Annotated in this window: 781 protein-coding genes, 1 tRNA gene, 20 pseudogenes, 2 CRISPR repeat arrays and 2 riboswitches (2 of these 806 running past the window's edge); of the genes and pseudogenes, 399 read left to right on the forward strand and 403 right to left on the reverse strand. The window is 71.9% G+C overall.

Going from position 1 to position 914974, the window contains the following annotated elements:
* Positions 1-333 carry the 3' portion of an ABC transporter substrate-binding protein gene (locus DDJ31_RS28175; RefSeq protein WP_127177581.1) on the forward strand. Its footprint begins 720 nt before the window's first position, so only the last 333 of its 1053 coding nucleotides appear in the window; the start codon falls outside the window, past its left edge; it ends in the stop codon at positions 331-333.
* 78 nt (positions 334-411) lie between these two features.
* Here the strand turns inward: DDJ31_RS28175 and DDJ31_RS28180 are convergent, their stop codons facing one another.
* The 7 genes from DDJ31_RS28180 to DDJ31_RS28210 all read right to left on the reverse strand — a co-directional run bounded on the left by DDJ31_RS28180 (position 412) and on the right by DDJ31_RS28210 (position 7412).
* Positions 412-1092: a response regulator gene (locus tag DDJ31_RS28180; RefSeq protein WP_127177580.1), complete on the reverse strand. Its 681-nt coding sequence runs from the start codon at positions 1090-1092 to the stop codon at positions 412-414.
* Positions 1089-2759 carry an ATP-binding protein gene (locus tag DDJ31_RS28185; protein ID WP_127177579.1) on the reverse strand — a complete coding sequence of 557 codons (1671 nt, stop codon included), beginning with the start codon at positions 2757-2759 and terminating at the stop codon, positions 1089-1091. The genes DDJ31_RS28180 and DDJ31_RS28185 overlap by 4 nt, the downstream gene beginning before the upstream one ends.
* 225 nt (positions 2760-2984) lie before the next feature.
* A complete protein-coding gene (locus DDJ31_RS28190) occupies positions 2985-3929 on the reverse strand; it encodes a sucrase ferredoxin (RefSeq protein WP_127177578.1) in 945 nt (314 codons plus the stop codon).
* Positions 3930-4147: 218 nt separating this feature from the next.
* Positions 4148-5392, reverse strand: a complete 1245-nt coding sequence (locus tag DDJ31_RS28195) for a citrate synthase (protein WP_127177577.1) — start codon at positions 5390-5392, stop codon at positions 4148-4150.
* A gap of 500 nt (positions 5393-5892) precedes the next feature.
* Positions 5893-6129: a hypothetical protein gene (locus tag DDJ31_RS28200; protein ID WP_127182572.1), complete on the reverse strand. Its 237-nt coding sequence runs from the start codon at positions 6127-6129 to the stop codon at positions 5893-5895.
* A gap of 210 nt (positions 6130-6339) precedes the next feature.
* Entirely contained in the window at positions 6340-6579 is a 240-nt protein-coding gene (locus DDJ31_RS28205; RefSeq protein WP_127177575.1) for a hypothetical protein, read from the reverse strand.
* 275 nt (positions 6580-6854) lie between these two features.
* On the reverse strand, positions 6855-7412 hold the full coding sequence (locus DDJ31_RS28210; protein WP_127177574.1) for a DUF6082 family protein: 558 nt from the start codon (positions 7410-7412) through the stop codon (positions 6855-6857).
* Between the two features lie 328 nt (positions 7413-7740).
* On the opposite strand from DDJ31_RS28210, the gene DDJ31_RS28215 reads away from it, so the two are divergent.
* The gene (locus DDJ31_RS28215) at positions 7741-8841 is read left to right on the forward strand and encodes a CobW family GTP-binding protein (protein WP_127177573.1); all 1101 of its coding nucleotides are present in this window, start codon (positions 7741-7743) and stop codon (positions 8839-8841) included.
* A gap of 229 nt (positions 8842-9070) precedes the next feature.
* On the opposite strand, the gene DDJ31_RS28220 is transcribed toward DDJ31_RS28215, so the two are convergent.
* Positions 9071-11530 carry a DNA gyrase/topoisomerase IV subunit A gene (locus DDJ31_RS28220; protein ID WP_127177572.1) on the reverse strand — a complete coding sequence of 820 codons (2460 nt, stop codon included), beginning with the start codon at positions 11528-11530 and terminating at the stop codon, positions 9071-9073.
* Between the two features lie 313 nt (positions 11531-11843).
* Here DDJ31_RS28220 and DDJ31_RS28225 point away from each other — a divergent pair, with 313 nt between their 5' ends.
* The 4 genes from DDJ31_RS28225 to DDJ31_RS28240 all read left to right on the forward strand — a co-directional run bounded on the left by DDJ31_RS28225 (position 11844) and on the right by DDJ31_RS28240 (position 16626).
* On the forward strand, positions 11844-13214 hold the full coding sequence (locus tag DDJ31_RS28225; protein WP_127177571.1) for a M16 family metallopeptidase: 1371 nt from the start codon (positions 11844-11846) through the stop codon (positions 13212-13214).
* Positions 13211-14599: a M16 family metallopeptidase gene (locus DDJ31_RS28230; protein WP_127177570.1), complete on the forward strand. Its 1389-nt coding sequence runs from the start codon at positions 13211-13213 to the stop codon at positions 14597-14599. The genes DDJ31_RS28225 and DDJ31_RS28230 overlap by 4 nt, the downstream gene beginning before the upstream one ends.
* Positions 14600-14804: 205 nt before the next feature.
* Positions 14805-14967, forward strand: a riboswitch (cyclic di-AMP (ydaO/yuaA leader).
* A gap of 12 nt (positions 14968-14979) precedes the next feature.
* On the forward strand, positions 14980-15744 hold the full coding sequence (locus tag DDJ31_RS28235) for a M23 family metallopeptidase (protein WP_127177569.1): 765 nt from the start codon (positions 14980-14982) through the stop codon (positions 15742-15744).
* Positions 15745-15933: 189 nt separating this feature from the next.
* Entirely contained in the window at positions 15934-16626 is a 693-nt protein-coding gene (locus tag DDJ31_RS28240; protein WP_127177568.1) for a GntR family transcriptional regulator, read from the forward strand.
* A gap of 226 nt (positions 16627-16852) precedes the next feature.
* On the opposite strand, the gene DDJ31_RS28245 is transcribed toward DDJ31_RS28240, so the two are convergent.
* Complete coding sequence (locus DDJ31_RS28245; protein WP_093832108.1) at positions 16853-17134, reverse strand: HPr family phosphocarrier protein; 282 nt, start codon at positions 17132-17134, stop codon at positions 16853-16855.
* Positions 17135-17340: 206 nt separating this feature from the next.
* Here DDJ31_RS28245 and DDJ31_RS28250 point away from each other — a divergent pair, with 206 nt between their 5' ends.
* From DDJ31_RS28250 to DDJ31_RS28265, 4 genes are all read left to right on the forward strand, one after another.
* Positions 17341-20166 carry a bifunctional acetate--CoA ligase family protein/GNAT family N-acetyltransferase gene (locus tag DDJ31_RS28250; protein WP_127177567.1) on the forward strand — a complete coding sequence of 942 codons (2826 nt, stop codon included), beginning with the start codon at positions 17341-17343 and terminating at the stop codon, positions 20164-20166.
* A gap of 154 nt (positions 20167-20320) precedes the next feature.
* Entirely contained in the window at positions 20321-20908 is a 588-nt protein-coding gene (locus DDJ31_RS28255; RefSeq protein WP_127177566.1) for a DUF5998 family protein, read from the forward strand.
* Positions 20908-22098: an alkaline phosphatase family protein gene (locus DDJ31_RS28260; RefSeq protein ID WP_127177565.1), complete on the forward strand. Its 1191-nt coding sequence runs from the start codon at positions 20908-20910 to the stop codon at positions 22096-22098. The genes DDJ31_RS28255 and DDJ31_RS28260 overlap by 1 nt, the downstream gene beginning before the upstream one ends.
* A gap of 38 nt (positions 22099-22136) precedes the next feature.
* Positions 22137-22784 carry a thymidine kinase gene (locus DDJ31_RS28265; RefSeq protein WP_127177564.1) on the forward strand — a complete coding sequence of 216 codons (648 nt, stop codon included), beginning with the start codon at positions 22137-22139 and terminating at the stop codon, positions 22782-22784.
* A gap of 16 nt (positions 22785-22800) precedes the next feature.
* Here DDJ31_RS28265 and DDJ31_RS28270 read toward each other — a convergent pair whose 3' ends face one another.
* On the reverse strand, positions 22801-23604 hold the full coding sequence (locus DDJ31_RS28270) for a VOC family protein (protein ID WP_127177563.1): 804 nt from the start codon (positions 23602-23604) through the stop codon (positions 22801-22803).
* A 294-nt stretch (positions 23605-23898) separates the two neighbouring features.
* On the opposite strand from DDJ31_RS28270, the gene DDJ31_RS28275 reads away from it, so the two are divergent.
* Positions 23899-24750 (forward strand): sulfurtransferase, encoded by an 852-nt coding sequence (locus tag DDJ31_RS28275; RefSeq protein WP_127177562.1) that lies wholly within the window; start codon positions 23899-23901, stop codon positions 24748-24750.
* A 207-nt stretch (positions 24751-24957) separates the two neighbouring features.
* On the opposite strand, the gene sepH is transcribed toward DDJ31_RS28275, so the two are convergent.
* Positions 24958-25977, reverse strand: coding sequence for a septation protein SepH (gene sepH, locus DDJ31_RS28280; RefSeq protein ID WP_127177561.1), 1020 nt, complete (start codon positions 25975-25977; stop codon positions 24958-24960).
* A 470-nt stretch (positions 25978-26447) separates the two neighbouring features.
* Between sepH and DDJ31_RS28285 the strand changes: the two genes are divergently transcribed.
* Positions 26448-27230, forward strand: coding sequence for a hypothetical protein (locus DDJ31_RS28285; RefSeq protein WP_127177560.1), 783 nt, complete (start codon positions 26448-26450; stop codon positions 27228-27230).
* Here DDJ31_RS28285 and DDJ31_RS28290 read toward each other — a convergent pair.
* Together DDJ31_RS28290 and DDJ31_RS28295 are read right to left on the reverse strand one after the other, a co-directional pair.
* Entirely contained in the window at positions 27154-28473 is a 1320-nt protein-coding gene (locus tag DDJ31_RS28290; RefSeq protein WP_127177559.1) for a D-arabinono-1,4-lactone oxidase, read from the reverse strand. The two genes, DDJ31_RS28285 and DDJ31_RS28290, sit on opposite strands and share 77 nt — an antisense overlap.
* Positions 28433-29671: an MFS transporter gene (locus DDJ31_RS28295; protein ID WP_171480914.1), complete on the reverse strand. Its 1239-nt coding sequence runs from the start codon at positions 29669-29671 to the stop codon at positions 28433-28435. Before DDJ31_RS28295 ends, DDJ31_RS28290 begins: the two co-directional genes overlap by 41 nt.
* 198 nt (positions 29672-29869) lie before the next feature.
* On the opposite strand from DDJ31_RS28295, the gene DDJ31_RS28300 reads away from it, so the two are divergent.
* Together DDJ31_RS28300 and DDJ31_RS28305 are read left to right on the forward strand one after the other, a co-directional pair.
* Positions 29870-30997 (forward strand): ferrochelatase, encoded by a 1128-nt coding sequence (locus tag DDJ31_RS28300; RefSeq protein ID WP_127177557.1) that lies wholly within the window; start codon positions 29870-29872, stop codon positions 30995-30997.
* An 8-nt stretch (positions 30998-31005) separates the two neighbouring features.
* Positions 31006-31821, forward strand: a complete 816-nt coding sequence (locus DDJ31_RS28305; RefSeq protein WP_127177556.1) for an inositol monophosphatase family protein — start codon at positions 31006-31008, stop codon at positions 31819-31821.
* Between the two features lie 162 nt (positions 31822-31983).
* Here DDJ31_RS28305 and DDJ31_RS28310 read toward each other — a convergent pair whose 3' ends face one another.
* Complete coding sequence (locus tag DDJ31_RS28310; protein WP_164784887.1) at positions 31984-32148, reverse strand: hypothetical protein; 165 nt, start codon at positions 32146-32148, stop codon at positions 31984-31986.
* Between the two features lie 412 nt (positions 32149-32560).
* On the opposite strand from DDJ31_RS28310, the gene DDJ31_RS28315 reads away from it, so the two are divergent.
* The 4 genes from DDJ31_RS28315 to DDJ31_RS28330 all read left to right on the forward strand — a co-directional run bounded on the left by DDJ31_RS28315 (position 32561) and on the right by DDJ31_RS28330 (position 36091).
* Complete coding sequence (locus tag DDJ31_RS28315; RefSeq protein WP_007387794.1) at positions 32561-33214, forward strand: response regulator transcription factor; 654 nt, start codon at positions 32561-32563, stop codon at positions 33212-33214.
* 6 nt (positions 33215-33220) lie between these two features.
* Positions 33221-34468 (forward strand): sensor histidine kinase, encoded by a 1248-nt coding sequence (locus DDJ31_RS28320; RefSeq protein ID WP_127177555.1) that lies wholly within the window; start codon positions 33221-33223, stop codon positions 34466-34468.
* 395 nt (positions 34469-34863) lie between these two features.
* Positions 34864-35160, forward strand: a complete 297-nt coding sequence (locus tag DDJ31_RS28325) for a DUF4193 domain-containing protein (RefSeq protein WP_005481602.1) — start codon at positions 34864-34866, stop codon at positions 35158-35160.
* 13 nt (positions 35161-35173) lie between these two features.
* Positions 35174-36091, forward strand: coding sequence for a hypothetical protein (locus DDJ31_RS28330; RefSeq protein ID WP_127177554.1), 918 nt, complete (start codon positions 35174-35176; stop codon positions 36089-36091).
* A gap of 138 nt (positions 36092-36229) precedes the next feature.
* Here DDJ31_RS28330 and DDJ31_RS28335 read toward each other — a convergent pair whose 3' ends face one another.
* Positions 36230-36694 carry a DUF3093 domain-containing protein gene (locus DDJ31_RS28335; protein WP_127177553.1) on the reverse strand — a complete coding sequence of 155 codons (465 nt, stop codon included), beginning with the start codon at positions 36692-36694 and terminating at the stop codon, positions 36230-36232.
* 58 nt (positions 36695-36752) lie between these two features.
* Here DDJ31_RS28335 and DDJ31_RS28340 point away from each other — a divergent pair, with 58 nt between their 5' ends.
* From DDJ31_RS28340 to DDJ31_RS28375, 8 genes are all read left to right on the forward strand, one after another.
* A complete protein-coding gene (locus DDJ31_RS28340; protein WP_127177552.1) occupies positions 36753-37337 on the forward strand; it encodes a PaaI family thioesterase in 585 nt (194 codons plus the stop codon).
* Positions 37338-37342: 5 nt separating this feature from the next.
* Entirely contained in the window at positions 37343-37894 is a 552-nt protein-coding gene (gene dut, locus DDJ31_RS28345; protein ID WP_127182571.1) for a dUTP diphosphatase, read from the forward strand.
* A 1-nt stretch (position 37895) separates the two neighbouring features.
* On the forward strand, positions 37896-38657 hold the full coding sequence (locus DDJ31_RS28350) for a DUF3710 domain-containing protein (protein WP_127177551.1): 762 nt from the start codon (positions 37896-37898) through the stop codon (positions 38655-38657).
* A 265-nt stretch (positions 38658-38922) separates the two neighbouring features.
* Positions 38923-40089 carry an alginate lyase family protein gene (locus DDJ31_RS28355; protein WP_127177550.1) on the forward strand — a complete coding sequence of 389 codons (1167 nt, stop codon included), beginning with the start codon at positions 38923-38925 and terminating at the stop codon, positions 40087-40089.
* Positions 40090-40310: 221 nt separating this feature from the next.
* Positions 40311-42863: a sensor histidine kinase gene (locus DDJ31_RS28360; RefSeq protein WP_127177549.1), complete on the forward strand. Its 2553-nt coding sequence runs from the start codon at positions 40311-40313 to the stop codon at positions 42861-42863.
* A complete protein-coding gene (locus tag DDJ31_RS28365; RefSeq protein WP_127177548.1) occupies positions 42860-43546 on the forward strand; it encodes a response regulator in 687 nt (228 codons plus the stop codon). The genes DDJ31_RS28360 and DDJ31_RS28365 overlap by 4 nt, the downstream gene beginning before the upstream one ends.
* A gap of 45 nt (positions 43547-43591) precedes the next feature.
* Positions 43592-43990, forward strand: a complete 399-nt coding sequence (locus DDJ31_RS28370) for an OB-fold nucleic acid binding domain-containing protein (protein ID WP_127177547.1) — start codon at positions 43592-43594, stop codon at positions 43988-43990.
* 3 nt (positions 43991-43993) lie between these two features.
* Positions 43994-44773: a DUF3159 domain-containing protein gene (locus DDJ31_RS28375; protein WP_127177546.1), complete on the forward strand. Its 780-nt coding sequence runs from the start codon at positions 43994-43996 to the stop codon at positions 44771-44773.
* Positions 44774-44946: 173 nt separating this feature from the next.
* Here the strand turns inward: DDJ31_RS28375 and DDJ31_RS28380 are convergent, their stop codons facing one another.
* The gene (locus DDJ31_RS28380) at positions 44947-45615 is read right to left on the reverse strand and encodes a potassium channel family protein (RefSeq protein WP_127177545.1); all 669 of its coding nucleotides are present in this window, start codon (positions 45613-45615) and stop codon (positions 44947-44949) included.
* Positions 45615-46286 (reverse strand): potassium channel family protein, encoded by a 672-nt coding sequence (locus DDJ31_RS28385; RefSeq protein ID WP_127177544.1) that lies wholly within the window; start codon positions 46284-46286, stop codon positions 45615-45617. The genes DDJ31_RS28380 and DDJ31_RS28385 overlap by 1 nt, the downstream gene beginning before the upstream one ends.
* Positions 46287-46866: 580 nt before the next feature.
* Here DDJ31_RS28385 and DDJ31_RS28390 point away from each other — a divergent pair.
* Both DDJ31_RS28390 and DDJ31_RS28395 read left to right on the forward strand, forming a co-directional pair.
* On the forward strand, positions 46867-49050 hold the full coding sequence (locus DDJ31_RS28390; protein ID WP_171480915.1) for an APC family permease: 2184 nt from the start codon (positions 46867-46869) through the stop codon (positions 49048-49050).
* Between the two features lie 290 nt (positions 49051-49340).
* The gene (locus DDJ31_RS28395) at positions 49341-50696 is read left to right on the forward strand and encodes a class I SAM-dependent RNA methyltransferase (protein ID WP_127177543.1); all 1356 of its coding nucleotides are present in this window, start codon (positions 49341-49343) and stop codon (positions 50694-50696) included.
* A gap of 198 nt (positions 50697-50894) precedes the next feature.
* Here the strand turns inward: DDJ31_RS28395 and DDJ31_RS28400 are convergent, their stop codons facing one another.
* Both DDJ31_RS28400 and DDJ31_RS28405 read right to left on the reverse strand, forming a co-directional pair.
* A complete protein-coding gene (locus DDJ31_RS28400) occupies positions 50895-51974 on the reverse strand; it encodes a response regulator (RefSeq protein ID WP_164784886.1) in 1080 nt (359 codons plus the stop codon).
* Positions 51967-52212, reverse strand: coding sequence for a hypothetical protein (locus DDJ31_RS28405; RefSeq protein WP_127177542.1), 246 nt, complete (start codon positions 52210-52212; stop codon positions 51967-51969). The genes DDJ31_RS28400 and DDJ31_RS28405 overlap by 8 nt, the downstream gene beginning before the upstream one ends.
* A 649-nt stretch (positions 52213-52861) precedes the next feature.
* On the opposite strand from DDJ31_RS28405, the pseudogene DDJ31_RS39360 reads away from it, so the two are divergent.
* Both DDJ31_RS39360 and DDJ31_RS28415 read left to right on the forward strand, forming a co-directional pair.
* A pseudogene (locus DDJ31_RS39360) lies at positions 52862-53149 on the forward strand (IS5/IS1182 family transposase); the annotation flags it as partial.
* A 41-nt stretch (positions 53150-53190) separates the two neighbouring features.
* Positions 53191-53784 carry a DUF4291 domain-containing protein gene (locus DDJ31_RS28415; RefSeq protein ID WP_127177541.1) on the forward strand — a complete coding sequence of 198 codons (594 nt, stop codon included), beginning with the start codon at positions 53191-53193 and terminating at the stop codon, positions 53782-53784.
* 96 nt (positions 53785-53880) lie between these two features.
* Here the strand turns inward: DDJ31_RS28415 and DDJ31_RS28420 are convergent, their stop codons facing one another.
* Positions 53881-54945 (reverse strand): aldo/keto reductase, encoded by a 1065-nt coding sequence (locus tag DDJ31_RS28420; protein ID WP_127177540.1) that lies wholly within the window; start codon positions 54943-54945, stop codon positions 53881-53883.
* 103 nt (positions 54946-55048) lie between these two features.
* On the opposite strand from DDJ31_RS28420, the gene DDJ31_RS28425 reads away from it, so the two are divergent.
* Complete coding sequence (locus DDJ31_RS28425; protein WP_127177539.1) at positions 55049-55678, forward strand: TetR/AcrR family transcriptional regulator; 630 nt, start codon at positions 55049-55051, stop codon at positions 55676-55678.
* A gap of 238 nt (positions 55679-55916) precedes the next feature.
* Entirely contained in the window at positions 55917-56660 is a 744-nt protein-coding gene (locus DDJ31_RS28430; RefSeq protein WP_127177538.1) for a DsbA family protein, read from the forward strand.
* Between the two features lie 115 nt (positions 56661-56775).
* Here the strand turns inward: DDJ31_RS28430 and DDJ31_RS28435 are convergent, their stop codons facing one another.
* On the reverse strand, positions 56776-57687 hold the full coding sequence (locus DDJ31_RS28435; protein ID WP_127177537.1) for a LysR family transcriptional regulator: 912 nt from the start codon (positions 57685-57687) through the stop codon (positions 56776-56778).
* Positions 57688-57928: 241 nt separating this feature from the next.
* Between DDJ31_RS28435 and DDJ31_RS28440 the strand changes: the two genes are divergently transcribed.
* From DDJ31_RS28440 to DDJ31_RS28450, 3 genes are all read left to right on the forward strand, one after another.
* Complete coding sequence (locus DDJ31_RS28440; RefSeq protein WP_127177536.1) at positions 57929-58561, forward strand: NADPH-dependent F420 reductase; 633 nt, start codon at positions 57929-57931, stop codon at positions 58559-58561.
* 96 nt (positions 58562-58657) lie between these two features.
* Positions 58658-59593: an SDR family oxidoreductase gene (locus tag DDJ31_RS28445; protein WP_127177535.1), complete on the forward strand. Its 936-nt coding sequence runs from the start codon at positions 58658-58660 to the stop codon at positions 59591-59593.
* 57 nt (positions 59594-59650) lie between these two features.
* On the forward strand, positions 59651-59890 hold the full coding sequence (locus DDJ31_RS28450; protein WP_240678055.1) for a hypothetical protein: 240 nt from the start codon (positions 59651-59653) through the stop codon (positions 59888-59890).
* A gap of 68 nt (positions 59891-59958) precedes the next feature.
* On the opposite strand, the gene DDJ31_RS28455 is transcribed toward DDJ31_RS28450, so the two are convergent.
* Together DDJ31_RS28455 and DDJ31_RS28460 are read right to left on the reverse strand one after the other, a co-directional pair.
* Positions 59959-61446, reverse strand: a complete 1488-nt coding sequence (locus tag DDJ31_RS28455; protein ID WP_127177534.1) for a sensor histidine kinase — start codon at positions 61444-61446, stop codon at positions 59959-59961.
* Positions 61433-62113, reverse strand: coding sequence for a response regulator transcription factor (locus DDJ31_RS28460; protein ID WP_127177533.1), 681 nt, complete (start codon positions 62111-62113; stop codon positions 61433-61435). Before DDJ31_RS28460 ends, DDJ31_RS28455 begins: the two co-directional genes overlap by 14 nt.
* Before the next feature lie 127 nt (positions 62114-62240).
* Here DDJ31_RS28460 and DDJ31_RS28465 point away from each other — a divergent pair.
* A pseudogene (locus DDJ31_RS28465) lies at positions 62241-63761 on the forward strand (glycosyltransferase family 39 protein).
* A gap of 167 nt (positions 63762-63928) precedes the next feature.
* Here DDJ31_RS28465 and DDJ31_RS28470 read toward each other — a convergent pair.
* The 5 genes from DDJ31_RS28470 to DDJ31_RS28490 all read right to left on the reverse strand — a co-directional run bounded on the left by DDJ31_RS28470 (position 63929) and on the right by DDJ31_RS28490 (position 67937).
* Positions 63929-64963, reverse strand: coding sequence for an alcohol dehydrogenase catalytic domain-containing protein (locus tag DDJ31_RS28470; RefSeq protein WP_127177532.1), 1035 nt, complete (start codon positions 64961-64963; stop codon positions 63929-63931).
* 118 nt (positions 64964-65081) lie between these two features.
* Positions 65082-65501, reverse strand: coding sequence for a (R)-mandelonitrile lyase (locus DDJ31_RS28475; protein ID WP_127177531.1), 420 nt, complete (start codon positions 65499-65501; stop codon positions 65082-65084).
* A 52-nt stretch (positions 65502-65553) separates the two neighbouring features.
* Positions 65554-66588: a zinc-binding dehydrogenase gene (locus DDJ31_RS28480; protein WP_127177530.1), complete on the reverse strand. Its 1035-nt coding sequence runs from the start codon at positions 66586-66588 to the stop codon at positions 65554-65556.
* A gap of 36 nt (positions 66589-66624) precedes the next feature.
* Complete coding sequence (locus tag DDJ31_RS28485; protein ID WP_127177529.1) at positions 66625-66996, reverse strand: DUF2255 family protein; 372 nt, start codon at positions 66994-66996, stop codon at positions 66625-66627.
* A 56-nt stretch (positions 66997-67052) separates the two neighbouring features.
* Entirely contained in the window at positions 67053-67937 is an 885-nt protein-coding gene (locus tag DDJ31_RS28490) for an aldo/keto reductase (RefSeq protein ID WP_127177528.1), read from the reverse strand.
* Between the two features lie 571 nt (positions 67938-68508).
* On the opposite strand from DDJ31_RS28490, the gene DDJ31_RS28495 reads away from it, so the two are divergent.
* Positions 68509-69405 (forward strand): helix-turn-helix transcriptional regulator, encoded by an 897-nt coding sequence (locus tag DDJ31_RS28495; protein ID WP_127177527.1) that lies wholly within the window; start codon positions 68509-68511, stop codon positions 69403-69405.
* Positions 69406-69435: 30 nt separating this feature from the next.
* Positions 69436-70455 (forward strand): aldo/keto reductase, encoded by a 1020-nt coding sequence (locus tag DDJ31_RS28500; protein ID WP_127177526.1) that lies wholly within the window; start codon positions 69436-69438, stop codon positions 70453-70455.
* Between the two features lie 115 nt (positions 70456-70570).
* Here the strand turns inward: DDJ31_RS28500 and DDJ31_RS28505 are convergent, their stop codons facing one another.
* Positions 70571-71437, reverse strand: coding sequence for a bifunctional 5,10-methylenetetrahydrofolate dehydrogenase/5,10-methenyltetrahydrofolate cyclohydrolase (locus tag DDJ31_RS28505; protein ID WP_127177525.1), 867 nt, complete (start codon positions 71435-71437; stop codon positions 70571-70573).
* A 21-nt stretch (positions 71438-71458) separates the two neighbouring features.
* Positions 71459-71545: riboswitch (ZMP/ZTP riboswitch) on the reverse strand.
* A gap of 84 nt (positions 71546-71629) precedes the next feature.
* Between DDJ31_RS28505 and DDJ31_RS28510 the strand changes: the two genes are divergently transcribed.
* Positions 71630-72208 (forward strand): GNAT family N-acetyltransferase, encoded by a 579-nt coding sequence (locus DDJ31_RS28510; protein ID WP_127177524.1) that lies wholly within the window; start codon positions 71630-71632, stop codon positions 72206-72208.
* Here DDJ31_RS28510 and DDJ31_RS28515 read toward each other — a convergent pair.
* Entirely contained in the window at positions 72167-72412 is a 246-nt protein-coding gene (locus tag DDJ31_RS28515) for a hypothetical protein (protein WP_127177523.1), read from the reverse strand. The two genes, DDJ31_RS28510 and DDJ31_RS28515, sit on opposite strands and share 42 nt — an antisense overlap.
* A gap of 474 nt (positions 72413-72886) precedes the next feature.
* On the opposite strand from DDJ31_RS28515, the gene DDJ31_RS28520 reads away from it, so the two are divergent.
* The 5 genes from DDJ31_RS28520 to DDJ31_RS28540 all read left to right on the forward strand — a co-directional run bounded on the left by DDJ31_RS28520 (position 72887) and on the right by DDJ31_RS28540 (position 79306).
* Positions 72887-73606 carry an iron-containing redox enzyme family protein gene (locus tag DDJ31_RS28520; protein ID WP_127177522.1) on the forward strand — a complete coding sequence of 240 codons (720 nt, stop codon included), beginning with the start codon at positions 72887-72889 and terminating at the stop codon, positions 73604-73606.
* A gap of 135 nt (positions 73607-73741) precedes the next feature.
* On the forward strand, positions 73742-74173 hold the full coding sequence (locus DDJ31_RS28525) for a DUF2000 domain-containing protein (RefSeq protein ID WP_164784885.1): 432 nt from the start codon (positions 73742-73744) through the stop codon (positions 74171-74173).
* A gap of 60 nt (positions 74174-74233) precedes the next feature.
* A complete protein-coding gene (locus tag DDJ31_RS28530) occupies positions 74234-74593 on the forward strand; it encodes a CU044_2847 family protein (protein ID WP_127177520.1) in 360 nt (119 codons plus the stop codon).
* A 28-nt stretch (positions 74594-74621) separates the two neighbouring features.
* Complete coding sequence (locus DDJ31_RS28535; protein ID WP_240678054.1) at positions 74622-75362, forward strand: formylglycine-generating enzyme family protein; 741 nt, start codon at positions 74622-74624, stop codon at positions 75360-75362.
* 278 nt (positions 75363-75640) lie between these two features.
* Positions 75641-79306: a serine protease gene (locus DDJ31_RS28540; RefSeq protein WP_127177519.1), complete on the forward strand. Its 3666-nt coding sequence runs from the start codon at positions 75641-75643 to the stop codon at positions 79304-79306.
* 96 nt (positions 79307-79402) lie between these two features.
* Here DDJ31_RS28540 and DDJ31_RS28545 read toward each other — a convergent pair whose 3' ends face one another.
* The 4 genes from DDJ31_RS28545 to DDJ31_RS39370 all read right to left on the reverse strand — a co-directional run bounded on the left by DDJ31_RS28545 (position 79403) and on the right by DDJ31_RS39370 (position 83916).
* Positions 79403-81205 (reverse strand): caspase family protein, encoded by a 1803-nt coding sequence (locus DDJ31_RS28545; RefSeq protein WP_127177518.1) that lies wholly within the window; start codon positions 81203-81205, stop codon positions 79403-79405.
* Positions 81205-81633, reverse strand: coding sequence for an effector-associated constant component EACC1 (locus DDJ31_RS28550; protein WP_206280649.1), 429 nt, complete (start codon positions 81631-81633; stop codon positions 81205-81207). The genes DDJ31_RS28545 and DDJ31_RS28550 overlap by 1 nt, the downstream gene beginning before the upstream one ends.
* Before the next feature lie 112 nt (positions 81634-81745).
* Positions 81746-82936, reverse strand: a complete 1191-nt coding sequence (locus DDJ31_RS39365) for a ferredoxin--NADP reductase (RefSeq protein ID WP_240678053.1) — start codon at positions 82934-82936, stop codon at positions 81746-81748.
* On the reverse strand, positions 82924-83916 hold the full coding sequence (locus DDJ31_RS39370; protein WP_240678052.1) for a pyridoxamine 5'-phosphate oxidase family protein: 993 nt from the start codon (positions 83914-83916) through the stop codon (positions 82924-82926). Before DDJ31_RS39370 ends, DDJ31_RS39365 begins: the two co-directional genes overlap by 13 nt.
* A 270-nt stretch (positions 83917-84186) precedes the next feature.
* Between DDJ31_RS39370 and DDJ31_RS28560 the strand changes: the two genes are divergently transcribed.
* A complete protein-coding gene (locus tag DDJ31_RS28560) occupies positions 84187-84807 on the forward strand; it encodes a TetR/AcrR family transcriptional regulator (RefSeq protein ID WP_127177517.1) in 621 nt (206 codons plus the stop codon).
* Between the two features lie 25 nt (positions 84808-84832).
* On the opposite strand, the gene DDJ31_RS28565 is transcribed toward DDJ31_RS28560, so the two are convergent.
* Together DDJ31_RS28565 and DDJ31_RS28570 are read right to left on the reverse strand one after the other, a co-directional pair.
* Entirely contained in the window at positions 84833-85516 is a 684-nt protein-coding gene (locus DDJ31_RS28565) for an ABC transporter ATP-binding protein (protein WP_127177516.1), read from the reverse strand.
* On the reverse strand, positions 85513-86598 hold the full coding sequence (locus DDJ31_RS28570) for an ABC transporter permease (protein ID WP_127177515.1): 1086 nt from the start codon (positions 86596-86598) through the stop codon (positions 85513-85515). Before DDJ31_RS28570 ends, DDJ31_RS28565 begins: the two co-directional genes overlap by 4 nt.
* Positions 86599-86771: 173 nt before the next feature.
* On the opposite strand from DDJ31_RS28570, the gene DDJ31_RS28575 reads away from it, so the two are divergent.
* Together DDJ31_RS28575 and DDJ31_RS28580 are read left to right on the forward strand one after the other, a co-directional pair.
* Positions 86772-87977, forward strand: coding sequence for a sensor histidine kinase (locus DDJ31_RS28575; RefSeq protein WP_127177514.1), 1206 nt, complete (start codon positions 86772-86774; stop codon positions 87975-87977).
* The gene (locus DDJ31_RS28580) at positions 87974-88612 is read left to right on the forward strand and encodes a response regulator (protein ID WP_127177513.1); all 639 of its coding nucleotides are present in this window, start codon (positions 87974-87976) and stop codon (positions 88610-88612) included. Before DDJ31_RS28575 ends, DDJ31_RS28580 begins: the two co-directional genes overlap by 4 nt.
* Before the next feature lie 40 nt (positions 88613-88652).
* On the opposite strand, the gene DDJ31_RS28585 is transcribed toward DDJ31_RS28580, so the two are convergent.
* Entirely contained in the window at positions 88653-89360 is a 708-nt protein-coding gene (locus DDJ31_RS28585; protein WP_127177512.1) for an SDR family NAD(P)-dependent oxidoreductase, read from the reverse strand.
* 223 nt (positions 89361-89583) lie between these two features.
* On the opposite strand from DDJ31_RS28585, the gene DDJ31_RS28590 reads away from it, so the two are divergent.
* From DDJ31_RS28590 to DDJ31_RS28600, 3 genes are all read left to right on the forward strand, one after another.
* Positions 89584-89982 (forward strand): peptidase inhibitor family I36 protein, encoded by a 399-nt coding sequence (locus DDJ31_RS28590; protein ID WP_127177511.1) that lies wholly within the window; start codon positions 89584-89586, stop codon positions 89980-89982.
* A 179-nt stretch (positions 89983-90161) separates the two neighbouring features.
* Positions 90162-90401, forward strand: coding sequence for a chaplin (locus DDJ31_RS28595; RefSeq protein WP_431027085.1), 240 nt, complete (start codon positions 90162-90164; stop codon positions 90399-90401).
* Positions 90402-90538: 137 nt separating this feature from the next.
* Positions 90539-90898, forward strand: coding sequence for an ANTAR domain-containing protein (locus DDJ31_RS28600; RefSeq protein WP_127177510.1), 360 nt, complete (start codon positions 90539-90541; stop codon positions 90896-90898).
* 42 nt (positions 90899-90940) lie between these two features.
* On the opposite strand, the gene DDJ31_RS28605 is transcribed toward DDJ31_RS28600, so the two are convergent.
* The 3 genes from DDJ31_RS28605 to DDJ31_RS28615 form a co-directional block, all read right to left on the reverse strand.
* Entirely contained in the window at positions 90941-91168 is a 228-nt protein-coding gene (locus DDJ31_RS28605; protein ID WP_127177509.1) for a hypothetical protein, read from the reverse strand.
* Positions 91169-91961: 793 nt separating this feature from the next.
* The gene (locus DDJ31_RS28610) at positions 91962-92159 is read right to left on the reverse strand and encodes an antitoxin (RefSeq protein WP_127177508.1); all 198 of its coding nucleotides are present in this window, start codon (positions 92157-92159) and stop codon (positions 91962-91964) included.
* A 117-nt stretch (positions 92160-92276) separates the two neighbouring features.
* A complete protein-coding gene (locus tag DDJ31_RS28615; protein ID WP_127177507.1) occupies positions 92277-92633 on the reverse strand; it encodes a PRC-barrel domain-containing protein in 357 nt (118 codons plus the stop codon).
* A gap of 181 nt (positions 92634-92814) precedes the next feature.
* On the opposite strand from DDJ31_RS28615, the gene DDJ31_RS28620 reads away from it, so the two are divergent.
* The 10 genes from DDJ31_RS28620 to DDJ31_RS28665 all read left to right on the forward strand — a co-directional run bounded on the left by DDJ31_RS28620 (position 92815) and on the right by DDJ31_RS28665 (position 102714).
* On the forward strand, positions 92815-93324 hold the full coding sequence (locus DDJ31_RS28620; RefSeq protein ID WP_127177506.1) for a hypothetical protein: 510 nt from the start codon (positions 92815-92817) through the stop codon (positions 93322-93324).
* 422 nt (positions 93325-93746) lie between these two features.
* Positions 93747-95276 (forward strand): SPFH domain-containing protein, encoded by a 1530-nt coding sequence (locus DDJ31_RS28625; protein WP_127177505.1) that lies wholly within the window; start codon positions 93747-93749, stop codon positions 95274-95276.
* Positions 95277-95934: 658 nt separating this feature from the next.
* Positions 95935-96966 carry a PucR family transcriptional regulator gene (locus DDJ31_RS28630; protein WP_127182567.1) on the forward strand — a complete coding sequence of 344 codons (1032 nt, stop codon included), beginning with the start codon at positions 95935-95937 and terminating at the stop codon, positions 96964-96966.
* 279 nt (positions 96967-97245) lie between these two features.
* Positions 97246-97575: a hypothetical protein gene (locus DDJ31_RS28635; RefSeq protein ID WP_127177504.1), complete on the forward strand. Its 330-nt coding sequence runs from the start codon at positions 97246-97248 to the stop codon at positions 97573-97575.
* 72 nt (positions 97576-97647) lie between these two features.
* A complete protein-coding gene (locus DDJ31_RS28640) occupies positions 97648-98232 on the forward strand; it encodes a TMEM165/GDT1 family protein (RefSeq protein ID WP_127177503.1) in 585 nt (194 codons plus the stop codon).
* Between the two features lie 148 nt (positions 98233-98380).
* Positions 98381-98887 carry a SigE family RNA polymerase sigma factor gene (locus tag DDJ31_RS28645; RefSeq protein WP_127177502.1) on the forward strand — a complete coding sequence of 169 codons (507 nt, stop codon included), beginning with the start codon at positions 98381-98383 and terminating at the stop codon, positions 98885-98887.
* Positions 98888-98897: 10 nt separating this feature from the next.
* Positions 98898-99461, forward strand: coding sequence for a hypothetical protein (locus DDJ31_RS28650; protein ID WP_127177501.1), 564 nt, complete (start codon positions 98898-98900; stop codon positions 99459-99461).
* A gap of 113 nt (positions 99462-99574) precedes the next feature.
* Positions 99575-100828 (forward strand): bifunctional glycosyltransferase family 2/GtrA family protein, encoded by a 1254-nt coding sequence (locus DDJ31_RS28655; protein WP_127177500.1) that lies wholly within the window; start codon positions 99575-99577, stop codon positions 100826-100828.
* Positions 100825-102066: a glycosyltransferase family 39 protein gene (locus DDJ31_RS28660; RefSeq protein ID WP_127177499.1), complete on the forward strand. Its 1242-nt coding sequence runs from the start codon at positions 100825-100827 to the stop codon at positions 102064-102066. Before DDJ31_RS28655 ends, DDJ31_RS28660 begins: the two co-directional genes overlap by 4 nt.
* A gap of 183 nt (positions 102067-102249) precedes the next feature.
* Positions 102250-102714 carry a molybdopterin-dependent oxidoreductase gene (locus DDJ31_RS28665; protein ID WP_127177498.1) on the forward strand — a complete coding sequence of 155 codons (465 nt, stop codon included), beginning with the start codon at positions 102250-102252 and terminating at the stop codon, positions 102712-102714.
* Here the strand turns inward: DDJ31_RS28665 and DDJ31_RS28670 are convergent.
* Positions 102671-105409 carry a molybdopterin-dependent oxidoreductase gene (locus DDJ31_RS28670; protein WP_127177497.1) on the reverse strand — a complete coding sequence of 913 codons (2739 nt, stop codon included), beginning with the start codon at positions 105407-105409 and terminating at the stop codon, positions 102671-102673. The two genes, DDJ31_RS28665 and DDJ31_RS28670, sit on opposite strands and share 44 nt — an antisense overlap.
* Positions 105406-106227, reverse strand: coding sequence for an FAD binding domain-containing protein (locus DDJ31_RS28675; protein WP_127177496.1), 822 nt, complete (start codon positions 106225-106227; stop codon positions 105406-105408). Before DDJ31_RS28675 ends, DDJ31_RS28670 begins: the two co-directional genes overlap by 4 nt.
* Before the next feature lie 185 nt (positions 106228-106412).
* Between DDJ31_RS28675 and DDJ31_RS28680 the strand changes: the two genes are divergently transcribed.
* The 3 genes from DDJ31_RS28680 (at position 106413) to DDJ31_RS28690 (ending at position 110297) form a co-directional block, all read left to right on the forward strand.
* Positions 106413-108077 (forward strand): helix-turn-helix domain-containing protein, encoded by a 1665-nt coding sequence (locus DDJ31_RS28680; RefSeq protein WP_127177495.1) that lies wholly within the window; start codon positions 106413-106415, stop codon positions 108075-108077.
* Between the two features lie 23 nt (positions 108078-108100).
* The gene (locus tag DDJ31_RS28685) at positions 108101-109033 is read left to right on the forward strand and encodes a LysR family transcriptional regulator (protein WP_127177494.1); all 933 of its coding nucleotides are present in this window, start codon (positions 108101-108103) and stop codon (positions 109031-109033) included.
* A gap of 103 nt (positions 109034-109136) precedes the next feature.
* On the forward strand, positions 109137-110297 hold the full coding sequence (locus tag DDJ31_RS28690) for an NAD-dependent formate dehydrogenase (RefSeq protein ID WP_127177493.1): 1161 nt from the start codon (positions 109137-109139) through the stop codon (positions 110295-110297).
* Between the two features lie 73 nt (positions 110298-110370).
* Here DDJ31_RS28690 and DDJ31_RS28695 read toward each other — a convergent pair whose 3' ends face one another.
* Together DDJ31_RS28695 and DDJ31_RS28700 are read right to left on the reverse strand one after the other, a co-directional pair.
* Entirely contained in the window at positions 110371-111027 is a 657-nt protein-coding gene (locus tag DDJ31_RS28695) for a DUF305 domain-containing protein (protein WP_127177492.1), read from the reverse strand.
* A gap of 124 nt (positions 111028-111151) precedes the next feature.
* Complete coding sequence (locus DDJ31_RS28700) at positions 111152-111616, reverse strand: DUF6153 family protein (RefSeq protein WP_171480916.1); 465 nt, start codon at positions 111614-111616, stop codon at positions 111152-111154.
* A gap of 202 nt (positions 111617-111818) precedes the next feature.
* Between DDJ31_RS28700 and DDJ31_RS28705 the strand changes: the two genes are divergently transcribed.
* Positions 111819-112493, forward strand: a complete 675-nt coding sequence (locus DDJ31_RS28705) for a hypothetical protein (protein WP_127177491.1) — start codon at positions 111819-111821, stop codon at positions 112491-112493.
* Between the two features lie 38 nt (positions 112494-112531).
* On the forward strand, positions 112532-113260 hold the full coding sequence (locus tag DDJ31_RS28710; protein WP_127177490.1) for a YcnI family protein: 729 nt from the start codon (positions 112532-112534) through the stop codon (positions 113258-113260).
* Positions 113261-113625: 365 nt separating this feature from the next.
* On the opposite strand, the gene DDJ31_RS28715 is transcribed toward DDJ31_RS28710, so the two are convergent.
* Entirely contained in the window at positions 113626-115314 is a 1689-nt protein-coding gene (locus tag DDJ31_RS28715) for a hypothetical protein (RefSeq protein ID WP_127177489.1), read from the reverse strand.
* A 295-nt stretch (positions 115315-115609) separates the two neighbouring features.
* On the opposite strand from DDJ31_RS28715, the gene DDJ31_RS28720 reads away from it, so the two are divergent.
* From DDJ31_RS28720 to DDJ31_RS28750, 7 genes are all read left to right on the forward strand, one after another.
* Positions 115610-115999, forward strand: coding sequence for a cell division protein SepF (locus tag DDJ31_RS28720; protein ID WP_127177488.1), 390 nt, complete (start codon positions 115610-115612; stop codon positions 115997-115999).
* Between the two features lie 37 nt (positions 116000-116036).
* Entirely contained in the window at positions 116037-116387 is a 351-nt protein-coding gene (locus DDJ31_RS28725; RefSeq protein ID WP_127177487.1) for a nucleotide pyrophosphohydrolase, read from the forward strand.
* 211 nt (positions 116388-116598) lie between these two features.
* The gene (locus DDJ31_RS28730) at positions 116599-117069 is read left to right on the forward strand and encodes a DUF6099 family protein (protein WP_127177486.1); all 471 of its coding nucleotides are present in this window, start codon (positions 116599-116601) and stop codon (positions 117067-117069) included.
* 39 nt (positions 117070-117108) lie between these two features.
* The gene (locus DDJ31_RS28735; RefSeq protein ID WP_171480917.1) at positions 117109-117297 is read left to right on the forward strand and encodes a hypothetical protein; all 189 of its coding nucleotides are present in this window, start codon (positions 117109-117111) and stop codon (positions 117295-117297) included.
* A 168-nt stretch (positions 117298-117465) separates the two neighbouring features.
* Complete coding sequence (locus DDJ31_RS28740) at positions 117466-118389, forward strand: LLM class F420-dependent oxidoreductase (RefSeq protein ID WP_127177485.1); 924 nt, start codon at positions 117466-117468, stop codon at positions 118387-118389.
* 158 nt (positions 118390-118547) lie between these two features.
* A complete protein-coding gene (locus DDJ31_RS28745; RefSeq protein ID WP_127177484.1) occupies positions 118548-120080 on the forward strand; it encodes a 3' terminal RNA ribose 2'-O-methyltransferase Hen1 in 1533 nt (510 codons plus the stop codon).
* A complete protein-coding gene (locus DDJ31_RS28750) occupies positions 120077-122629 on the forward strand; it encodes a polynucleotide kinase-phosphatase (RefSeq protein ID WP_127177483.1) in 2553 nt (850 codons plus the stop codon). Before DDJ31_RS28745 ends, DDJ31_RS28750 begins: the two co-directional genes overlap by 4 nt.
* Positions 122630-122808: 179 nt before the next feature.
* On the opposite strand, the gene DDJ31_RS28755 is transcribed toward DDJ31_RS28750, so the two are convergent.
* Both DDJ31_RS28755 and DDJ31_RS28760 read right to left on the reverse strand, forming a co-directional pair.
* Positions 122809-123702 (reverse strand): NAD(+)/NADH kinase, encoded by an 894-nt coding sequence (locus tag DDJ31_RS28755; RefSeq protein WP_127177482.1) that lies wholly within the window; start codon positions 123700-123702, stop codon positions 122809-122811.
* Positions 123699-124868, reverse strand: coding sequence for an SPFH domain-containing protein (locus DDJ31_RS28760; protein WP_127182565.1), 1170 nt, complete (start codon positions 124866-124868; stop codon positions 123699-123701). Before DDJ31_RS28760 ends, DDJ31_RS28755 begins: the two co-directional genes overlap by 4 nt.
* A 242-nt stretch (positions 124869-125110) precedes the next feature.
* Here DDJ31_RS28760 and DDJ31_RS28765 point away from each other — a divergent pair, with 242 nt between their 5' ends.
* Both DDJ31_RS28765 and argF read left to right on the forward strand, forming a co-directional pair.
* Positions 125111-126334: an arginine deiminase gene (locus DDJ31_RS28765; protein ID WP_127177481.1), complete on the forward strand. Its 1224-nt coding sequence runs from the start codon at positions 125111-125113 to the stop codon at positions 126332-126334.
* A gap of 144 nt (positions 126335-126478) precedes the next feature.
* Entirely contained in the window at positions 126479-127486 is a 1008-nt protein-coding gene (gene argF, locus DDJ31_RS28770) for an ornithine carbamoyltransferase (protein ID WP_127177480.1), read from the forward strand.
* A 75-nt stretch (positions 127487-127561) separates the two neighbouring features.
* On the opposite strand, the gene DDJ31_RS28775 is transcribed toward argF, so the two are convergent.
* On the reverse strand, positions 127562-128017 hold the full coding sequence (locus DDJ31_RS28775) for an ATP-binding protein (RefSeq protein ID WP_127177479.1): 456 nt from the start codon (positions 128015-128017) through the stop codon (positions 127562-127564).
* Between the two features lie 308 nt (positions 128018-128325).
* Here DDJ31_RS28775 and DDJ31_RS28780 point away from each other — a divergent pair, with 308 nt between their 5' ends.
* Both DDJ31_RS28780 and DDJ31_RS28785 read left to right on the forward strand, forming a co-directional pair.
* A complete protein-coding gene (locus DDJ31_RS28780) occupies positions 128326-129153 on the forward strand; it encodes an enoyl-CoA hydratase family protein (protein ID WP_127177478.1) in 828 nt (275 codons plus the stop codon).
* Entirely contained in the window at positions 129138-131462 is a 2325-nt protein-coding gene (locus DDJ31_RS28785; protein ID WP_127177477.1) for a bifunctional salicylyl-CoA 5-hydroxylase/oxidoreductase, read from the forward strand. Before DDJ31_RS28780 ends, DDJ31_RS28785 begins: the two co-directional genes overlap by 16 nt.
* Before the next feature lie 35 nt (positions 131463-131497).
* Here the strand turns inward: DDJ31_RS28785 and DDJ31_RS28790 are convergent, their stop codons facing one another.
* The 5 genes from DDJ31_RS28790 to DDJ31_RS28810 form a co-directional block, all read right to left on the reverse strand.
* Entirely contained in the window at positions 131498-132727 is a 1230-nt protein-coding gene (locus DDJ31_RS28790; RefSeq protein WP_127177476.1) for a sulfate adenylyltransferase subunit 1, read from the reverse strand.
* A 2-nt stretch (positions 132728-132729) separates the two neighbouring features.
* Positions 132730-133632: a sulfate adenylyltransferase subunit CysD gene (gene cysD, locus DDJ31_RS28795; RefSeq protein WP_127177475.1), complete on the reverse strand. Its 903-nt coding sequence runs from the start codon at positions 133630-133632 to the stop codon at positions 132730-132732.
* Positions 133629-134180 carry an adenylyl-sulfate kinase gene (gene cysC / locus DDJ31_RS28800; protein ID WP_127177474.1) on the reverse strand — a complete coding sequence of 184 codons (552 nt, stop codon included), beginning with the start codon at positions 134178-134180 and terminating at the stop codon, positions 133629-133631. The genes cysD (DDJ31_RS28795) and cysC (DDJ31_RS28800) overlap by 4 nt, the downstream gene beginning before the upstream one ends.
* 200 nt (positions 134181-134380) lie before the next feature.
* On the reverse strand, positions 134381-135193 hold the full coding sequence (locus DDJ31_RS28805) for a PaaX family transcriptional regulator (protein ID WP_127177473.1): 813 nt from the start codon (positions 135191-135193) through the stop codon (positions 134381-134383).
* 15 nt (positions 135194-135208) lie between these two features.
* A complete protein-coding gene (locus tag DDJ31_RS28810) occupies positions 135209-136801 on the reverse strand; it encodes an AMP-binding protein (protein WP_127177472.1) in 1593 nt (530 codons plus the stop codon).
* Positions 136802-136950: 149 nt separating this feature from the next.
* On the opposite strand from DDJ31_RS28810, the gene DDJ31_RS28815 reads away from it, so the two are divergent.
* On the forward strand, positions 136951-138189 hold the full coding sequence (locus DDJ31_RS28815; RefSeq protein ID WP_127177471.1) for an acyl-CoA dehydrogenase family protein: 1239 nt from the start codon (positions 136951-136953) through the stop codon (positions 138187-138189).
* Positions 138186-138584 carry a RidA family protein gene (locus DDJ31_RS28820; protein ID WP_127177470.1) on the forward strand — a complete coding sequence of 133 codons (399 nt, stop codon included), beginning with the start codon at positions 138186-138188 and terminating at the stop codon, positions 138582-138584. Before DDJ31_RS28815 ends, DDJ31_RS28820 begins: the two co-directional genes overlap by 4 nt.
* Before the next feature lie 41 nt (positions 138585-138625).
* On the opposite strand, the gene DDJ31_RS28825 is transcribed toward DDJ31_RS28820, so the two are convergent.
* Complete coding sequence (locus DDJ31_RS28825; protein WP_127177469.1) at positions 138626-138820, reverse strand: DUF5999 family protein; 195 nt, start codon at positions 138818-138820, stop codon at positions 138626-138628.
* 257 nt (positions 138821-139077) lie between these two features.
* Here DDJ31_RS28825 and DDJ31_RS28830 point away from each other — a divergent pair, with 257 nt between their 5' ends.
* Complete coding sequence (locus DDJ31_RS28830; RefSeq protein WP_127177468.1) at positions 139078-139500, forward strand: DUF6299 family protein; 423 nt, start codon at positions 139078-139080, stop codon at positions 139498-139500.
* A gap of 25 nt (positions 139501-139525) precedes the next feature.
* Here the strand turns inward: DDJ31_RS28830 and DDJ31_RS28835 are convergent, their stop codons facing one another.
* Positions 139526-140026 carry an SRPBCC family protein gene (locus DDJ31_RS28835; protein ID WP_127177467.1) on the reverse strand — a complete coding sequence of 167 codons (501 nt, stop codon included), beginning with the start codon at positions 140024-140026 and terminating at the stop codon, positions 139526-139528.
* A 631-nt stretch (positions 140027-140657) separates the two neighbouring features.
* The gene (locus DDJ31_RS28840; protein WP_171480918.1) at positions 140658-143822 is read right to left on the reverse strand and encodes an AfsR/SARP family transcriptional regulator; all 3165 of its coding nucleotides are present in this window, start codon (positions 143820-143822) and stop codon (positions 140658-140660) included.
* A 257-nt stretch (positions 143823-144079) separates the two neighbouring features.
* Between DDJ31_RS28840 and DDJ31_RS28845 the strand changes: the two genes are divergently transcribed.
* Both DDJ31_RS28845 and DDJ31_RS28850 read left to right on the forward strand, forming a co-directional pair.
* Positions 144080-145336, forward strand: a complete 1257-nt coding sequence (locus DDJ31_RS28845; protein WP_127177465.1) for a hypothetical protein — start codon at positions 144080-144082, stop codon at positions 145334-145336.
* Positions 145333-145923 (forward strand): hypothetical protein, encoded by a 591-nt coding sequence (locus tag DDJ31_RS28850; protein WP_164784884.1) that lies wholly within the window; start codon positions 145333-145335, stop codon positions 145921-145923. The genes DDJ31_RS28845 and DDJ31_RS28850 overlap by 4 nt, the downstream gene beginning before the upstream one ends.
* Here the strand turns inward: DDJ31_RS28850 and DDJ31_RS28855 are convergent.
* The 7 genes from DDJ31_RS28855 to DDJ31_RS28890 all read right to left on the reverse strand — a co-directional run bounded on the left by DDJ31_RS28855 (position 145852) and on the right by DDJ31_RS28890 (position 158614).
* Positions 145852-147954, reverse strand: coding sequence for an ATP-binding protein (locus DDJ31_RS28855; RefSeq protein ID WP_431027068.1), 2103 nt, complete (start codon positions 147952-147954; stop codon positions 145852-145854). The two genes, DDJ31_RS28850 and DDJ31_RS28855, sit on opposite strands and share 72 nt — an antisense overlap.
* Positions 147955-148088: 134 nt before the next feature.
* Complete coding sequence (locus DDJ31_RS28860; protein WP_346656267.1) at positions 148089-148535, reverse strand: hypothetical protein; 447 nt, start codon at positions 148533-148535, stop codon at positions 148089-148091.
* 192 nt (positions 148536-148727) lie between these two features.
* Positions 148728-149456, reverse strand: coding sequence for a uracil phosphoribosyltransferase (upp, locus tag DDJ31_RS28865; RefSeq protein WP_127177461.1), 729 nt, complete (start codon positions 149454-149456; stop codon positions 148728-148730).
* A gap of 59 nt (positions 149457-149515) precedes the next feature.
* Positions 149516-151480, reverse strand: coding sequence for an HAD-IA family hydrolase (locus tag DDJ31_RS39375; protein ID WP_240678051.1), 1965 nt, complete (start codon positions 151478-151480; stop codon positions 149516-149518).
* Entirely contained in the window at positions 151477-152430 is a 954-nt protein-coding gene (locus DDJ31_RS28880; protein ID WP_127177460.1) for a pseudouridine-5'-phosphate glycosidase, read from the reverse strand. Before DDJ31_RS28880 ends, DDJ31_RS39375 begins: the two co-directional genes overlap by 4 nt.
* A 34-nt stretch (positions 152431-152464) precedes the next feature.
* Positions 152465-156769: an amino acid adenylation domain-containing protein gene (locus tag DDJ31_RS28885; protein WP_127177459.1), complete on the reverse strand. Its 4305-nt coding sequence runs from the start codon at positions 156767-156769 to the stop codon at positions 152465-152467.
* A 597-nt stretch (positions 156770-157366) separates the two neighbouring features.
* Positions 157367-158614 carry a CynX/NimT family MFS transporter gene (locus DDJ31_RS28890; protein ID WP_127177458.1) on the reverse strand — a complete coding sequence of 416 codons (1248 nt, stop codon included), beginning with the start codon at positions 158612-158614 and terminating at the stop codon, positions 157367-157369.
* Between the two features lie 98 nt (positions 158615-158712).
* On the opposite strand from DDJ31_RS28890, the gene DDJ31_RS28895 reads away from it, so the two are divergent.
* Entirely contained in the window at positions 158713-159366 is a 654-nt protein-coding gene (locus tag DDJ31_RS28895) for a FadR/GntR family transcriptional regulator (protein WP_431027064.1), read from the forward strand.
* 152 nt (positions 159367-159518) lie between these two features.
* On the opposite strand, the gene DDJ31_RS28900 is transcribed toward DDJ31_RS28895, so the two are convergent.
* On the reverse strand, positions 159519-159971 hold the full coding sequence (locus DDJ31_RS28900) for an ATP-binding protein (protein WP_240678050.1): 453 nt from the start codon (positions 159969-159971) through the stop codon (positions 159519-159521).
* A gap of 147 nt (positions 159972-160118) precedes the next feature.
* On the opposite strand from DDJ31_RS28900, the gene DDJ31_RS28905 reads away from it, so the two are divergent.
* From DDJ31_RS28905 to DDJ31_RS28915, 3 genes are read left to right on the forward strand one after another with little or no spacing between them, the layout of a single operon-like run.
* The gene (locus DDJ31_RS28905; protein ID WP_127177457.1) at positions 160119-160985 is read left to right on the forward strand and encodes a helix-turn-helix domain-containing protein; all 867 of its coding nucleotides are present in this window, start codon (positions 160119-160121) and stop codon (positions 160983-160985) included.
* Positions 160986-160987: 2 nt separating this feature from the next.
* On the forward strand, positions 160988-161185 hold the full coding sequence (locus DDJ31_RS28910; protein WP_127177456.1) for a DUF397 domain-containing protein: 198 nt from the start codon (positions 160988-160990) through the stop codon (positions 161183-161185).
* A 23-nt stretch (positions 161186-161208) separates the two neighbouring features.
* The gene (locus DDJ31_RS28915; protein ID WP_127177455.1) at positions 161209-161736 is read left to right on the forward strand and encodes a hypothetical protein; all 528 of its coding nucleotides are present in this window, start codon (positions 161209-161211) and stop codon (positions 161734-161736) included.
* A gap of 248 nt (positions 161737-161984) precedes the next feature.
* On the opposite strand, the gene DDJ31_RS28920 is transcribed toward DDJ31_RS28915, so the two are convergent.
* Complete coding sequence (locus tag DDJ31_RS28920; protein ID WP_127177454.1) at positions 161985-162494, reverse strand: ArsI/CadI family heavy metal resistance metalloenzyme; 510 nt, start codon at positions 162492-162494, stop codon at positions 161985-161987.
* 82 nt (positions 162495-162576) lie between these two features.
* On the opposite strand from DDJ31_RS28920, the gene DDJ31_RS28925 reads away from it, so the two are divergent.
* The 4 genes from DDJ31_RS28925 to DDJ31_RS28940 are packed head-to-tail and all read left to right on the forward strand — an operon-like array spanning position 162577 to position 164643.
* A complete protein-coding gene (locus DDJ31_RS28925) occupies positions 162577-162957 on the forward strand; it encodes an ArsR/SmtB family transcription factor (RefSeq protein ID WP_127177453.1) in 381 nt (126 codons plus the stop codon).
* Complete coding sequence (locus tag DDJ31_RS28930) at positions 162954-163721, forward strand: aquaporin (RefSeq protein WP_171480919.1); 768 nt, start codon at positions 162954-162956, stop codon at positions 163719-163721. Before DDJ31_RS28925 ends, DDJ31_RS28930 begins: the two co-directional genes overlap by 4 nt.
* Positions 163721-164140, forward strand: a complete 420-nt coding sequence (locus DDJ31_RS28935; RefSeq protein WP_127177452.1) for an arsenate reductase ArsC — start codon at positions 163721-163723, stop codon at positions 164138-164140. The genes DDJ31_RS28930 and DDJ31_RS28935 overlap by 1 nt, the downstream gene beginning before the upstream one ends.
* Positions 164137-164643, forward strand: a complete 507-nt coding sequence (locus DDJ31_RS28940) for a GNAT family N-acetyltransferase (protein WP_127177451.1) — start codon at positions 164137-164139, stop codon at positions 164641-164643. Before DDJ31_RS28935 ends, DDJ31_RS28940 begins: the two co-directional genes overlap by 4 nt.
* Before the next feature lie 19 nt (positions 164644-164662).
* Here the strand turns inward: DDJ31_RS28940 and DDJ31_RS28945 are convergent.
* Both DDJ31_RS28945 and DDJ31_RS28950 read right to left on the reverse strand, forming a co-directional pair.
* Positions 164663-164926: pseudogene (locus DDJ31_RS28945) on the reverse strand (ISAzo13-like element transposase-related protein); the annotation flags it as partial.
* Positions 164927-165167: 241 nt separating this feature from the next.
* Positions 165168-165962 carry a DUF6193 family natural product biosynthesis protein gene (locus DDJ31_RS28950; RefSeq protein ID WP_240678049.1) on the reverse strand — a complete coding sequence of 265 codons (795 nt, stop codon included), beginning with the start codon at positions 165960-165962 and terminating at the stop codon, positions 165168-165170.
* Between the two features lie 401 nt (positions 165963-166363).
* Between DDJ31_RS28950 and DDJ31_RS28955 the strand changes: the two genes are divergently transcribed.
* Positions 166364-166684: a hypothetical protein gene (locus tag DDJ31_RS28955; protein WP_127177449.1), complete on the forward strand. Its 321-nt coding sequence runs from the start codon at positions 166364-166366 to the stop codon at positions 166682-166684.
* A gap of 8 nt (positions 166685-166692) precedes the next feature.
* On the opposite strand, the gene DDJ31_RS28960 is transcribed toward DDJ31_RS28955, so the two are convergent.
* Entirely contained in the window at positions 166693-167454 is a 762-nt protein-coding gene (locus DDJ31_RS28960) for a metallophosphoesterase family protein (protein WP_127177448.1), read from the reverse strand.
* A 111-nt stretch (positions 167455-167565) separates the two neighbouring features.
* The gene (locus tag DDJ31_RS28965) at positions 167566-168387 is read right to left on the reverse strand and encodes an NAD(P)H-binding protein (RefSeq protein ID WP_127177447.1); all 822 of its coding nucleotides are present in this window, start codon (positions 168385-168387) and stop codon (positions 167566-167568) included.
* Positions 168388-168474: 87 nt separating this feature from the next.
* Between DDJ31_RS28965 and DDJ31_RS28970 the strand changes: the two genes are divergently transcribed.
* The gene (locus DDJ31_RS28970; protein ID WP_127177446.1) at positions 168475-168888 is read left to right on the forward strand and encodes a winged helix-turn-helix transcriptional regulator; all 414 of its coding nucleotides are present in this window, start codon (positions 168475-168477) and stop codon (positions 168886-168888) included.
* Positions 168889-168947: 59 nt separating this feature from the next.
* Here DDJ31_RS28970 and DDJ31_RS28975 read toward each other — a convergent pair whose 3' ends face one another.
* The 3 genes from DDJ31_RS28975 to DDJ31_RS28985 form a co-directional block, all read right to left on the reverse strand.
* On the reverse strand, positions 168948-169574 hold the full coding sequence (locus DDJ31_RS28975) for a TetR/AcrR family transcriptional regulator (RefSeq protein WP_127177445.1): 627 nt from the start codon (positions 169572-169574) through the stop codon (positions 168948-168950).
* 183 nt (positions 169575-169757) lie between these two features.
* The gene (locus DDJ31_RS28980; protein ID WP_127177444.1) at positions 169758-171149 is read right to left on the reverse strand and encodes an amidase; all 1392 of its coding nucleotides are present in this window, start codon (positions 171147-171149) and stop codon (positions 169758-169760) included.
* Positions 171136-171345 (reverse strand): hypothetical protein, encoded by a 210-nt coding sequence (locus tag DDJ31_RS28985; protein ID WP_127177443.1) that lies wholly within the window; start codon positions 171343-171345, stop codon positions 171136-171138. The genes DDJ31_RS28980 and DDJ31_RS28985 overlap by 14 nt, the downstream gene beginning before the upstream one ends.
* A gap of 414 nt (positions 171346-171759) precedes the next feature.
* Here DDJ31_RS28985 and DDJ31_RS28990 point away from each other — a divergent pair, with 414 nt between their 5' ends.
* The 3 genes from DDJ31_RS28990 to DDJ31_RS29000 all read left to right on the forward strand — a co-directional run bounded on the left by DDJ31_RS28990 (position 171760) and on the right by DDJ31_RS29000 (position 176891).
* Complete coding sequence (locus DDJ31_RS28990; RefSeq protein WP_127177442.1) at positions 171760-172722, forward strand: MBL fold metallo-hydrolase; 963 nt, start codon at positions 171760-171762, stop codon at positions 172720-172722.
* Positions 172723-173228: 506 nt separating this feature from the next.
* Positions 173229-174371, forward strand: a complete 1143-nt coding sequence (locus DDJ31_RS28995; protein WP_240678048.1) for a hypothetical protein — start codon at positions 173229-173231, stop codon at positions 174369-174371.
* 516 nt (positions 174372-174887) lie between these two features.
* Entirely contained in the window at positions 174888-176891 is a 2004-nt protein-coding gene (locus DDJ31_RS29000) for an N-6 DNA methylase (protein WP_127177441.1), read from the forward strand.
* 47 nt (positions 176892-176938) lie between these two features.
* Here DDJ31_RS29000 and DDJ31_RS29005 read toward each other — a convergent pair whose 3' ends face one another.
* A complete protein-coding gene (locus DDJ31_RS29005; RefSeq protein ID WP_127177440.1) occupies positions 176939-178408 on the reverse strand; it encodes a serine/threonine-protein kinase in 1470 nt (489 codons plus the stop codon).
* 205 nt (positions 178409-178613) lie between these two features.
* On the opposite strand from DDJ31_RS29005, the gene DDJ31_RS29010 reads away from it, so the two are divergent.
* The 8 genes from DDJ31_RS29010 (at position 178614) to DDJ31_RS29045 (ending at position 195103) form a co-directional block, all read left to right on the forward strand.
* Entirely contained in the window at positions 178614-180296 is a 1683-nt protein-coding gene (locus DDJ31_RS29010) for a PD-(D/E)XK nuclease family protein (protein WP_164784883.1), read from the forward strand.
* A gap of 56 nt (positions 180297-180352) precedes the next feature.
* Positions 180353-181552 carry a hypothetical protein gene (locus tag DDJ31_RS29015; RefSeq protein WP_240678047.1) on the forward strand — a complete coding sequence of 400 codons (1200 nt, stop codon included), beginning with the start codon at positions 180353-180355 and terminating at the stop codon, positions 181550-181552.
* Complete coding sequence (locus tag DDJ31_RS29020) at positions 181545-185243, forward strand: hypothetical protein (RefSeq protein WP_127177438.1); 3699 nt, start codon at positions 181545-181547, stop codon at positions 185241-185243. Before DDJ31_RS29015 ends, DDJ31_RS29020 begins: the two co-directional genes overlap by 8 nt.
* A 31-nt stretch (positions 185244-185274) precedes the next feature.
* Positions 185275-188358 carry a pPIWI_RE module domain-containing protein gene (locus DDJ31_RS29025; protein WP_127177437.1) on the forward strand — a complete coding sequence of 1028 codons (3084 nt, stop codon included), beginning with the start codon at positions 185275-185277 and terminating at the stop codon, positions 188356-188358.
* A 294-nt stretch (positions 188359-188652) separates the two neighbouring features.
* On the forward strand, positions 188653-189468 hold the full coding sequence (locus tag DDJ31_RS29030) for a hypothetical protein (protein ID WP_164784882.1): 816 nt from the start codon (positions 188653-188655) through the stop codon (positions 189466-189468).
* Entirely contained in the window at positions 189453-192962 is a 3510-nt protein-coding gene (locus DDJ31_RS29035) for a DEAD/DEAH box helicase (RefSeq protein ID WP_127177435.1), read from the forward strand. The genes DDJ31_RS29030 and DDJ31_RS29035 overlap by 16 nt, the downstream gene beginning before the upstream one ends.
* Before the next feature lie 169 nt (positions 192963-193131).
* On the forward strand, positions 193132-193380 hold the full coding sequence (locus tag DDJ31_RS29040; protein WP_127177434.1) for a hypothetical protein: 249 nt from the start codon (positions 193132-193134) through the stop codon (positions 193378-193380).
* 829 nt (positions 193381-194209) lie between these two features.
* Positions 194210-195103 carry a DUF5655 domain-containing protein gene (locus tag DDJ31_RS29045; RefSeq protein ID WP_127177433.1) on the forward strand — a complete coding sequence of 298 codons (894 nt, stop codon included), beginning with the start codon at positions 194210-194212 and terminating at the stop codon, positions 195101-195103.
* 272 nt (positions 195104-195375) lie between these two features.
* On the opposite strand, the gene DDJ31_RS29050 is transcribed toward DDJ31_RS29045, so the two are convergent.
* A complete protein-coding gene (locus DDJ31_RS29050) occupies positions 195376-196068 on the reverse strand; it encodes a phosphotransferase family protein (protein ID WP_240678046.1) in 693 nt (230 codons plus the stop codon).
* Positions 196069-196612: 544 nt separating this feature from the next.
* Here DDJ31_RS29050 and aspS point away from each other — a divergent pair.
* Together aspS and DDJ31_RS29060 are read left to right on the forward strand one after the other, a co-directional pair.
* Positions 196613-197935 (forward strand): aspartate--tRNA(Asn) ligase, encoded by a 1323-nt coding sequence (aspS, locus tag DDJ31_RS29055; RefSeq protein WP_127177431.1) that lies wholly within the window; start codon positions 196613-196615, stop codon positions 197933-197935.
* Between the two features lie 303 nt (positions 197936-198238).
* Positions 198239-198694, forward strand: a complete 456-nt coding sequence (locus DDJ31_RS29060) for an NUDIX domain-containing protein (protein WP_127177430.1) — start codon at positions 198239-198241, stop codon at positions 198692-198694.
* 3 nt (positions 198695-198697) lie between these two features.
* On the opposite strand, the gene DDJ31_RS29065 is transcribed toward DDJ31_RS29060, so the two are convergent.
* Positions 198698-199582 (reverse strand): hypothetical protein, encoded by an 885-nt coding sequence (locus DDJ31_RS29065; protein ID WP_127177429.1) that lies wholly within the window; start codon positions 199580-199582, stop codon positions 198698-198700.
* A 209-nt stretch (positions 199583-199791) separates the two neighbouring features.
* Between DDJ31_RS29065 and DDJ31_RS29070 the strand changes: the two genes are divergently transcribed.
* From DDJ31_RS29070 to DDJ31_RS29080, 3 genes are all read left to right on the forward strand, one after another.
* Positions 199792-200262 (forward strand): NUDIX hydrolase, encoded by a 471-nt coding sequence (locus tag DDJ31_RS29070; RefSeq protein ID WP_127177428.1) that lies wholly within the window; start codon positions 199792-199794, stop codon positions 200260-200262.
* Positions 200263-200520: 258 nt separating this feature from the next.
* Positions 200521-201963, forward strand: coding sequence for a DNA phosphorothioation-associated putative methyltransferase (locus tag DDJ31_RS29075; RefSeq protein ID WP_127177427.1), 1443 nt, complete (start codon positions 200521-200523; stop codon positions 201961-201963).
* Between the two features lie 59 nt (positions 201964-202022).
* Complete coding sequence (locus DDJ31_RS29080; protein WP_127177426.1) at positions 202023-202874, forward strand: hypothetical protein; 852 nt, start codon at positions 202023-202025, stop codon at positions 202872-202874.
* A gap of 113 nt (positions 202875-202987) precedes the next feature.
* Here DDJ31_RS29080 and DDJ31_RS29085 read toward each other — a convergent pair whose 3' ends face one another.
* From DDJ31_RS29085 to DDJ31_RS29105, 5 genes are all read right to left on the reverse strand, one after another.
* A complete protein-coding gene (locus DDJ31_RS29085) occupies positions 202988-203788 on the reverse strand; it encodes a phosphoadenosine phosphosulfate reductase (protein ID WP_127177425.1) in 801 nt (266 codons plus the stop codon).
* 228 nt (positions 203789-204016) lie between these two features.
* Entirely contained in the window at positions 204017-204664 is a 648-nt protein-coding gene (locus DDJ31_RS29090) for a hypothetical protein (protein WP_127177424.1), read from the reverse strand.
* 86 nt (positions 204665-204750) lie between these two features.
* Entirely contained in the window at positions 204751-205647 is an 897-nt protein-coding gene (locus DDJ31_RS29095; protein ID WP_127177423.1) for a phospholipase D family protein, read from the reverse strand.
* Entirely contained in the window at positions 205644-207527 is a 1884-nt protein-coding gene (locus tag DDJ31_RS29100) for an ATP-binding protein (RefSeq protein ID WP_240678045.1), read from the reverse strand. The genes DDJ31_RS29095 and DDJ31_RS29100 overlap by 4 nt, the downstream gene beginning before the upstream one ends.
* Positions 207524-209098: a DEAD/DEAH box helicase gene (locus DDJ31_RS29105; RefSeq protein WP_171480920.1), complete on the reverse strand. Its 1575-nt coding sequence runs from the start codon at positions 209096-209098 to the stop codon at positions 207524-207526. Before DDJ31_RS29105 ends, DDJ31_RS29100 begins: the two co-directional genes overlap by 4 nt.
* A 516-nt stretch (positions 209099-209614) precedes the next feature.
* On the opposite strand from DDJ31_RS29105, the gene DDJ31_RS29110 reads away from it, so the two are divergent.
* From DDJ31_RS29110 to DDJ31_RS29125, 4 genes are read left to right on the forward strand one after another with little or no spacing between them, the layout of a single operon-like run.
* Positions 209615-210799: a cysteine desulfurase family protein gene (locus DDJ31_RS29110; RefSeq protein ID WP_127177420.1), complete on the forward strand. Its 1185-nt coding sequence runs from the start codon at positions 209615-209617 to the stop codon at positions 210797-210799.
* A 46-nt stretch (positions 210800-210845) separates the two neighbouring features.
* Complete coding sequence (locus DDJ31_RS29115) at positions 210846-211967, forward strand: DUF4007 family protein (RefSeq protein ID WP_054243597.1); 1122 nt, start codon at positions 210846-210848, stop codon at positions 211965-211967.
* On the forward strand, positions 211964-215563 hold the full coding sequence (locus DDJ31_RS29120; protein ID WP_127177419.1) for an ATP-binding protein: 3600 nt from the start codon (positions 211964-211966) through the stop codon (positions 215561-215563). Before DDJ31_RS29115 ends, DDJ31_RS29120 begins: the two co-directional genes overlap by 4 nt.
* Positions 215560-216393, forward strand: coding sequence for a phosphoadenosine phosphosulfate reductase family protein (locus DDJ31_RS29125; protein ID WP_127177418.1), 834 nt, complete (start codon positions 215560-215562; stop codon positions 216391-216393). Before DDJ31_RS29120 ends, DDJ31_RS29125 begins: the two co-directional genes overlap by 4 nt.
* A gap of 389 nt (positions 216394-216782) precedes the next feature.
* Here DDJ31_RS29125 and DDJ31_RS29130 read toward each other — a convergent pair whose 3' ends face one another.
* Positions 216783-217013: a hypothetical protein gene (locus tag DDJ31_RS29130; protein WP_127177417.1), complete on the reverse strand. Its 231-nt coding sequence runs from the start codon at positions 217011-217013 to the stop codon at positions 216783-216785.
* Here DDJ31_RS29130 and DDJ31_RS29135 point away from each other — a divergent pair.
* Positions 217012-219468, forward strand: coding sequence for a DUF262 domain-containing protein (locus DDJ31_RS29135; RefSeq protein WP_127177416.1), 2457 nt, complete (start codon positions 217012-217014; stop codon positions 219466-219468). The genes DDJ31_RS29130 and DDJ31_RS29135 overlap by 2 nt on opposite strands.
* A 215-nt stretch (positions 219469-219683) precedes the next feature.
* Here the strand turns inward: DDJ31_RS29135 and DDJ31_RS29140 are convergent, their stop codons facing one another.
* The 33 genes from DDJ31_RS29140 to DDJ31_RS29295 form a co-directional block, all read right to left on the reverse strand.
* Positions 219684-220754: a hypothetical protein gene (locus tag DDJ31_RS29140; protein WP_127177415.1), complete on the reverse strand. Its 1071-nt coding sequence runs from the start codon at positions 220752-220754 to the stop codon at positions 219684-219686.
* Between the two features lie 276 nt (positions 220755-221030).
* Positions 221031-222059, reverse strand: a complete 1029-nt coding sequence (locus DDJ31_RS29145; RefSeq protein ID WP_127177414.1) for a hypothetical protein — start codon at positions 222057-222059, stop codon at positions 221031-221033.
* A 469-nt stretch (positions 222060-222528) separates the two neighbouring features.
* Positions 222529-224430 carry a hypothetical protein gene (locus tag DDJ31_RS29150; protein ID WP_127177413.1) on the reverse strand — a complete coding sequence of 634 codons (1902 nt, stop codon included), beginning with the start codon at positions 224428-224430 and terminating at the stop codon, positions 222529-222531.
* Positions 224431-224677: 247 nt separating this feature from the next.
* Positions 224678-225799 (reverse strand): DnaB-like helicase N-terminal domain-containing protein, encoded by a 1122-nt coding sequence (locus DDJ31_RS29155; protein ID WP_127177412.1) that lies wholly within the window; start codon positions 225797-225799, stop codon positions 224678-224680.
* The gene (locus DDJ31_RS29160; RefSeq protein WP_127182557.1) at positions 225799-227070 is read right to left on the reverse strand and encodes a DNA cytosine methyltransferase; all 1272 of its coding nucleotides are present in this window, start codon (positions 227068-227070) and stop codon (positions 225799-225801) included. Before DDJ31_RS29160 ends, DDJ31_RS29155 begins: the two co-directional genes overlap by 1 nt.
* Before the next feature lie 5 nt (positions 227071-227075).
* Positions 227076-227282 carry a hypothetical protein gene (locus DDJ31_RS29165; RefSeq protein WP_127177411.1) on the reverse strand — a complete coding sequence of 69 codons (207 nt, stop codon included), beginning with the start codon at positions 227280-227282 and terminating at the stop codon, positions 227076-227078.
* A complete protein-coding gene (locus tag DDJ31_RS29170) occupies positions 227279-227929 on the reverse strand; it encodes a hypothetical protein (protein WP_240678044.1) in 651 nt (216 codons plus the stop codon). Before DDJ31_RS29170 ends, DDJ31_RS29165 begins: the two co-directional genes overlap by 4 nt.
* 227 nt (positions 227930-228156) lie before the next feature.
* Positions 228157-228921: a hypothetical protein gene (locus DDJ31_RS29175; RefSeq protein ID WP_127177409.1), complete on the reverse strand. Its 765-nt coding sequence runs from the start codon at positions 228919-228921 to the stop codon at positions 228157-228159.
* On the reverse strand, positions 228918-229382 hold the full coding sequence (locus DDJ31_RS29180) for a hypothetical protein (protein ID WP_127177408.1): 465 nt from the start codon (positions 229380-229382) through the stop codon (positions 228918-228920). Before DDJ31_RS29180 ends, DDJ31_RS29175 begins: the two co-directional genes overlap by 4 nt.
* A 78-nt stretch (positions 229383-229460) precedes the next feature.
* Positions 229461-231257, reverse strand: a complete 1797-nt coding sequence (locus tag DDJ31_RS29185) for a type IV secretory system conjugative DNA transfer family protein (RefSeq protein ID WP_127177407.1) — start codon at positions 231255-231257, stop codon at positions 229461-229463.
* Between the two features lie 48 nt (positions 231258-231305).
* Entirely contained in the window at positions 231306-232058 is a 753-nt protein-coding gene (locus DDJ31_RS29190; protein WP_240678043.1) for a DUF317 domain-containing protein, read from the reverse strand.
* Positions 232055-232663, reverse strand: coding sequence for a hypothetical protein (locus tag DDJ31_RS29195; protein WP_240678042.1), 609 nt, complete (start codon positions 232661-232663; stop codon positions 232055-232057). The genes DDJ31_RS29190 and DDJ31_RS29195 overlap by 4 nt, the downstream gene beginning before the upstream one ends.
* Before the next feature lie 68 nt (positions 232664-232731).
* The gene (locus tag DDJ31_RS29200; RefSeq protein WP_127177405.1) at positions 232732-233550 is read right to left on the reverse strand and encodes a DUF317 domain-containing protein; all 819 of its coding nucleotides are present in this window, start codon (positions 233548-233550) and stop codon (positions 232732-232734) included.
* Positions 233547-233900, reverse strand: a complete 354-nt coding sequence (locus DDJ31_RS29205; protein WP_127177404.1) for a hypothetical protein — start codon at positions 233898-233900, stop codon at positions 233547-233549. Before DDJ31_RS29205 ends, DDJ31_RS29200 begins: the two co-directional genes overlap by 4 nt.
* 164 nt (positions 233901-234064) lie before the next feature.
* Entirely contained in the window at positions 234065-234871 is an 807-nt protein-coding gene (locus DDJ31_RS29210; RefSeq protein ID WP_127177403.1) for a DUF317 domain-containing protein, read from the reverse strand.
* On the reverse strand, positions 234868-235260 hold the full coding sequence (locus tag DDJ31_RS29215) for a hypothetical protein (protein ID WP_127177402.1): 393 nt from the start codon (positions 235258-235260) through the stop codon (positions 234868-234870). Before DDJ31_RS29215 ends, DDJ31_RS29210 begins: the two co-directional genes overlap by 4 nt.
* 306 nt (positions 235261-235566) lie before the next feature.
* Positions 235567-235938 (reverse strand): hypothetical protein, encoded by a 372-nt coding sequence (locus DDJ31_RS29220; RefSeq protein WP_127177401.1) that lies wholly within the window; start codon positions 235936-235938, stop codon positions 235567-235569.
* A gap of 25 nt (positions 235939-235963) precedes the next feature.
* Positions 235964-236386: a hypothetical protein gene (locus DDJ31_RS29225; RefSeq protein ID WP_240678041.1), complete on the reverse strand. Its 423-nt coding sequence runs from the start codon at positions 236384-236386 to the stop codon at positions 235964-235966.
* A 20-nt stretch (positions 236387-236406) separates the two neighbouring features.
* Positions 236407-237027: a hypothetical protein gene (locus DDJ31_RS29230; RefSeq protein WP_206280645.1), complete on the reverse strand. Its 621-nt coding sequence runs from the start codon at positions 237025-237027 to the stop codon at positions 236407-236409.
* 44 nt (positions 237028-237071) lie between these two features.
* Positions 237072-237830 (reverse strand): hypothetical protein, encoded by a 759-nt coding sequence (locus tag DDJ31_RS29235; RefSeq protein ID WP_127177399.1) that lies wholly within the window; start codon positions 237828-237830, stop codon positions 237072-237074.
* A gap of 30 nt (positions 237831-237860) precedes the next feature.
* Entirely contained in the window at positions 237861-238523 is a 663-nt protein-coding gene (locus DDJ31_RS29240) for a hypothetical protein (RefSeq protein ID WP_127177398.1), read from the reverse strand.
* A 21-nt stretch (positions 238524-238544) separates the two neighbouring features.
* Positions 238545-239450 carry a hypothetical protein gene (locus tag DDJ31_RS29245; RefSeq protein WP_240678040.1) on the reverse strand — a complete coding sequence of 302 codons (906 nt, stop codon included), beginning with the start codon at positions 239448-239450 and terminating at the stop codon, positions 238545-238547.
* Between the two features lie 108 nt (positions 239451-239558).
* The gene (locus DDJ31_RS29250) at positions 239559-239981 is read right to left on the reverse strand and encodes a hypothetical protein (RefSeq protein ID WP_127177397.1); all 423 of its coding nucleotides are present in this window, start codon (positions 239979-239981) and stop codon (positions 239559-239561) included.
* Positions 239982-240094: 113 nt separating this feature from the next.
* Entirely contained in the window at positions 240095-240592 is a 498-nt protein-coding gene (locus tag DDJ31_RS29255) for a hypothetical protein (RefSeq protein ID WP_171480921.1), read from the reverse strand.
* A 350-nt stretch (positions 240593-240942) separates the two neighbouring features.
* Entirely contained in the window at positions 240943-241293 is a 351-nt protein-coding gene (locus tag DDJ31_RS29260) for a hypothetical protein (protein ID WP_127177396.1), read from the reverse strand.
* Entirely contained in the window at positions 241290-241691 is a 402-nt protein-coding gene (locus tag DDJ31_RS29265) for a hypothetical protein (protein ID WP_127177395.1), read from the reverse strand. The genes DDJ31_RS29260 and DDJ31_RS29265 overlap by 4 nt, the downstream gene beginning before the upstream one ends.
* Before the next feature lie 68 nt (positions 241692-241759).
* A complete protein-coding gene (locus DDJ31_RS29270) occupies positions 241760-242944 on the reverse strand; it encodes a hypothetical protein (RefSeq protein ID WP_127177394.1) in 1185 nt (394 codons plus the stop codon).
* Between the two features lie 52 nt (positions 242945-242996).
* Positions 242997-243806, reverse strand: a complete 810-nt coding sequence (locus tag DDJ31_RS29275) for a DUF317 domain-containing protein (protein WP_127177393.1) — start codon at positions 243804-243806, stop codon at positions 242997-242999.
* Between the two features lie 49 nt (positions 243807-243855).
* A complete protein-coding gene (locus DDJ31_RS29280; protein ID WP_164784881.1) occupies positions 243856-244593 on the reverse strand; it encodes a glycosyltransferase family 2 protein in 738 nt (245 codons plus the stop codon).
* A 77-nt stretch (positions 244594-244670) separates the two neighbouring features.
* Entirely contained in the window at positions 244671-244967 is a 297-nt protein-coding gene (locus tag DDJ31_RS39380) for a hypothetical protein (RefSeq protein WP_240678039.1), read from the reverse strand.
* A complete protein-coding gene (locus DDJ31_RS39385; protein WP_240678038.1) occupies positions 244928-245398 on the reverse strand; it encodes a hypothetical protein in 471 nt (156 codons plus the stop codon). Before DDJ31_RS39385 ends, DDJ31_RS39380 begins: the two co-directional genes overlap by 40 nt.
* A 474-nt stretch (positions 245399-245872) precedes the next feature.
* Positions 245873-246391 (reverse strand): hypothetical protein, encoded by a 519-nt coding sequence (locus DDJ31_RS29290; RefSeq protein ID WP_127177391.1) that lies wholly within the window; start codon positions 246389-246391, stop codon positions 245873-245875.
* A 34-nt stretch (positions 246392-246425) separates the two neighbouring features.
* Positions 246426-246638: a hypothetical protein gene (locus DDJ31_RS29295; RefSeq protein WP_127177390.1), complete on the reverse strand. Its 213-nt coding sequence runs from the start codon at positions 246636-246638 to the stop codon at positions 246426-246428.
* Between the two features lie 304 nt (positions 246639-246942).
* On the opposite strand from DDJ31_RS29295, the gene DDJ31_RS29300 reads away from it, so the two are divergent.
* Positions 246943-248430, forward strand: coding sequence for a restriction endonuclease fold toxin-2 domain-containing protein (locus tag DDJ31_RS29300; protein ID WP_240678037.1), 1488 nt, complete (start codon positions 246943-246945; stop codon positions 248428-248430).
* A gap of 43 nt (positions 248431-248473) precedes the next feature.
* A complete protein-coding gene (locus DDJ31_RS29305; protein ID WP_127177389.1) occupies positions 248474-248920 on the forward strand; it encodes a hypothetical protein in 447 nt (148 codons plus the stop codon).
* A 50-nt stretch (positions 248921-248970) separates the two neighbouring features.
* On the opposite strand, the gene DDJ31_RS29310 is transcribed toward DDJ31_RS29305, so the two are convergent.
* The 10 genes and pseudogenes from DDJ31_RS29310 to DDJ31_RS29355 form a co-directional block, all read right to left on the reverse strand.
* Entirely contained in the window at positions 248971-250485 is a 1515-nt protein-coding gene (locus DDJ31_RS29310; RefSeq protein ID WP_127177388.1) for an ATP-binding protein, read from the reverse strand.
* 176 nt (positions 250486-250661) lie between these two features.
* Positions 250662-251954 (reverse strand): annotated as a pseudogene (locus tag DDJ31_RS29315) (lantibiotic dehydratase family protein); the annotation flags it as partial.
* 130 nt (positions 251955-252084) lie between these two features.
* Entirely contained in the window at positions 252085-252291 is a 207-nt protein-coding gene (locus DDJ31_RS29320; RefSeq protein WP_127177387.1) for an FxLD family lanthipeptide, read from the reverse strand.
* Between the two features lie 58 nt (positions 252292-252349).
* On the reverse strand, positions 252350-253573 hold the full coding sequence (gene fxlM / locus DDJ31_RS29325; protein WP_127177386.1) for a methyltransferase, FxLD system: 1224 nt from the start codon (positions 253571-253573) through the stop codon (positions 252350-252352).
* 238 nt (positions 253574-253811) lie between these two features.
* On the reverse strand, positions 253812-255173 hold the full coding sequence (locus DDJ31_RS29330) for a phosphotransferase (protein ID WP_240678036.1): 1362 nt from the start codon (positions 255171-255173) through the stop codon (positions 253812-253814).
* A 306-nt stretch (positions 255174-255479) separates the two neighbouring features.
* Positions 255480-256322: an SAM-dependent methyltransferase gene (locus DDJ31_RS29335; RefSeq protein WP_127177384.1), complete on the reverse strand. Its 843-nt coding sequence runs from the start codon at positions 256320-256322 to the stop codon at positions 255480-255482.
* Positions 256312-257481, reverse strand: a complete 1170-nt coding sequence (locus DDJ31_RS29340) for a protein-L-isoaspartate O-methyltransferase family protein (protein ID WP_127177383.1) — start codon at positions 257479-257481, stop codon at positions 256312-256314. Before DDJ31_RS29340 ends, DDJ31_RS29335 begins: the two co-directional genes overlap by 11 nt.
* The gene (locus DDJ31_RS29345) at positions 257478-257969 is read right to left on the reverse strand and encodes a response regulator transcription factor (RefSeq protein ID WP_127177382.1); all 492 of its coding nucleotides are present in this window, start codon (positions 257967-257969) and stop codon (positions 257478-257480) included. Before DDJ31_RS29345 ends, DDJ31_RS29340 begins: the two co-directional genes overlap by 4 nt.
* Before the next feature lie 312 nt (positions 257970-258281).
* Positions 258282-258971 (reverse strand): DUF6415 family natural product biosynthesis protein, encoded by a 690-nt coding sequence (locus tag DDJ31_RS29350; RefSeq protein WP_240678034.1) that lies wholly within the window; start codon positions 258969-258971, stop codon positions 258282-258284.
* Positions 258972-259525: 554 nt separating this feature from the next.
* On the reverse strand, positions 259526-259960 hold the full coding sequence (locus DDJ31_RS29355; RefSeq protein ID WP_127177380.1) for an ATP-binding protein: 435 nt from the start codon (positions 259958-259960) through the stop codon (positions 259526-259528).
* A 218-nt stretch (positions 259961-260178) separates the two neighbouring features.
* Here DDJ31_RS29355 and DDJ31_RS29360 point away from each other — a divergent pair, with 218 nt between their 5' ends.
* The 3 genes from DDJ31_RS29360 to DDJ31_RS29370 all read left to right on the forward strand — a co-directional run bounded on the left by DDJ31_RS29360 (position 260179) and on the right by DDJ31_RS29370 (position 263578).
* Positions 260179-260970 (forward strand): aminotransferase class IV family protein, encoded by a 792-nt coding sequence (locus tag DDJ31_RS29360; RefSeq protein ID WP_164784880.1) that lies wholly within the window; start codon positions 260179-260181, stop codon positions 260968-260970.
* A gap of 78 nt (positions 260971-261048) precedes the next feature.
* Entirely contained in the window at positions 261049-261909 is an 861-nt protein-coding gene (locus DDJ31_RS29365) for a formylglycine-generating enzyme family protein (protein WP_127177378.1), read from the forward strand.
* Positions 261910-262336: 427 nt separating this feature from the next.
* On the forward strand, positions 262337-263578 hold the full coding sequence (locus DDJ31_RS29370) for a helix-turn-helix transcriptional regulator (RefSeq protein WP_127177377.1): 1242 nt from the start codon (positions 262337-262339) through the stop codon (positions 263576-263578).
* 58 nt (positions 263579-263636) lie between these two features.
* Here the strand turns inward: DDJ31_RS29370 and cutA are convergent, their stop codons facing one another.
* The 10 genes from cutA to DDJ31_RS29420 all read right to left on the reverse strand — a co-directional run bounded on the left by cutA (position 263637) and on the right by DDJ31_RS29420 (position 274025).
* Positions 263637-263960: a divalent-cation tolerance protein CutA gene (gene cutA / locus DDJ31_RS29375; RefSeq protein ID WP_127177376.1), complete on the reverse strand. Its 324-nt coding sequence runs from the start codon at positions 263958-263960 to the stop codon at positions 263637-263639.
* A gap of 220 nt (positions 263961-264180) precedes the next feature.
* A complete protein-coding gene (gene add, locus DDJ31_RS29380; protein WP_240678033.1) occupies positions 264181-265224 on the reverse strand; it encodes an adenosine deaminase in 1044 nt (347 codons plus the stop codon).
* 70 nt (positions 265225-265294) lie between these two features.
* Positions 265295-266575: a nucleotide sugar dehydrogenase gene (locus tag DDJ31_RS29385; protein WP_240678032.1), complete on the reverse strand. Its 1281-nt coding sequence runs from the start codon at positions 266573-266575 to the stop codon at positions 265295-265297.
* Positions 266576-266577: 2 nt separating this feature from the next.
* Positions 266578-267042, reverse strand: coding sequence for an NUDIX hydrolase (locus DDJ31_RS29390; RefSeq protein ID WP_127177374.1), 465 nt, complete (start codon positions 267040-267042; stop codon positions 266578-266580).
* 14 nt (positions 267043-267056) lie between these two features.
* Positions 267057-268322, reverse strand: a complete 1266-nt coding sequence (locus tag DDJ31_RS29395) for a DegT/DnrJ/EryC1/StrS family aminotransferase (RefSeq protein ID WP_164784878.1) — start codon at positions 268320-268322, stop codon at positions 267057-267059.
* Positions 268319-269281, reverse strand: coding sequence for a phosphotransferase (locus tag DDJ31_RS29400; RefSeq protein ID WP_164784877.1), 963 nt, complete (start codon positions 269279-269281; stop codon positions 268319-268321). The genes DDJ31_RS29395 and DDJ31_RS29400 overlap by 4 nt, the downstream gene beginning before the upstream one ends.
* Positions 269278-270972, reverse strand: a complete 1695-nt coding sequence (locus tag DDJ31_RS29405; protein ID WP_164784876.1) for a carbamoyltransferase family protein — start codon at positions 270970-270972, stop codon at positions 269278-269280. The genes DDJ31_RS29400 and DDJ31_RS29405 overlap by 4 nt, the downstream gene beginning before the upstream one ends.
* A 5-nt stretch (positions 270973-270977) precedes the next feature.
* On the reverse strand, positions 270978-272060 hold the full coding sequence (locus tag DDJ31_RS29410) for a hypothetical protein (RefSeq protein WP_127177370.1): 1083 nt from the start codon (positions 272058-272060) through the stop codon (positions 270978-270980).
* 5 nt (positions 272061-272065) lie between these two features.
* Positions 272066-273355, reverse strand: a complete 1290-nt coding sequence (locus DDJ31_RS29415; protein WP_127177369.1) for a radical SAM protein — start codon at positions 273353-273355, stop codon at positions 272066-272068.
* Positions 273356-273590: 235 nt separating this feature from the next.
* Complete coding sequence (locus tag DDJ31_RS29420) at positions 273591-274025, reverse strand: NUDIX hydrolase (protein ID WP_171480922.1); 435 nt, start codon at positions 274023-274025, stop codon at positions 273591-273593.
* A 1189-nt stretch (positions 274026-275214) separates the two neighbouring features.
* Here DDJ31_RS29420 and DDJ31_RS29425 point away from each other — a divergent pair.
* The 8 genes and pseudogenes from DDJ31_RS29425 to DDJ31_RS29460 form a co-directional block, all read left to right on the forward strand.
* Positions 275215-275661 (forward strand): NUDIX hydrolase, encoded by a 447-nt coding sequence (locus tag DDJ31_RS29425; RefSeq protein ID WP_164784875.1) that lies wholly within the window; start codon positions 275215-275217, stop codon positions 275659-275661.
* On the forward strand, positions 275651-276781 hold the full coding sequence (locus DDJ31_RS29430) for an NUDIX domain-containing protein (RefSeq protein ID WP_127177366.1): 1131 nt from the start codon (positions 275651-275653) through the stop codon (positions 276779-276781). The genes DDJ31_RS29425 and DDJ31_RS29430 overlap by 11 nt, the downstream gene beginning before the upstream one ends.
* An 85-nt stretch (positions 276782-276866) precedes the next feature.
* A complete protein-coding gene (locus DDJ31_RS29435; RefSeq protein WP_127177365.1) occupies positions 276867-277436 on the forward strand; it encodes an NUDIX domain-containing protein in 570 nt (189 codons plus the stop codon).
* A complete protein-coding gene (locus DDJ31_RS29440) occupies positions 277433-279424 on the forward strand; it encodes an ATP-binding cassette domain-containing protein (RefSeq protein WP_127177364.1) in 1992 nt (663 codons plus the stop codon). Before DDJ31_RS29435 ends, DDJ31_RS29440 begins: the two co-directional genes overlap by 4 nt.
* A complete protein-coding gene (locus DDJ31_RS29445) occupies positions 279402-279611 on the forward strand; it encodes a hypothetical protein (RefSeq protein WP_164784874.1) in 210 nt (69 codons plus the stop codon). Before DDJ31_RS29440 ends, DDJ31_RS29445 begins: the two co-directional genes overlap by 23 nt.
* Positions 279608-280561 (forward strand): hydroxymethylbilane synthase, encoded by a 954-nt coding sequence (hemC, locus tag DDJ31_RS29450; RefSeq protein WP_164784873.1) that lies wholly within the window; start codon positions 279608-279610, stop codon positions 280559-280561. The genes DDJ31_RS29445 and hemC overlap by 4 nt, the downstream gene beginning before the upstream one ends.
* 97 nt (positions 280562-280658) lie before the next feature.
* Positions 280659-281948: an MFS transporter gene (locus tag DDJ31_RS29455; RefSeq protein WP_301303554.1), complete on the forward strand. Its 1290-nt coding sequence runs from the start codon at positions 280659-280661 to the stop codon at positions 281946-281948.
* Positions 281945-282349 (forward strand): annotated as a pseudogene (locus DDJ31_RS29460) (class I SAM-dependent methyltransferase); the annotation flags it as partial. The gene DDJ31_RS29455 and the pseudogene DDJ31_RS29460, both read left to right, overlap by 4 nt.
* Before the next feature lie 203 nt (positions 282350-282552).
* On the opposite strand, the gene DDJ31_RS29465 reads toward DDJ31_RS29460, so the two are convergent.
* Positions 282553-283242 carry an HAD family hydrolase gene (locus DDJ31_RS29465; protein WP_127177361.1) on the reverse strand — a complete coding sequence of 230 codons (690 nt, stop codon included), beginning with the start codon at positions 283240-283242 and terminating at the stop codon, positions 282553-282555.
* 108 nt (positions 283243-283350) lie between these two features.
* Between DDJ31_RS29465 and DDJ31_RS29470 the strand changes: the two genes are divergently transcribed.
* A complete protein-coding gene (locus DDJ31_RS29470) occupies positions 283351-284100 on the forward strand; it encodes a helix-turn-helix domain-containing protein (protein WP_127182551.1) in 750 nt (249 codons plus the stop codon).
* A gap of 15 nt (positions 284101-284115) precedes the next feature.
* Entirely contained in the window at positions 284116-284586 is a 471-nt protein-coding gene (locus DDJ31_RS29475; protein WP_127177360.1) for an NUDIX hydrolase, read from the forward strand.
* 15 nt (positions 284587-284601) lie between these two features.
* On the opposite strand, the gene DDJ31_RS29480 is transcribed toward DDJ31_RS29475, so the two are convergent.
* Complete coding sequence (locus DDJ31_RS29480) at positions 284602-285159, reverse strand: HD domain-containing protein (protein WP_127177359.1); 558 nt, start codon at positions 285157-285159, stop codon at positions 284602-284604.
* A gap of 238 nt (positions 285160-285397) precedes the next feature.
* Here DDJ31_RS29480 and DDJ31_RS29485 point away from each other — a divergent pair, with 238 nt between their 5' ends.
* A complete protein-coding gene (locus DDJ31_RS29485; RefSeq protein ID WP_127177358.1) occupies positions 285398-286411 on the forward strand; it encodes an NAD(P)H-dependent glycerol-3-phosphate dehydrogenase in 1014 nt (337 codons plus the stop codon).
* Positions 286412-286522: 111 nt separating this feature from the next.
* Here DDJ31_RS29485 and DDJ31_RS39390 read toward each other — a convergent pair.
* A pseudogene (locus DDJ31_RS39390) lies at positions 286523-286687 on the reverse strand (phosphohydrolase); the annotation flags it as partial.
* A gap of 1072 nt (positions 286688-287759) precedes the next feature.
* Between DDJ31_RS39390 and DDJ31_RS29490 the strand changes: the two are divergent.
* On the forward strand, positions 287760-287957 hold the full coding sequence (locus tag DDJ31_RS29490) for a helix-turn-helix transcriptional regulator (protein WP_126271975.1): 198 nt from the start codon (positions 287760-287762) through the stop codon (positions 287955-287957).
* On the forward strand, positions 287954-289375 hold the full coding sequence (locus DDJ31_RS29495) for a tyrosine-type recombinase/integrase (protein ID WP_240678030.1): 1422 nt from the start codon (positions 287954-287956) through the stop codon (positions 289373-289375). Before DDJ31_RS29490 ends, DDJ31_RS29495 begins: the two co-directional genes overlap by 4 nt.
* A gap of 245 nt (positions 289376-289620) precedes the next feature.
* On the opposite strand, the gene DDJ31_RS29500 is transcribed toward DDJ31_RS29495, so the two are convergent.
* Positions 289621-289696 (reverse strand) — tRNA-Arg (locus DDJ31_RS29500).
* Positions 289697-290008: 312 nt separating this feature from the next.
* Between DDJ31_RS29500 and DDJ31_RS29505 the strand changes: the two genes are divergently transcribed.
* The 3 genes from DDJ31_RS29505 (at position 290009) to DDJ31_RS29515 (ending at position 292414) form a co-directional block, all read left to right on the forward strand.
* The gene (locus DDJ31_RS29505; RefSeq protein WP_127177357.1) at positions 290009-290635 is read left to right on the forward strand and encodes a site-specific integrase; all 627 of its coding nucleotides are present in this window, start codon (positions 290009-290011) and stop codon (positions 290633-290635) included.
* The gene (locus DDJ31_RS39395) at positions 290533-291111 is read left to right on the forward strand and encodes a helix-turn-helix transcriptional regulator (RefSeq protein WP_240678029.1); all 579 of its coding nucleotides are present in this window, start codon (positions 290533-290535) and stop codon (positions 291109-291111) included. Before DDJ31_RS29505 ends, DDJ31_RS39395 begins: the two co-directional genes overlap by 103 nt.
* A gap of 82 nt (positions 291112-291193) precedes the next feature.
* Entirely contained in the window at positions 291194-292414 is a 1221-nt protein-coding gene (locus DDJ31_RS29515; RefSeq protein ID WP_127177356.1) for a tyrosine-type recombinase/integrase, read from the forward strand.
* Between the two features lie 143 nt (positions 292415-292557).
* Here DDJ31_RS29515 and DDJ31_RS29520 read toward each other — a convergent pair whose 3' ends face one another.
* Entirely contained in the window at positions 292558-294087 is a 1530-nt protein-coding gene (locus DDJ31_RS29520) for a helix-turn-helix domain-containing protein (protein WP_127177355.1), read from the reverse strand.
* Between the two features lie 249 nt (positions 294088-294336).
* Positions 294337-294534, reverse strand: a complete 198-nt coding sequence (locus DDJ31_RS29525) for a DUF4236 domain-containing protein (protein ID WP_127177354.1) — start codon at positions 294532-294534, stop codon at positions 294337-294339.
* Between the two features lie 362 nt (positions 294535-294896).
* On the opposite strand from DDJ31_RS29525, the gene acnA reads away from it, so the two are divergent.
* The 3 genes from acnA (at position 294897) to DDJ31_RS29540 (ending at position 302880) form a co-directional block, all read left to right on the forward strand.
* A complete protein-coding gene (acnA, locus tag DDJ31_RS29530) occupies positions 294897-297611 on the forward strand; it encodes an aconitate hydratase AcnA (protein ID WP_127177353.1) in 2715 nt (904 codons plus the stop codon).
* Positions 297612-298222: 611 nt separating this feature from the next.
* The gene (locus tag DDJ31_RS29535; protein ID WP_127177352.1) at positions 298223-299281 is read left to right on the forward strand and encodes a lytic polysaccharide monooxygenase auxiliary activity family 9 protein; all 1059 of its coding nucleotides are present in this window, start codon (positions 298223-298225) and stop codon (positions 299279-299281) included.
* Between the two features lie 332 nt (positions 299282-299613).
* A complete protein-coding gene (locus DDJ31_RS29540) occupies positions 299614-302880 on the forward strand; it encodes a GH92 family glycosyl hydrolase (protein WP_127177351.1) in 3267 nt (1088 codons plus the stop codon).
* Here the strand turns inward: DDJ31_RS29540 and DDJ31_RS29545 are convergent.
* Entirely contained in the window at positions 302873-303865 is a 993-nt protein-coding gene (locus DDJ31_RS29545; protein WP_127177350.1) for an acetylxylan esterase, read from the reverse strand. The genes DDJ31_RS29540 and DDJ31_RS29545 overlap by 8 nt on opposite strands.
* A 228-nt stretch (positions 303866-304093) precedes the next feature.
* On the opposite strand from DDJ31_RS29545, the gene DDJ31_RS29550 reads away from it, so the two are divergent.
* The 6 genes from DDJ31_RS29550 (at position 304094) to DDJ31_RS29575 (ending at position 311870) form a co-directional block, all read left to right on the forward strand.
* Positions 304094-305080 carry an ABC transporter permease gene (locus DDJ31_RS29550; protein WP_127177349.1) on the forward strand — a complete coding sequence of 329 codons (987 nt, stop codon included), beginning with the start codon at positions 304094-304096 and terminating at the stop codon, positions 305078-305080.
* Entirely contained in the window at positions 305074-305946 is an 873-nt protein-coding gene (locus DDJ31_RS29555; protein WP_127177348.1) for a carbohydrate ABC transporter permease, read from the forward strand. Before DDJ31_RS29550 ends, DDJ31_RS29555 begins: the two co-directional genes overlap by 7 nt.
* Positions 305947-306035: 89 nt before the next feature.
* Positions 306036-307658, forward strand: a complete 1623-nt coding sequence (locus tag DDJ31_RS29560; protein ID WP_127182549.1) for an ABC transporter substrate-binding protein — start codon at positions 306036-306038, stop codon at positions 307656-307658.
* Positions 307655-309154: a GH39 family glycosyl hydrolase gene (locus DDJ31_RS29565; RefSeq protein ID WP_240678028.1), complete on the forward strand. Its 1500-nt coding sequence runs from the start codon at positions 307655-307657 to the stop codon at positions 309152-309154. Before DDJ31_RS29560 ends, DDJ31_RS29565 begins: the two co-directional genes overlap by 4 nt.
* The gene (locus tag DDJ31_RS29570) at positions 309151-309861 is read left to right on the forward strand and encodes a hypothetical protein (protein WP_240678027.1); all 711 of its coding nucleotides are present in this window, start codon (positions 309151-309153) and stop codon (positions 309859-309861) included. The genes DDJ31_RS29565 and DDJ31_RS29570 overlap by 4 nt, the downstream gene beginning before the upstream one ends.
* Positions 309858-311870 (forward strand): beta-galactosidase, encoded by a 2013-nt coding sequence (locus DDJ31_RS29575; RefSeq protein WP_127177346.1) that lies wholly within the window; start codon positions 309858-309860, stop codon positions 311868-311870. The genes DDJ31_RS29570 and DDJ31_RS29575 overlap by 4 nt, the downstream gene beginning before the upstream one ends.
* Here DDJ31_RS29575 and DDJ31_RS29580 read toward each other — a convergent pair.
* Both DDJ31_RS29580 and DDJ31_RS29585 read right to left on the reverse strand, forming a co-directional pair.
* Positions 311864-313843 carry an alpha-glucuronidase gene (locus DDJ31_RS29580; protein ID WP_127177345.1) on the reverse strand — a complete coding sequence of 660 codons (1980 nt, stop codon included), beginning with the start codon at positions 313841-313843 and terminating at the stop codon, positions 311864-311866. The genes DDJ31_RS29575 and DDJ31_RS29580 overlap by 7 nt on opposite strands.
* A gap of 20 nt (positions 313844-313863) precedes the next feature.
* Complete coding sequence (locus DDJ31_RS29585; RefSeq protein WP_171480924.1) at positions 313864-317673, reverse strand: GH92 family glycosyl hydrolase; 3810 nt, start codon at positions 317671-317673, stop codon at positions 313864-313866.
* 351 nt (positions 317674-318024) lie between these two features.
* On the opposite strand from DDJ31_RS29585, the gene ngcE reads away from it, so the two are divergent.
* From ngcE to DDJ31_RS29635, 10 genes are all read left to right on the forward strand, one after another.
* Positions 318025-319488, forward strand: a complete 1464-nt coding sequence (ngcE, locus tag DDJ31_RS29590; RefSeq protein WP_127177344.1) for an N-acetylglucosamine/diacetylchitobiose ABC transporter substrate-binding protein — start codon at positions 318025-318027, stop codon at positions 319486-319488.
* Between the two features lie 16 nt (positions 319489-319504).
* Positions 319505-320431 carry a carbohydrate ABC transporter permease gene (locus tag DDJ31_RS29595; protein WP_127177343.1) on the forward strand — a complete coding sequence of 309 codons (927 nt, stop codon included), beginning with the start codon at positions 319505-319507 and terminating at the stop codon, positions 320429-320431.
* A 4-nt stretch (positions 320432-320435) separates the two neighbouring features.
* The gene (locus DDJ31_RS29600) at positions 320436-321368 is read left to right on the forward strand and encodes a carbohydrate ABC transporter permease (RefSeq protein ID WP_127177342.1); all 933 of its coding nucleotides are present in this window, start codon (positions 320436-320438) and stop codon (positions 321366-321368) included.
* Between the two features lie 183 nt (positions 321369-321551).
* Positions 321552-322751, forward strand: a complete 1200-nt coding sequence (locus DDJ31_RS29605; protein WP_127177341.1) for an ROK family transcriptional regulator — start codon at positions 321552-321554, stop codon at positions 322749-322751.
* A gap of 133 nt (positions 322752-322884) precedes the next feature.
* The gene (locus DDJ31_RS29610) at positions 322885-323988 is read left to right on the forward strand and encodes a substrate-binding domain-containing protein (RefSeq protein ID WP_164785104.1); all 1104 of its coding nucleotides are present in this window, start codon (positions 322885-322887) and stop codon (positions 323986-323988) included.
* A 184-nt stretch (positions 323989-324172) separates the two neighbouring features.
* The gene (locus DDJ31_RS29615) at positions 324173-324973 is read left to right on the forward strand and encodes an ATP-binding cassette domain-containing protein (RefSeq protein WP_127177339.1); all 801 of its coding nucleotides are present in this window, start codon (positions 324173-324175) and stop codon (positions 324971-324973) included.
* Positions 324970-326265 (forward strand): sugar ABC transporter permease, encoded by a 1296-nt coding sequence (locus tag DDJ31_RS29620; RefSeq protein WP_127177338.1) that lies wholly within the window; start codon positions 324970-324972, stop codon positions 326263-326265. Before DDJ31_RS29615 ends, DDJ31_RS29620 begins: the two co-directional genes overlap by 4 nt.
* Before the next feature lie 193 nt (positions 326266-326458).
* On the forward strand, positions 326459-328384 hold the full coding sequence (gene dxs / locus DDJ31_RS29625; RefSeq protein ID WP_127177337.1) for a 1-deoxy-D-xylulose-5-phosphate synthase: 1926 nt from the start codon (positions 326459-326461) through the stop codon (positions 328382-328384).
* A gap of 143 nt (positions 328385-328527) precedes the next feature.
* Complete coding sequence (locus tag DDJ31_RS29630; RefSeq protein WP_127177336.1) at positions 328528-330030, forward strand: amino acid permease; 1503 nt, start codon at positions 328528-328530, stop codon at positions 330028-330030.
* 73 nt (positions 330031-330103) lie between these two features.
* A complete protein-coding gene (locus DDJ31_RS29635) occupies positions 330104-331537 on the forward strand; it encodes a glycosyltransferase family 39 protein (protein WP_127177335.1) in 1434 nt (477 codons plus the stop codon).
* A 141-nt stretch (positions 331538-331678) separates the two neighbouring features.
* Here DDJ31_RS29635 and DDJ31_RS29640 read toward each other — a convergent pair whose 3' ends face one another.
* Both DDJ31_RS29640 and DDJ31_RS29645 read right to left on the reverse strand, forming a co-directional pair.
* Positions 331679-332053: an NTP pyrophosphohydrolase gene (locus tag DDJ31_RS29640; protein ID WP_127182546.1), complete on the reverse strand. Its 375-nt coding sequence runs from the start codon at positions 332051-332053 to the stop codon at positions 331679-331681.
* A gap of 150 nt (positions 332054-332203) precedes the next feature.
* Positions 332204-333094, reverse strand: a complete 891-nt coding sequence (locus DDJ31_RS29645) for an NAD(P)-dependent oxidoreductase (RefSeq protein WP_127177334.1) — start codon at positions 333092-333094, stop codon at positions 332204-332206.
* Between the two features lie 110 nt (positions 333095-333204).
* Between DDJ31_RS29645 and DDJ31_RS29650 the strand changes: the two genes are divergently transcribed.
* Entirely contained in the window at positions 333205-334221 is a 1017-nt protein-coding gene (locus DDJ31_RS29650; RefSeq protein ID WP_127177333.1) for a hypothetical protein, read from the forward strand.
* A gap of 70 nt (positions 334222-334291) precedes the next feature.
* The gene (gene galE / locus DDJ31_RS29655; RefSeq protein ID WP_127177332.1) at positions 334292-335278 is read left to right on the forward strand and encodes a UDP-glucose 4-epimerase GalE; all 987 of its coding nucleotides are present in this window, start codon (positions 334292-334294) and stop codon (positions 335276-335278) included.
* A gap of 70 nt (positions 335279-335348) precedes the next feature.
* On the opposite strand, the gene DDJ31_RS29660 is transcribed toward galE, so the two are convergent.
* From DDJ31_RS29660 to DDJ31_RS29675, 4 genes are all read right to left on the reverse strand, one after another.
* Entirely contained in the window at positions 335349-337487 is a 2139-nt protein-coding gene (locus tag DDJ31_RS29660) for a 3-hydroxyacyl-CoA dehydrogenase NAD-binding domain-containing protein (protein ID WP_127177331.1), read from the reverse strand.
* The gene (locus tag DDJ31_RS29665) at positions 337484-338710 is read right to left on the reverse strand and encodes a thiolase family protein (protein ID WP_127177330.1); all 1227 of its coding nucleotides are present in this window, start codon (positions 338708-338710) and stop codon (positions 337484-337486) included. The genes DDJ31_RS29660 and DDJ31_RS29665 overlap by 4 nt, the downstream gene beginning before the upstream one ends.
* Before the next feature lie 141 nt (positions 338711-338851).
* Positions 338852-339880, reverse strand: coding sequence for a LacI family DNA-binding transcriptional regulator (locus DDJ31_RS29670; RefSeq protein ID WP_127177329.1), 1029 nt, complete (start codon positions 339878-339880; stop codon positions 338852-338854).
* A complete protein-coding gene (locus tag DDJ31_RS29675) occupies positions 339877-342246 on the reverse strand; it encodes a glycoside hydrolase family 2 protein (protein WP_127177328.1) in 2370 nt (789 codons plus the stop codon). The genes DDJ31_RS29670 and DDJ31_RS29675 overlap by 4 nt, the downstream gene beginning before the upstream one ends.
* 150 nt (positions 342247-342396) lie before the next feature.
* Between DDJ31_RS29675 and DDJ31_RS29680 the strand changes: the two genes are divergently transcribed.
* Genes DDJ31_RS29680 through DDJ31_RS29690 form a run of 3 tightly spaced genes read left to right on the forward strand, consistent with a single transcriptional unit; the run spans position 342397 to position 345481 of the window.
* On the forward strand, positions 342397-343713 hold the full coding sequence (locus DDJ31_RS29680; RefSeq protein ID WP_127177327.1) for an ABC transporter substrate-binding protein: 1317 nt from the start codon (positions 342397-342399) through the stop codon (positions 343711-343713).
* A complete protein-coding gene (locus DDJ31_RS29685; RefSeq protein WP_127177326.1) occupies positions 343710-344654 on the forward strand; it encodes a carbohydrate ABC transporter permease in 945 nt (314 codons plus the stop codon). The genes DDJ31_RS29680 and DDJ31_RS29685 overlap by 4 nt, the downstream gene beginning before the upstream one ends.
* Positions 344651-345481, forward strand: coding sequence for a carbohydrate ABC transporter permease (locus tag DDJ31_RS29690; RefSeq protein ID WP_127177325.1), 831 nt, complete (start codon positions 344651-344653; stop codon positions 345479-345481). The genes DDJ31_RS29685 and DDJ31_RS29690 overlap by 4 nt, the downstream gene beginning before the upstream one ends.
* A 97-nt stretch (positions 345482-345578) precedes the next feature.
* On the opposite strand, the gene DDJ31_RS29695 is transcribed toward DDJ31_RS29690, so the two are convergent.
* From DDJ31_RS29695 to DDJ31_RS29705, 3 genes are all read right to left on the reverse strand, one after another.
* Positions 345579-346889 carry a ribonuclease D gene (locus DDJ31_RS29695; protein ID WP_127177324.1) on the reverse strand — a complete coding sequence of 437 codons (1311 nt, stop codon included), beginning with the start codon at positions 346887-346889 and terminating at the stop codon, positions 345579-345581.
* 221 nt (positions 346890-347110) lie between these two features.
* Complete coding sequence (locus DDJ31_RS29700; RefSeq protein ID WP_093826775.1) at positions 347111-347770, reverse strand: response regulator transcription factor; 660 nt, start codon at positions 347768-347770, stop codon at positions 347111-347113.
* Between the two features lie 209 nt (positions 347771-347979).
* Positions 347980-348642, reverse strand: coding sequence for a DUF3000 domain-containing protein (locus tag DDJ31_RS29705; protein ID WP_127177323.1), 663 nt, complete (start codon positions 348640-348642; stop codon positions 347980-347982).
* A 144-nt stretch (positions 348643-348786) separates the two neighbouring features.
* Between DDJ31_RS29705 and hemE the strand changes: the two genes are divergently transcribed.
* The gene (gene hemE / locus DDJ31_RS29710; protein WP_127177322.1) at positions 348787-349854 is read left to right on the forward strand and encodes a uroporphyrinogen decarboxylase; all 1068 of its coding nucleotides are present in this window, start codon (positions 348787-348789) and stop codon (positions 349852-349854) included.
* Between the two features lie 3 nt (positions 349855-349857).
* Here the strand turns inward: hemE and DDJ31_RS29715 are convergent, their stop codons facing one another.
* Complete coding sequence (locus DDJ31_RS29715) at positions 349858-350682, reverse strand: rhomboid family intramembrane serine protease (protein WP_127177321.1); 825 nt, start codon at positions 350680-350682, stop codon at positions 349858-349860.
* 125 nt (positions 350683-350807) lie between these two features.
* Between DDJ31_RS29715 and DDJ31_RS29720 the strand changes: the two genes are divergently transcribed.
* A complete protein-coding gene (locus tag DDJ31_RS29720; protein ID WP_127177320.1) occupies positions 350808-351131 on the forward strand; it encodes a hypothetical protein in 324 nt (107 codons plus the stop codon).
* Between the two features lie 3 nt (positions 351132-351134).
* Here the strand turns inward: DDJ31_RS29720 and DDJ31_RS29725 are convergent, their stop codons facing one another.
* Together DDJ31_RS29725 and DDJ31_RS29730 are read right to left on the reverse strand one after the other, a co-directional pair.
* Positions 351135-352529, reverse strand: coding sequence for an FAD-dependent oxidoreductase (locus tag DDJ31_RS29725; protein WP_127177319.1), 1395 nt, complete (start codon positions 352527-352529; stop codon positions 351135-351137).
* 59 nt (positions 352530-352588) lie between these two features.
* A complete protein-coding gene (locus tag DDJ31_RS29730) occupies positions 352589-353560 on the reverse strand; it encodes a DUF4349 domain-containing protein (RefSeq protein WP_127177318.1) in 972 nt (323 codons plus the stop codon).
* A 227-nt stretch (positions 353561-353787) separates the two neighbouring features.
* On the opposite strand from DDJ31_RS29730, the gene hemG reads away from it, so the two are divergent.
* Together hemG and hemQ are read left to right on the forward strand one after the other, a co-directional pair.
* Positions 353788-355263: a protoporphyrinogen oxidase gene (gene hemG, locus DDJ31_RS29735; protein ID WP_127177317.1), complete on the forward strand. Its 1476-nt coding sequence runs from the start codon at positions 353788-353790 to the stop codon at positions 355261-355263.
* A gap of 4 nt (positions 355264-355267) precedes the next feature.
* Positions 355268-356005 (forward strand): hydrogen peroxide-dependent heme synthase, encoded by a 738-nt coding sequence (hemQ, locus tag DDJ31_RS29740; protein ID WP_093826761.1) that lies wholly within the window; start codon positions 355268-355270, stop codon positions 356003-356005.
* 87 nt (positions 356006-356092) lie between these two features.
* Here the strand turns inward: hemQ and DDJ31_RS29745 are convergent, their stop codons facing one another.
* Entirely contained in the window at positions 356093-357676 is a 1584-nt protein-coding gene (locus DDJ31_RS29745) for an alpha/beta hydrolase (RefSeq protein ID WP_127177316.1), read from the reverse strand.
* Between the two features lie 834 nt (positions 357677-358510).
* A pseudogene (locus tag DDJ31_RS29755) lies at positions 358511-358888 on the reverse strand (DUF1152 domain-containing protein); the annotation flags it as partial.
* Here DDJ31_RS29755 and DDJ31_RS40100 point away from each other — a divergent pair.
* Positions 358881-359263: pseudogene (locus DDJ31_RS40100) on the forward strand (ATP-binding protein). The pseudogenes DDJ31_RS29755 and DDJ31_RS40100 sit on opposite strands and share 8 nt — an antisense overlap.
* Before the next feature lie 237 nt (positions 359264-359500).
* Here DDJ31_RS40100 and DDJ31_RS29760 read toward each other — a convergent pair.
* The 10 genes from DDJ31_RS29760 to zapE form a co-directional block, all read right to left on the reverse strand.
* A complete protein-coding gene (locus DDJ31_RS29760; RefSeq protein ID WP_127177314.1) occupies positions 359501-360289 on the reverse strand; it encodes a DUF4142 domain-containing protein in 789 nt (262 codons plus the stop codon).
* 113 nt (positions 360290-360402) lie between these two features.
* Positions 360403-361809 carry a DUF692 domain-containing protein gene (locus tag DDJ31_RS29765; RefSeq protein ID WP_127177313.1) on the reverse strand — a complete coding sequence of 469 codons (1407 nt, stop codon included), beginning with the start codon at positions 361807-361809 and terminating at the stop codon, positions 360403-360405.
* Positions 361810-361939: 130 nt separating this feature from the next.
* Entirely contained in the window at positions 361940-362665 is a 726-nt protein-coding gene (locus DDJ31_RS29770; protein WP_431027002.1) for a peptidyl-tRNA hydrolase, read from the reverse strand.
* 43 nt (positions 362666-362708) lie between these two features.
* The gene (locus DDJ31_RS29775; RefSeq protein WP_127177311.1) at positions 362709-363551 is read right to left on the reverse strand and encodes a polysaccharide deacetylase family protein; all 843 of its coding nucleotides are present in this window, start codon (positions 363549-363551) and stop codon (positions 362709-362711) included.
* Positions 363552-363725: 174 nt separating this feature from the next.
* Positions 363726-364682, reverse strand: a complete 957-nt coding sequence (locus DDJ31_RS29780; protein ID WP_171480925.1) for a PPK2 family polyphosphate kinase — start codon at positions 364680-364682, stop codon at positions 363726-363728.
* Positions 364683-364753: 71 nt separating this feature from the next.
* Entirely contained in the window at positions 364754-366118 is a 1365-nt protein-coding gene (locus tag DDJ31_RS29785; RefSeq protein ID WP_127177310.1) for an alkaline phosphatase PhoX, read from the reverse strand.
* 92 nt (positions 366119-366210) lie between these two features.
* Positions 366211-367146, reverse strand: coding sequence for a slipin family protein (locus tag DDJ31_RS29790; protein ID WP_127177309.1), 936 nt, complete (start codon positions 367144-367146; stop codon positions 366211-366213).
* A gap of 117 nt (positions 367147-367263) precedes the next feature.
* Positions 367264-368811 (reverse strand): SulP family inorganic anion transporter, encoded by a 1548-nt coding sequence (locus DDJ31_RS29795; RefSeq protein WP_127177308.1) that lies wholly within the window; start codon positions 368809-368811, stop codon positions 367264-367266.
* Positions 368812-368819: 8 nt separating this feature from the next.
* Entirely contained in the window at positions 368820-369398 is a 579-nt protein-coding gene (locus DDJ31_RS29800; RefSeq protein WP_127177307.1) for a carbonic anhydrase, read from the reverse strand.
* 625 nt (positions 369399-370023) lie between these two features.
* Positions 370024-371196, reverse strand: a complete 1173-nt coding sequence (gene zapE, locus DDJ31_RS29805; RefSeq protein WP_127177306.1) for a cell division protein ZapE — start codon at positions 371194-371196, stop codon at positions 370024-370026.
* A 72-nt stretch (positions 371197-371268) separates the two neighbouring features.
* On the opposite strand from zapE, the gene DDJ31_RS29810 reads away from it, so the two are divergent.
* The 4 genes from DDJ31_RS29810 (at position 371269) to msrB (ending at position 374741) form a co-directional block, all read left to right on the forward strand.
* Positions 371269-372069, forward strand: coding sequence for a pyrimidine reductase family protein (locus DDJ31_RS29810; RefSeq protein ID WP_127177305.1), 801 nt, complete (start codon positions 371269-371271; stop codon positions 372067-372069).
* Positions 372070-372214: 145 nt separating this feature from the next.
* Positions 372215-372685: an indole-3-glycerol phosphate synthase gene (locus tag DDJ31_RS29815; RefSeq protein WP_171480926.1), complete on the forward strand. Its 471-nt coding sequence runs from the start codon at positions 372215-372217 to the stop codon at positions 372683-372685.
* 245 nt (positions 372686-372930) lie between these two features.
* Positions 372931-374319, forward strand: a complete 1389-nt coding sequence (gene murC, locus DDJ31_RS29820) for a UDP-N-acetylmuramate--L-alanine ligase (protein WP_127177304.1) — start codon at positions 372931-372933, stop codon at positions 374317-374319.
* A gap of 14 nt (positions 374320-374333) precedes the next feature.
* The gene (msrB, locus tag DDJ31_RS29825; protein WP_127177303.1) at positions 374334-374741 is read left to right on the forward strand and encodes a peptide-methionine (R)-S-oxide reductase MsrB; all 408 of its coding nucleotides are present in this window, start codon (positions 374334-374336) and stop codon (positions 374739-374741) included.
* A 294-nt stretch (positions 374742-375035) separates the two neighbouring features.
* Here the strand turns inward: msrB and DDJ31_RS29830 are convergent, their stop codons facing one another.
* The 3 genes from DDJ31_RS29830 to DDJ31_RS29840 form a co-directional block, all read right to left on the reverse strand.
* On the reverse strand, positions 375036-376142 hold the full coding sequence (locus DDJ31_RS29830; RefSeq protein ID WP_127177302.1) for a lysylphosphatidylglycerol synthase transmembrane domain-containing protein: 1107 nt from the start codon (positions 376140-376142) through the stop codon (positions 375036-375038).
* A gap of 279 nt (positions 376143-376421) precedes the next feature.
* A complete protein-coding gene (locus DDJ31_RS29835; protein WP_127177301.1) occupies positions 376422-377876 on the reverse strand; it encodes a sensor histidine kinase in 1455 nt (484 codons plus the stop codon).
* Positions 377873-378562 carry a response regulator transcription factor gene (locus tag DDJ31_RS29840; RefSeq protein WP_127177300.1) on the reverse strand — a complete coding sequence of 230 codons (690 nt, stop codon included), beginning with the start codon at positions 378560-378562 and terminating at the stop codon, positions 377873-377875. The genes DDJ31_RS29835 and DDJ31_RS29840 overlap by 4 nt, the downstream gene beginning before the upstream one ends.
* Positions 378563-378713: 151 nt before the next feature.
* Here DDJ31_RS29840 and DDJ31_RS29845 point away from each other — a divergent pair, with 151 nt between their 5' ends.
* From DDJ31_RS29845 to DDJ31_RS29855, 3 genes are read left to right on the forward strand one after another with little or no spacing between them, the layout of a single operon-like run.
* Positions 378714-380051 carry a ferredoxin reductase family protein gene (locus DDJ31_RS29845; protein ID WP_127177299.1) on the forward strand — a complete coding sequence of 446 codons (1338 nt, stop codon included), beginning with the start codon at positions 378714-378716 and terminating at the stop codon, positions 380049-380051.
* A 10-nt stretch (positions 380052-380061) separates the two neighbouring features.
* A complete protein-coding gene (locus DDJ31_RS29850) occupies positions 380062-380481 on the forward strand; it encodes an FMN-binding protein (protein ID WP_127177298.1) in 420 nt (139 codons plus the stop codon).
* A 1-nt stretch (position 380482) separates the two neighbouring features.
* Positions 380483-381226: an FAD:protein FMN transferase gene (locus tag DDJ31_RS29855; RefSeq protein WP_127177297.1), complete on the forward strand. Its 744-nt coding sequence runs from the start codon at positions 380483-380485 to the stop codon at positions 381224-381226.
* Between the two features lie 312 nt (positions 381227-381538).
* Here the strand turns inward: DDJ31_RS29855 and DDJ31_RS29860 are convergent, their stop codons facing one another.
* Positions 381539-383575 carry an ArnT family glycosyltransferase gene (locus DDJ31_RS29860; RefSeq protein ID WP_127177296.1) on the reverse strand — a complete coding sequence of 679 codons (2037 nt, stop codon included), beginning with the start codon at positions 383573-383575 and terminating at the stop codon, positions 381539-381541.
* A gap of 367 nt (positions 383576-383942) precedes the next feature.
* On the opposite strand from DDJ31_RS29860, the gene DDJ31_RS29865 reads away from it, so the two are divergent.
* From DDJ31_RS29865 to DDJ31_RS29875, 3 genes are read left to right on the forward strand one after another with little or no spacing between them, the layout of a single operon-like run.
* Positions 383943-385073: an ABC transporter ATP-binding protein gene (locus tag DDJ31_RS29865; RefSeq protein ID WP_164784872.1), complete on the forward strand. Its 1131-nt coding sequence runs from the start codon at positions 383943-383945 to the stop codon at positions 385071-385073.
* Positions 385070-385786 carry an ABC transporter permease gene (locus DDJ31_RS29870; protein ID WP_127177295.1) on the forward strand — a complete coding sequence of 239 codons (717 nt, stop codon included), beginning with the start codon at positions 385070-385072 and terminating at the stop codon, positions 385784-385786. Before DDJ31_RS29865 ends, DDJ31_RS29870 begins: the two co-directional genes overlap by 4 nt.
* The gene (locus tag DDJ31_RS29875) at positions 385783-386451 is read left to right on the forward strand and encodes an ABC transporter permease (protein WP_127177294.1); all 669 of its coding nucleotides are present in this window, start codon (positions 385783-385785) and stop codon (positions 386449-386451) included. Before DDJ31_RS29870 ends, DDJ31_RS29875 begins: the two co-directional genes overlap by 4 nt.
* A 91-nt stretch (positions 386452-386542) precedes the next feature.
* On the opposite strand, the gene DDJ31_RS29880 is transcribed toward DDJ31_RS29875, so the two are convergent.
* Genes DDJ31_RS29880 through DDJ31_RS29895 form a run of 4 tightly spaced genes read right to left on the reverse strand, consistent with a single transcriptional unit; the run spans position 386543 to position 390815 of the window.
* On the reverse strand, positions 386543-387145 hold the full coding sequence (locus DDJ31_RS29880) for a GTP-binding protein (protein ID WP_127177293.1): 603 nt from the start codon (positions 387143-387145) through the stop codon (positions 386543-386545).
* Positions 387132-387572, reverse strand: coding sequence for a DUF742 domain-containing protein (locus DDJ31_RS29885; RefSeq protein ID WP_127177292.1), 441 nt, complete (start codon positions 387570-387572; stop codon positions 387132-387134). Before DDJ31_RS29885 ends, DDJ31_RS29880 begins: the two co-directional genes overlap by 14 nt.
* A 37-nt stretch (positions 387573-387609) precedes the next feature.
* Complete coding sequence (locus DDJ31_RS29890) at positions 387610-388086, reverse strand: roadblock/LC7 domain-containing protein (protein WP_093827715.1); 477 nt, start codon at positions 388084-388086, stop codon at positions 387610-387612.
* The gene (locus DDJ31_RS29895) at positions 388083-390815 is read right to left on the reverse strand and encodes an ATP-binding protein (protein WP_127177291.1); all 2733 of its coding nucleotides are present in this window, start codon (positions 390813-390815) and stop codon (positions 388083-388085) included. Before DDJ31_RS29895 ends, DDJ31_RS29890 begins: the two co-directional genes overlap by 4 nt.
* Positions 390816-391212: 397 nt before the next feature.
* On the opposite strand from DDJ31_RS29895, the gene DDJ31_RS29900 reads away from it, so the two are divergent.
* Both DDJ31_RS29900 and DDJ31_RS29905 read left to right on the forward strand, forming a co-directional pair.
* Entirely contained in the window at positions 391213-392136 is a 924-nt protein-coding gene (locus DDJ31_RS29900; protein WP_431029155.1) for an ABC transporter substrate-binding protein, read from the forward strand.
* Between the two features lie 66 nt (positions 392137-392202).
* The gene (locus tag DDJ31_RS29905; protein ID WP_240678386.1) at positions 392203-393666 is read left to right on the forward strand and encodes an aromatic amino acid ammonia-lyase; all 1464 of its coding nucleotides are present in this window, start codon (positions 392203-392205) and stop codon (positions 393664-393666) included.
* A gap of 4 nt (positions 393667-393670) precedes the next feature.
* Here DDJ31_RS29905 and DDJ31_RS29910 read toward each other — a convergent pair whose 3' ends face one another.
* The 8 genes from DDJ31_RS29910 to DDJ31_RS29945 form a co-directional block, all read right to left on the reverse strand.
* A complete protein-coding gene (locus tag DDJ31_RS29910) occupies positions 393671-395080 on the reverse strand; it encodes a glycoside hydrolase family 43 protein (RefSeq protein WP_127177289.1) in 1410 nt (469 codons plus the stop codon).
* 322 nt (positions 395081-395402) lie between these two features.
* Positions 395403-396014, reverse strand: a complete 612-nt coding sequence (locus tag DDJ31_RS29915; protein WP_127177288.1) for a GTP-binding protein — start codon at positions 396012-396014, stop codon at positions 395403-395405.
* On the reverse strand, positions 396001-396357 hold the full coding sequence (locus DDJ31_RS29920; protein WP_127177287.1) for a DUF742 domain-containing protein: 357 nt from the start codon (positions 396355-396357) through the stop codon (positions 396001-396003). Before DDJ31_RS29920 ends, DDJ31_RS29915 begins: the two co-directional genes overlap by 14 nt.
* A 1-nt stretch (position 396358) precedes the next feature.
* A complete protein-coding gene (locus DDJ31_RS29925; protein ID WP_127177286.1) occupies positions 396359-396790 on the reverse strand; it encodes a roadblock/LC7 domain-containing protein in 432 nt (143 codons plus the stop codon).
* A gap of 14 nt (positions 396791-396804) precedes the next feature.
* A complete protein-coding gene (locus DDJ31_RS29930) occupies positions 396805-399150 on the reverse strand; it encodes a sensor histidine kinase (RefSeq protein ID WP_127177285.1) in 2346 nt (781 codons plus the stop codon).
* A gap of 165 nt (positions 399151-399315) precedes the next feature.
* A complete protein-coding gene (locus DDJ31_RS29935; protein WP_127177284.1) occupies positions 399316-400326 on the reverse strand; it encodes a substrate-binding domain-containing protein in 1011 nt (336 codons plus the stop codon).
* Between the two features lie 203 nt (positions 400327-400529).
* Entirely contained in the window at positions 400530-401336 is an 807-nt protein-coding gene (locus DDJ31_RS29940) for an SAM-dependent methyltransferase (protein ID WP_127177283.1), read from the reverse strand.
* Positions 401337-401454: 118 nt separating this feature from the next.
* Complete coding sequence (locus DDJ31_RS29945; protein WP_127177282.1) at positions 401455-401910, reverse strand: tellurite resistance TerB family protein; 456 nt, start codon at positions 401908-401910, stop codon at positions 401455-401457.
* A 222-nt stretch (positions 401911-402132) separates the two neighbouring features.
* Here DDJ31_RS29945 and DDJ31_RS29950 point away from each other — a divergent pair, with 222 nt between their 5' ends.
* Both DDJ31_RS29950 and mgtA read left to right on the forward strand, forming a co-directional pair.
* Complete coding sequence (locus DDJ31_RS29950) at positions 402133-402480, forward strand: ArsR/SmtB family transcription factor (RefSeq protein ID WP_127177281.1); 348 nt, start codon at positions 402133-402135, stop codon at positions 402478-402480.
* A complete protein-coding gene (gene mgtA, locus DDJ31_RS29955; RefSeq protein WP_127177280.1) occupies positions 402470-405043 on the forward strand; it encodes a magnesium-translocating P-type ATPase in 2574 nt (857 codons plus the stop codon). The genes DDJ31_RS29950 and mgtA overlap by 11 nt, the downstream gene beginning before the upstream one ends.
* Here the strand turns inward: mgtA and DDJ31_RS29960 are convergent.
* A complete protein-coding gene (locus DDJ31_RS29960) occupies positions 405034-406560 on the reverse strand; it encodes an LCP family protein (RefSeq protein ID WP_127177279.1) in 1527 nt (508 codons plus the stop codon). The genes mgtA and DDJ31_RS29960 overlap by 10 nt on opposite strands.
* A 72-nt stretch (positions 406561-406632) precedes the next feature.
* On the opposite strand from DDJ31_RS29960, the gene tatA reads away from it, so the two are divergent.
* Positions 406633-406863: a Sec-independent protein translocase subunit TatA gene (gene tatA / locus DDJ31_RS29965; RefSeq protein ID WP_127177278.1), complete on the forward strand. Its 231-nt coding sequence runs from the start codon at positions 406633-406635 to the stop codon at positions 406861-406863.
* Between the two features lie 65 nt (positions 406864-406928).
* On the opposite strand, the gene DDJ31_RS29970 is transcribed toward tatA, so the two are convergent.
* The gene (locus DDJ31_RS29970) at positions 406929-407387 is read right to left on the reverse strand and encodes a DUF6114 domain-containing protein (RefSeq protein WP_127177277.1); all 459 of its coding nucleotides are present in this window, start codon (positions 407385-407387) and stop codon (positions 406929-406931) included.
* Positions 407387-408055, reverse strand: coding sequence for a DUF6230 family protein (locus tag DDJ31_RS29975; RefSeq protein WP_127177276.1), 669 nt, complete (start codon positions 408053-408055; stop codon positions 407387-407389). Before DDJ31_RS29975 ends, DDJ31_RS29970 begins: the two co-directional genes overlap by 1 nt.
* Before the next feature lie 683 nt (positions 408056-408738).
* On the opposite strand from DDJ31_RS29975, the gene DDJ31_RS29980 reads away from it, so the two are divergent.
* Positions 408739-409386, forward strand: coding sequence for a Tat pathway signal sequence domain protein (locus tag DDJ31_RS29980; RefSeq protein WP_127177275.1), 648 nt, complete (start codon positions 408739-408741; stop codon positions 409384-409386).
* 18 nt (positions 409387-409404) lie between these two features.
* Here DDJ31_RS29980 and DDJ31_RS29985 read toward each other — a convergent pair whose 3' ends face one another.
* Both DDJ31_RS29985 and DDJ31_RS29990 read right to left on the reverse strand, forming a co-directional pair.
* Positions 409405-410349, reverse strand: coding sequence for a lytic polysaccharide monooxygenase (locus DDJ31_RS29985; protein ID WP_127177274.1), 945 nt, complete (start codon positions 410347-410349; stop codon positions 409405-409407).
* A 73-nt stretch (positions 410350-410422) separates the two neighbouring features.
* Positions 410423-411070 carry a ScbR family autoregulator-binding transcription factor gene (locus DDJ31_RS29990; protein ID WP_127177273.1) on the reverse strand — a complete coding sequence of 216 codons (648 nt, stop codon included), beginning with the start codon at positions 411068-411070 and terminating at the stop codon, positions 410423-410425.
* Positions 411071-411438: 368 nt separating this feature from the next.
* On the opposite strand from DDJ31_RS29990, the gene DDJ31_RS29995 reads away from it, so the two are divergent.
* From DDJ31_RS29995 to DDJ31_RS30020, 6 genes are all read left to right on the forward strand, one after another.
* Positions 411439-412086 (forward strand): ScbR family autoregulator-binding transcription factor, encoded by a 648-nt coding sequence (locus tag DDJ31_RS29995; RefSeq protein ID WP_127177272.1) that lies wholly within the window; start codon positions 411439-411441, stop codon positions 412084-412086.
* Positions 412087-412108: 22 nt separating this feature from the next.
* The gene (locus DDJ31_RS30000) at positions 412109-413287 is read left to right on the forward strand and encodes a damage-control phosphatase ARMT1 family protein (protein WP_127177271.1); all 1179 of its coding nucleotides are present in this window, start codon (positions 412109-412111) and stop codon (positions 413285-413287) included.
* 212 nt (positions 413288-413499) lie between these two features.
* Positions 413500-415836, forward strand: a complete 2337-nt coding sequence (gene cyc2 / locus DDJ31_RS30005; RefSeq protein WP_127177270.1) for a germacradienol/geosmin synthase Cyc2 — start codon at positions 413500-413502, stop codon at positions 415834-415836.
* A 120-nt stretch (positions 415837-415956) separates the two neighbouring features.
* Complete coding sequence (locus tag DDJ31_RS30010; protein ID WP_127177269.1) at positions 415957-416586, forward strand: PDZ domain-containing protein; 630 nt, start codon at positions 415957-415959, stop codon at positions 416584-416586.
* Positions 416587-416733: 147 nt separating this feature from the next.
* The gene (locus DDJ31_RS30015; RefSeq protein ID WP_127177268.1) at positions 416734-417861 is read left to right on the forward strand and encodes an aminopeptidase P family protein; all 1128 of its coding nucleotides are present in this window, start codon (positions 416734-416736) and stop codon (positions 417859-417861) included.
* 20 nt (positions 417862-417881) lie between these two features.
* The gene (locus DDJ31_RS30020; protein ID WP_127177267.1) at positions 417882-418892 is read left to right on the forward strand and encodes an aminoglycoside phosphotransferase family protein; all 1011 of its coding nucleotides are present in this window, start codon (positions 417882-417884) and stop codon (positions 418890-418892) included.
* A 32-nt stretch (positions 418893-418924) separates the two neighbouring features.
* Here the strand turns inward: DDJ31_RS30020 and treZ are convergent, their stop codons facing one another.
* On the reverse strand, positions 418925-420670 hold the full coding sequence (treZ, locus tag DDJ31_RS30025; RefSeq protein WP_127177266.1) for a malto-oligosyltrehalose trehalohydrolase: 1746 nt from the start codon (positions 420668-420670) through the stop codon (positions 418925-418927).
* Positions 420671-420846: 176 nt separating this feature from the next.
* On the opposite strand from treZ, the gene DDJ31_RS30030 reads away from it, so the two are divergent.
* From DDJ31_RS30030 to DDJ31_RS30040, 3 genes are all read left to right on the forward strand, one after another.
* Entirely contained in the window at positions 420847-421398 is a 552-nt protein-coding gene (locus DDJ31_RS30030) for a DUF1707 and FHA domain-containing protein (RefSeq protein ID WP_127177265.1), read from the forward strand.
* A 235-nt stretch (positions 421399-421633) separates the two neighbouring features.
* The gene (locus DDJ31_RS30035) at positions 421634-422956 is read left to right on the forward strand and encodes a M14 family zinc carboxypeptidase (RefSeq protein ID WP_127177264.1); all 1323 of its coding nucleotides are present in this window, start codon (positions 421634-421636) and stop codon (positions 422954-422956) included.
* Complete coding sequence (locus DDJ31_RS30040) at positions 422953-423450, forward strand: SSI family serine proteinase inhibitor (RefSeq protein WP_127177263.1); 498 nt, start codon at positions 422953-422955, stop codon at positions 423448-423450. Before DDJ31_RS30035 ends, DDJ31_RS30040 begins: the two co-directional genes overlap by 4 nt.
* Before the next feature lie 45 nt (positions 423451-423495).
* Here DDJ31_RS30040 and treY read toward each other — a convergent pair whose 3' ends face one another.
* Positions 423496-425850, reverse strand: a complete 2355-nt coding sequence (treY, locus tag DDJ31_RS30045) for a malto-oligosyltrehalose synthase (protein WP_127177262.1) — start codon at positions 425848-425850, stop codon at positions 423496-423498.
* Between the two features lie 6 nt (positions 425851-425856).
* Complete coding sequence (glgX, locus tag DDJ31_RS30050; RefSeq protein WP_127177261.1) at positions 425857-428016, reverse strand: glycogen debranching protein GlgX; 2160 nt, start codon at positions 428014-428016, stop codon at positions 425857-425859.
* A gap of 230 nt (positions 428017-428246) precedes the next feature.
* On the opposite strand from glgX, the gene DDJ31_RS30055 reads away from it, so the two are divergent.
* The 4 genes from DDJ31_RS30055 (at position 428247) to DDJ31_RS30070 (ending at position 432624) form a co-directional block, all read left to right on the forward strand.
* Positions 428247-429068: a Tat pathway signal sequence domain protein gene (locus tag DDJ31_RS30055; RefSeq protein ID WP_127177260.1), complete on the forward strand. Its 822-nt coding sequence runs from the start codon at positions 428247-428249 to the stop codon at positions 429066-429068.
* A gap of 54 nt (positions 429069-429122) precedes the next feature.
* Positions 429123-430454 carry a copper amine oxidase gene (locus DDJ31_RS30060; RefSeq protein ID WP_127177259.1) on the forward strand — a complete coding sequence of 444 codons (1332 nt, stop codon included), beginning with the start codon at positions 429123-429125 and terminating at the stop codon, positions 430452-430454.
* Positions 430455-430557: 103 nt separating this feature from the next.
* Positions 430558-431796 carry an SAV2148 family HEPN domain-containing protein gene (locus tag DDJ31_RS30065; RefSeq protein WP_127177258.1) on the forward strand — a complete coding sequence of 413 codons (1239 nt, stop codon included), beginning with the start codon at positions 430558-430560 and terminating at the stop codon, positions 431794-431796.
* 102 nt (positions 431797-431898) lie between these two features.
* Positions 431899-432624, forward strand: coding sequence for a 3'-5' exonuclease (locus DDJ31_RS30070; protein WP_127177257.1), 726 nt, complete (start codon positions 431899-431901; stop codon positions 432622-432624).
* A 106-nt stretch (positions 432625-432730) separates the two neighbouring features.
* Here DDJ31_RS30070 and DDJ31_RS30075 read toward each other — a convergent pair whose 3' ends face one another.
* Complete coding sequence (locus DDJ31_RS30075) at positions 432731-433594, reverse strand: phosphotransferase enzyme family protein (RefSeq protein WP_127177256.1); 864 nt, start codon at positions 433592-433594, stop codon at positions 432731-432733.
* Between the two features lie 117 nt (positions 433595-433711).
* Between DDJ31_RS30075 and mgt the strand changes: the two are divergent.
* A pseudogene (gene mgt, locus DDJ31_RS30080) lies at positions 433712-435032 on the forward strand (macrolide-inactivating glycosyltransferase).
* Between the two features lie 76 nt (positions 435033-435108).
* Here mgt and DDJ31_RS30085 read toward each other — a convergent pair.
* Entirely contained in the window at positions 435109-437373 is a 2265-nt protein-coding gene (locus DDJ31_RS30085) for an MMPL family transporter (protein WP_127177254.1), read from the reverse strand.
* A 500-nt stretch (positions 437374-437873) separates the two neighbouring features.
* Here DDJ31_RS30085 and DDJ31_RS30090 point away from each other — a divergent pair, with 500 nt between their 5' ends.
* On the forward strand, positions 437874-438428 hold the full coding sequence (locus DDJ31_RS30090) for a DUF1697 domain-containing protein (RefSeq protein WP_127177253.1): 555 nt from the start codon (positions 437874-437876) through the stop codon (positions 438426-438428).
* 21 nt (positions 438429-438449) lie between these two features.
* Positions 438450-439472, forward strand: coding sequence for a ketopantoate reductase family protein (locus DDJ31_RS30095; RefSeq protein WP_127177252.1), 1023 nt, complete (start codon positions 438450-438452; stop codon positions 439470-439472).
* Between the two features lie 346 nt (positions 439473-439818).
* On the opposite strand, the gene DDJ31_RS30100 is transcribed toward DDJ31_RS30095, so the two are convergent.
* The 15 genes from DDJ31_RS30100 to DDJ31_RS30170 form a co-directional block, all read right to left on the reverse strand.
* The gene (locus DDJ31_RS30100) at positions 439819-440580 is read right to left on the reverse strand and encodes a sirohydrochlorin chelatase (RefSeq protein WP_127177251.1); all 762 of its coding nucleotides are present in this window, start codon (positions 440578-440580) and stop codon (positions 439819-439821) included.
* Positions 440581-440588: 8 nt separating this feature from the next.
* Positions 440589-441467 carry an ABC transporter permease gene (locus DDJ31_RS30105; protein WP_127177250.1) on the reverse strand — a complete coding sequence of 293 codons (879 nt, stop codon included), beginning with the start codon at positions 441465-441467 and terminating at the stop codon, positions 440589-440591.
* Entirely contained in the window at positions 441454-442233 is a 780-nt protein-coding gene (locus DDJ31_RS30110) for an ABC transporter ATP-binding protein (protein WP_127177249.1), read from the reverse strand. The genes DDJ31_RS30105 and DDJ31_RS30110 overlap by 14 nt, the downstream gene beginning before the upstream one ends.
* Before the next feature lie 34 nt (positions 442234-442267).
* A complete protein-coding gene (locus DDJ31_RS30115; protein WP_127177248.1) occupies positions 442268-443389 on the reverse strand; it encodes an aliphatic sulfonate ABC transporter substrate-binding protein in 1122 nt (373 codons plus the stop codon).
* A 235-nt stretch (positions 443390-443624) separates the two neighbouring features.
* Positions 443625-444962 carry a sulfate adenylyltransferase subunit 1 gene (locus tag DDJ31_RS30125; RefSeq protein ID WP_127177246.1) on the reverse strand — a complete coding sequence of 446 codons (1338 nt, stop codon included), beginning with the start codon at positions 444960-444962 and terminating at the stop codon, positions 443625-443627.
* Positions 444963-444964: 2 nt separating this feature from the next.
* On the reverse strand, positions 444965-445909 hold the full coding sequence (gene cysD / locus DDJ31_RS30130) for a sulfate adenylyltransferase subunit CysD (RefSeq protein ID WP_127177245.1): 945 nt from the start codon (positions 445907-445909) through the stop codon (positions 444965-444967).
* Positions 445906-446532: an adenylyl-sulfate kinase gene (gene cysC / locus DDJ31_RS30135; protein WP_240678025.1), complete on the reverse strand. Its 627-nt coding sequence runs from the start codon at positions 446530-446532 to the stop codon at positions 445906-445908. Before cysC (DDJ31_RS30135) ends, cysD (DDJ31_RS30130) begins: the two co-directional genes overlap by 4 nt.
* Positions 446529-447239: a phosphoadenylyl-sulfate reductase gene (locus tag DDJ31_RS30140; RefSeq protein ID WP_127177244.1), complete on the reverse strand. Its 711-nt coding sequence runs from the start codon at positions 447237-447239 to the stop codon at positions 446529-446531. The genes cysC (DDJ31_RS30135) and DDJ31_RS30140 overlap by 4 nt, the downstream gene beginning before the upstream one ends.
* Positions 447236-447415 carry an IS1 family transposase gene (locus DDJ31_RS30145; RefSeq protein WP_127177243.1) on the reverse strand — a complete coding sequence of 60 codons (180 nt, stop codon included), beginning with the start codon at positions 447413-447415 and terminating at the stop codon, positions 447236-447238. Before DDJ31_RS30145 ends, DDJ31_RS30140 begins: the two co-directional genes overlap by 4 nt.
* The gene (locus DDJ31_RS30150; protein ID WP_127177242.1) at positions 447412-449109 is read right to left on the reverse strand and encodes a nitrite/sulfite reductase; all 1698 of its coding nucleotides are present in this window, start codon (positions 449107-449109) and stop codon (positions 447412-447414) included. Before DDJ31_RS30150 ends, DDJ31_RS30145 begins: the two co-directional genes overlap by 4 nt.
* 128 nt (positions 449110-449237) lie before the next feature.
* Positions 449238-449321, reverse strand: a complete 84-nt coding sequence (locus tag DDJ31_RS39930) for a putative leader peptide (protein ID WP_309500612.1) — start codon at positions 449319-449321, stop codon at positions 449238-449240.
* Positions 449322-449458: 137 nt separating this feature from the next.
* Complete coding sequence (locus DDJ31_RS30155; RefSeq protein ID WP_127177241.1) at positions 449459-450031, reverse strand: GNAT family N-acetyltransferase; 573 nt, start codon at positions 450029-450031, stop codon at positions 449459-449461.
* Between the two features lie 166 nt (positions 450032-450197).
* Positions 450198-451460: a hypothetical protein gene (locus DDJ31_RS30160; RefSeq protein WP_127177240.1), complete on the reverse strand. Its 1263-nt coding sequence runs from the start codon at positions 451458-451460 to the stop codon at positions 450198-450200.
* 172 nt (positions 451461-451632) lie between these two features.
* Entirely contained in the window at positions 451633-452922 is a 1290-nt protein-coding gene (locus tag DDJ31_RS30165; protein ID WP_171480927.1) for a helix-turn-helix domain-containing protein, read from the reverse strand.
* A gap of 282 nt (positions 452923-453204) precedes the next feature.
* On the reverse strand, positions 453205-454839 hold the full coding sequence (locus DDJ31_RS30170) for an acyl-CoA dehydrogenase family protein (RefSeq protein WP_127177239.1): 1635 nt from the start codon (positions 454837-454839) through the stop codon (positions 453205-453207).
* Between the two features lie 177 nt (positions 454840-455016).
* Here DDJ31_RS30170 and DDJ31_RS30175 point away from each other — a divergent pair, with 177 nt between their 5' ends.
* Positions 455017-456156, forward strand: coding sequence for a YihY/virulence factor BrkB family protein (locus DDJ31_RS30175; RefSeq protein WP_127177238.1), 1140 nt, complete (start codon positions 455017-455019; stop codon positions 456154-456156).
* A 52-nt stretch (positions 456157-456208) separates the two neighbouring features.
* Entirely contained in the window at positions 456209-456892 is a 684-nt protein-coding gene (locus tag DDJ31_RS30180; RefSeq protein WP_127177237.1) for a helix-turn-helix domain-containing protein, read from the forward strand.
* Here the strand turns inward: DDJ31_RS30180 and DDJ31_RS30185 are convergent.
* Positions 456889-457290, reverse strand: a complete 402-nt coding sequence (locus tag DDJ31_RS30185) for a VOC family protein (RefSeq protein ID WP_127177236.1) — start codon at positions 457288-457290, stop codon at positions 456889-456891. The genes DDJ31_RS30180 and DDJ31_RS30185 overlap by 4 nt on opposite strands.
* A gap of 124 nt (positions 457291-457414) precedes the next feature.
* Between DDJ31_RS30185 and DDJ31_RS30190 the strand changes: the two genes are divergently transcribed.
* Positions 457415-458056, forward strand: coding sequence for a ThuA domain-containing protein (locus tag DDJ31_RS30190; protein WP_127177235.1), 642 nt, complete (start codon positions 457415-457417; stop codon positions 458054-458056).
* Positions 458057-458271: 215 nt separating this feature from the next.
* Here DDJ31_RS30190 and DDJ31_RS30195 read toward each other — a convergent pair whose 3' ends face one another.
* Positions 458272-458556, reverse strand: coding sequence for a hypothetical protein (locus tag DDJ31_RS30195; protein WP_127177234.1), 285 nt, complete (start codon positions 458554-458556; stop codon positions 458272-458274).
* Between the two features lie 208 nt (positions 458557-458764).
* On the opposite strand from DDJ31_RS30195, the gene DDJ31_RS30200 reads away from it, so the two are divergent.
* Entirely contained in the window at positions 458765-460132 is a 1368-nt protein-coding gene (locus DDJ31_RS30200) for a hypothetical protein (protein WP_127177233.1), read from the forward strand.
* On the opposite strand, the gene DDJ31_RS30205 is transcribed toward DDJ31_RS30200, so the two are convergent.
* From DDJ31_RS30205 to DDJ31_RS30235, 7 genes are all read right to left on the reverse strand, one after another.
* Positions 460087-460869 carry an ABC transporter permease gene (locus DDJ31_RS30205; protein ID WP_127177232.1) on the reverse strand — a complete coding sequence of 261 codons (783 nt, stop codon included), beginning with the start codon at positions 460867-460869 and terminating at the stop codon, positions 460087-460089. The genes DDJ31_RS30200 and DDJ31_RS30205 overlap by 46 nt on opposite strands.
* The gene (locus DDJ31_RS30210) at positions 460866-461858 is read right to left on the reverse strand and encodes an ATP-binding cassette domain-containing protein (protein WP_127182538.1); all 993 of its coding nucleotides are present in this window, start codon (positions 461856-461858) and stop codon (positions 460866-460868) included. The genes DDJ31_RS30205 and DDJ31_RS30210 overlap by 4 nt, the downstream gene beginning before the upstream one ends.
* An 83-nt stretch (positions 461859-461941) precedes the next feature.
* A complete protein-coding gene (locus DDJ31_RS30215) occupies positions 461942-462787 on the reverse strand; it encodes a DUF4097 family beta strand repeat-containing protein (protein ID WP_127177231.1) in 846 nt (281 codons plus the stop codon).
* Positions 462788-463017: 230 nt separating this feature from the next.
* Positions 463018-463545, reverse strand: coding sequence for a toxin-antitoxin system HicB family antitoxin (locus tag DDJ31_RS30220; protein ID WP_127177230.1), 528 nt, complete (start codon positions 463543-463545; stop codon positions 463018-463020).
* Positions 463546-463819: 274 nt separating this feature from the next.
* Positions 463820-464869: a LacI family DNA-binding transcriptional regulator gene (locus DDJ31_RS30225; RefSeq protein ID WP_127182537.1), complete on the reverse strand. Its 1050-nt coding sequence runs from the start codon at positions 464867-464869 to the stop codon at positions 463820-463822.
* A 470-nt stretch (positions 464870-465339) separates the two neighbouring features.
* Positions 465340-467196 carry a family 43 glycosylhydrolase gene (locus tag DDJ31_RS39410; RefSeq protein WP_240678023.1) on the reverse strand — a complete coding sequence of 619 codons (1857 nt, stop codon included), beginning with the start codon at positions 467194-467196 and terminating at the stop codon, positions 465340-465342.
* A gap of 202 nt (positions 467197-467398) precedes the next feature.
* The gene (locus DDJ31_RS30235) at positions 467399-468409 is read right to left on the reverse strand and encodes a hydroxyacid dehydrogenase (RefSeq protein WP_127177229.1); all 1011 of its coding nucleotides are present in this window, start codon (positions 468407-468409) and stop codon (positions 467399-467401) included.
* A gap of 419 nt (positions 468410-468828) precedes the next feature.
* On the opposite strand from DDJ31_RS30235, the gene DDJ31_RS30240 reads away from it, so the two are divergent.
* The gene (locus tag DDJ31_RS30240; RefSeq protein WP_240678384.1) at positions 468829-470340 is read left to right on the forward strand and encodes a carboxylesterase family protein; all 1512 of its coding nucleotides are present in this window, start codon (positions 468829-468831) and stop codon (positions 470338-470340) included.
* Positions 470341-470527: 187 nt separating this feature from the next.
* Here DDJ31_RS30240 and mmuM read toward each other — a convergent pair whose 3' ends face one another.
* Complete coding sequence (gene mmuM / locus DDJ31_RS30245) at positions 470528-471523, reverse strand: homocysteine S-methyltransferase (RefSeq protein ID WP_127177227.1); 996 nt, start codon at positions 471521-471523, stop codon at positions 470528-470530.
* A 554-nt stretch (positions 471524-472077) separates the two neighbouring features.
* On the opposite strand from mmuM, the gene DDJ31_RS30250 reads away from it, so the two are divergent.
* Together DDJ31_RS30250 and DDJ31_RS30255 are read left to right on the forward strand one after the other, a co-directional pair.
* Entirely contained in the window at positions 472078-473178 is a 1101-nt protein-coding gene (locus tag DDJ31_RS30250; protein ID WP_127177226.1) for a glycoside hydrolase family 43 protein, read from the forward strand.
* Positions 473175-474590 carry an RICIN domain-containing protein gene (locus DDJ31_RS30255; RefSeq protein ID WP_127177225.1) on the forward strand — a complete coding sequence of 472 codons (1416 nt, stop codon included), beginning with the start codon at positions 473175-473177 and terminating at the stop codon, positions 474588-474590. The genes DDJ31_RS30250 and DDJ31_RS30255 overlap by 4 nt, the downstream gene beginning before the upstream one ends.
* Before the next feature lie 2 nt (positions 474591-474592).
* Here the strand turns inward: DDJ31_RS30255 and DDJ31_RS30260 are convergent, their stop codons facing one another.
* Positions 474593-476272, reverse strand: coding sequence for a rhamnogalacturonan lyase B N-terminal domain-containing protein (locus tag DDJ31_RS30260; protein WP_127177224.1), 1680 nt, complete (start codon positions 476270-476272; stop codon positions 474593-474595).
* Positions 476273-476461: 189 nt separating this feature from the next.
* Between DDJ31_RS30260 and DDJ31_RS30265 the strand changes: the two genes are divergently transcribed.
* Both DDJ31_RS30265 and DDJ31_RS30270 read left to right on the forward strand, forming a co-directional pair.
* On the forward strand, positions 476462-477523 hold the full coding sequence (locus tag DDJ31_RS30265) for a rhamnogalacturonan acetylesterase (RefSeq protein WP_127177223.1): 1062 nt from the start codon (positions 476462-476464) through the stop codon (positions 477521-477523).
* Between the two features lie 207 nt (positions 477524-477730).
* Entirely contained in the window at positions 477731-479431 is a 1701-nt protein-coding gene (locus DDJ31_RS30270) for a DUF2264 domain-containing protein (protein WP_127177222.1), read from the forward strand.
* 142 nt (positions 479432-479573) lie between these two features.
* Here DDJ31_RS30270 and DDJ31_RS30275 read toward each other — a convergent pair whose 3' ends face one another.
* Together DDJ31_RS30275 and DDJ31_RS30280 are read right to left on the reverse strand one after the other, a co-directional pair.
* On the reverse strand, positions 479574-480161 hold the full coding sequence (locus DDJ31_RS30275) for a TetR-like C-terminal domain-containing protein (protein ID WP_127177221.1): 588 nt from the start codon (positions 480159-480161) through the stop codon (positions 479574-479576).
* Between the two features lie 79 nt (positions 480162-480240).
* Positions 480241-481569, reverse strand: coding sequence for a jacalin-like lectin (locus DDJ31_RS30280; protein ID WP_127177220.1), 1329 nt, complete (start codon positions 481567-481569; stop codon positions 480241-480243).
* 311 nt (positions 481570-481880) lie between these two features.
* On the opposite strand from DDJ31_RS30280, the gene DDJ31_RS30285 reads away from it, so the two are divergent.
* Together DDJ31_RS30285 and DDJ31_RS30290 are read left to right on the forward strand one after the other, a co-directional pair.
* A complete protein-coding gene (locus DDJ31_RS30285; RefSeq protein WP_127177219.1) occupies positions 481881-483605 on the forward strand; it encodes a PHP domain-containing protein in 1725 nt (574 codons plus the stop codon).
* Complete coding sequence (locus tag DDJ31_RS30290; protein ID WP_127177218.1) at positions 483602-484120, forward strand: hypothetical protein; 519 nt, start codon at positions 483602-483604, stop codon at positions 484118-484120. The genes DDJ31_RS30285 and DDJ31_RS30290 overlap by 4 nt, the downstream gene beginning before the upstream one ends.
* A gap of 11 nt (positions 484121-484131) precedes the next feature.
* Here the strand turns inward: DDJ31_RS30290 and DDJ31_RS30295 are convergent, their stop codons facing one another.
* The 7 genes from DDJ31_RS30295 to DDJ31_RS30325 all read right to left on the reverse strand — a co-directional run bounded on the left by DDJ31_RS30295 (position 484132) and on the right by DDJ31_RS30325 (position 493988).
* Positions 484132-484644, reverse strand: coding sequence for a hypothetical protein (locus DDJ31_RS30295; protein WP_127177217.1), 513 nt, complete (start codon positions 484642-484644; stop codon positions 484132-484134).
* A gap of 143 nt (positions 484645-484787) precedes the next feature.
* The gene (locus DDJ31_RS30300) at positions 484788-487670 is read right to left on the reverse strand and encodes a glycoside hydrolase family 2 TIM barrel-domain containing protein (protein WP_127177216.1); all 2883 of its coding nucleotides are present in this window, start codon (positions 487668-487670) and stop codon (positions 484788-484790) included.
* A 22-nt stretch (positions 487671-487692) separates the two neighbouring features.
* Complete coding sequence (locus DDJ31_RS30305; RefSeq protein ID WP_127177215.1) at positions 487693-488577, reverse strand: carbohydrate ABC transporter permease; 885 nt, start codon at positions 488575-488577, stop codon at positions 487693-487695.
* Complete coding sequence (locus DDJ31_RS30310; RefSeq protein ID WP_127177214.1) at positions 488574-489539, reverse strand: carbohydrate ABC transporter permease; 966 nt, start codon at positions 489537-489539, stop codon at positions 488574-488576. Before DDJ31_RS30310 ends, DDJ31_RS30305 begins: the two co-directional genes overlap by 4 nt.
* A 20-nt stretch (positions 489540-489559) precedes the next feature.
* Positions 489560-490825 carry an ABC transporter substrate-binding protein gene (locus tag DDJ31_RS30315; protein ID WP_127177213.1) on the reverse strand — a complete coding sequence of 422 codons (1266 nt, stop codon included), beginning with the start codon at positions 490823-490825 and terminating at the stop codon, positions 489560-489562.
* A 516-nt stretch (positions 490826-491341) separates the two neighbouring features.
* Positions 491342-492586, reverse strand: coding sequence for an ROK family transcriptional regulator (locus DDJ31_RS30320; protein WP_127177212.1), 1245 nt, complete (start codon positions 492584-492586; stop codon positions 491342-491344).
* Positions 492587-492740: 154 nt separating this feature from the next.
* On the reverse strand, positions 492741-493988 hold the full coding sequence (locus DDJ31_RS30325; protein ID WP_127177211.1) for an FAD-binding protein: 1248 nt from the start codon (positions 493986-493988) through the stop codon (positions 492741-492743).
* Positions 493989-494169: 181 nt separating this feature from the next.
* On the opposite strand from DDJ31_RS30325, the gene DDJ31_RS30330 reads away from it, so the two are divergent.
* From DDJ31_RS30330 to DDJ31_RS30355, 6 genes are all read left to right on the forward strand, one after another.
* Complete coding sequence (locus DDJ31_RS30330; RefSeq protein ID WP_127177210.1) at positions 494170-494892, forward strand: pyridoxamine 5'-phosphate oxidase family protein; 723 nt, start codon at positions 494170-494172, stop codon at positions 494890-494892.
* A gap of 19 nt (positions 494893-494911) precedes the next feature.
* Entirely contained in the window at positions 494912-496249 is a 1338-nt protein-coding gene (locus DDJ31_RS30335) for a radical SAM protein (RefSeq protein WP_127177209.1), read from the forward strand.
* A 548-nt stretch (positions 496250-496797) separates the two neighbouring features.
* Complete coding sequence (locus DDJ31_RS30340; RefSeq protein WP_127177208.1) at positions 496798-498267, forward strand: cellulose-binding domain-containing protein; 1470 nt, start codon at positions 496798-496800, stop codon at positions 498265-498267.
* 221 nt (positions 498268-498488) lie between these two features.
* Positions 498489-499658: a ribosome small subunit-dependent GTPase A gene (rsgA, locus tag DDJ31_RS30345; protein ID WP_127177207.1), complete on the forward strand. Its 1170-nt coding sequence runs from the start codon at positions 498489-498491 to the stop codon at positions 499656-499658.
* A 185-nt stretch (positions 499659-499843) separates the two neighbouring features.
* Positions 499844-501241, forward strand: a complete 1398-nt coding sequence (locus DDJ31_RS30350; protein ID WP_127182536.1) for a bifunctional transcriptional activator/DNA repair enzyme AdaA — start codon at positions 499844-499846, stop codon at positions 501239-501241.
* Positions 501238-501753: a methylated-DNA--[protein]-cysteine S-methyltransferase gene (locus tag DDJ31_RS30355; protein WP_127177206.1), complete on the forward strand. Its 516-nt coding sequence runs from the start codon at positions 501238-501240 to the stop codon at positions 501751-501753. The genes DDJ31_RS30350 and DDJ31_RS30355 overlap by 4 nt, the downstream gene beginning before the upstream one ends.
* Here DDJ31_RS30355 and DDJ31_RS30360 read toward each other — a convergent pair.
* Entirely contained in the window at positions 501740-502222 is a 483-nt protein-coding gene (locus DDJ31_RS30360; RefSeq protein ID WP_127177205.1) for a DUF456 domain-containing protein, read from the reverse strand. The genes DDJ31_RS30355 and DDJ31_RS30360 overlap by 14 nt on opposite strands.
* 915 nt (positions 502223-503137) lie before the next feature.
* Here DDJ31_RS30360 and DDJ31_RS40105 point away from each other — a divergent pair.
* Positions 503138-504118, forward strand: a complete 981-nt coding sequence (locus tag DDJ31_RS40105; protein WP_431026961.1) for a protein phosphatase 2C domain-containing protein — start codon at positions 503138-503140, stop codon at positions 504116-504118.
* 73 nt (positions 504119-504191) lie between these two features.
* Positions 504192-505934, forward strand: coding sequence for a pyruvate dehydrogenase (locus tag DDJ31_RS30370; protein WP_127177203.1), 1743 nt, complete (start codon positions 504192-504194; stop codon positions 505932-505934).
* Positions 505935-505963: 29 nt separating this feature from the next.
* Here DDJ31_RS30370 and DDJ31_RS30375 read toward each other — a convergent pair whose 3' ends face one another.
* The gene (locus DDJ31_RS30375) at positions 505964-507448 is read right to left on the reverse strand and encodes a helix-turn-helix domain-containing protein (RefSeq protein ID WP_127177202.1); all 1485 of its coding nucleotides are present in this window, start codon (positions 507446-507448) and stop codon (positions 505964-505966) included.
* 283 nt (positions 507449-507731) lie between these two features.
* On the opposite strand from DDJ31_RS30375, the gene DDJ31_RS30380 reads away from it, so the two are divergent.
* On the forward strand, positions 507732-508346 hold the full coding sequence (locus tag DDJ31_RS30380; RefSeq protein WP_127177201.1) for a hypothetical protein: 615 nt from the start codon (positions 507732-507734) through the stop codon (positions 508344-508346).
* A gap of 138 nt (positions 508347-508484) precedes the next feature.
* Positions 508485-508943, forward strand: coding sequence for a hypothetical protein (locus tag DDJ31_RS30385; RefSeq protein WP_127177200.1), 459 nt, complete (start codon positions 508485-508487; stop codon positions 508941-508943).
* A gap of 65 nt (positions 508944-509008) precedes the next feature.
* Here DDJ31_RS30385 and DDJ31_RS30390 read toward each other — a convergent pair whose 3' ends face one another.
* Complete coding sequence (locus tag DDJ31_RS30390; protein ID WP_127177199.1) at positions 509009-510034, reverse strand: DUF2637 domain-containing protein; 1026 nt, start codon at positions 510032-510034, stop codon at positions 509009-509011.
* A 325-nt stretch (positions 510035-510359) separates the two neighbouring features.
* The gene (locus DDJ31_RS30395; RefSeq protein ID WP_127177198.1) at positions 510360-511208 is read right to left on the reverse strand and encodes a (2Fe-2S)-binding protein; all 849 of its coding nucleotides are present in this window, start codon (positions 511206-511208) and stop codon (positions 510360-510362) included.
* Positions 511209-511337: 129 nt separating this feature from the next.
* Here DDJ31_RS30395 and DDJ31_RS30400 point away from each other — a divergent pair, with 129 nt between their 5' ends.
* Positions 511338-512177, forward strand: a complete 840-nt coding sequence (locus tag DDJ31_RS30400) for a GntR family transcriptional regulator (RefSeq protein ID WP_127177197.1) — start codon at positions 511338-511340, stop codon at positions 512175-512177.
* A 370-nt stretch (positions 512178-512547) separates the two neighbouring features.
* Here the strand turns inward: DDJ31_RS30400 and DDJ31_RS30405 are convergent, their stop codons facing one another.
* Positions 512548-513318 (reverse strand): hypothetical protein, encoded by a 771-nt coding sequence (locus DDJ31_RS30405; RefSeq protein WP_127177196.1) that lies wholly within the window; start codon positions 513316-513318, stop codon positions 512548-512550.
* A gap of 109 nt (positions 513319-513427) precedes the next feature.
* The gene (locus tag DDJ31_RS30410; RefSeq protein ID WP_127177195.1) at positions 513428-515095 is read right to left on the reverse strand and encodes a PucR family transcriptional regulator; all 1668 of its coding nucleotides are present in this window, start codon (positions 515093-515095) and stop codon (positions 513428-513430) included.
* Positions 515096-515437: 342 nt separating this feature from the next.
* On the opposite strand from DDJ31_RS30410, the gene DDJ31_RS30415 reads away from it, so the two are divergent.
* The 5 genes from DDJ31_RS30415 to DDJ31_RS30435 all read left to right on the forward strand — a co-directional run bounded on the left by DDJ31_RS30415 (position 515438) and on the right by DDJ31_RS30435 (position 522107).
* On the forward strand, positions 515438-516328 hold the full coding sequence (locus DDJ31_RS30415; protein ID WP_127177194.1) for an FAD binding domain-containing protein: 891 nt from the start codon (positions 515438-515440) through the stop codon (positions 516326-516328).
* Positions 516328-516897: a (2Fe-2S)-binding protein gene (locus DDJ31_RS30420; protein ID WP_127177193.1), complete on the forward strand. Its 570-nt coding sequence runs from the start codon at positions 516328-516330 to the stop codon at positions 516895-516897. Before DDJ31_RS30415 ends, DDJ31_RS30420 begins: the two co-directional genes overlap by 1 nt.
* Positions 516898-516899: 2 nt before the next feature.
* A complete protein-coding gene (locus DDJ31_RS30425; RefSeq protein ID WP_127177192.1) occupies positions 516900-519287 on the forward strand; it encodes a xanthine dehydrogenase family protein molybdopterin-binding subunit in 2388 nt (795 codons plus the stop codon).
* 153 nt (positions 519288-519440) lie between these two features.
* The gene (locus DDJ31_RS30430) at positions 519441-520898 is read left to right on the forward strand and encodes an NCS2 family permease (protein WP_127177191.1); all 1458 of its coding nucleotides are present in this window, start codon (positions 519441-519443) and stop codon (positions 520896-520898) included.
* Positions 520899-520955: 57 nt separating this feature from the next.
* A complete protein-coding gene (locus DDJ31_RS30435; protein WP_127177190.1) occupies positions 520956-522107 on the forward strand; it encodes an XdhC family protein in 1152 nt (383 codons plus the stop codon).
* A gap of 26 nt (positions 522108-522133) precedes the next feature.
* Here the strand turns inward: DDJ31_RS30435 and DDJ31_RS30440 are convergent, their stop codons facing one another.
* The 4 genes from DDJ31_RS30440 to DDJ31_RS30455 all read right to left on the reverse strand — a co-directional run bounded on the left by DDJ31_RS30440 (position 522134) and on the right by DDJ31_RS30455 (position 526907).
* Positions 522134-524368, reverse strand: a complete 2235-nt coding sequence (locus tag DDJ31_RS30440) for a protein kinase domain-containing protein (protein WP_127177189.1) — start codon at positions 524366-524368, stop codon at positions 522134-522136.
* Positions 524369-524554: 186 nt separating this feature from the next.
* Positions 524555-525013 carry an SRPBCC family protein gene (locus DDJ31_RS30445; protein WP_127177188.1) on the reverse strand — a complete coding sequence of 153 codons (459 nt, stop codon included), beginning with the start codon at positions 525011-525013 and terminating at the stop codon, positions 524555-524557.
* A 175-nt stretch (positions 525014-525188) separates the two neighbouring features.
* Positions 525189-526367 (reverse strand): FAD-dependent oxidoreductase, encoded by a 1179-nt coding sequence (locus DDJ31_RS30450; protein WP_127177187.1) that lies wholly within the window; start codon positions 526365-526367, stop codon positions 525189-525191.
* Positions 526368-526457: 90 nt separating this feature from the next.
* Complete coding sequence (locus tag DDJ31_RS30455) at positions 526458-526907, reverse strand: DUF5707 domain-containing protein (protein WP_127177186.1); 450 nt, start codon at positions 526905-526907, stop codon at positions 526458-526460.
* Positions 526908-527222: 315 nt separating this feature from the next.
* Between DDJ31_RS30455 and DDJ31_RS30460 the strand changes: the two genes are divergently transcribed.
* The 3 genes from DDJ31_RS30460 (at position 527223) to DDJ31_RS30470 (ending at position 530793) form a co-directional block, all read left to right on the forward strand.
* Complete coding sequence (locus DDJ31_RS30460; protein ID WP_127177185.1) at positions 527223-529733, forward strand: ATP-binding protein; 2511 nt, start codon at positions 527223-527225, stop codon at positions 529731-529733.
* Positions 529730-530413: a response regulator gene (locus tag DDJ31_RS30465; protein ID WP_127177184.1), complete on the forward strand. Its 684-nt coding sequence runs from the start codon at positions 529730-529732 to the stop codon at positions 530411-530413. The genes DDJ31_RS30460 and DDJ31_RS30465 overlap by 4 nt, the downstream gene beginning before the upstream one ends.
* Before the next feature lie 68 nt (positions 530414-530481).
* Positions 530482-530793: an SCO4225 family membrane protein gene (locus DDJ31_RS30470; protein WP_127177183.1), complete on the forward strand. Its 312-nt coding sequence runs from the start codon at positions 530482-530484 to the stop codon at positions 530791-530793.
* A 104-nt stretch (positions 530794-530897) separates the two neighbouring features.
* Here DDJ31_RS30470 and DDJ31_RS30475 read toward each other — a convergent pair whose 3' ends face one another.
* The 3 genes from DDJ31_RS30475 to DDJ31_RS30485 all read right to left on the reverse strand — a co-directional run bounded on the left by DDJ31_RS30475 (position 530898) and on the right by DDJ31_RS30485 (position 532891).
* Entirely contained in the window at positions 530898-531545 is a 648-nt protein-coding gene (locus DDJ31_RS30475) for a molybdopterin-dependent oxidoreductase (RefSeq protein WP_127177182.1), read from the reverse strand.
* Between the two features lie 96 nt (positions 531546-531641).
* The gene (locus DDJ31_RS30480) at positions 531642-532061 is read right to left on the reverse strand and encodes a TOBE domain-containing protein (protein WP_127177181.1); all 420 of its coding nucleotides are present in this window, start codon (positions 532059-532061) and stop codon (positions 531642-531644) included.
* 110 nt (positions 532062-532171) lie between these two features.
* A complete protein-coding gene (locus DDJ31_RS30485; RefSeq protein ID WP_164784870.1) occupies positions 532172-532891 on the reverse strand; it encodes a TetR/AcrR family transcriptional regulator in 720 nt (239 codons plus the stop codon).
* 265 nt (positions 532892-533156) lie between these two features.
* Between DDJ31_RS30485 and DDJ31_RS30490 the strand changes: the two genes are divergently transcribed.
* Entirely contained in the window at positions 533157-534113 is a 957-nt protein-coding gene (locus DDJ31_RS30490) for an NAD(P)-dependent alcohol dehydrogenase (RefSeq protein WP_127177180.1), read from the forward strand.
* A gap of 23 nt (positions 534114-534136) precedes the next feature.
* Here DDJ31_RS30490 and DDJ31_RS30495 read toward each other — a convergent pair whose 3' ends face one another.
* From DDJ31_RS30495 to DDJ31_RS30505, 3 genes are all read right to left on the reverse strand, one after another.
* A complete protein-coding gene (locus DDJ31_RS30495; RefSeq protein ID WP_127177179.1) occupies positions 534137-535783 on the reverse strand; it encodes a purine-cytosine permease family protein in 1647 nt (548 codons plus the stop codon).
* A 463-nt stretch (positions 535784-536246) separates the two neighbouring features.
* Complete coding sequence (locus tag DDJ31_RS30500; RefSeq protein WP_127177178.1) at positions 536247-536915, reverse strand: SRPBCC family protein; 669 nt, start codon at positions 536913-536915, stop codon at positions 536247-536249.
* A gap of 94 nt (positions 536916-537009) precedes the next feature.
* Complete coding sequence (locus DDJ31_RS30505) at positions 537010-538056, reverse strand: medium chain dehydrogenase/reductase family protein (protein ID WP_431026950.1); 1047 nt, start codon at positions 538054-538056, stop codon at positions 537010-537012.
* A 214-nt stretch (positions 538057-538270) separates the two neighbouring features.
* Between DDJ31_RS30505 and DDJ31_RS30510 the strand changes: the two genes are divergently transcribed.
* Together DDJ31_RS30510 and car are read left to right on the forward strand one after the other, a co-directional pair.
* The gene (locus DDJ31_RS30510) at positions 538271-538924 is read left to right on the forward strand and encodes a TetR/AcrR family transcriptional regulator (RefSeq protein ID WP_127177176.1); all 654 of its coding nucleotides are present in this window, start codon (positions 538271-538273) and stop codon (positions 538922-538924) included.
* A 369-nt stretch (positions 538925-539293) separates the two neighbouring features.
* Positions 539294-542821, forward strand: a complete 3528-nt coding sequence (car, locus tag DDJ31_RS30515) for a carboxylic acid reductase (RefSeq protein ID WP_127177175.1) — start codon at positions 539294-539296, stop codon at positions 542819-542821.
* 42 nt (positions 542822-542863) lie between these two features.
* Here the strand turns inward: car and DDJ31_RS30520 are convergent, their stop codons facing one another.
* The gene (locus DDJ31_RS30520) at positions 542864-543553 is read right to left on the reverse strand and encodes a TetR family transcriptional regulator (RefSeq protein ID WP_127177174.1); all 690 of its coding nucleotides are present in this window, start codon (positions 543551-543553) and stop codon (positions 542864-542866) included.
* Positions 543554-543823: 270 nt separating this feature from the next.
* Between DDJ31_RS30520 and rfbB the strand changes: the two genes are divergently transcribed.
* Complete coding sequence (rfbB, locus tag DDJ31_RS30525) at positions 543824-544819, forward strand: dTDP-glucose 4,6-dehydratase (RefSeq protein WP_127177173.1); 996 nt, start codon at positions 543824-543826, stop codon at positions 544817-544819.
* An 82-nt stretch (positions 544820-544901) separates the two neighbouring features.
* Here rfbB and rfbA read toward each other — a convergent pair whose 3' ends face one another.
* Entirely contained in the window at positions 544902-545774 is an 873-nt protein-coding gene (rfbA, locus tag DDJ31_RS30530; protein WP_127177172.1) for a glucose-1-phosphate thymidylyltransferase RfbA, read from the reverse strand.
* A gap of 372 nt (positions 545775-546146) precedes the next feature.
* Between rfbA and DDJ31_RS30535 the strand changes: the two genes are divergently transcribed.
* Positions 546147-547130, forward strand: coding sequence for a thiamine pyrophosphate-dependent dehydrogenase E1 component subunit alpha (locus DDJ31_RS30535; protein ID WP_127177171.1), 984 nt, complete (start codon positions 546147-546149; stop codon positions 547128-547130).
* Positions 547131-547162: 32 nt separating this feature from the next.
* Positions 547163-548200, forward strand: coding sequence for an alpha-ketoacid dehydrogenase subunit beta (locus DDJ31_RS30540; protein WP_093829454.1), 1038 nt, complete (start codon positions 547163-547165; stop codon positions 548198-548200).
* A gap of 227 nt (positions 548201-548427) precedes the next feature.
* On the opposite strand, the gene DDJ31_RS30545 is transcribed toward DDJ31_RS30540, so the two are convergent.
* The 6 genes from DDJ31_RS30545 to DDJ31_RS30570 all read right to left on the reverse strand — a co-directional run bounded on the left by DDJ31_RS30545 (position 548428) and on the right by DDJ31_RS30570 (position 554201).
* Positions 548428-548616: a DUF6059 family protein gene (locus DDJ31_RS30545; protein ID WP_127177170.1), complete on the reverse strand. Its 189-nt coding sequence runs from the start codon at positions 548614-548616 to the stop codon at positions 548428-548430.
* Positions 548613-550298, reverse strand: coding sequence for an acyltransferase domain-containing protein (locus DDJ31_RS30550; protein ID WP_127177169.1), 1686 nt, complete (start codon positions 550296-550298; stop codon positions 548613-548615). Before DDJ31_RS30550 ends, DDJ31_RS30545 begins: the two co-directional genes overlap by 4 nt.
* 35 nt (positions 550299-550333) lie before the next feature.
* Entirely contained in the window at positions 550334-550606 is a 273-nt protein-coding gene (locus DDJ31_RS30555) for an acyl carrier protein (protein ID WP_127177168.1), read from the reverse strand.
* A 29-nt stretch (positions 550607-550635) separates the two neighbouring features.
* A complete protein-coding gene (locus DDJ31_RS30560) occupies positions 550636-551856 on the reverse strand; it encodes a ketosynthase chain-length factor (protein WP_127177167.1) in 1221 nt (406 codons plus the stop codon).
* Positions 551853-553115, reverse strand: a complete 1263-nt coding sequence (locus DDJ31_RS30565) for a beta-ketoacyl-[acyl-carrier-protein] synthase family protein (protein ID WP_127177166.1) — start codon at positions 553113-553115, stop codon at positions 551853-551855. The genes DDJ31_RS30560 and DDJ31_RS30565 overlap by 4 nt, the downstream gene beginning before the upstream one ends.
* 294 nt (positions 553116-553409) lie before the next feature.
* Positions 553410-554201 carry an AfsR/SARP family transcriptional regulator gene (locus DDJ31_RS30570; RefSeq protein WP_127177165.1) on the reverse strand — a complete coding sequence of 264 codons (792 nt, stop codon included), beginning with the start codon at positions 554199-554201 and terminating at the stop codon, positions 553410-553412.
* An 863-nt stretch (positions 554202-555064) separates the two neighbouring features.
* On the opposite strand from DDJ31_RS30570, the gene DDJ31_RS30575 reads away from it, so the two are divergent.
* Complete coding sequence (locus DDJ31_RS30575; protein WP_127177164.1) at positions 555065-555937, forward strand: sensor histidine kinase; 873 nt, start codon at positions 555065-555067, stop codon at positions 555935-555937.
* 21 nt (positions 555938-555958) lie between these two features.
* Positions 555959-556570: a response regulator transcription factor gene (locus DDJ31_RS30580; RefSeq protein WP_093829442.1), complete on the forward strand. Its 612-nt coding sequence runs from the start codon at positions 555959-555961 to the stop codon at positions 556568-556570.
* 239 nt (positions 556571-556809) lie between these two features.
* On the opposite strand, the gene DDJ31_RS30585 is transcribed toward DDJ31_RS30580, so the two are convergent.
* The 4 genes from DDJ31_RS30585 to DDJ31_RS30600 form a co-directional block, all read right to left on the reverse strand.
* Complete coding sequence (locus tag DDJ31_RS30585; protein WP_240678022.1) at positions 556810-557781, reverse strand: aromatase/cyclase; 972 nt, start codon at positions 557779-557781, stop codon at positions 556810-556812.
* Positions 557782-557845: 64 nt separating this feature from the next.
* Positions 557846-558880 (reverse strand): ketoacyl-ACP synthase III family protein, encoded by a 1035-nt coding sequence (locus DDJ31_RS30590; RefSeq protein ID WP_127177163.1) that lies wholly within the window; start codon positions 558878-558880, stop codon positions 557846-557848.
* A gap of 2 nt (positions 558881-558882) precedes the next feature.
* Complete coding sequence (locus tag DDJ31_RS30595) at positions 558883-560190, reverse strand: alpha-isopropylmalate synthase regulatory domain-containing protein (protein ID WP_127177162.1); 1308 nt, start codon at positions 560188-560190, stop codon at positions 558883-558885.
* A gap of 81 nt (positions 560191-560271) precedes the next feature.
* Positions 560272-561507 carry a CaiB/BaiF CoA transferase family protein gene (locus tag DDJ31_RS30600; RefSeq protein WP_127177161.1) on the reverse strand — a complete coding sequence of 412 codons (1236 nt, stop codon included), beginning with the start codon at positions 561505-561507 and terminating at the stop codon, positions 560272-560274.
* A 367-nt stretch (positions 561508-561874) separates the two neighbouring features.
* On the opposite strand from DDJ31_RS30600, the gene DDJ31_RS30605 reads away from it, so the two are divergent.
* From DDJ31_RS30605 to DDJ31_RS30615, 3 genes are all read left to right on the forward strand, one after another.
* The gene (locus tag DDJ31_RS30605) at positions 561875-562657 is read left to right on the forward strand and encodes an SDR family NAD(P)-dependent oxidoreductase (protein ID WP_127177160.1); all 783 of its coding nucleotides are present in this window, start codon (positions 561875-561877) and stop codon (positions 562655-562657) included.
* Positions 562658-562843: 186 nt separating this feature from the next.
* Positions 562844-564346 carry an MFS transporter gene (locus tag DDJ31_RS30610; RefSeq protein ID WP_127177159.1) on the forward strand — a complete coding sequence of 501 codons (1503 nt, stop codon included), beginning with the start codon at positions 562844-562846 and terminating at the stop codon, positions 564344-564346.
* A 58-nt stretch (positions 564347-564404) separates the two neighbouring features.
* On the forward strand, positions 564405-565439 hold the full coding sequence (locus DDJ31_RS30615; RefSeq protein WP_127177158.1) for an MDR family NADP-dependent oxidoreductase: 1035 nt from the start codon (positions 564405-564407) through the stop codon (positions 565437-565439).
* A gap of 87 nt (positions 565440-565526) precedes the next feature.
* On the opposite strand, the gene DDJ31_RS30620 is transcribed toward DDJ31_RS30615, so the two are convergent.
* On the reverse strand, positions 565527-565907 hold the full coding sequence (locus tag DDJ31_RS30620) for a hypothetical protein (protein WP_127177157.1): 381 nt from the start codon (positions 565905-565907) through the stop codon (positions 565527-565529).
* Positions 565908-565913: 6 nt separating this feature from the next.
* Entirely contained in the window at positions 565914-567131 is a 1218-nt protein-coding gene (locus DDJ31_RS30625; protein WP_127177156.1) for a cytochrome P450 family protein, read from the reverse strand.
* Between the two features lie 393 nt (positions 567132-567524).
* On the opposite strand from DDJ31_RS30625, the gene DDJ31_RS30630 reads away from it, so the two are divergent.
* A complete protein-coding gene (locus tag DDJ31_RS30630) occupies positions 567525-568628 on the forward strand; it encodes a winged helix DNA-binding domain-containing protein (protein WP_240678021.1) in 1104 nt (367 codons plus the stop codon).
* Here the strand turns inward: DDJ31_RS30630 and DDJ31_RS30635 are convergent.
* Entirely contained in the window at positions 568614-569852 is a 1239-nt protein-coding gene (locus DDJ31_RS30635) for an NAD(P)/FAD-dependent oxidoreductase (protein WP_127177154.1), read from the reverse strand. The genes DDJ31_RS30630 and DDJ31_RS30635 overlap by 15 nt on opposite strands.
* Positions 569849-570172 carry a 2Fe-2S iron-sulfur cluster-binding protein gene (locus DDJ31_RS30640; RefSeq protein ID WP_127177153.1) on the reverse strand — a complete coding sequence of 108 codons (324 nt, stop codon included), beginning with the start codon at positions 570170-570172 and terminating at the stop codon, positions 569849-569851. The genes DDJ31_RS30635 and DDJ31_RS30640 overlap by 4 nt, the downstream gene beginning before the upstream one ends.
* 216 nt (positions 570173-570388) lie before the next feature.
* Between DDJ31_RS30640 and DDJ31_RS30645 the strand changes: the two genes are divergently transcribed.
* Positions 570389-571873, forward strand: coding sequence for an alpha/beta fold hydrolase (locus DDJ31_RS30645; RefSeq protein ID WP_240678020.1), 1485 nt, complete (start codon positions 570389-570391; stop codon positions 571871-571873).
* A gap of 64 nt (positions 571874-571937) precedes the next feature.
* Here DDJ31_RS30645 and DDJ31_RS30650 read toward each other — a convergent pair whose 3' ends face one another.
* From DDJ31_RS30650 to DDJ31_RS30670, 5 genes are all read right to left on the reverse strand, one after another.
* Positions 571938-573164: a cytochrome P450 gene (locus tag DDJ31_RS30650; RefSeq protein ID WP_127177151.1), complete on the reverse strand. Its 1227-nt coding sequence runs from the start codon at positions 573162-573164 to the stop codon at positions 571938-571940.
* A gap of 27 nt (positions 573165-573191) precedes the next feature.
* Positions 573192-574313 (reverse strand): epoxide hydrolase family protein, encoded by a 1122-nt coding sequence (locus DDJ31_RS30655; protein WP_127177150.1) that lies wholly within the window; start codon positions 574311-574313, stop codon positions 573192-573194.
* Between the two features lie 148 nt (positions 574314-574461).
* Positions 574462-575439, reverse strand: a complete 978-nt coding sequence (locus tag DDJ31_RS30660) for an NAD-dependent epimerase/dehydratase family protein (protein WP_127177149.1) — start codon at positions 575437-575439, stop codon at positions 574462-574464.
* Positions 575436-576074, reverse strand: a complete 639-nt coding sequence (locus DDJ31_RS30665) for a dTDP-4-dehydrorhamnose 3,5-epimerase family protein (RefSeq protein ID WP_127177148.1) — start codon at positions 576072-576074, stop codon at positions 575436-575438. The genes DDJ31_RS30660 and DDJ31_RS30665 overlap by 4 nt, the downstream gene beginning before the upstream one ends.
* 5 nt (positions 576075-576079) lie before the next feature.
* Entirely contained in the window at positions 576080-577321 is a 1242-nt protein-coding gene (locus DDJ31_RS30670; protein WP_127177147.1) for a class I SAM-dependent methyltransferase, read from the reverse strand.
* A 236-nt stretch (positions 577322-577557) separates the two neighbouring features.
* On the opposite strand from DDJ31_RS30670, the gene DDJ31_RS30675 reads away from it, so the two are divergent.
* On the forward strand, positions 577558-578994 hold the full coding sequence (locus DDJ31_RS30675; protein WP_127177146.1) for an NDP-hexose 2,3-dehydratase family protein: 1437 nt from the start codon (positions 577558-577560) through the stop codon (positions 578992-578994).
* The gene (locus tag DDJ31_RS30680; protein ID WP_240678019.1) at positions 578991-579956 is read left to right on the forward strand and encodes a Gfo/Idh/MocA family protein; all 966 of its coding nucleotides are present in this window, start codon (positions 578991-578993) and stop codon (positions 579954-579956) included. Before DDJ31_RS30675 ends, DDJ31_RS30680 begins: the two co-directional genes overlap by 4 nt.
* Positions 579957-580071: 115 nt before the next feature.
* Here the strand turns inward: DDJ31_RS30680 and DDJ31_RS30685 are convergent, their stop codons facing one another.
* From DDJ31_RS30685 to DDJ31_RS30710, 6 genes are all read right to left on the reverse strand, one after another.
* Positions 580072-581580: an MFS transporter gene (locus tag DDJ31_RS30685; protein WP_127177145.1), complete on the reverse strand. Its 1509-nt coding sequence runs from the start codon at positions 581578-581580 to the stop codon at positions 580072-580074.
* A gap of 78 nt (positions 581581-581658) precedes the next feature.
* Positions 581659-582681, reverse strand: coding sequence for a helix-turn-helix transcriptional regulator (locus DDJ31_RS30690; RefSeq protein ID WP_127177144.1), 1023 nt, complete (start codon positions 582679-582681; stop codon positions 581659-581661).
* 81 nt (positions 582682-582762) lie between these two features.
* On the reverse strand, positions 582763-583983 hold the full coding sequence (locus tag DDJ31_RS30695) for a cytochrome P450 (RefSeq protein WP_127177143.1): 1221 nt from the start codon (positions 583981-583983) through the stop codon (positions 582763-582765).
* 77 nt (positions 583984-584060) lie between these two features.
* Positions 584061-584591: a nuclear transport factor 2 family protein gene (locus DDJ31_RS30700; RefSeq protein ID WP_127177142.1), complete on the reverse strand. Its 531-nt coding sequence runs from the start codon at positions 584589-584591 to the stop codon at positions 584061-584063.
* A gap of 107 nt (positions 584592-584698) precedes the next feature.
* Positions 584699-585814, reverse strand: a complete 1116-nt coding sequence (locus DDJ31_RS30705) for an acyl-CoA dehydrogenase family protein (protein WP_127177141.1) — start codon at positions 585812-585814, stop codon at positions 584699-584701.
* Positions 585815-585841: 27 nt separating this feature from the next.
* Positions 585842-586306 carry an SRPBCC family protein gene (locus DDJ31_RS30710; RefSeq protein ID WP_127177140.1) on the reverse strand — a complete coding sequence of 155 codons (465 nt, stop codon included), beginning with the start codon at positions 586304-586306 and terminating at the stop codon, positions 585842-585844.
* Between the two features lie 196 nt (positions 586307-586502).
* Between DDJ31_RS30710 and DDJ31_RS30715 the strand changes: the two genes are divergently transcribed.
* From DDJ31_RS30715 to DDJ31_RS30725, 3 genes are read left to right on the forward strand one after another with little or no spacing between them, the layout of a single operon-like run.
* Positions 586503-587288 (forward strand): SDR family NAD(P)-dependent oxidoreductase, encoded by a 786-nt coding sequence (locus DDJ31_RS30715; protein WP_127177139.1) that lies wholly within the window; start codon positions 586503-586505, stop codon positions 587286-587288.
* 26 nt (positions 587289-587314) lie between these two features.
* Positions 587315-587851: a flavin reductase family protein gene (locus tag DDJ31_RS30720; protein ID WP_164784869.1), complete on the forward strand. Its 537-nt coding sequence runs from the start codon at positions 587315-587317 to the stop codon at positions 587849-587851.
* Positions 587848-588768, forward strand: a complete 921-nt coding sequence (locus DDJ31_RS30725) for an MBL fold metallo-hydrolase (protein WP_127177137.1) — start codon at positions 587848-587850, stop codon at positions 588766-588768. Before DDJ31_RS30720 ends, DDJ31_RS30725 begins: the two co-directional genes overlap by 4 nt.
* A gap of 32 nt (positions 588769-588800) precedes the next feature.
* On the opposite strand, the gene DDJ31_RS30730 is transcribed toward DDJ31_RS30725, so the two are convergent.
* Positions 588801-589247, reverse strand: coding sequence for a nuclear transport factor 2 family protein (locus DDJ31_RS30730; RefSeq protein ID WP_240678018.1), 447 nt, complete (start codon positions 589245-589247; stop codon positions 588801-588803).
* A gap of 116 nt (positions 589248-589363) precedes the next feature.
* Between DDJ31_RS30730 and DDJ31_RS30735 the strand changes: the two genes are divergently transcribed.
* Positions 589364-589729, forward strand: a complete 366-nt coding sequence (locus DDJ31_RS30735) for a hypothetical protein (protein WP_127177136.1) — start codon at positions 589364-589366, stop codon at positions 589727-589729.
* 78 nt (positions 589730-589807) lie between these two features.
* Here the strand turns inward: DDJ31_RS30735 and DDJ31_RS30740 are convergent, their stop codons facing one another.
* The 9 genes from DDJ31_RS30740 to DDJ31_RS30780 form a co-directional block, all read right to left on the reverse strand.
* Positions 589808-591082 (reverse strand): nucleotide disphospho-sugar-binding domain-containing protein, encoded by a 1275-nt coding sequence (locus DDJ31_RS30740; protein WP_127177135.1) that lies wholly within the window; start codon positions 591080-591082, stop codon positions 589808-589810.
* A 97-nt stretch (positions 591083-591179) separates the two neighbouring features.
* The gene (locus DDJ31_RS30745; protein ID WP_127177134.1) at positions 591180-591902 is read right to left on the reverse strand and encodes an SDR family oxidoreductase; all 723 of its coding nucleotides are present in this window, start codon (positions 591900-591902) and stop codon (positions 591180-591182) included.
* A gap of 94 nt (positions 591903-591996) precedes the next feature.
* A complete protein-coding gene (locus tag DDJ31_RS30750) occupies positions 591997-593019 on the reverse strand; it encodes a methyltransferase (RefSeq protein ID WP_206280642.1) in 1023 nt (340 codons plus the stop codon).
* Positions 593020-593139: 120 nt separating this feature from the next.
* A complete protein-coding gene (locus DDJ31_RS30755) occupies positions 593140-594255 on the reverse strand; it encodes a winged helix DNA-binding domain-containing protein (protein WP_240678017.1) in 1116 nt (371 codons plus the stop codon).
* A gap of 233 nt (positions 594256-594488) precedes the next feature.
* On the reverse strand, positions 594489-595670 hold the full coding sequence (locus tag DDJ31_RS30760; RefSeq protein WP_127177132.1) for an acyltransferase family protein: 1182 nt from the start codon (positions 595668-595670) through the stop codon (positions 594489-594491).
* Between the two features lie 28 nt (positions 595671-595698).
* On the reverse strand, positions 595699-596982 hold the full coding sequence (locus DDJ31_RS30765) for a nucleotide disphospho-sugar-binding domain-containing protein (protein WP_127177131.1): 1284 nt from the start codon (positions 596980-596982) through the stop codon (positions 595699-595701).
* A 49-nt stretch (positions 596983-597031) separates the two neighbouring features.
* A complete protein-coding gene (locus DDJ31_RS30770; protein WP_127177130.1) occupies positions 597032-598051 on the reverse strand; it encodes a methyltransferase in 1020 nt (339 codons plus the stop codon).
* A gap of 56 nt (positions 598052-598107) precedes the next feature.
* Positions 598108-599331: a cytochrome P450 family protein gene (locus DDJ31_RS30775; RefSeq protein ID WP_127177129.1), complete on the reverse strand. Its 1224-nt coding sequence runs from the start codon at positions 599329-599331 to the stop codon at positions 598108-598110.
* Between the two features lie 30 nt (positions 599332-599361).
* Positions 599362-600381, reverse strand: coding sequence for a methyltransferase (locus DDJ31_RS30780; protein WP_127177128.1), 1020 nt, complete (start codon positions 600379-600381; stop codon positions 599362-599364).
* 243 nt (positions 600382-600624) lie between these two features.
* Between DDJ31_RS30780 and DDJ31_RS30785 the strand changes: the two genes are divergently transcribed.
* Positions 600625-601152, forward strand: a complete 528-nt coding sequence (locus DDJ31_RS30785) for a DinB family protein (protein WP_240678016.1) — start codon at positions 600625-600627, stop codon at positions 601150-601152.
* 77 nt (positions 601153-601229) lie between these two features.
* Here the strand turns inward: DDJ31_RS30785 and DDJ31_RS30790 are convergent, their stop codons facing one another.
* The gene (locus DDJ31_RS30790; RefSeq protein WP_240678015.1) at positions 601230-601862 is read right to left on the reverse strand and encodes a DUF4232 domain-containing protein; all 633 of its coding nucleotides are present in this window, start codon (positions 601860-601862) and stop codon (positions 601230-601232) included.
* A gap of 229 nt (positions 601863-602091) precedes the next feature.
* Positions 602092-602583 (reverse strand): RICIN domain-containing protein, encoded by a 492-nt coding sequence (locus DDJ31_RS30795; protein ID WP_240678014.1) that lies wholly within the window; start codon positions 602581-602583, stop codon positions 602092-602094.
* Between DDJ31_RS30795 and DDJ31_RS30800 the strand changes: the two genes are divergently transcribed.
* The 7 genes from DDJ31_RS30800 (at position 602582) to DDJ31_RS30830 (ending at position 612618) form a co-directional block, all read left to right on the forward strand.
* Positions 602582-603466, forward strand: a complete 885-nt coding sequence (locus DDJ31_RS30800) for a helix-turn-helix domain-containing protein (RefSeq protein ID WP_127177126.1) — start codon at positions 602582-602584, stop codon at positions 603464-603466. The two genes, DDJ31_RS30795 and DDJ31_RS30800, sit on opposite strands and share 2 nt — an antisense overlap.
* 165 nt (positions 603467-603631) lie before the next feature.
* On the forward strand, positions 603632-604495 hold the full coding sequence (locus DDJ31_RS30805) for an ABC transporter ATP-binding protein (protein ID WP_127177125.1): 864 nt from the start codon (positions 603632-603634) through the stop codon (positions 604493-604495).
* 150 nt (positions 604496-604645) lie between these two features.
* Positions 604646-605713 (forward strand): iron-siderophore ABC transporter substrate-binding protein, encoded by a 1068-nt coding sequence (locus DDJ31_RS30810; RefSeq protein WP_127177124.1) that lies wholly within the window; start codon positions 604646-604648, stop codon positions 605711-605713.
* Positions 605710-607812, forward strand: coding sequence for an iron ABC transporter permease (locus tag DDJ31_RS30815; RefSeq protein WP_127177123.1), 2103 nt, complete (start codon positions 605710-605712; stop codon positions 607810-607812). Before DDJ31_RS30810 ends, DDJ31_RS30815 begins: the two co-directional genes overlap by 4 nt.
* Before the next feature lie 163 nt (positions 607813-607975).
* The gene (locus DDJ31_RS30820) at positions 607976-609157 is read left to right on the forward strand and encodes a peptidase C39 family protein (RefSeq protein WP_127177122.1); all 1182 of its coding nucleotides are present in this window, start codon (positions 607976-607978) and stop codon (positions 609155-609157) included.
* Between the two features lie 633 nt (positions 609158-609790).
* Positions 609791-611539: an endo-1,4-beta-xylanase gene (locus DDJ31_RS30825; RefSeq protein WP_127177121.1), complete on the forward strand. Its 1749-nt coding sequence runs from the start codon at positions 609791-609793 to the stop codon at positions 611537-611539.
* Positions 611540-611952: 413 nt separating this feature from the next.
* Positions 611953-612618 carry a fasciclin domain-containing protein gene (locus DDJ31_RS30830; protein WP_127177120.1) on the forward strand — a complete coding sequence of 222 codons (666 nt, stop codon included), beginning with the start codon at positions 611953-611955 and terminating at the stop codon, positions 612616-612618.
* A 1295-nt stretch (positions 612619-613913) separates the two neighbouring features.
* On the opposite strand, the gene DDJ31_RS30835 is transcribed toward DDJ31_RS30830, so the two are convergent.
* Positions 613914-615119, reverse strand: a complete 1206-nt coding sequence (locus DDJ31_RS30835) for a helix-turn-helix transcriptional regulator (RefSeq protein WP_127177119.1) — start codon at positions 615117-615119, stop codon at positions 613914-613916.
* Positions 615120-615172: 53 nt separating this feature from the next.
* The gene (locus DDJ31_RS30840) at positions 615173-615415 is read right to left on the reverse strand and encodes a helix-turn-helix domain-containing protein (RefSeq protein ID WP_240678013.1); all 243 of its coding nucleotides are present in this window, start codon (positions 615413-615415) and stop codon (positions 615173-615175) included.
* Between the two features lie 3 nt (positions 615416-615418).
* On the opposite strand from DDJ31_RS30840, the gene DDJ31_RS30845 reads away from it, so the two are divergent.
* On the forward strand, positions 615419-616081 hold the full coding sequence (locus DDJ31_RS30845) for an HAD family hydrolase (protein ID WP_127177118.1): 663 nt from the start codon (positions 615419-615421) through the stop codon (positions 616079-616081).
* A 429-nt stretch (positions 616082-616510) separates the two neighbouring features.
* Positions 616511-617148: direct repeats of the CRISPR family, unit length 28 nt; unit sequence GGAACACCCCCGCTCGCGCGGGGCCGAC.
* A 484-nt stretch (positions 617149-617632) separates the two neighbouring features.
* Here the strand turns inward: DDJ31_RS30845 and DDJ31_RS30850 are convergent.
* The 3 genes from DDJ31_RS30850 to DDJ31_RS30860 form a co-directional block, all read right to left on the reverse strand.
* Complete coding sequence (locus DDJ31_RS30850; RefSeq protein ID WP_127177117.1) at positions 617633-618982, reverse strand: FG-GAP repeat domain-containing protein; 1350 nt, start codon at positions 618980-618982, stop codon at positions 617633-617635.
* Positions 618983-619516: 534 nt separating this feature from the next.
* Positions 619517-619848: a CRISPR direct-repeat array (repeat unit 28 nt; unit sequence GGAACACCCCCGCTCGCGCGGGGCCGAC).
* A gap of 457 nt (positions 619849-620305) precedes the next feature.
* The gene (locus DDJ31_RS30855; protein ID WP_127177116.1) at positions 620306-621130 is read right to left on the reverse strand and encodes an ETX/MTX2 family pore-forming toxin; all 825 of its coding nucleotides are present in this window, start codon (positions 621128-621130) and stop codon (positions 620306-620308) included.
* A 586-nt stretch (positions 621131-621716) separates the two neighbouring features.
* On the reverse strand, positions 621717-622220 hold the full coding sequence (locus tag DDJ31_RS30860) for a MarR family winged helix-turn-helix transcriptional regulator (protein WP_127177115.1): 504 nt from the start codon (positions 622218-622220) through the stop codon (positions 621717-621719).
* A 106-nt stretch (positions 622221-622326) separates the two neighbouring features.
* Between DDJ31_RS30860 and DDJ31_RS30865 the strand changes: the two genes are divergently transcribed.
* Positions 622327-623541, forward strand: a complete 1215-nt coding sequence (locus DDJ31_RS30865) for an amidohydrolase family protein (RefSeq protein ID WP_127177114.1) — start codon at positions 622327-622329, stop codon at positions 623539-623541.
* Positions 623542-623972: 431 nt separating this feature from the next.
* A pseudogene (locus DDJ31_RS30870) lies at positions 623973-626389 on the forward strand (penicillin acylase family protein).
* A 69-nt stretch (positions 626390-626458) separates the two neighbouring features.
* On the opposite strand, the pseudogene DDJ31_RS40110 reads toward DDJ31_RS30870, so the two are convergent.
* A pseudogene (locus DDJ31_RS40110) lies at positions 626459-626659 on the reverse strand (hypothetical protein); the annotation flags it as partial.
* Between the two features lie 628 nt (positions 626660-627287).
* Between DDJ31_RS40110 and DDJ31_RS30875 the strand changes: the two are divergent.
* The 3 genes from DDJ31_RS30875 to DDJ31_RS30885 all read left to right on the forward strand — a co-directional run bounded on the left by DDJ31_RS30875 (position 627288) and on the right by DDJ31_RS30885 (position 631090).
* Complete coding sequence (locus DDJ31_RS30875) at positions 627288-628781, forward strand: endo-1,4-beta-xylanase (RefSeq protein WP_127177113.1); 1494 nt, start codon at positions 627288-627290, stop codon at positions 628779-628781.
* A gap of 211 nt (positions 628782-628992) precedes the next feature.
* On the forward strand, positions 628993-630228 hold the full coding sequence (locus DDJ31_RS30880; RefSeq protein WP_240678012.1) for a 4-hydroxybenzoate 3-monooxygenase: 1236 nt from the start codon (positions 628993-628995) through the stop codon (positions 630226-630228).
* 103 nt (positions 630229-630331) lie between these two features.
* Positions 630332-631090, forward strand: coding sequence for a hypothetical protein (locus DDJ31_RS30885; protein ID WP_127177112.1), 759 nt, complete (start codon positions 630332-630334; stop codon positions 631088-631090).
* An 85-nt stretch (positions 631091-631175) separates the two neighbouring features.
* Here the strand turns inward: DDJ31_RS30885 and DDJ31_RS30890 are convergent, their stop codons facing one another.
* Positions 631176-633944, reverse strand: a complete 2769-nt coding sequence (locus tag DDJ31_RS30890) for an ABC transporter substrate-binding protein (protein WP_127177111.1) — start codon at positions 633942-633944, stop codon at positions 631176-631178.
* A gap of 340 nt (positions 633945-634284) precedes the next feature.
* On the opposite strand from DDJ31_RS30890, the gene DDJ31_RS30895 reads away from it, so the two are divergent.
* Positions 634285-635040, forward strand: coding sequence for an SDR family oxidoreductase (locus DDJ31_RS30895; protein ID WP_431026921.1), 756 nt, complete (start codon positions 634285-634287; stop codon positions 635038-635040).
* A 105-nt stretch (positions 635041-635145) separates the two neighbouring features.
* Here the strand turns inward: DDJ31_RS30895 and DDJ31_RS30900 are convergent, their stop codons facing one another.
* Positions 635146-635481: an ANTAR domain-containing protein gene (locus DDJ31_RS30900; protein ID WP_240678011.1), complete on the reverse strand. Its 336-nt coding sequence runs from the start codon at positions 635479-635481 to the stop codon at positions 635146-635148.
* Between the two features lie 320 nt (positions 635482-635801).
* On the opposite strand from DDJ31_RS30900, the gene DDJ31_RS30905 reads away from it, so the two are divergent.
* Complete coding sequence (locus tag DDJ31_RS30905; protein WP_127177110.1) at positions 635802-637502, forward strand: PucR family transcriptional regulator; 1701 nt, start codon at positions 635802-635804, stop codon at positions 637500-637502.
* A gap of 102 nt (positions 637503-637604) precedes the next feature.
* Here the strand turns inward: DDJ31_RS30905 and DDJ31_RS30910 are convergent, their stop codons facing one another.
* The 9 genes from DDJ31_RS30910 to DDJ31_RS30950 all read right to left on the reverse strand — a co-directional run bounded on the left by DDJ31_RS30910 (position 637605) and on the right by DDJ31_RS30950 (position 647618).
* Positions 637605-638321, reverse strand: a complete 717-nt coding sequence (locus DDJ31_RS30910; protein ID WP_127177109.1) for an ABC transporter ATP-binding protein — start codon at positions 638319-638321, stop codon at positions 637605-637607.
* Positions 638318-639259, reverse strand: coding sequence for an ABC transporter ATP-binding protein (locus DDJ31_RS30915; protein ID WP_127177108.1), 942 nt, complete (start codon positions 639257-639259; stop codon positions 638318-638320). Before DDJ31_RS30915 ends, DDJ31_RS30910 begins: the two co-directional genes overlap by 4 nt.
* A complete protein-coding gene (locus DDJ31_RS30920; protein ID WP_127177107.1) occupies positions 639256-640941 on the reverse strand; it encodes a branched-chain amino acid ABC transporter permease in 1686 nt (561 codons plus the stop codon). Before DDJ31_RS30920 ends, DDJ31_RS30915 begins: the two co-directional genes overlap by 4 nt.
* Positions 640942-640946: 5 nt before the next feature.
* The gene (locus DDJ31_RS30925) at positions 640947-641852 is read right to left on the reverse strand and encodes a branched-chain amino acid ABC transporter permease (protein WP_240678381.1); all 906 of its coding nucleotides are present in this window, start codon (positions 641850-641852) and stop codon (positions 640947-640949) included.
* A gap of 131 nt (positions 641853-641983) precedes the next feature.
* A complete protein-coding gene (locus DDJ31_RS30930; RefSeq protein ID WP_127177105.1) occupies positions 641984-643225 on the reverse strand; it encodes a branched-chain amino acid ABC transporter substrate-binding protein in 1242 nt (413 codons plus the stop codon).
* Positions 643226-643424: 199 nt separating this feature from the next.
* A complete protein-coding gene (locus tag DDJ31_RS30935; RefSeq protein WP_127177104.1) occupies positions 643425-645104 on the reverse strand; it encodes a PucR family transcriptional regulator in 1680 nt (559 codons plus the stop codon).
* A 192-nt stretch (positions 645105-645296) separates the two neighbouring features.
* A complete protein-coding gene (locus tag DDJ31_RS30940; RefSeq protein WP_127177103.1) occupies positions 645297-645542 on the reverse strand; it encodes a hypothetical protein in 246 nt (81 codons plus the stop codon).
* Between the two features lie 247 nt (positions 645543-645789).
* A complete protein-coding gene (locus tag DDJ31_RS30945; protein ID WP_127177102.1) occupies positions 645790-646773 on the reverse strand; it encodes a helix-turn-helix domain-containing protein in 984 nt (327 codons plus the stop codon).
* A 35-nt stretch (positions 646774-646808) separates the two neighbouring features.
* Positions 646809-647618, reverse strand: coding sequence for a helix-turn-helix domain-containing protein (locus DDJ31_RS30950; protein WP_127177101.1), 810 nt, complete (start codon positions 647616-647618; stop codon positions 646809-646811).
* Positions 647619-647981: 363 nt separating this feature from the next.
* Between DDJ31_RS30950 and DDJ31_RS30955 the strand changes: the two genes are divergently transcribed.
* Both DDJ31_RS30955 and DDJ31_RS30960 read left to right on the forward strand, forming a co-directional pair.
* Positions 647982-648392 carry a hypothetical protein gene (locus DDJ31_RS30955; RefSeq protein ID WP_127177100.1) on the forward strand — a complete coding sequence of 137 codons (411 nt, stop codon included), beginning with the start codon at positions 647982-647984 and terminating at the stop codon, positions 648390-648392.
* 512 nt (positions 648393-648904) lie between these two features.
* Positions 648905-649639, forward strand: coding sequence for an alpha/beta hydrolase (locus DDJ31_RS30960; protein WP_127177099.1), 735 nt, complete (start codon positions 648905-648907; stop codon positions 649637-649639).
* Between the two features lie 65 nt (positions 649640-649704).
* Here DDJ31_RS30960 and DDJ31_RS30965 read toward each other — a convergent pair whose 3' ends face one another.
* The 8 genes from DDJ31_RS30965 to DDJ31_RS31005 form a co-directional block, all read right to left on the reverse strand.
* Positions 649705-650364: an MSMEG_1061 family FMN-dependent PPOX-type flavoprotein gene (locus tag DDJ31_RS30965; RefSeq protein ID WP_127177098.1), complete on the reverse strand. Its 660-nt coding sequence runs from the start codon at positions 650362-650364 to the stop codon at positions 649705-649707.
* 93 nt (positions 650365-650457) lie between these two features.
* The gene (locus DDJ31_RS30970; RefSeq protein ID WP_240678010.1) at positions 650458-650697 is read right to left on the reverse strand and encodes an acyl carrier protein; all 240 of its coding nucleotides are present in this window, start codon (positions 650695-650697) and stop codon (positions 650458-650460) included.
* Positions 650698-650876: 179 nt separating this feature from the next.
* The gene (locus DDJ31_RS30975) at positions 650877-652124 is read right to left on the reverse strand and encodes an aminotransferase class I/II-fold pyridoxal phosphate-dependent enzyme (RefSeq protein WP_127177097.1); all 1248 of its coding nucleotides are present in this window, start codon (positions 652122-652124) and stop codon (positions 650877-650879) included.
* The gene (locus tag DDJ31_RS39415) at positions 652121-654370 is read right to left on the reverse strand and encodes a condensation domain-containing protein (protein ID WP_240678009.1); all 2250 of its coding nucleotides are present in this window, start codon (positions 654368-654370) and stop codon (positions 652121-652123) included. Before DDJ31_RS39415 ends, DDJ31_RS30975 begins: the two co-directional genes overlap by 4 nt.
* A 10-nt stretch (positions 654371-654380) precedes the next feature.
* Positions 654381-655652 (reverse strand): beta-ketoacyl-ACP synthase II, encoded by a 1272-nt coding sequence (gene fabF, locus DDJ31_RS30990; RefSeq protein WP_127177096.1) that lies wholly within the window; start codon positions 655650-655652, stop codon positions 654381-654383.
* The gene (locus tag DDJ31_RS30995) at positions 655649-657352 is read right to left on the reverse strand and encodes a thiamine pyrophosphate-binding protein (RefSeq protein ID WP_127177095.1); all 1704 of its coding nucleotides are present in this window, start codon (positions 657350-657352) and stop codon (positions 655649-655651) included. Before DDJ31_RS30995 ends, fabF begins: the two co-directional genes overlap by 4 nt.
* Positions 657349-659931: an aldehyde dehydrogenase family protein gene (locus DDJ31_RS31000; RefSeq protein WP_127177094.1), complete on the reverse strand. Its 2583-nt coding sequence runs from the start codon at positions 659929-659931 to the stop codon at positions 657349-657351. The genes DDJ31_RS30995 and DDJ31_RS31000 overlap by 4 nt, the downstream gene beginning before the upstream one ends.
* A 754-nt stretch (positions 659932-660685) precedes the next feature.
* Positions 660686-661099, reverse strand: coding sequence for a helix-turn-helix transcriptional regulator (locus tag DDJ31_RS31005; protein WP_127182525.1), 414 nt, complete (start codon positions 661097-661099; stop codon positions 660686-660688).
* Positions 661100-661442: 343 nt separating this feature from the next.
* On the opposite strand from DDJ31_RS31005, the gene DDJ31_RS31010 reads away from it, so the two are divergent.
* Positions 661443-662183 carry a hypothetical protein gene (locus DDJ31_RS31010; RefSeq protein WP_164784868.1) on the forward strand — a complete coding sequence of 247 codons (741 nt, stop codon included), beginning with the start codon at positions 661443-661445 and terminating at the stop codon, positions 662181-662183.
* On the opposite strand, the gene DDJ31_RS31015 is transcribed toward DDJ31_RS31010, so the two are convergent.
* The gene (locus DDJ31_RS31015; protein ID WP_164784867.1) at positions 662152-662562 is read right to left on the reverse strand and encodes a hypothetical protein; all 411 of its coding nucleotides are present in this window, start codon (positions 662560-662562) and stop codon (positions 662152-662154) included. The two genes, DDJ31_RS31010 and DDJ31_RS31015, sit on opposite strands and share 32 nt — an antisense overlap.
* Positions 662563-662676: 114 nt before the next feature.
* On the opposite strand from DDJ31_RS31015, the gene DDJ31_RS31020 reads away from it, so the two are divergent.
* The 3 genes from DDJ31_RS31020 to DDJ31_RS31030 all read left to right on the forward strand — a co-directional run bounded on the left by DDJ31_RS31020 (position 662677) and on the right by DDJ31_RS31030 (position 668447).
* Positions 662677-665835, forward strand: coding sequence for an amino acid adenylation domain-containing SDR family oxidoreductase (locus DDJ31_RS31020; protein ID WP_127177092.1), 3159 nt, complete (start codon positions 662677-662679; stop codon positions 665833-665835).
* A 63-nt stretch (positions 665836-665898) separates the two neighbouring features.
* Positions 665899-667188, forward strand: coding sequence for an FAD-dependent oxidoreductase (locus DDJ31_RS31025; RefSeq protein WP_127177091.1), 1290 nt, complete (start codon positions 665899-665901; stop codon positions 667186-667188).
* A complete protein-coding gene (locus DDJ31_RS31030) occupies positions 667185-668447 on the forward strand; it encodes an aminotransferase class I/II-fold pyridoxal phosphate-dependent enzyme (RefSeq protein WP_127177090.1) in 1263 nt (420 codons plus the stop codon). The genes DDJ31_RS31025 and DDJ31_RS31030 overlap by 4 nt, the downstream gene beginning before the upstream one ends.
* Before the next feature lie 35 nt (positions 668448-668482).
* Here the strand turns inward: DDJ31_RS31030 and DDJ31_RS31035 are convergent, their stop codons facing one another.
* The 3 genes from DDJ31_RS31035 to DDJ31_RS31045 all read right to left on the reverse strand — a co-directional run bounded on the left by DDJ31_RS31035 (position 668483) and on the right by DDJ31_RS31045 (position 671408).
* Complete coding sequence (locus DDJ31_RS31035) at positions 668483-668836, reverse strand: hypothetical protein (RefSeq protein WP_127177089.1); 354 nt, start codon at positions 668834-668836, stop codon at positions 668483-668485.
* Positions 668837-669008: 172 nt separating this feature from the next.
* Positions 669009-670445 (reverse strand): condensation domain-containing protein, encoded by a 1437-nt coding sequence (locus DDJ31_RS31040; RefSeq protein WP_127177088.1) that lies wholly within the window; start codon positions 670443-670445, stop codon positions 669009-669011.
* A 660-nt stretch (positions 670446-671105) separates the two neighbouring features.
* Positions 671106-671408, reverse strand: a complete 303-nt coding sequence (locus DDJ31_RS31045) for a hypothetical protein (protein ID WP_346656302.1) — start codon at positions 671406-671408, stop codon at positions 671106-671108.
* A 109-nt stretch (positions 671409-671517) separates the two neighbouring features.
* Between DDJ31_RS31045 and DDJ31_RS31050 the strand changes: the two genes are divergently transcribed.
* The gene (locus DDJ31_RS31050; RefSeq protein ID WP_127177086.1) at positions 671518-672375 is read left to right on the forward strand and encodes a LysR family transcriptional regulator; all 858 of its coding nucleotides are present in this window, start codon (positions 671518-671520) and stop codon (positions 672373-672375) included.
* Positions 672376-672493: 118 nt separating this feature from the next.
* Here the strand turns inward: DDJ31_RS31050 and DDJ31_RS31055 are convergent, their stop codons facing one another.
* The 4 genes from DDJ31_RS31055 to DDJ31_RS31070 all read right to left on the reverse strand — a co-directional run bounded on the left by DDJ31_RS31055 (position 672494) and on the right by DDJ31_RS31070 (position 677702).
* On the reverse strand, positions 672494-673558 hold the full coding sequence (locus DDJ31_RS31055; RefSeq protein ID WP_240678008.1) for a serine hydrolase domain-containing protein: 1065 nt from the start codon (positions 673556-673558) through the stop codon (positions 672494-672496).
* Positions 673559-674098: 540 nt separating this feature from the next.
* Complete coding sequence (locus tag DDJ31_RS31060; protein WP_127177085.1) at positions 674099-675700, reverse strand: 2-isopropylmalate synthase; 1602 nt, start codon at positions 675698-675700, stop codon at positions 674099-674101.
* 511 nt (positions 675701-676211) lie between these two features.
* Positions 676212-676577 (reverse strand): hypothetical protein, encoded by a 366-nt coding sequence (locus DDJ31_RS31065; protein ID WP_127177084.1) that lies wholly within the window; start codon positions 676575-676577, stop codon positions 676212-676214.
* A 207-nt stretch (positions 676578-676784) separates the two neighbouring features.
* Complete coding sequence (locus tag DDJ31_RS31070; RefSeq protein ID WP_127177083.1) at positions 676785-677702, reverse strand: helix-turn-helix transcriptional regulator; 918 nt, start codon at positions 677700-677702, stop codon at positions 676785-676787.
* Positions 677703-677921: 219 nt separating this feature from the next.
* Here DDJ31_RS31070 and DDJ31_RS31075 point away from each other — a divergent pair, with 219 nt between their 5' ends.
* The 4 genes from DDJ31_RS31075 (at position 677922) to DDJ31_RS31090 (ending at position 680634) form a co-directional block, all read left to right on the forward strand.
* On the forward strand, positions 677922-678245 hold the full coding sequence (locus DDJ31_RS31075) for a carboxymuconolactone decarboxylase family protein (RefSeq protein WP_127177082.1): 324 nt from the start codon (positions 677922-677924) through the stop codon (positions 678243-678245).
* 39 nt (positions 678246-678284) lie between these two features.
* Positions 678285-679124 (forward strand): SDR family NAD(P)-dependent oxidoreductase, encoded by an 840-nt coding sequence (locus DDJ31_RS31080; RefSeq protein WP_127177081.1) that lies wholly within the window; start codon positions 678285-678287, stop codon positions 679122-679124.
* Between the two features lie 48 nt (positions 679125-679172).
* Complete coding sequence (locus DDJ31_RS31085) at positions 679173-679574, forward strand: (R)-mandelonitrile lyase (protein WP_127177080.1); 402 nt, start codon at positions 679173-679175, stop codon at positions 679572-679574.
* A gap of 73 nt (positions 679575-679647) precedes the next feature.
* Complete coding sequence (locus DDJ31_RS31090) at positions 679648-680634, forward strand: quinone oxidoreductase family protein (protein WP_127177079.1); 987 nt, start codon at positions 679648-679650, stop codon at positions 680632-680634.
* Positions 680635-680745: 111 nt separating this feature from the next.
* Here the strand turns inward: DDJ31_RS31090 and DDJ31_RS31095 are convergent, their stop codons facing one another.
* Together DDJ31_RS31095 and DDJ31_RS31100 are read right to left on the reverse strand one after the other, a co-directional pair.
* On the reverse strand, positions 680746-682002 hold the full coding sequence (locus DDJ31_RS31095) for a pyroglutamyl peptidase (protein WP_431029150.1): 1257 nt from the start codon (positions 682000-682002) through the stop codon (positions 680746-680748).
* A 383-nt stretch (positions 682003-682385) separates the two neighbouring features.
* The gene (locus DDJ31_RS31100; RefSeq protein ID WP_127177078.1) at positions 682386-683606 is read right to left on the reverse strand and encodes a phospholipase D-like domain-containing protein; all 1221 of its coding nucleotides are present in this window, start codon (positions 683604-683606) and stop codon (positions 682386-682388) included.
* 738 nt (positions 683607-684344) lie between these two features.
* Between DDJ31_RS31100 and DDJ31_RS31105 the strand changes: the two genes are divergently transcribed.
* The gene (locus tag DDJ31_RS31105; protein WP_127177076.1) at positions 684345-684719 is read left to right on the forward strand and encodes a PadR family transcriptional regulator; all 375 of its coding nucleotides are present in this window, start codon (positions 684345-684347) and stop codon (positions 684717-684719) included.
* Entirely contained in the window at positions 684716-685318 is a 603-nt protein-coding gene (locus DDJ31_RS31110; RefSeq protein ID WP_127177075.1) for an HAAS signaling domain-containing protein, read from the forward strand. Before DDJ31_RS31105 ends, DDJ31_RS31110 begins: the two co-directional genes overlap by 4 nt.
* Before the next feature lie 217 nt (positions 685319-685535).
* Here the strand turns inward: DDJ31_RS31110 and DDJ31_RS31115 are convergent, their stop codons facing one another.
* Positions 685536-685904: a VOC family protein gene (locus DDJ31_RS31115; RefSeq protein ID WP_127177074.1), complete on the reverse strand. Its 369-nt coding sequence runs from the start codon at positions 685902-685904 to the stop codon at positions 685536-685538.
* A 32-nt stretch (positions 685905-685936) separates the two neighbouring features.
* On the reverse strand, positions 685937-686710 hold the full coding sequence (locus DDJ31_RS31120; RefSeq protein ID WP_127177073.1) for an oxidoreductase: 774 nt from the start codon (positions 686708-686710) through the stop codon (positions 685937-685939).
* 79 nt (positions 686711-686789) lie between these two features.
* Here DDJ31_RS31120 and DDJ31_RS31125 point away from each other — a divergent pair, with 79 nt between their 5' ends.
* From DDJ31_RS31125 to DDJ31_RS31145, 5 genes are all read left to right on the forward strand, one after another.
* Entirely contained in the window at positions 686790-687368 is a 579-nt protein-coding gene (locus DDJ31_RS31125) for a TetR/AcrR family transcriptional regulator (RefSeq protein ID WP_127177072.1), read from the forward strand.
* Positions 687369-688280: 912 nt separating this feature from the next.
* Positions 688281-689756, forward strand: a complete 1476-nt coding sequence (locus DDJ31_RS31130) for a Y4yA family PLP-dependent enzyme (protein WP_127182522.1) — start codon at positions 688281-688283, stop codon at positions 689754-689756.
* Positions 689753-691093, forward strand: a complete 1341-nt coding sequence (locus tag DDJ31_RS31135) for a pyridoxal-phosphate dependent enzyme (RefSeq protein WP_127177071.1) — start codon at positions 689753-689755, stop codon at positions 691091-691093. The genes DDJ31_RS31130 and DDJ31_RS31135 overlap by 4 nt, the downstream gene beginning before the upstream one ends.
* A gap of 2 nt (positions 691094-691095) precedes the next feature.
* A complete protein-coding gene (locus DDJ31_RS31140) occupies positions 691096-692304 on the forward strand; it encodes an aminotransferase class V-fold PLP-dependent enzyme (RefSeq protein ID WP_127177070.1) in 1209 nt (402 codons plus the stop codon).
* A gap of 80 nt (positions 692305-692384) precedes the next feature.
* A complete protein-coding gene (locus DDJ31_RS31145; RefSeq protein WP_127177069.1) occupies positions 692385-693152 on the forward strand; it encodes a class I SAM-dependent methyltransferase in 768 nt (255 codons plus the stop codon).
* 32 nt (positions 693153-693184) lie between these two features.
* Here the strand turns inward: DDJ31_RS31145 and DDJ31_RS31150 are convergent, their stop codons facing one another.
* From DDJ31_RS31150 to DDJ31_RS31160, 3 genes are all read right to left on the reverse strand, one after another.
* Positions 693185-693742 carry a GNAT family N-acetyltransferase gene (locus tag DDJ31_RS31150; protein WP_127177068.1) on the reverse strand — a complete coding sequence of 186 codons (558 nt, stop codon included), beginning with the start codon at positions 693740-693742 and terminating at the stop codon, positions 693185-693187.
* 452 nt (positions 693743-694194) lie between these two features.
* On the reverse strand, positions 694195-694944 hold the full coding sequence (locus DDJ31_RS31155; protein WP_127177067.1) for an SDR family oxidoreductase: 750 nt from the start codon (positions 694942-694944) through the stop codon (positions 694195-694197).
* A 158-nt stretch (positions 694945-695102) separates the two neighbouring features.
* Positions 695103-696008: an AraC family transcriptional regulator gene (locus tag DDJ31_RS31160; protein WP_127177066.1), complete on the reverse strand. Its 906-nt coding sequence runs from the start codon at positions 696006-696008 to the stop codon at positions 695103-695105.
* Between the two features lie 144 nt (positions 696009-696152).
* Here DDJ31_RS31160 and DDJ31_RS31165 point away from each other — a divergent pair, with 144 nt between their 5' ends.
* The 5 genes from DDJ31_RS31165 (at position 696153) to DDJ31_RS31185 (ending at position 701181) form a co-directional block, all read left to right on the forward strand.
* The gene (locus DDJ31_RS31165) at positions 696153-696470 is read left to right on the forward strand and encodes a putative quinol monooxygenase (RefSeq protein ID WP_127177065.1); all 318 of its coding nucleotides are present in this window, start codon (positions 696153-696155) and stop codon (positions 696468-696470) included.
* A gap of 94 nt (positions 696471-696564) precedes the next feature.
* Positions 696565-697554 (forward strand): alpha/beta hydrolase, encoded by a 990-nt coding sequence (locus tag DDJ31_RS31170; RefSeq protein ID WP_127177064.1) that lies wholly within the window; start codon positions 696565-696567, stop codon positions 697552-697554.
* A 260-nt stretch (positions 697555-697814) separates the two neighbouring features.
* Entirely contained in the window at positions 697815-699008 is a 1194-nt protein-coding gene (locus DDJ31_RS31175; RefSeq protein WP_127177063.1) for a sensor histidine kinase, read from the forward strand.
* The gene (locus DDJ31_RS31180; protein ID WP_164784865.1) at positions 699001-699666 is read left to right on the forward strand and encodes a response regulator; all 666 of its coding nucleotides are present in this window, start codon (positions 699001-699003) and stop codon (positions 699664-699666) included. Before DDJ31_RS31175 ends, DDJ31_RS31180 begins: the two co-directional genes overlap by 8 nt.
* Before the next feature lie 276 nt (positions 699667-699942).
* Positions 699943-701181 (forward strand): serine hydrolase domain-containing protein, encoded by a 1239-nt coding sequence (locus DDJ31_RS31185; protein WP_127182521.1) that lies wholly within the window; start codon positions 699943-699945, stop codon positions 701179-701181.
* Positions 701182-701379: 198 nt separating this feature from the next.
* Here the strand turns inward: DDJ31_RS31185 and DDJ31_RS31190 are convergent, their stop codons facing one another.
* Positions 701380-701661 (reverse strand): hypothetical protein, encoded by a 282-nt coding sequence (locus tag DDJ31_RS31190; protein ID WP_127177061.1) that lies wholly within the window; start codon positions 701659-701661, stop codon positions 701380-701382.
* A gap of 475 nt (positions 701662-702136) precedes the next feature.
* On the opposite strand from DDJ31_RS31190, the pseudogene DDJ31_RS31195 reads away from it, so the two are divergent.
* Positions 702137-703328 (forward strand): annotated as a pseudogene (locus DDJ31_RS31195) (IS3 family transposase).
* 293 nt (positions 703329-703621) lie between these two features.
* On the opposite strand, the gene DDJ31_RS31200 reads toward DDJ31_RS31195, so the two are convergent.
* Positions 703622-704782, reverse strand: a complete 1161-nt coding sequence (locus DDJ31_RS31200) for an ISAs1 family transposase (protein WP_240678005.1) — start codon at positions 704780-704782, stop codon at positions 703622-703624.
* Between the two features lie 135 nt (positions 704783-704917).
* Here DDJ31_RS31200 and DDJ31_RS31205 point away from each other — a divergent pair.
* The 10 genes and pseudogenes from DDJ31_RS31205 to DDJ31_RS39435 form a co-directional block, all read left to right on the forward strand.
* Positions 704918-705256: pseudogene (locus tag DDJ31_RS31205) on the forward strand (tyrosine-type recombinase/integrase); the annotation flags it as partial.
* A 164-nt stretch (positions 705257-705420) separates the two neighbouring features.
* Complete coding sequence (locus DDJ31_RS31210; protein WP_240678004.1) at positions 705421-706680, forward strand: tyrosine-type recombinase/integrase; 1260 nt, start codon at positions 705421-705423, stop codon at positions 706678-706680.
* Positions 706571-706882, forward strand: coding sequence for a helix-turn-helix domain-containing protein (locus DDJ31_RS31215; protein WP_240678380.1), 312 nt, complete (start codon positions 706571-706573; stop codon positions 706880-706882). Before DDJ31_RS31210 ends, DDJ31_RS31215 begins: the two co-directional genes overlap by 110 nt.
* Positions 706879-709320 carry a hypothetical protein gene (locus tag DDJ31_RS31220; RefSeq protein ID WP_127177059.1) on the forward strand — a complete coding sequence of 814 codons (2442 nt, stop codon included), beginning with the start codon at positions 706879-706881 and terminating at the stop codon, positions 709318-709320. The genes DDJ31_RS31215 and DDJ31_RS31220 overlap by 4 nt, the downstream gene beginning before the upstream one ends.
* A complete protein-coding gene (locus tag DDJ31_RS31225; protein ID WP_127177058.1) occupies positions 709317-710045 on the forward strand; it encodes an SDR family oxidoreductase in 729 nt (242 codons plus the stop codon). The genes DDJ31_RS31220 and DDJ31_RS31225 overlap by 4 nt, the downstream gene beginning before the upstream one ends.
* A gap of 264 nt (positions 710046-710309) precedes the next feature.
* Positions 710310-711224, forward strand: coding sequence for a transposase family protein (locus DDJ31_RS31230; protein WP_171481016.1), 915 nt, complete (start codon positions 710310-710312; stop codon positions 711222-711224).
* A gap of 60 nt (positions 711225-711284) precedes the next feature.
* Positions 711285-711600: pseudogene (locus DDJ31_RS31235) on the forward strand (helix-turn-helix domain-containing protein).
* 1360 nt (positions 711601-712960) lie between these two features.
* Positions 712961-713611 (forward strand): hypothetical protein, encoded by a 651-nt coding sequence (locus DDJ31_RS31240; RefSeq protein ID WP_127177057.1) that lies wholly within the window; start codon positions 712961-712963, stop codon positions 713609-713611.
* Positions 713612-713756: 145 nt separating this feature from the next.
* Positions 713757-713903, forward strand: a complete 147-nt coding sequence (locus DDJ31_RS31245; RefSeq protein ID WP_164784864.1) for a hypothetical protein — start codon at positions 713757-713759, stop codon at positions 713901-713903.
* 736 nt (positions 713904-714639) lie between these two features.
* Positions 714640-715083, forward strand: a pseudogene (locus DDJ31_RS39435) (response regulator); the annotation flags it as partial.
* A 110-nt stretch (positions 715084-715193) separates the two neighbouring features.
* Here the strand turns inward: DDJ31_RS39435 and DDJ31_RS39725 are convergent.
* Positions 715194-715304 (reverse strand): annotated as a pseudogene (locus tag DDJ31_RS39725) (hypothetical protein); the annotation flags it as partial.
* A gap of 479 nt (positions 715305-715783) precedes the next feature.
* Here DDJ31_RS39725 and DDJ31_RS39440 point away from each other — a divergent pair.
* The 7 genes from DDJ31_RS39440 to DDJ31_RS31290 all read left to right on the forward strand — a co-directional run bounded on the left by DDJ31_RS39440 (position 715784) and on the right by DDJ31_RS31290 (position 721814).
* Positions 715784-716101 (forward strand): hypothetical protein, encoded by a 318-nt coding sequence (locus DDJ31_RS39440; RefSeq protein ID WP_240678003.1) that lies wholly within the window; start codon positions 715784-715786, stop codon positions 716099-716101.
* Between the two features lie 59 nt (positions 716102-716160).
* Positions 716161-716631: a hypothetical protein gene (locus DDJ31_RS31265; RefSeq protein ID WP_127177055.1), complete on the forward strand. Its 471-nt coding sequence runs from the start codon at positions 716161-716163 to the stop codon at positions 716629-716631.
* Positions 716632-716840: 209 nt separating this feature from the next.
* Complete coding sequence (locus tag DDJ31_RS31270) at positions 716841-717746, forward strand: ABC transporter permease (RefSeq protein WP_240678002.1); 906 nt, start codon at positions 716841-716843, stop codon at positions 717744-717746.
* A 70-nt stretch (positions 717747-717816) separates the two neighbouring features.
* Entirely contained in the window at positions 717817-720240 is a 2424-nt protein-coding gene (locus tag DDJ31_RS31275; RefSeq protein WP_240678001.1) for a glycoside hydrolase domain-containing protein, read from the forward strand.
* A 19-nt stretch (positions 720241-720259) separates the two neighbouring features.
* Positions 720260-720709, forward strand: a complete 450-nt coding sequence (locus DDJ31_RS31280; RefSeq protein ID WP_127177052.1) for a hypothetical protein — start codon at positions 720260-720262, stop codon at positions 720707-720709.
* Positions 720706-721368, forward strand: a complete 663-nt coding sequence (locus tag DDJ31_RS31285; RefSeq protein WP_127177051.1) for a hypothetical protein — start codon at positions 720706-720708, stop codon at positions 721366-721368. The genes DDJ31_RS31280 and DDJ31_RS31285 overlap by 4 nt, the downstream gene beginning before the upstream one ends.
* A gap of 146 nt (positions 721369-721514) precedes the next feature.
* The gene (locus tag DDJ31_RS31290) at positions 721515-721814 is read left to right on the forward strand and encodes a hypothetical protein (RefSeq protein WP_127177050.1); all 300 of its coding nucleotides are present in this window, start codon (positions 721515-721517) and stop codon (positions 721812-721814) included.
* Positions 721815-721898: 84 nt separating this feature from the next.
* Here DDJ31_RS31290 and DDJ31_RS31295 read toward each other — a convergent pair whose 3' ends face one another.
* The 4 genes from DDJ31_RS31295 to DDJ31_RS31305 form a co-directional block, all read right to left on the reverse strand.
* Positions 721899-722291, reverse strand: a complete 393-nt coding sequence (locus tag DDJ31_RS31295) for an NUDIX domain-containing protein (RefSeq protein WP_127177049.1) — start codon at positions 722289-722291, stop codon at positions 721899-721901.
* Positions 722292-722386: 95 nt separating this feature from the next.
* Positions 722387-724249, reverse strand: coding sequence for an ABC transporter ATP-binding protein (locus DDJ31_RS31300; RefSeq protein ID WP_127182516.1), 1863 nt, complete (start codon positions 724247-724249; stop codon positions 722387-722389).
* Between the two features lie 515 nt (positions 724250-724764).
* The gene (locus DDJ31_RS39445) at positions 724765-724938 is read right to left on the reverse strand and encodes a hypothetical protein (RefSeq protein WP_240678000.1); all 174 of its coding nucleotides are present in this window, start codon (positions 724936-724938) and stop codon (positions 724765-724767) included.
* A complete protein-coding gene (locus tag DDJ31_RS31305) occupies positions 724893-725774 on the reverse strand; it encodes a hypothetical protein (RefSeq protein ID WP_240677999.1) in 882 nt (293 codons plus the stop codon). Before DDJ31_RS31305 ends, DDJ31_RS39445 begins: the two co-directional genes overlap by 46 nt.
* A gap of 701 nt (positions 725775-726475) precedes the next feature.
* On the opposite strand from DDJ31_RS31305, the pseudogene DDJ31_RS31310 reads away from it, so the two are divergent.
* Positions 726476-726913 (forward strand): annotated as a pseudogene (locus DDJ31_RS31310) (flavodoxin-dependent (E)-4-hydroxy-3-methylbut-2-enyl-diphosphate synthase); the annotation flags it as partial.
* 232 nt (positions 726914-727145) lie between these two features.
* Here DDJ31_RS31310 and DDJ31_RS31315 read toward each other — a convergent pair.
* The 3 genes from DDJ31_RS31315 to DDJ31_RS31325 form a co-directional block, all read right to left on the reverse strand.
* On the reverse strand, positions 727146-727538 hold the full coding sequence (locus DDJ31_RS31315) for a hypothetical protein (RefSeq protein ID WP_127177048.1): 393 nt from the start codon (positions 727536-727538) through the stop codon (positions 727146-727148).
* A 742-nt stretch (positions 727539-728280) separates the two neighbouring features.
* Positions 728281-729096, reverse strand: a complete 816-nt coding sequence (locus tag DDJ31_RS31320; RefSeq protein WP_127177047.1) for an NAD-dependent epimerase/dehydratase family protein — start codon at positions 729094-729096, stop codon at positions 728281-728283.
* Positions 729093-729560, reverse strand: a complete 468-nt coding sequence (locus DDJ31_RS31325) for a MarR family winged helix-turn-helix transcriptional regulator (protein ID WP_127177046.1) — start codon at positions 729558-729560, stop codon at positions 729093-729095. The genes DDJ31_RS31320 and DDJ31_RS31325 overlap by 4 nt, the downstream gene beginning before the upstream one ends.
* Before the next feature lie 179 nt (positions 729561-729739).
* Here DDJ31_RS31325 and DDJ31_RS31330 point away from each other — a divergent pair, with 179 nt between their 5' ends.
* Entirely contained in the window at positions 729740-729898 is a 159-nt protein-coding gene (locus DDJ31_RS31330; RefSeq protein ID WP_164784863.1) for a hypothetical protein, read from the forward strand.
* A 72-nt stretch (positions 729899-729970) separates the two neighbouring features.
* On the opposite strand, the gene DDJ31_RS39450 is transcribed toward DDJ31_RS31330, so the two are convergent.
* Positions 729971-730111: a hypothetical protein gene (locus tag DDJ31_RS39450; protein ID WP_240677998.1), complete on the reverse strand. Its 141-nt coding sequence runs from the start codon at positions 730109-730111 to the stop codon at positions 729971-729973.
* 163 nt (positions 730112-730274) lie between these two features.
* Positions 730275-730760: pseudogene (locus tag DDJ31_RS39455) on the reverse strand (IS5 family transposase); the annotation flags it as partial.
* 488 nt (positions 730761-731248) lie between these two features.
* On the opposite strand from DDJ31_RS39455, the gene DDJ31_RS39460 reads away from it, so the two are divergent.
* Positions 731249-731728: a hypothetical protein gene (locus DDJ31_RS39460; RefSeq protein ID WP_240677997.1), complete on the forward strand. Its 480-nt coding sequence runs from the start codon at positions 731249-731251 to the stop codon at positions 731726-731728.
* 94 nt (positions 731729-731822) lie between these two features.
* On the opposite strand, the pseudogene DDJ31_RS31345 reads toward DDJ31_RS39460, so the two are convergent.
* The 4 genes and pseudogenes from DDJ31_RS31345 to DDJ31_RS31360 all read right to left on the reverse strand — a co-directional run bounded on the left by DDJ31_RS31345 (position 731823) and on the right by DDJ31_RS31360 (position 738120).
* Positions 731823-732988 (reverse strand): annotated as a pseudogene (locus tag DDJ31_RS31345) (magnesium and cobalt transport protein CorA).
* 295 nt (positions 732989-733283) lie between these two features.
* A complete protein-coding gene (locus DDJ31_RS31350; RefSeq protein ID WP_127177045.1) occupies positions 733284-734075 on the reverse strand; it encodes a S1 family peptidase in 792 nt (263 codons plus the stop codon).
* Between the two features lie 205 nt (positions 734076-734280).
* On the reverse strand, positions 734281-737130 hold the full coding sequence (locus DDJ31_RS31355) for a helix-turn-helix transcriptional regulator (RefSeq protein WP_127177044.1): 2850 nt from the start codon (positions 737128-737130) through the stop codon (positions 734281-734283).
* Between the two features lie 156 nt (positions 737131-737286).
* A complete protein-coding gene (locus DDJ31_RS31360; protein ID WP_127177043.1) occupies positions 737287-738120 on the reverse strand; it encodes a LuxR C-terminal-related transcriptional regulator in 834 nt (277 codons plus the stop codon).
* A 118-nt stretch (positions 738121-738238) separates the two neighbouring features.
* Here DDJ31_RS31360 and DDJ31_RS31365 point away from each other — a divergent pair, with 118 nt between their 5' ends.
* Together DDJ31_RS31365 and DDJ31_RS31370 are read left to right on the forward strand one after the other, a co-directional pair.
* On the forward strand, positions 738239-739912 hold the full coding sequence (locus DDJ31_RS31365) for an AMP-binding protein (RefSeq protein ID WP_127177042.1): 1674 nt from the start codon (positions 738239-738241) through the stop codon (positions 739910-739912).
* A complete protein-coding gene (locus tag DDJ31_RS31370; RefSeq protein ID WP_240677996.1) occupies positions 739909-741522 on the forward strand; it encodes an AMP-binding protein in 1614 nt (537 codons plus the stop codon). The genes DDJ31_RS31365 and DDJ31_RS31370 overlap by 4 nt, the downstream gene beginning before the upstream one ends.
* A gap of 24 nt (positions 741523-741546) precedes the next feature.
* Here DDJ31_RS31370 and DDJ31_RS31375 read toward each other — a convergent pair whose 3' ends face one another.
* Positions 741547-742350, reverse strand: a complete 804-nt coding sequence (locus DDJ31_RS31375; RefSeq protein WP_127177041.1) for a hypothetical protein — start codon at positions 742348-742350, stop codon at positions 741547-741549.
* A 246-nt stretch (positions 742351-742596) separates the two neighbouring features.
* Here DDJ31_RS31375 and gcl point away from each other — a divergent pair, with 246 nt between their 5' ends.
* On the forward strand, positions 742597-744381 hold the full coding sequence (gene gcl, locus DDJ31_RS31380) for a glyoxylate carboligase (protein WP_127177040.1): 1785 nt from the start codon (positions 742597-742599) through the stop codon (positions 744379-744381).
* Positions 744382-744929: 548 nt separating this feature from the next.
* Here gcl and DDJ31_RS31385 read toward each other — a convergent pair.
* Together DDJ31_RS31385 and DDJ31_RS31390 are read right to left on the reverse strand one after the other, a co-directional pair.
* Entirely contained in the window at positions 744930-745820 is an 891-nt protein-coding gene (locus DDJ31_RS31385) for a 2-hydroxy-3-oxopropionate reductase (RefSeq protein ID WP_127177039.1), read from the reverse strand.
* Positions 745821-745860: 40 nt separating this feature from the next.
* Complete coding sequence (locus DDJ31_RS31390) at positions 745861-746691, reverse strand: TIM barrel protein (RefSeq protein ID WP_127177038.1); 831 nt, start codon at positions 746689-746691, stop codon at positions 745861-745863.
* 261 nt (positions 746692-746952) lie between these two features.
* On the opposite strand from DDJ31_RS31390, the gene DDJ31_RS31395 reads away from it, so the two are divergent.
* From DDJ31_RS31395 to DDJ31_RS31425, 7 genes are all read left to right on the forward strand, one after another.
* On the forward strand, positions 746953-747204 hold the full coding sequence (locus DDJ31_RS31395) for a hypothetical protein (protein ID WP_127177037.1): 252 nt from the start codon (positions 746953-746955) through the stop codon (positions 747202-747204).
* Entirely contained in the window at positions 747201-747569 is a 369-nt protein-coding gene (locus tag DDJ31_RS31400) for a helix-turn-helix domain-containing protein (RefSeq protein ID WP_127177036.1), read from the forward strand. The genes DDJ31_RS31395 and DDJ31_RS31400 overlap by 4 nt, the downstream gene beginning before the upstream one ends.
* Before the next feature lie 422 nt (positions 747570-747991).
* Entirely contained in the window at positions 747992-748501 is a 510-nt protein-coding gene (gene uraD, locus DDJ31_RS31405; protein WP_127177035.1) for a 2-oxo-4-hydroxy-4-carboxy-5-ureidoimidazoline decarboxylase, read from the forward strand.
* Between the two features lie 7 nt (positions 748502-748508).
* Positions 748509-748913, forward strand: coding sequence for a hydroxyisourate hydrolase (gene uraH / locus DDJ31_RS31410; RefSeq protein WP_127177034.1), 405 nt, complete (start codon positions 748509-748511; stop codon positions 748911-748913).
* 80 nt (positions 748914-748993) lie between these two features.
* Positions 748994-749905, forward strand: coding sequence for a factor-independent urate hydroxylase (gene pucL / locus DDJ31_RS31415; RefSeq protein WP_431029146.1), 912 nt, complete (start codon positions 748994-748996; stop codon positions 749903-749905).
* Positions 749906-750008: 103 nt separating this feature from the next.
* On the forward strand, positions 750009-751388 hold the full coding sequence (locus tag DDJ31_RS31420; RefSeq protein ID WP_127177032.1) for an 8-oxoguanine deaminase: 1380 nt from the start codon (positions 750009-750011) through the stop codon (positions 751386-751388).
* 348 nt (positions 751389-751736) lie between these two features.
* Entirely contained in the window at positions 751737-753062 is a 1326-nt protein-coding gene (locus tag DDJ31_RS31425; RefSeq protein WP_127182513.1) for a nucleobase:cation symporter-2 family protein, read from the forward strand.
* Positions 753063-753074: 12 nt separating this feature from the next.
* Here DDJ31_RS31425 and DDJ31_RS31430 read toward each other — a convergent pair whose 3' ends face one another.
* Positions 753075-753872: a helix-turn-helix domain-containing protein gene (locus DDJ31_RS31430; protein ID WP_127177031.1), complete on the reverse strand. Its 798-nt coding sequence runs from the start codon at positions 753870-753872 to the stop codon at positions 753075-753077.
* A gap of 96 nt (positions 753873-753968) precedes the next feature.
* Here DDJ31_RS31430 and DDJ31_RS31435 point away from each other — a divergent pair, with 96 nt between their 5' ends.
* Positions 753969-754877 carry an NAD(P)H-binding protein gene (locus DDJ31_RS31435; RefSeq protein ID WP_127177030.1) on the forward strand — a complete coding sequence of 303 codons (909 nt, stop codon included), beginning with the start codon at positions 753969-753971 and terminating at the stop codon, positions 754875-754877.
* A 69-nt stretch (positions 754878-754946) separates the two neighbouring features.
* Here the strand turns inward: DDJ31_RS31435 and DDJ31_RS31440 are convergent, their stop codons facing one another.
* From DDJ31_RS31440 to DDJ31_RS31450, 3 genes are all read right to left on the reverse strand, one after another.
* Entirely contained in the window at positions 754947-755633 is a 687-nt protein-coding gene (locus DDJ31_RS31440) for a hypothetical protein (RefSeq protein WP_127177029.1), read from the reverse strand.
* A 37-nt stretch (positions 755634-755670) separates the two neighbouring features.
* Positions 755671-756270 (reverse strand): histidine phosphatase family protein, encoded by a 600-nt coding sequence (locus tag DDJ31_RS31445; protein WP_127177028.1) that lies wholly within the window; start codon positions 756268-756270, stop codon positions 755671-755673.
* 86 nt (positions 756271-756356) lie between these two features.
* Positions 756357-757565, reverse strand: coding sequence for a pyridoxal phosphate-dependent aminotransferase (locus DDJ31_RS31450; protein ID WP_127177027.1), 1209 nt, complete (start codon positions 757563-757565; stop codon positions 756357-756359).
* Between the two features lie 87 nt (positions 757566-757652).
* Between DDJ31_RS31450 and DDJ31_RS31455 the strand changes: the two genes are divergently transcribed.
* On the forward strand, positions 757653-758282 hold the full coding sequence (locus tag DDJ31_RS31455) for a winged helix-turn-helix transcriptional regulator (protein WP_127177026.1): 630 nt from the start codon (positions 757653-757655) through the stop codon (positions 758280-758282).
* Positions 758283-758441: 159 nt separating this feature from the next.
* Here the strand turns inward: DDJ31_RS31455 and DDJ31_RS31460 are convergent, their stop codons facing one another.
* The 3 genes from DDJ31_RS31460 to DDJ31_RS31470 form a co-directional block, all read right to left on the reverse strand.
* Positions 758442-759248 carry a hypothetical protein gene (locus tag DDJ31_RS31460; protein WP_127177025.1) on the reverse strand — a complete coding sequence of 269 codons (807 nt, stop codon included), beginning with the start codon at positions 759246-759248 and terminating at the stop codon, positions 758442-758444.
* The gene (locus tag DDJ31_RS31465) at positions 759248-760513 is read right to left on the reverse strand and encodes a VWA domain-containing protein (RefSeq protein ID WP_127177024.1); all 1266 of its coding nucleotides are present in this window, start codon (positions 760511-760513) and stop codon (positions 759248-759250) included. The genes DDJ31_RS31460 and DDJ31_RS31465 overlap by 1 nt, the downstream gene beginning before the upstream one ends.
* 80 nt (positions 760514-760593) lie before the next feature.
* The gene (locus tag DDJ31_RS31470) at positions 760594-762165 is read right to left on the reverse strand and encodes an IucA/IucC family protein (protein ID WP_127177023.1); all 1572 of its coding nucleotides are present in this window, start codon (positions 762163-762165) and stop codon (positions 760594-760596) included.
* Between the two features lie 112 nt (positions 762166-762277).
* Here DDJ31_RS31470 and DDJ31_RS31475 point away from each other — a divergent pair, with 112 nt between their 5' ends.
* A complete protein-coding gene (locus tag DDJ31_RS31475) occupies positions 762278-763774 on the forward strand; it encodes an IucA/IucC family protein (protein WP_127177022.1) in 1497 nt (498 codons plus the stop codon).
* Positions 763775-763829: 55 nt separating this feature from the next.
* Here DDJ31_RS31475 and DDJ31_RS31480 read toward each other — a convergent pair whose 3' ends face one another.
* The gene (locus DDJ31_RS31480; protein ID WP_127177021.1) at positions 763830-765035 is read right to left on the reverse strand and encodes a chitinase; all 1206 of its coding nucleotides are present in this window, start codon (positions 765033-765035) and stop codon (positions 763830-763832) included.
* Between the two features lie 456 nt (positions 765036-765491).
* Here DDJ31_RS31480 and DDJ31_RS31485 point away from each other — a divergent pair, with 456 nt between their 5' ends.
* The 3 genes from DDJ31_RS31485 to DDJ31_RS31495 all read left to right on the forward strand — a co-directional run bounded on the left by DDJ31_RS31485 (position 765492) and on the right by DDJ31_RS31495 (position 767750).
* Positions 765492-766154 carry an HAD family hydrolase gene (locus DDJ31_RS31485; RefSeq protein WP_171480931.1) on the forward strand — a complete coding sequence of 221 codons (663 nt, stop codon included), beginning with the start codon at positions 765492-765494 and terminating at the stop codon, positions 766152-766154.
* 418 nt (positions 766155-766572) lie between these two features.
* Entirely contained in the window at positions 766573-767478 is a 906-nt protein-coding gene (locus DDJ31_RS31490) for a HipA family kinase (RefSeq protein WP_127177020.1), read from the forward strand.
* On the forward strand, positions 767475-767750 hold the full coding sequence (locus DDJ31_RS31495; protein WP_127177019.1) for a SelT/SelW/SelH family protein: 276 nt from the start codon (positions 767475-767477) through the stop codon (positions 767748-767750). The genes DDJ31_RS31490 and DDJ31_RS31495 overlap by 4 nt, the downstream gene beginning before the upstream one ends.
* Positions 767751-767783: 33 nt before the next feature.
* Here DDJ31_RS31495 and aceB read toward each other — a convergent pair whose 3' ends face one another.
* A complete protein-coding gene (gene aceB, locus DDJ31_RS31500) occupies positions 767784-769406 on the reverse strand; it encodes a malate synthase A (RefSeq protein WP_127177018.1) in 1623 nt (540 codons plus the stop codon).
* A 188-nt stretch (positions 769407-769594) separates the two neighbouring features.
* Complete coding sequence (locus DDJ31_RS31505) at positions 769595-770194, reverse strand: nucleotidyltransferase family protein (RefSeq protein ID WP_127177017.1); 600 nt, start codon at positions 770192-770194, stop codon at positions 769595-769597.
* Between the two features lie 188 nt (positions 770195-770382).
* On the opposite strand from DDJ31_RS31505, the gene DDJ31_RS31510 reads away from it, so the two are divergent.
* Positions 770383-770697 (forward strand): DUF5955 family protein, encoded by a 315-nt coding sequence (locus DDJ31_RS31510; protein WP_127177016.1) that lies wholly within the window; start codon positions 770383-770385, stop codon positions 770695-770697.
* A 226-nt stretch (positions 770698-770923) separates the two neighbouring features.
* Here DDJ31_RS31510 and DDJ31_RS31515 read toward each other — a convergent pair whose 3' ends face one another.
* Positions 770924-771718 carry an IclR family transcriptional regulator gene (locus DDJ31_RS31515; RefSeq protein WP_127177015.1) on the reverse strand — a complete coding sequence of 265 codons (795 nt, stop codon included), beginning with the start codon at positions 771716-771718 and terminating at the stop codon, positions 770924-770926.
* Between the two features lie 271 nt (positions 771719-771989).
* Between DDJ31_RS31515 and allB the strand changes: the two genes are divergently transcribed.
* From allB to DDJ31_RS31535, 4 genes are all read left to right on the forward strand, one after another.
* Entirely contained in the window at positions 771990-773327 is a 1338-nt protein-coding gene (gene allB, locus DDJ31_RS31520) for an allantoinase AllB (RefSeq protein WP_127177014.1), read from the forward strand.
* Positions 773328-773394: 67 nt separating this feature from the next.
* A complete protein-coding gene (alc, locus tag DDJ31_RS31525; RefSeq protein WP_127177013.1) occupies positions 773395-774522 on the forward strand; it encodes an allantoicase in 1128 nt (375 codons plus the stop codon).
* Between the two features lie 393 nt (positions 774523-774915).
* Positions 774916-775824: a DMT family transporter gene (locus tag DDJ31_RS31530; RefSeq protein ID WP_127177012.1), complete on the forward strand. Its 909-nt coding sequence runs from the start codon at positions 774916-774918 to the stop codon at positions 775822-775824.
* Between the two features lie 86 nt (positions 775825-775910).
* Positions 775911-776306 (forward strand): ribonuclease, encoded by a 396-nt coding sequence (locus DDJ31_RS31535; RefSeq protein ID WP_127177011.1) that lies wholly within the window; start codon positions 775911-775913, stop codon positions 776304-776306.
* Between the two features lie 207 nt (positions 776307-776513).
* On the opposite strand, the gene DDJ31_RS31540 is transcribed toward DDJ31_RS31535, so the two are convergent.
* Positions 776514-777149, reverse strand: a complete 636-nt coding sequence (locus DDJ31_RS31540; RefSeq protein WP_164784861.1) for a TetR/AcrR family transcriptional regulator — start codon at positions 777147-777149, stop codon at positions 776514-776516.
* A 112-nt stretch (positions 777150-777261) separates the two neighbouring features.
* Here DDJ31_RS31540 and DDJ31_RS31545 point away from each other — a divergent pair, with 112 nt between their 5' ends.
* The 4 genes from DDJ31_RS31545 (at position 777262) to DDJ31_RS31560 (ending at position 781529) form a co-directional block, all read left to right on the forward strand.
* Positions 777262-778068, forward strand: coding sequence for a sugar phosphate isomerase/epimerase family protein (locus DDJ31_RS31545; protein WP_127177009.1), 807 nt, complete (start codon positions 777262-777264; stop codon positions 778066-778068).
* Complete coding sequence (locus tag DDJ31_RS31550; RefSeq protein WP_127177008.1) at positions 778068-779186, forward strand: Gfo/Idh/MocA family protein; 1119 nt, start codon at positions 778068-778070, stop codon at positions 779184-779186. Before DDJ31_RS31545 ends, DDJ31_RS31550 begins: the two co-directional genes overlap by 1 nt.
* A 166-nt stretch (positions 779187-779352) precedes the next feature.
* Positions 779353-780519 (forward strand): Gfo/Idh/MocA family protein, encoded by a 1167-nt coding sequence (locus tag DDJ31_RS31555; RefSeq protein WP_206280639.1) that lies wholly within the window; start codon positions 779353-779355, stop codon positions 780517-780519.
* Positions 780516-781529, forward strand: coding sequence for a sugar phosphate isomerase/epimerase family protein (locus tag DDJ31_RS31560; RefSeq protein WP_127177007.1), 1014 nt, complete (start codon positions 780516-780518; stop codon positions 781527-781529). Before DDJ31_RS31555 ends, DDJ31_RS31560 begins: the two co-directional genes overlap by 4 nt.
* 61 nt (positions 781530-781590) lie before the next feature.
* Here the strand turns inward: DDJ31_RS31560 and DDJ31_RS31565 are convergent, their stop codons facing one another.
* Positions 781591-781800, reverse strand: coding sequence for a hypothetical protein (locus tag DDJ31_RS31565; RefSeq protein WP_127177006.1), 210 nt, complete (start codon positions 781798-781800; stop codon positions 781591-781593).
* A gap of 178 nt (positions 781801-781978) precedes the next feature.
* On the opposite strand from DDJ31_RS31565, the gene DDJ31_RS31570 reads away from it, so the two are divergent.
* The 3 genes from DDJ31_RS31570 (at position 781979) to DDJ31_RS31580 (ending at position 785436) form a co-directional block, all read left to right on the forward strand.
* Positions 781979-783226, forward strand: coding sequence for a sensor histidine kinase (locus tag DDJ31_RS31570; RefSeq protein ID WP_127177005.1), 1248 nt, complete (start codon positions 781979-781981; stop codon positions 783224-783226).
* A 252-nt stretch (positions 783227-783478) separates the two neighbouring features.
* On the forward strand, positions 783479-784159 hold the full coding sequence (locus DDJ31_RS31575; protein WP_127177004.1) for a response regulator transcription factor: 681 nt from the start codon (positions 783479-783481) through the stop codon (positions 784157-784159).
* Positions 784160-784254: 95 nt separating this feature from the next.
* On the forward strand, positions 784255-785436 hold the full coding sequence (locus DDJ31_RS31580) for a cytochrome P450 family protein (protein ID WP_127177003.1): 1182 nt from the start codon (positions 784255-784257) through the stop codon (positions 785434-785436).
* Between the two features lie 266 nt (positions 785437-785702).
* On the opposite strand, the gene DDJ31_RS31585 is transcribed toward DDJ31_RS31580, so the two are convergent.
* Positions 785703-786725: a Gfo/Idh/MocA family protein gene (locus tag DDJ31_RS31585; RefSeq protein ID WP_127177002.1), complete on the reverse strand. Its 1023-nt coding sequence runs from the start codon at positions 786723-786725 to the stop codon at positions 785703-785705.
* Between the two features lie 129 nt (positions 786726-786854).
* On the opposite strand from DDJ31_RS31585, the gene DDJ31_RS31590 reads away from it, so the two are divergent.
* The 12 genes from DDJ31_RS31590 to DDJ31_RS31645 all read left to right on the forward strand — a co-directional run bounded on the left by DDJ31_RS31590 (position 786855) and on the right by DDJ31_RS31645 (position 802735).
* Positions 786855-787592 carry a GntR family transcriptional regulator gene (locus tag DDJ31_RS31590; RefSeq protein ID WP_171481017.1) on the forward strand — a complete coding sequence of 246 codons (738 nt, stop codon included), beginning with the start codon at positions 786855-786857 and terminating at the stop codon, positions 787590-787592.
* 256 nt (positions 787593-787848) lie between these two features.
* Positions 787849-788853 carry a sugar ABC transporter substrate-binding protein gene (locus tag DDJ31_RS31595; protein WP_127177001.1) on the forward strand — a complete coding sequence of 335 codons (1005 nt, stop codon included), beginning with the start codon at positions 787849-787851 and terminating at the stop codon, positions 788851-788853.
* Positions 788854-788870: 17 nt separating this feature from the next.
* The gene (locus DDJ31_RS31600) at positions 788871-789893 is read left to right on the forward strand and encodes an ABC transporter permease (RefSeq protein ID WP_127177000.1); all 1023 of its coding nucleotides are present in this window, start codon (positions 788871-788873) and stop codon (positions 789891-789893) included.
* On the forward strand, positions 789890-790681 hold the full coding sequence (locus DDJ31_RS31605) for an ATP-binding cassette domain-containing protein (protein ID WP_127176999.1): 792 nt from the start codon (positions 789890-789892) through the stop codon (positions 790679-790681). The genes DDJ31_RS31600 and DDJ31_RS31605 overlap by 4 nt, the downstream gene beginning before the upstream one ends.
* A 487-nt stretch (positions 790682-791168) precedes the next feature.
* A complete protein-coding gene (locus DDJ31_RS31610; RefSeq protein ID WP_127176998.1) occupies positions 791169-792317 on the forward strand; it encodes an ROK family glucokinase in 1149 nt (382 codons plus the stop codon).
* Positions 792314-792907: a sugar kinase gene (locus DDJ31_RS31615; RefSeq protein ID WP_127176997.1), complete on the forward strand. Its 594-nt coding sequence runs from the start codon at positions 792314-792316 to the stop codon at positions 792905-792907. The genes DDJ31_RS31610 and DDJ31_RS31615 overlap by 4 nt, the downstream gene beginning before the upstream one ends.
* A gap of 123 nt (positions 792908-793030) precedes the next feature.
* Positions 793031-795844: a DEAD/DEAH box helicase gene (locus DDJ31_RS31620; RefSeq protein WP_127176996.1), complete on the forward strand. Its 2814-nt coding sequence runs from the start codon at positions 793031-793033 to the stop codon at positions 795842-795844.
* A gap of 835 nt (positions 795845-796679) precedes the next feature.
* A complete protein-coding gene (locus DDJ31_RS39730; RefSeq protein ID WP_437184210.1) occupies positions 796680-798287 on the forward strand; it encodes an SWIM zinc finger family protein in 1608 nt (535 codons plus the stop codon).
* Between the two features lie 322 nt (positions 798288-798609).
* Entirely contained in the window at positions 798610-799074 is a 465-nt protein-coding gene (locus DDJ31_RS31630) for a cyclic nucleotide-binding domain-containing protein (RefSeq protein ID WP_127176994.1), read from the forward strand.
* A gap of 176 nt (positions 799075-799250) precedes the next feature.
* On the forward strand, positions 799251-800153 hold the full coding sequence (locus DDJ31_RS31635) for a universal stress protein (protein ID WP_127176993.1): 903 nt from the start codon (positions 799251-799253) through the stop codon (positions 800151-800153).
* 29 nt (positions 800154-800182) lie between these two features.
* Entirely contained in the window at positions 800183-800884 is a 702-nt protein-coding gene (locus tag DDJ31_RS31640; RefSeq protein ID WP_127176992.1) for a CBS domain-containing protein, read from the forward strand.
* 120 nt (positions 800885-801004) lie between these two features.
* A complete protein-coding gene (locus DDJ31_RS31645) occupies positions 801005-802735 on the forward strand; it encodes a sensor histidine kinase (protein WP_127176991.1) in 1731 nt (576 codons plus the stop codon).
* Positions 802736-802902: 167 nt separating this feature from the next.
* Here the strand turns inward: DDJ31_RS31645 and DDJ31_RS31650 are convergent, their stop codons facing one another.
* On the reverse strand, positions 802903-803586 hold the full coding sequence (locus DDJ31_RS31650) for a response regulator (protein ID WP_127176990.1): 684 nt from the start codon (positions 803584-803586) through the stop codon (positions 802903-802905).
* 201 nt (positions 803587-803787) lie between these two features.
* Between DDJ31_RS31650 and DDJ31_RS31655 the strand changes: the two genes are divergently transcribed.
* From DDJ31_RS31655 to DDJ31_RS31665, 3 genes are read left to right on the forward strand one after another with little or no spacing between them, the layout of a single operon-like run.
* Positions 803788-804354, forward strand: coding sequence for an Rv1733c family protein (locus DDJ31_RS31655; protein ID WP_127176989.1), 567 nt, complete (start codon positions 803788-803790; stop codon positions 804352-804354).
* 51 nt (positions 804355-804405) lie between these two features.
* On the forward strand, positions 804406-805158 hold the full coding sequence (locus DDJ31_RS31660; protein ID WP_127176988.1) for an HAD family hydrolase: 753 nt from the start codon (positions 804406-804408) through the stop codon (positions 805156-805158).
* Positions 805151-807529: a glycoside hydrolase family 65 protein gene (locus DDJ31_RS31665; RefSeq protein ID WP_127176987.1), complete on the forward strand. Its 2379-nt coding sequence runs from the start codon at positions 805151-805153 to the stop codon at positions 807527-807529. Before DDJ31_RS31660 ends, DDJ31_RS31665 begins: the two co-directional genes overlap by 8 nt.
* A 338-nt stretch (positions 807530-807867) precedes the next feature.
* Here DDJ31_RS31665 and DDJ31_RS31670 read toward each other — a convergent pair whose 3' ends face one another.
* The 3 genes from DDJ31_RS31670 to DDJ31_RS31680 all read right to left on the reverse strand — a co-directional run bounded on the left by DDJ31_RS31670 (position 807868) and on the right by DDJ31_RS31680 (position 811288).
* Positions 807868-808947 carry a zinc-dependent alcohol dehydrogenase family protein gene (locus DDJ31_RS31670; protein WP_127176986.1) on the reverse strand — a complete coding sequence of 360 codons (1080 nt, stop codon included), beginning with the start codon at positions 808945-808947 and terminating at the stop codon, positions 807868-807870.
* A gap of 185 nt (positions 808948-809132) precedes the next feature.
* Positions 809133-810557, reverse strand: a complete 1425-nt coding sequence (locus DDJ31_RS31675; protein ID WP_127176985.1) for a sensor histidine kinase — start codon at positions 810555-810557, stop codon at positions 809133-809135.
* Entirely contained in the window at positions 810557-811288 is a 732-nt protein-coding gene (locus DDJ31_RS31680; RefSeq protein ID WP_127176984.1) for a response regulator transcription factor, read from the reverse strand. The genes DDJ31_RS31675 and DDJ31_RS31680 overlap by 1 nt, the downstream gene beginning before the upstream one ends.
* 172 nt (positions 811289-811460) lie before the next feature.
* On the opposite strand from DDJ31_RS31680, the gene DDJ31_RS31685 reads away from it, so the two are divergent.
* From DDJ31_RS31685 to DDJ31_RS31705, 5 genes are all read left to right on the forward strand, one after another.
* Entirely contained in the window at positions 811461-812825 is a 1365-nt protein-coding gene (locus DDJ31_RS31685; protein WP_127176983.1) for a ferredoxin reductase family protein, read from the forward strand.
* Between the two features lie 12 nt (positions 812826-812837).
* A complete protein-coding gene (locus DDJ31_RS31690) occupies positions 812838-813281 on the forward strand; it encodes an FMN-binding protein (RefSeq protein ID WP_127176982.1) in 444 nt (147 codons plus the stop codon).
* Positions 813274-814047, forward strand: coding sequence for an FAD:protein FMN transferase (locus tag DDJ31_RS31695; protein WP_240677995.1), 774 nt, complete (start codon positions 813274-813276; stop codon positions 814045-814047). The genes DDJ31_RS31690 and DDJ31_RS31695 overlap by 8 nt, the downstream gene beginning before the upstream one ends.
* Before the next feature lie 73 nt (positions 814048-814120).
* A complete protein-coding gene (locus DDJ31_RS31700) occupies positions 814121-814648 on the forward strand; it encodes a DUF2231 domain-containing protein (protein ID WP_127176981.1) in 528 nt (175 codons plus the stop codon).
* Between the two features lie 149 nt (positions 814649-814797).
* Complete coding sequence (locus DDJ31_RS31705; RefSeq protein ID WP_127176980.1) at positions 814798-815676, forward strand: universal stress protein; 879 nt, start codon at positions 814798-814800, stop codon at positions 815674-815676.
* A gap of 21 nt (positions 815677-815697) precedes the next feature.
* On the opposite strand, the gene DDJ31_RS31710 is transcribed toward DDJ31_RS31705, so the two are convergent.
* On the reverse strand, positions 815698-816024 hold the full coding sequence (locus DDJ31_RS31710) for a dsRBD fold-containing protein (RefSeq protein ID WP_127176979.1): 327 nt from the start codon (positions 816022-816024) through the stop codon (positions 815698-815700).
* 211 nt (positions 816025-816235) lie between these two features.
* Complete coding sequence (locus tag DDJ31_RS31715; protein ID WP_127176978.1) at positions 816236-816904, reverse strand: CBS domain-containing protein; 669 nt, start codon at positions 816902-816904, stop codon at positions 816236-816238.
* Positions 816905-817353: 449 nt separating this feature from the next.
* Here DDJ31_RS31715 and DDJ31_RS31720 point away from each other — a divergent pair, with 449 nt between their 5' ends.
* Together DDJ31_RS31720 and DDJ31_RS31725 are read left to right on the forward strand one after the other, a co-directional pair.
* Positions 817354-818235: a universal stress protein gene (locus DDJ31_RS31720; protein ID WP_127176977.1), complete on the forward strand. Its 882-nt coding sequence runs from the start codon at positions 817354-817356 to the stop codon at positions 818233-818235.
* 67 nt (positions 818236-818302) lie between these two features.
* Positions 818303-820684, forward strand: a complete 2382-nt coding sequence (locus DDJ31_RS31725) for a phosphoketolase family protein (protein WP_127176976.1) — start codon at positions 818303-818305, stop codon at positions 820682-820684.
* 126 nt (positions 820685-820810) lie between these two features.
* Here the strand turns inward: DDJ31_RS31725 and DDJ31_RS31730 are convergent, their stop codons facing one another.
* The 3 genes from DDJ31_RS31730 to ppk2 form a co-directional block, all read right to left on the reverse strand.
* Positions 820811-821428, reverse strand: coding sequence for a CBS domain-containing protein (locus DDJ31_RS31730; protein WP_127182508.1), 618 nt, complete (start codon positions 821426-821428; stop codon positions 820811-820813).
* 47 nt (positions 821429-821475) lie between these two features.
* Complete coding sequence (locus DDJ31_RS31735) at positions 821476-821934, reverse strand: cyclic nucleotide-binding domain-containing protein (protein WP_127176975.1); 459 nt, start codon at positions 821932-821934, stop codon at positions 821476-821478.
* A gap of 288 nt (positions 821935-822222) precedes the next feature.
* Positions 822223-823026, reverse strand: coding sequence for a polyphosphate kinase 2 (gene ppk2, locus DDJ31_RS31740; RefSeq protein WP_127176974.1), 804 nt, complete (start codon positions 823024-823026; stop codon positions 822223-822225).
* Positions 823027-823496: 470 nt separating this feature from the next.
* On the opposite strand from ppk2, the gene DDJ31_RS31745 reads away from it, so the two are divergent.
* On the forward strand, positions 823497-824171 hold the full coding sequence (locus DDJ31_RS31745; protein ID WP_127176973.1) for a pyridoxamine 5'-phosphate oxidase family protein: 675 nt from the start codon (positions 823497-823499) through the stop codon (positions 824169-824171).
* A 42-nt stretch (positions 824172-824213) separates the two neighbouring features.
* On the opposite strand, the gene DDJ31_RS31750 is transcribed toward DDJ31_RS31745, so the two are convergent.
* The gene (locus DDJ31_RS31750; RefSeq protein WP_127176972.1) at positions 824214-824639 is read right to left on the reverse strand and encodes a MarR family winged helix-turn-helix transcriptional regulator; all 426 of its coding nucleotides are present in this window, start codon (positions 824637-824639) and stop codon (positions 824214-824216) included.
* 108 nt (positions 824640-824747) lie between these two features.
* On the opposite strand from DDJ31_RS31750, the gene DDJ31_RS31755 reads away from it, so the two are divergent.
* Positions 824748-825389, forward strand: a complete 642-nt coding sequence (locus DDJ31_RS31755) for an MBL fold metallo-hydrolase (protein WP_164784858.1) — start codon at positions 824748-824750, stop codon at positions 825387-825389.
* Positions 825390-825422: 33 nt separating this feature from the next.
* Here DDJ31_RS31755 and DDJ31_RS31760 read toward each other — a convergent pair whose 3' ends face one another.
* Genes DDJ31_RS31760 through DDJ31_RS31765 form a run of 3 tightly spaced genes read right to left on the reverse strand, consistent with a single transcriptional unit; the run spans position 825423 to position 827334 of the window.
* A complete protein-coding gene (locus tag DDJ31_RS31760; protein ID WP_206280638.1) occupies positions 825423-826571 on the reverse strand; it encodes an epoxide hydrolase family protein in 1149 nt (382 codons plus the stop codon).
* Positions 826572-826594: 23 nt separating this feature from the next.
* Entirely contained in the window at positions 826595-826729 is a 135-nt protein-coding gene (locus tag DDJ31_RS39735) for a hypothetical protein (protein ID WP_276319300.1), read from the reverse strand.
* Entirely contained in the window at positions 826726-827334 is a 609-nt protein-coding gene (locus DDJ31_RS31765; RefSeq protein WP_127176970.1) for a TetR/AcrR family transcriptional regulator, read from the reverse strand. The genes DDJ31_RS39735 and DDJ31_RS31765 overlap by 4 nt, the downstream gene beginning before the upstream one ends.
* Positions 827335-827769: 435 nt before the next feature.
* Between DDJ31_RS31765 and pcaDC the strand changes: the two genes are divergently transcribed.
* The 3 genes from pcaDC to DDJ31_RS31780 are packed head-to-tail and all read left to right on the forward strand — an operon-like array spanning position 827770 to position 830579.
* Positions 827770-829071: a bifunctional 3-oxoadipate enol-lactonase/4-carboxymuconolactone decarboxylase PcaDC gene (gene pcaDC / locus DDJ31_RS31770; RefSeq protein WP_127176969.1), complete on the forward strand. Its 1302-nt coding sequence runs from the start codon at positions 827770-827772 to the stop codon at positions 829069-829071.
* A 49-nt stretch (positions 829072-829120) separates the two neighbouring features.
* Positions 829121-829756 carry an MBL fold metallo-hydrolase gene (locus DDJ31_RS31775; RefSeq protein ID WP_127176968.1) on the forward strand — a complete coding sequence of 212 codons (636 nt, stop codon included), beginning with the start codon at positions 829121-829123 and terminating at the stop codon, positions 829754-829756.
* 43 nt (positions 829757-829799) lie between these two features.
* The gene (locus tag DDJ31_RS31780; protein ID WP_127176967.1) at positions 829800-830579 is read left to right on the forward strand and encodes an exodeoxyribonuclease III; all 780 of its coding nucleotides are present in this window, start codon (positions 829800-829802) and stop codon (positions 830577-830579) included.
* Positions 830580-830673: 94 nt separating this feature from the next.
* Here the strand turns inward: DDJ31_RS31780 and DDJ31_RS31785 are convergent, their stop codons facing one another.
* Complete coding sequence (locus tag DDJ31_RS31785) at positions 830674-832452, reverse strand: SGNH/GDSL hydrolase family protein (RefSeq protein ID WP_431026860.1); 1779 nt, start codon at positions 832450-832452, stop codon at positions 830674-830676.
* A gap of 174 nt (positions 832453-832626) precedes the next feature.
* Between DDJ31_RS31785 and DDJ31_RS31790 the strand changes: the two genes are divergently transcribed.
* The 5 genes from DDJ31_RS31790 (at position 832627) to DDJ31_RS31810 (ending at position 836376) form a co-directional block, all read left to right on the forward strand.
* The gene (locus DDJ31_RS31790; protein WP_127176965.1) at positions 832627-833034 is read left to right on the forward strand and encodes a DUF6278 family protein; all 408 of its coding nucleotides are present in this window, start codon (positions 832627-832629) and stop codon (positions 833032-833034) included.
* A gap of 150 nt (positions 833035-833184) precedes the next feature.
* Positions 833185-833928, forward strand: a complete 744-nt coding sequence (locus tag DDJ31_RS31795; RefSeq protein ID WP_127176964.1) for an amino acid ABC transporter ATP-binding protein — start codon at positions 833185-833187, stop codon at positions 833926-833928.
* 17 nt (positions 833929-833945) lie between these two features.
* Complete coding sequence (locus DDJ31_RS31800) at positions 833946-834860, forward strand: glutamate ABC transporter substrate-binding protein (protein WP_127176963.1); 915 nt, start codon at positions 833946-833948, stop codon at positions 834858-834860.
* On the forward strand, positions 834857-835501 hold the full coding sequence (locus DDJ31_RS31805; protein WP_127176962.1) for an amino acid ABC transporter permease: 645 nt from the start codon (positions 834857-834859) through the stop codon (positions 835499-835501). Before DDJ31_RS31800 ends, DDJ31_RS31805 begins: the two co-directional genes overlap by 4 nt.
* Positions 835498-836376 carry an amino acid ABC transporter permease gene (locus DDJ31_RS31810; RefSeq protein ID WP_127176961.1) on the forward strand — a complete coding sequence of 293 codons (879 nt, stop codon included), beginning with the start codon at positions 835498-835500 and terminating at the stop codon, positions 836374-836376. The genes DDJ31_RS31805 and DDJ31_RS31810 overlap by 4 nt, the downstream gene beginning before the upstream one ends.
* A 46-nt stretch (positions 836377-836422) precedes the next feature.
* Here the strand turns inward: DDJ31_RS31810 and DDJ31_RS31815 are convergent, their stop codons facing one another.
* Both DDJ31_RS31815 and DDJ31_RS31820 read right to left on the reverse strand, forming a co-directional pair.
* On the reverse strand, positions 836423-837988 hold the full coding sequence (locus DDJ31_RS31815; protein WP_127176960.1) for a CocE/NonD family hydrolase: 1566 nt from the start codon (positions 837986-837988) through the stop codon (positions 836423-836425).
* 116 nt (positions 837989-838104) lie between these two features.
* Positions 838105-838872 (reverse strand): hypothetical protein, encoded by a 768-nt coding sequence (locus tag DDJ31_RS31820; protein WP_164784857.1) that lies wholly within the window; start codon positions 838870-838872, stop codon positions 838105-838107.
* Between the two features lie 209 nt (positions 838873-839081).
* Between DDJ31_RS31820 and ggt the strand changes: the two genes are divergently transcribed.
* From ggt to DDJ31_RS31870, 10 genes are all read left to right on the forward strand, one after another.
* Positions 839082-840881: a gamma-glutamyltransferase gene (gene ggt, locus DDJ31_RS31825; protein ID WP_127176959.1), complete on the forward strand. Its 1800-nt coding sequence runs from the start codon at positions 839082-839084 to the stop codon at positions 840879-840881.
* A 545-nt stretch (positions 840882-841426) separates the two neighbouring features.
* Positions 841427-841678, forward strand: coding sequence for a helix-turn-helix domain-containing protein (locus DDJ31_RS31830; protein ID WP_127176958.1), 252 nt, complete (start codon positions 841427-841429; stop codon positions 841676-841678).
* A gap of 144 nt (positions 841679-841822) precedes the next feature.
* Entirely contained in the window at positions 841823-843364 is a 1542-nt protein-coding gene (locus DDJ31_RS31835; protein WP_127176957.1) for a hypothetical protein, read from the forward strand.
* Positions 843365-843518: 154 nt separating this feature from the next.
* Positions 843519-844361, forward strand: coding sequence for a nitrilase-related carbon-nitrogen hydrolase (locus DDJ31_RS31840; RefSeq protein WP_127176956.1), 843 nt, complete (start codon positions 843519-843521; stop codon positions 844359-844361).
* Positions 844358-845647 carry an aspartate aminotransferase family protein gene (locus DDJ31_RS31845; protein ID WP_127176955.1) on the forward strand — a complete coding sequence of 430 codons (1290 nt, stop codon included), beginning with the start codon at positions 844358-844360 and terminating at the stop codon, positions 845645-845647. Before DDJ31_RS31840 ends, DDJ31_RS31845 begins: the two co-directional genes overlap by 4 nt.
* A 24-nt stretch (positions 845648-845671) precedes the next feature.
* The gene (locus tag DDJ31_RS31850; RefSeq protein WP_127176954.1) at positions 845672-847246 is read left to right on the forward strand and encodes a PucR family transcriptional regulator; all 1575 of its coding nucleotides are present in this window, start codon (positions 845672-845674) and stop codon (positions 847244-847246) included.
* A 155-nt stretch (positions 847247-847401) separates the two neighbouring features.
* Entirely contained in the window at positions 847402-848244 is an 843-nt protein-coding gene (locus tag DDJ31_RS31855; RefSeq protein WP_127176953.1) for a nitrilase-related carbon-nitrogen hydrolase, read from the forward strand.
* 98 nt (positions 848245-848342) lie between these two features.
* Positions 848343-849743, forward strand: a complete 1401-nt coding sequence (hydA, locus tag DDJ31_RS31860; RefSeq protein WP_127176952.1) for a dihydropyrimidinase — start codon at positions 848343-848345, stop codon at positions 849741-849743.
* A gap of 11 nt (positions 849744-849754) precedes the next feature.
* Complete coding sequence (locus DDJ31_RS31865) at positions 849755-850774, forward strand: TIGR03842 family LLM class F420-dependent oxidoreductase (RefSeq protein WP_127176951.1); 1020 nt, start codon at positions 849755-849757, stop codon at positions 850772-850774.
* A 131-nt stretch (positions 850775-850905) separates the two neighbouring features.
* Positions 850906-852441, forward strand: coding sequence for an NCS1 family nucleobase:cation symporter-1 (locus DDJ31_RS31870; protein WP_127176950.1), 1536 nt, complete (start codon positions 850906-850908; stop codon positions 852439-852441).
* A gap of 177 nt (positions 852442-852618) precedes the next feature.
* On the opposite strand, the gene DDJ31_RS31875 is transcribed toward DDJ31_RS31870, so the two are convergent.
* Positions 852619-853305 (reverse strand): hypothetical protein, encoded by a 687-nt coding sequence (locus DDJ31_RS31875; RefSeq protein WP_127176949.1) that lies wholly within the window; start codon positions 853303-853305, stop codon positions 852619-852621.
* A gap of 344 nt (positions 853306-853649) precedes the next feature.
* On the opposite strand from DDJ31_RS31875, the gene DDJ31_RS31880 reads away from it, so the two are divergent.
* The 4 genes from DDJ31_RS31880 (at position 853650) to DDJ31_RS31895 (ending at position 858594) form a co-directional block, all read left to right on the forward strand.
* Positions 853650-855473, forward strand: a complete 1824-nt coding sequence (locus DDJ31_RS31880; RefSeq protein ID WP_127176948.1) for a gamma-glutamyltransferase family protein — start codon at positions 853650-853652, stop codon at positions 855471-855473.
* Positions 855474-855640: 167 nt separating this feature from the next.
* Complete coding sequence (locus tag DDJ31_RS31885; protein WP_127176947.1) at positions 855641-856486, forward strand: inositol monophosphatase family protein; 846 nt, start codon at positions 855641-855643, stop codon at positions 856484-856486.
* Positions 856487-856675: 189 nt separating this feature from the next.
* Complete coding sequence (locus tag DDJ31_RS31890) at positions 856676-858085, forward strand: phytoene desaturase family protein (protein ID WP_127176946.1); 1410 nt, start codon at positions 856676-856678, stop codon at positions 858083-858085.
* Positions 858082-858594, forward strand: a complete 513-nt coding sequence (locus DDJ31_RS31895; protein ID WP_127176945.1) for an O-acetyl-ADP-ribose deacetylase — start codon at positions 858082-858084, stop codon at positions 858592-858594. The genes DDJ31_RS31890 and DDJ31_RS31895 overlap by 4 nt, the downstream gene beginning before the upstream one ends.
* Positions 858595-858733: 139 nt before the next feature.
* Here DDJ31_RS31895 and DDJ31_RS31900 read toward each other — a convergent pair whose 3' ends face one another.
* The 4 genes from DDJ31_RS31900 to DDJ31_RS31915 form a co-directional block, all read right to left on the reverse strand.
* A complete protein-coding gene (locus DDJ31_RS31900; RefSeq protein ID WP_127176944.1) occupies positions 858734-859774 on the reverse strand; it encodes a LacI family DNA-binding transcriptional regulator in 1041 nt (346 codons plus the stop codon).
* A gap of 2 nt (positions 859775-859776) precedes the next feature.
* Positions 859777-861078, reverse strand: a complete 1302-nt coding sequence (locus tag DDJ31_RS31905) for a glycoside hydrolase family 27 protein (protein WP_240677993.1) — start codon at positions 861076-861078, stop codon at positions 859777-859779.
* Between the two features lie 182 nt (positions 861079-861260).
* Positions 861261-862829 carry an alpha-N-arabinofuranosidase gene (locus tag DDJ31_RS31910; protein ID WP_240677992.1) on the reverse strand — a complete coding sequence of 523 codons (1569 nt, stop codon included), beginning with the start codon at positions 862827-862829 and terminating at the stop codon, positions 861261-861263.
* 662 nt (positions 862830-863491) lie between these two features.
* A complete protein-coding gene (locus tag DDJ31_RS31915; protein ID WP_127176942.1) occupies positions 863492-864127 on the reverse strand; it encodes a TetR/AcrR family transcriptional regulator in 636 nt (211 codons plus the stop codon).
* Between the two features lie 149 nt (positions 864128-864276).
* Between DDJ31_RS31915 and DDJ31_RS31920 the strand changes: the two genes are divergently transcribed.
* Complete coding sequence (locus DDJ31_RS31920; RefSeq protein ID WP_127176941.1) at positions 864277-865035, forward strand: SDR family NAD(P)-dependent oxidoreductase; 759 nt, start codon at positions 864277-864279, stop codon at positions 865033-865035.
* Between the two features lie 45 nt (positions 865036-865080).
* On the opposite strand, the gene DDJ31_RS31925 is transcribed toward DDJ31_RS31920, so the two are convergent.
* The 3 genes and pseudogenes from DDJ31_RS31925 to DDJ31_RS31935 form a co-directional block, all read right to left on the reverse strand.
* Positions 865081-865224, reverse strand: coding sequence for a hypothetical protein (locus tag DDJ31_RS31925; protein ID WP_164784856.1), 144 nt, complete (start codon positions 865222-865224; stop codon positions 865081-865083).
* A gap of 362 nt (positions 865225-865586) precedes the next feature.
* Positions 865587-866036, reverse strand: coding sequence for a M48 family metalloprotease (locus DDJ31_RS39480; protein ID WP_367396725.1), 450 nt, complete (start codon positions 866034-866036; stop codon positions 865587-865589).
* 875 nt (positions 866037-866911) lie between these two features.
* Positions 866912-867365: pseudogene (locus DDJ31_RS31935) on the reverse strand (BlaI/MecI/CopY family transcriptional regulator).
* Between the two features lie 219 nt (positions 867366-867584).
* On the opposite strand from DDJ31_RS31935, the gene DDJ31_RS31940 reads away from it, so the two are divergent.
* From DDJ31_RS31940 to DDJ31_RS31950, 3 genes are all read left to right on the forward strand, one after another.
* On the forward strand, positions 867585-868109 hold the full coding sequence (locus DDJ31_RS31940; protein WP_127176940.1) for a DUF7144 family membrane protein: 525 nt from the start codon (positions 867585-867587) through the stop codon (positions 868107-868109).
* A 319-nt stretch (positions 868110-868428) separates the two neighbouring features.
* Positions 868429-870051, forward strand: a complete 1623-nt coding sequence (locus DDJ31_RS31945; protein WP_164784855.1) for an AlkA N-terminal domain-containing protein — start codon at positions 868429-868431, stop codon at positions 870049-870051.
* A gap of 9 nt (positions 870052-870060) precedes the next feature.
* On the forward strand, positions 870061-870546 hold the full coding sequence (locus DDJ31_RS31950) for a methylated-DNA--[protein]-cysteine S-methyltransferase (protein WP_127176939.1): 486 nt from the start codon (positions 870061-870063) through the stop codon (positions 870544-870546).
* A gap of 93 nt (positions 870547-870639) precedes the next feature.
* On the opposite strand, the gene DDJ31_RS31955 is transcribed toward DDJ31_RS31950, so the two are convergent.
* Together DDJ31_RS31955 and DDJ31_RS31960 are read right to left on the reverse strand one after the other, a co-directional pair.
* Positions 870640-871377, reverse strand: a complete 738-nt coding sequence (locus tag DDJ31_RS31955; protein ID WP_127176938.1) for an SIR2 family NAD-dependent protein deacylase — start codon at positions 871375-871377, stop codon at positions 870640-870642.
* Positions 871378-871449: 72 nt separating this feature from the next.
* On the reverse strand, positions 871450-871944 hold the full coding sequence (locus DDJ31_RS31960) for an NUDIX domain-containing protein (protein ID WP_127176937.1): 495 nt from the start codon (positions 871942-871944) through the stop codon (positions 871450-871452).
* A 438-nt stretch (positions 871945-872382) separates the two neighbouring features.
* Here DDJ31_RS31960 and DDJ31_RS31965 point away from each other — a divergent pair, with 438 nt between their 5' ends.
* Positions 872383-873579: a glycerate kinase gene (locus DDJ31_RS31965; protein WP_127182504.1), complete on the forward strand. Its 1197-nt coding sequence runs from the start codon at positions 872383-872385 to the stop codon at positions 873577-873579.
* A gap of 186 nt (positions 873580-873765) precedes the next feature.
* Here DDJ31_RS31965 and pssA read toward each other — a convergent pair whose 3' ends face one another.
* The 9 genes from pssA to DDJ31_RS32010 form a co-directional block, all read right to left on the reverse strand.
* Positions 873766-874584 (reverse strand): CDP-diacylglycerol--serine O-phosphatidyltransferase, encoded by an 819-nt coding sequence (gene pssA / locus DDJ31_RS31970; RefSeq protein ID WP_127182503.1) that lies wholly within the window; start codon positions 874582-874584, stop codon positions 873766-873768.
* 22 nt (positions 874585-874606) lie between these two features.
* On the reverse strand, positions 874607-875263 hold the full coding sequence (locus tag DDJ31_RS31975; RefSeq protein ID WP_127182502.1) for a phosphatidylserine decarboxylase: 657 nt from the start codon (positions 875261-875263) through the stop codon (positions 874607-874609).
* Positions 875264-875432: 169 nt separating this feature from the next.
* Positions 875433-876647, reverse strand: coding sequence for an acyl-CoA dehydrogenase family protein (locus tag DDJ31_RS31980; protein WP_127176936.1), 1215 nt, complete (start codon positions 876645-876647; stop codon positions 875433-875435).
* A 2-nt stretch (positions 876648-876649) separates the two neighbouring features.
* A complete protein-coding gene (locus DDJ31_RS31985) occupies positions 876650-877162 on the reverse strand; it encodes a MaoC family dehydratase (protein WP_127182501.1) in 513 nt (170 codons plus the stop codon).
* A gap of 2 nt (positions 877163-877164) precedes the next feature.
* Positions 877165-878178, reverse strand: a complete 1014-nt coding sequence (locus tag DDJ31_RS31990; RefSeq protein WP_127176935.1) for an HpcH/HpaI aldolase/citrate lyase family protein — start codon at positions 878176-878178, stop codon at positions 877165-877167.
* Positions 878175-880202, reverse strand: coding sequence for a protein meaA (locus DDJ31_RS31995; RefSeq protein WP_127176934.1), 2028 nt, complete (start codon positions 880200-880202; stop codon positions 878175-878177). Before DDJ31_RS31995 ends, DDJ31_RS31990 begins: the two co-directional genes overlap by 4 nt.
* Positions 880203-880219: 17 nt before the next feature.
* Positions 880220-881563: a crotonyl-CoA carboxylase/reductase gene (gene ccrA / locus DDJ31_RS32000; RefSeq protein WP_127176933.1), complete on the reverse strand. Its 1344-nt coding sequence runs from the start codon at positions 881561-881563 to the stop codon at positions 880220-880222.
* A 392-nt stretch (positions 881564-881955) separates the two neighbouring features.
* Positions 881956-882768, reverse strand: coding sequence for a TetR family transcriptional regulator (locus DDJ31_RS32005; protein WP_240677991.1), 813 nt, complete (start codon positions 882766-882768; stop codon positions 881956-881958).
* A 158-nt stretch (positions 882769-882926) separates the two neighbouring features.
* Complete coding sequence (locus DDJ31_RS32010) at positions 882927-884735, reverse strand: 3-hydroxyacyl-CoA dehydrogenase family protein (protein ID WP_127176931.1); 1809 nt, start codon at positions 884733-884735, stop codon at positions 882927-882929.
* Between the two features lie 441 nt (positions 884736-885176).
* Here DDJ31_RS32010 and DDJ31_RS32015 point away from each other — a divergent pair, with 441 nt between their 5' ends.
* Positions 885177-885776 (forward strand): adenylosuccinate lyase, encoded by a 600-nt coding sequence (locus DDJ31_RS32015; RefSeq protein WP_127176930.1) that lies wholly within the window; start codon positions 885177-885179, stop codon positions 885774-885776.
* Between the two features lie 237 nt (positions 885777-886013).
* Here the strand turns inward: DDJ31_RS32015 and DDJ31_RS32020 are convergent, their stop codons facing one another.
* From DDJ31_RS32020 to DDJ31_RS32035, 4 genes are all read right to left on the reverse strand, one after another.
* A complete protein-coding gene (locus DDJ31_RS32020) occupies positions 886014-886559 on the reverse strand; it encodes a GNAT family N-acetyltransferase (protein ID WP_127182500.1) in 546 nt (181 codons plus the stop codon).
* Between the two features lie 26 nt (positions 886560-886585).
* Positions 886586-886984, reverse strand: a complete 399-nt coding sequence (locus DDJ31_RS32025) for a RidA family protein (RefSeq protein WP_127176929.1) — start codon at positions 886982-886984, stop codon at positions 886586-886588.
* A gap of 55 nt (positions 886985-887039) precedes the next feature.
* Complete coding sequence (locus tag DDJ31_RS32030) at positions 887040-888629, reverse strand: alpha/beta hydrolase (RefSeq protein ID WP_127176928.1); 1590 nt, start codon at positions 888627-888629, stop codon at positions 887040-887042.
* Positions 888630-888766: 137 nt separating this feature from the next.
* Complete coding sequence (locus DDJ31_RS32035; protein ID WP_127176927.1) at positions 888767-889825, reverse strand: Rv2578c family radical SAM protein; 1059 nt, start codon at positions 889823-889825, stop codon at positions 888767-888769.
* A 189-nt stretch (positions 889826-890014) separates the two neighbouring features.
* Between DDJ31_RS32035 and DDJ31_RS32040 the strand changes: the two genes are divergently transcribed.
* The 4 genes from DDJ31_RS32040 (at position 890015) to DDJ31_RS32055 (ending at position 896697) form a co-directional block, all read left to right on the forward strand.
* Positions 890015-890458: an SRPBCC family protein gene (locus tag DDJ31_RS32040; RefSeq protein WP_127176926.1), complete on the forward strand. Its 444-nt coding sequence runs from the start codon at positions 890015-890017 to the stop codon at positions 890456-890458.
* A 193-nt stretch (positions 890459-890651) separates the two neighbouring features.
* Positions 890652-893048, forward strand: coding sequence for an MFS transporter (locus DDJ31_RS32045; RefSeq protein WP_240677990.1), 2397 nt, complete (start codon positions 890652-890654; stop codon positions 893046-893048).
* 200 nt (positions 893049-893248) lie between these two features.
* On the forward strand, positions 893249-895732 hold the full coding sequence (locus tag DDJ31_RS32050; RefSeq protein WP_164784854.1) for an ATP-binding SpoIIE family protein phosphatase: 2484 nt from the start codon (positions 893249-893251) through the stop codon (positions 895730-895732).
* A gap of 239 nt (positions 895733-895971) precedes the next feature.
* Complete coding sequence (locus DDJ31_RS32055) at positions 895972-896697, forward strand: class I SAM-dependent methyltransferase (protein ID WP_127176925.1); 726 nt, start codon at positions 895972-895974, stop codon at positions 896695-896697.
* A gap of 211 nt (positions 896698-896908) precedes the next feature.
* Here DDJ31_RS32055 and DDJ31_RS32060 read toward each other — a convergent pair whose 3' ends face one another.
* On the reverse strand, positions 896909-897499 hold the full coding sequence (locus DDJ31_RS32060) for a TetR family transcriptional regulator (RefSeq protein WP_127176924.1): 591 nt from the start codon (positions 897497-897499) through the stop codon (positions 896909-896911).
* Between the two features lie 109 nt (positions 897500-897608).
* Here DDJ31_RS32060 and DDJ31_RS32065 point away from each other — a divergent pair, with 109 nt between their 5' ends.
* The 8 genes from DDJ31_RS32065 to DDJ31_RS32100 all read left to right on the forward strand — a co-directional run bounded on the left by DDJ31_RS32065 (position 897609) and on the right by DDJ31_RS32100 (position 905376).
* The gene (locus DDJ31_RS32065) at positions 897609-898328 is read left to right on the forward strand and encodes an NADPH-dependent F420 reductase (protein WP_127176923.1); all 720 of its coding nucleotides are present in this window, start codon (positions 897609-897611) and stop codon (positions 898326-898328) included.
* Between the two features lie 228 nt (positions 898329-898556).
* Complete coding sequence (locus DDJ31_RS32070; protein WP_127176922.1) at positions 898557-899312, forward strand: dienelactone hydrolase family protein; 756 nt, start codon at positions 898557-898559, stop codon at positions 899310-899312.
* Between the two features lie 43 nt (positions 899313-899355).
* Entirely contained in the window at positions 899356-900189 is an 834-nt protein-coding gene (locus tag DDJ31_RS32075) for a M55 family metallopeptidase (protein ID WP_127176921.1), read from the forward strand.
* Entirely contained in the window at positions 900182-901486 is a 1305-nt protein-coding gene (locus tag DDJ31_RS32080) for a M20/M25/M40 family metallo-hydrolase (RefSeq protein WP_127176920.1), read from the forward strand. The genes DDJ31_RS32075 and DDJ31_RS32080 overlap by 8 nt, the downstream gene beginning before the upstream one ends.
* Before the next feature lie 141 nt (positions 901487-901627).
* A complete protein-coding gene (locus DDJ31_RS32085) occupies positions 901628-903580 on the forward strand; it encodes a S9 family peptidase (protein WP_164785098.1) in 1953 nt (650 codons plus the stop codon).
* The gene (locus DDJ31_RS32090) at positions 903577-904500 is read left to right on the forward strand and encodes a S66 peptidase family protein (RefSeq protein ID WP_127176918.1); all 924 of its coding nucleotides are present in this window, start codon (positions 903577-903579) and stop codon (positions 904498-904500) included. Before DDJ31_RS32085 ends, DDJ31_RS32090 begins: the two co-directional genes overlap by 4 nt.
* 62 nt (positions 904501-904562) lie before the next feature.
* A complete protein-coding gene (locus DDJ31_RS32095) occupies positions 904563-904805 on the forward strand; it encodes a LapA family protein (protein WP_127176917.1) in 243 nt (80 codons plus the stop codon).
* A gap of 19 nt (positions 904806-904824) precedes the next feature.
* On the forward strand, positions 904825-905376 hold the full coding sequence (locus DDJ31_RS32100; RefSeq protein ID WP_127176916.1) for a GNAT family N-acetyltransferase: 552 nt from the start codon (positions 904825-904827) through the stop codon (positions 905374-905376).
* Here DDJ31_RS32100 and DDJ31_RS32105 read toward each other — a convergent pair.
* Positions 905348-905695 carry a DUF6204 family protein gene (locus DDJ31_RS32105; protein WP_127176915.1) on the reverse strand — a complete coding sequence of 116 codons (348 nt, stop codon included), beginning with the start codon at positions 905693-905695 and terminating at the stop codon, positions 905348-905350. The two genes, DDJ31_RS32100 and DDJ31_RS32105, sit on opposite strands and share 29 nt — an antisense overlap.
* Positions 905696-905846: 151 nt before the next feature.
* Here DDJ31_RS32105 and DDJ31_RS32110 point away from each other — a divergent pair, with 151 nt between their 5' ends.
* Positions 905847-907814 (forward strand): DUF5107 domain-containing protein, encoded by a 1968-nt coding sequence (locus DDJ31_RS32110; RefSeq protein WP_127176914.1) that lies wholly within the window; start codon positions 905847-905849, stop codon positions 907812-907814.
* Between the two features lie 36 nt (positions 907815-907850).
* Here DDJ31_RS32110 and DDJ31_RS32115 read toward each other — a convergent pair whose 3' ends face one another.
* From DDJ31_RS32115 to DDJ31_RS32130, 4 genes are all read right to left on the reverse strand, one after another.
* A complete protein-coding gene (locus DDJ31_RS32115) occupies positions 907851-908207 on the reverse strand; it encodes a VOC family protein (protein WP_127176913.1) in 357 nt (118 codons plus the stop codon).
* A 259-nt stretch (positions 908208-908466) separates the two neighbouring features.
* Positions 908467-908637, reverse strand: coding sequence for a hydrophobic protein (locus DDJ31_RS32120; protein WP_093834807.1), 171 nt, complete (start codon positions 908635-908637; stop codon positions 908467-908469).
* Between the two features lie 42 nt (positions 908638-908679).
* Positions 908680-909501 (reverse strand): methyltransferase domain-containing protein, encoded by an 822-nt coding sequence (locus tag DDJ31_RS32125; RefSeq protein ID WP_127176912.1) that lies wholly within the window; start codon positions 909499-909501, stop codon positions 908680-908682.
* A 174-nt stretch (positions 909502-909675) separates the two neighbouring features.
* The gene (locus tag DDJ31_RS32130; protein WP_127176911.1) at positions 909676-911169 is read right to left on the reverse strand and encodes a bifunctional phosphatase PAP2/diacylglycerol kinase family protein; all 1494 of its coding nucleotides are present in this window, start codon (positions 911167-911169) and stop codon (positions 909676-909678) included.
* 69 nt (positions 911170-911238) lie between these two features.
* Between DDJ31_RS32130 and DDJ31_RS32135 the strand changes: the two genes are divergently transcribed.
* The 3 genes from DDJ31_RS32135 to DDJ31_RS32145 all read left to right on the forward strand — a co-directional run bounded on the left by DDJ31_RS32135 (position 911239) and on the right by DDJ31_RS32145 (position 913922).
* Positions 911239-911904, forward strand: coding sequence for a histidine phosphatase family protein (locus DDJ31_RS32135; RefSeq protein ID WP_127176910.1), 666 nt, complete (start codon positions 911239-911241; stop codon positions 911902-911904).
* Positions 911905-911962: 58 nt separating this feature from the next.
* Positions 911963-913582, forward strand: a complete 1620-nt coding sequence (locus DDJ31_RS32140; protein WP_127176909.1) for an ABC-F family ATP-binding cassette domain-containing protein — start codon at positions 911963-911965, stop codon at positions 913580-913582.
* A gap of 88 nt (positions 913583-913670) precedes the next feature.
* Positions 913671-913922: a DUF6158 family protein gene (locus DDJ31_RS32145; RefSeq protein WP_127176908.1), complete on the forward strand. Its 252-nt coding sequence runs from the start codon at positions 913671-913673 to the stop codon at positions 913920-913922.
* Positions 913923-914042: 120 nt separating this feature from the next.
* Here the strand turns inward: DDJ31_RS32145 and DDJ31_RS32150 are convergent, their stop codons facing one another.
* Positions 914043-914585 (reverse strand): type 1 glutamine amidotransferase domain-containing protein, encoded by a 543-nt coding sequence (locus DDJ31_RS32150; RefSeq protein WP_127176907.1) that lies wholly within the window; start codon positions 914583-914585, stop codon positions 914043-914045.
* Between the two features lie 60 nt (positions 914586-914645).
* Positions 914646-914974, reverse strand: partial view of a CBS domain-containing protein gene (locus tag DDJ31_RS32155; RefSeq protein WP_127176906.1) — the 3' portion only. It continues 100 nt past the right edge of the window; 329 of the gene's 429 nt are visible here — the last part of the coding sequence; its start codon lies beyond the right edge, outside the window; the stop codon is at positions 914646-914648.

The raw sequence follows: 914974 nt of genomic DNA on the forward strand, positions 1-914974 counted from the left end.
CTGTACATGCAGACGGACTGGGTGAACGGACACAAGGACACCGTCCAGAAGTTGGTCAATGCATTCGTCAAGACGCTCAACTGGATGTCCACCCACAGCGCCTCCGAGATCGCCGACAAGATGCCCGCCGACTACAAGCAGGGCAACGGCATCCTCTACGCCAAGGCCATCGGCAGCACCCTGCCGATGTTCACCAAGGACGGCGTGATGCCGGAGAACGGTCCCGAGACCGTCGAGAGGGTGCTCAAGGCGTTCAACCCCAACATCAAGAACGCCAAGGTCGACCTCGCCAAGACCTACACCAGCGAGTTCGTCGAGAAGGCCAAGGGCTGAGGTCCGCGCGGGAGGCGAGCCACGCTCCCGCCGGTCGGCGAGCCACGCTCCCGCCGGTCTCTCCCGCCGGCCCCGCCCTCAGACGCGGGTCGCCCACACGTAACGGTGTTCCGGGCGGCCCGCTTCGCCGTACTTGAGCGTCAGCCGGGCCCGTCCGGTCCGCTCCAGCAGCTTCAGATAGCGCTGGGCGGTCTGCCGGCTCACGCCCGTGCGCTCGGCGATCTCCTGGGCGGACAGCGGCCCTTCGGCGTTCATCAGGGAGCGCCGCACCAGCTCCGCCGTGGTCGGCGAGTGCCCCTTGGGCAGCCCCGGCTCCGAGGACGCGGACAGCGCCCCGAAGATGCGGTCCACCTCGGCCTGTTCGGCCTCGCCGCCGCCGTCCAGCGTGCGGCGCAGCTCCCCGTACGCCTCCAGCTTCGCGCGCAGCCCCGCGAACGCGAACGGTTTGACGAGGTACTGCAGGGCGCCCTGCCGCATGGCGGCCTGCACCGTCGACACGTCACGGGCCGCCGTCACCATGATCACGTCGGTCTGATGGCCGCGCCTGCGCATCTCCTGGACGACGGCGAGACCCGTGTCGTCGGGCAGGTAGTGGTCCATGAGGACGAGATCGAGGCCGGGCAGCGCCTCCAGCTCGCGCAGCGCCTCGGCCGCGCTGTGCGCCTGTCCGGCGACATGGAAGCCAGGCACCTTCTCCACATAGGCGGCGTTGACCCGGGCGACCCGGGTGTCGTCGTCCACGACCAGGACCTGGATCATCGCGACTCCTCTTCGAGCGGAAGGCCGGCACGTGCGGTCAGGACCGGCTCGGGCGCCGCGTCGGTCAGCGCCTCGGGGAGGACGACGGTGAACTCGGCGCCGCCGCCCGGAGCGTCGCCGACCGTCGCGCTGCCGCCCTGGCGTTCGGCGAGCCTGCGCACCAGGGAGAGGCCGATGCCCCGCTCGCGGTGGGCGGGCGGCTCCTTGGTCGACCAGCCCTCGGTGAAGATCAACTCATGCTGCGCGGCCGGAATCCCGGGCCCGGTGTCGCGCACGCGGAGGACGGCGGTGCGGCCCTCGGCGCGCAGTTCGACCTCCACGCGCGCGTGCGGTGTCGCCGCCACCGCGTCCAGCGCGTTGTCCACCAGGTTGCCGACGATCGTGACGAGCCCCCGGGGATCGACGAGCCGGTCGGGCAGCCGGGTGCGGTCGGACACCCACAGGGCGACCCCGCGCTCGGCGGCGACGGTGGCCTTGCCGACCAACAGGGCGGCCAGCAGCGGGTCCTGGATCTTCTCGGTGACCTGTTCCGCGGTCGCGCGATGGTCGCCGACCACCTCGCCGACGAACTCCACGGCGTCGTCGAACATCTCCAGTTCGAGCAGCCCCAGCAGCGTGTGCATACGGTTGGCGTGCTCGTGGTCCTGGGCGCGCAGGGCGTCGATCAGGCCGCGCGTGGAGTCGAGTTCACGGCCGAGCTGCTCCAGTTCGGTGCGGTCGCGCAGGGTGGCGACGGCGCCGCCGTCGTCGGTGGGCATCCGGTTGGCGACCAGGACGCGCTGGCCGCGCACGGTCAGCAGGTCCGTGCCGGTCACCCGCCCGGCCAGGATGTCGGCGGTGCGTCCCGCGCCGAGCGCCTCGTCGGGCGGGGTGCCGACGACCGTGTCGTCGATGCCGAGGAGACGGTGCGCCTCGTCGTTGAGGAGCCGGATGCGGCCGCCGCGGTCGAGCGCGACGACGCCTTCGCGGATGCCGTGCAGCATCGCCTCGCGCTCCGAGAGCAGCCCCGAGATGTCGGAGAAGGCCAGGTCGCGGGTCTGCCGCTGGACCCGGCGGGAGATCAGCCAGGCGGCCAGGGCACCGACCGCGAGGGCGCCGCCCGCGTAGGCGAGCAGCCCCGGGATGGCGCTCAGCAGCCGGGCCCGGACGCCGTCGTAGGCGATACCGACCGAGACCGCTCCGACGAGAGTGCCGTCGGAGGCCCTCAGCGGCACCTTGCCGCGCGCGGAGCGGCCCAGGGTGCCGCTGTCGATCTCCATGACCTCCCGGCCGGCCAGAGCCTCGCTGGGGTCGGTGGAGACGGTCCTGCCGATCTGCCGGACGTCCGTGTGCGACCAGCGCACTCCCCGCCAGTCCAGCACCACGATGTACTCGGCCCTGGTGGCTTTCCTGATCCGCTCGGCCGCCCGCTGCACCGGTCCGCCGACGGTCGGCGCGGTGGTCTCCAGGTCCCGCGCGATCTGCGGGTCCTCCGCCGTCGTCTGCGCGATGGCGAGGGCGCGCTGCATCGCCTCGTGGTCCAGCTGCCTGCTGAGCGGTTCGAGGAAGAGCCCGGTCACGAGCACGGCGACCCCCGCGGCGATCGCCACCTGCATCAGCAGCACCTGCGAGAACGCCCGTCTCGGCAGTCCGAGGCGCATCCGGCGCGCGGGGGGAGTGGTGCTCATACCCATGACGGTACGTGCAGGTGTGCGAGGTGCCGTAGGGGTGTGGCGTGGATCTCTTGATCAATATATTGCGTTGCCGTGATCAACACTTGATGTGGTGGTTGACGGATCGGTTGACAGATTGATGTGGCGGGTGACGGATCATGCGGTGGTTGACGCGTTGATCCGCTCAACCCGTCTGATCCGTCAAGCAATCCGTCTGATCCGCCAAGCGGCTGTCCATGGTCAGCGGCCCGCGCTTCCCGCCGGGACCAGTTCCCGCACCGACACGACGTCCATGCGCGCGGGCGACCCGAGGACCGACGTCCCGCAGGTCTCCTGCCTGGGCGGCAGCGACGCCCCCTGGGCCACCACGACCCGCCAGTGGCGCCCGTCGGTGTGGGCGACGGTGACGTCCCAGCGCGGCGCCGCGCCCTCCGTGCGGACGACGCTCAGTACGTCCGCCGTGTCCTCCCGCAGCGCGGTCCGCACCGCCAGCTCGGCGGCCTGCCCCGGCCGCTCCCAGGCCGAGCATCCGCGGCAGCCCTCGGTGACGATCCGTCCCTCCTGGACGCTGTGCAGGATCTGCTTCACGGCGTGCGCCTCGGCGCGCCCGTAGGCGTAGCCGTACGGCAGGACCAGCAGCGTCGGCGAGAAGCGGTGTCCACCCAGATGGGTGACCTCCCAGGCGCCCTCCACCCCGGAGGCGGCGAGTTCGGCGGCGAGCGGACGGCCGAGCAGGGCGCAGCAGCGGTCCCGCTTGCCGTTGGTGCAGACGAGCGCGAGCGGGTCGCCCGGGTGCGGGCCGCCGCCGAGGACCGTGTCGAAGCCGTGGTGGTCGCCCTCGCCGAGCGCGCGGAAGTCGAGGGAGAGCAGTTCGCGCGGGTCGCGGGTGGTGGCGGAGTGCAGCCAGACCCGGCCGGGGACGGTGTGCGCGGCGTACACCCGGCGCTCCGAGGGACCACCGGGGTCGGCGTGCCGGCCCGGCCTGCGGATGAGGGCGACCCGGACACCCGTGCCCTCGGCGGCGGCCTCCAGGGCGCGGCCGACCTCGGGGTCGAGGCGGCTCGACGTGAGCGCCTTCGCACCCCAGGGACCTGGCTGTTCCACCAGCAGCCAGGTGCTCGCGGTGGCCGCGGTTCCCGACAGGGGCTCGTCGAGCGCCTGGGAGACAGTTGCGCACGTACTCACAGAGGTGAGCCTAACCTGACTTGCCCTGCGGCGACTTCCGGTGGGCTCGTCGCCTGGTCCGGAAGGGTGGCCTTCCGAGGACAGGACGTCCGCTACTGCGCAGGCCGCAGGGGTGGAGCGAGGCAGAGGCCGTGGCCTTCCGAGGGCAGGACGTCCACTACGCCTACGGCCTCGGCGGGCAGCGCCGTCCACGGTGACCTACCGGGGCGGGACGGCTGCTAGGGGAGCGGCTGGGGCGGCCTCGGGCCCACGTAGTGCCCGCTCGGCCGCATGCGCAGCGGGCGTTCCTGGTACTCCTCCAGGGCGTGCGCGATCCAGCCCGCCGTTCGGGCGACGGCGAAGATCGTCTCGCTGGCCGTGGCCGGCATGCCGCTGGACGCGGTGAACACCGCGAGGGCCAGGTCCACATTGGCGTGCAGAGGGGTGTGGCGGGCGGCGGTGGCCACGATGTCGCGGGCCGCCGCGAGGGCGGGAGCGGCGTCCGGGACCTCCTCCAGCAGCGAGAACAGCACCCGCGCGCGGGGATCCTCGCCCGTGTAGAGACGGTGGCCGAGCCCCGGGACCCGGCGTCCCGCGCGCAGCGCCTCCGCGATCACCGGGGCGGCGTCGCCCTGGTCGAGGAGCGTCCGGTGGGCGAGTCCGCCGGCCGCTCCGTGCAGCGGGCCCTCCAGGACGCCGAGTCCCGCGGAGACGGCCGCGTACGCGTGCGCGCGGGCCGACGCGGCGACCCGCACGGCGAGCGTCGAGGCGGCGAGGTCGTGGTCGACGAGCAGGGCGAGCGCGGTGTCCAGCACCCGCAGGGAGACCGCGTCGGCGTCCCGCCCGGTCAGCCGCGCCCACAGCCTGCGGGCCAGCGGGCCGGTGTCCCGGTGGCCGCGGCGGGCCGGCGGCAGGGCGGCGACGAGGGTGGGGATGAGCGTGCGCGCGGTGCCGAGCACGGCGTCCTCGGAGAGGTCGAAGCGCAGCGGGTCGGCGGCCGCGGCCGCGATCGCGGCGACCCTCAACCGGTCGGTGGGGCCGGTGTGTTCGGGCAGCGCGTCGACGGCGCGACGGGCGACGGCGACCGAGGCGGCCGGGGCTCTGAACTCGACGCCTGGCTCCATCCGGCCGGTCCACAGCCACTCGGCGACCTCTTCGTAGGAGTGCCGCAGGGCGAGTTCGGTGGCGTCGATCCCCCGGAAGTAGTAACGATCCGCTTCGATGAGGGTGACGCGGGTGCGTACGGACAGCTCGCCGCCGGTGTGCTGACTCCCCGCGCTCTCCCGCTTGTTGCGTCGGGCGAGCGCCGTCACCTCCGCGGTGTCGAAGGTGCTGCCCCGGCCGCCCGGGACGCGGTGGCTGCTGAGCTGGCCGCGGCTCACGTACGCGTACACGGTCTCGGGCTTCACGCCCAGCAGTTCGGCGGTCTCCCGGGTGGTCAGCCGCCGCTCGGCGAGGCTCGGGGAGGGCTCTGGATCGCGCATGGCCACACCGTATCGGCAGGCGGACAGGTGGATTCGCGCATTGAGCGAGTCAATGTTGATGGAATCCGAGTCAAGTATGGACCGGTGCCTCAAGCCCATCCGCGCCGCGAAACCTGGCCCATCCGCGCCGCGAAACCCGGCCCATCGGCCCGCGGAGCCTCGGCCCATCGGCCCATCGGCCCGCGCAACCCCGACCCATCGGCACCGCGAACCCGCCCCGTCCGGCCGCCGGTGAGACCCTGCCCCCGCAGCCCGCAGCCCGCAGCCCGCAGCCCGCAGCCCGCAGCCCGCAGCCCGCAGCCCGCAGCCCGCAGCCCGCAGCCCGCAGCCCGCAGCCCCATGGCGGACGCGGCGGACGCGGCGGACGCGGTGGGCGCGGGGGACACCGTGAACGCGGTGGGACCGGCGCGAGGCTCGCTCAAGGCAGGGCTCGCTCAGGGCGGCGCGGGCGAGGCGTGGCGCCGGTCGCGGAAAGCCGCGGAAAGCCGCGGAAAGGGGCTTCAGGCGCGCGGAATGTCCTTGCGGGCGCGGATCAGCGTCTCGCGGGTGATGACGACGATGCTCTCGTCGTCGGCCCTGGCGGCGTCGGCGGGGAGTTTCGCGTCGAGCTGTGCCGTGGCTTCCGTCCCGATCACGGCGAAGTTGCCGTCACTGAGTTCGAAGATGTCGGGGCAGGTCTGTCCCGATGTGCTGCCTCGCGCGAACGGAGAATCACCGATCCGCCGTACGATGTCCACCATTGTCTCGACCTTTCAGACTGGGACCTTCGGCTCAAGGTCGTGCCGCCCGCCGGCGTCCCGCCGATGAGTGGGGGACACCGGGGCCGTCGATGTGCGAACGAACGAAAACCGCAAACGAACGAAAATCCCGAACGTGCGAAAACCGGAAACGAACCAATACAGACTGACGGAACAGGCGCCTGTGCGGAGGGAAATGCCTTCCGTCGCCTATGCGTCGGGGATGTCAGCCTTCGCGTGCATCAAGGTCTCGCGGGTGACCACGACAATGCGTTCGTAGTCGGCCCGTGAGGCATCGGAAGGGAGATGGGCGTCGAGTTCGTCGGTGACGTCCGTGCCGATGACAGCGAACCTTCCGTCGGACAGCTCGAAAATATCGGGGCAATTGGCGCCTGTCGCGCTTCCCCGGGCGCTGGGCGGTGTACCGATCCGGCGGGTGATCTTGCTCACTGTTCTGGTGTTCCTTCGTGCGTCGAGGCAGATTGCGCGGTGGTGCAGCGCGGTGCGATGCGACCCGGTAGGGCCACGGCCTCGGCAACCGGGCGGCGGGGGACAGCGGTTCGGCGGGGATCGGCCCGTTCCGCAGGGTGCGGAGAAGTCAACCTTGTCGGCATCTGGGGAAACGCGGCGGTTTACAGGTTCGTTATCGCCCAATCGCGTGATGTGCGCGGCAACACGGCTCCCGGATCGTACGCGGTGTGGCAGGGGGCGGGGAACGGCCACCGTTACTCGGACGGTGGGTCGCCGACCACCCACCACTCGTCGGAGTCCGTTTCCTCCAGTTTGGCGAGAAGGTCGTCGACCATACGTCCGAGTTTGGCTTCCTCGGATCTGTGGGTCAAAGTCGCCCGGTGCGGATGAGTCGCGTACCAATACTCTCGGAACACGGGATTCTGGAGCATGCTCCGGGCGAATCCGAAGAACTCCTCGCGGGTCATGTTACCCATGCGGTAGTAGCAGAGCGCATTGGTGTACAAGGCGTTCGCGAAGAGGAACTGGCGCTGCTTTCTGGGGCTGACGGTGCCGTTGTAGGCGTCCAGGACCTCGGCGAGTTCCGGGTCGTCCATGGCTTTGCTCAGCAGTTCCCAGTGGAGACGCTGTTGGTGGGCGAAGTTGCTCTGCCGCCGGGCCTTGGAGGCGTCCTCCAGATGCTCGATCCAGCTGTGCAGGGCGCGGAGCGCGGGTCGCTGGCAGGCGAGGGTGGCGGCGGCACCTGCCACCAGACCGACGCCCGCCGAGGCGACGACCCTCAACCTCCGAAGGCCCATGTTCCGTGTTGCCATGTCACTCCCCGTTTTTCAGGCGGCCGTCCGCCGGTCGTCGGGGTGCGGGGTCGACTGAGGGGGGACCGGCGAGCGGTGGGCGGCGCATGCCGCCTCCCAGGGTGCCGATCGAGCGGAGCCTCGGGGAGGCGGAGAAGAGGCGCACGGAGGGAAGCGAGGGTCGCACGAACCGGCGCCCTGCCCTGGGTCCGCTCCGTCACGGCCGTCGGGGAGCGCGCGCCGCACGGTGCTCCGTCCGGCTCGTATCCTGGGTCCGCATTCCGTTTCCGCGGGTGCGCCGGGACCGTGGCCCGGCGCACGCATCGGCGTGAGAGAGGCAGGGCGCGGTATGACGTCGGGTCGGAGTCCCCGCCAGATCCCGGTGGTCGTGCTCGCCGGATTCCTGGGTTCCGGCAAGACCACCCTGCTCAACCACCTCCTGCACCACAGTGGTGGCAGCCGGATCGGCGCGATCGTCAACGACTTCGGGGCCATCGAGATCGACGCCATGGCCGTCGCGGGGGCGCTCGGTGACTCCACCGTCTCGCTCGGCAACGGCTGTCTCTGCTGCGCCGTCGACGTCGCCGAACTCGACACGTACCTCGACCGGCTCGCCCGGCCCGCCGCCGGCATCGACGTCATCGTCATCGAGGCGAGCGGCCTCGCCGAGCCGCAGGAACTGGTCCGCATGGTCCTCGCGAGCGAGCAGCCGGGGATCGTGTACGGGGGGCTCGTGGAGGTCGTGGACGCCGTCGAGTTCGACGGCACGCGCGCGAAGCACCCCGAGATCGACCGGCATCTCGCCCTCGCCGACCTGGTCGTCGTCAACAAGCTGGACCGGACCTCCGACGCCGAACGGGTGCTCGCCCTGGTCGGCTCGCTGGTCGACGGCGCGGCCGTCGTCCCCGCCTCCTGGGGCCGTGTCGACCCGGAGTTCCTCTTCGACTGCCGGCCCCGCACGGAGCGTGTCGGGCAGCTCTCCTTCGACGACCTCCACGACCGCGGCGCGCACGACCACGCGGGCCATCTGCACGCCTCCTACGACAGCGTGTCCTTCACCTCGGGCACCGACCTCGACCCGCGCCGGCTGATGGCGTTCCTCGACAGCAGGCCCGAGGGGCTCTACCGGATCAAGGGGTACGTCGATCTCGGCGCCCACGACCCGCGCAACCGCTACGCCGTGCACGCCGTCGGACGGTTCCTGCGCTTCTACCCCGAGCCGTGGGGCGCGGCCGACGACCGGCTCACCCAGCTCGTCCTCATCGGTTCCGGCATCGACGCGCCCGCCCTGCGCAAGGAGTTGGAGGCGTGCGAGAGCGACGGCCCGCAGACCGCCGACGAGCGCGCCATGTGGGGCGTGCTGCGCTATGTGCCCGACTCCGAGGCGGAGCCGAGCGAAGCGGCGTGGGCCGACCCGGCCGATCCCGCCCACCCCGCCGCACGCGCGTAGCCCGGCAGGACCACCGGCCCGTGGAGGCGTCCTCCACCAGGAAGGACCCGGCGAGGCCGGGCCTGGAAGCGCTGCCCTGCGGACCCGGCCGAGTCGGTGCGGTCGACGACGCCCGAACGGTCCTGTCGGAGCCATGTGAACCGGTGCGGGGGAGACAGCCACCATGGCCGCTCCGCCCGAACCGGTGCGGCGGAGACAGCCACCGTGGCCGCTCCGCCCGCCCCACCGACTACAGCGGCCCCGCCACCACCGACACCGTCTTCGGCAGCGAGATCCCCGAGCCGTCGCGGCGCGGGTCGATCTCCGGGAGGTCGACCGGAGTGCCGTTCTTCTGCGCCGCCTTGGCCGGTACGGCACCGGCCCAGGCCAGCGACAGGCAGTCCTCGCCCTTCAGGAACCGCTGGCAGCGCACGCCCCCGGTGGCCCGGCCCTTGCGCGGATACTGGTCGAACGGCGTCAACTTGGCCGTCGTCTGCACCGAGTCGTCCAGGGTGCCGCGCGAGCCCGCGACGGTGAACACCACGGCGTCCGCCGCCGGGTCGACGGCCGTGAAGGAGATGACCTTCGCGCCGTCGGTCAGCTTGACGCCCGCCATACCGCCCGCCGGACGGCCCTGCGGGCGCACCTGCGCCGCCTGGTAGCGCAGCAACTGGGCGTCGTCCGTGATGAAGACGAGATCCTCCTCGCCGGTGCGCAGCTCCACCGCGCCGACGATCCGGTCACCGTCCTTGAGGGTGATGACCTCCAACTCGCCCTTGTTGGACGGGTAGTCGGGGACCACCCGCTTGACGATGCCCTGCTCGGTGCCGAGGGCGAGACCGGGGGAGGACTCGTCGAGCGTCGTCAGGCAGACCACCGTCTCGCGGTCCTCCAGGGTGACGAACTCGGCGAGCGGCGCCCCGCCCGAGACGTTGGGCGCGCTCGCCGTCTCCGGCAGCTGCGGCAGGTCCACGACGTTGATCCGCAGCAGCCGCCCCGACGACGTGACCGCGCCGATCTCACCGCGGGTCGTGGCCGGCGCCGCCGACACGATCACGTCGTGCTTGGCACGCCGTGCCTCGCCGTCGTCCTCGGGGAACGGCTCGCCGTTCGCCGTGCGGGCCAGCAGCCCCGTCGAGGAGAGGAGCACCCGGCAGGGGGCGTCGGCGACCTGGAGCGGCACGGTGGCCGCCGGGGTGCCGGACGCCTCCAGCAGGACCGTGCGCCGCTCGGTGCCGAACTTCTTGGCCACCGAGGCCAGTTCGGCCGAGACCAGCTTGCGCAGCTCCGCGTCCGAGTCCAGGATCCGGGTCAGCTCGGCGATCTCCGCGTTCAGCCGCTCCTTCTCCGACTCCAGCTCGATGCGGTCGAACTTGGTGAGCCGGCGCAGCGGCGTGTCGAGGATGTACTGGGTCTGGATGTCCGACAGGCCGAAGCGCTCCATCAGGCGCTCCTTGGCCTGCGCGGAGTTCTCGCTCGACCGGATCAGCCGGATGACCTCGTCGATGTCGACGAGCGCGGTGAGCAGGCCCTCGACCAGGTGCAGGCGGTCGCGCCGCTTCTTGCGGCGGTACTCGCTGCGCCGCCTGACGACCTCGAAGCGGTGGTCGAGGTAGACCTCGAGCAGCTCCTTGAGACCCAGCGTCAGCGGCTGGCCGTCCACCAGCGCCACGTTGTTGATGCCGAAGGACTCCTCCATCGGCGTCAGCTTGTAGAGCTGCTCCAGGACGGCTTCCGGCACGAAGCCGTTCTTGATCTCGATGACCAGGCGCAGGCCGTGCGCGCGGTCGGTGAGGTCCTTGACGTCGGCGATGCCCTGGATCTTCTTCGCGCCGACCAGGTCCTTGATCTTCGCGATCACCTTCTCCGGGCCGACCGTGAAGGGCAGTTCGGTGACGACCAGGCCTTTGCGGCGGGCGGTGACGGTCTCGATCTCGACCGTGGCGCGGATCTTGAAGGTGCCGCGGCCCGTCGCGTACGCGTCCCTGATGCCGGACAGGCCGACGATCCGGCCGCCGGTGGGCAGGTCGGGACCCGGCACGTGCTTCATCAGGGTGTCCAGATCCGCGTTCGGGTAGCGGATCAGGTGGCGGGCGGCCGAGACGACCTCGGCGAGGTTGTGCGGCGCCATGTTCGTCGCCATACCGACGGCGATGCCCGAGGCGCCGTTCACCAGGAGGTTCGGGAACGCGGCGGGCAGGGCCACCGGCTCCTGCTCCTGGCCGTCGTAGTTCGGCGCGAAGTCGACGGTGTCCTCGTCGATCGACTCCGTCATCAGGCTCGTCGCCTCGGCCTGGCGGCACTCGGTGTACCGCATGGCGGCCGGCGGGTCGTCGTTGCCGAGCGAGCCGAAGTTGCCGTGGCCGTCGACCAGCGGCAGCCGCATCGAGAACGGCTGGGCCATCCGCACCAGGGCGTCGTAGATCGACGCGTCGCCGTGCGGGTGGAGCTTGCCCATCACCTCGCCGACGACGCGCGCGCACTTCACGTAGCCGCGGTCGGGGCGCAGGCCCATCTCGTTCATCTGGTAGACGATGCGGCGGTGGACCGGCTTGAGGCCGTCGCGCGCGTCGGGCAGGGCTCGGGAGTAGATGACCGAGTACGCGTACTCAAGGAAGGAGCCCTGCATCTCGTCGACGACGTCGATGTCGAGGATCTTCTCCTCGTACGAGTCGTCGGGCGGCGGGGTCTTCGTGCTGCGGCGGGCCATCGCTGCCGGCTCCTCCTGTGTTCTGGTGGCTGGGGCGTGGGCAAGATCTGCCACGGACCATTGTGGACCGAACCACTGACAACGCTGACAGCGGCGGCGGCGCCGGGCGGCGCCCAACACGCTGAGCACGCCGAAAGCGCGGCCGGGCGCTGTGACCACCCGACCTCGGCTCGGCTGCCCGCAGGCTACGCGATCCGCTGTGGGCGTATGTCGTCCGGGAACTTCGCCGCCGGTCCGCACGCTTGCATACAGTGGCGGGACCGGCGGGGGAACCGCGGTTCCGACCACCGCATCCGCGATCGAAGGGACGTACATGCCGATGGGTCACACGGCCACCAACCAGGCCGGCTCCGGGGGCCTGACAGCGACCGAGCACCGCCTGGCCAACGGTCTGCGCGTGGTGCTCTCCGAGGACCACCTGACCCCGGTCGCGGCGGTGTGCCTCTGGTACGACGTGGGCTCACGCCACGAAGTCAAGGGGCGTACCGGTCTGGCTCACCTCTTCGAGCACCTGATGTTCCAGGGCTCGGGCCAGGTCAAGGGCAACGGACACGCCGAGATGGTGCAGGGCGCCGGCGGATCGTTCAACGGCACCACCAGCTTCGAGCGGACCAACTACTTCGAGACCATGCCGGCCCACCAGTTGGAGCTGGCGCTCTGGCTCGAGGCGGACCGGATGGGCTCGCTGCTCGTCGCCCTGGACGAGGAGTCGCTGCAGAACCAGCGCGACGTCGTCAAGAACGAGCGCAGGCAGCGCTACGACAACGTGCCCTACGGCACCGCGATCGAGAAGCTGGCCGCCCTCGCCTTCCCCGACGGCCACCCCTTCCACCACACGCCGATCGGCTCGATGGCCGACCTGGACGCGGCGACGCTCGACGACGCGCGCGCGTTCTTCCGGACGTACTACGCGCCCAACAACGCGGTCCTCTCGATCGTCGGCGACATCGACCCGGAGCAGACGCTCGCCTGGGTCGAGAAGTACTTCGGCTCCATCGCGTCCTACGACGGCAAGCCCGCACCCCGGGACGGCTCGCTGCCCGACATCATCGGCGGCGAACTGCGCGAGGTCGTCGAGGAGAAGGTCCCCTCGCGCGCGCTGACGGCCGCCTACCGGCTGCCGGAGGACGGCACGCGCGCGTGCGACGCCGCGGACCTCGCGCTGACCATCCTGATCGGCGGCGAGTCGTCGCGGATCTACAACCGGCTGGTGCGCCGCGACCGTACGGCCGTCACCGCCTGGGGCGGGCTGTGGCGGTTCGCCGGTGCCCCCTCCCTCGGCATCGTCGACGTGAAGACGTCGGGCGAGGCGGAGGTCGCCGCCGTGGAGCGCGCGGTCGACGAGGAGCTGGCCCGGTTCGCCGCCGAGGGTCCGACGGACGAGGAGATGGAGCGCGCCCAGGCCCAGTTGGAGCGCGAGTGGCTCGACCGGCTGGGCACGGTCCACGGCCGCGCCGACGAACTGTGCAAGTACGCCGTCCTGTTCGGCGACCCGCAGCTCGCCCTCAGCGCCGTCGGACGCGTCCTCGACGTGACCGCGGCCGAGGTCAAGCAGATCGCCGAGGAGCGGCTGCACCCGCGCAATCGCGCCGTCCTGGTCTACGAGCCCACCGAACCGACCGGGGACGACGCCGACGAGGCCGCGGCCGCGGCGACCGACGAGACCGAGGAGGCGGCCCGGTGACCGAGCTCGCGACGATGGAATTCCACCCCCAGCCGCAGGGCGGCGAACCCAAGGTCTGGGCGTTCCCCGCACCCGAGCGCGGCACCCTCGCCAACGGCCTGACGGTGCTGCGCTGCCACCGCCCCGGCCAGCAGGTCGTCGCCGTCGAGATCTCCCTCGACGCGCCCCTGGACGCCGAGCCGGCCGCGCTCGAAGGCGTCGCCACGATCATGGCGCGGGCGTTCTCCGAGGGCACCGACAAGCACTCCGCCGAGGAGTTCGCGGCCGAACTGGAGCGCTGCGGCGCCACGTTGGACGCGCACGCCGACCACCCCGGGGTCCGGATCGCCCTCGAGGTGCCCGCCTCCCGGCTCTCCAGGGCGCTCGGGCTGCTCGCCGACGCGCTGCGGGCGCCCGCCTTCGCCGACAGCGAGATCGAGCGGCTGGTCGACAACCGGCTCGACGAGATCCCGCACGAGACGGCGAACCCGTCCCGGCGCGCCGCCAAGGAGCTGGCCAAGGAGCTGTTCCCGGCCGACTCCCGGATGTCCAGGCCCCGGCAGGGCACCGAGGAGACGGTCCGCGCCATCGACTCGGCGGCCGTCCGCGCCTTCTACGAGCGCAACGTCCGCCCGGCGACCGCCACCGCGGTGGTCGTCGGCGACCTCACCGGCATCGACCTCGACGCCCTGCTCGCCGACACCCTGGGCGCCTGGACGGGCGCCGCGGGCGAGCCGAGGCGGATGCCGCCGGTGACCGCGGACGACCGGGGGCGCGTCGTCATCGTCGACCGGCCCGGAGCCGTCCAGACGCAGCTGCTCATCGGGCGTCTGGGCGCCGACCGGCACGACCGGGTGTGGGCACCCCAGGTGGTCGGCACCTACTGCCTCGGCGGCACCCTCACGTCCCGTCTCGACCGCGTCCTGCGCGAGGAGAAGGGCTACACCTACGGAGTGCGGGCGTTCAGCCAGGTGCTGCGGTCGTCGGCGGACGGCACCGGGGTCGCGATGCTCGCCATCAGCGGCTCGGTCGACACGCCGAACACGGGGCCGGCTCTCGACGACCTCTGGAAGGTGCTGCGCGGGGTCGCCGCCGAGGGGCTGACGGACGCCGAGCGGGACGCCGCCGTGCAGTTCCTGGTCGGTGTCGCGCCGCTCAAGTACGAGACCGCGGCGGCCGTCGCGGGCACGCTGGCCGACCAGGTCGAGCAGCATCTGCCCGACGACCACCAGGCCACCCTGTACCGGCAGTTGGCGGCCACCGGCACCGTGGAGGCGACCGCGGCGGTCGTCAACGCGTTCCCGGTCGACCGGCTGGTGACGGTCCTGGTCGGTGACGCCGCCGCGATCGAGGAGTCCGTCGCGGCGCTCGGCATCGGCGAAGTGAGCGTCGTCGCGGCCGAGTAGCGGGCGCGGCGCGCACGCGCGCGCGTGCCGGGGCCCCGGTGACGGAGACGTCATCGGGGCCCTTTCGTGTCCGAATTGGGGGAGAGGCTGCCTGTCTGCCCTGTGGGATGCGCAACAAAAACAGTGATCTGTTTGAGGATCGAAAGTGGGCCCGTCTACGGTCTCCCCGACTGTTCGTCAGCCACCGCGCCGCATCCGCGGCACCGGGCAGTCATCGCCGAGTCCCCGTACGGCGCGAGCCAGGGGAGCCGGGGACCCACCTGTGTCCCTGGGGTGAATCGGACGCCCATGCCCGTCGTGGGGGCCCGTAGGAGACCTTCCTGCTCCGAACCCGTCAGCTAACCCGGTAGGCGAGAGGGAAGGAAAGGAACACCCACCACATGGCGTTCAGTCACGCCGTAGGGAAGCACCGCCGGCCCAGCCGGATGCAGCGCGGCACCGCCCGCGCCGCGGGTGTCGCGGCCCTCGCCACCACCGGAGTGGTCGGCACCCTGGCCGCGCCGGCGATGGCGGCGGAGAACGCGGTCGAGCAGACCGGACTGACCCCCGTCATCTCCCTCGGCGACACCGTGGCCGACCAGATCGACGCCCAGGCCGCCGCGCAGCAGCAGGCCGCCGAGGTGGCCGCCCGCAAGCAGGCCGCCCAGGAGGCCGCGCGCAAGCTGGCCCAGGAGAAGGCCGAGCGGGAGCGGGCCGACCGGCAGCGCGCCGCCCGTGAGGCCGAGCGCAAGCGCCTCAACACCTTCGTGCTGCCGATCAGCGGCTCCTACGTCTCCACGAGCTACCAGGCGGGCAGCTCCCTGTGGTCGTCGGGCAGCCACACCGGTGTCGACTTCCACGCCTCGACCGGCACCTCCGTGCACGCGGTCGGCTCCGGCACCGTCGTCGAGACCGGCTGGGGCGGCGCCTACGGCAACCAGATCGTCCTCAAGATGGCCGACGGCACGTACACGCAGTACGGGCACCTGTCGTCGATCGGCGTCTCGGTGGGCCAGACCGTCACCCCCGGGCAGCAGATCGGCCTCTCGGGCGACACCGGCAACGTCACCGGGGCGCATCTGCACTTCGAGGCCAGGACCACCGCGGAGTACGGCTCCGACCTGGACCCGGTCGCCTACCTCCGGGCACACGACGTGAACATCTGAGGACGCACCGCAGGACCGTGAGAAGCCCCGGCTCGGACGAGCCGGGGTTTTCGTCGTTTCCGGCACCCTGCTGTCCAAAAAATATCCATGGATTCCGGCCCCCCATCGGAAATTCCCGCTCATTGCAATAGAGTCACGGAACACGCGTCAATCGGCGACGTTTCACGGGCATTAAGGCGGAGGTCGGTCATGCGTATTCCGGCGCACTCGGTGTGCACGGCCATCCGGGACGACATCGTCGCCGGTGTCTACGAGCGCGGCGGCCGGCTCACCGAGGAACTGCTCGCCCGCCGCTACGGCGTCTCCCGGGTCCCGGTGCGCGAGGCGCTGCGCACCCTGGAGGCCGAGGGGTTCGTCGTCACCCGCAGGCACGCGGGCGCGTGCGTGGCCGAACCGACCGAGCAGGAGGCCGCCGACCTCCTGGAGATGCGCATGCTCCTGGAGCCGCTGGGCGCCTCCCGGGCCGCGCAGCGCCGCACGGAGGCCCACCTCAAGGTGTTGCGCGGCCTGGTCAGGCTGGGCCAGGAGCGGGCCAGGAGGGGCAACAGCGAGGATCTGCGCTCCCTGGGGGGATGGTTCCACGAGACCCTCGCCCAGGCCGCGGGCAGCCCCGCGCTGGCCTCCGTGCTGACCCAGCTGCGGCACAAGATCGCCTGGATGTACGCCGTGGACGCGCCGCTCAGCCCGGTGGAGTCCTGGGCTGAGCACGGCGCGATCGTGGACGCCGTGACCCGTGGCGACGCCGAGCGGGCCCGCTCGATCACGGCCGGGCACACCGAGCGCTCGACCGCGGCCCACCGGCTGCGCTTCGGCACCCAGGAGCGCGCCGACCGTGTGAGGAACTCGCAACATCCCGTAAACATGTCGGGCCTCCGGCATTAACACGGGCACCGTATACAAAGAAGAGTAATTCGGTGGACGGGTAATTCGGCTGCCCGAATTCGCGCCCGCGGGAATTCTCGACGGCGCGTCACGGGCGTGCCCGGAATCGAGAACGCCGGTGTGCGCCCCGAACACCGCAATACCACCGGCGCGCGCCGAGCGGAGAAACGGCGAAGCCGCGCCACCCGGGAAGGGCGGACGCGGCTCCGGCGTTTCGCGCGGCTGCTCAGACCGTCTCCGGCAGCTCCTCCAGGCCCTCGGCGACCAGCTTCGCCAGCCGGTCGAGAGCGGCGTCCGCGCCCTCGGCGTCGGAGGCCAGGACGATCTCCTCGCCCCCCTGGGCGCCCAGGCCCAGGACGGCCAGCATGGACGCGGCATTGACGGGGTTGCCGTCGGCCTTGGCGATCGTCACCGGGACGCCGGTGGCCGTGGCGGCTCGGACGAAGAGGGAGGCGGGACGGGCGTGGAGGCCCTCGGCCCAGCCGACGTTGACGCGGCGCTCAGCCATGTGATGCTGCCCTTCATATCTCAGGGTTGTCTAGACCAGTTTCCCACACGTGAGCGACCCCGGAGCGGACACACGTCCCTCAGGAGCCGGTCGCCGGGCCGCGGCCTCGGCCCGCCGTCCGTCCTGTCCGCCCCCGGAGCGGCCCGCCGCGGTCCCCGGCAGGCGCCGCACCCCCACTGTCGGAGGCGAGCCGTACGCTGGGGCCCATGCAGACCGCGTCGGACCGGCACGAGTACCCCGCTCACTGGGAGGCCGACGTGGTGCTGCGCGACGGCGGTACCGCGCGCGTCAGACCGATCACCGTCGACGACGCCGATCGCCTGGTCAGCTTCTACGAGCAGGTCTCGGACGAGTCGAAGTACTACCGCTTCTTCGCGCCCTACCCTCGCCTGTCCGCCAAGGACGTCCACCGCTTCACGCACCACGACTTCGTGGACCGGGTGGGACTCGCGGCCACGGTCGGCGGCGAGTTCATCGCCACCGTACGCTACGACCGCATCGACGCCGACGGCATGGCCGCCACCGCGCCCTCGGACGAGGCCGAGGTCGCCTTCCTCGTCCAGGACGCCCACCAGGGGCGCGGCGTCGCCTCCGCCCTCCTGGAGCACATCGCCGCCGTCGCCCGCGAGCGCGGCATCCGCCGCTTCGCCGCCGAGGTGCTGCCCGCCAACACCAAGATGATCAAGGTGTTCACGGACGCCGGCTACACCCAGAAGCGCAGCTTCGAGGACGGCGTCGTCCGCCTGGAGTTCGACCTCGAACCCACCGACCGCTCGCTCGACGTCCAGCGCGCCAGGGAACAGCGCGCCGAGGGCCGCTCCGTACGACGGCTGCTGAAGCCCGGCTCGGTCGCCGTCATCGGCGTGGGCCGCACCCCCGGGGGAGTGGGCCGCGCCCTCCTCGACAACATCAGGGAAGCCGGCTACACCGGCCGGCTGCACGCCGTGAACAGCGGCTTCCCCGCAGACCTGACGGACCTCGACGGCGTCCCCGCGCACCGCTCCGTGCGCGACATCGAGGACCCCGTGGACCTCGCCGTCGTCGCCGTCCCCGCCGACCGGGTCCCCGACGTCGTCACCGAGTGCGGCGAGCACGGCGTGCAGGGCGTGGTCGTCGTCTCCGCCGGATACGCCGAGAGCGGCTCCGAAGGGCGCGAGCGCCAGCGCGCCCTGGTCCGCCGCGCCCGCACCTACGGCATGCGCATCGTCGGACCCAACGCCTTCGGCCTCATCAACACCGCCGCCGACGTACGCCTCAACGCCTCGCTCGCCCCCGAGATGCCCCGCCCGGGACGGATCGGCCTGTTCGCCCAGTCGGGCGCCATCGGCATCGCCCTCCTCTCCCGGCTGCACCGGCGCGGCGGCGGCGTCACCGGCGACACCGGCGTCTCCACCTTCGTCTCCGCAGGCAACCGCGCGGACGTCTCGGGCAACGACGTCCTCCAGTACTGGTACGACGACCCCGACACCGACGTCGTCCTCATGTACCTGGAGTCCATCGGCAACGCCCGCAAGTTCACCCGCCTCGCCCGCCGCACCGCCGCCGCCAAACCCCTCGTCGTCGTGCAGAGCGCGGGCTCCGCGCCCCAGGGCCACGCCGTGCGCGCCACCCGGCTCCCGCCCGCCACCGTCACCGAACTCCTCCGCCAGGCCGGCGTGATCCGGGTCGACACCATCACCGAACTCGTCGACACCGGCCTGCTGCTCGCCCGCCAGCCCCTGCCGCCCGGCCCCCGGGTCGCCATCCTCGGCAACTCCGAGTCCCTCGGACTGCTCACCTACGACGCCTGCCTCTCCGAGGGGCTGCGCCCCGCCCGCCCCCTCGACCTGACCACCGCCGCGAGCGCCGCCGACTTCCACGCCGCCCTGCTGCGCGCCCTCGACGACGACTCCTGCGACGCCGTGATCGTCACCGCGATCCCGGCGATCGGCGAGGTCCCGGTCGCCGACGCCGAACTGGCCGAGGCCCTGCGGTCCGCCGCCGCGCGGGTCCCCGGCAAGCCCGTCCTCGTCGTCCACGTCGAACTCGGCGGCCTCGCCGAGGCGCTCTCCGCCGCCGCCAGCACCGCCCCCGCGCCCGACCCGAGGGCCCCGGGCGCCCGCAGGCTGCGCCCCTCCCAGCAGCTCCCGCCGCCCGCCCCCGCCCCGCAGCCGCCCGCCGAGACCGTCCCCCGCCTCATCCCCGCCTTCCCGGCCGCCGAACGCGCCGTCCGCGCCCTCGCCGAAGCCGTGAAGTACGCCCAGTGGCGGCGCGACACCGCCGAGCCCGGCAAGGTCCCCGAGCACGACGACATCGACGAGAAGGGCGCCGCCCGCCTGATCGACCGGCTGCTCGCCCGCGGCCAGGGCCTCACCCTCGGCACCGAGGAGACCCGCGAACTGCTCGGCCGCTACGGCATCGCCGTCCGCTCCGCCACCCCCGCCTTCACCCCGGACGACGCCGCCAGGGCCGCCGCCGCCCTCGGCTACCCCGTCGCCCTCAAGGCCACCGCACCCCATCTGCGCCACCGCGCCGACCTGGGCGGCGTCCGGCTCGACCTCACCGACGAGGAGCAACTGCGCCGGGCCTACGCCGAGTTGTGCGGGCTGTTCGGGAAGCCTGAGGAGCTGCGGCCGGTCGTGCAGGCGATGGCGCCCCGCGGCGTGGACACCGTGGTGCGGGCCGTCATCGACCCGGCCGCGGGCGCCGTCCTCTCCTTCGGCCTCTCCGGAGCCGCCTCCCAGCTCCTCGGCGACACCGCCCACCGCCTGGTCCCGGTGACCGACCGGGAGGCCGCCTCCCTGATCCGCTCGATCCGCACGGCCCCGCTGCTGTTCGGCTGGCGCGGCTCGACGCCCGTCGACACACCCGCCCTGGAGGAACTGCTCCTGCGGGTCTCCCGGCTCGTCCACGACCACCCCGAGATCGTCGCCGTCACCCTGGAACCCGTGGTCGTCGCCCCGCACGCGCTCACCGTGCTGGGCGCCTCGGTCCGGCTCGCACCGCCGCCTGCCCGCGACGACCTCGGACCCCGCACCCTGCCGGCCTACTGACCCGCGCCCGCCCCGAACACCCGCCCATGACCGCCGTGTTCGAGCCCGCGGCGGCCGACCGCACCCGACGCACCGCACCCGCCCGGTCACTCCCAGGCATCCCCCGCCCCTGACTTGGCAGGGCCGCCCCCACCCACGGATTAGGATGGACACCATGGCCAAGACCAGTACGACGACCCAGGGGCTGCGTGCGGCGATCGAGCGCAGTGGCTACTACCCGGCCCTCGTGGCCGAGGCGGTGGAGGCCGCCGTGGGCGGCGAGCCCATCCGGTCGTACCTGGTCCACCAGGAGACGACGTTCGACCAGAACGAGGTGCGCAGGCACGTCACGGTGCTGGTCCTCACCGGCAACCGCTTCATCGTCAGCCACACCGACGAACAGGCCGCCGACAGCACCTCACCGACCCCGTACGCCACCACCTCCACCGAGTCCGTGACGATCGGCCGGATCTCGTCCGTCGTCCTCAGCCGGGTGGTCGCCAACCCCGAGCAGTACGTGCCGGGCACCCTGCCGCGCGAGGTGGTCCTCACCATCGGCTGGGGCGCCGTCTCCCGCATCGACCTCGAACCGGCCGCCTGCGGCGACCCCAACTGCGAGGCGGACCACGGCTACACCGGCAGTTCCACGGCCGACGACCTCAGCCTGCGCGTCAGCGAGGCGGGCGACGGCCCCGACACCGTCCGCGAGGCCCTCACCTTCGCCCAGTCGCTCTCCGAGGCGACCGCGGACGTCACCCGCTGATGGCCCAGCCCGCCTGGGACGACGACCCGCAGCCCCTCGCCCCCGACTCCGCCCCGCTGCCCCAGTACGGCAGCGGCTCCCTCGCCGACCTGCTCCCCACCCTCGCCACCGGCATGGGCGTCCCCGGCCTGCCCGCCGGCATCCGCGAGCTGACCCCCGTCGACCGCGCCTGCGTCTTCCTGATCGACGGGCTCGGCTGGGAGCAGCTGACGGCGCACCCCGACGAGGCGCCGTTCATGACGTCGCTCCTCGCCGGCTCCCGCGGCGGCACCGGCACCCCGCTCACCGCCGGCTTCCCGGCGACCACCGCGACCTCGCTCGCCTCCGTCGGCACCGGACTGCCGCCCGGCGCGCACGGACTGCCCGGCTACACCGTCCGCGACCCGGCCACCGGCGCCCTGATGAACCAGCTCCGCTGGCAGCCGTGGACGGCGCCCGAGGTCTGGCAGCCCTACCCCACCGTCTTCCGGCTCGCCGAGGACGCGGGCGTGCACGCCGCCCAGGTGTCGTCGCCGACCTTCCAGAACACCCCGCTCACCAAGGTCGCGCTCAGCGGCGGCATCTTCCGCGGCAGGCTCACCGGCGAGGAGCGCATGGACCTCGCCGCCGAGGAACTGGCCGCGGGCGACCGCTCCCTCGTCTACACGTACTACGCCGAACTGGACGGCGCGGGACACCGCTTCGGCGTCGCCTCCGACACCTGGCGCGGCCAGCTCATGTACGTCGACCGGCTGGTCCAGCGGCTCGCCGAGCAACTGCCGCCGCGCAGCGCCCTGTACGTCACCGCCGACCACGGCATGATCGACGTCCCGTTCGACGAGGACCACCGCATCGACTTCGACGCCGACTGGGAACTGCGCGCGGGCGTCGCCCTGCTGGGCGGCGAGGGCAGGGCCCGGCACGTCTACGCGGTGCCCGGTGCCCAGGGCGACGTCCTCGCCTGCTGGCGCGAGGTGCTCGGCGAGCAGTTCTGGGTGGCGTCGAGGGACGAGGCGATCGACGCGGGCTGGTTCGGCCCGCGCGTCGACGAGCGGGTCCGCGGACGGCTCGGCGACGTCGTCGCGGCGGCCAGGGACGACGTGCTGATCATCGCCTCCGAGCGGGAGCCGAAGGAGTCCGCGATGGTCGGCAACCACGGTTCGATGACCCCCGCCGAGCAGTTCGTGCCGCTGCTCGAAGTACGCTCCTGACCCCTCCCTCACCCCTGCCGAAAGGTGCTCACCCCGCCATGCCCGAGCTGGTGTTCTTCTCCGGAACGATGGACTGCGGGAAGTCGACGCTGGCCCTCCAGATAGAGCACAACCGCTCCGCGCGCGGCCTGGTCGGCATGATCCTCACCCGCGACGACCGGGCGGGGGAGGGCAAACTCTCCTCCCGCCTCGGCCTGGTCACCGACGCCGTGGAGGTCAGGGACGACCAGGACCTGTACGTCCATCTCGTCGACCACCTCTCGCAGGGCGGCCGGGCCGACTACGTGATCGCCGACGAGGCGCAGTTCCTCGCCCCGGGACAGGTCGACCAGCTCGCCCGGGTCGTCGACGAGCTGGGCCTCGACGTGTACGCCTTCGGCATCACCACCGACTTCCGCACCAAGCTGTTCCCCGGCTCCCAGCGCCTGGTGGAGCTGGCCGACCGGGTCGAGGTGCTCCAGGTGGAGGCGCTGTGCTGGTGCGGCGCCCGCGCCACCCACAACGCCCGCACGATAGGCGGCCGGATGGTCGTCGAGGGCGCCCAGGTGGTGGTCGGGGACGTCAACCAGCCCGAGGACGTCGGCTACGAGGTGCTGTGCCGCAGGCACCACCGCCGCCGGATGACCGCCGCCGCCTCCCGGGCCGCCGCACTCTCCCCCGACGTCCTGCCCGTCTCGTCCGGCTGATCCGCGCGACCCCGCGTCAGCGCGGGCTCTCCATCAGCGAGAACCGCGCCCCGTCCGGATCGGCGACCAGGGCCACCCGCCCGTGCGCGGAGTCGGCGGCCGGGGTGAGCACCCGCCCGCCCAGCTCCCGCACCCGCGCGACGGACGCGTCCAGGTCCGCCGTCTCGAAGTACGTCATCCAGTGCGGACCGCGCTCCCGGGGCAGCGCGCCGCCCACGCCGTGCAGCCCGGCCACCGGACGCCCCGCCACCTGGAGGGTCACGTAGTCGAGGCCGGCCGGGGCGGCCTCCTCGCGGCTGTAGCCGAAGACCGTCTCGTAGAACTTCACCACGCTCACCGTCTCGAAGGTCACCAGCTCGTTCCAGACCGGGGTGCCCGGCACGCCCGCGAGGTCCGCGCCCAGATGCCGGGCCGCCTGCCAGACGCCGAACACCGCGCCCGCCGGATCGGAGGCGATGGCGAGCCGCCCCGCCTCCGCCGCGTCCAGCGGCCCCACCCCGACCGTGCCACCGCACAGCCGTACCGTCTCCGCCGTCAGATCCACGTCGTCGGAGGCGAGATACGGCGTCCAGGCCACCGGCAGCTGCCGGTCGGGCGGGAGCTGCCCGATGCCGGCCACCTCACGGCCGTCGAGCAGCGCCCGTACGTACGGGCCGAGCTGCTGCGGTCCGGGGCGGAACTCCCAGCCGAACAGCGCCCCGTAGAACTCCTGGGTCGCGGCGATCCCGTGCACCATCAGACTCACCCAGCAGGGCGTGCCGGGCACATGCCCGGCGTGCTGCTCGCCGTTCGGGCCTGACGACCCCCGTGCCTCCGTCATGTCTCTCTCCTCGAACCCCTCGCGGTGGCCGTGTCGCTGCCGCTCTGCGGATCCCCGTGCCGATGCTCGCACTCCCGACCCCACCGCGCCCCCCGGGCACGCCGCTCTCACCACCCCGCGCGCGGTGAACTCCCGGTCCGCGCCCCACCGTACGGTCGCGCGCCCCCGCCGAAAGTGATCGTCTTAGGTACAACAACTGCCCGATTTCGTACACCGTATGACCGGTCCTGTTCGGCGTCGCTGAGTAGCCGGATGACGACGACGCGGCCGTCACCGTGCGCGAGGATGGCGGACATGAACGCCATCCTTTCCGCGACCGAACTCGCGGCTCTGCTCGCGGGTCCGAACCCGCCGGTCCTGCTCGACGTCCGCTGGCAGCTCAGTGGGGCGAAGGCGGCGGGCGAACCACCCTTCGACGGCCGGGCCGCGTACGCCGAGGGACATCTGCCGGGCGCCGTCTACGTCGACCTGGACACGGAACTGGCCTCCGCGCCCGGCGCCGCGGGCCGCCACCCGCTGCCCGACCTCGACGTGTTCGGCGCCGCGATGCGCCGGGCCGGCGTCGCGGTGCGCCGCCCGGTCGTCGTCTACGACGGCGGACAGGGCTGGGCGGCGGCCCGCGCCTGGTGGCTGCTGCGCTGGACCGGCCACCAGGACGTGCGGGTCCTCGACGGCGGGCTGCCCGCCTGGCAGGGGGCGCGCGAGACCTCCACGCCCGCCCCGGCGGAGGGCGACTTCCGGCCGGTTCCGGGCCCCGAAGGGCTCCTGGACGCCGACGCGGCCGCCTCCCTGGCCCGCTCCGGGGTGCTCTTCGACGCGCGCGCGGGGGAGCGGTACCGGGGGGACGTCGAGCCCATCGACCGGGTCGGCGGGCACATCCCCGGCGCGGTGTCGGCGCCGACCGCCGACAACGTGGACCCGGACGGCAGGTTCAGGCCCGCCAGGGAACTCGCCGACCAGTTCAAGGCGCTGGGCGCGACCGACGGCACGCCGGTCGGCGTGTACTGCGGCTCCGGGGTCTCGGGCGCCCACGAGGTGCTCGCCCTGGCGGTCGCGGGCATCCCGGCCGCCCTCTACGTCGGTTCCTGGTCGGAGTGGTCGGCCGACCCGGACCGCCCGGTCGCGACGGGCCCCGACCCGCAGTGAGGAGCAGGCCGTCCCCGTGACCGGCGAACCGGCCCGGGGCGGGTCCCCGGGCTGACGCCGTGCGAGGGCGGCCCCGACGGCCGGTTGCCGGCGGAGCGGAGGGGGAGCGGGTGCTCCGTTGCCGGGCCGTCCTGCTCGTGTGGCGAGCGTGCGGGAGGGGCCCGCGCCACGGATGGCGCGGGCCCCTCCCGGCTGCGACGCGGGGTGTTACTCCTGCTTCTTGCGGCGGGTGCCGAAGACGATCTCGTCCCAGCTCGGGACCGCGGCGCGGCGGCCCGGCCGGACGCCGTCCGCCTCGGCCTGCCGGTCGGTCGAGCCGATCAGCCGGTCGCGGTGGCCGCCGACCGACCGGGGCATCAGGACGTCCGCGTACGCGGAGCCCGCCGACGCGGCGGGCGCCTGGGGCTCCTCCTCGCCGGGCTCGTCCTCAAGTTCCTCGCCCGGCGGGTCGGTCGGGCGCTCGGGCACCACGAGGTCGCCGCGGAAGCTGGGCACCGCTTCCAACAGGCTGGTCAGGGAGTCCCGTTCACTCACGCCCTCCTCGGACGCGTCCGACGGCGCCGGCGGCAGACCCGGCCGGTCGAGGGGCCGGTCACGCGGCAGCCGGGCGATGCGCGGCACGAACGGGAAGCTGGGCTCCGGCGCGGCGAGGTCGTCGGACTCGCCGATCAGCGAGCGCGCCTCCTCGTCCACGGCCTGCACGAGCCGTCGCGGCGGGTCGTACGTCCAGCTCGCGGTGTGGTGTTCGCCCGCGACCTGGTAGGCCAGCATGACCTCCCAGGTGCCGTCGTCACGGCGCCACGAGTCCCACACGGCGGTGTCCTTGTCGGCGCCGCGCAGCACCAGCCGCTCCTGGACGGCCTCGCCGAGCTGGGGTCCCGCGGCGTTCTCGCCGGGACGGCGGACGGGGGTCTTGCGGGCGCGTTCGGCCATGAAGGCCCGCTCCGCGAGCACCGGGCCCTCGAAACGGCGCACCCGGTCGACGGGGATGCCGGCGTGCTGGGCGACCTCTTCCGCGGTGGCTCCCGCACGTATACGCGCCTGGATGTCACGGGGGCGGAGGTGGCTCTCCACCTCGATCTCGATCTGGCCGAGGCGTGGCCGGTCACCACGGACGGCCGCGCGCAGCCGCTCGTCGATGGGGAGGGTGTACTCCGTTGAATCGGCAGCCTTGAGCACCAGCCGTGTGCCGTCATTGGAGACGGCCACGACACGCAGTTCGGGCATGGGGACCTCCCGGGTGGTGCCTGCCGACGTCACGTGCGTCGCTGCTTCCGCTAGTCGAGTGTGGCCTGCCCGGGTGCAGCCTGCCACAACCTTGCCGAGTTGCCCGGCGTGTCGGGCGTGGGCCCGGGAACGCCGTTATGGCACGGTTACCTATTCGCAACGCTAAGTGACTAACTCCGTCACCCTGTGCAACAAGCCTCCTCCCGGCGGTCCGTCAAGGCCCCGTACGCCCTGGCGGGAGGCTTGACCCAGGGCTCGCAACAGTACTCCATTCGGACCACGTGCGTGGATTGGCGCGCCCTCAACTTCTGGTGAGGGCGGGGACTTGGGCGCCCGCCGCCGGGGTTCGGGGATCTTGAACGTGGCGTACTTCACGCAATCACCAGAAACGGAACTATTGGTTTCGTCCGTACGTCCCTTTCTCGTGCAGTTGGTTGACGAGGTACGTGAAAGGTAGGCAAGGTCCCGGAATGCGTGAAAGGCCCGATACGAGCGAGGAGTCGGAGCAGGGGACCGGAAGGAAACTGGACTTGAGCCTGCCCCAGGTGGCGGGCAGCGCCGTCGCCGCGGTGATCGCGGCCAAGCTCGCCTCGTCCTTCGGGGTCTACGGCACGATCCTCGGCGCCGGCGTCGTCAGCGTGATCGCCACCTGCGGCGGCAGCGTCTTCCAGCACTTCTTCCGGCACACCGGCCGGCAGATCAGAGAGGTCGGCGTCCCGGCCCGCGCCCCGCACCAGCCGTCGCCCGCGCCGGGCGAGTTCACCGAGGGCACCGTCTACCGCGCCCGGGTCAGGAGCTGGCGGCGCCCGGTGGTCGCGGCCGCCGTCGTCTTCGGCGTGACGATGGCCGGGATCACCACCTACGAGCTGGTGTCGGGCAGCAGCTTCAGCGGCCGGGGCGGGACGACGGTCAGTGACGCCGTCACCGGCAGGACCTCGTCCTCGGACCCGACGCCCGAGCCCTCGAACCCCTCGTCGGAGCCCGGCTCGGGCGACGGCGGCGCCGAAGGACCGGCCTCCGGATCGCCGACCCCGTCCTCCGACGCTGGCCAGGGCGGTTCCGACGGCTCCCCGACCCCCGGCGGGGACGGCGGCACGCCCGGCAGCTCCACCCCGGCCCCCACCCCGAGCGCCTCCGGCGACGGCACGGTCCTCACCCCCGCGCCCAGCGCGTCGGCTACGGCCCCAGAACCCTCCGCAGGTAGTCGTTCCGGAACAGCCGATCAGGGTCGAGCCGGTCCCGCAACGCCGTGAACTCCCCGAAGCGCGGATAGACCTCGGCGAAGTACTCCGCGTCCCTGGTGTGCACCTTGCCCCAGTGCGGACGGCCCTCGTGCGCGGTGAAGACGCGCTCGGCGGCGGTGAAGTAGGCGTGGTAGGGCGTGCCGCGGAACATGTGGACGGCGATGTACGCGCTCTCCCGACCCGAGGCGGTGGAGAGCGTGATGTCGTCGGCGGGCGCGGTCCGCACCTCGACCGGGAAGCTGATCCGCAGCCCGGACCGCTCGATCACGGTGCGCAGTTCGCGCAGCACCTCGGTGACGGCCGCGCGCGGGACGCAGTACTCCATCTCCACGAAGCGCACCCGGCGCGGTGAGGTGAACACCTTGTAGGGGATGTCCGTGTAGGTGCGCGCGGACAGCGCCCGGCTGGAGACCCGGGCGATGGTCGGCACGGAGGCGGGCGCGGCGCGGCCGACCCACTGGGCGACCTGGAAGACGCCGTTGGAGAGCAGTTCGTCGTCGATCCAGCCCCTGACCGGGCTCACCGGCCGCTCGGGACCCGCGCTGCGGTTGTTGCGCTTGGTGTTGGTGGAGCCGGTGTGCGGGAACCAGTAGAACTCGAAGTGCTCGTTCTCCGCCCACAGCGCGTCGAACTCGGCGAGGACCCGGTCGAACGGCATCGGCTCCTCGCGCGCGGTGAGCAGGAAGACCGGCTCGACGGCGAACGTGATGGCCGTGACGACGCCCAGCGCGCCCAGGCCGATCCGGGCGGCGGCGAAGACGTCCGGGTTCTCCTCGGCGGAGCAGCGCAGCACCCCGCCGTCGGCGGTGACGAGTTCGAGTCCCCTGATCTGCGCGGCGATCGAGGCCGACTCGCGGCCGGTGCCGTGGGTGCCGGTGCTGGTGGCGCCCGAGACGGTCTGCTCCATGATGTCGCCCATGTTGGTGAGCGACAGGCCCTCGCGCGCCAGGGCCAGGTTGAGTCTCTTGAGCGGAGTACCCGCCTCGACCGTGACGGTCATGTTGTCGCGATCAATGTCGCGTATCCCGGTCAACAGTTGAGGGCGTATCAATACACCGTCGGTGGCCGCTATGGACGTGAACGAGTGCCCGCTGCCCACCGCCTTCACCGTGAGGCCGTCCTCGGCCGCCCCGCGCACGGCCGCCGCCAGCTCCTCGACGGAGGCCGGGGTCACCTCCCGCGCCGGCCGCGCGGCGACGGTACCGCCCCAGTTACGCCACGTTCCGTTCCTGCCGCTCGCTGTGCTGCCCAACGGTGCCTCCCCGACCCGGAGCCGGCTTGTTGAGCCGGCGGTACCCGAGGAAACCGACCGCGACCGCGACGGCCCCGGACACCGCCGGAACCCCGTACCCGGCCCGCGCCCCGGCCGCGTCGATGACCCAGCCGGCCACGGAGGAACCGACCGCGACCCCGACCGCGAGGCCGGTGCTCACCCAGGTCATGCCCTCGGTCAACTGCGCGCGTGGTACGTGCTCTTCGATGAGGGACATCGTCGTGATCATCGTGGGAGCGACGGACAGGCCCGCGACGAAGAGCGCCACGGCCAGAAACGGCAGGTTCCCGACCAGTAGGAGGGGGATCATACTCACGGCCGTCGCACAGATGCCCAGGAGCCAGCGGCGCCCCGGCGCCCCCGTGAAGCGCAGCAGCCCGAAGACCACCCCGGCCAGACACGAACCCGCCGCGTACAGGGCCAGCACGACGCTCGCCGCGCTCTTGTGGCCGCGCTCGTCGGCGAAGGCCACGGTGACCACGTCCACCGCCCCGAAGATCGTGCCGGTCGCCACGAAGGTGGCCACCAGCACCTGGAGCCCCCGGGAGCGCATCGCGCTGCCGCCGCCCCGATCTTCGCGCGGATGCGGCACGGGCTCGGTGGCCCGCTGCGACGTCAGCCAGAAGACGCCGACCGCGAGGAAGCAGGCGGCGAGCAGCGGACCCGCCTCCGGGAACCACGCGGTCGACAGGCCGATGGAGATGATCGGCCCGAAGATGAAGCACACCTCGTCGATCACGGACTCGAAGGAGTACGCGGTGTGCAGTTGGGGCGTGCCCCGGTACAGCGCGGCCCACCGCGCCCGGACCATCGCGCCGAGGCTCGGCACCGCGCCGATCCCGGCCGCGCACACGAACAGCACCCAGTCGGGGCTCCCGAAGTGCGCCGCGCACAGCAGCCCCGCTGCCGCGACGAGCGCCACCAGGGTCGCCGGGCGCAGCACCCGGGCCTGCCCGTGCCGGTCCACCAGCCGGGAGATCTGCGGCCCGAGGGCGGCGGCGGAGAGCGCGATGGTCGCCGAGAGGCCGCCCGCCAGCCCGTACCGCCCGGTGACCTGGGAGATCATCGTGACGACGCCGATGCCCATCATCGACAGGGGCATCCGGCCGAGAAGCCCCGCGGCGGAGAACCCCTTGGAGCCTGGGGCGGCGAACAGGGCGCGGTAGGGGCTGGGCACGGGGTCTCCGAAGGGGTACGGGCACGCGCGCGTACGGCGGCTCCGGCGCGGCGTGGACGAGACAGCTCAGTAAGGTGCCAAAGCGGCTGATACAGCTTACGAGTGAGGTCACCCTAATGCACCCGGTCATTCGGGCCGATCCCCGACCCACCCCCCCGCCGTTTCCGGGCTGTCAGAGCCGGGTGGCAGGATCGAGGCATGCCAGAAGCGCGCGATGCCACCCCCTACGACGCCCTGCTCCTGCTCTCCTTCGGCGGCCCCGAAGGCCCGGACGACGTGGTCCCGTTCCTGGAGAACGTGACACGCGGGCGAGGCATCCCCACGGAACGCCTGAAGGAAGTCGGCAGCCACTACTTCCTGTTCGGCGGAGTCAGCCCGATCAACGCCCAGAACCGCGCCCTGCTCCAGGCCCTCCGCGAGGACTTCGCGGACCACGGTCTCGACCTGCCGGTCTACTGGGGCAACCGCAACTGGGCGCCCTACCTGACCGACACCCTGCGCGAGATGACCGCCGACGGCCGCCGCCGCGTCCTGGTCCTCACCACCAGCGCCTACGCCTCCTACTCGGGCTGCCGCCAGTACCGCGAGAACCTCGCCGAGTCGCTGGCCGCCCTCGAGGCCGAGGGCCTGGTCCCGCCGAGGATCGACAAGCTGCGGCACTACTTCAACCACGAGGGCTTCGTCGAGCCCATGACCGAAGGCGTCCTCGCCTCCCTGGCCGACCTCCCCGACGAGGTCAGGGACGGCGCCCACATCGCGTTCACGACCCACTCCATCCCCACCGCCGCGGCCGACACCTCGGGCCCCGCCGAGGACCACGGGGACGGCGGCGCCTACGTCCGCCAGCACCTGGAGGTGGCCCGGCTGATCGCCGACGCGGTGACCGCCCGCACCGGCGTCGAACACCCCTGGCAGCTCGTCTACCAGTCCCGCTCGGGCGCCCCGCACATCCCCTGGCTCGAGCCCGACATCTGCGACCACCTGGAGGAGCGCCGGGCGGCCGGCGTCCCGGCCGTCGTCATGGCCCCCATCGGCTTCGTCTCCGACCACATGGAGGTCCTCTACGACCTCGACACGGAGGCCACCGCCAGAGCCGCCGAACTGGGCCTGCCGGTACGGCGCTCCGCCACCGTCGGCGCCGACCCGCGCTTCGCCGCCGCCGTCCGCGACCTCGTCGTGGAGCGCGCGGCCGTGGAACGCGGCCTGACGGTCACCCCGTGCGCCCTCGGCGCCCTCGGGCCGAGCCACAACGTCTGCCCGGCCGGCTGCTGCCCGGCCAGGAACCCACGCCCCGCGGCCGCGGGCGCCGACAGCCCGTACGCGTGAGGAGCCCCGTGACCGACCCCCTGCACTCGGACCTGCTCGCCCTCGCCCAGGAGGCCGCCCGGCGCGCGGGCACCCTGCTGCGCGACGGCCGCCCGGCCGACCTGGCCGTGGCGAAGACCAAGTCGAGCCCCATCGACGTCGTCACCGAGATGGACATCGCGGCGGAGAAGCTGATCACCGACCTGATCGCAGGAGACCGCCCCGACGACGGCTTCCTCGGCGAGGAGGGCGCGTCGAGCGAGGGCACCAGCGGCATCCGCTGGGTCGTCGACCCCCTCGACGGCACCGTCAACTACCTCTACGGGCTGCCCACCTGGTCGGTCTCCATCGCCGCCGAACAGGACGGCGAACGGGTCGTCGCAGTGGTGGCGGCCCCGATGCGCGGCGAGACGTACCACGCGGTGCGCGGCGCGGGCGCCTGGGCCACCGGCGCGTGGGAGGGCGAACGGCGCCTCGCCTGCCGCCCGGCACCGCCCCTGGACCAGGCCCTGGTCTCCACGGGCTTCAACTACGTCACCGAGGTCCGCACCCACCAGGCCGAGGTGGCCCACCGCCTCATCCCGCTGCTGCGCGACATCCGCCGGGGCGGCTCGGCCGCCGTCGACCTCTGCGACGTGGCCGCCGGACGCCTGGACGGCTACTACGAACGCGGCCTGCACCCCTGGGACCTCGCGGCGGGCGACCTGATCGCCAGGGAAGCGGGCGCCAGGACCGGCGGCCGCCCCGGAGAACGCCCGGGACACGATCTGACGATCGCCGCCACCCCCGGCGTCTTCGAACCCCTCCAGCAGCACCTGGAAGCCCTCGGCGCCTGGCACGACTGAGACGTCTGATCCCCGGGACGGGCGCCTGCTCCCCGGGACAGACCCCTGACCCCGGGGCAAACGGAAGGGCCTCCGGTGCTGGATTCACCGGAGGCCCTCCGCCCTGCGACAAGCTCAACGCGCCCGCGAGCGACGATCCCCGCGGTTCCTGCCGGTCAGACGCTAGGCGCTGACCTCCACACCGTGTTCGGCGGCCAGGCGGCGCAGGTCGTCGAGCTCACCCTGCTCCACCTCGACGAGGAAGTCGTCGCCCTCGTCACGAGCCCGCGTCAGATCGGTCTCGGTCGCCCTTATGCGCTGCAGAAGTCCTGCGGTGAATGCGTCCATGCTGCGCCCCCTCGTCCTGGGTCGTGGGTCTGTGGCACGGGGGTGTGCCGTTAGGAAGGGGCGATCACGTCTCCACAGGTGCCCGGCGCAGCCGCGCCGGGCGGCGACGGTGCCGGACACCCGCGCCCACTCTGCGGAAAGCGGATTGCGCCGTGCCGCATGGTGTTGCGGCACTAGCAGAGCGTGATCGCGGGGTATGAACGGTCCTCCCCGCCGTCCCTTCCACGGAAACCTCAACCCGACGAGAAAATCTCGCATTCCCGGGCCTCACACCCGTTCTTCATGCTCCGTACCCCGCCTTACCGCCGACTTATGGCCGAAAAGGGCAGGATGGAGCCCGACACCCGGGAAGACCCCTGCCAGCGGGCGCCGACCGGCGCTACGCGGGTGGACATCAGGAAGGACAACGGACGTGCGTGTACTCGTCGTCGAGGACGAGCAGCTGCTCGCCGATGCGGTGGCCACCGGACTGCGCCGGGAGGCCATGGCCGTCGACGTCGTGTACGACGGCGCGGCCGCCCTGGAGCGCATCGGGGTCAACGACTACGACGTGGTCGTCCTCGACCGCGACCTCCCGCTCGTCCACGGCGACGACGTCTGCCGCCGCATCGTCGAACTGGGCATGCCCACCCGCGTGCTGATGCTGACCGCCTCCGGCGACGTCAGCGACCGCGTCGAGGGCCTGGAGATCGGCGCCGACGACTACCTCCCCAAGCCCTTCGCCTTCAGCGAGCTGATCGCCCGGGTGCGCGCCCTCGGCCGGCGCACCAGCGTGCCGCTGCCGCCCGTCCTGGAGCGCGCCGGGATCAAGCTCGACCCCAACCGCCGCGAGGTCTTCCGCGACGGCAAGGAGGTCCAGCTCGCGCCGAAGGAGTTCGCCGTCCTCGAGGTGCTGATGCGCTCCGAGGGCGCCGTGGTCTCCGCGGAGCAGCTCCTGGAGAAGGCCTGGGACGAGAACACCGACCCGTTCACCAACGTCGTGCGGGTGACCGTGATGACGCTGCGCCGCAAGCTGGGCGAGCCGCCCGTCATCGTCACCGTGCCCGGCTCCGGCTACCGGATCTGATCCCCGATGGCAGCAACACCCGCGCTCCCCACCGCGCCGCCCAAGCCCACCTGGGACCCCAAGAAGCCCGAACCGCCCTTCCCGTGGCTGCGCCCGACCATCCGGATACGGCTGACGCTGCTGTACGGCGGCATGTTCCTGATCGCCGGCATCCTGCTGCTGTCGATCATCTACCTGCTGGCCGCGCAGGCGATCAACACCGGCAACCAGCCGCCGTTCAAGATCGTCAGCGGCACCCTGATCAAGGTCACCAGCGACGACTGCCCGGCGATCAACAGCTCCTCGCTGCCGCTGTCCGACTTCAACGACGTGATCGCCCAGTGCGTCGACCAGCAGCGCCAGGTGGCCCTCGACCACCTCCTCAGCCGCTCCCTGCTGGCCCTCCTGGGCCTCGCGGTGATCGCCTTCGCCTTCGGATACGCGATGGCGGGCCGGGTCCTCTCGCCGCTCGGCCGGATCACCCGCACCGCCCGCGCGGTGGCCGGCTCGGACCTCTCCCGCCGGATCGAGCTCGACGGCCCGGACGACGAGCTGAAGGAGCTGGCCGACACCTTCGACGAGATGCTGGAGCGCCTCCAGCGGGCCTTCACCGCGCAGCAGCGCTTCGTCGGCAACGCCTCGCACGAGCTGCGCACCCCGCTCGCGATCAACCGCACGCTCCTGGAGGTGCACCTCTCCGACCCCAACGCGCCGGTGGAGCTGCAACAGCTCGGCAAGACCCTGCTGGCCACCAACGAACGCAGCGAGCAGCTCGTCGAGGGCCTGCTGCTGCTCGCCCGCAGCGACAACCAGATCGTCGAGCGCAAACCGGTCGACATCGCGGAGGTCGCCGAGCAGGCGATCGACCAGGTGCACGCGGAGGCGGCCGCCAAGGGCGTGGTGATCCGCGGGGAGCAGAAACCCGCGGTGGTCCAGGGCAACGGTGTGCTGCTGGAGCGGATCGCGCTGAACCTCGTGCAGAACGCGGTGCGCTACAACGTCCCGCAGGACGGCTGGGTGGAGGTCACCACCGACGTGCAGCACGGTCAGGCGGTCCTGGTCGTCTCCAACACGGGTCCGGTCGTCCCGGCCTACGAGGTCGACAACATCTTCGAGCCGTTCCGGCGGTTGCGCACCGAGCGCACGGGCAGTGACAAGGGGGTCGGGTTGGGCCTGTCCATCGTGCGGTCCGTGGCACGGGCGCACGGAGGGCACATCGCGGCACAGCCGCGTGAGGGAGGTGGGCTCGTGATGCGGGTCACCCTGCCGATCTGAGATCATGGCCGCCGACACACGGGGGATGTTCGCTTTGCGCGGAATTTTCTGGGCACGAGAAAAGCGGTTCCGTGTGTGATCGATCACAAGGGCGATTTTCCGGCCATCTACTCTCAGTGATCTTCCACCCCCCCGGAAAGCCTGGATAATCCGGGTTTTCGTGGGTCTTGTTCACGGGAAGTACACGGTGAGACGCCTTTGAAGTGCGGCATTGGGACCGTGTACGGTCCCGTTCGCCATCCAAGCCGATCACTCTTGAGGAGTCCGGTTGGGTGTCGATTGAGTAACAGACCTTGATGTGAGGCAAAATCTCCGCCTCAGGTCGGGCACAAGTCCGGCCTCTCACGCGTTACGTGCGCTGGAGACACCGCAGACACCCAGAGGGGGAGAGCGACATGGCAACGGATTACGACACCCCACGCAAGACCGACGACGACGTCGACTCGGACAGCCTTGAAGAACTCAAGGCCAGGCGAAACGACAAGTCGACGTCGGCGGTCGACGTCGACGAGTTCGAGGCCGCAGAGGGCCTCGAACTTCCCGGCGCGGACCTCTCGAACGAAGAGTTGGCCGTCCGGGTCCTGCCCAAGCAGCAGGACGAGTTCACCTGCATGAGTTGCTTCCTCGTGCACCACCGCAGCCAGCTGGCCCGAGAGAAGAACGGCCAGCCGATCTGCCGCGACTGCGACTGAGGGCGGGTCGGCCGTGACTGGCTCGACCCCTCCCCGGAAGCGCCGCTTCCCCCTGTCGGGAGCGGACAAGGAGCCGTCCGACGGCTCCCGAGGCGCACGTGACGACAACGGGCGGGGCTCATCCGACGGATCGGCCTCGCTCGAACCGACGGCCGGCGGGGCTGACCTCCCGGCGCCGTCCCACGAGGCACCCGCACCCGTCGCCAGGCGACGGGCGGCGGTGCTGCGTGACAAGGTCCGGGAGGGCGCCCGCAAGGGCGGCAGCCGCGCCAGGGCGGGCCTCGGCTACCTGGCGGACCGGATCATCGACAACGCCCCGCGGATCCCCGTACGCGACCTCGCGACGCTCCGCGGACAGTTCCCCGGACTCGGCCCCGAGGAACTCGCCGACAAACTCGTGACGGGCGCCGCGAGCGCCACCGCCACCGTCGGCGCGGGCATCGGAGCGGCCGCCATGATGCCGGTACCGCCGGCCATGCCCGCCGAACTGGCCGCCGAGATCACCGGCGTCGCCGCGATCGAGCTGAAACTGATCGCCGAGCTGTACGAGGTCTACGGCGTCAGACCGCCGGGCAATCTGAAGCAGCGCAGCACCGCGTATCTGAGCGCCTGGTCGGGGCAGCGCGGTATCCAGGTGACCAGACCGTCGACGGTGAAGTCGGCGATGAACGGTCACATGAAGCAGCAGATGCGCCAGCAGATCATGAAGCGCATGGTGCGCGACCTGCCGAACCTGATGCCGTTCATGGTCGGGGCCGCCGTCGGCGCGCTCATGAACCGCAGGGACACCAGAAAGCTCGCCGCCCGGGTCCGCACCGACCTCCGCGCCGCCCAGGTGCCGTGGGAGGAGCTGCCGGAGCTGCCGCCCCTGGAGACCCCGCCCGACCCGCTGGACGCGGGTCTGCTGCCCCCCAAGGAACTCGGGAGCTGACCCGCCCCGACCGTCCGGCCTCCGCGATGCCGGGTGCCGGCCGCTCCAGGGCCCGCGCAGTGACCGTCGTCCCGGAAAAAGCTCGGGCGCTGATGTGTGTCAGCGCCCGCGTGGTCGGTCCTGCCCGTCGGTCGCCGTCTACCCGGCGGCCTCGCGGCCCGCGCGCAGCGCCTCGGCCAGCTTCTCGGGCTCGCGCGTCGACAGGTACAGGTAGGGCGTCGGGTCCTGGGGGTCGGTGACCTCCACCCGCAGCGCGGTGGGGATGTACGCCCGCAGCAGCAGGAAGGCGCGGGTGTCCGCCTTGTGGGTCCGCCAGGCGCGGGCCTCATCGGCGTCCAGGATCTCGGAGGGGCCCAGCGCCGACAGCGGGATCTTCGCCTCGCCCGCGATCAGCGAGCCGCCCACCACGCGGATCCGCACCGAGCCGTACGCGCTCGCCATCACCGCGGCCACCGCGGTGCCGCCGACCAGGCCGCCGAGCAGCGGAAGCGTGCCGAACGGCAGCATGATCAGGGCCAGGGCGACCCCGACCATGAGGGAGATCAGCCACCAGGACCTGGGGGCCGTGAGGCGTTCTTCGTACGGGGCGGCGGAGAGCTGCATGGAGCCAAGCTTGGCACGGTGTCCTGAACCGGCCGACGCGCGGGTAAGGTCTGCGGCTGTGAGTCGTACATCCGCAGCTCTTGAGCCTCCCGCCGACGCGGTGAAACCCGTGCGGCACCCCGACGCTCCCGCGCCCGGTGAGCTGCTCGGCGCGCACTACGAACACTGTTTCGGATGCGGCGGCGGACAGCCCCACGGGCTGCGCCTCGAGGCACGGGCCGGTGAGGGGGTCACCCTCACCGCGGAGTTCACCGTGCGCCCCGCCCACCAGGGCGCCCCGGGACTCGCGCACGGCGGGGTGCTGGCCACCGCCCTCGACGAGACGCTCGGCTCGCTGAACTGGCTGCTGCGGAAGATCGCCGTCACCGGACGCCTGGAGACCGACTTCGTGCGGCCGGTGCCGGTGGACACCGTGCTGCACCTGACGGCCGAGGTGACGGCCGTGGCCGGACGGAAGATCTACTCGACCGCGACCGGACGGATCGGCGGCCCCGAGGGCCCCGTCGCCGTGCGCGCCGACGCCCTCTTCGTCGAGGTGAAGGTCGAGCACTTCATCGACAACGGCCGCCCGGCGGAGATCAGGGCCGCCATGAACGACCCGGACCAGAGCCGGCGCGCCCGCGCCTTCGAGGTGAACCCGTGAGTCCTGTGCGCCGCGAGCCGCTGTCCGTGCTGATCAGGCGCGTCGACCCGGACGTACCGCTTCCGTCGTACGCGCTCCCCGGTGACGCCGGAGCCGATCTGCGGACCACCGAGGACTGCTCCCTGGCACCCGGTGAGCGCGCCGTCCTGCCCACCGGGGTGTCTGTGGCGCTCCCGGAGGGGTACGCGGCCTTCGTGCACCCTCGTTCGGGGCTCGCCGCCCGGTGCGGCGTCGCCCTGGTGAATGCCCCGGGGACGGTTGATGCCGGGTACCGTGGGGAGATCAAGGTGATCGTGGTGAATCTCGATCCGCGCGAGACGGTGCGGTTCGAGCGCTTCGACCGGATCGCCCAACTGGTGGTCCAGCAGGTCGAAAGGGTCCGCTTCCAGGAGGTCGCGGAGCTTCCCGGCTCGGTACGGGCCGAAGGGGGCTTCGGGTCCACCGGCGGTCACGCCGCGGTGGACCCGACGGGCAGCACAATCGGTGAGGTCGCCGACGGCGGCCCAACGGGTGGGAATCGATACGCTTCGGTCGTATCCGACCGGGAAGGACAGTGACGTGTTCGGACGTCGCAACAAGAAGGGTGCCGCCGAGGACGCGGCCGGCGAGGCCGAGCAGGTCGTCGACAGTGTCGACACTGAGGCGGGCGGCACGGAGGCCGAGCGCGAGCGCGCGCGGCTGGAGCCGGAGCCCCGGCCGGACGGACCGTGGGACGACACCGAGGTCCGTGACCCCGCCGAGGGCCGCGTCGACCTGGGCGGTCTGTTCGTACCCGGTGTCGACGGCATGGAGCTGCGGGTCGAGGTCGCGGGCGACGCGATCGTCGCGGCCACCGTCGTGCTGCGCGACAGCGCCGTCCAGCTCCAGGCCTTCGCCGCTCCCAAGCGCGAGGGCATCTGGGGCGAGGTGCGGGACGAGATCGCGGGCGGCATCACCCAGCAGGGTGGCATCGTCGACGAGGTCGAGGGCCCGCTCGGCTGGGAGCTGCGCGCCCAGGTGCCGGTGCAGCTGCCGGACGGCACGGGCGGCTTCCAGGTCGTGCGGTTCGTCGGCGTGGACGGTCCCCGCTGGTTCCTGCGCGGAGTGATCTCCGGGCAGGGCGCGGTGCAGCCGCAGGCGGCCGGTCTGCTGGAGAACATCTTCCGGGACACCGTGGTGGTCCGCGGCGAGGGCCCGATGGCCCCCCGTGACCCGATCGTCCTGAAGCTCCCGAACGACGCGCAGATGGTCCCCGAGGGCGTCCAGCAGGAGGAGAACTCCCGCTTCTCCGGCGGCATGGGCCAGCTCCAGCGCGGTCCGGAGATCACCGAGGTCCGCTGACCGAAGGGGCCGTCGAGGCCGCCGTCCCGGGTCCGACGCGGTCTGCGCCGTGGCGACCGGGGCGCACAGAGGCACAGCACACAGAAGAACGCACACAGAAGAACGCGGAAGCACGCGGAAGGGCCGCACCCACGGGTGCGGCCCTTCCGCGTGTCCGTGCCCGCACTCTTGACGGCCCATTGGTCCGGACCTACGGTCTGCGCTCAACGCCTCTGTTCATAAAGGCGCTTGTCGTTCACATACGAGAACGAAAGGCCCCCCACGCATGCGCAGAACCGCTCTCCTCGCCGGTGTCGCCGCCCTCCTCGCCGGCGCCCTCTCCTGGCCCGCCCAGGCAGCCCCCACCACGTTCGCCCACCCCGGCGTCACGGTCTCCCGGAGCCAGCTCGACTTCGTCCGCGACCGGGTCGGCGCCGGAGCCCAGCCCTGGAAGGGCGCCTTCGACCAGATGATGGCGAGCAAGTACGCCGACCTGAACCGCACCCCCAAGCCGCGGGCCACCGTCGAGTGCGGCTCGTACTCCAACCCCAACTACGGCTGCACCGACGAGCGCGAGGACGCGATAGCCGCCTACACCGACGCCCTCGCCTGGTACCTCACCCGCGACGAGCGGTACGCGAAGAAGTCCATCGCCCTCATGGACGCCTGGTCGGCGGTGATCAAGGACCACACCAACAGCAACGCGCCCCTGCAGACCGGCTGGGCCGGCTCCTCCTGGCCCAAGGCCGCCGAGATCATCAAGTACACGTACACCGGCGGCTGGGCCAACTCCGGCCGGTTCGCGACCATGCTCCGCGACGTCTACCTGCCCGAGGTCATCGGCGGCTCCAACTCCAACGGCAACTGGGAGCTGTCGATGATGGAGGCCGCCGTCGGCATCTCCGTCTTCCTGGAGGACAGGACCTCCTACGACAAGGCGCTGGCGAAGTTCCGCACCCGCGCCGCCGCCTACGTCTATCTCGCCTCCGACGGCGACCTCCCCAAGACCGTCCCCAGCCAGAACCTCACCACCCGGGACAAGATCGTCAGCTACTGGCAGGGCCAGTCGACGTTCGTCACCGGACTCACCCAGGAGACCTGCCGCGACTTCACCCATACGGGGTACGGCATCTCCGCGATCTCGCACATCGCCGAGACCAGCCGCATCCAGGGCCAGGACCTCTACGGCACCGACGTCGGCGAGCGGCTGCGCCAGGCGCTCGGCTTCCAGGCCAAGTACCAGCTCGGCACGGCCGCCCCGAGCTGGCTGTGCGGAGGCTCCCTGAACCTGGGGCTCGGGCCCGTCACCGAGGTCGGCTACAACGCCCTGCACAACCGCCTCGGCATCGCCATGACCAACACCGAGGCCCTCACCCGGCAGAACCGCCCGGCCGGCAGCGACAACCTCTTCGTCGCCTGGGAGACCCTCACCCACGGCGACAACCCCAACTGAACCGCGCTCCCGCGCCGCACCCCCGACAGAGCCCCGGGTCGGGGGTGCGGCGCGGCCTCGGCCGTGGCCCCGGGCCGGGGTGCGGCGCGGCCTCGGCGGCGGCCCGCGCGTCAGAGTTGCGTCAAAGACGTCTCCCCGGCAGGTCCCGGCCCCTTTTGTCGCGAAAGCTGGCCGTAAGGTCGACGCTGCGTAGGCGGCAGTGACCGGAAGACAATGGAGCCATGGGACGCGGCAAGCTTCGGATATACCTCGGCGCGGCACCGGGCGTGGGCAAGACGTACGCCATGCTCTCCGAGGCCCACCGCCGGGTGGAGCGCGGCACCGACTGCGTCGTCGCCTTCGTGGAGCACCACGACAGGCCCCGCACCGAGGTCATGCTGCACGGCCTCGAACAGGTGCCCCGCCGCGACCTCGAACACCGCGGGGCCGCCTTCACCGAGATGGACATCGACGCCGTCCTCGCCCGCGCCCCCCAGGTCGCCCTGGTGGACGAACTCGCCCACACCAACGTCCCCGGCTCCCGCAACGCCAAGCGCTGGCAGGACGTCGAGGAACTCCTCGCGGCGGGCGTCGACGTCGTCTCCACCGTCAACATCCAGCACCTGGAATCACTCGGCGACGTCGTCGAGTCGATCACCGGGGTGCGGCAGCGGGAGACCGTGCCGGACGAGGTGGTGCGGCGGGCCGACCAGATCGAACTGGTCGACATGTCGCCCGAGGCGCTGCGCCGCCGGATGGCGCACGGCAACGTCTACCAGCCGGACAAGGTCGACGCGGCCCTGTCCAACTACTTCCGTCCGGGCAACCTCACCGCCCTGCGGGAACTGGCGCTGCTGTGGGTGGCCGACCGGGTCGACGCCTACCTCCAGCGGTACCGCAGCGAACACCGCGTCTCGCGGATCTGGGGCTCGCGGGAGCGGATCGTCGTCGGACTGACCGGCGGACCCGAGGGCCGCACCCTGATCAGGCGGGCCGCCCGGCTCGCCGAGAAGGGCGCGGGCGGCGAGGTGCTCGCCGTCTACATAGCCAGCAGCGACGGCCTCACCGCGGCCTCGCCCAAGGAACTGGCCGTCCAGCGGACCCTGGTCGAGGACCTCGGCGGAACGTTCCACCATGTCGTCGGCGACGACATACCGGCCGCCCTCCTCGCCTTCGCGCGCGGAGTCAACGCCACCCAGATCATGCTGGGCGTCTCCCGCCGCAAGACCTGGCAGTACGTCTTCGGACCGGGCGTCGGCGCGACCGTCGCCCGCGACTCGGGACCCGACCTCGACGTCCACCTGATCACCCACCCCGAGGCGGGCAAGGGCCGCGGCCTCCCGGTGGCCAGGGGCGCCAGGCTCGGCCGGGCCCGCATCCTGTGGGGCTGGCTGGTCGGCGTCGGCGGCCCGGTCGCCCTCGCGCTGCTGCTCAACACCGTCCACCTCGGCCTCGCCAACGACATGCTGCTGTTCCTGGCCGTGACGGTGGCCGCCGCCCTGCTCGGCGGACTGCTCCCCGCGCTCGCCTCGGCCGCCGTCGGCTCGCTGCTGCTGAACTACTTCTACACACCGCCCCTGCACCGCTGGACCGTCGCCGACCCCAAGAACATCGTCGCCATCGCGATCTTCGTCGGCGTCGGGGTCTCGGTGGCCTCCGTGGTGGACCTGGCCGCCCGCCGCACCCACCAGGCGGCCAGGCTGCGCGCCGAGTCCGAGATCCTCTCCTTCCTCGCGGGCAACGTGCTGCGCGGCGAGACCGGCCTCGAAGACCTCCTGGAACGGGTCAGGGAGACCTTCGGCATGGAGTCGGCCGCCCTCCTCGAACGGGCGAGCGACGTCGAGCCCTGGACCTGCGCGGGCCGCTCGGGCACCGGACCACCGGTCCAGCGCCCCGAGGAGGCCGACGTGGACGTGCCCGTCGGCGACCACATGGCGCTCGCCCTCACCGGCCGGGTGCTGCCCGCCGAGGACCGCAGGGTGCTCGCCGCGTTCGCCGCCCAGGCCGCCGTCGTCCTGGACCGCAGACGGCTGCGCGAGGAGGCCGACCGGGCCCGCGCACTGGCCGAGGGCAACCGCATCCGCACCGCGCTGCTGGCCGCCGTCAGCCATGACCTGCGCACTCCGCTGGCCGGCATCAAGGCCGCCGTGACGTCGCTGCGCTCGGACGACGTGGCCTGGTCGGACGAGGACCAGGCGGAGCTGCTCGAAGGCATTGAGGAGGGCGCCGACCGGCTCGACCACCTGGTCGGCAATCTCCTCGACATGTCCAGGCTCCAGACCGGCACCGTCACCCCGCTGATCCGCGAGATCGACCTCGACGAGGTGGTGCCGATGGCGCTCGTCGGGGTGCCCGAGGACGGCGTCGCCCTCGACGTCCCGGAGACGCTGCCGATGGTCGCCGTCGACCCGGGGCTGCTGGAGCGGTCGGTCGCCAACCTCGTGGAGAACGCCGTCAAGTACAGCCCGCGCGACAGCGACGTCCTGGTGGCCGCCAGCGCCATCGCGGACCGGGTGGAGGTCCGGGTGGTCGACCGCGGGCCCGGCGTCCCCGACGACGCCAAGGAGCGCATCTTCGAGCCCTTCCAGCGGTACGGCGACGCCCCGCGCGGCGCGGGCGTCGGCCTCGGGCTCGCGGTGGCGCGCGGCTTCGCCGAGGCCATGGGCGGCAGCCTCACCGCCGAGGACACGCCCGGCGGCGGCCTGACCATGGTCCTCTCCCTGCGGGCGGCAGGATCACGTCCGGAGGATCTCCACCCCGTACGACCGGAAGAACCGGAAAGGCAGGCCTCATGACCAGGGTGCTCGTGATCGACGACGAGCCGCAGATCGTGCGCGCCCTCGTGATCAACCTCAGAGCCCGCAAGTACGAGGTCGACGCCGCCCACGACGGCGCCACCGCCCTCCAGCTGGCCGCCGCCCGCCACCCCGACGTGATCGTCCTCGACCTCGGCCTGCCCGACATGGACGGCGTCGAGGTCATCCGCGGCCTGCGCGGCTGGACCCGGGTGCCGATCCTGGTGCTCTCCGCCCGGCACTCGTCCGACGAGAAGGTCGAGGCCCTGGACGCCGGCGCCGACGACTACGTCACCAAGCCGTTCGGCATGGACGAACTCCTCGCCCGGCTGCGCGCCGCCGTCCGCAGGGCCGAACCCGTCGGCGCGGGCGAGGACGACGTGACGACGGTGGAGACCGAGGGGTTCACCGTCGACCTCGCCGCGAAGAAGGTCAACCGCGGCGGCAGGGACGTCCGCCTCACCCCCACCGAGTGGCACCTCCTGGAGGTGCTGGTCCGCAACACCGGGCGGCTGGTCAGCCAGAAGCAGCTCCTCCAGGAGGTGTGGGGCCCCTCGTACGGCACGGAGACGAACTACCTGCGGGTCTACATGGCCCAGCTGCGCAGGAAGCTGGAGACCGACCCGTCGCATCCGCGGCACTTCATCACCGAACCGGGCATGGGGTACCGGTTCGAACGGTAGAGCGGTCGGTACGGCGCTGTCGGTGGGCCCCGGTACGCTTTCGGTATGAGTGGTGTCCCTCGTTCGGAGAAGCCGGTGGGCCGGTTCCGACGCATGCTCGACCGGCTCTCCACGTCCCAGGAGGAGCTGGAGTCGGAGGAGCTGCGGGAGGAGACCGAGACCTCCGGATGCACCCGGATCGGTGACTGCCACGACCGCCAGGTCGTCACCGTTACTGGTACCTTGCGCACGGTCACCCTGCGACCGCGTGCCGGGGTCCCGGCCCTGGAGGCCGAGCTGTTCGACGGCTCCGCCGCGCTGGACGTGGTGTGGCTCGGCCGGCGTTCCATCGTCGGCATAGAACCGGGGCGCAGGCTCATCGCGTCCGGCCGGATCGCGATGAGCAGAGGCCGCCGGGTGCTGTTCAACCCGAAATACGAACTGAAACCCCTCGGACGGGAGTAGCCGGTGACGTCGCTCGACAAGCCGACCGAAGACACTCAGGCCGACGACGCCAGGGCGGTGACCGAGGCCGCGCTGTTCGAGGCGTTCGGCGGGGTGCGGGGCATGGTCGAGACGGTCCTGCCCGGCCTCCTCTTCGTCACCATCTTCACCATCAACAAGAACCTCCACTGGTCGGCCATCGCCGCCCTGGTGGTGTCCCTGGCGCTGGTGGTGGTCCGCCTCGCGATGCGGGACACCGTGAAGCACGCCTTCAGCGGGGTCTTCGGCGTCGCCTTCGGTGTCGTCTTCGCGATGATGACCGGCAACGCCAAGGACTTCTACCTGCCGGGCATGCTCTACACCCTCGGCCTGGCGCTCGCCTACATCATCACCACCCTGTGCGGGGTGCCGCTGATGGGCCTGGTGCTCGGCCCGGTCTTCAAGGAGAACCTCTCCTGGCGCACCCGCAACCCCGGGCGCAAGAAGGCGTACGCGAAGGCCAGTTGGGCCTGGGGCCTGATCCTGCTCGCCAAGTGCGCGATCCTCTTCCCGCTGTACCTGTGGGCCGACACCGCCCAGCTCGGCTGGGTCCTGGTCGCCCTCAAGATCCCGCCGTTCCTGCTCGCCGTCTGGCTGACCTGGGTCTTCCTCGCGAAGGCGCCGGCCCCCATCGACGTGTTCGCGGAGATGGAGGCGCAGGAGAAGGCCGAGGAGGAGCGCAAGGCCGCCCTGGCCGCCGAGCGCGCCGAGACCGGCGACCTGACGGGCGACCCGACCGGCGGACGGCACCGCCGGGACCTGTAGCTCCGTAGCCCCGCAGCGCTGGAGCGAGGGGGTCACCCGTCCTTGCCCCGGGCGGGCGAGGACGGCCCCTCGCACCGGACGAGCAAGGACGGCACCCTCGCACCGGACGGACGACGGAAGGGCGCCCCTCATGTCGAGGGGCGCCCTTCGTCACACGGTCCGTGCCGCGGCCGTCACGTCTCGCGGCGCACCGACAGCAGGTCCTCCAACTGCTCCTCACGGGCCTGCGCCGCCACGAACAGCAGCTCGTCACCGGCCTCGAGGGAGTCGTCCTGGCTCGGCGTGAGGACACGGGTGCCGCGGATGATCGTCACCAGCGAGGTGTCCTCCGGCCACTCCACGTCACCGACCTGCGTCCCGGCGAGCGCCGACTCCTCCGGCAGGGTCAGCTCGACGAGGTTGGCGTCACCGTGGCTGAAGCGCAGCAGCCGGACCAGATCGCCGACGCTCACCGCCTCCTCGACCAGCGCCGACATCAGCCGCGGGGTGGAGACGGCGACGTCGACCCCCCAGGACTCGTTGAACAGCCACTCGTTCTTGGGGTTGTTGACGCGCGCGACGACCCGCGGGACGCCGTACTCCGTCTTCGCGAGCAGCGAGACGACCAGGTTCACCTTGTCGTCGCCGGTCGCGGCGATGACGACGTTGCAGCGCTGGAGCGCCGCCTCGTCGAGGGACGTGATCTCGCAGGCGTCGGCGAGCAGCCACTCCGCCCGCGGGACGCGCTCGACCGAGATCGCGGTCGGCGCCTTGTCGATGAGCAGGATCTCGTGACCGTTCTCCAGCAGCTCGCCCGCGATCGAGCGGCCCACCGCACCGGCACCGGCAATGGCGACCCTCATCAGTGACCGCCCTCCTCATCGGGACCCTTGGCGAACGACGCCTCGACCTTGTGGACCTCGTCCGTACGCATCATCACGTGCACCAGGTCGCCTTCCTGGAGCACCGTCTGCGACGACGGCAGGATCGCCTCGCCCAGCCGGGTCACGAACGCCACCCGCACGCCCGTCTCCTCCTGGAGCCTGCTGATCTTGTGACCGACCCAGGCCGACGACGTGTGCACCTCGGCGAGCTGCACCCCGCCCGTCGGGTCGCGCCACAGCGGCTCGGCCCCCGACGGGAGCAGCCGGCGCAGCATCTGGTCGGCGGTCCAGCGGACCGTGGCCACCGTGGGGATGCCGAGGCGCTGGTAGACCTCGGCGCGACGGGGGTCGTAGATCCGGGCCGCGACGTTCTCCACGCCGAACATCTCGCGGGCGACCCGCGCCGAGATGATGTTCGAGTTGTCACCGCTGGAGACGGCGGCGAAGGCACCGGCCTCCTCGATACCGGCCTCGCGGAGGGTGTCCTGGTCGAAACCGACACCGGTGACCCGACGGCCGCCGAACCCGGGACCCAGACGGCGGAAGGCGGTGGGGTCCCGGTCGATCACTGCGACCGTGTGCCCCTGTTGCTCCAGGGTCTGGGCGAGAGCGGAACCCACTCTGCCGCAGCCCATGATGACGATGTGCACGACCGTCCTTCCGGTGTCAAGAGATACTGCTCAGCCACATCAGGGTCTCAGACCGACGCCCAAGCTACACACGCGCGGTAAGACGTGGGCACCCCTGTGCGCGGTTGCCCCGGGGCCCCGGTGACGTCAGCGCCTGCTGATGCTGCGGACACTCGCCCGCGCGAGGAATCCGAGGCCGATGAGCGCCGCCACGGCACCGATCAACTCAGCTGGTGCGGGCATGGGGCCTCCGGGAGCGGTGAACGGGAAACGACGGCCGGGGGAGAACGCGGGAAACGACGGCCGGGGGACGCCGGAAACGACGGCTGGGGGGAACGCGGGAAACGACGGCCGGGGGGAACGCGCAGAACACAGGGAACCAGGGGACACAGGGAACTCGGGGAACTCGGGGAGTGCGGGGAACGCGGGGAGTGCGGGGAACGCGGGAGAACAGCGGGGGTCAGCCATCTAGGCACGGCCTCTGGCACGGGCGTCGGCGACCTGCGGAATCCGCGGCCGGGGCGGGCCCGATTTCACCCGGAGGGCAGATCTGGGGTGGCGGGTGGTTGGGCACCCGTTCGAACGCCTACCATGCTGCGTTGTGTCCAAACTGACCGACGTGCCCAAACGGATCTTGATCGGGCGCGCACTGCGCAGCGACCGGCTGGGGGAGACCCTCCTGCCGAAGCGCATCGCCCTCCCGGTCTTCGCCTCCGACCCGCTGTCCTCCGTCGCGTACGCGCCAGGAGAGGTGCTGCTGGTCCTGTCCATCGCGGGCGTGTCGGCGTACCACTTCAGCCCCTGGATCGCCCTCGCGGTGGTCGTCCTCATGTTCACGGTGGTGGCGTCCTACCGGCAGAACGTGCACGCCTACCCGAGCGGCGGCGGCGACTACGAGGTGGCCACCACCAACCTCGGCCCCCGGGCCGGCCTCACCGTGGCCAGCGCCCTGCTCGTCGACTACGTCCTCACGGTCGCCGTCTCCATCGCCTCAGGCATCGAGAACCTCGGCTCAGCGATCCCGTTCGTCGTCGAGCACAAGGTGCTCTGCGCCGTCGCCGTCATCGTGCTGCTCACGCTGATGAACCTGCGCGGGGTCAAGGAGTCCGGGAAACTCTTCGCGATCCCGACGTACGTCTTCGTCAGCGGCGTCTTCATCATGATCGCGTGGGGCGCGTTCCGCGGCCTGGCCCTCGGGGACACCATGCGGGCACCGACCGCCGAGTACACGATCAAGCCCGAACACCAGGGCCTGGCCGGTTTCGCGCTCGTCTTCCTGCTGCTGCGCGCCTTCTCCTCCGGCTGCGCGGCGCTCACCGGCGTCGAGGCGATCTCCAACGGCGTCCCGGCCTTTCGCAAGCCCAAGTCGAAGAACGCGGCGACCACGCTCGCCATGATGGGCCTGCTCGCCGTCACCATGTTCTGCGGCATCATCGTGCTGGCCCTGGTCACCAAGGTCAGGATGGCCGAGAACCCGGCGACCGACCTGCTCAGCCACGGGGTCGGCGTCGGCTCCGGATACGTCCAGAACCCGGTCATCACCCAGGTCGCCGAGGCCGTCTTCGGCAAGGGCAGCTTCCTGTTCGTGGTGCTGGCCGCGGCCACCGCGCTCGTCCTGTTCCTCGCCGCGAACACCGCGTACAACGGCTTCCCGGTGCTCGGCTCGATCCTCGCCCAGGACCGCTACCTGCCCCGCCAGCTGCACACCCGCGGCGACCGCCTCGCGTTCTCCAACGGCATCGTGCTGCTGGCCGGCGCGGCGATGCTGCTGGTCGTCATCTACGGCGCCGACTCGACCCGGCTGATCCAGCTGTACATCGTCGGCGTCTTCGTGTCCTTCACGCTCAGCCAGATCGGCATGGTCCGGCACTGGAACCGGCACCTGGCCTCCGAGCGCGACGCCGCGACCCGCCGCCACATGGTCCGCTCCCGGGCGATCAACACCTTCGGCGCGTTCTTCACCGGCCTGGTGCTGGTCGTCGTCCTGGTCACCAAGTTCACCCACGGCGCCTGGGTCGCCCTGCTCGGCATGGTCATCTTCTACGCGACGATGACGGCGATCCGTAAGCACTACGACCGGGTGGCCGCCGAGATCGTCGCCCCCGAGGAGCCGGGCGACGACAGCGTCAGGCCCTCCCGGATCCACTCGGTCGTCCTCATCTCCCGGATCCACCGCCCGACCCTGCGCGCCCTCGCCTACGCCAAGCTGATGCGCTCCGACACCCTGGAGGCGCTCACCGTCAACGTCGACCAGGCGGAGACGAAGGTGCTGCGCGCGGAGTGGGAACGGCGCGGGATAGACGTCCCGCTGAAGGTCCTCGACTCGCCCTACCGCGAGATCACGCGGCCGATCATCGAGTACGTCAAGAGCCTGCGCAAGGAGTCGCCGCGCGACGCGGTCTCCGTGATCATCCCCGAGTACGTGGTCGGCCACTGGTACGAACACCTGCTGCACAACCAGAGCGCGCTGCGCCTCAAGGGCCGGCTGCTCTTCACCCCGGGCGTCATGGTGACGTCCGTGCCGTACCAGCTCCAGTCCTCGGAGGCGGCCCGCAACCGGGCCCGCCGCCGCCAGGACTGGAACGCACCGGGTTCGGTACGGAGGGGACCTGCGGGGGAGCGGGGCGCGGGGGCGAGGGTTGGAGGTGCGGCGGGGCCTGCGGGTGCTGCGGGTGGTGCGGCGACATCGGGGCCTGCGGGTGCTGCGGGGATGTCGGGTAGCTCGGGGACCGCGGGTGGCGCGGGTGCCGGTGAGCGGGAGACGGAGAGCGGGGTCCGGGGGTAGGCGGAAGGGGGTGTCTCCTGGGCCGGGCGGGACGGGGGTACTACCGGGTCCGGGCGGATGGGGGAGTTGTCTCGGGGGCAGGGCAGGGCAGGGCAGGGGCGGGGCGGAGGCCGACGGTCCTGCGTGCCCCCTGTGCCCCCTGTGCCCCCTGCCCCCTGCCCCCTGCCCTCCCCCCTGCCCCTCTCCCGTGAGCGGGCGGGGGAGCTGGAGGCAGGAACTAGACTGGTGGGCTGTTGCCGCCGGGCCCGCCGAGCGGCCCGTCCCCCCTCTTGATCTGGAGTCACCCCGCCATGCAGGCAGAACCGAAGAAATCGCAGGCGGGGACAGCGCAGACGGCGTCCCTCGTGGGGCAGGAGTACGAGGTCGAGGTCGGGCCCGTCGCGCACGGCGGGCACTGCATCGCCAGGACCGACGAGGGGCAGGTCCTCTTCGTCCGGCACGCGCTGCCCGACGAGCGGGTCGTGGCGCGGGTGACCGAGGGCGAGGAAGGTGCCAGGTTCCTGCGCGCCGACGCCGTCGAGATCCTCACGCCGTCCAAGGACCGCGTCGAGGCGCCCTGCCCGTACGCGGGCCCCGGCCGCTGCGGCGGCTGCGACTGGCAGCACGCCAAGCCGGGAGCGCAGCGCAGGCTGAAGGGCGAGGTCGTCGCCGAGCAGCTGCGCCGGCTCGCGGGCCTGACGCCCGAGGAGGCCGGCTGGGACGGCACGGTCATGCCCGCCGAGGGCGACAAGCTGCCGGCCGGCCAGGTGCCGCAGTGGCGGACGCGGGTGCAGTACGCCGTGGACGCGGACGGCAACGCCGGTCTGCGCCGGCACCGCTCGCACGAGGTGGAGCCCGTCGAGCACTGCATGATCGCGGCGCCCGGTGTCAGCGAGCTGGGTGTCGAGGACCGCGACTGGTCCGGCATGGCCTCGGTGGAGGCGATCTCCGCGACCGGCTCGCAGGACCGCATGGTCATCCTCGAACCCCGCCCCGGCGCCCGCCTGCCCCTGGTGGAACTGGACCGTCCGGTCTCCGTGATGCGCGTCGAGGAGCACGACGGCGGTATCCACCGCGTCCACGGCCGCGCGTTCGTGCGTGAGCGGGCCGACGGCCGCACCTACCGGGTCGGCAGCGGCGGCTTCTGGCAGGTCCATCCCCAGGCCGCCGACACCCTCGTCAAGGCGGTCATGCAGGGGCTGCTGCCGCGCAAGGGTGACATGGCGCTCGACCTGTACTGCGGTGTCGGGCTCTTCGCCGGTGCCCTCGCCGACCGCATCGGCGACCAGGGCGCGGTCCTGGGCATCGAGTCGGGCAAGCGCGCGGTCGAGGACGCGCGGCACAACCTGTCCGGATTCGACCGCGTCCGCATCGAACAGGGCAAGGTCGAGACGGTCCTGCCGCGCACGGGCATCAGCGAGGTCGACCTCATCGTCCTCGACCCGCCGCGCGCGGGAGCGGGCAAGCGGACGGTGGAACACCTGGCGTCACTGCGGGCACGGAAGATCGCGTACGTGGCGTGCGATCCCGCCGCGCTGGCACGGGACTTGGGGTACTTCAGGGACGGGGGGTACCGGGTGCGGACTCTTCGGGCGTTCGATCTGTTTCCTATGACGCATCACGTGGAGTGCGTCGCCATCCTTGAACCGATCGCGAAGGGCGCCTGACCTGCGTTTTTGTGCTTGCGCATTGTGGGTGGTGCGGGCGTCGTGGGCGATATCTTGACGCTCGTGACGCTCAAATGACGCTCGTTCTGATGGGGCGTCAGGTGTGCTGCGTCGCTGGTCGACTGGCCGGATAGAGGGGCCCGTGAGGCAGAGGCGCCGGAGACTTTGGTGTCCATCAGTCTGGTGTGTGCCGGGACTCTACGCGGTGCGTCGTTCGAGGTAGATGGACGTGAACACGGCGACCTTGGCGCGCAGGGCCCAGGGGTCGAAGGGCTTGCTGATGTAGTCGACGGCGCCGGCCGCGTATCCGCGGGCGGAGTGTTCGGAGTCCACGCCCATGGCGGTCAGGAAGATGATGGGGACGTCCCGGGTCCGAGGCCGACGCTTGATGTGAGCGCAGGTCTCGTAGCCGTCCATCTCCGGCATCTGCACGTCCATGATGATGACCGCGAAGTCGTCGTGGTCGAGCAGTGCCTTGAGCGCCTCCCGGCCGGAAGAGACGGTCACGAGCTCCTGGTCGAGCGTCGCGAGAACCGCGGTCATGGCGAGCAGGTTGTCCGGCTGATCGTCCACGACGAGGATCTTGGGCATGCTCTGTGACACGGTGGGCAGCCCGGCCGTTGTGGTTGCCTGCTCGACGGCGGTCAGCTGGCGTTCGAGCAGATCGCAGCGGTCCTCCGCCGCGGCACGTTGTGCCTGGGCCTCCCGAAGGTCCGCTCCAAGTCGTTCGACTTCCTGCTGTAGTTCGTCGCGTTCGGCGATGAGGTCGGAAACGTCCGGGTGTGCCGACGCCAGCTCGTCCGCTCGCTTGCGTGCCGCAACGCGGTCCGCCTTCAACTGGTTGAGCCGTGTCTCAAGGTCGGCGATCCGCTGCGTCCGGTCCAGCAGCGCGTCGCCCAGGACGTCACCGCGGACGCTTGACCGCCTGGAGACCCGGTCGGCGTCGGCCAACTGCTGCTCCAGAATCTGCACGGCGTGCTTGGGGGAGGACGCAGCGTCCACTGCCTTTCCGTACAGACCACGCACCAGTTCAATGGCCTCGGTGGTGACCGCCGTCCCGCGGTACTCGGCTACGTCCGCGAACAGGTCACTGATCACTTGCCAGGGAGGTAACCGGGTACCGTTCAGGTAGCGCGAGACAGTGCCCGGGTCGAGCCTGCGCCGCGCCGCGTATCGCCGCACGGAGACGTGCAAGCCTTCGAACAGTTTCCGCAAGGCCAGGGCGAGTGCGCGTGAGGCGTCGTGGAGGTCGTCCCCCAGCGGCCGCAGCTCAGCCATTGTTCTCTCCCTCTCCCATGCCGGGGCTCGAAGGTCCCGAGGGCCGCATCGCGGTGGCGTCGGAGTCGATGAGGCGGTTGAAGAACGGGACCGCCATCCCCGCAGCGGCGAGCCCGGCGAGCAGGCTGTGCGGTGTGTTCTCCCCCGCCAGTGACGTCAGCGCGCCGACCACCACGCCGGCCAGCGTGGCGAGGAGGAACACCAGAGTCGATCTCAGCGACAGCAGAGGACGGTCCACCACGGACTCCATTCGTTCAACCCAATGCGGGGGTACGGGTTTTGTCACCGACCCACCCACCCAGCGGATTGCGGAAGGGGGAGTCCAGAATGAACGAGCTTTGGGGTGTTGCAGCCGCGATCGGAGAAAGAGGGCGATGCAGCCTTCCGCTGCAACGTTCCGGCACTCCGTTCCTGCGATGTACTGGCTGGTCAAGAGGTTGGTGCTACCGCACGTTGCCGAATGTTGCTCTGCAACGCTGCTGGGATGCGCTGCAACGCGGCGGGTGCCTCCACTCCGCCCGGACGGGTGGCCGGTGCCCCGTCTGATCGGAACGGCTCGCGCAGTGGGCAGTTGGGGGCGTGGCCTGGTCGAGGGCTGGTCCAACTGCCGCTGGCGGCCCTGGTCGTTGCAGTGGCCCTCGACGCGCTGTGCGAACTTCTTCAGCGCCATGCTCTGCTGGCCGGACCTGGTACTCCCGCACGGGGACCGGTCGTGCGGCACGGTGTCGATCCCGTGCCTCGTGGAAGTGCTCTCCACCACCGGTGATCCGCTTGAAGGCTTACGCAGCGGCGTAGTTGAGTGTCGGTGTTGGCAGCGGAGACGCCGATCAAAAGGGGCAGACCGGTCCGCTCGGTGATCAAGTGCAGCTTCGAGTGCGCGGTTCTGGCGCGGGCCTCGTCGGCGACGACCCGCCAAGCTCCACGGCGACAGAGGGCACGACTACGGCCACCCGCGCCGATGGCCGCGCTCGCGGAACATCGCCCCCGCGCATCGCTCGCAAGGGCATCGAACCCTCCCGGCGGCTGAGCCGTCACCGCTGGACTGTGGAGAGAACGGTGGCCTGGCTTCCGGACGCCGCCGCTACGAGCGCGAGGCGGCCCGCTTCCTCGCCTTCGTCGGCATCGCGGTCGGCCTCATCTGCTGTCGCAGGCTCGGCGGCCTTGCCCCGCGGTAATTCGATGGCGCGTGCGGAACGGTGTGTCCACTCTGGTCACCGTGGCAGAACCCAAATACCAGATTCGAGCCCTGCACACGGACTCCACGGTCACTGTCTACCAGGCGTACACCCCGGAGATTGGCCTCTCGGCGGCCCAGGAAGGCCGTTTCCCCGCCCTGTGGCAGCGGGACCGGATGACATGGATCAAGCCGTCGTTCCTGTGGATGATGTACCGCTGCGGGTGGGGCACCAAAGAAGGACAGGAGACCGTCCTCGCCGTCGAGATCTCCCGTGACGGCTTCGAGTGGGCACTCGAACACGCCTGCCTGTCCCATTACGAGCATGGGCTCCACGCCGACCGTGCCACGTGGAAGCGCCTGTCGAAGCGGGCTCCGGCCCGGGTGCAGTGGGACCCCGAACGCGACCTGAGCCTTCGGCCACTCGCCTACCGGTCGCTCCAACTCGGCCTCGCCGGCGAAGCCGCACGACTCTACGCCGATGAATGGACCGTCTCCATCACCGACGTCACATCGCTCGCCCACACGATCCACGCGCAGATACGAGACGGAGACCTGGACACCGCACGGCAACTCCTGCCCCGTGAACGTCCCTACCCCGTGAGCGACGGAGCCCTGACTCATCTACGTCAATGAGCCCGTTTGCCGATCGAGGTGACCTCTACGTCGAGGCCGGACCGGAATGACCCGGTGGGTCTTGTGGCGCGGTCGGCAGGTTCGTGTTCCTTGTCGTCATCCTGTAGGCCGTGTCGCAGATGGAGGTGCGACCACGGATGGGTTGAGGCGGGCGAAGCCCTCCTGGCGTTGGTAGGGGAAGTAGGGGTAGGGCGCTGTTCTGTCGCTCGCCGCGTCGAGTTTGGCCGTCTGGTCGGGTGTGAGTGTCCAGCCGACGGCGCCGAGGTTCTGGCGGAGCTGGTGCTCGTCACGGGCGCCGATGATGACGGAGGAGACGGTCGGCCGCTGGAGCAGCCAGTTGAGGGCGATCTGCGGAATGGTCTTGCCGGTCTCCTGGGCGATCTCGTCGAGGGCGTCGACCACGCGGTAGAGGTGTTCGTCCTCGACCGGCGGGCCGTAGTCCGCGGTGCGGTGCAGGCGGCTGTTGGCCGGGAGCGGTTGGCCGCGACGGACTTTGCCGGTGAGCCGTCCCCAGCCGAGCGGGCTCCAGACGAGGGCTCCGAGTCCCTGGTCGAGCCCGAGGGGCATCAGCTCCCACTCGTAGTCGCGGCCGATGAGCGAGTAGTAGACCTGATGGGCGACATAGCGCGGGTGACCGTATCTCTCCGAGATCGAGAGGGACTTCATCGCCTGCCAGCCGGAGAAGTTGGAGATGCCGAGGTAGCGGACCTTCCCCGCGCGTACGAGGTCGTCGAGTGTGGCCAGGACTTCCTCGATCGGCGTGTCGGCGTCGAAAGCGTGCAACTGGAACAGGTCGATGTGGTCGGTGCCGAGCCGGCGCAGGGCGTCCTCGCACGCGGTGATCAGGCGCGAACGGGAGGAGCCCGCGTCGCCCGGTCCGTCACCCATCGGCAGGCTGGTCTTGGTGGACACGATCACCTGGTCCCTGCGCCCTTTGATCGCTTCGCCCAGCACCTCCTCGGAGGCCCCGCCGGAGTAGACGTCGGCGGTGTCGAACATGGTGATCCCGGCGTCCAGGCAGATGTCCACGAGACGGCGTGCTTCGCGCGCGTCGGTGGTGCCCCAGGCACCGAACAGCGGTCCTTGGCCGCCGAAGGTGCCGGCGCCGAAGCTCAGTGCTGGGACCTTGAGGCCGGATGCGCCAAGCCGTCTGTACTCCATGGCTGTTCCTCTCTCGCCGCCCGACTGGCTAATGGGCTTGCAGTTCCGTTAGTGTTTCCTCAACGTAGCAGGTGTGAGCGATTAATGAAACTGGAGTCCCGTTATGGGGTTTGAGGGTGCGGATCCCGGGACCGTCCGTCCTGGCGGGCGTACGGCGCGGGTGCGGGAGTCGGTGCTGCGAGCGGCTGGGGACGCCCTGGCGGAGCAGGGCTTCGCCCGACTGGACCTCGCTGACGTCGCGCGCCGCGCCGAGGTGGGCAAGACCACCGTCTACCGCCGCTGGGGAACGGTGACCGGCCTGGTGGCCGATCTGCTGCTGGACATGGCCGAGCAGTCGCTGCCGCGCACCGAGACCGGCTCACTGCTCGGTGACCTCACGGCCAACGCCCGGCTCGTGCAGCGCACGTTGGCCGATCCGCGGCAGGGAGCGCTGTTCAAGGCGGTGATCGCCGCCGCCACCTGCGAGGCGAAGACCGCCGAGGCCCTGCACCGCTTCTACGACATCCGCGTCAACGAGTGGGCGCCCTGCGTCCAGCAGGCCATCGACCGGGGCGAGGTGCCCGAAGGCACCGATGTCCACGAGGTCGTCCGCGCCGTCTCCGCCCCCCTCTACTACCGTCTGCTGACCAGCGGCGACCGCCTCGACGAAGCCGCCGCGGACCGAGCCGCCACGGCCGCCGCGGCTGCGGCGCGGGCGGGAGCGTATCTGCGGGGCGACGCAGGTCGCGCTTGACCGGCTTTCCACGGCCGTCGCTGCGCGCGGCCCGTTGTCACCGTCACCGTCACCGTCACCGTGCCCGTCACCGTCCCCGTGCTCGTCTCCGTCCCCCACCCCGTCCGTGATCTCCGGGGGCGTGGTCCCACCGGAGGGGAGCGCAGGCTGGCCGGGCCCGCCGGCGTGGGGAATTGGCTGTGTGTCAGATGGGCCGATGATCTAGCGTTGCGCTGTTCTCTGGGGAGGGGATGTGCGCATGGTGCGTGGGGGTCGCTGGGCTGTGCTGGGCATAGCGGCGGTGTTGACGGTGGCGGGGTGTGGGCATCGGGCGGCGGAGCACAAGCCCAGGTTCGAGAGCGCGGAGGAGTTGCCGGAGTCGCTGCACAAGGACGGCACCACCATCCTGGTGGGCGATCCGGGCTCGGCGGTGGTCGTACGCCTGTACGAGGATCCGCGCTGCCCGGCCTGCGAGATGTTCGAGACGGCCGGAGGCTCCCCGGATCTGCGGGAAGCGATGCTGGTCCGCCGAGCGAGAACCGAGTACACCCTGGCGTCTTTCCTCGACGACAAGGTCGGGGGCAGCGGCTCGAAGAGGGCTGTCAACGCCCTGCGCGCGGCCCTGGAGGAGGGGAAGTTCGTCGAGTACCACGAGGTGCTCTACGCCCACCAGCCCGAGGAGAGCGACGACGGTTACACCGACGCCTATCTGCTGGAGTTGGCCAGCGAGGTAGACGGTTTGCGCGGCCCGGAGTTCGACTCGGCCGTGAAGAGCATGAAGTACCGCTCCTTCGTGGCGGCCTCCGAGCAGGCGTACGAACAGGCCGGAGGCGCCCAGGACCCCAGGGGGCCGGGGACGCCCACCGCTGTGATCAACGGCAAGCGGATTCCGCTCGAGTACAACGGCCTTCTTGACGGTGGGATCTTCGCCAGGCTGCTGCAACAGATCCATGACAAGCCCGGTGAGTGGGACCGGACCTTTCTGCCTCGCCGTAGTGAGTAACCGTCGTGCCGTCAGCGGGTGTTGGCGGGCCTGATGCTCTGCCCGCCGGCTCGGCCCGGCCCGGCTGTGTGCCGGACGTGGGCGCGCGGATGGGTCGGCTGGTCAGTCGAACGGCTCAAGCGGGCCCTGCGGCGGCATCGCCGCCAAGCTGCCACATCTCGTAGTTCCCGCATTCCGCCGTGATCTCGGCCGCTGACCGGGCCGCAGTGACGAAGTCGTCCACCACCGGCGAGGTGCGCGATGCCGCCACCGCGAGGCACACCTGTTCGTGCGCCAGTTCCGGGATGGGCACATAGGCGATGTCCGGATGCGAGTAGAACACGGACGCCGAACGGGCCAGGAAGGAGATGCCCCGCCCGGCCGCGACATGCTCAAGCGTCTCGTCCACCCCGCGCACCGGGTACCCGGCGTCAGGGTGCGGGCGCCTGGTGGGCTGTGTGCTCGGGTCACCGTGCCAGACCAGCGGTTCGCCGGCCAGGTCGGCCTCCGTGACCTCCTCCTTGTCGGCGAAACGGTGTCCTGCGGGCAGTACCGCTACCCGCGGCTCGGCGTACAGCGGGGTGACGCGCAGACCGGCCTCGTCGATGGGCAGCCGCACATAGCCGACGTCGATGCGGCCGTCGAGCAGCATCGCGGCCTGGTCCTCCGCCTCGATCCGCTGTACGTCCACGACGACGTCCGGGTGCCGGTCCTCGAACCTCCGCGCCGCCGGGGTGACCGGGACGCCGGCCCGGAAACCGACCATCAGCCGCCGGTTGCCGCGGGCGGCCGCCGACACCCGGCGTCGGACCGCGTGCGTCGAGGCGAGCAGCGGACCGGCGTCGGCCAGCAGTTGCCGGCCCGCGTCTGTCAGCTCCACTCCGTGGCGATCCCTGGTGAACAGCGAGGCGCCGAGATCCTGTTCGAGCGCGCGAATCTGCCGGCTGAGCACCGGCTGCGCGATGTGGAGTTCATCCGCGGCACGGCCGAAATGCAGCTGTTCGGCCACGGTGACGAAGTAACGCAGTTTGCGCAGATCCAGATCCATCGCTACTCCCGGCCTGGTGATGCCTTCAGGGTATCACCGCGACTTCAAGAGGTCTTGGACACCCACTCGGGCCGATGGCAGGCTGAGACAGAAGATTGAAGGCGTCCAAGCGAATTGGATTCACCGGATCGACCTGTGCAATCCACCTCTGAAATCGATTCATGGGTTCGGCCCGTGAATTCGAGTCAAGATTTGATCATAGATACTCACGGTAGATTCGAGCTCGGAAAGCAGGAAACCGATGAGCGGCATCAGCATTGTCGGAACGGGGAACATGGCCCGCGCACTGGCCGGCCGGGCGCTCGCCGGCGGTAACGCCGTCGAGATCATCGGACGCGATCCCGCCAGGGCCGAGGAGTCGGCCGCCTCGCTCGGCGGCGCCACAGTCGGGGCGGTCGGGACCGCTCCGGCCGGGGACATCGTCGTCCTCGCCGTGCCCTACGCCGGAGCTGCGGCGTTGGTGAGGGAGTACGGGGACGCGCTGCGCGGCAAGGTCATCGTCGACGTCACCAACCCCGTAGCCGCCGACCTGCGGGGATTCGTCGTCCCCGACGGCAGTTCCGGCGCGCAGGAGATCGCCGGGGCGGCTCCCGAGGACGCGCGTGTCGTCAAGGCGTTCAACACCGTGTTCTCGCACGTTCTGGCGGCAGGGCCGGCCGAGGGTCGCCCCCTGGACGTCTTCATCGCCGGCGACGACGCCCAGGCGAAAGCGCGCGTGTCGGTGTTCGTCGAGAGCATGGGGCTGCGCCCCTGGGATATCGGGGAGCTGTTCATGGCGCGGGCGCTGGAGAACGTCGGCCTGCTGGAGTTGGGTCTCATGAACCACTCCGTCAAGCACACCAATTTCTCCCTCGGCGTCACTCTTCTCGGCTGAGCGACACTCCCTAGCACTACCTTTTCCGTGCCGCATCTGTGTCAGTTCGCGCACGGCGGGAAAGGGTTCATCACCTACCCTCACAAGGACCATCACATGCGCGTTTTCGTCACTGGAGGGACCGGTCATTCCGGTTCGTACCTCATTCCCGAACTCATAGCCGCCGGGCACGAGGTCACCGGCCTGGCCCGGTCGGACGCCGCCGCGGCGGCCGTCTCCGCGCTCGGTGCGAAGGCGCGTCGCGGCGACCTCCAGGATCTCGACGGGCTCAAGGAGGCAGCCGCCGACTCCGACGGCGTCATCCACCTCGCGCACAGGCAGGATCTGCTTCCCTCCGGCGGACTCGACGCCGTGGCCGCCGCGGAGCTCCCGATCATGCTCGCGTACGGCGAGGCACTCGCGGGAACCGGGAAGCCGCTGGTCACGGCGGGAAGCATCGGCTCACCCGGGAACCTGGGGCGGCCGGTCACCGAGGAGGACCCGGCCCTCCCCGCGGGCGATGAGCACAGGGGCACGCTGCGGGTCCGCAACGTCGTGGAAAGGGCCGTCGTGGGCCTCGCCGAGCAGGGGGTGCGGTCCTCCGTCGTGCGGATCGCCACCATCGCGCACAGCACGACCGATCGGGCCGGCTTCCTCCCCACGCTGATCGCGCTCGCCAAGGAGAAGGGGTTCGTCGGCTACCCCGGAGACGGCGCGAACCTCTGGAACGCCGTGCACATCCGCGACGCCGCCACCTTGTTCCGGCTGGCCCTTGAGGCGGGGCCGGGCGGCGCGTACTGGCACGCGGTCGAGGACGGGGGCATCCCGTTCCGCGGCCTCGCCGAGGCCATCGCGAGCCGTCTCGGCCTGCCCGCCGTGAGCGTTCCCCGCGATGCCCTGATGACGCCGGGGTACTTCGGGTTCCTCACGAACATCGTCACGCAGAGCTACCCGGCGTCCAACCTCATCACCCGCAGGACCCTCGGCTGGGAACCCACCAGACCCGGCCTGCTCGCCGACCTGGACAACGGCCATTACTTTGCGGCCGGTTGACGGCGTGAAACCGGATCGTGGCGGGCTCAGTAGCGGCAAGTTCCGGACGCCCTGCTCGTGAAGGCCGCGGTAGCCGAATTCATCCAATCCGTCGGCTACGGCGTGGTGGAAGCGGGGACGCTGACCGACAGTTGGCGGCAGGCGACGGGCACGCCGGTGTGGGGAACACCGTACGGGCCGTACGCGGACAAGAGGGGCCGGCCGGTCGGTGAGGGCACCGTCCGCGCGGCGCTGGCCACCGCGGCGCTGGCCACCGCGACGCTGGCCACCGCGGCGCTGGCCACCGCGACGCGGTGACCGTCAGTGGGCGGGGGCCGTGGTGCGGGTCGGCCGGATCGGAATCCGGGGCACGGCCGTCCAGTGCCTCAGCCCTCCGCCGGGTCGGCGGCTCGCGGTACGGACAGGTGGAAGCATGCCCCGAGGGTTCTCGGGGCCAGGGTCAGGGTGCCCTGGTGGCGGTGGGCCAGGTCTCGGGCTATGGCGAGGCCAAGGCCGGTGCCGCCTTGGTCGCGGGAGCGGGCGTCGTCGAGTCGGACGAAGCGCTCGAAGACGCGTTCGGCGTCCGCGGCGGGTATGCCCGGTCCGTCGTCGTGCACCGTGAGGACGACCCGGTCGTCCTCGTTCCGGACGGTGATCTGGATGCGGTGTGCGGCGTGGCGGGCCGCGTTGTCGACGAGGTTGCGCAGCAGCCGTTCGTACGCGTCGGGGTTGCCGCGGGTGTACGCGGGGGCGGTGCTGTCGCAGGTCAGGGTCAACTGCGAGTCGGGCAAGGGGTATTGCTCGGTCAGTCGGGAGGCTGTGGCCGTGAGGTCCACGAGTTCGGCCTCGGCTCTGCCCGGGGCGCGGGTGTCGAGGCGGGCCAGGAGCAGCAGGTCCTCGGCGAGAGCCTGGAGGCGGCGGGTCTGGCGGGCGGCGGTGGTCGCCGTGGCGGGCCAGTCGGCGCGTTCCGGGTAGGCGAGCGCCACTTCCAGGCTGGCCAGCAAGGTGGTGAGGGGGCTGCGCAGTTCGTGGGCGGCGTCCGCGACGAACCGGCGCTGGCGGGCCGCCGCGTCGTCGAGGCGTTGCAGGGTGGCGTTGATGGTCGTCGCGAGGGCGGTGATCTCGTGTCCGGTGGCGGGGACGGTGACGCGTTCGCGGGGGTCGCTCGCGGTGACCGAGGCGGTGAGGGCGCGGATGGCCTCGACCGGCCGGAGCGCGACACGGACGGTGAAGTAGGCGGCGGCCGCGATCAGTACGAGGCTGACCAGCCCGGCCCGCAGGAGCACGCCGTCGGTGGTCTCGGTGATCTTCTCGGCTGTGCGCGGGAGCACCACCACGTAGACCCGCAGCCTGGCGTCGGCGGCCACGCCCAGCTCGGCGGCCTTCTCGCCGCCCAGTGCGGCGGCGCCGATGTCGGCGAACATGACCGTGTGGGTCCCGCCGGCCAGTCCGAGCCAGTCCCCGTTCGACGGGGACTTGTGGTCCCCGCGGTCCGGTATGCGGAGGGGGCGGATCGTCAGGAGTCCGGGCTCCCGGGTCTCCGACGGGACGGGCAGCACATGGCGGGTGCCGGGATCGAGGCCGTCCATGCCGCCGCCGTAGGCGACAGCGGAGCGTCGGCCGCTCGCGACGACCTCGTACGGCAGGGTGCCTGTGGGGTCGGGAACGGCACCCTGGCGCAACTGCGCGCAGAGGGACCAGAGTTGCCGCTCGGCCTGTTCCTCGGCGATCCGCGTGCCCTGACGGTGGACGTCGTGGTGCACCCACCAGCCGGTGCCGGCCAGGATGACGGCGGCGGTCGAGGCGACGGCCAGCGCCGTGCGGGCCCGTACCGAACGCGGCCACCAACGGCGGTGCGGCTCAGTCGCGTTCACGGTCGTCCACCAGTCGGTAGCCGGTACCCCGTACGGTCTGAAGGGACTGCCGGTGGAACGCCGCGTCGACCTTCTTGCGCAGGGCGCTGACGCGCGCCTCCACCAGGTTGGGGTCCAATGCCTCGTCGGGCCAGGCGTGGTAGAGCAGGTCCGCCTTGGAGACCGCCTGCCCTGCCCGGCGGGCCAGCAGCTCCAGGACGGCGAACTCCCTTGGGGTGAGTTCCACCCGGGTCCCGGCCCGGCGGCAGACCCGGGCCGCGACGTCGAGTGAGAGGTCGCCCACGGCGAGGACGGGCGGGGCGACCGGGGCGGCTCGTCTGACCAGGGCCCGCAGCCGTGCGACGAGCACCAGGTAGGAGAAGGGTTTGGCCAGGTAGTCGTCGGCCCCCGTGTCCAGGGCCTCCGCCTGGTCCCAGTCCCCGTCCTTGGCGGTGAGTACCAGGATGGGGGTCGCGTTGCCCTCCCGGCGCAGCTGGGCGCAGACCTTGTAGCCGTTGAGCCCCGGCAGCATCAAGTCCAGTACGACCAGGGCGTATTCGCCGGTCCTGGCCATCCACAGGCCCTGCCGGCCGTCGTGGGCGAGGTCGACGCTGTAGCCCTCGGCGGTCAGGCCGGTGTGCAGGGTGCGGGCGAGGTCCTTCTCGTCCTCCACGACCAGGATGCGCATGGGAGGCAGCCTCGCACAGCGCCTGGCCGCCTTCCTGATCGGCCGGTCAGGTCGGGTCAGCGGACCGTCAACTCGGTGCGGGCACGGTGGCGGAGTCCCTCGCCGCCGCTGAAAGGCCCTGCTGCCGATGTCCGTTGACGTACGTGGTCCCGCCGTCGCCGAGACGGCCTCCCCTCCCGCGTCCGCCCGTCGACCGTCGCCGGGTCGGGCCACAGCCGTCGTCGTCATCGCGCCCGCGGTGCTGACCGTCGCTCTGGGGCTCTGGGGCATCCGCAGGCAGAACACGATGTGGGGCGACGAGTCCGTCACCTACCAGCTCGCGCGCCGCGACCTCGCGCAGATATGGCTCACCGCCCAGCACGTCGATCTGGTCCACGCGCTCCACTACGCCGTGATGCACGGGATCTTCGGACTCTTCGGCGGCGGGCTGTTGACGTTGCGGCTGCCGTCCGTGCTGGCGATGGCCGTGGCAGCGGCCGGAGTCGGCCTTCTGGGGCTGCGGCTGGCGGGGGCCCGTGCCGGGCTGTCGGCCGGGCTGGTGTTCGCGCTCCTTCCCCAGGTGCAGAAGTACGCGCAGGAGGGCCGCTCCTACGCCATGGTCTGCGCCCTGGTCACCTGGGCCACCTACGCGCTCGTGGTCAGCGTCGCGCGGCGCGCCCGGTGACGGTGGGCGGTCTACGGCTTCACGATGCTGCTGGCCTGCCTGCTCCATGAGTTCGCGGTCCTCGCCCTGGTCGCACACGGCGTCACCCTGGTCGTCTCGCGGGTTCCGCGACCGGTGCTGGCGGCGTGGAGCGTGGCCGCCGCCTGCGTCGTGGCCGGGCTGCTGCCGCTGGCGATCCGCAGTGCGGGGCAGTCGGGGCAGGTGTCCTGGATCGGCGGCCCGGTGCGGCTTCCGGGGTTCCTGGCCGCGGTCGTCGTGGGCCTGGCGTGTGCCCGACCGCACCTGGGGGCGCGGGGGCCTGTGCGGCTCGCCGCGCTCGCGGTGCCGATCGTGGTGCTCCCGGGCCTTCTGCTGCTGGTCGCCTCGCTTGTCAAGCCGCTTTTCGTCGACCGGTACGTGCTCTACAGCAGTATCGGGATCGCCTTGCTGGTGGGCGCCTGGACGGATCACTTCCACCGGCTGCGACGGTCCTCCCGCATCCCGTCGGTCGCGGTGGTCGCCGTACTGGCCGCGCTCGTCCCGCCGAGCCTCGCGCTGCGGACGCCCCAGAGCCGGAGCAACGACGTCACCGCCCTCGGCGCCGCCGTGCGCGAGGCGGGTCGGCCCGGCGACGGGCTGCTCTATCTCTCCGGCCGGTACCGGTTCCTGACCGCGGCCGACCCCGAGGACACGCGTTCTCTGACAGACCTCGCCCTGGCGCGGGACGCCGTCTCCTCCCACACGCTCGCGGGGGTCGAGCTTCCCGCCGACGTCATCGCGGCCCGCATGCTGCGATTCGACCGGATCGTCGTGGTCCGTGGCCCGGCGGGCGCCGACGCGCTCACCGGGCCACAGGAGGAAGCGAAGACCGGCACCCTGCGACGGTACTTCCGCGAGCGCACCACAACTCAGGTCACCGGCCTACGAGTTACCGTCTACGTCCGCGACCGCGGCCCGTCCCGGAGGGGCGGCCCTGGATCAGGCGACGGGGGAGGGCACGGGTAGCGTCTCGCCGCTCCTGCTGGCCAGGAGCGGCGCGCCGGGCCGTGGGGCGTTGACGTTCCGCGCGCGAGAAGCAAGGGCGCTGGCCCCGCCGAGGGAGCCGGGCTCGCGCGGCCGGCGGCCGGGCTGTGCCGTGCCGCACGCGACAGGCCCCGCCCCCGCCTCTGGCGTCACGGTGTGAGCAGGACCTTGAGGGCCTCGCGCCGGTCCATCGCGCGGTAGCCTTCGGCCGCCTGTTCCAGGGGCAGGGTGCGGTCGAAGACCCGGCCGGGGTCGACGGTGCCGTCCAGGACGGCGGGCAGTAGCTCCTCTAGGTAGGCGCGGACGGGGGCCGGGCCGCCGGTGAGCGTGATGTTCGGGCCGAAGAGGCTGCCGAAGCCGACGGGGGCCTCCTCGTACTGGGGGACTCCGACCCGGCTGATGACGCCGCCAGGGCGTACCGTCCCGACGGCCATCTCGTAGGCGGGCAGATGGCCGACGGCCTCCAGGACGGCGCGGGTGCCGTGGCCGCCGGTGAGGTCGCGGACCCTGGCGATGCCCTCCTCGCCGCGTTCGGCGACGACGTCGGTGGCGCCGAAGTACCGTCCCAGGTCGGTGCGTTGCCGGTGACGGCCCATCAGGATGATCCGCTCGGCGCCGAGTTGCTTCGCGGAGAGCGCGGCGAGCAGTCCGACGGCGCCGTCCCCGATGACGGTGACCCAGTCGCCCGGCCGCACCCTGGCCTGGTGGGCGGCGTGGTAGCCGGTGCCGTAGACGTCGGCGAGGGTGAGCAGGGACGGCAGGAGCGCCTCGTCCACGTCGTTCGGGAGCTTGACCAGGGTGCCCTGCGCCTGCGGGACGCGGATCGCCTCGGCCTGGGCGCCGCCGACGCCCGCGGCGAAGAAGCCGCCGTCGGGGCACGACGTGTGCAGGCCCGCGCGGCAGAACTCGCAGGTGTTGTCGGCGAACGCGAAGGGCGCCACGACCAGGTCGCCACGGCGGAAGCCGGAGACCTCGGACCCGGTCTCCTCGACGGTGCCGAGGAACTCGTGCCCCATCGGCACCGGCCCCTCGGCGGCCGTCAGGGAGTGGTACGGGTGCAGGTCGCTGCCGCACACGCAGGAACGCAGCACGCGGACGATCGCGTCGGTGGGCTGCTCGATGACCGGGTCCGTGGCGTCCTGGACGCGGACGTCGCCTGCTTCGTACATGAAGGTGGCCCGCATGGGACAACTCGCTCTCTAATCAGGGGTGTTCGCCGCTCCGCCGCCCTGACTGGCGGTGCCGGGGCGCGGCTCTCTCTGCCCCGGCGCCCGGTGCTGCTCGCCCGTGCCGCCGGACGGGTCAGTGGCGACGGGTGCGCGGGGCGTTGTACTGCTCGTCGGTGATGTGCTCGAGCCAACTCGTCTCGGGCCGGTCGTCGCCCGGCGCGGTGCCCTCCCAGAGGGCGAGGTGCTGCATGAAGCGGTCCTCGGTGGCGCCGTGCCAGTGCTCCTCACCGGGCGGGCAGGTCACCGTCTCGCCGGGGTGGGCCTCGTACACGACGCCGTCGCGGGTGCCGATCAGGGCGACACCGGCGGTGACGTGGAGTGTCTGGCCGACGGCGTGGTGGTGCCAGGCGGTGCGGGCGCCGGGCGCGAAGCGCACCATGTTGGCCCGGATGCGGGAGGGCTCCTGACCGGCGTGGACGACGTCGAACCAGACGTCCCCCGCGAAGCAGTCGGCGGGTCCCTTGCCGGTGGGCACGGGCTTGACGAATCTCATGCGGTTCTCTCCTCGGAGTGGGTGGAGCCGGCCGGGTCAGGCGTGCGGGCGGTCACGGGCGCACCAGCGTCTTCAGGGCCTCGCGGTCGTTCATGGCGCGGTAGCCGTCGGCGATGTCCTCCAGGGCGACGGTGCGGTCGAAGACGCGTCCCGGCGCGATGGCACCGTCGAGGATGTGCGGCATCAGCTCCTCGATGTACGCGCGGGCCGGGGCGACCCCGCCGGTGAGGGTGATGTTGCGCAGGAAGTCGGCGAAGCCGAACGGCACGTCGGTGAACTGCGGCGCGCCGACGCGGCTGACGGTGCCGCCGTCGCGGACCACGCCGAAGCCCTGCACCAGCGCGTCCTTCAGGCCGACGCACTCCAGGACCCTGCGGGTGCCCTCGCCGCCGGTCAGCTCGCGGACCCGGGCGACGCCCTCGTCGCCGCGTTCGGCGACGACGTCGGTGGCGCCGAACGTCAGGCCCAGGTCGGTACGGGAGCGGTGGCGGCCCATCAAAATGATCCGCTCGGCGCCCAGCAGCCTGGCGGAGATCACGGCGGAGAGGCCGACCGCGCCGTCCCCGATGACGGTGACCGTGTCACCGCGGCCGACGCCCGCGGTGCGGGCCGCGTGGTAGCCGGTGCACAGCACGTCCGACAGGGTCAGCAGGTCGGGCAGCAGCTCGGAGTCCTCCGCGACGGGCAGCTTCACCAGCGTTCCGTCGGCGAGCGGCACCCGGGCGGCCTGCCCCTGCCCGCCGTCGACTCCGTCCACGCCCCACTGGCCGCCGTGCGGGCAGGAGGTCTGCAGGCCCTCGCGGCAGTAGGCGCAGGTGTTGTCGGCCCAGACGAACGGGGCGACGGCCACGTCGCCGCGCTTGAGGGTGCGCACGTCGGCGCCGGTGTCCTCGACGACGCCGAGGAACTCGTGGCCCATGTGACGGGGCGTGTCGGTGGGCGCGAGCGACTTGTAGGGCCACAGGTCGCTGCCGCACACGCAGGACAGCACGATCCGCACGACCGCGTCGGTGGGCTGCTGGATCGTCGGGTCGGCGACGTCTTCGACGCGCACGTCTTCAGCCGCGTACATCAGAGTGGCTCGCACGGCGGTGCTCCTTGACGGGGGAGGGGGCGGGGCGGTTCAGCGCGGTTCGAGACGGAGGGTGGAGGCGCGGGCCCGGTCGGTCAGGACGTGCTCGACGATGCTGGTGTACCGGCCGTACTTCTCCCGGTACGCGGCGTCGACGTCCCCGTACTCGTCCGGGTCGGCGTCGCGGAAGGCGACGTCGGCCCGGACACCGCCGGCCGCCACCCGCCCTCGGTCACGGGAGCGGGCACCCCGGTACCAGGGGCCGTCGACGCCCTTGACCGAGCGGACGTAGAGCCGGTCACCGGCCCGCACCACCCACATCGTCACGGGGGCGCGGAGCGTGCCGTCGCCGCGCTCGGACTCCAGGGCGAGTTCCTCCGCCGCGCCGATGCCGTTCAGGTCGGAGTCGTTCCAGCTGGTCATGGGGGTCACCTTCGGTGGACGGGAGTGCGACGGCACTCCGTGGGCGGGGGAGGGCGTCAGGCTTCCGGGATGGCGCGGCCGAAGTCCGCGAGGGTGACGGCGGTCGGCTCGGGCCCGCCGCGGTGGCCGGTCTCCAGCGCGTCGAGGGCGGCCAGCTCGTCCGCGGTCAGCGTGAAGTCGAAGACGTCGATGTTCTCGGCGATGCGCTCCCGCTTGGTCGACTTCGGGATGACCGAGCGGCCCTGCTGGAGCCCCCACCGCAGCAGCACCTGGGCCGGGCTCTTGCCGTGCGCCTCGGCGATCCGGGTGACGGCCGGGTCCGCCAGGACGCTCCTGCGGTGCTCGCCGTAGCCCGGGTAGAAGGTGATGCCGCCGATGGGGGACCACGCCTGGTTGAGGATGCCGTGGGCGTCGTCGAAGTCGAGGACCGCGCGCTGCTGGAAGTAGGGGTGGATCTCCAGCTGGTTGACGGCCGGGACGACGGTGGTGGCGTCGAGCAGGGCGGTCAGGTGGTCGACCATGAAGTTGCTGACGCCGATCGCGCGGACCCTGCCGTCGGCGAGGAGCTTCTCCAGGGCGCGGTAGGCGTCGAGCGTCCGGTCGAACTCCGACGGCAGCGCCTGGTGGAGGATGAGCAGGTCGATACGGTCGAGGCCGAGCTTGGCGGCGCTCTTGTCGAAGCCGTGCAGGGTCTCGTCGTAGCCGTAGTCGCTGATCCAGATCTTCGTCTCGACGAAGACGTCCTCGCGGGGCACCCCGGAGTCGCGCAGCGCCTCGCCGACCTCGCGTTCGTTGCCGTAGGCGGCGGCGGTGTCGATGTGCCGGTACCCGAGGTCGAGGGCGGCCGTGACGGCGGCCTTGGTCTCGTCCGGCGGGGTCTGGAAGACCCCGAGCCCGAGGGCGGGCATCTCGACGCCGTTGTTGAGGGTGAGGGTCTGCATCGGAGGGCCTTTCTCGTCCTTGTGCGTCCTGGTAGGTGATCGCCGTGCCCGCGGGTCCGGGTGGTCCCGTGGAGCTGCTCCGTCCGGGGGAACGGCGGACCGCCCGCGGCGGCGTCCGGTGGCGGTCCCGCCCCGCGAACCGTGCGGGCACGGTGCCTCCTCGCGTCGGCGGCCGGCGGTCCTGACCCGGTCCCGGGCCGCCAGTCTCCGGCTCTCCCCAGGTAACTGCATGTCGGAGGCGGTGTGGGAGTCACTGATCTTCCAGGTACTGGCAGTACCTCGCAGGCTCGCCCCGGCGGACCTACGGTGGAGAGGCCGCCGTCACGCGCGGCCGACCGGAAGGAGCCCTTGTGCCCGAGAACCCGGTGACGCCGCCGGACCCACGGCCGAGCCGGTGCCGGGGACACCGCCCCGAGGACGCCCCGCCCACCGCCGCACGGCCCCGGCCGGACACGAGCCCGCCCCGCACCTGCCCCGTCCCCGCCCGCACCCGCCCGCTCCCGGCCGAGTCCGATCCGGGCGTGGCCGAGTCCGATCCGGGCGTGGCCCACGACGACACCAGGACCTGAGCATGGCCGACGACATCAAGAAGGACGTGGCCGCCGAGGTGCGCGAGTTCCTGAGCACCCGGCGCGCCCGGATCACCCCGCGGCAGGCCGGGCTCCCCTTCCACGGCGGGAACCGGCGCGTCGCGGGGCTGCGCCGGGAGGAGGTCGCCCTGCTCGCGGGGATGAGCGTGGACTACTACGTCCGGCTGGAGCGCGGGAACCTCGGCGGCGCGTCGGACTCCGTTCTCGAAGCCCTCGCACACGCCCTGCGACTCGACGAGGCCGAGCGCACCCACCTCTACGACCTCGCCCGCGCGGCCACACCGTCCGGACGGCGGCCCACCGCGACCTCGTCACGGATCAGGCCGACGATCATGCGCCTGCTCGACTCCATGCCCGAGGTGCCGGCCTACGTCCGCAACGCCCGCTTCGACGTCCTGGCCGCCAACACACTCGGCCGGGCCCTGTACGCGCCGGTCTTCGACTCGCCGCTGTTCGCGCAGCGCGGGCCCGTCAACACCGCCCGCTTCATGTTCCTCGACCCCGCGAGCAGGGACTTCTGGTCCGACTGGGACAAGGGGGCCGACGACGCGGTCGCCTTCCTGCGCACCGAGACGGGACGCTCGCCCCACGACCGGCTCCTGACCGATCTGGTCGGCGAACTGACCACGCGCAGCGACGACTTCGCGCGGCGCTGGGCCCGGCACGACGTGAAGTTCCACCGCTCGGGGGTGAAGCGGCTCCACCACCCGCTCGTCGGCGAACTCGCGCTGCCCTACGAGGCGATGGAGCTGCCGTCCGACCCGGGCCTGCGGCTGAACTTCTACACCCCCGAACCGGACTCCCCGGAGCGGCAGGCGCTCGGCCTGTTGGCCAGCTGGACCGGTGCGGGCACCGCCGTCCCCGCGGTGGACGACTGACCACCACACGATCGAGGAGAACCCCCCGCCATGCAGTACCGACCGCTCGGCCGCACCGGAGTCCAGGTCAGCCCGCTCTGCCTGGGCGCGATGATGTTCGGACCCTGGGGCAACCAGGACGAGGCCGACTCCGTCCGGGTCATCCACCGCGCCCTCGACGCGGGCGTCAACTTCGTCGACACCGCCGACGTCTACTCCGCGGGCGTCTCCGAGGAGATCGTCGGCAAGGCGCTCAAGGGGCGCCGCGACGACGTGTTCCTGGCGACCAAGTTCTTCATGCCCATGGACCAGGACGACCCCAACCAGCGGGGCGGCTCACGGCGGTGGATCATCCGCGAGGTGGAGAACTCCCTGCGCCGCCTGGGAACCGACCACATCGACCTCTACCAGGTCCACCGGCCGAGCCCCGACACGGACGTCGCCGAGACCCTCGGCGCCCTCTCCGACCTCGTCCACCAGGGCAAGATCCGCTACCTCGGCTCCTCGTCGTACTCCGGCTCGCAGATCGTCGAGGCCCAGTGGACCGCGCGCGAACGGCACCTGGAGCGGTTCGTGACCGAGCAGCCGCCGTACTCGATCCTGGTCCGCGGCGTCGAGGAGGACGTGCTCCCCACCGTGCGGCGCCACGGCATGGGCACCCTCACCTACAGCCCGCTCTGCGGCGGCTGGCTCTCCGGCCGCTACCGCAAGAACGCCACCGAGGGCCCCGCCTCCGCCGCCCGCCCCCAGGCCCGCTTCGACATGAGCACCCCGGCCAACCAGCGCAAGCTGGACGCCGTCGAACAACTCGCCGCGCTGGCCGCGAAGTCCGGCCTCTCCCTGATCGAACTGGCCGTCGCCTTCGTCCTCAACCACCCCGGCGTCACCTCGGCGATCATCGGCCCGCGCACGATGGACCAACTGGAGGCGTTCCTGCCGGCCGCCGACGTGACCCTCCCGACGGACGTACTCGACGCCATCGACGAGATCGTGGCCCCCGGGGTGACGGTCAACCCCGTCGACAACAGCTACGGGGACTTCGAGCTGCGGGGGGATCAGCGGCGGCGGTGAGGGGGGCGTCCTGCGGCGATGTGGGGCATCGTGGAGGTAGCGGTTGTCGACGGGGGGTGTCGGACCGGCCGCCCGCGCGGCACCGACCGGCACCGTCAAGGCGCCCCGCCCTCACTCACCCCCGAACCAGGCCGAGTTGGGTGGTGGCCGCGGTGACCGTCTGTGCGAGCAGGACCGCGATGGTCATGGGGCCGACTCCGCCCGGGACCGGTGTGATGAGGCGGGCGCGGAGGCGGGCGGTGTCGAAGTCGACGTCGCCGATGTTGCCCGGGTTGTACCCGGCGTCGATCACGACGGCCCCCGGCTTGATGTCCTCGCCCCGGATGAGCCGGGGACGGCCGACGGCCGCCACGACGATGTCCGCCTCCCGCACGGTCGCCGCCAGATCGCTCGTGCGGGAGTGGCAGTAGGTGACGGTGGCGTCCCGGGCGAGCAGGAGCATCCCGACGGGCTTGCCGAGGATGGCGCTCCGGCCCACGACCACGGCGTGCCGGCCCGCGGGATCGACGTCGTACTCGTCCAGCAGCCGCATGATCCCGCCCGGCGTGCACGACGCGAAACCGGGCAGTCCGAAGCTCATCGCCCCGAAGGAACTCATGGTGACCCCGTCGACGTCCTTCTCCGGGGCGATGGCCTCGAACGCCGCCCGCTCGTCGATGTGCGGGCCGCAGGGGTGCTGAAGCAGGATGCCGTGCACTCCGGTGTCCCGCGAGAGCGACCTGAGGGTCTCCACCAGCTCGGCCGTCGTCGTGGCGGCGGGCAGGCTGACGAGCCGGGACTCGATGCCCGCCTTCGCGCAACGGGCCCGCTTCATCCGCACGTAGGTGACGGATGCCGGGTCCTCACCCACCAGCACCGTCGCCAGGCAGGGCGTCGCACCGGACCGCCGGGTGACCTCCGCCGCTCGGTCCGACGCTTCCTCGACGACGCGTCGGGCGAGGCCGGCGCCGTCCATGAGCTGTGCGGTCCGTGTCCGGGACATGGTCGCCTCCAGGCGTCGTTGACCACTCGCCCAGGCGCACGGCATCGACCGGTTCGGCGGGCCGCTCCCCGGTGGTGCTCCACCTCAGCGCCAGTCACGGCCCGCACGCCACTCTAGTGGGGTGTCCCCGCCGAGCGGCGGCTCGCTCCGCCGGCCTTGATCACCCCCCGGTCCGCTGATTGGCTGGGCGGCATGACCGACCTCGGAACCGTCGCCTGGCCGCCCGCATCGATCAGGACCGGGCGGCTCGTCGTCCGTGAGCCCGAGGCCCGGGACCGGGCGGCGGTCGTCGAGCTGTTCGCCTCGCCCGAGGTGCACACCTACCTCGGTGGCCCCCGGGGACGGGACGACATCGAGCGGGAGATGCCCGCGGCGCCCGAGCGGCGCCCAGGACGTTTCGTCGTCGAACGTGACGGAGCGATGATCGGACAGGTCACGCTCACCGAGAACACCCGGCACCGCTGCCCGGTCGCCGTCGGGAAGGCCGATCTCGGCTATCTGTTCCTGCCGCGGGCGTGGGGATTCGGCTACGCGGCCGAGGCGTGCGCCGCCGTGCTCGGATGGTTCGACGGTGTCCTCCCCGATGAGCCGGTGGTGCTCGCCACCCAGACCGCCAACCTCCGCTCGATGCGCCTCGCCGCGAAGCTGGGATTCGGCGAGCTGGAACGGTTCCACGCCTGGGACGCCGAACAGTGGCTCGGCCTGCGCTCCCCGGTCACGCCCGCCGGGTCAGGGGACGTCGAGGGTGACCGGGGCCGCCATGGCGGGTGAGCGTGTGGTGGCGCCGACCGCCTGGCCGTTGACGCGCGCCGTGATCACGAGGCGCCGGGCGGAGACCGCCCGGGAGCCGACGGTGAGCAGGGAGAGGTCCACCGGCGACACGGGCGGCCCGGGAGCGGGCGGGCTCCCGCTTCCACACGCGGCCACCGCGGCGAGCGCCGCGAGAACGGCCGCCAGCCGTGCGTGCCTCAACATCTCTTATCCGTACGGTAGTTCGTCGGGATTCCAGGCAACGGCGCTACGGCACACCGCTTCGGGGCCCTGGCGTGCGGTCGAGGACCCCTCGCCGGTCCCTCACGTCGGCTCAACGACGTCCTCCGGTCCTGGCGACCGCTGTTGCGCTGTTTCGCGCGCCCGCGCACAGGGGCGCGCGGAACCCGTCCCGCCCCCGCCCCCGACCCTCCAAGCCACAGAGCCTCGCGGTATCGGTCATTCCGGCGGCGTCTTCCCCTGGGGTCTCCCGCCTTGCCGGATTTCTGCCACGCTGGAATCGGGGCGACAAGCCGGGCGACAAGGCATATGTGGCCCCGATCGCGGCATTCATCTCAGGCCGAGAGAGTCAGCCGAGAGAGTCAGCCGAGAGCCAGCCGAGAGCCGGCCGAGAGCCAGCCAAGACGCAGCCAAGCCAAGACGCAGCCATGACGCAGTCAAGAGTCAGGGGAGCAGCACATGTTCGTGTCAGAGGTCAGGAAACAGGTCGAGGGTTCCCTCGACGAGGTGCGGAACCATCCGCTGGTGGCCTCCGCCGCGGCGGGCACGCTGCCCCGGGACGCCGCGCACCGGTGGGTCTTCTGCGCCGGGCGCGAGTCCCGTAGCTTCCCCTGGATCCTGCGGGAGTTACTGGCCTGGACGGACGACGACAAGGTGCGTCGCATCCTCCAGGAGAACCTCGACGACGAGCTGGGTTCGGGCGACCCCAGGCACGCGCACTTCCTGCACTACCTGCACCTCCTCGACGGTCTCGGGGTGGCGCGCGAGGAGTTCGACACCTACACCGAGCGCGCCGGCATCACCCTGGCGCTGAGCCTCGCCTTCAACGTGGCGAAGTCCCGCAGCACCGGCCGCGCCATCGGCTACATGCTCGTCAACGAGGCGATGACCCCCGTCACGTACAACGCGGCGCGGCAGGCGCTCACCCGGCACCACCCGGAGCTGCGCACGGACTTCTTCGACCTGCACATCGAGGTCGACGACCAGCACGTCGCGGCCCTGTACGAAGCCGTCGAGGCGCTGCCCGACGACGAGGAGCGGGACCTGCGGTTCGGCATCGCGCTCGGGCGGCGCGGCATGGAGATCCTGCTGGACGAGGCGTACGGCGTCTTCGACGCGCACGTCGAACCGCTGCGGATCACCGATGAGCGGTGGAATCCGCTGAGCGGTCTTCGGTGACCGGTTCCCGGCCTCTTCCGTCGGTTCCCGGTGGCGGAGCGACCGTCTCGGCCGGAGTGCCCCGCGCGGCCGCCGCCAGTGGATAGCCTGTCGAACTCACCTGGCGGACAAGACAGTTCGGCGAAGGAACCTCGCGTGACCTACGACTACCGCGCCAAGAAGTCGGTGCTCGTGCTGGCCTCCCACCTGGAACCCGGTGTGGCACTGAACGTCGCCGGGCATCTGTCCGTCGCCCTCGGCGCGCACGGCGACGACGGCGACCTGATGGGGCGGGACGTCCTCAAGGACGCCTCCGGTGTCCCGCACACCGGGATCTCCAAGTACCCGGTCATCGTGACCAAGGTCAAGCAGAACCGGTTGCGGCGGCTCGTCGCCGAGGCCAGGGAGCGCGACGACGTGTTCTGGGCCGACTATCCGGAGCAGATGCTCACCACGGGCCACGACGACGAACTCGCGGACGCCGTCGCGGGCACCGCCGAGGAGGACATCGCGTATCTCGGAGTGATGGTCTACGGGCCCCTTGACGCCGTGACCGCCCTGACCGGACGCTTCAGTCTCTGGCAGTAGCTGCGGGCGTCGCGCCGGGAACGGCCGGCGGTGCCCGCCCGCGCGGCGGATCGGGGGAACGTGAGCAGTCAGCGTCTGACACTGTCCGACGGGTCCGTCGTGTGGGTGGAGACAGTCCCGGGCGACGTCGAGGAAGAGGTGGCGTTCCGGCGCGGGACCACCCCGTTCTCCGCCGTCATGCCCTCGGTGGTCACCCTCTGCCAGGACCTCGGCGACGCCTTGAAGGCGGCGGCCCCGCACCGCACCCAGGTGCAGTTCGGGGTGGCGTTCAAGGCGGAGAGCACCGGACTGTCGGCGCTCGTCGCCAAGGCCGGTGTCGAGGCCAACTTCCTGATCACACTGGAGTGGTCGCGTGACGGGCGCCCGGAGCCTGACCTCCTGAGCGGCCCGGACGCCGCGCCCGACTCCGACGCCGGCTGACGGGCACGCGGGACCAGGGGCGGCGACCGTGTTCCTCAACGGCCATGAACTCGTGGACATCCCCGCGGGCATGTCCTGCCTGGGCAGTTCGGAGCTCGACCCGTACGCGGGCGACCTGGAGTTCCCGATGCGCGAGGTGTACATCTCGGAGTTCCGTATCGCCCGCCACCCCACCACCCGCCGTCAGATGACGGCGTTCCGGCGGGCGGTCGGCTGGGAACTGGCGTCCGACACCTGGCAGTCGGAAGGCCGGGCGGGCCCCGGCGGCGACTCCGCCCTCGACCTGCCCGCCGTCAACGTCTCCTGGGAACTGGCCGTGGCCTACTGCGGCTGGCTGAGCGAACGCTCCGGGCTGGCCTTCGCGCTGCCCACCGAGGCCGAGTGGGAGAAGGCGGCCCGCGGCGGCGACGACCGGATCTGGCCGTGGGGAAACGAGTTCAGGCCCGACCTGTGCAACTCCGCCGAGGACGGCAGGAACGCGTTCCGCTCCGTGTACCAGGTGGCGGAGGGCGCCTCGCCCTACGGGTGCCTGCACATGGCGGGCGGCGTATGGGAGTGGTGCGAGGACTACTACCACAGCCGCGCGCATCAAGAGGCCCAGTTCATCGACCCGTTCGCGGCCCGGCCCGCCTCGCGCCGCGTCGTCAAGGGCGGTTCCGCCTACTGCACCAAGGAGATCGTCCGCCCCGCCTGCCGGGACTGGACGAACTCGTACAACCAGGGAGGTGCCGATGACGGCTTCCGCGTGTGCGTGCGCTCCTGGCGCTGACCACGTCCATCGAGCAACATCCGCAGGATCGCTGACACCGGCAGGATCGCGGGCACCGGCAGGATCGCTGACACCGGCAGGATCGCGGGCACTCGCCGGACCGAGGGCATCCGTCGGCACGCGGTGGCCCGCAGGACCGCCATCGCAAGCCGGACCGAAATCGCCCGCCGGACCGCACCCGCCCGCCGGACCGCGCGCCCCGTACGGCAGCGCGCCCCGTACGCACCGCGCGGGCGCCCCACGCGCCCGTACCGTTCCCGTCGTCCCTGCGGCTCACCGTGAACACCGGTATCAGGAGACCCTCCGACGGCGCGGTCCCCGGGGCGGCCGTCGCCGCCGTCGACGCGGCCGTCGTCCGGATCACCCAGGGTCCCGACGCCGTCGGCACCGGGTTCTTCGTCCTGCCCGGCTGGGTCCTGACCTGCGGCCACGTCCACGACCCCGCCGACCCCCGGCCGCTGCGCGTGCACTGGCAGGGCCGCGAACTCCCCGTACGGGCGACGGTCGGCCCCGCTCCCGGGACGCCTCCCGATCTGCTCCTGCTCAACGTCGGTCACACCGACCACCCGGTGCTGCCCCTCGGACCCAGCGGATACGGCATCTTCGGCTTCTACGCGTACGGCCACCAGTGGGAGGACCGGGGCTACCGCGGCTATCCGACGTCCGGCCGGGTGACCGGCGCCACGACCTACCACGGCCGGCCGGGCAGCCCCGAGCCACCGCAGCGGCTGCTGGTGCTGAACGACGCGGCCATCAGACCCGGGATCAGCGGCGGACCCGTCCACTCGCTCGTCGACGACCGCGTCGTCGGGGTGGTGAAGCGTTCGAACCCCGACGGCGGCGGCTACGCGGTCCCCGTCGAGGAGGCCGAGGCGCTCCGCCCGGGGCTCCTGGAGGAGAACGCCGCCGCCGTCGACCGGGCGGGCGGCGGCGGCCGTCGGTCCGCGGCCGTCAGCGGCTATCTGATGAACCTTCAGCGCGAGCACTCCTACGTGACGTTCGCCAACCTGGAGCGGGACGTACGCCTGGACGAGGTGTACGTGACCCTGACCCTCGCCTCGGACACCCTGGACGGCACCGCCTTCTCCCGGCGCTCCGGCGGCGACGTCCAGTTCACGCCCGACGGCGCCCAGGAGAAACGCGACTCCCGGCGCGACCGGGGCAGCCCGCAGCCGCGCACCCGGCAGCCCAACGCCCCCCTGGGCGAGCTGCTCGCCGCCCCCTGCGCGACGGTCCTCGGCGAACCCGGCGCGGGCAAGACCACCCTGCTGCGCCATCTGCTCGTCAGGACCTGCCGGGGCGAGCTGTTCGGCGGCGACCTGCCGGTCTTCGTGCGCATCGCGTCGCTGACCGAGGAACCCGAGTGCCTGCGCGCCTACCTGCGCGGCGCGTACCCCGCCGTCGCCGACGAACTGCTCACCGCCTGCGCCACCGGCCGCGCGGTCTTCTTCCTCGACGGTCTCGACGAGGCGCCCGCCCCGCTCCAGCGCAGGGTCGCGGAGGAGATCCGCCGCCTGCTCGCCGCGCAGAACCGCTTCTACGTCTCCTGCCGGACCGTGGCCTTCCCGCGCGGCCTGCTGCCCGGCACGTTCCGCACCTTCGAGTGCGTCGGCTTCAGCCGCGGCCAGCGGGCGCGCTTCCTGGCCCGCTGGTTCGAGGACCGGCCCGCCGTCGCACACGACATCGAACGGCAGATCGACGTCAACCCCGCGCTGACCAAGTTCGGGCAGAACCCGCTGATGCTGTCCCTGCTGTCGGCGGCGCAGCGCGACGGCGACGAGGTGTACGTGCCCCGGCAGCGCACCGAGCTGTACGCGGTGCTCCTCGACGTCCTGCTGACCGGCAGGGAGTCCGTCGACGGCGGCTGCCCGCCGCTCCTCAAGCGGTCCTTCCTCAGCTGGCTCGCCCTGGAACTGATGCACCTGCGGCGGGAGTCGTTCGGCGAGGAGGAGTTCTACGCGCTCTGGGGCCGCTTCGTCGCCGGGCGGCCCGCGGGAGCCGCCCCGGCGACCACCCCCTACCAGCTGCTGAGCACGCTCACCGAGCGGGACGCGGTCCTGCTGCGCGGTCCCGGTGGCCGCTACGGCTTCCTCCATCTGACGTTCCAGGAGTACTTCGCCGCGCGCGCCCTCAGCGGCCGTCCCGACGGATCCGACCTGGCCCTCGGGAGATGTCACGACCCGCGCTGGGAGGAGGTGGTCAGGCTGTACACCGGCATGCTCGGACCGGACGACGCCGAACGGTTCGTCACGCGGATCGCGTTCGCGCCCGACGGCGAACCGCGTTCCGTCGAGGCGCTCACCCTCGCCGCCCGCTGCGCCTCGGACGGACTGCCCGAGGCCGCGCCGGTCTGCGACGACCTGGTCGACGCGCTCCTGCCGGTCGCGTTCGGACCCGGATCACCCCTCGCCGTCGAGGCCGCGCACGCCCTCGCCGCACTCGCCGCGGCCTTCCCCGAGTACGTGGGGGCGGTCGCCGACCGCCTCTACGGCGCGCACCGGCCGCCCCGGCACCTCTTCCTGCGGTACGTGGACTTCCTCGGGCTCGTCGCCGGTGAGGTCGCGGGCGAGGTGCTCGCGGAGATGCTGCGCAGGCTGACGGAGACCGACCCCACCACCTCCGGCCGGCCCGTCGGCGCCGCCTTCGACCTGGAGGGCCACGTCCTGTGCGCCGTCGAGGTCATCGAGGCGCTCGGCCGGTGCGGGCGCCCGGAGTCGGTGCCGCTGCTCGCCCCGCTGCTCGACCATCCGATGAGCGCGGTCTCCGGCGCCGCCGGCCAGGCCCTCACGGAGATCCCCCTCGGCCCGGAGACCGGCCCCCTGCTCGCCGGACCCGACGGCACCCTGCGAGGGCGCCTGCGGGCACCGCTGGCCATGCGCGTCACCTCGCCCGCCTCCGTGCGGGAGACGATGCGCGGGCTGTTCGTCGACGCGCCCGACCCGGTCGGCCAGCTCGCGATCCGGCACGCCGTCGACCCCGAGTGGGTGGAGGGCGACGGACCGTTCCACGCCCGCCTCCTGCACGACGCGACCGACGACCACGCCCGAGCCAACCTGCTCTCCCTGACCTCGCTCGGCGTGTACGCCGAGGACACCGAACCCCTGCTGGAGACGGCCCTGGACGGCGGAGCGCAGGAGCGGCTGCGCGTCGCGGCCCTCGCCTTCCTGCTGCGCTGCCGGCCCGCCCGCACCCAGCCGCTGATCGCCGGCCTGCTCGACGAGGGCGACCCCACCCTGGTCAGGGCGGCCTTCGCCGCGCTCGGCCGCACCGGCAACACGCAGGCGCACGCCCTGCTCCTGGAGCGCTCCCTGCGGCCCGGCCACGACTGGCTGATCGACCTGTGCCTGCGCCTGTTCTGCCAGGTGCCCGCGCCCGTCTGCCGCGGCTGGCTGCGCACCGTCCGCACCTCGCGCTGCGGCCCCGACGACGGCGAACGGCTCCGACTCGCGCTGCTCTGCTCGTCGGCGCTGCGCGACCCGTCCGTGCTGCCGTCGCTCGCCGCCCTGCTGCGGACGCCGGGACCCGCCGGCCTCGTCGACCGGGTCACCGCCTACCGGGCCCTGGCCAGACTCGAGCACCCACGGGCGGAGGGGCTGCTGCTGCGGGCCCTGTCCGAGGAGGACGATCCCACCGCCACCGTCCAGGGCATCGAGGCGCTCGGCACGCTGCGCACCCCAGGAGCCGAGGAGGCGCTGCTCGGCTACCTCGACCCGGCGACCTGGCCGCCGAGCTGGCCGGCCCGCACCCCCGACCCGGGCCAGGGCGAGCAACGCCCGTCCGACCAGCGGGTGCTGGCCGCCGCCGTCGCGCTGGCCCGCACCGGCACCCCGCGCGCGATCGGCCTGCTCGAGGCGCTCAGCGGGCGCCGCACGGAGAGCGCCGGTCTGCGCCGGGTGGCCTACGAGGCGGTGCGCACCATCCGCTACTCCGCGCAGGAGGAGTAGGGCGGGCGGCGGGCGCGGGTCGGCGTGTACGGCGCCGACCGCGCCCGTCGGCCCGACCGCGCCCGTCGGCCCGGCCGCGGGCGGTCCCGGCGGCGCCTACGCGCGCGTCGGCGGGAGGTGGCTCGTCGCGGTCGCGGCGAGGGCGGTGGCCAGCCTCCGGGTCTCGGCCCGGTGCGCGGTGCCCGCTCCCGCGAGGGTGAGGACCAGGCTCTCCGACACCGGCTGGTGCTGGTCGCCGAGGTAACTCCGTTGCGGGAGGGTGACCATGACGTCGCCGTTGCCCTCCGACAGGACGAACGCGTGGCGGCCCCCGATCAGGGTGGGCGTGCCGTCGCGGGCGTCGGGCGGGTCACCGCGGTCGAAGGCCACACCGACCCGCGTCGGGCCGCTGTCGCTCGCGTAGTCGCACTGCCAGTTCCCGAACTGCGGTGTGGCGCCGCCGGCCACCAGGCCGGGCACCGCCGCCAGGGCCTTGCCGTCCAGGAGCGCGCACGCGTCGCTGCCGAACAGCGAGTTCCGCGGGAAGGCCGTCGTCCGCGCGGGCACCTTCCCCCGGTTCAGCACCTGGACCGCGGTGGTCGTGGCGGCGTCGGCGATCGCGCACAGCGACGCGGGCGCCCTGTCGTCGGTCTTCGCGAGGACGGCGACGGTGACGTCGTCATGGGCGGGCAGCAGCAGCCGGACGCACGCCGAGCCCTCCTCGGCCTTGCGCACCACGGTGACCCGGCCCTCGGTGGTCGCGCGGCCGGTCTCCTCCTCCCGCCCGGCGTCGAAGTCGACGACGACATCGACCTGTTGGCCGCCGCCCGCGGGGTCGACGAGGACGTCGCACCGGTCGAAGCCGCCGTAGCCGCTGTCCTGCCGGGCATCTCCGAACCGGCGCAGCGCGGCCGGGGCGGTCAGCGCGCAGGGGTCCGCCTGCCGGAGATCCCCGAAGGCGGACCCGGTGCCGGGTGCGGCGTCGGAGTGGGCGGCGGGTGGGAGGTCGGCGGAGACGACGGCCGCCACGGCGGCGGCGACGACCGACCACCGCCACCCGGTCCCCAGCAGGGCCCGCCGCCGACGGCGCCGCTTCGGCCGAGCCGGCCCGACGGACACGACCGGCGCGACCGGACCGCCGGACGTGACCGGTGCGGTGGACGTGACCGGTGCGGCGGGGGCGGCTCCCGCCGCGCGGTTGCGGACGAGGGCTATCTCGTCGCCGAGACCGCTGGAACCGTCCTGCGGCAGTGGCAGGTTCCGCCCGGTCAGGGAGTTCCTGACGGTGACGAAGACGTCCCGCATGGGCAGCGGATCGGGGGCGCCCGGCACGCCCCTCTCCAGCGCGTCGATCAACGCGCCGGTGAAGGCCGGGTACTTCTCGTCGCGCGGGGCGCGGGAGAGCTGCTGCTTCCCGCACGCCGTGATCACGTACGTCCGCTCGATCACCGTCCGCTGGGCGAGGTCCAGCGGGCCCATGTGGTCGGTGACGACGGCTCCCGAGTGGCAGCAGTCGACGATCAGGACCTGGTTGTCGGCCCGGCGGTGGTTCAGCAGCATCTGCCGCAGGTCGCTGTAGGGCACCACGGCGTAGGGGCCTTCGAGCGCGGCGCCCGGCAGCATGAGGAGCAGATCGCCGCCCGGCCCGATGCGGCCGTGACCGGCGAAGTAGATCAGCAGGGTGTCGGTCGCGGCCTCCGCGGCGACCTGCACGGCCCTCAGCACCCTGTTCGGGGTGTCCGGGTTGGACAGCACGACACAGTCCTTGCCGGCCAGCCCCCACAGCGCGGGATCGGTGAGCAGCGACCTGAGTCGCCGCGCCCCGGGCACCGCCGTGGGCAACCGCTCCACCGCCGGGTCCGTGTACGCGCTCACACCGATGAGGACGGCGCGGGACGCCGAGGGGTCGGCGCGCGGCATCAGTCCGACTCCGGGCGGGTCCCGGGCAGCGAGGGCGCGTCCCGGTCCGGCTCCTGGCGCGTCCCGGGCCGGGCGGGGTCGTCCGTGCCCTGGGCGGGGTCGAGCAGTTCCACCATCCGCTGGATCACCGCGTCGTCGCAGCGGCCCTCCAGGGTGATCGACCTGCCGCCCACGGTGACGGTCACCGCGGGGGCGGAGGGCCGCGTCGCGCGCCACGCGGCGTAGGAGAGCGCCAGGTTCAGGGCGGCGATGCCCTGCTCCAGCACGACGGTGACGATGTCGAAGGTCCCCATCGTCGTCAGGTCGGGCCGCGAGGAGCCCGCGCTCACCTCGGCCCGCCGCCGGATCACGGGGTCCTGCCGCAGCCAGCGGTACAACTCCGCCGCCGCGAGGCCGCCCCCGTCGTCCACCCGCATCTCCACCCGCATGGCCGTCCCCGTCCGCTCGGTTTCTCGGACACCCCACCGTAGGGTCAACGCCCTTGCCGCGCCGCGGAGTTCGCGTTCATCACCCGAAGGTGCGAGGCCGGCCGTGGCACGGTCACGCGTCCGCGCTGTCACCCGCGGCGGCGGCGTCCTCGTCGAGGCTCACGGCGATGTCCACGGTGACGTCCGTCAGCGGGCGGCCCACGCACGTCAGCGCCCAGCCGGCCGCCCGCTGCCCGGCGGTGAGGCAGTTCGGCCCGTCCTGGGCGACCTCCCCCGCGCGCAGCCGCACCGCGCAGTCGCCGCAGGCGCCGACCGTGCACGAGTACGGCATCGGCAGCCCCGCCGCGAGCCCGGCGTCGAGCAGGGTCGCGCCGGGTCCGACCGCCGCGGTGCCGACGGGGTGCCCGTCCTCCTCGACGGCCATCGTCCGGGGCTCGGTCGCGGTCGTCGCGGGGTCCGCTCCGCCGCCGAACCGCTCGTGGTGGACCCGGTCGTCCGCGATCCCGAGCCCGGCCAGGGTGGCCAGGACGGTGTCCGTCAGGGGCTGCGGGCCGCAGACGTAGTAGTGGGCGTCGGCGGCCGGGGCGAGGTCCGTGACCCAGCGGCGCACCCCGGCCGCGTCGAGGCGTCCGTCCCGGCCGGTCAGCACCTGCGTGACCGAGAGCCGGTCGGGATCGTCCGCCGCCCGCCGGGCCAGCTCGTCGGCGAAGATGACCTCGTCGGGGCCGCGGCTGCTGTAGAGCAGGGAGATCCGGCAGCGGTCCGTCCGCACGGCGAGCCGGGCGCGGATCATGCTCATCATCGGCGTGACGCCGCTGCCCGCCGCGATGAGCACCACCTCGGCCGGGGGCCGCCCGCCCGCGTGGAAGGAACCCGAGGGGCCGCGCACCGCGAGCACGTCACCGGCGCGCAGGCTCCGGTGCGCGTGGCCGGAGAACCGGCCGCCCTCGATGTGCTTGACGGTGACGTCGAGCCGCGAGGACCCCGGCGCCGACGACGCCGAGTAGGCCCGCCGCACCTCGCGCCCCTCCACCTCGGCGACCAGTGTGAAGAACTGACCGGGCAGGAAGTCGAAGACGCCGTCGCCGCCGTCCGCGTCCGCCAGGACGAGCGTGACCGCGCTCGGTGTCTCCCGGCGCACCTCGACGACCCGCACCGCGCGCGCCGGGCTCACCTCACCGCCACCGCCGGACGGCACCGCGCGGGCCGGGGCGGGCGCCACCTCGTCGTAGCCCTCCTTGCGCAGGCCGGAACGGTAGGCGCGGTCCATCGCCAGCCGCAGCAGCCGGTTCAGCCCCGGCACCGCCCCGAGGGCCCGCAGCAGGAACGCGGCGGACCGCCCGCCGCCCGTGAGGTACCGGCCGCGAGGTGTTCCCCCGCTATCGCCAGCAGGTCGGGCGCCTTCCCGCGGCCGAGGTGCGCGCCCGGCGCCCACAGCCGCGCGCGGGTCACCGCGTCGTTGGCGGTCACCTCGGCGTCCTCGACGTCGATGAGCAGCGCCAGATGAGGGGGCGTCCCGCGCAGCGCCATCGTCGCGAGCAGGTCGGGATCGTCGGTGATCGTGCCGCGCCCCCGCAGATGCAGCACCCCGCCCCGGCCCGGCACCAGCGCCGCCAGCGAGAGCCCGTCGTCGCACAGCAGGTTGTGGAGCGTGTCGGCGCGGCGGTTGCCCCTGCGGTCGGGGACGACGAGGGTGCGGCCGTCCAGGATGCGGGCCGCCGCGCCCCGGTCCCCGCGCGGGGAGGTGTCGCTGCCGCCCGACGAGTCCCAGGTGGACAGCGCGAGGAACGGCGCGGCGGCCAGGAACGCGGCGACACCGGGCCCGCGCAGGGGGCCGTCACCGGGGAACTCGCCGGGGGCCTCGGCGGGCGGTCCCGCCGGGTCCCGTGGCCGCCACAGGCCGGAGCGCAGGACGGCCTGCGCGCAGTGCACGTACGCCTCGGTGATCTCGACGGTGGTGGCGGCGCCCTTGCGCGCGCCCACCGTGCCGTTGACGCGGAGGACCTCCCCGACGCCGGGCAGCAGGAAGAAGAACGAGACCGGACCGCGCGGGTCCGCGGGCCCCGGCAGGGTGAACGAGATCCGGGTGGGGGAGTGGACGCGGGTGAACCCCGGCCGGCCGCCGATGAACGTCGTCCTGCTGACGCCGGCGCCGTCCCGGTAGCCGAAGGCCGCGACCGGGCACCGGGCGAGGACGGTCCGGCACCCCTCGTCGAGCGCGTCGATCTGCTTGAGCATGATCATCGGAGCCGGCCGGCCGAGGGTCGCCTCGATCTGCTCCATAGTGGTCAGCCGGTGCGGGGCGGCCGGGGGACGCGGAGGGCTCTGGGGGTCCGGGTGACGCGGGGCGCTCGCGGGGTCCTGGGGGCCTGACCGGCGTGGCTGCCGCACAAGGATTCCTCTCGTCCGGGCCGCCGGGCACGGCGTCCACGAAGGCGGGCGCCGTCCGGCGCTGGTCGTCGGCCGGGAGTGTTCTCCCAGCTCATGGCAGTATTCTGAGTAATCGCTCAGCTCTTTGGCTACTCGCTTTCCGCGCCGTGAGGAGACCCCCGGATGCCGTCGGCCGATCGCCGCCTTCAACCACGTCGCACGCCCCGCCAGGTGCGCGCCGAGCTGACCAGGGAGCGCGTCCTCACCGCCGCTGCTCACGTTTTCGCCGAGTACGGCTACGCGGCGGGCACCACCAACCGCATCGCGGAACGCGCCCGTGTCTCCATCGGCTCGCTGTACCAGTACTTCCCGAACAAGGACGCGATCCTCGCCGAGCTGCTGGTGCGCCACATCGACCGCGGCACCTGGACCAGGACCGACCGGCTCGACCTGTCCCCTGGCAGTCTGGAGGCGGCGGTGCGGATCCTGGTACGGGACGCGATCGACAACCACCGCGACGATCCGCAGCTGCTCCGCATCATGATCGAACAGGCCCCGGTCTCACGGGAGTTGCTCGACACGATGGACCGGCACTCCAGGATCAGGGGCGGCGAGGTCCGCGACTTCCTCGCCCGGCACCCGGATGTGCGGGTGCGCGATCTCGACACGGCGGCCGAGCTGATCCTCTTCACCGTGGAGACGAACACCCACAAGCTGATGGCGGACCCGCGGGGCGTCCCGGTGGAGACGTTCGAGAGCGAACTGGTCGACATGGTGACCCGCTATCTGAGCGGCTCCCCGTAGCCGCCGGACGTCGGGCCCGGGTGCGCTAGCGGTTCCCGGCCGCGCGGCGCAGACGGCCGTCGTGGACCTCGACGACCCGGTCGGCCGCGGTGAGGTGCGCGCGGTCGTGGGTGACGAGGACGGTGGCGGTCGCCCGCTGGTGGGTGAGGCGGGTGAGGAGATCGAGGACGGCGGCACCGCGTTCGTGGTCGAGGGCGCTGGTCGGCTCGTCGACGAGGAGCACGGTGGGGTCGTTCATCAGCGCGCGGGCGATGTTGACGCGCTGGCGCTGGCCGCCGGAGAGCTGGTGGGGGCGCCGGCCCGCCTGGTCGGCGAGGCCGACGGCGTCGAGGAGTTCGCCCGCCAGGACCCGGGCCGAACGGGGTGCGCGGCCGTCGATCTGCGCCATGACCTGGAGCTGTTCGGCCGCGGTGAGGGACGGCAGCAGGTTGGGCTGCTGGAAGACGATGCCGATCCCGCGGCGGCGCAGCCGGGCGAGTTCGCCGCGGCTCAGCCCGCTGGTGGCCACACCGTCGATGGTGACCGTGCCGGTGTCGGGGGTGACCAGGGTGGCGGCGACCGCGAGCAGGCTGGACTTGCCCGAGCCCGAGGGTCCGACCACGGCGGTCAGGGTGCCTCGGGGAACGTCGAGGCAGACCCGGTCGAGGGCGGTCAGCCGGGTGTCGCCGTCGGGGTAGGTGAGGGTGACGTCGGTCAGGCACAGGCTCATCGGGCGCTCCCCAGAGCGGTCAGCGGGTCGACGGAGGTGATGCGGCGGACGGAGAGGGCGGCGCCGAGCACGCCGAGGAGGATGATCACGACCGCCGGGACCAGGACGGTCCCCGGGGTGAGGACGAACGGCACGGCACCGCCGGACAGGACGGCCCCGACGGCGGCGGCGGTGCCGGTGCCGATCAGGGTGCCGCCGACGAGCAGGACCACGGCCTGGCCGAGGGCGTCCTTGAGCAGCCCGCCGGTGGAGGCGCCCAGCGCTTTGAGGACGGCGACGTCGCCGCTCCGCTGGATGGTCCAGACGGTGAAGAAGGCCCCGATGACCAGGGCGGAGATGGCGAACAGGAAGCCCCGCATCAACTGGAGGGAGCCGTTCTCGGAGGCGTAGGAGCCGATCGCGGACAGCGAGTCGCCGGTGGCGACCGTCCTGGTGCCCGCCCGGTCGTCGACGGCCGCCGTGTCGGCCGACGCGGTGGTGTCCAGGGCGATGACGGTCGCGGTCGGGCCCGTCCCGCCACCGGGCGGCGCGGTCCTCCTCCAGGTGTCGAGGCTGGTCCAGATCACCGGGGTGTGGCTGAAGTGGGCGTCGCCCTGGACGGCGGCCACCGTCAGCCGCCTGCCCGCCAGGGTGACGGAGTCGCCGGCCCGCACGCCGAGCCCTTCGGCGGCCGCCGTCGACAGCACCACCGCGCGGTCGGTGATCGCGTCGCCGTGCGGGGCGAGGCGGGAGCCGGGCTCGACGCCGAAGGCCGAGACCCCGGTGCTCCGGGCGCCCGCCGTGGCCCGGGTCGTGGTGATCCCCAGCGGCTCGGCGCTCTCGACGCCCGGCGCCGCGGACCACAGCCGCCACTGCCGCTCGGTGACCGTGGAGTCCGCGAACGACAGGGACTGGCCGCCGCCGGGCGCCTGGAAGGCGATCGCGTCGGCGGGCAGGGAGGTGATCGCGGAGACGTTCTGCCGGCCGAGGCCGGCCGTCAGCCCGGACAGCAGCCCGACCAGCAGGGTGATCAGCACGATGACGGTCCCCATCAGGGCGAACCGCCCCTTGGCGAATCTCAGGTCTCTCCAGGCGACAAACACGGCCTCGGCCCGTCCTCTCCAGCGGTTCAAACGGCTACCACCCCACCCTCGCCGCGGGACCCCCGTCCGCGCGTCCGGCACAGGAGGGCACCCGGCGGGCCGAAAGACGGCGCGCGGGTTCCCACTTTCGACAGAGGCCGCCGGGCGCCCGCCTCCGTAACCTGGGACGCACTGTGACGACCGCCGCCCCCGCCCTGACCCCGACCACCCGAGCCCTCGCCTGGTGCCTGCACCTGCTGGTCATCGGCCTGCTCGCGCTGGCCGCGGGCCGGGCCGTGGCCGACGGCCGGCCGCACGCCGGATGGATCGTCGCCGCGTCGGCCGTCTGCGCACTGGTGTACGCGGTCGGGCCCGCGCTGCCCCGGGTACGCCGCTCGCGGCAGGCCGCCGCGCTGTGGCTGGCCGCCGTGGGCGCCTGCTGGCTGGTGCTGCTCGCCCTCTCCCCGGACGCCGTGTGGGTCGCCTTCCCGCTGTACTTCCTCCAGCTGCACCTGCTGCCCCGCCGCGCGGGACCGGTGGCCGTGGCCGTCACCGCCGCCGCGGCCGTCGCGGGCTTCGCCGCGCACCAGCACTCCCTCACCCCCGCCGTGGTCATCGGGCCCGCGCTCGGCGCCGCCGTGGCCGTCGCCGTGGTGCGGGGCTACCAGGCCCTCTACCGGGAGAGCGAACAGCGCCGCCGGCTGATCGAGGAACTCACCGCCACCCGCGCCGACCTGGCCGCCGCCCAGCACACCGCCGGTGTGCTCGCCGAACGCGACCGCCTGGCGCGCGAGATCCACGACACCCTCGCCCAGGGCCTGTCCAGCATCCAACTGCTGCTGCGCGCCGCCGAACGCGCCCTGCCCCAGGCGCCGCGGAGCGCCGCCGGCTACGTCGACCAGGCGCGGCAGGCCGCCGTCGACAACCTCGCCGAGGCCCGCCGTTTCGTCGCCGCCCTCGTCCCGCCCACGCTGGAAGGCACCACCCTGGCCGACGCCCTCGACCGCCTGTGCGCCACCACCTCCGCCAGGCACCGGCTCACCGCGCGCTTCCACCTCGCCGGCGACCCCGCCCCGCTCGCCACCGCCCACGAGGTCGCGCTGCTGCGCATCGCCCAGTCCGCGCTGGCGAACACCGTTCACCACGCCGGGGCCACCACCGCCGACGTCACCCTCACCCACCTCGGTGACCACGTCGCCCTCGACGTCGTCGACGACGGGCGCGGCTTCGACCCCGCCCGGCTGCCCGCCCCCGACCCCGGGAGCGGCGGCTTCGGACTGGCCGCCATGCGGGCCCGCGCCGACGCCCTCGGCGGCACCCTCACCATCGAATCAGCCTCCGGCCACGGCACCGCCCTGGCCGTCCGACTGCCCCTCACCCAGCCCGAGGCCCGCCCGTGACCGACGACACCCCCATCCGCCTGCTCCTGGCCGACGACCACCCCGTCGTCCGGGCAGGACTGCGCGCCGTGCTCGAAACCGAACCCGGCCTCGTCGTGACGGCCGAGGCCGCCACCGCCGAGGACGCCGTGGCCCGCGCCGCCGAGGGCGACATCGACGTCGTCCTCATGGACCTGCGGTTCGGCCGGGGCATGGGCGGCGCCGAGGCCACCGCCCGGATCACCGCCAGGCCCGGAGCCCCCCGGGTGCTGATCGTCACCACCTACGACACCGACGCCGACACCCTGCACGCCATCGAGGCAGGCGCCACCGGCTACCTCCTCAAGGACGCGCCGCCCGAGGAGCTGGCCGCCGCCGTCCGCACCGCGGCCGCCGGACGCACCACCCTCGCGCCCACCGTCGCCGACCGGCTGATGAACCGGCTGCGCACCCCCGGCACGTCGTTGACCCGACGCGAGGTCGAGGTCCTGACGCTGGTCGCGGACGGCCTGTCCAACCAGGCCGTCGGCGCCCGCCTCCATCTGACCGAAGGCACCGTCAAGTCCCACCTCGCCCGCGTCTTCACCAAACTCGACGTCGACTCCCGCACCGCCGCCGTCGCCGCCGCCACCGACCTCGGCCTCATCCGCCGCTGACCCGAGCGCGCGGCGGCGCGCAGGACACCGGCCGGCGGTGCTACCAGCGGACCGTCCGCCCCTGGTGGTCGAGGTACTGGAGTCCGCCCTTGCCCGACTGCGCCTCGATCGTGTCGACCACGCGCGGGATGCTCTGGTCGACCGTCAGGGGCGCGGCCGGGCCGCCCAGGCCGGTGCGCACCCAGCCGGGCGCGATGAGCAGCAGGGTGCGCGGGTCGTCGGCGCGGCGGGCGGCGAAGCTGCGCATCAACTGGTTCAGCGCGGACTTGCTCGCCCGGTAGACCTCGAAGCCGCCGCGCTCGTTGTCGGCGACGCTGCCCTGACCCGACGACATCACCCCGATCGTGCCGCGCGGCGCGACGAGGTCGCGCAGCGCCTCGACGACCCGCATCGGGCTCAGCGCGTTGGTCACCATGAGATGCGTGAAGGTGTCCGTGGAGACGTCGGCGACCGTCTCCTCGGGGCCGTTGGTCACCCCCGCGTTGACGAACAGCAGGTCGAACACCGTCCCCGCGAGCCGGTCGTGGAGCACCGCGACCTCCTCGGGGACGGTGATGTCGACGGACTCCACCCGCAGCCTGCCGTCCGAGGAGTCGGCCAGGTCGTGCAGGCCGGTGCGGCCAAAACCGCGCACGGTGCCGGTCACCCGCCACCCCCTGGCCAGGTACTCGGCGGCCAGCGCGAGGCCGAGACCGCGGGACGCGCCGATGATGAGGGCGGACCTGTCGGTGGTGGGGGTGCTGGTCATCGTCGATCCTCGCTCCCGGGGACGCGGCTGAGAGCGAGCGTAGTGGGAGGGGGCGTCCCGCGCAGGCCCGCGGGTTCCGCTGGCGCCCGGCCCTGGTGCGGCGCCTCGCGCGCCCCCGCGCACGCTCTGCCGGTCGCCGTCGGCCGCGCACGACAGTGGGGACAGCCGTCGTCGGAGGACGCCGACGACGCGACAAGCGACAAGCGACAAGGGAACGATCTCCATGCGCCGTGTCACCTCACTCGTCATCACCTCGCTCGCCCTCGTGGCGGCCCTCGGCACCGCCCCCGCCGTCTCCGCCGCCCCGGCCCCCGCGCCCGCCCCCGCGGCCCGAGCCGCCGCCGCGGTCTTCCGCTGCGATCCCGGGCACTTCTGCATCTACAGCGGCTGGGGCGGCGCGGGCAGCCGCTGCCAGTGGACGTCGGCGCGGGTGGCGAACACCGCCGACGGGTGCGCCTTCATCCGGCGCGGCAAGAAGGTGCTGTCCCTCTGGAACGGCACCGGACACCGCATCCAGTACTACAAGCAGACCAACTTCCAGGCGCGTGTCGGTTCGACGGCCGCCGGCCACGGCGGCAACCTCCAGGGCAGCTACCAGATCCGCTCCTTCAAGAAGCAGTAGCCGCCGCCGGGTTCGGGTGCGGGGCGGGCGCGGGATTGTCGGGCACCGCGCCCGTCGAGCGGCCTCCGACAGGCGACGGCGGACGGAAGAACACCCGTCCGGCTCACCAGCGCGCGCGGTCGGGCGTGGCGGGCGGTGTGATGGGAACGTCCCCGCAAGCAGTTCCACGGAGGTACTCCATGCGCATGCGTTCCCTGGCCACGACCGCCGCTCTGGCGGGCGCCCTGACACTGCTCGGTGCCACGGCGGCCCAGGCCGACCCCGACCCCACCGTCGGCACGGCGGTCGGCAGCCCCGGCGTCCTGTCCGGAGACGTCATCCAGGTCCCGATCGAGATCCCGGTCAACCTGTGCGGCAACAGCATCGACATCGTCGGTCTGCTGAACCCCACCGCGGGCAACGCCTGCGTCAACGGCTGACCCGTCGGCTGTCACAGCCGGGCTCGGACAGGCCCCGTCGCGCCAGGTGCGCGACGGGGCCCTCGTCCGCGGTGGATGCGCCGCACGGTCCGGGGCAGTCTTGAGGGGTCCGCCCCAGACCCCGGCAGGAAACGTCCATGGACTGCTCACGTACGCCCGACCCGCTCCCCCCGGACCCGCGTCCCGCCCCCGACGCCGAAGTACGGCGGCTGGAGACGGAGGTCGCGCACCTGCACGAGGCGGTCGCCTCGCACGCCGTCGTCGACCAGGCGATCGGCGTCGTCGTCGCACTGGCGAAGACCACGCCCGCCAGGGGGTTCGAGGTGCTCCGTGAGATCTGCTGGCACACCGACGTCGAGCTGCGCGCGGTCGCCGCGCACCTCATCGGCTGGACCCAGGGCGAACCCCTGCCCGCCGAGGTCGCCCGCGCCCTCGACACCGCCGTCGAACGCCTCGGCTCCGACGGCGACGGCACGCCCCCGCACACCGTCGTCTGACGGCACGCCCCCGCACACCGCCGGCTGACGGCACCGCCCGGCTCAGCCGATCCCGGAGGGTTCCCGCTCCGCCCGGTCGCCCCGGCCGACCGTCGCCGCCCAGATGACGGCGGACGGCGCCGTCACCACCACGGATCCCGGCCGGTGGGACGCCCTGAGGGAGATCTCGTGGTACGCCACCTCCGGCACGACGCCACCGCACCGCAGCCGGTAGGAAACCGCCACGGTCGGCACGTCGACGGAGACCGAGCCCTCACCCTGGCAACTCACCGCCACGATGAGGGCCTTGCCCCGTGCGCCGCCCGTGTACCCCAGCCGCCCGTCACCCCGAACCGCCTCCTGCCGCCCGGCGACCGTCTCCCCCGCACCGTCGAGACGCGGCGGCTCGACGGTGCGTTGGACGGCGGCGGGGCGCGGAACGTCGGCGGAACGGCGAACTTCGGCGGAACGGGGCTGCCGCGCACCGGTCGCGGCGGTGGCCGGGGGGTCTTCGCCGGGGGTGGAGGGGGCGTGGGTCGGCGTGCAGGCCGTCGCCGCCAGGAGCGTCAGGAACGTCAGAAGTGGCAGAAGTGGCAGAGGTGTCCGGTGTGGCACCGGTGCCAGGACGCGGGCCACGGGTCGGGCGGCCGGGGGTCCTGTCGGGCGGGCGATGTCCATGGCGCGGCCTCCGGGTGCCGGACCGCCCCCCTGGCGATCACGCACCAGGGACTGTACGGACCGATCCCGGGTGCCACCAGGGAGCGGGCCCTCCGCCGCCACGGTCGACCACGGGTGGCGGGGAGGAGAGGCCCGGTCGGCGGCCCGGCTCCCAGCCCGGTCAGCGGCCTGACGCCTGGCCCGTGGGACCGCCCGGCTCCCGGCCCGGTTGCCGCAACCCTGTCGTCGGGCCGGCCCGGGTCCGGCGGCGTCGTCCGGCGGGCGCTCCTCGCCGAGGACGACGACGGACGGGCCCCGCCGGCCGGTCTGTCCGTGGCCCACCGGGCTCCGCGAGGGCGGCTCCCGGGAGCGGGAAGCGGGCCCGGCTCCCGCTCCCGGGGGCCGGGCCCGCCCGCTGCGGAAGCCGTCAGTCCTTGGTGGCGCCGAGCTTTCCGATGTAGTCCTGCGCCTTGTCGACGGCGGTGTCGATCTTGTCGGAGTGCTTGCCCTCGGTCTTGTCGTCGATGAAGTCGCCGACCTTCTCCAGACCGTCGGAGATCTTGTCGCCGTGGTCCTCGGCGATGTCCTCGATCTTGTCCTTGAGGTTCTTGAGGTGCTCAAGCATGCGAACCGGTTCCTCTACAAGGGTGTAGTAGCGTGGCTCGCAATGATCGCACCGCCTCCCCCGAGGCTGTCCAGTCCGCTTGGGCCGTACGGGAGTTGACCCGTCCCGCCGGCGGTGTCAGCGGCGGGCCAGCCGGCGTTCACCGCCCGCGCCCGTCGTGTACTCCAGCGCGTAGTGGGCGAAGACGGCCGGTTCGTCCGTGGCCAGCAGCTCGCCGTCGGTGTCGATCGACGGGGCCTGTTTCACCGTGTCCTTGTCGTGGATCACGATCAGCTGGTCCGGGGCGACGGTCGCGCCCGCGAGCGGCACGAAGACCAGCCTGCGGCGGCCGAGCAGTCCTACCGTCACGGTGGCGAACGAGGGCTCGTCCGTCGCCGTGTCGACATAGACGGACTCCAGGGTGCCGATCTTGGAACCGCTGGGGTCGACCACGTCGTGGCCTCGCCATTCACGGATATCGCCTGCTTCGAACATGGTGGACCTCCTCCCCCACCGAGTACCCCTGATCCCGTCCTTGATGCCTGGGCGGGCCGAGGCCCGAGGCGGCATTAAGGGCGCGTAAAGATTGCCGGGATCAGGCAATGTCGTTGACCCCTTACCCATGTGAACATGCTCATGCCGACGGGGGAGAGCAAGGAAGGGCGGGTGGGCGCACATGACCTGGTTTCTCGGTCTGGGCATCGCGGGGGTCGTCCTCCTTGCTCTGTCGGTCGTCCTCGACGGGTTGCTCGAAGGTTTCTTCGACGGCCTGCTTGATGGAATGTTCGACGGGCTGCTGTCGCTTCCGGTGATCTCCGGGTTCATCTCGATGCTCGGGTTCTCCGGAGCGATCGTGCTGGGCACCACCGGCCTCGGCACCCTGGGCGCCGTCGCCGTGGGGGTGCCCGCGGGGGCCGCCGCCGGCTGGGCCGCGTACCGGCTCAGCAGGGCGCTGATCGACGACAGCTCGGGAGCGGCGCCGAGCGGTGCCGACCTGATCGGCGTGGCCGGCTCCGTGGTGACCGCCATTCCCGCCGGGGGGTACGGCGAGGTGCTGGTGCGGCTGGCCGGGCAACCGGTCAAGTTCGCCGCCCGCAGCGAGTCGCCGGTGGCGCGCGGGACCGAGATCTGGGTCGACCGCACGCTCTCGCATACCGCCGTCTCCGTCCGCCCGGTCGATCACTGACCGACGACGGGGACCCGGCCGGGACCGACCTGACAGGGCCCCGGCCGGCCATGGACTCCACGCCGCCGGGGCCCCGGCCGGCCGGAGCCCCGACCGGAACCGCCCGGTCAGCCGCAGACTCCGACCGCTTCATAGCCGGTCGGCCGCATAGCCCGACCGCTTCATGACCGGTCGGCCGCAGACTCCGACCGTCTCGCGACCGGTCGGCCGCAGACTCCGACCGTCTCGCGACCGGTCGGCCGCAGACTCCGACCGTCTCGCGACCGGTCGGCCGCAGACTCCGACCGGGACCGCCCGGTCGACCACCGACCCGACCCGACCGGGCCCGACCGCCACCGCCGCGCGCGGTGCCGCGCGCCCGCCAGGTCCGTACGTCCGCAGTACCTAGGTGCCGTCCCCAGGGAGGGCCGAGGGGAGACCACATGAGTCCAGTCATCATCGCCGTCGTGGGAGTCGTCGTACTCCTCGTCCTGATGGCGCTCGTCGTCGCCAGCCGCTACAAGGTGGCAGGGCCGAGCGAGGCGTTCATCGTGACCGGCCGACGCGGCAAGAAGTCCACCGACCCGGAGACCGGGCGGGTGTTCACCGACAACAGCGGCCAGAAGGTCGTGGTCGGCGGTGGCGTGTTCGTCGTGCCGTTCGTGCAGCAGAAGTTCACCCTCGACCTGTCCTCCCGGCACATCCCGGTCGCGGTGCGCGGCGCGGTCACCCTGCGCGGGGTGAAGTCCAACCTGGACGGCGTCGCCATCGTCAAGGTCGGCGGCACCGAGGACTCGATCAGGGCCGCGGCCCAGCGGTTTCTGATGCAGCAGGACGGCATCGTCGGCTTCACCCAGGAAGTGCTCTCCGGCGCGCTGCGGGCCATCGTCGGCCGGATGTCCGTCGAGGACGTCATCCGGGACCGGGCCGCGTTCGCCGGGCAGGTCGCCGAGGAGGCCGAGGCGAGTCTGTCGGGGCAGGGCCTGGTGCTCGACGCCTTCCAGATCCAGGACATCACCACCGAGGGCTCCTATCTGGAGGACCTCGGCCGCCCCGAGGCCGCCCGCGCCAAGCAGGAGGCCGACATCGCCGAGGCCGTCGCCCGGCGGGCCGCCGAGCAGGCGCGGCTGAAGGCCGAGGAGGAGATCGCCATCGCCCAGCGCACGTTCGCGCTGAAGCAGTCGGAGATCAAGGCCGAGACCGACGAGGCGTACGCCCGTGCCGCCGCCGCGGGACCGCTCGCCGACGCGGCCAGGCAGCAGGAGATCCTCGCCGAGCAGGAGAAGGTCGCCGCGGGCCAGGCGGCCTTGACGGACCGTCAGCTCGACACCCAGGTCCGCAAGCCCGCCGACGCCAAGCGCTACGCCGCCGAACAGGAGGCGGAGGCCCGCAGGGTGGCCCGCGTCAAGCAGGCCGAGGCCGAGCGGCTCGCCGAGATCGCCTCGGCGCAGGCCGACGCGGAGCGGGCCAGGCTGACCGGTGAGGGTGAGAAGTCCCGCCGCAGCGCGCTCGCCGAGGCGGACGCCATCGAGGGCCTCAAGCAGGGTGAGGCCGAGCGGGCCAGGCGCGCGGCCATCGCGGAGGCGGTCAGGCTTGAGGGCGAGGCGGAGGCCGCCGCGATCGGCGCCAAGGGCGCGGCCGAGGCCGAGGCCATGCGCAAGAAGGCGGAGGCGTTCGGGCAGTACGGCGACGCGGCGGTCCTCCAGATGCTGATCGAGGTGCTCCCGCAGGTCGTCGCGAAGGCGTCCGAGCCGCTCAGCGCCATCGACAAGCTGACGGTCATCTCCACCGACGGCGCGGGACGGCTGCCGCGCGCGGTCGCCGACAACGTCAGCCAGGGCGTCGAACTCCTCAACGCCACCACGGGGATCGACCTCGCGCAGCTCCTGAAGGGCGTCACCAACCGCCCGGAGGCGGCCACGGCCACGCCGGCACCGGCCGCGGCCAACGGGAAGGTCGAGATCTCGGGCTGAGCCTCGGGGGCGCCCACGGGGATCGGGAGATCGGGGGAACCCGGGGCGCCCACGGGAAACGGGGGGAACGGGGGAACTGCCCAGAAGGGAAGGGGAGTTCGGGGGACCCCCGGAAGGAAAAAGGGGGAGCGGGGGAACTCCCGCGGCGGCCACGGGAATCGGGGGAGTCCCGGGGCTGCCACGGGGGACGGGGGCGGGCAGGACGGGGGAGAGCCGGGCGCACCGGGGACGGGGGAACGGGGGAAGCCCGGGGCGCCTACGGGGGAACGGGGGAAGGGGGGAGCCCGAGGGGGAGCGGGGGAACTCCGGGGACCGGGAGCGGGGGAAACCGGGGATCGGGGGAGGCCGGGGGGAGTCCGGAAGGCGGTCAGCACCGCCTTCCGGACTCCCCCCGGCCATCAGGCAGTATGGGCGAAGGGCAGGTCGCAGGTGGTCGCGGCGCCGCACCGGGACGTGCGGGGAGGAACCGTGAACCAGCCGGAGGCGGCCGTGGGGAGAGAACCGTGAACGAGCTGGAGGCAGCCGTGGGGGAGGACGTGTGAACGGGCCGGAGGCAGCCGACGCCCACACCTACGCCGAAACCGGCACCGGCACCGGCAGCGGCACCGGCACCGGCAGTGGCAGCGTCACCGGCACTGTCGCCGGCACCGGCGGTTATCTGACCGGATACGACCAGATACTCGCCGAGGTCTGCGCGACCGGACGTCGGCTCACCCGCGCCGAGTTGGAGTCGCGGCGGCTGCTGGGGGAGCGGGCCGCCGAGACCGGCGTCGGGCTGCGGGTGCTCGTCCGACAGCACCTCGCGGCGACCCGCACGATCTGGCCGACGCTCGGCTCCGTCGACGCCGACCGGGTCCTGGCCGCCGTCGAGCAGTCGATCGACGCCTTCGCCGAGGGGCACGAGCGGGCCCAGAAACTCGCCGTGCGCCGCGAGGAGGCCGCCCGCCGGGAGTTCATCGACGACCTCCTCTACGGCCGCAGCGACCTCGGCAGGCTGGCCGAGCGCGCCGTCAGGTTCGGGCTGCTGCTGACCCGCGCGCACGCCGTCGCCGTCTGCCAGGGCGGGACGCCCCTCGACGACACCGACCCGGCCACCCGCCAGGTGGAGAGCGCGCTGGTCGCGCGGTTCAGCGAGCGGCGCGTGCTGCTCGCCACCAAGGGCGGCCTGCTGATCTGCATCGCGCCCGCCGACCAGGAGGAGATCCTGGCCCACTTCGCCAAGCTGGCGCACGCGGCCACCGACGGCGGCCGGGTCGCCGTCGGCCGCGCCCACCCGGGGCCCGGTGGCATCGTCCACTCGTACGAGGAGGCGCTGCACACCCTCGACCTGGCCGAGCGCCTCGCCCTCGACGGCCCGGTGCTGCACGCCGTCGACCTGCTCGTCTACCCCGTGCTCACCCGTGACCGGCAGGCCATGGCGGACCTCGTGCGCAACACCCTGGGCCCGCTGGAGAGCGCCCGCGGCGGCCCGCAGCCGCTGATCGACACGTTGACGGTGTACTTCGACTCCGGCTGCGTGGCCGCCGAGTCGGCCCGCCGGCTGAAGCTGAGCGTGCGGGCCCTGACCTACCGCCTCGAACGCGTCCACACCCTCACCGGCGTGAATCCGGCCGACCCCACGCACCGCTTCACCCTCCAGACCGCGGTGATCGGCGCCCGGCTGCTCGGCTGGCCGCAGACCGAGCTGTAGGCCGTCCGGGTGGTGGACCGGGGATGGGCTTCACCTGGGCCGATGTGTATGCTTGGCGGTCGCGAAGGGGAGTAGCCCCGCAATACCGGTCGTCGACACACTGGAAACCTCTCACGGGGAATCCCGGTGGCCGGGCCCGCAGAGGTCGTGTGCGGGCGGGCGAGACCTTCGGCCCATGAGTCGATGACGTATGCGCGTCGGCGGGGCCGAAGCTGCCGCCGTCCCCTCGCGCGGTCGTCCTCGGAGCCCCCGCCCGTGCGGGAAGGCTGGTCCGGGACCGTGCATCCGCTTCCGCTGTCTCCGATCGTCCGTGTCGGTGCCGTCCTGCGTGCTCTGAGGTCCGCGGGCACCGGCCGGGAGCCCGCCGTCAAAACCCGCACTCCGCCCGCCCTGACCAGGAGCGCCGCTCCGTTCGGGGACCCGCGCGCGCATCCGCCGTCCAACGCCTTCGTGCCGGTGCCCGGCTGCTGGGTCTGTCTCCTCCTCGACGACGTCGCCCACGCGGCGTGGCGCGGTGACGACGGGCTGCGGCTCGCGGACTGGCTGTCGGTCACCGCGAGCGGCATGGGCCACCGCGTCAGGGACCACGGCGATCCGCCGACCCCCTGAACCAACCCCGGCCTCCCCCCGGGCCGTGCGGTCACCCGTGCCCGCGGCCCTCTACAGAAAGCAGCTCAAGGAATGTCTCTCGACCCCCTGGCGATCCTCACCGCCTTCGGGCTGATCTTCCTCGCGGAACTCCCCGACAAGACCATGTTCGCGTCGCTCGCCATGGGCACCCGCATGCGTCCGCTGTACGTGTGGTTCGGCACGTCCACGGCGTTCATCGTGCACGTCGTGATCGCCGTCGGCGCGGGCAGCCTGCTCGGGCTGCTCCCCGGCATGCTGGTCAAACTGGTCTCGGCGGCCCTCTTCGCGTTCGGCGCGTTCGTGCTGCTGCGCTCCGGGGGCGACGACGAGGACGAGGAGGGCGGCGGCAAGACCGTCACCGGCTTCTGGCCCGTCTACGGCACCGCCTTCACCGCCGTCTTCATCAGCGAGTGGGGCGACCTGACCCAGATCACCACCGCCAACCTCGCCGCCACCAACGGCTGGCTCTCCACCGCCATCGGCTCCGCGGCGGCCCTCATGTCGGTGTCCGCCCTCGCCCTGCTGGTCGGCCGGTTCATCGCGCAGCGCGTGCCGCTCAAGACGGTGCAGCGGATCGGCGCCGTCTGCATGGCGGGCCTCGCCATCTGGACCCTCGTGGAGGCCTTCACCGGCTGACCGCCCGCCCGCACCTCCGCCTCGAAGGCCCTGACCCGGCAGCCGATCACCGGCTGTGACCCACATCACCGCGGCGCGGTGCAGCGTGGGGACGGGGTCAGGGCCTTTCCCCAGGTGTAAGGAGTCAGCGAGATCAGGGACGGTACGGATGGGACAGACTCGGACCGGTGAGTTCGAGGAGTTCGTGGCGGCCCGCTGGCCTGGTCTGATCCACCTGGCCCGGCTGCTCACCGGTGGCGATCGGCACCGGGCCGAGGACCTCGTCCAGGAGTCCCTGGTCAAGCTCTGGTTCGCCTGGCCGAAGGTGGCCGACGAGGCGCCCGAGGCCTACGCGCGCAAGGTGATGGTGCGGTCGGCCGCGCGGTCGGCGCGACGGCGCTGGTGGGGCGAGCGGCCCGTCGAGCAACTGCCCGACGTGGCGGCCCTCGGCGACGTCTCGACGGCGGTCGCCGAACGGTCCCGGCTGGAGAACGCGCTCGCCCAGCTGCCGGCCAGGCAGCGGGCCGCCGTCGTGCTGCGCTACTACCAGGATCTGCCGGAGGCGCAGGTGGCCCAGCTGCTCGGCTGCCCGGTCGGAACCGCCCGCTCGCACGCGTCACGCGGGGTGGCCAGGCTGCGCCGGCTCCTGGCCGACGTCATCGAGCCGGTGGGGTGAAGGGGAAGTCATGGATCACTTCGAACGGCAGTTGGCGCAGCTCATGCGCACCACCGAGGAACGCGTCTCCTTTGACTCCGGGCAGCGCGCGCGGCTCCGGGCGGGCGTGAAGGCCCGGCGGCGGATGCGGGCCGCGCGGCTCGGCGTCGGCACCCTGCTGGCCGTCGGCGGGCTCGGGCTCGGCCTGTTCCTGCTGCCCGCGGGCCACGACCGGGTCGAACCCAGCGCGCCGGGACCGGGCCAGGTGACCGGCCCGTCGTCGGTCCAGGACCCGACCCCCGGGCCGACCGTCGGCACCGGGCCCTCTCCCGGTACGTCGCCCTCGCAGCCCCCGTCGACGACGGGTGTCACCGACCTCCCGCCGACGTCCGCGAGCCCCCCTCCCACCGGAAGCGCGACCTCGTCCGCCCCCTCGTCCGCGACCTCGTCCCCCTCGGGGACCTCCGCTCCCACGGAGACGGGCCGGTCGAGCCCGGACGCCACGTCCTCCTCGTCCTACGGGACCGGGACCGGGACCGGGACCGGGACCGGCGAGATCACCACCCCGCCGTCGGGAACGGTGAGCGCCGGCTAGCCGCACCGGCCCCTCCCTCCCCTCACCCCCGCTGCACCTGACCCCGCCGCATCGCCCCCGCGCCACGGGTGCCTTCGGCATGCCCTCTCCCTCCGGACGGACAAGGACGAAACATGACACAACCCGGAACGGTGGTCCCCGCCCGCGCGGAGTCGCTGCCGAGGCCCGCCCCACTGGCGGCCAGGCCGACGGCCCTCGTCCTGGACGTCGTCGTACCGGTGTTCAACGAGGAAGCCGATCTGGAGGCCGGGGTGCGGCGCCTGCACGCGCATCTGCGGGAGACGTTCCCCTACCCGTTCCTGATCACCGTCGCCGACAACGCGAGCACCGACGACACCCCGCTGATCGCCGCGCGACTGGCCGCCGAACTGCCCGAGTTGGAGTGGCTGCGGCTCACGGAGAAGGGGCGCGGCCGGGCCCTGCGCGCGGCCTGGTCGCGGTCGCGGGCCCCGGTGCTCGCCTATGTCGACGTGGACCTCTCCACCGACCTCGCCGCGCTGCTGCCGCTGGTCGCCCCGCTGATCTCAGGACACTCCGACCTCGCCATCGGCAGCCGCCTCGCGCCCGGCTCCCGGGTGGTGCGCGGCCCCCGCAGGGAGGTGATCTCCCGGTGCTACAACCTGCTGCTGCGCTCCACCCTCGCCGTGGGGTTCTCCGACGCGCAGTGCGGCTTCAAGGCGATCAGACGCGATGCCGCCGGACGCCTGCTGCCCCAGGTGCGGGACTCCGGCTGGTTCTTCGACACCGAACTCCTGGTGCTCGCCGAACGCGCCGGGCTGCGCATCCACGAGGTGCCGGTGGACTGGGTCGACGACCCCGACAGCAGCGTCGACGTCGTCGCCACCGCCGTCGCGGACCTGCGCGGGATCGCCCGGGTGGGCCGGGCACTGGCCGCCGGGACCCTGAGCGGCAACGGCGGCGGGACCGGGCGGGGTGTGGCCCCGCCCGGCGTGCCGGGGGCGCTCTCCCGGGCGGTGCGTTTCGCCGCCGTCGGCGCCGTGAGCACCGTCGCCCACCTGCTCCTCTTCGCGCTGCTGCGCCCCTCCGCGGGTGCCCAAGTCGCCAACGCCGTCGCCCTGTTGCTCTGCGCCGTAGCCAACACGGCCGCCAACCGGCGGTTCACCTTCGGGGTGCGCGGGCGCGACGGTGTGCTGCGCCACCAGTCGCGCGGGCTCGCCGTGTTCGGGATCGGCCTCGCTCTCACCGCCGGCGCCCTCGCCGCCCTGCACGCGCTCGCGCCCGACGCGGGCCACCGCACCGAACTCACCGTGCTGGTCGGCGCCAACCTCGCCGCGACCCTGCTGCGGTTCCTCCTCTTCCAGGTCTGGGTCTTCGGGGCCAGGCGCGACGGGCGGGCGGCCCGATGAGCACCGTCGAAGTCAGCCCGCCCGCAACGGAGTTCGCGGACGCACCCACCGAAGGGCGGCTGCGGCGGGCGGTCCGCGCGTACGGTCCCGTCCTCGCGCTCTACGGCACGCTCAAGCTCGTCGGCTTCCTCGTCTTCATGCAACTGCTCGACTCCGCGGGGGACTTCCGCCGCAAGAACCCGCGGTTCGGGGGCGGCGCCCACACCTGGGACGTGCTGGCCAGTTGGGACGGCTGGTGGTACCAGCAGATCGCCGCGCTCGGCTACCGCCCCGCGCTGATCCCGATCCCGGACGCCACGGGACCGCTCACCCTCCAGGGCAACTCGGCCGCCTTCTTCCCCCTCTACCCGGCCCTGATGCGGCTGGTCTCCGAGGTGACGGGCCTCGGTCTGTACGGCGCCGGGATGCTGGTGTCGGTCGTCGCCTCGTTCGTCGCCGCGCTCGGCATCCACCGGGTGACCGCCAGGCTCCGCGGTCCCTCCGCCGGGCTGATGGCGGCCGGACTGTGGGCGGTGTGGCCGGGCTCCGGCATCGAATGGGCGGTCTACTCCGACTCCCTGTACGTGGCGCTCACCGCCTGGACCTGCCATGCCGTCCTGACCCGCCACTGGCTCACCGCCGGGTTCCTCGCCTGCGCGGCGGGCCTCAACCGGCCGACCGCCGTCACGCTGATCGCCGCTGTGACGGTCGCGGCGCTGCCGGCGGTGCGGGAACGGAACGCCGGCCGGGCGCGCCCGCTCGTCGCCGTGGCCGTCGCACCCCTGGGGCTGCTCGGGTACCTCGGCTGGGTCGGGTACAGGACCGGTGAACCCGGCGGCTACTTCGCGCTCCAATCCGGCGCCTGGCAGCACGAGTTCGACTTCGGCCGGTACACCGCGACGGTCTTCACGTCGGTGCCCGTGGGCCACTTCGACTACCCCTACGCCTGGCCCTTCGCGGACGTCATCGGCGTCGGGGTCGTCCTGCTGGCGCTCGCCCTGATCCCGCTGCTGATCCGGCTGCGGCTGCCCGCGGTGCTGGTCGTGCACACCGTCCTGACGGTCCTCCTGGTCCTCGGCAGCCAGCAGATCTTCGGCAACGTCTCCCGCTATCTGCTGCCCGCCTTCCCGCTGTTCGTGCCGGTCGCCCTCGCGCTGCGCCGCCTCCCGGTGGCGCTGCGGCTCGGCCTGCTCACCCTCGCGGCCACCGCCTCCGGCTCCTACGCGGGCTACGTCCTCTTCGAACTCGGCGTCCCGTGACCGGGCAGGGACACCGGTCGGGCGGTGCGCGCGGGAGCCATCCGGAAGGGGGCGAGGCATCTTGGATGCGAGGCCGTGAGGTCGATCCTCCTCGCACCAGCGGCCATTCACTCCCTCTCCTGCTCGCATCCGCGTTTGTGCGCCTCGGTGTCGCGGGTACCGTCATCCGGGAGGTGGTGGCCCGTGAGCCAGTCGCTGATCCAGCCGCTCGCCCGGCTCGCGCTGAGCGGGGACCTCGCCCGTCCCGCCCTGCTGTCCGTGGCTGACCTGCTGCGCTGGCCGCAGCACCGAGTGCGGGCCACCTTCGAGTGCGCCACCAGCGGGCGGCGCCGCCACCGGTTCAGCGGGCCCCTGCTGCACGACGTGCTGGCCGACGCGGGACCCGGCTTCGACCCCGAAAGGCGCAAGGACCGGCTGCGCTTCCTGATCGCGGTCACCGGCACCGACGGGCACCACGCGCTGCTGTCCTGGGCCGAGATCGACCCCGACTTCGCGCACGCGCCGGTGCTGCTCGCCACCCGGATCGACGACACCCCGCTCGACGGCGCGGGACCCCAACTGGTGCTGCCGCAGGACCGGTGCGGTGCCCGCTACATCAGCGGCATCACGGCGATCCGGGTGGACGGGGGCTACCGGTCGTGGAGTTGAGCCCGAGCCACACTCGGTCCCTGGTCAGCGGCAGCTCCGTGAAGCGGACCCCGGTGGCGTCCCGCAGCGCGTTGGCGAACGCGGGCGCGACCGGGTTGAACGGGCTCTCGCTCATCGACTTGGCGCCCAGCGGCCCGATCGCGTCGGCGGTCTCCATGAAGTGCACCTCGGTGCGCGGCACGTCCGCGTACTGCGGGAGCCGGTAGCGGCGGAACGCGGCCGTCTCCACCGCGCCCCGCCCGTCGAGCCGCACGTTCTCGAAGAGGGTCGCGCCCAGCGCCTGCGCCACCCCGCCCTCGACCTGCCCCCTGCACTGCATCGGGTTCATCACCGTGCCCGCGTCGGCCGCGTGCACGCTGCGCAGGACACGGATCTCACCGGTGCCGGGGTCCACGGCGAGCAGGAACCACTGCGCGTTGAAGGCGACCGAGCGCGGGGTGCCGCCGAAGTGGCCGTCGGCCGCGCACGTGACGCCGACCGCGCGGGCCGCCTCGTACAGCTCCTTCAGCGGGAGCCTGCCGCCCGGGTGCAGGACCGCCTCCTCGGCCAGCCGGCAGCCGGCCAGGTCCGTGCCCAGGTGCGCGGCGGCGAAGTCCAGGAGCTGGTCGGCGAGGGCGCGACAGGCGCGCAGGGTCGCCTTGCCCGCGACGACGGTCCCGGTGGAGGCGAAGGCGCCGGTGTCGTGCCGTACGACGTCCGTGTCGGACTGGCGGACGGTGATCCGGTCGACGGTGGTGGCGAGTTCGCCCGCCGCGATCTGCCGGTGCACGGTGGTGGTGCCGTTGCCGAACTCCGCGGTGCCGACGGCGAGATCGAAGGTGCCGTCGGGCAGCAGCGTGGCGCGCGCGTCGGCGAAGTGGCCGCCGGGCGGTCCCGTCGCGATCATCCCCAGCGCCGTGCCCTCGCCCACCAGCCAGCCCTCGGGCACCTCGGCCCGCGGTTCGGCCCTGGCCCGGCGCAGCACCGCGAGGCACTGGTCGAGGCCGTAGCTGGCGATGTGCAGGTCCTCCTCCTCGCCGCCCGGCGTGACCATCGCCTCGCCGGGGCCGATGAGGTTGCGGGCCTTGAACTCCACAGGGTCCAGGCCGAGTCGGCGGGCGAGTTCGTCGAGCGCCGATTCGAGCGCGAACATCACCTGGCCGAGCCCGTACCCGCGGAAGGCGCCCGCCGGGACGGTGTGCGTGTAGACGGCGTACGCGTCGACCTTCTTGTGCGGTGCCCGGTAGACGGCCATGGACTCGCCGACGCTGTGGAACAGCACGGCGGGCCCGTGGTTGCCGTACGCGCCGGTGTCGGAGACCACCCGCAGGCGCAGCGCGGTCAGGGTGCCGTCGCGGCGGGCGCCCGCGGTGACGTCGACGGTGAACGGGTGCCGGGTGGTGGCCCCGAAGAACTGCTCGGCCCGCGTGTACTCCAGCTTCACCGGCCGCCGCAGCCGCAGCACGGCGAGCGCCACGATGTCCTCGACGAGCATCTCCTGCTTGCCGCCGAAGCCGCCGCCGACCCGGCCCGCGACCACCCGCACGCCGTCGGGCGGCAGGTCGTACAGGGCGCACAGGGCGCGCCGGGTGAGGAACGGGGTCTGGGTGCTGGAGCGGACCACGAGCCGTCCCTCGTCGTCGAGCCAGGCCACCGCGCCGTGCGTCTCCAGGCTGGCGTGCTGCACCCGCTGGGTGCGGTAGCTGCCCCGGTACACCTCGTCGGCCTGCGCGAACCCGGCCTCGACGTCGCCGATCTCGCCGTGCGCCTCGCCCACCACGTTCTCCAGGGGCCGGGAGATCCTGGCGGTCGCCGGGTCCTCTTCGTGCACCACGGGGGCGCCGGGGCGCATCGCCTCCTCCGGGTCGAGGACGGCGGGCAGCACCTCGTACGTCACCTCGATCCGCCGGCAGCCCTCCTCGGCGGCGGCCTCGCTGTCGGCGACGACGGCGGCGACCCGCTGGCCGACGTGGCGGACCGTGTCGTCGAGGACCCGGGTGTCGGCGGGGTCCTCCGTCGGATGCTCGTGGCGGGCGGTGGAGAAGTGCCGTGCGGGGGCGTCCCGGTGGGTGAGGACCGCGTGCACGCCGGGCACCCGCAGCGCGGCCGAGGTGTCCATCGCGACGATCCTGGCGTGCGGGTGCGGGGAGCGCAGCAGCTTCATGTGCAGCAGGCCGGGCACCTCGATGTCGAAGGTGTAGCGGGCGGTGCCGGTGACGACCTGCGGGCCCGCGGGGGCGGGCAGGTTGCGGCCCACCGACTCGCCCGCGCGCGGCGCCTCCACATGGCTGACGCCACGGACCGCGTCCTCGATCGCCCGGTAGCCGGTGCACCGGCACAGATTGCCCTTGAACGCCCTCGGCAGGTCGGCGAGTTGCTCGTCGTCGAGGGCCACGGCTGTCATCAGGAACCCGGCCGTGCAGAAGCCGCACTGGAAGCCCTGCGCGTCGAGGAACCTCCGCTGCACCGGGTGGAGTTCGCCGTCGGCGGTGGCGAGTCCCTCCACGGTGGTGACTGTACGGCCGTCGGCGCGGAACGCCGGATAGAGGCAGCTGTGCACCGGTTCGCCGTCGACGTGGACCGTGCAGGCCCCGCAGTCGCCCGCGTCGCAGCCCTTCTTCACCCCGAACCAGCCGCGCTCGCGCAGATAGGTGCGCAGGCACTGCCCGGCCCGCGGCTCCTCCTCGAAGGACCGCCCGTTGACCTCGACCCTCATCGGACCGCCTCCCTCAACTCGCCCCGGATCTCATCCGCCAGACGGAACGTCATGTGCCGTCGCCACACAGCCAGTCCGTGGATGTCGTCGAACCACTCGTCGTCGCCGACCGCCGCCGCGAGCGCGGCCCGCAGCGCGGACGCCGTCGGCGCCGACCCGAACCGCAGCCGTACCGGCCGCACGGTGGCCGCCGTCACCGAGACCGTCACCAGGCCGCCCCGCGGCTCGGCGGTGCCGATCACCAGCACCCCGGAGCGGCCGAGTCCGTAAAGGGACGCCTGCCGGAACGCGGTGCGGCGGCCGAGCGCGCCGGCCGGCAGGGTCACCGAGCGCAGCAGCTCGCCCTCGGCGAGGTCCGCGCGGCCCGCGCCGGTCACGAAGTCGGCGACCGGGGCCTCGCGCCGTCCGCCGTCCTGGGCGATCAGCAGGCAGGTGCCGTCCAGGGCGGCGGTGAGCGAGATCATCGGTCCCGCGGGCAGCGCGTTGCACAGGTTGCCGCCGACCGTCGCCATGTTCCAGATCTTGAACGAGGCGAGGAAGGCGCGGCAGCACTGCTCGAACAGCGGCGCGGCCGGGACGTCCAGCTCCTTCGCGAACCGGGAGAGCGCGGCGATGGTGCAGGTGGCGGCCAGCTCCACCGAACCGTCGGGCCGCCGCTCGGCGGGTGTCCAGCCGGTGCGGCTCAGGTCCACCAGGCGGCGCAGGTGCGGTTGCGGCTCGGAGAACAGAAAGGTGCCGCCGCCAAGCCAGGCGTCGCCAGGGCGCCAGGGCGCCGGTGTCCGCGCGTCCCGGATCTCCACCACCGTGTTCAGGTCCATGACCGCCAGTCAAGCAACAGATACCCGTCCGGGACGACTGGTCCCTGGTACGGAAAACACGGCACCCCGCGGGCCCGCGCTGGAGGATCCACCAAGGGATGTTCCCCCAGGATGCCCTTGCATTTACGATGCTGAAACCCACGTTCACCTGGTGAATGCGAGGACGGCGCGAGGAGTCTGAGCACATGCACGTCGAACACCTGCTGGGGGACGAGTCCCTGGGCCTGCGCCTGCTGTGGGCCGACAGCACCCTGCTGCGGCGGGAGATCAGCGGGGTGACCGTCACCGATCTGGCGGACCCGTCCCGGTTCGTACGGCCGGGTGAGGCGGTGCTCAGCGGGCTCGTGTGGTGGCGCCGGGACGACGGCGCCCAACGGGCGGAACGATTCGTCGCCGCGCTCAGGGACGCGGGCGCCGCCGTGCTGCTGGCCGGCGAGGAGACCCACGGCACGGTCCCCGCCGACCTCGTGGCCGCCTGCGAACGGCACCGGATGCCCCTGGCCGCCGTCCCCGCCCCGGTGCTGTTCCGCGCCATCACCGACACCGTCTACCTGCGCCGATGGGGTGAGCTGAGCCGCCACCACGCGCTGCCCGAGCAGATACGCGGCGGCCTGAGCCGGCTGCTCGCCAGGGACGCGGGCCCCGACGCCCTGCTCGCCGCCGCCTTCGCCCACCTCGACAGGGCCACCGCCTACGTCCTCACCCCGTCCGGACGGACCGTCGCCGCCACCGAGGACGCGCCCGCCATCCCGGCCGAAGAGGCCGCCGCGCTGGTCGGGACGGACGCCGTGCCGGTCGACGCGGAGGCGGTCTCACCGTACGAGCACTGGCATCTGTACCTGCCCGACCCCGCGGCCGTGCCGCCGCGCATGCTGCACGACGTCGCCGCCGTCCTCGGCCGCTGCCAGGAGTCGGCCGCCAGGCGCCGGGCCGCCGACCACCAGGCCGCCGGCGAACTCGGCGCCCTCCTCGCCGCCCCCGACGCCGAACCGGCCGCGATCGGGGCCGCCCTGCGCGCCTGCGGCCTGCCGCCCGCGGGCCGCTACCGCGTCCTGGTCGCCGAGGCCCGCCAGGAGGGCCACGCGGAAGCCGCCCTCACCGAGGCGACGGCCCACACCACCGGCCCGTCGGCGGTCGGCCGCCTGCCCGATGGAGCCGCCTTCGCCCTGGTGCCCGCCGATTCCGCGACCGACCTCGCCCGCACCTGGGCCCTGGTGACCGCCCGCGCCCCCGAGGTGACCGTGCACGCCGGCGCCGGCACGGAACCGGCCCCCGCACCCGTGGCCCCGCCCCGCCGCGGCAGGCAGATCCGCGGCGACGGCGACGAGACCCCGCCGACCGCGACCTCCCCGCACGGAACCTCCCCGCACGGCACCTCCCCGCGCACCACCGCAGCCGACCGCCCGGAGGCCGAGCCGCCGGACACCGGGGCCCGCGGGCTCAGCGGGGCCCTCGCCGAGGCCCGCTGGGCGCTCGCCTCCGTGCGCGCCACCTCACCCGGCGTCTCCGCCGTCGCCGACTCCACCGCCCTCGACAGCCTCGGCGCGCTGCTCACCGGCATCCCCGCCGAGGTCCGCGCCCTCTTCAGCCGCACCGTCCTCGGGCCACTGCTGCGCCCGCGCACCGCCTCCACCGCCGCCCTCCTGGAGACGCTGGAGACCTTCCTCGCCCACGACGGCTCCTGGGCCCGCACCGCCGACGCCCTCCACCTGCACGTCAACACCGTCCACTACCGCGTCGGCCGCATCGAACACCTCACCGGACGCGACCTCTCCCGCCTCTCCGACCGCCTCGACCTCTGGGCCGCGCTGCTGTGCCGCCCCGACCATGGGACGGGCACCACACCCTGACCCCTCGTGAGCGGAGGCCGCGCATGCTGCTGCGCCAACTGGAGTACCTCGTCGCGCTCGCCAGGGAACGGCACTTCGCCCGCGCCGCCGCGGCCTGCCACGTCTCCCAGCCGTCCCTGTCCGCCGCCGTCCGCCGCCTCGAACACGAACTGCGGGTCCCGATCGTGCGGCGCGGCAACCGCTACGAGGGCCTCACCCCCGAGGGCGAGGTCGTCCTCGCCTGGGCGCACCGCATCCTCGCCGAACGCGACAGCCTGCGACAGGAGTTGTCGAGTCTGCGGGACGGCCTCACCGGCACCCTGCGGCTCGGTGTCGTGCCCACCGCGCTGCCCGCCGCGACCCTCCTCACCACCCCGTTCTGCGACCGCCACCCGCGCGCGGGCGTCAGCGTCGAGTCCCTGTCGTCCGCCGACATCACCTTGCAACTCACCGAGTTCGCACTCGACGTCGCGATGACCTACCTCGACGACGACACCCCGCGCCAGGCCCGCCGCTTCCCCCTCTACGAGGAGCGGTACGTGCTGCTCACCCCCGTCGACGGACCCCTCGCCCACGCCGCGCGGGCCCGCTGGTCCGAGGCCGCCGCGCTGCCGCTGTGCCTGCTCAACCCGCGGATGCGCAACCGCCGCATCATGGACGAGTGCTTCGCCGCCGACGGCGCCACCGCCCGGCCCGCCATCGAGTCCGACAGCGTCGCGGGACTCTACGCGCACCTGCCCGGCGGACGCTGGTCGAGCGTCATCTCCCACGCCTGGCTGCACCTGTTCGGGGTGCCCGACGGCATGCGCGTCGTCCCCCTCGAAGGCCCCGCGCACGGACCGCGCGTCGGACTCGTCGTCACCCGCGGCGAACCCGGCTCGGTCCTCGCCGAGGCCTTCCTCACCGTCGCCCGCGAGGCAGGCGTCCGCGACGCCCTCGACACCCTCCTGCGCACCTACCTCACCGACGTCGGCTGATAGCCGCCCGCTATCCCGGCATAAACAAGAACGCTTTGACCCGGGCGACCCATCCCAGGATCGTGAACGGCACGCCACGAAAAGCCAGTTGAGGAGCCGTGTCATGGCCAAGGTGCTCTGCGTCCTGTACGACGACCCCACCGACGGATTCCCCACCACGTACGCCCGCGACGACCTCCCCGTCATCGACCGCTATCCCGGCGGCCAGACCACCCCGACCCCCGAGGCGCTCGACTTCACCCCCGGCCACCTGCTCGGCAGCGTCTCCGGCGGACTCGGCCTGCGCGGCTACCTGGAGAAGGCCGGCCACACCCTCGTCGTCACCTCCGACAAGGAGGGCCCCGACTCCGTCTTCGACCGCGAACTGCCCGACGCGGACGTTGTCATCTCGCAGCCCTTCTGGCCTGCCTACCTCACCCCCGAACGCATCGCCGCCGCGACCCGCCTCAAGCTCGCCGTCACCGCGGGCATCGGCTCCGACCACGTCGACCTCGACGCGGCCGTCGCCCACGGCGTGACGGTCGCCGAGGTCACGTACTCCAACAGCGTCAGCGTCGCCGAGCACGTCGTCATGACGATCCTCTCCCTGGTGCGCGACTACCTGCCCGCGCACCAGGTCGTCCTCGACGGCGGCTGGAACATCGCGGACCGCGTGGCCCGTTCGTACGACCTGGAGGGCATGCACGTCGGCACGGTCGCCGCCGGACGCATCGGCCTCGCCGTGCTGCGCCGCCTCGCGCCCTTCGACGTGCGGCTGCACTACACCGACCGGCACCGGCTGCCGCGCGCCCAGGAGGAGGAGTTGGGCCTCACCTTCCACGAGAGCGCCGCCGCGATGGTCCCGCACTGCGACGTCGTCACCGTCAACGCGCCCCTGCACCCCGAGACCGAGGGCCTCTTCGACGACGAGCTGATCTCCACCATGAAGCGCGGCGCCTACCTCGTCAACACCGCCCGCGCCCGCATCGCCGACCGTGACGCCGTCGAACGGGCCCTGCGTTCAGGCCAGTTGGCGGGCTACGGCGGTGACGTCTGGTATCCGCAGCCGGCCCCGGCCGACCACCCCTGGCGAACCATGCCGCACCACGGCATGACCCCGCACATCTCCGGCTCCTCCCTCTCCGCGCAGGCCCGTTACGCGGCCGGCACCCGGGAGATCCTGGAGTCCTTCTTCGCGGGCCGCCCGATCCGCGACGAGTACCTGATCGTGGACGGCGGCCGGCTCGCCGGCACCGGGGCGCACTCCTACTCCGTGACCGGCTGACCCGCCGGGAGCGACGCACGCGGGCCCGGCCGGTCACCTCCGACCTGCCGGGCCCGCGCGCGTCCCGCCCCGCCTACTCCGTGCCGAGCAGCCCCTTCATCTCGGCGATCTCGGCGCTCTGGGCGTCGGCGATGTCACCCGCGAGCACGGTGGCGGGTTGGTAGGCGCCCTTCCGGCGCTCGGCCGCGGCCATCTCGACGGCGCCCCTGTGGTGGTCGACCATCATGGTCAAAAACCGGGTGTCGAAGGCCGCCCCCGATGCCTTCTCCAACTCCGCCATGTCGTCCCCGCCCATCATGCCGGGCATGCCGGTGTGCCCCATGTGCCGCGCCGTGCCGGAGCCCGGCACGTCCTCGCCCCAGGCCCGCAGCCAGCCGGACAGGGTGCGGATCTCCGGGTCCTGGGCCTTCTCGATCCGCGCCGCGAGGTCCCGCACCCGCGCGGACGCGGCCCGGTCCGCGGCCAGCCCGGCCATCTCCAGGGCCTGCCGGTGGTGCGGGATCATGCCCTGCGCGAAGGCGACGTCCTGCGCGTTGTGGGCGCCGGTGACCGACGGGGACGCCGTCGCGCCGTGCCCGCTGTGGCCGCCGCCGTCACCGTCGCCGCCGGTACCGCAGGCGGACAGGGCGAGGACGGCGGCGAGGGCGACCGCCGTCAGCAGCGGGGATGTCGTGCCCGGACGCGAGGTGCCCCGGGTCGTGGCACGGATGCCGGTTCGGGTGATGCGCATGCTGAACTCCGTTGCTGTACAAGGGGAACGCGAGGGCGCGCGGCAGTGCGCGACGGCTCGCGGGAATCGGACACGTCGGCACTCCGCGCCTGGCCTGACCGAGGCGCGGGGTGCGGTCGGGTGCCTATATCCGCAGCAGTTGGAGTTCGGCGAGGGACGGCGGGGCGCGGGCGCCGTCCGGGGCCGCGGCCCGGCGGCCGGGTACCGCGCCCGCGGGGGCGGCGTCGACGACGGGCCCGACGGCGAGGCCGGGCAGCGAGGGCCCGCCGTTCACCGCGCCCGACGCGCAGCTCTGGTCGGCGTGCCGGAGATGCCCGCCGCCGTGGCGCCCCGCGTCCGCGCGGGTGCCCGCGTCGGCGACGGCTGTCATCGTCCGGGACGCGTCGGCGACGGCCGTCATCGGCTGGTGCGCGTCTGCGACCGCCGTCATCGTCCGGTGTGCGGGGGCGACGGCCGACGTGTGTCCCGCGCCGCCGCCGGGGGCGAGCGCGTGCATCGCGAACACCCCGGCCAGCAGCGCGAGCACCAGCACCGACCGCCACCGCACGGCGGGCGGCGGCACGGCGGTTCGCTGGGCGCGGGCTGTCACGCGCCCATGCTACGCAGCCCGTCCCGCACTCCTGCTCCGCCGTCCAGGTGACCCCCGAAGGCGCCGGGGGGGCGGCGCGGGGCCGTCCACAGGGCGCGGCCGTGACGCCTGGGCGGTGTGGACGGGCCGGTGCGCGGTGCCGGTGCGCGGTCTGCCGGGACCGGCGGCGCCGCCCGGCGACCGCGTGGCAGTATCGGGCGGCATGACGGCCTCTTCGTCGGTACGCGGGCTGCGCGCGGCGGTCTTCGCCGTGCTGTGCGTCCTGCTCGCCACCGCGGGCCACGCGCTGGCGACCGGAACGGCACCGCCGGCCCTGGTCCAGGTCGCGGGATGCGTACCGGTGTGCGCGGCCGGCTGGCTGCTGGGCGGCCGTGAACGGTCGCTGCCGGCGATCGGCGCGGCGACCCTCACCGCGCAGGGCGCGCTGCACGCCCTGTTCGGAGCGGCCGGGCGGGACGCGATGACGTCCATGGGGATGCCGACGCCGGGCCCCCACCCGGCTCGCCCCTCCCCGCGACCCAGGATTCCCCATCCGCACCGGTCGCTCCCCCACCTCCCGCACCCGCTCACCCCGCACGCGCACGCGTTCACCCCGCACCCGCTTGTCGCGCACGCCACCGCCGCCCATGTCCTGGCCGCCCTGCTGCTCACCTGGTGGCTGCGGCGCGGCGAGGCCGCGCTCTGGGCGCTGCTGCGGTGGGCCGTCGCGCTGGTGCCTGGCCTGGTGGCCTGGTGGCGGGCGGGGGAGTGGGACGGGCCTGTGCCGCCGGACGCGGTGCGCCGAGGCGCCGAAGGGCCGCGAGCCCCGCGAGGGTCGCCGCTGCGGCACGTGGTGCGGCGGCGCGGGCCGCCGTCCGGGGTCAGTCCCGCGCTCTGACCCCAACGCCCGCCTCCCGTACGGAGATCGAGTCACACATGTCCGCACACCGTTTCCTCCCGCGCCGCGCAGGCGCCGTGGTCGTCCTGGCCGCCGCGGCGGTCGTCGCCGCGGCGGGTGCCGCCTCCGCGCATGTCACCGTCCACCCCGAGAGCTACCCCGAGGGCGCCACCGACGGCGTCCTCACCTTCCGGATCCCCAACGAGGAGGACACCGCGAGCACCACCGAGGTACGGGTCTTCCTGCCCACCGACCACCCCGTACTCGGCGTGCTCGTCTCGCCCCAGGACGGCTGGCGGGCGAAGGTCACCACCAGCAAGCTCAGGACGCCGGTCAAGACCGACGACGGCACCCTCACCGACGCCGTCTCCGAGATCACCTGGACCGGCGGGAGGATCGGCGCCGGCCGGTACGAGGACTTCGACGTGGCGTTCGGGGAACTCCCGGACAACGCGCGCCAGTTGACGTTCAAGACGCTCCAGACGTACTCCGACGGCAGGACCGTCCGCTGGATCGAGGAAGCGGCGCCGGGCGACGACGAGCCGGAGAACCCGGCGCCCGTGCTCCGACTGACCGCGAAGTCGGGAGCGCCAGGCGGCACTTCGGCCGCCGGGACCACGGCAGACGGGACCGCGACCGCCTCCGGCGCCCGTTCGGGCGCGAGCGACTCCACCGCCCGCGGCCTGGGCGTCGCCGGACTGGTGGTCGGCGTCCTCGGTCTCGTGGCCGCCGGCTTCGCGGTCCTGCGCGGTCGCCGCCCGGCGTGACGGACACCCGCCGTGGGGCGGGCGGCCTGGGCCACCGGCTGTGCGGTGAGGGCGTCCACCGGTGGACGCCACCACGCGCCGCTCCAGAGTCTCCCGGGCCCGCGTGACCCTCGTCGGCCGGTCGGCCTAGCCGGGCGCCCGCTCCTCGACCTCCGCGCGGGGCCGGGGAGCGGGTGGGCGTCCGGTCGTCCAGATCCGCATGACCCGCAGGACCGGGGAGAGGTCCTGGGAGAGGTCAGGACCGTCATCGTGACAGCCCGACGGCGGTGACTGGGAGGCGGAGTTCACGGGTGCGGGCGCCGAACTCCGCCGGGTGGGGCGCAGGTCGGCCCGCGTCGCCCGCGCATCCGCTCGTCGTCGTCACGTCAACCGGGCGTGGGCGAGGCGAAGTCGAGCCGGAGGTAGGTGCTCGTGAGGGTCTGGGGTGCGGGGGTGAAGACGCGGAGCCTGACCCGGGTGCCGGGGCGGCTCGGCAGGTCGAAGCGTCCTTCGGGCGGCCGGACGGCCACCGTCACCGTGCCGTGCGCGGGCACCACCGTGGGGCCCCGCACCACCGACCAGAACTTGGACATGCCCTGGCTCGTGGTCAGCATGTAGTGCGGAGTGAGCGTGGCCGCACCGGAGTTGGTGACCCGCAGCGTCAGCCGCGACACCGCGTGCGCGCCGTCCCTGCGCACGCCGGTGACCGCGAGCCGAAGCGGCGGCGACCCGGTGACCGCGACCCCCGCGCTCACCAGCGCGGGACAGAGCACCAGGACGGCCGCCGCGATCCTGGCCGCCCGCCGGTGCGGTCCGGCCAGCGGCCGGGGGCGCGGCTGCCAGGCGCCCGCGAACTCGGCGGGCGGCGCGGTCACCGCCGCGGCCAGCCACAGCGGCGTCATCATCAGGTAGTAGCCGTCCTGCGAGCGGGTCGCGAGGAAGAAGGCGCACCACGGCAGGACGGTCGCCGCGGGGCCGAGCCTGCGCGGGAACAGCACCAGCAGCGCGAGCAGCCCGGCCGCCAGCAGCAGACTCGCGTGCCCGTACCAGTCGAGCCGGTCGCTGCCGCCGGTGAGGTACAGGGAGACGCCCACCAGGCCCTGGCCGTGCAGCACCGCGCCCTGCGTCAGCGGCAGCGCGATCCCGCGCAGCCAGGCGCCTTCCTCGCTCACCAGGAAGTACGTGTTGATCAGCAGCCAGACGGTGACGGCGACCCCGACGATCCGCAGGACCACCAGCGCTGCGGCCCGCCCGCCCAGTTCGCCCCTGCGCACCGCGTAGACGCCGGCCAGCAGGAACGGCGCCAGGAACCAGGGGAGTTGCTGTGCCGCGCAGGCCGCGCCCAGGCAGGCCGCCCGTGCCAGTCCCGCGGCGCCGAGCCGGCCGCCCCGCCCGATCCGCGGCCAGCCCACCACCACCGGGATCAGCAGGGCGAGCCCGGTGATCGCCGGGTAGCCGAGGCGGCCGTACGTCGGCAGGAAGCCGAAGCCGAGGCAGGCCATGGTCGCCGCGGACCGCCAGGGCGCGGGCAGCATCCGCCACAGCACGACGGCGGCGACGACCAGCGCGCCGGTGCTCAGCGCCGTCGCGGGGGCGCCGCCGTGGCCGAGCCACAGCAGCGGCGCGGTCAGCAGCGGGGCCAGCGGGGGATAGCCGTAGGTGAAGTCGTAGCCGCCGGTGACGGTCGGGGTGAGGGCGACGCCGTGCCGGAACAGCCAGGGCCACGGCTGCCCGTAGACGGCGTGGCCCGCGACGAGTTCCCTGGCGGCCTGGGTGGTGAGCAGCGCCTCGTCGGACCCCGTGTGGTTCATCACCCAGCCGCAGAGCGCGAGGGCGACGGCGGTGACCAGCACGGCGAGGTCCACGCGGGCCAGCGAGCGGGCTCCGCGGACCACCAGGGCCAGCACCCCGCACACCAGGATCGAGGCATAGCAGACGGAGATGACGACGGCGACGGGCAGGCGGTGTCCCGCCGCCTGCGTCCACACCGAGCGGGTGCCGATGAAGAGGCTGACGTCGGCGAGGAGGGTGAGGACCCGGTGCCACTGCGCGGGGGGTTCCGGTGCGGCGGACACCGCCGACAGTGTCCGCCGTCCGGGTGCCACCAGCTGCGTTTCTGCCAAGTGCACGACACAGGACCGTAGTGCGGCCCGGTGAGGGGGGCGTCTTCGGAGGTGAAGAGTCCGGTGTGAGCCGAGTAAGAAGCCCCGATCCATAAGAAAACAGTCGAAGTCGCGCTCTTTCGTGCGAACTGTGGGCGATAGCTCTGATGTCGGCGGTCGCGCCGTGTCGTTGTTGGGCCGAACGGGTGACTTGGCGTAAGAATTGACTGGTGCAGGAAACGAGTGCGAGTCAGGTCGGGGGGAGCCGGTGAACAGCCACGACGTCACCGATGAACAGTGGGAAGGGCTCGCCCAGGTCGTGCCGCTGCGGGGCCGGGACGCCTGGCCGTCCGCGGTGGGCCACCGGTCGCTGCCGGACGACGAGACAGAGGTCAGGCGCCGGTTCGTCGTCCTGAGAGTCAATGTGTTCGCCGACGCGCGCGAGGTCGCCGAGACGCTGATGGCGGGCATCCCCGTGCTGCTCGACCTCAGCGGCGCGGAGGGCGAGACGGCCAAGCGGGTGCTGGACTTCAGCACCGGCGTCGTCTTCGGTCTGGGCAGCGGGATGCACCGGGTGGACCGCAATGTGTTCCTCCTGACGCCGTCCGGCACCCAGGTCACGGACCGGATGGGGGGCGGGGAGGCGACGGGCGTCTGACCGGGGCCGCGGGAGGGGTGGTGATACACCTGGAGCCGTGACCGAACCTCTCCCCGGCCCCCAGGACGCACCGCTCGACGTGGCGGGACTCCAGCGCAGGCTCGCCGACTTCGCCGCCGCCCGCGACTGGCAGCAGTACCACACCCCCAAGAACCTCGTCGCCGCCCTCAGTGTGGAGGCGTCCGAACTCGTCGAGATCTTCCAGTGGTTGACCCCGCAGGAGTCGACCCGGGTGATGGCCGACCCGGACACCGCCCACCGGGTCAGGGACGAGGTCGCCGACGTCCTCGCCTATCTGCTCCAACTCTGCGAGGTGCTCGGCGTCGACGCGCTCGCGGCCCTCGACGCGAAGATCGACCGCAACGAACGACGCTTCCCGGCCCCCTGAACCGGGCCCCGGTGAAGGGAGTTGCGAAGAGTTGCCTCCTCCGTTTTCACTCTTCGTAGTCGAAATCGCGCCTGAAATCGATTTGTTGTCCACAGATTTCGGTCGTACCCTGGCGTTCTTCCCTTCGAGCCCTCACTCTGGGTAGTGAACAGCGGTGTTCGGGCGGGCGCGCGCAGAGATCGCGTCACAGACGGACGGGCAGGGACAGCGCATGGATGCGGTGCGGCTCATCGTGAAGAGCAGACGTGCTCTGGCGGGGACCGGCGGCACGCCGGACATTCTGACGGAGGTGTGGCAGGCGCAGGCCCTGGCACAGGCGATAGGAAGTCGCCTCGCGGTGACGGGTCCGCCCGAACTGCGCGGCGAGGCACTGGGATTGACGGAGCTGGCGGGCCGGGGCTGCGGAGTCCTCGAAGCACCCGACCTCACCCTGGAGGAACTGCGCGCGGCCCAGCTGACCGAGCTGGGCGACGCGGGCCGTACCCTCCGCTGCCTCGGCGGCCTCCTCGGCGAGGTCGGCATCGCCCTGGTCGGCATCGCCTGCTCGGTGGCCGACGAAGCCACCTACTGGCAGTGCATGGAGGCCATCGACGCGGCCGACGAAGCCAGGGACCGGGTCAGGGAGATGCTCCGCAAACTCGCGGACCGGGAGTCACTGCTGCCGGAACGGGAGGCGGGATAGCGACGGGACAGACCCGGGACAGGGGCAGACTCCGGGGACATGGACAGCCCCGGGAACATGGACAGCCCCGGGAACATGGACACCCCCAGGGACGGCACCGCGCCCCGCCCCGGCTCAGGCGCGGCCACGGCACCCCACGACGGACGCGACCCGCACGGCGTCCAAGGCGGCCGGAGCGCACGAGGCGCACGAGACGTCCACGCCACGGACGCGACCCGCACGGCGTAAGGCATCCGGGCGGCCAAGGCATCCAGGACACACGTGGCATCCAGGGCACACGCGGCGTCCACGACGGACGCGGCGCCCACGGCCCGCACCGGGTTTCACCCGACCGGTGAGGCCCTGCCCGGCGGCACCGGTGCGGCCGACCGGCACCCGACCGTGCAGGATGGACGCATGGATCTTCGCATCTTCACCGAGCCCCAGCAGGGGGCCACCTACGACACACTCCTGACCGTGGCGAAGGCCACCGAGGACCTCGGGTTCGACGCCTTCTTCCGCTCCGACCACTATCTCCACATGGGGGACGTGGACGGCCTGCCGGGACCCACCGACGCCTGGATCACCCTCGCCGGGCTCGCCCGTGAGACCCGCCGCATCCGCCTCGGCACCCTGATGACCGCCGGCACCTTCCGGCTCCCCGGCGTCCTCGCCATCCAGGTCGCCCAGGTCGACCAGATGTCCGGTGGCCGGGTCGAACTCGGCCTCGGCGCGGGCTGGTTCGAGCAGGAGCACACGGCGTACGGCATCCCCTTCCCGAAGGAGAAGTTCGGCCGCTTGGAGGAGCAGCTCGACATCGTCACCGGCCTGTGGGCCACCGAGCCCGGCGAGACCTTCGACTTCCACGGCACGTACTACGACCTCACCGACTCGCCCGCGCTGCCCAAGCCGGCCCAGGCGAAGATCCCGGTCCTGATCGGCGGCCACGGCGCGACCCGCACCCCGAAGCTCGCCGCCCGCTTCGCCGACGAGTTCAACATCCCGTTCGCCTCCGTCGAGGACAGCGCCCGCCAGTTCGGCCGGGTCCGCGCCGCCGCCGAGGAGGCCGGACGCGCCGAAGGCGACCTCGTCTACTCCGCCGCCCTCGTCGCCTGCGTCGGCAAGGACGACCAGGAGCTGGCCCGCCGCGCCGCCGCCATCGGCCGCGAGGTCGACGAGCTGAAGGCCAACGGACTCGCCGGTTCCCCCGCCGAGGTCGTCGACAAGATCGGCCGCTACGCCGAGACCGGCGCGAGCCGCCTCTACCTCCAGATCCTCGACCTCGACGACCTGGACCACCTGGAGCTGATCTCCGCCGAGGTCCAGTCGCAGCTGTCGTAACGGCGCACGTCAGCCGCCCGCGCAATAAAGGAGGGCGCGGGTCCGCCACCCTGTGCGAAGGTGACAGCGCCGTCCTGCCGAGCCCCCGGGATCAGCGTCCCGGGGGCTTTCGCGCGCACGGCTCCCGAAACCGTCCGCCCGTCGGAGAGGCCCTCCGCATGTTCCTGACCCTCACCACCACCGGCACGCCCGAACGTCCCGCCACCGATCTGGGACATCTGCTGCACAAGCATCCCGACCGCGCGCAGACGTTCTCGACCTCCTACGGCACCGCGCACGTCCTCTACCCCGAGGCCGGTCCCGCGCGCTGCACGGCGGCCCTGCTGCTGGAGGTCGACGCGGTGGCCCTGGTCAGGCGCGGCAAGGGCAAGGGGCGCGGCGGCGCCCCCGACGCGGCACTCGCCCAGTACGTCAACGACCGTCCCTACGCGGCCTCCTCGCTGCTCGCGGTGGCCCTGAGCACCGTCTTCTCCACCGCCATGCGCGGCGTCTGCAAGGCCCTGCCCGAGCGTGCGGCCGAGCCGCTGCCGCTGCGCGTCGAGGTGCCCGCGCTGCCCGCGCGCGGCGGCCCCGACCTGGTCCGGCGGATCTTCGCGCCGCTCGGCTGGACGGTCACCGCCGAACCCGTCGCCCTGGACGGCGAGTTCCCCGAGTGGGGCGACTCGCGCTACGTACGGCTCGTCCTGGAGTCGGAGCGGCTCACCGTCGCCGAGGCGCTGCGCCACCTCTACGTCCTGCTGCCGGTCCTCGACGACGCCAAGCACTACTGGGTCGCCCCCGACGAGGTCGACAAGCTGCTGCGGGCCGGCGAGGGCTGGCTGCCGGCCCACCCCGAACAGAAGCTCATCACCAGCCGCTACCTGGCCCGCCGCTGGTCGCTGACCCAGCAGGCGAGGGAGCGCCTCGAACTGGTCAGGCTCGCGGAGAGCGACGACAGCCAGGTCACCGAGATCGACAACGCGGTCGCCGCCGACACCGGGACCGAGGAGCGGCCCACCCCGCTCGCTGTGCGGCGCAGGGACGCGATCCTGGCCGCCCTGCGGCAGGCGGGGGCCGCCCGCGTCCTCGACCTCGGCTGCGGCCAGGGCGAGTTGGTGCAGGCGCTGCTCAAGGACGTCAGGTTCACCGAGATCGTCGGCGTCGACGTGTCGATGCGGGCGCTCACCATCGCGGGCCGGCGGCTCAGGCTGGACCGGCTGGGGGAGCGGCAGGCGTCCCGGGTCACCCTGCTCCAGGGCTCCCTCGCCTACACCGACAAGCGGCTGGCGGGCTACGACGCGGCCGTCCTCAGCGAGGTCGTCGAACACGTCGACCTGCCCAGGCTGCCGGCCGTCGAGTACGCGGTGTTCGGCGCCGCGCGCCCCAGGACCGTCCTGGTGACCACCCCGAACGTCGAGTACAACGTCCGCTGGGACTCCCTCCCGGCCGGGCATGTCCGGCACGGCGACCACCGGTTCGAGTGGACCCGCGAGGAGTTCCGCGCCTGGGCCGCCGCCGTCGCCGAACGGCACGGCTACACCGTGGAGTTCACACCCGTCGGCCCCGACGACCCCGAGGTGGGCCCGCCCACCCAGATGGCCGTGTTCACCATGAGGACGACGCACGGGACCGACCAGGACGACCGCGACGGCCAGAACGACGCGACCCACGACCGGCGCGACAGGCGCGCGAAGGAGGCGGAGGCGGCATGACCGAGCACCGGGAACCACGACAGCCAGGGCGCGCCCTGCCCGTCACCGACCTCTCCCTCGTCGTCCTCGTCGGCGCCTCGGGCTCCGGCAAGTCGACCTTCGCCCGCAAGCACTTCAAGCCGACCGAGGTGCTCTCCTCCGACTTCTGCCGGGGCCTGGTCGCCGACGACGAGAACGACCAGAGCGCGAGCAAGGACGCCTTCGACGTCCTGCACCACATCGCCGGCAAGCGGCTCGCGGCCGGCCGCCGTACCGTCGTCGACGCCACCAGCGTGCAGTCCGACTCCCGCAAGCAACTGATCGAGCTGGCACGGCAGTACGACGTGCTGCCCATCGCCGTCGTCCTCGACGTGCCGGAGGAGGTGTGCGTCGCGCGCAACGCGACCCGCGCCGACCGGGCGGAGCTGCCGCGCCGGGTCGTGCAGCGCCACATCCGCGAACTCCGCCGCTCCCTGCTCCACCTGGAGCGCGAGGGCTTCCGCAAGGTGCACGTCCTGCGCGGGGTGGAGGAGGTGGAGCACGCCACCGTCGTCACCGAGAAGCGCTTCAACGACCTGACCCACCGCACAGGGCCCTTCGACATCATCGGCGACATCCACGGCTGCGCCCGCGAACTGGAGTCGCTGCTCGCGAAGTTGGGGTACGCCGACGGCGTCCACCCCGAGGGGCGGACGGCCGTCTTCGTCGGCGACCTCGTCGACCGCGGCCCCGACAGCCCCGCGGTGCTGCGCCGGGTGATGGGCATGGTGCGGTCGGGCGCCGCGCTCTGCGTGCCCGGCAACCACGAGAACAAGTACGGCCGCCACCTGAGGGGCCGCACGGTCAAGGCCACCCACGGACTCGCCGAGACCATCGCGCAGATGGACGGCGAGAGCGACGAGTTCCGCACCGAGGTGAGGGAGTTCATCGACGGCCTGGTCAGCCACTACGTCCTCGACGGCGGCCGTCTCGTCGTCTGCCACGCCGGGCTGCCCGAGAAGTACCACGGCCGCACCTCAGGACGGGTCCGCTCGCACGCCCTCTACGGCGACACCACGGGCGAGACCGACGAGTTCGGGCTGCCGGTGCGCTACCCGTGGGCCGAGGACTACCGGGGCCGCGCGGCGGTCGTCTACGGCCACACCCCGGTACCGGAGGCGACCTGGCTCAACAACACCATCTGCCTGGACACCGGCGCCGTCTTCGGCGGCAAGCTGACCGCGCTGCGCTGGCCGGAGCGCGAACTGGTCGACGTACCCGCCGAGCGGGTCTGGTACGAACCGGCGAGACCGCTGCGCACCGAGGCGCCCGGCGGCCACGACGGCCGCCCGCTCGACCTCGCGGACGTGCGCGGACGCCGGACCGTGGAGACCAGGCACCAGGGCCGGATCGCCGTCAGGGAGGAGAACGCGGCGGCCGCCCTGGAGGTCATGAGCCGCTTCGCCGTCGACCCGCGGCTGCTGCCGTACCTCCCGCCGACCATGGCGCCGACCGCGACCAGCGGGCAGGACGGCTACCTGGAGCACCCGGTGGAGGCGTTCGCGCAGTACGCCAAGGACGGCGTCGAGCGGGTCGTGTGCGAGGAGAAGCACATGGGCTCCCGGGCCGTCGCCCTGGTCTGCCGGGACGCCGACGCGGCCCGCGCGCGGTTCGGCGTCGACGGCCCGACCGGGTCCCTCTACACCAGGACCGGCCGGCCGTTCTTCGACGACGCCTCCGTCACCGAGGAGATCCTCGGACGGCTGCGCACCGCGATCGGCGCGGCCGGGCTGTGGGACGAACTCGACACCGACTGGCTCCTGTTGGACGCCGAGCTGATGCCGTGGTCGCTGAAGGCTGCGGGCCTGCTGCGCAGCCAGTACGCGGCCGTGGGCGCCGCCTCGGGGGCCGTCTTCCCCGGCGTGCTCGCCGCCCTCGAAGGCGCCGCCGCCCGCGGTGTCGACGTCGCCGACCTGCACGACCGGCAGCGCCGACGCGCCTCGGACGCCGCGAGGTTCACCGACGCCTACCGCCGCTACTGCTGGCCGACGGACGGCCTCGACGGCGTCCGCCTGGCGCCCTTCCAGATCCTCGCCGCGCGCGGACGCAGCCTCGCCGCCCTGCCGCACGACGAGCAACTCGCCCTGCTCGACCGGATGGTGGAGCACGACGGCACCGGACTGCTCAGGACCACCCGGCGCCTGCACGTCGACACCGGGGACCCGGAGTCGGTGCGGGCGGGCGTCGACTGGTGGCTGGAGATGACCGGCGGGGGCGGCGAGGGCATGGTCGTCAAGCCGCTCGGCGCGCTGCCGCGCGACGGGCAGAACCGCCTGGTCCAGCCCGGCATCAAGTGCCGGGGCCGGGAGTACCTGCGGATCATCTACGGTCCCGAGTACACCCGCCCCGACCACCTCACCGCGCTGCGCGGACGCTCCCTCAACCACAAGCGTTCGCTGGCGATCCGTGAGTACGCCCTGGGGCTCGAGGCCCTGGACCGGCTCGCGGACGGCGAGCCGCTGTGGCGGGTGCACGAGGCGGTGTTCGGGGTGCTGGCCCTGGAGTCGGAGCCGGTCGACCCCCGGCTGTGACGCCCGGCGCCGGGGTCGGTCGACCCCGGCCGGCGCGCTCCGCGTCGGGGTCGGTGAACGCGGCCTGGACGTTCCGCGTCGGGGGGTTGGTCGAACTCGGCCTGGACGTTCCGCGTCGGGGTCGGTCGAACTCGGCCCGGAGGTTGGGCGTCGGGGCCGGTCATCGCCTGCCGCGACGCTCAGCCCACCAGCCGCAGGGCGGTGCCCGCCACCCCGACCCTGACCGTCTGCCCCCAGGTCAGCTCCAGGGCGTCCGCCTCCATGCCGTCCCCGAAGGCGATGAGCCGTTCGGACTCGACGGTGACGTGGAGGCGGGCGGCGGCGGCCAGTTGACCGGCGACCAGGGAGGTGCCGGTCGCCGGTGACGGCCAGGCCTCGCGGACGAACCAGAGCAGCCTGGCCTCGTCGCGTCCTGGCAGCGGCAGCCCGCCGCCGCGCTCCTGCCAGACCGAGCGGATCCAGCCGGTGGCGCCGGTGCCGGTGCCCACCAGCACCCCGGACGAGGCCTGGGCCTCGGCGGCACCCCTGTCGCCGTCGAGGCCCAGGCGGTACCTGGCCGTCTGGTGCCCGGCCGCGCCCAGATAGATCTCGTTGAGGGCGAGCAGCCGCTGGGTGTCGTCGGCCACCGCCTCCACCATGGTCAGTTCGTCGACCGCGCCGGTGAACGCCGACGGCAGCAGCGCCGCCGCGTCCGCCGGGCGGTGCCTGACCAGCACCCCCGGGTTGCGGCCCGGGTCGGTGTCGATGCCCAACACCGGCTGCCCGGCCAGGTACTTGGCGACGTTCGCCACCAGTCCGTCCTGTCCGACGACCACGACCGCGTCCTCCGGCGCGAACAGGAACCGGTCCAGATCGGCCCGCTCCACCCGGGTCTGACGCCACGTCAGCGGAATCGCCGAGGTCACCTCGGCCAGTGCCCGCCGGGTGCGGTGGTGCCGCTCGGCGATCTCGGCGATGTCCCGGCCCCGGGAGGAGAGGAAGAACGCGGCCTGCCCGTGCGTACCGTGGTGGGCCACCAACTCCTCGTACTCCGTCCTGCGGTGGACGATCACCACCCGGGGCGCCAGGCTCATTCCCGCTCCCCGCCGCCCAGCTTGGCGAGCAGCCCGGTCAGCACATCGGGCGAGACCGTGAGGTTCTCGATGTGCGGCAGGTTGTCCGCGAGCCGGGTCCCGGTGAGCGCGTGCAGGGTCGCCACGTCGACGTCGGCGTGCACCCGCAGCCAGGCGGCCTGCGCCTGAGCGCGCGCCTCGCCGGTCTCGCGGGCGGCCTCCGCCTCCGCGCGGGCCAGCCGCACCGTGCGGACGGCCTCGGCCTCGGAGAGCTTCACCGACCGCGCGGCCTCCGCCTCCGTCAGCCGCTGCGAGCGCTGTGCCTCCGCGTCGGCCATCCTGACCTGGTTGTCGGCCTCCGCCTCGGCGAGCTTCACCGAACGGGCCGCCTCGGCCTCGGCGAGCCGGACCGTCCTGGCCGCCTCGGCGCCCGCCGTCACCGCGTCCGCCGCCGCCCGCTCCTCCGCCTCACGCCGTGCGTTGGTGCCACGCTGGTCGACCAACTGCTCCTCGCGGCGGGCCAGTTCGATCTGGCTGGCGAGTTCGTTCTCGGCGATGGCGCGCTCCCGCTCGACGGCCACCGCGCGCCGCTCGTAGGTCGCCCGGTCGGCCTCCTGCTGGATCTGCTCCCTGGCCGGGGTGCGCAGCGCCCGCTCCACCTCGGGCTCCGGGCGCAGCGCCACCACCCGCACGGCCACCACCTCGATGCCGGTGGCCGGCAGCCTGGGCTCCGCGGTGAGGCCCGCCGCGACCCGCTCGCGCACCGCGGCCACCCCGTCGACCAGCGCGGCCGACAGCGTCGTACGGGCGAGGACGTCCAGCGCGTGCTGCTGGGCCGTCTCGGTCAGCAGGGTGCCGAGCTGTTCCAGCGGGGCGCCCCGCCACACCCCGGTGTCCGGGTCGACGGAGAAGTCGAGGCGGGCGGCGGCGAGCGCCGGGTCGCTGATCCGGTAGGTGACCGTGGCCTGGACCGCGACGTCCTGGAAGTCGGAGGTGCGGGCGTGGAAGGTCATCGCCAGCTCGCGGTCGTCCACCGGGACTTCGGAGAGCGCGGCGGTCAGCGAGCGGAACCAGAAGCTCAGCCCCGGTCCGTCGTGCACCAGTTCGCCCGCGCGGTGGTGGCGGATGTGCGCGGTCGGCGCGCCGCGCAGATGGCGCCAGCCAAGGCGCCTGGTGATGTCGGCCATGTGGTGCGACCCCTCCCTCTTTCTCGTCACCACGACGATAATAGGGATGCCTGCTAATCGTCAAGAGGACGAGAACGAGGGATCGGGGGCGGGGCGCGAAGCCGGAGCCAAGGGCGAGGCGGGCGGGGGAGAAGGGCGGGAATCCCGCGGACCCGGGCGGCGGATCGAGGGAATGAGCACAAGAGGGTGCCTAAACGGTCGACCGGTGGGTGAACGCGGTCGGCGATGGTCAGGATGGAGTCATGGGATTCCATGTCGACTCCGAGGCCGGGCGGCTGCGCCGCGTCATCCTCCACCGGCCCGACCTAGAGCTCAAAAGGCTCACCCCCAGCAACAAGGACGCCCTCCTCTTCGACGACCTGCTCTGGGTGCGCCGGGCGCGCGCCGAGCACGACGGCTTCGCGGACGTCCTGCGCGACCGGGGGGTCACCGTCCACCTCTTCGGCGACCTGCTCACCGAGGCCCTGGCGATCCCGGCGGCCCGCACCCTCGTCCTCGACCGGGTCTTCGACGAGAAGGAGTACGGCGTCCTCGCCACCGACCACCTCAGGGCCGCCTTCGAGAACCTCCCCGCGGCCGACCTGGCGGAGGTGCTGATCGGCGGCATGACCAAACGGGAGTTCCTGGCCGCCCACCCGGAACCGACGTCCGTGCGCTTCCACGTCATGGACCTCGACGACTTCCTCCTCGGCCCGCTGCCCAACCACCTCTTCACCCGCGACACCTCCGCCTGGATCTACGACGGCGTCTCCATCAACGCGATGCGCTGGCCGGCCAGGCAGCGCGAGACCGTGCACTTCGAGGCGATCTACCAACACCACCCCCTCTTCCGTGCCGAGACCTTCCAGGTCTGGTCGCAGGGCCAGGCCGACTACCCGTCCACCATCGAGGGCGGCGACGTCCTGGTCATCGGCGGCGGCGCCGTCCTCATCGGGATGAGCGAGCGCACCACGCCGCAGGCCGTCGAGATGCTCGCGCACAAGCTGTTCGCGGCCGGCTCCGCGCGGACCATCGTCGCCCTCGACATGCCGAAGCGCCGCGCCTTCATGCACCTGGACACCGTGATGACGATGGTCGACGGCGACACCTTCACCCAGTACGCGGGCCTCGGCATGCTCCGCTCCTACACCATCGAACCGGGCGTCGGCGAGAAGGAGTTGAAGGTCACCGACCATCCGCCCGAGCACATGCACCGCGCGATCGCCGCCGCCCTCGGGCTGGACGAGATCCGGGTCCTCACCGCCACCCAGGACGTGCACGCGGCCGAGCGCGAGCAGTGGGACGACGGCTGCAACGTGCTCGCCGTCGAGCCGGGTGTGGTCGTCGCCTACGAGCGCAACGCGACCACAAACACCCACCTGCGCAAACAAGGCATCGAGGTGATCGAGATCCCGGGCAGCGAGCTGGGCCGGGGCAGGGGCGGCCCCCGCTGCATGAGCTGCCCGGTCGTGCGGGACGCCGTATAGGGGCGCTGGGGGCGCTGGGGGCGCTGGGGTGCGCGGGAAGCAGGGGGTGGGCGGCGGCCGTCTTCGAACATGGGGCCGTATAGAAATGTAGGGCATCGTATAGACTTCCATTTCATTCCCGTCACCGCATCTCTGGAGCGCCCCATGGCGACAGCCCCGACCGCCCTCGCCGGGCGCCACTTCCTCAAGGAGCTCGACTTCACCGGGCCGGAGCTGCGCGGTCTGATCGAGCTGGCCGCGGAGCTGAAGGCCGCGAAGCGGGCCGGGACCGAGACGCGCCGGCTGACCGGGAAGAACATCGCGCTGATCTTCGAGAAGACCTCGACGCGCACCCGCTGCGCGTTCGAGGTCGCCGCGGCCGACCAGGGCGCCTCCACGACCTACCTGGACCCCGCGGGGTCGCAGATCGGCCACAAGGAGTCCGTGAAGGACACCGCCCGGGTCCTGGGCCGGATGTACGACGGCATCGAGTACCGGGGCGACAGCCAGGCCAAGGTCGAGGAGCTGGCCGCGCACGCCGGTGTGCCCGTCTTCAACGGCCTCACCGACGACTGGCACCCCACCCAGATGCTGGCCGACGTGCTCACCATGACCGAGCACACCGCCAAGCCCCTCACCGGCATCGCCTTCGCCTACCTCGGCGACGCCCGCTTCAACATGGGCAACTCGTACCTGATCACCGGCGCGCTGCTGGGCATGGACGTCAGGATCGTCGCCCCGAAGGCGTACTGGCCGGCCCAGGAGATCGTGGACCGGGCGCACGCGCTGGCGGAGGGGAGCGGCGCCCGCGTCACCCTCACCGAGTCCGTCGCGGACGGCGTGCGGGGCGCGGACTTCGTCGCCACCGACGTCTGGGTCTCCATGGGCGAGCCGAAGGACGTGTGGGACGAGCGGATCGCCGCGCTGTCGCCGTACGCCGTGACGATGGACGTCCTGCGGGCCACCGGCAACCCCGACGTGAAGTTCCTGCACTGCCTGCCGGCCTTCCACGACCTCGGCACCAAGGTCGGCCGGGAGATCCACGAGAGCCACGGCCTCACCTCGCTCGAAGTGACCGACGAGGTGTTCGAGTCGGACCGCTCGGTCGTCTTCGACGAGGCGGAGAACCGGATGCACACCATCAAGGCCGTCCTCGTCGCCACCCTCGCCTGACCCGCCCGGCTGCGGCGGGGACCCGCGCCCCCGGCCCGCCGCGCCTCCGGGCAGGCCGGGGCCCGGGGCGCCGGGTCACGCCTGACGGGCCCCTCCCGGCGTGAGCGCCGGCAGCCGGAACCACACCGCCTTGCCCGACTCCGTCGGCCGGTGCCCGCAGGACGAACTGAGCGTGCGGATCAGCAGCAGCCCCCGCCCGTGCTCCTGCCACGGGTCGGGCACCTTGCCCACCGGCACGGTCAGATCACCGGGCGGCGCCGGGTCGGGATCGTGCACCTCGACCCGGCAGCCGGACGGCAGCAGCTCCACCACCAGCTCTATCGGGCTGTCCCCGACGGTGTGCTCCACCGCGTTGGCGACCAGCTCGGCCGTCAGCAGCTCCGCCGTGTCGCTGTCGGCGCCGTGCTCCAGTTCGGCGAGCGCCGTGCGCACCAGGGCGCGGGCCAGCGGCACGGCCGCGGTGGAGTGCGGCAGCGCGATGCGCCAGGAGGCGGAGGCGGCGGGGAGTTCGTGCACAGCGAGTCCGTTCATGAGCAGGCTGTCCTGCTTTCAACCATATGTAGCGTACGGCGCCGTCCGGCAGGGCCGTCCGACGGGCACCGAGCGGGACCTTCGGCCCTGCTGGATGCGCCATACCCGCAGAGGCCGCTCGCCTCCCGCGCCCGCTCCCGCTGTTACGCCCCCGTCGACGAGCCGTGACGACCCGGCCGTGTCCGAAAGGCCGCACCCCGTCCGGACCGGCCTATCGCGCACTCGTGACGACAGTCACGAACCGGTGATAGCTTCGGGAGGCAGACGGCCCGTGAGGCCGCGTTGGCACTCCCCGAGGAGGCCGCACCATGAGTCCCTTCACCGGCTCCGCCGCCCGCACCTCCCCCTGGCGCCACCTGGACGTCACCTACGCCGACGGCGTCGCCACCGTCACCCTGGCCCGCCCCGAGCGCCTCAACGCGCTGACCTTCGGCGCCTACGCCGACCTGCGCGACCTGCTCGCCGAGCTGTCGAGGGAGCGGTCCGTGCGCGCCCTGGTGCTCGCCGGGCGGGGCCGCGGCTTCTGCTCGGGCGGCGACGTCGACGAGATCATCGGCGCCACCCTCGACCTGGACACCGCCCAGCTCCTCGACTTCAACCGGATGACGGGGCAGGTGGTGCGGGCGGTACGGGAGTGCCCGTTCCCGGTGATCGCGGCCGTGCACGGGGTGGCGGCCGGCGCGGGCGCGGTACTGGCCCTCGCCGCCGACTTCCGGGTGGCCGACCCCAGCGCCCGCTTCGCGTTCCTGTTCACCCGGGTCGGCCTGTCCGGCGGCGACATGGGCGCCGCCTACCTGCTGCCCCGGGTGGTCGGCCTCGGCCACGCCACCCGGCTGCTGATGCTGGGCGACCAGGTCCGCGCCCCCGAGGCCGAACGTATCGGCCTGATCAGCGAACTCACCGACGAGGGCGGGGCCGACGAGGCGGCGGCGGCCCTCGCCCGCCGCCTCGCACAGGGCCCGGCCCTCGCCCTGGCCCAGACCAAGGCGCTGCTCACCTCCGAACTGGACATGCCGCTCTCCGCCGCCATCGAACTCGACGCCGCCACCCAGGCGTTGCTGATGACCGGCCGTGACTACGCCGAGTTCCACGCCGCCTTCACCGAGAAACGCCCGCCGAAGTGGCAGGGCCGGTGAACCCGCCCGCCGCAGCGCAGGCAACGGCCGGCACCCACCCCCTGCGGGTGGCCGTCATCGGCGGCGGACCGGCCGGCCTCTACGCCGCCGTCCTGCTCAAACGCCTCGACCCCGCCCGCGAGATCACCGTCTGGGAACGCAACACCCCCGACGACACCTTCGGCTTCGGCGTGGTCCTCTCCGACGAGACCCTCGGCGGCATCGAACACGCCGACCCCGCCGTCCACGACGCCCTGCAAGACCACTTCGTCCGCTGGGACGACATCGACATCGTCCACCGCGGCACCCGCCAGACCTCCACGGGACACGGCTTCGCCGCCCTGGGCAGAAAACGCCTCCTGCGCATCCTGCACGACCGCTGCCACGACCTCGGCGTCGACCTCCGCCCGCGCACCGAGGCACCACCCCCCGGTGAACTGGCCGCCCGCCACGACCTGGTCATCGCCGCCGACGGCGTCCACAGCGCCACCCGCGCCCACTACGCGCAGGTCTTCCGCCCCCGGATCACCAGCCACCGCTGCCGCTACATCTGGCTCGCCGCCGACTTCGCCTTCGACGCCTTCCGCTTCGAGATCGCCGAGACCGAGCACGGCGTGATGCAACTCCACGGCTACCCCTACGCCCCCGACGCCTCCACCGTCATCGTCGAGATGCGCGAGGAGGTCTGGCGCGCGGCGGGACTCGACACGGCCGACGAGAAGGACTCCGCCGCCCGCTGCGCCGCGATCTTCGCCGACGCGCTCGGCGGCAGGCCGCTGCGCTCCAACCGGTCGGCGTGGAGCGTCTTCCGCACCGTCGTCAACGAGCGCTGGTCGCACGGCAACATCGTCCTGCTCGGCGACGCCGCCCACACCGCGCACTTCTCCATCGGCTCCGGCACCAAACTGGCCGTCGAGGACGCCCTCGCCCTCGCCGCCTGCCTCGGTGAACACCCCACCCTGGACGAGGCGTTGACCGCCTACGAGGAGGAGAGGCGGCCCGTCGTCGCCTCCACCCAGCGCGCCGCCCGCGCCAGCCTCGAATGGTTCGAGGATCTCGCGCTCCATGTCGCGCGGCCACCACGCCAGTTCGCCTTCGACCTCCTCACCCGCAGCCGCCGCGTCACCCACGACAACCTGCGGCTGCGCGACGCCCGCTTCACCGGCGCCGTGGAGCGGGAGTTCGGCTGCCCGCCCGGCACACCCCCGATGTTCACCCCGTTCAGGCTGCGCGGCCTGACCCTGCGCAACCGGGTCGTCGTCTCGCCCATGGACCTCTACTCCGCCACCGACGGCGTCCCCGGCGACTTCCACCTCGTCCACCTCGGCGCCCGCGCGCTCGGCGGCGCCGGCCTGGTGATGACCGAGATGGTGTGCGTCAGCCCGGAGGGCCGCATCACCCCGGGCTGCGCGGGCCTCTACACCGGCCCGCAGGCCGACGCCTGGAGGCGGATCACCGACTTCGTGCACACCCGCGCACCCGGCACCGCGATCGGCGTGCAACTGGGCCACTCCGGCCGCAAGGGCTCGACCAGGCTGATGTGGGAGGGCATGGACGAACCGCTGCCCGCCGGCAACTGGCCCGTGGTGGCCGCCTCCCCGCTGCCCTACCGCCCCGGCAGCCAGATACCGCGCCAACTCGGCCGCGCCCAACTCACCGACCTACGAGGCAAGTTCATGTCGGCCGCCCGGCGGGCCGCCCGCGCCGGGTTCGATCTCCTCGAACTGCACTGCGCGCACGGCTATCTGCTCTCCGGTTTCCTCTCCCCGCTGACCAACCTGCGCACCGACGCCTACGGCGGCCCCCTCGCCAACCGGCTCCGGTTCCCGCTGGAGGTCTTCGACGCGGTCCGCGGGGTCTGGCCCGAGGAGCGGCCCATGACGGTCCGCATCTCCGCGACCGACTGGGCCGAGGGCGGCACGACCGTCGAGGACGCCGTCGAGATCGCCCGCGCCTTCACGGCCCACGGCGCCGACGCCGTCGACGTGTCGACCGGGCAGGTGGTGGCCGGGGAACGCCCGGAGTTCGGACGGTCCTACCAGACGCCGTTCGCCGAACGGATACGGCACGCGGCCCGCGTCCCGGTCATCGCGGTCGGCGCGATCTCCTCCTGGGACGACGTCAACTCACTGATCCTGGCCGGGCGTACCGACCTGTGCGCGCTGGCCCGACCGCACCTGTACGACCCGCAGTGGACCCTGCACGCGGCGGCCGAACAGGGCTACCAGGGCCCCGGCGCGCAGTGGCCCGACCCCTATCTGGCGGGCCGCCGCCCACCCCGCACCGGACGCACGGACGCCCCCAAGCCCCGCCTGACCCTGGGGACATGAGGACACCCTGCCGGGGAGGCGGGCCGTACGCGGTCTCAGAGCGCGACCATGCCCGCGGTGAGCGTCGTCCCGTCCGCCGGGTCGATCAGCAGGAGGGCGCCGGTGCGCCGGGAGACCGCGTAGTCGTCGAGGGCCAGCGGCTCGGCGGTGCGCAGCGCGATCCGGCCCAGATCGTTCGCGGTCAACTCGGCCGCGCCACCCAGGTCCTTGACGACCGCCTGCACGGTCCTGGTGGTGTGCCGCACCAGCACCCGGTCGCCGACCCGCAGCGGACGGTCCGTCAGATGGCAGACAGCCGCGCGGACCTCCTGGGTGAGCGCGGGCACGTCGACGCCGGAGGTGATCAGATCGCCGCGCGCGACGTCCCGTTGGTCGGCGAGCCGTACGCTGACCGACTGCGGGGCGTACGCCGCCTGGACCGGGGTGCCCAGCGCGTCGATGCCGGTGATCTCGGAGGTCGCGCCCGAGGGGTGCACGGTGACCCGGTCGCCGACCCGCAGCGTGCCCGAGGCCAACTGGCCCGCGTAGTAACGGGCGTCACCGTGCCGGATGACGTACTGCACCGGGAACCTGGCGGGCGCGTCGGCGGCCTCGACACCGGCCGGAACCCGCTCCAGGAAGTCCAGCAGGGCGGGCCCCCGGTACCAGTCCATGCGCGTCGAACGCTGAACGACGTTGTCGCCGACCAGCGCGGAGACCGGGATCGGCGTGAAACCGGGCAGCCCCGACGCGGCGGCGTGGCCGGCGAACTCCTCGACGATCCGCTCGAACTCCCGCTCCCCGTACCCGACCAGGTCCATCTTGTTGACGGCGAGCACGACGTGCGGCACCCGCAGCAGCGCGGTCACGGCCGCGTGCCGGAGCGTCTGCTCGACCACCCCGTTGCGGGCGTCGACCAGGATGATCGCGAGGTCGGCGGTGGAGGCGCCGGTGACCATGTTGCGGGTGTACTGCACGTGGCCGGGGGTGTCGGCGAGGATGAAGCGGCGTCGGGGGGTGGCGAAGTAGCGGTAGGCGACGTCGATGGTGATGCCCTGTTCGCGTTCGGCGCGGAGGCCGTCGGTGAGGAGGGCGAGGTCGGGGGTGTCCTGGCCGCGGTTGCGTGAGGCGTGGGCGACGGCTTCGAGCTGGTCGGTGAGGACGGATTTGGAGTCGTGGAGGAGGCGTCCGACGAGGGTGGATTTGCCGTCGTCGACGGAGCCTGCGGTGGCGAAGCGCAGGAGGGTGGTCTCGGCGAGCGGGCCGGTGGTGGTGGGTGTCGTCATGGCTAGAAGTACCCCTCGCGCTTGCGGTCTTCCATCGCGGCCTCGGACATCTTGTCGTCGGCGCGGGTCGCGCCGCGCTCGGTGAGGCGGGAGGCGGCGATCTCGACGATCACCTTCTCGATGCTGTCGGCGTCCGAGTCGACGGCACCCGTGCAGGACATGTCTCCGACCGTCCGATATCTGACCTGCCGTTTCTCCACGGTCTCGCTGTCCTTGGGGCCGCCCCACTCGCCTGCGGTCAGCCACATCCCGGCCCGCTGGAACACCTCGCGTTCGTGGGCGAAGTAGATGTCGGGGAGTGCGATGGCTTCGCGGGCTATGTACTGCCAGACGTCGAGTTCGGTCCAGTTGGAGAGGGGGAAGACGCGGACGTGTTCGCCGGGGGCGTGGCGTCCGTTGTAGAGGTTCCAGAGTTCGGGGCGCTGGCGGCGGGGGTCCCACTGGGAGAATTCGTCGCGCAGGGAGAAGACGCGTTCTTTGGCGCGGGCTTTCTCCTCGTCGCGTCGTCCGCCGCCGAAGACGGCGTCGAAGCGTTCGGTCTGGATCTTCTCGGTGAGGGGGAGGGTCTGGAGGGGGTTGCGGGTGCCGTCGGGTCGTTCGCGCAGGGTGCCGCGGTCGATGTAGTCCTGGACGGAGGCGATGTGCAGGCGCAGGCCGTGGTGTTCGACGGTGCGGTCGCGGTGGTCGAGGACTTCGGGGAAGTTGTGGCCGGTGTCGACGTGGAGGAGGGAGAAGGGGACGGCGGCGGGGGTGAAGGCTTTGAGGGCGAGGTGCAGCATGACGATGGAGTCCTTGCCGCCGGAGAAGAGGATCACCGGCCGTTCGAACTCGCCCGCGACCTCGCGGAAGATGTGGACGGCCTCCGACTCCAGCGCGTCCAGATGCGACAGCGTGAACGGGTTCACAGCAGCCCCCGCTCCGCCAGCAGCGCGTACACCGCGTCCGCCGACTCCCGGGGCGTCTGGTCCTGCGTCGGCAGTACCAGCGCGGGGTCGACCGGCGGTTCGTACGGATCGTCGACCCCGGTCAGGCCGGTCAGCCGGCCCGCGGCCTGCCGGGCGTACAGCCCCTTCACGTCCCGCTCGCCGCACACCTCGACCGGCGTCGCCACATGCACCTCCAGATACGGGGTGCCGCTCTGGCCGTGCCGCTCCCGCACCGCCTCGCGGCTGTCCGCGTACGGCGCGATGACGGGGACGAGGGACAGCACGCCGTTGCGCGCGAGGACCTCGGAGACCAGGCCGACGCGCTGCACGTTGGTGAACCGGTCGGCCCGGGAGAACCCCAGCCCCGCCGAGAGGAAACGGCGGATCTCGTCGCCGTCGAGCACCTCCACGCGGCGGCCCTCGGCCTTCAGCCGGTCGCCGAGCAGGCGGGCGATGGTCGTCTTGCCCGCGCTCGGCAGCCCCGTCAGCCAGACCGTGGCCCCCTGGGCCCTTGACGTGCTGGTCATGCGCAAAGTCCTCTTTCCCTTCCGGCCTCCGACCCGTCGAACGGTAGGTAAGAAGTCTGAGAGGAGAGGTTGAGGAGTCTGAGGTTTGGCTTAGTGACTCCTGGTACGCACGGGGCGACGACAGCCGACAGCCGACAGCCAGCGGACAGCGGAGGCGCAGGGCGGTCGACGTCGCCCCTCCCGCCCGACGGCCGGACGTGTCACAGCCCCACGAAGACACCGCCCGCGTCCCTGAGCCGCTCGTGCAGTGCCCGGAACACCGCAGCCGACCGCTCGCCCGGCCACTCCGCCGGCAGCAGCCTGGCCGGCAGACCCGGGTCGGTGTACGGCAGGTGGCGCCAGGAGTCGAGGGCGAGCAGGTAGTCCCGGTAGGCGTCCTCGGGCGGGGTGTCCGCGCGCCGCTCCCAGGCGTGCAGCACCGGGGCGTGCCGGTCGAGGAACGCCTCGTGCTCCTTGGCGATCGCGGCCAGGTCCCACCAGCGGGCGACCGCGTCGACCGTCGGCGCGAAGCCGAGATGCTCGCCCCTGAAGAAGTCGACGTACGGTTCCAGACGCAGCCGCTCCAGGGTGTGCCTGCACTCCTCGTACAGCCGGGCCGGCGCGATCCACACGCCGGGTGCCGCGGCGCCGAAGCCGAGACCGGCCAGCCGGGAGCGCAGCACATGCCGCTTCTGCCGCTCCGACTCCGGGACCGAGAAGACGGCGAGCACCCACCCCTCGTCCTCGGCGGCGCCGTCCGGATAGACGCGCCGGTCGCCGTCGTCGAGCAACTGTTGGGCCTGCGACGACAGTTCGTACCCGGCGGCGCCCCGCGCGGTGCGGGCGGGCAGCAGCAGCCCGCGCCGTTTGAGGCGGGACACCGAGGAACGCACCGAGGGCGCGTCCACGCCGACCGCCGCCAGGAGCCGGATCAGCTCGGCGACGGGTACCGGGCCGGGCACGAAGCGGCCGTATGCGCCGTAGAGCGTGACGATGAGAGACCGTGGTGCATGCTGGTCGGACACGTTGATCATCTTAGGTCGTCGGTATCAGCGCTGGTCACCATCGGTGCGCAATCGGAATCGCTGGAGTTTGCCGGTCGCCGTGCGCGGCAGCGTCCGCACGAGGACGATCTCGCGCGGACACTTGTAGGGGACCAGTTCGGACGTGACGAAGGCGCGCAGCGCCTCGGTGTCCGGCTCGGCGCCCTCCCTGAGGACCGCGTACGCCACCACCACCTGCCCCCTGGCCTCGTCGGGCCGCCCCACGACGGCCGCCTCGACGACGTCCGGATGGCGCAGCAGCGCGTCCTCCACCTCGGGGCCCGCGATGTTGTACCCGGCGGAGACGATCATGTCGTCGGCGCGGGCCACATAGCGGAAGTACCCGTCGGCGTCCCGGACATAGGTGTCGCCCGTAACGTTCCAGCCGCCGCGCACGTACTCCCGCTGCCGCGGGTCGGCGAGGTAGCGGCAGCCGACCGGACCGCGCACCGCGAGCAGCCCCGGCCGGCCGTCGGGCACCGGCTCGCCCCGCTCGTCCTGCACCCGAGCCTGCCACCCGGGCACCGGTATCCCGGTCGTCCCCGGCCTGATCCGGTCGTCCGCCGCGGAGACGAAGATGTGCAACAGCTCGGTGGCGCCTATGCCGTTGACGATCCGCAGCCCGGTCAGCTCCCGCCAGGCGTGCCACGTCGCGGCGGGCAGGTTCTCGCCGGCGGACACACAGCGGCGCAGCGACGACAGATCGTGCCCGTCCGCCTCGGCGAGCATCGCGCGGTAGGCCGTCGGCGCGGTGAACAGCACCGACACCCGGTGCGCGGCTATCGCGGGCAACAGCTGCCTGGGGCCCGCCTGTTCGAGGAGCAGTGCGCTGGCGCCGGCCCGCATCGGGAACACCACGAGCCCGCCGAGCCCGAAGGTGAACCCGAGCGGGGGGCTCCCGGCGAACACGTCGTCCGCGCGCGGTCGCAGCACATGCCGGGAGAAGGTGTCCGCGACGGCGAGCACATCCCGGTGGAAGTGCATGCATCCCTTCGGCCGGCCGGTGGTGCCGGAGGTGAACGCGATCAGCGCGACGTCGTCGGCCGCCGTGTCGACGGCACGGTACGGGGTGTCGGGCGCGGCCCTGCGCAGCAGATCGCCCGGCTCCTCGCCGCCGTACGCGGTGATCCGCAGGCCGGGGACCTCCGCCCGCGCCAGGTCGTCGACGCACCGGGCGTCGCACAGCGCGTGCGACACCTCGGCGATGGCGCAGACCGTGCTCAGCTCGTGCGGCCGTGACTGCGCCAGTACGGTGACGGCGACCGCGCCCGCCTTCAGCACCGCGAGCCAACAGGCCACCAGCCAGGGCGTGGTGGGGCCGCGCAGCAGCACCCGGTTGCCGGGGACGACCCCGAGGTCACCGGTGAGGACGTGGGCGAGCCGGTCGACGTGGGCGCTCAACTCCCGGTAGCTCCAGCGGACACCGGCCGGAGTGCGGAACGCGGGCCGGTCGGGGTCCGGCCCCGACAGCAGCTCGGCGGCGCAGTTCAGCCGGTCCGGGTAGCGCAGCTCGGGCAGGTCGAACCGGAGGTCGGGCCACTCGTCGGGCGGCGGGAGATGGTCGCGCGCGAAGGTGTCCACATGAGCCGAGACGTTCATGGCGGTGCGCCCCCTTGGCTTCGTGGGCGTCGACGCGGGCGTGGGCCGTGCGGTCCGCGCACCGAGCGTATCGTGTTGGTGACGACAGTCAATGGTGCGCGATACCGTCGGGAGAGCGGCCGCGCCGGCCGCGCGGAGAGAGGACGGCGATGCCCGCATTCTCGCTCGAACCGGCACAGGAGAACTGGTGCGCCGAACTGCGCGCGCTCGCCGCCGACCGGCTGAGACCGCTCGCGGAGCGGGGCGGACCGGGCCGCGTCAACCGCCCGCTCCTCGCCGAACTGGGCCGACTCGGCCTGCTGCGGCGGCTGTTCACCTCCGGCGCGCTCGACCTCTGTCTGATGCGGGAGTCGCTGGGCTACGCCTGCACCGAGGCGGAGACGGCCCTCGCCCTCCAGGGCCTCGGCGCGCGTCCCGTCCACACCCACGGCACCCCGGCGCAACGCTCCCGCTGGCTGCCGGCCGTCACCGACGGCACGGCGGTCGCGGCCTTCGCCCTGACCGAGCCGGGCGCGGGCTCGGACGCCGGGGCGCTCGAACTGGGCGCGTGGCGGCGGGAAGTGTCAGACGCGGACAGGGCGGACCCAGAGGTCGGGTCCGCGGTCGGGTCCGAGTCCGGTGTCGGTGTCGAGTCCGGTGTCGGTGCTGACGCCGACGGCCTGGCGGGCTGGCGGCTCACCGGCACCAAGTGCTGGATCTCCAACGCGCCGGAGGCCGACTTCTACACCGTCTTCGCCCGTACGGGACCAGGCACCGGCTCCCGCGGTGTGACCGCCTTCCTGGTGCCCGCCGACCGCCCCGGCCTCACCGGCACGGCCCTGGACATGCTGTCGCCGCACCCGATCGGCACCCTCGACTTCGACGCGGTCCCGGTCACCTCCGACGACGTCCTCGGCGAGGTCGGCGGCGGCTTCCGGGTCGCGATGGCCACCCTCAACCTGTTCCGCCCCAGCGTCGGCGCCTTCGCCGTCGGCATGGCGCAGGCGGCCCTCGACGCCACTCTCACCCACACCGCCGAACGCGACGCCTTCGGTGGCAAGTTGCGGGACCTTCAGACGGTCGCCCACCAGGTCGCCGAGATGTCCCTGCGCACCGAGGCGGCCCGCCTCGTGGTGTACGCGGCGGCGACGGCCTACGACCGACAGGCGCCGGACGTGCCCGGCCGGGCGGCCATGGCGAAACTGCTCGCCACCGAGACGGCGCAGTATGTCGTCGACAGCGCCGTCCAGTTGCACGGCGCCCGCGCCCTGCGCCGCGGCCACCTCCTGGAACACCTCTACCGCGAGGTGCGCGCACCGCGCGTCTACGAGGGTGCGAGCGAGGTCCAACGGGGCATCATCGCCAAGGAGTTGTACAGGAACCTGCCCGAGAAGGAGGCCGAGAGATGAGCACCGAGCGCGTCAACCCGCCCGCCCTGTCCCCGCCGACCGGCTTCTCGCACGCCGTCGTCGCCACCGGCACCCGGATCGTCTTCCTGGCCGGCCAGACCGCCCTCGACCAGGACGGCAAGGTCGTCGGCGACACCCTCCCCGCGCAGTTCGAGCGGGCGCTCGGCAACCTGCTGACCGCGCTCACCGCGGCCGGCGGCGCACCCGTCGACCTCGCCCGGGTCACCGTCTACACCACGGACCTCGCCGCCTACCGCGAGCACGCGGCGGAACTGGGGCGCCGCTGGCGGGAGTTGATGGGGCGGGACTATCCGGCGATGGCCGTCGTCGAGGTCGTCCGCCTGTGGGACGACAGGGCGCTGATCGAACTGGACGGCTTCGCGGTGCTCCCGTAACGCGCCAGGCCCGCCGCCCGCCGCTGGCCCCCGCCTCCGGCTCAGACGGCCGTCGTCAGCCGCGCGCCGGGCGTCCTGCGAGGTGCCACGGGGCGCCCCTCGGCCGTCAGCGCGCCGGTGTCGTCGAACACGATCGCGCCGTCGCACAGCAGACTCCAGCCCTGCTCGGGGTGGGCGGCGACGACGTGCGGGAGGCCCTGGTCGGCGGACGGGCACGAAGATCGGTGGGAACACATGGCGCACCTCCACATCGGTGGGGGCCCGGCCGGGCCCCGTACCCAGACCATGCTCCGGTCGCGAACGCACCGCAGCGGCGGGACGGGAAGCGTGACAACACGAGGACAACACGCGGACAACTCGCGGAACGTTCACGAGCGCCCCGACACTTTCACGACCGTCACCCCGGACTCGCCACCGACAGGGTGACGATCACCGCCCTCGACCGGCCCGGCCGGTACCAGTGGAACCTCCCCCATCCTCCCGGAGGTGTTCCATGTCCCTGCGCCCCGCACTCGGCGCCGCCGCGCTGCTCCTGCTGGCCGCCCTGCCCGTCGTCCCCGCCGCCGCGGACCCCGGCGAGAGCGTGACCGTCGACCCGACCGGCCGGATCGCCGCGGACGGCACCGTCACCCTCTCCGGCACCTACCGCTGCCTCGCCGGGAAGGGCCCGGTCTTCGTCAGCTCGTCGGTCTCCCAGAGCACCCGCGAGATCCGGTACGGCATCGGCGGCAGCCGGGCCGTCTGCGACGGCGCGGAGCACCGCTGGCAGAACTCGGGGAAGCCGTCGCCCGACGCGCTCAAGGCGGGCACCGCGCAGGTCGACACGACCGTCATGGAACTGTGCCCGCAGGGCCTGCTCCCGCTGCCCTACTTCCACGCGACCCGCACCCAGGACATCACCCTGACCGCGAGCTGAGCCGCGCCCGGACGGGAGGCGGGCGTCAGCCCGCCTCCAGCTCCCGCTTCAGGTTGCGCAGGGTCTTCTCGATGTTGCGGGCCTGGAAGTCGGCGAAGGTCCGCCCGGAGGTGGCGATCCGGTCGAAGACGTTCGCGACGGGCGCAGGCCACGAGCGCCGGTCGTCCGTCCAGGTCTCCGTGACGCGGGTGCCGCCGTCGGCCGCCTCGAATCGGTACTCCCAGCTCGCGATCGGCCCGCGCAGCCGCGGGGTGCGGACCCCGATGGCGTGCACCCGGAACGCGAACCGCCGGCCGGGCTCGGCCGCGGTGACGGTGCACCGCGTCACCCAGCGGACCCGCCCCCGCTTGTTCCGCCCGACGAAACTGCTCCCGAGCCCGGCAGGGCCGTCCGCCGAACCCGCCGTCGTCCCGAGGTTCTCGGGACTCCAGCGCCCCATGTCGGCGGGGCGGCTCACGGCCCGGTAGGCCACCTCGGGCGGGACCGCTACGACGATGCTGCCGCTCACGGTGAAGACTCGGCCCACTGCACTGCCTCTCGCCGGAAACCCGAAGCTACTGTCGGGTAGTAATCATGGCACGCGGCGATGTTCCCCTGAACTGCTCCCGCGCCCCCGGCCGTTCCCCGCGTCGTGCGCGGCAGCACCGGAGAGGGCCCGCGGCTCCCTGGTGAACAGTGAGCGAATTCCCTCGGGGGAGGGAATGTGCAATTGATCGAGTGGCGCGAATTCGCCCATCCGTCGACGGCGTGAGGGGGAATGCGGCAGACGGCGCGTTTTCGTCCTGAACCGGCGCCCGGATTCGGGTCTGTCTCGCGATGTGGAGGCGATGTGGAGCGGACCGTCGCCGCGGTGACTCGTGTCCCCTGCGAAAGGTCCGCACCATTGAAAGGTGATCTTCCGGTCACTCTCGCCACCGAGTCGGGCCTGCGTCTTTCACGTGGAAACGGGACAAGCGCGCGGGGGGCTCAGAGGATTTTGTTTCCAGCTGCGCACTGGCTAATCTTCTGATCTTCCGATGATCGACTCTTCATTGCGCAAGGAGCTCGGTGAACCGTTACCGCATGCTGTCCATAGCCTTGTCGGCCCTTTCTGTCGCCTACATGGCTCCGGTGGTGCTCCGCTGGATGTGGTGATCGCGCACCGGCTCCGGGGAAGCTCAGGAGCCGGTCGATCCATGGCATGCCAGGAACCGCAGCAACTTCTCCGCCTCCGCCTCGGCGCCCAGGCTGCGGTACAGGGCCACCGCGCGTTCGCCGTGGTCGCGCGGCCCCTCCAGCGGGCGCGGTGACAAGGAGGCGGTCCGCGCGAGTCCCGCCAGGGCGTGCGCCGAACCCATCGGGAAGTTGATGCGCTCGGCGACTTCGAGGGCCTGCCGGTAGCCCTTGACCGCGCTGTCGAGCCGCCCGGACTCGCGTTGGACGTCCGCCGCTCCGATCAACGCGCGCAGTCTCTCGTACGGGTTGTCGATGCCGGTGGCCACCTGCTCGGCCATGGTCAGATGCAGCAGCGCCTCGCCCCGGCGCCCCGACTGGGCGTAGGTCGTGCCGAGCCTGATCAGCACGTCCGCCTCGCCCAGGGCGTCCCCGCTGGCCCGGTGCGCGGTGAGCGCACGCTGGAAGCAGGCGAGCGCCTCGTCCGTCCGCCCGGTCGCCTGGTGCACCGCGCCCAGGTTCGTCGACAGGATCGCCAGGTCGACACGGCCGCCGTGCTGCCGCATCAGGATCTGGGACCGCTCGTAGCAGTCCCGGGCCTGCTCGAACTGGCCCTGGAGGAAGTGGATTTCACCGCGGTTGTTGAGCGCCTGGGCGAGCCCGTGCGGATCGGGAAGCTCCTCGTAGATCGCCTCCATCAGCTGGACCTTCTCCAGTGCCTCGCCGTGCCGCCCCGCGTAGTACAGGACCACCCCCTCGACATTGAGGCAGTCCGCCTCTCCACGGCGGTCCCCGACCTCCCGGTACAGCGCCGACGACCGGGCGAGCAGCCCCAGCGCGATGTCGCCGTGGCCCGCCGCGACCTGGGCGCGGCCCGCTTGGAAGAGGGCGTCGGCGCTGCCGTGGGCATCGCGCAGCCGCTCGTAGATCGCACGGGCCTCGGTCGCGAGGCGCAGGGCCTCGACGTGGTCCCGCTGCGCCAGCAGATCGGCGTGGTCCGTGAGGGTCCGGGCCAGCACGGATGACTGGCCGGACGCGCGCAGTACGGCGATGGCGGCGTCGAAGAGTTCTCCCGCGAGGTCCCAGGCGCCCCACAGTTTGAGGGACCTCGCGAGGACCCCGGGGAACAGCGCGGCGTACTCGGGGTGTTCGGCGGTCGCCGTGCGCGCCAGCGCGACGAGATTGGCGCGCTCCACGGTCAGCCACACCGAGCCCTCGTCCTGGTCGGCGAAGGCCGGCGCGTGGACGGGCTCCTTCTCCGGTGGCAGCGGCATGGCCCTGCGATGCGGATGCGCCAGCCGGTCCGCTCGGTGCGCGGCCGTGACGTAGTGGCCGACGAGGCGGCCGACAGCGGCGTGCCGTGCCTCCTCCGGGTCCGTCCGCAGACCGGCGCGCAGGGCGAAGGCCCGGGTCAGATCGTGCAGCCGGTAGCGGCCGCGCACGGGCTCCTCCAGCAGGCTGGAGTCGAGCAGTTCCTCGACGCAGCGGCCCAGCAGCCCCGGCTCGTCCGCGAAGCCGGGTCCGGTCAGCGCGGCGGCGGCCCTGAGGGTGATGTCGGGCCCCGGGTGCAGGGCGAGCAGGCGCAGCAGGTTCTGGGCCGGCCCGCTGAGTTCGGTGTAGGAGAACTCATGGACCGAGGTGATCAGACCGTCGAACTCCTGGAGCGGGTCGGCGGCGCTGTCCAGCCGGTCCAGGAGGTACTGGAGGTCCCATGAGCTTCGATGGCGGAAGCGGCTGGCCAGCACCTGGAGGGCCAGCGGGTGGCACGCGCACGCGTCGACGATCCGCTCCAGGCAGTCGGGCTCGGCCGACACCCGTGACGCCCCCACGATCCGGGTGAAGAGGGCCGCCGCCTCCGCCCTGGACAGCGTGTCCAGGGAGAGGGAGGTGGCGCCGTCGAGGCCGGACAGCCTGTTCCTGGTGGTGACGAGGACGCGGCAGGTGTGCGAACCGGGCAGCAGCGGGCCGATCTGCGCCGCGTCCCTGACGTTGTCGAGGATGACCAGCGCGTGTCGTCGAGCCGTCCACTCGCGCCATCGGGCGGTCCGCTCGTCGAGGGTGGCCGGGAGTTCGGACGGCGGGCCGGCCGCGTGCAGCAAGGTGGCCAGCGCGTCTGCCGGGTCGAGGGGCCGCTGACCGCTGTAACCGCGTACGTCGACGTAGAACTGGCCGTCCGGATAGCGGGCGGTCAGCTGGTGGGCGGCGTGCACGGCCAGGGTGGTCTTGCCTATACCGGGCATTCCGTTTATCACGGTCACCGGCAGGGCGGTCGGGGAGCTGTCGTCGGCGCCGGAATCGGCCTTGAGGATGCGCAGTTCGCCGGTGCGGCCGGTGAAGTCCGGGATGTCGCGGGGCAGGAAGTTCCGCACCTCGGGGGCGGGTGACCCAGCCGTGGTCCTGGCCTCGGTCCGCAGGAGGGCGGGGTCCTGTTCGAGCATGCGGAGATGAAGCCGCTGAAGATCAGGGGCGGGCTCGATCCCCTGGTCCTCCTGTAATCGCGCGCGGGTTCTGCGGTACACCTCCAGCGCTTCGTCATGGCGCCCCGAGCGGTACAGGGCCAGCATCAGGGAACCGATCCCCTGTTGAGCGAAAGGATTCTGCGAGGCGAACTCGCGCAGCTCGCCCACGAGATCCGCGTGGCGGCCCGATTCGAGCTCAAGCCCGATCCGCTCCTCGCGCACCCTGCGCAGTTCCTCGACCAGCCGGGCGCGTGCGGCCAGCGCCCAGGAACTGGCACCGAACTCGGCGAGGGGCTCACTCCGCCAGAGAGCCTCGGCGGTGCGCAACAGGCCGATACCCAGCTCGCGTTCGCCCCGCGCCAGCGCCGCCGCCGCGTCCGAGCGCAGCCGCCCGAAACGCGACAGGTCGATGCTCTCCGGGTCGGCGCGCAGCCGGTACAGACGCGGCGACGGCCGCTCCACCTGCACCCCGTCGTCACCGACCGCCTGCCGCAGCCTGCCGCGCAGCCTGGAGAGATACGTGTGCAGGGTGTCCAGGGCGGTCGGAGGCGGGTCCCCGTCCCAGACCCGGTCCAGCAGGGTGTCCACCGTGACCGGCTCGCCCCGCGCATGGACCAGGACGCCCAGCACCTGGCGCTCCTTGGGCGACCCGAGCGGGTGCTGCCGCTGGTCGTGCCAGAGTTCAAGAGGTCCCAGAGCAAGAAGTTCCACCACTACCCCCGACGGGTGTGCTTCTTCCCACGGCCTTCACTGAGGTCTGTGCGTGTGACGCGTACCACTCTTCTGCGCGACCGAGGGGGGAGGCAGGGGCGCACGGGAGCGCGGCAGGCGCACGGCGTCGATGGCGTTCGACGGAGTGCAGGATTCATGCAAGTCGGCCGTCCAGACCTCCGGGCATCCCCACCTCATCGGCCGTGAAAGCCCGCGGCCGCGAAGGCGACGAAGGAAGAACCGGGGGGATCTCCACCATGAGTCTCACTGTGCCGGAGGCGAACTGGCGGCATGTGCCGGTACGTCTGGACGTCGAACGCTGGGCCACCCGCCGTACCCGCAGGAGGGTGCTGGTCGTCGTGCACACCGTGATCGCGGGCCGGCGACTGCTCGACGTGACGCGCCTGCTGGAGGGCGACATCAGGGTGCAGCTCATCTTCACCCAGGCGCCCGACGTGTTCAGCAACGGAGTGCCCGAGTTCCTGGAACGGCTGGGCGCCCTCGTACTGCCGTGGAGCCAGGCGGTGCAGACGGAGTTCGACCTCGCGCTGGCCGCGGGCCACGGCAGTCTCCACGACCTGACGGCGCCGGTCGTCGTGCTGCCGCACGGCGCGGGACACAACAAGCTCGCCCCCGCCGCGAGCCACGGCCGCACCGCCTCGCCGCCCGGGGTGTACGGGCTCAGCAGGCAGCGGCTGATCCGCGACGGCGCCGTGGTGCCCGAGGCGATCGTGCTCGCGCACCACGAGGAGCTGACCAGGCTCGGCAGGGAGTGCCCGGAGGCGCTGCCCGTCGCGGAAGTCGTGGGCGACCCCTGCTTCGACCGCGTCATGGCGAGCCTGCCGTCCCGGGCGCTCTACCGGCAGTCGCTGACGGTCGAGGCCCGGCAGCGGCTGATCCTCGTCTGCTCGACCTGGGGGCCCGACTCCCTGCTCGGACAGGGGTGGGAGACCCTGGAGAGGCTGGTCGCCGAACTGCCCGGCGACGACTACCGGATCGCCGCCCTCCTGCACCCTCATATCTGGAACGCGCACGGCGAGTTGCAGGTCCGCACCTGGCTCGCCGGACTGGCGCGCTCGGGCCTGATCCTGATCAGCCCGCACGGGGAGTGGGCCGGCGCGGTCGTCGCGGCGGACCAGATCGTGGCCGATCACGGGTCGGTCTCGCTCTACGGCGCGATGACGGGCGCGCCGATGCTGATGGCGGGACGTCCCGACGCCAAGGTGGACCCCTCCTCGCCGATGGCGGAGCTGATGTCCTTCACACCGCGACTGCGTCCGGAGCGGCCGATGTGCCCACAGATCAAGCGGAGTTCGACGAACCGTCACGCGGTTCGGTACGAGCGGGTCGCCGCGCGCATCACCTCGGAGCCCGGCAGGTTCGCCCGCAGGATGCGGGCACTGCTCTACCGGAAACTCCGTCTGCGGGCACCCGCCCTGCGGACGGCCACGGAACCGGCACGTCTTCCGCTGACGGTCCGTTTCGACGAACCGGGCAGCGGGGTGCCCCGGTGATCCCCCGGGTCGCGGTGTCGCAGACCGCCCTGCCCGGCTGGTTCGGCGCCGCGGGCTCCCACGGCCCCGCGCAGCGCGTCCGCGTCGTGCTGCTCGACCGGCGGCCACGGGAACCGGTCGTGGACGAGCACGTCAGGGTCCGGCTCTGCGAGGAGGAGACGACGGAGATACCGCAGACGCCAGAGACGCCAGAGACGCCAGAGACGCCAGAGACGCCAGAGACGCCGGAGGCGACGGCTGCCTGGGGCGATGTGCTGATCAAGCACGGCACGGGTCCGCGCCAGGCCCTGCATCTGGCGCGGTGCTGGCCGGGTGCCCTGGTCGTGGCGGTGCACGACCACGACCGCTGCTGGCTGCGTCTCGGCCCGGAGGAGCACCTGCTCGAACTCCGGGCCGACGGGGTGCGCAGGCCGGAGAGGGAGTGGGAGTTCGTCGCGTCGCTCGCCCACTCCTGTCTGGTGGCCGGGCTGCCGGTCGCGGTCCTGGTGTCCGCGGCGGGCGGCGCCCGGCGCCGCTCAGGTCCCGGGCTCCTCGGACTCCAGACGGCGGAGCCGGCCGAGCAGGGTCTCGGCCTCGCCCGACCCTGACCGGCCCACGGCCGCGTACAGGTCGAGGGCCTCTCGGTAGAGGTCACGGGCGACGCGCGTCCGTCCGCGTCGCTCGGTGACCTCCCCGAGTCCCCCGAGCGCACGAGCGGTCTCGTAGTCGGCCGTCATCCCGCGCAACGGGGTCAGCGCCTCGGTGAACAGCCGCTCCGCCAGGTCGAGTTGGTCCAGACGGAGATGCGCCTGACCGAGGAGCGTGGCCACCCGTGCGGCGTTGTAGGTGTCGCCCGCGTCCAGGAGCGTGGTGCGGGCGGCACCGGCGTGGTGGATCGCGGTCTCGGCCTGCCCCAGGGCGAGGGCGACATCGGCGAGATTGAGCCTGGCCAGTCCGCCCGCCCGATGGTCCCCGTTGGCCGGCAACTGGTCAGCGGCCTCCTGGAAGTACGCGGTGGCTTCGCTCAGCCGTCCGAGCCGGAAGAGCGCGAGGCCGCGGTAGTTGAGGGTGCGGGCGTGGCCCAGACGGTCGTCGCTCTCCAGGAACAGTTCGGCCGCCTGCTCGAACATCTCCAGGGCGCCGGTCACGTTCGCACGGCCGAGTTCCCCCACGCCACCGGAGGTGAGCATCCGGCACGCGGCGGCCGTGTCCCCGATGCTCCGGGCGGCGGCCAGTCCCTCCGCGTGCGCGGCGCTCCAGTCGTCGTAGAACTTGCGGCGCAGGAAGAGCGGCCACAGGGCGTCGGCCAACTGCCAGCAGACGGTGGGCAGTCCGGCGGACCGCGCGCCACGGATCACGGCCATCAGGTTGGCCAACTCGCTCTCGAGCCAGTCCAGCGCGGATTCGGGGTCGGCGCCCACGTCGACCCGCACCACGGGTCCGGGCCCGTAGTCCCGGGCCGCGGTGCGGTGCTGCGGGTCGATGATCGCCTCCGCGCGGGTGGCGTTCGCGAGGTAGTGGTCGGCGATGCGGCGCAGGGCCAGCGCGCGTTCCTGCGGTGTCTCGTCCTCCACCGCCTTCGCGGCGGCGTGCAGCCGTACGAGGTCGTGGAAGCGGTGGCGTTCTCCCGGTGCGTCGACGAGCAGACTCGCGTCGTGAAGCTCGTCGAGCAGCGGGCTCGCCTCCCTCTCCTCCTCCGCGGCCGAGGCCGCCGCGGCCACCGCGCCGCTGAACTCCCGGCCCGGGTGCAGGCCGAGCAGCCGGTAGAGCCGAGCCGCGGGAGGACGCAGTGCCCGGTAGGACAGGTCGAGGGCCGCGCGGACGTTGTGGTCGTCGTCGATGGCCAGTGCCTCCAGCCGTTGGTGTTCCTCGGTGAGCAGCCGGACCATGGTGGTGATGCTCCGTTCGGGGCGGGCCGCGAGCCGGGCGCCGGCGACGCGGACCGCCAACGGCAGCCCCGCGCACAGCTCCACCAGGGAGCGGGCGTCGTCCGGATTCTCCGTCACCCGTCCGTCGGAGAGGGTGTCGGCGAGCAGTTCGACGGCCGCCTCGGGGGCGAGCGGCCCCAGCTGGACGGAGTAGCAGCCGTCCACGGTGAGCCCCGACAGCCGGCTGCGGCTCGTGACCGCCGTGACGCTCCCGCCCGCCGGCAGCAGCGGGCGTACCTGGGCGGCGGACGCCGCGTCGTCGAGCAGCACCACCAGTCGCTGGTTCGCGGTCAGCGAGCGGTACAGCGCCGTCCGCTCGGCGAGCGATGACGGGACCTGCTGCGCGGGTACCCCGAGGGCGCGCAGGAAGCGCGCCAGCACATCGCCCGGGTGCTGCGGGCCGTCCGGCGACTGGGCCCCGAGATCCGCGTGCAGTTGGCCGGCCGGGAACCGGGGGCGCAGGGTGTGCAGCCAGCGCAGGGCGACCGTGGTCTTGCCCACCCCGCCGAGGCCGCTCACGGCGACCAGCACCGACCGCCCCTCCTCGGTGGCCCGCACCCGGTGACGTTCCAGGGCCGCCAGCTCCGAGGCCCGGTCGACCACCCTGACGAGCGGTGGAAGCTGCCACGGCGTCCAGGTCGCGGAGACCGGCTGCGCATCGATGTGGATGCCGCCGTGCACGACCCCCGCCTGGACCGCGACGCCGTGCACGGCCCCACTCAGCTCGTTGTGTGACTCAGGTCCCTCCGGCCGCACTTCGCACCCCCGACTCCGTGCAGGTTCCGGCTTTCGGACGGATTCTTTCCGTGGGAGCGATGGATACCCGCGGATCATGGAGAAGGGCGCTAGGGCGTCTCGCCACGACGTCCATCGGCGCCGTCACCGCCGGTGTTGAACGTCAGACCCGAGAACGTGTGTCCCTGGATCACCTGACCGTGCACCGTGCCGCCGATGACGCTGTTGTGCACCGTGCCGATCGCAAAGGTGTCCGCGGCGGGCCCGAACTCCGCCACCAGCGACCGGAGTTCGGGCGCCGCGTCGGGACGTTCCTCCAGGAGGCGGCGCAGCAGGAGCCGCACGTTCGCCGTGACGTCGGAGGTGAGCGCGTCCTGGTCGGGAGCCCCGACGGCCGCGACCAGGGCCGAACGGGACCGTTCCAGCTCGCTGCCCAGGGCAGCCGGGTCGCCGCCGCGCGAGAAGATGCGTACCAGGCGCTGTTTCGCCTGTTCCCAGGTTTCGGTGACCATGAGGCCGACCGCTGTCGTCGCCCCGGTCGCGACAAGTGCCGCCAACTCCGCTTCCACAGTGCTCCCTTGGGATTCGGGCCTGGTATGGAGCTTTGCTCGTTCACGGTAAAGGGAGGGCGGCGAGGCCGCCAGGGTGGGCTGTCGCCGTGGCCGTGGACATCGAGCTGCGGAGACGGCCGGAGGCCGCCGCCCGGAGCCCTCCCGGATCGGCGGCCGCCGGCCCCTCTCGCCCTGTCCCTAGCGGTCCGTCCCGAAGTACCGGTCCCCGAAGTCCCCGATGCCCGGCATCATGAACGCGTTCTCGTTGAGGCCCTCCTCGATGGCCGACGTCACGATCCGCACGCCGGGGAAGCGGTCGCCGACCGCCGCGAGGCCCTCCGGGCAGGTGATGAAGGTGACGAAGACGATGTTCCGCTCCGGGACGCCGAGGTCGCGCAGCACCTCGATGGCCGCGAGGGCGGTGCCGCCGGTCGCCAGCATCGGGTCGAGGAGGAGGACCTGCCGGGTGGCGATGTCCTCGGGGAACGCCGTGTAGTACAGGCGCGGCTGCTTGGTCGTCCTGTCGCGCTGGATGAGGATCTTGCCGATCCTGACACCGGGGACGACGGCGCGCAGTTCGGCCTCCATGCTCTCGCCGGCCCGCACGATCGGCACCCCGACCAGGTCGTCGGCGAAGCGCAGACCGCGGTAGGTGCGGCCGACGGGTGTGGTGACGTCGTACGGCTCGAAGGGCAGGAGGTCGAGCGCCGCCTCGGTGAGCATCCGGATGATCCGGCCGGTGTAGAAGACGAAGTCCTCGCGGCGGGCGTCCCGGTCACGGACGGCCGTGTGCAGTGCGCGTAACTGGTTGGTCTGCGGCAGGAGGTGGACCTCGGGGCCGGTGCGGGGACGGGACGCGCCCGGGGCGTCGGCCGGCTGCGGCAGCGTCGTCGCGGTGGTGGTCCTGGGGTGCGTGGCGGTGGTCATGGGAACTCCTTGGTCAAGGGGAGCGGGGGAGCGGGGGAGTGACGGAGGGGCTGCGGGGGTCAGTCCGTCGGGGGGTGGTCGAACGTCGGCGGGAGCTCCGGGGTCGTCGTGAACTGGCTCGCCGCCACCCGGAACACCGACCTGCCGCCGGAGCCGCGCCACAACTCCCGCATCACGTACACGAGTTTGGCGTTGTGCTCCTCTTCCTCCTCAACGGCCCGCGCGATGTGCCACTCCCATTCCCGGCTCCAGCGCGGGTCGTCGACGTCGTCCGTGGCGGTGGCGAAGAGGCCGTCGATCGCCGTCAGCTTGGCGGGGGCCACGAAGTGGCCCCGGGAGAACAGCACACCGAGGATGCCGGTCCAGTAGCAGGCGACCGCGCGCCGGCGCTCCTCGGCGGGCAGGGCGTCCGCGATGTGCCGCATCGCGTGCAGCGCGGTGATCAGGTGCAGCAGCAGGAAGTCGCCCGGTTCGGTCAGATACAGGACGGTGACGAGGTGGGCGAGCTGGTTCCAGCTGGTGTCGGGATCCTGGTCGGCGATCCACGCGGGCGTCTCGTACATCAGCGGGTGGCCCTCGCCGAGCATCCGGGCGATCCGGTACTGAAGGCCCGAGCGCATCAGCTCGGGGTGGATGTCGGGGCCGCGTCCTGCCACCAACTCCTCGATGCGGGCGCCCAGTCCTGGCTGGTTCTCCTCCCAGTGGCGGGCGATCCGCAGCAGCGAGTCCTGGGGCCGGCCGGCGTCGGACGCGGGCGCGGTCGCGGCGCGCTCGGGGTGGCAGTCGACGTACGCGAAGGCCAGGTAGGCGATGCCTTCGATGGCCATCCGCCGGTTGCCCGCGTCCAGCGCCCACCCCAGGTGGATGGTCGCGTGCTGGAGGGCGCCGGCCCAGCCCGCGAGCAGCCGCGGCACATACCGCCGTACCAGCCCCGCCATGCCCAACTCCCGCTCCTGGCGGTCGAAGAAGGCACAGTACGCAGCGAAGTCCGTCCGCTTGCACAGGAGTTCGAGCCAGTTGTCCTCGTCGATCACTCGCTGGGGCTGCCTGGCGGGCTCCACCCGGCAGCCGTACGGGGTGAGGGCGATGTAGTTGTCGTGGTACGCCCTGATCCGGTCCGGGGCGACACCGAGGCCCGCGAGGGCGACGACGGCGTGCTTGATGTGGTTGGTGAGATGGCCGTTGAACTCGATGTGGTACGTGCTGTCGTCCAGGAGGTCCTCGACGCTGCGGCTGTCACCGGGGGCGCCGTCGACCGCGAGCACGGCGAGGATCTGCTCGACGGCCTGCGGGAACGTGTCGGCGACATGGGTCGGGGCGGCCGACTCCAACTCCGCCCGCCCGTGCACCCCGTAGGTGACCGCGACGGACGCGACTCCGGCCGCCGTCGCCATCTTCAGGTCGTGGGTGGTGTCACCGACCATCACCGCGTGCTCGGGGCGCGCGTCGAGCCGTCCGAGGATCAACTGCCCCGATTCCGGGTGCGGTTTGGGGCGGCTGACGTCGTCGGCGCCGACCAGCGTGGTGATGTGCTCCCGCAGACCCGCGGCGCTGAGCAGGGCGTCGGCGCTGGCGTGGAACTTGCTCGTCGCCACCGTCACCACGATGCCCTGCCCGCGCAGCCGGGCCAGGCCCTCGGCGACACCGGGGAAGACCAGCGATCTGGCCCGGGGGAGGACGACGGTGCGGAACGCCTCCTGGTAGCGGGCCACGCCCTCGGCGACCGACGGATCGTCCCGCTCCACCTCCAGCAGATCCGCGAAGGCCCGTTCGAGCGGCAGTCCGATGGTGGCCCGGACGGCCGCCGGGTCACGCGGCGCGCGGCCCATCGCCTCGAACGCGGCGGTGAACGCCTCCACGATCGCCCGGGGCGAGTCGACGAGCGTTCCGTCCAGGTCGAACATGGCGACCCGGGTGGGCGCGGTCCTCGACGTCGCGGACGCGGCCGTCGGAGCCGAGGGGTCCGCCGACGTCGTCGTCGAAGTCGCCGTCGGGGCGGTGGTGTTGGTCGTGGCCGTGGTCACTGGTTCACCTCTCGTCGGAGCTGGGCGTGGGCCGCGGCGAGCGTGCCGCCGATCTGCGCGGTGTGGACGAGCACGGCGGTGTTGGCCCGCGCCGAGCGCCCCTCGGTGGCGCGGTCCACCGCGCGCATCACGTACTTGGTGACGGCGCCGCCCCGCACCCCGTCCGCCGCCGCGCCGCGCAGCGCGTCGGCGATGGCCGCCTCGACGTCGTCCTCGTCGATGGCGTCCTCCGGCCGGGTCGGGCTGGTGATCAGGACACCGCCCGGGTTGCCCAGCGCCCAATGGGTCTCGACGGCGCGGGCGATGAGGGCCGGGTCGTCGAGGCGCTGCGGCGCGCGCAGCCCGCTGGAGCGGCAGTAGAAGGCGGGGAAGTCGTCGCAGCCGTGGGCGATCACGGGCACGCAGTGGGTCTCGAGGAACTCCATGGTCAGGCCGAGGTCCAGGATCTTCTTCGCGCCGGCGCAGACCACCGCCACCCGGGAGCGGGTGAACTGGACCAGGTCGGAGGAGATGTCCATGGTGGTCTCGGCGCCCCGGTGCACCCCGCCGATCCCGGCGGAGGAGAAGAACGGGATGCCGGCCAGTTCCGCGGCGACCAGCGAGGACGCCACCGTGGTGGCGCCGGTGCCGCCCGAGGCGAGGACGGCCGCCAGGTCCCTGCTGCTGACCTTGGGGATGCCCGGGGTCGAGGCGAAGCGTTCGATGTCGCCGTCGGTCATCCCGACCAGGACGCGGCCGTCGTCGATGCCGATGGTGGCGGGCACGGCGCCGCCCGCCCGTACCGCGTCCTCCACCTTGCGGGCGGTGGCGGCGTTGTCGGGGTAGGGGAGACCGTGGGTGATGACGTTCGACTCCAGGGCGACCACGGGGTCGCCCGCGGCGAGCGCGGTGGCCACTTCGTCGGTGAACACCAGCGGAACCGGGGAGTGTTGGCGGGAGGGGATGGTCATGGCGGGAGTCCTTCTTGTCGGCTGCGGGAGGCGGTCAGTAGTTGGGCGTCTTGCGCAGCAACTCCTGCCGGGCGACGATCTCCGGGATGTAGACCCGCTCGTTCCACACGTCCTGGGCGACGGGCTCCAGGGCGATGGAGACGACGTCCTCGGCGCACCCGAACGCGTTGCGCACGGCCGTGGTGACCGCGGCGACCAGCTCCAGCTCCTTCTCCTCGGTGATCGACACCGGGAAGTGCTTGATGTTGATGTGGGGCATTCCGACCTCCTGGACCACGGCTCGCGCCGGCTGGGGGTGAACGGGGGACGTGCCGGTACCGGCGGGCAGCCGGTCGTTCAGTACGGCGGCGAGATCGGCGACATGCGGCTCGCGCAGCAACTCGTAGTGGCCGGACCGCAGTTGGTGGACGACGGGCGGCCGGGCCGAGAACCCGCCCTCGTGCTCGATGAACGAGTAGTTGTCGTCCACCGCCTTGACGAGGGTCACGGGGGCGTCGAGACGACGTCCGCGCAACTCGTGGAACTCGTAGGTGAGGGAGTACGTGCGGCGCACGATGTCGGTGACCGCACGGACCAGATCGGCGCCGAGACCGGGGTAGGACCTGGTGACGAACGCGGTGAAGGAGTCCTCGTCGGTGACCGTGGCCAGGCACTGGTCGAGGAGCGGGCCGCTGAGCCTGCCGGCGAACACCGAGTGGAGCAGGGCGAGGAAGGCGCGGTCGGAGAAGTCGGCCCGGCCGGTCGCGCCGACGGCGTCCTCGGGGCGCAGCCGCGGCTGGCCGGGAGCCACCAGGAACAGCTGCTCCACCCGCTCGCCCGCCTCCTCCAACTGGCGGGCCGCCTCGAAGGCGACCCGCGCCCCGAAGGAGTAACCGCACAGCAGATAGGGGCCGTTGGGCTGGACCTCGCGGATCGCCTCGACGTCGGCCGCCGCCATCGCCCGGACGTCGTCGTAGGGCCGCTCACCGGGGTTGATGCCGTGGGCCTGGACACCGTGGACGGGCCGCTCGGTGCCGAGGGCCGCGGCCAGCGGGCGCAGGTTCATGGGGTAGCCGCCCAGTCCGGGCCAGCAGTACAGCGGGGTGCCCCGGCCCTCGGGCTGGAGCGGCACCAGGCGGGACGCGGGCCGCGGTGAGGTGGCGTCGAGAGCGCGGGCGAGCCGCTCCACGGTGGGCGCCTCGAACAGGATCTGCAGCGGGACCGCGCCGTCGAAGTCCGCGTTGAGACGGCTGACCAGGGCCACGGCGAGCAGGGAGTTGCCGCCCAGCTCGAAGAAGTCGTCGGTGACGGAGACCTGGTCCCGCTTGAGCACCGCCTGCCAGACATCGCGGATCCGCCGCTCCAGCGCGGTGCGAGGAGCCACGAACGCCCGATCGCTGACGGCCAGTTGGTTCTCCTGGGTGGCTTGCAGGGCCTTCAGGTCGATCTTCCCGTTGGCGGTCTGGGGCAGCCGGTCGAGGACGACGATCCGGTTGGGCAGCATGTAGCGGGGCAGCAGCGCGGCCAGATCCTCCTTGATCAGCTCGGCGGGCCCCTGCATGTGGACCACGTCCTCCTTCATGTCCTCGCCGCGCCACTGCTCGTCGCTGACCCGGCCGCCGACGCAGAAGTAGGAAGGCCCGGAGGGCAGTTCGCGGTCGGCGAGGATCCGGCCGAGCCGCTTGGCCGACGGCAGGTCGTTGCCGGACTTCGAGCTGTAGCCCGAGGACATGAAGCCGAGGTGCTGGTCGTTCAGCTGGAGCCGCTGGAGTCCGCGGCCCAGGTCGAGGTAGTGGCGCCAGGGCGCGGAGCCGGTGGCGACCAGGCTGATGCCGAAGTCGGAGCGCTCGTAGACCCGTTGGTTGATGGCGATGACGTGCTTCTTCAGGATCACGTCGTCACTGACCCGCACCAGGTCGGCGCCCGTGCCGTCGCCGCCGGTGTACCGGTACTGTCCGGGCGGCAGCCCCTCGACCCGGGCGGAGTGGGTCTGCACGTAGAGGTCCAGGGAGCCGGACTCCGGGTCGGCGGCGGTGTGCGTGCCGTGGCCTGCCGGGAGGAGGTCGAAGCTGCCCAGGTAGTGGTCCTCGGGGGCGCAGTCGAGACGTCGTGCGGTCCCGGGCCGGTAGGGGGCGGCGGCGACGCGCAGACCGTGGGCCGGCAGCACCTCGTCGAAGAGGCCGAGCATGTGCCCCGCCTCGATCTCCAGGACCTCGCGGATGTTGTTGCGGTAGACCGGCTCGATGGCACTGTGCTTGCCGAGGAAGTGGATCCGTATCCCGGAGGAGCCGGAGTCGGAGCCAAAGCCGGAGTCGGAGGCGGCTTCGGTGGCGGAGGCGGCTTCGGTGGCGGAGGCGGGTCTGACGAGCACCAGCCGGTGGTGGAGCGGGTGGTGGTAGTAGACGCCCGCGGGGATCTCGTGCCCGGCGCCGATCTCCAGGTACAGCTGCGTGGCGTACAGGGAGCCGGGTGAGGCGTACGCGTACTTGGGCAGCAGCCGCTGGTCGCTGACGTGGCGGCCGAAGTCCCGCAGGATCGTGCCGAGTTCGTCGAGCCCGATGACTGCGGAGGTCCGGGGCGAGGGCCGCGGTCCCGGTGCCTGGCGGGCGCCGAGCAGCTTCAGGATGTCGTCCCGGGTCACCGCGCCGCCCTCGTAGAAGCGGTACGTCTTGCGGGAGAAGGCGCGGGCCCGCTGCTCGGGGGTGGCCTCGGCGCCGGGCAGCTCCACCACGGGACGGCCGGCCAGATCGTCGTCGTCGCGGCAGCCGGGGTGCGCCAGTTGGGCCCTGACCTGGAGGCGGCTGCTCTTGGACTGGTGGTGGGAGCCGTGGTTGCCCTGGTCCATCAGGGCGGCTTCCTTGGGGTTGAGTTCGACGAAGGCGACGAGGTTCTGGAAGCCGGTGGCCTCGTCGTCGCGGAGCAGGACGGCGGCGCCGCGGACCCAGTCGTGCGTCTCGACGGTCTGGCGTATCTCGTCCAGTTCCACCCGGTAGCCGCGCAACTTGACCTGGTTGTCGGCGCGTCCGACGAACTGGACCGTGCCGTCCGCGTTGACGTGGGCGAGGTCGCCCGTCCGGTAGAGGCGGGCGCCCGGCACCTCGGAGAAGGGGTCGGTCACGAACCGTTCGCCGGTCAGGTCAGGGCGGCCGAGGTAGCCGCGGGCCACCTGCGTCCCGCCGATGTACAGCTCGCCCACCTCCCCGACGGGGACCGGTGCGCCGTCCGGGCTCAGGACGTGCAGGGAGGTGTCGCGCACCGGGGTGCCGATCGGCATCACGAGCGGGCCGTCGACGAGGGCGGTCCGGTCCACCGTGAACGACGACGCGTTGATGGTGCACTCGGTGGGCCCGTAGAGGTTGACCAGACCGGCGTCGGGCATGGTGTCGAGGCACTGCGCCGCGAGGCTCCGGGAGAGCGCCTCGCCGCCGCTGAAGATGCGGCGCAGGGACCGGCAGCCGGGGAACTTCTCGGTGTCGAGGAGTGCCTGGAGCAGGGTGGGCACGCACTGGAGGGTGGTCACGCCGTGCCGCTGGACGGTGGCGATGATCGCCTCGGGGTCGCGGTAGATCCCGGGGGCTCCCATCACCACGGTGCTCCCGCAGGCGACGGCGAGTAACTCCCACTGCGCGGCGTCGAAACTCATGGGGGTTTTCTGGAGCACTGTCTCGTGCTCGTCGATACCGCATTCGTCGTGCAGCCAGCGCATCTGGCTGACGATGCTCCGGTGCTCGACCATCACGCCCTTCGGCTTTCCGGTGCTGCCCGAGGTGTAGATGACGTAGGCGAGATCGTCCGGGCGCACCTCGGGCCCGGAGAGAAGCGGTATCCGGGCCTCCGGAATGTTCTGCGCCCGGCCCGCCGGGACGACCGGTTCCCAGGACTCCGTGATGGCAGGTTCCGGGACCCGCGAAATGCCGCCGGTCTCGTCCGGTTTCCCCACCCCGTCGAGGGTGAGGACACGTATTCCGGACGGCGCGAGATCCTGGAGCGCCGACCGCAGGAATTCCTGGGTGATAACGATGTCGACGCCGGCGTCGGCGAGCATGTACGCGATCCTCTCCTCCGGGTATTCCGGGGAGAGGGGCACGTAGCATCCGCCGGCCCAGAGGGTTCCCCAGACGCCCGTCAGGAGGTCGAGCGACGGCTCCATGAACACGCCGACCCGGCTGTCCCGGCGCACTCCCGCCTGCCGCAGGAGCGCCCCCACGAGCGCGCTGCGCTCGGTCAACTGGGCGAAGGTCAGGGTCTGTTGCTCATGGACGGCGGCGATCCGGTGGGGGGCGGCCTGCGCCTGTTCGCGCAGCAGATCGGGCAGACCGACTGCGGCGCGACGAGAGCAGGGGGCGGTTTCAACGCTCATGAGAGGGGCTTCCTTTTTCCGCGTCTTGGGAGGGCGGCGTCCGTTTCGAAAAGGACACCGCGCCGAACTCAACGTTCTTTCCTGGTGCGGTACTCGGAATTGCTCGTCGGCCAGTGCGGGTGGCGACCTGTGCGGTGTACGAGCGGAATTCAACGGACTGGCCAGGAATTCTTTCGAAATCCTGATCAGGTGCCGCACAGTTCGGCGGAGAATTTAGCACGAAGGGCCGATGTGCGCTAGATCCGTGCGATACCGCATGCTATCTCCCTAAGCCATTCCCTGCCGGATGCCATGAGAAAGGAATGGTGAATTGTGGGAGATGGTTCGTTTCTGTGAAGCACTTTTCTGCCGAGCTGGTCCGGGGCAGCGGAACTGACCCCGGGTCAGCGGGTCCGGTCCGGGTGGGCCGGGGGTGGGGAGGGGCGTGCGGGGGGAGGGGAGGCCGGCGCGGGTGGGGAGGGGGGGGAGCCGCCGGCCTCCGGGGAGGTCGAGAAGGCGCGCGGGTCGGCCGAATCGGAGGTCGCGGGTCGGCCGAATCGGAGGCCGTGGGTCAGCCGAATCGGAGGCCGTGGGTCAGCCGTTCCGCAGGGTGGTGGTTCAGCCGATCTGCCGGTCGCGCCCGGCGGGGACGGCGACCGCGATCTGGACCAGGATCAGCAGCAGGACGAAGGTGAGGGGGAGGCGCCAGCCGTCCGCGTGGTCGTAGAGGACCCCGACGACGAGCGGCCCGGGAATGGACAGGGCGTAGCCGATGCTCTGCACGAATCCGGAGAGCCGGGCGACGGTGGTGCTGTCGCGGCCCCGCATGCCGATCATCGTCAGGGCGAGCGGGAAGGAGCAGTTGGCGATGCCCAGCAGGACCGCCCAGAGCCAGGGCGCCGCCGCGGGGTCGAACCACAGCCCGCCGAACCCGGCGAAGCCGCACGCCCCGATCGCCACGGCGAGCCCGCTCTGGTGGCGCAGTCTGCCGGCCACGGCCGACAGTGCGAGCGACAACGGCACGCCGAGCAGGGACGAGACGGAGAACAGCAGCCCGGCCGTACCGGCGGACAGTCCCGCGTCCCGGAAGATCTGCGGCAGCCAGCCGATGATGATGTAGGCCGCGCTCGCCTGGAGCCCGAAGTACAGGGTGAGCGCCCAGGCCGTGGGGTCGCGGGAGAGCCGGCCGCCGGTCGCGGGCGGTGGACCGGCCGCGCCGCCCGTCGAACCCGCCGGACGGTCGGTCCGGCGTCTGGCCAGGATCAGCCAGGGCGGCACCGCCATCACGGCCAGCACCGACCAGGCGCCGAGGCCGTACCGCCAGTCGCCGCCGAAGGCCTGCGCCAACGGCACCGTGAGGGCCGCCGCCGACGAGGCTCCGACGTTGAGCGCCATGGAGTACAGGCCGGTCATCGCGCCGACCCGGTCGGGGAAGCGCTGTTTGACGACCATCGGCAGCAGGACGTTGGCGACGGCGATGCCGGCCAGCGACAGCGCCGTCAGGACGACGAAGAGGATCGGGTCGAAGGCGAACGACCGCAGGACGAGACCCACCGCGAGGACCGCGCCGGCGACGGCGATGACGCCGCTCGCCCCGAAGCGCCGGGCCAGCAGGGGGGCCGTCGAGCCGACGACCGCGAAACACACGGCGGGGATGGAGGTCACGAGACCGGTGACCGAGCCGCTCATGTCCAGGCTGTCCCGGACCTCTTCCAGGACCGGCCCGAGGCTGGTGACCCCGGGCCGCAGGTTGAGAGCGGCCAGGACCAGCGCCACCACGGCCGTGCGCCGCACTCCGCGCAGCGGGGCGCGGGGTGGGTCCGTGGGGGAACGAGGAGCGCTTTCGTTGACCTCATCCGTCGTCATAGGACCCATCATAGAGTCATCCCATGACTCGATGTCCAGTGATTCTCATCAAGTCATGGGATGACTCTATGATGGGGTCTGCCGCTAGTCTGGTCGACATGAACATGGATCCCGTCCGCCGCCAGGCACTGGGCGACCAAGTGATCGCGCGGCTGCGCGAGCAGATCACGTCAGGCGCCTGGCCTGTCGGCAGCCGCATCCCCACCGAGACCGAACTCGTCGAACAGCTCGGCGTCGCCCGCAACACCGTGCGCGAGGCCATCCGCGCCCTGGCGCACACCGGGCTGCTGGACATCCGCCACGGCTCAGGCTCCTACGTCCAGGCCACCAGTGAACTCGCCGGCATGATGCGCAACCGTTTCGACAAGGCCAAGACGGAGGACATCGCCGACGTCCGCAGCGCACTCGAGGTGCGCGCCGCCCGTCTCGCCTGCCAACGCCGCACCGACGACGACCTGGAACGGCTCGACCACGCGCTCCAGCAACGCCAGGACGCGTGGGCGGCGGGCGACCGGGTCGCCTTCGTCAACGCCGATGTGGCCTTCCACCTCGCCGTCGTCACCGCGTCCCGCAACACGGTCCTCGCGGGCCTCCACGCCGACCTCGGCGAGGTCATCCGCGACTCCCTCCTGGACCACTTCGGCGACGCGCTGCGCTCCGAACAGTTCCAGGACCACGCGACGCTGGTGGACGCGATCAGGGCCCGCGACCCCGACTGGGCGGCCCGGGAGGCGGGGTCGTACATGGACTGAGACGTCACGGTGCGCGGCCGTCCCCCGACCCGGGCGAGGGTCCGGTGCGCGGCCGTCGAGGAGCGCCGCGCCCCGGCCGGCGCCCGCCAGGGCCGTCGGGGCGCCGCCGGGGCCGGGGAGAGGGACGGACCGCGACCTGCCCGCCCGATTCCCTAGGCCGGACCCAGTTCCGCCCAGACCGTCTTGCCCGGTGCGTCCACGCGGAGCGCGACGCCCCAGCGGGTCGCCAGGGCGGCCACGATCAGCAGACCACGCCCGGACTCGGCGTCGCCGGGCGGTTCCTGACCTGACGGCGACGGAAGCCGTTCCGTCCGGGTGTCGGTGACCTCGATCCGCAGGGTCTCGGCGTCCTCGACGAGCCGGACGTGGAAGTCCCGCCCACGGACATGCCCATGGCGTACGGCGTTGGCGGCCAGCTCGGCCGCGATGAGCGTGACGGTGTGGTTGACCTCGCCCCGGTACGGGTGGCCCCACGCGTGGAGCCGATGACCGACCATCCGCCGGGCCAGGCGCGCGCCACGGGTCGAGGAGACGAAGGCCATCGCGAACTCGCGCGGAGGCCGGGGGACGGCGTCCACCCCCTGGGTGGAGATTCGGCTGTTCATGTGGCTCAAGCTGCCCGCGCCGCCCTAGCGTGACCAGACACGACGCGCACACGGAGCGTAGCTGTCGGCGGGATGCGCGCGGGTGTAGGCGGGACGGAGCGTGACGGGTGACGCGTGGGCGCGTTGGCCGGGGGAGGTGGTACGGCGATGAGTGAACCGACGGAGCTGGTCCACGAGGGGGCGGCCGGCGGTGACGAACGGCAGCCCGAGCCGGAGCCGGGCTCGGGCGTACTGCGGGTCTTCGGACGGCAGTTGAAGAGGTTCCGGGTGCGGGCGGGGTTGGAGCGGCCCGAGTTCGGTTCGCTGACGGGGTATTCGGTGTCGACGATCGCGGCGTACGAGCAGGGTCGCCGGGTCCCGCCACCGAAGTTCATCGACCGGGCGGACGAGGTGCTGGACGCGGGCGGGGTCCTCCAGGAGATGAAGGAGGAGGTGGCGAGGGCACAGTATCCGGCGTTCTTCCGGGACGCGGCCATGTTGGAGGGGGAGGCGGTGGAACTGTGGGTGTACGCGACACAGGCGGTGCCCGGACTGCTTCAGACGGAGGAGTACATGCGGGCGGTGTTCGGGATGTGGCGCCCCATGCTGGACGAAGAGACCGTCGAGCAGCGGGTGTTGGCCCGCCGCGCGCGACAGGACATCCTCGATCGAAGGCCCCCGCCTCTGATCAGCTTCGTGATCGACGAGGCTGTGGTGCGGCGGCCGCTGGGCGGTTGGCCGGTCATGCGGGGCCAACTGGAACAGTTGATGCTGGTCGGCGCCTTGCGGCACGTCGAGATCCAGATCATGCCGCTCGACCGTGAGGACAACGCGGGCGTGGACGGGCCGTTCACTGTGCTGTACCGCTCCGGAGGCGATCAAGTGGCCTACCTGGAAGCGCAGGGACGCAGCACAATGGTCAGCGATCGGCGGGAAGTTCAGGGCATCGCGTCGCGCTACGGCATCATCCGCGCGCAGGCTCTCTCCCCGCGTGAGTCGCTGGACTTCATCGAGAAGCTGCTTCGAGAGGTGTAGACGTGAACGAGACTTCGGGTACGGCGAGCGGACTGTCCTGGCGCAGGAGCAGCTACAGCGGTGGAGCGGGCGGCGAGTGTGTCGAGGTCGCCGACTGCCTCCAAGCCGTCCGTGTGCGTGACTCCAAGGACCCGAACCGTCCCGCGATACCCGTCACCGCCGCCGCCTGGACGGCGTTCCTCGGGTTCGCGGGGCGGTAGGCGACGCCTCCGGTCCCGCCGTCGTGCCGGCTCCGCCGACAGCCCCCACTGGAACAAGACCTGGAGACGACCTCCTCGTCCTCTACGAGATCCCGCTCTTCCGGCGGGACGAGCCGATCCTCCCGTGGGAGATGGTCGGCCGGGTACGGCGGCGGCAGGAGGCGGGCGAGGTGCGGGTCCGCTCGGCGGCCCAGGTGGACCAGGTCCTCGGCGCACCGCTGGTCCGGCTCCCGGACGCCGTCCCCGTGGAGGAACTGCCTGAGGACCGGGCCCACACGTTGCTGACCACGCTGAACCGCCCGGAACCCGGTGACGAGGAGCGGGCGGAAGCCGAGTCCCTGCTGGTCGGGTTCCTGTACCTGCGCGAGGGGAGGATGCGGCTGTACGTGCGCCATCGGGACGAGCCCGAGGTGGTGGCCTGCGACGTCCGACTGGCGGAGGCGGGGCCTGCCGTGATCGCGGAGGTGTTCTCCCGGTCACAGGAACGGGAGTTGTACGCGGATCCGGGCGACGATCCGCACTGCGCGGCCGTGGTGGATCTGACGCACTGAGCGTTGAGCGGGGTGCGGGGACCGGTCCGTGGGCGGCGGCATCCGCGTATTGGATGCCCCGGAAGGCAACGGGTGGCCCTGTGACCTGGCACGCTGGGAGGATTCGCGACGTTGAACCGCGCAGATCACCTTTCGCTTGTTTCACATCCAGGCCACGGCAGAGCACAGTCACCTGCGTCGGCGGCTCGCCGACCGTCATGCGGTCGTGCGCGTGCTGCCGGCGAAGACGCCGCCCGCCAGGTAGCCGGTCAGCTGCCGCAGGCACACCCGGCGGCCGACTTCGCCGCGGCCGGGGTCTGCGCGGAGTCGAGGGCCTGCTCCTCGGGAGTGCAGCACGCGGTGGTGCCGCAGCAGGCGTCCGGGGCGCCTTCGGCGCTCTTGCCCAGGGTGTCGGCATCGGCCTTGACCACGTACACCTCCCACGGCTCCTTGCCCGGTCCGGTCACCCAGACCTTGTCCTGCAACGCGTAGCAGCAGGAGGTGTCGTCCTCCTCGAACGTGGCCAGGCCCGCGTCCTTCAGCCGGGTCGTGGCGGCGGTGACGTCCTCGGTGCCGGCCACCTCGACACCGAGGTGGTCCAGGCGGGTTCCCTCGCCGGCCTCGCCCTCGATGAGGACGAGCTTGAGCGGCGGCTCGGTGACGGCGAAGTTGGCGTAGCCCTCGCGCCGCTTGGCAGGCCCGGTGCCGAAGAGCTTGGAGTAGAAGGCGATCGAGCCTTCCAAGTCGGCGACGCGCAGGGCGAGCTGGACTCGGGACATGACGGTCTCCCAACGGCTTGTTTCGACTGCTGTCGATACAGTCGACCTTGCCGTCGGAATTGACGGCTGTCAATATTGAGGAATGTCGAAACAAGCTGGTCTGTCGGTGCGGGGACAGGACGACGCGGCATGCTGCGCGCCGATGGTCCGCGAGCCGCTCGGCGAGGAAGCCGCCGCAGAGCTGTCGCGGATGTTCAAGGCCCTGTCGGACCCGATCCGGCTGCGGCTGCTGTCGCTGATCGCCTCCCACGAGGGCGGCGAGGCGTGCGTGTGCGACCTCATCGGCCCCTTCGACGTGTCCCAGCCGACGATCTCCCACCACCTGAAGGTGCTGCGCGAGGCCGGGCTGGTCGGCTCCGAGCGACGCGGCACCTGGGTGTATTACTGGGTGCTTCCGGAGGCCCTGGCGAAGCTGTCCGCCCTACTGGAGATCCCCGCCACAGCCGCGAAGGCCTCCGCGTGAGCGCGCCCGCGCCGCTGATACGACGGGCCGCCGTCGAAGGGCTGGGGACAGCCGCACTGGTCGCCGTGGTGGTCGGGTCCGGGATCCAGGCCACCGAACTGACCCACGACGTCGGGACGCAACTGCTGGCCAACTCGCTCGCCACGGTCTTCGGCCTGGGCGTGCTCATCGCGTTCCTGGGCCCGGTCTCCGGGGCGCACTTCAACCCCGCGGTCACCTTGGCCGCCTGGTTCACCGGCCGGCGTGACGGCGACGGCCCTGGCCTGCGCGACGTCGCCGCGTACCTGCCTGCGCAGGTCGCCGGGGCGATCGGCGGGGCGGTGCTGGCCGACGCCATGTTCGGCAAGCCTCTGGTCGCCTTCTCCACGCACGAGCGGTGGGCCGGGCAGCTGTGGCTGGCGGAGGTCGTGGCCACCGCCGGACTCGTCTGGCTCATCCTCGGCCTCGCCCGCGCCGGCCGCGCGCACCTCGCGCCCCTGCTGGTCGCCGCCTACATCGGCGCCGCGTACTGGTTCACCTCCTCCACCTCCTTCGCCAACCCCGCCGTCACGATCGGCCGGGCGTTCACCGACACCTTCGCCGGCATCGCCCCCACCTCCGTGCTGCCCTTCCTCACCGCCCAGCTGATCGGCGCCGCCGCCGGTCTCTGCCTGGTCGCCGTCTGCTTCGGCCGCCCGGTCGGCGCGGGTGAAGACGCGGTGGTCGTCCCCCACGCCGGGCAGCGGCCCACCGCCCGTTCCACCGAAGAAAGCGCCCTGGCCTGATGAGCACCTCCACCACCCCGTCCGTGCTGTTCGTCTGCGTGCACAACGCCGGCCGCTCCCAGATGGCCGCCGCGTTCCTCACCCACCTTGGCGGTCCCCGCGTCCAGGTCCGCTCGGCCGGCTCCGCCCCCGCTGACACGGTGAACCCCGCCGTCGTGGAGGCCTTGGCCGAGGTCGGCGTCGACATCTCTGCCGAGACCCCAAAGGTCCTCACCACCGAGGCGGTGCAGGCCTCCGACGTGGTGATCACCATGGGCTGCGGCGACGCCTGCCCCTACTTCCCCGGCAAGCGCTACCTGGACTGGCAACTGGAAGATCCGGCCGGGCAGGGCGTCGCGGCCGTCCGGCCGATCCGCGACGAGATCGAGCAGCGCATCCGCGGCCTGCTCGCCGAACTCGGCATTGAGCCTGCGGCATGACGGCCACCGACACCGGCGTGCGCATCGCGCCCATGGGGCCGGAGCATGCCGGGCAGGTCCTGGCGATCTATCAGCTCGGCATCGACGAGGGCGACGCCACCTTCGAGACCACCGCCCCGACCTGGGAGGCGTTCGACAGCTCCAAGCTGCCCGACCACCGCCTGGTCGCGCTCGACGACGGCCGGGTGCTGGGCTGGGCCGCCGTGGTGCCCGTCTCAGACCGGTGCGCGTACGCCGGCGTCGTCGAGCACTCCGTCTACGTCCACCCCGAGGCCCGCGGCCGCGGTACCGGCCTGGCCCTGTTGACCGCTCTCGTCGCCTCCACCGAGGCCGCGGGCACCTGGACGATCCAGTCCGGCGTCTTCCCCGAGAACACCATCAGCCTCGCCTTGCATCAGCGGGCCGGCTTCCGGGTGATCGGGACCCGCGAGCGAATCGGTCAGCACAACGGCCAGTGGCGCGACGTGGTCCTGATCGAACGCCGCAGCCCGGTCATCACCTGAGTTGCAGGGCGGGCTACTTCACCAGACGGGTGGCGGCCGGGTAGCCATGCCGGCCGCGGGCCTGCCACCAGCGGCGGATCGAGGCAACAGCGAACGCGGCGGTGTCCTGATCCGTGCCGACACCGATCTACCCGGTGTTCGCGGCGATGTCGTAGTTCCCGTACGGGACCGCCTTGCCCGGTCCCTGCCGGTCCAGGAAATCGTGCGTGTTGACCAGCACCGGTTCACCGGCAGGCCGCCACTGCTGCCCCGCGTTCTTGTAGTCGCCCACGAGTTCCTTCTTGCCTCACGCTCCTGGGCGACTTCACCGTCCAGCGCAGCGGCGACATGGGATCGCCCCGCTCGACGCGGACGGCCTCGACGAGTACGACAGCAGGTCCGGGATCACAGCCGAACAGCCGTCTTCGAGTGGGCAGGTCGTGATCCGGAGCAGCTGGCCTCTGACGGGTTTGAGGATGTCTGGAACTCTGCCCGTCGGCAGATCGCAGCGCGGCCGTCGTGAGATCGCACCGGTGGAGGAGGAGCTAAAAAAGTTGTTGATCGCCGGCGGTGCCGGCGACTGCTGGTCCGCAGTTCGCCGGAAGCCCCGCTATCACCAAAGTGATCGCGTGCTCAGCGGTCTCCGTCTCACCGATCACGGTTCCTCGTGAGGGGCCGCAGACTCGATATCGTCCGTCGCTCATCGGGTCGATGAACGGCACGTCCCATGAGTACGGGAACCCAGTGCAGGTCGAGAAATGAAGCGACCAGTGGCTGGTGAGAGGAAGCAGCCGGCGCAGCTGTGGTTCGGCATGGGCAAGCTCGGCAACCTTCAGCGTCCGTCGGGCGAGCTCCAGGCGCTCCGACTCCTGGCGCAGGTCCTCAAGGAGCAAGCGCCACTTCACTGCGACTGCCTCGGCCGGACCCTTTTCATGGGCTTCGGCCAGTTCGGTGACCTCGACGAATGGGCTCACCTCGCGGATCTCCTTGAGCCTCAGGCCGTTCCGCCATGCCTCCAGGGCTCGCGCCATCTCGCCCAAGTCCTGAGTCGCACCAGAGACCAACTGCACTCCCCTGGACCAACCGCTGAAGAAGAACCACCGCTCCACAGACCCCAGGCTGATCCAGCACACGTCACGATCAGCCACCGTGTTCTCGACACCTGCTGACCGGTACGGGTCCGAACCATCTACGAGAATCCCGCCCAGGGAGAGACCCAGCTCAGCAGCCACGGTCTCCAGCGCTCCGGCGAAGCTGCCGGCGGACGCCAGATCTGGATACAGGGAAGCGTCGGCCCGGAGTGGCTCTTGCCGGCCAGGGGGAGCCGTGTCTGAGGTCATCGAGGCAGTCTGCCCCTCGTACTGAGGAGCCGTCATGTCCCGTGAGACTGATCAAGCGTCGATCGCAGTGAACTTCCTGTCGCAGCGACTGGCGGATTCTCACTGCGTAGCGGTTGGCCGCCGGCGGTTCGTACAGGGGCACTTCGGCCGGCGCTGTGGTGGCGGCCGAGGCCCCGATCCTCACGGAAGACGGAGAGTGTCCCGGCGAGATCCTGGTCTTCGCGCAGGGAGGCTACCTGGCGTGGTTGGAGGTCTGCTCCTGGAGCGACGACATCGAGGTAACCCTGGGCACGGCTCAACGGTCGCTGTGCCCTTGATGCCGGAGCCCTTCGGCGATGGCCGGCTTCGTCTCTGACCTGGGCGGTCGACGCGCAGCCCACGCGGGATTCCCCAGAAGCCAGATGCACCGCGAATCCCGAGCCGAGTGTTCTCATGCGACCTGGCAATCCAGCAGCTCAGCCAAGATCCACAGACAGGTTCGACTCGACGGGTCAGCCACCCTCGTCGCCGTCGCCGACGGCCCCTGGCCGGTCGTCGGGTTCGTCGTCGTCTGCCAGGCGCTGACGCTGCTGGGGCTCGCCCTGGCCCGCTCGCCCCGTACCCGCGCGGAGCGGGCGGACAGCGGCGCACCCGACAGCGAGAGCGACCCGGCAACCGCCCGGCCGGACCTCGGTCGGACGACTCGCGTCCGCCTCGCGCGGTCCCGCCGGCGACGCGGCTGAAGCGGGTGTCAGGGGCTGTGGTCGCGTCCGTCCCGTGGGGCGAAGGCCGCGAGGGCGTCGGCGTCGGTCGCGCGGGCGTGCAGGAAGTAGTCGGCCCACGCGGCGATGTCCGGGTAGGTCGAGTCCTGGCGGAGCCTGGTGGCCGCGGCGTGGAGGTCGAAGTGTGTGGTGCGGAGTTCGACGCCCGGACCCAGGAGGGCCCAGTGTGCCCCGGTCCGTCCGTAGGGCATGCCGATGCTGCCGGGGTTGATCACGAGTCGGCCGTGGGCGAGGCGGACGAACGGCATGTGGGTGTGGCCGCAGACCACGGTGCGCAGGTCGGCGTCGAGTCCGTCGAAGACCTCCCGCCAGCGGTCGAGGCGGGAGTCGACCAGGACGACCTCCTCGTCGTCGCGAGGGGTGGCATGGCAGAACAGCACCTTCCCCAGGCCGTCCACGGACAGCGAGAGCGATCGTGGGAGCGAGTCGAGAAGGTCGAGGTGGTCGTCGCGGAGCTGTTCGGCTGCCCAGGGGGCGATCGGATCGGGGATCGTTCCGCGGTGTCCCCGGCGGTATTCGAGGAGTTCGCGGTCGGCGTTGCCGCTGATCCAGCTGACGCGGTCGCCGAGACTCGTCAACAGGTCGAGAACCTGGGCCGGTTGCGGGCCGGCGGTGATGTCGCCGGTGAGCACGATGCGATCGGCGTCGCTGACGTCTGGTTCGGCGAGTACCGCCTCCAGGGCCGGCAGGACTCCGTGGATGTCGGACAGGACGGCTACGCGGTTCAGCATGGTCACCACTGTGGGGCGAAGACAGCTGAGCGGCGTGATCTTTCGCCCGGCGCGTACTTCGAGGAGGGGTTCGACGCGGGTGTCGGGCGTGGTGGATGCTCCACAGGTGACTCACGCCGAGGCGAAGGACCGGCGCATCGCGGCCGCGGTGTCCGTCGCGACGGCGAGGGGGTCGGTGAGCGGTCGGCCGAGCAGTCGGGCGAGGTCGGGGCTGGTGGCACCGAGGAACCCGTGGCGGACGCTGGTCGCGATCGAGACGAGCATCGACGGCTGGAACGGCAGCAGCGTGTCGTCGGCGAGGAGCCGGGCCCGGTACTCCCCGAGCCCCATGGTCCGGTGCGCGACTCCGAGGGATTCGGCGATGCCGACGGCGGTGATCGGTTCGCCGACCAGTTCATAGGTCTCGCCGGCATGCGCGGTCGGATCGCCGGCCACGACGGCTGCCGCCGCGGCCAGGTCCGCCCGCGCCACGGCGGCGAGCGCTCCGTCGCCGAACGCCGATTCGACGCCGTCAGCGGTCCAGGTCAGGAGCGCCCCGAAGAGTTCGGCGTAGAGCCCGTTGCGCAGGACCGTCCACGCGAGTCCACTGGACGTGACCAACCGCTCGGTGGCCCGATGGGCGAGGGCGAAGCCGAGGTGGTCACCGTCGCCGGCCAGGCTGGTGTACACCACGTGGCGCACGCCGTCGCGCACCGCGGCGTCCAGCGCCGCCCGGTGCCGGGTGACGACCTGGTCGTCCTCGGCGTACCCCGCCGAGACCAGGACCAGCGTGGAGACGCCGGTGAGGTCGAGGCTCGCGGGGTCGTCGAAGTCGAGTCGCCGCTGCCCTGGTGCGGGCGATCGCGTGCCGCCCAGCGCGGGCACGTTGCGCTCAGCCAACTCCTGGAGCGTGAGAGAGGCGAGCTGCCCGTTCGCGCCGGTGACCATGATCATGGTGGCTCTGTCTCCTACCGTGGTTCTCTTCAGTGACTACGGTGCGATCTTCAACCGGCCCCGATCGCCCCACAAGGAGGCAGTTTCGTGTCAGTGAGGCACACCGAGGTAACCGCTGAACTCGAACCCTGCGGGCAGCGGGACCACCCCGACTGCGGGATCCGCGACGTCCTCGACCGGGTCGGTGACAAGTGGTCGGTCCTCGTCATCGTCGAGCTCGCCAACGGCCCGCGACGATTCCGGCAGGTGCAGCGCGCCATCGACGGGATCTCCCAGCGCATGCTGACCCTCACGGTGCGCCGGCTGGAGCGGGACGGCCTGGTCCTGCGGACCGTCTATCCGACCGTGCCGGCCCAGGTCGACTACCGGCTCACCGAAACGGGCGCGAGCCTGACACACCTGGTCAAGGCCCTCGCCGACTGGTCACTCGAACACCGGGGCCACATCGCCCGCGCCCGTGAGACCTACGACAGCGAGCACCCCGACAACGAGATCCGCTGATCGGCGGCCCGTCGTCGTCCTTCGCGGTCCGGCGGTGCGGCGGTGCGGCGGTCCGGCGGTCAGGGGCCGGTCGGGCCGCTCGGGTCGCTCGGGTCGCGCGGGCCGTTCTGGCCGTTCGGGTCGCTCGGGTCGCTCGGGTCGAGAAGCTCCGCCACGAGTCGGCGCGCGTACGCGGCGTCGAGTCCGTCCGGACGGAAGAGGATGCGGTACATCATGGGCGCGACGACGCGGTCGACGACCGTCTCGACATCGGGCGTCCTCTCCCCACGTTCAGCTGCTCGGGTGAGGATGAAGGTGATCTGGTCGGCGGCGTAGGCCGAGCACTGGCCGGCGTTGCTGCCGTCCGGGTCGCCGAGCAGGGCGTCGCGGATGTACGCGCGACCGGCGGGATGGGCCATCTCGTCGAGGAACTGCTCGGCCCAGGCCGTCAGGTCGGATGCCAGGGAGCCGTGGTCCCCCGGCGCGGTATCGGGCCGCAGACGCATGACCGCCACGTCCGACAGCAGCTCCTGCAGGTCCCCCCAACGGCGGTAGATCGTCGACGGCGTCACCCCCGCGCGCTGGGCGACCAGCGGCACGGTCAGGGCGGCCCGGCCCACTTCCGAGGCGAGTTCGTGCACGGCGGCGTGGACCGATGCCTGCACCCGGGCGCTGCGCCCACCGGGGCGCACCATCTGCCTGCTCATGGAACCCACCTTAAGGCGAAATCGTTGCGTCTAGCGACCGTCCGTCTCCGTACGAAGAACCGGTCGCTCGTGCGACGACCTTCCCACCACGCGCCGTGTACGCACTGCCACCTCCCGCAGACCGTGCCAGGAGCGGCGCCTTCGGCCCGGACGGTACGGTTCGGCCGGGCCGGAAGCACCCGTTCAGGCCGCGCGTGCGAGCTGGCGGGCCGGTTGGCTCTGCTCGTAGGCGTGGCCGACTCGCAGGAGCACCTTCTCTCCGAGCGGTCGCCCGAGCAGCTGCATGCCGATCGGCAGCCCCGCCGCGTCGTGGCCGACCGGCACCGACAGGGACGGCAATCCGGTGATGTTGGCAGGGGCCGAAAGGCGCACGTAGGCGTCGGAGACCCCCTCGACCGTGCCGTCGGCCCAGGTGATCGTCTCCTGACCGGCCTTGACCGCGGTCGCCGGGACGGTGGGGGCGGCGACCAGGTCGACGTCCCGCAACAGGCGCGCCCATTCCCGCCGCATGAGGGTCCGGGCGCGCTGGGCCCGGAGGTAGTCCCCGGCGGGCATCAGTTCGCCGGCCTCTAGGAGGATTCGGACGTCGGCCTGGTACAGCTCGGGGACCGTGCGCAGACTGGTCTCGTGGTAGGCGGTCGCCTCGGGCACCATCAGGCCCCACTGAGTGGCGCGGATGTAGCGGGTCATGGGGATCTCGACGTCGACGAGGTGTGCGCCGAGGGCCCGAAGCCGGTCGATCGCGCGCCGTACGGCGGCTTCCACCTCGGCATCGACGTGGTCGAAGAAGTAGGTGCGGGGCACGCCCACGCGCAGGCCCGTCAGGTCCGCGCCGGCGACCGGCCGGTACTCCGTGCCGGGTGCGGTCAGGGAGGCGGGATCGCGGGGGTCGTGTCCTGCCAGGGCCGCCAGGACCAGGGCCGCGTCCTCGACGGTGCGGGTGATCGGGCCGACGTGGTCCAGTGACCAGGACAGCGACGTGACGCCGTGCCGGGGGACGAGGCCGTACGTCGGCTTGAAGCCGACCACCCCGTTCAGCGCGGCGGGCACCCGGATCGATCCGCCGGTGTCGGTGCCCAGGGTGAAGGTGGCGGTGCCCGCGGCGACGGCGACGGAGGATCCGCCGCTGGAGCCGCCGGCGACCCGGCCGGTGTCCCAGGCGTTGTTGGTCTGCGGGGTGGTCAGCCCGTAGGCGAACTCGTGGGTGTGGGTCTTGCCGACCAGGACGGCTCCGGCCGCCGACAGGCGTGCGGCGACGGTGCTGTCGGCCTCCGCGCGGTGGTCGGCCCGGACCCGGGAGCCGGCCGACGTCGCCTCGCCGGCGACGTCGATCACATCCTTGAGACCCATCGGGATGCCGTGCAGCGGACCGCGGTAGCGGCCGGCCGCGATGTCGTTCTCGGCCTCGCGCGCGGCCCGGCGGGCGCGCTCCGCGGTGACGGTGACATAGGCCCGAAGGTGCGGGTCCACCTGTTCGACGCGCTCCAGGACCGAGTCGGCCAGCTCGACGGGGGAGAGCCGCCGAGCCCGGATCGCGTCGGCGGCCGCGCTCAGGGACAGTTCATACGGCCGCATCGTGCGTCCCCTGTTCGGCGCGGTAGGCAGGGGCGGGCGGCGTGTCCCCGAAGTCCAGCTCCCGCAGGACCGCGACGACCGAGTGGATGTGGTTGGCGGTGGCCGCGACCGCGGCGTGGCGGTCGGCCGGCAGCGGGAGCCCGGTACGGGCGGCCCAGCGGGCGGCTTCCGGCGGGGTGAGTTCAGCGGAGGACATGGACTTCTCTCTCCTCGGTCGGGGCCGGAGGGACGAGGCAACCGGCCAAAAGCTAAAAGTTGGCGTTAGTCGACGGTAGGACCTACCGTGACTTAAAGCAAACTGATTGCGTTTAGCGCTGAGGAATCCCATGTCCCGCTGTCACCCCGCCCGCGCACAGTCACATTCCAGCCACCCGGGAGCCCACGGCCGAACCGCCGAGCGCAAGGCGCCCTTCGCCCTGGACGCCTCGATCCTGGCGGCCCTCCGCACGGGCCCTCCGTGCGGCATCAGCGCGCCGACGCCGCTGCACCCCCGCTACCGGGACGCCCGCTCGCCGCCCCAGCCCCGGCAGCACTCGCCCTGTCGAGACGCACGGCGGCCCGCAACGCACACGACAACCGTCCGTATCAAGACCCGAGGGAACGACCGACCATGAGCGCTCCATCGAGCACGGGACCGACCGCCGACCCGGCCACCGAACCGACCACCGACGCGACCGCCGACCCGACCGCCGCCCCCTGCTGGACCGTGGGCGACGTCACCGTTCACCGCGTCGACGAGGTCCTGCTGCCGCCCGCCACCGGACCGTGGCTGCTGCCCGGCGCCACCCCGGACGTCGTCGCCGGGCAGGATTGGTTGCGCCCCCACTTCGCCGACGACGAGGGCGTCCTGCGCATCGACAGCCACAGCTTCGCGTTCACCGTCGGCGGGCTGCGCGTCCTGGCGGACACCGGCATCGGCAACGGCAAGGAGCGGGCCAACCCCGCCTGGCACAACCTGAACACCGACTACCTACAGCGCCTCACGGCGGCCGGCTTCCCCCCGGACTCCGTCGACCTGGTGATCCTCACCCACCTGCACGCCGACCACGTCGGCTGGAACACCCGCGAGGTGAACGGAGAGTGGGTTCCCACCTTCCCCAACGCCCGCTACATCACCTCGCGCGTCGAGCGAGAGTTCTGGGCCGGGTACGACATGGAGGAGGCGCGCGAGCAGATGTTCCGCGACTCCGTGATCCCGGTGGAGGACGCGGGGCTGCTCGACCTCATCGACGTCCCGGCAGACGGCGTCGAAGTCGTCCCGGGCCTGCGACTGATCCCCACCCCCGGGCACACCCCCGGCCACATCGCCCTTGAGCTGACCAGCCGCGGAGACACGGCACTGATCACCGGTGACTGCATCCACCACCCCGTACAGCTCGCCCACCCGACCATCGGCGCCTGCGTCGACATAGAGCCTGAGCGGTCCGAGACCTCGCGCCGCAAGCTGCTCGGTCGGCTCGCCGGCACGGACACCCTCGTCCTGGGCACCCACTTCGCGCCGCCCACCGCCGGCCGGGTCGTCACTCATGAGGGCGCCTACCGGCTCTCACCGGCCCCCGCCGACTCGCCCTGACCGGCGAGGTCCAGCCCTCACATGAAGTTCGTCACCAGAACCGGCGGCGACGGTCCGACCGCACACTCCGGACCCGGCAAATGGACCGGCTCGCCGCAGGAGCGCAGCGTGGCTCGTCACCCGTCGCGGTCCCAAAGTCCCTGAAATGTCGCAGAGTTGCCGCCGCACCCTTTCCCTACCCTCGGCTCAGCGGGTCGGGAAAGGGCGCGGCGGCACTCGCGCATCAAATGTCCCGGAAGAGACCAGGGAGTGCGGTGACCTGCCGCGATGAGTAGCTGATGGTGGCTGACCTGGGCGAATGGCCTTTCAGCTGTTTCACGTTCGTGCCGGTTGATGGGGCCGGAAGTCCCAGAAAAGTCCCAGAGGGCTCCCACCGCTGACGGCCGCCCTTTCAGCTCTGTACGCCACTGCGAGCTCGACGAACGCCCTGTTACCGACGAGGGTGCTGCACCTTGTCGTCGGGTGACTGGCGCTCGGTAGATGCCTTGCGGGATCGTAGGTTCCTGATGATCGACAATGACTGTGTGGTCGCTGGCGGCAGTGAGCCGGCGGTGTCCGCCAAGCCTGGGGCACCCTACAGCGAGGGGCCCGTCGCGCTGGCCCGGCGTGCCAAGGCGCAGGAACTGGTTAAGCGGCTCATCACTGAGGGACGCATCCGGATCACTGCTCCCGATGACAACGCGGTCGCGGAGTGGCGGCGTGTCGTCAACTATGCGAAGCGGCACGGCCTGGAACCGGAAGGCAAGCGCATCGAGAAGCTCCCGTACGGCGGGCCGGGGCTGGAGTTGTTCCTCGCGGAGGGACCGCATCCCAACGCACGGAGTCAGAGGCCGAAGGAAGACGGGGGTCTGGTGCCTGTCCCCACGCGACTGGGGCACTTGCACCCGATGGTGACAGCGCTCAAAGAGGATCAGCGCCGACTGGTCATGCCGTCTGCGCTGCGCCGTAGGTCGCTCCTGCTGTTGCAGGGACTGGCGGCTGAGGCGGTCCGGCGAGGATACGAGGTGCGGAAGGCCGGGTCGTGTTGCTACCCGCGCGAGGGCGGAGTGGACGTCGCTGTCGACGGCTTCGCGTATACCGTCACCGTCAGACAGGAGTTCCCGGAGTCCAAAGATCCGGAGCGCTCCGTTCGTCTCGTCGTGGAGCTAGTCCATGGCCTGACTGGTCGGCCCGGTCGCTGGCGGGATCGGAAGACCCGGAAGCTCGAAGAAGCCCTGGGCGTGATCCTTGGAGAGATCGAGGCGCGGGCGGTAGAGGACGCTCGGCGTAGACAGGAGGGGCAGCAGGCCGACGTAGAACGCGAACTTCGTTGGCAAGCGGCCATGGATGTGGCGAAGGAACGAGCTGTTCGTGAACAGCTTGCCCAGGCGCTGCGGGAAGAGGCCGCGCGCTGGCAAGAGGCCGCTGCCCTCAGTGCGTACTGCATGGCATTGGAACGTCGCATCGGCGAGTTGAACGGTGTTGTGGACGAGTCGGCTCTGGGCTCGGCTCGACTGTGGTTGGAGTGGGCAAGGGAGTACGTGAGGTCAATCGACCCCTTGACCCCGCTTCCTGAACTGCCGCACACCCGTGAGCCCACGCGTGAGGAACTCAAGCCATTTCTCAGGGGTTGGAGTCCCGATGGACCGGAGCGTCTAGGCGGACGGTGACGCCCGCGTGAGCAGCGGGCCGACGTGTTGCCGATGACGCATCATGTGGAGTGCGTGGCGATTCCTGAACGGGCGGTTAAAGGGACCGCGATGATGTTCTTGAAGGCCGTGACGATGATAGAGGCGAAGCTGTCCACGGGGCTGTCCCCGGTGGCTAGGGTCGGCCAGCGGGTGCTGCTGCCGGGCCCCGTTCGTCCAGCCGAAGCCGGGGACGGGGTCATGCCTTCGGCACCGTCAGCGTACGCACGGCCGGAACGAACGCACGAGGATTCCGTGAGCCCTCGGAGCACCAGGCCACCAGAGGCTTGGTGGCGGAGTAGCCGGGGATCCACGCAATGACCTGGGCGTCGGGAATGACAGCGGTGCGTGCGGCTCTGCTGGGCACGGCTCTCGTACACCCCTGGGCCTGAGTACATTGACAGAGTCAACGCGTAGGCTTCGCTCGTCGGCTGCACCGTGCCTCAGGTGCGTCGTTGCCCGCCATTTTCAGCTAGACCATCCCTGAAACGAGAGACCATGGAGCAGCACGATGAACCGGTCACGCTCAGCCTTGCAGGGATCGCGCGGCTTGCCGGAGTCGGTCGTGCCGCCGTGAGCAACTGGAGGCGGCGGCACAGTGACTTCCCGGAGCCGGTCGGCGGCACGGACGCCAGCCCTTTGTTCTCCCTGGCGGATGCGGAGTCCTGGCTTCTTCGGCACGGCAAGATCGACGAGTCCTCCAGTGGCTGGGACCGTCTCTGGCCGCGGATCGAGGACCTCGGCGACCGGGACGGGATGGCCCATCTACTGGCCTCGGCGGGGGAGCGCCTGGCGATCCCGGCGATGAACCCGCCGCGCGGAGCCCCGGAACTCAGTGCTGCCGACCGGAGGGTGGCGGACGAGGTTGTGCGGCTGGCCCTTCGTCAGTCGCCGAAGGAAGCCTTCGCCGTGCTGCTGGATCGTTGGCACGCTGTCCACGTACGTCAGTTGATCGTCAGTCCCCGCCAACTGGCGGACACCATGGTGGCTCTGGCGGCCGAACTCCGTGACGGCAGTGCGCCGGTGCGGCGGGTGCTGGACCCTGCGTGCGGAATGGGTTCGCTCCTGGCTGCGTCCGGTCGCCGGTGGTCGGGGCAGGTACCTCCGCCTGCGCTGGCAGGTGTCGACAACGATGCTGCTGTGGCTCGCCTGACCCGAGCCAGGTTGGCGCTGGAGTTCCCGGGCTGTGAGCGACACGTGCAGTCTGGGGACACACTGCTTGATGCCCCCCTGCGGCATGCCTCCCGCGCCGACGTGGTTCTGAGCTATCCACCGTCCAACGAGCGTGCCTGGGGCCACGACGAACTGGCGACCGATCCTCGCTGGACGTATGGCACGCCACCACGGACCGAGCCTGAGCTGGCGTGGGTGCAGCACTGTCTGTCCGTGCTGGAACCTGGGGGAGTAGCAGTGCTGGTCCTACCACCGGGTGTCGCTTCGCGTCGGGCCGGACGGCGAATTCGGGCGGGGTTGGTGCGCACCGGAGCCGTGCGAGCCGTAGTCGCGCTGCCGCCCGGGAGCGCGCCGCCGCATGGGGTGGGATTGCATCTGTGGCTGCTGGCGACGCCCCGTGAACACTCCGCGGAGGAGGTAACCTTCGTGGACGCTGCGGATTGCCGGACGACCGCACTCACAGGTCGCGGCATGGCCGTCGACTGGGACGGTTTGCGTGAGCGCACCGTAGCGGCCCTGCGTGGCAGTGACCTACCTGGCGTCACACGGGTGCCGACCGCGGAACTGCTCAGCGACGAGACCGAGCTGACACCCTCTCGCCGTACTGTGACCGAGCGGTCCGTGGGGCCGGTGGAACTGCGCCGCGCCTGGACCGGCTGGGACAAGGCGCTGATGGACATGGACGATGCGGCCAAGGCCGTTCGCGAACACGAGGCGAGTGCCGCAGTGCCGGACGACTTCGGCTACACCTTCGTGGGTGATCTGGAGCGTTCCGGTGCTCTGGACGTGACGCCCGGCAAGGTTCTCGCTGACGATCTGATCCGGCAGGGAGCGCATGCCGAGGATTCTCTGCCCGTCGTCACCCCGTGGGCCGTATGGGGTGAGGAGCCATGGGTTGCCGCGGCGCAGGCCGCCGAGTTGGAGGCTGAGGGGCAGGGGGTTCTGACGTCCTTCGGCGATGTCGTGGTCGTGACCGCGGCCGGCGGATTCGACGTCTGGGTCGAGACGGCCGGACCGCGACTGCTGGGTGCCCACACCGTCCGGCTGCGGACCGACCCTGCACTGCTCGACCCGTTCTTCCTCGCTGCGTGTCTGAGCGCGCCAGGCAACGACCAGCGGGCAGGGACACGTGCCTCCTCGACCTCTCGGGTCGACGTGCGCCGACTGCGCGTCCTGCGCGCGCCGGCGACGCAGCAGCGGCGGATCGGGGAGGTTCACCGCCGACTCGTCCGGTTCCGGGAGGCGGTGGCCGACCTGGGCAGGCACGGTGATGTGCTCTCCGCCATGTTGTCGGGGCTGCTGGCCCAGGGCAGGCTGACGGAGGAGTGAGGGGCGGGGCTCAGGCAGAGGCAGGGCCCCGGTTTCCGCGGAGTTCGTCAAGCTGGCCCTCGCAGGCGATCTAGCAGCTTGCAGATTGCCTCGGGCAGCGCCGGGGGCACTTCACCTTGCCTCGCGTCCAGAACAAGTTCCTTCACTTCGACTCCTACTTCCCGGCAGAGTTCCAGGGTCTGGCGGGAAGGTCCTGGCCCGGGCCAGGACGCGAGTTCCTCGGCCAGCTCCAGCCAGATGTCGGCCACCGCCTGGACCGGGCTCCTTTCCGCAGTCATCACCTGGACCGCGCCGAGCCGTGCCCGTGCTCGCAGTTCACCGGTATCCGTGCCGGTCGATGCGTCCGCGAGCCGCCTGGCGACATCCCGGCAGATGCGGCCCGCGGAGGCAGTCTCTCCGCGCAGCATCTGAGCACGGGCCACGACGAGGCGCGCGCTCTGCACCTCGCGGACCGCCCCAGGAAGGCACTGCTCGGCGCGCAGCAGCATGGTGGCCAGCTCGTCGACGGCCTTGTCCGGTTCGCCGCGTTCGATTTCCATCTCGGCCTCGGCGCACAGATTTCGGAGCGCAGACCGGGTGGGACCGCCGACGGGTCGGCGATGCACCCGAGGGCGGCGCGGACCCGTCGGCGGTGCTTCTGAGAGCGGGGCCGCAGCGGTCTCCGGGGCGCGATGGGGCAGGGTCGGGTCCGGGTCGAGGACGGGGCGTGGAGAGGGGGCGCCCGGCGAGGGCAGCAGAGGCCGCCAGATCTCAAGCGCCAGTTCCAGGGGCGGCCGATTGGCGGGCGACTTGGCGAGCATACGGTCCGTGATGTCCACGATCTCGGAGGGCAAGCCGGGGACGTCGTCGCTGAGCAGCGGCGGCCGCTCCTCGCAGTGCAGGCGGGCCAAGTCGTAGTCGGAGTGGCCTGCCTCGAAAACCAGCCGTCCGGTTACCATCTGGAACGCGATGCAGGCGACACTGTAGAGGTCGGCCTCCGAGCCCGGGTTGCGTTCGCCGCGGTGGATCTCCGGGGCCATGTAGCCGATCGTGCCGGGCGTCCGTCCGTTGGTGTACCGGGTGGCCGCCGGATCTTTCGGCAGGGCGATGCCGAAGTCGGTGAGGTATACGACGCCGTCGCGTCGGGCCAGCAGGATGTTGGCTGGCTTGACGTCTCGGTGCACCACGCCCGCGCCGTGCACCCGACCGAGTACTTCCAGCAGCGGGACGATCACACACGCCGCAGCCGAGAGGGTGGGCCTGTTTCGGGTCAGGAAAGCATGCAGGTCATCGCCGTCGACGTACTCTGTGACGAGGTACGGGCGCGGCGGGGAGAGATCGGCGTGGACGAAGGCTGGTACGCCGCGGCCACCGAAGCGTTGGTGCATTTCGCACTCGCGGTCGAAACGCCGTAGTTCTTGTGGGGTGGGAGTCCGGTACCCGCGCAGAGTGGCCTCCGGATCTCGAGGCCACAGGAACTTCACCGCGACCGGCCGCTCGGCATGCCTGTCGTCGGTCGCCCGATAGACGACCCCCATGCCACCCCAGGCGCCTTCGCCAGCGCGGCTGAATCTGCCCGCGAGCTTCTTCCCCGCCGGCCATGGCTCCACCACGCACACTCCCTGCCTCTCCTGGCGAACCGTCAGACATCAAGCTACAGGAGATTCTTGCGTGCCTTGACTTTGTTCACAGAGCTCTGTCACGGTGATGCTCTCACCGTCGAGACTGCAAGGAGTCGGCACCGTGCAGCCCTGGGACAACCCTCCCGGTACGGTCGGCGTCGGGCGCCTGGCCCGCATCCCGGTCCGCCATCTGCGCGACGAGGAGCCCGGTTGTCCGATGAACCGTGCTCTCAGTGTTCGCCGCGACGTGTTCGCTGCGGAACGGGTTTCGTCCAAGACTCCACGCGAGGAGTTCCCGTTCGCGCTTGTGCAGGAACTGCTCGATCAACTGGAGTCCGGCGCGGCGCAGAGCATCGAAGAGGCCATGGAGCGGTGTAGCCGGACGCGGTCTCGGTGCCTGCCGCAGCACGTGACCTGGTCGGCGGCGGCCGCGGAGCGTTACCTCGACGCCCGCCGCAGGGACCAGGAAAGCCGCGACGGCGCCGACGTTCCGCGCACGTTCCGCGCTCCGGACGCATGGATCGCATTCCGCACGCTTGAGGAGCCCGACGAGCGCGGCATCACCGACTACGAGCGCACTGTCTGGGGGAGGCAGTACGTCTCGGACGACGCGACGCTGCGCGAACTCGTGATTCCCGCCAAAGGAGGCGCCAAAGAGCGACTCCCGCTGCCCGAACTCGCCGCTGTCGCCTCTGTGCTGTATTACGGGACTCCGGCCCGCATCCCTTCCTTCGAGCATCACTCCCCAGCCCTCAGGCACCCGGCGCCGCCGCCGCGGCCAGAACGTGTCCGGGTCTACTCCGCCGGACTCACCGAAGGCCGGGTCCGTCTTCTGCGCACAACGGAGACTGACGTCTTCGCGGACTGGACCGCTGAAGAGATCATGGACTTGCACGAGCAGCACGTTGTGCCCCGGCTCGGCCGTGTCCTCGACAGCCGTGAACGCATCGCCGGTGCCCATTGCGCGGGTTGCAAGGCGTTACCCGAGTGCTCCGTCGTACCGCGGGTGCCCGCTCTCCTCGTGTTCCCACCTCCCACGCGGCCTCGTAAGCGGCGCACGGTATCGGTCAGCGACTTGAGAGCACACCACGACTGTCCCGCCCGCTACCACCTGACCCGCGTACTCAAGCTCCCGAGCTCCGTGCAGGAGAACGAGGCCGTGCGCAGAGGCCGGGCCGTCGACAGATGGCTCAACGTCCGACACGCCTCGGCGGATGCCCCGCCGTGCCGCGAAGTGCCTCTGCCCGCAGACCTGCCCGGCCTCACAGACGACGAGCTGGCCCCCGCCCTCGGCATGCTCCGGGCCCACCGGGCCAGGTGCCCGCTCGATAATCCGGCGGCGACGCGGTTCCGCCCGCAGCATCGAGTGATGGCCCACGACCCGCAGTCCGACGTTATGGTCATCGCCTCGTGCGATCTTGTCTACGAGGAACGCGGTGGCGTAGTCGTTCGCGAGACCAAGACCAGCGCGTTTCCACCGGGCGGCCGGTCCGTTCTGCTGGAGAAGCATCCGCAACTCGCCCTCTCGGTACTGCTTCTGGAGGCCGGCGTGCTCGGCGGCGATTCGCGACGGTCCCGGGTGGAACTGGAGATCCTGCGCCCGGACGGGGTGTCTCTTGAGGAGTTCGATCCGGGCGATGAGGGCACGGTCGAGCACGCCCGTACCGTCCTTGCCTCGTACACCGTGCCCTGGTCCGTCGAGACCCGCTACGACGCGGTGCCCCGGCCCGGTTACGACTGCACGGGCTGCGAGGCGCTGTCCTGGTGTGCCACTGGTAAAGAGCGCGCGACTGCCGCAGGTTGAGCAAAGTTGACGTTTTCTCCGTCATGTCGCTTGTCGCACCACCTGGAGTGAAACCCGTGCACGCGAGTCCCGTTGCCACCTTCGATTCGTCCGCCGAAACGCTCGATGCCTGGGCTGCCCATGACGGCGTGCCGCTGCTGGCCACCGTGGCCCGGGCCCTGTGTGTCCTGGACCACACCACTGGGTTGGATGCCTTCTGTCTTCCGTACCCTCCCGTCGTCCAACTCGCCCTGGACCGGGCGGTCGTCGCCTGGCTGCGCGGCGGACTCCGGCCACCCGCCTCACTTGCCGAACTCGTCCAACGGTGTGCCGACATCCCGTTGGAGGACTGGCCGCTGTCGCTGCCGTCGGACGCTGTCGGCCCGGACGACGTTCTGCTCGACCCGTACTCGCATCGCCCCACCCAGTTGTGCCATGAGTGGAGCGACTGGGAACGTTCGGCGCCCGACCCGGCTGTGCGGCATCGCGACCAGCAGGTGATGCGGACCGCTCTGGACCGCTGCCGCAGCCACGGAGAGGAGGACGCATACACCGAGTTCCGCAGCCTGCTGGTGCGGCGGCCGGTGCTGACTGCCCAGGAACTCTTTGCCCTGCACGGCGACTTCACGCTGGAGCCGGTCTGGGAGCTCATCGACCTGATCTACCCGGAGGTCCCTCTTTCCTGGAGCCGGGACGGTTGCTACGCGGTGTGCGGCCGCTGCGGAACACTGCTGACGCCGCTTGCGGGCGGAGAATGGTGGTGCGAGCGGGATCGCTGCCGACGGCAGGGAGACCCGCCGGTCGGCCGTCTGATCGAAGCGGCTCACGCCGGCACGGTGTACCAGCTGGAGCGCCCGCTGCGCCGACACGTCACCGGGCCCGGACTGGCCGAGGTGGAACTGGAGCACCGGCTTACCGGTCTGGGCCTCGACGTCACCATGTGGCCCGGTTTCGACGCCTACGACTTGCTGGTGGTCTTCCCCGACGGCCACCGCTGGGCCGTCGACGTCAAAGACTGGGCGCACCCGGCCTTCCTCGGCCGAGCCGCCCGCCCCGTGCGGCCTGAGCCTCCGTATGACGAGGCGTTCTGGGTAGTACCTGTCTACCGGGTACGCGAGCGCCCCGGCTATCAGCAGGCGTTTCAGCGAGCCCGACCCGCGGCGGCGGCTGCCGTACGCCTGCTCACCGACGACGAATTGACTCGGGCTGCCCGGATGCGACTGGCCGAGCCGCGCCGTGGCACCCGCGCTGACAGCCAGGAGGGCACAGATGCGTGACGAGAAAGCCTGGTGCGAGGCGGTAGCGGGGGAGTTGAGGGACGAATGGCCGGAGGCCGGTGCCCCGGACGGGTTCGGGCCGGTCGAGTTGTGCCGCGTCGAGCTGGGGCTGCGACTGCTCGAACGGCTTGCCCCTACGGCGGATGCCGTGGACGCCTATGCGCTGTTCGGCGGTTATCCGTTCGCGCATCGCGCCGGGCTGGCGCAACATCCGTGGCAGCGCATGGCCCTCGCCGCCGCCCGGCACCTCCTGTGGCCGCTGCGGCGGCGCGCCTGGCGGCAGGCTCTGGACGCCTACCGGTCGGTCGCCAACAGGCTGCGGGCTTACGAGCTGCCGCCGGCCGGAACCACTGGCAGTCCCCGTCCCGTGGTGCCGATGGTGGCCGGGCGCCGGATGGACGTCTACGACCAGGCCCTCAGCCGGCTGCCGGACCTGGTCACCCGTGCCCTCAAACCGGCCCCCGCAGGGACGAGTTCCTTTCAGGAACGCCGCCGCAACGCCTCGGTCACCATTCCCGAGGAACTCGTCCGTGCCAATCCACCCGGCCATGACCTCGCCGCAGGACGGCCCGGGGGCGGCGAGCCACTCAGCGTGTGTCGCGCCGAACTGCGCGCAGCGGCCCGGTGGATGGACGAGCGCGAGCGCGAGGCGGGGGTCCAGCATCCCGGTCACTGGGAACAGCGGCTGGAGGGGGTCAGGTTCGCGCCCCGCGATGCCGCGGGAAAGGACTACACCGAGGCTGACGAGGTCGAACTGGCCGGCATGGTGCACCTAGCCGGCATGGTCGGTGCTGGCAAGAGCACGTTCATGATTGTGGTGGCCGTCTGGGCCGCCCGGCGTGAGATCCCGCTGCGCACCACGCTCGTCGTCGGAGACGTCGCCGAACAGCTACGATTGTGCGGTTTTTTCGAGGCACTCGACATCGCCGTCGCGCCGGTGCTCGGCACCACTACACGCGAGCAACACGTCCAGCGGCTGCACCGGCGGCTCTCCGCCCGAGGGTTCGACAACCTCCTCGACCACGACGACTCCGGCTTCGACCTGCTGAGCACCGCCTGTGGAGTGAGCGGACTGCGCGGCGTGGACGGCGATCCACTGCAATACCGCGACGCACCATGCACCCGGCTGCATCCCGAGCCACAGCGCGGCCCGGTGGAACCGGAATCGGTCGTTCTGGAGCAATGGAATCCCGACCGGAGGAACACCGCACCCCGCCAGGCCCACGCCCCGGACCGCCTGCCCGGCCGCCCGCACGGTTGCCCTCTGTGGGCCGAATGCCCGCGCCACGCGGCTGCCCGCGCGCAGGTCGACGCTCTAATCTGGGTGGCCAACCCGGCCAGCCTGGTGCAGAGCCAGGTGCCCGCGCACCTTAACGACGAGCGGCTGCGTCAGCTGGAACTGGCCTGTTTGCGCAGCGACCTGATTTTCGTGGACGAGGCGGACAGCGTGCAGATGGCACTGGACCGCCTCTTCACCCCATCCGGCACGCTGGTTCGCCCCGACACCGACTCCTGGCTCGACCAGCTGAACCGCTACAAGATCGAGGAGCTGAGCAGGCGCGCCCGCCTGCCGCTGACCGACGGCCAGGTCGCCCAGTGGAACCGGGCCCTGGGGACCGTCACCCTTGCCGTCGATCCGCTCTGCGCTCTGCTGATCAAGGATGAGGACCTCCGGGAGTGGGCTGATCCCGCGTACTTCAGCCCGTGGACCCTTCAGCAGAGCCTGCTCGACGACCTGTTCCGCGATGTGACCCGGCACCACCGCGAAGGCGTGCAGTGCCAGGCGGAACGGGGGTCGTCCGCCGTGGACGACATGGTCGACGACAGCGCTGAACTCTACGAAGGCTATGACGACGTGGTGCATGAGCCCGGTCACTCCCCGAACCTCGCGCTCTCCCCGGCCCGCCGCCTGCTCGAGGAAGCCTGGGATGCCTTCCGCGACGATCCGTTCGGAGAAGGCGACGCCCCTGACCCGCTCACAGGCGTTCTCGCCGACACGGCCGACGCCCTCCTGCACCACATGGCAGCGGGCCGCACGAGGGATCGGGTGCGTGAACTGGCCGGTCAGCTCGTCGACCGGGTGACGGAGGAGGTACGGGCCGAACAGCCCGCATCCGCCACGCCCCCGCCCGAGCCGACGAAGGACTGGTGGGACGTCCTGTGCCTGCGGCTCTCCTTCCTCCTGCTGCTCAGCACCCTCCATCACAGGCTGGAGCGGCTTACCTTCCTGTGGCCGCACGTGGAGGCTGCCCTGCGACTGGATTCCCAGGGCAGGGAGCTGGCTCGGCGCGTCCCGCTGGACTACGCCCCGTTGGTGCCCGAGGCGCCCATGGGCAACATCCTCGGCTACCAGTACCTCCCGGACGGCGAGGAACGCGACGACGCCGGTCGCCGCGGCGGCACTCTGCGCTTCTTCCGGTGTGCCGGAGTTGGGCGCGAGCTGCTGCTGAACCTGAACAGCCTCGGCGCCGACCCGGCCACCGGCCTTGGTGGCCCGCACGTCGTGTTGATGTCCGGTACCAGTTGGGCCGGCGAGTCCAGCCGCGCCCACGTCCGCGTCCCTGTGAGTCTCGTCCTCAAGCCCACCGACGCGTCCCTGGCTGCCGTGGCCCGAACCTCGTTCGCCACCCGTTTCCTCTATGACCAGGACGGCCGCCCGATGAGCCTCTCCGGCACACCGCCGCGCGACCGGCTTGCCCAGGCGGTCGCGATGGCCCGGCGGCTTGGCGAACCGGGGCCGGGCGGCACGTCGGTGCTGGGGCAGGAGATCAGTCGTATCCCCGAGACGACCCGGCGCCGAGCGCTGATCCTCGTGGGCAGTTACCGGGAAGCCGCTGCGGTGGCCGAGGCACTCCAGCGGTTCGACGCCTGGCGCGGCAAGGTGAGTGCGCTTATCCCGGACGACGAGGCCCGTGGCAGCGACAGACCGGCCGGCACCGCCCCGGGGCAGCGGGACGACACTCCGGCGACGCTACGGCGTGGCGACGTCGCCCGCTTCGCCGACGATCACACCGCAGAAGTCCTAGTTGCTCCGCTTCTGGCCGTCGAGCGCGGGCACAACATCCTCAACGAGGAGGGCAAAGCGGCCTTCGGCACGGCCCTGTTCCTGGTTCGCCCGCATCCCCGCCCCGACGACCTTGACCTGTCCGTCTTCGCCGTCAACGACTGGCTGAGCGGCATGCTGCGCGACCAGCCGCGCCGCGACAGCCTCGACGGCCCGCACACGCTCACCGAACTCATGGAGAAAGAGGGATCGCTGGACGAAGCGGCCGGAGCCCTGCGCCAGCAGGGCCGCCGCGAATGGCGCCGGCTGCTCAACCGCAGGTATGCCTACAGCTCACTGCCCGCCTGGGAAAAGCGCGCTTTCGCCTGGGACCAACTCGTCACGCTCTGGCAGGTCATCGGCCGTCTGGTGCGCGGTGGAGTACCCGCCCGGGTGGTGTTCGTCGATGCCGCCTTCTCGCCTCGCCTGGCGAGACAGCTCGCACCCGGCAGCACTGGTCAGCCGTCCTCCGGGACCGATGTGCCGGGCACCGACGGCCTGCTCCACGCCCTCGCCGGCATCCTCGACCCCTACCTGACGGACCGGCCCGACACCGCCCCGCCCCACCCCGACCCGGCGGCTCGCTCTCTGGTCCGTCTCCTGTACCAGCCCTTCTACAACGCCCTGCGCACGATGACCCATCGCTGACCCCCCAACTCCGCTTGCGAGGAGCCGTCCCATGCCGCCCGTCTACCGCTCCGCCCGCACCACGGCCTGGCGTCCGGCCGACGCCTTGGCCTCTCATGCCGCGCCTTACCGCGTCCTGCCCTTCCCCGAGCAGTGGCGGGACGCCGTCCTGACCCTGTGCAACGCGCCCCGGGTGGCAGCGGGCAAGGAGCCGTGGAAGACAGCACCGACCTGGCGCCTGGAACAGGTCCTGCAGGCTTTCGCACCCGACGTCCTCGCGCTGCCACGCCCCTTCCACGACCGCGACCCGGGGGCGCCGGCCCACTGGCTGTGTGCGCCCGCCGACCTCCCCGACCCGCTCCCCGGCCCGGTCCTGGACACCGTGCTCAAGCACTGGCTGCGTGACCTGCGGCCCGAGCCCGAGTACCGCGGCCTGCTGAAGGAGACCATCGCAGAACTGGCCGCCCATCCGCCGCGCTGGGAGACCGTTCACCATGAACTCATGCCGCGTGACGCCCCGACCGATGGCGGCACCGCACGTCCGTCACCGCACCAGTACAGCCTCAGCCCCGACTGGTTGGCCCGCCGGATCCTCGCCTTGGGCCCATACCTGTACGACGGTGGGCAGCTCACGTTCCGGGCCATGCCACGTGGACCGCGTGACCAGGGTGCCCAACTTGTCTCCGAGCCAATCCGGTTCCCCGGGCCGGACGAGAAGCAGGACTCCTGGTGGTCGGTGACGCTGTCGATCACGCTCCAGACCGTGCCGTTCGACCCGCTGCCGCGCTTCAACCTCCGCTGGTCGGTTCGCCGCTGGGCCACTCGTACCAGTGCCAAGACGGGCCGCTTGCGCCTCCCGTGGGGTGCGAGCACCACCGTCCTGCTGCGTCCGCGCAGGCCGTTCCTGCCGGGCACCCCCCGCAGCGAGCGGTTCGCCGTCGCCGCTCTGGAGCGCTACTGGGACAAGGACCTGGGCGAGAAGGGCGAGTTCGCCGACCGGTGGCGCGCGGGCGGCCCCGCAGCGATGCTCGCCGGGCTACCCCTGGGCGAGCCCTTCCCGGACGCCGACGCGATTTTGACCGACCCCGCGTCTTGGCTGCGCGACGATGCCCGAGCCGGCATTCTGTACCGCACCGCGATGGGCCGGCATGATGTGGGTCCCGGCTTCATGGCACACCAGCTCTCGCAGCTCACAGCCTGGGCGGAAGGCGCCCTCACGTCCGAACTGCGCCGCGCCCCGGACCTCTCGCTGATCGACCGGGGCACACCCGCGAACATCCCCAAGGGCGACAATGAGACGGTCGAAGCGGAACGGTGCGCTCAGCGCCGGCTGGCGACGGCCTACGCGCTGGACGCTCTCGACGGCGTGGCGCGCCAGGGTGGCGCTCCCGTGCTTGAGGCACGGCTGCTGTGGCAGTCGCCGCGGCTGCGCGACGCCGCCTTGGCCTCCCTTGCCGAGCTTCTGGGTCTCAAGGGCGACGGCGGGTCCTTCACCGCACAGCAGTACGACGACGCCACGGCTGGCGCATCGGTCGTGCACGAATGGTCCGCTCCGGAGCTGACCGTGCGGGTCCACTGCCTGCGCCCGCTCGTCCCGCTCACTGAGCGTACCGCCGACAGCCTCCTTGCCCCCCTCGACCTGCCCACCGGCACCCATATCAAGGACGCCCAGGTGACAGCTGCGACAGTGGCCCGCCGCGACAGTGCCGCACAGTGGCTGGCCGCGGAACGCACCACAGAAGCTCCGGCCCTCGCCCTCGTGGAGATCGGCCGCGCTGCGTCCTATCCGAGCAGACTGCACGACCCGAAGTTCGCCATGCGACTCGGCTTCGCCAAGGCGGGCTTCGTCACACAGTTCACCACGGTGCCCGTAGCGGGCGACGAGAACGGCAAGGGGGCGGAGACAGCGTCCAGCCTGCGGCACCGCACGCTAAGTGCCTGGAACGACGGTCTGCGGCAGCTTGGCGCGCGCACTCTCCCCCGGCTCGCCGAGGACGATGGACTGCCCGACGGACTGCGGCATGCCGCACTGTGGATGGTCCGCAAGAACCGTACGACCCGGAATCGCTGGGCTGCGTACCTTCCGGTCGGCGTCATGGTCACCCCCGATCCGGCCGGCACCGGCGCGGCCCGTGTCGAAGGCTGGGACCCCGAGGCGCGCTCCGGCGCAGGCGCCTGGGTCCCCTACCCTGAACTACTGCTGAGGCTGACCACAAAAGCTGAGGTCAAGCCCGTTCTGCCCAGCCAGCGCGGCTCACTGGACGACGAGGCCGACACCTCGGAGGTGCAGACGGAAAGTGGAACCGAGCGCCCGAAACGCTACAAAGAACGCGAACGGCAGCGCCGTGAGGCCGCCGAGTGGCTCCAGGGCCTGCGTGGCTCCCTGCGCACCGCACCAACCGTCTTGTTCGCCGAGGCCCACAACGCCCGCTCGCACTGGACCTGGCTCCAGGACGGCCGGATCGAACGGGATCGACTGCAGGACGGCCTCGCTCCCGCTCGTCGCCTCGACCCCGACCTGCGGATGGTCCGGGTCCGCGCAGGCGCCCGGAACGAGACTCCGCAGTGGTGGGGGAGAGCCCCGGAGGGCAAGGCGAACGGCATCCAACAGGGCTTGTGGGTGGCAGAGGATGCCGCTGAAGACGCCCGCGTGTTCTTCAGTACGACGGCCAAGCCCGTGCAGTTCAAGCACGCGGCGGTGACCGCCGACAAGCTCTCGCCCCGGCCGATCGCTCAGGGCAAGCGCAAGGGTGAGCCCACCATCGACACCGGCCAGGCGGCCTGGATGCCGGGGCTGCTGGAGATCGCCGTCGTCGGTTGCCATCGGGACGACGGCGACGACCCGAGGTCCCTCGCGCTTCTCACCCATGTCCTGCGCCAGCCCTCGGACTACGACCAGGCCCTTGCCCTGCCTCTGCCACTCCACCTGGCCGGTCTGGCGCAGGAGTACGTCCTGCCGACACCGAAGGACGACGAGGCGGAAACGGGAGACGCAGGGGCCGCGGGCCAATCCGGTGCTTCGGACGATTTGGATGACGCGCAGGACGCATCGCCGGTGGAACAGCCTGTGCCGAACTTGGAGTTGGAGGCACCCGACGTCGACGCTGAAGGGCAGCTGCAACTGTTTGAGATGTAGGTCTGACCCGGCGGTAACGGTGGGTAACCATTATCGATCAGTCGCTGTGTCATACGGCCGGTGGCCGCCGCGCCCAGGTCAGCTGCCACGCGAGCCCGGCGCCCGGACTGCCACGCCCGCAGCAGGCCCACGGCCACGCTCACGCGGCAGCCGCCCTCACAGACCAGATTTTGCTGGGTAGGGTGATCCGTGTTGCCGCAGGGCTCGGCACCGAGTCAAGAGCGGGGGTGGGGACGGGTGTCGATACCCGCACTGCGGGCCATGGAGCGCGCCCGGGCGGCCGGAGGCCGCCTCGTGGACTTCACTCAGCGGGAGAGCCGCGGCATCGGACAGGTGTGCCCGTGGGACTTGCTGGTAACCATCGGGCCGGAGCCCGAGGACCGTGATGCGGCAGCCTGGATCATCGCCGACGAGATCATGCGGGCCCGCACCGACCTGGACGACCTCGCATACCGGCTCTGGAGTGACAGTGCCCTGGCCGGCACCCCGCTGGCCGGCCCCGATCGCGCGCACGTCCTGCTCTACGCCGGCCCGGTATTCGAGGCCAACGACCCCACCGGCGTCACCGGCTACGTGGGCGAGTGGCTCTGGTACCTCTCCACCCGCGACCTTCCCCCCGAGCCGGGGCGCAGCGTGGAGATCCTGGACCCGCCCTCATCGACGGTGACGGACAGCGGGCCGGACGGGCTGGTGATCCACCGAGTGCCCGGTAGCGAGCTGGGGTTTGTCTTCCGGTTGTGGGAGATGAAGAAATTCACCGCGGAAAAGACGAAGCCGAGCGACACGATCCGCAAGGCATGGCAGCAGTTGAACACCTGGGGGGCGCGGTACCTGGGCCAGGTCTCGTGGGGCGGCCGGGAGCTGGCCCCTGACATCCGGGAGTTCGTCGCCTCAATGGCTCGGCAATGGGTGGACGCGAAGGCGTCGGGGAACGGCGGGGTCAGCATCGCGCTCGACGCCGCATACACCCCGGACACGGCCTTCGAGCGCTCGCACCAGCACTTCACCACCCACACCCACCCGGGCGCGCTGCAGGGCGTGGTGGTGGCGATTGATGATCTTGAAGACTTCGCGAAGGACGTGAGGAGGTACGTGTGGAGCGCACTCTAGACCCGGAGGTGCTCGCGTCCGCGCTCGGTGAGTACCGGGTGGGCGGGGTGCTGCCCAGCGCACAGAACCTGCTCGCGGCCATGACCGAACTGGAGATCGCGGCCTTCCGCGGTGAGCGGGAGATCGAGGACGACACTCTTGCCACCGCGTGGTACCTGCACGGGCTCGCCGCGCTCGCCCCGGAGTCTCCTGGCTACGACGCGGTGCGGGTGCGACGAGCCTTCGCCACAAGCGCGCACCTGATGGACCTCGCCCTGGGCGACGAACGCCGACCCGAGGCTGAGCGGCTCCAGATCGCCTTCGCCGCCCAAGCCGGGTACCGGCGCAGCGAGCAGGACCCGAACGCCACCGCCGTCTACCGGCAGATTCGCGCTCTCGTCGACATCGCTGGTGAACTGCGCGGGCACATCGGCACCCTGGCGGTGGAGGCCGGCGTGGTCTTCCTCGGTTTCGACCGCCCGGAGCTGGGCCGGGCGCTGCGTGCGTGGCGGCGGCAGCTACACGGGGTGCGGGCAGTGATGCGCCGCGGAACCCTGGCGGGGACGATGTACGGGCCCGCAGAGGCCGTCGTGGAGGCCGTATTCCATCTGGACCAGTTCCTGGGGATTGGCGAGGAGCGGGATCTGCTGGCAGCGCAGCGGCTGCTGCGGGACGTGATGACCGAAAGGGCGGGCCGGGGCGACCGGTTGGCGCGGTGGGTTGCCGCGCATCTGTTCCAGCTGAGCGGGGAGATGGCGGCCAGCAGTCTGTACCAACTGCTTCCCCCGGGAACTCCTGCGGCAGTGGCGCGGAGCTTCGCGCTGTCGAAGCCGCCGGTGATGACGCTCTGGCCGCCGCAGCGCCAGCTCCTGAGGCTTGCGCGTGGCAACCCGCTCGACCCGGCGACGTCACGAAGCCTGATCAGTGTGCCGACCAGCGCGGGCAAGACGTTGATGGCCCAGCTGGTGATCTGCTCGCACCTGGCGCAGCGCCCCGGGCGCGTGGTGTACGTGTCGCCAATGCGCAGCCTGGGGCGGGAGATGCGCGGGACGCTGCGGGGCCGACTTCGGGTGCTCGGGCGGCGCCTAGCTGCGGAGCAGCCGGAGTTCCCGCTGGGCCCCTGGGCGTCCTCGGCGGAGCCGGACGGCGCGGACGTGGAGATCGTCACCCCCGAGCGGCTCATGCACATGATCCGCAACAACCCCGGCGAAGTACTGGCGGAGGTCGGGCTGGTCGTCGTCGACGAGGCCCACCACCTGGGCCAGGGGCGGCGCGGCTTCGTGCTGGAGAGCCTGCTCACGCTGCTGCAGGCCCGCAGCGACATCCGACTCGTGCTGCTGTCCGCCGCAGTCGGCAACAAGGGCGACATCGCCTCGTGGCTCGACCCGCATCGCCCCGAACGGGAGGTCTACTTCACCGACACCTGGCGGGGTCCGCGCCGGATGCACGGGCTCATGTATCCGAACCTCATGACGGAGCAGGCCGAGCTGGCAGAGCGGCGGCCGACGGCGAAGCATGCCTCGCCGGTGCTGGCCACCGTGCCCGTCGAGACCCTCCTCGATGTCCGGCCGACTGCCTCGTCCGCCATCGCCCGGCTGACTACCGGCGAGGTGGGCACGCGGCGCTTCGCCGGCACCGCAGGCCGGTGGACTGCACGGACCCGTCTGCCAGGCGGGATCGCCGACTATCAGGTCTTCGCCGCCGGCGCCGCGGAACTCACCGCGAACGGTAGCGTGTTGATGGTCGTCGGCACCCGGCGGGCAGCTCGTGACGCGGCCCTCGCCATCGCCGAACGCCTGCCCGAGCGGCCCGAGTCTGCGGCCCTGACCGACTACCTCGCCGACACCCTCGGCGCGGAACATCCTCTGGTGCGCTGCACCCTGCACGGCGTCGCCTACCACCACGGCGCCCTGCCCGAGGACGTCCTCCACGCTGTCGAGGGCGCGCTGCGCCGGGACGAGCTCCTGGCCATCGCCAGCACCAGTACCCTCACCGACGGCGTCAACCTGCCCGTCCGCACCGTCATCGTCCACCACAAGGTCGACGGCGACCCGCTCACCTACGACGGCCAGCGCGCCCTGTCCCCCGCTGAACTCCTCAACGCCATCGGCCGCGCTGGGCGGGCCGGCCGGGAGAGCGAGGGATGGATCTTCCTGACCCGCCCCTACCCGCCCCGCCCCGCCGAATTCAACACCCTCAACCCCGACCCGGAGCAGTTGCGCGTCGTCTCCGCACTGCTGACCGGCGAGGCCCTGGCCGAACTCGCCGCCGCCGAGGACACCCTGCGGCAGAACGCTGACGGAGTCTTCGCGCTGGCGGACGGCATCGCCGCGGACTTCGCCTCGTTCGTCTGGCTCGTCCTGCAGCTCCATGCCTCCTCAGCGGCGCCCCAGGGCAATCCCATCGACGCCCTGGACGCACTGTTCGCCCTGTCCCAGAGAGGCAACGGGCGGCACACCAGCAGGTGGCTCACCCTCGCGGACAAGGTCGCCACCGTGTTCGATACCACCGACCCGGCCCAGGCCGGCCGGTGGGCTGCCACCGGCACCAGCCTGGGGTCAGCCCGCTACCTTGACTGGCTCGCGAACCACCTGGCCGTGCTGCTCGACCAGCACACGGTGGACGACGCGACCGGAGGCGACCGCCTCGCCGAGCCCGAAGAATGGCCGCTGCGCCGCACCCTCGACTTCCTCACCGAGCACCAGGTCTTCGACCGCCTGCTCGACCACGTCCCGGAGGTCACCAAGACCTGGAGCTTCAAGGACAAGGAGACGCGGGGCACGCAGATGAACGTCCCGATCGCCCCCGCGCTCTGCGAATGGATCTCCGGCGCCCCGATCCCACACCTCGCGCGTTCCTGGCAGCCCGGCATCGCTGCTGGGTGGGCGCTCGAACAGGCGGTACGCAACATCAGCACCGCCTTCGGGCACGCCCTGAGCTGGACCGTCGGCGCCCTGATCAACCTGGTCAACACTAGCCCCGCGCTCTCTCCCGGCGCGCCCAGGCTCAACACATACACTGCCTGGCACATCCGCCACGGCGTCGACACGGAGCAGGCCCTGACCCTGCTCACCTCCGGCATCACCTCCCGACGCATCGCCCACCTACTTGGTCGCGACGCCGCCCGTCTCGGGCACCGGTCGGCTGGCCTGCGGCAGTGGACCGCCCAGCATCACGTCGACGGCTGGACGCAGCAGTATGGGGCGAGCGACTACGAGATCCAGGATCTCCTCGACTACGTCCGTACTCCCTCCGACCCGATCAACCAGCTCCTCGAGAACCGCGCCGCCACCACTCCGCTGACCCGGCTGATAGCAGGGACACTCGATGGCCCGGTCAACGTCGCACGGCCCAGCGAGCGTCACCCGGCCATCCGCGTCGCCCGCGACCGCCGTCGGGTGGCGACCGTGCCGGCCGACCGCCACCTCGATGTCCTCGCGATGCTCGACAGCGGACTCGACCTCGACCACCGTCTTCACAACGGCCAACTCGTCACCACCCGGCGCAGCCGGTAGCGCCTGGCCCTGTCGCAGGGAACCAAGCGCGGGACTGCGGCTCAAGAGGAGGGCGGTGCACCGCAGAGTCACCGACTTGCCGCCGCCCGTGGAGGCGTTGACACGGAAGCACGGGGGCTCCGCGCCCAGGTGGACTGAGACGACCCGCCCGGCGGAGACGATCCCGGTGATGGGCGCGGACTCCTTGGCGGCGGCCACCATCTCGCGCACCTTGGGGTTCTACCTTCGCCGGTCTCACCGGGTTCGGCATCGCCCGGGGGCGGGTTCCAACCGGGCGGCGGCCGAGCGCCGCCCGGCTCGAGCGCCGCCCAAGGCCCCGGTGGACGAGGCGATCGGCTGGGGCAGCATCGCGGCCCTCAGCTTCATGACGCTGTGCATCGCGCTGTTGGACGGGGTCATCATGCCGCTGGCGACGTGATCCGCTGGAGGCACGGCCCTCTCATCGATCGCAGGGCCCGCTGACCGTGCCGCACAAGCTGGGCCCGGCCCTTCCGTCGGAGGGCCGGACCCAGCAATCTGCGAGTGTCCGACAGGCATCCGGGACGGCGTCGAGTACGGACGGCCAATGTGTGCGCAGCCGCTTGAGCAACGTACTGACCAGGGCGTCCAACTCAGAGTCCTTGGCCGTTTCTTCCACCAAGATTCGTTCGATGTGAACGAACCCGCTTTTCCGCCAGTGCCGATCCCTGGTCCCGTCAGCCGCCAGTCGGCCGCGGCGATGGGGTCCGTCGACCTCGATCAGGCCCGCCTTGCCTTCGCGAACGACTAGGAAGTCGGGCGGCCATGTGTTGCCGACTCCTACGCGTCCCAGCGGCAGAGGAAAGATGGAGATGGTGGCATCGGCGGGGAGAGCAGCCTGGGCGCTCAAGCGCGCCCCGCCGCCGTGGAGCAGATCACGACTTCCGTTCGTTGCCCATCGGCGACGGCACAGAGTGTCGAAGCGCTGTCTGGACGGCGGTCTGTGCCGCCCCGATCACTGAAGGCGGAAGGAGCAGGTGCTTAGAAGGCGCCTGCTCTATCCACTGAGCTACGGGGGCTGACCTGCGAAAACGCAGCCTCCGAGCGCTGTCCCCTGAAGCGCGGGGGACACATGGGGGAATCGTAGGTCCCTGGTGACTGGGGGACGCAAGCGCTCCCCAGTCAGGCCGAACGCAGGATCTCACACATTCTTCACGGCACCGAAGCCCTCCGCGGAAACATTCCTGCACCTGCCCGGCGTTGGTGATCTCCGAGCCGAGGAGGGGAAGGTGTCGGGCCTGAAGCTGTTCCACACGACAAACAGCGGCGTGACCGAGGTCGCGCCGCGTCTTGCTCAGGTCGAGGCGGATGTGCAGGACCTCATTGAGGCGCACATGGAGACCATGCTCGGGGTACGGTTCCTGGCGAGCGAGTACAGCACCGGCCCCGTCCACGGCGGGCGCATCGATTCGCTGGGCATTGATGAGAACAACGCGCCCGCGATCGTGGAATACAAGCGCGGTACCGACGCAGGCGTGATCCATCAGGGCCTCTTCTACATGGCGTGGCTGATGGACCACAAGGACGCGTTCCGGCACCTGGTCCGCGACAGGCTCGGGGCTGCGGTCGCGGCCCAGGTGCTGTGGAGCGCACCGAGGCTGATCTGCGTGGCCGGCGACTTCACTCGCTATGACGTTCATGCCGTGCGCGAGCACCGCCGCTCGATCGACCTGGTCCGTTACCGGTTCTTCGGCAACGAACACATCGGCCTTGAGACGGTCGCCTCCGTCACCGGCCAGACCGCCGTCTCCACAGCAGGCCGGCGTCGCCACGGGGTGGAGGCGCTGCGCGGCCGTCGGGAACACGGGGCGATAACGGAGTTGGCCGCTGCGGTCGACGAGGTACTGCTCGGGCTCGGTGACGACATCACCAAGGTCGAGAACCGGACCTACCGGGCGTATCAGCGGCTGCGGAACTTCGCCTGCGTCTGCCCGCCGCAGAAGACCAAGCTGCTCGTCTACCTCAAGGCCGACCCCAAGGAGGTCGACTTGGTCCCCGGGTTCACTCGGGACGTGACGGGGCTCGGGCACCACGGAACCGGCGACCTAGAGGTGCAGCTGCGCACGGACCGGGACCTGGAGCGCGCCCAGGACCTGTTCCGCCTCAGCTACACCGCGGCGTAGAAGCGTCACAGCCGGGAGGATTGCAAGGCGAGTTTTCGGTTGTCAGTTGTCGTCGTGTGCTGTCCTACCAAGGCGGCGGTCAGGGACGGCGGTGGACTACCAATGGTGCGGCGGAGTCCCGGTTTCGGTAACCGGGACTCCGTCGCTATATTGCGCGCCTGAATCTGGCACGCCAGTACGGCGCGATCGACGGCATGAATCTCCGACCTGTAGCGGGGGTCGGTCGGTACGCGCTGACACTGCAGGTCGTGCCGCTGATGAAGCTTTCGCCCTCAAAGTCGCTGGAGGGCGGCGGAGAATACTTCGCGGTGGGCCATTGTGTAGGCGTGCTCCTGCTCCGACCAGAGGATCCGGTTGCTGATCACATCGTGCTCGGCGGTTTCTGCGGACAGCCCCTGTAGGCGGCTGCTCCACCACTGGGCGTTGCGGGCTTGGCGCTCGAGCATGGCGTCTACCAGATGTGAGCGTGAAGCGGCGTCCGCTCCGTAGGCATCTGCGAGGACGCGGACTTGTGCCGCTTGGGCGCGTGCGGTGGGGTCTGCGGTTTTGGACGAGACGCACCACGTCCAGCACATGTAGCCGAGGTCTTCAAGCGGGTCGCCCGGAGCGGCGGTGTCGAAGTCGATGAAGGCCACCGGTACCGCGTCGACGAAGACGGTGTTATTCGGTCCCACGTCGTGATGGCAGACCACGGAGTGTGGACCGGTCAGGCGGCAACCACGGGTGGCGTCGTGGAAGGCGCGAAGCAGCGCACCGGCGGCGGCGACCTGAGCGTCGCCCCAGCGCTGAAAGCGCGCCGGCACCCAGCCTGGCAGGTAGCTGAAGACGTCCCGGCCGGCAGCATCGCGCCCGAAGTGACGCGGCGCGCCATTGAAGCCGCGCTGCTGTAGGTGGTCGAGCAGCTCCGCGACGAACCCAGATGCTGCTGAGGCGGGACGGCGGACCGTGTTGCCAGCCCTGACCACGCCGGACGTAATACGTCCGCCCGACAACGGAATCTCAGTTATGAAGCCATGGTCCAGGACATCCTCGGGCGCTTCCAGCGCACCCGTTGTGGTCGAGCTAGAGGGTGTACCCAACCACGGTGACCCGGGTACAGCCTTTTGTAGGCACCGGAGCCACGCCCGCCGCCTGGACGGACACGACTTCACTGCTTGATCGCCTTGGTCACTCTGGAAGAGCAGCAGCCATCTGATTACTTGTTGCAGCTGCATTTGACGCCCTTCTATCCTGGATCGCAACGCGTCGAAGGAGACGAGTAGCCGCGGGATCACGCGAGCAGAGAGAGCTGCCCATAGCTGTGAAGGCGGTCTCGCGCCCTTTGGTGAAGACCCTCCTGAGCGCGGGGAGGAACGGCCCCTGTGGCCTAATGCCCCGCCGGCTGGCCCCCGTCATCGGGCATGAATGAGGCCGCCTCTGTCTGGTGGTGGCAAAGGCGTGGTGGCACCGCGAGTACCCTTCTCGCCCACGCTCCCAAGGGATCATGACGACGCCCCTTGGAGGGCTGCGATGATCCACACGACTAGCCGTGTATTGGTCGCCGAGCTGCGGCAACACGTAGGCGAGACCGTTTCTGTCTCCGGTTGGGTGAACACGCTCCGGCTGCAGGCCAAGATGCAATTCGTAGTCGTACGCGACCACACCGGCATGGTGCAGGTCACCCATCGGCGTGGCGGTGAGGGCGACGAAACCGAGGCCGCCCTGGAGAGTCTGACCGCCGAGTCCGCAGTCCGCATCACTGGGCGGGTGGTCGACAACGCGATCGTGAAACTCGGCGGCCTGGAGCTCATCCCCGAAAGCGTTGAGGTGCTGAACCGGGCTGAGACGCCGCTCCCGATCGACGAGCAGACCGGCCTCGAGCACCGTCTGGACTGGCGGTTCCTCGACGTACGGATCCGCCCCGAGGCACAGCTGCTGTTCGCGACGCAGACCACCTTCGAGCAGGGCATGCGCGAGTACGCCTACAGCCAGGGCTGCACAGAGATGCACACCCCCAAGCTCATGGACACCGCCTCCGAGTCAGGCGCTGAGGTATTCGAGCTCGGCTACTTCGGCCGCTCCGCCTACCTGGCGCAATCGCCGCAGTTCTTCAAGCAGATGGCGATCGCCGCCGGCATCGACAAGGTCTTCGAGATCGGCCCTGTGTTCCGCGCGGAGCCGTCGTTCACGTCCCGGCACGCGACGGAGTTCACCGGCGTGGACGTGGAGCTGGCATGGATCACAGACGTCGAGGACGTCATGCGCTTCGAGGAGCACATGCTCGCTCACGGCATGGCCAAAGTCGCCGAGCAACACGGTGAAGCGATCCGCGAGGTGTTCGGGGTCGAGGTGGCCGCACCTCAGGTGCCGTTCCCACGCATCACCATGGCCGAGGCTCAGGAGATCTTGCGCGGCAAGGGCTGGGACCCGGAGGGGAGGAAGGAGGACCTTGACCCCGAGGGCGAGCGTGGCGTTGCGGCGCACATCAAGGAGCAGACCGGCCACGAGTTCGTGTTCATCACGCACTACCCGACGAGCATCCGGCCCTTCTACCACATGCGTCCCGCGGACCGGCCTGACCTGACGCTGAGCTTCGACCTTCTGTGGAAGGGCCTGGAGATCACCACCGGCGCGCAACGCGAGCACCGCTACGACGTGCTGGTCAAGCAGGCCGCTGGGAAGGGCATGAGCACCGAGCCGCTGCAGGACTATCTGAACGCCTTCCGCTACGGCTGCCCACCGCATGGCGGTCTGGGCATGGGGCTGGGCCGAGTGCTGATGGTGATGCTCGGCCTTGACTCGATCCGTGAGGCCACGTTCTTGTTCCGCGGCCCGAACCGCCTGACCCCGTAGGCGCGTTCACGTAAGAGTGAGGTGCTCGGGTGGTTGGGGTAGTCAGGTATACACCGCCACCCGGGCAGTTCTATGCGGTGTCCGCCTCCAGTGCCGACGGACTTCTGCATGTCCCCGCTGGGGACGTACCGGTGGCCGATCAGCGGGCGTTCGTGCCACGAAAAGTCGAGGCGAACCGCGCGGCTTCTGCGGCAGACTGACGGGTCTGCTGCGTTGGGTATCGCTCCCACGCTTTGAGATCGTTTGGAGGCAGGCGATTTGGCTGAGTCCGATCCGCCGGCGGCCCGGTGGAAGAGCGAACCGATGACGACACGGCTCATCGCTGCTGCTCTCGTCACGGATCCGGACAGCGGCAGACTCCTCATCCTGCGGCGGGGCCGCCACTTGGATTTCGCGCCTGGCGAGTGGGATGTTCCCAGCGGCAAGGGGGAGCCCCGGGAACCGATCACCGCGACGGCGGTACGGGAACTGAAGGAGGAGACTGGCGTCGTGGTTGCCGAGGCGGACCTGCGCCTCGTCCACGTGGTCCATGGCTCCTGGGGAGCGGAGGTTCCGGGGATGTTTATGGCCCTGATCTTCCATACCGACCGGTGGAGCGGAACTCCCCACAATGCGGAACCGCACAAGCACGACACCATCGCCTGGGTGTCTCCGGACGACCTTCCGCAGCCCTTCACGAACACGACGCTGGTCGCCGTGCAGCGGTACCTGGACGGGGGCCCGATCCTTTCGTTCGACGGTTGGCCAGAGGCCGGATGACGGTCAGTGCGGGCGGCTGCCGCGGGGGCGTTGCCCGGCGTCGCCAAGCTCAGCAATGAGCCGCGCAGCTTCCTTCCTGGCCGGCTCCAGCCGGGGATCCTCGGGGTGCGCGTGCGGCCCTGCGACCTTCGCGCAGAAGAACAGAGCCATCAGCAGGCCGGACCTGCTCTCCAAGTCCGGCCGACGCTCGCTCCACACACGCTCCGCCAGGGCCGGGACGACGAGGGAATGGCCCCATAGCGTTGCCGCGTCCAGTCCGCGTGGCGCCATGCCCCAGTCCTCCCAGTCGATCATGCAGAACTCCGGGCCGGTCACGTTCGCCCACGTCAGGTCGGCATGGGCCGGCCGCCACTCCTCCAGCGTGGTGTCGGTCACCTCGGGAAAGACCTCCCCGAGAGTTCTTGTCACTAGCTCCTGCGTGATGGTTTCGGTGTCCGGCGTGGCGACACGGGGTGCGGACTGGGTAGCGAGCGCGTCTAGGGAAGCGCTCAGCGCGGACCACCACGCATCCTGGAGACCAGGATCTTCGATCACAAGAGCGGCTTGCCCGACAGGCGCGGCGTTCACCAGTTCCATCTCATCCGCCCGCCACATCACCGGTTCACCCGGCTCGCGCCACGAGAACCCTGCGTACCACGAGGGCATGACGACCCCGCTCAGGACAGCAGCGGATTCAGGGCCATTCCACCCCTGGGCCCCGATCCGGTCGAACCCCCGCCGCTCGACGCGCACCCAGCTGTCGCGGTCCGTCCGAGCCCCGACCGTACGGCGCTTGCACACGACCGTCTCCCGATCGAGACGCACCTGCAGCGACCGCTCCACACGGTCCAGCACTCCATCGAGCGATTCCCTGCGCAGATCAACAGCACGAGTCACCGGCAGCGTCATATACGGGACCGTAGCAACCACACAGGGTCGGCTCCCGAAATATTCGGGCACCTCGCTCTGTCCGGCTGCGTCAGGTGTTGACGTCGTCCGTGCGGCCGGGCTGCACGCACCTGCCCACGCACTCGCGCCCTTCCCGGCAAGAGATCAGAACACCGTGTGAGTGGGGGACCGTCTCGTCGAGAGAGGGTCTGAACGCCACAATGGGCGGCATGATCAGCCCACCCTTGCGGGAAGCCGCCCGCGTCGTCGCCCTCGACGATGCCCAGCGGGTCCTGCTGCTGCACCACCACGACGACGGCGGAAGCTACTGGGCCACCCCCGGCGGCGCCCTGGAGGCAGGGGAGGACCACGCTGCTGCCGCGCTCCGCGAACTGCGCGAAGAACTCGGCGTCGATGAAAAGAACGTCGCGCTAGGCACACAGCTGGCCCAGCGCAGCCAGGAGCAAACCGTCGGCGGGCGGGCAGTCCGGCAGGTTGAGCGGTACTTTCTAGCCCACCTTGAGCCCGCGGATGTCGACCCTGCCCGAGCCACTCAGCCCGACAACATCCAGGCCCACCGCTGGTGGACGCTGCAAGAACTGCGGGAGACGCCGGAGACGATCTATCCCGACGGCCTCCTCGGCCTGATTGCCGGGCTACTCGCCAACGGCGTGCCCAAGTGCCTCATCATCCTGCGCTGAAGCGAGCGGCACACCTCCTTGGAGATCCGGGTCACCTGCGTGGCAGTCGCGCCCTCCTGTCGGCTTCAGGCGTAATTCGGGCCGACCCCTCGGCGTCGTCACGTGGACGACCCGCCACGCCCGCAATCGTGACGAGAGCAGCGTCATCCGAGGTCAGCCGGGAGGTGCGACTCCGCGTAAGCCGGGTCGCCGGATCGGGTGTCAGTTAAGGTTCGGTGCTGTCGCATGCTGGCCTGTCCGTGGAATCAGGGGACGCCGATGACACAGCAGCTGTGGAGCAGCCAGAGGCATCAGACCGCGATCGGCCGAGTTGGCCTCTCGCTGCCGGCTCGTCGCGCCGTCGGCGACCTCCAGCTGGAACCCGACACGGGAGTACTGGACTACGGGTGCGGACGTGGCGGCGATGTACGGGCACTGCAGCACCTCGGTCTCGACGCCGCGGGGTGGGACCCGGTCCACTTCCCGGACGGGCGGCGTGAGCCGGCCGAGGTGGTCCTTCTCACCTACGTCCTGAACGTCATTGAGAATCCCGCCGAACGACGCGAGACGCTCCTACGAGCCTGGGACCTCGCTAAATCGGTGCTGGTCGTGTCCGCGCGGCTGAGGTGGGAGCGCAACCAGATCAAAGGCGCGGAGTACGGCGACGGCATTCTCACGCAGCGCCGCACCTTCCAGCGCCTCTACGCCGCTGGCGAGCTGCGCGACTACGTCGAGGAGGCCACCGGCGTCCGCTGCGTGTCGGCGGCGCCCGGCATCGTTTACGCGTTCAAGGACGATGCGGCCCGCCTGAGCTACCTCGCCCGACAGGTCGCTCCTGACGGGGGGTGGCTGGCGTCCGAGGACACCGCCTCGGCGATCACCTCGGTCGTCGATCATCTCGAACAGCGCGGCAGGATGCCTCAGCTGGAGGAAATGCCGCAGCCCATCATCAGCCTCCTTGGCCACCTGCGCCCCGCTGAACTCAAGCGCCTTGCCGAGCAGGAAGCCGACCCCGCGAAGGTAGAACGAAGCGCCGAGCGCGGAGCCCTCGACACACTGCAGTTCCTCGCGCTGGAGCTGTTTCACGGCCGAGGCCCGGTCAGCAGTCTGCCCCTGCCAGTTCAACTGGACATCCGTGCCTTCTTCCCGTCGTACGCCGAGGCGTGCCACCGAGCGGATCGGCTGCTGTTCAAACTGCGCGACGACGCCTACGTCCGCCGGGCGATGAACGGATCGATCGCGGGCAAGTTCACCGCGACCGCCCTATACGTTCACCGCCGCGCACTCCATCGGATCCCGGCCGTGCTGCGCCTGTACGAGCAGTGCGCGAGCATTGCCGCCGGCCGTCCTGGCGAGTGGTCTGTCGTCAAGCTCCGTCATCAGGGCCGCGGGGTCAGCTGGCTCGACTATCCCGAGTTCGACGCGGATCCCCACCCGCGAATTGCGGCCTCGTACGCCGTCGACCTGAAGACCCTCAAGTCCTCCTTTACCTCGTACGCGGACTCCACCAACCGTCCCCTGCTGCACCGCAAGCACGAGTTCCTTGCCGAGGATGATCCCGACGCTCCCAAGTACCGGAGGCTCACGGACGCCGAAGTCCGCGCCGGTCTTTACGAGAGCCCGCACCTGATCGGCACGGAAGAGGGATGGGAGCGCGAACTCGTTCGCTGCGAGCGGGAGTTGCGAGGCCACAGGCTCGTACGGCGTACCACCAGTACCTGAGCCTCGCTCCGGCTCTCGGCACCGCAGTGATTGTCAGTGCCGTGTGCCACGCTCCACCCATGACCACCACCCGGATGGAGGGCTCCTGCCTGCCCTCATACCGAACGCTGTCCATCCTCGCGCTGTCCGAGCCTGAGGACCATGTCCGTGAACTCACTGACTGGGTGGAGCATGCCTCCGCCGTCACAGGAGTCCCCGGTACGCAGAACGGCTGGGATACGGCCTACAAGTGGCTGCGTCTCGCCCAGGGCCTGCGCACGGTGACGTTCGACATGTCCTACGACGACGGCGGCATGTGCTCAGCGGGCCTCGACTTCGACGCCGTCTGGACCGAGATGATGGAGGAGTGGCAGCAGCACCAGGTCCGTCTCGGCTACCTGCGCGCAGCCCTCGAAGGATTCGTCCGTCTGCTGCACCCAGACACCACGGAGCCTGGCCTGGCCGTCGAGGCCGCTGAGCAGCGGCTGCAACAACATCCCGACACATGGCCTGTGCACTCGCATGCGGTCGCCGAGCATCTGCGGACGCATGCCCCGGACGGCGTGCCGGGCGCTGGCACGCCGGTGGCGGCAGCGGTGACTCAGGCGATTGCCCTGCACGAGATGGCGGTGCGGGGCCATGCGTCCATCCCTGAGCCGGGCAGCGACGCGGAGGGGAAGGTCTTTCCCACAGGGCACATCGAGGTCTGCGCGGTCAAGGAAGCCTCCACGGTGCTGCTGCTGGGGATGCAGCTGCTGATGGCGGCAGCGGTGAAGGAAGACCGCGTCGCTGTCTTCGACGACAAGTACCTTCTCGACGGCATGTGGATTCCCGACCCCGCAGGCGGCAGCCGATGGGTGGACGAAGAAATGCCCTACGGCGAATATCTCGCCGTCCTCCACCTCCAGCCCGGCGAGCCGCCCGAGCTCTGATTCCGCGAACAGTGCCCTCGGGCGGCCACGTCGGCATCCCAGGGGGCAAAACGATGGGTGGGGCCCGAAGCCATGGCTTCGGGCCCCACCCATCGTGGCCTGCTCGGTACGTATCAGGTCATGCACCAGCCGGAGTCACACGCTCCCTCATCCTCATCGACGTCACCTTCCCCGGGGCTCTCATCGGGGATGGCCTGTGTGAGCGGGATGCCGTACCTCGTGAGATAAACGTCATCTCGGCCGAGCGCAGCCCGTCGGCGGTTGATTGTCTCCTCCAGCCGGACCGACCGAGCGAACAGCTCTGGCTCGTGTCTGCGCTGGTGACGCCAGGCATCGACGGTACGGAAGGGGCAGAAGAAGCAGGAGCTCTTGGGCGGTACCGGCAGGCCCGCCTCGGTGATGATGCGCTCGCAGTCGTCTCGGCGCAGCCCGAGGTCGAGGAGGGGGTACTCGATGACCTCGTGGGCTTCCCTCCGCCGACGGTTGGCGCGATGGATTTCGTCGAGCGAAATGCCGATGCCGACCGCCGCCGGTGCCTTCGCGGTGGCGCCATGCTCCCGAAGCCACCGCCCGACCACCTTGATCTTGAAGTCTGCGGTGCAGTTGCGGCGGCCAGGAGCGCCATTGGCCATACGGACCGGGATGGGGATCGACCGGGTATCTGGCCGGTTTAGCCGCTGCATGAGGGTTTCCGTCGCCCCGTCACGGCGGCGTCGCTTGAGCTCGTGGATGTCCAGTTCCGCACTCTTGGCATACGGGATGGCGATCTCGCGAACGTATGCGAGGGTCGCCGGGTGCTCGCTGTCATCCCCGACATTGGCGAAGAGGAAGGTGGAGAAGTTGATCTCGCGCTGGGCGGCCAGCACCAGCAGCGCGGTCGACTGGACGCCGCCTCCGTAGGAGATGACCCTCATCGGGCGTTCACTTGACTGGTGAGCGGCCAGGTCGAGGACGGCCCGTGGGCCCGTTTCCGTCGAGTTGTCGTGGTGGGCTCCGGGGGTGCGTGACAAGATCGGCATGTGAGAGACAGTATGGATGAAAGTTCGAGGTATCAAGTGTTTCTCTCACAGCTGTCGGCGAACACCGCCTAGTGGCGACATCGCGTCCTGGGGATCCGTCCCAGTCAGGACGGGAAAGGCCGACTAAGGGCGCGGCTCGATGACCACAGAGTGTCCCTCTGCCATGACTGCTGCCAGGAACTCGGCCGCGGCAGCCTGATCGGCACCGGTGAATATCCGCGCTGCGGGCGGGACCTTGCGTGACGGCTGCGAGAGGGGCGCTCTCTGCCTTCGCCCACGTGGTTTCTGCGGGGCGCGGTGACCTGTACGCAGCAGCTCGACCTCGGACGGGAGGATGTTGCGCTGCCGCTGTTGCGCATCATCCAGGATGTTCTCCAGCAGCCAGAGAGGGGAGCCGGAGAGGGTCAGGTCGGCCTCGGCGATCTGTCGCCGGTTACGCCATCGGGAGATCGCCTGCGCGTCCCGCGCGAGGACGCGGGCGACCTCCTGGATGCCGAGGATGACGGGCAGGTCCCGCTTGTCCTGGACCTCGTAGCCGCGAGGGACGCTGGTCTTGTAGGCCGTGAGCCGGTCTTGCGCCACGTGGCGGTCGCCGACGCCGTCGAGCCGCATTACCGTCGCCAGCAGCCAGTACGGGTTGCCGGATGCGACCAGGTCAGGTGCGGCGAGGGCGCCCTCTGTCCGCCATTTCTGCGATGTCTGGCGCTCTACTCGATAGAGGGAGGCGATTTCCGCATGCCCCAGCAGGAACGGGACCCGCACCTGTGCCATGAGGGGGCCTTCCCATCACCTTCGTCTCGGCGGGGTGGCGATGAGCGGGGGAGTTGCTCCGCCGCTCTACGCCGTGCACGGAGATCTTAGGTGTGCTCCCGTCCTGGCCGCAGCTCCCACGATCCCACCTCGGTGTAATAGCGGCCGAAGTGCTGCAGCCAGGCCGCGAGTGTCTCGGTCGTCCTCCGTGCCTGGTCTTCTGGGTCTCCTGTGCGTTCCACGATGGCCGTCTGGAGCTCGATGTTGCTGAGGCGCTCGCCGACGAGCAGCTTGTGGAGTTCTGGGATGGCGTGCAGCCGAGCTTCGACCGCCGCATTGAAGTCGTGCTCCGCCAAACCTGCCGGGACATCGAGCATGGCAAGGTCCTGGATGATGCCGGCCTCAACCGGCGAGGTGAATCGCGTGCGCCCGCTGTACAGCGCGAACACGTTCCCCGGGCGCCTCGTCTCCGGGTACCAGAGCGGGGCGGGTCCACCCTCGGCCGGGGACGTGATGCGTTCCTCCCTCAGAAGTTCTGCCTGCTGCCGGACAAGGGCGGCCACCACGGGTGTGGCCGCTGCCGAGCGGGACTCGATCAGGCTGAGAACGCGCTGCACTTCGGGATGCGTGAGGGGTACATCCAGCAAGAGCTCCACGTTGGCGTTGGGGACTCGACCGGTGGCCTTGCCGGTCAGGTTCGCGGATCCGACCAGGCATCGGTCATCGGCGACGTAGATCTTGGCATGCAGCGACGGGCAGAGAGTGATCTGCACGCGCTCGTCCCGCTCCGCCGCCTCGATGATCTCGGGATCGGAGACTCCGGCGGCTACCTCCGCCGGAGTCCAGCGCGTGACGCATTCGATCTTCTCCACCGAGGCCGGCACCGAGGCGAGGGTCTCCTCGAAGACGGCCTTCTTGATGAAGGGCGCTACGAGGATCACTCGCGTGGTGGCGCCCTTCATCAGGTCGGCTATCTGCTGCCAGACGTGGTCCGGCTGCGTCACTCGTCATCGCTCCCGTCTTCGATGAAGTCGCGGGCGTAGCGGCCCCAGTCGCGCCGGGCGTCCGAGATCCTGGCGCGGTCCCGCTTGTTGGGGATCTCGTCCTCCATGCGGGCCCAGGAGAAGACGAGGAGTTTGAAGGTGTCGGAGGCGCGGGCCAAGCGTTGGCGGAGTTCGGTCTCGCTCGCGTCTTCGGGTACGTCTTCAAGGACGGTCATCAGCTCGCTGTGCAGCGGGTGTTCGGTGTTGAAGATCACCTGCAGCATGCCGGCCATGAGGTCGATGTTGAAGAACGCCGTGGAGTCCTGCGGGCTGGAGATCCAGCGGACACGCCAGTCTTTCTCCAGTGCCTCGTCGACCATGGACTGGGCGGTGTCCTCGTCGAGGTGGTGCCGCTCGGTGAGCGCCGCGAACTGCTCCTGGCGCTTGTCGTTCTCGGTGGCCTCCTCTGCCAGGCGGTCGGTCGTTCCCGTGTGACCGTCCTCCTGTCGGCGCTTCACCGCGTCCGTGGCCTTGGACGTGACGACGTCGTCGTGGCGCTTCTTACCTCCCCGGTTGCCCAGCGTGTGCTGCTTCAGCTTCCGCCGCATTTTGGGCAGGAGATTCTTCTCCAGGTAGAGCGCGAGATCGATCAGGGGCAGGCGCGGATCGCCGAATTCGGCGATGCGGTCCTTGAACGCCTTGGGCGTCTCGTCCCCCTCGGCCTCGGCCGTCCAGTCGAAGTGCGCGAGAGACGAGAAGACCGTGGCGGTCTGCTTGTTGTTCGTGACGCCGAAGATGTCGTCGAGCTCCGGGGGGAATTCCACCTCGATGCCCCACCAGCGCTCGACGGGGTCGTACCCGATGGCCCACTTGGAATCGAGGTCGAGTTCGCGCCCCTGCCGGACCAGGGAAATCCCGATGTTCCGTCGAGCATGCTGACCCCACGGGTGGAAACCTGCGTCGCGGTTGGGGTTCGCGTTGTCGGGCCACGGGTGACCTTCGACGTCGGCACGGCGGGCCTCGGGCCGGGCGATAGATGCCCGCACCTTCACGTTGTACTTCGTCCCGTCGACCGTGATCGGGAAGTAGGCGACCCCGGGTTCCTTCTCGTTGCCCATGTCGAAGGGTTCGAACATGGGCTTGTTCCCGAACGGGGGCGGCGTCCCGGTTGAGCCCATGAGGTACAGGGGATCGTTGGGCTCGGCGAAGTACGCCCCGTTGTCTCCTTCGAGGACCTTTCCTTCGCGGACCGGCGCCATCTTGATCTCCACCCTGCCGTCGTGGAGGTAGTGCCGGTACACACGGCCGATCAGCTCGGCAGTGTTGCGCAGGGTGGCGCCGGCGCCGTGCCATTTGACCCGGTCAAGGTCCGACCAGACCACGAGGGTGCCGGTGGTGCCCAGGGGCGCCTCGCTGAGGTCGCTCCAGTACTCCGGTACAGGGCGGTGTACGGGGCTGGGGACGTCGTCCAGTCCGCCGTTGATCTCCTCAAGATCGAGGTAGGTGTACATGGCGTTCGGGGACCCATTGGTCCAGGACCAGACCTCGACCTTGGTGCACTGCGACATACTGGAGTTGGGCAGCCCCATGCCGAATCGCCCGATGCGGTTGCGGTCGCCGCCGAGGCCGTCGCCGTACTTCAGGGCGCGCCGCAGGAGTTCGGCGTCCATGCCCTTGCCGTTGTCGAGGACGGCTATGGCGTCCACCCGGTGCCTCGTCTGGGTGGCGCCCTGCACCGGGCTCTCACAGGCGAAGACCTGAACCAGTGTGGCTTCCGCGTCGATGCTGTTGTCGATCAGCTCGGCGAGCGCGTAGGCGGTGTTCTTGTAGCCGCTGTCGCGCATGGCCTTGACGGTCAGCGAAGGGCTGACGATCCGGTATTTGCTTCCCTCGCCGGTCACGCGGTCTCCCATACGTCTTCCCAGTTGGTGAATGCCTCGGCCACGTCCCCGAACCCGGGCAGCTCCGGGTCGACGACGGTGACGATCTCGCAGGTTGCGGTTCCTCCGGCCTTGGGGCCGCGGATGACCCGGCCGACCATCTGGCTGTACAGGACCAGCGACTTGGTCGGTCGGGCGATGATGGCAGCACTGGCCGCCGGGGCATCGAAGCCTGTGGTCAGGACCCCGAAGTTGCACAGAATCATGGGGCGTCGGCCGGCGCCCTTGAAGCGTCTGATGGCATCGTTGCGGTGCCGGGGCGAGGACTCGCCGGTGACGAAGTCGGCATCGAGGCCGAGCGCCGACAGGACGGCGGCGATCAGGCGGCAATGGTCAACGGAGGCCGCGAATACCAGGATCCTGCGGTGCTGGCGTTCCAGTAGCTCCAGCACGGTCTGGACGACTTTGAGGTTCCACTGCTCGTCGCTGGCCAGCGACGCGATGATCTCCGACGGGATGTCGAAGGACTTCGCGAGCAGCTGCTGATCACGCGCGGACAGATGCAGGCCGGCTTCGGAGGCGACGGTCTTCATGATGGGCTTGGCCAGGTAGCCCTGTTCGATGAGGGCGGTTACCGGGTTGCTGTATCCGTCGATCTGCAGCATGACCTTCTGGCGGGCGAAGAAGTCCGACAGCCGCTCATCTTGCGTGACGTCCGCCCAGGTCCGGCCGGGGGTGGCCGTCAGGCCCAGCAAGCTGGCATCGGGGCGGACGGTGAGGGCGTCCACCACTCGCTGGTAGGTCGGCGCGATGATCTGATGAGCCTCGTCGAAGACTGTGAGGGTGCTGCGCGATGCGAGTTTGCGGAGAAGCTCCGGATCGCTCTTGTCCGCGGAGACGGCCTTCTCCAGCCCCAGGATGACAAGGCCGTCTGTCAGCGCCTCCACATCGGTGGGCGCCTCACCCCACATCCGGACGACCGCAAGCGGACGGTCGCCGAGCTTGGACCACGCGCGCTCGAACTCCACAGCCGCCTGCTCCAGCAGCTCCTGCCCACGCGCCAGCCAGACCACGAGCGTGGGCTCGTGCTGCCGCAGATGGTCGGCGATCAGGTTCATTCCGGTACGGGTCTTGCCCACGCCTGTCGGCAGGTGGAGGACAACCCGCCGCGGTCCGTCGTACAGCAGCTCCTTCACGCGTGCGGCTGCGCGCCGTTGGTGGGGGAACAGCCCGTACTCGGGTTCGGAGTCCTGCCGAAAGAGCGGGGGCAGCGCAGGCGCCCTGTCGACGCTGAAGCCGAAGAACTCCAGCAGTTCCCGCTGCTGCTCACTCGCCCACTTCAGACCGTTCAGGTAGACCAGGGCATCGGTGCCCGCGCCATCCGCTCCAAGGCGTTGGGCAAGCTCTGTCTGCTTGTCGGCGGGGAGGAGCCGCAGCAGCTCCTCGCGGTCTGTCTGATTGGACACGAGCTTCTCGGCGTCCACCGCCACGGCGGCGACTGCCCGGAGCCGCTCATCGCCGGTGCTTCCGCCGTCGATGAGGTCGAGCAGAGCGCACATGTGCTTGCCGAGCCGCTCTCGGATGTACGGCATGGGAGCGCTGTCCAGTACGGCTTGGAAGGACAGGCCGGGCGACCACGCTGTCATCGATTCACCACCCCTGCGGAACCGGGGAGATTTCCCCTCGATGTCTGAATGACCGTCAACTTGCGGAGCCCCCGCCTCAGTTCTTTGCATGCAGAGCTGCCCGCAACTCTGAGTCGCCCCAGGGTTACAGTGCCTGATCACCATAAACCCACGCACTGACACTCGGGTCTCAGCGATTGATATTCGCAGCTCAGAGGTGTTGATGAGGGTTCGGCAGGCTCCACCGAGGATCCCGTACGGCCTCTGCGCCGATGCCCTCTCCCGATATGGGTTGCAGGCGCCCAAGTAATAGGGAACATTAGTTCGAGTTGCAGTTTGCGTTCCGGGCTGAGTGTCGGTTTCGCGGACTGATCGATCTCGATCGCTACGATCGCGACTCATTCCTGGTGGTGCCCCCGGTGCGCACGTCCGGGTTCCACCAGGAGTAGATTGTCTGCGGTGCTGAGCGAGACGAGGTGGGGCATGAGGGACGAGTCTGATGGGCCGGTTTCGGCGTATCTCGACTACAATGCGACAGCGCCAATTCGGTCCGAGGCGTTGGCGGCCGTTGTGGACGCCCTGCAGGCCGTCGGTAACGCGTCGAGTGTGCATCACCCCGGCCGGGACGCCGCCCATCGTGTGGAGGTCGCTCGTCGGCACCTTGCTGACCTGCTGAACTGCTCGCCCGGGGAGATCATCTTCACGTCGGGGGCAACCGAAGCGAACAATCTCGCGCTGCGCGCGGCTCACCGCCGTGGGGCCCGGATCGTGACGAGTGGTGCAGAGCACCCCGCGGTGTTGGAGACCGCCCGGGATCTGGCCCAAAACGAGCCGGGATCGCTGGCCGTCTTGCCGATGCGGGCGGACGGCCTGGTGGAAACCGCGGCCCTGGAGCAAGAGCTCGGCCGGGGCGACGTCGGTCTCGTCTCCCTGATGGCGGCCAACAATGAAACCGGGGTTCTCACCGACCTCACGCCGGTCGTCAAGGCGGCGCATGCCGCAGGCGCGCTGGTCCACACGGACGCCACACAGATGATCGGCCGATTGCCCCTGGATCTTTCCGAAGTGGACGTCGACCTTCTGTCCCTGTCGGCCCACAAGTTCGGCGGCCCTCAAGGCGTTGGCGCACTATTCGTACGCCGCGGCACACCCCTGCCGTTCAGGCCGCTGATCACCGGTGGCGGGCAGGAGAAGGGGTGGAGGGCCGGCACCCTCAACGTGCCCGGGATCTCCGGCGCCGGAGCTGCCGCTGCAGCCGTCAGCCGTGAACTTGCCGACGACGTCGCCCGCGTGACCCAACTGCGCGATCAGCTCGAACACATGGTGACCACGGCTGTGGACGGCTGCCGCATCAACGGGCAACAAGCCCCCCGCCTGCCCGGCGTGGCGAGCATCACCTTCGCGGGTGCCCCCGCTGACGCAGTCATGGCCGCCATGCCGCACATAGCCGCGTCCGACGGAAGCGCCTGCGCCTCGGGAGCCCCAACTCCCAGCCACGTCTTGCTCGCCATGGGGCTGAGCCGGGAGGAAGCGGAGTGCACTGTGCGCTTCTCCCTCGGCTACGCCACCACCGCAGACGAGATCGCCGCAGCTGCCGAGGCGGTGGTCCGCGCGGTCCACCAGGTGCGCGCCGCCATGGCAGCGACAGCTGGCGCCGCTGCTCACTGACTTCAGCAGTTCCCTTTATCTCTTCTTGTATTGAGAGGCCCTTCGTATGGCAGACAGCAGGCTCGCGGAAGCCGCACATTCCAGCTTCGCGCGCCATGAGACCTTCGCCCCCCGCTTCGGCTGGCTGCATAAGGCATACATGCAGGTCAAGGACAATCCGGCTGCTTTCCTTGCCGAAGATGCTCCGGTCCTGCTCGGCGTGGGTAAGAACATGGTCCATGCCATGCGGTACTGGTCAAAGGCGTTCAAGCTCACCCGCGAGCACGCCGACCCGGCGGGTAAGACGAAGGCCCAGTACGCGTCCCCGACTTGGGAAGCGCGGTGGCTACTCGACGAGAAGGATGGCGCCGATCCCTACCTTGAGGAACCCGGCAGCCTGTGGCTGTTGCACTGGTGGCTCGTGTCGTCGCGGCCGGGCGCCAAATGCTGGGCCCCCGCTTGGTACACGGCGTTTCACCTTGCCCCGTTCTCTCGCTTCACCATCGCGGATATGACGCAGGTCGTGACGCGGCACGTCAACTTCTCCTTCAGCGATGGACCGGTGGAGGCGTCCATCACCCGGGATGTCGAGTGCCTGACCAAGATGTACGCGCGCACGCCGGTCGAACAAAGCGGTTCCCGCGCCACCTATGAAGACCTCTTGGCCTGCCCTTTCCGTGAGCTGGACTTGCTGACCTCCGTGGGCACGCGGGGAAAGCAGGAGTGGCAGTTCACCACTGGCACGCGCACCTCTCTCCCGGCCCACGTTCTGGTCTACGCCTGCCTCGACTACGCCGCCCGCGACACCCAGGGGCCCGGCTCCATCTCTCTGGCGCGGCTTGCCAACGAGCCCGGAGCGCCTGGCCGGGCCTTCCGGGTCCGGGAGCCTGAGATCGTCGCCGCCCTGGACAAGGTCGCCGTGGGCCGTCCGGAACTCAACCGGGTGGATGCCGTCGGCCAGCGGACCATGTCCTTCTCCAGCGATCCGATGGCGCTCGCCTGGGAGATCCTCGACGAGCAGTACGACCACGTCACCCGGCGCCCCGGCTTTCCCACCCGGGACGAATGGAGCGCGCAGTACCCGCAGTTGGCCGAAGCAGAGGAGGCCGAGAAGGCCGAGAAGGCCGAGAAGGCCGAGCGCAAGTCCCAGGACCACCAGCAGCAGTTCACGACTAAGGAGAACGCGTGACCACCGCAGCTCCCACGCGGACCTCCCGCACCCCGCAGGACGAGGCAACCCCTCAGTTCCCGGCCGGAATCGAACTGGTCGGCTCTCAGATGCGGTCGACCAACCTCGAACGCGACGTCGAGGACGAACTGCACGGACCGTATGTCGGCGCGAAGGCAGTTGACGTACTGGAGCGCATCGCCAACGCCGTCAGCGACCTGCGGCGTCCCCGAGCCTGGTCCTTCACGGGACCCTACGGCTCCGGGAAGTCCACGCTGGCTAACCTGATCGACGCGCTTCTCGGCCGTGACGAGGCCCGCCGCGACGAGGCTCACCGGATCCTTGCGGACACCAGCCCAGCCCTCGCCGAGCGTCTCGCCACAGCTCGGGCTGAGCGGACGGGAACCGGGTTCCTCGGGGCCGTGGCCACTGCGCGGCGGGAACCTCTGGTGGCCACCGTGACCCGTGCGCTGGACACCGCGGCAAGGCGCCGCTGGGGCAAGCGCATCCCGAAGAACGTCGTCGCAGCACTCGCGGCCTGCGAAGACCCGACGACGACCGGGCCGAAGACGAAGCAGGTCATGGCCGCCATCAAGGCCCTGACCGACAATCAGCAGCCGCTCTTGCTGATCATCGACGAGTTCGGCAAGACCCTGGAGCACCTTGCCGGACACAACGAATTCTCCGGCGCCGAGAACGATCTCTTCCTCCTGCAGGAGCTCGCCGAGCACAGCGCCGGGCCCAACGGCCTGCCCGTCTTCCTGGTCACCCTGCAGCACCTGTCGTTCATGGACTACGCGTCGCGTTCCAGTGAGCTCAAGATCCGCGAATGGGCAAAGATCCAGGGCCGCTTCGAAGACGTCACCTTCGTCCCGCACCACGGCGACTCCCTGGAGCTCCTGCGCCGGCGTCTGGACCACTCCGCTGTCGACGCAGCGGGCCAGGACCTCATCCGCGCCTCGGCCCAAGCATCGGCCCTCGCGTGGAAGAACCACGGCCTGAACGTTCTTACCGAGCTTGCCAGTGACGACTTTGCCAACCTGTACCCGCTGCACCCTCTGACGGCGATCGCTGCGCCTATCTTGGCAGCGCAAATCGGCCAGCACGACCGCAGCCTGTCGGGCTTCCTCAACAGCGGAGAGCCCAACACCGTCCGCGACTCGCTGGCCGCACACTCCCGGCCGGATGCCGAACGTGCCAGCACGGTGCAGCTGCCACAGCTGTACGACTACTTCCTCAACTCCGGCCGGACCTCTCTGCTCGCGGCCTCAAACGCCGGCCGCTGGATCGAAGTCGACGCGCGCATCAAGGAAGCCAACGGGCTGCCCGACGCCGACCAGGCACTGCTGAAGACCATCGGCGTTCTGAACCTCATCGACGCCGACGGCGCGCTCAGCGCCACCAGCGACATGATCCACCTTGCGCTCCACGACCCCACCGACCTGGACGACGCAAGCGCCTTCGCCCGCCTTGAGGAGGAGCTCGCCGACCTCGTCCGCCGCGGCTTCCTCGTCCACCGGGAATTCAGCGGTGAATACCGCGTCTGGCAGGGCACAGACTTCGACATCGACGCCCGCCTGAAGGAGATCATCAGTCACCTCGACGATGCCTCCATCGTTCAGCGCCTGGGCGCACACCTCCCCAGCGCCGTGGTCGCCGGCCGCCACAGCCAGGTCACCGGGATGATGCGGGTGTTCCTCACCGCCGTCAGCGGCCCAGAGACCCGCGAAATCCAGGCGCCGGACGAGCTGAAGGACCCGGCCGACGGCCTCCTCGTCTTCCACCTCGGCCCCCGGGACCAGCTGCCTACCGTCAACTCGACGCTGCCGGTGATCCTCGGAACAACCACCCACCCCGACGTGGTACTCAGCTCCGCCACGCACCTCATCGCCCTGAAAGAGCTGCTCGAAGACAAGGAACTCGATCACGTCGCCCGGCGCGAGGTCACCGACCGAGCCGTCCAGGCGGAGGCCGAGCTGCGGGAGGTCATCCAGACGGCCTTCTACCCGCCGACCCAGGACGCCACCTGGGACCTGTGGAACGCCGGCCTGGCCCCCGAGGCGTCCCCCGACAGCTCGAGCCTGCCGGCCCGCAGCCTCAGCGGCCTCGTCTCCCTCGCCTGCGAAAATGTCTTCCCGCACACCCCGCACATTCGCAACGAGATGCTCGGACGGCACTCACTCACCAGCAACGCCGCCCGTGCCCGAAGCGATGTGCTGGATGCGATGCTCACCCGCTCCGGCGAGCAATACCTGGGCTTTGACGCGACGGCCGGAAGATACGGTCCAGAGCGAGCCATCTACAGCGGCGCGCTGGCCTACCTCGGCCTGCACCGGGCCAACAGCACCATCCAGGCAGAGAATTCTCCCAACAGCCTGTTGCCGTACGGCTTCTCCGCTCCAGGCGAGGGCCATGAGCACGCCCAGCCCGTCTGGGAGGCGCTGCAGGAGGCGCTGGACGCAGCAACCCGGCGTACCAGCCTAGACCAGATCATCCGGGTCCTGATGAGCCCGCCCTACGGGGTGAAGGCCGGTGTCTGGCCTCTGCTGGTCGTCACCGCCCTGGTGATCCGCCGACACGATGTCGCCCTCTTCGAAGAAGGCTCCTACCTGCCCCGGCTGACGCCGGACGTCGTCGACCGCATCCTCGCCGCCCCCGCCCGTTTCGACGTGAAATACACGCCGGTCGGACAGGGGCAGCGCGCCAGCGTGATCAAGAAGCTCCTGGTGTCTTTGAAGGTCGAACCACCACGCTCACAGGCACTGCGCAACCCTGATCTGCTGTCCGTAGCCAGGGCGTTGCTCGAACGCGTCATGGTTTTGAACAACTACGCTCGCAAGACCAAGCGCATCTCGCCGGATGCACTCGCCGTGCGCAACGCCCTGGCAGACTCCCAGGATCCGGACGACCTGCTCTTCAGGGCTCTGCCCAAGGCGCTGGGCCTCGCCCCCATCGAAGCCGGCACCCGCGCGAACGCGGCAGCCGCCACGGAGTATGCCGACCGACTGACCGCAGCGGCAGACGAGATCACCGGAATCGACCGCACGCTGCGAGAAGAAGTCGTCGCGGTTCTCGCCGAAGAGTTCCGTCTGCCCACGACTCTTCCCGAGCTGCGGTCGACACTCGCGGCGCGGCTGAGTGGCTTCGCCACGGTGTCACTGAACCCGGAGCTGCGGGGCTTCGTCGACTTCGCGCTCAGCGAGAGCCTCGCTGACGAGGACTGGCTCGACCCGATCGTCGTCCGCCTCACCAACAAGGCACTCGGAGACTGGGATGACCGGGACGCAGGCATCTTCCCTCGCCTTGCACGGGAGATGTCCGCATCCCTCGACCGCGTCGCCCACCTCTACCAGGACAGCAGCGAGCCCCGCGAGCAGGAAGTAAATCTGGAGACGCGGCTGTTGACCCTGACGGACAAGACAGGAGCGGAACGACGGACGCTGATCTACGTGCCGGAACAGTCCCGCGGCCAGGCCGACCAGCTCGCGGCCGACGTACTGCAGCAGGCTGAGCAGGCCCTCGGACCCGACGGTGCACGGATCCTGCTCGCCGCTCTTGCACAACGCGTTGCCGATGGGCCGGCTGTCACAGCAACTGAAACGAAGGAGGGGGCATGACGGATCCAGTCACCCAGGAGAAGGTTCGCCACGTCCTGGGGATCTCAGGCGGCAAGGACTCGTCGGCGCTTGCCATCTACATGCGCGATCGCGTGCCGGAGATGGAGTACTTCTTCTGCGACACCGGTGCTGAACTGCCAGAGACGTACGAGTACCTCAACCGGCTGGAAGCGGCCCTCGGCAAGCCCATCGAGCGACTCAACGCCGACCGGGACTTCGATCACTGGATGGAGGTCTACCAGGGCACCCTGCCCAGCCCCCAGATGCGCTGGTGCACCAAGAACCTCAAGATCAAGCCGCTGGAGGAGTGGGTCGGCGACGACAAGGTCATCTCCTACGTCGCGATCCGGGCCGACGAGAACCGCCTCGGCTACGTCAGCACCAAGCCGAACATCGATGCCGTCTTCCCCTTCCGCGAGGATGGCATCGACAAGGACGGCGTGATGCGCATCCTCGATGAAGCCGGCATTGGTCTCCCCGGCTACTACGAGTGGCGCACGCGTTCGGGCTGCTACTTCTGCTTCTTCCAGCGCAAGCACGAGTGGGTCGGCCTCAAGGAGCGCCACCCCGACCTGTACGACAAGGCCGTCGAGTACGAGGACAAGGTCCGGTTCCGCCACACGGCCATGAAGGGCCGCAACTACACCTGGTCACAGGGCGAGTCGCTCCCGGAGCTCATAGAGCGCAAGGACGAGATCGAGGCCAAGCATGAGGCGGCCCTTGAACGCGCAGCCAAGCGCATCAAGCCCAACCGCCCCTTGCTAGAGGTTCTTTCCGACGCGCTCGACTCAGACGACGACGAGGCCGGCTGCTCCGTCTGCCACCTCTGACGCGCAACCACACACAGCGGCCCCAGCAGCTCGAGCTGGGGCCGCTGTTGCTTTCCCGGCTTCCAATCAAGCTTGTCCCCCTTGCGGTTGTGACCTCGCCCAGACTCTGTCCCTGACCTCTCGAAGGAACGCAGTGCACTCGCCACGACAAGTCGAGTCTCTCTGCGATGGAGTGACGTAGCGTCACATGTGGGGCATGATGGGCGCATGGCGCCCCTGCTACCTCTGTCGACCACTCATATGCCACCATGAGTGACGACTCGCTCACAGGTGCGGAACGGTGACGGAGGGAAACCGGGATATGCATACTCGCAAGTATTTGATGCGACACGGATGTCAGCTTCTCAGTTCCTCAGTGAGCCCAGTCAGGGGCTCTACGTTCCTTCGTATCAGAGCGCGTACACCTGGGGCTGCCCGAAGTCTGGCGCCTTCTCGGTGGCGTTGTGCGCGGCGTTGAAGAGCTTGCCGAGCTCGAGGGATCGATCTGTTTCCTCGGTACTGTCATCGCGCTTCGCGACATCAACTGCACGATCGTTGAGACGAAATGCAGGTCGCAGGTCCCTTCCACGGTGATGCCGCATATGATCTCGAACCTGCTGAACGAAAAAGGGAATACGCATGCCTACGCAGGCCAAGGAAATATTCGAGGCGCAGAGCAAGAGTGTTCGCGAGCTACTTTCTGACAATGGCCTGGGCCTCTACCTGCCGCCCTACCAGCGTCCGTACGGCTGGGGCAAAGACAAGGTCGAGAAGTTGCTCGACGACACACTGCACGGTCTCAAGAATCTAGGTAAGGCGCCGGACAGCTTCACCTTCTTGGGGACCGTCATCACCATCCATGATGTCAACCACGTCACAGTGAAGCCCATTGTCAAGTCCGAGGTCCCGTCCAAGGTCCTTACCGTAATCGATGGGCAGCAGCGTTTGTCGAGCCTGTTGATCCTGCTGGTTGGGCTGCATAACCTCATTCGTCAGCGTGCATGGAAGGTCTTCAAGGGCAAGACGCCGGATCCGACCGACGCTGCTCGGACTCACCTCTACTCGGAAACGAGCGACATCCTGCAGATGCTCGGGGCGGCGTTCTATGAGAGAAAGAACTTCGGAACTACGCCGATCTACCCGCGCCTCATTCGAGCCTTCGATGATCAGTGGGCCAGAGATGAGAAGCTCAAGAAGTATGAGTCGCCGATCGCTAACCTGATCTACCAGTACTCATTGCTAGTCGACAGCGAGCCGGCAACTTCTAATCCCACGGACTTCAAGCCGGCGGCGCGACAGAACGCGGGTGACGGCGAAGGCGACCTCATCAAGAGGTACAACGAGATCCGTACGGGGTTGACCAAGCTGTCGCAGCGAAAGTCCATCGAGGAGCTGGAGGATCTGCCGCCGCTAGCAACCCTTGCCACCAACATCGAGTTCCAGCGTGCGCTCTTCAATCACGAACTCGACTCCGAACTCTGCACTTGGCTGGGAGAGTTGCAAGACGAGCCCGAGGCCGAGCTGATGCGACTCGTCATGTTTGCCGCCTACAGCTTGAACCGCATCGCTCTGACGGTCGTCCAAGGTAAGGACGAGGACTACGCCTTCACGATCTTCGAGTCGTTGAATACCACGGGCGAGCCTCTGACTGCCTTCGAGACCTTCCTCCCTCGGGTGGTGATGGCAGAGAAGATTCAGGACTACCAGGACTCGGACGCATACGAATACATGAAGGCGGTTCAGGGCTACCTGGACCGTTTCGCCGTCGGCGACAGGCTTCAGAACGCAACGCGAGACCTGCTGGTCACTTTCGCGCTGGCAGAGACTGGAGAGAAGCTCTCCAAGCGCCTCCCGGATCAGCGGGTCTACATGCGCGATACCTTTGAGCGCCACAAAGACTCGGCTGATGATCGAATCGCGTACCTGCGCCACCTACGTGACACTGCGGCCTTTATTGGGAATGCCTGGGAACCCGCGAACAATTCTCCTCGCTCGCTACCCGGGCTAGAGGCGACCGCCATGACGGACACCGTGAAGTTGTGTCTGGCCTTCCTCAATTCACTCAAACATACGATTGTCATCGCGCCGCTCGTGCGCTTCTATTCCGAGGCTGTCCACGCGGACGAAGGGGAAGTGAGGGCCGAGCGCATCGCCGAATTCGAGAAGGCCATCAAGGCAATCACTGCCTTCACGGTCTTCTGGCGAGCAACCCGCCGCGGCACGGGCAACATCGACAGCCAGTACCGGGCGGTCATGGCCGGGGTGGAATCACAAACGGGCATTGCGCCCCTCGCCCGGCAGTGGGCAGAGCCCGATGCGACGAAGCCTGATCCGATCGTCGACGCCGAGGCGCTAAAGAAGGAACTTGCGGCACGCTTGTCGGGCCCTAAGGGTGGCGTCCCAAACTTGGCGTCGTTCCTAGCAGATGCTTCCGCACTGCCGCTCTACAAAATTAGCCCTCCGCTGGCTCGGTTCCTTCTTCTGGCTGCGTATCACGACACAATTGAGGACCCGGAGAATCCGGGACTGATCATCCAAGGTAAGACGGGGGTCGCCCCGTGCTTCACCGCAGACGGTTGGGAGGACGAGACGCACCTCACGATCGAACACATCGCACCCCAATCGGCCACGGGTGGATGGGATGAGGAGTTCTACAGCGAGAAGGAGACCGTCCACAAGCTGGGTAATCTGGTCCTGGCGCCGGGAGCTGCCAACACGTCCCTCAGCTCGCGGCCTTGGACCGAGAAGAAGGTCCTGTATGCGGCACTCGGTGCCCCGACGGCCGACGACGCCAAGTCAACCCTCAACAGTTCTGGCTTCACGTTCGCGCAGACGACTGAAGACCTAGCGGCCATGTCGCGCTACCTCCCGCACCTGCGCGCACTGGGTCAGCGTGAGGACAAGTGGAATCCGACGTTCATGGATCAGCGTGCTGACGTCCTCCTTCGTCTGGCCTACACACGACTCAAGGGGTGGCTCGGCCTGGAGCTGTCTGACTCCAGCAGTGATCCGGTGGTCAAGGTCGACGATGGGGAGATCGAGAACGGTGAGCTCGACGAGAGTGAGGATGCCGGTGCAGCGGTCGGAACGGCGTAGCTCCACGGGCCAGTTGGGCGGCGTCACTGTAGTTCTCACTTGGGACGCCCTGGCGTTGTGCCTTGGGTTCGAACAGTAGACATCTCCGCCGCCTCCCTGTCTGTGAAATGAACCATGGTCCGCAGTTCAGCGTGTTGTTTGAGCTGCGGACCAGGATTGTCAAACCGTCCCGGATCGCGGCGATGTTAGTGAAGTCGGTCTATTGCCTGCCCTGTTCACCCGTTTTGATGGCGGTTATGCATCGATTCGGCGTGTCTGCGGCTGAGGTGGGCAGGGACCGGCTGGTAGAGCTGCCGGCGCTTCTCGTACTCCGTCGGGTTGGTCTTGTAGAAGTGCGCCCGGTCGCCAGATCTGCGGGAGAAGCGGACTTGGAGTGCGCCGGGCTGACCGGTGCTGCTTCGAGCGTAGAACCGGCAGCCCCAGTACGACTCGGGCGGCAGACCGCAGCAGCAGTCCAGTTCTGTCCCGGCGAGCGGCAGGCCGCAGTCCGGGTCGGTCAGCAGGTTGGTGAAGCCCTCGTGGTAGCAGAGAGCGTCCGCGAGAGGCTCGTTGATGTACTCGATGATCCATTCCGAGCCGCCGTCTTCGGTGAGGTTGGTCCACGCCGTGGTGCTTAGAGGTAGGCCGATGGTCCGCATCAGCGGCGCGCGGCGCAGCAAGCCGCTGGCGAGCCAGGCTGAGGGCCTCTTGCGGTGGTGGTGTCGGCCCAGGACGGTGCTGGTAGCTGGTTCACGGAAGGCCGCTTCGCTGCGGTGCCACCGATGAGGGCTCGGCTCATGACAGTAGTGCCTCCCGACCGCCGCGTTCTCTTCTCGCTGAAGGGGTAGTGCGGCGAGCCAGTCTTCGGCGGGAATGCCCAGGACCGTGATCGAGCCGGGAATGCCGAGGCGTCGGATCTGGATGCCGTCGGTGTTGGCGGTGAAGCGGGCTCCCGGGATGCCGCGCACCTCGCCGTGTTCGTCGTAGCAGGGGACGAGATTGCGGATCAGTTCCCTGGCCATGGATTCCGAGGCGAGGGATTGGGTGACGTCGTTCTCGAAGGTCAGGGTCAGGCTGTCGGGGCGGGGGTCGGCGGATCGAATACCCCACGGGTTGCGGGTGTCGATCAGCGGCCAGGCGTGGCCCGAAAGGATGTAGCTCTCAAGGACGGCCTGACTTGGCTGCGCCTCGGGGATCAATGGCGATGCGGGTGGGAGGGACTTCACGCGCTTGAGTGCGTCGGTCCAGCCCATCCCGGTCGCCAGGTGGAGCTTTTGGGCGCGTCGTTCCACACGGGTGCTCTTCACGGAAGGCTTTCCGCCGCGTTGCCTGTCCCGACCCAGGATGCGCGGCTGTCCTCCGCGGTACACGAATCCGTACTGAGACGCGACGCCAGCCGAGTTGGCTCCTCTCGGCACACCCTGTCGGGTGGGCGCACCGTACGTCGGGCCTCGCCAGGCCCGTGCGACGCACCCTATGCATACGGCAGCTACCCAGCCCCGTCCTCGGGAGCGAGGCGGTGGACATTTCACGCCGACGGCCCAGCGCGGCTCGCGCTGGGCCGTCGGCGGGGCGGCGTGTTCTTACGCGGCGCCGAGGCTGCAGAAGCCGGCGAGGACGCTCGGGGACAGGCCGCTCGTGAACCCCGAGCGGGGCATGCGGCGCACGATGGCCTGCCAGAGTTCGGGCGCAAGGAGGGAGGGAGGCCGCTCCACCGCGGCCCGGAGATCGAGCACGGCCGTCTTGCCGGCGTCTTCGAGGACGAACTGCTGGTCGCTGCCGTAGTTTTCGTCCGTGTCGCCGCGGTACCTCTTAAGTTCGAGGGGCAGGCCGCATACGGGGTCCAGCAGGGCCGCCACGACGTTGTGCGGTCCCGGCCCCTGTGCCCGGGCGTGGGAGGACTGCAGGACCAGGCGTGCCATACCGAAGGCCGCAGAGTGGTGTCCGTCGGCCATGAATGTGTTCGCGACGGTGTGCAGGAGCGCAGCCCGCCGGAGTAGGCCGCTGCCCAGCCAAGCTCCACGCCGCTTCACCTGCACGTACTGGTCATCGGGGTTCTCCCACCGAGCGTGGTGTTCCCGCTCTTCCGCGGTCCAGGCGCGCGGCGAGGAACGCCAGCACAGGTGCATGCTGTCCGCGTCGACCCAGTTGGAGAGTGCTCGTTCTTCGGCGCTTCGCCAGAGAGTGGACGGCAGCCCGGTCAGCCGCAGGCGGGCGGACTCGCCCAGAACCTGCAGTTCGATCGCGGTTTGATGCCGTCGGGTGATGCGAAGGCCGGGTACGCCATGCACCTCGTTGTGGGCAGGGACATAGGAGGGCAAGAGGTTGAAGAGGATTTCAGCCGCTCGTTCTTCACTCTCGATGCCGAGCCCGATGACGTCGGGCCGGGGCTGGACCGCGCTGATTCCCAGGGGGAAGCGGGTGTAGAGGTTGCGGAACTCCAGGAGCCCGACCAGGACGCGGGCTTCGAGGAACTGCTGGGCTGGCGAGGCGGTCTCTGGAATGGCGGTCTGGCTGTTCTGCAGGCCATCGACTGCCCGACGGGCCTGCTGGACGCTTTCGCCCGTGTAGAGCCGTCGGAGCAGGGAAACGTCTTGGTGCTGTGCGCGCATGGGTCTCCAGCACGTCTCGGCCCAGGACGTACGGAATCGAGATCCGGTGGGATGCGTGTAATTCGTTGGATGACCGGTTCACCCGAGCGTGGAGGAACAGGGCCGAAAGGGTCTCCGGGGAGCGGTGGTCACGCCGCAGACGCACCGTAGATCGCGTGTCGGCCCAGGGTAGGCAACCCGGCGGACTTCCGACCTCACAGCCACCCGAAAGGGGGAAGAAACCCCTGGGTCGACACACTCTGGCGTTGCCACCATGTGAGCGCCTCAACCGCCCGGGTGTCCCAGGGGCGTTGGTGAACTGCCGGTCCGTCGGGGCGTGTGCGAGGTCTGCAGGTACATAGACTGCGCCCTCGATCACGCTGCCGCTGGCCGTCAGATGAATGTGGTGGGTGGGATTGTTGCGCCGCGAGGTTCAGTGGACGGAGTCGCACGTCACGCTCGCGACGCAAGAGGCGAGGGCGACCTGGGCCTAACTCCAGGGATCCGCCGACGGGATCAAGCACGGTTCAACCGCCCGCAGGGCGAGATGAATCGGCGTGCACGCCTTTACGTACGCCGCCCGGGAGGCGTCGTCGACTGCGTCCAGCACGGTGGGAGACGGGTCTCCTAGGGCAACGTGAGGAGCTTCGGGCAGGCGGGTTAGAACCGGGATCCCGAACCGCGCGAGCTCTGCATCCACCTGCGCGGTGAAGTTCGGTGACGGGGTGCTGCCGGCGCTGGGGGAGGACTGGCGCAGGACGAGGCCGGACATGGGGACACGGTCCAGGGGAATCCCGGTGAGGTGTTGCTGGCGCCAGGCCATGGCCGATGCGGCCGGGGTGACGGCCACTTCATGGTGCTCAGCGACGCCGTTGCGTGCCTGCGCAGTAACGAAGCTCTCGGGGTATCCGGAGGAATCGACCACGATGAAGTGGCTGTCCACTGATCGTTCGATGTAGGGGCCCATACCGAGGTTGTCGTTGCAGTCCACAAAGATGGTCCAGTCGAAATGGGCGCGTGCCTGCTGGAGCAGGGCGCCCACGTCCGCACGGGAACCGCACACGGTGTGGGTGAAGAGCGCGCCGCCGCCGGGAACCAGCCTGCCTCTGCGCCAGGGCAGGGACGGAACAAAGGTCGGGCGGTCCGGGATGGACCATCCGAACACGTCATGTTCGTACAGGCGGCGCACCTCACGGTCGGCGTCGAATGAGTGGGTCACGACGAGGACCGCGCAGCCGTCCAAGGCCCACGCCGCACCGATTTTCATGGCCATACCCGTCAGTTCCCACTGGCTTCTGCTGAGTCGAGGAGCTAGCAGCTGGGTGGAGCGGCCTTCCGTCGGCTTGTTGTCGTCGGAGCGGGTGCGTTGAGGACAGTGGCGCTCGGCGGGTGAGGTGTGAGGAAGGCCGCCGTGGCTGGGGAAGGCGGTCTCGTCGAGTGCGGTGAAATGGCGTGGCCGCTGCGGCACTGGCGGTACCGGGGTGCTCGCTGTAACGGTTTCCACCCGCAGGAGGCCGCGCCAGCCGCTCGTGCGGTCGGCTGGCGCGGTGAACTCCATGACACAGCGGTCGCCATCACAGTGGTGGCCTTCCCCATCGGTGACCAGACCTGGCCCGGCCACGGGGTCGCTGAGAATCGCGGCGAGCCGGTCGTCATGGAGGGAGACGCCCTGGTGGACCTCGCGCACGATGTGCCAGTCCAGGCCATGGTCCGCGGATGTGGCCGACACCTTCAGACCTGCGTGGCCGGACAGCCGGTCCCATAGCCGGATCCGGCGTAGCACGGCGCTGGGCAGCGCGACCGCTGGGCGGTGGTCGTCGATGATCGTCCGGGGCTGGGGCTTGCGGCGCCGACCCCCAGTGCGGAGTTTTTCGGGCGGAAGCGCGCCGGGGGCAGCGGTCCACAGGGGTACACGCCGCTGCGCAGAAAGGGAAGCTTCGTACGTGGAGAGGAGTCCTTCGATATGGTCGGCCCGGTCCAGTGTGGTGAGAGCGATGACGCCTGCGGCAGGGTGACGTGCGAACGCGATCTCGATGCTGCGGCCGACCGTACGCGCCCACAGCCCGGGAGTGCCGTGAATCGTCCGCTGGCCCCGTTCACGGTAGGGGAGCATCTCCAGGGCGGGACGCACCAAGTCGGAGTGCTCGAAGCGGATGTCCAGGCGGCTCGATGTGGGAACGACTTCGGCGATCCCGAGTGGGAAGCGGCTGGAGCGCTGCGGGTTGCCGATGTGCTGCAACAGGACGGATTCCAGAAGCAGTTGGGTATCCGTACCGCTCGGAATGAGCGACCTCCAGCTCCGCATTTCCTTGACGCGCAGCCGTACGGCACGCAGTGATTCTCCCGTCAGCTGCTGCCTGGCGGCGGCGACTTGCTCCTCGATCAACATCATGCTCCTTCTGGTACGTGCCCCGACCTGGCACAGAAGGCTCATGAAAGCGTTCGATGAAGTGGTTGATTTTTAGATCGTTGGAGAGGGTTGTCCGGCAGTGCCAGGGTCGGTTCAACGGCACTCGGAGCTGGCCGCGTCCAGGGGCCAGGTAGTCCCACTCCAGCTCATGTGGGGCCTCGGTGTCAAACACCGCGAGCGCAGCCGGAGCGTCGTCACTCCATCGGGGGAAGGGGGCCCGAGGGCGGGGTCATCGGTGGGCCCGTGAGGCAGGCAGCGCGGGCTGGAGCGGCGGACTGGTCGCCCGGGGCGGTTGCCCGGCGCGTGCCGACGGCCTGCCTACAGGTGCCGGTGCCGTTGTGGTGGCACGGTTCCAGCGGGTGCGCAGGGCGTTGAGGTCGGCCAGGGCGCGACGGCTGCCGGTGATGAGCTGGTGGGGGGTGTTGGCGGGGTCGTCGGTGTAGGCGGTGATCCGTGCCGCGACTGTCTGGGCGCGGGCGAGGAGGGCGCGTTTGACGATCTTCTCGCCCCAGTACTCGGGGGAGCCGGCGGGCGTGGAAACCAGGGCCATCACGTCCTTGGGGGAGAGGGAGCCGGTGAGAAGACCGCGGTGCTGGGCCTCACCGAGGACGGTGACCGGATCGACCATGTCACCGCGGTGGACCAGCGCCGTGATGGACCGCCACAGCGCGGCGTGCAGCGGCAGCAGGAAGTCCGCCTCGGCCAGCCACCGCATCTGCCGGGCCTCCGCCGGATAGGCGGTGGCGGTCGCCAGGAGGAGGCGTTCTTCGTTGAGGTCCTCCTCGCCAGCCTGCCGTGGGAACTCGGAGGGGAGTGCTGTGCGGGGGAAGGAGCCGGGGTGCGGGGCGAACTGTTCGGTGAGGGCGTCCAGGACGCGGCCGATATCGTCGGCCAGGCCGAGAGTCGAGGCGGCCGGGTTGGGCAGGCCCGGGTCGGTGGCGGTGGACGCGAGGCGCTCGGCGTGCCCGCGCAGGACCCGGCGGGCGTTGTCTTCGCGGATCATCCTGGCGTACGCCGCCGCGTGCTTCGGCTGCGGGCAGAACTGAATGAGGGCGTGAATGTAGGAGGCGCTCAGGCCGGGAGCGTGCGGACGCGCCTGGTCCAGCACGGCGTTGAGCCAGGCGGTGTCCTTTGCGTGGTCGTCGGGGTCGGGCGCCGGCAGCACGCGGATCGCGGTGAACAGCGCGGCATGGGTGTGGTTGTCGAAGTGGTGGGCGATCAGCGGCTCGGTGTCCGCCAGACGTACAGGTTCGAGGAGGAGGGCGCCGAGCAGGGCCTGCTCGGCATAGTGGACCGGCCTCGGCGCCGGCGCGAGGTCGCTGTCCTCGTCGGGTTCTGGGGTGTGGGTCATCAGGCGGCGAGGGTGAAGTCGTCGGGGTTGAAGGGCTTGTTGAGGTTCGGGGCGAGCAGGTGTGCTGCCAAGCGCGGGGGGACAGCGTTGCCGATCTGCGAGAACGTTTGACCTTTGTTGCCCTGCCACGGATAGTCGGCGGGGAAGCTTTGCAGCACGCCCGCTTCCTGTGCGGTGATCTTGATCGGGGCTGGCACCCATCGGTGCTCGCCGTCCGGCACGCCGGAGGTGGTGTCGGCGACCCAGGTGCACTCGTTGGCCCGGTGGCCGAAGAACAGCGTGCCGGCAGGCTCGTCGGCACGGCGCACGGTCGCGTTGGACTGGTTGTTGCTGCGCAGTGACCATGACCAGCGATGCGCCTCGGCGGTGAACGTGGGGGCCGGTGCGTCTGCGGGGCGGTTCTCGCGGGCACCGTGCCGGGCAGCCCAGCCGGAGCCCTCCCGGCGGGAGGCCAGGACGATCTCGGAGTCGGGGTGAGGTGTCCAGGCGCCGCGGTCGCGGGCGTCGGTTAGGGTCTTACGAGAACCGGAGGGGAAGGGTTCCGGGCCGCCTCCAGGTCCGCCGCCGGCGCACACGGTGGGCACGGGCCGGTCAGTGGCGCCCCAGCCCAGAGCCTCAGCCATGGACACCCACCGGTCACGGCCCGGTCCGAACAGCGACTCCGGCTCGGCGGCCGTCGCGTGGGTGGGCGGCGGGGGCTGGGCGGTGCGTACGCGGGAGGCGAGCAAGATCGCTCGCCTCCGGGTCTGCGGGACGCCGTAGTCGGCGGCATTTAGGATGCCAGTCCAGACGGAGAATCCCCAGGCTCGCAGGATGGCCGCGTACTGCCTCCACAGCGGCAGGACGTCGGGTACCTCCTCCATGACCACCCACTCGGGCTCGCCCACCAGGTTCAGGGCGTGCAGATAGCGCATGGGTTCGGCCGCGAGGAGAGACCGTTCGTCCGCGCACGCGCCGAGCAGCTGCTCACGGGTGTCGCGTCCGGCGGCGAGGTCGGCGACGGCCTGGTGGACGAGCGGCTGGTCGACCAGACCAAGGCGCTTGCCCGCCATGCTCCATGCCTGACAGGGAGGGGAGGCGATCAGCCCGAGGATCCGGCCGGAGAAGATCCACGCCGGATAGCGGGCGACATCGGTCCGGATCGTCAACTGACCAGCTCGGGCACGGGTTTTGCAGGCCCACTCGTCCCACTCAAGGCCGATGTCTCGCGCGCCGAGGACGGTGAGCGCGTGGCTCCAGCCGCCGGGCCCGGCGAACAGGTCGAGGATGATCCGCCTCAAGAAGCCAGCCCGAAGTCGTCCTGCACCAGATCGACTTCACCCCGGCAGGCCCAGGGAGAACAGCTGTCGACCACGCCGAACTCCATCTCCTCGACCGCGAGGGCCCGGTTGCCGCTGTGCAGCAGGCCGGAGAATGCGTCGTGGTGGTGGGTGTATGCGGTGCCGAGGGCCAGCAGGCGTTCAGTCGCGCCGTAAGACGTCACCGGCGTGCTCCCTGCGCCACGGCGGCCTTGGGCGCAGTGGCCGCTGCGGTCGTCAGCGCGGCCCGGTGACGCGGCTGCGTCAGGGCCCGGTGCCCGTCCTCGGTGACGGTGATCTTCTGGCCGTGGTACAGCGAGGTGCTGGTGTCGGCAGTGACGAGTCCGCGCTTGGCCAGAGCCCGGTAGGTGGCGATGGAGACGCGGGTGCCGTCGTCGGTGGCGACGCGGGTGACGCCCAGCCCGCGTTGTGAACTCTCATGCAGCCGTCCGCCTTCCAGAAGGGACTTGAGGGCGTCGTACTGGGCGGCGGTGAGTGCGAGGCCGGTCGTCTGCTGTGCGGATGCCGCCGTGTGATCCTGCCTGGATGCCAGGTCTTCGGTGATGCCGTGGGCGAGGTAGTGGCACCCAGTCGCGCTCCGGTCGAGCTGGTGGGCGGCATCGTCGAGGTGCCTGGTCATACGCGGAATGGCCTCGGCGTGCCGTGCAGTGCGCACCGCGTCGTCGTCGGCCACGTAGCCAGAGAACTGCGCGCCCTCGTACGGGTTGGCGAACAGCGCGTTGGCGATGTCGTTGCCGGCGAGCGAAGAAGCGGACACGACCGAGGCCAGCAGCTCCAGGCCGGCGCGGCTGCCGGCGATGTTGGTATACATGCTGTTATCGAGGGCAGTCAGGCGCAGCAGGGCGGTGGCCGTGAGGTTCTGTGCCTTGAGCAGGAGCGGGCTGATTCGGTGCAGCGCGTCCGTGCCGGGGGTGTAGGAGACGTCGCGTACGCGTGCGCGGAGGACTTCGAAGTCTCGGGCCAGTTGACGGAGCTGGCGGACTTGTTCATTCAGGTCGAGCGGGGGCGTGGAGATGGGATGGCTCCTGGGACGGCGGTTCAGCGGCTTCGGGTGGTTGCCTGCGTGGCGGTGGGGATCGGGCGTGGCGTCGTGCCGGGGGCGGTGCCTGGCCCTGTCGGGGGTAGTCCGATGACGGAGGCGAGGGCCGTGATGCCTGCTGGTGTGAGGCGCACGCGGTCCTGTGGCGGGCTGCCGATGTAGGCACCGAGAGCGGAGTTCGGGGTCCGTTCGGCAAGGTCCTTCGACTCCAGGGCCCGCAGCGTGCTCATCAGGACCTTGGGCTCCCGGGAACTCGTGAACTCCCGCCCCAGGGAGCTGCTGGCCACGACATGCCCGCAGGCGATCTCCGTGAGGGCAGTGTGCTGGGCGGCAGTGAGCCGTTCATCCGGTGCGATGACGGTCGACCAGTGACGTCGCCGTGTCTCTGCGGCGAGAGCTGCGGCGCAGCTGACCGCGACTTCGGGAGCCAGGGCGGTCAACTCACGAGCGGCCCGGACGCCGTAGTTGGCTGACGCGGTGCTGAGAAAGGCGAGCTGCTTCAGCCGCAGCACACACTCTGTCAACTCCGTGCTCCCGTAAAGCCGTTCATCGTGGACGGTTTTGACGGCGATGCGGGTGTCGGACGCCAGGCGCAGTGCGGAGGCGACGTGGGCCTGCGGCTCGGCCTCCGTCGCAGTGCGAAGGAGGATGTCGAGCGCGTCGTTGTGCCGGGTGTATTGATCGGCGAGGTGGAGCAGGCGCTCGACGGGTGTCGGTGGTGGTGGCACGTCGAACAATAGGGATTCGATGGGCGGCGTGGTCATGAGCGGCGCAGTACGGTCGGGGCTGGCACGGATACGGAGGCGGTTGTGCTCGGTGTCGCGGGACGGCTGGGCACACCGAGGCAGACACGGGCCGCTGCCAGGGCCAGACCGGCGTCGTCGAGGTGGACGCGCAGGCGGCCGTGCTGGTCGATCGCGTCGAGCTGTTTCTGGAGCGTGCCCTGTGCGCCGGGCCGGGAGAGGGTGACGAGCGGGGAGAGGGCCTGGGTGTAGTGGGCGATGGCCCGTCCCAGGTGTCCGGTCGTGTGCCCCAGGGCCTCGGCCGGAGGGAGGTCGGCGATGTTCGGAGCGAGCTGGTACTCGGCGTCGGCGGCCATGCGGGCGGCCAGATGGCAGAGCAGGCCGATGTGCCAGGTGGCGGTGAACAGGCCGCTTCCGTCACCGGTGATGGGGTGGTCGCGTAGGTCGGCGATGACGGCATCTACGGCTTCGCGTGGCTCCATGTCGTCCAGGTCGGTGGGCTCGTAGGTGTGAATGGGTGCCTCCGTGGGCGAGTTGAGTGGGGAGAAGGGGCGCGGGGACTAGGCGGCGGTGCTGAAGTCGGTCTGCTTCGGGGCGGTCTTGGCGACGGCGCGTTCGGTGATGTCCTTGGACGCGCGGGCGGAGGCGGCGGAGAATGAGTCGGCGCCGGGTTCGAGATACCAGGGGCGCAGGTCGAGCATGGCCGCGCGCATGCCGGTGGCGAATGCGAGCGCGGTGCCCTTGGGCAGGGCGCGGATGGCGTCGGCGGCCAGGATGCGTTCTTGCCGCATGCTGACGGACGTGGACTTGCCGGACTCGGAGGTCGAGGTGGAGGTGGTCTGGACGTCGTGGTCACCGATCAGACGGGACAGCTTGTCGGCGAAGTCGGGGTCGTCGATGCCGGACCCGATGACCTTGATCGTGGAGGCGGACCACATGGCGTCCATGCCGGCGTCGCCCCAGACTTTCTGGCCCTGCCGGTAGCTCTGCAGGATCGTGATGGGGATGATCCCGCGGCTGCCGAGGTGGGAGTACAGGTCCGGCAGGTCCGAGATTTTGCAGACGTTGGCGGCCTCGTCGAGGATCGCCAGCATGGGCGGGTCGAGGCGTCCTCCGGCGCGTTCGGCCTGGGCGGTCGCGGCCCGCATGACTGAGTCCGCGCACGCGGCGATGAGCGCCGAGGCGCCGCCACCGCCGTCCTTCGACAGCAGATAGAGCGTGTCCTTCGAGGTGACGAACTCGCTCGGCTTGAACTCCGCCACGTTCTTCTGCGGGGTCACCCATGCGGCGATCTCGCTGTTGAGCAGGGCGGCGGCGTACTGGCGGGCGGTCTCGTAGATCCCGTCGCGGGTCTCTGGCGGGCCCTCCACAGTGCCCTTCAACTGCGCGGCGACAGCGGCGAACCCGTGATCGCGCAGGAGGTCCAGCGGAGTCCGGTCGGCGGGGAAGGCCAGCCACTGCATCACGTCCGTGATCGGCCGCTCGGCGAGCGCGGCGGCCAGGAACAGCTGCGAGAGGATGTTGGAGCCCGCCTTAGACCAGAAGTCGCCCTGCTGGGAGGCGTCCACGGAGGCGGCGAGGAAGTGGCCGGCGAGGCGGCCGGCGCCGTCGAGGGTCTTGGCGTCGGACAAGGGGTTCCACCACATGGCCCGTTCGGCGTGGGCGATCTGCTGCGGGTCCATCGACCAGGTCCGGCCGACGGCCGCCCGCGCCTCCAGCGTGGCCGTGTAGGCGTCGCCCGCGGCCTTGTTGGAGGTGAGCAGGACCGGGCCGGGCGCGTTGAGGATGGAGGGGATCGCCAGCGACGTGGTCTTGCCGGACCGCGGTGCCATGATCGCGACGGCGACGTCCTCGTACCCCATGCGCACTTCGTGCTTCGTGCCCTGGAGGTTGCCGAGCAGGATGCCGGTGTCGGCCGGGTTGAGGTGCTTGGCGTCCTTCAGGCTCGGGCGCAGGGAGCGGGCTTTGGCGGTGATGGCCTTGGACAGCAGCGGCTCGATGTCCCGCTGCTTTGCCATCCCGGCGACGCGTTTCCTGCGTCCGCCGTTGCCGTCCTTGTGCCGCTTGTACAGCACGGCGGCCGTGATCCCGAGTGCGAGCAGCACGGTGCCGGGCAGGATGCGGGTGCCCAGCAGCAGGGACGTGTCGCCGAGGCGGGGCCACAGCTGATCGGGATGGAGCAGGGCCTGGACGGGCTGATACGGCGCACAGGGACCGGTGTCGGTGGCCCAGGAGGTGAGGTTGCCGCCCAGCCACGCCAGGTTCGACAGGGGGACAGCGATGGCGAGGACGACGCCCAGGACGCAGAAGGCTATGTCGTAGCCGTCGGTGGACGAGGTGGAGGAGAGCTGGGGCAAGGGCTGTTCCAGGTACGTGGGTGAGGAGCGCGGCGCGGGCGGGGCCGGTCAGCGGGTGCGGCGCGGCGAAGGGCCGTGTGGCGGGGGCGGGGCAGTGGTCGCTGGGCGGTGCCGGGCGGCGAGGGTGCTGACGCGTCGCTCCAGGGCGAAGGCGATGTCCGGCGCGGGGAGGTGATGGGTGTGCACGGTCATGCGGTCGCGGGCCAGGCCCGGGATCCGGCTCGGATCGCGGGGGATGGGGGTGCGGTCGGCGAGCGACTGCGTCACGGCGGCGATCAGGTGCAGCGGGGTGGTGCCGGTGAACACGGCCCGCCAGATCGTCGGGTCCTGGATCACTGCGGTCTCGATGCTCCACAGATCCCGGCCGCCGATCCGCCAGACGTGCGCGATGTTGTCGGGGGAGGCGAGGCCACCGAGGTGGGGCGGCGTGTGCCAGCCTGCGTCGCGCAGCGGGGCGCAGGGATCGGGCGCTGCGGTGGGCGGGCCGGATGGATCGGTCAGGGCGTCGGTGAAGGTGGCGATGATCTCGACGGGGGTGCGGGCTTCGAAGGTGGCCGTCCAGCCGGGGTGATCCGCGGTACGCGCGTGCCGGATGGTCCACCAGCCCGGATCGTCCGGGTCGGGGTCCAGACGCAGCTGGATGAGTTGGTCCGGGCTGGTGAGCAGGACGCGCGGCATCAGCGGGTCGTGTCCGTAGCTCCAGCCGGCGGCGCGATGCAGCGGCACGGTGATCCACCCCGGGTCTCCGCCGCCCGCGAGATAGCGCGGGGTGATGAGTGCCTGCTCGACGGTGTCGCTCACGCGCACCACCGCCGGGCCGCAGACGACGCTGCGGCGGCCTTGGGCACGGGTGGCGCCGTGACCAGTGCTGGCGCGGATGCCTTCGGTCGCTTCTGCGCCAGCGCGTTGATGGCGAAGAGCGACTGGCCGTGGATCGCCCACTGGTCGAGGTAGTGCCAGGCTTCCGCGTAGCTTTCGGCGAGCGGTTCATCGAACGCCTCGGTCCCGGGCCGGGCACTCGCGGGCAGTGCGCGGCGCACGGCGAGCCAGTCGTCGTGGACGGCGTACAGCCCCTTGGTGCTGTCGCGCAGTTCTCGCACCTGCCAGGCGTAGCGCCGGGTCCGGGCGGAGGTGGGCAGCTGGGCGAGCTGCTGTTCGGCGACGTGCACCAGTTCGTCGGCGTGGTCATATACCCGGCCGAAAGAGACCAAAGTATCGGAGTCACGCTGGCGCTGGCGCAGGCCGTAGGCGTCCTCGTCGTAGGGCTGGTGCGTGTCGGGGTCGGAGTGCTGGTCGGAGTAGGCGTCCCAGGCGGCGAGGATCTGCCTGCTTTCCCGCAGGTAGATGGCGAGTTGGCTCAGATGGAGGCGGTGCTCTGGGCTCGCGGGTTCCAGTGGAATGGTCAAGAAGGGCCTTCGGGCGTACAGGTGTGACGGCGAGGGGGTGCGGCGCGGCCGGGGCCGCGCCGCGTGGTTCAGCGGCCCCGTGCCGCAGCAGCGGCCAACTCGGCGGCGGGTGCCGGGACGGTGTGCGTGGTCGGCGCGCTACTGCGGCGGGCCTTGCGGGCAGCGGCCCGGATGGCCTTCAGGCGCGCCTCGTGGGCGGCGGCCAGTTGCTCGCCCTGGGCGCCGCGTTCCACCTGGGTGACCAGGTGGGAGTGCGGGACGTCGTAGTGGCCGCGCGGCACGGGCGCGGGGTCGGTGAGGGCGGTGGCGAAGGCGGCGAGCAGGTGGCGGGGTGTGCGGTCGTCGAAGTACGCGTGCCACAGCCGCTGGTGGCCGCCGAGACCGGTGGGGAGCGCGACGTCGGCGCTCCAGCTGAAGTAGTCGCTCGTCAGCGTTGCCCGCCGCTCGATGGTGGTGATGCCGTCCGGATGGCGCGCACTCTCATTGCCCCGCTCGTCGCGCTCGTAGGTCCAGTTCGCCACTTGCAGGGTCGGCCACACGTCTGGCTCCGTGGCCGGGGCGGGGTGCAGGAGGGCGTCGGTGAATCCGGCGATGATCTCGGCGGGTGTGTTGCCGCCGAACGACGCGTGCCAGCGCTGTGAGGAGATCCGCCACCAGGCGGAGTATGTGTCCGCAGCGGGTTCGAGTACGAGCGTGTGGCGGAAGTCGGGGCTGGCCAGGACGACATGGGGAAAGTCGGGGTCGGCGTAGTTTTTCCAGCCGCCGGCCCGCAGCGCCTGGGTGACATGGCGCGGGTCGCCGGGCCCGGCGAGATGACGGGGACTGGTGTCGAACCAGATACGAGACCAGGGGTCGTCGGCCTTGCTGACGATGTAGGGGCGGGTCACGGAGTCGTCGGCGGACCTGCGGGCGCGAACGCCTGGCCGCCCAGGCGCTGGATGTCCCAGTGCAGGACGTGCCAGTCCGTGGCTTCCTGGGCGGCGTCCCGGAGCCCGTCGATGATCAGGCGGATCTCGTCGGTCTGGGGGCTGGCGGCCTGCTGGGAGACGAGGTGCGCGGCGTTGCGCAGGACGTCGCCGAGCAGGATGGGGACGCCGGTGTCCTCGTCGAGGAGGCGAGCCAGCAGCGGCAGCACGTCGGTGACGGGCGGGTCGGTGCGTAGATAGTCCTTGAGCTGGGTCAGGGTTGCGGTCGCCTGCGCGATCTGGTCGGAGCTGGGGTGTGAGGGGTTGGGCATCAGCGTCCTTGAGTGAAACGTGGTGGTGAGCGGGGCCAGGCTGTGGACAGCCCTGTGGATATCCCCTGTGGTGAGGGTGTCGTCGCAGTTCAGATCGGTGATGAACCTCCTTGCCATCGAGGGAAGTTGGGGACAGGGCGGCGGGCGTGTCCACCCGAGGCCGGTCAGCGGCGTCGGCCGTCGGACGTCGCGTACGGGCGAGCGCCGGGGCTGGAGCGGGCCCGGTTGGTGGCGAAGGAGTGACGGGCCCATGTGGCCGCTCTGGCGGCGGTGATCCGGGCCTGCTGCCAGGCGCTGAGTTGGGACGGTAGGACGGACACGGAAGTGGTGCGGATCCGCTGGGAGGGCGGGATGTGGCCGAGGGGCCGCAGCACGGGCTGCGGGTCCGCGAGCGCCGTGCTGAATGCCTGCACCAGATGCATCGGCGTGGTCGGGGTGAACATGGCCTCCCACACTCGGCCGTGTTCGTTGCGGGCGCCGGCCCACCAGTGCGCCTGCCCGGGGCTGGACTGGTGGAAGCGGACGAAGGCGTCGCCGTCCGGGCTGCGGGCGGTGAAGTGCTGGCCGCGCTCGGTCTCCCAGCCCTGTTGCTGCAGGGGCTCCCACACGTTGGGGGCGTGCGCCTTGCGCTCCTTGCACAGGGCGTCGGTGATACCGGCGACGATTTCGACGGGCGTCTGCCGGCCGAAGGTGGCGTGCCATGCGTCCTGGTGCGTGGTCTGCTTCCCGCTGACGGTCCAGCCGCCGGGCTGGGTGAACGGGTCGTATCCGATGCGCACGGACTTGTCCGGGCTGTCGAAGACGATGGGGCCGCCGGTCTTGGACTTGTCCTTCCACCCGGAGGCGCGCAGGTACGCGGTGACGTGGCGCAGGTCGCCGCCGCCGGCGAGATAGCGGGGCTCGACGAGGTAGTGCTGCTGGGCCTGCTGACCGGTGGCGCCCCAGCCGGTCCACTGCTTGTTCTGTCTCACCGGTGCCGCCTGACGACCATCGCCGATCCGGCGGGCCGCGCAGTCGGGCTGGTGGATGGGGTGGTGGGCGTGGTGAGCTGTTTGATCGTGCCGGTGTGCTCGTTGAGGTCCTCGCCCACGCTGTCGAGTTCGTTGGCCGCGCGGCCCAGGGCCAGCCACACCTCGGGGTGCAGGATGCCGCGCTGGGAGTTGTCCTGGGCGAAGCGTGATCCGGTGGCGACCAGGTCGGTGACTCGTCCGAGCAGGCCCTCGTCGTAGTCGAGGACCTTGCCGAGAATCTGGGCGGCCTCGTGCGGCGGCGACTGGGCCAAGAGCTGTGTGAGCTGGCTGAGCTGGCGTGCGATGTCGTCAGCGAGCTGTACCGAGGTGAGGGGCGGGGGGTTGGTCATGGGCCTCCTGAACGGGCCAGGTCGGGCTGCTAGTTGTGGTGGCGGATGTGGTGGCTGTCGACGAGAGGGAACATGTCCCGGCGACGGGCTTCGTCGAGGGCCGCTTCGGGGTGCCCGCCGGCCAGCAGGTTGGTCCATGTGCGGCTGTCGGCGGTGACGGCACGCAGGTAGCGGCGGAAGAGGGCGGTGACCAGGCGGGGCTTGCGGTCGGCTGTGATGGGTGGTGGGGTGCGGTCGGGTTCGTGGGTGACAGGTACTCCAGGTGAGGGCTGGGCCGGCCCCGTTGGGGGTCGGCGCGGTGGGTGGTCAGCGCGTACGGCGAGGGTGCGACGCGCTTGGGGCAGGTGCTGCGGGCGCCGGTGCCGGCCGGTGTGCTGGGGATGCGTCGAGGGCGGCGCGGTAGGCGGTGCCGCCGAAGAGGCCCCCATCGATGGAGACCTGGAAGCTGTGGCGGGTCAGCAGCCACACAGCTCGATCGGCCATGTCCTTCATGGCGATCTCGTCCATCTGGTCGGGGACTTGATGCCAGATCTCGCCCTGGGCGCCGTGGCGTTCGAGGCCGAGGCCGTCGAGCAGGATGAGCAGCTGCTCCGGGGCGCTGGTGCGGGTATCGACGTAGATCGTTCCGTCGCGGTGATAGAACTCGACGTCGACCTCGTGCTCGTCCGCCAGGCTCACGAGCGGGACTCCTTTCGATCGTGGCTCACCGCCGACGAGGTGTCGCCGGACTGCCGTGGGCCTGGATGACGGAGGTGGTCGCGGTGTGCGGCGCGGCTGCGGCGCCGGGCTGGTGGCGCAGTGCCTCTGCGGCCTCCTGATAGGCGGCGGCGTCCCAGACGGCGTTGGTGATGTTGACCAGGTATCCGGCCACGAGCAGCGTGGGAACGGCGCTGGTGGCGAGCCTCTTCTTCTCGGCCTTGGTGAGGCGGTCGGGGACCTCGTGCCAGACATAGACGGGCCCGGCTGTCGTCAGGGTCTTGCGTTCGAAGCCGAGGCTGTCGAGCAGGGCCAGGAGTTTCTCGGGCGCATCGGTGGGGGTGTCGGCGTGGACCGTGTCGGTCAGCGGTTTGATGTAGATCTCGACGTCGGTGCCTTCGTCGTCGGCGCGGTTTCCCACGTACGGCATGCTCCTGTTCGGGGATCGGGTCAGCGCTGTCGAACGGCGGGCGCAGCCAGTGGCGAGGGCGCTGTGGACACTGGGCGGGGGTGGGTCTGTAGTGCGGGGCCGGTCCGGTCGACGTCGTTGCGGACCTGCTCGATCTGCCAGGTGAGGGTGGACAGTTTGTTGGCGATGGCCCCCAGCTGCATCGCCACCTGCGGGTCACGGCCGGCGTCCTTGAGACGCCGGCCCCACGATGCCCAGGTCGCAAGCAGCGACTGCGTAAGGCGGGGTATCAGGCCGTCGTCGGGTGCCGCGATCTCGGTTAGGACCGCCGCGACCTGCCGGTCACTGTCGGCATCGCTGCCGAGTGAGGTGAGCTGTTCGAGATGGCGGTGGGCGGCTTGCCGGTCGCTGTCCTGGGTGGCCAGGGTGTTGAGCGTGGGGTCGAGATGGACGCTGTACCCAGCCAGAAGCAGGGCATGGGCTGCGCCGGTGGCACCCTGACGCTGCTCCTCGACGGACAGGGCGTGTGGCAGGCGGTGGTAGTCGCCGCGGGGGCCTGGGGCGGAACGGAAGCCGCCGGCGGTCTGCAGGAGGCCGGCCGCGCGCTGGTCGCCCCCGATGGCAACGACCAGCGCGGTCTTCGGGTCCCGGGTGATGGTCACGTAGTCCAGGACGAGGAACGTCGGCTCGTCCCCGTGGGCGAGAGTCACCGGCCCCGGTGCGGAGAGGTGACCGGCGGGCTCGGAGGCGCTACCGCGGTGGTGCCCAGGGCGGGCCGGGCGGGCGGATTACGTAGAACGACGCCGACGCCCAGCTCGGACAAGCGGTGGCCGACGGCTCGTACGGACGCGGCCTGGTGCGCGGAGTCGTCACCGGACAGGACGAAGACCTCGTTTTCCACGTCGAGGGCGAAGCCGGCCTCGGTCAGGGCCTGGGCGATGTCGTCGCGGTAGGGCTTGTCGACGACGAGGGCGTCGCCGGACCAGGTCATCACCACCTGTTCCGGCTCGGCGGCCGGCGGCATCGTGAGGCGGGCGGCGTTGGTGCGGACCTGGGCGAGGGCCTTGTCGTACCGGGGCAACAGGTCGTAATGGATGTCCTCGGCGGCGCTGAACGGATCGGCGTCCACCGCGATTCCGTCGGGCTCGCGGACGCCACGGAACGCTTCGGCCGGTGCGTCGGTGGGGGCCATAGCGGCGATCAGGTAGCCCTCGCCGTGCCCGAGCGGGTCCGCGACGAACAGTCGGCTGCCGTCGTCGCGGGTCAGCACGGCGCAGTGGTCCACGGTGTGCTTGGCCAGGGTGTCCGCGACATCGTTCATGTCCCACACGTGGTCGGTGAGGGCGTCGTGGTCGTTGTTGCCGCCGCGGTCCGGGTGGTACGTGCTGGTCCAGGCGCCGGGCAGTTCGCCGGCGAGTACGGCAGCGAACGAGCCGAGAGTGGCGTCGGGGGTGGGGTCGTGCATGGTCTCCTCGAAGGAAGTAGGGGGCGGGGGTCAGCGCCGCCTGTTTGCTGGGGCCGCTGCGGTGGGTGCGGCGGCGTGGCTGGTGGGCAGGCGCGGCGGGGGTGCAGGACAGGCGCAGATGGCGGAGGCTTCGCGTTCGCCCGGCCCGACGTCGGCGGTGCACGTGCGGCGCTGGGGGTGGTTCTGGTGCCGGTCGGCGAGGTCGTTGCGCATGTGGGTCAGGTCGGACCGGATGACGCCGAGCCGGTGCTCGCCGAGGTACTGCAGCCGCTTCGCGGTGTGCGGATCCGGAGCCTGGCCCAGGCCCTGATAGAAGGCGGCGGTCGCGGTGAGGACTTCACCCAGCGCGATGAGCACTCCGTCGTGGGAGGCGGTCAGTTCGGTCAGTGCGTCGGCGACCAACGAGCCGAGTGGCTGGTAGTGCGCCTCGCGCGTCTCGGTGTCGAAGGCGTCATCGGCGTCGACGTGGTAGCGCACAGCGCGCAGCCGGGCCACGGCGCGAGTGGCGAGACGTTCCTCCTCGGCTATGTCGAGACCGATGGGCAGGCGGTGATGAGTCTCGTGGAGGCGGACGACGGGGACAAAGCCGGTGCGCTGAAGGATGCTGTGAGCTTCCGGATCGCCACCGCGGGCGAGGACTTCTCCGGAGTGCACGTCGCGCCCCAGGGTCAGGAAGCGATCGGCAAAGGCCAAGAAGCTGTTCTTTCTGTCGGGTCAGCGGGGCAGCCGGGCCCCGGGCGTGGGGGGCGCGGCGGTCCTCCGGTTCGAGAGGGGCACCGGCCGTGCGGTAGCGGGCAGGGCGGCGGCGGTGGCGTCGAGGTCCTGCTGTATGCCGTGCAAGCGGCGGGCGATCAGCTCCAGTTGGTGTCCGGCGGCTGGACCGTAAGCTTGCGGGAGGCGGTCGAGACGGTGGGCCGCGTGCTCGACGAGGCCGCGCACGGAGGCGAGCGGACCGGTGTTCTCGTCGGCGAGCTGCCGTAGCAGTCCTGCGAGGTGTGTGGTGGCGTCGGTAGTGCCTGGTGAAGCGCCGTTGGCAGGTTCGGTGGACCGCTCCGCGAAGCGGGAGGTCTGCTCGGGATCAAGGTCGGGCCGGGGAGAGCGGAGAGCCAGCTCGGCCTCGATGCGCCGGCACTCGACTCCCAGGAGCGGAAGAAGCTGGCGATGCTGCGTGATCCAGGTGCCATCCGGCCGGATGAGGTTGGCGAGCAGGTCGAGGCGACCGGGCTGTGCCTGGACGGCGATCCAGCGGCAGCCCTGGTCGTCCCCCGGCCGCTGGATGCCCGCCATGCGGGCAATCCGGTGGGCGATCTCGGACCACTCGGGGCCGGTGAGGTCGCGATCGCTGGGGTGCAGGCGCACATCCGCGTGCCAGATGGCGCGGCGGTCGTCCTGCGGACTGGCCGCGAAGGGGTGCTGCCAGCTGGGGTCGTCCAGGTGCTCGGCCCACTCGGCGGAGGTCCAGGTCTTCTGCTCGTCATCGAGCGTGTAATAGTCCAGCCCCGGCCAGTGGGCGACCACGGTGTGCTCGGTCAGGCCCTCTTGGCTGCTGGCCGGGCGGTCGAGGGCTTCGGCGAGCGGCGCGCTGGAGCTGATGTTGCGTGGATGGATACGGATGATCATTGTGAGGTGAGCTTCCGACGCCGATGGGCGAGTTGGGTCAGGTCGTACGCGGCGGTGATCAGGGTGAAGCCGCGCAGGCCAGGTCCGCGTTGCGCTCCGGGCTGGGGGTCATCGCCCGCCTCGGGCGTCGGCGACGTGGACCACCTGATTGAGGTGGTTGACCGAGTACCAGCCGCAGTCGACGTCCTGTTCGGCGCCGGCCAGGCGCGGAACGAGGTAAGTGCGCAGCGCCTGCTGGTAGATGAGGCAGTCCGGGCAGCGGCTGGAGAGATGGACGAGGTAGCGCGGGTGAGCGGTGAGGTACGTGCGCTCGCCGCCGAGCGGGTCGTACAGCCGCCACCCGTCCTCGTCGGTCGGCGTGTGCCACGAGGGCGTGACGACCTTGTAGGAGTCTCCCCACAGTTCGCTGCTGGCAACGCCCTTGAGGATGACGACCTGGTCGCCGGGCCGGAAGTGCTGGTGGGTGATGTCCCGTTCGGGGGTGACGACGTCACCTGGAGCATGCGGATGGCGGGAAACGGCGTCGGGCACAGCGGGGGGGGGTTCCTTCCACGATCAGGCGCAGGGGAGGCGGTGGGAGGAACAAGGATCCGGACGATCCCCGGTTTCGGTAACCGGGGATCGTCGGGTATAAGATCCCGCGTCTACCGGAACGGATTCTCGGTTCCGATGTCGTTGCTGGTGGCGGCGTCCAGGAGTTCGGGCAGGTCAGTGCCCTCGGCGCTGCGCTGATCGATCCACCACCCAACGCGGGTGACGGTGCGGATCGTGTCCTCCAGGACAGCCCAGTCGGCCTCGTCCCAGCTGCCTTCGGTCACCAGCGCGCTGTACGCAGTCGTGACGAGCTGGTGGCGGGAGCGCTCACCCCAGGCGAGGGCCTTCTCGGGTCCTTCGAGCGGCGGCATGTCGAACTTCTCGGCCCACTCGGTGGCGGCCTGCTGTTCCTCCGCGCGCTTGGCGGCCAGCCACTCTTCCTTGCCCGCGCTGTCCTCGTCGCGGGCGGCCTTCCAGCAATCGGTGCAGTCGCGTCCCTCCAGCCAGCGGGCGAATCCGGCCCGCCGGTCGGCGGGGCGGTTGGAAAGATCATGCGAGATTTCGTGTCCACAGCTGTGGACGATGTTCCACGTCGTTCGGACGGTCATATAGGGGCGAATCTCCTTATTGCCGTGGGTGGTTCGGTGTGTTCCGGGCGTTCGACGCGACCTGGGCGTGGTGCTAGCACGGGCAGTGGCCCCTGGTTGATGACCTTGTCCTGGCAGTCGCGGGCCGTCTGGTGGAGCTTGGTGAGCGCCTCACATGCTGGGGAGTGGTTGTCGACAGCGGGTGGACCTCGTCCTGGTGCCGGGTGAATCCCGGCGGTTCCAGAGCGGGGGTGGTCCACCGGTGCCGCTCCCCGCTGGGGCGCGCGACCATCGTGTTGCCGGCGGCGAGGGTGCAGGGTGATCTCGCCGGAGGAAGTCAGGGCAGCGGGCTTTCGTCTTCGGACGCTGGGTCAGCGCCGTGGCCGCCGCGGGGTGCCGGCTGGCGAGGGCTGCGCGGTCATGGCGGTCTTCGTGCGGTGCAGCGTCGGCGGTGCGGAGGCTGCGGCCGGAGTGGGGCACAGGTCAGGGTCGAGGTCGACGCTGTAACGGGCTGCGGTGAGCATCTCCGCAGCCCAGGTGGCGTGTTCGTTCTCCCAGGTGCGGCCCAGGTCGAACGGCAACCGGATCCACACGCCGCGCAGCGTGGGATAGGTGTCGAATCCGGCACGGGCCAGGACGCTCGCGGCGAAGGCATCGACCGGGCCATTGACTTCGACTTCGCCGCCCAGGCCGCGGGTGATGTGGATCGCTTCGTCGCTCATCGGCTCCGCCCCTTTCCGGCTGTCTGTGCTCGGCCGCCCACGGGTACGGCGGCGGTCTGCGGCACAAACTCAGGGAGGGCGGCTGTCGGGGCGGTGAGCCTTTGCGGGGAGCGGGTGGCCGCTGCCCGCGCGATGGGATGGCGCCGCTCCATCAGCTTGTTGCGCACGGTCGGTTGCGGTGGGCCGGCGGTGAAGGCGGGGTCGAGGGGGTAGTCGGCCTGCACCTCGTAGCCGTGTCGGCGAAGGTCGAGGACGGCCTGGCGAGTACGGCGGACCCCGTCCTGCTGGGGGTGGGTGAGCCGGTACAGGCCCGGGGTCTCGGGGACCGGCTCGAACTGTTCACGGACCAGGAACCAGTCGGCCAGGTGCGCGGGGATGTTCGCGGTGGCGGCAGCCACGAAGCCGTGGTCGGGATGGGCGCCGAAGCGGAAGTGGTCAGACAGAGGCGAATCCTTTCTTTGAGCGGTCAGCGGTGCGCTGCCGCGGAGCGCGGGGCGGGCAGCGGCGCGGGGCGGGTGGTGAGCAGTCGCGGGCTGGGCGCGGACAGCGCGGCCGGCCCGCCTGGTACGGCGGCGCGGGCCTGGCGCTCGAACGCTTCGCTGTCGGCGAGCCACGTTTCGATCGCGGGCAGGACAGCGAGGCCGAGCTGCCCGCGGACCTGGCTCCATTCGTGGGCCGGCAGCGTGCGGGGGATCGAGTACAGGTCGTGGCGCAGGTCGTTCCATTCGTTCCAGGCGTCCTGGCTGTGGTCGAGTGCCTCGCGCAGGCGGGTCAGGGCCGCGGCGTCTTCGGGCCAGGGGGTGGCGGCGGGACGGCAGCGGGTGAGCAGGATCGGCGCGTGTTCGAGCACGTCGCGGTAGGACAGCCAGGCGTGGTCGGCGAAGTCCCGTTCCAGTCCTGAGATCAGGCGGGAATTGCCAAGCGGAACGCCGTCGCTGTACCGGCCGCAATCCTTGATCGCCTGGAGGGTCTGGTGATCTTCCCGGATGCGCTCCAGGGCGCGCAGGACGTTGTTCAGGTCCTGGTTGTGTAGGGCGCGATGGTAGGCGGGCAGGAACGTGCGCGTGACGGCGTGGGCGGCGAGGCCGGGATCGGCGGGCAGCGCGATGCTGCGAGGCGTGGTGGGATCGTCGTGGGGGTCCTCTTGCTCCCGGTCGGTGAGAGCGCCGAGGAGGTATCCGCTGCGGTGACCGGGGCGCTCGATCAGCAGCAGCTCGGTGCCGGTGCCGTTCTTCAGGACGGACGCGAACGGGATGCGGTGGTCTTCGAGGGCCCGGTATATCTCGCCGGCTTCCCACAGCATGGGCCAGAGGTCTTCCTGCCACAGCGGGTGGCTATAGATCTCCAGCGCGGCGCTCCAGGTGCCGGGCAGCCGGGCGGCGATCTCAGTGCCGATGTCGCCGAGGTAGGGCCGGCTGCTGGTGATGATGGTGGCGCCGTGTTCGTGGGCGTGATGCACCAGGGCGCTGGCGGTGGCCCGGGCAGCCTGCGCGTCGGCCAGCGGAGCGGTGAACACACCGTTGGGCCGGCGCCTGAATCCGGCGTCTTCCAGCGCTTGATGGGCCTGCGGGTACTTCTTGCCGGAGGCGATGGCGACGAGTCCCAGGGGGCGGCTGGTGGTGAGGGTGATCTCGGCGGAGGGGATGGGCATCAAGGTCCTGGTGGGTCGAGACCGCGGGCGAGTTCGTCCAGACGGACCGGGCTCAGCGGGTCTTCGGGGCGCGCTTGGGCTCGGGGGTGCGCGGTGGTTCGGCGTACGGAGGCTGCGCCGAGGGGCGGCGGGACGGCGATGAGACCCGTTCGATGGTCACCAGCGGGGCGACGGCGGCGGGGAAAGGGAAGGACGTGGAGCGCAGGGTGGGCCGGGGATCGAGTGTCTCGGCGACGACCGCGTGCATGAGGAAGGGCGGCGTCTTGTCCGTGAACGAGATGTCCCACAAATGGCCGAGGTCTTCCGGGGAGGCGGCCAGGTGCCAGGTGATGGATGCGTCTCCGTGGATGGGCGGCGCTGGCGAGTCCACGGGGCGGCCGACCACGGCGGCGTGTCCGTCATGCGAGATGAATCCGGAGAGCCCGAAGTCGTCGAAGTGGGTCCAAGAGCCGACGTCGACGTAGAGTTCCAGCAGGCCGGGCTCGACGCCGATGCCGTAGACGACGTGATCCGGATCGGCGGCCAGTTCGCCTGCCAGGGTGCCAATGAGCCTGGCGACGAACTCGATCGGCACACCGCCCGAGATATCCGCACGCCAGCGCTCAGCAGCTTCTTCGTCGGTGCGGGCTGAGATCACCATATGAGGGCCTCGGCCCACCACTGCTTGGTCGTGGCGGATCGTGATGCGTCGGCATGGGCTGGTCACGGTCAACGACGACGCGTCGGCGTGTGCGCTCCACGCGGTTTCCTCGGCGAAGATGTCCAGGAGCTGTTGGTGGTCATTGGGGAGGCTGGCGGCCAGGTAGCGGGGAGAGATGAGGATCTTCTCTCGGGGACTGTCCTGGTCGAGGTCGTTGGGCATGGTTCTTCCGGTGGGATCGGGGAGCGGGCGACGAAACGGGGCGCCTCAACTACGCGGCGGAGGAGGCGGAATCGCGGAGAGCGCGGGCTGCGGCGTGCAGGCTGGCACCGAACCGGTGGGCGAAGACCCGCGCCTTTCCCTCCAACTCGTCGTAGGAGTCCTGCGAGGTCATCTGCGCGGCGTGCTTGCGGTACCGGTAGACCGGAACGGGCAACAGGATTCCCGGGGCGAGGCAGGTGATCGCGAGAGCGCAGTAATCCTCGCCCTGTACGAGACCGCCCATGGGGGCCGCGCGCACCAGGTCGGTTCGGGCCAGGAGGGTGGTCGGGCCGAGCGGGATGGTGTCGGCCGGGTCCTTCCAGTACCGCCATACGTCCCCGGCCTCATGCCGGCCGGGCGGCGTCGGGCACCGCCACAGGGTCGTGGACCCGTCCGCGTGCAGGTCCTGGCTGTATCCGGCACACCAGCCCACCCCGGTCTCCTCCAGCGTGCGCAGCCGCAGCGCCATGGCCCAGTCGGTGAACTCGTCATCGTCGTCAGCCCATTGGACGTAATCGGTGCGCACCTCGTTGAGGGCGAAGTTGCGGGCGCAGGCCGCGCCGACCGGGCGCGGCAGGGCGAGGGTGCGGATGCGCGGGTCGGCGGCGAGCGAGGCGGGCAGCCGGGTGGGGTCGGCTCCGTCGAGGGCGACGACGGCCTCCCACGGGACGCTCTGGCGGCACAGGCTCGCGTGCATGGCGGCGAGGAACGCCAGCCGCTCCGGGCGGAGTTGGGTGGCAATGACCACGGTGATCTTCGAGTGAGGGTGCGGCGACAGGGGCTTCTCCGGGCGGGCTTCGGTAGGGACGGTGCGGGCTGCCGGGGCTATCGGCGGGCGGCCTTGCGGGGCGCCGGCGCCGATGCAGGAGCAGTGGCGGACAGGCGCGGGGCGGTACGCGGCGGCACGACCGGCGCCGGAGAATCCGGGTTCCATGCACCGGGATCGGCGATGATGCAGCTGCGCGGGTCGGTGTCCCACTCGACGACGGGTCCGCGGTCGTACGCCAGCAGGCCGATCACTTCGATGCCGGACTCGTGCAGGACATAGGCCCACTCCAGGTCCTCGGTGCCGTCCTGCGTGATCAGTTCACGCTCGGCCGGGGTGCCGTCGGTGTTGTACACGTTGGTGAGCTGGCGGCTGGGGTACTCCTCGCCCCGGTCAGGGAGCGGCGCAGGCCGGCGGGAGCACCGTCGAGGAGGTCCGTGCCCAGTTCCTCCCAGCCGTGGTGCACCTCGTCGATCAGGTGCCGGGCCATCGCCTCCACGTCACCGGCGAACCGGTGCTGGTAGGTGGCCAGGAGCAGCGGCAGGTGATGGCTGGGGTAGCCGTCGAAGTGGACGTACATGCCGGCGTAGCCGGTGGCGGTGGGGCGGGCGATGACCGCACGGGTGGACAGACAAGTCTCCTGGGGGATGGGTCGGGTCAGTGCGAGCGGGCGAGCGGCGCCGGAGCCGAGGTGGGGGCCGGCCGGGCTGCGGCTGGGGCGGGTGTGCAGGTCCGCGCGGTGGTCTGGGGCGGTGTGGTGGCCGGGATCGGCTGGTCGGGCTTCCACAGGCCGGGGGTGTCGCGGAGCCGGACGCGGGGGTCGGTGCTCCACGCGACGAGGGGACCGCGCTCCACGCCGGGCGCGCTGATCACTTCGATGCCGTGTGGGTGGAGGACGTATCCCCAGTTCAGGCGGGACGCCGTCCGCTCCGTGTAGATCAGAGGCGGCACGGTCAGCCGGGCCGGGTAGCGCTTGCCGGGCCGGTCGCGGCCGGCGGCGAGGCGGTCGCGCAGGGCGTCGGGCGCTCCGTCGAGGAGGTCGGTGCCGAGGGAGGACCAGCCTTGTGGCGCGTCGTCGATGAGGTACGCGGCCAGGGCCTCGGTGTCGTCGGCGAACCGGTGCTGGTGCGCGGTGAGCAGCAGCGGCAGGTGATGGCTGGGGTAGCCGTCCCAGTGGACGTACGTCCCGGCGTAGCCGGTGGCGGTGGGGCGGGCGATGACAGAACGAGTGGACAGAGAGATTTCCTGTCGACGGGGCGGGTCAGCGGGAGGGGCGGCGTGCGGGCGCGGCCGGTGGCGCGGGTGCCGCCGCGGGGCCGCTCGTGGGCTGTGCCGGGGCTGACGGGTGCGTGCGCCGGTAGGTGTCGGCGAGGTGGTCGTCGGTCAAGTAGCTGAGCTCGTACCCGAGTTCGGACAGCTGCTCGGCGTGCCGGCGGTACCGTTCGGCGATCTTCGGCTCGTGGCTGCGCTCGCACCACTCGGCTGCCGTCTCCAGGAACTGGTGCAGCTCGCTCAGAGCGCTGTGTCCGTCGCCGAGGACGGCGGTGGCGACGGCCTGGAACTCGGCGGTCGTGCGCACTTGGTACAGCCGGCGGGTCCAGGCGATGACGCTCTGCCCGGCGTCCTCGATCGTGAGGCTGTCGGTGAACTGCTTGGCGTCGTGGGCGGCCCAGCGGTGCAGGTCGTCGGTGGTGGGCCGGTTGCCGCGGTGGTCTTTGATCTGCTCGCCGGTACGACCGACGTTGTCGTACAACTCGAAGTCGGGGTGGGACAGGGACAAGGAACTCCTCGGGGCGTGGAGCCGGGCCGCGGTGCTACGCGTGGGTCGTCCGTCCGGAGGCGACGGGCGGCCCGGAGGCGTCGGTGCGGGCGCACGTGTAGCCGCTGGCGTCCCAGACCCGGTCGGCGATGGGGAACGGCTCCTCGTAGGTGAGATGGCGGTAGCACTCGCTCCTCCGGGCGCCGGGCAGGCGGCTGGCGAGCGCGGTGGCGAAGGCGGACAAGCAGGTGGTGCTGGGCGTGGACAACGATTCCTGAAGTGCGGTTCGGCAGACATTAGTTGGTCCCTCGGCCTTGGCGCGGGGTCCGGGGCGGGCCAGCCGGGCGCGGCTGGGGTTCCTGTGCGCGTCGGAGGATCGGGGGTCTCGGGAAGGGTGCAGTGGCGGCCATCGGTCTCGTTCGTGACGGGTGGGTGCCCGAGGCACGCCACTGCCCTCGTGTGCGTTGATCGCAACCGTGTACGGTGCAAGGGGTGTTAGGGCAGGTGCGGCGAGGGAAACGTTGGATATTCGGCATCAGACGGAGAACTTCGTCAACGCGTCATGGTCCCTGGTGGAGCTGCGTGACCTGATCTTCGACATGCTCAGCCTGTTGTCCGCAGAACTCGGCGAGAGCGGGGGCATGGCGGGCGACGACGAGGCGGGCCGGGCCTTCGCCGCCGTGTACAGGCAAGCGGTGAAGACGGTCTTCGACCAGGCTGGCTTCGCCCACCGGGTGATGGCCAACGGTGCGAATGCGCTGATGAGGTCCGCCGAGGAGTTCCTGAAGACGGAGAGCCGGATCGCCGAGGAGCTCTTGGCCCAGAGCCCGCAGGGCCCGGAGATCGGATCACAGCCGTCCGGCCCGGACTGCAGCCCGCGCGCCAGTCACCACGCCGAGGACCTCCCCGAGGTGGTCGGCGAGACCAGCGGCGTGGACCAGTACCTGTTCAACGAGCGTTTCCTCGGCCAGCCGGGCAAACTGCGGGCCTCGGCCGGGTCCTGGCGCAACGCGGGCAAGATCCTTGAGAGCGCGTACTGGGACTGTGAGGCGGCGTGGAAGACCGCCACCCTCGACGAGGTGGGTACGACGGCGGATGCGGTCGAGGAGTTCTTCACCAGGTTCGTGGGCAAGCGGTCGCCGTCCAGTGCGGTGAGCGAGGACGAGACCCTGATGGCGAACCTGCCGTCGGCGTGCAAGATGCTCGCCGATGCCTGCGAGGCGTACGCCGATCACATCGAGACCGCCCAGCGGCGGCTGCCGTACGAGCAGACCTCGCCCACCAGCGAAGTGCTGATGCCGTGGGAGCAGCCGAGATTTGGTGGGGATGGTTACGACGGCGGCCTGCACGACCTGATCTCCGCCGACACGAGGATCACTTCGCTGGGCCAGATCCCGCCCGCGCTGGACAGCTCCCACGCCCGGGTGAAGATGCCGCAGCCGGACCAGCACAGCCTGCTGCCCGCTCTGCCGCCGTTCCTGGCTCCGCTCATCCGGGTCCCGACGCTGGTCCCGGTGGCCTATCGGCCGGCCAATGGCCCCCGCGTCCAGCCGATCCCGCCGGCCACCCCGGCCGACCCGCGCTTCCCGCCGCTCTCGCCGGGCGAGCGCACGAAGTTCCAGACCTGGCTGAGCTCGCTGCGTGAGGGCGACTTCTCCGGGGGGCGGCCGGCCGAGATCGCCTACCAGCGGCGGGTGGCCGGCTATCCCGAGTTCGAGGTCCCCATCCCGTCCGGGCTGAGTGCGAAGAGCACCCTGATGGTGGACGGCTTCCGCGACAGCGACGGCATGGCGGTCGAGGCCAAATACGTCAACAAGCCCGATCAGCGCTGCTACCGCTCCCTCGACGAGCTGCGCGAAAACCATGCGTCGGGGAAGAAGGACTTCCTCTACCGGTCGGACCGCGACGAGCTGAAGAAGTACGCCGCCGCGCTCCACGACCCCCGGAATGCGCAGATGCGGGGCGTCGAGACCGTTACCAACAATCAGGACGCCGTCCAGTACTGGCGCGTCATGATGGCCGCCTACGGAGTCCAAGGCCACGCCCGCTACGTTCCCTGACCACCCTCCGCGCCGCCCGCAGCCCAGGAAGCAGCCTGTCACGATGGAACCGGAAGAGATCGCAGCACTTCGCACCATGTACGTCTTCACCCCGCCGGAAGGCGAGAGCTGGGGCCTGACGTACGAGGACCTGGCTGCCAGACTGCGCGAGCGCAACCCCGAGGAGTTCGTCCGCATCGACGACGGCACGGACGGGCCGGTCACCGGTTCCTCGATGCACTTCGGCGTCACAGTGGACGGCGAACAGTTGGAGGGCATGGCCCTGCTGTCGCCCGAGGGGGTGTCGGTCATGGACTGCACCGTCGGCTTGGCGTCCGGCTTCGTCACCTGGCTCAGGTCGGACGTGGTGCCGGAGGACATGACCGTCACGTTCAACACGGAGTGGGGGCTCGAAGCCGATCTTCCCGACGGGCCTGTCCCAGACGCCGATCGCCTGCACATCGCCGCCGTCTTCGCCGAACATCTCGTGGAGACGGGCGACCTGGACTGACCGTGTAGAGACGCCTCTTGCGTAACCGGGCTGGCCCACATTTCGCCCTTTCAATGCATGCGGGCGTCGGTGTCGAAGAGCGCCAGTTCGTGGGGGTGCAGGAGGTGCTGCACGATGAAGCTGCGCCCCGCGACCTTCCACAAGCCGCGGCCCCGGTTGAGGTGGGAGATCGCGCCGGTCTCCACCGAGGTCAGGCCCAGCAGGGCTGCTGCGGCATGGAGTTGGTCGGTCTCCTGCCGGTAGATGATGCGGGTGGAGCAGTCGGCGAGCAGACCTTCGGCCAGGGCCCGGCCGCGGGATCCGGCGTCGCCCGCGCTGAGCAGGTCGGACAGCCGGTGGATGACCATCAGGTTCGCGATGCCGAGTCCGCGGCTCAGCTTCCACTGGGACTGCATGCGCTGCAGGAGGCCGGGGTGGCGCATCAGGCGCCAGGCTTCGTCGTAGACGATCCAGCGTCGGCCGCCGTTCGGGTCGGACAGTGCGGATTCCATCCAGGCGGACGCGCAGGTCATCGCCAGGACCAGGGCGGTGTCGTCGCCGGATCCGCCCAGGCGGGACAGGTCGATGGTGAGCATCGGCGAGTTGGGATCGAAGGCCACCGTGCTTGGGGCGTCGAACATCCCGGCGAGGTCGCCGTGGACCAGCCTGCGCATGGCGTGGGCCAGGTCGCGGGAGGCGTCGCCGAGGTGGCCGGACATGATGCCGCCGGCCCTGTCGAGTTCGTCGGGGTTGTTGAGGGTGGCGGCGATGTCGCCGAGCAGCGGGGTGCGACCGGTGGCGGCGGCGCGGGTGACGACGGCATCCAGCGCGACGTCGAGGCCGGTGTGCTCCATCGGCAGCAGGTCCCGCCCGAGCACGGTGCGGGCCAGCGAGCCGAGCAGCAGCAGGCGGCGCTTGCGGATCTCGCCGGCCCAGTCGGCCTCGGAGACGCTGTTGGGCCGCGGCGCCGCGTCCAAGGGGTTGAGCTTTCCGGGCAGGCCCGGCCCCAGAGCGATGGAGGTACCGCCCAGCGCCTGCGCCACGGGCGTCCATTCCCCCTTCGGATCACACGGGACGTAGACCCGGTACCCGAATGCGATCGACCTCAATGCGAAGCTCTTCGCCAGCGCCGACTTGCCCTGCCCGATCACCCCGGCCAACAGCACGTTGGGGTTGGTGAAGCCCTCGATTCGGCCGTACAGCGCGAACGGGTCGAAGCAGAAGGAGGCTTCGGCGTGGACGTCGCGACCGATGTAGATGCCCTCGGCGCCCAGGCCGCCTTCGGCGAGAAACGGGTATGCCCCGCTCGCGGTGGCGGTGGTCATGCGGTGAGCGGGCAGCCTGAGCCTGTTGTTGCGGGAGGACGCGGGGCCGGGTCGCCCGGCGGGCGGGAACGGGGGCTGCGGCATCTCCTGTTCCGCTACGCCGACGCCGCTGGTGTGGGCGGCTGCTTCGACGCGGGCCTTCGCGGCGGCCTCGGCGAGCTGCCGACGGGCAGCCTTGCGGGACGCGCGATCGGTGCCGTGCGGGGTGAACAGGGGGCTGGCGCTGGCGCGGCGGACGCGGCGCGCGGGCCGGTGGCTCATGACGGGGCGGCTTTCACGGGACAGCGGTCTGGACGCGGCGCGGGGTCAGACGACCGGCGAAGCGGTGAACAGAATCGGGCTGCGATAGCTCTTGCCGTCGCCCGACCAATCCAGCTGGATGTAGCCGTCGGCGAGGAGGCGTGGATCTCCACAGCGATCTCAGCCCGGGGCACGGGCAGCAGCGGTTCGGTGTGGTGGGCGGTCAGGTCGGCAATCGTCGCCCGGGTGAGGACCAGTTCACGCCTCCCACCGAGCATCGCCCCCTGGAGCAGGCGCAGGATCTTCTCGTCCCGGTCGGTCACCTCATATGGCGGGCGGGCGCGCTCGGAGCCCAGGAAGCCCGCGGGCAGGCCGAGGCCGCTGTCCGCGACCAAATCCAGTACGGGCACGAGGGCCTCGTCGCCGTACCGGTCCAGGAACTGCTGGTGGTAGTCGCACCAATGCCGATACCCGTACGGATGAGGCGACAGCTGGTGCATGACCTGGGCTGCCTCGGCGGCTTCGGCCAGGAGGGCTTCGGGGATGTAGGCGGTGCAGTCCAGTGCGGCGTCGACCAGCAGCGGGACGCGGCCGGTGGAACTCACGCGCTGCATGCTCTGCGTCAGCGGGTCGCCGAGCGTCCAAGGGGCGACGGTGTCAGGGTGATTCAAGCCACCCCGGATCGAAGCGAGCTGGGAGGCCAGCTCTGCGATATCGGGTATGCCGGTGGCGTCTGCTTTCTCCAGCTCATCGCATATGTGGGCGAGCGTGTCGACGGACGTCATCGGGGGCCACAGACTGCTGATCAGGATGTGCTTGCTCAATAGGTCGGAGATCAGGCCGACGAGCTGCTCAGGGCGTGCGGTGGGGAACTGCCCGGACAGACGGTGCACAAGCAGCTCGTACGGGATCGGGGCGCGGGCAGCCTCCAGCACGGCAGCCACGGGCCGGGTCAGGCGGACCGACAGCTCGATGGGGGCGTAACCGGAGGTGTGCGCGTCAGTCGGCATCCCGTCCACCACGTGCCGGTTGCCGCGGGAGCGGCCGGTGTTGTTGGCCACGACCGTCAGCCGGGCCAGCAGAGCGGGGTGGCTCTCCAGGCGGGTAATGACGTCCGTCAGCCAGTCGGAATCAGGCCGCAGAACAGTCCGGTACCCCTCACCCCACAGAATGTGGGCGGCTTGAGCGGACTCAGCGGGGGCGACGCCGGCGAATACCCCGAACGGGGTGGGCCGGTGGTTCCACCGCAGGAGGTACGCGGCAACAGACCGGACGGCCCGCCTGATACGGCGGCCGTCGGTGACGGTGCCGTTCAGGATCTCGGCGACGCGCTGACACAGGACGGGGCTGGCTGCGGACAGCGCCGTCGGCACTGGAGCGCGCCATACCTCCTCCAGCCACTGCCGACCACGGATCGTGGCGTCGTCGCCGTGCAGGTCAAAGTCCGGCACAGGGATCGGCCGGGAAGCGGTGGAGGCGCGCAGCAGCATTCCAGGCTGCCACTGATACGTGAGGGGTACTCCGTGGGCCACCGGTGTCCCTTCCTGTTGTGGGGTGCGCGGACGGGGGGTGCCGGGGCGGCAGCGATGAGTCGGCTGTCGCCCCGGCGGACGCCACGTGTCAGGCGGCGTCCTCGATGGAGGACTGGCAGGCGCTGGCCCCGTTCACGCAGGTGTTGCCGCAGCCGTCGCTGGTGGGGCACATGAAGACAGTGAGGGGGCTCTCGGAGATGACGACCTTGATGTCCAGCTCGAAGTCGTCGTCGGCGAGGCCGTCGACCGGCAGCACGGCCGGGGCGGTGGGGTGGTCGAGTACGGCAGTGGTCATGCGATCACTCTCTTTGTCCGATGGGATGGTGCAGAACGCCCTGGCCTAGCGCCGCGGTTCAGACGGCTGGCCAGGAGATCGAAATCCGGCTGTGCCTCTTGTCGATGATCCGGTCGCCGGTGATCCGGTCATCGGGCGTGCCCGCCGGGTAGACGGCGATGCGCGGGCCGTCAGCGCCGCGGACCTTTTCGCCCCAGGTGCGGACGATGTCGGCGATTCGCTCAGCGAACTCGGCCGCGTCGGGCCCGAAGGCGTGGACGCCGTACTCTGCGGTCTTCTTCTCGGTGTCGCGGCGCACGACGGTGTAGGCGAAGTGCGGCCCGTCGATGGCGACCATGGACCAGCTGCTGCCCGTGGGGCCGATCTTGCCCGTGGCCAACTCGGGGTTGGTGGACATGAAGCAGTACGTCGGGACCTGCGTGGACAGGTACATCTGGAGGGTGCCGATGGGCTCCTGGCTGGCGACGGTCACCCCGGTCCACGTCTCGGCGCGGGCGCTGTCCAGGACGCCGTCCAGCAGCGAGGGGTTGGCGGGCAAGCCCTCGTCGAAGCGCAGCGTGACGCCCTCCTCTCCGGGCAGCTGCATGACCTGCTGCGTGTGGGAGCCGGCGCCCTGTGCCGCCACGAAACCGCACACGTGGGCGCTGGTGGCGACGAGGTGGTCAGCCTGCCGGACGAACCCGTAGGTGCGGGTCAGGCCGTTGATGCGGAGCGGCACGACGAGCCGGCCATCGTCCTTGAGCTGGTCGATCCAGGCGGGCGGGATGTCCCAGGCGCCGACCGTCACCACGATCGCGTCGTAGGGGGCGTGCTCGGGAAGGCCGTTCTCGGCGTCGGCGACGACGACGTTGACGCTCGCGTAGCCGGTCTCGGTGAGGAACCGCTTGGCTCGGTCGGCGGGCGCGGGGTCGATGTCGACGGTGGTGACCTGACCGGTGGGCCCGACCAGCTCCGCGAGGTACGCGGCGTTCGGCCCGTTGGTGCCGATCTCCAGCACGTTGTCGCCCGGGCGGATGCCGGCCTGCTCCAGCTGCATCGCCTGGATCTGCGGAGCGGACACTGAGCTGGTGTGATTGCCGTGCTCGTCCTCCTGCGTGATCACGGCGTTGTACGTGCTGTATGCGTCGCTGAGCGATGCCTCCGGTACGGCAAGGTGCCGGGGCACCTTGCGCATGGCGGCCTCGACCGCGGGCGACACGATCGTGCCGTCCTCCTTGAGCTGGTCGACGACCTTGTTGCGGAGCCGGGTGGCCTCGTCGGGGGCCACGGTCACATCGGTCATAGAGGGATTCCTTACGGGGCCTCGTGCGCCTTCGCCTCCGGCGTCGGCGCCAACTGCAGGGTGGTTCGGCGATGGATGCCGGCTGGCGGAAGCCGGCGTTTCCTCAGCGCCCCAAGGGCAGCTCCTGAATCCGTTCGAAGGTGTAGGTGTGGTGGTCGGGACCGGTCGAGCTGCCTGCGCCCGTACTATCGCCAGGCATGCTCATTGACCCGCTCCGATGTCGTGGGATCGGATGTCGTCATGCCTCCTTTCGGAGCCGGTGCAGGGTGCGATGCCCGCGCTCGACGAGTTCGGGGTCGCCGTGGGTGGCGCCGTACTGGATGCCGCTGAGCGCGTCGAGGGCCGACAGACCCTTGAGCGCTTGGGCCTCGTCCGGGGACAGCATGCGGCCGTAGCCGTCGAACAGGGCGGCTTCGAGTTCGGGCGCGTCAATCCAGGTGTCGGCGATGCGCACGAAGTCGCTGACGAGGGGCCCGATTTCCGCGCGTTCCCAGTCGATGAGGGCCAGGGTCCCGTGGTCGTCGAGCAGCAGGTTGCGCCGCTGTACATCACCGTGGCGACGGCCATGAGGGACGGGCGGGACACGGGGCAGGTGCAGGGCGAGAGACCGCACCAGCGTCTCCTCTCCGGGCTCGAGGAGCCCGTCGGCTGCCGCGAGGTGCCGCTCCAGCTTGGCCAGCCCGCCCAGGGCCTGCGCCATCATCGGGGGCTCGCCGAGGTGAAGGGCCCGCAGGAGCTGCCCGAGCTGGCGGTAGACCGACTGCCAGGCGGCCATGCTCAGGTCGGCGCCGTGGAGTACGCGGCCGGGAAGCGCAGTGACGATCACGGCGAGCTGTTCGGGGTCGGCGGCGACGAGCTGCGGGGCGCGGTCGGCTCCGAGGGCTGGGGCCCACTCTCTCAGGGCGCCCACCTCACGCTGGTGAAACTTGGGCCCCTGGTGAACCTTCAGGAACCAGCTCCCGCTGTCGCGTCCGGTCAGCCGCCACACGCGGGAAGCCTCCCGCGCCCAGGAGGCATCCGTGGCTCCCTTCAGCGGGCCGATGGTCTGCTCGGCGAATGTGCCGAGCTGCTCACCCAGTACGGCGTAGGGCTCCGGCGCCCGCGTGGGCAAGGGGTGCAGACGGCTTGGCCCGTTCGCGTCGTAGACGATCGGGTCGTCGGGTTCCTGGAGATGCAGGGCGAAGGAGTGCCCGTCCCGGTACGCCTCCAGGCCGGCCCGGCAGTACGCCACCATGTCGTCGGGCAGGTCACGGAGGGCAAACCAGTCCAGCTGTGAGCAGCGGTCCGGTTCGGCGATGCGCGGGACGCCGAACCACCGGGTGACCTCGAAGAACCAGCCGGTGCGATTGTGACCCTTGGGGCTGCGGTGCTGCATCACCAGCGCGACGCGGACATCGGCCGGCCGGATGATGATGCCCAGCTCCTCCTCGGCTTCCCGGACCAGCCCGGCGACCACGTCCTCGAAGTCGCCGTCGAGGTGCCCGGAGGGCATGTGCAGCAAGCCCGAGGCGTAGGTGTCGCCCGCCCTCCGGCTCAGCAGCACCTTGCCGCCACGCCGCAGGATGAGATGGACGTCGACCGGTTCCCGGTGGCGCTGCACGATGTCGTCCCCGCCCCGATGCGAGGCTGCCTGCCCGTTCACCGCTGGCCCGCCAGACGGGGGTGCGGCCGACGCCGACTCGCGTCCGGGCACCGCGGCGTGACGTCGGCGAACCGCCCCACAACGGGGTTTACGGGAACGCGCGCGAACGCGCGGGTGTGGGGCATGCGGATCTCCGGGGTGCAGACGTGACGTCCAGCGTCAGTGACCGCGACGCCCGGGTGCCCGTTTCCGGACGTCACGGATTCTATCCGGGACACCATTGAGAGTTGGCTGGTCACCGGCTTGATCACGCCGATCTGCTGATCACACAGCTCGGCCACGCGCGGCCTCCTTTCGGGCCGTGCCGGCGTACGACGCGGCCTGGGGCAGGACCGGGTATTCGAGTGCCAGTGTCTGTGGCGCGGTCAGGCCCGGGGAGCTCAGTTGCCAGCCGTCGAACAGCCGGGCGATCTGCTCCTTCGTCCGCAGGTGGACGGGGCAGCCGGCCGCCGTCATGGTCTTGGCGAATCGGCGCACGGGCTTGCCCGAGACGTCGGCGGTGGCGTGCGTGACGACGAGAGCGCTGCCGGTGGCGGCGACGTGCTTGTACTGGTCGACGAGGACGGCCAGGGGCCGCGCCACGGTGTCCTCGATGTGGTGGAGCACGCTACCGAATAGAAGGATGACCGGTTCTCGCCAGTTGATCGTCTCCAGGATTTCTCTGGAAGCGAGAACCGACTCGGGGTCGCGTACGTCGGCGCACAGGCTCTCGACGACAGCGAGCGCCTTGCCCGTCATCATTGCGTCGGCGTGGGTGTGCACCAGCACGTCGTTGTCGATGCACACGGCGCGGGCATCGGGATGAATGCGGGTCAGGACATCCACCGGCGTGGGGCCGTAGGGAAGGCCACAGCCGAAGTCGACCAGCTGCCGGATGCCCGCGATGGCCAGGGCCTGCACCATCAGGAGCACGTACATGCGCTCGTGGCGCACGGCGCTCTCCAGGAACGGCATGCGGTCGGCCGCCCGACGGGCCCCGTCACGGTCGACGATGTAGTGGTCTCGCCCGCCGAGCAGGTAGTTCTGCATCCGGGCGCTAGACGGACGTGCCTGCAACTCGGCGATCGCTGCGGAGGGGTGGAGGAGCATCGGATGATCAGGTCGCATGCCGCTCCACCTCGTTAGTGGTCGTGTGGAGTTCGGGCAGACGCCACGACGGACCGCCCGGTGCGCCGAGCCACAGAGTGTGTTCGGTCTCCGTGATCGTCACGCCCAGCTGCTCAACCTCTGGTTCTCCGGCCGCGTGCCACTGACCGAACGCGTCGAACAGATCGGAGCCGAGATCGCGCGGCCCCCACTCGTAGATGCGGGGGGAGTGGAGGAAGACCACCGCCCGAGACGCCTGGTGGTCATGAATACGCAGGCGGTCGGCAACGTCGCCTTCGAGCTGCGCAACGCCGCGCACGACCTGCAACCGAAGGTCAGGGCGAAGCAGGCCGGCGAACAACCGGGCCGCCGACCGTACGTGCGCCCCCCTCGCGTCCAGGGCTTCCGACGCCCTCGGGCTGCCCTGCGACTCGACGGAGGTGCCCTCACCAGGGCGGTGCTCGCGCAGCCACACGGTCTGCGGAGCCGGTCCGGCGTGGAAACGTCCGCTGGCCGACGCCCCGTCCCGCGCCACGGTCAGGACGAGCAGCGTGCTGGATCCGCCCAGCGCGGTACGGACGGGCAGGCACAGTCGGCCGCCTGGACGAACCAGGGTGACCCATTCCCACGGCACACGGCGTACCGCACGATGGCACAGGAGCCCGTGGAACGAACCCGCCGGTCCCAAGAACCCGGCCTGAGACCCGCTGACCACCTGAACCCGCGGGTAGGGGCGTAGGCGCTGTCGGGCGATCTCGGCGAGACGTTCTGTGTCCGCGACCGTCACCACCTTGCCGCCCTGGAGAAGGTGCTCCAGAGAGGCTGCCGTCCAGCCGCAGTCCGTGCCGATCTCGGCCACGGCCGTTCCCGGCACTGGAGCGAGCGCGGCCAGGCGTGCCGTGACGTCTTCTTTGGACGGGATCACTCCCGTGACGATGCCGGGGCCGCCCTCCCCACCGTCGTCGACGTCGAACACGAGCATCTCGGAGCGATGGACGAACTTCGCCCACTCGCCGGCGTTCTTACTCCGGTCCACCCTGCGCCAGCGGCCACCTCGGTGCGTACGGATCACGTTGGGCACGAAGTCCTGTCGCCGATCGCAGGTGAACACGTCCCCGGCGTGCTGGTGAACGTGGCCACTGCCCGGTCGCTGGCTGCCGGCCTCGACGCGGGCGTTCATGCCTGTCCTGCCATGGCGACGACGTCTCCGGAGTTGTCACGGCCGGTCGCGGGGCCCAGGAGACGGAACTGCCATCCTCGCGTGACCGCGTGTGCGGCCGAGGAAGCGCCCAGCGCCCGCAGCAGGCGTCGAGCGTCCTTGCGCACGTCGTCCAGTGGACGCTTCTCGTCGGCCGCGATCTCCTCGACGGTCTGTCCGCCGGCGAGCCCTGCCAGGACGGTGTGCTGCTCCTTGGGCAGCTCGACGACGTGGTCCACAGGCCCGGGGACGTCCAAGTGCCCGTGACGGTAGGCGAGGTCCACCATGCTCGCCCGCTCGGAAGTTCCGAGCTTTCCGCCGATCCGGAGGATGTACGTCTTGACCGTGCTGTCGGACACTCCCATGTCGCAGGCCGTCTCCGCGGTCGTCCTTCCCTGAGAGATGCCCAGCAGAGCCTCCCGCTCCTGAGAGGAAAGCGGCGGCGAGATGGTCTCGTCCGGGGCCGGCATGGTCGTACTCCTTCGGTGTTCTGGCACAGTCGTCGTCTTATCGGGGCCAGCCCACTTTGCTGGTCGGCTGGTTGGGGCGTGAGCTACGAACCGCCGTACAGCTGCAGGGCGAGTTCGGCGAGGACGTAGACGGTGGGCAGGCTGATGGCGGTAGCGAGGAGGACGGCGCCCCGGTGCTCGCGAGCCTGTTGCCAGCCACGTCGAACGCGCCCTGGGGCCGGCTCGTCTTTGCGGGGTGAGCCCGAATTCGGTGGGGCGGCCGGAGCACGGTGAATCCGCTGAGGATGCGCCGCGCGATAGGACCCGGTCATGTCACTCACCGTCCCGCTCGCAGTCCTGTTCGGCGTAGCGCAGCAGGGTCTCGGTGTGGACCGCGAGACGGTATGCGTGCTTCCTAGCTGCCTTGAGCCCCTCTCCCGGAGCGACGTCGCGGGCCTCCTGCGAGCGTTCGATCGCCTCACCGCATGCGGACCACCCGCGACTCCCGGCGGCGAGCGATTCCAAGTGGATCGAGACGTAGGGGACGAGCGTCGTGACGTAGCCGCTGAGCGCTCGCGTGACCGCCGCGAGGGTGCGCGGATGCGGGTACACCCCCGCCTGCTCCCAGGACTTCGCCGCACGAATGGCTTCGCGGATACGCGCCGAATCGAACCCGGCGCATACAGTCCTGCCCCAGCCGTCGACCGCGTCGTCAGAGGCGCCGGCAGGAGGAAGGACGGCGAGCAGCTCCCGCCCGACCTCGGACATCCGCCGGCGCAGGGACGCCGCACGCACGGTGTCGCCGGGAATCTCTTCGTCGAGTAGCGCACGCACGCGTATGACCAGTCGAGCGTCTTCCAGAGGAGGCTCGTTGGCATCGACAGGAACGACTGCTCCGAGTAGTCGCATCAAGTGACCGCGCATGAGGAGCAGTTGGACGTGTCGTTCGTCCGGGTCTTCGCTGACGGAGGCAGTCTCGGCGAAGACAAGTCTGGTCACTTCGCGGTGAAGGGTCTCCTGCACCGCGACAGGCGATGGTCCAGGTGCGAGGGTCGATACAACGGTCCTCAGGTCAAGGCTCAGTTCCCTGAATGAGCCCTCCGGCCAGGACACGCCGTCCACCTGCCCACTGCCGGCTGTGGGGGCCGAGGTCGTGGTGCGAGGCATAAGGGGAACTCCATTAGTGAGATCCGAAGTTGGCGATCTGGACGTCGCCTCGGCCGCCCCCAAAGAGGAGCCGCCGAGGCATTTCGAGCCGCCACTCGCCGACAAGGGCGGTTCGCTCGAGGAAGACACGGCGTGGCGAGCTACACGGGCATGGTTCAGGGAGCTCGGAGACGCCGGTACCGCCGCACAGGACTCGGTCGGGACGTCCTGGGACGTCCGGCTGGACGGATCACCATCACGGCCAAGCAACCCAACAGAAGTACGCCGTTGGGGCTGGGTCGTTTCGTTGCGGCCCACAGATGGCCCTGCTGGGGTCTCGGAAGTAGGTGGGGATGCAGGTAATGGCCCTACATCGTCGGTCGAGCGACGCCGATTCAGCTCTGTGGCGAGTTCTCGTGTGACTGCGACCATCACGGCCTCCTCGGAGGGACACGGAAGACGCACCACGTCGTCTTGCCGTCTTCGCTGACGCCCCACTTCCGTGCGAGGACGGCGACGAGGAACAGGCCGCGGCCCGAGACGTCCTCGTCGTCAGCGGAGCGCAGTTCGGCCGGGGCCGGGTTGTCGTCAGTGACCTCGATCCGCAACTCGTCGTCGGGGTACCGGACCTGGAGTCCCAAGTCTCCGATCCCGTGCTCGACGGCGTTGGTCACCAGCTCGGAGACGGCGAGCACGATGTTCTCGGCCAGTTCGCCCTTCACGTTCCACAGGCCCAAGAAGTCGCGGGTAATCCGGCGTGCCTCGCTGACACAGGCTGCGTCAGAGGTAAAGGCCACGTCGAAGACGCGCGACGCCTGCGGCAGCGCCTTCGTGGCGGCCGACGCGACGGCTGTGGCGGGGCTCATCGAGGACCTCCCGGGTGGGCGGTGTGGGGGAGCGTGCGGCACGCGGCGCCATTGCGTCGCGTGGCACGCCTCGTTCCGTCGATCACGGGGCGTGTTCGCACGGTGACCAGCGAACACCGTGCGGTATTGAAGAGGGAAGGAAGTTTCAATGAAGTTGACTCGTCAGTAACCACGTTTGGGGTGCCGCAGGAACGGACGGCCCTGACATGCTGGATGGCATGGCAACTCTTGATGGAAACCCCGTGTCCGCAGACGACTTGCTCCCCCTGGCCCTGACGAACTCCGGTCACTTCACGTCCATGCGCGTCGATGGCGACGGCAGCATCCGGGGCCTGACGCTGCACATGGAACGGCTCGTGCGGGACTGCAAGACCGTGTGGGGCGCGGACCTGGACACTGCGCTCGTTCGCGACTGCGTCCGCCGGGGCCTGGAGGGACAGAGCGGTCCGTGCGTCGTCCGAGTCACGATTTATGACCCGAAGGTCGAGATGGGACACCCGGCCGACGCCGACGAGCCGCACATCCTGGTGTCCGTGCGTAGTGCCGGCGCCCTGCCGCCGGAACCGCTGCGCGCCATGAGCGTGCCGTACGAACGCGACCTGCCCAAGGTGAAGCACGTCGGTCTCTTCGGCGCCCTGCACGCTCGTGCGGCAGCGCAGCGCGCAGGGTTCGGCGACGCGCTGTTCGTCGGCCGCGATGGTCTCGTGAGCGAGGGCGGTACCTGGAACGTCGCCTTCATCGACGGCAACGGGACGGTGGTGTGGCCGCAGGCACCCGTGCTGCCCGGTGTGACGATGGCCCTCCTGCAGAAGCACGCCAGCGGCGTTGAGCACCGAACCGCTCCCGTCACCCTCGACCAGGCCAAGCGCATGGCGGCAGCGTTCGCGACGAACACCAGCATCGGGGTCCGCGCCCTGTCGGCGATCGACGACAAGGAACTGCCAACGGAGCACCCCGTGCTGAGCGCGCTCCGCGAGACGTACCTGTCCATCCCCGGCGAGAGCCTGTAGCCGCAGGGGGCGAGCGTGACAACGGGGGTCACACGGTGGACCGGCCGGGAAGTTGCTCTGTTGCGTGAAGCGCTGCGCATGAACGGCAAGGACTTCGCCGCCAAGGTCGGCATCAGCACCAGGCAGCTCGTGAACTGGGAGGGGCGGGGCGAGTCGATCAAGCCCCACCCCAACAACCAGGCCGCGCTGGACACCATGCTCTCCACATCGACCGCCGACGCCCAGTGGCGGTTCGCGCAGCTCCTCACCGAGCAGGCCGCGGTAGGGCACGACGAGCGAACCGAGGAACTGCTGCGCCGCGACCCCCGCACCATAAGGCATCCGGTCGACGGCAAGATCATGGTGCTGATCGAGGAAGGCATCTACCTGTCCGGCCCTGAGGACGCGTCGATCTGGGTGGATACGTACCGGATCGACGTCTACCCGACGACCAACCTTGACTATGAGCAGTTCATCCGCGCCACAGGACACCGGCCCCCGCAGCACTGGACCGGCCAGCGCTGCCCCAGCGCCCTGCACGACCATCCTGTGGTCTGGGTGACGTGGCACGACGCCGACGCGTACGCCCGCTGGGCGGGCAAGGCGCTGCCCACCGTCAGCCAGTGGGAGAAGGCGGCCCGCGGCCCGAAGGGGCGCGCCTACCCCTGGGGCAGCGATCCCACCGCCGCGAAGTGCAATACCGCAGAGTCGGGCATCGGCGGCACGACACCCGTCACCCGCTACCAGTCCGGAGTAAGTCCCTACGGTGTTTTCGATCTGTGCGGAAACGCATGGGAGTGGTGCTCCACGCCAGGAACTGACGGGCCGGGCCGGTACCAGTTGAAGGGCTCGGCGTTCAGCAGCCCGTTCGAGCGTGCCGCGCCGGCGCTTGAGAATGCGGCCAATTCCACGATGAAGGACAACGACACCGGGTTCCGCTGCATCGCAGCCGCCCCGTAGCTCGGCGCTGGGCGAGGCCGTGGTGAGCCAGCCCGAGCATGCGCTCGTTGTCGGCGTCGAATTCAACGGGTGCTTTAGCGCGGTGATCCCCTGCACGTCCTCCTTGGGACGCACGGAACCGATCAGACCGTGACTGTCCTTGGGGGGAACGCCAGCCGTCTCTCGGGCAAGAAGGGGCAAGCCTCGACCCGACAGCCTGGCTGTGTTACAGAGTCGGTCTCTCCTCAGCCAAGCTCCGGCCGCCGGGATGGTCCTCCTCGCAAGCGGGGGCGGTGCCGCCCTGCGGAACGTCGTCATGAGCCCATCGCATCGCATGCCTGGGCCCCGGACCAGGGGAATTCAGAGGGGGAAAAATCTGTCAAGGGGGGAAACTGGAGGGGGAATTGAGGCCATGATTGGATTCCGCCCCCGGACAGAGGTCACACTCATGGCAGATCCGTTCGCCGAACTGCTCCTCCGGCTCCGGAAGGACGCAGGCCGGACACAGGAGCAGCAGGCAGCCGCCATTAACGCTGTCTCCGGCCGGGACACCATGACCCGTCGAGAGATCAGCCGCTACGAGCAGTTTGAGAACGTCCCAACCAACCACACGCTGGAACAGATCGCGGCGGCCTGCGGTGTCTCATTTGAAGACTTGAGGCGGGAGGCCAAGGCCGCTCGCATCAGGAAGAGAAAGGAATACGTCCGTGATGAGGAGGACCAGGAGGACGTGAAGCGCCGCACGTTGCTGGGGGGCGCCGCCATCGGCGTGAGCGCGGCAGCCGAGCCCTGGGGACGGCTGGCCCTCGCCCTCAGTAAAGGCTCCAAGGCCGACGCGCCATCCGTGGCCGCGCTCGTCGACCGAGCCGCTGAATTGCACATCCAAGAACTCAGCCTCAGTGCACGCCGCTTGCAGCGCACCGTCGAGTCTCACCTTGACGCGATCACGGCAGCTTTGCCCCGTGCCGGCGAACACGAACGGGTTCTCACCATCGCCGCCGGAGAAACCGCAGCCCTGGCTGGGTGGGTGGCCTGGGACCTGGGGGAAACCAACAAGGCGAATGCCTATTATCAGGTCACGTCGGAGTGTGCATCAGCTGCCGGACACCCTCCGCTCCGAGCCTTGGCCCTGACCTACGCCAGCTACGGAGCTCCGACGCCCAAGGAGAGGCTGAGGCTTCTTTCCCAGGCAGCTCAAGACGTTCGAGGCCACGGCAACGCCACGGCCGCCGCCTGGGTGCTCGGCAGGCACGCCGAGGAGGCTGCGGCGCTCGGCGACGACACAGAGGCACTGCGCGCATTGGAGCGAGCGCGTTTCGCATACGACTTTGCGGATCACGCAAGCGAGCAGGCGTGGGTCCGATTCGTGACGCCTTACCGCATGGACTCGCTGGCACTCTCCGTGTACGGACAGCTGGGACGATCCGAGCTGACCGCCACAGCCGCCGCCGCCGTCGAACGCCTGGGGGATGACCTATCGGATGGAGGTGTTGTCGTGCTCGGCGACCTCGCCTCCGCGCTGCTACGCGGCGGAGATGTCGAACAAGGTGTCTACGTAACACGTCAGTTTGCGGCTGCGAGTCAGGCCAAGCCCAATACGATGGGCAAGGAGCGCGCCCGAGTCATCGCGACCTGGCTTCCCGACAACGAGCGAGAACTTGCCGATTATCTAAGAAAGATCGCGTCTTGAGGCTCGTGCCACACCCCACGCAGAACTCGCCCAGGACCCGAGCGCATCGCGCAGCGCGTCAGCGCTTGGTCGTCTCCTCAACGACCCAGGACAGGTAAGCACCCGATCCGCCCGTCACAGGAAGGGTGACCCACTGCGGCACCTCGTACGAGTGCCTCTCGGACACCCACGCCTCAAGCTCCGGCAGCCGGTCAGCGGTCGTCATGTACGAGATCCGCCACTCCTTCGCCGTCTCGATCTCACTCCTCCACCAGTAGACGGCGGTGAACGGCGCGTCGATGTGAGCGCCGGCCGCAAGCTTGCTCTCAACCGCGCCTCGAGCCAGTGCCTTCGCCTGGCCTTCGTCGTCGATGGTCGTCTGCGCAATCACGATGTCGGTCATGCCACTACCTCTCAAGCCGGGAGTACCCGACCCTATCCAGCGCCTTCCCGTGGGTGCGCAGGCACCAGACCACGAGCTGACAGAATGCGCACGGCCTCGGTCCGGAGTCCGGAGGACCTGACATCGGGCGCTCCTTGGTTTCCGTGAGCTTCGTAAGGTCTCCATCGCAGTGCTGCTCTCCGAGAGCAACCAGGTGAAGCCGTCTGGAGGTTCCGTGGTTTCACCGCGTATCGCAGTCTTCGTGGTCACGGTGGAGACGTTGGTCCGACAAATCGGGGACGTCCTCTTTCGTCCATTCTTCGATTTTGGTCAAGGTCTGGGCGATGAAATCAGTGGGTGCCCCGGACGATTGGATCGATGTGCTGGCTATCGCAGCCAGTTGTCGGTCCGTCATCGATAGGTGGCTTCGGGCGGTTTGGTATTCCGCGAGCACGCTGTTCTGCAGCAGCAGCGGGTCGTCGGAACCCAGGGAGCACAGCACCCCGCTCTCCAGGAGATGCGGCAGCGGATGTTCTTCGATGTGCTTGACGACTCCCAGAACGTAGTTGGACGCCAAACACACGTCCAAGGTGATCCGTTCGTTGGCAAGCCGTTCCACGAGCGCCGGGTGTTCGACGGCGCGGACTCCATGGGCGATCCGGTCGGGAGACAATATGTCGAGTGTGCTGCGGATGCTCGGTTCGCCCAGGAGTTCCCCGGCGTGCGGCGCGATGATCAGTCCTGCATCCCGGGCGATCGCGAAGGCTTCCCTGAAAGCTTCCGGAGGAGTGGCGGCCTCATCGCCAGTAAGACCGAACGCCACAACGCCGCGGCCAGCATAGTCGGCGGCGAGCCTCGCGAGGACAGTGGCATCTCGCGGATCGCGATTGCGGCTTGCGCTGAGCGTGATTCCAAAGCCGACGCCGATGGATCTGCCTGCTGCAACTCCGGCGTCCAAGACCAGGTCAAGCACGTCTTCGGCAGAGCCGAGCGCGGGAGCATAGGTTGTGGGATTGAAATGTGGTTCGATCCAGACCGCCCCTGAGGCTGCCGCGTCCTCGACGACCTCACGCACGAGGCGCCGCATGTCACTTCGTGTTCGAATCAGCTTAACGACGGCTCGGTAACAGTGCTGGAACTCGCCAAACGAGCGGTAGCAACCGACCTGTGGCGTCGGCTCGGCATAGGTGCTTGCCAGATCCGCGAGGGTTCCGGGTCGCATGGCACCCTCCAGGTGAAGGTGCAGGTCTGCCTTCGGCAGGTTCGCGAGGGTGCGGTCACTCAAGGCGATATCCCTCGTTGTTGAGAGTGCGGGCATGGGCATGCCCTCGGGTAGAAACGGGTCGGGCAACAGGTCACAGGCGTTCGACGTTCATGCCGCTCAGGCGTGCTCGGCAGTCCAAGACATATGGAGCGTGGTCCTCGATAAGCCGGAGATCGAACGCATCGTGGTCGGTCAGGAGGACGACCGCGTCGGAGGCCGCCACATTGTTCACGGTGAGCCGGGTATGGTGCACTCTGGCATCGAGGCCGAACGGATCACCGACGTGAGGGTCGGCAATCTCAATTTGCGCTCCGTGTTCGGCCAGGAGCCGGGCGATGGTGATCGTCGGCGAATTCCGGATATCGGCGGTGTTGGGCTTGTAGGCCATGCCGAGAAGAAGGATGCGTGAGCGATTGACCGGCAGGCCCTTCCGATTGAGGGCATCAGTCAGGCGCTGCACGATATAGGCGGGCATCGCCGAGTTGACCTCGTTGGCCGCATCGACCAGTCGCAGCGAGCGGCCCGTCTTCCTCCGGACTTGCCAGGACAAGTAGGTGGGGTCGACCGGTAGGCAGTGCCCGCCAACGCCGGGGCCGGGTGAGAAGCGCATGAAGCCGAATGGCTTGGTGGAGGCGGCATCGAGTGCAGCCCAGATATCGGTGCCGAGTTGTTTGGCGTGGACGGCGAGTTCGTTGACCAAGGCGATGTTGACTTGGCGAAATGTGTTCTCCAGGAGTTTCGCCAGTTCGGCGTCGCGCACCGTAGCGACCTCGACGACAGTTTCGACGAGGCTCTGGTAAAAGTCACTCACGGCTTTCAGGGACGCATCATCTATCCCGGAGACGATCTTTGGCGTGTTTTGGAGGGTCCATATTCGGTTCCCTGGGTCGATCCGTTCGGGGCTGTAGCCGAGGTGGAAGTCCTCGCCCGCCCGGAGCCCGGAGGCGGATTCCAGAATGGGCTTGAGAACGTCGTCAGTCGTTCCCGGGTATGTGGTGGATTCCAGGATGATGACGCAGCCGGGTTGGAGGTGTGGGGCGAGTACCAGGCCGGCATGCTCGATCGCGGAAAGATCTGGTGCACCGTCGCGTAGCGGTGTCGGTACCGCGATGATTGCGACCTCGAATCCGGCCAAGTCTTCTGGGCGCGTGGTTGGTGCGTAGAGTCCGTTCGCCAGAGCTGCCGCGATCTGTTCAGCAGGCACGTCAGGGCTCAATGAATCCGCGGCCTGAAGCCGTTTCACGCGGTCTGCGTCGGTGTCGAATCCCACGACTTGGTAACCGACTTGCGCTGCCCGGATGGCCAGCGGCAGGCCGACGTAGCCTTGGCCGAGTACCACTGTGCGCAGTGGTTCGGCGGGTGCGTCGGCCACTGTCACTCGACCGGTCGGGGCAGATCGGCGGCCAGCAGACGCTCGTGAAGCTCCCCCAAAGCAGTGCGGTTGCTGTCGAATCGCAGCAGCTCGCTGGCTGCCTTGTAGTCCAGCCACTGGACGGCGGTGTGTTCGTCAGAGAGCTTGATCTCTACGTCGGTCAGGTCCGCAGCGAACGAGTGCTCAGGCACAACGTAGGTTCCCGCCGGCCAACTGTGGCGATCAGCGAAGAATCGTGCGGGGATGCTGGCCGTGGTCTGCAGTGGGTAGAGCGCGACTGTCCGGTCGAGGCCGAGCTCTTCACGCGCCTCGCGGATAGCGGCCTGCTGCGGGCTCTCGCCTGACTCACCGCCGCCGGCGACTGCCTGCCAGACATCCATGTCCTGGCGGCGGAGAACGGCGAATTCGACCTGCTCGCCGACCCGACGGAACGGGACGACGAGGATTTGGAATGGTGCTCGGGGCATGTGGCTCTCCTTGGCTAGGAATCGGATGGAACCCGGGTCGTGGCGCGCCGATGCTCCGCTTCGCGGAGTTGGCCGCAGTTGTCGTGGATCTTCTCCACTGCACGTACGACATCGGCGAGTTCCGACGGATCGTCGAGGAGCATGCCTGACCCGGCGGCTTGTCCGAACAGCACCAGCGTGGTGCAGGCAGCACGGGCCTGCGTACACGACACGGTCCGTGAGTGCGCGTAGTCCGGGGATGCGGCGTCGGCGTAGATCGGTTCGTCGGGACAGGCCATGAGGTCGCGGAGACCGACAGGGATGCCTTCCGCTCTCAGCGCGGCGCGGAAGGAACTGGTCGAGATGTTGCCGAATGCTTCAGAAGCGAGAGTGAAGGCGAGGGAGAACCGGCCGTGTCTGGTCACCCGCGGGCCGAGAGCGGCGGGCACAGGCCGTAGTCCTGGCACGCTGGACAGCGCGCTGGTGAGGAAGGCCGCGCCCTTCGTTTTCGCTGCGAGCTGGTGGTCCAAGCGTTTGAGCTGGACGCCCAGTATGGCGGACTGGAACTCGCTGAGCCGCAGGTTCCACCCCAGTTCGGGGTGGTGACCGGTGACGCCGAGCGGGCGGCCGTGATCACGTAGCGATGCGATACGTGCTGCGAGCTCACCATCTCGTGTGACGACTGCTCCGCCCTCTCCGGCGGAGATGTTCTTCGTACTGGCGAAGCTGAACACGCCGACCCTGCCCAGCGATCCCGTGTGAGCGCCGTTCCAGGTCGCACCGAGAGACTGGGCGCAGTCCTCAACGATCGGGACACCGTGTTCGGCGGCGATTAGCCCAAGGCGGTCCATGTCGGCCGGGTGACCGCCCAGGTGAACGGCGATGATCGCCTTCGTCTTCTCGCTGATCGCAGCTTCCACGGACGAGGGGTCGATCGTGTGGCTGTCAGGGTCGATGTCCGCGAACACGGGCACACCGCCGAGCACGGACACCGCGGTGGCCGTCGCCACATAGGTCATGGCGGGGACGACGACCTCGTCACCGGCCTGGACCCCCAGCGCCCTCAGAGCGACCATCAGTCCAGCAGTGCCGCTCGAGACCACCGCCGCGTGCGGCACGTCAATGTATTCGCCGAGCGCCCTTTCGAACGCCGCACCCTGTGATCCACTGTGGATCCCGCCCCAGCGGCGGCTGGCGAGGACACCGGCAAGCGCACCGAGTTCTGCCTGGTCGGACTGGGGCCAGGCTTGGAAAGAACGGGTCCGTATGGGCGGCCCGCCGTAGAGGGCGAGGGTGGTCACGGCTGAGCCTCCTTGGCGACCCCGCGCAGGAGGCCGCTGTGCTCGATGAACCAGGTCAACTGCTGGTGGCGGGCCCGCGCGAAAGCCGGCATGCCGCGGATCTCGCCCTCGGGCGTGGTGAAGGTGCGCGTCTCCGCCGCCTGAACGGTGAGGTATAGATCGATCATGATTGCGCGGTCCGTTGCGTGGATCGGGGCAACGGCCTGGTACGCGTTCAGATAGTCCCGGAACGTCGAGACCAGCAGATCCGCGGACAGCCCTGGGCTGATGCACGCCATGAAGGCCCGGACGATCTCATAGGGTCGCGGGAAGCGGGAGACTTGATCGAAGTCGATGAACAGGCGACGGTCCGGGCTGCGCGCGATGAGCAGGTTGTCGGGACGTGCGTCGCCGTGCACCCAGCTTCGGGGCACGGCAGCCAGCGACTGCGCGTCGAGCCCGAACTCTGCGAGGATCGCGATCCGCCAATCGATCGCTTCCCGGCTGGCTGCATCGTCAGCCTGCCGCCGGACCCGCTCCAGGTCTGCACCGGGAGGGTCGGGCAGTTGGAGGAAGTCCGCGCATGGGCTCTGCGGGCTGAAGCTTTCGAGGTGGTTGTGCAGGGCGGCGAGCGCGGCGGCAAAGGCGGCTGGCCCAGCCTGCTTTGCATGATCGACGTACTCGGCCACGGTGTACGTGGCGTCGTCGACCTGGGCGGTCCAGCGGCCATCGCGAGTGAGTCTCAGGGGTGGGGCGAGGCCGGCCCGGGCTGCATGCTGATGTGCCTGAGCCGCGAGTTGAACGCGTGCCGGGTCGAACCGCCGGTTGCACCGTTTGACGACGAGCAACCCCTGGGCCGTGGGAACCACGGCGGACTGTCCGACGTGCCCGCCGGGAAGCAGCCGCGCCGGTCCGTTCGCCTGTAATCCGTACTGGTGCAGGCACGCGGACAGCTCCGTCGCGCCTATCGCCGTAGTCACTTGGTCAGTACTCGATTCCCCATGACGAGCAGGTCCAGACCCGAAGAATAGAAGGTGCGGATCGCGTCTTGGGGGCTGCACACGATCGGTTCCTCTGCCAGGTTAAAAGAGGTGTTGAGGACCGCGCCGACGCCGGTCCGGTCACGGAATCTCGTGATCAACCGGTGGAAGAGCGGATTGGTGTCCACGGTCACGGTCTGAGGTCTGGCGGTGCCGTCGACGTGGACCGCTGCTGGCATGAGGTTTTGCGCCTCGTCCCGCACCTGCAGCGTGCGCTCCATGAAGTACACCGCCGGTTCCGGGCCGAAGTAGGTGGCAAAATCCTCGGCGAGTATGGCTGGGGCGAAGGGCCGCCATGGCTCACGGAACTTCACGGCGCTGTTCACCTGGTCGCGCATGCGCAGGCTACGGGGATCGGCGAGGATGGAGCGGTTCCCCAGCGCCCGCTGCCCTAGTTCCATACTTCCCTGGAACCAGCCGATGATCTTCCCCTCGGCCAGCGCGTGTGCGGCGGCGTCGGCCGGATCGTCCACAGTCGGCGCGCGCAGCTTGGCCAGGGACAGCGCCTCGTCGATCGCGGTCTGCTCGAAGGAGGGGCCGTAATAGTTATGCGTCATAGCAGGACCGCGTTCGCCCTCAGACAGGACGCAGTGTGCGTACAGGGCCGCGCCGATAGAGGTGCCGCTGTCGTCGGGGCAGCTTGAGATGAAGACCTCGTCGAACGGCGTCGAGGACGTGATCTTCCCATTGAAGACGGAGTTCATGAACGTCCCTCCGCCCAAGGCAACCCTCCTCAGCCCCGTCTTCTGGTGAAGGTCGGCGAGAAGGTAATGGAGGGCGTCCTCCAGCACATGCTGGACGGCCGCGGCGATGTCATGGTGCCGGGCGGTGATGGGTTCATCCGGCCGGCGCGGCGGCCCGAAGCGGTGGATGAACGCCTCGCTCACGGCCCCGCGAGAGGGGCGAAGGTAGTAGCCGAAGTAGTTGAGGTCGAGGCGGATCGTGCCGTCCTTGAAGTCGACGAGGTCCCGGAGCAGCTTGTAGGCGCTGCTGCTCGGGTCGCCGTAGGCAGCCAGCCCCATGACCTTCCACTCGTCCCGGTCGATCCTAAAGCCCAGATATTGGGTGACTGCGCCGTACAGCAGCCCTACCGAGTGGGGGTAGGGGAGGGTGTCCATCGTGGTGAAGGAGTTGCGGTTCCCGACGGCGCGCAGCGCGGTGCAGTCTTCGCCTCGGCCATCGACGGTCAGGACCGCGGCCGACTCGAAGGGGGAAAGGAAGAAGGCGTTCGCCGCGTGCGCATCATGGTGGTAGACGTAGTCGATGGTCAGCGGCTCGCTGGCGGTCTGCAGGATCTGCGTGGCACACCCTTGATACGGCGCGTCTAGCAGAGCGGCGAGGTTGTTCGGGATCGAGTAGAGCCCTTCGGGATGCCAGCGGGCGCGTCCGGCATACCGGCCGTCCGGCACGCTCAAGTCGATCGTCGGGTTCGTGCTCACCGCGATCCGGTCCACGCCGCGTAGACCGTCTGGGACAGTGGACAGGCAGTACTCGATCGCGCGGGCGGGGAAGTCGCGCGCGTGCTTGCGCCGGGTGAAGCGTTCTTCCGCCGCTGCCGCCACGACGTGTCCGTCCTCGATCAGCGCGGCCGAGGAGATGTGTAGATCGCTGGCGATTCCGAGAATGCGCATATTCCTCATCCCTCCACCGACACGCGGCACACTAGGTCTTCGATCACTCGGCTCGTCAGGAAGCCCGCAGCCGGCGGTTGGATCAGCCGGTACGCGGGAACCTGCGGAATCTGCAGATCGGTCTCGCTCGCCGGGCCGGCCAAGGCAGCCTGCTGGGGGAAGACGTCGGCTGGACGGCGCAGCAGGTTGTGCGTCCACAGCGTCCGGCGTTCGTCATCGCTGAGCCTCTCCAGACGCGGTGTGACCGCGTCTGGATCAACGTACGGTTCGATGGCCAGGCCGAGACGGCATCGAGGCATCACCGTGCTGTCTGCCGCGGCGGCCAATTCCTGGGGGCGTATCCCCAGACGCCTCTCCAGGTCATCGCGTTGGGCTTCGACGCCGCCGAACCGCTGCGACCACCGGCGCATGAGAAAGGTCCGCAGTGGGCCGTCGCCCAGGGCCAGCACGCTGCCCGCACGGATCCCGATCTGAATGGGGAAGCCGAGAGCCTCCACGGCGTCCGAGCCGGCGTCGGGGGCGAGGGCGAAGTTGTCGTTGCCTACAAGTACCGCCCCGAGGCTGTCCAGACAGTGCAGCAGCAGCGTCGTCTTGCCGGCTGTCCGCCTCCCGACCACAGCCACGCCCACCCCGCGCAGCGTGAAACACGCCGCGTGGAAGAACGGAAGGCCGTCCCCCAGGAGCGCGCGAAGAACGAGCGCGCGCAGTATCCGGACCGCCACCCGCATGGGCTCGTCCTTGGTGGCTGCCGCCAGGAACAGATGGACCGTCGAGTGCGTGTCATCCACGAAGCAGGCCGTGTCCGGCGAGGTGGGCAGAACTGCTCGGCGCAAGGGCGGTGTGAGCCGAGCGTCCTTGACCGAGCAGATCCGCTCCGGGTCAACATCATGAATGACAAGCCGTGCACTGGCCGGGGAATCTCCTCGTGCGAAGAAGCCCGCGGTGTACCACGCCACGTAGTCGACGACCGGTGACGGTGCGATGATCTCAGCCCCCGCCATCACGAGGCCGAAGCGGTCTCGGCGAAGCGAAGTAGAGGGGCGACGCGCCCAGGCTTCCAGGTCGTTGACCGACAGGCTGTCCTGCACGGATGTCACCTCTCGATCAGGTAGGCACCGCCGTTGACCAAGTCGGCCACGTGCCCCTCCAGACGATCGATGCCGCTGGTCGCCACGACCTGCTTCGCTTCTGCCAGAAGCCGGTTCGACCGGTTCTTGAACGGGTCGCACACTTTGGGGCAGATCACCGGGAGCTGGCTGCGCAACTCTCTGCGCAGCTGGCCCTCCCAGACCGACGCGAAGGATTCATCCAACGCGCTCCCGTAGCTGAAGCCGCCAGGCCGAGGGTGGTAATTGCACGGGTACAGACATCCGTCCGAGCCCACTGCGGCCATCAGATCGGTGATCGAACACGTAGAACACGTCCGCGCCATCTCGGCAGTCTGGCCGACCTTGTGAATCTCAAGCAGCCGGAACGTCTCAGTCGTAAGGTCACTGCGGATCTGCTCGATCAGCCGGGACGCATGGCTCGCCTGCTCGGGGTTCAGCGGCCGTTCGCCGGAGTTGTCCTGCTTCAAGCGCAAACTATCAGCGCCTGCTTGACGGATCAGGCAGGCAGCCGCATAGACCTCGTGGTAGTTCTCGGGATACATGACGAAGGACGTGTTGATCTCCACGTCCGACCCGGTTTCGGCTCGTCGCTGTACCAGCCGCGTCAGGTTGGCCAACGCACGCTCGAACATGACCTTGCCGGCCTTGCGGCCGCCGTACTTGAGGTCGGCGTAGGTCTCCGGGGTGCCGGCATCGATGCTGATATGTACGTATCCCGCTGGAAGTAGCGCTTCTATGCAGGCGTCATCCATCAGCACGGCGTTGGTGAAGATCCCGTAGCGGATCCCGCGCTCGGCTAGGAGGGTGAATGCCGGGATCAGTGCCTTGCGGGCGACGAGCGGTTCGCCGATCAGTCCGGAGAACGACACCGCTTCCACTTTGAAGACATCGGAGCGGTCTTCGCCGCCCTGCCGGTAGGGAGCCGCAACCTCGTAGTCGACGATGCCGCCGATCAGCTTGAGCATGTTCTCCGGGCTCGCCAGGTGGTCCGGGAGCCGGTCCAGTGCGTCCTTGGCTGCGTCCAGCATCACCAACTGCTCCCGCTGCTCGTCCCACAGCTCAACGGGGACGTGGTCTCCGATGCACCAGGCGCAGCGCAGGTTGCATCCGCTCGACGGATGGATCAAGACTTCGTACGGGGGAACAACCGCACCCTGGGACACGGCAGCGAACCGCGCCCAGTGCCGCCTGAGGACGTCGAGTTCATTGAAGCGACCGGGCAGGTCACTGCGGACGAACGGAGCGAGCGGATTTGTCTGCACCACATTGGACATGCGAGAACTCCCGGTCGATGTCGATACTGGCCAAGATTCTGATGTTGAGTTGGCGATCTCATGACAATTCACGGCTGTTGATGTCGCAGGTCTCGCCGTGTAATTTCAAGATCACCGATGCGGCGATGTCCGTGTCCTGGGTGTCCAGGCCGCGGTAGAGCTGGGCCTATCGGGTCGCGCTGTTCGGTCGTGCGGTGCATCGGCTGCATCCTGGGCGGCCGTGCCGGGAGGGGGATCAGCCGTACAGGCGTCCCAGCAGGGCGCCCTGGCCGGACTGCAGGATGTGGGCCGCCTCCAGCGGGATCCAGAAGCACTCGAAGTGCGTGGGCTCCTGCTCCCCGTCGTGGTCTTCCTGGCTCATCCAGCGCTCCGGGGTGGGCTCGGTCAACTCCAGGTGGAACACATGCCGGTGCTGGAGCTCGAACCGGTAGGGACTGATGTCGTACTCGGTCTCTCCGAGCTTCCGTACGATCTTGAAGTCCTTGAGGCCCGTCTCCTCGCGGGCCTCGCGCAGCGCCGCCGCCTCCGACGTCTCGCCCTCGCGGATGCTGCCGGCCGGGACCTGGATGCCCACCTCCTCGTAGCTGTAGTCGGCGTGCCGGAAGACCAGCAGCTTCCCGTCACGCACGACGTAGCACAGCACCTTGTCCTTGGTGACCTTTGCGGACACGACAACACCCTTCTTCATTCGATGGAATCTGTCCCACACCCGGCGGCACCCAAAGCCAGGATGCAGGGCAGGCGCCCCTTGATGACGGGCGGCCGATGCCGGGCAAACGGCCTCGAGTCTGGGCCGCGCGATCGCACATCAAGACAGCCCGAAAGTGGTCGAACTGGCTTAAGGAATCGGCGAGGTGGACTGAAACAACAGCCTTTGCAGTGCGTCGGCAACGCCCTTCCTCGGCGGCGGTGTCGCTGAGCCGGAACCAGATCTGCTTTCCCCGCAGGAGTCGCTGGGGCTCCAGCTCGTCGACCGAGAGTCGCGGCCCTGGTGTGGGGTCGCGCAGCAGAGTGCTCAGTGAGACGGAACAGGCCAAGGTCAGCGGTTGGTGTACGGCGGCCTCTAACCGGCCTGCATCCACGCCGAGCTGCTCGACGCAAGCACGGGTGAGGTCGTCGGCGAGTCAGTCCTGGCGTATACGTGGGCGTGTACGTCACGCGGCGGCGCTCCCGGGGACGACTAATCCTGTCCAATGCCGTCTGTGACCGCGACGCTCGGGTGCCCGCTGCCGGACTCCGCCGAGTCTATCTGGCGTGACGTAAGGTGTTGGGCATTTTCGTGTGGGCGATTCAGCCATTTGTTCGATGACTGTTGCCGTGGTGTGCGGCGGAGCAGTCCTCGGCCGAACACCATGGCCGCGGTGACCGCCAGGCAGCCGGTCCGGCCCTGCGGGTGCGCCTACTGTCAGACGGGCCGGGGCTGAATTTCTACGGTGAGGGCTGGGCTACCCTGCCGTCGCACGCCTCGACGCGCCCAAGGCTTCGAAGAAGCACCGCAACGAGTGGAAGCGTCGAGATCACGGACTCGCCCAACACCCCTACGACTCAAGCTAGATAGACTCGGCGGAGTCCGGCAACGGGCACCCGAGTCGCTGCGGTCACAGGCGGCGTACGCATTGAATTCCTCATGCTTCGGGAGGCCCACTGTGCCGTGTGTGCTGCCTGCTAGGAGCCGTCGGTATCACCCCGACGCTCTTGCTGAGGCGTTGACCGAACCTATTCCGTCGCCTGTCGCAAGGCCGCGTGCTCTTCAGCTGTCACGCTCGCAGGACGGATCACCCCGTGCCTGGGCAAAAGCACTGCGACCCGCGCGGTCAACTGGCCTCCGATCGTGCCGCCATGTCGAGGAGGAGAAGGCGTTGCCATACCGGTCCCTGATCGGACTTCACCTGGTTCTGATCGAGCAGGACCGGGTGCTGCTCGGTCTCCGTGCGGGCACTGCTTGGTGTGACGGATGGTGGCATGTTCCGGCTGGCCATCTTGAGGAGGGGGAATCCTTCCTCGCCGGCATGGTCCGTGAGGCTCGGGAGGAGCTGGGCATCGCTCTCGAAGAGGCGGACTTGGTGGTCGCGCACACGGTCCACGACTACGACCCCAAGACTCGCGAGAGTCGGCTTCAAGTGTTCTTCACCGCCAAACAGTACGCCGGGCGGCCTCATGCCGCGGAACCTGACAAGTGTGCGGAGCTACGGTGGTGGCCGCTCTCGGCTCTGCCGGAGAACCTCGTGCGTTACACGCGCCTGGCCCTGATCTGCATTCAGCGGGGCCAGAGCGCGAGCACGCTGGGGTGGCCCGATGCCTGCTGACGACATGCGCGACCCTGAGGGCTTGATGGCGCCGGAGGACTATGCGCGCTCACGCGCGGTTTTCTGGGGCGGGGCCGCCGTGCTGTTCACCGACGCGCTGGGCAGGGTCTTAGTCCTAGACCCCGCGTACCGGCCTGGAAAGCTGCTGTTGCCTGGCGGGGGAGTGGATCAGGCGGAGCGGCCCTCGGCCGCGGCGGTGCGCGAGGTGTCCGAGGAACTCGGGCTGTCCGTCGCCGTAGGCCAGCTCCTGGCGGTCGACTGGGTCAGCAGGGGCAATCCGGAGTTCGGGAAGGTGTACGGCTTTCCCGGTGAAACCGTCTCCATCTGGGACGGCGGCCTCCTGGAGGAGAGCGACATCGCCCAGATTCGCTTGCCTGAGCACGAGATCACCTCGTTCCACTTCCTTCCGCCGGCGCAGGCCGCACGCCGGATGCGCCCGATCGAGAGGCGACGGATGCTCGCTGCCTTGCGCGCCCGGATCGACCGTGCCGGACCCGCCGTGCTGGAGGACGGTGAGACCGTCGGGCTCGGACAGGCACTGCAGCGATGGGACGTCGTCCCGCGTATTGCGACCGGCTACCAGGACATCGCCTGGCACCCGGCCATGGAGCCCGCCGCCGGCCTTCCCGTGAAGCAAGCCTGGGTGTGGGCCTTCGACCCGCTCGGCCGGGTCGTCGTCCTCGTGGATCCGCGCGACGGCCATATCGTCCTGCCCGGCGGAACGGTCGAAATGGACGACAACGGGCCGAAGGCGGCAGCACTGCGTGAAGCTGCCGAAGAGGCGGCTCTGCGCCTGCACGATGCCGCCTACCTCGGCTACCTCCTCGATCCGGACGGTGCGGTCTACGGCCCAGGCACCGGGGCGAACGCCCGGGCACGTTACATCGCACGCATCGACTCCCTGGGGCCGGCGGCACCGGATGTCGCGACCGGCATTACCTACGGCCGGCTGCTGGTCAGCCCGGCGCAGGCGAGCGAGCTGCTCGGCCTCGGATGCGCCGGAGCCGAACAGGCCGAGTACGCGGCCCGAACGGCGGCAGCCCGCTGGGGAATTCCGCTGAGTCCGCCGCAGGCTGCGATCGAGATCCCTCACACGGGCATGGCGGCTCTCTTGCCCTGATGTCCGCACGTGACGCGCACCTTCGTGCCGGAGTCCTGCCGGCGCGACGCCCTGCACCGCCTTCTGGCCCTGGAGGAGGACTCTCATGTCCGGCGAAACTGGCACCACCGAACAGACTGTCGGCAGCCCTGACCGCGTGGTCACCGACGAGCAACGGGCGTACTGGGCCCAGGTCGAGGCGCCCATGGCCTCCTGCACTGCCCTGATCACCGACGCTGACGGCCGCATTCTCGTGGTCGACCCGACCTACAAGGACGGCTTCGACATGCCCGGCGGCATGGTGGAGGCCGGCGAAACGCAGATCGAGGGCCTGGCACGTGAACTGGCCGAGGAACTCGACCTGACCGGCGTGCCGATCGGCCGGTTCCTCGTCCTGGACCAGGTCCCCGCTGCCCGGTACGGGCGGGCCATGGTCGTCACGGTGTTCCAAGTGGGTCCCCTCACCGATCAGCAGACACAGTCCCTGCGCTTCGCGGACGGGGAGATCGGCGCCGCCGAGTTCCTCCCCGTCGAGGAGGCCCTCGCGCGGCTGCCGCACCGCCTCGCCCGCCGCATCCAGGCGGCGCACGCCGCGCTCCTCACTGGTGTGCCGGCCGTTCTGATCGACGGCAAGTCCCACGTCCTGTCCAGCTCGGCCGTGTCGGAGGCGTGGTGAAGCGGCTCCTGAAACGGGTCTGGAAGACGGAACAGACCGTCTCCGAGTCCGAGGTCGCGCTCTTCGGCGGGGCGCTGCGCTACGACTTCGGCTGGGTGCGCCACGAGTACGCGCGACTGGACACCAAATTCGGGCAGGCCGCCCGGATGGTGCCGGCGCTGGTGGGCAGCACCCTGCGCCTGGCCTGGCAGGCGGACCGCCGTGCCCTGTTGACCATCGGGATCGCCGAGGTGGGCCAGAGCCTCACTCAAGCCGCCGGGCTGCTGGTCACCAACCAGGTGATCCAAGCCCTGCTCGAGGACGGGGACAACGTCTCCCGGCTGCACGCCGCGCTGCCGGCCCTGATCGTCGGCTGCATCATCGCCGTGGTCGGCACCATCCTGGCCTGCCTATCGACGGCGGGCACCGGGCGGCTGGAACCGAAAGTCGAGAGGCTGGCCACCGAACAGTTCCTGGAGGGCGCCGCCCGCGCGGAACTCGAGGCCATCGAAGACGGCGAGTTCCGCACGCTCCTGGACTCCGCGTACTTCGGCGCCCAGTCCTCCCGCACCATGATCGGCGTCTGCGTGGCCGTGGTGAACGGCGTGTTCTCCCTCGTCGCCGCGGCCGGCGTGGTCACGGTCCTCAGCCCCGTCCTGCTGCCACTGCTGCTGCTCATCGCGCTGCCCCGTGGCTGGGGTGCCATGCATGTGGCCCGGCGCCGCTACGCCTCCCGGATGCAGTGGATCGAGCACGAGCGGGCCAAGCGCCTGGTCAACAACCTCATCACCGCCCGGGAATCTGCCACGGAGATCCGCGTTCACCAGGTCGGCCCCTTCCTGCTCGATCACTTCCACGAGATGGGCCAGACCGCCGAGGCCGAACAGACCCGCCTTGCCGACGGCCGCGCGGTCACCGAACTGATTGCCGCGGCCATGGCCGGCCTCGCGTCGGCGGCCACGTTTGCCGGCCTGGGTGTTCTGTGGCTGACCGGCCACATGAGCGCCGCCACCGTGGCCACGGCCGCGCTCGCGATCCGTACCGGCTCAGCAAGCCTCGGCGCCCTCGTCGACAACATCCTGCGGCTGCACGAGGAGTCCCTCTACGTCCGCGACCTCGACCACTTCCGTGACGAAGCCGAACGCCGGGCCATCCCCACGGGCGGCCAGCCCGTGCGCAACTTTCCCGACCAGGTCACCTTCGAGAACGTGTCGTTCACCTACCCCGACCGCGACACCCCCGCTCTGCAGGAGGTAACCCTGACTTTCCCGCGCGGGGCCGTCATCGCCTTGGTCGGCGCGAACGGCAGCGGCAAGTCCACCGCGGTGAAGCTGCTCGCCGGCCTGCACCGGCCCACGGCCGGCCGCGTTCTGTGGGGGCAGACCGATCTTGTCGAGGCCGACCGGGTGGACATCTTCCGGCACGTGGCGGCTCTCGATCAGGGCTTCCAGCGCTGGCCCTTCACCCTGCGGACCAACATCCAGATCGGCCAGCCGGAACGCAACGCGGATGGCGACATCGCCCGCGCTGCCGCCTACTCGGGCGCCGACAAGCTCGCCGACGCTCTTCCCCGCGGTCTCGGCACCCTGCTGGCCCGGCAGTTCCGCGGAGGCCAGGAACTGTCCGGGGGACAGTGGCAGACGGTCGGGCAAGCCCGGCTGCGGCACCGGCAGGCGAGCCTCGTCATCGCCGATGAGCCCACCTCCGCCCTCGACCCCGAGGCCGAGATCGAGTCCTTCGAACGCATCCGCCGCCTGGCCGACGAAGGCAAGACCGTCGTGCTGGTCAGCCACCGCATGGCCGGCGTCCAGCACGCCGACATCATCTATGTCCTGGACGAGGGACACCTCGTGGAGAGCGGTTCCCACCAGGAGCTCATGGCGCGGCCTGATTCCCAGTACCGGCGCATGTACCTCATGCAGGCCAACCAGTACGGCACCGCCGCGCCACTGGTGCTACCGACTCCCTCGGCCAACGGCGAATCACATGCCGCCAGCACCCCCGACTGACACCCACCACCCGCCGCGCACCGCCCGGCCCGGTGCGCGGCGGCCTAGCAAGTGGGCCGCCGACCCGCTGTGGAGCACGCTGCGCGACCTGCTGGGCTGCCTCGGCGTGATCGCGGCCGGCCTCGCCATCACCACGATCGTCACCCTCCTCACCTCCCACTTCCCCGACCACAGGATCCGTCCGTGACCCACCTCCCGCCCGAGCTCGTCATCGGAACCCGCGACTCCGACCTGGCCCTGGTCCAAGCAGCCCACGTCGCCGGACTACTCGAACACGCCTTCCCTCAAGTCGCCGTCCACGTGACCCCGATGAAAGCCGCCGACGACCTGCACCAGGGACCTCTCGCGGAGATCGGCGGCAAGGCCGCCTGGGTACGCGAGCTGGACCGGGCGCTGGCCACCGCACGCGTCGATGTCACCGTCTCGTGCGCCAAAGACCTCCCCGGCCCCCACGAGCGCGGCACCGACACCACCATCGGCGCCGTCCTGCCCCGCGAAGACGCCCGGGACGCCCTCGTCCTCCCGGCCGGACAGCCCGCAGCCACCCTGGACGACCTCCCATCCGGAAGCGTCCTCGGCACCAGCGCGCCCCGCCGCATCGCCCAACTCCGCACCCGCTACCCCCACCTCACCATCCAGCCGGTGCGCGGCAACCTGATCCCCCGCCTCGCCCGTCTCGATGCCGGCGAAGGTGACAAGCCGCTCGACGCCCTCGTGGTCTCCTATGCCGGACTGTGCCGGGTGTCCCAGGCGGACCGTGCCACACAGCTCATCCCGGCCTTGGTGCTGGCCCCGGCCACCGGTGCGGGCATGCTCGTCGTCGAGCAGCGAAGCGGCGACACCATCGCCGCCCACCTCCTCGACGCCATCAACGACCCCGCCACCGCCCGGCTGCTGGCCGTCGAGCGTGGCGTCCTCGCCCAGCTCAAAGGCAACTGCCAGACCGCCTGCTCAGTCCACGCCTACTACACCGACAAACCCCACCGGATCAGAGTCGACGCTGCCGTCTTCCACCCCTCCCACGGCGATGCGATCCGCGTCGCAGCCACCGGACCGGCCGATGACCTCGGCGGCTTCGTGGAGAACATCACCCAGCTGCTGCACGGCGAAGGCGTCGAACGGTTCCTGCCGCGCTGACCCGTGCGGCCCCGGTCGCCAGCGGGAGCCCAACACGGGACGAGACACCGCATGGCGGGGACGTAACAGCCATACCTATGAGGGGAGTTCGCAGAACGTGCCGCACCGATCCGGCCCCAACGCCCCAGGAAGCCTGTGGCGAGACAGGGACTTCCGGCACTATGCCGTCGCCCAGGGCATCAGCGTTACCGGGAGCGGCGTGACCACGATCGCGCTGTCCGTCCTGGCCGTCGTCGAACTGCACGCCTCCACCTTCAACGTCGCGCTGATCGCCTTCGCCTCCAAACTCCCACCCCTGCTGCTGTCCCTCCACGCCGGGGTCCTGGCCGACCGCCGACGCAAACGTCCCCTGATCATCACCTGCGATCTGCTCTGCGCCGCTGTCCTCCTGACCCTTCCCACCGCACAGTTTCTCGCCCGCATCACCCTGATCCATCTCTACGCGGTCGCCCTCACGGTGGCCGCCCTGCAGGTCATCGGCAGTAACGCGTCCATCAGCTTCCTGCCCTCCCTCCTCGGCCCGGGACGAATCAAGGACGGCAACGCCAAGATGGGCGCCGGTAACTCCCTGGCCGACCTCATCGGCACCAACTCCGGCGGCGCCCTCGTCGTGGCGCTCGGCGCCGCCCGCGCCATCACCGTGGATGCCTCCTCCTACCTGGCCAGCGCCCTGCTCTTGTGGCGCATCAGGCACCACGAAGACCCGCCGCCACCCCGAAAGGCTGGCACCAGCCAATGGGCCGAGATCCGCGAGGGCCTCACCTACACCCTGCGCACCCCTGTCGTGCGGTCCATCGTGCTGTCCAACACCGCCACTTCCTTCGTCCTGGCCGCCAGTAGCGCCCTCTGGTCGCTGTACCTGCTGCGCGAGCTGCACTGGAGCCCGACAGCCCTCGGCATCGTCATGGGCGCCGGCGGTGCCGGCGGCATCCTCGGCGCCCTCGTCTGGCAGCCCCTGGAACGACGCTGGGGCCCAGGCCCGGTGATGCTCGGAGCGCTCTCCCTCAACCCACTCGCCCAAATCCCTCTGGTTCTCGTCGGACCCGGACTTGGCGGGCAGATCGCCATCGGCATCGGCATGGTCATCCAAACCGGCGCTGCCGTGTGCCACGGCGGACTCCAGAGGGCGGTCCGTCAGGAACTCGCCCCCGACGAACTCCAAGGACGGGCCCAGGCCACCGGAGCGTGGCTCGCCTTCAGCCTGCGACCCTTCGCCGCTCTCGCCGCTGGCGGCCTCGGCACGTGGCTAGGGCTGCACCTCACCCTCACCCTCATCAGCGCGGCCCTCGTCATCCCCTTCCTTGTGCTCTGGAACTCACCCGTGCGGGACCTGGGCACGGCCGCCCCCGCTTCCCTGACTGCTACCGAGGAGCCCGCGAACCCGTGACGATCAACAACCCGGCCACGTACTGGGATCCGCTGTGGACATCAGGGCGCCGCTACCGCCGCCTCACTCTCGAAGAGCAGCAGCTGACCGGCCAGTTCCTCGGCGCCGGCCACGGCCGGCCCGCGCTCGACGTCGGCTGCGGCGACGGTGTCCTTGCCCGGTATCTACATGGTGACCTGGGATACCGCACCACAGCGATCGACTGTTCCTCCGCCGCGCTGCAGATCGCCCAGGCCGAGCAGGACACGTCCGACGGTCCGCATTTTCAGCGGCTGGACTTCGAGACCGAGGACATCCGAGCGTTGCCGGAGGCGGGCTACGCCGCCGTCACCTGCCGCTTGGTGTTCGCCTTCATCAAGGACAAGGCGGCCTTCCTCGCCCGCGTCCGATACCTTCTCCCACCCGGCGGGACGTTCTGGGTCGTCACCCCGCTCGCTGAACGCCTCCCGGACGAACGGAAATCCATCGGGATCAGCCCGCAGCACGCCGAATTGCTGACCGCGTCCTGGTCCTCGGTCCACAGCGAAGATCTGGACACGCTGCGCTGCTACGCCTTGCCCCTGACCCGGTCACCGGTCTCTAGTCCCGGAGCTCTGTTGTCCACTCAGGTCAGGACTTCCCGCAGGAGGGTCAACAAGCCCTCCGTGTCGGTCAGATCAGGGACGACGGCGTCGGCCCCAGCAGCGCGGAGTTCTGCCACCGAGTGGATCCCGGAGGCGACGGCGATGCAGTGTGCCTGGGCGTCATGCGCGGCGCGCACATCGCGGGGCGTGTCCCCGATCAGGACGGTCGGCGCGACGAGTGGGATGCCGTGGGCTGCATGGATACGGGCACGGGCGGCGTCGACGAGACGCGCTCGATCGTCGCTGTCCTCGCCGTACCCGCCAACAGCCATGTCGAGCAGATCATCAAGCCCGAATGCCCGCAGTTTGACGCGGGCATTGGCCGAAATGTTGCCGGTGAGGACCGAGGAACAGATAGCTGGGTCCGCCGCGAGTGCCTTCAACGCGTCCTCGACACCGGGCAGGACATGACCCCGCCGTCGCAGATCTTCCTCGCAGCGACGGCCGGCTTCCTCCAGCGCCTGCTGCGCCCGCTCCCAGTCAGGATCCGGCAAACCGTGCCGGGTGAACATCTCGCGCATGATCGCCCGGTCCGTACGCCCCTCCGTTGGAGCAGGCAATTCGGCCTCCCGCCCAGCTAGTGCCTTGAAGGCGCTGGCGTAGATCTCCTTGCTCACACCGGAGTTTTCCACAAGGGTGTGGTCCACGTCCCACAACACAATTCGCTGCACGGGACCAGGGTAGGCAGCGTGAACTACCTGTTAAAAGTGACCTTGTGGGACGTCCTGGCGTCCCACAAGATCTTGCCGCGTCCCAGGACGTCCTGCGAGGATGCGATGGTGAACGACCGGTTGCGTACGGTGATGCTCCAGAGGCAGGTAACCCCCGAGGACCTCGCGGCCTCGTGCCAAGTTGATGTCAAGACGGTGGAGCGCTGGATCAGCATCGGCCGGCAGCCACTCCGTCGGCACCAATGGGCGGTTGCGAAGCGTCTCGGTGTGGACATGTCGTACCTGTGGCCGCCCGAGGAGGACGAGGCGCAGGGGCAGCCGACCGAGCAGACCGAACTGGTCGCTGCCTTTCCGAACCGCGCGAGCTTCCCGCAGAAGTCCTGGGTCCGCCTCCTGAAGACCGCTCAGGAACACATCGACGTACTGGTGTTCAGCGGCACGTTCTTCGCGCAGACCAACCCGCGCGTTGCGGCGATGCTTGCCGAGCGCTCCGACGCCGGAGTTCAGGTCCGCCTCTGTTTCGGTGACCCATCGGGCAAGGCGGTCGCCGTCAGGGACGAGGAAGAAGGCATCGGCGGCACCCTCTCCGCAAAGATCAGGGCGTCCCTCACCTACTACCGCAAGCTGATCGGCACGCCCGGGTGCGAGGTGCGCCTCCACGACACCACCCTCTACAACAGCCTCTTCCGCTTCGATGACGTGCTCCTGGTCAACCCGCACGTCTGGGGGCAGCCCGCCAGCGCAAACCCCCTGTTCGAGCTGCGGCGCCTGGAGGAAGACGGCTGGTTCGACCACTACGCCGGCAGCTTCGACGCGGTCTGGGAGACTGCAAAGCCCTGGTCACCCGAGTCCATGTGAGGAGCGCGGCCCGCGATGGGACGTACGGAGTACTGGTACGACGAGAACGCACCCAAGCCGAACACGTTGATTCCGGCGTGCAACATGCTCGTAGTCCGGGAGGCGGACGGGGCGATCCTCCTGCAGCGGCGCCGCGACACGGGGCAGTGGGCTCTGCCCGGGGGAGCCATGGACATAGGGGAATCCCCATCGCAGTGCGCAGTCCGGGAATGCAAGGAAGAAACCGGAATCGACGCCGAACCCACCGGGCTCCTCGGCGTGTATTCGGTCCCTGAGCATGTCGTGGCCTACACGGACGGGGAGATCCGACAGGCATACGAAGTCACCGTGATCGGCCGACCGGTCGGAGGCGAGCCCACCATCAACGACGAAGCCGATGGCGTCCGCTGGATCCTGCCCGGCGAACTGGACTCCTACGACATCCACCCCTCCATGCGGAAGCAGATCGCCCACTATCTGGACGGGACGTTCCCTCACGTCGACTGAGCGCCGTGCCCTCCTTTACCGCTCTGCCAAGATCAGCCGGGCTTCAACTCTGTGTACAGCAGCTCGGAGATCCTCATCGGCTCGGCGGATGAATCGGCCGACGATGCTGTCGCGGTCATACCGAGTAAGGATCTCCGCCAGCCGGGCACCCACGGTGGTGAGGGTGCCATCCGGAGTGGTGGTCATATCGCAGTACACGAGAGCATCCACCAGCTCGGCGTGGTCGAGGATCGGGAACTCACCCTCCAGCTCTTCCCGCAGCCCGCGCTCTTCCGCCTCCAACAGCGCGTACGAGTGGTTGGCGACCAGCCGTACCAGGCGCTCGTCCGCGGCTGAACGGTCGCGCAGGTAGCGGGCGCCGTCCAGCGGATGGAACCCCGTCGTGGCGAGCGACGGCGTGTACCCAATGTCGTGCAGCATCGCCGCGGCCCACAGTAGTTCCGCGTCGTCGCCCAGGATCCCTACCAGGGACCGGGCCCTTGCGGCAACGCCCTGAGAGTGTGCCCAGCGCCGAGGCAGGGGCTCCGCGAGGAGGGACCTGGCCAGGTCGCGGGCCCAAACGGTGAGATCCATGCTCGGCAGACTATGACGTAGGGCGCGGGGGCCGAGCGGTGATCGGCCGGACGTCCCAGGACGTCTACCGTTCTGATCCCCCGCCGGGCGGACGTCAGGTGGGGAAGGGCCGTCAAGCAGTGCGGCTGACCGTGCGGCGCCCCACGCGTGTTCCGCCCGGGCCTGGCGCGGCCGATAGGGTGTCCGGGCCCGGCCGCCGTCCCGGTGACGGGCCCGCGTCCGGTGAGAGGACCCCGCAGTGAGCCAGCACCGTTCCGCCCGTGCGGCGGTGTTCTCGGCCGGGTCTTGGGGTACCGCAGTCGCCAAGATCCTGGCCGACGCCGGTAGCGACGTCACCGTGCACGCCCGCAGAGACGAGATCGCCGATGCGATCAACACGGTTCACCGCAACCCCGGCTACTTCCCGGACGTAGAGCTGCCCGCCTCCCTGACGGCTACGACCGATCCGGCCGCCGCGCTTCGCGGCGCGGACTACCTTGTGCTGTCCATCCCCGCGCAGTCCCTGCGGACCAACCTCGCCGCGTGGACGCCGCACATCGGGCCCGACACCGTGATCGTGTCGCTGATGAAGGGCATCGAACTGGGCAGCGGGGAACGGGCGAGCCAGGTCATCACCGAGGTGACCGGCGTGAACGCGAACCGGGTCGCAGTGCTGTCGGGCCCGAACCTCGCCCGCGAGATCATGGACGGCCAGCCCGCCGCTGCCACCGTCGCCTGCCCCGACGAGGACGCCGCCCGTCGCTTCCAGCAGGTATGCCACACCACCTACTTCCGGCCCTACACCAGCACCGACGTGACCGGCTGCGAGTTGGGCGGAGCCGTGAAGAACGTCATCGCCCTGGCGGTCGGCATCGCCTCAGGCATGGGCCTGGGCGACAACGCCTCGGCGATGCTCATCACGCGCGGGCTGGCAGAGACCACCCGGCTTGCTGTGGCCATGGGTGCCCACCCGGCCACCCTCGCCGGTCTGGCCGGCCTCGGCGACCTAGTGGCCACCTGCTCGTCTCCGCTTTCCCGTAACCGCACCTTCGGCACCCACCTCGGCCACGGCCTAAGCGTCGAACAGGCGACGGCCGCCACCCGGCAGACTACCGAAGGCGTCAAATCCGCCGAGGCGGTTCTCGCCCTCGCTCATGCCCACGGCGTTGAGATGCCGATCACGGAAGTGATCTCTGCCCTGCTGCGCGAGAAGGTCACCCTCGACGAGGCCGCCGCCGCGCTGATGCAGCGGCCCCCCAAGCCCGAGCGCTGACCCTCGGGTGCCCGGTCACGGGGCCGTCCCCATCACTGTGCCCCCCACCCGGAGGCACCTGCCCATGCACGTGTCCGCTGTCCAGATCGCCGTCGCCGCTGCCCCCAACGTCTCGTCCGCAGCTATGTGATCGCGGAGGTACCGGGCACCATCGAGCGGATGGAACCCGGTGGTGGCCAGCGAGGGTGTGCAGCCGATGCCGTGCAGCATCGCCGCCGCCCGGAGCATTTCTACATCCCTGCCCAAGATCCCTCCGAGCGACTGAGCCTTGGCGGCAGGGTGGTGATCAGTCAACTTCCCAGGAAGTCTGGCGCGCGTTCCACTCGGCGTGCCGGAGGACGCCTGGTACGGCTTCAGCTCATGGCAGACGAGGAAGAGCCCCAATGGACTGGAAGCTCCTCCGGGATCATGTCAACGTACAACGACCCGGAAAAACACCAGGTCAACAGGGGGATGTGGGCTTCCGGGAAACCGGCAGACGGTCGCCCCCAGCCCGCAGCCCGCGCCACTCGGTCCCGTGACCGAGCGCAGCCCCAAGGAGGTCCACCTGCCGAATTCCGCAATCCGATCTGCCCCCTTCACTGCCCTCATCCTCATGCCGCTCAGCGCCGCGAACGCGTGGACCGCCCAGGTGACGGAGGACTACGCCGCCCTGTCTACAGGGTTTGTCTCTGCGTCTGCGCGGCGGCAGGTCTGTTCGGTGAGGACCTGCTACAACGCGGCTACCACCGCGACCGAGAGGTCCTCGCCTGCATGGCGGTACATCCCGGCGCCGCAACTCGCCACACTGCCCATGCCGTTGGCGCCTCCGAGTGCGTCGTGGCACGCAACCTCGAACGCCGCACCGGCGACCGGCTGCTGGAGCTTGTCGCGGATGGTGCGACCCCCGCTCTCCACTCGTACCGCTTGGCCTCCTAATCGAGGCGGAGAAAGGGGCGAGGGGCAGCTCTCGTAGTGCAGAGCGATATATAGCAGACGATCCCCGGTTACCGAAACCGGGGATCGTGCGGAGCATTAATGGTGTTCGCACCCGGCTGTGCTTGGCGGTGGAGCCGTGGCGGACGCAGTAGGCAGCGCCGCATAAGACGCAAGGAGGTATGCGCGGCCCCCGCCCGCTGCTGCCCTGAATCCGCAGCGCCTGATAGCTGAATGTCAGCGGTGCCTCCGCCGAGTCGGCGTGGGTCCTCAGTGCTGTTGGTTCCGCTCTGTCGCCCCCGCGCGCTCCTTCGCAAGGAACACCCGCCATGTGCCGATCCGCGATACCCCCTGCCCATTTTCGCCCCGGGCTGGCAGACCCGTGTGCCTCGCTCGCCACCCCCGCGTCCATCCGCAATCGCGAGGTGGCCTCATGGCGGTAGCGGTTCGACCTGGGCAAAAGCTGACGGTTGACGAGGTCTGCGCCGAGCTGCAGATTGCCAAGTCGACCTTCTATGACTGGCGGCAGAAGGGGCGTGGACCGCGCTGCATTCGGCTTCCCAACGGCTCACTCCGGATACGGCGCGGCGATTTCGAAAACTGGCTTACTGATTGTGAGGATCGTCTTTGATAGACAGTACGTTTGACGTCCGGGTCTACAGCATCGAGCGGCGCGAGCGAGCCAACGGGTACACCTATAAGGTAGTTTGGAAGGTCGGTGCCAAGAAGCACAGCAAGACCTACAGCACCAAAGCACTTGCGGATGCTCGCCGCTCGGATCTGCTGACTGCGGTCAAGCGTGGTGAACCCTTCAGCCTCGAAACTGGACTGCCCATATCGCACTCCAGCAAGGCGGCGGAGACCAACTGGTACGACTTTGCTCTTGACTTCGTCGATAAGACGTGGCCCCACTCCTCGGGTAATACTCGAAAGAACCTCGCCAAGGCGATGACCACAGCAACTGTCGCCCTTCTCCGGACTACGCCGCAGTTCGAGGCGGTCTTCGTTCGCACGGCACTGCGCGAGTGGGCCTTCAATACCAAGCGGCGGACCAACCCGGATGAGCCCATCCCTGATGACGTCCGAGTCGTCCTCGACTGGGTTCAGCGGAACACCCTGCCGATGTCTGCCTGGGAGAAGACCGAGAAGGTCGACGCAGTCGTCACCGCACTAGGAACGCTACTGGACGGCACCGCAGCCGCAGCCAGCTCCGTCACCCGAAACCGGCGGATCATGAACCTGGCAATGGAGTACGCCGTGCGACACGGCATCCTCCGGTCGAACCCGCTCCCGAAAGGGAAGGGCAAGGGGGAGGGCGGTGGTGCTCCCAAGGTGGCCCAGGCCATCGACAAGCGCTCGCTGCTGAATCAGGAGCAGGTAGCGGCTCTCCTGGACTGGATCGGCCGCCGCCCGCGCCACGCAGCTGTCTACCAGGCGTTCTTCGCCACGCTCTGCTACGCCGGCCTCCGCCCCGAGGAAGCCGTTGCCCTACGCGTAGCTGACGCTTACCTCCCGGAGCCTGGCGCCGTGGACGAAGACGGCGAACCGGTCTGGGGGGAGTTCGTGGTGCACGAGGCCCAGCCGGAGGTCGGCAGTCAATGGACCGATACGGGGGACCCGCACGAACAGCGGTACCTGAAGGGTCGAGCTGACGGAGACACGCGCACCGTGCCAATCCACCCCGATCTTGTCGCCCTGCTGCGGACGGTCGTCGAGCGTCACAAGCTGGGGCCGGCCGACTTGCTCTTCCCGGGGGAGCGGAAGGGGGGCATGCTGGCGGGGTCCGTCTTCCGACGACTCTGGGACAAGGCGCGTAAGGCAGTCCTTGCGCCGCACGAGTACGAGTCCCCGGCTGGCAGACGGGTGTACGACTGCCGTCATATCTGTCTGACCGCGTGGCTGAATGAAGGTATCCCCCCGGCCCAGGTAGCTGCGTGGGCGGGCAACAGCGTGCCGGTCCTGCTCGCGATCTACGCCCGGTGCATCGGCGGTCGACAATCCGATTACTTGAAACGGATTGTCGGTATCCGCTACGTATCGGCAGCATGAAGTGGTCCGGGCCCCACCACGGTGGGGCCCGGACCACTTTCCATATGTCGGGGCGGGTTCTCGTGGAAGGGCTTGAGGGGCGGGATTCTGGGGGACGCATGGGGGACGGCCAGCCGTAGAGACCCGGTTTCAGTCAGTGCCAGCCGGACTCCGGCACCTGCCGGGCCATCGGTTTGCGCGGTAGCCGGAGGCCGCGTAAACACACCCTGAACTGGGAAAACGCGGCCTCGTCGGTGGTAAGCCGGTGGCGCCCCCGGCAGGACTCGAACCTGCGGCCAAGCGCTTAGAAGACGCCTGCTCTATCCGGCCGCTTCGGGCTACGAGGTGAGCGCTGTCGAAGGGTCCTGGCGAGCAGGCGACATCGGGGCGATTCGCCGACGGCAGACAAGTTGGGGCCGGAACGGACTGGAATAGAGGGCCATGTGTAAGTCAACCTAGAGCGGTTCCTGAAGATTGCGAAGGCTTTCCGTCGGCCCACATCTGATGTAGATCCGATGTCAGCATCGTGAAGACCATTGGTCCTATAGCACGGGATCCCCGGTTACCGAAACCGGGGATCGTGCGGAGTATTGAACCTGCTACGCGAATCCCCGTGGCGCATGCCGACCCTTTCCCCCCGAGGAGTTCATAGCTGTGTCTGTCGACGTAATGGACGAAGAATGGTTGCTTTCCATGGAGCAGGTTCGATCGCTGCTCGAGTGCATACGTGGGCACGCGGGTGTCGATCACTCGGTGTACCCCTTCATGCTCACCGTGGCGGAACAGGCGCTGCGTCCGGGCGAGGCTCGCGCCTTGCGAGTCCGCGACGTGGTGCTTCCGGACGGTGATGCGGGAGAGTTGACAACCCGTCACCGAGGAGTAGCGCGGGAGATCCCGCTCCAGCCCAGGTTCGTTGAGTTCCTGCGGGAGTGGATCAGTGGGGCTGGTCTGCGGGAGGACGATCTGCTGTTTCCTGGCACGCGCGGTGGGCCGCTCCCGACTTCCGTGTGCCAGCGGGTGTGGCAGCAGGCTCAAGAGGCCGTCCTGCCCCGAGATGAGCTGTACTCGTGGCGCCTGGGGGAGCCCATCTCCATCCTCCGTGAGTCCCGCTTGGCGGAGTGGCTGAGGATGGGCAACTCGTTTTTCGCTGTCGCCGAGTTGGCCGGCGTAACCCCGGAATGGCTGGCGCTGCGCTACCCGTACTGCTTCCGCCAGGGAGATGCCGACATCGACTGGAATCACTTGGCCAAGGCCACGGCCCTTCCGAAGGTCAAGCGGTAAAGCGGCCCGCTCCGGCTGATCCACGGAGTGCGGGTGCCTACCGAACCCCTTCCTCCGTCTCGCCGTCGTCATTTCGACGACTCTGTTCCGTGGCGAGCGCCCTCCATGCGCAGGCGCCGCCGCGATATGAGTCCCCAAGCCGCACACCCCACGGAGAACCTCTCATTCCTGCACAAACATTGCGTGTTCCATCCACTGCTCCGAGTTCTTCGGTCGCCGTACGCACGGCCTTCCTGACCGTGAAGGACGCCGCCGATTACCTCGGCCTCTCACCCCACACCCTCTACGTCTGGCGCCACCGTCGGCAGGGACCGCCGAGCTTCCGCATGGGCCCCCGGGGCCGCGTCATGTACAGGGTGGAAGCGCTCGACGCCTGGGTCCGTGAACAGGAGCAGGCCGACTCCCGCTCCAATCCGGCCCTCAGCCCGCTCAGTGTCCGTTCCCAGGAGCGTTCCGCCCGCTTTGCCAGCGCCTGACGCCTCCCAAGTGCAGTAGAACGCTGCCGTTGCCCTCGTTGTAAAGGAGTTCGACCTGGCCGGCTACATAGAAGACCGATGGCTGAAGAAGCGCCCGAACCCGAAAACCGGCAAGCGCGACCGCACCGCCCTGTACGGCAAGTGCACCCGCTACCGCGTCAAGGGCATCCCCGGTGTGAAGGACCGGTCCTTCGACGCCCTCCAGGACGCCAAGACCTGGCTCGCCCAGGCTCAGACCGACGCCCGCCGAGGCGAGTTCGTCGATCCCCGCGATGGGGCCATCTCCCTCAAGGACTACATCGCGACCCACTGGTGGCCCACCCAGAGCGGTGACCCGTCCACGATCGAGCGGATCGAGCAGAGGGTACGCCGGCACATCGTTCCCCACCTGGGTGCTCAGCCGCTGAACGCCATCGGCACGGAAGTCCTGCGCCACTGGAAGAAGCGGTTGGAGAAGGACCTCGGTCCGACCTCGATCCGTCTGGTCTGGGCGACGCTCTCCAGCGTCCTCCAGGCCGCCGTCGAGGACCGTCGCCTCGGACGCAACCCGTGCCGCTCCAGCACGGTCGGCCCGCCGGCCGCCACCCCCGGCAGGGTCGAGGCGTGGCCGCCCGAACGGGTCCTGGCGGTACGGGCGGCCATGCCGGACCGCTACCGACTCCTCCTCGTGATCGGAGCAGGTCTTGGGCTCCGCCAAGGGGAGGCGCTCGGGCTCTCAGCGGATGACATCGACTTCGAGAAGGAAGTCGTCCACGTCCGGCGGCAGGTCAAGATGGTGCGGACGAAGCTGTGTTTCGCGCTTCCCAAGGGACGCAAGGTCAGGGACGTGCCGTTGCCGCCCAGCGTGGCTCGGGCCATCCGGCAGCACATGGAGCGGTTCGCGCCGGTGCCGGTCACGCTGCCCTGGGACGACCCGACTCCTGCCGAGACGCCGGTGGAAGCCAAACACCGGCGGCCGAGGACCTACAGCCTCCTGGTGACGGGACGCGAGCGGAAGGCCATCAACCGGAACTACTTCAACTCCTACGTGTGGAAGCCCGCTCTGGCTGCGGCAGGCGTGATCGCTCCGCTGGAGGAGGGCAGCACCGACGGCGCTCGCGTGTGGGAGCCGTCCCGGGAGCACGGCTTCCACGCTCTGCGCCACTTCTTCGCCTCCGAGGAACTGGAGGCTGGCGAATCGGTTGTCTCCCTGGCACGCTGGCTGGGGCACTCCGATCCCGGGTTCACGCTGCGGAAGTACTCCCACTTCCTGCCCCGCGCCGGCGCACGGGGCACCGCCGCCATCGACGCGATCTTCGCGTAGCCGCGGCCGGTCGGCAGAGTCCGTGGAGCGTGGCCCGTGGCCCGCCGGGGGCCCAAAGTCCCAGAGAAGTCCCAGAGATGCCGCCGCACCCCTCCCTGACCCGTTGCATCGCAGGTCAGACGGGGTGCGGCGGCATCCTCACATCAAATGTCCCGGAAGATCTCGATCTGCGCCCCCACCGAGTTCAGCCGCTCCGCGAGGTCCTCGTAACCCCGGTTGATGACATAGACGTTGCGCAGGACCGACGTGCCCTCCGCTGCCATCATCGCCAGGAGGACCACCACCGCGGGGCGCAGGGCCGGTGGGCACATCATCTCCGCCGCTCGCCAGCGGGTCGGGCCCTCCACCAACACGCGGTGCGGGTCCAGGAGTTGGAGGCGGCCGCCCAGGCGGTTCAGGTCGGTCAGGTAGATCGCCCGGTTGTCGTAGACCCAGTCGTGGATGAGCGTCTTGCCCTCCGCGACCGCCGCGATCGCCGCGAAGAACGGGACGTTGTCGATGTTCAGGCCCGGGAACGGCATCGGGTGGATCTTGTCGATCGGCGCCTCCAGCTTGGAGGGCCGGACCGTGAGGTCCACCAGCCGGGTGCGGCCGTTGTCGGCGACGTACTCGGGCGTGCGGTCGTGGTCGAGGCCCATCTCCTCCAGGACCGCCAGCTCGATCTCCAGGAACTCGATCGGCACCCGGCGCACCGTCAGCTCCGACTCCGTCACGACCGCGGCGGCCAGCAGGCTCATCGCCTCCACCGGGTCCTCGGAGGGGGAGTAGTCCACATCGGTGTCGATGTTCGCGACACCGTGCACGGTCAGGGTCGTCGTGCCGATGCCCTCGACCCGCACCCCCAGCGCCTCCAGGAAGAAACACAGGTCCTGGACCATGTAGTTGGACGACGCGTTCCGGATGACCGTGACGCCGGCGTGCCGGGCGGCGGCCAGCAGCGCGTTCTCGGTGACGGTGTCGCCGCGCTCGGTCAGGACGATCGGCCGGTCGGGGCGGACCGCGTGGTTGACCGTCGCGTGGTACTGGCCCTCGGTGGCGGCGACGTCGAGACCGAACCGGCGCAGCGCGATCATGTGCGGCTCGATGGTGCGGGTGCCGAGGTCGCAACCGCCCGCGTACGGCAGCTTGAAGCGGTCCATGCGGTGCAGCAGCGGGCCGAGGAACATGATGATCGACCGCGTCCGCACGGCCGCCTCGGCGTCGATGGCGTTCATGTCGATCTCGGCGGGCGGCACCAGCTCCAGGTCCACACCGTCGTTGATCCAACGGGTGCGCACACCGATCGAGTTGAGCACCTCGAGCAGGCGGTACACCTCCTCGATCCGGGCGACCCGACGTAGTACCGTGCGGCCCTTGTTGAGAAGCGACGCGCAGAGCAGGGCCACGCACGCGTTCTTGCTCGTCTTGACGTCGATGGCACCGGACAGCCGACGGCGGCCGACCACCCGCAGATGCATCGGGCCCGCGTATCCCAGCGACACGATCTCGCTGTCCAGGGCTTCACCGATTCGGGCGATCATCTCAAGGCTGATGTTCTGGTTGCCGCGCTCGATGCGGTTGACGGCACTCTGGCTGGTGCCGAGCGCCTCCGCGAGCTGCGTCTGTGTCCAGCCACGGTGTTGCCGGGCGTCACGGATGAGCTTGCCGATGCGTACGAGGTAGTCGTCTGCCATGAGGTTGAGGTTATCTCAGATATGAGATGGCGCTCGCTGAGGGGGCCATTCGGGTGATGCGTTGTCAGGCGGACGGCGGACGGCGGACGGCGGACGGCGGACGGCGGACAGCGCACCGCGGGCGGCGGGCGGCGGACGATTGGTGTGGTGGGTGGTGGGGGCGGCAACGGGCCTGCGGGTGCGGCGGTGGGCCGGGGCTCGGCTCGTGGTGGGGTGACTCGTCGTTCTTCGCCCCGGCCCGCGCCCGCCTCACTTCCTGCGGGACTTCGTGGTGCGCCGCCAGCCGAACGGGCCCGGCAGGTCCATGGACGTCGTCCGGCGGCCCGTGCTGCTGTGCGTGTAGTGCGGGCCCTTCTTGCCGCCCGAGGTGATGGACCACGAGCGCTTGTTGATGTTCAACCGCACGCCGGGCAGGATCCGGAAACTCTTGCGGAAGGTCAGAGGCACGGTGACTCCCTTTGAGTGGCCTGTTGTTCCTCGCCCACTCCGGATACCCCGACTTCGGCCTTCGATGGGTGGCGAGGCGGTTGCTCGGGCGGCTCGGGTGGCTCGGGCGGCTCGGACGGATCGCGAAGGGGCGGGGTCTTCTCCCGCGTGCCGGGAGAAGCGGCGCACGCCACAGTCGGGGCGGGCATGACCATCCCGGCCCCATGTACTAGAGTTATCTCGACATCGAGATATCTGCCGAGGGGTACCGCAGCCGCCCACCCGGTAAGGCTTACCTAACTTAGCCTTACCTTAGCGGATCGGCCAAGACGCCGGGGCGGCAGGATCGTGGTGGTACGCGCACATCAATGAAGGAGACTGTCGTGTCGGCGAACAGCTTCGACGCCCGCAGCACGCTGCAGGTGGGCGACGAGTCGTACGAGATCTTCCGGCTGGACAAGGTGGAAGGCTCGGCTCGCCTTCCGTACAGCCTGAAGGTGCTGCTGGAGAACCTGCTCCGCACGGAGGACGGCGCGAACATCACCGCCGACCACATCCGGGCCCTCGGCGGCTGGGACTCCCAGGCCCAGCCCAGCCAGGAGATCCAGTTCACGCCCGCCCGCGTGATCATGCAGGACTTCACCGGCGTGCCCTGCGTCGTCGACCTCGCCACCATGCGCGAGGCCGTCAAGGAGCTGGGTGGCGACGCGGCGAAGATCAACCCGCTGGCGCCGGCCGAGCTGGTCATCGACCACTCCGTCATCGCCGACAAGTTCGGCACCCACGAGGCGTTCGCGCAGAACGTCGAGCTGGAGTACGGCCGCAACCGCGAGCGCTACCAGTTCCTGCGCTGGGGCCAGACCGCCTTCGACGAGTTCAAGGTCGTCCCGCCCGGCACCGGCATCGTCCACCAGGTCAACATCGAGCACCTCGCGCGCACCGTCATGGTCCGCGGCGGGCAGGCCTACCCCGACACCCTCGTCGGCACCGACTCCCACACCACCATGGTCAACGGACTCGGCGTCCTCGGCTGGGGCGTCGGCGGCATCGAGGCCGAGGCCGCGATGCTCGGCCAGCCGGTCTCCATGCTCATCCCGCGCGTCGTCGGCTTCAAGCTCACCGGTGAGCTGAAGCCCGGCACCACCGCCACCGACCTCGTGCTCACCATCACCGAGATGCTGCGCAAGCACGGCGTCGTCGGCAAGTTCGTCGAGTTCTACGGCGAGGGCGTCGCGGCCACGAGCCTCGCCAACCGCGCCACCATCGGCAACATGTCGCCGGAGTTCGGCTCCACCGCCGCGATCTTCCCGATCGACGACGAGACCCTCAAGTACCTGCGTCTGACCGGCCGTTCCGAGCAGCAGGTCGCGCTCGTCGAGTCGTACGCCAAGGAGCAGGGGCTCTGGCTCGACCCGAAGGCCGAGCCCGACTTCTCCGAGAAGCTGGAGCTCGACCTCTCGACGGTCGTCCCCTCCATCGCCGGCCCGAAGCGCCCGCAGGACCGCATCGTCCTCGCCAACGCCTCGCAGCAGTTTGCGCTCGACGTCCGCAACTACGTCGACTCCGCCGACGAGGCCGGCAAGGAGTCCTTCCCGGCCTCCGACGCCCCCGCGACCACCAACGGCGTCCCGTCCAGCCCGGTCACCGTGACCGCCCCCGACGGCTCGACCTACCAGCTCGACCACGGTGCGGTGACGGTCGCGGCCATCACCTCCTGCACCAACACGTCGAACCCGTACGTCATGGTCGCCGCCGCGCTCGTCGCGAAGAAGGCCGTGGAGAAGGGCCTGACCCGCAAGCCCTGGGTCAAGACCACCCTCGCCCCCGGCTCCAAGGTCGTCACCGACTACTTCGACAAGGCGGGTCTCACCCCGTACCTCGACAAGGTCGGCTTCAACCTCGTCGGCTACGGCTGCACCACCTGCATCGGCAACTCCGGCCCGCTGCCGGAGGAGGTCTCCAAGGCCGTCAACGACCATGACCTCGCGGTCACTTCGGTGCTCTCCGGCAACCGCAACTTCGAGGGCCGGATCAACCCCGACGTCAAGATGAACTACCTGGCGTCCCCGCCGCTGGTCGTCGCCTACGCCCTCGCCGGCTCCATGAAGATCGACATCACCAAGGACGCCCTCGGCACCGACCAGGACGGCAAGCCGGTCTTCCTCGCCGACGTCTGGCCGACCGAGGCCGAGGTCAACGACGTCGTCGCCAACGCCATCGGCGAGGACATGTTCAACAAGTCCTACCAGGACGTCTTCGCGGGCGATGCCCAGTGGCAGTCGCTGCCCATCCCCACTGGCAACACCTTCGAGTGGGACCCGCAGTCCACCTACGTGCGCAAGCCCCCGTACTTCGAGGGCATGACGATGGAGATCACCCCGGTCTCCGACATCGCCGGCGCCCGTGTCCTCGCCAAGCTGGGCGACTCGGTCACCACCGACCACATCTCCCCGGCCGGTGCGATCAAGGCCGACACCCCGGCCGGCAAGTACCTCACCGAGCACGGTGTGGAGCGTCGTGACTTCAACTCCTACGGCTCCCGCCGAGGCAACCACGAGGTCATGATCCGCGGCACGTTCGCCAACATCCGGCTGCGCAACCAGATCGCGCCCGGCACGGAGGGCGGCTACACCCGCGACTTCACCGTCGACGGCGCCCCGGTCTCGTTCATCTACGACGCCTCCCGCAACTACATCGACCAGGGCATTCCGCTGGTCGTCCTCGCGGGCAAGGAGTACGGTTCCGGCTCGTCCCGCGACTGGGCCGCCAAGGGCACCGCGCTCCTCGGCGTCAAGGCCGTCATCGCCGAGTCGTACGAGCGGATCCACCGCTCCAACCTCATCGGCATGGGCGTTCTGCCGCTCCAGTTCCCGGAGGGGCAGTCCGCGGAGGCGCTCGGGCTCACCGGCGAGGAGACCTTCTCCTTCACCGGGGTCGAGGAGCTGAACAACGGCACCACGCCGCGGACCGTCAAGGTCACCACCGACACCGGCGTCGAGTTCGACGCCGTCGTCCGCATCGACACGCCTGGTGAGGCCGACTACTACCGCAACGGCGGCATCATGCAGTACGTGCTGCGCAGCCTGATCCGCAAGTAGGCGTCCCCCCCCGCGTCCACGCCGTCCGGCAATCGGGCGGTGGTGGGCGGGTGTTGAGGGCCGTATCCCCGTTCTTGGGGGTGCGGCCCTTTGCTTGTCCTGTCTCGTTCGGCTGGTGTGCTGCCTCTCTTTCTGCCGGCTGACTTGTGTGGTGGGTGCGGTCCGGTGCGGTGCGTTGCGTGGTGGGTGCGGTGCGGTGCGGTGCGGTGCGGTGCGGTGCGGTGCGTTGTGGTGCGGTGCGTTGTGGGGTCGGGGTCGTGGGGGTGCGGCTGATCCGCCGCTTGATGGGCCCTTGGGACTGTTTCCTTGGTCGAACTGGGGTGGTGACCGGGTACGCGGCGGATCGTGCCGCACCCCCACGACCCGCTCCCGGGCCGTTTTCATCCCAACGGCACGTGGGGGTGGCGCTCTGCGACCGGCCGGGGTCGGAACTCCGCTGTGGAAGTGGCGGGTTGGGGCGTTTACAAGTGCGCGTTGCGCCGCTAGCTTCGCCAGCAGGTGGGGTGGGAGCGCTCCCATGTCGGTGGACCGGAACCCGTCGGTGTCGTCAGTGCCCCGCCCCGCTCACCCGTACGCACCCCACACCGCCGTACGTGAGGAAGTTATGTGACATGAGCATGAAAGCGTTCCCCACACGCGCCAGAGCTCTGCTGCTCGTGCTGGTCTCGTTGCTCGCCACGGTTCCCGCCATGGGGCTCGTGCTGTCCACGAGTGGGCGGGCCGAGGCTCACGGCACTCCCATGAAGCCCGCCAGCCGTACCTTCCTGTGCTGGCAGGACGGGCTCACCGACACCGGTGAGATCAAGCCCGTCAACCCCGCCTGTCGGGCCGCCCAACAGGTCAGCGGGACAACGCCGTTCTACAACTGGTTCTCCGTGCTGCGTTCCGACGGCGCGGGCCGCACCAAGGGCTTCGTGCCCGACGGTGAGCTGTGCAGCGGCGGGAACACCAACTTCACCGGGTTCAACCTGCCGCGCAACGACTGGCCGTTGACCCACCTCACCTCGGGCGCGAGTGTCGACTTCTCCTACAACGCCTGGGCCGCGCACCCGGGTTGGTTCTACGTGTACGTCACGAAGGACGGCTTCGACCCGACGAAGGCGCTCACCTGGAACGACATGGAGAGCACCCCGTTCCTGAGCGTCGACCACCCGCCGCTCAACGGCACCCCGGGCACGGTCGAGGCCAACTACTCCTGGAACGGCAAGCTTCCGGCCGGCAAGTCAGGGCGGCACATCATCTACATGGTGTGGCAGCGCTCGGACAGCGCGGAGACCTTCTACTCCTGCTCCGACGTCGTCTTCGACGGCGGCAACGGCGAGGTGACCGGCATCCACGACCCGGGCAACCCCAGCGAGCCCGTGCCCGGCAAGTGTGTCGCCAGCCGCCGGACCACCGGGAGTTGGAGCGGTGGCTACCAGTCCGAGGTCACCGTCACCAACAGCGGTGACGTGCCGATGCTGGGGTGGATGGTCAACTGGAACCTCCCCACCGGGCAGTCCGTGAACAGCCTCTGGAACGGCAACGCCACCTACTCGGGGCAGGGCGTGATGGTCCACAACGCCGACTGGAACGGGTCGTTGGCTCCAGGGGCCACCGCTACCTTCGGGTATGTCGTCTCGGGCGGCAGCGCTGATACCGCCACCGATCTGCCCTGTCAGGTCGGTTGACCTAGGTGTGAGCGGACCCGGTGGTCGTGGGCCACCGGGTCCGCGACCGGTCGGCCCAAGGGGGGTGAGGGTCGGCCGGGGTGCGGGGGTGCGGGGGGGCTTGGTTGGCTTGTGTGCTGGGTGCGACAACGTTGTCTGGGGTTTTGTGATGAGCCTATCGCGGTAACGGACAACGATGTCAAGAGAGTTGGGGACTTGCGCCGTCCGGGTGGCCGGGGGCGGGGGACGGGTCGGGTACGCGGTCTTCCGTGGTATGCGTGGCGCACGCTACTGTCCCTGCGGCTTGTGCGACCTGTGGTGCGCGACCCGTCCGAAGGAGGAGGGGCCGCGTCATGCGTTTCCGTCCCATGTCCCTGCTGCTCGCCGCCGCCCTCGCGGTCGGCGGTGCCACCCCGGCCGTCGCGGCCGGTTCGGCACCCCCTGACCTCGTCGGCGACCCGACCTCGTACGTCGACCCGCTGATCGGCACCTCGAACGGCGGTGACGTCTTCCCGGGCGCCGTCGTGCCCTTCGGCATGCTCTCCTGGAGTCCGGAGAACACCCGGGGCGACGCCACCAGAACCACCGCGCCCGGCGGCTACCACTACGACGCCACCCGGATCCGCGGCTTCAGCCTCACCCACATGTCCGGCACCGGGTGCGCCGGCGGCAGCGGTGACATCCCGTTCTTCCCGTACGCCGGTGACGTCACCTCGTCGCCCGCCGCCGACACCAAGGACGCCGTCTACGCCTCCGACTTCAGCCACGACGACGAGACCGCCGAGCCGGGCCACTACAAGGTGGGCCTCGCCTCCGGGGTGACCGCCGACCTCACCGCCACCACCCGCACCGGCTCAGGCCGTTTCACCTTCCCCGCCGACAAGCCCGCCTCGATGCTCATCCGCACCGCCAACTCCGAGGTCGGCTCCTCCGATTCGACGGTCACCATCGACCCGGCGACCCGGACCGTGTCGGGCTCCGTCACCTCCGGGAACTTCTGCGGATACCTCGACCCGGAAGGCCAACGCAGCTACTACACCCTGTACTTCACGGCCCGGTTCGACCGTGACTTCGTCGCCAACGGGACGTGGACGGACGGCACGCTGAACGCCGGTGCCGTGACCGGCTCCGGAGGGACCGGAGGCTTCGCCAGCGGTGGGCGGCCCGTCGCCGGGAAGGGGGCCGGCGGGTACGTGCGGTTCGCCGACGGCACCGGTCCCGTGGGCGTCAAGGTCGGCATCTCGTACGTCAGCCGGTCCGCCGCCGCGGCCAACCTCGCCGCCGAGAACCCTTCCCGCCGGTCCTTCGACGCGGTGCGCGACTCCGCCCGGCGGGCCTGGCGCGAGCGGCTCGGTGCCGTGCGGGTCGGTGGCGGCCAGGGCGACGAGCGGACCGTCTTCTACACCGCCCTCTACCACGCGCTGCTGCACCCGAACGTCATCAGCGACGCCGACCGCCGCTACCGGGGCAGCGACGGCGACGTGCACCGGGTCGGGCGGCGCCAGCAGGCGCAGTACGGCACCTTCTCCGGGTGGGACGTCTACCGCTCGCAGGTGCAGCTCGTGACCCTGCTCGACCCGGACATCGGCTCCGACATCGCCCAGTCGCTCTACGAACTCGCCCAGCAGAACGGCGGGATCTGGGACCGCTGGCTGCACGGTGCCGGCGGCACGCACGTCATGAACGGTGACCCCTCGCCCACCGCCCTCGCCGGGATCCGCGCCTTCGGCGGGACCGGTTTCGATCTGCGCGGGGCCCTCGACTCGTTGCTGAAGGCCGCCACCGTACCGACCGAGAAGGACCTGTCGCCGGCCGGGAAGCCGGTGCTCTCGGTGGGGCAGCGGCCCTCCCTCGACAAGTACCTGAAGGCGCACTACATGCCGTCGGTCTCCAACGCCTGGGGTGGCGCGGCCGAGACGCTGGAGATGTCCACCGCCGACTTCTCGCTCTCCCAACTCGCCGCCGCCGCAGGGCGGAAGGAGACCGCCGCCGCCTTCGCCGAGCGGGCCCAGTGGTGGCAGAACAACTTCAACATCGCCGCCGATCCCAGCGGCGGCTACATCGCCAACCGCAAGGCGGACGGCAGTTGGGTCACCGGGTTCACGCCCGGCACCGGCAACGGGTTCGTGGAGGGCACCGCCGCCCAGTACACCTGGATGGTGCAGCACAACCCCGCCGGACTCTTCGCCGCCATGGGCGGCCGGGACGCGGCGCTCGGCAGGCTCGACTCCTTCTTCCACGAGGACGACGGCGGCTGGGCCTTCACCGGCAGCGGCGGTGACAAGTCCGAGCTGGACAACGAGCCCTCGACCAACGTGCCCTACCTGTACGACTACGCGGGCGCTCCCTACAAGGCGCAGGAGACCGTCCGGGCCGCGATGCGGCAGCTCTGGTCCACCGAGCCGGGCGGCATCCCCGGCAACGACGACCTCGGCGCCATGTCGTCCTGGTACGTCTTCTCCGCGCTCGGCATGTATCCGCAGGTGCCGTCCCGGGCCGAACTCGTGCTGGCCTCACCGCTGTTCCCGCGCGTCGAGATCTCGCGCCCCGACGGCAACGACATCTCCGTCCGGGCGGCCGGTGCGGCGGCCGACGCCCCCTACATCCGGTCGCTGAAGGTCAACGGCCGTTCCAGCGACCGTTCCTGGCTGCCCGCGTCGTTCGTGCGGGACGGGGGCAGGCTGGACTACACGCTCTCCTCGACCCCCGACCGGAGCTGGGGCGCCTCCCAGCCGCCGCCGTCGTTCCGGGAGGGCGAGCAGCCCTACCAGATCGGCGTCGGGCCGACCGCCGCGACCCTCGCGCCCGGCGGCAGCACCGACGTCGACGTCCGGGCGCTGTCGCTGAACGGCGGCGCGGGACCCGAGGTCCGGTTCACGGTCCGCACGCCGGACGGTGTGACCGCCGACCCGGCCGAGGGCATCGTCGTCGACGGCGCGCGGCGCATCAGGCTCACCGCGGCCGACGACGCCCGACAGGGCTTCTACGACGTCCAGGTGACGGTGACCTCGGGCGACGACTCCTACCGGCAGCCCGTCTCGCTGACCGTCGCCGCGCCCGGCACCCTGCTGGCCGCCTACGACAACACCGGGGTCTCCGACGACTCAGGCGAGCACGACGAGGCCGACTACGACGGCGGTGGCTGGAGCTACTCCCGCCAGGCCCTGGCCGCCGTCGGGCTCACCCCGGGCGGGGAGGGCGCGGTCGACGGGCTCACCTTCACCTGGCCCGACTCGCCCGCGGGGCGGCCCGACAACGTCTCCGCCGACGGGCAGACCATCCAACTCCCCGAGCCCGCGGCGCGGTTGTCCGCCATCGGCAGCGCCGTCAACGGCAATCAGCGGGCCTCGGCCACCGTCACCTACACCGACGGCAGCACCGAGGCCGTCGACCTGTCCTTCACCGACTGGACCGTCGGCGGCGGGGGCGGCACCGTCCAGTACGGCAACGTGACCGTCGCCAAGGCCGCCTACCGGAACGTCGCGGGCGCCGACAAGGACCCGGTGGCGACGTACGTCTTCGCCACCAAGCCGTTCTCCGCGCCCGAGGGCAAGAAGATCGCCGGCGTGCGGCTGCCCGCGAACACCGATCTGCACGTGTTCACGCTGGCCGTCAACTGACGTCCAACACCTGGTGCAGCCAAGCGAGTTGGCGGCGGACGTGGATCGCGTCCCCGCCCTCGTGGCCGTTGTACGGATAGGCGTGGATCTCCTTGCGGGCGGCGCCGCCGGTCAGCTCCCCGTACCGGTTGAAGGCGGCGTACGCCCCGCTCGGCGGGCACACGGTGTCCCGCAGGCCCACCCCGAAGTGGGCCGGGGCGCGGGCCCGGCGGGCGAAGGAGATCCCCTCCAGATAGGAGAGCGTGCGGTACGCGGCCGTCTCGGCGCCCCGGTGGACCGCCAGATAGGCCGCGATCTCGCCGTACGGGCCGGCGTCGGTGAGTTCGAGGGCGCGCCGGATGCCGCAGAGCAGCGGCGCGCTGACGACCGTCGCCGCCAGGTCGTGGACCAGGCCCGCCACCGCCAGGGCGATGCCGCCGCCCTGGCTGTTGCCGACCGCGGCCACCCGGGCGCCGTCGACACCCGGTAGCGCGCGCACGGCCGTCACCGCGCGGACCGCGTCCGTGATCAGCCGCCGGTAGTGGTGGTCCCGCGCGGCGAGCAGTCCGCGCACGGCCGGTCCTGGGCCGCCCGGCGCGCAGGCGTGCGGGTCGGGTGTCGCGCCGCCGCTGCCGTACTGGTCGCCCTGGCCGCGGTTGTCCATCAGCAGATGCGCGTATCCGGCGTTCACCCAGGTCAGCCGCTCGTGCGGCAGCCCGCGGCCGCGGCCGTACCCCGCGAACTCGACGACGGCGGGGAGCGGGCCACGGGTGTGGGCCGGGCGGCTGAACCAGGCGCGGACCGGGTCGCCCGCGAAGCCGCGGAACGTCACGTCCCAGGACTCGGTGAGGCGCAGCCCCGAGCCCACCGGGCGGACCGAGACCAGCGGGTCCGGTCCGGCGGCCTCGGCGAGGGTGTCGTGCCAGAACGGGTCGAAGTCGTCGGGCTCCTCGACGGCCGGACGGTGGCGCTCCAGTTCGGGCAGCGGCAGGTCGAACGCGGGCACGCGGACACCTCGCAGGAGTCGGTCACGATGCGGAAACTTGCGGAGTTCGCTGGCTTCGGTCTCCGGGTCGTACCCCTTTCGTCGGCGCTTCCAACTCGCCTCTCATGGATCGACCGAGCGCTGCCAGAGTCATTGACAGCGCTTTCTGGGTGCCTCTAAGTTGCCGCGAGGTTACCGGTAAGCGCTCGAAAGTTTCGGTTCCGCGTCTCCCGTCCGAGAGGACCGAGCATGAGCACGCCCACCCGATCGGCCTCTCCACCCGGCACCGAGGACCTGCCCGCGACCGCCGGTCCGCCACCCCGCCCGACCGCGCGCGCAGGGCGACGACGGACGCTGCGCCGGGAGTGGCAGCTGTACTCGCTCGCCGTGCTGCCGCTGCTGTTCTTCCTGGTCTTCCGCTATCTGCCGATGATCGGCAACGTCATCGCCTTCCGCCGGTTCGAACCGGGCGGCTCCCTCTTCGGCGAGAGCTGGGTCGGCCTGCGCTATGTGCGCATGTTCCTCACCGACCCCACCTTCTGGCAGGTCTTCCGCAACACGCTCTGGCTCGGCGGGCTGACCTTGGTCTGCTGCTTCCCGGTGCCGATCGTGCTCGCCCTGCTGCTCAACGAGGTCCGCAGACGCTCGCTGAAACGGTTCGTGCAGTCGGTTTCCTATCTGCCGCACTTCCTGTCGATCGTCATCGTCGCCGGTGTCACCTTGCAGATGCTCGCCAGTGACGGACCGGTCAACCATCTGCTGGGCTGGTTCGGGCACGATCCGGTCAGATTCGCCCAGGAACCGGGCTGGTTCCGTACGATCTTCGTCGGCTCGGAGATCTGGCAGACCGCGGGCTGGGGCACCATCCTCTACCTCGCCGCCCTCACCACCGTCGACGAGGACCTCTACGAGGCCGCCCGCATCGACGGCGCGAACCGCTGGCGGCAGATCTGGCACGTCACCCTGCCCGGCATCCGCCCCACCATGATCACCCTGCTCATCCTGAACATCGGCACCTTCATGGCGGTCGGCTTCGAGAAGATCCTGCTGCTCTACAACCCGCTGACCTACCCGACCGCCGACGTGATCTCGACGTATCTGTACCGGGCCGGAGTCGAGTCCAACAGCTTCAGCTACGCCGCCGCCATCGGCCTGTTCGAGGCGGTCATCGGACTGGTGCTGATCACCTCCGCCAACCAGCTGTCCCGGCGCACGGTCGGGACGAGCCTGTGGTGAGGCCGAGCCGCTCCCACCGGGCCTTCCAGGGCGCCAACGGTGTGATCCTCAGCCTCGTCGTGCTGGTCACCCTGTACCCGTTCGTCAACATCGTCGCCCGCTCCTTCAGCGGCGAACGGCAGATCAGGGCCGGTGAGGTCACCCTGTGGCCCAAGGGGTTCAACCTCACCACCTACCGGATCGTCCTCCACGACGGCACGTTCTGGCGCAGCTACGGCAACACCGTGTTCTACACCGTCGTCTCGACCCTCGTGGCGATGGTCCTGACCACCTGCTACGCCTACGTCCTGTCGAAACGCGACCTCAGGGGACGCCAACTGCTGGTGGGCGTGGCCGTGTTCACCATGTTCTTCACCGGCGGGCTCATCCCCAACTACGTCCTGATCACCAGCCTCGGCCTGAAGAACTCCGTGTGGGCGCTGGCCGTGCCCAACGCCATCAGCGTCTTCAACCTGCTGGTGATGAAGGCCTTCTTCGAGAGTCTGCCGGACGAGCTGGAGGAGGCAGCGCAGATCGACGGCCTCAGCACCTACGGCATCCTGCTGCGGATCGTGCTGCCGCTGTCGAAGGCGGTGGTCGCGACGATGGTGCTGTTCTACTCGGTGTCCTTCTGGAACTCCTGGTTCGGCGCCTTCCTCTACCTGGACCGGCCCGAACTGATGCCGGTCACCGTCTACTTGCGCAACCTCATCGCGGGCGCCACCGGCGGCTCGGGCACCGGAGCGGCCACCGAGCAGCTCACCCAGGTCGCCGCCAACATCCAGGCGGTCACCATCGTGCTCACCGCGCTGCCCATCCTCTGTGTCTACCCGCTCGTCCAGCGCTACTTCGTGTCGGGCGTGATGCTCGGCGCCGTCAAGGGCTGACCGGCCGCCCGGCCGACCTACGGGACAAGGGAGTTTCCGTGCAGAACGGAGTATCCGTACCGAACGCCGGACAGCTGTCACGGCGTCAGATGCTGGCCGCCGCGGGCTTCGCCGGCCTGGCGGCGCTCACCGGCTGCGGCGGCGGAGGCGACGGCGGCGGCACCAAGGACCTGTCGAAGAAGCGGCACGGCGCGATGAAGGAGTACCGCGCCGGCACCCGGTTCACGGCGACCGCGCCGCTCGCCTTCTCGATGCTGCACAACGACAACCCCGGCTATCCCCTCAAGAGCGGCTGGCTGTTCTGGAAGGAGCTGACCCGACTCACCGGCATCACGGTCAGACCCGTCGACGTCCCGCTGAGCGACTACGAGAAGAAGCGCAGCCTGCTCATCGGCGCGGGCGACGCGCCCTTCCTCATCCCCAAGACGTACCACCCCTCCGAGGCCGCCTTCGTCTCCTCCGGCGCGATCCTCCCGGTCAGCGAGTACACCCACCTGATGCCCAACTTCCGGGCCAAGGTGAAGAACTGGCGGCTGGAACCGGAGATCGACTCCATCCGCCAGTCCGACGGCAAGTACTACCTGCTGCCCGGACTGCACGAGCGGCCCAGGTCCGGCTACTCGCTGGCGCTGCGCACGGACGTCCTGGACCGGCACGGACTGGCCCTGCCCACCACCTGGGACGAGGTGCGCGGCGTCTTCGCGGCGCTCAAGGAGGAGTACCCCGACCGGTACCCGCTCTCCGACCGGTGGTCCACCAACACCCAGTTCCCGGCAGGGGCGTTGATGGGCTACCTCGGCCAGGCGTACGGGGTCAGGGCCGGCTGGTCCTACGACAACATCAGCTGGGACGACGCCCGGAAGGAGTTCGTCTTCACCGGCGCGACGGACGCCTTCCGCCAGGTCGTCGAGTACCTGCGCGGACTCGTAGCCGAGAAGCTCATGGACCCCGAGAGCTTCACCCAGTCCGACGACGACGCGGTGAAGAAGCTCCTGGGTGAGCGGAGCTTCGCCATCAGCGCCAACCCGCAGGAGCTGGTGCAGAACTACCGCTACAACCTCACCCGGCAGGTCAAGGGCGCCACCATCGACATGGTGCCGGTGCCGATCGGCCCGGCGGGCTCCGTGGTGCCGGGCGGGCTGCGCCTGGAGAACGGCGTCATGGTGTCGAGCAAGGCGCTGGCCGGCACCGACTTCGTCGCGATGATGCAGTTCGTGGACTGGCTCTGGTACTCCGACGAGGGCCAGCGCTTCGCCAAGTGGGGTGTCGAGGGCGTCACTTACACCTACAGCGACGGGAAGTACCGGATCGCGGACGGTATCTCCCTGATGGGCTCGGACCCGTCCGCGCCGAAGGACCTCCAGAAGGACTACGGCTTCTTCAACGGCGTCTTCACCTACGGCGGCAGCTGGTCCCTGGTCTCCTCGTCCTTCTCCCCGGACGAGAAGAAGTTCCAGGACGCCATGAGCCGCCGCCGGCAGCTGCCCATCGACCCGGCGCACCCGCTGGAGTCCTCCGAGCAGGAGCAGGCCTCCCTGTGGGACACCCCGCTCAGGGACCACGTCACCCAGAACAGCCTCCAGTTCATCCTCGGCAAACGCCCCCTGTCCCAATGGGGCGCCTATGTGGGCGAGTTGAAGACCAAGAACATGGGCCGGCTGGTCGACCTGCACAACGCGGCCCACGAGCGCTTCAAGAAGGAGAACGGGTGACGCCCGACGAGCCGGTCCCCGCCTTCTCCGACGCCTGGCGGTACTGCGTCGGCACCGGCCGCACCGAACTCGCCCTGCGCCGCGACTACCAGGACTCCCTCGCCCTCCTCCAGCGCGACATCGGCTTCCGGCACATCAGGGGCCACGGCCTCTTCAGCGACGGCATGGGCGTCCACCGTCCCTACACCTGGCAGGGCGAACGCCGGGTCAGGCACGCCTTCACCTACGTCGACCAGATTGTCGACGCCTACCTCGGCCTCGGCATCCGGCCCTTTCTCGAACTCGGTTTCATGCCGCCCGAGTTGGCGTCGGGCAGCCAGACGGTGTTCTGGTGGCGCGGGAACGTGACCCCGCCCGCCTCGCACCAGGAGTGGGCCGCGCTGGTCGGCGACACCGTCAGCCACCTCGTCGACCGGTACGGCCTCGACGAGGTGCGGACCTGGCCGATCGAGGTCTGGAACGAACCCAACCTCACCTTCTTCTGGCAGGACGCGGACGAGTCCGCCTACCACCGGCTCTACGAGGTGACCGCGCACGCCGTCAAGGACGTCGACGCGCACCTCCAGGTCGGGGGCCCGGCGGTCTCACCCGGCGCCGACGACTGGCTCGACCGGTTCGCGGAGTTCGCCGAACGCCGGGACGTGCCGGTCGACTTCGTCTCCAAGCACGCCTACACCTCCGGCCCGGCCCAGCACGTGCCGTTCGGCGTCCACCAGACGCTGGCCCCCGCGACCGACCTGCTCACCCAGTTCGCCACCCCGCGCGAGCGCCTCACGGGCACCCGGCTGGCCGGGCTCCCTGTCCACATCACGGAGTTCAACTCCTCCTACCGGCCCGACAACCCGATCCACGACACCGCCTTCCACGCCGCCTACCTCGCCCCGGTCCTCGCGGCGGGCGGCGACCACGTCGACTCGTTCTCCTACTGGACGTTCAGCGACGTGTTCGAGGAGGCCGGGGTGCCGACCTCCCTCTTCCACGGCGGGTTCGGACTGCTCACCCACCGGCAGGTCAAGAAGCCGACCTACCACCTGTACGCCTTCCTCGCCCGGATGGGACGGCACCTGCTCGCCCGCGGCGACGACCACCTCGTCACCCGGCACCCCGACGGCCGGGTGACCGTCCTCGCCTGGGCACCGGTCGACGCCACCGGCGCCACCCCAGGACCCGAACGCCACCGGGTCAGGCTGTCCGTGCCGTTCGCCGCCGCGGCGGCCGCCGTCCACCGCTCCACGGTGGACGAGGAGTACGGCAACGCCCGCGCGGCCTGGCAGCACATGGGCGGCCCGCACTCGCCCCGGCCCCGCGCGCTCGACCTGCTGCGGGAGGCCGCCGAGCCGGCCCGCCGCCACGGACGGCTGCCGGCCGACAACGGCCGCGTCGACCTCGACCTGACCCTCACCCGCCACGAGGTCACCCTCGTCGAACTGGACCCCGTACGGGACGAGACCCCGCAGTGGTGGGACGAGGGGCGGCTCCTGGGGAGGGAGGGGTGACGACGCCCGTGACGCCCGCGACTCCCGCCACTCCCGCCACTCCCGCCGTCCCCGGCACCGGCCCCCTCTCCCGTCTCGTCGCGCTCGTCCACACCCTCCTCGTCGTCGAAGCGCTGCTGCTGCTCGCCGCCTCGCCCGGGGCCGCCGCCCTGCTGCTCCTCGGCGCCGACGCCTCCAACCTGCCCCTCGTCGCCGTCTGCCTCCTCCCCGTCGGCCCCGCCCTCTCCGCCGCCCTGTACGCCCTCCACCGCCGCGGCCGGGACCTCGCCGACCTCCACCCGGCCCGCGCCTACTGGCGCGGCTACCGGCTCAACACCTGCGCCGTGCTGCGCCTTTGGGCACCCCTGTCTGCCTGGCTCGCGGTCATCGCGTTCACCCTGACCCACTTCGCGCTGACCGGACTGCCCGGCTGGTACGCGCTGCTGCTCGCGGGGATCGGCGGCGCCTCCCTGCTGTGGGGCGCGCACGCGCTCGTCCTGGCCTCGCTCTTCGCCTTCCGCACCCGCGACACCGCCCGCCTCGCCGCACACTTCCTCCGGCACGGCCGCGCCACCCTCGCCGCCGCCTCCCCGCTCGTCCTGGCCTTCGGGCTCGCGGTCCTGTTCGGCGAGGCCCTGCCCGCGCTGCTGGCCGCCCCGCTGCTGCTCTCCCTGCTGCACGGCGGCCGACCGGTGATCACCGAGACCGCGAAGGACTTCACCGCATGAACGACAAGATCCGTTACGGCGGCGACTACAACCCCGAGCAGTGGCCCAAGGAGGTCTGGGACGACGACCACCGCCTGTTCACCCGGGCCGGCGTCGACACCCTCACCGTCGGCGTCTTCTCCTGGTCCCTCACCCAACCCGCCCAGGACAGCTACGACTTCGCGGTCCTCGACGCGATCCTCGACCGGGCCGCCGCCGAGGGCCGCCGGGTCTGTCTCGCGACCGGGACCGCCGCCCTCCCGCCCTGGGCCGCCCGCGCCCACCCCGAGGTCAACCGCACCGACTTCGAGGGCCGCAGGCACCGCTACGGACAGCGCCACAACTTCTGCCCCAGCTCGCCCGCGTACCGCAGGCTCGCCACCGCACTGGCGGGCCGGGTCGCCGAACGGTACGCAGCCCATCCCGCGTTGCTCGCCTGGCACATCAACAACGAGTACGGCGGCGCCTGTTACTGCGACCTGTGCGCCGACGCCTTCCGGGCCTGGCTGCGCGACACCTACGGCGACCTCGACGCCCTCAACGACGCCTGGTGCACGACCTTCTGGTCCCACCGCTACACCGACTTCGCCGAGATCGAACCGCCCAGCGCCCTCACCGAGCACTGGCGCGGCCCCGACCACACCGCCTTCCAGGGCCTCACCCTCGACTACCTCCGCTTCACCACCGACGCGCTGCTCGGCTGCTTCCGCGCGGAGAAGGACGCGATCCGCCGCCACGACCAGGAGACGCCCGTCACCACCAACTTCATGGGCATGTACCGCCCGCTCGACTACCACCGCTGGGCGCCCCACCTCGACTTCGCGTCCTGGGACAGCTACCCGCCCCTCGACGCCCCGCCGACCTGGGCCGCCCTCGCCCACGACCTGATGCGCGGCCTCAAGGACGGCTCCCCTTTCTGGCTGATGGAACAGACCCCGTCGACGACGGCCTGCCGTGACGTCAATCCGCTGCGCCGACCGGGCGAACTGCGGCTCGCCACCTTCCAGGCCGTCGCCCACGGCGCCGACGCCGCCCTCTACTTCCAACTGCGCGCCTCACGCGGCGCCTGCGAGAAGTACCACGGCGCCGTCATCGGCCACGCGGGTCGCGACGACACCCGCGTCTTCAACGAAGTGGCCGCGATAGGGGAGGAGTTGCAGCGACTGGGGAGCGCCACCCTCGGCGCCCGCACCCCTGCCCGCACCGCGCTCGTCTTCGACTGGGACAGCTGGTGGGCCCTGGAGACCTCCGACGGCCCCTCCCGGTACGTCCGCTACCAGGACACCGTCCACGCCTACTACCGGGCCGCACGCGAGGCGGGCGCCGACGTGGACGTCGTCGCGCAGACCGCCGACCTCACCCCCTACGACGTCGTCCTCGCCCCGCTCCTGCACCTGGTCAAGGGCGACCTCGCCACCCGCCTCGAAGCCGTCGCCGCGCGCGGCGGCACCGTGCTGACCACGTTCCTCTCGGGCCGGGTCGACGCGTACGGCCGCGCCTTCCTCGCCGACGTCCCCGGGCCCCTCGGCGACCTGATGGGCGTCCGCGTCGACGAGTGGGACTCCCGGCCGCCCGACGTCGTCCAGCCGGTCCTGCTGGGGGAGTCGAGCACGTCGGCACGGCTCGTCTTCGAGATCGTGCTGCCGCGCGGCGCCGAGCCGGTCGCCACCTACGGCGCCGACTTCTACGCCGGCACCCCCGCCGTCACGAGGCACCCGTACGGCGAGCGCGGCGGCGAGGGCTGGTACGTCGCCACCGCCCTCGACCAGCCCGGAGTCGACGGCGTCGTGCGCCGCGTCCTCGCCCGCCACGGCCTGCTCGGCCGGTACGCCGGCACCCCCGCCGTCGAGACCGCCCACCGCACTGCCCCCGACGGCACCCGGCTGCTCTTCCTGCTCAACCACGGCCGTGAGACAGCCCGGTTGACCGCCCACCGCGGAGCGACCGACCTGCTCACCGGCGAACACGTCGAGGAAGGTGCCCCGTTCACCCTCGGCCCGTACGGCGTCGCCGTGCTGCGGCTTCAGTAGATCCGGCGGCCACGCTCGTCCGGCACCCCGGATTTGCGCAGGAAGTAGCTGTTGACCTGGTCGCACCACTCGCGGGCGCCGCGCAGCTGCTCCTCGTAGCGCTCGGCGACCCGCCGGTGGCGCGCACCGTCCACCAGCGGGGCGAGGGACGCCCAGACCTCGGCGGCCTCGGCGGCCTCGGCGACGCCCTCGAAGCGGGTGTCGTAGAGGTGCTGGATCACCGTCCTGCCGTCGCGCAGGACATGGCCGTACGGCACGTGGTGGAAGAACAGCAGGAGTTCGTCGGGGCAGGTGTCGAGCGACTCGTACACCCGCGCCCACGGCTCGGGGTACTGGGCCGCGTAGCCGGTGCCGGTGGCCGCGCTGCGGTCGACGCCGACGCCGTCCCGGTCGGCGAAGTGGTAGGTGCCCCAGGGGCTGTACTCGTAGCCGTCCACGTTCGGCCCGTAGTGGTGGCCCGGCTGCACCATGAAGCCCACCCCGAGCGGCGCCGTGTACTTCTCGTAGGTGCGCCAGGAGCCTGACAGGACCGCGCGCAGCCCGTCAGCGAGGCGCCGCGGGGCGGCAGGGAACGTCAACGCGAGCCACTCGTCAAGGAGTTCGGCGGGCTCGGCGTCGGGCTGCCAGCCGAGGCGGCCGACGGTGTACAGGTTCGCCTGGGCCAGCGGATGGCCGGTCCAGAACGGGTCGTCGCCGGTGTTCGCGACCGCGACCAGGGCCGAGGCCCGCTGCCCGACCACAGGCCCGGCCGGCCCCTCGTGCCCGAAGCGCAGCGCCTCGCTCCACATCGGGCCGAGCCAGCACACGTGCCGCTGCTGCCCGGTGTACTCCTGGGTGGCCTGCACCTCGACCGCGAGGCGGGTGCGCGGCAGCGCGCCGAGGACCGGGGAGACCGGCTCCCGCACCTGGAAGTCCATCGGCCCGTGCTTGACCTGGAGCAGCACGTTGTCCGCGAACTCCCCGTCCAGCGGCGCGAACTGGTCGTGCGCGGCCCGCGCCCGGTCCGTCGTGCGGTCCCGCCAGTCCTGCCGGTGGTCGTAGACGAAGGCCCGCCAGCACACCGTCCCGCCGTGCGGGGCGAGCGCGGCGGCGAGCGCGTTGGCGCCGTCCGCGTGGCTGCGGCCGTAGCCGAACGGGCCCGGCTGGCCCTCGGAGTCGGCCTTCACGACGAACCCGCCGAAGTCCGGTACCGCCGCGTACACGCGCTCGGCCGCCGCCGCCCACCAGGCCCGCACCGACGCGTCCAGCGGGTCGGCGGTGGGCAGGCCGCCCAGGACCATCGGCGCGGCGAAGGTGACCGAGAGATGGGTGCGGACGCCGTACGGTCTGAACGCGTCGGCGAGCGCGGCGACTTCGTCGATCCGGTCGGTCAGCAGCCGCGCCTCGACCGCGTGCACGTTGACGTTGTTGACGGACACCGCGTTGATCCCGCAGGCGGCGAGGAGCCTGGCGTACGCGCGTATCCGGGCCAGGTCGCCGCGGGCCCGCCCGTCGTCCCAGAACAGCGAGCCGCCCGCGTACCCGCGTTCCACCTGGCCCATGACGGGGTGCACGGCCACGTTGTCCCAGTGGTCCAGCATCCGCAGCGCCAACCCGGGCCGGTGGCACTGGAGTCCGTGGTCCTCGGCGAAGGCGGCGGGGCCGCGCCGTACGACGTGGAAGAGGCCGTACAGCAGTCCGGGGGCGCCGGTCGCGGTGACCGTCGTCAGGCCCGCCCGGCGCTCGCAGGTGAACGCCTCGCCGCCGTCGTCCCCGGTCAGTTCGAGGAGCAGGTCGTACGGCTCGGGGGACGCGTCACGTTCGACGCGTCCCCCGAACCGGGCGCAGGCCGCCGCCACTTCCCCGTGCACCGTCTCCACCAGCGGGCCCGATCCTCGGACCAGGACCCGCCGGGTGCCGAGCGGCCGGAACGCCTCGTCCGGCAGCCAGGCCGGGTCGACACCCTCGGGCACCGTGGGCACGGGCAGCGGCATGTGACCCCCAACTCACCCGCTCACGCGAGCAGTTCGACCTCCGACAACACCGCCTCGCCGTCGAGCACCAGACGGTACTTCCCGTACGTACCCGGTGACCCCACCGAGAACGCGCGGGTCTGCCGGTCCCACGCGAAGGACTGCCCTGACCGCTTGTCGAGGGTCTTCCAGGTGGTGCCGTCGTCGTCGGAGCCCTGGAGCGTCCAGCCGGTCGGCGCCCTGGTGTGGTCCTTCGACGACGTCAGGGTGTACTGGACCCCCTTGACCTGGCCCTGGACCGGCAGGTCCACGGTGGTCGCGGCGGTCTCGGTCGCCGAGGTGTCGTCGAACAGCGCGCCGGTGCCCTTCAGCGCGTCCGCGCGGGGCGTCGGCGCCTTGTCGTCCTGGGTGATCGAGGTGGGCCCGGCGTTCTTGCCCGTTCCCCATGAGGACGGCTTCGCGCCCATCTCGAACTCCAGCACTCCGCCCTTCTCCAGCACCGTGTGCGGGAGCGAAGTGGACGTCCAGGCGCGGCCGTTGACCCGCAGCCCCTGCACGTACACGTTCTTGGCGCTGTTGCGGGGTGCCTTGACGACCAGGTCGCGGCCGTTCTCCAGGTGGACGGTGGCCTTCTTGAACAGCGGGGAGCCGATGGCGTACTCGCCGCCGCCCATCACCAGCGGGTAGAAGCCCAGCGCGGAGAAGAGGTACCAGGCCGACTGCTCGCCGTTGTCCTCGTCGCCGTGGTAGCCCTGCCCGATCTCGCTGCCGGTGTAGAGCCGGGACAGCACCTCGCGGACGTTCTTCTGGGCCTTCCAGGGCTGCCCGGCCGCGTCGTACATGTAGGTGACGTGGTGGGCGACCTGGTTGGAGTGCCCGTACTGGCCGAGCCTGACGTCCCGCGCCTCGGTCATCTCGTGGATGACCCCGCCGTAGGAGCCGACGAACTCGGGTCCGGCCGTCTCCGGGGTGGCGAAGTACTCGTCGAGCTTGTCGGCGAGCCCGCTGCGGCCGCCGTACAGGTTGGCCAGGCCCCGGCTGTCCTGCGGCGCGGTGAACGCGTACCCCCAGCCATTGGTCTCCGTGTAGTCGTAACCCCAGACCCTCGGGTCGTACTTCGACGCGTCGAGGCGCCAGTCGCCCTTCGCGGTGCGGCCCTGGAAGAAGCCGGCCTTGGTGTCGAAGAGGTTCACGTAGTCCTGGGCGCGGTTGCGGAAGTACTCCGACTCCTCCTGGTACCGCTTCTCGCCGGTCTCCTGGTAGAGCCGCTGCCCCATCCGGGCGATGCCGTAGTCGTTGACGTAGCCCTCCATCGCCCAGGACATGCCCTCACCGGTGTCGGTGCTGGTGTAGCCGAGGAACGGCGAGGTCGCCATGCCCTTGCGGCCGACGCCGGACGACGGCGGCACCACGGTCGCGTTCTTCACGGCCGCGTCGTACGCCGCCTTGACGTCGAAGTCGACGCCCTTGACGTACGCGTCCGCGAACGCCACGTCCGACGAGGTGCCGGTCATCAGGTCCGCGTAGCCGGGTGAGGACCAGCGGGAGGTCCAGCCGCCGTCCTTGTACTGCTGAACGAACCCGTCGACCATCGCGCCCGCCTGAGTGGGCGTCAGGAACGAGTACGCCGGCCAGGTGGTCCGATAGGTGTCCCAGAAGCCGTTGTTGACGTACACCTTCCCGTCCACGATCTTCGCCCCGGTGTGCGTCGGGGTGTCCGGGGTCGGCATCGGCTGGAACGGCGAGGCGTACTTGTACGTCGAACCGACCTTCTCGAAGCCGGAGTTCGGGTACAGGTACAGCCGGTACATGCTGGAGTACAGGGTGGTCAGCTGGTCCTGGGTGGCGCCCTCGACCTCGACGCGGTCGAAGATGCCGTCCCAGGCGCGCTGCGCCTGCCGCTTGACCTTGTCGAAGGAGGTCCCGTCCGGGATCTCCTGGCGGAGGTTGTCCTTCGCCTGGTCGACGCTGATCAGCGAGGTCGCGATGCGCAGGGTGACCGTGCGGTCCTTGCCCGCGTCGAACCGCAGGAAGCCCTTGACGCCGCTCGACGAGCCGTCCTCGACCGGCCGGTCGAAGGTGCCGTACACGAAGAGCCGGGTCGCGCCCGTGGAGAGGCCCGACTTGACGTCCGAGTAGCCGGTGAAGGTCCCGGACTCCTTGTCGAGGGTCAGCCCCGCCTGGTCGGTGACGTTGTCGAACAGCACGCTCGCGTCGTCGCCCGGGTAGCTGAAGCGCAGCGCCGCCGCGTGGTCGGTCGGCGTCATCTCGGCCTTGAGGCCGTTCTCGAACCGCACCCCGTAGTAGTACGGCCGCGCCGTCTCGTTCTCGTGCCTGAAGGCCAGCGCACGGGCCGCACGGCCGGTGTCGGGGGTGCCGGCCGCGATCGACGGCATCACCTGGAACGTCTGCCGGTCGCCCATCCACGGGCTCGGTTCGTGGCTCGCGCTGAACGCCTGGAGCGTCGGCAGGTTGTCGTCGTTGTTGGCGCGGGCGTAGTCGTACAGCCAGCTCAGCGTCGACGCGTTGGTCACCGGCGTCCAGAAGTTGAACCCGTGCGGGACGGCCGTCGCGGGGAAGTTGTTGCCGCGCGAGAAGCCGCCGCTCGAGTTGGTGCCGCGGGTGGTGAGCGCGTAGTCGGACAGATGGGCCTTGGGCCGCTCGGGCGCGGCCCGCTCGATCCGCAGGTCGTCGAGCCAGCCGCGGAACTTGGCCGGGCCCTTGGGGGAGTCGTACGCGAGCAGGACGCGGTCGACGGTCTTGCCCGCCGCGACCGAGCCGATCGACGACTCGACGTTGTTCCACTGGTTGACGTACAGGGACTTGGCGTCGCCCTGGCCGCGCGGTGACAGCGGGAACCCGTGCTGGTCGGTGGCGCCGAGCGCGCTGAGCGAGGTGCCGTCGGTGAAGACGAGGTCGACGGCGACGTTCGTCGCGTCGTAGTCGAGGTCGCCGTCGGCCATCGCCGGGAAGAGGCGGTAGGAGAGCCGGGTGTCGCGGCGCACGGCCACGTTCACGTCGAAGACCTTGTTGTACGAGTAGGCGCGGCCGTCGGCGGTGTGGCGTCCGGCGTAGCGCAGGGCGCGCTTCCCGGTGAATCCGGCGCCCGCCTTCGCGGTGGGGGAGCCGCTCGGGCCGCGGTCGACCAGCGTCAGCATGTCCTGCGGCACCGGCGCGTCGTCCCCGCCGGTGGAGAACTGCACGTCGGCGAGTTGCAGGATGCCGGAGGCGCCGTTGTTCTTGGTGATCTCGAGCCGGAAGTGCTGGTACTCGGCCGGCTCGGCGAGGTCGTACTTCTTGGTCTGGAAGCGTTCGGCGAAGCTCTCCCCGGTGCGGCTGTCGAGGGTCTTCCAGTCCTTGCCGTCGGTGGAGCCCTTGAGGGTCCAGTCCTTGGGGTCGCGCTCGCCGTAGTCGTTGGCGGAGGTGAGCGCGTAGGTCGTGACCTTGACCGGACCGTCGAGGTCGAACTCGACCCAGCCGGTCTGCTCGAAGGCCAGCCACTTGGTGCCGGCCTCGCCGTCGACGAGGTTCTCCTTCACCTCGCCGCCGCTGCTGTTCTCCGCGCTGGCCCGCACGTCGGTGACGTGGTCGGTGACATTGCCCGGGATGCCGGTGCTGTAGCCGCCGTCGACGCCCGAGGCGCGCTTGGCGCCGCCGGGTCCGGTGTCGACGGTGTTGAGCCAGTCCGGCGCCGGCTCACCCGTCTCGAAGGACGAGGCGAACTCCCGGTCGGCGGGTTTCGCCTTCGCGGGCAGTGCGACCGCCGCTCCCTGGGAGCCCGCCGCCAGCGCGAAGACGGCCGTGAGAACGACCGCCGGACCCCATCTGTGCCGAGTTCTACGATGCTGCATGCGCGAGCACCCTCCCTGCGCTGGACAACGTTGTCAACTTGCTGCGCAATGACCAGTAGTGGGTCAAGTGGCCAGTGCTGTCAAGGGTGTTGGGTGGGGCATTCGAGGTCTATGTCGCGGATTTTTCCGGCAACGCGGTCACAGGCATCTCATATTTCCGGGAGGTCTCAACTCGGAAAAGACCGGTGGCCAACCTTGCATTCGATCTTGCTCAGCCAGCGGGAAGTGGACTATACCTGTCGGCGATTCACCCGATCCGTAAGGATCCTGTACGACCCTGCTTGACCTGACCGCGGTGCCGGGGAGGATCCGGTTCACCGCCTGAGTCCTGGAGAAGGCGAGGACTTGAGCATGGGATCCACTTCCGCCGAGAACAACGGCGCGGTCGGCACCTCGGGTGTCGGCCGTCGTGATCTGATCAAGCGGTCCGCCGCCCTCGGTCTGATTTCCGTACCGGCGATGAGTTTTCTGTCCGCGTGTGCCAGCAGCGGTGGCGACAGCGGCGGCGAGAAGGCGAAGGCCGGCACGAAGACGGCCAAGAACCCGCTCGCCGTCAACGACAGCGCCCCGATGGAGTTCGTCCTCTTCGACGGCGGTTTCGGCAAGGAGTACGCCGAGGACGCCGTCAAGATCTACGAGAAGGACTTCCCCAAGGCGAAGGTGAAGTTCGCCGCCACCCAGAAGATCCAGTCCACCCTCCAGCCCCGCTTCAACCAGGGCACCCCGCCCGACCTCATCGACAACTCCGGCGCCGAGCAGATGGACATGGGCGTCCTGGCGAGCAAGAACCAGCTCACCGACCTCACCCCGCTGCTCGACGCCCCCTCCTACGACGACCCGGCCAAGAAGGTCCGCGACACGCTGCGGCCCGGCATCGTCGAGATGGGCCAGCTCGACGGCAGCCCGGTCTGGATCCTGTACTACGCGTACACGGTGTACGGCGTCTGGTACTCGCAGAAGGCCCTCGACTCGCTCGACGAGCAGTACCCGGAGACCTGGGACCAGATGCTCGCCGTCTGTGCCAAGGCCAAGAAGAAGGGCATGGCGGGCTGGACGTACGCGGGCAAGTACCCCTACTACCTCCCCTTCTCGCTCTACCCGATGATCGGCAAGGTCGGCGGCCGCGAGGTGCTCGACGCGATCGACAACCTGGAGCCGAACGCCTGGAAGCACCCGGCGGTCAAGGCCTGCTTCGACGCCTACTACGAGTTGCAGCAGAAGGGGTACGTCCTCAAGGGCACCCCCGGTCTCGACCACATCCAGTCGCAGACCGCGTGGGCCGAGGGCAAGGCGCTGTTCATCCCGAACGGCTCCTGGGTGGAGAACGAGTCGGCGAACGTCATCCCCAAGGACTTCGACCTCGCCGTGTCGGCGCCCACCGGTCTCGACAGCTCCGACAAACTGCCCTTCGGCACCATCTGGGCCTCGGGCGGCGAGCCCTTCATCGTCCCGGCCAAGGGCAAGAACGCGGCCGGCGGCATGGAGCAGCTGCGGATCATGCTCAGTGAGGCCTCGTCCAAGAACTTCACGGGCAAGGTCAAGTCCCTGACCGCGTACAACGGCGGCACCGACGGCATCACCCTCACCCCGGGCCTCAAGTCCGGTGTGGCGGCGCTGGAGAAGGCCGGCGACAACGTGGTCAACCCGCGCATCCAGGACTGGTACGTCCAGTTGCAGAAGGAGCAGATCGGCGTCGCGGGCCTCGGCGAGATGATGGCGGGCCGGATCACCCCGGCCGAGGCCATCAAGAAGATCCAGGGCTTCGCCGACGCGGCCGCGAAGGACTCGTCGATCAAGCACTACAAGCACCAGTAAACGAACCGGAGAAGCGATGCAGCACGGCAAGTACCGGTTCATCGTGGGGTTCCTCGCGCTGCCCCTCGGACTGTACGCGCTTTTCGTGGTGTGGCCCTTCATCCAGTCCATCTACTACTCGTTCACGGACTGGACAGGGCTGAGCCCCGAATTCAAGATGGTCGGCCTGGACAACTACCGGAGGATGCTGGACGACGAGATCTTCTGGAAGTCCTTGCAGCACAGCTTGATGTTCGCGGTCGTGCTGCCGCTGGTGACGCTCAGCCTGGCGCTGTTCTTCGCCTTCATGATCAACGTCGGCGGACGCAGAAGGAGGGGCGGCCCGGTCGTCTCCGGGGTCCGGGGCTCCTCCTTCTACAAGATCGTCTATTTCTTCCCGCAGGTGCTCTCGATCGCGATCGTCGCCCTGCTGTTCGCCTTCGCCTACAACCCCGACAGCGGCGCGATCAACTCGCTGCTGCGCGGGGTCGGGCTCGGCAGCCTCCAGCCGCTCTGGCTCGGCGACCCGAACCTGGCCCTGTGGTGCGTGATGGCGGTGCTCGTCTGGTCCACGGTCGGCTTCTTCGTGGTCCTCTTCTCCGCGGGCATGGCCTCCATCCCGACCGACCTCTACGAGGCGGCCCTGCTCGACGGGGCCGGCCGGGCCACCACCTTCTTCCGGATCACCCTGCCGCTGCTCTGGGACACCGTGCAGTCCGGCTGGGTGTACATGGGCATCCTCGCCCTGGGCGCCGAGTCGTTCGCGGTCGTGCAGATCATGACGACCGGGCCCGGCGGCCCCGACTACTCGACCACCGTCCTGGTGCTGTACGTGTACCAGAAGGCGTTCCGCGACGGACAGGCCGCCTACGCGACCACCATCGGTGTCGCCCTGCTCGTCGTCACCCTGGCCTTCGCGGCCGTCGTGATGCGGCTGGGCCGGCGCGAGCGGCTGGAGTACTGATCAGATGACGACGACCGAACCCCCCGCCCCCGTACCGGCCGAGCCCGGTCCCCCCGTCGCGAAGGCCGACGCGCCCGCGCCCCGGCCCGCCCAGGCGCCTGCCAAGGAGCGCTCCGGCGGGGTCCTGAACGTGTTCTCCCACGGGATGCTCGTCCTGTGGGCGTTCATGGTCGTGCTGCCGCTGCTGTGGGCGGTGATGACGTCCTTCAAGAGCGACCGGGCCATCTTCAGCTCGCCCTGGGCGCTGCCCGACCGGCTGCACTTCGAGAACTGGGCGCGGGCCTGGACCGACGCCAACATGAGCGACTACTTCCTCAACACCGTTCTGGTGGTGGGCTGTTCGCTGGTCGGCACGCTGGTCCTCGGCTCGATGGCGGCCTATGTGCTGGCCCGGTTCGACTTCCCCGGCAACCGGCTCATCTACTACCTGTTCATCGGCGGCATGAGCTTCCCGATCATGCTGGCGCTGGTCCCGCTGTTCTACGTCGTGAACAACATGGGCCTGCTCAACACCATCCACGGCCTGATCCTGGTCTACATCGCCTACTCGCTGCCGTTCACGGTCTTCTTCCTGACCGCGTTCTTCCGCACGCTGCCGAACTCCATCGCGGAAGCGGCCTTCGTGGACGGCGCCTCGCACAGCCGCACGTTCTTCCAGATCATGCTGCCGATGGCGAAACCCGGCCTGATCAGCGTGGGCATCTTCAACTTCCTCGGGCAGTGGAACCAGTACATGCTGCCGACGGTGCTCAACACCGACCCCGACAAACGGGTGCTCACCCAGGGGCTGGTCCAACTCGCCGTCAGCCAGGGCTACAAGGGCGACTGGTCGGGCCTGTTCGCGGGGCTGGTGATGGCGATGCTGCCGGTGCTCGCCGCGTACATCGTCTTCCAGCGCCAGGTCGTGCAGGGGCTCACCGCGGGGGCGCTGAAGTAGCACTCCGCAGCCGTACGGACGCGCGCCGCTCCCGGCCGGGGGGCGGCGCGTCGCACGTGTGCCGCGCGCCCCCGATCCGGTTCAACCTCTTGACGGGAGGCGACCCGAACGGCTCAGCTTAGAGTTCACTAGTTGGACATAGACGGGGCCTCATCGATGCGGTCCCGCGCGCAGGAGGTCGTCGTGGAGACTCCGGGGTCGCAGTCGTCGCTGCACCGAGCCAACCTGGAACGGGTGGTGCGGGCCGTCCGGCTGTCCGGGTCGCTCACCCAGGCGGAGATCGCCAGGACCACGGGGCTCTCCGCCGCCACCGTCTCCAACATCGTGCGGGAACTGAAGAACGGCGGAACCGTCGAGGTCACGCCCACCTCGGCGGGCGGCAGGCGGGCCCGCAGCGTCTCACTGAGCGGGGACGCCGGGATCGTCATAGGAGTGGACTTCGGGCACACGCACCTGCGCGTCGCGGTCGGGAACCTGGCCCACCAGGTGCTCGCCGAGGAGTCCGAGCCGCTGGACGTCGACGCCTCCTCCGCGCAGGGCTTCGACCGGGCGGAGGAGCTGGTCAACCGCCTGATCGGGGCGACGGGCGTGGACCGCGCCAAGATCGCCGGCGTCGGTCTCGGCGTCCCGGGACCCATCGACGTCGAGTCCGGCACCCTGGGCTCCACCGCCATCCTGCCCGGCTGGTCGGGCACCCGCCCCGCCGAGGAGCTGCGGGGCCGCCTCGGGGTGCCCGTGCACGTCGACAACGACGCCAATCTGGGCGCCCTCGGCGAGCTGGTCTGGGGCAGCGGCCGCGGGGTGCGCGACCTCGCGTACATCAAGGTGGCGAGCGGGGTCGGGGCCGGACTCGTGATCAACGGGAAGATCTACCGGGGGCCGGGCGGCACCGCGGGGGAGATCGGGCACATCACCCTCGACGAGTCGGGCCCCGTCTGCCGCTGCGGCAACCGCGGCTGCCTGGAGACCTTCGCCGCGGCCCGCTACGTGCTGCCGCTGCTCCAGTCCAGCCACGGCACCGACCTGACCATGGAGACCGTGGTCAGGATGGCCAAGGACGGCGACCCCGGCTGCCGCCGGGTGATCGCCGACGTCGGCCGGCACATCGGCAGCGGGGTCGCGAACCTCTGCAACCTGCTGAACCCGAGCCGGGTGGTCCTCGGCGGGGACCTCGCGGAGGCCGGTGAGCTGGTCCTGGGCCCGATCAGGGAGTCCGTCGGCCGCTACGCCATCCCCAGCGCCGGACGCCAACTCTCGGTGCTTCCCGGGGCACTTGGCGGCCGTGCCGAGGTCCTCGGGGCGCTCGCCCTCGCGCTCAGCGAGATGGGTGATTCGACGCTTTTGGACGGCACGGCGCCCTCGGCCACACCTGCCTTCACTTAGAGAACGGATGGCACCGTTGCCAACCCGTTAAGGATTTACTTCTTGACGTCGCACGTGTGGCCGAGTTGACTTCCAGCCACCTCGGCCGCAACGACGCGGCCTCGTCAGGGAGGTTTCTGAAGTGAACACGCGTATGCGTCGTGCCGCTGTTGCCGTTGCCGCGGGTGCGATGGCCGTCTCGCTGGCCGCCTGTGGCAGTGCCAAGGAGTCGGGCGACAAGGCGGACTCCTCGAAGTCCGCCGCCGCCAAGGGCGACAACATCAAGGTCGGTCTGCTCCTGCCAGAGAACAAGACCGCGCGGTACGAGAAGTTCGACCGTCCCCTGATCGAGAAGAAGATCAAGGAACTGACGAACAACAAGGCGACGATCCAGTACAACAACGCTCGCCAGGACGCCAGCCTCCAGGCCCAGCAGGTCGACACGATGATCACCGACAAGGTCGACGTCCTCATCGTCGACGCGGTGGACGCCAAGGCCATCAAGAACTCGGTGCAGAAGGCCGTCGACGCCGGCATCAAGGTCGTCGCGTACGACCGCCTCGCCGAGGGTCCGATCAGCGCCTACACCTCCTTCGACAACGAAGAGGTCGGCAAGACGCAGGGCGAGGCCCTGCTGACCGCCCTGGGCGACAAGGCCACCAAGTCCTCCAAGATCGTCATGATCAACGGCTCGGTCACCGACCCGAACGCCGCCCAGTTCAAGAAGGGCGCGCACGCCGCCCTCGACGGCAAGGTCACCATCGCCAAGGAGTACGACACCAAGGAGTGGTCGCCGGACAACGCCAACTCCGAGATGGAGACGGCGATCTCCGCGATCGGCGCCAAGAAGATCGCGGGCGTCTACTCCGCCAACGACGGCATGGCCGGCGGTATCATCACCGCCCTCAAGGCCGCCGGCGTCTCCGTCCCGGTCACCGGCCAGGACGCCGAACTCGCGGGTGTCCAGCGCATCGTCACCGGCGACCAGTACATGAGCGTCTACAAGCCCTACGCCCCCGAGGCCGAGGCCGCCGCCGCCATGGCCGTCGCGCTCGCCAAGGGCGAGAGCCTGGACTCGATCGCCAAGGACAAGGTCTCCAGCGGCAGCGCCACCGACGTCCCGTCCGTCCTGGTCCCGGTCCAGTCGCTGACCAAGGACAACATCAAGGACACCGTCATCAAGGACGGCGTGTACACGGTCGCCGACATCTGCACCGGCAAGTACAAGTCCGCCTGCGACAAGCTCGGCCTCAAGTAAGCGGTCAGCGGTCCCCCCCAGGGCCGGCGCGACCCCTCCTGGGTCCGCCCGCCGGGCCGTACCGCCCAGACTCCTCCGGCGCCCCGCGCATCAGACAGCCCCGCAAGCTCGGCGCGGGGCGCCGGACGGAACACCCCCCAGGTTCTTTCTGCACTACCTTCCGCCGGGTCAGGCGGCGAAGGAGATGGTTCACGTGTCCGCTACGCCCGTGCTGGCGTTGCGCGGGGTCTCCAAGCGATTCGGTGCCGTCCAGGCGCTCACCGATGTCGAGCTTGAGGTCCACGCCGGTGAGGTGGTCGCCCTGGTGGGCGACAACGGCGCCGGAAAGTCCACGCTGGTCAAGACGATCGCCGGCGTGCACCCCATCGATGAGGGCGTCATCGAATGGAACGGCGAAGCCGTCCAGATCAACCGGCCGCACGATGCCCAGACCCTCGGCATCGCGACCGTCTACCAGGACCTCGCGCTGTGCGACAACATCGACGTCGTCGGCAACCTCTTCCTCGGCCGTGAGCTGAAGAAGTGGGGCGTCCTCGACGAGGTGGAGATGGAGCGCCGCGCGCAGGAGCTGCTGCGGACGCTGTCCATCCGCATCCCCAGCGTGCGCATCCCGATCGCCTCGCTCTCCGGCGGCCAGCGCCAGACCGTGGCCATCGCGCGCTCCATGCTCGGCGAGCCCAAGCTGGTCATCCTCGACGAGCCCACCGCCGCCCTCGGCGTCGAGCAGACCGCGCAGGTCCTCGACCTGGTCGAGCGGCTGCGCGAGCGCGGCCACGCGGTCGTCCTCATCAGCCACAACATGGCCGACGTCAAGGCCGTGGCCGACAAGGTCGCCGTGCTGCGCCTCGGCCAGAACAACGGCGTCTTCGAGGTCAAGACGACCTCGCAGGAGGAGATCATCTCCGCCATCACCGGTGCCACCGACAACGCGGTCACCCGCCGTGCGGCGCGCACGACCAGCCCGAACGGGGAGGTTTCCCAGTGAGCGTCGACAAGACCTCCGCGACGCCGCAGGGCGCGAACGCCGTCGAGAACCCCGATGCCGCCGCGGCCGCGGTGACCGCCGTCGACCCGCGGCTGCTCGTCCGCGAGCAGGGCCTCGCGGGCTACCTCGGCGAGTTCAAGCGGAAGCTGAAGGCCGGCGAGCTGGGCTCGATGCCCGTCGTCATCGGCCTGATCGCCATCTGCGTGATCTTCCAGAGCCTCAACTCCAACTTCCTCTCCGCGCAGAACATCAGTGACATCAGCGTCACGATGGTCGGCACGGGCATGATCTCCGTCGGCATCGTCTTCGTGCTGCTGCTCGGCGAGATCGACCTGTCGGTGGGCTCGGTCAGCGGCGCCTCCAGCGCCATCGCCGCCGTCCTCGCCGTCAACCAGGGCTGGCCCGAGTGGGCGGCCGTGCTGCTGGCCGTCGTCGCGGGCGCCGCCATCGGCGCGCTGCACGGCTTCTTCTTCGCGGTGCTCGGCGCCCCCGCCTTCGCCGTGACCCTGGCCGGCCTGCTGTTCTGGCTCGGCTTCATGCTGAAGATCCTGGGCGAGAACGGCACCATCAACCTCGACAGCGACGGTCTGATCGGCAAGCTGACCACGTACTTCTTCGCGGACGTGGCCGCCGCCTACGTCCTCGCCGTGGTCGTCGTCGCGGTGTTCTTCCTGACCTCCTTCCTGGGCAACCGCCGCCGTGAGGCGGTGGGCATCCCGTCCCGCCCGCTGAGCGACACGCTCATGCGGACGGCGCTGCTGGCCGTCGTCGCGTTCGCCGCGGCCGCGATGTACAACCAGTACAAGGGTCTGCCGCTGGCCACGCTGATCTTCCTGGTCTTCCTGATCGGCACGGACTTCCTGCTCCGCCGCACCAGCTACGGGCGCAAGGTGTTCGCGCTCGGCGGCAGCGTCGAGGCGTCCCGCCGCGCGGGCATCAACGTCACCGCGGTCCGGATATCGGTCTTCGCGATCTCCGGCGGCTTCGCGGCCATCGGCGGCCTCTTCCTGGCCTCCAAGATCGCCTCGGCCAACCAGAGCGCCGGCACCGGCGACCTGCTGATGAACGCCATCGCGGCGGCCGTCATCGGCGGCACCTCCCTCTTCGGCGGCCGGGGCCGCACCTGGAACGCCCTGCTCGGCGTCCTGGTGATCGTCTCCATCCAGTACGGCCTCCAGCTCGAGTCCATCGCCGAGCCGGTCAAGTACATGATCACCGCCGCGGTCCTGCTGACCACGGTCGTGATCGACTCGATCACCCGCAAGACCCAGAAGACGGCCGGCCGCGCCTGACCGCCGCCTCGAACCTGTGCCCGGCACCAATGGCGGTGCCGGGCACAGTCATGCCGTACGTCAGGTCATAGGTCAGGCAGATCTTGGGTACAGCCGATCGCGTGACGTACGACGCACCGCCCGGACGCCGCCCGCGAAGGCGGAACATTAGACTCGACAAGCCCGGCAACAGCTCTACTGCAAGGAGGCACGGGTGCCGCTGCTGACCCGCATCACGGGACCGCGCGATCTGGACCGGCTCAGCCTGGACGAGCTGAACCTGCTGGCGGAGGAGATCCGCGCCTTCCTGGTCGACGCCGTCTCCAAGACCGGCGGCCACCTCGGTCCGAACCTCGGTGTGGTCGAGCTGACCATCGCCCTGCACCGGGTCTTCGAGTCCCCGAGGGACAAGGTCCTGTGGGACACCGGCCACCAGTCCTATGTGCACAAGCTGCTCACCGGCCGTCAGGACTTCTCCCGGCTCAAGATGAAGGGCGGCCTCTCCGGCTACCCCTCGCAGGCCGAGTCCGACCACGACGTGATCGAGAACAGCCACGCCTCGACGGTCCTCGGCTGGGCCGACGGACTGGCCAAGGCCAACCAGATCCGCAAACGCGACGACCACGTCGTCGCCGTCATCGGGGACGGCGCCCTCACCGGCGGCATGGCCTGGGAGGCGCTCAACAACATCGCCGACGCCAAGGACCGCCCGCTGGTCATCGTCGTCAACGACAACGAGCGCTCCTACGCGCCCACCATCGGCGGCCTCGCCAACCACCTCGCCACCCTGCGCACCACCGACGGCTACGAGCGGTTCCTGGCCCGCGGCAAGGACCTCCTGGAGCGCACCCCGGTCGTCGGCAGGCCCCTCTACGAGACCCTGCACGGCGCCAAGAAGGGCCTCAAGGACTTCATCGCCCCGCAGGGCATGTTCGAGGACCTCGGCCTGAAGTACGTCGGCCCCATCGACGGCCACGACATCGAGGCCATGGAGTCCGCGCTGACCCGCGCCAAGCGGTTCGGCGGCCCGGTGATCGTGCACGTCCTCACCGAGAAGGGCCGCGGCTACCAGCCCGCCCTCCAGGACGAGGCCGACCGCTTCCACGGCATCGGACCCATCCACCCCGACACCGGCCTGCCGGTCAAGGCGTCCGGCGCCGACTGGACCTCCGTCTTCGGCGACGAGATGGTCGCGCTCGGCAAGGAGCGCGAGGACATCGTCGCGATCACCGCCGCGATGCTCCAGCCGGTCGGCCTGAAGAAGTTCGCGGACGCCTACCCCGACCGGATCTACGACGTCGGCATCGCCGAGCAGCACGGCGCGGTCTCCGCGGCCGGCCTCGCCACCGGCGGCGTCCACCCGGTCTTCGCCGTCTACGCCACCTTCCTCAACCGGGCCTTCGACCAGGTCCTGATGGACGTCGCCCTGCACCGCTGCGGCGTCACCTTCGTCCTGGACCGGGCCGGCGTCACCGGCACCGACGGCGCCTCCCACAACGGCATGTGGGACATGTCGATCCTCCAGGTCGTGCCAGGGCTGCGGCTCTCCGCCCCGCGCGACGCCGACCAGGTCCGCGCCCAGCTCCGCGAGGCCGTCGAGGTCGAGGACGCGCCGACCGTGGTCCGCTTCTCCAAGGGCGCCGTCGGCCCCGCCGTCGCCGCCGTGGGCCGCGTCGGCGGCATGGACGTGCTGCGCGAACCCGGCACCGACACCCCGGACGTGCTCCTCGTCTCGGTGGGCGCCCTCGCCCCGATGTGCCTGGAGATCGCCGCGCTCCTCGACCGGCAGGGCATCACCACCACCGTCGTCGACCCGCGCTGGGTCAAGCCCGTCGACGAGGCCATGGCCCCGCTCGCCGAGCGGCACCGCGTCGTCGTCACCGTCGAGGACAACAGCCGGGTCGGCGGCGTCGGCTCGACGATCGCCCAGGCCCTGCGGGACGCGGGCGTCGACGTGCCGCTGCGCGACTTCGGCATCCCGCCGCGCTTCCTCGACCACGCCTCGCGCGCCGAGGTCCTCACCGAGATCGGCCTGACCGCCCCGGACATCGCCCGCCAGGTCACCGGACTCGTGTCCAAGATGGACGGCCGCTACGGCACCACCGAGGGCGTCGACGCGGTTCAGCCCGCGCGCGACTGATCCCGCGGCATCTTCCGGACGGGCCGGTTCCGCCACCTCGACGGGTGGTGGGACCGGTCCGTCCGTGTGAGAACGGCCGTGCCGAGGCATACGTACTGGGCCCCCTCTCGATCATGCCGAGGACGACACGCATGGGAGGTCCCGTGACCAGCAGCCTCTTCAGGACGAAGAAGGTCGAACAGTCCATCAGCGACACCGAGGAGCCTGAGCACGCCCTCAAGAAGAGCCTGTCCGCGCTGGACCTGACCGTCTTCGGCGTCGGCGTCATCATCGGCACCGGCATCTTCGTCCTCACCGGCACGGTCGCCAAGAGCAACGCGGGACCGGCCGTCGCGCTGTCCTTCGTGGTGGCCGGCGTGGTCTGCGCGCTCGCCGCGCTCTGCTACGCCGAGTTCGCCTCCACCGTCCCGGTGGCCGGATCGGCGTACACCTTCTCCTACGCGTCCCTCGGTGAGCTGCCCGCCTGGATCATCGGCTGGGACCTGGTCCTGGAGTTCGCCCTCGGCACCGCGGTGGTCGCCGTCGGCTGGTCCGGCTACGTCGCCTCGCTCCTGGAGAACGCGGGCTGGCACCTGCCGGAGTACCTCAGCAGCCGCGAGGGCGCCCAGGGCTTCGGCTTCGACGTGCTCGCCGCCGTGCTGATCCTCGTCCTCACCGGCATCCTCGTCCTCGGCATGAAGCTCTCGGCGCGGGTCACCTCCGTCGTCGTCGCCGTCAAGGTGGCCGTCGTGCTCCTCGTGATCGTCGCGGGCGCGTTCTTCGTCAAGGGCGACAACTACAAGCCGTTCATCCCGAAGACCGAACCGGTCACGGCGGGCGGCACCCTCAAGGCGCCGCTCATCCAGCTGATGTTCGGCTGGGCGCCCTCCAACTTCGGCATCCTCGGCATCTTCACCGCCGCCTCCGTCGTCTTCTTCGCCTTCATCGGCTTCGACGTCGTCGCCACCGCCGCCGAGGAGACCCGCAACCCGCAGCGCGACATGCCCCGCGGCATCCTCGGCTCCCTCGTCATCTGCACCACGCTGTACGTCGCCGTGTCGATCGTCGTCACCGGCATGCAGAAGTACACCCGGCTCTCCGTGGACGCCCCGCTCGCCGACGCCTTCAAGGCCGTCGGACACCCCTGGTACGCGGGCGTGATCAGCTTCGGCGCCGCCATCGGCCTCACCACCGTCTGCATGATCCTGCTGCTCGGCCAGACCCGGGTCTTCTTCGCGATGAGCCGCGACGGACTGCTGCCGAGGTTCTTCTCCCGCGTCCACCCGCGCTTCAAGACCCCCTACCGGCCGACCATCCTGCTCGGCGTGATCATCGCGATCGTGGCCGGCTTCACCAGCCTCAGCGAACTGGCCGAACTGGTCAACATCGGCACCCTCTTCGCGTTCGTGGTGGTCGCCGTCGGCGTGGTCATCCTCCGCAACACCCGCCCCGACCTGCCCCGCTCCTTCCGCACCCCGCTGGTGCCGATCCTGCCGATCGTGTCGGTGTGCGCCTCGCTCTGGCTGATGCTGAACCTGCCCGCCGAGACCTGGCTGCGGTTCGCCGTCTGGATGGTCATCGGCTTCGTCGTCTACTTCCTCTACGGCCGCACCCACAGCCGCCTCGCCCCCGGCGCACCCGAACAGAGGGTCGACGACCGTCCGTAACCGCGGCATCCGCCACCCCGGCCCCGTATGTCCCGCTCCGGTGTGGAGTGCGGGGCCGGATAGCGTGCACCCCATGCTCGTCGCGCAGCTCGCCCCGGCACGCTCCGCAGCCGTCGCGCACGGCTACTGGAGACGACTGCTGCCCCTGCTGGCGACGCTGGCCTGCGTCACCCGCATCCCCTCCTTCACCCGCCCGCTGTGGAACCCCGACGAGGGCTATCTCGCCGTCCAGGCCCGGATACTGGCGCACGGCGGCACCCTCTACGAGACGGTCGTCGACCGCAAACCGCCGCTGGTGCCCTGGCTGTACGAGGGCGCCTTCGCCCTCTGCGGCTCCGGCTCGCTGACCTCCGTGCGGATCCTGGCCGTCCTCGCCCACCTCCTCACCGCCGCCCTGCTCGCCTCCCTCGCCCGCCGCCGCTGGGGCGACACCGCGGGCCGCGCCGCGGGCACCCTGTACCTGCTGGCGTCCGTCGGACTCAACCCCGAGGACGCGCAGGCCGCCGGGTTCGAGGTGTTCATGCTGCCGTGCACGGCCGCCGCCATGTGGTGCGCCGACCGCCGCTGCTTCGGAGCCGCGGGCGCCGCCGTCGCCTGCGCGTTCCTCACCAAGCAGACCGGCGGCGCGGTGCTGCTGCCGGTGCTGTGGCTGTGCGCCGCGCACCGGGGCAGGCCGCTGCGGCTGCTGGCCGGTCTCGCGCTGCCCGTCCTCGCGGCCGCCGCGGTCACCGACCCCGCCCGGTTCCTGTTCTGGACGGTCACCGGGTCGGGCGCCTACGCCACCTTCACCGGCTCCGAACTGCACGTCCTGGCACGGGGATTGAGCAACACGGCGATCCTCGCGGTGGGATGCGCCGGGCTGCTGCCACCGGTGCTGCGGGCGCTGCGGACCGCCCGCACCGGCGCGACCGACCTGTGGCTCTGGCTCGCCTCCTCGGCCGGCGCGGTACTCGTCGGCTTCCACTTCTTCGGCCACTACTACCTCCAACTGGTGCCTCCACTGGCACTGTTGGCGACCGCGGCCCTCCAGATCCTGCCCAGGGAACGGCTGTCGGCCGCCGTCCTCACCGCCTGCTGCTCCTGTGCGCTGTTCCTGGCCTGGGGCTTCCTCGCGCCGCGCACCGAACTCACCCACGTCCAGCGCCTCGCGCACACCGTCGCCGACCGGACCCGCCCGGGTGACCGCGTCCTGGTCTGGGGGATGCACCCGGAGACCTACTGGCTGTCGGGCCGCGCCCCCGCCAGCCGCTACCTCACCGCCGGACTCCTCACCAACTTCAGCGGAGGACGCGACGGCCCGCAGGTGGGGGAGGAGTTCGCGGTCCGGGGCGCCTGGACGGTCTTCCGGCAGGAGACGGCACAGCGCCCGCCCACCCTGATCGTGGACGACTCCCGCGGCCGGCCCTACGGCCCCGCCCACACCCCGACCCTGCGCCGACTGCTGGCGAACGGATACGAGGAGTCGGGCAAGGTCGACGGGGCGGTGCTCTACACCCGCGTCCCGTGACGGCACGGACCGACGGCGGTGCGGTCGGGCAGGGCCGTGTCCCGTGACGGCGGCGGAGGCACCGGCCCGCCGACGGTCGGTCTCGTGACGGCAGGCCGGCACCGGCCCGCCGGCGGTCAGGTCAAGTCAGGTCAGGTCAGGTCAGGCGGGCCGGACGGTGCGGGGTCCCGCCACGTCCGCGCCCAGCTCCGTCACCCGGCGCCGCAGCTCCCGGTCGGCGGTGACCACCAGCACCGCGCGTCCCGGCGCCCCGGCGACCAGGCCGACCATGTGGTCGTCCCCGCTGCCGGGCGCCGACTCCACCCGCACGCCGGGCACCGCCTCCACGCCCCGGGCGGCGCCCTCGACAACGAGCACGATCTCCACAGGCCCGGCCCGCCCCGGCACCCCGTCCGCCGCCAGCCGGTCCCGCAGCCGCTCGGCGGCCCCGCGCCGGTCCCGCCACCAGCCGTCGGGCACCGAGCCGACGACGTTGGCCGCGTCCACGATCACCAGCAGGGGGGCGCTGTCGTCCAGGTCCATCCCCCCAGGTTCGCACGCGTCACCGAACGCCCCGACCCGGACACCGCACGACGAGGCCGGCGGAGCATCCGTATCGGGCGCCGGCGCCCCGGGCTCACCCCACCCGCCGGTCAACCCGCCAAGGGCTCCCTCCCCGCCCACCCGTCAGCCCGCCCCCGGCCCCTCGAAGCTCGCGTAGTAGGCCGCCACCATGTCCTCCTCCCCGTGGCCCTGCGCGGCGGCCCGTTCCAGGCGGGCCGCGCTCGCCTCCGCCACGTCCAGGCGGACCCCGGCCGCCCGGCCCGCCGCGACGATCAGCCGCGCGTCCTTCGCCGCCGTCCCCACCGCGAACTGCGCCGGCGTCAGCCGGTCCTCGAGGACCAGCGCCGTCTTGGCGCGCAGGTACCCCATGTCCAGCGGACCCCCCTCGATGACGTCGAAGAAGCGCGCCGGGTCGACGTCGAGCGCCCGGGACAGGGCGAGGACCTCGCCCGCGGCGGCGGTCGCGGCGAGCACCCACCCGTTGGCGACCAGCTTCAGCTTGGTCGCGGTCCCGGCGGCGCCGTCCTCCCCGGTCCACACCGTGCGCGCGCCGACCGCCTCGAACACCGGCGTCACCGCCGCGCGCCCGGACACCGGCCCGGCCGCCAGCACGGTCAGCCGGCCGGCCTCCGCGGGCTCCCGGGTGCCGAGCACGGGCGCGTCGTAGAAGACCAGGTCGTGGTCGGCGGCGAAGGCGGCCAGCTCGGCGACGCCTTCGACACCCGCCGTCGTCGACTGCGCCCAGGCCGCGCCCCGCCGCAGCCCGGGAGCCGCCTCGCGCATCACCTCCAGGGTGGCGGGCCCGTCGTACAGCATGGTCAGGACGGTGTCCGCGCCCTCGACGGCCTCGGCGGCGCTGTCGGTGACGCGGATGCCGTCGGCGGCGAGCGGCTCGGCCTTGGCGCGGGTGCGGTTCCAGGCGCGGACGGAGTGGCCCGCGCCGGCCAGGTTGCGGGCCATCGCGGCCCCCATGATGCCCGTGCCCAGAACACCCACGGTGAGCTTGTCGGTCATGGCGTCGGCTTCCCTCTCGTACGGTGACGGCTCACCCCCAGCCTGCCCCGCGCGGCCGGTCCCCGCTCCCCGCCCGACCGCGCCGGACCCGCTCCGCTTAGAGTTGTCCGGTGAACGGCGACTGGCTCATCCGGGGCCGCGACGGGCGGCTCGGTGTCTATCTGACGGCGCGGGACGCGGTCCACGTCCGGGCCGAGTACGCGCCCGGCGGCGCCTGGACGCCCGCCAGGAAAGTGGGCGGCGACCAGATCCTGCTGCCGCCGCCCGCGCTGGGCCAGGGCGACGACCGCTACACCCATCTGGTCAGCTGGCGGCCCACCGTGCCGGGCGAGAACGGCCTGGTGCACTCCACCCACTTCAGGCCCCGGCTGGCGGCCCTCGACTGGGTCCCGATCGGCCACCCCGACAAGAAGGGCGCCCGCACGGGACCGCCCGCGGTCGCGGTGGACGCGCGGGGCCGCGCCCATGTCTTCGTCCGCGGCCAGGGCGGCGGGGTCGGCATGGTCGCGCAGAAGGAGAAGGGCGGCTGGGACCCCTGGCGCGACCTGGGCGGCCGGGACGTCCGGGACGAACTGACCGCCGTGACAGGGGAGTCGGGACTCGTGGAGCTGTTCGCGGCCGTGCCGGGCGGCATCCTGCACTGGCGGCAGGAGGAGGCGGGCGCCGTCCCGGTCGTCGAGGAGGCGGTGGAGGCGCAGGCACGGGCCGGCACCCTGTACGCCCTCGCCACCTCGGCCGACGCCACGACCCTCTTCTACACCGACGAGGCGGGCGACCTGTGCGCCTGGCGTCCGGGCGGCAAGCCGGTCACCGTGCTGCCCTCGGCGGGCCCAGGCCCGGTCACGGCCGTGCGCTGCCTCCTCGACGGCCACGACTGCACGGTCCTCGCCCAGCGCTCGGCGAGCGGCCGGGTCGCGTTCGCCGCGTACCCGACCGAGCACGAGTCGGCGGGTGCCTGGTGGACCGAGTCGGGGCCGCGGCTGCCCTCGGACGCCGTGGTGTCGCTCGCGCTCGACGCACGGGAGCGGGTGGTGGCGGCGACGTACGCGCCGTCGGACGGCACCCTGCGGCTGGCCAGGCGCAAGGACGAACCGGGGCTCGCGCTGGAGGCGTGGCGGGAGGTCTGACCCGGCGTGCGGCCCCGGCCGCCGGGGTGATCCATTGGTGCCGGGCGGCCGACGAAATAGGATGCACGGCATGACGTGGCTGATCACAGGCGGTGCGGGTTACATCGGTGCGCATGTCGTCCGGGCGATGCTCGCGGCGGGCGAGCGGGTCGCCGTGTACGACGACCTCTCCGCGGGCGACCCCTCGCACCTCCCGGACGGTGTCCCGTTCGTCAAGGGATCCGTCCTGGACGGACCCCTGCTGCGCGGCACGCTCACCGACCTGGAGGTCACCGGAGTGGTGCACCTCGCGGCGAAGAAGCGGGTCGGCGAGTCCGTGGAACGGCCCCTCCACTACTACCGGGAGAACGTGGAGGGCCTCCAGACGCTGCTGGAGGCCGCCGTCGCGACCGGCGTGCGCGCCTTCCTCTTCTCCTCGTCGGCCGCCGTCTACGGCACCCCGGACGTGGAGCTGGTGACCGAGGACACCCCCTGCGCCCCGGTCAACCCGTACGGCGAGACCAAGCTCGCGGGGGAGTGGCTGGTGCGCGCCACCGGTGTCGCGCACGGTCTGACCACGGCCTGCCTGCGCTACTTCAACGTCGCGGGCGCGGCCGACCCGCTCCTCGCCGACCCGGGCGCCGCCAACCTCGTCCCGATGGTCTTCGAGCAGCTGACCAGGGGCGCCGCGCCGGTCGTCTTCGGCGACGACTACGACACCCCCGACGGCTCCTGCGTACGGGACTTCATCCACGTCGAGGACATCGCCGCCGCGCACCTCGCGGCGGCGCGCGCGCTCGCGGGACGCGCGCCAGGCACCGATCTGACGGTCAACATCGGCCGCGGGGAGGGCGTTTCGGTGCGCGAGATGATCGCGCTGATCGGTGAGGTGACCGGCTACGGCGCCGCCGCCGCGCCCGAGACCGTGGCGCGCCGGGCGGGCGACCCGGCGCGGGTCGTCGCCGCCGTCGACCTGGCCCGCGCGGAGCTGGGCTGGACGGCCCGCCACGACACCCGCGCGATGGTCGCCTCGGCGTGGGCGGGCTGGTGCCACCGGCACCCCGAGGCCCGCCGCTGACCTGCGGACACCAGACAGAAGACAGAGGGGGCCTCCGCCCGGTGCGGAGGCCCCCTTCACGTCCCGTCGGTCACACCGGTACGGACGCCGTCCCCGGCGCGAGGAACGGCTTGCCGTTCACCCGCTGCGAGACGCCCTCGCGGTCCAGGTACGGCGTGATGCCGCCCAGGTGGAAGGGCCAGCCCGCGCCGGTGATCAGGCAGAGGTCGATGTCCTGCGCCTCGGCGACGACACCCTCGTCGAGCATCAGGCCGATCTCCTGCGCCACCGCGTCGAGGACCCGCGCGCGGACCTGCTCCTCGGTCAGCACCGTGTCGCCCTGCTTCAGCAACGCGGCGACCTCCGGGTCGAGTTCGGGCTTGAAGCCGTTCTCGGCGGAGTAGACGTAGAAGCCGCGCTTGCCCGCCTTGACGACCGCCGCGAGGTTCGGGGAGACCGTGAAGCGGTCGGGGAAGGCCCGGTTGAGGGTCTCCGAGACGTGCAGGCCGATCGCGGGGCCGACCAGTTCGAGCAGCACCAGCGGCGACATCGGCAGCCCGAGCGGCTCGACGGCCTTCTCCGCCACCGCGACCGGGGTGCCCTCGTCGATGACGTTCTGGATCTCGCCCATGAAGCGGGTCAGGATGCGGTTGACGACGAAGGCCGGGGCGTCCTTCACCAGGACCGCCGTCTTCTTCAGTTTCTTGGCCACGGCGAACGCGGTCGCGAGCGACGCGTCGTCGGTCTGCTCGCCGCGCACGATCTCCAGGAGCGGGAGGACCGCGACCGGGTTGAAGAAGTGGAAGCCGACGACCCGCTCGGGGTGCTTCAGCTTCGACGCCATCTCCGACACCGACAGCGAGGAGGTGTTGGTGGCGAGGATCGCGTGCGCCGGGGCGACCGCCTCGACCTCCGCGAACACCTGCTGCTTGACGCCGATCTCCTCGAAGACCGCCTCGATGACGAAGTCGGCGTCCGAGAACCCCTCGGCCTTGTCCAGGACGCCGGTCACCAGCGCCTTGAGCCGGTTGGCCTTGTCCTGGTTGATCCGGCCCTTGCCGAGCAGCTTGTCGATCTCCGCGTGGACGTAGCCCACGCCCTTGTCGACGCGCTCCTGGTCGATGTCGGTCAGCACGACCGGCACCTCCAGGCGGCGCAGGAACAGCAGGGCGAGCTGCGAGGCCATCAGACCGGCGCCGACCACGCCGACCTTGGTGACCGGGCGGGCCAGGCTCTTGTCGGGGGCGCCCGCCGGGCGCTTGCCGCGCTTCTGCACCAGGTTGAACGCGTAGATGCCGGACCGCAGTTCACCGCCCATGATCAGGTCGGCGAGCGCGCGGTCCTCGGCGTCGTAGCCCTGCTGGAGGTCGTCGTTCTTGGCGGCGGCGATGATGTCGAGGGCGCGGTAGGCGGCCGGGGCGGCGCCGTGCACCTTGGAGTCGGCGAGCGCGCGGCCCTTGGCGACGGCCTGGTCCCAGGCGTCACCGCGGTCGACGGCGGGCCGTTCGACGACGATCTCGCCCTTGAGGACGGCCGCCGTCCACAGCAGCGACTGCTCCAGGAAGTCGGCGCCCTCGAACAGCGCGTCGGCGATGCCGAGTTCGTGCACCTGCGCGCCCTTGAGCTGCCGGTTCTGGTTGAGGCTGTTCTCGATGATCACCGAGACGGCGTTCTCGGCGCCGATCAGGTTCGGCAGCAGCGTGCAGCCGCCCCAGCCGGGCACCAGGCCGAGGAACACCTCGGGCAGCGAGAACGCGGGCAGCGCCTTGGACACCGTGCGGTACGCGCAGTGCAGGCCGACCTCGACCCCGCCGCCCATGGCGGCGCCGTTGTAGTAGGCGAAGGTGGGGACGGCGAGGCCGGCGAGGCGCTTGAAGACCTCGTGGCCGCCCTTGCCGATGGCGAGCGCGTCCTGGTGCTCCTTGAGCAGTTCGACGCCCTTGAGGTCGGCGCCGACCGCGAAGACGAACGGCTTGCCGGTGACACCGACGCCGACGATCTCGCCGGCCGCGGCCTCCTTCTCGACCTGGTCGATCGCCGCGTCGAGACGGGCGAGCGAGGCGGGTCCGAAGGTGGTCGGTTTGGTGTGGTCGAAGCCGTTGTCCAGCGTGATCAGCGCGAACCGCCCGGCGCCGGAAGGCAGTTCGAGGTGGCGGACGTGCGCGGACGTCACGACCTCGTCGGGGAACAGCTCGGCCGCGCCCTTCAAAAGCTCAGCGGTGGTGCTCACTTGCTGCCTCCGGCGTCCTTGTGGTTCGGGTTCTCCCAGATGACCGTCGCGCCCATGCCGAAGCCGACGCACATGGTGGTCACGCCGTAGCGGACCTGCGGCTGCTCCTCGAACTGCCGGGCCAGCTGCGTCATCAGGCGCACGCCCGAGGAGGCGAGCGGGTGGCCGTAGGCGATGGCGCCGCCGTACTGGTTGACGCGGGCGTCGTCGTCGGCGATGCCGTAGTGCTCGAGGAAGGCAAGCACCTGCACGGCGAACGCCTCGTTGATCTCGAACAGGCCGATGTCGGAGATGGACAGGCCCGCCTTGGCGAGCGCCTTCTCCGTCGCCGGGATCGGGCCGTAGCCCATCACCTCGGGCTCGACGCCCGCGAAGGCGTAGGAGACCAGGCGCATCCTGACCGGCAGCCCGTTCTCGCGGGCGAAGTCCTCGCTCGCGATGACGGAGGCGGTGGCGCCGTCGTTGAGACCGGCCGCGTTGCCCGCGGTGACCCGGCCGTGCACCCGGAACGGCGTCTTCAGACCGGCCAGGTTCTCCATCGTGGTGCCCGGCCGCATCGGCTCGTCGGCGGTGACCAGGCCCCAGCCCGTCTCCCCGGCCTCCGGGTTGGTGTTGCGCACCGAGATCGGCACCAGGTCCTGCTGGATCTTGCCGTTGGCGTACGCCTTGGCGGCCTTCTCCTGCGAGCGGACCGCGTACGCGTCGGCGCGCTCCTTGGTGATGGAGGGGTAGCGGTCGTGCAGGTTCTCCGCGGTCATGCCCATGAAGAGGGCGGACTCGTCGACCAGCTTCTCGGAGACGAACCGCGGGTTGGGGTCCACGCCCTCGCCCATCGGGTGGCGGCCCATGTGCTCCACGCCGCCCGCGATGACGGCGTCGTAGGCGCCGAAGGCGATCGAGCCCGCGGTGGTGGTGACGGCGGTGAGCGCGCCGGCGCACATCCGGTCGATGGAGTAGCCGGGCACCGACTCGGGGAGACCGGCGAGGATGCCCGCGGTGCGGCCGAGGGTGAGTCCCTGGTCGCCGATCTGGGTGGTGGCGGCGATGGCGACCTCGTCGACCTTCTTCGGGTCGAGGCCGGGGTTGCGGCGCAGCAGCTCCCGGATCGCCTTCACGACGAGGTCGTCGGCGCGGGTCTCGTGGTAGATGCCCTTCGGGCCCGCCTTGCCGAACGGGGTGCGGACGCCGTCGACGAAAACGACGTCCTTGACGGTACGAGGCACGATGGCTCTCCTCCAGGGTGCGGGGTGGCACTGCTGCTGAGCGCGCGCTGAGCATGCGCTCAGTCCCATGCTACTTATCGGTAACGTAGCTGCACACCCCGGACGCCCCAAGCGGTGAACGTCACAGCGCGTCCGGCCCCCTCAGCCGCCGGGCGGCGCGGTCGAACCCCGGGGTGTCAGCACCGGCGTGTCCATCCGGCGCGACCCGGCGGCACCCCCCGGGACCAGCGAGAACAGGGTCCGCGCCACCTCGGCGCCGAACCCGTGCACATCGTGGCTCATGGCCGAGAGCGTCGGATGGGTGAGCCGGCACAGCTGGGAGTCGTCCCAGGCGAGCAGCGAGACGTCGGCCGGCACCGAGAGCCCCATCTCGGCGGCCACCGAGAGCCCCGCCACCGCCATGATGTCGTTGTCGTACACGATGGCCGTCGGCCGGTCGGCGGGCCCGGCCGCCAGCAGCGACCGGGTGGCCCGCGCCCCCGCCTCGCCCGAGTAGTCCGTGGTGACCTGCCAGGCCCCGGCCAGCTCAAGCGCCCCGGCCGCCTCGTCGAACGCGGCCGTCCTGATCGCCGTGTGCCCGAGCGCCGCCGCCCCGCCCACCCGGGCGATCCTGCGGTGCCCGAGCGCCCCGAGATACCGCACGGCCTCCCGGACGGCGGTGGCGTCGTCCGTCCACACGCTGGTCAGGCGCCCGGTCAGCGACGGATGCCCGACCGCGACCGCGGGCAGCCCGAGCCGCTCGGCGACGGCCACCCTGGGATCGTCGGCCCGGAAGTCCACCAGGATGGAGCCGCCGATCTGCCGCGACCGCCACCAGGTCTCCAGAAGCCCGGCCTCCTCCTCCACGTTCCGCACCAGCCGCAGCAGCAGCGAGCAGGAGTGCTCGGTCAGCACGCTCTCCACCCCGGACACGAACTCCATGTAGAACGGTTCGAGCCCGAGCAGCCTGGCCGGCCGGCAGATCGCGAGCCCCACCACGTCCACCCGCGACCCGGCCAGTGTCCGCGCCGTCGGATTGGGCGCCCAGCCCAGCTCCCGCGCCGCCTGGAAGATCCGCTCCCTGGTCGCCTCGGAGAGCCCCGGCTTGTGGTTGAAGGCGAGCGACACCGCGCCCTTGGACACCCCGGCGCGCGCGGCGACCTCCTTGATGGTGACGCGGGCGGTCGTCATCGGCCGTTCTCCACGCAGTACAGGGCCGCGCGGGCGGCGTCGGGATCAGGATCCTCCCAGCCCCGCACGCCGATCGTGACCCCCTCACCCGGCAGCAGCGTCACCAGACCGCGATCGGCCCGCGCCGCCGGGTCGAGCCTGTCGGCCTGGAGCAGCAGGTCCCTGACGAGGGTGCGGGCCACCACGGTCACCAGGCCGGGCGCCACCGTCACGTCGAACTCCGGGCGCGGATACGGGATCTCACGGTCGGGTGCCGCGAAGCGCAGGGCCCGCAGCCCGTCCGCGTCGGCCACCAGGAACTCCTTCGCCCCCTCGGGCGTCAGCTCCGTCGGCACGGACACCTCGGCGACCCCGCGCCCCGCCGCCCGGAACGCCACCTCCCGCTCCCCGAGGAGCGTGCCGTCGACCGACATCCGCCGCAGCCGCGCCACCCCGCTCCACATCCCCGCCGCCTGGTTGACCAGCGCGAGCACCAAGCCCCTGGGCCGCAGCCCGAGCGTCAGCAGCCGGTCGGCGTAGAGCCGCCGCAGCTCGTGGTAGAGCGGCTTCTCCCGGCCGTCACTGTCGATCGCCGCCCAGGAGGTCACCGGCCAGCAGTCGTTGAGCTGCCAGAGCACCGTGCCCGCGCAGGCCGGCCAGTGCGCGCGCCAGTGCTCGATCCCGGCGGCCACGGCACGGGCCTGGTTGACCTGGGTGAGGTAGTGCCAGCGGTCGAAGTCCCCTTCGGGCAGGGCGAAATGGCGGGCGAGTCCGCGGGCCAGCTTGCCGTTGCCGTCGTCGGCCTTCTGGTGGTGCAGCATGCCGGGGGAGTCGGCGTCGAGTTCCTCACCGGGCAGCGCCCGCCGCAGCGTCGCGTGGGCGGGCGGCGCCTGCCAGCCGAACTCCGCGACGAAACGCGGCACTTCGAGCAGGTAGTCGGCGTAGTCGACGCGGTTCCACACCTCCCAGGAGTGGTGGGTGCCGTGGTCGGGGTCGTTCGGGTGCCGCTCCCAGGAACCGGACCACGGACTGCCCGCCGTGTAGGGCCTGGTCGGGTCCGACTCGGCCACCACGCGCGGCAGCAGCCCCAGGTAGTACCCCTCGCCCCAGGACTCCCCGGCGAGCCTCGGTTCCCAGCCCCAGTCCCTGAACCCCCACAGGTTCTCGTTGTTGCCGTTCCACAGCACCAGCGAGGGGTGCGGCATCAGCCGCACCACGTTCTCCCGCGCCTCGGCCTCCACCTCCGCGCGCAGCGGCTGCTCCTCCGGGTAGGCGGCGCACGCGAACGGGAAGTCCTGCCAGACCAGCAGCCCGAACTCGTCGCAGGCGTCGTAGAAGTCCTCGCTCTCGTAGATCCCGCCGCCCCAGACCCGCACCAGGTCGACGCCGGCGTCGGCCGCCTGCCGCAGCCTGGTCCGGTAGCGGTCGCGGTCGACGCGGGACGGGAACACGTCGTCCGGGATCCAGTTGACGCCCCGCGCGAACAGCCGCTCCCCGTTGACCACGAGGGTGAAGCCGGTGCCGCGGGCGTCGGCCGAGGTGTCGAGGACGACGCTGCGGAAGCCGATCCGGCGCCGCCATCGATCCAGCGCCTCGTCCCCGTGCAGCAGCGTCAACTCGACGTCGTACAGCGGCTGTTCGCCGTAGCCGCGCGGCCACCACAGCCGGGCGTCGGGCAGTTCGAGGCGGACGGTGCCGGTGGAGCCGTCGATCCCGGCGCGCGCCCGCACCCCGCCGACCGTCGCCTCGACGGCCAACGGCGCCTCGATACGGGTCCGTTCGACGTCGATCCGCAACTCGACGACCCCGGCGCCGTCCTCGACGGTCACCAAGGGGCGCACCCGGGCGATCCTGGCCGTCGACCAGTGCTCGAGGCGCGCCGGACGCCAGATTCCGGCCGTCACCAGCGTCGGCCCCCAGTCCCAGCCGAACGAGCAGGCCATCTTGCGCAGGTACGGGTAGGGCTCGGCGTAGGCGGCGGGGCGTTCGCCGAGCCGGTCGCGGACCGCCTCGGCCTCGGTGTACGCGGAGGCGAACCGCACGGACAGCAGGCCGGAGAGCCCCGTCACGTCGAACCGGTAGGAGCGGTGCATGTTCCGGGTGGCGCCCAGCGGCCTGCCGTCGAGCAGGATCTCCGCCACCGTGTCCAGGCCCTCGAAGACGAGGTCGGTCTGCTCGGCCCCGGAGTCCGCGCTCAGCCGTGTCCGGTAGCTCCACTCGCGCCGCCCCACCCACGCGACCTCGGTCTCGTTCCGTCCGATGAAGGGGTCGGGGATCACCCCCGCGGCCAGCAGGTCGGTGTGCACGCAGCCCGGCACCACGGCCGGCAGGGCGGCTCCCTCGTGCAGCAGTACCCAGCCCTCGGTGAGCGGTGTCGCCTCCAGCATCCGCACTCCTAAACCGTTCAAGTCCAGCACCGGTCAGTTCTTGTTCAGCCTTGGCGAAATAGGGACTTTACCGGTTCAGAAAGCGCTGTCAGAGTGCCGAATCAGCCAACCCGCTCGTGCTCGTCCGTCCCCTGAACGGAGCTGATGCACATGCACCGCCGTACAGTCCTCGCCCTCGCCCTGGGAGCCGCCCTGCTGGCCTCGGGGTGCACCGGCACCGGAGGCTCGGCCAAGGGCGCCCGCGCCGACGCGCCCACCGACCCGGCCGCGGTGAGCGGCACCATCAAGGTCCTCACCCAGCGCACCGACCTCGTGCAGGACGGCACGATGAAGAAGTACGCGGCGGCCTTCAACCGGACGTACCCGAAGGTCGAGGTCGAGTTCGAGGCCCTCACCGACTACGAGGCCGAGGTCAAGATCCGGATGAACACCGAGAACTACGGTGACGTCCTGCTGATCCCGGCCGTCATCAAGAAGAACGACTACCCGAAGTTCTTCGCCTCCCTCGGCAGCACCGCCGAGCGCGCCAGGACCCACCGCTTCACCGGCTTCACCGACGTCGGCGGGAAGGTCTACGGCCAGAGCCCGATCGGCGTCACACCGGGCTTCGTCTACAACAAGAAGGTCTGGCGCCGGGCGGGCGTCACCCGGTGGCCCACCACCCCGGCCGAGTTCCTCGCCGACCTGAAGGCGATCAAGGCGAAGACCGACGCGGTGCCCTACTACACCAACTTCGCCGCCCAGTGGCCGCTGACCTCCTGGACCTACGTCGACGGCTCGGTCGGCTGCGACACCGGCGCCACCACGAAGCTCGCCACGGGCGACCCCTGGGCGAGCGGCGCCGACCTGCGCGTCGGCGACACCCTGCTCTACGACATCGTCCACCAGGGCCTCGCCGAGAAGGACCCGACGACCACCAACTGGGAGGCGTCCAAGCCCCGCCTCGCCAAGGGCGAGATCGCCACCCAGTGGCTCGGCACCTGGGCCGTCATCCAGTTCCAGGACGCCGCGCGGCAGGCCGGCACCGACCCCGCCGACATCGGCTTCATGCCGTTCCCCGCCCAGGTCGACGGGAAGTTCTGCGCGGTCGTCGGACCCGACTACAACCAGGCCGTCAACGTCCACTCCCCGCACAAGGCGGCAGCCCGCGCCTGGCTCGACTGGTTCACCGACAGATCCGGCTACGCCGCCGACAACCTCGCCGTCTCCCCGCTCAAGGACGCGCCCCTGCCCACCGTCCTGAAGCCCTACGAGGACCAGGGCGTCACCTTCATCGAACTGGACGACACCGAGGGCGCCGCCGTCAAGGAGATCGACGACCAGTCCGAGATCGGCATCTACAAGCCCGACTACCGCCAGGACCTGGTCGACCTCGCCCGCGGCGCCCGCAAGGGCGACCTGGACGGCTTCCTCGGCGGCCTCGGCGAGCGGTGGGCCGACGCGCGCCGCACGGTGGAGTCCCGATGACGGACACCGCGACCGGCGAGGCGCCCGCGCGCCTCGCCGCCGAACCCGCGCGGGCCGCCCCCGCCCCGCGCCGGGCCCGCCTGTGGCGGGGCGTCACCCCCTGGCTCTTCCTCCTCGTCCCGCTCGCGCTGCTGGCCGTCTTCACCTACGCGCCGATCGTCAACATGGTCGCGTACAGCTTCACCGACTGGGACGGGGTCAGCCCCGAGCTGCGCTGGACGGGCACCGGCAACTACACCGAACTCCTCACCCGGCCCGAGCTGTTCGAGGTGTTCTTCGTCAGCGGCTACTACCTGGCCGCGTCCGTGGTGCAGATCGCCGTCGGCCTGTACTTCGCGACGGTCCTGAGCTTCGACGTCCGCTTCCGCACCTTCTTCAAGGGCCTGCTGTTCTTCCCGTACCTGATCAACGGCGTGGCGATCGGGTTCGTCTTCCTCTACTTCTTCCAGGACGGCGGCACCCTCGACTCGGTCCTCGCGCTCTTCGGCCGGCACCCCGACCACGCCTGGCTCGGCACCCCGGTCTCCGCGAACGTCTCCCTCGCGGGCGTCTCCGTGTGGCGCTACACGGGGCTGAGCTTCGTGCTGTTCCTGGGCGCGATCCAGTCCATCCCGGGGGAGCTGTACGAGGCGGCCGAACTCGACGGGGCCAACCGCTGGCAGCAGTTCCGCCACATCATCGCCCCCGGCATCCGGCCGGTGCTGACCCTCTCGGTGATCCTGTCGATCTCCGGCTCGCTCTCCGCCTTCGACATCCCGTACATCATGACCGGCGGCGCGACCGGCACCGAGACGTTCGTGATCCAGACCGTGAAGCTCGCCTTCCAGTTCAACAAGACGGGCCTCGCGTCCGCCGCCGCCGTGGTGCTGCTGCTGATCATCCTGGCGGTCACCTGGCTCCAGCGGCGCCTGGTCCCCGACGACCGGGTGGACCTGGTATGACCCGCAGAACGGCCCTCCGCGCCCTCGTCCACCTGTCCCTGATCGGCGCGGCCGTCGTGGTGCTGCTGCCGCTGGGCGTCGTCTTCCTGACGTCTCTGAAGACCCCGAAGGAGATGGCCGACGACAGCGGCGCCCTGACCCTGCCCGACGACCCGCTCAACCTCCACAACTACGTGACGGCGTTCAGGGACGGCCACATGCTGCTGTCCTTCGCGAACACGGCCTTCATCCTGGTCTTCGCGATCGGCGGCACGGTCCTGATCGGCTCGATGACGGCGTACGCGATCGACCGCTTCCGGTTCCGCCTCAAGAAGCTGGTGGTGGCGCTGTTCCTGCTGGCCGCGCTGGTCCCCGGGGTGACCACCCAGGTGGCGACCTTCCAGATCGTCAACAGCTTCGGCATGTTCGACACCCGCTGGGCGCCGATCGCGCTCTACATGGGCACGGACATCGTGTCGATCTACATCTTCCTGCAGTTCGTACGGTCCATCCCGACCTCCCTCGACGAGGCGGCCCGCCTGGACGGGGCGAACGCGTTCAGGATCTACCGCACGATCATCTTCCCGCTGCTGCGGCCCGCGGTGGCGACGGTGGTGATCGTGAAGGGGATCGCCGTCTACAACGACTTCTACATCCCGTTCCTCTACATGCCGTCCGAGGACCTTGGCGTGATCTCGACGTCGCTGTTCCGCTTCCGCGGCCCGTTCGGCGCCCACTGGGAGACGATCTCGGCGGGAGCGATCCTGGTCATCCTCCCGACCCTGGTCGTCTTCCTCTGCCTCCAGCGCTTCATCTACAACGGCTTCATGAGGGGAGCGACGAGATGACCCCGGCAGGGGCGTGGGGAACCGCCTGACCGGTTCCCACCCCCGAAACCGCGCGAACCACCCCGAACCCGCCGGGCCGATCGCCGCGCGCGCCGCGTCAGGCGGCCTGGGCCGCCAGCGCCTCCACCAGGACCGGCGTCACCAGCTCCACCTGCCAGGGCCTGGCCCCGTAGGCGGTGAGCGCCGCCGCGACCGTCTCCGGGTCCGCCCCGCGCGGCGGCTCCCAGCACACCCGTCGCACGGTGTCCGGCGTGATGAGGTTCTCCTGCGGCAGATTGAACCGTTCGGCCAGCGCGGACACCCCGGCCCGCGCGGCCGACAGCCGGGCCGCGGCCGCCGGGTCCTTGTCTGCCCAGGCGCGCGGCGGCGGCGGGCCCGTCACCGGCTGCCCCGGCTGCGGCAGCGCGCTGTCCGGCAGCGCCTTCGCGCGGTCCACCGCGGCCTGCCACTGCTCCAGCTGACGCCGTCCCATCCGGTGCCCGAAGCCGTTCAGCGCGGCCAGCGCGTGGACGTTGGCGGGCAGCGCGAGCGCGGACTCCACGATGGCGCCGTCCCCCAGCACCTTGCCGGGCGACACGTCGCGCCGCTGCGCGATCCGGTCCCGGGTCTCCCACAGCTCGCGCACCACGGCCAGCTGCCGCCTGCGCCGCACCTTGTGCATGCCGGAGGTACGGCGCCAGGGGTCCTTGCGCGGCTCGGCGGGCGGCGCCGACGCGATCGCGTCGAACTCCTGCCTGGCCCACTCCAGCTTCCCCTGCCGGTCCAGCTCCTTCTCCAGCGCGTCCCGCAGGTCGACCAGCAGCTCCACGTCGAGCGCCGCGTACCGCAGCCACGGCTCGGGCAGCGGACGGGTCGACCAGTCGACGGCGGAGTGGCCCTTCTCCAGCACATAGCCGAGGACGCCCTCGACCATCGCGCCGAGACCGACCCGCGGGAACCCGGCGAGCCGTCCGGCCAGCTCGGTGTCGAACAGACGGGTGGGCACCATGCCTATCTCGCGCAGACACGGCAGGTCCTGGGTGGCGGCGTGCAGCACCCATTCGACGCCGTCGAGGGCGGCGCCGAGTCCGGAGAGGTCGGGGCAGCCGACGGGGTCGATCAGGGCCGTCCCGGCACCGGCGCGGCGCAGCTGCACCAGGTAGGCGCGCTGCCCGTAGCGGTAGCCGGAGGCGCGCTCGGCGTCGACGGCGACGGGTCCTGTGCCGGCCGCGAAGGCGGCGATCACCTCGGCGAGGGCGTCCGCGTCGGCGACCACCGGTGGAATGCCCTCGCGGGGTTCGAGCAGGGGTGTGGGCTCCGGGCCCGGCGCGGGATCCGGGGTACCCGAATCAGAGGATCCGCCGTCCGGAGGTGCGCCTCCGGCGGTTCGCAGTGAGCTGTCTGCTGCGGTCTCTTGGGCGTCGGTCACCTGTCAAGACTATCTGTGTATGGACAGCGCCCGTCGACGTAACGTTCCGTCGACGGGCGCCAAGGGGTCGCAAACCAGTCAGCTCGGTGAAACATCCGGTTCACGGGGGGTGCGGGAGGGGGCAGGGAGTGCGGGGAGACGGGGAAGACGGGGAAGGCAGGGAAGACGGGGAAGGCAGAGAGCGGGTGCGGGCGCCGTTCACCTCCGTGAACGGGGGTTCGTCAGTGGATGATGCCGGTGCGCAGCGCCACCGCGACCATGCCGGCGCGGTCGCCCGTGCCGAGCTTGCGCGCGATGCGGGCGAGGTGGCTCTTGACGGTCAGCGCGGACAGGCCCATCGAGACGCCGATGGCCTTGTTCGACTGGCCCTCGGCGACCAGGCGCAGCACCTCGACCTCACGGCCGGAGAGCTCGCGGTAGCCGCCCGGGTGGCTCGGAGCACCCGGGGGGCGGCGGTGCATCCGGGGACCGGCGCCGATGGGCGCGGCCCCGGGCCGGGTGGGGAGCCCGACGTTGGTGCGGGTGCCGGTGACGACGTATCCCTTGACGCCCCCGGCGAGGGCGTTGCGGACGGCGCCGATGTCGTCGGCGGCGGACAGTGCGAGGCCGTTGGGCCAGCCGGCGGCGCGGGTCTCCGACAGGAGCGTCAGGCCGGAGCCGTCGGGCAGGTGGACGTCGGCGACACAGATGTCGCGGGGGTTGCCGATGCGGGGACGAGCCTCCGCGACGGACGAGGCCTCGATGACGTCGCGCACACCGAGCGCCCACAGGTGGCGGGTGACGGTGGAACGGACGCGGGGGTCGGCCACGACCACCATGGCGGTGGGCTTGTTCGGGCGGTAGGCGACCAGGCTTGCGGGCTGCTCGAGGAGAACGGACACCAGGCCTCCTGGGGTGCGGGACGGCTTTGAAGGTCACAGACGTCTTCGGCACCGAACCCGGAGTCCTTTAGAGAAAGATCACGATCTAGTGAGTAACAATTAGTACAATTCGGACACGCGATCGATCGTTCGGCGCGCGAATCGGTTCGTTCGAGGCTGATGACTGACTGAAAGTGGCCGTATCGACAAAGAGACGGTCAATAGTCCGGTCACCGCGACTGAGGTCCCCGCCGCTGGGGCAGCGTGACGACCGACGCGTCCCCGGGACCGGCCGGCGGCACCCCGCCGATCTGCGTCAGCAGGTCGCACCAGGACATCAGGTGCCCCGCCGTGTCAGGGACCCCGCCGGACCCCTCCCGCGGCGTCCAGGAGGCCCGGATCTCGATCTGCGAGGTCGCCTGGCGCTCCGAGAGCCCGCCGAAGTAGTGCGAACTCGCCCGGGTGACCGTGCCGCTCGGCTCCCCGTACGCCAGACCGCGCCCCGAGAGCGCGCCGGTCAGCCACGACCAGCAGACCTCGGGCAGCAGCGGATCGGCGGCCATCTCCGGCTCCAGCTCCGCGCGCACCAGCGTCACCAGCCGGAAGGAGCCCTGCCAGGCGTCGTGCCCGGCCGGATCGTGCAGCAGCACCAGCCGGCCGTCCGCCAGATCCTCGTCGCCGTCCACGACGGTCGCCTCCAGCGCGTACGCGTACGGCGCGAGGCGCTGGGGGGCGCGGGTCGGCTCGATCTCGATCTGGGGCCGCGGCCGCGCCGTCCGCAACGCCTCCACCGCGGTCCTGAACGCGGGCGGTGCCGTACCGTCTCCGGGTCCTTCGTCCTCCCCCATGCCGTCCTTTCGGTTGTCCGACAGTCGTCCCTGTGCCGCAGCCATGCGGGAAGATTAGGGGACCCGCGCCCCCGTACGGGCCAGACACCCCGGCCCGTCGAGGTCACCGACGGCGAAAGGTCGACACGTCGATAATTCCTCCCGCACCGGGGTCGAAAGGCGCCCCCGCGCGCGTGGGAGACTCTTCCCGTGAGTGTCAACGACCGCCCCACGGGCCAGCCGCCGTCCGCCACCTACGACTCCGCCTTCCTCAAGGCATGCCGTCGGGAAGCCGTGCCGCACACTCCCGTCTGGTTCATGCGCCAGGCCGGGCGCTCGCTCCCCGAGTACCGCAAGGTGCGCGAGGGCGTCCCGATGCTGGAGTCCTGCATGCGGCCCGAGCTGGTCACCGAGATCACGCTCCAGCCGGTGCGCAGGCACGGCGTGGACGCCGCGATCTACTTCAGCGACATCGTCGTCCCGCTCAAGGCCATCGGCATCGACCTCGACATCAAGCCCGGCGTCGGACCGGTCGTCGAGCGGCCGGTGCGCACCCGGGCCGACCTGGCGCGGCTGCGCGACCTCACCCCGGAGGACGTCTCCTACGTCACCGAGGCGATCGGGCTGCTCACCCGCGAGCTGGGCGCCACCCCGCTGATCGGGTTCGCCGGCGCGCCGTTCACCCTCGCGAGCTATCTCGTCGAGGGCGGCCCCTCGCGGACCTACGAGAACGCCAAGGCCATGATGTACGGCGACCCCGAGCTCTGGGCCGACCTGCTCGACCGGCTCGCGGAGATCACCAGCGTCTTCCTCCAGGTGCAGATCGAGGCCGGCGCGAGCGCCGTCCAGCTCTTCGACTCCTGGGCCGGCGCGCTCGCCCCCGCCGACTACCGCCGCTCGGTGCTGCCCGCCTCCGCCAAGGTGTTCGACGCGGTCGCCGGGTACGGCGTCCCCCGCATCCACTTCGGCGTCGGCACCGGCGAACTCCTCGGCCTGATGGGCGAGGCGGGCGCGGACGTCGTCGGCGTCGACTGGCGGGTACGGCTCGACGACGCCGTCCGCCGGGTCGGTCCCGGCAAGGCGCTCCAGGGCAACCTCGACCCGACCGTCCTGTTCGCGGGCGCCGACGCGGTGCGCGCCAAGGCCCGCGAGGTGCTGGACAGCGCGGCAGGACTCGAAGGCCATGTGTTCAACCTCGGCCACGGCGTGATGCCGTCGACCGACCCGGACGCCCTCACCCGGCTCGTGGAGTACGTCCACGAGCAGACGGCCGGATAGCCCTCACCAGGAGTGCCGGGCCCGCGCGCGCCTGCCGAACAGCAGGCCGCGCGGCTCGGGCGGCGGTGGCGTGCCAGGACGCAGCGGCCAGGCGATCAGCATCCCGGCCAGGAAGCCCACCACGTGCGCCGGGTACGCCACCGTCCCGGCGGTCGAGACGCCCTCGCCCGACGAGTACACGGCCTGGAGCACGAACCAGAAGCCCAGCACCAGCCAGGCGGGCAGCCGCAGCGGCAGGAACACCAGGAACGGCACCAGCACCCACACCCGGGCCCGCGGGTACAGCACCAGATAGGCGCCCAGCACCCCGGCGATCGCCCCCGAGGCGCCGATCAGCGGGTCGCCCGAGTCGGCGTTGAGCAGCGCGAAGCCGTACGAGGCCGCGTAGCCGCAGACGACGTAGAACAGCGCGAACCGGACGTGTCCCATCCGGTCCTCGACGTTGTTGCCGAAGATCAGCAGGAACAGCATGTTGCCCAGCAGGTGCAGCCAGCCGCCGTGCAGGAACATCGCGGTGAACACCGAGAGCGGCGGCGACTTGTCGTACGTCGGCGGCGCCACCACGCACCCGGCGCCGTGCGCCCCGGCACCGACCTCGCCGGTCGGCACCAGCCGCGGCAGCTGATCGTGGATCAACTCCCGCGGCACCATGGCCCAGTGGTCGAGGAACCCCTGGAGATGGCACATCTGCGACAGCCCGCTGTCGCCCGCCACGGAACCGGCCAGGCCGGGCGTGTACAGGAACACCAGGACGTTCGCGAAGATCAGCGCATACGTCACATAGGGGGTGCGGCGCACGGGGTTGACGTCATGGACGGGTATGACCACACGGAAGTACTGCCCGCGATGCGCCGGGCGAACCGGTGAACGCCCGCGTCCGCCTGTGCGTATGTCTCCTCAACCGCCCGCGGCCCGGGGAAGGCGTGCCGTGGGGACGACGTGAGGATCAGACGATGAACGACCGAGTCACCCCCACCATGCAGGCGCTGCCCGACGGCGAGGCGGAGATCGCGCTCGTGCTCAGGCTGCCCTGGGAGGACGTGGCCAGGCTGGGCCAGGAGGCCGGCCGGCTCGCGTCCCAGATGCAGCGGCCGGTCACCCTCGACGAGGCGGTGAGCAACCGGCTGCGCTCCACCCGCCCGGCCGCGCACGCCAAACCGGCGGGCGAGCAGCCGACCGCGGTGACGCCCCCGCCCGCCTCCGTCTCCTCGCTGCCGCCCCGGCCGCCCGCCGAACAGGCCCGCCAGGCCATCGAACGCATCAACGGGACGGCGTGAGCCTCACGTCCCCCGCACCTTCACCGCCGCCTTGCGGGCGGCCACCAGGACCGGGTCCCAGACCGGCGAGAACGGAGGCGCGTACCCGAGGTCGAGCGCCGTCATCTGCTCCACCGTCATCCGGGCCGTGAGGGCCACCGCCGCGACGTCCACGCGCTTGGCGGCACCCTCGCGGCCGACGATCTGCACACCCAGGAGCCGCCCGGTGCGCCGCTCGGCGATCATCTTCACCGTCATGACGGCCGCGTTCGGGTAGTAGCCCGCGCTGTTGGTCGACTCCACGGTCACCGTCTCGAAGCGCAGGCCCACCCGGCGGGCGTCCTTCTCACGCAGCCCGGTACGGGCGATCTCCAGGTCGCACACCTTGCTGAGGGCCGTGCCGACCACGCCGGGGAACGTCGCGTAGTCGCCGCCGACGTTGCTCCCGATCACCTGGCCGTGCTTGTTGGCGTGGGTGCCGAGCGCGATGTGCCGCTCCTGCCCCGAGACCAGGTCGAGGACCTCGACGCAGTCGCCGCCCGCCCAGATGTCCTCATGGCCGCGCACCCGCATCGCCAGGTCGGTCAGCAGCCCGCCGTGCGCCCCCAGCGGCAGCCCGGCCGCCGCCGCGAGCGACGTCTCGGGACGCACCCCGATGCCCAGCACCACCACGTCCGCCGGGTAGCGGGCGTCCGCCGTGACCACCTCCCGCACCCGGCCGTCCCCGTCCGTCAGCAACTCCGTGACCTCGGCGTCGTCGACCATCGTGATGCCGAGGTCGGTCATCGCCCGGTGCACCAGCCGGCCCATGTCCGGGTCCAGGGTCGCCATCGGCTCGCTGCCCCGGTTGACGACCGTCACCTCGTAGCCGCGCTTCAGGAGCGCCTCGGCCATCTCCACGCCGATGTAGCCCGCCCCGACGACCACCGCACGGCTGCCACGCGTGCGCGTGAGCGTGTCGAGCAGCGCCTGACCGTCCTCCAGTGTCTGCACCCCGTGCACCCCGGCCGCGTCCATCCCGGGCAGCTCGGGCCGCACCGGCCTGGCCCCGGTCGCGATCACCAGCTTGTCGTACGACGTCCAGGACGCGTCGCCCGACGCGACGTCACGCGCGCGTACCCGCCGCCGCGCCACGTCGATCTCCGTGACCTCGGTGCCCATCCGCAGGTCGATGTCACGGGCCCGGTGCTCCTCGGGGGTACGCGCGACGAGCGCGTCCCGCTCCGTCACGTCGCCGCCCACCCAGTACGGGATCCCGCACGCCGAGTAGGAGCTGAAACGGCCCCGTTCGAACGCCACGATCTCCAACTCGTCCGCACTCCTGAGCCGTCGGGCCTGCGACGCCGCGGACATGCCCGCGGCGTCCCCGCCGATCACGACCAGCCGCTCCCGAACCGTCTTCCCGGTCTGCTTGTCCATGGGCCCACGCTAGGCCGTGTCGTGTGGATCATGCAGGCGGTCGCGGGCCTGGCCCCGGGTCAGTCCTGCCGAGGACCGGTCCACGGCACCTGCCCGGCCGGCGGGACGGCCGAGGTGACCTGCGCGGACGGTACCGTCTCACGGCCGGGACGGCGGCGCAGCGCCGGACGCACCAGGCGCAGCCACGCCAGCGCCACCAGCCCCGCCACCACTGCGAACGGCAGCACCGCGCCGATCACCAGGCCGACCCAGCGCAGCGTCAGCCCCAGCGCCGACGTGCCGCCCGCCAGGGCGTCGAGGAACCCCGCCTCGTGCGAGGTCTTCCGCACCGGCGTCTCCGTCAGCTCCAGGGTGATCGTCGCCAGGCTGGTGCGGTCCTTCAGGGACGCCTGCCGGGCGAGCAGCGCCTCGAGATCGGCCTCCCGGTCGCTCAACTGGCCTTCGAGGGCCACCACGTCGCTCAGTTTCGTCGCCCGGTCCATCAGCTCCCGCACCCGGGTGACGCTGGCCCGCCGCGACCTGATGCGGCTCTCCACGTCCACGACCTGGTCGCCGACGTCCCGCGCCTGCGCCGTCCGCTCGATGAGCCGGCCCGCGCCCTGGAGCCCGTCGAGCACCGCGTCGTACCTCTCGACCGGCACCCGCAGGACCGCCCTGGTCCGCTCGTGGTCCTCCTCGTCCCGGTCGGTGGTCTCCTCACCGACGTAGCCGCCCGCGTCCACGGTCGCCGCGCGCGCCTGGGCGAGGGCCTTGTCCACGTCCTCGACCTGGACGGTCAGCGACGCGGTGCGGATGACGCGGTCCGCCGGGAGCTTCGGCGAGCCGCTCGCCGCCGCGCCGCCCGGCACGGCCGCCTTCGCGTTCCCCTGCCCGGCGTCCGGCGCGGCAGCCTTCGCGTCGCCCTGCCCGGCGTCCGCGGCCGAGCCCGCGGAGGAGTCGCCGCCCGCCGAGCAGCCGGCCAGCGCGAGCGCGGCGGCCAGCAGCAGCCCGGACAGGGCGTGAACGGGACGGACGGAACGTCGTGTACGCATCGTGGAAGTACCCCCGAGGGTCTCGTGACCGACTGACGCACCTTTGACGCCCGGTCCCCTCGAAACGTTGGACCCCCTCGGTCCCGATGCGATCACGGTCAGGACTCGTCCAGGGCACCGGGACATCGGGACTCGTCCAGGGCGCCAGGACCCCTCCGGGGCACCGGGACCCGTTCAGGGCACCGGCCCGCCGACCGGCTGTCAGTGCGGTCTGAGACGCTGGGGGCATGCGCGAAGTGGAGAGTCGTACCAAGCCCCGGCGGGTCGTCGTGGTCGGAGCCGGCATCGCCGGGCTCGCCGCCGCGCACCGGCTCCTGGAGCGCGGCGCGCGGGTCACGGTGGTGGAGGCGTCCGAGCGGGTCGGCGGCAAGCTGCTGACCGGCGAGATCGCGGGCGCCCGGGTCGACCTCGGCGCCGAGTCGATGCTGGCCCGCAGACCGGAGGCGATCACCCTCGCCCGCGAGGTCGGCCTCGCCGACGCCCTCCAGCCGCCGGCCACCGCGACCGCGTCGATCTGGACCCGCGGCGCCCTGCGCCCGATGCCCAAGGGCCACGTCATGGGCGTACCCGGCACCGCCGCCGCCCTCGCGGGCCTGCTGACCGAGGAGGGCCTCGCCCGCATCGAACGCGACGCCGACCTGCCGCGCACCGAGGTCGGCGAGGACATCGCCGTCGGCGCGTACGTCGCCGCCCGCCTCGGCCGCGAGGTCGTCGACCGGCTGGTGGAACCCCTGCTGGGCGGGGTGTACGCGGGCGACGCCTACCGCATCTCGCTGCGCTCCGCCGTCCCGCAGCTCTACCGCGCCGCCCTCAGCCACACCTCACTCACCGAGGCGGTCCGCGAGATCCAGGCACGGACCGCGACCGCGACCGTTCCGCAGACCGGCCCGGTCTTCATGGGGCTCAGAGGCGGCGTCGGCGGCCTCCCGCCCGCCGTCGCCGCGTCGGTCCGCGCGCGCGGCGCCGAGATCCTCACCGGCACCCCCGTCACCGAACTGCGCAGGACCACGGCGGCCGGAGCCGACGGCCCCACCTGGCGGGTGGTCGCGGGCGACCGCGTCCTGCACGCCGACGCCGACGCCGTCGTCGTCGCCGTCCCCGCCCCGGCCGCCGCCACGCTGCTGCGCGCCGAGGCGCCCGCCGCCGCGGCCGAACTGGCCGCCGTCGAGTACGCCTCCATGGCCCTGGTCACCCTCGCCTACCGGCGGGCCGGCACCGCGCTCCCCGACGGCAGCGGCTTCCTGGTGCCGCCCGTCGACGGCCGCACCATCAAGGCGTCCACCTTCGCCTCCCGCAAGTGGGCCTGGATCGACGAGGAGAACCCCGACCTGCTCGTCCTGCGCACCTCGGTCGGCCGCTACGGCGAGACGGCGATCCTCGACCGCGACGACGCCGGCCTGGTCGACGTCTCCCGCCACGACCTGCGCGAGGCCACCGGCCTGACCGCCACCCCCGTCGCGGCCCGCGTCACCCGCTGGACCGACGGCCTGCCCCAGTACCCGGTCGGCCACCACGCGCGCGTGGCCCGCGTCCGCGCGCACGTCGCCGCCCTGCCCGGCCTCGCCGTCTGCGGCGCCCCCTACGACGGCGTCGGCATCCCGGCCTGCGTCGCGAGCGCCTACGCGGCCGTGGACCAGGTCACCGGTGTGCCGCGGGTCACCGCCGACCCGGTGCCGAGCGCGCCGGGCGCGGCGGGAGAATAGCCGCATGAGTGACGACGCTCCCACCACCGCCCCCGAGCGGATCCCGAACAAGGGCAAGCTGGCCAAGGACCTCAACGAGGCCATCCGCTACACCCTGTGGTCCGTCTTCAAGCTGAAGGACGTGCTTCCCGGCGAGGCCGACCGCGCGGGCTACGCCGCCGAGGTCCAGGAGCTGTTCGACCAGCTCGCCGCCAAGGACGTCACCGTCCGCGGCACCTACGACGTCTCCGGCCTGCGCGCCGACGCCGACCTCATGATCTGGTGGCACGCGGAGACCAGCGACCAGCTCCAGGAGGCCTACAACCTCTTCCGCCGCACCCGGCTCGGCCGCGCCCTCGAACCGGTCTGGTCGAACATGGCGCTGCACCGCCCCGCCGAGTTCAACCGCTCGCACATCCCGGCGTTCCTCGCCGACGAGACGCCCCGCGACTACGTCAGCGTCTACCCGTTCGTGCGCTCCTACGACTGGTACCTGCTGCCCGACGAGGACCGCCGCCGGATGCTCGCCGACCACGGCAAGATGGCCCGCGGCTACCCGGACGTCCGCGCCAACACCGTCGCCTCGTTCTCCCTCGGCGACTACGAGTGGATCCTCGCGTTCGAGGCCGACGAGCTGTACCGCATCGTCGACCTCATGCGCCACCTCCGCGCCTCCGAGGCGCGGATGCACGTCCGCGAGGAGGTCCCGTTCTACACGGGCCGCCGCAAGGAGATCGGCGACCTCGTCGCAGGCCTCGCCTGACACAGGGATGCCCCGCGCCCTCGCAGGAGGACACGGGGCATCGGTGTGTCAGGTCCCGTCAGGTCACCCCTGTCCGGTCCCGTCAGGTCACGGCGCGAGTGTCGCCTTCGGTTCCGCGCGGCCCGTGCAGGCGGCCCGCCGCTCCGGTACCCGCCCCTCCAGCAGGTAGGCGTCCAGGTAGCCGTTGACGCACTGGTTGGGACCGCCCGCGATGCCGTGGGTCCCGGCGTCCCGCTCGGTCACCAGCACCGCGCCCGAGAGACGCCGTTGGAGTTCGAGCGCCCCCTGATAGGGCGCCGCCGCGTCCCGCTCGGCCGCCAGGATCAGCGTCGGCGGCAACTCGCCGGGGCCGGTCCGCACGTCCAAGGGCCGCTGCCGGGGCGCGGGCCAGTACGCGCACGGCAGGTTCATCCACACGTTGTCCCAGGTCACGAACGGCGCCACCCGCGCCAGCCGGGTGTTGTCCCGGTCCCAGACCTTCCAGTCCTTCGGCCAGGGCGCGTCGTTGCACTCGACGGCCGTGTACACCGCGTTCGCGTTCTCCGCCTCGGCCGCGTCCTCCTGACGCGGCCCGGCCTGCTCGATCAGCCGCTTCGGCCGGCCCTTCAGATAGTCCGACAGGGCCTGTGCGCGGTGCGGCCAGTAGGTGTCGTAGTAGCTGGCGGACAGGAACGAGCCCTGCAACTGCGCGGGCCCCACCGTCCCGCCGGCCGGCTCGGCGGCCAGCCGCGCGCGGGCCTTCTCGTAGCTGCGCCGCACCTTCTCGGCCGTGTCGCCGAGCCCGTACACGTCGTCGTGGCGCGCGATCCACTCCCGGAAGTCCGTCCAGCGGCTCTCGAACGCGGCCGACTGGGCCAGGTTGTTGCGGTACCAGATCTGCCCGGGGTCCGGATCGACGGCCGCGTCGAACACCATCCGCCGCACGTGCGCCGGGAACATCGTGGCGTACAGCGCCCCGAAGTAGGTCCCGTACGACGATCCCATGAACGTCAGCTGCCGTTCACCGAGCGCCGCCCGGACGACGTCCAGGTCGCGGGCGTTGTTGAGGGAGGTGTAGAACCGCAGCGCCTTCCCCGCGCGCTGGGCGCAGCCGCGCGCGTACGCCCGCGCCTGCGCGATCCGCTCCCGCTTGTACGACTCCGAGGGGTGCGCGGGCGCCTGCGCGGGCCCCTTGAAGAAGCGCTTGGGGTCCTGGCAGGAGAGCGGCGCCGAGGGCGAGACCCCGCGCGGGGCGTACCCGACGAGGTCGTAGGCGGCGCCGATCCGCTTCCACTCAGGGAGCAGGCCGATCAGCGGGTAGTACAGGCCGGAGGCGCCGGGGCCGCCCGGGTTGAGGACGAGAGCACCCTGCCGGGGCACCCGGCGCTTGCTGTTGCGCGGGTCCTTGTGGGTGGCCGGCACCTGACTGACGGTCAGTCGGATCTGCTTGCCGGCCGGGTGGGCGTAGTCGAGCGGCACCGAGACCGTGCCGCAGCGCAGGCTGCCCGGCAGTTCCGCGGCGTCGGCGCAGTCGCCGAACGTGACGCCCGCGTCGGCGGCTCTGGCCACCGCGACCGCGGCACCGCGCAGCTCCGCGGCTCCCGGGACGACGGTCGAGCCGCCGGCCGGGGCGACGGCGAGCGTGGTCAGCAGCAGCGATCCGGCGGCCGTGAAGAGGGCGGGGGCTCTCATGGCGTGTCCCTTCGGTGCACGGTGGCAACAGAAGGGATGTTTCGGCCGACCCGAGGCGAAGGCAAGCACCACTCGCGGGTGTCGCCACCAATGCCCCTTGTGCGCCCCCGGCGCGAACGGGAGGGGGCGCGGCCGACGAGGGGGAGTGGGCGAAGCGGAAGGGCAGGGCACCCCCCCCCGAGCGAGCGCCGCGGGGCGCGGGGCTGAGCGGCACATCAGGTGATCAGCCGGTCAGGTTCCATTCGTCGAGGCGGATCCTCACCTGGTGGTTGTGGTCGGCGTGCTGGATCACCTCGCCGGCGACGGTGGCGCCCAGGGCGGGCAGCTCCATGTGGTGAGGCATGGCCGAGATCTCGGCAAGGCCGACTGCGTCAGGCAGGCCGTCGAGGAGGAGGAAGACCCCGAACGGTTGCCGGCCGATGACTCGTCCATTGACGTGGGTGCCAAGAGGCAGCGCGGAGACCGTTGCAGGCCAGCTTCGGTCGACGTCAGTCGAGGCCGGTAGTAGAGAGCGGACTGGCCAACCGAATTCGGGCATTGGCTCATCATGGCAGGGAGCGGGAAGGCGTGGACAGGCGATCGCAACGCTGCGCAGCTCAGGTTGCGGGACCGACACACCTTCCCGCTGCCTGCTGCCGGTTTCAGGGCCTGAGCCGCCTCCGCTGAGGATCGAAGCAGATCAGTCCCCTCGAGTCAGCCAGGTCCGCCCGCACAGTTGGCAGCTTCCTCCGCCGTGCTTCACCTCGCCTGCGGATGCTTTGCTGACCTGTGACGGCGACACCGTGTTTTTTCGCGTGGCGTCGAGGATTCGCCACATCGGGGCTTCGTGCTGTGCCGGGCGGCCGCCGTCAGCATGCCTGTCGCCTCTGACAGGTGCCAGTCCAGAACCGCGCCGATCGGTTCGGTGTCCTCCGCAGTGAAGGTGTGGATCACCGGGCCGAGCAGCTTTCTCAGCTCCTCGTGCGGCAGTTCGCCGTCCAGGCCGGGTCCCGCGACCAACAGGCTTACGGACGCGCCCACTTGCGCGCACGCCGCGAGTGTCAGGGAGTCCGCCAGCGGGCTCCGCAGGATCGGCTCGTCGCCTCGGGCCAGTACGTCGCCGCCGACGTCCAGGAGATCGATCGATGTCGGCCGGAGGTGGGTGATCAGGTCTTGGAGTTGGCGTGTGATGCCCTCGGCGCCGTTGCCCGGGTCGATCAGGGCAATGGCGTTGCATCCGGGCCCGGAGTCTGTTCTCGGGCCCGCCACTGGTTCCGGAAGTTCATCGCCGCTTACGGCGCGGCCTGTTCTGTCGAAGACTGCGTGCTGATGGTCTCGGAACTGGTGACCAAAGCGATCCGCTACGGGCGGTCCGAAGAGCCCTGGCTGGTGCGGGTCGAGTGGTTCCGAGAGGGCGCCTCGCTCCCTGTCGACGTCGCCGACACCTTGCCGCCTGAGAAGTCACCACCACTCTTTCGCCCCGAAGCGACTAGGGACGGGCTTTCGCCCTGCGGCGCCCCCTGGCCGGCTCACTTCTTGTCGCGCTTGCTCGTTCGCTTCTTGAGTTCGGCCTGGCCGCGCTTCGTCCAGTCACCTTGGTGGAGGTAGCAGCGCGACGTGCCCTTCATCGTCTTGTTCTGGCAGCGACGGTTGGCCGTCGTCGGCCAACCGCACTTCCCCTGCTTCCAATCGCCCACCGTCCACCCCCGGTAGTCCACGTCATGTGTCGACCACCAGATTGCGTACTCGGGTGGACGCCGAACAGGGCGCACGGCAGGCGGCCCCTTGGCTGTCGGTGCACGCGGGCAGTACGTCCGGCGCGTCGCGTTGCACCCGAAACCCCGCTCACCCCTCCGGAGTCAGCGCGGGCAACGGGCTGGATGCCGCCGGTGGTAGGGCGTATGTCGGTGTGCCTGTGGGCGTCAGTGGGACGGCTGTGCCCGGATTCGGGGTCGGGCCCGGTGGGCCCGGGGGGCGTGTCAGCGGGGCTGTCGCCGAGGCCGCCAGGTCCCGGGCCAGTGCGTCGAAGTCGACGTACCCCGTGGCCTCCAGGACCGTGATGTGGTCCAGGACCGTGGCGTTGGCGTCGTCCGCGAGCGCCCGTACCAGCGAGTTGCCGGTGGCCGCCCTCACCTGCGCGACGACCGAGAAGACCCGGCCGTGCGCCAGCCGCAGGATGTTGGCGAACCGCTCGTCGTACGTGACGCCCTGGGCCGCGTCCAGGGTGGAGAGCCACTCCCGCTGCTGGTCGTTGGGCTGGTTGGGCAGCGCGAGGTCCAGTTTCGCGGCCACGTCACGCACCCGGGCGTCCAGGAAGGTGTGCCCCTCGACGAGATGCCGCCCCGCCGTCCGCACCGCCTCGGTGGTGCCCTTCTGCTCCGCCTGCTGACCGGCCGGGAGTTCCCACAGCCCGGCCAGCCTGACCTTGACCACGAAGTCACGGTCGAGAGCGGTCAGCGGGCCGTACCGGGTCGGTACCGTCTGCGACTTCAGGACCTCGGCGCCGGTTCCCGACCGGTCGGCGTACGACCAGATCGGGAAGGCGAGCGCGAGCAGCGTCGCCGTCAGGCAGACGAGGATGAGCCCGGTGCCGCTGAAGAGTCCTCGGCCGGTGATCGGGGGTCGCGGTCGCATGGGATGCCTCCTGGCACGGCATCGCACACCAGTGTGCTCCGGTGGCGCGGGTGGGCATATTACCGCCGCGTCCGCCCGGAGTGCCCTACAGGGGGCGAAGGGTCACATCTCGCTCATCGCCCGAGCAGCACCCTCCGCGTGGCCCGCGCCAGCCGCGCCGCCGGGCGCTCCGACCTGGGAGACCTGGGCGCGGGACCCGACCGGTCGAGCCACCACTCCCGCAGCGCGCCGCGCACCGCCGGGTCGCCGACATGCCCCATGTCTCCGGTGTCTCCGGCGCGCAGCAGGTGTTCGGCGAAGTCCAGCGCGTCCCGCCGGTATCCGCCGGTCATCGGGTGCCCTTGCGCGTAGCCGACGAAGGCGGTCCGGTACGACTCCCCGAGGATCACCGGCAGTTCAGGCGCGATCTTCCCGACGACGTCCGCCCGTTTCGCGGCGAGCGCCCGCGCCTGCACCCCGATCCGCACCCGGTCGAACCCCTCGGGCACGGGCGTCCCGCCCACGAGCGCCGAGAGCAACGCCGCCTGCGCCACGGCGAGTCGCTGCCTGGAGGGGGCGGCGGAGGCATTGGGGGAGGGGGTGGGGGTGAGGGGTGTTGTGGTCTGTGCCGCGGCCGGCCGTTCCGTGGGGCGTTGTGCTGTCGGTTCCGTTGCCGCGGCCGGCCGTGCGGTTGCCTTCCGTGACCTCCGGCCCCTCTCCACCGCCGCGCGTATCGCCGTCAACTCCCCTTCCAGTTCTGCCGGGTCGGGGAAGTTCTCGTCGCGTTCCAGGAGGACTCCCGGGGGTGCCACCCGGGACGCCAGGTCGGTGAGGATGGTCAGGACCGGGGGCGGGACCGGGTGGGCGTGGCTGTCGTGCCAGACGCCGTCGCGTTCGACGCCGCCCGCGACATGGACGTAGGCGATGGCCTCCAGGGGCAGTTCGCTGAGGGCGTCGGCCGGGTCCTCGCCGCGGTTGACGTGGTTGGTGTGCAGGTTCGCGACGTCGATGAGGAGCCGTACCCCGGTCCGGTCGGCCAGGTCGTACAGGAACTGCCCCTCGGTCATCTCCTCGCCCGGCCAGGCGATGAGGGCGGCGATGTTCTCGACGGCGAGCGGCACCGGCAGCGCGTGCTGCGCGATCCGGATGTTCTCGCACAGCACGTCGAGCGCGTCCCGGGTGCGCGGTACCGGCAGCAGGTGCCCGGCTTCCAGGCGCGGTGACGCGGTGAGCGGTCCGCCCGCCCTGACGAACGCGATGTGCTCGGTGACCAGCGGCGAGCCCAGCGCCTCGGCCCGCTCCGCGAGCGCCGTCAGCCGCTGCGGGTCGGGCCGGTCCGCGCCGCCGAGCCCGAGCGAGACGCCGTGCGGGACCACCGTCACCCCGCGCTCGCGCAGCCGCAGCAGCGAGTCGGGCAGATGCCCGGGGCAGACGTTCTCGGACACCGCCTCCACCCAGTCGATCCCCGGCATCCGCTCCACGGCGTCCGCGATCTCCGGCCGCCAGCCGATCCCCGCCCCCAGTGCCCCCGGTCGCGCCATCGTCCCCCCCCACCTCGGCTTCCCTGTGCCGCCCTTTTCGTCAGTGACGGGGGTTATGGCCCCGGTTCCCCGGGGCGAACCCCGTACGCGGCGCGTTCAGAGGAACATTTGAGGTTGGACGGCGGAAGGATCAGCGCAGCGCCGGGTGGTCCGCCACCACCGTCCAGCTGCCAGGGGCGATCTCCGTGAACCCCGCGTCCTGCACCAACGGCAGCCCGCTGTCGACGAGTTCGGCCCAGTGGGCGGGGGTGGCGGTGCGGACGGCGAGCGGGTGGCCGGCGTCACGCCACGCGGTCCGCTCCTCCTGGGACAGTTCCCACCAGGCGAGTTGGGCGCCGTGGCCGGCCTGGGCCATCGACTTGCCCGCCGACATGTCGAGTTCGGGGCTGAACCAGATCACCGGGCCCGACGGATCGGCGGGCGCCGGCGGCTCGGGGTCCGCCAGTTCGGTGCCGGACACCTGGAGCTTGGCCAGGTCCTTGGGCCAGCCGTCGAGGGGCACCGGCGGGAACACCCGCACCTCGGCCGACTTCCCGGTGACCGTGATGCCGGGCAGCGCCTCGGCCCGCCGCCACTCGGCGCCGCGGGCCCGTCGGACGACCTTGCGGATGCGGGCGTCCTGCCAGTCCCGCATCGCCTCGGCCCACTCGCCGTCGCCCGTCGAACGCGGGTCGTCGAGGATCGTCAGCACGGCCCGAGCGGCGGTCTCCAGCGCGTCGGTGCGCGCGGGCGGCGCGTCCCGTTCGATCCGCACGACGAGCGGCAGCACGAACTGCGGGGCCTCGTCGCGAGGGGTGCGGTCGGTCTGGAAGGGGCTGTCACCGGGGGCGGCGGAATCAGTGCTCACATCGGACAACCTTAAGGGGCGGGCCACCCGGGGCCCGCCCCGCCGACGACCGTCAGCGCCCGGTCGCCGCGGCACCGATCAGCTGGGAGACCTTCACGAACCGGTAGCCCTTGGCGCGCAGCTCCGGCACGATCGCGCGCACCGCCCGCTCGGTGGCGGGCGCCGCGCTGCGGGTGCAGTGCATGACGACCACCGAACCCGGCTTGACGCCTTCGAGGACCTGCCGGGCGACCGCGTCGGAGTCCGTCGCGAAGGCGTCGCCGCTCACCACGTCCCACTGGACGGCGGTGACGCCGGTCGTGGCCAGCGTCTTCAGCACCTGGCGGTCGTAGCACCCGCCGGGGAAGCGGAAGTACGGCATCGGGTGGGCGACCCCGGCCTTGTGGAAGGCGGTGTACGCCCGCTCCACGTCGGAGGTCATCCGGTCGGCCGCCACCCTCGGCAGGCCGTAGCAGTCACCGGTGAAGGCGTAGTGGCTGTAGGAGTGGTTGGCGATCTCGAAGTTGGGGTCGGCGCCGATGGAGCGGGCCTCGGCCGGGTACTCCTCGGCCCAGCGGCCGGTCATGAAGACGGTGGCGGGCACCTTGAGCGTGCGCAGCGTCGAGATGAGCTGCGGGTTGTCGAAGTGCTCGCCGCCCGCCGCCCTGGGGCCCTCGTCTGCGGTCATGTCGGCGTCGAAGGTGAGGGCGACGGTCTTGTCGCCGGTGCGGGGGCCGTTGGTGAAGACGGGGGTGAGGCCGCCGGCGCCCGGGGTCAGCGTCGGCGGGCGCGAGGTGTCGGCGGAGGCCGAGGTGGGGGCCGGGCGGGCGGCGGTGGGCGCGGCGGGGGCGCCGCAGGCGGTGAGCGCGGCGCCGAGTACACAGGCGGCGGCTACATGGCGTACTCGAATGATCACCGTACGAACATAAAGGCATCAATAGGCATATTTTCGTACCGGCACGCACGCCTCACCCACCCGCCAGGCACCCACCCACACCCCGGAACCGACCTACACCCCGGAACCGACGCACACCTCGACCCCTCCCGCCCCGCCCCCGCCCAGCGGCCGCCCCCACACCCCCCGGCGCCCCTACCCCTTCACCAACCGCTCCCGCGCCCGCTCCACATCGAAGTCCCCCTCCGGGTACTGGGGGTCGAGTTCCTCCAGGGTTTCCAGCAGGAGCCGGCTCACCGCCCAGTTGCGGTACCACTTGCGGTCCGCCGGGATCACGTGCCAGGGCGCGGCCCCGGTCGAGCAGCGGGCCAGGGCGATCTCGTACGCCTCCTGGTACGCGGGCCACAGCGCGCGGTCCTCGATGTCGCCGGGGCTGAACTTCCAGTGCTTGTCCGGGTTGTCCAGCCGCTTCAGCAGCCGGTCGCGCTGCTCGTCGTAGGAGAGGTGCAGGAAGCACTTGACGACGGTGACGCCGTCGTCCGTCAATGACCGCTCGAAGGTGTTGATCGCGCCGTAGCGGTCCTCGATCTCCTCGCGCGGTGCCAGCTCCCGCACCCGGGCGACCAGGACGTCCTCGTAGTGCGAACGGTCGAAGATGCCCAGCTCGCCGGGGAGCGGCAGATTCCGTCTGACCCGCCACAGGAACTCGTGCGCCCGTTCCTTCTTGGTGGGCGCCTTGAACGCGTGGATGCGGCAGCCGGCCGGGTTGAGCAGGCCGATGACGTGCTTGACGGTGCCGCCCTTGCCGCTGGTGTCCATGCCCTGGAGCACCAGCAGCACCCGGCGCCTGTCGCCCGCCGTGCTCGACGCCCACAGCCGTTCCTGGAGGCCGGCCAGCCGCTCGCCCATGCGGGCGGTGGCCGCGAGTCCTGCGGCCTTGTTCCCGGGGGCATCGAGGCCGTCGGGGCCGCCGCGGACCGCCCTGGTGTCGTACCCGCCCAGGTCGATCCGCCCGCCCGCGGGCACCCGCAGCAGCTCGCGCAGCTCCGCCCCGCCGTCCCGGTCAGCCGTGCCGCCGCTCCCGGCGTGGTCGCCGCCCTTGCCGTGCTGGTGGCCCTTGCCGTGCTTGCTGCTCTTGCCGTGCTTGCCCACGCGGCACCCCTTCCGTCCTCTCCCTCGATCCTGCGGCGAGGACGGCCGGGGCGCCAGGGGAGAGCCGCTGGTCAGCCCTGCCAGGGACCCGTCACGGCGAACGTGGTGCCGGGCGTGTAGCAGTTGACGTACATGGTGCGGCCGTCGGGCGAGAAGGTGACGCCCGCGAACTCGCCCCACGCGGGGGCTCCCGGCGTGCCGATGTCCTGCCGGCCTCGGGCCAGCGGATAGACCTCGCCGCGCCGGGTGACGCCGAAGACGTGCTGCTCCCCGTCGCCGTCCTCGCAGACCATCAGGCCGCCGCCGGGCGCCAGGCAGATGTTGTCGGGGGACTCGCCGGGGAGCCTGACATCGGTGTCGGGCCCGAAGACGATCACCAGGGTGAGTCGGCGCCTGGCGGGGTCGTAGCGCCAGATCTGGCCGTAGTGGTCGGCGGCCGAGCCGTCCGCGCCGCGGGCGAACGACGACACGAAGTAGACGTGGTCGCCGCCCCAGTAGCAGCCCTCCAGCTTCTGCGCGTGGGTGATGCCGCGCGGTCCGAAGTCCTGGAGGCGGATCGGCGTCCCGGAGGCCAGCGGGTCCGGGACGTCGACCCATTCGACGCCGTCGAAGCGGGTGCCGATCTCCTGGACGGAGGACAGGTCCGGCACGTCGGGCACCCGCATCGCCTGGAGCCGGCCGCCCGCGCGCAGCGATCCGACGCCACCGAGCGGCCGCTCGGGCAGGAACCGGTAGAAGAGGCCGAACGGCGCGAGGAACGCGTCCTCGGTCTCGTAGACGATCCCGCGCGCCGGGTCGATCGCGACGGCCTCGTGCTGGAAGCGGCCCATCGCGGTGAGCGGGACCGCGCCGGTGCGGTGCGGGTCGGCCGGGTCCACCTCGAAGACGAACCCGTGGTCCTTGGTGTAGCCGTTGGTCCCGGCCAGGTCCTCGGTCTCCTCGCAGGTCAGCCAGGTGCGCCAGGGGGTCGGCCCGCCCGCGCAGTTGACCGCGGTGCCGGCGACGGCGACCCGCTCGGACAGCACCCGGTCCCCGTCGAGGGTGAGGGCCGTGCAGCCGCCCTTGCCCGCCGGGTCGTAGGTGAGGCCGGGGACGGTCGGGACGGGGTGGGCGGCGGTGGGGCGGTTCTCGTGGTTGCGGACCAGATGGACCCGGCCGTGGCGGCCGGGCAGCGCGGTCATGCCGTCGTGGTTCGAGGGGACCGGTCCCTCGCCCGAGCGCAGCGGGTCGCCCTCGCGGGAGAGCACCCGGTAGCGGAAACCCCGGGGCAGGTCGAGCAGCCCCGCGGGGTCGGGGACGAGCGGGCCGTAGCCGGTGCGCCCGAGGTCCTGGGCGGCGGCGGTACCGGCGAACAGTTCGGACAGGGCACCGGAGAAGGCGATGCCCGCTCCGAGGGCACCGGAGCGGGCGAGGATCTGACGTCGGGTCGCGGACATGCGGGGCGGCCTTCCTGCTGGCGGACAGGAACTGTGACCCGGCTGTGTCTACCATTCGGCGCGCGTCCCGGGAACGACGCCGGCACCATGTGTCACGTCTCGACCGGGTGCTCCGCCTGCCGGTCCCGCCGGTGCCCGTCGAGCGAACCGTCCACGGCGCCGTCCGGCGAGCCGTCCCCGACCTGCGCGCTCTCGGTGATCTGCGGCTGGTCGCGGGGCGCATCGGGCGGGGTCCGCCGGTCCTGCGCGGGCCGCTTCGGCATCTCGTGCTCGTGCGCCCGCTCCAGGAAGCGGAGCAGTTCCACCGGGAACGGCAGGACGAGCGTCGAGTTCTTCTCGGCGGCGACGGCGGTGATGGTCTGGAGCAGCCGCAACTGGAGCGCCGACGGTGTGGCCTCCATCTGCTGGGCCGCCTCGGCGAGCTTCTTGGACGCCTGGAGTTCGGCGTCGGCGTTGATGATCCGGGCCCGCCGCTCACGGTCGGCCTCCGCCTGACGCGCCATGGAGCGCTTCATCGTGTCGGGCAGCGAGACGTCCTTGATCTCGACCCGGTCGATCTGCACGCCCCATCCGATGGCCGGGCTGTCGATCATCAGCTCCAGGCCCTGGTTGAGCTTCTCGCGGTTGGAGAGCAGATCGTCGAGGTCGCTCTTGCCGATGATGGAGCGCAACGACGTCTGCGCCATCTGGGAGACCGCGAACCGGTAGTCCTCGACCTTGACCAGGGCGTCCGTGGGCTCGACCACCCGGAAGTAGACGACCGCGTCCACCCGGACCGTGACGTTGTCGCGGGTGATGCCCTCCTGGGCGGGCACCGGCAACGTCACGACCTGCATGTTCACCTTGTACAGGTGGTCCACGAACGGGACCACCATGGTGAATCCGGGGCCGCGGGCGCCGTCCACGATCCGTCCGAGCCGGAACACCACCCCGCGCTCGTACTGCTTGACCACGCGGGCCGCCGCCGATGCGTACACGACCCCCGCGGCTGCCAGTGCGCCGATCGCCGTCAGCAGTTCCGCGAGCATGACGACCTCCTCACGACGAGAGGTCAGATGTGTCTCTGCCCTTGCAACGATATGCCCGGCGGCCGGTCCGGTGCCATGGTCGGCGCGGACCGGCCGCGGGGCGTCGTCGGGGACGGGTCAGCCGGCGGCGGGACGAGCCGGTTCGGCGGTCATCCGCACCGGCTCGGTGCCCACCGCGCTGTGCCGCTCGGCCCAGCTCTCCAGGGCGGTACGGCAGGCGTGGTCCAGGTGGTGCAGACCGGAGAGGTCCAGCTCCACCGGGCGGTCCTGGGGCAGCGCCTCCAGGCTGTCCAGGATCTTCGGCAGCCGCAGGAAGGTCGCGTTGCCCGACAGATGCGCCTGGACGGGACCGGCGCCCTTGTCGATGACGTCAAGCCTGATGTGCGAGGCCTCCCAGGCGGTCTTGGCGACGGCGAGCGCGAGTCCGATGAGCACGCCCTCGAACATGCTGACCGCGACGATCGACAGCGCGGTGACCACCAGGATCAGCGCCTCACCGCGGTGCCCGCGCCAGAGCGAGACGATCTGTCCGACCGGGATCAGCTTGGCCCCGGAGTAGACGAGGATGCCCGCGAGCGCGGGGATCGGTATGTAGGCGAGGGCTCCCGGCAGCAGCGCCGCGAACAGCAGCAGCCACACGCCGTGCAGCACCCGGGACGCCTTGGTGCGGGCGCCCGCCTGGACGTTCGCCGCGCTGCGCACGATGACCGCGGTCATCGGCAGGGCGCCGAGCAGACCGCAGAGCGCGTTGCCCGCGCCCTGGGCGACGAGTTCCTTGTCGTACGCGGTGCGCGGGCCGCCGTGCATCCGGTCCACGGCCGCCGCGCTGAACAGCGACTCGGCGGACGCGATCAGGGTGAACGCGACGACCGTGCCGAGCAGACCGAGGCCGAGGAGATCACCGAAGGCGCTCAGCGGGGGCGGCTGGACGGAGTCCAGCAGACCCTTGACCTCGACGGTGGCGACGGGCATCGAGAACACCAGCGCGGCCAGGGTGGCGAGACCGACGGCGGCGAGCGGCCCGGGGACCGACCGCACCCGGCTCGGCATCCGCTTCCAGAGCACCAGGACGGCGATGGTGGCGGCGCCGAGGCCGAGCGAGGCCAGTGCGCGGGTGCTGCCGAGCGAGTCGACGAGCGCGCCGGGCAGTTCGACCAGCTTGGCCACCCCGGAGGCCGGGGCCTCGGTGCCGGCCATGGCGTACAGCTGTCCGGCGATCAGCACCAGGCCGATACCGGCGAGCATGCCCTCGACCACCGACACCGAGATGGCCCGGAAGTAGCGGCCCAGCTTCAGGGCGCCCATCAGGATCTGCAGGGCGCCGGTGGCGAGCACGATCACTCCGAGGGCCGGCAGGCCGAACTCCCGTACCGCCTCGAAGACCAGCACCGTCAGACCGGCCGCGGGTCCGGAGACCTGGAGGCTGCTGCCCCGCATCAGACCGGTGACGATGCCGCCCACGATGCCGGTGATCAGGCCCAGTTCGGCCGGGACACCGGAGGCGACGGCCACGCCCACGCAGAGCGGGAGCGCGACCAGGAAGACGACCAGGGACGCGGCGAAGTCCTGCCGCAGGTGGGGGAACCTCGATATCGGAGACCTGGATGACGCGGAGGACGCGGGGGATTTGGGGGGTGTGGGGGGTGTGGGGGAGGTGTTGGTCATCGGGGCGCTCACAGGGCCGCGAAGGCGTCGGAACGGGAGTCGTGCGCCAGGACGGCGCCGGTGTGGACCTCGTAGTACCAGGCGTGCAGGGACAGCTGACGGGCCTTCACCTTGGCGTCGATGTACGGGTACGAGCGCAGCCGCAGCAGTTGGGTCAGGACGTGTCCCTGGACACCCTCGCTGCACGCGGGGTCCTCGGGGGTGCCGGACGGGCGCGGGGTGGCGCTCGCGAGCCAGTCCCGCACGGCGGGCACGGCGGTCAGGTCCTCGTCGCGCACCAGCGCGCCGACGGCACCGCAGTGCGAGTGCCCGCAGACCACGATGTCGCGGACGCCGAGCACCTCCACGGCGTACTCGATGGTGGCCGCCTCGCTGGTGGGGTGCTCGGAGGCGTACGGGGGGACGATGTTGCCCGCGGTGCGCAGCTCGAACAGCTGGCCGGGACGGGCGCCGGTGATCAGGGCCGGGACGACCCTGGAGTCGGAGCAGGTGATGAACAGGACCTGCGGAGACTGGCCTTCGGCCAGCTTGGCGAACTCCTCAGGGCGCTGTCCGAACGTACGGGCGTTGTCGATGAGGGGCTGCATGATGATGTTCCTCCTGGCGCGCCGCTGAGGCGCGTCGGACGTGCAGGACAGGTGTGGGGGAACCGCTGTGCTGCCTTGTCAGCAGCGGAAGACCTGAAGTGCCGCCGGAGAGTGCGCCGTCGGGGGTCTCGACGTGCGCGGGGGCCGTGGTGCGGCCGGGGGGTGGTCGGCCGCCGGGTCCTGGGCCAGCAGCGGTCGTTCCGGGCCTTCCGGTGCGACGTCGACCGCGCGGTGGCGGTCGCGGTTGCGCAGGGGGCCCGTCGGGTCACCGGAGTGGTCGCAGTGACGGTGTGTCGCCGATTCGTTGCGCTGCGCGGCGCCCGAGGGTTTGATTCCGGGCGTAGCTTTGGCCTCGATTTGACGGACCGTATGCGCGGTTGCGAAGGACGGGGCGGTGGTGAAGAAGGGGAGGGCGAGCAGGACGGCGACAGCTACCGCGATCGCGGCTCGTACCGCTGCACCTCGCATCATGCGCCCCCCTCCCACTGGTTCACAGCTCTACCGCAGACCAACACTTGGTCAATGGATGGTCAAGAAACACGGTAACCCTGCAAAGTTGTTTGCAGGGTTAACTTAACGTTTCGAGCTGAAGAGAGCCTGAAATGTGAGGGTTGCTTGGCGCGAACTAGTCGCCAGGAGCCGCGTCGACCAGCTTCTTCCCGTCCCGGGCCAGCGCGGTCAGCCGCGAGATCGCCCGGAAATACTTCTTCTTGTAGCCGCCGCTGAGCATCTCCTGGCTGAACAACTGGTCGAAGGGCGATCCCGAGGCCAGCACCGGGACTTCACGGTCGTAGAGCCGGTCCGCGAGCACCACGAGCCGCAGCGCCGTCGACTGGTCGGGCACCGCCCGCACCTCGGTGAGGCAGACCGCCTCGATCCCCTCGGTCAGCGCGCCGTAGCGGCTCGGGTGCACCCGGGAGAGGTGGTCGAGAAGGAGCGGGAAGGCGTCGAGCGACGCCCCGGGGGTGGCGTACGCGGCCTTGGTGACCTGCTCGTCCGTGAACGGCTCGGGCGCCTCGGGCAGACCGCGGTGGCGGTAGTCCTCGCCGTCGATGCGCAGCGACCTGAAGCGCGCGGACAGGCCCTGTATCTCGCGCAGGAAGTCGGCGGAGGCGAACCGGCCCTCGCCCAGCTTCCCCGGCAGCGTGTTGGAGGTGGCGGCGAGCGCCACGCCCGCGTCCACCAACTTGCCGAGCAGGGACGAGACGAGGACGGTGTCGCCCGGGTCGTCCAGCTCGAACTCGTCGATGCACAGCAGGCGGTGGCCGGAGAGGGTCCGTACCGTCTGCTGGAAACCGAGGGCGCCGACCAGGTTGGTCAGCTCCACGAAGGTGCCGAACGCCTTGAGCGCGGGCTCGGCCGGGGTGGCGTGCCACAGGGACGCGAGCAGATGGGTCTTGCCGACGCCGTAGCCGCCGTCGAGGTAGACGCCGCGCGGGCCCGCGGGCGACCTGTGCGCCTTGGGGCGGCCGAGGCCGAGGAAGCCGCGCCGCGGCCCCTGGGCCGGGTGCGCCCCGCCGAGGCCGGCCGCGAACTCCGCCAGGATCCGCACGGCCTCGGTCTGGCTCGGCTGGTTCGGGTCGGGGACGTAGGTGTCGAAGCGGACCGCGTCGAAGCGCGGCGGCGGCACCATCTCGGCGACCAGCCGGTCCGCGGGCACCCGCGGTTCACGGGCGCACAGCGACTGCGGGGCCGGGTCGGCTATCGGGCTTGGCCCCTGGGCGGCGGCGGAGGAGGACGACACGGTTGACCATGCTAAGCCTGCCGGCGCGGGCGGGCGTCCCGGAGGGCTCCCCATCGCCGCAGGTGGGCGGGGCGGGGGCGGTCGGCCCTCCGCTGAAAGGGCCGGTGGCGTGCCACACTGCGTGTCATGCGACGCCTCGTACCTGTGACCGACGAGACAGTGGTGGACGCCCGCGGTGAGACGGCCGGGGGCGCCGCCGGGTGGGGGCCGGACGAACTGGCCGCCGCCTACGCCTATCCCGCGTCCGTCACCGGCCCGCGTCCCGCCCCCTGGCTGCGCGGCAACATGGTGTCGAGCATCGACGGGGCCGCCCGGCACGACGGGCGTTCGCAGGCCCTCTCCTCCCCGGCCGATCTGCGGATCTTCGGGACGCTGCGGGCGCTGGCGGATGTGGTGGTGGTCGGTGCTGAAACGGTACGCCAGGAGGGGTACGGGCCCGCCCGCGCGCCGGACGGGTACGCGGCGGCGCGCGAGGCGGCCGGGCAGCGGCCCGCGGCGGCGGTCGCGGTGGTGAGCGCGAGCCTCGATCTGGACTTCTCGCTGCCGCTGTTCGTCTCGCCGCTCGTGCCCACGCTGGTCCTCACCGGCGCCGCCGCGCCAGCCGACCGGGTCGCCGCCGCCGAGAAGGCCGGCGCCGAGGTGGTCGTCGCGGGGGACGGCACGGGCGTGGACCCGGCCCGCGCGGTGGCCGCCCTCGGCGCGCTCGGGCACACCCGGCTGCTCACCGAGGGCGGACCCCGGCTGCTGGGCCAGATGGTGGCCGCCGACGTCCTCGACGAACTGTGCGTGACGCTGGCGCCGCTGCTGACCGCGGGGGACGCGCCGCGCGTCACCGGCGGTCCGCCGGTCGCCGACCCTCGACGGTTCGCACTGGTGTCCTTGTTGGAGGAGGACGGGTTCCTGTTCGGCCGCTACCGGCGGTCCTGAAAATCGTCCAGTGGTCCCGCGGGTCCCGAAATCGGCGGAATCTATCGTTCCGCTTTGCTTCCCGAAGGCCCACCCATGGGCACACTAAATCTCGCAGTCCCCGTGAGATCACGGGGCAGGATGGTTTCTGCAGAAGGGGCGCCCGGTGTTCACGAGCGTATTGATGATCGAGAAGGCGCTGACGGCCGCCGACGTGGAGTTCGTCACCACCTTGCACGGGGACGAGGACGTCCGCTTCCTCGTGCTCCTCCAGCCCCGCGGCGACCAGGCGGACCGCCTGCTGCGGGCGATCGACGACGTCGCCCTCGGCGAGCTGGACGAGGCCGCGCGCGAGGGCGAGACGCCGGAGGGCGACGACGCCAAGGGGTTCGGCCGACGCGCCCTCGAGGTGTCGTTGCTCGCGCTGCGCGGCGCGGGCAGCGAGGCGGACGGGCGGCTGGTCGAGAACCACCCGCTGGACGCGCTGAAGTCGCTGGTCGACGAGGTCGGGGCGGACGAGGTGATCGTGCTCACCGATCCGCACTACGTCGAGGAGTTCTTCCACCGTGACTGGGCCTCGCGGGCCCGCCACAAGGTGGGCGTGCCGGTGCTCAAGCTGTTCTCGCACAGCGAGTGAGCGAGTGAGCGGGTAAGCGATTGAGCGGGTGCGCGGGTAAGCGAGTGACGGGGTGAGCGAGTAACAGCCGACGGGAGAGGAAGGGGAGCCGCGGGGCCGGCTCCCCTTCCCGGCCCGCACCCCCGTCGCGGCGGTGTGCCGCCGCGTGCCCCCGCATCCCGCGAGAGTCCCTGAGCCGGGTCCGTCGGCGCACCCCATAGGCTTGGGGCCGCTCATCCTCGTTCCGGACTCTTGGGAGACAACGCATGGCACCCGGCCTTCCCACCGCCATGGACCGACCGCACTTCATCGGCATCGGCGGCGCCGGGATGTCGGGGATCGCGAAGATCCTCGCGCAGCGCGGCGCGAAGGTGGCGGGCAGCGACGCGAAGGAGTCGCCCACCGCCGAGGCGCTGCGCACGCTGGGCGTCACCGTGCACATCGGGCACGCGGCCGGGCACCTCGCCGACGACGCCAGCTGTGTCGTCGTCTCCTCGGCGATCCGCGCCGACAACCCGGAGCTGGCCCGCGCCGCCGAGCTGGGCGTGCCCGTGGTGCACCGCTCCGACGCGCTGGCCGCGCTGATGGACGGCACGCGGCCGATCGCGGTGGCCGGCACCCACGGCAAGACCACCACGACGTCGATGCTGGCCGTCTCGCTCGGCGCGCTCGGCCTCGACCCGTCCTACGCCATCGGCGGCGACCTGGACGCGCCCGGCTCGAACGCCCTGCACGGCCAGGGCGAGATCTTCGTGGCTGAGGCGGATGAATCGGACCGCAGCTTCCACAAGTACGCGCCCGCCGTCGCGATCGTCCTCAACGTCGAACTCGACCACCACGCCAACTACGCGTCGATGGACGAGATCTACGCCTCCTTCGAGACCTTCGCCGGGCGGATCGTGCCCGGCGGCACCCTGGTGATCTCCGCCGACCACGAGGGCGCGCGCGAGCTGACCCGGCGCCTCGCGGGCACCGTGCGGACGGTCACCTACGGCTCCGCCGACGACGCCGACGTACGGGTCCTCGACGTCGTCCCGCAGGGGCTCACCAGCCGGGTCACCGTGCTGCTCGACGGCGAGGAGCACACCTTCGCCGTCTCCGTGCCCGGCCGGCACTACGCGCACAACGCGGTCGCCGCCCTCGCCGCGGGTGTCGCGCTCGGCATCCCCGCCGCCGAGCTGGCCCCGGCGCTCGTCGCCTACACCGGCGTCAAGCGCCGGCTCCAGCTCAAGGGCGAGGCGGCCGGCGTCCAGGTGATCGACTCCTACGCGCACCACCCCACCGAGATGACCGCCGACCTCGACGCCATGCGCGGCGCCGCGGGCGACGCCCGCATCCTCGTCGTCTTCCAGCCGCACCTGTTCTCCCGCACCCAGGAGCTGGGCAAGGAGATGGGCCAGGCGCTGACCCTCGCGGACGCCTCCGTCGTCCTCGACATCTACCCGGCCCGCGAGGACCCGATCCCCGGCGTCACCAGCGAGCTGATCATCGAGGCGGCCCGTGCCGCGGGCGCCGAGGTGACCGCCGTCCACGACGCGGCGGACGTGCCGGAGGCGGTCGCGGGAATGGCGAGGGCCGGTGATCTCGTTCTCACCATGGGCGCGGGAGATGTCACCGACCTCGGTCCGCGCATCCTGGACCGACTCTCCAAGTAAGGGGCTGAGCTGTCATGGCGTACGACGTCGAGAAGCCGGATGAGCAGTGGCGCGCGGAGCTGTCCCCGGCCGAGTACGCGGTGCTGCGCGAGTCCGCGACCGAGCCGGCGTTCACCGGTCAGTACACCGCCACCAAGACCGAGGGCGTGTACTCCTGCCGGGCGTGCGGCGCGGATCTGTTCACCTCCACCACCAAGTTCGAGTCGCACTGCGGCTGGCCGTCGTTCTACGACCCGAAGAACACCGACGCGGTGGAGCTGATCCAGGACCGCTCGCACGGGATGGTGCGCACCGAGGTGCGGTGCGCCCGCTGCGGGTCGCATCTCGGTCATGTGTTCGAGGGTGAGGGGTATGCGACCCCCACCGACCAGCGGTACTGCATCAACAGCGTCTCGTTGCGGCTGACGCCCGACGAGAGCTGAGCGCGGCGCTGGGCTTTCGCGGGTGGGGTGGGGTGTTGTGGGGCTGGGTGTCGGCTGCGGGTGCGTTGTGGCTGGTCGCGCAGTTCCTCGCGCCCCTGGTGGGTGCTCGTGGCGGTGCTGAGAAGGGCCGTCGGTTTCCTGGGCCAAAAGAATGCGCAGTTCCCCGCGCCCCTGGGGGTGGGGGCTCGTGGCGGTGCTGGAAGGGGCCGTCGGTTTCCTGGGGCAAAAGAATGCGCAGTTCCCCGCGCCCCTGGAGGGGCGCTGTTCCCCCCCCCGCGTTTCTCCGGGGCCGTTTCACAGGACCTTGCGTTGTACCAGGGTTGACAGGGCCAGGGCGCCCGGGAGCAGGGGGAGCCAGACCGTGAGGACCCGGTAGCCGATCACCGCTGTCGCGGCCACGTCGAGCGGGGCGCCCATCGCGGCGAGCGCGAAGACTGTGGCCGCGTCGATGGGACCGATCCCGCCCGGCGCGGGCACCGCCCCCACGGCCGTGCTCGCCGCCAGGAACGCGAACGCGACCTGCGCCCAGGTCAGGGTGAGCCCGAGCGCCGCCCCCACCGAGAAGATCACGCTGGCCTGGAGCAGCGGCGCGGCGGCGGCCCCGCCCCACAGCGCCACGATCCGCGACGGCCTGGTGTGCAGCACCCGTACGTCGGTGAGGGCGCTGCGCAGCGCGTCGAGCAGCGGCCTCCGCAGCGGACGCACCGCCGTGACGAGCACCGCGGCGACCGTCACCGCGCCCGCCACACCTCCCGCGGCCAGGGCCAGTGTCCGCCCGTCGGGCGCCAGCGTGCCCACCCGCAGCAGATCGGGCGAGGTCAGCAGGAACACCAGCAGCACCAGCGTCTTGGCGATCGGTCTGACCAGCGAGTACAGGGCGAGGGACGCGGTGGCGCGGGCCAGCGGGATGCCCCGGCCCAGCAGGAAACGCAGCGTGACGGCGTGCGCGCCGAGGCTCGCGGGCAGCACATGGTTGGCGGCGCCCGCGGCGAACTGCGAGGCGATCAGCAGCCCGGTCGGCAGCCGCTCCGGCAACGCGCCCTGCCGTACGCACGACGACGAGAGCCAGCCGAGACAGGTGAAGAAGAACGCGGCCAGCAGCCACCAGGGATCGGCGGAGGCCAGCCGCACACAGCCGTCGTAGACGGTCCGCCAGTCGAACACCACCCACACCACGATCAGCAGCACCGGCAGCAGGACCAGCAGCCGGCGCAGCAGGCGCGCGCTGCCCGGCGCGGCCGGTCCAGGGGTGGAGCCCGGCGGGCGCAGGAAGCGGAACGGCAGCGAGGGCAGCGCGCCGACGCCGTTCGCGGGGGCCGGGTCAGGGGCCGCGGCGGGCGCGGTGGCGGCGGCCCCGGTGGGGCGCGGGCCGGGGGTCTCGTCGAGCGGCAGCGGGGTCACGGCGCACGTCGTCCTTCCACGTCACGCGCGGGCCGCCGGACGGCGGCTCGGGCGGGCGGACACGGGGCGAGGCAGGACAGGGGGACGGCGGAACCGTCCCCGTTCGGTGTGACACCGCGGTGTCCGCGAGCCGAAGCCGCGCGGGCCGCCACACGTCGTTCTGAGTCGTTCCCCTCTGTTGTTTCCCGCGTCACTCCTCCTGTCATGCCTCTGGTGGGTACGCGGCTGGGCCGGACGGGGTTCAGACCCGCACCGGTGGTGACGCCCAGGACACCCGTCTCACCGGTCCGCGCGGACCGGCCCGCGCGGCGGCAGCGTCACCGTGAACGTCGTCGCTCCCGGCCCGCCGCTCAGCTCGATCGTGCCACCGTGCGCCCCGACCAGCGCGCTCGCCACCGACAGGCCGAGCCCGCTGCCGCCCCGGTCGCGGGTGCGGGCCTTGTCGACCCGGTAGAAGCGGTCGAAGACCCGCTCCCGGTCGGCGGCCGGGATGCCGGGGCCCGCGTCGGTGACCAGGACCCGCGCGCCCGCGCCCGACGCCTCCACCTCGACCGTGACCGGGGTGCCGTGCGGGGTGTGTACGGCCGCGTTGGTGAGGAGGTTGTCCACGACCTGCCGGATCCGGTGCGGATCGAGACGCAGCGGCAGGCTCGCGGGGCCGGTGGTCACCGTCAGCGGATGGCCTGGGCGGCTCGCCCTGAACGCGTCCGCCGCCTCCTCCACCAGCGCCACCAGATCCGTCTCCACCGGCCGCAGCGGGGTCTCGACCTCCGCCGCGTCCAGCCGGGCGAGCAGCAGCAGGTCGTCGAGGAGGACCCCCATCCTGGCCGCCTCGTGGCGCAGCCTCGCCAGGTGCTTGTCCCGCTCCTCGGGCGCGTTGGCGGCCGCGTACTGGAACAGGTCCGCGTAGCCGCGCACCGACATCAGCGGGGTCCGCAGCTCGTGCGAGGCGTCCGCGACGAACCGGCGCAGCCGCTGCTCGGCCCGCGCCCGCACCGCGAGCGAGGCGTCGATGTGCTCCAGCATCGTGTTGAACGCGGTCCGCAACTCGTCGACCTCCTGCCCGCCGTCGCGCCCGTCGGCGCGCAGCGGCAGCCGCGCCGCCGACTCGGTCAGATCGTGCGAACTGATGCCGTGCGCGGTGTGCGCCATGTCGCTCAGCGGCTTCAGACCCCGCCGCAGCATCCGCCGCCCGAACACCACGAGCGCCAGCAGCGCGAGACCGAACGCGACGAGCTGGACGGTGATCAGCTGCCGCATCGTCGCGTCGATGTCCGCCATCGGCGCCCCGCTGACCAGCACCACCCCCGGCTCCACCGCGCAGGCCCGCAGCCGGTACTCGCCCTCACCCGCGAGGTCGCGGGTGCGCAGCACCTCGGTGCCCGCCGTGAGCTGCGCCCGCGCCACCGACGTCAGGTCGTCGAGGTCGGCCGGCAGGTCGCTGTCCTCCTCGGGCCTGCGCGGCACCGGGGTGCCGTCCCGCACGTCGTACACCGCGTAGTACCAGCGGTAGTACTTCTTGCCCTGGAGTGTCCCGTTCTCGGCGATGCTCTTGGACTGCGCGACCTGCGCGAGCCCGAGCTGGTCGTCGAGCTGGTGCGAGAGGTAGGTGCGCATGTAGGTGGTGAGGGCGGTGCCGACCACCCCGAACACCAGCAGCGCCAGCGCGCCGAGGCCGAGCGCCAGCCGGGTGCCCAGCCGCAGCCGCCGGTAACGCCCGAGCGGCCACCTCACTCCGGGACCCGCCGCACCACGTACCCGAAGCCGCGCACGGTGTGGATCAGCGGCTCGCCCGTGTCGTCGAGCTTGCGGCGCAGCCTGCTGACCACCAGCTCCACCACGTTCGAACGCCCGCCGAAGCCGTACTCCCAGACATGGTCGAGGATCTGCGCCTTGGTCAGCACCGTCGGCGACTTGCGCATCAGGTAGCGCAGCACCTCGTACTCGGTCGGCGTCAGCGTCAGCGCCCGCTCGCCGCGCCGCACCTCCCGGGTGTCCTCGTCCATCGTCAGATCCGCCACCCGCAGCACCGACCGCTCGAAGCCGGGCCCGGCGCTGCGCCGCAGCACCGTCCGCAGCCGCGCCATCAGCTCCTCCACCGCGAACGGTTTGACCAGGTAGTCGTCACCGCCCCGGGTGAGGCCGGCCACCCGGTCGGCGACCGCGTCCCGCGCGGTCAGGAACACCACGGGCACCATCGTGCCCGAGCGCCGCAGCCGGTCGAGGACACCGAAGCCGTCCAGGTCGGGCAGCATCAGGTCGAGCACCACGATGTCAGGGCCGAACTCACCGGCCAGCCGCAGCGCCTCCTCGCCCGAGTGCGCGGTGACCGCCTCCCAGCCCTCGTAACGGGCGACCGTCGCGACGAGATCGGCGATCGGCGGGTCGTCGTCCACGACGAGCAGGCGTACTTTTTCCACCCGCTCATACTGCGCCACCCGGGCGACGGCGCCGGCGGCGGTGGCCGCGAGCGACCAGATCGATAGGTGTTTGAAAGTCGCCCGACAGCAGAACGACAGCTCGGGACAGGGAAGCTCGGAGACCCAGGACCCGATCGAGGAGCTGCCGTCCGTGACGACCGTCCAATCGCCCCCTGCGCCCCCCACGGCGATACGCCCCAGGGCGGTGGCCCGCACGGGTCTGTACGCCGTGCTGGCCGCGAACGCGGCCGTGGTGACCTACTTCTTCACCGAGGCGGGGTTCGCCGCCAACGCGCTCATCGTGCTCGGCCGCCTGGCCGGCCTGTACGGCGCCCTCTTCATGGCCTTCCAACTGCTGCTGGTGGCCAGACTGCCCTGGCTCGACCGCCGGATCGGCATGGACCGGCTGACCTCCTGGCACCGCTGGACCGGCTTCGGCATCCTGTGGACGCTCCTCGCGCACGCCGTCTTCATCACCTTCGGCTACGCCCAGTCCTCGTCGCTCGGCCCGATCGACCAGATCGTCGACCTCGCCGAGACCACCGAGGGCGTGCTGCGCGCCGTCGTCGCGTTCGGCGTCGTCCTCGTGGTCGGCGCGGTCTCGGGACGCTGGGCCCGCCGCAGGCTCGCCTACGAGACCTGGCACTTCATCCACCTGTACACGTACGCCGCCGTGGTGCTCGCCTTCACCCACCAGGTCGCGGTCGGCACGACGTTCACCGCGTCGTCCGCCGCCACCGCCTACTGGTACGGGGTGTGGGGCGTCGCCCTCGGCGCGGTGCTCGTCGGCCGGGTGGTGCTGCCGGTGTGGCGCAACCTCCGCCATCAGCTGCGGGTCTCCGCCGTCGTCCCCGAGTCCGACGACGTCGTCTCCCTCTACATCACCGGCCGCGACCTGGACCGGCTGCCGGCCCGCGCCGGACAGTTCTTCCTCTGGCGGTTCCTGACCGCCGACCGCTGGTGGCAGGCCAACCCGTTCTCGCTGTCCGCCGCGCCCGACGGCGAGCGGCTGCGGCTCACCGTCAAGCGCGCCGGGGCCGGTTCGGCGGCGCTGCGCCACGTCAAGGTCGGCACCCGGGTCTTCGCCGAGGGCCCCTACGGCGCGTTCACCGCCCTGCACCGCACCCGGCCGGAGTCGGTGCTGATCGCGGGCGGGGTCGGCGTCACGCCCATCCGCGCCTTGCTGGAGGAGCTCGAGGGCCACACGGTCGTCATCTACCGGGTCTCCACCGACCGGGACGCCGTCCTCCACGACGAGCTGCGCGAGCTGGCCGCCGTCAAGGGCGCCGCACTGCACCTGGTGACCGGCCCGGTCGCGCCCGACCTGCTGGCGCCGCGCGAGCTGGCCCGGATGGTGCCGGACATCGCCGGGCGCGATGTGTTCCTGTGCGGGCCGCCGCCGATGATGACGGCGGTCCTCCGCACCCTGCGCGACCTGGGCGTGCCCAGGCGGCAGGTCCACTTCGAACGCTTCAGCCTGGCGGGATGAGAGAGACGACGTGAAGCGAGCCATACCTGTCCTGGTCCTGTCGGTCGCCGGTCTGATCCCGGTCTGGCGCTACGAACCGTCGACCGGGACGACAGCGGCCCCCACCCCCGCCCCCACTCCTGCCCCCTCGGTCGCCGCGTCCTCGGGAACGGCGTCGGGAACGTCGTCGGGAACCGTCGTCAAGGGGTCGACGGTCACCACGGAGAAGGGTCCCGTCCAGGTCGAGGTGACCTTCGACGGTGACACCATCACGGCGGTGCGGATGCTTCAGCAGCCGAATCACCCGCAGACGGCCGCGGCCGTTCCGCAGCTGATCGCGGAGACGCTCGACGCGCAGAGCGCGGACATCGACACGGTGTCGGGCGCGACCATCACCAGCGGCGGCTACCGGACCTCCCTCCAGGCCGCCCTCGACGCGAAGGGCGCCTGACATGCGGCGCGTCGAACACGTCATGGGGTTCCCGGTCTCGCTGCGGATCGACGACCCGGACGTGCCCGGGTCGGCCGCCGACGCCGTCTTCGGGTGGCTGCGCGAGGCCGACGAACGGTTCAGCCCCTTCAAGCCCGGCAGCGAGGTGTCCCGGTACGGCAGGGGCGAACTCGCCCGCCAAGAGCTGAGCGCCGACCTCGCCGAGGTGCTCGACCTGTGCGCGCACTACCGGACCGCCACCGGCGGCGCCTTCGACGCGTGGCCGCCCGGCCGGTCCTTCGACCCGTGCGCGATCGTCAAGGGCTGGTCCGTGCAGCGGGCCGCGGGTCTGCTGACGGCGGCCGGTGCACGCCGGTTCTGTCTCAACGCCGGGGGAGACGTGGTCACTTCGGGCGGCCCCTGGCGGGTCGGCGTCCGGCACCCCGAACACGCCGACCGGCTGTGCGCGGTCGTCGAGGTGACCGACGGCGCGGTCGCCACGTCCGCCCGCTACGAGCGCGGCGACCACATCGTCGACGGCCGCACCGGGCGCCCGGCGACCGGACTGCTCAGCCTGACCGTCGTCGCCCCCACCCTCACGGTCGCCGACGCCGTCGCGACGGCGGCCTTCACCCTCGGCGCCGACGGCGTCGGCTGGGCGGCGGACCAGGACGGCTGCGAGGTCTTCGCCGTCGACAGCGACCGCCGGGTGCTGCGCACGGCGGGCTTCCCGAAGGCGCCGGGGGAGCGGGCCGCCGCCGCGTGACGGACCCGGGAGGGGTGGGTGGGTGGCGGGCCATCTCGGTGGGTGGCGGGCCATCTCGGTGGGGGGCGGGCCGCCCCGGCTGGCGACGGGCCATCCGGGCGGGGGGCGGGCCACCCCGGTGGGCTGCGGGCCACCCCGGCAGGGGGTCCGCCGCCGATCGTGCCGGTCGTGCCGGTCGTGCGGGTCGTGCCGGTCGTGCGGGTCGTGCGGGTCGCGCCGGGCCCGCCCAGCCCGCCGGGCCCGCCCGGCCCTCCCGGCCCGCCCGGTCCTCTCAGGCTTCGGGTTGCGTCGGCTGTTCGTTCGGCAGGCGGGTCAGCCGGCGTCGGAGGCATCCAGGCGGTACAGACCGCTGTAGGCGCTGACCGCCGTGCCGTGCTGCTTCACCCAGGTCGCGATCTCCGAGCCGGTGCCCTGCCCGCCGCCGCTGATGACCAGGTAGTGCAGCTTGCCCGCCGCCACCAGGCTCTTGAGCTTGGCCAGGGTCATCGCCTCGTCGCTGCCCGACCAGCCGCCCATCGAGATCACCGGCTGCCCGGACTCCAGGATGAGCTGCGCCGCCGTCTGGTCGGTGGCCACCGCGACCAGCCAGGTGGCGCCGTCCTGGTGCTTCTTCAGATACGTGACCATCCCGCTGCTGACCTGGGTGTCGCCCCCGCCTCCCAGGCCAGCGGCACCGGCACCGGCCTGGGCGCCCTCGTCCGACTCCGTGCCGCCGGGGCCCCCGCCCGCCGGGGGCTGCCGCGCCGACCGGCCGTCGCTCTCCGCGCCGCTCGGCCGCTGACCGCCTCCCGTGCCGCCGGCGCCGCCCATGCCGCCGCCGGTGCTCGGACCCGCCGTCGGATTGGTGCCGTTGGCGCTCGTCGTGGTGGCCGCCGACAGGGAGTACGCCGTCGGACCCGCCAGCAGCGCGACGACGGCCGCGACCGCCGCGACGCCCAGTAGCCGCCGCCGGCCCAGCAGGCGTCCGGCGAGCAGGCCGGCCACCGCCGCCGTGCCCGCGACCCCGGCCACCACCGCGGCGACCGTGTACCCGGTGCCCTCACCCGACACCCGCCGGAGCAGGACGACCGCCCAGAGCGTGGTCGCCGCGACCGCCAGCGGCAGCACCCACGCCCACCTGACGGCCGAGCCCTCGCGCAGCGCCCGGTGGAGCAGCACCCCGCCCGCGCCGGCCAGCGCCGCGATCCCGGGGGCCATGGCGGTCACGTAGTACGGGTGGAAGGTGCCCTCGGCGAGCGCGAACGTCAGGTAGTGCAGCACGAACCAGCCGCCCCACAGCAGCAGCCCCGCCCGCCTGGCGTCCGTCCTCGGCGCCCGGCCGCACAGCACGAGCCCGCCGACGAGCGCGATCACCGCGAACGGGATCAGCCACGAGATCTGGCCGCCCATGATCTCGTTGAACATCCGGTACAGGCCCGAACTCCCGCCGAAGCTCGCCCCGTTGCCCTGCGAGCCGACCGACGAGGACGCCCCGAGGATCCGGCCGAAGCCGTTGTAGCCGATGACCAGGTCCCAGACCGTGTTGTCGGTCGAACCGCCGATGTAGGGCCGCGACGACGCCGGGACCAGGTCGACGACCACCATCCACCAGGCGCTGGAGACCAGCAGGGCGACCGTCGCGACGGCCAGGTTGCGGACCCGGCGGCCGAGGGGGAGGCGCGCGGCCCAGAGGTAGACCAGGAGGAACACCGGCAGCACCAGGTACGCCTGCATCATCTTGGTGTTGAACGCGAAGCCGAGCGCGACCCCCGACCACACCAGCGGCAGCAGCCGCCCGGTACGCACCGCCCGCATCAGGGCGGCGGCGCCCAGCAGCATCAGGAAGACCAGGACCGGGTCCGGGTTGGTGTCCCGGTCGATGGCGACCGTGATCGGCGTGAGGGTGAGCGCCAGCGCGGCGATCACTCCGGCCGCCGCGCCGAAGTCCCGCTTCACCATGCGGTACAGCAGCGCCACCGAACCGGTCCCGACGGCGACCATCGGCAGCGCCAACTGCCAGTTCCCGTACCCGAACACGCGGGCCGAGAGGCCCATCACCCAGAGCGCGAAAGGCGGTTTGTCGACGGTGATGAAGCTGCCCGCGTCCAACGCCCCGAAGAAGAAGGCCTTCCAGCTCCTGGTGCCGCTGTAGACGGCCGCGTCGTAGAAGCTGTTGCCGGTCAGCGAGGTGATGTTCCAGGCGTACAGGGCGGTGGCCAGGACGAGGACCGCCCACAGCGCCGGGCGGGCCCAGCGGGGGTCCTCGGGGGCGCCGGTGAACAGCCGGCCGAGCCGGGAGCCCGGCCGGGTCACGGCCCGGTGTCTGCCCTCGGGGGCGGCGGGCGCGGGCGGTGGGGCGAGGGTCGTCATGACGCGTGCTCCAGGTGCTGGACGGGGGAAGAGACGCGCGCCCCGACGGGCAGGACGGCGGTGGTGGTGCGGGCGGCCCGCCTCGCGAGGCCGGCCGCATGCCCCGACGATCGGCGCCGACCCTGGGGGGTCCCTGAGCGGACCCTGAGCGCGGCGTGAGAACCGGCGGACTCACAGGCACGGCACAGCCGGTGCGCACCGGGCTCCAAGGCGGGCGCCCGGGACGGCCGTTCACCCGGCGAGCGGTGACCGGGGCGTGGACGGGCCGCCGCGCGGTGACCCGGGCCGTCTAGACTTTCCTCGCGACGGCCCGTAACCGCTGGCCAAAGAGAGCAAGATCTGCCAAACCCGAAGGGTATTCGGCGTTTTGATACGGATAGATTCAGTCACCAAGCGGTACCCGGACGGCACGGTGGCGGTCGACCGCCTCTCGTTGGACATTCCCGACCGTGCGATCACCGTCTTCGTCGGGCCCTCGGGCTGCGGCAAGACCACGACCCTGCGGATGATCAACAGGATGATCGAGCCCAGCGAGGGCACCATCCTCATCGACGGCAAGGACGTCCTGAAGGAGCCGGTCAACACCCTGCGCCGGTCCATGGGTTACGTCATCCAGAACGCCGGCCTGTTCCAGCACCGCACCATCATCGACAACATCGCGACCGTGCCCCGGCTGCTCGGCTGGGACAAGGGCCGCGCCAGGGACCGGGCCCGCGAGCTGATGGGCCGGGTCGGCCTCGACCCCTCGCTCGCCAAGCGCTACCCCTACCAGCTCTCCGGCGGCCAGCAGCAGCGCGTCGGCGTGGCCCGCGCGCTCGCCGCCGACCCGCCCGTGCTCCTGATGGACGAGCCGTTCTCCGCCGTCGACCCCATCGTGCGCAAGGGCCTTCAGGACGAACTCCTGCGCATCCAGGAGGAGTTGGGCAAGACGATCGTCTTCGTCACCCACGACATAGACGAGGCCGTGAAGATCGGCACCAAGGTCGCGGTGATGCGCACCGGCGGCAGGCTCGCGCAGTTCGCGCCGCCCGCCGAACTGCTCACCGATCCCGCCGACGCGTTCGTCGAGGACTTCCTCGGCGCCGACCGCGGCATCCGCAGGCTGTCGTTCTTCCCCGCCGCGGGACTCCCGCTGCTCACCACGCCGGTGGTGGCCGTCGACGCCACCGCCGAGCAGATAGCCGCCCGCACCACCCCCGACGTGCCCTACCTCCTCGTCACCGGGCTCGACGGCAGGCCGCTCGGCTGGGGCGAGCCGCGGAATCTGACCGCCGGGCGGATCGACCCCACCCGGCTGCTCGCCCACGGACGGCCCTTCGAGCACGCCACCGACTCGCTGCGGGCCGCCCTGGACTGCGCGGTGCTCTCGCCGACCGGCTGGGCCGTCGCGGTGGGCGCCGACGGCCGGGTCACCGGGGTGGTCGCCCAGCACACCATCGCCGAGGCGATCCGCTCGGCCCACGCGGCCCGCCCGGACACCGAGAAGGCCGTGCGGTGAGCGGCCTGTTCGAGATACCGAGCGACCTCCAGAACACGTACTGGGGGCTGGTCGTCCTCCATCTGCGGCTGGCCCTGGTGCCGGTCGCCGCGGGGCTCCTGGTCGCGCTGCCGCTCGCCCAGCTCTGCGTCCGGCTGCGGTGGCTCTACCCGCCGGTGCTGTGGGTGACGACCGTGCTCTACGCGGTGCCCTCGCTCGCCTTCTTCGTCGTGCTCATCGACTACACCGGGCAGAGCGAGACGACGGTGATGATCCCGCTGGCCGTCTACAGCCTGGTGGTGTTCGTCCCCGCGCTGGTCGACGGGGTCCGCTCGGTGCCGCAGGAGACCCTGGACGCGGCCACCGCGATGGGCCTCGGCCCGGTCCGCCGCTACCTCCAGGTGCAGCTGCCGATCGCCGCGCCCGCGATCATCGCGGGGCTGCGGGTGGCCACCGTCTCCAGCATCTCCCTGGTCAGCGTCGGCATGCTGATCGGCAACCAGGGCGGGCTCGGCAACCTGCTCAACGACGGCATGATCTACCACCAGCCCCGGCTGATCTGGCTCTCCGTGATCGGCACCGCCGTCCTCGCCATCGCCGCGGACGCCGCACTGGTCGCCCTGCGGCTGGTCCTCACGCCGTGGATGCCGCGCGGCAACCGCGCCACCCGCCCCGCATCAGCCGAGGCACGGCCCGAACCGGCCGCGCCCGTCCTCGAGGACGCCGCCCGGTGAACGTACTCCACTTCGTCCAGCAGTTCTTCAGCGACAGCGCCCACTGGCACGGCTACGACGGCATCCCCACCCGGCTGCGCGAGCACGTCCAGTACTCGCTGATCGCGCTCGGCATCGCCGCCGCCATCGGACTGCCGGTCGGCCTGATCACCGGCCACACCGGACGCGGCGGCAACAGCCTCGCGCTCATCGCCACCGCCGCCCGCGCGCTGCCCAGCTTCGGTCTGCTGGTGCTGATGTTCGTGCTGCTCGGCCTCGGCCATCTGCCGGTGATGATCCCGCTGGTGGTGCTCGCGGTGCCGCCGATCCTGGTCACCACCTACGAGGCCATGCGGTCCGTCGACCCGTCCCCGGTGGACGCCGCGCGCGGCATGGGCATGGCGGAGTCGCGGATCCTCTTCCACGTCGAACTGCCGGTCGCGCTCCCGCTGATCCTGAGCGGTCTGCGCTCGGCGGCCATCCAGATCGTCTCGACGGCCACCATCGCCGCGTACGTGAGCCTCGGCGGCGTGGGCCGCTACATCGTCGACGGCCTCTACCAGCGCAACTACGAGAAGGTGGTGGGCGGCGCGACCCTGGTCGCGGTGCTCGCCCTGGTCACCCTGGGCTTCTTCTGGGCGGTCAACCGCCTCGCGGTCTCACCGGGGGTGCGCCGGGGCGCCTGACGGCCGGGCGGCACCACGAGCACGCGGGCCCGGGGCGGATGGAGAATCCGCCCCGGGCCCGCGTGCTGTGGTGTCGCCGTTGCCGCCGCGCTCAGCCCTGGGTGCGTGCCAGGGCCCGTTCCAGGACGACGAGCAGCGCGTCCCGTACCGAGCCGCGCTCCCGGGCGTCGAAGACCACCACGGGGACGCGGTCGGCGACGTCGAGCGCCCAGCGGACCTCGTCGAGCGAGTGCTCGACGTGCCCGTCGAAGGCGTTGACGGCCACCGCGAACGGGATCTGCCGGTGCTCGAAGTAGTCGACCGCCGCGTAGCAGTCGTCGAGCCTGCGGGTGTCGACGATGACGAGGCCGCCGAGGGCGCCCTCGACGATGTCGTCCCACATGAAGCCGAACCGTTCCTGTCCCGGTGTGCCGAACAGGTACAGCTTGAGCGTCGGGTCGATGGTGAGGCAGCCGAAGTCCATCGCCACCGTGGTGGTGGTCTTGGTCGGGGTGTGGCTCAGGTCGTCCACGCCCGCCGCGACCTCGGTGATCGCGGCCTCGGTGGTGAGCGGCTCGATCTCGGAGATCGCGCCGACGGCGGTGGTCTTGCCCACGCCGAATCCGCCCGCGATCACCATCTTGACCGGCAGCGGCGGACGTACGGGGGCCACCGGTGCGGCCGAGGTGCGGCCGGCCGGGTCAGTCGGTGTCACGGAGTACCCCTCGGGAGTCGGGGATGGCCCGGAGGCCATCGATCACCCTGCGCAGGACCGACGCGTCATGGGTGATGTCGATGTCGGGCACGTACACCGTCAGGTGACCGGCCGTGCGCAGGTCCTCGGCGAGGACCCGCACCACGTTCAGGTGCAGCCGCAGCCGGGCCGCGAGTTCCGCGATGGACTGCGGAAGCCGGCAGGCGGCGACGATGTCGTGCTGCTCGAAGGAGAGCCCGTCGAGCACGGTGAGCCCTCCGGCGGTGGCCACCACCTGGGTCTCCACTGGCACCGGCCGGCCGGTCGCGCTGGGCGCCACCCGGCCTGCGGTGACCAGGAACGGCCGGACCGCGGGGGCGGGGCCGACCGGCTCCTGGCCCGGCTGTCCCAGCGCGTCCTCGCCGTCCGGTGGTCGGCCGTCGGCCATGTGTCTCGTCTTCCTTTCCTGACCGGTGGGTGACCGGTCAGCCGGTCTGCGGGACGCCGACGTTGTTCTTCAGTTCGAGGACGAGCTGCGGGCTGAGCGCGGAGCCGGCCCGGTTGGCGAACAGCGTCATCTCGTAGGCGATGTTGCCGAGCTTGGCCTCCTTGTCGGCGACGACGCCGAGGACGGCGCCGCTGCCGATCGCGGAGACCAGGACGTGTCCGCCCTCCAGGTCGATGATGACCTTGTTCAGCCGGCCGAGGCCGTAGTTGCCCGAGGCGCCGGCGGCCAGGCTGGTGATGCCGGACACGATCGCGGCCAGCCGCTCGGAGTGCGCGCGTTCACGCAGCTCCGAGACGGCGATGAGCAGTCCGTCCGAGGAGACCGCGATGGCGTCGACGACGCCCGCGGTCTCGTTGGCGAACCGGTTGAGCAACCAGGTGAAGTCGGCTGCGGCGGCCTGGAGATCGGTCGGCGTGACGCCTCCCGTCGGAGTGTCACCTGTCGACGTACTCACTGCTCCGCTCCTTCCGGGAGGTCGTTCTGGTGGTGCTGGTCGGTGGTGCTGCGGGGGGTCACGGGCGGGGCCGCGCCCGCGCTGTCGCGGTTGGCGCGTTCCACGGCCGCCTCGAACTCGTCGAGGGCGTCACGGACGGCTTCCGCGTCGGCGGGTTTGGCGGCCTGCCGGGACGACAGCTGGTCGTCGTCGAGGGTGGTGCGGAGGGTGGCTCCGCGGACACGGCGGCGCAACGGGCGGGTGCCGTCGCCTGGCGGTGGTACGGACAGCGTCGGCTCCTCGGGCGTCGCCTCGGTGCGGGCCTTGGGGATGAACGGCGTCTCCTCGGACCGGGCGGGCGGCTGCGCGTCGTCGCGGCGAGGGACCCGGCGGGGGAGGGTGTCGGGCCACGGGTCGCCCGGCAGGCCGCGGTCCTGACCGGGCGAGGGGCGCGGTCCCGAGACGGCGGGGGCTGGCCTGCCGACGGCTCCGTCGTGGCCGCCCGGCCCGCCGTGGGCGGGGCGTTCGACGGCGGGCGGCTGGTATCCGCCGTGCCCGGCACCGGTGTCGCCGGCACCGGCGCGGTCGACGCCGTTGTACCCGGCGCCGCGGGAGCCGTACTCCTCGTGGCTGCTGTGGCTGCTGTGGCTGCCGTGGCCGGTGTGGCTGGTGTGCCCGTTGTGCCGGTCGGGCGCGGGCCCGGTGCCGTACTGCCCGGCGGAGCCGTGGCCGTTCCCGTGGCCGCGATCGGCGCCGGAGGCCAGGGCGCCGGTGGCGACCGGGCTCATCGTCAGCAGCAGGCTCGACGGCACGATGATCTCGGCGGTCACACCACCGCCCGGGGTGCGGGAGAGCGCGACGTCGACGTCCCAGCGGCGGGCCAGGGTGCCGACCACGAAGAGGCCGAGCACCTTCGTCGGCACCAGGTCGAGGCGCTCGCGGCGGATCAGCCGGGCGTTCTCCTCGGCGAGCCGCTCGGCGCTCATGCCCAGGCCGTGGTCGGCGACGACGATGGAGGCGCCGTCCTCGTTGTTGCGCACGGCGACCTCGACGGGGCTGCCGGCCGGCGAGAACGCCACGGCGTTCTCCAGGAGTTCGGCCACCATCAGGGTGAGGTCACCGATGATGTCCGGCTCCACCATGGCCTCGGTGCGGGCCTGCAACTGCACCCGCTGGAAGCCCTCGATCTGGCCGAGCGCGGCCCGCACGACGTTCGTCAGCTCGGTCGGCCCCGAGTCGAGGACGGTCTCGCGGATGCCGGCCAGCAGCATCAGGGAGTCCGCGTTGCGCCGCAGCCGGACCGCGATGTGGTCGATGGAGTAGAGGCGTTCGAGCAGCGCGGGGTCCGTCTCGCCGCGCTCCACGGCGTCGATCAGCGCGAGTTGACGCGTCGTCAGGTTGCTGACGCGGCGGCCGACGTTGCCGAACATCTCGGCGGTGTTGCGGCGGCTGAGGACCTGACGCTCCAGCAGGGCGATGGCGGTCGTCTGCACCCGGTTGAAGACCTCGGCGAGTTCACCGATCTCGTCGTCGGCGGTGAACGGCATCTCCCGCAGCTTGGGCGGGCTGTCGTCGCCGGTGTCGTCGTCGGCGACCCGGGCCAGTTCCCGTCCGGCCACCTCGGCGACCTCCTGGGCGGCGCCGGTCAGGGCCATCACCGGGCGGACCACCGAGCGGCGCACCACCACGGAGAACGCGATCCACGCGGCGAACCCGATCAGACCGATGCTGAGCAGCAGGCCGGCGCGGAGGCTGGCCTCGCTCGACGCCTCCTCGGCGCGGTCGGCGATCTGGCCGATCAGGGCGGCGGTGATCTTCAGCCGGGTCTCGGACTGCTTGCGGTACTCCGGGTAGGAGGAGAGCGCCTCCGAGAGGGCCCGGCTGATCTGGGCCGGGGTCTGCGCCTGCAACCCGCTCGGGTCGAGCTGGAGTTCGGCGTAGTGCTGGACGATCGTGGCCTGCGCCGCGTTGTGCTCGATCTCGTTGAGCCGGTCGGTCTGCTCCTCGGAGGCGAACCGCGCGAACCGCTCCGCCTGGTGGGTGAACAACTCGTAGGCGCCGACCGCGTTGTTGAACTCGATGAGCGCGTTGGTGTCACCGGTGCGCGCCGAGAACACGCTGGTCTCGAAGGAGCTGTGGGCGGCGTCGGCGCGCAGCAGCGAGTCGAGCAGGTTGCCGGTGAAGGTGTCGGCGAGGGCCTTGTTGCGGTCGAGGCCGAGGCCGTCGATCAGGCCCTTGGCGGCGTTGGTGTACGCCGGGTCGATGTTGTCGGCGGGCAGATAGCCCTGCTCGATCGTCTCGCGCAGGCTGGTGAGGCCGTTGACCTCGCGCAGCGCCTGCGCCTCGGTGGCCGGAAGGTTGTCGCCGAAGGTGTCCCGCACCTTCTCGACCTGCTGGTCGACGGCGCTCTGGGCGGCCCGGTAGCCGGTCAGCGAGGGCTTGGCGCCGGCGCCGACGGCCTCGTGGCGCACGGAGAGCAGGATCGCCTGCTGGTGCTCGGCCTCCACCCGGTCCACCAGGGTGGCGACCTGGGCGCTGTCGCGCACCGTGCGGGCCGCCTCCGAGGCGTCGTTCGACTGGCTGACCTGGTCGACGACCAGATAGGCCAGCAGGACGGCGACCACCGCGAGCGGGATGCCGACGAGCAGGTTGAGCTTGCGCCTGAACGGCCACCGGTCGGCGATGCCCCGCAGGCCGGCCTTGGGAGGCGGGGCCTGTCGCGGGGTCGCGTCCACCTCGTTCGTGGACACCGGGCCTCCTTCGTGGGGGATCTCGTCGCGCGCGACGGTGCGCGTGACTGATTCTGATCGATACCTGATCGAGGAATGCGGTGGGGGAGGAAACGGAAGAGTCCCCCGCACACAGCTGTGGCCGACGCCAACTGCGGTGAGACTACCGCCTCCTGGAACGATCAAGGGCGTCGCCCTACGTCAAGAATCCGTTACAAAGCGCCTTCGGTTCCGCCCGGGTATGTTCGCCTTTCCTTCACAAACGGCAACTCATTGAGACCACTTGGTGACCAGGAGCCCCTTGACTCGGTAAGAACTGGCTGGATTGGATCAGTATGCAGAGCTTGCTTCCGCCCAATCCCCACAGTCCGGAACGGGAATCGTGACTTCCAACTCCCCTCGCAGCACGTCCTTCAAGATGAACCCCGCGGTCGCCGTCGCGCTCGCCGCGACGACGGCCCTGCTGGCGGGATGTTCCTCCTCGTCCGACGACGGCAAGTCCGACCCGCTCAACGAGGGCAAGTCGGACGGCAAGACCGTGGTCGTCGGCTCCAACAACTTCGCCGAGAGCATCCTGATCGCCGACATCTACGGCGAAGCTCTCAAGGCCAAGGGCGTCAAGGTCACCTACAAGCCGAACATCGGCAGCCGTGAGACCACCTACGGCCTGCTGAAGAACGGCTCGATCACCGTGCTGCCCGAGTACAACGGCGCGCTGCTCGCCTACCTCGACGCCAAGGCGGCGCCGAAGACGGTCGAGGCCACCACCGCCGCCATCGAGGCCAAGCTGGACTCCAAGCTGACGCTGCTCGACCCGGCGTCGGCGCAGGACAAGGACTCCGTCACCGTCAACGCGGCCACCGCCGCGAAGTACAACCTGACGTCCGAGTCCACCATCGCGGACCTCAAGAACGTCGCGAAGGACCTGGTCATCGGCGGCTCGCCGGAGTTCCAGACCCGCCAGCAGGGCCTGGTCGGCCTGAAGTCGGTGTACGGCATCGAGTTCAAGTCCTTCAAGGCGCTCGACGCGGGCGGCCCGCTCACCCAGGCGGCGCTGAAGAAGAACACCGTGCAGGCCGCGGACATCTTCACCACCGACCCGGCGATCGAGAAGGAGAAGTTCGTCGTCCTCCAGGACTCGGAGAACCTCTTCGGCTTCGCCAACGTCCAGCCGCTCGTCTACAAGGGCGGTCTGCCGCAGAACGCCGTCGACGCGCTCAACGCCGTCTCCGCCAAGCTCGACACCAAGACCCTGCTCAGCCTGGACACCCAGGTGCAGGCCGACAACAAGGACCCGCTCGACGTCGCCAAGACCTGGCTGAAGTCGGTCGGACTGGTCTGACGGGCCCAGTTGAACGGAACTGACGGCATCGGCGGCGCCGACGCCACCGCAGACGGACCGACGCGGGTGCCCCCGGCACCCGGGGGCACCCGCGTCGCCCGCGTCCCGCTCGACGGGACGACGCTCGACCTCACCACCCTGGCCCGGATGGCCGACGGCACCGCGAGCCCCGAACCCGCCCCCGAGGCCCTCGAACGGGCCCGCCGCTCCTGGCGCACCGCCGAACGGCTCGCCGCCGCGGGCCGCCTCTACGGACGCGGCACCGGCGTCGGCGCCCACCGCTCGGTACCGGTCGACCCCGCCGACGAGGCCGGACACGGCCTGCGCCTGCTGCGCAGCCACGCGGGCGGCGCGGGCGCCCTGCTCCCGGCCCGCGAGATACGCGCGATGCTCGCCGTCCGCGCCAACCAGCTCCTCGCCGGCGGCTCCGGCATCCACCCCTCCTTCGTCACCGCCCTCACCGAGGCCCTGCGCCTGGGCGTGCACCCCGCGGTCAACGAGTACGGCGGCGTCGGCACCGGCGACCTCACCGCGCTCGCCCAGACCGGCCTCACCCTGATCGGCGAACGCCCCTGGCTCGGCGAACCCGGGAACGGACTGCCCGCCCCCGTCACCCTCGGGCCGGGCGACGCGCTCGCCCTGCTGAGCAGCAACGCCCTCGCCCTCGGACAGGCCGCGCTCGCCGCGCACACCCTGGACACCCTGCTGCGCGCCACCCATGTCGTCGCCGCGCTCTCCCTGGCCGCCGTCTCCGGCTCCCTCGAGGCGTACGCGGCCCCGGTGCACGCCCTGCGCCCCTACCAGGGCGCGGCCCACGCGGCGGCCGAGATACGGCGGCTGCTCGCCGACGCGGCGCCCCGGAGCCGTCGCATCCAGGACCCGTACGGCTTCCGGGCCTTCCCGCAGGTGCACGGCTGCGCCCTGGAGGCGGCGTGGTCACTGCGCCGGATCGTCGAGGTGGAGATCAACTGCCCCTCGGAGAACCCCCTCATGGACCCGGAGGCGGGCACCGCGCACCACCACGGCGGGTTCTTCGCGGCGCCCCTCGGGCTCGCCCTCGACGGACTGAACCTCGCCGTTCTCCAGACCGCGCAGCTCTCCGCCGCCCGGCTGATCGCGCTCGGCCGCTCCGAACTCACCGGTCTGAACGCCTTCCTGACCGGGGGACCGGCGAGCAGCTCGGGCACGATGATCCTGGAGTACACCGCCCACTCGGCCCTCGCCGAGCTGCGCGCGAGCACCGCGCCCGCCTCGGCCGGGCACGCCGTCCTCTCGCACGGTCTGGAGGAGGCGGCCAGCTTCGCCGGGCAGGCCGCCCGGCAGGCGCTGCGTGCGGCCGACGCCTACGCCACCGTCCTCGCCTGCGAACTGGTCAGCGCCGCGCGGGCGTTGCGGATGCGTCCGGTACCGGTCGAGCTGCCGGCGCTCACCGTGGTCGCCGCGGTGCTGCCGCACGGCACCGACGACCGCCCGCTCACGGCGGACGTGACCACCGCGAGCGAGCTGCTGCCGGTGCTGGCCGCCCTGTGAGCGGTCAGTACCCGACGGAGAAGGTCGCGTCCTGCTGCTCGGTGGCGGTGGAGACCGGGTCGATCCGCAGCACGTAATCGGAGTGCCGGATGTACCGGGTCGGGTTGTTGTACGAACGGAACGACGCCCAGGCGGAGTCGGCGAGACCGGCGGTGCGCCGGAAGGTGGCGTCGGCGGCGAACACCGAGGTGCCGTCGTTGACGTCGAGCCGCAGCGCGTAGTCGTAGTGCCGCAGGTACCTGGTCGGGTAGTTGACGGACTGGAAGGAGACGCCGGTGCTGTCGGCGAGGCCCGGCACCAGCTTCCACTGCGAGTCCGGGTACGGGTCGAAGGCGTACGGGTCGATGCGGGCCGTGTAGTCGGAGTGCCGCACGTAACGGGCCGGGTAGTTGTAGGACTTGAGCCGGTTCCAGGCCGGGGTGCCCCACTTGGCGATCAGGTTGGTGTACTCGGCCGAGGTGATCGGATGGATCGTGAGGTGCTTGGAGTTGAGCGGCTGGGTGTAGGTCCGCTGGTCGAGCGCGGTCCAGGTGCCGGCCGCGAGTGAGCTGGTCTGCCAGGCGTAGAAGACGCCGTTCGGCGACCAGGTGTCACCCCAGAGGTACCAGACGCCGTTTGCGGCGAGGGACTTGACCAGGGTCGGCGCCTCGGTGCCGCCGTGGGCGACGGCGGTGCTGAACTCGGTGAAGCTGCCCGGTTCGAGGGAGCTGGAGCGGGCGCCGACCAGCGTCGAGTTCTTCTTGAAGTAGAGGTAGTTGACGCCGCCCACCCCGACCGCGAGGTCGCCGTCGATGACGTCGTACCCAGGGTCGAAGAAGACCTGCGGGGCGCTCGCGGTGGCGAAGTCGGTGGTGTAGTTGACCATGATCACGTTGTGGCCGCTTGAGTTGACGGCCGAGTAGATCACGCCGTACTGCCGCCGGCCCGCGTCCCAGTACGCCTCGGGCGCCCAGCTGTGGGTGTTCATGTCGTGCAGCCTCATCCGCCGGTAGCCGGTGAAGGTGCGCAGGTCGGCCGAGTCCCAGACGTGGATGTACTGGCTGACGTAGCTCCAGTCGGTGCCCTTGAGGTCGGTGGCGAGGACCACGAAGGTGCCGTCCTGCTTGCGCAGGATGAACGGGTCGCGCAGTCCGAGCGAGCCCGCCGTGGGGGTGGCGACCGGGGCGTTCTGGTTGAGCGGGGTCCACTGGAGCCCGTCGGTGCTGACGGCCAGGTGCAGGCCGTAGTCGGCGGCGAGCATGTCGGGCGACTCGGTGAAGTAGCCCATCACATAGGCCGCGTCGGCCGCGTGCGCGGTCCCGGCACCGAGCGCGAGGGCGCCGGTGGCGGCGAGCGGCACGGTGGCGGCCAGACCGAGGAAGGAGCGGCGGGACGGGCGGGAGCCGGGCGGGGGACCGGGGAGGGGGCCTGTCATCATTCTTCTCCAAGGGGTGCACGCGCGGGTGCGTGAGGAAGGAAGGGAGGACGGAGGGGGAAACAGGTCGGATCGGCCGAACCGGGAACTGCCGAAATACCGAACAGAGTTCGGTGGACCGGTCAGAAAGTAGGAGCGCGACGCGTACACGTCAATCAGTGGAACGGTCTTGGCCGATTCTGACCGCCCGAGGAAACGCCCCCGGCGCCGCCGCCCTATCGCCCCCTCGGCCCCCCCTGCCCCCTGGCCCTTGGCCCTTGGCCCCCGGCCCCTAAGCCCCTCCGCCCCTCCCGCCCCTCCGCCTCCCGGCGCCCCCGGCGGCTCACTGCGCGGGGCGCGCGAGCCGTCCCGTCCCGTTCGCCCGGAGCGCCTTGGTGATCAACTGGTCGATCAGCGCGATCAGCACGTCACGGCACGACTCCCGGTCCCGGGCGTCGCACAGCATCACCTGGACGTGCTCGGGCAGCGCCAGCGCCTCGCGGATCTCGGCGGGCGGGTAGGGATGCGCGCCGTGGAAGCCGTTGACGCCCACCACGAACGGGATGCCCCGGCGCTCGAAGAAGTCGATGGCGGCGAAGCTGGACTCCGGGCGCCGCACATCGATCAGGACGACCGCACCGAGCGCGCCGACGGCGAGGTCGTTCCACATGAACCAGAACCGCTGCTGTCCCGGCGTGCCGAACAGGTACAGCACCAGCTCCCGGCTCACGGTGATCCGGCCGAAGTCGAGCGCCACCGTGGTGGCACGTTTCTCCTCGATGCCCTCCAGGTCGTCCACGCCCAGGCCCGCCGTGGTCAGCGGCTCCTCGGTGCGCAGCGGCGCGATCTCGCTGACCGAGCCGACCATCGTGGTCTTGCCGACGCCGAAGCCTCCGGCGATCAGGATCTTGACCGTGTCCGGCGCGGTCGGTGCGGCGATCTCAGAGCCGGCCAAGGCCGTCCCTCACTTTCTGCAACAGGTCCAGATCCGGGGTGCGGGAGACGGGGTGCGGCGGACGTGCGGTGATCCGGCCGGCCTCCAGCAGATCGCAGAGCATGATCACGACCACGCTCACCGGCAGGTCGAGCAGCGCGGCCAGCTCGGCCACCGCGATCGGCTCGGCGCACCGGCGCAGGATGCGCTGCTGCTCGGGCTGCGGGCGGGCGGCCCACGCGGGCGGCGGGTCGACCGCGGTCACCGTCGTGATCAGCGTGAAGTCGGCACGGCTCGGCCTGGTCCGTCCGCCGGTCAGGGCGAAGGGCCGCACCAGGCGGCCCGCCGTGTCACCGCCGTTCACCTCACGCGCCGGGCTCGGCGGCGGGTCCGGCGCCCGCCCGCGGCGCCGCGCTCAGATGCTCGCCGATCTTCTTCACCAGCATGTTCATCTGGTACGCCACCACGCCGACGTCGGCGCCCTGGCTGGTGAGCACCACCAGATGGGCGCCGGGTCCCGCCGACGCCAGGATCAGATAGCTGTGCGCCATCTCGATCAGCGCCTGGCGCACCGGACCACCGCGGAAGTCCATGCTGACGCCCTTGCTCAGGCTCATCAGACCGGACGCGGTCGCCGCGAGCCGCTCGGCGTCGTCGCGCAGGAAGCCGGTCGACTTGGAGACGACCAGGCCGTCCTCGGAGAGCACGACGGCGTGGTTGACCTCGGCGACCCGGTCCACGAGGCCGGTCAGCAGCTGGTCGAGCTGGGTGTGCGTGGCGGGTATGGGGCGTGTCATGGCGGTGTCCTTCGTCAGCGATCGGCGGGCGGAGTCGAGGTCACGGGGGTGCCCGCGGGTGTCACCGGGGTGCCCGGCTCCGGTTCGGTGTCCTCGTCGCGGGCCTGGAAGGTGCCGCGCTGGAACCCGCCGAGCGAGGCGGCGGCCCGCTCCGCGGTGAACTCCTCGGTGGAAGTGCCCTGGTGGGCGGGGGCCTCCTCGCGCAGCTCGGCGGCGAGGCTGGTCTGCGGCACCCGGCGCGGCAGCCGCGGCGGTGCCCCGCCCGCGGGCGGGGCGGGCGGTACGAGCGCGCCGCGGGCGGGCGAGGGAGCGGGGGCGGGGGAGGGAGCGGGCGAGGGAGCGGGGGTGGCGGGCGCCGGTTGCGGCGCGGGCGCGGTGCCGGCGTCCGCCGTGCTGCCCCGCTCCGGTCCTGGCCCCGCCTCGGCGGGCGGTTCGGGGGCCTCCCGGACGACGATGTCGTGCGGGAGCAGCACGATCGCCGACGTCCCGCCGAACGGCGAGGGCCGCAGCGTGACGGCGATCCCGTGCCGGGTGGCGAGCTGCGCGACGACGAACATGCCGAGCCGCAGGTCGTCGGCGAGCGCCACCACGTCGAACTGCGGTGCCACCGCCAACTGGGCGTTCATGGAGGCGTAGTCCTCCTCGGACATGCCGAGCCCGCGGTCCTCGATCTCGATCGCGAGCCCCTTGGCGACGGTCGCCGCCCGCACCCCGACCGGGCTGGGGGCCGGCGAGTACGCCGTCGCGTTGTCGATCAGCTCGGCCAGCAGGTGGATCACGTCGGCCACCGCGGGCGGTGCCAGGGACACGTCCTCGTCGGTGTGCACCTCCACCCGCTGGTACTGGGCGACCTCGCCGACCGCGCCGCGCAGGATGTCCACCAGCGCGACCGGCTCCCGCCAGCTGCGCCGCGGCTGCTCACCGCTGATGATGACCAGGTTCTCCTCGTAGCGGCGCAACTGGCTGGCGGTGGAGTCGAGTTCGTACAGGCCCTTGAGGACGTCCGGGTCGGTGTGCTGGCGCTCCAGGGTGTCGAGCTTGGTGAGCTGGAGGTTGACCAGGTTCTGGCTCTGCCGGGCGATCCCGAGGATGATCTTCTGGAATCCGCGCCGGGTGTCGGCGAGTTCGACGGCGGTGTGCACGGCCGTGCGCTGCGCCTTGTTGAACGCCCGCGCCACCTGCCCGAGTTCGTCGCCGCCGTAGTCGAGGGGCGGGGTCGCGAGGTCGACGTCGACGGTCTCGCCCCGGTCGAGGCGGGCCACCACGTCGGGCAGCCGCTCCTCGGCGAGGCTCAGGGTGGCCTCCCGCAGACCGGTGAGGCGCCGGGACAGCGAGCGGGTGATCCGCCAGGACATGCCCACGCAGACCAGCAGCGCGACCAGGCCGCCCGCGCTCAGCGAGGCCGCGGTCAGCAGCAGGCCGCGCGCGTTGTCGGCGCTGCGGTCGAGGAGCCCGGATGTCTGCCGCTGGATCAGCCGCCCGTACTGGTCGGCGACCTTCTCCAGGGCGGCCCGCCACTCCTTCTGCCGGTCGGGCAGCGCGACCTTGTCGCCGCCGGCGGGCCGGGCCGCGAGCACCTGGTCCTCGATGGCGTTGAGGCTCTGCCACTCGGGGCTCTGCAGGATCTTCTCGGTCTCGGTCTTCGCGCTGCCGCGCAGCGACGGCACGATCTGGTCCTTCACCAGCCAGCGCCGGGTGTCCACCACCTGGGTGAAGGCGGACCAGGCCTTGGAGTCGAGGTGCCCTGACGGCCACGCCAGGGTGAGCCGCGCGTCCTCCTGGGAGACCAGTTCGGCCGCGTGTTCGAGGGCGACCAGCGGGCCCGCCTGCGAGGTGAGGTCGCCGTCGTCGACCTGGGACAGCTCCTGGAAGGCGTGGATCTGGTCGTCGATGATCGAGCCGTACTGGTCGAGGGCCTGCGCGGCGGTGATGTCCGTGGGGTCGTCCACCTGGCCGCGGTAGTACTCCAGGCTGCCCACCGAGCCGAGCACCGAGTACAGCCGGTCCGAGATGCGCGCGGGCGCCTTCTGGATCGCGTCGGACTGGCGCACCAGCTTGGCGACGGCCCGGTCGGTGATCGCGCGCTGCTTGTCGAGTTCGGCCCGGTTCCCCTTGGGGTCGGTCAGCCAGATCGCGGAGAAGCTGCGTTCGCGTTGCAGCGCGAGGGTCGCCTCGGTGCCCATGGCGCCGGTCGACCGGCTCAACTCGGTCTGGCTGCGCAGCCGGAGCCCCTCGGTGAACATCTGCGTGGTGGTGACACCCCACATGGCGGCGAGGGTGACGCTGGGCACCAGGGCCAGAAGGATCAGCGAGAGACGTATGGAGCCGAGACGGCGCCGGGCACCTGTCCGTGGAGACATCGTGGTCCTAGGCGATCTGCGAGGCGGGGAAGGGAGGGTGGGCTGTCGGGGACGGGCGGGGAGTGCGGGCGGTGGAGGTGCGGGGGACGCTCAGGATGCTATCCGTACGGGTGTGCCGGAAGGGCGCACGCGCGCGAACCGTCCCCGGCACGGCGGGCCCGCCGGTCAGCGGGTGCCGCCGGCCGCGTAACCGGCGACGGCCGCCGCGTTGGACTTCGTCACGAACGCCGGGCCGGTGAGCACCGGGGGGACACCGCCGCCGCTGACATTGCCGTTGGTCCGGTAGAGCCAGAGCGCGTCGACCGCCAGATAGCCCTGGAGATAGGGCTGTTGGTCCACGGCGAACTGCACGTCGCCGCCGCGCACGGCCTTGACCAGGTCGTCGTTGAGGTCGAAGGTCGCGACATGGGCCCTGCTGCCCGCCGCCTTCACGGACTTGACCGCGGTCAGCGCGAACTGGGCCCCGTTGGCGACGACTTCGTCGATGGTGGGGTCCTGGCGCAGCTTGGCGGTGACGGCGGCGGCCACCGACTTCTGGTCGGTTCCCTCGACATAGAGCATCTCGGTCTGCCCGGCGAACGTCTTCTTGACGCCCGCGCAGCGGGCCTCCAGGGCGACGTTGCCGCGCTCGTGGATCACACAGAGCGCGTGCTTGGCCTGGAGGGAGTCGAGTTTGTCGCCGACGGCGCGCCCGGCGACGCTCTCGTCCTGGCCGAAGTACTCGAGGAGCCCGGAGGGACGCCAGGCGTCGATACCGGAGTTGAGGCCGACCACCGGGATGTCGGCGGCCTTCGCCTGCGCGACCGGGATCTTCATCGCCTGCGGTTTGGCGAGGGTGAGCGCGATGCCGTCGACCTTGTCGCGGACGGCGTCCCGCACCAGTTCGGCCTGCCCGGTCGGGTCGGGGTCGCTGGTGTACGTCAGGTCGATGCCGTCCTTGGCGGCCGCGTCCTGCGCGCCCCTCTTCACCCGGTCCCAGAAGGCGTCGCCCTTGCCGCCGTGGGTGACCATGGCGATCCGGAGCTTGCCGGTGCCCGCGCGGCCCGCGGCGTCCTCGCCCGCGTCCGGGCCGTCACCGCCCGAGGAGCAGCCCGCCGCGAAGAGGCAGGCGACCACGGCCAGCGCCACGGCGGGCACGGGTCTGCGGGGTCGGGCGGAGGGGGGTGGAGTCTTCATGAGGGTGCGGCACCTCGCTGTGCGGCCGAACAGGAGAACGGCGAGAAGGCGCCCCCCGAGTGGCCGACCGACGGTACGCCGAACGGGTGACTCTCGCTGGGCCGGAGCCAATCGCGTGTGACCACCGGTCGTCAAGTGACCGGCCACATGCCGTGAGTTGTTGCTCCCGCATCGTAATGATCTCCCGCAGCCGCTGAAGGCCCCTACGGCTTGCGCGCCACCGCCCCGTACATGGCGATGTCCTCGTCCCTGACGGCCGTCCCCGAGCCGGGCTCCGGATGCCACCTGTGGACCTGGACGATGCCCGGCGGTAGCAGGTCGAGGCCCGTGAAGAACTCCGCGGTCTCGGCCCGCGTGCGCAACCGCATCGGCATCCCGCGGTCCGCGTACGCGGCGGCCACCCGCCCCACCTCGACGGGCGCGAAGTCGGCCGTGCCCACGGACATGGCCAGGTAGCTGCCGGAGGGCAGCGGTTCGAGGAGCCGGCGTACGGCGCCGACCGCGTCGTCCTCGTCGAGCAGGAAGTGCACGATCGCGACGACGGTGAGGGCGACCGGAGCGCCGAGGTCGAGGGTCTCCAGGAGCGCGGGGGAGCCGAGCACGGCCGCGGGGTCGCGCAGATCCGCCTCGACGTAGGCGGTCAGGCCCGCGGGGGAGCCGTTCAGGAGCCCCTGGGAGAGGGAGCGGACCAGCGGGTCGTTGTCGACGTACACGACCCGGGACTCCGGGGCCTCGGCCTGGGCGATCTCGTGACTGTTCGGCGAGGTCGGCAGCCCGCTGCCGATGTCGAGGAACTGGCGGACCCCCGCCTGGCGGGCCAGCCGGCGCACCGCCCGGTTCAGCCAGTCGCGGTTGGCCCGCATGTGGACGGGGAGCGCGGGCCACTCCCGGCACATCGCGTCGCCCGCCTCCCGGTCCGGCGGGTAGTGGTCGGTGCCGCCCAGGAGGTAGTCGTAGATCCGCGCCGCGTGCGCGGTGCCGGTGTCGACACGGCCGCTGTCGCCGGGCACGCCCGCCCCTCCCCTTCGGCTGTTCGGTCAGCCGAAACAGTAGCCAACTCGCGCGCGCGGCAAACCACTTGGGACGGAGTCCGGCCCCCGGGGGGCGAGGGCCGGACGATCGTGGGACCTAGAGGTCGAACTCGTGGGGGGCGAGGTCGAGCGTGAAGCACGCCTCGCGGACCACGGCGCGCTCGGTCGGGTCGAAGTCGCCGTCGGCGCCGCCGATGACGATGCCGATCTGGATGACCGCGCGGGCCTCGGCGGGCTTCTTCTTGGCCTTGGCGATCTCCTGGAGGACGCTGACCTTCCCGAAGTCGAAGTCGGCGGTCAGCTTGTCGAGGTTCTGCTCGAAGCGGCGGCGCAGGTCGTCGGCCGGGAAGTTCTGGAGGACCTCGTTGCCCGCGATGAGCTGGGCGACGCGGCGGCGCTCACTGGGGTCGATGGTGCCGTCGGCGGCGGCCACCAGGGCGCACATGGCCATGCTCGCGTCGCGGAAGGCGCCGCTCTTGAGGTCGTTCTTCTTCGCGACGAGCTGGGTCTGCATCGTCGAGGCGGATTCCTTGATGCGGTCCCACAGGGCCATGCGGTTCTCCTGGTGTTCGGATCGGCGGCCGGTGCGCCTCGCGCCCGGCCGTCTGAGGACGCCGTCTGAATTTCTACAGCACTGTAGAAACTACCGGAGGTGCCCGAAGGTTCCGGCCCCGCCGATCTTCTTCCGGCCACCTAGACTGGTCCGGTCCCCCGGCCCCGACCCGGGCCCGACGACCCGCAGTGACGACGACAAGAGCGAGGAAGGCGAACGACGGTGGCGACAGCCGGCAGTGGCTTCGAGGACCCCTCCGCCGACGTGCTCGACCAGGCCGCCGCGGCCTTCGGGATGCTCGCCTCACCGGCCCGCCTGCACATCGTCTGGGCCCTCGCCCAGGGCGAGAGCGACGTCACCGGCCTCGCCGACCGGGTCGGCGGCGCGCTGCCCGCCGTCAGCCAGCACCTCACCAAGCTGAAACTCGCGGGCCTGGTCCGCGCCCGCCGCGAGGGCCGCCGCCAGGTCTACTTCGTGGACGACCCCGACATCGTCGACGTGGTGCGGCTGATGGTCGGCCGCCTCACCGACCGAGCCGAACTCCCGGCCCCCCGCATCCGTGGCCTCTGACACCGCGCCCCCGGCCCCCTCCGACCCGGCCTTCTCAGGCCCCGCCCCCGCCGACGGCACCGCCCTCCAGGTGCTGCGCCGCCTGGACAGCGGGCCGCGCGGACTGACCGAGACCGAGGCCGCCGCCCGCCTCACCGCGACCGGCGAGAACACCGTCCCGGGCGCCCGCACCCCGTCCTGGCCGCGCCGCTGCCTGCGCGGCGTGCGCGACCCCTTCACCGCCGTCCTCCTCTGCCTCGCCCTGGTCTCCGCCGCCGTCGCCTCCTGGGGCACCGCGAGTGTGATCCTCTCCCTGGTCGCCGTCAGCTGTGTGCTGCGCGCCACCGGCGAACACCGCGCCGACCGCTCCATCGCCGCCCTGCGCGGCCTGGTCAGCGGCACCGCCACCGTGCTGCGCCGGTCCGAGGGCGGCACCGAGCGGGCCCGCGAGGTGCCCGTCGCCGAACTCGTCCCCGGCGACGTGATCCGGCTCGGACCGGGCGACCTCGTCCCCGCCGACGTACGGCTGCTGCGCTCGCGCGGGCTCACCGTGCACCAGGCCGCCCTCACCGGCGAGTCCGCGCCGGTGCCCAAGGCCGCGGCCGACGTGCCCGACGGGTCCCGCGGGTCCGAGGCGGGCGCCTTCGGGCAGGCCCACCTCTGCTTCCAGGGCAGCGGCGTCGCCACCGGCAGCGCCACCGCCGTCGTCGTCGCGACCGGCGCGAGAACCCGGTTCGCCGCCGCCCACCGGTTCGGCGCACCGCGCGGCGGCAGCGCCTTCGACCGCTCCGTGCACGGCATCTCCTGGGTCCTGATCCGCTTCATGCTGCTCACCCCGCCACTGGTCCTCATGGCCAACGCGGCCCTCCGCGGCCGGGGCCTCGAAACCCTGCCGTTCGCGGTCGCCGTCGCCGTCGGACTCACCCCCGAGATGCTCCCGGTGATCGTCACCACCTGCCTCGCGCGCGGCGCCACCCTGCTCGCCGGGCGCCACGACGTGATCGTCAAACGGCTGCCCGCCCTGCACGACCTGGGCGCGGTCGACGTGCTCTGCGTCGACAAGACCGGCACCCTCACCCAGGACCGCCCGGTCGTCGCCCGCGCCCTCGACACGGCGGGCCACGACGACCCCGACGTGCTGCGCTGGGCCGCCGTCCACACCTGGTGGACCCTCCAGCTCGCCGAACTGCCCGCCCCCGACGCCCTCGACGAAGCCCTCCTGGACGCGGCGGACGCGGCCGGCGCGGAGTACGAGGATCACGACGGGCTCACCGCCGACCCGTGCGGACCCGACCGCAGGCTCGCCGCCGTCGTGCTGCGCGGACCCGGACTCGGCGTCCACACCGTGCTCGTCAAGGGCGCCGTCGAGGACGTCCTGGAGCGCTGCGACGCGAGCCCGGCGGAACGGCGGCGGCTGCTGGCGCTCGCCGCCCGCGAGGCCGCGGCCGGGTCACGGGTGCTCGCCCTCGCGACCGCCGAACGCCCCGCCCGCGACCGGCCGCGCGGCGACGAACGCGGCCTCGCCCTGCGCGGCCTGGTCACCTTCCACGACGCGCCCGCCCCGAGCGCGGCCGAGGCGCTGCGCACCCTCACCGGCCTCGGCGTCACCGTGCACGTCCTGACCGGCGACCACCCGGCGACCGCCGCCCGCGCCTGCCGCGACCTCGGCCTCGAACCCGCCGCGGTACGCCTCGCCTCCGACGGCGACGTCCCGGGCGACGGGCCCACCGTCGTCGCCCGCTGCACCCCCGAGGACAAGGCGCGGATCGTCGCGGGACTGCGGAGCGCGGGCCACACCGTCGGCTTCCTCGGGGACGGCGTCAACGACGTGGCCGCGCTGCGCGCCGCCGACGTCGGGATCGTGCCGAGGGACGCGGTCGGCGTGGCCCGCGAGGCCGGCGACGTCGTGCTCGGCGACAAGGACCTCACCGCGATCGGGCACGCGGTCGTCGCCGGACGCCACAGCAGCGGCAACATCGCCTCCTACCTGCGGGTCACCCTCTCCTCCAACCTCGGCAACGTCCTCGCGATGCTCGCCGCGGGACTGCTGCTGCCGTTCCTGCCGATGCTCCCGGCGCAGGTCCTGGTCCAGAACCTCTGCTTCGACGGCGCCCAGCTCGCCTTCGCCCTCGACCGGCCCGCGCCGTCCGTGCTGCGCCGCCCGACCGGGCTGCGGCCCCGCGCGTTCCTGCGGTTCATCACCGTCTTCGGCGTGCTCAACGCCGTCGCCGACCTCGCCACCTTCGCGGTCCTCGCCATCGCCCTGCACGGACCCGACGCGCTCGACGACGAGTCCGTCTTCCACTCGGCCTGGTTCACCGAGAACCTGCTCACCCAGGCCCTGGTGATGGTCCTGCTGCGCACCGGGCGCGGCATCGCGGAGAAGCGCGGTCCGGGACCGGTCGGCCGGGCCGCCGCCGTGCTGGCCCTGATCGGCCTGCTGCTGCCGCCGACCCCGCTCGGCACCGCGCTGCACATGACGCGGCTGCCGGTCCCCTTCCATCTGCTGCTCGGCGCCGTCCTCGGCCTGTACGCCCTCGCGCTTGTCGCCGCCCGCGCCCGCTACGAGCGCCGTCACCCGTAACTGAGGTCGGAGCAGGGGTCGTCGTCCGCGGACCTGGCCTCGTCGGACACTCCGCTGGGCACCGCCGACGGGGCGGCCGTGGCCGGGGCGGCGGTCGCGAAGGTCTGCCCGAGGACGACGTTGACGACCGCGCCGCCGATCTCCCGGAGTTCGGCGCCGGGGAAGAGCTGGGCGACCTTCCGGGCGCGGTTCTGAAGGCCGGGGCCGTACTGGATCACCGTCGTCGCGTGGTCCTGGCTGGTCGCGGTGGCGGTGCCGGTGACCGTGAACCCGGCGGCGGTCAGCTCGTCCGCCGCCCGCGCCGCGAGCCCGGAGACGGCGGTGCCGTTGTAGACGGTGACGGAGACCCCTGAGCCGTCGACGGCGCTCGGGGACGGCGTCGCCGTCGCGCCCTTGCCCTTCCCGCCCGAGGTCCCTCCGCTGGCGTCCTTGCCGTCGATCGTGCGGTCCGCCTTGAGGGCCGCCCACAGCGCGTCGGCGTCCGGCTCCACGACCGCGACCCGTGAACCCTCGTACCGCCAGGGCACGGTGACGAACTTGGTGTTGTGCAGGTCGATGTCCTTCAGCGACATCACGAACGAGATCAGCTTGTCGGCGGAGCCGAGCCCCGAGTCGACGGTGAGCGAAGCGGTCGCCGCGTCGGCCAGCGGCAGCAGCTTGGTCGGGGTCAGTCCGTCGCTCTTGACCTTCTTCAACAGGCTCGCCACGAAAGCCTGTTGGCGTTTGATGCGGCCGATGTCGGAGCCGTCGCCGATGCCGTGCCTGATCCGCACGTAGTCCAGCGCCCGTTCCCCCGAGACGCTCTGCTCGCCCTGCTCGAACAGGAGCTTGCCGCGCGTCGCCCGGTTGGGGTTGAGGTCCTTCTGGTAGATGTCCTGCGGCAGGCACACCTTCACCCCGCCCACCACCTCCGTCAGCCGCGCGAACCCCTTGAAGTCGACGACGACCGTGTGGTCGACCCGCATCCCGGTCAGCTCCTCGACGGTGTTCTGGGTGCACGCCGGGTTGCCCTTGGCGGTCTGGCCGACCGAATAGGCCGCGTTGAACATGGTGTTGGCCTGCGTCGTGGTCCAACTGCCGTCAGGGAGCTTGCACGGCGGGATGGTGACCAGGGTGTCGCGGGGGATGGAGACGGCCAGCGCGTGCCGGTGGTCGGCGTATATGTGGAGCAGGAACGCGGTGTCGGAGCGGCCGATGTCGCTCTTGTCGCCGCCGCCCAGTGCGGAGTTGCCGCCGGTGCGCGCGTCGGAGCCGATGACGAGGACGTTCTCGCCCTTGGAGGAGGCCGCGTCGGGGCGGTCGTCGGAGAGGCCGTCGGAGTCGAAGGTGCTGATGTTGCCGTTCAGCTTCAGATAGAGCCAGCCCGCCCCGGCCGCCACCAGGACCAGCACCGCGAGGCAGACGACGAGGACGGTCCGCAGCCGCCCGCCCCCTCGCCTGCGCCGGCGGTCCCGGGCCGGAGGCCGGTCGCCGCGGTGGCGCGGACGTGCTGTCGTACGGCTGCTCGTCACAGTCATCGGCGCCTCTGCGTCCTTCCCCATGGTTGTACAGTTGCGCAATATAGCAACCGTGGAAGAGGGAGGTGCGCCATGCTCCGCAACGGCCTGGAGCCCTGGCATCTGCTGATCGTCGCGATCGTGGTGATCGTGCTGTTCGGCTCGAAGAGACTGCCCGACACCGCGCGGGCGCTCGGCAAGTCGATGCGCATCCTCAAGAGCGAGGCGAAGGCGATGAAGGACGACGGTCCCGAGGACGAGCGGGCCGCCGCGCGCCCGGTCGTCGAGCCGACCCGGGTGCGCCCGGGATCCCCGGCCCCCTGAAGTGCCCCTGGACACACCGGCCGTGGGCCGACCCCGTGGACGGACGGGTCGGCCCGGCGGTGGGTCTAGGGACGCGCGGCCCGCGTCACGTCGGTGGCGGTGTTCCCGTCGTGCTGCTTCCTCCGCTCGGCCCTGCGCCTGCGCCTGCTGACCCGCGGCTCCTGGTCGGGCAGCCAGCCGAAGGCCAGGCAACTGCCCACCAGGCCGAGCAGCAGGCCGACGAAGAAGCCGCCCAGGTTCGAGGTGACCCAGGTGCCCAGCGTGGCCAGCGCGCCGAGGATCGAGTAGAACAGCCGCTGGCCCGGACTGAAGAGGGTCAGCAGCCCGCACAGCATCATCACGGCGGGCAGCAGATAGCCGGCCAGGCCCTGCATGCCGATGTGCATGACGACCTTCAGGGAGGCCTTCTCGGTGAGCAGGATCTCCGCGCCGCCCAGGGTGAGCAACAGCCCGCCCCAGAAAGGCCGTACGGCCCGCCACTGCCTGAAGGCGGACCGTATGCCCTGCTTGGAGGTGCCTGACATCAGCAACCCGAGCCGCTGAAGCTGAGCTTCAGGCCCGGCAGCTTGAACACGCCTGCCGTGGTGGCGTAGTTGGTCTGGCGCAGATTGGCGATCCGCACGGTGTCCGCCTGCTGGCTGAAGACGCCGATCGGGCCCTTCACGCCGGCCTTGGTGAGCGTGCTCGCGTCGTTGCCGATCTCGATGTTGTTGAACGACGCGTCGCCCGACAGCTCGGTGGAGTCGGTGGTGAGATCGCTCGCCTCGACCTTGTGCGCACCGCTGCCCGCCTTGATCAGCAGGTTGGTGCCGCCGAGGTCCACGCTCTGGCAGAGCTTGGTCAGCGTGGCGTTCTTGATCGCGGAGGTGATGACCAGTACCTGGCCGCCGGTGTCGCCCGCGTTCGGGCTGCCGTCGGCCATGTTGTCGAGGCCGCCGAACTGCTCGAAGCCGGTGCCCTTCAGCTCGGTCGCGGTGACCGTGAACGGCATGCCGGAGATCGCGAACTGCACGCCGAGCGCGCCCTGCGCGGTCATGATGGCGAGCCCCGCGGCGATCGCGGTGGCCGGTACGGCCATCACCGCCGCGCGGCGCAGCCGGACCCGTCCGCCTCTCGCGGACTCGGTGACGGAACCGCTCTCGGGGTTCTCGGGGTTCTCGGCGGACGAGGTGACGTCCGAGGACGAGGCCATTTCTGCTCCCATGTGCATAGTCAGTGCGGGTTGGGCATCAGCGGCGCGTTGTCCTGGCGCGGACAGCGGCTGCGCAGCACGCCTCCTCATGCCTCCCGGTGGACGCGAGGGCGATCTCGTACTCCGCAGTAGCCTTCGAGGAAGTTACCGGGGGTTACATTTAGGGGTCAAGAGAGTTGTGGAAAAAGGGTGTTGATTGTGTTTCGGGCATGCGACGCGACCGTGTCGGTGCTTCCCGAAAGCCCCAGGTGACGGAGCAACTGGCGCTCTGACCCTTGACGTTGACAGACCATCAGGTCTACAACTTCCTCTGGCTCATCCCGGATCCGTGGCGCCGGATCCCGTCACGCGGCACCTGTCCGCGTCTCCCGGACCTCGCTGTCCAGTACGGGCGTTGAACCGCCCCGAGTCCCACCCTCACCGACGGCCCGCACGGGCGCTTCCCCTTCGGTCCGTGCCGGCCGCCAGTCCCGCCCGGCCCGGCCGCTGGCCCCTTCCACGGGTCCGCGACCGGTGCACCGGCCGGTCGTCGTTGCCGGTCCGTCACGTACGGAGAAGGCGTGACGGGCCGGCAACGGCGGACGCCGATCCGCGTCCCCCCGCACTGGCGCTCCCTCACACCGTTCGGCCCAGCACCGTCCATCACCCTCAGTTGCACCCCTTCCGGAAAGAGGCATGCCCGCATGCGCACTCGCACCCTGCTCACCCTCGTCGGAACCGTCGCCGCGCTGGCCGTCCCGCTGGCCGCCACCCCCGCCTCGGCGGCGGGCAACGTCCTCACCACCGGCTCGGCCGGCGGCACCGCCGTCGCCGTCGGAGACACCCTGACCGCGCCCCTGGCCAGCGGCACCAGCGCCACCCTCTACTCCAGCGCGACCGGCACCAGCGGTGTGAAGTGCACGTCGTCGACGTTCACCGCGACCGTCAGCTCCAACCCGGCCGCGCCCGGCACCGCCACCGAGTCGGTCACCGGCCACACCTTCGCCAACTGCACCAGCAACGTCGTCGGCGTCACCGGCGTCAACAGCATCACCGTCGACAACCTGCCGTACACCACCGCCGTGACCTCCGCCGGAGGTCTCACGGTGAGCCCGGCGAGCGGCTCCGTCATCCAGACCACGGTCAAGCTCAACACCCTGCTGGGCACCATCACCTGCGTCTACCAGGCGCCCAGCCTGACCGGCACGTCGAGCAACACCGACAACAGCATCAACTTCACCAACCAGGCGTTCACCAAGACGTCCGGCTCGTCGCTCTGCTTCAGCAGCGGCTACTTCACCGCCAAGTACGCCCCGGTGAAGGACAACGGCGCCACCGTCTACGTCAACTGACCTGCCGTAGGCAAGGGTTCAGCGCCGACGCAGGCGCAGGGCCAGGGCGGCGCCGCCGGTGAGCACCAGCACCGCCGCGGCGCCGCCCGCCAGCAGCGGCGCCGACGGGCCCGACCCGGAGGCGACGGCGACCGGCGTGGTCCTCGGCTGCGCGGCGGCGCTCCCGGGCGCCGCCGCCTCCGGGGACGGCCCGGCCGCCGCGCTCCGCCGCGGCGACGGGGACACCGACGGTGCGTGCGACGTCGAAGTCGCCCCGGACGCCGACGACTTGGCGGGTGCCGTGCTCGCCGGCCGGCGCGCGGCCGGAGTTCCCGCGCCGCTCTTGGCCGCGGCCGTCGGGAACACCACGTCCGAGCACGAGTAATAGGTGTCCGGGGTGCTGGAGTTCCGCCAGATCGTGAACAGCACGTGATGGCCGCCGCAGTCGGCCGGCAGGGTCGCGCCGATCCGGTACGCGCCCCCGGTCAGCGGCGGGTCGGTGACCGAGGCGAACGGCCGCGTCGGCAGGTCGGACCAGGTGAGCGGCTTCGTCGGGTCGTAGCCCTGCCGGGTCAGATACAGCTCGAACGTGCCGGTGTGCCGGATCGTCGAGGCGTACCTCATCGTCATCCGCGCCCCCGGGACGAGCCGGGTCGTCGGCCAGTCCGGGCGGGCCAGGTCGAGCCCCCGGTACGCGGGCAGGCCGCCGCTGCACAGCTTGCCGTCCGGGATCGTCTGCCGGTCCCGGCCGCCGACGTTCGCCACCCGGAGGTTGTCCCACGCCGTGAAGGGCCCGCCGTTCGCCGCGACGGCCGCCCGGCACGCGGCCGTTGACGTCGAGGCACCCTCCGGGGAGCAGGCGTGGACCCGGGCGTCCGGATCGACGGGGGCGCCGTGCGCCCGCGCGGGGCCCGCCGCCCACAGCAGCAGCGGAGCGGTGAGGGCGGCTGCCAGGGCGGTGCGGTGTGCGGTCATCCGGGGCATCCGGAACGTCTCCTCGGCCGGCGCGGAACGGGGTGCTTCGAGGAGTACGGAGCGCGGCCCCGGCGCGTTCACCTCACGTCCCGGGCCGGTCCAGGCCGTTCGTGATGCGGGAGCCGCGGTCGGCCGCCGTGTCTATCCGGGGGAGCAGTCCGGGTACCGCGATGCTCGGCAGCACATGGGACCACAACACCGAGATGCGGTGGGCCAGATCGGCCCGGTCGGTCAGCGCCCTGGACATCAACTGGATGCCGGCGAGCGAGCCCACCAGCATCTCCACCGTCTCCCTCGGGTTCACCGACGGCAGCAACTCGCCCTGCTCGCGCGCCTGCCGCAGCAGCCACAGCAGATGGTCGGCCCACCGCCTGAACAGCCCCGCGTGATCCACGCTCTGCGGCGCGCACTGGTCGACGGCCAGCCGCACCCCGCCCTTGAGCAGCGGGTCGTCGAGCAGCCTGCGGGCCAGCACGAAGGTGACGTCGACCATCTCCTGGAGCTTGCACGGCCGGGCGGGCACCGCCTCCAGCGGCGGCCGTTCGGCCAGCACCGCACGGGCCAGGGACTCCTTGGACGGGAAGTGGAAGTACAGGGCGCCCTTGGTGACATCGGCACGCTCCAGCACCATCGCGATCGTGGTGGAGGAGTACCCGTGCTCGTCGAAGACGGCCCCCGCCGCCTCCAGGATCGTCCTGCGCGTCCTGATGCCGCGCTGCTGTCTCGCCATGACCGCACCTCCGCCGCTCCCGGCCGGCCGGCGCCCCGGGCGTGCGCAGAACCGGTCGCACGTCGCAGTGGGCCGTCTGCGTCTCATTGAAAACCAACCGGTCGCCTCGTACTCTAGCGCTCATCGGGGCGGGCGCCCCGCCGTCCGGTCTGTCGTCGAGGAGGGGGAACACCGCCGGAACAGAGCCGGGTGACACGTGTCTGCCCGGGTTCAAGTCCCGGAAACAGAGCGGAAATTCGAGGTCTTGGAATATGCCCCGATCGCCGTCGCACCGTGAGCTATCGTGTACGGGGAGTAAGAAACAAACGGCATGACCCGTTCTTTCGCGTCCCAGGAGTGTTCGGTTCCGTCCCAGGAGTGTTCAGTCGATGGCGAGGCAGTTACGCGCCGAGCAGACCCGCGCGACGATCATCACGGCCGCAGCAGACCTGTTCGACCGCTGCGGATACGAGTCGACCAGCCTCAGTGACATCGTCGAACACGCCCATGTCACCAAAGGCGCCCTCTACTTCCACTTCGCGGCGAAGGAAGACCTCGCGCACGCCATCATGGAGATCCAGTCGCGCACCCTGCGTGACGTGGTGGCCGAGATGGACGCCCGCGGCCACACCTCCCTCGAAACCCTGATGAGGATCACCTTCGGCATCGCCCGGCTCTCCGTCGAGGGCCCCGTCCCGCGTGCCGGACTCCGGCTCGCCACCGGCCCGGTCGAGGTCCGCCCGCCGCTCACCCACCCGTTCACCGAATGGCGCGACATCGCCGCCCGCAGACTGCACGGCGCGATGAAGGAGTCCGACATCCACCCGGACATCGACGTGGAGGCCGTCGCGCACGCCCTGGTCAGCTGGTTCGTCGGCACCCGTGTCGTCGGCCGCTCCCTCGAACCCGTCGCCCGGCAGCCGCGCCGGGTCGCCGAGATGTGGCACGTCATGATCCGCGGCATGGTCCCGGTCACCCGCCGCGCCCGCTATCTGAACCTCGCCTCCCGCCTGGAGCGGGAGATCAGGCCCGTCTGACCAGCGCGCTACGGTGGACGGCATGTCCGCCACCCCGACCGCCCCCGTGATCCTCGGCGACGAACCGGGCTCGTTCCCGCACAGCGTCCTCGCCGAACGCCACCCCGCGATCATCCAGCAGGTCAGGGACGCCTTCCCCTACGATCCCACCCGGCACCGCGCCCTCGACGCGCTCCTCGCGAACTGCGCGGACGGCGCCGTCGAACCCCTCTCCGCCACCGCCCACGACCGCGACCACTGGACGGCCTGGGGCCTCGGCACCCACGTCGGACGCTCCTGGTACGACATCCCCTGGCTCTGGTCGGAGAGCTACTTCTACCGCCGGCTCCTCGACGCCGTCGGCTACTTCGCCCCCGGCCCCTGGCAGGGCATCGACCCGTTCCGCCCGTTCAAACTGGCCGAACTCGCCGCCCCCGAGACCGACGAGGAACTGGCCGCCCTCGACGACCTCACCACCCTGCCCGCCGACGGACAGGCCCGCGCCCTGCTGCACGGCTCCCTCTGGGGCAACCGCGCCGACCTCGGCTTCCGCCTCTCCGACTCCGCCGCGGCCACCGCCGCCGCGGTCCCCGCCCTGGTCGCCGACGACAGCGACACCCTCTGGTCGCTGCTCCCGTCCGGCGGCGCGGGCACCCTCTGCCTGATCGCCGACAACGCCGGGCGCGAACTCGTCCCCGACCTGCTCCTCATCGCCCACCTGCTGGAACACGGCCGCGTCGGCCGCGCCGTCCTGCACGTCAAGCCGTACCCCTACTACGTCTCCGACGCCACCACCGCCGACGTCGTCGACGCCCTCACCCGGCTGGTCCGGGCCGACGGAAGGGCCGCCGAGTACGGCAGGCTCCTGTGGTCCGCGATGACCGACGGCACCCTCGCCGTCCGCGCCCACCCCTTCTCGGCCGGCCCCCTGCCGTACGCCGACCTCCCCGCCGACCTGCGCGCCGAACTCGCCACCGCGGCCCTGACCGTCGTCAAGGGCGACCTCAACTACCGGCGTCTGGTGGGCGACAGGCGCTGGCCCGCCACCGTCCCGTTCGCCGAGGTCACCGCCCACTTCCCGAGCCCGGTCGCGGCCCTGCGCACCCTGAAGTCGGACGTCGTCACCGGCCTCGCGCCCGCCACGGAGGCCGCCCTCGACGCGGCGGAGGGCGGGAGTTGGCGCACGGCGGGCACCCACGCCCTCATCCAGGTCCGCACCTGACACACGGTCACCGCGGGTCCCCACGGAGCGACTTCGCCGTCCCGCCGCGACGGTCCGCGCGGAGCGCCGGAAGGGGCGACGCCACATCCGTCAGGAAGGCGCGACGCCACATCCGTCACCCCGCGGACCAGGTTTCACTCGTGATTCACGCGATGGTGTGATCATGTCCCCGCGGGTGGATGCCCTCGGAAGGCCACGGGTAGGGCCCGGCCATGACGCAGCAGCCCTTCGAACTCCCGCACTTCTACATGCCGTACCCCGCGCGGCTCAACCCCCACCTCGACGAAGCGCGGGCCCACTCCACCCAGTGGGCCCGCGAGATGGGCATGCTGGAGGGGTCCGGGGTCTGGGACCTGTCCGACCTGGAGGCGCACGACTACGGTCTGCTCTGCGCCTACACCCACCCCGAGTGCGACGGCCCGGCGCTGTCGCTGATCACCGACTGGTACGTGTGGGTCTTCTTCTTCGACGACCACTTCCTGGAGATCTTCAAGCGCACCCAGGACCGCGCGGGCGGCAAGGCGTACCTGGACCGGCTCCCGCTGTTCATGCCGATGGACCTCTCCACCCCGATGCCCGAGCCGTGCAACCCCGTCGAGGCGGGCCTCGCCGACCTGTGGCGGCGCACCGTCCCCGCGATGTCCGCGCAGTGGCGGCGCCGGTTCGCGACCGCCACCGAGCATCTGCTCAACGAGTCGCTGTGGGAGCTGTCCAACATCAACGAGGGGCGGATCGCCAACCCCGTCGAGTACATCGAGATGCGCCGCAAGGTCGGCGGGGCGCCCTGGTCGGCGGGGCTCGTGGAGTACGCCACCGCCGAAGTGCCCGCCTCCGTCGCCGAGTCGAGGCCGCTGCGGGTGCTGATGGAGACGTTCTCCGACGGCGTCCACCTCCGCAACGACCTCTTCTCCTACCAGCGGGAGGTCGAGGACGAGGGCGAGTTGAGCAACGGCGTCCTCGTCCTGGAGAAGTTCTTCGGCTGCACCACCCAGGAGGCCGCCGAGATCGTCAACGACGTCCTCACCTCGCGGCTGCACCAGTTCGAGCACTCCGCGTTCACCGAAGTGCCCGCGGTGGCCGTGGAGAAGGGCCTCGACCCGGCGCAGACGCTCGCCGTCGCCAAGTACGCCCAGGGCCTCCAGGACTGGCAGTCCGGCGGGCACGAGTGGCACATGCGCTCCAGCCGCTACATGAACGCCCGCGCGCGGACCACCACGCCCTGGGCGGCGCCGACCGGGCTCGGCACCTCGGCCGTCGACGTCCGCGCGCTGCTCTCGGCGGCCGGGGCCGAACGGCTGCGCGCGTACACGCACGTACCGCACCAGAGGGTCGGCCCGTCGCTGCTGCCCGACTTCCACATGCCGTTCCAGGTCGAGTTGAGCCCGCACCTCGACACCGCCCGGGTCCATCTCGTCGAGTGGATGCACGCCATGGGCATGCTCCAGGAGGGCGTCTGGGACGAGGACCGGCTCGCCGCCGCCGACCTGCCGCTCTGCTCGGCGGGCATCGACCCGGACGCCACCCCCGAGCAACTCGACCTCAGCTCACGGTGGTTGGCCTGGGGCACCTACGGCGACGACTACTACCCGCTGGTCTTCGGCCACCGCCGTGACCTCGCCGCCGCCCACCTGATCACCCGACGCCTCTCGGACTGCATGCCGGTCGACGGCGAACCGGTGCCCGCCCCCGCCAACGCCATGGAGCGCGGCCTCATCGACCTGTGGACGCACACCACGGCCGGGATGGGCCGGGAGAACCGGCGCTCCCTCAAGGAAGCCGTCGACAAGATGACCGCGAGCTGGGTCTGGGAGCTGTCCAACCAGCTCCAGAACCGCATCCCCGACCCGGTGGACTACCTGGAGATGCGGCGCAGCACCTTCGGCTCCGACCTCACCCTCGACCTGTGCCGGATGGGCGCGGGCCCCGCGGTCCCGCCCGAGGTCTACCGCAGCGGCCCGGTGCGCTCCCTGGAGAACGCGGCGATCGACTACGCGTGCCTGATCAACGACGTCTTCTCGTACCAGAAGGAGATCGAGTTCGAGGGCGAGATCCACAACGCGATCCTGGTCGTGCAGAACTTCTTCGGCATCGACTACCCGTCCGCGCTCGCCGTCGTCCACGACCTCATGACCCAGCGCATGCAGCAGTTCCAGCATGTCGTCGCCCATGAACTGCCCATCGTGTACGAGGACTTCGGCCTCTCCCAGGAGGCGCGCGAGGCCATGGACGCCTATGTGCGCGACCTGGAGCACTGGATGGCCGGCATCCTCAACTGGCACCGGCAGGTGGACCGTTACAAGGAGGAGTACCTGGGAGCCCGCACCCACGGCTTCCGCCCTGACCAGGCCCCCGCCGTCCCTCTGCCCGCACCGGCCCCGACGTCCGCACCGGTCCCGGCGGCGGTATCGGCCCCGGTGACCGCACCGGCCCCGCCGTCCGCACCCGTCCCGCCGGACACCTCCGTCCCGCCGGCCGCCTCCGTGCCGGCGCCCGCGCCCCTGCGGCTGCCCGCGCCCGCGCCGCTGCCGTTCGCCCTGCCGGTCGGCTGAGCCGCGCCCTCCGGCGGCCCCCGTCCGCGTCCCGGGCCGGGCACCGCCCGGGACGCTCTCACCCGTTCGTGGCTCGTGGCGCGCCCGTACGCCGGGTAGAGGTCCGGCCGGAGGCGACACATGGAACAGACGGCGTTGCGACCCAGACCGATGCCCGGCCGGGACCCGGGCGGGCCCCCAGGACGGCGGCGCGGGCAGGACCCCGACCACGGCCCGGCGGCCGGCCGCGGCCAGGGACCCGGCGGGGCGACCGGCCGGGGGAGCGGCACCGCTCCGCCTGCGGCCCGCCCGCGTGCGGGGCGGCGCCGTGCCCGGCGGCTGCGGACCACCCTCTTCGGCCTCTGCGTCGGGGCGGTCCTGCTGCTCGCCGGCGTCGGCCTCGGCACCGTCGGCGTCACGCTGCTCGGCGGCGCGGGGCACGCGGCGCCGCGGCCCGGCCCGCCCCCGCGGCCGGCCGGCACCGCCGGGGCGGCGGCCGCCGGGGCTCCGGTGACCCTCGGGGTGCAGGTCGTGGACACGGAGCGGCCCGGTGCCCTGATCGTCGCCGTGCACGTCCCAGGACCCGGCTTCACGGCCGGCCTGGTCAGGGGCGATGTCGTCGTCGCGTTCGGCGCCGGCCGCGTCGCCGGCACGGCCGATCTGGCCCGCGCGGTGACCGGGGCCCGCCCCGGCACCCGCATCACCCTGACCGTCCGCCACCGCACCGGCGCCCAGCAGCGCGTGACGGTGGTACCCGGAGTGGTCGTCTGAACCGTCGGCCCGGCCCGCGGGCACCGCCCCAGGCCGGGCTCAGGCCCCGCTCCACGCACCGCCGACCGGCTCGCGCCGTCCTCCGGATCCGGGCAGGATGCTCACCGTAGCCCTTGAATTCCTTACCACCCGTCCAGGGAGGCCCGGATGTCCGGCCGCACGCCCACGTCCTTCACCGTCGACGACTACCGGGCCCGTATGGACCGCGCCACCCGGGCCGCCGCCGACGCCGGTCTCGCGGGGCTCCTCGTGGCACCCGGCCCCGACCTGGTCTGGCTCACCGGCTACGCGCCCACCGCGGTCACCGAGCGGCTCACCCTGCTGGTCCTCACCCCCGACCGGCCCCCCGTCCTCGTCGTCCCCACCCTGGAGGCCCCGGACGCCGCCCAGGCACCCGGCGCCGAGGCGCTCAGCCTGCGCGACTGGACCGACGGCAAGGACCCCTACGCCGCCACCGCCGCCCTCCTCGACAGCACCGGCCGCTTCGGCATCAGCGACAACACCTGGGCCATGCATCTGCTCGGGCTCCAGCGCGCGCTGCCCGACACCTCGCACGCCTCCCTCACCGAGGCCCTGCCGATGCTGCGCGCCGTCAAGGACGCGGCCGAGCTCGAACTGATGGCGGCGGCGGGCGCCGCGGCCGACGCGACGTTCGAGGAGATCCGCGCGGTGCGCTTCGCGGGCCGCCGGGAGTCCGAGGTGGGCGCCGACCTCGCCGACCTGCTGCGCCGGTTCGGGCACGAGCAGGTCGACTTCACCATCGTCGCGTCGGGACCCAACGGCGCCAACCCGCACCACGAGGTGGGCGACCGGGTCATCGAGGACGGCGACATGGTCGTCCTCGACTTCGGCGGCCTCAAGGACGGCTACGGCTCCGACACCTCCCGCACCGTCCACGTCGGCGCGCCCGACGACGAGGAGCGCGCGGTGCACGACATCGTGCGGGCCGCCCAGGAGGCCGGGTTCCGCGCGGTGCGCCCCGGCGCGGCCTGCCAGGACGTCGACCGGGCCGCCCGCCAGGTCATCGTGGACGCCGGCTACGGCGAGTACTTCATCCACCGCACGGGACACGGCATCGGCGTCACCACGCACGAGCCGCCGTACATGATCGAGGGCGAGGAGCGGCCCCTCGTCCCCGGCATGTGCTTCTCCGTGGAGCCCGGCATCTACCTGCCCGGCCGCTTCGGGGTGCGGATCGAGGACATCGTCACGGTCACCGAGGGCGGCGGGCGGCGTCTCAACGACACCACCCGCGAACTGGTCGTGGTGGACTGAGCGAGGGCGGTACGACGACCATGCCCAAGTCACCCGCGCCGCCGTCCGCGCCCACCGCCGACACCGTCAGGCGACTCGTCGCGTCCCTGCTCAAGGAGGGTCAGGGACCGGGAGACCCCGCAGGAGCCGACGGCCGCCCGGGACCCGACGTGCGGCCCGTCGGCGAGGCCGCCGCCGGCGGCGGCCACTTCACCTGGTGGGTCGGCACCCGCCATGTGCTGCGCCTCGCGCCCGATCGCGCCGCCGCCGTGCGGCTCCGCCGCGAGCTGCGGCTGCGCGACCTCGTCAGGGCGCAGCTGCCGGTCGCCGTGCCGGCCGGTGTCGCGCACGGCGAATGGGCGCCGGGCCTGACGTACACGCTCGACACCGTCGTGCCCGGCGGCACCGCCGAGGAGCACGACGTCTCCGCCGTCGGGGAGGCCGACCTCGCCGGGCTGCTCACCGGACTGCGCGAGGTGCCGGCCCGGCAGGCCGAGACGCTCGGCGTGCCCCAGGTCGCGCCGCGCTCCCTGGAGGCGCTGCGCCGGATGGCGGTGCAGACGGCGGGACGGCTCGGCGACGCCGACGAGTTCGACCCGGCCGGGCTTCAGCAGTTCCCGCCGCGGGCGGCCGTCCAGCTCGCCGTGCAGCCGGGGAGCGCGGTGCTGGTCCACCACGGCCTCACCGGCGACCACCTCGTGGTGCGCGCCGACGGCCGGGTGCGGGGCGTCCTCGACTGGACGGAGGCGGTCCTCGGCGACCCGGCCGAGGACATCGCGGGTCTCGCCGTCGCCGTCGGCTCACCCGCCGCCGTGCGCGCCGCCACCCTGGCCGGCTACGGCGCCCGCCCCTGTCTGCGCGGCCTCTGGCTGGCCCGCTGCGACACGCTGCTGCGGCTCGCCGCGGCCCTCGACGGCAAGGACGAGGGCCCGCTCCCGGCGCTGCGCCTCCAACTGGGCCGCGCCTGGGAGGCGATCCTCCTGGAACGCGTCACGGAGCTGAGGAGCGACTCCGATCACGACGCCGCCGACACCGACGCCGACCAGCCCTGAGCGCGTGGCCCGGCGGGGCCGCCACGGCCGTCTCACCCCTGCCGCAGCACCACGCACGACTCCCCTGGCAGGTGCAGCACCCCGTCGGCCCCCGGCGGTGTCACCGGCTCCCACGCGGCCAGGACGCGCGCGGGGCGCGGGCCTAGCGGGATCGCGGCCGGTGCCGCCGCCAGGTTGACGGCGACCCGGACGTCCCCGCGCCTGAAGGCGAGCCAGCGCTCGCCCTCGTCGTACGCCACCTTGGTGTCGGCGAGGTCCGGGTCGGTCAGGTCGGGCTCCTCGCGGCGCAGCGCGATCAGCCGCCGGTGCCAGGCCAGCACGCGCGCGTGCGGCTCGGTGGCCGGCTCCGACCAGTCGAGGCAGGAGCGGTCGCGGGTCGCCGGGTCCTGCGGGTCGGGCACGTCCTCCTCGGCCCAGCCGTGCGCCGCGAACTCCCGCCGCCTGCCGCGCCGTACCGCGTCGGCGAGGTCCGGGTCGGTGTGGTCGGTGAAGAACTGCCAGGGCGTGCCCGCCGCCCACTCCTCGCCCATGAAGAGCATCGGGGTGAAGGGCGCCGTCAGTGTCAGGGTCGCCACGCAGGCCAGCAGGCCGGGGGAGAGGGACGCGGCGAGCCGGTCGCCCTGGGCGCGGTTGCCGATCTGGTCGTGGGTCTGGCCGTAGCCGAGCAGCCGGTGCCCGGCCACCCGGGCGCGGTCCAGCGGGCGCCCGTGGTGCCTGCCCCGGAACGACGAGTAGGTGCCGTCGTGGAACCAGCCGCCGGTGAGGGTCTTGGCGAGGGCGCCGAGCGGGGCGCGCGCGAAGTCGCCGTAGTAGCCCTGGGACTCGCCGGTCACCGCGGTGTGCAGGGCGTGGTGGAAGTCGTCGTTCCACTGCGCGTGCAGGCCGAGCCCGCCGTCCGCGCGCGCGGTGATCACCCGCGGGTCGTTGAGGTCGGACTCGGCGATCAGGAACAGCGGTCTGTCCACTTCGGCGGCGAGGCCGTCCACCGCCGTCGACAGCTCCTCGAGGAAGTGGCACGCGCGCGTGTCGACGAGCGCGTGCACCGCGTCCAGCCGCAGCCCGTCCAGCCGGTAGTCCCGCAGCCAGGCCAGCGCGCTGCCCACCAGGAACGCCCGTACCTCGTCCGATCCCGGCGCGTCCAGGTTCACCGCCGAGCCCCACGGCGTGTGGTGCGTGTCGGTGAAGTACGGTCCGAACGCGGGCAGATGGTTGCCCGAAGGGCCGAGATGGTTGTGGACGACGTCCAGGACCACCCCGAGGCCGAGCGCGTGCGCCCGGTCGACGAACCGTTTCAGGGCCTCGGGCCCGCCGTACGGCTCGTGCACCGCCCACAGCGACACCCCCTCGTACCCCCACCCGTGCCGCCCGGGGAAGGGACACAGCGGCATCAACTCGACGTGCGTGACGCCCAGTTCGACGAGGTGACCGAGCCGCTCCGCCGCCGCGTCCAGGGTGCCCTCCGCGGTGTACGTGCCCACGTGCAGCTCGTACAGGACCGCCCCGGGCAGCGGCACCCCGGCCCACGCGGTGCGCCACGCGTACCGCCCGTGGTCGACGACCGCGCTCAGCCCGTCGGGTCCGTCCGGCTGACGGCGCGCCCGCGGGTCGGGCAGCACGGGACCGTCGTCGAGCGCGAAGCCGTACCGGGTGCCGTCCCGCGCCTCCGCCTCGCCGCACCACCACCCGGGGCGGTCGGGATCACGCCCCAACGCGTGTGCGGCGCCCCCGCAATGGAGCGTCACACGGCCGGCCTGCGGTGCCCACACCTCGAACTGCACGGACGGTTCCCCTTCGTCTGCCCATCGTGACGGAGTCCGTCCATCGTGCGGCATACGCGGTCGATCCGCCGTCCGATCACCGCCTTTCGGGCCGGGTGTCGACCGGATGTCCTGGTGCGGTCACCGATCGCTCGCGTTCTGGACACCTGGGGAGTCGCTGACCGACAATCACCAATGTGACGTCGTCATTCGAGTTCAACACGTACCCCGCGCGGATCTCCGACGCGGAGCGCGACAAGGCGCTGAAGGTGCTCAGGGACGGCGTCGCCCTGGGACGGCTCTCCCACGACACGTTCATCCGCCGCATGGAACTGGCGCTGTCCGCCCGCCGTCCCGACGAACTCGCCGTGCTCACCGCCGATCTGCCCACCGAGAGCCGGGTGTCGCGCCTGGTGTTCGGGACGGTCGAGGCGGTCTCCGGTTTCACCGTGCGGCTGCGCAGGGCCTGGCAGGCCGAGCGCCTCCCCAAGCTGCTGCTGCCGCACCCCGGCGCGGGACACCCGCTGCGCATCGGCCGCGACCCGGCGAACGGCCTGCGGCTCAACCACGAGACGGTCTCCCGGGTGCACGCCGAGCTGAGCAGGCAGGGCGGCATGTGGGTGCTGCGCGACCTCGGCTCCTCCAACGGGACGACGGTCAACGGACGGCGCGTCCTCGGCGCCGCCGTCGTCCGCGAGGGCGACCTGATCGGCTTCGGGCACATGGCGTTCCGGATCGCCGCCGACTGACCCCCGACGGCCCGTCCCCGCTCGTCCTCACCCGTTCACCCCGTCGTCTCTTCGGCCCGTCCCACCCCGGCCGCCGCCCCCGCGCCGTCGATATGGCTGAAATGCCGTTCCTCGTCCGGGTATTGACGTACTCCGCAACTCGTGACTGACTGTGTGTACACCTGACACGTCCGGTGACCCGACGACACCACCACCGCGGAGGTGTGCCCTGCCGCCCCTCCCGCGCTACCTCACCGTGGACGAACTCGGCGCGAGAGCAGCGGCCCTGGTCGCCGGCCGTCCGCGCGAGGCCAGGCTGCGCAGCGTGGGCACCTCCCGGGCCGGCCACCCCCTGCGGCTGCTCTCGGTCGGCCGCGGCAGCCGCCAGGTCCTGGTGGTGGCAGGACCGCACGCCAACGAACCGGTCGGCGGCGTCACCGCGCTGCGCCTCGCCGAACGCGTCCTGGCGCAACCGCGGTTCACCGAGGGCGCCGACGCCACCTGGAACCTGCTGCTGAGCGTCGACCCCGACGGACTGCGCCACAACGAGGGCTGGCTGGCGGGCCCTTACACCCTCGGCCGGTACTTCCGGAACTTCTTCCGCCCCGGCTTCCTCGAACAGCCCGAGTGGCTGCCCGCGGGCGCGGACGCCGCCGCCCTCCCCGAGACCCGCGCCCTGCTCGGCCTCCAGGACGAACTGCGGCCCTTCCTCCAGTGCTCGCTGCACGGCGTCGACGTCGGCGGCGGCTTCGTCGAACTCACCCACGACCTGCCCGGCCTCGCCCGGCGCGTCGCGCACACCGCCGCCCGCCTCGGCATACCGCGCGAACTCGGCTCCTACGACGCCCTGTACTGGCCGAGCCTCGGCCCCGCGGTCTACCGCATCCCGCCGCCCCGCCTCGGCGACCTGGCCGCCGCCATCACCGAGGCGGCCGTCGAGTCGACCTGGCTCCACCCCTGCAGGCACGGCACCGTCACCGCCGTCGTCGAGGCACCGATGTGGGGGGTGGCCGCCGTCGAGGACGGCTCACCGCCCGCCGACCCGGCCCCCGCGCTGCGCGCCGCGAGCCACAGTCTGCGCGCCGACATCCGGCTCCTGGCGGCGATCGCCGCGCGGCTCCGGCCGCACCTGGCCGGTGTCCCCGACGCGCCCCGCCTGCTCGCCTTGGTCGAGGACTACCTTCTGGTCTGCCCGGGACTCGCCGACGCCTGGGACCCGGACATCGCCGACGGCGCCCGCCCGCTGCCGCCGCTCAGCGGCGGCCACCTCGCCGCCCTGAGCATCTCCGCCCGCCGTCTCGTGCTGCGCACCGCCGGGCTCCTGCACCAGCTCGTCACCCGGACGGGACACGACCCGGCCGAGGTCGGGCCCGTCCTCGACCGGCTCATCGACACCTGGTGCGCCGACTACCGCGACCGCTGCGGCGCCCGCTGGATACCGGTCGCACGCCAGGCCGAGTACCAGACCCGGGTAGTGCTCGCCGCGTTCGAACTCGCCCTGCGCCACCCGCCCGTCCCGTCCCGTTCGAGTGACCCGGGCTGGGGTCCGGAGGCCGCGGTGCCGATGCACCGGGAATGAACACCACGTACCTCGCGCACACGTCGCACGCGACTTCCGCCGCCCGCACCGCGCTCACCTCACGCCCCGCGCGCGGCGCCCTGCTCGCCGCCCTCGCCCTGCTCCTCGGCTGCGCCACCCCGGTCGGCGCCACCACCGCCCGGCACGCCGTCCCCGGCAACCACCTCTATCTGACGGTCGTCAAGGGCGACGCCGAGGCCGCCGACACCCGCGGCACCCTGCTGGCCTGCGCCCCGCCCCGCGGCCACGCCCGCGCCGCCGAGGCGTGCGCCCAACTCGCCGCGGCCAAGGGCGACATCGACGCCCTTCCCGAACGGCACGTCTACTGCTCGACGCTCTACGCGCCGGTCACCGCCGACGCCCGAGGCCGCTGGAACGGACGCTCCGTCCACTACCGGCGGACGTTCTCCAACGCCTGCCTGCTCGCCGCCCGCACCGGAGCCGTCTTCGCCCTCGACGGCCTCCCCGGCGCCCGCCGCTCCGCCGCCGCCTGAACCCGGCCGGGGCAGGGCGCGACGGGCCCCGCCCCGGCGGCGCGGCTACCCGGGCGACACCCGCTCGAGCAGCGCCACGGGCACCCGCCCGAAGAGGTCCGCGACCCGCGTGCGCCCCGTGAACTCCCGTTCCGGGGCCTGCGCGTCCGCCCAGCGGCCCGGCGGCAGCGTCAGACACGTGTCCCGCCAGCCGCCCGCCTCCGCCAGCCGCAGCGACAGCCGGGTGACGGCGGTGACGGCCTCCCCGGACCGCGCGAACGCCAGGCAGTGCGCCGCCGCCGGGCCCTCGGCCGTCAGCGGCGCGTACGAGGCGGTGTCGCCGAACACCTCCGGCCGGCGGGCCCGCAGCCGCAGCGCGGCGGCGGTGAGCGCCGCCTTCTCACCCGGCTCAGCCGGCGGGAACCGCACCGGCCGCCGGTTGTCGGGATCGACCAGCGCCCGGTACTCGGCCTCGCTGCCCTGGTAGAGGTCGGGCACCCCCGGCATCGTCAGCTGAAGCAGCGCCGTGCCCAGCACATTGGCCCGCACATGCGGCTCCAACGCGGCCCGCAGCGCGGTCACATGACGGCCGGGCGGACCGCAGGGGCCCGCCGCGAGGAACGCCGTCACCGCCTCCTCGTAGGCCGCCTCCTGCTCCGTCCAGCTCGTGTAGAGCCCCGCCTCCCGGACATGCTTCAGGAGCGCGGGCCCGATGCGCTCCAGGTCGGGCTCGCCGAGGCCGAACAGGGTCTGCCAGGCCGCCCACGCCACCTGCCCGTCCGGCACGCCCGTGTCGGCGCGGGTCGCCGCGGTCACGGCGTCCGCCCAGCGCCCCGGGCACTCGGTGAGCACCGCGAGCGCCGCCCTGACGTCCGCGCTCCGCTTGGTGTCGTGGGTGGTGACGACGGTCCCGGTGGACGGCCAGTCGCGCTGCACGCGCGCGCAGTGGGCGTGGAACTCGGCGGGGGAGACCGCGGGGCTGCCGGGATCGCCGCCCACCTCGGTCGCCGAAAGCAGCGGCACATAGCGGTAGAACGCCGTGTCCTCAACGGACTTGGCCCGCAGCGCGGACGCCGTCTGCGCGAACCTGGCCCGGAACTCGGCGCCCTCCGCACCCGGGCAGGCCAGCCCGATGACCAGGTCGCGCACCACGTCGACGGCGCCCGCCTCCGCCGGGACCACGAACGCGAGCCGGGCCTCGGCCGCCGCCTCCTCGGTGACCACGGAGGCGGTGTCGCCCGACTCGTAGGGCCGGTACACGCCCAGCCTGACGAGGAGTTCCTCCAGCGCCGTGCGCAGCGCCCAGGGCGCCCGGTCGCGCAGCGCCGGATCGGACGAGGCGGCGCACAGCCGGGCCGCCGTGCGGGCCAACCGGTCCGTCTCGGCGGCCAGTTCATAGGTGAGGACCTTGTACGCGGCCCGCCGTACCGTCGCCCCCCACTCGCCGCCCCTGTCGGTCTGCGGGGCCGCGAACCGCCGGTAGCCGCCCAGGAGTTCACCGGCACCCGCCGGGTCGGTGAAGACCCCGTCGACGTGCCGCAGCGCGTCGTAGCCGGTGGTGCCCGCGACCGGCCAGGACGGCGGCAGCGGCTCACCGGCCGCCAGGATCTTCTCGACCACCGTCCAGCGGCCGTCACTCGCCTCGTGCAGCCGCGCCAGATATCCGTCCGGGTCGGCGAGCCCGTCCGGGTGGTCTACGCGCAGCCCGTCGAGGACGCCCTCGCGCAGCAGTTGGAGCGTCTTCGCGTGGGTCGCCGCGAACACCTCGGGGTCCTCGACCCGCACCCCGATCAGCTCCGAAATGCTGAAGAACCGCCGGTAGTTCAGCTCCGTGCGGGCCAGCCGCCACCACACCGGGCGGTACCACTGGGCGTCGAGCAGCCTCGGCAGCGGCAGCGACGCGGTGCCCTCGCGCAGCGGGAAGGCGTGATCGTGGTAGCGCAGCACGTCACCGTCGACCCGCAGCGCGTCGAGCTCGGTGCCCAGCGGCCCGCCGAGCACCGGCAGCAGCAGCTGCCCGCCGCGCGCCTCCCAGTCGATGTCGAACCAGCGCGCGTACGGCGACCCCGGCCCCTCCCGCAGCACCTCCCACAGGGCGTGGTTGTGGCGCGGTGCCATCGCCATGTGGTTGGGGACGATGTCCGCGATCAGCCCGAGCCCGTGCTCCCTGGCCGTCCCGGACAGCGCCCGCAACCCCTCCTCACCGCCCAGCTCCGCCCGCACCCGCCCGTGGTCGACGACGTCGTAGCCGTGCGTCGAACCGGGCACCGCCTCGAGGACCGGCGACAGATGCAGGTGCGAGACGCCCAGCGAGGCGAGATACGGCACGGCCTCGGCCGCCGCCGCGAACGGGAACGCTGGCTGGAGCTGCAACCGGTAGGTGGCCGTGGGCACGACGGGCTCTGGGCGCTCAGATGTCATGGGAACCTACGTACCCGCCCCGCCGCCTTTCCTGTCATCGCCACGCTGGAGCACCGTCATGCTCCGGTCCACCAGGGTCAGCCGCTCACCGGCCCCCACCCGCCGGCCCTCGCCGGGCGGCACGCCGTTCTCCAGGGCGGTGTCGACCACCACCCGCCACTGCCTGCCGTGGTCCGTCGGCACCACGAAGTCCAGCGGCTTCGGCGAGGCGTTGAACATCAGCAGGAACGAATCGTCGGTGATCCGCTCGCCGCGCGCGTCCGGCTCGGAGATCGCGTTGCCGTTGAGGAACACGCTCAGCGCCGACGCCCGCGCCGAGTCCCAGTCCCGCCGCGTCATCTCCTGCCCCTCCGGGGTGAACCAGGCGATGTCCGACAGCTCGTCGTGGGTGCCCTCCACCGGCCGCCCGTGGAAGAAGCGCCGCCTGCGGAAGACCGGATGGTCCTTGCGCAGCCACACCATCGCCCGCGTGAAGGCCGCGAGACCGACGTCCGGCCCGCCGCCCTCCGGTCCCTCGCCGCCCGGCCAGCGCACCCACGCCAGCTCGTTGTCCTGGCAGTAGGCGTTGTTGTTGCCGCGCTGGGTGCGCGCGAACTCGTCACCGTGGCTGATCATCGGCACGCCCTGGGACAGCATCAGCGTCGCGATGAAGTTCCGCATCTGGCGGGCCCGCAGCTCCAGCACCTCCTGGTCGTCGGTGTCGCCCTCCACCCCGCAGTTCCAGGACCGGTTGTGGCTCTCGCCGTCCCGGTTCTGCTCGCCGTTGGCGTCGTTGTGCTTGTCGTTGTACGCGACCAAGTCGTGCAGGGTGAAACCGTCGTGGCAGGTCACGAAGTTGATCGAGGCGAGCGGCCGGCGCCCGTCGTCCTGGTAGAGGTCCGAGGAGCCCGTCAGCCGGGACGCGAACTCGGCCAGCGCCCGCTGCTCGCCGCGCCACATGTCCCGCACGGTGTCCCGGTACTTGCCGTTCCACTCGGTCCACAGCGGCGGGAAGTTGCCCACCTGGTAGCCGCCCTCGCCGACGTCCCACGGCTCGGCGATCAGCTTCACCTGGGAGACCACCGGGTCCTGCTGCACCAGGTCGAAGAACGACGACAGCCGGTCCACCTCGTGGAACTGCCGGGCCAGCGTCGCCGCGAGGTCGAAGCGGAACCCGTCGACATGCATCTCGGTCACCCAGTACCGCAACGAGTCCATGATCATCTGGAGGACGTGCGGCGACCGCATGAGCAGCGAGTTCCCGGTGCCCGTGGTGTCCATGTAGTAGCGGGCGTCGTCCGTCAGACGGTAGTACGACGGGTTGTCGAGGCCGCGGAACGACAGCGTCGGACCGAGGTGGTTGCCCTCGGCGGTGTGGTTGTAGACGACGTCCAGGATGACCTCGATGCCGGCCTCGTGCAGCGCCCGCACCGCCGACTTGAACTCCAGCACCTGCTGCCCGCGGTCGCCCCAGGAGGCGTACGCGTTGTGCGGCGCGAAGAAGCCGATCGTGTTGTAGCCCCAGTAGTTGTTGAGGCCCATGTCCACCAGCCGGTGGTCGTTGACGAACTGGTGCACCGGCATCAGTTCGAGCGCCGTGACGCCCAGCTCCACCAGGTGCTCGATCACCGCCGGGTGGGCCAGCGCCGCATAGGTGCCGCGCACCTCCTCCGGCAGCCCCGGGTGGGTCATGGTGAGGCCCTTGACGTGCGCCTCGTAGATCACCGTGTGGTGGTACGGGGTGCGCGGGCGCCGGTCGTCGCCCCAGTCGAAGTACGGGTTGATCACGACCGACGCCATCGTGTGCGGCGCCGAGTCCAGGTCGTTGCGGCTCTCGGGCTCGCCGAAGTGGTAGCCGTACACCTCCTCGCCCCAGCCGACCGAGCCGCTGACGGCCTTCGCGTACGGGTCGAGGAGCAGCTTCGCGGAGTTGCAGCGCAGCCCGCGCTCCGGCGCGTACGGTCCGTGCGCCCGGAACCCGTACCGCTGCCCCGGCATGATGCCGGGCAGGTACGCGTGCCGTACGAACGCGTCGCTCTCGCGCAGTTCCACCGCCGTCTCCGAGCCGTCGTCGTGCAGCAGACACAGCTCTACTCGGTCCGCGGCCTCCGTGTAGACCGCGAAATTGGTTCCGGCGCCGTCGTACGTGGCACCGAGCGGATACGCCTCGCCAGGCCAGACCTGCATGTCATGACTCTTCCAGGTCGAGCGCGCCCCCGTACGCGCCTTGCTTCCGAGTCTCCTCGAAAGTGATGGAACCGCTAACGACTTACATCCCTCTTACGTTTCGACCAGTGCATACCCGGTGAGCGGCCTGACCACCGCACACCGGCGGTGCCGAATGTGTGGGGAAGACACGTACTCCCGGGATCTCAGGGGCCGTACTCCCGGGATCGCAGGGGGAGCAGGGGGAAAATGTGCGCACGATAGTCCATCGCCACCTGGGCAAGGTGGTGGCCGGTGCGGCGATCGCGGTGGCCGGGACGGCCGTCATGGTCGCCGTCACGCTGCCCGGGACGGCGGGCGCCGACGACACGGCAGCCGGCGCGGCGGGCACCGCGGGACAGGCCGCGGGACAGCCGGGACAGGGCCAGGGCGACGTGGTGCCGCAGGCCGTCGTCGAACGGGCGCCGGCCGAGGGCGCCAAGGGCACCGGCCGCGACCCGCTCACCGACGACGAGTTGAAGCGCGTCGAGAAGATCGCCGTCGACCCGCCGATGTTCGCCGCCACCCAGAACGTGGCGGGCGGCCGCGGCCCGCAGCGGCTGACCGTGGACCTCGCCGAGCCGGAGAACGGCGACCAGGCGGGAGCGGACGCGCCGCGCCGCGCCGACGTCGCGTTCTACGACTACAAGGACGACACCCTCGTCACCAAGACCGTCAACCTGGCCACCGGCAAGGTCGAGCACACCACCCGGCAGCACGGCGTCCAACCGCCGCTCAGCAGGGCCGAGTTCGACGAGGCCACCAAGCTCCTGATCGCCGACCCGCTCGGCGCGGGACTCAAGGCCGACTTCAAGGACGCCACCGGCACCGCCCTGACCGCACCCGGCCAGCTGCTGGTCAACGGCGCCGTCTACCGGGCCACTGAGGGCGCCCAGCCCGCGCAGCTCGACGCGTGCGGCGACCACCGGTGCGTGCGGCTGTTCCCGAAGGTCAAGAACGGCCCCTGGATCGACGCCCGCCACCTGGTGATCGACCTGAGCGCCCGCACCGTCGTCGCGCTCGGCCGCGACTGACCCGGCCTGGTCCTCTTCCCGAACTCGCCCCTCCTGTAAGGGAGTCACCTCTCCATGCGCGTGAACAGCATCAGCCGTGCCCGCGGCCGGGCCGCCCTCGGCGTCTCCGTGGCCGCACTCGCCGTGGGCGCCACGGCCGGCGCCGGGCCCGCCGACGCCCAGCCCCAGCGGCAGCCGAGAGCCGCCGCCGCGCCCGCCGCCGACTGCAGCGCCGCCTACCGCATCGAACAGAAGCTCTCCACCGGCACCACCTGGCGGATGTGCTGGCACTACGACAGCAAGGCGGGACTGGTCCTGGAGAAGATCTCCTACCAGCCCAAGGGCGAGACCAAGCCCATCAAGGTCCTCAACAGCGCCCGCCTCGGCCAGATCGACGTCCCCTACGACGACGGCAGCGTCGAGTACGACGACCTCACCGGCTTCGGCTTCGCGCAGGGCCTCGTCAACATGAACGCCGCGGAGTGCCCCGGCGGCACCATCAAGACCGTCAAGGTCCCCGACGCGTTCTACTCCGACAGCCCCGACATCAAGGGCCTGTGCGCCACCACCAGGTCCCGCGGCCACGCGTACCGCATGCAGGCCGACACCGGCAACAAGGTGTACCAGCAGCAGGGCAAGGACCTGTTGATCTACACCGTCAACAAGGTCGGCTGGTACGAGTACATGACCGAGTGGCGCTTCCAGGACGACGGCACCCTCAACATGAACGTCGGCGCCACCGGCAGCCTCTCGCCCGGCGACTACGACGCGGGCGACGGCCGCGGCTGGCCGATCGGCAAGGGCCCCAAGTCCTACGCCACCAGCCACAGCCACAACGTCTTCTGGCGGCTCGACTTCGGCCTCGACGGCTCCACCAAGGGCCGCGTCGAACAGTACGACTCCAAGGTCACCGCGCCCGCCCGCGGCCAGGAGGCCCCCACCAACAGGACCACCGTCACCAAGGTCACCAAGGAACTCGCCGGGGACGCCAAGAACTACCGCTGGTGGCGGATGGTCAGCGCGACCGGCAAGAACAAGGACGGCCACGCCCGCTCCTACGAGATCGTGCCGGGCGCCACCACCAAGTTCCTCGGCCGCTCCTTCACCAAGCACGACGTGTACTTCACCGAGTACGACAAGTGCGAGCAGTTCGCCAGCAACAACACCGGCGCCTGCCCGTCGGGACACGGCAAGTCCGTGGACTCCTGGGTGAACGGACAGACCCTGACCCACCCCATCACCTGGGTCAACGTCGGTTTCCACCACATCGCCCGGGACGAGGACCAGCAGCCCATGCCGGTCCACTGGCAGGGCTTCTCCATCGCCCCGCGTGATGTCACCGCCATGAACCCGCTCACGCCGGCCGCCCTGGCCGACCAGAACGGACAAGTCACACCGCGCAGTTGAGAAACGACCTGTCCATCCGGCTGCACCGCCGACCGCTCCCGGAGTACCCTTCCTTGATCATTGGAGACGGGGATTGCTCGGGGGAGCGGAAGGCGGTGCGCGGGTGGGCGCGGGAGGGCTGGAGCTGCCCCCTGGCGACGAGAGTCGCGAGGGTAACTCCACAGAAGTCCCGCCCGGCACGGTGTCCCTGGCCCGGCCGATGGAGACCACCTCCATCGGCCCGGAGCTCGACTGGGACGCCGACGCCTGGCGCGAGGTGCGCACACGCGCCCAGCGGGCGGGACGGGCCTACATCTGGCTGAACCTCGTCGAACAGCGGCTGCGCGCGGTCGTGGCCGCCGTGCTGCGCCCCGTCTACGAACCCGTCCACGGCGACGACTGGGTGGTCGCCGCCGCCGGACCGGCCGGCCAGGAGTGGGTGCAGCGCGCGGTCGCCGTCCGCGAAGTCAGCCGCCGCAAGGGCTACTTGCTCGACCCGGCCGACGACAACGTGCTCAGCTTCCTCACCCTGCCCCAGCTGCGCGAACTGATGGTGCAGCACTGGCCGTGCTTCGAGCCCTACGTCGACGACCGCCGCGACGTCGAACTCGCCCTGGACGAGCTGGAGGTGACCCGCAACGTCGTCTCCCGCAACCGCGCCCTCTCCGAAGCCGTCCTCGGCCAGGCCGAACGCGCCTCCGCACGGATCCTGGAGACCCTCGGCTCGGCCGGTGACGTGCCCTCCGCCGGCCGGCTGCCGGTCGACGCCGTCGAGGACCTGGTCGGCGAACGGTACGCCGACGTCGTCGCCGTGCACTCCGACCGGGTCCGCCTGCTGCGGCAGTTCCCCGCCGAGGACATCTTCGGCGGCGCCCGCCGCCTCGACGCCGTCGGCATCGGCCTCAACCTGCTCGTGCAGAACTTCTCCGGGCGCCGCCTGGTCCGCCTCGCCGAGGCCGGCTGCCGGGTCAGGCTGCTGTTCCTCAACCCCGCCTCCAGCGCCGTCAAGCGCCGCGAGCGCGAACTCGGCATCAAACGCGGCGAGCTGAGCCGCGCCGTCGAGATGAACATCCTGCACATGCGCCGGGTCCGCTCCCGGCTGCGCGACCCGGGCGCCTTCGAGATCCAGGTCTACGACGAGACCCCGCGCGTCACCGCCTACCTGGTCGACGGCGACGGCCCGGACGGCATCGCCGTCGTCCAGTCCTACCTGCGCCGCTCCCGGGGCATGGAGGCGCCCGTCCTCGTCCTGCGCAACGGCAACCGGGTCGTGAAGTCGGACGAGGCGGACGACATCGGACTCTTCGCCACATACCGCGAGGAGTTCGAGACGGCCTGGGTGGATTCGCGCCCCGTGTCCTGACCTGTCCCCCCGGCGAAGCGGAACGCGCCCCTCTGATTGTCAGTGGCCCATGGCAGGGTGGGGACCACTGGGGGAACGCACCACCGAGAAGGGGGGCCACGCATGGGCTGGCACCGGGAGCTGCTGATCGGCTTCGACCTGGAGACGACCGGGACCGATCCGCACGAGGCACGTATCGTCACGGGCGCCGTGATCGAGGTGACGGCGGGAGAGAAGCGCGGACACCGCGAATGGCTCGCGGACCCGGGCGTGGAGATACCGGCGGACGCGGTCGCCGTGCACGGCATCAGCAACGCCCGCGCGGTGGCCGAGGGCCGCCCCGCCGACGAGGTCGCCGACGCCATCGCCGACGTCCTCACCGGCTACTGGGAGACGGGCGTCCCGGTCGTCGCGTACAACGCCGCCTTCGATCTGAGCCTGCTCGCCGCCGAGCTGCGCCGGCACGGGCTGCCGTCGCTGCGCGAGCGCCTCGGCGGCCGGGAGCCCGCGCCCGTCATCGACCCGTACACCATCGACCGCCGGGTCGACCGCTACCGCCGCGGCAAACGCAACCTGGAGGCCGTCTGCACGGAGTACGGCGTCCGGCTCGACGCCGCCCACGAGGCCGGCGCCGACGCCCTCGCCGCCGCCCGGCTGGCCACCGCGATAGCCGAGCGCCATCCGAAGATCGCGGCCCTCGGCCCGGCGGAGCTGCACCGCCGGCAGATCGAGTGGTACGCGGAGTGGGCGGCCGACTTCCAGGACTTCCTGCGCCGCAAGGGCGAGGCGGACGCGACCGTGGACACCACGTGGCCGCTCCGCGAACCGGCGGACGAGGCGGTGTCCTGAGCCGGGGTTCCTCGGCGGGGTGCGGGGCGGGGCGCAAGGCCGCGAGGGGAGCGGGTCGCTGGGTGAGATGTGCGCCGCCGGGGCGTGTCCCGGGGCGGGTGCGGGGTCAGAAGGGGTACCAGCGCACCGATTCGTCGCCGTCGCGCAGGGACGCCACTCGGCGTCTGAACTCCACCAGGGCCTTCGGGTTGTTCGGGGCGTGCTGGGCCACCCACGCGCAGCTTGCCGTCTCGCGGGCGCCGCGCAGCACCGAGCAGCCCGCCCACTCCCGCACGTCCCAGCCGTACGTCCCGGTGAACTCGTCGTACGCCTCCGCGGGCAGCCCGTACCGGTCCCGGGACAGCGCCATCACCACCAGGTCGTGCTCCCGCAGATCGGTGGAGAACGTCTCCAGGTCCACCAGGACGGGACCGCCCGCGCCGACGTGCACATTGCGCGGCAGGGCGTCGCCGTGGATGGGGCCGGGCGGCAACCGAGGGGTGAGCGCCGCCGCGGCGGCGGCGAAGCCGTCCCGGCGCTCCCGCAGATAGGCCGCGTCCGCCGGGTCGACGGTGTCGCCCGCGAGCCGCAGCCACCGTTCGACCCCGCCCAGCAGTTCACGGGCGGGCAGCGCGAACGGCGGGGCGGGCAGCGCGTGCACGAGCCGGAGCAGCCCGGCGAGATCGCCGGGCCCGGCCGGGCGCACCGGGTCGGGCAGCCGCTCCCACACGGTCACCGGATGCCCGTCGACCAGCAGCGGCTGGGGGCGGGCCGCCCGGACCGCGGGGACCTCGGCCTCGGCCAGCCACAGGGCGACGGACAGTTCGCGGCGGGCCCGGTCCAGGAGTTCGGCGTCGCGGCCGACCTTGACCACCAGGTCACCGGCGGCGAACACGGCGTTCTCGCCCAGTGCGAGCAGCCGCGCCTCGCCCGCGGAGCGGGGCAGCACCTCCGCCGCGGCCAGTACCTCCCGGGCCCGTGCCTCGTCCATCGTCCGCCTCCGTCTTCCTGATCCGTGCTGGTGGTGCGTCCGGTGACGCGCCGTCGGCCTCCGTCGCCCGCGTCGCCGGTCAGTGTCGCACCCGCACCGCCCCCGGGCCGACGGCACCTGCCCCCGCCCGTCGCCGGCGCACGGCAAAACACATTGCACGAGACGTATCGTCTCGCCTACGGTCGCTGCCATGACCACCCCAGCCCACATCGCCATGTTCTCCATCGCCGCCCACGGGCACGTGAACCCGAGCATCGAGGTGATCCGCGAACTCGTCCGCCGTGGTCACCGCGTCACGTACGCCATCCCGCCGGTCTTCGCCGACAAGGTCGCCGAGACCGGCGCCGAACCCAGGACCTGGCACTCCATCCTGCCGTCGCCCGACGACGACCCGGCGGCCTGGGGCACCACCCTCCTCGACCACGTCGAGCCCTTCCTCGCCGACGCCGTCCAGGCGCTGCCCCAACTGGCCGAGGCGTACGACGGCGACGAACCGGACCTGGTGCTGCACGACATCACCTCCTATCCGGCCCGGGTCCTCGCCCACCGCTGGGGCGTCCCGGCGGTCTCCCTCTCCCCGAACCTCGTCGCCTGGGAGGGCTACGAGGAGGAGGTCGCCGAACCGCTGTGGGCCGAGCCCCGGCGCACCGAGCGCGGCCGGGCGTACTACGCCCGCTTCCGGACCTGGCTCCGGGAGAACGGCATCACCCAGGACCCCGACCCGTTCACCGGCAGACCCGACCGGTCGCTGGTGCTGATCCCGCGCGCGTTGCAGCCGCACGCCGACCGGGTCGACGAACGCGTGTACACCTTCGTCGGCGCCTGCCAGGGCGAGCGGGCCGCGCAGGGCGACTGGCGGCGCCCGCCAGGCGTCGAGAAGGTGGCCCTGGTGTCGCTGGGGTCGGCCTTCACCGACCGGCCCGCCTTCTACCGGGAGTGCGTGCGGGGCTTCGGGGAGCTGCCCGGCTGGCACCTGGTGCTCCAGATCGGCAGGCACGTGGACCCGGCCGCGCTCGGGGACCTCCCGGCCAACGTCGAAGTGCACGACTGGGTGCCGCAGTTGGCGATTCTCCGGCAGGCCGACCTGTTCGTCACGCACGCCGGGGCGGGCGGCAGTCAGGAGGGTCTCGCCACGGCCACCCCGATGATCGCCGTCCCGCAGGCGGTCGACCAGTTCGGCAACGCCGACCTGCTCCAGGAGCTGGGGGTGGCCCGCAGGATCGACACCGAGGACGCGACCGCCGAGACCCTGCGCGCCACCGCCCTCGCCCTGGTCGACGACGCCGAGACGGCCCGCAGGCTGGAGCGCGTGCGGGCCGAGATGGCGCGGGAGGGCGGCACCCGGCGGGCGGCCGACCTGATCGAGGCCGAACTCCCGCACCGGGCCGGGCGCGTGCTGCCCGGCGGCGACCGGGGCGCCCGGCCGGCCGACTCCTGACAGGGGAGAGCCCGTTGGTCCCCCCGGGACACCAACGGGCTCTCGTTCAGGAGTGGTTGCCGCCGACGACGGCCGGTCACACGCGCAGCGGCTCGCCCTCGTCGTCACGGGCCGCCGGGCGCGCGGGCGGGCGCGGGGGCTCCTCGTCGTGGGTGAGGTCGGGCAGCCGGCGCAGCCAGGTCGGGAAGTACCAGTTGCGCTCCCCGAGCAGCGCCATCACGGCGGGCAGCAGCACACCGCGGATGACCGTCGCGTCGATGAGGACGGCGGCGGCCAGGCCGACGCCCATCTGCTTCATCGACTGCATGGACAGCGTGCCGAAGATCGCGAAGACGGCGACCATGATGACGGCCGCGCTGGTGACGACGCCCGCCGTGGTGACCACGCCGTGCTCGATCGCGTCCCGCGTGGAGCGGCCCCGCAGCCGTGCCTCACGGATCCGCGAGACGACGAACACGTGGTAGTCCATCGACAGGCCGAACAGGATCACGAACAGGAACAGCGGCAGCCAGGAGATGATCGCCCCGACGCCCTCGGCGCCCACCAGGGACGCGCCCCAGCCGTGCTGGAAGACGGCGACGAGGATGCCGTAGGCGGCGCCCACCGACAGCAGGTTGAGGACGATCGAGGTGGCCGCCACCGTCAGCGAGCGGAACGACAGCAGCATCAGCGCGAACGCGAACACCACCACGAACATGAAGACCGGGACGACCGCGCCCGCCAACTGGGCGTTGAAGTCGAGCGATCCGGCGACCTGTCCGGTGATCGGCGCCCGCACCCCGTCCACCCTGCCGAGCGTCGCGGGCCGCACCTCGTCCCGCAGCTTCTTCAGGCTCGCGCCCGCCGCGTCCAGGTCGGAGCCGCCGACCAGCGGCACGTACACGAGGGCGACGTTCTGCGCGTCGTGCAGCCTGATGTCCACCGGGCCGCGCGAGGCACCCGAAGTGACCGCCCGCGCACGGAAGTCGGCGAGCGCGGACTTCACCTCGGGCGCGTTGATGTCCTTCGCCCTGACGACCACCTCGGCCGGCTCGGAGCCGCCGGGGAAGGCCGCGTTGACCCGCTTGTAGGTCTGCACGATCGGCAGCGAGTCGCCGAACTCCTGGTCCAGGGTGAGGTTCTGGGTCTTCATGCCGACGGCGGGCGCGGCGACGGCGAGCAGCGCGCCGGTCGCGACGACCACGGAGACGAGCGGCTTCGCCAGCACGCGTCGCAGCACGGCCCGCCAGAACCGGCTCTCGCCGCCGGTCCGCGCGGCCCGCCGCTCCATCGCCCGGCGCACGAAGGGGATGCGGCCCTTCTCGACGCGCTCGCCCAGCAGCGAGAGCAGCGCGGGCAGCACGGTCACCGAGCCGGCCATGGCGACCGCGACCACCATCAGCGAGGCCAGGCCCATCGCCTCGAAGTCGGAGATCCCGGTGAACAGCATGCCCGCCATCGCCACGCACACGGTGACCCCGGAGACGACGATCGCGCGGCCACTGGTGGCGGCCGCGATCCGCAGCGCCGTCGCCGCGTCCCGCCCCGCGGCCCGCTCCTCGCGCTCCCGGCGCAGATAGAACAGGCAGTAGTCGACGCCGACGGCCAGACCGACCAGCAACATCACCGAGTTGGCGGTGTCGCTCATCGGCTGGACATGGCTGACGACGCCCATCAGGCCCATCGTCGCCACGATCGCGGTGATCGCGAGCGCCACCGGCAGCAGCGCGGCGACCAGCGCGCCGAAGGCGATCAGCAGGATGCCGAGCGCCACCGGCACCGCGGACAGCTCCGCCTTCTGGAAGTCGTCGCCGAACGCGTCGTCGAACGTCTTGTTCATGCTGGCGGCGCCGATCTCCTCGATCCGCAGCGCGCCGTGCTCCTTCTGGACCCCGGCGACCGCGTCGAGGACGGGCCGCACCCGCTCGCCCGCGGTGTCGGAGTCACCCCGCATGTCGAACTGGACGAGCGCGCTCCGTCCGTCCTCGGAGACGGTGCCGCTGTCGTACGGCGAGGTCACGTCGGTCACCTCGCCGGTGGCCTCGACGGCCTTCACGACCGCCTCGACGGCCGCCCGGAACCCGGCGTCGGTGGCCTTGACGCCGTCGCCCTCCGCCTGGACCAGGACCGTCTCGCCCGCGGGCTCCTCGATCCCGGCGTCCTCGATGATCTTCGTGGCGGTGTGGGTCTCGCCCCGCAACTGGTCGCTGTCCTTGACGTCGACCCGGCCCGCCACCGAGCCGAGCCCCGTCGCCAGGACGACGAACAGCACCCATATGCCGACCGCCGCCCATCTGTGCCTGGCGCTCCAGCCGCCGGCCCGCGCGGCGATGCCCCGCACCCGCGCTTGTCCGTTCCCCATGCCGGGCCTGCCCCCTTGTGCACGGTGACAGCCCCCTGCCGTCACCTCCGCTTCGAAGGTATGTGCGGGATAAGCGCGTCACCTCGTGCTGCCCGGTGACACCGCCCGCCCCCGGCTCCTCCGTCCGGACGGCACCCCCTCCCCGGCGGGGAGGACCCGGGGCCCCTACATCTATCGGGGTCCGGAAGGGCCCGTCTCCGGGTCGCGGCGCCCTGGCTCTCAGGGTCGGCGCGGCAGACGCCGTCGGTACCGGGACGTCAGGGCTCGGGGGCGGCCGGTTCCCGGGGAAGGGTCCGGCCGGGCGCTGACGCGAGGGTGCCGGACAGGTCGCGGCCGGGCGGGGGAGCCGATGCCGGCCGTCGATCCGCGAGAGTCCCCGGCGGGCCCGGCACGCCCGGCACGCCCGGCACGGCGGCACGCCCGGCACGGCGGCCCGCCGCGTGCGGGCCGGCCGCCGTGCCCACCCCCGCGGGGCGCGACGGCCGACTTATGGTGTGCGCATGACGACGACGTACGCGGCGCTCCTGCGCGGGATCAACGTGGGCGGCAAGAAGAAACTCCCGATGGCCGAGCTGCGACAGCTCATGGAGGGCCTCGGGCACGACGGCGTCCGCACCCACCTCCAGAGCGGCCAGGCCGTCTTCACCACCGGCCGGGGCGACGAAGGCACCCTCGCCACCGAGCTGGCCGAAGCCATCGAGAAACGATTCGGCTTCCCGGTGGACGTGATCGTCCGCGACCACGCCTACCTCACCGCGGTCGTCGACGACTGCCCCTTCCCGGCCGCCGAACTCGAACCAAGGCAACTCCACGTCACCTACTTCTCCGCGCCAGTCGACCCGGCCCGCTTCACCGACCTCGACCGGGACACCCACCTCCCCGAGGAGTTCCGCCTCGGCGACCGCGCCCTGTACCTCTACGCCCCCGACGGCCTCGGCCGCTCCAAACTCGCCGAGGCGCTCTCCCGCCCCCGCGTCAACAAGGGCCTCATCGCCACCACCCGCAACTGGAACACCGTCACCAAGCTCGCGGAACTCACCCACCCACCGCGTTAGCCCCTGTGCGAGGCTCCTCCCATGCGCTACATCATCATCGGAGCGGGAGCCGTCGGCGGTGCCATCGGCGGGCGTCTCGCGGGCTCGGGACACGACGTGGTACTGGTCGCGCGCGGCGCGCACCTCGCCGCCCTGCGACAGCACGGACTACGACTCACCGTGCCCGACGGCGAGTTCACCCACCGGCTGCCCGCCGTCGAAACCCCCGACGAACTGGGTGAGTTGAGGCCGGACGACGTCCTCCTCCTCGCCGTCAAGACCCAGCACACCGAGGAAGCCCTACGGCTCTGGGGGCGCGCCCCGGTCGCGGGCGGCGGCACCGCGGCCGAACAACTGCCGCTGCTGTGCGCGCAGAACGGCGTCGAGAGCACCCGCATCGCGCTGCGCGTCTTCCGCCGCGTCTACGGCGTCTGCGTCTGGCTGCCCGCCACCCACCTCGAACCCGGCACCGTCTCCGCCGCAGGAGCCCCGCTCACCGGCATCCTGCACATCGGACGCTACCCGCACGGCACCGACGAGACGGCCCGCGCGGTCGCCGCCGACCTGGAGGTGTCCCACTTCGAGGCACCGGTCGCCGCCGACGTCGAACGCTGGCGGTACGCCAAGCTGCTCGCCAACCTCGGCAACGCCCTGGAGGCGGTCGCAGGGCCCCTCGAAGGCGACGACGCCACGGCCCTGTTCGCCCGGGTACGGGCGGAGGGCGCGGCCGTCCTCGACGCGGCGGGGCTCGCCCACGTGAGCGAGGAGGAACAGCGGGCGGTGCGCGGCGACAAGATCGCCCAGCTGCCGCTGCCCGGCGTCCCGCGCGGCGGCGGCTCCTCCTGGCAGTCGCTCACCCGCGCCGCCGGCACCATCGAGACCGACTACCTCAACGGCGAGATCGCCCTGCTCGGCCGCCTGCACGGCGTCCCGACCCCGCTGAACGAACTCCTGCAACGCCTCGCCGACCGGTTCGCCGCCGAGCGCCGCCCGCCGGGCTCGCTCCCGCTCCCCGACCTGCTGCGCCTGGCCGACGAGGCCGTCGCGTCCGTCCGGGAGCAATGACGGCACCGGTTCTGGCGTGGGGCGCGCGGCGCGGGGCGTGCGGGGCGTGCGGGGCGTGCGCATGGGGCGTGCGCGTGGACGTGTGGGCGTGAGGCGTGACGTGCGGGCGTGCGGCGCGCGCGTGACGCGTGGCCGTGGGGCGCACGACGTACGGCCACGTGCCCTGCGCCACCGCCGAACTCCCCCCGGAACTCCCCCCCCCGGCCCCCCGGAACTCTCCCGGACCTCCCCCGGCCCCCCGACACACCCCGGCATCCCCCGACCCCCCCGGCATTCCCCAGGCACTCCGCCGCCACCCCGCCGATGCGCCCCGATGCGCCGGTCGCCCGGCGCCCCGCGCCCGCCGTCAGGCGCTGAGCATCGGCAGCGGAAGCCGGCGGTGGCCCGAGGCCGCCTCCGTGTACCGCTCCAGGGCCACCCGCGCCACCTCGGGCGAGTCACCCAGGACGTCGGCGAGGACATCGGCCCCGGCCGCGCCCCGCGCGATCCGGTCCGGCAGGAAACCGGGCGCGAGCACGTACGGCGCCACCGCGACCCGCGCGCAGCCGAGCGCCCGCAACTCCCGTACCGCGTCCTCGGTGCGGGGCAGCGCCGCCGACGCGAACGCGGGCCGCACGGCGTACCAGCCGGTCTCCCGCCACTCCCGCGCGACAGCGTCGATCACCCCGATCGCCTCCGGGTCCGTGGACCCCGCCGAGGCCAGCACGACCCCCGTCGACGCCTTGTCGGCGGGCGTCAACCCGGCCTCGTACAACCGCCGTTCCAGCGCGGAGCGCAGCAGCGGTGACGGGCCGAGCACTTCCGCCTGCCGGATCCGCAGCCGCCGGGGCGCGTCCCGCAGTACCGCCGGGATGTCCGCCTTCGCGTGGAAGGCGCGGGTCAGCAGCAGCGGCAGCGCCACCACGTCCCGCACGCCCTCCGCCGCCAGGGACTCCAACACCCCTTGCACGGAAGGGACGTTGAAGTCCAGGAAGCCGGTCTCCACCCGCAGCCCCGGGCGCAGCGACCGTATCCGCCGCACCAGGGCGTGCACGGTCGCGGCGTGCCGAGGGTCACGGCTGCCGTGGGCGATGACCACGAGAACGGGGGAGACCGGCCGGATGTGCATGGACTACCTCAACTCCTCACCAGCAGACCGCGACCGCGCAGCACCCGGCGCTCCAGCGGGCTGAAGATCAGCAGGTCGATCGCGATGCCCACGAACAGGATCAGCAGGATCGCCTCGAACACCATCGCCATGTCGCTCGCGGTGCGCCCGTTCTCCAGCAACTGGCCGAGCCCCACGCCCAGATCGGGGAAGTTCGCGATGATCTCCGCGGCCATCAGCGAACGCCACGAGAACGCCCAGCCCTGCTTGAGGCCCGCCACATAGCCGGGCAGCGCGGCCGGCAGGGTGACGTGCCAGACGCCCTTCAGCCCGGTCGCGCCCATCGTGCGGCCCGCCCGCAGGAACAGCGGCGGCACCTGATCGACGCCGGAGACCAGGCCGTTGGCGATGGACGGCACCGCGCCGAGCAGGATCACCGCGTACATCATCGAGTTGTTCAGGCCCAGCCAGATCACCGCGGGCGGCACCCACGCCACCGAGGGCAGCGACTGGAGCCCCGACAGGATCGGGCCGATCGCCGCCCGCACGAACCTCACCCGCGCCACCAGCAGCCCCAGCGGGGTGCCGATGAGCAGCGCGAAGAAGAAGCCGAGCAGACCGCGCGACACGCTCGTCCAGATGTAGCCCAGCAGGTCGCCCTTGAGCCAGGCCTCCTTGAAGACGTCCCCGACCGCCGCGGGCGACGGCAGCTTCGACGGGTCGTCGACGACCGGGTACAGCAGCGTCCAGGCCACCAGGACCACCACGATCGCGATGATCGGCGGCAGGATCTTGTTGACGAAGGTGTGCCGGAACGTCGGCCGGCCGGCCGACGAGGTCTCCAGGGCGTCAAGACCGGCCTCGACGCTTCCCGCCTCCTGGACCGGCGTCGTCTCAGTGCTGGCCATGACGGCTGATCTCCCCACGCAGGACATCGGTGATCTCGACGGACAGTTCGGCCACCGGCGCGTCCTCGATGCGCCGCGGCTGCGGGATGCCGACCGTCCACTCGCGGGCGATCCGGCCGGGACGCGACGACAGCAGGATCACCCGCTGCGCGAGCCGCACCGCCTCGCGCACGTTGTGCGTCACGAACAGCACGGAGACGCCCGTCTCCGCCCAGATCCTGGTCAGTTCGTCGTGCAGCAAATCCCGGGTGATGGCGTCGAGCGCCGCGAACGGCTCGTCCATCAGCAGCAGGTTGCTCTCCTGGGCCAGCGCCCGCGCCAGCGCCACCCGTTGGCGCATGCCGCCGGACAGCTCGTGCACCCGCTTGCCGTAGGCGCCCTTCAGCCGGACCAGCGCGAGCAGTTCCTCGGTCCTGCCGCGCCGCTCCGGCTTCGGCACGCCCCGCAGCTTGAGGGCGAGTTCGATGTTCCGTCCCGCGGTCAGCCACGGGAACAGGGCGTGCTCCTGGAACATCAGGGCCGGGCGCCCGTCCGTCGTGATGGAGCCCGCGGTGGGCCGGTCGAGCCCCGCCACCAGGTTCAGCAGCGTGGACTTCCCGCAGCCCGAGGCGCCCAGGAGCGTGACGAACTCGCCCGGCGCGACATCGATGCTGATGTCGTCCAGGACGAGCTGCTGCCCGGCCGGGGTCGTGAAGGACTTCGAGACATGGTCGAGGCGTGCGGCGTGCTCGACCGCCTCTTCGGCCTTGGCGAGTGTCGTGGCCATGGTCGTCACCTCCTGGGAACTCGTCGGGGCCTGATCAGCTGGTGCCGAGACCTGCGGCGTCCACGGTGCTCGCGCCCTGGGCCTTGAGGACCTTGTTCAGGAGCGTGAGGTCGTAGATGCCCTTCAGGTCGGGCTTCTCCAGCAGACCGGCCTTGACGGCGTGCTCCGCCTCGGTGTCGAGGGTGGCGGCCAGCGGGTCGTCGGTGAACTGGACGGACTTCCAGGCCGGGTCGAGGACGTCGGCGGGCAGCTCCTTGCCCGAGTCCACGCCGAGCTGCTTGTTGGCGGCGGCCTTCGCCTCGTCCGGGTTGGCGTTGATCCACTTGTTGGCGTCGACCGACGCCTTCAGGACCGCCTCGACGGCCTTCGGGTGCTCCTTGAGGAAGCTCTGCCGCACGATGATGTTGGTGATCACGAACTTCTTGTCGGGCCACAGCGACGCCTCGTCGAGCAGCACCTTGCCGCCCTCGGCGACGAGCTTCGACGCGGTCGGCTCCGGCACCCACGCGCCGTCTATGGAACCCGCCTTGAAGGCGTCCGGGGTGATCTTGTTGTCGGTGCGGACGACGGTGACGTCACCCTTGCCGCTCTGCGCGTCGACCTTCCAGCCCTGCTCGGCCGCCCAGTTGAGGAACGCCACGTCCTGCGTGTTGCCCAGCTGGGGCGTCGCGATCTTCTTGCCCTTGACGTCCTTCAGGGACGTGACCTTCTTCGGGTTCACGACCAGCTTCACCCCGCCGGAAGCCGAACCGCCGATGATCTTCAGGCTCTTGCCCGCCGACTTGGTGTACCCGTTGATGGCCGGGGAGGGGCCGATCCACCCGATGTCGATGGAACCGGAGTTAAGCGCCTCGATCTCGGAAGGACCGGCGTTGAAGGTCGCGTACTGCGCCTTGGTGGCGCCCAACTCCTTCTGGAAGAGGCCCTGTTCACGGCCGACCAGCGCGGTCGCGTGGGTCAGGTTGCCGAAGTAGCCGATCTTCACGGAGTCGAGGCCGTCGATCTTCTTCGAACCGGCGGCGACCTTCTCGTTCGACGAGTCGTCCTTCGACTCGGAGCCGTAGCCGCAGGCGGCGAGGGCGAGCAGGGGCAGCGCGGCCAGCACGGCCGCACTCCGGCGCGTGAACCCGGAACGGGCGAAGCGGTTGGCAGGCACGGGAGGTGTTCCTCTCGTTGGCCCGGCGGGCACGGTCTCTCAGGTCGTGGCCGGGAGGTCGGCAGGGTGTCTTCGTCGTCTCGGAGACGTCCGGTGGGGGGACAGGGCGCGCAGGCGGTGCGCGTACGTCATCGCGCACATCGCGCCACCCCGCCCTGCCCGCTGCCGAGGTCGCCGCTGCCGACGCGGCCACCCTCCTTCGCGAACGTGGAGTAGAAATCGTTCGACGTCATGGTCAGAAGTCCCAACCGTCGTCGTCCGCCGGGTCCTTGACCGGGTCGGGGGCCGCGAACGACTCGCCGACCATGCCCGCCGTGAGCGTGGTGCCGTCGCTGGGGTCGATCAGGATGAACGAGCCGGTACGCCGTGAGTCGGCGTACGCGTCCACCGGCAGCGGCTCCGCGGTGCGGATCTTCACCCGGCCGATGTCGTTGGCAACGAGCTGCCCCGGGTGCGGGTGCAGGGACAGGTCGTCGAGGGTGAGGCGGGACGGGATGTCCTTGACGATCGCCTTGACGGTGCGGGTGCCGTGCTTGAGCAGCACCCGGTGCCCGACGGTCAGCGCCTGGTCGGCGACATGGCAGACGGTCGCCTCGATGTCCTGGGTGGTCGGCGGGGCGTCCTCGCCCGGCACGATCAGGTCGCCGCGCGAGATGTCGATGTCGTCCTCGAGGAGCAGCGTCACCGACTGCGTCGTCCACGCCACCTGGACCGGCTCGCCGAGCAGGTCGATACCGGCGATCCGCGAGGAGCGCCCGGACGGCAGGACGGTGACGTCCTCACCGACCCGGAACGAACCGGCGGCGATCTGGCCTGCGTACCCCCGGTAGTCGGGGTGCTCCGCGGTCTGCGGGCGGATCACGTACTGCACGGGCAGCCGGGCGTGGCAGTGGCTCAGGTCGTGGCTGACCGGGACCGTCTCCAGGTGTTCGAGGACGGTGGGGCCGCCGTACCAGTCCATCGTCGCGGACGGCTCCACCACGTTGTCGCCGGCCAGCGCGGAGATCGGGATCGCGGTGACCTCGGGCACGCCCAGCTCGGTCGCGTACGCCGTGAACTCCTCGGCGATCGCCGCGAACACCGGCTCCCGGTAGTCGACCAGGTCCATCTTGTTGACGGCGAGCACGACGTGCGGCACCCGCAGCAGCGCGGCGATCGCCGCGTGCCTGCGGGTCTGCTCGACGACGCCGTTGCGGGCGTCCACCAGGATCACGGTCAGTTCGGCGGTGGAGGCGCCGGTGACCATGTTGCGGGTGTACTGCACGTGGCCGGGGGTGTCGGCGAGGATGAAGCGGCGTCGGGGGGTGGCGAAGTAGCGGTAGGCGACGTCGATGGTGATGCCCTGTTCGCGTTCGGCGCGGAGGCCGTCGGTGAGGAGGGCGAGGTCGGGGGTGTCCTGGCCGCGGTTGCGTGAGGCGTGGGCGACGGCTTCGAGCTGGTCGGTGAGGACGGACTTGGAGTCGTGGAGGAGGCGTCCGACGAGGGTGGATTTGCCGTCGTCGACGGAGCCTGCGGTGGCGAAGCGCAGGAGGGTGGTGTCGGCGAGCGGGCCGGTGGTGGTGGGTGTCGTCATGGTTAGAAGTACCCCTCGCGTTTGCGGTCTTCCATCGCGGCCTCGGACATCTTGTCGTCGGCGCGGGTGGCCCCGCGCTCGGTGAGGCGGGAGGCGGCGATCTCGGTGATGACGGCGTCCAGGGTGGTCGCGTCGGAGTCGACCGCGCCGGTGCAGGACATGTCGCCGACCGTGCGGTAGCGCACGAGCCGTTTCTCCACGGTCTCGCCGTCCTTGGGGCCGCCCCACTGGCCTGCGGTCAGCCACATCCCGGCCCGCCGGAACACCTCGCGTTCGTGGGCGAAGTAGATGTCGGGGAGTGTGATGGCTTCGCGGGCTATGTACTGCCAGACGTCGAGTTCGGTCCAGTTGGAGAGGGGGAAGACGCGGACGTGTTCGCCGGGGGCGTGGCGTCCGTTGTAGAGGTTCCAGAGTTCGGGGCGCTGGCGGCGGGGGTCCCATTGGGAGAATTCGTCGCGCAGCGAGAAGACGCGTTCTTTGGCGCGGGCTTTCTCCTCGTCGCGTCGGCCGCCGCCGAAGACGGCGTCGAAGCGTTCGGTCTGGATCTTCTCGGTGAGGGGGAGGGTCTGGAGGGGGTTGCGGGTTCCGTCGGGTCGTTCGCGCAGGGTGCCGCGGTCGATGTAGTCCTGGACGGAGGCGATGTGCAGGCGCAGGCCGTGGTGTTCGACGGTGCGGTCGCGGTAGTCGAGGACCTCGGGGAAGTTGTGGCCGGTGTCGACGTGGAGGAGGGAGAAGGGGACGGCGGCGGGGGTGAAGGCTTTGAGGGCGAGGTGCAGCATGACGATGGAGTCCTTGCCGCCGGAGAAGAGGATCACCGGCCGTTCGAACTCGCCCGCGACCTCGCGGAAGATGTGGACGGCCTCCGACTCCAGCGCGTCCAGATGCGACAGCGCGTACGGGCTGCCGGTGCCCTCGTCGCCCTCGTGGACGGTAGCGGCGATGGTCATGCCAGTCCCCTCTCGGTGAGCAGCGCGTGCACGGCCGCCGCGGACTCCCGCACGCTCTGGTGCTGCGACTCGATCCGCAGATCCGGCGACTCGGGCTCCTCGTAAGGGTCGTCGACCCCGGTCAGCCCGGACAGCTCGCCCGCCGCCTGCTTGGCGTACAGGCCCTTCACGTCCCGCTCGCTGCACACCTCGACCGGCGTCGCCACATGCACCTCCAGATACGCGCTGCCGCCCTCCTGATGGCGCCGCCGCACCGCGTCCCGGCTCTCCGCGTACGGCGCGATCACCGGGACCAGCGCCTTGACGCCGTTACGGGCGAGGAGTTCGGCGAGGAAGCCGACGCGCTGCACGTTGGTGTGCCGGTCCTCGCGGCTGAAGCCGAGGCCGGCCGAGAGGAACTCGCGGATCTCGTCGCCGTCGAGCACCTCGACGAGGTGGCCCTCGGCCTTCAGCCGGCCTGCCAGCTCGTACGCGATGGTGGTCTTGCCCGCGCTCGGCAGACCCGTGAGCCAGACGGTGGCTCCGGTCGTCACGTGGTTCTCCTGTTGGTCGACGGCGGTGGCGGCGGTGGCGGTGGCGGGGGGAACGGTCTCGGTGGCGGCCGTGGTGTGTGTGGTCGTCATCCGTGCAGCCCGCACTCCGTCTTGCCGCTCCCGGACCAGCGGCCGGAGCGGGCGTCCTCGCCCTCCAGCACCCGCCGGGTGCAGGGGGCGCAGCCGACGGAGGCGTAGCCGTCCATCAGCAGCGGGTTGGTCAGCACGCCGTGCTCGGCGACGTAGGCGTCCACGTCGTCCTGGGTCCAGCGGGCGATCGGCGAGATCTTGACCTTCCGCCGCTTCGCGTCCCAGCCGACGACCGGGGTGGTGGCCCGGGTCGGCGACTCGTCGCGGCGCAGCCCCGTCGCCCAGGCCAGATACGAGGTGAGGCCCTGTTCGAGCGGCTCCACCTTGCGCACTCGGCAGCACAGGTCGGGGTCGCGGTCGTGCAGCCGGGGGCCGTGCTCCGCGTCCTGCTCGGCGACCGTGCGGCGCGGCGTGAGGGTGATGACGTTGACGTCCATCACGGCCTCGACCGCGTCCCGGGTGCCGATGGTCTCCGGGAAGTGGTAGCCGGTGTCGAGGAAGACGACGTCGACGCCGGGCAGCGCGCGGGAGGCGAGGTGGGCGACGACCGCGTCCTCCATCGACGAGGTCACGCAGAACCTGCGGCTGAAGGTGTCGGCCGCCCACTGGAGGATCTCCAGCGCGGAGGCGTCCTCCAGGTCGCGGCCCGCCTGCTCGGCGAGCGCCTTGAGGTCTTCGGTGCGGTCCTTCTCCTGAACGGCGGTCATATGTCGTCTCCCGCTCGGTCGGTGGGCTTCAGTCCCCGGGCGAGCAGCCCGAGGAACTTCAGCTGAAAGGCGCGGTTGCAGGCCGCGCATTCCCACGCGCCGTGGCCCTGTTCGCTCGGACGCAGATCCTCGTCGCCGCAGTAGGGGCAGTAGAAGGGCGCGGCCCGCTCGCTCATGACAGGGACTCCTCGGAGGCGCGGGAGGCCCAGGCGGCGAACCGCTCGCCGTCCTCGCGCTCCTCCTTGAACCGGGTGAGGACGCGCTCGATGTAGTCGGGCAGCTCGTCCGAAGTGACCTTCAGGCCACGGACCTTGCGGCCGAAACCGGCTTCGAGGCCGAGGGCGCCCCCGAGGTGCACCTGGTAGCCCTCGACCTGCTCGCCGTCGGCGTCGAGGACCAACTGCCCCTTGAGACCGATGTCCGCGACCTGGATGCGGGCGCAGGCGTTCGGGCAGCCGTTGATGTTGATGGTGAGGGGCTCGTCGAACTCCGGGATGCGGCGCTCCAGTTCGTCGATGAGGGAGGCGCCGCGCGCCTTGGTCTCGACGATGGCGAGCTTGCAGTACTCGATGCCGGTGCAGGCCATGGTGCCGCGCCTGAAGGGCGAGGGGCGGACCGCGAGGTCAAGCGCTTCGAGGCCCGCGACCAGGGAGTCGACCTGGTCCTTGGCCACGTCGAGCACGACCATCTTCTGCTCGGCGGTGGTGCGGACCCGGCCCGAGCCGTGCGCCTCGGCGACCTCGGCGATCTTGGTGAGGGTGGTGCCGTCGACCCGGCCGACGCGCGGCGCGAACCCGACGTAGTACAGGCCGTCCTTCTGCCGGTGCACGCCGACGTGGTCGCGCCAGCGCTCGACGGGCTGGTCGGGCGCCGGGCCGTCGATCAGCGCGCGCTTCAGGTACTCCGTCTCGAGGACCTGGCGGAACTTCTCGGTGCCCCAGTCGGCGACCAGGAACTTCAGCCGGGCGCGGGTGCGCAGCCGGCGGTAGCCGTAGTCGCGGAAGATCGAGATGACGCCCTCGTAGACGTCGGGGACCTCGTCGAGCGGGACCCAGGCGCCGAGCCGCTGGCCGATCTTCGGGTTGGTGGAGAGGCCGCCGCCGACCCACAGGTCGAAGCCGGGGCCGTGCTCGGGGTGGACGACGCCGACGAAGGCGATGTCGTTGATCTCGTGCGCCACGTCGAGCAGCGGCGACCCGGAGATCGCCGACTTGAACTTGCGGGGCAGGTTCGAGAACGCCTGGTCGCCGATGATCCGGCGCTGGATCTCGTCGATGGCGGGGGTGCCGTCGATGATCTCGTCCTCGGCGATGCCGGCGACGGGGGAGCCTAGGATCACGCGGGGCGTGTCACCGCAGGCCTCGGTGGTGGAGAGGCCGACGGCCTCCAGGCGGTTCCAGATCTCGGGGACGTCTTCGATCCGGATCCAGTGGTACTGCACGTTCTGCCGGTCGGTGAGGTCGGCGGTGCCGCGCGCGAACTCCTGCGAGATCTCGCCGATCACCCGGAGCTGGGCGGTGGTGAGCCGGCCGCCGTCGATGCGGACGCGCAGCATGAAGTACTCGTCGTCCAGCTCCTCGGGCTCCAGGATCGCGGTCTTGCCGCCGTCGATCCCGGGCTTGCGCTGGGTGTAGAGGCCCCACCAGCGCATCCGGCCGCGCAGGTCGTTGGGGTCGATCGACTGGAACCCGCGTTTGGAGTAGATCGTCTCAATGCGTGTCCGCACGTTGAGACCGTCGTCGTCCTTCTTGAACTGCTCGTTGCCGTTGAGCGGGGTGAAGTGCCCCGCGGCCCACTGGCCCTCACCGCGGTGACGGCTCGCCTTGCGACGGGGAGTCTCGGCAGCGGGGTTCTGCGGGGTGGCGGCCATGGTTCTACGTCCTCCGGGACAGGCGGGAAGGCGGCTCTAACCTGCGCGTTCGGGCGCATGGGCGGACCGGCGCGGCGCTGCGCGGGCACACGGGGAAGGAGCGGGAGACGTCGGCGGTGCTGGGACTCTCAGCCCGCCGGACAGATGGCGCTGGACATGCGGCCGAGGTCGACGTGTCGCCGACTCACCAAGGCAATCCCAGTTCCAGACATGACGGAAGCGTGTCACGGCGTTCTGGACACAGTCCAGCTTCGTCCGCCATCCGGACACCCTTGTCTCGCAGAGCAAGACGCGGGTGTCCTCGGTCACCCCACCGGACGGAGTCCGGGACGGCGGGAAGGGGCGCAGGTCAGGCGGGGTACGCCCCGGGCCACGGGCCGGGCGTCGCGACCTCGGGCTCCTCCTCGACCTTGGTGTCGAAGAGGGTGAAGCCGCGGCGCTGGTAGTTGTCCATCGCGTGCTCCCCGTCCAGGCTGCACGTATGCAGCCAGACCCGCTTGGTGACGGCGAGTCCGGGCCACCGGCTCTCCAGGTCCCAGGCGCGGGCGGCACCGTACGCGAGCAGATGTCCGCCGATCCGGCGGCCGCGGAAGTCGGGCAGCAGTCCGAAGTGGACGATCTCCACGACCCCGTCGTCCTGCGGGACCAGTTCCGCGTAGCCCGCGGGGGTGCCCCGGTCGAAGGCCACCCAGGTCTCCACGCCCGCCCGGTCCAGATGCTGGACCCAGCGGGCGCGGCTCCAGCCGAGCCGGTCGGTCCAGCGGATGTCGCCGCCGACCGCCGTGTACAGGAACCGGCTGAACTCGGGGGAGGGCACCTCGGAGCGGACGATCCTGACGTCACCCTCCGGCGCGGCGGCCGGGAGGAGGTCGGTCGGGGCGGTCTGCTCCAGAGACCAGGTGGTCACGGGGATGTTCGTCATGCCCGCCAGAGAATCACCTGAGGGGCGGAACTGTCGATCGTCCCCTGGAGTCGCGGCCTGCCGACCGGTCCGTGAGCCGGTCAGGGCAGCGATCCGATCCGGTCCGGTCCGGTCCGGTCCGGTCCGGTCAGCGGTCCGGTCCGGTTCGGTCAGTGGACCGGTCCGGTCAGCCGATCGACCGGTCTATCGCGGAGAGCGGCAGGGCGAACAGCGTCCTTCCCGACTGCGACCACACCTCGCCGGTCTCCTCCCAGTACGACAGCGAGCCCGCCCCGCCGCTCCAGCAGTGCCGGGTCTCGTCCGCGCCGCACTCCGCGGCCCACGCGTCCTTGGCGTCCTGCCGCCAGAGCGTGCCGTGGTCGGCGGCCGAGCCCGTCGCGCGGTCCAGATACCAGTGCGCGCCGTACGACAGCACGCCCCGCACCCCGTCCGCCTTGGACTCGAACGCCTCGTCGGCGAGCGCCCGCCCGGCGGAGTCGGTGGCCAGCAGCCCGGCGCGCTCCGGGTCCGAGCTGAACGCCCAGCGCCACAGCCGGGTGTGCCGTCCGCTCTCCGCCGGGACCCGTTCGCCCGCGACCAGGCTGTCGGGCGCGGTGCTGCGGTCGAGGGAGAGCGCCGAGGGGCGCGGTCCGGGGCCGACCGTGCGGTAGACGCCGACGGCGGGCAGCGCGTACCGGTAGCCGGCGGCCGCGTAACCGCCGCGCACCCGGCCGACCCCGCTGCTCTCCACGGTGGTCCGCTGGACGCGGTGCATGTCGTACACGTACAGCCCGTCGGCGGTGGTCACCAGCAGCTTGCCCTGGTACCAGACCAGGCCGGCGACGGCGGAGGAGAGCCCCCGGTAGTCGCGGCCGCCGTCGACCGGGACGGTGAGCAGCGCCCAGGTGTAGCTGAGGTGTTCGGGGTCGGTGGCGTTGATGAAGGCGACCCGGGCCAGGCCGCGGCCGCCGCCCTCGGTCCAGCCGGAGAGGATCACCCGGTCCGCGCCCCAGTGGCCGTCGTCGTCGGCGTCCCCCGAGGTGGTGACGGCGCCCGGCCGCCAGCCCTCGGTGTCGACGTCGTTCCAGCAGTAGGCGCGGGTGGCCGCAGGTTTCACGGGCAGGGACGCCCGCTCGGCGGTGCGGCAGTCGGCCGCGGTGCGCAGGCTGCGGTCGGCGTCGTCGAGGACGGTGCGTACGCCGACGGGCCTGCCCATCGCGTCGGCCAGCCGGTCGAGGGTCCGCCGGGGCACCAGGCTCTCCTGGAGCCGCAGCCCGGCCGTGTCCGCGGAGACGGCGAGCGGCTTCAGGGCCCCGGGGTCGTCGCCGACCGTGGCCTGCGAGGCGCTGATCATGGTCGCGGCGGCGGTCAGGGCCAGCGCGGTCCCGGCCAGGAAGGCGCGGACCGCCCTGCCCCGCTTCCGCCTGCGGTGTCTGCCACGTTGTGTCATCGAACCTCCCGAGGCGAGCCAACTGCGCCTGATGGTCCGTGCGTTGATTCAGGAGCAGGTGGGGTGGCCCGTACCGGGATGCTACGGCAGTCGAGTGCGGCTCGTGACGAAGACCCGGCAAATATGCGGAAGATGCCAGGTGTTGTGCACGGAGCGTGACCAATTGGCCTGCTCATGGCGTTCCCGGCCCGGTCCTGAGGTCCACGAGTGTGGGCGCGGTCGAGTGCGGGAGCAGTGCCCCGGGCTCGGCGGGCAGCAGCGTCTCCACCTCCGCGTTCTCGCAGAAACGATACGGCCGATGGTCGAGCAACCCCCCGAGATACCGCCGCACCCGGGACATCTCCGCCCGCACCGTCACCGTACGGCCCACGTCCCCGAACACCTCGGCGGCCAGCTCCGCCGCGCTCAGCCCGGCCCGCCGCACCGCCAGCAGGCACAGCAACTCCGCGTGCCGCGGACTCAGTTCGTGACTCCAGGAGCCCATCGCCCCCGACACCGCCACCGACCAGCTCCGCCGCCGCGTCAGATCCAGCACGATCCGGGTGCCGCCGCCCTCCGCCGCCCGCTCCGCCGCCCGCAGCAACCAGCCCCCCGCCAACGGCTCCACCACGCACATCCCGAGCTGCGGCAGCCACCGCCGGCCCGCCGCGAGCGACTTCGGCAACCCGATCCGGCTCACGTACGGCATCCCGGTCGCCGCCGCCGTCCAGCCGTCCCTGTCCACCACCAGCGCCCGGCCCGCGAGCCGCGCCAGCGGCACCGCCGCCACCGCCCGCAGCCGCTCGAGCGACGCCAGATGCCGCTCCCGCAGCCGCGCCTCCGCCAGCTTCGCCACCGAACCCACCCAGGCGAGCGTCGCCGGATGCGCCATCTCCAGCGGGCCGCTCACATCGACCACCCCGAGCAGCCTGCCGTCCCGCGGATCCGTGATCGGCGCCCCGGTACACGTCCAGGTGGCCTGCGAACGCGCGAAGTGCTCCGACGCGAACACCTGCACAGGCTCCCGCACCACCACGGGCGTCCCCACCCCGTTGGTGCCCACCACCTCCTCGCTCCAGTCCGCGCCCACCTCGAACCCGAGCGCGTCCGCCCGGCGCAGCACGGGGCCACTGCCCTCCCGCCACAGCACCCGGCCGTCCGCGTCCGCCACCGCCATGATGTGCCGCGCCGCGTCCGCGACCGTCAGCAACTCCTCCCGCAGCAGCGGCAGCACATGCCGCAGCTCCGACGACTCCCGGCGCCCGCGCACCTCCTGCTCCGACAGCAGCCCGGGACGGTGGCCGTGCTCCGGGTCGACCCCGTGGCGCAGCGCCCGCTCCCAGGACCGTTCGATCACCGGCCGGGGCGCCACCGGGGCACGCTGCCCCGCGAGCCGGGCCGACCGCACCTCGCGCAGCACCCGGGCGGCGCGCGCCGTGTCGACGGCGGCGAGTCGCTCGACGTCCGACGCCGAGAGCACCACGTGACCTCCTGAAGACGGCCTCGAGACAGCCCGCCCCCGTCGCGTCGCGGCCACGGAGACCGCTGTCGGTCCTGACTGTTCGCCTCATAGTGCCGGTCCGGGCTACCGGAGTGACACGCTCCGGCCACAACCGAATACAAGTTGCAACCCCCTGCAACCCTGGTGGACGCCCCCGCACCGGCCGAGACTTGAGCGACACCGCCGAGCGGTGTCAACGGCCTCGAACAGGCCACGGACGGGGGTGGTGCCGTGTCGGCGCGGCACCACCCCCGCACCCGCCGCTCACAGCGGCGGCCTGGCCCGCGCCACCACCGACGCCAGATCCAGCGTCGAGGGCAGCGTCCCGAACACCGCCCCGCCGTCCCCGCCGAGCCGCCCCGCGCAGAACGCGTCCGCGACCTCGGGCGGCGCGAACCGCACCAGCAGCGCACCCTGCAACACCAGCGCGAGCCGCTCCGCCAGCCGCCGCGCCCGCCCCTCCACACCGTCCAGATCGGCCAGTTCGGTCAGCAGCTCCCTGATCGCCCCGTCGAGGCGCCGGTCCGCTCCCCGCGCCTGACCGACCTCTCGCAGATACGCGTCGAGCGCCGCGGGCTCCCGCCGCAGCGCCCGCACCACATCGAGCGCCTGGACGTTCCCCGCGCCCTCCCACACCGAGTTCAGCGGCGACTCCCGCACCAGCCTCGGCAGCCCCGACTCCTCCACGTACCCGTTGCCGCCCAGGCACTCGGCGGCCTCCACCGCCACCGCCGGACACCGCTTGGTCACCCAGTACTTCGCCACCGGCACCGCGAGCCGCAGCAGTGCCCGCTCCCGCTCGCCCCCGTCGTCGTAGGCGGCGGCCAGCCGCAGCGCGAGCGCCGTCGCCGCCTCCGACTCGATCGCCAGGTCGGCCAGCACATTGCGCATCAGCGGCTGGTCCACCAGCCGCGCCCCGAACGCCTCCCGGTGCGCGCAGTGGTGCACGGCCAGCGCGACCGCCTGCCGCATCAGACCCGCCGAGCCCAGCACGCAGTCGAGACGGGTCGCGGCGACCATGTCGATGACCGTCCGCACCCCGCGCCCCTCCTCACCCACCCGACGCGCCCACGTCCCGTCGAACTCGACCTCGGCCGACGCGTTCGAACGGTTGCCCAGCTTGTCCTTCAGCCGCTGGAGCAGGAAGACGTTGCGGGTGCCGTCCGGCAGCACCCGGGGCACCAGGAAGCAGGTCAGCCCGCCGGGCGCCAGCGCCAGCACCAGGAAACCGTCCGACATCGGCGCCGAACAGAACCACTTGTGCCCGGTCAGCTCATAGGCGCCCGCCTCCGCGAGCGGACGCGCCCGCGTCGTGTTGGCGCGGACGTCGCTGCCGCCCTGCTTCTCCGTCAGCGCCATCCCGAACAGCGCCCCCGCCTTGAGCGGGGCCGGCCGCAGCTCACGGTCGTACACCGGCGACGTCAGCAGCGGCTCCCACGCGGCGGCCAGCTCCGCGTCGGCGCGCAGCACCGGCACCGCCGCGTGCGTCATCGACAGCGGACAGCAGTTCCCCGCCTCCGCCTGCGTCCACACCACGAACGCGGCGGCCCGCCTGACATGCCCGCCCGGCCGGTTCCAGGCCGACGTCAGACCGGCCCCGACGCCCTTGCCGAGCAGCCGGTGCCACGCCGGATGGAAGTCGACCTCGTCGATCCTGACCCCGGTGCGGTCATGGGTGCGCAGCCTGGGCGGGTTCTCGTTCGCCTGCGCCGCCCACTCCTGCACCTGCGCCGACCCGGCCGCCCGCCCCAGCTCACCCAGCTCGGCCAGGACCGGGTCGAGCAGCTCGGGCGCCAGATGCCGCTCCACCGCCTCCGTGAGCACCTGGTCGGCGCCGAAGACGTCGTAGCCGACCAGTGGCGGAGCCTGATTGGTCACCTCGTGCGTGGTACCTGCCATGCGGGCGAACCTACCCCGGCGGGCCCGGCCCGAGCGCCGCCTGACACGGCCCCCCGGCCGCGCCCGCGCCCGCGTTCGCGGTCATGGCGGGAGAATCCGCTCGAATCCAGCGCCGTCCAGGTGGGAGCGGTGGGACAGGGGATGAGCGGACCGTGCGACGACGGATACCTTTAGGTCGTGCAGTCAGCAAGTGAACCCCCGCAGAGGCCCTCCGGCCGTCTCCACCGGGCGCGCGCCCTCTACCGGAACGTCTCCAAGCGCAGGACCGCCTGGCTGCTCCTCAAGGACACCGTCAACTCCTGCATGGAGTACCGGATCCTGGGCCTCGCCGCCGAGGCCGCGTTCTTCACCCTGCTGTCCGTGCCGCCGCTGCTCCTCAGCCTCATCGGCCTGCTCGGCTACGTCGACGACTGGACCGGCGCCGACACCATCCAGAGCCTGGAGAACAACATCCTCCAGGCGTCCAGGACCGTCCTGTCCGACAAGGGCGTCACCGAGATCGCCCAGCCGATCCTGCACGACGTGATGAAGGGCGGCAGACCCGACGTCATCTCCATCGGCTTCCTGTTCGCCCTCTGGTCCGGCTCTCGCGCGGTGAACGTCTTCATCGACACCATCACCGTCATGTACGGCCTCGACGGCGTCCGCGGCCTCGTCAAGACCCGGCTGCTCGCCTTTCTCCTCTTCGTCGTCGGGCTGCTGATCGGCTCGGTCGCGCTGCCGCTGATGGTGGCGGGCCCCGACGCCGTCGTGAACGTCCTGCCCTGGTCGACCACCGTCGTCCAGATCCTGTACTGGCCGGTCGTCCTCGTGCTCTCGGTGGCCTTCCTGACGACGCTCTACCACGTGTCCGTGCCGGTCCGCTCACCGTGGATCGAGGACGTGCCGGGCGCCCTGGTCGCGCTCGCCATGTGGGTGTTCGGCAGTTTCCTGCTGCGCATCTACCTGACCAGCACGGTCGAGGGCCCCACCATCTACGGCTCGCTCGCCGCGCCCGTCGCCGTCCTGCTGTGGATCGGCGTGTCCGCGTTCGCGGTGCTCGTCGGGGCCGCCGTCAACGCCGCCATCGACCGGGTCTGGCCGGCCGCCGCGACGGCCGCCGCCCGCGCCACCAACGAACGGCTGCGGGAGGCCCAGGTCGCCGAGTACGTGGCCCGCGCCGCCGCCCACCACGGGGCGTACTCGGATGACCCCGACGACCCCGACATGCCGTCGGAGTTCCCGGAACGCTGGTCGCGCTTCCTGCCCCCCGAGGACGTGACGTCCCGCCTGCGCACCCACGCCAAGGGCCAGCCCCCCAAGGGCGAGGGCCACTAGCCTCCCGTCAGCCCCGCCGCGCCTGGCTTCGGGGCAGGCGTAGCCTGGCCGCGTGTACGTGGAGCGGGTGTCCCGGCTGGTCGGGGCCGTCGTGTGGTCCGTCGGGCCGTCGCGTGACGGCGCCGGGCGGGTGCTGCCCGACGGCTGCATGGACCTGCTCTGGAACGACGGCGCACTGCTCGTCGCGGGGCCCGACACGCACGCCCACCTCACCGGGCACGCGCCGGGCGCATGGGCGGGCGTGCGCTTCGCCCCCGGCACCGCGCCCGGCCTCCTCGGGGTGCCCGCGCACGAGCTGACGAACCGGCGCGTCGACCTCGCCGACCTGTGGCCCGCCGCCGAGGTCCGCCGTCTCGGCGCGGTCGTCGACGCGGCAGCCGACCCGGCGGACGGCCTCGAAGAGGCGGCCCTGCGGATCGCGGCGGACGTCCCCGCGCCCGACCCGCGCCTCTCCCGCCTCGTCGGCGCCCTCGCCGCGGGCCGCCCGGTCGCCGCGACCGCCGACGAACTCGGCATCGGCGCCCGCCAGTTGCACCGCCGCTCCCGCACCGCGTTCGGCTACGGACCGAAGACCCTCGGCCGGGTCCTGCGGCTCCAGCGGGCGCTCGCACTGGCCCGCGCCGGGGTGCCGTTCGCGGACACGGCGGCCCGCTCGGGCTTCGCGGACCAGGCCCATCTGGCGCGGGACGTCAAGGAGTTGGCGGGGCTCCCGCTGCGGGAGCTGCTGGCTGCCTAGGACGCGTCGGGAAGGGGCGCGAACAGGTCGACGCCGTTGCCGTCCGGGTCGTGGACCGTGGCGTACCGCTGCCCCCAGACGGCGTCCCACGGCGTCAGCTCCCCGTGGTGTCCGGCCTCCACCAACTCCGCGTACAGGGAGTCGACTTCGGCGGGATCCTCGCAGCGGAAGGCGAGCGAGGCGCGGCCGGTGCCGACCGGCGGGCGCCACCCGGCGTGGAAGGAGCGGACGGTGTCCTCGGTGTCGAGGGCGAGGACCGTGCCACCGGGCAGCACGGCCTCGACATGCGGCTGCTCCGCCGCGTCCGCGGGGAAGTCGAGACCGAGGCGACGGTAGAAGGCGAGCGAGGCGACCAGGTCGGAGACGACCAGGCCGACCACGGCGAATCGTGGAGTCATGGGGCCACCGTAGAAGGGCGCGCGACCGGTGGTCTTGAAGGAAACGGACGTCGGGAGGAGCCGCCCAGGCCATCGGGACGATCACCCCTGGGACCGCCCCGACCAGCCATCTAGGCTCGTCCGCATGACCTCCCGACTCCTCGTCTTCACCCGCACCACCGGCTACCGCCACGACTCCATCCCGGCCGCCGTGACCGCCGTCCGCGCGCTCTCCCGCCACCCGGTGGAGCACACCGAGGACCCGGCCGCCCTCGAAGCGGACCTCGACGACTGCGCGGCGGTCGTGTTCCTCTCCACCAGCGGCGAGGTGCTCACCCCCGCGGGCCGGGACCGGCTGACGGCGTACGTCGACGGTGGCGGCGGCTTCGTCGGGGTGCACGCGGCGACCTGCACCGAGTACGACTGGCCCTACTACGGCGACCTGTTGGGCGCCCGCTTCGACCGGCACCCCGCCTTCCAGCCGGGCCGGGTGCTCCTTGAGGACGGCGACCACCCGGCCACCCGACACCTGCCCGAGGTCTGGGAGTTCACCGACGAGTGGTACGACTTCCGCACCAACCCCCGTGCCACGGCACGGGTGTTGCTCCGCGCCGACGAGACCTCCTACGAGGGCGGCGGCATGGGTGCCGACCACCCCCTGGCCTGGTGCCGCGCCCAGGGCGAGGGCCGCGTCTTCTACACCTCCCTGGGCCACGCGGCCGAGGCCTACCGCGAGCCGGCCTTCCGTGAGCATCTGCGGGGCGGCCTCGCCTGGGCGGCCCGCTGACCGTCCCGGCCATTCTCCGCCTCGAATGAAAAACCGAACGTCGCTCAAAAGGACGCCGCGCCCTTTTGCTTATCGCTGCTTTATATAGCCTGCCTTTGTCCTGCTTGACCGCGTTTTTGGGAGTAGAACCGGGGGAATGGCTTGCCGGTGGCCCGAGCGACGCCTAGCGTCACTCATACGAAATACCGGACGCCTGGAAGGGAACGGCGGGGATTTCAGTCCGCGTTCCCGTTCCAGACATTCAAGAAAGCGGTGAGAAAATGCTCGATGACGCCGAACTCGACGCCCAGGTCGCGGGTCTGCTGCCGAGCCGTGAGGCGCTCGGGATCCTGAAGTTCCACTGCCCCGGCCCCGGCCGGCACACCGTGCCCTGCACCCCGCACCACCACCCCGCGCACCACCCGGTCCACCACCACCCGGTCCACCACCAGCCCGTGCACCACCGCCCCGAGCCCGGCGGACACCACCACCAGCCGGTCCACCACCAGCCGGTCCACCACCAGCCGTTCCCTCACCAGCCCGGCCACCACCACGGACCGGTCGGCACCCAGCCCCAGCGCTGACCCGACCCCCCGCCCCGGCGGGGTCACCGGCCGGTGCGGTGCGAGGCGGCTGCCGGCCCCCGAGCCGCCCGCCCCGCACCGGCCCCCGGTCTCCGGCCCCGGCCCGCTCCGGCCCCGGCCCCGCCGACGAGAGAAACGCTCGGACATGCCGGAAGAAGAAATCGAGTCGGCCCCGACGACCGCGGATATTCCACGCCGGACCGACGGCCTCGAATTACTCGGCCGCTATCAAGGTGTGGAGTACGAAGAGCCCGTATATCTGGCCCGCAGAGGCGACGGCCAGATGGTCCAGCTCTCCTTTCTGCTCTTTCTGGTCATCCAGGAGATCGACGGAGTGCGCCCCACCGCGGAGATCGCCCAACGCGTCGGACGCGCGTTCGGAAAAGACGTCAGCGCCGACAACGTCCGCCATCTCCTGGAACACAGACTCCAGCCCCTCGGAATCGTCGCCGAACCCGGCGCCCCCACCGCCGTCACCTCCGACGCGCCCCGCAACGACCTGCTGCTCGGACTGATGGGCCGCCGCACCCTCGTCCCGCCACCCGCGGTCCGCGCGGCCGCCCGCGCCCTCGCCTGGCTGCACCGCCCGGCGGTCACCGCGACGGTGCTGGCCGCCGCCGTCGCCATGGACCTGTGGCTGTTCCTCGTCCACGGCGCGATGCCCGCCGTCCTCCACTCGCTGAGCGGCCCGCTGCCGCTGCTCACCGTCTTCGCGCTGATCGTCGGGTCCCTCGTCTTCCACGAGTTCGGGCACGCCTCGGCCTGTCACCACGCGGGCGCGACGCCCGGCAGGATCGGCTGCGGCCTCTATCTGATCTGGCCCTCGCTCTACACCGACGTCACCGACGTGTACCGGGCCGGCCGCGCCGGACGGCTCCGCACCGACCTCGGAGGCGTCTACTTCAACGTCGTCTACATGCTGGCCCTGCTCGCCGGGTACGCCGTCACCGGCCACCCGGTGCTCCTCGCCGCGATCTACCTCGGCCACTTCGAGATCTTCGAGCAACTGATGCCCACGGCCCGGCTGGACGGCTACTACATCCTCACCGACGTGGCCGGCGTCCCCGACCTGTACGGACGCGTCGGCCCCCTGCTGCGCGGCCTGCTCCCGCGCCGCGCCCGGGGCGACCGACCCGCCGGACCGGTCCCCGCGCTCACCCGCAGGGCGCGGATCACCGTGACCGTCTGGGTGTTCACCCTCGTCCCGCTGATGCTCGCCGACCTCGGCTACGGCCTGTGGAACCTGCCCAGGATCACGGCGACCGCGCTGCGCTCGCTCGACGCCCGCCTCCACACGGCGACGGCGGCGACCGTCGGCGGACATCCGGCATCCGCCCTGGTCGCCGCCCTCGGCGTGGTCCTGCTCGCGCTGCCGTTCGCCGGCGGCGGCTGGCTCACCGTCCGGCTGCTGCGCGCCGGCGGCCGGCGGCTGCGCCCGGCCGGTGACGCCCTCGCGCGCTCCGCGGCTCAGTACCTGGTGGTGCGGGCGAAGAGGGAGCGCGACCAGACGTAGCCGATCAGGGCGACCCCCGCGCACCAGGCCAGCGAGATCCAGCCGGCGCTGCCGATCGCCGAGCCGCACAGCAGACCGCGCAGCGTCTCGGTGACCGGCGTGAACGGCTGGTTCTCGGCGAACCAGCGCAGGCCGGGAGACATCGACCCGGCGGGCACGAACGCGGAGCCCAGAAGCGGCAGGAACTGCACGAGCAGCGGCTTGTTGCTCGCCGACTCGACGGTCCTGGAGAGCAGCCCGAGCGCCGTGGACAGCCAGGTCACCGCCCAGGCGACGGCGGTCAGCAGACCGGCAGCGGCCAGCCACTCCCACGGCGTCGCCGCGGACCGGAAGCCGAGCGCCACCGCGACCGCGACGACCAGCACGGCACTGAGCATCGTCTGCACGACACTGCCGATCACATGGCCCGTCAGGAACGACGAACGCGCGATGTTCATGGTGCGGAAGCGGTTGATGATGCCCTCGGTCATGTCGGTGCAGACCGCTATCGACGTCGACATCGAACCGGCGGCCACCCCCATGATGATGACGCCGGGCGTCAGATAGGTCAGGTACGCGTCCCGCCCGCCGCCCATGCCGGCGCCGATCGCGTCGCCGAAGGCGTACACGAACAGCAGCAGCATCATGATCGGCGTCAGAGCGGCGGCGAGCCCCACCGACGGATAGCGGGCGGCGTGCTTCAGGTTCCGCCGCAGCATCGTCATCGAGTCCCGTGCCGCGTAGGTGAGGGTGCTCATCGCTGGTTCTCCTCCAGGTGCGGCGCGCGGTCGGCGCGGCCTTCGCCGGTCAGGGTGAGGAAGACGTCGTCGAGGTCGGGGGTGTGCACGGAGAAGTCGGCGGCGCGGACACCGGCGGCGTCGAGCCGGTCGAACAGGGCGCGCAGCGCGTCGAGTCCACCGTCGCCCGCCACCCGCAGGGCGAGTTGCTCGTCGTCACGGGCCGCGTCCGGGAAGGCGGCCACCGCGCCCTCGTACCCGGCGGCGTCGGTGAACCGCAGCCGGACATGGCTGCCGGGGATCCGCGCCTTCAACTCCTCGGCGGTGCCCTCGGCGACGATCCGGCCGCCGTCGAGCACCGCGATCCGGTCCGCCAACTGGTCGGCCTCCTCCAGGTACTGGGTGGTCAGGAAGACGGTGACACCGCCCGCCACCAGCGCGCGCACGGTCTCCCACAGGGTGCGCCTGCTGCGCGGGTCGAGTCCGGCCGTCGGCTCGTCGAGGAAGATCACCCGCGGGTCGCCGACCAGGGTCATGGCCAGGTCGAGCCGGCGCCGCATCCCGCCGGAGAAGTGCGCGGCACGCCGTCGCGCGACGTCCGCGATGCCGAACCGCTCCAGCAACTCCCGCGCCCGCTCCCGTCCTTCGCGCTTGCCCAGGTGCAGCAGGTCGGCCATGAGGAGCAGGTTCTCCTCGGCGGTGAGCAGGTCGTCGAGCGCGGCGAACTGCCCGGTGACGCCGATCGCGGCCCGCACCCGGTCCGGCGCGGTGGTGAGGTCGTGGCCGGCGATCTGGGCCTGGCCGCCGTCGGCGGCGACGAGCGTGGACAGGATCCGCACGGTGGTGGTCTTGCCCGCGCCGTTCGGCCCGAGCAGCGCGAACACGGTCCCGGCCGGGATGCGCAGGTCGATGCCGTCGAGAACGGTCCGGTCGCCGTAGGACTTGCGCAGCCCGACGGCGGAGACCGCGGCGACCGGCTGCGGACCGTCCCCTCTTTTAGACGTGCTCATGACACTTACAGGCATGGAGCCCTCCCCTTCGAGGAGATGGAGACGATGAAGTGGTCGCGCCCTGGACGAGCTGCGGGGGCCGCTCAGCCCCGGGCGCGCAGGATGTCGACGTTGCCGTACCGGGTGCGGGCCCTGACCTCGACCGTGTCCTCGGACCCGGCCGGACCCTCCGACGAGGTGAGCGCGTTGGTGACCTGCCCGGAGTCCGAGCTGACGTCGAGCCAGGCGGCGCTGCCCGCACGGACCCCGACCTCGATGGCGCCGTACGACGTCTCCAACTGCACCGTCCCCCGCGCCACTTCACCCACCCGGAGGGTGCCGTGGGCGGTGGTCGCGGTGACCGAGCCCTCGGCGCGGTCGATGAGGATGTCGCCGTTGGCGCCGCTGACCCGCAGATCGTCCAGGGCGGTGCCGACGGTCGTGGTGCCGTGCGAGTTCTTCAGGACGGCACCGCCGCCGACGGTCCCGACGCGCAGACTGCCGGAGCTGGTGGTGATCTCGGCGCCGCCCTCGACGCGGTCCACGCTGATGTTGCCGTGCGCGGCGGTCAGCCGCAGCGGGCCGGTGCGGTCGAGCCTGACATCGCCCGACGAGGTCTTCACCCGGACCTCGCCGAGCCGGCCCTCGCCGTGCACCTGGACCCAGGCTCCGGTCATCTCCACCTCCGAGTCCAGGGGCAGTTCGACCGTCACGTCCACGGTGCCCGAAGGCCCCACCAGCAGGCGCCCCTTGGGCGTCCTGATGCTCAACAGACCGCTCGCGTACCGCACTTCGGTCTGCTCGGCGGCCCGCACGTCCCGGTCCTTCTTCGGGTCGCGGGGCAGCACCTCGACGACCGTGTCGGCCCGGTCGGCGGCGATGAACCGGATCGACCCGGCGTCCACGTGAGCGACGGCCGAGATCGGTCCGGGGGTGTCGAAAGAAGGCATGGCTGTCCTGTCCTCTTGGGTCGCGGTGACGTTCCCGCAGGTGGCGGGGGGTGAGTGGTGTTGGGCGGGTGGTGCGGGTGGTGCGGGTGGTGCGTGGAGCGGGTGGAGGTGGCGGTGCGGGTGGGGCGTGTGGTTTCGGCGGGGCGGGTGGAGCGGGTGGAGTCGGCGGTGCGAGTGGAGCGGGCGGTGTCAGAAGGTGCGGGCGGTGCAGGGGGTGCGGGTGGAGCCGGCTAGCGCACCCAGCCCGTGAAGTTCTGTCCGACGGTGCGTCCGGCGCGGTTCCGCTCCGCCGGACGCGCGGGCGCGCCGCCGTCGACGGCGCCCGAAACGGCCCGCACCAGCCAGGCGTTGACCGACAGGCCCTCCCGGTTCGCGGCCTCCTCGGCGCGCGCCTTGAGGTGGGCGGGCAGACGGAGATTGACGCGGGCGGTGCCGCCGTCGTCGCCGTCGGCCGAGATCTTGGGCGCCTCGACGGGCGCGCTCCCTGCGTCGTACGGCTCGCCCGCCAGGGCGCCCGGGGGCCGCGTCACGACGAAGTCGGGGTCGAGCCCGCGCAGCCGTACGTCGACCGAGCCGGGGGCGAGTTCACGGGTGATCTCGTCCATCGCGGCGGAGAGCACGTGAAGCATCGTCAGGCGGGCCGCCGAGTCCAGCGGAGCGGTGAGCCGCTCGGCCAGCTCGCGAGCTTCCCGACCGCCCGCTTCGGCGGCCACCGCGAGTTCACGGCGGAGGTTGTCGACATACGGCGTGAGGTCCATGACGCCATAGTGGCACCAAGATGGCGCCACGAGCAACCCTCAATCGGTGACGTGAGGGATCGGTCGCCGGATCCAGGTCTCTGACCTGTATGAATGAGGCGATGGCGGGTCGCATTTTCGTGGTGTCACGTACCCGTGTGACGTCTGTGGCGCCGCGCAAGCCCTCAGGATGGCGCCGCGTGGCACCACCTGACGCCACATGGCGTCGCGTGGCGCCACATGACACCGCGCGGTGCCACTCGCCGTCACCCGATGCAACCCCGCGCACCGAGCCTCACGCCGTCCCCCGCGCGGGTGCCGTGCTGGAGCGCGGCACCAGCCGGGTGGACAGTTCCGTCCGGGTGCTCTCGGGCCGTTCACCGTCCATCATCCGGACCAGCAGGCGCAGCGCCGTCGCCGCCATCTCCGACAGGGGCTGGCGGACGGTGGTGAGGGCGGGGGAGAGCCAGCCGGACTCGGGGAGGTCGCCGAACCCGATGACGCTGACGTCGTCCGGCACCCTCAACCCCCGTTCCGCCAGGGCCTCGTAGACGCCGAGGGCCATCCGGTCCGAGCAGACGAACACGGCGGTCGGCGGTTCCGGCAGGTCGAGCAGATCGAGCATCCGGCGGTGCGCGACGCTCTCGTCGAACCCGGCGTGCCGCACATACTCGGGCCGGTGCCGCAGCCCGGCCGAGGCGAGGGCGGAACGGTAGCCGGCCACCCGGGCGTTGCCGCACACCGTGTGCTGGTGCCCGGCGACGACGGCGATGCGCTCATGGCCGAGGGCGAGCAGATGGTCGGTGGCGGTCACCCCGCCCTGCCAGTTCGCGGCACCCACCGAGACGACGCCCGGCGGGGGTTCGAGCACCGGGTCGATCATCACGAATGGGATGCGGTGCTGTTCGAGCCACGCGTACTGCGACGACGTCAACTCCGCCAGATTGAACAGGACTCCGGACGACCCGCGCGCGATCAGCTTGTCGAGCCAGCTCCGTTCGGGGCGCCCGCCCCTGGTCCGGCCGGCCCCGGCGGACACCACCACCTCAAGGCCGGCGTCGTGGGCGGCGGCCTCCACGCCGTGCAGTACGGCCCCCGACCAGGAGGTGTCGAGGGAGTGCACGACGAGGTCGACGAGTCCCGGCACCTTGGCCACGTCGAAGCGCGGCCTGCGCGCGTAGCCGAGCCGGTCAAGGGCCTCCGTCACCCGGCGCCTGGTCTCGGGCGCCACGTCCTCACGCCCGTTGACGACCTTGGACGCGGTCGGCACGGAGACTCCCGCCTCGCGCGCCACGACGGCGAGCGTGGGACCGGCCGCCACGCTCGCACTCCCCGAACGGACCATGAGGAACCGCCTCTCGGCCCGCCCGAGGGCCATCGAAAGTCTCGATCACTGCTCCGTCCCGGCCGGTGGATGACCGACCTGGTGGTAAGCGCTTCCTACCCTAGGTTCGGCGCGAGACGTCGGGAAGGGGCGGGGCTCGGCGGCCCGTCTCGACCGGAACTTCCGCCACCGCGTGCGGGCCGCCGCTCGTCGACTGTCCGCGGGCGAACCGGAACCCGGAACCCGCTAGTGTCTGGGCGACGGGTGTGACCAGCTCCGGGGGGGGGGCTGGTCGGGCGCGGCGGGTCGGGCACGCCGGGTCGGGCACGCCGGGTCGGGCACGCCGGGTCGGGCACGCCGGGTCGGGCACGCCGGGTCGGGCACGCCGGGTCGGGCACGCCGGGTCGGGCACGCGGCGTGGGCGCCGGCCAGGTGCGCGGGCTGAGCCACCCGACGGACCCGGCGACGGCGTACGCGGCCTGACTCGACGGCTACCCGCACGCCAAGCGGAACCCGGTGAACTCGGCGGTGAACGCCGCGTCGACCAGGTCCATGGCGTGGATGCCGACCATCGCCCCGGTGAACCGGAGCCGGCCCCCGTGGTCGTCGGAGAGCCGCCCGAAATCGAGGACTCCGCCGATCGGGGTCCGCACCCCGTCCCGGACCCACCAGAACCGCGCGTCGGCCCCCGTCACGCTGACCCCCAGCGTCACAGGCGCCGCTTCTGTCTCCGCGTCATCCGCTCCGATGCCCACCACGGCCACTTCCCGAGGCCCGTCCTCCGTCCGCTCCACCAGCCGCAGCACGGTCCGCCCACCGCGACCGTCCGGCCGGCCGACGGCCCACTGCTGCCCGCACTGCGCCTCGCCCTCGGGCTCGGCCCAGGTCAGATCGAGGCTCAGACAGGCCACGGTGTTGTAGTAGAGGACCAGCCCCGCGGCCTGGGTGAAGGTGTGCGGCCGTGCGTCGACGGTGACCTCGGCCTCGGCCCGGTGCTCGGTGATCCGCCGGGCCAGCAGACTGCGCGCCCACAACGACTCGGGCCCATGCCGCCCGCGCAGCCGTATGGCCCCGGTCCGCTGGTCGACCCGGGCCCAGGACGAATCAACAGGAGCCCGCAAGGTGCTCCAGGGCCACTCAAGGTGGTCAACCAACCGAGGGTCGGAACTGCCGAACGATCCACTATGGACGGGGGCGTCAATGTCGGCGGTTAGCTCGCGGTCGGCGTCAACCTCAAGGGTGGAGTCAACATCAACGCGCCTGTCAATGCTTCCGTCGCTTCCGTCAACATGTCCGTCAATGTTGACGGCGTGCCCGGAGCCGGAGCCGGAGCCGGAGCCGGAGTAGGCCTGGGCGTGGGTGTAGGGGCGAGAGTCGGCGGTGGCAACATCGTCAATGTTGCCACTGACGTTGACGTCAACGTTGATGTCAACATTGACGTCTGGATGATGACCGCCCTGCCGCAACCGAGGCCACCCGTCCTCGTCCCACACCACGGCCTGGACGGCGGTCTCCCGGCCGAGGGTGCAGCGTGGCCCCGACGGGGTGGCGACCGGCCGGGAGGCGAGGTGGCTCAACACCCAGTCGCCGCCCGCTGTTCGCACCAACTCCCCGTGCCCGGCCTTCTGGAGCGGCACCGAGGGGTCGTCGCGCGAGGTGAGCAGCGGTCGTTCGTCGAGTTCGTAGGGCCCGGTCACATGCCGGGACCTGGCCACCCGCACCCCGTGCTCGAACCCGGTGCCGCCCTCGGCGAGCACCAGATAGAACCAGTCGCCGCGCCGCACCAACTTCGGCCCTTCAAGGAGCCGTTCGTGCTGGAGGAGCAACCTGGTGGGGCCGATCGGAGCGAGGGTGGCGCGGTCCAGTTCGGTCATGACGATCCCGGCGAACCGTCGGCCGCCGGGCCGGTGGTCGTTCTGGAGGTTGAGCAGCCACAGCCGTCCTTCGTGATGGAACAGCGCGGGATCGAACCCGTGACTGGCCACCCGCCGGGGCGCGCTCCACTCGCCGCCCACCTTCATGGCCGTCGACACGTACACATCGACGTCGAAGTAGGGCGTCTCAAGCGAACGGACGACTCCGTACACGACCCAGAACCGTTCACCGTCCCAGCTGAGCGAGGGTGCCCACACCCCGCCCGAGTCGGGCACCCCGCCCAGGGAATCGCCGGGGACCGCTCCGCCCACGTGACCGGCGTACTCCCAGTTCAGCAGGTCCCGTGACCGGTGCAGCGGGATCGTGGGGAACCATTCGAACGAGCTGGTGGCCACGTAGTACCAGTCACCGACCCGGACCAGCGAGGGGTCGGGGGCGAAGCCGCGGATCACGGGATTGTGCAACATCGTCACTTCGGTGCTCCCGGGGTGGCACGGAACGAGGGGAGGGCTGCGGACCGGCACGAGGACGGCAGCGGCAGCAAGCGCTTACCTCGCAAGTTGACGATAGAAACCGTATACCACCGCGCCCCTGCCGTACCTTCCCTGAACCCACCTCCGCTCACTCCACTCCCTAAGCCGCGCTCCTTGAGCCGCCCCCGCCCCACTCCACCCCCTAAGCCACCCGCCCCAGATCCCCCACGCGTACCTCATGGGCCAACGTTCCGCCGCTCGCGAGCCGTTCGGCTTCCTCGGTGACGATCAGGCCGAGCCGTTGGAGTTCGTTGCCGAGGGAGCCGGCGATGTGCGGGGTGAGGAAGACGTTCGGCAGGTCGTACAGGGGCGAGTGGGCGGGCAGCGGTTCCGGTTCGGTCACGTCGAGTACGGCACTCAGCCGCCCGGAGACGAGTTCCTCGGTCAGCGCGTCGGGGTCGATCAGTGCTCCCCTGGAGGTGTTGATGAGGACGCCTCCGTCGCGGATCAGGGCAAGGCGTCCGGCGTCGAGTATGCGGTGGGTCTCGGGGATGTCGGGGGCGTGCAGGGTCACGATGTCGCTGTGCGCGAGGAGTTGGTCGAGGGGCAGGGACTCGGCGCCGAGCGACGCGGCCTCGGCGGCGCCGACGTAGGGGTCGTGCAGCAGCACCGTCAGGTCGAAGGGCCGTAGCAGTTCGAGCAGCCGCCGTCCGACCCGCGAGGCGCCGATGACTCCGACGCGTCGGCCGACGTTTCCGGTGTGCGCGGTCTCGGCCGGGGTCGGGTGGGTGCGACCGGCGCGGAATCGTTCGCGGTGAGTGAAGGCGTCCTTCCCGGTGAGCAGGATCATCGCGAGGGTGTACTCGGCGACGGGCAGCGCGTTGCCGGTGACCGCGCTGGAGACGCTGATCCCGTGCGCCCAGACGTCCTGGCCGACGAGGGAGCGGACGGATCCCGCGGCGTGCAGCACGGTGCGCAGCCCGGGTGCGGCGGCCAGGGCGTGGTGGTCGAGGTGGGGGCTGCCCCAGCCGGTGATCAGGATCTCCGCGTCGGCGAGGGCGGGGGTCGCTGCGGGGTCGGCGAAGTCGCGTACGACGAGCGCGGGGTTGACGGCGACGGTTTCCCTGAGCCGTGTCATGAGGTGCGGCGGAAAGAGCCGGGGGAGGTGGACCGGGTCCATCGCGAAGACGGCCGTGGGCCGGGTGGCGGGCATGGTTCTCCTGGGGGTCGGCTGGGCGAGGGGCCGGTCGGATGGGGCGTGGGGGTGGGTAACCAGGAAACGTTTTCCCATCGCGCTCCGTGCACATGTCCGCGCCTCCAGGCATCGACCGGCGGGTGTGTCCTCCCGGCCGTACCCCGAGTAGCCCACTCGCAGCCCTCTCCACCGGAATAGCCGGGCGAATTGTGGTGCTCTGGTGTTCAGCGGTGTGGTGGCACGGCGAGGAGGCTGATGGACGGATGACAACGGACCGGACGAACTCCAGATCGACGGACAGCGAGCCCACGGACGACACGCGGAACGTCCGCCCACCCGCCTCCTCCCCGCCGCCGAACGCGGCGCCGCCCCCGCCCGCTCACCCGGCACCGACGGACCCCGTGGTCGCCACCCCCTACGGCGCGGTCCGTGGCCGTATGGAGAGCGGGATCGCCGTCTTCCGTGGCATCCCGTACGCGGCCCCGCCCTTCGGCCCCCGCCGGTTCCGGCCGCCGCAGCCGCCGGAGCCCTGGGACGGTGTCAGGGACGCGGGCGCCTTCGGGCCGACGCCGCCGAAACCGCCGTACTCGGAGGCGTTCGCAAAGCTGCTGGCCGATCCGGTCGTGCCCGGTGACGACTGCCTCAACCTCAATGTGTGGACCCCGGAGCCGGGCAGGGGCGCCCGCCTCCCCGTCCTGGTGTGGCTGCACGGCGGCGCCCTGACCAGGGGTTCCGCCGCTGTCCCGGTGTACGACGGGCGGACCTTCGCGCGGGACGGCGTCGTCTTCGTCTCGGTGAACTACCGGCTCGGGGTCGAGGGCTACGGCCTGTTCCCCGACACGCCCGCCAACCCCGGTCTGCGCGACCAGCTCGCCGCGCTGCACTGGGTGCACGCGTCGATCGCGGCGTTCGGCGGCGACCCGAACCGGGTCACCCTCTGCGGGCAGTCCGCCGGCGCCATCAGCATCGGCGCGCTGCTGGCCGCCCCGCAGGCCCAGGGCCTGGTGCGCCGCGCGGTGCTCCAGAGCGGGCCGCCCGAGGCGTTCGACCGGGACAAGGTGCGGCGCATGGTGCGCCGGATGGCGACCCGGCTGAAGGTGCCCGCCACGGCGGCGGCCTTCGCTGAGGTCGACCGCGAGCTGCTGCTGCGCACCCAGGCGGACGTCGGCCGGCTCAGCAGTCCGGTGCTCGGCGGCCCGTCGTTCGGGCTGGTAGTGGACGGCGACCTGGTCCCGCGCGATCCGCTGGAGGCCCTGGTCGAGGGCGACGTGGCGCGGGGCGTCGACCTGATGATGGGGTGGACGAAGGACGAGTACCGCCTGTGGCTGGTCCCCGGCGGGCTGCTCGAACGGGTCGACCGGCTCGGCGGGATAGCCCTGGCCGGGGCGATGGCCCGCTGCCACTGCGGCCATGACGTCCCGCGCGGCTATCGTGCCCTGCACCCGGGCGCCGGGGCCGCCGAGATCGTCGGACAGCTCGTCACGGACCACCTGTTGCGCATCCCGTTGCAGCGGCTCGCGGACGCCCGCGCCGACTCGTCGTACGTCTACGAGTTCGGCTGGCCCTCGAACCTTCCCGGCCTCGGCTCCTGTCACGCCCTTGAGCTGGGCTTCGTCTTCGACACCGGGGACGTGCCCGAGTCCCGCAAGCTGGCGGGGGAGGGGGCGCCGCAGGAACTGGCCGACGAGATGCACGCGGCGTGGGTGCGGTTCGTGGTGGAGGGCGACCCCGGCTGGCGGCACTGGGACGCCTCGCATCCGGTGCGGATGTTCGGCACCGACGGTCCGTCGATCGAGCACGGCCCGCGCGACGCGGAGATCGCCCTGTGGGCCGCCGACGCCGCCCGCCCCGATGAACCGCCCACCGCCACGAGTCCGGGAGCGCGCGGCACGGAGATACGGTCCGTCGTGCGACGCCTGCGCCTGCCGGGCTCGGTCCGCCGCCATTGACGGCGCAGTCCGCCTAGCGGCCGGAACGTCCAACGGCCTCGGCCTGACCATCGGCCCCGGCCCCACCATCGGCCGCCCGACCAACGGCCCCGGCCGAACCATCAGCGCAGGCCCGACCAGCGGCGAAGGCGCGGCCGCCCGTCGGGCCCCGGACCGTTCACACGACTCCTGAGCCTGTCGTCGCGATCTACGACACCGCGCCCGCGATCCCCGACACCGTCCCGGCGATCCCCGACACCGTCCCCGCTATCTCCGACACCGTTTCCGGGCCCACCCGGCAGCACCCTCCGATCAGGTGTGCCCCCGCGTCGCGCCAGGCGGTCACCTGGTCCGGTGTGAAGCTGGCGCGCCCGGTCCAGGCGCGGGCCTCGGCGTTCCAGTACTCGCCGCTGTTCGGGTAGACGACGACCGGCTTGCCTGTGACCTCGGCGGCCGTCGCGACGGCACCCTCGACGTCCCCAGGCGCGCAGCAGTTGACGCCGACCGCGACGATCTCATCGGCCTCGGCGGCCAGGCCGAACGCCTCGTCGAGCGGCTGGCCCGCGCGGGTGCGGTCGCCGTCGACGCTGTACGACAGCCAGGCCGGCACCCCGAGCCCGCGCACCGCCCGCAGCAGTGCCCGCGCCTCGTCGGCGTCCGGGACGGTCTCCAGGGCCAGCACGTCGGGCCCCGCGGCGGCCAGCACCTCCATGCGCGGGCGGTGGAAACGTTCCAGCGCGTCGACGCCCAGCCCGTACCGCCCCCGGTACTCGGAACCGTCGGCGAGCATCGCCCCGTACGGGCCGACCGAGGCCGCGACCCACAGGGGACGGTCGGTGCGGGCCCTGCGCGCCGCCTCGCGGGCCAGCTCCGCGCTCAGCGTCAGCAGCCGGACGGCCTCGGCACGGGCGATCCCGCGCTTCTCGAACCCCTCGAAGGTGGCCTGGTAGCTGGAGGTGATCGCCACGTCCGCGCCCGCCTCGAAGTAGGCGAGATGTGCGTCGGTGATCGCCTCGGGCTGCTCCAGGAGGAGCCGGGCCGACCAGAGTTCGTCGCTCAGGTCGTGGCCCGCGGAGGCGAGCTGGTTGGACATGCCGCCGTCGAGGACCAGCGGCCCAGCGGCGAGGGCGGCGGCGAAAGGGGCGGGGGAGAGGGGAGACGCGGGGGACGCAGGGGAGGCGGGGCGGCCGGTGTCGCTGGTCATGCCACGACCGTAAACCAGCCGAAAGAGTGAATCCCAGGCCCCGTGTCCGGAAAGTGAGCGGATTGCCCAGCATACGGACGTCGAGTGACGCCATCGGGAGGGCTGGGAGCGGGGGAGAGGGAAGGGCGTGCCGAGACGGGAGTCGGAGAGGACCGCCGAGGGGCAGAGAAGAGCCGGGGATGGGGCCTGCGGGATGCCGGGAGGCGGGATGCCGGGAGGCGGGGTGCCGGGATGCCGGGATGCCGGGAGGCGGGGTGCCGGAGTTCCGGGGTGCCGCAGTGCCAGAGTGCCGGAGTCTCGGGATGCCGAGGGAGAACCCGGAGTCGCTCACGACTCGCCCACCCCCGACGACCGAAAGCGCTCTCCATCCGGTCGCCATCCGCTCCCCCGCCCGCCCTCCATCCACTCTCCGCCCGCTCACCGCCCGCTCTCCGCCCGCCCCCCCCACCCATCGCGTCAGACCCGTTGACCTCCCCCCTCCCCACCCTTACCTTTTCGGCGTTCGTCATGACAGATGGCATTCGCAATCTCGAACATCTCTCGAGAGGCAGCGTATGAGCCGCGATCACGATCCGCCCCGAGCGCCGCAGCGCAGGCTGGTGCTGAAGGGAGCCGCGCTGGCCGCGGGCGCCCTCGCCGGCGGGCCGGCGTCCGCGGGAGCCGCCCCGCTCCCGCCGCAGCCCGAGCCGCCCCCGTTCGTGAACCCCCTCGTCAGGCAGCGGGCCGACCCCCACATCCACCACTCCGACGGCGGTTACTACTTCACCGCGACCGTCCCCGAGTACGACCGGATCGTCCTGCGCCGCTCCCGCACCTTGGGCGGCCTCGCCACGGCCGCCGAGTCGGTGATCTGGACCAGGCACACCACCGGAGTGATGGGCGCGCACATCTGGGCGCCCGAGCTGCACCGGATCGGCGGCAAGTGGTACGTCTACTTCGCCTCCGCGCCCGCCGAGAGCGTCTGGGACATCCGGATCTGGGTGCTGGAGAACGCCCACCAGGACCCCTTCGCGGGGACCTGGGTGGAGCGCGGCCAGGTCAGGACCGCCTGGGAGACGTTCTCCCTCGACGCCACCACCTTCACCCACCGGGGCAGCCGCTATCTCGCCTGGGCGCAGCACGAACCCGGGATGGAGAACAACACCGCCCTGTGGCTGTCGAGGATGGCGAACCCCTGGACCCTGACGGGGCCTCAAATTCGTCTGTCGACACCGGAGTTCGACTGGGAGTGTGTCGGCTACCGGGTGAACGAGGGTCCCGCCGTGCTCGCCAGGAACGGGCGGCTGTTCCTGTCCTACTCGGCCAGTGCCACCGACCACCACTACTGCATGGGCCTGCTGACCGTGGACGCGGACGCGGACCTGATGGACCCGGCGAACTGGTCCAAGTCGCCGTCCCCGGTCTTCACCAGCTCCGACACCACCGGGCAGTACGGCCCGGGGCACAACTGCTTCGCGGTCGCCGACGACGGCCTGACCGACGTCCTCGTCTACCACGCCCGGCCGTACAAGGAGATCACCGGTGATCCACTGAACGACCCCAACCGCCACACCCGCGTCCAGCGCCTCGGCTGGCACCGGGACGGCACCCCCGACTTCGGCGCCCCGGTGCCCGACGCGGCGCCGGTCTCCGACTCCGTGAAGGAGAGCGCATGAGAACACGACGTGTGTACGCCGTTCTGCTCGCCCTGGTCTGTGCCCTCGCCGGCGCCCTGGTGACCGCGTCACCCGCCCAGGCCGCCACCCAGACCATCGCCAACGGCGTCCAGTTCAAGGACACTTCGGGCAACCCGCTGCACGCGCACGGCGGCGGGGTCGTCAAGGTCGGCTCCTACTACTACTGGTTCGGCGAGGACCGCAACGCCGACAACACGTTCCGCTCCGTCGACGCCTACCGTTCCACCGACCTGAAGAACTGGGAGTTCAGGAACCGCGTCCTGACCCAGTCCAGCGCCTCCGAGCTGGCCACCGCCTACATCGAGCGCCCCAAGGTCATGTACAACGCCGCCACCGGCAAGTACGTGATGTGGATGCACAAGGAGAACGGCACCGACTACGGTGAGGCCCGCGCGGCGGTCGCCGTCTCCGACACGGTGGACGGGACGTACAGCTACCGGGGCAGCTTCCGGCCGCTCGGCTCCTACATGTCCCGGGACATCACCACGTTCGTCGACGACGACGGCACCGGTTACATGGTGTCGGCCGCCAATGAGAACTACGACCTGCACATCTACCGTCTCACCGCCGACTACACCGGCATCGTGAGCCGGGTCGCCAACCCGTGGCCGGGCGGGCACCGGGAGGCACCGGCGCTGTTCAAGCGGGGCGGTGTCTACTTCATGCTGACGTCGGGCGCGACCGGCTGGAGCGCCAACCAGCAGCAGTACGCCACCGCGAGTTCACCGGCGGGGCCCTGGACCGCGATGACCAACGTCGGTGACTCCACGGCCTTCAACTCGCAGACCGCGTACGTGCTGCCGGTGCAGGGCACCTCGGGCACCGCGTACCTCTACCTGGGGGACCGCTGGGGCAACTCCTTCGGCGGCACGGTCAACGACTCGCGCTATGTGTGGCTGCCGCTGACCTTCCCGACCTCCACGTCGCTGTCGATGTCCTGGTCCCCACAGCTCGGCGTGGACACCGCGGCGGGGTCCGTCACGTCGACCGCGGCGACCTACAACACCCTGATCGGGCGCGCCAGTTCCAAGTGCGCGGACGTGCCCGACCAGTCGCTGTGGGCGGGGGCCGCCATCAGCCAGTACACCTGCAACGGCGGCGCCAACCAGAAGTGGTGGTTCAAGGACCTTGGCACCGGCTACTACCAACTGGTGAGCCGGGGAAGCTCGCTGTGCCTCCAGGAGAACGCGGCGAACGTCAGCCAGGAGGACTGCGGCAGCGCCACCACCCAGCAGTGGAGCCTGACCACGTCGGGCGGCTACGTCCTGGTGAAGGCCCGCGCCAGCGGCGAGTGCCTCGACGTGTCCGGCGCGTCCACCGCCAACTCCGCCGCGATCATCACGTACACCTGCAACGGAGCGACCAACCAGCAGTGGACGCGCGGCACCTGACGTCAGATCAGCAGGTCGATCGCGTCGATCGCCGTGCCCGCGCTGAGGAACGACGTCGTGCCCGAGCCGCTCGCCACATAGATCTTCAGCGTGTTGTAGGCGCCGGTGTCCGTCAGCCAGGCGGACGCCGGAACGCTGTAGGTGAACGTGTAGTTGTTGCCCCGGTAGGAGCCCACGGTCAGCGACCGGGTGCTCGGCTGGGTGGGCGGGGAGGGGACGGCCGAGGTCCAGGTGTCGTTGACGGTGATCTGCGGGCGGCCGTTGGCGTAGGCCGTCGTCACCCCGATCCGCAGGGTGTGGGCGGCCGCCGCCTGGGCCGCCGTCAGCTTGAAGTAGACGATGATCCCGCTGTTGACGTCCTTCCACAGGTAGCAGGGGAACGCCGAGGTCTCGGTGCCGCTGCCGACGACGACGTTCCCCGTCCAGGAGGCGGCCCGGACGTCGGACGGATGCGCGTACGTCATCAGCTCGGCGTTCTTGAAGCCGCCGGGGGTGCCGTCCCAGGAGCCGATCCGCCAGATCGCGCTCGCGTTGCCCGGGTCGTTCGAGGTGGGGACGGCGATGCTGTTGAGGGTCGTCGTGCCGCCCGCCGTGACCGCCACCGAGGTGGTGTACACGGCGAGTTCGCCCTTGAAGACGGTGAGCGTGTAGGTGCCGGGCAGTACGCCGGTGACGGAGAAGTAGCCGTCCGAGGCGCGGGCCGAACCCCAGTACTGGGCGGCCGAGTTGGCGAGCCCGACGGTGTACGGGAACGCCGGGTCGCGGCCGGTGATCCCGACGCCCGCGACCCGGCCCCGACCGCTCGCGGCGACGTACCCGGAGATGCCGAGCCCGTCGGCCCAGGGCGTGGTGAGGTTGGCGGGGTAGAGCGCGGAGGACGGCGCCCCGCCGTCGGTGAAGGCGATGACGTACGGGCCCTGGAGGCCGAAGCGCTGGGCCTCCGTCTGGTTCTCGCCGTAGTAGAGGATCTCGTACAGGCCACCGCCGTCGGCGCTCTGGTGGCGCAGCAGCGAGCGGTAGAACGGGCCGCCCGACGCCTTCTCGTGGTTGGAGCGCACGACGTAGAGGCCGACGCCGCCGGTGCTCCAGCCGATGTAGTCGTAGTCGGTGACGCGCAGCCTGGAGAAGTGCTTGGAGCGGGTCTGGCCGTCGGACTTCCTGAAGACGTCGGAGGCTTCGACGGTGGTGGGCGCGTAGGTGTAGGAGTCGGGCTCGTCGTTGGCGAACAGGCCCGCCTTGACGCGCACGATGTAGCGGGTGGCGCTGACCGAGGTGTCGGCCTTGTTGGTCCACAGGTAGACGTTGTTCTCGCCGCTGCGGGCCGCGTAGTAGTGCTTGAGCGTGCCGTACGTGACGGAGACGAGGATGGTGCTCCCGGTCTGACTTATCGTCACCGTCGAGGCGCCCAGGCCCGATTCGATGTGCGAGTTCATGCCGCCGTAGCCCTGGTACTCGGTGCCCTTGTAGACCAGTGAGGTCAGGTCGCCGTTGGACTTGCTGACCCTGAAGACGAGGCTCGCTCCGGTGTCGACGACGTAGTGGGAGCCGTCGTCGCTCCAGCCGAAGGCCGCGGCGGACGCCGGGCGGGCGAGCGGTCCGGCGAGGACCGCGCTGCCGGCCGCCGCCGCGCCGCCGACGACGAAGGTGCGGCGTCCCACCGCGTGCTGCACGGGTTCGGACATGAGGGTGCCTCCTTCGGGAGGTAGGGGGGTGCGGGTGCTGTGAGAGTGACAGTTGAATCGATTTCGCGAAAGGGCTTTCGCAGGCTGGAGGTTGGCAGTTTGGGGAAAACGGTCCAGGGGGTAGAAAGCGCTTGTTCTCGGGGGTACGGTCCCTCCGCCAGGCCCTGCCGACCTGTTCGAGGAGCCGTAATGAGACGTTTCAATCTCGCCGTTCTCGCGGCGCTGACCCTGAGCGCCGGACTGACCGCGGCGCCGGCCCAGGCCCAACCGGGCCACCACACGCCCGCCGGTGCCCGCCACGCGCTCGGCATCGACCACTGCGCCGCCGGCGTCTGCCACTTCGACGTCCCGCCCGGCACCTACGACGTCCGGGTGCTGCTCGGCGGCGACGACGCGTCCAGCACCGCCGTCACCGGCGAGACCAGGCGCTCGCTGCTGCCCGAGACACCCGCGGCCCCCGGCGAGCGGATCGCGCGGAGCTTCACCGTCGACGTCCGCACCCCCGAGGGCGAACCCACGGGCCCCGACGGCAGCCCCGGCCTCGACCTGGTCCTCGGCGGCGCCGCCCCCGCCCTCGCGGACATCCGCGTGACCCCCGCGAGGCACGCCCGGCAGATCTTCCTCGTCGGCGACTCCACCGTCTGCGACCAGCCGGGCGCCCCCTACTCCGGCTGGGGCCAGCAGCTGCCCCAGTACCTGCGCGCGGGCGTCTCCGTCGCCAACTACGCGGATTCCGGGGAGAGTACGGTCTCCTATCTGGGGAACCCGCAACTGTGGGGCACAGTGAGGCCGTTGATCCGCCCCGGCGACCTCGTCCTGATCCAGCTCGCCCACAACGACAAGACCACCGACGAGCCGACCTACCGCACGAACCTGGAATCGCTGGTCGACGGCGTCCGCGCCCAGGGTGGCCGACCGGTGCTGGTGACACCCATCGTGCGCCGCTGGTTCAATGCCGACGGCACTCTGGACAACGACACCGCGCTGCTCGTCAACGGGCTCGGTGTGAACCATCCTGCCGTCATCCGCTCCGTGGCGGCCGAGAGGGGCGTACCGTTGATCGACCTCACCGCGAGGACCAAGGCGCTGGTGGAGTCGCTGGGCGTGGAAGCCTCCAAGTCGATCTATCTGTACAACGAGAACAAGGACAACACCCACACCTCCGTGCACGGCGCGACCGTGTACGCGGGCCTGGTCAGGGACGAGTTGATCGCCCTGCGGCTGGTGCCCGCGGCCCTGGTGCGGGTGTGAGAAGACCCTGGGGCGTCCCGACCGGAACCGGGGCGCCCCAGGCCTCGACCGGCCGCCCCGCCGGGCCGCGCGCCACCCCCGGCGGGCGGACCGCCGCACGACCCCGCGCGACTCCCGGCGGGACCGCCGCACCACCTCGCACCACCCCCGGCGGGCGGACCGCCGCACGACCCCGCACGCGAACCAGCCGACCTGGAGAGCGAATCGATGCGCCTGCCCCCGGATGACCGCGCCCGCAGCCCCTACACCGGCTGCACCAGGGCCCACTGGGAGACCGCCGCCGACACCCTGCTCGCCTCGGTCGCGCCGTACGCGACCGAGGGCGGCGCCCTCTACGACCTGCCGGGCGAGCACACCAGCTGGTCCGGCCGGCTCTCCGACGGCCTCGAAGGGTACGCCCGCACCCTGCTGCTCGCCGCGTTCCGCCGCGACGAGACGGTCCTCGGCCGCTACGCCGACGGCCTCGCGGCCGGTGCGGGCGGGGTCTGGCCGAAGATCGGCGACCGCGGCCAGCCGCTGGTCGAGGCCGCGTCCATCGCCCTCGCGCTGCGGCTGACCCGCCCGCTGCTGTGGGACCGCCTCGACGACGGCGTCAGACAGCGCGCCGCCGACTGGCTGACCGCCGCCCTGACCGCCGAACCCTGGCCCTGCAACTGGGAGTTGTTCCCCGTCACGGTCGGCGGCTTCCTGAAGGAGATCGGCCATGAGCCCGAGCGGTCCGCGAAGGCGATCGACCGCGGCCTGGCCCGCATCGAGGAGTGGTACGTCGGCGACGGCTGGTACACCGACGGCGACGGCCGCAAGTTCGACTACTACAACGGCTGGGCCATGCACCTCTACCCGGTGCTGCACGCCTGGCTCGCGGACGACGCGCCTCTCCTGGACCTCTACGGCGGCCGCCTCTCCCGCCATCTCGACGACTACGCCCGCCTGTTCGGCGCCGACGGCGCCCCCCTGCGCCAAGGCCGCTCCCTCACCTACCGGTTCGCGACGACGGCCCCGCTCTGGCTCGGCGCCCTCACCGGCCGCACCCCGCTCACGCCCGGCCGCACCCGACGGCTGGCGTCCGGCGCCCTGCGGCACTTCCTCGACCACGGCGCCGTCGACGGGAACGGGCTGCTGACCCTCGGCTGGCACGGCCCCGACGAGTCGCTCCTGCAAGGCTATTCGGGCCCCGCCTCCCCGTACTGGGCGAGCAAGGGCTTCCTCGGCCTGCTGCTGCCCGAGGACCACCCGGTCTGGACGGCGGCCGAGGAGCCGTCGCCCGTCGAGGAAGGCGACGCGCTCACCGCCGTCCAAGCACCCAACTGGCTGCTCCAGGCGACGCGTTCGGACGGCCTGGTACGTCTGCACAACCACGGCAGCGAGGACGTCCGCTACGACCCGTACTACACCCGCCTCGCCTACTCGACGCGCACCGCGCCGTCCGCCGACCCGGTCGCCGACAACAGCGTGCTGCTCGACGGCGATCCGGCCCGCACCGGCATCGTCCCGCTGGGCGTCGGCGACGGCTGGGCCGCGTCCCGGCACACGGCGGCCGGGGACGCCCGGGTGACGAGCGTGGTGCTGGCGCGCGGGGCCGTGGAGGTGCGCGCGCACCGGGTGACGGGCGGGGCGCCCGGCGCGTCCGTGCGGGTCACGGGCTGGGCGGCCGGGGAGGACGCGCGCGCCGAGATCCTGCCCGCCGTCGGTCTCTCCGACGAGCTGACCGGGGAGCTGACGGCGGACGGCGCCGGCCTGTTCGTCGCGCTCGTGCGGCTGACGGCCGACCCCGACCCGGTCCCGCTGCCGGACACGGTGCGGGTGCGGACCGACGGCGGCGACGGCGCCGAGGGCCTGACGGTGGCCTGGAGCGCGGGACCCGAGGTGCGGGTCCGGTTCGGCGCCGGGGACGTCGAGGTGTCCTGAGCCCCTCGCACCGAACCGGACGCGTCCCGCGGCCACCCGGGCGGCCCGCGCCCGGCGGCGGCTCGTCGCGCCGGTCCCTGAGGCCATGTCTCCGGGTCGCCGCCGGGTGACCAGAGGTTGCCGTGCGCGCCTGACCCGCTGGTCAGCGGGCCGGGGCGTCCTCCTCGCGCGGCCAGTTCTCCAGCGCGAGGTGCAGGGCGGCCACCGCCTTCTCCCAGGAGCGCCCGACCTCGCGCGGGGCGCCGAAGCCGCCGCCCGCCTCCAGCGCGCAGAAGCCGTGGAAGGTGCTGCGCAGCAGGCGGACGGCGTCGGTGAGGTCGGGTTCGGTGAGGCCGTAGCCGCGCAGCACGCCGTAGGTGATCTCGGCGGTACGGCGGAAGGCGGGTGTGTCGGCGATCAGGGACTGGTCGACGGGCAGCTGGGTGGCCGCGTACCGGCCGGGCCGCTCCAGCGCGAACTCCCGGTAGGCGTCGGCGAACGCGGCCAGCGCGTCCTGCCCCGAGCGGCCGGCCACGGCCACCGCGATCCGGTCGATCAGCTCGCCGCCCGCGAGCAGCGCGACGCGGGTCCGCAGGTCCTGGAGGTTGCGGACGTGCGTGTACAGGCTCGCGTCCCGCACCCCGCAGCGCCGGGCCAGCGCCGACACGCTCAGCTGTTCGAACCCGACCTCGTCGGCGAGGTCGGCGGCGGCCGCGACGACGCGGTCGGTGGTGAGACCGGCTCGGGGCATGGACCTCTCCTGAAACCTACATGTCCTAGGTTTCAGCCTACGGGATCCAGGACAGGGTGGTCGGCGCGCGGAGGCCCGGTCAGGTGATCGGCGCGTAGAGCACGCCGAGCTTGTCTACCTCGTCACCCGCGCGGCCCGTGAAGCCGGCGATCTGCCAGCCCGCCGGGGCCGTGAACGTCCTGGTGTCGGAGGTCGCCGTGCCCGCCGACAGGGTGCGGCCCCGGTCCGTGGTGAACGCGGCCGAGAAGATCCTGGTCCTGCTGTCCTTCTGCCCCTGGGTGAGCTTGACGGAGGTGAGGTGCTCGCCGGTGGCGAGGGTCAGCGACGTCGCCGTGCCGCCGGTGCCGCCGTGGAGCGGCGTCGCACCCCCGTCGTGCGCCAGGGCGACGGCGTCCAGGCGGGCGCCGCCGCGCAGCGTGAGGGTGCGCGGGGAGGCGGTGGCCGGGAGCGTGGCGGCGTCGTTGAAGGCCGTGCCGTGCGGTCCGCCGAAGAAGTCACTCGCCTTCAGGGCGGAGTTGACGGTGTAGGAGAAGTCGACGGTGTGCGGGAAGTGGTCGGACAGATTGCCGCCCTGCGCGTCCAGGAACGCCGCCCAGTCGTTGTTGTATCGGGTCGCGTCGAGCGAGACCAGCCTGCTGCCCCGGTAGAAGACCTTGTCGACGACCTCGCAGGTGTTGGGCGGCGCCGTCGTCGGGCACAGCAGCGCGTCCGCGCCCTGCGCCGGCTCGGTGCCGCCCCTGACCAGCTTCACCCACGCGTCGGTGAGCCCGTTGTCGCGCACCAGGGTGCGGATGTTGTCCCCGGCCCGCGTGTACCGGGTGTTGGTGTCGCCCATCACGATCACCGCGTTGCCCGCCGAGTTGGCCTGGATGAACGCGGAGAGCTGCGTGATGTTGGCGCGGCGGGCGGCGAGCGCGTCGTCGGTGTCGTCCGCGTTCGGGTGGGCGTTGTACAGATCGACGTAGACGCCCTCGGCGAGCCGCAGCCGGGCCAGCGTGAATCCCTTCGGCGTCAGGCAGTTGGTGCCCGTGCAGGCGTTCCACCTGACCCGCTCGAAGTCGTCGAACGGATAGCTGGAGAGGGTGTTGAGGCCGTCGCCGATGGCCGCGCCGCCGCTGGTCGCGGTCCGGTAGGGGTGGTTGTCGCCCGCGTACAGCGCCGCGTGGTAGTTGAAGTCCTCCTGGACGTTCACGATGTCGTACGGCGCCAACCTGGGCGAGATCAGCGGGGTGTTGGTGGCCGGGTGGCTGGAGCTGAGCCCCTCGGGCAGCCCGGCGACGTTGTAGGTGAGGACGTCGAACGTCCCGGTGGCGGCCGGCTGCGCGGCGGTCGCGGCCGGTGCGGTGGCCGTGGTGAGTCCGGTGACGGCCAGTACCGCGGCCGCGAGGGTGCCGATCAGTCTTCTCATGGCGGGGGCGACTCCGGTCAGGAGGTGGCGGAGAGGAAGGTGAACGGTGCTCAGGTTCTGCGCCAACCAGTGTGACGAACAAGGGGCGTTGAGGAAACAGTGAGGGGCGGGGCGAGACGCCGCACCGGAGTCGCCCACCGCTCACGCGCCGGTCGCGCGGCGTTCATCTCCCGCGTCGATTCTCCTCGGGCGGCGTGGTTCCACGTGGCGTGAAAACGCGCCTCCCGGACCCGTACGCGGGCAGGCAGCCGTGGGGCGACGGGCGAGCGCGGGCCGTCGGCGGCGAAGGCAGCGCGACTCCGGGAGAGTTCATGGGACACGGTCACCATCACGGTCACGGCCACGGCCACACACACGGACACGGCGAAGAACACCAGCACGGGACGACGGCCCCGCTGCCGGCCGCCTTCGACACCTCCGTGCCCGACGAGGCGCTCTCCCCCGAGCAGTCCTCGCGCCGCGCACTGCTGCGCCGGGCGGGCCTGCTGGGCGCCGGGCTCGCGGCCGGCGGGGTGCTGACCGGCGCCGCGGGCGCCGCCCCCGCCTACGCGACCGGCTCGGGTTCAGGCCGCCGCGCCAAGGGCTTCCTCTGGCTGGCGGGCGACCACCACATCCACACGCAATACAGCAGCGACGGCAAGTACCGGGTCGTCGACCAGGTCCGCCAGGGCGCCCGGCACGGCCTCGACTGGATGGTCATCACCGACCACGGCAGCCAGGCGCACGCCAAGATCGGTGTGGAGAAGGTCAATCCGGACATCGTCGCGGCCCGCGAGGCGCACGAGGACACCCTCGTCTTCCAGGGCCTCGAATGGAACATCCCGGCCGCCGAGCACGGCACGGTCTTCGTGCACCCGGGCAAGAACGAGGTCGCCGTCCTCAAGCAGTTCGAGACCGACTACGACGGCAGCGTGAAGGGCGCCTCCGACTCCACGCCGGGCAACGAGGCGCTGGCCGTCGCGGGACTCGCCTTCCTCGGCGAGCAGGTCGAGCGGCGCAGGATCAAGGACGCGCTGATGCTCGCCAACCACCCGGCGCGGCGCGGTGTCGACTCCCCGCACGAGATCCGCGCCTGGCGCGACGCGACCTCCGCCCGCCACCAGATCGCCGTCGGCTTCGAGGGCGCCCCGGGACACCAGGCGTCGGGCCTGCCCGCCCCGACCGGCCCCGGCCGGGCCCGCGGCATCTACGACAACAGCCCGAGCGCCAACTCGTTCGCCGGGTTCCCGCTGGAGAGCTACCGCACCTGGGGCGGCTTCGACTGGATGACCGCCACCGTCGGCGGCCTCTGGGACAGCCTCCTCGCCGAGGGCAAGCCGTGGTGGATCACCGCCAACTCCGACTCCCACCAGGTCTACGCGGACACCGCGGTGCGCGGCCCCGGCGGCGACTTCGAGACCGACGGCCGCTACCCCGACCCGGTGTACGGCGGCAAGATCGACGTCAGCCAGGGCGACTACTGGCCCGGCCAGTACAGCCGCACCCATGTCGGCGCCGACGGGTTCTCGTACGCGGCCGTCATGGACGGCATCAGGGCCGGCCGGGTCTGGGTCGACCACGGCGGTCTGATCAGCGGCCTCGACGCCCGCCTCGCGGGCGGCGGACGGTGGGCGACGCTGGGCGGCGCGCTGCACGTCCGCAAGGGCACGAGGGTCACCCTCACCGTGGACGTCGCGCTGGCCGGCGGCGCCAACTGGGCCGGATTCGTACCGAAGTTGGCCCGGGTCGACGTGGTGCGCGGTGAGGTGACCGGGGAAGTGAAGGACCGGGACACGTTCACCGCTCCGACGGCCAGGGTCGCCAGGTCGTTCGAGGTGAACAAGGTGGCCGGCACGGTCAGGCTCAGCTACGACCTCGGCCGCGTCGACCACCCGCAGTACGTGCGGCTGCGCGGCACCGACGGCAACCGCTCCGCCGTCGGCGCGCGCGGCGCGTCCGTCGACCCGGCCGGACCCGCGATCGACGTCGTCGGCGACGCCGACCCGTGGCTCGACCTGTGGTTCTACTCCAACCCGATCTGGGTCCTGCCCTCGTGACGCGCGCCCCGCACGCCCTCACGCTCGACCCCGGGCTGCGGGACCTGCGCGCCGCGGACCATCTGCTGCACACGCTGGCCACCGAACTCGCGCTCCCACAGGGCGTGTTCGGCTGCACGCATCTGATCCGCGGCGACCGGCCGCGGGTCGCCGTGTCGCTGGCCCTGCCGTCGCGGCCCCTCCCGCGCACCGCCCTGGAGGGGCTCGCGGCGCTGGGCCACGAGACGACCGACGGCGTCCCGGACGACACGGGCCGCGCCGTCCTCTACCCGGGAGCCGCGGCCCTCACCGGCACCATCACGCTCGCCGAGACGCTGTCCCGCTCGGCGATCACGGCCGTCGTGGCACTCGGCTCCCCGGACCGGCCCCCACCACAGACGCGGCTGATGACCCGGGACCACGTTCGCCCGCAGTGGCAGGACGGCGAGTTGGTCCTGACGGTGATGCCGGCGGCCGGTGACCTCCTGGTCCCGTTCGAGGTCCCCGACCCCACCCCGTGCTGCGCCGACCACTGACCCGGCTTCGGCTACCGGGACGCCCGGTGGCCGTACCGTCCGCTCCCGCGCCGCGCCGGCAGCGGCTGGACGTCCGCCAACTCGCCGACACCTGACCGGACATGCCCTGTGCCTGAGCCGTCCGAACCGTCCGAGCCGCCTGAGCACCACCACTCCACGCGCTCGTCCGTGCCGCCGACATGCATCCCGAGGCCGTGGGCCGCGCACACCGGCCAGGCCCGCCAGAGCCGTTCGGAGACGGTGTCCTGGGCGGCCTCGGCGACCACGGCCAGCGCGTCGAGGGCGCTGACCGAGGGGTCGGGCTCGAAGCCGTTGCCCCACCAGCTCCCGTCGGCGAGGGCGACGTACACCAGCTCGGGGAAGTCGTCCTGCCCGCTGGGCATCGCCAGCAGCCGCAGCCCGCCGTGCTCGGGCAGCGTGGCCCGGAGGTCGCGCTCGACCAGGGCGAGGGCGGCCTCCCAGCGGGGAGCCTCGCCGGGGGTGAGCGGGCGGGCGTCGGGGGTGTCGTCGAAGGGTGGGCGCATGGGACGCATTGTGCCTCGAAGCGGGCCGTCCGGGCCTTTCGGGTGGGTGACCGCGTGACGGCGCCGCCACCGGTCAGGGCCGGTCGCGGCGCCGTCGCGGACGCCTGCCGTCGCTTCGCCGCCGGCGCGTGGCCGGCCTGTCCTCAGTTGGCCGGGGAGAAGACGAACGAGAACGTCGCCCGCTCCGCGCGCAGTCGGTACGTCGGCAGCGGTCCGGGGCCGCAGGACTGCGAGCCGATGCCGTGCTGGCCGTGGTCCAGGTTGACCCACACCGTGTCGCCCGGCACCAGGTCGGTGCGGTGGTCGGCCGCGTCCAGCTGTTCGGTGGTCCAGCGCCGGGCCGTGAACCAGAACTCCGGGTCGCCCTCGACCCGCAGCCCGCCGATCTCGGCCCAACGGACGTCCGCGCGGGCGCCGTTCTCCTGCGGGCGCACGTACGGCGTCTGGAGGTCGTCCACCGTCGACTCCCAACGGCCCATCCTGGAGGCCGTCTTGGTGTCCGGGTACCCCTCGCCAGGACCGCCGCCGAACCAGCGCACCCGGCCCGCCGCGCCGTCGAGGCCGAAGCGGACACCGAGCCGGGGCAGCGGGACCGTCCAGTCGCCCTCGGGTGTCACCGTCACCGTCAGGGCGAGCCGTTCGCCGTCGGAGGTCCAGCGGTAGACCGTCGCGAGGCCCAACTCCCGGGCGGCGGGCGCCACCCGGGTCCGCACGGTGAGGGCGTGCTCCTCGTGCTCCACCGCGTCGAGGCGGTGGAGCATCCGGTGCAGGCCCAGCTTGCGCCAGAGCGGCCCGTACCTGATGTCCGACTGCCAGGGGGCGCCGTCGTCGTTGTCGGTCGGTGCCCGCCACACGTCGAGCCGCGGGCCGCCCCGCACCTCGGCGCCGCCGATCGCGCGCGGCGCCCCGGTGCGGGCGTCGAACACGCCGGGCCCCAGGACGAGGGTGCCGTCGCCCGCCGGTGCCGGAGTTCCGGCGGGGGTGACGGCGGGCGCCGGGCGCGCGGTGACGGTGCCCTGGCCCCACGCGACCTCGTGGCCCGCGCCGGCCCAGAGGGTGTCGGCGGCCAGCGACGCCCGCACGGTCCAGCCGGTCTCCGCGCCCCGGCCGTCCGGCGCCGACGGCAGCTTGACGTCCGCGGACGCGCCGGGCGCGAGCGCGGGCACGCCGAGGCCGCCCGACGCGACCGTCTCGCCGTCCACTTGGTACGACCAGGTGAACGTGAACGCGGAAAGGTCTGCGAAATCCTGCTTGTTGGTGATCCGGACCGTGCCGTCGGCGCCGTCGCCCTCGATGGTGACCGGCTCGATGACCTTCTTGTACTCCAGCAGCCCCGGGGAGGGGGCGCGGTCGGGGAAGACCAGGCCGTCGCAGACGAAGTTGCCGTCGTGCAGCGCCTCGCCGAAGTCGCCGCCGTACGCGTAGCCGAACCGCTCGTCCCGGATGCCGTGGTCGATCCACTCCCAGACGAAGCCGCCCTGGAGCCGCCCGAAGCGCTCGAACAGCTCCTGGTAGTCGGCGAGACCGCCGGGACCGTTGCCCATCGCGTGCCCGTATTCGCACAGCACGAGGGGGAGTCGGCGGCGCCTGTGGGTGCCGCCGTCGAGTCCCTCACCGATCCGCGCCACCTCCTCGTGGGAGGCGTACATCCGCGAGTAGACGTCCGTGTCACGGCAGTCGAGGTCGCCCTCGTAGTGCACGAGCCGGGTGGCGTCCCGGGCGTGGATCCAGTCGGCCATCGCGGTCAGGCCGCGCCCGGTGCCCGCCTCGTTGCCGAGCGACCAGACGACCACCGAGGGGTGGTTCTTGTCCCGCTCGACCATCCGGGCCGCCCGGTCGAGGAGCGCCGGGGTCCAGCGGTCGTCGTCGACGGGGTTGTCACGCCAGCCCTGCTCGACGAAGCCGTGGGTCTCCAGGTCGCACTCGTCGATCACCCACAGGCCGTACTCGTCGCACAGGTCGAGGAAGGCCGGGTGCGGCGGGTAGTGCGAGGTGCGGACGGCGTTGAGGTTATGCCGCTTCATCAGCAGCACGTCCTCACGCATCGTCTCCAGGTCGAGGGCGCGGCCCCGCTCGGGGTGCCACTCGTGCCGGTTGACGCCCTTGAACAGGATCGGCCGGCCGTTGACCTTGATCAGCCCGTCCGCCAGTTCCACGGTCCTGAAGCCGATCCGCAGCGGTACCCGCTCGCCCGGCGTGATCAGCTCGCCGTCGTAGAGGTGGGGTGTCTCGGCCGTCCAGGGCCGCACCGGCACGGTGACGTCCGTGCCGGTCGCGACATCGATGTCCAGGGCGGGCACCGCGACCCGGCCGGCCACCTCGGAGTCGACCCGAAGGGTGCCCTGGCCGGTGACGTGGTCGTAGGAGGCGTGCGTGAAGAAGTCCCCCGCGCAGCCCGCCGGGCGGTGCAGCAGCGTCACGTCACGGAAGATGCCGGGCAGCCACCACTGGTCCTGGTCCTCCAGGTAGGAGCCGGCCGACCACTGGTGCACCCGCACCGCGAGCACGTTCCCCGACGGCTTCAGCAGCCGCCCGACGGCGAACTCGTGCGGCAGCCTCGACCCCTTGAACCCGCCGATCTCGGTGCCGTTGAGCCAGACCCGGGCGCACGACTCGACTCCGTCGAAGCGCAGCACGGCACCGCCCTCGGAGGCCGCGGGCCAGTCGGACGGCAGGTCGAAGACGCGCAGGTGGTCGCCGGTGGGGTTCTCGGTCGGCACCCTCGGCGGGTCCACCGGGAAGGGGTACAGATGGTTGGTGTAGATCGGTGAGCCGAACGCGCCGTCGCCCTGGAGGACCCAGTGGCCGGGGACCGTGACCCGCGCCCAGCCACCTGCGTCGAACCCGGGCGCGGCGAACGAGTCGTCCTCGGCGTCCGCGGTCGGCGACACCCGCAGCCGCCAATCGCCGTTGAGGGTGAGGGATTTCGCGTCCGAGGCCGGGTACCAGGCCCGGGGCGCGAGGGCCCCGGAACCCGGTGAGACGTCCTCGACGAAGCCGCCGGCCGTGGGGGTGCGGAAAGACATCGGTCTCCTGGTCGTGGGTGCGTCAGCCCTTGATGCCGGTCTGTGCGATCCCCTGCACCAGCCAGCGCTGGAGGAAGAGGAACACGAACAGCAGGGGCAGGATGGAGATCGCGGTGGCCATGAAGATCTGGTGGAACACCACGGTCTGGTTGGTCATGTACGAGGAGAGCGCGACCTGCACGGTCCACGCGCTCGGGTCCTGGCCGATGACCAGGGGCCACAGGAAGGCGTTCCAGCCGCCTATGAAGGTGATGGTCGCGATGGCCGCGAAGAAGTTCAGGGAGTTGGGCACGACGACACGCCAGTAGGCGCCCCAGTACCCGAGCCCGTCCACCCGCGCCGCCTCCTCCAGCTCCTTCGGAAACCCCAGGAAGTACTGCCGGAACAGGAAGCAGGTGAAACCACTGAAGAGGCCGGGGATGATCAGCCCCCGGTAGCTGTCCACCCAGCCGAGCGACGAGACCAGCACGAAGCTCGGCACGAAGGTCACCGCCGTCGGGACCATCAGGGTGCCGAGGACCGCGTAGAAGACCTTGTTGGCGTGCCGGTAGGGGATGCGGGCCAGCGCGTAGCCGGCCAGCGAGCAGACCAGCAGGACGCCCGCCGTGTGCAGGACGGCGACGACCGTGGAGTTCAGCAGCGACCTGGCGAACGGCACCGACGAGTCGTCGAACAGGGCGCTGACATTGCCCCATTGGAGGTCGGTGGGGAAGAACTTCCAGTGCTCGCCGGTGATTTCGGCGTCCGTCGACAGGGCGTTGCGGACCAGCAGATAGAACGGGACGAGGAAGAGGAACGCGGCGACCGCGGTGGCCAGGTAGAGGCCGGCGCTGCTCATCACCCCGCCGCGACGGCGCACGGCTCGCGGCGGTGCGCCACGGCGCGTCTCGGGTGCGGTGATGGTCACTTGGATTCCTCCCCCTTGCCGAAGCCCAGGAACTTGCCCTGGAGCAGGGTGACGGCGCAGATCAGCACGGTGAGGATGACGGCGCCCGCGCTGCCCGCGCCGTAGTCCTGGTTCTCGCCGAGCGCGGTGTAGTACAGCTCGACCAGCGGCGGCCGGCCCCAGGTCGTCTTCGACAGCAGGTTGAAGAACTCGTCGAACGCCTGGTACGCCGCGATCAGCAGGAGCAGCACCACCGCGGTCGAGGTGGCCCGCAGTTGGGGCAGGGTGATGTGGCGGAAGGTCTGCCAGCCGGGCTTGGCGCCGTCGATGGCGGCGGCCTCGTACAGCTCGCCCGGGATGTTCTGGAGGGCCGCGAGGAACAGGATCATGTAGAAGCCGGACTGGAGCCAGAGCCGGGCGGAGACGATCACCAGCCAGTACCAGGGCGGGTTCGGGTCGGCGAGCCAGGCGATGTTCTCGACGCCGAACCAGCCGAGGACCGTGTTCATCAGGCCGAAGCGGACGCCGCTGAAGATGGACATCTTCCAGATCAGCGCGGCGGCGACGTAGCTGCACGCGGTCGGCAGGAAGAACACCGAACGGAAGAAGCCGCGCATGAACCGCAGCCGGTTCACCATCAGGGCGAGGCCCAGCGACAGCGCCCAGGTGGTGGGCACGATGAAGGCGGCGAAGACGGTGAAGGTGCCGAGCGAGCCCACGAAGTCGGGGTCGGTCAGCATGTAGGTGTAGTTGTCGAACCCGGTGAACTTCTCGGGCGTGACGGTGAACCGCGCCTCGAAGAAGCTGAGATAGAGGCTCCAGCCGATGGGGACGTACACGAAGAGGGCCAGCCCGAGGAGGAACGGGCCGATGAACAGCCAGAAGCTGAGGGTGCGGCTGCCCCGCAGCCCCCGCCGCGGCCGGGCCGGGGGAGCCTCCGCCCGGGAGGGGTGCGCGAGGTCGCGTGCCGTGGTCGTGGACATGTCGGATTCCGTCCGCCGGACTATCCGAACAGCTTCTTGAGCTCGCGGCCCACTGCCTTGTCCGCCTTGTCGAGGGCGGCCTCCGGGGAGCCGTCCTTGCGGACGCAGTCGGCGAAGACGTCCTCGAGGGCGGTGATCATCGCCTGCGTCCAGCCGATGTTGTCGAAGTGCCCGAACTCGTTGAAGAGTCGGACGCCCTCGGCCGGGGTGCCGGTCTTCAGCTTGGACGCGGACGCCGCTATCGAGGTGCGCGGCGGGATGTGGAAGCCGTACGAGGTCGCCCAGTCCTCCTGGTACTTCTTCTGCTCGATCCACAGCCACTTCACGTACTCCTTGGCCGCGTCGACGTTCTCGCCCTTGGCGTTGACGAACATCGACCAACCGCCGTTGTAGACCGAGGGCTTGCCCGCGGCGGTGACCTTCGGGAACGGGAAGACGCCCCAGTCGTCACCCAGCGCCTTCTGGAACTGCGGCATCGCCCACATCCCGCAGAACTGGATGGCGCACAGGCCCTGGTTGAGCGCGGAGGGGTCCCAGTAGTCGGTGGGCGCGTCCAGCAGCAGGTCGCCGCTGGTGAAGACCGAGCGCATCTTCTTCAGCCCGTCGACGACGCCGTCGGTGTGGTAGGCGATCTCGTTCTTCGCGTTCAGGGTGTCCGCGCCCGCCGACCAGATCATCGGGTTGATGACCGCGTGCAGGTCGTTGCCGAGGAAGAGGCCCTTGACCTTGCCGGTGGTGAGCCTGGCGGCGGCCTCGATCAGCTCGTCGAGGGTCTCGGGCACCCGCACACCGGCCTTGTCGAGCATCGACTTGCGGTAGAAGAAGAACTGCGGGTCGTCGATCATCCGGACGCCGTACGTCTTGCCGTCGACCGTGTGCGAGGCGATGTCCGCCGGGTTGAAGTCGTCCTTGACCGGGGCGACGAGGTCGGTCAGGTCCGCCACCTGGCCGCTGCGCACCATCTGGATCTGCGGGTGGAACTCGAAGACGTCGGGCGCGTTCTTGGTGAGCAGCGTCGCGAACAGCTTGCTCTCGAAGTCGGCGCTGGTGATCCACTGCGTGCTCACACGGGCGCCCCGGTAGGCGGCGGCGTACCGCTTGATCGCCTGCTCCGTGCCCGCCTCGCCGTACGCGTGGAAGTACTGCACCAGGTTCTTGCCCGAACCGGAGCCGCCCCCGCGGCCGGTGTTGCCGCCGCAGGCGGCGAGGGAGCCGGCGGCGGCCATGCCCGCGGCGGCCCGCAGGAGTGATCGGCGGGACCAGGTGCTGTTGCTCGTTGCCGACATGGTGGACGTCCTTGTCTCGATTTGCGGCTGCGGCTCGGTCGCCCTGCGACCGGATGGCTCGGAACAGGGTGCGGTGCCGGGACGTTAGCCTTCGGCTAAGGCTTCGGCAAGGGGTTGGACGAAGGCTGTTCCAAGCGTTGCGCCCGGTTCGGAATGCCGAACGGGCGGGCGGTACAAGGGGGTTGAGGGCCGCCGGTACGGGGGAGGCCCGGCGGCCCTCGGCCGAGGCGCGGCCCGCCGCGGGTCCGGACCGCGCGGGTGCCGCCGTTGCGGCTGTAGTGGATCACCAGGCCGCCGCCGTCGCCGCCCGGCCGCCCACGTTCAGGCGGCGCCCGAACTCGCCTCGACGATGGGCCCGTTGACGCTCGGCGACCACCGCGGCCCCGCGCCACCCGTCGGCCGCCGGGCCTCGCCGGGGGCGTGCACCTGCCGGGCCGGCCCGCTCCTCAGGGCGCCGATGTCCCGAGCGTCCGCTCCGTCGTCAGGACGGCGATGTCCCGAGCGTCCGCTCCGTCGTCAGGACGGCGGTGCGGTACGGCTCCTCGCGGGGGTGGCGCGCTTCGCGGACTTCTGCCCCACGGACTGGAGGGCCCCTTCGAGCGCGAAGGTGGCCGCGCCCAGGCAGACCGGGTCGGTGGGGATGGGGGAGAGGACGATCTCCGTGGTGGCCAGCGGGCGCGGCAGCGCGTGCCGGGCCACGGCCTCGCGCACCTCGTCGAGCAGCGGCTCGCCGAGGCCGCGCGCCACCCAGCTGCTCAGCACGACGACTTCGGGGTTGAGGACGTTCACCAGACCGGCGAGGCTCGCGCCGAGATAGCGGGCGGTCTCACGGACCACGCCGACCGCCACCGGGTCGCCGGCCGCGATCCCCCGCGCGAGGGCGTCGATGGTGGCCGTCTGGTCCCGGGGGTGCAGCAGGCCGCTCTCCGGGTGCGACTCCCGCAGGTTCATCATGATCCCGGGCGCCCCGACATACGTCTCCACGCAGCCGTGGTTGCCGCAGTGGCAGAGCCGCCCGTCCAGCACGAGCGTGCTGTGGCCCCACTCGCCCGCGCTGTTGCTGACGCCCCGGTGCACCCCGCCGCCGAGGATCAGCCCGGCGCCGACCCCGGTGCCGAGATTGACGACCACGGCGTCCCCGCGGCCCCTGGCGGCCCCGAACCACAGCTCGGCCACCGCGCAGGCGCGCAGCGGGTTGTCCAAGTAGAGCGGATACGCGAGGTGTTCGGTGAGCAGGTCGAGCAACGGCACGTCGTGCCAGTCCCAGTTGGGCGCGTACTCGGAGACGCCGGTGTCCCGGTCCACCTGCCCCGGCACGCTCACCCCGACGCCGAGCACCCGGGCGCCCTCCACACCGGCCTGCGCGACCACCGCCCCGACGGCGGCGGCGACATGGCTGACCACCTGCGCCGGCCGGTTCTCGCCGGGCCGCATGTGCTCCTCGGCGCGGGCCAGCACGTTCAACGCGAGGTCGAACAGCTCGACATGGACGTACGTCTCCGCGATGTCCACGCCGATCAGCGCGCCCCCCGAGGCGTTGACGGCGACCAGACCGCGCGGGCGCCCGCCCGCCGAGTCCTCGAAACCGACCTCGGTGATCATGCGCAGTTCGAGCAGCTCGCCGACCAGGGTGGCGACGGTCGCCAGGCTCAGCCCGGTGGCCGCCGCCAACTCCTGCCGCGAGGTGGGCGACTCGGCGACGATCTGGCGCAGCACCTCGTAGCGGTTCGCGGTGCGGATGTCACGTGAAGTGCGCTTCACCGGGTCGATCCCCGTCCCCTCGGCTCAGTTCGGCTCGGGCCGGGCGGGCACGTCGGCACCGGCGCCGCGCCAGGCTATGGGCTCCCGCCGACTTTCGACAAGGGGTTAGGAAAGGGGCTTTACAAAGGGCGGCGGCGCGACGGCGGCCGGACGGTCAGTCGCCCAGCGCGTCCCGGACGAAGGCGTTCGCGAACTTGCCCGCCGGGTCGAGCGCCCCGGCCAGCTCCCTGAACTCCCCGAGCCTCGGGTAGCGGCCCCGCACCACCGGCGCGGGCACGCTGTACACCTTGCCCCAGTGCGGACGCGGCTCGAACGCCTCCAGGGCCGCCTCCACCCGGCCCACCACCGGCAGCACCGCCGTCAGATCGTCGACCCAGGTGAAGTGGAAGGCGACCGAGTCCCGCCCGTAGGCCGGGCTCAGCCACTGCTCGTCGGCCGCGACCGTCCGCACCTCGCAGGTCAGCAGCACCGGCGCGATCACCTCCCGGACCGCGTCGAGCGCCTGGAGCGCGGGTATCGCGGACGGCCTCGGCAGCAGGTACTCCGACTGCAACTCCTTGCCGCTGCTGGGCGTGAACTCCGCCCGGAAATGCGGCAGTCGCTCGTGCCAGGGCCCGGCCACCCCGAACTGCTCGGTGCAGTTGACGCCCGGCACCCCGGGCACCGGGTGCAGCGCCACGGTGGCGGGCGCGGCGAACGGGAAGTCGGCCAGCGGCTGGTCGGTGCGCCGCTTGAGCCACACCTGCCGAAACCCCTCCCGCCGCCAGTCGGTGAACAGGCTCACGCTGTACGCCCAGCCGGCGACCGCCTCGAAGTCGAGCCCCGCCAGCGGCAGTTCGGTGAACAGATGCTGCTCCACCTCGAAGGCGGGCTCCAGGTCGAGGGTGAGCGCGGTGACGACACCGAGGGCGCCGAGCGAGGTGACGGCGCCGCCGAACCGGGCGTCGCCCCGGCCCAGGGTGAGCGACGACCCGTCCGCGGTGACCAGCTCGACCTCACGCACGGAGGACGCGAGCGGGCCGTTGCCGACCCCCGACCCATGGGTGCCGGTCGCCACCGACCCCGCCACCGAGATGTGCGGCAGGGACGCCATGTTGGGCAGGGCGAGGCCGTGCGCGTGCACCACCCGGGCGAGGTCGGCGTACCGGACGCCACCACAGGCCCGTACCGTGCGGGCCGCCGTGTCCACGTCGATCACCGGCGGCAGCTCGGCGAGGGAGAGCAGGACGCCCTCGGGGCCCGGCTCGGCGATCCGGTTGAAGGAGTGCCCGCTGCCCAGCACCCGCACCCGCGCGCTGCCCGCCACCAGGGCGCCGAGCGCCTCCAGCGACCGCGGGCGGTGCACCTCCTTGGCCACGTAGGTGATGTTGCCCGCCCAGTTGGTGACCGTCTGCGCCGTCATCCGTGCCGTCCCTCCGGAAAGTGCGTACGCGCCGACCGCGTGTGCGTCGACTTTCTCATCCCTCCGGGCGGACCGAGGAGGGAGCCCGGCGCCAACGAATTCCGTACGCGAGGGGTAGCCAGACAGCCAATATCCTCCGCTCTATGGCCTTGAATCCGCGATATCGGTAGTCTCCGGCGTCATGACTGACGACCGGCTCCCCGTGACCGACCTCACCCGCCACCGTCGGCTGCGCGCCCAGGGCAGCCTGGACCGGGCCGACCTCGACGCGATCCTGGACGCCGGGTTCGTCTGCCATCTCGGGGTGCTGGTCGAGGGGCGGCCGATGGTCGTGCCGACCGTCTACGGCCGCGAGGGGCGCGTGCTCTACCTGCACGGGTCCGTCGCCAGCCGCAGCCTGGCCGGTGACGGCCCGGTCTGCGTCACCGTCACCCACGTCGACGGCCTGGTCCTCGCCCGCTCCGTCTTCGAGCACGGCGTCAACTACCGCAGCGCCATGATCCACGGCGTCCCGCGCACCGTCACCGACCCCGACGAGAAACTCGCCGGCCTGCGCACCCTCACCGAGCACAGCGCGCCGGGGCAGTGGGCGTACGCCCGCCTCCCCAGCCGCGGGGAACTCGCCGCCACCACCCTGCTCGCCCTCGCCCTCGACGAGGCGTCCGTCAAGATCCGCACCGGCGGCCCCGACGACGGCGAAGGACCCGACGCCGCCCTCGGCCTCTGGGCCGGCACCCTGCCGCTCACCGCCGTCTGGGGCGCACCCGAGGCCGATCCGCTGCTGCCGCCGGGCACCGCCGTACCCGCGCACATCGCCCGCAGGTCCGGCGCGACGCACGCCACACCGACCCCCGATCCGCACGCCCAGAGCGACGGGGCATACCGTGAGGAGTCGAACGCCTGAGCCGGGAGGAGAGATCGGGATGGGCAGCCGTACCGCACTGGTCGAAGATCTGATGGAGCGGTTCCCGCACGTACCGCGGGAGGCCGTCTTCAAGGAGGACCTGCTGCGCGGCGGAGTCGCCTTCGACCCGTCCGCGCTCAGCGACAACGAATCCGGCGAGGTCAAGCCGAAGTCGTACTTCATCTTCTCCTTCGACCACGGCACCCTGCCGGAGCTGGGCGAGGCCGCGCTGCGCCGGCCGCCGGAGGAGATCATCCTCACCGGCGGCCCCTACGACCTGCGGCGCACCGTGGTGTCGGTCCGGGTGAACCCGGCCTCGCCGTACCGGGTGGCCGCCGACGACGACGGGGTGCTCGGCCTCTACCTGGACGGCAAGCGGATCTCCGACGTGGGCGTGCCGCCGATGCCGGAGTACTACCGGCACAAGCTCTCCAACGGGAAGTCCGTGATGGAGGTGGCCCCGACCATCCAGTGGGGCTACCTGATCTACCTCACCGTCTTCCGGGTCTGCCAGTACTTCGGCGCCAAGGAGGAGTGCCAGTACTGCGACATCAACCACAACTGGCGCCAGCACAAGGCGGCGGGCCGGCCGTACACCGGGGTCAAGGACGTCGAGGAGGTCCTGGAGGCCCTGGAGATCATCGACCGGTACGACACCCAGAAGGCGTCCACCGCCTACACGTTGACCGGCGGCGCGATCACCAAGACCGTCTCGGGCCGCGACGAGGCCGACTTCTACGGCCACTACGCCAAGGCCATCGAGGAGCGCTTCCCCGGCCGTTGGATCGGCAAGGTGGTGGCGCAGGCGCTGCCGCGCGACGACGTGCAGCGGTTCAAGGACTACGGCGTGCAGATCTACCACCCCAACTACGAGGTGTGGGACGAGTATCTGTTCAAGATGTACTGCCCCGGCAAGGAGCGGTACGTCGGCCGTGACGAGTGGCACAAGCGCATCCTCGACTCCGCCGAGATCTTCGGCGCCCGCAACGTGATCCCCAACTTCGTGGCGGGCGTGGAGATGGCCGAGCCGTTCGGGTTCACCACCGTCGACGAGGCCATCGCGTCGACCACCGAGGGGCTGCGGTTCTTCATGTCCCAGGGGATCACGCCCCGCTTCACCACCTGGTGCCCCGAGCCGACGACACCGCTCGGGAAGGCCAACCCGCAGGGCGCGCCGCTGGAGTACCACATCCGGCTCCTGGAGGCCTACCGCGCCACCATGGACGACTTCGGTCTCGCCTCCCCGCCCGGCTACGGCCCGCCGGGACCGGGCCGCGCGGTGTTCTCCGTCAGCTCCTTCATGGACAGCCTCCCGGAGCGGCCCGCGGACGACGAGCAGGTGGCCGCCCGGACGTGAGGTGACCGGGCCCTTCCCGGACGACGCCGCGATCGCTATCGTCCGGGACCGGTTCGCACGCGAGCCGGTGTGCGCGGGGAGGGTGTGCGGGGAGGGCGTGCGGGGCGGGCGTGCGGGGCGGGGGAGTGCGGCCGGTTAGCGCGGGACGGACCCGGACCGGACAGACCCGGACCGGACGGACCCGTACCGGACGGACCCGTACCGGACAGGCAAGGACCGGACCGATGCGGACCGTGTCGGTACGATCGCGATCGATACGGCGTGGCGTTCCGCCCGTAACCCACCGGGGCACACCGGAGACCTCCCCGCGGAGGCCCTCCGGACCCGCTCCGGACCCGCTCCGGACCCGCTCCGGACCCGCTCCGGACCCGCTCATGTCCACCGGCCCCCACCCGGGGCCACCGCCGGGACACTCCCGGTAACCAGATTTGAATAGCGCGCTTGTCAGTTGTGTGGAAGACGTGAAAGGCTCTGGGTCTGCCGCGAGGTTCCCCACAACTCCGTTGCCAATAAGGCGAGTTGACCTCGCATGTGGATGCAGGAGACTCATGCCCGACCTGCCGACCCCGAAGGACGCCGCCGAGGCCGCGCTGTTCTCGGAGTGCTGGGACGCGGTCCTTTCCTACGCCGACCTGTGCACCGCGGGCTCCACCGCGGCCACACGGCTGGCCGAGGAGGCGTTCGCCCTCGGTATACGCGAGGCCCGCGCCGCCGAGAGCGCGACCGTCCGCGCCACCGGCCGCCGTTCCCCCCGACTGCCCGTCATCCCCCTGCTGTTGACCGCCGTCCGCACCACCGCGGCCGCCTGGGAGACCGGCGGAAAGGGCCACGATCTCGACCCCGACCTGAGACTGTGGCTCAACTCCGACAAGGCCGCGCGCTACACCGGCCCCCCGCTCAGCCGCCCGCTCGCCCTGCGCGGACTGCGCGACCTCCAGGAACCGGACGCCGCGCTGCTCTGGCTGGCCGAGGTCGAGACGCTGCCGCTGACCGTCGTCGCCCGCCGCCTCGGCCTCGACCCGGCCGTCGTCGGCGACGAACTCGCCCAGGTCCGCGGCCTGTTCAGGGACCGCTGCCACCGCGCCCACCTCGACAGCCCGATGACCGCGCACTGCCGCAGCTACGCCGGGCTCCTCGACGTCGTCACCCGCTCGCCCGCCACCGACATCCCCGAGGACCTCTCCCGTCACCTCTCCCGGTGCGTCGACTGCGCGGAGGCCGCGGCCTGTCTGCGCCCGCACGGCGGCGGACTGCCCGTCGCCCTGGTCGGCGGCGTCATCGGCTGGGGCGGCCTCGCCTACCTGGAGCGCCGCCGCCGGGCCGCCGAGGTTCGCCTCGGCGTCGGACGCCCCGAACCCGCGGAGGGCGACGGCGCCGACCCCGGGTCCGGCACGCAGCGCGCCCGCGTCGTGCGCACCAGCCTGCTCGCCGCCGCCGTCGTGGTGTCGCTGCTCGCCCTCGCCGTGTCGATGATGCCGTTCGGCGGCTCCGACATGGACGACTCCGCGGGCACCACCCCCAGCGGCCGACGCCAGGCGCCCGCGCCCCTGCCGTCGTCGCCGTCCTACACCACCCCCGAGGCGACCTCCTCGCCGCCGCCGACCACCGACGGGTCGCCGGCCGACGACGGGCACGGCGAGGAACCCCAGGGCACCTCGTCGGCCACCGCGGGCGGCGCGGGCCCGGACGGCGACGGCCCGGCACCCTGCGAGTTCGCCTTCGACCTGGTCAACCAGTGGCCCGACGGCTTCCAGGCCACCCTCACCCTCACCACCGCCGACGCCCTCGACGGCTGGCGGGTCGCCTGGACCTTCGGCGACGGCCAGCGGGTCGGCCAGATGTGGGACGCCAACGTCGCCCAGAGCGGTTCCCGCGTCACCGCGACCGCCGCCGACTACAACAAGGCGGTCCCCGCGGGCGGCACCCTCTCCTTCGGCTTCCTCGCGAGCTGGAAGGGGAAGAACGCCCCGCCGTACGACGTCGCGCTCAACGGGCGGGAGTGCGCGAAAACCGGTTGACGCACAGCCGCCGCGACCGGTTACCTAGGTCGCGGCTCCCCTTGCCCGGGGATCACCACAGGAACGAGAAGGCACGAGAAGGCACGAGAAGGAACGGAGGTGTCGACCGATGACTGTCCTTGCGACGGGCGCTGCCCGCATCCAGTACGTCAAGTCCACCTCCGTGGCCACCGGCTGACGACCTCTCACGCGCCGGGGCCCGCCTTGTGAAGGGTCACCCCTTGTCTTCCACCGGTTCTACCGGCTCCACCCGTTCCGTCCGTTCCGCCCGTGCGACCAGTACGTCCGCTCCCGTCGCCTCCGCCGCCGCCCACTCCGCGCTCACCCCCTACGGCTGGGACGACGCCTGGGAAGCCGCGTTCGTCCCGTACGGCGAGCGGGGTCTGCTGCCCGGCCGGGTCCTGCGGGTCGATCGGGGACGCTGCGACGTCGTCACCCCGGTCGGCGTCGTCCACGCCGACACCGAGTTCGTCGTGCCCCGCGACCCCATGAAGGTCGTCTGCACCGGGGACTGGGCCGCCGTGGACCCCGAAGGCGGCGACCCCCGGTACGTCCGCGCACTGCTGCCCCGCCGCACCGCCTTCGTCCGCTCCACCTCGTCCAAGCGGTCCGAGGGGCAGATCCTCGCCGCCAACGTCGACCACGTCATCGTCGCGATCTCCCTCGCCGTCGAACTCGACCTCGGGCGCGTCGAACGGTTCCTCGCGCTGGCCTGGGAGTCCGGCGCCCAGCCCGTCGTCGTGCTCACCAAATCCGACCTGGTGTCCGACCCGACCGTCCTCTCCCACCTCGTCGAGGACGTCCGGACCACCGCACCCGGCGTCCCCGTCGTCGCCGTCAGCGCCCTGTACGACGACGGACTCGACGGCCTCCTCCCGCTCACCGGCGGCGGCACCTCCGTGCTGCTCGGGACGTCCGGCGCGGGCAAGTCCACCCTCGCCAACGCGCTCGTCGGCGCCGATGTGATGGACACCGGCGACACCCGCGACGTGGACGGGAAGGGACGGCACACCACCACCACCCGCAACCTCTTCGCCCTGCCGGGCGGGGGCGTCCTGATCGACACCCCAGGGCTGCGGGGCGTCGGCCTCTGGGACGCGGGGACCGGCGTCGGACAGGTCTTCACCGAGATCGAGGAACTCGCCGCCGACTGCCGCTTCCACGACTGCGCCCACGAGGCCGAGCCGCACTGCGCGGTGCGCGCCGCGATCGACTCGGGCGACCTTCCCGAACGCCGTCTGGCGAGCTACCGCAAGCTGCTGCGGGAGAACCAGCGGATCGTCGCCAAGACGGACGCCAGGCTCCGCGCGGAGGTCCGCAAGGAGTGGAAGCGGAAGGGCGCCGAGGGGCGCGCGGCGATGGAGATGAAGCGGGGGAAGACGCGCTTCTAGCGGCAGCGGTGATGGGGGAGGGGGCGGTGGCAGGTGAGGTTCTGGAGGTTCCAGGGGTCTGGGGCCTCCGGCCTTCGCCCCCTCAAGGTCCCCGGCCTTCGCCCCCTCACGGCCTCCGTCCCCCCAGCGTCGTGCCCGATTCCCGCCAGTCCCGTGCCCCCGCGTCGTCGACACTGGACGGTGTGATGGACGAGGACAGCAGGTTCGAAGCGGTACGCAGCCGGGACGCCCGGTTCGACGGGGCGTTCTTCTTCGGGGTGCGCACCACCGGCATCTACTGCCGGCCCAGCTGCCCCGCCCTGACCCCCAAACGGCGCAACGTACGGTTCTTCGCGACGGCCGCCGCCGCGCAGGGCTCCGGGTTCCGGGCCTGCCGGCGGTGCCGTCCCGACGCCGTGCCCGGCTCCGCCGACTGGAACGTCCGCGCGGACGTCGTCGGCCGCGCCGTACGCCTCATCGGCGACGGCGTGGTCGACCGCGAAGGGGTCGCCGGGCTCGCCGCCCGCCTCGGCTACAGCGCCCGGCAGGTGCAGCGCCAGCTCACCGCCGAACTGGGCGCGGGCCCCGTCGCCCTCGCCCGCGCCCAGCGCGCCCACACCGCGCGGGTCCTCACCCAGACCACCGAGCTGCCGATCACCGAGATCGCGTTCGCCTCAGGGTTCGCCAGCGTCCGCCAGTTCAACGACACGATCCGGGCCGTGTACGCGGCCACCCCCAGCGAGCTGCGCGCCGCCGCCCCGCAGCGGGACCTGCGGACGGCGACGCCCGCCGCCACCGGGATACCGCTGCGCCTCGCCCACCGCGGCCCCTACCGCGCGGGCCCCGTCTTCGACCTGCTCGCCGCCGAGGCCGTGGCCGGCGTGGACGAGGTGACCGGCGCACCCGGGCGGCGCGTCCACCGCCGTACCCTGCGCCTCCCGCACGGCACCGGCGTCGCCGCCGTCCACGAACGCGCCCGCACCTCACGGGCCGCGCCCGGCGCCCACCCCGGCGGCTGGCTCGACGCCCGCCTGCACCTCACCGACCCCCGCGACCTCACCACCGCCGTACAGCGGCTGCGCCGCCTGTTCGACCTGGACGCCGACCCCTGGGCCGTCGACGAACGCCTCGGCGCCGATCCCCGGCTCGCCCCGCTCGTCGCCGCCCGGCCAGGACTGCGCTCGCCAGGCGCCGCCGACCCCGACGAACTCGCCGTCCGCGCCCTCGTCGGCCCCGCCGTCGCCGGCCGGCTCGTCCGCGCCCACGGCAAGCCCCTCGACACCCCGCACGGCGGCCTCACCCACCTCTTCCCCGAACCCGCCGTCCTCGCCGAGGCCCTGCCGCACGGCACCCTCGGCGCCCTCACCGCGGCCCTCGCCGACGGCCGCCTGCGCCTCGACCCGGGCGCCGACCGCGACAGCGCCGAGGCCGCCCTGCTCGCCGTGCCCGGCATGGACGCGGCCACCGCGGCCACCGTCCGCACCCGCGCCCTCGGCGACCCCGACGTCGCCCCACCAGGAACCGACCTGCCCGACAGCTGGCGCCCCTGGCGCTCGTACGCACTGCACCACCTGCGCGCCGCAGGGGAGTTGGAGACACCATGACCACGCTCGTCCACCACACCACCGTCGAGAGCCCGGTCGGACCGCTGCTGCTGACCGCGGACGACGACGGCGCCCTGACCTCGCTCTCGGTCTCCGGCCAGAAGAACGGCCGTACCGTCCAGGAGAGTTGGCGCCACACCCCGGACCTCTTCCGGCTCGCGGAGGAACAGCTCGCCGCCTACTTCGCCGGTGACCTCACCGACTTCAGCCTCGACATCCGCACCGAGGGCAGCGCGTTCCGGGAGAAGGTGTGGGCGGCCATCGACGCCGTCCCGTACGGCGCCACCACCAGCTACGGCGAGATCGCCGCCCGGGTCGGCGCCTCCCGGGCCGCCGTCCGGGCCGTCGGCGGCGCCACCGGCGCCAACCCGCTGCTCATCGTCCGCCCCTGCCACCGGGTGATCGGCGCCGACGGCTCCCTCACCGGCTACGCGGGCGGCCTGGAGACCAAGGTGCGGCTGCTCTCCCTGGAAGGCGTGATCGGCGCCCGCCCCGGCCTCAGCCCCAGATGACCGCGCCCAGCCAGGCCCCCGCGATCAGCAGACAGGCGAACAGCTCCGTCAGCACGCTCGAACCGCCCGAGCGCATCGCCGTCCGCACGGCGGCCTTCGCCTCCGCGTGCCGGCCGAGCCGCAGGCGTTCGCCGACGTAGATGCCGGCCATGAAACCGGGGATCGCGCCCACCACCGGCACCAGCACGAAACCCAGCAGCGCGCCGAGCCCCGCGGACACCGCCATCCGGGGGGTGGCGCCGCTCTCGCGCAGCCGTCTTGGCGGCAGCGTCCAGCGGATCACCTGGGCGACGAACAGCGCCAGGGTGGCCCCGACCAGCACGGCCCAGGCCAGCGTCTTGGGGTCCTTCAACGCCCACCACAGCACCGCCGCCCACACCAGCCACGATCCCGGCACTCCGGGCACCAGTACTCCGCACAGGCCGAGCAGGAGCACCAGACCGACCATCAGGAGGTCCCACACGCCCATCGGACCAGCATGCAGGACACCCGGGGAAGCCGCAGGTCAGGAGGGGGCGGCCGGGGCCACCCGGACGCACCTCGCCCGCCGTCCGCCGCGCGTTCCCCGGCCCGAATTTCCCGATGCCCCGTTTCCGACGGGGCATCGGGGTGGAAAATCAGGGGCATGAGCCAGCAGGGGGAAGGGTCCACCGGTCCCGACGACGACTGGTGGGGGCAGCTGTACGACGACTCCACCCAGGACACGGGCCCGGCCGCCGCGCCCGATTCCCTCGACGACCGTTTCGCCTCGGCGTCGGGCGCGGTGAAGGGGGCCGCCGGGACGGGGCCCGAGGGCGCCACCGAGTCTCTGGGCACGGGGACGGTGGGGCCTGGGCCTACGGGATCCGTGGGCGCGGGGACGGCCGGGCCTGGGCCTACAGGGTGCGTGGGCGCGGGGCCTCGGGGCGCCGTCGCGCCGGGGGACGGCCAGGGTGGCGCGGTCTCACCGCCGGGTGACGGCCAGGGCGGCGCGGTCTCACCGCCGTCCGACTGGCCGACGTACACCCCGCGCACCAGTGGCCAGGCCGCGCCCGGCGCACCACGTCGGACCCCCTCCGCGACGCCCGGAGGTGGCGCGGGGCCCGCCGCTCCGACGGCCCCTGTGCCGCCAGCGATCCCTGTGCCTCCAGCGGCTCCAGCGGCTCCAGCGGCTCCAGGTACTCCTGCCTCTCAGGCTCCTTCCGTCCCTCCCGCTCCTCCCACCCCTCCCGTCTCCCAAGCACCCGCCGCACCCGTTGCTCCTCCCGTCCCTCCCGTCGTGTCCAGGCGTCGGCGGGCTCCCTGGGAGGCGCCCTCCGTCGCCTCGCCCGCGCCCGCCACCTTCGCCTCCGCCTCCGGGGGGCGGCCGGGGGCCGGGGGCGGGCCGGCCGGCGGTTCCGGGGTCGTGCCCGGCGCCACGCCCGTCGTCGCGCACGTCGGGTCGGGGCCGCCCACCTACGACGCCGAGCCCACCGCGCTGCCCGTCGCCGATCCCGACCGGCTCGACGACCTGGTCCCCGACACCGTGCTCGACGGCGCCCGGTTCGGCACCTCGACCGTGCGGGCCGTGTCCGTGCGGGGCGACTCCGCGCGCTACCGGGGCGAGCCGCGCCGCGACGCGCTGCTCACCGCCCGCTTCGGCACGGGCGACCACGCCCTCCTGCTGGTCGCGACGGCGACCGGCGCGCGGGCCACCCCGGGAGCCCACCGGGCCGCCGCCGAGGCGTGTCACTGGATCGGCCGAGCGGTCGGCCGCAGTCACGCCCGGCTCTCCGAGGACATCAGGGCCGGCCGTCGCGGCGACCTCAAATCGGGACTGCACCGGCTGACCGACCGCACCCTCGGCAGGCTCCGCGCCAGCGCCGTCGAACAGGGTGTCGACCCCGACGAGTACGCGGCGAGCCTGCGCTGCCTGCTGCTGCCCGCCGACCCCGACTGCCGCACCCGGATCTTCTTCGGCGTCGGCACCGGCGGCCTCTTCCGGCTCAGGGACGGCGACTGGCAGGACATCGAGCCCCGGGTCACCGACGCCGTCGGCGAGCCCGTCGTCGGCTTCGGCTCGCCGCCCGCCGAGACCCCCGAGGGCGACCGGCTCACCCTGGACCTCGGCATCCCGGCCCCGCCGAGCCCGTACGAACCCGCGCCAGGACCGCCGCGCGCGCCCTTCCGGTTCCGCGCCTCGGTAGCCCGCCCGGGTGACACGCTCCTGATGTGCAGCGACGGCCTCGCGGAGCCCCTGCGCGGCGAACCCGAACTCTGCCGTCACCTGTCCGGCCGCTGGGCGGGGGCGGCCCCGCCCGGTCTCGCCGCCTTCCTCGCCGACGCCCAGGTCCGGGTCAAGGGGTACTCGGACGACCGTACGGCGGCCGCCGTGTGGGAGGCGTGAGCGCGCGGGCTGTGAATTCATGGAACCCAGAGGGATCAGGGATCTGAGGAGACCGAAGGGGCACACGAGAGCCATGGCCAAGCAGAACGTCGCCGAACAGTTCGTCGACATCCTCGTCCGCGCCGGAGTGGAACGCCTCTACGGCGTCGTCGGCGACAGCCTCAACCCCGTCGTGGACGCGGTGCGCCGAAACTCGGCCATCGACTGGGTGCACGTCCGCCACGAGGAGACCGCCGCCTTCGCGGCCGGCGCGGAGGCGCAGATCACCGGGAAGCTCACCGCGTGCGCCGGCTCCTGCGGACCGGGCAACCTCCACCTCATCAACGGGCTCTACGACGCGCACCGCTCGATGGCCCCCGTGCTCGCCCTCGCCTCGCAGATCCCGTCGAGCGAGATCGGCCTCGGCTACTTCCAGGAGACCCACCCGGACCGGCTGTTCACCGAGTGCAGCCACTACTGCGAGCTGATCTCCAGCCCGCAGCAGATGCCCCGGCTGCTCCAGAGCGCCATCCAGCACGCCGTCGGCCAGTCCGGCGTCAGCGTCGTCTCCCTCCCCGGTGACATCGCCTCCGAGGCAGCCCCCGACAAACCCGTGGAGACCGCCCTCGTCACCTCCCGGCCCACGGTCCGACCGGGCGACGCCGAGATCGACCAGCTCGTCGACCTCATCGACCGCGCCCGGCGGGTCACCCTGTTCTGCGGCAGCGGCACGGCCGGCGCGCACGCCGAGGTCATGGAGTTCGCCGAGAAGATCAAGTCGCCGGTCGGGCACGCGCTGCGCGGCAAGGAGTGGATCCAGTACGACAACCCGTACGACGTCGGCATGAGCGGACTGCTCGGGTACGGCGCCGCCTACGAAGCCACCCACGAGTGTGATCTGCTCATCCTGCTGGGCACCGACTTCCCGTACAACGCGTTCCTGCCCGACGACGTGAAGATCGCCCAGGTCGACGTCCGCCCCGAACGCCTCGGCCGGCGCTCGAAGTTGGACCTCGCCGTCTGGGGCGATGTGCGCGAGACGCTGCGCTGTCTCACCCCGCGTGTGAAGCCCAAGGAGAACCGGCGCTTCCTCGACAAGATGCTCAAGAAACACGCCGACGCGCTGGAGGGCGTCGTCAAGGCGTACACCAGGAAGGTCGAGAAGCACGTCCCGATCCACCCCGAGTACGTGGCGTCCGTCCTCGACGAACTCGCCGCCGAGGACGCCGTGTTCACCGTCGACACCGGCATGTGCAACGTCTGGGCGGCCCGCTACATCACGCCCAACGGCCGCCGCCGGGTGATCGGTTCGTTCTCCCACGGCTCGATGGCGAACGCGCTGCCGATGGCGATCGGCGCCCAGTTCACCGACAGGGAGCGGCAGGTCGTCTCGATGTCGGGGGACGGCGGGTTCTCCATGCTGATGGGCGACTTCCTCACCCTGGTCCAGTACGACCTCCCGGTGAAGGTCGTCCTCTTCAACAACTCCTCCCTCGGCATGGTCGAGTTGGAGATGCTGGTCGCGGGACTGCCCTCCTACGGCACCACCAACAAGAACCCGGACTTCTCCGCCGTCGCCCGCGCCTGCGGCGCCTACGGTGTGCGGGTGGAGAAGCCCAAGGATCTCCCGGGCGCGCTGAAGGCGGCGTTCAAGCACAAGGGCCCGGCCCTCGTCGACATCGTCACCGACCCCAACGCCCTGTCCATCCCTCCGAAGATCAGCAGCGACATGGTCACCGGGTTCGCCCTCTCCGCGTCGAAGATCGTCCTGGACGGCGGGGTCGGCCGGATGCTCCAGATGGCCCGCTCCAACATCCGCAACGTGCCCCGGCCCTGACCCTCCGCTGCCCCTCCCGACTCCTCCGCTCAGCCGTCGTACGGCATCCACTGCCGCTGGGAGCCGCTCGACCCGTACCAGTAGCGGGGCAGGCCCTTGATGCTGGTGGTGTGGAAGGGGCGGCCGTGGTCGTCGACGCGGGTGGTGCCGGTGCGGCCCTGCGAGGACCAGTCCAGCTCCAGGTACCAGGTCGCGTCGTACCGTTCGGTCTCCGCCGTCACCAGCAGCACCTCAGGGTCGGAGGCGGAGACCCGGTAGGGGAAGCGGACGGCGGGGATCGGGTGCTCGCCGTCCGCGCCCGCGACCGAGCGGGCGATCGGGCGGTCGACGTCCAGGTTCACCGCGAAGGCGCGCGGCGTCAGCGAACCGCCGCAGCCCTGGTCCATCGCGTAGGCGTTGCCCCCGAGCGGCGCCCCCCGCCCGGCCACCCGGACCCGAAGTGCCTCCAGGACCACGGCCGTCGACGACTTCCCCTGCACCGAGATCCTGACCATCGTCTGGTGCCCGTGCACGGCGCCCTGCGTCGCCGCCCAGCCGGCCGCGTCCTGCTGCACCGGGGGCGGCGGGACCTGCCGTGGCTCCTTGGCGATGACGTAGTCGTGGCCGCAGCCCTGCTGCCAGACCTGCGAGTCGGCCGTCCAGGTGAGCGGCGTGCCCGCGGGGTTCGCGCCGCCGTCGGGAGCCTTCCCGTCGCGCTCCCGCCGCTTTTCTGCGGCGGGGGAGAGGGACCGCGAGGAGGGCGCCGGGGTCGGCGAGGCCGCCGACGCCGACCCTGATGTCGGGGACGGCGTCGAGGTCGGGGAGGACGACGCCGTCGGGGAAGCGGAACCGCCGGACGGCGACCCGGTGGAGCCGGGCGCGGCACCCGCCGTCGTCCCGGTCCTGGGGTGGTCCGAGGGCCGGGGCGCCAGACTGCCGAGCGTCACCAGCAGCACGGTGGCGGCGGCGGCCCCGACCAGCATCCTGCGGCGACGGAACCAGGCGGCGGGGCTGGTGGCGGGTGTGCCGGCGGGGGTGCTGGCGGGGGTGGCGGCGGGAGCGGCGAAAGCGGCCGGGGACACCGGAGAGTCGGGAGTGGCGGGGGAGTCGGCAGGGGCTGAGGAGACGGGAGGGGCTGAGGAGACAGGGAGGTCGAGGGAGACGGGAGGGGCTGAGGAGATGGAGGGGTCGGGGGAGACGGGAGGGTCTGAGGAGGGGGAAGGGTCGGAAGGGACCGGGGAGACCGCGGTGGCCTCGGAGGCCGGTTCCGGTGGCTTCGGGCGTTGTCTGGCCGCCACCGCCAGCAGCCACACCCGGTGCAGCTCGTGCCGTTCCGCCGCCGTCGCCTCGCAGAACGCCGCAGGCCGTTCCACCGGCGCGAACTCCTGCGGTACCGCCTCGCCCGCGCAGTAGCGGTGCAGGGTCGAGGTGTTCATGGCGAGGCGTCTGGCCAGCGAACCGTAGCTGCGGCCCGTGCGCGCCTTGAGCAGCCGCAGCAGCGCCGCGAACTCCTCGACGTCGTCCTGACTCGTCACCGTACCCCCGTAGTGTCGCGTTCCGGCATCCCAGGGTGCCCATGTACCTGCACGTCAGAGGGGCTGGGATGGTTCCAGCCCGACGGAGGGGGCGCCGGCTGTTGCGGGCGGCCCGCGGTACGGCTGATGCTTCTGGTGCCGCACCGAACCGGCCGGCCGACCAACCGGCGGTGGCGCGGCCCACGGCATCCGGCTCCCTCGCGCCCGTCGACGTCCGACGGCGCGGGAGTTCGACTCGTCGCTCTCATCCACTCGCTCACGTACGCATCCACGGGGGACCTCCATGCCCAACCGCACCAGGACAGGCGCGCTCTTCCTGCTCGCCGCCACCGGCCTCGGCGCCGTCTGCGCCGGGCCGGCCGGCGCCGTCGGCCGGACTCCCGGGTTCCTCGCCGCCCGGGACCTCCCGCCGCACCCGTCGTCCGTCTGGACGGCCGGCCGCGTCCTGCCCGGCGTCGCGGAGGCGACCGGGCACGACACCTGCCTGAAGGACGCCCTCGCGGGCCGGGACGACACCTGGCACCGGGACTTCCGCACCGACCTCGACGCCGGCGCCCGGCAGACCAGCGTCGTGCTGCCCGACAGCGGCTCGGCCGAGGCCCTCGCCGACCGGATCGCCCGGGAGATCCGGTCCTGCCCGGCCAGGATCGAGCGGCACCGGCCGGACATCAAGGCGGCGCTCAAGGACTACGGCAGGGTCGACGTCGAGGACGGCGCGCATCTCTACGGCCTCCACACCGACACCGCCTGGGGCGCCCAGGACATCCGGCTGCTGTCCGTCGGACGGGACGGACGCACCGTCACCGTCGTCGACTGGACGCAGCTCGGCGGCTTCCCGGACGCGCCCGTGGGGGCCTTCCGGACGACGACGATGACCGCCGTCGGCAAGCTGCGCTGACCCGCACCCACCAGGGGCCGCCCTCCCGCACGGCAGTCGGGCGGGCGGCCCCGCCTTCGCACGCCTCCGCCTGACCACCCCCACCCAGACCCACGCACATACGCACACAGACACCCACACGGATCCAGGGGAACAATCATGAACGGCAAGCACCGCACCGCCCGTCGCACCGTCCTCGCCTGCGCGCTCGCCCTCGGGCTCGGCCTCGGCGTGGTGGCCGAGGCGTCCGCCGGAGCGCCGCGCAGCGTCAGCGGCGCGTCGTCCGACAACCTCACCCGGATAGCCGACTTCTACGGCACCTACATAGACGCCGTCACCGACGAGAACAGCGGCGGCCTGCCGGACGGGCTGCGCGCCCACTACCTCAGCACCGCCTTCCAGAAGCGGCTGGCCGCGTGGGAGAGCCGGGAGCACGCCAACGGGGTGCTGCGCGCGCAGGACGTCCCCGCCGCCTGGAAGGTGACCGAGCGGGGGACCAACGCGGCCGGCACCACCGAAGCCGTCGTCACGCTGACCTGGGGCGGCGGCGTCACCACCGAGGTGGTCGTCGACATGAACCGGGATCACCGGATCTTCCGTATCGGGGACACCGTCTGACGGACGACGAGAGGGGCGCGACCCGTAGGTCGCGCCCCTCTCATGTCATGCCCTCCCCGTCCGGGCTAGCCGAACTGCTGCTCGAGATCCTTGAGCTTGCGCTCCAGGGAGTCGAGTCGCGGCAGAGCCATTGTGTCGTCCTCCGCGGTGAGGTCGACGGTCATGTCCGAACCGCCTTTGCGTACCGGCTGGAGCGACGGCCGGGAACGGACCGGGAGAGCTTCCGCAGCGGGTATCGCGGGCTCCGTTCCGGTCGCCGGAGCGGGCTCCAGTGCCTCCATCTGCCGGCCGCGGCCGATGAAGCCGCGGTGGCCCCGGCTGATCGCCTTGAGCTGGGCGCGGTCCATGCGCTCCTTGTCGCGGCGGCGCAGTCGGGTCTGCTCCTTCTCGCGCTGGTCCTCGCGGACCTCGTCGACCGCCTCGTCCAGGCTGCGCACGTTCTCCAGCAGCATGAGCGACCACGCCTTGTAGGTCTCGCGGGGCGCCCGCAGCCACCGGACTATGCGGATCTGGGGCAGCGGACGGGGCACCAGGCCCTGCTCGCGGAGCGCGGCGCGACGGGTCTGCTTCAGCGCGCGGTCGAACAGCACCGCGGCCGAGAGGGACATGCCCGCGAAGAAGTGCGGGGCGCCGTCGTGACCGAGACCCCTGGGCGCGTGCACCCAGTTGAACCAGGCGGCGGCACCCGCGAACGTCCACACCAGTATCCGGGAGCCGAGGGCCGCGTCACCGTGGCTGGCCTCGCGCACGGCGAGGACGGAGCAGAACATCGCCGCGCCGTCCAGGCCGAACGGCACCAGGTACTGCCAGCCGTCGGACAGGCCCAGGTTCTGCTCACCGAAGCCGACGAGCCCCTTGAAGGAGAGCGCGGCGGCGACGGCCGCACAGCAGAACAGAAGGACGTAGGAGGCCCAGCCGTATATGGCCTCCTTGCGCCTGCGGCGCTCCTCGCTCCGCTCCCAGGAATCCTCGGTCTTCGCGTGCTCCCCGGACCGCTTGCTGCGTGCCAGCACCGCAACCGCCGCCAGCATGCCCAGGAGCAGTACGGCGCCCGGAAGCAGCCAATTCAGCGATATGTCGGTCAGTCTCATCTGGGGTCCCTTGCATTGGGATAGGGCGTAACGCCCGCCATAGTGGCCCAATTCCACCGGCCCTCAGGGGGTTTCGGGGCAAGAGGCCGCCAAGGAAGTGCAAGGGGATGCCCTGGGCGGCGTTCTGCTCGAACTGCCGCTTGAGGGGCGGGAGTTGAGTTCGAATAAGACTACCCGTACGGGTGGTTCAACGGAAAGTTCCCGCGTCAGGTGAGGAAGTTGTGAAGTACCTGTAATCAAAGCGACGCGAGGAAGTTGCCGTAGCCGATGTCTTGTTCGCGTCGATCTTACGGGACGCCGGGGGGTGCTCCGTCCTGAGGGTGCCTCAAGCTGCCGCGTGCGCAGTGAGTTTGGCGATCCGGTCGGCGTCGCAGGTGCGCGGGCACGTCACGCAGGTGTCCTCGGGGCGCAGTGTGTAGAACAGGCAGCAGCTCGCCCGGTCCCGGGTCGGCAGCCGCCGCCCCGTCGGCGTGGCCAGCTCGCGGAACGCCGCCGAGCCGACGAACGGGAGCGTCGCGCCCGGCAGCAGCCGCTTCAGCTCGGCCGTCGCCCGCGCCTCCTCGCCGAGCAGCCCGGCCACGTACCAGAGGCCCTCCACGACCTCGTCCGTCGCCATGCCCCACAGCGCGCGGCCCCGGCGGCGCATCCTCGGGCCGAACGCCGCGAGCACCGGCTCCAGATGCTCGGCCACCGCCGCCCGCACCTCGGCGTCGAGCGCCTCCTCGTCGGCCACCACCCGCGCCTCAGGGCGGCCGGCCGCCGGGTCGTCCGGGAGGCACGCGAAGCCCGCCGCGCGCACCGCGAGCCGGCCCATCGCCAGCTCCGGGACCGTGCGGTCGTAGGACACCTGGGTCACCGGGTAGCGCGGCACCCGGCGCAGCAGGAACCACGGGACGGTGATCAGCAGGCAGACCGGCCACGCGTACCGGTGCAGGCCGAAGCTCGCGGTCACGTCCGGGCGGGCCCGCGTGCCGTGATCCCGCCGTATCTGCGCGTCGTCCCAGTCGAGGAACGTGTCCATCGCCTGACCCGGCCGGGTCAGGGAGGCGCCGGTGATCCAGCCCCCGCCGTCCGGCTGGGCGGCGCCCGGGGGCAGCTCCTGTATGCGCAGCGAGGGCAGCGCGGTGGCGAGACGGTCGTACGCGTCCGTGAGCGCCGAGGGGGGCACGGGCATGCGGGGGCCACCGTTCCACGAGGTGAGGCGTGAATCTGTAGGTAAGCCTAGCCTTACCCATTCTGGGTGGGATTTGAACTGGTGGCCGATGGGCCTAGGGTGCTTGACGGGTGAGGGCAACCCGTCGTAATGACCTCAAGTACCGACACGTCCGGAGGAGGGCCCGTGGAGCAGCGTGCTGAGCGTGCGCAGAGGGTCGCCGGGGTGGTTCGGGTACCGGCGCAGCCGGGGGCCGCGGACGGGGGGCGGGGGGAGCGGGGCTCGCGGGAGCGGGGTGAGCGGGGCTCCCGGGAGTCGGGTGAGCCGGGTGAGCGTAGTGAGCACTCGTACTGCGCGCCCGTCGCGCCTCGGGCCCGGTCCGTCGTGCGGCGGTCCTCCGTGCGGGGGCAGATACTCGACGCCCTGCGGGCCGCCCTCGCGGGAGGTGAGCTGACGCCGGGCGACGTGTACTCGGCGCCCGCCCTCGGGGAGCGGTTCGGGGTCTCCGCCACGCCGGTGCGGGAAGCCATGCAGCAGCTCGCGCTCGAAGGCGCCGTCGAGGTGGTGCCCAACCGCGGGTTCCGGGTCGTCGCGCGCGGGGTGCGGGAGCTGTCGGAACTGGCGGAGGTGCGGGCGCTCATCGAGGTGCCCGTGGTGCTCGGCCTCGCCCGCGCGGTGGCCGTCGAGCGGTGGGCCGAGCTGCGGCCGCTCGCCGAGGCCGGTGTCCGGGCCGCGTCGTCGGGGTGCCGGGTCGCCTACGGAGAAGCCGACCGGGCGTTCCACCGAGCGGTGCTCGGGCTCTCCGGGAACCGTCAGCTCGTCCAGATCGCCGACGACCTCCAGCGGCGGGTGCAGGTGCCTGTCGGCGACGGGCGGCTCGACCTGGTCAGCGACGCGGCCGAGCACCAGGCGCTGCTGGACGCGCTGATCGCGCGGGACGACGTGCTGGTGCGGGTGCTGGTGGAGTCGCACTTCGGCGGGGTGCGGTGACGGGGGTTCGCTCGGTGGGGGTGGGGCGGGGGCGGGCGGCTCGGCGTAGCGCGGGGGGTCTGGTGCGGCGGGTCTGGTGCGGGGATCTCGTGCGGCGGGTCTCGTGCGGGGGTTCGGGTGTGGCGGGCTGTGGTTCGGTGGGTCCGGTGCGGCTGCGTGGCCCGGTCGCTCTGTGGTTCGTGGGTCGGGGCCGCGTGGGTGCGGCGAATCCGCCGCTTCTCGGGCCCTTGGGTCTCTCGTCCTGTTCTACTCGGGTGGTAACCGGCTAGGCGGCGGATTTCGCCGCACCCCCGCCGCCCACTTCCGTCGTCTCGCGGCCTCCCCCCGGCGGGGGACCTGGCCTGGGCCGGCCGCTTCCGGCGTTGCGCGGCTACGCCGGGGTGGGTGGGGTCAGTTGGCGGGCCAGCCAGGTGGGGACTCCGCCCAGGAGGCGGAAGAGGCGGCGGGCCTCCTCGCGCAGGCGGGACGCCTCCGGTTCCGACTCCGCGTCCGCCAGTGACGCCAGTGCCGGTGCCGTGCCCACCAGGTAGCCCAACTCCTCGCGGATCCTGAGGGATTCGGCGAAGCCGTGCCGTGCCTCCGCCAACTCGCCCTCCCGCAGGGACAGTCCGGCCAGGTGGCGCCAGGTGAAGGAGAGGAGGAGCGGGTCGGGGTTGGCCGTGGCGCCCGCGTGGGCCCTGCGGTAGGCGGCGCGGGCCGCCTGCGGTGAGGACGTCAGGTTCTCCGCCAGCAGGCCCCTGCGGAAGTCCAGGAGGGCGCGGGCGGGGGCGCCCGGCGGAATCAGGGCCGCCGCCCTGCCCAGGGCCGCCCTCGCCTCGTCGGCCCGGTCGCGGACGCCGTGCAGCGTTGCCGCGTAGGCGAGTTGGCCGCGTTCGCAGGCCGCCGCGCCCCGCTCGTCGTCGGCGTGGGCCTGCGCCTCGGCCGTGCGCAGGGCGTCCTCCGCGTCCTGCCAGCCCTGTTCCGTGTACAGGCAGCGCTCCACCAGGAGCGACGCCCGTTGGAGCGATCCCGCCGGGGTGTCCGCCGGGAGCAGGGCCGCCGCGTCCGCCCAGCAGGCGCGGGAGCGCAGCCGCCATACCGCGGTCTGGAGCGGATCGTCGCCTTCGGTCGTTCCGGCACCAGACATGGCGGTGTGCGCCACGTTGCCCTCCCCTAGCGCGCCATCGAGCCTGTTGAGTGGTGGCGGCATCTCAGCATGGATCGCGGGTGGGGCCAAGAGGGTGGGTGAAAGATTTCACAAAGTCGTGTGATCAGCTCATGCGCAGCGCGAGGAAGAAATCGAGCTTGTCCTCAAGGCGCGACAGGTCACGGCCCGTCAACTGCTCGATTCGCCCGACCCGGTAGCGCAGCGTGTTGACGTGGAGGTGGAGCCGGGCCGCGCAGCGGGTCCATGAGCCGTCGCAGTCGAGGAACGCCTCCAGGGTGGGGATCAGTTCGGCCCGGTGGCGGCGGTCGTACCCGCGGAGCGGGTCGAGGAGCCGGGCGGTGAAGGCGCGGCGCACGTCGTCGGGGACGAACGGGAGCAGCAGCACGTGCGAGGCCAGTTCCTGGTGGCCGGCCGCCGAGACCCGGCCGGGACGGGCCGCCGCCACCCGGCGGGCGTGCCTGGCCTCCTCCAGGGCGCCGCGCAGCCCCTCCGCCGAGTGCACGGCGGCGCTGACGCCCAGGGTCACCTGGCCGTCGTCGGCGAGGCCGGCGGCGAGCGGTTCCCGTACCGACGCCAGGAGCTGATCGGCGTGGATGCCGGACTCCGAGCCGTCGTGCTCGGCCGACACGGCGGGCAGCGGGACCAGGGCGACGGCCTCCTCGCCGGTGTGCGCGACGGCGATCCGGTCGGACGGTTCGGGGCCGGTGGCCAGTGGGTCGACGAGGATCTCCTCCAGGAGCGACTGGGCGGTCGGGCCCGGCTCGATCGCGTCGCCGTCGGTCCACTCGACCCTGGCCACCACCACCTGCCAGTGCGGGGCCGCCCCGAGGCCGGGGAGCAGGACGGGGGCCGCCACCCGCAGGCGGGCCGCGATCTCGGCCGGGGCCGCGCCCGCCTGGACGAGTTCGAGGACCTCCTGGGCGAGCCTGCGGCGGACCGTGCGGGCCGCGTCGCGCCGGTCCTGTTCCACCGCTATCAGCTGGGTGACGCCCTGGAGCAGGTCGAGGCGCTCGTCCGGCCAGTCGCCCGCGTCGGCCTCCACGGCCAGCAGCCAGTCCGACAGGACCGTCTCCCGCACGTCCCGCGACGCCCGCGGGGTGCGCCCGCCGCGGATCGGGAAGAGGGAGAAGTGCGCCTGGCCGACGGCGACCCGGTGCGGGCCGCGCCGTCCGGTGCGGGCCGCCGCCAGGTGCTCGGCCGCGAGCCGCGCGCACAGGTCGCCCGCGAGGGCCGCGCCCTTGGGGCCCGCTATCAGGCGGCCGGTCGGGGAGAGCACCCAGGCCCGCAGGTCCAGGTCGCTGCCCAGCAGGTCGAGCACCACGTCGGGGCCGCCGCCCGCGGGGCCCGACGTCATCATCCTGCGGTGCCGGTCCACCACGGCCGCCAGGTCGCCCGCGCGCTCGCCCGACACCTGGCGCACGACGTGTTCGGTGATCGTCGCGAAGGCCACGGACTCGTGGACGGCGAAGAGGGGGAGCCGGTGGCGGGCGCAGGCCTCGACGAGGTCGTCGGGGACGGCGCCGAGCTCGGCCTCGCCGGCCGCGAGCGCGGACACCCCGGCCTGCACCAGGAGGTGGACGAAGGGGTCGGAGTCCGCCGCTCCGCCGCGCCAGGCCAGGCCCGTGAGGACCAGTTCGCCGCCGGACAGATAGCGGCTGGGGTCCCGTAGGTCGGTGGTCATCACGCCGCGTACCGTGCGGTCCAGCTCGTCCTCGCCGCCGAGCAGCCGCAGGCCCAGCGCGTCGGTGTCCAGCAGTGCGCGCAGCCGCATTCTCGTCGCCGCCGTTCTTGTCTCGAAACTTACGATGGGTGGGGGGCGCCCGTCGCGGCGGGGCCCGGTGGGGGCGGGCTTGAACCGTTCGCCCGACTGACCGGGTGTTTCCTGTGTTTCCACAGGAGAACCAGGACGTTACTGAGGGCCTCCGTTCATATGAATCTACAAGATGCCCGGCCTGGCCAGCCAACTCCTTCATGGTTTCGGTGACTGACCCCGCTGGAGTACGCCGCTGTGTACTGAGCCCACTCCACGTAAACAGCTCATGAACGAGCCGGGCCCGCCGCACCCGATCTGGCTCGATCCGAACGATCACGCGACGACGACAGAGAGCCGGTCATGGACTTCCTTCGCCCCGCCAGCTGGGAGGAGGCGCTCGCCGCGAAGGCCGAGCACCCCGCCGCTGTGCCGATTGCGGGTGGCACCGATGTGATGGTCGAGATCAACTTCGACCACCGTCGGCCCGAGTACCTCCTCGACCTCACCCGCATCGGTGATCTCTACGAATGGCAGGACGCCGGCGACAGCGTACGGCTCGGGGCCTCCGTGCCCTACACCCGGATCATGGAGCGGCTCCGCACCGAGCTGCCCGGCCTGGCCCTCGCCTCGCACACCGTGGCCTCCCCGCAGATCCGCAACCGCGGCGGCGTCGGCGGCAACCTCGGCACCGCCTCCCCGGCCGGTGACGCCCACCCCGCCCTGCTCGCCGCGGGCGCCCAGGTCGAGGCCGAGTCGGTGCGCGGCTCCCGGCTCATCCCCATCGACGACTTCTACACCGGCGTCAAGCGCAACGCCCTCGCCCCCGACGAACTCATCCGCGCCGTGCACGTCACGAAGGCCGAAGGACCCCAGCAGTACGCCAAGGTCGGCACCCGCAACGCCATGGTCATCGCCGTCTGCGCCTTCGGCCTCGCCCTGCATCCGCGCACCCGCACCGTCCGCACCGGCATCGGCTCCGCCGCGCCCACCCCGGTGCGCGCCCGCACCGCCGAGGAGTTCCTGAACGCCGCGCTCGACGAGGGCCGCTTCTGGGACAACGGCAAGGTCATCACCCCCTCGGTCGTCAAGCAGTTCGCCGACCTGTGCGCCGGCGCCTGCAACCCGATCGACGACGTCCGCGGCACCGCGAGCTACCGGCGGCACGCCGTCGGTGTGCTGGCCCGCAGGACACTCACCTGGACCTGGGAGTCGTACCGCGGCTCCCGGCGCCTCACGGAGGGAGCCGCGTAATGCGCGTCAACTTCACCGTCAACGGACGTCCGCAGGAGGCCGACGACGTCTGGGAGGGCGAGTCCCTCCTGTACGTGCTGCGCGAGCGGCTCGGCCTCCCCGGCTCCAAGAACGCCTGCGAACAGGGCGAGTGCGGCTCCTGCACGGTCCGCCTCGACGACGTCCCGGTCTGCTCCTGCCTGGTCGCCGCCGGGCAGGCCGAGGGCCGCGACGTGGTCACCGTCGAAGGACTCGCCGACCACGCCCGCAGGCGCTCCTGCGGCGACGCCCCGGGGACCTCGCTGGACGCGGCCCGCGGCTGGCAGCCCAAGGGCACCGGCCCTGCCACCGGCGACGACCCCGAACTCGCCCCCGTCCAGCAGGCGTTCATCGACGCGGGCGCCGTCCAGTGCGGCTTCTGCACCCCCGGCCTGCTGGTCGCGGCCGACGAACTCCTCGAACACCACCCGAACCCGAGCGACGCCGACATCCGCGAGGCGCTGTCCGGCAACCTGTGCCGCTGCACCGGCTACGAGAAGATCATGGACGCCGTGCGGCTGGCCGCCGCCCGACAGGGAGAGGGGGCCTGACCATGTCCGCCACCAGCGGCGCCCCGACCGGGATCACCCAGGGATCGGGGACGAAGGGCGGCATCGGCGAGTCCACGCTGCGGCCCGACGGCATCCTCAAGGTCACCGGCGAGTTCGCCTACGCGTCCGACATGTGGCACGAGGACATGCTCTGGGGGCAGATCCTGCGCTCCACCGTCGCCCACGCCGAGATCGTCTCCATCGACACCGCCGAGGCCCTCGCCACCCCGGGCGTGCACGCCGTCATGACCTACGACGACCTGCCGACCGACGTGCGCACCTACGGCCTGGAGATCCAGGACACCCCCGTCCTCGCCCACGGCAAGGTCCGCCACCACGGCGAACCCGTCGCCATCGTCGCCGCCGACCATCCGGAGACCGCCCGCCGCGCCGCCGCCAAGATCAAGGTCGAGTACCGCGACCTGCCCGTCATCACCGACGAGGCGTCCGCGACCGCCCCCGACGCGGTCCTCGTCCACGAGGGCCGCGACGACCACCACATCGGGCACGTCCCGCACCCCAACATCGTCCACCGGCAGCCCATCGTGCGCGGCGACGCCGCCGCGGCCGCCGCGCGGGCCGACGTCGTCGTCCGCGGCGAGTACCACTTCGGCATGCAGGACCAGGCGTTCCTCGGCCCCGAGTCGGGGCTCGCCGTGCCGGAGGAGGACGGCGGCGTCCACCTCTACATCGCCACCCAGTGGCTCCACTCGGACCTGCGGCAGATGGCCCCCGTCCTCGGACTGCCCGAGGACAAGGTGCGGATGACCCTCTCCGGGGTCGGCGGCGCCTTCGGCGGGCGCGAGGACCTGTCGATGCAGATCCACGCCTGCCTGCTGGCCCTGCGCACCGGCAAGCCCGTCAAGATCGTCTACAACCGGTTCGAGTCGTTCTTCGGACACGTCCACCGCCACCCCGCGCGCCTCTTCTATGAGCACGGCGCCACCAAGGACGGCAAGCTCACCCACCTCGTCTGCCGGATCGTCCTGGACGGCGGCGCCTACGCCTCCGCCTCCCCGGCCGTCGTCGGCAACGCCTCCTCGCTCGCCGTCGGCCCGTACGTCGTCGACGACGTCGACATCGAGGCCGTCGCCCTCTACACCAACAACCCGCCCTGCGGCGCGATGCGCGGCTTCGGCGCGGTCCAGGCGTGCTTCGCCTACGAGGCGCAGATGGACAAGCTCGCCCACCGGCTCGGCATGGACCCGGTGCGGTTCCGGCAGCTCAACGCCATGGAACAGGGCGCCGTCATGCCGACCGGGCAGATCGTCGACTCGCCCGCGCCGGTCGCCGAACTGCTGCGCCGGGTCGCCGCGATGCCGCTGCCGCCCGAGCGCCAGTGGGAGAGCAGCGAGGGCGTCGACGTACGGCAGCTGCCCGGCGGCCTCTCCAACACCACGCACGGCGAGGGCGTCGTGCGGGGCGTCGGCTACGCGGTCGGCATCAAGAACGTCGGGTTCTCCGAAGGCTTCGACGACTACTCCACCGCCAGGGTCCGCCTCGAGGTGGTCGCGGGGCAGGCCGTCGCCACCGTGCACACCGCGATGGCCGAGGTCGGCCAGGGCGGGGTCACCGTGCACGCCCAGATCGCCCGCACCGAGCTGGGCGTCACCCAGGTCACCATCAACCCGGCCGACACCCAGGTCGGCAGCGCCGGTTCGACCTCCGCGTCCCGGCAGACGTACGTGACGGGCGGCGCCGTCAAGAACAGCTGCGAGCTGGTGCGGGAACGGGTCCTGGAGATCGGGCGCCGCAGGTTCGGCACCTACCACCCGGCCTGGGCCACCGCCGAACTCCTGCTGGAGGGCGGCAAGGTCGTCACCGACGGCGGCGAGGTCCTCTGCGATCTCGTCGACCTGCTCGCCGACGACGTCGTCGAGGTCGAGGCCGAGTGGCGGCACCGGCCGACCCAGCCCTTCGACCCGCACACCGGGCAGGGCGACGGGCACGTCCAGTACTCGTTCGCCGCGCACCGCGCCGTCGTCGAGGTCGACACCGAACTCGGCCTGGTCAAGGTGATCGAGCTGGCCTGCGCCCAGGACGTCGGCAAGGCGCTCAACCCGCTCTCGGTGATCGGCCAGATCCAGGGCGGCACCACCCAGGGCCTCGGTATCGCGGTGATGGAGGAGATCGTCGTCGATCCGCGGACCGCCAAGGTCAGGAACCCGTCGTTCACGGACTACCTGATCCCCACCATCCTCGACACGCCCACCATTCCGGTGGACCTGCTCGAACTCGCCGACGACCACGCCCCCTACGGGCTGCGCGGCATCGGTGAGGCCCCGACCCTGTCGTCCACCCCGGCCGTCCTCGCGGCGATCAGGGAGGCGACGGGACTTGAGCTGAACCGCGCGCCGGTCCGTCCTGAGCATCTGACCGGCACAACGTGACAGACCCTCCGGGCGGCGCGCACCGCGCCGTCCGGAGCGCACGGAGATCGTTCGTCTCGGGCCGTCCCCCGGGTCGTGCGGCCGAAGCACCTTCCCAAATCCCGCCGCCGTACCCGGCGCGGGAGTCCCTTTGAACCTTGGGAGCAGGCCCACATGACCCAGCAGTCCATCGAGCCGGAGGCCACCGCGCAGGACGCGGGCGCGGGCAGCCGCGTCCCGGCCGGCCGGTCCTGGCTCGACCGGTACTTCCACATCAGCCGGCGGGGCTCCACGGTCGCGCGCGAGGTGCGCGGCGGAGTCACCACCTTCATGGCGATGGCGTACATCCTCCTGCTCAACCCCTTGATCCTGTCGGGCAAGGACGTGGCGGGCGACACCCTCGGCCGGCAGGCGCTGATCACCGCGACCGCGTTCGCGGCGGCCCTCACCACGCTCCTGATGGGGTTCGTCGGCAAGGTGCCGCTCGCCCTGGCCGCCGGGCTCTCCGTCTCCGGCGTGATCTCCTCGCAGGTCGCCCCCGAGATGACCTGGCCGCAGGCGATGGGGATGTGCGTCGTGTACGGCGTCGTCATCATGCTGCTGGTCGTCACCGGGCTCCGCGAGATGATCATGAACGCGATTCCCCTGGCGCTCAAACACGGCATCACCATGGGCATCGGCATGTTCATCGCCCTCATCGGCTTCTACAAGTCCGGTTTCGTGCACCAGGGCAAGGCCACCCCGGTCACCCTCGGCCCCGCGGGCGAGCTGGCCGGATGGCCGGTGCTGCTGTTCGCCGGGACGCTGCTGCTGATCTTCATGCTCCAGGCGCGGAACGTCCCCGGCGCCATCCTGATCGGCATCGTCGGCGGCACCGTCGTCGCGGCGATCCTCAACGCGGCCGGAGCCGTCGCCCCGGGGCAGTGGGCAGCGGGACCCCCCGAACTGCGCGGCGGCGCGGTCTCCATGCCCGACTTCTCGCTCTTCGGGCAGGTCGAGTTCGGCGGCTGGGGGCAGGTCGGCGTGATGACCGTCGGGCTGATCGTCTTCACCCTGGTGCTCGCCGGGTTCTTCGACGCGATGGCCACCATCATCGGCGTCGGCACCGAAGCGGGACTCGCCGACGCCAAGGGCCGGATGCCGGGCCTCTCCAAGGCCCTGTTCATCGACGGCGCGGGCGGCGTGATCGGCGGCGTCGCGGGTGGCTCGGGGCAGACCGTGTTCGTCGAGTCGGCGACCGGCGTCGGCGAGGGCGCCCGCACCGGGCTCGCCTCCGCGGTCACCGGGGTGTTCTTCGCGGCCTGCCTGTTCTTCACCCCGCTCACCGCGATCGTCCCGCAGGAGGTCGCCTCCGCCGCGCTCGTCGTCATCGGCGCCATGATGCTGATGAACGCCCGGCACGTGGACTGGGCCGACCGGGCCACCGCCATCCCGGTCTTCCTCACCGTCGTCCTGATGCCCTTCACGTACACCATCACCACCGGTGTCGCCGCGGGCGTCATCTCCTACACCGCCATCAAGACCGCCCAGGGCAGGGCCAGGGAGATCGGCGCCTTCATGTGGGGGCTGACGGCGATCTTCCTCGTCTACTTCGCCCTCCACCCCATCGAGAGCTGGCTCGGCGTCCACTAGAGCCGCCTGCCCACCCCTCCGACGCCCTTCGCGCAGACCCCCCAAGGAGACCGAGACATGCTGGACATCGCCGAGGACCTCAACCGGTGGGTCGAGCAGGGACGCGACTTCGCCGTGGCCACCGTGGTCGCCGTCGGCGGCAGCGCGCCCCGCAGACCCGGCGCCGCCCTCGCGGTGGACGCCGACGGCACGGCGATCGGCTCGGTCTCCGGGGGCTGCGTGGAGGGCGCCGTGTACGAGCTGTGCCGGCAGGCGCTCGCGGACGGCGAGAGCGTCCTCGAACGCTTCGGCTACAGCGACGAGGACGCCTTCGCCGTCGGCCTGACCTGCGGCGGCGTCATCGACATCCTCGTCACCCCGGTCCGGGCGGCCGACGCCGTCAGGCCGGTGCTCGCGGACGCCGTCGCCGCCGCCGCGGCCGGCCGGACGGCGGCCCTGGCGCGGATCGTCTCGGGCCCCGCCGACCTGCTCGGCCGCGCCCTGCTCGTCCGGCCCGACGGCACCCACGACGGCGGCTTCGGCGGCCACCCCGAACTCGACCGCACGGTCGCCGCCGAGGCCGCCGCGTTCCTGGACGCCGGCCGCACCGGCACCCTGGAGATCGGCGCCCGCGGCTCCCGCTGCGGGGCGCCGCTCACCGTCCTGGTCGAGTCGTCGCTGCCGGCCCCCCGGATGATCGTCTTCGGCGCCATAGACTTCGCGTCCGCGCTGGTCAGCGCGGGCAGGTTCGTCGGCTACCGGGTCACCGTCTGCGACGCCAGGCCCGTCTTCGCCACCCCGGCCCGCTTCCCCGACGCCGACGAGATCGTCGTCGAGTGGCCCCACCAGTACCTGGCGCGCACCGACGTCGACGCGCGCACCGTGCTCTGCGTGCTCACCCACGACGCCAAGTTCGACGTCCCGCTGCTGAAACTCGCCCTGCGGCTGCCCGTCGCCTACATCGGCGCCATGGGCTCCCGCCGCACCCACCTCGACCGCAACGAGCGGCTGCGCCAGGTCGGCGTGACCGAACTCGAACTGGCCCGGCTGCGCTCGCCCATCGGCCTCGACCTCGGTGCCCGCACCCCCGAGGAGACGGCCCTGTCGATCGCCGCGGAGATCGTCGCCGCCCGGCGCGGCGGCAGCGGCGTCCCGCTCACCGGCGCCCACACCCCCATCCACCACGACCCGGCGTCCCTGCCGCCGCGCGGCATCGGATCGGTCGCCTGAGCGTCAACGGATCGGTCGCCTGAGCGTCAACGGGCGGTGGCGGTGGCGGTGGCGGAGGGCCGGTCGGGGCGGACCGAGAACGCCGTGTCGCCCGCGACGGCCACGATCGCGTCCTTCACCAGCCGCAGATACGGGACGGAGTTCTGCGCCGAGTCACCCGGATCGGCGATCGCGTCGGTGCGCCACCGCACCCTGCCCGTCGCCGGGTCCACCGCCGTCAGCCGGCCGAACCGGTTGGCGAGGTAGAGGCTGTGGTACTTCTCCGACAGCACCGGGGCCGACAGGTTCTCCACCGCCGTGCCGCGCTGCCAGAGCCGGGTGCCGTCGCTCGCCCTGACCGCCGTGATCGTCCCGTCCGGCCGCACGAAGTACACGACCCCGTCGACGAGGGTCGGCGTGCCGCGCGTCCCCGCCGCCAGCTTCAGCCGCCGCACTGCGCCGCTGCCCGGGTCCACCCGCAGCAGCGTCGCGTAGGGCCAGTCCCCTTCGGCCGCCGACACGTGCTCCTTCGCCGCCGAGACGAGCAGCGGCCGGCCGCCGTCGGCGCCGAGAGCCGCGGTCTGCGCCGGCAGCCGGGCGAGTTCACGGGCCGATCCGTCGGCCGGGTCGAGCCGCAGCAGCGCCGTCGAGCCCTCGTCCAGGCCGTCCGACGCGGACGTGCACAGCCCGTAGGGGGAGCCGCCGAACACCACGGCCGCGCAGGCGTCGCCCACCGACGACGTCGCGGGGGTCCGCCAGAGCTGCCGGCCCGACGCGTCCAGGGCGAGGAAGTGCGTCGCCGCGTTGTCCGTCGTCACGATGCCCCGGTCGAACAGCAGCGAGGGCTCGTCCTCCCGCACCGCGCGGGACCAGAGCAGCTTGCCGGTCTTCTCGTCCAGGGCCGCCAACCGCCGTGCTTCGTACGACACTTGCGAGTCCGGCTTCAGATACGCGTAGACGTGCCCGTCCCGGACGCCGACCGGGCGCGAGGTCTCGGGGCTGGTGCCTGAGCGCCAGCGGACGCGTCCGGTCGCCGCGTCCAGCCGCGCGGTCGTGAAACCGGTGCCCGCGCAGTACACGGCGCTCGCGTCGCCGGGCACACAGCCCGACTCCAACTCGTCGAGCGGCTGGCCCTTCTTGGCCGTCACCAGGCTGGTCCGCCAGGCCCGCCAGCCCTCCGGCAGCCCGGGTGCGGGCACCTCGCTCGCGGCGCCCGACCCCTTCGCCGGGTGCGCGCCGTCGTCCCCCGCCAGCCGTACGGCGGTGACGGCGACGGCGGTGACGGCCAGCGCCGAGGCCAGCGCGACCAGCGTCCGCCGCGTCCGGCGCCCACGGCGCGCGCCCGAAGGACCGCCGACGGTCGCCGCGGTCCCGGACGGTCCCGAGGTCGGCGCGGTTCCGCCGCCACGGCGCCGCCGGGGGGCCGGGACCGCGGCGGCGTCCGGCGTGGCGGTGCCGGTGATCCGCTCGGGCAGCGCCACCAGCATCGCCTGGACCTCGTCCAGAGGGGGCCTGGCCGCCGGGTCCTTGGCGAGGCAGCGCGTGACGACGGCCCGCAGCGGCTCGGGGACGCCGTCGAGCACCGGAGCCTCGTGCATCACCTGATACCCCGTCAGATACGGGCTGCCGCCCTCGAACGGGCGGTTCCCCGTCGACGCGTACACCAGCACCGAACCCAGCGAGAACACGTCCGACGCGGCGGTGACATCCCGCGGCGCCGAGAACTGCTCGGGCGACATGAAAGGCGGCGTGCCGATCAGCCGGCCGGTGACCGTGAGGTCCTCGTTGTCGGCGGCCCGCGAGATGCCGAAGTCGATGACGCGCGGACCGTCGTCGGCCACCAGGACGTTGCTCGGCTTCAGATCCCGGTGCACCACCCCCGCCCGGTGGATGTCCCGCAACGCCTCGACCAGGCCGAGCGCCAGCGTGCGCAGCGCGCGGCCGGTCAGCGGGCCGTCCTCCGCGACCGTCTCGGTCAGCGTGCGGCCCGGCACGTACAGGGTCGCCATCCACGGCTGCCCGGCCTCCGGATCGGCGTCCACCACCGGCGCGGTGAACGCGCCGCTCACCCGCCTGGCCGCCGCCACCTCCTGCCGGAACCGGGCCCTGAACTCCTCGTCGAGCGCGTACTGCGCGTGCACGACCTTGATCGCCACATGCCGTCCGGAAGGCGAGAGACCCAGGTGGACGACGCCCATACCGCCGCTGCCGAGCGTGTCGATCAGGGTGTAGTCCCCGATGGACCCACCCGTCGACTCGGCACTCCCCGCGCTCAGTGACATGAGCCGGTCACCATCCCCGTCTCCCTCGGGCGTGTCTGGCCATTCCCGCCTGCCGCCTTTCGGGCGACGACGTGCGCGGTCGGACCCGTCCTGGCCCGAACGGCTCGTACTCCGCCCAGCCTAGGCCGTCCCTGTGCGGCGCCTCACCTCACGTCCGCGAACCCGCCCCCTCCGGCCCCGCGTCCGTCAGCCCTCCCGCAGCAGCCGGTTGACGGCCCGCCCGAACACCCGTCGCGACGCCCCCGCGGCCAGCGGGTCGAACAGGCCGGGCAGCGGGCGGACGTTCAGCTCCTCCCGCCACACCACCCGGCTGCGCCCGCCGGGCCCGGGACGCACCTCCAGCTCGGCCCACCCGGTCACCACCCGGCCCCGCTTCTCCAGCCTGCACAGTCCGGGCGTCCCGGGCGTATCGGGTGTCCCGGCGGACGGCGGTCGCCACACCGTCACCTCCATCGGGTCGTCGAAGGCGAGCGGGCCCACGCCCGAGCGGGCCACGAACACCGTGCCCTCAGCCGTCGGCGCGGGCGTGACGACCCGGACGCGGGTCAGCGGGACGACCTCGCCGTGCCGCGGCCAGTCGGTGAGACGGCGCCAGGCCTCGTCGAGAGGGAGCGGCGCCGTGCGTTCGAGGAGGAAGTAGACCACGAGCCGATCGTAGGGAGTCGGGGCTGCTCAGCGGAGGGATCACCGCCCTGTCACGCGGATGGCGGGTGACGTCGGAGCGTGGGGAGGGGTGCGGCGAGGGGCGTGGGGGTGCGGCGCGGGGTGTGGGGGCGCGGGCCTGCGGGCGGGGGAGGGCTGCCCCCGCCCGCAGGCCCGCTCACGCCTCGGTGCCGCCCGACGTCTCCCAGAGGTCCGTCGACCACTCCAGGTGGTGGATCAGGTCGTCGTCGCCCGGCCGGGACCGCGCCGGGCCGCCCCGGCGGGGGGCGCCGGACACGGCCGTGCCCCGGGAGATGTTCCCGCTCGCCGTCACGTTGTGCTCGACGCGCGGTCGGCGCAGCGTCTCGTACAGCGTGAACGCGGCCCCGGTGTCCGGCGCGTCCCGCAGGCACTTGGCGAGGACGACCGCGTCCTCCAGGGCCATCGAGGCGCCCTGCCCGCTCGCCGGTGAGGCCGCGTGCGCGGCGTCGCCGAGCAGCAGCGCGCGCCCGTGCCGCCAGCGGGTGCCGGTGGGGATCTCGGCGGCGTCGGTGACCATCAGGTCGTCGGTCGTCGCGGCCACCAGACCGGCGGCGGGCGAGGTGTCCCCGCGCAGCAGAGTCAGCAGCAGCTCCCGCCGCTCCGCCGCCGTACCGAGCCGCCCGGCCGCCGACGGTGCACCCGCCACCCGCGCGAACCAGTACGTCTCACCGGCGGGGGAGACCGTGTACCCGAGGGAGACCGAGCTGCCCCGCACCATCGTGATCCGCGCGTCCTTCGGGGCGTCGGGTGCGACGGGCGCGCTGTCCGTGTAGCCGTAGTAGACGCGCTGCCCGGCGTGGACCGGCGTGACCCCGGGGTCGAGCGCCCGGCGGACCGCCGAACGGAGCCCGTCCGCGCCGATCAGCAGATCACCGCTCGCGGTGGTGCCGTCGGTGAAGTGCGCGGTGACGCCGCCCGGCCCCTCCTCGACGGCGTCGAGCCGGGCGCCGTGCCTGATCCGGACGCCCCTGCGCGCCGCCTCCGCCTGGAGCACCCCGCTCAGCACACCGCGCCGCAGGCACCGGTACCGCAGCACCGGGTCGGCCGCCTCGCCCAGCGGCACCAGCCCGACCTCCGCGCCCGAGGCGTCGAGGACCCGCATCGACGTCAGCGGGAAACCGGCCCTGCCGACGGCCGTGGCCGCGTCGAGCTGCACCAGCGCCCGCATGCCGTTGCTGGCCAGGGTCAGGAACGCGCCGATGTCCTCGGCCGCGTCCGGATGCGCCTCGTACACCTCGACGTCCACCCCCGCCCGGTGCAGGCCGAGTGCCGTCGCCGTACCGGCGATCCCGCCGCCGATGACCAGTGCCCTCACATCGCTCCCCGTCCGTCGCGCGCCGTCGTCGCGGCCCCCGGAGATCCAACGCCCGGCCAGGCCGGAGGGTTCCGGCGCCCTGATACCCCGTCAGCGGACCACCGTGAACTCAGCCGCCTTCGGCACGAACGTCGTGTCGCCGTCCTTGGCGGTCGCCAGTACCGACACGTACCAGGTGCCCTCGGTCAGCTTCTCGGCCTCCTTCTCGGTGATCGGCGGCGCGTAGGTGCAGACGGCCTTCTCCGCCGACACCTTTGCGCAGGTCGCCCGGTCCACATCGCGCATGTCCCGCTCGGTCGGGTCGAGCTTGGAATCCGCGGGCCACGCCAGCACATTGAGGCTCTTGACGCCGGAATCGTCGCGCACGTCCGCGGTGAAGGTGAGCGAGGCCGTTTTCTTGCCGGACGCGGGGGTGTAACGGGCGGTGGCGTGGTCCACGGTCAGCTCCGTCGCGGCGGCGGCGACAGCCAGCCCACCTGCGACGACAGCGCCGAAGACGGCGACACCGATGACGGAGGAGACAACAAGGCGCTTGGACATGGAAACGCTCCTGAGAGAAAAGGGATGCGACAGAAGAAAGGAATGCGGAAAGGCCCGCCGTGACGTGCCGAGAGCGACGCGTGAATACGGTGACGATCGCACCGGTATCCGGTTCGTGAATGCCTCGCGGTCTGGGAGGCCGCCTTTCGACGATGTCGACACTAGGGCCGCGCACCCGCGCCGGTCTTCGGCCCGCCGGACGATCGCCGACTCGAACCAGAGATAGAGGAGCGCCGCCGAGGCTCCGCCCACGGCCCGAGTCGCCCGCCCGCACCCCGCGCCTAGCCTGGATCCACCATGAACGCCCTCACCCGTGTGAACCGAGACGACGACCGGCTGCTCCCGGTCCTCCTGCTGTGCGCCCAGGCCGCCGTGTGGCCCGGCGCGGACCTGGTGCGCGGTGCCGTGCCGCCCGCGTCCGCGCTCCTCGTGGCGGTGCTGGTGGCCGGCACGGTCACCGCGGCCCTCGCCGTGCGCCGCACCCGGCCGGTGGTCACCCTCGTCCTGGTCGCCGCGGCCTGCGCGCTCGGCGCCGGGGCGCTGCCGGTCGGCGGCACCGCCGTCCTCGGCACGGCGGGCATCGCCCTCGCCCTCTTCACCGTGGCGACCGAACGCGACACGTTCACCGCCGTGTTGTGCGTGCTGGCGCTCGCCTTCTGGCAGTTCGCCCAGGACATCACCCTGCACGGACTCAGCGGCCTCGACGGACTCGCGGGGCTCGACCCGGTACCGACCACCCTGCTGTACCTGATCACCTGCGGCGTCGGCCTCCGGACCCGGCGGACCCGCCGCGCGCGCCGCACCGCCGAACGGCGCCTGAAGCGCGCCGAGGCCGAGCGCCACCGTCTTCCCGCGGCCGAACGGCGGCGCATGGAGCGGGAGTTGCACGACGTCAGCGCCCACCACCTCACCGCCGTCGTCGTCACCGCGGGCGCCGCCCTCGGACTGCGCGAACGACGCCCCGAACTGGCTGCCGAGGCCCTGGAGTTCGCCGTCGAGACCGGGCGGACGGTGAGCCGCGCGCTCGGCGCGGTGCGGGCGCCCGCCCCCTCGCGGGAGGAACTCCCCTCGCCCGAGGAGCGGTTGCGGGCCCTGGTCGCCGGATTCCGCCGACTGGACCAGCCGGTCGACGACGAGATCGACCCGCTGCCCGAAGGGGTCGTCGCCGACGCGGCCTTCGGCATCGTCCGGGAGGCGCTCACCAACGTGGCCAGGCACGCGCCGGGCGCCGCCACCACGGTGGTGTGCCGGTACGGCGACACCCGCACCGACGTCGTCGTCACCAGCGCCGCCCCGCCGGCGGGCGTCACCGCCCATGGCGCGGGCCTCGGCGGCGGGCGCGGACAGGGCTTCCTGCGCTCCCGGGCCCGCGAGGCGGGCGGCACCCTGAGCACCGGGCCCACCCCGGACGGCGGCTGGGAGGTCCGCGCGGAACTGCCGGGGCGGACGGCGGCCCCGGGCGACGTGACGCTGCCGCCCTCCTACCGCGTCGCGCAGGTCGTCGCCGCGATCGGCCTCTGTGTGCAGCCGCTGCTTCCGGTGCTGGTGATGCGCCCCGAGCCGGTCGACGAGGCCGAGGCGATGTCGACCGGGTGGGAGGTGACCCCGGGCGTGCTCTTCGCGCTGCTCGCCGCCGCCCAGGCGGTCGCCCTGCTGTGGCTGCGCCGGGCACCCCGCGCCGCACCGGCCGTGCTGCTCGGCCTGGCCGCGCTGTGGCCGGTGGCGATGGCCGCGGCCGACTACGCGGGACCGGTGCTGCCGCCCGCCTTCCTCGGCGCGCTCGCCCTCTGCGTGGCGGTGGCGCGGACGGCGGCCCGGGAGACGTCACGAGCGGCCCCGCCCGAGCCCGCGCGCCGGGGCCCGAAAACCGACTGGACGCGGCCGTTCCGGCCCCGGCCGACGGCACCGGAGCCCGGTACGGCGCGTAGGTCCGGGCCCGCGGGACGAGCCCCCGGCACCGGGGCCGGGTTCCTTCCCCGCGCCGACGCCCGGCGGGCGGCCTCCGTCCTCGCGCTCGCGGCCGTCGTCGTCCAGGCAGTGGCCGCCGCCGTCGCCGTCCTCGACCGTGGGACGACGGCCCCCACCTGGGCGGTCGTCGTCGGCGCCGGCGCTGGATCGGCCGCCATGGTGGGCGCCGCCCGCTGGGCCGGCGCGCTGCGCGGCCGGCGCGAGCGGGACGCCAGGGGCGCCGGCGCGCGGCGCCTCGCCGGGTGGACTCAGGAAGCCGTGCGGGACGCCTGGGCCGAACGCCGCCGGATCGCCGCCGGCCTGGAGACCACCGTCCTCGCCCGCACCGCCGACATGGTCGCGCAGGCCGAGGCCGGCCACCTCGACGCCACCGCCGACCGGGCCCGCGCCGCGCTGGCCGCCATGCGCGCCCTCCTCGACACCGTCAGGGCGGGCGACGACGGACCCACGCTCCGCCCGCAGCCCACCCTCCAGGCGCTCGACCTGCTCGCCCACCAGTGCCGGGCCACCGGCCGCGATGTCGAGATCCGGCTCGGCCCCGGGGTCCCCGAGCACCTGCCCACCGCCGTCGACCTGGCCGCCTACCACGCGGCCGAGACGCTGCTCGCGGCCGGCGGCGAGGACCCCGCGACGATCGAGATCGACGCGGACGACGGTACGTTGACGCTCACCGCCACCGGTGTCCCCGAGGCCGCCCGCCCCGCCGTGCGCGACCGGCTGACGGCCCGGGTCGCGGCGCTCGGCGGCACCCTGACCGCCGGGGCCGCCGCACCGGCGGGCACGGTGAGCCTGCTGCTGCCGCTCACCGCGGACCGCGCGCCCGCCGCCGCGCGCACAGACGAGGAGAGAGACCGATGAGCCTGCGGGTACTGGTCGTCGACGACCAGGGCATCGTCCGGGCGGGCTTCGCCGCCGTGATCGACGCCGAGGACGACATGACGGTCGTCGGGGAGGCCGCCGACGGAGCCGAAGCGGTGCGCCTCGCGGGGGAGTTGACGCCCGACGTCGTCGTCATGGACGTCCGCATGCCCGAACTGGACGGCATCGCCGCCACCCGGATCATCACCGGCCGCCAGGACCCGCCGAGGGTCCTCGTGCTGACCACCTTCGACCTCGACTCCTACGTCTTCGACGCGCTGCGCGCCGGCGCCTCCGGCTTCCTCCTCAAGGACGTCCAGCCCTCCGAACTCCTCGACGGCATCCGGGTGGTGGCCACCGGCGAGAGCGTCCTCGCCCCCTCCGCGACCCGCCGGCTCATCGGCCACTACGCGTCAGGGGCGGGCGCGGGGTTCCGCTCCGGGGACGGCCCCCGCGAACTGGAGAGCCTCACCGCCCGCGAACGGTACGTCCTCGCACTGATCGCGGCCGGCCTCAACAACGCGGAGATCGCCGGGGAACTCGGCATCACCGTCGGCACCGTCAAGTCCCATGTGAACGCGCTGCTGCGCAAACTCGGCCTGCGCGACCGCGTGCAGGCGACGATCCTCGCCTACGACCTGGGCCTCGCCCGCCCCAACCCGCCCGGCCCCCGCGCCTGACGCTCCCCCTTCCCGCGCCCGACCACCGCCGATACCCGCCAACACCCCTACCCCAGGAGCCTCTTCCCGTGACCGGTCCCGACCGCAGCCCGCTCCGGGTGCTGCGCCGCGCGCTCACCGACGTCGTCGCCCTCGCCTATCTCGGCCTCTGCGCGGCCCTGTTGATCTGGGCGGTCGTCGTGACCGCCCTCGACGACTCGGGCGAGTCCATGGCGGGCGTCATCCCGATCTTCGCGACCGCCCCGACCAGCCTGATCTTCCTCGTCCTGCCGGACCACGTCTGGGCGTTCTTCGCCGCTGTCGTCCTCGCCGCGCTGGTGAACGCCGCCGTGATCGGCTGGTGCTCCCGCACGCTCAGGGCCAGACGGCGGACCGGCTGACGGCAGACCGGCTGACGGCGCGGTCTGAGGGCGCGGGCCCGAGGGCGGCGCGGCTCTGAGGGCGCGGGTCTGAGGGCGGCGCGGGACGCCGGTCGCCCCGCCCGTCACTCGTCCTTCGGCGGCGGACCGTCCCCCGGCCTCTCCTGGTGGGAGTGGCGCTGCTCCCGCCAGACCTCGCCGACGTTGTGGAAGCCGCGCTCCTCCCAGAAGCCGCGCCGGTCCTCGGTCAGGTACTCGACGGCCCGCAGCCACTTCGGGCTCTTGTAGCCGTAGAGGTGCGGGACGATCAGCCGCAGCGGGAAGCCGTGCTCGGCGGTCAGCGGCTCGCCGTTGTGATGAGTGGCCAGGAGCGTGTCGGGCCGGTCGAAGTCGGCGAGCCGCAGATTGGCCGAGTAGCCGTACTCCGCCCAGGCCATCACATGGGTGACGTCGGGCGCGGGCGGCACCATCTCCAGGAGGGCGCGGGCCGGGATGCCGTACCACTCGTGGTCGGTGGAGGTGGAGCCGGTCGCGCAGTGCAGGTCGGAGGCGACCGTGAGGTGCGGCAGGGCGGACAGCTCGGCGAAGTTCCATACGCACATACCGCCGTCGGCGGTGGCGCCGTGCACGCGCAGGTCCCAGCGTTCCAGACGGAAACGCGGCACCGGGCCGTAGTGCGAGACGGGCCAGCCATGGACCTGGCGCTGACCCGGCGGAAGCCGGCGGGGCCCGCCCGCCGCGGCCTCGGTCGTGCCCTGTCCCTCGCTCGCCACCAGCCGGCCCCTCTCCCTCTGCTTCTCTCCGCGCGTCCGTCGCGCGGTTGCCTCCTGTGCAGCGTAGATGCTCGCCGTCCGGGCGGCGGCCGGGGGTCACGCCGTCGCGAGCGACACCTCGGTGGACTTGATCAGCGCGACGACCGGTGAGCCGGGCGCGAGCCGCAGGTCGGCGGCTGCCTCCCGGGTGATGGCCGAGGTCAGCTCGGCGCCCGCCACCGAGACCTTCACCGTCGCCATCGCCCCGCCCAGGGCGACGTCGGCGACCGTGCCGGGAAGCTGGTTGCGGATGGAAACCCCGGCGACCTGCCCGGTGGCCAGCGCGACCTCCGTGGACTTCACCAGGGCGCGGACGGCGGACCCCGCGGCGAGCCCGAGATCCTTGACGGCCTCCAGGGTGATGGCGGCGGTCAGATCCTGGCCGCCCTCCAGCCGCACCTTCACTGTGGCCATGACCTCACCGGGCGTGACGGCGGTGACGGTACCGGGAAGCTGGTTGCGCAGACTCAGACTCATGGCGGACCACCTCGGAGACAGGGGCATGCAGGAGTAAATCCTATGATTGCGCCCAAATGGTGATTATCGGGCGCGTGTGTGCCCAAGCTAACCCGCGTCGCCCCGCCTCCCTAGCCGGCCGCGCCGACCTCGGTCAGGGTGAGCGGCGCCGGCGGGGGCAGCGGTCCCCACTCCTCCGACCTGAACGCCTGGAAGAGATAGGCGAGCAGACGGCGGGAGGCGGCGAGCGCGGTGTCCCGGGGCTGTCCGGCGAGGCCGGCGTGGGCCAGCAGCAGGAGGGTGATGTCGGCCGGGTCGAAGTCGTCGCGCAACTGCCCGGCCTCGCGGGCGCGTTGGACCAGCCGCCGCAACCCCTCCTCGGCCAGGGCGCGTTCCTGGCCGTGGTCGAGCGCGTCGGGGAACCGGGTCATGAAGGCGGAGCCGAAACCGCGGTCGGTCACCTGCGTGGTGCACACCTTCTCCAGGAGCACGTACAGGCCGCGCCCCGGGTCGGGTTCGGCGAGCGCCTCCTCGAACGCCGAGGCGCAGACGCTGAGTTGCTCGGCGAAGGCGGCCTCGACGAGCGCGGCACGGGTGGGGAAGCGGCGGTAGAGGGTGGCCATGCCGACCCCGGCGCGACGGGCGACGGCGCTCAGCGGCGCGTCGACGCCCTGGGCCGAGAACGTCTCACGGGCGGCCTCGATGATCCGCTCACGGTTGCGCCGGGCGTCCGCCCGCAGACCGTCCCCGCCGAGGGAGGCGGTACGGGCGGAAGGGGCGGCGCAGGCCGGGGCGGCGGTGGGTGCCCCGGTGCCGGGCGCGGGGGCGTTGCGAGAGGTCTGGGCGGGCAATGTCTCTCACTTCGGGTCAAGTGGAAGGTGCTGTCCACTTACGGGTCTACGGTGAGATTACCGCGGGTGCGGCGGGCCGCGTCGGGCGTCCTCGCGGCTCCGGGGCGCGACGCGGGACTCACGCCACGGGCGGACTCACGGCACGGCGCGGACTCACGGCACGGCGCCGGACACCCAGCACCGAGTACCGAATGCCGGTACCGGATACCGGTCGTTCTTCGAGCACAGGACACAGGACACAGGACACAGGACATTGAGCACCGACATGAGCGACATGCGCGCAGTTCTCTTCGACCGCTTCGGCCCGCCGGAGGTCCTCCGCGTCGGCACGCTCCCGCGGCCCGTCCCCGCACCCGACGAGGTGCTGGTGCGGGTGAGCGCGGTGAGCCTCAACGGCGGTGAACTGCTCGACCGGGCGGGCAGGACGCGCCTGGTGACCGGCCGCACCTTCCCCAAGCCGACCGGGATCGACTTCGCCGGTGAGGTGGCCGAGGTCGGGTCCTCGGTGACCGGGGTGCGCGAAGGCGACCAGGTCTGGGGGTTGTTGGGGCGCAGGACCGGCAGTCTGGCCGAGTACGTCGCCGTCCGCCCCGAGCGGATCGCCCCCGCTCCGGGCAACCTGACGCCGGTGGACGCCGTCTCGCTGCTCGCGGGCGCGACGACCGCGGTGACCGCCCTGCGGGAGAAGGCCGCCGTCAGGCCCGGTGAACGGCTCCTGGTGCGCGGCGGCAGCGGGGGCGTGGGCAGTGTCGCCGTACAGATCGGGAAGCTGTTCGGCGCCCGGGTGGTCGCGCTGGCGGGCGCCGCGAACCTGGACTTCGTGCGCGGTCTCGGTGCCGACGAGGCGCTCGACCGCCGGACGACACCCTTCTCCGCGCTGGGCCGCTTCGACGTCATCCTCGACACGGCCGGCACCCAACAGGCCGCGCTGCGCCGCCTGTTGGCGCCGGGTGGACGCATGGTCGCCGTCACCGCCGACTTCGACAGACCGGTGGCCGCCGTGGCGACCCTCCTCGCCTCGACGGTCCACGGCCGCGGGCGCATCCGCTTCTTCAGCGGCAATCCCGACACCGAGCTGCTGACCGAGGTCGCCGGCTACGCGGAGCGCGGTGAGATCGTGCCGGTCGTGGACACCGTCCACCCGCTGGACGACATCGTCGCGGCGCACCGGGCCCTGGAGTCGGGGGGCGTCCGCGGCAAGCACGTCATCCGGATCGGCTGAACCGCCCACAGAGCGCGCGGAGTTCAGGCGGCGGGCAGGACGTGGTCCGCTGCGCCGTCGGTGCTCAGGCACAGCGAGCAGACCATCGCGTCATGGGTGGCGCAGGCCGCGAGGTCGGGCCGCTCGTAGCTCTGGAGGCAGACGTGACAGTCGAACGTGACCGCGCTCGGGTTGCCGTCCGCGTCCAGGAGGGGTTCGGCGATGCCGTCGTCGGCGCGGCGCAGGTAGTACCTGCCCTTGGTGGCGACGGCGGTCAGCGGGGTGAGGACGAAGGCGATGAGGGCGGCCGCGACCGGTGAGTACGGCTGGAGGGTGTCGCCGAGGGCGTGGAAGTACATCGCGATGGAGAGGCCCGAGGCGGCGACGAAGGAGACGACCCCGACCGGGTTGACGGCGTGCAGCATGCCCCGGCGGAACTCCGGCTGGAGCGGCGAGAGATGGAGCAGGTACTTGTTGACGCCGATGTCGGTGGCGACGGTCACCACCCAGGCGATCGCGCAGTTCGAGTAGAAGCCCAGGATGCTGTTGAGGAAGCTGAACATGTCGGCTTCCATCAGGGCCAGCGCGAAGCCCAGGTTGACCAGGACGAAGACCATGCGGCCCGGGTAGTGGCGGGTGACACGGGTGAAGGAGTTCGTCCACGCCAGTGAGCCGGAGTACGCGTTCGTCACGTTGATCTTGATCTGGCTGATCACGACGAGCGCCACGGCCAGCGGCAGCACCAGCCAGGACGGCATCATCGCGTCGAAGGCGCTGCGGAACTGCTGGATCGGCTCGGTCGCGGCGGCGGGGCCGACCTCGGAGAGGATGTAGACGGCGAGGAAGACGCCGATGGCCTGCTTCAGCGCGCCGAGCACCACCCAGCCGGGGCCCGCCATGACGACGGCGGTCCACCAGGTGCGCCGGTTCTCCGGGGTCTTGGGCGGCATGAAGCGCAGGTAGTCGATCTGCTCGCCGATCTGCGCGATCAGCGAGAGGCAGACACCCGCGCCGAGGAGCACGGAGGCGGTGTTGACGCCGCCGTCGCCGTCGCTGCCGGGGTAGCGCAGGAAGCGGTCGACGGTGCCGGGGTCGTGGGCGATCAGGTAGACGAGCGGCCCGACCATCAGCAGCAGCCAGACCGGGGTCGTCCACACCTGGAGCTTGCTGAGCGCCTTCATGCCGTAGATCACCAGCGGGATCACCATCAGCGTGGACACCAAGTAGCCCAGCCAGAGCGGGAGTCCGAGGCCCAGCTTGAGGCCCTGCGCCATGATGGAGCCTTCGAGGGCGAAGAAGATGAAGGTGAAGCTGGCGAAGATGACGCTGGTCAACACCGAGCCGTAGTAGCCGAATCCGGAGCCCCGGGTGATCAGGTCGAGGTCGATGTTGTAGCGGGCGCCGTAGTAGGCGAGCGGGAACCCGGTGACGAAGATGACGACAGCGGCGACGGCGATCGCCACGAGCGCGTTGCCGGTGCCGTGCGCGAGGCCGATGCCCGCCCCGATGGAGAAGTCCGCCATGTAGGCGATGCCGCCGAGCGCCGTGGTGGCCACCACCATCGGGGTCCAGCGGCGGTAACTGCGGGGCGCGAAGCGGAGGGTGTAGTCCTCCAGGGTCTCCTTCGTCGCCTGGTCGGTGCCGGCCGCTCGTGGTGGCGCGGGCGCGGTGCGGGACTCGGCTGTCGTCATGGTCGGCCCTTCCGGGGATGCGGTGCGGGAGAGGTGGTGGGGCACCCCCGGCCTGCACCTTCGGCACCCGGGGTCCGCGGCCTCAGCGGCGTTCGGTGCCCGCCGTGGGCGCGGGCTCCGCACTCGATGGCGTACAACGCGACGAATCCATGGGCGGCCACGATAGGGACGCCGTGTTTCCCCGGCCCTGGCCGGGCGATGAACACGGCGTTTCCGTGAACTCACCCCGCGTGCACGGGAGATGGCCTGCGGGGAAGGCGGCCGGTGACCTGGTGGAGGGCGCGGCCGATGGCCTGGCGAAGCGGCGGCCCCGACCCGCCGGGCAGGGCGATCGACGCACCGCGGGCAGGGCGATCGACGACCCGCCGAGCAGGGCGATCGACGCCTCGCCGAAGAGGGCGATCGACGCCCCGCCGATGAGGGCGGCCGGTGGACGGCCGCCCTCCTCCTTCCGCCCGCGCCCCTACCGCGCCGCGTGCCCCCGGTGAGGGGCCTCGGCCGCGGTCTTCAGGTCGCGCAGCCACGCTTCGAGTCCGGCGCCGAGCGCCTGGGTCGCCGTCGGGACGTCGGCCTCGACCTGCGCGCCGGTCCAGGTCTCCTCGGTGCGCACCAGGACCCCGCCCCTGACCTTCGTGAACGTCCACACATGGACGCCCTCGTCGATGCGCAGCCCCTCGCCGACGGCGGGGCCGCGCCAGCGCACGCACCGGTCGCGCTCCAACTGCCGCACGGTCGAGGTGATCACCAGGGTGGTGGCCGGGGTCGTCGGGGTGGCCGGTGCCGGGGTGGTCCACCGGAACGCGGACCCGGCGCGCAGCGGGCCGTGGTCGAGCCGCTCGGCGGTGAGCACCGGGGACTGCCAGGCGGGCCAACGCGCCACGTCCGTCTGGGTCTTGAAGATCCTGCTGATCGGGGCCTTGATCACGATGTCCGACCGGTAGCGGATCTCGGCCTTCGGGTCGACGCCGAGTCCCCGGCAGGTGGGGGCGCGGTCCTGGCTCCGCGCGGAGGCGGCCGGGGCGCTCGCTGTGACCACGCCGACGGCGGCGAGTGCGAGCGCGAGGGCGAGGGCGGGGGTGCCCGCGGCCCGGGTGCGACGGCCTCGGAGGTGCGACGACGGGGTGCCGGTCATGGTGGTTCCTCTCGGGAGGGAAGGAGGGGTGACGCGGGGTGGGGGAGCGCGGAGGGGGTGGGAGTGGCGGTCGCGGGGAGGGGGCGGGTGTCGCCTACGGCGTCAGGACGACCTTGCCCGTGACCGTGCCCGACTCGGCGAGCCGCAGGGCCTCGGCGGCCCGGTCGAGGGGGAGTTCGGCGGCGACGCGGGGGGTGATGTCACCGCTCATGAGCGCGTCGAACACCTTGGTGAGGTCGGCGCGCAGCCGGGCGCGGAACGCGTTCTTGGCGAGGGCACGTCCGGCCCAGATGTTGTAGAAGTAGGCGCGTCGCCGGTTGGGGAGCGCGTTCCACAGCCACACCCGGCCGAGCAGCTTCAGCACGGGCGTCTGCTTGGAGCCCTGGTCGTCGCGGGTGGCGGCGCTGCCGTAGGAGACGAGCGTGCCGCCCGGCGCGAGCAGCCGCCATGAGCCGACGATGCCCGAGCCGCCGACGTGGTCGAAGACGGCGTCGACCCCGCCCGGCGCGAGGGCGCGGATCCGTGCGGCGACGTCGCCCGTCCGGTAGTCGACCGGTGTCACGCCCTGCTCGCGCAGCGCGTCGTGGTGGCGGGTTGAGGCGGTGCCGATGACCTGCACGCCGGCCGCGCGGGCGAGTTGGACCAGCACCCAGCCGACGCCGCCGCCCGCGCCGAGCACCACGATGGTCTGCCCGGCGCGGACGCGGGCCTTGCGGTGCAGCATCTGCCAGGCGGTGATGCCGTTGACGACGACCGTCTCGGCCTCGGCCGCGCCGATCCCGGCGGGGACCTCGACGACGTCCGCCGCGTCGACGACCACGTGGCTGGCCCAGCCGCCGACCTTGACCAGCGCGGCCACCCGGCGGCCGACGAACCCGGCCTCGACGCCCTCGCCCGCCTCCGCCACCGTGCCGACCAGGTCGTAGCCCGGGACGAAGGGGAACGGCGGCTGGTCGTAGTAGCGGCCCCGGCGCATCTGCTGCTCCGCGAACGAGACCCCGGTGGCCTCCATCCGGACGACGACCTGTCCCCGGCCCGGGGTGGGAACGGTCCCGCCGCGCCGGATCTGGAGCCCCTCCGGCTCCACGGTGCCCGGCAGGACGACCTCGATCAGTCCTTCGGTGCTCATGACGGCCTCCATGTCGCTGCTTGGGCGGTCTCGGTCGCTGCCCGCCGCTGTGAGTTAGAAGCTATAGCGAAAGCTAGAGGCCGTCAACGCCGATCGGGCTGATCCCGCTCTCGCCGGAGCCTCGAAACCGCCTCTGACCAGGCACAATGATGACCTGAAGGCATAGTGATAGCCTCTAACGAGACGGGGCTGAAGCCTGTCGGAATCGGTGAGGAGGCGGGTCGCGATGGGCGCGAAGACCGAGACCCCGCGCGAGCGCTACCGCGCTCAGGTGCGGGCGGAGATCAAGAAGCACGCGTGGGAGCAGATCGCCACGGCCGGCGCGTCCGCGCTCTCCCTGAACGCCATCGCCAAGCAGATGGGGGTGAGCGGCCCGGCGCTCTACCGCTACTACGCGGGCCGCGACGAACTGATCACCGAGCTGATCAAGGACGGGTACCGGAGCCTCGCCGACCGGATGCACGCCGCCGCCGACGAAGGCGCCGACGTGCGCGCCCTCGCCCGCACCATCCGGGGCTGGGCGCTGGAGGACCCGCACCGCTACTTCCTCCTCTACGGCACCCCGGTCCCCGGCTACCACGCGCCCGACGAGACGACGGTGATCAGTCAGGAGATCATGGCCGTCCTGCTCGACACCTGTGTGCGCGAACCGTGGGCGCCGGCCGCCGAGGAGCCCGAGGTCCCGTTCGCCGCGCATCTGCGCGACCACCGCGCCTGGGCGCAGGGCCACCCCGCCCCGCCCGCGGTGCTGCACCGGGCGCTCAGCCTCTGGGTCCGCGTCCAGGGCGTCCTCTCCCTCGAACTCGCGGGCCAGTTCGCCGGTATGGGTTTCGACACGGACGCCTTCTTCGAGGCGGAGATGGCGGACGCCGTGAAGTAGCTGGCGTCACCTGCGTCACCTGCGTCATCGGCGTCACCGAGGTCGCCGAGGTTACCGAGTCGGCCGGAGTGGCCGGGGTCGGCCGGAGTGGCGGGCGAGGGTCTGCGCGGGTCTGCCGGGGGGCTTTGGGGGAGTGCGGCGCGGCGGGTCATGGGAACCCCAAATCTCAAACCGAACCGTTTGGTCGTGCGATACGTCGGAAAAGATGTACCGGGCACGTAACTCCTCGCCCACCAGTGATGCGCACCGCGTGATCGAGGGCGCGCGGAGGGGCGTGCCTCCCAATGCCAGCCACGCGCATCCCGGTGCGGCGCCGGGGATGCCGCCGCCCGAACGACGCGCGTGGTCGTGACTCATGGAAGGCTGACCATGGCGAACGGACCGCAGCCCGGGTACCTCGACCCCGACGACCGCATGGAGCGACGCACCGCCCACCTCCGCGCCCACGATCCCCAGGTGCGCGACGCCACCCCGCTGCCCGCGATCGACGAGGCGATCAGGCGGCCGGGCATCACCCTCGCGCGGACCATGGCGACCGTGATGGACGCCTACGCCGACCGGCCCGCGCTCGCCGAACGCGCCCGCGAACTCGTCAGGGACCCGGAGACCGGCCGCGCCGAGCACCGGCTGCTGCCGCGGTTCGACGCCCTCACCTACGCCGAACTCTGGTCCCGGGTCGGCGCCCTCGCCGCCGAGCTGCACCACGCGCCCCACCACCCGCTGCGCGCGGGCGAGTTCGTCGCCGTCCTCGGCTTCACCGGCATCGACTACGCCACCATCGACCTGGCGTGCGCCAGGACCGGCGCCGTCTGCGTGCCGCTCCAGAACAGCGCGACGGCCGACCGGCTGCTGCCGATCATGACGGAGACCGCGCCCCGCGTCCTGGCCGCCGGCAGCGAACTCCTCGACACCGCAGTGGACTTGGCGCTGCGCACCGACTCCGTGCGCCGGCTCGTCGTCTTCGACCACCGCCCCGACGCCGACGACGACCGCGAACGGTTCGAGGCCGCGCGGCAGCGGCTCGCCGACGCGGGCGGCAGGGTCGTCGTGGAGGCGCTCGCCGAGGTCGTCGACCGGGGCCGAGGACTGGCGCCCGCACCGGAGTTCGAGGACGGCGACCCCGACCGGCTCGCCCTGCTCATCTACACCTCGGGTAGCACCGGAGCCCCCAAGGGCGCGATGTACACCGACCGCCTGGTGGCCCGGCTGTGGCAGGGGTTCTGGCCGCGTGAGACCGGGCTGCCGCTCATCGGGTTCGGCTATCTCCCGATGAGCCATCTCGCGGGCCGGGCCATGCTGTTCGCCACCCTCGGCAGCGGTGGCACCACCTGCTTCACCGCCCGCAGCGACCAGTCCACCCTCTTCGAGGACCTGGAACTGGCCCGCCCCACCGACCTGTTGCTGGTGCCCAGGGTCTGCGACACCCTCTTGCAGCGCTACCGCGCCGAGATCGACCGCAGGACCGCCGAAGGCGGCGACCCGGCGGCCCTCGACGCCGAGGTGAAGCGGGAGCTGCGCGAGACGTTCCTCGGCGGGCGGCTGCTGTGGGTCGGCTGCGGATCGGCGCCGCTCTCCGACGAGATGGCGGCCTTCGTCGAGTCCTGCGTCGACCTGCCGCTGCACGACGGCTACGGCTCGACCGAGGCGGGCGGGGTGCTCGGCGACCACCGGCTGATGCGCCCGCCGGTCCGCGACTACAAGCTCGTCGACGTCCCCGAACTGGGCTACTTCCGCACCGACCTGCCGCATCCGCGCGGTGAACTCCTCCTCCTCACCGACGCCCTCGTCCCCGGCTACTACCGGCGCCCCGAGGTCATGGCCGGGCTCCTCGACGAGGACGGCTACTACCGCACCGGCGACATCATGGCGGAGACAGGCCCCGACCAGCTCGTCTACGTCGACCGGCGCAACAACGTGCTCAAGCTCTCGCAGGGCGAGTTCGTCGCCGTCTCCCATCTGGAGGCCGTCTTCGCGAGCAGCCCGCTGGTGCGGCAGATCTTCGTCCACGGCAGCAGCGAACGCGCCTATCTGCTGGCGGTCGTCGTCCCGGTGCCGGAGGCGGTCGAGCAGGCCGGCGGCGACCTCGACGAGCTGAAGGCGCTGATCGCCGCCTCGTTGCAGCGGACGGCCAAGGAGGCGGGGCTCAACTCCTATGAGATCCCACGGGACTTCCTCGTCGAGACCGAGCCCTTCAGCACCGCGAACGGGCTCCTGTCCGACATCCGCAAACTGCTGCGGCCCCGCCTCAAGGACCATTACGGGGAGCGCCTGGAAGGGCTGTACACCGAACTCGCCGAGCGGGAGAGCGACGAACTGCGGGCGCTGCGCGGCGCCGGACGCGACCAGCCGGTCGTCGACACCGTCGTCCGGGCCGCGCGGGCCCTCCTCGGCTGCCCCACCCGGCCCACCGCCCGCTTCACCGACCTCGGCGGCGACTCGCTGTCCGCGCTGTCGTTCTCCCGGCTGCTCGGCGAGATCTTCGGCGTCGAGGTACCGGTGAGCGTCGTCATCAGCCCCGCCAACGACCTGCGGCGGCTCGCCGAGCACATCGAGCGCGCCCTCTCGTCCGACGCCCGCCGCCCCTCACCGGCCGCCGTGCACGGCGCCGCCGCCACCGAGGTGCGGGCGGGCGACCTCACCCTCGACGCCTTCGTCGACGCGGCGACCCTCGCCGCCGCCCCGACCCTCCCGCACGTCGAAGGCCCCGCGAGGACCGTGCTGTTGACCGGCGCCAGCGGCTATCTCGGCCGCTTCCTCTGCCTTGCCTGGCTGGAGCGGCTCGCGGCCACCGGCGGCACCCTCGTCTGTGTCGTCCGGGGCGCCGACGCGGCGGCCGCACGCGAGCGGCTGCACGACACCTTCGACAGCGGTGACCCCGAACTCCTGGCGCACTTCGAGAAGTTGGCCGAGGGGCGGCTCGAGGTGCTGGCCGGTGACATCGGTGAACCCGACCTCGGGCTCGACGGACCCACCTGGCACCGCCTCGCCCGCGACGTCGACCTGATCGTCCACCCGGCCGCCCTGGTCAACCATGTCCTGCCCTACGAGGAGCTGTTCGGGCCCAACGTGGTGGGCACGGCCGAGCTGATCAGGATGGCGCTGACCGGGCGCGTCAAGCGGTTCACGTACCTGTCGACGGTCGGCGTGATCACCGCGCAGACCAGCAGCCCCGACGAGTCGGCCGACATCCGCGTCACCAGCCCCGTCCGCCGCCTCGACGACGGGTACGCGAGCGGCTACGCGACGAGCAAGTGGGCGGGTGAGGTGCTGCTGCGGGAGGCGCACGACCTGTGCGGGCTGCCGGTCGCCACGTTCCGCTCGGACATGATCCTCGCGCACAGCAGGTGGGGCGGCCAGCTCAACGTCCCCGACCTGTTCACCCGGCTGCTGCTGAGCGTCGTCGCGACGGGCATCGCGCCCGGCTCCTTCTACCGCGGGGGACCCGACGGCGGGCACGTCCCGGCCCACTACGACGGCCTGCCGGCCGACTTCACGGCCGAGGCCGTCACCGCCCTCGGCGAGCGCGCCACCGAGGGCCACCACACCTACAACGTCCTCAACCCGCACGACGACGGCGTCAGCCTCGACACCTTCGTGGACTGGCTCGCCGACGCCGGGCACCCGGTGCGGCGCATCGACGACTACGACGCGTGGCTGGCCCGCTTCGAGACGGCGATGCGGTCTCTGCCGGAACGACAGCGCCAGCACTCGCTGCTGCCGCTGCTGCACGCGTTCGCGGCCCCCGCCGAGCCCGTCGCCGGGTCCGGACTCCCCGCCGACCGCTTCCGGGCCGCCGTCCGGGCGGCCGGGGTGGGACCCGACGCCGACATCCCGCACGTGTCGGCGGCCCTGATCCACAAGTACGCGGCCGATCTGCGGGCCCTCAAACTGATCTGACCCGCGACCAGCCCCGAACGGGCGGGACGGCGACGGCCGGGATCACCCGCCGCCGCCCCGCCCGACCCCGCTGCCCTGCCCGATCTTGCCGCTCCTCCGCCCGACCCCGCCGTCCGCCGTCCCGGCCACCGGTCCGCCGTCGCCCGCCGCCGGGAACAGGCGCCGCACCCCCTCCACGACGGCCGCCCGCCGGGCCGCCGTCCCCGGATCGCGGGCCAGCTGCGCCGCCACCGCCGCCATGTCGGTCCTGGTGAGCCAGGCGGTGGCGATCTGGTCGACCAGCGTGAGGACGTCGACCGGGTCCCACGCCGGATCGAGCTGCCCCGACTCCTGTGCCTCGCGGAGCTGCCGCACCTTCGACAGCACCGCGCCGCGCGTCGCCTCGTCGCCGTCGAGCAGCGACATTTCGGCCAGTTCGAGCCGTCCCCAGCCCATCAGCCTGAAGCGCTCGGGGTGCGCGGTGAAGTAGTCGAAGAGGCGCCCCGCGTACCCCGGCAGATCGGCCGGGTCGAGACGCGTCGCCTCCGCCACCGCCGCCAGCTCCCGGCCCGCCACGAACGCGTAAAGCGCCTGCTTGCTGCGGAAATAGGCGTAGACGCGCTCCTTGCTGGTCCGTGCCTCACGGGCGATCCGGTCCACCCGCGCACCGGCGATCCCGTACCGCGAGAACTCGGTCTTCGCCGCGCCGACGATCCGTTCACGGGTGGAGTCCGGGGCACTCGAAGCCGTCATCACCCCAGAATAATCAACAGAACCGAGCCACCCGAGACCCGTGACAGCACCACTTTTTGGCCGCACCCGCTGCCGGTGCCGGGTGACGGTTCGAGTGAAGGTCGACGGCTCCGCGACCGGGTGGCTGCCATCCTCGACGGACCGACACGGCGACCGGCGGGAGCGGAAGATGGCCTCGGAACGGTACGGGACGCGGCGCACGGCACAGACGTCCCGCGACGACGGCGAGCGCGCCGGCCGGCCGCGCCACGAGCCCGGGGGCGGGCGGCCGTGAGACTCCTCGTCACCGGCGGCGCCGGATTCATCGGCTCCCACTACGTCCGCAGCCTCCTCGCCGGCGCCTACCCCGGGCACGACGGGACCCGGCTGACCGTGCTGGACAGCCTCACCTACTCGGGCACCCTCACCAGCCTGCCGCCCGCGCACCCGCGCCTGACGTTCGTGCGCGGCGACATCCGCGACCGCGAACTCCTCCTCGACCTGCTGCCAGGACACGACGCGGTCGTCCACTTCGCCGCCGAGTCGCACGTGGACCGCTCCATCGCGGGCTCCACCCCCTTCGTCACCACCAACGTCGTCGGCACCCACACCCTCCTCGAATGCTGCCGGCGGAGGGGTGTGGAGCGCTTCGTGCACATCTCGACCGACGAGGTCTACGGCTCGGTCGAGGACGGCTCGTGGACGGAGGCGTCCCCACTGGAGGCCAACTCGCCCTACGGCGCCTCCAAAGCCGCCTCCGACCTGCTGGTGCGCGCCTTCCACCGCACCTACGGGATGTGGACCACCGTCACCCGGTGCAGCAACAACTACGGCCCCCACCAGTTCCCCGAGAAGATCATCCCGCTGTTCGTCACCCGCCTCCTCGACGGGCGCAAGGCACCCCTGTACGGCGACGGCCTGCATGTGCGGGAGTGGCTGCACGTCGACGACCACTGCCGGGCCGTCCAGCTCGTCCTGGAGTCGGGCCGGGCCGGCCGGACCTACAACGTCGGCGGCGGTACGGAGCTGACCAACCGCGCGCTGACCGAGCGGGTGCTCGCCGAACTCGGTGTCGGCTGGGACCGGGTGGAGCGGGTCGCGGACCGCCCGGGACACGACCGCCGCTACTCCCTGGACGGCACCCGCATCCGCGAGGAGCTGGGCTTCGCGCCCCGGGTGGACTTCGCGCGCGGGCTCGCCGACACCGTCCGCTGGTACCGGGACCACCGCGACTGGTGGGAGCCGCTCGCCCACCGCGCCGCCGCACTCGACGCCCCGGTCGGCTGAGCCGAGGCCGCCGGGCGGGCCCGCGCCGCGGACGACGTCCGGCGCGGGCCCGCCCGCACGCCCGCTCAACCCCCTTTGTGGCTCAGCGGAGTTCGGCGGCGATGGAGATGACGTACTGGCCGTAGCCCGAGGCGGCCATCCGCGACCCCAGCCGGTGACAGGCGTCGGCGTCGATGAGGCCGAGCCGCAGCGCGATCTCCTCCAGGCAGGCGATCCGCACGCCCTGGCGCTCCTCCAGCGTCCGCACGTACTGGCCGGCCTGGAGCAGCGACTCCGGTGTCCCGGTGTCCAGCCAGGCGAAGCCCCGGCCCAGGTCGACCAGCCGGGCCAGGCCCCGCTCCAGGTAGACCCGGTTCACATCGGTGATCTCCAGCTCGCCGCGCGCCGAGGGCCGCAGGTTCTTCGCGATGTCGACCACGTCGTTGTCGTACAGATAGAGGCCGGTGATCGCGCGGTTGGAGCGCGGACGCTCCGGTTTCTCCTGGAGGCCGACGAGGACGCCGTCCGCGTCGGTCTCCCCGACGCCGTAGCGCTGCGGGTCGTTGACCGGGTAGCCGAACAGCACACAGCCCCTGACGTCCCTCGCGTTCGCCGCGAGGGTCTCCGAGAAGCTGGTGCCGTGGAAGATGTTGTCGCCGAGGATGAGCGCCACCGGGCCGTCCCCGATGTGCTCGGCGCCGATCAGGATCGCGTCGGCGATGCCCCGCGGGGTGTCCTGCTCCGCGTAGGTGAGCCGCAGCCCGAGGTGGGAGCCGTCACCGAGGAGCGCCGTGAAGCGCGCGGTGTCGGCGGGGTTGGTGATGAGGAGGATGTCCCGGACGCCCGCGAGCATGAGCACCGAGAGCGGGTAGTAGATCATCGGCTTGTCGCCCACGGGAAGAAGCTGCTTCGACGTCCCGATGGTGATCGGGTGCAGCCGGGTCCCGGTCCCGCCGGCGAGAATGATGCCCTTCATACGCGCGTGCCCCTTCGGACGTCGGGTGCGGGTCAGGACGAGCGGTCCGGCCGGCGGGCCTGCCGCGAGCGGCGGCCCCGCGCGGTGGTCACCGGTCCGTTTCGACGGCCGTTCCGGTCCGTCGAACACCTCGTCACCGGTCCACACGGAGGAGTCCACCGCACCGCACCTGGCTCGGCTGCCTCTGGAACGGGGCTCGACTCCCGTTGCCCCAGGGGCCGTTCGGCACCGCGCCCGCCCCGGGTGTCGAGGCGGGCTTCACCAGTCCTCTAGGGCACGCTCCGACGATAGGGCTCCGAGGAGGGGCGCCGTCCGGCAGCTCGGCACCGTTCGCGGGCCCGGCGCCCCGGAACTGGCTGCGAGGAGGCTCGAATGACGTCCGGCCCTGCCCGGTTGCTCCGAGACATGGTGCGCATCCGCGTCGTCGAGGAGACACTCGCCGACCACTACCGCGACGAGCAGGAGATGCGTACCCCCACCCACTTCTCGATCGGCCAGGAGGCGACCGCGGTCGGCGTCTGCGCGGCCACCCGGCCCGGCGACTGGGTCTACACCGCCCACCGCTCCCACGCCCCCTACCTCGCCAAGGGCGGTGACCTCACGGCCATGGTCGCCGAGCTGTACGGCCGGCAGTCCGGCTGCGCGCACGGCCGGGGCGGCTCCATCCACCTCGTCGACCGGACGGCGGGCTTCGCGGGCTCCGCGGCCATCCTCGGCGAGATGATCCCGGTGGCGGTCGGCACCGCCTGGGCCTTCGCCCGCCAGGGCGGGTCGCGGGTCGCGGTCACCTTCTTCGGCGACGGCGCGACCGAGGAGGGCGTCTTCGCCGAGTCCCTCAACCTGGCGGCGGTGCGGCGCGCCCCGGTCGTCTTCGTCTGCGAGAACAACCTCTACTCCATCTCCTCCCCGCTCGCCGCGAGGCAGCCCGCGGGCCCGACGATCCGGGACCGGGCCGAGGCCGCGGGGGTGACCGCCGTCCAGGTCGACGGCAACGACGTGTTCGCCGTCCACGACGCGGCCCTGACGGCGCTGCGGCACTGCCGCGACGGCGGCGGACCCTATCTGCTCGAACTGGCGACCTACCGCTGGCGCGAACACGTCGGTCCCGGCCACGACCACGGTCACGGCCAGGGGTACCGGCCGGTCGAGGAGACCGAGGCGTGGATCGCCCGCTGCCCGATCGCGCGGGCGGCCGACGCCCTGCGCGAACGGGACCCCGGCATCGACCGGACCGTCGCCGACTGGCGCGAGCGGTGCCGCGAGGAGATCCGCGACGCGGTCGCCCACGCCAGGCAGCAGCCGTTCCCCGACGTCGAGGCCCTGCTCGACGGCGCCTACCAGCCCGTGCCCCGCTGACCGGGTGCACTCGACGAGGAGGACCAGGACCCGTGCGCACTCTCACCTATGGGCAGGCGATCAGTGAGGCCACCGTGCAGTGCATGGCGGCGGACGACAGCATCTTCGTCGCGGGAGAGGGCGTCGACGACATCAAGGGCACCTTCGGCACCACGAAGGAGGCGTACGCGCGGTTCGGCGCCGGCCGCGTCATCGACGTGCCCAACTCCGAGAACGCCATGGCGGGGTTCGCGATCGGCGCGGCGGCGGCCGGACTGCGCCCGCTGCTGGTGCACACCCGCGCCGACTTCATGTTCCTCGCGCTCGACCCGCTGGTGAACCTGGCCGCCAAGTGGCGCTACATGTACGGCGGCGACAAGGGCGGGGTGCCCGTCGTCACCCGCGGGGTCGTCGGGCGGGGCTGGGGGCAGGGCGCGACGCACTCGCAGAGCCCGCACGCCACCTTCGCCCACTACGCGGGCCTGCACGTGGCGGCGCCCGCGTCACCCGCGGACGCCAAGGGGCTGCTGGTGCGGGCGCTGACCGGGGAGACCCCCGTCGTGCTGGTGGAGAACCGCAACCTGTACCCGCTCACCGGGGAGGTGCCCGAGGAGGCCACCCCGATCGACTTCGGGGTCGGCAGGATCGCCCGCAGGGGCGACGACGTCACCGTGGTCGCGACCTCCCTGATGGTGCACGAGGCGGAACGCGCCGCCGAGCAACTGGCCGGACGGGGCATCAGCGTGGAGGTCGTCGACGTGCGCACCCTGCGCCCCCTCGACGACCGGATCATCTGCGAGTCGGTGGCCAGGACCGGCCGGCTGGTCGTGGCCGACACCAGCTGGGCCCGCTACGGATTCAGCGCGGAGGTCGCGGCGGTGGTCGCGGAGCACATACCGCAGGCCCTGACCGCCCCGGTACGGCGCCTCACCCTGCCGGACAGCCCGGCCCCGGTGTCCTGGCCCCTGGAGGAGGCGTTCCACCCGGGCGCCGCCGGGGTCGTCGAGGCCTGCCTGCGACTGTGCGGCCAGGCCCCGGGCGACCTGCCCGCGCTGGCGGACGTGGCGGCGGGGTTCCAGGGCCCGTACTGAGGCGCGGCCGACCCGGCCCACCGGACGCCGGCCGCGGGGGCGCAGGCCCGTGCGGCCGGCGTCCGGTGGCGTCCGGTGGCGTCCGGTGGCGTCCGGTGGCGTCCGGTGGCGATCGGGCGGCCGGGTGTCGGGACCGCCGCGGCTTCACCGGCGTCCGGCGGTCGGCGTCAGGTGGTCGGCGGTCGGCTTCCGGCGGTCCGCCGGGCCGGGCCTGGCCTGGGCGTCCGTCAGTCGGGTCCGTCGCGCAGGGCGCGGTCCAGGGCGCGTTCCGTCTCGGTGAGCGGTGTGCCGTGCCCGAGCCGCTCCGGGTGGCCGGGTGCCGGGGCGTCGAGCGGGCGGACGGCCGGGACGTACACCCAGATGCCGCCCGCCGCGATCATCGCCCGGGACACGGCGCGCAGGACGCGACTGATCATCGTCGTCGTCCCGCCGCCGGTAGCGGCCCGCGCGCCGGGTTCCCCGGGCCGCCGCTCCACAGGTTCTCCAGCGCCGTGGTGTCCAGGTCGTGGCCCTCGGTCCAGAGCCGGGACACCGCGCCGAGCACGGCCCTGCGGTCCGCCGCCGGGTCGCTCGGGCGGGCCGGAAGCATCGGGACCACCGCGCTCGCCCCGCTGCGCACCGCCGGGTGGCGGCGCGTGAACGACGCCAGCGTCTGCCGCGGCCCCGCCTCCACCAGCAGCATGTCCTCCGCGGCGAGCAACTCGTCGAGGGCCGGTCCGAAGTACACCGTGTCGGTGATCTGCCGCGCCCAGAACCGCGGGCTCAGCGCCTCCGGTTCGCCCATCAGCCCGCCCGTGTAACCGGAGTAGAGCGCGAGGCCGGGGGGCCGGAACCGGATGCCGGCGTACGCGCGCTCGACGGCCGCCGAGGCCGGTGCCATCGCGGGGGAGTGGAAGGGGCTGGTCGCCGGCACCGCCACCACCGTGTACCCGTCGTCCCGCAGCCGCTTCCCGACGGCGGACAGCGGGGCGGCCGGACCGGCCAGCATCGTCTGGAGCCGGGCGTTGACGGCGGCCACGGCCACCTCGCCGACCAGGTAGGGCCGCAACCGCTCCGCCGAAGCGGCCACCGCGAGCATCCCCCCGGCGGGCACCGACAGCGCGTGCCGGACGCGGGCCCGCATCATCGCGACCGCGTCCCCGAGGGACACCACACCGGCGAAGACCGCCGCCACCAGTTCGCCCGCGCTGTGCCCGAGCAGGGCCGTCGGACGGACCCCCCAGCTCATGACCATCGAGCCGAGCGCGTAGTCCACGGCGAACAGCAGCGGCTGCGCCCGCCGGACGTCGTCGACCGGGACAACCGGGTCGTGCGGGCTGAGCCAGTCGGCGCGGACGGCCGCGCCCTCGGCGCCCATCAGTCCGAGGACCGTGTCGACGGCCTCGGTGAACACCTGGTCCCGCGTGTAGAGCCCGGCCGCCATCGCGGTGTGCTGCGAGCCCTGGCCGGGGAAGAGCAGGGCCACCGGGCGGGGCCGGCCGGCCGTGACCTGCTCGGCGGCGTCGAGGGCGGCGGCCGGGTCCGCGCGTGCGCACAGGGCCGCGCCCCTGACGGGCCCCGCCGCCGGACCGCAGGGCACCACCGCGGGCAGCGCCCGGAACACGTCGTCGGTCAACTCGCGGGCCACCGGGCGCAGTCGGTCCCGGGTCCCGGCCGCGTCCGCCGGGGTGCGGCCCGACCAGAGCAGCAGCCGCGAGGTGTCGTCGGCCGGCGCCCCGGCCGGCTCCCGATCGCGGGGAGCCCCGCGCCGGGTCACCCGGGTGACCCGGACCGTGCCGGGCGCACCGGTCAGGTTCACCACCAGCACCAGGTCCTCGGCGCCGTCCGCGAGCGTCCTGTGCGCGAGGGCCAGGGCGCCGAGCGGGGAGACCGCCGTCCGGACGGGGACCCCCTCGACGACGGTGCCGCCCGGCGGCGAGGCGTCCCGGGTCACCACCACCACGGCCGCCGCCCGCGTCGGCGCGTCGACGAGGCCGTGGGCGGCCAGCGCGGTGCGGACCAACCGCAGGTCACCCTGCGGACGGTGCGCCCCGCCCGTCTCAGGGACCGTCAACTCCGCTGTGGCCAGGGACAGTTCGGTACGAGCTGTGGAGCGCATCCGGGTCTCCTCCCGTCGCGTGGCGCGGTGCCGCTTCACCCGGCCCCGGGGAGGTCGCCGCCCGCGTTGATCAGCGCCAGCAGGGCGCGCGGGGTGTCCGCGTCGGCGACCGTCTCGTCCGGCAGCCGGACGCCGTACTCGCGCTGGACCTGGCCGATGACCTCGAGCATGGCCAGGGAGTCGTAGCCGAGGTCGTCGAAGGAGACGTCCAGGACGTCCCCGTCCAGGTCGACGCCCTCCTCCTCGCCCGCGCTCTCCCGCAGCATCCGGGTGAGATCGGCCAGGGTTACCGTGGTGCCTGTGGACATGGCGGGGTCCTCTCGTCGGGGTCGGACGGTCAGTCGTCGGTTCGGCGCAGCACCAGGGCCGCGTTGAAGCCCCCGTAGCCGCGGGCCAGCACCAGGGCCGACCGGGGCGCGGTGTCCCGGGGTCTGTCGGTCACCAGGTCGAGGCCGTAGTCGGGCGCGGGGTCCGGCACGTTGACGGTCGGCGGGATCACCCCGTCGCGCAGGGCGAGCAGCGCGGTGGCGACGTCGAGGGCGGCGCCGCCCGCCAGGAGCCTGCCGGTCATCGTCTTGGGCACGGTCACCGGCACTCCGCGCGGCCCGAACAGCCCGCTGATCGCGGCCGCTTCGGCGCGGTCCAGCGCGAGGACGCCCGCTCCGTCGGCGAAGACCACGTCGATGTCCCGCGCGGTGAGACGGGCGTCGGCGAGGGCGTTCTCGGCCGCCCGCCGCAGCCCGGGGGGCCGGCCGCTGCCGGGCGCCGGGTCCATCGTCGCCGCGTATCCGGCGATCTCCCCGTAGACGCGCGGCGCGCCCCGCTCCCGCGCCGAGGCGGCGTCCTCGACGACGATGACGGCGCCCCCCTCACCGACGACGTATCCGCGGGCGTCGGCGGAGAACGGCAGGTAGGCGCGGTCCGGGTCGCGGGCGGTGCTCATGAGCCCCGAGGCGATCTGCGGCACCCACCCCCAGGGGCACAGCGCGGCGTCCACCCCGCCCGACACCACGAGCGGGGTGCCCTTGCGGATGTGGCGCCGCGCGTGGCCGAGGGCGTCGATGCCCCCGGCCTGTTCGGTGAGCAGGACCCCGCTGGGGCCGCGCATCTTGTGCCGGATGGAGATCTGGCCGGTGTTGACCGCGTAGAACCAGGCGAAGGACTGGTACGCGCTGACGTGTTCCTTGCCCTTGCTCCACAGGTTCTCCAGCTCCCGCTGGCCGAACTCGACGGCCCCGCCCGAGGCCGCGGTGACCACGCCCATCCCGTACTCGGGCAGCCGCCGCAGGTCGGCGCCCGCGTCGCCGATCGCCCAGTCGGCGGCGGCCAGGGCGATGCGGGTCATGTGGTCGGTCTGCGGCATCAGCCGGCTGGGGATGTGGTCCTCGGCGACGAACCCCTTGATCTCCCCGGCGAGCACGGACGGGTACTGGGTGGCGTCGAAGCGGGTCAGCGGGGCGAGGCCGGTGCGTCCGGCGAGGGTGGCCTTCCAGAACGCCTCCGTGCCGAGGCCGTTGGGCGCCGCGACCCCGAGGCCCGTGACGACGGCGCGGGTCATGACCGCACCTCGGGTCCGGTGAGGAGCATGGCGCTCTGGAACCCGCCGAAGCCGCTGCCGACGCTGAGCACCACGTCGGCCTGCTGCCTGCGCGCGGTCAACGGGATGTAGTCGAGGTCGAGTTCGGGGTCGGGTTCGTGCAGGTTGGCGGTCGGGGGCAGCACCCCGTGCTCGATCGCCAGGGCGCAGGCGACGACCTCCAGGGCGCCGATCGCGCCGAGCGAGTGCCCGATCATCGACTTGATGGAGCTGATCGGCACCGCGTAGGCGTGGTCGCCGAGGCTGCGCTTGAACGCGCCTGTCTCGTGGCGGTCGTTCATCTTGGTGCCGGAGCCGTGGGCGTTGACGTAGCCGATGGAGTCGGGCGGCAGCCTGGCCTCCTGGAGGGCGGCGTCGATGGCCTCGGCCATCTCGCGTCCGTCCGGCTTGAGGCCCGTCATGTGGTACGCGTTGCAGCGGGCGGCGAACCCGGCGATCTCGGCGTAGATGTGCGCCCCGCGCCGCCTGGCGCTCTCCCACTCCTCCAGGACCATGACCGCGGCGCCCTCGCCGAGGACCAGTCCGCCGCGACTGCGGTCGAAGGGCCGGCAGGCGCGCTCCGGTTCGTCGTTGTGCGGGGTGGTGGCGTGGATGGCGTCGAAGCATGCGGAGGTGATGGGGGAGATGGGGGCCTCGGTGGCGCCCGCCATCATCACGTCGACGCTCCCCTCCCTGATCAGCTCCACCGCGTGCCCGACCGCGTCGAGCCCCGAGGTGCAGCCGGTGGAGATCACGGCGGCCGGACCCTCGGCGCCCGCGACCCAGGCGACCTCGGCCGCCATCGTGTTGGGCACGAAATGCCGGTACAGCTCGGGCACCGCGTACCGGTGGTCGACGTTCCACGTCCGGCCGCCGTCGCTGACGACGACGTACTCGCGCTCCAGACTCGTGGTGCACCCCACGGCGCTGCCGATCGACGTGCCGATCCGGTCGGGTGCCAGCCGGGCGACGTCGAGACCGCTGTCGGCGAGCGCCTCGCGTGCGCTCACCACGGCGAACTGGGCGGCCCGGTCGAGGCGTCGGATCTCCTGCGGGGTCAGACCCGCGGCCACCGGGTCGAAGTCGCACTCGGCCGCGACCCGGGAGCGGAAGGGCGACGGGTCGAAGAAGCTGATGGTGCGGGTGGCGGACCGGCCGGAGGTGAGGAGTTCCCAGTACTCCTTCACCCCGATGCCTCCGGGGGCCACCGTGCCCAGGCCCGTGACGGCGACTCTGCGCATGGTCCTCACCTCGTTTCCGTGCGGACCGAGCTGCCGCGGGTCCGCGGGCCGGGCGGAGTTGTGCCAGTCACTGTGGAGGTCCCTCTCTCGTCGATCCGGTCCGGTGGGCCAGCGTGCGAGACGCCGCAGGGTCGCTGTCGACGCGTCCCGCCCGCTGAATCGGCCGGCGGCGCGCTCGTGACGGGACGCCGGTGGCGATCCGGTTCATCGTTCGGCGGCCGCCTCGACGGACGCTCGTGCCGGCATGGAGCCCGGCGCGCGGACGGCCGGTCACGGCCGGGGCGACGGCCCAGCTCAGAGGGCCGCGACCTCCAGCTCCAGGGCCGGATCGCCGACCAGGATCGACTGGTGCAGCCGCTGGAGCCTGGCGGACGGTTCGAGGCCGAGCTCCTCGACGAGGGTGGCGCGCAGCTGCTGGAACGCCTGAAGGGCCCGCCAGGCGTTGCCCGACCGGTAGGCGGCCAGCATGAGCAGCGCGCAGAAGTTCTCGTGCATCGGGTAGCGGGCCGTCAGCACGGTCAGCTCGGGCACGAGTTCGCAGTGCCTGGCCAGGCGCAGGTCGGCGCCGACGCGCCGTTCGAGCACCGCGAGCCGGCCCTGGTCGACGCGGAGCACCTCAAGCTCAAGCACCCTCCCGATCCGCACGTCGACCAGCGCGGGACCCCGCCACACGGCCAGGGCCCGGCCGAGCAGGTCGGAGGCTGCGCGGTCGTCGTGCGCGTCGAGGGCGGCCCGGCCGGCCGCGGCGAACCGCTCGTACTCGTGGGCGTCGACCTCGCCCGGGGGTATGTCGAGCAGGTAGCCGCCGTGCCGGGTGACCAGGACGTCCTTGGCGCCGCGCGCCGCGTCCCGGGGGAGCGCCGCGGCGATCCTGCGGCGCAACTGGAGAATGTAGGTCTGCAACGTGGTCGCGGCACTGCGGGGCACCGCCTCTCCCCAGATCTCCTCCATCAGCGTGGACACCGTGACGACATGGCCCGCCTGGAGGGCGAGCACCGCGAGGATCTGCCGCGGTTTGGCGGCGGTCGGGACCACCGAGATCCCGTTCTCCTGTGCGCTCAGCGGACCCAGCACCTTGATTTCCATCTGCGCTCCCCTCGTACACCGGTACGACAGTGGTGGAGCCTCGCACTTCGGGCCGGGGCGGGCACAGTGAGCCAGACACGAGCGGCGTCGTGAATATGTCATAGCGAATGGGTGAGGGCGGCACTACCAGGAGTCACAGAATCCCATCGAGAATCTACAGGTGCCGGGGCGCCGCCCGGAGCACCGTCCACGCGGTCTGTCAAGACAAGGAGCAGCCGTCGGGGCGGTGGCCGAAGGGCGGTGCCGGGCGCCGTCCGGTAGTGGCGCACCGCCGCGAACCAGCCACGTTTCGGATCATTGCGGAGTGGGTGGTTCTGTCCCGCGGCCCGCGGCCGGGCATGCGCCCAGGGCCCCCGGGTATCCGAGGGGCAGCGCCGGTGAATTGATCACCGTGTCCGGGGAGGCTGGTTTTGTGCAGGTGTAAATCACGGACGGTGATCACACCGTAGGCACCGGTTGTACCGGAACCACGTCCTGTTATTATCGCTCCGATATGCCGGTGGCTTTTGCAATGTGACCAACAGTGCATTGGATCTCAGGTATACGGGGGACAGGTGGATGCTCTTTGTCGTGGAGATTCTCGCAACGCGAAACGATCGGACCTCACACGAGTGGCTCTCCAGATAGCCCGCTCGCTGATCGTTGCCTTGGTGCTGAGCCATGGTGTGCTGGTTCTGGCCGATGTGGCCCAACGTTCTCGCGGTACGGGCGAGACAGTCGTCTATGGTTTGTGCGCGGTAATACTGCTCGGTTTCCAGGCCGTTCTCCCATTTCTTTCCTATCAGCGATGGGAGCCGGCGAGCAGAGTTTCCGTCTTCTTTTTCGTCGCGGCCGCCACTTATTTCACGGTGGCGTTCGGCGGAATGAGTTGGAACGGTCTGACCGGCCCGCTGGCCGGTTCGGCACTGCTTCTGCTCACCGGAATTCGGGCCTGGGGCGCCTTCGCGGTCGTCGTCGCGGTGCTGCCCCTGCGCGCCCTGGCCCACGACTCGCCGCTGCTGCCCGCCGTCGGGCTCGCCCTGGTCTCGGGTCTCGGCGGGCTCGTCGTCCTCGGCCTCTGCCGGCTGACCCATCTGGTCTCCGAGGCGTGGGCCTCCCGCGCGGAGGCGGCCCGCAGCGCCGTCGTGAGCGAGCGGCTGCGCTTCTCCATGGACCTGCACGACCTGCTCGGCTTCAGCCTGTCGTCGATCGCGCTGAAGAGTGAGCTGATCTACCGGCTGGTGCCCAACAGACCCGACCAGGCCCGCAAGGAGATCGACGAGATCCTCGGCATCTCCCGGCAGGCCCTGTCCGACGTACGACTGGTCGCCCGCGGCTACCGCGACATGTCCCTGGAGGGCGAGGCGTCCTCGGCGCGTTCCGTCCTGGACTCGCTCGGGGTCGCCGTGCGGGTGGACATCCGGTGCGGCAGCCTGCCCCCGGCCGTGGACGCCGTCCTGGCCACCGCGGTCCGCGAGGGCGTGACCAACGCGCTGCGCCACGCCTGCGTCCGGCACATCACGATCCGGGTGGCCGACGAGCGGGAGAAGGTGCGGCTCGTGGTGGCCAACGACGGAGTGGCCCGCGCCCCGGCCGAGCCGTGCCGCTCCGACGGCACCGGCCTGCACAACCTGGCCAGCCGGTTCGACGTCGTCGGAGGCCGCGTCGACACCGCGATGGTCGACGACGGCTGGTTCCACCTGGTGTGCGAGGTCCCGCTCGCCGTGTCGCTCGGCTCAGGTCGGCCGCCCTCCTGAGAGGGAGAGAGGAGGTTCACGTTGTCCGTCAGAGTCCTCATCGCCGAAGACGTCTCCATGCTCCGTGAGGCCCTCGTCGCCCTCCTTGAACTGGAGAGCGACCTGGAGGTCGTGGCGGCCGTCGGACGCGGCGACGCCATTGTGCCCACCGCCCTGCGGGCCAGGCCCGACGTCGCCGTCATCGACATCTCGCTGCCCGGCATCGACGGGCTGAGCGCCGCCAAGGAACTCCACAGACAGCTCCCGCACTGCCGGACCATCATGATGACCGGCATGGGCCGCTCGGGCACCCTGCGCCGAGCGCTGGACGCCAAGGTCGCCGGATTCCTGCTGAAGGACTCCGACCCGCACCGGCTCGCCCAGGCCATCCGCGCCGTGGCGGCGGGCCAGCGCGCCATCGACCCCGAACTCGCCCTGTCCGCGTGGGACGTCCAGGACACCCCCCTGACCAGACGGGAACTGGAGGTGCTCAGGCTGGCGGCCCAGGGAGCCGAGGCCGGTGAGATCGCCGGCCGGCTCTACCTCACCAAGGGGACCGTCCGGAACTACCTGACCTCCATCGTCACCAAGCTCAACGCCCGCAACCGGGTCGACGCGGTCCGGATCGCGGAGCAGGCGGGCTGGATCCCCTGACCACGCGGGGAACGGCAGCCCGACGCCCCCGCGGGGTCCGGCAGCCGGAAGCGGCCCGGGAACACTCCCAGGGCCGCGCGCCGGGGGAGCGGGAACCCGCCGTGATCCGACTCGTGATCCGACTCCCCGCCCCGGGCCGGCCCGCCGTCTGGACATCGCGGAGACGCCCCGGTCGCCCGGGGCGTCTGGGTCTCACGGGGGGATCACGCGGGGATCACGCGGCAATCACGCCCGCGCGGTCACGGCGTCCCGCCCTCCACGTGCCGCTTCGCCCTGAGCAGGGTCGCCGAGCTGTTCGCGGTGAGGGACCGCTCGATCATCGCGCGCGCCTCGGCCGGCTCGGTGCCCGGCCCCAGTACCCGGCGCACGCCCTGCGGGTCGACCACCACCGTGTGCCAGGAGGTGACCCGCGCCACCCGCGCGCCGGACGCGTCCCTGACGTCCTCCACGACCCACCGCCCGGTGTGGCCGCTCATCACCGGCGGCGGGGTCGTCTGCTTGTAGACGATCAGCCCCCGCTCCGGGAAGCACAGCCGGACCGAGGACGTGGTGTGCGCCGAACCGTCCGGGCCGTAGGTGTCCATCGTCATGTGCTGCACGCCGGGCTCCTCCTCGCGCAGATCGAGCCGGGCCACGTGCGGAAGCCGGCTCGGCCACAGCTCGGCCCTGGCGAGGAAGTCGAAGGCCGCCCGCGGGTCGCCGTGGATGTCCTGCCGGGTGCTGAAGGTGAACCTCGACTGCGCGAACTCCGCGAACCGCTCGGCCGTCGTCCGCAACGCGTGCAGTTCGGCGGTGCTGTTGGCCTCCACCGCGTTCTCGATCAGCCGCACGCCCTCCGGGTCGTCGTCGACGGCTCGGTAGTCGTGCAGCAGCGTCACCCGGCAGCCGCCCGCCGTCTCCTCGATCCGCCAGGTGCCGCCCATCGACGCCACCGGCGGCGCCGACACCACCTGGCGGAACGTCACCGTCCGCGCCTCGGGGTCGAGGATCCGCCGGGACGCCCAGGTGCGCACCCGGCCGTTCGCGAACGCCCAGATCCGCAGCTCCTGCCGGCGCTCCGTCCCGCTCTCCACCTCGCAGTGCACCGTCGGACCGAAGACGTCGGGCCAGCCGGCCGCGTCGGCGACGAGACGGTAGACGTCCGCGGCCGGCGCCGCGATGGCGACCCCGTGCTCCGTGACATGCGTGGGTTCCGCGCTGCTCCGCACCACAGGACACTTCCTCTCGGTAGGGCCGCCGCGGCGGCCTCGGTCTTGTCGGGCCCGGCACCGGGCGTCAGCCGTCCGCCCAGGCCGGGCGGTCGAGGATGTCGACGACGGCGCAGCCCCAGCTGTACCCCGCGCCCACCGACATCAGGACGCAGCGGTCACCGGGCACCGCCCGGCCGGACACCACGAGCCGGTCGAGGCTCGCGAACTGGTCGCCCGCGCCCAGATGCCCCACCGTCCTGGCCCACTCCCACGGCGTGCGGTCCGGATCGATGCCGAACGGCCGGTAGTAGATGGACTGGAGCCTGCGGCGGCCGAAGTGCGGGAGGATCACCCACGCGGCGTCGGCCAGCTCCATCCCGGCGTCCGACAGCGCCTCCTTGACGACGCTGTACTGTCCGGCGCCGCTGCGCGCGACGGCGTACGAGATGCCCATCCGTTCGACGAAGGACCGTTTCGCCGCGTCGAAGTCGACGGGCATGCCGTTCGTGAAGGGCGCCGGGGAGAACGGGGTGTCGCCCCGGTGCAGGGGCTCCAGCTCCGAGTCGGCGAACAGGGCGAGCGAGGTGAGCGCGGCGAACCCGCTGTGCCGGGAGAGCACCAGCGCGGTGCCCCCGTCGGCGTACGGCGTGCCGGGGTCGGTGCGCCAGCGGTCGATGCCGGGCTCGCAGAACCGGTCGGCGGTGGTCAGCAGGGCCTGACGGCGGCCGGGCGCCGCCTTCAGATACGCGGCGGCCAGCTCGACGGCGGTCAGACCGCCGTTGGACATCTGCCGGATCTCCAGGGCGGGGCAGGAGTTGCGCAGCGTCTCGCGCTGGATGTACGACGCCACCGGCCAGAGGTCCTGGCCCTGGTGGTAGGTGTCCGCGTGCAGGATCAGATCGATGTCCTCCGGCCGCGCCCCGGCCCGGTCCAGGGCGTGGGCGGCGGCCGCGACCGCCATCTCCGCCGCCGACTCCTCGGGCGAGTACGCCACCGACACGACGCCGGTGGTCTGCGCGGTCCTGGGCGGGCACGCGCCCGCCGCGACCGCGTCGTCCACCCGCAGCCTGGCGGGCAGCCGCACTCCGGTCGCCTGTACGAAGATGCCGTCCACACGCATGGTCAGTCCGTCCCTGTGAGGGTGGGCTCTGTGAGGGTGGGTCCGTACGCGACGGCGGCCGGCCGGCGCTCCGCCGTCCGCCCGTCGCCGTGCCGCTCCCGCGCCGGCAGCCGGCGCACGGCCTCCAGCAGCGCCCGCAGGAAGGCCGCGCCGGTGTCGGCGGCCACCCCCACGGTGTCCAGCCGCCCGTCGCCGTCCGCGAACGACGCGACGACCCTGGCCGTCCCCGCTGTCCCCGCGTGACCGGCCGGGACCCGCGCCAGGTGACCGGTGAGCCGCAGCCGCCGCACCCCGGGCAGCACCGGGTCGAGCGCCCGGTGCACCGCACGGTCGAGCGCCTCCACCGCCCCGCCGCCGGACGCGGTCGCCGCCGTCGCCACCCCGTCCACCCGCAGCAGGACCGAGGCGCTCGACCGGTCCTGGCCACCGCCCGCAGGGTCCGCGCCGACCTGCCAGGACACCACCTCGACGGCCCGTCCGGCGCTCTCCGCGACGGCCGCGCCCAGGACGGCGGACCCGCCCGGCAGCGCCGCCGCCCCGCGCGTGACGATCAGCTGCGCGGCCACGCTCAACAGGTCCGCGTCGCGTCGCCGCCCGTATCCGCACACCGTGCCCCGCACCTGCCGGGCCCCGGCGGCCACCGCCGCCACCGAGCCGGCGACCGCGCGCCCCGCGCCGCCACGGCAGTGGACGCCCAGCTCCACCCCGGTGCCGTGCAGCGTGTCGGACACCACCGCGCCCACCTCGTCGGGCGGCCGGCCGCCGGCGCCGTCGCACAGGACGACGGTCTCCGCGCCGGCCTCCGCGGCGGTGCGCACGACCTCCAGGGCGTACTCCCGGTTGGCCCGGTGGCCGTCGAAGAAGTGCTCCGCGTCCAGGAGGACCCGCCGCCCCGCCCGCACCAGGTGCCGCACCGTGCCGCCGACGGCCGCGAGGTTCTCCGCCAGGTTCGTCCCCCGCGCCCGCTCCACCCGCCGCGAGTCGCTCACGGCCGCCAGGGTCACCACCGGGGTCCCGGCCGCGAGCAGCTCCCGCACCCGCGGGTCGGTCGCGGCCGAGGCGCCGGGCGCACGGGCCGCCCCGCGCGCCACCAACACCGCACCGGTCAGGCGCAGTTCACCGGCCGCCCGGCGGAAGAACTCGGTGTCCGCCGCCGTCGCGCCCGGCCGCCCGCCCTCGATGAAGCCCACCCCGAGGCCGTCGAGACAGCGGGCCACGGCGAGCCTGTCGTCCACCGGCAGCACCCGGCCCGCAGGGCGCGCGCCGTCCCGCAGGGTCGTGTCATGGAGCTGGATGTCCTGTCCCGCCATCTGCCCGTCCTCCACCGCTGGTCGGATCCGGATCGTGCCCGCCGCGACCCGAAAGCCTGCGGCCGGGGACTCGCGTCCCGCTCAAGACCGGCTGGTCACGTCCCCCGCCACGGCGTCGTCCGGCGCGGAGCCGGTGCGGGCCGCGCCGGACGCCAGCAGCCGCCTGATCTCCGGCCCCGAGCAGCCCAGTTCGGTCAGCACCTCACGGGTGTGCTGGCCGGGCGCCGGGGGCGGCGCGGGCCGGCCCTGCCCGACCCCCTCGAACCGGGGCGCGGCGCCGGGCTGGAGCAGCGGACCGTCCTGCACGTACGCGCCCCTGGCCCGCAGATGCGGGTGCCTGGCGGCCTCCTCGACGGTCAGCACCGGCGTCACACAGGCGTCCGTGCCCGCGAAGGCCGCCGCCCAGCCGTCCCGGGTCCGCCGCGCGAACCGCTCCGCGAACACCGACCGCAGCGCCTCCCACTCCGCGCGCCGCCACCGGTCGGGCAACCGGGCCAGGTCCAGCCCGAGCCCCTTGACCAGCGCCGCGTAGAACCGGTCCTCCAGGGCCCCGACCGCGACGTACCTCCCGTCCTGGCACCGGTACACGCCGTAGAAGGGGGCGCCGCCGTCGAGCAGGTTGCCGCCCCGCGCCGGATGCCACTGCCCGGCGCCCGACATGCCGAGGACCATGCTCATCAGCAGCGCGGTCCCGTCCACGACGGCCGTGTCCACCACCCGGCCCCGCCCGGTCCGCCGCTGGTCGAGGACGGCCGCGAGGATGCCGCCGAACAGCAGCATCCCGCCGCCCGCGAAGTCGCCGAGCAGGTTCACCGGCGGCACCGGCGGGCCCCCGGCCGAGCCGATCGCGTCCAGAGCGCCGGTCAGCGCGATGTAGTTGATGTCGTGGCCCGGCGCCTGGGCCAGCGGACCCCGCTGCCCCCAGCCGGTCATCCGCGCGTACACCAGGGCCGGATTGCGGGCGTGGCACTGGCGGGGCCCGATGCCGAGACGCTCGGCCACCCCGGGCCTGAACCCCTCGACGAGCACATCGCACCGCTGCGCCAGCCGCAGCGCGGTCCGCACCCCCTGACGGTTCTTCAGGTCGAGCGCGATCGAACGGCGGCCCCGGTCGAGGACGCTGTGCCACTGCGCGTAGGGCCGGACCCCGTCGGCCCGGTCGACGCGGATCACCTCGGCCCCCAGATCGGCCAGCAGCATGCAGGCGAAGGGCACCGGGCCGATGCCGTTCAGCTCCAGGACGCGCAGCCCGGCCAGCGGCGGCCTGGCCGCCTGCGCCTCGGCTGCCGGAGGCGAGTGATCACGGATTGCCGACATGACACGCTCCGTCGCTCGGCGACACGGTCGGCTCCAGGCTGCGCGAGAGCGGTCAACAGCGGCTCGAACGGGGGCAGTGCCGGGGCCCGGACAGCCCCGGAGGACGTCTTGAGGCCCGAGGCCCCGGCCCCGGCCCCGGCAAGTCCACCCGAGGCCCGGCCCGGACAGCCCCGGAGGACCTCTTGAGGCCCGAGGCACCGGCCCCGGCAAGTCACCCGAGGTCCTAGGAAGGGCCCCGGCAGGTCCACCCGAGGTCCAGGGCAGCACAACCGCGTTCGCCCACGCTGGCCGTCCGACCGACCGCGGCCGGTGGCGGCACGGCGAGCCGCCGGGCCGCTCCAGGACGACCGCCGTGAAGGGGACAACCATGCCCGATCCAACGTTCGCGGGCCGTACCGTCGTCGTCACCGGCGCGGGCACCGGCATCGGCAGGGCCACCGCGCTGGCCTTCGCCGAACAGGGCGCCGCCACCGTCGTCGTCTGCGGCCGGCGCAAGGAACGCCTGGAGGAGGTCGCGGCCGAGCACCCCGCGATCGTCCCGGTGGTCGCCGACGTGGCCACCGGGACCGGCGCGCGGGCCCTCGCCGACGAGGTGCGGGCCTGCGGCGACGGCCTTGACGTCCTGGTGCACAACGCGGGTGTCTTCCGCTTCAGCCCGCTCGCCGCCCTCGCCCCCGACACCGTGCGGGAGGTCCTCGACACCAATCTGCTCGGCCCGCTGCTGGTCACGGGGGAGTTGCTGCCGGCGCTGCTCGCGCGGCGCGGGACCATCGTCCTGGTCTCCAGCCGGGCCGGTCACAACCCCGGGCCTGGCAGCTCGGTGTACTCGGCGAGCAAGGCGGGCGTGCACAGCCTGACCCGCAGCTGGGCGGCGGAGCTGGCCGTCCACGGGGTCCGGGTCAACGCCGTCGCCCCCGGCTTCGTGCGCACCGAGGCGTACCGCGCCAACGGCATGACGGTCCGTCAGGTGGAGGGGCTGTTCGACGCGGTGGCCGGCTCCGTCCCGCTGGGCCGGGTCGCGGACACCGACGACATCACGCCCTGGATCACCCGGCTGGCCGATCCGGCGGCGTCGCTGGTCACCGGGCAGGTCATCACCGTCGACGGCGGCATGGACACGGGCGCGGGGCAGGCCGGCCAAGACGCCTGACGCCGGATGCCCGGCTCTCCTGACCGGCTCCTGGCCGGCTCCCGACCGGTCCCGGGACACGGGCGGGCCGCACGCCGGGCGCGCCCGCGGCCGGTCCCGCGGCGGCCAACGCGGACACGTCCGGGCCTACATGGCGCCTAGCGTCGCTCACGCGGTTCCCACACCACTGTGAGCAGGGAGAAATCCATGACGTTCACGTTCCGCCCAGGACCGGCCACCAGACCCCGGCCGACGCGGGCGACCGCGAGGACCCGCCGGACGGCCCTGGCCGTGGTGATGACGGCCACCCTGCTCGACCTGGTCGACCTCACCGTGGTCACCGTCGCTCTCCCGACCATCAGGACCGGCCTCGGCGTGCCCTACGGCACGCTCCCCTGGATCGCGGGCGGTTACGCCCTCGCGTTCGCCGTCGTGCTCGTCCCAGGGGCCCGGCTGGGCGGTGTCCACGGCCGCCGCCGGGTCTTCCTCCTGGGCGTCGGCGCCTTCACCGTCGCCTCGGCGGCCGGCGGGCTCGCGCCCGACGCCGGGACCCTGGTGGCCGCGCGGGTGGCGCAGGGCGCGGCGGCGGCGCTGATGGTGCCGCAGGTGCCGCACCTCATCGACGCGCTGTCCCCGGCCGCCGGACGGCGCCGGGCGACCGCCGTCTTCGGCACGGTGATCGGCCTCGGCGCGCTGGCGGGCCCGGTGGTGGGCGCGCTCCTGCTAGAGAGCGACCTGTTCGGCCTCGGCTGGCGCGCGCTGTTCCTCGCCGACGTCCCGGTCGGCGTCGCGTGCCTGCTGCTGGGCCGGCGGTGCGTCGTCGAGCGGCGGGACCCGCTGGCGGGCGCCCCCGACTGGCCGGGGACCGCCGTCGCCGCCGCCGGGGTGCTGCTGATCCTCTACCCGCTGGGCCGCGGGCCCGGCGCGGGCTGGCCGGTGTGGGTCCCGCTGTCGATCGCGGCGGGCGCCGGCCTGGTCGCCCTCTTCGTGCGCCGCGAACGGGCCAGGAGCCGCAGCGGCGCGGGATCGCTGGTGGTGCCGTCCCTCTTCGCCGTCCGCGGCTACGCCGTCGGCATCGGGATCGAACTCGTCCACGGCGTCCTGGGCGGCCTGTACCTCCTGGCCTGGTGCTTCCACCTCCAGGTCGGGCTCGGCTGGTCGCCGCTGCGGACCGCGCTGTGCATGCTCCTGTTCGGCGCGGCGGTCGCGGTGGCCGCCGGGCTCTCCTGCGACGTCCTGTTCCCCCGGTACGGGCGCACCGTCCTCCAGGCGGGAGCGCTCACGCAGCTCACCGGGGCGCTGCTGTACGGCTGGCAGACGCGGGCCCTCGGCACCGACATCCAGGTCTGGCAGATCCTGCCCGCGCTGATCCTGCTCGGCACCGGCATGGGGCTGACGGTCGCCCCGCTGTCGACGCTGCTGCTGACGGAGGTGCCGCCCGAGCACCGGCACGCCGCGGCCGGGCTCGGCAACACGACGTACCAACTGGGCACCGCGCTCGGCATCTGCCTGGTCCCGCTGGCCTTCCTGCGGCTGCTGGACACCGGCCACCCGGTCCCGGCGGCCTTCTCCCACACCCTGCGCTGGCTGGCCTGCCTCCTGCTGGGGGTCCTCGCCCTGACCTGCGCGCTGCCGCGCGGCCCCGGGCACCGCCGGGCCGGCGGCCCGCTGACCGGCGCCGCAGCGGGCGACACCTCACCGGTCCGCTGAACCACCGTCCACGCCACCACCGTCCACCCCTGCCATCGCGCACCACGGAAGGAGAACCATGAGCACCGACAACAGCCGGCGGACACCGACGAGGGCCCGGGAGGTCCGGCTCACGAAACCACTGGAGGGCGCGCTGACCCTCGACCACTTCGAGGTCGTCGAGACGCCCGTCCCCGACCCGGCGGACGGAGAGGTGCTGGTCCGCACGGACCATCTGTCCCTCGCGGCGGCCTACGCCGACCTCATGCGGCCCGGCTGCCCGCTGCCGGTGCCGCCGTTCCTGCCCGGCGAGCGCCTCGGCGGCGCCGCCCTCGGCACCGTGGTGCGCTCCGCCTCCGCCGAACTGGCCGCGGGCGACCTGGTCCAGTCGATGAGCGGCTGGTCGGAGTACTCGTCAGGACCCGCGGACCGGTACGTCAAGCTGGCGCCCGACCTCTTCCCGAGCCCGGTGTACTTCCTGAGCCAGGGCCCCACCGCCTACTACGGGATGGCCGACATCGCCCGGGTGGGCGCGGGCGACGTCGTCTACGTCTCCGGGGCGGCGGGCGGGGTCGGGTCGCTCGCCGGGCAGATCGCCAGGTGCCGGGGGGCAGCCCGGGTCATCGGCAGCGCGGGCAGCAAGGAGAAGGCCGCCTACCTCGTCGACGAACTCGGCTACGACGCCGCGTTCGACTACCACGACGGGCCCGTCGTCGACCGGCTGCGCGACCTCGCCCCCGACGGCATCGACGTGTTCTTCGACAACGTCGGCGGCGAGCAGTTCGAGGCCGCCGTCCAGGTCGCCTCCCCGCACGCCCGCTTCGCCCTGTGCGGGGCGCTGGCGGGACAGATCGGCGACGCCTCGGCCGGGCACCCCAGGCTCGACCTGATGCGCGCCATCACCCGGCACCTGGAGATCAGGCCGTTCGCCTGCTACCACCTGCCCGAGCAGATCAGCGCCTGGTACGAGCACTTCGCGCGCTGGTACCACGAGGGCCGGTTCGTCTTCCCGCACACCGTCGTCGAGGGCGGCCTCCCGCGCGCCCCCGAGGCGATGCTCGCGCTCCTGGACGGCCGCTACCGGGGCAACGTCAGCGTCCGCGTCGGCGACTGACGGCACGACGACGGTGGCGGGCGCCCCCCTCGGGCACCCGCCACCGTCTCGTCGCCTCCGCCGTCTCCAGTCCCGCCTCCGCCGTGTTCAGTCCCCGACCCGGGTCGCCTCCACCGCGACCGGCACCGCCCGGGTCAGCCGGCCGTCGGCGTCGTAGACCCGGGAGGTGCCCCGGCTGGTGAAGAACCCGCCGCGCTGACGCGCGTGCTGCTCGATGTCCACCCACCCGGCGCACCGCCCGTCGGCGTCGAGGACCGGCTCCGTGATCCGGAACAGGAAGCCGCCCGGCCCGAGCGACGACCAGCGCCCCGCCCCCACCCCGCCCACCGTGAGCAGCGCGTGCCCCCAGGCGGTGAAGCGGAACGAGCCGACCGAGTTGCCTCCCGGCCTGCGCACCCGGGCCGTCCAGGTGCCGACCGGGGTCAGCGGAACGCGGGACGGCGGCCGCCCCGCCGAGCTGTCCGACACCGGCCGCTACGCCCGGCCGGCCCGCGTGAAGCGCACCGGCAGCTGCGCGAGCCCGCGCAGTTGGAACGTCGGCGGCTTCCAGGTGAGGTCCTCGTACGGCACCGCGAGCGCCAGATCCGGGCACCGTTCGAGCAGGGCCCGCAGCGCGATGGCGCTCTCCATCCGGGCCAGCGGGGCGCCGACGCAGTGGTGGACGCCGTGCCCGAAGGCGAGATGGGCGCGCACCTCACGCACCTCGCGCTCCAGACTGAACCGCTCCGCGTCGGGGAACTGCCTGGCGTCCCGCCCGACGGCCGCCATGCCGATCAGCACCACCTCGCCCGCCGGGATCTCGGTGTCGCCCACCCGCACCGGCTCGGTCGTGTACCGGTACGCGGACACCTCCACGGGACCGTCGAACCGCAGGACCTCCTCCACGGCCGTGTCGAGGAGCGACCAGTCGGACCGCAGCAGGGCGAGCTGGTCAGGGTTGCGCAGCAGGGCGAGCGCCCCGCTGGAGATGACGTTGGCGGTGGACTCGTGCCCGCCGACCAGCAGCAGGAACGCCATCCCGAGGAGTTCCTCGGGGGAGAGCCGGTCGCCGTCGTCCTGCACGGCCCGCGCCATCGCGCCGAGGAGATCCTCGCCGCCCTCCTTCCGCTTGGTCTCCACCAGCGCGTACAGGTAGGCGCCCATCGCCTCCTGCGCCGCGTCGCCCCGCTCGGGGGTCGGCGGCGCCGACAGGTCGCTCGACCACTGGTGGAAGTCGGAGCGGTCCCCCTCGGGGACGCCCAGCAGTTCGCAGATGACGGACATCGGCAGCGGCAGCGCGTACGACTCCACCAGGTCCACCTCGCCCGCGGCGGGCAGCGCGTCGAGCAGGTCGTGCGCGATCCGCTCCACCCGAGGGCGCATCGACCGCACCCGGCGCAGCGTGAACTCCCGCGCGATGAACTTCCGCAGCCGGGTGTGGTCCGGCGGGTCCACCTGCATCAGGGTCTTGCCCACCACATTGCGGCCGAGGTTCTCCCAGGCCTTGAGATGGCGGATGTCGTTGCTCAGCCGGGGATCGGCGAAGGCGGCCCGCGCCGCCTCGTAGTCGGTGATCAGCCAGCAGTCACGCCCGTCAAGGACGCGGGCCCGGTGCACCGGACCCCGCGCGCGCAGCTCGGCGAAGAGCGGATAGGGGTCGGCGGTGTAACTCGGGTCCGCTCCGGTGAGATCGGCTACCAGGCCCTCGGTCATGACAGCTCCAGGGGGGTCCGAACGGCGATGGGCACACAGGCGCGGCAGGCGCCCAGTCCGAGACCGTAGGCGGCGCCGCTCGACCCCCGCTCGCGCCCTGCTCACCCGCCGTCCGCCCACCGGCAGGCCCGCGCGCGGGCGGCCCGGGAGGGGGCGGGGCGGCGGATGCCGACGCACCGGCAGGTCCGCGCGCGGGCGGCGCGGGAGGGGGCGAGGCGGCGGATGTTGACGCACCGGCAGGTCCGTGCGCGGGCGGCTCGGGAGGGGGGGCGGGGCGGCGGATGTTGACGCACCGGCAGGCCCGCGCGCGGGCGGCCCGGGAGGGGGCAAGACGGCCGATGCCGACGCACCGGCTCGCCCCGCGCCGGCGGCTCGACGGGGATAATGAACCGCATGCCGTCGCTCTCCACGCGCACCCTCAACCGGACCCTGCTGCAACGCCAGTTGCTCCTCGACCGGGTGACCTGGCCGGTCGCCGACGTGGTCGGACGGCTGGTCGCGATGCAGGGGCAGGAACCCGACGCGCCCTACGTGGGCCTGTGGACGCGGGTGACCGGCTTCCGGCACGACGCGCTGTCGACGTCGCTGCGCGAGCGCCGGATCGTGCGCGGCGCCCATCTGCGCACCACCCAGCACCTCGCGCTCGCCGACGACTTCCGCTGGCTGCGCCCGCTGCTCCAACCCCGCCTCGACCGCGCCCCGATGGCCGGCCTGCGGCGCGAGATCGACGGCGTCGACCTCGCCGAACTCGCGGCCGTGGCCCGCCGGACGCTGGCCGGAAAGACCCTGACCAGGCGGGAGTTGGGCGTGCTGCTCGCGGAGCACTTCCCCGACCGGCGGCCGGGCCCCCTCGCCGTCTCGGCGCACTTCCTGGTGGCGATGGTGCACCCGCCGCCCAGCGGACTGTGGGGGCGGCGCGGTCCCGTGCCGTGCGCGCTCGCGGAGGACTGGATCGGGCGCGACCTCGAACAGGCGCCGTCGGTGGCCACGTTGGTGACGCGGTACCTGGCCGCGTTCGGGCCCGCCGACGTGAAGGACGTCCAGGCGTGGTCGGGGCTGACCCGGCTGCGGGAGGTCGTCGAGGAGCTGCGGCCCCGGCTGCGGGTCCACCGCGACGAGCACGGCAGGGAGCTGTTCGACCTGCCGGAGGCCGAGCCCGCAGACCCCGAACTCCCGGCGCCGGTACGGTTCCTGCCCGCCTTCGACAACCTGCTCCTCGGCCACGCCGACCGCGGCCGGGTGATCGCCGACGCGCACCGCAAGCTGGTCTGCCCCGGACAGGCGACGGTACGGCCGACGTTCCTCGTCGACGGCTTCGTCAGCGGTGTCTGGGCGCACCGGGAAGGCCAGTTGCTGGTCTCCCCGTTCCGTGAACTGCCCGGCGGTGACCTCGACGAGGTGACCCGGGAGGCGGGGCGGCTGGCCGCGTTCCTGGCCGAGGACGGCACCCCGCCGACCGTCAGGTTCGACAACGCCCTCGTCTCAGGCGGACGGTGACAGGTGCCGCCGCAGGTCGAAGCCGGGGCGGGCGACGTCGTCGGGGGCCGGGCCCGCTCCGCCCGCGGCCAGCAGCCTGCGGGTGATCAGGTGGTCGGCCGACCGGTTCACCGACTCGGCGCCCACCAGGCGCCCGGCGCGGAAGCAGAACACGGTGAACCGCCCCTCGGCCGGTGAACCGGCGACGACCTCGCGGTCGTGCTGCCCGGTGAGGCCGGCCATCTGCACCCGCACCCCGCACTGCTCGGTCCAGAACCAGGGCACGGCGGTGTAGGGCCGGCGCGTCCCGGTGAGCGCGGCGGCCACACAGGCGGCCTGCTCGGTGGCGTTCTGCACCGATTCGAGCCGCACCGGCCGTGCCGCGTGCGGGGTGGGGAAGCGCGCGCAGTCCCCGATGGCGTAGACGTTGCGGTCCCCGGTGCGCAGCCACCGGTCCACCACGACGCCGTTGCCCGTGGTCAGGCCCGCCTGCGCCGCGAGCCCGGTGTTCGGCAGCACCCCGATGCCGACCACCACCACGTCGGCGGCCAGACGGGTGCCGTCGTTCAGCTCGGCGACCCGGACCCGGCCCCGCTCACCGCGCAGCGCCACCAGCTCCCGGTCCAGCAGGACGCGGGTGCCCTCGGCCCGGTGCAGCTCCGCCAGATGGGCGGAGAGCGTCCCGGTCACCGCACGGCCCATCAGCCGCGGGCCCGCCTCCACCACGGTCACCCGCAGCCCCAGACCCCGCGCGGCGGAGGCCACCTCCAGGCCGATGAAGCCCCCGCCCACCACCAGGACGTCCCCGCCGGCACCGAGCGCCCGCCGCAGCTCCCGCGCGTCCCGCAGGCTCCGCAGCGCGAACACGCCGTCGAGGTCCGCGCCCGGCACGCTCAGCCGCCGCGGACGCGCCCCGGTGGCCAGGACGAGCGTGCCGTAGGCGATCCGCCCGCCCGACGCGAGCCGCACCCGGTCGCTGTCGCGGTCGATCTCGACGACCGGGTCCCCGAGGACCGCGGTGACGTCCTGCCGGGCGAAGAAGCCCTCCGGCCGCAGCCACAGCTCCTCGGTCCCGACCCGCCCGGTCAAGTACCCCTTCGACAGCGGCGGTCGGGCGTACGGCGGCTCGCTCTCCGCGCCGACGAGGATCACCGGCCGGGAGTGGCCCGCCGCCCGCAGGGCCGCCGCCGTCTCCAGCGCGGCGTGGCCGGCGCCCACCACGACGACCGGTCCCGTGTCCCTCATGTCTGGGTCGGCGGGAGGTGCACGACCAGCCCGTCGATGGCCTCCGAGACGGGCAGCTGGCAGCTGAGCCGGCTGGTGGGCCGGCGCTCGGACGCCGTCCCGTACAGCACGTCGTCCTCGGCCTCGTGCATCTCGGGCAGCGGCAGCGTGTTGCCCTCGTCGACGTAGACGTGGCAGGTGCCGCACTGGGCCGACCCGCCGCACTGGGCCACGATGCCCTCGACGCCGTTGAGTTTCGCGCCGCGCATCACCGTGTTGGGGGCCGTCACCTCGACGACCGTCTCGGTGCCGTCGGGATGCTTGTACGTGATCTTGGCCATGGTGCCCTCCTCGTGGCAGCCCGGGTGACCGGTTGCGCGGGTCACTGTGACGGCCGCCGCTGGGAGCGGGGTGGAGCAGCCCTCGAAGCGCCCGGTCGCCCCGGTCGCCCCGGTCGCGCCCGGCGGGACCCGGCCCGCCGCCCCGCCGCTGTTCCAGGGTGGTTCGAGCCGCACCGGCGACCCTGGGCAGATCCTGATCCGAACGGGAGGTATGAGGTGGCAACCAACTGGCCCGGCACCGGTACGGCGCGGGTTCCCCGTGAGTTCCCCACCCCGCGCCCGCGCTGGTCGGCTCAGCCGTTCGACGACCGCCCGGCCGTCCCCGGCACCGAGTACACGACCCTCGACGTGCCGCGCGACCACACGGACCCGGCGGGCGACCGCGTCACGCTCGCCGTCAGCAGGCTGCGCGCCGCCGACCCCGCGCGCCGCCGGGGCGTCCTGCTCGCCGTCAACGGCGGGCCGGGCGGCGACGGCGGCCTCGGCACGTCCCTGCCGGCGCGGTTCGCGCGGACCGCGCTCCACCAGGTCTACGACCTGATCGGCTTCGACCCGCGCGGCACCGGCGCCTCGACACCGCTGTACGCCGAGGTCCACACCCCCACCGCGCCGTTCGACTCCCGGCCGCCCGACGCGGTGTTCCCGCAGCTCGCGGAGGACATGCGGCAGCGGGAACTGGCCTGCGAGCGGGGCGGGGGAGCGCTGCGCCGGCACATCAGCACCCGCAACACCGCCCGGGACATGGACCTGATCCGCCGGGCCCTCGGCGAGAGCCGGATCACCTTCGTCGGCTACGCCTACGGCGCCTACGTCGGAGCCGTCTACGGCAGCATGTTCCCGGCCCACCTGGACCGCAGCGTGCTCGACTCCTGCGTCGGACCCCGGTGGAGCTGGCGCGAGCAGTTCCTGTGGCAGGGCGACGCCGTCCACCGCAACGTCAATCAGTGGGCCCGCTGGACCGGGCAGCGGCACACCGTCTTCGGCCTCGGCCGCGGCCGGGGCCAGGTCCTCACGGCCGTCGAGCGGGCCGCCGCCCTGCTGGAGGACCAGCCGGGCGGCGTCCGGCTGCGCACCCTCCTCGACGGCGCGGTCGGCACCCGCTCGGCCGACCGCGCCCGCTGGGCCGAACTCGCCCGGGTCGTCGGCGCGTTGCTGGCCGTCGCGGCGCCCGGCGGCGCGGGACCGCGGGCCTGCGAGGAACTGCTCGCCGAGCAGAGCACCTGGCGGCCCGCGGACAGCGAGGGCACCCGCCGCATCGGCGTCCTCGAGGCGGTGACCCTGGAGCACGAGTGGCCCGCCGACCTGGAGGTCTACTACACCGACATGCGGGACTTCCGCAAGCGGTTCCCCTACGGCTACGGGGTGCTGCGGGCGCAGCCGTGGGTCGGGGCGTTCCGCACCTTCGAGCCGGCCGAGCCGCCGACCGTGCTGCGCCGCGACGGCTATCCGCGGGGCCTGGTCGTGCAGGCCGACGGCGACCCGATGGACCACTACGCGGGCGGCGTCGCCATGGCGGAGCTGCTGGGCCACCGGCTGCTGACCGTCACGGACTCGGGGGAGCACGAGATCTACGTGCTCGGCGCCAACCCGCGCGTCGACGAGGTCGTGCACCGGTACCTGGTGGACGGGGTGCTGCCCGCCGAGGACACCACCTGCCGGGGTGCGGCGGCCCGCCCCGACATTCCCGCCGACGCCCTCTGAAGCGCGCGGACGGCTCCGTCCCGAGGCGGCCTCGGGGCGGAGCCGTCCGTACGATCGGACGCGTTCACCAGGTGACCGGCAGCTCCCACAGGCTGTAGATGACCGCGCCCTCCTTGCGCGGGATGCTGGCGAAGGGCTTGGCGAGCCGCAGCGTCGGGATGCGCTGGAACAGCTTGCTCCACACGATCTCCAGCTCCAGACGGGCCAGGTCGGCGCCGATGCAGTGGTGCACCCCGTGGCCGAAGCCGAGGTGCTTGCGGCTGCCCCGGGTGATGTCGAGCCGGTCGGGGTCGGGGAAGACCTCGGGGTCCCGGTTGGCGGCGAGCCCCAGGCAGAGGATGCCGTCGCCCTTCCGGATCAGGGTGCCGCCGACCTCGATGTCGGCGAGGGCCACCCGGGGCACGGCGGTGTCGCCGATGGTGGCGAACCTGATGAGTTCCTCGACGGCGGGCTTCACCAGCGTGGGATCGGAGCGCAGCAGCTCCAGCTGGTCGGGGTGTTCCAGGAGGCAGGCGGTGCCCAGCGAGATCTGGCTCGCGGTGGTCTCGTGCCCGCCGTTCATCAGCAGCCTGACCATGTTGAACAGGTCCCGGTCCGTGTACTCCTCGCCCGACGCCTCGTAGTCCGCCATGGCCCGGCTGAGCAGGTCCTCACCCGGCTCCCGGCGCTTGGCCAGGATCAGGTCGCTGATGTACGCGTTGACCTCCAGGATCGCCGCCTGCCGTTCCTCGGTGCTGCTGTGCCCGCCGAGCAGGGCCGTGCCGTGCTTGATGAAGAAGTCGTGCCGGTCCTGCGGGATGCCGAGGAGTTCACAGATCACGGTCATCGGGACGGCGAGCGAGAAGACCCGGTGCATGTCCACCGGCGGTGTCAGCGCCAGCATGGCGTCGAGGTGGGTGTCGACGATCTCCTCGACGCGCGGCCGCAGCCGCTGCACCTGGCGGTGGGTGAAGGTGAGCGCGGCCTTGCGGCGGGTGCGGACGTGCGCGTCGCCGTCGTAGCCGATGAAGGACGTCTCGGTGCGGTACTCGGGCGGGGCGACGAAGTAGAACGGGAAGTTCGCGTGCTTGCGGGAGGCGCTCACCCGCGGGTCGGTGAGGAGCTGCCTGATCGTCTCGTATCCGGTGACCGCCCAGATCCGCAGCCCCGAGCCGCGCAGCTCGACCTGGGAGACGTCCCGTTCGGTCATCGCGGCGTACTCGGGTGGCGCGCTGAAGGGGCACTTGCGCTGGTAGGGGAAGGTCTTGTCGTCCGGCGCGGGGCCGGCCTCGGTCTCGGTCGAAGTCGTCACGGGTGTTTCCCTCCTGATGGCATGGCGTCAACGCAGGGTGCGGAAGAAGGCGCGCAGCTCCTCGACGAGCGCGTCGCCCTGTTCGAGGGCCGGGAAGTGGCCGCCGGCCGGGTGGTCCGTCCAGCGGCGCAGATCGGTGAACCTGGCCGCGATCCACGGGCGCGGCATCCGGCCGTCCTTCGGGAAGTTGGAGACCGCGGTCGGTACCCGGACCGGGGCGAGGGCCAGCCGGTTCTGGCTCTCCCAGTAGATGCGGGCGGAGGACGCCGCCGTCGCGCGGAACCAGCCCACCGAGACGGCGTCGAGGAGCCGGTCGCGGGGGATGGCCTTGTCCAGGTCGCCGTCGTGGTCGCTCCACGCCCAGTACTTCTCGGCCATCCACGCCAACTGCCCGGCGGGCGAGTCGGTCAGGGCGTACCCGAGGGTCTGCGGGCGGGTGCTCTGGAGCACCGAGTAGCCGCCCTCCTGCTGCTGGAACCGCTTCATCGCGGCCAGCCCCGCCAGGTCGCGTCCGTCCAGCGCGACCTGCTCCTCGGGCGGTCGCGCGAACGGCATCGTCAGATGGATGCCGGCCAGTCCCTCGGGGTCCGTCTCGGCCAGGGCGGCGGTGACGAACGACCCCCAGTCGACGCCGTGCGCGCCGTAGCGCCGGTAGCCGAGCCGGGCCGGCAGGGTCGCCCAGGCGGCCGCGATCCGCTCCACCGGCCAGCCGTCGCCCGACGGTTTGCCGCTGAAGCCGTGTCCGGGCAGCGACGGGCAGATGACGTGGAAGGCGTCCGCCGGGTCGGGCGGGTCGGTGAGCGGCCCGATGATGTCGAGGAACTCCACGACCGAGCCGGGCCAGCCGTGGCTGACCAGCAGCGGCAGGGCGCCCGGGTGCGGTGAGCGGGCGTGCAGGAAGTGGACGGCCACCCCGTCGACGTCGGTGCGGAACTGTTCGACGGCGTTCAGCCGGGCCTCGGTCGCCCGCCAGTCGTAGTGCCGCGCCCAGTACCCGGCGAGGTCCTTCGCGTAGGCGAGGGGCATCCCCTGCGACCAGTCGTCGACCGTCTCGGCGTCGGGCCAGCGGGTGCGGGCGAGGCGCCGCCGCAGATCGTCGAGGCGTTCCTCGGGGACGCGCACCCGGTACGGGGTGAGGGGCGAGTTCATACAAGCTCCTTTCCGACCGCCCGGAACGCTCCGGACGGACCGTCCCCCAAGGTCGCGCGCCCCTGTCGAACGGGGCTCGAGTCCGCGTGCAGCGGGGGCGCGGGGATGGGTGGCCAGGCCGGGGCCGGGCGGAGGGACCGCCGTCCCGTCACCCCCGCCGTCCGTCCCCTCCGGAAGACGGGGCCGGGGCCGTCGCGCGGACCGTGGACCACAGGTCGCGCATGGACGTGTCGACGTCGTGGCGTGGACGCCAGCCGAGCAGCCGGCGGGCGCGGGTGTGGTCGACCTGGATCCAGTCGGCGCCCGCGCTGCGTCCCGCCGCGTCGCCCTGGCGTCGTCTGATCGCGTCCGGCGTCAGCCCTCCCGCTCTGACCAGGGCGTCGACCAGCTCGCTCAGATGGCGCGCCGCGCCCGAGCCGATGTTCAGCAGCGGGTCGCCCGCCGTGCTCTCCGCCGCCAGGACGACGGCCCACGAGGCGTCCCTGACGTCGACGTAGTCCCGTCGCGCGTCGGCCAGCGCCACTTCGACCCCGGCGCCCTCCGTGTCGTCGCGCAGCCGGGCGGCGAGCGAGCCGAAGAGGCTGTCGGGGGCCGGGTACGGGCCGATCGTGTTCGTCACCCGCAGCACCACGGCGTCCAGGCCCTCGGCGCCGACCGCGGCCAGCACCGAGCGCGAGGCGGTGAGTTTGGCCCGCGCGTACAGGGTCTGCGGCCGGGGCGGCACCCGCTCGTCGAGCGGCGTGCCGTGCGGCACGGGACCGTACTCGTGGATGGTGCCCAGCTGCACCAGGCGCGGCGGGTCGTCGAGGCCGCGCAGCGCGTCGAGCAGCCGCTCCACGAGCCCCACGTTGGTGCGGCCCATCTCGGCCTCGGTGCGGCCCCAGCCGAGGGTCGCGTTGACGACCGTGCCGACCCCCTCGGCGGCCAGCACGGCGGCGAGTTCACCCGGCGTGCACCCGGCGGCGTCCAGCGGCACGAACCGGTGGGCGCCCACCGCGGGCGAGGGCCGCCTGGCGACCGCCACCACCCGGCGCCCCCGGGCCGCGAACGCGGCGCAGACGTGGCGGCCCACGCAGCCGGTGCCGCCGAGGACCGCCACGGCACCCGACGCCGTCGGCCCGCTCATGCCGGCCGGTCGGCGCGGTCGGCCCGCGCCGCGCCGACGGCGGCCTCGCCCGCGTCGAGGGCCAGGCACTCCTCGTACCGGGGCAGCACGCCCGCGGCCTCGGCCCGCGCCAGCGAGGGGGCGGCCCGGTCCCGCCCGGAGAGGACGAACTCCGTGTCCTTGGGCCAGGCCACGCCGAGCGCCGGGTCGAACGGGTCGACGGCCAGCTCGCGTTCGGCCCGGTACTCCGTGCTGACCAGGTAGGACATCACGGTGTCGTCCTCCAGGGCGAGGAAGGCGTGCCCGACGCCCACCGGGAGGTAGGTGGCCCGGAAGGAGCGGGCGTCCAGCTCGACGACGTCCCACCGGCCGAAGGTCGGGGAGCCCACCCGGATGTCCACCACGACGTCCATCGCCCGCCCCCGCGCGCAGTGCACGTACTTGGTCTGCCCCGGCGGGGTCGTCGTGAAGTGGATACCGCGCAGCACCCCGCGCGCCGACCTGCTGTGGTTGGTCTGCGCCACGGTGAGGTCGTGGCCGACGGCGGCCACGAACGCGGTGTGCTGGAGCGGCGAGACGAAGGTGCCGCGCTCGTCGCTGTACACCTCGGGCGTGAACGAGAAGGCGCCCGTCACGGCGAGCGCGCGGGTCCGCATCCCGGTCACCGCCCGTCGACGACGTCGAGGGCGGGCAGCGGGAAGACCAGCTTCCCCCCGCCGGCCAGGAACTCCCGCTCCCGCTCGATGAATCCGTCGCGGTAGATCCACGGCAGGACCAGCAACTGGTCGGGCCCGAGCGCCTTGGCCTCCGCCTCGGAGACGATCGGTATCCCGGTGCCCGGGGTGAGGCAGCCGGCCTTCTCCTCGCTGGGCTCGCCGACGCACACCAGGTCGTCCCGGCTCAGCCCGCAGTACTGGAGGATCACGTTGCCCTTGGTCGACGCGCCGTAGCCGACGGTCAGCCGGCCCGCCTTGCGGGAGTCGTCGAGGAACTCCCGCAGCGTGTCCCGGGACCGCGCGGCGCGCTCCGCGAACCGCAGGAACGGAGCGGGACCGTCGAGCCCGAGCGCCGCCTCCCTGGCCCGGATCGCGGCCAGGCCCGCCTCGTCCACCCGGTGCCTGGTGGGGGTCCTGGCGAGCGTGACGTCCAGGCTGCCGCCGTACACGTCGGTCAGCTCCGCCCTGATGACGGTCAGCCCGACCTGTCCTGCCATCCACTCGATCTGCCGCAGGCTGTAGTACGCCAGGTGCTCGTGGCAGACCACGTCGTAGGCGGTGGCCTCCAGCATCGACGGCAGATAGCTCTGCTCGGTCACCCACACCCCGTCGTCGTCCAGGATGTCGCGCACGTCCCGCATGAACTCCAGGGGCCGCGGCAGGTCGTAGAACATCGCGATCGAGGTGACGGCCTTGGCCCGGCGCGCGCCGAACCGCTCGGTGAACGCGTCCTTGGAGAAGAACGACGTCACCAACTCCGCCCGCGGCGGGTACAGATGGCGGAACTTCCCGCCGACCGGGTCCACCCCCACAAGATCTGGCCCTTCGGCCGGGTACTGCCGCAGCAGGGTGGAGTCGTTGCTGCCGATGTCCACCACCAGGTCACCCGGGCCGGGCGCGACCAGCCTCATGACGGCGTCCACCTTGCCCGCCAGGTGGCGGATCATGAAGGGGCGGATGCCCGAGCGGTAGCCGTAGCCCTCGCCGTACATCAGGCCGAAGTCGGCGACGTGCCGCAGCTGCACGAGGCCGCAGCCGTCCGGCGCGCACTGCACGAGTTCGAGCGGCACGACGGGGACGGTCTCCTCGCGTGACCGGGGAAAGACACCCGTCAGGGCCTGTGGACCGAGGTCCAGCACGGGCAGCAGCGTGCGGTTGCCGCAGACGCGGCAGCGATCGATGACCACTCGTCCTCCTGGTGGTGACAGCGTGGTGCCGGTGTGGCGGCAGCGCCTTCTTCTCCCGGTCGGCTCCGCGGCAGCCGGTGAGCCGAGACGCTCCCACGGGCGCCTAGAGAATCCGTCGACTCGCCCCCGCACGCCCGCCCTTCGGCGGCCGAGGACCGTACGACCGGATCTCCAGACGCCGCTCCTACGGTGAGCGCCACGGGAGGCCGACGGCTCCTTCCGGAAGGGACACCGGCATGAGTGATCTGACCGAGACCGCCACCGGGACCGGAGCACCGGCCGGCACCCGCACCGGCGTCCCCGGGCCGCGCGCGGACACCGACTCGCCCGCGCGGTTCAGGCGTTCCGCGCGCGCCGTCGGCTCCGGCGCCGGGATGGCCACGGCGGAGTTCGCCGGCTGGCTGGCCGAACGCGCCGCGGCCCACCCGTTCCGGGTCCGCCCGATCGCCTTCGACGACCTGGAGGGCTGGTCCTTCGACCGGGCCACGGGCAACCTCGCCCACCGCAGCGGCCGCTTCTTCACCGTACGCGGACTGCGGGTGCGCACGGGCGAGGGAGCGGCCACCCGGGAGTGGCAGCAGCCGATCATCGACCAGCCGGAGGTCGGCATCCTCGGCATCCTGGCCAAGGAGTTCGACGGCGTACTGCACTTCCTGATGCAGGCCAAGATGGAGCCGGGCAACCCCGGACTCGTCCAGCTCTCGCCGACCGTCCAGGCCACCCGCAGCAACTTCACCCAGGCGCACGGCGGCGCGGCCGTCAAGTACCTGACGTACTTCACCGGCGGCCGGCGGTCCCGGGTCCTCGCCGACGTCCTCCAGTCCGAACACGGCTCGTGGTTCCTGCGCAAGGCCAACCGGAACGTCATCGTGGAGACCACCGAGGACGTACCGCCCGACCCGGACTTCTGCTGGCTGACCCTGGGCCAGCTCGGCGAACTCCTGCTCCGGGACAACGTGGTGAACATGGACGCGCGCACCGTACTGGCCTGCGCGCCGCACCTGCGGGCCGACCCCGAGGCGCTCACCTCCGACACCGAACTCCTCTCCTGGGTCACCACGGAGAAGGCCAGGCACCAGGTGCGGGCCGAGCCGGTGCCGCTGGCCCGCACCGAGGGATGGGTGCGGACCGCGTCGGACATCCACCGCCCCGACGGCCGGTTCTTCCGGGTGGTGGCCGTCCGCGCGGAGGCCGCCAACCGCGAAGTGCCGGGCTGGACCCAGCCGTTGTTCGAGCCGGTCGGCACCGGCGTGACGGCCTTCCTGGCCGGCCGCTTCGACGGGGTGCCGCATCTGCTGGCGCACGCCCGCACCGAGGGCGGCTTCCTGGAGACGGCCGAACTGGGCCCCACCGTGCAGTGCGTCCCCGACAACTACCGCGGCGACGCGGAGCACCCGGCGCCGCGCTTCCTCGACGCGGTGCTCGGCGCCGACCCCGCCGACCTCCGCTACGCGGCCCTGCACGCGGAGGAGGGCGGCCGGTTCAGGAACGCGGTCAGCCGCCACCTCATCGTGCGCGTCGACGCCGTCGCCGCCGGACTCGCGACCCCGCCGGCCGGCTACCGCTGGGTCACCCCGGGACAGCTCAACTGGCTCGCCCGGCACAGCCGTTACGTGAACGTGCAGGCCCGGTCGCTGCTCGCGGCCCTCAACACCGGGGCGGTACGGCTGTGACCGGGCCGCTGCGGATCGGGGTCATGGGGTGCGCCGACATCGCCCGGCGCAGAATGCTCCCCGCGATGGCCCGCGCGCCGCTGACCGAGGTCGTCGCGGTGGCCGGCCGCGACCCCGCCCGCACGAGGGAACTCGCCGCCGTCCACGGCTGCCGCCCGGTCGACGGCTACGCGGCGCTCCTCGCCGACGACGAGGTCGAGGCGGTGTACGTGCCGCTGCCCGCGTCCCTGCACGCCGAGTGGGCGGAGGCGGCGCTGCGGTCGGGCCGGCACGTGCTGGTGGAGAAGCCGGCGGCGCTGCGCCGCGAGTCGGTGCGGCGGCTGGTGGAGCTGGCGAGCGGCAGCGGGCTGGCCCTGATGGAGAACGTCATGTTCGTCCACCACGGCAGGCACGCCGTCGTCCGCAGGCTCCTCGCCGACCGGGCCATCGGTGAACTGCGCCATTTCGAGGCGCACTTCACGGTCCCGCGGCGCGCCGAGGACGACATCCGCAGACGGCCCGAGCTGGGCGGTGGCGCCCTGTGGGACACCGGGGTGTATCCGCTGCGCGCCGCCCGGCACTTCCTCGGCTCCGGCCTGCGGGTGGTGGGCGCCTCGCTTGTGCGGGGCCCGGGACACCGGGTCGACTCGTCGGGTGCGGCGCTGCTCGTCGCGCCGGACGGCACCGGCGCGCACCTCTCCTTCGGCCTCGACCACGCCTACCGCAGCGGGTACGCCCTGTGGGGGACGGGCGGCAGCATCACCGTGGACCGCGCCTTCACGCCGGGAGCCGACCTCTGGACGGAGATCAGGATCGACGACGGCTCGGGGCCGCGGGTCCTGCGGCAGCCGCCCGAGGACCAGGCGTACACCACCGTGATGGCGTTCGCGGCGGCGGCGCGGGCCGGCGGCACACCCGACGGGATCTGCCAGGAACAGGCCCGGCTGCTCGACGACGTCCGCGCGGCGGCGGCCCGCGCCTGACCGCCCGAGCGGCCCGAAAGGGGGCCGGGCCAGCGGGACGGGCGAGAGGCGGGCCAGCGGGACGGGTGAGGGGCGGGACCCGGCCGGGTCCCGCCCCCATCGCCGTCGCGGAGCCTCAGTGGGCGGGCTGCGAGACGTCGTCCGAGGCGGGCTCCGCCTCCTCGTCCGCCTTCGCGGCGGGCCGCAGCGAGGGCAGCGCGCACATGAGCAGGAACGCCAGCGCCATGCCGGCCATCACCCACCAGAGGGTGTTGATGAAGGCGTCGACGAAGGCGGCGCCGCTGGCCTGGTCGGCCTTGGAGGCGTCGTCGACGACGGCGAAGTAGGCCACCGAGGCCAGTCCGAGGCCGATCGCCATGCCCATCTGGTTGACGGTGTTGGTCAGTCCCGAGGCGGAGCCGGCGTTCTGGAACGGCACGTCGGAGAGGACCGCGCTCATCAGAGGAGCCATGATCATGCCAAGAGCCCAGCCGGCGACGACCAGCACCGGCGCCAGCTCCCAGGTGGTCGTGCTGGTCCCCTGGTGGTCGGCGACCCAGTAGTAGCCGTACAGCCCGACGATCATCAGCAGGGCGCCCGCCTGGAGCACGGCCCGCCCGAACTTCGGCATCAGCACCCGCATCGCCACATTGGTCGACAGCGCCATCGTGGCGCCGAACAGCAGGCTCGTCAGCGCGGCGTGGATCGCGCTCCAGCCGAGCCCGATCTGCATGTACAGGGCGCCGGTGAGCGAGAAGAGACCGAACGTGGTGCCGAAGGTGAGCTGGACGGCGATACCGGCCGCGAAGCTCTTGATCCTGAACAGCGACAGCTCCACGAGCGGGGTGCGCTCGGCGCGGATCCTGGCCCGCTGGTGCAGCACGAAGACGACGAAGGTGGGCACGCTCAGCGCCATCGCCACGAAGCTCCAGGCCGGCCAGCCCGCCTCCCTGCCCTGCGTGAGCGGGAAGACCAGCAGCAGCAGGCCGAGCGAGGCCAGGGCGACCCCGACCAGGTCCAGACGGACCGCGTGCGGCGCCTTCGACTCGGTCAGATAGCGCTGGCCGAGGATCAGACCGGCGATCCCGATCGGCAGGTTGATCAGGAAGATCGGCCGCCAGCCGAGGCCCAGCAGGTCCCACTCGACGAGCAGCGCGCCGATCACGGGACCGGAGACCGCGCCGATGCCGCTGATCGCGCCGAACAGCCCGTAGACCCGCCCGCTCTCCTCGGGCTTGAAGGTGACCTGGATGATCGACAGCACCTGCGGCACCATCATCGCGGCCATCAGGCCCTGGAGGATCCGCGCCCCGATCAGCATCTCGGGGCCCGCGGCCAGACCCGAGAGGGCGGACGCGGCGGTGAAGCCCAGCATGGAGAGCTGGAAGACCCGCTTGCGGCCCCAGATGTCACCGAGCCGGCCGCCGGTGATCAGACCCACCGCGAACGCGAGGGTGTAACCACCCGTGATCCACTGGATCGCGCTGTACGAAGCGTCGATGTCCCGCTGGATGGTGGGGATCGCGACATTGACGATGGTCGCGTCGACCAGGTCGAGCAGGGACGCGGTCAGTACCACCGCCAGCGCTATCCAGCGGCGCCGGTCATCGGCGGAGGCCGGCGGAGCCTCCTGTACAGGATTCATGGTCCTCGCTCCTGGATTTCTCGTGGGTAGGGGGGTCCGTCGATCCCGCGGACGCTCCGACGCTAGACCCCATATAGGTCAGGAGACGTCCGTGTTCGCGCCGCCCTCCGCAGCCCCGGTGGAGCCGTCGACGGACTGGCTGGCCCGCGCCCCCAGATCGCGCATGTAGGCCACAAGGGCGGGCGGTTCGTGCACGTCAAACGGACAGCCGATGCTCACCAAACGGAACGCGAGCCACCCCAGGGAGTCCGCCTGCGTGCGCAGCAGACACCGGCCGCCCGGCAGCTCCTCCAACTCGTCGCCTGTCCCCACGAGACGGTCCTCGACCTCGCCCGCCGGGGCGTGCAGGGTGGCCACGGCCCGGTACAGCGGCGCCAGTCCGGAGAGCTGCCGGGTCACGTACGCGGCGGCGTCCTCGACCGGCAGGTACCGCACCGGACCGCGCACCCCCGTCGGCCGCGGACCGCGGATGCGGTCGACCCGGAACGTCCGCCAGTCCTCCCGTTCGTTGTCGTAGGCCACCAGGTACCAGCGCCGCCCGGTCGGCACCAACCGGTGCGGTTCCACCAGCCGTTGGGTCTCCTGCGGCCGGCCCGGCTCCCGCCCAGGGGCGCCGTACGCCGTCCGGTAGCCGAACCGCAACTGCTCCCGCCCGGCCACCGCGGCGGCCAGCACGGTCAGATGCTCGACGGCGATCCCCGGGGCGTGGCCGGGCAGCGGCACCGTCGCGGCGCCCAGCGCGCTGACCCGCTGCCGCAGCCGCGACGGCAGGACCTGCTCCAGCTTCGCCAGCGCCCGCACGGCGGCCTCCTCGATGCCGTCCACCGCGTGGGCCGCGGTGCGCAGCCCGACGGTGATCGCGACCGCCTCGTCGTCGTCCAGCAGCAGCGGCGGCATGGCGGCGCCCGCGACCAGCCGGTAGCCGCCCACCGCGCCCCGGGTGGCGTGCACCGGGTACCCGAGGTCGCGCAGCCGGTCTATGTCCCGGCGGATGGTGCGCGGGCTGACGGCGAGCCGCTCGGCGAGTTCGCTGCCGGGCCACTCGCGCGGGGTCTGCAACAGGGACAGCAACTTCAGTAATCGCGCTGAGGTCTCGCTCATGGCGTCCAGGATCCCAGCTGTCCGGTGGCCGGACGGCGGCCCGTCCGTCGCGGCGGCGCCGACGGCGTCCGGGCCACGGGATCACGCTCCCCAGGCGACCGGCAGCGACGTCAGGGTGTGGTTGATCTCCCCGACGTGCCAGGGCAGTTCAGCCTCCGCGACGGCGAGCCGCAGCTCCGGCAGCCGGCTCACCAGGCCGGTCAGCGCGATCTCCATCTCCATCCGGCCCAGGTGCTTGCCGAGGCAGTGGTGGATGCCGTGGCCGAAGGAGAGGTGCGGGTTGTGGGCGCGGCCCACGTCGAGCCGGTCCGGGTCCTCGAAGACGGTCCCGTCCCGGTTCGCGGAGGCCAGCGACAGCAGGACGGCGTCGCCCGCCGCGATCCGCACCCCGCCGATCTCCAGGTCCTCGGCCGCGATGCGCGGGAAACCGGAGGTGTCGGTGGCGAACAGGTTGACGTGCCGCAGGAGTTCGTCCACCGCCGTCGGGATCCGCGCGGGCCGCGCGACCAGCGTCTCCCACTGGTCCCGGTGCCGGCCGATCAGCGCGAGCACCGAGTTGGCGAGCTGGTTGGCGGTGGTGTCGAAACCGGCGCCGATCAGCGTGAAGCCGAACGTCACCAACTCCGGTTCGCTGAGCCGGTCGCCCTGGTCGCGGGCGGTGATCAGCTCCGACAGCATGTCGTCCGAGGGACTGCTGCGCTTCCGCGCGATCAGCCCGACGATGTACTCGCTCAGCTTCGCGAGCCCCTCCAACGACGCCTCGCCGCCCGCCCGGTCGTCCACGGTGGCGAAGGCGCGGGCCCACCGCTCGAACTGCCGCAGATCCTCCGGCGGCACACCGAGCAGCTCACCGATCACGGTCAGCGGGAACGGCAGCGTGAGCTGCGGGACGAGGTCCGCGGGCGACCCCTTGGCCTCGATGTCGTCGAGCAGCCCGTCGAGCACCGACTGCACCCGGGGGCGCAGCCGCTCCACCCGGCGCTGGGTGAAGGCGCCCGCCACCAGCTTGCGCAGCCGGGAGTGCTCGGGCGAGTCCATCGAGATGATCATCTCGGGGGTGGTGTACATGGTGCCGCCGATCCGGGGCGCGGCCGGGCCGCAGGCCAGGGCGCGGCTGAGCCGGGGGTCGGCCTGCGCCGCCCGCACGTCCTCGTACCGGGTGACGAGCCAGGCGTCCACCCCGCCCGCCGTCCGTACGCGGGTGACCGGCTCCTCGGTCCGCCAGCGGGCGTACCGGGGGTCGGGGCCCCGGTAGGAGGAGCCGTCGAAGGGGAAGGTCTCGGGGTCTTGGGTCGAGGGCACGGTCGGGGCACCTCCGCTGGCGCCGGCTGCCGACGGGCAGGCGGCTGAGGACGTCGAAGAGGGCGTTGCGGACCCGGTCACGACGGGTTGTGGATCTTGTCGGCCCAGTGCGGCGAGTCATGGGTGACCCGGCGCGAGCGCGTGAACCACTCGCCGTCCTGCCGGACGAGGACGTCCTCGACCGTCGTGGTCGGCTCGAAGCTCACCTTCCCCGAGGCGTCCGTCATGCTGACCATCGCCTGGTAGGACACCTTCAGCAGGTCGTCGGAGTGGGGCTGCGGCTCGATCCGCATCCGGTCGAACCAGTACCGGTAGACGATCCCGTCGTAGTACGCCACGTCCTGGGCCCGCGCCGCACGCGCCGACACCTCCCCGACCAGCGGCTTCTCCGGGTCTCCCCGGCGGGCCCGCATCTCGGTGAGCAGGGCGCTCCTGCCCTCGATCCGCCACCCGTTGGGCACATGCTCGATGGAGCCGTCCTCGGTCATGGTCTCCAGGAACTCCTCCAGCCGCCGCTCCTCCAGCAACGGCATCTGCCGGGCGTAGAACTGAAGGACGTCGACGTAGAGTTCCGCGTCGACCCGCCGGGTGCGCTGCGGTGCGTGCATCACTGCTCTCCTCATGGTCTCGGACGGACACGGGCCGGCCTCGGCCGGCGCCCCCACCCTGGCGCGGCCCGCTGGACCTCACCTGGAACCCGGCTCGGGCCGCGCGCTCACTCCGCGGGGCCCGCCAGGACCGCCGCGTAGTTCTTCCTGGCCGCCGTGTCGTACTGGAGCGCCACATGGCTCGTCGCCGCCGTGATGTCCCGCCACAGCCGTTGCAGCGGATGCCGGGCGCCGAGCCCCGCGGTGCCCGCCGCGGCGACCAGCAGTCCCGCGGCCTCCCTGACCGACTCCGCGGCGAAGGTCGCGTTGCGCTCGTTGCGCGCCATGGGGGCGGGGGTGAACAGCCGTCCGTCCAGGACCCGGGTGTTCTCCTCGACGAGGCGCAGCGCGGCGTCGACCCGGCCCGAGGCGCGCACCAGGGCCGACTCGTTGGCCGTGGTGCGCCGCCTGCCGGTGAGCAGCGCGGCGAACGCGGCCAGCGCGCCGGTGCCCGCGCCGAGCACGGGCGCGATGAAGGTGAGCCCGCCGACCGCCTGGAACGGCACGTTGTGGGAGGGGACCGTCGAGTGCGGGTTGCGGCCGGTCATCATGTCGCCCCGCCCGAACGACAGATGGCCGGGGACGGTGGCGGACTCCACCACCACGGTGTGGCTCGCGGTGGCCCGCATCCCGACGCTGTCCCAGTCGGCCCGCACCTGGCAGGCGCCCCGGGGCAGCGCGAAGAACCGCAGCGCGGGCGGCCCGTCCCCCGACTCGACGGCCGCGCACAGCAGCACCCAGTCCGCGAAGTCGATCCCGCTGACGTAACTCCACCGCCCCCGCAGCCGCCAGCCGTCCCCGGCCGGCTCGGCACGGCCGCCGGGCATCAGACCGGTGGCGATCACGACGTCCTGCCCGCCCTCCCACAGCGCCCGCTGCCCCTCCTGCGGAAGGTGGCAGGCGAACCGCGCCGAGTAGGCGCTGAGCGAGGCGCACCACGCGGTCGCCGGACACGCCTGGCCCAACGCGACCACCGCGCGGGTGAGTTCGGCGAACGAGCCCTCCGCGCCACCCCACCTGGCGGCCACGAAATGCCGGGCGAACCCCGCCTCGCGCAGCCCCTCGACGACCTCGGGCGCGAGCGCGCCCGCCCGGTCCGCGGCCTGCGCCTGCTGGGCGGCGAGTGCGCACAACTTCTCGACGGGAAGGGCCGGTCCGGCCGTCCCTGGAGTCTCCTCGTGCATGGTGTGCCTTCCTGTCGGCCTGCCGGGTCAGAGGGCGTCGGAGAAGCGGGCCAGCGTCTCGCCGGGGCTGGGGCCGTCCAGCGCGCGGTGGATGTTCCACGCGCCGTCGCCGTGCCGGTGCAGCTTGACGTGCGCCAGGTCGACGCGGGTGCGCCCGTCGCCTGCCGGGGTGAAGTCGACCTCGATCTCGCTGGCCCGGTCGTCGTCGGGGACCGACTGCCAGTGGCCGTCGATGCGCCAGGTCATGGCGAGCCGGTGCGGCGGGTCCCACTCCAGGACGCGCCCCCAGGCGATCTCGTTGCCGTCGATGTCCCACTCGTAGTAGCGGCCCCCCACGAGGGGTTCGAAGGCCAGGCCCGCCCGCTCCTTCTTCACCAGGACGTGCGAGGGCGGCCACCAGTCCGCCGGGCGCTCGGTGAACACCTCGAAGCAGTGCTCCACGGACGCGGCGACGACGACCGACTTCCTGACGTCGGGGATCTCTTCGGGCATCGGACACTCCTCGGCTGGGGGCGGCGGGCGGCCCGCACGTGCGGACGCCGTCCACCCTCGGCCCGCGGCCTCGACGCACCGTCGAACCGGGCTCGACCGGCGCCCGCCTCCAGCCCGTTTCGAGACCCGCGCAAGCGGACGTTGCCACGGTCGTGCGCGGAGGTCCCAACGGCAGACCCCAGGACGGGAGAGCGGCATGACGGACACAGTGCGACGGGTGGCCCTGGTCACCGGTGCGACCAGTGGGATCGGGCTCGCCGTGACGGAGCTGCTGGCCCGCGGCGGCATGGCGGTGTTCGGCTGCGCGCGGAGCGCCGAGAACGTGCGCGCCCTCGTGAAGCGGCTTCGCGAGGAGGGGCTGGAGGCCGCGGGCACCGCGTGCGACGTCACCTCGACCGAGCAGGTGCGCGCCGCCGTCGCCGCGGTGGTCGACACCTACGGCCCGATCGGCGTGCTGGTCAACAGCGCGGGCCGCAACGGCGGCGGGGAGACCGCCCACCTCGACGACGCCACCTGGCTCGACGTGATCGACACCAACCTGCACGGCGTCTTCCGGGTCACCCGCGAGGTGCTGGCGGCAGGCGGCATGGTCGAGGCGGGTTGGGGCCGGGTGATCAGCATCGCGTCCACCGGCGGCAAACAGGGGGTGGCGCTGGCCGCGCCCTACTCGGCGTCCAAGCACGGCGTGGTCGGCTTCACCAAGGCCGTCGGCCTGGAACTGGCCCGCACGGGCGTCACCGTCAACGCCGTCTGCCCCGGCTTCGTCGAGACGCCCATGGCCGAACGGGTCCGCCAGGGCCACGCCGCCTACCACGGCGTCAGCGAGGACGAGATCCGCGCCCGGTTCGAGGCCCGCATCCCGCTCGGCCGCTATGTGACGCCCGAGGAGGTCGCCGGACTCGTCGGCCACCTGGTGACGGACAGCGCCGCGTCGATCACCGCCCAGGCCCTCAACGTCTGCGGCGGGCTCGGCAACTACTGATGACCCCTACCAGCCGAAGCGAGACGATGACACCCAAGGCCGACACCACCCAGGCACCCCCCGACGCGGCCGAATTCCGCGCGACCATGGGCTGTTTCCCCACCGGCGTCACCCTGCTCACCTGCGGGCGCGACGACGACCTGACCGTGATGACCCTCAACAGCCTGACCTCCGTCTCCCTCGACCCGCTGCTGGTCCTGGTCTCCGTCAAGGCGGACGGCAGGATGCGGCCGCGGATCCGGGCCCACGGCGGCTACGCGGTCAACGTCCTGGGCACCGCCCAACGCGACCTGGCCAGGCGGTTCTGCCTGCCCGACCGCCCCGAGGGCGCCCCCGCGGCCCGGCTCCTCGGCGCGGTCACCGGCGTCTTCGGCCACGCCGTCGTCCCGTCCGCCGCGGCCTGGCTCGAGTGCGCGCTGCACCGCGAGTTCGAGGCAGGCGACCACACGCTCCTCGTCGGCCGGGTGCTCGCCGTGTCCGGCGCGGCATCCGGCGGGCGGCCCCTGGTCTTCCACCACGGCGGCTACACGGCGCTGCCCGACACCCCGGCGGCCGGCGCGTGAGCGCCGTCGCCCCGTTCGGACGGCTGAGCAGGATCGCCGACGGCGTGTACGCCTATGTGCAGGCACCCGGCGGCTGGTGCCTCAACAACGCGGGGCTCGTCGTCGGCGCCGGCGCCTCCGTGCTGGTGGACACCGCCGCCACCGCGAGCCGCACCGCGCACCTCGCGGACCAGGTCGACGCGGTCACCGGCGACGGCCCCGACTGGGTCATCAACACCCACTTCCACGGCGACCACGTCTTCGGCAACGGCCGCTTCACGCCCCGCGCGACCGTCGTCGCCCACGAGGGCACCCGCGCCGACATGGCGGAGGCCGGCCTCGGACTGCGCGGCCTGTGGCCCGACGTCGCCTGGGGCGACACCCCGCTCACGCTGCCCACGCTGACCTACCGCACCGACCTCACCCTGCGCCTCGGCGCGGCCGGACCGAGGGTGGAGCTGCTGCCCGTCGGGCCCGCCCACACGGCGACCGACACCGCCGTCTGGGTGCCCGACGCCGAAGTGCTGTTCACCGGCGACGTCGTCTGGTCGGGCGTCACGCCCTACGTCCTGATGGGGTCCGTGGAGGGCTCGCTGTCGGCGCTGGCCCGGCTGCGCGCCCTGCGGCCCCGCGTGGTGGTCCCGGGGCACGGCGCGGTCGGCGGCCCCGAACTGCTCGACCGCACCGAGGAGTACCTGCGCTGGTGCCTGCGGCTCGCCGAGGACGGTCTCGCGGCCGGACTCGCCCCGCTCGACGCCGCCCGGCGGGCCGCACCCGGCCCCTACCGCGCGCTCGTCGACCCGGAACGCCTGGTCGGCAACCTCCACCGCGCCTACGCCGAGCTGGAGGGACTGCCGCCGGGGGCCAGGATCGACGTCGCGGGGTCGTTCCAGGAGATGTGCGTCCTGCACGGAGGTCTGCCGGAGTGCCGCGCCTGAACAGCGGGGCGCGGCACCCGGCGGACCCGCCGCTACCGCTGCCCCGGGGTGTTCCTGCGGATGATCCTGGATCGGGTCAGCAGCGCCCCGCCGGGCTCGCGCACCAGCACGTCGTCCACGGTGTAGGCGGGCTGGAAGGACAGCCCGCCGCCCTCCGACTGGGCGACCAGCGTGTAGTAGGAGACGCCCAGGGCGCCGTCCGCGAGCCGCTCGACGAGCAGATGGCCGAACCAGTGCTGGGTCGCCACGCCCTGGTAGCGGGGCAGCCTCGCCCGCATGGCGGCGACCATCTCGTCCCGGCCGCGGGTCCGCCCGCCGTCGGCGTGCACCACCTCGCCGTCCGGGGTGAACGTGTCGGCGAAGCCCTCGATGTCGAGGGCGTCCGCCCGCCGCATCTGCCGGGCGTAGAACGTCTGGATCTCCGCGTAGAGGTCCCCGGTGACCTCATCAGGGACGGTGCGGTGCTGGGACTGGGCCACGACGGCTCCCCTCGACGATGTACGGGACGCCGTCCACGGTGCCCCAGCCCCCTCCACCCCCACTGGAGACCAGGTCAACCCAGCCCGCCGACGCACCACAGCCGAGAGGACCCGACATGGACAGCACCCGCACGACCGCGACCCCGGCAGGCACCTGGAGCGAACACCTCGTCGTGGAGGGCCGCTCCTACACCAGCACCCTGCGCTTCACCGCCAACGGACGCGCCATGATCCTGGCCGGCCCGCGCCCCGGCTCGGTCGGCGCGGGCTACTGGCACAGCACGGGCCCCGACACCTTCAGGTTCCAAATCGTCGAGCTGGAGTTCGACGCGGACGGGGTCCTCTCCGGCTGGGTGGACATCGACCAGGCCGCCGTCCTGCACGGCGACACCTTCACCTGCGACGGCGTCTCCCACGTCTACGACGCGCACGACCGGCTGCTGGCCACCGTGCACGCCGAGGGCACCTCGACCCGCGCCTGAGCACCCCCGGCCACCCGGACGACAGCGGGCCGCACACCGTCCGGTGTGCGGCCCGCTCCCTCGCCCGACGTGGCCTCCTCAGACGTCCCGGCCGCGCCCCCGCGCCAGCTCCTCGAGGACCGGCACCACCTCCCGCGGCGACGGCATGGCGAGCCACCGCGCGTACAGCGCCTCCGCCCCCGCCCGGAACGACGGCTCGCCCAGCAGGCGCAGCAGCCGGCCCCGCATCTCCTCGGCGGACTGGGTCCGGTGATCGAACGTCAACCCGGCCCCGCCGCCGGTCACATAGGGCGCGTACGTCGCCGACTCCAGCCCGTCGGCGGCGATGAGCTGCGGCACCCGGTGCGCCACCGCCGCCATCACCGTGCCGCTGCCCCCGTGGTGCACCACCGCGGAACAGGTCGGCAGCAACTGGTTGAACGGCACGTAGTCGAAGACCCGCACGTTCTCCGGCACCCGCTGCCCGGCGAGCTGCGCCGCGTCGAAGGTCGCGACGACGTCCACGTCCAGGCCATCCACCATCGCCAGCAGCTTCGTGACCAGCCCCGCGTCGGTCGCGTACTCCCGCCCCGACATGCCGAGCGACACGGCGACCCGGGGCCGCCCCGCCCCCTGATGGAGCCACGCGGGCACGGTGTCCGCCCCCGTGTACGGCACCCGGCGCATCGAGACGGTCGAGGCGGGCGTGGCCAGCCGCAGCGCCTTCGGCGTCGGGTCGAGGGTCAGCTGGCCGAGGAGGAGTTCGTCGTCGACCGTCACCCCGTGGCGCAGCGCCGCCCGCGACACCGCCTCCGCGAGCGGCTCCGGGTACCCCGTGCCCTCCTCGCCGCCCTGCCGCAGATACCGCTGCCTGGCCCAGCCGCAGTAGTCGGGCCCCCACAGATAGCGGGCGTGCGCCGCCCCGGTCACCCGCGCGGCGACGGCCGCGGCCGGCCACATGTCCCACAGCACCAGGTCGGGCCGCCAGGCGCGGGCCAGCGCGACCAGCTCGTCGGTGCCCGCGACGGCCGCGTCAGGCCCGTCACCCGGCGTGTGGAAGATCCGGGTGCCGGCCAGCGCGAAGTAGCTGAACATGAACCAGGCGTGCGCGTCGGCGTCGGTGACGGCCCACGCCTTCGCCAGCCGGTCGCGCTCCTCCTCGGGCAGCACATAGCCGCCCACCTCCGACAGCACCGGCATCGTCTCCGCCGTGCCCACCGGGACGGCGGTGAGACCGGCCGCCGTGACGGTGTCGACCAGCGCCGGGTGCGAGGCGACCCGCGTCTCGTGCCCCGCGGCCTGCAACGCGCGCGCCAGCGGGACGATCGGGTAGAGATGCGCCGCCATGGGCCAGACGACGAACAGGACACGCATAGGAGACCTCCTCGGTTCTCTCACCGGGGCGTTCGGCGCCCGGGGTGGGATCGGCGGACACCTGGGCAGGGGCCGGCGCTCCTCGGCCGCCGGGCGCTCACCAGGGCAGGACGCCCGCGTCCGTGACGAAACGGCCCGTGGGACCGTCCGCGTCCAGCAGGGCGAGCCGCACCTCGATCGCGGCGCCCTCCTCGGCGGTGCGCTCGCCGACCCCGTCGTTGATGTCCGTGGCGACGAACCCGGGCGAGCAGGCGTTCACCTTGATCGCGGTGTCCCGCAACTCGTTGGCGTACAGCAGCGTCAGCATGTTCAGGGCCGCCTTGGAGACGCTGTACGCCGTGATCGCGGGCATCGCCGACCCGTCGAGCCAGGCCGGCAGACCCATCTCGCTGGAGACGTTGACGATCCGTCCGGCCGCGGAGCGGCGCAGCAGCGGAAGGACGGCGTTCGTCACCGCGGCCACCCCGTGCACGTTCGTCTCGAACGTGGCCCTGAGCTGGCCGGCACCGACCCGGCTCGGCGGGTTGGCCGGCCACTCGACGTTGACGCCGGCGTTGTTGACGAGGATGTCGAGGCGGCCGTGGCGCGCGTCGACGCGCCGGGCGGCCCGCTCGATCAGGTCGGGGTCCGTCACGTCCAGATGCACGAAGTGCGCGTCGGCGCCCTCGGCGCGCAGCCGCTCCACGGCGGCCTCGCCGCGTCCCTTGTCCCGGGCTCCGGCCAGCACCACGGCGCCCAGCGCGCCGAGACGCCGCGCGGTCTCGAACCCGATTCCCTTGTTGGCGCCTGTGATCAGGGCGATCTTGCGGTCAGTAGCCATGCGGGGAGCATCGCAGCGGCGGCTCGTGTCCCTCTGGTGCGTCGCTCACGCACCGCTCAGGGACCGGCCGCCGCCCCGGCCGGGCCGGCTCGGGTCAGGGCCGGTCGCCGGGGAGCACCGCCTCCACGATGCTCTGCACCGAGCCCGTCGGGATCAGCCGGCCGACGGTGAGCCCGGCCTCCGTGAGCAGCCGCGTGTACTCCTCACCGGTCCGCTCCTGGCCGCCCGCCATGACGTGCATGGCGAAGTCGAACGCCTTGCTGGTGTGCGGGGCGTCGCCGGCCGGGATCACCCGCTCGATCAGCAGCAGCCTGCCGTCCGGCTTCATCGCCTGCCGGCAGCCGCGCAGGATGCGCACCGCGTCCGCATCGCTCCAGCCGTGCAGCACCGACTTCATCAGGTACAGGTCGCCGCCCGCCGGGAGGTCACCGAAGATGTCGCCGCCCACCACCTCGCACCGCTCGGTGAGCCCCGCCTCGCCCAGGCAGGTGCGCTCCACCACGTGCGGCAGGTCGAACAGCACCCCGGTGGTCAGCGGACGTGCCGTGAGGACCGCCGCGAGCAGCGTGCCGTCCCCGCCGCCCACGTCGACGATCCGGCCCGTCCGCGGGAAGTCGTACGCCTCGACGATCGCGCCCCGCTCCACCCGGCTGTGCTCCTGCATGGCCGTGTCGAACGCGGCGCCCTCCTGCGGGTTGTCCCGCAGGAACTCCCAGAACGGCTGCCCGAACGCCGTCGCGAAGGCGCCGTCGCCGGTGCGCAGCGCGTGGTCCGCGTGCTGGAAGGCGCGCGCGGTGATCCGGCCCGACTGGGCGATCGTGGTCCGCACCGAGCGGGGATGGTCCGAGCGCAGGCACGCGCCGACCTCGGTGAGCGCGAACCGTCCGGGCGCCGACTCGGTGAACACCCCGCAGCCCGCCAGCGCCCGCAGCATGCTGTGCAGGGTCCCCGCGTCGGTCCCGGTCCGCCGCGCCAGCTCCTCGGTGGACCGCTCCTGTCCGGCCAGGAGATCAGCGATCCCCAGCTCGGCGGCGAGGTGGAGCGCCCGCGCGTAGATGAAGCCGTCGCCGAGCGCCAGCAGGCGCAGACTGCTGTCCTGTTCCAGAGCGCTGCTCATCCGCTGTCTCCACTCCTTCGTCCGTGACGGTGGGTCACCAGCGTGCGGGAGAGCGCTCAACGGCGGCTTGAGGGCGGATGCACCGGGTGCGCCCGGGGCCCTGGGCGCCCACCCGGCGGTTCAGGCGTGGGCGCCCACGGTGACGGTCCCGACGGTCAGTTCGGGCTTGCCCTCCAGGACGGCCCCCACCCGCTCGACCTGCTCGTCGAGTTCGGCGAGGTGCGCGCCGGACAGCGGCGCCAGCGGCTCCACGGTGACCTGGATCCGCTTCCCCGACCTGCGCTGGTGCCAGACCCCGGCGACCGTGCCGTCGACCAGCAGCACCGGGTAGTTGCCCGCCTGCCCCGACGGTGTCAGCGCCCGCACGGACGCCTGACCCGGGTAGAGGAGGCCGCGCGGCTGGGCGGCCACCACATAGGCGTCGAAGTACGGCAGCAGCCGCACGCCCCGGTGCGGCTCGGCCGGGATCGCGGTGTCGCCCGCGTTGACCCAGGCGGGGTTGCCCTCGAAGTCGACCTGCTCTATGTCGCCCTCCATCGCCCGGAACAGGCCACTGGCCCACCCCCGGGGCGCGTTGAGCCACTGGGCGAAGTTCTGCGGGGTGGCGGGCCCGTAGGCGTGCAGATACCGCTGCACGAGCCGGCGCTGCGCGGTCGGCCCGTCGAGCGGGGTGACGTCGCTGAGGTAGCGCAGCGGGTTGGTGTACGTGACCTTGCGGCCGCGGTTGGGCGCGAAGCACAGCACGCCCCGGTGCGCGGCCAGCGTCATCGCCTGCCGCCAGCGCGGCCACTTGCCCTGGAACGCCTCCATGACCAGGTCGCCCGCCCACGGTCCGGTGGCCGCCACCACCGCGTCGGTGAGTTCGTCGACGGTCAACTCGGCGCTCAGAAGCGACTTCCCGATGGCGGCGACGACCTGTTCCGTCTGGTCCTCGGTCATCTGGACGTCCTTGGGGAACGGACTGGGCGACTGCGGTATGGAGCTGAACGCCCCGATCCACAGCGGGAGATCGGCCGTCGTCAGCAGATGGACGGTGCCGCGCGGACCGTACATCTTCACCAACTCCCGCCGGTCCCACAGCGCCGCGCGGACCTCGGCGCGGGTGGCGCCCTCGATCCGCAGCGCCACCGACAGTTCGGCCGCCGACAGGATCTGCGCGTGGGCGCCGCACAGGGTGGAGACGATCCCGGCGGGACCCTCCTGCCCCGACGGCGAGACGAGCGAACCTCGGTCCATCCGCCGTAAGGAGACTTCGGGCCACGACAGTCGTGGAGTGTCGGCGTTCATGGAAAAGTCCCTCCGAATGGGGTCGCGGCTCTCCGAGGCGCGGCGAGTTTAGCAGCGGCGCGACGGCGCCCACGGCGAGGCGGGCCGTCCTCCGACGACCCGCCGCACCATGGGCGGCGACCGGCACCGCGGCCGTCAAAGGCCGTGGCTCCAGGGGTGGTTGTGCTGCTCTCCGGGGCCCGTCAGGTGCCGGGCGCCGACGGCTGCGGGGCGGTCTCCGCGGGCCGGTCGGCGGCCTTCGGCGGCCGGGGGCGGCTGAAGCGCCGCATCGCCGGGGCCTCCACGCACGTGTACAGCAGCCACGCCAGGACCAGGCTGATCGCCAGCGTCAGCACCCCGTACCCGAACGCCCCGGCGAGGCTCACCGGCTTCGCCCAGTTCTCCGGGTGGACAGCGCCGATCGGCCCGTAGGCGACGACGAGGTAGTGGACCAGATAGAGGCTGTAGGAGACCTCCCCGAGCCTGACCAGGGGCCGGCTGCCCAGCACCCTGACCCGGTCGGCCACGTCCGCCCGCGCGAGCGCGCCGATCAGCAGCGCCAGCGGCAGCGAGGTCGCGGCCACCCGGTCGTAGACGCCCGGCAGATTCGCCCCGGCGACGAACGCCACCACCGCGAGGGCCAGTGCCGGGACCACCCCGAACGGGAGCCTGCGCCCGCGCATGACGAGCAGCGCCGTCAGCACCCCGAGGGCGAACTCCAGGAGCCGGGTGACGGGGAAGTAGTAGGTGAACCAGACCGCCCACCAGTGGTCGTTCGTCAACGGCATCGTCGGCCGCGCGGGCAGCAGCCCCGCCACCAGCGGCACGAGCGCGATCAGGACGGCCGTACCCGCCAGCCACCGCCACAGGTGCCCCGGCCTGATCCCGCGCGTCACCCGCAGCAGCAGCGGGAACGACAGATAGAACAGCAGCTCACAGGCGAGCGACCAACTCGGCGCGTTGCCACCGTAGTTGATGACCGCGTCCTGCTCCGGTATCCAGCTCTGCACCAGGAAGACCGTCGGCACGGTGTTGACGGCGGTGATCGGCACGCTCGCCGACAGCATCAGCAGCAGCGCCGCCGCCAGGGTCACCAGATGGTTGGGGAAGATCTTCACCAGCCGTCTGCGCCAGAAGCGCCGCGCGGGGTCGTCGGGCCGGCTCACCCAGGTGAGGATGAAACCGCTCAGCACGAAGAAGAACGACACCCCGACGTTTCCCGCGGCTTCGACGTAGCGCTGCGCGCCCGCCGCCCGGGTGCCGCCGAGCCGGGGGATCAGCGCGATCCCCACATGACAGACCAGCACCATGCAGGCGGCCAGGAACCTGGCACCGGTGAGCGCGGGCAACCGGGACCGTTCGATGGCGGTCGTCGACGCCGTCATGGCGCCTCCTTTGCATCCAGTGAGGACGTCAGGGCCGACGACCCTGGCGAAGCGACGACACGAGCCCCTCCAGGACGGGCACGATGTCGCCTGGGCTCGGTACGGCGAGCCAGTCGCGGCGCAGTTCCTCGGCGGCGTCCTGGAACGCGGGCTCGGTCAGGACCCGCACCAGGCTCTTGCGCATCTCGGTGGTGGACGTCCGCGGGCCGACGGTCAGGCCGGCCCCGTAGTCGTGAACGTACCGCGCGTTGCCCGCGTACGCCGCTGTCGCGTCCGCCACGACGAACTGCGGCACCCCGTGCGCGACCGCCGCCATCAGCGTCCCGATGCCGCCGTGGTGGACGATCGCCGCACACGTCGGCAGCAGCAGCCCCAGCGGCAGATAGCTGACCGTGCGCACGTTCTCCGGCAGCGGACCGTCCGCCAGCTGCGAGGCGTCGACCGTCGCCACCACGTCCACGTCGAGTCCTGACACCACCTCCAGCAGATCCGCGACCAGCGCGCGGTCGTTGCGGTACGCGCGCTGCGTGGTGCCCAGCGACACCGCGAGCCGCGGCCGCCCGGACGGCTCGTACAGCCACGGCGGCACCACGTCGGGCCCGCCGTAGGGGATCCGCCGCACCGGCACCCGCCGTCCCGGCGCCCTGAGCTGCATGTCGGGCAGCATCGGGTCCACCGTGAACTGGCCGAGCAGCAGCTCCTCGTCGACCGGGACCCCGTACCGCTCGGCGCTCGGCCGCACCAGCTCCGTCACGGGATCGGCGAGCCCCGCCGACCGCAGCGCCGCCCGCCCCCGGGAGGTCCGCTCCGCGGCCCAGCCGACGAAGTCGTGCCCCCACAGGATCCGCGCGTGCGCCGCGCCGACCGCGCGCGCCGCCACCGCCCCCGACGGCCAGTTCGGGTCCCACAGCACCAGGTCGGGACGCCACTCGCGCGCCGCCGACACCAGCGCGTCCACCCCCGCCCAGCGCTCCTCGGGCGCCCCCTCCTCCGGGTGGAAGATCCGCGAGGAGGCGTAGGTGTAGGTGCTGAACGTCCCCCACACCGGGTCGTCCGCGGAGAGCGCGAGCGCCTCGGTGAGCCGCGCCCGGTGCTCCTCGGGGAGGAGGAAGTCACCGACCGCGGACGGCGACGGCACGGTCTGCGGGGAGCCGAGCGCCACCGCGTCGAACCCGGCCGCGGTGATCACCCCGGCCAGATCGGGATGCGAGGCGATCCGGACCTCGTGCCCCGCCCCCTGGAGCGCCCAGGCCGGCGGCAGCGCGGGATAGAGATGGGCCGGCAGGGGCCACACGACGATCAGGACACGCATTCGGGTCTCCTCCGGGCGGACGGCGACGGCGCTGAAGGACCGGCGTCGGTCAGGCGGGCACGCACTCGACGATGGACATCAGGGACGGCGTGGTGAGGATCCGGCTGACGGTGAAGCCGCCCTTGCCGAGGATGTCCTCGAACTCCGCCTGGGTGCGCTCCTTGCCGTCCACCACCGCGAGCATCGACACGTCGATGGTCTTGCTGGCGTGGGGCTGGTTGCCGGGCGGGATGACGGGGTCGACGACGAGGAGGGTGCTGGTGTCGTGGACGGCTTCGCGGACGCTCTTGAGGATGCGGAGGCAGTCGGTGTCGCTCCAGTCGTGGAGGACGGACTTGAGGATGTAGTGGTCGGCTCCCGCGGGGACGTTCTCGAAGAAGTCGCCGGCCTGGACGCTCCAGCGTCCGGTGGTGGCGGGGGTGTCGAGCTGGTGTTCGTCGAGGACGGACTGCTGGTCGTAGAGGGTGCCGGTGATGTGGGGGTGGGTGGTGAGGATCTCGCGCAGGAGGCTGCCGGTGCCGCCGCCGACGTCGATGACCTTCGCGCCGTCCGGGAAGGCGTAGCTGCTCGCGATGTGCTGGTTCCACAGCCGGGAGAAACCGGCCGTACCGGCGTTGAAGACCGACGCCGTCTCCGGGACCGTCTGGAGGTGGGCGAAGAAGCCGGCGCCGAAGATGTCGTCGAAGACCGTGTGGCCCTGGCGCACCGTGTCGTACATCCGCGCGTACGGCCGCCAGAACAGATCCTCGCCGAGCATGAGGAACGGGTCGTGCAGCGAGCCGGGCACGTCGGTGCGCAGCAGCTCTGCCATCGGGGTCAGGGCGAAGCGGGCCCGGTCGTCCTCGCGGAAGACCTCGCGGGTGGCGAGGTAGCGCAGCACCCGGTGCAGGTGCGGGCCGTTCAGGCCGGTCCTCTCGGCGAGTTCGGCGGCGGTACGCGGTCCGTCGGCGAGCTGGTCGGCGACACCCGCCTTCGTCACCGTGTACAGACAGGCCGTGTAGAGGTAGCCGTTCATGTGTTCCGACAGCTGCGCGCTCAGCTCGCTGGTGTCGGGCGGGGCGGACGTCATCGCATACCTCCGGGAGACGGGGAACGTACGAGGGACAGAGCGGGGGAACTAGCCGGTCAGGAACCGGCGTCGGGCACGGCACGCACCCGGACCGGGAGGCGGGGCAGACCCCGCATCATCACGCTCGGGTACCAGGCCAGTCGGGCGGGATCGGCGTCGAGCGCCAGGTCGGGACAGCGCTCCAGCAGCGAACGGACCGCGGTCCGCGCCTCCAGCCTGGCCAACGGGGCGCCGAAACAGGCGTGGATGCCGTGCCCGAACGCCAGATGGCCGCCCGCCTCCCGCCGGATGTCGAAGCGGTCCGGGTCGGGGAAGCGGCCCGGGTCACGGTTGGCGGGGGTGTTCCCGATGAGGATCAGCTCACCCCCGCCGGGGATGTCGGTGTCACCGATCCGGACCGGCTCGGTGGTGAAGCGGTGCAGGGACGTCCCGGTCGGGCCGCTGTGCCGCAGCATCTCCTCCACGGCCGCGTCGAGCAGCGAGAAGTCGGCGCGCAGCGCGTCCAGTTGGTCAGGGTGCCGCAGCAGCGCGAGCATCCCGTTGGAGAGCAGCCCGGTGGTCGTCTCGTGCCCGGCGACCAGGAGCAGCACGGCGAGACCGACCATCTCGCTGTCGGACAGGGCGTCCTCGTCCTCCTCGCGCCGCCTGACCAGCCCGCTCAGCAGGTCGTCGCCCGGCCTGGCCCGCTTGTCGTCGAGCAACTCCTTGAGATAGCCGTCCAGTTCGGCGAGGGCCGCCTCCGCCTCGGCACCGTTCCACTCCTTGGTCACCTGGGTGGTCCAGCGGTGGAACTTGTCGCGGTCGTCGAACGGCACCCCGAGCAGCTCGCAGATGATCGCCGCGGGCAGCGGGAATGCGAAGTCCCTGACCAGGTCGGCCCGGCCGTCCGCGCGCTCCAGCATGGCCCCGATCAGCTCGTCGGTGACCTCCCGCACCCGGGGTTCGAGCGCCTGCACCCGCCGCGGCGTGAACTCCCTGACCACCAGCTTGCGCAGCCTGGTGTGCCGGGGCGGGTCGGAGATCAGCATGTGCGGGTTGGCCCACGGATCGTCCTCCGTGTCGGCCGCGCCGGGGGAGTTGCGCCAGTCGTTCGACAGCCGCGGGTCGGACAGCGCCGCCCTGGCCTCCTCGTAGCCCACCACGAGCCAGGCCGTGAACCCCTCGGGCAGCAGCACCCGGTGCACCGGACCCCGCCCGCGCAGTTGCGCGTACGTCGGGTGCGGATCGCGCGCGAACTCCTCGCCCAGCGCGGCCAGATCGACGATCGCCTCTTCACTCATCCCGCTGCCTCCTCCCGTCCCGCGCACCCGCTAGGCGGGCACGCACTCGACGATGGACATCAGGGAGGGGGTGGGCAGGATCCGCGTGACGGTGAAGCCGCCCCGGCCGAGGACGTCCTCGAACTCCGCCTGGGTGCGCTCCTTGCCGTCGTGGATGACCATCATCATCGCGTCGATGGTCTTGCTGGCGTGGGGCTGGTTGCCGGGCGGGATGACGGGGTCGACGACGAGGAGGGTGCTGGTGTCGTGGACGGCTTCGCGGACGCTCTTGAGGATGCGGAGGCAGTCGGTGTCGCTCCAGTCGTGGAGGACGGACTTGAGGATGTAGTGGTCGGCCCCTGCGGGGACGTTCTCGAAGAAGTCGCCCGCTTGGACGCTCCAGCGTCCGGTGGTGGCGGGGGTGTCGAGCTGGTGTTCGTCGAGGACGGACTGCTGGTCGTAGAGGGTGCCGGTGATGTGGGGGTGGGTGGTAAGGATCTCGCGCAGGAGGCTGCCGGTGCCGCCGCCGACGTCGATGACCTTCGCGCCGTCCGGGAAGGCGTAACTGCTCGCCACGTGCTGGTTCCAGAGGCGGGAGAACCCGGCGGCCCCGGCGTTGAAGACGGACGCCGTCTCCGGGACGGTCTGGAGGTGGGCGAAGAAGCCGGCGCCGAAGATGTCGTCGAAGGCGGTACGGCCCTGGCGGACCGTGTCGTACATGCGGGCCAGCGGCTTCCAGTAGAGGTCCTCGCCGAGCATGAGGAACGGGTCGTGGAGCGAGCCGGGCGCGTCGGTGCGCAGCAGTTCTGCCATCGGGGTCAGGGCGAAGCGGGCCCGGTCGTCCTCGCGGAAGACCTCGCGGGTGGCGAGGTAGCGCAGCACCCGGTGCAGGTGCGGGCCGTTCAGGCCGGTCCTCTCGGCGAGTTCGGCGGCGGTGCGCGGGCCGTCGCCCAGGTGATCGGCGACACCCGCCTTGGTGACCGTGTAGAGGCAGGCGGTGTAGAGGTAGCCGTTCATGTGTTCCGACAGCTGCGCGCTCAGCTCGCTGGTGTCGGGCGGGGCGGACGTCATCGCGTACCTCCGGAAGGTCACAGAAGTCCCGTGGGCGGGTCCTCGGGCCCGGCCCACCCTGGCCCAGACGGCATGAGCGAAGGCACAGTCCGCCTCGCACCGTGCCTGAACGCCCGTCCCGCACCGGGGCGGGACCGTCGTTCTGCCCGCACCTGTGCCGTATTCACCCGATCTGCGGACGCCGGGGGTGCCGCACGGCAATCAGGACACCCACCGACCTACATCTGTCCTACGGTCGGGTCCGTGACATCGAACCTCCGAACCACGTCCTCCGCTCTGGCGGGTGAGCGCGCCGAACTGCTGAGCGCCCTCGCCGACCAGCGGGAACTGCTGCTGATCACCGTCCGCGGGATCAACGACGCCCAGGCCATACAGCGCACCGTCGTCAGCGAACTCACCCTGGGCGGGATCATCAAGCACCTGTCCCGCGGCGAACGCGTCTGGACCCAGATCCTCGTCGAGGGGGACGGCGAGATGCCCGAGGGAATGCTCGACCTCGGGCAGTACCGGATGACCGAGGACGACACGCTCGCCGGGCTCCTGGAGGAGTACGACGAGGCGGCGCGCGGCACCGAGAAGGCCGTGAGCGAACTGCGCGACCTGGAGGGCACCGTCCCGCTGCCCCTCACCCCGTGGTCCCCGCCGGAACGCGAGTACTGGTCGGCCCGCCGCATCCTGCTGCACCTGATCAGGGAGACCGCGCAGCACGCGGGCCACGCCGACATCATCCGGGAGACCCTGGACGGCGCCAGCACCACGGCCCAGCGCTGACCCTGGCGGGGCCCCGGACACCCGTGGGGGACCGCCGGCCCGACGGCCGGCGGTCCCCCTCTTCCCGTCCCGGCGGGTCAGCCGGTCACGGTGATGTGCCTGGCCAGCGCGGTGACGGTGAGGTCGCCGTGGTCGACCCACTCGGGGAACGCCAGCGTCTTGTACGCGGTGGACGCGGGCGGGGTGATGCGCAGCGCGGACGCGTGGACCGCCTCGGACGTGCCGGTGTTGGCGTGCGTCCAGGCGAGGACGGCCTCCGCGCTCTCGCCGTCCTTCAGGGTGAGGGTCTTCTTGCCGGGGTCCTTGACGTACCAGGTGTCGCCCCACGCCGTGTGGGAGGGGAGCGCCCGGTGCGCCGCGTCCTCAAGACCGAGCCCGGGGAAGCCCCGCAGGTCGCAGCTGCTCCCGCTGAGGTTGCGCAGGCGCAGCACGACGCCCTGGTGGTTCATGCCCCCGCCGAGCCGCTCCCCGAAGGTCGCCTTGAGCGCGGAGGCGGCGCAGGTCGGCGTGGACCTCGCCGCGGACCCGGCGGCCTGCGCGGTGCCCGCCCCGGCGAGCGCCAGGGTGAGCCCCGCGGCCAGGGACGCGCCGAGCAGCGTCCGGCCGGTGCGGTGGCCGGCGCGGCCCCCGGTGGTGGTGCGGTGGGTGGTCTTGTGCGCAGTGTTCCCGTGTGCGGTGGTCTGGTGCGCGGTGGTGTCGTGCTCGATCACGGAGATCGATCTCCCCTCGTGCCGTGGTTCGGGCCAGGTGCCGCGCCCGAACTGATGTTTGCGCCGTACACGAGGTTCGATGGGGCGGGGAGCGAGAAAGTTCGCCCGAGCCCGGAGAAATTCGCATCCGCCGATCCGGCCCGTCTGCCGCGGAGCCCGAGCCCGAGCCGATGCCTGCCCCCGAGCCGGGCTCCGCCACGCCCCCGCGGTCGCCGCCGGGGGGTGTGCCTCAGCTCAGGCCGAACCTCTGCGCGGCGGAGCCGTTGCAGTCCCAGATCCGCAGCCGGGTGCCGTTGGCGGTGGCGCCGTCGGGGGAGTCGAGGCAGCGGCCGGACTGGGGGTTTAGGAGGGAGCCGTCGGCCTGCTGGACCCATTTCTGGCCGCCGACGCCGTTGCAGTCCCACAGCTCGACCTGGGCGCCGTTCGCCGTGCCGTTGCCCACGATGTCCAGGCAGCGCCCCAGCGTGGCGAGTGAGGTGTCGGCCCTGTGGTACCAGTGCTGGTCGACCGCGTAGGACTGGCAGCCCCACAGCTGGACGGCGGCGCCGTCGGTCCCTGAGTCGTCGGCGGCGACGTCGACGCAGGCGCCGCCGGGACCCTTCACCGCGCCGCCGCCGTTCACCGAGAACTTCTGCGCGGTCGCGCCGTTGCAGTCCCAGATCTGGAGCCGGGCGGGGGACCCCCGGGGGGCTCTCCCGCCCCCGGATAGACTCCCCGGCATGGCCCGATCGTCCCGCGGTGAGGCGCGCCCCGGGATGTGGCGGCGCGAGGCGGGAACCGTCGTACGCCGGGCCGCCCCGGTCCCCGAGCGGGCGGCGGCAGCGCCCTTCGCCATCATCGCCGGGCTCCACGTCCCCCGCGTCCCCACCGAGTGGGCACCGCACTCGCACCCCCTGCACGAACTGGTCTGGGTGCGCGGCGGAACGCTCACGTCCCGGGTCGAGGATCGCGTCTTCACCGTCTCCGAGGGCCACGGCCTGTGGATGCCCGCGGGCACCGTGCACGGCGGCCGGTCGACCGCGGGCGCGGAGTTCTACGACGCCTTCTTCGCCCCCGACCGCACCCCGGCCGCCTTCGCCTTCGAGGAGCCGAAGGCCATCGCGATGACGCCGCTGCTGGAGTCCCTGCTGACCCATCTGTCCCGCACGGACCTCGACGCGGACGCCAGGGCGCGGGCGGAGTCGGTCGTGTTCGATGTGCTCCAGCCCTCACCGCGGCAGTTCGCGCTCCAGCTCCCCGGCGACGCGCGGATCGATGCGATCGCCGAAGCCCTGCTGGACGATCCCGCCGACGGCCGCTCGCTGGAGGAGTGGGCGCGCCAGCTGGGGATCAGCGACCGCACGATCACCCGCGCGTTCCGCCACGCGACGGGCCTCTCCTTCGCGCAGTGGCGCCAAGTGCTGCGCGTGCACCGGGCGTTGACGCTCCTCTCCGAGGGGTTCGACGTGATGACCGTCTCCGAGACGCTCGGCTACGCGCAGCCCAGCTCCTTCATCGCCGCCTTCCGCCGGATCATGGGAACCACCCCCGGCGCCTTCTTCGACACGGCCGACGGAACCCTCCGGGATGTCCGGAATCCCGTATCGCGTGTCCAGAACTCCTGATTGTCGACACGGCGAGCGGAATATAACCTTCACCGAGTTAGGTAACCCTTAGTTGTTGCTCGCCGGGTGCGGTCCTGCCGTGCGCGAAAGAGCCTGCGGCCCGGCCGGTGACGGCCGGACGGAGGGTGCCGCGGCCCCTGCCCCTGCGACCCTCCGGAACCACCGATGTTCACAAGCACCTCCCGGCGCGCCGAACGCGCCGCGGCCGACCCCGCCCCGCCCGCGGGCGCCCTGAGCGGGCACGGCCTGGTGTTGCGGTACGGCGGCAAGCCCGTCGTCCACGGCGTCTCGATCGCCCTGGAACCCGGCCGCGCCACCGCCCTGGTGGGACCCAACGGCAGCGGCAAGTCCACGCTGCTGCGCGCACTGTCGCGACTGCACCGGGTGGACGGCGGCCGGGTCACCCTCGGCGCCCCCGACGGGCCGGGCGGGCGGGACGCGGCCCTGCTCAACGCCCGCCAGTTCGCCCGCGAGGTCACGCTGTTCTCCCAGTCGAGGCCCGCACCCCAGGGGCTGACGGTCGCGGAGGTCGTCGCGTTCGGACGCCACCCCTACCGGCGCGGCTTCGGCGGGCCGACCGCCGAGGACCGGGCCGCCGTCGACCGCGCCATGGGCGTCACCGGCGTCCGCGACATGGCGGGCAGGCCGGTCGGCGAACTCTCCGGCGGGGAGATGCAGCGCGTCTGGCTCGCCGCCTGCCTCGCCCAGGACACCGGCGTCGTACTCCTGGACGAACCCACCAACCACCTCGACCTGCGCTACCAGATCGAGACGCTCGACCTGGTGCGCGATCTCGTCGAGGAGCACGGCATCGCCGTCGGGATCGTGCTGCACGACCTCGACCAGGCGTCCCGCGTCGCCGACACGCTCGTCCTGATGCGCTCCGGGCGCGTCCACGCGGCGGGCAGCCCCGTCGACGTCCTCACCGCGGAGAACATCGGCGAGGTCTACGACATCCGCGTCGAGGTCGCCGTCGACCCCCGCACCGGCCGCCTCCGCATCGACCCCATCGGCCGCCACTCCGCCTGAGCGGCCCCCGGAACACCACGAACGCCCGCCGACGCCGTCGGACGCTCGGCCCGCCGAAGCCCGGTCACGTCATGCCGAGCCGACGGAACGCGCACGACCGCAGCACTCGCACCACCGAAGCACCCGAAGAACGTGAGAAAGAGGCCCTCCATGAACCGTGCCCATCGCCTGGCGGCGTCAGCCTCCGCAGGGCTCGTCGTCCTCGCCGCGACGGCCTGCGGCACGACCACCGTCGACAAGGCCGACGACGCCGGCAGCAGCGCCAGCGCGTCGCCCGCGTCGAAGGACTGCGCCGCCGACACCACGACCACCTCCACGGCGCCCGTCTCCTTCAAGGACGGCGTCGGCCGCGAGGTCAAGCTCGACAAGCCCGCCAAGCGGATCGCCGTCCTGGAGTGGCAGCAGGTCGAGGACGCGCTGACGCTCTGCGTCACCCCCACCGCCGTCTCCGACGCCAAGGGGTACAGCACCTGGGTGAGCGCCGAGAAGCTGCCCAGCGGCGTCACCGACATCGGCACCCGCGAGGAGCCCGACCTCGACACCCTCTACGCGGCCAAGCCCGACCTCATCGTCGTCGAGGCGTTCAAGAAGGACGACGAGACCATCAAGAAGCTGGAGAAGCGGGGCGTCCCCGTGATGGCCACCCGGGGCGCGTACCCGGCCGACCCGATCGGGAACATGCGCGAGGTGTTCAGCATGATCGGCAAGGCGACCGGCCGCACCGAGCGCGCCGACCAGGTCCTCAAGGAGTTCGACGACCACCTCGCCACGGCCAAGAAGCAGGTCACCGACGCCGACCTGCCCACCAAGGACTTCCTGTTCTTCGACGGCTGGCTGCAGGGCGGCAACCTCACCGTCCGCCCCTACGGCAAGGGCGCCCTGTTCACCGAGATAGGCGAGCAGCTCGGCATGAAGCCCGCGTGGACCGACGCCGTCAACAAGGCGCACGGTGACGGCGGAGTCGACCCCGCCTACGGCCTCGCGCAGACCGACGTCGAGGGACTCACCGCCGTCGGCGACGCCAACCTCTTCTACGCCAACGACGAAGGCGCGGGCGGCTATGTCGCCGCGCTCGCGAAGAACCCGATCTGGAAGACCATCCCCGCCGTCAAGGAAGGCCGCGCGCACGCCTTCCCGGCCCGGGTGTGGGGTGCGGGCGGCCCGCGCTCCTGCGAGCAGGCGATCGACGCCTACGTCGACGTACTCGACAAGAAGTGAGCGCACCGCAGACAGCGACACCCCGGGAGAGCGCGCTGCCGCAGGCCGAACGCGGCGGCAGCGCCTCCACCGGGGTGGCCGTCCTCGCCGCCCTGCTCATCGCCACCGTCCTGGTGGGCATGTGGCACCTGACCCAGGGGACGTCGGGCGTCGGCGTCGGCGACCTGCTGCGCCACCTCGCCGGCCGGGACACCGGCGACACGGCGCCGGTCGGCGAGATCCTCACCGGCTCCCGCCTGCCACGCCTCTTCGCGGGCGTGGCGGTCGGCTTCGCCCTCGGCTGCGCGGGCACCCTCCTGCAGTCCGTCACGCACAACGCGCTCGCCTCCCCCGACACCCTCGCCGTCACGGCCGGCGCCTACCTCACGCTCACGCTCGTCGCGGCCTTCGGCATCGCCGTACCGCTGTGGGCGTCGGGCGCCGTCGCGTTCGCCGGCGGCCTGATCGCGGCGGGGCTCGTGCTGCTCCTCACCGGCCGGGCGGCGGGCACCGCGGGCACCCGCCTCATCCTCGCCGGATCGGCGACGGCGATGGCGCTCGACGCCGTCACCGGCATGCTCCTCATCCTCTTCGGCCAGAACACCACCGGCCTCTTCGCCTGGGGCAGCGGCTCGCTCGCGCAGCTCAACATCGACGCGTCGATCCGCGCCTTCCCGCTGGTGGCGCTGGTGCTGTGCGTCGCGCTCGCGCTGTCGCGCAGGCTCGACGTGATGAACCTCGGCGACGACGCCGCGTCCACCCTGGGCGTGCCGATCCGCACCACCCGGGTGGCCGCCGTGATCTGCGCGGTCCTCCTCACCAGCACGGCGGTGACCCTCGCGGGCCCGATCTCCTTCGTCGGCCTCGGCGCCCCCGTCCTGGCCCGCCTGATCGCGGGCCGGGTCAGGGCACTTAACCGCCACCTGCTCCTGATCCCGGCGGCGGGGCTGCTCGGCGCGCTGCTCATCCTGCTCGCGGACGCGACGCTGCGCGCCGTGCAGGGCGCGGACGGAGCGGCCTCCATCCCCACCGGCGTGCCGACCGCGCTGCTCGGCTCCGTCGTGATCGTGGTCCTCGCGCTCCGCCTGCGCGACACCGGCCGACTCAGGCAGCCACCGCACACCCGGGTCGCGACCCGCACCCACCGCGGCTTCCTCCTCGTCGTCCTCGGCGCGGCGGCGCTCCTCGCGGGGGCGGTCCTCGTCGCCGTCCTGGCGGGGAGCCTCTGGCTGCGGACGGGGGACATCGCGCTCTGGCTCCAGGGCGGCGCCCCCGACCTGATCGGCCAGGCACTCGACGACCGGGTCCCGCGCGTGGCCGCCGCGGTCCTCGCGGGCGCGGCACTCGGACTGGCCGGCTGCGTCGTGCAGGGCGCGGTACGCAACCCGCTCGCGGAACCGGGCGTCCTCGGCATCACGGCGGGCGCGGGACTCGGCGCGGCGAGCGTCGTCACCTCGGGCCTCTCCGGCGGACGGCCGCTGCTCATCGCGGTCGCGGTCACCGCGGGCCTCGCCACCTTCGGACTGATCGCCCTGCTGGCCTGGCGCGGCGGCTTCCTGCCCGACCGGTTCGTGCTGATCGGCATCGGCTGCGGGTACGGCCTCAGCTCCATCACCACCTTCCTGCTGCTGCGCGCCGACCCGTACAACACGCCCCGGATCTTCACCTGGCTCTCCGGCACGACCTACGGGCGCACCTTCTCCGACGTCGTACCGGTCGCGGTGGCCCTGGCGCTCGCGCTGCCCGTGCTGCTCGCGATGCGCGAACGGCTCGACCTGCTCGCGGTCGACGAGGACACCCCGCGCATCGTCGGCGTCCGCCTGGAACGCACGCGGTTCGCGGCGCTGGCGATCGCCGCGGTACTGGCCGCGCTCAGCGTGATCGCCGTGGGCGTGGTCGGCTTCGTGGGCCTGGTCGCCCCCCACCTCGCGAGATCCCTGGTGGGAGCGAGACACGGCCGCGCGATCCCGGTGGCGATGCTGCTGGGCGGCATCCTGGTCTGCGTGGCGGACACGCTGGGCCGCACCCTGGTGGCCCCGGCCCAACTACCGGCGGGCCTCATGATCGCGCTGGTCGGGGCACCGTATTTCGTCTGGGTGCTGCGACAGTCGCGGGCGTGAGGAGGAGTTGAGGGGGTGCGGGGGGTGCGGGGGAGTTGAGGGGGGTGCGGGGGGTGCGGGGGAGTTGAGGGGGTGCGGGGCGGGAGGCGACTCCCCAGCCCCTCCCCACCCTCCGTCCCCTCCCGCACCTCCTTCCTCTCATTCCGCACGTCAGGAGCACAGGATGACTTCTCACCGACCAACCCCCGTGACCGGATCGGGAATTGACGAAAATGACGGTGACGGCGTTGTCGTCGCCCCCTTCGAGCCGGGCGAGCAGGACGCCGCGCTGAGCCGGATCGCACCGGCCGAGGTGCTGGAACGCTGGCGAGCGGCCGACCGCTCGGCCCACGCCCCGCGGATCGTCGCGGTCCCGGGCAACGACGGCACGGACTGGACCGCGGCGGCACTGGTGACGGCACGCCCGGAGACGGCGTACCTGAAGATCGTCGACGCGGTCGGCGACGTACCGGCGGCCGTCGAAGCGGTCGTGGCGTACGCGCGGGGCCGGGGCTTGGCACAGGTCAAGTGGGAGGGCTGGACGGCGAGCACGGAGACGGCGGCGGCCGCGGGGTTCACCGAGCTGAGCAGGCCGCTGGGTCGGGCGGGAGAGTGGGGTCAGGCGCGGGAAGAGGGGGAGGGACAGGAAGAGAGGCAGGCGCGGGAGGAGGAGGGTGAGGGGGAGCCGTTGGCCGGCCCGGACACGGGGCACGTCCTCTGGCTGACCGAGGCTCCGCCCTCCGCGCCGCCGCCGTACTACGGGCAGACGACGCACTTCACCTGCGGCGCCGTGACGGCCCTGGTCGCGCGGGCGCACGCGGGGGCGCTGTCACGAGCGGAGTTCGACCGGCAGGCCGAGCTGACGCTGTGGCGGGAGGCGACCAACTTCCCGGCGTGCGAGCCGGTCGGCCTGGGGGTCGCGGTACGCCGGAATTGGCCGTCGTCCCCGGTGACGATCCACCTGGACACGGACCGGCCCGTCCTGCTCGACCATCTCCAGGAGAACGAACGGGAGTGGCGCGCGGTACTCCAACGAGCGTCCCGCGCGGACGCCGACCGCCTCGGCGTCCCGATCGACCCCGGCCACCTCACGATCGAGACGATCCGCGGCGCGCTTGAGCGACGGGACCATGTGCTGCTGCTGATCTCACTGGCCGCGATGCAGGGCTTCGAGGTACCGCACTGGGTGGCGTGCCACGGGACGGTACCGGGAGCCATCGTGATCGAGGACCCGTGGTCCAACCCGAAGACGGGGGACACGTGGGTGGACGCCCACTTGCTGCCGGTACCTGACGAGTCGCTGGACGGAATGTCGAGAGTGGGGGAGGAGGGGGTCCGGGGGGCGGTGGTGATGGGGCGGGGGTGATCTGGGGGCTGAGTGGAGTGGGAACTTCCCCGCTCGCGCGGGGCCGACTCCGGTCCTCTGCGGCAGCCGTCGCAGGGTCTCGGAACACCCCCGCTCGCGCGGGGCCGACATGCCGATCCCCTCAGTCGCGTTGTCCGCCCACGGAACACCCCCGCTCGCGCGGGGCCGACGCCCGCCCCTGGCGCCGGACGATCTCCCCTCCAGGAACACCCCCGCTCGCGCGGGGCCGACGATGCCGCGCCCGCCCGTGACGGACTGGTCTACGGAACACCCCCGCTCGCGCGGGGCCGACGCTTGCTGAGCTGCTGGGTTAGGTCAGGTGCTGCGGATTTTCATTCAGTTGCGTCGGGGTCTCGCAGAATCAGGTTGGCGGTCTGATGCGGAGCGTCGCCGCTCGCTGAGTCAACCACAGGAGACCGCAGGCATGGGCCTGAGCGTCCCTTCTCGTGACGCTCTCCCCGGAAGGTCGGCCCGAGGTGCGGCCGGCGTCGCCCGCGCAGGCCGCAACGGTCCGGCCCCGCCCGCCACCCGGGCTGGGACGGACCGCACAAGGCCGCCGTACCTCCCGCGTGATGAACTATGGCCCGGATTCAAGACGTTGATCGCGTCTCGAACAAGAGAATGTGAGGGACCGTGGACCTTGGTGGGGGGACGTGGCAGCGACTGACCGCCGTTGCGCTCGTCATGGCGGTGGCGGCCGGGTGTACGGGGCGGGGCGAAGACGCGGGCGGCGGACACGACGAAAACCTGCTGCGGAACCACGACTGGACGCAGATGCCGGGCACCACCACGCGCAACGAATCCCTGCGAGTCAGCGCATTGGATCGGCACATCGTGGAGCAGGACTCCTCCGGCGGCCAGCCCAACCCCCCGCTGAACCTGGCCGGCCCGCATCTCAGGTCCGATGGCGACTTCACCGTCACCGCGCGCATGTCCGGTGTGGGCGACGATGACGGCGACTCATGGCTGCGGCTGTACGGACGGGTACCGGTCATCTACGACGAGTGGCGGCAGGAGCGGCCCTCACTCCGCGTCGGCGTGACCGCCGAAGGACAAGTGAGGGTACAGATATGGGACGGCGAGAGCGATGAGCCCGCCACCTCCAAGGATTTCGACTGCGGCTGCTCCGGGACGGTGACCCTCGCGGTGTCGAGCATCGGTGACACATTCCGCGTAGAAGCCGACGGCCGGCGGCTGGGAACCGTGCGGGACCCGGGGGTGTTCGCCGAGGGCACCGTCTGGTTCGGTCTGGAGGCGGACGCGGGTGAGGACGAGGACGAGCGCCGCGAGGGATGGCGTCTGACGCAACTGACCGCACGGGCGGAGAGCGGTGACGCGCTCCGGGTGATCAAGGCGCCCCAGCTACGCCAGGAGCGGTCCGATGACTCGTTGCGTGCGCGGGCCGCAGACGTGGGGCGGCCGTTCGACGTCGGCACCGCCCTGGCCGAGAACCCGCTCCTCACCGACTCGCGCTACCGGGCGCTCGCGGGAAGCCAGTTCTCCATGCTCACTCCGGAGAACGCGTTCAAGCCGCAGTTCCTCCACCCACGCCGGGGCGTCTACGACTTCCGCGACGCGGACCTACTCGTACGCTTCGCCCGCGCGAACGGCATGAAGGTGCACGCGCACACCCTCGTCTGGCACGAGGCTCTGCCCGACTGGATGCGGGAGGACGACGACCCCGGGGAGGTGCGCCGGACCATGCTCCGGCACATCGCCACGGTCGCCGGGCACTTCAAGGGGAAGGTCGCGGAATGGGATGTGGTCAACGAGCCCATGTCCGACGACGAGGAAAGCTACACCAACGGGGATCTCGGTCTGCGCTCCGAGCAGAGCCCGTGGTTCGAGGCCATGGGCGAGGAGTACATCGACGAGGCGTTCAGGGCCGCCCACCGGGCCGATCCGAAGGCACGGCTGTTCCTCAACGAGTACGGGGTCGAGGAGGAGGGCGACCGGTGGGACGCCCTTTACGCTTTGGTCGAGCGGCTCAAGGAACGCGGCGTACCGATCGACGGCGTGGGTTTCCAGAACCATGAGTACGCACCCGAAGACCGCATCGACCCGGAGACCTTCCGGAGCCATGTGCGGGATCTGGCGGAACTCGGCGTTCAGGCGCGGGTGTCGGAGATGGACGTCCCCATAGGTGAGGACGAGGAGGACGGGCGGCAGGCCCAGGCCGACGAGATGGCGGGCAAGCTGCGGGTCTGCCTGGAGGAGCCGAACTGCACGTCGTTCTCCACCTGGGGATTCACCGACCGGTACGGTTCCACCGCCGACACCAAGGTCTATCCTCCGCGCACGGCCGATTCCCTGCCGTGGGACGCGGCCCTGCGGCCGAAGCCGGCGTACGAGCGCCTGCTCGAGGTCTTTGACGAGACGTGAGGAATCCAGGCATCGCCGACCCCACTGCCTGACCAGACCTCTCGTGGCGCCTCCGGGCCCGGAGCCTTCCCCTGGCCCGCATCGAAAGCCCACACCGCTCGTCATACAAGGACCAGGCACGGCTTCTGAACGAGGACCAGTACGCCGCCGCTCGCTCAATTCTGACCCCGAATATCCGTAGCCGCGGCACCCACGGATTGGTCGGGAAAAAAGTTCGCCGAGATGGGAATCCGCACCAATCCCGCAGCCCACCTGATCCGGATTCCCCACGTGAGGGAAGGCGCGCGGCGACCGCGGGGGAGCCGCCGACACCGTCCCACGAGGAGTAATTCAGCATGCCGTGATCAATTCACGGCACCACCGCTTCTCGGCGCCGTCACAGTTCCGATTCCTCGACTCGCAGGAGTATGAATATGAGCACCCGCATGCGCCGTACCGCTGTCGTCCTGGCCGCCGCCACCGTTCTTCCGTTCGCGCTGAGCGCGTGTTCCGACAGCGGCAGCGACTCCTCGTCCTCGAAGGACGACAAGGGTTCGGCGGCCTCGGCCTCCGCGTCCACGTCGGACGACGGCATGAACGACGCCACGGGCGGTGCTGCGGCCGACGCGCCCTTCGGCTCGGCCTGCGGAACGGTGCCCAAGAGCGGTGCCGGTTCCTTCGACGGCATGGCCAAGGACCCGGTCGCGACGGCCGCCTCCAACAACCCGGCGCTCTCGACCTTGGTCTCCGCGGTGAAGAAGGCCGGCCTGGTCGACACCCTCAACAACGCCCAGAACATCACGGTGTTCGCGCCGACCAACGACGCCTTCGCGAAGATCCCGAAGGCCACCCTCGACAAGGTCCTCAACGACAAGGCCCAGCTCACCAAGATCCTCACGTACCACGTCGTCGGCCAGAAGCTGACCCCGAAGGACCTGGAGAAGGGCTCCTTCGACACGTTGGAGAAGTCGAAGGTCATGACCGCGGGTTCCGGCGAGTCCTACACCGTCAACGACTCCGCCAAGGTGGTCTGCGGCAACGTCAAGACCTCCAACGCCAACGTCTACATCATCGACAGCGTCCTCATGCCGACGAGCTGACGAGCCGCCTGACGGACGACCCCGAAACCTCCGCCGAACGCAGGAAAATTGACCCCGTCGGGCCTCTCGGCGAGGAGGACGGCGAACAGGCCGACCACACTGGGCTGATATTCGTCGACTCCGCCCGGGTCTCCGACCGGATTCGCCCGCTGGCTACCCAGACGCCATTACCGGATAGCGCGCCCTGGCCGAGGACGGCGCGGGCAACAGTACGAGCTGGCTGGAGATCACGGGACGGCGGGAGTCCCGCACCCGGCGGACCGAAAACGCCTGACGGAGCCGCCGATCCCACACCGCCCCAGACCACGCCTCGTCGGCCACTCCGGTCAGCGGTAGATCCGCACCGGCGCTGTTGGCCGCTCCGGGTCCGGTCGACACGGGCGCGCGTGGACGACGAGGTCGGGCACCGCGCCGGTCGGGGTGTCCACTGGGATGGTCGTCACCGGATCAGCGGGGGCGATCGGCCGGGAGCAGCGGTCGCAGATCATCGTCGGATCTCCTGTTCGTCGGCCGACGGAACGCGGCGCCGGTCGTGACATCGGTACCCGCAGCGGAGGGTGTGTATCGGTGTCGCCCAAGGCGACGCCCCGGTAAGCCTGTTCACCGTCGACAACCGGACGGAGTAAGGGTGGAAGCCTGCCGCACCTTTCACACTGGCTTCTCGACGGTCATCGTCGCCGCCCGCGAGGGCATACCCGGTGCGTGTAGGCGGTGGCCCCGCCCGCGCCGCTGGGCGAGTCCGACAGGTGTGTCTCGTACGGCTCGCCGGGCGCGATCTGACGGGCGCAGGCCGAGCAGTACCGCACCGGGGCGTGCGCCGCGACGAGGCCGCGCAGCCCGGCCCCGAGAGGACAGTCGGGTCGCTCCTCCGACCGGCAGTCCGGGCACGACGGGGCATGCGCGGTCAGCGCGTGGTACGCCCGCCGGGCCACGCAGGTCCGGCAAGCGCGAGGGAACCAGGCGCCAAGCGCGCCACGTTGCTGCCCGAGATCGACAGCGGTCTCGATCGTCAGAGACGTCCCGCTCCACACACAGGCCCGACCGGCGGCACGGTCGTCGTCGAGGCCGTCGAGGGTCGGTAGGGCGAGGGCATCCGTGACGCCGGGCTGATATCTGGTCTCCGCGCGCACGTCGGCTCCCCGGGCTGGTAGGGGCGGCGCCCCGCCCAACCCCTTGCGGAGCGCGGACGCGTCACTGGATCGCGACGATCACGCTAGGTGCGCGATGCGTCGCGATCCAGTGACGTGCGCCATCAGCATGAGGGCCCAATTCCGCCCCGACTGGGACGTGTTGTCCTACAGGGCGGGCTCGACTCCCAGCCGCGCCGCCAAGCCCCTCAGCTTCGGGTTGCGGCGACGCTCCCTCTCCCGCATCTCCCGGACCGTCGCCGTCGCCAACGCCTGGAACCGAATCCACTCCGGCTGCGCGGCCTCGACCTCAAGCAGCGTCTCCAAGGCGGCCTCGCTGTCGCCGGTCTGGTACTGAGCCTGCGCCACGTCCACTCGGTGAGCGGCCGAATGGACCGGCCGGGAGATGGACTTGAGGTCCACCTTTCTCGCGAACCGCAGTGCCGCGGCCGGCTGCGGCTCGGTTCCGGCGAGCGAGACGTTCACCTTCTGAGTGCGCACGTCCACGACAGAGAACGCGGTGCCGTACGTGCGCACGGGACCGGAGCGGACCGCCGCGGCCTCGGCGGCGCGGAGCAGCGTCATCGCGTCGTCGTGCGCGTCCCGGCGGGCGGCCGGCGTCGCTGCGGCGGTAAGTAGGTTGCCGTAGACGGCCAGTTGAGGCCCTGTCGCCCTGAGGAACCCGGGCTCGAGATCCTCGGCCTTACGCGCGGCGATGTCCTGCGCCTGCTCCCACCTGCCCTGGCGCAGCAGCACCCACGAGAGGGTACTGACTCCCATGCCCGCCAACAGCGGGTCACTGGCCCGCTCTGCGGCGGCGAGCTGCTTCTCGACGGCGGTGTACGCCCAGTCGGTGTGACCGGCCTGCGCGGACAGACAGGCGGCCAACTGGTAGGCGAGGCCGAGTTGGGCCCAGACCCGCGTGGTGGGCGCCTGCCGGGCGACGGCGCGGCCGTCGCGCAACAACAGGGGCAGAGTCCCGGAGAGGCTGGAGTAGTCGCCACTCCAGTAGAGGCCGGTGGCCGCCTTCACGCCGCTGACCCACTCGTCCTCGGACGGCGGGTCTTCCAGGTCCCCGACCGGCGGGACGCCGGGAAGGGCGCCGATGTCCTGGATGGCGTCACGCAGGGCGATCAGGCCGCCGTCGTCGCTGAGTTCCTGGGTGACGGTGGCTTGTCCCACCAGCCGCTCAAGCTGCACATCGAGGGCACGAGCGAGGGCGCGCAGGGTACTGACGCGGGCCGACTGGCGTTTGTTCTGCTCAAGTTTGCGGATCGTGTCGACGTGGACACCGGCCCGGTCGGCCAGTTCCTCCTGGGTGAGGTCACGGAACTCACGCAGATCCTTGACGCGGTCACCGATGGTGCTGTTCATGTCTACCCCCGCCAGAGAGTGGTGACTCCACGGTACTGCTGACGGACGCCCAGTTACTGGACGGGGGAGCGGAGAATGGGCAGCGAAGGTACCTTGAGGCCGCGTTCGATCTGGGAGAGATAGTCGGGGCTGATACCGACCAGCCCGGCGACCGCGTCCTGCCGTCGGCCTCCGCGGTAGAGCCTGATGCGGTCCCCGATGAGGAGATCTGCTGCGACCACGCGCCCTCCTCGCTCGCTGGCACTGAGCCTAGGGTGCGCGAAGTGCGAGGACACGGGGTTCGTCGAGAGGAGCATCCGGTGCCGGAGCTGGTCCTGTGGGACATCGACCACACCCTCATGAACACGGGTGGCCTCGGGCGTGAACTCTGGGCGCAGGCATTCACCCAGGTGAGCGGCGTAGAGCTGCGTGAACAGGCCGCAGTGACAGGGTCGACGGAGCGCGTGATCCTGCGGGAGACCGCGAGACTGCACGGCATCCCCTATACGGACGACCTGTTCACCGCCTTCGCGGAGGAACTAGGGACGGCGCATGTCCGGCGGGCGACCGAGCTGCGCGAGCGCGGGCATGCTCTGCCGGGAGCTGCGGCGGTACTCGCGGCGCTCGACGCGCAGGGTGTACGGCAGTCGGTGGTGACAGGGAACATCCGCGCTGCGGCCGAGGTGAAACTGACCGTCTTCGGGCTGGACAGGCACCTGCGCCGCGAGGTTGGCGCCTACGCGGAAGATGGGGAGGACCGCGCCGAGCTGCTGCGCACGGCTCTCGGGAACGCGGGCGTCAGCCCGGAGACTGCCGTGTTCCTGGGCGACACCCCGGCCGACGTCGCGGGCGGCCGAGCTACCGGGGTACGCGTGATCGCCGTCGCCACCGGCCGCACTCCGGCCGCCGACCTGCGAGCGGCTGACGTGGTACTCGATGACCTGTCAGACACGAGCCGTGCACTCGCCGCGATCACGACGTGACGAAACGGCCCCGCCCTTCCGGCGGAGGGAGCTGGGCTGTGGTGGGCACTCTGGGCTGAGCCGGATCGACTGAGTAGACGCGTGTCGCAGGGCGCGGTCTCGTACTTGCGGCCAGGCGAGCAGAAGCGGATGTGGAGCACCTCCCCGGGCGCGCCCGACGCTGCCTGACCTGCAGTCAGTTCGGGGATCGCCTTAACGCTGATCCGCGTGGGACGGCAGGCACACCAGAACTTTGGCCGGGCCCCACTTCGCCGGGTGCCTCCCGTTTCTGGCCCGGTCCGACCGCACTCACTACGGTGAGCCGGCGGCGAGGCATGCGGCCGACGAACGCCTTCCGACGACCCGTTGCCCATGCGGCGGACCTGGACTGGGGTACCCCGCTCGCGCGGGGCCGACGTGGTGATGCCCAGTACGGGGCCGATGCCCGTCGGAACACCCCCGCTCGCGCGGGGCCGACAGTGAGTCGGGGTCGAGGAGCTGCACAGCCCGGGGAACACCCCCGCTCGCGCGGGGCCGACGACCCGCAGCGCGGCGACGACGGCATGATCACCGGAACACCCCCGCTCGCGCGAGGCCGACGGCTGGTCGGCGATGTTGTGCAGGCCGCGCGGCGGAACACCCCCGCTCGCGCAAGGCCGACCGGGGATCGCCAAGAGTGCCTCCTCAGCCCGCGGGAACACCCCCGCTCGCGCGGGGTCGACCCGGCTTCTCGGCCAAGACGGTCCGTGCTGTCCGGAACACCCCCGCTCGCGCGGGGCCGACTACTCGTCCTCACGTGCCAGGCGGCTGGCCAGCGGAACACCCCCGCTCGCGCGGGGCCGACACCGTGGTCTGGCGGGCGCGATCGTCGGACGCCGGAACACCCCCGCTCGCGCGGGGCCGACGCTGGTGCATCCGACGCCGCGGCTGTCGAGGAGGGAACACCCCCGCTCGCGCGGGGCCGACATGAACCCGAGCCGGGTGCCGCCGGTGCCGGAGGGAACACCCCCGCTCGCGCGGGGCCGACTCGGCGAGCGCGTTGTGCTCACCGGACTCCTGCGGAACACCCCCGCTCGCGCGGGGCCGACGCTTGCTGAGCTGGGGTGTTAGTTCGGGTGGGGCAGGTTTTCGTTTAGGTGCAACGTGGGTTCGCAACCTCGGAGTGCTGTTGGGGATTGGCAGAGTGCAACTCGTCCCGAGGTGCTGCGCCAACGTTACCGACTCTCCCTCAGCCAGCCATAGGAGACGGCGGGGATGGCCTGCCTGCCGCCTCTCGGTCACAGACACCACTGCGCCCTGGCTGGAGGGGTCCGCGATGGGCAGGGTCTCGTCGACGTCCAACTCCTGGCGGGTCCAGTTGCCGAACGGGCGGTCAGCCGGGCGTACCGGCGACGAGGTGGTTGTCGGCACCGAGGAATGCGGCACGGTCTGGGCCTGTGGACCTCCGAGGTTGCGGGGCGTAGTCCTCCCAGGTTCACGTCTTCTTCCCGCGAGGTCGTGATCGTCGAGCGGCTGAGCTGCACCCATTGCGGGGCCCGGGACCACGTGCCCGGAACAGCACGCACGCGTGCGCTACGAACCTTGATCCTTGGGGCCGGCGCTGGGAGTGACCGGGAAGGAAGTCTCGTCGTGGCCAGTGCCGTCGGTGATCCGCCAGTTGTCCTCACTGAAGAGGGCCAGTTCCGCGCGGCCGTCGCCGTCCCAGTCGTGGACGGCGAAGAGCATGCCACCCTCGGAACCGCCTTCACCCGGCACGTACCGCTCGGTGGAGCGCCAGGGTTTCGATCCGAGCCCGTACTCGGAGCCGCCCCGCAGCACCTCGATGCGCGCGTCCCCCGCCTCTTTCTTCCTGGTGAGCTGTACGGCCAGGTCGTCGCAGCCGTCGCCGTTGAAGTCCCCGACGGCGAGGCTGGTGCCGAAGCCCTCCTCGTAGTCGCCGCCGTCCAGGGTGACCCACTTCCCCGGCTCCTTCCCGTAGCGGACGCTGACCTGGCCGCGCCGGTGGGGTGTGTCGACCTCGTCGTCGCTGTCGACGAAGCTCCGGCCGATGGCGATGTCCTGGCGCCCGTCGCCGTCGAAGTCCCCGAAGACGACGTTCTCGCCCTCCGGCAGCCGTTCGGGTTCCTTGCTCAGGCCGCTGGCGGTGCGGGCGCCGCAGGTGAACAGCAGGGGCGGATCCCACGGCGAGTCGTAGAGCGCGAGATCGGTGGCGCGGTCGTCGTTCGCGGCCCCGGAGACCAGTACGGGTGTCGCGCCCTCGTGGACCGGGCTTGGGATCTCCACGGTGCTGGCCGGGGCACCGGAACGCTTGAACGGTCCTTTGAGGACGACCAGTTCCTGAGTCTCGTTCGAGGCCCTGAACACGGCGAGGTCGGTGTGGCCGTCCCCGTCGAAGTCACCGGCGACCGGCGCGGTGTGGTAGCCGCTGCCCGGCAGTGGCACCCGCCCGTGCGCTCCGCCGACGCGCGGGCCCGCCGGGCCTCCCCACAGGATCTGGGCGGCGCCGCTTACGACGAGGTCGGTGTGGCCGTCCTCATCCAGGTCGGCGACCGTGGGCTGGAACAGGTCGTCGCCCGTCTGGACGTCGTCCGGCACACCGAGGTCGTCGTGGGCGAAGACGGTCGTGCGGTCGGGGTCAGGACCGTGCGCGGAGCCGGGCGCGACGAACAGGTCGAAGTCTTCCGTCTCGGACATCTCGTGCACCAGGTCGGCGAAGCCGTCCCCGTCGAGGTCGGGCGTCGCGGGCGCGGCCTCGCGCGCGGAATCGAAAGCCCGGCAAGGGCTGTTGGGCACCGCCCGCGCGCCGTCGGACGGCCGAAGGACGAGGAACGCGACCACCGCCACCACTACGAGGGAGGCCGCCACGGCGTGCCACATGCGCACGCGGCGGAAGAACGGACCGCCTGCTGTCGGAAACTGCATCAGCCCACTCCACGGGCGTGGACACGGCCCGCACAAGGAAGTGGATCATTTCGTTACGGGGGTGATGCATGACGGTCGCGCTACCCCATTCCAGGTGACGATCGGCCACTCGCGGCAGAACCCGGCCACCCTGACGGTGCCCGTGACTTGGAGGGGCTCGTCGGCGGAGCCGTACGAAGAGTGGGCGGCGGCGCACTGGGAGCAGGGCGCGCCCGCCGTCTGACCGGCTGCGGCGACCCTCCGGAAGCGACGCCCACCTTGAGCGGGGAGGCTTCTGGGCTGCGGGTGTGGCCCGGAACCAGGCAAACGCCGGGGCGCCCGCTGAGGCGGCGCTGGGATCACCCCCGCGTATGAGGGGACCAGCCCTTCCGACCAGCGACGCTCCCGCCCGCAGGGAGTGGGCGCAGCGGCGAGATACCCCCGCCCGCGCGGGGCCGACTACGGCCAGTCCACGTTGAACGAGGCGCTCGCGGGAACACCCCCGCCCGCGCCGGGGCCGACACGCCCATGCCGTGGGCCACCGGGCCCACGTACGGAACACCCCCGCTCGCGCGAGGCCGACAGCCCCAGCGATCAGGGTCCGTCGATCCGACGGGAACACCCCCGCTCGCGCGGGGCCAACGTGCCCCAGCTCGGTGCGAGCGTCGCCACGCCAGGAACACCCCCGCTCGCGCGGGGCCGACGCGGCGGTCGGGGCAGCCTCGGCGGGCGTGGTCGGAACACCCCCGCTCGCGCGGGGCCGACAACCCCGACCGCATGATCATGGTCGAGAAGGGCGGAACACCCCCGCTCGCGCGGGGCCGACTCCACGCCGTTCGGCGGGGTGACGCCCTCAAGCGGAACACCCCCGCTCGCGCGGGGCCGACACTCGCTGACCTGTGGTGTTAGCGCAAGTAAGGCAAGTTTTCGTTCAGAAGCAACGCAGCTTCGCAACCTCGGGATGCTGTTGTGAACCGGCAAGAGTGCAACTCGTCCCGAGGCATGACGCCAACGCTACCGACACTCGCGCAGTCGCCCACAGGAGACGGCAGAGAAAGTCCTGCCCATCCCCTCCGGGCCAACGCCGCTACCGCACTCTGACTAGAGGCGTCTGAAACGGTCGGGAGCCCCGTCCAACGTGCAACTCCCCTTACGGCCAGCAGCCGTTGCACTCGCCGAGCACCCCTCACCCACCCGCCCCAACGACATAGAGGCCCCGCCCCCCAGACAACAGCGCCCCGACCAGCCCACACCCCACACCCCACCCCACACCCCCACCATCCACACCAGCCCGCCCTACACGCTCCCCCCGACCACCCTCACCTCCCTCCCCCCCCCGCAGCCCTACGCGAGTGCCGCCGCCAGTGCGTGTACAGCCCTGCGGACCTTCAACGCCCTTGGGAGGTCGACGTCGTTCTGCAACTCGTGTTGCTCCGAGCCGTCATGCTCGGTCGAGACGGTTCTCACTCTGGCGCCGGCTCTCGCGGACAGCGTGCCGCTGGCCCGGCCGACGAGTCGGTCGCCGTCGAGCCGGTAGCGGGGTGAGTCCACGGCGCTCGCCTCACCGACGTCGAAGCCGTACTGTGCCCTCTTCCTGGCCGTGCTCAGGTCCAGGTGGCTGACGAGGGCGCCGATCTCGTAGGTTTCCGGGCCGGTTTGGAGCCATAGGTGGGCCTGCGCCTCGTAGTCGACGATCAGTTCACCCTCGTCGACGTACAGCACCGCCGTCACCTTCTTGTGCGGCGGGATCCTGACAGCGTTGTCGACTCCCCAGTCCTCAAGCGCGTTCACGGTCTCGGACGCGGTGGTGCTGGCGCCTTCCCTGAAGCCGACCTTGCCGCTGAAGGAGCCGAAGCCCGACAAGTCGACCTGCACGGCCAACTCCTGGCACGCCTCCAGTGTCCTGACCCTGGTCACGGTCACCGAACGCTGCCTCTCCTGGTGGTAGTTGAACGTCTGCGACTGTTCCACCGACGTGTCGTTGACGTAGTCCTGCTCGTACATCCGCTGGCTCTCTCCCGACGGCCGCACCGTGGTGGGCCCCAGCGTCGCGTCGCCGAGAAGCTCCGCCCGGGACGCCTGGAGCGCGCGCAGCGCCAACTGGTCGGGATCTGGCGACCGCAGTGCGACGAAGACGTCACGGTAGATGCGTTCCAGGTAGTTGGTCATCGTGGTCCTCCCAGCTCGCGGACGCCACCCACAGGCGTTCGTCGGGGCGCGGCCACTGGTCAGGAGAGCAACCGCAGTCTCTTACGGGTTTAATCCGGACCCCCGTCCCGCGGCCAGGATCAGGACGCCGCATCACCCGTACGGGCGGCCGGTAATCTCCGAAGAAACGATATTCCTCGCAGAAACGACACTTCTCGCCGCTTCCTGTCCCGGTCTTCTCCTCGTCGCCTTCCTGGCTCGGCAGCCCGCCACCCCCCGTAAGGCAACGCCTCGACCGCCGTCCAACCGTCCATCGCGCCGCCCCGACGAACCCGCCAGCGGTCCCGTGCCGTCCAGGACCACCCTCACCGGACTCGTCGCCCCTGCGTACGTGACGAGAGCCGCGCGACCGCCGCCGCCTTCGCCTCGGTCTCCCTCTCCGTCTCCGTGACCGCCGTCATCACGTCACCGCGCACACGGAACGAGCACTCGAACGCTGCTCCCCAACCGGCCGTCCCCCGGTTCCGGGTCTGTCGTCCCCGGTAGCCGGCCCGTCGTCCCCCCGGTGTCCGGCCCGTCGTCCGCCGGTACCGCCGAGCGTCCCCGCTCAGTCGCGGCGCGCGGCCCGTTCCCTGTACCAGGCCGTCGCGTCGGCGCCGTATCGGGCCAACAGGCGTGCGAACTGGAGCCGTTCCTCCGGTGGCCAGGCAACGGTGATCTCCAGGAACGCCTTTCGCTGTTCGGCGGCGAAGCGGTCGCGTTCGGCCTCGCCGTGCTCGGTGAGTTCGAGCACGGTACGGCGTCCGTCGGACTGGGACGCCGCCCGGCGCAGCAGCCCGGCCTCGATGCACGCGGCCACGGTCCTGCTGGCGACCGGCTGCGCGACACCCATCTCGGCGGCCAGGCCACCGACCGTCGTCTCGCCCGGCGCGTCGGTGATCACGTTCAGCACGAGGTTGTGGGAGAGGTCCTTGCTCGACGCCGGGGCGCGTCGGCGCAGCCGTGACAGCGCCGGCCCGATCTGGTCCAACGCCTGGTCGTCGGAGGATCGCGTGGAGGGCCGCTCGGGCGACCGCTCGGACGGCCGCTCGGAGGAAGACGCGCTGCTCATGTCGTCGAGTCTAGGTCCGGTCCGCACATTTGCATACCTTTGAGTAAGTGCATAGCATCAGGTATGTAAATTCAGATGTTGACGGGTGAGGAAAGGGGCAGACGCCATGACGCTCACCGCGATCACCGGCGCGCAGATCTTCGACGGAGAGAAGGCGGTCGGCGTGCGGACCGTGGTCATCGACGGCGGGAGGATCGCCCGCGTCGGCGGCGACGTCCCGCACGGCAGCGAGGTCGTCGACGGCAGCGGCGCCACACTGCTGCCCGGACTCATCGACGCCCATGTCCACTCCGCCCCGGGTTCCCTGGCGCTCGCCCTGCGGTTCGGCGTGACGACCGAGCTGGAGATGCAGGGCATGAACACCCGGGAGAACCGGGGGGCCATCACCGAGGACGACACCGTGGCCGACGTCCGGTCCTCCGGCTTCGCCATCACCCCGCCCGGGGGCCACCCGAGCGAGCTGATGCCCGAAGGCTTCCGGCCGAAGTGGGACCTCCCCCCGGTGATGCCCCTCATGCCGTTCTCCACCACCCCCGAGGAAGCGGCCGCCTTCGTGCCCCAACTCCTCGCCCGCGGCTCCGACTTCATCAAATTCATGATCGACGACGGCAGTGTGGAGGGGCACCCCGGGCTGCCCTCGCTCGACCAGGCCACCGTGACCGCAGGCGTGGCCGAGGCCAAGAAGTACGGCGCCCTCACCGTGGCCCACGCGCTGACCGTGGAGGCCACCAGGACGGCCGCCGAAGCCGGCATCGACGGCCTCACCCACGTCTTCATGGACCGGCCGCACACCGCCGAGATCATCGACATCATCAAGGACGCGGGGATGTTCGTCATCCCCTGCGTCACCCTCAACGCCTCGATGATGGGGATCACCGGCAGCGACCTCGCCGACGACCCTCGGGTCGCCTCCCGCCTCGACGGCCCGTGGGAGCGGACCCTGCGCTCCAGCTACAACCGCTACCCGCAGGGCAAGCTCGACGACGTGTACGACACCGTCCGCGCCCTGGACGCCGCCGGCGTCGACGTACTGGCCGGCACCGACGTCTCCATGGCCGAGACGTTCTTCGGCGGCCTGGCCCACGGAGCGAGCCTCCACCACGAGTTGCAGTACCTGGTGGCCGCCGGCCTCACGCCCGCACGGGCCCTGCGCGCGGCCACCGCCACCACGGCCCGCTGCTTCCGCCTCAGCGACCGGGGGCGGATCGCCGAGGGGCTCCGCGCCGACCTCCTGCTGGTCGACGGCGACCCGACCAGCGACATCGGCGACACCCTCAACACCCGCGCCGTCTGGCGCCGCGGCACCCGCCTGGCGGCCTGATCGCGGAACTCCGCTGCCGGGGAAGGCGGTTCACCACCCGGTGCCGTATTCCGGCGCCATCTCCCGGGTCCGGGCGCGCGGTCCGGTCGCGCGGTCCGGGCACCCCGGCTGCGCCGGGAGCCGGCCCCTCACCGGTGCCACGGCATCCCGCCCGCCGACTGGTCCGCGGCCTCCCACTCCCGCTCCCGGTCGGCGCGGCGCGTTGACACGCGTCGACGGCCGGTAGGCATGTGGTCGCCAGCGCTGTGGACGCTACGGACGCGCTGTCGTCGACCACCGTCGGCCCGGGAGGAACCTTGACCGCCTCTGCCTCTGCCCCCGCCCCCGCCCCTGCCCCTGGCTCTGCCTCCGGCGCCCCTGCCGTCGTCGCTGCCGCTACCGCCGTCGCCGCCGTCGCCGTCCGGACGAGACGGTGGGCCCTCGCCTCGGCCGTGTTGCTGCTCGCCGTCTCGGCCGCCGTGCCGCCGCAGCCACTGGGCGCGGACTCGCGCGGCCGGCCGGCCGCCGGTGACGGTCTGACCGCCGTCATCCGGTACACCGAGTACGGCATCCCGCACATCGTCGCCGACGACTACGCGAGTCTCGGCTTCGGGACCGGCTGGGCCCAGGCCCAGGACGCGGTGTGCGACCTCGCCGAAGCGTTCGTCACCGTGCGCGGTGAGCGCTCCCGCCACTTCGGAGCGCGCGCGGTGCCCGACCCGCGCGGGTCCGCGGCCTCCACCAACCTCGCCAGCGACCTGTACTACCGGGGCGTACGGGACTCCGGGACCGTCGAGCGGCTGATGGCGGCTCCGCCACCCGCCGGCCCGAGCCGCGACTCCGCCGACCTCAGACGCGGCTGGGCCGCCGGGTACAACACCTGGCTGCGCGAGCGGCGGATCACCGATCCCGCGTGCGAACGAGCCGACTGGGTCGGCCCGGTGACCGCCGTGGACGTCGCCGCCCTCGACTTCTCCGTCGGGGTGATCGGAGGCCAGGCCCTCGCCATCGACGGCATCACCGCCGCCCAGCCGCCGGGTACCACGTCCGCCGACGGCGCCGGACGCTTCGTGACCGGCACCGCCCCCGTCGCGGCGGAGCAGCCCGCTCGGGACGGCGTCGCCCGCACCGGGACCGGCACGGGGAGCGTCGTCGGCAGGGCGTCCAACGCCGTTGCCTTCCACGGCTCGACGACGGCCGACGGGCGCGGACTGCTGCTCGGCAACCCGCACTTCCCCTGGCGCGGGGCGCTTCGGTTCTGGCAGTCCCAGCAGACGATTCCGGGTCAACTCGACGAGTGGCGGGAGGCTCGTTGCTCGGCTCCACGACCGTATCCATCGGATACAACCGCGACGTCGCCTGGAGCCACACCTCGGCCACAGGCACCGCAAGGAATCTGTACCGACTGACCCTGGACCCGGCCGACCCGACCACCTACCTCGTGGACGGCAGACGCGAACGCATGACCCGACGAACCGTCACCGTACGTGTGGGGCAGGGCCGTTCGGTCACCCGTACCCAGTGGTCGACCCGTTACGGACCGGTCCTCACCTCCCTCGGCGCCCTGACGCTCCCCTGGGCCCGGAGCACCGCGTACGCCCTTAACGACCCGGGCGCGGCCAACCTCCGGGGCTCCGACACCGCACTCGGCCTCGCCAAGTCCCGCAGCGCGCACGGCGTCCTGGCGGCCCTCAACCGCACCCAGGGCATCGGATGGGCCAACACCCTCGCCGCCGACGCGCGCGGCCACACCGTCTTCAGCCAGTCCCAGGTACTGCCCCGCGTCACCGACGACCTGGTCAGGCGCTGCTCGACCCCCTTGGGGAAGACCACCTATCCCGCGGAGGGGCTTGCCGTCCTGGACGGCGCCCGCGGCGGCTGCGCCCTGGGCGCGGACCCCGACGCGCTCCAGCCGGGCGTCTTCGGACCCGCGGCCCTCCCGGTGCTCGAAGACGCCCCGTACGTGGAGAACTCCAACGACAGCGCCTGGCTGACCAACGCCGACCGCCCGCTCACCGGCCACCCCTGGATCTTCGGCCCGACCGGCACCCCGCGCTCGCTGCGCGCCCGCGGGGCGATCGAGGACGTCTCCGCGCTGGCCCGCAGGGGCGGACTCACCGTCGCCGACCTCCAGCGGCAGCAGTTCGCCGACCGGGTGCCCGCGGGGGATCTCGCCGCCGCCGACACGGCCCGCGCCTGCGCCGCGCTGCCGGGTGGCGCCGCGGTGAGCGGCGAGGGCAGGACGGTCGACGTCCGCGAGGCCTGCCGGGTCCTGGCCCGCTGGGACCGCACCATGAACTCGGGCAGCCGCGGAGCGCTCCTCTTCGACCGCTTCTGGCGGCGGCTGCTCACCACGGTGCCCGCGGACGACCTGTGGACCGTGCCCTTCTCGCCCGCCGACCCGGTCCACACCCCGCGCACCCTGAACACGGCCGCCCCCGGCTTCTCCCGCGCCCTGGCCGACGCCGTCGCCGAACTGCGGTCAACCGGGGCCGACTTGGGCGCCGAGTTGGGCGAGCGCCAGTACGTCACCCGCGACGGACGGCGCATCCCGGTGCCGGGAGGAACCCATGACCTGGGTGTCTGGAACACCATCGAGGCGGACTGGGACCCGACGGCAGGCGCCTACACGGACGTGTCGTTCGGCTCGAGCCACCTCCAGGCGGTGGGCTGGAACGGCAGCGGCTGCCCCGAGGCCCGAACCCTGCTGACCTACTCGCAGTCGTCGAACCCGCGCTCCCCGCACTCCAGCGACCAGACGGCACTCCTGCCGGCCGGACAGTGGGTGACCTTCCGGTTCTGCGAACGGGACATCCTCGCCTCGCCGTCCCTGCGGACGGTGAAGGTGCACGGGGTGCACCACCTGTGAACGGCCGTCCACCGCCGCGGAGACACCGGCCACGAACGCGCCCTTGCCGTGGCGCGAGCAGCCGGTGACGGCGGTCGCGTCCGCCTCGCGGATGCTGCCGTCGGACTGCTGGACCACGTCGATGGTCTCCGCCTGCCGCTGATCCCCTCCCGGCGGCACCGCCGGCCCGAGATCGACGACGTGACGACATGAGAAGGAGCCTCCAGGGAGGGGTGCTCGCGGTTGCTGGGGGAGTGCCCGATATCCGACCGGGCAGGTGAGCGCTCCCACAGGCTAGATACCAGCCGCGACGCTCGCAATATCCCGAACGTGACCGCGGCGACTTGGCTGCTTTTCCTCCAAGCGCTTTTCACATGGGCGCGACAGGTCAGGATCTCGTCGGTTTCCCGGAGGGAGGTCTCTCCCGCTTCCCGGAGGGGGGTCTCTCTCGCTGGAGGGATCACCTGCCCGGTCCGACGGTCCGATCGTCCTGAGCGGACGGCGTGCACATCGAAAGATTCGGAGACCGCACGAAACTTGCGGCCGGTATCCGTCACCAGTGGCCACATCACGCCCGTGCGCGATGTATTGACGGGCCTCAGCGGGCGCTCTATGGTGCCGCGAAGTGTAGAGGAGAGTTCGAAACTTTCGCTCCCTCTCCGGAAGTATTCAGGGGTCGGGCAACCCTTGGAGCCGTGCAGATCCAGTGACACGAGAGGCGCTGTCGCGCGCCTCAATTCGCATGCGAAAGGCGGTGGGGGAGGGGTGCGTCGACGCTGAACAACACGTAGCCATTCACGTTTCCGGCGGCTTGCCGCTTTTCCGTCGCGCCGAATTCCTCCCGTGTTTCGGCGGCGGCACGGATGTGAAGTGCGTCCTGAGAATCCATGTGCGTGCCCCCCACTCGAAAGGACCCCCCATGTCATGGCTCACCAGGCACCGAGGCGCTCGTAGCAGGGCGGTGGCGGCGGCCACCGGAGTGGCGGTGACCGCCGCGTTGACCGTCGTCGGTGTCGCGGCGACGGCGCCGCACGCCGCCGCGGCGAGTTCACTGGGTGCCGCGGCCGCGCAGTCGGGCCGCTACTTCGGCACCGCGGTGGCCGCGGGCAAGCTCAGCAACGGCACCTACGCGGGCATTCTCGACCGGGAGTTCAACATGATCACCCCGGAGAACGAGATGAAGTGGGACGCGACCGAGCCGTCACGCGGGTCGTTCAACTTCGGCTCCGCCGATCAGATCGTCAGCCACGCCCAGGCCCACGGCCAGCGGATGCGCGGGCACACACTCGTCTGGCACTCGCAACTGCCCAACTGGGTCTCGGCGCTGTCGGCGACGGATCTTCAGACGGCCATGGACAACCACATCACCCAGGTCATGAACCACTTCAAGGGCAAGATCTACGCCTGGGACGTGGTCAACGAGGCGTTCGCCGACGGCAGTACCCAGCACCGCAGTTCACCCTTCCAGGACAAGCTGGGCAACGGCTTCATCGAGCACGCGTTCCGTACCGCCCGCTCGGTCGACGCGAACGTCAAGCTCTGTTACAACGACTACAACATCGAGAACTGGTCGGACGCCAAGACGCAGGGCGTCTACAGCATGGTCAAGGACTTCAAGGCCCGCGGTGTCCCCATCGACTGCGTCGGCTTCCAGAGCCACTTCGGCTCCGGCGGGGCACCGGTCAGCCTCCAGACCACCCTGTCCAACTTCGCCGCGCTCGGCGTCGACGTCCAGCTCACCGAGGTCGACATCGCCCAGGCCTCGTCGAGCGCGTACGCCGGCACGGTCAACGCCTGCCTGAACGTGGCCCGTTGCACCGGCATCACCGTCTGGGGCATCCGCGACAGCGACTCCTGGCGCTCCGGTGACAACCCGCTCCTCTTCGACGGCAACGGCAACGCCAAGGCGGCCTACACCAGCGTCCTCAACGCGCTGAACGCCGCCGGGCCGACCACACCGCCCACCGACCCGCCCACCACACCGCCGACCGGCGGCGGCACCGGCGAGATCAAGGGCGTCGGCTCCGGACGCTGCGTGGACGACCCCAACTCCACCACGACCGACGGCACCCAACTTCAGCTGTGGGACTGCTCGGGCCAGACCAACCAGCAGTGGACCTACACCTCCGCGGGCGAGTTGAAGGTCCTGGGCAGCAAGTGCCTGGACGCAGGCGGCACCGGCAACGGCGTCAAGGCGCAGATATACGGCTGCTCGGGCGGCAGCAACCAGAAGTGGACCTTCAACTCCGACGGCACCATCCGCGGCGTCCAGTCCGGACTGTGCCTGGACGCCGTCAACGTCGGCACCGCCAACGGCACCAAGCTCCAGATGTACACCTGCTCGGGCGGCAGCAACCAGAAGTGGACCTGGAGCGGCAGCAGCTCCGTCGCCCAGCCGGCCCGAACGGGATGACCGCACCGTGAGCCCCGCGCCGGACCCCGCGCGAACAACCCGTCCGAGGCCGGCGACGTCCGCACCGGCCGGCCCAGCGGCCGGTGACTCCCGCCGCTGACCTGTTTCGTGCCCCGCCGGAGGTTGACCCCGGCGGGGCACGGCACATGGCCGCCCGCCGTGTCCCCACGGGCTCCGTCCCGCTCGGCTAGCCTGACACCGGAGGTGCCAAGTGGCCGAAGCGCACAACGCGTTGGGCGGGACGGAGACCGAGTCCACCACCGTCGTGGTGATCGGGGCGGGACCTGCCGGGCTGACCGTCGCCAACCTGCTGCGCCGATGCGGCGTCGACTGCGTCGTCCTGGAACGCGGCAGCCGCGCCCACGTGGCGCGGCGGCAGCGAGCCGGCATCGTCGAGACCCGCGCCGTCCGGATGTTCGAGTCGTGGGGGCTGGCCGACGTCGTCCGGGGCGGCCCACCGCACGACGGCCTACTGGAGTTCCGGATCGACGGCGAGAGCCGCTTCGTCGACGACCGTGACGGCTCGGCGGGCTCAGGGGCGCGGCTCTGCCCCCAGCAGGTCCTGGTCGAGAACCTCACCGCCGCGCATCTCGCCGACGGCGGTGACCTGCGCTACGAGGCCGCCGACGTCTCCCTGCACGACCTGACCGGCGACCGCCCGACCGTCCGCTACCGCGCCGCGGACGGCACCCGGCACTCGATCAGCTGCGACTTCGTCGCCGGCTGCGACGGCGAACACGGCGTCACCCGCACCGCCGTCCCCGAGGGCGTGGCCACCGTCCACACCTTCGACCACGGCATCGGCTGGCTCACCGTCCTCGCCGACGCGCCGCCGCCCGCCCACCCCCTCCTCGCCGTCAGTCCCGAGGGCTTCGCCGCGCACTTCCCGCGCGGGCCGCGCAGCAGCCGCTACTACCTCCAGTGCCCGCCGGACGACGACCCGGGAGCGTGGCCCGACGACCGGGTCTGGGACGCCCTGCGCACCCGGCTCGCCGACCCCGCTCTCGTCCCGGGACCGATCACCGACCGTGAGACCTTCCGGCTGCGCGGCCTCGTCCACGAACCCATGCGGCACGGGCAGTTGTTCCTCGTCGGCGACGCGGCCCACATCCTGTCCCCGATGGGCGGCAAGGGCATGAACCTCGCCCTGCACGACGCCGACCTCTTCGTCCGCGCCGTCCGGGACGCCGTGCGCGGTGGCGACGACACCGCGTTGCGCGACTACTCCCGGCGCTGCCTGCGACGCGTCTGGAGCGACCAGGAGTTCTCCCACTGGCTGACCCGCACGGTCCATGAGGCGGGCGGCGACACCGACTCGGGCCCCTTCCTGCGCCGGCTGGCCCGCGCCCGCCTCGACCGCCTCGTCACCTCCCCCGGGGCCCGGCACGCCTTCGCGGAACTCATGACGGGCCTCGACCCGGCCCGCGCGGAGACCGGGCCCGCCTGACATCCGCGTCGCGGCCGGACCGACGCGGGAACGGCGCGGACGCCGACCGGAGTTCCGCCACGTGGCCGCCGGCCCCGGCCGTCCGACCTCGTAGGCTGGGCGGATGGGGTGGCTGAGACTGTGGGGGACGGCAGCGCTCGTCGGCGCACTGCTGACGGCGCTGGGAGCGGTCGCCTCGGCGACGGCGGTGGCCGAGGCGGTCGACACCGTGCGGGCCTACCGCACGGCCGAGGCGTGCCAGGACGGGAAGGCGCGGTCCGACTGCCTCACCACCCGCACCGCCACCGTCCGCGCCACGGAACGGACCGGCGGCAGGAGCGCGAGGTACGCGGTGCGGCTCGAACACACGCCGGGCGTACCGGAGTTGGTCCGACTCGCCGGTGACGAGCCGCTGCTGAGGCTGCTGAGGCCGGGCGACGGGATCACCGTCACCCTCTGGCGCGACCACGCCACCGCCATCCACCGCGACGGTGTGACCCAGCACTCCACGGACACCCCCGAGACCGATCCCGAATGGCGGACCGGACTGGCCGCCGTACTCCTGGTGTTGGCCTGCTACCTGCTCTACGTCGGTACGACGCTGCTGGCGCGCACCCGCGAGATCGCCGAGCGCGGAGCACCCCGCGGCTTCCGGTTCTTCGGCACCCGCGCGCTGTGGACGGCCCTCGCCGTGATCCCGGCCGGCGCCGCGGGCGCCCTCGCCTCGGGCGGCGCGGGGCACGAGGAGAGGGGATGGATCGTGCTGCTCGCGGTCTGGGGCGCGCTGGTGCCCCTGGTCCTCGCCGTGCTGCGCCGACGCGACGGCCGACGGCGCCGGGACCAGCGGTCCGCCCGCCTGTACGGGTCACCGGGCACGCTCTGACCGACCACTTCCGCCCGGCCGCCGACCGTCCACGGACGGAACATCCCGGTACCTCGCCCGTTCGCGCGTGCTCCGCCGCCTCCGGCTACGGCATGGCGCAGGCGCCCCCCTCCGCGTTGCTCGACTCGCCCTGCCGGTACGCGCCGCACACGAGGGCGACCTTCGGACCCGTCCCCGACTGGCGCAGCAGGACCAGCGTCTTGTCGCGCGGCGGCATGTTGCTGCCCTGCCCGTAGGAGACGTAGCCGGTCGCGCCGTCGAAGGTGATGCCGCTGCGCAGGGCCGTGAGCATGGCGTTGGGGTCCACCCCGCCCTGCCCGGAGAGCGCCATGTCCGCCGATCTGGACAGGACGTGGAAGGCGTCGTAGGAGACCGCGGAGTGACCGTCGTCGCGCCACGGGTCCTGGGTGGGAGGCCCGGAGACGAACGCGTCGTACTCGCTGACGAACTGCTTCGTCTTCTCGTCGGCGGCCTTGTCCTCGGCGGGCAGCCGGTGCGCCGAGTAGTACAGCCGCAGCCAGTCCTTGTCGTTGAACTCGCCGGTGAGCGCGACGTTCGTGAGTTCGTTGCCGCCCAGCATGGTGATGTCGCGGTGGGTGCAGGTCCCTTGGGTGTCCAGCGCGTTGACGAAGGCGACGAAGTCCCGGGCGCGCGCGGACCAGAAGACGATGGTCGGGTCGGAGTCGCGCAGCTCGTCGCAGACCGTCTCGGCGAGATCGTGGGCGCTGCGTATGTTCGGCGTGCCGGCGGGAGAGCCGCTGAAGTCGCCCTCCTGCGAGAAGTTGACCAGCTTCGTGCTGCCGTGGAAGTCCTTGCGGAACTTGTCCGCGAGGCTCTTGCTGTACAGGTCCGCAGAACTCTGCACCACGATCGCCCGCTCGGCCGGCTCGCAGCCGCCCGAGGCGCGCGCCACGACAGGGGACGCGGCGGCGAAGTTCGCCTCGATACGGGCCTCGGTGCTGTTGAGCGGGGTGAACGGCCAGTAGGTGGCGCTCACCAGCATCTCGTCCGCGGTGGCGGTCGTCCCGATCACCGGGAGTTCGGCCTGCTCCAGGATCTTCAGGGCCTCGCGCGTCGGCTCCGTGCTCTGCGCGAAACCGAGCACGCCGATCACCTTCTCGTACTCCTTGCGCGCCCCGCCGACCGCGTCGCCCTCGTCCCGCTGGTCGTGCTCGACCTGCTCGACGAGTTCGCGCGCCTTCTGCTCGGCGTTCTCGAAGCCCTTGCCCGTGGTGCGGACGTCGACCCGCAACGGCACCCGCGAATCGTCCGACACGGCGTCGTCGTTGAGCTTCAGCTGCCACATCGCGATGCCGCGCAGCTCCGGGATCGTCCCGTCGAAGAGGGTCTCCGTCTCCGAGGTCGGGGCGGTCGACGCGAACGCGACGACCGTGCGGACGGTCCTGCCCTGCGCCGCGAAACGCTCGGCCCGCCGGTTCTGCACCCGGATCTCGGCGAGCGTCTCGTCGTACCACTGCTTCGGATGCAGCGGGACGGGCACGGCGTACTTGGCCCCCGCGACCGGCACGTCGCCGCCGACGCAGCTGCTCGACTCCTTCTTCACCGGCGCGAAGAGGGCCGCGCCGCCGACCCCGAGGAGCCCCACCGCCAGCGCGGTGCCGCCGGCCACGCCCGCGGTCACGACCCGCCCGCCGACCCGGTACGACGTCGGTGACGTCGGCCGGACGAACAGGCCCTCCCTGGTGAAGGGTTCCTCGCGCAGCCGCACCAGGACCACGTCGGAACCCGACTGGTGGAGCAGCCGCCCGGCCGAGGTGAGGCCGACCGGGGACGGGCCGCCGAGTTCCGCGACCAGCTCGTCCGAGGGGCTGCCGACCGCGATGACGAGGGGGCCTGGTGCCTGCGCGGTGTTCTTCCGCTCCTGGTGGAAGGCGCGCAGGAACCGCTCCGCCGCCTGGGCGCCCGGCCGTTCCTGCCGGGGCAGCGGGACCAGGATCACGGGACGCGCGGTGCGCCGCCGTTGCAGCGGCCGTATCCGGCCGATCGCGGGCGTCCGCAGATCCTCCAACAGGGCGCGCGTCAGCAGCAGTTCGAGCGCGAGCAGTGACTCCTGGTGCCGCGGGTGCTCCAACGGAAGTACCAGGCGCGACATCTGACGGTCCGCCACCTCGTCCATCACCGCGAAGAGGGTCTCCGTCTTCCCCGACATGCCGAGCATCCCGCCGAGCCACCGCTGACGCGCGGGGCGCAGCAGCCGGGGGGCGCGCACCAGTGTGCGGGTCTTGCGCCGCGCCCACCACCAGCGGGGGAAGGTCCGGGTCAGCCCCTGCCACAGGGAACCGAGCAGCCAGCCGCGCAGGCCCCCGGCCGGTGGCGCGTCCTTGCCGCCGAGCGCCCACAGGAAGACCTGGAGCCGTCCCTCGCGCCGCTGCTGGCGGTGGATCCGCACCTGGCTGTGCGCGTGGTCGCGCAGCACGTCCGCGCCGGGAGCCTGCCGTTCGCCCGCGTGCTCGCGGATATAGCCGACCGAGTCCCACAGCGGCCAGAAGCCGGGCAGCCGGTCCGGCGTCATGTGCCGGGGCAGGCCGAGCGTCAGCCCGCGGGCCGCGGCTCCCGAGAGCAGTTCGGAGCCGTCGTCGGCGGTGGGCAGCGCGTACGGTACGAGCTTCACGTCATGCTGACCGCGCAGCGCCCGCTCCAACGCCCCGATCAGCCGCCTGACCCGGGCGTCGTACCCGGCGTCGTCGCCCGCGACGTCGAGGATCACCAAGGGCGGTGTGTGCGCGAGCAGGTCGCGTTCGGCGGGTGAGACCGCCTGGCGGAATTCCCGGACGAAATCGTCGGCGCCCTCGTCGTCCGGAAATCCGGTCGGTGAGCGGTGGGGTACGGCCATGGAAGTTCCCCCTTGAGTCCCCCTCGGCAGACCCTGCCGTCCAGCCCGCCGTTTTCCCTGGTGAGTGGGTGAGGTTACTCGGAGTGCCGCCACTGTCACAGCGCTTCGCGAAAAGCGCGACGGCTGGTGCTGATGAGCCTGCTGTTGCGTCGACGGGTGCCCGTCCGGCCGCTCGGAAGCGGGGCGTGACGAGCCGTCCACCACCGCTGCGAGGCGCGCGACGACGGTGCGGACCTCCCGGCGCCCGCGGAACGTGCCGTCCGAATGCCGCCGGATCGGCGGGGCGTTCCGGCCTTGGATGGAGCGTGTCCAGGAGACCGGAACAAGGAGCTTCACGGCGATGACGATGCACGGTGCGACGGCGCTCGGCGGCAAGGTGGCGCTGGTGACCGGCGGCAGCCGGGGGATCGGGGCGGCGGTCGCGCTGCGGCTGCCCGAGGACGGCGCGGACGTGGCGCTGACCTACCGGGGCTCAGCCGAGGCGGCCGAGGAGGTGGTCGCGGAGATCACCGCGAGGGGACGGAGCGGCTGGGCCGTCCGCGCGGACAGCGCGGACCCTGAGGCGGTGGCCGGCGCGGTGGCGGCCGTCGCCGAACGGTTCACGCGCCTCGACATCCTGGTGAACAACGCGGGGGTCGGCGCCGTCGGACCGGTCGGGGCGGTGACCCGCGAGGAGATCGACCGGGTGCTGGCGGTGAACGTCCGCGCGCCCTACCTCTACGCCCAGGCGGCGCTGCGGCACCTGGCCGGGGGCGGACGGATCGTGAGCGTCGGCAGCTGCGTCGCCCGGCGCGCGGCCTTCCCCGGGAGCGCGCTCCACGCGACCAGCAAAGCCGCTCTGATCGGCTTCACCAAGGGCATGGCCAGGGAGCTCGGCCCGCACGGGGTCACCGTCAACCTGGTCGCCCCGGGCCCGATCGACACCGACATGAACCCGGTCGATGGCGACTTTGCCGACCTCCAGCGCGGCTTCACCGCCCTCGGCCGCTACGGCACGGCGGCGGAGGTCGCGGACGCCGTCGCGTATCTGGCGGGCGAGAGCGCCCGCTACGTCACCGGCGCGGAACTGGCGGTGGACGGCGGCTTCGCGGCCTGAGCCGGCGGGGTCGGGCCCATCCGGCGTCCGCGTGGCGGCCCGTTGACGCCGTAGCTGTGCGCGGGCGGGCTGACCGGTCGTCAGCCCGCCCGCCTCCCGGGGAAGTCAGGTCCGGTGCGTCGCCTCCCGCAGCGCGGCTTCCAGGGCCTGGCGGATGTCCTCCGCCAGATCGTGCCCCGACGGCCAGCCGACTATCTGCTCGGCGACCTTCCGCAGCTTGGTGTTGGTGTGCTGCGACACGGACCTGAGCACCGCGAAGCCCTGCTCGGGTCCGAGCCCGCTGACGAAGGTGAGCACACCGATGGCCTGGTCGATCACGGCGTGCGAGACCACCGCCTCCTGGAGCTGGCTGCTCTCCCGTTGGAGCCGGGCGATCTCCCGCTCCGCCGCGGCGGCGTCGGAGCCGCCGCTGCCGGAACTGTTCGTGTCGTGCTCCGCCACACGCCCGTCCTTGTCGTCCGCGGTCCGGCACCCCCGCGCCGGCAGAGGCCGCCAGCAGCCGGCCTCAACAGTTGTCTCCCGACAAGTATCGGGGACGCAGGGACGCTGTCCGCAACCGGTGTCGACTCGACGGCGAACGGCGTCGGTGCGCCGTGCGCGGGGGCGGCTCGGCGGGGGTGTGGTCCGCTGTCACGACCCCGATGGACCGCCCGGTCGCGGCCACCACGGGCCGACCCTCGGGGCCGTGCTCACCGTCTCGCCTGGTGGCGCCTGCCCGCCATGGCTGGTCGACCCTCCCGCGGCCGTGGTTACCATGCGCCATGGACCTGTTGGGCGGCGGCGACGGCAACGCCCCTGTCGTACCCCTCCGTGCTCTCGCGGCGGCGCTCGGCGCTGCCGTGGTCCTGGGTGGCGCCAAGGACACCGACGTCAGCGACGTGATCATCACGGAGCCGGGGGAGACGCCCCCGTCCGTCCCTCGCGCGCTGGTTCTGGCCGTCGGCGCGCGGGCCGACGCCGCCGTGGACGCCGTGACCTCCGCCGGGAAGGCGGGGGTGAGCGCCGTGGCAGTCAGGCTCGACGAAGGCGCGAGCGCCGTCCCCGAGGCCCTGCGGGTCGCCGCCGAGGCATCGGGTGTCGCCGTGCTCGGCATCCCGAGCGGCACACGGTGGGAGCGGGTGGAGACCGAAGCGCGGCGGATACGGCACGGCGGGCCCAAAGACCCGCGCCCCGTCATCTCCGGTGACCTGTTCTCCCTCGCGCAGACCGTGGCGACGCTCAGCCTCGGCGTGGTCAGCATCGAGGACAACGGGCACCGGGTCCTCGCCTACGCCGGACCGGGAGACGAGGCCGACGAGCTGCGCCGGCAGTCCATACTCGGCCGCCAGTGCCCGGAGCCCTACCTGGCGCTGCTGCGGGAGTGGGGGGTCTACCGGCGTGCCCGCTCGGGCGGCGAGGTGGTCGAGGTGGAGGCGCGGCCCGACAAGGGAGTCAGACGGCGGCTGGTGATCGGCATCGGCGCGGGCGGGCGCCCGCTCGGAACGATCTGGGTGCAGGAAGGCAGCCGCCCTCTCGCGCCGAGCACCGAGCAGACGCTGCGTGGCGCCGCTCGGCTCGCCGCACCGCAACTGATCGACCACTACTACGAGGGCGACGCGACAGCCCGTCTCCTCTCCCGCTCCGACCTCGCCCACAGCCTGCTGACCGGCCGCTTCAACTCCGCGGCGCTCGCTGCCCACTTCGGGATCGAGCCCTCCTCAGCTGCCGCCGTCGTCGCCTTCGATCTGCGCGAGCGGCCGGACGGCGGGGAGAGCGGCGGCACTTCGTGGCGGGAGGCGCGGCGGGCCGAGGCCGCCGAGATCATCGCCGTGCACGCGGCGGCGGGACGGAAGAACGCGCTCGTGGCGCAGGCGTGCGGGCAGATCTACGCGATGCTGCCCGAGCCGCCCGCCGCCGGCGCGGGACACCGGGCGGACGCCCCCGACGCCGTCGACGCGCCCCTCGTCCGGTGGGCCACCGAGGTCGTGTCGGCGCTGCGCCGGCACACGGACACGCCTGTGCAGGCCGTCGTCGCCGGTACGGCCGCGGGGCTGGAGGACATCCCCGCCGTCAAACTCCGAGGCCACCACGGTCTGCAGATCATGGCCCGCACCCTCGAGCGCGCCGTCGCCGCCCACCGCGACCTGGCCGCGTCCCTGATGGTGCGCGACCTGGTGCGGCTGCTGGAGGAACACCAGGAGATCCGCGAGCCGGCGCTCCAGGAACTGGTCGTGCGGGACGCCGAGCAGGGGACCCAGTGGGGCGAGTCGCTGCTGCGCTACCTCGACGCCTTCGGTGACGTCTCCGAGGCGGCCCGGACCCTGAACATCCACCCCAACACCCTGCGTTACCGGGTGCGCAAGGCCGCCGCGCTCACCGGCCTCGACCTGGACGACCCGGAACACCGGCTGGTCGCGATGGTCCAACTCCGCCTGGGCCGCCTCCCGTCGAGGCAGCGGACCGATCCTTTCCCCGCCTCCTGACGCCGGCGGAGGGGCCAACACCGCATGAGGACGGTCGACTCGGGCGGGCCGCCGCCCCCGATCCCGGCGGCAGCGGCCCGGCACACGCGTCCGCCCGAGCCGTCAGTCCTCGCCCAGATACGCCTTGCGTACGACGTCGTCGTGCAGCAGCCGTTCGCCGCTGCCCGACAGGACCACCCGGCCCGTCTCCATCACGTACGCCTGGTCGGCGAGGGAGAGCGCGGCGCGCGCGTTCTGCTCCACGAGGAGGATGGTGGTGCCGGTCGCCTTCAGTTCGGCCACCGTCGCCATGATCTTCTTCATCATGATCGGCGAGAGGCCCATCGACGGCTCGTCCAGCATCAGCAGCCGAGGACGGCACATCAGGGCCCGCGTCATGGCCAGCATCTGCTGCTCGCCGCCGGAGAGCGTTCCGGCCGGCTGGGCCCGCCGTTCGCGCAGCCTCGGAAAGAGCGTGTACGCCCGCTCCGTGTCGTCCGCCACGCCCTCGGCGTCCTTGCGCAGAAAGGCGCCGAGCAGCAGGTTCTCCTCGACGGTCAGCCGGGGGAAGATGTGCCGGCCCTCCGGCGAGTGCGCCAGGCCGAGGGCCACGACCTGGTGCGCCGGTACGCCCGCGAGGTCCCGTCCGGCGAAACGCACCCGGCCGCCCGAAGGCGGCAGCAGGCCGCTGAGGGCGTGCAGCGTGGTCGTCTTGCCCGCGCCGTTGGTGCCGACGAGCGTGACGGCCTGCCCCTCCTCCACGGAGAAGGAGATGCCCTTGACCGCCTCCACCTTTCCGTAGGCGACCCGCAGGTCCTCGACCTCCAGCAGCGCGGTCATGCGGTCCTCTCCTGATTCCGGTCGCGGGTCGCGGATTCGGCACCCTCGTCGCTCTGGTCGCGGTGGGCGCGCTGATCGCCGTGCTCGCTGTGGTCGCCGTGCTCGCTCTGGTCGCGCCGGTCGGCAGGTGGTGGCTCGTCGTCCGGCGCGCCGAGGTAGGCCTCGACGACCCGCTCGTCCGCCTGGACGTCCCCGGGCGGGCCCTCGATGAGCTTGGAGCCCTGGACCAGGACCGCGACCCGGTCGCAGAGGCTCATGATGAACCGCATGTCGTGCTCGATGACGAGGACTGCGATGCCCAGGCCGCGGATGGCGTGGACCAGTTCCTCGGTCTCCCTGGTCTCCTGCGGGTTCATGCCGGCCGTCGGCTCGTCGAGCAGCAGCAGCTTCGGTTCGCTGGCCAGCGCGCGGGCGATCTCCAGACGGCGCTGGGCACCGTAGGAGAGGTTGCGGGCGAGCTGGTTCCCTTGTCCGCGCAGGTCGACGAAGTCCAGCAACTCCTGCGCCCTGGAGAGGGATTCGCGCTCCTCCCGGCGGTAGCGGGGGCCGCGTCCGATCGCGGAGAGCAGACCGGCGGTGGTGCGGGTGTGGCGGCCCACGATGACGTTCTCCACCACGGTCATGTTGGCGAAGAGGCGGATGTTCTGGAAGGTGCGGGCGACTCCGGCCCGCGTCACCTTGGCCGGCCGCGGCGGCAACGCCGCCCCGTCGAGGCGGACTTCACCGTCCGTGGGGACGTACAGACCGGTCAGGCAGTTGAAGAAGGTGGTCTTGCCCGCGCCGTTGGGCCCGATCAGGCCGACGATCTCGCCGCGGCCCACCGTCAGGTCCACGCCGTCGACGGCGGTCAGGCCGCCGAACCGCATGGTGACACGGCGGGCTTCGAGCAGCGGCGAGGTGCGCGCGGCCGGGGCTGCGGCCGGGGACGGAGTGCTCATGCGGTGGCCTCCGCGGCCACCTGGCGCGCCTGGGCGCCGGAGACCTGCTTGTCGTGGAACTCCAGTTGGTGCTTGCGGTCAGGTACCAGGCCCTCGGGCCTGAACCGCATCATCACGATCAGCGCGAGACCGAACAGCATCATCTGGTACCTGTTGAAGAACTCGAACTTCGCCGGGATCAGGTACAGGAGGGCCGCGCCGACGAGCGGCCCCGAGATGGTGCCCATGCCGCCGAGGACCACCGCGGCCAGCAGGAAAGCCGAGTTGGGCGGTGCGGTGTCGGCGAACTTGTAGTTGTCGGGAACGGCGTTGGTCTGCAGATGCGCCATGACCGTGCCCGCGAGTCCCGCGAGGCAGGCGCCGAGCCCGAAGGCGAGGAGCTTGAACCGGAAGCCCTCGATGCCCATGGCGGTGGCGGCCTTCTCGTCCTCGCGCAGCGCGATCCAGGCCCGCCCGACCCGGGAGTCGCCCGCCCGCGCGTACACGAAGACGATGACGGCGATCACCGCGAGCAGCAGCAGGTAGTAGTTGGCGAACCTGCCGAAGGAGACGCCGAGGACGGTGTGCGGTTTCCCGAAGTCGAAGCCGAACAGCTCGATGTCGGGGATCGCGTTGATTCCGTTGGGGCCGTTGGTCAGTGACGGTCCCGAGGTGCCGTCGAGGTTGTTGACGGTGATGCGGAAGATCTCGCCGAAGCCGAGGGTGACGATGGCGAGGTAGTCGCCGTGCAGCCGCAGGGTGGGCGCGCCGATGACGAGGCCGGCGAGGAGCGAGACCGCCATGCCGAGCAGGGCGGTGGCCCAGAACGGCCAGGGCGCGATGTGGAACGTGGAGAACGTCGAGCCGGAGACGAGCGCCGCCGAGTACGCGCCCGTGCCGAGGAACGCGACGTAGCCGAGGTCGAGCAGCCCGACCAGGCCGACGACGATGTTGAGGCCGAGCGCGACCGCCGCGAAGACGAGGATGTTGTCGGCGATCGCCGTGTACCGGTCGCCGGTCTGGGTGAAGGGGAAGACCAGCGCCGAGGCGAGCGCGGCGACCGCGACCGCGACCCGGTGGCGGGCGTTGATCTCGCTGACGCGTCGGGTGATCCCCGCGGCCGACAGCGCGCGGGCGCCGAACCCCGCCGCGGGCAGGAAGGCCAGGAATTCCTCCGCCGAGTCCGTGGTGATGCCGTACGTCAGCACGGCCAGGGCGGCCAGGAACACCGCGGTGATCAGGGCGACTTCGGCCGGCCACGGCAGCCGCGCGCCTGGCGGCGGCGGTTCGACCGTGTCGTCGGGCAGCGCGTGCGCCCCGCCCGCGAGGAGCAGTACGGCGACGCAGGCGAGCCAGCCGCCCGGCTCGACGTTGACGGCGCCGCCGAGGGTGAGGGCGATCGCCCCGACGGTGACCCAGGTGGTGGTCAGCGCCGCGAGCGACGCGGACCGCAGCGCGCGTACGGCTCCGGCGGGCGCGAGCCGGCGCACACCGGGGAGGCCGAGAGCGGCGGCCGTGAACAGCGCGGCCAGCGCTCCGGTGACCAGCGTGACGACCTGGCTTCCCCCGGGATATCCGTCGAGCGTGAGATTGCCCGGGTAGGCGGCGGTCCAGGTCCAGGCGAGGAAGGGCGAGGCCAGGGTGAGCGCCGCGCCGATGGCGGTGAGGGTCCGCGCGAGCCGCGGATCGATCGTGGTCGTCATGTCGGTCACGCCCTGTCCGCGATGCGTTCGCCCAGCAGGCCCTGTGGTCTGATCAGCAGGACGGCGATGAGGATCACGAAGGCCCACACGTCCTTCCACACCGCCCCGCCGAACATCTGCAACGACGGCACGTGCGGCAGCAGCCCGGAGGCCAGGGACTCGGCGACACCGAGGACGACCCCGCCGAGCACGGCGCCCCTGATGTTGCCGATGCCGCCCAGCACGGCGGCCGTGAAACCCTTCAGGCCCGCGATGAACCCCATGTTGTACGAGATGCTCCCGAGCCTGAGCCCCTGGGTGAGACAGGCGACCGCCGCCAGGACCGCGCCGATGGCGAAGGCGACGACGATGACGCGGTCCGTGTCGATGCCCATCAGGCGGGCGGTCTTCGGGTCCTGGGCGGTGGCCTGCATGGCCCGCCCGGTACGGGTGCGGCCCACGAAGTACGTGAGCCCGGTCATCGCGCCCGCCGCGACGACGAGCGTGAGGATCGCGGCGTACGAGACGGTCACACCGCCCAACCGCAGTGGCCCGCCGTCGAGTTGAGGGAAGGGGACCGGGGCGGTGATGCCGACCGACTCGCCCGGCAGGGTGAAGAAGTTGAAGACGACCTGCTGGAGGAAGAGCGACAGGCCGATCGCGCTGATCAGCGGCGCGAGCCGCGGCGCGGTGCGCAGCGGGCGGTAGGCGAAGCGCTCCGCGGCCACCGCGGCGGTCACCGCGAGCAGGACCCCGACGATCAGCATGACCGGCAGCGCGACCCACAGGGAGGTCTCGTGCAGGGCGGGCACCCACGCGTAGACGAACAGGGCGCCGAAGCCGCCCAGCATGAAGATCTCGCCGTGGGCGAAGTTGATGATCTGGAGGATGCCGTAGACCATCGTGTAACCGACGGCTATCAGGCCGTACATGGAACCGAGGACCAGGCCGTCGGTGAGGAGTTGCAGGAAGTCGGTGAAGGTCACCCGGGTACCTAACGCGCGAGGACGTGGCGAAGCAGAGGGCGCGGGCGTCCGGTGGCGCAACGCCCGCGCGGCGACGGCTACTTGACGGTCACGACCTTGACGCCGTTCTTCCAGGCGCCGCCCTGCACGCAGTTGACGCTGATGACCTGGTTCACGCTGTCGCCGTACTCGTCGAAGCCGACCTTGCCGGTGGCGCCGTCGAACGACACCTCCTGCATGGCGTCGACGACCTTCGGCCGCAGCCGCGCGAGGTCGCCCGCCGTCCCGCCGCCGGCCTCGACCGCGGCGCCGACCGCTTTGATCAGGGCGGTCGTCGCGTCGTAGACGTACGCGCCGAAGACGCCGTAGTCCTCGGCGTACCCGGCCGCCTTGTAGTCCGCGACGAACGTCTTCGCGGAGTCGAGGGAGGCGACCGGGGCGCCGTCCGAGTGCGCGCACACGCCGTTCGCGGCCTTCGCGCCGGCCAGCGAGACCAACTGGTCGTCCTTGACGGCGTCGCCGCCGCCCATCGGACCGTCGAACCCGGCCGCGACGAGCTGCTTCTTCAGCGGCCCGGCCTGCGGGTACTCACCCCCGTAGAACACCCCATGCGCACCGGACGACTTGACGCTGTTGACGACGGCCGCGTAGTCGGCCTCGTCCGGGTTGATGGACTGGTGGATGACGACCTTGCCGCCCAGCTTCCGGTACGCGTCGGTGAAGTTGTCGACGATGCCGGTGCCGTAGGTCTTCTTGTCGTCGACCGTGGCGAGCTTCGTGACCTTGAGGTCCTGGTAGAAGTACGCGGCCATCACGGGAGCCGCCACGGCGTCGGTGCTGATCGTGCGGAAGTAGTTGTCGTACTGCCGCTTCGGCGCCGTCTTGTAGTCGGCGCCCTGGGTGAGGGCCGCGGCGGTGTTGGCGCCCGACACCTGGACCATCCGCGCGTCGTGCAGCGTCGACGCCATCGCGGCGGACACCGAGGAGTTGTAGGCGCCGACGACACCGACGACGCTCTGGTCGGCGACGAACGCGGCCGCGTTCTGCTGGCCGATGTTCGGGGTCGCCTGGTCGTCCTTGGCGGCCAGTTCGAACGTGACGCCCGGTACCGCCTTCGCGGCGTTGGCCTTCTTCACCGCCAGCTCGGCGGAGTTCTTCATGCCCAGGCCGACGGCGGCCAGATCCTTCGACAGCGGGGCGTCGAAGCCGATGGTGACCGTCGTGCTCGCGCCGGTGGACGAGCCGGTGCCGTTGCCCTCGTCGCGGCTGCCGCACGCGGTCAGCGTCAGCGCCCCGGCCACCAACGGGACACCGAGTCTCAGCAGACGAGTGTGGTGCATGGATGCCTCCCAGGAAGTTTCGCAGAACCGCGTCGGGGCAGGGGCCCCTCGCGTTCCCTGGCCGGGAACTGCTGTGCGCGGTGGCTGAACCGTAGGCGGGCGGCGACCCCGCTGCGTCTGTCCCGCAGGCAGATGTCGGAGGCCGGTTGTTGTCCTGCGGGACAACGCCGTTAGCACGGACGTCACATGCCCGTCCCGCTCACCCGCGGCCCTGCCCGCGGATCTTGCGCAGCTCCAGCATCGCCACGAGCCGCTGGTCGGGGTCGCGCAGATCGAGTCCGCTGAGCCGCACGGCCCGCCGGATGCGGTGGCGGAGCGTGTTGGGGTGGATGTGCAGCTGCTCCGCCACCTCCTTCACCTCGCCGAAGGCGTCGAGGTACCGCAGCAGCGACCCGCACAGGTCCGTGCCGTGCCGGACGTCGTGGTCGGCGAGAATCCGCACCGCGGGATCGTGGACGGCCGGGTTCTCGGCGAGCAGCCCGAGCACCTGCCCCAGCACGACCGTGGCCCGCACCTGCGCGTACGTCGCCACCGGCCGGCCCGGATCCCGCTCCAGCACCCGCAGGACGCGGTCCGCCGACAGCCGGGCCGCCGGGGCCTCCGTGAGCCGCCGCACCGCGGGGGCGATGCCGGCCTGGACGGGGGTGCCCAGATGGCGCCGGAGGGTGGCCACCAGGTCGGCGGTCCACGCGAGCAGCGTCGACTCCGCGACCGGATCGGCGGCGGCCCGGTGCGTGCCGTGATCGGGGCCCGCACCCGACTCGGGGACGAGCACGTAGAGCCGGCCGTCCAGCGGGGCGGCGACCGCGGTGCGCCGGTACGCCGCGGCGTGCACGGAGACGATCTCCGTGCTGCGCGCCCGGCCCAGCTCGAGGGACGGACCGTCCACGCCGTCCCGCTCGCGGAGATCGATGCCGATCACGGTCGCCGCGCAGTCCGGCGGCACGCCGAGCCGTCCCGCGAGCGAACCGGGCGGCACACGCCCCTCCAGGAGTCCGGCGGCCAGTTCCTCACGCAGCAGGCTGTGCCGGCCCGGTCCTCCCGGGTGCCGGATGAGCAGCAGCGTCGCGAGCCGTGCCGCACCCTTCAGCAGCTCACCGGTCCGCTCCGCGAGCGGTGCCGGCCCCTCCTGGACCCAGATGGTGCCCAGCAGCCTGCCGCCCGCGGTGACCCCGGCCACCACCCGACGGCGCGCCCCCAGCTCCGGACGCGCGGCGACCTCCAGGACCTCCTCGCCCGCCCGCAGCCGCGCGTACACGCCCGCCTCGCGCAGCACCGCCAGATACCCCTCGGGACACGCCTGCCCCAGGATCGACAGCCGGCGCACCTCGTCGACCCGGTCACCCGACCGGGAGTAGGCCAGCACACGGTGGGTGGTGTCCTCGATGCTCACGATGCCGTCGGTGAGCGACGCCAGGGTCTGCGCGAGCGAGAACAGATCGTTGTCGGCGTACGGTCCGACGAGATCCGGTGTCTGGTGCACCGTCTCCACGACCGTCCTGGCCACCGCCTCGACCTGCTCCCAACGGGCCCCGTCACTCACCGCGAGCAGCGCCACCCCGCACTCGGCGGCGGCCTGCCGCAGCGCCTCCACGTCACCGGCGTCGGCGCCCGTCCGCACGGCGACGGCGCTCGCACCGCCGCGTCCGGCGGCCATCACCGCTCCCGTCGCGGACCGCCCGCGCGCCCCGATGACGAGCACCAGCGCCTCGTCGTAGGAGCGGGGCTCGTCGTCGGGCTCCGCGATCACCACCGATGTCAGGGGACGCTCCATGCCCAGCGGCGCGACGAGGAGGTCCACCAGGGGCCCCGAGAGCGTCGGGACGACGTGTTGCAACTGGACGACAGCGGGCACGGCGGGATCCGGGGGCGGGTACATGAGGCTCTCCGAGGACGCCGGACAAGACCGCCGCACGCTAACTGCCGCTTTCGGCCGAGGGAGTTGTCCGTCCGGACAACAACGGACCCCCGGGACTGTCCCGCCGGGCAAAGCCGCGCGGGACCTCGACGTCTCCGGAGGCCACTGACCCGCCCCCTGACGGGGCACGGGATCAGTCCGTGGCCGCCTTCCTCAGTGCGCCGTGGTGTGCAGGTGATCGTGTTCGCGTTCGTAGTTGGCCAGGGCGAGCCCGAGGGCGAAGAACGTGGGTGCCCACTCGCCGACGAAGATGCCCCACCGGTCGGCGCGTGCCGTCCCCGCCGACTCCGCCTTGATGGATCCGCACCACGAGGCGACGGACAAGCCGATCGACGCGACCGCCGCGGTGTAGGCGTGCTCGGACTTCAGGCCCTTCTCGTGCAACAGCTTGACGATCATGACTCTCCAAAGGCAGGGGGATCAGGGTCTCCCACAACCGTGCCCTCCGGACGGGACGCCCGCATCTCGGGCCTGACGACGGCGGGTCGGACCCACGCGGTGACGGCGGGTGGCCGGGGCCCGCCGGGCCCCTCCCTTCTGGCCGGTGCCAGGGGACGGCGCGAGGTCGGGAGCCAGAGGCCGGCGGGTGGGCGGGAGCCCGCTCGGGCCCCTCCGGCCGGTGCCGGGCCGGGACACGATCGGCCGTTCAGGGCGTGGTGCCGAAGCACTCGCGGGCCGGTCTGTCCGCGACCGGCCGGTAGCAGGCGCGGAGACGGCCGGGACTGCCCGCGGAGATCATCGTCGTGGCCACCGCTTCCGGCTGAGCCGACCGGATCGTGCGGACCGCGGACTGCGGCTCCGCGTCGGGGCCGCTGATCACGAGGCCGAAGCCGGTGTGCGTCGGCCACGCCCGGATCCAGGCCGCCCGGCAACCGGGGCTGAGCCGGATCTCCAGGCGGGTGCCGTCGGCCGCCGTGTGACGCGCCACCGTGACGGGGTCCTCGCAGGCGGTCGTCTGCGGAGAGCGCCCCTCGCAGGATCGGAGCAGGCACACCGGGGGCGGGGCGGAGGCCGCCGGTCCCGCCGCGCCGCGCGAGGCGTGCACGACGGCCGCGGGCACCAGCATCGCGGCGCAGAGCAGCGCCACACCGGCCGCGGACGCGACGGGATGGGCGTCGAGCACGGCGGACGCCGCGAGCAGCGGGCCCCGCAGCAACCCGTCCTGACGCTGACGGCGACGGACGCCGGTCCCCGCCCCGCTCGTGGAGCGGCCGGCCCGGTCCGTGCCGGGTGAGGCGGGCCGGTCAGGCCGCCCGTCCGGCCCGGAGTCGGATCGCGGGGCGGACGCCTGGGCAGACTCCGGACGGTCGGAGGGGGCCACCTGCGTCCGTCTGCTCCACGCCGCGTCCGCCAACTCCCACTGGGAAAGCGCCCGTTGCCGGTCCCGCTCGTCCGGCACCGCCTGGCACAGCGCCTCGACCGCGTGGCGGGGCGGGAACTGCCTGCCGTTGAGATACCGCTCCCAGGACGATCTGCTCACCGCGGTCGTCTCGGCGAGCCTCTCCAGGGTCAGCCCTTCCCGGTCCTTGATCCGGCGCAGACAGGTGACCAACCTCGCGCAGTCAGGCGGCAGTTCCGGTGGCAGCTCGCGCCAGTTCCCGGGCCTGGACCCGTTGGGCGATCGTTTCACCCGCTCCTCACTCCTCCCCGGTGGCCGACCCGCCGTCACTCCACGTGGCGCAGCAGCGCCCAGGTCTGTTCGCCGACGATCCTGTCGGCGGGCACGTGGTTCTCCCGCTGGAGCCGCTCGACCTGGGCGGCGGTGCGGTCGCCGTAGTAGCCGTCCACGTCACCGGGCGAAAGACGGTGGCGCAGCAGGAGGCACTGCACCTCGGCGGCCTCGGGTCCCGTCGTGTTGAGCGAGACCAGGCGGGTCGTCGTGGTGCTGTTCCCCGCGAACACGAGGTCGCCGTGCCGGCTGTAGGAGCACGTGTACGCCCCGGCCCCGCCGCCCGTCGCCGTGCCGCGCGGGGTGCCGGACGCCGGTGCCCGGATCAACCACACCGAGACCGCGGCGGACAGCAGCACCGCACCGACCGCGGTGGACAGCGCCACGACGCGGACACGCCCTCCGGACGCGCTCGGTCCCGGAGCGGGGTGCTCGACGTCGGCGGCGGCGGCCCTGGCCGGGTCGGGCTCGTCCACGGCCCTGGCCGGGTCGGTGTCGTCGAGGGCCCTGGCCGGGCCCGAGTTGTCGAGGACCGTCTTCGGCGTGGCCCGGGACCGCTGCGCCGCGTCCCGTAACGCGAGGAGGGGCGCCGCGTCCGCTCCCGCGAGACGCGCGAACGCCACCACCGCCGTGGTCGGCGGCACCGCCCCGCCGTTGAGATAGCGCTCCCAGGACGACACGCTGAACGGTGTCCTCGCCCCGAGCGACATCAGGCTCAGCCCGCTGCGATCCTTCAACAGCCGCAGTTCCGCCACGAGTTGACGTTCGGCCGGGCCGAGCGACTCCGGCAGCATCTTCCACCGCACGACACGACTCCTGTCCCGCCCGGCCGTCCGCTCCGTGCGTCGTCGCCGTACCGGCCTCGGGCGAGCGTGCACCTTCTGGCTCTCCGTTCCGCCTCATGGTGTACCCCGGACGCCGTGCCCCCGCACTGCCGCCGCTCCCGTACGGCCCGATTCACGCCACCCACCGCCCGGGGTCGGGTCCTCCGTCCCGCCTCTCCGGTGTCCGGGACGTCCCAGCAGGTCAGCGGCCGGGACGTCCCGGGACATCTCGCGTTGCCCACAGGGTCTGGCCCGGCGATCAGGTCGTCCAGCACGCTCGGCGGGACGTTCCACCGGGCCCTCGCATCCGGTGACGGCCCCCCACCGACCGTCAGGAGAGACTTCATGCGTTTGCGACAGCACGCCGCCGTAGGCGTCGTCCCCGTCCTGCTCGCGGCCTTCACCGCGGCGCTCGCGCCCGCCGCCCACGCCGTCCCGTCCCGTGACGCGGCGCCGGCCGTCGCGGCGTCCTGCTACGGCAGCGCCCACAGCTACAGCAAGCCCAGCGGCAACAACGACTACCCCACGGGCAGTTCGTACCTCACCACCACCAGCAACTGCACCGACATCAACATCAAGACCAACACCAACCGCTACGTCGAGGTCTGCTGGCTCTCCACCGGCACCTGCCAGAGCAGCTACACGCTGACCACGGCAGGCGAGTGGACGACCGTGGCCACGAACGTGCTCAACGGCACCGACTTCTTCTTCTGGTTCCGGTCGGACGCCTCCTCCACCGGGTCCTGGGCCGCCTGACGAGGCACCCGGACAGGGGACGCGCCGTCGGCCGCACGTCCCGGTCGGTCCCGATCAGGCGTCACGGCGCCGCACCTGGTGGTGCGGCGCCGTTCCGGTGCGGTGGGGCCAGACGTCCCGCGCCCCCGTTCCGACGAGGCGAGGCGAGGCCGGTCGTCCCGCGTCCCCGTCGTCTCGTGAAAGGCGACGATCGCCGCGCCGTTGGATCTCGCCCACTCGGTCAGCTGCACGATGGGCTCCTCCAGCGTGCGACCGAGGCGAGCCGAAGGGTACCCATGGGTACCTATCGGCTGCCTAACGTCGAAGGCACGCGGCGCACCACCCTCCGGTGCGTGCCGAGTCCGAACCCGGCGGCTTCCCCCTCACCAGCGGGACGAGTGAACTGCACTGTGTCCAGCGGGTGTTCGGAGAGTCCGGCTCGACGGTCCTCGGCGCGCCCGTGTGCCCGCCCGACGGAGCGCGGGCGTGCGCCGCACCAGCCAGCAGATCCCCACCACGGCAAGGAACTCGCCATGTCCCACCCGACCACCTACCTCCTCGTCCACGGCGCCTGGCACGACGGGCAGTCCTGGAACCGCGTCGCACCCCTGCTCACCGCCCAGGGGCATCGCGTCCTCACGCCCTCCCTCACCGGCCACGGCGACAAGGCGCACCTGCTCAGCCCCGAGGTCGGGCTCACCACCCACGTCGACGACATCGTCGGCCTCATCCTCGACCACGACCTGCGCGACCTCGTCCTCGCCGGGCACAGCTACGCGGGCATGGTCATCTCCAGCGTGGCGAACCGGGTCCCCGAGCGCATCGCGCGCCTCGTGTACATCGACGCGATGGTGCCGACCCACGGTGAGAACGCCATCGACGTCATGCCGCTCACCCGAGTCATGATCGACGGCGCGGCGGACAGCGCCCAGCCCTGGCGCATACCGCCCATGCCGGAGTTCCCCGCGCCGCAGGGCCTGTTCGGCGTCACCGACCCCGATGACATCGCCTGGCTCAGGACCACGCTCACGGACGAGTCGGTCCTCTGCTTCCAGCAGCCGGCCGAACTGGACGACCCCGCACAGGCGTTGATCCCCCGAGTCCACGTGCTCTGCGTCGGCAGCGTGCCCGAAGGCGTCACCCGGCGTCCCGTCCCGGAGATCCAGCCCAACGGCGAGCCGTCCCAGGTCCATGAACTGGAGACCGGGCACGACTGCATGATCACCAAGCCCGCGGAACTCGCCGACCTGCTGCTCAAGCACGCCTGACCCGCGCGACGGCCGAAGGTGCGGCTGTCCCGTCGGTGGCGGCCCGGCGAGCGGCGGTCACCCCGCTACTCGTAGCGGTACTTCAGCGCGTCCGCCTCCGCCTGCTCGATGTCGGCGATCGTCAGCTCCGGCATCCGTAGTTGGGCCAGTGTCACCTCGGCCGATGTCGGCTGCGCGTCCGCCGGCAGCCACTGCTCCGGCTTCCACGCCCCGCTGCGCAGCAGCGACTTGGGGCAGTGCGGGTAGACCTCCTCGATCCCCAGCACCAGTGCGCTGGCCGGCGGCTTGCCCACGGCGGTCAGCTGCGACAGCAGGTCGGGGCGGGTGGAGACGCAGGCCCGGCCGTTCACCCTGAGCGTGGTGGTACGGCCCGGGATGACGAACAGCAGCCCGGCCCGTCCGGTGGCGATGACGTTCTGGAGGGTGTCCAGACGCTTGTTGCCGGTCGCGTCGGGTATCGCCACCGTCCGTGTGTCCAGGACGGACACGAACCCGGCGGGGCCGCCGCGCGGTGAGACGTCGCAGTTGCCCTCGGCGTCGGTGCTGGCGACCAGGACCAGTGACGAGCAGCCGATCAACCGCCTTGTCTCATCGGTGAGTTCGGTCATCTGCTTGCGCAGTGCCGCTTCTCTGGGGAGTTCGTAGGCGCGACGCAGCGCCTCCTGGTCGGCCACGGCGTCGAGGCGGAGCGAGTCGAAGGCACTGCCGGGAAGGGATGTCGTCATGCCCCCGACCCTAACGAGCCGACCTCCGTACGGTCTTGGTCGTGCGGTCACGTGGGGTCGTGGATGGGCGGGCCTGCGGCCGTTCGCTCGCGGTCACCGGTGCTCGGCGATGTAGCTCACCATGTCGCCGACGGTGGTCAGGTCGGCGACCCGTTCGTCGGGGATCTTCAGGTCGAACCTGTCCTCGATGACGATGTTCATCTCCACCAGCGCGAGGGAGTCGATGTCCAGGTCGTTGACGAAGGACTTCTCGGTGGTCACCAGAGCGGGGTCGACGCCGACGACCTCCGCGATGATCTCGGCGACGGTGTTCAGAATGTCGGTGCTGTTCACCAGCGGTACTCCTTCACGGGGTTCTCCGTCATGGGTTTCTCCTGCACGGGGTTCTCCTTCGGCCTTCGGCCATCGGGTGTCGGCCATCAGGGGTCGGCTATCGGGCTTCGGGCTTCGGGCTTCGGGCGTTGGGAGTTGGGCGTCGGTGTCGGGCGGTGCGGCCGGCTTCCTCCCGGGTGTCAGAGTCCGAGGCGTCTGCGGTAGGTGAGGAGGGTGCGCAGGAACGCGTCCATCTGCTCCTCGGTGTGGCCCGCGTGCGGGAACAGGCGCAGCAGCGCCTGATTGCGTGCGACAGCCGGGTAGGAGAAGACGGGGACGAGGTAGCCGTCCTCGACGAACCACTCCCGCATCTGGAGGGCGGCCGCGTCGTTCCCGATCGGCATCGAGAGCATGTACGACTCGGTCGGCGTCGTCGGTGTGCCGGCCTCGTGGATCTGGCGGCGCAGGCGGGCCGCGTGCGCCAGGTAGTCGTCGACGATCGTCGGATCGGCGGCGAGGGCCTCGATCGTGCGCTCGGCGGCGTGGGCGGTGGGCGGCTGGATGGCGGCCGTGAACATCGAGGTCCCGGAGAGCAGTTCGAAGGCGTCGATGGCCGCCGCGGGCCCGGCGAGCGCGCCGCCTTCGAGACCGATGGCCTTCGACAGCGACACCATGACGAAGTCGGCCCGCTCCCTGATCGCGGCCGCCTCCCGGGCGTAGGGACGGTTCTCGGGCCCGTACACCATGAAGCCGTTCGCGTCGTCGATCATGCTGATGGCGCCGTGCCGGTCGCACGCGTCGAGGATCTCCACGATCGGCCCCATCGTGCCGTCGGCCGAGTAGATGCTCTCGGCGATCACCACGGTCTTGCGGGTCCTCACCCGCTCCAGGACAACCCCCAGGTCGGCGACGTCGTTGTGGCGGAACGCGTGCACCCTGCGGCCGTAGCCGAGTCCCTCAAGGCCCTTCCAGATGCTCCAGTGGACATCGCGGTCGACGACGAAGACGGTGTCGTTGTTGCGCACCTCGATCCCGGTGTCGAACTGCGCGGAACTGCTCATGGCGTGCACGAACCCGATGTTGGCCAGCAGCCCGGTGGCGAAGCTGATGGCGCGCTCCTTGCCGGTGCGGCGGGCGATCGTCTCCTCCAGCACCTGGTGCGGGCGGCAGATCCCCTGGGTCATCCTCGACCCGCTGGTGCTCAGGCCGTGGGCGAGCGCCCCTTCCGCGAAGTGCCTGCGCACCGGGATGTGGCGTTCCAGATCGAGGAAGCTGATGCTGGCGAAGTTCACCAGCTCGCGTCCGTTGCGCACGATGGTCGGCCCGATGGGACCGTCCACCACCGGCGGCCGGTACTGCGTGTCGTGGGTGTTCGCCTCGACGAACGCGGCGAAGGCCCAGGGGGCCAGGCGGTCCACGGACGGTGCGGGGGCGGGGGACGCGGTCATGGCGAGGTTTCTCCTCCACGGTGAGCCCGGTCCCGCAGGGGTTCCAGGGCTGCGGCAAGGTGTCCGAGCGAGGCCGTTCCCGCCAGCTCGTCCGAGGCGATCCCGGTGTGGCCGGACCGGTGGAGCAGCGCCAGCAGACGGGGGACGGCGACCAGGGTGACTCCGTGATCGGCGAGGCAGCCGTTCATGTCCACGGCGACGGGGTTGTCCGACGAGCCGGCGGGCAGGCCGTCGGGTGCGGCGACTGCCGCCACGGCGGCGGCCAGCGCCCGTTCGGCTTCCGTCGCGGGGGGACGCGCGGTGAGCCGGGGTGTTCCCGCCGCGCTGCCGGCGGCGCCCGGCCGGTCGGGGAGAGGGCCTGACCCGAGGCCGGCCGGGGACAGGACGTAACCGTCCGGGGCCAGCAGACCGGGCACCTCACCGAGGTGGTCGAGGACGTGGCGGTGCAGGTCGGCGGAGGTGACACCGGGGACGACGCGAGCGCGCGCGACGAGGCGCGGTCCCTCGCCTTTCCTCCGCCCGGCCTCCTCGGCGAGGGCCGGCCCGTGGCTCTCCCGTCCGGCCTCCCCGGCGGGGCGCGGCTCTTGGCTTCCTCGTCCGGTCTCCCCGGCGGGGCGCGGTCCTTCGCCTCCTCGTTCGGTCTCCCCGGCGAGGCCCGGTCCGTGGCTCTCCCGCCCGGTCTCCCCGGCGGGGCGCGGCCCTTCGTCTTCCCGTCCGGTCTCCCCGGCGAGGGCCGGTCCCTCGCCTCCCCGCCCGGCCTCCCCGGCGGGGCGCGGTCCCTCGTCTTCGCTTCCGGTCTCCCCGGCGGGTGTCACCGTCACGTCGAGTACTCCGGGGTGGGCGCGCACCACCTCCGCCAGACGCGGCAGGCACACCCAGCCCTGCGGGGCGCGCCACCATCCGGGGGCGGCCGGTGCGAGGGCGCGGGCCGGGACCGGGCAGCGCGCGCCCTCGGCGAGCGCGCGCAGGAGAGCGCAGAGACGGACGGGCAACGCCACGGCCTGCTCGGCGTCGAGCAGATGGTCCCCGACGGTGACGTCGAGGGTGACGACGCCCGCGTCCCGGCTGAGATCGACGTAGAGCGTGTCGCAGGGCTCGTCGGGCTCGCTGCGGATCCAGGTGGCGGGCCCGTCCGGCCGGGTCTCAGCGCCGGGGACCAGGTAGTCGCGCGGCCACGAGTAGCAGTTGTACTCGATGGTGTGCACCGCCACGACACCGCGGCGCCGGTCCATGCGGGCCTGCGCGGCGACGAGTTCCGCGACGCGGTACTGACCGTGCCGGTAGGCCGCGGCGCAGGCAGCGGCCACCGAGGCGGCCACCTCGCCGAACGCCGCGCCCGGACGGAGGTCGATCTGCACCGGAACCGTCAGGGCCCGCACGCCGACGCTGCCGCGCAGGGCGGCGCGGGCCCGGTTGGAGACCACCACGGAGGCGAGGAACCGGTGTTCGCCGGTGCGGCCTGCGACCTCGTGGGCCAGCGCTGCGAGCACCACGACCTCCGCGCTGACCCGGTAGCGCCGGGCGACGCGGTCGAGGTCGTCGTACGCCTCCACCGAGCGGTGCTGGAGGCGGTGGCGGCCCGCGCCGTCTGCTCTCCCGCCGAACGGGGCCAGCACGTTCGTCGGGTTGGTCGCGAGACGCGTCAGCCACTCCCGCTCCGCCGCGCGGGCGCGTTCCAGAGGCTGGGCGGTGAGCGTGTCGAGCGGGTGGGCCACCGGCGTCCGGGCCGGTGCGGCGCCGTGCAGCAGGTCGTGCAGTTGGCCGATCAGCACCGCGAGTCCCCATCCGTCGATCAGGACGTGGTGGGCGGCCACCAGCACCGCACGCGGCTCTCCCGCCACCAGCAGTACCCTGGCCAGCCAGGGCGGATTCCGCTCGGGGTCGATCGGGCGGGCGGCCAGCGCCGCGGTGGCGGTCTCCAGGGTGCCGGCGTCGACGTCGGCGACCTCGACGCAGTCCACCGGCGGCGGGGCCCACTCCGGCCGGTGGACGTGCTGGAGCGGCTCCAGCGGGTCGACGGTGGTGCGCAGCGCCTCGTGGCGGGCCGTGAGGGAGGCGAGCGCCGCGAGGACGTCGTCGACCGTCGCCCCGGGAGGGACCTGGCAGTGGTCGGCGAGCGGCGTCGGGTTCACCCGCCGCGGTGCGGGGATGGTGTGCTCGAACCAGTGCCACTGCTGGACCCAGGTGAGCGGACCGCTGCGGGTGACGGTGGCGGGGGGCGGGGCGGGGTGCTGACGGTGGTTCATGGCCGGGACCTCATACCGCTCGGATGACGAGAGCGGCGTTGTGGCCGCCGAAGCCGAACGAGTTGCTGAGCGCGATCCGCACGCGGTCGTGGTGCTGCGCCCGGTGCGGCACGAAGTTGATGTCCGGGGCGATCGGGTCGTCGCAGTTGATGGTCGGCGGGACGTCACCGGTGCGCAGCACCAGGATCGACGCGACCAGCTCGACCGCTCCGGCGGCGCCGATCATGTGCCCGGTCATCGACTTGGTGGAGCTGACCGGGATCCGGGTGATCCGGTCACCCAGCACCGTGCGCAGGACGGCCGTCTCGGTGACGTCGTTCAGCGGCGTTCCGGTGCCGTGCGCGTTGACGTAGTCGACGTCCGCCCCCGTGATCCCCGCGTCGCGCAGCGCCGCCTCGACGGCGAGGCAGGCGCCGCGTCCCTGCGGATGCGGGGCCGTCCAGTGGTGGGCGTCGGAACTCGCCCCGTACCCGGCGAGTTCGGCCAGCGCCGTCGCTCCTCGCCGTTCGGCCACCTCGGCGGCCTCCAGGACCAGCACGGCGGCCCCCTCGCTCATCACGAACCCGTCGCGGTGCGCGTCGAAGGGCCGGGACGCCGCGGCCGGGTCGTCGTTGCGCCGGGACAGCGCGCGGGCGTTGCCGCTGCCCGCGAGGTCGACGGCGGTGACGCAGGCGTCGGCGCCGCCCGCCAGGACGACGTCGGCCTCGCCGCCGCTGATCATGCGCATCGCCGCGCCCACCGCGTCGGCGCCGCTGGCGCACGCCGTGCTTTGGGCGCGGCTCGGCCCCTGGGTGCCGAAGCGCATGCTGATCTCGCAGGCGGCACTGTCCATGGCGGTGGTGACCTGGGTGAACGGGCCGATCCCGCGCGGGCCCTTGTCGCGCAGGGTGTTCGCGGCGCGGTAGATCGAACCCACCGGGCCGTAGCCGCTGCCGATGATCACGGCGACCCGCGGCGCCAGGCGGTCGTCCACGACGAGCCCGGCGTGGTCGCACGCCTCGACGGCCGCGGCGAGGGCGTACTGCGCGCACGGATCGGCGCGGCGGCTGACCGGCGCGGGCATGTAGCGGCCGGGGGTGAAGCCGCGGACCTGGCCGCCGATCCGCACGCCGAGACCGGTCACGTCGATCGTGTCCACGGTGTCGATGCCGCTGCGTCCGGCGAGCATCGCGGTCCAGGTCGCGCGGACCCCGAGGCCGAGCGGCGTCACCGCCCCGTACCCGGTGACCACGACCCGGCGCCCGCCGCGACCACCGTCGCCTCGTTCTGCCACGTGCGTCATTGGGGAACCACCTCCGCGTCGCGGACGGCCGGAAGGACGTCGTCGGGGGCGACCGGCACCATCAGCACCGCTGTGCCGCCCTGGGAGCAGAACCGGCGCGCGGCCAGGATCTCCTCGGTCAGCGCGGCCTTGTCGCGCAGCACCCGGTGGTGGAGGTCGGGGCCGTCCACCACGGGCGGCGGTGCGCCCCGGCGGGCGAAGGCGTGGCGTTCCGCGTCGAGGCCGAGGCGGGCGCGCTGGGCGTCGAGCCAGCCGTAGCCGCCGTTGCACAGCACCACGTAGAGGACACCGCCGTGGGACGCGGCGGTGACGGCGATGTCCGCGCGGGCGGCGAGGAACGCCCCGTCCCCGATGAACGCGGTGACCTCGTGGCCGGGGGCGGCCCGCTTGACCCCGATGGCCGCCGCCGCGCCGAAGCCCAGGGGGGTCTGCTCCGACGGCACGACGGACCCGCCGCCGGCGTGGAAGGGGAAGCCGTAGGACCACATGTCCTGGAGCCCGTTCTCCTGGACCAGCACGTGGTGTTCGCCCGCGGTGGCGTCGAGGGCGGCGAGCAGCTCGGCGACGCGGATCTCCGGCAGCGCCGCCGCGCGGGCCAGTTCCGCTTCCACCTCGCGCGACGCGGCGGCGCGGGCTTCGGCGATCCGCTTCGACCACGCGTCGCGCGCGTCCGCGTCCGCGAGCGCGGCGCCGCGGTCCTCGTCCAGCGCCCGCGACCAGCCGAGCACGGCGTGCCGGGCGTCCCCGAGCACCCGCGGGCCCGCGAACTCGGCCGACAGGCCGCCCGGATCGAGGTTGACCTGTACCACCGGGACCCGCGGCCACGGGGAGCCGCCTTCGGCGACGGTCTCCTCCAGGCGCCCGGCGAGCGACACCACCAGGTCGCAGGACGACCACAGTTCGCGGAAGGGGGCCGCCGCGTAGAAGCCCGCCACACCGCAGAACAGCGGGTGGTGTTCGTCGACGGCGCCGCGGCCCGACGCGGTGGTGAAGAGGGCCGCGCCGAGGCGCTCGGCGAAGCCCTCGACCGCTCCGCCGTCGTTGCGGTGCCGCATCCCGCCGCCCACCAGCACCACCGGACGCCGGCTCGCGCGAAGGGCCGCCAGCGCGGGGCCCGGCGTCACCGGGGCGACGGCGAAGGCCAGGGGTTCGGGCGGCGTCGGCATCGGTTCTGTGACGACGACCTCGGCCGTGCGCACGTCGTCGGGCACCTCCAGGTAGACCGGCCCCGACGGCGGACCCGCGGCGCGGGTCATCGCCGTCACCGTCGCGGGGACGACCCGGTCCGGATGCCCCACCCGGTGCGCCCACCGCACGAGGGGCGCCACGACGGCGATCTGGTCGAGCTCCTGGAACCCGCCGCTGCCCCGGCGCCGTTCGGGTGCGCCGGCCGCGAGCACCAGGACCGGCGCACCGGACTCCCGTGCCTCCAGGAGTCCCGTGGCCGCGTGCGTGACGGCCGGGCCCTTGCCCAGCGCACACACGGCGAGCCTGCCGGACTGCAACGCGTAGCCGGTCGCCATGTACATCGCGTTGCGCTGGTCGCGGCAGGGCACGAGGTCGAGGCCGGCGGCGTCGAGGGCGCGGAGCAACTCCAGGTCGTCGCCCGGCAGTCCGAAGCAGGTGTCCACCTCGTGCGCCACCAGCAGGTCGACGATCGCGGACCACGCGTCGGCGTACCGTTTCCTTGCCCGGGTCATTTCCCGTCCTCCGTGGTGGGGTCGGCCGTCGGGAGGTTCCGTGCCGCGGCCTGTGACATGAGCAGGGGTTCGGCGTGCCGTTCGCCGCCGTGGGCGAGGTAGTTCGCCCGCAGCCCGAGCCCGCCGAACGGGCGGTTGCCGTCCTCGTCGTCGAGCAGGGTGCGGTCGACGCAGGTCTGGTGCCGCTCGGTCAGGACCCGCACCGTCTCCGGGTCGGTCCCGTACACCATCGCTCCGAGCGCGCGCTCGTTGAAGTAGGGGCTCGACAGCCGTGCCCGCAACAGCCTCGCGGTGGGGTAGACCACGACGTTGAACACCGGGGCGAACATCTCGTCGAGGGGGATCTTGTCGTCGAAGCCCCACAGCAGCACGGTCGGCTCGATCTTGCGGGACGGCAGGTCGATGCGCCCGCCGTGCCGGATGTGCCGCGCGTGACGCACCAGGTAGTCCGAGCAGTTCACCAGCGCCGAGTCGTAGCAGATCGGGCCGTAGTCGGCGGCGGGGTCGCTGTTCCGCCCGAAGCGCAGCGACGCAAGTTCGGCGGAGAGCAGGGCGACGAACTCCTCGGCGCGGCCCTTCGGCGCGAACACGACGTCGGGACCCAGGCAGTCCTGGCCCGAGTTGTAGAGCCTGATCCTCGTGACGTCGTGCGCGGCGCGCGCGAGGTCGGCGTCCGGTGCGATCACGAAGGGGTTGATGCCGTGCCCGAAGAAGAGGAAGAGCTGGTCCTCCGCCAGCCCTTCGCGGACCGTTTCGGCGTTGTCGTAGTTGCCGGTGAAGACGATGAGATCCGCCTCGCGGACCGGTCCCGTCACGAACTTGCGCTGGCTCAGCTCGAAGATCTTGATCGGCAGCCCGTGGACCCCCGCCAGCAGGGCGTGCAGGCGCTGCACCTGGCTCTTGATCTCCGACGAAGGACGGAAGGTGATCGTCTCGCAGTAGAGGGACGCCACGAGGGTGTAGAGCGCGTAGGAGTAGAGCGGGATGTTGGACGGCATGAAGACCGCGGCCCTGGGCACCTCGCCGGGGCGGACCCGCTGAATCTCCGCCTCCGCTCCGTCCAGGGTGGCGAGGAACGACCGGATCTCCGCGACGGCGGTGCGGTGCGGCGAGATCTCGGTGAGGATGCTCATGACCGCGTCCTCGTTGTCGCCCACGTACCGGCGCACCGCCCGCAGCGCCTCGACCCGGTCGGCGAAGGGGATGCGGTAGCCGGCCGCACGGGCGGTCGGGTCGGGCGCGGACGCGTCGGCGGCCGTGCGGCGCGGCGGGGGCAGCGAGGTCATGGCGATCTTCTCCAGAACGGCCAGGTTGGGCTTTCCCGTGTGGGTGAGGGGCAACGCGGGCACCACGACGATGTGGTCGGGCTGTTCGTAGCGGGCGAGCACCGGGCGCAGCAGCCGTTTCCAGTGCGCGGGCTCGTGACCGTCCGGGTCCGCGATCACGAACACCAGCCGGTGGCCCGTCCGTTCATCGGGGACGGCGACGACCTGTGCCTGCGCGCCGGCCGACTCGGCCCGCTCGGCGAGGCGTTCGGGGTAGAGCGTGTGGCCGTCACGGTGCACGGCGTGCCGGCGCCCGATGGGGAAGACCCGGCCGGCTTCGTCGACGAGACCGATGTCGCCGGTGCGGTGGACGGGCCCGGGAACCGGGACGATCTCGCCGTCCGCACCCAGGTGCCCGGTCATCAAACCGGCGCTGCGGACGACGAGTTCACCCGGCCGCCCGTGCGGGAGCGGTCTGCCGTGGTCGTCGTGGACCTCGACGACCACGCCGGGCAGCGGTGTGCCGCATCCGACCGGATCGCTGGGGGGCGCCAGCGCGATGTTGCCGAGTTCGGTCGCGCCGTAGCCGTCGAGCAGGTGCCGGCCCGTGCGGGCGTGGAACCGGGCCGCCAGGTTGCGCCCCAGCGGCGCGCCGCCCACGCACCAGGCGCGCACCCCTTCCAGCGTGTCCGCGAGAGCGGGACGGCGGTCGAGGAGGTTGAGCAGGCTGACATAGGTGGACGGGGCACCGTCCACGATGGAGAGGCCGTGCTCCGCGCCCGCTTCGAGCGCGTGGTCGAGGCGCGTGCCCGGCCCGTAGACCACGAGCGTTCCGCCGCCCAGCCACCAGCAGAGGACCAGCGACAGACCGTACTGGTGGGAGTACGGCAGGACCGGCAGGAAGACGTCGTCGGGCCGGTACCCCATGCGGTCCGCGCTGAGCGCGAGGTTGTCCAGGATCGAGCGGCCGGAGCGTACGACGCCGTGGGGTTCGCCCGTGGTGCCCGAGGACCAGGAGATCGCGGCGTCCCGGCGGCGCGCCCAGTTCGTGACGTCCGGCACGGGCGCCGGGTTCGAGACGTGCCGTTGTGCCGTGGCGGCGTCGTCGCCGATCTCCAGCACCACGCGTGCCTGAGCGTGGATCCGCGAGCGCTGTGCCGGGGTGGTCCGGTGATCGGCCAGGACCACCGAGGCGTCGAGGTGGACGAGCGCGAGCAGATCGACGACCCATTCCGGTGAATTGGCCCCGCTCATCATCACCCGCGAGCCGGGTCCAATTTCCCGGCGCGCGAGGAATTCGATGGTGCCGGCCATGCGGGCCAGGATTTCTTCGGTCTCCCAGATGGGTCCTTCGGGCGATACCAAGCGCCTGAAACCGAGCAACTCGTGCTCCTTCACGTCAGGGGACGGGTACGGGTTCCTGACGTGCAGGTACGTAAATCCATCATCCCGCGACAAAGTCTGCTTCCGTCAATAAGAAGCACTTCACCTCATGCCACCATGCCATACCGGTAGACCCGTGTCGAGGGCTTGGTTGACGGTCCGTTACGCGTGGGGTTATTGGATACGAAATAGCGGAAGAAATATGTGACGGGTGGTCAGTTCCGGCAGGTGAATGAGGGGCGCGGTTGCCATTCGTGTACACGGTGGATCTCGCGTTCTGTGAAACTTTGATTAGCATACTAAATTATTTGCGTGGTCGGTTTCTCAATTTCATTGAATGCGAAAAACGCACTCGGGCATTGACGTTATGCGACTGGATTGTGCGGCGGAGTGACGGGCGGGACAGGGGGTGCCGGGGTGGCGGGAGTGGAAATCCGGTCGCTCCCTGTCGTCCTCTTCGGCTGCGGCGTGCAGGCCGGTGGCACGTGGCGGCACGTGGCGGCACGCGGTGGCGCGCGGCGGTGGCGCGGGAAGGGGGGAGTGGTGCGGGTGGTGGCGCCGCGGGGGCCGCTGGACGCCGGGGCCGCTGGATGCAGGGACCGGAGCCGGTGGCAGGGGCAGGGGCAGGGGCAGGGGCAGGGGCAGGGGCCCGGGGCCTGGGGCCTGGGGCCTGGCGCTTGGAGGATTACGACGCGTCGCTCAGCGTCCGCGCGATCGCCTCGGCCCGTCCGCTCACCCCGAGCTTCCGGTATATCGCCTGCAAATTGTTTTTGACGGTGCGTTCGGCGATCCCCAGCTCGCGCGATATCTTCCGATTCGAGGCACCGGTGATCAATATGTCGAGCACCTGCTGCTCCCGGCGCGTCAAAGGGACGGCGGGGGCGAGCGTCCGAGGTGTGCTGTCGCGCGTGCTGTCCGCCGGGTTGTGCGGGATTTCCGGGTGCCGGGAACCGCCTGACCGGTCGGGCGGGTTGGCGAGGAAAACGCCGTTCTCGGCGAGGCCCCTGAGTAATCCGGCTATCTCTCTGAGGCTGGAGATGATCTCGTCGTCGCTGCCGCCCCGTCGCCTGTCGCACCCCGGACCCGGCTCGGTGGTCATGGCATTCGGTTCCCTCCCGCAGTGCCCGCCTGAAATACCGGGAGCGACGGCGTGCGGCGTTCCCGGTAAGGACGGCACTCCGCGGAAGGTAGACGTCAGGGGTCTACCCTCACCGCGCTTCCCGAAACCGTCGAACTGCCCCCGAAACCCTCCTTTTGCTTTCTTTTTCGCGCAGGCGTCCTCCGCCCGGCGCCCGTCTCCACGGATTTCTCGGACGGACCCTGGCCTGAAAGGACCGGGTACCGGACCCAAGGGACTATGCGTCTGGCCGTTTCACCGAAAGAGGGATGGCAAGCCGAGTACGGACCGCGGTTTTCGAGACGCGAGGAAGCGAGGGATTTCGGTGCCACCTGAAGAGAACGCGACGACCGCCAAACAACTGATCATGGAACTCGACACCCGGCGGGCGAGCCGCCCCCCGGACGCCGCGACCGGGACCGGCCGGGAGGACCAGAGCCGGTCACCCGCGCCGGACAACGCCCTGCTCGACCTCGCCGGGCGCGGTGAGCTGACAGCCGATCACCTGCGCCGCCTGGTCGTCGTCGAGGCGCAGTGCCAGCGCGCCGAACTCGCCGCCTACGGGCTGCTGACCGCCCGCTTCCCGCACCACCGATCCGTGGGCCTCTACGCCGAGTTGATCCGGCTGATCCACGGCGCGATGCCCGCCCTCACCGACTGCGCCGAGGCGCTCGGCCTGTCACGAGACGACCTGCGCACCCCGCCCCAGGACCACCGGGCCTACGCCTTCAACGGGACGCTGTCGTGGATCGCCCTCGAAGGCAGTCAGGCGGCGACGGCGCTGGCCGTCCACACCGACCTCGTCGTCTACCTGGGCGGTTGCGAGCGGCTTGTCGACGCGGTCCGCGCGGCGGGCCCGCCGGCACCGCGGGAGTTCCTGGCGTACTACGGCGCCGGCTGCGCGCCCGAACTCCTCGCCCGCGCCGAGGAAGCCGTGGACGACGGCCTGCGCCGCGGCGACGACCCCGCGACCGCACTGCACATGGCGTGGCTGCTCGAGCAGAGCATCGGACAGTTCTGGCAGGCCGCGGCCGCTACCTCGGCCGCCCCCGCCGTCCGCGGCTGACCCGCTGCTCGCGGCTGACCGGCTGTCCGCGGCTGACCCGCTGCTCGCGGCTGACCGGCTGTCCGCGGCTGACCCGCTGCTCGCGGCTGACCGGCTGTCCGCGGCTGACCCGCTGCTCGCGGCTGACCGGCTGTCCGCGGCTGACCCGCTGCTCGCGGCTGACCGGCTGTCCGCGGCTGACCCGCTGCTCGCGGCTGACCGGCTGTCCGCGGCTGACCCGCTGCTCGCGGCTGACCGGCTGTCCGCGGCTGACCCGCTGTCCGCGGCTGACCGGCTGTCCGCGGCTGACCCGCTGCTCGCTGCTGACCCGCCGCCGGCGTCTGACCAGCCGTGACGGCGTCATCAGCCGTGACGGCGTCACCAGCCGTGACGGCGTCACTCGCCGTCGCCACCCACGAGCGCCGTACGGCCGAGCCGCGTCAGCTCCGCCTCCCGCGCGCTCCTTTCGCCCGTCCGCGACCCCTTTCCCATCCCCCTACCAGGGAGATCACCCATGTCCTCCAGCACCCACCGGCAGCCGTCCACCCGGCTGCCCCGTCACGTCCTCGCGTGCAACGACGCCGACGGGGACTACCCGCGCGACGCCACACTGAGCGCCCTGTTCGCCGAGCAGGCGGCCCGCACCCCGCGGGCGCCCGCCGTCGAATGGGACGAAGGACAGTGGAGCTACGGCGAGTTGAGGCAGCGCGTCCGAGGAGCCGCCGCGGTCCTGCGCGCGCGTGGCGTCCGGGCGGGCGACACCGTGGGCGTGCTGCTGCCGCGCTCTCCCGAGTGGGTCGTCGCGGCCCTGGGCGTCCTGGAGGCGGGGGCGGTGTACCTGCCCCTCGACCCGGCCCACCCGGAGAGCCGGCTGCGCGACATCCTCGAAGCCGCCGCCGTCCGCTGCCTCGTGACCGGCACCGAAGGCCCGACACCGGCCGCCGACGCCCTGACCCGCGTGACCACGGACGAACTGAACACCCCCGCGCCCGCCGAGGACCAGGAGGACCCGACGTCCGCCGCCTCCCGGCAGGGCGAGAACGCCGGCGACCCCGCCCCGCGCGACGCGGGCGACCCCGCCTACGTCATCTTCACCTCCGGCTCCAGCGGCACCCCCAAGGGCGTCGTGTGCGCCCATCGCGGACCCGCCCGGCTGGCGTTGGGCGCGGGCGACCTGCGCCCGCGCACCGGAGACCGACTGCTCGCCACCACCAACGCGACCTTCGACGTCTCCTGCTACGAGCTGTTCGCGCCCCTCCTCAACGGCGCCTGCCTGGTGCTTCCCGACCCCGAGACGCTGCTGAGCACCGACGCGCTGGCCGAGCTGCTGCGCCGCCGGGAGATCACGGTGATGTGGCTGAGCGCGGGACTGTTCCACCAGCACGCCCAGGCCCAGCCGGAGATGTTCGCCCACCTGCGCTGCCTGATCGCGGGCGGCGACGCCCTCAACGCCTCAGCCGTACGCGCCGTGTTGGAGCACGGCAGGCCCGGCGTCTTCCTCAACGGCTACGGCCCCACGGAGAATTCGGTGCTCTCCACCGTCCACCGGATCGAGCGCCTCTCGCCGCACGCGGAGTCGGTGCCGATCGGCCTCCCGGTCACCGCCTCGACGGCCTACGTGGTGCGTCCCGACGGGAACCTGGCCGGGGTCGGCGAGCAGGGCGAACTGTGGGTCGGCGGCGACGGGGTGGCCCTCGGCTACCTGGGCGACGAGGAGAAGACCGCCCGCCAGTTCGTCCCCGACACCTTCGGCGTCGACGAGCGGCGCCGCCTGTACCGGACCGGCGACATCGCCTGCTGGCGCAGGGACGGGGTCATCGAGTTCCGCGGGCGCCGCGACCGGCAGGTCAAGGTCCGCGGCTACCGCGTCGAACTCGACGAGATCGAGGCGACGTTGCAGGCGCACTCCGAGGTCACCGAAGCCGCGGTGGACATCGTGGGCGAGGGCGCGGGACAGCAACTGGCCGCCACCGTCATCACCGAGGGCGGCGCCGAACCGGACGCCCTGGCCCGCAGGTTGCGCGACCACACCCGCGACCGGCTGCCGGCCCACATGGTGCCCGCCCGCATCGTCGTCGCGGACGAACTGCCCCTGACCGCGAGCGGGAAGACCGACAGGGCGCAGCTGATGCGGCTGGTGGAGCGGCCACCCGCCGCGTCCGGCGACGAGACCCTGGCCCCGCGCGGCGAGCACGAGGAGAAGGTCGCCGAGATCTGGGGCGGCGCCCTCGGCGTCGACCGGATCAGCCGGGACGACGACTTCTTCGCCCTCGGCGGCACCTCACTGCGCGCGACGCAGGTGGCGGGCACCACCCGCCGCCGCCTCGGCATCAGCCCCGCCCACGGCGCCGAGCTGGTCCGCGCGTTGCTCGACAACCCGACCCTGAAGGACTTCACCCGGCGTTCCCTGCGGCTCGCCGACCCCGCCGCGGCGGACGGCCCCGACGGAGGAGACCACGCGGGCGTGGACTTCACCGCCGAGACGGCCTGGCCGAGCGGTCTGCGGTTCGACGCACCCGCGGCCGGTGACCCGCTGCGCCCGCGAACGGTCCTGCTGACCGGCGCCACCGGGTTCCTCGGGGTGCACCTGATCGCCCAACTCCTCGACCACGGCGTCGAGTCGGTGTTCTGCCTGGCACGGGCCCGTACCCCGGACGAGGCCCTGGGCCGGATCACCGCCCGGATGCGGCGCTACGGCCTCGACCCCTCGGCCTACGAGGACCGGCTCGTCGCCGTCCCCGGCGACCTCGCCGCCCCGCACCTGGGGCTCGACGACGCCACCTGGCAGCGGCTGGCCCGCGAGACGGACGTCATCGTGCACGCCGGCTCCCACGTCAACTTCGCCTACCCGTACGAGGCGTTGGCGCCCGCGAACGTGGGCGGCACCCGCACCGTCCTCGAACTGGCCGCGGCGCGACGCACCAAGGCCGTCCACTACATCTCGACCATCGCCGTCATCGCCGGATTCGGCACCGCCGGAGTACGGCACGTCGACGAGGACACCCCCCTCGACCACGCCGACCGCATCTCGCTGGGGTACCCCGAGACCAAGTGGGTCGCCGAGCGCCTGATCGGCGAGGCCGCCGCACGCGGACTGCCGGTCACCATCCACCGGCCCTACGAGATCACCGGCACCGAGGACAGGGGGGTGTGGAACACCGACACGATGATGTGCGCGCTGTTCCGCACCATCGCCGAGACCGGCACCGCACCCAGGATGGCGCTGCCGCTCGACTTCGTACCGGTGGACCACACCGCCGCCGTCATCACCAGGATCATCACCCACGACAAGCCCGACGGCCGGGTCTACCACGTCACCAACCCGCGCCCGGCGCTGCTGGACCTCGCGGTGCGCCGCCTGCGCGCGATGGGCCACCCGGTGCGGGACCTGCCCTACGACGACTGGGTCGCCTCGGTCGACCGGCTGGCGGCCGACAACCCGGAGCACCCGATGTCCCCCTACCTGCCGATGTTCACGGAGCCGGCGCACGACTGGTCGTCGTCGGTCAAGGAGATGTACTGCGAGGGCACCTTCCCCTCGTTCGGCCGCGCCAACGTCGAAGCGGCCCTCGAAGGCAGCGGCCTGCACTGCCCACCGGTGGACGACGCCCTGCTCGACCTCTACCTGCGGTACCTGCGCGACAGCGGTTTCCTCCCCGCGCCGCCCGCCTGACCGGCCCCGCCGCCCCGCACCGTCCGCAGCCACCCCCGCAAGGAACCCGGAAAGGCACGTCCCATGCGCATCGCCGTCATCGGAGCCGGAACCGCCGGACTGACCACGGCCTGGCTCCTCACCCCCGACCACGACGTCACCGTCCACGAGGGTGCCCGCCACCCGGGCGGCGCCGTCCGCACCCACACCCTCGACACCCAACGGGGGCCCGTCGCTCTCGACTTGGGCGCCCAGCACCTGTCGCCAGGAGAGTTCACCGCCCATCGGGCGCTGCGCCGGCTGCTCGGCGTCGGCGAGGACGACGAGACGACCGTCCCCCTCACCCTGACCGTCACCGCGGCCGGCACCGAGACACCCCTGCTGGTGACGCCGGACGCCGCCCGCGACGCCGACGCAGGCCGCACCCCGGTGACCGGCCCGGCCTGGGAGCGGATCGCGGCGTTCCTCGCCGAGACCGCGCGCCCCGAGCCCGTCGGAACCCGCGCCACCGTCGCCGAGACGGCGGAAACCGCCAAGGTCGGCGACGAGACCCTCGACAAGGTCCTGCTGCCCTGGCTCGCCTCCTACTCCGGCTGCCGACTGAAGGACGCGGCCGCGATGCCCGCCAGGTACGCCGCCGCCTGGGCCCTGCGGACACCCCCCGACAGGCCCGAGGACGCGGCACTGTGGACCAACCTCACCGGCGGCCTCGCCACCCTGACCGGCCGCCTCGCCCACGCCCTCGGCGACCGGCTGCGCCTGTCCGACCCGGTCGCCGCGGTCAGCGCGCAGGGCCCCGGCGGCTCGGCCCCGCTGACCGTACGCACCACCGCCGGAGGGGAGTACGCCTACGACCGCGTCGTCGTCGCCACCCCCGCCGCCGAGGCCGCCCGGATACTGGCCGCTGACCCGGTCCTCGCCGAACGGGCCGTCCTGCTCGGCCGGTTGCCGTACGAACCGGTGACCGTCGCCCTGCACCGCGACCCCCGGTTCATGCCGGCCGAGCGCCGCCACTGGTCGGCCGTCAACATCCACGCACACGACGAACGCGGCGAGGCCACCTTCTGGTTCGGGGCCGCGGGAGCGCCCGACGTCTTCAAGAGCTGGATCACCCACCGCGACCAGCCGGACGACGTCATCCGGACCGAGCGGTTCGACCACCTGGTGCTCACCGCCGAGGCGGACGCCGTCCGGCGCACCCTGCACGGCCTGCGCCTCAGCCCCCACCTGCAACTCGCGGGCAGCTACCTGCACGACATCGACAGCCAGGAGTCCGCCGTCCGCTCCGCACTGCACGCCGCGCAGGAGATCGACGTCTCCGGAAGCCGGGTGGCCCGGCTGCGCGCCGCCGTCAGGACGGAGACCACGTCATGACCGCCACCCTCAAGGCCGGTGGTGCCCGCCCCGCCCGGCACGTGGCGGCCGGCGGCCACGGACTGCGCGGCACGCTGACCTCCGAGGCCCGCGAACTGCGCTCCCGGGGCCGCCGGCTCATCGACCTCGGCCTCGGCGACCCGGCCGCTCACGGGATACCCGCGCCCGCGGCCGTCGTCACCGCGCTCTCCGGACGGCTGGAGGAGACCCACGCCTACACCGAGGAGGCCGGACAACCGGCGGCCCGCGCCGCCGTCGCCGAGTACTTCCGCACCCGCAGGGGACTGCCCGGGGTCGGACCGCGCGACGGGTGGCTCGGCAACGGCGTCTCCGAACTCGCCTTCCTCACCCTCCAGACGCTGCTCGACCCCGGCGACGAGGTGCTCGTCCCCGACCCCGGATACCCCATGTGGCCCGCCTACGTCGGCCTGTGCGGCGGCACCCCCGTGCCCTACCCGTGCCCCGAGTCCAACGGCTGGCGCCCCGACCTCGACGCCCTCGCCCGACGGGCGGGGCCGCGCACCCGGGCCCTGATCGTCGTCAACCCCGTCAACCCCACCGGCGCCGTCTGGCCCCCCGAGGTGCTCGGCGGACTGGCGGCGGTGGCCCGCGCCCACGGGCTCGTGCTCTTCGCCGACGAGATCTACGACGGCATCCAGTACGTCCCCGGCCCGCACCCGCCGCTCGCCGCCCTGGCGCCCGACCTGCTCTGCCTCGTCTTCGGCGGACTGTCGAAACTCAGCCGGGTCCCCGGCCTGCGGGCGGGATGGGTGGCCGCCTGCCGCCCACCCGGAACCGCCCGCGCCTACCTCGACGCCCTGACCTCGCTCGCCGCGCTCCGGCTCAGCCCCAACACCCTTGGCCAGCACGTTATCCCGGCCGCCCTGTCACCGTCCGCCCTGGCCGACGCGGCGGCCCTGACCGCACCCGGCGGCGCCCTCCACGAGGCCCGCCGGGCGGCCCGCACTGCGATGGCGCGCCAAGAGGGCCTGCGCTGCGCCCCGTTGGACGGCGCCTTCTACGCCTTCCCGCGCCTCGACCTCCCGCCAGGGACCGGCGCCGACGACTTCGCCCTGCGCCTGCTGCGGGAGAAATCCGTACTGGCCGTGCCGGGACCGCAGTTCGCCGCGGGCGACCACGCCCTCGACACCCATCTGCGGCTGACCACCCTCGCCCCACCGGCCGAGACGACGGCCGCGGTCGAACGCGTGGGAGAACTCCTCGCGGAACTCCGAGCGGGGAGAGGGCGAGGAAGGTGAGGAGGTGAGTGCGGGGGTCGCCGACTTGAGGGTGCTCAGCACCCACCGCGGGGTCGTGGCCCCCCACCGATCGTCAGCTCCACCTCGTCTCCCGTGCGGGTGAACTCCCGGATCAGCCAGGCGCGGCCGTCGATCGGTGTGCCGGCCCCGGTGGTGTAGGCCGGGACGGCCAGTACGGCGCCGTCCGGGCCGTCGGTGCGTACCTCCGCGTCGACGGTGACCGAGTCGGAGAAGCGCAGGAGGACATCCACCGGCCGGGGTCGGGCAGCGAACGCCTCGGGGTCGGGCAGTCCCTGGACGCGGCAGCGGGCACCGGGGAAGAGATGCGTGTGGCCGCACAGGGCCAGGAACGTGTCGGGCTCGGTCGGTCCGGTGGCGGGCTGGGGCAAGGAGGGCTCCGATGTGCGCGGTGGCGTCCTGGTCCTTCGCAGTCTGGCGGCGGGCCCGCCCGCGCCGCGTCCCGCCATGGCCGGGCCGCCCCCGCCGTCACCCTGTCGGAGGCGGGGCGGGCGCGTGTCGCCGGCCCTGGACGGCCTTCTCGCTACGCCCGGCCCACGCCGCTCAACAGTCCGTCGTCCCCACCGGCTTCTGGGCCCCCTGCCGGGCCACCGACACGATGAGGTTCCGCAGGGCCTCGATGTACCGCCGCATGTTGGTGTCCGCGAGGGGGGTGTCAGGACAGCGGCTGGTGAACTGCAACCCTTCGTGGAGCCTGGTGATCCACACGCATGCCTTGTCGCCCTGGGAGACCCGTACCAGCGCGTACGACTTCAGGTCCTGCCAGCGCTCCGACCCTGGGATGCCGCGCGCGTCGACGAACGAGACGATCGAGTACAGGTCCGCGGAGGTGGGCCGGAAGTCGGAGCCCAGGAGGGAGAGCACGCGGGCGATGGGCATCCGCGACAGCGGCCGGTTCTCCCGCAGCACGGAGCGGACGTGCCGCAAGGTGCTGTCGAACTGCGCCGTAGCGAGCAGATCTTGAGTGTGCGTCAGGGAAATCTCGATCGGCGCGCAGCCGACGTACCAGCCCACGGAGTCCGACCACTGGGACTTCGCCCGGGTGTGGAACGGCACGACGGTGCGGTACACCGGCTGCCCGCTGATCTCGTGGACGATGAGGGCGGTGGCCGCGAGGAGCCCGGTCAAACTGCCGCCGTACGGACGGCAGTAGGACTCGAAGGCCGCCGCGTCGGCCGCGTCGACCAGCATCTCGTCCATGAACTTCTGCTGCGGCGAGACGTCTTCGGGGCCGAGGCCCAGGTCGACGGGGAAGTTCGGCAGCTTGCCCCCGCAGCGCGCGATGAACTCCCGCCAGTGGGAGACGATGTGATGAGTGTCGTCGATCTCGTCGGCGTGGGCGCGCTCGGCCGCGCAGAAGTCGACGTAGCTGGCCACCGGAGTGCCGGTCAGGGCGCGGCCTTCGAGGCCGGCCGCGTAGAGCTCGTGGATCTCCGCGGGGATCCGCTGGAGCGAGTACGCGTCGACGTTGCTGTGGTCGAACGCCATGTAGACGCTGGTGCCGTCGTCCCTGACCACCGCCGTGAAGATGAAGTTCGGCCAGGTGAGGGCGTCCGCCACGGTGTCGAAACGCTCCTGCAAGTACTGCGTCAGCTTCACGGCGTCGGAGAAGTCGCCGGTCTCCTCCCGGTGCAGCAGCAAGCTGTCGGCGTCCAGGGTGAAGCGCCGCATCTCGTCCCCTACCCAGCGGAATCCGCTGCGCAGGGTCTCGTGCCGGAGTGCCCAGGCGGCCAGCGCACCTTCGAGGACGGCGAGATCGACCGGCCCCGGAATATCGAACGCCGCACCGAGCCAGGCGGGTGCGAACAAGCCGTCCTGGCGCAGCGATCGGGCCCTGCGGAGGTGGGACTCCTGTGCGTACGCGGGTGGACGGGAGTCTTCCGGAAGGCTCATCGCCGCCTCGACGGCCCTCGGATGCAGCGTCCACTCCACGAGACGTCCGGGACGGACTTCGCAACGCTGGATCTCGGTGATGCGCACAGGGCTCTCCGCTCGTAGGTGCCCCGAACACAGGTGACAGGGCAGGGTGGGACCGGGTGGAGGCGCACGGGACGACGCCCTGCCGGCCGTACGCCCGCCAGGGTGTCGCCGCCGGGGCTCCGCCCGCGTCTGCCTACCGTTACCGGTCATGGCTCGTAGACACGCCCCGACCAACGACCGGACCCCTCGCGAAGAAACGCCGTGGACGGGGCCCGGCGCCGCCCCGATCGAGCGGGCCCACCCCGACTCGGACACCGGGCGGAGCGACGACCGGAGGAGACCTGGATGAACGTTGCGCCACAGTGCCACCTGACCCCGTGGCCGACGGCCACCTGTCCCCGTGGCCGACGGCCACCTGTCCCCGTGGCCGACGGCCACCTGTCCCCGTGGCCGACGGCCACCTGTCCCCGTGGCCGACGGCCACCTGTCCCCGTGGCCGGCCGCCGCCAGGCACCGGCCGACCGCAGCCGGCCGGACCACCCCGTCAGCGCGGTGGGTTGATCCTGCGGAGCGTGGTGAGCGGGCGGAGCTTGGGGAGCGGGCGGAGCGCGCCGAGCGAGCCCAGGCGTGCCTGCACGCCCGCTTCCGCTTCCGCTTTCGCTTCCGCCTCTGCTTACGCCTCCACAGCCGGGGTCCGGCCCGCCGTGCCGGTGAACGCGCTCACGCCAGCGGCTCGTGGTTGGCCCAGAGCACCTTGTACGGGTAGCGGCCCTGCCAGCGTTTGATGAGGTCGACTGCCCCGGGCATGGTGAAGGTCGCGTTCAGGGCGTCGAGGTCGGCCAGGCGCAGCTGCACGATGGCGCTCGCGACAGCCACCGGGGCGTGGTCGTCGCCAGGGACGCGGATGTGCTGCTGGGCCGCGACCGACTCGACGAGACCGGATCGCTCCACGAGTTCCTTGAACTCCTTGAGGTACTGGTCCAGCTCCCGCGCGGGAATCGGTTGGTCGAATGCCACGATCATCGTGTGGTGAATCATGCCCCCAGAGAACAGGCATTCTGCCCGCCCGTCCAAGATCCATCCGTTCCCTTTCCATGCCTGGGAGGAATGGATCGGGCGATAGTCTTTGGGTATGGCCGAGCTGGAGACCCGCGAGCTGGAGTACTTCGTCGCCGTGGCCGAGGAACTGCACTTCGGTCGCGCCGCGACCCGCCTGGCGATCGCGCAGCCGGCCCTGTCCAAAGCGATCCGGCGCCTGGAATCCCGGCTCGGAGTGAAGCTGCTGGAGCGCTCCAGCAGGCATGTCGCCCTCACCTCAGCCGGCGAAGCACTCCTGCACCACGGCCGGCACGCACTGAACGCTGTCAGCGCGGCCGCCGAGAAGGCCCGCCGGGCCGGCGATCAGCATGCCCACCTGCGCCTGGTGATCAAACCCGGCGGTGACGCGAACCTCCTGTCCGGCATCCTGGCCGCCTACGCCGGCCGGCCCGACGCCCGCCAGGTGGACATCCTCTTCGGCGGAGCCACCGACCGTGCCGATCACGTCCGCGACGGCCGCGCCGATGTCGCCCTGCTGTACCTGCCGTTCGACGACATGACCGGCCTGGACCACGAGACGCTGACGGTCGAGGGACGCGTCGCGATTCTGCCGCCTGACCACCGGCTCGCCTCTCGCTCCGAGGTCACGCTCGCCGACCTCGCCCAGGAGACGCTGCCGCGCTGGAGAGGCGTGCGCTGGACCGGAGCGCCCGAGGCCGTGCCGGGGCCCGAGGTCACGGACGCGGCAGAGGCGATGCACATGATCAGGCTGGGGCGCACCATCGCGATTCTGCCCCGCTCGCTGGCCCAGCCCCCGCACCCCGACCTCGTCTACCGGCCCGTGATCGACGCCCCGCACAGCGAACTCGTCCTCGCGTGGGCGCAGGACGACCGTCGTCGCCTGGTCGCGTCCTTCGTCTCTGCCGCTGTAGATGCCGCGGGGGCGACGTGAGGCTGCGGACGACTCCGCACGACCCGGGTGGATGGGCGCGACAGCACGAGGAGGCGGAACGCGCCCACCGGATTCCACTCCAGGGGGCCTGAGTCGTACCGTGGCGCCGAGTGCGGGTTCAGGGGGTGCGGCACAGGGCGTGGTCGACGAGTTCGCGCAAGGCGTCCTCCTGACGGGCCGCGGTCTGCGAGTCCGCAGAGCGGCTGTGCGCGGAGACGGTCACAGTGCGCCGACCGTCCGTGGTCGTCGCTGCCCGGACGACGTATCCGAAGCCGCTTCCTCCATGTCCGAGATAGCCGCCACCGCAGGACAGGGGTGTGAAGAACAGGCCCAGACCGTCCCGCGTGCCCTCCGGCTGACCGCTGTCCTGGGGCACCGGCACAGTGGTCCGCATGGCGGCGAGTTCGTCGGGCTTCAGCAGCTTTCCGCTCGCCAGTGCGGCGAAGAAGCGGTTGAGGTCGCGGGCGGTGCCGGTCATCGAGCCGTCGGCCCCGCTGTCGAAGGGGCGGTAGGGGATCGTGGTGTCGACCAGCGGGCCGTCCACGGTGAACTGCTGGTAGTCGGCGGTGTGCGGATGCGGAAGGAAGGGCCAGGTGCCGGGGGTGTCGGTGTGCCGCAGGCCGAGCGGACGCAGGACGCGGTCATGGACCTGCTGTTCCCAGGTGCGGCCTGTGATCTTCTCGATGATCATTCCGGCGAGCACGTAGTTCGTGTTCGAGTACGCCCAGCGGGTGCCTGCCGGGAAGGCGGGTGCGCGACGCATGGCCAGGTCCACAAGATCTTCGGGCTGGTAGACACGCCAACGGTTGGCGAAGTAGGTCCGGGCACTGCCATCAGGGAAGACGTCGTAGACGTAGTCCGACAGGCCACTGGTGTGCTGGAGCAGGTCGCGGACGGTGACGGTCCGACCGTCGTTCCCCGCGCCGGACACGACCCCGGGCAGCAACTGCTCCACGGTCTGGTCGAGGAAGATCCTTCTCTCGCCCACCAGTTGCAGCATCACGGTGGCGACGAACGTCTTGGTGGTACTGCCCAGACGCAGGTAGCCGTGCAACGGAACCGGGCGGCCAGTGATCAAGTCCCCGACCCCGGAGCGGGCCGTGACCGTCCCGCGCGGGGTCTCCAGGCGCACCGCCACCCCGGTGACCCCGGTATCCCGCAGCGCGTCCGCGTCACGCTGCACGGACCACGCCGAGCCGGAGGGGCGTGGCGCGCCGAAGCCGCGACGGACGGCAGAGACGACACGGCCAGGGCCAGCACCGCGACTGACAACCACGAACGGCGAAAGATCATGAGGCGAGGTTAGGAACAGCAGGGGTCACCAGCCAGCCGGGATACGCCCCGTCTTGATCGGGTGCCAGCCGGATGGACAGCACGCCGGGTACCCAGCACAACCGCCGGCCTCCCCTGTCCGGCCGTGCTCCTGGAAGCGCGGAGAGACGTTCCGGTACGGACGTCGGCTCAGTCGCGTCGGTCCAGAGCCGTAGGCAGGTCCCGGCTGGCCGCCCTCGCGGCGTCGAGATCGGCCCGGCCTCCTTGAGCGCGGAGGCCGGGCCGACGGTGTGCTGCTCCAGCCTCGTGGTGCTCCGCTGGAACTCGTCGACGTCCGCTGGGGCTCCCGGCCGTGACTCCTGCTGGTGCTACCGGCGCGCCACAGGCCAACTCGCCTTCGGGCGGCTCGCTCCCGGGGCGATGAGACTCGTCCGCGGTCGCGGTGCCTCGGTCATCGCCGCACCGCCCGGTTCACCGCGGACCGTACGGCCCGCACCTCGGCGTCCGGTCCCTCGGCCGCGCCCCAGACGGTGACCCCGTCGACCCTGCACCGCGCGTAGGCCGCCGGCCCGTCGACCGTCAGCTCCAGCACCTCCACCGAACGCCCCTGTTCTGCATGGGCGTTGAGGACCTCGGGCACCGAACCGGCGGTCCGCGCCGCCGGTCCCTCCACCACATAGGTCGCGAGGAACAGGTCGTACAGCTCCTTCGCCGTCATCTCCCGCCCGCTGTCGTCCGTGGCGTCCTGCACCACCCGGGAGAAGTCGGGCCGCATCGCCGGCGGCAGGTCGAGCCCGTGGTGGGTGCGCAGCAGATACGCCACCCCGCCCTTGCCCGACTGGGAGTTGACCCGGATCACCGCCTCGTAGGAGCGCCCCAGGTCCGCCGGGTCGACCGGCAGATACGGCACCGACCAGGGCGCGAGCCCGGCCGGCACCCCCGACTCGGCGGCGGCGCGGGCGTGTTCGGCCAGCCCCTTGCTGATCGCGTCCTGGTGGGTACCGGAGAACGCGGTGTGGACCAGGTCGCCCACGTACGGGTGGCGGGCGTGCACCGGCAGCCGGTTGCAGTGCTCGACCACCTCACGCACCGCGTCGATGTCCCGGAAGTCCAGCATGGGGTCCACGCCTTGCGCGTACAGGTTGAGGGCGAGGGTCACCAGATCGACGTTGCCGGTGCGCTCCCCGTTGCCGAACAGGCAGCCCTCCACGCGCTCGGCTCCTGCCAGCACCGCGAGTTCGGCGCAGGCGACGCCGGTGCCGCGGTCGTTGTGCGGGTGCACGGAGAGGATCACCGAGTCCCGCCGGGCGAGATGGCGGTGCATGTACTCGATCTGGTCGGCGTACACGTTCGGGGTGGCGATCTCGACGGTCGCCGGCAGGTTGTGGGTGACCGGACGGTCCGGGCTCGCGTCCCACAACTCGGTGAGTTCGTCGCAGAGTTCGAGGACGTAGTCGGGCTCGGTGAGGTTGAAGGTCTCGGGGGAGAACTGGAACCTGATGCCCGGCGCGTCCTGGGCCAGGCGTGCCATGTGGCCGGCCGCCTCGCGCACGGTGGCCCGCACCTCGGCGCGGTCGCGGCCGAGGACCGTGCGCCGCCACACCGGCGAGGTCGCGATGTACAGGTGGACGACGGCCCGTGGCAGACCGGCGATCGCGTCGAAGGTGCGCTCGATCAGATCGCGCCTGGCGGGGGTGAAGACGACCGGGGTGACGTCGTCGGGCAGGACGTCACCGGTCGCGAGGTGCCGGACGAAGTCGAAGTCGGTGCGGCTGGCCGACGGGTAGCCGACCTCGATCTCCTTGAAGCCGGTCGCGACCAGCAGGTCGAGGAACCGGCGCTTGCGGGGGGTGTCCATCGGTTCGGCGAGCGCCTGGTTCCCGTCGCGCAGGTCGACGGGGACCCAGAGCGGGGCGCGCTCGATCAGCGCGGCGGGCCAGCTCCGCTCGCCGACCGGGACCGTCACACGGTCCTGGAAGGGGCGGTAGCGGTGGTGCGGCATGGGTCCCGGGCGCTGCGGGTTCCAGGCGGGGGAGGGGGCGGTGAGGGTCATCGTCTGCTGGTGGCCTTCGGCTCGGTCGGACGGTGACCGGCGGCACGGCGACACCCGCGGCGGGGTGCCGGTCGCGTCAGGCCCCGCCGCGGCAGCCGAGAAGAAGGAGACCGCGAAACGTCATGACGGGATGCTATCCACTCCTCAGCTCCTCAGACAAGTGAGCGCGACGGCACCCACGCGGATCTGGTCCTGGCCATCGCGGAGCGGGACGGGGAGGAGGCCGTGCGGGTGTCGACGCGCGAGCTGGAGGAGACGCTGACGCTGCTCGGCGCGGGGCGACCGTCCGGCGGGCGTCCGCGATAGGGATGCCGGTTGCCGGTAAAGGTGCCGTCAGGAAAGCTCTGCGAGTGCGGGTCACCGGTAAAAGTGCTGTCAGGAAAGCTCTGCGAGTGCGGGTCACCGGTATTCGGTAAGGAACTGCCGGAACTCGCATTTCATCGTCAAGGCTGAAATCGAAGGCGGCCCCTGGCCGGGGCCGCCGCCTCACCGCGCGATTCGGCTGTGAGGGTCAGCTCTTGGAGAGGACGATCGAGTTGATGGGGGTGATGTTGCCCCGCCAGGTACGCCCCTGCTCGACGCGGGTGCACGAACCGCCGCCGTTGTATTTCGTGCAGAGGCTCGCCACGGCGCCGCCCCTCTGATTGTTGAACAGAACGCGCTGACCGGACTCGTTGTTGAGGTTGCTGACCCCGTAAGTCCAGTACGTGTGCTGCGGAGTGTGGTTCTGCCAGCCGGAATCCGTGTAGAGACACACCACTCCGTTGCCGCAGCCGTTGGTCTCGGCGGGTTTGGCTTCCGCCGCTCCACCACCGGCCAACCCGGCCCCCGCGAGGAGGACACCAGTGGCGATCGCTGTCATGATCCGTCGAAACATGCGGTCTCCCCGTTCATTTGGGCCCGACGCCTGCGATATTCACGCCGGGCATCCCGCGACCTGACATTTCAGGGCGGTGACCAAATACTCCAGGAGTGGCACCCTTTCGCGCATCACCCACACGAACGAAGCCCATTGTGCCTGAATGGACAACGCGGCACCGCCGTCCTGGACTTCGACGTCCACCTCGCCGCGGTGGTTCCGTCTTCAATGGGCTCCCAGACCGGCGGAGCCGGGGCTGCCGAGGTGCGGGATGTCTTCCGTGGCGTGCGGAATGTTCTCCGTGGCGGCCCAACTGGCGAGGAGCTGGAGGGCGTCGTGGTCGGGGGTGCCGGGTGCGGCGGAGTACGCGGTGAGGGTCAGGCCGGGTTGGGCGGGGAGTTCCATGGCGTCGAAGTCCAGGGACAGGACGCCCACCGCCGGGTGGCGGAAGGATTTGCGGCCTGTGTGGTGCAGGCGCACGTTGTGCTTGGCCCAGGCCGTGCGGAATTCCTCGCTGCGGGTGACGAGTTCGCCGATGAGTCCGGTCAGTTCGGTGTCGTGCGGGGCACGTCCGGCTTCGGTGCGCAGCAGGGAGACGGTGGTGTTGCGGGACTCGTCCCAGTCGGGGAAGAAGTCGCGTCCGCGCGGGTCGAGGAACTGGAATCGGGCGATGTTCACGGGCCGGGGGGTGCCCTCGGTGAACAGGGGTGAGTAGAGAGCCCGGCCGAGGTGGTTGGCGGCGAGCAGGTCCAGGCGCCCGTTGCGGATGAAGGCCGGTGAGCCGCCCATGGAGTCCAGGACGCGCAGCACGCTGTCCGGGATCGGTCCGCGGGCGCGTCTGGTCCGGCGGGCGGGGCGCTTGGCGGCGGCGCGGGCCAGGTCGTAGAGGTGGGCGCGTTCGGCGTCGTCGAGTCGGAGGGCGTTCGCGACGGCGTCGAGTACTTCTTCCGAGGCTCCCGCGATGTGGCCGCGCTCCAGGCGGATGTAGTAGTCGATGCTGACGCCGGCGAGCAGGGCGACTTCCTCGCGGCGCAGGCCCGGCACGCGCCGGTTGCCGCCGTAGGCGGGCAGTCCTGCCTGCCGCGGGGTGATCTTGGCACGGCGGGAGGCCAGGAACTCGCGGATGTCGCTCTCGGTACTCACGCATCCAGGCTAGGACGGTCGCGGCGCTGGTGGGGGGCCCTGTCAGTACCTGGCATGCCAGTCCCTCCTCAGCCCCTTTGATCTGCGGTTTCCTCGAAATCGAGAGCGGTCGGGGCCCGCGGTGCCGACCCGGTGCACGACGCGGAGGCCGCCCGCACCGGCCGTCTCCCGCAGAGAATACCTGTACCGATTGATCACGTTTTGTCCAGGAGGAGTGCCGTGCCGAAACAGTCCGCACCCCAGGAGCTCGCCGCCATCGCGCCGAAGCTCGTCGAGGTCACCGACAACGTCCTGTTCGCCGACGTCTGGGAGCGTCCCGGGCTGTCCCCGCGGGACCGCAGCCTGGTCACCGTGAGCGTGCTGGCCGCCCTGTACCGCTCCGAGCAGCTCGGCTACCACCTGGGCGTGGCCCTGGACAACGGCCTGAGCGTGGAGGAGCTGTCGGAGGCCATCACCCACCTCGCCTTCTACGCGGGCTGGCCCAACGCCATGACCGCGATCACCCAGCTCAAGAAGATCGCCGACGACCGCAGCGCCGGCTGAGCCCTCTCCCCTCTCATCACCCGAACGGAGTACCCCCACGTGAGCAAGGTCTTCCTGATCACCGGCGCCGGACGCGGTCTCGGCGCCGACCTCGCCCGCCAGGCCCTCGAAGCAGGGCACCGCGTCGTGGCGACCGCCCGCCGCCCCGAGCACGTCCTCGAAGCCCTCGGCGGCGAGCAGGACAACCTGCTGGCCACCGCCCTGGACATCACCGAACCGGACACCGCGCGCAGCGCCGTCCGGTCGGCGGTCGAACGCTTCGGGCGCATCGACGTGCTGATCAACAACGCCGCCAACTTCTACGCCGGCTACTTCGAGGAGATCTCCGACGCGCAGTTGCGCGCCCAGATCGAGACGAACCTGTTCGGGCCGATGAACGTCACCCGCGCCGTGCTGCCCGTCATGCGGGCCCAGCGCGACGGCCACGTCATCACCCTCTCGTCCCTCGCCGGCGTCGTCGGCCTGGAGTTCTGCGTCGCCTACGCCGCCGCGAAGTTCGGCGTCGAGGGCTTCATGGAGTCCCTGCGCCACGACGTCGAGCCGTTCGGCATCCGCACCACCGTCGTCGAGCCGGGTTTCTTCCGCACCGAACTGCTGGTGGACGCCTCCACCACCTGGGCGGAGCTGTCGATCGACGACTACGCCGAGCGCACCGCCGCCACCAAGGAGCAGTGGCAGGCCATGAACGGCCGGCAGGCCGGCGATCCCGCCAAACTCGCCGCCGCCCTGCTGACGATCGCCGGCCGGCAGCAGCCCCCGGCCCGCTTCGTCGCCGGTTCGGACGCCATCGACGCGGTCGCGGCCAAGGCCAGGGAGCTGCTCGCGCAGGCCGAGGCCTCCCGCGACCTGGGCGCCGACCTCGCCCACGACGACGCCTGACCGCCCGGCTCCGCAGCCCGCCACCCCACACGATCGAGGAACAGTGCCATGGAACACATCACCTCCACCCCGACCATGAAGGCACCCGCCGCGCGCTTCACCGGCGACGTCTACCTCAACATGATCGAGGCCCCCACCGAGCCCGCGCTCCTCGCGGCCGGCCTGGTGCGCTTCACGCCGGGCGCCCGCACCAACTGGCACTCCCACGCGCTGGGCCAGGTCCTGTACGTCACCGACGGCGTCGGCCTGGTCGGCACCCGCGACGGCGGTGTCGCGCGCGTCAGCGCGGGCGAGACCCTCAAGTGCCCGGCGGGCGAGGAACACTGGCACGGCGCCACCGACACCCACCTCATGGCCCACATCGCCCTCGTCGTCGGCGACGGCGACGGCACCACCTGGCTGGAGCCCGTCACCGACGAGCAGTACGACGCCGCCCTCGCCACCGTCTGACCAGCCGCCCGGCCCGCCCCGCCACGCCGTGCGCGGGGGAGGGCGGGCACCCTCGTGTCCGGAGGAAAGACGCATGACCGCGACCATGACCGCCCTCTTCGGCGGCACCGCCCCGCAGTGGCAGGCCCGCCGGGTTCCCGTACCTGAACCAGGCCCCGGCCAGGTTCTCGTCCGCGCCCGCGCCGCCTCCCTCAACAACGCCGACGTGCAGCGGCTCGATGCGTCCTTCGACCCGGCCACCGGCGGGAGCACCGAGTACCTGGCCGGGTACGAGTTCGCCGGTGACATCGCCGCCACCGGCCCCGGCGTGCGGAACGTCCGCATCGGCGACCGGGTCATGGGCACCACCCAGGGCGCCTTCGCGCAGTACGTCCTCGCCGATCACCGGCATGTCATGCCCATCCCCGAGAACCTCGGCCACGAGGACGCCAGCGCCCTGCCGACCGGCCTGCTCACCGAACACGGCGCCCTCACCCGTGCCCGCTTCGAGGCGGGGCAGAGAGTGCTCGTCACCGGTGCCGCCTCCAGCATCGGCCTGATCGGCGTGCAGTTGGCGAAAGCGCTCGGCGCCTCGCTCGTCATCGCCACCACCCGGTCCAAGGACAAGGAAGCCCTGCTGAAGAAGGCCGGAGCCGACACGGTCGTCGTCACGAACCACCAGGACCTGACCCGGGCGACGCTCGACGCCACCGGCGGCGACGGCGTGGACGTGGTCCTCGACCACGTCGGCGGACAGACCTTCGCCGCCTGCCTGCCCGCCACCCGCGTGGACGGCCACCTCGTGAACATCGGGCGCCTCGACCGAGCCGAGTCCACCATCGACCTCGACGCCCTCTCCTACCGCCACCTCCACGTGCGCGGCGTCTCCTTCGGCTTCAGCCGGCCCGAAGCCCTCGGCCAGGTCGTCGCCGCCGCGACCGACGAGGCGATGCCCGCCGTGGCGGACGGCCGTGTCCGCCCCGTCGTCGACAGCGTCCACCCCTTCGACCGGGCCCACGAGGCCGCCGACCGCATGCGCGGCCACCAGGCCCACGGCAAGATCGTCCTGACGGTGCCCTGACCCGCCGGGACCCGGCCGACCGGACTCAGGCGCCAGGAGGTCGACGATGCCGAGCGGGCCCCCGCGCCGCTGCGCGCCGAACGGCACGGCCGTGGACGGCAGGTGAGCGGATCACGGGCACGCCGGCTTTCCGCACGTCGCGGGCGCGTCGACCGCGACGTCGATGATCTTCTGAAGCTCGTCCAGGATGTTCTGCCGGTTGCGCACGAGCGTCGCGTCCGTCACGCCGGTGGAGCCGAACTGGAGGACCGGGGTGTGGACATGGCCGCCGGGTATGTCCCTGGCCGTCCGGTCGCGCAGCAGGGTGGCGCGGTAGGCGATCTCGTTGGACAGGAAGTCGCCGCCGCTGCCCGCGCGTGCGGTGGACCCGGCGCTCGGCGCGGGCCGGTTCACCGGAGTGGTGGAGCCGGACGGGATCTCCGTCACCGTCGTGTTGTCGTAGACGGGGAACGGACCGATGCCGGCCTGGAGGATCTCGGGGTGGCCGAGCGTGCTCCACGCCCACTGCGGCTGCGTCGACGGATCGGTGACGGGGACGAGTCCCGTGGCCGTGGTGTTCTCGTTGTCCGGCGTGCTCCCGCGCCAGGCCCCGTTGTAGCGCTCCAGGTCGAAACGGCCGAGCCGGCCCTGGCTCACCGTGACGACCAGATCGGCGGACGTCATGGGATGGCTCGGGGTTCCGGCCAGGGTCCGTTCGACGACGCCGTCCGTGAAGTCGCGCCAGCGGACCGGGAACATGGCGGTCTCGACCCGGTAGAAGTGTCCTTTGCCGCTCAGGAAGAGCTTGCCGTCGAGCGCCAGCGCGGCGGACCCGGAGGGGTTGCTGTTACGGGCGTCGGCGTCCAGTTGGAAGGGGTCGAAGCCGGTCACCACGACCCGCCGCAACTTCCAGGGCTGGTCGGGAGGCAACGGCTCGAACCACATGGCGTCCTGGCCGCGCGAGTACGTCTCCAACGTCCCCAGCAGAGTGGTGCGTTCGGCGGCGGAGAGCCCGAAGGCGGGCTGCCACTGGCGCAGCGCCCGGGTCATGCCGAGCCGCGCCCAGTACAGCGGCCGGTCGTCCTCCTTGCTCAGGTCCCCGGTCAGGGGGATCTTGCCCTGCGCCCGGTCCACGGCCCGCTTCCACAGGTCGGCGCCCTGCTGGGTCACCGTCGTCTCGGCCGCCGTGTACGTCGTTGCCTGCCGCAGGGCGGTGGCGAAGGCCGGCGCCACCGCGTCGAACCCGCTGCGGCTGAGGATCTCTTGGGGCACCGCTCTGTCGAGGCGGAGTTCCTCGGCCGTCAGCGCCGTGGGGTCGGCCTGTGGCAGGGCGACGGCCGAGGGGGAGCCGCCCGTGAGGGTCAGCGCGGCGCAGGCCAACAGCGTCAGGCATAAGGCACCGGTACGCCGCGGGCGCACGCGGCGCGCAAGTCTGGTCGGTCGCACGTCGATCCTTCCGTCGGGTGGCGGAAGTATCGCCCCGGAGCGAGGCCGTGTGAACAGGGCCTGATCGTCGGGGAACCGGGAGCGGGGCACATGCCTGGGGCAACTGTGGGGCGCGGCGGGTGTGCGTGTTCCGTGTGCGGGGAGGGGTCCGCGGGAGGGGCATGCGCGGGGGCAGGGAGACGGAGGGAGGGGCATGTGCTGGGTGCAGGGAGCCCGGGGGAGGGGTATGTGCTGGGGGTTCTGGGGTGAGCGGCATGTGCGGGAGCCCCGCCTCGAACATGCCGTCGCGGTCCCCGTCGAACCGTCCTCCGGCCCGCCCGCTCCGGTCACAGAAAGCGGCGCAGTGGCAGGACGGCGGCCTCCCGGGCGCGCTGGAGGACCGGGCGTCTCTTCCACCGGCCCTTTCGGATCGGTTCGCTGAGCGCCGTGTCGGACTCGAAGTGCTCGTCCAGGGTGGCGGTGAACTCCGGGTCGAGGACGGCGAGCATGACCTCCTCGTCGTGGTCGAGGGAGCGGCGGTTGAAGTTGGTCGAGCCGATCAGGGAGGCGATGCCGTCGACAGTGATGACCTTGGCGTGCATCATCGTCGGCTGGTACTGGTAGATCCGCACCCCGCAGGCGGTCAGCTCCTCGTAGTGGTGCTGGCCCGCGAGTTGGCAGACCCGCTTGTCCGTGTGCGGGCCAGGCAGCAGGATCTCCACGTCGACGCCGCGCCGCGCGGTCTCGCAGAGCAGCCGCACGAAGTACTCGTCCGGTGAGAAGTAGGCGGTGCAGAGGCGGAACCGTTCCTCGGCGGACTCCAGCATCACCCGGATGAGGGTCTGCATGTCCTGCCAGCCGAAACTGGCGGAGCCGCGCACCACCTGCACGACGGCGTCCCCCTGCGGGCGGTGCTCGACGAACCGGTCGCGCCCGCTGAAGAGTTCGCCGTGGCACTCGGCCCAGTTCTGGGTGAACGCGGCGGCGATGCCATCCACCGCGGGTCCGCGGACCTCGACGTGGGTGTCGCGCCACTCAGTCTCGTCGCGGGCGTCGCCGCACCACTCCTCGGCGATGCCCACCCCGCCCGTGAAGGCGGTCTCCTCGTCGACCACGAGGACCTTGCGGTGGCAGCGGTGGTTCTGCTTGAGCGGGGAGAGGTACAGCGGCTTGCGGAACCAGGCCACCTCCACTCCGGCCGCCTCCATCGCGTGGAGCTGCTCGGTCTCGATCAGCCGGCTCCCGAAGCCGTCCAGGAGCAGCCGCACCCGGAGCCCGGCCTCGGCGCGCTCCGCCAGGGCCTCGGCGAACTCGCGGGCGATGTCGCCCTTCCAGTACACGAACGTCATCATGTCGACGGTGTGCTCGGCCCCGCGGATCGCGGCGAGCATCGCGGCGAAGATCTCGTCGCCGTTCCGCAGCGGGACGAGCCGGTTGCCCTCGGTCGCGGCTATGCCTATCAGCCGCTCCAGGCGCCGCCGGATCCGTGTCACCCGTTCCGCGGCGGACGGAAGCTCAGGGTCGGCCTCCCGCAACGTCGACTCGGGCGATTCCTGGATACTGGTCATTGCCTCACCGGGCCGGAACACGCAGGAGAACCGTCGGGCCGCGGTGCCCGTTCCGGCGCGGGCTGGGCGGCGAGCCGAACGTACCCCGTCGCCATTCTTGTATTCCCGGGGACGGCCCGGCGGCCCGGCCCTTCGTGCGGGAACGCGGGGCCGCAGCCGAAGCCGCTAGGGAAGGGTGAGCCGCCCGGAGCCACACCGGTCAGCCCGTGAAGCTCCAGTTAGGCGAACGGCGAACGGCGAACGGCCAACGCCACGGGCGCCGGCGCCGACGCGCGCCGCACCGGCCCCCCTCAAGCCGCGCCCACGACGCGGCCGCACGAGGTCCTGCCGACCGAGCCGAACGCGGCATCGCGGTCGGCCACCAGCACAGCACCCCGCTCGCGGTGCGGCTGACCATCGGCAACCGCAACGACGTCACTCAACCGCTGCCGCTGCCGCTGCCGCTGCCGCTGCCGCTGCCGCTGCCGCTGCCGCTGCTCGACGCGATCCCGCCGTTCCGTCCACGGACAACTCGGCTCATGGCGCCGGCCGTTGCGAGACCGCCTCATCCAGGACCGCGAGCGACGCGCGCTGCACTCTGTGTACGGCGATGCCTCCAGAACAGACCGATCAGCCGCTTCACCGGGGCCCGTCCTGCGTGGCACAGACCCCGATCCGCCGGCTCGGTCGGCACCGGAGGACGTCCAGACCAAGATCCCCACTTCCATGATGCCTGTCTCGCCAGGTATCTTGCATGACATGGAACCAGGTGATTCAGACAAGCAGGCCAGGGCGGCAGCCCAACTGCGCAAGGGCGTCCTGGAGTACTGCGTCCTCGCTCTGATGCGCGACCGCCCTCGCTACGGCGTGGAACTCCTGGCCGCCCTGGAGGACTCCGGTGCCCTGGCCACGAGCCAGGGGACCGTCTATCCGCTGCTCTCCCGGCTGCGTCGCGACGACTTGGTCACCACCACCTGGCAGGAGTCCGCTGTCGGGCCGCCGCGCCGCTACTACGCGCTCACCGACAGCGGCCGGGCCGCGCTTGAGGAGTTCACCCTCCTGTGGCCCGGCTTCCGCGACGCCGTCGACGCTTTCCTGAACGTCCCCCGTCCCTCCCCTGGAGACCCCGAATGAAGACCGCCGACCTTGTCCAGGACTACCTTCGCGCCGTCGAACGCGAGGCGTCCGCGCTGCCCGCGGAGCGCCGCCAGGAACTCCTCGCCGACCTCGCCGAACACATCGAGGTCACCCGTGCCGAACGCCCCGGCACCGCGGTCGGCGTGGTCCTGGCCGAACTGGGCGACCCCCGGACGATCGCGGCGACGGCACTGGCCGAGGCCGGCCACGGGAACGCCTGGGTCCCGGCACGCGGCGACGGCGTCGACGCCCCGGCCGCCCGGCCCGGCAGGGTCCACCCCCTGGTCCCACTCCTGATGCTCACCCTCGCCGGCCCCTTCGGGCTGGTCTTCCCCGACCAGCCGGGGCCTCTGTTCAGCTTCCTGTTCCGCGTCGTCGGCGCCGTCCTGCTGTGCACCTCGGTGCACTGGCGGGCCGTCCAGAAAACCACCGGAGTCCTGCTGACCGCGGTCCTGCCCACGGTCGTCATCACCACCTGGAACCTCTCCTCCGGCGTCCTGGAGGAGGACAGCGCTCCCGCTCTCGTGCCCAACCTGGTGATAGCCGCCCTGATCGCCGCCGCGTGCACCTGGCTCTGGCGGATCCGCCGCGCCTGACAGCTCCACGGTGGGGCGCCGAACGCGTCGGCGTAGACGGTTCGACGGTTCACTTGTCGTCGCCGTACGACCCCAGCCGCTGTCCGGGGACGAGCGGAGTGGGCTCCGTGGCCCAAGGCGCCGAAGGGCCAGCGGGACGCCTGGCCGCCGACGTCATCCCCAGGAGGCAGAAGGGCGGTGGATGCCGACCGCCGCGGCTCGGCGGGTGGCGAGCGGGTCAGGCCGAGCGCAGGCAGAAGGGGTGTCCGGCCGGGCTGGCGTAGACGCGGCTGCCGGTGCGGGATTCCGGGGCGATCTCGTCGGTGGGCCGCAGTCGGGTGGCGCCGGCGTCGGTGGCCGTGCGGTCGGCGGTTGCGAGGTCGTCGACGCCGAAGTCGAGGTGCATCTGCTGGGAGGTGCCGTCCGGCCAGTTGGGGGCGGTGTGCCCGGGGGCGGACTGCACGACGATCACCGGGAGGCCGGGGGCCTGGACGAAGTGGTGGGTTGGCGTGGGGGTGAGGGAGCCGCCGAGCAGCCGGTGCCAGAAGGAGCTTTCCTTCTCGATGTCGGCGGCGTCGATGATCACTGAGGTCAGGGTGACGGGCATGGGAGTGTCCTGTTCGTGCTGTCGGTGGTTGCTCAGACGGTCGGAATGATGCCGCCGTCAACGCGGAACTGCGCTCCGGTGAGCCATTTCGCGCGGCCGGAGGCGAGGAAGACGATCATCTCGGCGACATCCTCGGGATCGCCGGGGCGGCCCATGGGAACCTTCAGGTGGTCCACGATCTGCTGCGTGACCTCTTCGGTGGTGATGCCCTGCTTCTCGGCCATGTGCTTCAGGTGGGCGGTGGCACCGTCGGTGACGACAAAGCCGGGAAGGACGCAGACCACGCGCACCCCGTGCTCGCCGACCTCGGTGGCCAGTTCGCGGCTGTAGGTGTTGAGCGCGGCCTTGGCGGCGGCGTAGGACGCTTCGGCGCGCTGAGGCAGTCGGCTGGCGATCGAGGAGACGTGCACGACGACGCCTGAGCCCCGCTCGACCATTCCCGGCACCAGGGCCCGGTCCAGGCGCACGGCGCTGAGGAGGTTCATCTCCAGGTCCGCCTGCCAGGATTCGTCCGACCGGCTCAGGGTCGGCGCCGGGGCGCTCGCCGCGCCCGCGTTGTTCACCAGCACGTCGACGCCGCCCACTTGGTCGACGACGCGGCGGCCGAGCTCGGCCACTCCCTGCGGTGTGGAGAGGTCCGCCGCGAGGAATGCGGCACCGCTGTCCTCCGCGGGCCGGCTGCGTGAGGCTGTCAGCACGGTCGCGCCCGCGGCGGCGAAGCGGCGCACGGTCGCCGCGCCCAGGCCCCGGCTGCCGCCGGTGACCAGTACCCGAAGGCCGTCGAGGCTGTTGTCCGTGATGGGCATGGGGTCTCCCTCCGTAAGATGAACCCGACTCCGGAAACGGTACCGTAAACGGAACCGGACTCACCTTATGGAGGTTCTCTTGCCGGCATCCCGCCCGCTGCGCGCCGACGCGCGACGCAATCGCGAGGCACTGCTGTCCGCGGCCCGGCAGGCGTTCCTCGGCGGCGACACCGATGCGCACGTCGAGGACATCGCCCGCAGCGCGGGTGTCGCCGTCGGAACGCTCTACCGCCATTTCGAGACCCGCGAAGCGCTGATCGAGGAGGTCTACCGCAAAGAGGTCGACGACCTGTGCGCCACGCCCGGCGTCCTGCTGGACCAGCACGCCCCGGAGGAGGCGCTGCGGCGCTTCCTGCTGCTGCTCGTGGACCACGCGGCGGTGGGCAAGGGGATGTCCAGTGTGCTGGAAGGCATCATGGCGACGGACTCACCGGTCTTCGACGACGCACGCACCCGGATGGCCAACGCCCTCTCCCTGCTGCTCGAAGCCGGCAGCGCGGCCGGCACCGTCCGCGACGACGTCACAGGGCCAACTCTGTTGCGCGCCCTGGGCGGCATCTGCGGAATGCGCGCCACGGAGGGCTGGTTGGCCGAGGCCCGGCAGATCACCGCCCTCCTCTTCGACGGCCTGCGACACGGCGCCCCGCAGTCACCCTGAGCCTGGGGCCGCGCGCCGCCGGCCGGGTCGTCCTCCTTGCTCCCGATCGCCCACCACGTGCGGCGCCCTGCCCGTGGCCAGCCCGACAGCGGCTCCTGGCGTTGGTCTGGTCGTGGGTGTGGGGGCGGTGATCATGCCCGCTGGGTTGGTGTGGCATGCGACGTCCACGGGTTTGACGGAGCGTCAGTCCGTCGTGCGGGTCGCGGTGGTGTGCCGCCGGGGCGAGGGCGGGAGCGCCTGTGGCGTCTGCCGTTGGCGGACCGGGTGCCGCTGGTGGCGACGCACTGGCGCACGAACCTGATGCTGCGGCCCGGGGGCGCCGTGGTTCGTGCTCTCCAGGTCCGCGGCGGCCGGGTGTTGGACCACCTCGCGCTGCCGCCGCCGGTCTCCCCGGCTCCCCGGCCGCGCAAGGGCACCGCCCTGACTGCCGTCGGGGTACCTCGGTGCCCACCTGCGACCGCACGGTGGCGGCCTTCAGCGAGCAATAGCGGTACCCGACCGACCGACAGGTCGTCGGTCGGTCGGATTCGGTCCCGTCAGCTGCCCCCTTTGAGGGCTCGGACGCTGACGGAGTCGATCGCGCACCGCGACCGGTCGACCAGGCCCCTGCGTACCGCGACCGGTCGACCAGGCCCCTGCGTACCGCGAGACGGCGGTAGGTGCCCTGGCGTCCGAACGGCCCGTTGGGAGGCGGCCCCTCTCCTCTCGGGCAACCGGCGGAAGCGTGGCACCGCCGCCCGCATCGTGCTGTCTTGCGAGCGCCGGGCGAGGCCGGTCGTGCTCACGGAGGAGGCTTAGCAACCGGTGTAGTTGGAAACGACTATCACGAGCTGAACGGTTGAACGACGACGTGAACACCGATCGCCGTGGGGGTACTTCGTGAACGATGCGCCCTTGTACCTGCGCCCGCGAGTGGATCCACCGCTCGCCTCACTGCTGGAGGACGCGCCCTTCCTGCACTCCTTGGCCGACGCCCTCGGCTCGCCGCTCAATGTACTGATCCCGGAGGTCGTCGCCGAGAACGCGGAGCGCTTCGGGGCTGTCTACCGTCGCCACCACCTCTCCGGGAGGGTGTACTTCGCCCACAAGGCGAACCGCTCCAGCGCCCTGGTGCGCAGACTCGCGGCGTGCGACCCGTCCGCCGTAGGCATCGACGTGGCCTCCCTGGCGGAGCTGCGGCACGCACTGGGCTGCGGCTTCACCGGCGACCGGGTGATGGCCACCGGTCCGAAGGACCCCGAGTTCCTGTGGCTGGCCGCCCGAGTGGGAGCGACGGTGAACGTCGACTCGGTCACCGAACTGGAGCAACTGGCAGCTCTGGTGGGCGCGCACGGTCTGGGCAGGACGCGTGTGCTGGTGCGGCTGTCCGGGTTCGAGTCGGACCACGGTCCCGCAGGCGCGGGCACGCGGGTGCTGTCGCGCCGCAGCCGCTTCGGAACACCGGTCGCCGAGAGGGAGGCCATGTGGGCGGCACTGGAGCGGCACGCGGACAGCGTCGAACTGGTCGGCCTTGCCTACCACTTGGACACCATTGGCCTGGAGGAGAAGGGCCGCGCCCTGGAACGCTGCGTGCTGCTCATGGACGAGTGCCGTGCCCGGGGCTTCGCGCCGCGCGTGGTGGACATCGGCGGCGGCTTCGGGGTCGGCTACGTCGAGGACGCCGGCGAGTGGGAGCGCTGGACCACCGCGCTGAGCGAGGCGGTTCTCGGCCTCCGGCCGCCCCTCACCTGGCGCGGCCACGGCTACGGACTGCGCAACGACAACGGCACCGTGCGCGGCGCAGCCGCCCTCTATCCCGCCCACCGTCCCCTCGCCGGACCCGGATACCTCGACGAGCTACTCTCCCGCCGCAGTCCCGTTCTCGGCCGCGCATCCGCCACGCTGCTCCTCGAACACCTCCACGACCTGTACGTCGAACCAGGCCGCGCGCTGGTGGACCAGTGCGGCCTGTCGCTGGCGCGGGTGCTGGAGGTGCGCCCTCTGGGGGACGATCCGGGCCGGTATCTGGTACGCGTCGGCATGAACGCCGCGGACGTGAGCCTGGAGGAACACGGGGTCCTCGTCGATCCCGTGACGCTGCCGCGTGGCGGCCCTCGGCACGAGGCGGCGGACGGCGGGCCGGTCGGGGTCCATCTCGTCGGCAACCTCTGCCTTGAGGCCGACCTGATCACCCGCCGGCTCGTCTTCCTCCCACACCTGCCGCGTGTCGGAGACCTCCTGGCCTTCGTCAACACGGCCGGATACGTCATGGACTTCCACGCTCACCACGCGCAGCGCCAACCGTCGGCGCGGACGGTCGCCGTCTCAAGAGAGGCGGGCGGAACCTGGCGCTGGTGTCCGGATGAGAACTACTGGCCCCTCACACACCCGCAGGGAAGGCCGTCATGAGGTACGACAGCATCACGGAAGCCATCGGCAACACGCCTCTGGTCCGCATCGACCCGTCGGTGCACGGTCTCCGCCACATCGATCTCTACGCCAAGCTGGAGATGCTCAACCCGTTCGGGTCCGTCAAGGACCGGCCCGCCTGGCACATGGCCCGCCCGTACCTGGAGGACGCGGCCAGCGGTGACGGGACGGTGGTGGAGCTCTCCAGCGGCAACACCGCCAAGGCCCTCGCCCTGCTCGCAGGGATGCACGGGCTGAAGTTCAAGAGCGTCACCAACCGGATGCGGGTGCCCGAGATCAAGGACCTGCTCCTGCTGCTCGGCGCCGAGATCGAGGAACTGCCCGGACAGAGCGAGTGTCTCGACCCCACCGACACGGACGACCCGCTCACCCGCTTCCACCAGGCACTCTCCGAGCCAGGCAGCGCCCACCTGCACACCGACCAGTACTTCAACCCGCGCAACGTCGAGGCACACGCCACGGGTACCGGCCCCGAGATCATCAAGGACCTCGACGGCCGGGCGCCTGACTGGTTCGTCGCGTGCGTCGGCACGGCCGGCTCCTCCACCGGCGTCGCCCGTGTCCTGCGCGAGCACGACGGCGACGTGCGGGTTCTCGGACTGGTGGCCGACAAGTCCGACTTCATACCCGGGATCCGGACCATCGACGAGGTGCACCAGGTGGGCCTGTTCGACCCCGCGACCTACGACTCCCTCGCCGCGGTCACCTCGCAGCAGGCCATCGACGGAATGATCACGCTGATCCGGCGCTGCGGACTGCTGTCGGGGCCGACCGGCGGCGCCGCCTACCACGGAGCCGTACGCCATCTCGCGTCCGTCGACGCCGAACTGGACGGTGCGGGGCGCCGCCGGACCGCCGTGTTCATCGTGTGCGACCGGGCCGAGAGTTACCTCAGCTATGTGCGCCAACGCCGCCCGGAGCTGCTGGGGCGGCCGAGGCGCGGGCGATCGCCGTCGGAGGTCGGCGACGAGGCGATACGGGCGGCGAAGGCTCGGGCGGTCGACGTCGACGACGCTCGGCGCTGGATCGCGGAAGGAGAACCCCGCCCGCTGGTGGTGGACCTGCGCGGCCCGCATGCCTATGCCGCCCTGCACATCGAGGGCTCGATCAACATCGTCGACGAGCTCTTCGCCGAACTGGTCCGCGACGGACTGCCGTTCAGCAAGCGCACCCCGGTTCTGCTCGCCTGCCCGGTGGGGGAGAAGTCGCTGCGCTACGCCGCGTCGCTCGCCCGCTCGGGACATCCGGACGTCAGGAGTCTGGCGGGCGGGATCGTGGCGTGGCGGGACGCCGGCGCACCGTTGGTGAGGGAGTGACCATGCCGGAACGGAATCCCGGTGAAGACGCGTCCTGGGAGCAGAAGCTGAGGAGCCAGTTCCCGATCGTCACGGCCCATCCGGAGCTGACGTATCTGGACAGTGCGGCGACCTCGCAGAAACCGCGAGCCGTCCTGGACGCCGTGGCGACCTACCTCACCACGTCCAACGCCAACGCGGGCCGCGGTACCTACCCCTGGGCCAACCGCACCACCGAGCTGGTGGAGCGTACCCGCGAACGGGTCAAGGAATTCCTCGGCGACCGGCAGCCGGAGCGCTCCACCGTCCATTTCACCAGCGGCGCGACCGAGGGGCTGCGTTCCGTCGCCCGTGACTGGCTCGTGCCCTACCTCACCGACGGCGACGAGATCCTCGTCCCGTTCGGCGACCACCAGGCCAACTTGGAGCCCTGGCTCGAAGCCGCGCGGTCGCTACGACAGCGAGGTGTCGACGTGACGGTGCGCGCCCTTCCCGTCCAGGCGTCTTCGGGCGACTACGACCACCGCGCTCTCGCGCGGATGGTCGGCCCCCGCACCCGCTTCGTCGCGGCGACCCACGTCCACCACGTCTACGGCGGCGACATGAACGTGCACCGCCTGCGCGCCGCCGTCGGCCCTGACGTGCCGATCTGCCTGGACGCCGCCCAGAGTGTCGGCCACCTTCCCGTCCGGGTCGGCGGCCCGGACCTCGATGTCGACTTCGTCGTCTTCTCCGGACACAAGGTGATGGCCCTGCCCGGCACGGGAGCCGTGTGGGCGCGCAACACGCGAGGGCCGGCGCTGCGGCCCACCGGCTGGCAGGGCACCCCCAACACCACGGGCATCGTGTCGCTCCTGGCGGCGATCGACTGGCTGGACGAGGCCGGCCCCGAGCGCATCGCCCGTCATGTCACCCGGCTGGCGACCCGCCTGACCGACCGGCTGCACCGCCTGGACTCCTACGAGATCCTCGGCTGCCCCGCCAGCCTCGCCGTGGACAGCGCGCTGCCCACGGCCCAGCGCCGGCACGGCATCGTCACCTTCCGGCACCGCGACATCCCCTCCGACGACCTCGGCTTCATCCTCTACAGCCACGGCTTCATGGTCCGGGCCGACAATCTCTGCCAGGCCGGTGCCGACGAGATGGGCGGAGCCGTCCGGGTCAGCGTGCACGTCTACAACACGGAGGAGGAAATCGATCGCCTGCGGGCTGTTCTCGACTCCCTGGCGTGAACGTCTATTGATAACCGTTTCCACCTGTAGATTGCGCGGTAGTCGCGACTGGTGAGAGACGGGCGAGGTGACACGGTCACATGGGCTTGAGCATGGCAACAGCCGGTATGTGGGTGGAGCGCTGGGAACGGCAGCAGCAGCTCTACGCGCTGGACCGGGAGGAGCGGTTCGCGGTGATCGCCGATGCCACGGAACACCTCTGCGTCGACCGGGACCGGCCGCTCCTGCTCGACCTCGGCTGCGGCCCCGGTTCCCTGTCGGCCCGACTCGCCCGCCGTCTTCCGGACGCGGAGATCGTCGCCGTCGACATGGACCCTGTACTCCTTGAACTGGGACGTACCCAGCACGCTGACGCCGCTCGGTACGTGGACGCGGTGATCGGCGAGGAGGGCTGGACGGATGCTCTCCAACTGGACCGGAACGTGGACGTCGCGGTCACGACGACAGCTCTGCACTATCTCCCCGCGAACGTTCTGATCCGTACCTACCGGGCCCTCGCCGCCCTGCTGCGCCCTGGCGGTGCCCTGGTCAACGGCGACCACTTCCCCCCGGACGGGTCGCCCTGTTCCGAACTGACCGCTCACGTGGGGCTCCGCCGGGCCGAGCGTACGGGGGCGCACGGGCCCGTGGACGAGGACTGGGGAGCGTGGTGGCAGGCCGCTGCCGGCGATCCGGAGCTGGCCGATCTGTTCCGGGAGCGTGCGAAGCGGTACTCGTCCTCCGTCGACGGAAATCAGCACCTCTCGGTGGGGCGTCACACCCAGCTGCTCCGTGATGCAGGGTTCGCCCATGTCACGACGGTGTGGCAGGTCGGGGACAGCTGCGTACTGGTGGCGCAGAAGGACTGACGCACCCCTGGCGCCGGGCTGGTGGACGGCGGTCACAGCGCGATGCTCATGAGGATCTCGTCACGGTCGTCGCCGGGTGCCAGGCGCAGCACTCCCGGCCACCGGCCGACCTCCGCCCAGCCGGCCTTCCGGTAGAAGTGTTCAAGCCCCAGCCCGGCTCTGGCCGTCAGTTTGAGGCGGTCGAGGCCCATCTCCTCCCGTGCGACGTGGCGGACGCGGTGCATCAGCGCGGCACCGATACCGAGACCTCTGAGGTGGACCTGTGTCTGCACATGGTTGACCACGCCGCAGTGTGCCTCCAGCGGATGCGCCTCACGGCGGAGGACCAGCCAGCCCGCGAGCGCGCCGTCGAGAGTGGCCGAGAGCAGCATGCTGTGATCGGGCGTCAGGTTCTCCGCGATCCGGTCGACGGCGGTCGCGACATCGGCAGGCGTCACGGGCGGCAGCGGACAGTCGGGCGGGATGACTGCCCCACCGGTGTTGACGACCGCCGCCCAGCAGGCCGCCAGTTCCCGCCGTAGCGGTCCGGTCAGCTCGGACGGGCGGGTGAACTGGGTGAACGTGGGCACAGGGACTTCGAATGGCGTCACACCTATGAGGCTGGCACGGCGCCCGACCCCCGCACCGCGGTGTGGGCAGATCCGGGAGAGCGAGCAGCGGGGTGGCTCCCGACTGCGGACATCTTCGACGCGCGCGGGGCGGGCGGGTCGCGCGAGGAGATGGTAGACGCGGGTCTGATGCTCACTGGTGAGCTGTGGTGAGCTGTGGTGAGCTGTGATGAGTCACTGGGCGGACGGGAATGCTCAACGACGGTTCCCGCTGGTACAGCGCCCTGCGAGAAGCGCTGAACCTCGCGGTCGAGACGATGGACATCGTGCCGGACAACCCGGTCGCCATCGTCCTGGACGACACCCCGCGCGACGAGGACGACCTCTCCCGCAGCCGCGCCTCCGTCCTGACCCGCGACGACATGGAACGGGGCTTCGCCTGCGACGCCCACCACGAACTCCGCCCGCGCGGCGTCACCTCGACTGCTGGTCGGTCACTTCGCCTGGGCGAGCCGGACCGCGTCGGGACCGGCCGGGAATCGCAGCTGGCCGGTCGTGTCGTGCACGGCTCGCCACACCGCCTCGGCGACGTCGGTCTCCTTGGTGAACAGGTCCTGGCCTGTGAAGGAGTCCATGGCCTTTTTCGCCCACGGTGCGTAGGGCGCCGGGACCAGCTCGTCCAGTGAGGCGCCGTCCGTCGCCCTGGTGGCGAAGTTCGTCGTCAGGCAGGCGCCCGGCTGCACCGTCTTCGCCCGCACACCGAACGGCGCGAGTTCGAGCGCGAGGGACGAGGTGAACCCCTCGATGGCCATCTTGCTCGCCTTGTAGACGGCGGAGAGCGGCATGTGGCCCAGCACCACGCTGGAGGTCACGTTGACCACCGTGCCGGAGCCGCGCTCGCGGAACTGGGGCAGCACCGCCTGCGTGGTGGCCATCACACCGAAGGTGTTGGTCTCGAACACCTCCCGTACCTGGGCCATGGGGGTGCCCTCGAACACGCTGATCGAGGGGACGCCGGCATTGTTGACCAGAACGTCGACGGGTCCCGCCGCCTCGATCGCGGCGGTGATGCTCGCGGGCTCGGTCACGTCGAGTCCGACGACGCGGAGCCGGTCCGACTCGGGCAGGACGCCCGCTCGGGGGGTGCGCATCGTGGCGATGACGTTCCACCCCTGCGCGGCGAAGTGGAGGGCGGTCTCCCGGCCGTATCCGGACGACGTACCCGTGATCAGAACGGTCTTCATGCTGTGCCCTTCGGCGATGGGACGGGATCTGCGGAGAACAGGCACTTTCCAGCCCCGCAGAAGAACTGACAATCCCATTGAATCGCTCTGACCTGCGAAAATAGCAGAACTATCCTCGCACGCCCTTGCATAATCCTCCTCCGTGGTCGCATCGCCGCTCAGGGCAGGACACCGGCGGGGGCGCGCACGGCATCGCGCAGGCGGGCGGCGTCCCGGCTGGGCGGCGCACCGAACTGGCGGCGGTACTCCCGGCTGAACTGGGAGGGATTGTCGTAGCCGACGCGAAGGCCGACTCCCGTGACATCGCCCGGGTGGGTGGCGAGCAGCAGCCGGGCTTCCTGGAGCCGGATCTGCTTCTGGAACTGGATGGGGCTCATCGCGGTCACGGCCTGGAAGTTGCGGTAGAAGGCGGAGGCGCTCATGCCGGACATCCGGGCGACGTCCTCGACGCGGAAGGGCTGCGCGTAGTTCTCGCGGATCCAGCGCACGGCCCGGGAGACATGGCTGAGGCTGCTGTCGGCGAGGCCGAGCTGGCGGACCGTCGCCCCCTGCTCACTGGTGATCAGGCGCCACAGGATCTCACGTTTGACCAGAGGCGCCAGTACGGCCCGGTCGCGGGGCTCGTCGAGCAGTCGCAGCAGCCGGACCACCGCGTCGAGCAGCGCGGGCGGGGCATCGCTGACGGCGATTCCCGAGGGCGTGCCTCCGCCGGCGCGCGGGGCGTCACCTGGGCCGGCCTGGAGGAGCAACTCGGCGACGGCGGACGGGTCCAGCGTGAGTCCGAAGCCGAGCGCCGGCTGCTCGGGGGCGGCCTGGGTGAACTGTCCGGTGACGGGCAGGTCCACGGACGCGACCAGGTACTGCCCGGGACCGTACGCGTAGATCCGGTCGCCGAGGGCGAGTCGTTTGGCGCCCTGGGCGATGACCGCCAGCACCATGCCGGACATGGACGGGGCCGGCGGGTCCGGGCGGTCGACCTTCGAGACGAGGACGCCGTCGATGGCAGTGGTCCAGTCGGTGCGCGCGTGCCGGGCCAGGAGAGTGCGGAGCTCCTCGAGATGCATGCGTCCATTGCAGCACCATCTCGGGCCATGGCTCCCGTGCTCAGGAGGATCGTGCAAGTGCGGGCGAGCATCGTTCTAACGTTTCCGCAGGTCACCTCGCTTGAATGGAATCACCGCACTCCACCACTGCCCGAGAGGCTGACCATGATCGCCACCTACGGCTTCAGCGCCACCCTGACCGCCAGGCCCGGCCTGGGCGACCGACTCGTCGACCTGCTGCTGACCGGCCTGAACCCGGGGAGCCCCGGCGCGAGCGGACACTGCGTCGTCTATCTGGTCTCGCGCTCCGCGTCCGATCCCGACATCGTCCACGTCACCGAGGGCTGGACCAGCGAGGACGACCATCACCGGATCTTCGCCGGTGAGGCCGCCCGGTCCATCGTGGCGCAGATCGACCCGCTGCTTGACAAGGAACCCGAGTACACCGACCACGTCCCGGTCCGCGGCAAGGCCGCCTTCTGAGCCCGATCGATCCCCCGGTCCGCCGCCCCGGCGCCCGCCGAGGCGGAAACCTTGGCGCCCGACCGTCCGGCACCACCCACGAAAGGCAACGACGATGACCATGGCACGACCTGCCCTGGACCCCGAACTGCGGGAACTCCTGGCCGACATGCCCCTCATGTCCCGGCTCAACCCGGAAGTCCTCGCGCGACTGCGCCCACTCTCCTCGACACCTGTCGAGCCCCTCCTCGAGCACCGGCGGGTCGACCGGCGCGAGATCACCGTGCCCGCCAAGGACGGCGCCCCGATCCCTCTGTCGGTCCTCAGTCCCGCGAGTCCTGCGAGTCCTGCGAGCCCCGCGCACTCCGATCGCACCGCCGCCGCGCCCTGCGTCTACTGGATCCACGGCGGCGGGATGGTCATGGGCGACCGCTTCTCCCAGATCGACATCCCACTGGAGTGGCTCGACCGGTTCGGCGCGGTCGTGGTCTCCGTGGACTACCGGCTCGCGCCGGAGGCCACCGGCACCGTCCTGGTCGACGACTGCTACCGGGGGCTGCTCTGGGTCGCTGACCACGCCGGCGAACTGGGCATCGACCCTGCCCGGATCATCGTCGCCGGCGCCAGCGCGGGAGGCGGTCTCGCCGCCGGCGTCACCCTGCTGGCCCGCGACCTCGGCAGCCCGGCGATCGCCGCGCAGATGCTGATCTGCCCCATGCTCGACCACCGCGACACCACCACCTCCAGCCGCCAGTACTCCGGCGTGCCCGGCGTCTGGACCGGTGAGATGAACGCGTTCGGCTGGGCCTCGGTCCTCGGCGACCTCACCGACGCCGAGGTGCCCGAGTACGTCTCGCCCGCGCTGGCCGAGGATCTCTCCGGCCTGCCGACCGCCTACATCGACACGGGCTCCGCGGAGGTCTTCCGTGACGAGGACACCGACTACGCCACCCGCATCTGGGCGGCGGGAGGCCAGGCCGAACTCCACGTGTGGGCGGGCGGCTTCCACGGCTTCGACGCCCTGTACCCGCAGGCACACCTCTCGACCACAGCCCGCCGAACCCGCACGGACTGGCTGGCCCGGCTGCTCGAACCGCGCCGCTGACTCCATCCGACGGTGATCGACCGCGGCTTTCACGGATACGCGGGCAGACCCATCGCGAGGGTCGCCATCACCATCCTTTCCGCCGCTTACCGGCTGGCTCCCCTGACGTCGCGGACACGACCCAGCGGGATGGAACACCGGACCGCCATGGACGTCCGTGACGGCTTTCGGTGTCGTCGCCGCGACGAGTTCTGTGAGGTGACGTGAAGTGGCTCTTTGGAGTGACGAACGCCGGTGCGCAAGGTCGTATTGTCGGACGGATGAGAGTGAGGGACGGCAGGTGGCCCGGGTGGGGTGCCGATGCCGGGCTGGTCGTACTGACGTTTGTGCCGGCGCTGCTGTCGCAGCCGTACGTGGACACTTCCGGGCCGGCGTGGGTATCGCTCATGGCGTACGAGGCGGTGGGCGTGGTGGTCCTGCTGCTACGGCGCCGTCTGCCGGCCACCGCCTTCGTCGTGGGCTTCGGGGCTCTTCTGGCGGCGCTGGTGGGGAGCGCGGGCCAGGGGGCCAAGCTGTCACCTCTGGTCTTTCTGCCGCCGGCGGTGCTGCTCTACAACCTTGGCCACCACGGCGCGAGCCGGCGGCGGACCGTGCCGGCGGTCTTCTGCGCCGGCGTGCTCAGCGTGGCCGGTCTGTGGCTGAACCGGATGACGACCGACTCCGGCGACTTCCGGGGCGGCCTTGACGTGCTCGCCGCGCTGGCCCCGATGCCGCTGGCCTGGGCGATGGGCTTCGCCGCGCGCACCCGGCAGGAGCTGCTGGCCGCGGCCGAGCGGCGGGCGGCCGACGCGCGCCGGGCACAGGTCCTGGAGGCGGCACAGGCCACGCAACGCGAGCGGACAAGGATCGCCGGTGAGATGCACGACGTGGTCGCGCACTCGCTGACTCTGCTCGTCGTGCACGCGGAGACGCTGCGGGCCCGCGGCGGCGAACTGCCCGACTGGGCCCGTGCCCAGGTCGACGGACTGGCCGCGGCGGGCCGGCAGAGCAGCGGCGAGCTGCGTGACCTGCTGCGGATGCTGCGCGACCCCGTGGACGCCGTCCCGCTTCAGCCCGTGCCTGGCCTCGGTGAGCTGGACGCGTTGCTGGCCGGCCACCGGGCCGCGGACGGAACGGTCGAGCTGACGATGGACGTCGCGCCGCGGTCCGTGCCGGGGGCGATCCAGCTGGCGGTGTACCGCGTGGTGCAGGAGGCACTGGTCAACGCCCGTCGGCACGCGCCCGGAGCGCCCGTCAGGGTGACCGTCCGCGACACAGACGACGGAGAGCTGCGGTGCGAGATCGTGAACGACCGGGGGATGCGGCGGGCCGCGGCCGGCGCCGGCGTCGGGCTCGGCCTGGTGCACATGGAGAAACGGATGAGCGCGCTGGGCGGCGAACTCACCGTGGGCCCCACGCGTGACGGCGGTTTCCGCGTCGCGGCGACGATGCCGTGGGAGCGTGCGGATGCCTGAGCAGATCCGCGTGCTCGTCGTGGACGACGAGCCGGTCATCCGCGCCGGGCTGAGCGCGATCCTGGACAGCCAGGCGGACGTCACCGTGGCGGGCACCGCGAACGACGGTGAGGAAGCCGTCGAGGTGTGCGCGCGGCTGCGGCCGGATGTGCTGGTGATGGACATCCGGATGCCGCGCCGCGACGGCCTGTGGGCGCTGGCCGAGCTGCGCCGCCGGGGCCTGCTCGGGCCGGGGCGCAGCCGGGTGCTCATGCTGACCACGTTCGACCTGGATGCCTACGTCGACGATGCGCTGGCGGCCGGGGCCTCCGGCTTCCTTCTGAAGAACAGTTCGTTCGAAGAGCTGGGTGCGGCCGTGCGCGCCGCGGCGGCCGGGCACAGCGCGCTGAGCCCCGCGGTGACCCAGCGGATCATCGAGGGCCACCTCAGCGGTCGGCGCCTGCCCAGCGATCAGGAGCTGGCCCGTCTGAGGGACCTCACCCAGCGGGAGGCCGACGTGCTGCGTCTGATCCGGGACGGTCTGAGCAACGCCGAGATCGCCGACCGCCTCGTCGTCAGCCTGCACACGGTCAAGACGCACGTCAGCCGCGTGCTCACGAAGACCGGCTGCCAGAGCCGGGCACAGGCGGCGGTGCTGGCGAGGAACACCCTGCCCTGACCTGCCCGGTCGGACGGCGGGCCGGCGTGGCGCCTCACCCCGTGGGGTCACTCCTTGGAGTGACCCCACGCCGGTGGAAAGCCCGCCATCGAGCGATGTACCCGGAGCGCGCCACTGACTGAATGGATGGTGTGCGCGGGACCCGCCGAAAGGCCGCTCATCAGGCGATTGTCCGGTCCCTCGACGCACGCAGCACATCGTCACGCGCCGAAGGGAACTGCCATGTCCGCATCCACACTGTCCCGCCGCCACCGAATACGCCGCGCAGCGCTGACCATGGCCTTGACGACCTGTCTGGGCGCGGCGCTCGCGAGCTGCTCGGACGAGGCCGAACCGGCGGCCGGGCAGAGCGCGGCGAGCCCGGCGGCCGACGCGCGGCTGGCCCGCCTCGCGCAGCAGGCGGCAGACACCGGCTCCCTGGGCGTCATCGTCCGCGTCGACACCGGCGACGGGAAGCCCGTCGAGATCGCCAAGCAGGCCGCCTGGACCAAGGACGACCACCGCCTCGCCGTCGGCGACCGGTTCCGAGTCGGGTCCAACACCAAGACGGTCACCGCGACCCTCGTCCTGCAACAGGTCGCCCAGCAGAGGATCAGCCTCGACGACACGGTCGAGAAGTGGCTGCCCGGCCTGGTCGAGGGCGGTGAGCACATCACCGTACGGATGCTGCTCAACCACACCAGCGGCCTCGGCGACTTCTTGCTGACCCCGCAGTTCCTGCCCTCCCTCACCGGCCAGGAGAAGCGCACCTGGACCCCGCGGGAACTGCTCGCCATCACCCCCCAGCAGGGCCCGCCGACCGAGCCCGGCGAGACGTACTCCTACAGCAACGCCAATTACGAGGCCCTGGGGCTGATCCTCGAGAAGGCCACCGGGAGCAGTCTGGCCGAGCTGATCGAGCAGAAGATCACCAAGCCGCTGGGCATGAAGGACTCCTACCTCGCCACGGACGCGGAATGGGACACCGGAGAAAACAGCGACAACGAGCATGTCACCGGCTACGAGCCGGACGCCGCGCGGCTGAAGAAGATCCTCTCCGCGACCGTGGACCTGCCCGACGGCGTCGGATTCGTCGGAGCCGACCGTCCCGGCCACAACGTCGACACCTCCGCCATCGACCCGAGCTGGTCCTGGGCGGCAGGCGGCATGGTCTCCACCGCGGCGGACTGGCAGACCTTCCTCACCGCGCTGAACTCCGGTGAGCTGCTGCCCGAACCCCAGCTGAAGCACATGCGGACCACCGTGGACGCGCCCGAGGAAGGCGGCGGCTACGGACTGGGGTTGATGCGGGTGGACACGGTCTGCGGCACCGTCTGGGGCCACACGGGCGGCCTGCCCGGCTACTCCAGCGAGATCTACACGGACGCCACCGGCACCCGCAGCGTCGCCGTCTTCACCAGCACGAACTTCGGCATCAAGGAAGAGAAGGCCGCCACCGCGAACAAGGCCCTCGTCGAAGCCGCCACCTGCCAGATGCTCGGCAAGCCTCAGCCCGCGCACAGCCCGGCCGGTTGACGGCCGCGGACACGAGCAGCCTCCGCGTGCGGTGAGTACAGCCGGGTGATGAGCGCGGAGAGCAGAATGCCGGGAAGCACCGTCCGAAAGCCACCGGCTGGGCCGGATGCTTCGACGGGGGGAGGGCTACGCGCCCTGTCTACGAAGGGCCGGTCGGCGTCGGGGATGCTCCAGTGCGCGGTCATCACGGGGTCCGGGTCACGTCGGAGGCGGTGTGGATACGTCGACGGTAGTTAGCAACCCGTAGGTGCGGCGGAGGCGGATCAGGCGGGTCCCGTTGTCCGCACCCGCCTTCGCCAAGAGTCGGGCGGTGCTGCCTGGGATGTCGAACTGGTCGATCCCGGCATGCCTGGCGATGGCGATGGCGCTCGCCGCGTGTCGCAGGGCGTAGGCCCGCAGCAGCAGCCTGCCCATCTCGTCGAACAGCGCCGGCGCCGACAGGAGGTCGGGCAGGGGCAGTTCGCCGGTCACGACGCTCATCTGCGCCTTGAGCGGAGCCTGTTGGCCCGCAGCTTGCGGCCGATCTGAGTGGAGTGCCGCCTGAAGGTGCCCGGCGCCATGTTCAGTTCACGGAACCGGCCGCCTGAGTGCGGCCGAAAGGTCCGGCCAGGCCGATGGCCCGCGGCGGGGAGAACCGGCCGACGCGGAGCAGATCTCGTTCCCTCAGATTCTTCCCCGCGGCCTCGGGCGGGCCTTTTGGAGACCGCCTAGGCGTTTCGGTTGAAGATGAAGGCTGCTCCGTTGTCGCCCATACCGATCAGGTTCTCGGGCTTGACCTTGGCCCCGGCACACTGCGGAAGGAGGTGAAGGCTGGGACTGCCAAGACCGGGGGAGGCGACGATGATCGAGCTGTCCTGGAACTTCCATGTGGTAGATCGTGACGTGAGCTGACCCCGGATTCGTGGAGTCCCTGAAGCCAGGCTTATGATCCTGGCCCGAAGGAGAACCACGAGCAGTGCCAGCACCACGTAAATATCCGGACGAGCTCCGCGAGCGGGCCGTGCGCGAGGTCCGCACCACGGGCCGTCCGATCGCTCATGTCGCGAAGGACCTGGGAATCCACAAGGAGGCCCTGCGCGGCTGGGTCCGCCAGGCCGAGGCGGACGCCGGCGAACGCGACGACCGGCTGACCACCGCCGAGCACGAGGAACTGAAGCAACTCCGCAAAGAAGTAGCGGAGTTGAGGCGGGCGAACGAGATCCTCAAAGCCGCGAGCGCGTTTTTTGCGGCGGAACTCGACCGTCCCCGGACGAGGCCGACCAGGTGATCGAGCACCTCAGGGACAAGGGCCTCGGGGTCGGGTTCGCCTGCCGGGTGCTGGGCTTTCGGAGTCGGCGTACTACGCGCGCAAGAAGCGGCCGAAGTCGGCCCGCCGGCTGCGCGACGAGCAGCTCATCCCGCTGATCGAACAGGTCCATGCCGAGTCCGGCGGCACCTACGGCGTCCGCCGGATCACCCGCGCGCTCAGGCGCAAGGGTGTACAGGTGGCCCGCTGCACCGTCGAGCGGCTGATGGCTGAGTTGGGCATGGAGGGCGTCATCCGCGGTCAGCGGCGGCGGACCACCGTGCCTGAGCCGTCGACACCCAGGCCCCCGGACCTGGTCGACCGCGACTTCACGGCCTCGAGGCCGGATCAGCTGTGGGTGGCGGACATGACGTATGTGCGCACCTGGTCCGGCTGGGCGTACGTGGCGTTCGTCCTGGACGTGTACTCACGGATGATTGTCGGCTGGCAGGTCGCGAACCACATGCGGACCGAACTGCCTTTGGACGCACTGGAGATGGCATTGTGGAGACGCCGGATCAAGAAGGACTCCGGCCTCATTCATCACAGCGACCGCGGGTCGCAATACGTATCAATCCGGTATACCGAGAGGCTGTCCGAGATCGGGGCTTCAGCGTCGGTCGGCTCAGTCGCGGACAGCTACGACAACGCGATGGCCGAGGCGCTGAACGGCACCTTCAAGGCTGAGCTGATCGAGATGCAAGGACCGTGGCGGGACGTCGACCAGGTCGAGCGTGCGATCTTCCAATGGGTCACCTGGTACAACGAGGAACGGCTCCACTCCGCCCTCGACTACGTACCACCCGCCGAGTACGAACGCGACTGGTGGCGACAACAGGAAGCCACCCCGCAGTCCGCTTGAAACACGATCACCGGACTCTACGAAACTCGGGTCAGCTCAAGGCCCTGTTCGATGCCGCTGATGCCCTGCCTTCCAAGATCCGCGACCAGGGACGCACAGGCGTTCTCACAGCGATGAGGGACGCGGCCGTTATCAAGACGGTCTACGCCTTCGGCATACGGCGAACCGAAGCGTCGCGTCTGGACCTCGTGGACCTGCGGCGCAACAGGCAATCGCCGGACTTTGGGAACTTTGGTTCGATGATGGTGCGCTTCGGCAAGTCGTCGAAGGGCGCTCCCAGGGGCGATGCGTTCTCAGGCTGTGAGCCGGAGCATGGCTGTCGCGTGCTGGGGGCGTGACCGGTAGTGATCGGCTGCGGCGGCGATGTTGGTCCAGCCTGCTTGGCGCATGAGTCCGATGGCGAGGTTGCGCAGGGTGGCCATGGCGCGGGGTGCGGTGCCGGTGCGTACTCGCGAGGCGTCTTCGCCGAACGTCACGTCTCTGACGTGGTGCAGGGCCTCAACTGACCAGTGGTTCTGAATGAGTTCGGCGAGTTGCGCCGGGCCGGCCTGTTCGGGTGGGAGGCTGGTGACCGCGTAGACGGTCTTCGTTTCGACCTTGCCGGTCTTGCGGTGGGTGCGGCGGCGCTTGACCTCCATGGCCTGGACGGCGTGTGGGAAGAGTAGGCCGGGACGGGCGGTGCAGACCTTCACGCGGCGGCCGTGCCCGGCCCCGGTGGTGCGGGCCTGCAGCGGGATCTGGTGCCAGGGCAGGCCCCGCAGTTGCTTGCGCAGCTTCTTCTGGTTCCCCTTGACCACCAGGAGGTAGTGGCCGCCGGCGGTGATGACGTGTTCGGCGTGGGCGCGCTGGGTGTGCATCGCATCGGCGGTGACGACGACGCCGCTCAGGTTGATCCGGTCCAGCAGCGGGGCGAAGGCGGGTATTTCGTTGCTCTTCGCGGCGATCTGGCGTTGGGCGATCACGGTCTGGCAGGCGTGGAGCGCGGCGGCGAGCAGGTGGACGGCTGCGCCGTCGGTGCGGGATCCGCGCACCGTCTTGCCGTCGACGGCCAGGCCGACCAGCGTGTCGCCGGGTTCGTCGACCGGGTCGGTGGCGTACCGGGCGAGCCAGGCGCCCACGGCGTCGTCGAGGGTGTCGCCGTTCAGGCGGGCGAGGAGCCGTCCCCGTGTGGAGGCGTTCGGTGTACTGGAGGTGAGCCCGAGTTGTTCGCGCAGGTCGTAGTCGGTATCGACAGCGAAGCGGGCGATGGCGGCCAGGGACGTGGCTCCGCCGAGGACGGCGACCAGGCACAGCGCGAGCAGGGAGCCCAAGCGGTAGCGGCGTCCCCGGACCCGGCGGGGATCGGGTATCCGCCCCAGCACCTCGGCCAGGGAGGTGAACTGCTGCGGATCCGGGCAGGCGGCGTCGATGTCCTCGCAGTGGCGCTGCAGGACACCGATCAGGGAAGATGGCACGCGAACGCGACCCCTGTTCGTGATCAAAGGCTTCGACAACCTTGATCATCAGGGGTCGCGTCTCTCGTTGCCGAACCGGGCGAACCGCATGCAGCGGCGCTACACGGGCGATCAACTCATCTCGTCAGCTGAGAACGGGGCGCTCCTCCCAAGCGGCGCATGGTCCTGACCGTCCCGGAGAAGGACTGGGTGGTCGAGGTCCTGAAGCACTGGCAGGCCGAGATACGCCCCCCGCGCCTGGTCCCGGGACGCCACCCGGCGCTGTGGGTCACCGAGCGCGCGGGGCGCCTGTCGCCTCGCTCGATCAACTCCGCCTTCACCGCCGCACGCGAGGCGGCCGGGCTGGATCCCGATCTGGACCTGCACTGCCTTCGCCACAGCTACATCACCCATCTCACCGAGTTCGGATATCCAGCACGATTCGTCCAAGAGCAGGTCGGGCACTCTCACGCATCCACGACGGCGATCTATATGAACCCTCGGGAATTGCATCAAACGGGCGCGAAGTCGCAGGTCACGTGGTCACGGCGGGAAACGGAAGGGTTCCTCAGCCTCTACAAACTGGCAGCCTGAGCAGGGCTGTTGCCCAGACGAGCCCTTCTGATGCATGATCTGCTCTCCAGAAGGGATGGCCTGGAGTGGTGCATCAGCGCACGGTGGCCCTGGCCGGGGCGGCTCATATGGAGCTCGTTTCCGGTGTGGTTCAGCTGCGTCCGGAGGACGCGATGCTGAGGGGCTGGCGGGCTCAGCAGAAGTCGCGAGGGCTGAGGGACGACACGATCGACCCGAGGGAACGGCTGATCCGCCGGTTCCTTGAGTTCGCGAACGAGTACCCGTGGCAGTGGACGCCTGCCCACCTGGACGAGTGGTCGGCATGGTTGACGGGCGAGAGGCACTTGGCGCCCTCCACGATCCGCAGCTACCAGGGCACCGTTCGGCTGTTCACCGAGCTCCTCATCGACGCCCGCTACGGCTGGGGCACGGCATGCGATGAAGCCTTCGGCGCTTTCCCAGTGGCGATCTGCCATGAGTGGAATGCCCTCCCTCACCTGCAGGATTACGAGGGCGATCCAGAGGCGCGGCCGTTCACGCGGGAAGAGTTGCAGCGCTTCCTCGACTACTCCGACGACCAAGTCGCACGAGACGTGAAGGCCAAGCGCAAGGGAGCCCTCGCCACTTACCGGGACGCCACTCTCTTCAAGGTCATCTACGGGTGGGGTCTTCGCCGGACCGAGACGTCCAAGCTGGACGTGGTCGACTTCGGACGCAACCCGCAGGCCCGGCAGTTCGGCCGGTACGGCACGCTCAACGTCCGCTACGGCAAGGCGAAGAAGGGCCAGCCGCCGCGGCGGCGGAACGTGCTGTCGGTGATGGACTGGGCCGTCGAGGCTGTCGCCGACTACGTCGAGAACGCCCGGCCGCGCTTCGGATTCTCCGACCACCCGGCTCTGTGGATCACCGAGCGCGGGGGCCGCCTCCAGCCTGGCAGCATCAACGACCGGTTCGAGGCATATCGGGACGCTCTGAAGCTCCCAAAGGACCTGACTCCCCACTCAATCCGGCATTCTTACGTCACCCATCTGACCGAGGACGGGGTCGATCGGCGCTTCATCCAGCAGCAGGTCGGCCACGAGTGCGACAGCTCCCTGGCCATCTATACGCACGTCAGCGACGACTTCATGAACACTTCCCTGCACAAGGCACTGGCCCCGGCGTTCGCCGGGGCCTGGCAGGAGGGATCCGGCGATGGCCGCCAAGCTCGACTACCACTGGCACCTGCGCAAGGTCATGGCCGGCCGCGGGTTGTTCTCCACCACCGACCTCATCCCTCCGCTCGCCGAACGCGGCATCACCTTGTCGTCGAGCCAGGTCTACCGGCTCGTCGTCGAGCGACCTGAGCGACTGAGCCTCAAGATCCTCATGGCCCTGCTCGACATCCTCGACTGCACCATGGACGACCTCATCGAGCCCGTCGCGGCGGCCGGCGCGGTGAAGAAGCCAAAGAGAGCTGCCGCCGGAGGCGGCTCGGCGTCCGATGCAGAGGGGCTTGGTGGGCTGCGGCCAAAGCGGGCCCGGATCAGGGGTGTTGACCGGCCATGACCACCGCTTACCATCTCGACCTCGGCCGCGCCGTCGCCGACCCGACCGGCCTGATCACCGACCTCGTCGCCGACGTCGAGAAGCAACTCAGCGCGGAGACCATCCGGGCCGTGGTCGCCGCGGTCGCAGGCGGCCGCGCGAAGTCACGGCGCCTGGCTGCGGCCCTGGCGATGCGGCCCTCCGTCCTGATCGACGGCCGGTCCCCGGCACCCCGGGCCATCGGCGATCTGCTCATCGAGCTCCGCAAGGCAGGCGCCTCGGAGATCTCTCCGCCGGTCTGCGTCGAGTGCGGCAAGAAGCTGCGAACCCTCCAACGCCAGGGCCAGGACTGGTACTGCTCGGTCTGTGGACAGGAGACCGCTGAGTGCGTCGCCTGCGGCACCGTCCGGCGCGTCGCCTTCCGGGACCGCAAGGGCCTGCTGCGCTGCAAGATGTGTCCCGACAACGACGACCGCGACCCGGTCGACGTCATCTACGAGGTGATCACCGGGATCACCCCGGACGCCGACCGTGACGTGATCGCCGATGCCCTCCACCAGTCGGCACCCCACCGTCCCCACTATCGGCAGAGCCTGGTCTGGGCCCTGGAGGAGAACCCTCTGCTGAACGGGGAGGGATATCTCGCACCGCATCGCGCCATCCTTCGGTTCATCGACCTGCTGCACGAGGCCGGCGTCACCGAGATCGTCCGCCCGGCCTGCCCTCGCTGCCACCGGGTGGTGCGCATCGACAAGCCGCTCGACGGGCAGCGGGTCTGCCGCAACTGCATCGCCAAGTCCCGCATCGAAGAATGCGTACGCTGCGGTGCTCGGCGCGAACCAGCCACCCGCGACGCCCAGGGACGACCCCTGTGTCCGGGCTGCCTGATCAGAGACCCGGCAAACCGGGAGACCTGCACTGTCTGCGGCGAGTCACGCATGGTCAGTTGCCGCACCACTGACGGACCGATCTGCCCGAACTGCCGTCCCTTGCCATTGCTGCTCTGCTCGATCTGCGGCCGCACCGCACCCTGCACGCTCTCGAAGCTCACCGGCCTGCCCCGCTGCGGCGGCTGTGACCGGCGACCGGCTCACTGCACCATCTGCGGGCGACTCCGCGGCATCCACTCCGGGACCACCGACGCCCCCGTCTGCGGTCCCTGCACCAAACCGGACGCCGAGCTCTGGCGCCCCTGTCCCGCCTGCGGGCAAGCCGAACGGCTGCAAGCTCCGGGTCCGTGCCCTCACTGCACCCTCAAACAGCGGCTCCACGAGCTTCTCGCCGATGACACCGGCGCCATACCCACGAAACTGCAGGCCCTGGCCGGCACCGAACGGGCCGCCACGGCGATGCGCTGGCTCTCCGGCGGCATCGTCTCCACCGTCCTGTCCGACCTCGGCTCCGGCCGCCGTCCCCTTACCCACGAAGCCCTGGACGAACTCCCCGAAGGAAAGGTCGTCGAACACATCCGCAGCGTCCTCGTCGCCACCGGCACCCTGCCGCGGAGGGATGAGCAGATGGCCCGTCTCGAACGGCACGTGAAGGACCTCGTCACCTCCCACACGACCGCCGAGGGACGGAGAATCCTGCACCGGTACGCAACCTGGCACCTCCTGCGCCGGCTTCGCCGACGCAGCCGCGGCAAGGAGACCACGCACAACCAGCTCCAGGTCGCTCGGCAACACCTGCGGGCAGCCGTCTATCTCCTGAACTGGCTTGGGGATCAGAACCTGACCCTTGCCACTTGCCAGCAGACCGACCTTGAGCGCTGGATGACCAGCGACGACGTCCGCCACCGCCAGGAGGCAGGCCACTTCGTGCGCTGGGCCCTCTCCCAGAAGATCGCCCGCGATCTCACCTTCCCGGCCGAACGATGGAATGGCCCCTCCCAGCCCATGGACGACGAGGCCCGCTGGCACACCGCCCGCCGCCTGCTGCACGATGACACCCTCAAGTCCGAAGACCGTCTCGCCGGCCTGCTGTTGCTCCTCTACGCCCAGTGGCCCGCGACGATCTCCCGGCTCACCGTCGAGCAGATCGAGGAGACGGACGGAGCGGTCCGCATCCGCCTCGGCGCCGTCCCGGTCGAGCTTCCCGCACCCGTTGCTGAGCTGGCCCTCCAGCAGGTCGCGGCCCGCCGCAGCCATGCCGTCCTCGGCCGCACAGATTCACGCTGGCTCTTCCCCGGGGGCCAGCCCGGCCGCCCGATCAGTGCCTGGGCCATGGGCGAACGGCTCCGCAAACTCGGCATCCGCCTCGCCCAGGCCCGCTCGACTGCCCTGTTCCAGCTCGCCACCGACCTGCCCGCCGCCGTCCTCGCCCGCACCCTCGGTATCGACATCACCGTCGCCGTCAAATGGCAGCGAGCCGCCGCCGGAGACTGGGCCGCCTACGCAGCCGAGGTCAGCCGCCGCACTTCACCACAACATCCGATGCACGAACCAGGACTACCGACATGAGATTCGACAGCCACCGCGTGGTCATCACCGCCGCCGGCCGCGATTTCGGGCGCACTTTGGCCATCCATCTCGCGGACCTCGGCGCCGAGGTCTTCCTTTCCGCGCGCACTCTCGCCGCCGCTGAGCATGTCCGCGACGAGATTCGCGGCCGAGGGCACCAACAGGTCCACGCCTTCGCCTGCGATCTGACGGACCCCGCCTCGATCCGCGACTTCGCTGCTGACGTCACCCAGCGCACCGACCACATCGACGTGCTGATCAACAACGGCTCCCGCTACCTCGAAAGCCCAGATCTCCAATCCGCCTCCGACGCCGACGTCATCGACACCATCGCATCCGGCGCCACCGGCACCGTCCTGACCGTGAAGAACTTCCTCCCTCTCCTACTCAACTCGGACAAGCCGGACGTGGTCACCATGGTTTCCGCCTGCGGAACGGCCGGTCATCACCGCTCGGACGCCCACGAAGCCTTCTACGCAGCCAAGAGCGCCCAGACAGGGTTCGCCGAGATCCTCTCCAAGCGCCTGCGGCCGCAGGGAGTCCGGGTGATCTCCCTCTACCCGCCCGACTTCGACAACCCTGACCCGCTCTCCGAGGAATGGGAGACCACACCACGCGAGGCCAAGAACGCCCTCACGGCGCAGTCACTCGTGGAGTGCATCCTCTTCGCCGTCGCCCAGCCTCGCGACTGCTTCATCAAGGCATTCCACTTTGAACAGGTCTGACTGATTCCTGGCATGTCCACACAGGCGAGTGCCACCGCGGTCGGGGTGCAGCGCATGCGCCCGAGACCGGGGGGCATTCAGACAGTTCCAATACCCGACTCCACCATTAGGAGTGTCGAACGAGTACGGCAACAACCTGCTGGAGGCGGCACTGAAGAACCGACTGGTCGAGGTCTGGGACGTGACCGCGTGATTAACGAGTTGGTGCGTGATAGCGGGTGAGGTGTCGTGCCAGGTGGATGGCATGATCCCGCTGTGGTGGTCATGGTCAATCGGGCGGTGCTGGCGCATAGGCTGTTCACGGGGCTCTCTCGGTCTCATCTTGCGTGCCTGGTCGAAGAGTTGGCCGAGCCGTGGCAGGCCAGGGTCGAAGGTCGTCGCCATGCGGCGCGGGGCGGGGCCAGGAAGCGGGCCGCGGGTGCCGGCGCCAGCCATCAGCTGGTGTTCGTCGACAGGCTGGTGGCCACGCTGATCCATCTGCGGCACGACCTGCCGCACTCGGTGCTGGGGCTGCTGTTCGGTGTCGACCGTTCCACCGTCACCCGGGCCATCGGAGAGGTGCGCACGCTCCTGGCGGAGCGGGGGTGCGCGGTTCCCGACCGTCCCGGCCTGCGGCTTCGGACGCTGACGGATGTATTTGCCTATGCCCAGGCCGAAGGCGTCGAGCTGCGGCTGGACGCCACCGAGATCCAGGTCCGCCGGCCACCGGCCAGCCGCGGCGGACGCCGTGCCTTCGTCTCGGGCAAGAAGAAGCAGAACACGATGAAGGCCACCGTGATCGCCGACTGGCGAGGCCGCACGTTATGGACCGACGCCCTGCGACCTGGGCGTATGCACGACGCCACGGCCGCCCGCAACGAAGGCATCGCCGTCTGCTTCCGGCACTTCCCCGACGTCGAAGTCCTCCTGGACGACGGCTACCTCGGCCTGAGCCGCGACCACCGTGGCCAAGCGATCACACCGCCCAGAAAACCGCGGCCGGGAGCATTGCCCGGCAGAGTCGAGCAGTGGGAACGCGACCGTCACGGGCACTCCTCCGACCGCATCACCGTCGAACACGCCCTCGCCGACCATAAACGCTGGAAGCAACTGACGCGCTGGACCCACCGCCGCGACCGACTCCCCGACACCTACCGCGCCATCGCCAGCCTCGTATCCGACCGCACCGCCACCACCTGAGAACAGCCGTGAGCAGGGCAAACACGCCTCACCCGCTATCACGCACCAACTCGTAAGAAGATGGGATACCACTGGCAGCTGCGTCAGCTGATGGCCGAACGCGGCATGTTCCAGACCACCGACCTGGTTCCCCTGCTTGCCGAACGCGGCATCCAGCTCTCGCGTGAACAGGTCTACCGCCTGGTCACCCAGGCCCCGCAGCGCATGAGCATGGACACCCTGGTAGCCCTCTGCGACATCCTCGACTGCACACCCAACGACCTCATCAAGCCCGAAGTCTTCAACCGTTCAGGTCCGCAGGACCGCTGGCGGTGACTCCGACATCGCCCCTCCCACACAACCGCGCCGGACGGTCGTCCGCCGCCCCGGCACGTGAGCGACTCAGTGAGCCGACCCAGCCGGGCCAGACCTCAAGCGCGGCGCCACCAGGCCGAACTGGCAAGCCGCACAGCCGACTTGGTACGCCACATCCAGGCCGTTGCCGGATCACAACTCACCTCCAGCGACGCCCAGCGCATCCTGGGGGCAGCCAACGCCTAGGAACCTCGGCCCGCCCGAGCTCTGGCCGCCCACCTGGCCGAACACCCTCACGCGCTCACCGCACCGATATCCCACAGCCCGGCAGCTCTTCCCAGGCTCCTGCTGGGACTGGCCGCAGCAGGCTTCGCGGTCACCAGGCTCGCCTGCGCACGCTGCGCACGCTGCGGACGCACCGGTGACCCGTGGCCTCGTAACTCGCCCGTTGGGCGTCTCTGTAACTGGTGCATCGAACGTGACCGCCTTCAGCAGTGCACCCAATGTGAACGTCAAACGCGCATTCACAGCCGTACGGCAGACGGCCCGGTCTGCCGCTCCTGTTTCCAGAAGGACCCCGTCAACCACCGTCAGTGCGAACGCTGCCAGCGACTTCGCCCCACCAGTCGGCGCCCGGACGGCACGCACCTCTGTTCCTCCTGCAGCCCCCGCCCAAACGCACCTGCATCCACTGCGGCACCGTCGCCCGCGCCCGCACCATCACAGACGCCGGCCCGATCTGCCCCCGCTGCTACGAACGGCCGACGCGCCCATGCGGCATCTGCGGACAGACCACCACCATCAAGATCCGCAACGGACACGAGCCCTGACATCTGCGAGCCGTGCTTGCGCCACCACATCGCGACCTGTGAGGCGTGCGGCCATCAACGCCGAGGCGCTGTTCGCAGAGGCGGCACCTTCCTCTGTCACAGCTGCCAGCCACGGACGCCAAGGACCCGCGCTGACTGCGGCAAGTCCAAGCCTGTGACCGCGACCTACCCGGTCGGCGCGCTCTGCAGCACCTTCTACCACCACCGCCGACGCAACCCCCGAACCTGCGTCGAATGCGGCAACACCCGCATAGCCGCAGGACGCACCTCGGAGGACGGGGACCTCTGCGGCCCCTGCAGCGGACGCCCTGACCTGCACACGACCTGCAGACAATGTGGCTACCCCGGAGACATCTACGCCAACGGCCGATGCACCCGTTGTGCCATCACCGACCGAGTCACCCACCTTCTCGCAGGACCCGATGGCACGATCGCTCCGCCGTTCCTGCCCCTTGCCAACGCGCTCACCCAGGCAGAGAAGCCCTGGTCGGTCATGAGCTGGCTGCGGAGCAGCGCCGCGGCTGGACTTCTCGACGAACTCACCACGGAGTAAACCGAGATCAGTCATGGGCTCCTCGACCGGTCACCCGCAACGTCTGGCACCACCTCATCATGACCGGAGCCCTCCCCGAACGCCACGAGACCTTTGCCCGGCTCGAGCTCTGGGCGAGAGCCACCCTCGAAGCCCTGCCCCCACACCAGTCCCGGATCGTCAGCCCCTTCGCGGAATGGCACGTCATCAAGGACGCACGCCGCCGAGCGGAGCGCGGACGTCACACTCTTGGCGCCGCGAAGGCCAACCGTGACAACATCCGAGCTGCAATCCTCTTGCTGAACTGGCTCGACCAGCACCAGCTCATCCTCCTGGACCTGCACCAAGAGGACCTGGATCTGTGGCTCACGCAGAACCCCACCCGACGGCAAGCCGTCCACTCCTTCGTCCGATGGCTCACGAAGCGAAAACTGACCCGACCGCTCGATACACAACTCGCCCGCAAGGGATTCGCTGCGAACTTCCAGACGGACGACGAGCACGAGCAACAGCTGCGGAGATGCCTCACAGACGAGGCTCTGCCCCGAGAACTCCGCATCGTGGGAGCCCTGATCCGCCTTTACGCACTCCCCATCTCGCGCATCAAAGAGATCACCACCTCCCCGTTCCAACTGAACGATGCCGACGCCTTCCTCACCATCGATAGCCACCCTGTGCTGCTGCCTCCGACGCTGGCCCGGCTCATCAAGGCCCACATAGCCAGCCCGTAGGCCAGCTCGATGCTCAAGCCCCGCGCGTCTTCCGGGCCCGACTACCTTCCCTGGTCGACACGCAGGTCGCCCTCTGAGCGCCAGCCACCTCATCAAACGGCTGCGGAACCACGAACTCCCCACCCGTGCGGCATACAACACGGCAATGATCAATGCCATCACCGAGCTGCCACCGATCGTGGTCAGCGACCTCTTCGGGCTCTCGGCCGCCACGACCCTCCGGTGGGCCAAGTTCGCCCAACAGAACTGGACCGACTACCTTGTACTGCAGCAGCAGATCTTGAGGGCGTGATCGGTTCTGTTCGGGCTGCTTCCAGGGGCGGAGCCGTGCGGGGAGCGGCTCGTCGCGGCGGCGGTAGTGGGCGATGGTGGCCCCCTGGCTTGGTGCGCCAGTGGTGCTGCTGGAGGTGGTAGGCCTCGTTGTGGTGGGGCGTCCCGGTCAGCACGAGAAGCGTGGCCAGGGCGGGGACGGTGAGCCGGACCCTGGGCAGGAGCGCCTGGATGTCGCGGGCGGGGTGAGCCGTGAGGTCAGCGGGCTGAGCTGCTGCCGTCACAGTGAGGGCGTTTCCCTCGGCGTCGTCATGGTCGGGGAGCAGCCGGGCGTCCGGGCCGGGGGCTGCGGGTCGTGATGGCGGGCGAGCTGGACCGCGAGGAACGCCAGGGCGAGCATCGCGCAGGTGACGTACCGGTGCCAGGCACTCCAAGTGCGGACCTGGTAGCCGCCCAGCCGACCAGCTGTTTTCCCTCGCGGTTGTCCTCCTCGATCTGCCACCTCGCCCCGGCCCGGGAGATCATCTCCGGCACCGGGGTGGCCGGAGGGCGTGGACCAGGAAGTAGCCGTACTCGTAGTCGATCCGGCTGCCTGCCAGCTGTTTCTTCTCGGTGGAGCGGCGGATCAGCAGCCGGTGCAATCCACGCGAGACGCAGTCCTTGGAGACTCCGCCCGCTTTTGCGACGGCGGCGATCCCGCCGTGACCGAGTATCCGGGCTTCGGCCCGGTACTGGAGCCGAAGCTGACGCTCGTTCAGATGTGGCGTCACCGCCTCCAGCTTCGCCCGCAACGGACCGATCAACTCATCAAAACGCCCCACATCAACGATCCGAAGACTCGGAAGCAACCCATAGAGAATCGACGGCCCAATGGCTGTGCCCTGGGTGTGGAGGGCCACCAGGCATTCCGCTCCGCCCTGCGCGCCGTCAGGGACACCCGGCCCGACCTCGACTGCCTCGTGGAGGCGCCGGACGGCCGGACGGCGATCGCGGAGGTGACCCGACTCTCTCCCGCCGTCGCCATGCTGAACCTACAAATGCGGCGCCTGGAAGGGCTGCGCACCACCGAGGCGATCCTCGCCGCCTCGGCGAACGTCACCAAGGTGCTGCTCGGCATTTGCGACAGCGACGCGTACGTCCACCGCGCGCTGCATGCGGGGGCCAGCGGATTCCTCCTCAAGAGCGTGCCCTCCGGGGAGCTCATCGCGGCTGCGAGGGTGGCTGCTGCCCGCGCGCGGGGACGTACTGATCGACCCGTGAAGACGGAGGGCACCGGGTCGAAGATCTCCTCCTGGGCGATTCGCATGTCCGGCGCCACCCGGTCGAAGATCGTCGGCTCCGCGAAGAAGCCCCGGTCGTACGCCTCCCCGCCGAGCCGGCCATCGCCGATCACAACCTCGGCGCCCTCCTCCCGGCCGATCACAGGTAGTCGAGGACCCGGGCCTGCTGGCGGGCGGGAGAGCGGACCGACAGCGGTGAAGTCGTGCCCCCATCTCGGTCAGCTGTGATATCGATGTCATGTTTCGGCCAATGATCGCCTCCATGGAGTCATTGCGTGAAGATCCATTGAAAGCGGGATCATTCCTGGGCGACGCTGGGGCCCGTTCGTGTCCGATCGCGAACTCCGTCCACAGCAAGGGGATTTTCATGAGACTGGCCATCCGTGCCTCTCTGGTAGCTGTTGCTCTCGTCGGGGCCGTCGCTGCGCCGGCGGGCGCGGCCTCCCAGGATCAACCACGTTCCGAAGCAGAGCCGCTGGCCGCGCAGTCCACCGTGGTGAGCGGGACGGGCGGTCTCAGTGTCGCCGCCAAAGCCGCGAGCGGGACCGAAGAGGTCCTGAAGGCCGACACCGCCGCTGCGGTCGCTGCCGCCAACGTGTGCGGATCGGGCTATACCATCTCCGTGAGCGCCGCGCGGTACGGCACCTACGGCACCGTGTACACGTGGTGGAACGGCACCTACAGCGGTAGCAACACTCTGTACGACCGGCCCATCTGCGCCGTCTTCTTCAACGACACCGGCATCACGCACTACATGGGCGTCCGGCTCAAGGACAACTACACTTCCACCGCGGACTCCGAGGACTTCGGCGCCTTCTCCCAGTACGCCGGTCCCGTCTACCAGAGCAAGGGTTACTGCGGCCAGGTGTACTCCTACATGGAGGACGCCACCGGCAAGGTCCTGGTCGACAACTACCTCGGCGTCGGAACATGCGACTGACGCACCTCCCCTCCCGCCCGCTCCGCCACGGCCCGGCCACACCATGGAAGGGCCGGGGCATGTCCGGCCTCACCCTACTGCTCCTGACGACCGGTTGCGGCGCCGGGGAGGATAACGCCCACCCCCCTGAGACGCCGACCGCGGTGGTCTCTCTGTCGGCGCGCCCGGACACGCCGACCGCCGCCGCCACCTCTGGGGAACCGGCGGAGGACGCCGAGCCTACGCCCTTCTTCTCGCGGGACGGTGCGACCAAGGTGCTCTTCTACGGCAACCTGAAGGTGTCCGCCACCCCGGAGGCTGACGGTGTGCGGACCACGGTCACCGTGCGCAACGACACCGAGGACAGCGCCAACTACTACATCGAGATCAGCGTCGGGAACAGCGTCGACTGGGTAGCCTCGAACACCTACCGCCTGACCGATGTGCCTGCCCATGACAGCGACAGCCAAACCAGCACTATTGGCGGCGTCCATCTCGGGCCCATTCCGCAGCACCCGAAGATCTACGTAGACCAGATGGAGCAGTACTGAATCGGGATGCGGCGTCTACCGGCCCGAGGAGGCGCTGTCACGAAAGATGCACCACGGTCGCGTCGATCGACATTCGCTTCAACCGCCTCACCGCCACCGAAGTGCCCGGGGAGGACACGGGCGGCCTCGACGCTGATCACATACCTCTGGCGTTCCCTCCAGGACGCCGACCACAAGATGTTCCCCTGAACGGGGTCGAGGCCGCCGGCGTGTACTGCAAGGCCCGCCTCGCGTCCGACGAGTCGGTCCGCTCATCCCCGGTCGGCGACAGCACCGGAGCCGTCTCCCGGCCCCCGGTGATCGCGGCCTCTTCCGGCGTGCTCGCCGTAGCCAGACCACACTTCATTCAGGGCCGCGGTTACGACCCGTTCCACGACGCACACCACCAGTCTGTCGCTGTGATCGGGTCATGGACGGCTGCCCGTCCGGGCACGCTCCGTACCCAGCCCGCCCTCTTCATCGGCAACACCGCGTTCACGGTGGTCGACATCTTCGACCACATCAAGCGCATGCCAGATCTCCTGCTGTCCATCATCATCCCCAGAACCACCGCGGAAGGAATCTGGGGACCCCCGCAAGACGAGCGGGCAAAGATGCTCGTCTCCACGCAATTGGGAGCCGCCTCCCAGGTCGCGCAGGAGGCAGCCCTGGCCCTGCGGCCCGACCACCCCGAGTACCTGGGCGCCCTTCCCCCGCCAAATCCCAAGGCCCGTCGCAACGCCGTCAGTAGCGACCTGGGGCCGCTGTTCCTGCTGATGTCGATCGTCTGCCTCGTGATCGAGGCGGTCGGGATCGCCAACACCCCCCTGGTTGCGGTCATGGAGCGCGTCGGCGAGATCGGGCTGCGGCGCGCCCTTGGGGCCCGCGCCCTCCACATCACCTGGCAGTTCCTGCCCGAATCCGCTGCCCTCGGCCTGGTAGGCGGGACTGCCGGAACATCACTGGGCACAGCAGTTGTCGTCGGCGTCTCGTTCCACAACGAATGGACGCCCGTTCTTGACGTGGCGACCCTCGCCGCTGCCCCCGCACTCGGGCTCGCCACCGGTCTCCTCGTCGGCCTGTACTCGTCCTGGCGCGCAAGCCGCATCCAACCCGTCGAAGCACTGCGGAACTGACCTCACCTCCCTGGCGCGGTCCGCCCGGATGGCGCCGCTTGCACCTGGTTTCACGCGAAAGGAAACAGCTGTGGCAGACGAACAAGTCCTCAGAGCCCAGAAGTGGGTCAACTCCAACTACGGCAGCGTCGCCGGCTACGTCGCCTGCCCGGAGAACGGCCAGACCGGCTGGGGGACCATGAACTCCCTGGTCATGGCACTTCAGCACGAACTCGGCATCAGCCCTGTCGTGGCGTCCTTCGGCCCCACCACGGCGTCGAAGTTCGCCGCCCTCGGCGACATCGGCTTCGAGTGGGACACCAACCGCAACATCGTTGCCATCCTCGAATACGCCCTGTGGTGCAAGGGCTACTGGGCCGTCGAGCCAGGCAGTGAGGGCTGGTTCACCGGCGTAACCCGTGATGCCGTCTCAAAGCTGCGGTCCAACATGGGCATTGGTGGCGAAGGGGTCATCAACGTCCAGGTCGCCAAGGCCTTGATGAACATGGACGCCTACATTGTCGTGGCGGGCGGAACTGACGGGATCCGCGAGATCCAGCAGTGGCTCAACGGCCGCTACTGGACCAAGAGCGCCTACAGCATCGGCCCGTGCGACGGCATCTACTCCCGCGACGTCCAGAAGTCACTGATGATCGCCCTGCAGTACGAGCTGGGCATCGCCGCTCCGAACGGTAACTTCGGGCCAGCCACCCAGGCAGGGTTGCAGTCCCACACGCTCACCCAGGGCGACTCCGGAGTCTTCGTCCAACTCTTCTCCGCCATATGCCTCTTCAACTCGCCCACCTACGATAGCGACGGCAACGACGTCAACACGACATGGCGCTCCTCCTACGACTCCGGGCTCACCCAGTGGGTCCAACTGTTTCAGCGATTCAACAAGTTGACCGTGAACGGGAACGGTGACTACGCGACATGGGCACAGCTTCTAGTCTCCATGGGAGACCCGGATCGTGCTGTGACCGGCTCGGATACGCGGTACGAGATCACCAGCTCCCGCGCCAAGTGGCTGTTCGACAACGGTTACCGATTCGTCGGCCGTTACATATACGACCCGCCCGGTTCCACTCTCGACAAGGAGATCAAGCCGGGTGAACTGAACGTCATCTTCGGCGCTGGCCTCAAGGTCTTCCCGATCTACCAGGACAATGCCCGCCAGCTTGCGGACTTCACCTACACCAACGGCTACTCACACGGTCTGAACGCACACAAGTGCGCCTCCGACTACGGCTTCAACCGCGGCACCACCATCTACTTCGCCGTCGACTACGACGCGACCGGCGAGGAGATCGCCAGCTCCATTGTGCCGTACTTCCACGGCGTGCAGGCAGCCCTGGCCAGCCAAGGAAAGAAGTACACGCATGGTGTGTACGGGTCCAGGAACGTCTGCAGCACCGTGAGCAACAAGACGTTCGCCCGTTACTCCTTTATTTCCGGCATGTCCTATGGGTTCTCCGGAAACCTCGGCTTCCCCATCCCCAGGAACTGGACCTTCAACCAGATCAAGGAATTCCACGTCACCAACGGCTCCGACGGGTTCGATCTGGACAACGACGCGGTCTCCGGCCTCGACCGCGGCGTCTCGTCGGTGAGCGACGCCGGTGGCCCTGCCGACGACTTCATCGCCTACGTCCAAAAGCTGTACGACCTGGCGGGCTCCTACGGTGCCAGCGGCCAGAAGCGCAGTCAGCTCGTCATGGAGTACATCCGCCACCACTCGTACGGCGATAAGGACCTCGAGAACAAGGTCGGCTGGTGGTACCTCATCGGCTCGTACGACAGCGGGTTCGTCGACTACTGCAACTCCAACGGCATGAGCGTCAAGGCCCTGTTCACCGATCCCTTCACCGGCTACCAGCTCGGCGCCGAGCACATGATGGCCACGGCCAACGCCCACCTCCTGACGGCGCAGCCGGACAACAAGAAATCGGCCAACGGGGGCGATGTCGGCGGTTGGGCGGGCGACTTGATGACGTTCTGGGCTGATTGGCGTAACTCCCAGCAGGAGTATGCCGATCCGCTGCAGTTCGCCCACGCCAAACTTGCGGTACCCGGAGTCAATTCATCGTTCGGATTCAACGACCTCATCGAGGACGCCGACGGATACCTTCTCGCCCGGGTCGTAAATGGCGGCAAGACCATCGTCGATGCTGTGAGGGACCACTATAACGGCGGCGGCGGCCTCAAGCGCTTCAACGACTACTTCGCCAACAGGTGGGGCAACGCCACCGACTGCAAGACTTCCGCGCACAACGCCTTGACCGCGGTGGACGCGACGCTATCCGTCGCTCAGCTCCAACTCATCACCCTCGCCGGAGTGGTGTCTCCGAGCGACTACCAAAACCTCCCCGGCGGCGGTGACAAGCTCAGCAACTTCGAGCAGGGCTTCGTTGACGCACTGCTGGCCCGTATGGGAACGGAGACCACCAAGCTGTCCCTGTACCAGGCGAACCACAAAAAGTACCTCAAGGCAGCCCGCTCACGTGCCGCCCAGTGACGACGGATAGAACTACGAAATGAAACAAGCCGGAGCCCTTATCGCCGCAGTGATCCTCGTCGTCTGGTTGGTGTGGAACCTGTGGAATGTCTTCCGCATCGTGACCGGACTTCGAGACCGATCATGGCGGCGCCCGCTGTGGTGGGCACGCGTGTGCTCTGTCTCTCTCTTCGCGGGCCTCTTGGTGTGGATCTGGGGCGTGTTCAGAACAGGGCTCGATGTCCGCGAAACCTGCCAGTTCGTCCATCACGTGCACTACGACAGGGTGTACAGGGATGCGCATGCTGCGGAGTTCCAGAAGTTCTTCCCACTGCACAACAGGTGCAATGCAAACTTCGATCTGGTTCCCGCATGGGTCAATCCGTCCCTTGTGGCGTGCGCCGTCATCTCCATCGTCGCCATTGCCGTCCTCGTGAAGTTCGGCATCACGCACCTGAATCGCTTGCCCCGAAAGGAAAGTCAGTCATGACCCAGACTGGTCTGTCACGACGCCGGTTCATCGGCGCCACGTCCGGCGCTGCGGCAGCCGCAACACTCGTCAACCTCAGCGGAACCGCAGTGGCTTCCGCCGACACTCGCACGTGGAAGAGCGCAACGTCGAAGAACGGCTGGTCCGTCCTGGACGAGGCAACAGTATTCACCATTGAGGGCAGCGGCCGGAACGTCTCACTCGCTAAGGGCGACGCGGCCACGATCCTGCTGCACGTGGCCCGCAGATTTCACTACGAGATCGACTCCCTGCGGGCCGGTGACGTTCACGGTTGGACCATCAACCGTGATGTGGCCGAAGCATACGAGTCGAACTACCTGTCCGGAAGCGCGATAGCAATCCGGCCCGTCGCGTATCCGGTCGGCGCGAAGGACAACCTGTACCCGAACGAACTCGTCGTCGTCCGCGACATCCTCGCTGAACTTGATGGCGTCGTGGCCTGGGGCGGTGACTTCAAGACGCCGAAGGAATCCCACTTCGAGATCGCGCTCAAGCCCAGCCACCCCCGTGTAAAGGGGGTGGCTCGCAAGATACTCGGGTGGAACGACGGCCCGGGCAACGCCGGTGCCGGCGCAACCGACGCCTTTGACCCGAAGCGCCTCAAGGTATCTCGCACGTTCAGGCAACGCACGTCTTGACTGGTTTGGTGGTCTCGCTCCCGCGAATTGATCTTGGCGTCCAACTGGTTGCTCATTGAGTAGGGTCGGGGACTGGCGCGGTGGCCCGTGAGGGCTCCGTTTCCAGCCCCGCCCGTCAAGTGAAGTAGGCCGCTGACGAGGTGTCCGTGGCGTTTTCCAACCGGCGCTGGCGTTGCAGCCGTCATGGGACGGACGCACAGCACGCTGATAAGCAGATGGAGGCTCGGCAGAGCTGGGATGCTCTCAAATTCGACCTCTGTACCACCGTAGACAGCGGCTACCGCCTGTTCGGGCTGCCGTTCCTTACCAGGGGTGAGGCGGACGAGTTGGAGAGGGAGTTGCTGGTTGAGGTCAAAGCCACCGATCCCACGGCCGCTGCCTCGGCGCGCAAGAACCTACACGCCATCCTGAAGGCGTGTGCTGGACGCATCGACGTCTTGGCCTAGCAGCTCCATGCATCGGCGCTCCTTCCTGACGGTCGCTTCCCTCACTTGCCCGCAGAAGCTCGACAGGACTACCAGTCGATCACGTCACCTCGCTCCGAGTAGCAGGGTGTGAACACCGACTCTTCCCCAGTCTGGGGCGCCGAGGAACTGCGGCGTGAGACAGAGGTCGCCCGGTCGCAGGCCGGTCTCCTCGCACACTTCCCGCAGCGCTGCGGCCACCAGCGTCCGGTCCCCCTCCATATGGCCCCCCGGGTTGAGGAGTAGCCCGGTGCTGCGGTGCCCGATGTGCAGCACGCGCTGTTCACGGTCGATGACCGCCGCGCCGCACGTGACGTGGCCGGGGAGCGTCGCGCGGTCGGCCGGGTCGGCGGCGCCGTCCAGGAGGGACATCAGCCCGGCGAGTGAGTCCCGCTCGTGCGGATGCCGGGCCAGGTACGCCTCGGTGGTCGTGCGGATGGAGGAGCGGGTGAGGGGCACGTCATCACCTCGGGACGGCGGAAGAGGGGCGGAGAGGTCCGCGGCGGTGGGGGCGGTCGGTTCGGCGGGGCGCGCGGGAGTGGCGCGGGGGCGGCTCACGCGGGGGTCCCGTGCTTGTCGCCGTCCGGCTCGGACGTGATCTGGTAGGACAGCAACTGCTGGAAGAGACCGGGCTGTTGGGAGAGCTGGGCGTAGCTGCCCTCCTGGACGATCCTGCCTTCGTCGAGGACCACGATGCGGTCGGCGATGGCGACGTTGGTGATGCGGTGGGTCACCAGCAGCACCGCCCGGTCCCGCGCGAGGGTCCGCAGCCGCTGGAAGACGCGGTATTCGGCGCGGGGGTCGAGGTTGGCCGTCGGCTCGTCGAGGACCAGCAGACCGGCCGGGCGGAAGAACGCCCTGGCCAGAGCGATGCGCTGCCACTGGCCGCCGCTCAGTTCCTCCCCGTTGAGCCACTCGCGGGCCAGGAGGGTGTCCAGGCCGGCGCCGAGTTTGTCGACGACCTCGTCGGCGTCGGCCGCCTCGCACGCCTCGCGGACCGCTTGGTCGCCGCGCGCGGTAGGCTGTCCCTGGGTGACGTTCTCGCGCACCGTCAGCGGCCAGTGCGCGTAGTTCTGCGGCACGAGGGCGACCTGCTTCCACAGGGCCTGCGGATCGGCATCGACGGTGGGGACGCCGTCCCACAGAACCTGCCCGCCGGTGGGCAGGTACAGGCCACTGACCAGCTTCGACAGCGTCGATTTGCCCGAGCCGTTGAAGCCCACGAGCGCGGTGACCTCGCCGCGGCGCAGGGTGAGGGAGACGCCGGACAGGGCGTCACGGTCCTTGCCGGCGTAGCGGTGGGTGACTGCCTTGACCTCGATCGTCTCCGGGGCCGTGGGGTGGTGCGGGCCGCGGCGCATGCGGAAGCCGCCGGCCTTGTCGAGGAAGCCGGTCCAGTCGTCCATGTACAGCCCGGTCCGCACCGCGCGGGCGCCGACGGCCACCAGGCCGCGGACCGACATGCCGACGGTCTGCAGGGCGAAGACCGCGGTGCCGGCATGTCCGACGGTGATCCGGCCTGTCGCGAGCAGCCACACGACCGCCGCCCACACCACGGCCGACCCCAGGCCCCCGCACGCCGCGCCGACCAGGGACATCCGGGCGCCCTGGTCGGCCGCCGCCCGGTCCTCGCGGTTGATCCGGGCGACAGTGCCGCGGTAGCGGTCGGAGAGGAAGTCGGCCATGGTCCCGGCGCGGATCTGGTCGGCGGCGTCCTTGGTGTAGATGTGCCAGCGCAGCACGGACAGCATCCGGTTGTCGCCGTTGCTGCGGAGGTTCGCCAGGTAGCGGGCGCGCGCGGCGCTGACCTGGGCGACAGCCTGCGGGAGGCTGGCGGCGACGAGGAGGGGGAGGAGCATCCAGTGCACGCCCGCCAGGACGACGGCTCCGGCGAGGAAGGCTGCGGCCGAGGCGATCAGGTCCTGGCCCTCGTTGATCAGGTCGCCGGTGACCTGGGCGCCGCGATCGGCGGCCTCGCGGTCCCGGTTGAAGTCGGGGTCGTCGTACGCGCACAGCTCGGCCTCCGTGCAGCCGGTGAGCAGCAACTGCTCGGCCTCGCGGGACATCAGCGGCCCCAGCCGGGAGGAGAGCCAGTTGACGGTGATGCCCAGGAGCGCGCGCACGCCGGCGGCCCCGGCGAGCAGGGCGACGGAGGGCCACGCCTGAAGCAGCCGGTGGTAGACGTCTCCGTCGCGCAGCAGGGCTGTCAGGGTGCCGGCGATGGCGACCAGGCCCAGCGCCTGCGTCACGCCGGTGACCAATTGGCACAGCAGGAGGCCGACGGTCGCCCGCCGGTCGACACGCCAGGCCAGGGCCAGCGAGCGGCGGACCAACTGCGGCAGACGGCGGGCCATGTCCCGCATCCGGATCGAGCGGCCGGCCGCCTCGCGGCTGCCGGTTACGTCGACGAACCGCATCTGCCCCTCGGGCGTCGGCGCGGTGGCCGCCGCCGAGGGGGCGGACGGGGAGGGGACAGGGGACGGCGCGGTGGTGGTGCGCGGTCCCGGCACGCTGTCGGCTGATGCATCGGTGGGCTCGCTCATGCCGCCCACCCCGTATCCGGGCGTTCTGAGGTGCGGGTGCTGTCAACGCCGTGGGTGGGCCGGCCGGGCCGCCGTTCGATTCCGGGAGGCTGATGCAAGGGGGCGAGGGTGGGGTGCATGGCGTCCTCCGTCTGAGCGCGGGTGTGGCACTGATGCTCTAAAAACGCGGTGGATCTGGTCCCGTCACGGCCCGATCGGAGGGGATTCGATGAACGCGAGTTCAAATGCCGGGGTCGGGCCGTGCGGGCTCTGGGGTGTCGCCGCTCAAACTCGTTCGATCAGGTCGGGTCACTCCTCCGGGGGATTGCGGACGGCACGGACCGGGCCGAGGCGCGCGATGGCGGCGGCCCCGAGGCAGCTTCTCGGGGCTTCAAGGGCTGGAGCGCCGGTCAGGTGTCGAGGACGGTGAAAGCGATCACGGGGAACCGCCGGCCGTTGACCTGGAGAGCGAGGGAGTAGGAGCCGGGGGAGACCTTCCATCGCGCGGTCGAGCGCAGCGGGTGCGCCTCGGCGAGCTTCAGCTCCTGGCCCGGCTCGGCGGTGGCGCGGCGCAGGAAGGCCACCTTCTGTCTTGGACGTAGCCGAGGAGGGCGGCGTGGGCGGGCGGCCAGCCCTCCTTCAGCCGGTTGCTCAGGGCGTCGCGGGCGAGGATGGCGAACTGCTCGCCGGTGACCCGGCCCGAGGCCCTCCACCGCTGGAGAGTGGCCGGCGCGAGGTCGGGCTGGGTGGCGGCGACGTCCCCCATGTGGTTGGCCACGTAGGTGCGCACGTAGCGGTGCAGGTCGTCGTTGAGGGTCTTGAGGACGGGCAGGCCCGCGTCGGCGGGGAGCGCGATCCGCGGGGCCCAGGGCAGCGGGGCCCAGGGCAGCGGGGCCCAGGGCAGCGGGAGCCGGGTGGCCTCGCTCGCCAGCCGCCGTACCCGGAAGCCCTCGTCGCGGCTCCACGCGTCGACGGCCTTCATCGTCTCGTCGGGAAAGTCGGCGAGAAAGTGCCGCACCGGGAGCTCGACGGAGAAGTACCCCGTCGTGCGGGTCGGCGCGGCGAGCGACCGCTCCAGGTGCTCGGCGGTGCGCAGGTAGCGGGAGACGTAGTCGGAGCGGGGCGAGTAGAGGTGCAGCCCGAAGTCGTTGGTCACCGCGGTGGCCGCGGGCGTCGGCGGCAGCGAGCGCAGCGGGATGTCGAGCGCGTCGGGCCCGGTGACCGGGAGGCGGTCGCGCAGGCCCTGGCTGGTCCGGGCGATCCGGGCGCTCAGCTCCAGCCGGGGAAGGTCCGCCGGCACCGACGCCACGAACGCGTCGGTGTCGAACTCGGGGCACACGGCGTGGACTTCGCGGACGATACGGGCGATGCGCTCGGCGTCGATCGTGCCATCGGCGGAGCTGCGACGCCCGTGATTCAAACCCGTCATCGCACCCGCGGCGGGTCGGTCGACGCGACGGCAGGCGTGCTTCGTGACGTGCTGCACGCCGGGGGCGTACATCACTGCACATGCCTGCGTCAATTGTGCCGTGCGCGCTCTTCCTGTGCTTCTGGAGCTGGACGATCATTGCAAAGGACGTGACGAAACAGTAGGGACGGTCTGCCTGACCACGGGGCCGTGCCGCTAGTAGGGCTGGTGCCACATGGCCGCCGTCGCAACTCCTCCTCCCATCCTGCCGTCGCCGGCCGCAGTCTCGCCGCGCCGTGTGCTGCCGCACGGGTCCGGGCACCCCGCGCCGGCGCGGCGTGCCCAGGTCCTCCCCGTGAAGAGGCCCTCGGCGGTGGTGCGGCATCCGGGGCGGCTTGTGGACGTGGTGGAGTCCACGTGTGCGCCTCCGCTGCGCCCGGTGCTGCCGGGGAACGGGGCGCGCCGCCCGCCGTCGACGCGTGACGGTCGAGGCGAACTCCCGCACGGGTGGTCCGGGCCTTGTGCTGTGAGACCTCGCCGACCACGCGGTCCCCCTGAACGCGCTCGGCCTGCTCCGAGTGTTCGTTCCGCACAGAGGGCGTTGACCTTCGTGGCCCGGGTCGGGGATGTCCCCTCGCTGACCGTCTCCTTGGTCGTGCGTGCCCGCGCCGGCGAACCGAGCTTGACTCTGCATCCTTCGACGGGAGTGCGGTATGACCGCAGTCGACCTGCCCCAGCCGACCATCCCCCCGCCCACGCCCAACCCGCCGGCCCTACGCCGCCACACCCGCCAGGTGAGGGTCGGTGATGTCCTTGTCGGCGGTGGCGCTCCGGTGACCGTTCAGTCCATGACCACCACCCCCACCGCCGACGTCGACGCCACTCTGCGGCAGATCGCCGAACTCACCGCCGCCGGGTGCGACATCGTCCGGGTCGCCGTGCCTTCTCAGGACGACGCCGACGCTCTCGGCCGGATCGCCGCGAAGTCGAAGCTCCCGGTGATCGCGGACATCCACTTCCAGCCCAGATTCGTCTTCCAGGCGATCGACGCCGGCTGTGCGGCGGTTCGCGTGAACCCCGGCAACATCCGGAAGTTCGACGACCGGGTCCGTGAGATCGCCGTGCCGGCAGCGGCCTCCCGGCCGGGAACATTGCCGCACACCTCATCGGCTCCGACCGTCCCGCGCTGAGCGAAGGCTCCCGCCAGATATGCCGCGAGCGGACCGATCACAGCGACCGGCACTGTCTGCACACTGCCACAGACTTTGACGCCTGACGCCTGACGCCCTGAATGTCCGCCGCGCACCCTCCCCGTCACGGTGAGCCGACATCACATTCGTGATCCGGCGGCTCTCGCTCATCTGTGCCCAGCGGGTGCGGTCCTCAGCGGTCTGTGCCGGCAGTTGCCTGCTGCACCGCGGCGTCATGGCGGCGCAGCATCGCGCTGAGCGCCCCGGCGGTCAGCAGCCCGGTGCCCGCCACGGAGAGCGGAACGGAGAACGCCAGAGCGGCCAGTGGAGCGGGCCAGCTGCGGTCCGAGGCGCACTGCAGAGCGTCCTCGTGCCGTCCCACCGCATCGTCGAAGTAGAGCTCGCGCGGCTTGGCGTCGACCGGGGCGGGGCAGTCCACGGCGTTGTAGGTGGAGCCGTAGGGCGTGAGTACCTGCCATGCGGCGTAGGCCCAGAACAACGACGCGCATATCAGCAGCCCGGCGCCCCACCTCCGGAGTCGCCCTGCCCTGTCCAGGAAGCGCTGCTCGACTGCCAGAGGGTGCACGTGAATCTCCCGTTGTCGTACCAGATGTGACTCCGAGGACTCTACGGATCTCTGTTCAAGGAGATGCTCGGAAGTCTTGCCGTAGATGGGCCCGGCACTGCGTTCGCCACCTGTGGTCGGCGGCGAGAGCAACGGTCAGGCTGTCCGGGATGATCCCGGGGCGACCCGGCCCTGACGTCAACCGTTCACGCCAGGCGTTCGCACCGTGCCTGCCCCGGCTGGCGCGAGGACAGGCAGAGTGACGCCCTGTCAGTCCTTGCGGGCGGTGAGCGCGGGTCCGAATCCGAGTTACCGGGAGGTCAGCGTGCGGCGGGTAACCGGTGATCTCGCCGGCCCTCCGCAGGATGCGGCGGACGCCCGCGCGTTGATCCTCCGGCTGCGCACGGGGCCTTCTCGATGGGCGTGGGATAGCCGGTCGGGGCAGGCTGACCGGCCTCGCGAGGTAGGTCAGCACCGTTGAACGGATCACGTGCTGGCCTTCCTTGAGGTACTGGGGACTGCCGGTGGTGCGCAGGCCCCGGGGTCAAGGGACCTCCGGGGAACGCCTCGGGTTCTGGCGATCGTGATGGAGCGGCCGCGGTCGGTCAGGAAGCCGCGGGCGGCCCGGCGACCGGTCCGGGCAGCGGACGCGGCGCTGCCTGTCGAACCTTCGGTCGTAGTCCAGGATCGAGCGCGGTGCGGCAGTTCAAAGGTCGTGGAGCAGTGCGCGGGAGGAATTGGGCAGCGCCGCACACCGGTCTCCCTACAGCAGGCCGTCGCGCTGGGCCTGGTAGACGGTGGGGACGGTGGGGGTGAAGCCCAGCGTGCGCAAGAGGGTGCCGTCCGCGCGGCCCGTCCAGGGGTCGTTGAGCGGTTCGGCGGACGGCTCGTAGGGGGCGCCGACGATCTGGGCGATTTCGTAGATACTGGTGGGGGCCTCGTCCACGACGTTGACGGTGTGTCCGTCGATCGCGCCGGTGAGGGCGAGCTTGACGGCGGTGGCGATGTCACGGTGATGGATGAGGCTGAGGGCCTGGGCAGGGTGCCATTTCCAGTTGGCCATCAGGCCGGGGGCGGATTCGAGGTGGCCGTCCTTGTCTCCGTAGACGAAGCCGAAACGCAGGATGCTCCAGTTGAGGCCGCTGGCCTTGAGGTCGGTCTCGGCGAGGATCTTGCTGGCCGGGTAGGGGAGGTCGGCGGTGGCGGGGTCGTCCTCGCGGGCGGGCCGGTTCAGGCCGGAGCCGTAGACGAGGCCGGTGCTGGCCATGGTGAAGCGCGCCTGCGGAGCCTGTGCCTTGGTGGCCGCGATGAGGTTGCGCGTGCCCTCGACGTTGGTGCGGTGGATGGCGTCCGTGTCCTGAGTGCGGAACAGGGCGGCCAGGTGTACGACGTCGGTGACGCCGTCGAGCGCGCCGTCGAGCGAGCCGGGGTCGAGGATGTCGCCCTCCACAGGGGCGACGCCGTCGGGGGCGGACTTGCCTGGACGGACGAGGGCGCGGCAGTCGAGGCCGGCGTCGATGAGGCGGGGAAGGAGGCGGGTGCCGACCAGTCCGGTGGCGCCGGTGACGAGGATCGTCATGAGGGGGGTGACCCTTTCTTCAGATGGTGTGCGAGCCGTTCAGTGGCCTCACGCAGGATGCGGGCGACCTGTGCCTGCTCCTCCTCGCTCACGCCGTCGAAGGCGACGGCGCGGAGACGGGCGATGGGGTCGGGCAGCCGTGCCCATAGTTCGCCGCCCGCTTCGGTGAGGCGCAGCGTCTTCTGGCGCAGGTCGACGGGGTCGGGTATCTGTTCCACGAGCCCTTTGCGGACCAGGGCGGCGACGACGCCGGTCATCGTGGCGCGCTCTACACGGAGCGCGCGCACCAGGTCGCGCTGCCTGGTCGGACCGTCGTGAGCCAGTTGGTAAAGGACGTACCACTGGGTCGGTCCGAGTCCGTAGGGGCGCAGGATCGCTTCCAGAGCCGCTTGGCTGGCCTGGTGGTACCGCTTCGCCCACGCGCCTGCGGACTCGTGCTGCCCATGCGTCTTTTTGCTAGCCACCTAACCAATAATGTTAGGGGCCTAGCAACATGTCAAGCGGAACGAGGCGGACGGCGCACGTGCCAGCAGCTACCCAGGGTGCCGGTGGCACGTCATCAGGTGTGACGACACACGCGGGATCTCGATCGCCCTGGCCGTCGGGAGGGGGAGGCCGGCGAGGTCGTCGTCCGGGATCCGCAATGACGTTGCGGTGGCTCACCTCGTACCCCTTCGTCGCGAAGGCCCGCACCACCCGCGGGCAGGACGCCGACATGCACCAGCAGCCCAGGAAGACCGACGCCAAGAAGACGGCGAAGTCGCCGACCAAGAAGACCGTGCCGAAGAGGGCGGCGAGGTAGCCGCGCTCCGCCTAGACCCTCAGGCCCCCTTCTGTGTCTGGAGGCGCCTTCCCGCGCAGGCCATGCTTTCTGTCAGGTCTCGGGGAGAGTCGGGTGGCACGCCTCGCGCGGCACCGCCCGGCCCTCGCGCAGGCAGACGCGCGCGTGCTTGGTCTCGGCGATGACGAGGCCGCTGTCCTCCGGCGCCACCCAGCAGCCGCGCTCGTGAAGCACGACGGCCCGATGGTCGGGTCGGTCGTGCCGCAGCGGCCGGAGAACCCACGCGGTCGCGGTCCCCGGTCCGTCGGCGGGCGTCCGCGTGGGCACGCCGCTGTAGTCCTGTCCCGGCAGGGGCCGGACCGCGGCCGCTGGCACGAAGAACGCGACCCGGGAGCGGCTGGAAATGGGACAGCACCGGCTTCAGGGCCTGGCTGTCGCGGACGTTGGCCGCGGAGACCTCGACGTGTCGGGGCAGTCCGTTCGCGTCCGGCAGGACGTGCATCCTGGCACCGGGCCTACCCCGGTCCACGGGGCTCGGACCTGTAGTAGCGCCCCCCTTTCTTTCAGCGCGGACATGAGCTGGGTCGAGGACTGCACGGGACAGGCCGATCAGGTCCTGCCCGTCCAGGAGTTGGAGAACCTGCCGATGCGGTCGGCCCTGGACCCCGGCCCGCGACCAGATGGCGAAGCGGCGGTGCACGGTCGACTTCGACGCCCCGAGGTACGTCGGCAACGCCCGCCACGCGCAGCCGCTGACCAGGACGTGGACAATCGCGGCGAAGACCGCCTCGTCATCGATGTCCGCGACCCCGCCGCCCTGCGGACGAACCCGCGCCGGCGGCACCGACGGCCTCGCCAACTCCCACAAGCCGTCCGGAACAATCCATCCCCACTGTTCACCCCCCCCATGGCCAGCACAGCCACCAACTGACCATGTAGGACACGGTCTATGTAGTCCGCTACTGGCAAGCAGGAGTCCAGGGCGTCCCCGGCACCCTCAAGCGCACAGACGAGCGGGTCCGGCTCCACATCCGGCCTCACCTCGGAGCGGTGTCCCTGTGCGACATCAGTCCGGCGGTACTGCGTGGCTACATCGCCACGCTGGAGAGCGAACTGTCACCGCGATACGCCCGGCCGATCCTCGGCTCGCTCTCGAACATCTTCGAAACCGCCATCGACGACAAGCGCCTCGTGCGCAATCCGATGCGGGCCAAGTCCGTGCGGTGGCCCAAGGCGCGGAGGATCGGAGAGAAGCCTGGCCCCTGGAGACCGCGCAGCGCGTACGGGGCGCGATCAATGCGCGCTTCCGCGTCGCCGTCGTGCTCGCGCTGAGCTGCGGGCTGTGGGCTGCGGCAGGGCGAGGTCTTCGGGTTGTCGCCGGAGGACGTCGACTTCGCTCGTGGAGTCCTGCGTAGCCGTCGGCAGGTCCAACTCCTCGTTGGGCGGCTGTACTTCACCCTGCCGAAGAGCGGCCCGGAGCCCGACCGGGAGACGGAGAAGTTCCCGCTCGTCATCACCACGACGTTGGGCAACGCCCCTCGCGCGAACATCTTCAACGTCGGGGTGTGGAAGCCTGCCCTGGCCGCCGCCGGCGTCATCCCCATGCGGCAGAAGGGCGAGCGGTGGAAGGTGTCCCGCAAGGACGGCTTCCAAGTGCTCCGGCACACATACGCCTCGGTCATCCTCGAAGCGGGCGAGTCCGTCGTCACCCTGGCCCGCTGGCCCGCTGGCTCGGCCCTTCGAGCCCGACGATCACCCTGGACTACCGCGCCCACTTCATGCCGGAGGGCCGGCGGCAAGGGGCGAGGCGCCATCGACGCTCTGATCGGCCAGCCCGCACTGACCGCGTAGACATCCTCTCCGCGCAACCCACGGAACGGGTGGGCGCAGCGAACTGCTGCGTCCACCGTTTCGGCGTTCCACGAGCGCCTCCCGTGACCGTCACTCACAGCCAGTCCTTCCGTTTGAAGTCACGTACAGGCTGCTGCACACCACCGCCATCAGGATGATCGCGAACGGGTATCCCAACGCCCAGTGCAACTCCGGCATCCGGTCGAAGTTCATCCCGTAGATCGTCCCCACCAGCGTCGGCGCGAACAGGATCGCCGCCCATGACGAGATCTTCTTGATCTCCTCGTTCTGTTCGAAGCCCGCCTCCGCCAACGCCCGCATCTCCGCGTTCTGTTGCTGCGTCACGAGCGTCGCGTTCACCGTGAGGATGTCCGTCAGGGCCTGGCGGAAGCCGTCGACGCGTTCGCTGGTGTGGGTCACGTGGTCGGCCACGTCCCGTAGGTAGCGCTGGAGTTCCTCGTCCGTGCCGTACTTCGCGAAGCCCGCCATCAGGCCGTGCAGCATGCCCACCAGGGGGCGGGTCGCGCGCTGGAACTCGACCATCTCGCGCGAGAGTTCGTAGATGCGGCGGGAGACCTCCGGGTCGCCGCGGAAGACCTCCGTCTCGATCTCGTCGACGTCGTTCTGGACGCCCGCGACGACCGGTACGTAGCCGTCGACGACGGAGTCGAGGATCGCGTAAAGCACCGCCTCCGGGCCCAGCCTCAGCAGTTCCGGTGTCTCCTCCATGCGGCGCCGCACCGCGGAGAGGTCGGGGGCCGCGCCGTGCCTGACCGTGATCACGAAGTCCTGGCCGACGAAGACGTGCAGCTCGCCGAAGTCCACCTCCTCCGGCGCGTCCAGGTAGCGGGCCGCCCGCAGCACCACGAACAGGGTGTCGCCGTACCGTTCCAGCTTGGGGCGCTGGTGGGCCTCCATCGCGTCCTCGACGGAGAGCGGGTGGAGGTCGAACTCGGCCGCCAGGGAGAGGAGTTCGGCCTCGGTCGGGCGGGCGAGGCCGATCCACGCCATGCCGTCGGGCTGTTCGCGCAGCTCCCTGAAGGTGTCGGCGAGCGTCGCCGGTGTGGAGACGCGCACGCCGTCGCGGTAGAGCGCGGCCTGCACGATGCTCACCGGCTCGACCGGGCCCGCGGGCTCCGGTTCGGCCGGCGCGGGGGCGGACCGTGACGCCGGGGACTGGGGCGGCGTCAGGGCGCGGCGCCAGGCGGACTTCTTCGCGTCGGAGTCAGGGGAGGCGGGACGGGCGCGTCGCTCGGACATGCGGCTGCCTCTCGCGTGGTCGGGCGCCTGCGGCCGGTGGGGCGTCGGGCCTGGCCTGGCCGGGCGTGATCACGCGCAGGATATACGGGGCGAACCGGTGCGGGTCGTACGGGGCGTACCTGTACCGGATGTACCGGCCCATCGGTGCGGGACGCGGGGCCGGTCGTCCCGGTGGGCGGGGGCGCTGGAGCGATCCGGTGCCCGCACATGGACAGGGAGCGTTGCGGGCTGCTCGTGGAAGCCCGCAACGCTCCCTGGTACTGCCCTGAGCGTGGTGCTCAGGAGTTCTTCCGGGTCACGAGTTGACCTGGGTGGCCACCAGGCTGGAGAAGGTCGTCAGCCGGGTGTAGACACCCGGGTAACCGGCCTCCGCGCAGCCCTCGCCCCAAGAAGTGATCCCTGCCAGGACGCCCCCGATGAGCAGGGGACCGCCGCTGTCGCCCTGGCAGGTGTCGACGCCGCCGGACGAGTATCCGGCGCAGACCATGTCGGTCTGGACGAAGTCCGAACCGTAGGAGCTCTTGCAGCTGGTGTCGGACACGATCGGGACGGTCGCGGTCCGCAGCTGGTTGGAGGAGCTGCCGTTCTCCGAGGTGGTGCCCCAGCCGAGGATGCGGGCCGTGGTGCCGGCCGCGTACAGGCTGGTCTGGGACGAGGTGACGTAGGACGCCGTGGTGTACGGCATCGACGTCGCGAGGGTGAGGACCGCCACGTCCTTGCCGTTGGTGGCGTCCGTGTAGCTCGGGTTGATCCAGATCTTGCTGACCCGGCTGACCGTGCCGTTGGTGCCGTTCAGGTAGGTGCGCCCGCCGACGACCCGCACGCTGCTGGTGGTCTCGCCGACCATGCAGTGGGCCGCGGTGATCACCTTGGTCGCGGAGACCAGCGTCCCGCCGCAGAACTGGTTCTGCGAGGCGTCCGTGATCTGCATGACGAACGGGTACGCCGTCGTCGTGGTCGTCGTGCCGCCGACGATGGGCTGGGGGGCCGCTGCGGCGTTGGGGGCGCCGAGCAGGGCGGTGGTGGCCGCGGCGGCGGTCGCCGCGAGGACGGCCGCGGTCTTTCTGGCGCGGTTGAGCCCGAACATGAGTCTCCTCAGTGGGGGTTGCCGGTGGGGGGCGCGCGGGTGTGTGGGGGGGGTGCACGGGGGTCGCGGGACCGACCCCCGTATGCCGGGGCGAGCGGCACGCCCCTAAGGTAGGACCCGGCCCACCCTCGTCCCAATGAGGGAACCCCCTAGGGGAGTTGGGCAGGGAAAACCCTCGGTCGCGCCCAGTAAACCCGCAGTGACGTCACTTCGGACGGCGCCCCGCCGCCAGCCGGACGATGTCCACCCGTGAGCGGATGCCCAGCTTCCGGTAGACCCGGGTGAGGGTCGCCTCGACCGTCTTGACGCTGATGAACAGCCGCGCGGCGATCTCCCGGTTGGTCGCGCCCTCCATGACGAGACCGGCGACCTGGCGCTCCATCGCCGCCAGCCCCTCCAGGCCGTCGAGGGTGGCGCTGTCCGCGGACGGCGGCTGGACCGGCGGCGCCGCGCCCGCCGCCTCCACCTGCCGCAGCCAGGGCAGCGCCCGGCAGCGCCTGAACAGCCGGGCCGCCTCGTCGTAGGACGTCGGTCCAGGCCCGGTGGTTCCCGGCGGGCGGGCGGGGCCGAGGGGGCGGGGGGTGCCGCGCAGGGTGGCGAGGGCGAAGGCGGCCCGCGCCTCCTCCAGGCCGTACCCGAGTTTGCCGAGCCGGTCCTGCACGGACGTCAGCCGGGCGAGCGCCGCCTCGTGGTCGCCGCGGGCGGCCCGCACCATCGCCTCGGCCCGGTCGAGGACCGCGAGCACGCTCTCCCGTCCGAGCCGCAGCGCGTGCTGCCGGGTGACGTCGACGAGTTCCTGCGCCTCGTCCGGCTCGCCGATCCGCACCAGCGCCTCCGCGAGGTCGCCCTGCCAGCGCCCGCGCGCCGGGTCGGTGATGCCGAGCCCCTGTTCGAGCTCCCGCACCCGGCGCAGCGAGACGACGGTGCCCTGGTCGTCCCCGTCGACGAGCTGGGCGTGTCCGAGGGCGGCGAGGGCGCGTGAGACGTAGATCTGGTCGCCGACCTCCTCGGCCTGCCCGACCGCCTCGCGGGCGAGGTCGAGAGCGCGCCGCACATCGCCGCCGGACGCCTCGGCGAGCGAGGTGAGGACGGCGGACGGCACCTCGCCGATCCCGGAGTCGCGGGCCAGTCTGCGGCTCTCCCTGGCCAGGTCGAGGGCGCGTCCGCAGTGCCCCGAGCGCAGTTCGGTCTCGGCGAGCAGCCGCACGAAGTGCACCTCGGACTCGACCATGCCGCGCCGCCGCACCTCGCGCAGCAGCGCGGCGACCGTGCCGCGGGCCTCGGGCAGCTGGTCGCTCATGATGAGCCAGCGGTAGCGGGTCGCGCCCGGGCCGTTGTGGTGGCAGGCGACCTGCGGGTCCTGGGGCTCCCTGAGCGCGCGTTTGATGGTGGCGGGCGCGTCCGGGTGGCCCATCAGGGTCTCGGTCTGGGCCTGGAAGGCGAGCGCGAGGAGTTCGGTGCGCCGGTCGGCGGCGCGGGCCGCCAGCTCCGCCGCGTGCGCGGCCTCCTCGCGGCCCTCGGCGAAGTCGCCCTCGACGACCAGGGCCCGCCAGGCGAGCTGGTAGCGGACCAGGGCGAGCAGCCGCGGGTCGTCGCCCGCGTCCGCGAGGGCCTGCGGGTAGACGGTGTCGACCTCGCCGAGCGCCTGCCCGGCCGCCTCGATCACCACCATCCAGGCCCGCACCCGGTCGGTCGGGGCGCTCGCGCGGGTCAGCACCTCGTGGGCGATGTCCCGGGCGAGGTCGACCTCGCCCGCGGTGATCGCGTCCTCGGCGGCCTGGAGCCGGTGGTCGTCGGGGCCGGGCTCGCCGTCGGGCGGGGTGTGCCGGGCGGCGAGCAGGCCGAGCGAGGCGGCGACCGAGGGGGCGCCCCGGTCCCGGGCCCGGTCGGCGGCCTCGGCGAGCCGGGCGGCGGCCTCCGGGTCGGTGCCGGTGATGGCGAGGGCCAGGTGCCTGGCGCGTTCGATGGGGTCGGAGGCTGCGGTGGAGAGCGCGGCGTGCGCGGCCCGCCGGTCCTGGGCCGGGGCCTCGGCGTAGAGCGCGGCCGAGATCAGCGGGTGCGCGAACCGCACCGCGGGGCCTTCGGGTTCGGTGGCCAGCAGGCCGAGTTCGGCGGCCTGGGCGGTCTCGGCCTCGGCGTTCTCCCGGCCGGCCGCGCGCAGCAGGGCCAGCGTGGGGCGGGCGCCGGCGCTGGCGACGAGGAGGGTGCGGCGGGCCTCGGCGGAGAGCATCCCGAGGCGGTTGAGGACGAGGGCGCGCAGCGAGGTCGGCACCGGCAGCGGCTCGCCCGGCCGGGGTGGGGTGGGGCTCTCGGCGAGGGCGCGGCCCAGTTCGAGGGCGAACAGCGGGTTGCCGCCGCTGGTGCGGTGGATGTCCCGGACGGTGGAGCGGGGCAGGCCGGTGTAGCCGCGGTGGTCGAGCAGCGAGGAGACCTGGGAGCCGGAGAGCGGGCCGAGCCTGACGGCCAGGGTGTCGGGCGGGGACGCGCGTAGATGACGGTCGTACTCCTGTCCCTCGGTCCGTACCGCGCACAGCATCTGGACCGGGGTGTCGCCGAGGCGGCGGGCGGCGAAGCCGAGGAGTTCGGCGCTGGCCGAGTCGAGCCACTGGAGGTCGTCGGCGACGATCAGGACCGGGCCCTCGGCGGCCAGCGCGCGCAGCGCGGAGAGCACGGCGAGGCGCAGGGCGAGGCCGTCGCGCTGGAGGGTGGACTCGCCGCGTCCGGTGAGGGCGGACTCGAGCGCGGTGCGCTGGGCGGCGGGCAGCCGTTCGGAGACCTCGTCGAGGACCAGGCCGAGCAGGTCGGCGAGGGCCAGGAAGGGAAGGTGGGATTCGGACTCGGTCGCCGAGCAGCGCAACACGGTGCGGGCCGCGGTCCCGTATTGCGCGGCCAATGCCCGCAGAACGGTCGACTTTCCTATTCCGGCGGGCCCGTGGAGCAGCACACTGCCGCCGCGGGCGAGCTGCTCGTGTGCCGCGCCGAACAGCTCGTCCCTGCCGATGACCAGGTCGGGGCGGCATCTGGCAGGCTCCTTGAAGTCCCGTCGCACGGTCACCGCTCCCTCCGCGTGTCGTGTCCGGGCCAAATTCTAGGCAACGTCTCATTGAAATTCGGACGGACCGCATGGTGAGGGATATAACAGCGGCCGGGCATAGGGAAATTCAAAGCACGCCCGAATGAATAGAATGCCCACGCCCGGGTCCTGGCACACCTACGGCAACACCCCCGCCCGCCGCGCCGCCGCGACCGCCTCACCCCGGGTGTGCGCCCCCAACTTCCGCATGGCGGACCGGAGATACCCCTTCACCGTCTCCGCCCGCACCCCGAGCCGCTCCGCCGCGAGCGCGTTCGTCGCCCCCGCGGCCACCCACGACAGGACATCCAGCTCACGCGGCGCGAGCACCGGCCCAGGCACCCGCGACCTCGGCGCCAGCAGCCCGCACACGTCGAGGAGTTCGGCCCGCAGCGACGGATCCGCGATCCGCGGGGCCAGCGCGCGCAGCGCCGCGTGCGCCTCCCGCACCTGCTCGCGCACCGCGCCCGCCGCGAGATCCGGCTCGGACGCCGACTGCGCGGCCACCAGCAGCCCGCGCGCCTCCTCCCGCACCACCAACGCCTGTTCGACGTCCCGCGCCGCCGCCATCGCCGCGCCCAGCGCCCGGTCACCCAGCGGCTCGGCCGTGCGCAGCGCCCCGTACAGCACCCCGCGCACCCGCCGCCGCACCACCACGGGCACCGCGAGCACCGAGCGCAACCCCTCGGCCGCCACCGGGACGTCGTACTCGTGGCTGATCTGCCGCGACGCCGAGTAGTCCGTCACCGCGCACGGCCTGGCCAGCGCGACCGCCTTGCCGCCGAGGCCGTTGCCCGCGGTCACCGCGAGGGCGCTCAGCGCGGGCGTGGCCGTGCCGCACAGCTCACTGATGCGTATCCGGGGACCGCCCGACTCCACCAGGCCGCCGAAGGCGACCGGCAGACCCGTGGTGTGCCGAAGCCGCAGCAACGCGGTGTGAATCTCCACCGCCCCCGTCGCATCACCTGTCACCCGCTCGCCCTTTCCCGCGGCCACACCCCCGTCCGGGGGTAGTGAGACGTGCATCACGGATTACACGATGACAGAGAGCCGCCCGGCAATGGTCCGGTATGAGGAGGACAGAGCACAGATGACGACGGCGACGGAGGCCTTCCGTAGCGCGCGGGACTTCCTACTGGAGCACCGCGAGGACTACGTGACGGCGTACGAGGGCTTCGACTGGCCCCGACCCGCACACTTCAACTGGGCGCTCGACTGGTTCGACGCCATCGCCGACGGCAACGACCGCACCGCCCTGCACATCGTCGAGGAGGACGGCTCCGAGCTGAAGCTGTCCTTCGCCCAACTCTCCGCCCGCTCCGACCGGGTGGCCTGCTGGCTGCGCGCGCGGGGCGTCGCCGCCGAGGACCGGATCCTCGTCATGCTCGGCAACCAGGCCGAGTTGTGGGAGACCGCGCTGGCCGCGATGAAGCTGCGCGCCGTCGTCGTCCCCGCGACCCCGCTGCTCGGCCCCGCGGACCTGCGCGACCGGGTCGCCCGCGGCCGGGTCAAGCACGTGATCGCGCGCGCCGAGGACACCGCCAAGTTCGCCGACGTGCCCGGCGGCTGGACCCGGATCTCCGTCGGCGGCCTGCCCGAGGACGGCTGGGAGCCGTACGAGGACGCCTACGCCACCACCGACGCGTTCGTGCCCGACGGCCCGACCCTCGCCGACGACCCGCTGATGCTCTACTTCACCTCGGGCACCACCGACCGCCCCAAGCTCGTCGAGCACACCCACACCTCGTACCCGATCGGCCATCTGGCCACCCTGTACTGGATCGGGCTGCGTCCGGGCGACGTCCACCTCAACATCTCCTCGCCCGGCTGGGCCAAGCACGCCTGGTCCAACCTGTTCGCGCCGTGGAACGCCGAGGCGACCGTCTTCATCCACAACTACACCCGCTTCGACCCGGTCCGCCTGATGGCCGAGATGGACCGCGCGGGCGTCACCACCTTCTGCGCGCCACCGACTGTCTGGCGCATGCTCATCCAGGCCGACCTGACCCAACTGCGCACCCCGCCGAGGGAGGCGCTGGCCGCGGGCGAACCCCTCAACCCCGAGGTCATCGAACAGGTCAGACGGAACTGGGGCGTCACCATCCGCGACGGCTTCGGACAGACCGAGACCGCCGTCCAGGTCTCCAACAGTCCGGGCCAGGAGCTGAAGACGGGCTCCATGGGCCGCCCGAGCCCCGGCTACCGGGTCACCCTCCTCGACCCGATCAGCGGAGCGCCGGGCGCCACCGAGGGCGAGATCGCCCTCGACCTGTCCACCCGCCCGGTCGGCCTGATGACCGGCTACCACGGCGACCCGGACCGGACGGCGGAGGCGATGGCCGGCGGCTACTACCGCACCGGCGACGTCGCCTCCCGCGACGAGGACGGCTACCTGACCTACATCGGCCGCAGCGACGACGTCTTCAAGGCGTCCGACTACAAGATCAGCCCGTTCGAGCTGGAGAGCGCGCTCCTGGAGCACGAGGCGGTCGCGGAGGCGGCCGTGGTGCCCGCGCCCGACCCGGTGCGGCTCGCGGTGCCTAAGGCGTACATCGTCCTCGCCGAGGGCTGGCAGCCGGGACCGGACACCGCGAAGGTGCTGTTCGAGCACGCCCGTGAGGTCCTCGCGCCCTACAAGCGCATCCGCCGCATCGAGTTCGCCCCGCTGCCCAAGACCGTCTCGGGCAAGATCCGCCGGATCGAGCTGCGCGAGGCGACGGCGGCCGGCTCCACCGACGAGTACCGCGAGGAGGACTTCAGGTGACGGCGATACCGTCCTACGCGCACGGGACGAGCGCCACGACGCTGCTGGGCGACACCATCGGCGCCCACCTCGACCGGGCGGTCGCCGCCTGGCCGGACCGCGAGGCGCTCGTCGACGTGCCGTCCGAACGCCGCTGGACGTACCGGGAGTTCGCCGCCGACGTCGACCGGCTGGCCCGCGCGCTGCTCGCCGACGGCGTCGCACAGGGCGACCGGGTGGGGATCTGGGCGGTCAACTGCGCCGAGTGGGTGCTCGTCCAGTACGCCACCGCCCGGGTCGGCGCGATCATGGTGAACATCAACCCGGCCTACCGCACCCACGAGGTCGGGTACGTCCTCCGACAGGCGGGCGTCTCGCTGCTGTTCGCGTCGCTGAGCCACAAGGGCAGCGACTACCGGGCGATGGTCGACGAAGTCCGCCCGACGTGCCCGCAGTTGCGGCGGGCCGTCTACATCGGCGACCCGGGCTGGGCCGCCTTCACCGCGCTGGGCACCGCCGACCGGCAGGACGAACTCCGCGCCCGGCAGGCCGGGTTGTCCTGCGACGACCCCATCAACATCCAGTACACCTCGGGCACCACCGGCTTCCCGAAGGGCGCCACCCTCTCCCACCACAACATCCTCAACAACGGGTACTTCGTGGGGGAGTCGATCGCCTACACCGAGCAGGACCGGATCTGTCTGCCGGTGCCCTTCTACCACTGCTTCGGCATGGTGATGGGCAACCTCGCGGCCACCTCGCACGGCGCCTGCGTGGTGATCCCGGCGCCGTCCTTCGAACCGCGGGCCACCCTGGAGGCGGTCGGGCAGGAGCGCTGCACCTCCCTGTACGGCGTCCCCACCATGTTCATAGCGGAGTTGAACCTCCCCGACTTCGACAGCTACGACCTGTCGTCGCTGCGGACCGGCATCATGGCGGGCTCGCCCTGCCCGGTCGAGGTGATGAAGCGGGTGGTCGCCGAGATGCACATGGCCGAGGTCTCCATCTGCTACGGCATGACGGAGACCTCCCCGGTCTCCCTCCAGACCCGCAGGGACGACGACCTCGACCACCGCACGGGCACCGTCGGCCGGGTCCTGCCCCACCTGGAGGTCAAGGTCGTCGACCCGGCCACCGGGACCACCAGGCCGCGCGGCGAGGCGGGGGAGCTGTGCACCCGCGGCTACAGCGTGATGCTCGGCTACTGGAACGAGCCGGGGAAGACCGCCGAGGTCGTCGACCAGGGCCGCTGGATGCACACCGGCGACCTCGCCCTGATGCGCGAGGACGGCTATGTGGAGATAGTCGGCCGCATCAAGGACATGATCATCCGGGGTGGCGAGAACATCTACCCGCGGGAGATAGAGGAGTTCCTCCACGGCCACCCGAAGGTCGCGGACGTCCAGGTCGTCGGCGTCCCGCACGAGCGGTACGGCGAGGAGGTCCTGGCCTGCGTCGTGCCGCGCGACCCGGCCGACCCGCCGACCCTCGACGAGCTGCGCGGCTACTGCGACGGCCGGCTCGCCCACTACAAGACGCCGACCCGGCTGAGCGTCCTGGACGCCTTCCCGATGACGGTGTCGGGGAAGGTGCGCAAGGTCGAGCTGCGGGAGCGGTACGCCACGCGGTAGCCGCCGGAGGGGCCGCGCACGGGGTCAGTCGGGGTCCGTGGCGCCCAGCTCGTCCGCGAGGCCGTTGACCGGCTGCGGGGTGCCGGTGAGGTCCAGGACGAAGAGGGGCACGCCCAGGTCGTCGGCGCGGTGGCGGGCGTCCTCGGCGTACCCGGCGAGGGAGAAGTAGACGCACTCCGCCGACTCCGTCATCGCCGTCAGCCACAGGCACTCCACGTCCCGCGGCGAGGCCGGGTGCACGGTCGGGTCGACCTGCGCGAGCAGGCCGCGCGCGGCCAGACCTATGCCGGACGGCGGCCGCTGGTCGGCCCGCCGGATGTCCTGGTAGCCGAGCCACCGCAGATACAGCGCGGCGGCCGTCACGGCGTCCCGGGCGGTACGGATGGTGACCGGCTGGAAGGCCCGGCGCGGGGTGCCGGAGACCGGCGGCCCGGAAACCGGACGCCCGCCCTTCCCGCCGTCCGGGCCGCTCTCGCCGCCCCCGCCGCCCTCACCGTTCCCGTCCTCCGGGCCGCTCTCGCCGTCCTCCCCGGGCTCCGCGCTTACGCCCTCCTCGGGCGGGCCGGCGCGTTCGGCCACCGGTATGCGCAGCGACGTGCCGCACGGGCAGCCCAGTTCCGGGTGCGGCCACTGGTCCTGGCGTCCGCAGGACGCGCAGCGCACGGCGATCCAGTCCTCGTCCCACACCCGGTCCCCGACCACCACGGGCGTCGCGTGCGGATCGAGCGGCGGCGCGACCGGGGCGCCGCACACGCACGGGTAGGACGGCGCGCCGTACCGGTGCCGACGTCGGCAGGCCGGGCAGAGCACCGGCACGCTCTCGGGCATGGCCCACTCCAAGGCGTCGCGACAGGACGCCGCTGACGGGCGTCGCAACAGGACCGCACCCCCATGCTCCTCCTCCGTCCCTCCCGTCGTGGCCGCTTGCCCGTCTCTTGACGGGTTTTCGGCCTCCCCCTACATTGTTTCCAGATAGTAGAAGTTACTTTCCATGATACGGAAAAAGTACGGAAGATAATCTCACCGCGGGGCGCGACGGGAGTGCGATTCCGACAGGCCGACCAGGAGTACTCGATGGCTCGAATGACCGCTGCCCGCGCGGCAGTTGAGATCCTCAAGCGTGAGGGCGTCCGGAACGCGTTCGGTGTCCCCGGCGCGGCGATCAACCCCTTCTACGCGGCGCTCAAGGCCGCAGGAGGCATCCAGCACACGCTCGCCCGGCACGTCGAGGGCGCCTCGCACATGGCCGAGGGCTACACCCGCACCCACCCGGGCAACATCGGCGTCTGCGTCGGCACCTCGGGGCCGGCCGGCACCGACATGATCACCGGCCTGTACTCGGCCCTCGGTGACTCGATCCCGATCCTGTGCATCACGGGACAGGCCCCGACCGCGGTGATCCACAAGGAGGACTTCCAGGCCGTCGACATCGCGTCGATCGCGGGCCCCGTCACCAAGATGGCGATCACCGTCCTGGAGGCCGCGCAGGTCCCCGGCGCCTTCCAGCAGGCGTTCCACCTGATGCGCTCGGGGCGCCCAGGACCCGTTTTGATCGACCTGCCGATCGACGTCCAGCAGACGGAGATCGAGTTCGACCCCGAGACGTACCAGCCGCTGCCCGTCTACCGGCCCACCGCGAGCCGCGCCCAGATCGAGAAGGCGCTCGCGCTGCTCAACGCCTCCGCGCGCCCGCTGATCGTGGCCGGCGGCGGGGTCGTCAACGCGGACGCGGCCGAACTCCTCGTCGAGTTCGCCGAGTTGACGGGGACGCCGGTCGTCCCGACCCTGATGGGCTGGGGCCTGCTGCCCGACGACCACGAGCTGAACGCCGGCATGGTCGGCCTCCAGACCTCGCACCGCTACGGCAACGCGACGTTCCTCGAGTCCGACTTCGTCCTCGGCATCGGCAACCGCTGGGCCAACCGGCACACCGGCAGGCTCGACGTCTACACGGCGGGCCGCACCTTCGTGCACGTCGACATCGAGCCCACCCAGATCGGCCGGATCTTCGCCCCCGAGTTCGGCATCGCCTCCGACGCCAAGGCGGCCCTCCAGCTCTTCGTCGAGGTGGCGCGGGAGTGGAAGGCGGACGGGCGGCTCAAGGAGCGCTCGGCGTGGGCCGCGCTCGCCCAGGAGAAGAAGGCGACCCTCCAGCGCCGCACCCACTTCGACGACGTCCCCATCAAGCCGCAGCGGGTCTACGAGGAGATGAACAAGGCGTTCGGACCGGAGACCCGGTACGTCTCCACCATCGGCCTCTCGCAGATCGCGGGCGCCCAGATGCTGCACGTCTTCAGGCCGCGGCACTGGATCAACTGCGGCCAGGCCGGCCCGCTCGGCTGGACGATCCCGGCCGCGCTCGGCGTCGCCAAGGCCGACCCCGAGGCGCAGGTCGTCGCGCTCTCCGGCGACTACGACTTCCAGTTCATGATCGAGGAGCTGGCGGTCGGCGCGCAGCACCGCATCCCCTATGTGCACGTCCTGGTCAACAACTCCTACCTGGGCCTGATCCGCCAGGCGCAGCGGGCCTTCGACATCGACTTCCAGGTCAACCTGGAGTTCGAGAACGTCAACTCGCCCGAGCTGGGCGTGTACGGCGTCGACCACGTCAAGGTCGCCGAGGGCCTCGGCTGCAAGGCGATCCGGGTGACCGACCCGGGTGAGCTGGGAGCCGCCTTCGAGCAGGCGAAGAAGCTCGCCGCCGAGTTCCGGGTGCCGGTCGTCGTCGAGGCGATCCTGGAGCGGGTCACGAACATCGCGATGTCGACCACCAACGACATCTCCGCCGTCGTCGAGTTCGAGGAGGTCGCCACCGAGCCCGGCCACGCGCCGACGTCGATCAGGACCCTGAAGGTCTGAGCGCGCGGCACGGCGTACGAGGGCGGCCCGTCCGGTGGACGGGCCGCCCTCGTGGTCGTGGTGCCGCGGCCGTCGCGGCACAGGGAAGGGCGCCGGACGCGGGAGGAACCGCGTCCGGCGCCCTGGCCGGTGGGGAGGGGAGGTGGTGCCGTCCGACGGCGCGAGGCTGGGCGCGACAGGTCGTTCGCGCCGCCGGACGGGATCGGGAAGTGGCAGGGACCGCGGCGGCCGTGACGGCGCCGGGTCTCGTTCCTCTCAGGTCGAGGAAGGAGATCCGGGCCTTCACCACCGCACTGGCTCACGTACCGCCGCGGCCCTCGCCCCGCCCGCTTCCGTCCGGCCGGTCACCCCTCATCCGGGCCGGCCGTCCGTGCGGGCTGTTCGTGGGTCGGCTCCCCCGCGGGAACCGACGGGTCACCGTCGTCCCGTCGTCCCCTTCCCTGCGGGGACCCGGGATTCGGGTGGTGGGATTCCGGGCGGCGCCGACGCCTGGGCGCGACAGGACAGATGTCAGCGCCTGCGCCGCCCGGAAGTGTGGTGGGCGCCGCTCAGACCTGGCTGCCGGACAGGCGTTCCACGGACCGCAGCAGCGCCGAGTGGTCGAGCCCGCCGTCGCCCTGCGCCCGCAGGCTCGCGACGAGTTGGGCGACCACGGCCCCGACCGGCAGCGCGGCGCCGACCGTGCGGGCCGCCTCGGTGACGATGCCCATGTCCTTGTGGTGCAGGTCGATCCGGAAGCCCGGCTTGAAGTCGCGGGCCAGGAAGTTGTCCTTCTTGCGGGTCAGCACGGTGGAGCCGGCCAGCCCGCCGTTGAGGACGTCGAGCGCGGCCTTCAGGTCCACGCCCGACTTCTCCAGGAACACCACGGCCTCCGCGCACGCCTGGATGTTCACGGCGACGATCAGCTGGTTGGCGGCCTTCACGGTCTGGCCCGAGCCGTGCGGACCGCAGAGCACGATGGTCCTGCCGAGGGCGTCGAGGATCGGCTTCGCCGCGTCGAAGTCGGCCTGTTCGCCGCCGACCATGATGGACAGGACCGCCTCGACGGCCCCGGCCTCACCGCCGGACACGGGCGCGTCCAGGACCCTGATCCCCTTCTCCCGCGCGGCCTTCGCCAGGTCGATCGAGGTCTGCGGGGTGATCGACGACATGTCGATCAGCAGGGCGCCGGAACGGGCGTGCGCGAGGATGCCGTCGGGGCCGTACGCGATGGCCTCGACCTGCGGGGAGGCGGGCACCATCGTGATGACGACGTCGGCGTCCCGCACCGCCTCGGCGATCGAGGCCGCCGCGGTGCCGCCCGCGGCGGTCAGCCGGTCCAGCTTGTCCTGCTCGAGGGTGTGGCCGGTGACGTCGTAACCGGCCTTGATCAGGTTCTCGGACATGGGGGAGCCCATGATGCCGAGACCTATCCAGGCGATGCGGGGGAGCGTGCTCATGTCGGGGTACCTCTCTGACTGCGGTGCCTGGGCGGGGAGTTCAGCGGGCGGTGCGCGGGAGCCAGTCGAAGGACTCGGCGCTCGGGCGGTCGCCCGGCTTGTACTCGAGACCCACCCAGCCCTCGTAACCGGCCTTCGCCAGCCGGTCGAGGAGGTCTTCCAGGGGGAGGGTGCCGGTGCCCGGTGCGCCCCGGCCGGGGTTGTCGGCGATCTGTACGTGGCCGGTCCTGGACGCGTAGCGCTCGATCACGGCCGGCAGGTCCTCGCCGTTCATGGACAGGTGGTAAAGGTCCATCAGGAAGCGCGCGTTGCCGAGGCCGGACGCCTCGTTGACCCGGTCGACGACCTCGACGGCGGCCGGCGCCGACACCAGCGGGTAGCGCGGCGACTCCGGCAGGTTGAGCGCCTCGACGAGGAGGACGGCGCCGATCCGGTCGGCGGCGCGGGCCGCGAGGACCAGGTTGGCCAGCGCCAGCGCGTCCTGCTCGGCCGGGTCCACGCCGTCGACGCGGTTGCCGTACAGCGCGTTGAGGGCCGTGCAGCCGAGCGAGCGGGCGAAGTCGGCGGCCACGTCGATGTTGGCGCGGAACCGCTCCGACTCCTCGCCCGGGATCGACAGGGCGCCGCGGTCGGGGCCGGGCAGCCGGCCGGCGTAGAAGTTCAGGCCGGTGAGCTGGACGCCCGCGTCCTCGACGGCCCGCTTCAGGGCGTCGAGCTCGGACCGCTCGGGGGTGGGGGAGTCGACCCAGGGCCACCACAGCTCGACCGCGGAGAAACCGGCCGCGGCGGCGGCCGCGGGGCGCTCCAGGAGCGGGAGTTCGGTGAAGAGGATCGACAGGTTGACGTTGAAGCGCTGGTCTGCGAATCCCATCGGGGCCGCGCTCCCTTCCGTTGTCGTCGTTCCGCCGTTCGGTAATTCCATATTGCGGAAGTTTGTTTCTGCTTAACGGAAGATTGCCGTCGAGAGGGGAGGCTTGTCAAGAGGTCAGGGCCGCTTCGCCCGTCGCTCGCCGCTCCCGTCGGGCGCGCGGCCTTCGGCTAGAGTCGCTGGGCGCCCCCGGGTGCCGTCCCCGTGTGGCCTCACCGCGGGCGATCCGGGCGGACGCGCAGGCCAGGACCGTTTGGGGGCAGGATGCGATTGCGGGTGGAGTTCACCACCGAACCCTTCGACCTCGACGAGGCACCGGCGCACGCGCTGGTCGCCCGCGAGGTCATCGAGTCGGCCGCGCTCGACGCGGTGGACGTGGGGCCGTTCGGCAACACGGCGGAGGGCGCGGCCGACGCGGTGCTCGGCGCCGTCGACACGCTGCTGCGGCGGAGCCTGGAGGCGGGCGCCACCCGGATCTCGCTCCAGGTCAACGTGGTCGGGGAGGACGGCAGGTGACCCGAGCCGGCCACGAGTCCTTCCTCGCCGCGGTGAAACCGCTGGTCGACGCGATGGGCGGGGAGATGGTGCCGCCCGGCGAGGCCGGACCCGACGACGTGGTCCTCTCCTGGGAGGGCGCCGAGGCGGTCGCGGTACGGCTGCCGCAGCTCGCCGACTCCCTCGACCACATCCTGGCCGCCATGGAGCGCGCCCGCGGCAAGCCCCTCGCCGACCTCGACCGCAAGGCCAAGCAGGAGGTCGTCAGGGCGCTGGAGGCGCGCGGCGCCTTCTCCGTGCGCCACGGAGTGGAAACGGTGGCGAGCGCCCTCGGCGTCAGCCGCTTCACCGTCTACAACTACCTCAACCGCGAGAAGGGCGTCTGAGGCAGGACGGGGGCGGACGGGGGCGGGCGGTCGACGCGCGGGAGGCCGGGATTCCGGTCCTGGTCCGCGCTCTGCCGGCGGGTGCGCGGCAGGGGCCGTTAGCCGGGTTCGCGGGCGGTCCGGGTCGCCGTCGCGGGTGGCCGGAATGTGCGTGCGCGGGCGGGCGGCGTCCGGGTCGGCGGGCGGCCGGCATCCCGGTCCGAGGAGGGGCGACCGCGGGGTCCGCGGGCCGTCGGGGCAAGGCGCGCGGGCGCTCTGGGCGGGGCGTCCGGCGGGCCTGGGCCCGCTCCGGTGAACGGCCGTGCCACCTCTCCGAGAGGTAACCAGGAATTTTCAACAAAGTGTTGACGGCGTGTTTTCGAGGGCGTTAGCTATCCGCAGCCCGTTCAGCACGACGGCCGTTCGCGGCCACGGAGGCTCCCGTGACGTCGACTTCCACGCCCCCGGGCCTGGCCCGGTTCAACGACCTGGCGGACCACGCGGCCCTCGCCGTCCTCACCGAGGCGTGCGCCTCCGCCACCTGGGCGAAGCGGCTGCTGGCCGCCCGCCCCTACCCCACCCTCGACGCCCTCCGCACGGAGAGCGACGCCGCCACCGCCGACCTCACAGCCGACGACCTCGCCGAGGCGATGGCCGGGCACCCGCCCATCGGCCGCCCCAAGCCGGGCGACCCCGCCTCCGCCCGCGAGCAGCGCGGCATGGCGGGCGCCTCCGAGGCGCTGAAGGCCGAGATGCTCGAACTGAACCTCGCCTACCAGGAGAAGTTCGGCCATGTCTTCCTGATCTGCGCCACCGGACTGACCGGCGAGCGGATGCGCGACGCGGTCAGGGAACGGATCGGCAACGCGCCGGAGCGAGAACGCGCGATCGTCCGCACCGAGCTGGGCAAGATCAACCGTATCCGGCTCGCCCGACTCGTCGAAGAGGACTGAGACCAGCATGAGCACCAGCACCACGGCCTCGGTGTCCACGCACATCCTGGACACCAGCGCCGGCCGCCCCGCCGCCGGCGTCACGGTCAGGCTCGCCGCCCGCGGCGGCCCGACCGCCGACTGGCAGGCGCTCGGCGGCTCCGCGACCGACGCGGACGGGCGGTGCAAGGACCTGCCGGCGCTGCCGGAGGGAACCACCCGGGTACGGCTCGACTTCGAGGTCGAGGCGTACTTCGGGACAGCAGCCCAGAACCAAGCCGATGCGCAGCAGGACGCCCCCGCGAATCGGGACAGCGGTGCCGGCGCGTTCTTCCCGGAGGTGGCGATCACCTTCGTCGTGAACCCCGGGGAGCACTACCACGTACCGCTGCTGCTCAACCCGTTCGGCTACTCCGTATACCGAGGGAGCTAGCAGACATGACCGACGTTGCCCGCCCTGCGCACGCCGACGTCCCGCACCCGGCCCGCACCGAACCCGCCCGCCAGGCACGCCTGGTGACGCTGGGTCAGAACCAGTACGGCAAGGCCGAGAACCGCGTCGTCAGGATCACCCGGGACGGCGCCACCCACCACATCAAGGACCTGAACGTCTCCGTCGCGCTCTCCGGCGACATGGACGAGGTCCACCTCTCCGGATCCAACGCCAACGTGCTGCCGACCGACACCACCAAGAACACGGTGTTCGCGTTCGCCAAGGAGCACGGCGTGGCCTCCGCCGAGCAGTTCGGCATCCACCTGGCCCGGCACTTCGTGACCTCGCAGGAGTCGATCCACAGCGCTCGCATCCGCGTCGAGGAGTACTCCTGGGAGCGGATCGCCGCCCCCGGCGCCGACGCCCCCGCCGACGCGCCCCGGCACTCCTTCGTGCGCAGCGGCCAGGAGACCCGGCTGACCCAGATCACCTACGACGGCACGTCCTGGGAGGTCGTCTCCGGGCTCAAGGACCTCACCGTCCTGAACTCGACCGACTCCGAGTTCTGGGGCTACGTCAAGGACAAGTACACGACGCTGCCCGAGGCGTACGACCGCATCCTGGCCACCGAGGTCAGCGGCCGGTGGCGGTTCGCGTGGAGCGACGACGAGCGGGAGATGCCGGACTGGGAGGAGTCCTACCGGCAGGTCCGCGCCCATCTGCTCCAGGCGTTCGCCGAGACGTACTCCCTCTCGCTCCAGCAGACCCTGTACGAGATGGGGTCGCGGATCATCGAGCACCGCGCCGAGATCGACGAGGTGCGGTTCTCCCTGCCCAACAAGCACCACTTCCTCGTCGACCTGGAGCCCTTCGGGCTGAAGAACGACAACGAGGTCTACCTCGCCGCCGACCGCCCCTACGGCCTGATCGAGGCGACGGTCCTGCGGGACGGCTGCGAGCCGCGCATCCCGGTGGACCTCAGCAACCTGTAGCAACCGCATCTCGGCACCCGCGGCCGGCGGGGAGACCCCCGGCCGCGGCACTCAAAACCTCCGGGTCCTGCCGTGCCCTCCACTCCAGCGCAAAGGACGAACCATGGCAGCAGCCCAGCGCATCGTCATCGAGAACGGCGCGATCGCGACCGTCGACGCCGACGACACCGAGTTCGCCACCGGGCATGTGGTGATCGCGGGCAACCGCATCGAGGCGGTCGGCGCGGGCAGGGCCCCCGAGGGCCTGGAGAACGTCGTCCGCCGGATCGACGCCACCGGCCACCTCCTCACCCCCGGCCTGGTCAACACCCACCACCACTTCTACCAGTGGATCACCCGGGGCCTCGCCACCGACCACAACCTCTTCGACTGGCTGGTCGCGCTGTATCCGACCTGGGCGCGCATCGACGAACCCATGGTGTACGCCGCCGCGCAGGGCTCGCTCGGCATGATGGCCCGCGGCGGCGTCACCACCGCGATGGACCACCACTACGTCTTCCCGAGGGGCTCGGGCGACCTCTCCGGCGCCATCATCCGCGCCGCCCGCGAGACGGGCGTCCGCTTCACCCTCGCCCGCGGCTCCATGGACCGCAGCGAGAAGGACGGCGGACTGCCCCCCGACTTCGCCGTCGAGACCCTCGAAGGTGCCCTCGCCGCCACCGAGGCGACCGTCGCCGAACACCACGACGCCTCCTTCGGCGCGATGACCCAGATCGCCGTCGCGCCCTGCTCGCCGTTCTCCGTCTCCACCGAACTCCTGCGTGAGGGAGCCCGGTTGGCCCGCCGGCTGGGCGTGCGGCTGCACACCCACGGCTCCGAGACGGTGGAGGAGGAGAAGTTCTGCCACGAACTGTTCGGCATGGGCCCCACCGACTACTTCGAGTCCACCGGCTGGCTCGGTGACGACGTGTGGATGGCGCACTGCGTCCACATGAACGACTCCGACATCGCCGCGTTCGCCCGCACCCGCACCGGCGTCGCCCACTGCCCGTCCTCCAACGCCCGCCTCGCGGCCGGTATCGCCCGGGTCCCCGACCTGCTCGCGGCCGGCGTCCCGGTCGGCCTCGGGGTGGACGGCACCGCCTCGAACGAGTCGGGCGAACTCCACACCGAACTGCGCAACGCGCTCCTCATCAACCGCCTCGGCGCCCACCGCGAAGCCGCCCTGACGGCCCGTCAGGCGCTGCGTCTTGGCACCTACGGCGGCGCCCAAGTCCTCGGCCGGGCAGCGGAGATCGGCTCCCTTGAGCCGGGCAAGCTCGCCGACCTGGTGCTGTGGCGGATGGACACCCTGGCCCACGCCTCCATCGCCGACCCGGTCACCGCGCTGGTCCTCGGCGCGGCGGCCCCGGTCACCGCGTCGTTCGTCGACGGCCAGCAGATCGTCGAGGACGGACGCCTGACGCACGTCGACGAGGACGCCATTGCCCGCGCCACCCGTGACCAGGCCCGACGGCTCGCGACCCTGGCCGCCGGGGGCTGACCCCCGCCGCCGCCCCGCCCCCACCCGGGACGGCGGTGCCGGCACCCGCGCTTCCCTGCCCACGAGCGGCAGGGCGGACATCCAGCTCCGGCCGGGAGGGACGGCTCCCGGCCGGTAGCCGTGGACCCGCGACGGGCCCACGGCGGCCGGCCGGGGCGCGCACCGACGTGCGCGCCCCGCGACGGTCGACCGTCCCGCTCCACGTACGACCGGTCCCGCACGACCACACGCAACACCTCCAAGAAACCCGCGTCAGAGCCGACGCGTCACCCACCCGGAGGAGCCGCTGTGACCCCCGACCCGCTAGCCACGACCCACCCGGTCGACGAGAAACTCCCCGCCCTGAAGATGGCGACGACCGGCCTTCAGCACGTGGCCGCCATGTACGCGGGGGTCGTCGCGCCGCCCCTGATCGTCGGCGCCGCCATCGGCCTCTCCGCCGCCGACCTCACCTTCCTCACCGGCGCCTGCCTGTTCACCGCGGGCCTCGCGACCTTCCTCCAGACCATCGGCGTCTGGAAGATCGGCGCCCGGCTGCCGTTCGTGAACGGCGTCACCTTCGCCGGCGTCGCCCCGATGACCGCCATCGCCGCCTCCACCCACGACAAGTCCGACGCGCTGCCGATCATCTTCGGCGCCGTCATGGTCGCCGGACTCCTCGGCTTCGTCGCCGCCCCCGTCTTCGGGAAGGCGGTACGTTTCTTCCCGCCGGTCGTCACCGGCTCGGTCATCACCCTGATAGGCGTCTCCCTGCTGCCGGTCGCCTTCGGCTGGGCCCAGGGCCCGGTCCCGACGGCGCCCGACTACGGCTCGGAGACCAACCTCGGGCTCGCCGCCGCCACCCTCCTCATCGTGCTGCTGCTGCGCCGTTTCACCCGCGGCTTCGTCAAACAGATCGCCGTGCTGCTCGGCCTCGTCGCGGGCACCGTCGTCGCGATCCCGTTCGGCGTCACGGACTTCGGGCCGGTCGCGGACGCGGACGTGATCGGCTTCCCCACGCCGTTCCACTTCGGCGCACCGCAGTTCCAGCTCGCCGCGATCGTCTCGCTCTGCGTGGTCATGGTGGTGTCGATGACCGAATCGACCGCCGACATGCTGGCGTTGGGGGAGATAGTGGAACGCCCCGCCGACGAGCGGACCATCGCGGCCGGGCTGCGCGCCGACACCCTCGGCTCCGCCCTCAGCCCCCTCTTCAACGGCTTCATGTGCAGCGCGTTCGCCCAGAACATCGGGCTGGTCGCGATGACCCGCGTCCGCAGCCGGTTCGTGGTCGCGGTCGGCGGCGGGTTCCTGGTGCTGATGGGGCTCTGTCCGGTGGCGGCGTCCCTGATCGCCGTGGTGCCCCGCCCCGTACTGGGCGGCGCCGGGGTCGTGCTGTTCGGCTCGGTCGCCGCGAGCGGCATCCAGACGCTGGTCAGGGCGGGCCTCGACAAGGACAACAACATCCTGATCGTCGCCGTCTCGCTGGCGGTCGGCGTCATACCGATCACCGCCCCCGACTTCTACCACGCCTTCCCGCAGACGGCCCGTATCGTCCTCGACTCCGGCATCTCCACCGGCTGTGTGACGGCCGTCGTCCTCAACCTCGTCTTCAACCACCTGGGCCACCAGCGCGACGCCCAGGACGTGACGCACCCCATGGAGGCGGGGGAGGAGATCGCGGCGGCCCGCTGAACGTCCGCTCCCTCAGCGCGGTCCCGACGAAGGACAGAGCGCCGCCGTCGGGAGCCTGCCGGTGACGTACGAGCGGGGCGGGACCCCCATCAACGTACGGAAATCGGCGCTCAGATGGGCCTGGTCGAAGTAGCCGGTGGCGGCGGCCAGTTCGGCCCACGAGGCGGTCGACGCGCCGTCGAGCACCGCCCGGAGCCGGGTGATCCGGGCGAAGTGCTTGGGGGACAGGCCGACACCCTCGGCGAAGAGATAGCGCAACTGCCGTTCACTGACGGCGAGTTCCCGCGCCACCTCGCTCACCCGGCCCGGCGGGTGCCCGGCCCTCACCGACAGCGCGGCCACTCCGGCCCGCAGCAGCTCCGTCCTGGGCCCGTCGCTGTCCGCGGCCAGCCGCTCGGGCAGCACCTCGGCGAGCCCGGCCACCGCCTCGGCCGGGCCGAGCCGCCCCAGGTCACGGGCGAGCCGGCCGGCCGCGGCCCCCGGAAGATCCGCCAACGCCACCGCCCTGCCCGCCAGTTCGACCGCGGACACCCCGAGCAGCGGGCGGACCGTCCCGGGCGTGAGCAGCACCTCCGTACAGCGGACGTGCCGCCCGCCCCGCCGGTACAGGGCACGGGCGCGCGGCCCGACCACCAGCGTGCCGTGCACCCCGTCAGCCCCGGTGCGCACGATCACCTTCGTCGCCGTCTCCGGCAGATGCGCGAACGGCTCCGTCGGCCCGCCGTCCACGGACAGCGCGCCGATCCCGGCCACCCACGGGCGCAGCGCCTCGGGCGTCGGCAGGGCCTGTCGGACCACGGTGTTCGGCACCCCTCCACGGTAAGCGCGCCGCGCCACCGCCCGGCGCCCGGGACCCTGCCGGAATCTCCAAGAGTTCCCGCCCCCGCCCGGCGCACCGTGGTGCCCATGATCCTCGTGACGGGTGCCACCGGCACCACAGGTACAGACGTCGTACGACACCTCGCGGCCCGCGGGGCGCCGGTGCGCGCCCTGACCCGCGACCCGGCGCGGGCGAGCCTGCCCGAGGGCGTGCGGGCGGTGCCGGGCCACCCCCGCGACTTGGCCTCGCTCGCGGCCGCCTTCGAGGGCGTCGAAGCCGCCTTCCTGGTCGGCGTGTTCGGGCCCGACGACGGCCCGTACGACCAGGGTCTGGTGGCGGCGGCCCGCGCGGCGGGCGTTCGGCGGATCGTGAAGCTCTCCGCCATCGCCACCGGCGACCCGCGTCTCGGCTCGTTCGGGACCTGGCACCTGCCCGGCGAGGAGGCCGTCAGGGCGAGCGGCCTGGAGTGGACGATCCTGCGGCCCTCCTCCTTCGCCTCCAACACCCTGGGCTGGGCCCCGGCGATCAGCCAGGGCATCCCCGTCCCGAACTCCATGGGCGACGGCGGGCAGGGCGTCGTCGACCCGCGCGACCTCGCCGAGGCCGCGGTCGCCGCGCTCCTCGACGCCCGGCACACGGGCCGCACCTACACCCTGACTGGACCGGAGGTGCTGGGCGCCCATGAGCAGGCGGCGGTCCTCGCGGACGTCATCGGCCGCCCGGTGCGCCTGCACGACCTCTCGCCCGAGGAGCACGCGGCGCGGTTCCGCGCGGCGGGGCTGCCCGAGGCCCACGCGCGGGACTTCCTGCTCGCCGCCCGCGTCGTCCGCGAGGGCGGCAACGCCGTCGTCACCGAGGACATGACGGAGGTCCTGGGGCGGCCGGCGCGCAGCTACCGGGAGTGGGCGACGGACCACAAGGGGGCGTTCCAGGACCCTCACCCGGATCACCCAGGTACCGGAACCGGGCACCCGCCGGCGCCGGCCGACGGATAGCGGCGGTCGGGCGGGTCAGCCGGCGACGGGGTGCGGTGCCGTGCCGGCGGACCCGAGCGGGCGCGCTGCTCACACCCGGCGCGGTGACGCCAGGAGATAGCGGGTCCCGGTGCGCGGCTCGCTGTACTCCCCGACCTGCCAGCCCGCCCGCTCCAGGGTGACAGCGCAGGCCCGCAGCGCCGTCGCGTCCGGCTCGTGGACGGCGACGGCCTCCGGCTGCGGGGTCGCCCGCACCCGGTAGCCCGGCGGGTCGGCCCCGGCCGGGCGGTGACCGGCCGCCTCAAGCGCGAGCGCGGCGGCCCGCACCAGATGCGCTCGCTCCCAGCCGCACGGCCGGTCGACCGCGCCGTCCGTGTTGGTCATCCGGCGCAGCTCCAGCAGCCCCTGCCAGGCGCTGTGCACCTCGCGCGTCCGGGCGGGACCGGCGTCCGGCGGGTCCTGCTCACCGCCCACCCGCGCGGCGAACACCCCGCCCGCCGCGCCGTCGGAACCGGTACCGGAGGCTGGCCGCCCCGCTGCCGTTCCGTCCGCCGCACCAGCGCCCGCACCCGCCCCCGCACCCCCGTCCCCGCCGCCCTCTCGTATCCGGTGCCCGGCCGGTGTCAGGAAGTGGGTGTGGGGAGGGCGGGGGTGCCGGAAGGCGAGCCCGTGCCGTACCAGCGCCGCGAGCTGGGACGGGGTGCCGCGCAGCCGTCCGGTGACGGGGTCGGCGGCGTCGACGAGGCGGCGTTGGGCCGCGGTCGGTGGTCGGGTCACGGCGTGCTCCTCCCTGGTCGGCAGGCACACCCGCAGACTACGACGGGGGTCTGACATTCCACCCGGAGATCACCGGGCGCCCGTGCTCGGTCGACAGCCGGCACACCGTGCCGGTCGCCAGCTGGAACAGGGCGCCGGCCGACGGCGGCAGACCGAGCCTGCGCGCGGTGAGCACCCGCAGGAAGTGGCCGTGCGCCACCAGCAGCACGACCCCCTCGGCGTTGGCGAGCGCCGCGTCCGCCTTGGCGAGCATCCGGTCGGCGCGCTCCCCGACCTGCTCAGGGGTCTCCCCGGGATGCTCGGGAGGCCCCGGCGCGACGCCGTCCGTGAACAGGAACCAGTCCGGCCTGGTGCGCTGGATCTCGACGGTGGTGACGCCCTCGTAGCCGCCGTAGTCCCACTCGCGCAGGTCCACGTCGACCCGGGCGTCGTGCACCCCGATCAGCTCGGCCGTCTCACGGGCCCGCTGCATCGGGCTGACGAACGCGGCGCCGATGCGGTGCGAGCGGATCAGCGGCACCAGCCGGCGCGCCTCGGCGCGGCCGGTCTCGGTCAGCGGCACGTCCGTCGCGCTCGTGTGCCGTCCGGACCGCGACCACTCGGTCTCACCGTGCCGGACGAGGAAGAGATCACCCATGTCTTCGAGGCTAAGAGCCGACGGCGCCCGTCGCGCGGGGGCACGCGCGGCGGGGCGTCCGGACGCCGGGGCGTCTCGGGTGGCGGCTACTGCCGGTACCCGCTCAGGAACCGCCCGATCCGGCCGATCGCCGCCTCCAGGTCGTCCGCGTGCGGCAGGGTCAGGATGCGGAAGTGGTCCGGGGTCGGCCAGTTGAAGCCGGTGCCCTGGACGACCTGGATCTTCTCCCGCAGCAGCAGGTCGAGGACGAACTTCTCGTCGTCGACGATCGGATGCACCTTGGGGTCGATGCGCGGGAACGCGTACAGCGCCCCCTTGGGTTTCACGCAGGAGACCCCGGGGATCTCGTTCAGCTTCTCCCAGGCCACGTTCCGCTGCTCGTGCAGCCTGCCGCCCGGCCTGGTCAGGTCGCGGATGGACTGCCGGCCGCCGAGCGCGGCCTGGATGGCGTACTGGGCGGGCGCGTTGGGGCACAGCCGCATGGAGGCCAGCATGGTGAGGCCCTCCAGATAGCTGCGCGCGTGCTGCTTGGGCCCGGTGACGACCAGCCAGCCGGAGCGGAAGCCCGCCACCCGGTACGTCTTGGAGAGGCCGCAGAAGGTGAGGACGACGAGGTCGGGGGCGAGCGCCGCGGCCGAGTGGTGCACGGCGTCGTCGTAGAGGATCTGGTCGTAGATCTCGTCGGCGAAGACCATCAGGCCGTGGACGCGGGCCAGGTCGAGGATGCCCTCGACGATCTCCTTCGGGTAGACCGCGCCGGTGGGGTTGTTCGGGTTGATGATGACGACGGCCTTGGTGCGGTCGGTGATCTTCGCCGCCATGTCGTCCAGGTCGGGGTACCAGTCGGCCTGTTCGTCGCAGAGGTAGTGGACCGCCTTGCCGCCCGCCAGGGTCGTCACCGCCGTCCACAGCGGGAAGTCCGGAGCGGGGACGAGGATCTCGTCGCCGTCCTCGATCAGCGCCTGGACGGCCATCGAGACCAGCTCCGAGACGCCGTTGCCGAGGAAGACGTCGTCGACGTCGACGTCGAGACCGAGCGCCTGGTAGCGCTGGGCGACCGCGCGCCGGGCCGACAGGACGCCCCGCGAGTCGGTGTAGCCGTGCGCCCGCGGGAGCATCCGGATCATGTCCTGGAGGATCTCCTCGGGCGCCTCGAAGCCGAACAGGGCGGGGTTGCCCGTGTTGAGGCGCAGCACGCTGTGCCCCGCCTCCTCCAGCGCGTCGGCGTGCTCGATCACCGGGCCGCGGATCTCGTAGCAGACCTCGCTGAGCTTGTTCGACTGCCGGAACTCCATGCGCCGCTTCCCCTCAGAGAACTTGTGTTGCTTGGTTTTACCAAGTGTCCGCTTGGAAAGTCCAACAACATGTCTAGACTGCGTCGCATGTCACCGCGCAGAAGCTACGACCAGTACTGCTCCGCCGCCCGCGCCCTGGACGTCGTCGGCGACCGCTGGACCCTGCTGATCGTCCGCGAACTCCTCGCCGGTCCGCGCCGCTACACGGACCTGCACGCGGATCTGCCGGGCGTGAGCACGGACGTCCTCGCCTCACGGCTCAAGGACATGGAACGCGACGGCCTCACGACCCGCCGCAGGCTGCCCCCGCCCGGCGCCGCCTACGTCTACGAACTGACCGGGCGCGGAAGGGAGTTGCTGCCCGTCCTCGTGGCGCTCAGCGGCTGGGGGCGGGCCGAGCTGGGGGAGCGGCGGCCCACCGACGCGGTCCGCGCCCACTGGTTCGCGCTGCCGCTGCTGCGCCTCCTCGAAGGGACCGGTCTCGTCGAAGTGCGCCTGGAGGAAGGCGACTTCCACCTCCATGTCGGCGCCGAGGACGGTCCCGTCTACGGCGAGGGACCCGCGCCGACCGAACCCGACGCCCGGCTGACGGTGGACTCCGCCACCTGCGCCGCCGTCAGCCGCGGGGAGACAGGGCTGCTCGACGCCGTGCGCGACGGGCGGATCACCGTCACCGGCGAAGGCCCGCTGGCGAAGGCACTGTTGCGGGACGTCTGAGGGGCCGGGGGCGCGGCGGGGGAGGAGCCGGGAATCGGTGGTGGGGCAGCGAGGGGCGTCCGGGCGGGGCGCGTGACGGGGGCGACGCCCGGGACCGTCCCGGCGTGGGAGACGCAGAAGGCCCGCACCGGGCGGGCCTTCTGAGGGTTCGTCAGGTCGCTAGGCACCCGGCGGGATCCGCGACGGGCGTCCCGTCCCCCGGGTCAGGGCGTAGCCGCCGATGCCGGCCAGCGCCGCCAGCACCCCGCCCACGCCGGTCCACACCCAGCGGCTCGACCACCAGCCGGAGGACCAGCCGCCGTCCGGCTCGATGCTGGACAGCACCGCCGACTTCTTCGAGGTGTCCTCGTCGTCCTGCCGCGAGGTGACCGCGATGCCGGGCACCAGCGGCTGGGCGAGCGAGCCGTCCACCGCCGCCGCGCCGCCGATGTTCTCGGCGCCGACCTCGACCGACGTCGACACCGGCAGCCCCAGGTCCGACGCGGGCAGCCCGATCGCCGTCAGCCGGACGTAGTACGTGCCCGGCAGCGGGTCGTCGGCCCACGGCTCCGACCAGGCCCGCACCGTGCGCAGCACACAGGTCAGGTCGAGGGAGGCGGTGCCCTGCGCCGCGGTGCGCGTCTGCGCCCCGTACTGGCAGGCCTGACGGCGCCGCAGACCGTCGTACACGTCGACCTGCCAGGTCTGCGCGGTGTGCGCGTCCGGCAGCTTCACCGTCGCGCGCACGGTCGGACGGTGCTCGGCGTCCGCCGCGAACGACCAGTACAGGTAGTCGCCCGCGGAGGCGCTCGCCGTCGCCCGCTGGTCCAGTTCGATCTCGGTCGCCGTACGGAACGACGTGCCCGCCCGGGTGGGCACGGAGCCGCCGTCCGAGGCGCTCGGCGACGGCGAGGAGTCGGCCGCCGCCGGACCCGCCGCGCATCCGAGCGCCAGCAGGGCGACGCTCAACACTCGTGTGAACCGCATCAGTTGGTCCTCCAGACCGCGACCCGCCAGCGTGACACCCAGCCCCACAGCAGACCGGCGAGGAAGCCGACCAGGACCAGCACCCCGAGCAGCCACCAGCCGCGGCCGAGCCCGAAGGCCGCCACGTCGCTGGCCTGCGAGGGGCCGTCGACCACGTCCACGGTCAGCTCCAGCGGCATACCGGGCGTGGTCTTCACGCCGGACGGCGCCGAGAACGCGTTGGTGACCTGGAGGCAGACCGACTCTGCCGGTGCCTCGTCGTCGTCGCTCTCCGCCTTCGGGTAGCGCAGGCCCGTCGAGATCACGTCGGTACGGCCGTTGCCCGCCGCCTCACCGCGCACGATCTCCCGGCCGTGCGTCGTCACCGCCCGCAGCAGCAGCCCGTAGTCCGGGTTCACCGCCCGGTCGGACGCCACGCTCACCGAAGCCCGCAGCTCCTGACCGGGGTTGACGTCCACGCGGTACCAGCGCTGCTGCGAGAACTCCTCGCGGTCCGTGTACAGGCCGGACTTGAGCGTGGGCGCCTTCGCGCACTGCGCGGCCCCCTCGGTCGCCACCGGCGTCACCACCGGGTCGGCCGCCCGGTCCACCAACTGGTTCACCTTGTCGGTGAGTTCGTCGGTGTGCTCGACGGAGGTGTAGGTGCCGCCGGTCGCCTCGGCGATGCAGCTGAGCTGCTTGCGGAGCTTGGTGTTGGGCACCAGGCCCAGCGTGTCGATGGTCAGCCCGATACCCCGGGCGGCGATCTCACGCGCCACCTCGCACGGGTCGAGCGGGGCGCAGGTGTCCTCGCCGTCGCTGATCAGCACGATCCGCTTCGAGCCGTCGCCCGCGTCCAGGTCGTCGGCGGCCTTCAGCAGGGCGGGCCCGATCGGCGTCCACCCGGTGGGCGAGAGCGTCGCCACCGCGGACTTCGCCTCGGTGCGGTCCAGGGGGCCCACCGGATAGAGCTGCGCGGTGTCCTTGCAGCCCGTCTTCCGGTCGTCGCCCGGGTAGTCGGCGCCGAGCGTGCGGATGCCCAGCTCCACCTCTTCCGGTGTCGCGTCGAGGACCTCGTTGAACGCCTGTTTCGCCGCCGCCATCCGAGTCCCGCCGTCGATGTCCCGGGTCCGCATGGACCCGCTGACATCGAGGACGAGGTCGACCTTCGGAGCGCTCTCGCCCGTGGGTTCGCCGGCCGCCGCAGCGCCGGGGAACGCGAGCCCGGCCGCCAGAGTGGCGAGCAGGGCGAGCGCCCCGGACGCCAGCCGTTGTCTTCTGATCATCGGCGGATCCTATTGATCGAAGACGCCGGGCTCCAAAACGAGTCGTCAGCACAGGGGCGAGGACCGGCCGAACACGGCCCTCAGCGAAGGGGGTTGGGCAGTGCCGTCCACTGGTCCCCCGGGGTGCCGGGCGAAAGCCGCATCAGCGTCAGCGCCTTGGTGGGCAGCTCCTCTTCGAGCAGCGCCGTCAGATCGGGGGTGCGCGGCAGATCCCGTACCGCCGCGGCCAGCGCGTCCCGCAGCGCGGGGGCCGAACCCGCCGTGGCGGCGAGCGCGCCGGCCACCAGGGAGCCGAACAGCTTCCGGCGCAACGTCGTTTCGTCATCCGTGACGACCCGTCCGGACAGCTCGGGCACCGGGATGCCGTGCCGCCGCAGCCGCGCCGGGCTCACCCGGATGTCGGCGAGGTCGCGGTAGACCAGCCGCAGCGGGGCGCCGTCGGCGGACAGCACCACCAGCAGGTTCTGCCCGTGCGCCTCCAGCGCCACGCCCTGTTCGAGGAGCCGGAGCCCCACCGTCACCGCCAGCCGCGCGAAGTCCGCGAGCCAGCCCGGGGATGCGGTAAGCCGTGTGGTGGCGAGCGCGGCCACCGGCACCACCCGCTCACCCCGCGCGCAGTCCGCGTACACCTGCGGCGACTCGCGCAGCACCGCCGCCAGATCAGGCGAGTTCGCGGTCGCGGCCCCCAGCGTCCGCGTCATGTGCAACAGCCCCTCCGAGCGGGCCGCCAGGGACTCCGCGAACTCCGACAGCACCGCCGCGACCTCGATCGAGTACCCGGAGATGTCCCGCACGGACGACGTCAGCCGGGCGCTCAGCGCCGTCTTGACATGCGGACCACCGGGCACCGCGAGCGTCCTGAGCGACATCAACGGATGCGCCACGACGGCCTGTTCACCGGCCCGCTTCAGGACGTGCGCCGCCTGCCACGGATGCACCGGCAGCAACAGCTCTCCCCCGTCCCGCAGTTCCTGCGGCCACACCCCCGACATCAGGCACTCGGCCGCCGGCACCGGCACCAGCGCCAGCTCTACAAGCGGCCGGTGCTCGGGCCCGTAGGCCAGTTGCTCGGCCACCGAGAACCCGGGCCGGGAACGGCAGTTGGGGTGGTACGGATGCCCGTCCACGACCCGCTGCTCCCACTCCCAGTCGGCCACCGGCCACGGATCACCGCCCGACGGCTGACCGCCTGGCTCCCGCCGACCGTCCGGCTCGCTGTCGCCGCCCGCCTCCTGATCGTCGTCGTCCGCTCCCTGCCCGGCCCGGGACAGCGCCAACGAGGCGACGCTGTGCGCGAGTTCGGCCGCGAACTCGGTGCCGTGCGGCATGCCCAGCTCGGTGACCAGCCGCGCCGGATGGTCGTGCGGGACACCGTCGAGCCGCACCGCCCGCACATAGGTGGCGGTGGCGTACGGGTCCGCCACCGGGCCCTCCAGCAGCCGGCCGTCCCGCAGCCGCACGGTGAGCCCGTCCCGCCCTGGATTACGGCCGCCGATCCACGGCAACGGCTCATGGGCGAGCGCCCGCCACAGCCGGGTCAGCACGGCCGCCCGCGCGCCCGGCAGCTGTGCCGCGTACCGTGGCTCCAGGTCCTGACGCACGACGGCCAGCTCGGCGGCGACGTCGGACTCGGTCGGGTGGGGACGGTGCACGGGGAGTCTCCTCGGGTACGGGTCGGGCGTCACGAACGTGCGGTGACGGCATCCATACTGATCGTCGGCGTCCGAACGGACCTCACGGAACGAACGGAACGAGTGGAAGCGCGTGGAACCCAAGCCCCGGCCCGACAGTGACGCCGCCGCCCGCGTGGACGCCTACGCCGTCGCCCCGCTGCTGAACTGCCTCCTGCGCGAGGTCGCCCTGCCCCGCCCGAGCGACGCGGGGCGACCGGTGCACCTGCTGCCGGGCGCCGACCGCCTGCTGCGGGTGCGCGGCACCCGCAGACCCACCGAGCCCGAGGTGTTCGCCGACGGCGACTGGCACCGGCTCGACCACGCCGACCTGGTCAAACTCGTCGCCGACGAGCTGCGCGAGCGGACCGGCCTCGCCCACCACGAGCTGCCCGCCGAGATCGCCGACAGCCGCGCCGCGGTGGCCGCGCTGCTCACCGCGCGCGACGCGGCGACGCCGCCCGCCGACCCGTACCGGCGCTCCGAGCAGTCCCTCCTCACCGGGCACCCCTACCACCCGGCGCCCAAGGCGCGCGGCGGCGGCCCGGTGGCGGGCTGGCTCCCGTACGCGCCCGAGGCGTACGCCGCGTTCCCGCTGACCCTGCTCGGGGTGCGCGAGGACACCGTCGTCGAGGACGGCGACACCTCCGCGCTCGACGCCCTCGGCACGGCCCCGCCCGGCTACCGGCTGTTGCCCGCCCACCCCTGGCAGCTCGACCTGGTGGGCCACTCGCTCGCGGACGCCTTCGCCGACGGCCGTCTGATCCACCTCGGCACCACCGCCGACGACGGCTGGCCGACCGCCGCCGTGCGCACCGTGTACACGCCGGGCCGCGACCTCTTCCTGAAGTTCAGCCTCGACGTCCGCATCACCAACGACATCCGCCGGCTCTGGCACCACGACCTGCTGAAACTCCGCCGCGTCGACACCGCGGCGGGCGCCGCGTTCGCCGCGGGGCCAGGACCGGCCGCCTGGCTCGCCGACCGCGGCCACCGCACCGCCGACTTCGCCTTCGAGGAACTCGCCGTCCTGGTCCGCGACGGCTTCGGCGGCCATCTGCGGCCCGGCACCACCCCGCTGCTCGCGGCGGGCCTGGTCGAGGGGTTCCCCGGCAGCCCGCTGGAGCGGGCCGACCCGGCGGCCTGGTGGGAGGCGTACCTCGCGCAGGTGGTGCCGCCCGCGCTGACGGCGTTCGCCGACCACGGCGTGGTGATCGAGGCGCACCTGCAGAACACCCTGGTCGCCGTGGACGCGGCGGGACTGCCCGCGCAGGCCCTGTTCCGCGACGCGGAAGGCGTGAAACTGCTGCCCGACGTCACCAGGGAGGCGGGCTGGGAGCGGCTCGTCTACTGCCTGGTCGTCAACAACCTCATGGAGATCGCCGGCGCCCTCACGGAACACCGTCCCGGCTTCGACCCGTGGCCCGCCGCCCGCCGCCACCTCGCCGGACACGGGCTGCCCGAGGCCGCCGCGCTGCTCACGGCCCCGACGCTGCCGGGCAAGACCAACCTGCTGCTGCGCTGGACCGGCGCGGACGGCGCCGACGCCCGCTACCTGCCGTTGCCGAACCCGCTGGCGGCCGGCGGGTAGCCGCCCGGCCGCGGGGCCCGCGGGTGCGGACCGCGCGGCCGGAACGCCGCCTTCCTCAGCAGGAGAGGCTGCCGCCAGGATCGACGCCGAGGATCCGGGTGAAGCCCAGGTAGGAGTCCACCCGGCTCTGCACCTCGGCCGGGTACTTGCCGTCGCACTCCAGGGCGCCGTTGATGGAGCGGACGGTCTGGCCGAAGCCCGCGTTGTTGACGACGGCGTCGTGCGGGGTCATCGAACCGGGCCCGGACTGCGTGTTCCAGTACCAGAGGCCGGTCTTCCAGGCGACCGACGAGTCGCTCTCCACCAGCCCCGGGTTGTTCAGCAGGTCGATGCCGAGCGCGTCGCCCGCCGCCTTGTAGTTGTAGTTCCAGCTGAGCTGGATCGGGCCGCGGCCGTAGTAGGCGGCCTGCCCCGCCGGGCAGCCGTAGGGCTGGCTCGCGTCGCAGTACGCCGGGTAGTTGGCCGTGTTCTGCTCGACGACGTGCACCAGACCGCCGGTCTCGTGGTTCACGTTGGCGAGGAAGGCGGCGGCCTCCCGCTTCTTCACGGCGTCGTCGCCCGAGGTGGCGAAGGCCGGGTAGGCGCTCAGCGCGGCCCGCAGCCCCTCGTAGGTGTAGACGGGATTGTGGTGCGGGAACATCTGGTCGAACTGCGCCTGGCTGACGACGAATCCGCCGTCACCGCCCTCAGGGACGGGCGCGGGACGCTCAGGGGCGGGCGCCGAGGAGGAGCCGCCCGCCGTCACGTTCCACTTCTCGTTGGCGGCGCCCTGGCAGGGCCAGATCTGCAACGGCGTGCGGTTGGCGCTGTTGTACGCGCGCACGTCCAGGCACTTGTCCGCGGCCGGGTTGACGATGTCCTTGGCCTCGGTGATCACCCACTGCTGGGCTGCCGTGCCGTTGCAGTCCCACAGTTGGACGTCGGCGGCGTCGGCCGTGCTGCCGTCCCGGACGTCCAGACACTTGCCGAACGCCCGCAGGGTCCCGTCACCCGGGTTGGTCCACTGCTGGGCCTCGGTGCCGTTGCAGTCGTACAGCTGAACCCGGGTGCCGCTCGCGGGGTTGCCTTCGTCGACGTCGACGCACTTGTCGGCGAAACCGGTGATCCGGCCGCTCACCGCGTCGCCCGCCAGGGAGAGTCCGGGCCGCTGACTGAGCACGATCCCGCCGCCGACGGTACCGAGCACAAGCCCGATGGCGGCGCCGATACCGACGGAACGCCTGGTCAGATGCGCTCTCGCGCGGTGGACGGTGAACGCCATGGAGGTCACTCCTCAAGGGACGGTACTGAGGGGGACGACCGGAACCCACGGACGCGGACCTCTCACCCCACGCCCCGCACCGACCGCCACGGAGCCGGCCCACGCGACCCCGAGGGCGACGAGACCAGAACGACGCGCCGGCCCTCCCGTGCACGCGCCCCGCCCACCGCCCCGACCTCACATGAGCGTCCGCGAACAGGGCAACGGGACGGGGCGAGGAACGGTTCAACGGGGGCGCGGACAGGGATGCTTGTGCGACGGCTCGGCGAGGAGGCCGCGCCGTGCGGGGAGGGCGACCGCGATGGCGGGACCGACAGCCCGTCGCGCACGACGACAGATGTCTGCCGCGAACGATCCCCGCACCGGCGGGGCCGACCCGTGCCCGGGTGCGCCGCCGCCCACTCCCCGTACAGCGCTCCAACACCGCACGCCCAACCGCCGGATATCGTCGGGCCCGTGATGCGCGCGGTGGTCTTCGACGTCGGTGAATGCCTGGTGGACGAGACGCGGGAGTACGGCACCTGGGCCGACTGGCTCGGCGTCCCCCGCCACACGTTCGCCGCCATGTTCGGCGCCGTCATCGCGCGGGGCCGCGACTACCGCGACGTCTTCCAGGAGTTCCAGCCCGGCTTCGACCTCGACGCCGAGCGGGAACGCCGGGCCGCGGCGGGACAACCCGAGCGCTTCGGGGAGGACGACCTCTACCCCGACGTCCGCGACTCCCTCGCCGCACTCCGGGCGGACGGGCTCTGGCTGGGCATCGCCGGGAACCAGACCGTGCGCGCCGGCCGGATACTCCGCGAACTGTTCACCCCTGTCGTCGACTTGATCGCCACCAGCGACGACTGGGGCGCCAGCAAGCCCGCCCCGGCGTTCTTCCACCGGCTCGCCGAAGTCGTCCCCGCTGAGCCCGGCGAGATCCTCTACGTCGGCGACCGCGTCGACAACGACCTCCGCCCAGGCGCCGCGGCCGGGATGCACACCGCGCTGATCCGGCGTGGCCCGTGGGCGACGATCCAGTGGCACACCGAGGAAGCGGAGAGGCTCCCCACCTTCCGGGTGGAGAGCCTCCTCGAACTGTCGCCACGCATTGCGGAGTTCAACGCGCGAGAGCACTGACTGTAGTCGCCCACCTGGGAGTTGCGCCGGGTTTGTATGCGAGCCCAGCGCGCGACCGGTGGCGCTCGGTGGTCCGCGGCCGCTGTTCCCAGCCGGTCGCCCCTGGGAGCGGTGGGGAGGGCGATCACGGTGGACTACCCGAACGGGGCGGTGCCCGTGGGTGCCGGTCGCTATCGGTGCGGCCGACGACGGTGACTCGCATCCACCGGTGACCGGGCGGCGCACCAGGTCGGCCGGCGGAGTGTCCGGCGCGCGGGCGATCCTGAGGCGTTCGTCCCGCCGTACTCGCCCCCACCCTGCGCCCCGCCCGCCCCACCCCCATCCTGGAGACAGGAACCCCGGGCGGTCGGGCCGTTCCTTGCTCGTGATCACCCGTGGTTACTATGCACGAGGGTGAGAGGGGAGGTCGGTTCCGGAGATGTTGCGACAGGTCACCGCCACCCGGTACGTGGAACCCCTGCGCTCCGGGGGGTCCGTCCCGGGGGTTTTCGAGGCTGACGATCTCGGTACCTACGTCGTCAAGTTCACCGGCTCGGCGCAGGGCCGCAAGGCGCTGGTCGCCGAGGTGATCGTCGGTGAGCTGGCCCGTGCGCTCGGGCTGCGCTTCCCCGAGCTGGTGCTCGTCGACTTCGACCCCGCCGTCGCCGACGACGAGCCGCACCAGGAGGTGCGCGACCTGCACGCCGCGAGCGCCGGCCGCAACCTCGGCATGGACTATCTGCCGGGCGCCCGCGACTTCACCCCGGAGGTCGCCGAGGAGTTCCCGGTGGACCCGCTGGAGGCGGGCCGGATCGTATGGCTCGACGCGTTCACCGCGAACGTCGACCGGACGGTGCACAGCTCCAACCTGATGATCTGGCCCACCTTCGGCACCGCCCCGCCGCACCTGTGGCTCATCGACCACGGCGCGGCGCTGGTCTTCCACCACCGCTGGGACACCTCCGCGCCCGAGAAGACCTACGACTTCCGCCACCACGCCCTCGGCCACTACGGGCCCGACGTGCGCGCGGCCGACGCCCAGCTCGCGCCCGCGGTCACCGAGGAGCTGCTGCGCGCCGTCGTCGCCGAGGTGCCCGACGACTGGCTGACCGGCTTCCCGACGGCCGCCGAGGCGCGCGAGGCGTACGTCGGCTATCTGCACGCGCGCGTGCGGGCGTCCGCCGCCTGGCTGCCCACCGACTTCCCGAGCCGGGAGGAACGCGCCGCCGAGGAGGCCCTCCGCGCGGCACGCACACAGCAGGGCCGTCCGAAGTGGCTCAAGCGGGTCCCCGACCTGCATGGCGCCCCGGCGGTCGAGAACGACGGGACGGTCCACCTGGGATGACGGACGTACAGCGGGTCGAGATCGAGTACTGCACGCAGTGCCGCTGGCTGCCGCGCGCCGCCTGGCTGGCGCAGGAGCTGCTGACCACCTTCGAGAGCGAGCTGACGGAGCTGGCGCTGCGCCCCGGCACCGGCGGGGTCTTCGCGGTCCGGGTGAACGGCGAGGTGGTCTGGGACCGCCGCGAACAGGGCTTCCCGGAGCCGACGGCGGTGAAGCGGGCCGTACGCGACCGAGTGGCCCCGGGCAAGTCCCTGGGCCACTCGGACACATGACGGGTCGTCAGCCCGCCGGGCGCGGGCGGTCGCTCAGTCGGCGAGCCGCTCGTACGCGGGCAGCGTCAGGAAGTCCGCGTAGTCGTCGTCGAGGGCGACCTGGAGCAGCAGGTCGTGGGCCTGCTGCCAGTGGCCGGCCGCGAACGCCTCGGCGCCGATCTCCCCGCGGATGCTCTCCAGCTCCTCGGCGGCGACCCGGCGGGCCAGCTCGGGCGTGGCTTTCTCGCCGTTCTCGAACTCGACGCCCGCGTTGATCCACTGCCAGATCTGCGAGCGGGAGATCTCGGCGGTGGCCGCGTCCTCCATGAGGTTGAAGATGGCGACCGCGCCGAGTCCGCGCAGCCACGCCTCGATGTAACGGATGCCCACCTGGACGGCGTTGACCAGGCCGTCGTAGGTCGGGCTCGCCTTCAGCGAGTCGACGGCGATCAGCTCGGCGGCCTCGACGTGGACGTCCTCGCGCAGCCGGTCCTTCTGGTGGGGGCGGTCGCCGAGCACCTTGTCGAAGGACTCCATGGCGATCGGCACCAGGTCGGGGTGGGCGACCCAGGAGCCGTCGAAGCCGTCGCCCGCCTCGCGGTCCTTGTCGGCGCGGACCTTCTCGAAGGCGATCTTGTTGACCTCGGCGTCGCGCCGGGACGGGATGAAGGCCGCCATGCCGCCGATGGCGTGCGCGCCGCGCTTGTGGCAGGTGCGGACGAGGAGTTCGGTGTACGCCCGCATGAACGGGGCGGTCATGGTGACCGCGTTGCGGTCCGGCAGGACGAACTTGGTACCGCCGTCACGGAAGTTCTTGACGATGGAGAAGAGGTAGTCCCAGCGCCCCGCGTTCAACCCGGAGGCGTGGTCGCGGAGTTCGTAGAGGATCTCCTCCATCTCGTACGCGGCGGTGATCGTCTCGATGAGGACGGTGGCGCGGACCGAGCCCTGCGGGACGCCCACGTACTCCTGCGCGAACACGAACACGTCGTTCCAGAGGCGGGCCTCCAGGTACGACTCCGTCTTCGGGAGGTAGAAGTACGGGCCCTTGCCGAGGTCGAGCAGGCGCTGCGCGTTGTGGAAGAAGTAGAGCCCGAAGTCGACCAGCGCGCCCGGCACTTGCTCGCCGTCGACCAGGAGGTGACGCTCGTTCAGGTGCCAGCCGCGCGGACGCATCACGACCGTCGCCAGTTCGGCGTCGTCCTTGAGCGCGTACGACTTGCCCGACCCGGCGTCGGTGAAGTCGATGTTCCTGGTGTAGGCGTCGATCAGGTTGACCTGGCCGAGGATCACGTTCTCCCAGGTCGGCGCGGAGGCGTCCTCGAAGTCCGCGAGCCACACCCGGGCGCCCGAGTTGAGGGCGTTGATGGTCATCTTGCGGTCGGTGGGGCCGGTGATCTCCACGCGGCGGTCGTTCAGGGCGGCCGGGGCGGGGGCCACCGTCCAGGAGTCGTCCGCGCGGACGGCGGCGGTCTCCGGCAGGAAGTCGAGCGTGGAGGTGCGGGCGATCTCGGCGCGGCGCTCCGCCCGGCGGGCGAGGAGTTCGGCACGCCGGGGTGCGAACCGCCGGTGCAGCTCCGCCACGAAGGCGAGGGCCGCGTCCGTGAGGACCTCCTCCTGGCGGGGCAGCGGCTCGGCGTGGACGACGGCCAGCGGGGACGGCGCTGGTGCGGACATGATCTGTCACTTCCTTCAGCGTGCGTGGCACCGGGTGCCGGTCGACCCGGGCAGGGCGGGAGGCACCCCGGTGAGAGTCAGAGCGCTTCTGAACAGTGGATACTAGTTTCCTCATCGTGGAAGTTCAATGGTTTGTTGACGTCGAGATTCTCCGGATCGAGCCAATGTGGCGCTCCGTGCCACCCCGTTCACTCAAGGTGCGCCAGATCCGCCGCCGTGTCGATGTCGAAGGGCCGGGCGACGTCCCCGCACTCGACGAGCGCGAGCGCGTCCCGGTGCGCCTTCAGATAGGCGCGCGCCCCCTGGTCACCGGTCGCCGCCTCCGCGATCCCCGCCCAGTGCGCGGCCCCGAACAGCACCGGATGCCCGCGCACCCCCGCGTAACAGGCCGCCACCAGCGACGACTCGTCCCGGTATCCGGCCAGCACCCGCCGCACGGCCGCCGCCCCGATCCCCGGCTGGTCCACGAGCGACACCAGCGCCGCCCGCGCCCCGGTCCCGGCGAGCGAGCCGAGCCCGGCCCGCAGCGACGAACCCATGCCCCGCTCCCACTCCGGGTTCTCCACCACCACGCATCCGGCCAGATCGGCCCGCTCCCTGACGGCACCGGCGCGCGCCCCCAGCACCACGTGCACCCGCGTGCACCCCGCCGCGCGCAGCACCCCGACCGTGTGCTCCACGAGCGGTCTGCCCCGGTGCGTCAGCAGTGCCTTGGGGCGCCCGCCGAGGCGCCGTCCGCCCCCCGCGGCGAGCACCAGGCCGACCACCGCGTCCTCGTTCTCCGTCATGCGTCCTGCATACCCGACCGCCGGGCGTACGCCGGGTTCCCGGGGACTGAATTTCGGCACGCACAGTGGCGCACCGGGCACCGAGTGGCGTTTACTGACCGGCGTCCCGAGGCGCCGACCTGCGTGATGGGCGCGGTGTACGGGCATACGTCAGGCAGGCGCACACCGGCGTGTGCGGGGGGAGAACTGTGTTGCGGAGCTTGGGGCAGAGAACGGTGACCGGCAGCGGCGAGGATCCCCGGGTGGCGGGCCTGCGGACCGCGGTCGCCCGGTTACGCCGCGAACTCGCCACGCATCCGGCGCAGTTTCCCGACCGCTCGATCGCCGAGGAGGAACTCGCCACCCTCGCCGCGATGGTCGCCTCCGGCCCGCCGGAGATACCCCGCCTGCGCCGCTCCCTGCTCCTGATCGCCAGCACCCTGGGCTCGGTGAGCGCCCTGGCGGCGGGCCTGACGGCGCTCCGGACAGCGGTCGACCTCTTCGGACCGCCGCCGAGAAGCTAGCCGGGCCGCCGCCGAGCAGTTGGCCGGGTCGTCGCCGAGAAGCTAGCCGGCCGGCTGGCTGGTCGGCCCCGGCCGTCCCGGTGGCCCCGGCAAGCCGTGGCCGGCCTCCGCCGTCCCCTACGGCCTCGCCGCCCGGCGTCCGGCCTCGCCGTTCTCTGCGGCCACGCCGTCCGGCGTCCCGCCGCGGTGACCTCTGCGGCCTCGCCGCCCGGCGTCCCGCCCCGGCTCACCCCTGGTTCTGGGCCGTCAGCGCCTGGGACAGTTCCGTCGCGACCTGCTGGAGCACCGGCACGATGCGGTCCGTCGCCGACTCCGTGACGCGGCCCGCCGGGCCCGAGATGGAGATCGCGGCGGCGGTGGGGGAGTCGGGGACCGAGACGGCCAGGCAGCGGACGCCGACCTCCTGCTCGTTGTCGTCGACCGCGTAGCCGAGGCGCCGTACCTCCGCCAGGGCGGTGAGGAAGCCGTCGGCCGTGGTGATCGTCCGGTCCGTCGCGGCCGGCATGCCGGTCCTGCCGAGCAGGGCGCGCACCTCGTCGTCGGGGACCTCGGCGAGCAGCGCCTTGCCGACGCCCGTGGAGTGCGGCAGCACGCGCCGGCCGACCTCGGTGAACATGCGCATCGAGTGCTTCGACGGCACCTGGGCGACGTAGACGATCTCGTCGCCGTCCAGGAGCGCCATGTTCGCCGTCTCGCCGGTCTCCTCGACCAGCCGGGCCAGGTAGGGGCGGGCCCAGGTGCCGAGCAGCCGGGACGCGGACTCGCCCAGGCGGATCAGCCGGGGGCCGAGCGCGTACCGCCTGTTGGCCTGCTGGCGGACGTATCCGCAGGCCACGAGGGTACGCATCAGGCGGTGGATGGTGGGCAGCGGCAGCCCGCTGCTCGCCGACAGCTCGCTCAGACCCACCTCGCCGCCCGCGTCGGCCATCCGTTCCAGCAGGTCGAAGGCGCGCTCGAGGGACTGGACCCCGCCGGAGGCGGACCTGGCGGAGTCGGTGGTGCTGGCGCTGGACGTCGGCACGTCGCGTTCCTTTCGGGGCTGGCAGGAAGGGCAGAAGCCTACCTGGCGGTCGGTTGACTCCCCGGCTCTCGATAGCTACGTTCTGCGATACGGAAGTGTAGTTTCGCTTTGTGGAAACGTCCAGGGTGTGGGCGACCTGTCCGTGCGGGGAAGGTCTGCTCTTGACGACGTGGTACCCGGAGTGAAGACTCCTTCAACAGAAAGTTGAATTCCGTTACGTGGAAGTAAATCCCGTTTCCGCGGTGTGACGCGGTGGCTGAGAGGGGCCTGGGTGTCCGACGTAGAACTGGTGCTGCGCTCGACGCGCGTCATCACCCCCGAGGGGACGCGCGCGGCCACGGTCGCGGTCACGGGCGGCACGATCACCGCCGTCCTGCCGTACGACACCGACGTGCCGCCGGGCGCCCGTCTGACCGACCTCGGTGACGACGTCCTGCTGCCCGGCCTGGTCGACACCCATGTGCACGTCAACGACCCGGGGCGCACCGAGTGGGAGGGGTTCTGGACCGCCACCCGCGCGGCGGCGGCCGGCGGCATCACCACGCTGGTGGACATGCCGCTCAACTCCCTCCCGCCGACCACCACCGTCGACCACCTCCGCGTCAAGCGCGAGGTCGCCGCCGCCAAGGCGCACATCGACGTCGGTTTCTGGGGCGGCGCCCTGCCCGACAACGTCAAGGACCTGCGCCCGCTGCACGAGGCCGGCGTGTTCGGCTTCAAGGCGTTCCTGTCGCCGTCGGGCGTCGAGGAGTTCCCGCACCTCGACGAGGAGCGGCTGGCCGCGGCGCTGGCCGAGATCGCCTCGTTCGACGGCCTGCTGATCGTGCACGCCGAGGACCCGCACCACCTGGAGGCGGCCCCGCAGCGCGGCGGCCCCCGGTATGCCGACTTCCTCGCGTCCCGGCCCCGGGACGCCGAGGACACCGCGATCGCCCGCCTGATAGCGCAGGCGAAACGTTTCGATGCCCGGGTGCACATCCTGCATCTGTCGTCCGCGGACGCGCTGCCGCTGATCGCCGCCGCCAAGGCGGAGGGCGTCCGGCTCACCGTCGAGACCTGCCCGCACTACCTCACCCTCACCGCCGAGGAAGTACCCGACGGCGCAAGCGAGTTCAAGTGCTGCCCGCCCATCAGGGAGGCGGCCAACCAGGATCTGCTGTGGCGGGCGCTCGCCGACGGCACCATCGACTGCGTCGTCACCGACCACTCGCCCTCCACCGCCGACCTCAAGACCGCCGACTTCGCCACCGCCTGGGGCGGCATCTCCGGCCTCCAACTCAGCCTGGCCGCCGTCTGGACCGCCGCCCGCGCGCGCGGCCACGGCCTGGAGGACGTGGTGCGCTGGATGTCCGAACGCACCTCACGACTGGCCGGACTCGACCGCAAGGGCGCCATCGCCCCAGGGCGCGACGCCGACTTCGCGGTGCTCGCGCCGGACGAGACGTTCACCGTCGACCCGGCCGCCCTCCAGCACCGCAACCGCGTCACCGCGTACGCGGGCAAGACCCTGCACGGCGTCGTCAGGTCGACCTGGCTGCGCGGCGAACGCGTCGTCGCAGGCGGCGAGTTCACCGCCCCGAAGGGCCACCTGCTGACCCGCACCCCCTGAACTCCGGCGCCCCGCGCGCCCCTTCGCACCCGCAGCGGCCGACTCCCGAAAGGAAACCCTGATCACCGTGACGGCGACACCTGGCTTCACCGGCGACGCGAACCCCTACGGAGGCGGTGACCCGTACGCGGACTACCGCACGGCCGACTTCCCCTTCACCCAGTACGCCAACCTCGCCGACCGGCAGCTCGGCGCCGGGGTCATCGCCGCGAACGACGAGTTCTTCGCCCAGCGCGAGAACCTCCTGGTGCCGGGCCGTGCCGAGTTCGACCCCGAGCACTTCGGCCACAAGGGCAAGGTCATGGACGGCTGGGAGACCCGCCGCCGGCGCGGCACCTCCGCCGAGCACCCCTGGCCCACCGCCGACGACCACGACTGGGCGCTGATCCGCCTCGGCGCACCGGGCGTGGTCCGCGGCATCGTCGTCGACACCGCCCACTTCCGCGGCAACTACCCGCAGGCGGTCTCCGTCGAGGCCGCCTCGGCGGCCGGCTCGCCGTCCCCCGAGGACCTCCTCGGCGACGACGTCAAGTGGACGACCCTCGTGCCGCGCACCCCGGTCGGCGGGCACGCCGCGAACGGGTTCGCCGTCTCGGCTGAGCAGCGCTTCACCCACCTGCGGGTCCGCCAGCACCCGGACGGCGGCATCGCCCGGCTGCGCGTCTACGGCGAGGTCGTGCCCGACCCCCGGTGGCTGGCCGCCCTCGGCACCTTCGACGTCGTCGCCCTGGAGAACGGCGGCCGGGTCGAGGACGCGTCGAACCTCTTCTACTCGCCCGCGACCAACACCATCCAGCCCGGCCGCTCCCGCAAGATGGACGACGGCTGGGAGACCCGCCGCCGCCGCGACCAGGGCAACGACTGGATCGCCTACCGACTGGCCGCCCAGGCCCAGATCCGCGCCGTGGAGATCGACACCGCGTACCTGAAGGGGAACAGCGCGGGGTGGGCGTCGGTGTCCGTGCAGGACGCCGACGGCGGTGCGACGGGCGAGTGGCGCGAGATCCTCCCGCGCACCCGCCTCCAGCCCGACACCAACCACCGCTTCGTCCTGCCGGTCCCGGCGATCGGCACGCACGCGCGCGTGGACATCTATCCCGACGGCGGCATCTCCCGCCTGCGCCTGCACGGCTCCCTCACGGAGACGGGCGAGGCGTCCCTGACGGCGAGGCACCAGGAGCTGGGCGGCCAGTGATCTGAGAACCGGGCGGGAGGCCACCGGCCGCCGGCCACGGCCCACCGGCCACCAGCCACGGCCCACCAGCCACCGGCTGCCGGGACCGGCTGCTGGCGGCCGGCGGCCGGGAGGTTCCCAGGGGCCCCTTCCCGGCTCCTCCCCGGCCCGTCCGGGCCGTCAGGGGTGGCCGCTCGCGGGGCGGGTCGGTGCCGGGGGCATCCCGCGACGGCCGGGGTCTGCCGGAGCCGTCGACCGGGTTCTGCCGGTGGCGTCGGCGGGGTGGCCGGGGTCACCGGTACGGCGGCCCCGGAAACATCTGGTCGGCGACGCCTCCGCTGGGTACCGTGAGCGCTGAGCACGTGAGCCGCCGCCGTCTCCGTCCGCCCCTCGGAGACCGGGAGAGCCGCCCCCATGTCGTCGATCGCCCTGCCGCGCGCCGTCGCGCCCCGCCGTGCCTGGCTGACCGATCTGCCCCTGCTGCTGGTGGCGGTCGTCTGGGGCGCGAGCTATCTCGCCGCCAAGGACATCACCACCGCGAGGACGGTGCTGGCGGTCCTGGTGCTGCGGTTCGCCGTCGTCGTGCCCGTGCTGGTGGTCGTCGGACGGCGGGCGCTCCTGGCACTGACCGCCGCGCAGTGGCGCGGGGCCGGGCTGCTCGGGCTGATCCTCGGCGGGATCTTCCTGCTGGAGACCTACGGGTTCGTGCACACCTCGGCGACCAACGCGGGCCTCATCATCAGCCTGACCATGATCTTCACCCCGCTCGCCGAGGCCGCCGTCACCCGCACCCGGCCCTCCCGCGCCTTCCTCGCCGCGGCCGGACTCTCCGTGCTCGGCGTCCTCCTGCTCACCCAGAACGGCGGCCTCAGCCGTCCGGGCGCCGGTGATCTGCTGATGCTGCTCGCGGCCCTCGCGCGCACCCTGCACGTGCTCGCCATGGCCCGTCTGAAGGGCATCAGGGGCGCCGCCGCGCTCCCGCTCACCACCGTCCAACTCACCACCGCCGTCGTCGTGTTCGCGATCCTGTCGGCGGGCGGCGGGGGAGCCACCCCATGGGCGACGGCCGCCGGGTTCGGGGCGCGGGAGTGGGCCGGGCTGCTCTTTCTCGCGGTGTGCTGCACCCTCTTCGCGTTCTTCGTCCAGATGTGGGCCGTGCGCAGGACCTCGCCCTCCCGGGTCAGCCTGCTGCTCGGCACCGAGCCGCTCTGGGCCGCCACGGCGGGCATCGCGCTCGGCGGGGAGCGGCTCGGGGTGTGGGGCCTGGCGGGCGGCGCGCTGGTGCTTGTGGGGACCGCGTGGGGACGCGGGGCGGCACGTTAACACCGGGAAAATTCAGCGGTCGTGAAGGGAAAATCTGTCACCTTGTCATTGACATGCCATGGTCTACGCGCGTCATCATGAGGCCCATGAGATTCCCCCCACGCACCAGCCGCATCGGCGTCGCCGGCGCGCTCCTGTCCGCCCTGCTCGTGGGCGGCACCGTCTCCGCCACCACGGCGGACGCCTCCGCCGCGTCCGTCGGCAGCATCTGCTACAGCGCGCTGCCGTCCCAGGCGTACGACACCCTCGCCCTGATCGCCAAGGGCGGCCCCTACCCGTACTCCCAGGACGGCGTGGTCTTCCAGAACCGCGAGGGCGTGCTGCCCAGCCAGTCCACCGGCTACTACCACGAGTACACGGTCAAGACGCCCGGTTCCTCCACCCGCGGCGCGCGCCGCATCGTCACCGGTGAGCGCACCAAGGAGGACTACTACACCGCCGACCACTACGTGACGTTCAAGCTGGTCGACTTCGGCTGCTGACCAGCAGCCCGGCACCCGTCGAGCGACCGCCGAGTCCCCCACGACCCGGCACGCGGACCGGTGCGACCGACCGGAGGCCGGCCAGGTGCACCTGGCCGGCCTCCGGCCTGCAACCACCCACCTCGCGTGCGGCGTTCGGGCCGCGGAGAGGGTGCGCCGTCCGGGTCGCCGCGGCTGCCGGGAGCGGCGCGGTGGCGCGCGCCCCCGCTACGGGACCTCCACCCCGATCACCGTGCGCAGCACGTTCCGCAGGTGTCTCGGCATGTCGATGGTCTCCGGGCTCAGCAGCCACTGGACCTGAAGGCCGTCGATGAGGGAGATCAGGTCGGCCGCGAGGGTCGACGGGTCGACGTGGGGGCGCAGCAGTCCGCGCGCCGACAGGTCGTCGATGGCCGACTGCATCTGGCCGCGCGCGCGTTCGTAGCGGGCGACGAAGTAGGGGCGGGCCGGGTGGTCCGCCGCCGTCGCCTCGCTGGACAGGACCGCGAACAGGCTCACGATCACCGGGTTGGCCTGGTTGTGCGCGACCAGTCTGATCATGCTGGCGAAGTACTCCAGGCCGTCGCGGTCGGCCGCGCCGGTGCGGAAGAAGTGCGCGTCGTCCTGGCGTTCGCGCTGTTCGAGGACCGCTTCCAGCAGGGATTCCTTGGTCGGGAAGTGGTGGAGGAGCCCCGCCCGCGAGACCCCGCAGGCGGCGGCGAGCTGGACCATGCTCGCGTTGCGGTAGCCGACCTGCCCGAACGCGGTGAACGCGGCCTCGATGATCTGAGCGCGCCGCCGTTCGCCCTTGGGGTAGTTGCGCGGAGCCGTGCCCTGCCGCGCCGCGCCGGCCGCCTTTGTCATGTGTTGAATGCTAACCACCCCTAGAAACCGACACCCCTGTCGGTATTCTGTCTCCTGGTGCACCGCCCACACCCGCCGTACCGCGACATGTCCGTTCCGGGAGGAATCACGCATGCCCACACCGCAGTTGTCGGTCCAGCTCTACTCCACCCGCCACGCCCTCGAACTCGACGAGGACGGCACCCTCGCCCGGCTCGCCGCCCTCGGGCTGCGCAACGTCGAGGTGTACGGCTTCGTGCACCGCGCCGCCGAACTCGCCGAGGCCCTCGGCAGGCACGGCCTGACCGCCCGCACCGGACACGCCAACCTGCTCTCCCCCGAGAACGGCCACGGCGCCCCCGTACCCAGCCTGGAGGAGACGTTCGCGGCGGCCGGGGTGCTCGGTCTCCAGACCGTCTTCGACCCGTTCGTGCCCGCCGCCCGCTGGGCCGACGGAACGGAGATCGCCCGCACGGCCGCCCTCCTGAACGCGGCGGCCGAGCGGGGCGCCGCGCACGGGCTCACCGTCGGCTACCACAACCATTCGCAGGAGTTCGTGCACACCGTCGACGGCGTCAACGCCTTCGACCACTTCGCCGACCGCCTCGACCCGTCCGTCGCCCTGGAGATCGACCTCTACTGGGCCTCGGCCGGCGGCAACGACGCCGTCGCCCTGCTGCGCCGCCTCGGCTCACGGGTGCGGGCGCTGCACATCAAGGACGGCGCCATCATCGACGACCCGTTCACCTCCGGCGCCCCCTTCGACCCCGCTGACACCCGCCAGGTCGCGGCCGGCCGCGGCGAGGTGCCGCTGGACGCCGCCCTCGACGCCGCTCCCGACGCCGAGTTCGCCATCCTCGAGTTCGACCACTACGACGGTGACATCTTCGAAGGCATCGAGGCGGGCATCGCCTACCTGAGCGGGAAGGGCATCGTCTGATGACCGCACAGCACCCGGTCGGCGTCGGCGTCATCGGCGCTGGCAACATCAGCGACCAGTACCTGACCAACCTCACCCGCTTCCCCGACCTGCGGGTCGTCGTCGTCGGTGACCTCGACACCGCCCGCGCCGAGACCCAGGCCCGCGCCCACGGCGTCCCCGAGTGGGGCACCGCGCAGGACGTCCTCGCCCACCCCGACGTCGACCTCGTCGTCAACCTGACCGTCCCCGCCGTCCACGCCGAGGTCAGCTCGGCCGCCGTCGCGGCCGGCAAGCACGTCTGGTCGGAGAAGCCGCTCGCCGTCGACCGGGAGAGCGCCTGCGCCCTCCTCGACCGGGCGGCGGCGGCCGGACTGCGGGTCGGCGTGGCGCCCGACACCGTCCTCGGCCCCGGCCTCCAGACCGCCCGCAGGGCCATCGCGCGCGGCGACATCGGCACCCCGCTCTCCGCGCAGACCGTCATGCAGTACGCCGGACCCGACCTCTGGCACCCCAACCCCGAGTTCCTGTTCGCCGCGGGCGCCGGCCCCCTCTACGACATGGGGCCCTACTACCTCACCGCCCTGGTCGCCCTGTTCGGCCCGGTCGCGCGGGTCGCCGGGGTCGGCTCGACCGCGCGCGCGGTCCGCACGGTCAGGAGCGGCGACCGCGCGGGCACCGAGTTCGCCGTCGCCGTCCCCACCCATGTCTCCGCGCTCGCCCAGTTCGACGGCGGCGGAGTGAGCCAGAGCGTCTTCAGCTTCGACTCGCCCCTCACCCGCACCGGGTTCGTCGAAATCACCGGCACCGAGGGCACGTTGGTGCTTCCCGACCCCAACACCTTCGGCGGCGAGGTGCGGATCACCCGCGTCCAGGCGCGGGACCGGGACCCGGAGTGGGAGGTCGTCGCGCCGGTCGGTGTCGAGGCCGGCCGCGGCCTCGGCGTCCTCGACCTGGCACGCGCCGTCCGCGGCGGTCAACCCCACATCGCCAGCGGCGAGTTGGGGTACCACGTCCTGGACACCCTGATGTCCATCGACGCGTCGGTCGCCTCCGGCGAGTCGGTCCCCGTCACCAGCACGGTCGGTGAGATACCCCTCGTCCCCGAGGACCGCGACCCCTACGCGGCCACCCTCTGAAACCCCTCCGAACGCGGCCACCGGGTGACCCCACCCGGCCCGGCCGCCCGGTGAACCCACCCTGGACATTGGCTACTTGACCCATCCGGCGGGCGACGTCCGGCCCTGGACGCCCGCCCGGCGGACCGACCTCCACCTCTGCGCACCCACCCGACGGAGCCACCCTGTGAACCCACCCCTCCGCGCCGGATTCATCGGCGGCGGTTTCATGGCGGCCGTGCACACCCGCGCGAGCCGGGCCGCCCGTGCCCGGCTCGTCGCCCTCGCGGGTTCCACGCCCGAGCGCGGCAAGCAGGCCGCCCACGACCTCGGCGTCGAACGCTGCGAGCCGGACGCCCAGGCGCTGGCCGCGGCCGGCGACCTCGACGTCGTCCATGTGTGCAGCCCCAACCGGCTGCACGCCGAACACACCCTGGCCGCCCTGGCCGGCGGCGCGCACGTCATCTGCGAGAAGCCGCTGGCCACCACGGCGGCGGACGCCGAACGCCTGGTCAGCGCCGCACGCGAGGCCGGCCGGGTGGCCGCGGTGCCCTTCGTGTACCGCTACCACCCGATGGCCAGGCAGGCCCGCGCCCTGGTCGCCGAGGGCCGGCTCGGCACGATCCTCACCCTGGACGCCGCCTACCTCCAGGACTGGCTGCTCGACCCGGGCGACGACAACTGGCGTGCCGACAGCGCCGCCGGGGGACCCTCCCGCGCCTTCGCCGACATCGGCTCTCACCTGTGCGACCTCATCGAGTTCGTCACCGGGCGGCGCATCCACCGGCTCGCCGCCCGCACCAGGACCGTCCACGCCCACCGCGGCGGCCGGGAGGTCACCAACGAGGACATCGCGGCCCTCCTCGTCGAACTCGACGACGGAGCCCTCGGCACCCTCCTCGTCAGCCAGCTCGCGCCCGGCCGCAAGAACAGCCTCACCCTGGAACTCCACGGCACCCGGCAGAGCGTCCGCTTCGAGCAGGAGCGCCCGGAGGAGCTGTGGATCGGCCTGCGCCACGGCTCCCAGAGCCTGCTGCGCGACCCCGACCACGCCGCCGCCGACGCCGCCCGCGTCTCCCCGCTCCCGGCCGGGCACGCGCTCGGCTACCAGGACGCGTTCTCCGCCTTCGTCGCCGACGTCTACAGCGCCGTCCGGGGCCAACTCCCCGACGGGATGCCGACGTTCGACGACGGGCTGCGCGCCGCACGCCTCACCGAGGCCGTGCTCGCCTCCGCCCGCGACCACGGCACCTGGACCGAGACCGCGCCCGCGGCCTTCGAGAAGGCCCCCGCGACCACCGAGACCGCCCCCGCGACCACCGAGACCGCCCCCGCGAACGAGGACCGCACATGACCGCATCCACCCACCCCGTCACCCTCTTCACCGGCCAGTGGGCCGACCTGCCCTTCGAGGAGGTCGCCGGGCTCGCCGCCCGATGGGGCTACGACGGCCTGGAGATCGCCGCCTCGGGCGACCACCTCGACCTGCGCCGCGCCGACGAGGACGACGCCTACGCCGCCTCCCGCCTGGAGATCCTCGACCGGCACGGCCTCAAGGCCTACGCCCTCTCCAACCACCTCGCGGGACAGGCCGTCTGCGACGCGCCCATCGACTTCCGCCACCAGGCGATCCTGCGCCCCTACGTGTGGGGCGACGGCGACGCGGAAGGCGTGCGCGGGCGCGCGGCCGAGGACATGAAGCGTGCCGCCCGGGTGGCCCGCAAGCTCGGCATCGACACGGTCGTCGGCTTCACCGGCTCGTCGATCTGGCCCTACGTCGCGATGTTCCCGCCGGTGCCCGCCTCCGTCATCGACGCGGGCTACGAGGACTTCGCCGCCCGCTGGAACCCGATCCTCGACGTCTTCGACGCCGAAGGAGTCCGCTTCGCGCACGAGGTCCACCCCGGCGAGATCGCCTACGACTACTGGACCAGTGTCCGCACCCTGGAGGCGATCGGCCACCGGGAGGCGTTCGGCTTCAACTGGGACCCCAGCCACATGATGTGGCAGAACATCGACCCGGTCGGCTTCATCACCGACTTCAAGGACCGCATCTACCACGTCGACTGCAAGGACACCCGGCTGCGTCCGCGCAACGGCAGGGCCGGCGTCCTCGGCTCCCACCAGCCCTGGGGCGACCCGCGCCGCGGCTGGGACTTCGTCTCCACCGGCCACGGCGACGTCCCCTGGGAGGACTCCTTCCGCGCCCTGGAGTCCATCGGCTACGACGGCCCCATCTCCATCGAGTGGGAGGACGCGGGCATGGACCGCCTGCACGGCGCCGCCGAGGCGGTCACCTTCGTCCGCTCCCTGCTGTGGCCGGTGCCGCAGGCGTCCTTCGACGCGGCGTTCAGCAACCAGTAGACCGGCCGACGGGGGCGCGGGGCGCCGGCGTCCGAGGCCCCCGTCAGCGCCGTCAGCGTCGTCAGCCCCGTCCCTGCCGGCCGCGGCTCTCCGCGGCCGCGAACAGCGCGCCCGCCGCGACCAGCAGGGCGACGCTCGCGTAGACCTCGTAGCCGTCGAGGAACCCCAGCCTCCGCACCACCCCAACGGGCCGGCCCGTGAACGCGTGCGCCAGCCCGAGCACGCCCTGCGTCAGCGCGAGGAGACCGAGCAGTTCCAGCAGTCGCTTCATGGCCCCACCCTCACCCCGCGGCCCGGCCCGACGCGTCGGCCGCGGGGCGCGGGCCGCCCGCCGTAAGTGGACGGCCGCGGGTGCCCGCCGCACCGAAAGTCCCCGGCACCGCGACTTTGGTCGACGATCTGGGCCGGACGGCGCTCGGCCCCTCCGCACCCGCATAGATTTGTCGACCGTGAGTGGTGACAAGGCGGCCCCGGCGCCGCAGACGTACCGCGAGCGCCGATGGCTGTTCCCGTCCGCGCTCCTGCACGAGCTGGACCCGGACTCGGTGCCCGAGGGACGCAGGCCGCGGCGCACCGCGCGCGACTGGGTGGTGGACTTCAGCGCGTTCCTGCTCGCCGTGGTCGTGGGCCTCGCGAGCGCGCAGAGCCTCTCCCACGCCGATCTGCCGGCCGGGGTCGCCACCGCCGACCAGGTGACCGGCGCGCTGGCGTGCGCGGCCGTCTGGGCCCGCCGCCGCTGGCCGGTCGGCCTCGCCGTCGCCATGATCCCCACCGGCCTGGTCTCCAGCACCGCGGGCGGCGCCGCGATGATCGTCCTGTTCACGCTCGCCGTGCACCGCCCGTTCCGGTACGTCGGCTGGATCGGCGGCATCAACCTCGCCCTGGTCCCGTTCTACTTCTGGCTGCGCCCCGACCCCGACCTGTCCTGGGGCGGCGTCGTCGCCTTCACCGGGCTGCTGACCGTCACCGTCATCGGCTGGGGCATGTTCGTGCGCTCCAAGCGCCAGCTCATGGTCAGCCTCCGCGACCGCGCCCGCCGCGCCGAGACCGAGGCGTTCCTGCGCGCCGAACGGGCCCAGCGGCTGGCCCGCGAGTCCATCGCGCGCGAGATGCACGACGTCCTCGCCCACCGGCTGACCCTGCTCAGCGTGCACGCCGGCGCCCTGGAGTTCCGCCCGGACGCGCCCCGCGAGGAGATCGTCAGAGCGGCGGGCGTCATCCGGGAGAGCGCCCACGAGGCCCTCCAGGACCTGCGGGAGATCATCGGCGTGCTGCGGGCCGGGGAGGGCGACGAGGCGGGCCGCCCGCAGCCGACGCTGGCCGCCCTCGACTCCCTGGTCAGCGAGTCCCGCGAGGCCGGCATGAAGGTCGTCCTCGACAACCGCGTCACCGACCCCGCCGGCGTCCCCGCGTCGGTCGGCCGCACCGCCTACCGCATCGCGCAGGAGGCCCTCACCAACGCCCGCAAACACGCCCCGGGCACCGAGGTGACGGTGACCGTCACGGGAGCCCCCGGCGAGGGCCTCACGGTGACCGTCCGCAACCCCGCACCCGACGGCGACGTGCCGTCGGTCCCCGGCTCGGGACAGGGCCTCATCGGCCTCACCGAACGCGCCATACTGGCCGGCGGCCGCCTGGAGCACGGCCCGGAGGACGACGGCGGCTTCACCGTCGCGGCCTGGCTGCCCTGGGGATGAGCGCAAGGCGCACGGCACGCGCGCGTACCCCGCCAGGCGATTGGGCACACGGCACGCGCGCGTACCCGCGAGACGACCGGGCGCACGGCACGCGCGCGTACCCCGCGAGACGACCGGCGCCGGGGCCGCGCGAAGCCGCAGCCCGGGTCGGCCAGGCCCTGCGCGCACCGGCCTCCCACCGCGGACCCGGGGCCGCCGGCCACCGCCGCCCGGCGCTCCCCCCGCCCGCCCAACCGTGATTACGTAAGGACCATGACTGCGATCAGACTGCTCCTCGTGGACGACGATCCACTGGTGCGAGCCGGCCTGGCCCTGATGATGGGCGGCGCGGACGACATAGAGATCGTCGGCGAGGCCGCCGACGGCTCCGAGGTGGAGGCACTCGTCGACCGCACCCGGCCCGACGTCGTCCTCATGGACATCAGGATGCCGTCGGTCGACGGACTCACCGCCACCGAGCGGCTGCGGGCCCGCGAGAAGGCCCCCCAGATCATCGTCCTCACCACCTTCCACGCCGACGAACAGGTGCTGCGCGCCCTGCGCGCGGGTGCCGCCGGGTTCGTCCTCAAGGACACCCCGCCCGTCGAGATCGTCGACGCGGTCCGCCGGGTCGCGGCGGGCGAGCCCGTCCTGTCGCCCGCCGTCACCCGCAAACTGGTCGAGCACGCCGTCGGCAACGCGGCCGACACCCGGCGCGCACGCGCGCGTGGCCGCGTCGGCTCCCTCAACGACCGGGAACGCGATGTCGCCCTCGCGGTCGGCAAGGGACTCTCCAACGCCGAGATCGGCACCGCCCTGTACATGAGCGTCGCCACCGTCAAGACGCACGTCTCGCGCGTCCTCGCCAAGCTCGACCTCAACAACCGGGTGCAGATCGCGCTCCTCGTCCACGACGCGGGTCTCCTCGACAGAGCGGGCGGCGACGGGCACTGAAGGCGCCGCCCGCGCGTTCTCCTCTCGCACGGTGAGGCCGGGGGGTTCCGACCGGAGCATGCCCCGACGCGCCTCGGTGCCTGGAGGGGGAGCACATGACCGAAGTGATCGACCTGGGCGAGCTGGGCGACGGCTTCCGCGAGGATCCCTATCCCGTCTACGCCAGGCTGCGCGCGCGGGGCCCGGTCCACCGGGTGCTGCTGCCGGCGCCCGAGAACTACGAGAGCTGGCTCGTCGTCGGATACGAGGAGGCCCGCGCCGCCCTCGCCGACCAGCGGCTCGCCAAGGACTCCACCAAGATCGGCCTACAGTCCCTCGAAGAGCAGCTGATCGGCAAGAACCTGCTGGTCACCGACCCGCCGCAGCACACCCGGCTGCGCGCGCTGGTCGGCCGGTCCTTCACCGCGCGCAGGACGGAGCTGCTGCGCCCGAGGATCCAGCAGATCGCCGACGACCTGCTCGACGCGATGCTGCCGCTCGGCCGCGCCGACCTGGTCACGTCGTTCGCGTACCCGCTGCCGCTCACCGTCATCTGCGAACTGCTCGGCATCCCCGACCTGGACCGCACGGAGTTCCGCAAGCTGAGCACCGAGGCCGTCGCGCCCAGCAGCGCCGAGAGCGCCGCGGAGGCGGTGACCGGACTCGGCGAGTACTTCACGCAGCTCATCGAGGACAGACGCTGCGCGGGGCCGGGCGACGACCTGCTGAGCGACCTGCTCCGCACCCGCGCCGAGGACGGCGACCAGCTGTCCGCCGACGAACTCCGCGGCATGGCCTTCCTGTTGCTGCTCGCCGGACACGAGACGACGGTGAACCTGATCAGCGGCGGAGTCCACGCGCTGCTCAGCCACCCCGACCAACTCGCCGCGCTGCGCGCCGACATGAGCCTGATCGACGGCGCGGTCGAGGAGATGCTGCGCTACGAGGGGCCGGTGGAGTCGGCGACGTTCCGGTTCGCCGCGGAGGACCTGGAGATCGGCGACACGCTGATACCGCGCGGCGACCCGGTGATCATCGGTCTCGACGCGGCCGACCGCGCCCCGTCCCGCTACCCCGACCCGGACCGCTTCGACATCCGCCGCGACACCCGGGGGCACCTCGCCTTCGGCCACGGCATCCACCACTGCCTGGGCGCCCCGCTGGCCCGTCTCGAAGGCCGCATCGCGATCCGCACCCTCCTGGAGCGCGCCCCCGACCTGCGTGCCGACGGCCCGCCCGGCGAGTGGCTCCCGGGGATGCTGATCCGCGGGGTCAGGAGCCTGCCGGTGCGATGGTGAGCGACGGCGACCGCTGACGGGCCGCCGGCCGCTCGCCGAGGCGCCGAGCGGCCGGGGTACAACAGCCGGGGGACTGGGGTCCACCGGAGCGGCGACGCGGCGACGCGGCGACGCGGTGTCGCGGTGGGCCGCGGGGCCGGCGGTGCCCGGCGTTTCCCACCGTGATCGCCGGTGCCTCCCACTGCTCCCCGCCGCTCTCCAGTGGGTCCTGTGAGTCCCGGGAGGTCCCGGCAGGTCCTGGGGAGTCCCGGCAGGTCCCGGGCCTCTCAGCCGATCGCCCACTCCGCTCCGCCCGGCAGCTCCGAGAGGGCGACCGGGCGGCGGGCGTGCCGGGAGACCTCGCAGGCCTCGGCGATCCGCAGCGCCTGGAGGGCCTCACGCCCGTCACAGGGGTTCACCCGGCGGCCGAGCACCACCTCGACGAAGGCGGACAGCTCGGCCTCGTAGGCGGGCCCGAAGCGCTCCTGGAAGGACGACCACGGCTTGTCGGCGGCCGGGGGCCCGGTCGGCTCGGTGGAGGCGATCGGCGTCCGGTCGTCGAGGCCGACGACGATCTGGTCCAGCTCCCCGGCCAGCTCCATCCGGACGTCGTACCCGGCGCCGTTGAGCCGGGTCGCGGTGGCGGTGGCGAGGGTGCCGTCGTCGAGCCGCAGCAGCGCGGCGCCCGTGTCGACGTCACCGGCCTCGCGGAACATCGGCGGCCCGGCGTCGGAGCCGACGGCGTACACGTCGACGACCTCGCGCCCGGTCACCCAGCGCAGCACGTCGAAGTCGTGGATCAGCGTGTCCCGGTATAACCCGCCCGACAGCGGCAGCCAGGAGGCCAACGGCGGCTTCTCGTCGCTGGTCAGCGCGCGCACGGTGTGCAGCCGCCCGAGCCGGCCCGACCGCACGGCCTCCCGGGCGCCGATGTACCCGGCGTCGAAGCGGCGCTGGAAGCCCATCTGGAGGACCGTCCCCGCGGTCTCCACCTCGGCGATGGCCTGGAGGGTGCCCGGCAGGTCGAGGGCGATGGGCTTCTCGCAGAACACCGGCAGGCCCGAGCGGGCCGCCCGGCCGATCAGCTCGGCGTGCGCGGACGTCGTGGCGGTGATCACCACCGCGTCCACGCCCCACCGGAAGATCTCGTCGACCCCCGGCGCCGCCGTCTCCCCTATGCGGTGGGCCAGCTCCTGGGCCCGTGCCGGATCCCTGTCCGTCAGGATCAGCGATCCGACCTCCCGATGGCGACTGAGCGTGTTCGCGTGGATCCTGCCGATGCGGCCCGTCCCGATGACCCCGATGCGCATGGAAACAAAGTGGGGTGCCGGACCGTACGCTGTCAATCCGCATGTCCTGACAATCGGACTGCGCAACTTCCCGTCACCTACGCACAGAGCTACGCTCGGCCCGTGCCGAAACCAGAAGTGGACCCGACCGTGTCGCTCGACCTCAGTGTGGACCGGAGCAGCCCGGTGCCCTTGTACTTCCAGCTGTCGCAGCAGCTGGAGGCGGCGATCGAGCGCGGGGCGCTCACCCCCGGCAGTCTGCTCGGCAACGAGATCGAACTGGCCGCCAGGCTCGGTCTGTCCAGGCCCACGGTCAGGCAGGCCATCCAGTCGCTGGTCGACAAGGGGCTGCTGGTGCGCCGCAGGGGCGTCGGCACCCAGGTCGTGCACAGCCAGGTCAAGCGCCCGCTCGAACTCAGCAGCCTCTACGACGACTTGGAGGCGGCGGGCCAGCGTCCCGCGACGAAGGTGCTGGTCAACACGTCTGTCCAGGCCACCGCCGAGATCGCCGCCGCCCTCGGGGTGGCCGAGGGCAGCGAGGTGCACCGGGTGGAGCGGCTGCGGCTCGCGCACGGCGAACCGATGGCCTACCTCTGCAACCACATCCCGCCGGGGCTGCTCGACCTCGACACCGCGCAGCTCGAGGCCACCGGCCTGTACCGGATGATGCGCGCCGTCGGGATCACCCTGCACAGCGCCCGGCAGTCCATCGGCGCCCGCGCCGCGACCGCCGTCGAGGCCGAGCGGCTCGCCGAGCCCGAGGGCGCCCCGCTGCTCACCATGGAGCGCGTGACCTTCGACGACACCGGCCGCGCGGTGGAGTTCGGCAGCCACACCTACCGGCCGTCCCGCTACTCCTTCGAGTTCCAGCTGCTCGTCCGTTCGTGAGCCCGGCGGGTCCGCTCCCGGGCCGCGGGCGAGCGCTGTTGCCGCGCTCCTGACGCCCCGGGGCGGCGCCGGGTCTCCCGCCCTGCGGCGCCGAGTTTCTCGCATTGTCCGGACAATGTGACCGAGTTGTCCCACCCGGTCACGGATGTGCGATCCCTGTGTTCGATAATGGGTGGTTTGGGATCGGTGAGGTCGCTTTCGGTGGCCTCGCCCGTCCCGCGCGCACCACCGAACACAGCAAGAAGGGCACGGCCTCGTGGCACGCTTTCGTACCTGGGCGGGAATCGCGCTGGCGGGGGCACTGACCGTGTCCGTCGCCGGCTGTAGCAGCACCGGCGGCAAACGCGCCGAGGACGCGCGCGCCGCCGCGGCGGCCCAGGGCAGGTCGGCGGTGAACACGCCCCGCTGGACCTTCGCGATGATCACCCACTCCGGTGACGGCGACAGCTTCTGGGACATCGTGCAGAGCGGCGCCAAGCAGGCCGCCGTCAAGGACAACATCGACTTCCTCTACTCGCATGACGACGAGGCCCAGCAGCAGGCCCAGCTCGTGGACGCGGCCGTCGACAAGAAGGTCGATGGGATCATCGTCACCCTCGCCAAGCCCGACGCGATGAAGGCGGCCCTCGCCCGCGCCGAGAAGGCCGGCATCCCGGTCGTCACCGTGAACTCGGGCTCGGCCGAGTCCAAGAAGTTCGGCGCGCTCACCCACATCGGCCAGGACGAGGGCGTCGCCGGCGAGGCCGTCGGCGAGGAGCTGAACGAACGCGGCAGGAAGAAGGTCCTCTGCGTCCTGCACGAGCAGGGCAACGTCGGCCACGAACAGCGGTGCGCCGGGGTCCGCAAGACCTTCGACGGCGACGTCCAGAGCCTCTACGTCAACGGCACCAACATGCCCGACGTGCAGTCCGCGATCGAGGCCAAGCTCCAGTCCGACGCGTCCGTCGACGCCGTCGTCACCCTCGGCGCCCCCTACGCCGACACCGCGGCCAAGGCCAAGCAGGGCGCGGGCAGCTCGGCGGAGATCGACACCTTCGACCTCAACGCCAAGGTCGCCGCCGGTCTGAGATCCGGCGAGCTGGGCTTCGCCGTCGACCAGCAGCCCTACCTCCAGGGCTACGAGGCGGTCGACCTGCTCTGGCTCCACCGGTACAACTCCGACGTCCTCGGCGGCGGCCGGCCGGTCCTGACCGGACCGCAGATCGTCACCAAGGACGACGCCGCCGCGCTGGAGGAGTACACCAAGCGGGGCACCCGATGAGCGTCACCGATCCCGCCATGACCTCTGACGAAAGGATTCTGCGCAGCTCGCCGCTGCGCAGGCTGCTGGGCAGGCCCGAACTCGGCTCGGTCGTCGGCGCGCTCGCCGTCTTCGTCTTCTTCGCCGTGCTCGCGGACGGCTTCCTGCGCCCGACCAGCCTCAGCACGGTCCTCTACGCCTCCTCGACGATCGGCATCATGGCGGTGCCGGTCGCGCTGCTGATGATCGGCGGCGAGTTCGACCTCTCCGCCGGTGTCCTGGTGACGTCCTCGGCGCTGGTCTCGTCGATGTTCAGCTACCAGATGACGGCCAACACCTGGGTCGGCGTCGGCGTCTCCCTCCTGGTCAGCCTCGCCATCGGGGCCTTCAACGGATACGTGCTGACCCGCACCAGGCTGCCGAGCTTCATCGTCACGCTCGGCACCTTCTTGATGTTGACCGGGTTGAATCTCGGATTGACCAAGTTGATCGACAGCACGGTCTCGACGAAGTCGATCGCCGACATGGAGGGCTTCGCCTCCGCCCGCGCGGTCTTCGCCTCCACGCTCACCGTCGGCGGCGTCGACATCAAGGTGACGATCCTGTGGTGGCTCGCCCTCGTCGCGGTGGCCTCCTGGATCCTGCTGCGGACCCGGGTCGGCAACTGGATCTTCGCCGTCGGCGGCAACAAGGACGCGGCCCGCGCGGTCGGCGTCCCGGTCGAGAAGACGAAGATCGGCCTCTACATGGGCGTCGGGCTCGGCGCATGGATCTCCGGTCAACACCTGCTGTTCAGTTATGACGTCGTCCAGTCGGGCGAGGGTGTCGGCAATGAGTTGATCTACATCATCGCGGCCGTCATCGGCGGCTGCCTGATCACCGGCGGCTACGGCAGCGCCGTCGGCTCCGCGGTCGGCGCGCTCCTGTTCGGCATGACCAGCAAGGGCATCGTCTTCGCCGAGTGGAACCCCGACTGGTTCAAGTTCTTCCTCGGAGCGATGCTGCTCCTCGCGACCCTGCTCAACGCCTGGGTCCGCAAGCGGGCGGAGGCCACCAAGTGACGACGACCGCGCGGCCCGCGCCGCTGATCGAGCTGACCGACGTCAGCAAGCGCTACGGCAACGTCCGCGCCCTCGAAGGGGTCTCCCTCGAAGTGGGCGCGGGGGAGATCACCTGCGTCCTGGGCGACAACGGTGCCGGCAAATCAACATTGATCAAGATCATTGCGGGACTGCACCGTCATGACGGCGGTGTCCTGCGCGTCGACGGCGAGGAGACCCGGCTCTCCTCCCCGCGCGAGGCGCTCGACCTCGGCGTCGCCACCGTCTACCAGGACCTGGCCGTCGTCCCGCTGATGCCGGTGTGGCGGAACTTCTTCCTCGGCTCCGAGCCCAGGAAGGGCGTCGGCCCCTTCAAGCGCATGGACATCGACCTCATGCGCGAGACCACCCGCGGCGAACTCCTGCGCATGGGCATCGACCTCCGCGACGTCGACCAGCCCATCGGCACCCTGTCCGGCGGCGAGCGCCAGTGCGTGGCCATCGCGCGCGCGGTCCACTTCGGCGCGAAGGTGCTGGTCCTGGACGAACCGACGGCGGCGCTCGGAGTGAAGCAGTCCGGGGTCGTCCTGAAGTACGTGGCCGCCGCCCGCGACCGCGGCCTCGGCGTCGTCCTGATCACCCACAACCCGCACCACGCGTACCTGGTGGGGGACCGGTTCGTGCTGCTCAGGCGCGGCACGATGGTCGGCAACCACACCCGGGACGCGATCACCCTGGAGGAGCTGACCGCCCAGATGGCGGGCGGCAGCGACCTGGAGGCCCTGCGGCACGAACTGGCCCGCGACTGAGGGCGGGGCGGGGCTCTGGGGCGGGGGCGGGCGGGGCCCTGGGGGCTCTGAGCACTCCCGGAGGCCCGCCTGCGTGCCTGGGACGACCGGCGGCGCTACTTCGCGGATGCGCACCCGTCCCGCGCCGGGTCCGTGCCGCGTGCCGCCCCCGTCCCGCGCCGGGTCCGTGCCGCGTGCCGCCCCCGTCCCGCGCCGGGTCCGTGCCGCGTGCCGCCCCCGTCCCGCGCCGGGTCCGTGCCGCGTGCCGCCCCCGTCCCGCGCCGGGTCCGTGCCGCGTGCCGCCCCCGTCCCGCGCCGGGTCCGTGCCGCGTGCCGCCCCCGTCCCGCACCGCGCCCGGCACCCGTCCCGCGCCGCCTGCGTGCCGGGTCCGGCGCCCGTCCCGCACCGCGTCCCGCCCCCGTCCGTCACCGCTCCCGTGGCGCTCCCGTACCGGCCTTCGCTCCCCCGCTCGGCACCCGGGGTGGGCGTGCGGCAGAATCGAGCCCGATGAGCACCTACCGCGACTTCACCGCCCCCATCGGCTCACGCCGGGCCCCGGTACTCCGCACCGTGGGCACCCGGGAACGCCGCTCCCACCTGACGGCCCCCCGGGTCCCCACGGTCGGCATCGACATCGGCGGCACCAAGGTCATGGCGGGCGTCGTCGACGCCGACGGCAACATCCTGGAGAAGGTCCGCACCGAGACCCCGGACAAGTCCAAGAGTCCCAAGGTCGTCGAGGACACCATCGTCGAGCTGGTCCTCGACCTGTCCGACCGGCACGACGTGCACGCGGTCGGCATCGGCGCGGCCGGCTGGGTCGACGCCGACCGCAACCGGGTGCTGTTCGCCCCCCACCTGTCCTGGCGCAACGAGCCGCTGCGCGACCGCCTGGCCGGCCGGCTCGCCGTGCCCGTGCTGGTCGACAACGACGCCAACTCCGCCGCCTGGGCCGAGTGGCGCTTCGGCGCCGGGCGCGGCGAGGACCACCTCGTCATGATCACGCTCGGTACCGGCATCGGCGGCGCCATCCTGGAGGACGGCCAGGTCAAGCGCGGCAAGTACGGCGTCGCGGGCGAGTTCGGCCATATGCAGGTGGTGCCCGGCGGGCACCGCTGCCCGTGCGGCAACCGCGGCTGCTGGGAGCAGTACAGCTCGGGCAACGCGCTGGTCCGCGAGGCCAGGGAACTGGCCGCCGCCGACTCCCCGGTCGCCTACGGGATCATCGAGCACGTCAAGGGCAACATCGGCGACATCAGCGGCCCGATGATCACCGAGCTGGCCCGCCAGGGCGACGCGATGTGCATCGAGCTGCTCCAGGACATCGGCCAGTGGCTCGGCGTCGGGATCGCCAACCTGGCCGCCGCCCTCGACCCGTCCTGCTTCGTGATCGGCGGTGGCGTCAGCGCCGCCGACGACCTGCTGATCGGCCCCGCTCGCGACGCCTTCAAGCGCCACCTCACCGGTCGCGGCTACCGCCCCGAGGCCCGCATCACCCGCGCCCAGCTCGGCCCCGAGGCCGGCATGGTCGGCGCGGCCGACCTCGCCCGCCTGGTCGCCCGCAGGTTCCGGCGTGCCAAGCGCCGCCGGGTGGAGCGCTACGAGCGCTACGAGCGGTTCGCGGAGGCCCGGCGCTCCTCCGAGGACAGCGTGTGACCGCGTCCCTGCCCCGCCAGGCCGCCCCGCCGGACGAACCATCCAGGCCGTCCGAGGGCCGCGGGCACCGCAACCGGCGCCGGGCGCTCACCCTGCTGATCATCGTGCTGCTCATCGGCGTCCCGGCGGGCTACCTGGTGATCTCGGCCAACCAGAGCAGGCAGAGCGGCAAGGACAAGGAGGCCAAGTACTCGGCGACCGGCCTCACCGAGGGCTGGCCGTCGAAGGTGCAGCGCCGCCTCTACGAGGTGCCGATCCCGCACCCCTCGAACAAGGTCGCCTACTACGAGACCAACAACTGGAAGACCAGCCGCCTCTACGTGCAGTTCCAGACGACGCACGCGGGTCTCGACGCCTTCTTCAAGGAGCTGGGCGTCGACCAGGCCGACCTCAAGAAGGACGACCTGACCATCAGCACCCGCGACCAGAAGATCATCGGCTGGGAGTTCTCGGGACCCGGCTCGCGCGGCGGCGACTACTACGGCCTCGTCAACAAGCAGAAGAACCCCAAGCCGACCCAGGACGTGGTCGTGAACACCTACAACCCGACGTACCCCATGGTGTACGTCGTCTCCCGCGCCATCCCCTGACGCGGAGGGGCCCGGGACCGGCGCCCGAGGGGCCCGGGACCGGCGCCGGGACCGATTGTCAGAGGCCGCCCGTAGAGTCGTAGACGCATGATCCGACACGACGGGCGGGAGGTGACAGTTCGTATGGGTGACACGGCTGCGGTGGCCGGCGGAGCGGGGGAGCGGGTGCCCACCCGGCTCGCCGCCGTCTTCCTGCCCGCTCCCCTGCCCAGGGACGGCCGGATCGCGTTCTGGGACCCGGAGGACGGCCCGCTGCCCGCCGAGGACACCCAGCTCACCGTGGTACGGCCGCACGGGGCGGGCGTCCGCCGCAGGACCGTCCCCGCGCTCACCCTCCCGGTCGCCGAGGCGCTGCCGCTGCTCGCCCGCGCCCGCCGCGACCCGGCCGCCCACCCCGCCACCGCCTGCTGGGGCGCGGCCACCCTGCACGCGCTGCGCCTCACCGCGCGCGGCCGGCTGCTGCCCGGCCTGACCGCGGCCGGCCACGACGCCTGGCGGGCGGGACCCCTGGAGCCCGACGACATCGCGCACCTCCGCGCGGTCGCCGCCGCGCTGCCCGCCGAGGGCCACCCGGTCCCGCTGCCCGGCCCAGGACCGCTCAGGCTGCCCGACCCCGAGGCCCTGGTCCGTGCCTTCCTCGACGCCGTCGCCGACACCCTGCCCCGCACCCCGGCGGCCCCCTACGCATGCGGCCTGCCCTTCGCCGACCGCCGCCCGCAGCGCCTGCCGGGCGCCGAGGACTGGGCGGCGGAGGTCGCCGCCGGGATGGACGCGGGCGTACGCGTCTCGCTCCGCCTCGACCTCTCCGCCCACGACCTGTTCGACGCCGACGAGGACGTCCGGGGCGCGGGCGCGGCGATCGTCCAGGTGCACAGCCTCGCCGACCCCACCCTGGTCACCGACGCGGCCACCCTCTGGTCCGGCGGCGCCGACGCCGTGTTCGGACCCCGCGCGCGGGTCGACGCGGCGCTCGCCGTGCGCCGCGCGGCCCGCGTCTGGTCGCCCCTCGACCGGCTCACCGAACAGGACGTACCCGACGTCCTCGCCCTCTCCGACGACGAGGTGGGGGACCTGCTCGGAGTGGCCGCCACCCGGCTCGCGGCGGCGGGCGTCGCCGTGCACTGGCCACGCGACCTCGCACAGGACCTGACCGTGGCCGCCGTGGTCCGCCCCGCCCCCGGCTCCGCGACCGACGGCACCGGCTTCTTCGAGAGCGAGGAACTGCTCCAGTTCCGCTGGCAGTTGGCCCTCGGCGGCGACCCCCTGAGCGACGCCGAGATGGACGCCCTCGCCGAGGCGCACCGGCCGGTGGTGCGGCTGCGTGACCAGTGGGTGCTCGTCGACCCGGCCCTGGTCCGCAAGGCCCGCCGACGCGACCTCGGCCTCCTCGACCCGGTCGACGCGCTCTCCGTGGCGCTCACCGGCAGCGCCGAGGTCGACGGCGAGACGGTCGAGGCGGTGCCGACCGGCGCGCTGGCCGCGCTGCGCGACCGTCTCACGGCCGGCGTGCGCCCCGCCGAGCCGCCGCCCGGCCTCGACGCCACCCTCAGGGACTACCAACTGCGCGGCCTGGCCTGGCTCGACCTCATGACCTCCCTCGGCCTCGGCGGCTGCCTCGCCGACGACATGGGCCTCGGCAAGACGATCACCCTCATCGCCCTGCACCTCCAGCGGGCCCGCCCCGAACCCACCCTGGTCGTCTGCCCGGCCTCCCTGATGGGCAACTGGCAGCGGGAGATCACCCGCTTCGCCCCCGGCGTCCCGGTCCGCCGCTTCCACGGCCCCGACCGCAGCCTGGACGACCTGAGCGGCGGTTTCGTCCTGACCACGTACGGCACCATGCGCGCCGCCGCCCCGACCCTCGCCGCACAGCCGTGGGGCATGGTCGTCGCCGACGAGGCCCAGCACGTCAAGAACCCCTACTCGGCGACCGCGAAGGCGCTGCGCACCATCCCGTCCCCGGCGCGCGTCGCCCTCACCGGCACCCCGGTCGAGAACAACCTCTCCGAGCTGTGGGCCCTCCTCGACTGGACGACCCCCGGGCTCCTCGGCCCTCTCAAGTCCTTCCGCGCCCGGCACGCGCGCGCCGTGGAGAACGGCGAGGACGACGAGGCCGTGGCCCGGCTCGCGGGACTGGTCCGCCCGTTCCTGCTGCGCCGCAAGAAGTCCGACCCCGGCATCGTCCCCGAACTGCCGCCGAAGACCGAGACGGACCATCCGGTGCCGCTCACCCGGGAACAGGCCGCGCTGTACGAGGCGGTGGTCAGGGAGTCGCTGCTCGCCATCGAGAGTTCCGACGGCATCGCCCGCCGGGGCCTGGTCCTCAAGCTGCTCGGCGCCCTGAAGCAGATCTGCGACCACCCCGCGCTGTACCTCAAGGAGGACGCCCGCGGCGACCGCCTGCTCGGCCGTTCCGGCAAACTCGCCCTCCTGGACGAGCTGTTGGACACCGTGCTCGCCGAGGACGGCTCGGCGCTCGTCTTCACCCAGTACGTCGGCATGGCCCGCATGCTCACGTCCCATCTCGCGGCTCGGGCGGTCCCGGTGGAGCTGCTGCACGGCGGCACGCCGATCCCGGAGCGGGAGCGCATGGTCGACCGCTTCCAGGACGGCGCCACCCCGGTGCTCGTCCTCTCCCTCAAGGCGGCGGGCACCGGCCTGAACCTCACCCGCGCGGGGCACGTCGTGCACTTCGACCGCTGGTGGAACCCGGCGGTCGAGGAGCAGGCCACCGACCGCGCCTACCGGATCGGCCAGACCCAGCCCGTCCAGGTCCACCGCCTCATCACCGAAGGCACCGTGGAGGACCGCATCGCCGAGATGCTGGAGGCCAAGCGCGCCCTCGCCGACGCGATCCTCGGCTCGGGCGAGTCGGCCCTCACGGAACTGACCGACCGCGAGCTGACCGACCTGGTCTCCCTCCGGAGGCAGCCATGACCCCCGGCGCGGCGGACGCGGCCCGCAGGGCCCTGCGCGAGGCCCGGGAGAGACACGTCCGCGAGACGGCACAGGACCACGAGCCCCCGACGGAAGCGGCGGAGCCCGCACGTCCCGAGGAGGTGGAAGCGACGCCCGCACGTCCCGGGGAGACGGAAGCGGAGCCCGGACGTCCCGAGGGGACGACGCCTGAGAGGACGGCACCCGCGGGGACTACACCGGAGGGGAAGCCCGCCGAAGCGGCGGCGCGGCGGACCGCCTTCGGCGCGCCACCCGCCCGCGCCGCCGATGCCGAACCGGCAGCCGCCGGGCCCCGACCGGGCGACGCGGCACGCGAGGCGCTGCGCCGGGCGGTCGCCGCCCGGCGGACACCGGGCGACGCGAGCGAGCCCCAGCCGACGAGGACCACGCCCCGAGCCCCCGGAAGCGCCCCCGAGACCGAGGCCCGGACACGTCCTGAACCACCCCGGACACCCCCGGCGCGACCCTGGCCGTCCTCCACACCGGACCGACTCCGTTCGACGGCACCACAGTCGGAGGGCGAGAACCACTCCGAGCAGCGGCCCGCCGACCTCGCCCGTGAGGCGCTTCGGGTCGCGAGGAAGGAGTCACGGCAGGCACGGGAGGACACCGAGCGGAGGCGGACGCCCCGCCCCTCGCATGGCCCGAACCCCGCCGCCCTCCAACTCCGCGACCTGGGAGAACTCCTGGACGGAGCCTTCCGGATGCCGACCGACGAGGACGAGACCGAGGCCACGGCGGAACAGCGACCCACCACACCTCCCACCCGGGAAACCGCGGCGGAGACGGGAGGGGGAGGGAAGCGGTGACGGGAGTGGAGAGGGGAGTGGCGAGTGTGTTGAAAACGGGAGCGGTAGCCGACTCCGACTCGTCCTCCGACGCAGACGCAGACGCAGACGCAGACGCAGACGCAGACTCCGACGCCGACTCGGGCTCCGACTTCGACTCGGGGGGCTCCGACTCCGACCCGTCCTCCGACGCAGACCCCCTCGCGCCGGGCCCCGGCTCCCGTCGAACACCGACACCCTCCGCACCCTCCACACCTTCCGCCCCCCTCGCCCCCGCACCCTCCGTCGCCGCCTCCGCCCCTCAGACCCCACCGCCCTCACCCATGTCGTCCACCACCCCCCGCTCCACGCCCCCCTCCATGGCCGCGCCCACCCGCGACGGCGAACTCCGTCGCACCTTCCCGCCGTTCCCGCCCCGCCCGTCCGCCAAGGTCCCCGCCGAGGGCGCCTTCGCGGAGACCTGGTGGGGCAATGCCTGGGTGACGGCGTTGGAGGAAGGCGCGCTGGACGTCAACCGGCTGCTGCGGGGCCGCCGTTACGCGGACCGGGGGCATGTGGACGCGATCACCGTCACTCCGGGTCTCGTGCTCGGGTACGTGCAGGGCAGCCGTCCTCGCCCCTACCGCGTCCAGGTGCGGCTGCGCACCCTCGGCGACGAGGCGTGGACGCGGTTCCTCGAGGCCGCCGCCGAGCGGACCGGACACATCGCGGCGCTGCTCGACAAGGAGTTGCCGCACTCCCTTGCCGACTGCGGGGTGCCCCTGCTGCCCGGCCCTGGGGACCTCGATCCCCAGTGCAGCTGCCCGGACATCGGCCACCCCTGCAAACACGCCGCGGCGCTCTGCTACCAGACGGCCAGGCTGCTCGACGCTGATCCGTTCGTGCTGCTCCTGCTGCGCGGTCGGGGCGAACGCCCGCTGCTGGACGCGCTGTCCCGGCTCAACGCGACCCGGGCCGCCCGCGCCGCGCGTGACCAGGGCCCGGCCCCGCTGCCGGGCGTGCGCGCCAGCGAGGCCCTGGCCCGACGGCGACTCCCGCCGCTGCCGGGCCCGTTGCCGCTGCCTCCGCACCCGGGACAGCCGCCCGCGTACCCGGCGGCGCCCGGCGGCCCCGACCCGTTCGCGCTCGACCAGTTGGCGACGGACGCGGCGGCCCGCGCGCACGCCCTGCTGAGCACGGGCCGTGACCCGGTGGGTGAGCTGACGCTGTGGCAGGACGCGGTCCGGCTGGCCGCCGCCCGCCCCGGCTCCGGGCTCACCGCCGCCACCCGCACCCTGTACGCCTCGCTCGCCACCGCCACCGGCCGCACCACGGCCCAACTGGCGCGCGCGGTCGCCGCGTGGCGGCAGGGCGGCATCGAGGGACTGTCCGTCCTCGAAGACCCCTGGGACCCACCGGCAGGCCGCTTCGACCGAGCCCGCCCGCTGCTGCTGGCGGCGGACCTGCCCGCGTTCCGCCCCTGGCGCAACCACCTCACCCACCCCCGCGGCCATGCCCAACTCCGCCTGGGCCGCGACGGCCTCTGGTACGCCTACGAGTCCGAACCCGGCCACGACGACTGGTGGCCGAGAGGCTCCCCCGACCTCGACCCGGTGGGCGCCCTGACGGCCGTCGCCGCCGGCGACGACCTCTGAGCGGAGCCGGGTCCGTCCCCGCCGTTCGACGGCCGGCCCGGTCCTCGGCGTCCGGGGCGCCGTGCGGTCGGCGCGGCGGGCCAGGGCGCGGGGTGCGCTCGATGCCGTCGAGCCGCGGGCGCCGTCGACGCGGGGCCGGCCGGTCCGTCGTCGCGTCGCTCGACAGGGCCGAACGGCACCGGCGCGACGGGGACCTTCGGCGCCCCGCGGGGCCGCTTCGGCACCCTGTGCGCTGCCGCCGCGAGGCGCTGTGATGGGAACCGCGCACGACGCCCCCGCGCGGTCGCGGCGGGCGAAGCCGACCGGCTGGAGAAGAGGCTCCATGAGCACGACGACGACTCTGTTGAACGGGCTTCCACCGGCGAGCCGGGACCGCATGATGAAAGTCGCCACCGAGGTGTTCCTCCCCGCCGGGACGCGCGTCTTCGAGGAGGGACAGCGGGCCGACCAGTTCTGGATCATCAGGACCGGCACGGTCGTTCTCGACCTGCACGTTCCCGGCCGCCGGGCCGCGGCCGTGGAGACCCTGGGCCCCGGCGACCTGCTCGGCTGGTCCTGGCTGCTCCCGCCCTACTCCTGGCACCTCGGGGCGGAGGCGAAGACGGCCGTCGAGGCGGTGCGGTTCGACGCCACCATCGTCCGGGCGCTCTGCGAGGCCGATCCCGCCTTCGGCAAGGCCCTCTCCCTGCGAGTCGCCCAGGTCGTGGCCGAAAGGCTCCAGAACACCCGCGTCCGCCTGCTCGACCTGTACGGGCCCTACGGCGGCGAGCCCGGTCGCCGCGTCTGAGGGAGAAGGCACCGGAGGGCGGTCCGGAGCGCCCCTCCCGTCTGCGGCCGTGCCGCCGTCAGGTTCCGGTCGATCGCTCAAAAGGGCCGGACGGCCCCTCGACGAGGGTGCGGTGGCCCAAGCCACCTCCGGCGCCTGGCTGCCAGTGTGGAGTGGGAGATCGCGAGGAGGCCGCCATGGGCACCGATCACGACGACACCCGCTGTGACGGACCGGTGGTCGTCGGCGTGGACGGGTCGCCCGGAGCCGCCGCGGCCGTCCGTTGGGCCGCGCGGGAGGCGGCGGAGCGGACCGTTCCGCTGCGTGTCGTCTGCTCCGTCCAGGACCTCGCCCGCGGTGCGCGTCGGCTCCCCGGCCTCGGGCGACCGGCCCTCGAGACCGGTCGTGACCTGGTGGCGGCGGCGGAATCGGGTGCCACCCGCGCCGAGCCCGGCCTGTCGGTAAGGACCTCGGTGAGCCGGGAACCCGCGCCGGCCGCCCTGGCCGACGCGGCGGGGAGCACCGGCACCGTGGTGGTCGGCGCACGGGGGAGCGGAGGCTTCGCGGGCCTGATGCCGGGCTCGGTCGGCCTGCGGACGGCGGCCCGCGCGCACGGGCCGGTCGTCGTGGTCCGCGGCACGGTCGGCGTACCGTCGCCCGCCGGTGAGAACGTCTCCACGGGGACGGTGCTCGTCGGGGGACGCGACGCGAGCGACCTCGACGTCCTGCGCTTCGCCGCGCGGGCCGCTCGGCGCCGGAAGTCGTCCGTACGGCTGTTCAGCGCGTGGTCGATGCTGGAGAACGCCGGCCCCTCGGTCACCCTGCTCGACGGCCCGCGAGCCATCGCCGCGGCCGAGGCCGCCGCCGTGGGCCGGCTGACGGCCTTGCTCCGCGCCGAGTTCCCCGGCCTCACCGTCGCCGAGGACATCGTCCACACCCCGTCCGCGGCGGGTTCGCTGGTCGAGGCGTCCGCCCACGCGGATCTGCTGGTGCTCGGCGCCCGCCGTCCCCGTACGGCACCCGGAGTGGCACTCGGGCCGATCACACACGCCCTGCTGCACCACTCCCACTGCCCCGTCGCAGTCGTCCGGCACCACTGACCGGACCGTCCAGGAGGAGAGCGCGAACCATGACGTCGAACCACCGGCTCGTCGCCGATCTGATGACACCCGACGTGATCACCGTCCGTGATGACACGACGTTCAAGGAGATCGCCGGGCTCCTGGCCGAGTACGGCATCACGGCCGTCCCCGTGGTCGACGACGAGAACCGCCCGACGGGCGTCGTGTCCGAGGCCGACCTGCTGCGCAGGGAGGCGGACCTGCTCGGTCCGGGAGAGGGGTCGCACATCCGCGTCGCACGGTCGGACGACGGGACGGCAAGCTGCGTCGCGAAGGCCCTGATGACCGCGCCGCCGGTCACCGCGCAGCCGCAGTGGGACGTCGTCGAGGCGGCCCGTGTCATGGAGCGGCACCATGTCAAACGCCTGCCCGTGGTGGACGGTGCCGGTCGTCTCGTCGGCATCGTCAGCCGGGCCGACCTGCTGCGGGTCTTCCTGCGCCAGGACCACGCCATCCGGGAGGAGATCGCCGGTGACGTGCTGGCCAGGACCCTGGACATCCCCACCACCGACGTGACCGTGCACGTGGTCGACGGAGAGGTCACCCTCACCGGCACGGTGCCCCGGCGCAGCGTCCTCCCGGTCGTGGCGGGCCTGTGCCGGGGCGTCGACGGTGTCGTCGACGTCAGCTGCCACCTGGCGTACCGGGTCGACGACACCGCCGACCCGAAGCCCGCGGTCAGCGGGGCGGAGCCACGCGAGGTCCGATGAGGGGCGTACCTGACCCGCCCGCGACACCGACCACCGGATGTCACGGACTCGGCGCTCCGATAGCGTGGAACCGGGATCACCCGGGTGGAGTGCCCACCTCGGCGGGACAGGAGCGTGGCGGTGGCCGAGTCCGGCGCGAACAGCGAGGGGCGGACCGCCCGTTCTCGCCTGGACGACCTGCTGGACGAGCTCCAGACGAAGATCAACACGGTGCGCGGGACCCGTGAACGGGTGCACAGCCTCCTGGAGGCGGTGCTCACCGTGGGCCGTGAGCTGGACCTCTCCCAGGTGCTGCGGCGGATCGTGGAGACCGCGGTGGTGCTGGTGGACGCCGAGTACGGGGCGCTCGGGGTGATCAGCGAGCAGGATCAGGACCGTCTCTCGGAGTTCGTCACCGTCGGCCTCGACGACGAGCGGGTCGCGCGGATCGGCGCGCTTCCCCAGGGGCACGGGATTCTCGGCGAGCTGATCAGGCACCCGGAGCCGCTGCGGCTCGCGCGGATCTCGGACCATCCGGCGTCCTACGGTTTCCCCGCCCACCATCCGCCGATGCACTCCTTCCTCGGGGTCCCGATCCGGGTACGCGACGAGGTCTTCGGGAACCTCTACCTCACCGAGAGACGCGGCGGAGCCTCTTTCAACCGCGAGGACGAGACGGTGCTCGCGACGCTCGCGGTGGCGGCCGGCGTCGCCATCGAGAACGCCCGCCTGTACGAGGAGGCCAGGCGCCGTCAGCGGTGGCTGGAGGCGAACGCCGAAGTCACCCGCGCCCTGCTGTCAGGTGACCCCGAGACCCGGGCGCTCGAACTGATCGTGAGCAGCGCGGGCGAGATCCTCCAGGCGGACCTGGGGGTGCTCGCGCTGCCCATCGAGGGCTCGGACGACCTCCAGGTCGTCCTCGCGGTGGGCACGGGGGCCGAGGCGCACCGGGGTCTCGTGCTGCCCCGCGAGGGGTCGTTCATGGGGGTGGCCTGCGCGGGACCCGAACCGATCACCACCCCCGACGTCCGCAGCGATGCGAGGATCACCGCGGGTCCGCCGCGCTGGGCGGGGCTGGGGCCCGCGGCGGCCGTGTGCATGGAGGCGGGCACCACCGTGCGAGGCGTGCTGCTGCTGGCCCGCGCGGCCGGCCGGCCCGCGTTCACGTCGACGGAGACCGCGCCCCTGCGGAGCTTCGCCGGGCAGGCGGCGCTCGCCCTGGAACTCTCGGACCGGCGCCAGGTCAACGAGCAGCTCGCCCTGTTCGCCGACCGGGACCGGATCGCCCGCGATCTGCACGATCTGGCGATCCAGCGGCTGTTCGCGACCGGCATGACGCTCCAGAGCACCGTGCGGTTCGTCGCGGGGCCCGAGGGGTCCGAGCGGCTGCTGCGGGCGGTGGACGACCTCGACGAGACCATCAAGATCATTCGTTCGACGATCTTCGGGCTCCGCGCCCACGATCCTGGGGCCGTCGACGGGCGGGGTCTGCGCGCGCGGGCCGTGAAGACGGTCGACGCCGCCGTGCCCGCGCTGGGCTTCACCCCGGCCCTGCGGATGGAGGGGCTGCTCGACACGGACGTTCCCGTGGCGGTCGCCGACCACGCCGTCGCGGTGCTTGGGGAGGGGCTGGCGAACGTGGCCAGGCACGCGGGGGCGAGCGCCGCCGACCTCTCGCTGGTCGTCCGCTCCGGCGAGCTGACCGTCACCGTCAAGGACAACGGACGCGGCATGCCCGGCGGGGAGGGCCGCCGCAGCGGGCTGCGCAACCTCTCGGAACGCGCGGCGCAGGCGGGCGGCGAGCTGACGGTGGACAGGCCCGACGGGGGCGGGACGCGGCTGGTCTGGCGGGTACCGCTGCCCGGCGACTGAAGCGACTGAAGCGACTGAAGCGACTGAGCGGCGGGGTGGCGGGGCGATGAGCGGCGAAATGGCGGTGTTGCTCAGCGGCGGAGCCCGGTCGCGGCCGGACACCGGTCCTTCGCAGCGGACGGTGCCGCACCGCCGGGGCGCGGCGTGCCCAGGCCGTCCCGTTCCGGTCAGACGGCCGGCGGCTGGTGCTGGGTCGCCAGGACGGCGGCCTGGATGCGGCGTTCGACGCCGAGTTTGGCGAGCAGCCGGGAGATGTGGTTCTTGACCGTCTTCTCGGACAGGTAGAGCCGCTTGCCGATCTGGCCGTTGGTCAGTCCCTCGCCGATCAGCGCCAGGATCTCGCGTTCGCGCGGTGTCAGCTTGTCGAGGGTCTCGCTCTGCGGGTCCGGTGGGGCGTCGGCGCCCCGCAGGTTGTTCATCAGGCGGGCGGTGGTCGCCGGGTCGAGCATCGACTGCCCGGAGGCCACGGTCCGTACCGCCGACACGAGGTCGGACCCCTTGATCTGCTTCAGCACGTACCCCGAGGCGCCCGCCATGATCGCGTCGAGCAGCGCGTCGTCGTCATCGAAGGACGTCAGCATCAGACAGGCGAGAGCGGGCATCCGGTCGCGCAGGTCCCGGCAGACGGTGATGCCGTTGCCGTCCGGGAGGCGCACGTCGAGCACCGCGACGTCCGGGCGGAGCGCGGGACCCCGGGCCATCGCCTGGTCGATGGTGCCGGCCTCGCCGACCACCTCGATGTCCGGCTCGGCGTCGAGCAGGTCGCGCAGCCCGCGCCTGACCACCTCGTGGTCGTCGAGCAGGAAGACCCGCACCGGCCTCCGCTCCGAGAACTGCCCTGTGCCGTCCATGACGTCCCTTCGTCCGGGTCCTCTCGGGATCGTCGCCCAGTGCGCCCCTCCCGTACAGGGCCGAACGGCTCCATCCGGGTGCGGAACGGGGACCGGATGTCCCCTCCGAGGCACCTCGGTGGCCCTGGTGGGGTGCCTCCAGGGGCTGCGAGGCTCGCCCTGTGGGAGGAAACCCGGCCCAGGGCGGAAGGGTGGACGACGATGAGGACGACCGTGCGGATGTGGCGTCTGCGGAGCAACCCGCTCAGGCGGCGGTCGGACGTCCTGGAGACATGGATCATGCTGCTCGCGGCCCTGCTGCTCGTCGTCGCCGTGCCCCTCGTCGGCACCCTGACGGCCCTGAGCACCGGCCACTCCCTGTCCCGGCAGCGCCAGGACCGGCACACCGCCACGGCGGTCCTGGTCACGGACGCGCCCGCGTCCCGGGGTGGCTACCCCACCGCCGACCTGACGAGCGGGCAGGTGCGCTGGACCACGCCGGGCGGGGCGTCCCGCACCGGTACGACGCAGGTGGTCTCCGGGCTGAAGGCCGGCACCAGGACCACGGTCTGGCTCGACCGGCAGGGGAACCTGACCACCGCCCCGGTCAGCGTGCGGTCCGCGCAGGCGCAGTCGGTGATGTTCGGCGCTCTGGCGTCCGCTTGCGCGGGCGGCCTGCTGCTGGGCGGCACCAGCGCCGCGATGTGGCGGCTCGACACGGTGCGTTCGCGGAACTGGGAACGGGAATGGGCCGACGTCGGACCGCGCTGGCGTCGCCGCACCGGATAGCACCCCCCGGTTCCCCCACCGCGCGGTCGCGCTCCCCGACGAGGTGACGGCATGCTGGTGGCTGTGGCGCTCTCGCAGTTCGTGCGGCCACTGCGGGCCGCGCGGGCCGTGGTGTTCGATACGGACGGGGTGATCACCGACTCCGCGCGTGTGCACGCCGCCGCGTGGAAACAGGTCTTCGACGCCTACCTGCGGAGCGTCGGACAGAACGAGATGTTCGACCCGGTGGAGGACTACCGGCGGCACGTCGACGGCAGATCGCGGCTCGACGGCGCAGCCGGGTTCCTCGCCGCACGGGGACTCGACACCTCGGACGCGACGGTACGGGCGGTCGCCGAGGCCAAGGAGCGGCTGTTCGCACAGGCCCTGCGGGAGCACGGCGTCGTCGCCTACCCAGGGACGGTGCGGCTGCTGCGTGCCCTGCGCGCGGAGCGGGTGCCGTGCGCCGCCGTGTCCGCGTCGCGGCACGCGCCGCAGCTGCTGGAGCGGGCCCGGGTCCGCGACCTGTTCGCCACCGTGGTGGACGGAACCGAGGCCGCCCGCCTCGCGCTGCCGGGCAAGCCCGACCCGGCGCTGTTCCTGGAGGCGGCCCGCCGCCTGGGCGTCGCCGCGGACCGTTCCGCCGTGATCGAGGACGCGCTGGCCGGGGTGGAGGCCGGGCGGCGCGGTGGCTTCGCGCTCGTGGTGGGCGTCGACCGCACGGCCGGTCCCACCAGCGCCGCCGACCTGCGCGCCCGCGGGGCCGACCTGGTCGTCGGCGACCTGGCCGAACTGCTCGTCGGAGAGGTGGCTGACCGTGCGTGACTGGACCTGGCGGTACGAGGGCTACGACCCGCGCCACGAGCGGCTGCGGGAGGCGCTGTGCACCCTGGGCAACGGCCGCTTCGCGACCCGGGGAGCGGCTCCGGAGGCCGCACGGGGACCGGCGCACTATCCGGGCACCTACGCGGCGGGCTGCTACGACCGGCTCGTCTCGTCGGTGGCCGGACGCGAGGTCGAGAACGAGGATCTGGTGAACCTCCCCAACTGGCTGCCCCTGCGGTTCCGGGCCGCGGGCGGCGACTGGTTCACTCCGGACGCGCGGGTGCCGCTGGCCTACGAGCAGGTCCTCGACCTGCGCCGGGGCAGACTGACGCGCCGCATGCGGCTGTGCGACGGCGCGGGCCGGGTCATTGCCGTCGAGCAGCGGCGGATCGTACACATGCGCGATCCGCACCTGGCGGCGTTGTCGACGAGGCTCACGCCCGAGGGGTGGAGCGGCGAGCTGGAGGTCGAGTCCGCGCTGGACGGCGACGTCACCAACGCCGGTGTGGAGCGCTACCGCGACCTGGACGGCCGGCACCTCACCGGGCACGCGACCGGGGCGGTCGGGCCCGCCACCGTCTGGCTCGACTGCCGTACCGCCTCCTCGGGTGTCCGCGTCGCGATGGCGGCCCGGGTCCGGGTGAGGCCGGAACCGCCCCTCACCAGCAGTCCGGAGCCCGGTCCGCTCGCGGTCGTCCACCGCCTCGCCCTGGCGGTCACCGACGGGCGGCCGGTCACCGTGGAGAAGACGGTCGCCCTGCACACCTCGCGCGACCCGGCGATCGGCGACCCGCTGGACGCCGCCCTCGACCGGGTCGCGGGCGCCGCCGACTTCTCCGGACTCCTCGCCTCCCACACCACCGCCTGGGCACATCTGTGGCGGCGGGCCGAACTGGACGTCGCGAACAGGGCGGGGAAGGTGCTGCGGCTGCACCTCTTCCACGTCCTGCAGACGCTGTCGCCGCACACCGCGGGACTGGACGTCGGCGTGCCCGCCAGGGGGCTGCACGGAGAGGCGTACCGCGGGCACGTCTTCTGGGACGAGCTGTTCGTCCTGCCGTACCTCGACCTGCACCTGCCCGAGGTGTCCCGGGCCCTGCTCGGCTACCGGTGCCGCAGGCTGGGCGCGGCCTGCCGGGCGGCGGCCGAGGCGGGCCACAAGGGCGCCATGTACCCCTGGCAGAGCGGCAGCGACGGCCGGGAGGAGACCCAGCTCCTGCACCTCAACCCGCGCTCCGGACGGTGGCTGCCCGACCACTCCCGGCTCCAGCAGCACGTCGGCTCCGCGGTGGCCTACAACATCTGGCGCTACTGCGAGGCCAGCGGCGACACGGGCTTCCTGTACGGCGACGGCGCCGAGACGCTGCTCCAGATCGCCCGGTTCTGGGCGGACAGCGCGCTGTGGGACCCGGCGCGCGAGCGGTACCGCATCCTCGGGGTGATGGGCCCCGACGAGTACCACGACGCCTACCCCGGAGCGGACCGGCCCGGAATCGACGACAACGCGTACACCAACGTCACCGCGGCGTGGGTGCTGGCCCGTGCCCTCGACCTCTGCCGGGCCCTGCCCAGGCACCGCCGGGACGAACTGTTCGAGCGCGTCGCCCTGGACCCGGCGGAGCCGGAACTCTGGGAGGACGTGTCACGACGGCTGCGGGTGCCCTTCCACCAGGGCGTCATCAGCCAGTTCGACGGCTACGCGGACCTCCCGGCCCTGGACTGGGACGGCTACCGCCGGCGGTACGGCGACATCCGCCGGCTCGACCGCATCCTGGAGGCCGAGGGGGACTCGGTCAACCGCTACCAGGCGTCCAAGCAGGCCGACGTCCTGATGCTGGGCTACCTCTTCCCGCCCGACGAACTCGCCGCGCTGTTCGGCCGGTTGGGGTACCCGCTCGACGACGCGCGCTGGCGGACGACCGTCGACCACTACCTGGCCCGCACCAGCCACGGTTCGACCCTCAGCGGCCTGGTCCACGGCTGGGTCCTGGCCCGCGCCCGCCGCGCCGGGGCCTGGCGCCACGTCCACGAGGCCCTCACCGGTGACGTGGCCGATCTGCAGGGCGGCACCACCGAGGAGGGCATCCACCTGGGAGCGATGGCCGGCACCCTCGATCTCGTGCAGCGGTGCCTCACCGGTCTCGAGCCACGCTCCGACGCCCTGCGCCTCGACCCGGCGCCGCTGCCGCAGCTGTCGGACTTCACCCTCACCGTCCGCTACCGCGACCACTGGGACGTCACCCTGCGCCTCGGCTCAGGGCGGCTCGGGGTCGGCGTGTCCGAGTCCGACGGCAGCCCGCTCACCGTGCGGCTCGGCGGCCGCACCCTCACCATCGCCCCCGGGACCGCGCGAACCCTCGACCTCCCCTGAGCCGCGGCCCCGTGGCGGGCGGGACGGTTCAGCCCGCCTCGATCCTGCGGCCGGAGAGCCGCACGGGAGCGATCCGCGTCCACAGGTCTCGCCCGCGGCCCGCCCGGCGCCCTCGGGCAGGTCGCGCGCGCCGCCCCTGAGCCGGGACACCGTCGTGTCCAGCGCGTCCGCGACGCTGAGCAGGAACGCGAGCCCCGGAGTCGCGGAGGGGGTCCCCTCCACGTACCGCGGATATCCGGGCGCGACCCCGGCCGGGTCGGCCACCTCGTCCGCCGTCAGGCCCAGCTCCCGCCGACGGCCGGCCGGGCGCCGCCCGATGTCTCCGGCCGTCATCGCGCTCACGCCCCGTCCGCGGCGCGGAGACTCACCACGTCGTGCGGTGGCCGGCCGAGCACGACCTTCAGGGCGCCGGTGTCCGCGGCCCGGGAGAACACGTCGTACGCCTCCCGCATCGCGTCGAGCGGGAAGGTGTGGGTGACCATCGGGGACGTCGGCAGCCGTCCTGCCGCGGCCATCCGCAGCAGCGTGGGCGTCGAACGGGTGTCGACGAGGCCCGTGGTGATCGTCAGGTTCCTGATCCACAGGTCCTCCAGGTGCAGCACGGCGGGTTTCCCGTGCACACCGATGTTGGCGACATGCCCGCCCGGCCGCACCAGACGGGTGCACAGCTCGAAGGTCTCCGGTGCGCCGACTGCCTCGATGACGACATCGGCCCCGAGCCCGTCGGTCAGGTCGGCGACGAGCCGCCCGGGGTCCTCGTCCGCGAGCGCCACGGCGTCGGCGCCGAAGTGCTTGGCCGCGTCGAGGCGGCCGGTCGCGAGGTCGATCGCGATGACCCGGTCGGGGGACAGGAGTCCGGCCGTGGCGACGGCTGCCAGCCCGATGGGCCCGGCACCGACGACGGCCACGGTGTCCCCGGGCCGCACCCGGCCGTTGCGGACACCCACCTCGTAGGCGGTGGGGAAGATGTCGGCGAGGAGGACGGCGTCGTTGCTCGCGAGCGACCCGGGCAGCGGGTACACGGACAGGTCGGCGTGCGGGACACGGACGTACTCCGCCTGCGTGCCGTCGATCAGGTGGCCGAGGATCCAGCCCCCGCCGCCGCGGCACTGTCCGTAGACGGCTTCCCGGCAGAAGCGGCACCGGCCGCAGGCCGTGATGCAGGAGACGAGCACCCGGTCGCCGGGCCGGACCCCGCGCACGTCAGGTCCCGCCTCGACGACCTCGCCGACGGCCTCGTGCCCGAGGACCGTCCCCGAGGGCACCTCGGGGACGTCGCCCTTGAGGATGTGCAGATCGGTGCCGCAGATGGTGACGGCGTCCACCCGGACGACGACGTCACCGGGCTCCTCGACGAGGGGGTCGGGCACTTCCTGCCAGGCGGCCGCGCCGGGGCCTTCGAAGACGAACGCTTTCATGACCGTTCCTTCCGTTCCCCCCTCCTGGGAGGCCCAGCCGCCCGGCCCGGTCCCGACCGGTTTCATCCGGTGCCGACGCGGGCGGCCGACCTGGGGCACACACCTCACAGCCTCCGCCGACGCCCGCGGCCCCGGCTTGGGCCGACCGGACCCCGACGGGACCGCATGGCCCCCCGGCCGCCCCCTCAGCGGGGAAGCGTCAGCAGGAAGGTCGTCCCGCCCGGCCGGCTGGTGACGGTGACCGTCCCGTGGTGCGCGGTCACGACGGCGTGGACGATCGCGAGCCCGAGCCCCGTGCTCCCGGTGGCGCGGGAGCGCGCGTGGTCGGCGCGGACGAACCGCCCGAAGACCTCCCCCTGGAGCGCTTGTGGGATGCCCGGCCCGTTGTCGCTGACCCGTACCCGGACCCCGGTCCCCTCCTGGGTGAGCGCGACAGTCGTCTCCGTGCCGGGCGGGGTGTGCGTGCGGGCGTTGGCGAGGAGGTTGCCGACGGCCTGCTGGAGCCGGTGCGCGTCACCGGTGACGACGACCGGGGAGTCGGGCAGGTCGAGCAGCCAGACGTGGTCGGGGGCGGCTGCCCGCGCGTCGTCCGTCGCGTCCAGGATCAGGCGGGTCAGGTCGACCGGCTCGTGGGCGAGGGGCCGCCCGGCGTCGATCCTGGCCAGCAGCAGGAGGTCGTCGACGAGCCCCGACATCCGCCGGGACTCCGCGTCGATGCGCTGGAGGGCGTGCCTGACCTCGCCCGGCAGGGGGCCCACGCGCCGCAGGGCGAGTTCGGCGTGACCGCGGATGTTGGCCACCGGAGTCCGCAGCTCGTGACTGGCGTCCGCGGCGAAATGGCGGAGCCTCTCCTCGCTCGCGTGGCGGCGCACGAGGGCGTCCTCGATGTGGCCGAGCATGTGGTTGAGGGCGCTGCCCACCTGCCCGACCTCGGTGCCGGGGTCGGCGTCGGCCAGCGGCGCGGGCATGGCGATCTCACCGCTGGCCAGCGGCAGCGCCGCCACCTCCGCCGCCTGCGCGGTGACCCGCTTGAGGGGGCGCAGGGAGACGCGCACCCACAGCGCCCCGGCGACACCGGTGACCAGCAGCGCGGCACCGAACAACGCGGCCTCGACCGCTTCGAGACGGTGCACGGTGTCCTCCACCGGGTGCAGGGGAAGGCCGGTGACCAGGACGTCCCGGTCGTCACCCGGCACCGCCACGACCCGGTAGATGCCCAACGTGGACAGCCGTACGTCGTGCCCCCGGCCGTCGGTGGGGACCGCGGCCAGGGCGCGGCGCTCGTCGGCGGTCAGCGGGACGGACCGGTCGGCGGTGTCGTCTACGACGGCCGCCCGGGTGACCTCTCCGCCGAGGAGGCGTGCCCCGAAGGTGGCGTCGGCCTGCCCGCGGGTGTCGGGGCGGTTGTCGGCGTCGGGCCTGGCCTCGTGCTCCAGGCTCGCCGCGAAACGGCCCCCGGAGGCGGTGAGCTGCAGGTCGAGACGCCCCAGCAGGAAACCGCGCAGCGCCAGCGCGGTGCTGACCCCGACGGCCAGACACGCCAGGGCGAGCAGCACGACGAGACCGGCGGTGAGCTGGCCGCGGAGCGTGCGGGGGAGCGGGCGTCTCATCACTGACCCGGCTTGAGGACATACCCGACACCGCGCACCGTGTGGATCATCGGACTCCGTCCGGCGTCGATCTTGCGTCGCAGATAGCTGATGTACAGCTCGACGACATGGGCACGGCCACCGAAGTCGTAGGCCCACACCCGGTCGAGGATCTGCTCCTTGGACAGCACCCGGCGCGGGTTGCGCATCAGGAACCGAAGGAGTTCGAACTCGGTGCGCGACAGGTCGACGACGGCACCGCCGCGCCTGACCTCCCTGGCCTCCTCGTCCATGGCGAGGTCACCGACGGCGAGCCAGGCCGTCCCCGTGCCCGCGGTCATACCGGCCCGCCGCAGCAGGCCGCGCAGCCGGGCGATGACCTCCTCGAGACTGTACGGCTTGGTGACGTAGTCGTCCCCGCCCGCGGTGATCCCCGCGATGCGGTCCTCCACCGCGTCCCGGGCCGTCAGGAACAGGACGCACACGCTGGGCGCCTCCCGCCGGAGCGCGCGCAGGACCTGGAGTCCGTCGAGATCCGGCAGCATCCAGTCCAGGACCACCGCGTCGGGCCTGAACTCCGCCGCGGTGCGCAGCGCGGTGGAGCCGTCGGCGGCGGCGCGGACCTCCCACCCCTCACCGGTCAGCGCTCCGGCCAGCACGTCGGTGACGTCCGGTTCGTCGTCGACGACCAGGATCCGTACGGGGGCGCCGTCGGCGTGGTGCAGCGGGGGTGCGGTGAGCGGTTCGTCCATGGTCCCCCCAGCATCCCCCGACGCGGGCCGTCACCGGGCGGACGGTGTCTCTGAGTTTCCTCTGAATGAGCGCGAGGACCGGCAGGCGGGGCCCATTCAGAGGATTCGCAGAAGTACGGCTGTGAGGCTGCTGACCGTCCGCCGCCGAAGCGGCCCCGACCGGAGGAACCTCATGACCACCACCGTGACCGGCGCTTCCCGCGCGAGCGGCGGCGTCCGCCATCGGCGCCCCCGCCGCACCCCGGTGCCCTTCCTGGCGCAGCTGCTGATCTGGGCCGGTGCCGCCGGTGTGCTGGGCCTGTGGTGGAGCCACACCACCGCGGTCGTCGGCCCGGCCGGCTGGCTGACCGGCGCAGGACGCATCACCGGGCTGCTGGCCGGCTACGCCTGCGCCGTGCTGCTGGCGCTGATGGCACGCGTCCCGCTCCTCGACCACGGCGTCGGCACCGACCGGCTCGCCCGCTGGCACGCGCTGGGCGGGCGCTGCACGGTCTCGCTGGCGCTCGCCCACACCCTGCTCGTCATCTGGGGGTACTCGCTGACCTCGCACACCGGAGTGGTCAGCGAGACCTCCACCCTCGTGCTGAGCTGTCCCGACCTTCTGAAAGGCACCATCGGGTTCCTGCTGTTCCTGGCCACCGGCATCCTGTCGGCCCGCGCGGCCCGCCGCAGGATGAGCTACGAGACCTGGCACTACCTCCACTTCGCCACCTATCTGGCGGTCTTCCTCAGCTTCGGACACCAGCTCTCGGACGGTGCCGACTTCGTCGGCGACCGACTCGCCCAGGCCGCCTGGTACGCGCTGTTCATCGGCGTCGCCGCGCTGCTCGTCTGGTTCAGGTTCGCCGTCCCCCTCCGACGCGGGCTGCGCCACCGCATGCGCGTCGCCGAGGTACGTCCCGAGGCCCCGGGCGTCGTCTCCGTCCACCTCACCGGCGAGCACCTGGACGAACTGGGCGGCGAGCCCGGCCAGTTCCTGCGCTGGCGGTTCCTCGCCCGCGGACTGTGGTGGACCGCGAACCCCTACTCCCTGTCCGCCCCCGCGCACCCCCGTCATCTGCGCATCACCGTGAAGTCCGCGGGCGCGCACAGCGCCGCGCTCGCCCACCTCGCCCCCGGGACCAGGGTCTCGGCCGAGGGCCCGTACGGCGGGTTCACCGCCAGGCGCCGCACCGCCGCCAAGGTGCTTCTGCTCGCGGGCGGGGTCGGCATCACGCCCTTGCGCGCTCTCTTCGAGACGCTCCCGGGGCAGGTCACGCTCGTCCACCGGGCCCGCCGCACCGTCGATCTCGCCCTGCGCGCCGAGATCGACGCGATAGCCGCCCGCCGGGGCGCCACCGTCCACCATGTCGTCGACGAGCCGGGCGGACCCGCCTCTCCCCTCACCGCGGCGGGCCTGAGCGCCCTGGTCCCCGACCTGGCGGCGCACGACGTCTACCTCTGCGGTCCGCCCGGCATGGCGAGGGCCGCAACCGGCGCCCTGCGGGAGGCCGGCGTCCCGGCCCGGCGCATCCACCACGAGTCCTTCGCCTTCTGAGGAGCACCAGTCATGCGCCGCGCCGTCGTCGCCACCACCGGGATCAGCGCCCTGGTCGTCACGCTGCTCGCTCTCAAACCCCATCAGCCGCCGGCCCTGGCCAGCGGTGCGATCCGCGGTCCCGCGGCCGGTCCGTCCGCGCATCCGCCCACCGGCGGCGCGTCCGGCGCACCGGCGGGCACGGGCACGTTCACCGGGGACCCCGTCGACACGTCGTACGGGACCGTGCAGGTCGCCGTCACCCTCGCCAAGGGGCGGATCACCGCGGTGAAGGTCCTTCGGGCACCGGACGGAAACGGACGCGACCGGCAGATCGCCTCCTACGCGCTGCCCCGCCTCACCCAGGAGGCGATCGGCGCGCAGAGCGCGCACATCGACGCGGTCTCCGGCGCCAGCTACACCAGCCAGGGCTACGTCCGGTCCCTGCAGAGTGCCCTGGACCAGGCGCATGGCTGACCCCGAGCGCCTCCCGCGCCACGTCGAGCACGTCATGGGCACGGTCTTCTCGTTCGACATCAGGGACCGCCCCACCAGGGCCATCCGCGAAGCCCTGGCCCAAGCCGTGCGGCACCTCCACCGCGTCGACGCGGTGTTCTCGCCCTACCGGCCCGACAGCCACATCAGCCGCCTCGACCGGGGCGAGATCCGGCTCGGTCAGTGCCCGCCCGAGGTCCACGAGGTCCTGTCGCTGTGCGCGCGGGCCACCCACGAGAGCGACGGCTGGTTCAGTGTTGTCCCGGCCGGCGCCCTGGACCCCTCCGGCCTCGTCAAGGGCTGGGCCACCGAGGCGGCCTCCCGGCTCCTGTACGAGGCAGGGGCCCGCAACACGTGTGTCAACGGCGGCGGGGACATCCAGCTCCGCGGCCGGGCGGCCGACGGCGTTCCGTGGCGGGTGGGCACAGCCCACCCGCTGCGGCCCGGTGAACTCGCCACCGTGGTCACCGCCTCCGGTGAGGCGGCGATCGCCACCTCAGGCACCGCGGAGCGGGGTCACCACATCGTCGACCCGCACAGCGGGCGCCCCGCCACGGCGTTCGCCTCCCTCACGGTCGTCGGGAACCGGCTGACCCCCACCGACGCCTGCGCGACCGCCGCGTTCGCCCGCGGTGACGGGGCGCGGGAGTGGCTTGAGGCCCTCGAGGGCTACGAGGCGTTCGCGATCCTGCCCGACGGCCAGGAGTGGCGGACGTCCGGTTTCCACCGATACGCACCATCATGCTGACCAGGAACCGCTGACCGCCCGCACCCGGCGTCCGCTCCGCGTGACACCGGCCACCGAACCCGCAAGGAGCCCCATGGGACCCGTCCTCGTCAATGGCCTCCCCGCCCACGTCCTGCTCGTGCACTTCGTCGTGGTCCTGGTACCGCTGACCGCGCTGGCGTTGCTGGCGTGCGCCGTCTGGCCGTCCGTGGCGCGACGGTTCGGGATCGCCCTGCCGGTGCTCGCGCTGGTCACCCTGATCAGCGTGCCGATCACGACGCACGCGGGGGAGTGGCTGGAGCGGCACGTCCAGAGCGACGCCCTGGTCCGCAGGCACACCGGGCTCGGTGACGAACTCCTCCCCTGGGTGATCGCGCTGTTCGTGATGTCCGTCGTGGTGTGGTGGGTCTACCGGCGGACCGCGCGCGCCGCGTCCGGGCAGCCGGAGTCCCGCGCTGTCACCGTCGCGATGCCGCTGCGCCTGGCCGTCCTGGTGCTGTCGCTGGCCGCCGCGGTCGGGGCCTGTGTGCAGGTCTACCGGATCGGGGACTCCGGTGCCAGGGCCGCCTGGCACGACGCCTACTCGGCCACGGCACGGACCGACGGCGTCCGCTTCCGGTAGCGGCCGTCCGCGCCGGGGGCCGTCCGGAGCGCGGACAGGGACCTTCGGCCCCCGGGGGCACCCCCGGTGGCTCTGCCCTCGCCGGTCACTGCCGGGGCAGCGTGACGGGGAAGGGTCGTACCCGGCGACTGTCGCATCGGGAGGTAGCCATGAACACCACTGAATCCCCGGCCCGCGGCCTCGGGCCTGTGGTCGTGGGCACGGACGGCTCCGAGCAGGCGACCCGCGCGGTGCTGTGGGCCGCCGACGAGGCGGTGGCCCGCGACCGCCCCCTGACCGTGCTCCACGCGACGGGCGTCGAGCACGCCGGACATCTGCCCTTCGACGGTTCGAGCAGCGTGCTCGGCGGCGCGCGGGAGATCCTCGACGACGCGATGGCGCGCGTGTCCCAGCGGCACCCTGACGCCGACGCGCGCACCTGGCTCAGCCGCGACGGAGCAACGCGGAGCCTGGTGGAAGCGGCGGGGGGCGACGGGACGGTCGTGGTCGGCTCCCGCGGTCGTGGAGGGTTCTCCGCGCTGCTCCTGGGATCGGTCGGACTGCGCACGGCGGCCAGGGCGCGAGGACCGGTCGTGGTCGTGCGCGGGGCGCGGGAGATGCCGCCGCGCGGCACCGTGACGGCCGCCGTCCGCGACGACGGCGACCTGTCCGCGCTGCGTCACGCCGCGTGGACCGCCCGCGCGCACGGCGCGTCGCTCAAGGTGACCAGCGTGTGGATGTTCCTGCAGAACGTGGGGTCCATGGCGACCATGTTCGACGACCTCGGCGGCATCGCGGAGGCGGAGGCCGAGGCGACGGCGCGCATGGTCGAACCGGTCCGCGAGGAGTTCCCGGAGCTGACCGTCGCGGTGGAGACGGTGAAGGCGTCCTCCGCCGCCGGAGCCCTCATCGAGGCCGCCGGGGGCAGCGACCTCCTGGTGGTCGGAGCGCGCAGGGCCGCGCACGCCCCGGGGTTCCCGCTCGGGCACGTCACGCACGCGGTGCTGCACCATGCTCCGTGCCCGGTCGCCGTGGTCCCGCGCGGCTGAACCGCCGGGCGACCGCTCCCGTCAACTGTCGGCCTTGTCGGCCTTGTCGGCCTTGTCGGCCCTGTCGGCCCTGTCGGCCTTGTCGGGGGGTGCCGCGAGGTGAGCGATGTCGTCGGAGGCGACCTCGTGCAGGCGGATCGCGAGGTCCTCCAGAGCCCGGCCGGCCGCCAGTTCGTCACCGATCTCCGGGATGGCCCGGTCGCCCGGGTCACGGCGGGCCGTGCCCCGGCCCACCAGGTGCGCCGTGTCCTCACGCCAGGAGTCCTGTGTGGTCAGGACGGCCCGCGCCTGGGTCTCGTCGCCGTCCTCGGTGAGGTAGATCCGCGCGGTCCACTGTCTGGCCTTCATGATCGATCTCCGTCCGGTCGTCCGACCGACCCGCTGGAAGGGCGGTCCGTGTGCGCCGTGTCCCCCGTCAAGCGTCCGACGGCGAGGGCGTCCGACGGCAGGGCCGGTCGGCCCCCGCCGGACGACCGACCGGGCCCTCGGCGCGGTGGACCGCCGTTCGCCGCAAGCGGAGGGTGCCGCTGTGCCGGAGGGGGGCCCGCCTCGCGGGGCACTACCCGGGCAGGCCGGCCCCTGACCCGCCGTGCGCCAGGTCGAACCGCACGTCCACCACCCCTTCGACCGCCCGCACCAGCCGGGCGGCCACCGGGACCAGGGAGGTGTCGCGGATCCGGCCGGTCAGGGTGGCGACACCGTCGCGCACCTCGACCTGGACCACCGAGCCGGGCGGCGGGAGCAGGTAGGACACGATCTCCCGCCGCACCTCCTCGGCGATGTCGTCGTCGGCGCGCAGGAAGACGTCGAGCAGGTCGGCGCGGCTGACGAGCCCCTCCAGCAGACCGGTCCCGTCGACGACGGGCAGCCGCTTGACCCCGGCCCGCGCCATGACGCGGGCGGCCTCCGCGAGAGTGGCGCCGGCGCGCACCGTGACCGCGGGGGAGGACATCAGGTCGCCCGCGGTCACCGCCCGCGCCTTGGCCGTCCCGGCGCCGCCGCGGAGCCTGACGTACCCCTCCGGCGGGCTGTCGCGCAGCTCCTCCTTGGGCAGCAGGTCGGCCTCCGAGACCACGCCGACCACCCGCCCCTCGCCCTCGGTCACAGGCAGGGCACTGACCCGCCACTCCTGCATTAGCCACACGACCTCCTTGAAGGGGGCCCGCCGACCGACCGAGACGACCGTCTGGGTCATGACGTCGCTGACGATGTGCCGGGTGCCGTACATGGTGAACTCCGGGTCCTCGGTGGCTGGTCCGACTCCAGCCTCCGGCCGCGGCGGCGTACCGGCCAGGGGCCATCAGGCCCCCGCGCGGACCGTTCGGCTCTCCGCGCCCGCGCGGCGTCCACCGGACGGTCGCGCCCGACGCGCCGCCGGCCGGCCCCGGGCTTCCGGGGCCGTTCGGTCCCGTACGGGGTCGAACGGCCCCTCACGGACGCGGTCTGCCATCGACAGGCTTGGGAGCGCGACATCCGGTCCGGGCAGGCGGACCCGGCCATCGGGACCGTCCCGGACCCGACGTCCCGCACGGGTGGCCGGCAGAGGCGGCCCCGCACGGTGGGCCGTCCGAGGACACGACCGGTCACCCGAGGAGAGGAACACATGAGGACGGAACGGGCAGCGGCCCGCCAACCCGCACTCGCCCACGGGCTCTCACCCGTCCCGGGGCCGGGACGGTGAGCGCCACGGGGCTTCCGGTCACCGTCGGAATCGACGGGACCGAGCCGAGCCTGCGAGCGGTGGACTGGGCGGCCGACGAGGCCGCGCTGCGCGGGGCGCCGCTCAGGCTGGTCCACGCGTCCCTCTGGGAGCGTTACGAAGGCGGACTTCTCCCGCTGGACCCGGAGGAGCCCTACGAGCGGATGCGGGTCGAGGAGAACGCGGCCGTCGCGGAGCGCCGAGCCCGCCTGCGGCACCCGGACGCGACCGTCACGTTGGCCGTGTTCCCCGAGGACCCCGAATCGGTCCTCGTACGGGAGAGCGCCACCGCACAGGCGCTGGTGCTCGGGTGCCGCGGACGCGGCACCATGGGCCGCGCGTTCCTCGGCTCCGTCAGCCTCGGCGTCGCGGGACACGCCCACTGCCCCGTGATCGTGGTGCGCGGCGGCGGGGGTCAGCCGCCGTCGCCGGCCGCGGGACGGATCGCCCTCGGTGTCGACGCCGTCGCGGGCGGCTCCGCCGCCGCGCGTTTCGCGCTGGACGAGGCGGCGCTGCGGGGGACGTCCCTGCGGGCTGTCCGGGTCCGGCGGCGGAGCCCTCTCCAGGCGACCGCCGGGCCTGCGCGGGCCGACGGCGGGCCAGGGCTCCCCGAGCGGCCCGCTGCCGCCGCCTGCCTCGCGGACGCCCTGCGGGACGCCCCGGGCACGCTCGAAGTGGACGGCGCCACGGTCGAGGGGCACCCCCGCGACGTGCTGCTCGCGGTCTCCCGCGAGGCGGACCTGATCGTCGTCGGGACCCGGCGCAGGCACGGGCACACCGGCGTCCGGCCGAACGGGGTGGCCCACGCGCTGCTGCTCCACGCGTCCTGCCCGGTCGCCGTCGTGCCGGAACATTCCTAGCATTCCCGGCATGCACCCCTTTTCGTCGGCATGCACCCCTTTCTGAAGCGATGAACCCGGAGATCCCATGGCCAAGGCCGCTCGTACGGACGCCCCCGCACTCACCGACGAGGAGGTGCGCGCCCTGGACGCGCACTGGCGTGCCGCCAACTACCTGGCGGCGGGCCAGATCTACCTCATGGCCAATCCGCTGCTCACCGAGCCGCTCGCACCCGAGCACATCAAGCCCCGGCTGCTCGGCCACTGGGGCACCTCGCCCGGCCTCAACCTCGTGTACACCCACCTCAACCGGGTGATCGGGGCGCGCGGCCTCGACGCCCTGTGCGTCTGGGGGCCTGGACACGGCGGGCCCGCCGTCCTCGCCGGTTCCTGGCTGGAGGGGAGCTACAGCGAGACCTACCCCGACGTGTCGAGGGACGCGGCCGGCATGGGACGGCTGTTCCGCCAGTTCTCCTTCCCCGGCGGGGTGCCCAGCCATGTCGCCCCGGAGACCCCGGGCTCCATCCACGAGGGCGGCGAACTCGGCTACTCCCTCGCGCACGCCTACGGCGCCGCCTTCGACAACCCGGGCCTCCTGGTGGCCTGCGTGGTCGGTGACGGCGAGGCGGAGACCGGACCGCTCGCCGCGTCCTGGCACTCCACCAAGTTCCTCGACCCGGTCCACGACGGCGCCGTGCTGCCGATCCTGCACCTCAACGGCTACAAGATCGCCAACCCGACGGTCCTGTCCCGGCTGCCGGAATCCGAACTCGACGCGCTGCTGCGGGGATACGGCCACGAGCCCCTGCACGTCTCGGGCGACGACCCCGACACCGTGCACCGGGCACTGGCGGCCGCCTTCGACCAGGCGCTGGACACCATCGCCGTGATGCAGCGCACCGCCCGCGACGAGGGCGTCACCGAGCGGGTGCACTGGCCGATGATCGTCCTGCGCACCCCCAAGGGCTGGACCGGGCCCGCCGAGGTCGACGGCGTACCCGTCGAGGGCACCTGGCGCGCGCATCAGGTCCCGCTCGCCGGCGTCCGCGAGAACCCGCGGCACCTGCGGCAGTTGGAGCGGTGGCTGCGCTCGTACCGGCCCGAGGAACTGTTCGACGCGGACGGCCGTCCGGTCCCCGAGGTGCTGCGCTGCGTGCCCGAGGGGGCCAGGCGGCTCGGTGCCACCCCGCACGCCAACGGCGGACTCCTCACCCGCGAACTGCCCCTGCCGCCCCTCGACACCTTCGCCGTCCCGGTCGACGCGCCCGGTGCCACCCTGCACGAGCCCACCCGGGTGCTCGGCGACCTCCTCGCCCGGGTCATGAACGACACCCGGCGAAGCCGCGACTTCCGGCTCGTCGGCCCCGACGAGACCGCGTCCAACCGCCTCCAGGCCGTCTTCGACGCCAGCGGCAAGGCATGGCAGGCCGGGACGCTCCCGGTCGACGAACACCTCGACCGGCACGGCCGGGTGATGGAGGTCCTCTCCGAACACCTCTGCCAGGGCTGGCTCGAGGGCTATCTGCTGACCGGCCGGCACGGACTGTTCTCCTGCTACGAGGCGTTCGTGCACATCGTCGACTCGATGGTCAACCAGCACATCAAGTGGCTGAAGACCTCCCGCGAGTTGTCCTGGCGGGCCCCGGTCCCGTCCCTCAACTACCTTCTCACCTCGCACGTTTGGCGCCAGGACCACAACGGCTTCTCGCACCAGGACCCCGGATTCGTCGACCACGTCCTCAACAAGAGCCCCTCGGTGGTGCGGGTCTACCTGCCGCCGGACGCCAACACCCTGCTCTCCGTGGCCGATCACATCCTGCGCAGCCGCGACTACGTCAATGTCGTCGTCGCGGGCAAGCAGCCCTGCTTCGACTGGCTGACGATGGACCAGGCGCGCGCCCACTGCGCACGCGGGGCCGGGACCTGGGACTGGGCGAGCACCGACGGCGGACGCGAACCCGACGTCGTCCTGGCCTGCGCGGGCGACGTACCCACCCAAGAGGTGCTGGCCGCCGCCCAGTTGCTGCGCCGGCACCTGCCCGCGCTGGCGGTGCGGGTGGTCAACGTCGTCGACATGACCCGGCTGCTGCGGCACGAGGACCACCCGCACGGCATGCCCGACTTCGAGTACGACGGCCTGTTCACCACCGACAAACCCGTGATCTTCGCCTACCACGGCTATCCGTGGCTGGTCCACCGCCTGGCCTACGGACGCGCCGGACACCCGAACCTCCATGTGCGGGGGTACAAGGAGTCGGGCACCACGACCACGCCCTTCGACATGGTCGTCCGTAACGACCTCGACCGGTACCGGCTCGTCATGGACGTCATCGACCGGGTCCCCGGGCTCGCCGTCCGCGCGGCCCACGTCCGCCAGACGATGGCCGACGCGCGCACCCGCCACCGCGCCTGGATCACCGAACACGGCACGGACCTGCCGGAGGTCGCCGACTGGAGGTGGGAGGGCTGAGCCGACCCCGACCCGGGGGGCCGCCCCCGACTCCCTCCCCGGGGCGGGGGCCGGCCGCCCGGGGTCGGGATCAGCGTGCGGCTGTCGTGGTCCCGGGAGCGGCGCGCTGCTGTCGCGGCCCCAGCGTCAGCGCGCGGCCGGCGCGGTCAGCCGGCACTCCACGCCCACGACCCCCTCGACCCCGCCCACCAGACGCGCCGCGAGCGCGATCCGGTCGTCGGAACGCACCTGCCCCGTCAGGACGGCGACGCCCTCGACGACCGTGACGTGCACCAGCTCGGCCGGGGCGGGGAAGTGCGCCCCGACGACGTCGTGCCGGATCTCGTCGGCGAGGTCGCTGTCCGTGCGCAGGAACACCTTGAGCAGATCGCCGCGGCTCACCACGCCCTCCAGGACGCCTTCGGCGTCGGTGACGACCAGCCGCTTGACCCGCCGCAGCGCCATGACGCGCGCGGCCTCGGCGAGCGTGGTGTCCGCGTGCACGGTGACCGCGGGAGCGCTCATCAGCTCCCCGGCGGACACCGCGCCCGCCTTGGCGAGACCGGTGAGTCCGCCCTCCGCCGACGGGCCCTGACCGCCGTCCCGGAACTGCTCCTTCGGCAGCAGATCCGCCTCGGACACCACGCCGATCACCCGGCCGTCACCCGCCAGCACCGGCAGGGCGCTGACCTGCCACTGCCGCATGCGCTCGACGATGTCCTTGAAGAGGGCCCGGCGCCCCACGGCGACGACGGCGCGCGTCATCACGTCCCGCACCCGGCGCGGGCCGTGGGCGCGGGCGTCCACGGCGGTCACAGCAGTGCCCCGCTTCCGTGCGGGGCGTAGAGGTCGAGGAGCCTGGTCCGGCACGCGTGCAGCCGGTGGGCCATGGTCGCCCCGACCCAGGTGGCCACGGCCCGCCCGAACTCGGGGTCCTCGCCGCAGAGCGCCCGGACGGCGTCGGCGTCGAACTCCCAGGCCCGCACCGGGCTCGTCGTCTCGCCGCCCAGGTGCCAGAGGTAGGGCGGGAAGTGCCACGACCAGCCGACGAGTTCGCCGTGGCCCAGGGTCTCGATGACGGCGGACGGGCGTCCGGGCACCCGCACGTCGAGAGCGACGGTGCCGGTGCGCACGATCCAGAAACGGTCGGCGCGCCACCCCTCCTCGAACATGCGCTCCCCGGCGGCGAAGCCGACCTCGCGTGCGAGAGCCAGCAGCTTCTCGCGGTGAGCGGGCTCGAGAACCGCGCTCATGGTGGTGTTCACAGTCATCGCGGCGGACTCCGTTCGTGGGTTCGCCTCCAGCCTGGACACCGGGGGCCGCCGCCCGCCACGGGCCGTTCGGACCGCGCGGTGGGCCCTTCGGCCCAGAACGGGGGCGGGAGCGCACGACGTCCCGAGGAGACGGCCACGGCGGGAACCGGTGGGAGGCAGGTCGCTCACCGGCTCCCGCGCCGGGCCGGCGTGCCCGGTCGCCCTCGGAGCCGATCCCGTTCCCCGCGCCGCTCGGCGTACCCGGTCGTCCTCGTCCGCGACCCGTTCCCGGGAGGAGCCGATCGCTCAGAGACCCGACGCGTGATCGGGGACGTACGTCTGCAGATCCCGCGGCGGACGCTCGTAGCCGGTCGACGGCGGACGCTCCGGCAGCCGCAGCACCTGCGGCGCGGCCTCCTCGTAGGGAACGGACGCCAGCAGATGGGCGATCGTGTTCAGCCGCGCGCGCCGCTTGTCGTCGCTCTCCACCACGTACCAGGGGGCCTCCGCGATGTCGGTGTGGACCATCATGTCGTCCTTGGCGCGGGAGTATGCCTCCCAGCGTGTGATCGACTCCAGGTCCATCGGCGACAGCTTCCAGCGCCGCAGCGGATCGTCGAGACGGCGCCTGAAACGCTCCTGCTGCTCCGTGTCGCTCACCGAGAACCAGTACTTGCGCAGCAGGATCCCGTCCTCGACCAGCATCCGCTCGAAGATCGGGCACTGCCGCAGGAAGAGCTGGTACTCCTCCTTCGTGCAGAAGCCCATGACGTGCTCGACGCCCGCCCGGTTGTACCAGGACCGGTCGAACAGCACGATCTCCCCCGCGGCCGGCAGGTGTTCCACGTAGCGCTGGAAGTACCACTGGGTGCGCTCGCGCTCGGTGGGCCGTGGCAGCGCCGCGACCCGGGCCACCCGCGGGTTCAGGTGCTCGTTCACCCGCTTGATCGTGCCGCCCTTGCCGGCCGCGTCCCGCCCCTCGAAGACCACCACGAGCCGTGCGCCGGTCGACCGCACCCACTCCTGGAGCTTCACCAACTCCGTCTGAAGACGCAGCAGTTCCGCCTCGTACACCTTGCGTGGCAGTGTCACCTTTTGTCCGCCGGCCATGCCGCCTCCCCTCCCGTCGGGTCCTTGGGCCGTCCGGGACGGCTGCCGCGGAGCCCGCCCGTGTCCACGGTCGGACACCAGGACGCCAACGTACGTTCCGACGGCGCGCCCCGCACCCCGGACGCCCCGGGAGTGCGCGGGCCGGCGGCGGGGAAGGGCCGGTCGGCCCCGGCCGGGTGGGACGGCAGGCTCTCGTTCCGCGCCGCCCGCGCCCGGGAGCGGGGGCCCGGTCGGCGGGCGGCGGGGACCGGTCGGCCCGCGCGGGGCTGCGGTGCGCCGGGGCAGGCTGGAGCCGTGGCCGGTCACGGAGTCCCGAGAGGCGCGCGGTGGACGGCTGCCGGCGGGGTCCGGCCTCCGGGCACCGGCCGCCTCCCCGACGCGATCGGTGACGGGCGCACCCGGCGACCGCGTCGGGAAGGCGGCCGAGGACCTCTCCGTCCGAGCGCTCCGACGAAGGGACACGAAGGGCCATGACCGAGCAGACACAGGCGAAGGCGCCGGACGGCTCGCCCGCGGGCGACCTGGGCCGTCGTATCGCCGCACGACGCGTCGCGCAGGGGCTCTCCCGGGCGGAGGCCGCCGCGCGAGCGGATATGGCCACGGGCTATCTGCGGCATCTGGAACAGCACCCGGGCGCCGCGCCGAGCCGCAGCGCGATGCTCAGGCTGGCCGGAGCGCTGGAGACCACCGTCTCGGCGCTCACCGGAGGGGACGTCGACCGGCCGCCGGGCGCGGGGCAGGCCGCGCCCGCACCCGTGTTCACCGAGCTGAGCAGGACGGAGTGCGGGGACCTGCTGGCCACGCACGGGGTCGGACGGCTCGCGGTGTCCACGGAGAGCGGACCGCTGATCGTGCCCGTCAACTACAGCGTCGTCGACGGGACGATCGTCTTCAGGACCGCGCGGGGCGCCGCGCCGTCCCTGGCGTCCGGCTCCCGGGTGGCGTTCGAGATCGACCGCATCGACGACGTGTTCAGCCAGGGCTGGAGCGTGCTCGTGCGGGGGCACGCCCAACCGGTGACCGACCGCGGCGAGGTGCTCCGGCTGACCCGACGCTCCTACAGCAAGCCCTGGGCGGGCGGCCGGCGCGACCTGTGGGTGCGCATCCGGCCCGACGCGGTGACAGGGCGCCGGATCGCGGCCTGACGGCGCGGGTGCTCGGCCCGTGCGTCGTGCCGCGGCCAGTCGTCAGTGTCCGGTGAGCCGGGCCGTCAGGCGGGACAGCAGGTCGACGGCCTCGCCGAGTCGCCGCTGCTCGTCGGGGGTGAAGGTCTCACGGATGGTGGAGCCGAGGGCGCCGGCGCGGAGAGCGCGTTCCCGCTGAAGGCGAGAGCGGCCGGCGTCGGTGAGATGCAGCAGGAGCTTCCGGCCGTCGTCGGGATGCCGTTCGCCACGGACCAGGCCGCCGGCGGAGAGGTCCTTGACCGAGGTGGCGGCCGACTGGTGGGTGACGCCGCGCAGGCGGGCGAGGTCAGCGGTGGTCAAGGGGCCGTCGCGGTCGAGGAACCCGAGGACGGCGGCCTCGCCGGGCGGCATGGTGTCCACCGTACGGACCGCCCGGACCAGTTCGCCGAGTGACCGCCGCAGCGCTTCGGCCAGCGCGTCTTCGTCCATGCGGGCATCGTAACGCTCACCTTCCACTCAGTTGTACAGTTTAGTTGTACAGTTTGATTGTGTAGTGGTTGTGCGGCTGAGTCGATGCGAGAGGAGAGCGTGCCGGTCATGGAGCTCACCAAGTTCGGTCATGCGTGTGTGCGGTTGGAGAAGGACGGGCGCCGCCTGGTCATCGACCCGGGCGGTCTGACCGATGCGACGGCGCTGGAGGGCGTCGACGCCGTGCTCGTGACGCACGAGCACTTCGACCACTTCTCGGAAGAGGCGCTGCGCCGGGTCGCGGAGGCGCGTCCGGGGCTGCGTATCTGGACCAACTCGGCCGTCGCGAAGCGGCTGGACGGCCTCGGCACCCGGGTCGTCGCCGTCGGGGAGGGTGACGCCTTCAGCGCGGCGGGCTTCGACATCACGGTGCACGGCGCCTGGCACGCCGTCATCCACCCGGATGTCCCGCGCGTGCCCAACGTGGGCTTCCTCGTGGACGGAGCCGTCTTCCATCCAGGCGACGCCCTGACCGTCCCCGACACCCCGGTCGGCACGCTGCTGCTGCCCGTGCACGCTCCCTGGTCGACCGTGGGTGACCTGATCGACTATCTGCGCGAGGTCGCGCCCCGCGACGCCTACGCCGTGCATGACGGTGCCCTCAACGACGTCGGCACCGCCATGGTCGAGGGCTTCCTCGGCGAGCGCGGCCCTGAAGTCCCCGCCCGCTACCGGCGGTTGGCCCCGGGCGCGAGGGTCCGGATCGACTGAGGCGCGGCGTCGGCGCCCGCCCGCAAGCGACGCTCAGGCAGGCCGGCGGTGGCGCAGATCGCGGAAGAACGTGGTGATGTCGTCGGCGAGCAGGGCGGGTTCCTCGTGGGCGGCGAAGTGGCCGCCGCGGGGCATGAAGGTGTGGCGCGTGAGGTGGTAGGTCCGCTCGGCCCAGCTTCGTGGCGGTCGGGAGAGGTCGGCCGGGAACTGCGCGAGGGCGGTGGGGACCTCCACGCGCCGTACGCGCCGGGTCAGTTGGTGCGCGTACTCGTAGTACGGCCGGAAGGACGTGGAGATGGTGGCGGTGAACCAGTAGAGGGACGCCTGGGTGAGGAGGAAGTCGTCGCTGAAGCGGGCGGCCGGATCGCCGCCGCGGTCGCTCCACGCGCGGTACTTCTCCAGGATCCAGGAGAGCAGCCCCGCGGGTGAGTCGTTGAGGGCGGGGGCGAGGGTGAGAGGGCGGGTGCTCTGCTGGTGCAGGTATCCGCCCTCCTCCGCCTGCCAGGCCGCGACGGAGGCGAGGTGTGCCCGCTCCTGCGCGGTCAACGAGGCCGGTTCCTGGTCGGCCGGGGCCGCGACGGCGAGCAGGTGGATGCCGACGACGGCCTCGGGGTGCGCTTCGGCGAGCCGGGAGGTGATGCCGGCGCCCAGGTCGCCGCCGTGGGCCGCGTAGCGGGCGAAGCCGAGGTGGTCGCGCATCAGCCGGTGCCAGAGGTCGTGGGTCTGCTCGGTGCCGTCGAGGGCGGGCCGCTGGGGGGAGAAGGCGAAGCCGGGCAGTGAGGGGACGATGACGGTGAAGGCGTCCCGGGCGGCGCCTCCGTGACGTGAGGGGACGGCCAGGCGTTCGGCGAGGGCGGTGAGTTCCAGGACCGTGCTCGGCCAGCCGTGGGTGAGCACGATCGGCAGCGCGTCGGGGTGCTCGCCGTCGTAGCGGAGGTAGTGCACCGGTGTGCCGTCGAGGTCGGCGAAGTGCGACGGCAGGGCGTTGACGGCTGCCTCCTGGGCCCGCCAGTCGTAGCCCGAGGCCCAGTACCCGACGAGGCGGCGCAGTTCGGCGGCGTCGGTGCCCGCCTCCCAGCCGTCGACGGGCCAGGGCTCGGGCCACCGGGTGGCGCGCAGCCGGGCACGGAGGTCCTCCAGGTCGGCTTCGCTGACGTCGATCACGGGGGCGGTGGTCGGCACTGTGTGCTCCTTGCTCTCTCTGCTCAGGGGGCGGGCGCGACGACGGGGGAGCCGGCCGACTCCGCGCGCGTGACCCGTGGAGTGGCACGAGCGGCGCCCGCGAGGACAAGGGGGGCGGCCATGACGGCGGCGAGGACCAGCGGGGCGGCGGCGTTCACGTGCCCGACCCGCTCGCTCGACCGAGCGTCTGCACGATGGTCGCCCGAGTCACCTCGCGGGGCTCCCGCTCCGTGGACAGCAGCGTGTGCATGATCATCCCTTCCAGGAGCGCGTCGAGGCGGGCGGCGGTCTCGGGCCCGGTGAGGCGCGCCAGCGCCTCCCGGCTCGACCTGCTCCACTCCTGGGTCAGCGCGCGCAGCGCGGGGTCGCGCAACGCGGCCAGGCGCAGTTCGAAGCCGAGGATCGCGCTGCGGTGCCGGGACGGAACCTCCCGCACCTGGTCCACCAGGACGTCGATCAGCTCCTCGCGCGAGGTCACCTCGGCGAGGAGCGCCCCGTACTCGGTGATCCGCTGCTGGACGTACCGGGCGAACGCCCGCGCGCACAGTTCGGTCAGGCTCGCGAAGTGGTAGGTGACGGAGCCCAGCGGCACGTCCGCCCGCGCGGCCACCTTGCGGTGGGTGATCCCGGCGACCCCGTCCCGCGCGAGCACGTCCAGCGCGGCGTCGAGCACGCGCTCCCTGCGCCGGGGATCGTGACGGCGCGTGCGCCGGCCCTCGCCGCCCGCCGTCTCCTGCCCCGGGGATGCTTCCTTCTCCCGCACAGGAACAAAAGTACACCGCGTAAGGAACGAATGTTCTTATGAGGTCGCCCGATCGTGGCGGACAACGGATCACACCGCGGTGAAGCCGCCGTCCGCGGCGGGTACGGCGCCCGTGTGGACACCTGGTCGTGGATTCGTGGACGAACGCGGAACCGCCCCAACGGCCGACACCTCCGGCCGCGCGCGCACGCCATCATGGAGGACAACTGCCTCGCAGGGTCCGTCTGTACGATGCTCGGGCGTCTTGCTTCATGTGTCTCGCCAACAGGGGGTGCCGGATCACCTGCTCGCCGAGGGGGCCGGGCACACGGACGTGAAGACGACGAAGAAGTGGTACGTGAAGCCAGACGTGGCGGACCTGCTTCCAGCAGCGGAGGCATGGGGAGGTCTCGCAGGGGGCGTGTGACCGATCGTGACAGATGAAGGTGTGAACCCGTGATCGAAGGCAAGAACGAGACGCTGCAGTACCGCTTTGACGGGCCGGAACACCTACCAGCCCTGATTCTGGGACCCTCCCTCGGTACCACCTGGCACATGTGGGACCGTCAACTGCCCGAACTGACCAAGCAGTGGCGGGTCTTCCGCTTCGATCTGCCCGGTCACGGCGGCGCCCCCGCCTACCCGGCCGGCTCGGTCTCCGAGCTGGTCGGCCGGCTGCTGGTCACCCTGGACGAGCTGGGGGTGCAGCGGTTCGGCTACGCGGGCTGCGCGTTCGGCGGCGCCATCGGCATCGAACTCGCCCTGCGCCACCCCGAGCGGGTCGCCTCGCTCGCCCTGATCGCCGCCTCGCCCCGGTTCGGCTCGGCCGACGAGTTCCGTCAGCGCGGGGTGATAGTGCGCACCAACGGCCTCGACCCGATCGCGCGGACCTCGCCCGAACGCTGGTTCACCGGTGGGTTCGCGGCGGCCCAGCCCGCGATCACCGAGTGGGCGGTGCAGATGGTGCGCACCACCGACCCCGGCTGCTACATCGCCTCCTGCGAGGCGCTGGCCGCCTTCGACGTCAGGACCGAGCTGGGCAGCATCGGCGTCCCCACGCTGGTCCTCGTCGGCTCGGACGACCAGGTCACCGGGCCCGCCGAGGCCCGCACCCTGGTCGCCGGCATCCCGGACGCCCGGCTCGCCGTCGTCCCCGGCGCCTCGCACCTCGTCCCGGTCGAGCAGCCGGGCGCCGTCACCGACCTGCTGATCCGGCACTTCTCCACCGCCTGGCAGCCCGCGTTCGACTCGACGACCGGGCAGATCGCGATCCCCGTCATGCCGCCCAAGCTGGTGCCGGCCGCGCCGCCGCAGTCCTCGCCGATCGCCGAGATCGCCCCGGCCGTCGTCCCGCCGCAGCCCGCCGCCGGAGGTCGCGCCGACCCCTACGACGCGGGCATCAAGGTGCGGCGCGAGGTGCTCGGGGACGCGCACGTGGACCGGGCGCTGTCGCAGGCGGACGAGTTCTCCGGCGACTTCCAGGAGTTCGTCACCCGCTACGCCTGGGGCGAGATCTGGGACCGCCCCGGGCTCGACCGGCGCTCCCGCAGCTGCGTCACGCTCACCGCCCTGGTCGCGGGCGGCCACCTCGACGAGCTGGCCTTCCACACCCGCGCGGCACTGCGCAACGGCCTCACCCCCGCCGAGATCAAGGAAGTGCTGCTCCAGGCCGCCGTGTACTGCGGGGTACCGGCCGCGAACAGCGCGTTCCGGGTGGCGCAGAAGGTCATCCGGGAGGAGACCACCCCCGAGGAGTGAGCGGCCGGGGGAGCGAGCGGGGGTGATCCGTGCGAGGGAGGATGAAGGCATGAAACTGACGAAGATGTCCCACGCGTGCGTGCGCCTGGAGAAGGACGGGCGGACGCTCGTCGTCGACCCGGGCGGTTTCAGCGAGACGGACGCCGCGCTCGGCGCCGACGCGATCCTCATCACGCACGAACACCCCGACCACTTCGACGAGAGCCGCCTGCGGACCGCCCTCGACGCCGATCCCGCCGTCGAGATCTGGACCCTGAAGTCCGTCGCCGACCAGCTCACGGCCGCCTTCCCCGGCCGTGTCCACACCGTCGGCCACGGCGACGCGTTCACCGCGGCCGGCTTCGACGTGCAGGTCCACGGCGAGCTGCACGCCGTCATCCACCCGGACCTCCCGCGCATCACCAACGTCGGCTATCTGATCGACGACGGCCGGGTCTTCCACCCGGGGGACGCCCTCACCGTGCCCGGCCGTCCGGTCGGGACGCTGATGCTGCCGGTGATGGCCCCCTGGAACAAGCTCTCCGAGGTCGTCGAGTACGTCCGCGAGGTCGCGCCCGAGCGCACCTACGACGTCCACGACGCCCTCCTGACCGACCTCGCCAGGCCCGTCTACGACCGGCAGCTCGACGCCCTCGCCGACGCTGAGCACCTGCGGCTCGCGCCCGGCGCCTCCGCCGAGGTCTGAGCGCGGGACCGGGCTGTCAGTGCCGCCCGGTAGGTTGTGGGGCATGCGTATCGCGACCTGGAACGTGAACTCGATCACCGCCCGCCTGCCGAGGCTGCTGGCCTGGCTGGAGAGCAGCGGCACGGACGTGCTCTGCCTCCAGGAGGCCAAGCTGGCCGAGGAGCAGTTCCCGTTCGAGGCGCTGCGCGAGCTGGGCTACGAGGCCGCCGTCAACGCGACCGGCCGGTGGAACGGCGTGGCGGTGCTCTCCCGGGTCGGCCTCGACGACGTCGTCAAGGGCCTGCCCGGCGGTCCCGCGTACGAGGGCGTCGAGGAGCCCCGCGCGGTCTCCGCGACCTGCGGTCCGGTCCGCGTCTGGTCGGTGTACGTGCCCAACGGCCGCGAGGTCGACCACCCGCACTACGCGTACAAGCTCCAGTGGTTCGAGGCCCTGAGGGCGGCCGTCGCCACGGACGCCACCGGCACCCGCCCCTTCGCCGTCCTCGGCGACTACAACGTGGCACCGACGGACGACGACGTCTTCGACGTGGCCGCGTTCGAGGGCCTCACCCATGTCACCCCCGCGGAGCGGGCCGCCCTCGCCGACCTGCGTGCCGCGGGCCTGGCGGACATCGTGCCGCGCCCCCTCAAGTACGACCACCCGTACTCGTACTGGGACTACCGGCAGCTCGCCTTCCCGAAGAACCGCGGCATGCGGATCGACCTGGTGTACGGCAACGCCCCCTTCGCCGACGCCGTGAAGGACGCCTACGTGGACCGCGAGGAGCGCAAGGGCAAGGGCGCCTCGGACCACGCCCCGGTCGTCGTCGACCTGGAGGTGTGACAGCGGCTCCGCCACGGGGCCGCCGTAGAGGGCTCCACCATGGGGGCCGCCGCTTCTCGCGGCGGCCGTGCGGCCCCGGGGCGCCTGGACGGTCCTACAGCAGCCGCAGGTCCACCGAGTCCGCCAGCGCCGCGAGACCCGTGTCCCCGGGGTGCAGATGGTCGCCGCTGTCGTACCCGGGCAGGATGCGCGCGGGGTGGTCCGGGTCACGGACGGCCGCGTCGAAGTCGAGGACGCCGTCGAAGACGCCCGCGTCCCGGATCCAGGCGTTGACGGCGACCCGCTCGGTGTCGACGGCGGCCGTGCAGCGCGCCTCGCCCTCGCAGGGCAGCAGCGTCGCGGCCAGCATCCGCAGCCCGCGCGCGTGCCCGCGCTCCGCCAGCTCCCGCAGGCCCGCGACCACCTGTCCCGCGCCCGCCTGCCAGCGGACGTCGTTGATGCCCTCGAAGACGATCACCGTGCGCGCCGACGTCTGGGCGAGGACGTCCCGGTCGAACCGGTGCAGGGCGCTCACCCCTGACGTGTCCGTCGAGATGCCGTCGCCCGCGTAGACCTCGGCGGTGACCCGGTTGCCCGAGATCCCCTCGTTGAGCACGCCGTAGCGCGGCACCGCGCGCTGCCCGAGCAGCCGGGCGGCCAGCACGTTCGGCCAGCGCCGGTTGGCGTCGGTCGTCGACATGGTGCCGTCGGTGATGGAGTCCCCGAGCGCCACCACGGCGCCGGGACCGCCGCCCACGTCCACCCCGGTCAGCAGCGGCCAACTGGTCAGCACGGTGGTATAGGCGGTCGCGGAGCCGTCCGCCGTGTGGTCGCCCGGCTCGCTCAGGTACGAGCGCTGCACGGCGAGCCGGTGCACGGGAGCCGCGGGCACGGTCCCGGGCAGATGGAAGCTCACCAGCAGGTTGGTGTCCTCGGGCACGGCGAACGCCAGCGGATCGCTGAACGCCTGCGCCCCTGCCGGGATCTCCACGCCCGGCGCGCGTCCGAAGGAGAGCGCGACCGGCGTCCGCCGCGTGCCCGCCCCGGCCGCCTGCACGGCCACCGTCGCGCCCGCGATCCGCACCGGCGCCGACGCGAAGGTGTTGTCGAACCGCAGCCGCACCCGGGGCCCGCCCACCGAGGTGTGCACCACCAGCCGCAGGGTCCGGTCGCTCCACGGGCCGAGCGCCGGATGCCCGGACGTCGCCGCCGCCCAACTCCCGCTCCAGCCGCGCCCGGACGCCCGCACCGACAGCGCGAACACATGCAGACCGGCCGCCCGTGGCAGCCGCACCGACGCGACCTCGCGGCCGGCGCGCAGCGCCGCGGTGACGGCGTACAGCCGTGCGGGCGTGGTGAGTCGGCCGTCCGGTGTGTTCACGTGGGGGAGAGTCACGGCCTTGGTCGCGGCCGGTCCCGCGCGCCAGTCCGGCGCGGTCAGCCGGTACGTCGAGCGGGTGCCGTCACGGTAGGAGACCGTGCCCGAGCCGCCCACGTCCGCGCCGCCGGTGCCCGTCACCAGGAAGGCGAGGGCGTCACCGCGCCCGCCCACGCGGACCGACTGCCCCGCGGCACGGACGTTGTCCGGCCGGCCGGGGCGGGTGCGCGGCCAGGTCAGCCGGGCGCCCTGCACGGTGAGGGCGCGGCCGGGCGTCCAGGCGGCTGCCGTCAGGTCCTGCGCGGACAGCGACCCGCCCGAGCCGTCGAGGTCGGCGCGCTCCGGATGGGCGTCGTCGCCGATACCCCGGTTGTCGAAGAGGCGGGCCAGCGGCAGCGGTCCGCTGGGGCCGCCGCCGGTGCCGTCGGCCGCCCGCGCGGTCCCCGCGGGCACGGCGCCCAGGAGCGCGGCGAGCACGACGGCGGTGACTCCTGGTGCCAGGGATCTCGGACGCACGTCCGTACTTCCTTCCCACCGGGGAACTGACGTCCAGACAGTAGCCACGGGTGACGGGGGCGCGCAGGAGACACTCAGGCCAACTCCGCGCTCCTGCGACCGCCCTCCCGCGCCCGGCGCGGCGGCCCGCGCGCCCTGTGGTGCCGGGCCCGCCCTCGGTGCGACGCTGAGCCTATGAACATCCCTTTCCTGGGCAGGCGTCGCGGCAGCCCTCAGGCGCGCGACCCGGAGGGCATCGCCGAACTGCTTTCCGAGTGCGAACTCCTGCGGGACCACGCCCATCGGGCGGGTGTCCGACTCGACGACTCGGCCGACTCGTTGGAGGCGCTCGACCAACTCGTCCCCGGCTGGCGGGACGACGAAGAGATCCTGCCGTGGCTCGGCAACGACGCCGGCCTCTACCTGGGGACCGTGCTGGTGCGGACGGTGCCGGAGGCGCGCTGGGTGATCAGGGAGGACGGCCAGCCCGTCGTCCGCCTCGTCACCGGCCGTGAGTTCGACGTCGTCGCGGCCGGCCAGGAGTGGGCCGCGAGCGGCGTTCCCGAACTCTCCCAGCTCTACGCCGAGGTGGCGGAGTCCTGACCCCGGCGTCCTGATGTCCCGGCGCCCTGACATCTGAAAATCGGCGTAAATACGGCTAATGCCCGAAAACTGCGTGTCGTGACCGTGGTTCATGTTCGGCTGGATAGTTTGCGGCAACCACGACACAGCTGAGAGTGAGTAGGGCTGCGAATGGCCGTCGATCCGTTGATCGAACTGCGTGACGTCAACAAGTACTACGGGGAGCTGCATGTCCTGCGGGACATCAGCCTCACCGTCGGGAAGGGGGAGGTGGTCGTCGTCATCGGCCCCTCGGGGTCGGGGAAGTCCACGCTGTGCCGCACGGTCAACCGGTTGGAGACCATTCAGTCCGGATCGATCCTGCTCGACGGCAGGCCGCTGCCCGAGGAGGGCCGCGCGCTCGCGCGACTGCGCGCCGAGGTCGGCATGGTCTTCCAGTCGTTCAACCTCTTCGCCCACAAGACGGTCCTGCAGAACGTCTCGCTCGCCCAGACCAAGGTCAGACGCCGCAAGCGGGACGACGCCGACCGGCGCTCCCTCGAACTCCTGGAGCGGGTCGGGCTCGCCGCGCACGCCGCGAAGTACCCGGCGCAGCTCTCCGGCGGCCAGCAGCAGCGCGTGGCCATCGCCCGCGCCCTCGCCATGGAGCCCAAGGCCCTGCTGTTCGACGAGCCGACCTCGGCCCTCGACCCCGAGATGATCAACGAGGTCCTGGAGGTCATGCGGCAACTCGCCAGGGACGGCATGACGATGGTCGTCGTCACCCACGAGATGGGGTTCGCCCGCTCCGCCGCCAACCGCGTGGTGTTCATGGCCGACGGCCGGGTCGTCGAGGACCGCGCCCCCGAGGAGTTCTTCACGGCGCCGCGCAGCGAGCGGGCCAAGGACTTCCTCTCCAAGATCCTCAAGCACTGAGCGCGGAAGGGCGATCCATGTTCCGCACCACACGTGTGTGCACGGCCCTTGCCGTGTTCGTCGCGCTGCTCGCCGCCGCCTGCGGCAAGGACGGCAGTCCGCCCGTCAAGGGTCCGGCCGCCGAGCGGCTGCCCGTCTACCAGGTCGCGCGGGGCTACGAGTTGCCCGCGTCCCCGACCTGGCGGCGGGCCGAGCGGCGCGGCCATCTCGTCGTCGGCGCCAAGGAGGACCAGCCCTATCTGGGCGAGAAGGACCCGGCCACCGGCACCTACTCCGGATTCGACATCGAGATCGCCAAGATGATGTCGGCGTCCCTCGGCTTCCCGCCGGACACCGTCCGCTTCAAGACCATCGCCTCCGCCAACCGCGAGACGTCCCTGCAGAACGGGCAGATCGACTACTACGTCGGCACCTACACCATCAACGCCAACCGCAAGAAGCTGGTCGGCTTCGCCGGCCCCTACTACCTGGCGGGACAGTCCCTGCTGGTGCGCAGCGACGAGCACGACATCGACGGCCCGCAGGACCTCGACGGCAAACGCGTCTGCTCGGCCGCCGGTTCGACGCCGTACCAGCGGATCAAGGACGACTACCCGAAGGCCGACCTGGTCTCCTACGACACCTACTCGATCTGCGTCGACAACCTGCTGACCTACCAGGTCGACGCCGTCACCACCGACGACGCCATCCTCATCGGCTACGCGGCGAAGGCCCCCGACGAACTCAAGGTCGTCGGCAGGCCGTTCTCCCGCGAGCCGTACGGCATCGGCGTCCCGCACTCCGACAACGCCCTGCGCTTCGCCCTCGACGACGCCCTCCAGGCCCGTGAACGGGACGGCGACTGGAAGAAGGCGTACGACGCGACGCTCGGCCTGTCCGGCGTGCCCGCACCGAAACCGCCCGCCATCGACCGTTACCAGGCCGGCTCATGAACGTACTGACAGACAACTTCTCCACGTTCGCCCACGGTTTCCTCGGCACCGTCGAACTCACCGTCTACGCCTCGCTGTTGGCGCTGCTGCTCGGCTTCCTGATGGCGTCCTTCCGGGTCGCCCCGGTCGGCTCCCTGCGGGTGTTCGGCACCGTGTGGGTGACCGTCCTGCGCAACACCCCGCTCACCCTGCTGTTCTTCGCGGTGCTGCTCGGGCTGCCCCGGTTCGGTCTGGTGCTGCCCTTCCAGGTGTTCGCGGTGCTCGCCCTCGGCTGCTACACCTCGGCGTTCATCTGCGAGGCGCTGCGCGCGGGCATCAACACCGTGCCCACGGGACAGGGCGAGGCGGCCCGCAGCCTGGGCATGTCCTTCGGCCAGACCCTCGGGGTGGTGGTGCTGCCGCAGGCGTTCCGCTCGGTCATCGCGCCGATCGGCTCCACCCTCATCGCGCTCGCCAAGAACTCGGCCATCGCGGGCGCCTTCAGCGTCACCGAACTGCTCGGCACCTACAAGACGTTGAGCGAGCTGGGTTACAACATCGTCTGGACGTTCGTCTGGATCGCCGTCGGCTACCTGATCATCACGCTCGCCATCAGCGCCCTGTTCAACCTGATGGAGCGGAAGTGGGGGATCGCCCGATGACCGAGGCCACCGCCCTCTACGACCTGCCCGGTCCCCGCACCCGCCGACGCCACCGGCTCTACGGGGTGTTGTCCACGGCCGTGCTCCTCGCCCTGATCGGCTGGGTCCTGTATCTCCTGTTCGACACCGACCAGTTCACGTACACGAAGTGGATGCCCTTCGAGTACAAGGGAATTCAGGAACTGCTGCTGCGCGGGCTCGGCAACACCCTCAAGGCCTTCGCCATCGCGGGCGCGCTGTCGGTGGCGCTCGGCGGACTGCTCGCCGCGGGACGGCTCTCCGACCACCGTCCGGTGCGCTGGGCGGCCACCGCGGTCGTCGAGTTCTTCCGGGCCATGCCCGTCCTGGTGATGATCTTCTTCGTCTTCGTGGCGCTGAAGGTGCAGCCGCTGCCCGCGCTGGTCACCGGACTCACCCTGTACAACGGCTCGGTGCTCGCCGAGGTGTTCCGCTCGGGTGTCAACAGCGTCGAACGCGGCCAGCGGGAGGCGGCGTTCGCGCTCGGCATGCGCAAGTCGCAGGTCATGGCGCATGTGCTGGTGCCGCAGGCGGTGCGGGCCATGCTGCCCGCGATCATCAGCCAGTTGGTGGTGGCCCTGAAGGACACCTCGCTCGGCTATTTGATCACATATGAGGAGTTCCTCCACGCCGGGAAGCTGATCGCATCGAACCTCGACTACGATTTGCCGTTCATCCCCGTGGTGATGGTGATCTCGCCGATCTACATCGGGATGTGCATGCTGCTCTCCTGGTTCGCCGGCTGGGTGTCCCGACGGGAGCGGCACAGTCCCAAGACCGACGCCGTGGAAGTCGCCGCGGCCGAACCCGGGACGCTGCTGCCGGGTGGGGATCCCCCCACGGCCCCTAGACCGTAGGGGGCAGCAGTTCACAGAGCCATACCCGCCCGGCGCCGGCCGGAGATCACTGCTCGCCGAGCGGAATCGACACGTACGACGGGTCGTGACCGGGCGAGGAGAAGGTCAGCCGCGCGCCGGACGGGTTGTGCTCGACGTAGAGCGGGTCGACGGTGTCGACGACCAGCGCCAGCCGGTGCCCCGCCGGGACGTCGTAGGCCGTGGAGTACAGCTCCAGGTCGACGCCGAACGGCCTGCCCGGCGTCCGCCCGTGGAACGTGTAGGGCGCGTTGCTGACCAGCTTGCCGACGCCGAGCGGGCCCACGTCGTAGAGGTAGGCGATGAGGGTGCCGCTCTCGGCGGTCGGGGTGAGGGTGGTGTGCAGCGCGGCGGTGCCGCGCACCCGCTGGGCCGCGGTGTACTTCTCCGACTGCCACACGGCCGCCCAGCGGCGCGGCAGCAGCGGCAGGGAGGCCATGGGCGGCGCCTTGGCCAACTGGTCGAGGACGCTGGAGAGGAAGACCACCCCGGCGTCGGCCCCCGAGTCGACGTTGGTGTGGAGGGTCGTGGTGCCCGCGAGGGCGATCTTGTGTTCGGTCGCGGCCACCGACTTCCAGTCCGGGTAGCCCTCGTAGCCGCCCGTGGAACGGGACTTCAGCCGCACCGGCTGCTCGCGGTCGACGCCGTTGTCCGCGCCCTTGAGGTAGTGGTCGAACCAGCGCGCGGTGTCCGTCCACACGTCGTTGGGCAGCCCCAGCAGGCCGGTCAGCTCGGCGGTGGCGTGGTCGCCCGGACGGAACTGGAGCCGCTTGGGGCCGGTCAGCTTCTCGTAGAAGTCCGCGTACTGGTTGGGCGGGAAGATGGTGTCGCCCCAGGCGTTGGCCAGCATGACCGCCGCGCCGTTGCGGTTGATCTGGTCGACAAAGTTACTGGCCGAACGTTTCTTCCCCCAGGCGATCAGATCCGGCTCCTTGGCCTGGTCGGAAGAGTAGAAGGCGTCGAAGATCTGCCGCAGTTCGGCGCTCTGCCGGCCGGTGACCAGGCTCGCGCCGTCCAGCAGGGCGGTGGCCTGGAGGTGCTGGGTGCGTCCCGAGTAGATCGAGTCGATCAGGTCGGCCCAGCCGCTGAGCGCGGCGACCGCCTTGACGCGCGGGTCCTTCGCGGCCGTCAGCAGCCCGATGCCGGCGCCGTAGGAGACGCCCGCCATGCCCACGTGGCCCGCGTCGGCGGGGGTGTGGGCGAGCGCCCAGTCGATCACCTGGGAGGCGTCGGCGGTGTCCTGCGGCCCGGCGACCTCGATCTCGCCGCCCGACTGCCAGAAGCCGCGCACGTTGTAACTCACCACGACATAGCCGGAGTCGGCGAGCTGCTGGGCCTGCGCGACGTACTCGACCTGGGGCAGCCCCCAACTCGTGGGCAGCACGAGCAGCGGGTAGCGGCGCGTGCCGTCGGCGCCCGCGGGGGTGACGACGTTCGCCTTCAGGACGGTGCCGCCGTCGCCGGCGATGTCGACGAACCGGATGCCGGTGGCGGCCTGCGCGGTGGGAGCGGCCACCAGGGCGCCCGCGGCGATCAGGCTCACGGACACGGCGCTCACGGTGGTGGTGCGCAGGGCCCCTCGGCGGTTTCCCACGGGTCACTCCTCAAGTGCGTGGCTGCAAAGTGACCCGACGGTAACCGCGGCTTCTTACTCTGGGTAACCCGCCGTTGAGTCACGTGGCGGTAACGATTGCCCGAAGGTGCCGGGGCTCAGGTCGCGCGGTGCGTGCTGCGCGGGGTCGTCGCAGGTGCGGGCGTCGGCAGCGGCGCCTGTGCGGCCCGCGTCACGTCCGCGACCAGTTCCACCACATCGGGCCCGTACGCCTGCGAGTTGACGACCTTCAGCAGCAGCACGAACGACGCGTTGCCATGTTTGCGCCACAACCGCTCGTGCCGGCGCGCGAGATACCGGGTCGCCGCCTGGTTGGTGATCGCGCGCTGGCCGCAGAAGAGGAACACCGGCCGCACCTCGCGGCTCTGCCCCGCGGTGAGCCGGGCCAGGATCACGTACTCGGCGCGGCCCGCCTCCAGCCGGTAGCGCTCGCTGCCGATCTGGAACGCCCCGCGGTCCGGGCCGGGTTCGGGATCGACGTTCACCCGCACCCCCGGCAGCAGCGAGGCGAGATGCGCCATCATCCGCCGGTTGGAGGCCGGACCGCCCACACAGAACTCGGTGCGCTCGCCGAACCCCTGCTGCGCCGCGTCGTGCGCGACGATCTGCGCGTGCGCGTTGCAGTCCTTGACGATCGCGGCGAGTTCGAGCAGCGCGAACACGTCGTGGCGCATCACGGTCAGTTCGGGGCCGCCCGCCTCCCGGTTCACCACGAGCAGCGACTCCGAGTTGTCGGGCAGCCCGAAGAACGCCTGCTTGCGGCGGAGCCGGCGCTTCCAGAGGTAGGTGCGGGCCAGCCAGCCGAGCGCGGCACTGAGACCGGCGGCCACGACGCCCAGGACGATGGTGAGCACGTCGTCAGTCATGGGCGCGCATGGTAGCGGGCTCGCGCAAACCCGTGTTCGAGTCCGGCAGCGCGGCCCCCTCAGGAGGGGGCGCCCGTCGTGACGGCATCGCAGCATTCACTCCCCTGACCCGGCACGTCGACGGTGTCACCCGTGCGCCGTCGGCGCGCTCCTGACGTGGCCATGGTGATGCCCTAGGCTGCCTGGACGATCTCTGCCTGGAGGTACGGATGCGTCGCCCTGTCGCGCGAAAACTGTCGGTCCTGGCGGTCTCGGCCGCCGTGGTGTCGGTGGGTGCCACGGCGCCACCCGCGGCCACCAGCGGCACCCCGACGAAAGTCCCGGTCGCGGTCGGCTACGGCGGCGCGGTCGCCAGCGTCGACGCGGACGCCTCGGCGGCCGGTATCGAGGTCCTCCGCAAGGGCGGCAACGCGGTGGACGCCGCCGTCGCCACGGCCGCCGCCCTCGGCGTGACCGAGCCGTACTCCTCCGGGATCGGCGGAGGCGGCTACTTCGTCTACTACGACGCCAAGTCCCGTACCGTGCGCACCATCGACGGCCGCGAGACCGCGCCACTGACGGCCGACTCCGGCCTCTTCACCGAGAACGGCAAGCCGCTCGCCTTCGCCGACGCCGTCACCAGCGGCCTCAGCGTCGGCACGCCCGGCACGCCCGCGACCTGGCAGACGGCTCTCGACCGGTGGGGCAGCAAGCCGCTCGCCGGGGTGCTGAAGCCCGCCGAGCGGCTCGCCCGCGACGGCTTCACGGTCGACGACACCTTCCGCTCGCAGACCGCCGCGAACGAGACCCGGTTCCGCTACTTCCCCGACACCGCCAAGCTGTTCCTGCCCCGAGGGAAGCTCCCGGTCGTCGGCTCCACCTTCAAGAACCCCGATCTCGCCCGCACCTACGCCGAGTTGGCCCGCAAGGGCGTCGGCGCCATCTACCGCGGCGACCTCGGCAAGGACATCGTCGCCACCGCCAACAAGCCCCCGGTCGACCCGGGTTCGGGCTGGAACGCGCGGCCGGGCAAGCTCTCGGTGAAGGACCTCGCCGCCTACCGCGCCAAGCTCCAGGCACCCACCAGGACCAAGTACCGCGGCCTCGGCGTCTACTCCATCGCGCCGTCCTCCTCCGGTGGCACCACGGTCGGTGAGGCCCTGAACATCCTGGAGCGGACGGACCTCTCGAAGGCGAGCGAGGTCCAGTACCTGCACCACTACATCGAGGCCAGCCGGATCGCGTTCGCCGACCGGGGGCGCTGGGTCGGCGACCCGGCCTTCGAGAAGGTCCCCACGAAGGAACTGCTCTCCCAGAAGTACGCCGACTCGCGCGCCTGCCTGATCAAGGACGACGCCGTCCTCACCAGCCCGCTCGCGCCCGGCGACCCGCGTCGTCCGGCCCCCTGCGGGGCCGGCGGAACGGCCGCGCCGACGACGTACGAGGGCGAGAACACCACGCACCTCACGACCGCCGACAAGTGGGGCAACGTCGTCTCCTACACCCTCACCATCGAGCAGACCGGCGGCAGCGGCATCACCGTGCCCGGCCGCGGCTTCCTGCTCAACAACGAGCTGACCGACTTCTCCTTCAGCCCGGCCAACCCGGCCGTGCACGACCCGAACCTGCCGGGGCCCGGCAAGCGGCCGCGCTCGTCGATCTCGCCGACGATCGTGCTCGACAAGCACGACAAGCCGGTCGTGGCGCTCGGTTCGCCCGGTGGCGCCACCATCATCACCACCGTGCTCCAGACCCTCACGGAGTTCGTCGACCGCGGCCTCCCGCTCGTCGACGCCATCGCCGCCCCCCGCGCCAGCCAGCGCAACGCGGCCACCACGGAACTCGAACCCGGCCTCTACGACAGCGCGTTGAAGACGAAGCTCGCGGCCATCGGCCACGCCTTCACCCTCAACCCGGAGATCGGCGCGGCGACCGGCGTCCAACGCCTGCCCAACGGCAAGTGGCTGGCGGCGGCGGAGACGGTCAGGCGGGGCGGCGGCTCGGCGATGGTGGTACGGCCCGCGCGGTAGGACGGAGCGGGGCCACGGGGGCGGAGCGGGGGCGTGGGTTCTGAGCAGGGGCACGGGTCCTGAGTGGAGCCGCAGGTTCTGAGTGGAGCCGCAGGTTCTGAGCGGAGCCGCAGGTTCTGAGCGGAGCCTCGGGTCCGGAGTGGTGCCGGGGGGCCGGCGCGGGGCCTTCCGGCACCGGGTGGGCTTGCCCCCGGACCGCTGGCCCCCCCGGACCCCCGGCCCCCCCCGGGCCCCGGCCGCCCGCGCCGGTCCATCGGCACCGAGGTGCCGGATGCTTCGCGCTGAGGTCGCCCGGTGCCGTCGCCGTGACGGCGCCGGGCGACGGCGGCGGGCGCCCGGCGCCCCAAGGGTCGCCTCGTCCAGTCCCAGCAGGGAAACGCGCACGTCAGCGGCGTCCCGTCCGGTGATCAGGCCGCGGCCGGCGACTCGCCCCGCCCCGCGCGCGGCGTCGCTCGACGGCGCTGCCCTCAGCCCCGTCGCGGCCCTGTCCCAGTGCTGTCCCGGCCCCCTCGCGCCAATTACTATACCGGTATTAGAATGCCGTCATGGTGCGCACCCCTCTCACCCCCGAAGAACGCGAACGCGGCGAACGGCTCGGCCGGCTGCTGCGCGAGTCCCGTGGCGGCCGGAGCATGGCGGACGTCGCCGCCTGCGCCGGCATCTCCGCCGAGACGCTCCGCAAGATCGAGACCGGCCGCGCCCCCACCCCGGCCTTCTTCACGGTCGCCGCCCTCGCCCGCGCCCTCGGTCTCTCGATGGACGAACTGGCCGGTCTGTGTGAGGCCGCCCCTGTGTGAATGGCATGAGTCCGCCCGTCCCGCACCCCCGCACGGCGTCAGCGGCGTAGCGTGCGTTCCGTCGGAAAACTCGCTGTAGCGCTCCCGTAACACCGCTCGTGTTGGCTACGGACCGGAGTGCTCCGGTCTGGTGGGAGTTGGGCGATGGACGTGGATCGACTTCCGGGACAGGTGCGGGAGTTCACGCACTACCTGGCCGGTCTGCTGGCCCGCGTCGACCACGGCGGCGGCTGGTGCGCGGTGTTCTGGCAGCGCGACCCCGACGGCATGCGGGCCTGCCTCGACGGCCGCGAGATCCCCCCGTGGGACGTGATCGAGGCGCTGTTGCAGGATCTCGCCGCCGCCCAGGGGCCGGAGGCGGCCGACCGGGAGCAAGACCGGGCCCGCGATCTGCACTTGGCCGCCCTCGACGCCTACGACGCCAGGCCCGGCGGCCGGGACGCACTCGGCGACCGGCTCGACGTCATGCTCCGCGAACAGCGCTACGCGGCCGAACGCCAGGCGGAACTGGGGCGGTTGCTCACCACCGCCACCACCCGCGAGGCCGCCGACGCCCTCCGCCTCGACCTCGCCTGGGCCCACGACGACCATGAGCGCGCCACCGCCCGCTGCGCCGAACTCCGCACCCGTATCACGGAGTCGGACCGCAGAGGCCGGGCCGGCGACACGGAGACGGCGCGGCGGGGGAGCGGCACGGGAGTCCCCCAGCCGCGCACCCCGGAGCGAGCCGGACACCACGACCCGCACGATCCCCACCCCCCGTACGGCACCCCGCACCCGAACGACCCGTACGACCCGAGCGATCCGTACGACCAGAACGACCCGTACGACCGGAGCGACCCGTACGGCACCGCGCACGCCGACGACGCCTACGACGCCTCGCACTCCGCCACCGCTCCGTCCGACGCCGTCCCCTCCCGCCCCGAGGTCCCCGAGCCCGCCGCCAGACCCCGCAAGCGCCGGCGCGGCGGTGCCCGGTTCGCCGGGATGGCCGCCGACGACGTCGCACCCGTCGTCGTCCCGCCCGCTCCCGCCCCCGGCGGTGAGACGGCCGCGCCCGGTGCGGGCGGTCGGCGGTCCCCGCGGGGTGCCCGGTTCGCCGGGGGCGCCGCCGTGGCGGCGCCGGCGGAGCCACGGCCCGAGCCGCCGGCCGACGCCGGGACGCCAGGGGAGGTCGTCGAGGCCGTCGGGAGGCTGCTGCGGCTGCGGGCCGAGGGGCGCAGCGGTGAGGCGCATGTGCTGCTCGTCGAGTGCGCGCACTGGCCCGCCGTCCGGTTCCCGCCGCTCGCGGCCGAACTCCAGCGGGCCGGGCTCGGCGCCGACTGGGCCACCCTGCTCTGGGAGGCCGCCTCGCTGCCCGCGGACCGGCTGGTCGCGGCGGCCGACGCGCTGGTGGCCGCCGGGCGCGCGCCCGACGGCGAGCAGGTGCTGCGCCAGGGCGTCGCCCGCCCCGCCCCCGAAATCGCCGAGGCCGTCCTCGGCCTGGTGGGGGAGGGGCGCGGGCGCGAGGTGGGCGCCCTGCTCGACGCCTACGTCAGGGTCCGCACCCCCGAGGAGGCGGTCCGCAGCGCCGAACCCGACCCGGGGACCCTCGTACCGCTGCTCCTGGCGGCCGCGCGGGGGGTTTCGGAGCAGCGGCACTGGGATCTGGTGCACGCGCTGCGGGTCGCCGGTCTGGCCGGCTGAGGTCGGCACTCGCCCACCTGAGTGCGAAACGTGATCGACTCAGCGGGTTAACGACGATGGTCTTGGCAAGGCCGCCGGGGAGGCTTACGTTCGTCCCTCTACGTCCTTCGTCTACGGGCGTAGAGGGACGAACGTCCCGTCGAAGGAGCAGCTCATGGCCAACGTCGTCCGCGCGGCCCTGGTCCAGGCCACCTGGACCGGAGACTCCGAGTCCATGGTGGCGAAACACGAGGAGCACGCCCGTGAGGCGGCCCGCCTCGGCGCGAGGATCATCGGCTTCCAGGAGGTCTTCAACGCCCCCTACTTCTGCCAGGTCCAGGAGCCGGAGCACTACCGCTGGGCCGAGCCGGTGCCCGACGGGCCGACCGTGACCCGGATGCGGGAGCTGGCCAGGGAGACCGGCATGGTGATCGTCGTCCCGGTCTTCGAGGTCGAGCAGTCCGGGTTCTACTACAACACGGCCGCCGTGATCGACGCCGACGGCAGCTACCTCGGCAAGTACCGCAAGCACCACATTCCGCAGGTCGCCGGGTTCTGGGAGAAGTACTACTTCCGTCCCGGCAACGCCGGTTGGCCGGTCTTCGACACCGCCGTCGGCCGGATCGGCGTCTACATCTGCTACGACCGGCACTTCCCCGAAGGCTGGCGGCAACTCGGACTCAACGGCGCGCAGTTGGTGTTCAACCCGTCGGCCACCTCGCGCGGCCTCTCCGCCTACCTGTGGCAGTTGGAGCAGCCGGCCGCGGCCGTCGCCAACGAGTACTTCGTCGCCGCCATCAACCGGGTCGGGCAGGAGGAGTACGGGGACAACGACTTCTACGGCACCTCCTACTTCGTCGACCCGCGCGGCCGGTTCGTCGGTGACGTAGCCAGTGACACCTCGGAGGAACTCCTCGTGCGGGACCTGGACTTCGACCTGATCGAGGAGGTCCGCCGGCAGTGGGCGTTCTACCGCGACCGGCGGCCCGACGCGTACGAGGGGCTGGTGCGGCCGTGACCGACGACCTGCTGGGACGCCACCGGGACGTCCTGCCCGACTGGCTCGCCCTCTACTACCAGGACCCGCTGGAGATCACGCACGGCGAGGGACGGTACGTCTGGGACGCCCACGGCACCAAGTACCTGGACTTCTTCGGCGGCATCCTCACCACCATGACCGCGCACGCCCTGCCCGAGGTCACCAAGGCGGTCACCGAGCAGGCCGGGCGGATCATCCACTCCTCCACCCTCTACCTGAACCGCCCGATGGTCGAACTGGCCGAGCGGGTGGCCCAGTTGAGCGGCATCCCGGACGCCAGGGTCTTCTTCACCACCTCGGGCACCGAGGCGAACGACACCGCGCTGCTGCTCGCCACCACCTACCGGCGCAGCAACACCATCCTCGCGATGCGCAACAGCTACCACGGCCGCTCGTTCAGCTCGGTCGGCATCACCGGCAACCGCGGCTGGTCCCCGACCTCGCTCTCCCCGCTCCAGACGATGTACGTGCACGGCGGGGTCCGCAACCGCGGCCCGTTCGCCGCCATGGACGACGACGGCTTCGTCCGCGCCTGCGTCGACGACCTCACCGACCTCCTCGGCCACACCCGCCCGCCCGCCGCCCTGATCGCCGAGCCGATCCAGGGCGTCGGCGGCTTCACCTCGCCACCCGACGGCCTGTACGCGGCCTTCCGCGAGGTGCTGAGCGAGCGCGGCATCCTGTGGATCGCCGACGAGGTGCAGACCGGCTGGGGCCGCACCGGCGACCACTTCTGGGGCTGGCAGGCACACGACCGCAACGGCCCGCCCGACATCCTCACCTTCGCCAAGGGCATCGGCAACGGCATGTCCATCGGCGGGGTCGTCGCCCGCGCCGACATCATGAACTGCCTGGACTCCAACAGCATTTCGACGTTCGGCGGCACCCAGGTCACCATGGCGGCCGGGCTCGCCAACCTCACCTATCTGCTGGAGCACGACCTCCAGGGCAACGCCCGCCGGGTCGGCGGACTACTCATCGAGCGGCTGCGGGCCGTCGCCGCGCGGGTCCCACACGTGCGCGAGGTGCGCGGGCGCGGGCTGATGATCGGCGTCGAACTCACCACGCCGGGCTCCGACCGGGCCGACCCGGACGCCGCCTCCGCCGTGCTGGAGGCGGCCCGCGCGGGCGGCCTGCTCATCGGCAAGGGCGGCGGCCACAACACCAGCGCGCTGCGGATCGCCCCGCCGCTGTCCCTCACCGTCGCGGAGGCCGAAGAGGGCGCCGCGATCCTCGACCACGCTCTGAGGAGCCTCGACCAGTAGTGAACTGAGCAAGGGAACACCGCCATGACCACCACCTTCGCGCCCCTGGAGCGCCTCGAACCGGCCCTGTCGGTACGGCAGGTCCTCACCCTGGAACGGGTGCTCGCCGGGGAACCGGAGGTGGTGGCGGGCGCCGGGCAGCTCGACCGGCCGGTGCGCTGGGTGCATGTCGCCGAGGCGCCCGACGTCGGTGTGATGCTCACCGGCGGCGAGATGGTGCTGACCACCGGGGTGCTCCTCGCGGGCGACGAGGAGAAGCAGGCCGAGTACATCCGCTCGCTGCACCGCGCCGAGGCCGCCGCCGTCGTCCTGGGCCTCGGCCGGGCCTTCCCCGCCCCGCCCGACGTGATGCGCCGGGCCGCCGAACGGTGCGGCCTCCCCCTGGTCGTGCTCCACCGGCCCTTCCCCTTCGCGGAGTTGACCGAAGAGGTGCAGTCCAGGCTGGTCCGGCGGAAGTTCGCCGCCGTCAGCCTCTCCGAGGCGGTCCGCACCGCCCTCACCGGCCTGATCACCGCGGGCGCCCCGCTGCAACGCCTCCTCGACGAGGTCGCCGCGCACAGCGCCTGCCCGGTCGTCGTCACCAACCTCGCCCACCGCGTCCTCGCCACCGCGGGCGAACGCTCGGCCGTGGACGACGTGCTGCGCGACTGGGAGCGCATCGCCCGGCAGGCCGGCCACACCGAGGGCGACGGCTGGATCCGCGCCGAACTGGGCGGCAGGGGCGAGCGCTGGGGCCAGATCGTGCTCTGCGGGCACCGCGGCGACACCGCCACCGGACGCCTCCTCGCCGACCGCGCCGCCGAGGCCCTCGTCCTGCACCGCATGCTCGGCGGCAGCTCCGCCCACACCTGGGAGGAGCAGTCCGCGCAGAGCCTGCTCACCGACCTGCTCAGCGGTGTCGTCCCCGCCAGGCAGCTGCTGCCCAGGGCGCGGGCCGCGGGACTGCCCGTCAACCGGCGGACGTTCGTGCCGCTGGTCGTCCGCGAGAGCGAACCCGGCCAACTCGACCGCGTGCTGCGGATGCTGGGCATGTCAGGGCTGGTCGCCGAACTCGCCGACCGGGCCACCGCCGTGCTGCTCAGCCTCCCCCGCGACCAGGAGGCCCAGACGCTCACCGGGCACTTCGCGGCCCGGCTGCGCTCCGAGACAGGCCCCCCGGGCGCCGTGGTGGCCGCCGCCGAACCGCGCACCGCCTGGGACGACGTGCCCGCGGGACTGCGCGAGGCCCAGCACGTCGCCGACGCCGTCGCCGACCACTCGGCCGCCCTCGACCTGCCCGCCGTCGTCCGCCTCAAGGACGTCCATCTGCGCGGCCTGATCAGGCTGTTGCGCGACGACCCCCATGTACAGGCCTTCGCGGAGCGGGAGTTGGACGGGCTGCTGTGCGCGGCCGACGAGGACCTGCTGGCGGTGCTGCGCACCTACCTCGCCACCGGCCGCAACAAGTCCCGCACCGCCCAGCTCCACCACGTCTCCCGGCCCGCCCTCTACCGCCGCCTCGAAGCCATCCAGGCCCGGATGGGCGTCGACCTCGACGACTTCGAACAGGCCGCCTCGGTGCACATCGCGCTCCTCGCGCATGACGCGCAACAGGGGTGAAACATGAAACGACCTGGGAGAACGGCGGTGAAACATGCGTCGGCGAGGACGTGACACGGTGGTACGCCAGGCGCCCGCAGACGTGACACGGTGCACCTCAACGCCCGCTTTCGGACTTCCTAGCCTTCTGGCACACCGAGTGACCGGAGGTCCCGATGAGCAGAGTGATCCGCGCCGCCATCTTCCAGACGGCCTGGACCGGCGACAAGGAATCGATGATCCAGGTACACGAGCAGGCGGCCCGCGACGCGGCCGCGCAGGGCGCTCAGGTGCTGTGCTTCCAGGAGCTGTTCTACGGACCCTACTTCTGCCAGGTCCAGGACAAGGCGTTCTACGAGTACGCCGAACAGATCCCGGACGGACCCATCGTCAAGCGTTTCCAGGCGCTCGCGAAGGAGCTGGGACTCGTCCTGGTGCTGCCGATGTACGAGGAGGAGCAGCCCGGCGTCCTCTACAACACGGCCGCCGTGATCGACGCCGACGGCAGCTACCTCGGCAAGTACCGCAAGCACCACATCCCGCAGGTCGAGGGGTTCTGGGAGAAGTTCTACTTCCGCCCCGGCAACGCCGGCTGGCCCGTCTTCGACACCGCGGTCGGCAAGATCGGCGTCTACATCTGCTACGACCGCCACTTCCCGGAAGGCTGGCGGGCGTTGGGCCTGGAAGGCGCCGAGATCGTCTTCAACCCGTCGGCCACCTCGCGCGGACTCTCCCGCTACCTCTGGCAGTTGGAGCAGCCGGCGGCGGCCGTCGCCAACGAGTACTTCGTCGGCGCCATCAACCGGGTCGGCGTCGAGGACCTCGGCGACAACGACTTCTACGGGACGAGCTACTTCGTCGACCCCGAGGGCCAGTTCGTCGGCGAGGTCGCCGGCGACAAGGAGACCGAACTCGTCGTCCGCGACGTGGACCTGGCCAAACTCCGCGAGGTCCGCGACCGCTGGCAGTTCTACCGGGACCGCCGTCCCGACGCGTACTCCCCGCTGACCGCTCCCTGACCGCGACCGCCCGCCCCGGCGGGCCCGGCGCACGGGGACCGGGCCCGCCGGGGAGATCCGCGGAGCATGCGCCACCGTCCTGTTGAGGAGAGGGAGTTATGAGTCGAACCGTCATCCGTGGTGGCCTCGTGATCACCGCGTCCGACGAACTGCACGCCGACGTCCTGATCGAGGACGGCCGGATCGCCGCCCTCGCCGCGTCCGGCACCACGGCGGCCGAGGCGTGGACCGCCGAACGGACCATCGACGCCACCGGCAAGTACGTCATCCCTGGCGGCGTCGACGCCCACACCCACATGGAGATGCCGTTCGGCGGCACCAAGGCCGCCGACACCTTCGAGACCGGCACCCGCGCCGCCGCCTGGGGCGGCACGACGACCATCGTCGACTTCGCCATCCAGAGCGTCGGCGGCGCCCTGCGCGAGGGGCTCGACGCCTGGCACGCCAAGGCCGAGGGCAACTGCGCCATCGACTACGGCTTCCACATGATCGTCTCCGACGTCAACGACGGCACCCTCAAGGAGATGGACCTGCTGGTGCAGGAAGGAGTCACCTCCTTCAAGCAGTTCATGGCCTACCCCGGCGTCTTCTACTCCGACGACGGCCAGATCCTGCGCGCCATGCAGCGCGCCGCCGACAACGGCGGACTCATCATGATGCACGCCGAGAACGGCATCGCCATCGACGTCCTCGTCGAACAGGCCCTGGCCCGCGGCGAGACGGACCCCCGCTACCACGGCGAGGTCCGCAAGGCGCTCCTGGAGGCGGAGGCCACCCACCGCGCCATCAAGCTCGCCCAGGTCGCCGGAGCACCCCTGTACGTCGTGCACGTCTCCGCCGCCGAGGCGGTCGCCGAACTGGCCCGCGCCCGCGACGAGGGCCTCAACGTCTTCGGCGAGACCTGCCCGCAGTACCTGTTCCTGTCCACCGACAACCTCGCCGAGCCCGACTTCGAGGGCGCCAAGTACGTGTGCAGCACGCCCCTGCGGCCCCGCGACCACCAGGCCAAACTCTGGCAGGGGCTGCGCACCAACGACCTCCAGGTCGTCTCCACCGACCACTGCCCCTTCTGCTTCGTGGGCCAGAAGGAGCTGGGCCGGGGCGACTTCTCGAAGATCCCCAACGGCCTGCCGGGCGTCGAGAACCGCATGGACCTGCTCCACCAGGCCGTCGTCGACGGACACATCTCGCGCCGCCGCTGGATCGAGATCGGCTGCGCCACCCCGGCCCGCATGTTCGGCATGTACCCGAAGAAGGGCACCATCGCCCCGGGCGCCGACGCCGACGTCGTCATCTACGACCCGCACGCCGAGCAGATCGTCTCCGCCGAGACGCACCACATGAACGTCGACTACTCGGCGTACGAGGGCAAGCGCCTCACCGGCCGCGTCGAGACGGTCCTCTCGCGCGGCGAACCCGTCATCACCGAGCGGGAGTACACCGGGCACGCCGGCCACGGCGTCTACACCCCGCGCTCGACCTGTCAGTACCTCAACTAGGAGCGGCGCCCATGGACTTCGGACTCGTCCTACAGACCGACCCGCCGGCCACCAAGGTCGTCGACCTGATGCAGCGGGCCGAGCGCAACGGCTTCACCCACGGCTGGACCTTCGACTCCGCCGTGCTGTGGCAGGAACCGTTCGTGATCTACAGTCAGATCCTGGCGAACACCACGACGTTGACCGTCGGCCCCATGGTCACCAACCCGGGCACCCGCACCTGGGAGGTCACCGCCTCCACCTTCGCCACCCTCAACGACATGTTCGGCAACCGCACGGTGTGCGGTATCGGCCGCGGCGACTCCGCGATGCGCGTCGCCGGCCGCACCCCCAACACCCTCGCCCGGATCAGCGCCGCCATGAAGGTCATCCGCGCCCTCGGCCGCGGCGAGGAGGCCGACCTCGGCGGCACGGTGATCAAGTTCCCCTGGGTCAGGCCCGGCGCCGAACTCCCCGTCTGGATGGCCGCGTACGGCCCGAAGGCGCTGAAGATGACCGGCGAGGAGGCCGACGGGTTCATCCTCCAACTCGCCGACCTCTACCTCACCGAGTACATGGTGAAGGCGGTCAAGGACGCCGCCGTCGCCGCCGGACGCGACCCGTCCGAGGTGAAGATCTGCGTCGCCGCCCCCGCCTACGTCACCGAGGACGACTCGCCCGAGGCGCTCGCCCACGCCCGCGAACAGTGCCGCTGGTTCGGCGGGATGGTCGGCAACCACGTCGCCGACCTCGTCTCCAAGTACGGCGAGCACTCCGCGCAGGTCCCCGAGGAACTCACCGACTACATCAAGTCCCGTGAGGGGTACGACTACTCCCACCACGGACGTACCGGCAACCCCGACACCCAGTTCGTCCCCGACGAGATCGTCGACCGGTTCTGCCTCATCGGACCGGTCGAGAAGCACATCGAGAAGCTCCAGGCGCTCCAGGCCCTCGGCGTCGACCAGTTCGCCCTCTACGACATGCACGACGCCCAGGAGACCGTCATCGACGCGTACGGCGCGCAGGTGATCCCGGCCCTGGGCGGCTGAACCCCCCCACACCCCTCGTTGGTCTCCCCCTTCCCGCAGGCCGGGAAGGGGGCCAGGGCGCACCCCACGCGCGCACCCCCCGCTCGCCCGCACGGCCTCTCCCGTCCCACCTCATCCCGATTGGCCTGCCCATGACCGACACCGCACCCTCGGCCATACCGCCGACCGCTCACGTCACCCTCGCCGACGGCCGCGTGGAGATCGCGCCGGGGACCCCGCTGCCCACCGGACCGTACGCCAACGAGGACCTGCTCCCCGTCCCCGTCGAGAAGCGCACCTGGACCACGTACAACTTCTCCGCGCTCTGGGTCGGCATGGCCCACAACACCGCCTCCTGGACCCTCGCCTCCGGACTCATCGCCGTCGGCATGGACTGGAAGCAGGCGGTGCTCACCATCGCCCTCGCCAACCTGATCGTGCTCGTGCCGATGCTCCTCACCGGGCACGCGGGACCCAAGTACGGCATCCCCTTCCCGGTCTTCGCCCGCGCCTCCTTCGGTGTGCGCGGCGCCAACCTGCCCGCCGTCGTACGGGCGTTGGTGGCGTGCGGCTGGTTCGGCATCCAGACCTGGATCGGCGGCGAGGCCATCTACTTCCTGGCCGGCAAACTGATCGGGTCAGGCTGGAGCGACGCCGGGGAGATCGGCGGCCACGCCTGGACGATGTGGCTGTCGTTCGCGCTGTTCTGGGCGCTCCAGATCGCCATCATCTACCGGGGCATGGAGACGATCCGCCGCTTCGAGAACTGGGCCGCGCCCTTCGTGCTGGTCGGCGCGTTCGTGATGCTGTGGTGGATGAGCACCAAGGCGGGCGGCTTCGGCCCGCTGTTCGACCAGCCGTCCAAGCTGGGCTGGGGCGCCGACTTCTGGAAGCTGTTCTGGCCCTCCCTGATGGGCATGATCGGCTTCTGGTCCACCCTGTCGCTGAACATCCCCGACTTCACCCGCTACGGCCGCAGCCAGAAGGCGCAGACCCTCGGGCAGGCCCTCGGACTCCCCACCACCATGACGCTGTTCGCGTTCCTGTCCGTGCTGGTCACCTCCGGCTCGCAGGCCGTCTACGGAGAACCGGTCTGGGACCCGGTCCAGTTGGCCGCGAAGACCGACAACGTGGTCGGTCTCCTCTTCGCGCTCGTCACCGTCCTGGTCGCCACGCTGTCCGTGAACATCGCGGCCAACCTGGTCTCCCCGGCCTTCGACTTCTCCAACATCGCGCCCCGGAAGATCAGTTTCCGCACCGGCGCGCTCGTCACCTGTGTGCTGGCCGTGCTGATCTTTCCGTGGAAGCTCTACTCCGACCCGCAGGGCTACATCTTCACCTGGCTCGGCCTGGTCGGCGGGCTGCTCGGCACCGTCGCCGGCATCCTCATCGCCGACTACTGGATCCTGCGCCGGGGCAAGCTCGACCTCGTCGACCTGTACCGGGCCGGCGGCCGCTACTGGTACGACGGCGGCTGGAACTGGCGGGCCGTCGCCGCCTTCGTCACCGGCGGTGTCCTGGCCGTCGGCGGCGCCGACTTCAAGCCGCTGATCGACGGCCGGCCCATCCCGGCACTCGAACCGCTCGCCTCCTACGGCTGGGCGGTGGGCCTCGGCACCTCGATGGTCCTCTACCTGGCGCTGATGCTGCTGCGCGGCCGAAGAGAAGAGGCACCGGACACCGTCTGAGATCCGTCACGGCCGGACGGCCGGACTGCCGGACCGTTCGGACTGCCGGACCGCCGAACGGCGGGGCGGCAGTCCGGCACACGGGCGGCGGAGGCGGTGGCGTGGCTCACCGACGGCGAGGCGGCGGCGGTGGGGCGGGGCGGGCGGACCGGGGGTTGAGGCGTCGGGAAAGAGCGCTCAGCCGCTCTCGGTCTTGCCGCCGCTCCGCAGCGCGGCCACCGCCTCCTTCGCCGCCTTGATGGCGCCCTTGTTGATCTCGTCCGTGCTCGGCGCCTTCTTCGACTCGAAGTCGCTGCCGTTGTAGGTGACGACCACCAGCGCGTTGGAGACCCGGATCACCACGACACCCTCGCGGGTCTCCTGCTTGTCGTCGGTGGTGAGGTTCACCACCGAGTAGCCCGCGTCACCGACCCCGGGGACCTGACCGCCGCCGCTCTTGTCCTCGATCCGGGACGTGTACGACTTCTCCGCCGCCTCGTCCGAGGCCATCAGCTCGTACGACACGTCGAGCCAGCGGTAGTCGTATCCCTTGAGCGCGTTCCAGGAGCAGGTGCGCCGCACCTGCTCGTCCGTCGACCGTATCTCCTTCCCGGCCGACTTGGTGCCCGGCACCAGCGTCGTGATCGTCTTCGCGGCCAGGCTGCCGCACGGGCTCGGCGCGGAGCTGAACGACTTCGCGGCCGGCGCGGGCGCCGACTCCGAGGGCGCGGCGGCCGACTGGCTGCCGGTGTCACGGGCGTCGTCGCGCTCGGCGGCAGGAGCGGGGGCCAGCGGCCCGGACGACATGGCCCAGCCCACCGCGGCCAGCACGACGACCGGTGACAGCCGTGCCGTCAGAGCGAGCGGCAGAGGAAAATCGCGCACGGCACACTTTTCGGTGGGGGACGGTGTGCGGAGAGGGCCCGCACGGCGGACGGGACGACAGTTTCACACGACTCCCGGTGTGCGGAAGCGGAAAGCCGCTCCGTGCGAGCACGGTCACACCCCGCCCCGGCCACCACGCGCGCGTACCCGCGTCCTGAGGGCCGTACGCGGCCACGCGCGCGTGCGTCTCGAACGCCCAACGCCGAAAGCCCAACGCCCAACGCCGAAAGCTGCCACGCGCGCGTGCGTCTCGGAAACCGGGCACGGGCACGCGCGCGTGCGGGCGATCGTTAGCCTGCTGGACGATCACGTGAACCGGAGCACGCCGACCCGCGAGGTGACAGATGCAGTTCACCACCCGACCCACGCTCCAAGGCACCTTCGGCATGGTGTCCTCCACCCACTGGCTCGCCTCCCAGTCGGCGATGGCCGTCCTGGAGAACGGCGGCAACGCCTACGACGCCGCCGTCGCGGGCGCGTTCGTCCTGCACGTCGTCGAACCCCACCTCAACGGCCCGGCAGGCGAGGTGCCCGTCCTGCTGGCCCCCGCGGGCGGCGAGGCGCGCGTGCTGTGCGGCCAGGGCGTCGCCCCGGCCGGCGCCACCGTCGCCCACTACAAGAGCCTCGGCCTCGACCTGGTCCCCGGCACCGGACCGCTCGCGGCGGCCGTCCCCGGCGCCTTCGACGCCTGGATGCTGCTGCTGCGCGACCACGGCACCCAACCCCTCGCCGACGTCCTCTCCTACGCCATCGGCTACGCCGAACACGGCCACGCGCCCGTGGAGAAGGTCGGCGCCACCGTGGAGAGCGTCCGCTCCCTCTTCGAGAAGGAGTGGACGTCGTCCGCCGACGTCTACCTCCGCGACGGCCATGCCCCGCGCCCCGGCGAACTCCTGCGCAACCCCGCCCTCGCCGCCACCTGGCGCAGACTGCTCGCCGAGGTCGCCGGCGCCGGGGACCGGGAGGCCCAGATCGAGGCCGCCCGCGAGGTCTGGCGCACCGGCTTCATCGCCGAGGCCCTGGTACGGCAGGCCGCCCGCCCCACCCTCGACACCAGCGGCGAACGCCACACCGGCACCCTCACCGCGGCCGACCTGGCCGGCTGGTCCGCCGGCTACGAGGCCCCCGTCAGCTATGACTGGAACGGTTGGACGGTGTGCAAGGCGGGCCCCTGGAGCCAGGGCCCCGCCCTCCTTCAGCAACTCGCGCTGCTGCCGCCCGAACTGCCCGCCCACGGCTCGGCCGACTACGTCCACCTGCTCGTCGAGGGCTGCAAGCTCGCCATGGCCGACCGCGAGGCCTGGTACGGCGACGCGGCCGACGTCCCCCTCGACGACCTGCTGTCGGCGCCCTACAACGCCGCCAGGCGCGCGCTCGTCGAGGCGACGGCGTCCCGTGAACTGCGACCGGGCAGCCCCGGCGGACGCACCCCGCGGCTCGCCGCGCACGCGCGCGTGGTCACCTCCGACCCTCCCGGCTTCGACCCGATGGGGGCCGGGGAGCCCACCGTCGCGGAGTTCGGCGGCCGGCCCGGTGCCGACGCCGTCGGCGCGGACGGCGCCACCCCTGGCGACACCTGCCACCTCGACGTCGTCGACCGCTGGGGCAACATGATCGCGGCCACCCCCAGCGGCGGCTGGCTCCAGTCCAACCCCGTCGTGCCCGAGCTGGGCTTCCCGCTCGGCACCCGGCTCCAGATGGCCTGGCTGGAGGAGGGACTGCCCAACTCCCTTACCCCGGGCCGCCGTCCCCGCACCACCCTCACCCCGTCCCTCGTGCTGTGCGACGGCGTGCCCGTGCTCGCCTTCGGTACCCCCGGCGGCGACCAGCAGGACCAGTGGCAGTTGCACTTCCTGCTCGCCGTCGCGCTGCGCGGCCAGGTCAGGGGCGGCCTCGACCTCCAGGGCGCAATCGACGCCCCGAACTGGCACAACGACGGTTTCCCCAGCTCGTTCTATCCGCGCGGCATGCGGCCCGGCAGCGTCACGGTGGAGGCGCGGATCGGCGCGGACGTCGTCGAGGGACTGCGGCGCAGGGGGCACGACGTCACGGTGGGAGACCCGTGGTCGGAGGGGCGGCTGTGCGCGGTGGCGCGGGACCCGCGCACCGGAGTGCTGTCGGCGGCGGCCAACGCGCGCGGGATGCAGGGGTATGCGGTGGGACGCTGACCCTCGACGCCCAATCCGCCCCATGGTGTCCTGTTAGTGCCGAATGTCGAGCATGTGTCGATCGCTTCGACTGCCCGACTGCCTGGCCGCCCCGGTGTTCATCCCGATTCCACCGGGAGTACACCGGGTCGGTGGGGATTGTCAGTGGGGCATGTTCTCATGGAGGCATGATCGGATACACGGAAACCATCGAAGAGTTTCTCGCACAGCACTCGGCCGACGTGGAGAAGGCGATCCGGGAGGCCGCCGCCACGGAGATCATGCCGCGCTTCCGCACCCTCGCCGCGCACGAGGTCGACCAGAAGACAGGCCCGCACGACCTGGTGACGGACGCCGACCGGCTCGCCGAGCGGTACCTCACCGAGGTGCTCGGCGAGCTGCTGCCCGGCTCCGTCGTCGTCGGCGAGGAGGCGGTCCACGCCGACCCGGCGGTCTACGAGGCGATACAGGGCGCCACCCCCGTCTGGATCGTCGACCCGGTCGACGGCACCCGCCAGTTCGTGGGCGGCGACACCGGCTTCTGCACCCTCGTCGCCCTCGCCCGCCACGGCGAACTGCTCGCCTCCTGGACCTACGCCCCCGCCCGCGACCAACTCGCCACCGCCGTCCGGGGCCAGGGCGCCTTCCTCGACGGCGAGCGGCTGCGTGCCGGCATCCCCGACACCGGCCGTGACCTGCGCGTCGCCACCTCCCACCCGGACTACACGACCGACGCGCAGAAGCGAATCCTGCACACCCTCTCCGTCGACGGCGTCGCACCCCGGCCGTGCGGCTCGGCCGGACTGGAGTATCTGGCAGTCGCCCGGGGCGAGTTGGACGCCACGGCGTTCTCCTGGGAAGCCGCCTGGGACCACGCGGCCGGGCTCCTGCTCGTCGAGGAGGCGGGCGGCACCCAGCTCACCGTCACCGGCGAACCGTTCCGGATCACCGGCGGCAACGCCCTGCCGTTCACCGCGGCCCGCGACAGGGCGACCGCCCACCGGGTCCGGGACCTGCTGGCGAGCGCCGGCTGACCCCGTACCGGCGACCGGGTCGGTGCGGACCCGGACGCCCGCCCGCGACCGGGGCCCGACCGGTGCCGGTCGGGCCGGCCCCGGCGCACCGGGGGTCCGGTCCCACCCGCTTCGGCCCGCTGTCGGTGCCCCGGCCTATCCTGATCTCCCTGGCCATCGGCTGACGTGAGGAGTCCGAAGGTGCCGTCGATGCTGGATGCGGTCGTGGTGGGAGCGGGGCCGAACGGACTGACGGCCGCCGTGGAGCTGGCCCGGCGCGGCTTCTCCGTGGCCGTCTTCGAGGCCCGGGACACCGTGGGCGGGGGAGCCCGCACCGAGGAACTCACCCTGCCCGGCTTCCGCCACGACCCCTGCTCCGCCGCCCACCCCCTCGGGATCAACTCCCCGGCGTTCCGCGCCCTGCCCCTGGAGCGGTACGGCCTGGAGTGGCTGCACGCCGACCTGCCCATGGCGCACCCCTTCACCGACGGCACCGCGGCCGTGCTCTCCCGCTCGGTCGGCGAGACCGCCGCCTCCCTCGGCCCCCGGGACGCGGGCACGTACCGCAGGCTCGTCGCGCCCTTCCTGCACAGGTGGGACACGCTCGTCCAGGACTTCATGGCGCTGCCGCTCACCGCGCTGCCCCGCGACCCGGTGACGCTGGCCCGCTTCGGCCTGACCGGGCTGCCGCCCTCCACGGTGCTGAGCCGCCGGTTCCGGGACGAGCGCGCCCGGACGCTGTTCGCCGGACTCGTCGGCCATGTCATGGCTCCGCTCTCCGGGTTCGCGACCGGCGCGATCGGCCTGGTCTTCGCGCTCGCCGCGCACGCCCGGGGCTGGCCGGTGGCGCGCGGCGGCTCGCAGGCCATCTCCGACGCGCTCGCCGCGCATCTCGCCGACCTCGGCGGCGCCATCCACACCGACTACGAGGTCAAACGCCTCGACGACCTGCCGCCCGCCCGCGCGTACGTCTTCGACACCTCGCCGACCGCGCTGGCCCGCATCGCCGGCTTCGGCCGCGCCTACCAGGGCTACCGCTACGGCCCCGGCGTCTTCAAGGTCGACTACGCGCTCGACGGCCCGGTGCCCTGGACCGCGCAGGCGGCACGCTCGGCCGGCACCGTCCAGATCGGCGCCGACAGCCACGAGATCGGCACCGCCCTGCACGACGTCTCCCGCGCCGGGCGCGCGCCCCGACGGCCCTTCATGATCACGGTGCAGCCCAGTGTCGTCGACCCGAGCCGCGCACCCGAGGGCAAGCACGTGTTCTGGGCGTACGCGCACGTGCCCAGCGGCTGGACCGGCGACCTCACGGACACCATGGAACGCCAACTGGAGCGCTTCGCACCGGGGTTCCGCGACCGGATCCTGGCCCGCGCGACGGCGGGACCGCCGGAACTCGCCGCCCGCAACGCCAACTACGTCGGCGGCGACATCGGCACCGGCGCGTTCACCGGCCTCCAGACCCTGCTGCGCCCCCGGCTCTCGCTGTTCCCGTACAACACCCCGCACCCGGCGGTCTTCCTCTGCTCGTCGGCGACCCCGCCAGGGCCCGGGGTGCACGGGATGTCAGGACACAACGCGGCGAAAGCCGTCTGGAGGAGGCTGCGCACCCCATGACGACAACCCTCACCCTCGTCCAGGGCGACATCACCCGGCAGAGCGCCGACGCGATCGTCAACGCGGCCAACTCCTCCCTCCTCGGCGGCGGCGGTGTCGACGGCGCCATCCACCGCAGGGGCGGCCCCGAGATCCTCGCCGCCTGCCGGGCCCTGCGCGCCTCCCACTACGGCAAGGGCCTGGCCACCGGGCAGGCGGTGGCGACGACGGCGGGCGCGCTCGACGCCCGCTGGGTGATCCACACCGTGGGTCCCGTCTGGAGCGCCACCGAGGACCGCTCCGCCCTGCTGTCCTCCTGCTACCGGGAGTCCCTGCGGATCGCCGACGAACTCGGCGCCCGCACGGTGGCGTTTCCCGCGATCTCGACCGGCGTGTACGGCTGGCCCATGGACGACGGCGCCCGTATCGCGCTCGACACGGTCCGCACGGCGCGGACAGCCGTGCGGGAGGTCAGATTCGTCCTCTTCGACGACGCCGCCCACCGGGTCTTCGAGGCGGCGATGGGCTGAAGTGCCTGTTTGCCAGAGCTAGTTCGCCTCACAGTCGACGTCCCGTCCGCCAGGGGTAGTTCGCCTTGCGGCCGACGTCCCGCTCGCCAGGGGTAGTTCGCCTTGTGGGCGACGTTTGGTTGGCCAGGGGCAGCTCGCCTCACGGCCGACGTTCCGCCCGCGACCCGGTCGGGCCCGTCGCCGTCGACTCGCGTGCCACCACCCGGTACGGGCTCACGAACTCCTCGCGCTCAAGGGGCTGTTCGGGACAGTCGATGCGGGCGGCCAGGAGGTCGACCGCGCGGGCGGCCATCAGATCGTGGTCGGGGTCGATCGTGGAGAGCGACGGGACGAGATAGGCGCTCTCCTCCACGTCGTCGAAGCCGATCACCTTGACGTCGTCCGGCACCCGCGCCCCGGCGTCCGCCAGCCCCCGCAGGACACCCATCGCCACCGTGTCCGTCACACAGAACACCCCGTCGACGCCCGGATCGTCCGAGGCCAGCGCGCGGGCGGCCCGCGCCCCCGCCGCCATGGTGAGCCGGTCCACCGTGCGCACCAGGTCGGGATCGACCGGGAGCCCCGCCTCCTCCAGGGCCTGCGCGTAGCCGGTGCGGCGCAGCCCCGAGACGTCGGTCTCCCCGGTCCGCGGGCCGCAGACCAGTGCGATCCGACGGCAGCCACGGTCGATGAGATGGCGGGTCGCCGCACGCGCGCCGTCGACGTTGGGCATGGCGACGTGGTCGACGGGACCGCCGAAGATCCGTTCGCCCAGGATGACCAGCGGGTGGTCCACCTTGAGCCGGTCGACGTCGGCGGGCCCCAGGCCCACCGTGCTGAGGATCAGCCCGTCGTAGAGGCGGTTGCGGGACAGCGACAGCGCCTCCAGCTCGTTCTCCCGCACCGCGCCGGTCTGTTCGACGGCCACCCGCAGTCCGTGCCGGGCCGCCGCAGCGATGATCGCGGCGGCGAGCCGGCCGTAGTACGGGCGGTCGATCTCCGGCACGGCGAGTCCGATCGTGCCGGTGCGGCCCTTGCGGAGGTTGCGGGCGGCGACGTTCACCCGGTAGTCGAGCCGGGTCATCGCCGCCATGACCCGTTCCTTGGTGGCGGGCCGCACGTTCGGGTGGCCGTTGATGACGTTCGACACCGTCATCGCCGACACCCCCGCCGCCCTGGCCACGTCCTGGATGGTCGTCACGCTCACTCCCGCCGCTCGTCCTCCCCCAGACGGTAGAGGGCGGCGCCGTGGGCGGGCAGTTCGACGGTGAGCCTGCGGCCGTCGTGCGGGGTGTCGAGGCGGGTCCACAGCTCGCGGACCCGGTCCCCGGGGCGGGCGCCGACCGCACCGAGCGGTACGTCGATCCGGCACGCCTCGTCGGCCAGCGAGAACACGGCCGCGTAGCGGACACCGCCCGCCGGGTCCTCGGCCGTCCACAGGACGAGGTTCCCCTCGCGCAGCACCTCGCGGCCGCCCGTGCTGTGCCACAGCACCGCGAGCGCTTCCTCGTTGGTGAGCAGCTCGATCGTCTCCGGCGGACTGGTCGGCAGGTCGCCGCCCATCATCAGCGGCGAGCGGGAGATCAGCCACAGCGTCAGCAGACTGATCTGCTCGGCCCGGGTCAGCGCGCTCGTCCGGTCCTCGCCGCGCTCGGCGCGGATCCCGATGCGTCCGAGCGGCAGCATGTCCGCGTCCGCCCAGCCGCCCCCGCCCTGCCAGGGCGCCCACCGCGCCATCCGCGCGAACTGCGCCTCCACGTCCTCCCACCGGTCCCACAGGTCGTCGCAGACCCGCCACATGGTCGCGTTCTCCCTCAGATGCCCGAGGTGGGCCACCGAGACGTCGGTACCGGGGGAGAGGCTCAGCTCGATCGGGCGCCCGCAGCGCTCGATGGCCCGCGCGTAGGCGGCGATCTCCCGCTCGTGGTACGGGAACAGCATGTCGTCGGCCTTCACGAAGTCGACGCCCCACGCGGCGAACTGGGCCACCTGGGAGTCGTAGTACGCCTGCGCGCCCGGATGGTCGTGGTCCAGGCCGTAGTTGTCGGAGTTCCACAGGCAGACGGAACCGGTGTCCGCGACCTCGTCGGCGGTGAACTCCGTTCCCAGCACAGGCAGTCGGGCGGCCACGGCGCGACGCGGGATGCCCCGCATGATGTGCAGCCCGAACCGCAGGCCCAGTCGGTGCACCCGGTCTGCGAGCGGCCCGAAACCGGCACTGCCCGCCGACGACGGAAAGCGTCCGGGCGCGGGCAGTTGACGTCCATGGGCGTCGAGGACCAGCGGGGCGTCCGGGTTGTAGCCGTGCGGACGGGCGGTCGGCTCGTACCACTGGATGTCCACGACGACGGTGTCCCAGCCGTAGGGCAGCAGCCGCCGCCCGAGGAACTCCGCGTTGGCGAGGACCTCTTCCTCGGTGACGGTGGTGCCGTAGCAGTCCCAGCTGTTCCAGCCCATCGGCGGACGCGCGGCGCGGTCGGGGAGCGGTCGGACGGGTCGGTTCATCGGCGGGACTCCCGAGCGGGTGAGGGTGGGGGTGCGGACGACGAAGGGGCGAGGGGGACGACAGGGGCCGAGGGATGTGAGAAGGGTGACGACAGGGGCGAGGGATGTGAGAGGGGTGACGACAGGAGGGCGAGGGATGCGAGGAGGGCGACGGGGCCGGGGCCGGTGCGGAGGCGTCGTCCTCAGTGCTCGACGGCCGTCAACGGGGCGCGGACGGTAAGGAACGCGTGCGGAGGCAGCGTCAGCGTCAGACCGCCGTCGACGGACCGCACGCCCTCGAACGCCCGTGGCGCGACCGTCGCGGCCGCCTCCGGGGTGTTGTGATCCTGGAGCCGCCCGGCCGTCAGCAGCCGGGCCTCGGGAGCGCCGACCGTGCCGCCGCGCAGATCGAGCCGCACCTCGACGGGCCGCTCCGCGTCCAGGTTGGTCAGCGAGACCAGGAGCGAGCCGTCCTTGACGCTGGCGGAGGCCGACACCGTCTCCAACTCGGCCTCACCGACCGCCCGTCGGGCCAAGGGCGCGCGCAGGTGCACGGCGAGCGAGGTGGCGTCCTGGTGGCCCTTGTTCATCTCGAACACGTGGTAGGTCGGCGTCCGCACCAGCGCGTCACCGTCGGTGAGCAGCATCGCCTGGAGGACGTTGACCGTCTGCGCGATGTTCGCCATCCGCAGCCGGGCGGCGTGCTTGTGGAAGATGTCGAAGTGCGTGCTCGCCACCAACGCGTCGCGCAGGGTGTTCTGTTGGAAGAGGAACCCGGGGTTGGTGCCCGGCTCGACGTCCCACCAGGTGCCCCACTCGTCGAGCACCAGGCCGACCGTACGGCCCCGGTCGTAGACGTCCATGACGGCGGAGTGCCCTGCGATGACCCGGTCGACGCCGCGCGCCGACAGCATCGTCCGGTAGTAGTCGTCGGTGTCGAAGACGGTGGCGCTGCCCTTCGCCTCCCACGGGCCGGACAGCGTGTAGTGGTGGACGGAGAGCGCCTGGAAGAAGTTCTTCGGGGTCGCCTCGCAGCCGAAGCAACTGATCTGCTGCATCAGGGTCTCGGTCCACTTGTAGTCGTCGTCCGAGGCACCCGACGCGATCCGGTACAGCGTGTTGTCGCCGTGGTCGCGGCAGTACGTCGCGTACTGCCGCGCCAGGTCCGCCGAGTACTCGGCGCGCATGTTGCCGCCGCACCCCCAGGTCTCGTTGCCGATGCCCCAGAACGGCACCCGCCAGGGCTCGTTGCGTCCGTTGGCCTTGCGCAGCCGCACCATCGGGCTGTCGCCGTCCCGGGTCAGGTACTCGACCCACTCGCTCATCTCGCGCACCGTGCCGCTGCCCACGTTGCCGCTGATGTACGGTTCCGCGCACAGGAGTTCGCACAGCGCCATGAACTCGTGGGTGCCGAAGTGGTTGTTCTCCTCGACGTTCCCCCAGTGCGTGTTGACCATCCGGGGCCGCTCCTCGCGCGGCCCGACCCCGTCCCGCCAGTGGTATTCGTCGGCGAAACAGCCGCCGGGCCAGCGGAGGTTGGGGATGTCGAGGGCGCGCAGCGCCTCGACGACGTCGAGGCGGATGCCGCCCTCGTTCGGGATCGGGGAGTCCTCACCGACCCAGAAGCCGCCGTAGACGCAGCGACCGAGGTGCTCGGCGAAGTGACCGTACAGATGACGGTTGATCGTCGGCCCCTCCAGGTCCAGGTTGATGACGGCCGTGGCGGTGACGGCGGGGCCGACGGTGGTGGCAGCGGTGGTGGCTCCGGACACGGATGCGTTCCCCTCTGGCCGACCGGGAGACCGGCCTGCCTGGGTTCGTGGGTTCCTGAGAGATCCTTTGTATCGATAAAAAACTGACATGGAGGCTCTCGCCGCGTCAAGGGATGTGCGGGGAGGTGGGGACGGAAGTGGGGTTGGGAGGAGCCACTTGAGCCCTGAGCTTCTGGTGCCGAAACAGGGGAGTTGCTGGCGGGACTGGATGTAGGACCGCATGAGCCCAGCGATCGGTTCTGGCAGCGGGACGGGGGGTCTCCCAGGCGGACGGCGACGGTGGCCCCCGTCGTCGAGGACGTCGTCGACCGTGAGGCGGACGATGCGGGTGACGGGTGACGGGTGACGGGTGACGGGTGACGGGTTGCGCGCAAGCCGTGGAGTCCGTGGCGGTGCGGCACCGACGGGAACTCCAACCGGCTGCTTCGGCAGTACCTCCCCAAGGGTGCGACCTCCGCACCTTCAGCCGGGCCGACTTGGACGCCGTACCCACGGACTCGACCACCGCCCGCGCGGGGCCCACGGCTATCGCCCTCCGGCGGAGGTCTGTGCCGAGCTTCTGAACAGCGGTGCTGCGCTGGCGGGTTGAGGTGGCCATCGTCTGACCGCAGGCGTCGCGGATCTCGGGCGTTCGCGCGGCTGCGTCCAAGTTCCGCTTGAGGTCAGGTCTGCGGGCCGGTGGCGTATCTGGCGAGCATGGTCTGGACGGCCTGTTCGACGGCGTTGTGGATGTCGGAGGCCGTGGGGTTCCAGTCGGTCAGCAGCATGCGAGGCCACAGGACGTAGTTGGCGATCATGCCGAGGAACTGGTTCGCGGCGCTCACCGCGTCCGGGACATCGGCGTTGCCCGCCTCGTGCTCGGCTTCCAAGTAGTGCTGGACGGAGGCGAAGTAGGGCAGCTTGCCGAGCTGGAACTGCATCCGTCCCAGTTCGGGGAATCGGGGCAGTTCGGCGATGACGATCCGGAACAGGCGTGACATGCCGGGCCGGCCGATCAGGTCGGCGTAGCGGTGGCCTATGGCTGACAGCCCGGAGCGCAGATCTCCCGCCTGTGGCCGCGCGGCGGTATCGCCGGCGTCGCGCTGCCAGGACTCGGTGACGATGGCCTCGAAGAGAGCCGCCTTGGTGGGGAACTGCTTGAACAGGGTGGACTTCGAGACCCCGGCCGCTTCGGCGATCCGCGCGAGCGAGGTGCCGTCGTAGCCGCGGTCCAGGAACAGTTCCGTGGCCGCGGAGGTGATCGCCTCGCGCTTCTGCTGGGCGAGTCTGCGGTGGTGCGCGGTGAGTTCTGCTGCCATGCGGAAAGTATGCCGCAGTCCCGAGGCGAGTCACTTGACTCGCCTCGGGAACCCCGCTTACGGTGCGACAACAAGGCGAGTCGAGTGACTCGCCTCTTATCTGTGGCACCCGGGCGCGTCCCGGGGTGGTCGCACGGTGGAGGACGTACATGACAATCGACAAGACCGCTCTGGTGACCGGTGCGAATCGCGGCCTCGGGCGCAGCGCGGCCGTCGCCCTGGCCGGCCGCGGGATGCGGGTCGTGGTCACCCACCGCGGCGACGCGGCCGGGGCCGAGGAGACGGCGGAACAGGTGCGGGCCGTGGGTGGGACCGCCGCCGTTCTCCGGCTCGACATCAGCGACGTCCCCTCCTTCGCGTCCTTCGCCTCCGCACTGGGCGCGCGGCTGGAACGCTGGGGTGCTCCGCGGCTCGACATCCTGGTCAACAACGCGGGAGTGGGGGTCTTCGGGCCACTGGAGGCTGTCACGATCGACGACTTCGACACGGTGATGGGCACCAACGTCCGGGGCACGTTCTTCCTCATCCAGTCGCTGGCGCCGCTGCTGGCCCAGGGTGGCCATGTCATCAACGTCTCGACGTCACTGACCCGCCACACCAGCCCCGCCACCTCGGTCTACTCCGCGTCGAAGGCCGCCGTCGAAGCGTTGAGCCGCACTCTCGCCGCGGAACTCGGACCTCGCGGCATCCGGGTCAACTCCGTCGCCCCGGGGCCGACCGCCACCGACTTCAACGGCGGAGCGATGCGGGACGACGCCGGAATGCGCGAGGTTCTGGCCGGACAGACCGCGCTCGGCAGAGTCGGCGAACCCGAGGAGATCGGCGACGCCATCGCCACGCTGGCCTCCGAGGGGATGCGCTGGGTCACCGCCCAGCGCATCGAGGTCTCCGGCGGCGCCCTCCTGTGACACCGGACGACGGCCGGCAGGGAGGCAGGCGGTGACGGTCCCGCGTCACCCCGGGCCGACCGAATCGTCTTCGTCTTCGTCGTCGTCCACCCACGGGTCCACGCTGTCGCGCCGCGCGGCCACGTGGTCGACCACCGACCAAAGGGCGCCGAGCGGATCGTCGGGGGAAAACCGGTCGATGCGGCGCACGGCGCACCTTCTGGAGCGCGAGGCTTAGAGGGTGATGCATGGTCGTTCTCAGCGCGAACCGCTGTACCGGGGTTCCCCGAGGCCGTGCTCGCCCTGGGCGATCTCGATGCCGGTGTGCAGGTCCGCCGCCGCGTCCAGGGTCGCCGCCGTCGACAGGGCCACGGAGGCGTGCAGGAGGCAGGCGAGGACGCGGGGGAGCGGGCCGCGTGGGACGCGGGTCCGCGCGGGGGCGGTCAGCAGCGCGGCGACCCGGCGCGGGACCGGACCCGCCGTCGCCCCGAGCGCGAAGCGCGGGCGCGGACCGGGGCCCGCCGGACTCGCGGAGCGGGCGGCGAGTGCGGCCCGGCCGACGGCGCGGGCGGTCAGGGCGCGGTCACCGGTGGCCCGCGCCGCGGACTCGTCGGCCCAGCGCTCCAGCGCGTACGAGAGCGGCCCCCCCGCAGGGCTCGCAGGGCGGGGTGCAGGGCCGCGGCCGATTCGGCGCAGACGGCGAAGAGATGGTGCCGTCCGGCGAGATGGGCACGCTCGTGGGCGAACAGCACCTCGCGCTCCCGCGCGTCGAGGGCCCGCAGCATCCCGGTGGTCACGACGACGCGGCCCGGCCGTCCGGGAAGGGCGTAGGCGTCGGGGCGGTCGTCCTGGCGCACGTACAGATCACCGGCGTGCGGGACGTCCGCGAACTCCCTTCGCGCAGCGCGCAGTTCACGCAGTTGACGGTGGATCTCGCGGGGGAGCAGGACGCAGAGCGCCGTCAGCGCGACGACGGCCGTCGCGGCGGCCGGGACCGTGACGGGCGAAGCGTCGCCGAGCAGCGCCGGGGAGAGGTGCGCGCGTCGCGACGAACGGCAGGCGCAGCGCGCCCGCGAGCGCCAGCAGGGCCAGCGCCGCCGTGCTGGAGACGGCGAGCACCGCCGACAGCACCGTCAGGGCCCAGGCCACGACCCGGGGCGGCAACTGCTCGGCGCCGCGCCGCGCGAGGGGGGCCGGCCAGGAACGGCACGAGGAGCGGGAGCCAGACGGCATAGATCACGGGGTCCTCCGGGCGGGGTGGGGCGCCTGGGCGGTGGAGAGGGACGGGTGGGGTGCCGGGGGCGGCTGCACTCGGGGGCGTCGAGGGCGTCGAGGGCGTCGGGGGAGCGGACGGGTCGGGGGAGGCGGTTGTGCCGTAAGTGACGGAGGGGGCTGGCGGGGTGGAAGTGCTGGGGGGTGTCTGAAGCGGTGACTGCGCCGGAAGTGCCGGGGGAGTCGGAAATGGTGACTGCGCCGGAAGTGCCGCCGGACGCCGGGGAAGGTGGCTGCGCCGCGCTGCCGCGACTGCCGCCGGGCGTCGAGGACCGGGCTGCGCCGAGGAGTCGGACGTCGCCTGGGGTTGTCGCTGCGCCGGGAGTGCTGCCGGGCGTCGGGGAGCTGGCTGTGCCGGGAGCGACGCACGAGTCGAGGTGGTGGCTGCGCCGGAAGCGCCGGGGACGTCGGAACTCATGGCAGCACCGCGACTACCACCGAGCGTCGGAACGCCGACCCTGCGGGTGGAGCCCAAGCTCGCCCGAGGCCGTAGCCGAGCGCGAGCCCAAGCCCGAGCCCAAACCCAACCCGAGCCCGTGCCCAAACCCAAGCCCGTGCTCGACCCCGACCCCGACCCCGAGCCCCCAACCCGATAACCTCCGCCCCGCCCCTCACTCCCCGCCCCTCAACCCCGGTCCCCGTCCCCGCCCCTCACCCCCGGTCCCCGCCCCTCACCCCGGTCACCGCCCCCGCCCCTCCCCGGCCCGCCCTCCAAGAGGTCGCGGAGGGTTTCCTCGTCCGTTGGGCTCAGGTTGGAGACGAAGCGGGCCAGGGCCGTACCGCGGTCGTCGTCCTTGTCGAGTTCGGCGTGCATACGGCGGGCCGTCAGGCCGGGGGAGTCCTGCGCCGGGGCGTAGGCGTAGCCGCGTCCCGAGCGGGCGCGGGTGACCACGCCCCTGCCGTGCAGCCGGGTGAGGATCGTCGTCACGGAGGCCGGTGCCGAGTTCCCGTTGGACGGCTCCGGGGGTGAGCGGCGCGCCCGCCGCCCACAGCGCGGCCAGCACGCTCGCCTCCAGCCCGCCCGCCGGACGCCGGTCCGCGCGCCCGTCGGCCGGCCCGTCGTCCTGCCCCTCGGGCATGGAAACTCTCCTCGCCTCTCCTTCGCCCGCACGACAGCAGACGGTCTACCTGAATGTAGACGAACGGCGCGGGCAGCAGCCCGCGCCGTCCGCTCCCCGTACGCGAGGGGCCCGCACGGCGACGTCACCTGTTCGGCGCAACCGGACTGGCGGTGCGGGGCCGCCGGGCGAAAGCTCGGAGGCAGCCGACAGCGGGGGCCGCAGAAGGGATCACCGCTCATGAGCCAGCACCCAGCAGAGCCGTCGGGCATACCGTCGGGAACGCCGCAGGGCGGCCCGCAGGACACCTGGTCAGGCGGTGCCTCACCGCGCTCGGGGCAGCCCCCTGAGCCTCCGCAGCACGCCCGCCACGGTGGCAGCGGCTGGGTGACCGGCGGTGTCGTCTTCGCCGGCGTGCTGATGCTGTGCAGCGGCATCCTCGCCGTGCTCCAGGGCATCGCCGCGATCTCCTCCGACGACGTGTACGGCCGCGTCGGAACCTATGTCTACGAGCTGAACCTCACCGGCTGGGGCTGGATCCACGTGATCCTCGGCGCCCTGGTCGCCATCACCGGCCTCGGCGTGCTCAAGGGCGCGACCTGGGCACGGTTCCTCGGGATCTTCCTGGTCTCGCTCAGCCTGATCGCGCAGTTCCTGTTCCTGCCGTACCTGCCGGTCTGGTCCGTCGTCATGATGGCGATCGACGTCTTCGTCATCTGGGCGCTCGCCTCCCAGCAGGAGTCGGTCAGCCGCAGGGCTGTCTGAGCCGGGACCGCCGCCGGCCGGCGGGCCGAGGCCATCCCGCGCGGTCGCCCCACCGCGGGCGACCGCGACCACGTACCCGGAGCCCCCTGGGGCCGGACCCGAGCGGTCCCGGTGCCAGGGGGCTCCGGGCGGGCCCAGGGCACGTCACCGGAGCCAGAGGGCTCTGGGCAGGCCCAGGGCACGTCACCGGAGCCAGAGGGCTCTGGGCAGGCCCAGGGCACGCCACCGGCCCCAGGGGGCTCCGGGCAGGCCCAGGGCACGTCACCTCGATGTCGGATTCCCGCCAGCCCGGACCCGGCGGATCGTCGATGCTTGACGCATGCAGAACGGGATGCACACCGACACCGAGCGCTGCGTGCGCGCCGTCAGGTCCAAGGACGCCCGCTTCGACGGCTGGTTCTTCACGGCGGTCCTGACCACCCGCATCTACTGCCGCCCCAGCTGCCCCGTCGTGCCGCCCAAGCCCGAGAACATGACGTTCCTGCCGAGCGCGGCGGCCTGCCAGCAGGCCGGGTTCCGGGCCTGCAAGCGCTGCCGCCCCGACACCAGCCCCGGCTCCCCCGAGTGGAACCAGCGCGCCGACCTGGTCGCCAGGGCGATGCGGCTGATCGCAGACGGTGTCGTGGACCGCGAGGGCGTCCCGGGGCTCGCCGCCCGCCTCGGGTACAGCACCCGGCAGACCGAGCGGCAACTCCTGGCCGAGCTGGGCGCGGGGCCTCTCGCGCTCGCCCGCGCCCAGCGCGCGCAGACCGCGCGGGTGCTGATCGAGACGACCCCGCTCCCGATGGCCGACGTCGCCTTCGCGGCCGGTTTCACCTCGATCCGCACCTTCAACGACACCGTCCGCGAGGTCTACGCCCTCACCCCCAGCGAGCTGCGCACCCGTGCCACGAAGACGGCGAGCAGCCCCCCGCCGCCGGCCTTCGCCGCCCAGGCGGCCGGGGGAAGCTCGGATACCCCCGGCATCCCCGGTATCCCCAGTACCCCCTGTATCGCAGGTACCGCAGGTATCCCCGGTACCGCAGGTACGGGCACAGGCACACGCACCGGCGCCCCCGGCACGCTCACCCTCCGGCTCCCCTTCCGCGCCCCGCTCAACCCCGACAACCTCTTCGGGCACCTCGTGGCCACGGCGGTGCCCGGGGTGGAGGAGTGGCGGGCCGGTGCCTACCGGCGCACGCTCCGCCTCCCCTACGGGCACGGCATCGTGGCGCTCACCCCCCGCCCCGACCACATCGCCTGCCGGCTCACCCTCAGCGACCTGCGGGACCTCACCGTGGCCATCAGCCGCTGCCGCCGGATGCTGGACCTGGACGCCGATCCGGTCGCCATCGACGGCCAGTTGCGCACCGATCCGGTCCTCGCGCCCCTCGTCGACAAGGCGCCGGGACGCCGGGTGCCGCGCACGGTGGACGAGGAGGAGTTCGCGCTGCGGGCGGTCCTCGGCCAGCAGGTCTCCATCGCCGCCGCCCGCACCCACGCGGGCCGCCTGGTCACCGCGCACGGCGACCCGGTCGACGACCCCGAGGGCGGCCTCACCCACCTCTTCCCGAGCGCCGGGGCACTGGCGGAACTCGACCCCGACTCCCTCGCGATGCCCCGCACCCGCCGCACCACGTTCACCACCCTCGTCAGCCGACTGGTCGACGGCGGAATCCACTTGGGCCCCGACAGTGACTGGGCCGAGACCCGGGCCCGGCTCCTCGCCCTGCCCGGCTTCGGCCCCTGGACGGTCGACGTCATCGCGATGCGCGCCCTCGGCGACCCCGACGCCTTCCTCCCCACCGACCTCGGGGTCCGCCGCGCCGCGGCCGAACTGGGCCTGCCCGCCACCCCGGCCGCGCTCACCGGCCGGGCGGCGGCCTGGCGACCGTGGCGGGCGTACGCCGTCCAGTACCTGTGGGCGACCGACACCCACCCGATCAACTTCCTTCCGGCATAGGGAGCCACGATGACCAGGCAGCACACGACGATGGACAGCCCGTACGGCGCCCTGACCCTCGTCGCCGACGACGGCGTCCTGTGCGGCGTCTACATGACGGAGCAGCGCCACCGGCCACCCGAGGAGAGTTTCGGCCCGCGCGACGACGCGCCCTTCGGCGAGACGCGCGAGCAGCTCGGGGCTTACTTCGCGGGCGAGTTGAAGGAGTTCACGGTCCAACTGAGGCTGCACGGAACGCCGTTCCAGCGCACGGTCTGGGAACAGCTCCTCGCCATCCCCTACGGCGAGACCTGCTCCTACGGCCAACTCGCCGACGCCCTCGGCAATCCGCTTGCCTCGCGCGCGGTCGGCCTCGCCAACGGCAGGAACCCGGTCAGCATCATCGTCCCCTGCCACCGGGTCGTCGGAGCGGGCGGCGGACTGACCGGCTACGGCGGCGGCCTGAGCCGCAAGCAGCGGCTCCTGGACTTCGAGAGCGGATCGGCGCTCTTCTGACCGTCCGCCACCCTCTCCGCCGGGCAGGCGGGACATGGTGTTCGGCGGCGGGGGGGAGCAGGACGGGCAGGACCCCTCGGTCGTCCCGGCCGGTCAGGAGCCGGCGGCGTCCCTGATGCCGTCGAGGAGCCTGGGCAGCGCGGTGCCGATGGGTTCGCGCACCAGGTCGTCCGCGCGGTCGTCGTAGGGGGTGGCCTCGGCGTTGACGATGGTGAGGCGGGCGCCGTGGTCGGCCGCGATCCCGGCGAGACCGGCCGCCGGCTGGACCTGGAGGCTGCTCCCCACGGCGATGAACAGGTCGCAGCCCTTGCTGATGGCGAGGGCCTGGGAGAGCACCGCCGGGTCGAGGCGCTCGCCGAACATCACGGTGGCCGACTTGAGGATGCCGCCGCAGACCAGGCACGGCGGATCTGCCTCACCGGCCACGACACGGGCGAGGGCGTCCGCCATCGGGCCGCGGGCCCCGCAGCCGACGCAGACGACACTCCGGGCGCTGCCGTGCAGTTCGAGCACCTTGCGGGCGGGGAGACCGGCGAGCTGGTGCAGCCCGTCGACGTTCTGGGTGATCACCCGGACCGGCACCCCGGCCCGCGCCAGCTCGGCCACCGCCACATGCGCGGCGTTCGGCTCGGCCTGGAGGGTGCGGTTGCGCAGCCGCAGCTGCCAGGAGCGGCGCCTGATCTCCGGGTCCGCCATGTAGTACGCGTACGTGACGAGCTTCTCGGCCTCGGGGTCCTTGCGCCAGACCCCGTTGGGTCCCCGGTAGTCGGGGATCCCGGAGTCGGTCGAGATGCCGGCGCCGCTCAACACGGCGACGAGGGGCTTCGTCATGGCATCGAGGGTAGGGCGGCGGGCCGGCCGGGGGCGAACAGACATCCGCGCGGGCCGACCGGCGGCGGAGCGTCAGGCCACGCGGTGGCCGTTCTCCAGTTCCGCGGTGCCGGTGCCGTCCGCCAGCACCTGAAGGGCGACCAGGACACGGCGGCCGAGGGAGCCGGACAGGTGCGCGGGGAGGTCCTCGGGGCTGACCAGGCGCCAGGAGAGCAGTTCCTCCTCCTGGAGGCGGATCGCCTTCAGGTCGGCCTCGGTCAGCAGACCGCCGTCGTACAGGTACGCCACCAGCGGCGGCCGGTCCTGGCCCTGTACCCAGTCCACCGCGAGCAGGCGGCCCGGTTCGCGGTCGAGGCCGATCTCCTCCGCCGTCTCGCGGCGCGCGCCCTGCCGTGGGCTCTCGCCCTCGTCCGACTCGACCGTCCCGCCCGGCAGCGCCCAGCCCTCCCGGTAGTTCGGTTCGACGAGCAGCACCCGGCCCTCCTCGTCGCGGAAGAGGGCGGCGGCCCCGGCGAGGACGCGGGGCAGGCCCGCGATGTACGTGGCGAAGTCTTGGATGGTGGCCATGGGGGAAGGGTAGCCAGCCGGTGGCAGCCGCCGGGCGCCGGGAAGCGGGCCGCGCGGTACGCGCGGACTCGCCCGGACGGCCGCCAGTTGTTCGCCCGGACGGCCGTCGGGGATTCGGTCGGACGGCCGTCGGGATACGGCCGGACGGTGTCGGCCGCGCGGGCGCCGACGCGGTCCCGTGGCTGTCGTCCCGTCGCCGTCGTCGCGCCGCTGGCGGGCCGTCGTCGGGCCGCCGTCTCGGCCGTCGTCGGGCTGGTCCGGCGCGCCTCGGTGGGGCCATCGGGGCTTCTCAAGGGCCGGGCGGAGCATGGCGGCGCGGCCCTGCTCCGGTTAAGGTCGCAGCGGCGCGACTGGCCACGACGTGCGTCGGGCCCGGAGAGCAAGGGGAAACACAAGGTGGCGGACGCTGTAGGGAACAGGCCGGCGAGGGACCAGCGGGTGCTGGTCGCCGCGGACAAGTTCAAGGGGTCGCTGACGGCCGTGCAGGTCGCGGAGCGGGTGACGGCCGGGCTGCGCCGGGTCGTGCCGGGCGTCGAGGTGACGTCGCTGCCCGTGGCCGACGGCGGCGACGGAACGGTGGACGCGGCGGTCGCCGCCGGTTTCGAGCGGCGCGAGGTCACGGTCGCCGGGCCGCTGGGCGACGAGGTGAGCGCGGCGTTCGCGCTGCGCGGTGACACCGCGGTCGTGGAGATGGCCGAGGCCAGCGGGTTGCAGCGGCTGCCCGACGGCGTCCTCGCCCCGCTCTCGGCGTCCACGTACGGTTCGGGCGAGCTGCTGCGGGCCGCGCTGGACGCGGGCGCCCGCACCATCGTCTTCGGCGTCGGCGGCAGCGCCACCACCGACGGCGGCGCCGGGATGCTCTCCGCGCTGGGCGCGCGGTTCCTCGACGCCGACGGGCAGCCGGTGCCGCCGGGCGGCGGCGGGCTCGTCGAGCTGGCCTCCGCCGATCTGTCGGGGCTCGACCCGCGCCTCGGCGCCGTCGAACTGGTCCTCGCGAGCGACGTCGACAACCCCCTGACCGGTCCGAAGGGCGCGCCGGCCGTGTACGGGCCGCAGAAGGGCGCCTCGCCCGACGACGTACAGGCCCTCGACGAGGCCCTCGCCCACTTCGCCAAGATCCTGGAAGGCGCACCGGGGCCGACCGGTGCCGCGAGGCCCGGCGGGTCGTCCGGTGCCGGGGACGCGCGCGGCGGCGGGGACACCGCGCTGCTCGGCGCGCGTGCCGCCGAGTGCGCGGTGTCGCCCGGCGCGGGCGCCGCGGGCGGCATCGGCTACGGCGCCCTCCTGATCGGCGCCCGCTTCCGGCCCGGCATCGACGTCATGCTGGACGTCCTCGGCTTCGCGGCCGCCCTGGAGAACGCCGAGCTGGTGATCACCGGCGAGGGCTCCCTCGACGAGCAGACCCTGCACGGCAAGGCACCCGCGGGCGTCGCGGCGGCGGCTCGGGCGGCCGGCAAGGAGGTCGTCGCGGTCTGCGGACGCCTCGCCCTGCCCCCTGAGGCCCTCGGCCGGGCCGGTATCCGCCGCGCCTACCCGCTGACCGGCGTCGAGCCCGACGTGGCCACCTGCATCGCGGACGCGGGCCCGATCCTGGAACGGGTCGCGGAGAAGATCGCCCGGGACTTCCTGGTCTGAACTTCCTGATCCGAACTTCCTGAGCCGGCACCGGGACCGGCTCCCGCCCCGCGTCCCACGGCGGCGGCGGAGGAGTCCAGAGCCCCGCCCCCGGCGCACGAGAAGGGCCCCGAGCCGTTCGGCTCGGGGCCCTTCTCGTTGTCGGTCGGTGTGGTCGGGCGCTACCGCCTCGTCACGCGCTGTCCGCTACGGCAGCTGCGCCGCGCGTGCCTCGCGGCGGTTGTCGCGGAAGTTGTTCACCCGGCGGGCCGTGGCGAACAGCGGGATCACCGCGCCCATGACGAGCTGGAGCGCACAGCCCGTCTGGAGGAGCAGTTGGCCGCTCGGGGCGTCGAACGCCCAGGCGGCGAGCAGGCCCATGGACAGCACGATCCAGGACAGCATCGCCACGGCGAGACGGCCCCGCGGCTTCGGGTACTCGACCCGGCTCACCATCAGCCAGGCGGTGCCCAGGATGGCCAGCAGCGTGGCCACGAAGGGCAGTTCGAGCAGCACGATGGAGACGACCGTCAACGCGCCGAACGGGCTCGGCATGCCCTGGAACACGCCGTCGCGCGGTGTCACACAGGAGAAGCGGGCCAGTCGCAGCACGACGGCCAGCAGCACCACGATCGCCCCGAGCGCGGCCATTCTCTGGTGCGCGTCGTCGGCGACCATGCCGTAGACCAGGACGAAGTACGCGGGCGCCAGACCGAAGCTGATCAGGTCCGAGAGGTTGTCCAGCTCGGCGCCCATGGGGGAGGAGCGCAGCTTGCGCGCCACCAGGCCGTCGAAGAGGTCGAAGACCGCGGCGCAGAGCATCAGGATGACCGCCGTGGCCGCGCTGTGGCGGGCCATGCCGGATTCCTGGCTGCCGGTGAGGTGCGGGATCAGGATGCCGGTGGTGGTGAAGTACACCGCCATGAAGCCGCACGTGGCGTTGCCGAGCGTCAGGGTGTCCGCTATCGACAGGCGCAGAGAGAGGGGCATCTCCTCTTCGTCGTCCGCCTCGTCGGCCTCGGGCACCCAGCCCGCCTGAGTCTCTGGATCAATCACGGTCAATGCGAGTCACCCCAGCCACCGTCTTCTGACCGACCTCGACCGCGACCTCCACGCCCTCGGGCAGGTAGAGGTCCACACGCGACCCGAAGCGGATCAGACCGATGCGCTCGCCCTGCTCGACCTTGCTGCCCTGCGGCAGGTAGGGGACGATGCGACGGGCGACGGCACCGGCGATCTGGATCATCTCGATGTCGCCGAGCTCGGTGTCGAAGTGCCAGACTACGCGCTCGTTGTTCTCGCTCTCCTTGTTGAACGCGGGGACGAACCCACCAGGGATGTGCTCGACCGACGTCACGGTGCCGGCGAGCGGGGCGCGGTTCACGTGGACGTTGAGCGGGCTCATGAAGATCGCGACGCGGGTGCGTCCGTCCTTCCACGGCATGATGCTCTGCACCACACCGTCGGCGGGCGAGATGACCCGGCCCTGGGTGATCTCACGCTCGGGGTCGCGGAAGAACCACAGCATGCCCGCCGCGAGCGCGGTGGCGGGCACGGCCACGGCCTTGGCGGCGCCGCTGTGACGGGCGCGGACCAGGCTGAGGGCTGCGGTGGCGACGGTCGGGAGAAGCCACGGCGATGCTCCGCGCGCGAGGCGTGTGCCGACCAGGCTGTCGCGAGGTGCAGAGGTTTGGCTGTGGGGCATGGATGACCTTCGTAGCGGATGATGCCGCGCTGAGACGGGGGACGGCGGCTTTCCCGGGATCGTACCGGGCGCGGGCCACAACTGGGTAAGCCAGGAAGCCGAGTCGGCGATCGAAGCAGGTGGGAGGGGTGTGATCTTCTTCTCCAAGAAACACCCCGTATCCGGACAATCAGCCCTGGAATCGATACTCTTCGAGCAGCCTGCGACCGATGATCATTTTCTGGATCTCGGCGGTACCTTCACCGATCAGCAGCATCGGTGCCTCGCGGTAGAGGCGCTCGATCTCGTACTCCTTGGAGAAGCCGTAGCCGCCGTGGATCCGGAAGGCGTCCTCGACGACCTCCTTGCAGTATTCGGAGGCGAGGTACTTCGCCATCCCCGCTTCGAGGTCGTTTCGCTGCCCGGAGTCCTTTTTGCGTGCCGCGTTCACCATCATGGCATGGGCGGCCTCGACCTTGGTAGCCATCTCCGCGAGCTTGAACTGGATGGCCTGGTGCTCGGCGATCGGCTTGCCGAAAGTGTGGCGCTGCTGGGCATACCTGACGCCCAGTTCGAAGGCACGCTGAGCGACCCCGCAGCCACGCGCCGCCACATTGACGCGGCCCACCTCGACGCCGTCCATCATTTGGTAAAAACCTCGGCCGGTGGTGCCGCCGAGCACCCGATCGGCGGGAACCCGCAGGTCGTCCATGATCAGCTCGGTGGTGTCGACGCCCTTGTAGCCCATCTTGTCGATCTTCCCGGGGATGGTGAGCCCGGGGCGCACCTCGCCGAACCCGGGCTCCTTCTCGACCAGGAACGTCGTCATCGACCGGTGCGGCCTGGCGGCCACCTCCTCGGCGGAGTGTCCTTCGTCACTTCTGACGAGAACGGCGACCAGACTCGACGTCCCACCGTTCGTCAGCCACATCTTCTGGCCGTTCAGGACGTACCCGTCACCGTCCCTGACCGCCTTCGAGGAGATGGCCGACACGTCCGAACCGAGGGCGGGCTCCGACATCGAGAAGGCGCCCCTGATGTCCCCGGCCGCCATCCGCGGCAGGAAGTGCTCCTTCTGCTCCGCGGTGCCGTGCCGGCCCAGCATGTACGCCACGATGAAATGGGTGTTGATGATGCCGGACACCGACATCCAGCCGCGCGCGATCTCCTCCACGCACAGCGCGTAGGTGAGCAGCGACTCGCCGAGACCCCCGTACTCCTCCGGGATCATCAGGCCGAAGAGGCCCAACTCCCGCAGCCCGTCGACGATCTGCTGCGGATACTCGTCACGGTGCTCCAACTCCGTGGCGACCGGCAGGATCTCCTTGTCCACGAAGTCCCGTACGGTGGAGAGGATCTCCCGCTGGACGTCGGTGAGACCGGCGGTCTGGGCGAGTCGCGCCATGGCTACTTCTCCGTCTGCTTCGGTTCGGGGCGGCCCGGCTGCTCGCCGCCGCGCGCCTTGATGTACGTCTCGGTCGGCACCATCACCTTGCGGCGGAACACGCAGACCAGCGTGCCGTCCTGCTTGTGGCCGCGGGTCTCCACGTGCACGATCCCGCGGTCGGCCTTCGACTTCGACGGCCACTTGTCGAGCACCGTCGTCTCGCCGTAGACCGTGTCGCCGTGGAAGGTCGGCGCCACGTGCCGCAGCGACTCGATCTCCAGGTTGGCGATCGCCTTGCCGGACACGTCCGGCACCGACATGCCGAGGAGCAGCGAGTAGACGTAGTTCCCCACGACGACGTTGCGGCCGAAATCGGTCGTGTTCTCGGCGTAGTTGGCGTCCAGGTGGAGCGGGTGGTGGTTCATGGTGAGGAGGCAGAAGAGGTGGTCGTCGTACTCGGTGACCGTCTTGCCGGGCCAGTGCTTGTAGACCGCCCCGACCTCGAACTCCTCGTAGGTGCGCCCGAACTGCATGCTCACGCCTCCGGGATCTCGAAGGAGGTGGTGCGCTTCAGGCCGGCCGCCCGGCCCTTGCCCGAGATGACCAGCGCCATCTTGCGGCTGGCCTCGTCGATCATCTCGTCGCCGAGCATCGCGGAGCCCTTCTTCCCGCCCGCCTCGGAGGTGTACCAGTCGTAGGCGTCGAGGATCAACTCGGCGTGGTCGTAGTCCTCCTGGGACGGCGAGAAGATCTCGTTGGACGCCTCGATCTGGCCCGGGTGCAGCACCCACTTGCCGTCGAAACCGAGCGCGGCGGCCCGCCGGGCGACCTCGCGGTAGCCGTCGACGTTGCGGATCTGGAGGTAGGGGCCGTCGATCGCCTGGAGGTCGTGGGCGCGGGCGGCCATCAGGATCTTCATCAGGATGTAGTGGTAGGCGTCCGCCGGGTAGCCGGGCGGCTGTTCGCCCACCACGAGCGTCTTCATGTTGATCGACGCCATGAAGTCGGCGGGACCGAAGACGATCGTCTCCAGGCGCGGGCTCGCCTGCGCGATGGCGTCGACGTGGGTGAGGCCGCGGGCGTTCTCGATCTGCGCCTCGATGCCGATCCGGCCGACCTCGAAGCCCATGGCCTTCTCGATCTGGGTGAGCAGCAGGTCGAGGGCGACGATCTGCTGGGCGTCCTGCACCTTCGGCAGCATCACGCAGTCCAGGTTCTGGCCCGCTCCCTCGACGACGGTGACGACGTCCCGGTACGTCCACTCGGTGGTCCAGTCGTTGACGCGCACCACCCGCGTCTTGCCGCTCCAGTCGCCCTCGTTGAGGAACTTGACGATGGTGTGCCTGGCCTCCGGCTTGGCGAGCGGCGCGCACGCGTCCTCCAGGTCGAGGAAGACCTGGTCGGCCGGGAGCCCCTGGGCCTTCTCCAGGAAGCGCGGATTGCTCCCCGGGACCGCGAGGCACGAGCGGCGGGGGCGCAGCCGGTCGACCGGGGACGCGGCGGAGCCGTTCGCCGGGAGGGCGGTGGTGGGAGACGTGCGGGCGGTCATGCCGTGACCTCCAGGGGGTCGAGCTTGTTCGCGGTGCGGATCTCGTCGACGATACGGCCGATGATCGCGGTGATGTCGAAGTCCTTCGGGGTGAAGACGGCGGCCACTCCCGCGGCCCTGAGCCGTTCGGCGTCGCCGTTCGGGATGATCCCGCCGGCGATCACCGGGATGTCGTGCGCGCCGGCCTCGCGCAGCCGCTCCAGGACGTCGGGCACCAGCCGCGCGTGCGAGCCGGAGAGGATGGAGAGGCCGACCGCGTGCACGTCCTCGGCGAGGGCCGCGTCGACGATCTGCTCGGGGGTCAGCCTGATGCCCTGGTAGACCACCTCGAACCCGGCGTCCCTGGCCCGCACGGCGATCTGCTCGGCGCCGTTGGAGTGCCCGTCGAGCCCCGGCTTGCCGACCAGGAAGCGCAGCTTGCCGACGCCCAGGTCCCGCGCGGTGTCGTCGACCATCCGGCGCACCCCGGCCAGCGCCGAGCCCGCCGCGACGGGGACCGCGACCGGCGCCGAGGAGACCCCGGTCGGCGCCCGGAACTCGCCGAACACCTCACGCAGCGCGCCGGCCCACTCGCCGGTCGTGGCGCCGGCGCGGGCGCAGTCCAGGGTGGCCGCCATCAGGTTGCCGGTGCCGCGCGCCGCCTCCTTGAGCCGCTCCAGGGCCTTGCACGGCCTGGGGTGGTTGAACGGCGGCTGGTAGCGCGTGTCGCGCCACCGCCCGAGCGCCTCGACGACCCGCGCCTCGACCTCCGGGTCCACCGTCTGGACGGCCGTGTCGAGATCGGCGGTCAGCGGGTTCGGCTCGGTCGTCTCGAAGACGTTGACGCCGACGATCTTCTCCTCGCCCGACTCGATCCTGGCCCGCCGCTCGGCGTGCGAGGAGACCAACTGGGCCTTGAGGTAGCCCGATTCGACGGCGGCCATGGCGCCGCCCATCTCCTCGATCCTGGCCATCTCCGCGAGCGACTCCTCGACGAGGGCGTCGACCTTCGCCTCGACGACGTGCGATCCCGCGAAGAGGTCCTCGTACTCCAACAGGTCGCTCTCATGGGCCAGTACCTGCTGGATGCGCAGCGACCACTGCTGGTCCCACGGCCTGGGCAGCCCCAACGCCTCGTTCCACGCCGGGAGTTGGACGGCGCGGGCGCGGGCGTCCTTGGAGAGGGTCACCGCCAGCATCTCCAGGACGATCCGCTGGACGTTGTTCTCCGGCTGCGCCTCCGTCAGGCCGAGGGAGTTGACCTGGACGCCGTAGCGGAAGCGGCGGTGCCTTGGGTTCTCGATGCCGTACCGCTCGCGCGTCACCTGGTCCCAGATGCGGCCGAACGCCCGCATCTTGCACATCTCCTCGACGAACCGCACACCGGCGTTGACGAAGAACGAGATGCGCGCGACCACCTCGCCCCTGCGCTCCTCGGGGATCTGCCCGGACGCGAAGACCGCGTCGAGCACGGCGACCGCGGTCGACATCGCGTACGCGATCTCCTGGACCGGGGTGGCTCCCGCCTCCTGGAGGTGGTAGCTGCAGATGTTGATCGGGTTCCACTTCGGCATGTGGTGGACCGTGTAGCAGATCATGTCGGTGGTCAGCCGGAGCGAGGGTCCCGGCGGGAACACATGGGTGCCCCGGGACAGGTACTCCTTCACGATGTCGTTCTGGGTGGTGCCCTGGAGCTCGGTGAGGTCCGCGCCCTGCTCCTCCGCGACGACCTGGTAGAGCGCCAGGAGCCACATGGCGGTGGCGTTGATCGTCATCGAGGTGTTCATCCGCTCCAGCGGGATGTCCTGGAACAGCCGCCGCATGTCGCCGACATGGGCCACCGGCACCCCGACCCGGCCGACCTCGCCGCGGGCGAGGATGTGGTCGGAGTCGTAGCCGGTCTGGGTCGGCAGGTCGAAGGCGACCGAGAGTCCCGTCTGCCCCTTGGCGAGGTTGCGCCGGTACAGCTCGTTGGACGCCTCGGCGGTGGAGTGACCGGCGTACGTGCGCATCAGCCACGGCCGGTCCTTCTGGCGCTCAGTCATCGATGGCCTCGGTGTCCTCAGATGTCGCGGAAGCGGTTGATGGCGTCGACGTGCCGGGCGCGCAGCTCCTGGTCCCGCACCCCGAGCCCCTCCTCGGGCGCGAGGCACAGCACGCCGACCTTGCCCTGGTGGGCGTTGCGGTGGACGTCGTGGGCGGCCTGGCCGGTGTCCTCGAGGGCGTAGACCTTGGAGAGCGTCGGATGGATCTTGCCCTTGGCGATCAGCCGGTTGGCCTCCCACGCCTCGCGGTAGTTGGCGAAGTGCGAGCCGACGATGCGCTTCAGGGACATCCACAGGTAGCGGTTGTCGTACTCGTGGGTGTAGCCCGAGGTGGAGGCGCAGGTGACGACGGTGCCGCCCTTGCGGGTGACGTAGACGGAGGCGCCGAAGGTCTCCCGGCCGGGGTGCTCGAAGACGATGTCGACGTCCTCGCCGCCGGTCAGTTCGCGGATGTGCTTGCCGAACCGCTTCCACTCGCGCGGGTCCTGGGTCCGCTCGTCCTTCCAGAACCTGTAGTCCTCGGCGGTGCGGTCGATCACCGCCGTCGCGCCCATCCGCCGGCAGATCTCCGCCTTCTGCGGGCTGCCGACCACACAGACCGGGTTGGCGCCGCCGGCCAGCGCGAACTGCGTGGCGTAGGAGCCGAGTCCGCCGCTCGCGCCCCAGATCAGCACGTTGTCGCCCTGCTTCATGCCGGCGCCGTTGCGGGACACCAACTGGCGGTAGGCGGTGGAGTTGACGAGGCCGGGGGAGGCGGCCTCCTCCCAACTGAGGTGCTGCGGCTTCGGCATCAGCTGGTTGGACTTGACGAGCGCGATCTCGGCGAGGCCGCCGAAGTTCGTCTCGAAGCCCCAGATGCGCTGCTCCGGGTCGAGCATGGTGTCGTTGTGGCCGTCCGACGACTCCAGTTCGACGGAGAGGCAGTGCGCGACCACCTCGTCGCCCGGGTGCCAGGCGTTGACGCCTGCTCCGGTGCGCAGGACGACGCCCGCGAGGTCGGAGCCGATCACGTGGTACGGCAGGTCGTGGCGTTTGGTGAGGTCGCTGACCTTGCCGTAGCGCTCCAGGAACCCGAACGTCGACAGCGGCTCGAAGATCGACGTCCACACCGAGTTGTAGTTGACCGAGGAGGCCATCACGGCCACCAGGGCCTCACCCGGGCCCAGTTCGGGCACCGGCACGTCGTCCAGGTGGAGCGACTTGCGGGGGTCCTTGTCGCGGGTCTCCAACCCGTCGAACAGGTCCGTCTCGTCCTTGTGGACGGTGATCGCGCGGTACGACTCGGGCAGCGGCAGCGCGGCGAAGTCGTCCGGGGTCGAGTCGGGTGACTGGATCGCGTCCAGGATGTCCTTGACGGTCACGGTGGGGCCTCCGGCGGATGGCGTCTCGAAGGAAGACGTGGGTGCGGGAACGGGGTGCGGCGGCGCGTGGTGGCGCGGGAGGTTGCCTGTGACGCAGGCGTCCGGGCGCGCGGGTCATGGGTCCGCGGGGACAGCCGGCGTTCCCGTGGTCTGGGTGCGCCGGCCGCCCGGACGCCTTCAACGTATGACACGCGGTGTCAGCTCGCAAGGCACTGAGTGCCATGAATTGCTCTCAGATGAAATCTTTACGCGACAGATGAGCGATGATCGATCGAACGACCCCCAGAAACTCCCAGAAAACCCCAGAAAAACGACCGAAAACAGCCCCGGACACGCCAGAACGGCCACCCCGAGGGGTGGCCGTCCGTACGTCAGTACCGGGAAAGGGGTGCTCAGCGGTCCCTGAGCGCCTCCTCGATCGTCCGCATGACCTCGTCCAGAGGCGCGTCCGTCCGCGCGACCGTGACCAGCACCTCGCCCTGGGCGGAGACCGCCGCCGGCACCGCGGGCCGCGGCGGAGCGGTGCGCCCGGCGCCGATGCCCGACCCGAACGTCTTGCGGACGATCCCGAAGGCGTGGTCCAACTGCGCCTCCACATCGCCCTGGCCGCCCGCCCGCAACCAGCGCCGCAGCACATGGTTGTGGGCCGTGACCACGGCCGACGCGGCGACCTCCGCGAGCAGCGGATCGTCGTTCGCGTCGTCGTCGTGCGCGTGCTCGTCGAAGTGGCCGAGCAGATAGCGCGTGAAGAGGCGCTCGTAGCGGGCCACCGACGCGATCTCCGCCTCGCGCAGGGTGGGCACCTCGCGCGTCAGCTTGTACCGGGCCACCGAGATCTCCGGCTGCGCCGCGTACATCCGCATGACTTCCTTGATGCCGCGGCACACCGTGTCGAGCGGATGCTCGTGCGGCGGGGCCGCGTTGAGGACGGCCTCCGCGCGGATCAGGGTGTCGTCGTGGTCGGGGAAGATCGCCTCTTCCTTGGACCTGAAGTGCCGGAAGAAGGTGCGGCGGGCCACCCCCGCCGCCGCCGCGATCTCGTCGACGGTGGTCGCCTCGTACCCCTTGGTGGAGAACAGCTCCATGGCCGCCGCCGCCAGTTCGCGGCGCATCTTGAGCCGCTGGGCGGCGGCCCGCGTACCGGCGGCGCTTTCCGGCGCGTCGGGCGTAGCTGCTGTACGTGTGGACCTGGCGGGCTGGGGCATGCCCCGAACGTACTGCATGTGCGCAGCTTGGTGCGCATGTCGGGGGTTTCCACCACCCCCGAGGGGCGGGGGCGCGAGGCGCGCCGGACGGGGCGGCCCGCCCCGCTCCCGCGCACCGCCGCGCCCCCTTCTTCCGGCTCTTCCGGCCGTCGTGCGCGTCAGCGCCGGGCGTACTCGCGGAAGCCGCGGCCCGTCTTGCGGCCCAGGCAGCCCGCCGCCACCAGATGTTCGAGCAGCGGCGCCGGGGCGAGACCCGGGTCGCGGAACTCGCGGTGCAGCACCCTCTCGATCGCCAGCGACACGTCGAGGCCGACGACGTCGAGGAGTTCGAACGGGCCCATCGGGTAGCCGCCGCCCAGCCGCATCGCCGCGTCGATGTCGTCGAGGGACGCGTAGTGCTCCTGCACCATCTTGACCGCGTTGTTCAGGTACGGGAAGAGCAGCGCGTTCACGATGAAGCCGGCGCGGTCCCCGCAGTCCACCGCGTGCTTCTTGATCCCGGCGCAGACGCCGCGCGCGGTCGCGTGGGTCTCGTCCGAGGTCAGCACCGTGCGGACGACCTCGACCAGCTTCATCGCGGGCGCCGGGTTGAAGAAGTGCAGGCCGATCACGTCCTGCGGGCGGGAGGTGGCGCGGGCGCAGGCGATGACGGGCAGCGACGAGGTGGTGGTCGCCAGCACCGCGCCCGGCCTGCACACCTTGTCCAGCGTCCCGAACAGCTGCCGCTTCACGTCCAGGTCCTCGGCGACGGCCTCCACCGCGAGATCGACCTCCGCGAACGCGTCGTACGAGCCCGTGGGCGTGATCCGGTCGAGGACCTGGGCGGCGGCCTCCGCGGTGAGGCGGCCCCGGTCGACCGAGCGCGCGAGCGACGCGCCGATCCGCGCCTTCGCCGCCTGCGCCTTCTCGGCGGAGCGTGCGGCGAGCACGACCTCGTGGCCGGCCTTCGCGAACACCTCGGCGATCCCCGACGCCATGGTGCCCGAACCGGCCACGCCGACCGAGTGGACCGCGCGGCCGGCCACCGGGCCGCCGCCGCTGAGCGGGGTCAGCGCGTCCCGCACCACGGTGGCCGAGCCCGACGCCTCGTACGTGTAGAAGCCGCGCCCCGACTTACGGCCCGTCAGGCCCGCCGCGCTGAGCTGCCCCAGGATCGGGGCGGGCGCGTGCAGCCGGTCGTGGGACTCGGCGTACATCGCCTCCAGGACCGTGCGCGCGGTGTCCACCCCGATCAGGTCGAGCAGCGCGAGCGGGCCCATCGGCAGGCCGCAGCCGAGCCGCATCGCCGCGTCGATGTCCTCCCGCGAGGCGTACTTGGCCTCGTACATCGCGGCGGCCTGGTTGAGATACCCGAACAGCAGCCCGTCCGCGACGAACCCGGGCCGGTCGCCGACCGCGACGGGCTCCTTGCCCAGGTCGACCGCCAGACGGGTGACGGCGGTGACGGCGTCGGGCGACGTCAGCACCGACGACACCACCTCGACCAGCCGCATGGCCGGGGCCGGATTGAAGAAGTGCAGGCCGAGGACCCGCTCGGGGCGGCTCGACTCGGCGGCCAGCCGGGTCACCGACAGGGCGTTGGTGCCGGTGGCCAGGACGGTGTCCGGGCGGACGACCGCGTCGAGTTCGCGGAAGATCTGCTGCTTGATCTCGTAGGACTCCGGCGCGACCTCGATGACCAGGTCGGCGTCGGCCGCCGCCCGCAGCTCCGTCGAGGTGCTGATGCGGGCGAGGAGGTCGGTGCGCTCCGGTCCGGTCAGCCGGTCGCGCGCCACGGCCCGGGAGGTGGCGGCCTCCACGGCGGCGACCGCGCGGACGGCGGCGGCCTCGCTGATGTCGATGCCGACGACCGTGCGGCCGGCTCGGGCGAGGACTTCGACGATGCCGGTGCCCATGGTGCCGAGACCGACGACGGCGACGGTGCGCAGGGCGGAGTGGGAGGTGTCGTGGGACAGGGGAGTGGCCATCGAGGGACTCCAGGAAGAGGGTGACGACGGGACGCGCCGGGTACGCCGGGAGCACGGCCGGGGCCGTGGGCGCACGGGGCGCGGAGGGAAATCCGGGAAAAGCCGGTGAAATCCGGGGAGAGCCGAGGAAATCCGAGGACCGAGGGAAATCGGCGAGGAAGGCGCGCCGCGCGGGTGCGAGCTGATGAGCCGTGCCGTGCCGTGGGCGTGGCGCGCGGGCGCATCGCCGGGGACGGCGGGTTCGACCGGCCCTGTCCCGGGACCGGATCGCGCGGTGCTCTCACGACGGCTGCGTCACCAGGCCGTCGTCAGCGGAGAAACACGAGTGGGTAACTCGCTCGTCTGAGCCTAACCGGCGGGTAACGAGCGCGCCACCCCTCGTCCTTGGTTCTCTTCGTGATGTACGTCCCTGGAGATCCAGAGCCGTTCTAGGCTCGGTCCATGGACGAAGAGTCGCGATCGCTCACGGAGCGTTTACGGGCGGAGTCGGGAGGGGGCGCCCGGTACGAGCGCCTCGTGGCCACCGAGGACCTCGACGAACTGGCGGGCGTGCTCACCGAGGCCGGACAGCCGCTGTGGGCGCGGGAGTTGGCCGCGTTCCGGCTGGGGCTCGCGGGGGACAGGCGGGCCTTCGAGTCCCTCGTCCTCCTCCTCAACCACCGCGACCCGCAGCGCTGCGTCTCCGCCGCCCACGCCCTCGCCCGGCTCGGCGACCCACGCACCGCCCGCGCGGCGGCGGCCCTCGCCACCAACGAACTCCGCGTCGCCTACGCGCTCCAGCCGGTGCGCCTGCTCGCGGAACTGGCCGCACCCGAGTCCGTCCCGGCCCTGATCACCACCCTGCGCCGCCGTCTGCACCCGCACGATCCGTACCGCCGCGTCGCCCTGGCCTGCGTGGACGGCCTGGGCGCCTTGAAGGACACCCGCGCCCGCCCGATCCTGAACGAGGCCCTGGCCCACCCGGCCCTGGCGGAGGCGGCGGTACGGGCACTGGCGCGGATTCCTCGACAGCGGGGAGGACGCGGGACGGGACGGGGATGACGTCCGCCGACCGAATCGCGGCACCCCGACGACCGGCCGCCCCCGCCACGGAGCCACTCCCGCCACGGAGCCACTCCCGCCGCCGGGCCGCTCCCGCTGCCGGGCCGCTCCCGCTGCCGGGCCGCTCCCGCTGCCGGGCCGCTCCCGCTGCCGGGCCACCCGCGCTGCCGGGCCACCCGCGCCGCCGGGCCGCTCCCGTCACGGGGCTGCCCCAGCAGACGGGCGCCCGTCAGCCCCTCAAGCCCCTGCCACCCTCCTGCCCTTCCCGTCCGTCAAGTCCCTCCCGTCCCGCAGGTCCTTCGTGTACCGCAACTCCGGTACCTCCACCCCGTCGACCTCGTACGGTTCCTCGGCGCCGTCGGCCGTGAAGCCCCACCGTTCGTAGAAGCGGCGGGCGCGGACGTTGGCCTTCAGCACCCAGAGGTGGAAGCGGGTCCGGCCGTCCGCCCGGCAGCGTCGTAGCGACTCCGCCAGCAGGGCGCCGCCGATGCCCGTGCCGCAGTGCTCGGGGTGTACGTACAGCGCGTACAACTCGGCGCTCCCCGGGGCCACTTCGCCGTCCCGGTACGGGCCGTGGAAGGCCCAGCCGACCAGTCCGCCGGGCGCCTCCGCCACGAGGTTCACCACGCTGCCGTCGCCCGTGCGCAGGCGGGTGCGCAGCCCGGCGGTGTTCTCCTGGACGCTCATCGCGTCGAGGTGCGACTGCGGCATCATCCCCCGGTAGGCGGCACGCCAGCCGCGCACCCGGATCTCCGCCACCCCCGCGCAGTCGGCGACGGTCATCGCGCGGATCGTGGACGCCGTGGCGCTCACTCCGGGAGTACCGCCAGCGCCTCGATCTCCATCAGGAACTCCGGTCTGACCAGGGCCGCCACCTGGACCGCCGAGACGGCCGGGAGGCGGTCGTCGGGGAGGTGGGCGGCGCGGGCCGCGCGGATCGCCGGGAGGTGGGCGATGTCCGTGACGAAGAAGGTGAGTTTGATGACGTCGTCGAAGCGCGCGCCGGCCGCGGACAGGCAGCGGCGGAGGTTCTCGAAGACCTGGTGGGCCTGGGCCTGCGGGTCGCCCTCGCCGACGATCCGCCCTTCCTCGTCGAGCGCGAGCTGGCCCGAGACCGCGACCAGGCGGCCGGTGGCGGTGACGACGTGCGTGTACTGGGCGGCGGGGAAGACCCCGTCGGGGGCGGGAATCCTGGTCGGCTCACTCATGGGTCCATCGTGGACCATGGGTCTGACAACGCCCCCGACGGGCCTCACCGCGCGGTCAGCCGCGGCCGAGCAGCCCGTGCAGCGTCGAGCCGCGTGCCGTGGTCGCCGCCGCCTTGGACGTCAGCGGCTTCGGGTCGGGCAGCTTCCGGCACACCGCGTCCACCTCGCCGTGGCCGCGCGGCACGGTTCCCTCGGAGAGGTAGTCCGCCAAGTACCTGTCGAGGCAGGTGTTCCCGCTCAGCGTGATGCCGTGGTTCCCGCCGCCCTCCTCGACGACGAGGCTGGAGTGCGCCAGCATCCGGTGCATCGTCGCGCCGCCCTCGTACGGGGTCGCCGCGTCGTCGGTCGCCTGGAAGAGGAGGACGGGCGGCAGCTTGCCGTTGGCGACGTTCACCGGCTGCCGCGGGGCCGTGGGCCAGGAGGCGCACGCCGCGTTGTACCAGGTGTTGCTCCAGGCCATGAGGGGCGCCTTCTGGTACACCTCCCACGTGTCACGCTCCCAGCGCTTCCACGCGCGCGGCCAGGAGGCGTCCCGGCACTGGACGGCCGTGTAGACGCTGTAGCCGTTGTCCCCCGAGGCTCCGATGGCGGCGAAGTTGCGGTACGCCTCCACCAGCGGCTCGGCGTTCTTGTCGTTCACGTACGCCGCGAACGCCTCGGCGAGGTAGGGCCAGTAGCCGTTGTAGTAGCCGCCGGGGACGAAGGTGTCCTCCAGCTCGGAGGCGCCCACCGTGCCGTCGGCCGGCTTCTTCGCGAGCGCCTCGCGCATCGCGTACCACGTGGCCTCGATCTTCTCGGGATCGGTGCCGAGCCGGTAGGTCGTGTCGTACCGCGCGATCCACGCCATCAGGGCGCGGTGCCGGTCGTTGAAGGCGACGTCCTGGGAGAGGTTGTCCTCGTACCAGACGCCCGTGGGGTCCACGATCGAGTCGAGGACCAGGCGGCGCAGCCGCTCGGGGAACAGCTTGGCGTACACGGCGCCGAGGTAGGTGCCGTACGAGTAGCCGAAGTAGTTGATCCGCTGGGCGCCGACCGCCTGCCGGATCGCGTCCATGTCCCGCACGGCGGCGACCGTGTTGATGTACGGCAGGATGTCCGCGTACTTGGCGCCGCAGGCGGCGGCGAAGGACCTGACCCGCTGGAGGTTGGTCCGCGCCAGGGCGGGGGTGCTCGGCACCGAGTCGGGCCGCACCGGGTCGAAGAAGCCGGGCTTGCAGTCAAGGGCGGGCCGGCTCCTGCCGACGCCGCGCGGGTCGAAGCCGATGACGTCGTACTGGGCCGCGACCGCCTTCGGCAGCGACGACGCGACGAAACCCGCCAGGTTGCGCCCACTGCCGCCGGGGCCGCCGGGGTTGACCAGCAGCGGCCCCTGGAACGTCTTCGCGGTGTGCGGCACCCGGGTCAGCGCCAGCGTGATCTGCTTCCCGCGCGGGTGCGCGTGGTCGAGCGGCACCTTCAGGGACGCGCACTGGAGCCTCGGGTAGGCGGTGGTGGCGCACTCCTTCCAGGCGGGCTTCGCGACGGCTGCGGCCGGGGCCGGGGCGACGGCCGTGCCGCCGCGCGGGCCGGCGTCGGCGTGGCCGGCCGTGAGGGTGCCGGCCACGATGACGGCCGTGCCGCACACGGCGGCTGCGCGTTTTCTCATACGGGTCCTCCCAGGACGGAGGGGCTGCGGACCGCGGAGGTCACGGTCCCGGCCGCATCGTCCCGGAAAGCCGCACCGCAGGAACACATTCCGCCCATACTTGACCCGAACGGGCCCGGAGATGCCTTCTCACGCTCTCAGATGAACGAAAGTTGCGTCGGTTCGGACGTCCCCGGCTCGGGAAGCGCCGTCTCGGCCGGCTCCCGCGGGCGGAGCCGCCGGGGCATGCCCGCGCCGGCGGGGCCGATGCCGTACTCCTGGGCCAGCTCGTGGACCTGCCGGGTGATCCGGCGCTGGTACCACTTCGGGGCGTAGGCGCCGTCCGCGTACAGCCGCTCGTAGCGGCGCACCAGGTGCGGGTGGTGCCGTCGCAGCCAGGCCATGAACCACTCGCGTGCCCCGGGGCGCAGATGCAGCACCAGGGGCGTGACGGAGGTGGCCCCCGACTCCGCGACGGCCCGCACGGTGGCCCGCAGCTGGGCCGGGTCGTCGCCGAGGAAGGGGATCACCGGCGCCATCAGGACCCCGCAGCCGATGCCGTGCGCGGTGAGGGTGCGGACCGCGTCGAGTCGGCGTTCGGGGGCCGGGGTGCCCGGCTCGACGGTCCGCCACAGCTCGCCGTCGAGGAAGCCGACCGAGACGCTGACCCCGACGTCCGTGACCTGCGCGGCCTGGGTCAGCAGCTCCAGGTCGCGCAGGATCAGGGTGCCCTTGGTCAGGATCGAGAACGGGTTCGCGTGGTCCCGCAGCGCCGCCAGGATGCCCGGCATCAGCCGGTAGCGGCCCTCCGCCCGCTGGTAGCAGTCGACGTTGGTGCCCATCGCGATGTGCTCGCCCTGCCAGCGGCGCGAGCCGAGCTGGCGGCGCAGCAGCTCGGGGGCGTTCGTCTTGACCACGATCTGCGAGTCGAAGCCGAGACCTGTGTCGAGGTCGAGATAGCTGTGGGTCTTGCGGGCGAAGCAGTACACGCACGCGTGCGAGCAGCCCCGGTAGGGGTTCACCGTCCATTCGAACGGCATCCGGGACGCTCCCGGCACCCGGTTGACGATCGAGCGGGCGCGGACCTCGTGGAAGGTGATTCCGGCGAACTCCGGTGTGTCGAAGGTCCGGGTGACCACGGCGTCGGCGCCGAACAGCGCGGCGTCCGCGGCCCGGCTGTGACCGCCCGACTCGACGGTGAGGTTCTCCCAGCGCATCTGGCCTCCTCGGTAGCACTGGCCACACAATAGAACATTAGTTCGCATGATCGTGCGGAGGGACCTTCCACGAACGCTTTCGGACAGAACAAGGACCCGCGGAGACCGGGAACCGACCCCGATTTGGGAGGCCGCACCCGGGGGTGGTTGGCTTGCCCCGATCCCGAGAACCAAGCCTGGAGGAAGTCAATGGCGCAGGTAGAGGCGACAACGGAGCGGGTCGTCGAGGCGGACCCGGAGAAGGTGTTCGACGCCCTCGCCGACTACAGCGGAACGCGGGCGGCCCTGCTTCCCCACCACTTCAGCGAGTACGAGGTGCGCGAGGGCGGCGACGGCGAGGGCACCCTCGTCCACTGGAAGCTCCAGGCCACCAGCAAGCGGGTGCGCGACTGCCTCCTCGAGGTCACCGAGCCCACCGACGGCGAACTGGTCGAGAAGGACCGCAACTCCTCCATGGTCACCACCTGGCGGGTCACCCCGGCGGGCGAGGGCAGCTCCCGGGTGGTCGTGACGAGCGTGTGGAACGGCGCGGGCGGCATCGGCGGCTTCTTCGAGCGGACCTTCGCGCCCAAGGGCCTCGCCCGGATCTACGACGAACTGCTCGGCAACCTCGCCACCGAGGTCGCCAAGTAACCCACCGCGCCGCGGGACCGGCGCGCCTCCGCGCCGCGTCCCGCCCCAACGCACGGCATCCCGGCGGCCGTTGGCCCCTCACCGGTTCGAGTGGATCTCCCCACGGACCGCCGGGAACCCCGTAACCCGCCACGCCCGCCCGCAGTTGTCGCCCGAGGCGGGAACGGTGCGGGCGTGACGAGGGGAGCGGTACGTGGGCGGGAGCACGCTGGTGCAGGAGGGAGCGCGGACGGAGACGGGTCAGCCGCCCCCGCCGGGCCGCACCGTCGAACCCGTCGCCGGCGGCCGACTCAGCCCGCGCCGCGTCCGGTTGGTCTTCGTCGGCCTGATGCTCGCGCTGCTGCTCGCCGCCCTCGAGCAGATGATCGTCGCCACCGCGCTGCCCAGGATCGTCGGCGAACTGCACGGCCTCGACAAGATGTCCTGGGCGATCACCGCCTATCTGCTCACCTCGACCGTCGGCCTGCCGATCTACGGCAAACTCGGCGACCTGCTTGGCCGCAAGGGCGTCTTCCAGTTCGCCATCGTCGTCTTCGTCATCGGCTCCGCGCTGGCCGGACGGGCGACGACGATGGACCAGCTGATCGCCTTCCGCGCGGTCCAGGGCGTCGGCGCGGGCGGCCTCATGATCGGCGTGCAGGCGATCATCGCGGACATCGTGCCGCCCCGCCGCCGCGGACGCTTCATGGGCCTGATCGGCGCCGCCTTCGGCCTCGCCTCGGTCGCGGGACCGCTGCTCGGCGGCTACTTCACCGACCACCTCTCCTGGCGCTGGTGCTTCTACATCAACGTCCCCTTCGGCCTGCTCACCCTCGCCGTCATCAGCGTCGTCCTCAAACTGCCAAGACCGCGCGCGAAACCGCGCTTCGACGTGCTCGGCGCGCTGCTGCTCGCCGCCACCTCCACCTGCCTGATCCTGCTGACCAGTTGGGGCGGCACCGAGTACCCCTGGCGCTCACGGCAGATCCTCGGCCTGGCCGCGGGCGCCGTCGTCGCCGCCGTCCTCTTCCTGCTCGCCGAGCGCCGCGCCGCCGAACCCCTCATCCCGCCACGGCTGTTCAGAAGCTCCGTCTTCAACGTCACCGGCCTGGTGGGGCTCGTCATCGGCGTCGCGCTGTTCGGCGCGGCCAGCTATCTGCCGACCTACCTCCAGATGGTCGACGGCGCCTCCGCCACCGAGTCGGGGCTGCTGATGCTGCCCATGATGGGCGGCATCGTCGGCGCGTCCGTCATCTCCGGCCAACTCATCAGCCACACCGGGCGGTACCGGATCTACCCGATCCTCGGCGCCGCCCTCTCCGTGCTCGGCATGTGGCTGCTCTCCCGCCTCCAGGTCGACACGCCCCGGCTGCACTACAGCGTCTGGATGGCCGTCCTCGGCGCCGGCATCGGCATGGTGATGCCCGTCCTGATCCTCGCCGTGCAGAACACCGTGCGCCCCGCCGACCTCGGCACCGCCACCAGCGCCAGCACCTACTTCCGGCAGATCGGCGGCAGCGTCGGCGCCGCCGTCTTCGGCACCCTCTTCGCGGGCCGGCTCTCCGACGCCCTCGCCGACCGGCTGCCGCCGCGCGCCGGAGCCGCCCTGCCCGACCCGGAGTCGCTCACCCCGCAGCTCGTCCACGCGCTGCCCCCGAACCTGCGCGACGACTACATCCGGGCGTACGCCGACGCCATGCCCCGGATCTTCCTCTACCTCGTGCCGGTGCTCGTGCTCGGCCTGCTCATCGCCTGCTTCCTCAAGGAGAGTCCCCTGGTGTCCCACAACGCCGCCGAAACGGAGACCGCGCCCGTGAACGCCCCCGTACCGCAGGCCCGTTCGCCGTACACCGCGGGCATCCCGGTCTGCGGCACCGTGCAGCATCCCGACGGCACCGTGGTGCCTCGGGCCGCGCTCACCCTCATCGACGTGGCGGGCACCCAGATCGGGCGGGGCGCGAGCGGCGAGGACGGCCGGTACGCGCTGTCCACGCCGGGCTCGGGGGCGTACGTGCTGATCGCCGCGGCCGGCGGCCACCAGCCGCAGGCCGTCTCGGTGACCGTCGGCGAACGCCCCGTCGAACTGGACGTCGTCCTCGGCGGCGCCGGACGGCTGGCGGGCAGCGTGGTCACCGCCGACGGCACCCCCGTGCGGGACGCCATCGTCACCCTCACCAACGTGCACGGCGAGGTCGTCGCCAGCACCCGCAGCGCCCGCGAGGGCGCCTACCTCATCACCGAGCTGGTGGCGGGCGAGTACACCCTCGCCGCCAGCGCCCCCGCCTTCCGCCCGGCCGCGCTCCCGGTCACCGTGCAGGCCTCCCGCGAGACCCGCCAGGACGTCGAACTGGCCGGCGGCGCGGTGCTGCGCGGGACCGTGCGGGCGAGCGGCGGACGGGCCGTCGAGGACGCCCGGGTGACGCTCCTCGACGCCGCGGGCAACGTCGTCGACACCCTTACCACGGGAGCCGACGGAACGTTCCGGTTCGTCGATCTCTCCTCGGGCGAGTACACCGTGATCGCCGCCGGTTACCCGCCCGTCGCCACCGTCCTCCAGGTCGCGGGCGGCGGGCGGACCGAACGGGATCTGCAACTCGGCCACGAAGACTGACCGGTCTGACCGGCCTGACCGGCTCGGACAGCCCCGCCCGCGGCCGGCGTCCCGGACGACGACGCGTTTCGTGCGCCCGCGCGCACCGATGCGCCCCCCGTGCCTCAATTCCTTGATTGCCGCACATCGTCACCGAGCGGCCCCGTACGGTGTTCGAGGTGACAGATCTTGCGGGAGCCGTGGGAGAGAGGGCCTGGGCCATGGACCGTGGCACCGAGAGGGACGCGCCTGCCAGTCCGGGAGCGGGTGACGGCCCTGCTCCCGACCCGGCCGGGGCAGGCCGGGTGCCGCTGGCCGTCGTCGTGGTCGACCGCGACGGCCTGGTCTCCCACTGGAGCAGGGGCGCACGCCGGTTGTTCGGCGTCACCAAGGAGCAGGCCGTCGGGCAGACCGCCGTCGATCTGCTGCCCGTCGCCGGCGCGCTGCCCGAGGAGGACGAGACCTCGCCGTACGGGGCGTACGGCTCCTACGACGGGCTCGGTCCGGGGCTCGACGGCTCCCTCGGCGCCCGGTTCTCCTACCCGGCCGCGGGGCGCGCCCGGCTCACCGTCCCCGGGCGGGACCGGGTGGACGTCCTATGGTGGGCCTACCCGCTGGTCGGCCCCGGCCCCGAACGGCTCCTCGTGCTCGCCGCCGACACCGCGGGCCTGTGCCACGACGACGGCCGGGACCCGGCCCACGAGCGCATCGCGCCCGGCTTCGCCCTGCACACCGACTTCGACGGCGCCGACGAACTCGCCCGCCGGCTGCCCGACATCCTGCCCAGCATGAGCGTCGGCGAGGGCGCCAGGATCGTCGCGCAGGTCCTCGAACTGGGCTATCCCGTCATCGAGTTCAGCCAGAACGAGCTGGTGCCCGTGACCCCCGACTGGGGCGTGCCCCGCCGCGTCGAGCGCCGGGCCCGCCGCGAACAGGCCGCCCGCGCCGCGGCCGAGGGCCTCGACGGGGGCCCCGATCACCCTTGGGGCGCGGGCGCCGAGGACGCCGAGGACGCCGAGGACCTCGAGTACGCGGCCGTCCGCGAACACCTGGAGTTCCTCAACGACGTCAGCGCGCGGATCGGCACCTCCCTCGACCTGGCCCGCACGATCGCCGAGGTCAGCCGGGCCGTCGTGCCCCGCTTCACCGACGTCGCCGGCACCTATCTGCGCGAACAGGTCGTCGCGGGCGAGGGGTTCCCCGAGGGCGTGCCCGACACCACCACCCTCTGGCACCGGGTCGCCGTCGAGCACACCGACGAACCCGGCCGCTGGGAGGACGTCGTCCCGGTCGGCGAGGCCATGCCGTTCCCCGCGCACACCCCGTTCTTCCAGTGCATGACCAGCGGCGAACCCGTCCTCGTGCCGCGCGTCACCGAGGAGATGGGGCACGCCATCGCCGCGCAGTTCGAGAAGCGCGACATCAGGCCCCTGATCAACGGCCGTTCCATGCTGGTCGTCCCGCTCAAGGCGCGCACCGTCGTCCTCGGCTTCATGATCCTGCTGCGCCACCCCGAGCGGGCCGTCTTCACCGACATGGACCGCGTCACCGGCGCCGAACTCGCCGCCCGCGCCGGGCTCGTGCTCGACAACGCGCGCATGTACACCTACCAGGAGAACGTCGCCGAGACGCTCCAGGACAGCATGCTGCCGCACATCCCGGCCCGGATGGCGGGCTGCGACATCGCCACCCGCTACCTCCCCGGCACCCTCCTCGGCCGGGTCGGCGGCGACTGGTTCGACGCGGTGAAGCTGCCCGGCGCCCGCACCGCCCTGGTCGTCGGCGACGTCATGGGCCACGGCCTCAACTCGGCAGCCATGATGGGCCAGTTACGCACGGCCGTCGCCACCATGGCAGCCCTCGACCTGCCACCCGTGCAGCTGCTGCGCAACCTCGACGACCTCGCGCTGCGCCTGGGCGACGGCTATCTAGCGACCTGCCTGTACGCCGTGTACGACCCGATCGCGGGCGAACTGCTCCTCGCCAACGCCGGTCACATCCCGCCCGTCCTGGTCCGCGCCGACGACGGCCGCAGCGAACTCCTCGACCTGCCCACCGGCGCGCCCGTCGGGGTCGGCGGGGTGCCCTTCGAGACGGTACGGGTGCCCGTGGCGCCCGGTGACCGGCTGGTGATGTGCACGGACGGGCTGGTCGAGATGCGCGGCGAGGACATCGGTGTCGGCCTCGCGACGCTCTGCGAGTCCGCCGCCCATCCGGCCGCCTCCATGGACGACGCCTGCGACACCATCATCCGTGCCCTCAACACCCGCGGCGGCCGCAAGGACGACGTCGCCCTGCTGATGGCCCGCCTCAACGGGCTCGCCCCCGAGGCCGTCGCCGAGTGGCGGTTCCCGCCCGACCCCGTCGAGGTCGGCCGGGCCCGCGCGGCCGTGCGGGAACGACTCCACGAGTGGGGGCTCGACAGGCTCGCCGAACCGGCCGCGTTGATGGTCAGCGAACTCGTCACCAACGCCGTACGGCACTCCCACCACGGGCCGGTCGTGCTGCGATTGGTGCGCGGCGACACCCTGCTCTGCGAAGTGGACGACGACGACAGCGAGTTGCCGTCGCTGCGGAACGCCGGCCCCGACGACGAGTCGGGGCGCGGACTGCGGGTGGTGAGCGCGCTGGCCCGGGAGTGGGGCACCAGCCGCACCGCCACGGGCAAGTCGGTCAGCTTCGAACTCACCCTGCCCGGCGGCTGACCGCCACCGCGCCTTGTGCGGCAGGGGGCGCCCGCGGGCCGGGTACGCCCTCCGGGGGCGGTTGTCGTGTCACGGTACGAGGGCATCCGCGGGGGCGCGTGAGGTGTGCGCGGGCGTGCGCATCACGGGTGGGGCGTGAAGGAATGCGCCACGTGCTTGTGGGCGCCCCCGCAGGCGCGATAGGACCGTACTGGCCCGCTCTGCGCGGCGGGCCGGCGGCGCGTCCTGGGGAGTTGGACATGAGCGTGACGAGTCGGTACCGCGAGGCCTGGGAGGGCTTCTGGCGCGAGGCGCCCGAGGAACCCGGGGCGGTGTTCTGGGACGCGGAGCCGGTCCTGACCGCCGCCCACCATCTCGCCCTCTACGAACCCTACTTGCTCGACCCGGGGCTGCCCCTGGTGGACCTCGGCTGCGGCAACGGCACCCAGACCAGATACCTCGCCGACCGGTTCCCGCGCGTCGTCGGCTTCGACCTCTCCGGCGCGGCCATCGGCCACGCCCGCCGCGCCGACCCCGGCGGGCTCGCCGCCTACCGGGTGCTCGACGCCGTCGACAAGGCCGACACGGACACCCTGCGCGCGGAACTCGGCGACGCCAACGTCTATGTGCGGGGCGTCCTGCACCAGGCGGCGGCCGAGGACCGGCAGCCGCTGGTGGACGCCGTCGCCGGGCTCGTCGGCGTGCGCGGCCGGGCCTTCATCGTCGAACTCGCCGAGAGCGCGAGGCCGGCGATGGCGGAGCTGGCGCGACGCCCGACGGGACCGCCGCCCAAGCTCGTCCCGATCCTGCGGCACGGCATCGCGCCGGGCGAGATGTCCGACGCGGCCCTGCCCGAACACCTGGGCGCGGCCGGCCTCACCGTCCTCGCGAGCGGCGAACTCCCGCTCACCACCACGGAGTCCGAGGAGAACGGCACGCGGGTGGCGCTGCCGTCGCACTGGTACGTGGCGGGCCGCGCGACCTGAGGGGGAGGGGCGGGACGGCGAACTCCCTCCCGCCCCCATCGGCGGTGCCGGTCATGGAGCCGGTGGTGCCGTCGCCTGGGACGCCGGTGGTTCTGGTGCCCGACGTGCAGCCGCCGGTGCCTCCGCCGGGCTTCCTGGTGGTGTGTCCGGTCAGCCGGCGGGCTTCGCGGCGGTGTGTCGGGTCAGCCGGCGGGCTTTGCCGCGGCGCCGGTCAGCGGGACGCGAGGGCGTCGAACGCGTCGTCCAGCAGGGCGACCAGATCGAGGGCGCCGTCGGAGGCGAGCCAGTGGTCGAGGGCGACGTTCAGGCAGTCGAGGGCGGCCGCGGCGCGCACCGACTGGGCCAGCGTGGGCTGGTCGTCGCCGGCCCGCCCGGCGAGCGCGGCGGCCAGTGAGGGGCGCCAGGTGTACTGCTTCTCCAGGTTCCGGGCGCACAGCGCGGGCGTGTCCCTGACCAGCCGGGTCGTCGCGAGGGAACCCGCCGGATCCTCGTGGTAGCGGGCGATGACGGTGTCCATGGCCCGGCGGAGCGCCGTCCAGTCGTCCTCGTCGGCGGGGCGGGCGCGCAGGGCGTCCGCGAGCCGCCGCTCGGACCCGTCGAAGGCTGCGAGGACGGCGTCCTCCTTGGTGCCGAAGTAGCGCAGGAAGGTGCTCCGGGAGACCCCGGCGGCGCTCGCGAGGTCGTCGAGCGTCACCTTGTCGAAGCCGTCGCGACGGAACAACTCGAAGGCCACCCGGGTCAGTTCGGCCCGGACGGCCGCTCTGGCGATGTCCCTCGTGCTGCTCCGTGTCGCTGCGCTCACGCCGTGATCCTACCGCCCGCCGGGTCTCACTTGCATGGTTGACACCTGGTGGCTAACGTGACACTCAGTTTCACGTTCGAATCTGTTACCCGCCCGGAGGCACGCCATCGTGACCAGGACCGTCGGCATCATCGGCAGCGGCATGATCGGCGGTGCCCTCGCCCGGCTCGCCGTCGCCGCCGGACGTGACGTCGTGCTCGCCAACTCGCGAGGCCCCGAGAGCCTCGCCCCGCTCGTCGCCGACCTCGGCGCCCGCGCCCGCGCCGCCACCCCGGCGGAGGCCGCCCGCGCCGGTGACCTGGTCGTGGCCGCCGTCCCGCTGGGCGTCCACACCCTGCTGCCCGCCGCCGAGCTGGCCGGCCTGACCGTCGTCGACGCGATGGTCTACCACCCCGAACGCGACGGCCGGATAGCCGAGTTGGACGCCGGAGGGATCACCTCCAGCGAGCTGGTGCAGCGGCACCTGGCCGGTTCCCGGGTGGTCAAGACGTTCGCGACGATCGACTTCCACCACCTGGTCGCCCTCGCCCGCCCGGCCGGCGCCCCCGACCGCAGCGCCCTGCCCCTCGCGGGCACTGACCCGACCGCCAAGGCGGAGGTGGTCGCGCTGCTCGACGCCCTCGGCTACGACGCCGTCGACATCGGCACCCTCGCCGACAGCGGATGCCTCGCGCCGGGAACGCCCGCCTATGTGCGGCCGTACATGGGGGACAGGCCCGAGTGGCTCGACCCGGAGGAGACGCGACGCTGGTTCCTCGCCAGCCGCGGCGTACCGGTGCCGGCCGCGCGCGTACGCGAACTCACCGGGACGGCACACAGGGCGAGTTGACCACGGCCGTTCCCGTCGTGGGTCGACCGTGGTCGCTCCCGCCGTGGGTCGCCCGTGGCCCAGCTCGCCGCGAACCGCCCGGACCCGAGCCCGCCGCGCCCTACCCCGGCCCCAGCGTCCCGCCCGAGCCGCGCCGCCCCCCCCGGACCCCGGCCCCCCGGATGTCCCATCCCCCCGGATACCCGGACGTCCCAGCCCCGCCCCCGAACCGAACAGAGAGCCCTCGCCATGACCGCCGTACACGGCACCGTCGTCGATCTCGTCACCGTGGACGGTGTCGTCGATGCCTACCTCGCTCATCCCGCCGACGGCGTCCCGCGGCCCGCCGTGCTGTTCTGCATGGACGCCTTCGGGCTGCGCCCGCATCTGCGGGGCATGGCCGACCGGCTGGCCGCCGCCGGGTACACCGTGCTGGTGCCCAACCTGTTCCACCGGGCCGGGCGGGCTCCCGTCGTCGAGCTGCCCGACTTCATCGATCTCGCCGAACGCCCGGAGATCGTGCGGCAGTTGGCGCCCGCCGCGCGGACCCTCACCCCGGACGCCGCGATGCGGGACGCCGCCGTCTACCTGGACTGGCTGGCCGCGTCCCCGCTCACCACCGAGGGACCCGCCGGGGTCACCGGGTACTGCGTGGGGGCCGGGTTCGCCCTGCGCGTCGCCGGGACCCACCCCGACCGGGTCGCCGCCGTGGCCGGCTTCCACGGCGCCCATCTCGCCACCGATGCCCCCGACAGCCCGCACCTGGTCGCGGGACGCGTCACCGCGGAGCTGTATTTCGGCCACGCGGACCAGGACGTCACCAACCCCGCCGAGCAGATCGCCCGCCTCGGCCTGGCCCTCACCGAGGCCGGGGTCCGCCACCGCGCCGAGGTCTACGAGGGCGCCCACCACGGCTTCACCCAGGCCGACACCGCCGCGTACGGGGCCGAGGCGTCCGAGCGGCACTGGTCGGCGCTGCTCGACCTGTTCGCGCGCGCTCTCTGAACATCCTGGCCGGTTCCGCTCCCGACGCGTAACGTGGCGCTCCATGAAGATCCTGATCAGCGCCGACATGGAGGGCGCGACCGGTGTGACCTGGCCGGCGGACGTGCTGCCCGGCACACCGCAGTGGGAGCGCTGCCGGTCGATGTTCACCTCCGACGTCGACGCCGCCGTCCGCGGTTTCTTCGACGGCGGCGCCGACGAGGTCCTCGTCAACGAGGCCCACTGGACGATGCGCAACCTGCTCCTCGAACGGCTCGACGAGCGCGCCGAGATGCTCACCGGGCGGCACAAGTCGCTGTCCATGGTGGAGGGCGTCCAGCACGGCGACGTCGACGGCATCGCCTTCGTCGGCTACCACGCGGGCGCCGGCATGGAGGGCGTCCTCGCCCACACCTATCTCGCCAACTCCATCACCGGCGTCTGGGTCGACGGCGTACGCGCCAGCGAGGGGCTGCTCAACGCCCGCGTCGTCGCCGAGTACGGCGTCCCGGTCGTCCTCGTCACCGGCGACGACCTGGCCTGCGAGGACGCCCTCGGCTACGCGCCCGAGGCGCTGAAGGTCGCCGTCAAGGACCATGTCTCCCGGTACGCGGCCGTCTGCCGGACACCGGCCAGGACCGCCGCCGACATCCGGGCCGCGGCCAAGGAGGCCGCCGAACTGGCGGTCCGTCAGGAACCGGCGCAGGACGGCCCGTTCACCATCGCCCTGGAGTTCGACGCCGAACACCTCGCGATGGCCTCGACCGTGGTGCCCGGCGTGACCAGGACCGGGGAGCGCAGGATCGCCTACACCAGCCCGACCATGTACGAGGGCATCAGGACCTTCAAGGCGGTCACCACGATCGCATCCGCCGCAGTGGAGGAGCAGTATGGCTGACGACCTGGCCCTGGACGAGGTCGTCCGGTTCACCTCCGACCTGATCCGGCTCGACACCACCAACCGGGGCGGTGGCGACTGCCGGGAGCGGCCCGCCGCCGAGTACGCGGCCGAGCAACTCGCGGGCGCCGGGCTCGAACCCGTCCTCCTGGAGCGCACCGAGGGCCGCACCAACGTCGTGGCCCGCGTCGAGGGCTCGGACCCGTCCGCCGACGCCCTGCTGGTCCACGGCCACCTGGACGTCGTGCCCGCCGAGGCCGCCGACTGGAGCGTCCACCCGTTCTCCGGCGAGGTCAGGGACGGCGTCGTGTGGGGGCGCGGCGCGGTCGACATGAAGAACATGGACGCGATGATCCTGGCCGTCGTGCGGTCCTGGGCGCGGGCGGGCGTACGGCCGAGACGGGACGTGGTGATCGCGTTCACCGCCGACGAGGAGGCCAGCGCCGAGGACGGCTCGGGGTTCCTCGCCGACCGCCACCGCGACCTCTTCGAGGGGTGCACCGAAGGCGTCAGCGAGTCGGGGGCGTTCACCTTCCACGACGGTTCCGGACGCCAGATCTACCCGATCGCGGCCGGTGAGCGCGGTACGGGCTGGCTGAAGCTGACCGCGCGCGGCCGGGCCGGGCACGGCTCCAAGGTCAACCGCGAGAACGCGGTCACCCGGCTCGCCGCCGCCATCACCCGGATCGGCGCCCACGAGTGGCCGCTGCGGCTGACCCCGACGGTCTCCGCCGCCCTCACCGAACTCGCCGCCCTCTACGGCGTCGACCCCGACCTGGCCCACGCGGACCTGCTCCTCGAGAAGCTCGGCCCGGCCGCCAAACTCGTCGAGTCGACGGTCCGCAACAGCGCCAACCCGACCATGCTGGAAGCCGGTTACAAGGTCAACGTCATTCCGGGTGAGGCGGTGGCGTACGTCGACGGACGCTTCCTGCCCGGCGGCGAGGACGAGTTCCGCACCACCCTCGACCGGCTCACGGGACCCGACGTCGACTGGGAGTTCGCGCACCGCGAAGTGGCGCTCCAGGCGCCCCTGGACACCCCGACGTACGCCCGGATGCGGGCCGCGATCGAGGAGTTCGCGCCCGAGGGGCACGTGGTGCCGTACTGCATGTCGGGCGGCACCGACGCCAAGCAGTTCTCCCGACTCGGCATCACCGGCTACGGGTTCACACCGCTGAGGCTGCCCGAGGGGTACGACTACCAGGCGATGTTCCACGGCGTCGACGAGCGGGTGCCGGTCGACGCGCTGCACTTCGGCGTCCGCGTCCTCGACCGCTTCCTGCGGTCGGCGTAGGCGCGACGCGGCACCCAGGCCCCTGACGGAGCCACCTGAAGAAGCCACCGGACGAAGCCACTTGACGACCGGCACCGCCGGATGAAGCCGGACCACGAAGCCTGATGAACCGGATCATGAAGCCTGATGAAGGGGGAGACCATGCGGGTCCTGGAGTACGGTTCCTGGCCCTCACCCGTCGACGCGGCGCTCGCCGCCGCCCATGACGGACGGCCCGACCATGTCGGCTTCGTCGGCGACGAGGTCTGGTGGACCGAGCCGCGGCCCGCCGAGGGCGGCAGGAGGACCCTGGTCAGGCGGCACGCCGACGGCACCGAGGAGTCCGCGCTGCCCGCGCCCTGGGACGTGCGCAGCCGGGTCATCGAGTACGGCGGCGTGCCGTGGACCGGGGTCGTCGCCGACGGCCGGCCGCTGCTGGTGTTCGCGAACTTCGCCGACCAGCGCCTCTACCGCTGGGAGCCGGGCGCCGAACCCCGCCCGCTGACGCCCGTGTCCGGGGTCGGCGGCGGACTGCGCTGGGCCGAACCGCAGGTGCGGGTGGAGCGCGGCGAAGTCTGGTGCGTCCTGGAGGAGTTCACCGGCGAGGGCCCCGCCGACGTCCGGCGCGTCCTGGCCGCCGTCCCGCTGGACGGCTCGGCCGCCGAGGACCGGCACGCCGTCCGTGAACTCACCGACGACCGGCGCCGGTTCGTCACAGGACCCCGCCTCTCGCCGGACGGCGCGCGGGCCGCCTGGATCGCCTGGGACCACCCGCTGATGCCGTGGGACGGCACCGACCTGCTCGTCGCCGACGTTCTCGACGACGGCACCCTCGGCACGCCCCGCACCGTCGCGGGCGGCCCCGAGGAATCCGTCCCGCAGGCCGAATGGGCGCCCGACGGCTCCCTGTTGTACGCCAGCGACCGCACCGGCTGGTGGAACCTCTACCGCGACGGCACCCCGCTCTGCCCGCGCGACGAGGAGTTCGCCGGGCCGCTGTGGAAGCTCGGGCAGAACTGGTTCGCGTCCCTCGACAGCGGGCTCGTCGCCGTCGTGCACGGACGCGGCGCCGCCACCCTCGGGATACTCGACCCGGCCACCGGGGAGGTCGTCGACGCGGCGGGACCCTGGACCGAGTTCACGGCCACCCTCGCCGCCCACGGCGACCGCGTGGTCTCCGTCGCCGCCGGCCCGCGCAGCGGCTGGGAGACGGTCGAACTGGACGTCCGCACCGGCCGGGCCCGGGTGATCGGCGCCGCGCACCGGGACGCCGTCGACCCCGCCTACTACCCGCAGCCCGTCGCCCGCACCTTCACAGGCCCCGACGGGCGCGACATCCACGCCCACATCCACCCGCCGCACCACCCCGGGTTCACCGGCCCCGACGGCACGCTGCCGCCCTACGTGGTGTGGGCGCACGGCGGACCCACCAGCCGGGTGCCGCTCGTTCTCGACCTGGAGATCGCCTACTTCACCTCGCGCGGCATCGGGGTCGCCGAGGTCAACTACGGCGGCTCCACGGGACACGGCCGCGCCTACCGCAACCGGCTGCGCGGCCAGTGGGGCGTGGTCGACGTCGAGGACTGCGCGGCCGTCGCCCTCGCCCTCGCCGACGAGGGCACCGCCGACCGGGGCCGGCTCGCGATCCGCGGCGGCAGCGCGGGCGGCTGGACCTCGGCCGCCTCCCTCACCACCACCGACGTCTACGCCTGCGCCACGATCCTCTACCCCGTCCTCGACCTCTCCGGCTGGAGCGACGGCGAGACCCACGACTTCGAGTCCCAGTACCTGGAGAGCCTCGTCGGCCCCCTCGCCGACGTGCCCGAGAGGTACGCCGAACGCTCGCCGGCCGGCCACGCCGACCAGGTCACCGCGCCGTTCCTGCTCCTCCAGGGCCTCGACGACGTGATCTGCCCGCCCGCCCAGTGCGAACGGTTCCTGGCCGGCATCGACGCCCGACGGGCACCGCACGCCTATCTCACCTTCGCGGGCGAGGGCCACGGATTCCGCCGCGCGGAGACGATCGTCCGCGCCCTGGAGGCCGAACTCTCCCTGTACGCCCAGGTGTTCGGCCTGAACCCGCCCGACGTGCCGAAGCTGGAGCTGTCCGGGTGAGGGAACTGCTCAGGCCGCGGCGGCTGGCACCCGGCGCCCGGATCGCCGTCGTCGCCCCCAGCGGGCCGGTCCCCGAGGAGCGGCTCGCCGCCGGCCTCGACGTGCTGCGCGGCTGGGACCTCGACCCGGTCGTCGCACCCCATGTCCTGGACCGGCACGGGAAGTTCGGCTACCTGGCGGGCACCGACACCGACCGGGCCGCCGACCTCCAGCACGCCTGGTGCGACCCGTCGACGGACGCCGTGCTCTGCGCCCGCGGCGGCTACGGCGCCCAACGCGTCGTCGACCTGCTCGACTGGGAGGCGATGCGGGCGGCCGGGCCGAAGGTGTTCGTCGGGTTCAGCGACATCACCACGCTGCACGAGGCGTTCGCCGTCCGGCTCGGCCTGGTCACCCTGCACGGGCCGATGGCGGCCGGCGTCGACTTCGTGAAGAACACGTTCGCCCAGGACCACCTCAGGGCCACCCTCCTCGCCCCCGAGACCGTCCGCACCCTCACCTCCCACGGCACCCCGCTGGTACCGGGCCGGGCCAGGGGCGTCACCCTCGGCGGCTGCCTCTCGCTGCTCGCCGCCGACCTCGGCACCCCGCACGCCCGCCCCGGCGCCCGCGGCGGACTGCTCTGCCTTGAGGACGTCGGCGAGCGGACGTACCGCCTCGACCGCGCCCTGACCCAGCTGCTGCGCGCGGGCCTCCTGGACGGCGTGCGCGGGCTGCTCCTCGGGTCCTGGCAGGACTGCGACCCCTACGAGCGGCTGCGCCCGATGCTCCTCGACCGGCTCGGCGGGCTCGGTGTCCCGGTCGTGGAGGAGTTCGGCTTCGGCCACGCGCCCGGCGCCCGCACCATCCCCTTCGGCGTCACCGCCGAGCTGGACGCCGACGCGGCCACCCTCACCCTCGACGAGCCCGCCCTGCGCTGACCAGGGGCCCCGCGGACCCGCCTCACCGCGCGTGACGGGCGCCCCGGGTCCACCCTGGGAACATGAGCCGGAAGACGACCGAGCGCGGCATCAGGGCGGACGGGCGGCGCGGTGTGTTCACACCCGGCAGGATCGCCGTCCTGGTGCTCGCCGCCCTCGCCCTGATCTTCATCTTCGAGAACACCCAGGAGACCAGGGTCCGGGTGATCATCCCCGAGGTCACCCTGCCGCTGTGGACGGCGCTGCTGGGCACGGCGGTGGTGGGCGCCCTCTTCGGCGCCTACTTCATGAGACGGCGCCGCTGATTGGTCGTAGCCTGGCGCGATGCCGCACACCGGATCCCGCTACCTCGCCGAAGGCCCCCGCGTGGGCATCCGCCCCTTCACCCACGACGACGCCGACGAGTTCACCGCGCGGGCCAGGCAGAGCAAGGACCTGCACCACCCGTGGCTCTTCCCGCCCGACACCCAGGACGCCTACGCCGCCTACGCGGGCCGCCTCATCCAGGACCCGACCAAGGCCGGGTTCCTGCTCTGCGAGCGCGACGGCGGCGGCATCGCCGGGTTCGTCAGCGTCAACAACATCGTCCAGGGCGGCTTCCGGTGCGGCGCGCTCGGCTACGGCGCCTTCGCGCACGCCGCCGGGCGCGGCCTGATGCGTGAGGGCCTCGACCTCGTCGTCGACCACGCCTTCGGGCCGATGCGGCTGCACCGGCTGGAGATCAACGTCCAGCCGGGCAACGCGCCCTCCATCGGCCTCGCCCGCGCCTGCGGGTTCCGACTCGAAGGCTTCTCACCGGCCATGATCTTCATCGACGGGGCCTGGCGCGACCACGAGCGGTGGGCGATCACCGCCGAGATGCGGACTTCCGGTTGATCTTCATGGTGTCCATGTCGGTCACCGTCGAGCGCAGCCCCGCCCACCCGTAGCCCAGCGCGCGCAGCGCCGTCTCGGCCCGGTCCTCCGCGATCGCGCCCGCCATCTCCGGGCCGTCCTCGGCGTCCGACACCACCACGTACCGCATCGAGAAGTGCTTCAGGGGCACGGGCTCGTAGGTCAGCGACCCCTCCTCGCTGAACCGCATGCCGGCCAGACCGTGGTCGGCGGCCTCGGCGAGCAGCCGCTCGCGGGCCTCGTCGGTCAGGCCGTCCCAGGTCCCCCGGACGATCACCCGGTAGGTGTGCTGCTCGCTCATCCGCGCGCTCCCGCGTCGTCGCCGTGCAAAGGTCCGACCCTATGTCGGCCGGCGGCGACGGCCCACCCGTTTTCCCGCCCCGCCCCCGGTGCCGCCTTTGCCCAATCCTGACCGGTAGGTCCCCTGGCCAGCCGCCCGGCTTGCGGCTTCCATGGTGATCGTGACGACGATCCGACGTGAGGTACTCACGCTGCCCGCCGCCGAGTTGGGCCCGGACAACCCGCTGCCCCCGCTGCGCCCCCTCGACGAGGTGCACCGCGCCGACGACCGGGACCGCGACCACGACCTGCCCCGCGACCTGGCCCGCGGGCTCGGCCACGCCCCGCTGCGCAGCCTCCTCCCGGTCCGGATCCGTGACGGCTACGGACGCACCCGCGCGCCCAGAGACCTCACCGCCCTCGTCCTGGAGAACGACCGGCTGCGCGCCACCGTCCTGCCGGGCCTCGGCGGCCGGCTCGTCTCCCTGTTCCACAAGCCGACCGGACGCGAACTCCTGTACCGCAACCCGGTGTTCCAGCCCGCCGACTTCGCCCTCAACGGCGCCTGGTTCTCCGGCGGGATCGAATGGAACATCGGCGCCACCGGCCACACCACCCTCGCCTGCGCCCCGCTGCACGCCGCCCGGGTGCCCGCCCCCGACGGCGGCGAGATGCTCCGCCTCTGGGAGTGGGAACGGCTGCGCGACCTGCCCTTCCAGATCGACCTCTGGCTGCCCGCAGGCGCCGACTTCCTCCATGTCGGCGTCCGCGTCCGCAACCCGCACGAGCACCCCACGCCCACCTACTGGTGGTCCAACACCGCCGTCCCCGAGGACCGCCGCGTCCTCGTGCCCGCCACCGCGGCCTGGCACTTCGGCCACGAACGCAGGCTGCGCCGCGTCCCGGTCCCCGACCACGACGGCATCGACCGCACCCGCCCCCTCAACAGCCCTTACGCCGCCGACTACTTCTACGACCTCACCGACGACGGGCGGCGCTGGATCGCCGCCCTCGACGACGAAGGCCACGGGCTCGTCCAGACCTCCACCGACGTGCTGCGCGGCCGCAAGCTGTTCGTGTGGGGCCACCGTGACGGCGGGCGCCGCTGGCAGGAGTGGCTCACCGAACCCGGCACCGGCGGCTACTGCGAGATCCAGTCGGGGCTCGCCCGCACCCAACTGGAACACGTGAGCCTCGACGCGGAGAGCGAGGTGACCTGGCTCGAGGTGTACGGACCGCTCGACACCGACCCGCGCGGCCCGTGGGACACCGCCGTCGCCGCGGCCGAGGCCCGCCTCGAAACCGTCCTGCCCCGCGCCGACGTCGAGGCCGCCCACGCCGCCTGGACGGCGCACGCCGACACCGCGCCCGTCGAGATCCTCGCCACCGGATCGGGCTGGGGCGCCCTCGAAGTGCTGCGCGCCGACTGGAAGTTGCCCGGCACCCCGTTCCCCGCGAGCACCCTCGGCGAGGACCAGGAACCCTGGCTCGTCCTGCTGCGCACGGGGCATCTGCCCGAACCGCGCCGGGTCAGCCCGCCGGGCGGGACCCTGGTCGCCCCGCACTGGCGCGAGCTGCTGGAGACGGCGCCCGCGACCCCGCTCACCGAGTACCACCTCGGCGTCGCCCAGTGGCACGCCGGCGACCGCGCCCAGGCCGTCCGCAGCTGGGAGCGCGCCCTCCGGCTCGCCCCCTCGCGCTGGCCGGCGCTGCGCTGCCTCGCCGTCGCCGACCGGGAGGGCGGCAACCGCGAGCGGGCCGCCGACCGGTACACGGAGGCCTTCGACGGCCTCTGCCGCGAACGGCGCGACGACGGCGAACCCTGGACGGCGGCCACGGCCGCCCTCGGCCGCGAGGCGATCGACGCGCTGCTCGCGGCCGGCCGGACGGCGGCGGCACGGTCCGTCTGGGACCGGCTGCACCCCGTGACCCGGGAGCGCGGCAGGTTCCGGCTGATCGAGGCGCGGCTGCTGCTCGCGGAGGGGCGGCGGCCCGAGGCGCGCGCCGTGTTCGACGCGGGCTTCGAGGTCGCCGACCTGCGCGAGGGCGCCGAGACCCTGGGCCTGCTGTGGAGCAGCCTCGACGACGGCCCCCTGCCGGCCCGCTACGACTTCAGGATGCGTCCGCCCGAGCCCGCCTGACGCATCCGCCGCGGGCCGGGAATGGCGTCAACGGCCTTACAGGGTGGGGAGGTTGCGGTCCGCGTACTCGTACACGCTGCCGTCCGGGTGCATCGCGATCAGGGTGCGGCCCGCCGGGGTCGGCACCGGGCCCGCGATCACCCGCGCGCCCAGCTCGGTGAGGACCCGGTGGGTGGCGTCGACGTCCTTCACGGCGATGGTCGCGGCGATCTTCCGCAACAGTTCCAGCTGGGCCGGGTCCCCGCTCATCAGCAGGAAGCAGCCGATGGCGGCCACCCGCACACCGCCGCGCTCGGAGCGGAGCGCGGTACCGCCCGCCAGCCGCTCGTAGAAGGGGACCGCGCTCTCCATGTCCTCGACGCAGATCCGCAGCGTCGCTCCCAGAATCTCCATGCCCCGCAGCCTAGTTGGGCGCGGACCCGCGGGTGATCGTTTCCGCCGGTTCCGGGCGGGGGCCGGGGGAGGGCCGAGGACGAGGCGACGGCGCGCGACGGGCGGGCGGCGGCCGGGCGACGGACGTGCGGCGGACGTGCGGCGGACGTGCGGAAGGCCCGCGCCTGGATCGGCGCGGGCCTTTCTGGAATTCCTGGTGGAATTCAGTTCTTCCGAGGCCCCCCGGGGCCGCTCTCCCGCATGCGGGAACGTGTCCGCGTCACCATCGGTACCAGCGGCCGCGGCCACCGGACGCGTTCGTACCGCGCACCAGGAAACCCAGCAGCCAGAGCACGATGACCACGAGGGCCACCCACCAGAGCACCTTCAGCGCGAAACCGGCGCCGAAGAGAATCAGGGCGAGAAGAAGAACAAGCAGAATCGGAACCATTGTGTGAACCTCCTGCACACCGGTTAACCCGGATACGCAGATTCAGACATCCTTTCGGCACAAGATTTCCCCGTGCAGCACACCGAACCAGCCGTCCTCCCGCGCGCCCCACTCCCGCCAGGCGTCCGACACCGCCCGCAGCCGCTCCGGTGTCGCGTGCCCGCCCCCGACCGCCCGGTCCGCGTACGCCGACGCCACCGTCCGGTCCGCCCACAGGCCGCTCCACCAGGCCCGCTCCTCGGGCGTCGCGAACGTCCAGGTGCCCGAGGTCGCCGTGATGTCGGTGAACCCGGCAGCCAGCGCCCACGACCGCAGCCGCCGGCCCGCGTCCGGCTCGCCCCCGTTGGCGCGGGCCACCGTCTCGTACAGGTCGAGCCAGTCGTCGAGGCCGGGGGAGGCCGGGTACCAGGTCATGGCCGCGTAGTCGGCGTCCCGCACGGCGACGAAGCCGCCCGGCCTGGTGACCCGGCGCATCTCGCGCAGCGCCCGCACCGGATCGCCGACGTGCTGGAGCACCTGGTGGGCGTGGACCACGCAGAAGGTGTCGTCCGGGTAGTCGAGGGCGTGCACGTCGGCGACAGCGAAGTCGACGTTCTCCAGACCGCGGCCCGCCGCCTCGGCGCGCGCCGTGTCGAGGATGCCGGGGGCGCGGTCGACGCCGGTGACGTGGCCGTCGGGGACCAGCGCGGCCAGGTCGGCGGTGATGGTGCCGGGGCCGCAGCCGATGTCCAGGACCTTCATGTGCGGTTTCAGCGAAGCGAGCAGATAGGCCGCGGAGTTGGCGGCGGTGCGCCAGGTGTGCGAGCGCAGCACCGACTCGTGGTGCCCGTGCGTGTAGACGGCGGTCTCCTGCGGCCTCGACATGGCTGGTCCCCTGACGTCGTGTCTCGTCGGCCCGCTCACGGGGACGTGGGCACGACCTCGTCGCGGTACGCCTCACGGTACGCCCGCATGTCGCATGATGAGACCGCCGTCCTGCCATGTGGACTGACGTGATGTCAGGCGGCGTCGGTCGGTAGCAGCCGGTGTCAGCCGGTGTCAGTTCACGGGCAGTGGCCGGTACACCGTGAGGGCGCCGGGCAGCTTGTCCAACGTCACCTCGCCCGACACCTCCGTCACCTCGCCGTCGTGGGCGAGAAGCGTCCCCGGCTCGACGTCCGACAGCCGCAGCCGGTCCGTCCTGACGGCCGCGTGGACCGGGGAACGACTCAGCCGGCCCGCCGCCGCGGCCGCGAGCAGCCGCCCGGACGGCTGGCTTCCGCCGTGCACCACCCGGACGTCGAGCAGCCCGTCCGCCAGGTCGAGACGGTGGCCCGCCGCGATGCCCGTCCGCTCGTGGGCGCCGTTCTCCGCCGACAGCAGCCACAGCGGACGCTCCCTGCCGTTGACCCGAGCCGTCATCGGACGGTGGCCCGCGCGCAGCACGCGCAGCGCCGCGAGCATCCCGGCGGGCCACTCGCCGACCCACTCCGACCAGCGGTCCCGCTCCCGCACCAGGTCGGGGTGGACGCCGAGACCGCAGCTGTTGAGGAAGACGCCCTCCCGGTCGCCCGAGCGGAACCGGCCGACGTCCACCCGGGTGGCCTCGCCCCGCCGCACCGCGCCGACCAGGTCACCGGCCCGCGTCAGACCCAGGTCCTGGGCGAACCTGCCGGGCGAGCCGCCCGGCAGCACCGCGAGCGGCAGGCCGTGCCGCAGGGCGATCCCGGCCGCCGCGTTCACCGTGCCGTCGTCGCCGCACACCCCGAGCACCCGGGCACGGGCCGCCGCCTTCTCCAGCGCCGTCCGCACCTCCCAGGGCGGACAGGTGACGACCTCCGCGCCCGGCAGCGCCTCGCGCACCGCCCTGACCCGGTCGGCGCCGCCCGTGTCGGTGTCCGCCACCAGGACGAGCCCGGCGCCGTCGGCGAGCGCGGGGGCCGCGCAGCCCGGCCCGGTCGCGGGGGCCGCCGTGACCGGCGGCGGCACCAGGCCCCGCACCGCGAACGCCGCGCCCGCCCCCAGCGCCGCGCCCGCCAGCACGTCGCTCGGGAAGTGCACACCGGTGTAGACCCGGGACATCGCCACCGAGAACGCCACCGGCGCCACCACCGCGCCCCACCCGGGGGACTCCAGGGCCACCCCGGTGGCGAACGCGGCGGCCGACGCCGCGTGCCCGGACGGGAACGACGTGGTGATCGGCTGCCGCTTCAGCCGCCTGGACAGCGGCACCGCGTCCAGACCCGGCCGCGGCCTGCGCACCGAGCGCTTGCCGACCGTGTTGATGGTCAGCGAGGCGAGGCCGAGCGACGCCATGCCCCGGGCGGCGGCCCTGCGGGCCCGCGGGGTGCGGCCCGCCGCCATCGCCGTCGCCACCGCGAGCCACAGCATCCCGTGGTTCGCGCTCCGGCTCAGCCGGGGCAGGACGGGCCCGGCGCCGGGCCACCTCCGTTCCGCCGCGAACTCGAACAGGTCGCTGTCCAGCGAGAGCAGCGCGCGGCGCACGCGGTGGGGGCCGGGGACCGGGAGGGTGAGGTCGACATCTGGCGTCATACGCTCCACGTACCCTGAAGTGGCCGTTTCTTGTCCAGGCGACGGCCGCTGACATCCGGAAGGACCCGTATGCGCCTGATCCTCGTCCGCCACGGCCAGACCCCCTCGAACGTCGACTTCCGGCTCGACACCGAGGTACCCGGGCCGGGTCTCACCGAGCTGGGGGAGCGGCAGGCCCGCGCCCTGCCCGACGCGCTCGCCGACGAGGACATCGAGGCGCTGTACGCCTCCACGCTGGTGCGTACCCAGCTCACCGCCGCCCCGCTGGCCGCCGCGCGCGGCCTGGACGTCGTCGTCCGCGACGGCATCCGCGAGCTGTCCGCCGGCGACCTGGAGATGCTCCCGGGCGACTCCGAGCGCGGCCTGCTCTACATGCGGACCGCGTTCGCCTGGGCGGCGGGCGACACCGCGCTCAGGATGCCGGGCGGCGAGGACGGCGCGGAGGCGCTCGGCCGCTACGACAGTGTCGTCGCCGAGGCCGCGGCGAGCGGGGCGGGCACGGTCGCGATGGTCAGCCACGGTGCCGCGATCCGGGTGTGGGCCGCGGCCCGCGCGGGCAACGTCGACCTCGCGTTCGCCGAGCGGAACCGCCTCGACAACACCGGCGTGGTGATCCTCGAAGGCTCGCCGGGCGACGGCTGGAAGGCCCTGTCGTGGGCCGGGGCGACGGTGTCACCCGCGGGCGAGGGCGGCCCCGCGGGCTCCCCGGTCACCGGGGACGGCACCCCCGCGTGACGGCCCCGGCCGTTAAGCGTTTGCCCGCGCCGCCGGGCGGCGACCAGAATGCGACCCCATGGGACACCTCGAAGCCGCGCATCTTGAGTACTACCTCCCCGACGGGAGGGCGTTGCTCGGCGACGTGTCGTTCCGGGTCGGTGAAGGCTCGTCCGTGGCGCTCGTCGGCCCCAACGGCGCGGGCAAGACGACCCTGCTGCGGCTGATCTCGGGCGAGCTGAAGCCGCACGGCGGGACCGTCACCGTCACCGGCGGCCTCGGGGTGATGCGCCAGTTCGTGGGCTCCGTGCGCGACGAGACGACCGTGCGCGACCTGCTGGTCTCGGTGGCCGCGCCGCGCATCCAGGAGGCCGCCCGCGCCGTCGACAGGGCCGAGCACGCCCTGATGACCGTCGACGACGAGCCCGCCCAGCTCGCCTACGCGCAGGCCCTCTCCGACTGGGCCGAGGTGCGCGGCTACGAGGCGGAGACGCTCTGGGACATGTGCACCACGGCCGCGCTCGGGGTGCCGTACGAGAAGGCCCAGTGGCGGCAGGTCAGCACCCTCTCGGGCGGTGAGCAGAAGCGGCTGGTGCTGGAAGCGCTGCTGCGCGGCACCGACGAGGTGCTGCTCCTCGACGAGCCCGACAACTACCTGGACGTCCCCGGCAAGCGCTGGCTCGAGGAGCGGCTGAGGGAGACGCGCAAGACGGTCCTGTTCGTCTCCCACGACCGGGAACTCCTCTCCCGCTCCGCCGAGCGGATCGTCTCCGTCGAGCCCTCGCCGACCGGCGCCGACGCGTGGGTGCACGGCGGCGGTTTCGCCACCTACCACGAGGCCCGCCGTGAACGCTTCGCCCGTTTCGAGGAGTTGCGCAGGCGCTGGGACGAGAAGCACGCACAGCTGAAGAAGCTGGTCCTGAATCTCCGTCAAGCCGCCTCCATCAGCCATGAGTTGGCCTCCCGGTACGCGGCGGCGCAGACCAGGCTGCGCAAGTTCGAGGAGGCGGGACCGCCGCCCGAGCCGCCACGCGAGCAGGACATCACCATGCGGCTGAAGGGCGGCAGGACCGGCGTCAGGGCCGTCACCTGCGCCGGGCTCGAACTGACCGGCCTGATGAAACCGTTCGACCTGGAGGTCTTCTACGGCGAGCGGGTCGCGGTGCTCGGCTCCAACGGTTCCGGCAAGTCGCACTTCCTGCGGCTGCTCGCCGGCGGCGACGTCGCGCACACCGGGCAGTGGAAGCTCGGCGCGCGGGTGGTGGCCGGGCACTTCGCGCAGACCCACGCCCATCCGGAGCTGCGCGGCCGCACCCTGCTCGACATCCTCTGGGCGGAGCACTCCCAGGACCGGGGCGCGGCCATGTCCCGGCTGCGCCGCTACGAGCTGACCAACCAAGCCGAACAGACGTTCGATCGGCTCTCGGGTGGCCAGCAGGCCCGCTTCCAGATCCTGCTCCTCGAACTCCAGGGAGTGACCGCCCTGCTGCTCGACGAGCCGACCGACAACCTCGACCTGGAGTCCGCCGAAGCCCTCCAGGAGGGCCTTGAGGCGTTCGACGGCACGGTCCTCGCCGTCACCCACGACCGCTGGTTCGCCCGCTCCTTCGACCGCTTCCTGGTCTTCGGCGCCGACGGCCGGGTCCGCGAGACCCCGGAACCGGTGTGGGACGAGCGCCGGGTGGAACGCGCCCGCTAGCGCCGTTGTTCGTACAGTGGAGACGGAGACGCCGGCTCCACGGCACCCCTCACCGGAGGCCGTTTCCGACGACGAGCGGGGCACCACCATGACCGGAGTCGACCCCAGCAGGCTGGACGACCAGCAGCTCATGAGAGAGCTGGAGACGATCCACCGCACACGCCACGACACCCTGCTGTACGCCTCGAACGGCGCCCTGCGCGCGCACAACGACCGCATGGCCGAGCTGGAGGGCGAGTACCTGCGCCGCAACCCCCGCCGCCCGGTCGCGCCGGGCCGCACCCGCGAGGGCGCCAGGGACCGCGGCCAGGGCACGTCAGCGACGGCACCCGGCCTCTGACGGCCCGGCCGACCTCCGGCAGCGTCCGCCTCCCGCAGACCGGCCTCCCGCAGACCGGCCGGGCCCGTCCGTCAGGCTCGCCCGGCCTCTGACAGCTCGGCCGGGCCCGTCCGTCAGGCGTCAGGCGCTCCGCTCGGCGAGGACGTCGAGGAAGGCGCCGCAGAACGCCTTGAGGTCGTCGGGCCTGCGGCTGGTGACCAGCTTCCCCGGGCCCTGGTCGCAGACCCGCACCCGCTCGTCCACCCAGGTCGCGCCCGCGTTGCGCAGATCGGTCCGCAGGCTCGGCCAGGACGTCAGCGTCCGGCCGCGTACGACGTCCGCCTCGATCATCGTCCACGGGGCATGGCAGATCGCGGCGACCGGCAGCCCCCGGTCGAAGAAGTCCCGCACGAACGACACCGCGCGCTCGTCCGTGCGCAGCGCGTCCGGGTTGGCGACCCCGCCCGGCAGCACCAGGGCGTCGAAGCCGGCCGCCGTCGCCGAGCCCACCACCTCGTCCACCGGGAACGTGTCCGCCTTGTCGAGGTGGTCGAACGCCTGGATCTCACCGGGCTCCGTCGACACCAGCACGGGTTCGTGACCCGCGTCCCGCACGGCGTGCCAGGGCTCGGTCAGCTCGACCTGCTCGACGCCTTCGGGCGCGCTGAGGAATGCGATGCGCATGAGGGGTGCTTCCTTCCCTTCGGGGCGGTCGCCGCGGTGCGCGGGCCGCCGTACGTGCGGTCAGTGCGGCCGGTCGGGTGCGCCCGGCCGGCTCAGCTCGGCCAGGGTCGAGCCGGGGTCCTCCGTCCCGGCCAGATCACCGAGGCTCACCATGCCGACCGGCATGCCGTCCTCGACGACCGGCAGCCGCCGTACCGCGTGCGCCCGCATCAGGGCCACCGCGGCCGGGACCGGGTCGTCCGGCCGCACCATCACCGGATCGGGCGTGCAGACGGAGCCGGCGCTCACGGTCAGCGGATCGATGCCGTCCGCGACCGCGCGCACCGTGATGTCGCGGTCGGTGAGCATCCCGACGATCCGCTGGCCGTCCGCCACCACCACATCACCGA

Origin of the sequence: Streptomyces griseoviridis (genome assembly GCF_005222485.1) — a bacterium.
Lineage (GTDB): Bacteria > Actinomycetota > Actinomycetes > Streptomycetales > Streptomycetaceae > Streptomyces > Streptomyces hintoniae.

Coding starts and splice junctions, on each gene's coding strand:
- DDJ31_RS28180 (WP_127177580.1), bottom strand. CDS start 1,092: ATGATCCAGGTCCTGGTCGTGGACGACGACACCCGGGTCGCCCGGGTC.
- DDJ31_RS28185 (WP_127177579.1), bottom strand. CDS start 2,759: ATGAGCACCACTCCCCCCGCGCGCCGGATGCGCCTCGGACTGCCGAGA.
- DDJ31_RS28195 (WP_127177577.1), bottom strand. CDS start 5,392: ATGCGCGATCCAGAGCCCTCCCCGAGCCTCGCCGAGCGGCGGCTGACC.
- DDJ31_RS28210 (WP_127177574.1), bottom strand. CDS start 7,412: ATGGCAACACGGAACATGGGCCTTCGGAGGTTGAGGGTCGTCGCCTCG.
- DDJ31_RS28215 (WP_127177573.1), top strand. CDS start 7,741: ATGACGTCGGGTCGGAGTCCCCGCCAGATCCCGGTGGTCGTGCTCGCC.
- DDJ31_RS28220 (WP_127177572.1), bottom strand. CDS start 11,530: ATGGCCCGCCGCAGCACGAAGACCCCGCCGCCCGACGACTCGTACGAG.
- DDJ31_RS28225 (WP_127177571.1), top strand. CDS start 11,844: ATGCCGATGGGTCACACGGCCACCAACCAGGCCGGCTCCGGGGGCCTG.
- DDJ31_RS28235 (WP_127177569.1), top strand. CDS start 14,980: ATGGCGTTCAGTCACGCCGTAGGGAAGCACCGCCGGCCCAGCCGGATG.
- DDJ31_RS28240 (WP_127177568.1), top strand. CDS start 15,934: ATGCGTATTCCGGCGCACTCGGTGTGCACGGCCATCCGGGACGACATC.
- DDJ31_RS28245 (WP_093832108.1), bottom strand. CDS start 17,134: ATGGCTGAGCGCCGCGTCAACGTCGGCTGGGCCGAGGGCCTCCACGCC.
- DDJ31_RS28250 (WP_127177567.1), top strand. CDS start 17,341: ATGCAGACCGCGTCGGACCGGCACGAGTACCCCGCTCACTGGGAGGCC.
- DDJ31_RS28255 (WP_127177566.1), top strand. CDS start 20,321: ATGGCCAAGACCAGTACGACGACCCAGGGGCTGCGTGCGGCGATCGAG.
- DDJ31_RS28260 (WP_127177565.1), top strand. CDS start 20,908: ATGGCCCAGCCCGCCTGGGACGACGACCCGCAGCCCCTCGCCCCCGAC.
- DDJ31_RS28265 (WP_127177564.1), top strand. CDS start 22,137: ATGCCCGAGCTGGTGTTCTTCTCCGGAACGATGGACTGCGGGAAGTCG.
- DDJ31_RS28270 (WP_127177563.1), bottom strand. CDS start 23,604: ATGACGGAGGCACGGGGGTCGTCAGGCCCGAACGGCGAGCAGCACGCC.
- DDJ31_RS28275 (WP_127177562.1), top strand. CDS start 23,899: ATGAACGCCATCCTTTCCGCGACCGAACTCGCGGCTCTGCTCGCGGGT.
- sepH (WP_127177561.1), bottom strand. CDS start 25,977: ATGCCCGAACTGCGTGTCGTGGCCGTCTCCAATGACGGCACACGGCTG.
- DDJ31_RS28285 (WP_127177560.1), top strand. CDS start 26,448: ATGCGTGAAAGGCCCGATACGAGCGAGGAGTCGGAGCAGGGGACCGGA.
- DDJ31_RS28300 (WP_127177557.1), top strand. CDS start 29,870: ATGCCAGAAGCGCGCGATGCCACCCCCTACGACGCCCTGCTCCTGCTC.
- DDJ31_RS28310 (WP_164784887.1), bottom strand. CDS start 32,148: ATGGACGCATTCACCGCAGGACTTCTGCAGCGCATAAGGGCGACCGAG.
- DDJ31_RS28320 (WP_127177555.1), top strand. CDS start 33,221: ATGGCAGCAACACCCGCGCTCCCCACCGCGCCGCCCAAGCCCACCTGG.
- DDJ31_RS28325 (WP_005481602.1), top strand. CDS start 34,864: ATGGCAACGGATTACGACACCCCACGCAAGACCGACGACGACGTCGAC.
- DDJ31_RS28335 (WP_127177553.1), bottom strand. CDS start 36,694: ATGCAGCTCTCCGCCGCCCCGTACGAAGAACGCCTCACGGCCCCCAGG.
- DDJ31_RS28355 (WP_127177550.1), top strand. CDS start 38,923: ATGCGCAGAACCGCTCTCCTCGCCGGTGTCGCCGCCCTCCTCGCCGGC.
- DDJ31_RS28360 (WP_127177549.1), top strand. CDS start 40,311: ATGGGACGCGGCAAGCTTCGGATATACCTCGGCGCGGCACCGGGCGTG.
- DDJ31_RS28365 (WP_127177548.1), top strand. CDS start 42,860: ATGACCAGGGTGCTCGTGATCGACGACGAGCCGCAGATCGTGCGCGCC.
- DDJ31_RS28370 (WP_127177547.1), top strand. CDS start 43,592: ATGAGTGGTGTCCCTCGTTCGGAGAAGCCGGTGGGCCGGTTCCGACGC.
- DDJ31_RS28380 (WP_127177545.1), bottom strand. CDS start 45,615: ATGAGGGTCGCCATTGCCGGTGCCGGTGCGGTGGGCCGCTCGATCGCG.
- DDJ31_RS28395 (WP_127177543.1), top strand. CDS start 49,341: ATGCAGGCAGAACCGAAGAAATCGCAGGCGGGGACAGCGCAGACGGCG.
- DDJ31_RS28400 (WP_164784886.1), bottom strand. CDS start 51,974: ATGGCTGAGCTGCGGCCGCTGGGGGACGACCTCCACGACGCCTCACGC.
- DDJ31_RS28420 (WP_127177540.1), bottom strand. CDS start 54,945: ATGGAGTACAGACGGCTTGGCGCATCCGGCCTCAAGGTCCCAGCACTG.
- DDJ31_RS28425 (WP_127177539.1), top strand. CDS start 55,049: ATGGGGTTTGAGGGTGCGGATCCCGGGACCGTCCGTCCTGGCGGGCGT.
- DDJ31_RS28430 (WP_127177538.1), top strand. CDS start 55,917: ATGGTGCGTGGGGGTCGCTGGGCTGTGCTGGGCATAGCGGCGGTGTTG.
- DDJ31_RS28435 (WP_127177537.1), bottom strand. CDS start 57,687: ATGGATCTGGATCTGCGCAAACTGCGTTACTTCGTCACCGTGGCCGAA.
- DDJ31_RS28440 (WP_127177536.1), top strand. CDS start 57,929: ATGAGCGGCATCAGCATTGTCGGAACGGGGAACATGGCCCGCGCACTG.
- DDJ31_RS28445 (WP_127177535.1), top strand. CDS start 58,658: ATGCGCGTTTTCGTCACTGGAGGGACCGGTCATTCCGGTTCGTACCTC.
- DDJ31_RS28460 (WP_127177533.1), bottom strand. CDS start 62,113: ATGCGCATCCTGGTCGTGGAGGACGAGAAGGACCTCGCCCGCACCCTG.
- DDJ31_RS28470 (WP_127177532.1), bottom strand. CDS start 64,963: ATGCGGGCCACCTTCATGTACGAAGCAGGCGACGTCCGCGTCCAGGAC.
- DDJ31_RS28475 (WP_127177531.1), bottom strand. CDS start 65,501: ATGAGATTCGTCAAGCCCGTGCCCACCGGCAAGGGACCCGCCGACTGC.
- DDJ31_RS28485 (WP_127177529.1), bottom strand. CDS start 66,996: ATGACCAGCTGGAACGACTCCGACCTGAACGGCATCGGCGCGGCGGAG.
- DDJ31_RS28490 (WP_127177528.1), bottom strand. CDS start 67,937: ATGCAGACCCTCACCCTCAACAACGGCGTCGAGATGCCCGCCCTCGGG.
- DDJ31_RS28495 (WP_127177527.1), top strand. CDS start 68,509: ATGGCCGACGACATCAAGAAGGACGTGGCCGCCGAGGTGCGCGAGTTC.
- DDJ31_RS28500 (WP_127177526.1), top strand. CDS start 69,436: ATGCAGTACCGACCGCTCGGCCGCACCGGAGTCCAGGTCAGCCCGCTC.
- DDJ31_RS28505 (WP_127177525.1), bottom strand. CDS start 71,437: ATGTCCCGGACACGGACCGCACAGCTCATGGACGGCGCCGGCCTCGCC.
- DDJ31_RS28510 (WP_127177524.1), top strand. CDS start 71,630: ATGACCGACCTCGGAACCGTCGCCTGGCCGCCCGCATCGATCAGGACC.
- DDJ31_RS28515 (WP_127177523.1), bottom strand. CDS start 72,412: ATGTTGAGGCACGCACGGCTGGCGGCCGTTCTCGCGGCGCTCGCCGCG.
- DDJ31_RS28520 (WP_127177522.1), top strand. CDS start 72,887: ATGTTCGTGTCAGAGGTCAGGAAACAGGTCGAGGGTTCCCTCGACGAG.
- DDJ31_RS28545 (WP_127177518.1), bottom strand. CDS start 81,205: ATGCCGCGCGCCGACCCCTCGGCGTCCCGCGCCGTCCTCATCGGTGTG.
- DDJ31_RS28550 (WP_206280649.1), bottom strand. CDS start 81,633: ATGCGGGTGGAGATGCGGGTGGACGACGGGGGCGGCCTCGCGGCGGCG.
- DDJ31_RS39370 (WP_240678052.1), bottom strand. CDS start 83,916: ATGGAGCAGATCGAGGCGACCCTCGGCCGGCCGGCTCCGATGATCATG.
- DDJ31_RS28560 (WP_127177517.1), top strand. CDS start 84,187: ATGCCGTCGGCCGATCGCCGCCTTCAACCACGTCGCACGCCCCGCCAG.
- DDJ31_RS28565 (WP_127177516.1), bottom strand. CDS start 85,516: ATGAGCCTGTGCCTGACCGACGTCACCCTCACCTACCCCGACGGCGAC.
- DDJ31_RS28585 (WP_127177512.1), bottom strand. CDS start 89,360: ATGACCAGCACCCCCACCACCGACAGGTCCGCCCTCATCATCGGCGCG.
- DDJ31_RS28590 (WP_127177511.1), top strand. CDS start 89,584: ATGCGCCGTGTCACCTCACTCGTCATCACCTCGCTCGCCCTCGTGGCG.
- DDJ31_RS28595 (WP_431027085.1), top strand. CDS start 90,162: ATGCGCATGCGTTCCCTGGCCACGACCGCCGCTCTGGCGGGCGCCCTG.
- DDJ31_RS28600 (WP_127177510.1), top strand. CDS start 90,539: ATGGACTGCTCACGTACGCCCGACCCGCTCCCCCCGGACCCGCGTCCC.
- DDJ31_RS28610 (WP_127177508.1), bottom strand. CDS start 92,159: ATGCTTGAGCACCTCAAGAACCTCAAGGACAAGATCGAGGACATCGCC.
- DDJ31_RS28615 (WP_127177507.1), bottom strand. CDS start 92,633: ATGTTCGAAGCAGGCGATATCCGTGAATGGCGAGGCCACGACGTGGTC.
- DDJ31_RS28620 (WP_127177506.1), top strand. CDS start 92,815: ATGACCTGGTTTCTCGGTCTGGGCATCGCGGGGGTCGTCCTCCTTGCT.
- DDJ31_RS28625 (WP_127177505.1), top strand. CDS start 93,747: ATGAGTCCAGTCATCATCGCCGTCGTGGGAGTCGTCGTACTCCTCGTC.
- DDJ31_RS28640 (WP_127177503.1), top strand. CDS start 97,648: ATGTCTCTCGACCCCCTGGCGATCCTCACCGCCTTCGGGCTGATCTTC.
- DDJ31_RS28645 (WP_127177502.1), top strand. CDS start 98,381: ATGGGACAGACTCGGACCGGTGAGTTCGAGGAGTTCGTGGCGGCCCGC.
- DDJ31_RS28650 (WP_127177501.1), top strand. CDS start 98,898: ATGGATCACTTCGAACGGCAGTTGGCGCAGCTCATGCGCACCACCGAG.
- DDJ31_RS28655 (WP_127177500.1), top strand. CDS start 99,575: ATGACACAACCCGGAACGGTGGTCCCCGCCCGCGCGGAGTCGCTGCCG.
- DDJ31_RS28660 (WP_127177499.1), top strand. CDS start 100,825: ATGAGCACCGTCGAAGTCAGCCCGCCCGCAACGGAGTTCGCGGACGCA.
- DDJ31_RS28670 (WP_127177497.1), bottom strand. CDS start 105,409: ATGAGGGTCGAGGTCAACGGGCGGTCCTTCGAGGAGGAGCCGCGGGCC.
- DDJ31_RS28675 (WP_127177496.1), bottom strand. CDS start 106,227: ATGGACCTGAACACGGTGGTGGAGATCCGGGACGCGCGGACACCGGCG.
- DDJ31_RS28680 (WP_127177495.1), top strand. CDS start 106,413: ATGCACGTCGAACACCTGCTGGGGGACGAGTCCCTGGGCCTGCGCCTG.
- DDJ31_RS28685 (WP_127177494.1), top strand. CDS start 108,101: ATGCTGCTGCGCCAACTGGAGTACCTCGTCGCGCTCGCCAGGGAACGG.
- DDJ31_RS28690 (WP_127177493.1), top strand. CDS start 109,137: ATGGCCAAGGTGCTCTGCGTCCTGTACGACGACCCCACCGACGGATTC.
- DDJ31_RS28695 (WP_127177492.1), bottom strand. CDS start 111,027: ATGCGCATCACCCGAACCGGCATCCGTGCCACGACCCGGGGCACCTCG.
- DDJ31_RS28705 (WP_127177491.1), top strand. CDS start 111,819: ATGACGGCCTCTTCGTCGGTACGCGGGCTGCGCGCGGCGGTCTTCGCC.
- DDJ31_RS28710 (WP_127177490.1), top strand. CDS start 112,532: ATGTCCGCACACCGTTTCCTCCCGCGCCGCGCAGGCGCCGTGGTCGTC.
- DDJ31_RS28730 (WP_127177486.1), top strand. CDS start 116,599: ATGGATGCGGTGCGGCTCATCGTGAAGAGCAGACGTGCTCTGGCGGGG.
- DDJ31_RS28735 (WP_171480917.1), top strand. CDS start 117,109: ATGGACAGCCCCGGGAACATGGACAGCCCCGGGAACATGGACACCCCC.
- DDJ31_RS28740 (WP_127177485.1), top strand. CDS start 117,466: ATGGATCTTCGCATCTTCACCGAGCCCCAGCAGGGGGCCACCTACGAC.
- DDJ31_RS28745 (WP_127177484.1), top strand. CDS start 118,548: ATGTTCCTGACCCTCACCACCACCGGCACGCCCGAACGTCCCGCCACC.
- DDJ31_RS28750 (WP_127177483.1), top strand. CDS start 120,077: ATGACCGAGCACCGGGAACCACGACAGCCAGGGCGCGCCCTGCCCGTC.
- DDJ31_RS28755 (WP_127177482.1), bottom strand. CDS start 123,702: ATGAGCCTGGCGCCCCGGGTGGTGATCGTCCACCGCAGGACGGAGTAC.
- DDJ31_RS28760 (WP_127182565.1), bottom strand. CDS start 124,868: ATGGCCGACATCACCAGGCGCCTTGGCTGGCGCCATCTGCGCGGCGCG.
- DDJ31_RS28765 (WP_127177481.1), top strand. CDS start 125,111: ATGGGATTCCATGTCGACTCCGAGGCCGGGCGGCTGCGCCGCGTCATC.
- argF (WP_127177480.1), top strand. CDS start 126,479: ATGGCGACAGCCCCGACCGCCCTCGCCGGGCGCCACTTCCTCAAGGAG.
- DDJ31_RS28775 (WP_127177479.1), bottom strand. CDS start 128,017: ATGAACGGACTCGCTGTGCACGAACTCCCCGCCGCCTCCGCCTCCTGG.
- DDJ31_RS28780 (WP_127177478.1), top strand. CDS start 128,326: ATGAGTCCCTTCACCGGCTCCGCCGCCCGCACCTCCCCCTGGCGCCAC.
- DDJ31_RS28790 (WP_127177476.1), bottom strand. CDS start 132,727: ATGACGACACCCACCACCACCGGCCCGCTCGCCGAGACCACCCTCCTG.
- cysC (WP_127177474.1), bottom strand. CDS start 134,180: ATGACCAGCACGTCAAGGGCCCAGGGGGCCACGGTCTGGCTGACGGGG.
- DDJ31_RS28805 (WP_127177473.1), bottom strand. CDS start 135,193: ATGATCAACGTGTCCGACCAGCATGCACCACGGTCTCTCATCGTCACG.
- DDJ31_RS28810 (WP_127177472.1), bottom strand. CDS start 136,801: ATGAACGTCTCGGCTCATGTGGACACCTTCGCGCGCGACCATCTCCCG.
- DDJ31_RS28815 (WP_127177471.1), top strand. CDS start 136,951: ATGCCCGCATTCTCGCTCGAACCGGCACAGGAGAACTGGTGCGCCGAA.
- DDJ31_RS28820 (WP_127177470.1), top strand. CDS start 138,186: ATGAGCACCGAGCGCGTCAACCCGCCCGCCCTGTCCCCGCCGACCGGC.
- DDJ31_RS28825 (WP_127177469.1), bottom strand. CDS start 138,820: ATGTGTTCCCACCGATCTTCGTGCCCGTCCGCCGACCAGGGCCTCCCG.
- DDJ31_RS28830 (WP_127177468.1), top strand. CDS start 139,078: ATGTCCCTGCGCCCCGCACTCGGCGCCGCCGCGCTGCTCCTGCTGGCC.
- DDJ31_RS28845 (WP_127177465.1), top strand. CDS start 144,080: ATGAGTCTCACTGTGCCGGAGGCGAACTGGCGGCATGTGCCGGTACGT.
- upp (WP_127177461.1), bottom strand. CDS start 149,456: ATGACCACCGCCACGCACCCCAGGACCACCACCGCGACGACGCTGCCG.
- DDJ31_RS28880 (WP_127177460.1), bottom strand. CDS start 152,430: ATGACCATCCCCTCCCGCCAACACTCCCCGGTTCCGCTGGTGTTCACC.
- DDJ31_RS28885 (WP_127177459.1), bottom strand. CDS start 156,769: ATGAGCGTTGAAACCGCCCCCTGCTCTCGTCGCGCCGCAGTCGGTCTG.
- DDJ31_RS28890 (WP_127177458.1), bottom strand. CDS start 158,614: ATGACGACGGATGAGGTCAACGAAAGCGCTCCTCGTTCCCCCACGGAC.
- DDJ31_RS28895 (WP_431027064.1), top strand. CDS start 158,713: ATGAACATGGATCCCGTCCGCCGCCAGGCACTGGGCGACCAAGTGATC.
- DDJ31_RS28900 (WP_240678050.1), bottom strand. CDS start 159,971: ATGAACAGCCGAATCTCCACCCAGGGGGTGGACGCCGTCCCCCGGCCT.
- DDJ31_RS28905 (WP_127177457.1), top strand. CDS start 160,119: ATGAGTGAACCGACGGAGCTGGTCCACGAGGGGGCGGCCGGCGGTGAC.
- DDJ31_RS28920 (WP_127177454.1), bottom strand. CDS start 162,494: ATGTCCCGAGTCCAGCTCGCCCTGCGCGTCGCCGACTTGGAAGGCTCG.
- DDJ31_RS28925 (WP_127177453.1), top strand. CDS start 162,577: ATGTCGAAACAAGCTGGTCTGTCGGTGCGGGGACAGGACGACGCGGCA.
- DDJ31_RS28935 (WP_127177452.1), top strand. CDS start 163,721: ATGAGCACCTCCACCACCCCGTCCGTGCTGTTCGTCTGCGTGCACAAC.
- DDJ31_RS28940 (WP_127177451.1), top strand. CDS start 164,137: ATGACGGCCACCGACACCGGCGTGCGCATCGCGCCCATGGGGCCGGAG.
- DDJ31_RS28950 (WP_240678049.1), bottom strand. CDS start 165,962: ATGACCTCAGACACGGCTCCCCCTGGCCGGCAAGAGCCACTCCGGGCC.
- DDJ31_RS28955 (WP_127177449.1), top strand. CDS start 166,364: ATGCACCGCGAATCCCGAGCCGAGTGTTCTCATGCGACCTGGCAATCC.
- DDJ31_RS28960 (WP_127177448.1), bottom strand. CDS start 167,454: ATGCTGAACCGCGTAGCCGTCCTGTCCGACATCCACGGAGTCCTGCCG.
- DDJ31_RS28965 (WP_127177447.1), bottom strand. CDS start 168,387: ATGATCATGGTCACCGGCGCGAACGGGCAGCTCGCCTCTCTCACGCTC.
- DDJ31_RS28975 (WP_127177445.1), bottom strand. CDS start 169,574: ATGAGCAGGCAGATGGTGCGCCCCGGTGGGCGCAGCGCCCGGGTGCAG.
- DDJ31_RS28980 (WP_127177444.1), bottom strand. CDS start 171,149: ATGCGGCCGTATGAACTGTCCCTGAGCGCGGCCGCCGACGCGATCCGG.
- DDJ31_RS28985 (WP_127177443.1), bottom strand. CDS start 171,345: ATGTCCTCCGCTGAACTCACCCCGCCGGAAGCCGCCCGCTGGGCCGCC.
- DDJ31_RS28990 (WP_127177442.1), top strand. CDS start 171,760: ATGAGCGCTCCATCGAGCACGGGACCGACCGCCGACCCGGCCACCGAA.
- DDJ31_RS28995 (WP_240678048.1), top strand. CDS start 173,229: ATGATCGACAATGACTGTGTGGTCGCTGGCGGCAGTGAGCCGGCGGTG.
- DDJ31_RS29000 (WP_127177441.1), top strand. CDS start 174,888: ATGGAGCAGCACGATGAACCGGTCACGCTCAGCCTTGCAGGGATCGCG.
- DDJ31_RS29005 (WP_127177440.1), bottom strand. CDS start 178,408: ATGGGGGTCGTCTATCGGGCGACCGACGACAGGCATGCCGAGCGGCCG.
- DDJ31_RS29020 (WP_127177438.1), top strand. CDS start 181,545: ATGCGTGACGAGAAAGCCTGGTGCGAGGCGGTAGCGGGGGAGTTGAGG.
- DDJ31_RS29025 (WP_127177437.1), top strand. CDS start 185,275: ATGCCGCCCGTCTACCGCTCCGCCCGCACCACGGCCTGGCGTCCGGCC.
- DDJ31_RS29040 (WP_127177434.1), top strand. CDS start 193,132: ATGGGCGCGGACTCCTTGGCGGCGGCCACCATCTCGCGCACCTTGGGG.
- aspS (WP_127177431.1), top strand. CDS start 196,613: ATGATCCACACGACTAGCCGTGTATTGGTCGCCGAGCTGCGGCAACAC.
- DDJ31_RS29060 (WP_127177430.1), top strand. CDS start 198,239: ATGACGACACGGCTCATCGCTGCTGCTCTCGTCACGGATCCGGACAGC.
- DDJ31_RS29065 (WP_127177429.1), bottom strand. CDS start 199,582: ATGACGCTGCCGGTGACTCGTGCTGTTGATCTGCGCAGGGAATCGCTC.
- DDJ31_RS29070 (WP_127177428.1), top strand. CDS start 199,792: ATGATCAGCCCACCCTTGCGGGAAGCCGCCCGCGTCGTCGCCCTCGAC.
- DDJ31_RS29075 (WP_127177427.1), top strand. CDS start 200,521: ATGACACAGCAGCTGTGGAGCAGCCAGAGGCATCAGACCGCGATCGGC.
- DDJ31_RS29080 (WP_127177426.1), top strand. CDS start 202,023: ATGACCACCACCCGGATGGAGGGCTCCTGCCTGCCCTCATACCGAACG.
- DDJ31_RS29085 (WP_127177425.1), bottom strand. CDS start 203,788: ATGAGGGTCATCTCCTACGGAGGCGGCGTCCAGTCGACCGCGCTGCTG.
- DDJ31_RS29090 (WP_127177424.1), bottom strand. CDS start 204,664: ATGGCACAGGTGCGGGTCCCGTTCCTGCTGGGGCATGCGGAAATCGCC.
- DDJ31_RS29105 (WP_171480920.1), bottom strand. CDS start 209,098: ATGCCGTACATCCGAGAGCGGCTCGGCAAGCACATGTGCGCTCTGCTC.
- DDJ31_RS29110 (WP_127177420.1), top strand. CDS start 209,615: ATGAGGGACGAGTCTGATGGGCCGGTTTCGGCGTATCTCGACTACAAT.
- DDJ31_RS29115 (WP_054243597.1), top strand. CDS start 210,846: ATGGCAGACAGCAGGCTCGCGGAAGCCGCACATTCCAGCTTCGCGCGC.
- DDJ31_RS29125 (WP_127177418.1), top strand. CDS start 215,560: ATGACGGATCCAGTCACCCAGGAGAAGGTTCGCCACGTCCTGGGGATC.
- DDJ31_RS29135 (WP_127177416.1), top strand. CDS start 217,012: ATGCCTACGCAGGCCAAGGAAATATTCGAGGCGCAGAGCAAGAGTGTT.
- DDJ31_RS29130 (WP_127177417.1), bottom strand. CDS start 217,013: ATGCGTATTCCCTTTTTCGTTCAGCAGGTTCGAGATCATATGCGGCAT.
- DDJ31_RS29145 (WP_127177414.1), bottom strand. CDS start 222,059: ATGCGCGCACAGCACCAAGACGTTTCCCTGCTCCGACGGCTCTACACG.
- DDJ31_RS29150 (WP_127177413.1), bottom strand. CDS start 224,430: ATGATGTTGATCGAGGAGCAAGTCGCCGCCGCCAGGCAGCAGCTGACG.
- DDJ31_RS29155 (WP_127177412.1), bottom strand. CDS start 225,799: ATGACCCACACCCCAGAACCCGACGAGGACAGCGACCTCGCGCCGGCG.
- DDJ31_RS29170 (WP_240678044.1), bottom strand. CDS start 227,929: ATGTATACCAACATCGCCGGCAGCCGCGCCGGCCTGGAGCTGCTGGCC.
- DDJ31_RS29175 (WP_127177409.1), bottom strand. CDS start 228,921: ATGACCACGCCGCCCATCGAATCCCTATTGTTCGACGTGCCACCACCA.
- DDJ31_RS29180 (WP_127177408.1), bottom strand. CDS start 229,382: ATGGAGCCACGCGAAGCCGTAGATGCCGTCATCGCCGACCTACGCGAC.
- DDJ31_RS29205 (WP_127177404.1), bottom strand. CDS start 233,900: ATGCCCAACCCCTCACACCCCAGCTCCGACCAGATCGCGCAGGCGACC.
- DDJ31_RS29215 (WP_127177402.1), bottom strand. CDS start 235,260: ATGACCAACCCCCCGCCCCTCACCTCGGTACAGCTCGCTGACGACATC.
- DDJ31_RS29225 (WP_240678041.1), bottom strand. CDS start 236,386: ATGCCGTACGTGGGAAACCGCGCCGACGACGAAGGCACCGACGTCGAG.
- DDJ31_RS29235 (WP_127177399.1), bottom strand. CDS start 237,830: ATGCACGACCCCACCCCCGACGCCACTCTCGGCTCGTTCGCTGCCGTA.
- DDJ31_RS29245 (WP_240678040.1), bottom strand. CDS start 239,450: ATGATCATCCGTATCCATCCACGCAACATCAGCTCCAGCGCGCCGCTC.
- DDJ31_RS29255 (WP_171480921.1), bottom strand. CDS start 240,592: ATGACCGTCCGAACGACGTGGAACATCGTCCACAGCTGTGGACACGAA.
- DDJ31_RS29260 (WP_127177396.1), bottom strand. CDS start 241,293: ATGAGCGACGAAGCGATCCACATCACCCGCGGCCTGGGCGGCGAAGTC.
- DDJ31_RS29270 (WP_127177394.1), bottom strand. CDS start 242,944: ATGCCCATCCCCTCCGCCGAGATCACCCTCACCACCAGCCGCCCCCTG.
- DDJ31_RS29275 (WP_127177393.1), bottom strand. CDS start 243,806: ATGCCCAACGACCTCGACCAGGACAGTCCCCGAGAGAAGATCCTCATC.
- DDJ31_RS29305 (WP_127177389.1), top strand. CDS start 248,474: ATGGAACCGGAAGAGATCGCAGCACTTCGCACCATGTACGTCTTCACC.
- DDJ31_RS29310 (WP_127177388.1), bottom strand. CDS start 250,485: ATGAGCCACCGGCCCGCGCGCCGCGTCCGCCGCGCCAGCGCCAGCCCC.
- DDJ31_RS29320 (WP_127177387.1), bottom strand. CDS start 252,291: ATGACCACTGCCGTACTCGACCACCCCACCGCCCCGGCCGTGCTGCCG.
- fxlM (WP_127177386.1), bottom strand. CDS start 253,573: ATGACCGATGTGACCGTGGCCCCCGACGAGGCCACCCGGCTCCGCAAC.
- DDJ31_RS29335 (WP_127177384.1), bottom strand. CDS start 256,322: ATGCGACCTGATCATCCGATGCTCCTCCACCCCTCCGCAGCGATCGCC.
- DDJ31_RS29340 (WP_127177383.1), bottom strand. CDS start 257,481: ATGAACGCCCGCGTCGAGGCCGGCAGCCAGCGACCGGGCAGTGGCCAC.
- DDJ31_RS29345 (WP_127177382.1), bottom strand. CDS start 257,969: ATGCCGGCCCCGGACGAGACCATCTCGCCGCCGCTTTCCTCTCAGGAG.
- DDJ31_RS29355 (WP_127177380.1), bottom strand. CDS start 259,960: ATGAGCCCCGCCACAGCCGTCGCGTCGGCCGCCACGAAGGCGCTGCCG.
- DDJ31_RS29360 (WP_164784880.1), top strand. CDS start 260,179: ATGGCAACTCTTGATGGAAACCCCGTGTCCGCAGACGACTTGCTCCCC.
- DDJ31_RS29365 (WP_127177378.1), top strand. CDS start 261,049: ATGAACGGCAAGGACTTCGCCGCCAAGGTCGGCATCAGCACCAGGCAG.
- DDJ31_RS29370 (WP_127177377.1), top strand. CDS start 262,337: ATGGCAGATCCGTTCGCCGAACTGCTCCTCCGGCTCCGGAAGGACGCA.
- cutA (WP_127177376.1), bottom strand. CDS start 263,960: ATGACCGACATCGTGATTGCGCAGACGACCATCGACGACGAAGGCCAG.
- DDJ31_RS29390 (WP_127177374.1), bottom strand. CDS start 267,042: ATGCCCCGAGCACCATTCCAAATCCTCGTCGTCCCGTTCCGTCGGGTC.
- DDJ31_RS29405 (WP_164784876.1), bottom strand. CDS start 270,972: ATGCGCATTCTCGGAATCGCCAGCGATCTACACATCTCCTCGGCCGCG.
- DDJ31_RS29415 (WP_127177369.1), bottom strand. CDS start 273,355: ATGTCCAATGTGGTGCAGACAAATCCGCTCGCTCCGTTCGTCCGCAGT.
- DDJ31_RS29430 (WP_127177366.1), top strand. CDS start 275,651: ATGCCTGCTGACGACATGCGCGACCCTGAGGGCTTGATGGCGCCGGAG.
- DDJ31_RS29435 (WP_127177365.1), top strand. CDS start 276,867: ATGTCCGGCGAAACTGGCACCACCGAACAGACTGTCGGCAGCCCTGAC.
- DDJ31_RS29445 (WP_164784874.1), top strand. CDS start 279,402: ATGCCGCCAGCACCCCCGACTGACACCCACCACCCGCCGCGCACCGCC.
- DDJ31_RS29475 (WP_127177360.1), top strand. CDS start 284,116: ATGGGACGTACGGAGTACTGGTACGACGAGAACGCACCCAAGCCGAAC.
- DDJ31_RS29480 (WP_127177359.1), bottom strand. CDS start 285,159: ATGGATCTCACCGTTTGGGCCCGCGACCTGGCCAGGTCCCTCCTCGCG.
- DDJ31_RS29490 (WP_126271975.1), top strand. CDS start 287,760: ATGGCGGTAGCGGTTCGACCTGGGCAAAAGCTGACGGTTGACGAGGTC.
- DDJ31_RS39395 (WP_240678029.1), top strand. CDS start 290,533: ATGGCTGGCGCTGCGCTACCCGTACTGCTTCCGCCAGGGAGATGCCGA.
- DDJ31_RS29520 (WP_127177355.1), bottom strand. CDS start 294,087: ATGGCAGACGACTACCTCGTACGCATCGGCAAGCTCATCCGTGACGCC.
- DDJ31_RS29535 (WP_127177352.1), top strand. CDS start 298,223: ATGAGCATGAAAGCGTTCCCCACACGCGCCAGAGCTCTGCTGCTCGTG.
- DDJ31_RS29540 (WP_127177351.1), top strand. CDS start 299,614: ATGCGTTTCCGTCCCATGTCCCTGCTGCTCGCCGCCGCCCTCGCGGTC.
- DDJ31_RS29550 (WP_127177349.1), top strand. CDS start 304,094: ATGAGCACGCCCACCCGATCGGCCTCTCCACCCGGCACCGAGGACCTG.
- DDJ31_RS29560 (WP_127182549.1), top strand. CDS start 306,036: ATGCTGGCCGCCGCGGGCTTCGCCGGCCTGGCGGCGCTCACCGGCTGC.
- DDJ31_RS29575 (WP_127177346.1), top strand. CDS start 309,858: ATGAACGACAAGATCCGTTACGGCGGCGACTACAACCCCGAGCAGTGG.
- DDJ31_RS29580 (WP_127177345.1), bottom strand. CDS start 313,843: ATGCCGCTGCCCGTGCCCACGGTGCCCGAGGGTGTCGACCCGGCCTGG.
- DDJ31_RS29585 (WP_171480924.1), bottom strand. CDS start 317,673: ATGCAGCATCGTAGAACTCGGCACAGATGGGGTCCGGCGGTCGTTCTC.
- ngcE (WP_127177344.1), top strand. CDS start 318,025: ATGGGATCCACTTCCGCCGAGAACAACGGCGCGGTCGGCACCTCGGGT.
- DDJ31_RS29595 (WP_127177343.1), top strand. CDS start 319,505: ATGCAGCACGGCAAGTACCGGTTCATCGTGGGGTTCCTCGCGCTGCCC.
- DDJ31_RS29600 (WP_127177342.1), top strand. CDS start 320,436: ATGACGACGACCGAACCCCCCGCCCCCGTACCGGCCGAGCCCGGTCCC.
- DDJ31_RS29610 (WP_164785104.1), top strand. CDS start 322,885: ATGCGTCGTGCCGCTGTTGCCGTTGCCGCGGGTGCGATGGCCGTCTCG.
- DDJ31_RS29615 (WP_127177339.1), top strand. CDS start 324,173: ATGGTTCACGTGTCCGCTACGCCCGTGCTGGCGTTGCGCGGGGTCTCC.
- DDJ31_RS29635 (WP_127177335.1), top strand. CDS start 330,104: ATGCTCGTCGCGCAGCTCGCCCCGGCACGCTCCGCAGCCGTCGCGCAC.
- DDJ31_RS29645 (WP_127177334.1), bottom strand. CDS start 333,094: ATGACCGACAAGCTCACCGTGGGTGTTCTGGGCACGGGCATCATGGGG.
- galE (WP_127177332.1), top strand. CDS start 334,292: ATGACGTGGCTGATCACAGGCGGTGCGGGTTACATCGGTGCGCATGTC.
- DDJ31_RS29670 (WP_127177329.1), bottom strand. CDS start 339,880: ATGACGACCGCCCGCGTCACCATCAAGGAGGTCGCCGCGCGCGCCGGG.
- DDJ31_RS29675 (WP_127177328.1), bottom strand. CDS start 342,246: ATGCTGGAGGCGACACCGCTCACCGAGGGCTGGGTACTGCTGCACGAG.
- DDJ31_RS29680 (WP_127177327.1), top strand. CDS start 342,397: ATGCACCGCCGTACAGTCCTCGCCCTCGCCCTGGGAGCCGCCCTGCTG.
- DDJ31_RS29685 (WP_127177326.1), top strand. CDS start 343,710: ATGACGGACACCGCGACCGGCGAGGCGCCCGCGCGCCTCGCCGCCGAA.
- DDJ31_RS29690 (WP_127177325.1), top strand. CDS start 344,651: ATGACCCGCAGAACGGCCCTCCGCGCCCTCGTCCACCTGTCCCTGATC.
- DDJ31_RS29705 (WP_127177323.1), bottom strand. CDS start 348,642: ATGGCTGCGGCACAGGGACGACTGTCGGACAACCGAAAGGACGGCATG.
- DDJ31_RS29720 (WP_127177320.1), top strand. CDS start 350,808: ATGAACGACCGAGTCACCCCCACCATGCAGGCGCTGCCCGACGGCGAG.
- DDJ31_RS29725 (WP_127177319.1), bottom strand. CDS start 352,529: ATGGACAAGCAGACCGGGAAGACGGTTCGGGAGCGGCTGGTCGTGATC.
- DDJ31_RS29730 (WP_127177318.1), bottom strand. CDS start 353,560: ATGCGTACACGACGTTCCGTCCGTCCCGTTCACGCCCTGTCCGGGCTG.
- hemG (WP_127177317.1), top strand. CDS start 353,788: ATGCGCGAAGTGGAGAGTCGTACCAAGCCCCGGCGGGTCGTCGTGGTC.
- hemQ (WP_093826761.1), top strand. CDS start 355,268: ATGAGTGACGACGCTCCCACCACCGCCCCCGAGCGGATCCCGAACAAG.
- DDJ31_RS29745 (WP_127177316.1), bottom strand. CDS start 357,676: ATGAGAGCCCCCGCCCTCTTCACGGCCGCCGGATCGCTGCTGCTGACC.
- DDJ31_RS29760 (WP_127177314.1), bottom strand. CDS start 360,289: ATGCGACCGCGACCCCCGATCACCGGCCGAGGACTCTTCAGCGGCACC.
- DDJ31_RS29765 (WP_127177313.1), bottom strand. CDS start 361,809: ATGGCGCGACCGGGGGCACTGGGGGCGGGGATCGGCTGGCGGCCGGAG.
- DDJ31_RS29785 (WP_127177310.1), bottom strand. CDS start 366,118: ATGTCCGCGACCCGACGTCAGATCCTCGCCCGCTCCGGTGCCCTCGGA.
- DDJ31_RS29790 (WP_127177309.1), bottom strand. CDS start 367,146: ATGCTCGCGGAACTGCTGACGGCGATCGGCGCACTGGCAGCCGCGGGG.
- DDJ31_RS29795 (WP_127177308.1), bottom strand. CDS start 368,811: ATGACCAACACCTCCCCCACACCCCCCACACCCCCCAAATCCCCCGCG.
- DDJ31_RS29800 (WP_127177307.1), bottom strand. CDS start 369,398: ATGCAGCCCCTCATCGACAACGCCCGTACGTTCGGACAGCGCCCTGAG.
- zapE (WP_127177306.1), bottom strand. CDS start 371,196: ATGGGGAGCCCTCCGGGACGCCCGCCCGCGCCGGCAGGCTTAGCATGG.
- DDJ31_RS29810 (WP_127177305.1), top strand. CDS start 371,269: ATGCGACGCCTCGTACCTGTGACCGACGAGACAGTGGTGGACGCCCGC.
- murC (WP_127177304.1), top strand. CDS start 372,931: ATGGCACCCGGCCTTCCCACCGCCATGGACCGACCGCACTTCATCGGC.
- msrB (WP_127177303.1), top strand. CDS start 374,334: ATGGCGTACGACGTCGAGAAGCCGGATGAGCAGTGGCGCGCGGAGCTG.
- DDJ31_RS29855 (WP_127177297.1), top strand. CDS start 380,483: ATGCGGCGCGTCGAACACGTCATGGGGTTCCCGGTCTCGCTGCGGATC.
- DDJ31_RS29860 (WP_127177296.1), bottom strand. CDS start 383,575: ATGACGACCCTCGCCCCACCGCCCGCGCCCGCCGCCCCCGAGGGCAGA.
- DDJ31_RS29885 (WP_127177292.1), bottom strand. CDS start 387,572: ATGGCCGACGGCCGACCACCGGACGGCGAGGACGCGCTGGGACAGCCG.
- DDJ31_RS29900 (WP_431029155.1), top strand. CDS start 391,213: ATGAACCCCGCGGTCGCCGTCGCGCTCGCCGCGACGACGGCCCTGCTG.
- DDJ31_RS29910 (WP_127177289.1), bottom strand. CDS start 395,080: ATGACAGGCCCCCTCCCCGGTCCCCCGCCCGGCTCCCGCCCGTCCCGC.
- DDJ31_RS29925 (WP_127177286.1), bottom strand. CDS start 396,790: ATGACACGCCCCATACCCGCCACGCACACCCAGCTCGACCAGCTGCTG.
- DDJ31_RS29930 (WP_127177285.1), bottom strand. CDS start 399,150: ATGTCTCCACGGACAGGTGCCCGGCGCCGTCTCGGCTCCATACGTCTC.
- DDJ31_RS29935 (WP_127177284.1), bottom strand. CDS start 400,326: ATGAAGACTCCACCCCCCTCCGCCCGACCCCGCAGACCCGTGCCCGCC.
- DDJ31_RS29945 (WP_127177282.1), bottom strand. CDS start 401,910: ATGGCCCTGTGGGACCGCATCAAGGAATCCGCCTCGACGATGCAGACC.
- DDJ31_RS29960 (WP_127177279.1), bottom strand. CDS start 406,560: ATGACTGTGACGAGCAGCCGTACGACAGCACGTCCGCGCCACCGCGGC.
- tatA (WP_127177278.1), top strand. CDS start 406,633: ATGCTCCGCAACGGCCTGGAGCCCTGGCATCTGCTGATCGTCGCGATC.
- DDJ31_RS29970 (WP_127177277.1), bottom strand. CDS start 407,387: ATGTCAGGCACCTCCAAGCAGGGCATACGGTCCGCCTTCAGGCAGTGG.
- DDJ31_RS29975 (WP_127177276.1), bottom strand. CDS start 408,055: ATGGCCTCGTCCTCGGACGTCACCTCGTCCGCCGAGAACCCCGAGAAC.
- DDJ31_RS29980 (WP_127177275.1), top strand. CDS start 408,739: ATGCGCACTCGCACCCTGCTCACCCTCGTCGGAACCGTCGCCGCGCTG.
- DDJ31_RS29985 (WP_127177274.1), bottom strand. CDS start 410,349: ATGCCCCGGATGACCGCACACCGCACCGCCCTGGCAGCCGCCCTCACC.
- DDJ31_RS29990 (WP_127177273.1), bottom strand. CDS start 411,070: ATGGCGAGACAGCAGCGCGGCATCAGGACGCGCAGGACGATCCTGGAG.
- DDJ31_RS29995 (WP_127177272.1), top strand. CDS start 411,439: ATGGCGAGGCAGTTACGCGCCGAGCAGACCCGCGCGACGATCATCACG.
- DDJ31_RS30000 (WP_127177271.1), top strand. CDS start 412,109: ATGTCCGCCACCCCGACCGCCCCCGTGATCCTCGGCGACGAACCGGGC.
- cyc2 (WP_127177270.1), top strand. CDS start 413,500: ATGACGCAGCAGCCCTTCGAACTCCCGCACTTCTACATGCCGTACCCC.
- DDJ31_RS30010 (WP_127177269.1), top strand. CDS start 415,957: ATGGAACAGACGGCGTTGCGACCCAGACCGATGCCCGGCCGGGACCCG.
- DDJ31_RS30015 (WP_127177268.1), top strand. CDS start 416,734: ATGTCCGGCCGCACGCCCACGTCCTTCACCGTCGACGACTACCGGGCC.
- DDJ31_RS30020 (WP_127177267.1), top strand. CDS start 417,882: ATGCCCAAGTCACCCGCGCCGCCGTCCGCGCCCACCGCCGACACCGTC.
- DDJ31_RS30040 (WP_127177263.1), top strand. CDS start 422,953: ATGAACACCACGTACCTCGCGCACACGTCGCACGCGACTTCCGCCGCC.
- treY (WP_127177262.1), bottom strand. CDS start 425,850: ATGACATCTGAGCGCCCAGAGCCCGTCGTGCCCACGGCCACCTACCGG.
- glgX (WP_127177261.1), bottom strand. CDS start 428,016: ATGCAGGTCTGGCCTGGCGAGGCGTATCCGCTCGGTGCCACGTACGAC.
- DDJ31_RS30060 (WP_127177259.1), top strand. CDS start 429,123: ATGCGCGTGAACAGCATCAGCCGTGCCCGCGGCCGGGCCGCCCTCGGC.
- DDJ31_RS30070 (WP_127177257.1), top strand. CDS start 431,899: ATGGGCTGGCACCGGGAGCTGCTGATCGGCTTCGACCTGGAGACGACC.
- DDJ31_RS30075 (WP_127177256.1), bottom strand. CDS start 433,594: ATGGACGAGGCACGGGCCCGGGAGGTACTGGCCGCGGCGGAGGTGCTG.
- DDJ31_RS30085 (WP_127177254.1), bottom strand. CDS start 437,373: ATGGGGAACGGACAAGCGCGGGTGCGGGGCATCGCCGCGCGGGCCGGC.
- DDJ31_RS30090 (WP_127177253.1), top strand. CDS start 437,874: ATGACGACGACGTACGCGGCGCTCCTGCGCGGGATCAACGTGGGCGGC.
- DDJ31_RS30095 (WP_127177252.1), top strand. CDS start 438,450: ATGCGCTACATCATCATCGGAGCGGGAGCCGTCGGCGGTGCCATCGGC.
- DDJ31_RS30100 (WP_127177251.1), bottom strand. CDS start 440,580: ATGCACATCCGGCCGGTCTCCCCCGTTCTCGTGGTCATCGCCCACGGC.
- DDJ31_RS30105 (WP_127177250.1), bottom strand. CDS start 441,467: ATGGCCAGCACTGAGACGACGCCGGTCCAGGAGGCGGGAAGCGTCGAG.
- DDJ31_RS30110 (WP_127177249.1), bottom strand. CDS start 442,233: ATGGCCACGACACTCGCCAAGGCCGAAGAGGCGGTCGAGCACGCCGCA.
- DDJ31_RS30125 (WP_127177246.1), bottom strand. CDS start 444,962: ATGACGACACCCACCACCACCGGCCCGCTCGCCGACACCACCCTCCTG.
- cysD (WP_127177245.1), bottom strand. CDS start 445,909: ATGACCATCGCCGCTACCGTCCACGAGGGCGACGAGGGCACCGGCAGC.
- cysC (WP_240678025.1), bottom strand. CDS start 446,532: ATGACGACCACACACACCACGGCCGCCACCGAGACCGTTCCCCCCGCC.
- DDJ31_RS30140 (WP_127177244.1), bottom strand. CDS start 447,239: ATGACCGCCGTTCAGGAGAAGGACCGCACCGAAGACCTCAAGGCGCTC.
- DDJ31_RS30145 (WP_127177243.1), bottom strand. CDS start 447,415: ATGAGCGAGCGGGCCGCGCCCTTCTACTGCCCCTACTGCGGCGACGAG.
- DDJ31_RS30150 (WP_127177242.1), bottom strand. CDS start 449,109: ATGGCCGCCACCCCGCAGAACCCCGCTGCCGAGACTCCCCGTCGCAAG.
- DDJ31_RS39930 (WP_309500612.1), bottom strand. CDS start 449,321: ATGTCTGGAACTGGGATTGCCTTGGTGAGTCGGCGACACGTCGACCTC.
- DDJ31_RS30155 (WP_127177241.1), bottom strand. CDS start 450,031: ATGACGAACATCCCCGTGACCACCTGGTCTCTGGAGCAGACCGCCCCG.
- DDJ31_RS30160 (WP_127177240.1), bottom strand. CDS start 451,460: ATGACACAACGTGGCAGACACCGCAGGCGGAAGCGGGGCAGGGCGGTC.
- DDJ31_RS30170 (WP_127177239.1), bottom strand. CDS start 454,839: ATGGCAGGTACCACGCACGAGGTGACCAATCAGGCTCCGCCACTGGTC.
- DDJ31_RS30185 (WP_127177236.1), bottom strand. CDS start 457,290: ATGACTCCACGATTCGCCGTGGTCGGCCTGGTCGTCTCCGACCTGGTC.
- DDJ31_RS30190 (WP_127177235.1), top strand. CDS start 457,415: ATGACCTCCCGACTCCTCGTCTTCACCCGCACCACCGGCTACCGCCAC.
- DDJ31_RS30200 (WP_127177233.1), top strand. CDS start 458,765: ATGCCGGAAGAAGAAATCGAGTCGGCCCCGACGACCGCGGATATTCCA.
- DDJ31_RS30205 (WP_127177232.1), bottom strand. CDS start 460,869: ATGAGCACCCTCACCTACGCGGCACGGGACTCGATGACGATGCTGCGG.
- DDJ31_RS30210 (WP_127182538.1), bottom strand. CDS start 461,858: ATGAGCACGTCTAAAAGAGGGGACGGTCCGCAGCCGGTCGCCGCGGTC.
- DDJ31_RS30215 (WP_127177231.1), bottom strand. CDS start 462,787: ATGCCTTCTTTCGACACCCCCGGACCGATCTCGGCCGTCGCTCACGTG.
- DDJ31_RS30220 (WP_127177230.1), bottom strand. CDS start 463,545: ATGGACCTCACGCCGTATGTCGACAACCTCCGCCGTGAACTCGCGGTG.
- DDJ31_RS30225 (WP_127182537.1), bottom strand. CDS start 464,869: ATGGTCCGTTCGGGGAGTGCGAGCGTGGCGGCCGGTCCCACGCTCGCC.
- DDJ31_RS30235 (WP_127177229.1), bottom strand. CDS start 468,409: ATGCCCGCCACCCGGCCCACGGCCGTCTTCGCGATGGACCCGGTCCAC.
- DDJ31_RS30240 (WP_240678384.1), top strand. CDS start 468,829: ATGGAGAGCGGGATCGCCGTCTTCCGTGGCATCCCGTACGCGGCCCCG.
- mmuM (WP_127177227.1), bottom strand. CDS start 471,523: ATGACCAGCGACACCGGCCGCCCCGCCTCCCCTGCGTCCCCCGCGTCT.
- DDJ31_RS30250 (WP_127177226.1), top strand. CDS start 472,078: ATGAGCCGCGATCACGATCCGCCCCGAGCGCCGCAGCGCAGGCTGGTG.
- DDJ31_RS30255 (WP_127177225.1), top strand. CDS start 473,175: ATGAGAACACGACGTGTGTACGCCGTTCTGCTCGCCCTGGTCTGTGCC.
- DDJ31_RS30260 (WP_127177224.1), bottom strand. CDS start 476,272: ATGTCCGAACCCGTGCAGCACGCGGTGGGACGCCGCACCTTCGTCGTC.
- DDJ31_RS30265 (WP_127177223.1), top strand. CDS start 476,462: ATGAGACGTTTCAATCTCGCCGTTCTCGCGGCGCTGACCCTGAGCGCC.
- DDJ31_RS30270 (WP_127177222.1), top strand. CDS start 477,731: ATGCGCCTGCCCCCGGATGACCGCGCCCGCAGCCCCTACACCGGCTGC.
- DDJ31_RS30275 (WP_127177221.1), bottom strand. CDS start 480,161: ATGCCCCGAGCCGGTCTCACCACCGACCGCGTCGTCGCGGCCGCCGCC.
- DDJ31_RS30280 (WP_127177220.1), bottom strand. CDS start 481,569: ATGAGAAGACTGATCGGCACCCTCGCGGCCGCGGTACTGGCCGTCACC.
- DDJ31_RS30285 (WP_127177219.1), top strand. CDS start 481,881: ATGGGACACGGTCACCATCACGGTCACGGCCACGGCCACACACACGGA.
- DDJ31_RS30295 (WP_127177217.1), bottom strand. CDS start 484,644: ATGCGCCCACCCTTCGACGACACCCCCGACGCCCGCCCGCTCACCCCC.
- DDJ31_RS30300 (WP_127177216.1), bottom strand. CDS start 487,670: ATGTCTTTCCGCACCCCCACGGCCGGCGGCTTCGTCGAGGACGTCTCA.
- DDJ31_RS30310 (WP_127177214.1), bottom strand. CDS start 489,539: ATGTCCACGACCACGGCACGCGACCTCGCGCACCCCTCCCGGGCGGAG.
- DDJ31_RS30315 (WP_127177213.1), bottom strand. CDS start 490,825: ATGTCGGCAACGAGCAACAGCACCTGGTCCCGCCGATCACTCCTGCGG.
- DDJ31_RS30325 (WP_127177211.1), bottom strand. CDS start 493,988: ATGACGGCGCAGACGGTCACCAACTGGGCGGGCAACATCACCTACGTG.
- DDJ31_RS30330 (WP_127177210.1), top strand. CDS start 494,170: ATGACTGACGACCGGCTCCCCGTGACCGACCTCACCCGCCACCGTCGG.
- DDJ31_RS30335 (WP_127177209.1), top strand. CDS start 494,912: ATGGGCAGCCGTACCGCACTGGTCGAAGATCTGATGGAGCGGTTCCCG.
- DDJ31_RS30340 (WP_127177208.1), top strand. CDS start 496,798: ATGCCCGACCTGCCGACCCCGAAGGACGCCGCCGAGGCCGCGCTGTTC.
- DDJ31_RS30350 (WP_127182536.1), top strand. CDS start 499,844: ATGGACGAGGACAGCAGGTTCGAAGCGGTACGCAGCCGGGACGCCCGG.
- DDJ31_RS30355 (WP_127177206.1), top strand. CDS start 501,238: ATGACCACGCTCGTCCACCACACCACCGTCGAGAGCCCGGTCGGACCG.
- DDJ31_RS30360 (WP_127177205.1), bottom strand. CDS start 502,222: ATGGGCGTGTGGGACCTCCTGATGGTCGGTCTGGTGCTCCTGCTCGGC.
- DDJ31_RS30370 (WP_127177203.1), top strand. CDS start 504,192: ATGGCCAAGCAGAACGTCGCCGAACAGTTCGTCGACATCCTCGTCCGC.
- DDJ31_RS30380 (WP_127177201.1), top strand. CDS start 507,732: ATGCCCAACCGCACCAGGACAGGCGCGCTCTTCCTGCTCGCCGCCACC.
- DDJ31_RS30385 (WP_127177200.1), top strand. CDS start 508,485: ATGAACGGCAAGCACCGCACCGCCCGTCGCACCGTCCTCGCCTGCGCG.
- DDJ31_RS30390 (WP_127177199.1), bottom strand. CDS start 510,034: ATGAGACTGACCGACATATCGCTGAATTGGCTGCTTCCGGGCGCCGTA.
- DDJ31_RS30395 (WP_127177198.1), bottom strand. CDS start 511,208: ATGCCCGTGCCCCCCTCGGCGCTCACGGACGCGTACGACCGTCTCGCC.
- DDJ31_RS30400 (WP_127177197.1), top strand. CDS start 511,338: ATGACCTCAAGTACCGACACGTCCGGAGGAGGGCCCGTGGAGCAGCGT.
- DDJ31_RS30410 (WP_127177195.1), bottom strand. CDS start 515,095: ATGCGGCTGCGCGCACTGCTGGACACCGACGCGCTGGGCCTGCGGCTG.
- DDJ31_RS30415 (WP_127177194.1), top strand. CDS start 515,438: ATGGACTTCCTTCGCCCCGCCAGCTGGGAGGAGGCGCTCGCCGCGAAG.
- DDJ31_RS30420 (WP_127177193.1), top strand. CDS start 516,328: ATGCGCGTCAACTTCACCGTCAACGGACGTCCGCAGGAGGCCGACGAC.
- DDJ31_RS30425 (WP_127177192.1), top strand. CDS start 516,900: ATGTCCGCCACCAGCGGCGCCCCGACCGGGATCACCCAGGGATCGGGG.
- DDJ31_RS30430 (WP_127177191.1), top strand. CDS start 519,441: ATGACCCAGCAGTCCATCGAGCCGGAGGCCACCGCGCAGGACGCGGGC.
- DDJ31_RS30435 (WP_127177190.1), top strand. CDS start 520,956: ATGCTGGACATCGCCGAGGACCTCAACCGGTGGGTCGAGCAGGGACGC.
- DDJ31_RS30440 (WP_127177189.1), bottom strand. CDS start 524,368: ATGTCACTGAGCGCGGGGAGTGCCGAGTCGACGGGTGGGTCCATCGGG.
- DDJ31_RS30455 (WP_127177186.1), bottom strand. CDS start 526,907: ATGTCCAAGCGCCTTGTTGTCTCCTCCGTCATCGGTGTCGCCGTCTTC.
- DDJ31_RS30465 (WP_127177184.1), top strand. CDS start 529,730: ATGAGCCTGCGGGTACTGGTCGTCGACGACCAGGGCATCGTCCGGGCG.
- DDJ31_RS30480 (WP_127177181.1), bottom strand. CDS start 532,061: ATGAGTCTGAGTCTGCGCAACCAGCTTCCCGGTACCGTCACCGCCGTC.
- DDJ31_RS30490 (WP_127177180.1), top strand. CDS start 533,157: ATGAGCGACATGCGCGCAGTTCTCTTCGACCGCTTCGGCCCGCCGGAG.
- DDJ31_RS30495 (WP_127177179.1), bottom strand. CDS start 535,783: ATGACGACAGCCGAGTCCCGCACCGCGCCCGCGCCACCACGAGCGGCC.
- DDJ31_RS30500 (WP_127177178.1), bottom strand. CDS start 536,915: ATGACCGGCACCCCGTCGTCGCACCTCCGAGGCCGTCGCACCCGGGCC.
- DDJ31_RS30505 (WP_431026950.1), bottom strand. CDS start 538,056: ATGGAGGCCGTCATGAGCACCGAAGGACTGATCGAGGTCGTCCTGCCG.
- DDJ31_RS30510 (WP_127177176.1), top strand. CDS start 538,271: ATGGGCGCGAAGACCGAGACCCCGCGCGAGCGCTACCGCGCTCAGGTG.
- car (WP_127177175.1), top strand. CDS start 539,294: ATGGCGAACGGACCGCAGCCCGGGTACCTCGACCCCGACGACCGCATG.
- DDJ31_RS30520 (WP_127177174.1), bottom strand. CDS start 543,553: ATGACGGCTTCGAGTGCCCCGGACTCCACCCGTGAACGGATCGTCGGC.
- rfbA (WP_127177172.1), bottom strand. CDS start 545,774: ATGAAGGGCATCATTCTCGCCGGCGGGACCGGGACCCGGCTGCACCCG.
- DDJ31_RS30535 (WP_127177171.1), top strand. CDS start 546,147: ATGACGTCCGGCCCTGCCCGGTTGCTCCGAGACATGGTGCGCATCCGC.
- DDJ31_RS30545 (WP_127177170.1), bottom strand. CDS start 548,616: ATGATCAGTCGCGTCCTGCGCGCCGTGTCCCGGGCGATGATCGCGGCG.
- DDJ31_RS30550 (WP_127177169.1), bottom strand. CDS start 550,298: ATGCGCTCCACAGCTCGTACCGAACTGTCCCTGGCCACAGCGGAGTTG.
- DDJ31_RS30555 (WP_127177168.1), bottom strand. CDS start 550,606: ATGTCCACAGGCACCACGGTAACCCTGGCCGATCTCACCCGGATGCTG.
- DDJ31_RS30560 (WP_127177167.1), bottom strand. CDS start 551,856: ATGACCCGCGCCGTCGTCACGGGCCTCGGGGTCGCGGCGCCCAACGGC.
- DDJ31_RS30565 (WP_127177166.1), bottom strand. CDS start 553,115: ATGCGCAGAGTCGCCGTCACGGGCCTGGGCACGGTGGCCCCCGGAGGC.
- DDJ31_RS30570 (WP_127177165.1), bottom strand. CDS start 554,201: ATGGAAATCAAGGTGCTGGGTCCGCTGAGCGCACAGGAGAACGGGATC.
- DDJ31_RS30575 (WP_127177164.1), top strand. CDS start 555,065: ATGAGTTGGAACGGTCTGACCGGCCCGCTGGCCGGTTCGGCACTGCTT.
- DDJ31_RS30590 (WP_127177163.1), bottom strand. CDS start 558,880: ATGCGTGTGGACGGCATCTTCGTACAGGCGACCGGAGTGCGGCTGCCC.
- DDJ31_RS30595 (WP_127177162.1), bottom strand. CDS start 560,190: ATGGCGGGACAGGACATCCAGCTCCATGACACGACCCTGCGGGACGGC.
- DDJ31_RS30600 (WP_127177161.1), bottom strand. CDS start 561,507: ATGTCGGCAATCCGTGATCACTCGCCTCCGGCAGCCGAGGCGCAGGCG.
- DDJ31_RS30605 (WP_127177160.1), top strand. CDS start 561,875: ATGCCCGATCCAACGTTCGCGGGCCGTACCGTCGTCGTCACCGGCGCG.
- DDJ31_RS30610 (WP_127177159.1), top strand. CDS start 562,844: ATGACGTTCACGTTCCGCCCAGGACCGGCCACCAGACCCCGGCCGACG.
- DDJ31_RS30615 (WP_127177158.1), top strand. CDS start 564,405: ATGAGCACCGACAACAGCCGGCGGACACCGACGAGGGCCCGGGAGGTC.
- DDJ31_RS30625 (WP_127177156.1), bottom strand. CDS start 567,131: ATGACCGAGGGCCTGGTAGCCGATCTCACCGGAGCGGACCCGAGTTAC.
- DDJ31_RS30630 (WP_240678021.1), top strand. CDS start 567,525: ATGCCGTCGCTCTCCACGCGCACCCTCAACCGGACCCTGCTGCAACGC.
- DDJ31_RS30635 (WP_127177154.1), bottom strand. CDS start 569,852: ATGAGGGACACGGGACCGGTCGTCGTGGTGGGCGCCGGCCACGCCGCG.
- DDJ31_RS30640 (WP_127177153.1), bottom strand. CDS start 570,172: ATGGCCAAGATCACGTACAAGCATCCCGACGGCACCGAGACGGTCGTC.
- DDJ31_RS30655 (WP_127177150.1), bottom strand. CDS start 574,313: ATGAACTCGCCCCTCACCCCGTACCGGGTGCGCGTCCCCGAGGAACGC.
- DDJ31_RS30660 (WP_127177149.1), bottom strand. CDS start 575,439: ATGAGCGGGCCGACGGCGTCGGGTGCCGTGGCGGTCCTCGGCGGCACC.
- DDJ31_RS30665 (WP_127177148.1), bottom strand. CDS start 576,074: ATGCGGACCCGCGCGCTCGCCGTGACGGGCGCCTTCTCGTTCACGCCC.
- DDJ31_RS30675 (WP_127177146.1), top strand. CDS start 577,558: ATGAGTGATCTGACCGAGACCGCCACCGGGACCGGAGCACCGGCCGGC.
- DDJ31_RS30685 (WP_127177145.1), bottom strand. CDS start 581,580: ATGAATCCTGTACAGGAGGCTCCGCCGGCCTCCGCCGATGACCGGCGC.
- DDJ31_RS30690 (WP_127177144.1), bottom strand. CDS start 582,681: ATGAGCGAGACCTCAGCGCGATTACTGAAGTTGCTGTCCCTGTTGCAG.
- DDJ31_RS30700 (WP_127177142.1), bottom strand. CDS start 584,591: ATGCACGCACCGCAGCGCACCCGGCGGGTCGACGCGGAACTCTACGTC.
- DDJ31_RS30705 (WP_127177141.1), bottom strand. CDS start 585,814: ATGCACGAGGAGACTCCAGGGACGGCCGGACCGGCCCTTCCCGTCGAG.
- DDJ31_RS30710 (WP_127177140.1), bottom strand. CDS start 586,306: ATGCCCGAAGAGATCCCCGACGTCAGGAAGTCGGTCGTCGTCGCCGCG.
- DDJ31_RS30715 (WP_127177139.1), top strand. CDS start 586,503: ATGACGGACACAGTGCGACGGGTGGCCCTGGTCACCGGTGCGACCAGT.
- DDJ31_RS30720 (WP_164784869.1), top strand. CDS start 587,315: ATGACACCCAAGGCCGACACCACCCAGGCACCCCCCGACGCGGCCGAA.
- DDJ31_RS30735 (WP_127177136.1), top strand. CDS start 589,364: ATGGACAGCACCCGCACGACCGCGACCCCGGCAGGCACCTGGAGCGAA.
- DDJ31_RS30740 (WP_127177135.1), bottom strand. CDS start 591,082: ATGCGTGTCCTGTTCGTCGTCTGGCCCATGGCGGCGCATCTCTACCCG.
- DDJ31_RS30745 (WP_127177134.1), bottom strand. CDS start 591,902: ATGGCTACTGACCGCAAGATCGCCCTGATCACAGGCGCCAACAAGGGA.
- DDJ31_RS30750 (WP_206280642.1), bottom strand. CDS start 593,019: ATGAGCAGCGCTCTGGAACAGGACAGCAGTCTGCGCCTGCTGGCGCTC.
- DDJ31_RS30755 (WP_240678017.1), bottom strand. CDS start 594,255: ATGGACCGAGGTTCGCTCGTCTCGCCGTCGGGGCAGGAGGGTCCCGCC.
- DDJ31_RS30760 (WP_127177132.1), bottom strand. CDS start 595,670: ATGACGGCGTCGACGACCGCCATCGAACGGTCCCGGTTGCCCGCGCTC.
- DDJ31_RS30765 (WP_127177131.1), bottom strand. CDS start 596,982: ATGCGTGTCCTGATCGTCGTGTGGCCCCTGCCGGCCCATCTCTATCCC.
- DDJ31_RS30770 (WP_127177130.1), bottom strand. CDS start 598,051: ATGACGTCCGCCCCGCCCGACACCAGCGAGCTGAGCGCGCAGCTGTCG.
- DDJ31_RS30775 (WP_127177129.1), bottom strand. CDS start 599,331: ATGAGTGAAGAGGCGATCGTCGATCTGGCCGCGCTGGGCGAGGAGTTC.
- DDJ31_RS30780 (WP_127177128.1), bottom strand. CDS start 600,381: ATGACGTCCGCCCCGCCCGACACCAGCGAGCTGAGCGCGCAGCTGTCG.
- DDJ31_RS30800 (WP_127177126.1), top strand. CDS start 602,582: ATGGCCCGATCGTCCCGCGGTGAGGCGCGCCCCGGGATGTGGCGGCGC.
- DDJ31_RS30795 (WP_240678014.1), bottom strand. CDS start 602,583: ATGCCGGGGAGTCTATCCGGGGGCGGGAGAGCCCCCCGGGGGTCCCCC.
- DDJ31_RS30805 (WP_127177125.1), top strand. CDS start 603,632: ATGTTCACAAGCACCTCCCGGCGCGCCGAACGCGCCGCGGCCGACCCC.
- DDJ31_RS30810 (WP_127177124.1), top strand. CDS start 604,646: ATGAACCGTGCCCATCGCCTGGCGGCGTCAGCCTCCGCAGGGCTCGTC.
- DDJ31_RS30820 (WP_127177122.1), top strand. CDS start 607,976: ATGACTTCTCACCGACCAACCCCCGTGACCGGATCGGGAATTGACGAA.
- DDJ31_RS30830 (WP_127177120.1), top strand. CDS start 611,953: ATGAGCACCCGCATGCGCCGTACCGCTGTCGTCCTGGCCGCCGCCACC.
- DDJ31_RS30835 (WP_127177119.1), bottom strand. CDS start 615,119: ATGAACAGCACCATCGGTGACCGCGTCAAGGATCTGCGTGAGTTCCGT.
- DDJ31_RS30840 (WP_240678013.1), bottom strand. CDS start 615,415: ATGCTCCTCTCGACGAACCCCGTGTCCTCGCACTTCGCGCACCCTAGG.
- DDJ31_RS30850 (WP_127177117.1), bottom strand. CDS start 618,982: ATGCAGTTTCCGACAGCAGGCGGTCCGTTCTTCCGCCGCGTGCGCATG.
- DDJ31_RS30855 (WP_127177116.1), bottom strand. CDS start 621,130: ATGACCAACTACCTGGAACGCATCTACCGTGACGTCTTCGTCGCACTG.
- DDJ31_RS30860 (WP_127177115.1), bottom strand. CDS start 622,220: ATGAGCAGCGCGTCTTCCTCCGAGCGGCCGTCCGAGCGGTCGCCCGAG.
- DDJ31_RS30865 (WP_127177114.1), top strand. CDS start 622,327: ATGACGCTCACCGCGATCACCGGCGCGCAGATCTTCGACGGAGAGAAG.
- DDJ31_RS30875 (WP_127177113.1), top strand. CDS start 627,288: ATGTCATGGCTCACCAGGCACCGAGGCGCTCGTAGCAGGGCGGTGGCG.
- DDJ31_RS30885 (WP_127177112.1), top strand. CDS start 630,332: ATGGGGTGGCTGAGACTGTGGGGGACGGCAGCGCTCGTCGGCGCACTG.
- DDJ31_RS30890 (WP_127177111.1), bottom strand. CDS start 633,944: ATGGCCGTACCCCACCGCTCACCGACCGGATTTCCGGACGACGAGGGC.
- DDJ31_RS30895 (WP_431026921.1), top strand. CDS start 634,285: ATGACGATGCACGGTGCGACGGCGCTCGGCGGCAAGGTGGCGCTGGTG.
- DDJ31_RS30905 (WP_127177110.1), top strand. CDS start 635,802: ATGGACCTGTTGGGCGGCGGCGACGGCAACGCCCCTGTCGTACCCCTC.
- DDJ31_RS30910 (WP_127177109.1), bottom strand. CDS start 638,321: ATGACCGCGCTGCTGGAGGTCGAGGACCTGCGGGTCGCCTACGGAAAG.
- DDJ31_RS30915 (WP_127177108.1), bottom strand. CDS start 639,259: ATGAGCACTCCGTCCCCGGCCGCAGCCCCGGCCGCGCGCACCTCGCCG.
- DDJ31_RS30920 (WP_127177107.1), bottom strand. CDS start 640,941: ATGACGACCACGATCGATCCGCGGCTCGCGCGGACCCTCACCGCCATC.
- DDJ31_RS30925 (WP_240678381.1), bottom strand. CDS start 641,852: ATGTACGGCCTGATAGCCGTCGGTTACACGATGGTCTACGGCATCCTC.
- DDJ31_RS30930 (WP_127177105.1), bottom strand. CDS start 643,225: ATGCACCACACTCGTCTGCTGAGACTCGGTGTCCCGTTGGTGGCCGGG.
- DDJ31_RS30935 (WP_127177104.1), bottom strand. CDS start 645,104: ATGTACCCGCCCCCGGATCCCGCCGTGCCCGCTGTCGTCCAGTTGCAA.
- DDJ31_RS30940 (WP_127177103.1), bottom strand. CDS start 645,542: ATGATCGTCAAGCTGTTGCACGAGAAGGGCCTGAAGTCCGAGCACGCC.
- DDJ31_RS30955 (WP_127177100.1), top strand. CDS start 647,982: ATGCGTTTGCGACAGCACGCCGCCGTAGGCGTCGTCCCCGTCCTGCTC.
- DDJ31_RS30960 (WP_127177099.1), top strand. CDS start 648,905: ATGTCCCACCCGACCACCTACCTCCTCGTCCACGGCGCCTGGCACGAC.
- DDJ31_RS30965 (WP_127177098.1), bottom strand. CDS start 650,364: ATGACGACATCCCTTCCCGGCAGTGCCTTCGACTCGCTCCGCCTCGAC.
- DDJ31_RS30975 (WP_127177097.1), bottom strand. CDS start 652,124: ATGACCGCGTCCCCCGCCCCCGCACCGTCCGTGGACCGCCTGGCCCCC.
- DDJ31_RS39415 (WP_240678009.1), bottom strand. CDS start 654,370: ATGAACCACCGTCAGCACCCCGCCCCGCCCCCCGCCACCGTCACCCGC.
- fabF (WP_127177096.1), bottom strand. CDS start 655,652: ATGACGCACGTGGCAGAACGAGGCGACGGTGGTCGCGGCGGGCGCCGG.
- DDJ31_RS30995 (WP_127177095.1), bottom strand. CDS start 657,352: ATGACCCGGGCAAGGAAACGGTACGCCGACGCGTGGTCCGCGATCGTC.
- DDJ31_RS31000 (WP_127177094.1), bottom strand. CDS start 659,931: ATGGCCGGCACCATCGAATTCCTCGCGCGCCGGGAAATTGGACCCGGC.
- DDJ31_RS31005 (WP_127182525.1), bottom strand. CDS start 661,099: ATGACCACCGAGCCGGGTCCGGGGTGCGACAGGCGACGGGGCGGCAGC.
- DDJ31_RS31020 (WP_127177092.1), top strand. CDS start 662,677: ATGTCCTCCAGCACCCACCGGCAGCCGTCCACCCGGCTGCCCCGTCAC.
- DDJ31_RS31025 (WP_127177091.1), top strand. CDS start 665,899: ATGCGCATCGCCGTCATCGGAGCCGGAACCGCCGGACTGACCACGGCC.
- DDJ31_RS31030 (WP_127177090.1), top strand. CDS start 667,185: ATGACCGCCACCCTCAAGGCCGGTGGTGCCCGCCCCGCCCGGCACGTG.
- DDJ31_RS31045 (WP_346656302.1), bottom strand. CDS start 671,408: ATGATCGTGGCATTCGACCAACCGATTCCCGCGCGGGAGCTGGACCAG.
- DDJ31_RS31050 (WP_127177086.1), top strand. CDS start 671,518: ATGGCCGAGCTGGAGACCCGCGAGCTGGAGTACTTCGTCGCCGTGGCC.
- DDJ31_RS31060 (WP_127177085.1), bottom strand. CDS start 675,700: ATGACCCTCACCGCCCCCTCCCCCGCCTGGAACCCGCAGCGCCCGGGA.
- DDJ31_RS31065 (WP_127177084.1), bottom strand. CDS start 676,577: ATGTTTCGACGGATCATGACAGCGATCGCCACTGGTGTCCTCCTCGCG.
- DDJ31_RS31085 (WP_127177080.1), top strand. CDS start 679,173: ATGGAACACATCACCTCCACCCCGACCATGAAGGCACCCGCCGCGCGC.
- DDJ31_RS31090 (WP_127177079.1), top strand. CDS start 679,648: ATGACCGCGACCATGACCGCCCTCTTCGGCGGCACCGCCCCGCAGTGG.
- DDJ31_RS31100 (WP_127177078.1), bottom strand. CDS start 683,606: ATGACCAGTATCCAGGAATCGCCCGAGTCGACGTTGCGGGAGGCCGAC.
- DDJ31_RS31105 (WP_127177076.1), top strand. CDS start 684,345: ATGGAACCAGGTGATTCAGACAAGCAGGCCAGGGCGGCAGCCCAACTG.
- DDJ31_RS31110 (WP_127177075.1), top strand. CDS start 684,716: ATGAAGACCGCCGACCTTGTCCAGGACTACCTTCGCGCCGTCGAACGC.
- DDJ31_RS31115 (WP_127177074.1), bottom strand. CDS start 685,904: ATGCCCGTCACCCTGACCTCAGTGATCATCGACGCCGCCGACATCGAG.
- DDJ31_RS31120 (WP_127177073.1), bottom strand. CDS start 686,710: ATGCCCATCACGGACAACAGCCTCGACGGCCTTCGGGTACTGGTCACC.
- DDJ31_RS31135 (WP_127177071.1), top strand. CDS start 689,753: ATGAGGTACGACAGCATCACGGAAGCCATCGGCAACACGCCTCTGGTC.
- DDJ31_RS31140 (WP_127177070.1), top strand. CDS start 691,096: ATGCCGGAACGGAATCCCGGTGAAGACGCGTCCTGGGAGCAGAAGCTG.
- DDJ31_RS31145 (WP_127177069.1), top strand. CDS start 692,385: ATGGGCTTGAGCATGGCAACAGCCGGTATGTGGGTGGAGCGCTGGGAA.
- DDJ31_RS31155 (WP_127177067.1), bottom strand. CDS start 694,944: ATGAAGACCGTTCTGATCACGGGTACGTCGTCCGGATACGGCCGGGAG.
- DDJ31_RS31160 (WP_127177066.1), bottom strand. CDS start 696,008: ATGCATCTCGAGGAGCTCCGCACTCTCCTGGCCCGGCACGCGCGCACC.
- DDJ31_RS31165 (WP_127177065.1), top strand. CDS start 696,153: ATGATCGCCACCTACGGCTTCAGCGCCACCCTGACCGCCAGGCCCGGC.
- DDJ31_RS31170 (WP_127177064.1), top strand. CDS start 696,565: ATGACCATGGCACGACCTGCCCTGGACCCCGAACTGCGGGAACTCCTG.
- DDJ31_RS31175 (WP_127177063.1), top strand. CDS start 697,815: ATGAGAGTGAGGGACGGCAGGTGGCCCGGGTGGGGTGCCGATGCCGGG.
- DDJ31_RS31180 (WP_164784865.1), top strand. CDS start 699,001: ATGCCTGAGCAGATCCGCGTGCTCGTCGTGGACGACGAGCCGGTCATC.
- DDJ31_RS31185 (WP_127182521.1), top strand. CDS start 699,943: ATGGCCTTGACGACCTGTCTGGGCGCGGCGCTCGCGAGCTGCTCGGAC.
- DDJ31_RS31190 (WP_127177061.1), bottom strand. CDS start 701,661: ATGAGCGTCGTGACCGGCGAACTGCCCCTGCCCGACCTCCTGTCGGCG.
- DDJ31_RS31215 (WP_240678380.1), top strand. CDS start 706,571: ATGGCCGGCCGCGGGTTGTTCTCCACCACCGACCTCATCCCTCCGCTC.
- DDJ31_RS31220 (WP_127177059.1), top strand. CDS start 706,879: ATGACCACCGCTTACCATCTCGACCTCGGCCGCGCCGTCGCCGACCCG.
- DDJ31_RS31225 (WP_127177058.1), top strand. CDS start 709,317: ATGAGATTCGACAGCCACCGCGTGGTCATCACCGCCGCCGGCCGCGAT.
- DDJ31_RS31230 (WP_171481016.1), top strand. CDS start 710,310: ATGGTCAATCGGGCGGTGCTGGCGCATAGGCTGTTCACGGGGCTCTCT.
- DDJ31_RS31240 (WP_127177057.1), top strand. CDS start 712,961: ATGACCGGAGCCCTCCCCGAACGCCACGAGACCTTTGCCCGGCTCGAG.
- DDJ31_RS31245 (WP_164784864.1), top strand. CDS start 713,757: ATGATCAATGCCATCACCGAGCTGCCACCGATCGTGGTCAGCGACCTC.
- DDJ31_RS31265 (WP_127177055.1), top strand. CDS start 716,161: ATGTCCGGCCTCACCCTACTGCTCCTGACGACCGGTTGCGGCGCCGGG.
- DDJ31_RS31280 (WP_127177052.1), top strand. CDS start 720,260: ATGAAACAAGCCGGAGCCCTTATCGCCGCAGTGATCCTCGTCGTCTGG.
- DDJ31_RS31285 (WP_127177051.1), top strand. CDS start 720,706: ATGACCCAGACTGGTCTGTCACGACGCCGGTTCATCGGCGCCACGTCC.
- DDJ31_RS31300 (WP_127182516.1), bottom strand. CDS start 724,249: ATGCGGTTCGTCGACGTAACCGGCAGCCGCGAGGCGGCCGGCCGCTCG.
- DDJ31_RS31320 (WP_127177047.1), bottom strand. CDS start 729,096: ATGACGATCCTCGTCACCGGCGCCACCGGACTGGTCGGCACCCGCCTC.
- DDJ31_RS31330 (WP_164784863.1), top strand. CDS start 729,740: ATGACGTTGCGGTGGCTCACCTCGTACCCCTTCGTCGCGAAGGCCCGC.
- DDJ31_RS31350 (WP_127177045.1), bottom strand. CDS start 734,075: ATGTTCGGGCTCAACCGCGCCAGAAAGACCGCGGCCGTCCTCGCGGCG.
- DDJ31_RS31365 (WP_127177042.1), top strand. CDS start 738,239: ATGACGACGGCGACGGAGGCCTTCCGTAGCGCGCGGGACTTCCTACTG.
- DDJ31_RS31375 (WP_127177041.1), bottom strand. CDS start 742,350: ATGCCCGAGAGCGTGCCGGTGCTCTGCCCGGCCTGCCGACGTCGGCAC.
- gcl (WP_127177040.1), top strand. CDS start 742,597: ATGGCTCGAATGACCGCTGCCCGCGCGGCAGTTGAGATCCTCAAGCGT.
- DDJ31_RS31385 (WP_127177039.1), bottom strand. CDS start 745,820: ATGAGCACGCTCCCCCGCATCGCCTGGATAGGTCTCGGCATCATGGGC.
- DDJ31_RS31390 (WP_127177038.1), bottom strand. CDS start 746,691: ATGGGATTCGCAGACCAGCGCTTCAACGTCAACCTGTCGATCCTCTTC.
- DDJ31_RS31395 (WP_127177037.1), top strand. CDS start 746,953: ATGCGATTGCGGGTGGAGTTCACCACCGAACCCTTCGACCTCGACGAG.
- uraH (WP_127177034.1), top strand. CDS start 748,509: ATGAGCACCAGCACCACGGCCTCGGTGTCCACGCACATCCTGGACACC.
- DDJ31_RS31420 (WP_127177032.1), top strand. CDS start 750,009: ATGGCAGCAGCCCAGCGCATCGTCATCGAGAACGGCGCGATCGCGACC.
- DDJ31_RS31425 (WP_127182513.1), top strand. CDS start 751,737: ATGGCGACGACCGGCCTTCAGCACGTGGCCGCCATGTACGCGGGGGTC.
- DDJ31_RS31435 (WP_127177030.1), top strand. CDS start 753,969: ATGATCCTCGTGACGGGTGCCACCGGCACCACAGGTACAGACGTCGTA.
- DDJ31_RS31445 (WP_127177028.1), bottom strand. CDS start 756,270: ATGGGTGATCTCTTCCTCGTCCGGCACGGTGAGACCGAGTGGTCGCGG.
- DDJ31_RS31450 (WP_127177027.1), bottom strand. CDS start 757,565: ATGGAGTTCCGGCAGTCGAACAAGCTCAGCGAGGTCTGCTACGAGATC.
- DDJ31_RS31455 (WP_127177026.1), top strand. CDS start 757,653: ATGTCACCGCGCAGAAGCTACGACCAGTACTGCTCCGCCGCCCGCGCC.
- DDJ31_RS31460 (WP_127177025.1), bottom strand. CDS start 759,248: ATGCGGTTCACACGAGTGTTGAGCGTCGCCCTGCTGGCGCTCGGATGC.
- DDJ31_RS31465 (WP_127177024.1), bottom strand. CDS start 760,513: ATGATCAGAAGACAACGGCTGGCGTCCGGGGCGCTCGCCCTGCTCGCC.
- DDJ31_RS31480 (WP_127177021.1), bottom strand. CDS start 765,035: ATGGCGTTCACCGTCCACCGCGCGAGAGCGCATCTGACCAGGCGTTCC.
- DDJ31_RS31490 (WP_127177020.1), top strand. CDS start 766,573: ATGTTGCGACAGGTCACCGCCACCCGGTACGTGGAACCCCTGCGCTCC.
- DDJ31_RS31495 (WP_127177019.1), top strand. CDS start 767,475: ATGACGGACGTACAGCGGGTCGAGATCGAGTACTGCACGCAGTGCCGC.
- aceB (WP_127177018.1), bottom strand. CDS start 769,406: ATGTCCGCACCAGCGCCGTCCCCGCTGGCCGTCGTCCACGCCGAGCCG.
- DDJ31_RS31505 (WP_127177017.1), bottom strand. CDS start 770,194: ATGACGGAGAACGAGGACGCGGTGGTCGGCCTGGTGCTCGCCGCGGGG.
- DDJ31_RS31530 (WP_127177012.1), top strand. CDS start 774,916: ATGTCGTCGATCGCCCTGCCGCGCGCCGTCGCGCCCCGCCGTGCCTGG.
- DDJ31_RS31535 (WP_127177011.1), top strand. CDS start 775,911: ATGAGATTCCCCCCACGCACCAGCCGCATCGGCGTCGCCGGCGCGCTC.
- DDJ31_RS31540 (WP_164784861.1), bottom strand. CDS start 777,149: ATGACAAAGGCGGCCGGCGCGGCGCGGCAGGGCACGGCTCCGCGCAAC.
- DDJ31_RS31545 (WP_127177009.1), top strand. CDS start 777,262: ATGCCCACACCGCAGTTGTCGGTCCAGCTCTACTCCACCCGCCACGCC.
- DDJ31_RS31550 (WP_127177008.1), top strand. CDS start 778,068: ATGACCGCACAGCACCCGGTCGGCGTCGGCGTCATCGGCGCTGGCAAC.
- DDJ31_RS31560 (WP_127177007.1), top strand. CDS start 780,516: ATGACCGCATCCACCCACCCCGTCACCCTCTTCACCGGCCAGTGGGCC.
- DDJ31_RS31565 (WP_127177006.1), bottom strand. CDS start 781,800: ATGAAGCGACTGCTGGAACTGCTCGGTCTCCTCGCGCTGACGCAGGGC.
- DDJ31_RS31575 (WP_127177004.1), top strand. CDS start 783,479: ATGACTGCGATCAGACTGCTCCTCGTGGACGACGATCCACTGGTGCGA.
- DDJ31_RS31580 (WP_127177003.1), top strand. CDS start 784,255: ATGACCGAAGTGATCGACCTGGGCGAGCTGGGCGACGGCTTCCGCGAG.
- DDJ31_RS31585 (WP_127177002.1), bottom strand. CDS start 786,725: ATGCGCATCGGGGTCATCGGGACGGGCCGCATCGGCAGGATCCACGCG.
- DDJ31_RS31600 (WP_127177000.1), top strand. CDS start 788,871: ATGACCTCTGACGAAAGGATTCTGCGCAGCTCGCCGCTGCGCAGGCTG.
- DDJ31_RS31610 (WP_127176998.1), top strand. CDS start 791,169: ATGAGCACCTACCGCGACTTCACCGCCCCCATCGGCTCACGCCGGGCC.
- DDJ31_RS31620 (WP_127176996.1), top strand. CDS start 793,031: ATGGGTGACACGGCTGCGGTGGCCGGCGGAGCGGGGGAGCGGGTGCCC.
- DDJ31_RS31630 (WP_127176994.1), top strand. CDS start 798,610: ATGAGCACGACGACGACTCTGTTGAACGGGCTTCCACCGGCGAGCCGG.
- DDJ31_RS31635 (WP_127176993.1), top strand. CDS start 799,251: ATGGGCACCGATCACGACGACACCCGCTGTGACGGACCGGTGGTCGTC.
- DDJ31_RS31640 (WP_127176992.1), top strand. CDS start 800,183: ATGACGTCGAACCACCGGCTCGTCGCCGATCTGATGACACCCGACGTG.
- DDJ31_RS31650 (WP_127176990.1), bottom strand. CDS start 803,586: ATGGACGGCACAGGGCAGTTCTCGGAGCGGAGGCCGGTGCGGGTCTTC.
- DDJ31_RS31655 (WP_127176989.1), top strand. CDS start 803,788: ATGAGGACGACCGTGCGGATGTGGCGTCTGCGGAGCAACCCGCTCAGG.
- DDJ31_RS31660 (WP_127176988.1), top strand. CDS start 804,406: ATGCTGGTGGCTGTGGCGCTCTCGCAGTTCGTGCGGCCACTGCGGGCC.
- DDJ31_RS31670 (WP_127176986.1), bottom strand. CDS start 808,947: ATGAAAGCGTTCGTCTTCGAAGGCCCCGGCGCGGCCGCCTGGCAGGAA.
- DDJ31_RS31675 (WP_127176985.1), bottom strand. CDS start 810,557: ATGAGACGCCCGCTCCCCCGCACGCTCCGCGGCCAGCTCACCGCCGGT.
- DDJ31_RS31680 (WP_127176984.1), bottom strand. CDS start 811,288: ATGGACGAACCGCTCACCGCACCCCCGCTGCACCACGCCGACGGCGCC.
- DDJ31_RS31685 (WP_127176983.1), top strand. CDS start 811,461: ATGACCACCACCGTGACCGGCGCTTCCCGCGCGAGCGGCGGCGTCCGC.
- DDJ31_RS31690 (WP_127176982.1), top strand. CDS start 812,838: ATGCGCCGCGCCGTCGTCGCCACCACCGGGATCAGCGCCCTGGTCGTC.
- DDJ31_RS31695 (WP_240677995.1), top strand. CDS start 813,274: ATGGCTGACCCCGAGCGCCTCCCGCGCCACGTCGAGCACGTCATGGGC.
- DDJ31_RS31700 (WP_127176981.1), top strand. CDS start 814,121: ATGGGACCCGTCCTCGTCAATGGCCTCCCCGCCCACGTCCTGCTCGTG.
- DDJ31_RS31705 (WP_127176980.1), top strand. CDS start 814,798: ATGAACACCACTGAATCCCCGGCCCGCGGCCTCGGGCCTGTGGTCGTG.
- DDJ31_RS31710 (WP_127176979.1), bottom strand. CDS start 816,024: ATGAAGGCCAGACAGTGGACCGCGCGGATCTACCTCACCGAGGACGGC.
- DDJ31_RS31715 (WP_127176978.1), bottom strand. CDS start 816,904: ATGTACGGCACCCGGCACATCGTCAGCGACGTCATGACCCAGACGGTC.
- DDJ31_RS31725 (WP_127176976.1), top strand. CDS start 818,303: ATGGCCAAGGCCGCTCGTACGGACGCCCCCGCACTCACCGACGAGGAG.
- DDJ31_RS31730 (WP_127182508.1), bottom strand. CDS start 821,428: ATGACGCGCGCCGTCGTCGCCGTGGGGCGCCGGGCCCTCTTCAAGGAC.
- DDJ31_RS31735 (WP_127176975.1), bottom strand. CDS start 821,934: ATGACTGTGAACACCACCATGAGCGCGGTTCTCGAGCCCGCTCACCGC.
- ppk2 (WP_127176974.1), bottom strand. CDS start 823,026: ATGGCCGGCGGACAAAAGGTGACACTGCCACGCAAGGTGTACGAGGCG.
- DDJ31_RS31745 (WP_127176973.1), top strand. CDS start 823,497: ATGACCGAGCAGACACAGGCGAAGGCGCCGGACGGCTCGCCCGCGGGC.
- DDJ31_RS31750 (WP_127176972.1), bottom strand. CDS start 824,639: ATGGACGAAGACGCGCTGGCCGAAGCGCTGCGGCGGTCACTCGGCGAA.
- DDJ31_RS31755 (WP_164784858.1), top strand. CDS start 824,748: ATGGAGCTCACCAAGTTCGGTCATGCGTGTGTGCGGTTGGAGAAGGAC.
- DDJ31_RS31775 (WP_127176968.1), top strand. CDS start 829,121: ATGAAACTGACGAAGATGTCCCACGCGTGCGTGCGCCTGGAGAAGGAC.
- DDJ31_RS31780 (WP_127176967.1), top strand. CDS start 829,800: ATGCGTATCGCGACCTGGAACGTGAACTCGATCACCGCCCGCCTGCCG.
- DDJ31_RS31790 (WP_127176965.1), top strand. CDS start 832,627: ATGAACATCCCTTTCCTGGGCAGGCGTCGCGGCAGCCCTCAGGCGCGC.
- DDJ31_RS31795 (WP_127176964.1), top strand. CDS start 833,185: ATGGCCGTCGATCCGTTGATCGAACTGCGTGACGTCAACAAGTACTAC.
- DDJ31_RS31800 (WP_127176963.1), top strand. CDS start 833,946: ATGTTCCGCACCACACGTGTGTGCACGGCCCTTGCCGTGTTCGTCGCG.
- DDJ31_RS31805 (WP_127176962.1), top strand. CDS start 834,857: ATGAACGTACTGACAGACAACTTCTCCACGTTCGCCCACGGTTTCCTC.
- DDJ31_RS31810 (WP_127176961.1), top strand. CDS start 835,498: ATGACCGAGGCCACCGCCCTCTACGACCTGCCCGGTCCCCGCACCCGC.
- DDJ31_RS31820 (WP_164784857.1), bottom strand. CDS start 838,872: ATGACTGACGACGTGCTCACCATCGTCCTGGGCGTCGTGGCCGCCGGT.
- ggt (WP_127176959.1), top strand. CDS start 839,082: ATGCGTCGCCCTGTCGCGCGAAAACTGTCGGTCCTGGCGGTCTCGGCC.
- DDJ31_RS31830 (WP_127176958.1), top strand. CDS start 841,427: ATGGTGCGCACCCCTCTCACCCCCGAAGAACGCGAACGCGGCGAACGG.
- DDJ31_RS31835 (WP_127176957.1), top strand. CDS start 841,823: ATGGACGTGGATCGACTTCCGGGACAGGTGCGGGAGTTCACGCACTAC.
- DDJ31_RS31840 (WP_127176956.1), top strand. CDS start 843,519: ATGGCCAACGTCGTCCGCGCGGCCCTGGTCCAGGCCACCTGGACCGGA.
- DDJ31_RS31850 (WP_127176954.1), top strand. CDS start 845,672: ATGACCACCACCTTCGCGCCCCTGGAGCGCCTCGAACCGGCCCTGTCG.
- DDJ31_RS31855 (WP_127176953.1), top strand. CDS start 847,402: ATGAGCAGAGTGATCCGCGCCGCCATCTTCCAGACGGCCTGGACCGGC.
- hydA (WP_127176952.1), top strand. CDS start 848,343: ATGAGTCGAACCGTCATCCGTGGTGGCCTCGTGATCACCGCGTCCGAC.
- DDJ31_RS31865 (WP_127176951.1), top strand. CDS start 849,755: ATGGACTTCGGACTCGTCCTACAGACCGACCCGCCGGCCACCAAGGTC.
- DDJ31_RS31870 (WP_127176950.1), top strand. CDS start 850,906: ATGACCGACACCGCACCCTCGGCCATACCGCCGACCGCTCACGTCACC.
- DDJ31_RS31880 (WP_127176948.1), top strand. CDS start 853,650: ATGCAGTTCACCACCCGACCCACGCTCCAAGGCACCTTCGGCATGGTG.
- DDJ31_RS31885 (WP_127176947.1), top strand. CDS start 855,641: ATGATCGGATACACGGAAACCATCGAAGAGTTTCTCGCACAGCACTCG.
- DDJ31_RS31890 (WP_127176946.1), top strand. CDS start 856,676: ATGCTGGATGCGGTCGTGGTGGGAGCGGGGCCGAACGGACTGACGGCC.
- DDJ31_RS31895 (WP_127176945.1), top strand. CDS start 858,082: ATGACGACAACCCTCACCCTCGTCCAGGGCGACATCACCCGGCAGAGC.
- DDJ31_RS31905 (WP_240677993.1), bottom strand. CDS start 861,078: ATGAACCGACCCGTCCGACCGCTCCCCGACCGCGCCGCGCGTCCGCCG.
- DDJ31_RS31915 (WP_127176942.1), bottom strand. CDS start 864,127: ATGGCAGCAGAACTCACCGCGCACCACCGCAGACTCGCCCAGCAGAAG.
- DDJ31_RS31920 (WP_127176941.1), top strand. CDS start 864,277: ATGACAATCGACAAGACCGCTCTGGTGACCGGTGCGAATCGCGGCCTC.
- DDJ31_RS31940 (WP_127176940.1), top strand. CDS start 867,585: ATGAGCCAGCACCCAGCAGAGCCGTCGGGCATACCGTCGGGAACGCCG.
- DDJ31_RS31945 (WP_164784855.1), top strand. CDS start 868,429: ATGCAGAACGGGATGCACACCGACACCGAGCGCTGCGTGCGCGCCGTC.
- DDJ31_RS31950 (WP_127176939.1), top strand. CDS start 870,061: ATGACCAGGCAGCACACGACGATGGACAGCCCGTACGGCGCCCTGACC.
- DDJ31_RS31955 (WP_127176938.1), bottom strand. CDS start 871,377: ATGACGAAGCCCCTCGTCGCCGTGTTGAGCGGCGCCGGCATCTCGACC.
- DDJ31_RS31960 (WP_127176937.1), bottom strand. CDS start 871,944: ATGGCCACCATCCAAGACTTCGCCACGTACATCGCGGGCCTGCCCCGC.
- DDJ31_RS31975 (WP_127182502.1), bottom strand. CDS start 875,263: ATGCCCCACAGCCAAACCTCTGCACCTCGCGACAGCCTGGTCGGCACA.
- DDJ31_RS31980 (WP_127176936.1), bottom strand. CDS start 876,647: ATGGCGCGACTCGCCCAGACCGCCGGTCTCACCGACGTCCAGCGGGAG.
- DDJ31_RS31985 (WP_127182501.1), bottom strand. CDS start 877,162: ATGCAGTTCGGGCGCACCTACGAGGAGTTCGAGGTCGGGGCGGTCTAC.
- DDJ31_RS31990 (WP_127176935.1), bottom strand. CDS start 878,178: ATGACCGCCCGCACGTCTCCCACCACCGCCCTCCCGGCGAACGGCTCC.
- DDJ31_RS31995 (WP_127176934.1), bottom strand. CDS start 880,202: ATGACTGAGCGCCAGAAGGACCGGCCGTGGCTGATGCGCACGTACGCC.
- DDJ31_RS32005 (WP_240677991.1), bottom strand. CDS start 882,768: ATGCCCCAGCCCGCCAGGTCCACACGTACAGCAGCTACGCCCGACGCG.
- DDJ31_RS32010 (WP_127176931.1), bottom strand. CDS start 884,735: ATGGCCACTCCCCTGTCCCACGACACCTCCCACTCCGCCCTGCGCACC.
- DDJ31_RS32015 (WP_127176930.1), top strand. CDS start 885,177: ATGGACGAAGAGTCGCGATCGCTCACGGAGCGTTTACGGGCGGAGTCG.
- DDJ31_RS32020 (WP_127182500.1), bottom strand. CDS start 886,559: ATGACCGTCGCCGACTGCGCGGGGGTGGCGGAGATCCGGGTGCGCGGC.
- DDJ31_RS32025 (WP_127176929.1), bottom strand. CDS start 886,984: ATGAGTGAGCCGACCAGGATTCCCGCCCCCGACGGGGTCTTCCCCGCC.
- DDJ31_RS32030 (WP_127176928.1), bottom strand. CDS start 888,629: ATGAGAAAACGCGCAGCCGCCGTGTGCGGCACGGCCGTCATCGTGGCC.
- DDJ31_RS32035 (WP_127176927.1), bottom strand. CDS start 889,825: ATGCGCTGGGAGAACCTCACCGTCGAGTCGGGCGGTCACAGCCGGGCC.
- DDJ31_RS32040 (WP_127176926.1), top strand. CDS start 890,015: ATGGCGCAGGTAGAGGCGACAACGGAGCGGGTCGTCGAGGCGGACCCG.
- DDJ31_RS32050 (WP_164784854.1), top strand. CDS start 893,249: ATGGACCGTGGCACCGAGAGGGACGCGCCTGCCAGTCCGGGAGCGGGT.
- DDJ31_RS32055 (WP_127176925.1), top strand. CDS start 895,972: ATGAGCGTGACGAGTCGGTACCGCGAGGCCTGGGAGGGCTTCTGGCGC.
- DDJ31_RS32070 (WP_127176922.1), top strand. CDS start 898,557: ATGACCGCCGTACACGGCACCGTCGTCGATCTCGTCACCGTGGACGGT.
- DDJ31_RS32075 (WP_127176921.1), top strand. CDS start 899,356: ATGAAGATCCTGATCAGCGCCGACATGGAGGGCGCGACCGGTGTGACC.
- DDJ31_RS32080 (WP_127176920.1), top strand. CDS start 900,182: ATGGCTGACGACCTGGCCCTGGACGAGGTCGTCCGGTTCACCTCCGAC.
- DDJ31_RS32085 (WP_164785098.1), top strand. CDS start 901,628: ATGCGGGTCCTGGAGTACGGTTCCTGGCCCTCACCCGTCGACGCGGCG.
- DDJ31_RS32095 (WP_127176917.1), top strand. CDS start 904,563: ATGAGCCGGAAGACGACCGAGCGCGGCATCAGGGCGGACGGGCGGCGC.
- DDJ31_RS32100 (WP_127176916.1), top strand. CDS start 904,825: ATGCCGCACACCGGATCCCGCTACCTCGCCGAAGGCCCCCGCGTGGGC.
- DDJ31_RS32105 (WP_127176915.1), bottom strand. CDS start 905,695: ATGAGCGAGCAGCACACCTACCGGGTGATCGTCCGGGGGACCTGGGAC.
- DDJ31_RS32110 (WP_127176914.1), top strand. CDS start 905,847: ATGGTGATCGTGACGACGATCCGACGTGAGGTACTCACGCTGCCCGCC.
- DDJ31_RS32115 (WP_127176913.1), bottom strand. CDS start 908,207: ATGGAGATTCTGGGAGCGACGCTGCGGATCTGCGTCGAGGACATGGAG.
- DDJ31_RS32120 (WP_093834807.1), bottom strand. CDS start 908,637: ATGGTTCCGATTCTGCTTGTTCTTCTTCTCGCCCTGATTCTCTTCGGC.
- DDJ31_RS32125 (WP_127176912.1), bottom strand. CDS start 909,501: ATGTCGAGGCCGCAGGAGACCGCCGTCTACACGCACGGGCACCACGAG.
- DDJ31_RS32130 (WP_127176911.1), bottom strand. CDS start 911,169: ATGACGCCAGATGTCGACCTCACCCTCCCGGTCCCCGGCCCCCACCGC.
- DDJ31_RS32135 (WP_127176910.1), top strand. CDS start 911,239: ATGCGCCTGATCCTCGTCCGCCACGGCCAGACCCCCTCGAACGTCGAC.
- DDJ31_RS32140 (WP_127176909.1), top strand. CDS start 911,963: ATGGGACACCTCGAAGCCGCGCATCTTGAGTACTACCTCCCCGACGGG.
- DDJ31_RS32145 (WP_127176908.1), top strand. CDS start 913,671: ATGACCGGAGTCGACCCCAGCAGGCTGGACGACCAGCAGCTCATGAGA.
- DDJ31_RS32150 (WP_127176907.1), bottom strand. CDS start 914,585: ATGCGCATCGCATTCCTCAGCGCGCCCGAAGGCGTCGAGCAGGTCGAG.